This is a genomic window from Halorubrum hochsteinianum, assembly GCF_023702125.1.
GTDB lineage: Archaea > Halobacteriota > Halobacteria > Halobacteriales > Haloferacaceae > Halorubrum > Halorubrum hochsteinianum.
On sequence record NZ_CP098415.1, the window covers coordinates 1,774,701 to 2,663,973 of the forward strand.

Annotated in this window: 889 protein-coding genes, 19 tRNA genes, 3 rRNA genes and 11 pseudogenes (1 of these 922 running past the window's edge); 485 read left to right on the forward strand and 437 right to left on the reverse strand. The window is 68.7% G+C overall.

Annotated elements, in window-relative coordinates:
* Positions 1-328 precede the first annotated feature (328 nt).
* On the forward strand, positions 329-901 hold the full coding sequence (locus NAF06_RS08905) for a DUF1102 domain-containing protein (RefSeq protein WP_080507150.1): 573 nt from the start codon (positions 329-331) through the stop codon (positions 899-901).
* A gap of 72 nt (positions 902-973) precedes the next feature.
* A complete protein-coding gene (locus NAF06_RS08910) occupies positions 974-1,588 on the forward strand; it encodes a hypothetical protein (RefSeq protein ID WP_152418748.1) in 615 nt (204 codons plus the stop codon).
* A 452-nt stretch (positions 1,589-2,040) separates the two neighbouring features.
* Here NAF06_RS08910 and NAF06_RS08915 read toward each other — a convergent pair whose 3' ends face one another.
* Complete coding sequence (locus NAF06_RS08915) at positions 2,041-2,838, reverse strand: recombinase family protein (RefSeq protein WP_080507149.1); 798 nt, start codon at positions 2,836-2,838, stop codon at positions 2,041-2,043.
* A gap of 144 nt (positions 2,839-2,982) precedes the next feature.
* On the opposite strand from NAF06_RS08915, the gene NAF06_RS08920 reads away from it, so the two are divergent.
* The 8 genes from NAF06_RS08920 to NAF06_RS08955 all read left to right on the forward strand — a co-directional run bounded on the left by NAF06_RS08920 (position 2,983) and on the right by NAF06_RS08955 (position 17,110).
* Positions 2,983-3,441 carry a hypothetical protein gene (locus NAF06_RS08920; RefSeq protein ID WP_152418747.1) on the forward strand — a complete coding sequence of 153 codons (459 nt, stop codon included), beginning with the start codon at positions 2,983-2,985 and terminating at the stop codon, positions 3,439-3,441.
* 507 nt (positions 3,442-3,948) lie between these two features.
* Positions 3,949-4,176 (forward strand): hypothetical protein, encoded by a 228-nt coding sequence (locus tag NAF06_RS08925; RefSeq protein ID WP_080507148.1) that lies wholly within the window; start codon positions 3,949-3,951, stop codon positions 4,174-4,176.
* A 154-nt stretch (positions 4,177-4,330) separates the two neighbouring features.
* A complete protein-coding gene (locus tag NAF06_RS08930; RefSeq protein ID WP_239638715.1) occupies positions 4,331-7,495 on the forward strand; it encodes an ATP-binding protein in 3,165 nt (1,054 codons plus the stop codon).
* The gene (locus tag NAF06_RS08935; protein ID WP_008584142.1) at positions 7,492-8,112 is read left to right on the forward strand and encodes a DUF7680 family protein; all 621 of its coding nucleotides are present in this window, start codon (positions 7,492-7,494) and stop codon (positions 8,110-8,112) included. Before NAF06_RS08930 ends, NAF06_RS08935 begins: the two co-directional genes overlap by 4 nt.
* Complete coding sequence (locus NAF06_RS08940) at positions 8,109-10,973, forward strand: DUF1156 domain-containing protein (RefSeq protein ID WP_080507147.1); 2,865 nt, start codon at positions 8,109-8,111, stop codon at positions 10,971-10,973. Before NAF06_RS08935 ends, NAF06_RS08940 begins: the two co-directional genes overlap by 4 nt.
* A gap of 173 nt (positions 10,974-11,146) precedes the next feature.
* Positions 11,147-11,950, forward strand: a complete 804-nt coding sequence (locus NAF06_RS08945; RefSeq protein WP_049908773.1) for a hypothetical protein — start codon at positions 11,147-11,149, stop codon at positions 11,948-11,950.
* A gap of 32 nt (positions 11,951-11,982) precedes the next feature.
* A complete protein-coding gene (locus tag NAF06_RS08950) occupies positions 11,983-15,918 on the forward strand; it encodes a helicase-related protein (RefSeq protein WP_049908771.1) in 3,936 nt (1,311 codons plus the stop codon).
* A gap of 31 nt (positions 15,919-15,949) precedes the next feature.
* On the forward strand, positions 15,950-17,110 hold the full coding sequence (locus NAF06_RS08955) for a PDDEXK family nuclease (RefSeq protein ID WP_152418745.1): 1,161 nt from the start codon (positions 15,950-15,952) through the stop codon (positions 17,108-17,110).
* Between the two features lie 32 nt (positions 17,111-17,142).
* Here the strand turns inward: NAF06_RS08955 and NAF06_RS08960 are convergent, their stop codons facing one another.
* The 4 genes from NAF06_RS08960 to NAF06_RS08975 all read right to left on the reverse strand — a co-directional run bounded on the left by NAF06_RS08960 (position 17,143) and on the right by NAF06_RS08975 (position 20,516).
* The gene (locus NAF06_RS08960) at positions 17,143-17,973 is read right to left on the reverse strand and encodes an IS5 family transposase (RefSeq protein WP_251106151.1); all 831 of its coding nucleotides are present in this window, start codon (positions 17,971-17,973) and stop codon (positions 17,143-17,145) included.
* Between the two features lie 173 nt (positions 17,974-18,146).
* Entirely contained in the window at positions 18,147-19,121 is a 975-nt protein-coding gene (locus tag NAF06_RS08965; RefSeq protein WP_008584130.1) for a deoxyhypusine synthase, read from the reverse strand.
* A gap of 131 nt (positions 19,122-19,252) precedes the next feature.
* Entirely contained in the window at positions 19,253-19,681 is a 429-nt protein-coding gene (locus tag NAF06_RS08970) for an RDD family protein (protein WP_008584128.1), read from the reverse strand.
* Between the two features lie 481 nt (positions 19,682-20,162).
* Positions 20,163-20,516 carry a helix-turn-helix transcriptional regulator gene (locus NAF06_RS08975; RefSeq protein WP_008584125.1) on the reverse strand — a complete coding sequence of 118 codons (354 nt, stop codon included), beginning with the start codon at positions 20,514-20,516 and terminating at the stop codon, positions 20,163-20,165.
* A 412-nt stretch (positions 20,517-20,928) separates the two neighbouring features.
* Here NAF06_RS08975 and NAF06_RS08980 point away from each other — a divergent pair, with 412 nt between their 5' ends.
* Positions 20,929-21,198, forward strand: coding sequence for a hypothetical protein (locus NAF06_RS08980; RefSeq protein ID WP_152418744.1), 270 nt, complete (start codon positions 20,929-20,931; stop codon positions 21,196-21,198).
* Between the two features lie 464 nt (positions 21,199-21,662).
* Here NAF06_RS08980 and NAF06_RS08985 read toward each other — a convergent pair whose 3' ends face one another.
* Entirely contained in the window at positions 21,663-22,655 is a 993-nt protein-coding gene (locus NAF06_RS08985) for a DUF7983 family protein (protein WP_049908770.1), read from the reverse strand.
* Between the two features lie 539 nt (positions 22,656-23,194).
* Between NAF06_RS08985 and NAF06_RS08990 the strand changes: the two genes are divergently transcribed.
* A complete protein-coding gene (locus tag NAF06_RS08990) occupies positions 23,195-26,404 on the forward strand; it encodes a DUF5817 domain-containing protein (RefSeq protein WP_394294983.1) in 3,210 nt (1,069 codons plus the stop codon).
* Between the two features lie 131 nt (positions 26,405-26,535).
* Positions 26,536-26,928, forward strand: coding sequence for a type IV pilin domain-containing protein (locus NAF06_RS08995; RefSeq protein WP_080507145.1), 393 nt, complete (start codon positions 26,536-26,538; stop codon positions 26,926-26,928).
* Between the two features lie 86 nt (positions 26,929-27,014).
* On the opposite strand, the gene NAF06_RS09000 is transcribed toward NAF06_RS08995, so the two are convergent.
* Complete coding sequence (locus tag NAF06_RS09000) at positions 27,015-27,170, reverse strand: hypothetical protein (RefSeq protein WP_160162875.1); 156 nt, start codon at positions 27,168-27,170, stop codon at positions 27,015-27,017.
* Between the two features lie 481 nt (positions 27,171-27,651).
* On the opposite strand from NAF06_RS09000, the gene NAF06_RS09005 reads away from it, so the two are divergent.
* On the forward strand, positions 27,652-28,083 hold the full coding sequence (locus NAF06_RS09005; protein WP_008584118.1) for a TRAM domain-containing protein: 432 nt from the start codon (positions 27,652-27,654) through the stop codon (positions 28,081-28,083).
* A gap of 64 nt (positions 28,084-28,147) precedes the next feature.
* Here NAF06_RS09005 and NAF06_RS09010 read toward each other — a convergent pair whose 3' ends face one another.
* The 4 genes from NAF06_RS09010 to NAF06_RS09020 form a co-directional block, all read right to left on the reverse strand.
* Positions 28,148-28,495: a DUF6788 family protein gene (locus tag NAF06_RS09010; RefSeq protein ID WP_080507144.1), complete on the reverse strand. Its 348-nt coding sequence runs from the start codon at positions 28,493-28,495 to the stop codon at positions 28,148-28,150.
* Between the two features lie 232 nt (positions 28,496-28,727).
* Positions 28,728-28,895, reverse strand: coding sequence for a DUF7837 family putative zinc-binding protein (locus tag NAF06_RS15595; RefSeq protein WP_008584112.1), 168 nt, complete (start codon positions 28,893-28,895; stop codon positions 28,728-28,730).
* Between the two features lie 297 nt (positions 28,896-29,192).
* Positions 29,193-29,849: a hypothetical protein gene (locus NAF06_RS09015; protein ID WP_008584111.1), complete on the reverse strand. Its 657-nt coding sequence runs from the start codon at positions 29,847-29,849 to the stop codon at positions 29,193-29,195.
* Positions 29,842-30,447, reverse strand: coding sequence for a PD-(D/E)XK family putative nuclease (locus NAF06_RS09020; protein ID WP_080507143.1), 606 nt, complete (start codon positions 30,445-30,447; stop codon positions 29,842-29,844). The genes NAF06_RS09015 and NAF06_RS09020 overlap by 8 nt, the downstream gene beginning before the upstream one ends.
* A gap of 263 nt (positions 30,448-30,710) precedes the next feature.
* On the opposite strand from NAF06_RS09020, the gene NAF06_RS09025 reads away from it, so the two are divergent.
* Positions 30,711-30,962, forward strand: a complete 252-nt coding sequence (locus tag NAF06_RS09025; RefSeq protein WP_008584109.1) for a winged helix-turn-helix domain-containing protein — start codon at positions 30,711-30,713, stop codon at positions 30,960-30,962.
* Between the two features lie 58 nt (positions 30,963-31,020).
* The gene (locus tag NAF06_RS09030; RefSeq protein WP_008584107.1) at positions 31,021-31,764 is read left to right on the forward strand and encodes a hypothetical protein; all 744 of its coding nucleotides are present in this window, start codon (positions 31,021-31,023) and stop codon (positions 31,762-31,764) included.
* Positions 31,765-31,874: 110 nt separating this feature from the next.
* Here NAF06_RS09030 and NAF06_RS09035 read toward each other — a convergent pair whose 3' ends face one another.
* From NAF06_RS09035 to NAF06_RS09050, 5 genes are all read right to left on the reverse strand, one after another.
* Positions 31,875-32,876 (reverse strand): hypothetical protein, encoded by a 1,002-nt coding sequence (locus NAF06_RS09035; protein ID WP_152418743.1) that lies wholly within the window; start codon positions 32,874-32,876, stop codon positions 31,875-31,877.
* Positions 32,876-33,595: a tyrosine-type recombinase/integrase gene (locus NAF06_RS15565; protein WP_008584105.1), complete on the reverse strand. Its 720-nt coding sequence runs from the start codon at positions 33,593-33,595 to the stop codon at positions 32,876-32,878. Before NAF06_RS15565 ends, NAF06_RS09035 begins: the two co-directional genes overlap by 1 nt.
* Positions 33,592-34,422 carry an IS5 family transposase gene (locus NAF06_RS09040; RefSeq protein ID WP_251106152.1) on the reverse strand — a complete coding sequence of 277 codons (831 nt, stop codon included), beginning with the start codon at positions 34,420-34,422 and terminating at the stop codon, positions 33,592-33,594. Before NAF06_RS09040 ends, NAF06_RS15565 begins: the two co-directional genes overlap by 4 nt.
* 177 nt (positions 34,423-34,599) lie before the next feature.
* The gene (locus NAF06_RS09045) at positions 34,600-35,649 is read right to left on the reverse strand and encodes a hypothetical protein (RefSeq protein WP_008584100.1); all 1,050 of its coding nucleotides are present in this window, start codon (positions 35,647-35,649) and stop codon (positions 34,600-34,602) included.
* Between the two features lie 92 nt (positions 35,650-35,741).
* Positions 35,742-36,083, reverse strand: a complete 342-nt coding sequence (locus tag NAF06_RS09050) for a DsrE family protein (RefSeq protein ID WP_008584099.1) — start codon at positions 36,081-36,083, stop codon at positions 35,742-35,744.
* A 172-nt stretch (positions 36,084-36,255) separates the two neighbouring features.
* On the opposite strand from NAF06_RS09050, the gene NAF06_RS09055 reads away from it, so the two are divergent.
* Entirely contained in the window at positions 36,256-36,678 is a 423-nt protein-coding gene (locus tag NAF06_RS09055) for a CoA-binding protein (protein ID WP_008584096.1), read from the forward strand.
* Positions 36,679-36,847: 169 nt separating this feature from the next.
* Here NAF06_RS09055 and NAF06_RS09060 read toward each other — a convergent pair whose 3' ends face one another.
* From NAF06_RS09060 to NAF06_RS09075, 4 genes and pseudogenes are all read right to left on the reverse strand, one after another.
* Entirely contained in the window at positions 36,848-37,582 is a 735-nt protein-coding gene (locus NAF06_RS09060; protein WP_008584094.1) for a recombinase family protein, read from the reverse strand.
* 206 nt (positions 37,583-37,788) lie between these two features.
* A pseudogene (locus tag NAF06_RS09065) lies at positions 37,789-38,748 on the reverse strand (LA2681 family HEPN domain-containing protein).
* A gap of 233 nt (positions 38,749-38,981) precedes the next feature.
* A complete protein-coding gene (locus NAF06_RS09070; protein WP_008584090.1) occupies positions 38,982-39,782 on the reverse strand; it encodes a nucleotidyl transferase AbiEii/AbiGii toxin family protein in 801 nt (266 codons plus the stop codon).
* Entirely contained in the window at positions 39,782-40,615 is an 834-nt protein-coding gene (locus NAF06_RS09075; protein ID WP_008584088.1) for a type IV toxin-antitoxin system AbiEi family antitoxin domain-containing protein, read from the reverse strand. Before NAF06_RS09075 ends, NAF06_RS09070 begins: the two co-directional genes overlap by 1 nt.
* A 158-nt stretch (positions 40,616-40,773) precedes the next feature.
* On the opposite strand from NAF06_RS09075, the gene NAF06_RS09080 reads away from it, so the two are divergent.
* The 3 genes from NAF06_RS09080 (at position 40,774) to NAF06_RS09090 (ending at position 42,811) form a co-directional block, all read left to right on the forward strand.
* Positions 40,774-41,124, forward strand: coding sequence for a hypothetical protein (locus NAF06_RS09080; RefSeq protein WP_008584086.1), 351 nt, complete (start codon positions 40,774-40,776; stop codon positions 41,122-41,124).
* A gap of 73 nt (positions 41,125-41,197) precedes the next feature.
* On the forward strand, positions 41,198-41,539 hold the full coding sequence (locus NAF06_RS09085) for a hypothetical protein (protein ID WP_152418741.1): 342 nt from the start codon (positions 41,198-41,200) through the stop codon (positions 41,537-41,539).
* Positions 41,540-41,908: 369 nt separating this feature from the next.
* Positions 41,909-42,811: a hypothetical protein gene (locus NAF06_RS09090; protein ID WP_152418740.1), complete on the forward strand. Its 903-nt coding sequence runs from the start codon at positions 41,909-41,911 to the stop codon at positions 42,809-42,811.
* A gap of 222 nt (positions 42,812-43,033) precedes the next feature.
* Here the strand turns inward: NAF06_RS09090 and NAF06_RS09095 are convergent, their stop codons facing one another.
* The gene (locus tag NAF06_RS09095; RefSeq protein ID WP_008584084.1) at positions 43,034-44,050 is read right to left on the reverse strand and encodes an HhH-GPD family protein; all 1,017 of its coding nucleotides are present in this window, start codon (positions 44,048-44,050) and stop codon (positions 43,034-43,036) included.
* 24 nt (positions 44,051-44,074) lie between these two features.
* On the reverse strand, positions 44,075-44,764 hold the full coding sequence (locus NAF06_RS09100; RefSeq protein ID WP_008584082.1) for a DUF7384 family protein: 690 nt from the start codon (positions 44,762-44,764) through the stop codon (positions 44,075-44,077).
* 138 nt (positions 44,765-44,902) lie between these two features.
* Here NAF06_RS09100 and NAF06_RS09105 point away from each other — a divergent pair, with 138 nt between their 5' ends.
* Positions 44,903-45,715 (forward strand): carbon-nitrogen hydrolase family protein, encoded by an 813-nt coding sequence (locus tag NAF06_RS09105; protein WP_008584079.1) that lies wholly within the window; start codon positions 44,903-44,905, stop codon positions 45,713-45,715.
* A gap of 80 nt (positions 45,716-45,795) precedes the next feature.
* The gene (gene dpsA, locus NAF06_RS09110) at positions 45,796-46,344 is read left to right on the forward strand and encodes a DNA starvation/stationary phase protection protein DpsA (RefSeq protein ID WP_008584078.1); all 549 of its coding nucleotides are present in this window, start codon (positions 45,796-45,798) and stop codon (positions 46,342-46,344) included.
* 91 nt (positions 46,345-46,435) lie between these two features.
* Here dpsA and NAF06_RS09115 read toward each other — a convergent pair whose 3' ends face one another.
* The 4 genes from NAF06_RS09115 to NAF06_RS09130 form a co-directional block, all read right to left on the reverse strand.
* Positions 46,436-46,981 (reverse strand): DUF1684 domain-containing protein, encoded by a 546-nt coding sequence (locus NAF06_RS09115; protein ID WP_008584076.1) that lies wholly within the window; start codon positions 46,979-46,981, stop codon positions 46,436-46,438.
* Between the two features lie 130 nt (positions 46,982-47,111).
* Positions 47,112-47,813, reverse strand: coding sequence for a helix-turn-helix domain-containing protein (locus tag NAF06_RS09120; RefSeq protein ID WP_008584073.1), 702 nt, complete (start codon positions 47,811-47,813; stop codon positions 47,112-47,114).
* A gap of 151 nt (positions 47,814-47,964) precedes the next feature.
* A complete protein-coding gene (locus NAF06_RS09125; RefSeq protein ID WP_008584071.1) occupies positions 47,965-48,243 on the reverse strand; it encodes a DUF7521 family protein in 279 nt (92 codons plus the stop codon).
* The gene (locus NAF06_RS09130; protein WP_008584069.1) at positions 48,240-48,638 is read right to left on the reverse strand and encodes an ArsR/SmtB family transcription factor; all 399 of its coding nucleotides are present in this window, start codon (positions 48,636-48,638) and stop codon (positions 48,240-48,242) included. Before NAF06_RS09130 ends, NAF06_RS09125 begins: the two co-directional genes overlap by 4 nt.
* Positions 48,639-48,798: 160 nt before the next feature.
* Between NAF06_RS09130 and NAF06_RS09135 the strand changes: the two genes are divergently transcribed.
* From NAF06_RS09135 to rnhB, 3 genes are all read left to right on the forward strand, one after another.
* Positions 48,799-50,436: a potassium channel family protein gene (locus tag NAF06_RS09135; protein ID WP_008584067.1), complete on the forward strand. Its 1,638-nt coding sequence runs from the start codon at positions 48,799-48,801 to the stop codon at positions 50,434-50,436.
* 99 nt (positions 50,437-50,535) lie between these two features.
* On the forward strand, positions 50,536-50,907 hold the full coding sequence (locus NAF06_RS09140) for a 30S ribosomal protein S8e (protein ID WP_006630482.1): 372 nt from the start codon (positions 50,536-50,538) through the stop codon (positions 50,905-50,907).
* Between the two features lie 53 nt (positions 50,908-50,960).
* On the forward strand, positions 50,961-51,671 hold the full coding sequence (rnhB, locus tag NAF06_RS09145) for a ribonuclease HII (RefSeq protein WP_008584063.1): 711 nt from the start codon (positions 50,961-50,963) through the stop codon (positions 51,669-51,671).
* 33 nt (positions 51,672-51,704) lie between these two features.
* Here the strand turns inward: rnhB and NAF06_RS09150 are convergent, their stop codons facing one another.
* The 6 genes from NAF06_RS09150 to NAF06_RS09175 all read right to left on the reverse strand — a co-directional run bounded on the left by NAF06_RS09150 (position 51,705) and on the right by NAF06_RS09175 (position 57,090).
* A complete protein-coding gene (locus NAF06_RS09150) occupies positions 51,705-52,415 on the reverse strand; it encodes a TMEM165/GDT1 family protein (protein ID WP_008584061.1) in 711 nt (236 codons plus the stop codon).
* Positions 52,412-53,116 carry a metal-dependent transcriptional regulator gene (locus tag NAF06_RS09155; RefSeq protein ID WP_008584059.1) on the reverse strand — a complete coding sequence of 235 codons (705 nt, stop codon included), beginning with the start codon at positions 53,114-53,116 and terminating at the stop codon, positions 52,412-52,414. The genes NAF06_RS09150 and NAF06_RS09155 overlap by 4 nt, the downstream gene beginning before the upstream one ends.
* A gap of 351 nt (positions 53,117-53,467) precedes the next feature.
* Positions 53,468-55,057, reverse strand: a complete 1,590-nt coding sequence (locus NAF06_RS09160) for a preprotein translocase subunit SecD (protein ID WP_008584056.1) — start codon at positions 55,055-55,057, stop codon at positions 53,468-53,470.
* Positions 55,057-55,938 (reverse strand): protein translocase subunit SecF, encoded by an 882-nt coding sequence (gene secF / locus NAF06_RS09165; RefSeq protein ID WP_008584054.1) that lies wholly within the window; start codon positions 55,936-55,938, stop codon positions 55,057-55,059. Before secF ends, NAF06_RS09160 begins: the two co-directional genes overlap by 1 nt.
* A gap of 83 nt (positions 55,939-56,021) precedes the next feature.
* Complete coding sequence (locus NAF06_RS09170) at positions 56,022-56,492, reverse strand: DUF5812 family protein (protein ID WP_008584052.1); 471 nt, start codon at positions 56,490-56,492, stop codon at positions 56,022-56,024.
* A gap of 55 nt (positions 56,493-56,547) precedes the next feature.
* Complete coding sequence (locus NAF06_RS09175; protein WP_008584051.1) at positions 56,548-57,090, reverse strand: DUF8056 family protein; 543 nt, start codon at positions 57,088-57,090, stop codon at positions 56,548-56,550.
* Between the two features lie 79 nt (positions 57,091-57,169).
* Between NAF06_RS09175 and NAF06_RS09180 the strand changes: the two genes are divergently transcribed.
* Entirely contained in the window at positions 57,170-57,832 is a 663-nt protein-coding gene (locus NAF06_RS09180) for an undecaprenyl diphosphate synthase family protein (RefSeq protein ID WP_008584049.1), read from the forward strand.
* Positions 57,833-57,856: 24 nt separating this feature from the next.
* Here the strand turns inward: NAF06_RS09180 and NAF06_RS09185 are convergent, their stop codons facing one another.
* The 3 genes from NAF06_RS09185 to NAF06_RS09195 all read right to left on the reverse strand — a co-directional run bounded on the left by NAF06_RS09185 (position 57,857) and on the right by NAF06_RS09195 (position 60,421).
* Positions 57,857-59,023, reverse strand: coding sequence for an inorganic phosphate transporter (locus NAF06_RS09185; protein ID WP_049906676.1), 1,167 nt, complete (start codon positions 59,021-59,023; stop codon positions 57,857-57,859).
* A 528-nt stretch (positions 59,024-59,551) separates the two neighbouring features.
* Positions 59,552-59,622, reverse strand: a tRNA-Gly gene (locus NAF06_RS09190).
* Positions 59,623-59,713: 91 nt separating this feature from the next.
* Positions 59,714-60,421 carry an enoyl-CoA hydratase/isomerase family protein gene (locus NAF06_RS09195; protein ID WP_008584047.1) on the reverse strand — a complete coding sequence of 236 codons (708 nt, stop codon included), beginning with the start codon at positions 60,419-60,421 and terminating at the stop codon, positions 59,714-59,716.
* Positions 60,422-60,480: 59 nt separating this feature from the next.
* Between NAF06_RS09195 and NAF06_RS09200 the strand changes: the two genes are divergently transcribed.
* The 4 genes from NAF06_RS09200 (at position 60,481) to NAF06_RS09215 (ending at position 62,224) form a co-directional block, all read left to right on the forward strand.
* The gene (locus tag NAF06_RS09200) at positions 60,481-61,146 is read left to right on the forward strand and encodes a DUF7114 family protein (RefSeq protein WP_008584046.1); all 666 of its coding nucleotides are present in this window, start codon (positions 60,481-60,483) and stop codon (positions 61,144-61,146) included.
* Positions 61,147-61,236: 90 nt separating this feature from the next.
* Positions 61,237-61,308 (forward strand) — tRNA-Thr (locus NAF06_RS09205).
* 357 nt (positions 61,309-61,665) lie between these two features.
* Positions 61,666-61,947 carry a ribbon-helix-helix domain-containing protein gene (locus NAF06_RS09210; protein WP_008584045.1) on the forward strand — a complete coding sequence of 94 codons (282 nt, stop codon included), beginning with the start codon at positions 61,666-61,668 and terminating at the stop codon, positions 61,945-61,947.
* Positions 61,940-62,224, forward strand: coding sequence for a type II toxin-antitoxin system RelE family toxin (locus tag NAF06_RS09215; RefSeq protein WP_008584044.1), 285 nt, complete (start codon positions 61,940-61,942; stop codon positions 62,222-62,224). Before NAF06_RS09210 ends, NAF06_RS09215 begins: the two co-directional genes overlap by 8 nt.
* A gap of 171 nt (positions 62,225-62,395) precedes the next feature.
* Here NAF06_RS09215 and NAF06_RS09220 read toward each other — a convergent pair whose 3' ends face one another.
* Positions 62,396-62,863, reverse strand: coding sequence for a type II toxin-antitoxin system VapC family toxin (locus NAF06_RS09220; RefSeq protein WP_008584043.1), 468 nt, complete (start codon positions 62,861-62,863; stop codon positions 62,396-62,398).
* The gene (locus NAF06_RS09225) at positions 62,856-63,140 is read right to left on the reverse strand and encodes an AbrB/MazE/SpoVT family DNA-binding domain-containing protein (protein ID WP_080507141.1); all 285 of its coding nucleotides are present in this window, start codon (positions 63,138-63,140) and stop codon (positions 62,856-62,858) included. Before NAF06_RS09225 ends, NAF06_RS09220 begins: the two co-directional genes overlap by 8 nt.
* Before the next feature lie 322 nt (positions 63,141-63,462).
* Here NAF06_RS09225 and NAF06_RS09230 point away from each other — a divergent pair, with 322 nt between their 5' ends.
* The 10 genes from NAF06_RS09230 to NAF06_RS09275 all read left to right on the forward strand — a co-directional run bounded on the left by NAF06_RS09230 (position 63,463) and on the right by NAF06_RS09275 (position 73,322).
* Positions 63,463-63,666 (forward strand): hypothetical protein, encoded by a 204-nt coding sequence (locus NAF06_RS09230; protein WP_008584041.1) that lies wholly within the window; start codon positions 63,463-63,465, stop codon positions 63,664-63,666.
* A 114-nt stretch (positions 63,667-63,780) separates the two neighbouring features.
* The gene (locus NAF06_RS09235; RefSeq protein ID WP_008584040.1) at positions 63,781-64,785 is read left to right on the forward strand and encodes a zinc-binding dehydrogenase; all 1,005 of its coding nucleotides are present in this window, start codon (positions 63,781-63,783) and stop codon (positions 64,783-64,785) included.
* Between the two features lie 75 nt (positions 64,786-64,860).
* A complete protein-coding gene (locus NAF06_RS09240) occupies positions 64,861-65,862 on the forward strand; it encodes a hypothetical protein (protein ID WP_008584039.1) in 1,002 nt (333 codons plus the stop codon).
* A gap of 124 nt (positions 65,863-65,986) precedes the next feature.
* Positions 65,987-66,745 (forward strand): SDR family NAD(P)-dependent oxidoreductase, encoded by a 759-nt coding sequence (locus tag NAF06_RS09245; protein WP_008584038.1) that lies wholly within the window; start codon positions 65,987-65,989, stop codon positions 66,743-66,745.
* Between the two features lie 209 nt (positions 66,746-66,954).
* Positions 66,955-67,971 (forward strand): zinc-dependent alcohol dehydrogenase family protein, encoded by a 1,017-nt coding sequence (locus tag NAF06_RS09250; protein WP_008584037.1) that lies wholly within the window; start codon positions 66,955-66,957, stop codon positions 67,969-67,971.
* A 51-nt stretch (positions 67,972-68,022) separates the two neighbouring features.
* On the forward strand, positions 68,023-68,961 hold the full coding sequence (lipA, locus tag NAF06_RS09255) for a lipoyl synthase (protein ID WP_008584036.1): 939 nt from the start codon (positions 68,023-68,025) through the stop codon (positions 68,959-68,961).
* Positions 68,962-69,105: 144 nt separating this feature from the next.
* Positions 69,106-70,227 carry a branched-chain amino acid ABC transporter permease gene (locus NAF06_RS09260; protein WP_008584035.1) on the forward strand — a complete coding sequence of 374 codons (1,122 nt, stop codon included), beginning with the start codon at positions 69,106-69,108 and terminating at the stop codon, positions 70,225-70,227.
* Positions 70,224-71,549, forward strand: a complete 1,326-nt coding sequence (locus NAF06_RS09265; protein ID WP_008584034.1) for a branched-chain amino acid ABC transporter permease — start codon at positions 70,224-70,226, stop codon at positions 71,547-71,549. The genes NAF06_RS09260 and NAF06_RS09265 overlap by 4 nt, the downstream gene beginning before the upstream one ends.
* The gene (locus tag NAF06_RS09270; RefSeq protein ID WP_008584033.1) at positions 71,542-72,462 is read left to right on the forward strand and encodes an ABC transporter ATP-binding protein; all 921 of its coding nucleotides are present in this window, start codon (positions 71,542-71,544) and stop codon (positions 72,460-72,462) included. Before NAF06_RS09265 ends, NAF06_RS09270 begins: the two co-directional genes overlap by 8 nt.
* Positions 72,459-73,322 (forward strand): ABC transporter ATP-binding protein, encoded by an 864-nt coding sequence (locus NAF06_RS09275; RefSeq protein ID WP_008584032.1) that lies wholly within the window; start codon positions 72,459-72,461, stop codon positions 73,320-73,322. The genes NAF06_RS09270 and NAF06_RS09275 overlap by 4 nt, the downstream gene beginning before the upstream one ends.
* Positions 73,323-73,687: 365 nt before the next feature.
* On the opposite strand, the gene NAF06_RS09280 is transcribed toward NAF06_RS09275, so the two are convergent.
* From NAF06_RS09280 to NAF06_RS09295, 4 genes are all read right to left on the reverse strand, one after another.
* Positions 73,688-75,070: an ABC transporter substrate-binding protein gene (locus NAF06_RS09280; RefSeq protein ID WP_008584031.1), complete on the reverse strand. Its 1,383-nt coding sequence runs from the start codon at positions 75,068-75,070 to the stop codon at positions 73,688-73,690.
* Between the two features lie 260 nt (positions 75,071-75,330).
* Entirely contained in the window at positions 75,331-76,989 is a 1,659-nt protein-coding gene (locus NAF06_RS09285) for a gamma-glutamyltransferase family protein (protein ID WP_008584030.1), read from the reverse strand.
* 103 nt (positions 76,990-77,092) lie between these two features.
* On the reverse strand, positions 77,093-77,278 hold the full coding sequence (locus NAF06_RS09290; RefSeq protein WP_008584029.1) for a hypothetical protein: 186 nt from the start codon (positions 77,276-77,278) through the stop codon (positions 77,093-77,095).
* A 98-nt stretch (positions 77,279-77,376) separates the two neighbouring features.
* Positions 77,377-77,580 (reverse strand): hypothetical protein, encoded by a 204-nt coding sequence (locus NAF06_RS09295; protein WP_008584028.1) that lies wholly within the window; start codon positions 77,578-77,580, stop codon positions 77,377-77,379.
* Between the two features lie 93 nt (positions 77,581-77,673).
* On the opposite strand from NAF06_RS09295, the gene NAF06_RS09300 reads away from it, so the two are divergent.
* Positions 77,674-78,345: a DsbA family protein gene (locus NAF06_RS09300; RefSeq protein ID WP_008584027.1), complete on the forward strand. Its 672-nt coding sequence runs from the start codon at positions 77,674-77,676 to the stop codon at positions 78,343-78,345.
* Entirely contained in the window at positions 78,345-78,947 is a 603-nt protein-coding gene (locus NAF06_RS09305; RefSeq protein ID WP_008584026.1) for a hypothetical protein, read from the forward strand. The genes NAF06_RS09300 and NAF06_RS09305 overlap by 1 nt, the downstream gene beginning before the upstream one ends.
* A 587-nt stretch (positions 78,948-79,534) precedes the next feature.
* Here NAF06_RS09305 and NAF06_RS09310 read toward each other — a convergent pair.
* A complete protein-coding gene (locus NAF06_RS09310) occupies positions 79,535-80,191 on the reverse strand; it encodes an HVO_0476 family zinc finger protein (protein WP_008584025.1) in 657 nt (218 codons plus the stop codon).
* A gap of 162 nt (positions 80,192-80,353) precedes the next feature.
* Here NAF06_RS09310 and prs point away from each other — a divergent pair, with 162 nt between their 5' ends.
* Complete coding sequence (gene prs / locus NAF06_RS09315; RefSeq protein WP_008584024.1) at positions 80,354-81,214, forward strand: ribose-phosphate diphosphokinase; 861 nt, start codon at positions 80,354-80,356, stop codon at positions 81,212-81,214.
* Here prs and NAF06_RS09320 read toward each other — a convergent pair whose 3' ends face one another.
* From NAF06_RS09320 to NAF06_RS09345, 6 genes are all read right to left on the reverse strand, one after another.
* The gene (locus tag NAF06_RS09320; RefSeq protein ID WP_049908759.1) at positions 81,215-81,805 is read right to left on the reverse strand and encodes a maltose acetyltransferase domain-containing protein; all 591 of its coding nucleotides are present in this window, start codon (positions 81,803-81,805) and stop codon (positions 81,215-81,217) included. It abuts the gene before it with no gap.
* Between the two features lie 97 nt (positions 81,806-81,902).
* Positions 81,903-83,030: an ATP-NAD kinase family protein gene (locus NAF06_RS09325; protein WP_008584022.1), complete on the reverse strand. Its 1,128-nt coding sequence runs from the start codon at positions 83,028-83,030 to the stop codon at positions 81,903-81,905.
* Positions 83,031-83,573: 543 nt separating this feature from the next.
* Entirely contained in the window at positions 83,574-84,284 is a 711-nt protein-coding gene (locus NAF06_RS09330) for a competence/damage-inducible protein A (protein WP_008584021.1), read from the reverse strand.
* A 67-nt stretch (positions 84,285-84,351) separates the two neighbouring features.
* The gene (locus NAF06_RS09335) at positions 84,352-85,131 is read right to left on the reverse strand and encodes a DUF5803 family protein (RefSeq protein ID WP_008584020.1); all 780 of its coding nucleotides are present in this window, start codon (positions 85,129-85,131) and stop codon (positions 84,352-84,354) included.
* Positions 85,132-85,145: 14 nt separating this feature from the next.
* Positions 85,146-85,841, reverse strand: a complete 696-nt coding sequence (locus tag NAF06_RS09340; protein WP_008584019.1) for a DUF2110 family protein — start codon at positions 85,839-85,841, stop codon at positions 85,146-85,148.
* Entirely contained in the window at positions 85,841-86,365 is a 525-nt protein-coding gene (locus NAF06_RS09345) for a transcription factor TFIIE subunit alpha (RefSeq protein WP_006630446.1), read from the reverse strand. Before NAF06_RS09345 ends, NAF06_RS09340 begins: the two co-directional genes overlap by 1 nt.
* A 219-nt stretch (positions 86,366-86,584) precedes the next feature.
* Here NAF06_RS09345 and NAF06_RS09350 point away from each other — a divergent pair, with 219 nt between their 5' ends.
* Positions 86,585-87,550 carry a hypothetical protein gene (locus NAF06_RS09350; RefSeq protein WP_008584018.1) on the forward strand — a complete coding sequence of 322 codons (966 nt, stop codon included), beginning with the start codon at positions 86,585-86,587 and terminating at the stop codon, positions 87,548-87,550.
* Positions 87,551-87,588: 38 nt separating this feature from the next.
* On the opposite strand, the gene NAF06_RS09355 is transcribed toward NAF06_RS09350, so the two are convergent.
* Entirely contained in the window at positions 87,589-89,049 is a 1,461-nt protein-coding gene (locus NAF06_RS09355; protein WP_008584017.1) for a PAS domain-containing protein, read from the reverse strand.
* Positions 89,050-89,195: 146 nt separating this feature from the next.
* On the opposite strand from NAF06_RS09355, the gene NAF06_RS09360 reads away from it, so the two are divergent.
* Positions 89,196-90,683 carry an ATPase domain-containing protein gene (locus tag NAF06_RS09360; RefSeq protein ID WP_008584016.1) on the forward strand — a complete coding sequence of 496 codons (1,488 nt, stop codon included), beginning with the start codon at positions 89,196-89,198 and terminating at the stop codon, positions 90,681-90,683.
* 22 nt (positions 90,684-90,705) lie between these two features.
* Here NAF06_RS09360 and NAF06_RS09365 read toward each other — a convergent pair whose 3' ends face one another.
* Positions 90,706-91,356 (reverse strand): tRNA (cytidine(56)-2'-O)-methyltransferase, encoded by a 651-nt coding sequence (locus NAF06_RS09365; RefSeq protein WP_008584015.1) that lies wholly within the window; start codon positions 91,354-91,356, stop codon positions 90,706-90,708.
* Between the two features lie 168 nt (positions 91,357-91,524).
* Between NAF06_RS09365 and NAF06_RS09370 the strand changes: the two genes are divergently transcribed.
* Both NAF06_RS09370 and NAF06_RS09375 read left to right on the forward strand, forming a co-directional pair.
* Entirely contained in the window at positions 91,525-92,610 is a 1,086-nt protein-coding gene (locus NAF06_RS09370) for a phosphoribosylaminoimidazolesuccinocarboxamide synthase (RefSeq protein WP_008584014.1), read from the forward strand.
* 117 nt (positions 92,611-92,727) lie between these two features.
* On the forward strand, positions 92,728-93,444 hold the full coding sequence (locus NAF06_RS09375) for a DUF47 domain-containing protein (protein WP_008584013.1): 717 nt from the start codon (positions 92,728-92,730) through the stop codon (positions 93,442-93,444).
* Between the two features lie 27 nt (positions 93,445-93,471).
* Here the strand turns inward: NAF06_RS09375 and NAF06_RS09380 are convergent, their stop codons facing one another.
* The 9 genes from NAF06_RS09380 to NAF06_RS09420 form a co-directional block, all read right to left on the reverse strand.
* On the reverse strand, positions 93,472-96,192 hold the full coding sequence (locus NAF06_RS09380) for an AAA domain-containing protein (RefSeq protein WP_008584012.1): 2,721 nt from the start codon (positions 96,190-96,192) through the stop codon (positions 93,472-93,474).
* Positions 96,193-96,370: 178 nt separating this feature from the next.
* Entirely contained in the window at positions 96,371-96,604 is a 234-nt protein-coding gene (locus NAF06_RS09385; RefSeq protein ID WP_008584011.1) for a hypothetical protein, read from the reverse strand.
* The gene (locus NAF06_RS09390; protein WP_008584009.1) at positions 96,601-98,706 is read right to left on the reverse strand and encodes a TRAP transporter permease; all 2,106 of its coding nucleotides are present in this window, start codon (positions 98,704-98,706) and stop codon (positions 96,601-96,603) included. The genes NAF06_RS09385 and NAF06_RS09390 overlap by 4 nt, the downstream gene beginning before the upstream one ends.
* Before the next feature lie 153 nt (positions 98,707-98,859).
* Positions 98,860-99,948: a TAXI family TRAP transporter solute-binding subunit gene (locus NAF06_RS09395; protein ID WP_049908756.1), complete on the reverse strand. Its 1,089-nt coding sequence runs from the start codon at positions 99,946-99,948 to the stop codon at positions 98,860-98,862.
* A 106-nt stretch (positions 99,949-100,054) separates the two neighbouring features.
* A complete protein-coding gene (locus tag NAF06_RS09400) occupies positions 100,055-100,483 on the reverse strand; it encodes a universal stress protein (protein WP_008584005.1) in 429 nt (142 codons plus the stop codon).
* A 55-nt stretch (positions 100,484-100,538) separates the two neighbouring features.
* The gene (locus tag NAF06_RS09405) at positions 100,539-101,360 is read right to left on the reverse strand and encodes a fumarylacetoacetate hydrolase family protein (RefSeq protein WP_008584004.1); all 822 of its coding nucleotides are present in this window, start codon (positions 101,358-101,360) and stop codon (positions 100,539-100,541) included.
* Positions 101,361-101,403: 43 nt separating this feature from the next.
* Positions 101,404-101,751 carry a cupin domain-containing protein gene (locus NAF06_RS09410; protein WP_008584001.1) on the reverse strand — a complete coding sequence of 116 codons (348 nt, stop codon included), beginning with the start codon at positions 101,749-101,751 and terminating at the stop codon, positions 101,404-101,406.
* Positions 101,748-102,536 (reverse strand): SDR family oxidoreductase, encoded by a 789-nt coding sequence (locus tag NAF06_RS09415; protein ID WP_008583999.1) that lies wholly within the window; start codon positions 102,534-102,536, stop codon positions 101,748-101,750. Before NAF06_RS09415 ends, NAF06_RS09410 begins: the two co-directional genes overlap by 4 nt.
* 92 nt (positions 102,537-102,628) lie before the next feature.
* Positions 102,629-103,948, reverse strand: a complete 1,320-nt coding sequence (locus tag NAF06_RS09420; RefSeq protein ID WP_008583997.1) for a nickel pincer cofactor-dependent isomerase, group 22 — start codon at positions 103,946-103,948, stop codon at positions 102,629-102,631.
* 277 nt (positions 103,949-104,225) lie between these two features.
* On the opposite strand from NAF06_RS09420, the gene NAF06_RS09425 reads away from it, so the two are divergent.
* The 4 genes from NAF06_RS09425 (at position 104,226) to NAF06_RS09440 (ending at position 107,518) form a co-directional block, all read left to right on the forward strand.
* Positions 104,226-105,443 carry a mandelate racemase/muconate lactonizing enzyme family protein gene (locus NAF06_RS09425; protein WP_008583994.1) on the forward strand — a complete coding sequence of 406 codons (1,218 nt, stop codon included), beginning with the start codon at positions 104,226-104,228 and terminating at the stop codon, positions 105,441-105,443.
* Between the two features lie 51 nt (positions 105,444-105,494).
* Positions 105,495-106,655, forward strand: a complete 1,161-nt coding sequence (locus NAF06_RS09430; RefSeq protein ID WP_008583993.1) for an acyl-CoA dehydrogenase family protein — start codon at positions 105,495-105,497, stop codon at positions 106,653-106,655.
* Positions 106,656-106,706: 51 nt separating this feature from the next.
* Positions 106,707-107,258 carry a hypothetical protein gene (locus NAF06_RS09435; RefSeq protein WP_008583991.1) on the forward strand — a complete coding sequence of 184 codons (552 nt, stop codon included), beginning with the start codon at positions 106,707-106,709 and terminating at the stop codon, positions 107,256-107,258.
* Positions 107,259-107,350: 92 nt separating this feature from the next.
* On the forward strand, positions 107,351-107,518 hold the full coding sequence (locus NAF06_RS09440) for a hypothetical protein (RefSeq protein WP_008583989.1): 168 nt from the start codon (positions 107,351-107,353) through the stop codon (positions 107,516-107,518).
* A 34-nt stretch (positions 107,519-107,552) separates the two neighbouring features.
* Here the strand turns inward: NAF06_RS09440 and NAF06_RS09445 are convergent, their stop codons facing one another.
* The 6 genes from NAF06_RS09445 to NAF06_RS09470 all read right to left on the reverse strand — a co-directional run bounded on the left by NAF06_RS09445 (position 107,553) and on the right by NAF06_RS09470 (position 112,607).
* Positions 107,553-107,951: a DUF7975 family protein gene (locus tag NAF06_RS09445; RefSeq protein WP_008583988.1), complete on the reverse strand. Its 399-nt coding sequence runs from the start codon at positions 107,949-107,951 to the stop codon at positions 107,553-107,555.
* A gap of 73 nt (positions 107,952-108,024) precedes the next feature.
* A complete protein-coding gene (locus NAF06_RS09450) occupies positions 108,025-109,218 on the reverse strand; it encodes a DUF7118 family protein (protein ID WP_008583986.1) in 1,194 nt (397 codons plus the stop codon).
* 3 nt (positions 109,219-109,221) lie between these two features.
* Positions 109,222-109,605, reverse strand: a complete 384-nt coding sequence (gene hisI, locus NAF06_RS09455) for a phosphoribosyl-AMP cyclohydrolase (RefSeq protein WP_008583984.1) — start codon at positions 109,603-109,605, stop codon at positions 109,222-109,224.
* Between the two features lie 87 nt (positions 109,606-109,692).
* On the reverse strand, positions 109,693-110,184 hold the full coding sequence (locus NAF06_RS09460) for a GNAT family N-acetyltransferase (protein ID WP_008583982.1): 492 nt from the start codon (positions 110,182-110,184) through the stop codon (positions 109,693-109,695).
* Between the two features lies 1 nt (position 110,185).
* A complete protein-coding gene (locus NAF06_RS09465; RefSeq protein ID WP_049908754.1) occupies positions 110,186-111,532 on the reverse strand; it encodes a DUF92 domain-containing protein in 1,347 nt (448 codons plus the stop codon).
* A 295-nt stretch (positions 111,533-111,827) separates the two neighbouring features.
* Positions 111,828-112,607: an HAD-IIA family hydrolase gene (locus tag NAF06_RS09470; RefSeq protein ID WP_008583973.1), complete on the reverse strand. Its 780-nt coding sequence runs from the start codon at positions 112,605-112,607 to the stop codon at positions 111,828-111,830.
* A gap of 185 nt (positions 112,608-112,792) precedes the next feature.
* Between NAF06_RS09470 and NAF06_RS09475 the strand changes: the two genes are divergently transcribed.
* The 4 genes from NAF06_RS09475 to NAF06_RS09490 all read left to right on the forward strand — a co-directional run bounded on the left by NAF06_RS09475 (position 112,793) and on the right by NAF06_RS09490 (position 115,523).
* A complete protein-coding gene (locus NAF06_RS09475; RefSeq protein ID WP_008583972.1) occupies positions 112,793-113,566 on the forward strand; it encodes a GTP cyclohydrolase III in 774 nt (257 codons plus the stop codon).
* A gap of 104 nt (positions 113,567-113,670) precedes the next feature.
* A complete protein-coding gene (locus NAF06_RS09480) occupies positions 113,671-113,910 on the forward strand; it encodes a hypothetical protein (RefSeq protein WP_049908752.1) in 240 nt (79 codons plus the stop codon).
* A gap of 164 nt (positions 113,911-114,074) precedes the next feature.
* Positions 114,075-114,986 carry a 1,4-dihydroxy-2-naphthoyl-CoA synthase gene (locus NAF06_RS09485; protein WP_008583968.1) on the forward strand — a complete coding sequence of 304 codons (912 nt, stop codon included), beginning with the start codon at positions 114,075-114,077 and terminating at the stop codon, positions 114,984-114,986.
* Between the two features lie 93 nt (positions 114,987-115,079).
* Positions 115,080-115,523, forward strand: a complete 444-nt coding sequence (locus NAF06_RS09490) for a CBS domain-containing protein (protein WP_008583966.1) — start codon at positions 115,080-115,082, stop codon at positions 115,521-115,523.
* A 29-nt stretch (positions 115,524-115,552) separates the two neighbouring features.
* On the opposite strand, the gene NAF06_RS09495 is transcribed toward NAF06_RS09490, so the two are convergent.
* Together NAF06_RS09495 and NAF06_RS09500 are read right to left on the reverse strand one after the other, a co-directional pair.
* Positions 115,553-117,772 carry a nitric-oxide reductase large subunit gene (locus NAF06_RS09495; RefSeq protein WP_008583964.1) on the reverse strand — a complete coding sequence of 740 codons (2,220 nt, stop codon included), beginning with the start codon at positions 117,770-117,772 and terminating at the stop codon, positions 115,553-115,555.
* A 49-nt stretch (positions 117,773-117,821) separates the two neighbouring features.
* Complete coding sequence (locus NAF06_RS09500; protein ID WP_251106146.1) at positions 117,822-118,652, reverse strand: IS5 family transposase; 831 nt, start codon at positions 118,650-118,652, stop codon at positions 117,822-117,824.
* Positions 118,653-118,772: 120 nt separating this feature from the next.
* Between NAF06_RS09500 and NAF06_RS09505 the strand changes: the two genes are divergently transcribed.
* From NAF06_RS09505 to NAF06_RS09520, 4 genes are all read left to right on the forward strand, one after another.
* Positions 118,773-119,750 carry an aldo/keto reductase gene (locus tag NAF06_RS09505; RefSeq protein ID WP_008583942.1) on the forward strand — a complete coding sequence of 326 codons (978 nt, stop codon included), beginning with the start codon at positions 118,773-118,775 and terminating at the stop codon, positions 119,748-119,750.
* A gap of 143 nt (positions 119,751-119,893) precedes the next feature.
* Positions 119,894-121,570: an acetate--CoA ligase gene (locus NAF06_RS09510; protein ID WP_008583940.1), complete on the forward strand. Its 1,677-nt coding sequence runs from the start codon at positions 119,894-119,896 to the stop codon at positions 121,568-121,570.
* Positions 121,571-121,678: 108 nt separating this feature from the next.
* On the forward strand, positions 121,679-122,056 hold the full coding sequence (locus tag NAF06_RS09515; RefSeq protein WP_008583939.1) for a YccF domain-containing protein: 378 nt from the start codon (positions 121,679-121,681) through the stop codon (positions 122,054-122,056).
* Positions 122,057-122,144: 88 nt separating this feature from the next.
* Positions 122,145-122,708, forward strand: coding sequence for a hypothetical protein (locus NAF06_RS09520; RefSeq protein ID WP_008583936.1), 564 nt, complete (start codon positions 122,145-122,147; stop codon positions 122,706-122,708).
* Positions 122,709-122,781: 73 nt separating this feature from the next.
* Here NAF06_RS09520 and NAF06_RS09525 read toward each other — a convergent pair whose 3' ends face one another.
* Entirely contained in the window at positions 122,782-123,522 is a 741-nt protein-coding gene (locus tag NAF06_RS09525; protein ID WP_008583934.1) for a competence/damage-inducible protein A, read from the reverse strand.
* An 87-nt stretch (positions 123,523-123,609) separates the two neighbouring features.
* Here NAF06_RS09525 and NAF06_RS09530 point away from each other — a divergent pair, with 87 nt between their 5' ends.
* A complete protein-coding gene (locus NAF06_RS09530; RefSeq protein ID WP_008583933.1) occupies positions 123,610-126,066 on the forward strand; it encodes a penicillin acylase family protein in 2,457 nt (818 codons plus the stop codon).
* Positions 126,063-126,401 carry a hypothetical protein gene (locus tag NAF06_RS09535; protein ID WP_008583931.1) on the forward strand — a complete coding sequence of 113 codons (339 nt, stop codon included), beginning with the start codon at positions 126,063-126,065 and terminating at the stop codon, positions 126,399-126,401. The genes NAF06_RS09530 and NAF06_RS09535 overlap by 4 nt, the downstream gene beginning before the upstream one ends.
* A gap of 50 nt (positions 126,402-126,451) precedes the next feature.
* Here NAF06_RS09535 and NAF06_RS09540 read toward each other — a convergent pair whose 3' ends face one another.
* Positions 126,452-126,817, reverse strand: a complete 366-nt coding sequence (locus NAF06_RS09540) for a cupin domain-containing protein (protein WP_008583929.1) — start codon at positions 126,815-126,817, stop codon at positions 126,452-126,454.
* Between the two features lie 169 nt (positions 126,818-126,986).
* Between NAF06_RS09540 and NAF06_RS09545 the strand changes: the two genes are divergently transcribed.
* Complete coding sequence (locus NAF06_RS09545; protein ID WP_008583928.1) at positions 126,987-127,889, forward strand: DUF7260 family protein; 903 nt, start codon at positions 126,987-126,989, stop codon at positions 127,887-127,889.
* Positions 127,890-128,232: 343 nt separating this feature from the next.
* Complete coding sequence (locus tag NAF06_RS09550; RefSeq protein ID WP_008583926.1) at positions 128,233-128,529, forward strand: DUF8011 family protein; 297 nt, start codon at positions 128,233-128,235, stop codon at positions 128,527-128,529.
* A 195-nt stretch (positions 128,530-128,724) separates the two neighbouring features.
* Here NAF06_RS09550 and NAF06_RS09555 read toward each other — a convergent pair whose 3' ends face one another.
* Positions 128,725-129,141, reverse strand: coding sequence for an HVO_A0114 family putative DNA-binding protein (locus NAF06_RS09555; RefSeq protein WP_008583924.1), 417 nt, complete (start codon positions 129,139-129,141; stop codon positions 128,725-128,727).
* A gap of 33 nt (positions 129,142-129,174) precedes the next feature.
* Positions 129,175-129,492: a toxin-antitoxin system TumE family protein gene (locus NAF06_RS09560; RefSeq protein ID WP_008583921.1), complete on the reverse strand. Its 318-nt coding sequence runs from the start codon at positions 129,490-129,492 to the stop codon at positions 129,175-129,177.
* A gap of 241 nt (positions 129,493-129,733) precedes the next feature.
* Between NAF06_RS09560 and NAF06_RS09565 the strand changes: the two genes are divergently transcribed.
* From NAF06_RS09565 to NAF06_RS09585, 5 genes are all read left to right on the forward strand, one after another.
* On the forward strand, positions 129,734-130,225 hold the full coding sequence (locus NAF06_RS09565; RefSeq protein WP_152418739.1) for a hypothetical protein: 492 nt from the start codon (positions 129,734-129,736) through the stop codon (positions 130,223-130,225).
* 226 nt (positions 130,226-130,451) lie between these two features.
* Entirely contained in the window at positions 130,452-131,519 is a 1,068-nt protein-coding gene (locus NAF06_RS09570; protein ID WP_008583919.1) for a VOC family protein, read from the forward strand.
* A gap of 40 nt (positions 131,520-131,559) precedes the next feature.
* A complete protein-coding gene (locus NAF06_RS09575) occupies positions 131,560-132,417 on the forward strand; it encodes a TatD family hydrolase (protein WP_008583917.1) in 858 nt (285 codons plus the stop codon).
* A gap of 84 nt (positions 132,418-132,501) precedes the next feature.
* Positions 132,502-133,083: a DUF2150 family protein gene (locus NAF06_RS09580; protein WP_008583915.1), complete on the forward strand. Its 582-nt coding sequence runs from the start codon at positions 132,502-132,504 to the stop codon at positions 133,081-133,083.
* A gap of 78 nt (positions 133,084-133,161) precedes the next feature.
* Entirely contained in the window at positions 133,162-133,644 is a 483-nt protein-coding gene (locus tag NAF06_RS09585) for a DUF456 family protein (protein ID WP_008583913.1), read from the forward strand.
* A gap of 43 nt (positions 133,645-133,687) precedes the next feature.
* On the opposite strand, the gene NAF06_RS09590 is transcribed toward NAF06_RS09585, so the two are convergent.
* The 4 genes from NAF06_RS09590 to NAF06_RS09605 all read right to left on the reverse strand — a co-directional run bounded on the left by NAF06_RS09590 (position 133,688) and on the right by NAF06_RS09605 (position 136,322).
* Positions 133,688-134,497, reverse strand: a complete 810-nt coding sequence (locus NAF06_RS09590; RefSeq protein ID WP_008583911.1) for a DUF63 family protein — start codon at positions 134,495-134,497, stop codon at positions 133,688-133,690.
* The gene (locus NAF06_RS09595; protein WP_008583909.1) at positions 134,497-134,946 is read right to left on the reverse strand and encodes a universal stress protein; all 450 of its coding nucleotides are present in this window, start codon (positions 134,944-134,946) and stop codon (positions 134,497-134,499) included. The genes NAF06_RS09590 and NAF06_RS09595 overlap by 1 nt, the downstream gene beginning before the upstream one ends.
* An 88-nt stretch (positions 134,947-135,034) precedes the next feature.
* Complete coding sequence (locus tag NAF06_RS09600) at positions 135,035-135,955, reverse strand: DNA adenine methylase (RefSeq protein WP_008583907.1); 921 nt, start codon at positions 135,953-135,955, stop codon at positions 135,035-135,037.
* A gap of 67 nt (positions 135,956-136,022) precedes the next feature.
* A complete protein-coding gene (locus NAF06_RS09605; RefSeq protein WP_008583905.1) occupies positions 136,023-136,322 on the reverse strand; it encodes a hypothetical protein in 300 nt (99 codons plus the stop codon).
* A 338-nt stretch (positions 136,323-136,660) separates the two neighbouring features.
* Here NAF06_RS09605 and NAF06_RS09610 point away from each other — a divergent pair, with 338 nt between their 5' ends.
* Positions 136,661-136,948 carry a hypothetical protein gene (locus NAF06_RS09610; protein WP_008583903.1) on the forward strand — a complete coding sequence of 96 codons (288 nt, stop codon included), beginning with the start codon at positions 136,661-136,663 and terminating at the stop codon, positions 136,946-136,948.
* A gap of 102 nt (positions 136,949-137,050) precedes the next feature.
* Here NAF06_RS09610 and NAF06_RS09615 read toward each other — a convergent pair whose 3' ends face one another.
* Together NAF06_RS09615 and NAF06_RS09620 are read right to left on the reverse strand one after the other, a co-directional pair.
* On the reverse strand, positions 137,051-138,127 hold the full coding sequence (locus tag NAF06_RS09615) for an NAD(P)/FAD-dependent oxidoreductase (RefSeq protein ID WP_008583901.1): 1,077 nt from the start codon (positions 138,125-138,127) through the stop codon (positions 137,051-137,053).
* 103 nt (positions 138,128-138,230) lie between these two features.
* Entirely contained in the window at positions 138,231-138,779 is a 549-nt protein-coding gene (locus NAF06_RS09620; RefSeq protein WP_008583898.1) for a universal stress protein, read from the reverse strand.
* Positions 138,780-139,392: 613 nt separating this feature from the next.
* On the opposite strand from NAF06_RS09620, the pseudogene NAF06_RS09625 reads away from it, so the two are divergent.
* From NAF06_RS09625 to NAF06_RS09635, 3 genes and pseudogenes are all read left to right on the forward strand, one after another.
* Positions 139,393-141,027 (forward strand): annotated as a pseudogene (locus NAF06_RS09625) (L-lactate permease).
* Between the two features lies 1 nt (position 141,028).
* Entirely contained in the window at positions 141,029-141,211 is a 183-nt protein-coding gene (locus tag NAF06_RS09630) for a hypothetical protein (RefSeq protein WP_008583895.1), read from the forward strand.
* Positions 141,212-141,444: 233 nt separating this feature from the next.
* On the forward strand, positions 141,445-142,845 hold the full coding sequence (locus NAF06_RS09635) for an OFA family MFS transporter (RefSeq protein WP_008583894.1): 1,401 nt from the start codon (positions 141,445-141,447) through the stop codon (positions 142,843-142,845).
* A gap of 65 nt (positions 142,846-142,910) precedes the next feature.
* Here the strand turns inward: NAF06_RS09635 and NAF06_RS09640 are convergent, their stop codons facing one another.
* Positions 142,911-143,330, reverse strand: coding sequence for a hypothetical protein (locus tag NAF06_RS09640; protein WP_008583892.1), 420 nt, complete (start codon positions 143,328-143,330; stop codon positions 142,911-142,913).
* Positions 143,331-143,346: 16 nt separating this feature from the next.
* A complete protein-coding gene (locus NAF06_RS09645) occupies positions 143,347-143,955 on the reverse strand; it encodes a class I SAM-dependent methyltransferase (RefSeq protein ID WP_008583889.1) in 609 nt (202 codons plus the stop codon).
* Between the two features lie 119 nt (positions 143,956-144,074).
* Here NAF06_RS09645 and NAF06_RS09650 point away from each other — a divergent pair, with 119 nt between their 5' ends.
* The 3 genes from NAF06_RS09650 to NAF06_RS09660 all read left to right on the forward strand — a co-directional run bounded on the left by NAF06_RS09650 (position 144,075) and on the right by NAF06_RS09660 (position 146,645).
* On the forward strand, positions 144,075-144,872 hold the full coding sequence (locus NAF06_RS09650) for a pirin family protein (RefSeq protein WP_008583887.1): 798 nt from the start codon (positions 144,075-144,077) through the stop codon (positions 144,870-144,872).
* 490 nt (positions 144,873-145,362) lie between these two features.
* Positions 145,363-145,536, forward strand: coding sequence for a hypothetical protein (locus NAF06_RS09655; RefSeq protein WP_160162873.1), 174 nt, complete (start codon positions 145,363-145,365; stop codon positions 145,534-145,536).
* 602 nt (positions 145,537-146,138) lie between these two features.
* Positions 146,139-146,645 (forward strand): DUF7979 domain-containing protein, encoded by a 507-nt coding sequence (locus NAF06_RS09660; protein ID WP_008583885.1) that lies wholly within the window; start codon positions 146,139-146,141, stop codon positions 146,643-146,645.
* Positions 146,646-146,692: 47 nt separating this feature from the next.
* Here the strand turns inward: NAF06_RS09660 and NAF06_RS09665 are convergent, their stop codons facing one another.
* On the reverse strand, positions 146,693-147,772 hold the full coding sequence (locus tag NAF06_RS09665) for a succinylglutamate desuccinylase/aspartoacylase family protein (RefSeq protein WP_008583882.1): 1,080 nt from the start codon (positions 147,770-147,772) through the stop codon (positions 146,693-146,695).
* A gap of 138 nt (positions 147,773-147,910) precedes the next feature.
* On the opposite strand from NAF06_RS09665, the gene NAF06_RS09670 reads away from it, so the two are divergent.
* Together NAF06_RS09670 and NAF06_RS09675 are read left to right on the forward strand one after the other, a co-directional pair.
* On the forward strand, positions 147,911-149,263 hold the full coding sequence (locus tag NAF06_RS09670) for a putative ATP-dependent zinc protease (RefSeq protein ID WP_192813807.1): 1,353 nt from the start codon (positions 147,911-147,913) through the stop codon (positions 149,261-149,263).
* A gap of 84 nt (positions 149,264-149,347) precedes the next feature.
* Positions 149,348-149,794: a ribbon-helix-helix domain-containing protein gene (locus NAF06_RS09675; protein WP_008583879.1), complete on the forward strand. Its 447-nt coding sequence runs from the start codon at positions 149,348-149,350 to the stop codon at positions 149,792-149,794.
* A 13-nt stretch (positions 149,795-149,807) separates the two neighbouring features.
* Here the strand turns inward: NAF06_RS09675 and NAF06_RS09680 are convergent, their stop codons facing one another.
* Entirely contained in the window at positions 149,808-150,413 is a 606-nt protein-coding gene (locus tag NAF06_RS09680) for a DNA-3-methyladenine glycosylase family protein (protein ID WP_008583877.1), read from the reverse strand.
* Positions 150,414-150,578: 165 nt separating this feature from the next.
* Here NAF06_RS09680 and NAF06_RS09685 point away from each other — a divergent pair, with 165 nt between their 5' ends.
* Complete coding sequence (locus tag NAF06_RS09685) at positions 150,579-152,558, forward strand: 3-hydroxyacyl-CoA dehydrogenase/enoyl-CoA hydratase family protein (RefSeq protein WP_008583875.1); 1,980 nt, start codon at positions 150,579-150,581, stop codon at positions 152,556-152,558.
* A gap of 468 nt (positions 152,559-153,026) precedes the next feature.
* On the opposite strand, the gene asd is transcribed toward NAF06_RS09685, so the two are convergent.
* Positions 153,027-154,073 (reverse strand): aspartate-semialdehyde dehydrogenase, encoded by a 1,047-nt coding sequence (gene asd, locus NAF06_RS09690; protein WP_008583873.1) that lies wholly within the window; start codon positions 154,071-154,073, stop codon positions 153,027-153,029.
* Positions 154,074-154,229: 156 nt separating this feature from the next.
* On the opposite strand from asd, the gene NAF06_RS09695 reads away from it, so the two are divergent.
* Complete coding sequence (locus tag NAF06_RS09695; RefSeq protein WP_008583871.1) at positions 154,230-155,915, forward strand: Na+/H+ antiporter NhaC family protein; 1,686 nt, start codon at positions 154,230-154,232, stop codon at positions 155,913-155,915.
* A 336-nt stretch (positions 155,916-156,251) separates the two neighbouring features.
* Here NAF06_RS09695 and NAF06_RS09700 read toward each other — a convergent pair whose 3' ends face one another.
* Entirely contained in the window at positions 156,252-156,887 is a 636-nt protein-coding gene (locus NAF06_RS09700) for an IS6 family transposase (protein ID WP_251106153.1), read from the reverse strand.
* 102 nt (positions 156,888-156,989) lie between these two features.
* Here NAF06_RS09700 and NAF06_RS09705 point away from each other — a divergent pair, with 102 nt between their 5' ends.
* From NAF06_RS09705 to NAF06_RS09715, 3 genes are all read left to right on the forward strand, one after another.
* Complete coding sequence (locus tag NAF06_RS09705; RefSeq protein WP_008583845.1) at positions 156,990-158,165, forward strand: HD domain-containing protein; 1,176 nt, start codon at positions 156,990-156,992, stop codon at positions 158,163-158,165.
* A 153-nt stretch (positions 158,166-158,318) separates the two neighbouring features.
* Positions 158,319-159,053: an MBL fold metallo-hydrolase gene (locus NAF06_RS09710; RefSeq protein WP_008583843.1), complete on the forward strand. Its 735-nt coding sequence runs from the start codon at positions 158,319-158,321 to the stop codon at positions 159,051-159,053.
* A 119-nt stretch (positions 159,054-159,172) separates the two neighbouring features.
* The gene (locus NAF06_RS09715) at positions 159,173-159,733 is read left to right on the forward strand and encodes a hypothetical protein (protein WP_008583841.1); all 561 of its coding nucleotides are present in this window, start codon (positions 159,173-159,175) and stop codon (positions 159,731-159,733) included.
* Between the two features lie 106 nt (positions 159,734-159,839).
* Here NAF06_RS09715 and NAF06_RS09720 read toward each other — a convergent pair whose 3' ends face one another.
* Together NAF06_RS09720 and NAF06_RS09725 are read right to left on the reverse strand one after the other, a co-directional pair.
* Complete coding sequence (locus NAF06_RS09720) at positions 159,840-160,289, reverse strand: FKBP-type peptidyl-prolyl cis-trans isomerase (protein ID WP_008583838.1); 450 nt, start codon at positions 160,287-160,289, stop codon at positions 159,840-159,842.
* A gap of 169 nt (positions 160,290-160,458) precedes the next feature.
* Positions 160,459-160,531: transfer RNA gene (locus NAF06_RS09725), tRNA-His, on the reverse strand.
* A gap of 164 nt (positions 160,532-160,695) precedes the next feature.
* Here NAF06_RS09725 and NAF06_RS09730 point away from each other — a divergent pair.
* On the forward strand, positions 160,696-161,151 hold the full coding sequence (locus NAF06_RS09730; protein WP_008583837.1) for a DUF5814 domain-containing protein: 456 nt from the start codon (positions 160,696-160,698) through the stop codon (positions 161,149-161,151).
* Positions 161,152-161,193: 42 nt separating this feature from the next.
* Here the strand turns inward: NAF06_RS09730 and NAF06_RS09735 are convergent, their stop codons facing one another.
* Positions 161,194-162,696, reverse strand: a complete 1,503-nt coding sequence (locus NAF06_RS09735) for an MATE family efflux transporter (protein WP_008583835.1) — start codon at positions 162,694-162,696, stop codon at positions 161,194-161,196.
* Positions 162,697-163,022: 326 nt separating this feature from the next.
* On the opposite strand from NAF06_RS09735, the gene NAF06_RS09740 reads away from it, so the two are divergent.
* The 4 genes from NAF06_RS09740 to NAF06_RS09755 all read left to right on the forward strand — a co-directional run bounded on the left by NAF06_RS09740 (position 163,023) and on the right by NAF06_RS09755 (position 166,459).
* Positions 163,023-163,862 (forward strand): COX15/CtaA family protein, encoded by an 840-nt coding sequence (locus NAF06_RS09740; RefSeq protein WP_008583832.1) that lies wholly within the window; start codon positions 163,023-163,025, stop codon positions 163,860-163,862.
* Between the two features lie 135 nt (positions 163,863-163,997).
* Entirely contained in the window at positions 163,998-164,819 is an 822-nt protein-coding gene (locus NAF06_RS09745; protein ID WP_008583830.1) for a basic amino acid ABC transporter substrate-binding protein, read from the forward strand.
* A 75-nt stretch (positions 164,820-164,894) separates the two neighbouring features.
* Entirely contained in the window at positions 164,895-165,734 is an 840-nt protein-coding gene (locus tag NAF06_RS09750) for an amino acid ABC transporter permease (protein WP_008583828.1), read from the forward strand.
* Positions 165,731-166,459, forward strand: coding sequence for an amino acid ABC transporter ATP-binding protein (locus NAF06_RS09755; protein WP_008583826.1), 729 nt, complete (start codon positions 165,731-165,733; stop codon positions 166,457-166,459). The genes NAF06_RS09750 and NAF06_RS09755 overlap by 4 nt, the downstream gene beginning before the upstream one ends.
* A gap of 58 nt (positions 166,460-166,517) precedes the next feature.
* On the opposite strand, the gene NAF06_RS09760 is transcribed toward NAF06_RS09755, so the two are convergent.
* The gene (locus NAF06_RS09760; RefSeq protein WP_008583824.1) at positions 166,518-167,585 is read right to left on the reverse strand and encodes a zinc-dependent alcohol dehydrogenase family protein; all 1,068 of its coding nucleotides are present in this window, start codon (positions 167,583-167,585) and stop codon (positions 166,518-166,520) included.
* 207 nt (positions 167,586-167,792) lie between these two features.
* Between NAF06_RS09760 and NAF06_RS09765 the strand changes: the two genes are divergently transcribed.
* Positions 167,793-168,959: a sensor histidine kinase gene (locus NAF06_RS09765; RefSeq protein ID WP_008583822.1), complete on the forward strand. Its 1,167-nt coding sequence runs from the start codon at positions 167,793-167,795 to the stop codon at positions 168,957-168,959.
* Between the two features lie 28 nt (positions 168,960-168,987).
* On the opposite strand, the gene NAF06_RS09770 is transcribed toward NAF06_RS09765, so the two are convergent.
* The 7 genes and pseudogenes from NAF06_RS09770 to NAF06_RS09800 form a co-directional block, all read right to left on the reverse strand.
* On the reverse strand, positions 168,988-170,502 hold the full coding sequence (locus NAF06_RS09770) for a replication factor C large subunit (protein ID WP_008583820.1): 1,515 nt from the start codon (positions 170,500-170,502) through the stop codon (positions 168,988-168,990).
* A 249-nt stretch (positions 170,503-170,751) separates the two neighbouring features.
* Positions 170,752-170,859 (reverse strand): annotated as a pseudogene (locus NAF06_RS09775) (AbrB/MazE/SpoVT family DNA-binding domain-containing protein); the annotation flags it as partial.
* Between the two features lie 176 nt (positions 170,860-171,035).
* Positions 171,036-171,212, reverse strand: a pseudogene (locus NAF06_RS09780) (restriction endonuclease); the annotation flags it as partial.
* A 79-nt stretch (positions 171,213-171,291) separates the two neighbouring features.
* On the reverse strand, positions 171,292-172,434 hold the full coding sequence (locus tag NAF06_RS09785; RefSeq protein ID WP_008583814.1) for a tyrosine-type recombinase/integrase: 1,143 nt from the start codon (positions 172,432-172,434) through the stop codon (positions 171,292-171,294).
* Complete coding sequence (locus NAF06_RS09790; protein ID WP_008583813.1) at positions 172,431-172,739, reverse strand: hypothetical protein; 309 nt, start codon at positions 172,737-172,739, stop codon at positions 172,431-172,433. The genes NAF06_RS09785 and NAF06_RS09790 overlap by 4 nt, the downstream gene beginning before the upstream one ends.
* Complete coding sequence (locus NAF06_RS09795) at positions 172,736-173,104, reverse strand: transcription initiation factor IIB family protein (RefSeq protein WP_008583811.1); 369 nt, start codon at positions 173,102-173,104, stop codon at positions 172,736-172,738. Before NAF06_RS09795 ends, NAF06_RS09790 begins: the two co-directional genes overlap by 4 nt.
* Positions 173,101-173,415 carry a hypothetical protein gene (locus tag NAF06_RS09800; protein WP_008583809.1) on the reverse strand — a complete coding sequence of 105 codons (315 nt, stop codon included), beginning with the start codon at positions 173,413-173,415 and terminating at the stop codon, positions 173,101-173,103. The genes NAF06_RS09795 and NAF06_RS09800 overlap by 4 nt, the downstream gene beginning before the upstream one ends.
* A gap of 53 nt (positions 173,416-173,468) precedes the next feature.
* Between NAF06_RS09800 and NAF06_RS09805 the strand changes: the two genes are divergently transcribed.
* Positions 173,469-173,780 carry a hypothetical protein gene (locus tag NAF06_RS09805; RefSeq protein WP_008583806.1) on the forward strand — a complete coding sequence of 104 codons (312 nt, stop codon included), beginning with the start codon at positions 173,469-173,471 and terminating at the stop codon, positions 173,778-173,780.
* A 1-nt stretch (position 173,781) separates the two neighbouring features.
* Here the strand turns inward: NAF06_RS09805 and NAF06_RS09810 are convergent, their stop codons facing one another.
* From NAF06_RS09810 to NAF06_RS09825, 4 genes are read right to left on the reverse strand one after another with little or no spacing between them, the layout of a single operon-like run.
* Complete coding sequence (locus NAF06_RS09810; protein ID WP_008583804.1) at positions 173,782-174,102, reverse strand: hypothetical protein; 321 nt, start codon at positions 174,100-174,102, stop codon at positions 173,782-173,784.
* Positions 174,099-174,500 (reverse strand): hypothetical protein, encoded by a 402-nt coding sequence (locus tag NAF06_RS09815; RefSeq protein ID WP_008583802.1) that lies wholly within the window; start codon positions 174,498-174,500, stop codon positions 174,099-174,101. The genes NAF06_RS09810 and NAF06_RS09815 overlap by 4 nt, the downstream gene beginning before the upstream one ends.
* Positions 174,500-174,847 carry a PadR family transcriptional regulator gene (locus tag NAF06_RS09820; RefSeq protein WP_008583800.1) on the reverse strand — a complete coding sequence of 116 codons (348 nt, stop codon included), beginning with the start codon at positions 174,845-174,847 and terminating at the stop codon, positions 174,500-174,502. Before NAF06_RS09820 ends, NAF06_RS09815 begins: the two co-directional genes overlap by 1 nt.
* Positions 174,844-175,086, reverse strand: a complete 243-nt coding sequence (locus NAF06_RS09825; protein ID WP_008583798.1) for a hypothetical protein — start codon at positions 175,084-175,086, stop codon at positions 174,844-174,846. The genes NAF06_RS09820 and NAF06_RS09825 overlap by 4 nt, the downstream gene beginning before the upstream one ends.
* Positions 175,087-175,331: 245 nt before the next feature.
* On the opposite strand from NAF06_RS09825, the gene NAF06_RS09830 reads away from it, so the two are divergent.
* Both NAF06_RS09830 and NAF06_RS09835 read left to right on the forward strand, forming a co-directional pair.
* Positions 175,332-175,595 carry a MarR family transcriptional regulator gene (locus tag NAF06_RS09830; protein ID WP_008583796.1) on the forward strand — a complete coding sequence of 88 codons (264 nt, stop codon included), beginning with the start codon at positions 175,332-175,334 and terminating at the stop codon, positions 175,593-175,595.
* A gap of 40 nt (positions 175,596-175,635) precedes the next feature.
* Complete coding sequence (locus tag NAF06_RS09835) at positions 175,636-175,869, forward strand: type II toxin-antitoxin system HicB family antitoxin (protein WP_008583794.1); 234 nt, start codon at positions 175,636-175,638, stop codon at positions 175,867-175,869.
* Positions 175,870-175,946: 77 nt separating this feature from the next.
* Here NAF06_RS09835 and NAF06_RS09840 read toward each other — a convergent pair whose 3' ends face one another.
* Positions 175,947-176,102: a hypothetical protein gene (locus tag NAF06_RS09840; protein ID WP_239638713.1), complete on the reverse strand. Its 156-nt coding sequence runs from the start codon at positions 176,100-176,102 to the stop codon at positions 175,947-175,949.
* A 419-nt stretch (positions 176,103-176,521) separates the two neighbouring features.
* Here NAF06_RS09840 and NAF06_RS09845 point away from each other — a divergent pair.
* Positions 176,522-177,353 (forward strand): annotated as a pseudogene (locus NAF06_RS09845) (IS5 family transposase).
* A gap of 50 nt (positions 177,354-177,403) precedes the next feature.
* Here NAF06_RS09845 and NAF06_RS09850 read toward each other — a convergent pair.
* Positions 177,404-178,003, reverse strand: a complete 600-nt coding sequence (locus NAF06_RS09850) for a nucleoside 2-deoxyribosyltransferase domain-containing protein (RefSeq protein ID WP_152418738.1) — start codon at positions 178,001-178,003, stop codon at positions 177,404-177,406.
* A gap of 219 nt (positions 178,004-178,222) precedes the next feature.
* On the opposite strand from NAF06_RS09850, the gene NAF06_RS09855 reads away from it, so the two are divergent.
* The 4 genes from NAF06_RS09855 to NAF06_RS09870 all read left to right on the forward strand — a co-directional run bounded on the left by NAF06_RS09855 (position 178,223) and on the right by NAF06_RS09870 (position 181,976).
* Positions 178,223-179,398 carry a hypothetical protein gene (locus NAF06_RS09855; protein WP_100243509.1) on the forward strand — a complete coding sequence of 392 codons (1,176 nt, stop codon included), beginning with the start codon at positions 178,223-178,225 and terminating at the stop codon, positions 179,396-179,398.
* Positions 179,399-180,301 carry a hypothetical protein gene (locus NAF06_RS09860; protein ID WP_152418737.1) on the forward strand — a complete coding sequence of 301 codons (903 nt, stop codon included), beginning with the start codon at positions 179,399-179,401 and terminating at the stop codon, positions 180,299-180,301. It begins immediately after the preceding gene.
* A 266-nt stretch (positions 180,302-180,567) separates the two neighbouring features.
* The gene (locus NAF06_RS09865; RefSeq protein ID WP_251106154.1) at positions 180,568-181,089 is read left to right on the forward strand and encodes a hypothetical protein; all 522 of its coding nucleotides are present in this window, start codon (positions 180,568-180,570) and stop codon (positions 181,087-181,089) included.
* Between the two features lie 191 nt (positions 181,090-181,280).
* Positions 181,281-181,976, forward strand: coding sequence for a hypothetical protein (locus NAF06_RS09870; protein WP_008583772.1), 696 nt, complete (start codon positions 181,281-181,283; stop codon positions 181,974-181,976).
* Between the two features lie 78 nt (positions 181,977-182,054).
* On the opposite strand, the gene NAF06_RS09875 is transcribed toward NAF06_RS09870, so the two are convergent.
* From NAF06_RS09875 to NAF06_RS09895, 5 genes are all read right to left on the reverse strand, one after another.
* On the reverse strand, positions 182,055-185,399 hold the full coding sequence (locus tag NAF06_RS09875) for a helicase-related protein (protein WP_008583770.1): 3,345 nt from the start codon (positions 185,397-185,399) through the stop codon (positions 182,055-182,057).
* Positions 185,396-189,493, reverse strand: coding sequence for an Eco57I restriction-modification methylase domain-containing protein (locus NAF06_RS09880; RefSeq protein ID WP_049908743.1), 4,098 nt, complete (start codon positions 189,491-189,493; stop codon positions 185,396-185,398). The genes NAF06_RS09875 and NAF06_RS09880 overlap by 4 nt, the downstream gene beginning before the upstream one ends.
* Positions 189,494-189,710: 217 nt before the next feature.
* The gene (locus tag NAF06_RS09885; protein ID WP_008583763.1) at positions 189,711-190,499 is read right to left on the reverse strand and encodes a DNA adenine methylase; all 789 of its coding nucleotides are present in this window, start codon (positions 190,497-190,499) and stop codon (positions 189,711-189,713) included.
* The gene (locus NAF06_RS09890; RefSeq protein ID WP_251106155.1) at positions 190,499-190,819 is read right to left on the reverse strand and encodes a hypothetical protein; all 321 of its coding nucleotides are present in this window, start codon (positions 190,817-190,819) and stop codon (positions 190,499-190,501) included. Before NAF06_RS09890 ends, NAF06_RS09885 begins: the two co-directional genes overlap by 1 nt.
* Positions 190,820-190,986: 167 nt before the next feature.
* Positions 190,987-191,256: a hypothetical protein gene (locus tag NAF06_RS09895; protein WP_251106156.1), complete on the reverse strand. Its 270-nt coding sequence runs from the start codon at positions 191,254-191,256 to the stop codon at positions 190,987-190,989.
* 158 nt (positions 191,257-191,414) lie between these two features.
* Here NAF06_RS09895 and NAF06_RS09900 point away from each other — a divergent pair, with 158 nt between their 5' ends.
* Entirely contained in the window at positions 191,415-192,473 is a 1,059-nt protein-coding gene (locus NAF06_RS09900) for a hypothetical protein (protein WP_008583759.1), read from the forward strand.
* 129 nt (positions 192,474-192,602) lie between these two features.
* Here NAF06_RS09900 and NAF06_RS09905 read toward each other — a convergent pair whose 3' ends face one another.
* The 3 genes from NAF06_RS09905 to NAF06_RS09915 form a co-directional block, all read right to left on the reverse strand.
* Positions 192,603-193,559 (reverse strand): Cdc6/Cdc18 family protein, encoded by a 957-nt coding sequence (locus NAF06_RS09905; RefSeq protein WP_049908744.1) that lies wholly within the window; start codon positions 193,557-193,559, stop codon positions 192,603-192,605.
* Positions 193,560-193,733: 174 nt separating this feature from the next.
* On the reverse strand, positions 193,734-194,699 hold the full coding sequence (locus NAF06_RS09910; RefSeq protein ID WP_080507138.1) for a Kiwa anti-phage protein KwaB-like domain-containing protein: 966 nt from the start codon (positions 194,697-194,699) through the stop codon (positions 193,734-193,736).
* A complete protein-coding gene (locus NAF06_RS09915) occupies positions 194,692-195,303 on the reverse strand; it encodes a hypothetical protein (protein WP_152418736.1) in 612 nt (203 codons plus the stop codon). Before NAF06_RS09915 ends, NAF06_RS09910 begins: the two co-directional genes overlap by 8 nt.
* A gap of 224 nt (positions 195,304-195,527) precedes the next feature.
* On the opposite strand from NAF06_RS09915, the gene NAF06_RS09920 reads away from it, so the two are divergent.
* Positions 195,528-196,361 carry a hypothetical protein gene (locus NAF06_RS09920; RefSeq protein WP_080507137.1) on the forward strand — a complete coding sequence of 278 codons (834 nt, stop codon included), beginning with the start codon at positions 195,528-195,530 and terminating at the stop codon, positions 196,359-196,361.
* A 254-nt stretch (positions 196,362-196,615) separates the two neighbouring features.
* Positions 196,616-197,203 carry a tyrosine-type recombinase/integrase gene (locus NAF06_RS09925; RefSeq protein ID WP_008583754.1) on the forward strand — a complete coding sequence of 196 codons (588 nt, stop codon included), beginning with the start codon at positions 196,616-196,618 and terminating at the stop codon, positions 197,201-197,203.
* Positions 197,204-197,286: 83 nt separating this feature from the next.
* On the opposite strand, the gene NAF06_RS09930 is transcribed toward NAF06_RS09925, so the two are convergent.
* Together NAF06_RS09930 and NAF06_RS09935 are read right to left on the reverse strand one after the other, a co-directional pair.
* Entirely contained in the window at positions 197,287-197,427 is a 141-nt protein-coding gene (locus tag NAF06_RS09930) for a hypothetical protein (RefSeq protein WP_160162872.1), read from the reverse strand.
* A gap of 263 nt (positions 197,428-197,690) precedes the next feature.
* Positions 197,691-197,921 (reverse strand): DUF8053 family protein, encoded by a 231-nt coding sequence (locus NAF06_RS09935; protein ID WP_008583752.1) that lies wholly within the window; start codon positions 197,919-197,921, stop codon positions 197,691-197,693.
* Between the two features lie 286 nt (positions 197,922-198,207).
* Here NAF06_RS09935 and NAF06_RS09940 point away from each other — a divergent pair, with 286 nt between their 5' ends.
* The 16 genes from NAF06_RS09940 to NAF06_RS10015 all read left to right on the forward strand — a co-directional run bounded on the left by NAF06_RS09940 (position 198,208) and on the right by NAF06_RS10015 (position 213,006).
* Positions 198,208-198,612 carry a hypothetical protein gene (locus NAF06_RS09940; RefSeq protein ID WP_008583749.1) on the forward strand — a complete coding sequence of 135 codons (405 nt, stop codon included), beginning with the start codon at positions 198,208-198,210 and terminating at the stop codon, positions 198,610-198,612.
* 137 nt (positions 198,613-198,749) lie between these two features.
* Positions 198,750-200,387, forward strand: coding sequence for a hypothetical protein (locus NAF06_RS09945; protein WP_239638712.1), 1,638 nt, complete (start codon positions 198,750-198,752; stop codon positions 200,385-200,387).
* Positions 200,388-200,777 carry a hypothetical protein gene (locus tag NAF06_RS09950; protein WP_008583745.1) on the forward strand — a complete coding sequence of 130 codons (390 nt, stop codon included), beginning with the start codon at positions 200,388-200,390 and terminating at the stop codon, positions 200,775-200,777. It begins immediately after the preceding gene.
* A gap of 79 nt (positions 200,778-200,856) precedes the next feature.
* A complete protein-coding gene (locus NAF06_RS09955; protein ID WP_008583743.1) occupies positions 200,857-201,231 on the forward strand; it encodes a hypothetical protein in 375 nt (124 codons plus the stop codon).
* Positions 201,228-201,713 (forward strand): hypothetical protein, encoded by a 486-nt coding sequence (locus NAF06_RS09960; protein WP_008583741.1) that lies wholly within the window; start codon positions 201,228-201,230, stop codon positions 201,711-201,713. Before NAF06_RS09955 ends, NAF06_RS09960 begins: the two co-directional genes overlap by 4 nt.
* Positions 201,710-201,976 (forward strand): hypothetical protein, encoded by a 267-nt coding sequence (locus tag NAF06_RS09965; RefSeq protein WP_008583740.1) that lies wholly within the window; start codon positions 201,710-201,712, stop codon positions 201,974-201,976. Before NAF06_RS09960 ends, NAF06_RS09965 begins: the two co-directional genes overlap by 4 nt.
* A gap of 84 nt (positions 201,977-202,060) precedes the next feature.
* Entirely contained in the window at positions 202,061-202,747 is a 687-nt protein-coding gene (locus tag NAF06_RS09970; RefSeq protein WP_239638711.1) for a hypothetical protein, read from the forward strand.
* The gene (locus NAF06_RS09975) at positions 202,747-202,965 is read left to right on the forward strand and encodes a hypothetical protein (RefSeq protein ID WP_008583737.1); all 219 of its coding nucleotides are present in this window, start codon (positions 202,747-202,749) and stop codon (positions 202,963-202,965) included. Before NAF06_RS09970 ends, NAF06_RS09975 begins: the two co-directional genes overlap by 1 nt.
* The gene (locus NAF06_RS09980) at positions 202,962-203,399 is read left to right on the forward strand and encodes a hypothetical protein (protein WP_008583735.1); all 438 of its coding nucleotides are present in this window, start codon (positions 202,962-202,964) and stop codon (positions 203,397-203,399) included. The genes NAF06_RS09975 and NAF06_RS09980 overlap by 4 nt, the downstream gene beginning before the upstream one ends.
* A complete protein-coding gene (locus NAF06_RS09985) occupies positions 203,399-203,563 on the forward strand; it encodes a hypothetical protein (RefSeq protein WP_160162871.1) in 165 nt (54 codons plus the stop codon). The genes NAF06_RS09980 and NAF06_RS09985 overlap by 1 nt, the downstream gene beginning before the upstream one ends.
* Complete coding sequence (locus NAF06_RS09990; protein ID WP_049908740.1) at positions 203,564-205,279, forward strand: APC family permease; 1,716 nt, start codon at positions 203,564-203,566, stop codon at positions 205,277-205,279. It begins immediately after the preceding gene.
* Complete coding sequence (locus tag NAF06_RS09995) at positions 205,260-206,066, forward strand: hypothetical protein (RefSeq protein WP_008583730.1); 807 nt, start codon at positions 205,260-205,262, stop codon at positions 206,064-206,066. Before NAF06_RS09990 ends, NAF06_RS09995 begins: the two co-directional genes overlap by 20 nt.
* Before the next feature lie 5 nt (positions 206,067-206,071).
* A complete protein-coding gene (locus tag NAF06_RS10000) occupies positions 206,072-207,961 on the forward strand; it encodes an ATP-binding protein (RefSeq protein WP_008583729.1) in 1,890 nt (629 codons plus the stop codon).
* Positions 207,961-209,466 carry a hypothetical protein gene (locus tag NAF06_RS10005; RefSeq protein ID WP_049908739.1) on the forward strand — a complete coding sequence of 502 codons (1,506 nt, stop codon included), beginning with the start codon at positions 207,961-207,963 and terminating at the stop codon, positions 209,464-209,466. The genes NAF06_RS10000 and NAF06_RS10005 overlap by 1 nt, the downstream gene beginning before the upstream one ends.
* Positions 209,463-212,687, forward strand: a complete 3,225-nt coding sequence (locus NAF06_RS10010) for a hypothetical protein (RefSeq protein WP_152418735.1) — start codon at positions 209,463-209,465, stop codon at positions 212,685-212,687. Before NAF06_RS10005 ends, NAF06_RS10010 begins: the two co-directional genes overlap by 4 nt.
* Positions 212,688-212,691: 4 nt before the next feature.
* The gene (locus tag NAF06_RS10015) at positions 212,692-213,006 is read left to right on the forward strand and encodes a hypothetical protein (RefSeq protein ID WP_008583724.1); all 315 of its coding nucleotides are present in this window, start codon (positions 212,692-212,694) and stop codon (positions 213,004-213,006) included.
* A 337-nt stretch (positions 213,007-213,343) separates the two neighbouring features.
* On the opposite strand, the gene NAF06_RS10020 is transcribed toward NAF06_RS10015, so the two are convergent.
* The 12 genes from NAF06_RS10020 to NAF06_RS10070 form a co-directional block, all read right to left on the reverse strand.
* Positions 213,344-215,236 carry a DUF7845 domain-containing protein gene (locus NAF06_RS10020; protein WP_008583722.1) on the reverse strand — a complete coding sequence of 631 codons (1,893 nt, stop codon included), beginning with the start codon at positions 215,234-215,236 and terminating at the stop codon, positions 213,344-213,346.
* Positions 215,233-215,586, reverse strand: coding sequence for a hypothetical protein (locus NAF06_RS10025; RefSeq protein WP_008583720.1), 354 nt, complete (start codon positions 215,584-215,586; stop codon positions 215,233-215,235). Before NAF06_RS10025 ends, NAF06_RS10020 begins: the two co-directional genes overlap by 4 nt.
* A 130-nt stretch (positions 215,587-215,716) precedes the next feature.
* A complete protein-coding gene (locus NAF06_RS10030; RefSeq protein WP_008583718.1) occupies positions 215,717-216,001 on the reverse strand; it encodes a hypothetical protein in 285 nt (94 codons plus the stop codon).
* Positions 215,994-216,749: a hypothetical protein gene (locus NAF06_RS10035; RefSeq protein ID WP_008583716.1), complete on the reverse strand. Its 756-nt coding sequence runs from the start codon at positions 216,747-216,749 to the stop codon at positions 215,994-215,996. Before NAF06_RS10035 ends, NAF06_RS10030 begins: the two co-directional genes overlap by 8 nt.
* Positions 216,739-217,302 (reverse strand): hypothetical protein, encoded by a 564-nt coding sequence (locus tag NAF06_RS10040; protein ID WP_049908736.1) that lies wholly within the window; start codon positions 217,300-217,302, stop codon positions 216,739-216,741. The genes NAF06_RS10035 and NAF06_RS10040 overlap by 11 nt, the downstream gene beginning before the upstream one ends.
* Complete coding sequence (locus NAF06_RS15535) at positions 217,299-217,559, reverse strand: DUF7563 family protein (protein WP_077152254.1); 261 nt, start codon at positions 217,557-217,559, stop codon at positions 217,299-217,301. Before NAF06_RS15535 ends, NAF06_RS10040 begins: the two co-directional genes overlap by 4 nt.
* Before the next feature lie 79 nt (positions 217,560-217,638).
* Positions 217,639-217,709: transfer RNA gene (locus tag NAF06_RS10045), tRNA-Pro, on the reverse strand.
* Positions 217,710-217,755: 46 nt separating this feature from the next.
* Positions 217,756-218,976: a succinylglutamate desuccinylase/aspartoacylase family protein gene (locus NAF06_RS10050; protein ID WP_008583711.1), complete on the reverse strand. Its 1,221-nt coding sequence runs from the start codon at positions 218,974-218,976 to the stop codon at positions 217,756-217,758.
* 22 nt (positions 218,977-218,998) lie between these two features.
* On the reverse strand, positions 218,999-220,042 hold the full coding sequence (locus tag NAF06_RS10055; protein ID WP_008583709.1) for an RNA-guided pseudouridylation complex pseudouridine synthase subunit Cbf5: 1,044 nt from the start codon (positions 220,040-220,042) through the stop codon (positions 218,999-219,001).
* Positions 220,043-220,060: 18 nt separating this feature from the next.
* On the reverse strand, positions 220,061-220,639 hold the full coding sequence (cmk, locus tag NAF06_RS10060; RefSeq protein WP_008583707.1) for a (d)CMP kinase: 579 nt from the start codon (positions 220,637-220,639) through the stop codon (positions 220,061-220,063).
* 104 nt (positions 220,640-220,743) lie between these two features.
* Positions 220,744-221,154, reverse strand: a complete 411-nt coding sequence (locus NAF06_RS10065) for a DUF7977 family protein (RefSeq protein ID WP_008583705.1) — start codon at positions 221,152-221,154, stop codon at positions 220,744-220,746.
* Complete coding sequence (locus tag NAF06_RS10070) at positions 221,144-222,184, reverse strand: zinc-binding dehydrogenase (protein ID WP_008583704.1); 1,041 nt, start codon at positions 222,182-222,184, stop codon at positions 221,144-221,146. The genes NAF06_RS10065 and NAF06_RS10070 overlap by 11 nt, the downstream gene beginning before the upstream one ends.
* A 342-nt stretch (positions 222,185-222,526) precedes the next feature.
* On the opposite strand from NAF06_RS10070, the gene NAF06_RS10075 reads away from it, so the two are divergent.
* The 13 genes from NAF06_RS10075 (at position 222,527) to rpsB (ending at position 228,754) form a co-directional block, all read left to right on the forward strand.
* Positions 222,527-222,612, forward strand: a tRNA-Ser gene (locus NAF06_RS10075).
* A 56-nt stretch (positions 222,613-222,668) separates the two neighbouring features.
* Positions 222,669-223,190 (forward strand): 30S ribosomal protein S13, encoded by a 522-nt coding sequence (locus NAF06_RS10080; RefSeq protein WP_008583702.1) that lies wholly within the window; start codon positions 222,669-222,671, stop codon positions 223,188-223,190.
* On the forward strand, positions 223,187-223,714 hold the full coding sequence (locus NAF06_RS10085; RefSeq protein WP_006628064.1) for a 30S ribosomal protein S4: 528 nt from the start codon (positions 223,187-223,189) through the stop codon (positions 223,712-223,714). The genes NAF06_RS10080 and NAF06_RS10085 overlap by 4 nt, the downstream gene beginning before the upstream one ends.
* Before the next feature lie 4 nt (positions 223,715-223,718).
* Positions 223,719-224,111, forward strand: coding sequence for a 30S ribosomal protein S11 (locus tag NAF06_RS10090; protein WP_004595254.1), 393 nt, complete (start codon positions 223,719-223,721; stop codon positions 224,109-224,111).
* A gap of 1 nt (position 224,112) precedes the next feature.
* Positions 224,113-224,865 carry a DNA-directed RNA polymerase subunit D gene (locus NAF06_RS10095; protein WP_008583699.1) on the forward strand — a complete coding sequence of 251 codons (753 nt, stop codon included), beginning with the start codon at positions 224,113-224,115 and terminating at the stop codon, positions 224,863-224,865.
* A 149-nt stretch (positions 224,866-225,014) separates the two neighbouring features.
* Positions 225,015-225,099, forward strand: a tRNA-Leu gene (locus NAF06_RS10100).
* Between the two features lie 39 nt (positions 225,100-225,138).
* The gene (locus NAF06_RS10105; RefSeq protein WP_008583697.1) at positions 225,139-225,492 is read left to right on the forward strand and encodes a 50S ribosomal protein L18e; all 354 of its coding nucleotides are present in this window, start codon (positions 225,139-225,141) and stop codon (positions 225,490-225,492) included.
* Positions 225,489-225,938: a 50S ribosomal protein L13 gene (locus NAF06_RS10110; protein ID WP_008583695.1), complete on the forward strand. Its 450-nt coding sequence runs from the start codon at positions 225,489-225,491 to the stop codon at positions 225,936-225,938. The genes NAF06_RS10105 and NAF06_RS10110 overlap by 4 nt, the downstream gene beginning before the upstream one ends.
* Positions 225,932-226,330: a 30S ribosomal protein S9 gene (locus NAF06_RS10115; protein WP_008583693.1), complete on the forward strand. Its 399-nt coding sequence runs from the start codon at positions 225,932-225,934 to the stop codon at positions 226,328-226,330. Before NAF06_RS10110 ends, NAF06_RS10115 begins: the two co-directional genes overlap by 7 nt.
* Positions 226,331-226,342: 12 nt before the next feature.
* Positions 226,343-226,537, forward strand: a complete 195-nt coding sequence (locus NAF06_RS10120; RefSeq protein ID WP_006628058.1) for a DNA-directed RNA polymerase subunit N — start codon at positions 226,343-226,345, stop codon at positions 226,535-226,537.
* Positions 226,538-226,540: 3 nt separating this feature from the next.
* On the forward strand, positions 226,541-226,717 hold the full coding sequence (locus NAF06_RS10125; RefSeq protein ID WP_006628057.1) for a DNA-directed RNA polymerase subunit K: 177 nt from the start codon (positions 226,541-226,543) through the stop codon (positions 226,715-226,717).
* Complete coding sequence (gene eno / locus NAF06_RS10130) at positions 226,717-227,919, forward strand: phosphopyruvate hydratase (RefSeq protein WP_008583689.1); 1,203 nt, start codon at positions 226,717-226,719, stop codon at positions 227,917-227,919. The genes NAF06_RS10125 and eno overlap by 1 nt, the downstream gene beginning before the upstream one ends.
* Before the next feature lie 16 nt (positions 227,920-227,935).
* Complete coding sequence (gene rpsB, locus NAF06_RS10135) at positions 227,936-228,754, forward strand: 30S ribosomal protein S2 (protein WP_008583688.1); 819 nt, start codon at positions 227,936-227,938, stop codon at positions 228,752-228,754.
* A gap of 82 nt (positions 228,755-228,836) precedes the next feature.
* On the opposite strand, the gene NAF06_RS10140 is transcribed toward rpsB, so the two are convergent.
* A complete protein-coding gene (locus NAF06_RS10140; protein ID WP_008583686.1) occupies positions 228,837-229,175 on the reverse strand; it encodes a DUF4870 domain-containing protein in 339 nt (112 codons plus the stop codon).
* Positions 229,176-229,233: 58 nt separating this feature from the next.
* A complete protein-coding gene (locus tag NAF06_RS10145; RefSeq protein ID WP_008583683.1) occupies positions 229,234-229,806 on the reverse strand; it encodes a mechanosensitive ion channel domain-containing protein in 573 nt (190 codons plus the stop codon).
* A 127-nt stretch (positions 229,807-229,933) separates the two neighbouring features.
* Here NAF06_RS10145 and mvk point away from each other — a divergent pair, with 127 nt between their 5' ends.
* The 5 genes from mvk to yqeC all read left to right on the forward strand — a co-directional run bounded on the left by mvk (position 229,934) and on the right by yqeC (position 234,024).
* A complete protein-coding gene (mvk, locus tag NAF06_RS10150) occupies positions 229,934-230,950 on the forward strand; it encodes a mevalonate kinase (protein ID WP_008583681.1) in 1,017 nt (338 codons plus the stop codon).
* A complete protein-coding gene (locus tag NAF06_RS10155) occupies positions 230,947-231,726 on the forward strand; it encodes an isopentenyl phosphate kinase (RefSeq protein ID WP_008583678.1) in 780 nt (259 codons plus the stop codon). Before mvk ends, NAF06_RS10155 begins: the two co-directional genes overlap by 4 nt.
* An 81-nt stretch (positions 231,727-231,807) precedes the next feature.
* Positions 231,808-232,851: an Mrp/NBP35 family ATP-binding protein gene (locus NAF06_RS10160; protein WP_008583676.1), complete on the forward strand. Its 1,044-nt coding sequence runs from the start codon at positions 231,808-231,810 to the stop codon at positions 232,849-232,851.
* Entirely contained in the window at positions 232,848-233,210 is a 363-nt protein-coding gene (locus NAF06_RS10165; protein WP_008583674.1) for a DUF7976 family protein, read from the forward strand. Before NAF06_RS10160 ends, NAF06_RS10165 begins: the two co-directional genes overlap by 4 nt.
* An 82-nt stretch (positions 233,211-233,292) precedes the next feature.
* The gene (yqeC, locus tag NAF06_RS10170; protein ID WP_008583672.1) at positions 233,293-234,024 is read left to right on the forward strand and encodes a selenium cofactor biosynthesis protein YqeC; all 732 of its coding nucleotides are present in this window, start codon (positions 233,293-233,295) and stop codon (positions 234,022-234,024) included.
* Positions 234,025-234,028: 4 nt separating this feature from the next.
* Here yqeC and NAF06_RS10175 read toward each other — a convergent pair whose 3' ends face one another.
* Positions 234,029-234,445, reverse strand: a complete 417-nt coding sequence (locus NAF06_RS10175) for a hypothetical protein (protein WP_008583670.1) — start codon at positions 234,443-234,445, stop codon at positions 234,029-234,031.
* A 174-nt stretch (positions 234,446-234,619) separates the two neighbouring features.
* Between NAF06_RS10175 and fdhF the strand changes: the two genes are divergently transcribed.
* Positions 234,620-236,806 carry a formate dehydrogenase subunit alpha gene (gene fdhF / locus NAF06_RS10180; RefSeq protein ID WP_008583668.1) on the forward strand — a complete coding sequence of 729 codons (2,187 nt, stop codon included), beginning with the start codon at positions 234,620-234,622 and terminating at the stop codon, positions 236,804-236,806.
* Between the two features lie 38 nt (positions 236,807-236,844).
* On the opposite strand, the gene NAF06_RS10185 is transcribed toward fdhF, so the two are convergent.
* A complete protein-coding gene (locus NAF06_RS10185; protein ID WP_008583666.1) occupies positions 236,845-239,478 on the reverse strand; it encodes a methyl-accepting chemotaxis protein in 2,634 nt (877 codons plus the stop codon).
* A gap of 230 nt (positions 239,479-239,708) precedes the next feature.
* On the opposite strand from NAF06_RS10185, the gene NAF06_RS10190 reads away from it, so the two are divergent.
* The 3 genes from NAF06_RS10190 (at position 239,709) to NAF06_RS10200 (ending at position 242,633) form a co-directional block, all read left to right on the forward strand.
* The gene (locus tag NAF06_RS10190; protein WP_006628044.1) at positions 239,709-240,026 is read left to right on the forward strand and encodes a DUF5785 family protein; all 318 of its coding nucleotides are present in this window, start codon (positions 239,709-239,711) and stop codon (positions 240,024-240,026) included.
* A gap of 466 nt (positions 240,027-240,492) precedes the next feature.
* A complete protein-coding gene (locus NAF06_RS10195) occupies positions 240,493-241,590 on the forward strand; it encodes an N-acetyltransferase DgcN family protein (protein ID WP_049908734.1) in 1,098 nt (365 codons plus the stop codon).
* Positions 241,587-242,633 carry a dipeptide epimerase gene (locus NAF06_RS10200; protein WP_008583661.1) on the forward strand — a complete coding sequence of 349 codons (1,047 nt, stop codon included), beginning with the start codon at positions 241,587-241,589 and terminating at the stop codon, positions 242,631-242,633. Before NAF06_RS10195 ends, NAF06_RS10200 begins: the two co-directional genes overlap by 4 nt.
* 37 nt (positions 242,634-242,670) lie before the next feature.
* Here NAF06_RS10200 and NAF06_RS10205 read toward each other — a convergent pair whose 3' ends face one another.
* Entirely contained in the window at positions 242,671-243,558 is an 888-nt protein-coding gene (locus NAF06_RS10205; protein WP_008583659.1) for a PspA/IM30 family protein, read from the reverse strand.
* A gap of 209 nt (positions 243,559-243,767) precedes the next feature.
* Between NAF06_RS10205 and NAF06_RS10210 the strand changes: the two genes are divergently transcribed.
* Both NAF06_RS10210 and NAF06_RS10215 read left to right on the forward strand, forming a co-directional pair.
* Positions 243,768-244,739 carry a sugar phosphate isomerase/epimerase family protein gene (locus tag NAF06_RS10210; protein ID WP_008583658.1) on the forward strand — a complete coding sequence of 324 codons (972 nt, stop codon included), beginning with the start codon at positions 243,768-243,770 and terminating at the stop codon, positions 244,737-244,739.
* Positions 244,740-244,766: 27 nt separating this feature from the next.
* A complete protein-coding gene (locus tag NAF06_RS10215) occupies positions 244,767-245,918 on the forward strand; it encodes a Gfo/Idh/MocA family protein (protein ID WP_049908733.1) in 1,152 nt (383 codons plus the stop codon).
* A gap of 111 nt (positions 245,919-246,029) precedes the next feature.
* On the opposite strand, the gene NAF06_RS10220 is transcribed toward NAF06_RS10215, so the two are convergent.
* On the reverse strand, positions 246,030-247,589 hold the full coding sequence (locus NAF06_RS10220) for a hypothetical protein (protein WP_239638709.1): 1,560 nt from the start codon (positions 247,587-247,589) through the stop codon (positions 246,030-246,032).
* Between the two features lie 27 nt (positions 247,590-247,616).
* A complete protein-coding gene (locus NAF06_RS10225; protein ID WP_251106157.1) occupies positions 247,617-248,084 on the reverse strand; it encodes a type IV pilin domain-containing protein in 468 nt (155 codons plus the stop codon).
* A gap of 175 nt (positions 248,085-248,259) precedes the next feature.
* Here NAF06_RS10225 and NAF06_RS10230 point away from each other — a divergent pair, with 175 nt between their 5' ends.
* From NAF06_RS10230 to NAF06_RS10240, 3 genes are all read left to right on the forward strand, one after another.
* Positions 248,260-248,880, forward strand: a complete 621-nt coding sequence (locus NAF06_RS10230; RefSeq protein WP_049908731.1) for a YIP1 family protein — start codon at positions 248,260-248,262, stop codon at positions 248,878-248,880.
* Between the two features lie 74 nt (positions 248,881-248,954).
* On the forward strand, positions 248,955-251,120 hold the full coding sequence (locus NAF06_RS10235; RefSeq protein ID WP_008583649.1) for a DHH family phosphoesterase: 2,166 nt from the start codon (positions 248,955-248,957) through the stop codon (positions 251,118-251,120).
* 115 nt (positions 251,121-251,235) lie between these two features.
* A complete protein-coding gene (locus NAF06_RS10240) occupies positions 251,236-251,817 on the forward strand; it encodes a DoxX family protein (RefSeq protein WP_049908729.1) in 582 nt (193 codons plus the stop codon).
* Between the two features lie 48 nt (positions 251,818-251,865).
* On the opposite strand, the gene fer (NAF06_RS10245) is transcribed toward NAF06_RS10240, so the two are convergent.
* Positions 251,866-252,522 carry a ferredoxin Fer gene (gene fer, locus NAF06_RS10245; protein ID WP_008583646.1) on the reverse strand — a complete coding sequence of 219 codons (657 nt, stop codon included), beginning with the start codon at positions 252,520-252,522 and terminating at the stop codon, positions 251,866-251,868.
* A gap of 139 nt (positions 252,523-252,661) precedes the next feature.
* Here fer (NAF06_RS10245) and fen point away from each other — a divergent pair, with 139 nt between their 5' ends.
* From fen to gcvPB, 4 genes are all read left to right on the forward strand, one after another.
* Positions 252,662-253,639, forward strand: a complete 978-nt coding sequence (fen, locus tag NAF06_RS10250) for a flap endonuclease-1 (protein WP_008583643.1) — start codon at positions 252,662-252,664, stop codon at positions 253,637-253,639.
* A 226-nt stretch (positions 253,640-253,865) separates the two neighbouring features.
* Positions 253,866-254,249 carry a glycine cleavage system protein GcvH gene (gcvH, locus tag NAF06_RS10255; protein ID WP_008583640.1) on the forward strand — a complete coding sequence of 128 codons (384 nt, stop codon included), beginning with the start codon at positions 253,866-253,868 and terminating at the stop codon, positions 254,247-254,249.
* A gap of 72 nt (positions 254,250-254,321) precedes the next feature.
* Complete coding sequence (gene gcvPA, locus NAF06_RS10260) at positions 254,322-255,650, forward strand: aminomethyl-transferring glycine dehydrogenase subunit GcvPA (RefSeq protein ID WP_008583638.1); 1,329 nt, start codon at positions 254,322-254,324, stop codon at positions 255,648-255,650.
* Positions 255,650-257,080: an aminomethyl-transferring glycine dehydrogenase subunit GcvPB gene (gene gcvPB / locus NAF06_RS10265; protein ID WP_008583635.1), complete on the forward strand. Its 1,431-nt coding sequence runs from the start codon at positions 255,650-255,652 to the stop codon at positions 257,078-257,080. The genes gcvPA and gcvPB overlap by 1 nt, the downstream gene beginning before the upstream one ends.
* A 47-nt stretch (positions 257,081-257,127) precedes the next feature.
* Here the strand turns inward: gcvPB and NAF06_RS10270 are convergent, their stop codons facing one another.
* Positions 257,128-257,982, reverse strand: a complete 855-nt coding sequence (locus tag NAF06_RS10270) for a helix-turn-helix domain-containing protein (protein ID WP_049908727.1) — start codon at positions 257,980-257,982, stop codon at positions 257,128-257,130.
* Positions 257,983-258,175: 193 nt separating this feature from the next.
* Here NAF06_RS10270 and NAF06_RS10275 point away from each other — a divergent pair, with 193 nt between their 5' ends.
* From NAF06_RS10275 to NAF06_RS10290, 4 genes and pseudogenes are all read left to right on the forward strand, one after another.
* Positions 258,176-259,408, forward strand: coding sequence for a threonine synthase (locus NAF06_RS10275; protein ID WP_008583629.1), 1,233 nt, complete (start codon positions 258,176-258,178; stop codon positions 259,406-259,408).
* A 66-nt stretch (positions 259,409-259,474) separates the two neighbouring features.
* Positions 259,475-260,389: pseudogene (gene gnd / locus NAF06_RS10280) on the forward strand (phosphogluconate dehydrogenase (NAD(+)-dependent, decarboxylating)); the annotation flags it as partial.
* A gap of 496 nt (positions 260,390-260,885) precedes the next feature.
* Positions 260,886-261,230, forward strand: coding sequence for a DUF5802 family protein (locus tag NAF06_RS10285; protein ID WP_008583625.1), 345 nt, complete (start codon positions 260,886-260,888; stop codon positions 261,228-261,230).
* A gap of 520 nt (positions 261,231-261,750) precedes the next feature.
* Complete coding sequence (locus NAF06_RS10290) at positions 261,751-262,659, forward strand: Vms1/Ankzf1 family peptidyl-tRNA hydrolase (protein ID WP_008583613.1); 909 nt, start codon at positions 261,751-261,753, stop codon at positions 262,657-262,659.
* A gap of 27 nt (positions 262,660-262,686) precedes the next feature.
* On the opposite strand, the gene NAF06_RS10295 is transcribed toward NAF06_RS10290, so the two are convergent.
* The 5 genes from NAF06_RS10295 to NAF06_RS10315 form a co-directional block, all read right to left on the reverse strand.
* Positions 262,687-263,082 carry a rhodanese-like domain-containing protein gene (locus tag NAF06_RS10295; RefSeq protein WP_008583611.1) on the reverse strand — a complete coding sequence of 132 codons (396 nt, stop codon included), beginning with the start codon at positions 263,080-263,082 and terminating at the stop codon, positions 262,687-262,689.
* Positions 263,082-263,408: a cupin domain-containing protein gene (locus tag NAF06_RS10300; protein WP_008583609.1), complete on the reverse strand. Its 327-nt coding sequence runs from the start codon at positions 263,406-263,408 to the stop codon at positions 263,082-263,084. Before NAF06_RS10300 ends, NAF06_RS10295 begins: the two co-directional genes overlap by 1 nt.
* A 42-nt stretch (positions 263,409-263,450) precedes the next feature.
* The gene (locus NAF06_RS10305; RefSeq protein WP_008583607.1) at positions 263,451-263,984 is read right to left on the reverse strand and encodes a cob(I)yrinic acid a,c-diamide adenosyltransferase; all 534 of its coding nucleotides are present in this window, start codon (positions 263,982-263,984) and stop codon (positions 263,451-263,453) included.
* Positions 263,981-264,220 (reverse strand): glutaredoxin family protein, encoded by a 240-nt coding sequence (locus tag NAF06_RS10310; protein WP_008583605.1) that lies wholly within the window; start codon positions 264,218-264,220, stop codon positions 263,981-263,983. Before NAF06_RS10310 ends, NAF06_RS10305 begins: the two co-directional genes overlap by 4 nt.
* Before the next feature lie 75 nt (positions 264,221-264,295).
* Positions 264,296-264,694 carry an acyl-CoA thioesterase gene (locus NAF06_RS10315; protein WP_008583603.1) on the reverse strand — a complete coding sequence of 133 codons (399 nt, stop codon included), beginning with the start codon at positions 264,692-264,694 and terminating at the stop codon, positions 264,296-264,298.
* Positions 264,695-264,836: 142 nt separating this feature from the next.
* Between NAF06_RS10315 and NAF06_RS10320 the strand changes: the two genes are divergently transcribed.
* Positions 264,837-265,376 carry an Lrp/AsnC family transcriptional regulator gene (locus tag NAF06_RS10320; protein ID WP_008583601.1) on the forward strand — a complete coding sequence of 180 codons (540 nt, stop codon included), beginning with the start codon at positions 264,837-264,839 and terminating at the stop codon, positions 265,374-265,376.
* Here NAF06_RS10320 and NAF06_RS10325 read toward each other — a convergent pair.
* Positions 265,373-266,389 carry an amidohydrolase family protein gene (locus NAF06_RS10325; RefSeq protein WP_008583600.1) on the reverse strand — a complete coding sequence of 339 codons (1,017 nt, stop codon included), beginning with the start codon at positions 266,387-266,389 and terminating at the stop codon, positions 265,373-265,375. The genes NAF06_RS10320 and NAF06_RS10325 overlap by 4 nt on opposite strands.
* 241 nt (positions 266,390-266,630) lie before the next feature.
* On the opposite strand from NAF06_RS10325, the gene NAF06_RS10330 reads away from it, so the two are divergent.
* From NAF06_RS10330 to NAF06_RS10340, 3 genes are all read left to right on the forward strand, one after another.
* On the forward strand, positions 266,631-268,112 hold the full coding sequence (locus NAF06_RS10330) for a proton-conducting transporter transmembrane domain-containing protein (RefSeq protein WP_008583596.1): 1,482 nt from the start codon (positions 266,631-266,633) through the stop codon (positions 268,110-268,112).
* Positions 268,102-270,564 carry a DUF2309 domain-containing protein gene (locus tag NAF06_RS10335; RefSeq protein ID WP_008583595.1) on the forward strand — a complete coding sequence of 821 codons (2,463 nt, stop codon included), beginning with the start codon at positions 268,102-268,104 and terminating at the stop codon, positions 270,562-270,564. Before NAF06_RS10330 ends, NAF06_RS10335 begins: the two co-directional genes overlap by 11 nt.
* A gap of 207 nt (positions 270,565-270,771) precedes the next feature.
* The gene (locus tag NAF06_RS10340) at positions 270,772-271,155 is read left to right on the forward strand and encodes an arsenate reductase/protein-tyrosine-phosphatase family protein (RefSeq protein WP_049908724.1); all 384 of its coding nucleotides are present in this window, start codon (positions 270,772-270,774) and stop codon (positions 271,153-271,155) included.
* A 44-nt stretch (positions 271,156-271,199) separates the two neighbouring features.
* On the opposite strand, the gene hcsS is transcribed toward NAF06_RS10340, so the two are convergent.
* From hcsS to arsD, 4 genes are read right to left on the reverse strand one after another with little or no spacing between them, the layout of a single operon-like run.
* A complete protein-coding gene (gene hcsS, locus NAF06_RS10345; protein WP_008583590.1) occupies positions 271,200-271,424 on the reverse strand; it encodes a halo-CC-star protein HcsS in 225 nt (74 codons plus the stop codon).
* Positions 271,415-271,843, reverse strand: a complete 429-nt coding sequence (gene hcsL / locus NAF06_RS10350) for a halo-CC-star protein HcsL (RefSeq protein ID WP_008583587.1) — start codon at positions 271,841-271,843, stop codon at positions 271,415-271,417. Before hcsL ends, hcsS begins: the two co-directional genes overlap by 10 nt.
* A complete protein-coding gene (gene arsA, locus NAF06_RS10355; protein ID WP_008583585.1) occupies positions 271,840-273,780 on the reverse strand; it encodes an arsenical pump-driving ATPase in 1,941 nt (646 codons plus the stop codon). Before arsA ends, hcsL begins: the two co-directional genes overlap by 4 nt.
* 3 nt (positions 273,781-273,783) lie before the next feature.
* Positions 273,784-274,113: an arsenite efflux transporter metallochaperone ArsD gene (arsD, locus tag NAF06_RS10360; RefSeq protein ID WP_008583582.1), complete on the reverse strand. Its 330-nt coding sequence runs from the start codon at positions 274,111-274,113 to the stop codon at positions 273,784-273,786.
* 447 nt (positions 274,114-274,560) lie between these two features.
* Here arsD and NAF06_RS10365 point away from each other — a divergent pair, with 447 nt between their 5' ends.
* From NAF06_RS10365 to arsB, 3 genes are all read left to right on the forward strand, one after another.
* Positions 274,561-274,956: an ArsR/SmtB family transcription factor gene (locus NAF06_RS10365; RefSeq protein WP_049908723.1), complete on the forward strand. Its 396-nt coding sequence runs from the start codon at positions 274,561-274,563 to the stop codon at positions 274,954-274,956.
* 151 nt (positions 274,957-275,107) lie between these two features.
* On the forward strand, positions 275,108-275,563 hold the full coding sequence (locus tag NAF06_RS10370; RefSeq protein WP_008583578.1) for a RidA family protein: 456 nt from the start codon (positions 275,108-275,110) through the stop codon (positions 275,561-275,563).
* Between the two features lie 97 nt (positions 275,564-275,660).
* The gene (gene arsB, locus NAF06_RS10375) at positions 275,661-276,839 is read left to right on the forward strand and encodes an ACR3 family arsenite efflux transporter (RefSeq protein WP_049908721.1); all 1,179 of its coding nucleotides are present in this window, start codon (positions 275,661-275,663) and stop codon (positions 276,837-276,839) included.
* Positions 276,840-276,901: 62 nt separating this feature from the next.
* On the opposite strand, the gene NAF06_RS10380 is transcribed toward arsB, so the two are convergent.
* Together NAF06_RS10380 and phoU are read right to left on the reverse strand one after the other, a co-directional pair.
* Positions 276,902-277,246: a hypothetical protein gene (locus tag NAF06_RS10380; protein WP_008583573.1), complete on the reverse strand. Its 345-nt coding sequence runs from the start codon at positions 277,244-277,246 to the stop codon at positions 276,902-276,904.
* Between the two features lie 115 nt (positions 277,247-277,361).
* On the reverse strand, positions 277,362-278,036 hold the full coding sequence (gene phoU / locus NAF06_RS10385; protein WP_008583571.1) for a phosphate signaling complex protein PhoU: 675 nt from the start codon (positions 278,034-278,036) through the stop codon (positions 277,362-277,364).
* A gap of 143 nt (positions 278,037-278,179) precedes the next feature.
* Between phoU and NAF06_RS10390 the strand changes: the two genes are divergently transcribed.
* The 4 genes from NAF06_RS10390 (at position 278,180) to NAF06_RS10400 (ending at position 282,208) form a co-directional block, all read left to right on the forward strand.
* Positions 278,180-279,811 carry an ABC transporter substrate-binding protein gene (locus tag NAF06_RS10390; protein ID WP_008583569.1) on the forward strand — a complete coding sequence of 544 codons (1,632 nt, stop codon included), beginning with the start codon at positions 278,180-278,182 and terminating at the stop codon, positions 279,809-279,811.
* Positions 279,812-279,882: 71 nt separating this feature from the next.
* Positions 279,883-280,017: a hypothetical protein gene (locus NAF06_RS15485; protein ID WP_006628109.1), complete on the forward strand. Its 135-nt coding sequence runs from the start codon at positions 279,883-279,885 to the stop codon at positions 280,015-280,017.
* A 108-nt stretch (positions 280,018-280,125) separates the two neighbouring features.
* On the forward strand, positions 280,126-280,860 hold the full coding sequence (locus tag NAF06_RS10395; protein WP_008583566.1) for a carbonic anhydrase: 735 nt from the start codon (positions 280,126-280,128) through the stop codon (positions 280,858-280,860).
* Between the two features lie 106 nt (positions 280,861-280,966).
* Positions 280,967-282,208, forward strand: a complete 1,242-nt coding sequence (locus tag NAF06_RS10400; protein WP_008583565.1) for an outer membrane protein assembly factor BamB family protein — start codon at positions 280,967-280,969, stop codon at positions 282,206-282,208.
* 110 nt (positions 282,209-282,318) lie between these two features.
* Here NAF06_RS10400 and NAF06_RS10405 read toward each other — a convergent pair whose 3' ends face one another.
* The 5 genes from NAF06_RS10405 to rpl7ae all read right to left on the reverse strand — a co-directional run bounded on the left by NAF06_RS10405 (position 282,319) and on the right by rpl7ae (position 284,611).
* Positions 282,319-282,909 carry a DUF7979 domain-containing protein gene (locus tag NAF06_RS10405; protein ID WP_008583563.1) on the reverse strand — a complete coding sequence of 197 codons (591 nt, stop codon included), beginning with the start codon at positions 282,907-282,909 and terminating at the stop codon, positions 282,319-282,321.
* Positions 282,910-283,343: 434 nt separating this feature from the next.
* Positions 283,344-283,823, reverse strand: coding sequence for a nucleoside-diphosphate kinase (ndk, locus tag NAF06_RS10410; protein WP_008583560.1), 480 nt, complete (start codon positions 283,821-283,823; stop codon positions 283,344-283,346).
* Complete coding sequence (locus NAF06_RS10415) at positions 283,820-284,014, reverse strand: 50S ribosomal protein L24e (protein ID WP_006628113.1); 195 nt, start codon at positions 284,012-284,014, stop codon at positions 283,820-283,822. The genes ndk and NAF06_RS10415 overlap by 4 nt, the downstream gene beginning before the upstream one ends.
* Positions 284,015-284,017: 3 nt before the next feature.
* Positions 284,018-284,242 carry a 30S ribosomal protein S28e gene (locus NAF06_RS10420; RefSeq protein ID WP_004595321.1) on the reverse strand — a complete coding sequence of 75 codons (225 nt, stop codon included), beginning with the start codon at positions 284,240-284,242 and terminating at the stop codon, positions 284,018-284,020.
* A gap of 6 nt (positions 284,243-284,248) precedes the next feature.
* On the reverse strand, positions 284,249-284,611 hold the full coding sequence (gene rpl7ae / locus NAF06_RS10425) for a 50S ribosomal protein L7Ae (RefSeq protein WP_008583557.1): 363 nt from the start codon (positions 284,609-284,611) through the stop codon (positions 284,249-284,251).
* A gap of 288 nt (positions 284,612-284,899) precedes the next feature.
* Here rpl7ae and NAF06_RS10430 point away from each other — a divergent pair, with 288 nt between their 5' ends.
* On the forward strand, positions 284,900-286,300 hold the full coding sequence (locus tag NAF06_RS10430) for a bifunctional metallophosphatase/5'-nucleotidase (RefSeq protein WP_008583555.1): 1,401 nt from the start codon (positions 284,900-284,902) through the stop codon (positions 286,298-286,300).
* A 431-nt stretch (positions 286,301-286,731) separates the two neighbouring features.
* Here the strand turns inward: NAF06_RS10430 and NAF06_RS10435 are convergent, their stop codons facing one another.
* Both NAF06_RS10435 and NAF06_RS10440 read right to left on the reverse strand, forming a co-directional pair.
* Positions 286,732-287,625 carry a bifunctional methylenetetrahydrofolate dehydrogenase/methenyltetrahydrofolate cyclohydrolase gene (locus NAF06_RS10435; RefSeq protein ID WP_008583530.1) on the reverse strand — a complete coding sequence of 298 codons (894 nt, stop codon included), beginning with the start codon at positions 287,623-287,625 and terminating at the stop codon, positions 286,732-286,734.
* A 106-nt stretch (positions 287,626-287,731) separates the two neighbouring features.
* Entirely contained in the window at positions 287,732-288,508 is a 777-nt protein-coding gene (locus tag NAF06_RS10440; protein ID WP_008583528.1) for an aldo/keto reductase, read from the reverse strand.
* Between the two features lie 249 nt (positions 288,509-288,757).
* Here NAF06_RS10440 and NAF06_RS10445 point away from each other — a divergent pair, with 249 nt between their 5' ends.
* The gene (locus tag NAF06_RS10445) at positions 288,758-289,321 is read left to right on the forward strand and encodes a hypothetical protein (RefSeq protein WP_008583526.1); all 564 of its coding nucleotides are present in this window, start codon (positions 288,758-288,760) and stop codon (positions 289,319-289,321) included.
* Between the two features lies 1 nt (position 289,322).
* On the opposite strand, the gene NAF06_RS10450 is transcribed toward NAF06_RS10445, so the two are convergent.
* From NAF06_RS10450 to NAF06_RS10460, 3 genes are all read right to left on the reverse strand, one after another.
* Entirely contained in the window at positions 289,323-290,123 is an 801-nt protein-coding gene (locus tag NAF06_RS10450; protein WP_008583524.1) for a hypothetical protein, read from the reverse strand.
* A 121-nt stretch (positions 290,124-290,244) separates the two neighbouring features.
* The gene (locus NAF06_RS10455; protein WP_008583522.1) at positions 290,245-290,928 is read right to left on the reverse strand and encodes an HAD family hydrolase; all 684 of its coding nucleotides are present in this window, start codon (positions 290,926-290,928) and stop codon (positions 290,245-290,247) included.
* 78 nt (positions 290,929-291,006) lie between these two features.
* Positions 291,007-291,147 carry a hypothetical protein gene (locus NAF06_RS10460; RefSeq protein WP_192813806.1) on the reverse strand — a complete coding sequence of 47 codons (141 nt, stop codon included), beginning with the start codon at positions 291,145-291,147 and terminating at the stop codon, positions 291,007-291,009.
* Positions 291,148-291,273: 126 nt separating this feature from the next.
* Between NAF06_RS10460 and NAF06_RS10465 the strand changes: the two genes are divergently transcribed.
* A complete protein-coding gene (locus NAF06_RS10465) occupies positions 291,274-292,413 on the forward strand; it encodes a CBS domain-containing protein (protein WP_008583520.1) in 1,140 nt (379 codons plus the stop codon).
* Positions 292,414-292,589: 176 nt separating this feature from the next.
* On the opposite strand, the gene radB is transcribed toward NAF06_RS10465, so the two are convergent.
* Together radB and NAF06_RS10475 are read right to left on the reverse strand one after the other, a co-directional pair.
* The gene (radB, locus tag NAF06_RS10470) at positions 292,590-293,297 is read right to left on the reverse strand and encodes a DNA repair and recombination protein RadB (RefSeq protein ID WP_008583518.1); all 708 of its coding nucleotides are present in this window, start codon (positions 293,295-293,297) and stop codon (positions 292,590-292,592) included.
* Between the two features lie 260 nt (positions 293,298-293,557).
* Entirely contained in the window at positions 293,558-293,764 is a 207-nt protein-coding gene (locus tag NAF06_RS10475; RefSeq protein ID WP_049908719.1) for a cold-shock protein, read from the reverse strand.
* A gap of 208 nt (positions 293,765-293,972) precedes the next feature.
* On the opposite strand from NAF06_RS10475, the gene NAF06_RS10480 reads away from it, so the two are divergent.
* From NAF06_RS10480 to NAF06_RS10495, 4 genes are all read left to right on the forward strand, one after another.
* Positions 293,973-294,692 carry an SCO family protein gene (locus NAF06_RS10480; protein WP_008583514.1) on the forward strand — a complete coding sequence of 240 codons (720 nt, stop codon included), beginning with the start codon at positions 293,973-293,975 and terminating at the stop codon, positions 294,690-294,692.
* Positions 294,689-295,237 (forward strand): TlpA family protein disulfide reductase, encoded by a 549-nt coding sequence (locus tag NAF06_RS10485; protein ID WP_049908714.1) that lies wholly within the window; start codon positions 294,689-294,691, stop codon positions 295,235-295,237. Before NAF06_RS10480 ends, NAF06_RS10485 begins: the two co-directional genes overlap by 4 nt.
* A gap of 6 nt (positions 295,238-295,243) precedes the next feature.
* On the forward strand, positions 295,244-295,909 hold the full coding sequence (locus NAF06_RS10490) for a cytochrome c biogenesis protein CcdA (RefSeq protein WP_008583511.1): 666 nt from the start codon (positions 295,244-295,246) through the stop codon (positions 295,907-295,909).
* A gap of 113 nt (positions 295,910-296,022) precedes the next feature.
* Positions 296,023-296,679, forward strand: coding sequence for an AIM24 family protein (locus NAF06_RS10495; RefSeq protein WP_008583508.1), 657 nt, complete (start codon positions 296,023-296,025; stop codon positions 296,677-296,679).
* A gap of 34 nt (positions 296,680-296,713) precedes the next feature.
* Here the strand turns inward: NAF06_RS10495 and NAF06_RS10500 are convergent, their stop codons facing one another.
* A complete protein-coding gene (locus NAF06_RS10500) occupies positions 296,714-298,069 on the reverse strand; it encodes a sodium-dependent transporter (protein ID WP_008583506.1) in 1,356 nt (451 codons plus the stop codon).
* 145 nt (positions 298,070-298,214) lie between these two features.
* Between NAF06_RS10500 and NAF06_RS10505 the strand changes: the two genes are divergently transcribed.
* Positions 298,215-299,603, forward strand: coding sequence for an NAD(P)/FAD-dependent oxidoreductase (locus NAF06_RS10505; RefSeq protein ID WP_008583504.1), 1,389 nt, complete (start codon positions 298,215-298,217; stop codon positions 299,601-299,603).
* A 39-nt stretch (positions 299,604-299,642) separates the two neighbouring features.
* Here NAF06_RS10505 and NAF06_RS10510 read toward each other — a convergent pair whose 3' ends face one another.
* Positions 299,643-300,773, reverse strand: a complete 1,131-nt coding sequence (locus NAF06_RS10510; protein ID WP_008583503.1) for a M24 family metallopeptidase — start codon at positions 300,771-300,773, stop codon at positions 299,643-299,645.
* Positions 300,774-300,990: 217 nt separating this feature from the next.
* Between NAF06_RS10510 and NAF06_RS10515 the strand changes: the two genes are divergently transcribed.
* From NAF06_RS10515 to NAF06_RS10550, 8 genes are all read left to right on the forward strand, one after another.
* Positions 300,991-301,065: transfer RNA gene (locus NAF06_RS10515), tRNA-Val, on the forward strand.
* 104 nt (positions 301,066-301,169) lie between these two features.
* On the forward strand, positions 301,170-301,841 hold the full coding sequence (locus tag NAF06_RS10520; RefSeq protein ID WP_049908712.1) for a P-loop nucleotide/nucleoside kinase family protein: 672 nt from the start codon (positions 301,170-301,172) through the stop codon (positions 301,839-301,841).
* A gap of 85 nt (positions 301,842-301,926) precedes the next feature.
* The gene (locus NAF06_RS10525; RefSeq protein ID WP_006628131.1) at positions 301,927-302,211 is read left to right on the forward strand and encodes a translation initiation factor eIF-1A; all 285 of its coding nucleotides are present in this window, start codon (positions 301,927-301,929) and stop codon (positions 302,209-302,211) included.
* A gap of 151 nt (positions 302,212-302,362) precedes the next feature.
* Positions 302,363-303,505, forward strand: a complete 1,143-nt coding sequence (locus tag NAF06_RS10530) for an aminotransferase class V-fold PLP-dependent enzyme (protein ID WP_008583498.1) — start codon at positions 302,363-302,365, stop codon at positions 303,503-303,505.
* A gap of 91 nt (positions 303,506-303,596) precedes the next feature.
* Positions 303,597-304,157, forward strand: coding sequence for a class I SAM-dependent methyltransferase (locus NAF06_RS10535; RefSeq protein WP_008583496.1), 561 nt, complete (start codon positions 303,597-303,599; stop codon positions 304,155-304,157).
* Positions 304,158-304,249: 92 nt separating this feature from the next.
* Positions 304,250-305,356 carry a DoxX family protein gene (locus NAF06_RS10540; protein ID WP_008583494.1) on the forward strand — a complete coding sequence of 369 codons (1,107 nt, stop codon included), beginning with the start codon at positions 304,250-304,252 and terminating at the stop codon, positions 305,354-305,356.
* A gap of 47 nt (positions 305,357-305,403) precedes the next feature.
* Complete coding sequence (locus tag NAF06_RS10545; protein ID WP_008583493.1) at positions 305,404-306,690, forward strand: hypothetical protein; 1,287 nt, start codon at positions 305,404-305,406, stop codon at positions 306,688-306,690.
* 152 nt (positions 306,691-306,842) lie between these two features.
* Positions 306,843-307,577, forward strand: a complete 735-nt coding sequence (locus NAF06_RS10550) for a CPBP family intramembrane glutamic endopeptidase (RefSeq protein WP_008583491.1) — start codon at positions 306,843-306,845, stop codon at positions 307,575-307,577.
* Between the two features lie 402 nt (positions 307,578-307,979).
* On the opposite strand, the gene NAF06_RS10555 is transcribed toward NAF06_RS10550, so the two are convergent.
* Entirely contained in the window at positions 307,980-309,260 is a 1,281-nt protein-coding gene (locus tag NAF06_RS10555; RefSeq protein WP_008583475.1) for a DNA double-strand break repair nuclease NurA, read from the reverse strand.
* A gap of 238 nt (positions 309,261-309,498) precedes the next feature.
* Here NAF06_RS10555 and NAF06_RS10560 point away from each other — a divergent pair, with 238 nt between their 5' ends.
* Positions 309,499-311,406, forward strand: a complete 1,908-nt coding sequence (locus NAF06_RS10560) for a methyl-accepting chemotaxis protein (protein ID WP_049908711.1) — start codon at positions 309,499-309,501, stop codon at positions 311,404-311,406.
* Positions 311,407-311,467: 61 nt separating this feature from the next.
* Here NAF06_RS10560 and NAF06_RS10565 read toward each other — a convergent pair whose 3' ends face one another.
* The 4 genes from NAF06_RS10565 to arcD form a co-directional block, all read right to left on the reverse strand.
* Positions 311,468-311,899 (reverse strand): DUF7993 family protein, encoded by a 432-nt coding sequence (locus NAF06_RS10565; protein ID WP_008583471.1) that lies wholly within the window; start codon positions 311,897-311,899, stop codon positions 311,468-311,470.
* Entirely contained in the window at positions 311,900-312,409 is a 510-nt protein-coding gene (locus NAF06_RS10570; RefSeq protein ID WP_008583468.1) for a DUF2240 family protein, read from the reverse strand.
* Between the two features lie 63 nt (positions 312,410-312,472).
* Positions 312,473-313,792, reverse strand: a complete 1,320-nt coding sequence (locus NAF06_RS10575; protein WP_008583466.1) for an MFS transporter — start codon at positions 313,790-313,792, stop codon at positions 312,473-312,475.
* A 94-nt stretch (positions 313,793-313,886) separates the two neighbouring features.
* Positions 313,887-315,356: an arginine/ornithine antiporter ArcD gene (gene arcD / locus NAF06_RS10580; protein ID WP_008583464.1), complete on the reverse strand. Its 1,470-nt coding sequence runs from the start codon at positions 315,354-315,356 to the stop codon at positions 313,887-313,889.
* Positions 315,357-315,555: 199 nt separating this feature from the next.
* On the opposite strand from arcD, the gene NAF06_RS10585 reads away from it, so the two are divergent.
* Complete coding sequence (locus NAF06_RS10585) at positions 315,556-316,539, forward strand: NOG1 family protein (RefSeq protein WP_008583462.1); 984 nt, start codon at positions 315,556-315,558, stop codon at positions 316,537-316,539.
* Between the two features lie 74 nt (positions 316,540-316,613).
* On the opposite strand, the gene NAF06_RS10590 is transcribed toward NAF06_RS10585, so the two are convergent.
* The 3 genes from NAF06_RS10590 to NAF06_RS10600 form a co-directional block, all read right to left on the reverse strand.
* Entirely contained in the window at positions 316,614-317,363 is a 750-nt protein-coding gene (locus NAF06_RS10590) for an SIMPL domain-containing protein (RefSeq protein ID WP_008583460.1), read from the reverse strand.
* 58 nt (positions 317,364-317,421) lie between these two features.
* The gene (locus NAF06_RS10595) at positions 317,422-319,668 is read right to left on the reverse strand and encodes a formate/nitrite transporter family protein (RefSeq protein ID WP_008583458.1); all 2,247 of its coding nucleotides are present in this window, start codon (positions 319,666-319,668) and stop codon (positions 317,422-317,424) included.
* Between the two features lie 130 nt (positions 319,669-319,798).
* Entirely contained in the window at positions 319,799-321,073 is a 1,275-nt protein-coding gene (locus NAF06_RS10600) for a TIGR00341 family protein (RefSeq protein ID WP_008583456.1), read from the reverse strand.
* Between the two features lie 125 nt (positions 321,074-321,198).
* On the opposite strand from NAF06_RS10600, the gene NAF06_RS10605 reads away from it, so the two are divergent.
* Together NAF06_RS10605 and NAF06_RS10610 are read left to right on the forward strand one after the other, a co-directional pair.
* Positions 321,199-321,450 (forward strand): DUF8006 family protein, encoded by a 252-nt coding sequence (locus NAF06_RS10605; RefSeq protein ID WP_008583454.1) that lies wholly within the window; start codon positions 321,199-321,201, stop codon positions 321,448-321,450.
* 197 nt (positions 321,451-321,647) lie between these two features.
* Complete coding sequence (locus NAF06_RS10610; RefSeq protein ID WP_008583452.1) at positions 321,648-322,529, forward strand: homoserine kinase; 882 nt, start codon at positions 321,648-321,650, stop codon at positions 322,527-322,529.
* Between the two features lie 82 nt (positions 322,530-322,611).
* Here NAF06_RS10610 and NAF06_RS10615 read toward each other — a convergent pair whose 3' ends face one another.
* A complete protein-coding gene (locus NAF06_RS10615) occupies positions 322,612-324,363 on the reverse strand; it encodes an HTTM domain-containing protein (RefSeq protein ID WP_008583449.1) in 1,752 nt (583 codons plus the stop codon).
* Between the two features lie 148 nt (positions 324,364-324,511).
* Between NAF06_RS10615 and NAF06_RS10620 the strand changes: the two genes are divergently transcribed.
* Positions 324,512-324,928 carry a thiol-disulfide oxidoreductase DCC family protein gene (locus tag NAF06_RS10620; RefSeq protein ID WP_008583447.1) on the forward strand — a complete coding sequence of 139 codons (417 nt, stop codon included), beginning with the start codon at positions 324,512-324,514 and terminating at the stop codon, positions 324,926-324,928.
* A gap of 33 nt (positions 324,929-324,961) precedes the next feature.
* Here the strand turns inward: NAF06_RS10620 and NAF06_RS10625 are convergent, their stop codons facing one another.
* The 3 genes from NAF06_RS10625 to NAF06_RS10635 all read right to left on the reverse strand — a co-directional run bounded on the left by NAF06_RS10625 (position 324,962) and on the right by NAF06_RS10635 (position 327,320).
* Positions 324,962-325,525: a dihydrofolate reductase gene (locus NAF06_RS10625; RefSeq protein WP_008583446.1), complete on the reverse strand. Its 564-nt coding sequence runs from the start codon at positions 325,523-325,525 to the stop codon at positions 324,962-324,964.
* Positions 325,525-326,553: a thymidylate synthase gene (gene thyA / locus NAF06_RS10630; RefSeq protein WP_008583444.1), complete on the reverse strand. Its 1,029-nt coding sequence runs from the start codon at positions 326,551-326,553 to the stop codon at positions 325,525-325,527. Before thyA ends, NAF06_RS10625 begins: the two co-directional genes overlap by 1 nt.
* A 170-nt stretch (positions 326,554-326,723) precedes the next feature.
* Positions 326,724-327,320, reverse strand: a complete 597-nt coding sequence (locus tag NAF06_RS10635; protein WP_008583442.1) for a metal-dependent hydrolase — start codon at positions 327,318-327,320, stop codon at positions 326,724-326,726.
* A 124-nt stretch (positions 327,321-327,444) separates the two neighbouring features.
* Between NAF06_RS10635 and NAF06_RS10640 the strand changes: the two genes are divergently transcribed.
* The 5 genes from NAF06_RS10640 (at position 327,445) to NAF06_RS10660 (ending at position 332,792) form a co-directional block, all read left to right on the forward strand.
* Positions 327,445-328,530: a pyridoxal-phosphate-dependent aminotransferase family protein gene (locus tag NAF06_RS10640; protein WP_008583440.1), complete on the forward strand. Its 1,086-nt coding sequence runs from the start codon at positions 327,445-327,447 to the stop codon at positions 328,528-328,530.
* A 66-nt stretch (positions 328,531-328,596) separates the two neighbouring features.
* Complete coding sequence (locus NAF06_RS10645) at positions 328,597-328,971, forward strand: hypothetical protein (RefSeq protein ID WP_008583437.1); 375 nt, start codon at positions 328,597-328,599, stop codon at positions 328,969-328,971.
* Positions 328,972-329,058: 87 nt separating this feature from the next.
* Entirely contained in the window at positions 329,059-330,045 is a 987-nt protein-coding gene (locus NAF06_RS10650; RefSeq protein ID WP_008583435.1) for an aldo/keto reductase, read from the forward strand.
* A gap of 91 nt (positions 330,046-330,136) precedes the next feature.
* Entirely contained in the window at positions 330,137-331,759 is a 1,623-nt protein-coding gene (locus tag NAF06_RS10655; RefSeq protein ID WP_008583433.1) for a lipopolysaccharide biosynthesis protein, read from the forward strand.
* Positions 331,760-331,847: 88 nt separating this feature from the next.
* The gene (locus tag NAF06_RS10660) at positions 331,848-332,792 is read left to right on the forward strand and encodes a M14 family metallopeptidase (protein ID WP_008583431.1); all 945 of its coding nucleotides are present in this window, start codon (positions 331,848-331,850) and stop codon (positions 332,790-332,792) included.
* Between the two features lie 80 nt (positions 332,793-332,872).
* On the opposite strand, the gene NAF06_RS10665 is transcribed toward NAF06_RS10660, so the two are convergent.
* The 3 genes from NAF06_RS10665 to pan2 all read right to left on the reverse strand — a co-directional run bounded on the left by NAF06_RS10665 (position 332,873) and on the right by pan2 (position 335,576).
* Positions 332,873-333,250, reverse strand: coding sequence for a DUF5811 family protein (locus NAF06_RS10665; RefSeq protein WP_006628157.1), 378 nt, complete (start codon positions 333,248-333,250; stop codon positions 332,873-332,875).
* A gap of 73 nt (positions 333,251-333,323) precedes the next feature.
* Positions 333,324-333,869, reverse strand: coding sequence for a pyruvoyl-dependent arginine decarboxylase (locus NAF06_RS10670; RefSeq protein ID WP_008583428.1), 546 nt, complete (start codon positions 333,867-333,869; stop codon positions 333,324-333,326).
* A gap of 483 nt (positions 333,870-334,352) precedes the next feature.
* The gene (gene pan2 / locus NAF06_RS10675) at positions 334,353-335,576 is read right to left on the reverse strand and encodes a proteasome-activating nucleotidase Pan2 (RefSeq protein ID WP_008583426.1); all 1,224 of its coding nucleotides are present in this window, start codon (positions 335,574-335,576) and stop codon (positions 334,353-334,355) included.
* Between the two features lie 305 nt (positions 335,577-335,881).
* Here pan2 and NAF06_RS10680 point away from each other — a divergent pair, with 305 nt between their 5' ends.
* Positions 335,882-336,439, forward strand: coding sequence for a response regulator (locus NAF06_RS10680; protein WP_008583423.1), 558 nt, complete (start codon positions 335,882-335,884; stop codon positions 336,437-336,439).
* Between the two features lie 25 nt (positions 336,440-336,464).
* On the opposite strand, the gene NAF06_RS10685 is transcribed toward NAF06_RS10680, so the two are convergent.
* Entirely contained in the window at positions 336,465-336,749 is a 285-nt protein-coding gene (locus NAF06_RS10685; protein WP_008583421.1) for an amphi-Trp domain-containing protein, read from the reverse strand.
* A 99-nt stretch (positions 336,750-336,848) separates the two neighbouring features.
* Between NAF06_RS10685 and NAF06_RS10690 the strand changes: the two genes are divergently transcribed.
* Entirely contained in the window at positions 336,849-337,244 is a 396-nt protein-coding gene (locus NAF06_RS10690) for a hypothetical protein (protein ID WP_008583419.1), read from the forward strand.
* Between the two features lie 37 nt (positions 337,245-337,281).
* Here the strand turns inward: NAF06_RS10690 and NAF06_RS10695 are convergent, their stop codons facing one another.
* Positions 337,282-338,361, reverse strand: a complete 1,080-nt coding sequence (locus NAF06_RS10695) for an aminopeptidase (RefSeq protein WP_008583416.1) — start codon at positions 338,359-338,361, stop codon at positions 337,282-337,284.
* Positions 338,362-338,550: 189 nt separating this feature from the next.
* On the opposite strand from NAF06_RS10695, the gene NAF06_RS10700 reads away from it, so the two are divergent.
* Positions 338,551-339,537: a M48 family metallopeptidase gene (locus NAF06_RS10700; RefSeq protein WP_008583412.1), complete on the forward strand. Its 987-nt coding sequence runs from the start codon at positions 338,551-338,553 to the stop codon at positions 339,535-339,537.
* A gap of 420 nt (positions 339,538-339,957) precedes the next feature.
* On the opposite strand, the gene NAF06_RS10705 is transcribed toward NAF06_RS10700, so the two are convergent.
* From NAF06_RS10705 to nadA, 4 genes are all read right to left on the reverse strand, one after another.
* Entirely contained in the window at positions 339,958-340,932 is a 975-nt protein-coding gene (locus tag NAF06_RS10705) for an HFX_2341 family transcriptional regulator (protein ID WP_008583410.1), read from the reverse strand.
* Between the two features lie 115 nt (positions 340,933-341,047).
* Complete coding sequence (gene nadC, locus NAF06_RS10710; protein ID WP_008583407.1) at positions 341,048-341,872, reverse strand: carboxylating nicotinate-nucleotide diphosphorylase; 825 nt, start codon at positions 341,870-341,872, stop codon at positions 341,048-341,050.
* A complete protein-coding gene (locus NAF06_RS10715) occupies positions 341,872-343,476 on the reverse strand; it encodes an L-aspartate oxidase (RefSeq protein WP_008583406.1) in 1,605 nt (534 codons plus the stop codon). The genes nadC and NAF06_RS10715 overlap by 1 nt, the downstream gene beginning before the upstream one ends.
* A gap of 2 nt (positions 343,477-343,478) precedes the next feature.
* Positions 343,479-344,609: a quinolinate synthase NadA gene (gene nadA, locus NAF06_RS10720; RefSeq protein WP_008583403.1), complete on the reverse strand. Its 1,131-nt coding sequence runs from the start codon at positions 344,607-344,609 to the stop codon at positions 343,479-343,481.
* Between the two features lie 223 nt (positions 344,610-344,832).
* Here nadA and NAF06_RS10725 point away from each other — a divergent pair, with 223 nt between their 5' ends.
* The 3 genes from NAF06_RS10725 to NAF06_RS10735 all read left to right on the forward strand — a co-directional run bounded on the left by NAF06_RS10725 (position 344,833) and on the right by NAF06_RS10735 (position 348,574).
* Positions 344,833-346,140: an acetamidase/formamidase family protein gene (locus NAF06_RS10725; protein WP_008583400.1), complete on the forward strand. Its 1,308-nt coding sequence runs from the start codon at positions 344,833-344,835 to the stop codon at positions 346,138-346,140.
* A gap of 542 nt (positions 346,141-346,682) precedes the next feature.
* The gene (cofH, locus tag NAF06_RS10730) at positions 346,683-348,116 is read left to right on the forward strand and encodes a 7,8-didemethyl-8-hydroxy-5-deazariboflavin synthase subunit CofH (protein ID WP_008583398.1); all 1,434 of its coding nucleotides are present in this window, start codon (positions 346,683-346,685) and stop codon (positions 348,114-348,116) included.
* A gap of 140 nt (positions 348,117-348,256) precedes the next feature.
* Positions 348,257-348,574 carry a DUF2250 domain-containing protein gene (locus NAF06_RS10735; protein WP_049908707.1) on the forward strand — a complete coding sequence of 106 codons (318 nt, stop codon included), beginning with the start codon at positions 348,257-348,259 and terminating at the stop codon, positions 348,572-348,574.
* 30 nt (positions 348,575-348,604) lie between these two features.
* On the opposite strand, the gene hmgA is transcribed toward NAF06_RS10735, so the two are convergent.
* On the reverse strand, positions 348,605-349,828 hold the full coding sequence (gene hmgA / locus NAF06_RS10740) for a hydroxymethylglutaryl-CoA reductase (NADPH) (protein WP_008583394.1): 1,224 nt from the start codon (positions 349,826-349,828) through the stop codon (positions 348,605-348,607).
* A gap of 82 nt (positions 349,829-349,910) precedes the next feature.
* On the reverse strand, positions 349,911-350,384 hold the full coding sequence (locus tag NAF06_RS10745; RefSeq protein ID WP_008583391.1) for a GNAT family N-acetyltransferase: 474 nt from the start codon (positions 350,382-350,384) through the stop codon (positions 349,911-349,913).
* 292 nt (positions 350,385-350,676) lie between these two features.
* On the opposite strand from NAF06_RS10745, the gene NAF06_RS10750 reads away from it, so the two are divergent.
* The 4 genes from NAF06_RS10750 to NAF06_RS10765 all read left to right on the forward strand — a co-directional run bounded on the left by NAF06_RS10750 (position 350,677) and on the right by NAF06_RS10765 (position 354,113).
* A complete protein-coding gene (locus NAF06_RS10750; protein ID WP_008583389.1) occupies positions 350,677-351,489 on the forward strand; it encodes a DUF502 domain-containing protein in 813 nt (270 codons plus the stop codon).
* The gene (locus NAF06_RS10755; RefSeq protein WP_008583387.1) at positions 351,486-351,905 is read left to right on the forward strand and encodes an archease; all 420 of its coding nucleotides are present in this window, start codon (positions 351,486-351,488) and stop codon (positions 351,903-351,905) included. The genes NAF06_RS10750 and NAF06_RS10755 overlap by 4 nt, the downstream gene beginning before the upstream one ends.
* Positions 351,906-351,974: 69 nt before the next feature.
* On the forward strand, positions 351,975-352,517 hold the full coding sequence (locus NAF06_RS10760) for a hypothetical protein (RefSeq protein WP_008583385.1): 543 nt from the start codon (positions 351,975-351,977) through the stop codon (positions 352,515-352,517).
* An 87-nt stretch (positions 352,518-352,604) separates the two neighbouring features.
* Positions 352,605-354,113 carry an RtcB family protein gene (locus NAF06_RS10765; RefSeq protein ID WP_008583382.1) on the forward strand — a complete coding sequence of 503 codons (1,509 nt, stop codon included), beginning with the start codon at positions 352,605-352,607 and terminating at the stop codon, positions 354,111-354,113.
* Between the two features lie 24 nt (positions 354,114-354,137).
* On the opposite strand, the gene NAF06_RS10770 is transcribed toward NAF06_RS10765, so the two are convergent.
* The 4 genes from NAF06_RS10770 to NAF06_RS10785 all read right to left on the reverse strand — a co-directional run bounded on the left by NAF06_RS10770 (position 354,138) and on the right by NAF06_RS10785 (position 357,149).
* Positions 354,138-354,866: an SDR family NAD(P)-dependent oxidoreductase gene (locus tag NAF06_RS10770; protein WP_008583380.1), complete on the reverse strand. Its 729-nt coding sequence runs from the start codon at positions 354,864-354,866 to the stop codon at positions 354,138-354,140.
* A 56-nt stretch (positions 354,867-354,922) separates the two neighbouring features.
* Complete coding sequence (locus NAF06_RS10775) at positions 354,923-355,234, reverse strand: MTH1187 family thiamine-binding protein (RefSeq protein ID WP_008583377.1); 312 nt, start codon at positions 355,232-355,234, stop codon at positions 354,923-354,925.
* Positions 355,235-355,794: 560 nt separating this feature from the next.
* The gene (locus NAF06_RS10780; protein WP_008583375.1) at positions 355,795-356,730 is read right to left on the reverse strand and encodes an alpha/beta hydrolase; all 936 of its coding nucleotides are present in this window, start codon (positions 356,728-356,730) and stop codon (positions 355,795-355,797) included.
* Positions 356,727-357,149: a DUF8159 domain-containing protein gene (locus NAF06_RS10785; RefSeq protein ID WP_008583373.1), complete on the reverse strand. Its 423-nt coding sequence runs from the start codon at positions 357,147-357,149 to the stop codon at positions 356,727-356,729. The genes NAF06_RS10780 and NAF06_RS10785 overlap by 4 nt, the downstream gene beginning before the upstream one ends.
* A gap of 246 nt (positions 357,150-357,395) precedes the next feature.
* Between NAF06_RS10785 and NAF06_RS10790 the strand changes: the two genes are divergently transcribed.
* The 3 genes from NAF06_RS10790 (at position 357,396) to NAF06_RS10800 (ending at position 360,580) form a co-directional block, all read left to right on the forward strand.
* Positions 357,396-358,496, forward strand: coding sequence for a DUF4013 domain-containing protein (locus tag NAF06_RS10790; RefSeq protein WP_008583370.1), 1,101 nt, complete (start codon positions 357,396-357,398; stop codon positions 358,494-358,496).
* Between the two features lie 25 nt (positions 358,497-358,521).
* Positions 358,522-359,589 carry an mRNA surveillance protein pelota gene (locus NAF06_RS10795; RefSeq protein ID WP_008583367.1) on the forward strand — a complete coding sequence of 356 codons (1,068 nt, stop codon included), beginning with the start codon at positions 358,522-358,524 and terminating at the stop codon, positions 359,587-359,589.
* Positions 359,590-360,016: 427 nt separating this feature from the next.
* Positions 360,017-360,580 (forward strand): hypothetical protein, encoded by a 564-nt coding sequence (locus NAF06_RS10800; RefSeq protein WP_008583365.1) that lies wholly within the window; start codon positions 360,017-360,019, stop codon positions 360,578-360,580.
* Positions 360,581-360,605: 25 nt separating this feature from the next.
* On the opposite strand, the gene NAF06_RS10805 is transcribed toward NAF06_RS10800, so the two are convergent.
* Positions 360,606-360,932: a hypothetical protein gene (locus NAF06_RS10805; protein WP_008583363.1), complete on the reverse strand. Its 327-nt coding sequence runs from the start codon at positions 360,930-360,932 to the stop codon at positions 360,606-360,608.
* A gap of 237 nt (positions 360,933-361,169) precedes the next feature.
* On the reverse strand, positions 361,170-362,963 hold the full coding sequence (gene infB, locus NAF06_RS10810) for a translation initiation factor IF-2 (protein ID WP_008583360.1): 1,794 nt from the start codon (positions 362,961-362,963) through the stop codon (positions 361,170-361,172).
* 158 nt (positions 362,964-363,121) lie between these two features.
* Between infB and NAF06_RS10815 the strand changes: the two genes are divergently transcribed.
* From NAF06_RS10815 to NAF06_RS10825, 3 genes are all read left to right on the forward strand, one after another.
* Positions 363,122-363,367, forward strand: coding sequence for a PRC-barrel domain-containing protein (locus NAF06_RS10815; protein WP_006628189.1), 246 nt, complete (start codon positions 363,122-363,124; stop codon positions 363,365-363,367).
* Positions 363,367-363,825: an NOB1 family endonuclease gene (locus tag NAF06_RS10820; protein WP_006628190.1), complete on the forward strand. Its 459-nt coding sequence runs from the start codon at positions 363,367-363,369 to the stop codon at positions 363,823-363,825. Before NAF06_RS10815 ends, NAF06_RS10820 begins: the two co-directional genes overlap by 1 nt.
* Positions 363,826-363,943: 118 nt before the next feature.
* Positions 363,944-365,044, forward strand: a complete 1,101-nt coding sequence (locus tag NAF06_RS10825) for a DUF2891 domain-containing protein (protein WP_008583356.1) — start codon at positions 363,944-363,946, stop codon at positions 365,042-365,044.
* Here NAF06_RS10825 and uppS read toward each other — a convergent pair.
* The gene (gene uppS / locus NAF06_RS10830; protein WP_008583354.1) at positions 365,041-366,012 is read right to left on the reverse strand and encodes a polyprenyl diphosphate synthase; all 972 of its coding nucleotides are present in this window, start codon (positions 366,010-366,012) and stop codon (positions 365,041-365,043) included. The two genes, NAF06_RS10825 and uppS, sit on opposite strands and share 4 nt — an antisense overlap.
* A gap of 64 nt (positions 366,013-366,076) precedes the next feature.
* Here uppS and lwrS point away from each other — a divergent pair, with 64 nt between their 5' ends.
* The 3 genes from lwrS (at position 366,077) to NAF06_RS10845 (ending at position 367,587) form a co-directional block, all read left to right on the forward strand.
* Entirely contained in the window at positions 366,077-366,460 is a 384-nt protein-coding gene (gene lwrS / locus NAF06_RS10835) for an LWR-salt protein (RefSeq protein ID WP_008583351.1), read from the forward strand.
* A 51-nt stretch (positions 366,461-366,511) separates the two neighbouring features.
* The gene (locus NAF06_RS10840; protein ID WP_008583347.1) at positions 366,512-366,868 is read left to right on the forward strand and encodes a hypothetical protein; all 357 of its coding nucleotides are present in this window, start codon (positions 366,512-366,514) and stop codon (positions 366,866-366,868) included.
* A gap of 65 nt (positions 366,869-366,933) precedes the next feature.
* Positions 366,934-367,587 carry an HAD family hydrolase gene (locus tag NAF06_RS10845; protein WP_008583345.1) on the forward strand — a complete coding sequence of 218 codons (654 nt, stop codon included), beginning with the start codon at positions 366,934-366,936 and terminating at the stop codon, positions 367,585-367,587.
* Positions 367,588-367,632: 45 nt separating this feature from the next.
* Here the strand turns inward: NAF06_RS10845 and NAF06_RS10850 are convergent, their stop codons facing one another.
* Positions 367,633-367,875: a hypothetical protein gene (locus NAF06_RS10850; RefSeq protein WP_008583343.1), complete on the reverse strand. Its 243-nt coding sequence runs from the start codon at positions 367,873-367,875 to the stop codon at positions 367,633-367,635.
* 215 nt (positions 367,876-368,090) lie between these two features.
* On the opposite strand from NAF06_RS10850, the gene NAF06_RS10855 reads away from it, so the two are divergent.
* Positions 368,091-368,489, forward strand: coding sequence for a PadR family transcriptional regulator (locus NAF06_RS10855; protein WP_008583342.1), 399 nt, complete (start codon positions 368,091-368,093; stop codon positions 368,487-368,489).
* Between the two features lie 25 nt (positions 368,490-368,514).
* Entirely contained in the window at positions 368,515-369,036 is a 522-nt protein-coding gene (locus NAF06_RS10860) for a CopG family ribbon-helix-helix protein (protein WP_049908705.1), read from the forward strand.
* Between the two features lie 18 nt (positions 369,037-369,054).
* On the opposite strand, the gene NAF06_RS10865 is transcribed toward NAF06_RS10860, so the two are convergent.
* Entirely contained in the window at positions 369,055-371,292 is a 2,238-nt protein-coding gene (locus tag NAF06_RS10865; RefSeq protein WP_008583337.1) for an AAA family ATPase, read from the reverse strand.
* Between the two features lie 873 nt (positions 371,293-372,165).
* Between NAF06_RS10865 and NAF06_RS10870 the strand changes: the two genes are divergently transcribed.
* On the forward strand, positions 372,166-373,362 hold the full coding sequence (locus NAF06_RS10870) for a tRNA-intron lyase (protein ID WP_251106158.1): 1,197 nt from the start codon (positions 372,166-372,168) through the stop codon (positions 373,360-373,362).
* 54 nt (positions 373,363-373,416) lie between these two features.
* Positions 373,417-374,019, forward strand: a complete 603-nt coding sequence (locus NAF06_RS10875) for an LURP-one-related family protein (protein WP_008583316.1) — start codon at positions 373,417-373,419, stop codon at positions 374,017-374,019.
* Positions 374,020-374,031: 12 nt separating this feature from the next.
* Here the strand turns inward: NAF06_RS10875 and serS are convergent, their stop codons facing one another.
* From serS to NAF06_RS10890, 3 genes are all read right to left on the reverse strand, one after another.
* A complete protein-coding gene (serS, locus tag NAF06_RS10880) occupies positions 374,032-375,402 on the reverse strand; it encodes a serine--tRNA ligase (protein ID WP_008583314.1) in 1,371 nt (456 codons plus the stop codon).
* A 138-nt stretch (positions 375,403-375,540) separates the two neighbouring features.
* Complete coding sequence (locus tag NAF06_RS10885; RefSeq protein ID WP_008583311.1) at positions 375,541-375,780, reverse strand: DUF6199 family natural product biosynthesis protein; 240 nt, start codon at positions 375,778-375,780, stop codon at positions 375,541-375,543.
* Positions 375,781-375,894: 114 nt separating this feature from the next.
* The gene (locus NAF06_RS10890) at positions 375,895-376,437 is read right to left on the reverse strand and encodes a DUF8162 family protein (protein WP_008583309.1); all 543 of its coding nucleotides are present in this window, start codon (positions 376,435-376,437) and stop codon (positions 375,895-375,897) included.
* 160 nt (positions 376,438-376,597) lie between these two features.
* Here NAF06_RS10890 and NAF06_RS10895 point away from each other — a divergent pair, with 160 nt between their 5' ends.
* The 5 genes from NAF06_RS10895 (at position 376,598) to yciH (ending at position 383,030) form a co-directional block, all read left to right on the forward strand.
* Positions 376,598-377,929, forward strand: coding sequence for a dihydroorotase (locus tag NAF06_RS10895; protein ID WP_008583307.1), 1,332 nt, complete (start codon positions 376,598-376,600; stop codon positions 377,927-377,929).
* A 205-nt stretch (positions 377,930-378,134) separates the two neighbouring features.
* Positions 378,135-379,175: an AAA family ATPase gene (locus NAF06_RS10900; RefSeq protein WP_008583305.1), complete on the forward strand. Its 1,041-nt coding sequence runs from the start codon at positions 378,135-378,137 to the stop codon at positions 379,173-379,175.
* Positions 379,176-379,182: 7 nt separating this feature from the next.
* Entirely contained in the window at positions 379,183-380,352 is a 1,170-nt protein-coding gene (locus tag NAF06_RS10905; protein WP_008583304.1) for a DUF58 domain-containing protein, read from the forward strand.
* Positions 380,349-382,682, forward strand: a complete 2,334-nt coding sequence (locus NAF06_RS10910; protein WP_008583302.1) for a transglutaminase TgpA family protein — start codon at positions 380,349-380,351, stop codon at positions 382,680-382,682. Before NAF06_RS10905 ends, NAF06_RS10910 begins: the two co-directional genes overlap by 4 nt.
* A 54-nt stretch (positions 382,683-382,736) precedes the next feature.
* Positions 382,737-383,030 (forward strand): stress response translation initiation inhibitor YciH, encoded by a 294-nt coding sequence (gene yciH, locus NAF06_RS10915; protein ID WP_004046732.1) that lies wholly within the window; start codon positions 382,737-382,739, stop codon positions 383,028-383,030.
* A 140-nt stretch (positions 383,031-383,170) separates the two neighbouring features.
* Here the strand turns inward: yciH and NAF06_RS10920 are convergent, their stop codons facing one another.
* The gene (locus NAF06_RS10920; RefSeq protein ID WP_008583297.1) at positions 383,171-384,004 is read right to left on the reverse strand and encodes a geranylgeranylglycerol-phosphate geranylgeranyltransferase; all 834 of its coding nucleotides are present in this window, start codon (positions 384,002-384,004) and stop codon (positions 383,171-383,173) included.
* Between the two features lie 196 nt (positions 384,005-384,200).
* Between NAF06_RS10920 and NAF06_RS10925 the strand changes: the two genes are divergently transcribed.
* From NAF06_RS10925 to NAF06_RS10935, 3 genes are all read left to right on the forward strand, one after another.
* Positions 384,201-385,247: a disk-shape morphogenesis protein volactin gene (locus tag NAF06_RS10925; protein WP_006628213.1), complete on the forward strand. Its 1,047-nt coding sequence runs from the start codon at positions 384,201-384,203 to the stop codon at positions 385,245-385,247.
* 88 nt (positions 385,248-385,335) lie between these two features.
* Complete coding sequence (locus tag NAF06_RS10930) at positions 385,336-385,944, forward strand: helix-turn-helix domain-containing protein (protein WP_008583293.1); 609 nt, start codon at positions 385,336-385,338, stop codon at positions 385,942-385,944.
* 70 nt (positions 385,945-386,014) lie between these two features.
* Complete coding sequence (locus tag NAF06_RS10935; protein WP_160162870.1) at positions 386,015-386,176, forward strand: hypothetical protein; 162 nt, start codon at positions 386,015-386,017, stop codon at positions 386,174-386,176.
* Between the two features lie 33 nt (positions 386,177-386,209).
* Here the strand turns inward: NAF06_RS10935 and NAF06_RS10940 are convergent, their stop codons facing one another.
* From NAF06_RS10940 to fer (NAF06_RS10950), 3 genes are all read right to left on the reverse strand, one after another.
* Positions 386,210-387,445, reverse strand: a complete 1,236-nt coding sequence (locus NAF06_RS10940; RefSeq protein WP_008583291.1) for a TIGR04347 family pseudo-SAM/SPASM protein — start codon at positions 387,443-387,445, stop codon at positions 386,210-386,212.
* A complete protein-coding gene (locus tag NAF06_RS10945; RefSeq protein WP_008583288.1) occupies positions 387,442-387,825 on the reverse strand; it encodes an Htur_1727 family rSAM-partnered candidate RiPP in 384 nt (127 codons plus the stop codon). Before NAF06_RS10945 ends, NAF06_RS10940 begins: the two co-directional genes overlap by 4 nt.
* Positions 387,826-388,010: 185 nt before the next feature.
* Positions 388,011-388,400 carry a ferredoxin Fer gene (gene fer, locus NAF06_RS10950; RefSeq protein ID WP_008583285.1) on the reverse strand — a complete coding sequence of 130 codons (390 nt, stop codon included), beginning with the start codon at positions 388,398-388,400 and terminating at the stop codon, positions 388,011-388,013.
* Positions 388,401-388,688: 288 nt separating this feature from the next.
* Between fer (NAF06_RS10950) and NAF06_RS10955 the strand changes: the two genes are divergently transcribed.
* Positions 388,689-389,561, forward strand: a complete 873-nt coding sequence (locus NAF06_RS10955; RefSeq protein WP_008583283.1) for a CheF family chemotaxis protein — start codon at positions 388,689-388,691, stop codon at positions 389,559-389,561.
* Between the two features lie 131 nt (positions 389,562-389,692).
* Positions 389,693-390,598: a hypothetical protein gene (locus tag NAF06_RS10960; RefSeq protein WP_008583280.1), complete on the forward strand. Its 906-nt coding sequence runs from the start codon at positions 389,693-389,695 to the stop codon at positions 390,596-390,598.
* A 93-nt stretch (positions 390,599-390,691) separates the two neighbouring features.
* Here the strand turns inward: NAF06_RS10960 and NAF06_RS10965 are convergent, their stop codons facing one another.
* Positions 390,692-391,597, reverse strand: coding sequence for an MOSC domain-containing protein (locus NAF06_RS10965; RefSeq protein WP_008583278.1), 906 nt, complete (start codon positions 391,595-391,597; stop codon positions 390,692-390,694).
* 41 nt (positions 391,598-391,638) lie between these two features.
* Positions 391,639-392,496, reverse strand: a complete 858-nt coding sequence (locus NAF06_RS10970) for an urease accessory protein UreE (RefSeq protein ID WP_008583275.1) — start codon at positions 392,494-392,496, stop codon at positions 391,639-391,641.
* Positions 392,497-392,601: 105 nt separating this feature from the next.
* On the opposite strand from NAF06_RS10970, the gene NAF06_RS10975 reads away from it, so the two are divergent.
* Positions 392,602-392,997, forward strand: coding sequence for a CopG family ribbon-helix-helix protein (locus tag NAF06_RS10975; RefSeq protein ID WP_008583273.1), 396 nt, complete (start codon positions 392,602-392,604; stop codon positions 392,995-392,997).
* 22 nt (positions 392,998-393,019) lie between these two features.
* Here the strand turns inward: NAF06_RS10975 and NAF06_RS10980 are convergent, their stop codons facing one another.
* From NAF06_RS10980 to NAF06_RS11000, 5 genes are all read right to left on the reverse strand, one after another.
* Positions 393,020-393,313 carry a chorismate mutase gene (locus tag NAF06_RS10980; RefSeq protein WP_008583270.1) on the reverse strand — a complete coding sequence of 98 codons (294 nt, stop codon included), beginning with the start codon at positions 393,311-393,313 and terminating at the stop codon, positions 393,020-393,022.
* A gap of 7 nt (positions 393,314-393,320) precedes the next feature.
* Positions 393,321-394,214 carry a shikimate kinase gene (locus NAF06_RS10985; protein WP_008583268.1) on the reverse strand — a complete coding sequence of 298 codons (894 nt, stop codon included), beginning with the start codon at positions 394,212-394,214 and terminating at the stop codon, positions 393,321-393,323.
* Positions 394,215-394,304: 90 nt separating this feature from the next.
* On the reverse strand, positions 394,305-394,955 hold the full coding sequence (locus NAF06_RS10990) for a hypothetical protein (RefSeq protein ID WP_008583265.1): 651 nt from the start codon (positions 394,953-394,955) through the stop codon (positions 394,305-394,307).
* Positions 394,952-395,413: a hypothetical protein gene (locus NAF06_RS10995; RefSeq protein WP_008583261.1), complete on the reverse strand. Its 462-nt coding sequence runs from the start codon at positions 395,411-395,413 to the stop codon at positions 394,952-394,954. The genes NAF06_RS10990 and NAF06_RS10995 overlap by 4 nt, the downstream gene beginning before the upstream one ends.
* Positions 395,410-396,774 carry a hypothetical protein gene (locus tag NAF06_RS11000; RefSeq protein ID WP_008583259.1) on the reverse strand — a complete coding sequence of 455 codons (1,365 nt, stop codon included), beginning with the start codon at positions 396,772-396,774 and terminating at the stop codon, positions 395,410-395,412. The genes NAF06_RS10995 and NAF06_RS11000 overlap by 4 nt, the downstream gene beginning before the upstream one ends.
* Before the next feature lie 156 nt (positions 396,775-396,930).
* Here NAF06_RS11000 and NAF06_RS11005 point away from each other — a divergent pair, with 156 nt between their 5' ends.
* The 4 genes from NAF06_RS11005 (at position 396,931) to NAF06_RS11020 (ending at position 398,242) form a co-directional block, all read left to right on the forward strand.
* Positions 396,931-397,389: a DUF5796 family protein gene (locus NAF06_RS11005; RefSeq protein WP_049908702.1), complete on the forward strand. Its 459-nt coding sequence runs from the start codon at positions 396,931-396,933 to the stop codon at positions 397,387-397,389.
* A gap of 25 nt (positions 397,390-397,414) precedes the next feature.
* On the forward strand, positions 397,415-397,651 hold the full coding sequence (locus tag NAF06_RS11010) for a DUF7508 domain-containing protein (protein WP_008583255.1): 237 nt from the start codon (positions 397,415-397,417) through the stop codon (positions 397,649-397,651).
* Positions 397,652-397,721: 70 nt separating this feature from the next.
* Positions 397,722-398,099 carry a hypothetical protein gene (locus NAF06_RS11015; protein WP_008583252.1) on the forward strand — a complete coding sequence of 126 codons (378 nt, stop codon included), beginning with the start codon at positions 397,722-397,724 and terminating at the stop codon, positions 398,097-398,099.
* A 58-nt stretch (positions 398,100-398,157) separates the two neighbouring features.
* Positions 398,158-398,242: transfer RNA gene (locus tag NAF06_RS11020), tRNA-Leu, on the forward strand.
* A gap of 175 nt (positions 398,243-398,417) precedes the next feature.
* Here NAF06_RS11020 and NAF06_RS11025 read toward each other — a convergent pair.
* The 3 genes from NAF06_RS11025 to NAF06_RS11035 form a co-directional block, all read right to left on the reverse strand.
* Entirely contained in the window at positions 398,418-398,825 is a 408-nt protein-coding gene (locus NAF06_RS11025) for a hypothetical protein (protein WP_049908700.1), read from the reverse strand.
* A 128-nt stretch (positions 398,826-398,953) separates the two neighbouring features.
* Positions 398,954-399,172: a hypothetical protein gene (locus NAF06_RS11030; protein WP_008583248.1), complete on the reverse strand. Its 219-nt coding sequence runs from the start codon at positions 399,170-399,172 to the stop codon at positions 398,954-398,956.
* 60 nt (positions 399,173-399,232) lie between these two features.
* Positions 399,233-399,679, reverse strand: a complete 447-nt coding sequence (locus tag NAF06_RS11035; protein WP_049908698.1) for a MoaD/ThiS family protein — start codon at positions 399,677-399,679, stop codon at positions 399,233-399,235.
* A gap of 376 nt (positions 399,680-400,055) precedes the next feature.
* Here NAF06_RS11035 and NAF06_RS11040 point away from each other — a divergent pair, with 376 nt between their 5' ends.
* The 6 genes from NAF06_RS11040 (at position 400,056) to NAF06_RS11065 (ending at position 404,616) form a co-directional block, all read left to right on the forward strand.
* Complete coding sequence (locus NAF06_RS11040; RefSeq protein ID WP_251106146.1) at positions 400,056-400,886, forward strand: IS5 family transposase; 831 nt, start codon at positions 400,056-400,058, stop codon at positions 400,884-400,886.
* Positions 400,887-401,016: 130 nt separating this feature from the next.
* On the forward strand, positions 401,017-401,649 hold the full coding sequence (locus tag NAF06_RS11045; protein WP_008583229.1) for a LysE/ArgO family amino acid transporter: 633 nt from the start codon (positions 401,017-401,019) through the stop codon (positions 401,647-401,649).
* 156 nt (positions 401,650-401,805) lie between these two features.
* Positions 401,806-402,237 (forward strand): hypothetical protein, encoded by a 432-nt coding sequence (locus NAF06_RS11050; RefSeq protein ID WP_008583227.1) that lies wholly within the window; start codon positions 401,806-401,808, stop codon positions 402,235-402,237.
* A gap of 94 nt (positions 402,238-402,331) precedes the next feature.
* Complete coding sequence (locus NAF06_RS11055) at positions 402,332-403,273, forward strand: carbohydrate kinase family protein (RefSeq protein ID WP_008583225.1); 942 nt, start codon at positions 402,332-402,334, stop codon at positions 403,271-403,273.
* A 157-nt stretch (positions 403,274-403,430) separates the two neighbouring features.
* Positions 403,431-404,093 carry a PH domain-containing protein gene (locus tag NAF06_RS11060; protein ID WP_008583222.1) on the forward strand — a complete coding sequence of 221 codons (663 nt, stop codon included), beginning with the start codon at positions 403,431-403,433 and terminating at the stop codon, positions 404,091-404,093.
* Complete coding sequence (locus NAF06_RS11065; RefSeq protein WP_008583219.1) at positions 404,086-404,616, forward strand: PH domain-containing protein; 531 nt, start codon at positions 404,086-404,088, stop codon at positions 404,614-404,616. Before NAF06_RS11060 ends, NAF06_RS11065 begins: the two co-directional genes overlap by 8 nt.
* Before the next feature lie 265 nt (positions 404,617-404,881).
* Here NAF06_RS11065 and NAF06_RS11070 read toward each other — a convergent pair whose 3' ends face one another.
* Positions 404,882-406,201, reverse strand: coding sequence for a methyl-accepting chemotaxis protein (locus NAF06_RS11070; protein ID WP_008583217.1), 1,320 nt, complete (start codon positions 406,199-406,201; stop codon positions 404,882-404,884).
* Positions 406,202-407,055: 854 nt separating this feature from the next.
* Here NAF06_RS11070 and NAF06_RS11075 point away from each other — a divergent pair.
* On the forward strand, positions 407,056-407,418 hold the full coding sequence (locus tag NAF06_RS11075) for a hypothetical protein (RefSeq protein ID WP_008583215.1): 363 nt from the start codon (positions 407,056-407,058) through the stop codon (positions 407,416-407,418).
* Here NAF06_RS11075 and NAF06_RS11080 read toward each other — a convergent pair.
* Entirely contained in the window at positions 407,363-408,256 is an 894-nt protein-coding gene (locus tag NAF06_RS11080) for a DMT family transporter (protein ID WP_008583212.1), read from the reverse strand. The two genes, NAF06_RS11075 and NAF06_RS11080, sit on opposite strands and share 56 nt — an antisense overlap.
* Positions 408,257-408,371: 115 nt before the next feature.
* Between NAF06_RS11080 and NAF06_RS11085 the strand changes: the two genes are divergently transcribed.
* A complete protein-coding gene (locus NAF06_RS11085) occupies positions 408,372-409,571 on the forward strand; it encodes a threonine synthase (protein WP_008583211.1) in 1,200 nt (399 codons plus the stop codon).
* A 209-nt stretch (positions 409,572-409,780) separates the two neighbouring features.
* The gene (gene trpB / locus NAF06_RS11090) at positions 409,781-410,944 is read left to right on the forward strand and encodes a tryptophan synthase subunit beta (protein ID WP_049908695.1); all 1,164 of its coding nucleotides are present in this window, start codon (positions 409,781-409,783) and stop codon (positions 410,942-410,944) included.
* A 41-nt stretch (positions 410,945-410,985) separates the two neighbouring features.
* On the opposite strand, the gene NAF06_RS11095 is transcribed toward trpB (NAF06_RS11090), so the two are convergent.
* Complete coding sequence (locus NAF06_RS11095) at positions 410,986-411,489, reverse strand: GNAT family N-acetyltransferase (protein WP_008583207.1); 504 nt, start codon at positions 411,487-411,489, stop codon at positions 410,986-410,988.
* A gap of 452 nt (positions 411,490-411,941) precedes the next feature.
* On the opposite strand from NAF06_RS11095, the gene NAF06_RS11100 reads away from it, so the two are divergent.
* Entirely contained in the window at positions 411,942-412,565 is a 624-nt protein-coding gene (locus tag NAF06_RS11100) for a peptide-methionine (S)-S-oxide reductase MsrA (RefSeq protein WP_049908697.1), read from the forward strand.
* A 143-nt stretch (positions 412,566-412,708) separates the two neighbouring features.
* Positions 412,709-413,851, forward strand: coding sequence for an FAD binding domain-containing protein (locus tag NAF06_RS11105; protein ID WP_008583203.1), 1,143 nt, complete (start codon positions 412,709-412,711; stop codon positions 413,849-413,851).
* A 225-nt stretch (positions 413,852-414,076) separates the two neighbouring features.
* On the opposite strand, the gene NAF06_RS11110 is transcribed toward NAF06_RS11105, so the two are convergent.
* The 3 genes from NAF06_RS11110 to NAF06_RS11120 all read right to left on the reverse strand — a co-directional run bounded on the left by NAF06_RS11110 (position 414,077) and on the right by NAF06_RS11120 (position 415,308).
* Entirely contained in the window at positions 414,077-414,712 is a 636-nt protein-coding gene (locus tag NAF06_RS11110) for an SDR family oxidoreductase (RefSeq protein ID WP_049908694.1), read from the reverse strand.
* A gap of 158 nt (positions 414,713-414,870) precedes the next feature.
* A complete protein-coding gene (locus tag NAF06_RS11115; RefSeq protein WP_008583199.1) occupies positions 414,871-415,056 on the reverse strand; it encodes a hypothetical protein in 186 nt (61 codons plus the stop codon).
* Positions 415,057-415,233: 177 nt separating this feature from the next.
* A tRNA-Val gene (locus tag NAF06_RS11120) sits at positions 415,234-415,308 on the reverse strand.
* A gap of 83 nt (positions 415,309-415,391) precedes the next feature.
* Here NAF06_RS11120 and NAF06_RS11125 point away from each other — a divergent pair.
* Complete coding sequence (locus tag NAF06_RS11125; protein WP_008583197.1) at positions 415,392-415,931, forward strand: hypothetical protein; 540 nt, start codon at positions 415,392-415,394, stop codon at positions 415,929-415,931.
* Between the two features lie 54 nt (positions 415,932-415,985).
* On the opposite strand, the gene NAF06_RS11130 is transcribed toward NAF06_RS11125, so the two are convergent.
* Together NAF06_RS11130 and NAF06_RS11135 are read right to left on the reverse strand one after the other, a co-directional pair.
* Positions 415,986-416,264 carry a DUF7553 family protein gene (locus NAF06_RS11130; RefSeq protein WP_008583194.1) on the reverse strand — a complete coding sequence of 93 codons (279 nt, stop codon included), beginning with the start codon at positions 416,262-416,264 and terminating at the stop codon, positions 415,986-415,988.
* Between the two features lie 145 nt (positions 416,265-416,409).
* On the reverse strand, positions 416,410-417,363 hold the full coding sequence (locus tag NAF06_RS11135) for an alpha/beta fold hydrolase (protein WP_008583192.1): 954 nt from the start codon (positions 417,361-417,363) through the stop codon (positions 416,410-416,412).
* Between the two features lie 159 nt (positions 417,364-417,522).
* On the opposite strand from NAF06_RS11135, the gene NAF06_RS11140 reads away from it, so the two are divergent.
* Entirely contained in the window at positions 417,523-419,109 is a 1,587-nt protein-coding gene (locus NAF06_RS11140) for a sulfatase (protein WP_008583190.1), read from the forward strand.
* Positions 419,109-419,531 (forward strand): GtrA family protein, encoded by a 423-nt coding sequence (locus NAF06_RS11145; RefSeq protein WP_008583187.1) that lies wholly within the window; start codon positions 419,109-419,111, stop codon positions 419,529-419,531. The genes NAF06_RS11140 and NAF06_RS11145 overlap by 1 nt, the downstream gene beginning before the upstream one ends.
* A gap of 40 nt (positions 419,532-419,571) precedes the next feature.
* Here NAF06_RS11145 and NAF06_RS11150 read toward each other — a convergent pair whose 3' ends face one another.
* Both NAF06_RS11150 and NAF06_RS11155 read right to left on the reverse strand, forming a co-directional pair.
* Positions 419,572-420,273, reverse strand: a complete 702-nt coding sequence (locus NAF06_RS11150) for a TVP38/TMEM64 family protein (RefSeq protein WP_008583185.1) — start codon at positions 420,271-420,273, stop codon at positions 419,572-419,574.
* Positions 420,274-420,319: 46 nt separating this feature from the next.
* A complete protein-coding gene (locus NAF06_RS11155) occupies positions 420,320-421,114 on the reverse strand; it encodes a DUF429 domain-containing protein (protein ID WP_008583182.1) in 795 nt (264 codons plus the stop codon).
* 138 nt (positions 421,115-421,252) lie between these two features.
* Between NAF06_RS11155 and NAF06_RS11160 the strand changes: the two genes are divergently transcribed.
* Positions 421,253-422,854 carry a hypothetical protein gene (locus NAF06_RS11160; protein ID WP_152418733.1) on the forward strand — a complete coding sequence of 534 codons (1,602 nt, stop codon included), beginning with the start codon at positions 421,253-421,255 and terminating at the stop codon, positions 422,852-422,854.
* A 263-nt stretch (positions 422,855-423,117) separates the two neighbouring features.
* Here NAF06_RS11160 and NAF06_RS11165 read toward each other — a convergent pair.
* The 3 genes from NAF06_RS11165 to trmY all read right to left on the reverse strand — a co-directional run bounded on the left by NAF06_RS11165 (position 423,118) and on the right by trmY (position 424,580).
* Positions 423,118-423,190: transfer RNA gene (locus NAF06_RS11165), tRNA-Pro, on the reverse strand.
* Positions 423,191-423,541: 351 nt separating this feature from the next.
* A complete protein-coding gene (locus NAF06_RS11170) occupies positions 423,542-423,976 on the reverse strand; it encodes a CHY zinc finger protein (RefSeq protein WP_192813804.1) in 435 nt (144 codons plus the stop codon).
* Entirely contained in the window at positions 423,957-424,580 is a 624-nt protein-coding gene (gene trmY / locus NAF06_RS11175; RefSeq protein ID WP_008583178.1) for a tRNA (pseudouridine(54)-N(1))-methyltransferase TrmY, read from the reverse strand. Before trmY ends, NAF06_RS11170 begins: the two co-directional genes overlap by 20 nt.
* Positions 424,581-424,630: 50 nt before the next feature.
* On the opposite strand from trmY, the gene NAF06_RS11180 reads away from it, so the two are divergent.
* Positions 424,631-424,771 carry a hypothetical protein gene (locus NAF06_RS11180; protein ID WP_008583176.1) on the forward strand — a complete coding sequence of 47 codons (141 nt, stop codon included), beginning with the start codon at positions 424,631-424,633 and terminating at the stop codon, positions 424,769-424,771.
* 17 nt (positions 424,772-424,788) lie between these two features.
* Here NAF06_RS11180 and pyrF read toward each other — a convergent pair whose 3' ends face one another.
* From pyrF to NAF06_RS11195, 3 genes are all read right to left on the reverse strand, one after another.
* On the reverse strand, positions 424,789-425,619 hold the full coding sequence (pyrF, locus tag NAF06_RS11185) for an orotidine-5'-phosphate decarboxylase (RefSeq protein ID WP_008583174.1): 831 nt from the start codon (positions 425,617-425,619) through the stop codon (positions 424,789-424,791).
* Positions 425,620-425,692: 73 nt separating this feature from the next.
* Positions 425,693-426,580: an ABC transporter substrate-binding protein gene (locus NAF06_RS11190; RefSeq protein ID WP_192813803.1), complete on the reverse strand. Its 888-nt coding sequence runs from the start codon at positions 426,578-426,580 to the stop codon at positions 425,693-425,695.
* A 194-nt stretch (positions 426,581-426,774) separates the two neighbouring features.
* A complete protein-coding gene (locus NAF06_RS11195) occupies positions 426,775-428,091 on the reverse strand; it encodes a carboxylate--amine ligase (protein ID WP_008583170.1) in 1,317 nt (438 codons plus the stop codon).
* Positions 428,092-428,244: 153 nt separating this feature from the next.
* Here NAF06_RS11195 and NAF06_RS11200 point away from each other — a divergent pair, with 153 nt between their 5' ends.
* Positions 428,245-428,820, forward strand: a complete 576-nt coding sequence (locus NAF06_RS11200) for a DUF5813 family protein (protein ID WP_008583167.1) — start codon at positions 428,245-428,247, stop codon at positions 428,818-428,820.
* 77 nt (positions 428,821-428,897) lie between these two features.
* A complete protein-coding gene (locus NAF06_RS11205; protein WP_008583165.1) occupies positions 428,898-429,221 on the forward strand; it encodes a DUF7991 family protein in 324 nt (107 codons plus the stop codon).
* Between the two features lie 16 nt (positions 429,222-429,237).
* Here the strand turns inward: NAF06_RS11205 and tmk are convergent, their stop codons facing one another.
* Positions 429,238-429,831 (reverse strand): dTMP kinase, encoded by a 594-nt coding sequence (gene tmk, locus NAF06_RS11210; RefSeq protein ID WP_008583163.1) that lies wholly within the window; start codon positions 429,829-429,831, stop codon positions 429,238-429,240.
* Positions 429,832-429,997: 166 nt separating this feature from the next.
* Between tmk and NAF06_RS11215 the strand changes: the two genes are divergently transcribed.
* From NAF06_RS11215 to NAF06_RS11245, 7 genes are all read left to right on the forward strand, one after another.
* Positions 429,998-431,371 (forward strand): hemolysin family protein, encoded by a 1,374-nt coding sequence (locus NAF06_RS11215; RefSeq protein WP_008583161.1) that lies wholly within the window; start codon positions 429,998-430,000, stop codon positions 431,369-431,371.
* A 43-nt stretch (positions 431,372-431,414) separates the two neighbouring features.
* Positions 431,415-432,284, forward strand: coding sequence for a universal stress protein (locus tag NAF06_RS11220; RefSeq protein WP_008583159.1), 870 nt, complete (start codon positions 431,415-431,417; stop codon positions 432,282-432,284).
* Between the two features lie 108 nt (positions 432,285-432,392).
* Entirely contained in the window at positions 432,393-433,289 is an 897-nt protein-coding gene (locus NAF06_RS11225) for a complex I NDUFA9 subunit family protein (RefSeq protein ID WP_008583157.1), read from the forward strand.
* A gap of 114 nt (positions 433,290-433,403) precedes the next feature.
* The gene (locus NAF06_RS11230) at positions 433,404-434,582 is read left to right on the forward strand and encodes a tubulin/FtsZ family protein (RefSeq protein WP_172863972.1); all 1,179 of its coding nucleotides are present in this window, start codon (positions 433,404-433,406) and stop codon (positions 434,580-434,582) included.
* 18 nt (positions 434,583-434,600) lie between these two features.
* Complete coding sequence (cofC, locus tag NAF06_RS11235) at positions 434,601-435,248, forward strand: 2-phospho-L-lactate guanylyltransferase (RefSeq protein WP_008583153.1); 648 nt, start codon at positions 434,601-434,603, stop codon at positions 435,246-435,248.
* A gap of 154 nt (positions 435,249-435,402) precedes the next feature.
* On the forward strand, positions 435,403-436,566 hold the full coding sequence (cofG, locus tag NAF06_RS11240) for a 7,8-didemethyl-8-hydroxy-5-deazariboflavin synthase subunit CofG (protein ID WP_008583151.1): 1,164 nt from the start codon (positions 435,403-435,405) through the stop codon (positions 436,564-436,566).
* 92 nt (positions 436,567-436,658) lie between these two features.
* On the forward strand, positions 436,659-437,516 hold the full coding sequence (locus NAF06_RS11245) for a mechanosensitive ion channel family protein (protein ID WP_008583149.1): 858 nt from the start codon (positions 436,659-436,661) through the stop codon (positions 437,514-437,516).
* 20 nt (positions 437,517-437,536) lie between these two features.
* On the opposite strand, the gene NAF06_RS11250 is transcribed toward NAF06_RS11245, so the two are convergent.
* The 3 genes from NAF06_RS11250 to NAF06_RS11260 form a co-directional block, all read right to left on the reverse strand.
* The gene (locus tag NAF06_RS11250; protein WP_008583147.1) at positions 437,537-438,988 is read right to left on the reverse strand and encodes an MATE family efflux transporter; all 1,452 of its coding nucleotides are present in this window, start codon (positions 438,986-438,988) and stop codon (positions 437,537-437,539) included.
* Between the two features lie 76 nt (positions 438,989-439,064).
* The gene (locus tag NAF06_RS11255; RefSeq protein WP_251106159.1) at positions 439,065-439,571 is read right to left on the reverse strand and encodes a hypothetical protein; all 507 of its coding nucleotides are present in this window, start codon (positions 439,569-439,571) and stop codon (positions 439,065-439,067) included.
* Positions 439,572-439,874 (reverse strand): hypothetical protein, encoded by a 303-nt coding sequence (locus tag NAF06_RS11260; RefSeq protein WP_008583123.1) that lies wholly within the window; start codon positions 439,872-439,874, stop codon positions 439,572-439,574.
* A 141-nt stretch (positions 439,875-440,015) separates the two neighbouring features.
* On the opposite strand from NAF06_RS11260, the gene thiE reads away from it, so the two are divergent.
* Together thiE and thiM are read left to right on the forward strand one after the other, a co-directional pair.
* Complete coding sequence (gene thiE, locus NAF06_RS11265) at positions 440,016-440,651, forward strand: thiamine phosphate synthase (RefSeq protein WP_008583120.1); 636 nt, start codon at positions 440,016-440,018, stop codon at positions 440,649-440,651.
* Entirely contained in the window at positions 440,644-441,519 is an 876-nt protein-coding gene (gene thiM, locus NAF06_RS11270) for a hydroxyethylthiazole kinase (protein WP_008583119.1), read from the forward strand. The genes thiE and thiM overlap by 8 nt, the downstream gene beginning before the upstream one ends.
* Before the next feature lie 26 nt (positions 441,520-441,545).
* Here the strand turns inward: thiM and NAF06_RS11275 are convergent, their stop codons facing one another.
* The gene (locus NAF06_RS11275; protein WP_008583117.1) at positions 441,546-442,295 is read right to left on the reverse strand and encodes an SDR family oxidoreductase; all 750 of its coding nucleotides are present in this window, start codon (positions 442,293-442,295) and stop codon (positions 441,546-441,548) included.
* A gap of 155 nt (positions 442,296-442,450) precedes the next feature.
* On the opposite strand from NAF06_RS11275, the gene NAF06_RS11280 reads away from it, so the two are divergent.
* The 7 genes from NAF06_RS11280 to moaA all read left to right on the forward strand — a co-directional run bounded on the left by NAF06_RS11280 (position 442,451) and on the right by moaA (position 448,996).
* Entirely contained in the window at positions 442,451-443,950 is a 1,500-nt protein-coding gene (locus NAF06_RS11280; protein ID WP_008583116.1) for a phytoene desaturase family protein, read from the forward strand.
* Positions 443,947-444,864 carry a prenyltransferase gene (locus tag NAF06_RS11285; protein ID WP_008583114.1) on the forward strand — a complete coding sequence of 306 codons (918 nt, stop codon included), beginning with the start codon at positions 443,947-443,949 and terminating at the stop codon, positions 444,862-444,864. The genes NAF06_RS11280 and NAF06_RS11285 overlap by 4 nt, the downstream gene beginning before the upstream one ends.
* Positions 444,861-445,739 (forward strand): bisanhydrobacterioruberin hydratase, encoded by an 879-nt coding sequence (gene cruF, locus NAF06_RS11290; protein ID WP_008583112.1) that lies wholly within the window; start codon positions 444,861-444,863, stop codon positions 445,737-445,739. The genes NAF06_RS11285 and cruF overlap by 4 nt, the downstream gene beginning before the upstream one ends.
* A 122-nt stretch (positions 445,740-445,861) precedes the next feature.
* Entirely contained in the window at positions 445,862-446,419 is a 558-nt protein-coding gene (locus tag NAF06_RS11295; protein ID WP_008583109.1) for a diadenylate cyclase, read from the forward strand.
* Positions 446,420-446,547: 128 nt separating this feature from the next.
* A complete protein-coding gene (locus NAF06_RS11300) occupies positions 446,548-446,973 on the forward strand; it encodes a universal stress protein (protein WP_008583107.1) in 426 nt (141 codons plus the stop codon).
* A gap of 105 nt (positions 446,974-447,078) precedes the next feature.
* Positions 447,079-447,846, forward strand: coding sequence for an MBL fold metallo-hydrolase (locus NAF06_RS11305; RefSeq protein ID WP_008583104.1), 768 nt, complete (start codon positions 447,079-447,081; stop codon positions 447,844-447,846).
* 145 nt (positions 447,847-447,991) lie between these two features.
* Positions 447,992-448,996, forward strand: a complete 1,005-nt coding sequence (gene moaA, locus NAF06_RS11310) for a GTP 3',8-cyclase MoaA (protein ID WP_008583101.1) — start codon at positions 447,992-447,994, stop codon at positions 448,994-448,996.
* 98 nt (positions 448,997-449,094) lie between these two features.
* Here the strand turns inward: moaA and NAF06_RS11315 are convergent, their stop codons facing one another.
* From NAF06_RS11315 to NAF06_RS11330, 4 genes are all read right to left on the reverse strand, one after another.
* Positions 449,095-449,571: a hypothetical protein gene (locus NAF06_RS11315; RefSeq protein ID WP_152418732.1), complete on the reverse strand. Its 477-nt coding sequence runs from the start codon at positions 449,569-449,571 to the stop codon at positions 449,095-449,097.
* Between the two features lie 59 nt (positions 449,572-449,630).
* A tRNA-Arg gene (locus NAF06_RS11320) sits at positions 449,631-449,705 on the reverse strand.
* A gap of 73 nt (positions 449,706-449,778) precedes the next feature.
* Positions 449,779-452,610: a DUF4350 domain-containing protein gene (locus tag NAF06_RS11325; protein WP_008583100.1), complete on the reverse strand. Its 2,832-nt coding sequence runs from the start codon at positions 452,608-452,610 to the stop codon at positions 449,779-449,781.
* On the reverse strand, positions 452,607-453,896 hold the full coding sequence (locus NAF06_RS11330) for a DUF1102 domain-containing protein (protein ID WP_008583098.1): 1,290 nt from the start codon (positions 453,894-453,896) through the stop codon (positions 452,607-452,609). The genes NAF06_RS11325 and NAF06_RS11330 overlap by 4 nt, the downstream gene beginning before the upstream one ends.
* A gap of 290 nt (positions 453,897-454,186) precedes the next feature.
* On the opposite strand from NAF06_RS11330, the gene NAF06_RS11335 reads away from it, so the two are divergent.
* Positions 454,187-454,807 carry an AAA family ATPase gene (locus NAF06_RS11335; protein ID WP_008583095.1) on the forward strand — a complete coding sequence of 207 codons (621 nt, stop codon included), beginning with the start codon at positions 454,187-454,189 and terminating at the stop codon, positions 454,805-454,807.
* A complete protein-coding gene (locus NAF06_RS11340; RefSeq protein WP_008583092.1) occupies positions 454,804-455,256 on the forward strand; it encodes an RNA-binding domain-containing protein in 453 nt (150 codons plus the stop codon). Before NAF06_RS11335 ends, NAF06_RS11340 begins: the two co-directional genes overlap by 4 nt.
* 36 nt (positions 455,257-455,292) lie before the next feature.
* Here the strand turns inward: NAF06_RS11340 and NAF06_RS11345 are convergent, their stop codons facing one another.
* The 6 genes from NAF06_RS11345 to NAF06_RS11370 all read right to left on the reverse strand — a co-directional run bounded on the left by NAF06_RS11345 (position 455,293) and on the right by NAF06_RS11370 (position 460,253).
* Positions 455,293-455,895, reverse strand: coding sequence for a DUF7978 family protein (locus NAF06_RS11345; RefSeq protein ID WP_008583089.1), 603 nt, complete (start codon positions 455,893-455,895; stop codon positions 455,293-455,295).
* 111 nt (positions 455,896-456,006) lie between these two features.
* Positions 456,007-456,600 (reverse strand): GNAT family N-acetyltransferase, encoded by a 594-nt coding sequence (locus NAF06_RS11350; protein ID WP_049908684.1) that lies wholly within the window; start codon positions 456,598-456,600, stop codon positions 456,007-456,009.
* Between the two features lie 85 nt (positions 456,601-456,685).
* Positions 456,686-457,657 carry an alpha/beta hydrolase gene (locus NAF06_RS11355; protein WP_008583085.1) on the reverse strand — a complete coding sequence of 324 codons (972 nt, stop codon included), beginning with the start codon at positions 457,655-457,657 and terminating at the stop codon, positions 456,686-456,688.
* Between the two features lie 73 nt (positions 457,658-457,730).
* A complete protein-coding gene (locus NAF06_RS11360) occupies positions 457,731-458,651 on the reverse strand; it encodes a DMT family transporter (protein WP_049908690.1) in 921 nt (306 codons plus the stop codon).
* 118 nt (positions 458,652-458,769) lie between these two features.
* Positions 458,770-459,429: an ArsR/SmtB family transcription factor gene (locus NAF06_RS11365; protein WP_008583081.1), complete on the reverse strand. Its 660-nt coding sequence runs from the start codon at positions 459,427-459,429 to the stop codon at positions 458,770-458,772.
* Between the two features lie 89 nt (positions 459,430-459,518).
* Positions 459,519-460,253: an HpcH/HpaI aldolase family protein gene (locus NAF06_RS11370; protein ID WP_008583078.1), complete on the reverse strand. Its 735-nt coding sequence runs from the start codon at positions 460,251-460,253 to the stop codon at positions 459,519-459,521.
* Between the two features lie 303 nt (positions 460,254-460,556).
* Here NAF06_RS11370 and gpmI point away from each other — a divergent pair, with 303 nt between their 5' ends.
* The 3 genes from gpmI to NAF06_RS11385 all read left to right on the forward strand — a co-directional run bounded on the left by gpmI (position 460,557) and on the right by NAF06_RS11385 (position 464,082).
* Positions 460,557-462,131: a 2,3-bisphosphoglycerate-independent phosphoglycerate mutase gene (gene gpmI / locus NAF06_RS11375; protein ID WP_008583076.1), complete on the forward strand. Its 1,575-nt coding sequence runs from the start codon at positions 460,557-460,559 to the stop codon at positions 462,129-462,131.
* Between the two features lie 63 nt (positions 462,132-462,194).
* Positions 462,195-463,337 carry a thiolase family protein gene (locus NAF06_RS11380; RefSeq protein ID WP_008583074.1) on the forward strand — a complete coding sequence of 381 codons (1,143 nt, stop codon included), beginning with the start codon at positions 462,195-462,197 and terminating at the stop codon, positions 463,335-463,337.
* 415 nt (positions 463,338-463,752) lie between these two features.
* The gene (locus tag NAF06_RS11385) at positions 463,753-464,082 is read left to right on the forward strand and encodes a hypothetical protein (protein WP_049908682.1); all 330 of its coding nucleotides are present in this window, start codon (positions 463,753-463,755) and stop codon (positions 464,080-464,082) included.
* Between the two features lie 19 nt (positions 464,083-464,101).
* Here NAF06_RS11385 and thiL read toward each other — a convergent pair whose 3' ends face one another.
* On the reverse strand, positions 464,102-465,028 hold the full coding sequence (thiL, locus tag NAF06_RS11390) for a thiamine-phosphate kinase (protein WP_008583070.1): 927 nt from the start codon (positions 465,026-465,028) through the stop codon (positions 464,102-464,104).
* A gap of 295 nt (positions 465,029-465,323) precedes the next feature.
* On the opposite strand from thiL, the gene NAF06_RS11395 reads away from it, so the two are divergent.
* The 3 genes from NAF06_RS11395 (at position 465,324) to NAF06_RS11405 (ending at position 467,518) form a co-directional block, all read left to right on the forward strand.
* Positions 465,324-465,701, forward strand: coding sequence for a hypothetical protein (locus NAF06_RS11395; RefSeq protein WP_008583068.1), 378 nt, complete (start codon positions 465,324-465,326; stop codon positions 465,699-465,701).
* Positions 465,702-465,914: 213 nt separating this feature from the next.
* The gene (gene aceA / locus NAF06_RS11400) at positions 465,915-466,955 is read left to right on the forward strand and encodes an isocitrate lyase (protein WP_008583064.1); all 1,041 of its coding nucleotides are present in this window, start codon (positions 465,915-465,917) and stop codon (positions 466,953-466,955) included.
* A gap of 89 nt (positions 466,956-467,044) precedes the next feature.
* On the forward strand, positions 467,045-467,518 hold the full coding sequence (locus tag NAF06_RS11405; protein WP_239638705.1) for a hypothetical protein: 474 nt from the start codon (positions 467,045-467,047) through the stop codon (positions 467,516-467,518).
* 442 nt (positions 467,519-467,960) lie between these two features.
* Here the strand turns inward: NAF06_RS11405 and NAF06_RS11410 are convergent, their stop codons facing one another.
* From NAF06_RS11410 to NAF06_RS11420, 3 genes are all read right to left on the reverse strand, one after another.
* Positions 467,961-469,199, reverse strand: coding sequence for a CaiB/BaiF CoA transferase family protein (locus tag NAF06_RS11410; protein WP_008583059.1), 1,239 nt, complete (start codon positions 469,197-469,199; stop codon positions 467,961-467,963).
* A gap of 117 nt (positions 469,200-469,316) precedes the next feature.
* On the reverse strand, positions 469,317-469,481 hold the full coding sequence (locus NAF06_RS11415; RefSeq protein WP_006627947.1) for a DUF7838 family putative zinc beta-ribbon protein: 165 nt from the start codon (positions 469,479-469,481) through the stop codon (positions 469,317-469,319).
* Between the two features lie 107 nt (positions 469,482-469,588).
* On the reverse strand, positions 469,589-470,572 hold the full coding sequence (locus NAF06_RS11420) for a nucleoside recognition domain protein (RefSeq protein ID WP_008583056.1): 984 nt from the start codon (positions 470,570-470,572) through the stop codon (positions 469,589-469,591).
* An 84-nt stretch (positions 470,573-470,656) separates the two neighbouring features.
* Here NAF06_RS11420 and NAF06_RS11425 point away from each other — a divergent pair, with 84 nt between their 5' ends.
* Entirely contained in the window at positions 470,657-471,553 is an 897-nt protein-coding gene (locus NAF06_RS11425) for an HVO_0234 family beta-propeller protein (protein ID WP_008583054.1), read from the forward strand.
* A 334-nt stretch (positions 471,554-471,887) separates the two neighbouring features.
* On the opposite strand, the gene NAF06_RS11430 is transcribed toward NAF06_RS11425, so the two are convergent.
* Positions 471,888-472,838 (reverse strand): aminopeptidase, encoded by a 951-nt coding sequence (locus NAF06_RS11430; protein WP_008583052.1) that lies wholly within the window; start codon positions 472,836-472,838, stop codon positions 471,888-471,890.
* 184 nt (positions 472,839-473,022) lie between these two features.
* On the opposite strand from NAF06_RS11430, the gene NAF06_RS11435 reads away from it, so the two are divergent.
* Entirely contained in the window at positions 473,023-474,090 is a 1,068-nt protein-coding gene (locus NAF06_RS11435; protein WP_049908680.1) for a type II glyceraldehyde-3-phosphate dehydrogenase, read from the forward strand.
* Positions 474,091-474,136: 46 nt separating this feature from the next.
* On the opposite strand, the gene NAF06_RS11440 is transcribed toward NAF06_RS11435, so the two are convergent.
* From NAF06_RS11440 to NAF06_RS11455, 4 genes are all read right to left on the reverse strand, one after another.
* The gene (locus tag NAF06_RS11440; RefSeq protein ID WP_006627941.1) at positions 474,137-474,313 is read right to left on the reverse strand and encodes a hypothetical protein; all 177 of its coding nucleotides are present in this window, start codon (positions 474,311-474,313) and stop codon (positions 474,137-474,139) included.
* Between the two features lie 124 nt (positions 474,314-474,437).
* On the reverse strand, positions 474,438-474,737 hold the full coding sequence (locus tag NAF06_RS11445; RefSeq protein ID WP_008583048.1) for a WNWW family protein: 300 nt from the start codon (positions 474,735-474,737) through the stop codon (positions 474,438-474,440).
* Positions 474,738-474,806: 69 nt separating this feature from the next.
* Entirely contained in the window at positions 474,807-475,796 is a 990-nt protein-coding gene (locus NAF06_RS11450; RefSeq protein WP_008583045.1) for a hypothetical protein, read from the reverse strand.
* Positions 475,797-475,868: 72 nt separating this feature from the next.
* The gene (locus NAF06_RS11455) at positions 475,869-478,292 is read right to left on the reverse strand and encodes a heavy metal translocating P-type ATPase (RefSeq protein WP_008583043.1); all 2,424 of its coding nucleotides are present in this window, start codon (positions 478,290-478,292) and stop codon (positions 475,869-475,871) included.
* A gap of 137 nt (positions 478,293-478,429) precedes the next feature.
* Between NAF06_RS11455 and NAF06_RS11460 the strand changes: the two genes are divergently transcribed.
* Entirely contained in the window at positions 478,430-478,792 is a 363-nt protein-coding gene (locus NAF06_RS11460) for a DUF5518 domain-containing protein (RefSeq protein WP_008583041.1), read from the forward strand.
* 204 nt (positions 478,793-478,996) lie between these two features.
* On the opposite strand, the gene NAF06_RS11465 is transcribed toward NAF06_RS11460, so the two are convergent.
* The 3 genes from NAF06_RS11465 to NAF06_RS11475 form a co-directional block, all read right to left on the reverse strand.
* Positions 478,997-479,470 carry a redoxin domain-containing protein gene (locus tag NAF06_RS11465; RefSeq protein WP_008583038.1) on the reverse strand — a complete coding sequence of 158 codons (474 nt, stop codon included), beginning with the start codon at positions 479,468-479,470 and terminating at the stop codon, positions 478,997-478,999.
* Positions 479,471-479,561: 91 nt separating this feature from the next.
* The gene (locus tag NAF06_RS11470) at positions 479,562-480,065 is read right to left on the reverse strand and encodes a DUF367 family protein (RefSeq protein ID WP_008583035.1); all 504 of its coding nucleotides are present in this window, start codon (positions 480,063-480,065) and stop codon (positions 479,562-479,564) included.
* 81 nt (positions 480,066-480,146) lie between these two features.
* Positions 480,147-480,305 carry a hypothetical protein gene (locus tag NAF06_RS11475; protein WP_160162869.1) on the reverse strand — a complete coding sequence of 53 codons (159 nt, stop codon included), beginning with the start codon at positions 480,303-480,305 and terminating at the stop codon, positions 480,147-480,149.
* A 250-nt stretch (positions 480,306-480,555) separates the two neighbouring features.
* Between NAF06_RS11475 and NAF06_RS11480 the strand changes: the two genes are divergently transcribed.
* From NAF06_RS11480 to NAF06_RS11490, 3 genes are all read left to right on the forward strand, one after another.
* Complete coding sequence (locus tag NAF06_RS11480) at positions 480,556-481,311, forward strand: coenzyme F420-0:L-glutamate ligase (RefSeq protein ID WP_008583032.1); 756 nt, start codon at positions 480,556-480,558, stop codon at positions 481,309-481,311.
* Positions 481,312-481,320: 9 nt separating this feature from the next.
* The gene (locus NAF06_RS11485) at positions 481,321-482,304 is read left to right on the forward strand and encodes a 5,10-methylenetetrahydromethanopterin reductase (protein ID WP_008583030.1); all 984 of its coding nucleotides are present in this window, start codon (positions 481,321-481,323) and stop codon (positions 482,302-482,304) included.
* A 170-nt stretch (positions 482,305-482,474) separates the two neighbouring features.
* A complete protein-coding gene (locus NAF06_RS11490; protein WP_049908686.1) occupies positions 482,475-484,139 on the forward strand; it encodes a methyl-accepting chemotaxis protein in 1,665 nt (554 codons plus the stop codon).
* 14 nt (positions 484,140-484,153) lie between these two features.
* On the opposite strand, the gene NAF06_RS11495 is transcribed toward NAF06_RS11490, so the two are convergent.
* Together NAF06_RS11495 and NAF06_RS11500 are read right to left on the reverse strand one after the other, a co-directional pair.
* Positions 484,154-484,393, reverse strand: coding sequence for a DUF8024 family protein (locus NAF06_RS11495; RefSeq protein WP_008583026.1), 240 nt, complete (start codon positions 484,391-484,393; stop codon positions 484,154-484,156).
* 63 nt (positions 484,394-484,456) lie between these two features.
* Entirely contained in the window at positions 484,457-484,957 is a 501-nt protein-coding gene (locus NAF06_RS11500) for a DoxX family protein (RefSeq protein WP_008583023.1), read from the reverse strand.
* A gap of 113 nt (positions 484,958-485,070) precedes the next feature.
* Between NAF06_RS11500 and NAF06_RS11505 the strand changes: the two genes are divergently transcribed.
* The 6 genes from NAF06_RS11505 to NAF06_RS11530 all read left to right on the forward strand — a co-directional run bounded on the left by NAF06_RS11505 (position 485,071) and on the right by NAF06_RS11530 (position 491,353).
* Positions 485,071-486,972 carry a site-2 protease family protein gene (locus tag NAF06_RS11505; RefSeq protein ID WP_008583021.1) on the forward strand — a complete coding sequence of 634 codons (1,902 nt, stop codon included), beginning with the start codon at positions 485,071-485,073 and terminating at the stop codon, positions 486,970-486,972.
* A gap of 94 nt (positions 486,973-487,066) precedes the next feature.
* Complete coding sequence (locus NAF06_RS11510; protein WP_008583019.1) at positions 487,067-488,311, forward strand: ornithine cyclodeaminase, nickel-pincer nucleotide-dependent; 1,245 nt, start codon at positions 487,067-487,069, stop codon at positions 488,309-488,311.
* On the forward strand, positions 488,308-488,820 hold the full coding sequence (locus NAF06_RS11515) for a GNAT family N-acetyltransferase (protein WP_008583017.1): 513 nt from the start codon (positions 488,308-488,310) through the stop codon (positions 488,818-488,820). Before NAF06_RS11510 ends, NAF06_RS11515 begins: the two co-directional genes overlap by 4 nt.
* Before the next feature lie 61 nt (positions 488,821-488,881).
* Entirely contained in the window at positions 488,882-489,868 is a 987-nt protein-coding gene (locus tag NAF06_RS11520) for a Gfo/Idh/MocA family protein (protein ID WP_008583015.1), read from the forward strand.
* 69 nt (positions 489,869-489,937) lie between these two features.
* A complete protein-coding gene (locus NAF06_RS11525) occupies positions 489,938-490,363 on the forward strand; it encodes a universal stress protein (protein ID WP_008583013.1) in 426 nt (141 codons plus the stop codon).
* A gap of 117 nt (positions 490,364-490,480) precedes the next feature.
* Complete coding sequence (locus NAF06_RS11530) at positions 490,481-491,353, forward strand: sulfurtransferase (protein WP_008583012.1); 873 nt, start codon at positions 490,481-490,483, stop codon at positions 491,351-491,353.
* A gap of 119 nt (positions 491,354-491,472) precedes the next feature.
* On the opposite strand, the gene NAF06_RS11535 is transcribed toward NAF06_RS11530, so the two are convergent.
* A complete protein-coding gene (locus NAF06_RS11535; protein ID WP_008583009.1) occupies positions 491,473-494,235 on the reverse strand; it encodes a GAF domain-containing protein in 2,763 nt (920 codons plus the stop codon).
* Positions 494,236-494,416: 181 nt separating this feature from the next.
* On the opposite strand from NAF06_RS11535, the gene NAF06_RS11540 reads away from it, so the two are divergent.
* On the forward strand, positions 494,417-494,629 hold the full coding sequence (locus NAF06_RS11540) for a DUF6199 family natural product biosynthesis protein (RefSeq protein ID WP_008583007.1): 213 nt from the start codon (positions 494,417-494,419) through the stop codon (positions 494,627-494,629).
* A gap of 18 nt (positions 494,630-494,647) precedes the next feature.
* Here NAF06_RS11540 and NAF06_RS11545 read toward each other — a convergent pair whose 3' ends face one another.
* Both NAF06_RS11545 and NAF06_RS11550 read right to left on the reverse strand, forming a co-directional pair.
* On the reverse strand, positions 494,648-496,549 hold the full coding sequence (locus tag NAF06_RS11545; RefSeq protein ID WP_008583005.1) for a S9 family peptidase: 1,902 nt from the start codon (positions 496,547-496,549) through the stop codon (positions 494,648-494,650).
* An 82-nt stretch (positions 496,550-496,631) separates the two neighbouring features.
* Positions 496,632-496,988, reverse strand: a complete 357-nt coding sequence (locus tag NAF06_RS11550; RefSeq protein WP_049908678.1) for a DUF8153 family protein — start codon at positions 496,986-496,988, stop codon at positions 496,632-496,634.
* Positions 496,989-497,093: 105 nt separating this feature from the next.
* On the opposite strand from NAF06_RS11550, the gene NAF06_RS11555 reads away from it, so the two are divergent.
* The 8 genes and pseudogenes from NAF06_RS11555 (at position 497,094) to NAF06_RS11590 (ending at position 505,158) form a co-directional block, all read left to right on the forward strand.
* A complete protein-coding gene (locus tag NAF06_RS11555; protein WP_008583000.1) occupies positions 497,094-498,689 on the forward strand; it encodes an FAD-binding domain-containing protein in 1,596 nt (531 codons plus the stop codon).
* A gap of 191 nt (positions 498,690-498,880) precedes the next feature.
* Positions 498,881-500,113 carry an FAD-dependent oxidoreductase gene (locus NAF06_RS11560; protein ID WP_008582997.1) on the forward strand — a complete coding sequence of 411 codons (1,233 nt, stop codon included), beginning with the start codon at positions 498,881-498,883 and terminating at the stop codon, positions 500,111-500,113.
* Between the two features lie 118 nt (positions 500,114-500,231).
* Positions 500,232-500,906 (forward strand): annotated as a pseudogene (locus NAF06_RS11565) (phosphoribosylamine-glycine ligase); the annotation flags it as partial.
* Between the two features lie 53 nt (positions 500,907-500,959).
* A complete protein-coding gene (locus NAF06_RS11570) occupies positions 500,960-501,595 on the forward strand; it encodes an IS6 family transposase (protein WP_251106160.1) in 636 nt (211 codons plus the stop codon).
* Between the two features lie 8 nt (positions 501,596-501,603).
* Positions 501,604-502,248 (forward strand): annotated as a pseudogene (locus tag NAF06_RS11575) (phosphoribosylamine--glycine ligase); the annotation flags it as partial.
* 96 nt (positions 502,249-502,344) lie between these two features.
* On the forward strand, positions 502,345-502,908 hold the full coding sequence (locus NAF06_RS11580) for a helix-turn-helix domain-containing protein (protein WP_008585798.1): 564 nt from the start codon (positions 502,345-502,347) through the stop codon (positions 502,906-502,908).
* A gap of 9 nt (positions 502,909-502,917) precedes the next feature.
* A complete protein-coding gene (locus tag NAF06_RS11585) occupies positions 502,918-503,874 on the forward strand; it encodes a halocyanin domain-containing protein (RefSeq protein WP_049908841.1) in 957 nt (318 codons plus the stop codon).
* A 72-nt stretch (positions 503,875-503,946) separates the two neighbouring features.
* Positions 503,947-505,158, forward strand: a complete 1,212-nt coding sequence (locus NAF06_RS11590) for an HD domain-containing protein (RefSeq protein ID WP_008585788.1) — start codon at positions 503,947-503,949, stop codon at positions 505,156-505,158.
* 40 nt (positions 505,159-505,198) lie between these two features.
* Here the strand turns inward: NAF06_RS11590 and NAF06_RS11595 are convergent, their stop codons facing one another.
* The gene (locus tag NAF06_RS11595) at positions 505,199-505,603 is read right to left on the reverse strand and encodes a universal stress protein (protein ID WP_008585785.1); all 405 of its coding nucleotides are present in this window, start codon (positions 505,601-505,603) and stop codon (positions 505,199-505,201) included.
* Between the two features lie 115 nt (positions 505,604-505,718).
* On the opposite strand from NAF06_RS11595, the gene NAF06_RS11600 reads away from it, so the two are divergent.
* The 4 genes from NAF06_RS11600 to NAF06_RS11615 all read left to right on the forward strand — a co-directional run bounded on the left by NAF06_RS11600 (position 505,719) and on the right by NAF06_RS11615 (position 509,318).
* Positions 505,719-506,978, forward strand: a complete 1,260-nt coding sequence (locus tag NAF06_RS11600) for an HD domain-containing protein (RefSeq protein WP_008585783.1) — start codon at positions 505,719-505,721, stop codon at positions 506,976-506,978.
* A gap of 51 nt (positions 506,979-507,029) precedes the next feature.
* Positions 507,030-508,094 carry an amidohydrolase family protein gene (locus NAF06_RS11605; RefSeq protein ID WP_008585781.1) on the forward strand — a complete coding sequence of 355 codons (1,065 nt, stop codon included), beginning with the start codon at positions 507,030-507,032 and terminating at the stop codon, positions 508,092-508,094.
* A gap of 69 nt (positions 508,095-508,163) precedes the next feature.
* On the forward strand, positions 508,164-508,619 hold the full coding sequence (locus NAF06_RS11610) for a hypothetical protein (protein WP_008585779.1): 456 nt from the start codon (positions 508,164-508,166) through the stop codon (positions 508,617-508,619).
* Positions 508,620-508,676: 57 nt separating this feature from the next.
* Positions 508,677-509,318, forward strand: coding sequence for a thymidine kinase (locus tag NAF06_RS11615; protein ID WP_008585778.1), 642 nt, complete (start codon positions 508,677-508,679; stop codon positions 509,316-509,318).
* Positions 509,319-509,328: 10 nt separating this feature from the next.
* On the opposite strand, the gene NAF06_RS11620 is transcribed toward NAF06_RS11615, so the two are convergent.
* The 3 genes from NAF06_RS11620 to NAF06_RS11630 form a co-directional block, all read right to left on the reverse strand.
* Positions 509,329-509,607: a hypothetical protein gene (locus NAF06_RS11620; protein WP_008585776.1), complete on the reverse strand. Its 279-nt coding sequence runs from the start codon at positions 509,605-509,607 to the stop codon at positions 509,329-509,331.
* 69 nt (positions 509,608-509,676) lie between these two features.
* Positions 509,677-510,243: a transcriptional regulator FilR1 domain-containing protein gene (locus tag NAF06_RS11625; protein ID WP_008585774.1), complete on the reverse strand. Its 567-nt coding sequence runs from the start codon at positions 510,241-510,243 to the stop codon at positions 509,677-509,679.
* Entirely contained in the window at positions 510,240-510,902 is a 663-nt protein-coding gene (locus tag NAF06_RS11630) for a class I SAM-dependent methyltransferase (protein ID WP_008585772.1), read from the reverse strand. The genes NAF06_RS11625 and NAF06_RS11630 overlap by 4 nt, the downstream gene beginning before the upstream one ends.
* Positions 510,903-510,962: 60 nt before the next feature.
* On the opposite strand from NAF06_RS11630, the gene NAF06_RS11635 reads away from it, so the two are divergent.
* Complete coding sequence (locus NAF06_RS11635; RefSeq protein ID WP_008585771.1) at positions 510,963-511,484, forward strand: CinA family protein; 522 nt, start codon at positions 510,963-510,965, stop codon at positions 511,482-511,484.
* A gap of 69 nt (positions 511,485-511,553) precedes the next feature.
* Complete coding sequence (locus tag NAF06_RS11640) at positions 511,554-511,973, forward strand: universal stress protein (RefSeq protein WP_008585768.1); 420 nt, start codon at positions 511,554-511,556, stop codon at positions 511,971-511,973.
* Between the two features lie 30 nt (positions 511,974-512,003).
* Here the strand turns inward: NAF06_RS11640 and NAF06_RS11645 are convergent, their stop codons facing one another.
* From NAF06_RS11645 to NAF06_RS11660, 4 genes are all read right to left on the reverse strand, one after another.
* Entirely contained in the window at positions 512,004-512,207 is a 204-nt protein-coding gene (locus NAF06_RS11645) for a hypothetical protein (protein ID WP_006627903.1), read from the reverse strand.
* 62 nt (positions 512,208-512,269) lie between these two features.
* Positions 512,270-512,343 (reverse strand) — tRNA-Thr (locus tag NAF06_RS11650).
* A 61-nt stretch (positions 512,344-512,404) separates the two neighbouring features.
* Complete coding sequence (locus tag NAF06_RS11655; RefSeq protein WP_008585767.1) at positions 512,405-512,965, reverse strand: GNAT family N-acetyltransferase; 561 nt, start codon at positions 512,963-512,965, stop codon at positions 512,405-512,407.
* 92 nt (positions 512,966-513,057) lie between these two features.
* Entirely contained in the window at positions 513,058-513,780 is a 723-nt protein-coding gene (locus NAF06_RS11660) for a CBS domain-containing protein (protein ID WP_008585764.1), read from the reverse strand.
* A gap of 177 nt (positions 513,781-513,957) precedes the next feature.
* Between NAF06_RS11660 and udk the strand changes: the two genes are divergently transcribed.
* Positions 513,958-514,656 (forward strand): uridine kinase, encoded by a 699-nt coding sequence (gene udk, locus NAF06_RS11665; protein ID WP_008585761.1) that lies wholly within the window; start codon positions 513,958-513,960, stop codon positions 514,654-514,656.
* Positions 514,657-515,060: 404 nt separating this feature from the next.
* Here the strand turns inward: udk and NAF06_RS11670 are convergent, their stop codons facing one another.
* Positions 515,061-516,443: a DEAD/DEAH box helicase family protein gene (locus NAF06_RS11670; protein ID WP_008585752.1), complete on the reverse strand. Its 1,383-nt coding sequence runs from the start codon at positions 516,441-516,443 to the stop codon at positions 515,061-515,063.
* Between the two features lie 49 nt (positions 516,444-516,492).
* On the opposite strand from NAF06_RS11670, the gene NAF06_RS11675 reads away from it, so the two are divergent.
* The gene (locus tag NAF06_RS11675; protein WP_008585751.1) at positions 516,493-517,467 is read left to right on the forward strand and encodes an alpha/beta hydrolase; all 975 of its coding nucleotides are present in this window, start codon (positions 516,493-516,495) and stop codon (positions 517,465-517,467) included.
* Between the two features lie 14 nt (positions 517,468-517,481).
* Here the strand turns inward: NAF06_RS11675 and NAF06_RS11680 are convergent, their stop codons facing one another.
* A complete protein-coding gene (locus NAF06_RS11680) occupies positions 517,482-517,931 on the reverse strand; it encodes a universal stress protein (RefSeq protein ID WP_008585741.1) in 450 nt (149 codons plus the stop codon).
* Between the two features lie 81 nt (positions 517,932-518,012).
* Here NAF06_RS11680 and NAF06_RS11685 point away from each other — a divergent pair, with 81 nt between their 5' ends.
* Entirely contained in the window at positions 518,013-519,611 is a 1,599-nt protein-coding gene (locus NAF06_RS11685) for an amidohydrolase (RefSeq protein WP_008585740.1), read from the forward strand.
* Positions 519,612-519,740: 129 nt separating this feature from the next.
* A complete protein-coding gene (locus tag NAF06_RS11690; protein WP_006627890.1) occupies positions 519,741-519,992 on the forward strand; it encodes a SelT/SelW/SelH family protein in 252 nt (83 codons plus the stop codon).
* Positions 519,993-520,112: 120 nt separating this feature from the next.
* Here the strand turns inward: NAF06_RS11690 and NAF06_RS11695 are convergent, their stop codons facing one another.
* From NAF06_RS11695 to NAF06_RS11715, 5 genes are all read right to left on the reverse strand, one after another.
* The gene (locus NAF06_RS11695) at positions 520,113-520,466 is read right to left on the reverse strand and encodes a hypothetical protein (RefSeq protein WP_008585739.1); all 354 of its coding nucleotides are present in this window, start codon (positions 520,464-520,466) and stop codon (positions 520,113-520,115) included.
* A gap of 156 nt (positions 520,467-520,622) precedes the next feature.
* Complete coding sequence (gene speB, locus NAF06_RS11700; protein WP_008585737.1) at positions 520,623-521,450, reverse strand: agmatinase; 828 nt, start codon at positions 521,448-521,450, stop codon at positions 520,623-520,625.
* Between the two features lie 6 nt (positions 521,451-521,456).
* Positions 521,457-521,834, reverse strand: a complete 378-nt coding sequence (locus tag NAF06_RS11705) for a translation initiation factor IF-5A (RefSeq protein WP_006627872.1) — start codon at positions 521,832-521,834, stop codon at positions 521,457-521,459.
* 93 nt (positions 521,835-521,927) lie between these two features.
* Positions 521,928-522,212 (reverse strand): hypothetical protein, encoded by a 285-nt coding sequence (locus NAF06_RS11710; RefSeq protein WP_008585734.1) that lies wholly within the window; start codon positions 522,210-522,212, stop codon positions 521,928-521,930.
* Complete coding sequence (locus NAF06_RS11715; RefSeq protein ID WP_008585732.1) at positions 522,212-523,414, reverse strand: aminotransferase class I/II-fold pyridoxal phosphate-dependent enzyme; 1,203 nt, start codon at positions 523,412-523,414, stop codon at positions 522,212-522,214. Before NAF06_RS11715 ends, NAF06_RS11710 begins: the two co-directional genes overlap by 1 nt.
* Before the next feature lie 564 nt (positions 523,415-523,978).
* Between NAF06_RS11715 and NAF06_RS11720 the strand changes: the two genes are divergently transcribed.
* Both NAF06_RS11720 and NAF06_RS11725 read left to right on the forward strand, forming a co-directional pair.
* The gene (locus NAF06_RS11720) at positions 523,979-525,019 is read left to right on the forward strand and encodes an AI-2E family transporter (RefSeq protein WP_008585730.1); all 1,041 of its coding nucleotides are present in this window, start codon (positions 523,979-523,981) and stop codon (positions 525,017-525,019) included.
* Positions 525,020-525,095: 76 nt separating this feature from the next.
* On the forward strand, positions 525,096-526,772 hold the full coding sequence (locus NAF06_RS11725; RefSeq protein ID WP_008585728.1) for a succinic semialdehyde dehydrogenase: 1,677 nt from the start codon (positions 525,096-525,098) through the stop codon (positions 526,770-526,772).
* A 39-nt stretch (positions 526,773-526,811) separates the two neighbouring features.
* Here the strand turns inward: NAF06_RS11725 and NAF06_RS11730 are convergent, their stop codons facing one another.
* On the reverse strand, positions 526,812-527,402 hold the full coding sequence (locus NAF06_RS11730; RefSeq protein ID WP_008585726.1) for an NAD(P)/FAD-dependent oxidoreductase: 591 nt from the start codon (positions 527,400-527,402) through the stop codon (positions 526,812-526,814).
* A 113-nt stretch (positions 527,403-527,515) separates the two neighbouring features.
* On the opposite strand from NAF06_RS11730, the gene NAF06_RS11735 reads away from it, so the two are divergent.
* The gene (locus NAF06_RS11735; RefSeq protein ID WP_008585724.1) at positions 527,516-529,246 is read left to right on the forward strand and encodes a S8 family serine peptidase; all 1,731 of its coding nucleotides are present in this window, start codon (positions 527,516-527,518) and stop codon (positions 529,244-529,246) included.
* A gap of 48 nt (positions 529,247-529,294) precedes the next feature.
* Here NAF06_RS11735 and NAF06_RS11740 read toward each other — a convergent pair whose 3' ends face one another.
* Positions 529,295-530,185 (reverse strand): hypothetical protein, encoded by an 891-nt coding sequence (locus NAF06_RS11740; protein WP_008585722.1) that lies wholly within the window; start codon positions 530,183-530,185, stop codon positions 529,295-529,297.
* Positions 530,186-530,323: 138 nt separating this feature from the next.
* Here NAF06_RS11740 and NAF06_RS11745 point away from each other — a divergent pair.
* The 3 genes from NAF06_RS11745 (at position 530,324) to NAF06_RS11755 (ending at position 533,892) form a co-directional block, all read left to right on the forward strand.
* Positions 530,324-530,397, forward strand: a tRNA-Tyr gene (locus NAF06_RS11745).
* Positions 530,398-530,701: 304 nt separating this feature from the next.
* Positions 530,702-531,448, forward strand: a complete 747-nt coding sequence (locus tag NAF06_RS11750) for a hypothetical protein (RefSeq protein ID WP_192813814.1) — start codon at positions 530,702-530,704, stop codon at positions 531,446-531,448.
* 485 nt (positions 531,449-531,933) lie between these two features.
* Entirely contained in the window at positions 531,934-533,892 is a 1,959-nt protein-coding gene (locus tag NAF06_RS11755) for a DEAD/DEAH box helicase family protein (protein WP_008585718.1), read from the forward strand.
* Between the two features lie 12 nt (positions 533,893-533,904).
* On the opposite strand, the gene NAF06_RS11760 is transcribed toward NAF06_RS11755, so the two are convergent.
* Positions 533,905-534,687, reverse strand: a complete 783-nt coding sequence (locus NAF06_RS11760) for a sugar phosphate isomerase/epimerase family protein (protein ID WP_008585717.1) — start codon at positions 534,685-534,687, stop codon at positions 533,905-533,907.
* A gap of 201 nt (positions 534,688-534,888) precedes the next feature.
* Between NAF06_RS11760 and NAF06_RS11765 the strand changes: the two genes are divergently transcribed.
* The 6 genes from NAF06_RS11765 to NAF06_RS11790 all read left to right on the forward strand — a co-directional run bounded on the left by NAF06_RS11765 (position 534,889) and on the right by NAF06_RS11790 (position 541,476).
* Positions 534,889-536,673, forward strand: coding sequence for a thiamine pyrophosphate-binding protein (locus NAF06_RS11765; protein WP_008585715.1), 1,785 nt, complete (start codon positions 534,889-534,891; stop codon positions 536,671-536,673).
* A gap of 68 nt (positions 536,674-536,741) precedes the next feature.
* Positions 536,742-537,284, forward strand: a complete 543-nt coding sequence (locus tag NAF06_RS11770; RefSeq protein ID WP_008585712.1) for a hypothetical protein — start codon at positions 536,742-536,744, stop codon at positions 537,282-537,284.
* Positions 537,285-537,385: 101 nt separating this feature from the next.
* Complete coding sequence (locus NAF06_RS11775; protein ID WP_008585706.1) at positions 537,386-538,450, forward strand: Gfo/Idh/MocA family protein; 1,065 nt, start codon at positions 537,386-537,388, stop codon at positions 538,448-538,450.
* A gap of 54 nt (positions 538,451-538,504) precedes the next feature.
* The gene (locus NAF06_RS11780; RefSeq protein ID WP_049908839.1) at positions 538,505-539,824 is read left to right on the forward strand and encodes an outer membrane protein assembly factor BamB family protein; all 1,320 of its coding nucleotides are present in this window, start codon (positions 538,505-538,507) and stop codon (positions 539,822-539,824) included.
* Positions 539,825-539,941: 117 nt separating this feature from the next.
* Positions 539,942-541,162: a DUF418 domain-containing protein gene (locus NAF06_RS11785; RefSeq protein ID WP_008585704.1), complete on the forward strand. Its 1,221-nt coding sequence runs from the start codon at positions 539,942-539,944 to the stop codon at positions 541,160-541,162.
* Positions 541,163-541,248: 86 nt separating this feature from the next.
* Positions 541,249-541,476 (forward strand): DUF7385 family protein, encoded by a 228-nt coding sequence (locus NAF06_RS11790; RefSeq protein WP_049908838.1) that lies wholly within the window; start codon positions 541,249-541,251, stop codon positions 541,474-541,476.
* Positions 541,477-541,894: 418 nt separating this feature from the next.
* Here NAF06_RS11790 and NAF06_RS11795 read toward each other — a convergent pair whose 3' ends face one another.
* Together NAF06_RS11795 and NAF06_RS11800 are read right to left on the reverse strand one after the other, a co-directional pair.
* Positions 541,895-543,550, reverse strand: coding sequence for an MATE family efflux transporter (locus tag NAF06_RS11795; protein WP_008585702.1), 1,656 nt, complete (start codon positions 543,548-543,550; stop codon positions 541,895-541,897).
* A 44-nt stretch (positions 543,551-543,594) separates the two neighbouring features.
* Positions 543,595-544,707 carry a mechanosensitive ion channel family protein gene (locus NAF06_RS11800; protein ID WP_049908837.1) on the reverse strand — a complete coding sequence of 371 codons (1,113 nt, stop codon included), beginning with the start codon at positions 544,705-544,707 and terminating at the stop codon, positions 543,595-543,597.
* 108 nt (positions 544,708-544,815) lie between these two features.
* On the opposite strand from NAF06_RS11800, the gene NAF06_RS11805 reads away from it, so the two are divergent.
* The 3 genes from NAF06_RS11805 (at position 544,816) to NAF06_RS11815 (ending at position 547,367) form a co-directional block, all read left to right on the forward strand.
* On the forward strand, positions 544,816-545,565 hold the full coding sequence (locus NAF06_RS11805) for a proteasome assembly chaperone family protein (protein WP_008585695.1): 750 nt from the start codon (positions 544,816-544,818) through the stop codon (positions 545,563-545,565).
* 128 nt (positions 545,566-545,693) lie between these two features.
* Positions 545,694-546,746, forward strand: a complete 1,053-nt coding sequence (gene trmB, locus NAF06_RS11810) for an HTH-type sugar sensing transcriptional regulator TrmB (protein ID WP_008585694.1) — start codon at positions 545,694-545,696, stop codon at positions 546,744-546,746.
* A gap of 147 nt (positions 546,747-546,893) precedes the next feature.
* On the forward strand, positions 546,894-547,367 hold the full coding sequence (locus tag NAF06_RS11815) for a universal stress protein (RefSeq protein ID WP_006627764.1): 474 nt from the start codon (positions 546,894-546,896) through the stop codon (positions 547,365-547,367).
* Positions 547,368-547,421: 54 nt separating this feature from the next.
* On the opposite strand, the gene NAF06_RS11820 is transcribed toward NAF06_RS11815, so the two are convergent.
* The 4 genes from NAF06_RS11820 to NAF06_RS11835 form a co-directional block, all read right to left on the reverse strand.
* Entirely contained in the window at positions 547,422-548,081 is a 660-nt protein-coding gene (locus NAF06_RS11820) for a DJ-1/PfpI family protein (protein WP_008585693.1), read from the reverse strand.
* A gap of 78 nt (positions 548,082-548,159) precedes the next feature.
* On the reverse strand, positions 548,160-548,879 hold the full coding sequence (locus NAF06_RS11825) for an SCO family protein (protein ID WP_008585692.1): 720 nt from the start codon (positions 548,877-548,879) through the stop codon (positions 548,160-548,162).
* A 126-nt stretch (positions 548,880-549,005) separates the two neighbouring features.
* Positions 549,006-549,860, reverse strand: a complete 855-nt coding sequence (locus NAF06_RS11830; protein ID WP_008585691.1) for a sulfite exporter TauE/SafE family protein — start codon at positions 549,858-549,860, stop codon at positions 549,006-549,008.
* Positions 549,861-549,919: 59 nt separating this feature from the next.
* A complete protein-coding gene (locus tag NAF06_RS11835) occupies positions 549,920-550,432 on the reverse strand; it encodes a winged helix-turn-helix transcriptional regulator (RefSeq protein ID WP_008585690.1) in 513 nt (170 codons plus the stop codon).
* A 112-nt stretch (positions 550,433-550,544) separates the two neighbouring features.
* On the opposite strand from NAF06_RS11835, the gene NAF06_RS11840 reads away from it, so the two are divergent.
* Positions 550,545-550,898 (forward strand): DUF7471 family protein, encoded by a 354-nt coding sequence (locus NAF06_RS11840; RefSeq protein ID WP_008585688.1) that lies wholly within the window; start codon positions 550,545-550,547, stop codon positions 550,896-550,898.
* A gap of 17 nt (positions 550,899-550,915) precedes the next feature.
* On the opposite strand, the gene NAF06_RS11845 is transcribed toward NAF06_RS11840, so the two are convergent.
* From NAF06_RS11845 to NAF06_RS11855, 3 genes are read right to left on the reverse strand one after another with little or no spacing between them, the layout of a single operon-like run.
* Positions 550,916-551,779, reverse strand: coding sequence for an ABC transporter permease subunit (locus NAF06_RS11845; RefSeq protein WP_008585686.1), 864 nt, complete (start codon positions 551,777-551,779; stop codon positions 550,916-550,918).
* Positions 551,776-552,579: an ABC transporter ATP-binding protein gene (locus NAF06_RS11850; RefSeq protein ID WP_049908840.1), complete on the reverse strand. Its 804-nt coding sequence runs from the start codon at positions 552,577-552,579 to the stop codon at positions 551,776-551,778. The genes NAF06_RS11845 and NAF06_RS11850 overlap by 4 nt, the downstream gene beginning before the upstream one ends.
* Positions 552,576-554,609 (reverse strand): NosD domain-containing protein, encoded by a 2,034-nt coding sequence (locus tag NAF06_RS11855; protein WP_008585682.1) that lies wholly within the window; start codon positions 554,607-554,609, stop codon positions 552,576-552,578. Before NAF06_RS11855 ends, NAF06_RS11850 begins: the two co-directional genes overlap by 4 nt.
* Positions 554,610-554,713: 104 nt before the next feature.
* On the opposite strand from NAF06_RS11855, the gene NAF06_RS11860 reads away from it, so the two are divergent.
* The gene (locus NAF06_RS11860) at positions 554,714-555,307 is read left to right on the forward strand and encodes a nitrous oxide reductase accessory protein NosL (protein ID WP_008585680.1); all 594 of its coding nucleotides are present in this window, start codon (positions 554,714-554,716) and stop codon (positions 555,305-555,307) included.
* Positions 555,308-555,329: 22 nt separating this feature from the next.
* Here NAF06_RS11860 and NAF06_RS11865 read toward each other — a convergent pair whose 3' ends face one another.
* Both NAF06_RS11865 and tafE read right to left on the reverse strand, forming a co-directional pair.
* On the reverse strand, positions 555,330-556,430 hold the full coding sequence (locus NAF06_RS11865; protein WP_008585678.1) for a hypothetical protein: 1,101 nt from the start codon (positions 556,428-556,430) through the stop codon (positions 555,330-555,332).
* Between the two features lie 93 nt (positions 556,431-556,523).
* The gene (gene tafE, locus NAF06_RS11870) at positions 556,524-557,114 is read right to left on the reverse strand and encodes a TafE family fimbrial adapter protein (RefSeq protein WP_100243520.1); all 591 of its coding nucleotides are present in this window, start codon (positions 557,112-557,114) and stop codon (positions 556,524-556,526) included.
* Between the two features lie 176 nt (positions 557,115-557,290).
* On the opposite strand from tafE, the gene tafA reads away from it, so the two are divergent.
* Both tafA and NAF06_RS11880 read left to right on the forward strand, forming a co-directional pair.
* Complete coding sequence (gene tafA / locus NAF06_RS11875; RefSeq protein ID WP_008585674.1) at positions 557,291-557,977, forward strand: fimbrial protein TafA; 687 nt, start codon at positions 557,291-557,293, stop codon at positions 557,975-557,977.
* 202 nt (positions 557,978-558,179) lie between these two features.
* A complete protein-coding gene (locus NAF06_RS11880; RefSeq protein ID WP_049908836.1) occupies positions 558,180-558,743 on the forward strand; it encodes a DUF7344 domain-containing protein in 564 nt (187 codons plus the stop codon).
* 242 nt (positions 558,744-558,985) lie between these two features.
* Here the strand turns inward: NAF06_RS11880 and tafC are convergent, their stop codons facing one another.
* The 3 genes from tafC to carB all read right to left on the reverse strand — a co-directional run bounded on the left by tafC (position 558,986) and on the right by carB (position 565,090).
* Entirely contained in the window at positions 558,986-560,134 is a 1,149-nt protein-coding gene (gene tafC / locus NAF06_RS11885; protein ID WP_008585669.1) for a TafC family fimbrial protein, read from the reverse strand.
* 358 nt (positions 560,135-560,492) lie between these two features.
* Positions 560,493-561,641, reverse strand: a complete 1,149-nt coding sequence (locus tag NAF06_RS11890; protein WP_008585667.1) for a signal peptidase I — start codon at positions 561,639-561,641, stop codon at positions 560,493-560,495.
* A gap of 218 nt (positions 561,642-561,859) precedes the next feature.
* Complete coding sequence (gene carB, locus NAF06_RS11895) at positions 561,860-565,090, reverse strand: carbamoyl-phosphate synthase large subunit (protein ID WP_008585665.1); 3,231 nt, start codon at positions 565,088-565,090, stop codon at positions 561,860-561,862.
* A gap of 282 nt (positions 565,091-565,372) precedes the next feature.
* On the opposite strand from carB, the gene NAF06_RS11900 reads away from it, so the two are divergent.
* Positions 565,373-566,383, forward strand: a complete 1,011-nt coding sequence (locus tag NAF06_RS11900) for a hypothetical protein (protein ID WP_008585664.1) — start codon at positions 565,373-565,375, stop codon at positions 566,381-566,383.
* A 56-nt stretch (positions 566,384-566,439) separates the two neighbouring features.
* Here NAF06_RS11900 and NAF06_RS11905 read toward each other — a convergent pair whose 3' ends face one another.
* The 5 genes from NAF06_RS11905 to NAF06_RS11925 form a co-directional block, all read right to left on the reverse strand.
* Positions 566,440-566,664 (reverse strand): hypothetical protein, encoded by a 225-nt coding sequence (locus tag NAF06_RS11905; RefSeq protein WP_006627747.1) that lies wholly within the window; start codon positions 566,662-566,664, stop codon positions 566,440-566,442.
* Between the two features lie 141 nt (positions 566,665-566,805).
* Positions 566,806-567,339 (reverse strand): DUF5815 family protein, encoded by a 534-nt coding sequence (locus NAF06_RS11910; RefSeq protein WP_008585661.1) that lies wholly within the window; start codon positions 567,337-567,339, stop codon positions 566,806-566,808.
* Positions 567,340-567,424: 85 nt separating this feature from the next.
* Positions 567,425-567,685 (reverse strand): hypothetical protein, encoded by a 261-nt coding sequence (locus NAF06_RS11915; protein WP_251106161.1) that lies wholly within the window; start codon positions 567,683-567,685, stop codon positions 567,425-567,427.
* A gap of 123 nt (positions 567,686-567,808) precedes the next feature.
* Positions 567,809-570,031, reverse strand: a complete 2,223-nt coding sequence (locus NAF06_RS11920) for a CDC48 family AAA ATPase (protein ID WP_008585645.1) — start codon at positions 570,029-570,031, stop codon at positions 567,809-567,811.
* Between the two features lie 282 nt (positions 570,032-570,313).
* Entirely contained in the window at positions 570,314-570,997 is a 684-nt protein-coding gene (locus NAF06_RS11925) for a histidine kinase N-terminal 7TM domain-containing protein (RefSeq protein ID WP_008585643.1), read from the reverse strand.
* Positions 570,998-571,141: 144 nt separating this feature from the next.
* Here NAF06_RS11925 and larC point away from each other — a divergent pair, with 144 nt between their 5' ends.
* Positions 571,142-572,650 (forward strand): nickel pincer cofactor biosynthesis protein LarC, encoded by a 1,509-nt coding sequence (gene larC / locus NAF06_RS11930; protein ID WP_008585641.1) that lies wholly within the window; start codon positions 571,142-571,144, stop codon positions 572,648-572,650.
* Between the two features lie 41 nt (positions 572,651-572,691).
* On the opposite strand, the gene NAF06_RS11935 is transcribed toward larC, so the two are convergent.
* Positions 572,692-573,024, reverse strand: a complete 333-nt coding sequence (locus NAF06_RS11935) for a hypothetical protein (protein WP_008585639.1) — start codon at positions 573,022-573,024, stop codon at positions 572,692-572,694.
* A gap of 562 nt (positions 573,025-573,586) precedes the next feature.
* On the opposite strand from NAF06_RS11935, the gene aspS reads away from it, so the two are divergent.
* The 3 genes from aspS (at position 573,587) to NAF06_RS11950 (ending at position 576,229) form a co-directional block, all read left to right on the forward strand.
* On the forward strand, positions 573,587-574,891 hold the full coding sequence (gene aspS / locus NAF06_RS11940) for an aspartate--tRNA(Asn) ligase (RefSeq protein ID WP_008585637.1): 1,305 nt from the start codon (positions 573,587-573,589) through the stop codon (positions 574,889-574,891).
* A 293-nt stretch (positions 574,892-575,184) separates the two neighbouring features.
* Positions 575,185-575,487 (forward strand): hypothetical protein, encoded by a 303-nt coding sequence (locus NAF06_RS11945; protein WP_008585634.1) that lies wholly within the window; start codon positions 575,185-575,187, stop codon positions 575,485-575,487.
* 1 nt (position 575,488) lies between these two features.
* A complete protein-coding gene (locus tag NAF06_RS11950; RefSeq protein ID WP_008585631.1) occupies positions 575,489-576,229 on the forward strand; it encodes a DUF4382 domain-containing protein in 741 nt (246 codons plus the stop codon).
* 293 nt (positions 576,230-576,522) lie between these two features.
* On the opposite strand, the gene NAF06_RS11955 is transcribed toward NAF06_RS11950, so the two are convergent.
* The 3 genes from NAF06_RS11955 to NAF06_RS11965 are packed head-to-tail and all read right to left on the reverse strand — an operon-like array spanning position 576,523 to position 578,665.
* Positions 576,523-577,218, reverse strand: coding sequence for a VTT domain-containing protein (locus tag NAF06_RS11955; protein ID WP_008585629.1), 696 nt, complete (start codon positions 577,216-577,218; stop codon positions 576,523-576,525).
* Positions 577,219-577,263: 45 nt separating this feature from the next.
* The gene (locus NAF06_RS11960) at positions 577,264-577,791 is read right to left on the reverse strand and encodes a hypothetical protein (protein ID WP_008585627.1); all 528 of its coding nucleotides are present in this window, start codon (positions 577,789-577,791) and stop codon (positions 577,264-577,266) included.
* A 46-nt stretch (positions 577,792-577,837) separates the two neighbouring features.
* Positions 577,838-578,665 carry an NAD(+)/NADH kinase gene (locus tag NAF06_RS11965; protein WP_008585624.1) on the reverse strand — a complete coding sequence of 276 codons (828 nt, stop codon included), beginning with the start codon at positions 578,663-578,665 and terminating at the stop codon, positions 577,838-577,840.
* 173 nt (positions 578,666-578,838) lie between these two features.
* Between NAF06_RS11965 and NAF06_RS11970 the strand changes: the two genes are divergently transcribed.
* On the forward strand, positions 578,839-580,317 hold the full coding sequence (locus NAF06_RS11970) for a KaiC domain-containing protein (RefSeq protein ID WP_251106162.1): 1,479 nt from the start codon (positions 578,839-578,841) through the stop codon (positions 580,315-580,317).
* A 426-nt stretch (positions 580,318-580,743) separates the two neighbouring features.
* Here the strand turns inward: NAF06_RS11970 and NAF06_RS11975 are convergent.
* A tRNA-Gly gene (locus NAF06_RS11975) sits at positions 580,744-580,814 on the reverse strand.
* A 116-nt stretch (positions 580,815-580,930) separates the two neighbouring features.
* Between NAF06_RS11975 and NAF06_RS11980 the strand changes: the two genes are divergently transcribed.
* Positions 580,931-582,373: a M28 family metallopeptidase gene (locus NAF06_RS11980; protein ID WP_008585619.1), complete on the forward strand. Its 1,443-nt coding sequence runs from the start codon at positions 580,931-580,933 to the stop codon at positions 582,371-582,373.
* A gap of 90 nt (positions 582,374-582,463) precedes the next feature.
* On the opposite strand, the gene nadE is transcribed toward NAF06_RS11980, so the two are convergent.
* The gene (gene nadE / locus NAF06_RS11985) at positions 582,464-583,438 is read right to left on the reverse strand and encodes an NAD(+) synthase (RefSeq protein WP_008585617.1); all 975 of its coding nucleotides are present in this window, start codon (positions 583,436-583,438) and stop codon (positions 582,464-582,466) included.
* Between the two features lie 406 nt (positions 583,439-583,844).
* On the opposite strand from nadE, the gene NAF06_RS11990 reads away from it, so the two are divergent.
* Complete coding sequence (locus NAF06_RS11990) at positions 583,845-584,378, forward strand: Rrf2 family transcriptional regulator (protein ID WP_008585614.1); 534 nt, start codon at positions 583,845-583,847, stop codon at positions 584,376-584,378.
* A 1-nt stretch (position 584,379) separates the two neighbouring features.
* Here the strand turns inward: NAF06_RS11990 and NAF06_RS11995 are convergent, their stop codons facing one another.
* The 3 genes from NAF06_RS11995 to NAF06_RS12005 form a co-directional block, all read right to left on the reverse strand.
* Entirely contained in the window at positions 584,380-585,348 is a 969-nt protein-coding gene (locus NAF06_RS11995) for a pseudouridine synthase family protein (protein WP_008585612.1), read from the reverse strand.
* On the reverse strand, positions 585,345-585,839 hold the full coding sequence (locus NAF06_RS12000; protein ID WP_008585610.1) for a universal stress protein: 495 nt from the start codon (positions 585,837-585,839) through the stop codon (positions 585,345-585,347). The genes NAF06_RS11995 and NAF06_RS12000 overlap by 4 nt, the downstream gene beginning before the upstream one ends.
* Positions 585,840-585,925: 86 nt before the next feature.
* Positions 585,926-586,126 (reverse strand): XapX domain-containing protein, encoded by a 201-nt coding sequence (locus tag NAF06_RS12005; RefSeq protein ID WP_049906101.1) that lies wholly within the window; start codon positions 586,124-586,126, stop codon positions 585,926-585,928.
* 149 nt (positions 586,127-586,275) lie between these two features.
* Between NAF06_RS12005 and NAF06_RS12010 the strand changes: the two genes are divergently transcribed.
* The 11 genes and pseudogenes from NAF06_RS12010 (at position 586,276) to NAF06_RS12060 (ending at position 595,098) form a co-directional block, all read left to right on the forward strand.
* A complete protein-coding gene (locus NAF06_RS12010) occupies positions 586,276-586,842 on the forward strand; it encodes a peptidylprolyl isomerase (RefSeq protein ID WP_008585607.1) in 567 nt (188 codons plus the stop codon).
* 115 nt (positions 586,843-586,957) lie between these two features.
* Positions 586,958-587,066 (forward strand) — tRNA-Glu (locus NAF06_RS12015).
* A gap of 117 nt (positions 587,067-587,183) precedes the next feature.
* A complete protein-coding gene (locus tag NAF06_RS12020; RefSeq protein WP_008585605.1) occupies positions 587,184-588,389 on the forward strand; it encodes a cystathionine gamma-synthase in 1,206 nt (401 codons plus the stop codon).
* Between the two features lie 131 nt (positions 588,390-588,520).
* Positions 588,521-590,401, forward strand: a complete 1,881-nt coding sequence (locus NAF06_RS12025; RefSeq protein WP_008585604.1) for a cation:proton antiporter domain-containing protein — start codon at positions 588,521-588,523, stop codon at positions 590,399-590,401.
* 182 nt (positions 590,402-590,583) lie between these two features.
* A pseudogene (locus tag NAF06_RS12030) lies at positions 590,584-591,530 on the forward strand (D-2-hydroxyacid dehydrogenase).
* A gap of 189 nt (positions 591,531-591,719) precedes the next feature.
* Positions 591,720-592,718, forward strand: a complete 999-nt coding sequence (locus NAF06_RS12035) for a phosphate signaling complex PhoU family protein (RefSeq protein WP_008585599.1) — start codon at positions 591,720-591,722, stop codon at positions 592,716-592,718.
* Positions 592,719-592,785: 67 nt separating this feature from the next.
* A complete protein-coding gene (locus NAF06_RS12040; RefSeq protein ID WP_008585596.1) occupies positions 592,786-593,169 on the forward strand; it encodes a DUF7971 family protein in 384 nt (127 codons plus the stop codon).
* Positions 593,170-593,263: 94 nt separating this feature from the next.
* Positions 593,264-593,545 (forward strand): ubiquitin-like small modifier protein 1, encoded by a 282-nt coding sequence (locus tag NAF06_RS12045; RefSeq protein WP_006627721.1) that lies wholly within the window; start codon positions 593,264-593,266, stop codon positions 593,543-593,545.
* Entirely contained in the window at positions 593,542-593,895 is a 354-nt protein-coding gene (locus NAF06_RS12050; protein WP_008585592.1) for a MoaD-like domain-containing protein, read from the forward strand. The genes NAF06_RS12045 and NAF06_RS12050 overlap by 4 nt, the downstream gene beginning before the upstream one ends.
* Positions 593,895-594,302 carry a DUF8048 family protein gene (locus NAF06_RS12055; RefSeq protein ID WP_008585590.1) on the forward strand — a complete coding sequence of 136 codons (408 nt, stop codon included), beginning with the start codon at positions 593,895-593,897 and terminating at the stop codon, positions 594,300-594,302. Before NAF06_RS12050 ends, NAF06_RS12055 begins: the two co-directional genes overlap by 1 nt.
* Before the next feature lie 70 nt (positions 594,303-594,372).
* Entirely contained in the window at positions 594,373-595,098 is a 726-nt protein-coding gene (locus NAF06_RS12060; RefSeq protein ID WP_008585587.1) for a fumarylacetoacetate hydrolase family protein, read from the forward strand.
* 43 nt (positions 595,099-595,141) lie between these two features.
* On the opposite strand, the gene NAF06_RS12065 is transcribed toward NAF06_RS12060, so the two are convergent.
* Positions 595,142-595,993 carry a DUF7117 family protein gene (locus NAF06_RS12065; RefSeq protein WP_008585585.1) on the reverse strand — a complete coding sequence of 284 codons (852 nt, stop codon included), beginning with the start codon at positions 595,991-595,993 and terminating at the stop codon, positions 595,142-595,144.
* Positions 595,994-596,128: 135 nt separating this feature from the next.
* On the opposite strand from NAF06_RS12065, the gene NAF06_RS12070 reads away from it, so the two are divergent.
* From NAF06_RS12070 to NAF06_RS12080, 3 genes are all read left to right on the forward strand, one after another.
* Entirely contained in the window at positions 596,129-597,289 is a 1,161-nt protein-coding gene (locus NAF06_RS12070; RefSeq protein WP_008585584.1) for a DUF7544 domain-containing protein, read from the forward strand.
* Between the two features lie 75 nt (positions 597,290-597,364).
* A complete protein-coding gene (locus NAF06_RS12075) occupies positions 597,365-599,617 on the forward strand; it encodes an NADP-dependent malic enzyme (RefSeq protein WP_008585582.1) in 2,253 nt (750 codons plus the stop codon).
* 655 nt (positions 599,618-600,272) lie between these two features.
* Positions 600,273-601,478, forward strand: coding sequence for a Cdc6/Cdc18 family protein (locus NAF06_RS12080; protein ID WP_004598511.1), 1,206 nt, complete (start codon positions 600,273-600,275; stop codon positions 601,476-601,478).
* Between the two features lie 96 nt (positions 601,479-601,574).
* Here NAF06_RS12080 and NAF06_RS12085 read toward each other — a convergent pair whose 3' ends face one another.
* The gene (locus NAF06_RS12085; RefSeq protein WP_004046033.1) at positions 601,575-602,135 is read right to left on the reverse strand and encodes a TATA-box-binding protein; all 561 of its coding nucleotides are present in this window, start codon (positions 602,133-602,135) and stop codon (positions 601,575-601,577) included.
* Between the two features lie 672 nt (positions 602,136-602,807).
* On the opposite strand from NAF06_RS12085, the gene NAF06_RS12090 reads away from it, so the two are divergent.
* From NAF06_RS12090 to NAF06_RS12110, 5 genes are all read left to right on the forward strand, one after another.
* Positions 602,808-604,277: ribosomal RNA gene (locus NAF06_RS12090) — 16S ribosomal RNA — on the forward strand.
* A 169-nt stretch (positions 604,278-604,446) separates the two neighbouring features.
* Positions 604,447-604,518, forward strand: a tRNA-Ala gene (locus NAF06_RS12095).
* Positions 604,519-604,793: 275 nt separating this feature from the next.
* Positions 604,794-607,705: ribosomal RNA gene (locus NAF06_RS12100) — 23S ribosomal RNA — on the forward strand.
* 153 nt (positions 607,706-607,858) lie between these two features.
* A 5S ribosomal RNA gene (gene rrf, locus NAF06_RS12105) occupies positions 607,859-607,980 on the forward strand.
* The 16S, 23S and 5S rRNA genes sit together here with 1 tRNA gene alongside, the layout of an rRNA operon.
* A 782-nt stretch (positions 607,981-608,762) precedes the next feature.
* Positions 608,763-609,131 (forward strand): hypothetical protein, encoded by a 369-nt coding sequence (locus NAF06_RS12110; RefSeq protein WP_239638680.1) that lies wholly within the window; start codon positions 608,763-608,765, stop codon positions 609,129-609,131.
* 33 nt (positions 609,132-609,164) lie between these two features.
* Here the strand turns inward: NAF06_RS12110 and NAF06_RS12115 are convergent, their stop codons facing one another.
* Positions 609,165-609,449, reverse strand: a complete 285-nt coding sequence (locus tag NAF06_RS12115; protein ID WP_008580678.1) for a DUF8124 family protein — start codon at positions 609,447-609,449, stop codon at positions 609,165-609,167.
* 132 nt (positions 609,450-609,581) lie between these two features.
* Between NAF06_RS12115 and NAF06_RS12120 the strand changes: the two genes are divergently transcribed.
* Together NAF06_RS12120 and NAF06_RS12125 are read left to right on the forward strand one after the other, a co-directional pair.
* Entirely contained in the window at positions 609,582-610,469 is an 888-nt protein-coding gene (locus NAF06_RS12120; RefSeq protein ID WP_008580680.1) for a DMT family transporter, read from the forward strand.
* Positions 610,470-610,529: 60 nt separating this feature from the next.
* A complete protein-coding gene (locus NAF06_RS12125) occupies positions 610,530-612,092 on the forward strand; it encodes a sensor histidine kinase (protein WP_008580682.1) in 1,563 nt (520 codons plus the stop codon).
* A gap of 34 nt (positions 612,093-612,126) precedes the next feature.
* Here the strand turns inward: NAF06_RS12125 and NAF06_RS12130 are convergent, their stop codons facing one another.
* Positions 612,127-612,627: an SRPBCC family protein gene (locus NAF06_RS12130; RefSeq protein ID WP_049908504.1), complete on the reverse strand. Its 501-nt coding sequence runs from the start codon at positions 612,625-612,627 to the stop codon at positions 612,127-612,129.
* Positions 612,628-612,719: 92 nt separating this feature from the next.
* Between NAF06_RS12130 and NAF06_RS12135 the strand changes: the two genes are divergently transcribed.
* Complete coding sequence (locus tag NAF06_RS12135; RefSeq protein ID WP_008580685.1) at positions 612,720-613,646, forward strand: DNA-3-methyladenine glycosylase family protein; 927 nt, start codon at positions 612,720-612,722, stop codon at positions 613,644-613,646.
* A gap of 61 nt (positions 613,647-613,707) precedes the next feature.
* Positions 613,708-614,106, forward strand: a complete 399-nt coding sequence (locus tag NAF06_RS12140; RefSeq protein WP_008580687.1) for a DUF555 domain-containing protein — start codon at positions 613,708-613,710, stop codon at positions 614,104-614,106.
* Positions 614,107-614,209: 103 nt separating this feature from the next.
* Here the strand turns inward: NAF06_RS12140 and NAF06_RS12145 are convergent, their stop codons facing one another.
* From NAF06_RS12145 to NAF06_RS12170, 6 genes are all read right to left on the reverse strand, one after another.
* On the reverse strand, positions 614,210-614,443 hold the full coding sequence (locus NAF06_RS12145; protein ID WP_004598519.1) for a UPF0058 family protein: 234 nt from the start codon (positions 614,441-614,443) through the stop codon (positions 614,210-614,212).
* 290 nt (positions 614,444-614,733) lie between these two features.
* Positions 614,734-614,913, reverse strand: coding sequence for a DUF7836 family putative zinc-binding protein (locus NAF06_RS12150; RefSeq protein WP_006630112.1), 180 nt, complete (start codon positions 614,911-614,913; stop codon positions 614,734-614,736).
* 72 nt (positions 614,914-614,985) lie between these two features.
* Positions 614,986-616,050 carry a transcription initiation factor IIB gene (locus tag NAF06_RS12155; RefSeq protein ID WP_008580695.1) on the reverse strand — a complete coding sequence of 355 codons (1,065 nt, stop codon included), beginning with the start codon at positions 616,048-616,050 and terminating at the stop codon, positions 614,986-614,988.
* Positions 616,051-616,476: 426 nt separating this feature from the next.
* Complete coding sequence (locus tag NAF06_RS12160; protein ID WP_008580698.1) at positions 616,477-617,433, reverse strand: mechanosensitive ion channel family protein; 957 nt, start codon at positions 617,431-617,433, stop codon at positions 616,477-616,479.
* A 73-nt stretch (positions 617,434-617,506) separates the two neighbouring features.
* A complete protein-coding gene (locus NAF06_RS12165) occupies positions 617,507-618,820 on the reverse strand; it encodes a Zn-dependent hydrolase (RefSeq protein WP_008580701.1) in 1,314 nt (437 codons plus the stop codon).
* A gap of 70 nt (positions 618,821-618,890) precedes the next feature.
* Positions 618,891-619,223, reverse strand: coding sequence for a hypothetical protein (locus NAF06_RS12170; RefSeq protein ID WP_008580703.1), 333 nt, complete (start codon positions 619,221-619,223; stop codon positions 618,891-618,893).
* Between the two features lie 98 nt (positions 619,224-619,321).
* Between NAF06_RS12170 and NAF06_RS12175 the strand changes: the two genes are divergently transcribed.
* Positions 619,322-619,537 carry a PLDc N-terminal domain-containing protein gene (locus NAF06_RS12175; RefSeq protein ID WP_049908509.1) on the forward strand — a complete coding sequence of 72 codons (216 nt, stop codon included), beginning with the start codon at positions 619,322-619,324 and terminating at the stop codon, positions 619,535-619,537.
* Positions 619,538-619,559: 22 nt separating this feature from the next.
* Here NAF06_RS12175 and NAF06_RS12180 read toward each other — a convergent pair whose 3' ends face one another.
* From NAF06_RS12180 to malA, 3 genes are all read right to left on the reverse strand, one after another.
* Positions 619,560-620,588, reverse strand: coding sequence for a sodium:calcium antiporter (locus NAF06_RS12180; protein WP_049908505.1), 1,029 nt, complete (start codon positions 620,586-620,588; stop codon positions 619,560-619,562).
* Positions 620,589-620,592: 4 nt separating this feature from the next.
* The gene (gene malQ / locus NAF06_RS12185) at positions 620,593-622,083 is read right to left on the reverse strand and encodes a 4-alpha-glucanotransferase (RefSeq protein WP_008580709.1); all 1,491 of its coding nucleotides are present in this window, start codon (positions 622,081-622,083) and stop codon (positions 620,593-620,595) included.
* Positions 622,084-622,191: 108 nt separating this feature from the next.
* Positions 622,192-624,288, reverse strand: a complete 2,097-nt coding sequence (malA, locus tag NAF06_RS12190) for an alpha-amylase MalA (RefSeq protein WP_008580712.1) — start codon at positions 624,286-624,288, stop codon at positions 622,192-622,194.
* Between the two features lie 149 nt (positions 624,289-624,437).
* Here malA and NAF06_RS12195 point away from each other — a divergent pair, with 149 nt between their 5' ends.
* A complete protein-coding gene (locus tag NAF06_RS12195) occupies positions 624,438-629,183 on the forward strand; it encodes a DUF7997 domain-containing protein (RefSeq protein WP_008580714.1) in 4,746 nt (1,581 codons plus the stop codon).
* A gap of 30 nt (positions 629,184-629,213) precedes the next feature.
* On the opposite strand, the gene NAF06_RS12200 is transcribed toward NAF06_RS12195, so the two are convergent.
* Both NAF06_RS12200 and NAF06_RS12205 read right to left on the reverse strand, forming a co-directional pair.
* Positions 629,214-629,660, reverse strand: a complete 447-nt coding sequence (locus tag NAF06_RS12200) for a DUF8009 family protein (RefSeq protein ID WP_008580716.1) — start codon at positions 629,658-629,660, stop codon at positions 629,214-629,216.
* Positions 629,653-631,497 (reverse strand): MutS-related protein, encoded by a 1,845-nt coding sequence (locus tag NAF06_RS12205; RefSeq protein WP_008580718.1) that lies wholly within the window; start codon positions 631,495-631,497, stop codon positions 629,653-629,655. Before NAF06_RS12205 ends, NAF06_RS12200 begins: the two co-directional genes overlap by 8 nt.
* 115 nt (positions 631,498-631,612) lie before the next feature.
* Here NAF06_RS12205 and NAF06_RS12210 point away from each other — a divergent pair, with 115 nt between their 5' ends.
* Complete coding sequence (locus NAF06_RS12210; protein WP_008580720.1) at positions 631,613-632,287, forward strand: MBL fold metallo-hydrolase; 675 nt, start codon at positions 631,613-631,615, stop codon at positions 632,285-632,287.
* Between the two features lie 27 nt (positions 632,288-632,314).
* On the opposite strand, the gene NAF06_RS12215 is transcribed toward NAF06_RS12210, so the two are convergent.
* From NAF06_RS12215 to NAF06_RS12230, 4 genes are all read right to left on the reverse strand, one after another.
* The gene (locus tag NAF06_RS12215; RefSeq protein WP_008580721.1) at positions 632,315-633,463 is read right to left on the reverse strand and encodes an acyl-CoA dehydrogenase family protein; all 1,149 of its coding nucleotides are present in this window, start codon (positions 633,461-633,463) and stop codon (positions 632,315-632,317) included.
* A 61-nt stretch (positions 633,464-633,524) separates the two neighbouring features.
* Positions 633,525-635,711, reverse strand: coding sequence for a class I adenylate-forming enzyme family protein (locus NAF06_RS12220; protein ID WP_008580723.1), 2,187 nt, complete (start codon positions 635,709-635,711; stop codon positions 633,525-633,527).
* A 33-nt stretch (positions 635,712-635,744) separates the two neighbouring features.
* Positions 635,745-636,179 carry a universal stress protein gene (locus NAF06_RS12225; RefSeq protein ID WP_008580725.1) on the reverse strand — a complete coding sequence of 145 codons (435 nt, stop codon included), beginning with the start codon at positions 636,177-636,179 and terminating at the stop codon, positions 635,745-635,747.
* Positions 636,180-636,271: 92 nt separating this feature from the next.
* Complete coding sequence (locus NAF06_RS12230) at positions 636,272-637,225, reverse strand: transcription initiation factor IIB (RefSeq protein WP_008580727.1); 954 nt, start codon at positions 637,223-637,225, stop codon at positions 636,272-636,274.
* 367 nt (positions 637,226-637,592) lie between these two features.
* Between NAF06_RS12230 and NAF06_RS12235 the strand changes: the two genes are divergently transcribed.
* Entirely contained in the window at positions 637,593-637,991 is a 399-nt protein-coding gene (locus tag NAF06_RS12235; RefSeq protein ID WP_251106163.1) for a sugar phosphate isomerase/epimerase, read from the forward strand.
* 3 nt (positions 637,992-637,994) lie between these two features.
* Positions 637,995-638,618 (forward strand): METTL5 family protein, encoded by a 624-nt coding sequence (locus NAF06_RS12240; protein WP_008580731.1) that lies wholly within the window; start codon positions 637,995-637,997, stop codon positions 638,616-638,618.
* 43 nt (positions 638,619-638,661) lie between these two features.
* Here NAF06_RS12240 and NAF06_RS12245 read toward each other — a convergent pair whose 3' ends face one another.
* The 3 genes from NAF06_RS12245 to NAF06_RS12255 form a co-directional block, all read right to left on the reverse strand.
* The gene (locus NAF06_RS12245; protein ID WP_008580733.1) at positions 638,662-640,566 is read right to left on the reverse strand and encodes a rhomboid family intramembrane serine protease; all 1,905 of its coding nucleotides are present in this window, start codon (positions 640,564-640,566) and stop codon (positions 638,662-638,664) included.
* Positions 640,567-640,777: 211 nt separating this feature from the next.
* Complete coding sequence (locus tag NAF06_RS12250) at positions 640,778-641,056, reverse strand: UPF0058 family protein (protein WP_008580735.1); 279 nt, start codon at positions 641,054-641,056, stop codon at positions 640,778-640,780.
* A 106-nt stretch (positions 641,057-641,162) separates the two neighbouring features.
* A complete protein-coding gene (locus tag NAF06_RS12255) occupies positions 641,163-641,378 on the reverse strand; it encodes a ribbon-helix-helix domain-containing protein (protein ID WP_004598554.1) in 216 nt (71 codons plus the stop codon).
* A 220-nt stretch (positions 641,379-641,598) separates the two neighbouring features.
* Between NAF06_RS12255 and NAF06_RS12260 the strand changes: the two genes are divergently transcribed.
* Together NAF06_RS12260 and NAF06_RS12265 are read left to right on the forward strand one after the other, a co-directional pair.
* Positions 641,599-642,213 (forward strand): molybdopterin-dependent oxidoreductase, encoded by a 615-nt coding sequence (locus NAF06_RS12260; protein WP_049908506.1) that lies wholly within the window; start codon positions 641,599-641,601, stop codon positions 642,211-642,213.
* A 103-nt stretch (positions 642,214-642,316) separates the two neighbouring features.
* Complete coding sequence (locus tag NAF06_RS12265; protein WP_008580740.1) at positions 642,317-643,702, forward strand: isochorismate synthase; 1,386 nt, start codon at positions 642,317-642,319, stop codon at positions 643,700-643,702.
* Between the two features lie 9 nt (positions 643,703-643,711).
* Here NAF06_RS12265 and NAF06_RS12270 read toward each other — a convergent pair whose 3' ends face one another.
* Positions 643,712-644,449, reverse strand: coding sequence for a proteasome assembly chaperone family protein (locus NAF06_RS12270; RefSeq protein ID WP_008580742.1), 738 nt, complete (start codon positions 644,447-644,449; stop codon positions 643,712-643,714).
* 102 nt (positions 644,450-644,551) lie between these two features.
* Here NAF06_RS12270 and NAF06_RS12275 point away from each other — a divergent pair, with 102 nt between their 5' ends.
* From NAF06_RS12275 to NAF06_RS12285, 3 genes are all read left to right on the forward strand, one after another.
* On the forward strand, positions 644,552-645,187 hold the full coding sequence (locus tag NAF06_RS12275; RefSeq protein ID WP_077152406.1) for an IS6 family transposase: 636 nt from the start codon (positions 644,552-644,554) through the stop codon (positions 645,185-645,187).
* Positions 645,188-645,280: 93 nt separating this feature from the next.
* On the forward strand, positions 645,281-646,246 hold the full coding sequence (locus NAF06_RS12280) for an RsmB/NOP family class I SAM-dependent RNA methyltransferase (RefSeq protein ID WP_008580746.1): 966 nt from the start codon (positions 645,281-645,283) through the stop codon (positions 646,244-646,246).
* On the forward strand, positions 646,243-646,788 hold the full coding sequence (locus tag NAF06_RS12285; protein WP_008580748.1) for a DUF7122 family protein: 546 nt from the start codon (positions 646,243-646,245) through the stop codon (positions 646,786-646,788). The genes NAF06_RS12280 and NAF06_RS12285 overlap by 4 nt, the downstream gene beginning before the upstream one ends.
* A 15-nt stretch (positions 646,789-646,803) precedes the next feature.
* Here the strand turns inward: NAF06_RS12285 and NAF06_RS12290 are convergent, their stop codons facing one another.
* Both NAF06_RS12290 and thiC read right to left on the reverse strand, forming a co-directional pair.
* Positions 646,804-648,321 (reverse strand): DUF790 family protein, encoded by a 1,518-nt coding sequence (locus tag NAF06_RS12290; RefSeq protein WP_008580751.1) that lies wholly within the window; start codon positions 648,319-648,321, stop codon positions 646,804-646,806.
* Between the two features lie 74 nt (positions 648,322-648,395).
* Entirely contained in the window at positions 648,396-649,793 is a 1,398-nt protein-coding gene (gene thiC / locus NAF06_RS12295) for a phosphomethylpyrimidine synthase ThiC (RefSeq protein ID WP_239638681.1), read from the reverse strand.
* Positions 649,794-649,953: 160 nt separating this feature from the next.
* Here thiC and NAF06_RS12300 point away from each other — a divergent pair, with 160 nt between their 5' ends.
* From NAF06_RS12300 to NAF06_RS12320, 5 genes are all read left to right on the forward strand, one after another.
* Positions 649,954-651,693 carry a tRNA uridine(34) 5-carboxymethylaminomethyl modification radical SAM/GNAT enzyme Elp3 gene (locus NAF06_RS12300; protein WP_008580755.1) on the forward strand — a complete coding sequence of 580 codons (1,740 nt, stop codon included), beginning with the start codon at positions 649,954-649,956 and terminating at the stop codon, positions 651,691-651,693.
* Between the two features lie 73 nt (positions 651,694-651,766).
* Positions 651,767-653,989, forward strand: coding sequence for a ribosome rescue protein RqcH (rqcH, locus tag NAF06_RS12305; RefSeq protein ID WP_008580757.1), 2,223 nt, complete (start codon positions 651,767-651,769; stop codon positions 653,987-653,989).
* 74 nt (positions 653,990-654,063) lie between these two features.
* A complete protein-coding gene (locus tag NAF06_RS12310) occupies positions 654,064-654,456 on the forward strand; it encodes a DUF5820 family protein (RefSeq protein WP_008580760.1) in 393 nt (130 codons plus the stop codon).
* A gap of 117 nt (positions 654,457-654,573) precedes the next feature.
* Positions 654,574-656,073, forward strand: coding sequence for an amidophosphoribosyltransferase (gene purF, locus NAF06_RS12315; protein WP_008580762.1), 1,500 nt, complete (start codon positions 654,574-654,576; stop codon positions 656,071-656,073).
* A gap of 200 nt (positions 656,074-656,273) precedes the next feature.
* Positions 656,274-657,335, forward strand: coding sequence for a halocyanin domain-containing protein (locus NAF06_RS12320; RefSeq protein ID WP_008580764.1), 1,062 nt, complete (start codon positions 656,274-656,276; stop codon positions 657,333-657,335).
* A gap of 148 nt (positions 657,336-657,483) precedes the next feature.
* Here NAF06_RS12320 and NAF06_RS12325 read toward each other — a convergent pair whose 3' ends face one another.
* The gene (locus NAF06_RS12325) at positions 657,484-658,044 is read right to left on the reverse strand and encodes a DUF420 domain-containing protein (protein WP_008580766.1); all 561 of its coding nucleotides are present in this window, start codon (positions 658,042-658,044) and stop codon (positions 657,484-657,486) included.
* A gap of 183 nt (positions 658,045-658,227) precedes the next feature.
* Between NAF06_RS12325 and NAF06_RS12330 the strand changes: the two genes are divergently transcribed.
* The 4 genes and pseudogenes from NAF06_RS12330 to NAF06_RS12345 all read left to right on the forward strand — a co-directional run bounded on the left by NAF06_RS12330 (position 658,228) and on the right by NAF06_RS12345 (position 661,858).
* Positions 658,228-658,312: transfer RNA gene (locus tag NAF06_RS12330), tRNA-Leu, on the forward strand.
* 527 nt (positions 658,313-658,839) lie between these two features.
* Positions 658,840-660,724 (forward strand): annotated as a pseudogene (gene gatE / locus NAF06_RS12335) (Glu-tRNA(Gln) amidotransferase subunit GatE).
* A 72-nt stretch (positions 660,725-660,796) separates the two neighbouring features.
* Positions 660,797-661,315 carry a phosphate-starvation-inducible PsiE family protein gene (locus tag NAF06_RS12340; protein WP_008580769.1) on the forward strand — a complete coding sequence of 173 codons (519 nt, stop codon included), beginning with the start codon at positions 660,797-660,799 and terminating at the stop codon, positions 661,313-661,315.
* Between the two features lie 69 nt (positions 661,316-661,384).
* Positions 661,385-661,858 (forward strand): hypothetical protein, encoded by a 474-nt coding sequence (locus tag NAF06_RS12345; RefSeq protein ID WP_008580771.1) that lies wholly within the window; start codon positions 661,385-661,387, stop codon positions 661,856-661,858.
* Positions 661,859-661,879: 21 nt separating this feature from the next.
* Here NAF06_RS12345 and NAF06_RS12350 read toward each other — a convergent pair whose 3' ends face one another.
* Positions 661,880-662,362, reverse strand: coding sequence for an Lrp/AsnC family transcriptional regulator (locus NAF06_RS12350; protein WP_008580773.1), 483 nt, complete (start codon positions 662,360-662,362; stop codon positions 661,880-661,882).
* Positions 662,363-662,545: 183 nt separating this feature from the next.
* Here NAF06_RS12350 and NAF06_RS12355 point away from each other — a divergent pair, with 183 nt between their 5' ends.
* Positions 662,546-663,481: a DMT family transporter gene (locus tag NAF06_RS12355; RefSeq protein WP_008580775.1), complete on the forward strand. Its 936-nt coding sequence runs from the start codon at positions 662,546-662,548 to the stop codon at positions 663,479-663,481.
* Positions 663,482-663,530: 49 nt separating this feature from the next.
* Here NAF06_RS12355 and NAF06_RS12360 read toward each other — a convergent pair whose 3' ends face one another.
* Both NAF06_RS12360 and NAF06_RS12365 read right to left on the reverse strand, forming a co-directional pair.
* A complete protein-coding gene (locus NAF06_RS12360) occupies positions 663,531-664,094 on the reverse strand; it encodes a hypothetical protein (protein WP_008580777.1) in 564 nt (187 codons plus the stop codon).
* Positions 664,095-664,232: 138 nt separating this feature from the next.
* Positions 664,233-664,625 (reverse strand): 2Fe-2S iron-sulfur cluster-binding protein, encoded by a 393-nt coding sequence (locus tag NAF06_RS12365; protein WP_008580779.1) that lies wholly within the window; start codon positions 664,623-664,625, stop codon positions 664,233-664,235.
* A gap of 77 nt (positions 664,626-664,702) precedes the next feature.
* On the opposite strand from NAF06_RS12365, the gene NAF06_RS12370 reads away from it, so the two are divergent.
* Complete coding sequence (locus NAF06_RS12370) at positions 664,703-665,692, forward strand: biotin--[acetyl-CoA-carboxylase] ligase (RefSeq protein ID WP_008580781.1); 990 nt, start codon at positions 664,703-664,705, stop codon at positions 665,690-665,692.
* Between the two features lie 65 nt (positions 665,693-665,757).
* On the opposite strand, the gene NAF06_RS12375 is transcribed toward NAF06_RS12370, so the two are convergent.
* Positions 665,758-666,336: a universal stress protein gene (locus NAF06_RS12375; protein WP_049908507.1), complete on the reverse strand. Its 579-nt coding sequence runs from the start codon at positions 666,334-666,336 to the stop codon at positions 665,758-665,760.
* Between the two features lie 155 nt (positions 666,337-666,491).
* Here NAF06_RS12375 and NAF06_RS12380 point away from each other — a divergent pair, with 155 nt between their 5' ends.
* Both NAF06_RS12380 and NAF06_RS12385 read left to right on the forward strand, forming a co-directional pair.
* Positions 666,492-666,749: a DUF5789 family protein gene (locus NAF06_RS12380; RefSeq protein ID WP_008580786.1), complete on the forward strand. Its 258-nt coding sequence runs from the start codon at positions 666,492-666,494 to the stop codon at positions 666,747-666,749.
* Positions 666,750-666,863: 114 nt separating this feature from the next.
* Complete coding sequence (locus tag NAF06_RS12385) at positions 666,864-668,066, forward strand: redox-regulated ATPase YchF (RefSeq protein ID WP_008580787.1); 1,203 nt, start codon at positions 666,864-666,866, stop codon at positions 668,064-668,066.
* A 4-nt stretch (positions 668,067-668,070) separates the two neighbouring features.
* Here the strand turns inward: NAF06_RS12385 and NAF06_RS12390 are convergent, their stop codons facing one another.
* The 6 genes from NAF06_RS12390 to NAF06_RS12415 form a co-directional block, all read right to left on the reverse strand.
* Positions 668,071-671,865, reverse strand: coding sequence for an Eco57I restriction-modification methylase domain-containing protein (locus NAF06_RS12390; RefSeq protein ID WP_008580789.1), 3,795 nt, complete (start codon positions 671,863-671,865; stop codon positions 668,071-668,073).
* Positions 671,866-672,071: 206 nt separating this feature from the next.
* Entirely contained in the window at positions 672,072-672,434 is a 363-nt protein-coding gene (locus NAF06_RS12395) for a hypothetical protein (RefSeq protein ID WP_008580792.1), read from the reverse strand.
* Between the two features lie 222 nt (positions 672,435-672,656).
* A complete protein-coding gene (locus NAF06_RS12400) occupies positions 672,657-673,091 on the reverse strand; it encodes a PIN domain-containing protein (RefSeq protein WP_008580794.1) in 435 nt (144 codons plus the stop codon).
* Positions 673,092-673,343: an AbrB/MazE/SpoVT family DNA-binding domain-containing protein gene (locus NAF06_RS12405; protein WP_008580796.1), complete on the reverse strand. Its 252-nt coding sequence runs from the start codon at positions 673,341-673,343 to the stop codon at positions 673,092-673,094. It abuts the gene before it with no gap.
* Positions 673,344-673,577: 234 nt separating this feature from the next.
* A tRNA-Ile gene (locus NAF06_RS12410) sits at positions 673,578-673,651 on the reverse strand.
* A gap of 104 nt (positions 673,652-673,755) precedes the next feature.
* Positions 673,756-674,388: an FxsA family protein gene (locus NAF06_RS12415; RefSeq protein ID WP_008580797.1), complete on the reverse strand. Its 633-nt coding sequence runs from the start codon at positions 674,386-674,388 to the stop codon at positions 673,756-673,758.
* 149 nt (positions 674,389-674,537) lie between these two features.
* On the opposite strand from NAF06_RS12415, the gene NAF06_RS12420 reads away from it, so the two are divergent.
* A complete protein-coding gene (locus NAF06_RS12420) occupies positions 674,538-675,245 on the forward strand; it encodes a DUF1405 domain-containing protein (RefSeq protein WP_008580799.1) in 708 nt (235 codons plus the stop codon).
* 27 nt (positions 675,246-675,272) lie between these two features.
* On the opposite strand, the gene NAF06_RS12425 is transcribed toward NAF06_RS12420, so the two are convergent.
* On the reverse strand, positions 675,273-675,911 hold the full coding sequence (locus NAF06_RS12425) for an IS6 family transposase (protein ID WP_008586413.1): 639 nt from the start codon (positions 675,909-675,911) through the stop codon (positions 675,273-675,275).
* A 95-nt stretch (positions 675,912-676,006) separates the two neighbouring features.
* Between NAF06_RS12425 and NAF06_RS12430 the strand changes: the two genes are divergently transcribed.
* Positions 676,007-677,053, forward strand: a complete 1,047-nt coding sequence (locus NAF06_RS12430; RefSeq protein WP_008580814.1) for an enolase-like domain-containing protein — start codon at positions 676,007-676,009, stop codon at positions 677,051-677,053.
* A 385-nt stretch (positions 677,054-677,438) separates the two neighbouring features.
* Here NAF06_RS12430 and engB read toward each other — a convergent pair whose 3' ends face one another.
* On the reverse strand, positions 677,439-678,059 hold the full coding sequence (gene engB, locus NAF06_RS12435; RefSeq protein ID WP_008580816.1) for a GTP-binding protein EngB: 621 nt from the start codon (positions 678,057-678,059) through the stop codon (positions 677,439-677,441).
* Between the two features lie 147 nt (positions 678,060-678,206).
* Between engB and NAF06_RS12440 the strand changes: the two genes are divergently transcribed.
* Entirely contained in the window at positions 678,207-678,956 is a 750-nt protein-coding gene (locus NAF06_RS12440) for a 5-formyltetrahydrofolate cyclo-ligase (RefSeq protein ID WP_008580818.1), read from the forward strand.
* A 100-nt stretch (positions 678,957-679,056) separates the two neighbouring features.
* On the opposite strand, the gene NAF06_RS12445 is transcribed toward NAF06_RS12440, so the two are convergent.
* From NAF06_RS12445 to NAF06_RS12475, 7 genes are all read right to left on the reverse strand, one after another.
* Positions 679,057-679,260, reverse strand: a complete 204-nt coding sequence (locus NAF06_RS12445) for a DUF8106 domain-containing protein (protein WP_008580820.1) — start codon at positions 679,258-679,260, stop codon at positions 679,057-679,059.
* A 205-nt stretch (positions 679,261-679,465) separates the two neighbouring features.
* Positions 679,466-680,560 (reverse strand): archaeosine biosynthesis radical SAM protein RaSEA, encoded by a 1,095-nt coding sequence (locus tag NAF06_RS12450; protein WP_008580822.1) that lies wholly within the window; start codon positions 680,558-680,560, stop codon positions 679,466-679,468.
* 80 nt (positions 680,561-680,640) lie between these two features.
* Positions 680,641-681,108 carry a hypothetical protein gene (locus tag NAF06_RS12455; RefSeq protein WP_251106164.1) on the reverse strand — a complete coding sequence of 156 codons (468 nt, stop codon included), beginning with the start codon at positions 681,106-681,108 and terminating at the stop codon, positions 680,641-680,643.
* On the reverse strand, positions 681,105-681,950 hold the full coding sequence (locus NAF06_RS12460; protein ID WP_008580826.1) for a cellulosome anchoring protein cohesin region: 846 nt from the start codon (positions 681,948-681,950) through the stop codon (positions 681,105-681,107). The genes NAF06_RS12455 and NAF06_RS12460 overlap by 4 nt, the downstream gene beginning before the upstream one ends.
* Complete coding sequence (locus NAF06_RS12465) at positions 681,947-683,314, reverse strand: DUF7350 domain-containing protein (protein ID WP_008580828.1); 1,368 nt, start codon at positions 683,312-683,314, stop codon at positions 681,947-681,949. Before NAF06_RS12465 ends, NAF06_RS12460 begins: the two co-directional genes overlap by 4 nt.
* A gap of 96 nt (positions 683,315-683,410) precedes the next feature.
* Positions 683,411-684,733, reverse strand: coding sequence for a DUF7405 family protein (locus NAF06_RS12470; RefSeq protein WP_008580831.1), 1,323 nt, complete (start codon positions 684,731-684,733; stop codon positions 683,411-683,413).
* A gap of 106 nt (positions 684,734-684,839) precedes the next feature.
* Positions 684,840-687,113 carry a bifunctional metallophosphatase/5'-nucleotidase gene (locus NAF06_RS12475; RefSeq protein WP_008580833.1) on the reverse strand — a complete coding sequence of 758 codons (2,274 nt, stop codon included), beginning with the start codon at positions 687,111-687,113 and terminating at the stop codon, positions 684,840-684,842.
* Between the two features lie 264 nt (positions 687,114-687,377).
* Between NAF06_RS12475 and NAF06_RS12480 the strand changes: the two genes are divergently transcribed.
* From NAF06_RS12480 to NAF06_RS12490, 3 genes are all read left to right on the forward strand, one after another.
* Complete coding sequence (locus NAF06_RS12480) at positions 687,378-689,309, forward strand: aldehyde ferredoxin oxidoreductase family protein (protein WP_008580835.1); 1,932 nt, start codon at positions 687,378-687,380, stop codon at positions 689,307-689,309.
* A gap of 66 nt (positions 689,310-689,375) precedes the next feature.
* On the forward strand, positions 689,376-689,738 hold the full coding sequence (locus NAF06_RS12485) for a DUF8066 domain-containing protein (RefSeq protein WP_008580837.1): 363 nt from the start codon (positions 689,376-689,378) through the stop codon (positions 689,736-689,738).
* A gap of 85 nt (positions 689,739-689,823) precedes the next feature.
* Positions 689,824-690,192, forward strand: a complete 369-nt coding sequence (locus NAF06_RS12490) for a DUF8147 domain-containing protein (RefSeq protein WP_008580839.1) — start codon at positions 689,824-689,826, stop codon at positions 690,190-690,192.
* A 40-nt stretch (positions 690,193-690,232) separates the two neighbouring features.
* On the opposite strand, the gene NAF06_RS12495 is transcribed toward NAF06_RS12490, so the two are convergent.
* From NAF06_RS12495 to NAF06_RS12515, 5 genes are all read right to left on the reverse strand, one after another.
* Positions 690,233-690,589: an AzlD domain-containing protein gene (locus tag NAF06_RS12495; RefSeq protein WP_006630051.1), complete on the reverse strand. Its 357-nt coding sequence runs from the start codon at positions 690,587-690,589 to the stop codon at positions 690,233-690,235.
* Between the two features lie 37 nt (positions 690,590-690,626).
* Entirely contained in the window at positions 690,627-691,316 is a 690-nt protein-coding gene (locus NAF06_RS12500; protein ID WP_008580844.1) for an AzlC family ABC transporter permease, read from the reverse strand.
* A gap of 2 nt (positions 691,317-691,318) precedes the next feature.
* Positions 691,319-692,167 (reverse strand): RNA methyltransferase, encoded by an 849-nt coding sequence (locus NAF06_RS12505; RefSeq protein ID WP_008580846.1) that lies wholly within the window; start codon positions 692,165-692,167, stop codon positions 691,319-691,321.
* The gene (locus NAF06_RS12510) at positions 692,164-692,754 is read right to left on the reverse strand and encodes a DUF8114 family protein (RefSeq protein ID WP_008580848.1); all 591 of its coding nucleotides are present in this window, start codon (positions 692,752-692,754) and stop codon (positions 692,164-692,166) included. The genes NAF06_RS12505 and NAF06_RS12510 overlap by 4 nt, the downstream gene beginning before the upstream one ends.
* A gap of 81 nt (positions 692,755-692,835) precedes the next feature.
* On the reverse strand, positions 692,836-693,225 hold the full coding sequence (locus tag NAF06_RS12515; RefSeq protein WP_008580850.1) for a Re/Si-specific NAD(P)(+) transhydrogenase subunit beta: 390 nt from the start codon (positions 693,223-693,225) through the stop codon (positions 692,836-692,838).
* 98 nt (positions 693,226-693,323) lie between these two features.
* Between NAF06_RS12515 and NAF06_RS12520 the strand changes: the two genes are divergently transcribed.
* Positions 693,324-693,902 (forward strand): DUF192 domain-containing protein, encoded by a 579-nt coding sequence (locus NAF06_RS12520; protein WP_008580852.1) that lies wholly within the window; start codon positions 693,324-693,326, stop codon positions 693,900-693,902.
* 7 nt (positions 693,903-693,909) lie between these two features.
* Here the strand turns inward: NAF06_RS12520 and NAF06_RS12525 are convergent, their stop codons facing one another.
* Positions 693,910-694,140, reverse strand: coding sequence for a hypothetical protein (locus tag NAF06_RS12525; protein WP_008580853.1), 231 nt, complete (start codon positions 694,138-694,140; stop codon positions 693,910-693,912).
* Positions 694,141-694,352: 212 nt separating this feature from the next.
* On the opposite strand from NAF06_RS12525, the gene folP reads away from it, so the two are divergent.
* Together folP and NAF06_RS12535 are read left to right on the forward strand one after the other, a co-directional pair.
* Positions 694,353-695,606, forward strand: coding sequence for a dihydropteroate synthase (gene folP, locus NAF06_RS12530; RefSeq protein ID WP_192813787.1), 1,254 nt, complete (start codon positions 694,353-694,355; stop codon positions 695,604-695,606).
* A gap of 165 nt (positions 695,607-695,771) precedes the next feature.
* Positions 695,772-696,497: a 6-hydroxymethylpterin diphosphokinase MptE-like protein gene (locus NAF06_RS12535; protein WP_008580857.1), complete on the forward strand. Its 726-nt coding sequence runs from the start codon at positions 695,772-695,774 to the stop codon at positions 696,495-696,497.
* Here NAF06_RS12535 and NAF06_RS12540 read toward each other — a convergent pair.
* A complete protein-coding gene (locus tag NAF06_RS12540; RefSeq protein WP_008580858.1) occupies positions 696,494-697,276 on the reverse strand; it encodes a creatininase family protein in 783 nt (260 codons plus the stop codon). The genes NAF06_RS12535 and NAF06_RS12540 overlap by 4 nt on opposite strands.
* 119 nt (positions 697,277-697,395) lie before the next feature.
* On the opposite strand from NAF06_RS12540, the gene NAF06_RS12545 reads away from it, so the two are divergent.
* The 4 genes from NAF06_RS12545 (at position 697,396) to NAF06_RS12560 (ending at position 700,840) form a co-directional block, all read left to right on the forward strand.
* Positions 697,396-697,806 (forward strand): nascent polypeptide-associated complex protein, encoded by a 411-nt coding sequence (locus NAF06_RS12545; protein WP_008580861.1) that lies wholly within the window; start codon positions 697,396-697,398, stop codon positions 697,804-697,806.
* A complete protein-coding gene (locus NAF06_RS12550) occupies positions 697,803-698,543 on the forward strand; it encodes a methyltransferase domain-containing protein (protein ID WP_008580863.1) in 741 nt (246 codons plus the stop codon). Before NAF06_RS12545 ends, NAF06_RS12550 begins: the two co-directional genes overlap by 4 nt.
* Before the next feature lie 43 nt (positions 698,544-698,586).
* Positions 698,587-699,651: a transcriptional regulator TbsP domain-containing protein gene (locus tag NAF06_RS12555; RefSeq protein ID WP_008580865.1), complete on the forward strand. Its 1,065-nt coding sequence runs from the start codon at positions 698,587-698,589 to the stop codon at positions 699,649-699,651.
* A gap of 67 nt (positions 699,652-699,718) precedes the next feature.
* The gene (locus NAF06_RS12560) at positions 699,719-700,840 is read left to right on the forward strand and encodes a pyridoxal phosphate-dependent aminotransferase (RefSeq protein WP_008580867.1); all 1,122 of its coding nucleotides are present in this window, start codon (positions 699,719-699,721) and stop codon (positions 700,838-700,840) included.
* 37 nt (positions 700,841-700,877) lie between these two features.
* Here NAF06_RS12560 and NAF06_RS12565 read toward each other — a convergent pair whose 3' ends face one another.
* The gene (locus tag NAF06_RS12565; RefSeq protein ID WP_008580869.1) at positions 700,878-701,888 is read right to left on the reverse strand and encodes a hypothetical protein; all 1,011 of its coding nucleotides are present in this window, start codon (positions 701,886-701,888) and stop codon (positions 700,878-700,880) included.
* Positions 701,889-702,079: 191 nt separating this feature from the next.
* Between NAF06_RS12565 and NAF06_RS12570 the strand changes: the two genes are divergently transcribed.
* The 3 genes from NAF06_RS12570 (at position 702,080) to NAF06_RS12580 (ending at position 704,599) form a co-directional block, all read left to right on the forward strand.
* On the forward strand, positions 702,080-703,282 hold the full coding sequence (locus NAF06_RS12570; protein WP_008580870.1) for a methionine adenosyltransferase: 1,203 nt from the start codon (positions 702,080-702,082) through the stop codon (positions 703,280-703,282).
* Between the two features lie 93 nt (positions 703,283-703,375).
* A complete protein-coding gene (locus tag NAF06_RS12575) occupies positions 703,376-704,092 on the forward strand; it encodes an SDR family NAD(P)-dependent oxidoreductase (protein WP_008580872.1) in 717 nt (238 codons plus the stop codon).
* A 54-nt stretch (positions 704,093-704,146) separates the two neighbouring features.
* Positions 704,147-704,599 carry a DUF5804 family protein gene (locus NAF06_RS12580; protein ID WP_008580874.1) on the forward strand — a complete coding sequence of 151 codons (453 nt, stop codon included), beginning with the start codon at positions 704,147-704,149 and terminating at the stop codon, positions 704,597-704,599.
* Between the two features lie 32 nt (positions 704,600-704,631).
* Here NAF06_RS12580 and NAF06_RS12585 read toward each other — a convergent pair whose 3' ends face one another.
* The 4 genes from NAF06_RS12585 to NAF06_RS12600 all read right to left on the reverse strand — a co-directional run bounded on the left by NAF06_RS12585 (position 704,632) and on the right by NAF06_RS12600 (position 708,992).
* The gene (locus tag NAF06_RS12585) at positions 704,632-705,831 is read right to left on the reverse strand and encodes a multicopper oxidase domain-containing protein (protein ID WP_008580876.1); all 1,200 of its coding nucleotides are present in this window, start codon (positions 705,829-705,831) and stop codon (positions 704,632-704,634) included.
* A gap of 126 nt (positions 705,832-705,957) precedes the next feature.
* Positions 705,958-706,497 (reverse strand): DUF7109 family protein, encoded by a 540-nt coding sequence (locus NAF06_RS12590; protein ID WP_008580878.1) that lies wholly within the window; start codon positions 706,495-706,497, stop codon positions 705,958-705,960.
* Between the two features lie 2 nt (positions 706,498-706,499).
* On the reverse strand, positions 706,500-707,699 hold the full coding sequence (locus tag NAF06_RS12595) for a glycosyltransferase family protein (RefSeq protein WP_008580880.1): 1,200 nt from the start codon (positions 707,697-707,699) through the stop codon (positions 706,500-706,502).
* A gap of 108 nt (positions 707,700-707,807) precedes the next feature.
* Positions 707,808-708,992, reverse strand: coding sequence for an MFS transporter (locus NAF06_RS12600; RefSeq protein ID WP_008580883.1), 1,185 nt, complete (start codon positions 708,990-708,992; stop codon positions 707,808-707,810).
* Between the two features lie 173 nt (positions 708,993-709,165).
* On the opposite strand from NAF06_RS12600, the gene NAF06_RS12605 reads away from it, so the two are divergent.
* On the forward strand, positions 709,166-709,336 hold the full coding sequence (locus tag NAF06_RS12605; RefSeq protein WP_008580884.1) for an HVO_0758 family zinc finger protein: 171 nt from the start codon (positions 709,166-709,168) through the stop codon (positions 709,334-709,336).
* 85 nt (positions 709,337-709,421) lie between these two features.
* On the opposite strand, the gene NAF06_RS12610 is transcribed toward NAF06_RS12605, so the two are convergent.
* From NAF06_RS12610 to NAF06_RS12620, 3 genes are read right to left on the reverse strand one after another with little or no spacing between them, the layout of a single operon-like run.
* Complete coding sequence (locus tag NAF06_RS12610; RefSeq protein WP_008580886.1) at positions 709,422-710,777, reverse strand: hypothetical protein; 1,356 nt, start codon at positions 710,775-710,777, stop codon at positions 709,422-709,424.
* Entirely contained in the window at positions 710,774-711,427 is a 654-nt protein-coding gene (locus NAF06_RS12615; RefSeq protein ID WP_008580887.1) for a hypothetical protein, read from the reverse strand. The genes NAF06_RS12610 and NAF06_RS12615 overlap by 4 nt, the downstream gene beginning before the upstream one ends.
* A gap of 57 nt (positions 711,428-711,484) precedes the next feature.
* Complete coding sequence (locus NAF06_RS12620; RefSeq protein ID WP_008580889.1) at positions 711,485-712,597, reverse strand: aldo/keto reductase; 1,113 nt, start codon at positions 712,595-712,597, stop codon at positions 711,485-711,487.
* 154 nt (positions 712,598-712,751) lie between these two features.
* Here NAF06_RS12620 and dacZ point away from each other — a divergent pair, with 154 nt between their 5' ends.
* The 6 genes from dacZ (at position 712,752) to NAF06_RS12650 (ending at position 720,525) form a co-directional block, all read left to right on the forward strand.
* The gene (gene dacZ, locus NAF06_RS12625) at positions 712,752-713,561 is read left to right on the forward strand and encodes a diadenylate cyclase DacZ (RefSeq protein WP_008580891.1); all 810 of its coding nucleotides are present in this window, start codon (positions 712,752-712,754) and stop codon (positions 713,559-713,561) included.
* A gap of 3 nt (positions 713,562-713,564) precedes the next feature.
* Positions 713,565-714,353, forward strand: coding sequence for a mechanosensitive ion channel family protein (locus tag NAF06_RS12630; protein ID WP_008580894.1), 789 nt, complete (start codon positions 713,565-713,567; stop codon positions 714,351-714,353).
* A 73-nt stretch (positions 714,354-714,426) separates the two neighbouring features.
* On the forward strand, positions 714,427-715,647 hold the full coding sequence (locus NAF06_RS12635) for a sensor histidine kinase (RefSeq protein WP_008580896.1): 1,221 nt from the start codon (positions 714,427-714,429) through the stop codon (positions 715,645-715,647).
* A gap of 79 nt (positions 715,648-715,726) precedes the next feature.
* Positions 715,727-716,392 carry a GNAT family N-acetyltransferase gene (locus NAF06_RS12640; RefSeq protein ID WP_008580898.1) on the forward strand — a complete coding sequence of 222 codons (666 nt, stop codon included), beginning with the start codon at positions 715,727-715,729 and terminating at the stop codon, positions 716,390-716,392.
* Positions 716,393-716,472: 80 nt separating this feature from the next.
* Positions 716,473-718,914 carry a DEAD/DEAH box helicase gene (locus NAF06_RS12645; protein WP_008580900.1) on the forward strand — a complete coding sequence of 814 codons (2,442 nt, stop codon included), beginning with the start codon at positions 716,473-716,475 and terminating at the stop codon, positions 718,912-718,914.
* Positions 718,915-719,016: 102 nt separating this feature from the next.
* Entirely contained in the window at positions 719,017-720,525 is a 1,509-nt protein-coding gene (locus tag NAF06_RS12650; protein WP_008580903.1) for a cryptochrome/photolyase family protein, read from the forward strand.
* A 76-nt stretch (positions 720,526-720,601) separates the two neighbouring features.
* Here the strand turns inward: NAF06_RS12650 and NAF06_RS12655 are convergent, their stop codons facing one another.
* The 5 genes from NAF06_RS12655 to NAF06_RS15490 all read right to left on the reverse strand — a co-directional run bounded on the left by NAF06_RS12655 (position 720,602) and on the right by NAF06_RS15490 (position 723,026).
* Positions 720,602-720,919 (reverse strand): DUF7522 family protein, encoded by a 318-nt coding sequence (locus NAF06_RS12655; RefSeq protein WP_008580905.1) that lies wholly within the window; start codon positions 720,917-720,919, stop codon positions 720,602-720,604.
* Between the two features lie 66 nt (positions 720,920-720,985).
* On the reverse strand, positions 720,986-721,984 hold the full coding sequence (gene mvaD, locus NAF06_RS12660) for a phosphomevalonate decarboxylase MvaD (protein WP_008580907.1): 999 nt from the start codon (positions 721,982-721,984) through the stop codon (positions 720,986-720,988).
* 73 nt (positions 721,985-722,057) lie between these two features.
* Complete coding sequence (locus NAF06_RS12665) at positions 722,058-722,450, reverse strand: PIN domain-containing protein (protein ID WP_008580909.1); 393 nt, start codon at positions 722,448-722,450, stop codon at positions 722,058-722,060.
* Positions 722,447-722,689 (reverse strand): antitoxin VapB family protein, encoded by a 243-nt coding sequence (locus NAF06_RS12670; protein WP_008580910.1) that lies wholly within the window; start codon positions 722,687-722,689, stop codon positions 722,447-722,449. The genes NAF06_RS12665 and NAF06_RS12670 overlap by 4 nt, the downstream gene beginning before the upstream one ends.
* Positions 722,690-722,903: 214 nt before the next feature.
* Positions 722,904-723,026 (reverse strand): hypothetical protein, encoded by a 123-nt coding sequence (locus NAF06_RS15490; protein ID WP_256470634.1) that lies wholly within the window; start codon positions 723,024-723,026, stop codon positions 722,904-722,906.
* 155 nt (positions 723,027-723,181) lie between these two features.
* On the opposite strand from NAF06_RS15490, the gene NAF06_RS12675 reads away from it, so the two are divergent.
* A complete protein-coding gene (locus NAF06_RS12675; protein ID WP_008580914.1) occupies positions 723,182-723,523 on the forward strand; it encodes a 2Fe-2S iron-sulfur cluster-binding protein in 342 nt (113 codons plus the stop codon).
* A gap of 130 nt (positions 723,524-723,653) precedes the next feature.
* Here the strand turns inward: NAF06_RS12675 and NAF06_RS12680 are convergent, their stop codons facing one another.
* The 3 genes from NAF06_RS12680 to NAF06_RS12690 all read right to left on the reverse strand — a co-directional run bounded on the left by NAF06_RS12680 (position 723,654) and on the right by NAF06_RS12690 (position 726,076).
* Entirely contained in the window at positions 723,654-724,139 is a 486-nt protein-coding gene (locus NAF06_RS12680; protein ID WP_239638682.1) for a hypothetical protein, read from the reverse strand.
* 81 nt (positions 724,140-724,220) lie between these two features.
* Positions 724,221-725,657: a short-chain fatty acid transporter gene (locus NAF06_RS12685; RefSeq protein WP_008580917.1), complete on the reverse strand. Its 1,437-nt coding sequence runs from the start codon at positions 725,655-725,657 to the stop codon at positions 724,221-724,223.
* 101 nt (positions 725,658-725,758) lie between these two features.
* A complete protein-coding gene (locus NAF06_RS12690; protein WP_008580918.1) occupies positions 725,759-726,076 on the reverse strand; it encodes an ASCH domain-containing protein in 318 nt (105 codons plus the stop codon).
* A gap of 194 nt (positions 726,077-726,270) precedes the next feature.
* On the opposite strand from NAF06_RS12690, the gene pyrB reads away from it, so the two are divergent.
* The 3 genes from pyrB (at position 726,271) to NAF06_RS12705 (ending at position 728,858) form a co-directional block, all read left to right on the forward strand.
* Positions 726,271-727,218 carry an aspartate carbamoyltransferase gene (pyrB, locus tag NAF06_RS12695; RefSeq protein WP_049908519.1) on the forward strand — a complete coding sequence of 316 codons (948 nt, stop codon included), beginning with the start codon at positions 726,271-726,273 and terminating at the stop codon, positions 727,216-727,218.
* Positions 727,215-727,673, forward strand: coding sequence for an aspartate carbamoyltransferase regulatory subunit (gene pyrI, locus NAF06_RS12700; RefSeq protein ID WP_008580921.1), 459 nt, complete (start codon positions 727,215-727,217; stop codon positions 727,671-727,673). The genes pyrB and pyrI overlap by 4 nt, the downstream gene beginning before the upstream one ends.
* Positions 727,674-727,997: 324 nt before the next feature.
* Positions 727,998-728,858, forward strand: a complete 861-nt coding sequence (locus tag NAF06_RS12705) for a hypothetical protein (protein ID WP_008580922.1) — start codon at positions 727,998-728,000, stop codon at positions 728,856-728,858.
* A gap of 807 nt (positions 728,859-729,665) precedes the next feature.
* Here NAF06_RS12705 and NAF06_RS12710 read toward each other — a convergent pair.
* The gene (locus tag NAF06_RS12710; RefSeq protein ID WP_008580924.1) at positions 729,666-730,409 is read right to left on the reverse strand and encodes a ThuA domain-containing protein; all 744 of its coding nucleotides are present in this window, start codon (positions 730,407-730,409) and stop codon (positions 729,666-729,668) included.
* A 112-nt stretch (positions 730,410-730,521) separates the two neighbouring features.
* Between NAF06_RS12710 and NAF06_RS12715 the strand changes: the two genes are divergently transcribed.
* On the forward strand, positions 730,522-730,740 hold the full coding sequence (locus NAF06_RS12715) for a hypothetical protein (RefSeq protein WP_008580927.1): 219 nt from the start codon (positions 730,522-730,524) through the stop codon (positions 730,738-730,740).
* A 22-nt stretch (positions 730,741-730,762) separates the two neighbouring features.
* Here the strand turns inward: NAF06_RS12715 and NAF06_RS12720 are convergent, their stop codons facing one another.
* Positions 730,763-731,149 (reverse strand): TlpA family protein disulfide reductase, encoded by a 387-nt coding sequence (locus tag NAF06_RS12720; protein ID WP_008580930.1) that lies wholly within the window; start codon positions 731,147-731,149, stop codon positions 730,763-730,765.
* A 342-nt stretch (positions 731,150-731,491) separates the two neighbouring features.
* Here NAF06_RS12720 and NAF06_RS12725 point away from each other — a divergent pair, with 342 nt between their 5' ends.
* From NAF06_RS12725 to NAF06_RS12750, 6 genes are all read left to right on the forward strand, one after another.
* Positions 731,492-732,409, forward strand: coding sequence for a PLP-dependent cysteine synthase family protein (locus NAF06_RS12725; RefSeq protein ID WP_008580932.1), 918 nt, complete (start codon positions 731,492-731,494; stop codon positions 732,407-732,409).
* A gap of 124 nt (positions 732,410-732,533) precedes the next feature.
* Entirely contained in the window at positions 732,534-732,935 is a 402-nt protein-coding gene (locus NAF06_RS12730) for a hypothetical protein (RefSeq protein WP_008580935.1), read from the forward strand.
* Positions 732,935-733,537 carry an MOSC domain-containing protein gene (locus NAF06_RS12735; RefSeq protein ID WP_008580937.1) on the forward strand — a complete coding sequence of 201 codons (603 nt, stop codon included), beginning with the start codon at positions 732,935-732,937 and terminating at the stop codon, positions 733,535-733,537. Before NAF06_RS12730 ends, NAF06_RS12735 begins: the two co-directional genes overlap by 1 nt.
* A 184-nt stretch (positions 733,538-733,721) precedes the next feature.
* Positions 733,722-734,939, forward strand: a complete 1,218-nt coding sequence (locus tag NAF06_RS12740; RefSeq protein WP_049908522.1) for an MFS transporter — start codon at positions 733,722-733,724, stop codon at positions 734,937-734,939.
* Between the two features lie 95 nt (positions 734,940-735,034).
* A complete protein-coding gene (locus NAF06_RS12745) occupies positions 735,035-735,826 on the forward strand; it encodes a PHP domain-containing protein (RefSeq protein ID WP_008580939.1) in 792 nt (263 codons plus the stop codon).
* A 225-nt stretch (positions 735,827-736,051) separates the two neighbouring features.
* The gene (locus NAF06_RS12750) at positions 736,052-736,402 is read left to right on the forward strand and encodes a hypothetical protein (protein ID WP_152418720.1); all 351 of its coding nucleotides are present in this window, start codon (positions 736,052-736,054) and stop codon (positions 736,400-736,402) included.
* A 638-nt stretch (positions 736,403-737,040) separates the two neighbouring features.
* On the opposite strand, the gene NAF06_RS12755 is transcribed toward NAF06_RS12750, so the two are convergent.
* On the reverse strand, positions 737,041-738,279 hold the full coding sequence (locus NAF06_RS12755; RefSeq protein WP_008580940.1) for a mandelate racemase/muconate lactonizing enzyme family protein: 1,239 nt from the start codon (positions 738,277-738,279) through the stop codon (positions 737,041-737,043).
* 96 nt (positions 738,280-738,375) lie between these two features.
* On the opposite strand from NAF06_RS12755, the gene NAF06_RS12760 reads away from it, so the two are divergent.
* Positions 738,376-738,861 (forward strand): TRAM domain-containing protein, encoded by a 486-nt coding sequence (locus NAF06_RS12760; protein WP_008580941.1) that lies wholly within the window; start codon positions 738,376-738,378, stop codon positions 738,859-738,861.
* Positions 738,862-738,922: 61 nt separating this feature from the next.
* On the opposite strand, the gene NAF06_RS12765 is transcribed toward NAF06_RS12760, so the two are convergent.
* Both NAF06_RS12765 and NAF06_RS12770 read right to left on the reverse strand, forming a co-directional pair.
* Entirely contained in the window at positions 738,923-740,023 is a 1,101-nt protein-coding gene (locus NAF06_RS12765) for a geranylgeranyl reductase family protein (protein WP_008580942.1), read from the reverse strand.
* A 90-nt stretch (positions 740,024-740,113) separates the two neighbouring features.
* On the reverse strand, positions 740,114-742,348 hold the full coding sequence (locus tag NAF06_RS12770; protein WP_008580943.1) for a thioredoxin domain-containing protein: 2,235 nt from the start codon (positions 742,346-742,348) through the stop codon (positions 740,114-740,116).
* A 141-nt stretch (positions 742,349-742,489) separates the two neighbouring features.
* Here NAF06_RS12770 and purD point away from each other — a divergent pair, with 141 nt between their 5' ends.
* Positions 742,490-743,773, forward strand: coding sequence for a phosphoribosylamine--glycine ligase (purD, locus tag NAF06_RS12775; protein WP_008580944.1), 1,284 nt, complete (start codon positions 742,490-742,492; stop codon positions 743,771-743,773).
* A 69-nt stretch (positions 743,774-743,842) separates the two neighbouring features.
* Positions 743,843-744,439 carry an acyltransferase gene (locus NAF06_RS12780; protein WP_008580945.1) on the forward strand — a complete coding sequence of 199 codons (597 nt, stop codon included), beginning with the start codon at positions 743,843-743,845 and terminating at the stop codon, positions 744,437-744,439.
* A 12-nt stretch (positions 744,440-744,451) separates the two neighbouring features.
* Here the strand turns inward: NAF06_RS12780 and NAF06_RS12785 are convergent, their stop codons facing one another.
* Positions 744,452-744,757, reverse strand: coding sequence for a DUF5798 family protein (locus NAF06_RS12785; protein ID WP_008580946.1), 306 nt, complete (start codon positions 744,755-744,757; stop codon positions 744,452-744,454).
* Between the two features lie 122 nt (positions 744,758-744,879).
* Between NAF06_RS12785 and surE the strand changes: the two genes are divergently transcribed.
* Positions 744,880-745,674: a 5'/3'-nucleotidase SurE gene (gene surE / locus NAF06_RS12790; protein ID WP_008580948.1), complete on the forward strand. Its 795-nt coding sequence runs from the start codon at positions 744,880-744,882 to the stop codon at positions 745,672-745,674.
* 55 nt (positions 745,675-745,729) lie between these two features.
* On the opposite strand, the gene NAF06_RS12795 is transcribed toward surE, so the two are convergent.
* Positions 745,730-746,407 (reverse strand): nucleotide exchange factor GrpE, encoded by a 678-nt coding sequence (locus NAF06_RS12795; RefSeq protein ID WP_008580950.1) that lies wholly within the window; start codon positions 746,405-746,407, stop codon positions 745,730-745,732.
* Positions 746,408-746,504: 97 nt separating this feature from the next.
* On the reverse strand, positions 746,505-748,028 hold the full coding sequence (locus NAF06_RS12800; protein WP_008580953.1) for a trehalase family glycosidase: 1,524 nt from the start codon (positions 748,026-748,028) through the stop codon (positions 746,505-746,507).
* Positions 748,029-748,184: 156 nt separating this feature from the next.
* On the opposite strand from NAF06_RS12800, the gene NAF06_RS12805 reads away from it, so the two are divergent.
* From NAF06_RS12805 to NAF06_RS12815, 3 genes are read left to right on the forward strand one after another with little or no spacing between them, the layout of a single operon-like run.
* Positions 748,185-749,234, forward strand: a complete 1,050-nt coding sequence (locus NAF06_RS12805; RefSeq protein ID WP_008580955.1) for an ABC transporter ATP-binding protein — start codon at positions 748,185-748,187, stop codon at positions 749,232-749,234.
* Between the two features lie 4 nt (positions 749,235-749,238).
* Positions 749,239-750,177: a carbohydrate ABC transporter permease gene (locus tag NAF06_RS12810; protein ID WP_008580958.1), complete on the forward strand. Its 939-nt coding sequence runs from the start codon at positions 749,239-749,241 to the stop codon at positions 750,175-750,177.
* A gap of 6 nt (positions 750,178-750,183) precedes the next feature.
* Entirely contained in the window at positions 750,184-751,149 is a 966-nt protein-coding gene (locus NAF06_RS12815) for a carbohydrate ABC transporter permease (protein ID WP_008580960.1), read from the forward strand.
* Between the two features lie 131 nt (positions 751,150-751,280).
* Here NAF06_RS12815 and NAF06_RS12820 read toward each other — a convergent pair whose 3' ends face one another.
* The gene (locus tag NAF06_RS12820; RefSeq protein WP_049908513.1) at positions 751,281-751,772 is read right to left on the reverse strand and encodes a DUF7529 family protein; all 492 of its coding nucleotides are present in this window, start codon (positions 751,770-751,772) and stop codon (positions 751,281-751,283) included.
* Between the two features lie 120 nt (positions 751,773-751,892).
* Between NAF06_RS12820 and NAF06_RS12830 the strand changes: the two genes are divergently transcribed.
* From NAF06_RS12830 to NAF06_RS12850, 5 genes are all read left to right on the forward strand, one after another.
* Entirely contained in the window at positions 751,893-754,619 is a 2,727-nt protein-coding gene (locus NAF06_RS12830) for an ABC transporter ATP-binding protein (RefSeq protein ID WP_008580963.1), read from the forward strand.
* 102 nt (positions 754,620-754,721) lie between these two features.
* Complete coding sequence (locus tag NAF06_RS12835) at positions 754,722-756,362, forward strand: ABC transporter substrate-binding protein (protein WP_008580966.1); 1,641 nt, start codon at positions 754,722-754,724, stop codon at positions 756,360-756,362.
* Positions 756,363-756,431: 69 nt separating this feature from the next.
* Entirely contained in the window at positions 756,432-757,445 is a 1,014-nt protein-coding gene (locus NAF06_RS12840; protein WP_008580968.1) for an ABC transporter permease, read from the forward strand.
* Positions 757,442-758,362 (forward strand): ABC transporter permease, encoded by a 921-nt coding sequence (locus NAF06_RS12845; protein WP_008580971.1) that lies wholly within the window; start codon positions 757,442-757,444, stop codon positions 758,360-758,362. Before NAF06_RS12840 ends, NAF06_RS12845 begins: the two co-directional genes overlap by 4 nt.
* Positions 758,355-758,729, forward strand: a complete 375-nt coding sequence (locus tag NAF06_RS12850; protein ID WP_049908515.1) for a DUF7268 family protein — start codon at positions 758,355-758,357, stop codon at positions 758,727-758,729. Before NAF06_RS12845 ends, NAF06_RS12850 begins: the two co-directional genes overlap by 8 nt.
* Positions 758,730-758,762: 33 nt before the next feature.
* Here the strand turns inward: NAF06_RS12850 and NAF06_RS12855 are convergent, their stop codons facing one another.
* Both NAF06_RS12855 and NAF06_RS12860 read right to left on the reverse strand, forming a co-directional pair.
* Complete coding sequence (locus NAF06_RS12855; protein WP_008580975.1) at positions 758,763-759,068, reverse strand: hypothetical protein; 306 nt, start codon at positions 759,066-759,068, stop codon at positions 758,763-758,765.
* A gap of 2 nt (positions 759,069-759,070) precedes the next feature.
* Complete coding sequence (locus NAF06_RS12860) at positions 759,071-760,315, reverse strand: ABC transporter substrate-binding protein (RefSeq protein ID WP_008580977.1); 1,245 nt, start codon at positions 760,313-760,315, stop codon at positions 759,071-759,073.
* Between the two features lie 194 nt (positions 760,316-760,509).
* On the opposite strand from NAF06_RS12860, the gene NAF06_RS12865 reads away from it, so the two are divergent.
* The 5 genes from NAF06_RS12865 (at position 760,510) to NAF06_RS12885 (ending at position 765,168) form a co-directional block, all read left to right on the forward strand.
* Positions 760,510-761,865 (forward strand): sulfatase family protein, encoded by a 1,356-nt coding sequence (locus NAF06_RS12865; RefSeq protein ID WP_008580979.1) that lies wholly within the window; start codon positions 760,510-760,512, stop codon positions 761,863-761,865.
* Positions 761,866-761,938: 73 nt separating this feature from the next.
* Positions 761,939-763,036 (forward strand): TrmB family transcriptional regulator, encoded by a 1,098-nt coding sequence (locus NAF06_RS12870; protein ID WP_008580980.1) that lies wholly within the window; start codon positions 761,939-761,941, stop codon positions 763,034-763,036.
* A 117-nt stretch (positions 763,037-763,153) separates the two neighbouring features.
* On the forward strand, positions 763,154-764,113 hold the full coding sequence (locus NAF06_RS12875; protein WP_008580983.1) for a DUF1028 domain-containing protein: 960 nt from the start codon (positions 763,154-763,156) through the stop codon (positions 764,111-764,113).
* A 100-nt stretch (positions 764,114-764,213) separates the two neighbouring features.
* Positions 764,214-764,537, forward strand: coding sequence for a BolA family protein (locus NAF06_RS12880; protein ID WP_006629978.1), 324 nt, complete (start codon positions 764,214-764,216; stop codon positions 764,535-764,537).
* Between the two features lie 79 nt (positions 764,538-764,616).
* Positions 764,617-765,168, forward strand: coding sequence for a hypothetical protein (locus tag NAF06_RS12885; RefSeq protein ID WP_008580987.1), 552 nt, complete (start codon positions 764,617-764,619; stop codon positions 765,166-765,168).
* A gap of 19 nt (positions 765,169-765,187) precedes the next feature.
* Here NAF06_RS12885 and NAF06_RS12890 read toward each other — a convergent pair whose 3' ends face one another.
* Positions 765,188-765,775, reverse strand: coding sequence for a hypothetical protein (locus tag NAF06_RS12890; protein WP_008580989.1), 588 nt, complete (start codon positions 765,773-765,775; stop codon positions 765,188-765,190).
* Positions 765,776-766,055: 280 nt separating this feature from the next.
* Here NAF06_RS12890 and NAF06_RS12895 point away from each other — a divergent pair, with 280 nt between their 5' ends.
* The 8 genes and pseudogenes from NAF06_RS12895 to NAF06_RS12930 all read left to right on the forward strand — a co-directional run bounded on the left by NAF06_RS12895 (position 766,056) and on the right by NAF06_RS12930 (position 776,309).
* Positions 766,056-766,691 carry a class I SAM-dependent methyltransferase gene (locus NAF06_RS12895; protein WP_008580991.1) on the forward strand — a complete coding sequence of 212 codons (636 nt, stop codon included), beginning with the start codon at positions 766,056-766,058 and terminating at the stop codon, positions 766,689-766,691.
* A gap of 59 nt (positions 766,692-766,750) precedes the next feature.
* The gene (locus tag NAF06_RS12900; protein WP_152418721.1) at positions 766,751-768,280 is read left to right on the forward strand and encodes a hypothetical protein; all 1,530 of its coding nucleotides are present in this window, start codon (positions 766,751-766,753) and stop codon (positions 768,278-768,280) included.
* Positions 768,281-768,381: 101 nt separating this feature from the next.
* Positions 768,382-769,749: a class II fumarate hydratase gene (locus NAF06_RS12905; protein WP_049908523.1), complete on the forward strand. Its 1,368-nt coding sequence runs from the start codon at positions 768,382-768,384 to the stop codon at positions 769,747-769,749.
* A 97-nt stretch (positions 769,750-769,846) separates the two neighbouring features.
* Positions 769,847-770,992: an ADP-forming succinate--CoA ligase subunit beta gene (sucC, locus tag NAF06_RS12910; RefSeq protein ID WP_008580995.1), complete on the forward strand. Its 1,146-nt coding sequence runs from the start codon at positions 769,847-769,849 to the stop codon at positions 770,990-770,992.
* Complete coding sequence (gene sucD / locus NAF06_RS12915; RefSeq protein ID WP_008580997.1) at positions 770,989-771,858, forward strand: succinate--CoA ligase subunit alpha; 870 nt, start codon at positions 770,989-770,991, stop codon at positions 771,856-771,858. Before sucC ends, sucD begins: the two co-directional genes overlap by 4 nt.
* 100 nt (positions 771,859-771,958) lie before the next feature.
* Positions 771,959-774,475, forward strand: a pseudogene (locus NAF06_RS12920) (GAF domain-containing protein).
* A gap of 80 nt (positions 774,476-774,555) precedes the next feature.
* Positions 774,556-774,864, forward strand: a complete 309-nt coding sequence (locus NAF06_RS12925) for a helix-turn-helix domain-containing protein (RefSeq protein WP_006629971.1) — start codon at positions 774,556-774,558, stop codon at positions 774,862-774,864.
* A 92-nt stretch (positions 774,865-774,956) separates the two neighbouring features.
* Positions 774,957-776,309 (forward strand): tRNA (N(6)-L-threonylcarbamoyladenosine(37)-C(2))-methylthiotransferase, encoded by a 1,353-nt coding sequence (locus tag NAF06_RS12930; protein WP_008581019.1) that lies wholly within the window; start codon positions 774,957-774,959, stop codon positions 776,307-776,309.
* Between the two features lie 43 nt (positions 776,310-776,352).
* Here NAF06_RS12930 and NAF06_RS12935 read toward each other — a convergent pair whose 3' ends face one another.
* From NAF06_RS12935 to NAF06_RS12955, 5 genes are all read right to left on the reverse strand, one after another.
* A complete protein-coding gene (locus NAF06_RS12935) occupies positions 776,353-777,516 on the reverse strand; it encodes a sensor histidine kinase (protein WP_008581020.1) in 1,164 nt (387 codons plus the stop codon).
* A 60-nt stretch (positions 777,517-777,576) separates the two neighbouring features.
* Complete coding sequence (locus NAF06_RS12940; protein WP_008581021.1) at positions 777,577-779,655, reverse strand: AMP-dependent synthetase/ligase; 2,079 nt, start codon at positions 779,653-779,655, stop codon at positions 777,577-777,579.
* 182 nt (positions 779,656-779,837) lie between these two features.
* Entirely contained in the window at positions 779,838-780,818 is a 981-nt protein-coding gene (locus tag NAF06_RS12945) for a DUF7260 family protein (RefSeq protein WP_008581022.1), read from the reverse strand.
* 131 nt (positions 780,819-780,949) lie between these two features.
* The gene (locus NAF06_RS12950) at positions 780,950-781,792 is read right to left on the reverse strand and encodes an eIF2B alpha/beta/delta subunit family protein (RefSeq protein ID WP_008581023.1); all 843 of its coding nucleotides are present in this window, start codon (positions 781,790-781,792) and stop codon (positions 780,950-780,952) included.
* Between the two features lie 127 nt (positions 781,793-781,919).
* Positions 781,920-782,630 carry a DUF726 domain-containing protein gene (locus tag NAF06_RS12955; protein WP_049908539.1) on the reverse strand — a complete coding sequence of 237 codons (711 nt, stop codon included), beginning with the start codon at positions 782,628-782,630 and terminating at the stop codon, positions 781,920-781,922.
* Positions 782,631-782,951: 321 nt separating this feature from the next.
* On the opposite strand from NAF06_RS12955, the gene NAF06_RS12960 reads away from it, so the two are divergent.
* From NAF06_RS12960 to NAF06_RS12980, 5 genes are all read left to right on the forward strand, one after another.
* Positions 782,952-783,458, forward strand: a complete 507-nt coding sequence (locus tag NAF06_RS12960; RefSeq protein ID WP_008581027.1) for a DUF7969 family protein — start codon at positions 782,952-782,954, stop codon at positions 783,456-783,458.
* A gap of 385 nt (positions 783,459-783,843) precedes the next feature.
* Positions 783,844-784,782: a methenyltetrahydromethanopterin cyclohydrolase gene (mch, locus tag NAF06_RS12965; protein ID WP_008581029.1), complete on the forward strand. Its 939-nt coding sequence runs from the start codon at positions 783,844-783,846 to the stop codon at positions 784,780-784,782.
* A gap of 46 nt (positions 784,783-784,828) precedes the next feature.
* Positions 784,829-785,365 carry a double winged helix-containing putative transcriptional regulator gene (locus NAF06_RS12970; RefSeq protein WP_008581031.1) on the forward strand — a complete coding sequence of 179 codons (537 nt, stop codon included), beginning with the start codon at positions 784,829-784,831 and terminating at the stop codon, positions 785,363-785,365.
* 79 nt (positions 785,366-785,444) lie between these two features.
* Positions 785,445-786,638 carry a potassium channel family protein gene (locus NAF06_RS12975; RefSeq protein WP_008581032.1) on the forward strand — a complete coding sequence of 398 codons (1,194 nt, stop codon included), beginning with the start codon at positions 785,445-785,447 and terminating at the stop codon, positions 786,636-786,638.
* On the forward strand, positions 786,622-787,050 hold the full coding sequence (locus NAF06_RS12980; protein ID WP_008581035.1) for a nuclear transport factor 2 family protein: 429 nt from the start codon (positions 786,622-786,624) through the stop codon (positions 787,048-787,050). Before NAF06_RS12975 ends, NAF06_RS12980 begins: the two co-directional genes overlap by 17 nt.
* Positions 787,051-787,077: 27 nt before the next feature.
* Here NAF06_RS12980 and NAF06_RS12985 read toward each other — a convergent pair whose 3' ends face one another.
* Complete coding sequence (locus NAF06_RS12985; RefSeq protein ID WP_008581037.1) at positions 787,078-788,289, reverse strand: iron-containing alcohol dehydrogenase family protein; 1,212 nt, start codon at positions 788,287-788,289, stop codon at positions 787,078-787,080.
* Between the two features lie 196 nt (positions 788,290-788,485).
* Between NAF06_RS12985 and gyrB the strand changes: the two genes are divergently transcribed.
* From gyrB to NAF06_RS13000, 3 genes are all read left to right on the forward strand, one after another.
* Positions 788,486-790,402 (forward strand): DNA topoisomerase (ATP-hydrolyzing) subunit B, encoded by a 1,917-nt coding sequence (gene gyrB / locus NAF06_RS12990; protein WP_008581038.1) that lies wholly within the window; start codon positions 788,486-788,488, stop codon positions 790,400-790,402.
* Complete coding sequence (gene gyrA / locus NAF06_RS12995; RefSeq protein ID WP_049908525.1) at positions 790,399-792,912, forward strand: DNA gyrase subunit A; 2,514 nt, start codon at positions 790,399-790,401, stop codon at positions 792,910-792,912. Before gyrB ends, gyrA begins: the two co-directional genes overlap by 4 nt.
* Before the next feature lie 136 nt (positions 792,913-793,048).
* A complete protein-coding gene (locus tag NAF06_RS13000; RefSeq protein WP_008581041.1) occupies positions 793,049-795,097 on the forward strand; it encodes an AMP-binding protein in 2,049 nt (682 codons plus the stop codon).
* Between the two features lie 33 nt (positions 795,098-795,130).
* Here the strand turns inward: NAF06_RS13000 and NAF06_RS13005 are convergent, their stop codons facing one another.
* Positions 795,131-795,601, reverse strand: coding sequence for a redoxin domain-containing protein (locus NAF06_RS13005; RefSeq protein WP_008581044.1), 471 nt, complete (start codon positions 795,599-795,601; stop codon positions 795,131-795,133).
* A gap of 190 nt (positions 795,602-795,791) precedes the next feature.
* Between NAF06_RS13005 and NAF06_RS13010 the strand changes: the two genes are divergently transcribed.
* The 3 genes from NAF06_RS13010 to NAF06_RS13020 all read left to right on the forward strand — a co-directional run bounded on the left by NAF06_RS13010 (position 795,792) and on the right by NAF06_RS13020 (position 797,175).
* Positions 795,792-796,673, forward strand: a complete 882-nt coding sequence (locus NAF06_RS13010) for a hypothetical protein (RefSeq protein ID WP_008581046.1) — start codon at positions 795,792-795,794, stop codon at positions 796,671-796,673.
* A 103-nt stretch (positions 796,674-796,776) separates the two neighbouring features.
* Positions 796,777-797,049: a Sec-independent protein translocase subunit TatA/TatB gene (locus tag NAF06_RS13015; protein WP_049908529.1), complete on the forward strand. Its 273-nt coding sequence runs from the start codon at positions 796,777-796,779 to the stop codon at positions 797,047-797,049.
* 53 nt (positions 797,050-797,102) lie between these two features.
* A tRNA-Arg gene (locus NAF06_RS13020) sits at positions 797,103-797,175 on the forward strand.
* Between the two features lie 144 nt (positions 797,176-797,319).
* Here NAF06_RS13020 and NAF06_RS13025 read toward each other — a convergent pair.
* Positions 797,320-797,955, reverse strand: a complete 636-nt coding sequence (locus NAF06_RS13025; protein WP_008581050.1) for a DUF1405 domain-containing protein — start codon at positions 797,953-797,955, stop codon at positions 797,320-797,322.
* A gap of 179 nt (positions 797,956-798,134) precedes the next feature.
* Between NAF06_RS13025 and NAF06_RS13030 the strand changes: the two genes are divergently transcribed.
* Genes NAF06_RS13030 through NAF06_RS13060 form a run of 7 tightly spaced genes read left to right on the forward strand, consistent with a single transcriptional unit; the run spans position 798,135 to position 807,588 of the window.
* The gene (locus tag NAF06_RS13030; protein WP_008581052.1) at positions 798,135-802,106 is read left to right on the forward strand and encodes an ATPase, T2SS/T4P/T4SS family; all 3,972 of its coding nucleotides are present in this window, start codon (positions 798,135-798,137) and stop codon (positions 802,104-802,106) included.
* 27 nt (positions 802,107-802,133) lie between these two features.
* Complete coding sequence (locus tag NAF06_RS13035; RefSeq protein ID WP_008581054.1) at positions 802,134-804,170, forward strand: type II secretion system F family protein; 2,037 nt, start codon at positions 802,134-802,136, stop codon at positions 804,168-804,170.
* Entirely contained in the window at positions 804,160-804,678 is a 519-nt protein-coding gene (locus tag NAF06_RS13040) for a DUF7287 family protein (protein WP_006629947.1), read from the forward strand. The genes NAF06_RS13035 and NAF06_RS13040 overlap by 11 nt, the downstream gene beginning before the upstream one ends.
* Before the next feature lies 1 nt (position 804,679).
* On the forward strand, positions 804,680-805,315 hold the full coding sequence (locus tag NAF06_RS13045) for a DUF7288 family protein (protein WP_006629946.1): 636 nt from the start codon (positions 804,680-804,682) through the stop codon (positions 805,313-805,315).
* Entirely contained in the window at positions 805,303-806,307 is a 1,005-nt protein-coding gene (locus NAF06_RS13050) for a DUF7261 family protein (RefSeq protein ID WP_192813789.1), read from the forward strand. Before NAF06_RS13045 ends, NAF06_RS13050 begins: the two co-directional genes overlap by 13 nt.
* A complete protein-coding gene (locus tag NAF06_RS13055; protein ID WP_049908531.1) occupies positions 806,300-806,788 on the forward strand; it encodes a DUF7266 family protein in 489 nt (162 codons plus the stop codon). Before NAF06_RS13050 ends, NAF06_RS13055 begins: the two co-directional genes overlap by 8 nt.
* Positions 806,785-807,588, forward strand: coding sequence for a DUF7289 family protein (locus tag NAF06_RS13060; protein WP_008581063.1), 804 nt, complete (start codon positions 806,785-806,787; stop codon positions 807,586-807,588). The genes NAF06_RS13055 and NAF06_RS13060 overlap by 4 nt, the downstream gene beginning before the upstream one ends.
* Positions 807,589-807,601: 13 nt before the next feature.
* Here NAF06_RS13060 and NAF06_RS13065 read toward each other — a convergent pair whose 3' ends face one another.
* Positions 807,602-809,500: a DUF7289 family protein gene (locus tag NAF06_RS13065; RefSeq protein ID WP_008581065.1), complete on the reverse strand. Its 1,899-nt coding sequence runs from the start codon at positions 809,498-809,500 to the stop codon at positions 807,602-807,604.
* Between the two features lie 186 nt (positions 809,501-809,686).
* On the opposite strand from NAF06_RS13065, the gene NAF06_RS13070 reads away from it, so the two are divergent.
* The 3 genes from NAF06_RS13070 to NAF06_RS13080 all read left to right on the forward strand — a co-directional run bounded on the left by NAF06_RS13070 (position 809,687) and on the right by NAF06_RS13080 (position 811,457).
* The gene (locus NAF06_RS13070; protein ID WP_008581067.1) at positions 809,687-810,475 is read left to right on the forward strand and encodes an alanyl-tRNA editing protein; all 789 of its coding nucleotides are present in this window, start codon (positions 809,687-809,689) and stop codon (positions 810,473-810,475) included.
* A 74-nt stretch (positions 810,476-810,549) separates the two neighbouring features.
* A complete protein-coding gene (locus tag NAF06_RS13075) occupies positions 810,550-810,870 on the forward strand; it encodes a transcription factor S (protein ID WP_008581069.1) in 321 nt (106 codons plus the stop codon).
* A 41-nt stretch (positions 810,871-810,911) separates the two neighbouring features.
* Complete coding sequence (locus tag NAF06_RS13080) at positions 810,912-811,457, forward strand: DUF6517 family protein (protein ID WP_008581071.1); 546 nt, start codon at positions 810,912-810,914, stop codon at positions 811,455-811,457.
* 4 nt (positions 811,458-811,461) lie between these two features.
* Here NAF06_RS13080 and NAF06_RS13085 read toward each other — a convergent pair whose 3' ends face one another.
* The 4 genes from NAF06_RS13085 to NAF06_RS13100 are packed head-to-tail and all read right to left on the reverse strand — an operon-like array spanning position 811,462 to position 814,306.
* Positions 811,462-812,031: a DUF7332 family protein gene (locus tag NAF06_RS13085; protein WP_008581073.1), complete on the reverse strand. Its 570-nt coding sequence runs from the start codon at positions 812,029-812,031 to the stop codon at positions 811,462-811,464.
* Positions 812,032-812,078: 47 nt separating this feature from the next.
* A complete protein-coding gene (locus NAF06_RS13090) occupies positions 812,079-812,459 on the reverse strand; it encodes a methylglyoxal synthase (protein WP_008581076.1) in 381 nt (126 codons plus the stop codon).
* A 24-nt stretch (positions 812,460-812,483) separates the two neighbouring features.
* Positions 812,484-812,924 (reverse strand): SRPBCC family protein, encoded by a 441-nt coding sequence (locus NAF06_RS13095; protein WP_008581077.1) that lies wholly within the window; start codon positions 812,922-812,924, stop codon positions 812,484-812,486.
* Positions 812,921-814,306, reverse strand: a complete 1,386-nt coding sequence (locus NAF06_RS13100; protein WP_008581079.1) for a heme-copper oxidase family protein — start codon at positions 814,304-814,306, stop codon at positions 812,921-812,923. The genes NAF06_RS13095 and NAF06_RS13100 overlap by 4 nt, the downstream gene beginning before the upstream one ends.
* 247 nt (positions 814,307-814,553) lie before the next feature.
* Here NAF06_RS13100 and NAF06_RS13105 point away from each other — a divergent pair, with 247 nt between their 5' ends.
* Complete coding sequence (locus NAF06_RS13105; protein ID WP_008581081.1) at positions 814,554-816,572, forward strand: hydantoinase/oxoprolinase family protein; 2,019 nt, start codon at positions 814,554-814,556, stop codon at positions 816,570-816,572.
* Positions 816,515-818,167, forward strand: a complete 1,653-nt coding sequence (locus NAF06_RS13110; protein WP_394294978.1) for a hydantoinase B/oxoprolinase family protein — start codon at positions 816,515-816,517, stop codon at positions 818,165-818,167. The genes NAF06_RS13105 and NAF06_RS13110 overlap by 58 nt, the downstream gene beginning before the upstream one ends.
* 81 nt (positions 818,168-818,248) lie before the next feature.
* Here NAF06_RS13110 and NAF06_RS13115 read toward each other — a convergent pair whose 3' ends face one another.
* Positions 818,249-820,174, reverse strand: coding sequence for a beta-CASP ribonuclease aCPSF1 (locus NAF06_RS13115; protein ID WP_008581086.1), 1,926 nt, complete (start codon positions 820,172-820,174; stop codon positions 818,249-818,251).
* 218 nt (positions 820,175-820,392) lie between these two features.
* On the opposite strand from NAF06_RS13115, the gene NAF06_RS13120 reads away from it, so the two are divergent.
* Positions 820,393-820,917 (forward strand): DUF7984 family protein, encoded by a 525-nt coding sequence (locus NAF06_RS13120; protein WP_008581088.1) that lies wholly within the window; start codon positions 820,393-820,395, stop codon positions 820,915-820,917.
* Between the two features lie 21 nt (positions 820,918-820,938).
* On the opposite strand, the gene NAF06_RS13125 is transcribed toward NAF06_RS13120, so the two are convergent.
* The 7 genes from NAF06_RS13125 to NAF06_RS13155 all read right to left on the reverse strand — a co-directional run bounded on the left by NAF06_RS13125 (position 820,939) and on the right by NAF06_RS13155 (position 825,961).
* Positions 820,939-821,805 (reverse strand): SDR family oxidoreductase, encoded by an 867-nt coding sequence (locus NAF06_RS13125; RefSeq protein ID WP_008581090.1) that lies wholly within the window; start codon positions 821,803-821,805, stop codon positions 820,939-820,941.
* Between the two features lie 45 nt (positions 821,806-821,850).
* On the reverse strand, positions 821,851-822,303 hold the full coding sequence (locus NAF06_RS13130; protein WP_008581092.1) for a GNAT family N-acetyltransferase: 453 nt from the start codon (positions 822,301-822,303) through the stop codon (positions 821,851-821,853).
* 73 nt (positions 822,304-822,376) lie between these two features.
* Positions 822,377-823,159, reverse strand: coding sequence for an archaeal proteasome endopeptidase complex subunit alpha (psmA, locus tag NAF06_RS13135; RefSeq protein WP_008581094.1), 783 nt, complete (start codon positions 823,157-823,159; stop codon positions 822,377-822,379).
* A gap of 4 nt (positions 823,160-823,163) precedes the next feature.
* Entirely contained in the window at positions 823,164-823,643 is a 480-nt protein-coding gene (locus NAF06_RS13140; RefSeq protein WP_008581095.1) for an Rpp14/Pop5 family protein, read from the reverse strand.
* Positions 823,644-823,650: 7 nt separating this feature from the next.
* Positions 823,651-824,274, reverse strand: a complete 624-nt coding sequence (locus tag NAF06_RS13145) for a class I SAM-dependent methyltransferase (protein ID WP_008581097.1) — start codon at positions 824,272-824,274, stop codon at positions 823,651-823,653.
* Complete coding sequence (locus NAF06_RS13150) at positions 824,258-825,040, reverse strand: RNase P subunit p30 family protein (protein ID WP_008581099.1); 783 nt, start codon at positions 825,038-825,040, stop codon at positions 824,258-824,260. Before NAF06_RS13150 ends, NAF06_RS13145 begins: the two co-directional genes overlap by 17 nt.
* An 84-nt stretch (positions 825,041-825,124) precedes the next feature.
* A complete protein-coding gene (locus tag NAF06_RS13155; protein ID WP_049908532.1) occupies positions 825,125-825,961 on the reverse strand; it encodes a DUF6498-containing protein in 837 nt (278 codons plus the stop codon).
* 113 nt (positions 825,962-826,074) lie between these two features.
* Between NAF06_RS13155 and NAF06_RS13160 the strand changes: the two genes are divergently transcribed.
* From NAF06_RS13160 to ftsY, 10 genes are all read left to right on the forward strand, one after another.
* Entirely contained in the window at positions 826,075-826,359 is a 285-nt protein-coding gene (locus NAF06_RS13160) for a DUF357 domain-containing protein (protein ID WP_008581102.1), read from the forward strand.
* 81 nt (positions 826,360-826,440) lie between these two features.
* Positions 826,441-827,559, forward strand: coding sequence for a M20 family metallopeptidase (locus NAF06_RS13165; RefSeq protein WP_008581105.1), 1,119 nt, complete (start codon positions 826,441-826,443; stop codon positions 827,557-827,559).
* Between the two features lie 93 nt (positions 827,560-827,652).
* Positions 827,653-827,805 (forward strand): 50S ribosomal protein L39e, encoded by a 153-nt coding sequence (locus NAF06_RS13170; RefSeq protein WP_004050128.1) that lies wholly within the window; start codon positions 827,653-827,655, stop codon positions 827,803-827,805.
* Complete coding sequence (locus tag NAF06_RS13175; RefSeq protein ID WP_006629921.1) at positions 827,806-828,084, forward strand: 50S ribosomal protein L31e; 279 nt, start codon at positions 827,806-827,808, stop codon at positions 828,082-828,084.
* A gap of 1 nt (position 828,085) precedes the next feature.
* The gene (locus tag NAF06_RS13180) at positions 828,086-828,751 is read left to right on the forward strand and encodes a translation initiation factor IF-6 (protein ID WP_008581107.1); all 666 of its coding nucleotides are present in this window, start codon (positions 828,086-828,088) and stop codon (positions 828,749-828,751) included.
* 70 nt (positions 828,752-828,821) lie between these two features.
* A complete protein-coding gene (locus NAF06_RS13185) occupies positions 828,822-829,814 on the forward strand; it encodes an ABC transporter ATP-binding protein (RefSeq protein WP_008581110.1) in 993 nt (330 codons plus the stop codon).
* Positions 829,811-830,626, forward strand: a complete 816-nt coding sequence (locus tag NAF06_RS13190; RefSeq protein ID WP_008581112.1) for an ABC transporter permease — start codon at positions 829,811-829,813, stop codon at positions 830,624-830,626. Before NAF06_RS13185 ends, NAF06_RS13190 begins: the two co-directional genes overlap by 4 nt.
* Positions 830,627-830,738: 112 nt before the next feature.
* Positions 830,739-830,915: a 50S ribosomal protein L18Ae gene (rpl18a, locus tag NAF06_RS13195; RefSeq protein WP_008581114.1), complete on the forward strand. Its 177-nt coding sequence runs from the start codon at positions 830,739-830,741 to the stop codon at positions 830,913-830,915.
* Positions 830,915-831,373: a prefoldin subunit alpha gene (gene pfdA, locus NAF06_RS13200; RefSeq protein WP_008581116.1), complete on the forward strand. Its 459-nt coding sequence runs from the start codon at positions 830,915-830,917 to the stop codon at positions 831,371-831,373. Before rpl18a ends, pfdA begins: the two co-directional genes overlap by 1 nt.
* A gap of 15 nt (positions 831,374-831,388) precedes the next feature.
* Entirely contained in the window at positions 831,389-832,480 is a 1,092-nt protein-coding gene (ftsY, locus tag NAF06_RS13205) for a signal recognition particle-docking protein FtsY (protein ID WP_008581118.1), read from the forward strand.
* A gap of 111 nt (positions 832,481-832,591) precedes the next feature.
* Here the strand turns inward: ftsY and NAF06_RS13210 are convergent, their stop codons facing one another.
* The 8 genes from NAF06_RS13210 to purT form a co-directional block, all read right to left on the reverse strand.
* Positions 832,592-833,455 (reverse strand): phosphatase PAP2 family protein, encoded by an 864-nt coding sequence (locus tag NAF06_RS13210; protein WP_008581120.1) that lies wholly within the window; start codon positions 833,453-833,455, stop codon positions 832,592-832,594.
* Between the two features lie 128 nt (positions 833,456-833,583).
* A complete protein-coding gene (locus NAF06_RS13215; RefSeq protein ID WP_008581122.1) occupies positions 833,584-836,013 on the reverse strand; it encodes a DUF5059 domain-containing protein in 2,430 nt (809 codons plus the stop codon).
* A gap of 248 nt (positions 836,014-836,261) precedes the next feature.
* Positions 836,262-837,293, reverse strand: a complete 1,032-nt coding sequence (locus tag NAF06_RS13220; protein ID WP_008581124.1) for a tyrosine-type recombinase/integrase — start codon at positions 837,291-837,293, stop codon at positions 836,262-836,264.
* Positions 837,286-837,666 (reverse strand): DUF5805 domain-containing protein, encoded by a 381-nt coding sequence (locus NAF06_RS13225; protein WP_049908534.1) that lies wholly within the window; start codon positions 837,664-837,666, stop codon positions 837,286-837,288. Before NAF06_RS13225 ends, NAF06_RS13220 begins: the two co-directional genes overlap by 8 nt.
* A gap of 417 nt (positions 837,667-838,083) precedes the next feature.
* A complete protein-coding gene (locus NAF06_RS13230) occupies positions 838,084-838,989 on the reverse strand; it encodes a phosphoribosyltransferase HisG-related protein (RefSeq protein ID WP_008581128.1) in 906 nt (301 codons plus the stop codon).
* A gap of 106 nt (positions 838,990-839,095) precedes the next feature.
* Positions 839,096-840,967 (reverse strand): hypothetical protein, encoded by a 1,872-nt coding sequence (locus NAF06_RS13235; RefSeq protein WP_008581131.1) that lies wholly within the window; start codon positions 840,965-840,967, stop codon positions 839,096-839,098.
* A gap of 94 nt (positions 840,968-841,061) precedes the next feature.
* Positions 841,062-841,895: an MBL fold metallo-hydrolase gene (locus NAF06_RS13240; protein ID WP_008581134.1), complete on the reverse strand. Its 834-nt coding sequence runs from the start codon at positions 841,893-841,895 to the stop codon at positions 841,062-841,064.
* 627 nt (positions 841,896-842,522) lie between these two features.
* A complete protein-coding gene (gene purT / locus NAF06_RS13245; protein ID WP_008581136.1) occupies positions 842,523-843,719 on the reverse strand; it encodes a formate-dependent phosphoribosylglycinamide formyltransferase in 1,197 nt (398 codons plus the stop codon).
* Positions 843,720-843,850: 131 nt separating this feature from the next.
* Between purT and uvsE the strand changes: the two genes are divergently transcribed.
* Positions 843,851-844,744, forward strand: coding sequence for a UV DNA damage repair endonuclease UvsE (gene uvsE, locus NAF06_RS13250; RefSeq protein WP_049908537.1), 894 nt, complete (start codon positions 843,851-843,853; stop codon positions 844,742-844,744).
* 203 nt (positions 844,745-844,947) lie between these two features.
* Here uvsE and NAF06_RS15495 read toward each other — a convergent pair whose 3' ends face one another.
* Positions 844,948-845,082 (reverse strand): hypothetical protein, encoded by a 135-nt coding sequence (locus NAF06_RS15495; RefSeq protein ID WP_256470639.1) that lies wholly within the window; start codon positions 845,080-845,082, stop codon positions 844,948-844,950.
* A 118-nt stretch (positions 845,083-845,200) separates the two neighbouring features.
* Between NAF06_RS15495 and NAF06_RS13255 the strand changes: the two genes are divergently transcribed.
* Positions 845,201-845,593 (forward strand): hypothetical protein, encoded by a 393-nt coding sequence (locus tag NAF06_RS13255; protein WP_008581142.1) that lies wholly within the window; start codon positions 845,201-845,203, stop codon positions 845,591-845,593.
* A 59-nt stretch (positions 845,594-845,652) separates the two neighbouring features.
* Here the strand turns inward: NAF06_RS13255 and NAF06_RS13260 are convergent, their stop codons facing one another.
* From NAF06_RS13260 to NAF06_RS13295, 8 genes are all read right to left on the reverse strand, one after another.
* Entirely contained in the window at positions 845,653-845,958 is a 306-nt protein-coding gene (locus tag NAF06_RS13260) for a hypothetical protein (protein ID WP_008581144.1), read from the reverse strand.
* Positions 845,959-846,019: 61 nt separating this feature from the next.
* Positions 846,020-847,462, reverse strand: a complete 1,443-nt coding sequence (locus NAF06_RS13265; protein WP_008581146.1) for a carotenoid oxygenase family protein — start codon at positions 847,460-847,462, stop codon at positions 846,020-846,022.
* Positions 847,463-847,586: 124 nt separating this feature from the next.
* Entirely contained in the window at positions 847,587-848,960 is a 1,374-nt protein-coding gene (locus tag NAF06_RS13270) for a glutamate-5-semialdehyde dehydrogenase (protein WP_008581148.1), read from the reverse strand.
* Positions 848,944-849,843 carry a glutamate 5-kinase gene (gene proB / locus NAF06_RS13275; RefSeq protein WP_008581151.1) on the reverse strand — a complete coding sequence of 300 codons (900 nt, stop codon included), beginning with the start codon at positions 849,841-849,843 and terminating at the stop codon, positions 848,944-848,946. The genes NAF06_RS13270 and proB overlap by 17 nt, the downstream gene beginning before the upstream one ends.
* A complete protein-coding gene (gene proC / locus NAF06_RS13280) occupies positions 849,836-850,579 on the reverse strand; it encodes a pyrroline-5-carboxylate reductase (protein ID WP_008581153.1) in 744 nt (247 codons plus the stop codon). Before proC ends, proB begins: the two co-directional genes overlap by 8 nt.
* A gap of 297 nt (positions 850,580-850,876) precedes the next feature.
* On the reverse strand, positions 850,877-851,074 hold the full coding sequence (locus tag NAF06_RS13285) for a hypothetical protein (protein WP_008581155.1): 198 nt from the start codon (positions 851,072-851,074) through the stop codon (positions 850,877-850,879).
* A 33-nt stretch (positions 851,075-851,107) separates the two neighbouring features.
* Positions 851,108-852,160: a glycosyltransferase family 4 protein gene (locus NAF06_RS13290; protein WP_008581157.1), complete on the reverse strand. Its 1,053-nt coding sequence runs from the start codon at positions 852,158-852,160 to the stop codon at positions 851,108-851,110.
* Positions 852,161-852,197: 37 nt separating this feature from the next.
* The gene (locus NAF06_RS13295) at positions 852,198-853,064 is read right to left on the reverse strand and encodes a hypothetical protein (RefSeq protein ID WP_008581159.1); all 867 of its coding nucleotides are present in this window, start codon (positions 853,062-853,064) and stop codon (positions 852,198-852,200) included.
* Between the two features lie 187 nt (positions 853,065-853,251).
* Between NAF06_RS13295 and NAF06_RS13300 the strand changes: the two genes are divergently transcribed.
* Positions 853,252-854,265, forward strand: coding sequence for a lysylphosphatidylglycerol synthase transmembrane domain-containing protein (locus tag NAF06_RS13300; RefSeq protein ID WP_008581161.1), 1,014 nt, complete (start codon positions 853,252-853,254; stop codon positions 854,263-854,265).
* A gap of 324 nt (positions 854,266-854,589) precedes the next feature.
* Positions 854,590-855,399 carry an outer membrane protein assembly factor BamB family protein gene (locus tag NAF06_RS13305; protein WP_008581164.1) on the forward strand — a complete coding sequence of 270 codons (810 nt, stop codon included), beginning with the start codon at positions 854,590-854,592 and terminating at the stop codon, positions 855,397-855,399.
* Positions 855,400-855,629: 230 nt separating this feature from the next.
* On the opposite strand, the gene NAF06_RS13315 is transcribed toward NAF06_RS13305, so the two are convergent.
* The 4 genes from NAF06_RS13315 to NAF06_RS13330 all read right to left on the reverse strand — a co-directional run bounded on the left by NAF06_RS13315 (position 855,630) and on the right by NAF06_RS13330 (position 859,606).
* Positions 855,630-856,106 (reverse strand): hypothetical protein, encoded by a 477-nt coding sequence (locus NAF06_RS13315; protein ID WP_008581166.1) that lies wholly within the window; start codon positions 856,104-856,106, stop codon positions 855,630-855,632.
* A gap of 56 nt (positions 856,107-856,162) precedes the next feature.
* Complete coding sequence (locus tag NAF06_RS13320; RefSeq protein WP_251106153.1) at positions 856,163-856,798, reverse strand: IS6 family transposase; 636 nt, start codon at positions 856,796-856,798, stop codon at positions 856,163-856,165.
* Positions 856,799-856,874: 76 nt separating this feature from the next.
* Complete coding sequence (locus NAF06_RS13325) at positions 856,875-858,542, reverse strand: DUF2070 family protein (RefSeq protein WP_008581181.1); 1,668 nt, start codon at positions 858,540-858,542, stop codon at positions 856,875-856,877.
* Entirely contained in the window at positions 858,542-859,606 is a 1,065-nt protein-coding gene (locus NAF06_RS13330; RefSeq protein ID WP_008581183.1) for a glycosyltransferase, read from the reverse strand. The genes NAF06_RS13325 and NAF06_RS13330 overlap by 1 nt, the downstream gene beginning before the upstream one ends.
* A gap of 270 nt (positions 859,607-859,876) precedes the next feature.
* Between NAF06_RS13330 and NAF06_RS13335 the strand changes: the two genes are divergently transcribed.
* Both NAF06_RS13335 and moaC read left to right on the forward strand, forming a co-directional pair.
* Entirely contained in the window at positions 859,877-861,361 is a 1,485-nt protein-coding gene (locus NAF06_RS13335) for a bifunctional ADP-dependent NAD(P)H-hydrate dehydratase/NAD(P)H-hydrate epimerase (RefSeq protein ID WP_008581185.1), read from the forward strand.
* Positions 861,354-861,887: a cyclic pyranopterin monophosphate synthase MoaC gene (gene moaC / locus NAF06_RS13340; protein ID WP_008581187.1), complete on the forward strand. Its 534-nt coding sequence runs from the start codon at positions 861,354-861,356 to the stop codon at positions 861,885-861,887. The genes NAF06_RS13335 and moaC overlap by 8 nt, the downstream gene beginning before the upstream one ends.
* A gap of 4 nt (positions 861,888-861,891) precedes the next feature.
* Here moaC and NAF06_RS13345 read toward each other — a convergent pair whose 3' ends face one another.
* On the reverse strand, positions 861,892-863,076 hold the full coding sequence (locus tag NAF06_RS13345; protein WP_008581189.1) for a glycine cleavage system aminomethyltransferase GcvT: 1,185 nt from the start codon (positions 863,074-863,076) through the stop codon (positions 861,892-861,894).
* 112 nt (positions 863,077-863,188) lie between these two features.
* Here NAF06_RS13345 and NAF06_RS13350 point away from each other — a divergent pair, with 112 nt between their 5' ends.
* Entirely contained in the window at positions 863,189-863,851 is a 663-nt protein-coding gene (locus NAF06_RS13350) for a S26 family signal peptidase (protein ID WP_008581192.1), read from the forward strand.
* Positions 863,852-864,164: 313 nt separating this feature from the next.
* Here NAF06_RS13350 and NAF06_RS13355 read toward each other — a convergent pair whose 3' ends face one another.
* Positions 864,165-864,731, reverse strand: a complete 567-nt coding sequence (locus NAF06_RS13355; RefSeq protein WP_008581193.1) for an NYN domain-containing protein — start codon at positions 864,729-864,731, stop codon at positions 864,165-864,167.
* 113 nt (positions 864,732-864,844) lie between these two features.
* Here NAF06_RS13355 and NAF06_RS13360 point away from each other — a divergent pair, with 113 nt between their 5' ends.
* The gene (locus NAF06_RS13360) at positions 864,845-865,177 is read left to right on the forward strand and encodes a hypothetical protein (protein ID WP_008581196.1); all 333 of its coding nucleotides are present in this window, start codon (positions 864,845-864,847) and stop codon (positions 865,175-865,177) included.
* Between the two features lie 151 nt (positions 865,178-865,328).
* Positions 865,329-865,580, forward strand: coding sequence for a DUF7999 family protein (locus NAF06_RS13365; protein WP_006629889.1), 252 nt, complete (start codon positions 865,329-865,331; stop codon positions 865,578-865,580).
* Between the two features lie 514 nt (positions 865,581-866,094).
* Here the strand turns inward: NAF06_RS13365 and ilvD are convergent.
* The 4 genes from ilvD to purS all read right to left on the reverse strand — a co-directional run bounded on the left by ilvD (position 866,095) and on the right by purS (position 869,358).
* Complete coding sequence (gene ilvD / locus NAF06_RS13370) at positions 866,095-867,885, reverse strand: dihydroxy-acid dehydratase (RefSeq protein WP_008581199.1); 1,791 nt, start codon at positions 867,883-867,885, stop codon at positions 866,095-866,097.
* 117 nt (positions 867,886-868,002) lie between these two features.
* The gene (locus NAF06_RS13375; protein ID WP_008581201.1) at positions 868,003-868,395 is read right to left on the reverse strand and encodes a VOC family protein; all 393 of its coding nucleotides are present in this window, start codon (positions 868,393-868,395) and stop codon (positions 868,003-868,005) included.
* Between the two features lie 37 nt (positions 868,396-868,432).
* Entirely contained in the window at positions 868,433-869,110 is a 678-nt protein-coding gene (gene purQ, locus NAF06_RS13380; protein ID WP_008581202.1) for a phosphoribosylformylglycinamidine synthase I, read from the reverse strand.
* Positions 869,107-869,358 (reverse strand): phosphoribosylformylglycinamidine synthase subunit PurS, encoded by a 252-nt coding sequence (gene purS, locus NAF06_RS13385; RefSeq protein ID WP_008581204.1) that lies wholly within the window; start codon positions 869,356-869,358, stop codon positions 869,107-869,109. The genes purQ and purS overlap by 4 nt, the downstream gene beginning before the upstream one ends.
* Positions 869,359-869,538: 180 nt before the next feature.
* On the opposite strand from purS, the gene NAF06_RS13390 reads away from it, so the two are divergent.
* Both NAF06_RS13390 and NAF06_RS13395 read left to right on the forward strand, forming a co-directional pair.
* On the forward strand, positions 869,539-870,519 hold the full coding sequence (locus NAF06_RS13390) for a formyltetrahydrofolate deformylase (protein WP_008581206.1): 981 nt from the start codon (positions 869,539-869,541) through the stop codon (positions 870,517-870,519).
* Positions 870,520-870,580: 61 nt separating this feature from the next.
* Positions 870,581-870,769: a hypothetical protein gene (locus tag NAF06_RS13395; protein WP_006630877.1), complete on the forward strand. Its 189-nt coding sequence runs from the start codon at positions 870,581-870,583 to the stop codon at positions 870,767-870,769.
* Positions 870,770-870,797: 28 nt separating this feature from the next.
* On the opposite strand, the gene NAF06_RS13400 is transcribed toward NAF06_RS13395, so the two are convergent.
* From NAF06_RS13400 to NAF06_RS13415, 4 genes are read right to left on the reverse strand one after another with little or no spacing between them, the layout of a single operon-like run.
* A complete protein-coding gene (locus tag NAF06_RS13400) occupies positions 870,798-871,571 on the reverse strand; it encodes a class I SAM-dependent methyltransferase (RefSeq protein WP_008581212.1) in 774 nt (257 codons plus the stop codon).
* The gene (locus NAF06_RS13405; protein ID WP_008581213.1) at positions 871,568-872,776 is read right to left on the reverse strand and encodes a glycosyltransferase family 4 protein; all 1,209 of its coding nucleotides are present in this window, start codon (positions 872,774-872,776) and stop codon (positions 871,568-871,570) included. The genes NAF06_RS13400 and NAF06_RS13405 overlap by 4 nt, the downstream gene beginning before the upstream one ends.
* 5 nt (positions 872,777-872,781) lie before the next feature.
* A complete protein-coding gene (locus tag NAF06_RS13410) occupies positions 872,782-873,153 on the reverse strand; it encodes a 6-pyruvoyl trahydropterin synthase family protein (protein ID WP_008581215.1) in 372 nt (123 codons plus the stop codon).
* Positions 873,141-874,202, reverse strand: a complete 1,062-nt coding sequence (locus NAF06_RS13415) for a zinc-dependent alcohol dehydrogenase (RefSeq protein WP_008581217.1) — start codon at positions 874,200-874,202, stop codon at positions 873,141-873,143. Before NAF06_RS13415 ends, NAF06_RS13410 begins: the two co-directional genes overlap by 13 nt.
* 169 nt (positions 874,203-874,371) lie before the next feature.
* Here NAF06_RS13415 and NAF06_RS13420 point away from each other — a divergent pair, with 169 nt between their 5' ends.
* Both NAF06_RS13420 and NAF06_RS13425 read left to right on the forward strand, forming a co-directional pair.
* Positions 874,372-874,731 carry a DUF7475 family protein gene (locus NAF06_RS13420; RefSeq protein WP_008581218.1) on the forward strand — a complete coding sequence of 120 codons (360 nt, stop codon included), beginning with the start codon at positions 874,372-874,374 and terminating at the stop codon, positions 874,729-874,731.
* 123 nt (positions 874,732-874,854) lie between these two features.
* Positions 874,855-875,958, forward strand: a complete 1,104-nt coding sequence (locus tag NAF06_RS13425) for an oxidoreductase (protein ID WP_008581220.1) — start codon at positions 874,855-874,857, stop codon at positions 875,956-875,958.
* A 63-nt stretch (positions 875,959-876,021) separates the two neighbouring features.
* Here NAF06_RS13425 and NAF06_RS13430 read toward each other — a convergent pair whose 3' ends face one another.
* Positions 876,022-876,819, reverse strand: a complete 798-nt coding sequence (locus NAF06_RS13430) for a CDP-alcohol phosphatidyltransferase family protein (protein ID WP_008581222.1) — start codon at positions 876,817-876,819, stop codon at positions 876,022-876,024.
* Between the two features lies 1 nt (position 876,820).
* Positions 876,821-879,847 (reverse strand): ATP-dependent helicase, encoded by a 3,027-nt coding sequence (locus tag NAF06_RS13435; protein ID WP_394294979.1) that lies wholly within the window; start codon positions 879,845-879,847, stop codon positions 876,821-876,823.
* 178 nt (positions 879,848-880,025) lie between these two features.
* Between NAF06_RS13435 and cmk (NAF06_RS13440) the strand changes: the two genes are divergently transcribed.
* The 3 genes from cmk (NAF06_RS13440) (at position 880,026) to NAF06_RS13450 (ending at position 882,954) form a co-directional block, all read left to right on the forward strand.
* The gene (gene cmk, locus NAF06_RS13440) at positions 880,026-880,640 is read left to right on the forward strand and encodes a (d)CMP kinase (RefSeq protein WP_008581225.1); all 615 of its coding nucleotides are present in this window, start codon (positions 880,026-880,028) and stop codon (positions 880,638-880,640) included.
* A gap of 113 nt (positions 880,641-880,753) precedes the next feature.
* Positions 880,754-882,178: an APC family permease gene (locus tag NAF06_RS13445; protein WP_008581227.1), complete on the forward strand. Its 1,425-nt coding sequence runs from the start codon at positions 880,754-880,756 to the stop codon at positions 882,176-882,178.
* Entirely contained in the window at positions 882,178-882,954 is a 777-nt protein-coding gene (locus tag NAF06_RS13450) for a universal stress protein (RefSeq protein WP_008581228.1), read from the forward strand. The genes NAF06_RS13445 and NAF06_RS13450 overlap by 1 nt, the downstream gene beginning before the upstream one ends.
* A 6-nt stretch (positions 882,955-882,960) precedes the next feature.
* On the opposite strand, the gene NAF06_RS13455 is transcribed toward NAF06_RS13450, so the two are convergent.
* Positions 882,961-883,461: a desampylase gene (locus NAF06_RS13455; RefSeq protein WP_008581230.1), complete on the reverse strand. Its 501-nt coding sequence runs from the start codon at positions 883,459-883,461 to the stop codon at positions 882,961-882,963.
* 126 nt (positions 883,462-883,587) lie between these two features.
* On the opposite strand from NAF06_RS13455, the gene NAF06_RS13460 reads away from it, so the two are divergent.
* The gene (locus NAF06_RS13460; protein WP_008581233.1) at positions 883,588-884,052 is read left to right on the forward strand and encodes a DUF302 domain-containing protein; all 465 of its coding nucleotides are present in this window, start codon (positions 883,588-883,590) and stop codon (positions 884,050-884,052) included.
* 63 nt (positions 884,053-884,115) lie between these two features.
* Here the strand turns inward: NAF06_RS13460 and NAF06_RS13465 are convergent, their stop codons facing one another.
* Positions 884,116-884,586, reverse strand: a complete 471-nt coding sequence (locus NAF06_RS13465; RefSeq protein WP_008581236.1) for an MGMT family protein — start codon at positions 884,584-884,586, stop codon at positions 884,116-884,118.
* A 151-nt stretch (positions 884,587-884,737) separates the two neighbouring features.
* On the opposite strand from NAF06_RS13465, the gene trpC reads away from it, so the two are divergent.
* From trpC to NAF06_RS13485, 4 genes are all read left to right on the forward strand, one after another.
* Positions 884,738-885,556, forward strand: coding sequence for an indole-3-glycerol phosphate synthase (gene trpC, locus NAF06_RS13470; RefSeq protein WP_008581237.1), 819 nt, complete (start codon positions 884,738-884,740; stop codon positions 885,554-885,556).
* Positions 885,553-886,857, forward strand: a complete 1,305-nt coding sequence (trpB, locus tag NAF06_RS13475; protein ID WP_008581239.1) for a tryptophan synthase subunit beta — start codon at positions 885,553-885,555, stop codon at positions 886,855-886,857. The genes trpC and trpB (NAF06_RS13475) overlap by 4 nt, the downstream gene beginning before the upstream one ends.
* On the forward strand, positions 886,858-887,703 hold the full coding sequence (trpA, locus tag NAF06_RS13480; RefSeq protein ID WP_008581240.1) for a tryptophan synthase subunit alpha: 846 nt from the start codon (positions 886,858-886,860) through the stop codon (positions 887,701-887,703).
* An 81-nt stretch (positions 887,704-887,784) separates the two neighbouring features.
* On the forward strand, positions 887,785-888,576 hold the full coding sequence (locus NAF06_RS13485) for a 2-amino-3,7-dideoxy-D-threo-hept-6-ulosonate synthase (protein WP_008581242.1): 792 nt from the start codon (positions 887,785-887,787) through the stop codon (positions 888,574-888,576).
* Positions 888,577-888,600: 24 nt separating this feature from the next.
* Here NAF06_RS13485 and NAF06_RS13490 read toward each other — a convergent pair whose 3' ends face one another.
* Positions 888,601-889,273 carry the end of an HTTM domain-containing protein gene (locus tag NAF06_RS13490; RefSeq protein WP_008581243.1) on the reverse strand. 884 nt of this gene lie beyond the right edge of the window, so 673 of the gene's 1,557 nt are visible here — the last part of the coding sequence; the start codon falls outside the window, past its right edge — the gene reads right to left on this strand; it ends in the stop codon at positions 888,601-888,603.

Sequence of the window (889,273 nt, forward strand, 5' to 3'; positions counted from 1 at the left end):
TGTTAAGCGAAGACACGGGTACGAGAATAAATTCGGCGAGTAGATACCTGTTGAACAGGAACTGAAAGTACCACAATTCGAGATAGAAGTCGAGATCGCTGGTGAGTGGTCCCATTGTACGGCTCTCCCTGCTCTATCCATTTTTGTGGTGGTCTGAGGAGGTTTCAGGCAGTTGCTGAGGATTTTCAATCATCTCGAGAATTGTTTCTGGCGTGTCAATACGATATGGGATGCGTCCCATGGGTGAAGTAGAGCGACCTGGGGTGACACGGGATGTCTCGTGTTCCCGAAGGCGGGTCGCGTGCGGACACAACGAGGTTACACAACTATGGCAAAACGACGTAAGTTCCTCGCCGGTCTGGGCGCATTGGCAAGTGGAAGCGCGGCTGCGGTTGGTACTGGGGCGTTCACATCCGCAAGTACTGGTGACCGTACAGTGAATGTCAATACGGCAGCAGACAGTGGGTCTTTCCTGACTATAGAACCGTCTGGGGGCTCCAACGGAGACTACGCTGAAGAATCAGATGGGACACTTCAGCTGAATTTCAATGAAAACAACGACACCGGATCTGGCACTCTATTCAAAGGTGAAGGTGTGAACGAAGGTTCAGAATATACGTTTGACAACGTATTTGTGATTAACAACCAAGGGAACACAGAAGTCGACACTTGGGTCACAACCAGTGGGCTCTCGGGTGTTCAATTCTATCAGGACGGTAATCCCGACGATCGGCTCGAAGAAGAACTCTGGTCTACTGGAGGTACTAAATCGAATCTTAATATCTCCCAGCAGGGTGTCAAAGTTGGTGTCAAAATCATCGAAGAGGATTTGGACAGTGACAGTGTCTCAGGCAGTGTCACAATCCACGCTGAAGACTCACCAGCCAGCATTAGAGACTAACCCTGTTACTCTGTAGGAATCGATTCCCCCCTATCCATTGAGACAGTTCAAAAATAGCCGACAGATCAAAACATGAACCGTCGAACCTATTTACTGGGTTTGGCTGCTGGTACTGGCAGCGCTGTATCAGTGCTTGGAACCGGGGCTTTCACCAGTGTAAAACTTTCACGGCAGGTTTCTATTGAGGTAGTCCCCGACAATCAGGCGTTGCTAGCGTTGAAAATCCCCTACTCAGGAGACGCAATTCAAGTTGACGAGGGCAAGTTCACTATTGATGCCACAAAAGGGGGGAACAGTGAGGGAATCAAAGCTGGTTCAACCCGTGACTTTGGTGATTGGAACCCATCTGGTAAAGTGAAGGAACCTGCCCTACAAGTGGTGAATAAAGGATCACAGCCTCAAGCTGTCGAGTTCGCATACAGTTGGGACTCAGACGAAATTGGTGGGTCCTCTATGAAGTGGTTCCTTAGTTGGCAACCAACGGGGCAGAATAAGAAACACTTCGTGGTGGATCACACGCGCGAAGAGGCGAGTATAACAGCTCAATATATACCGCCTGGGAAGGCGATCAATATCGCGTTTCGCGTTGATGCGGGTGAAGCAGGTGACAAACTCTCTGGAGAAATTGCTCTGGAGAGCACGGCAGTAGAAGATGAGCAGTCAAGTCCCGGAAATTCAGATAAATAGGGTGGTCCCGAATACTGAACCCAGCGCACTCTCGCCGGCAGCCGTCAACCTCGACGTCCTCTTGCGTGTTTAATTCAATATATAACTACTAGAGATATATCTGACACGGGATCGTCGATGGATATGTCTGAAAAGATATTTTTGCGAGCATTGACCCCCCCCCACGTGTTCGCTGTTACAGTTCCGAAGATTGTTACAGGTTCTAAGACGTGTTACAGTCTATTCGTTGATGCCGTCGCACCCATCACGGGTAATAGCTTGTTAATTGTAGTCTTCAAATCACTCGCTCCTGCAGAACAGATAAGCAACTCTCCGAGGAAAAAGTGGTATCAGTAATTATCAACGCCCTCGTGTAGCAACTGTTGACTTCAGAGAGTAGCCCACGCGAGGGCTAAACCTCAACGAGTGGGAGTCTTAGAGCCGGTGAGCCCTGATCATACTGTGGACTGTGTTCAGTCAAGATTCTCAACCTTCTGTTCGAGTCGCTTGAGTCGCTCGTTGAAATCTTCAGGAGGCTCAGCAGCGGGCTCGCTCAGTGGGCGAACATCCTCGAGGGCGGCGTCAACGCGATCGTCGTCAGCCTCGCCGCGGAGATATAGCTCTGCGCGGTCGTTATACAGCTCTCGGAGTGTACTCGCAGAGACACCAATGTCGTCGGCGACGTCGGCGAGTGACTCGCCGCCGGCGACTCGTTCCATACCGGCACGGACCCTAAGGTACTCTTCGGGGTTGACCCGGAGATACCCATCGACGACCTCAAAGCCAGTCGGCGGCCGGCCAGTCCACTTACCAGCCTCTTGCGCAGCGTCGATCCCTGATTGGATCCGGCGGACTTTCTGTTTCTGTTCGATCCGAGCGAGGTCTCCCATGAGCCCGGCTATCATCTGGGTGACCGCCTGATCGACCATACTGTCGTCGACATCAAGCTCGAGTCCGACCTCGAGGTCTCGGACGCTCGTCTCATGCTCAAGGGCGTGTTGGAGGAAGTTGTGGATCTCGCCACCACCGAGCCGGGAGAGCCGCGACAGCTCATGAACAACGACGATATCGACTTCTCCATCGGCAACCGCTTCGCGAAGCCGGCGATACTCTGCGCCACCTTCTTCGTCAGTCCCAGAAATAACATCGGCGAACCGTTCGACACTCGCGTCGGGATACTCCTCAGCGACAAATTCCTCGAGCTCGCGGATCTGTCGCTGGTGGTCTTGGCGATCGGTTGAGACGCGGGCGTATAGCGCGACGTGAGTCACACTTTCCGTTTCACCCCGGTTAGTATATAGTGAATGGGTACTTTTCGTGGTTGTCTTTTACCAGTACCTTCTCGACACATCTCATTTCGGATTCTAGCAGACAATGATACTTTTTGGATCAGACATACTACTCAGACGAAACAGATGGAACGAACTCAAGTATGTGACAGGTTAACTAACATGAGCCCAGTAGAATTAGTTTCTGTTATTTCATTCATGGGTTCTGGAATAATAATGTTCACTTTACCTATAGCACAACTCCAGATCCACTTTTGGGTTGTCTTGGTTGTCGGATTCCTCGGAGACACCATCACTACTGGATACTTGGGGAAGTTCGATTTAGAGGAGCAAAATAGAGGCTATACTCGCTGGGCTTGCGGATCTGAGCCAACACTGACTTGTGCGGCAGGTACCAGAGTGATTCTCCTCGGTGCTATTCTTTTGCCGTATCTCTCTGTAGTTAGATACGGTTTTCTTCAGGAATACTATCCGGTTTACCTAACAGCTCTTTTGACTCCCATCGTCATCGGACTGATGGCTGCTGGGGCAACACTAGCCAATACTTACGGGATATGGAACGCCAATCGCAGATCTCCATCATAGTTGGATGTGGGTCCTCTGTAAGGTCACCTGTGCAGTACGGTGACTAACTCCCTACCGGCTACTAGATCCACTCAAATAGATATTCAGTAAGTTGAACGAACACCGCCTCCGATATTATTATTAGACAGGTCTCTCAAGCCCCCATATGGGAATTGTTCTGGTGTAGCACATTGTTGATGGACTGCGGTCTTGTGATTTGCGGGTGCGTGAATCAAATTGGGAGTTCACGGTAGGGGTACTTAGAAAGTCGATTGGTGTTCCCACTCAGCTAGCAACGACTGGATCAACAATCTCCTACAGAAGAGCGTATTCCTTTTCCAACCCAGCTATAATGAGGTTGTTCGAGGGTCTCAATAGTGAGTCAATCATCGCCCATGACTACATCTACAAACTGATAGATTTTATTGAGGTCTATCTCTGTAGGGTGATAGATTAAAAACCGGGGCATTGCTCTCTTTAGACTAAGTAAAGGTTATAACATTCCCGTCAGGTGATGTGAGTATCCAGATGACTCAGAAGACAATCGGACAGAACACCGGCCAATCGGGCCGGGTGAATCTGTCAGGACCCGAACTCGACCAATTCGATGCGGAGGTTGGGGACGCGATCAAGGTCGATGTCGCCGAGTCGAAGGGGATCGCCAAGGCGCTTATCGAGAACAGCACGGAGTGTGAATTCGTTATCGTATCCAAACCAGAATCTGATTCCTCATCCACAGGGGAACACAATGAGTAGTGAGTATCCCCCTCTCTTCGAGAGCTGTAAGCCACGAGATGATGTCTTAGACGGCTCACTTCAGGAAGACCAATTCGCCGCAAGTTTAGCTACGGTTGCCCACGACCCTAATAAGGCCGCACCAAACTACCGCCAGGCCTCCCGATTCTTTGAGATGACCTACCCGACCGAGGGTCTGAAGACGCTTTTGAGCAATCTGACCGGGCGCTTCCTCGCGAGTGGGACCGGACAAGCGACAGACTACACCTCCAGCATTCTCTGTCTCGACACGCGCTTTGGTGGTGGGAAAACCCACGACCTCATCGCCTCATACCATCTGGCTGAACACGCCGGCGATATTGAGAACCTGGGAGACCATCTTCTACCAAATGACGAGCGTAGCGCAGAAGCCTATCAGAAAGCCGTAAATGATGGACTCTCAGTCGACTCGGCGGTCTTCGTCGGTGGGCACGTCGACGCCCGGAACGCCCGAAGCGACCGGAACGATCCAAACGCCCCGAACACGAAGACGATGTGGGGCGAGATCGCCTACCAGCTCTACGGTGCAGAAGGCTACGAGGAACTGAAAGAGTACGACCAGAATCGGAACGCTCCCGGACAAAACAAGCTCAAAGACCTCTTCGAACTCGGCGCTGGCCCCGCACTTGTCCTCATCGACGAGATTGCTGCCTACTTGGAAAGTGCGTCGGCCGTCGAGGTCGGCAGCGCAACGCTGGCCAGCCAGACGCTAAGCTTCGTTCTCTCACTCCTGGAGACGGCGTCCGAGTCCGATGATGTCACCATCGTCTACTCAATCGCGGACACCGCGTTCGAGGAGGAAGCCGAGGACGTCCGTGGGCTTATCGACGAGCTCAACCAGATTGGACGCCGTCAGCATAAGACGGTCACACCAACCGACGAGAGCGAGGTGGGGCAGGTGCTCCAGCATCGTCTCTTCGAGGATATCGACGATGAGGCCGCATCTGAGGTGTCCCAGTCGTACTTCCAGTTGTACACCAACAGCGAGCGGCAGTTCCCCCAGGAGGCGACGGACGCGAGCTACGTCGACCGGCTCGAACGAGAGTACCCGTTCCACCCGACGGTCATCGATACGCTCACGGAGAAGATCGACACGATTCCGAAGTTCCAGCGAACCCGTGGGGCGCTGAAGCTCCTTGCGCGGGCTGTCTACTATCGATGGAACAACCGCCCGGACCACTACGAGCGTCACTGGGTGCGACTCTACGACCTCACACCGTCGGACGACGCTCCGAGCGGGAGTATCAGTTCGACCCTCCATGAGTCGTTGTTCGAGTTTGTCGACCTCAGTTCGGCTGTCTCCGCAGACATCTACAACGATGACGGGACTGCCCACGCACAACTCGAGGATCGCAAGTGGACAGAGAAGGGAATCCCGGCACTCGGCTCACACATGACCACCGCCGTTCTCTGGCATAGCCTGGCCTACGGAGAACAGGCGACCGGGATCACCCGGGCCGAGATGAACGAAACGCTGGGTCACCCGGACATTCGCTTTGACAACTACGACTCGGCCCTCGATGCGCTGGCGGGCTCGGACATGAGCGTCGCGTGCTACTACCTCTACGACGAGGAGCGGGTTCGATTCAAGTCCGATCCGAACCTCATCAGAATCATCGACCAGCGCGTCGACAATACCCCCGACGCGCAAGCGCGCTCGCGATTCGAAGCCAGACTGGAGAGCGAAACCGGGACTGGTGCGTTCGAACCAGTCTCCTACCCAGAATCGCCGGCCGATCTCCCGGACAAGGCGTCGACGCCACAGCTCGCCGTGATGCACATGGACACGGCGCCGGTCACTAAGGAATTACTCGAAGACGAATCGAACCCGGAGTCCGTCCCCGAGAAGGTTCAATCACTGTACCAGAAGTCAGCCACGAAGCAGGGCGGCGATGTCCAGAGTCGAGTCTACAAGAACTACGTCCTGTTCCTCGCCCCAGACGACGAGCGCGTGCGTAGTGCCGTCGACGAAGCCCGACACCTCGAAGCCATCGAAGCGCTCCTCGATGACTCTCAGCAGACCGCAGACCTCTCAGAGGACCAAATCGAGGAGCTTCGCGAGCGCCAGGACAAGAAGTACGGGCTACTCGGTGAGCTCGTCCGCGGGGTCTATCGCCATCTCTACTACGTCGACCGCGATGGGCTCACCCACATTACGATCAACGCGACCGAGGCGAACGGCGGCACCTCGCTCGTCAATGCCGTCGAGGAAACCCTCGACGACCGCCTGATCCGCGCCGACGCCGACGCGAAGGGTGTCGCGTTCTTCAAGCAGAAACTCTGGCAGCGGACGCAGGACTCGATGACGACGCAGCAGCTCGTCGAACAGTTCGCCAAGAAGCCGGGACTCCCGTACCTCCTGAGCACAAAGCCGCTGCGCAAGACCGTCGCGAAGATGGTCGACGAGAGCGGCTACACCTACTGGGACGCCGAAACTGAGACCGCCTACTGGGACGGCGACGCCGATGACCACCCCGAGAACTGGCGGAAGCGGGAGCCATTCGCTGACGCACCGGACGTTCGTACCTCGATCAAGGATACCGACGTGAAGATCGGGAACGACTACGTCGTCTATACGGGCATCGAAGCTCTCCTCGACGTCCACCACGACTCGATCCGACCGCCCGAAGCTACAGAGGTCGAGTGCGCCGAGGACGGCTGTACGACGATGGTTGAGCCGTCTGATGACGGCCCAGCGTATTGTGAGGAACACCGAAAGCCCCCAGAGAAGGCTCGCTGTCAGAGCTGCGGCGAGCAGTACGACGAGAGCGAACTGAACGCCCAGGGGATCTGCCCCGACTGTGCGCAGCCTTCGGGCTGGGACACGGCGACGAGCCAGATGGCGGCGTCGCGGGCGTTCAACGAGGTACGAACCCACGCGCTCTCGAAAGCGGCGTCGGGGGGCGCACCAGGCGTCTCGCAGGCCACGGTCGAAGTGGTGGGCGAGGATCGGCTCTCGAAGGGATCGTTCATCGCTCAGCGAGATGCCTTCACCGACCGGTCGGACGCGGTCTCGGTCCGGATGAGCTACGACGTGAAGACTTCGACGGGGTCGAGCTACAGCGCGGACTACCAGGGAAGTCTCGACGACTTCTCGCGCGTGACGAACCAGCCCGACCCGTTCGGCGAGTCGGTCAACGTCACGCTGAAGTTCCGTGTCGACTTCGACGAGCCCGAACGAATAACTGACGCCGAGGACGACGTGCTCGCAGAGTTACAGGCGGGCCTCGGCCAGACCAATATCGACGTGAAAGTTCAAGCCAGAGGACCGACCGAAGTACCCCCTGAGGCAACCCAATGAAGACGGGACTCGACTCAACGCAAGCCAGCGCGGCGACTGAGGACGCACCGGCGCCCTCCTTCGGGAGTAGCGTCTACGGCGGCCGACCGACGTTCGCGATGACGCGCCGCGAGGGCTCGAACGGCGGCGAGGTTACGCTGTACGAACTCCTCCCCGAAGACCAGGCGGCCGCCCGTCGTGACAGACTCGAACGCCGCGGGCGTTCGCTCACCGGCGAGTCCTTCGAAGAGGTCTTGGACGATTCGTCGGCTGAGGGTGCGACGCGCTGGGACTGGGAAGGATGGACGGCGGTGAAGATCGCGCGTCTCGACGGCGGTCGCTTCCGTGCTCTCTCCCCACTCATCAAGGAGACTGTCGACGGCGCGGAACTCGACGCCACCACCGTGACCACCAGCGGTGCCGGCGACCTCTTCCTCCCGGAGGCCGTCGGCGTTCGCCTGGCGCTCGCGTTCCGCGGCATCAAACCGCTCCAGCGTGTCGACCGGATGCGTGCCCTGTGCCGCGGCATCACCCGCATGGGTGACGAGGAGTGTTACTACTGGCACGCGAAGTGTCGCGCCCCGTCCAGCCCGAACGGCGAAAAAGCACTGCGGACCCTACTGACTGACCACCTATGAGTGAACACGACGACGATCTGAAACCGCTCGCTATCGAAGGACAGCTTCCGTTGAAAGCGGTGGGAATCGAGAATCTGCGTGAAGCTAACCCTCAGTATCTCCCACCTCATCGCTATCTCCATCCGTGGTTTGCACGCCGACCCACCCCAGCCTCCCGATTGGCGATTCTAGCCTCAGTTCTTCCAGAGGGGGTTGAATCTGACGACCTGCTCCGCTGGATGCAGATTGGCCCAAAGGAGGGGATTGAGGGGGATATAGCGAGTTATGTCGAGCGGAAGAAAGCTACCGAAAATGAACGAAGTGGAAATCTGGAAAGCCACTATCGATACCCCCGTCCGTTCACCCGTTCGCCAAGTAAGACGCAACGGGAAGAACTACACGAGACACTGAGACAGCACTGGGATGGGGAACTTCCGTCTGTCTTAGATCCGACAGCAGGAGGCGGCGTAATTCCTTATGAGTCACTACGCTATGAACTTCCGACTCATGCTAACGAACTCAATCCAGTTCCCTCCCTAATTCTCAAAGTGATGTTGGAGTATGCGCCGGAGGTAGGGGGCATTGAGTCCCAAGTATCTCGATGGGCCGAAGAAGTCAACAGTATCGCGTCTAATGAGATTGAGGACTATTTCCCCAGTAGCGAGAGAGGGCAAAAGCCGGACAACTACGTCTGTACATACAGCGTTCAGTGTAACTCCTGTGGCGCCAGTATTCCGCTCGTCCCGAAATGGTGGATTCGAACTAGGAGCGACGGAATAGACGTAGTTTCCAAACCGACAATTGGCGAGGACGGCTCAACCAGCTACGAGGTTATTGTCAATCCCAGCGAGGATGACTTAGAGGGGTTCGATCCAAGTGAAGGCCCCGTCTCTCGTGGCGGAGACGCCGAGTGTCTGAACTGTGGGGTCGTCACAGAAGATGACGAAGTACGTGCAAACTTCCAAAATGGTGATTTCGAGTATGAAGTGTACTGCGTCCGCTTTGTCACCGACGATGGGGACCATGGGTTCCGGTCACCGACGGAAGAAGACGAGGCCGCGTTCGAAGCCGCCAAGGAAAGGATAGACTCGGACTTTGAGCTATCTACCTTTCTCACCGATCCAATTCCGGAAGGGAACAAAACGTCAGAGCCACAGAATTATGGGATGAAAGAATGGCGAGACCTGTTTTCGCCTCGCCAATTAGTCTGTAACTATGAATACGTCAGGGCGATCAACCAGCTTGAGCCGTCTATCCGCGAAGAGCACGACGCACAAACTGCTGAGGCGATTTGTACGTTATTGGTTCTTGCATTCACAAAACTAATTGATCGGAACATTCGGTTGGCGGATTGGGATACAACAAAGGGTTATCCAAATCCCATGTTCAAGGGCAAAAACTTCGCCTTTAAGCGTGTATTTGTAGAGAACAACATCTCGGTTGGTGGACTCGACTTCCTGTCAAGTGTTGATAAAATCTATGACTCCTATTCAGAGTTAGTAGATTATCTGCCGGACGGGTCACAACCCGCATCGCTCTCAATTGGCGATGCCCGTGATCTGCCACAGGACAGTAACAGCATTTCGGCCGTCATTGCTGATCCCCCATATTACAGCAGTATACAGTACGCAGAGCTCTCCGACGTGTTCTATGTCTGGATGCGGGAGTGTCTCCAAGGTGTTTTCCCAGACATGTTCTCGCGCTCTCTCACAGATAAGGACGCCGAGGCAGTGGCCAATCCCGACCGCTTCACCGACGTCGCCGGAGAGGAAGCCTCAAAACGTGAATTAGCAAACCAGGACTACGAGCAGAAGATGAGCGACATTTTCTCGGAACTCTATCGGGTCTTGGAACCTGGCGGCGTAATGACGGTCATGTTCACGCACAAAGAGACGGACGCTTGGGATACGTTGACGATGTCGCTTATCAACTCCGGGTTTGTTATCACCTCAACTCATCCGATTACGAGTGAGATGCCCCAGCGAGCGGGAATGAAGAACAGCGCCTCCGCAGACTCTACCCTCCTCCTCACGGGCCGTAAACCACACGAAGAACGCGATCCCGAGAATGCGGTCCCGACTCTCTGGAGCGACGTCGAGGCCGACACGAGAAAGGCCGCGAAGGAGGCTGCCCGCGACCTCCTCGAGTCCGGTGTCTCCCTGACCAAGACCGACGTCATCATCTCTGCGTTCGGCCCGACGCTACGGGTCTTCGCCGACGCCTATCCCGTTGTTGACGATCAGGACGAAGAGGTCCCGCCACGGAAGGCTCTCGAAACAGCACGGGAGGCCGTGACTCAGATCCTCGTCGACGAGTATCTAGAGGGGATGGACGTCGACAACCTCGACGACATCACCGAGTGGTACATCCTCTGCTGGCTCGTCCACGAGGCCGAAACGTTCTCCTACGACGACGGTCGCCAGCTCGGGCTGGGTATCGGCGTCGACATCGACGAGATCAAGCGCTCGACGAAGACCTGGCGCAAGAGCCGTGGCGACATCAGCCTTCGCGGGCACGACGGCCGCGTGCAGAACATCAACGAGAAGCCCGAAGACCGGTCCAGTCGCCTGCCTGTTGACCCCGACGACCTCTCTTTCCCGCGTTCGCTGGACGCCGTCCACGCCGCAATGCACGTCTACGACAAGCGCGGCGAGACCGAGACTATCGAGTGGCTTCGGGAGCGCAACTTCGACTCGGACAGCCAATTCAAGGCGACGCTGAAGGCGCTGCTCCAGGTGCTGCCGCATAACCACGAGGACTGGGAACTTGCTCGGGACCTCGCCGTCGGTCGCACGAGCGATGTGCTTGATTTGGACTTCAGCCCCAACGTCTTCGCCGAGGACGGCGACGAGACGAAACAGAGCACGCTCGGTGGGCACTAAGCAGAATGCGAGCGTTCGGCGACCTCACCGCGGTTCACCTCGCTCTCTGGGAGCATGGTGATGGGTCGCCGACGAAGCTACATGTTCCGCTTCCCGCCGATCAGTGGCACGCCGCGATTATCGACCTCTGCTGGCGACGGTTCCAGTATTGTCTTCACGCCCATAACGAAGCCATGTCGGTCTACGAAACCGACATCGAACGCCGCCGTTCATTTGATGGGCGAGTCCTCGACCCGCTACCAGTACGGCTCAGCTGGGGAATGGGAGAGGTCGCCGATCTCCTCAGCAGCTTCGAGTCGACCTTCGATGCGTTCACTGCGTCCATAGATGCGTGCCGGCAGCGAGCGACGTTCGGAAACGAAACCAGCTACGAACTCCTGTCACGCCGCTGGCTGCGGGAGTCACGAGAGCTTCGCGACCGAATCGAATTCTCGCTTCAGACGTCGATGTGGGTCCAGTGGATTAGCGAAAGCGTCTGGCAAGCCGGTGAGCTGTCGACACATTTGCGGGACGAAGACTCGCGCTATCTACAACAGTACGGCCCCGACATGTTCAGCTATATTGCGCATCCACCGTTGCTCGTGGCCGTCCTGACCAGTGCGGCGATGGTCGAGGAAGTTGGAGCGGTCACAGTGAAAGAGCTTGATACAGGTATCGACCCAAATTTGGACGAAACCACGCTTGAGGAAGTTATTGGGTGGGTTCGAGACGAAGGATTTGCACCAGAGAGCGTCGACTTAGAGGTTCTTGACGACACACTCCGGGAGGCACGAAACGATCTCTCTCACTCGATGACGGCACGAGGGACGACAGTAACCTTGGACACGTTCGAGACGTACATCGAAGCAGTCCAGATAGCAGTAGGATTGGCCCTGAGTCTCGCTGACCGGCTGGCTACCGATGTGCTGGCAGACTTGGCCGATCTATCCCTGACTCCGAACCGGGACAATAGCGGAGCGACTGGAGTGATTAAGTAGCACCAGACTGAGATAGTCAAATAAGCTCACTAATGGCTGACCTTCAGACCTATTCTTGGGACTCGATTTACGAGAGCCAGCCTTCGACGAGCGGTTCTCATCTTGTTGACGAATTCTATGTTCCAGCCCTCGAACGAAGCGTTCGCTACGACCGAGTAGCAGGATACTTCTCTAGCAGTGCTCTCGCCGTTGCAGCTCGCGGTGTCCACGCACTCGTGGAAAACGATGGGGAGATGCGACTCATCGTCGGCGCTGAACTCTACGAGACCGACCGTCCTGTTCTGGAAGCGCTCTCCGACGAACTCAGCGAGGGCCTTGACGAACTCGACGACGAACGGCTCGACGCCCAGCTCCAACTCCTCGCGCAACTGCTTCGAGAGGATCGGCTCACGATCAAGGTCGCTGTACCACGGCGAGGGAACTGGGGCATCTTCCACCCGAAGGTCGGCGTCTTCCATGCCGACCATGGGAACTCGCTGTCGTTTGAGGGCAGCGTCAACGAGACAGCCGGCGGCTGGGAGCGCAATTACGAGCGCTTCAAGGTCCACCGAGAGTGGCGCGATGGACAGCGGGAATACGTCGAAGGCGACGTCGACACGTTCGACCGTCTCTGGGACAACGATCACACCTACGTCGAAGTCTACGACCTCCCCGAGGCCATCGAAGAGGAGATTATCCACTGGAAGGCTCCCGACTCCGATACTGAGATCGACACCGCCATCCAGATTGCACGCGGCGAGGCACCCCCGACCGAGCGCGACAAAGCAAACATTATCGCTGACGGCTCGCTCGCTCCCGGCGGATTGGCTCTTGCTGAAGAGGGTAGTACGATCACGCCCTGGCCCCACCAGCGCGTCGTTTCGGACACACTGGTCAACACCTATCCGAACAGTTTCCTCCTGTGTGACGAAGTCGGCCTCGGGAAGACGATCGAGGCTGGTCTGACGCTCTCTCGGCTTGGGCTAACAGACGATTTGGACACTGGTCTCCTTCTCGTCCCCGCAAGCCTGAGGATTCAGTGGCAAGAGGAGCTCTGGGAGAAGTTCAACATCAACGCCTACCGCTTCGATCGGGGGAGCGGAAATCAGTACGTCTTCCACGATGCATTCGGCCGTGAGCACGCGCCACCCTCTGCTGCAAGTCTCGACCTCGACGCCGACGAGCGGTCGAAAGCGTGGGTCGAGAGTCCAATCTGGCGGTTCCTCCATGACCAGCAGTCCGACGACCAAACCGACGGCCCATCGATCGTCGTAATGTCGTGGCACACCGCCCGGCTTGATGACCGCTGGGATCAGGTCGCTCCCCGCGACGAAGGCGATGTACGTACTCGCGACGATGTCCCAGCGAGCGCACGCGGACGCGACACAACCCGTCGTGAGGGCGTCTGGGACGCCGTCATCATCGACGAGGCACACAACGCCCGCTCCGGAAGCAAGTTCTACACGCTCCTCGAGCGGCTACGTGAACATACCCAGACGTACTACCTGTTGACCGCGACGCCGATGCAGCTGCACGCCGGCGAACTCTACGATTTGATGGCGTTACTGGACCTCCCTGGCGAGTGGGACCGGAAAGACCAGTTCGTCGAGTTCTTTGAGACTCGGCAGGCCCTCAATCAGGCGCTAAAAGAACAGGTCGAGAGCGGTGGAGGGTCTTCAGGGGGATCCTGGTCGGCACAAGCCACCTTGGACGAACAGCGGTACCAGGATCGGCTCCCAAACGAACGAAGGCTCTCCGATAGGGTCTTCGACGCGGTCGCGGAGAAACTCGAGATCAACGATGAACAGCACGCACGCGGAATCGCGAAACAGCGTGTACTCGAAGCGTGCAATCTTGCTTCGAACTACGGGGACCAGTACGACGGGTACGTCGAACGGTTCGAAACGGCGGTACAGGAGTACAACGTCGACCCATTCGAAGCGAACGAGGACGAGAAGCTCAAATACCTCCTCTATCCGGATTGGAAGGCCGAGGAAGAGTGGCTCACCTACTCACGGAACGATCAACTCAGTGCCCTCGATGATCTCTCAGAAGCTGGCTGGCGAGTCGTTCGAGACGTTCTCGCGGAATCGACGCCCGTCGACGCCCTCATCCACCGGAATACGCGTGATACCCTGCGGAAGTACGAGAAAGTCGGACTACTGGATGAGACCGTTCCGAACAGAAACCCGGAGCAGCGGAAGATCGAACTGACAGACGAAACGCGAGACGTCTACGACCGCATCGACGAGTACACGAGCAAGTTCTACAAGCTCGCCCAGCAGTCCGATGAGGCTGAGACCAGGGCGATTGGCTTCGTGATGACTACCTACCGCCAGCGACTCACGAGCAGCGTCTACGCGATTTCACAGAGTCTGCAAACCCGCCTCGAAACCCTTCGAGCACAGCGAACCGTGCTGAAGGGGAAACAACGTGCCACCAATCCCGACCGTTCTCAAGGTAAGTCCAGCCAAACCCTCTTCGAATCCCTCTCTGAGTACGAACTGGACGACCTCGACACGATTGACGAGGTTAGTGGTGACCTCGAAGACGCCGACCTCGCCGAGATTATCCCGAATGTCACCGACCAGGGAATCAATCTACTCGAACAGGAGATCGAAGAGCTGGAGTCGTTCGTTAATGATCTCAAGCGTATCGACGAAGACCCGAAGGTTAGTCGACTCATCAGCGACCTGGGGAAACTGGACCGTGAAGGACATAATCGAGTCATAATCTTCACGCAGTACACCGATACGATGGACTTCATCCGGAACAGCTTGACGTCCATCCACGGCGCAACGGTCGCAACGTACTCTGGTCGCGGTGGCGAGATGTATGACCTCGACAGCGAGGGCTGGACGACCGTTGGTAAAGAGCGTGTGAAGCGAGAGTTCGCTGACGACGACGGTCAAGTCGATATACTCGTATGCACTGACTCAGCCAGTGAAGGGCTGAACCTTCAGGAGTGTGGGGCCCTCATCAACTATGATCTCCCGTGGAACCCGATGCGGGTCGAACAGCGTATCGGACGAATCGACCGTATCGGACAGCGGTATGACGAGGTCACGATTCTCAACTACAGTTACGAAGATACTGTTGAGACAGACATCTACGACCGCCTCGACGACCGGATTGGTCTATTCGAGAAAGTGGTGGGCGATATGCAACCCATCCTCTCGGGTGTGAGCAAACAGATACGAGACGCCACCCTGAACGCCGATTCTGACGACCGTCAGGAGACGGTTAAAAAAGCGGATGAACAGCTATCAAAGGATATCGAGCACCAGAAGGAGGACGACCGCGTCGACGTCGGCGAGTCCCTTGATGACGTTGACGAGCTTGTAACACAGGATGTCCTCGATGAAGCAAAACTTGATGCGTGGCAGTCCTACAGCCACCCGGATCTAGTCGATGTTGGGGAGGAGGAATACGAGTATCAACCTCCGTTCGAGACACCAAGTCTCCAGTCAGTGTTGGTCGATAACGACGCGCTTGCTGAGGCCGGTGTCGAATTCACCCCGGTTCACGAGATCGACTTCGAGTACAATGACGGGGAGTTCGACTTTGCGGACAGCACATACCGCCTCTCAGTAGGTGACGTACCGATTGAGGTCCCAGCTAGGGATGGGGAACAGACGATTGCACAGACTATTGCGACTGCTGCTGATGAAGTGGCAGTAACGTTCTCGGCAGAGTGTGCTGACGAGTTCCCATCGGTTCAGCATCTTGCACCAGGTCATCCACTTCTAGGACAGCTCCTCACAGTACTGCAGGATGTGAGTGAAGATACGTCGCGACTCCAACAGCGAATCATGACTCGACCCGACCAAGACCAAGAGCCAATCGTGTGTGCGTGGGGGCGGGACGGCGTGTTTACCCGGATTGCAGGCGATGGGACTGTGGCTGAAAATGGACCGATGGATTCCCTTCCGACGTGGTGTGATCAATTCCTCGATAACCGAGAGAAGTCAACAAAGCAGCCACAGTAGCTGGGTAGTTTTGTAAGTATGGACTTCCCAGATGAACCAATCGATGCCAAATACTGCTCTTGAAGCAAATCTCCGCGCTATCGGGGACGGTGCGAGACTCGAACAGTTAGCTGTTGACTTGCTTGGTCGAGAAGGGTATGATGTCGATCCAACCGGCGTGAGGGGTCCGGATGGCGGGAGGGATGCGCTTCTTGAGCGTTCGGGAAAATCTGGTGTGCTCCACTGTAGCGTGACCTCGAGTGATATCGAGGAGAAGATCCGTTCAGATGCAAATTCAGCTGCTGACTATCCGGAGGAGTTCGATTTCTTCATATTTGCTACCACCACGGAGATTGCCGGGGTCAAACGGGACCGATTAGAGAACGAATTGGCGGATACGTACGGCTGGCGCGTCCATATCAAGGATTTTGCCCGATTGAGAAAAGACCTGATGGATGTCGACAACCACGATCTCGCACAAGAACATCTCCATGTTAACCCTCAGAATGCTCTCGACGATCCAGAACAGGATATCGACGAATTATATGAGGCTCAACTCGACCGATTACGGAATCGACGGCCACGCCACGGTGACATAGTAGATGAAGAACCGATTGTGGCGGTTCATGTCATTCCCGTTGAGTCGGTTTCGAATCCTCCTGGAATGATCGCAACCGATCTCCCTGACCCACCAAAATTCCACTCACGGTCGGCTGGTACCGAGGGTTTCGGTGATTTTGCAATTACAGCTCCGTATACGGGGCTGTCTGAAGGGAAATTCACCGAGTACGTCTGTTTAGACGGTAATGGCTGGGTAGAAGCTGTAACAACCAAGCTGACTATAGAGCGGAACGGGAGGCACGGGATAGCGTGGTACATCGATAAAGAGATCGTCTCCCTAATCGACCGCCTCCGGGAAATGTACCAGACTGTGGGCATCTACCCGCCGTTGTACGTATATATCACGATAATCGATGCAGCGAACTATCCGATTGAAAAACCCCAGTCAGTTTTTGGACCAGATACCACCCGTCCGATCAACGAGAATGTCTTCCAATTGAAACGGGTGAAGATTGAAGATTGGGACTCTAACATCGCGTTGGCCCTCCGCAAACCCCTCTATCAGCTCTGGAACCGTATTGGCTGGCGAAACGGTTCAATACACTACTCGAAGTGTGAGGATGGTTTTGAATGGAATCCTTATAGGACATAAGTGCTTTGTTGAATCCGATGACGGCGCGGGGATCACTGTTTGAGAGCTTGTTCGAGGTTGTAGACTGCGGCGGTCACCACGAGTTCGCGGAACTCGCGGTACCAAGCGCGAGGGTGGACAGCGGGGCCGAACCGACGCTTGATGGCCGAAAAGACGGTCTCGGCCATCCACCGCTGGCCGTATAGCTCGCTGTCCAACCGTGCGTTGTGCGCGTGATCGTACGTAGCGAACAACCGGTGACGCAGCAACGGCCGGACGCCCTCTGAACGGAGGGCGTCCCGGAGAGATTGGTCATCATAGCCTTTGTCGCCGGCGAGACTCTCGATTTTGTTGGTGTTACGAAGGGCAACTCGACGGCCAGTTTGGGTGTCGTGAGGCCAGTGTGCCGAGCAGTGGAGATCGAGGATGGCACACGAATCTGTATCGACGAGCGCCGTCGTTTTGAGCGTGCGTATGTGGCGATCCGAGCGGTGTTGGTAGTGTCTCGATGCCGTTTCGCGGTCAAAGAATGTGGCATCGATGGCACCGTGCGAGCCCGGATCGCAGATGGTCGCAGACTCCCGAAGGAACCCGCGCCACACGGACATGGGCACCCTCTCAAACGACCGGTACAGCGTTGAGGGTGCGGGAAATGCCGTTCGAGCGAGCTGTAACAGACCACGAACACGATCCATCTCACTCGCCCAATCGACGATCTCGCGGTACGTCGCGTCCATGTGAACCCGCAAAAAGTGGAGCGTGACATGCTTCCACCCGGGAAATCCGTTGCCAGTCGGATCACTCACCGCCGTTGGACTGGCGGCACAGCGCTTTTGAGCCAGCGACGCGGCTTGCTTAACGAAGCGGAAGAGTAGGTTAGTCACATTCGGCTCTTCCGCTTCGCTTCCACCTTCAGAGCGACGCTATCCCGCCGCCTTCTGCGGATTCAACAGAGCAGACATAAGTAGTTTTGCGACACAAAATTTCCTGCTCGTGATTATTGCGCTAATTCCGCCCACTCGAGAGCATAGCAGACCCGAAACGGGCGTTTGAGAGGTTATTGTTTGAATGCTTTCGCCACAAGCAGTGGGAAGACAAGTGTTGCCTCTGCTTCGACTTGTGTGTAGTTCGTCTGATTTTCTTTAATCTTCCCCCAAGAGACTGCCTCATTCGGTGGTGCACCCGATAATGACCCATCACCCTCCATCCCCGTTGAAATATACACCACGTAATCCGCTCCTCCCCGAAAGAGGTTCGTCATGATTGCATGGTGTTTCGGTACTCCACCCCCCACCGCGATGAGCCCCGTCGAGTCCGCGAGCAGCCCATCTTCAATTAGCGAGTCATAGTCGTCCAAAATCTCAATACCCACTTCTGAATCGTACCCTTGCCGATAGTAGTAGAGGAAGTTCCCGACCTCGGAGTCCGTCAACGCTGGACAGTACACCGGTACGTCGTTGTCCGCCGCCTGCTTCAGAACCGAGTCCTCATCCTCAAGAGTTTCACCTAACTCGCGTGCGAACGACGTCGGTGTTCTCACTTTCTCCTCTGCGAAAAAATCCTCAAAGAAATTATACAGATACTCTTCCAACCACACATACCGGTCAGAAGGAACGAAGAGATTCCCGAGCCGATTGATCCCGCGCTCACGGAGTGATGCCTCGTCTGCGTCCCATTTTCCCATCTTGAATGGCTTTGCCGTCTTGATCACGTCCTCGGTCAGCGATCCAGACGTCGTAATAACTACGTCTACATACCCCTCTCGAACGAGATACGCGACGGTCTCGCGCAGCCCCGACGAGATGATGTTTGACGTGAACGTGAGGTAGACAGTAGCGTCCGCCTCCTGCATGCGTTCGGCGATGTCGATTGCCTCTGCGAGCTGCGTCGCCTGGAACCCCGTTGTCCCATACGCGTCGAGCATCTCGTCAAAATCAAATTCTCCGCGAAAGTCGTAGCCACCAACATCCGGCGTGTCGGGTTCCTCATCACTCCCAGGAACGACGTCGCTGTGAGAGTCGTCTGTGTCCATACTACTGGATAATCTGACGCCGGTTTGAAGAACTCGGAATTGGTCTTCAAGCCGTTGTTGAAATCCTCAGCAGTTGAGAGTTTTCACCCCAATCGCTCAGTACAAGTCAAGCAGATACCGACCCGTTCCGGTTACTGTTGCTTGACGACGACTGTATCTCCAACGAGGTCACCGACCCGTTGGTTGTCGTCTGTAAGCAGTATTGATACCATTGCGACGAGATTGAACGTCGGGAGTGCATCAACGATCCATAACAAGTTCCGTAGTATTGACGCGCCGATCGTACAGTTTGAGCCGTCGGACTTGATAACGACCAGTCCAAGTAGGTATTTACCTGGTGTGTACCCGTATAGTCCCTCAAGGAGAAACCCGTAAACCAATGTTGCGACCAGTCCCGCGGACGCCAGAACGAGGAAACCGAGGTCACCAAGAGCTGCCCCGACAATTATAACGGGAACCCAGATTAGCCCCATGAGAATCGAGTCGATGAAGAATGCTCCGACTCGGTGCCAGATCACATCTCCGTTCGTCCCTCGCTGCGGTTGCGGATGCTTTTCCATATCCCACTTCTGTTACCCATCACTTATTAATCTTTGATAGTTCTGGAACGAATTTATAGAACAGCTCGCAGCCCTCGTCGACTGGCTGTTGCAGACGAGAATGTGTCTGGAAAATTGGATATCAACACAGCAGTAGTCGCTTGTTCTCTAGTGAATAGCTTCGGACATGGTGGTGTGCGGGTTCCCACGATTGCTCGTCAACGAAAGCTTCGGAAACGGTGGAGGGACAGTATTGAACTCACACACCACTGCTTCAAGTGAAATAACAGACTCCACTGGCGATGAGTTTTTTCAGCAGTTCTCCATGAGAGTGAGCGATATTAACCAACATGCTGGACGGTTCCCCCCGATCTACGTTGGTTAAACAACGACCTCGTGTGTTGATTATCGGTGTAATCAGCGAACTCCCTATGCGAGAGATTCCAATACAAAAGTATGAGAGTTGGTGACTAAGAGCTGTCAGAAGCCCTCGAGAGCAGAGTCACTCTTCTTCGTATGTGAGGTTCATCAGCCATTGGGAGAAGGCGTCTGACTGCGGATCGATTTCTTCCTCACCGATAAATGGCGAGAGCATGTCACCCGCCATTAGCAGTGAAAAGTCACGATCAGATGCTGTTGGTTCGAGATAGTAGGTCCGTTGACCTCCGTACACCGTTTCCTCACGCTGAATCAGCCCGGCACTCTCAAGCCCTTCGACTAGTCGGCTTCCTTTTCGCGAAGAGACGCCCAGCTCTTTCCAAAAATCGCTCTGATGAATCCCACCCGTCTCGCGGATCAGTTCAAGACCCGCACGTTCGTCCTCCGAGAGATCGGTTTCACCCTGTGACGCGCTCATATTCCAACAGCTAACGTGTGTCCATTATAATCGTTCTTTTTATTGCTCACACTTGTTATGGTATCGGTCGTGATTATTGTGCCAATTCTCCCACTCGGTAGCACGACAAACCCGCAACGGGCGTTTTTCGGTTTCGTTCAATCGACATTGTAAACCAATTCCTTATGTAGAAATCCGGGAACAAGGAACGGTAAATGTTACATAAGAAAGCAGCCGTCGCGGACAAGCGAATCCAGAGCCCACATCATGTCGATGTCAACCCTGGCCTGTCTATCGATTTCGTCACATCGCCAGTTGTAGAGCGGAACGGCTCATTCAGTACCGAAATCAGCCTAAGAAGCCTGTTCGCCTCTGAGTTTTTCGGGGACAAATTTATAACGAACGAATATGTAGGTTTTGATAGGTGGTATGTATGACCACACCAAGCTATGCGGGCGCAGAGTCGCACCACCACCCAGATCGCGGCATTGAGACGGGTGACACCGCAGTCTGGCCACTCCTTGAGTGCCTCGGTGGGAGCGTAGGGGCCGGCATTATTTTTCTCCTCTCACTCCCTGTGTTAGCCGATGTCATGAGTCCGCTTGGAGCCCTGTCTCCAACTGGGCTCCTCGTCGTGTTTCTGTTCTCATGGCTGTTCTTGTGGCTGCTCATCGCTGTGACTCGCGAGCGAGTCACCGACTGAGTGGTCACAGAACAGTGTCCACACTACCCTCAGTCGAACACGTTCGTAAAGTCCTGAAGAATCTCTTGTGACGATTTTCCATCAGCACGAGAGTGGATCGGACCTTCCCAGCATTCGATCTCGAGTGAGTAGGCAGTCGAGACCGAATCCGGCTCCGTTGTCACATTAAAAATCGCCGTCTGATAGATCGCAAGGATGCGGCGATCATGAACACTAACGTGATCGATGCCAGCTCGATTCAGGACTGCTGGGATATCCGTGGGACCAGAAAGAGAGACTGAGACAGTTGGTGAATCTGAGCCACCCATAGCTTCAGTTCTCACATCACACTGATAAACGATCCGTGCGTGAGAAAACTGGTCTCCGAGTAGGCTACCACGCTGCTCGGTAGCTCAGGAACACCCATCTCAGAGTTGGTATCGACCGTGGCTGGTCCATTCACCTCGTCACATCGCCGGACCGACTCACCGGTCGGCACTCGAGCGCGTGTGATACGAGTGTCCCGACTTGAATTCGGTCAACTCTTCGATCCGCGATTCGAGCTCTTCGACTTCGTCGCGAAGCTGGTCGGCGTCGTCAGCATCGCTCGCCGCAAGTTGGTCTTTCAGCCCTTGGAGCCGTGTCTCCTTGCGATCTTCGTCCACCTCGGCTTTCCGAACGTACTCGGTTTCTTCAGTCTCGAAGACGTCGCTTTCGGCGACGTCAGTCACCTCAAGAGCATCATCAACCTTCCCACGATCAACGCTCACTACCCGGCTACGGTCGATTCCGGCTGCTTCGAGCGTGTCCAGCACCTCGTCGTCGTCTTTGAGCGAGCGGTTCGTCCGAGCAGTCCGCTGGACTGAGCCGTACGAGCCCGAGACGGGTCGATCGTGATGGAGTCGGTCTAAGAGCATGTCGGCGATCTCCTTCCGGAGGTCGTTGGCGTTCCGTTGGACGTCCGAGAGCAAGGTATACAAGTCGATGAGTGTCCCTGTCTCGACTCCTTCGAGCGCCTCCACCTCGTGGCGTTCCAGCGCGTCGACGAGCAAGAGCGCATCCGCATAGACGTCGAGATCGGGTTCTGTCCGTTCGTCTGGAGCAGAGTCAGAGGACGGGTCCTCGTCGAGTAACAGCGAGGTGGTCGGCTCTTCCGTCTTGATGATCACACCCCGGTCGTCATTCACCTCGAATCGTGGATGGAGACTCAATATCGTCGGGTATGGATCCGCATCGGGTGGGAGTCGATCGAGGTCGAACCCATCGGTAGAGTCGGAGACACGTCGATACAGTGTCTCGAACTGGTCTTTTTGAAGCGGTCGCGACTCACCGCTATCGGTGAATCTGATGATGACACGGTGTTCCTGGACGCCAGTGATCTGAAACAGGTTGTTCGAGAGTGGTGTCCGGAGCGTCGCTCCTTCTGAGAGGTCATCTAACCGCTCAAGAAGATTGTGCCAGCTGACCCGAAACGACATGTTCGTACTGAGACCGGTGGACGCTAAATGTTTGAGGCTGTTTACAGAGTTCACAGTTGTATCCGAGTGCGTGGACTCTGATCGGATGAATTCGCAGGAGGGCTCCGACGCGGAACTCACCCTAATTGCCAGTTACCCGCTTTAGAGGGGTGTAAATCACCTGAATACGGACACCGAGACGAAGTAACAATAATTGTATGTATGTCTGACGCTCGGCGTGAGTATTAAGACGGAGGCCGGCGCAACATCGCAGTATGCACGGCTAGGCGATGTTTAGAAAGGGGGGAAGTTCCCCTGTTGGCAGCAGGGGCCGCTTGGGAAGGGACAGGATGGCACCTGTCCGAGGATATCTCCTATTCCTCATTTCTTCCGAAGTGGTCTTAATGGTTGCGGTGGTGAGAGTCATCTCCGGCTTTCGCCGATAACCTTGCCTGCTGTCTCTGAGGCGGCCGATTACCCGATTTCGGCCGTAGCGTCGAGCACGTGCGCGGAGAGCGCACTATGCAGGACCACCCGGCTCATGGAGGTGTGCCAGCGGCGTGAGTCGCTTCGCTGTCGTTGGCTGTTCCAACTGTAGTCAACACTGGGTCATCGAGGACGCCGTCAGTAGTGAAGCTGCTACCGCTCGTGAGTGCCCCCGGTGTGGGAGTCAGTATTCAGATGGCCAGTTGCGACGTCGAGCGAGAGCGGACACGTGGGAGAACGCTGTTGAGCAACGGTCGGCGCTTCTCGCGACCACTCGCAACGCCAGCGCTGAGTTCGACGAGGTTGGCCGCTACGGCGATCTTGAAGACGAGTGGGACCGCGACCTCGTCGGCCAACCGCTCGGCGTACAAGTGCTTACAGGAGCCTTCTCAGACGATCAGCACCTCGACACAGCAGAGCGAGAGACATCCGACAAATCCGATCAGATCTCTCGTCAGCTTGGAGATCTCCGTTGTGATGAGGACGCAGGTCTCTGGATGGTTCAGCAGTACCCGGCTGTGTCGTCTGGGACAGTCCACCTCGATAAGGAGAGTCGGCCGGGTGAACTCTGGCAGCGTCTTGTTGGGGTCCTCGAAGCCGATATTGCGCTCGCCGTGCGCGAACTCGTCGGTGGCGTCGCTGATGGGGTCGCCTGGCAGAGGCTTGAATCGATTATCGACGATCGGTTCGGGACAGTCGACCGAGAGGCCCTTCCAGACGCGGAGAGTCTGAACGGGTCGATCGTTGCGTCGACGCTGTTGAGCTTGTGTAAGGACGTTGAGTCCGAGCAGCACCAGCAGGCGCTCGAACTGCTCGAGAGCTTTGGGAGCGCAGAGTTCGGCCCGCTTGGCATCGGGTTCCCTGGTGAGCTTGCGGATGTTCGCCGGGTTGTGAAGCCGTTGCTCGCAGCCGCAGACCATACGCCGACACTCACTGTGCGGATCGATGAGTCATTCCGGGAGATCGGCCACGCCGACCAACGCCGGCGGATGGTCCAGCTGCTCAGTTGGCTTGGCCACGGTGTGGACGTCCGGGTCGTGTTTGAGTCGTCCATCTGGATGCGGCGCTTTGCTTGGAGTTATGATCCGGAAATCGGCGTCGACGAGTTGGATGGGAACGTCCCGGACGTGGCAGCGTTCGATGTGAGTTCACAATGCGATACAGGCCAGCGCGCTCACGGAACTGTCGACGACCATGTCGCAGCCGCGTGTGAGGCGCTTGAGGCGGACGGCGAGGTTGTCGCAACCCTCGCCCGTATTGGTGCGGAAGCCGGCCAGACAGCTAGCTACGAGGCGCTCTATGAGGCTGCTCCGTACGACGACCCCGACCAGTCCCGGAACAACGTCGCGTACCACCTGCGCCAGCTTCGCAAACACGAACTCGTGACCGATCGCATCGCGACTAGCGACGGGAGCAAAGTCGCAATTCGCCCGGCTGGGGTACAATTCCTCGAAGAAATCGGCCGATCTGGAACGCGACAGAAACCTCTTCAAAATTTTGTGAGTCGGACCGGAAAATCCGCCGACAATCTGGAGTCTAGACCCGCGCACACACGTGAGGGGGGGACCGGCTGGAGCCGCGACCGCCTCCCAGCACTCCACACCATCCAGCCGCTTCCCCGCTCTACGTACCAGGCCGCCGTCGCGGCGACCCCCGAGAATGGCGTCGCAACTGTCGATGCGGCGGTCTCCGAGTGGGACGATCGAGCGGCTCCGCGCCGCTACATGGACTGGGACGAGAATCGCCTCGCTGTGGCCGCCGAGGTCGATAATCCGATGCAGTGGGCGGTCTGTACTGCTCGCTCGTTGGCTGATACATTTGTCTGGGACAATCTGCTAACTGACGACCGGCTCGACGAGAATGGCGACTTCCGCCGACTCCTCCAAGAGGCACCTGGAGTTCTCCAAAATAGTGCGTGCCTCGGGTGGATCGCTGAGGAAGACGAGCTGGTTGATGATATCGGTGAGTTTGGCGACCGAATACAAGCTGTTCTCGAGGAGATTTGCGAAATGACGCGGGACATGACTCACGGCGAGTACCGCGAGTATAACTCTCGGACAGCCTTCCGGACGAAGATTCTCACCGAGTCTCTCGGTGTGATCGGCGTGATGACCCGATTACTGGACTTCGCCGGTGTCGACATCCTTCGAATCGGTCAGATGCCCCGGTTGAAGAGTGATTTCGATGACGAGAAGCTCTCGAGTATCGCGAAGTTCGTCGGGATCAACTCGGCGATCGGGTCGAAGTACGGGATGGCGTCGGTGTTCCGGCAACTGTTCGAGGACCGTGACGAGGTGCTCCGGTGGTCGATGGACGTCGATGTCGACGCCGCAGAACCGTTCGGTGAACTCATCGGCTCGTGGTGTCTGTTTGCCGATTACGGCGAGCGCCAGGAAGTGTTCGCTGAGAAGCTTCGATCCAACGTTTCGCCGAAGGACATCCGGGATGACGCCCCCGAGATCGGCGTCCGCGTCCCTGTCCAGACGTCGACGAGCCGAGCCCAGTACCGGGATCTGCTCGAAGAAGCGCTTGAGGAGAAGAATCTCCTCACGACTCCAGAGGCAGTATCGGTGCTTCACGGGTTGTGTCGGTCACCGCTCGCAATCGCGAACGGCGTCGCCCGAGGCTTGGAGCCGGAAGCCGAGACGCGACATATCCGGTCTGTCGAACTCAGACGTATCATCGCAGCCCTGTCACCAGAGCAGGTCCTCCGGGATGCGTCGTCGACGCCGCGAAAGGCGCTCGTGGCACTCGCCGGCGCTGAAGAATTCCTGACGCAGTCAGCACTCGCCGAGAGAGCTGGTGTGTCGGCTCGCTCGCTTCGTGACCACCTCCCCGACCTCGTCGATGCTGGGATCGTCGCGACGGCAAATGCTGGCTATCGACTCCAGCTGTCGTTTGAAGAGACGGACCGCAGCGACGGAAAACTGCCTGAACGGTACCGGGATATCTACCCACACTGGGTGAGCGATCCGACTGTTAGCAACGACGTCCACGCTGCGGCTGGAGCGTTACGGACAGCTCGGGATCATCACGGACCGGATGGACCCGTCTCACCAGAGGAAGTCGGGTTCGCTGGCGATGTCTTGCTGGAACTCACAGAGCCATGGCCGTTACTCGATGAGGTGCTCCCAGCGCTGTGGGCGGTGACCGCGAGAGCGTGCTATCGAGACGATGCCGCCGTCGCTGGTGGTGCCCTCGTTGAACGTGAGGCTGAGATAATGGGAAGACGCCCACGCCAGTTGAGCCTTCAAGAAGCGACTACTGGAGAGCTTGTCGGATGAGTGCTGGAGGAATTAAGATGTCTGTCATCGATGATCTGTAAAATCCGAGATTTAATCGACACGTGATATATAGCGAATCCAGGCAGCACTAACTCCGTGATTATATTACTGAGTAGCGAATAAATAAGATAATGAATCGGCAGGATCGCGCTGTCACTCCTGTTATCTCGACTATTCTCATGGTCGCTATTGTCGTTATTTTAGCTGCGACAGCCTCTGTGTTCTTTTTTGATGTTGCAGGAAGTGTCACTGAGCCCGCACCGAACGTCGCCGATACGACTGGTGAATTCGAAGTTGCCGATGGAAGAGCCGGTGACAAACAACTCGTTAAAATCACTCATATCGCTGGTGACGGGGTCCGGGTGAACGAATTGGAAATTGTTGTCCGGGCAACCGGCCCTGGCGTAGATACTGACGCTAGGTTGGTTGATCTTCCGGCTGATGGCTCATCATTTGAAAACAAGAACTTTGCTGACGGTGATCCTGATAATCTAATTGATGATGGAGATAGTAGGCTCTGTTGAAATCCTATTCTTCAGACATATTCACGCCTGAAACAGCCGGTCGATGAGAACTGCTTACTGAACGGCGTCAGTGTCCGCGGACGCACCTACTGTACTCTTATTGCTACAAGCAACCCGTAAAGGGTTGTTCCCCCAGCAATTACACTTAATAAAAATGAGTTATAAGGAACCGAGAGCACAGCGGCGGTAATACCTACCAATGTGATCTCGATTGCGAATAGCATCTCTCTCAGATCGCCCATAGAAGTGTGTGAGTAGAATAACTATAATAAAGTAGCCATGTTTATTGAATCCTCCTTGGATCTTACATCCTTCGTCTGTACTGAGCGATTAAGGGTGTGAAACTATCAGATGCTGAGGATTTCAACAGAGCCAGATAGTACTAAAAATAGTGTTATCACATCGGATGGAATAGACGTGTGGTCTGCGGGCCAGACAATCACATTCCGAATAAATACTGGTACGGCTGATTTTCGTAAGGGCGAAACTCCAGATGCCGACGAAGTTGAAGTTGTGATTGTCCACACTCCGTCTGGGACGATTATATCACAGAATACGTTCACGGCCTAGCGATTTGAAGAGAGTGTTCTGATACCTCAAGCCAAATTTCTCAGCGCTGTACCTGTGTTCTCTATACGGCACAACCTAGATCTGATTACTATCTCAGAGTAGCGTAAAACGCGAGATTTAGGTACGTTGGATAGCTTAGACTCGTGATACTTGATGATCGAGATTCCTGATTCGCTTCGCTCTGTATTCAGTGCTCAACTCGAAGAACGTGATGGGTCATATGTCGTCGATATTCCGGCGAGTGAAATCGAACATGACACGCTCGCTGCCAACGAAACGTACCGCGTCGCGATCTTGGCGTCAGAACTCTCGACAGACCAGAAGACTCACCAAGAGCAACAGCAATCGACTACACAAGATACGGCTCCGACGTCGGACGGTCCTCCGGTAAATGAAGGTGAGGTCCGCGACGTGACGATCGAAACGACTGGTGATCAGGGCGACGGCATCGCGAAGGTTGAACGCGGCTACGTCGTGATCGTCCCCGGCGGACAACCAGGTGATGAGCCGACGGTCGAGATCGAACAAGTACAAGACAACGTCGCGTTCGCCAGCATCGCCGAACGCAACTCACGAGCGCTATAACGTCGTTGTACTGGCGACTTCTGTTGGTCGACGTCGTTGTGATCCTGACCGTCTCGATCCACTCCTACTCACTTCCGGGTTTCCCGACGTACTCCGATTTCATCGTCCCATTCTCACGATAGTAACGATAGAGATACGGGCCATGCATATCTGCGGGATCCCCGCTAGCGCACTTACAATTATCGTCGCCACAGGTCACCTTCTCTTTGACGACGGTTCCGGTGCCCTCACTATCCGGCTCGTCGACGGGCTCGGCGGTCTCGGGGAGTTCATCGGTGTCGACAGACTGTTCGCGGTACTCGGTGAGCGCTTCCACGTAGGCCTGTACCTCGTGGAGCGTCTCCGTATCCTGTTTGGGGAGTCCCTCTGCGAGATACTTCGGGAGCGAGGCGGGTGGTGACGGCTGCTTCATACCTTATGTAACAATTGGAGTCACTTTAACGCTCGTCTGATACATAAGGTATTGAGATCGCTCCACCAACTGTGAGCGCTTCAGTGATTACTTGAGATCGTAGGCCGCAATCTCGTAAGAGCCACACTGTGGACATTCATCGACGTCCTTCTCGACGCTGTATCCACAGTAGCGACACTCGTGGTGCGTTGTCGATGGCGGCTCAAGCCTGACGATCTGCTTGATGAATTGTTTACTGAGCATTAGTAGGGTCGACGATTTCGCCACAGCCGGGACATTCGGCCCACACGCCTGGGTCACCGCTAGCTGTTTCATAGTGGATGATCGCGTGTCGATCCGTGACTGTCTTGCCGCAGAACGAGCAGGTGCCACGGACTGTCTCTGGGTTGTCTGGAGTCATCCTCACGATCTCGGGAGCTATGTTTAGGGGAGAGGGAGCGTGTGACACTGTTTTAGACCTGACTCGGTTGTTAAAACCGACTCAGCTGTGCTCCCTCTCCTCAAAGTTAGAGACTCTGTAACTTATACTTCGGGCGAGCGGGGCGAAAGTACTGTTCCGGGACAGCAGTGTGACCGCTGATCGTGGGTAGCTATCACGCAGTCACGATAACTATTGATCATAGTGGACGTCCAGCTGTCCTCAGGATCGACACGTTGTTCCGCAGCTCGTGGCACGCTCTCTCCAATCTGACCCCCTTCACCGACGCGGTGGCTGTAGATTCTTCATTTTGAAATCCGACTGAGCGACAAACTGTCCGGCTAGTTCAGCTAACTTCCGGGTTCGCTGGATGTCGGCCAGATTGTGCTTACAGAGTGGAAGCCAGTCACCTGCCTGGAACGCGTCAACGGCTTCAGCGCTATCGTCGAACGGGTCGCACGTCTCCTCACCGACGAGGACATCATACACCCCAACGAGATCAGTTTGATCTTGTGTATTGAACCGGTCAACCACCTGTATCATATCGGCGTACGCGATGTCACCAAAGGGCCACCGCAGTCCATGTTGGAGAAATCGTGTCCGACAGAAGGGGAGATCGAACCCACCGTTCCATGTCTCACCGTTGAATGCGGTCACGTAGTGGGTGTCACCATCAAGTTGGTTCGTGACAAACGACGCGACCAGCTCAAGCAGTTCGCCCTCGTCAGCAACGACGTCGAGCTGGACCGTCCCAGTTGACTCCTCATCAAGCGCCCTCACCAGCGTGTTGCGATCTACCTCGCTGTGGCCGCCAGTATTGAGAATAAGCGATTCACCGAGACCGTGTGCGAACCCAGCAACGGTGATGACCGCGTCCGCATCGAATCCAGAAGTCTCGATGTCAAACGCAACTGGAGCGAGTCGTGAGTCACTCATCTGTGAGGTCGATAATATCTTCAGATTTGAATTCATCTATCGAAACGCCCAATCGCTTCAGAAGGAGATGCCACGATATTTGACGGCATCGTTGCTCACCCATCGTCACATGGTCTTCCAGAGACCACCTATCGAGAACGTCGTCAATCTTCTCAACAGGTACAATCAGTTTTCCCACTTCCTTTTCGATCCCATCTATAACGGCATACACGACAAAAAAGTAAATCGCTGTTCGTGAATCGTAAACTGAGTTTTCAGCTTGGAGTCGGTTATGATGAGGCCACCAGATCCGGAACTGACCGTATCGACCCAATTCTTTGTTGCTACTCTGATACCGGTTGACGCAGGACTTGACCTCTACATAGTAGGGTACCTCACCGCGAATGTAGGCGTCAACGTGAGGTTGTACTGACCACCGATTAATCAATCCCAATTCACTAAATATGGCGTTAGCGAGGCGTTCCGCGTTGTATCCCCGGCCAGAAGCAGTTTCTCGTCCCCGTCCTTCACATGTGTTGGCGTCTATTCCTTCGCGAACATCTTCCAACTTCATCTCAGGATTGACGATGTCGGGATTACCAGAGGAGTTTGCTGTCATAGAATCCTCATCGTTACCACGCCAGAGGCAAGCCTCGTGGGAAGTTGTTCATCAGATAGCTTCGCGGCTTCTGAACCCATTTGTTGAATGAGTCCATTCCGAGCCACTCGAAGCAGCGAACGATATTGTGACACCATGGCTCACAAGTTGGATACGTAGAGCAAATATAAAAATCTCACTAATGAGTGAGGTTAAAATCATCAAATAGTTATCGCATCTGATATATCGGTCGGAAGGATGGTGGGGAATAGAGGAGAATCTGAGTGAGAGAGCCAGCGCCGTGGATGCAGATGCCGATTGACGATCGGATTCTCGAGGCGCTAGACACATCTGGGCTGGTCCTGTCACCATCTGTAATCGCATTCAACATCGACAAGTCGAGAAGTGAAGTGAACCGCCGACTCTCAGAACTTGTCGATCATGGCTTCGTCGAACGCGTCAAGCGAGGATACTACGAAATCACTAACGCGGGCAAACAGTATTTGGCTGGAGATATCGATCCTAACGACATCTGAGCGGACTACCCATCAATGCTGGTTCCTATTAACAAGCCCTGATGAGTTATATTTGATAATGAGCGACGCAGGGACAGACATTATAATAAAAGGCGAGATACACAGTTCCAACGCCGATCTCGAGGAGGAACGCGAGATCCTCGTTGAAGGGGTGGATCACCTCATTCTTGAAGGCCAAGCCGAGGAAGCCGAATACAGCCTCACACAGCAGTGGTACGGCTGGATAATGCTCATTTTTCAATATTTATTCGCTCGTCAAATCTACGCTGATCACACCATCCTCGAAGACCTTGCTGATGCGCAAGGCGCCGATACCGAGTACACCAGAAAAACCGATCTCGACGTCCTTCACAACTCACACGTACTCGTACAGATGTTCGCAGTCAGCCTCTTTTTTGTCCTTCTCACCTACTCGCTCTACATCGGGATGGATGGCAGAGTCTTGGCGGGCGCCGGTTGGCTGTTCGTCAGTTCGCTCCTGCCGCTCCTCGTCCTCCGCATTCACGAGTCTCGAAGGTCAGAGGGCGGTCGAGATGAGGTAATCGCCGAACAGATCACCGAAGCAGCTCGGGAAGGAGGTCGAGTCGTTGCCGTAGTTGGTAACGAACACGCCAAGAATATCCCTGACTACCTCCCCGATGACTTACCCGAACCCGATGTGAGGCCTCCCCAGTACCCGTTCTTATCGATTTCGTCGTTAAAGAAACTCCTCTATCCCGGATTCGTGTTTTTCAGTGTTCTCTATGTCTTTTACACAATTCTCCTGAATTACGTCCAAATCCTACACATTCTGTTCACCTGACCCTCAACCGAGTCATCCGAGAGAGATCACCACCCGCACCACGAATCCTGATGGTTTGCAACGCACGACAGAACTAACAGAGTTGCGTCTTGGAGTAGCCTCACAACGTACTATTTGTGCGATTGCTCGTGGACTCTGGTAATGTGATTACTGCGTCCTCTTAATGTGTCGAATATTCTATCACACCCTTCCTCCGGGCATGGAATCCCTCCTTCTATATCTTTCTCTGGGTTAATTTTATACAACTTCTCATGAGGGCCGCGACCGTCAGTTTCTCTCACTCCGCACTGAATAACGAAGCTCTCATCCTGAAGATGATTTACTCGGCTTCTCTCAGCTCCGACGGCGTTCCCAAATTCATTTGCTAGATCCGAGCTGGTAACCGGGCCATCTTCAGCAATCACTCGGAGCCTGTCGATTGAGTGGACTTGGAAATCATAGTCCGTCGATGAGTCCTCTAAAATATGCCTCGTTGGGTGTCGTACTCGTCCAATATTATCATAAGACGTGTATTCAGCAATTTTCTTTTTTTCTACCCCAGACTCAGCTAGAATGCGTACGAATGTCCGTTGGAGTGTGGGGTAAGCAATCTCATCAGTTAAGGAGGAACTCTCAACAACGGACTGGATCATTGAGGCAACGTTATTCCGATTGTAGGGGATTCCGGGACGTTCGAGAAGTTTAAACCACCGACGTAGTGCGATCTCTGCGCGATCAGAACGGACTGGAATAACCCGCTCTCTAGCTAATGATGAGCCGGCAGCTTTGTCGGAGGTTGAATATCCTTTAACCTCGAATCCATTAGTCTTGCCGTGATTCAAACACCACTGGCAGGGCTTGGAATCTTGAGTGTATTCTGGTGGTCGAGGATCCCACCTCAGATTACAGCAGGTATCTGTTGGAGGGACGTGAATCTCTACTGGCTGGTCGTCGAATATGGATGAATCACGCCAGTATATCCAGTCCGGGCGGAGATGTAGAAATTCAACCATACTCAGTCCGGTGTATGGCGGCACCTCGAATATGATGCGAGCAGTTGGTGATTTATGTCTCTCAGCTAGCTCAATGAGTTCATCTAGTTCGGTGCTTGTGAGGGCCAGTTGAGGTGCCATTAGAACTCTTCATTTGCTTTCCACTCACTATCTTGTACACTATCACGGTGCCGGAGATTCCACGCAGCTGAATAGTAGAGAGCCATCTCATAACTCCCGTGTCTCAGTTGTCGCATTCTCACAGTAGGTTCGAATCCTGCTGCTGCGAGCCGGCAACCAAATGTATGTCGGAGTGCGTGGGCATGAATGGGCCGATTGATGCCATCAAGATCGTCGTTATCCTCTGATAATGCGTTTGCACGGTCTCGTATTCTTTTAACATCACGTAGGACAGTCGAGGACGTCACAGGCCACTGCTGATCGGGTTGTAAGAAACCTTCCCACTCTTTGATGGTCTCTAAAGCTGATTCTTTTGGGATACGCCATACCCTGTACTGGTATGATTTCTTCGATTTTGGGTGCCACGGTGTTTTTTCGTGAAACTCGTCGTCCACCCAATCTTTGTCGCTGTAACTTCTGTCTGAACACTGACTACAAGGTTCACTCGTGTTATGGAGGTCGGCACCAGTTGAGTTACCTTGACCTGCATCCGGGTTTCCATTTGTGCAGCGGGCACCTTTCGGAACATCGACGCACCAGTCTGCTTCTCTTGTTTTGGGATGCTTCTCACGAATCAACCACGATGGTCGACTGTGGGCTAATTCACTTGACCTAAGACCATAATCAAGCAGAATTCGTCCAGTATGCTTTGTTGAATCCGATGATGGCGTTGGGGTCACTGCTTGAGAGCCTGTTCGAGGTTGTAGACTGTGGCGGTCAACATGAGTTCGCGGAACTCGCGGTACCAAGCGCGAGGGTGGACAGCGGGGCCGAACCGACGCTTGATGGCCGAAAAGGCAGTCTCGGCCATCCACCGCTGACCGTATAATTCGCTGTCCAACCGTGCGTTGTGTGCGTGATCGTACGCAGCGAACAGCCGGTGGCGCAGCAAGGGCCGGACGCCCTCTGAACGGAGGGCGTCCCGGAGCGATTGATCGTCATAGCCTTTGTCGCCGGCGAGACTCTCGATTTTCTCGGTGTTACGAAGGGCAACTCGACGGCCAGTTTGCGTGTCGTGAGGCCAGTGTGCCGAGCAGTGAATATCGAGGATGGCACACGAGTCGGTATCGACGAGTGCCGTCGTTTTGAGCGTGCGTATGTGGCGATCCGAGCGGTGTTGGTAGTGTCTCGATGCCGTTTCGCGGTCGAAGAACGTTGCATCGATGGCACCGTGCGAGCCCGGATCGCAGATATTCGCGGACTCCCGAAGGAAGCCGCGCCACACCGACATGGGCACCCTCTCAAACGACCGGTACAGCGTTGAGGGTGCGGGAAATGCCGTTCGAGTGAGCTGTAACAGACCGCGAACACGATCCATCTCGCTCGCCCAATCAACGATCTCGCGGTACGTCGCATCCATGTGAACCCGCAAAAAGTGGAGCGTGACATGCTTCCAACCGGGAAATCCGTTGCCAGTCGGATCACTCACCGCCGTTGGACTGGCGGCACAGCGCTTTTGAGCCAGCGACGCGGCTTGCTTAACGAAGCGGAAGAGTAGCTTGGACACATTCGACTCTTCCGCTTCGCTACTGCCTTCAGAGCGACGCTATCCCGCCGCCTTCTGCGGATTCAACAGAGCAGAGTGGTCACAATAGTGGCATTTATCCCCTCTTCGACATGCTGATATCAAGTTCTCACAGCTGAGGGGTGACGATTTTACTGGTTGATGCCTGTGCAATCAGTCCTATTCCCAAGAGATCCCGCGAGGGGTGGTTGGGGGCATGAGTGGACTCGACGGGAGGTCAGCGCTCGGCTCTGGGTCGTTGTAGGCCTTCGGAGCCACGTCGTTCGGTGCGTTCGGATAGAACAGCGACGCAATCGCATGGATGTGCTCACGGCCGACATCTAGCTCGAACTGGCCACCGCCGAACATCTGTATACCGTGTTCGCGGCAGTAATCAATCGTGTCGAAAAGCGACTGAACCGACCCGAATCGTGACGGCTTGATGTTGAGCCATTCTGGTTCCCACGGGAGATTCTCGACCGTCTCAACGCCCCGAATCGGGTAGTCCCATGTTACGCGCGCCTCCGCTCCCTCGAACAGCGGTCGCGTCTCTTCGTTCAGTTCCGGGTCTTCGATAAGTGCGCCGGGAAATCCTTCGACAATCCGTTCGTACAGTTCCGGATCAGCTGGTTGGTCAACGGTCGTCCCGTGGTACTGGCCCTTGAGATCTAGCGTCTGGACTGCATCAGTCGCTGCAAGCCGTTCGACGACCTCAGCGGTCCACTCGGAGGTCGGATCAAGTTTGAACTCCAACTCGGGGTCTCGGTCAAGCCAATCCATGATTCGGTCACCAGTTGGCGGGTCCTCCAAGCGTGTGCTCACGACGAATCGAACCGGCTCGTACGTACGGTTCAACTGCTCGGCGAGGTTCGCGTCTGCTTGTCTGAGCGCAAGGTCCAATGCAGCGCTCTCGAATGCCCACTGCCGATAGTTGTGGAAAATCGACTGTCCCGGGTCGTCACCGAGGAAGAAATCGATCTCAGAGAGTTGGCTTGAGAACTCATCGAGGGAGTATTCTCCTGTGACAGGGAAGTCTACGTCGGCGTCGTGAAGCGTATCGTGGGCCTCGTTATCGTATGTGACATCCTCGCCACGACCGGTCTCACCGTCTCCGTGTAACGAGACGACAGTCGTTGCCCGGGTGAAACCACTGGACGTGGCTCGCTCGTGCTGTTCAAGGCTATAGTCCTCAATCTGGAATTCAAGGTCTGCGACGTGGTCATACAGCATTCTGTGTTTTCGTACGAGAGGGGTCGAGTAAAAAGTCGGGCAGACGTCGGTCGAACCAGATAACACTCGTATCACTGCTGGGAGCTATTCGCTCACGGGACCTTGATGTAGCGGTAGCCCTCGTCTTGCAACTCGGTCAGCACGCCGACCGATGTCGGGGCTGTCTCAGCCGCGTCATGAATATCGCCGACTGTCAATCCAGCAGCCTGCATCGATTTTTCGCATGCGATGAACTGAACATCGCCTTTAGACAATTCGGTGATATCCTCGGCGTACGCTGAGTCCGCTCGAACGAGGTCGATACCAGATGCGTTGGCGACGACTGCGACGGCCTCGATTTCCACCGATTCGTCGCTGAAGATACCGCCGGCATATCTGATCGCAGCATCCAAAACCTCGTCGTCGCCATCCGAAACGTGAAAGACTGTCTTCATACCGCAGGCATCCACCGGGGATTGGTAAGTGTTTTCGACACCAGCGGGTGGACGGCGCGAATTACCAGAACAGCCACACTGGAGTGAGGGTAGCTCGGTGAAGGATATAATTAGTCAAAAAGGGCTTGTCTTTCGGCAACACACTGATTTTCCATCGCCTGGTACTGGATGTATGCCCATCGAAGACCCCGACGGACTTCGTCGGATTCTCGGATACAACCGCGTTGCCGTAGTCGGGGCGTCGACATCGTACGAAAAAGCAGCACACATCGTGCCAGCGTATCTCAAACGTCATGGGTACGAACTCCGACCCGTCAACCCAACCGCCGCTGAAATATTTGGCATCCAAGCGTATGATTCGCTGACCGACGTCAGGGAACCAATTGATATCGTCGAGGTCTTTCGGCCGAGCGATGAGGTTCCGGGAATCGTAGAGGCTGCACTCACTCGTGACGACGTGAAGGCGATCTGGATGCAACCCGGGATTCGGAACGACGACGCGGCCCGAAAAGCCGAAGCGAACGGAGTTGAAGTCGTCCAAGACCGGTGTATGAAAGTCGAACACGGACAGTTGATTCGTCACCCTATGGACTGATTCGCAGAGTGACCGACTTGCGCTTTGTATTCAGGATGGCTCCGAGAACATGTCACCAAAGGATTTCAACGGAGCCGGAGCAGTATAACTCGTCGGCGGGACACAATCGATGTAGCGGCTAAGCTAATCGGAAAGTTGTGAACGAGGGTACTGATGATCGACCTCTGCCTCATCCAAGTTCTTCCAACGCTTCCGTCACTCGCTCGTCTTCCGCCGTGGCATCCAGATACCACTGCTTCCGTTCTTCGTCTTGGTCGATTCGTGAAAGGGTCTGTCGGGTTGTATTCAACGGCTTTGCAGCTTGTCGATAGGACACCCCGTTCTCGATCTCTTCGAGTGACGCACGGATGTCGAGATACCCGTCTTCACTCGGCTCCGGATTGAGTAGTGGCTGGAGGTATCCCTGGTCGTTGCGCTGGAAACCAACGGGCACTTCCCCTAACCACTTACCCTCGTTCCGTGCTCGTTGTATACCGGCGTGGACACGCTTTATCAGCCGACGTCGCTGATCTTCAGCAACGGCTGCGGAAATGTCTGCAATGAGTTTCCCTGTTCCATCTGGACGCACCTCATCGACCCAGCCATCAGTGATGGCGATGATCGTGTCTGATGCTTCCGCGACCTCGAAGAACTCCTGGTGCGTCGAACCCAAGCGGGCTAATCTCGAAATCTCCCAGATGACGACGTAGTCGTAGCGACCGGCGCGCATTGCGTCGATCAGCTCTTCGAACTGTTCGCGCCCTGGGTCACCCCCCGACTGAGCGAGGTCTACGTACCGGTCGATCTCTGCTGGATCGAGGTCCCGCTGGTCAGCCCATTCGTCGATGTCGTCGTACTGGTGTTCGACAGTCTGCTTCTCCGTGCTACTTCGCACGTAGCACGCGACTTCCGGGTCAGTTCGCATACAGGGATGTTCGTCACGAAATCAGTTATAAAGTTGGAAAGTCGTGTACACCCTGTACACGGCCAAGTGTCCGTGTACACCTTCGCATATGGTTAGAAAATTAGGCCCTGTTGAACACTCAGAACTGACAGGAATCACCTACTGAATACGGAGAGCTACTCAGCGCGCCGACGTTAACCCGTACACGGATTACTTTAGGCTACAACTCACCGTTTCCATTCATCTTCCCAGCCACCAAGATGTATTGGAGCCAGAACTTCATCATCATTGAGATTCATTTTCTTCGCCCGTTCCTCCTGCTGGATCGCTAAAGACAGGTAGATGAGAGCAGATCTAGCCTTCCGCAGACTCTTTAGAGATAACTCCTCGAATTCGCTCCGATATATGGACATAGACAAGTCGTCCCGAAGCCTTGATTCGTCATCAGGACCGGTCCACATTGGTTCGTGGAGCTTTAAGTAACCGTGCTCAAGCTCGTTCCGAGTATCTCTCAGTTCCTTTGCTCCAGGATCCATTGAGTCTTCTACGTACATCTCACTGAAGAATTGGAGGTCCTTGCTCAACCAGAACAACCCTCGAAGCGGCCAGTTCTCACGGCCATCAAATGCCGGTGCTAACTTGTTCCGTCCCTGCGACTTGTACCAGACGTTTCCGAAGTTGAGTTTGTGCGAGGGAATGTGAGAGAGGTCGAAATAGTACTGGATGAAGGATGCGATTTTATCGAAGAGCGACTAGGCCATCCGCATGGCGATCTGAACTTTCTCTGCGTTGAATGAATACACAGGGTAGTCGAGCGTGTTCTCTAAGCGGACGTCTTTATCTGAGAAGTGGGGTTCGTCGTTCTGGAGGCCTTCATAGAGGAGGTATCGTGCCGATACATACTCCTGTTTCATTTGATTGTAGAATCCGACGGAGGAGACTATTTTGCTGCTCTCTTCACCGGAAACTGAGCCGAGATGCAGGATGTCCTGTGCAGCGATTGAGTTCGACCCGATGTCATTGAGCGGGTTCAAGAACAGGTTTTGCTCTAAGCACCATTGACGGTACTTCTTTTCCTCATCAGAATCGCCCAATGAGTACTCATCAAACTCTATTTCATCGTCAAGGATTCCGGGTCTGAACTGGTCGGCGATATGCTGCTGAACGCCCTCAAAATACTCCTTCATCGGAGGGAAGAGGTCGTCAGCTGCTACTGCATCGTCTAGTTGCTCATATGCGGCGCGGAGAAAGATGACTGAATGCCCTCTGTCGTAGTGTGCTCGGGCGCACCGTCGCGGACCTCCAAGACTAACGCGGGTATTCTTCACCTGTTAAGGGAGAAGACGAATTCTTTTCCAAGATACGGATTCGTGCCCTTGAGAGGGGGCAGCTACACGTTTCTTGACGAGGGTTTCTCGGGCTACGATTCGTCTCCTATCGAACTGATGTAGTCTTCGAGCGTGTCATAGACTGAGTTGAACTCGGGAAGATCCGCAACCAGGTCGGGGAGCGTATTCTGCCAGCCGTCACGGATTTTATCCCGTTTCTCTCTGGGAAGTCCATCTCGGAGATCGATGTCCAGACCGTCGTGTTCACACTTTCGCGTGAATGCCGGAAGGATAACCGAGTCATCAACGTCAGTCTCGGTACTCATCCGATAGAGATCGTAGTAATCCCGAGCCTGTGATCGCTGATAGAGCGCTCGCAACTTCTCTGCGAAAATTTCCTCTAAGCTGTACGCGGTCAACTCGAATTCCGGGACATCCTCGTAGCTGTGACGATGGCTTACCGAGGGGAACGCAACGTATTCATCGATCATAACGTCCAGACTCGTTGTGTTCTTGTGACCGAGCACAGCGTTGTACTGGATATCGATATCGACGTAGTGTGTCGGATACGCTTCTTTCTGTAACTCGCGGTGTTTGGTCACCTCGAAGTCCATACCGGAGGCTCTGGTAGCGTCTTCCAACACGTCTCGCAACTCCGCTTCGCTCCCCCGGTAATCTCCCTCGACACCGAAATCAAGATCCTCCGAATAGCGCCACGTCTCCGGGAAGTACAACTTACTGAGCGCAGTTCCGCCCTTGAACAGCAGGTTATCGCCGTATTGGCTCGTGTAGATCGCCCAGAGGATCCACGAATTAACGTAGTTCTTCTCCGCGTAGCCGAGGCGAACATCCAGATCTCTGGCCAGCCGTCGGAGTTGCGCTTCGGAAATCATTATGAGAAGTCCTCCGGCTGGAACGATTCGGGGCTGACATTCAGGCGGAGTTGGTACGTGCTGTCGCGGGTGCCCTTCGCTTCCTTCGTCGGATCAAGCAACGGGTACCCAGTCGTGAAGTCCTCAACGATCTCGTCGTACTCCGGAAGCTCGATGTCCAACTGGTCGGCGAGGTAGACGATTCGTTTCGTCGCAGCACCGTTCCTGACTCGCCGCAGATACTCGACGACCCGCTTCCAGGAACATTGCACTTCTGCCGCGTTCTGCATTGCCTTTGCAAGCTCGTCGATGCCTCCACAGAACTCTGGATGGTCAGCGCAATCGACCAGCGTTTTCTCGATACTCGAAATATTCACTTGGTTAGACCCGACCGCAGTCGGTTGATAGCCGAAGAATTTCTGCTCAGTAACTGTCACCGGTCGATAAGTAACCCCGTGGATCTCGCGTTCTTGGGCGCGTTCTGTCGTCACGATGTACACAGTACGGGACAGCTGCTCTGTAAGCCCGTGATGGTTCATCGCACACCAGTACCCGATGTACATCGGCTCGACGAGTGCGGACGCGATCACAAACTCGTGTTCGGTATAGACCGCGTTCTCGCCCGCAGCGAGCGGCAGGATGAGATACTTCCCGTACGCGATCCGCTCAAGCCAGCCCTTCTCCTTGAGCGTATACGCCATATCCTTGGCTGACTTCCGAGGGATGTCTAGGACATCCGCGATATCACCGATGGTGATGATCTGCTGGCCCTCGCTTGCGAGCCGTGAGAGTGCCTGCGATTCACGTGTCGACAGACTCTTTCGTTGAGTCTCTTCTTCGTTTGTTGACCCCATAGCCGCTCAGCGTACATAGAATCTAAACCCAGTCAGGAATAAAGGTATCTGTTAAGATTAAGTTTGATGAAAGTCGTTTCAGGAGACGCTCAGAGTACATAGAATCTAAACGCCTCGGCGAAACACTCTCTTTGCTACACTTCAGATTCGATGATAAGATGCCGAATAGCGGTCATGGATTAGAACGGGGGGTCGGGATAATAGTCGAAACAGCCGTTGTCGCTATCATCATCGGCGAGGTCGTCCCGCTCTTGGTTGAGCAAGGTCTCCTTCCTCGTGGGCTATTCTGGTGGGTGATTCCTGTCTCAATCGTGAGCGTCGTGATGACTATCGACGCCTCCAGATACTGGTCGTGGGGGTACCTCGGCGGTGTCGTCATTGGTATTTTCATCGCTCTCCCAATTTTTCTCGAAGCAGGATTACTGAGTGCGCTTGATTTGGTGATTTACAGCGCTCTCGCACTCGGAACGATTGCTCTCAGAGTGAAGATACACAGCTCAGGGTTCTGATTCTGTGATAAAGCAGATACTCTTAGTAGCCCGTCCAATACTTACATAAAACCAGACTGACTGTCTCCACCTGATGGAAAAGAACGATATTCAACTTGTCCTCCTTACACTCTCTACTCTGGGGACTTTCGCTATCGTCTACCTCGATCTCCCTAACGAGGCAATCTCTCTCCCATCAATACCACCGCTTGCCCAACAAATTGTCGGCGGTGTTATTGCTTCAGTCATCGCTGGTCTGATACTCTGGGGTCTATTCACCCTATACAATAACTCTACTACCAGCGGTTCTGGCGGGTTGCTCAAAGACGCAACAGTCGATGTTTCTCTCCGAGATTCAGACGCAATCAAGGGTTGTAGAGAGAGAGGGTGTAGCGCGGCAAGGAACAGCCCACCTAAACAGAGGCGATATCACTAATATCGAAGTCCCGTTTGACCCAATCTGCCCAAACTGCCAAACAGGTTATATCGATACGACAGACGACCCATCTCCCAAAGACCAGCGGAAGAATCCAATCTATAGTCCTAAAGCGCAGTCAACGCCTGTATTCTCGTGTCCGAACGATAACTGCGGACATACAGTCGAACGAGATGCTGAACAACACAAAGCGGCTCAGCAGCTCTTCGAGCGACATGCGAGACGAATTACGGAAAGTCAAGACGAAGACTACTCACTCCGAAGTCTCATCCTGAGCAACAACGGGCCTGTCACGCCGAAGAGAATCTGGGAGGAGTATTCCGAGGTCGTAGATGATGAACAGATCAGTACAAACTGCTTTCACTAACGATGGTAGATATAGTTAGTAGCATCTTCGGAATCGATATCCTCAGCCTTCTATTTGGAGTAGCAATCGGGCTTGTACCCACTATCGGTTTCCTCATCGTTCGGGGAACACTCTTCGAATATCAGGAGTGGCGGAAGCAGAAGCAAGAAGAGAAAGAGTGGTACAGCGATGTGTGGCGAACAGCTAACGGAATTCAACGGTCGTGGCACTACTCGGGTGTTCGCCCTGAAGACGAAGACCGTGAAAGAACCGCCGACCAAATGGATGAACTCACGGACGAGTTGAACCAGTACAAACGACACGAGAACGCCACCGACGAGATGGTCGAAGTCATGAACAGCATCATTGAGCGGTGGGATGGAAGCCGAGATATAATCCTTAGTCCTCACTCGACTCAGCCATATCATATGCGAGGAGGTTTCATCTCTGATGACGCTGAAGAGCTGAAAGAGCAGGTCAACTGGGAACGCAATGGAAGAATCCGAAAGTTCGTGTACAGCCTTCCTTCAAGGATTCGGCGAAGTCTCGAACGACTTCAACTGTGGTGGTATGAACGCCAAGACCGACCGTTACCTTACGAGATCCATCAAGCGATTCATCCCCATCTTACCGATGAACAACTCTCTGATTTCACTAACAGAGATGTGTTCCTTCGTGTCAACCGAGAATATGGGGCAGAAGCCGTGTACTATGATGAAGATGAGATCAACTACAACTTCTTCCAGATCGACTCTAATAATGATGGAGAACTCGTTGTCATAGACAAGTATCCAGGAGGGACGCTTCCAGACGGCAGATTACTTGAGCGTCTGGAATCCGCAGAATCAGTTGGCACTATCCCCTATGACGAGATCGTCCCCGATGGGCAGTCCTTAGATGAGTTTGAGTATGAAGATAGCACTTAGCGAACGGCCGCCCTTGAGACCATACCAGTAGACTCTGAGTGTGGAGTAGCGAACTCGTAGTGTAGTGGGATGTTCGGTGAGAGGTGTGTTCATCAACCCTCTCGTTCCCAACTGGTGTCGTGCTGACTAACACCTCGCTATACTGGGTGAATTCAATATTTCCACTCCCGCATATAACTCGTCTATGACCCCTTAGAAGTAGTTCAGCGGACCTGAATCAGACTACTGGAGGCGAGCAATTATCTGAGTGTCTTCTTCCTCGATCTTGACGAGACCGTCGTCAGCGAGGTCGGAAAGGAGACCACGCAGCCACTCTCGCCCGTGCTCCCCATCGGGAGTGTAATCCACTCGGATCCGATGACCAAGCGTGTCCAGATCCATCTCGTCGTGTTCGCCGAGAAGTCGAACGATCCGACCCCGGAACTGGCGACGGCTTCCCTCGAAGCTCGGTTGGGTTGGCACGTCAGGCGCGGTAAAGTCGCCGGTCTGGTACGCGTGACACCACTCACGCCACGGGCAACTTGCCTCGTCACACCGTGGTTTCTTCCCGCAGGCGACGCCGCCGAGTTCCATAATCGCGTTGTTCCAGATTCGGGACTCTCCGGCCGGCATAAGGGCGTTCGCAACGGTTTCGTAGTCCGGATCGTCCGCATTATGGATTTCTGCAAACGCGCGGTACAGCACCCGCTTCACGTTGGTGTCGACGACCGCGTCGCCGTTGTCGAACGCGAACGACGCCACCGCGTTGGCGGTGTACGGGCCGACGCCCATCAGTTCCTGTAGCTCGTCAGGCGTCTCCGGGAACGCGCCGCCGTACTCGGACTCGACCTGACCCGCCGCCTCGTGGAGGTACTTCGCGCGGTTGTTGTACCCCAGCGAGTGGTCGGACCAGAAGGCGACCACGTCGGCGCGGTCGGCCGCCGCGAGGTCGGCGGTCGTCGGCCACTCGTCGAGGAAGTCCTCCCACGCCGGCACGACCCGGTCGAGCTGGGTCTGCTGGCTCATCACCTCGCTGACGAGGATCTCGTAGGCGTCCTCCGTGCGCCGCCACGGGAAGTCCCGGTGGTCGGCCTCGTACCAGTCGACGAGCGCGCCGCGGACCGCGCCGAGGTCGGCCGGGAGGCCCGGCGCGTCCCCGCTGCCGCCGTCTGTCCCCCCGCCGTCCGCCTCGTGGTCGCCGCCCGAGGCGGCCTCGGAGTCGTCGCTCGCGTCCGCGGCCGCGGCGTCCGAATCGGTCATATTTCCGGTCCGGCCGGCGGCGGCTTATCGGTGCTGGTCCCGGTCGGCGCGGGTCGGCGCGGCCGTTCGCGGGTCGCGGTCGGGACCGGGGTACTCCCCGCCGACCGCCTCCGGGTAGAGCTTCGCCGGGTCGAACACCGTCGCGAACGCCCGCGGCTCCCGGACGCTCACGGGCAGGCGGTCGCGCAGCCCGGCGGCGGCCCGCGGCCCGGTCAGCGCGGGGTCGAGGCTCACGACCTGCATCGCGCCGCCCCGGTACGCGGACGCCAGCGCGGGGTGATCGCCCGCCGGCTGGGCGACCGGCTCGCGCCACGCCTCGACGACCGCGCGCCAGTCGGCCGCCAGTTCGGGGTCCGCGAGCGCCGCGATCACCGCCTCGGCGTCGTCGAGCAGCCGGTCGCTGGCGACGAGGGTCGTCCACGCGTGCGACCGGAGGCGATCGAGGGTGTCGCGGGCGGCCCCGCCGACGAGGAGGTCCGCGGCGAGCGCGCCCGCGTCGACGACGACGCGGGCCGGCTCCGGATCGAGGGGATCGGCGACCGCGCCGTCGCCCGCCCCGTCCCCCGCGTCGCTCCCGCTGTCGCCGCCGCTCTCGTCGTCCTCGGCGTCCGCGGTCGCCGTCGAGCGCACCTCGTCGAGCGCGCGTCGCACGTCCGCCTCGTCGACGTCGCCGCCGACCGCTGCCGCGCGGTCGAACAGGTCGTCGAAGGTCATGCCAGACCGTCGGTGCCCCGGCGGTATCGTCCTTGCGGCCGCGGCGCGGTCGGCGACCCCCGCCCCGGAGGTCGGTCGACGCCTCGGAGGTCGGTCGACGCCCCGGACGTTATCGGTCGCCGCGCCGAAGGGGGCGACGTGAGCGACCGACCACCAGACGACCCGACCGTCGCCGTCCCGCAGACGCCGGTCGACGACCTCGACGTTGAGGCGAACGTCGACCGGTTCCGGAGCCGCGCCGCCGCGCTCCCCCCGTCCGTCGACCTCGTCGTCTTCCCCGAGTACGCGCTCACGGGGTTCGCGGCCGACGAGCGCCTCCGGACGGCCGCGCTCCCGCGGGCCGAGGCGCTCGACCGGCTCGAAGCGGTCGCGGCCGCCGCCGACGCGGCCGTGATCGCGGGGTACGCGGAGCGCGAGGGGGAGACCGTGTACAACGCGAGCGCGTACGTCCCGCCCCCGGACCGGCCCCCGACCGAGGACCGTGGATCGGGCTCCGTCTACCGCAAGCGACACCTGTGGGACGAGGAGGGCGAGTGGGTCGAGCCGGGCGAGGAGCGCGTCGTCGTCGAGACCGCCGCCGGCTCGACCGGCCTGCTGACCTGTTACGACCTCAACTTCGTCGCGGAGAGCGCGTGGTTCGCCGAGCGCGCGGTCGACGCGCTCGCCGTCGTCGGGGCGTGGCCCGCGGACCACGCCGCGAACTGGAGGCTCCTCCTCCGGGCCCGCGCGCTCGACGGCGTCAGGTGGGTCGTCGGTGCCGGTCGGACCGGGACCGCGGGCGGCGAGCGCGCCCCCGCCGACGCCGCGTACGCCGGCAACTCCCTCGTCGCCCGACCGGACGGGGCGGTCGCGGCCGAACTGGACCGGGGGGCGACGACGCTGACCGCGACGCTCGACCGCGACACGCTCGCGACGCAGCGGGACCTCGTCGGGGCCGTGGACGACGCGTAGAAAATAATTTTGTTAATCTCGAAAGAGTAGTTTCCACAGTAGGAACCATTAAGTGGGTCGCGCGCGTATGTATGATTGAAATGAGTACCCAGAAGCAGGCCCGTCAGCGGTACGGCGACGTTCACGAGAGCGAAGCGCTCCGCGTCCCCGAGGAGAAGGCCGAACAGCTCGTCGACGCGCTCAACAGCGATCTGGCGGCGACGTACGTGCTCTACCACCAGATCAAAAAGCACCACTGGCTCGTCGAGGGCGCTGAGTTCCTCGGCATCCACGAGTACCTCGGCGAGGTCGCGGCCGACCTCGAGGAGGGCGCTGACGTGCTCGCGGAGCGCGCGCAGGCGCTCGGCGGCGTGCCCCTCTCCGGCGGCGCGAACTACGAGGAACACGCGCCGGTGACTCCCGAGGACGCCGACGCCTACGACATCCGCACGTCGCTGGAACACGACCTCGAGATCTTCGGCGACATCACCGAGCAGCTCCGCGAGCACGTCCAGCTCGCCAACAACCTCGGCGACTACAACACCGAGGAACAGCTCCGCGAGATCCTCGAGACCGTCGAGGAACACGGTCACCACATCGAGCACTACCTCGAAGATGACACGCTCGTCACGAGCGAAACGCTCGAATAGACCGACCCCGACGGGCCACCGCGACCCGATCGAACGCTGACCGCTTTTTCGACCGAACTCCCGATCCCGAAGAGAGCGCTCGCCGCGCAGATTAATCGAGGTCCGGCGTCCGCTCGCCGGCGGGGATCACGATCTCCAGCCAGTTCTCCTCCGGCGGGAGCGGACAGGAGAACGTCTCGCTGTACGCGCAGAAGGGGCTGTACGCGAGGTTGAAGTCGACGGTGACGGTGTCGCCGTCGGAGAGGTCCCGCTCGGGCGCGAGCTCCATGTACCGACCCTGATGGTAGGTCTGCTGCCCCGTCGTCTTGTCGCGGAAGGGGACGAAGATCGCCCCGTCGTCGCCCTCCTGTCGGTACCCCGCGAGCGTGTGTTCCTCGCCGCCGACCTCGAACGCGAAGGTGACGACCCGGAGGTACCGGACCGGGTTGCTCGCGGTCGTCTCCATCTCGACCGGCTCCGGCTCGTCGTGGACGGTGACGGTCGCCTCCACGCGGTAGGTCGGGTCCGGCTCGAAGTAATTGAGCCCGTCGAACTCGTCGCGCTGCTCCGGCGGGATCGGCGACTGCTGGTGCTCGGCGAAGAACTCATCTTTCTCCCGGCGGTTCGCGCGGAGCCGCTCGGCGTAGTCGTCGCTCATACGCGGCCGAACGGTCGCCCGCGGTTTCAGGGCCGCGGTTCGGCGGTCGGACCGGCCGAGACCGGGGGCGTCGGTCCGGTGGGGACCGAGGGCGTCGACGCGGGCGACACCGGCGGACCCGTCGCCGCGCTTACAGCGCTTGGAGGTCCGCGAGGCAGTCGTCGAGGTCGCGGTTGGAGGTCGCCAGCGACACGCCGTCGACGCGGGCGAGATCGGCCGCGTGGTCCCACAGGTCGCCGTCCTCGATGCCGTGGAGGACGACTGCGTTCGGCGTCGGGCTGACGACGCGGAGCGCGACGAGCGGAGACTCGCCGCGGGTCACCCGCGTGAACACGAGCGCGCGGTTCGTCGACTGGCCGTACAGCCGGTAGAACTCCTCGCTGGAGAGTCGCGTGATCGCCTGGATCGAGTCGATGACGGTGTGACCGTTCACGTGGTCGTGGTCGCCGCGGACGATCTCCGTCGCGCCCATCGCCTCGTAGAACTCCTCTAGGGGGACCGCCGTCGAGTACTCGCGGAGGTCGTGGACGATGTCGCTCTCGAACCCGGCCGAGAGCACCCGGGCGTGCTGCCGGAGCCGCCCGCCGCCGCGCCGCTCGTCGATGTCGAGGAGGCCGTCGACGGTCCGGCGCACGACCCCGATCCCGGGGCTCTCGCGGCGACCGCTCTCGTAGTCGGAGATGACCGACGAGGAGACGCCGAGCTGGTCGGCCAGCTCGGTCTGGGAGACGTCGAAGTCGGTCCGCCACTTCCGGAGGGTCGCCCCCGGGTCGTCGCTGAGCGTTATCTCGCCGGCGATCCGGCGGGAGAGCTCCTCGCGTGCGTCGCTCATACCGCGAATTGAGTACCGAACGCCGCAAAAGGCTACCGAAAGCGGGGTTCGTCGCGCGTCGACATCGAGGGGCCGCCGGGAGCCGTCCTCGCGCATCCGACCGCCGTCCGCGCGTTTTCGAACCCCGTCCGGCTCGTCCGCGAACCGAGCGTCACTCCAGGTACAGCGAGTAGACGATGACGCCGAACCCCACGGCCGTGAGGAGGCCGTCGACGGCGATCCCGACCGCGAGGTCGGCTCCGATGATCTGGTGGGAGACGCCGCCCAGCAGCGCCCCCACGGTGACGATGCCGAAGCCGACGCCGAGCTCCCGCAGCGACCGGTCTCCGGTCCGGTCGTACGCGCGGAGCGCGTAGTAGGTGATACTGCCACCGAGCACCAGGATGGCTGTCTTTGCGGCGATGATAGTCAGGTCGATGTACGGATTCATGTTTCCTCTCGTAGCTCAGACCACAGGTCTGCCAGTCGCTCGTCTCGGGTCCGTTCCGGCCGGGAGAACTCCACGTCGAACTCGCGGCGGTCCTCGTCGTTCTCCGCGCCGTCGTCGACGGAGACGGTGACGGCGTCGAACGACACCGAGTACCGCGTCGTGTGTTGCCCGTCCCGTCGGATGTCGGTCGACTCCGACAGCAGGGAGGCGTCGGTGAGCATCTCCAGTTTCCGGTAGGTCGTCGACAGGGGGATGTCGCACTCCTCGGAGAGCTCGCTCGCGGTCTTCGGCTCGGTGAGCGCCGCGACGATCCGACGGGCCGCGTCGTCGGCCAGCGCGTCGAGCACCTCGTCGACCGACGGCGGCTCCGGGTCTCGCGACGGGTCCCGCACCATGCGTGACGGTTCGGCCCGCCGAACTTAAAGGATCGAAAATCGTCCGGCGACGGTCGCCGCGTCGTCCGACGACGGCCGCCGCGGCCCTCGCCGCGCCCCGGCCTCGGCGAAGGGTCGCGATGCCGCCCGCTTTTGTGTGGCGGTGTCGTACGCCGTACCGATGGACTCGTGGAAGCGTCGCGTGGTGTTGTACGTCGCGTTCCTCGGCGTCGTGATCACGTTCACCGCGCTCACCTACCGATGGGGGATGCGCGTGTTCGAGAGCGACCCGCGCACGCTGATCGAGTCGTTCCAGTTCGCGATCGAAATGTTCACGACGACCGGCTTCGGCGGAGACTCTTCCGACTGGCAGACCCAGGAGATGCACGCGTTCATCGCCGTGATGGACTTGGTCGGCATGGTGCTTCTCATCGGCGCGCTGCCGGTCGTCGCCACGCCGCTCCTCGAATCCGCGTTCTCCACGACCGTCCCCCGATCGCTTCAGGACGACGCGACGGGGCACGTCGTGGTCTGTTCCGACACCACGCGCTCCGACGCGCTGCTCGACGAGTTCGAGTCCGAGGGCGTCCCGTACGTGGTCGTCGAGCCCGACCCCGACCGCGCGCTGGCGCTGTACGAAGACGGCCACAGGGCGATCCGCGCGGACCCCGAGACGACCGCGGGGCTGGAAGGGGCCGGCCTGGGGTCGGCCCGTGCGCTGGTCACCGACGTCTCCGACCGCGTGGACGCGAGCATCGTCCTCGCCGCGAAGGAGCTGTCGACCGACGTCCGCGTCATAAGCGTCGTCGAAGACCCGAGCCGCGAGCGGTACCACCGGCTCGCCGGGGCCGACGAGGTGCTCTCCCCGCGGTCGCTGCTCGGCGAGAGCCTCGCCTCGAAGGTGACGACGGCCGTGCGGACCGACCTCGACGAGGCGGTGGCGATCGGCGAGTCGCTCCGGATCGCGGAGGTGTCGGTCCACCACGGGAGCGGCCTGGCGGGGTCGACGCTCGCCGGCAGCCGGATCGGCGAGCGGACCGGCGTCGACGTGATCGGCGCGTGGTTCAACGGGGCGTTCGAGGCGGCACCGTCGCCGGACGCGACGCTGTCGGCCGGCACCGTCCTGCTCGTGTCCGGGACCGAGGGACAGGTGGAGCGGCTCGTCGACCTGACCAACTCCGCGGCGCGGCGGTTCGGCGCGGGCGAGACGATCGTTGTCGGCCACGGGCAGGTCGGGAAGTCCGTCTCCAACGCGCTCGAGGCCGCCGACCTCCCCGTCACCGTCGTCGACCGGGAGGACGGCGAGGCGGTCGACGTCGTCGGCGACGCGACCGACCCGGAGACGCTGCGGGCGGCCGGGGTCGCCGACGCCCAGACCGTCGTCCTCGCGCTCCCGGACGACGCGACCGCCGAGTTCGCGACGCTCGTGGTCCGCGATCTCGCGCCGAACGTGGAGCTACTGGCGCGGGTCGCGGACCCGGAGAGCGTGCCGAAGATGCACCGCGCCGGCGCGGACTACGTCCTCTCCCTCTCGCTCGTGACCGGGCGGATGTCGGCGTCGGCGGTCCTCACCGACCGGGACGTGCTCTCCTTGGACACGCACGTCGAGGTCGTCAGGAGCGAGACGCCGACGCTGGTCGGCCGGACCATCGGAGAGGCCTCCGTCCGCGAGCGGACCGGCTGTACCGTCATCGCGATCGAGCGGGGCGACGAGCTCGTCACCGACGTGGGCCCGGAGACCCGGATCGAGCGGGGCGATGAGCTCGTCGTCGCGGGCACCGACGAGGGCGTCCGGGCGTTCGAGCGCGCGTTCGCCTGATCCCGTCCCTCGCGCGCGGCGCGCCCCGCGGTCCCCGTCGAGACGGCCGCGCCGGGACGAGTCGAACGCTTCAAGTATTCGCTGGCTGTTCGTATCCGTATGAAAGACCAGGGACGCTCCACGCGCAAGCGCACCGGCGGCCGACTCAAGCACGCCTCGAACAAGAAGCGCCACCAGCTCGGCCGCGAGCCGGCCGAGACCACGGTCGGCGAGACGCGCCTCCAGTACATCGACGCCCGCGGCACGGACAAGAAGGTCCGCGCGCTCTCGACGAACGTCGCGCAGGTCGCCGACGGCGGCGAGGTCAGCGAGGCCGAGATCGAGAACGTCGTCGACAACCCCGCGAACGTCAACTACGCCCGCCGGAACATCGTCACCAAGGGCGCGGTCATCGAGACGTCCGCCGGCCGCGCGCGCGTCACCTCGCGACCCGGCCAGACCGGTCAGGTCAACGCGGTCCTGCTCGACTGAGTCCGCGTCCGCCTTTCTGAAGGTATTTGTCCCCGCCGCACCACCACCGACGCGTGTACCTCGGCGTCGACGAAGCCGGCAAGGGACCCGCGCTCGGACCGATGGTCGCGGCCGCGGTGATCGCCGCCCCGTCGAGCCTCCCGGCCGACGTGGACGACTCCAAGCGAATCGCGCCGGACAGGCGCGAGGCGATGGCCGCGGCCCTCGACGAGGACCCCGAGGTCGCCGTCGGCGTCGCGCGCGTCGAGCCGGCGGAGATAGATCGTCCGGACACCGACATGAACACGCTCACCGTCCGCGGACAGGCGCGGGCGGTCCGGGCCGCGCTCGCCGACCGCCCCGCCGGGATCGGCGAGCCGGTCCGCGTCGTCGCGGACGCGGGCGACACCAGCGAGGAGCGGTTCGCGCGGCGGCTCCGCGAGTTCGTCGCGGCGGGCGAGGACGGAGACCGAGCGGAGGGGGGCGACCCTGTTCCCGCGGTCGACGTGACCGCCGCGCACGGCGCGGACGCGGACGACCCGCTCGTCGGTGCCGCGAGCGTCGTCGCCAAGGTGACCCGCGACGCCGCGATGGCGACCGTCGACGCCGCCTACCCCGAGTACGACGACGTCGGCAGCGGCTACCCGAGCGACCCGGCCACCCGGTCGTTCATCGCCGCCTACGTCGGCGACCACGGGCGGCTGCCGGACTGCGCGCGCGAGTCGTGGGCAACCTGTGAGGACGCGCTGGCGGCCGCCGAGCAGTCGGGGTTAGACGAGTTCTGAGTTCCGAACTGAGGAGGTCGCGGCGCGGCCTTTTCAGACCAGTCCGGCGACGAGGCCGCCGACCGCCCCGACGAACGCCTCCCACACCGAGAAGCCGGTCGCGATCGACAGGACGGTGTCCGCGCCGAAGAAGGCGAAGAGCAACGCGGAAGCGAGGTGCGCGAACCGCATGTCGACGCGCCCGGCGAACTTGTGGAAGAAGTACGCGTTCGCGAGGCTCACGGGGATGATCGCGAGCATCTCGCCGGCCCAGATTGCGGAGGTCGCCCCGTACTGGGCCGCCAGCCCGATGGTGACGAGCTGCGTCTTGTCGCCGAACTCCCCGGTCGCGGTGAGCGCGAAGATCGGGAGGAAGCCGCCGAGCGACCCCGAGTACCGGTCGAGCCGCCCCGGCAGCGAGAGGTCGTCGAACGCCGCCAGCCCGCCGTCGGTGCGCTCCTCGCCCGTCCCGCCGCTCGCCGCCCCGCGCGACGGGGCGGAGCGGTACAGCAGGACCGCGAAGACGAAGAACAGCACCGCGGTCACGACGTTGAGCGCGAGCGGCGGCAGCGCCGACTGGAGCGCCTGCCCGAACGCGATCTCGACCGCGGTCCAGCCGGCGAACGCGGTGCCGGCGGCCGCGACGACGATCTTCGGGTCGTACTTCGTCGCGAGTCCCGCAATCATGAGCTGGACCTTTTCGCCCGGCAACACGGCGAGCTGGGCGGCGAACGCGATGACGAGGATCTCGGCGTAGCCGGTCATGCGTCACCCGCCTCCTGCCCGTCGGCCGCCGCGGTCGACTCCGCGGCGCGGTGGACGTACACGCGGTCCGCGACCGCCTCCGGCAGCCCGTGTTCGTCCCCGTCGTCGGTCCGGACCGTGACCAGTCCGAACGACGTGATCTCGGCGACCTCGACGGTCGTTCCGGGCGTGATGTCGGCGTCGACGAGGAACTCCAGCACGTCCGGGTCGCGGTCGCTCACGCGGACGACCGTCCCCCGCTCGCCCGGCTCCAGCGCCGCGACGAGCATCGTCCCGGAGTCCTCCGGCGTCGACAGGTCCGCCGGGGGGATCGGGTCCCCGTGAGGGTCGGCGGCGGGGTAATCGAGGAGGCGTTCGACCCGCCGGGTGAACTCCTCGCTGACGTGGTGTTCGAGCGCGTCGGCCTCGTCGTGGACCTCCGTCGGCTCGTAGTCCAACTGCTCGGCGAGGAACGACTCGATGAGTCGGTGTCGGCGCACGACCTCCAGCGCGGCGACCTCGCCGGCGGGCGTGAGTTCGACCCCCTTGTACTTCTCGCGGGAGAGCAGCCCGCGGTCGGCGAGCGTCTCGACCATGCTCGTCACGGTCGCGGGGGTCTTCTCCAGCGATTCCGCGATCTGCGATGTGGAAACGGGGGGACCGCCCCGCGACTCGATCCGGTAGATCGCCTTGAGATAGTCCTCGACTGTGTCGGTGGGCATGGACGGTTTTGACCGGTCTAAATTAATAGTTTGTCGGACCGTCTCCCGACTCGTGAGGCACGCCGCTTTTCGTCCGACCTGAACGACGAACGATGGATTCGCGCCGACGTGCGCGACAGAACTGATCGATCGTCACATCGACTCGGGGACGCGAGGCGGACGGCGGCCGTGAGACCGGTCGTCGGGTGGGTGACACGGCGGCGGGAGGGGTGACAAGCAGGAGGAGCGACGGCAGGAAAAAGTGAAAACAGAAAGAGCGACGGAAGAAAGGCGTGAGCGGGGGGACGGAAGAGGGGCGCGAGCGGAGCGGCGGTGAGGCGTTCGGAGCGGGCTACCCCCTCCGGTCGCCGATCACCTGACCGTCAGGAGGCGGCGGAGGATGTCGCCGTACGCGGGGCGGGTGACCAGCACGCCTATCAGCACGCCGAGGATGGTGAAGATGGCGAACCCGGAGAGGTCGCCGAGCGAGAGCACCATCAGCGGCGACATCGCGATGACGGTCGTCGCCGCGGCCGCGCCGATGACCCAGAAGGCCTGTCGGAACCGCGAGTCGAACACGGTCCGGGAGCTCACGTCGCCCTCGCTCATCACCTGATCGGCGATGATGACGAGGTCGTCGACGCCGGTCCCGACGACCGCGATGAAGCCCGCGATCACCGAGAGTTCGAGCGGGTAGCCGAGCAGGGCGGCGAAGCCGAGCAGCGCGTACACCTCGGCCAGCGCCGTGACGATCATCGGCAGGGCGACGCGCGGCTCGCGGTAGCGGAGGAACACCATCCCCGCGACGGCGAGCACCGAGAGGAGCCCGATGACGAGCGAGTACGTCCGGAAGTTCTCCCCCTGCGAGGCCGAGATGGACGAGGAGGTCCCCTCGCCGCTGATGTCGAGGTCGGCCGGGAGCGCGCCGGCCCGGAGGTTCAGCGAGATGGTCTGGGCCTCGCTGAACTCGCCGGTCGTGAGCCGGAACCGCCCGGTCTCCGCCCACGAGCCGGCGGCCATGTCGTCCGCGAGCCCCGAGTCCATCCCGAAGGAGTTGACGACCTCGTCGTTGACGACGAGCAGCAGGCACGGGTTCCGCTCGCCGGAGAGCGAGCCGTTGGCGTACTCACACCGGTCGGCCCGGGTCTCGTACGCGTCGGGGAAGCCGCGCTGGACCACGGCGTCTTGGAAGGAGAAGGCGGGGGACTGACCGTCCTCGTCGGTGTTGCGGACCGTGACCGGGACGTACGACCCCGTGCCCTGGTCGCTCTGCGTGGCGGTCCCGATCTCGTCGAAGTTCTCCTGGACCAGCACGCTCTCGTCGACGGCGGTCCGGTTCCCGTCGGCGTACGCGATGTCGATCCGGACGGTCCCGCGCTCCTCGAGGAGGTCGACCACGTCCTGTCGACCCTCGCCGGGGACTTCGACGAGGATGAAATACTCGCCGGTGATCGACTGGACCTGCTGGACGCTGCCGCCCGAGAGCCCCGCCTCGTTGATCTTCCCCTGGATGACGTTCATCGTCTCGTCGCGCGTCTCCTGCGTGACGCCCGAGCGAACGTCGCCGTACGCGTACCCGCTGGCGTCCATCGCCCGCCTGAACTGGTCCTCGGTGACGGACGCCTCCGTGACTTCCACGGCGCTCTCCCCGGGAACCGCCCCGACGTTCCGCGCCGAGGCGTTGTCGAGTTCGGCCGCAACCGTCTCCGCGACCGTCGTCGGGCTGTCGCCGCCGAACTCGACGTCGGTCGCGGTGTAACCCGACAGCGGCGCGCGGACCCGCGTCCCGCCGGCCAGGTCCAGCCCGTACTGGAGGTTCGTGATCCCCTCTCGGGCCTCGCTCACGTCCTCGCCGGGAGCCGGCTCCGGCCCGAATCCGGGGGCGAAAAGCGCCACCGTGGCACCGATCACGACGACGACGAGGAGCAGGATCCGCCAGTTCTCCTTGATCGGTTCGAGCATTACCGCGCCACCCCCTCGAACTTGTGCCAGCGAAGCAACGAGACGTTCATCAGGTACGTGTTCATCAGGTCGGCACACAGTCCGACCGAGAGGATGATCCCGATGTCACGGAGGAGGCCGATGCCGAACGCGGCGGCGACGACCGCCATCACGATCATCGCCGCGATGGAGGTGAGCGTCATCGTCACCCCGGTCCGCATCGCGCGGCTCACCGACTCGTAGAACGCGCCCGTCCGGCGCAGCACCGAGTCGTTCAACAGGATGTCCGAGTCGACGCTGTACCCGATGATCATCAGGAGCGCCGCGATCGTCCCGAGCGTCATCTGGATGCCGAGCAGGTTCATCGCCGCGATCGGGATCACCAGGTCGGAGAACGCGGACGCCACGACCGCGATCGAGGGGACGAACGTCCGGAACAGCGCGAACACGAGCACGCTCATCCCGAGGAAGGCGAGGGCCACGCCGAAGAGGGCGGTCCGCGCGGTGTCGCTCGCGAAGCTCGGCGACACTTGGTCGACCGCGGTCGTGGTCAACCCCGCCGCGTCCGCCTGGTCTTGGAGGTCGTTCGCGAGCCCCTCCGGGTCGTCCTCGGCCGCTTGGAAGGTGACCACCACGACGTCGTCGCCGGGGATCGCGCGGGTCGAGTCCGGCTCCCGGTCGAACGCCGTCTGGATCTGCTGTTCGACGTTGTCCCCGTCGTCGGCGATCCGCAGTTCGACGCCGCCGGTGAACTCCAGTCCGAGATTCGCCGGGGCCCCGGTGGCGACGAACCACCCGCCGATGATCGCCAGCGCGAGGACCAGAAACGCGAGCGGCACCGCCGCAAGCTGCCGGTTTGTGTAGTCGGTGTAGTCGACTTCCGGCACCTCGATCGCTACCATAATCACCGCTTCCCCCGCGGGCGCGAATAAGCCTTCTTATCTGGTGAGCCGCGACGGCGTCGTGCGCGCTCTGACCGCCCGCGCTACGGGAGGTATCGCACCGCGACGACGCCCGGCTCCGACCGGATCTCGACGCGGTTCACGCCCAGCCGGGCCGCCCGCGAGAGCGTCCCCTCGCGGTCGTCGATCACGTCCGCGACGGCGTCCTCCGTCTCCGACTCCGGCGGCGTCAACACGTGGACCTCGCCGACCCCGGCGCGCGGCTCCCGGGACAGCTCTCCGGTCGGCGTCTCCGCGGCCAGTTCGCGCTCGTGGACGGTCGGCGGCTCCGGGCTCTCCTCGATCGACAGCGGGCGACGTTCCGCGACCTCGATCACCTGATAGGTGACCTCCATCGGCGGGTCGGGGGCGACGGTCGCCTCGACGGCGTCGTCGACGTCGAGTCCGGGGTTCGAACTCAGCGTGTGGACCTGCCCGTCGTGGACGTCTTTCAGTACGGCTGAGTCGCTCTCGATGTGCGTGACGAGGAACGTGCTCTCCTTCTCGTCGGTCATTGTCTCCGGTAGACGCTCGGGCGACTTCCGGCTTTCGAGGCGCGGCGGGGCTCCGCTACGCCGCGTCGGTCTCCGGCGTCGCCCCGGCGTCCGACCCGCCGCGGAGCCGGAAGTGCGTCGCGAAGACGACGAGCGCGGCCGCGACGGGCGGAACGAACCCCGCCAGCTGCGGGAGCCCGTACAGCGCGTTGATCACGGCCGAGCCGCTCGGGTCCCGCAGGTCCGCGGGTGCCGAAATCACCATCGCGAGGTACAGCGAGACGAGGAAGAGGAAGCCGGCGACGCCCATCCACCGGTCGTAGCCGGCCGCGACCGGGTCGTTCCGGCGGTGACGACGGGCGACGAACAGGATCGGTGCGAGCAGCGGGCCGACGGCGGCGAGGCCGGCGACCACGAACAGCGACCGCGAGAAGAGGAACGTCCCCCCCTGCGCCGAGACGGTTTCGCCCATCCAGACGACGAGCCCGAGCGTGACCACGACCGCGACGAACCCGGCCGTCAGCGCGCCGAGGGCGGCGTACGCGCGCATCGTCCACGACTCGGTGGCGCGGAACGCGTAAGGGATCGCGCCGAACACCCCGCGGTAACTGTCTGCCATCGGCCCCGGTAGGTGCGTCGGCGAATTAAACCCCTCGTCGGCGGGAAGCCATTTATACGTGCGAGCGGATCGCTCTCACGTGGGTCTCTACGACGCGTACCTCGCGACGCGCCACCGCCTCCACGACGCCGCGCCGCCGGCGCACGTCGCGCTCGTCGTCACGGAGCGCGACCTCCTCGCCGACGGCGCGTTCGACACGCTCTCGTCGGCGATCGGCTGGGCGTTCGAATACGGGGCCGAGCGCGTCACGGTCTCCGTCTCCGTCCTTGACCGGGCGGTCGCCCCGACGCTGGTCCGCGAGCTGCGCCGGCTCGACGCCCCCGCCGAGACCGTGGTCCGCGGCCCGGACGCCGACGAGTCAACCGCGGGGCCCGCCGACCCGCTCGACAGCGGCGACTCGGTCGACGCCGCCGACGCGGACGCCCCGGTCCGGATACTCGTCGGTCTCGGCGGGAAAGCGGAGTTCGCCGGTGCGGTCCGCGAACTGGCGCACGACGTGGCCGACGGGGAGATAACGCCGGAAGCCATCGACGAGAGCGACGTCGCCGACCGGCTGCTGTTCCCCGAGGAGCCGGACCTCGTGATCAAGACCGGTGCCGAGCGGCTCTCCGACTTCGCCATCTGGCAGTCGGTGTACGCCGAGCTCTACTTCACCGACGTGAACTGGCGCGACTTCCGCAGGCGCGAGTACCTGCGCGCGGTCCTGGACTTCCAGGACAGACAGCGGCGGTTCGGCCGGTAACCGCCTTCGGCCGCCGAGGTCCGGCTACCAGACGAACGCGAAGAGCAGGGTGAACGTCACCAGCGCGCCGACCGTGGAGAGGATCGGCACGACGTTTTGCATCAGCACGACGCGCGCGCTCGTCCCCGGGTTGAACAGGTCCGACGCCGAGGGGACGTCGCTCGCGTCCCCCTCGCCGATCTCCGGCATCTCGTCGGCCGCCAGCGCGCCGACGGAGACCGTCGGCTCCTTCTCGCCGCTGATCCCCTGTCGGACCGTCACCGTGCGGGTCGCGCGCCCCCAGCCCAGCCCGACGATCGACATCGTCGCGATGATAACGAACGAGGCGGGGATCCCGACCGCGGAGAGGCTGATGACGATCCCCGAGGAGACGACCGCCACGACGATGGCGGCCGTCAGCGGGAGGTCCGTGATGTCGTTGCCGAGCGTGTCGAGCGTCCGCCGGGCGATGGTGAACGCGCCCACCGCGACCGCGGCGCTGCCGAGCAGGATCATCGGCGTCATCTCCACGCCGTCGAGCGCGACGAGGGGTGCGATGGCGTTCGCGATGTTCGAGGTGCCCGACGAGAACGCCATCAGACAGCCGATGGCGATGACGACGAAGCCGCCGAACAGCTCGCGGCGTGTCGTGTTCGGCCCGGGGACGGGCTTCGGGATCAGCCCCGACCGGTCGAACTCGAACAGCGCCCCCTCGGTGCTGTCTATCGCCACCCAGTCGTCGATGGCCGAGTAGAAGTACCGGCCGACGACGCCCGACACCCAGAACCCGATGATCGGGGCGACGAGCCACCAGATCGCGATCTCCCCCATCACGGCCCAGTCGAGGGTGTTCGTCGCGACGCCGAGTCCGGCGATGGAGCCGACGGCCGTCATCGACGTCGAGGCCGGGACGCCGGCGAAGTTGCCGACGAACAGCGCGCCGCCGATGAAAAAGAGGACGATGATGCTCGTCTCCAGCGTGAACACGTTCGCGCCCGTGACGAGGTCCTCCCCCAGCGTCGTCACCACCCGCTGGCCGAGCGTTCCCGCTCCGACGAAGAAAAACACGGACATCAGCGCCGCCGCGCCCGACTTCGACAGCACGTCCGCGCCCACGGCCGGGCCGAACGCCGGTCCCGTCGTCGCCCCGCCGATGTTGTACCCGACGAACGCCGCCACCGCGACTCCCACGAGAAGAAGAATCTCTACCATATACGCGAACAGAGTACGCACGCGCTGTTAAACGGACGGGGTCCGTCGGCGTCGACCCGCGCGCGCCACACCCGTGTCACGGTCACGGGCCTGACGGGTGCGAACGCGCGCGGTAGCCGAGTAACGACGAGTTCTGTTCCGGGTTACTTCGAACAAAAGAGTCGGTGGCGCGTGCCTGCGAGCGGCGCGAAGCGCCGCGAGCCAGCACGCGCGAGGGAGTCGCTGGTCCCGGAGCGAAGCGGAGGGACCAGCGACGAGGCTGGGGAGGCGTGAGGTTCGGTCGCTGTGCGTTCCCGCGAGCGGAGCGAGCGGGAGCACGGAAGTCGCAGCCCGCGCAGCGAAGCGAGCAGGAACGCCTTCCGGAGGGGCGGGACTCAAAACGGCAGCCGGCGAGGGCAGCGTTCGACGGCGATCTGCGACCCTCGCTTGTGAACGGTTAGTTGAGGTGTGAGATGTTCCCCGCAGCATCAGCCGCGGCTGATAGCGTTCAATTCTCTCTCGGTGATTTTGCTCACTCCGTTCGCAGAATGCACCGGCCGAGATTTGAACTCGGGTTGCAACCATGGCAAGGTTGCGTGATACCACTACACTACCGGTGCGTGCTTCGCATCCGGCAGTTGGCCGGAGACTCACTTAAGTCTATCACATCCGGACGACGGGGCGGCGCGGTCGCCGCCCCCGTCGTCCCGGTCACTCCTCGTTCCGCCGGGCGATCGCCTCCGCGTGGGCATCGTGGAGGTCGGCGAACGCCTCGGCCTCCGCGCGTTCCCGCGTCTCGTCGTCTCGTCGGTCGCGGAGCCGGCGCTTGATCGCCGCGAGCGCGTCGGACTCCCCCGCCGCGACCTCGTCGGCCACCGACCGGGGGTCGTCGACGACGCGCGAGACGAGTCCCGTCCGGCGGGCCTCTTCCGCGTCGAGGACGCGCCCCGACAGCGCGAAATCGAGCGCGTCGCCCTCGCGCATGACCCGCGGGAGCCTGACCGTGCCGCCCCACGCGCCGAACAACCCGAAGTCGACGCCCGGCTCGCCGAACGTCGCCCGCGGCGTCGCCACGCGCACGTCGGCCGCCAGCGCCAGTTCGACGCCGCCGCCGCGGGCCGCGCCGTCGACCCCGCAGACGACGACCGACGGCGACTCCTCGATCGCGGCGGCGACGCGTTGCCCCCGTCGCGCGAACGCCTCCGGGTCGTCGAGGTCGGCGACCGCGTCGAGGTCCGCGCCGGCACAGAAGGCGTCGCCCGCGCCGCGGAGGTACGTCACCGGCGGGGTCGCCTCGCTTTCCGCCCCTTCGAAGACCTCCCGCAGAGAGCGCAGGTCCTGCGGTCTGAGCGCGTTGCGCGCCGCCGGGCGGTCGAGCGTGACGACGCGCACGCCGCCGTCGGTTCGGGTTCGGATCACGGGACGTGGTCCCGTTCGTTTCCAAAGGTCTTTGCCCTTCGCTCGTCTACCGAACGACAATGGACGATGCCGCGCGAGCGCGTGACGCCGCGCGCGAGGCGCTCGCGGACGTCGAACCCGAACAGCTCCGCGAGGCCCTCGACTCCCGGATCGGCGACGCGGCGGTGACCCCCGGCGTGCTGGCGCTGGTCACCGCGCGCGCGCTGGAGCCGGAGGTCGACCTCGGCGACGTGGCCGACCGCGCCGCGGGCGTGCAGCTCATCTACGAGGGGTTGCGCCTCACCCGGACGGTCGCCCGCGAGGAGCCGTGGGTGACCGCGCCGACCGCCGCGGCCGACATCGACGCGGACATGGAGATCCTCGCCGCCGACGTGCTCGTCTCGCGCGGCTTCTCGCTCTTAGCGTGTACCGACGCCGCCCGCCCCGCGGTCGACGTAGTACGCGCGTTCGGCCGCGACCAGACGCTGCGCGACCGCGAGGACGCCGACGCGGAGACGGCGGCCGCGCTCGACCGCAACCTGGAGGTGGACGCCCTCGAACTCGCGGTCGTCGCCGGGGCCACCGCGGTCGGCGGCGACACCCCCGAGGAGCTGCTCGCGTACGCCCGCGACCTCGCCGCCGACTGCGACGGCGAGTTCCCGCCCGCCGGCAGCGCGCTGCCGGAGGCGACCGCCGACCGCATCGCGGACATCTCCGAGCGCGCCGTCAGCGCGACGGACCGGTGAGTCGACGCGGGCGACGGGGGGGGTCGATCCCCCGACGCCGCGCCCGCAAATCGAAACCCCTAAAGTCGAATCCGGTCAACGACCAATCGCGCCTGGGTAGCTTAGCGGTAAAGCGCGTCCTTGGTAAGGACGAGACCCCGAGTTCAAATCTCGGCCTAGGCTCTTTCCTCCGTACACTCCTTGTGCGCACACTTTTCTGTCCACGCTCGTTTGAACGAAACCTGCTCAAGATTCGCTTCTCTCGCTAAACAGGACATCCCTCGCCGTATGGCGATTCGATTAAATGTCAGGACACACAAACAAACCCGCAGACTACGGCGGGATAGACCCGAAATCAACCGGGAGCGCGTCCCCTCAGGAACACTCCGGATTTCGCTAATTCGCGCTTATAGAGGAACGAGTGAAGCATAGTCAGGAATATGATAGAACAACCGCCTCGATGCGGCTATCCACGATGATTATGTGGCGAGTGGGGTTCCGGCGGAACGACTATTGGTAAGACCAGCGTATTACATCTATATGTCCGAAGCGGCCACAAACGACGACGGCGGAGACGACATCGCCACGGTGAATTTCAAAGTCACCGAGTCGTTCCTCGAACAGATAGACGATACGTGGCAGGGACGCGGGTTCAACAGTCGAAGCGAGTTCATCCGGTACACGCTTCGAGACGCCATCGAGTTCCCGACGTTCGACCGGGACGAACTCGTCGCTCTGCTCGAAGCCGAGGAGGACATCCGCGAGGGGCGAACAACGAGCGCCGAGGAAGCCCGCGAGCGGTTCGGCACGAGCGATGAGTGACGACGGGTGGACGTGGGAACTCTCCTCGACAGCCGAGGACGACCTCGACGGTCTATCTCCCGCCGAGCAAGACCGGATACTCGACAAGCTCGATGAAAACGTCTCCTCGCCGTGGCGCGACCCGCCGGACTATGGGGAGCCACTCCAGAACAGTCCACACAAGAAGATACGCATCGGAGAGTTCCGTCTCTCCGTGACATTCCGTCAGGACGATGAGCGACTCGTCGTCGCACGTATCAAGCGTCGTGGCGGCGCGTACACCGCTGACGACGACTAAGCGACGAAACGCCCTCGATGCGGCGAGATACAGGTAGAGGATGTCGATGAAGTCGCACGCGTCGCCCACGTATTCGCGCATCTGGAGACGAAGCCGGAGAAAATCCTCGCGTACGTCAGTTACTGACGATACGACTCCGCCGCTCGCGTACGTTCGAGAGACGCGTCGGAGTCAGTCTCGAAGGAACTCGTTCAGCTCGGCGAACTCGTCGGGGGACAGAATGACCTCGGTCTCGAACGCGTCGAACCGTTCGAAGTCGTCGTCGATCGTCAGCACCGTCGTCGCTCCCTCGTCGATCGCGACCTGCGCGTAGTACCCGTCCCATCCGCCGACGTTCGCCTCGCTCGCGCGTGACAACCCGCCTCGGACCGCGTCTCGGGGCATCCGGTCGTACCAGTGGATCCGGCTCGCGTCCGTGAAGTTCCGGAGCAGACGCGACGCGTCTCCGTTCGAATACCCGTAGTATGTCGTGAGGACGGTGTGGGCTCCGAACAGGGCCGGATACGGAACGACGGCGTCGATCTCTCCGGCGACGGCCTCCCGAACGTACGAGAGTGCGGTGTCGCGAACCGGTGCCGACGAGTGTGCGAGGGCGATCACTCCGACGTCGAACAGATACGGGCCACCGACGTCACTCATCGCGGTGCTTCTCCGCCCCTCGCCGAACCACCTCTCTGTGCTTTCGGGCGATCGGATCGGCCCCTTCGGGAAGCGGCGTCGTCTCCTCCCCGTTCGAAGCCGCCTCCGCGACGAGCCGTTCCATCCGTTCCAGAATCGCGTCGGGATCGTCTTCGGGCTTCACGACCGCCTTTCCGTCCTCTTCGCGGACCTCCACCTCCGTACCCGGAGTGATGTCGAGACGCTCCCGAACCTCCTGTGGGAGAACGATTCGGCCCTTCGAGTCCACTTTGGTCATGTTCCCACTTAGTGTGGGAAAAATATAGTCGTTCGGGTAAGTCCTGTTCCTAGCCTCGTTTCCGAATAACGGAACCGTGCCACCGACTGCTGGTACGCGGCGCACGGGGCTCCGCCGAAACGACTGTCGGTGAGACCGGTGTATCTCGTCGGCACGAAGAGAGAGTGACGACGGGTGAGTCGTCGTCGCGCGTATCGAGCGCCGTGACGGCGCGTACGCCGCCGAAAACGAGTAAATCGGTGAAAAATACGCCGATAGGCATTTCTCAGTGCCTGACTGACTGTCCCGATACCGCTCCCCGCGTCGACGAGGTGAGAGCGAGATGAGCCTCCTAACCGCTTACAACGCCGTGTTGCTTCGGGTCGGGCTGTATCTACTCGTCTTTTGGCCCACTATCGGCTACTACGTGTACTCCGATTCGGAGAAGCGGGGGTTCTCCAGTCCGCGACTCCGGGGTGTCGTCTTGGGATTCTTGGGTATCCCCGGATTGCTCGTTCATCTGTCCCTCGTCCGACGGCGGGATTGAGCACTTTCATCGTTTTCGCTCGACTCGACGGTGAGGGGAACGCTCCCGCGAAAGCCCACACGGCTCTCCTCCGACGCCGGATATACCCCACCGAGTCGCCAACCCGGATCCGAGATGAGTTCCGAGATGGACGCGTACGTGATCGACGAGTTCGGCGGCCCGGACGCATTCGAGCGGCGAACGGTCGAGATTCCCGACCCCGACCCGGACGAAGTCCGCGTCGAGGTCGTCGCCTCCAGCGTTAACCCGGTCGACTACAAGATCCGCCGGGGCCACATCCCCGACTTCGCGCCGGCGTTCCCGGCGACGCTCGGGTGTGACGTGGCCGGCGTCGTCGACGCCGTCGGCGAGGACGTCGACGCCTTCGAACCGGGCGACGAGGTGTACGGGATGCCCGGCGGCGCGGGGCGGCAGGGCGCGCTCGCCGACTACGTGGTCGGCCACGCGGGGACGTTCGCGCACGCCCCCGAGTCGATCCCGCTCGAAGACAGCGCCGCGCTGCCCGTGGTCGCCCTGACCGCGTGGGAGATGCTCGCCGACAAGGCTAGTGTCGACATCGGCGACGACGTGCTGGTGTACGGCGCGACGGGCGGCGTCGGCCACGTCGGCGTCCAGCTCGCCGACTGGTTCGGCGCGACCGTCACCGCGACCGGGTCGACCGCCGAGAAGCGGTCGCTGGCGGCCGACCTCGGAGCCGACGCGACCGTCGACTACACGGAGACGAGCGTCGAGTCGTACGTCGACGAGCACGCCGGCGGCGTCGGCTTCGATGTCGTGTTCGACCCGGTCGGCGACGACCACCTGAACGCGTCGTTCGAGGCGGTCCGTCCCTTCGGCTCCGTGGTCACGACCGAGTCGAGCGACGCCGACGGCGTCGACCTGTCGCCGATGCACGCCACGTCGCTCTCGCTCGGCGTCGTCCTCGTCATCCTCCCGGTGCTGCTCGGCGACGGGCAGGAGCGCGTCGGGAACGAACTGGAGACGATCGCCTCGCTCGTCGACAAGGGCGCGGTCGCGCCGCATATCGACGAGCGGTACGCCTTCGCGGACGTCGCGGACGCGCACCGCCGCGCCGAGGCCGGCGACTTCGTCGGGAAGCTCCTGCTCGTCAACGAATAGATCGCCAGAGCCCTGAGCGGCCGGCCCGCCGCCGTACGTGCTTTTTTATCTCCCACTCTCCGAGCGACACACCACATGGGCAAACACGAGCGCGGCTGGGTCGAGGCCACGGAGCGGCTGACGGCGCGGCTCGCGAACGGCGCGGAGCCGGGCGGCGACCTGATCGACGACGGCCGACGCGACCTCGCCGAGGCGCTCGCGGACCGGCTCCGGAGCGACTTCCCGGACCGGACCGCGGTGCGACACGCCGGCAACTCCTACGACTCGCTCGGAGACCTCGTCGTCGAGTCGCCAGACGGCGAGACGTTCGTCGAGGCCAAGTTCGTCGCCAGCGGCGGCACGCGGGCGAACCTCGGGCAGGACACGTTGACCGACTTCGGGCTGTTCAGAGACGCCACCGCGTGGAGCGACTTCCGCGAGGAGATCGGGTTCCCGGAGGACCGCGAGGCGCTGCTCCGGCAGTTCGACGACTACCCCGACGACGTGCGCGACTGGTCGTACAAGTCGGCGGTGTACGACCGGGCGAAACACCTCAAGAACGTCGTCGACGTGTCGCGGGGGCAGAACACGGGGTCGCGCGCCGACGAGGTCCTCGCGGACCCGGACGCCTCGGAGACGGAGCGGGAGGCGGCGCGGATCATCGACGAGATACTCGAACTCGACAGGGAGGAGAAGCTGGCGTACTTCGACCACCTCCGCGCGGCGGAGCAGGACCCCCGGGCCATCGAGACGTTCGCGCACCTGATCGTCTGCGGCTACCACACCGCTGACGCGCTCGAAGCGCACTTCGACCGCGACCTCGACGAGATCAAGCGGCTGATCGAGACGGACGCCTACCGCCTCTACGAGGTGAACAGGAACACCGGAGCGGTGACCGTCGAGAACCCGGCGGATCTCCTCGCGGGCTTCGAGTGGAGGGACACGCGGATCGAAATCCCGGAGGACGGCACCTCCGTGAGCGTCGTGACCGGACCGCCGGACGACCGGCGGCGCGTGCTCAACATCGCGTACAACTGGAAGAACAAGTTCCAGGGGATCCAGACGCCGTCGATGAACGTGTTCGTCCCCGAGGCGTAAATCGAGAGGCCGGTCCGCGCCGACGGCGTCGGCCCGCCCGGTTCGAGACGCATCAGCCCTGTGTCGCCCTCGGTCCGTGCGGGTTCGGACACCCTTTTTTCTCGGCGGACCGACGACCGAATCGATGTCATTCGAACCGACGGCGCTCGACGGAGAGGTCGCGATCGTCACCGGCGCTTCCTCCGGCATCGGCGCGGCGACCGCGGAGGCGCTCGCGGACGCCGGGGCCAGCGTGGCCGTGGCCGCCCGCCGCGAGGCGGCGCTCGAAACGGTGGCCGACCGCATCGAGGCGGACGGCGGGGAGGCGCTCGTCGTCCCGACCGACGTCACCGACGAGGCGGCGGTCGAGGACCTGATCGAAACGACCGTCGACGAGTTCGGCCGACTGGACGTGCTCGTCAACAACGCCGGCGTCATGCTGCTGGAGGCGGTCGAGGACGCCGACACGGACAACTGGCGGCAGATGGTCGAGGTGAACCTCCTCGGGCTGATGAACGCCACCCACGCCGCTCTGCCGGTCATGCAGGAACAGGGCGGCGGCCACGTCGTCCACGTCTCCTCGGTTGCCGGGCGGCGGGCCTCCGCGACCGCCAGCGGCTACAACGCCACCAAGTTCGGCGTCAACGGATTCACGGAGGCGTTCCGCCAGGAGGTCGCCGCCGACGGCATCCGCACCACCGTCGTCGAGCCCGGACTGGTCGAGACGGAGCTACAGGAGCACATCCCCGACGAGGAGATCCGCGAGCAGACCGAGGAGTGGGTCGGGTCGCTCGACGCGCTCCAGCCGGAAGACATCGCGCGGTCGATCCGGTTCGCCGTCGCCCAGCCCGCCCACGTGAGCCTCAACGAACTGCTGATCCGGCCGACCGAACAGGAGCGCTGAATCGGGAGACCGACCGAGCGCCCGGACCGACCGAGCGCCCGGACCGACCGAGCGCCCGGACCGACCGAGCGTCTGATCGCCGGGGGCGACGGGTGCGCTCTACGAGTGCGCTCGGCCGGTCGGGATCCCCCGCCGACTTGTCGGTGTCGGTGGCGGCGAGGGGGTTGGCGAGCCGTGGGCGCATACCCGTCCGGCCCCGATCGTCGGCCATGCGAGCCTACGAGGTTCAGGAGGAGACGACGGACTACGAGGGAGTCGTCGAGGTCGAGCGGGAGCGCCCCGAACCGGCGGCCGACGAGGCGCAGATCCGGATTCACGCGGCGTCGCTCAACTACCGCGACCTCGCGATCGCCGACGAGGGCCTGACGTATCCGGGCGCGGAGCTTCCCGTCATCCCGTTCTCGGACGGGGCGGGCGAGGTCGTCGCGGTCGGGGAGGACGTCGACCTGCTCTCCGCCGGCGACCGCGTCGCGACGCCGTTCGCTCCCGACTGGCTCGACGGCGAGTACGCGCCCGAGAAGGGGGCCCGAACCACCGGCGGGAACATCGACGGCGCGCTCGCGGAGTACGTCACCTTCCCCGCGGCGAGTCTCACGACGCTCCCCGACCACCTCTCGTACGAGGAGGGGGCCTGCCTCTCGTGTGCGGGGCTCACCGCGTGGCGGTCGCTCGTCGAGGACGGCGGGCTCTCGGCCGGCGAGACGGTGCTCGCGCTCGGGACGGGCGGCGTCGCGACGTTCGCGCTCCAGTTCGCCGAGGACCACGGGGCCCGGACGGTCGTCACCTCCTCCAGCGACGACAAGCTGGCGACCGCCCGCGAGCTGGGTGCCGACGTGACGATCAACTACGAGGAGACGCCGGAGTGGGGCGACGCCGTCGCCGAGTCGACCGGCGGCGTCGACCACGTCGTCGAGGTCGGCGGCGCGGGGACCCTCCAGCAGTCGCTCGACGCCGCGGCCCCGGGCGGTCACGTCCACCTCATCGGCGTCCTCGCCGGCGGCGAGGGGCGCGTCCACCCCGGCCCGATCCTCGGCAAGGGGCTGACGGTCGAGGGCGTGATGGGCGTGGGCAGTCAGGCGATGTTCGAGCGCATGACCGACGCGCTGGCGGCGACGGGCACGACGCCGGTCGTCGACAGCGTCTTCCGGTTCGACGAGGTCCGCGAGGCGTACCGGTACGTCGAGCGCGGCGAGCATCAGGGGAAGGTCGTCGTCTCGCTCGACTGACCGGGTCGGATCGACCCGCACCCTTTTGCGCTCGGACGCCAAGGGTCAGGTATGCAACGCGGCCGCCGGAAGCCGGACTGGCTGAAGTCGCGCCCGCCGTCCGGGAGTCGGTTCACCGAGATCAAGTCCACCCTCCGCGACCACGACCTCCACACGGTCTGCGAGGAGGCGAACTGCCCGAACATGGGCGAGTGCTGGTCGGGGAACGACGGGCCGGGCACGGCGACGTTCATGCTCATGGGCGACCGCTGCTCGCGCGGCTGTAACTTCTGTGACGTCGAGACCGGGGGGATGGAACCGCTCGACCCCGACGAGCCGGCGAACGTCGCCGACGCGGTCGCGGAGATCGGGCTCGACTACGTCGTCCTCACCTCCGTCGACCGCGACGACCTCGCGGACGGCGGGTCGGCGCACTTCGCCGAGACGATCCGGGCGATCAAGCGCCGCGACCCGGAGGTGCTCGTCGAGACGCTCATCCCGGACTTCGGCGGCGACCCCGATGCAGTCCGCCGGATCATCGACGCGGAGCCGGACGTGATCGCGCACAACGTCGAGACCGTCGAGCGGCTCCAGTGGCCGGTGCGGGACCGCCGCGCGAACTACGAGCAGTCCCTGTCGGTCCTCGATCAGGTCGACCTCGAGTCCGACATCCACACGAAGACGAGCCTCATGCTCGGCGTCGGCGAGTACGACCACGAGGTGTACCGGACGCTCGGCGACCTCCGCGAGGTCGGCGTCGACGTGGTCACGTTCGGCCAGTACCTCCAACCCTCGCGGTCCCACCTCGACGTCTTCGAGTACGTCCACCCCGACGTCTTCGAGACGTGGCGGCGGGTCGCGGAGGAGGAGTTCGACTTCCTCTACTGCGCGTCGGGCGCGATGGTCCGGTCGTCGTACAAGGCCGGCGAACTGTTCGTCGAGGCGCTCGTCCGCGAGGGTCGGTCGCCAGAGGACGCGCGTCGCCACGCGCGGGCCGCGGGCGGCGACTGAACCGCGGGCGGCGACGACCGCGGCGGTGCGTGGAACCGTTCCCGTCTCCCGACAGCTGTCAGGCGCTTTCGACGTTTTGACGATTGTTCGAACAACGAGTTATTTACCTCTCGGTGACTCACCCTGCGTCAGTGAGACGCACACATGGGAACAACTGACTCGTCGATCGTCGACGCCGCACGGGCCCGGCCGGGTCTCCTCTTCGTCGTCCTTCTCGGCGGCCTACTCCTCGTCGACCTCGCGGCGAAGCTCGGAGGGGTCGGTCTCGGCCCGATCGGGGGGTCGGTCTCGGTCGACCGACTCGGCTCGAACCTCTGGAACGGCGTCGTCATCGGGCTCGTGATCGGACTGGCCGGAATCGGGCTCTCGATGACGTACAGCATCCTCTCGTTCGCGAACTTCTCGCACGGCGACCTCGTCAGCGTCGGCGCGTTCTCGGGTTGGGGCGTCGCCTTCCTGATCGCCGGATTCGGCGATGTGCCAATTCGCGCGCTCTTGACCGTCCGGGACGCCGGGAACGCCTCGCCGGGTGACATCGGCGCGCACATCCTCTCGACGCCCGGCGCGATCCTCGTCGGACTGGTCGCCGCGTTCGTCGTCACCGCGCTGCTCGCGGTGGCGCTCGACCGGGCGTTCTACAAGCCGATGCGCGACCGCGACGGCATCTCGCTGCTCATCGCCTCCATCGGCGCGGCGCTGATCGTGCGCTACCTGCTCCAGTTCGGCTACGGCTCCGACCGGCGGGGCGTGACCGCCAGCGTCGAGCAGTCGAACCTCGCGTTCGGTCCCCTCGGGATATCGGTGAACGCGCACGAACTCACCATCCTCGTGGCCGCGGTCGGACTGATGCTCGCGATGCACGCCATGCTCCAGCACACGAAGCTCGGCACGGCGATGCGCGCGATGGCCGACAACAAGGACCTCGCGCTCATCACCGGGATCCCGGCCGAGCGCGTCGTCACCGCGACGTGGATCATCGGCGGCGGGCTCGCGGGCGCGTCCGGCTACCTCTACGTCCTGCTCCGCGGCACGATCCAGTTCGACTTCGGCTGGCTCCTCCTCCTCCTCATCTTCGCGGCCGTGATCCTGGGCGGGATCGGCTCCGTCTACGGGGCCATCGTCGGCGGACTGGTCATCGGGGTCGTGTTCACCACCTCGACGATCTGGATCCCGTCCGACTTCAATCAGGCCGCGGCGTTCGCCGTGATGATCCTGATGCTGCTCCTTCGCCCCGAGGGGCTGTTCGGAGGTGTTTCGACCGCATGAGCGACGCAGACTCGGCCGCTCCGGAGCCCGACGCGCCCGACAGCGCCACGGCGGCGGTGATCGCGGCCGCGAAGGAGAGCGACTTCGCGCTCGTCGTCGGGACGCTGCTCGCCATCTACGCGGCCGCGGCGCTGCTCTCGTTCACCGACGGTCTCAACAGCGTCGTCGGACTCATGGAGACGCTGACGTTCCTCGGCCTCGTCTACGCGCTCACCGCGCTCGCCTTGAACCTCCAGTGGGGCTACACCGGGCTGTTCAACATCGGCGTCGCCGGCTTCATGGCCGTCGGCGTGTACACGATGGGAATGGTCGTCCGGTCGCCGGACCCGGCCTTCGGCCCCCCCGGACTGGGGCTCCCGCTCCCGGTCGGTATCCTCGCCGGGATGGGGATGGCGGCGCTGCTCGGGGGAATCGCGGCGCTGCCGGCGCTCCGGCTCAAGGCCGACTACCTCGCGATCGTGACGCTCGGCCTCTCCGAGATCATCCGGCTCTCGCTGCAGTCGAGCGCCTTCGACAACTTCCTGCGCGACGCGATCGGTGCCGGGACGGGCGGCGGCCGCGGGATGGGAATGCCGGACAACCCCGTCCGCGGCTTGTTCTTAGTCGACGGACAGGCGGGGAACCCGACCGCGCTCGGCGACCTCGTCTTCGGGATATTCGGGACCGACGGGCTGGGGATCTCGCACACCATCCTCATCGGCTGGGGGTACATCGCCGTCCTCGCCGGCTTCCTCGTCGGCTTCTACCTCCTGCTCGAACGCCTCGGCCGCTCGCCGTTCGGGCGGACGATGAAGGCGATCCGCGAGGACGAACTCGTCGCCAACTCGCTGGGCAAGGACGTGAACCTCGTGAAGATCAAGGTGTTCGTCATCGGCTGCGCGCTGATGGGCCTCGCCGGCATCCTCTGGTTCGGCAGTCAGGGCAACGTCTCGCCCACGCCGCAGTTCCGGCCGCTGCTCACGTTCTACGTGTTCATCGCGGTGATCATCGGCGGCTCCGGGTCGAACACCGGCTCCGTCCTCGGCGGCATCGTCTTCGCCGCGGTGCTGTTCGAGGGGCCGCGGCGCGTCGGCGGGGCCGTCCGCGGGCTCATCGACGCCGAGACGCCCAGCTCCTTCGCTGACGCGCTCGTCACGCTGGACCCGGTGACGCTCCTCGCGTACGCGACCGAAAACGTCGCGCCGCTCCAGTTCGTCTTCCTCGGCCTCGTCTTAGTGTTCATCATCCACCGGCGGCCGGAGGGGGTCCTCGGCGACCGGATCGAGACGGCCGCGGCCGTCGACCTCTCCGAGCGGCCCGCCGGAGGTGAGTCCGATGAGTAGCGACGCCCCCGATCCGAACGATCCGGCCGACGTCGCCGATGCGAGCGACGTCGCCGACGCCGTGGACGCGTCGGCCCCGGCCGCCGACGAACCGGAGGCGAATGACGGCGAGGTCGAGGAGGCGGCGAAACGCGTGCCGTCCGGGTCGCCCCCGCTCCGCGTCGAGGGGCTGGTGAAGCGGTTCGGCGGCGTCACCGCCGTCGACGGGGCCTCCTTCGAGGTCGAGTCCGGGTCGCTCACCGGGCTCATCGGCCCGAACGGCGCGGGGAAGTCGACCACGTTCAACTGTATCACCGGCGTCCACGAGCCGACCGCCGGGACGGTGTCCTTCCAGGGCGAGGACGTGACGGGGCTCAAACCGTACCAGATCGCGCGGAAGGGGCTGGTTCGGACGTTCCAGATCGCCCGGGAGCTCTCCGAGATGACCGTCTTGGAGAACCTGATGCTCGCGCCGCAGGGACAGCTCGGCGAGTCCGCGATCCGCGCGGTGACGCCCGGCCTCCGCGGCGCGGTCGTCGAGGAGGAGACGGCGCTGCGCGAGCGCGCCTGGGAGACGCTGGAGTTCTTCGAGATCGATCACCTCGCGCACGAGCACGCGGGGAACCTCTCCGGCGGGCAGCGGAAGCTGCTGGAGATGGCCCGCGTGCTGATGACCGACCCCGAGATGGTGCTGCTCGACGAGCCGCTCGCCGGGGTCAACCCGACCTTAGAGGAGAAGCTGTTGGACCGGATCCACGACCTGCGCGCGGACGGCTACACCTTCCTGCTCGTCGAACACGACATGGACGTCATCATGGACAACTGCGAACGCGTCATCGTCATGCATCAGGGAAGCGTGCTCGCCGAGGGGACCGGCGACGAGATACGGAACGACGAGCGGGTCATCGAGGCGTACCTGGGGGAGGACCTATGAGCGCCGACGACGCGAACGACGACATCGCGGATCCGCCCGAGACGACCGAACCCGGGGCGGAGAGCGACGGCCCGCCGACCGAATCCGGGGCGGAGAGCGGCGACTCGCCCACCGACGCCGAGGTCAGCGCGGGGACGGACCACGCGCTCGGCGGCGACGCGATCCTGCGGATCCGCGACCTCGACGCCGGCTACGGCGACCTCCAGATCCTCTCGGACGTGGTCCTCGACGTCGCCGACGAGGAGTACGTCACCATCGTCGGCCCGAACGGGGCCGGCAAGTCGACGGTGATGAAGACGGTCTTCGGGCTCACGACCCACATGGGCGGCACCGTCGAGTTCGAGGGCGAGCCGATCCACGGGCTCGCGCCCGAGCAGATCATCCGCGAGGGGATCGGGTTCGTCCCGCAGAACGACAACGTCTTCCCCGGACTCAGCGTCCGCGAGAACCTGGAGATGGGCGCGTACATCCTCGACGAGGTGCCCGAAGACCAGATCGAGACGATCTACGACCGGTTCCCCATCCTCCGCGAGCGCAGCGAGCAGAAGGCGGGGACGCTCTCCGGCGGTCAGCGGCAGATGGTGGCGATGGGGCGGGCGCTCATGCTCGACCCCGACCTCCTGCTGCTCGACGAGCCGTCGGCGGGGCTCGCGCCCGACCTCGTCGACGACATGTTCGACCGGATCGACCGGATCAACGACTCGGGGACGGCGGTGCTGATGGTCGAGCAGAACGCGAAGGAGGCGCTCCGCCGCTGCGACCGCGGCTACGTGCTGGTGAACGGCGGGAACCGGTACACCGACCGCGGCGACGTGCTGCTCGCCGACGAGGACGTGCGGCGCGACTTCCTCGGCGGATAAGCGTCCGTACTCGGGTGTCGTCGGCGGTCGACTGCGGATCGGTTTTGTCGATGTCTCGGCCGTACGGCGCTGTCTGTCGTAAAACGCTGATCGACGTGACCGAGACCGCCGAAGCCCCAACCGTGAGGCGGGCGCACGCTCGCTGCGGTCCTTACTTCGCCTGCGCCCGCCTCACGGCTGCCCCTTCGAGTCCCACCCCGCACAGCCCCGCACCTCACGCCTCCCCAGCCTCGCGGCTCCCTTCGGTCGCCGCGTCCCTCGCGCGTGCTGTCTCGCGGCCGCCTTCGGCGGCACGCTCGCAGGCACGCGCCACCGCATCGGCTGGCGGGCGAAAAATCGGAGAAGAGTTCAGTTCGGGCGGATCCCTACTGGTTCAGCACGCTCGACCACTGGCTGGTGTACGTCGCCTGGTTCGGCTCGAAGGAGACGCGCTGGTCGATGGTGCCGTCTCGTTCCTCGAAGGCGGCGACGTACGACTCTTCGAGCGACTGGCCGTAGGCGTCGTTGAGGTACAGCGTGCCGGAAGTCTCCGCGCCGACGATGTCGCCGACGGCCAGGTCGGCCATCGCGGGCCCCTGAAGCAGGTCGGACGGGGCGGTCCGGAAGATGTAGTCGTTGTCGTCTAAGTCCGTGACGTTCGGGTCCGTCGACGACGGCGAGATGCCCACGACGCCGTTCGGGATGAACACCTGATCGGACACCTGGAGGTTGACGTTCGAGGAGGCGGGACCGACGACCGCTCCGAAGCCCGCGTTGACGAGGGCGTTCGCGCCGGAGATGCCGGCCTGCGGGTCGGTCTGGGTGTCCTCGACTCTGGTCTCGACGTCGACGTTGATGTCGGCGTCGTTGACCTGCGTGGCGGCCAGCAGCGCGCCGTCGCGGATCGGTCCGCCGAGCGGCCCGAGGTCACCGGTTTCCGGCATCAGCACGCCGACGCGCGCGGTGAACGAGTCGACGCCGACCGGGTCCGCGGCCGTCGCGTTCCGGTCCTCGTCGGAGAGTTCGTTCCCGAACTCGACGGTGTCGAGGGTGACAAGTTCCCCGTCCTGGAAGTCGGTGATGTCGTACGCGGCGGTGGCCATGTCGCCGTTGACGTCGAAGTTGACGCTGGAGGACGCGCCAACGTAGTGGACCGGGTCGCCCGCGGCGACCGTCTCGACCGCCTCGGGGAGGTTCGAGGGGCCGAACTCCTCGCCGCCGGGGTTGGCGACCGTGCGGACGCGGTCGCGGATCGCCTCGCCGCTGTTCTCGCCCGCGGCGGTGGCCGCGAGGATCTCGACTGCCATGGCGTCGTACGCCTGCGAGGTGAACACGCCCGGCTCCTCGTCGTACTCCTCCTGATACGACTCGGCGAAGAAGTCGGCCCCGGGGCCGCCGGCCGAGGGTGCCGTGCCGATGACGTTGTTCATGTCGTTGTCGACCTCGCCGGGGAGGTCCCCGTCGATCAGCCCGTCGGGGACGATGATGTCCAGATCCGGCGCGCTGTCGGCGAACTCCGCGTAGAAGTCGCGGAACAGCTGGATGCCGGACTGCGGGAACCCGACGACCATCACGGCGTCGGGGACGGACGCGGAGTCCCCGCCGTCGCCGCCGTCCTCGCCGTCCATGCCGTCGTCGCCGTCCTCGCCGTCCATGCCGTCGCCGCCGTCCTCGCCGTCGCCGCTCTCGGTCGAGCAGCCGGCGATCCCCGCGATCCCGACCGCACCGGCACCTCTGAGTACGTCGCGTCGCTGGATTCTTCGCGTCATTCTGTGACGGTATACCATACGAGTCGTTATAAGTGTATCCACGGGCACAAATACGACACCGCGGGCAGTCGAACGATCAGACCGGACTGCTTCCCGTCTACCGCGTTTTTACGGCCGGTTCGCTCAGCGAGGATCGGGCGCGGAACGCGCTTCGTTCCACGGGCGTGACAGGAAGGGCGTCCGCGGCTGGAGGGGATCCGTTACAGAAACGAGGTCGCCGCCGCGGTCGCGGCCACGACCGGCCCCCTGCTCGTCGCGTCTCAGTACCCCTGCGCGTTCCCGTCCTTCCGGGGTTCGGTGGCGGCCGAGAGGACGCCCTTCCGGTTCCGGGCGATCTGCGCGCCGCCGAACATGACCGGCGAGAGCGTCCGCACGTCGTGGTCCTTCCGGACCAACTTGGCCGCGGCGTCGTCGTCGAAGTGCGGTTCGAGCGCCAGTTCGCCGCTCTCCCGGTACCGCCACCGCGGCTCGTCGAGCGCCCGCTGGAGGGGCATCTCGTAGTCGACGAGGTTCGAGATCACCTGGACGTGGCCCTGCGGCTGCATGTAGCCGCCCATCACGCCGAACGCCGCCCAGTCGTCCTCGTCGAACTTTACGACGCCCGGGATGAGCGTGTGGAAGGGGCGCTTGCCGGGTTCGAGTGCGTTCGGGTGGTCCGGGTCAAGAGAGAACGACGCCCCGCGGTTCTGAAGGGCGATCCCCGTGTCGCCCGCGACGAGGCCGGAGCCGAAGCCGGCGAACCGCGAGTTGATGTAGGAGACGACGTTGCCGTCCTCGTCGGCGACGGTGAGGAGGACGGTGTCGGCGTCCTCGGCGTTCGCGTTCGGCACGCCGAAGGAGACGTCGTGCGAGGCCGTCTCGCCCACGCCCGCGGCGCGCTCGGCCGCCCACTCCTCGGACGCCAGCGGCGGGATTTCCTCGTACTCGGGGTCGGTGATGTAGCGGTGGCCGTCGTGGAAGGCCCGCTTCAACGCCTCGGCGAAGTAGTGGACGCGCTCCGGGGAGTCGTAGTCGTACTCGCCCGCGCCGAGTTCGGACGCGACGTTGAGCGCCTCCAAGGCGATCAGCCCTTGGTTGTTCGGCGGCAGTTCGTACACCTCGGCCCCGTTGTAGGTGGTCGACACCGGGTCGGGCCACTCGACCTCGAAGTCGGCGAGGTCGTCGACGGTCATGAACCCGCCCTGCGACTGGACCTCCTCGGCGATCGCCTCGGCGATCTCACCCTCGTAGACCACGTCGGCCCCCTCCTCGGCGATCCTCCGCATCGACTCGCCGAGCCGGGGGAGCGTCACCGTTTGACCGATCTCCGGCGGCTCGCCGTCGAACAGGAACGCCTCGCGGGCGTGGTCGTCGGTGAACAGCGCGTCGGCGCTCGCCCAGTAGGAGGCGATGACCTCCGACACCGGGTAGCCCTCGGTCGCGTAGCGGATGGCGGGTGAGAGCGCGTCCGCGAGGCTCAGTCGGCCCAGTTCCTCGACGGTCGCCTCCCAGCCCCGCGCCGTCCCGGGCACCGTGACCGCGTGCGGGCCGTAGAAGGGCATCCCGGCCTCGCCGGCGTCGTCGACCGCGTAGCCCCCGTCGTCGGGGTAGTACGAGTCCGCGTCGTCGTCCTCGGCCAGCGCGGCCCGGACGTTCTCGATCGTCGCGTCGGCGGGCGCGCCGCCGCACGAGCGCATCGCGCCGACCTCGCCGTCGGCGGTCCGGTACAGCGCGAACACGTCGCCGCCGAGCCCGGTCGAGGTCGGTTCGACGACGTTGAGCGCGGCCGCGGTCGCCACCGCGGCGTCGAACGCGTTGCCGCCCTCGCGTAGCACTTCGATCCCCGCCTCGCTGGCGAGCGGCTGACTGGTCGCCACCACGCCGCGCTGCCCGTACACGGTCGATCGGCGCGACGTGAATCGGTCCAAGTCTGGCTCCATACACACCCGTCCGGCGGCCGGGAGAATAAAGCCCCGACCGGATGTGTTCGGTGTCTCTCCCGACCGCCCGGTTCGGGCATCGCCCGCCGTGACGCGCGGGCGTTCAGGAGTGCTTCGCGGCGAGGACCTCGATCTCGTCGATCTGGGGGTCTTCGACGAACAGCTCGTCGGCGCGGTCCAGCAGCTCCGCGGCGATCTCGCCGTCGAGGTGCGCCTGTCGGCCATCCTCGTCGGCCTTCTCTGGCTTCGCTTCGAGCCGTGCCTGAAGCGCGTACTCGGAGTCGGACATTCCGACAGGTCGGAGGGCTGCGACGCGTAAAACCCCCGTGACACCGGGTATCCGGAAACAGCGGAGCGGTCGCCTCGGCGCTCCTCGCCGCCCCCGCGTCACCCCTCGAACTCGGCGTAGTGACGCACCAGTCCGCACTCGGGGCACATCACCGTCGTCAGCGACTTCCGCTCGTTCATCCCGAGCTTGCCGAGCAGTCCCGTCCGCTTCTCGCCGGTCCTGACGTGCGCGTTCCACGCGTCGTCCATGCCGAACTCGACCTCCTCCATCGTGACGCCGCAGTCGGGACAGCGGTGGTCCATGGGCGGCGAGTCGCGCGGCGACCCCAAAACGGTTGGCTCACTTCGGTCGGAGTTTGAACAAGCGCTAAACGCTCCCGCACCGTACGTCGGGACATGAATCGACGACGGGCGCTGACGCTCGCCGGCGCGGCCGCGGTCGGCTCGCTCGCGGGATGCGCCGGCGGCGGCTCCGGCGAGTCCGGCGGCGAGGGCGGGCAGCCGCTGCGGGAGCATCCGGCCGCCGCGGGGCTGGACGGACTGCCGCGCCGCGGGTCGCTGGACGGACACGCGATCCTCACCTTCGAGGACCCGTCCTGTACCAGGTGCCGGGCCTTCCACGAGGAGGTCGTTCCCCGGATACGGTCGAACGTCGTCGACCCGGGTGAAGGCGCGTACGTGCTCCGCACTTACCCCGTCGTCTACCCGTGGGGCGAGTCGGCGACGCAGGCGCTCGCGTCGACGCACGTCCGGAGCGAGCCGGCGTTCTGGTCGCTGCTCGACCACTACTTCGCCACTCAGGGGCAGTTCGACGCGGACAACGTCCTCGACCGGACCGAGGCGTTCCTCGACGCGCAGACCGACCTCGACGGCGGCGCGGTCGTCGCCGACGCCGCGAACGAGGCCCACGACGAGGCGGTCCGGGGCAACCTCGACGCCGCCGACGCCGCCGGTCTCGGGCGGACCACCCCCGTCGTCCTGCTGTTCCGAGACGGGGAGTACGTCACCTCGGCCAACGGGAGCGTGAGCTACGACCTCATCGCGGAGACGCTCGGAGTCGACGGCTGATGGGCGCGCTCGGCCGCGGCGTCCGACTCCCGACGGGGCGCGACGACCTGCGGCTGATGGGCCGGACCGCGCGGCTGGTCCTGACGGTGCCGGCCTACGCCGCCGTCGCGGTCCTCGCGGCCGCCCTCTCCCTGACGGCGTTCGTGGCGTCGCTGAACGTCGGGTTCGTCCTCGACGTCGTCGTGGGCGGGTCGCTTCCGCTCGGGAGCCGGCTGACGATCCTGAGCGAACTCTACCCCTTCGTGGGCACCTCCTTCGGTCCCGCGCAGGGGAGCCTGCTCGTCGTCGTGGCGCTGTTGACCGGCCTCGACGTCGCGATGGCGACGTACCACTTCCGCGAACACGGGCTGGACCTCCGACAGGGCGGTGCCGGTGCCGCGGGCGTCGTCCTCGGAACGCTGGGAGCGGGCTGTGCGGCCTGTGGGTCGGCGGTGCTACTCGGACTACTCTCGCTTCTGGGCGTCTCGACGTCGCTCCTGTTCCTCCCGCTGGACGGACTGGAGTTCGCGCTTGGCGCGCTCGTCGTCCTGACCCTCTCGATCTACTGGCTCGCCGACGGCATGCGCGGCGGGGAGATCAACGGCTGTCCGGTCGACGTGTAGTCGGGGGAGATCGTCCGTCGCTCGGTCGCGTCGACCCGCGTTCGCGTGGAGTGAAAGAGGCCTCGGTACTCATAGGGCTCGTCGCCGCCGGGTGCCGAGTCCGGCTCGGAGCGGTGGTTCGTCATCGGCCGCTCGTCGGTAGCGGCGGAGACACCTAAAAAGGCCCGACCGTGTCGCGTCCCGGCCGTCGCCGCCTCAATGCGACGAGCCGGCGTACGCGTTCCAGCGGTCGGTCCCGTTCGCTATCCGGCGGGCGTCCGACGGGTCGAACGTCCCCGCCGCCTGCGCGACCGCCTCGGCCGCGGTCGGCAGGTCGTCTGGACCCTCCTTCGCGTCGTCACCGTCCGAATCGGCGGACGGCTCCGATCGATCGATACGTCGCTCGGTCTCGGTCGCCTCGCGCGTGCTCGGACCGCCGGGACCGGTCGTCGTCCCCGCCGTCGAGCGTGCGTCAGTCGTGTACTACGGGCGGCACGTATCACTTCACGGGCGTATCCTTCATAATTGTTTATGTTGGTATGAGGATCGCCGGTCGCGCTGGCTACCGGGCCGACCGCGCGGTGACTACTAGGCCGGCCACGCGGTGACTACCAGGCCGACCACGCGGTGAGCGTCTCGTCGCGGGCGTACACCCGCTTGAGGTCCTTCGCGTAGGCGAGGTCGCCGGGGTGATCGAGCTTCTCGTGGCGGTACTCGGGGGCGTCCTCGCGGATCTGGAGCCCCTCGACGGTGAACTGCTCCTCGCCGAACTCGACCGTCTCGTCGACGGTGAACTCGTAGTCGCCGGGGACGTTCACGCGCAGCGAGCGCGTCTGGTCGGCCTCGCCGTCCTTCGGGTGGAGCGTGACGGGCACGGCGACGTTGTCGACCGCGCGGGTCCACAGCGTCTCCACGTCGGTGATGTCCGCCTCCTCGACGCGCTGTTCGGGACCGAGCTCGACGTCCGTGATCCGCACCTGCATCAGCGCGTCGTCGGTGTCGACGACGAACTCCTCGCCCGTGCCGACGTCGCCGTCGGCGGGGACGTCCATCCGCGTCGTGAACGAGTCGCCGTCCTGCGAGACGACGATCGTCACGGAGACGGTCTCTTCCTCGGGAATCCCTGACTTGTGCGTGTGATCGCACTTGGTACAGCGCACGGTGGCCTGCCCGCCGGGGCTGAGGACCTCGTGGACGGTCGGCTCGGAGGGCGAACACGACGGACAGGGGAGCCCGACGCGCGCGCCGGCTTCGGTGTCGCTCATTGGGCGCTCGTACCCGCCGCGCCCGTAAATATCCGCCCCTGTGCGGTCGGTGTGGGCCGCGCTCGCGTGGCGCGCGGCGGACGCCGGCCCTCGGCCCGCTTCGACCGCGGAGCGCCGCGCGGTAAGGAAACTGGTTTACCGGAGTCCGCGGAACGGTCGCCCATGATCGTACCCGGGTCCAGCTCCCAGCAGCTCGCGGCCGCGCTCGCCGAGGAGACGGGCCGGTCGCTCGCGACGCCCACCTACGACCGGTTCCCGGACGGGGAAGGGCTCGCCGCGGTGCCCGACTTCGACGGCGGCGAGGCCGTGATCGTCGCCGCGACCGACTCCGACGAGGCGTGGGTCGAACTGCTCCAGCTACAGGACGCCGTCCGCGAGGCCGGCGCGACGGACGTGACGACCGTGATCCCGTACATGGGCTACGCGCGGCAGGACGACTCCTTCGGCGACGGGGAACCGGTGTCCGCCCGCGCGATGGCGAGGGCCATCTCCACCGGCACCGACCGCGTCCGCCTCGTCAACCCCCACGAGGCGACCGTCGCCGACTTCTTCGACGTGCCCGTCGAGGCGGTCGACGCCGCGGGGGTCCTCGCCGAGCCGCTCCCGACCGACCTCGACGACCCGCTCTTCCTCGCGCCCGACGAGGGGGCCGTCGGCGTGGCCGCGGCCGTCCGCGACGCCTACGGGACCGGCGAGACGGACTACTTCGAGAAGCACCGCGACCGCGAGACGGGTGCCGTCGCGGTGTCGCCCTCCGACGCCACCGCGGCCGACCGCGACGTGGTCGTCGTCGACGACATCATCGCCACCGGGTCGACGATGAGCGAGTCGGTCGCCGTCCTCACCGACCGCGGCGCGGCGCGGGTCCTCGCCGCCTGCGTCCACCCCGTCCTCGCGGCCAACGCGGTGACGAAGCTCCGCGCGGCCGGCGTCGACCGGATCGTCGGCACCGACACCGTCGAGCGCGGCTGTAGCGTCGTCAGCGCCGCGCCCGCCGTGGCCGACGCGCTGGATCCGGCCTGATCAGTCGGTCGTCTCCGACGAGTCCGTCTCCGCCCCGCCGATCCGTCGGATCTCCTCCGCGGGATTTCCCCCGACGACCGTCCGGGCCGGCACGTCGTCGACGACGACGGCCCCGGCCGCGACGACCGCCCCGTCGCCGACCTCGACCCCCGGAGTGATTACCGCCCGCCCCCCGATCCAGATGTCGTCGCCGACGGTCACGGGGTCGCCGAACTCCCGGCCCGCGGCGCGCTCCTCGGGGTCGATCGGGTGCGTCGACGTGTAGACGTGGACGCCCGGCCCGAGCAGGCAGTTCTCGCCGAACGCGACCGGCGCGGCGTCCAGGAAGACGCAGCCGTAGTTCGCGAAGAAGCCGTCGCTGACCCCGACGTTGTACCCGTAGTCGCAGCGGACCGGCGGCTCGACGACCGCGTCGCCGCCGACCTCGCCGAACAGCTCGCGCAGCAGCCGCTCCCGCCGGTCGGTCTCCGTCGGCGCGGTGGCGTTGTAGCGGCGGCAGCGGTCGCTCGCCCGCCGGCGGTCGGCGACGAGCTCCGGGTCCGTCGGGTCGTACGCCTTGCCGGCGAACATCCGCTCTTTCTCACGTCCCATACGCCACGCGCCGCGGCGAGCGACAAAGCTCTGTCCGTCGGGGACCGACGACGCGCCCGGCCCGACGCCCGAGGGGCCGTGCCCGCGGGCGCTCCGCTCAGACGATCCTCATCATCCGCGTCTCGAACTTCCCGACGCGGACGCGGACCCACCCCGCGAGTTCGGCGTCGAGGTCGGGATCGTCGGTGTCGACGTGGAGCGCACGCACGTCGTCGAGCTTGGCGCGCGACGCGACGATCCGGAGGTCACAGCGCCGGATCACGGCCGGCGAGATCTGGGGGTTGCCGCGGCCGAAGACGAACCCCTGCCCCCCGATGGGCGAGACGACGATCACGTTCTCCTCGCCGAGCGCGCCGAGAATTTCCGCCTCCGTGGCGTCGCGGGCGATCACCTCGCCGTCACGCCAGAGGTCGACGCCGATCGGCGACGGCTCGAAGCCGAGTTCGTCCTTGATCGCCCCGACGGTGGATCCCGGCCCGAGGACGAAGGTGACGCCCTCGCCGTCGCGCTCGCGGATGTCGGCCGCGACTCCCTCCGCCAGCGACTCGACGGTCCCGCTCGCGGTCTGTTTCGACGACTGGAGGTCGTCGGCGACGGGGACGTGTGCGACCCCCCGAAGCTCCGGGTGGACCTCCCCCTCGCGGTAGGCGTCCTCGTCGATGTCCATCACCTCGCGGCGCTCGGTCCGCGAGAACGACGCCGCGACCTCGGCGGCGTCCTCCGGCGACACCGCGAACACCGACGAGTACACCTTCACGCCGGCGGGGACGCCGAGCATCGGCACGTCGCTCCCCTCCAGCGCGCCGGCCACGTCCGCGGCGGTCCCGTCGCCCCCGACGAACAGGACGAGGTCGACGGGGCCGGCGTCGTCGGGGCCGCTCTCGCTCCCGCTCTCGTCGAGCCCGGCGAACGCCCGCACGACCGCCGCCGTGTGGGTCGCGGTCGTTTCGGTCGGGTCCGGCGTCGCGCCGTCGAACGGGTCGACCACGCGGACCGGGTCGAAGCTGGCCTCGCGGGCGATCGACTCGCCCATCGGGTCCCCGGCGACGGAGACGCGCGTCTCGGGGGCGACGGCGGCCAACCGGTCGAGCGTCCGCTTCGCCCGGTCCGGGGCCCGCGGCTCCGCGCCGCGCTCGACCGCCTCGGCCACCTTCCCGTCGGTTCCCTTCAGTCCGACGCGACCCCCCATCCCGGCGACCGGGTTCACCGCGATCCCCACGTGCATGCCCGACGTTCACCGCGCCGGCCTCTTAAGCGAGACGCGTCGGACCGAGGCGGAGCGGCGGAGCGGCGTCGCGCGTCGACGGCTCACCGGACGACACATAAAGCCCCCCAACAACCGGACACGGGAACCAACCGATTCCCGCTCCTTCGTCAAAGTGCCGATGGAGTGAGCCCGCCATCGGCGCGCGAACAGCTCGTCTCACCGGGACCGGATCCCTTCAGTGGAAGCTGCCACACGCCCACGCCGCCCGGTTCCGTTTTCTCGCGACGCGACGCCGTGACCCCCGCCCCGACGGCCGACCCGCTCGGATGTCCGTCTCGCCCGAGAATCAATACTTAAGACACCGCCAGAACAACGGCGAATCATGATCCTCGAAGCCGCCGTGACGGAGCCGTTGCCGATAAGCGAGACCGCGACCGCGGTCCTGCTCGCGAGCCTCGCCCTCGCCGTCGTGTGGGTCGCGTACCTCTACCGCTGAACGGCGTCCCCCGCCGCCGGCCTACTCCGCCCGCTTACTCCGCCCCGCCCGCTTACTCCGCCCGCTTACTCCGCTCCGCCGACCGACTCCCGCTCCACCGCGTCCGCGTGGTCGCGGACCCACGCGGCCGCGCGCTCCACCTCCGCCTCGTCCTCGCCCGTGAGCTTCACCGTCACGACCTGCCCCGGGTACGAGCCGACGCGCACGTCGAACCGCTCGCGGAGCGACGCGAACCGGTCGAGCAGTTCGCTCTCCGGCTCGTCGACGTCGACGGTCGCGACGTGGGTCCGCGTCCCGGCGAACTCCCCCTCGACAGACTCGAACATCGCCTTCATCTCGCCCGGGACTCCCGGGAGGACGTAGACGGACTCGACGACGGCCCCGGGGGCCACGCCCGCCTCGTTCCGGAGCGGCCGGCAGTCGACGGGGAGGTGCGTCGTCTCCGCCGCGAGGTCGCCGCCGCTGTACCCCCGCTCGGCGAGCCACGCGGCCGCCTCCTCGTTCTCCTCGACGCCGCGCCCGAACGCGGCCGCGACCGCCTCCATCGTCACGTCGTCGTGCGTCGGTCCGAGTCCGCCGGTGACGATCACCGCGTCGTACTCGGCGTGGTACTCGTTGACTACTCGCGCGATTTCGGCCACCTCGTCCGGCACGACGGTCACCCGTCGGACCCCGACGCCCCGGGCGTCGAGGCGGTCGCAGAGCCAGGTCGCGTTCGTGTTCTCGGTGTCGCCGACGAGGAGTTCGTCCCCGACGGTGACGACGGCGGTGTTCATACCGACTCAAGCGGCGCGCGGTAGAAAAGGACCGCGGCGCGGGCGCGCTCCGGTGCGGCCGCGCTCGTCAGAGCCAGCCGTCGTCATCGTCGTCCTCGTTGACCCGCAGTCCGAGGTCGCGGCGGCGGTCGCGGAGCGCCTCCAGCTGTCGCCGGAAGTAGAGCGTCCCCGCGATCGCGGCGACGACCGCGACGGCGAGGATGACGCCGAACACCAGCAGGTCGCCCTCGCGGTACGACTGGACGACGACCGACCCGCTCGTCACCTCGTCCCAGACGATCCGGTCGCGGTCGCCGACCGTCTCGACCGCGTGGTCGCGCGGCGACACGTGGCCGACGATCGGCGCGTCCGTGCTGAAGCCCGGCGGCAGCGTCACCGCGTACGACCCCTCGACGTACGCGCGCATGGTGAAGCGGCGCGGCGAGCCGTCGCCGGCGAACGCGAGCCTGCCGCCGGCCATGTCGTCGGCGAAGCGGATCCACGTCTCGTCGGTCGTCCGCTCGATCTCGCCACCGCGGGCGCGGAACTCGCTCCCGTTCACCACCTCGCCGTCGGGGTACTGGTACCGGAGCGCCTCGAACTCCATCGGCTCGTCGCCCGAGTACGGCGTCTGCTCGTAGAGGCGCAGCTCCTCGCGGTCGCCGATCGCGTACACGACGGTGTACGTCGCGTCGGTCGAGAGGTCGAACGCGGCGTCCCGGTCCGTGTCGAAGTCGTACTCGCGCGGCGGCTCGGCGTCGAGGGTCTCGTTCGTCACCTCGCCGCCGCCGGTCGCGTAGCCGAGACAGCCGGCGCTGACCGCGAGGAGGGCGATCGCCGCCACCGCGAGCGCGAAGCGTCGGTTCACGTGTTCAACTCACCTCAGACGACACAGCGCATCTCGGCCGGGAGGTACGAGCCGATCGCCGCGAGCAGCCCCGGCGGGTCGGTCCCCTCCGCGCAGACGATGCTCTGTTCCAACAGACCGAGCCGCTCGACGGTGACGATGTCCTGCGCGTGGCCCGCGCGGTTCACCGTCGCGCGCGTCTCGCCGCGCGTCGCGGAGTTGACGTTCACCCGGCCGTCGCCGCGCTGCCAGTCGTACAGGCGGTCGCGCTCGGCGTCCGCGAGCCGGGAGGGCTCCGCGTCCTCGTCGCCGGCGTCGCCGCCGTAGACGAACCGCAAGGGGAGGTGCTGGACGAGACCGAACCGCTCGACGACCTGCTCCGGCGAGCCGACGCCGAGGCCGAGCTCGTCGGCGGGGACGAACACGTCGACGCCCGCGTCGAGGGTGAAGCCCACGTCGTCCCACGATTCGAGGGTACCGACGTACTCCTCGCCCGCTTCGAGACCGCCGTCGTGGGCGACGACCTCGCCCCACGTCTCCGCGAGGACGTTGCGCGCGACCGTGGCGTCCTCGCCCGTCACGTCCACCTGAACGAAGTCGTCGTCGCGGACGCCCACCTGCCAGTCGACGTCGAGGTCGCCGACGTCGTTGGCCACCAGCGAGTTCATGCCGTCGAGCGCGCGGTCGCGGGCGTCGCCCTCGACGTAGCACTTGGTTGCGAGGACGACCATCAGCCGGTCACGTCCACGTTGAGTTCGTCGCGGAGCTTCCCGATCCGCTCGTCCATCGCGTCGCGGAGCCGGTCGTTGTCCATCGCGTCGAGCGGCGAGCCGCACTCGGGGCACTCGAAGCCGAAGTCCATCGCCTCGCCGAACTCGAAGCGGATGGAACACACCTCACAGAGGTAGAACTCGTGGGTGCGCTCGTACTCCTCGCGCTCTTCGAGGGCGTCGAGCAGCCGGTACATCTCCTCTTGGAGGTTCTCCGGGATGTTGTCGTAGTGGAACGTCCACAGGTACGTGAGCCACCCGGAGTCCTCGTCGCGGACGCGGCGGTACGTCGCCAGGTCGTTCTCGTACAGGATGAACAGCGCGCGCCGCACGTCGTTGAGCTCCAAGCCCAGCTCCTCGGCCAACTCCTCGTCGGTGACCTCGCCGTCCGGCGGCGCGGCCGCGACCGGCATCCCCGTCGGCCCCACCAGCTCGTGGAGGTACTTCTGGATGACGGGGTCGTTCAGTAGATCCTCAAAAGCCATTACGGAAATCTGGTGGCGGAAACCGGTTAAAAGCTCCGAAAGGCGCGGTCGCGGCCGCCACGACGCGCCGGGCGATCCGGTGCCCGGAATCGCGTTCCCGGCCGCCGGCGATCGCTCCGCGCTCGCGGACCGCCGCCGCTCGCTCCGCGCTCCCAAGCCGCCGGCGACCGACCCGCGGGTTCGGCAGAGCTTTACCGTCCGTGGCTCACACTCGCTGGTATGACCGACTCGGTCGACGGCGGCGGGCGTCGCGCGCTCGGTGCTGTCGCGCTCCTCGCGGTCCCCGCCGTCTTGGCGGCGGTCGCGCTCGTCCCGCTCGCCGCGCTGCTCGGTCCGGGCGGGATCGGAGTCCTCCCGGTCGGCGGGCTCGGCGGGCTGCTCGCGGCCGTCGTCGTCGGGCCCCCCGGCTCCGCGCTCCTCGGGCCGGTCCTCGTCGACCGCCGGATCGCGCGGCTCCCCGAGGCCGATCTCGACGACCGCCGCGCCGGCTTCGTCGCCGACCGCGTCGAGCGGCTCGCGGCCGACGTCGGCGTCGACGCCCCCGAGGTGACCGCGGTCCGCGCCGACGCCGCGAACGTCGCCGTCGCGGACGGCCACCGCGGCTCCCGGCTGGTCGTCTCGACGCGGCTGCTCGGGCTCCCAGAGGCCGACCGCGACGCCGCGCTGCGTCACGCCCTCGTCAGGCTCCGGACCAAACAAGCCATGCTCACGACCGCGACGCTGCCGGCGCTGGCGGCGGTCGAGACCGCGGCGCTGCTCGCGACGCTCCTCGTCGGCCGCCGCGGGGACCGCACCGCCGCCGACCGGCGCGTCAACCGGATCCACGGGTACGAGCCGGACCGCGAGCGCGTCCCGTCGTGGGCCTACGTGATCGCCGGTGTCCTGCTCTGGCTGGCGCTACTCCCGGCGTGGATCCCCGCGACCGTCGGCGACCGGCTCTCCGTCGCCGGCGGGCGCAGCGCCGCGGACGCGCTCGTCGCCCGGAGCGGGACCGAGGAGCGCGAGGGGCTCGGGAACGCGGTCGCGTTCGCCAGCGACGCCGCTGGCGCGAGCGACTGGCCGCCGCTTTTGGACCGCCTCTCGCTCGTCTCGATGGCCGACGCGGAGACGGGTCGCGTCCGCGGGACGAGCCGGCAGGAGGCGCGGACGCGGCTCGCTCGGCTCCGGTCGAAGCGCGCGCTGTAGGCCGCCGTCGCCCCGCGCTCCGCTCGCCGGTGCCCGGATCAGGGGTATGCCGGGACCTCCAGCCGAACGGTCGTCCCGTCGTCGCCCGTGTCGACGTCGAACTCGCCGCCCGCCCGTCCGACGACCCAGTACATGAGCCAGATGCCGAGCCGGTCGGCGTGGGTCAGCGACGTCTCGCCAACCTCCAGCACCCGCATCTCGTGGTCCGGGATCCCCGGGCCGTCGTCCGCGACCTCGACGGCGATCCAGCCGTCGGAGCGCCGTTCGACGCGCACGTGAACGGAGGGGTTCGCCGCGTCGTTGTGTTTCACCGCGTTCTCGACCGCCTCCTCGATCGCCACCGTCAGGCCGACGACCGTCACGTGGATCGGGTCGCCGTCCGGCAGCGACAGCGTCACCGTCGCGTCCGAGTAGCGGCGCTTCGTCCGGTCCCGCAGGTCAACCAGCCGCTCGGCGAGGTCGATCGGAGCGTCCAGTTCGGTCCCGTCGAGCGTCTCGTTGATCTTGCGGACCGCGGCCGCGATCCCCATCAGGTCCTCGGCCGTCTCCGAGATCACTTCCAGCGACTCCCGCTGGGACTCGTCGCCGATCTCGCCGCGCAGGAGGTCCGCGTACCCCTCGATCAGGTTCATCTTGTTCCGCAGGTTGTGTTTGAGCACCCGCGTCATCACCTCCAGGCGGCGCTCCCGGATCTTCCGGTCGGTGATGTCGGTCTGGAAGCCGACGTAGTGGGCGACCTCTCCCCCGTCGTCGCGGATCGGCGATATCGTCACCTGATTCCAGAACTTCTGGCCGTTCGCCCGGTAGTTGAGAATGTCGACGGACACCGGGCGCTCCTCGGCTATCGCCTCGCGGATCGCCGCCCGCGGCTCCGCACTCGTGTCTTCCCGTTGAAGGAACCGGCAGTCCTCGCCGAGCTTCTCCTCGCCGTGGCCGGTTGTCTCCTCGAACCCGCCGTTGAGGTAGACGAGCGGGTTGTCGTCGCCGTCGGTCGCCTCCGCGAGGGTGATACCGACCGGCGACTCGTCCATCGCCCGCTCCTTGAGCCGGAGTTCGTCGACGGTCTCGGAGAGCCGGACCGATGTCGACCGGCGTTCGACTAAGTTCTCGACCCGCGAGACGAGCCCCCGGCGGCTCGTCGGCAGTTCGATCACGTCGTCGACGCGGTCCCACGCGCGCTCCTTCGCCGCCGATCGCGTGTCCCCGCTCGCCAGCAGCGCGAACGGGAGGAAGGCCGGGTCCGCGCGCTCCCGCCGCGGCTCGATGCGCTCGCGGACGCGCTCGAACCCCGCCTCGTCGAGGACGCAGCAGTCGAACGCCTCGTCGATCGCCGCCGCCTCGGTGGCCGTGTCGACCGCGTACCGGTCGCTCAGGGCGTCGACGAGCAGCTCGCGGTCGCGCCGTCGGTGTACCAACAGCAGCACGCGAACGCCGTCGTTGGGCTCGGGCGGCGCTGTGGACTGCGCCCCTCCGAAGATGTCATCCGAATTCGAGCCCATCTCTGTTAGAATTACGACCCACATCCACTAAGAGGTACGGAAAATTCGAGTCGACGGCCGCGACCATCGACGGCGAGGCTCGCCGCCGACGATCCTCCCCCGGCCGCCACACACGCTTATGCCCGGTCGCCGAGTACGCAGCGAACATGACTCAGTCGTCACCCACTCGGCTCTCGACCGGTATCTCCGGCCTCGACGAGGTCCTGTCCGGGGGACTCATCCGAGAGCGAAGTTACATGATCCGCGGACAGGCGGGGAGCGGGAAGACGATCCTCAGCCTCCACTTCCTCGCCGCCGGGGCCGAGCGCGGCGAGACCGCCCTGTTCATCAACCTCGAAGAGGACGTGGGCGACCTGAAGGCGAACGCCGAGGCGCTCGGGTTCGACACCGACGCGATCGAGTTCCTCGATCTGAGTCCCGGCGCGGACGTGTTCACCGACGACCGGTCCTACGAGGTGTTCGCGCCCGAGGAGGTCGAACGGGAGCCGATCACGGAGCGGATCGTCGAGGGCGTGACCGCGGTCGACCCCGACCGCGTCGTCGTCGACCCGCTGACGCAGCTCCGGTTTCTCATGTCCGACGACTACCAGTTCCGCAAGCAGGTCGTCGGCTTCATGCGCTTCCTGAAAGACCGGGACGCGACGGTGCTGTTCACGGTCCAGGACACCGAGGCGCTGCCGACGGACGACCTCGAGTTCGTCACTGACGGTACGATCCGACTGGACAGGGCGGGGTACGGCAAGACGATCGCCGTTCCGAAGTTCCGCGGATCGTCGACCCGGAGCGGGGAACACGCCTATCGGGTCACCGACGCGGGCGTCGAGGTCTACCCCGCCTTACAGCCCGGCGAACACGAGGCCGAGTTCGACTTCGAGCAGATCTCCTCGGGCGTCCCCGAGGTCGACGCGCTGCTCAACGGCGGGATCGAACGCGGCACCGTCAGCATCGTGAGCGGGCCGACGGGCGTCGGCAAGACCACTCTCTCCACGCAGTTCATGCGGGAGGCCGCCGAACACGGCGAGCGCTCCGTCATCTACCTGTTCGAAGAGAGCGAGGAGACGTTCCTCAGCCGGTCGCGGGCGATCGGCGTCCCGGTCGACGAGATGATCGAACAGGGGACCCTGCAGGTGACGGAGGTGGAGGCGTTGGAGCGGTCGCCACAGGAGTTCGCGCGGATGGTCCGGGAGGAGGTCGAATCGCGGGACGCGAAGATCGTGATGGTCGACGGCATCGCCGGGTACCGGCTGACGCTCCGCGGCACCGACGGAACGATGCTCCAGCAGATGCACGCGCTGGGCCGGTACCTCAAGAACATGGGGGTGACGACGATCCTCGTCGACGAGACGCGCAACATCACGGGGGAGTTCCGGGCGACGATGGAGAACATCAGCTACCTCGCGGACAACATCATCTTCCTGCGCCACCTCGAACTGGACGGCGAACTCCGGAAGGCGATCGGCGTGTTGAAAAAGCGGACGAGCGACTTCGAGCGGACGATCCGCGAGTTTCGGATCACCGACCGGGGGATCGAGGTCGGCGAGCCGATGTCCGAGCTACGGGGCATCCTGAGCGGGACGCCGGAGGCGGTCGACGGCAGTCGAGGGTCGCCGCGACGCGACGACGACGAGCGCTGAGCGACCCTCCCGTCGCCTCGGATCAGTTCCCCGCGTCCGTCGTCTCGTCGCCCCTGCCGCCAGCGCCCTCATCGTCCGCGCCCCCGCCGTCCGCGCCCTCACCGTCCGCGTCGATGACGGTTTTCCCGGTCGCCTCGGGGACGACTCGGCGGTCGGCGTCCGCCCACTCGCGGTCCAGTTCGGTCCCGTCGAACAACCGGTCGAGGAACACCGCGAGCCCGGCGACCTCGGAGTGCGGCTGGTTCGTCACGCCCACGTTGAAGTCGGCGCGCTCGTACAGCGCCCACGGCACCTTCTCGCCGCCGACGACGACGAGGACGTCGCGGGGCGCGGGCGGCGACCCGCCCGCGGTCGCGTCGTCGAGGCCGGCCGCCTCGCGGACCTCTCCCTCCACGTCCTGGACGCGCTCGCCGTACATCGTGAGGTGAACGACGACCCCGTCGAAATCGCGGACGATCGCCTTCTGGTCGTCGCGCAGTTCGACGGCGAAGGGGCCGCCGAACCGGTCGGTGATGTCGCGGACGGTCTCCGCCGACTGACCGGCGTTGTCGGGGAAGATCACCCGGTCCGCGCCGAGCGCCCGCGCCGTGAGCCCCACGTGCGTCGTCATGCGGTCGTCGCGCCCCGGCCGGTGGCCGTACCGGAGGACGACGACCTCGCGCGCGTCGTTCATGCCACGCGATGAGAGACCGACCCGGGTGTCGCTTTCGATGCGACCGCGCGGTCGAGCCTCACCGCGGCGTCCGGTCTGATCCGCATCTGTGGATCAATTCCGAGACACGATCGTTGAGGTGACCACGTAACTGGAAGTTTCATGTGGGAGGCGGTCGCGGTGTGACCCATGACGAGCGTCAAGGAGTTCCGCGTCGACGAGCCGGCGACCGCCGACGGACTCGGCCGGGGGCGGTTCGTCTTCACGGACGCCTACTCCGTGTTCGACTGGGGGCAGATGCCCGACGCGGTCCCGAACAAGGGCGCGAGCCTCTGCGCGATGGGCGCGTTCAACTTCGAACTGCTGGAACGCGAGGGGATCCCGACCCACTACCGGGGGGTCACCGATCCCGGCGCGGGGGAGAGCGCCGGCGGCGACGACGGGAGCGACGCGCCGGCGGCCGTCCCGCTCGACGAGGCGAGCGCCCCGCCGACCGAGATGGCCATCGACCTGACGCAGGTGCCGGACCTGCCGTACGACGGGCCCCACGCGGGCTACGACTACGACGCCTTCCACGCCGCGGGCGGCGAGCACTACCTCGTCCCGCTGGAGGTCGTCTTCCGCAACCGGGTCCCGGTCGGCTCCAGTCTGCGGCGTCGCGCGACTCCGGCGGAGTTCGGGCTCGGCGACCGCGCCGGCCTCGACCCCGACGAGTGGCCCGACGGGCCGGTCGACCTCCCCGAGCCGGTCGTGGAGTTCTCGACGAAGTACGAACAGCAGGACCGGTACCTCACGCGGGCGGAGGCCGACGAGATAGCGGGCGCGGCCGACGTCGACGCGCTGGAGTCGCTCGCTCGCGACGTGAACCGCGTCGTCACCGAGCGCGCCGACGCGGCGGGGTTCGTCCACGAGGACGGGAAGATCGAGTGCCTCTACGCCGACGGCGAGCTCCGCGTCGCCGACGTGGTCGGCACCTTCGACGAGAACCGGTTCTCCTACGGCGGCCGCGGCGTCTCGAAGGAGGTCGTCCGCCAGTGGTACAAGGCGAACGACCCCGACTGGGTCGCGGCCGTGAAGGAGGCGAAGGCGGCGGTCGCGGACCGCGACATCGACGACTGGCGCGAGCTCTGCGAGCCGGACCCCGTCTCCCTCCCGCCCGAAGTCGTCGACGCGGTCTCGGACCTGTACGCGGCCGGGACGAACGCCTACACCGAGCGCGACTGGTTCGACGCCCCCGATATCGAGGCGGCGCTCGACGCGGTCGACGACCTGTAGCGCCGCCGGGGATCACGGGTGCCGGCGCGGTCGCCGGCGGCCTCCGGACCGCCCCGAACCTCACCATCGATCGGACGCGAGGGAACCTCTTTATCGGTGACGCGCGTGGATCGAGGCATGTCAACCGAGGCCGACTTCGGGGAGCGGCTAGAGGCGCAGACCGCGGCGTACCTCGACCGGATCGACGACTGCGTCGCCCTCTTACCGCGGGTCCTCGACGAGTACGCGGCGGACGGGCCGTACCGCGACACGGTCGACGAGATAGCCGCCGTCGAGAGCGAGTGCGACGACCTCGTCCGCGACCTCAGGACGCTCATCACGGACGCGGGGCCGGACGACATCGGACTGTTGAACACCCGGATCAACTTCAACGAGTCCGCCCTGCTCGACTTCTACAACGAGTTGGACGTGGTCGCGAACCACACCGAACGGATCGCTCAGGAGGTGGCGATGATGCGCCCCGACCCGGGCGTCGACGCCTTCGACGACATGCGCGAGATGGCCGCCCGGATCGCCGAGATGGTCGCGGTCCTCGACGACGTGGTCGAGGGGTTCGTCAGGGGGTTGGCGCGCGCCGACGCCACGGAGACGCTGACCGAGGGGATCGAGGCGATCCGCGAGTTGGAGAGCGAGTGCGACGACCTCCGCAACGACGCGATAGCGACCGCGTTCGCCGACGAGGCGGTCGACCAGCCCCTCGTCTACCGGGAGCTGGCGATCCTGCTGGACGAGCTCGCCAACGCGGCCGAGGACCTCACCGACCGGATCGTCGTGATCGCGAGCAAGGAACCGGGCATCGTGGCCGAGTCGGCGTCCGACGCGGACGAGAACTAAACGCCTCGGCGCTGCCTCACCGCTCCGTCACCGCCGCGCCCACTCCAGCATGCGCGCGTAGAACGGGTCGGAGCCGAGCGCGTCGGCGTCGCCGACGATCGTCAGCTGCTTTTTCGCCCGGGTGAGCGCCACGTTCACCCGGCGGTGGTCCTCGAAGATCGGACCGTCGAGGTCGCCGGTCGCGACGAGGGAGACGACGATCACCTCCTTCGAGGAGCCCTGGAAGCGGTCGACGGTGTCGACGGTCACGTCGGTCCGGCGGCCGATCTCCGCGACCTGCGCGCGGAACGGCGCGATCACGCCGATGTCGTCCGGGTCGACGCCGGCCGCGACGTAGGCGTCGACGACCGCGGCGACGCGCTCGGCCTCCCGGACGTTCCGGTTCCCGTCGCGCTCGCCGTCGGGGTCGACGAACCCCACCCCGCCGGTCAGTTCGGGCGCGAGCGCCTCGGCGTCGACGCCGAGGTCCGCGAGCGTCTGCCCGGCCACCTCCGGCGTCGCGGGCCGGAGAGCGCCGTCGTAGAACTCCGCGGAGGCGAACGCCTGAATGCGCTGGCTCATCCGGTACTGGCGGTCGAGCATGACGCTCGCTTCCGGGTACGCGTCGATGAGCCGCTCGAACAGCGAGGTGCTCAGGTCGTTCTCGGCGCGGACGACGGGCGGGAGCTGCTCGTGGTCGCCGACGAGGACGAACCGGTCCGCGAGGTTGATCGCGGCGTGCGTGCCCGGCTCCGTGAGCTGCGAGGCCTCGTCGACGAGGGCCACGTCGAACTCGCACTCGCGCATGACGCGGGAGCCGCAGGCCGCGGTGGTGGCGGCGACGACCGGCGCGTCGCGCAGCTCCGCCGCCTTCGCGTTCGGGTCGCCGCGCTGGACGAGCCGCACGTCGCGCATGTCGTCGCGGACGCCGGTCTCGGTTCCCACGCGAAGCACCTCGTCGAACCCCTGATCGCGCAGGGCTTCGAGGGCGTTGTCGACCGCGCGGTTCGTGAACGCCGACAGCAGCACCCGGTTCCCCTCCGCGACCAGCGCGCGGATCGTCCGCGCGATGGTGTACGTCTTCCCGGTGCCGGGCGGCCCGTGGATCAGCGCGCAGTCCTCGGCGTCGACCGCGAGTTCGACCGCCTCGTTCTGGGCGTCGTTGTTGCCGATGTAGGCGTCGGGGGCGTCCGGGTCGCCGCCTCCGGGACTCCCGGCCGGGCGGTCCGCGGGGTCTCGAAAGGCGGGCTCCCGCCGGCCGAACAGCACGTCCTTCCGCGACTCGCTCCCCTTCAGCACCGCGTCGTGGAGCGCGGTGAGCGAGCGGTCGACGGAGATCTCGGAGGGGTACACGTCGAGGCGGCGCAGTTCGACCGGCTCGTCGGCCTCGACGACGACCTCGTCGCCCCCGAGTTCGACGATCCGGCCGAGTTCGGCGTGCCCCGAGACGGGGTCGCCGTCGTTCGCGAGCGCCACGTCGCCCTCGCGGAGCTTCGAGACGGCCTCGCCCGGCTTGCGGGCGCGCAGCTCCCACCGGGCGTCGTCGATCTCCGCCTGTCCGGCCGGCTCCAAGCCGATCAGCGCGCGGTCGTCCGCGGCGCGCTCCTCGGGCGTCTGCTCCCACAGCTTCCGGTACTCCGCGTGGGTCTCGCGGCGCTCCTCCTCCAAGGCGACGTAGAAGCGGTCGAAGTAGTCGCGCTCCGCGTCCGGGACCGGCGTCCCGATCTGCCCCGCCTTCGACTCCTGATCGAGCCGGCCCGAGACGACCATACAGGCGTCCTGCTCGAAGCAGTAGCTACAGGTCGCGTCCGCCTCGTATCCCGTCGGCACCGTGGGGCGCTCGCCCGGGTCGTTGAGCGCGCGCCACTCCATCGCCGCGAGGGCGTTGCGCTCGCGGACGACGAACTCCAGGAACCCGCGGCCGACGGTGAACTCCTTGGCGGGCGCGAGGTCGCCCGACTCCTCGTTGCGGTCTAAGGCGGTGTTCTTCGTGTACAGCAGCGTCCCGATGTCCGGGTCGACGCCGCGCTCGTCTAACATTAGGGCGTAGCAGGCGGCCTGTACCTTGTCGTGGAACCGCGGCTCGCGCTTCGTGTTCTTCCCCGTCTTCAGTTCGACGGGGGTGCCGCGCCGTAAGGCGTCCGCCCGGCCCTTCAGGCCGAACGTGGGCGAGATGAGGGTGTACTCCGAGCGCCACGTGTCCTCGTCGGAGAGCGTCCCCTGCGCGAGCCACCCCTCGACGGCGGCGGCGTTGCGGCGGACCTCGTCTTCGACCTCCTCGCGCTCGTACCCGAGCAGGCCGAGTTCCAGCCCGGCCTCGTCGACGCGGTCGGCGATGGACGCCTCCAGGTCAACCCCGCGCAGCAGGTCGCCGAACACCTCGTGGACGATGGTCCCCTTGACGACCGGGTAGTTGAGCGGGATCCCGGAGAGTTTGTTCAGGTAGTACATCCGCGGGCACTGCACCCACGACCGGATCCCGGTCACGTCGACGAGGAAGTCGGGCTCGAGGACGACCCACGACTCGTCGGTCGTCGCGTACCCCGTCTCGCCGCGGTACTCGTCCTCCTCGGCGTCCGTGACGAGCAGTTCCATCCCGGTCTCGGCGTGTTCGGCCGTCTCAGTCCACTTCCCCCACACCGTCACGTCGACCGGGTCGCCCGCGCCGCGGTCGGGCCGGACCCGCACCTCGCGGAGGTCGCGCTCGCCGTACGACGTCGACACCGTCCGCGCCTCTCCCACGGAGACGATCGGCCCCCGAACGTTCACGCTCCCGCTCGGCGGCCGCGGCGAAAAACGCTGTCGGTGGGTGCGTCGGTCGACGCGCGCCGACCTCGGCCCCGTCCGACGACCACCCCGTCACGCCGGTACCGGTTCGGTCGCCGACGGCATCCGGTCAGGGCGGTGCGACACGAACGAAAACGGACGGTCCGGGCCGGATACGGCCTCACAGCACTTCGAGGAAGACGAGCAGCCACCAGACGTAGCCGCCGGTGAGCACGAGCGCGGTGAGCAGTTCGAGGACGCCGACGTACGTCTCACCGTGGGTCCGGCGGAACGCCTGTACGAGTTCCACCCGGCTCCAGATCGGCATCAGCGGCTCCGGGACTATCTCCCCGAGACCGCCGGCCTGCTCCATGGACTCCTCGGCGACCGCCTCGGGAGAGGAGTCGTCGCTCATTGGCTCGCCCCCCTCCCGAACGGAAGCGTGAGCCCGCGGATCATCACCTTCTCGGCCACGAAGACGGCCGCGAAGACCGCGATACCGGCGATCTTCACGCCGTTGTTCGGGAACACCATGATGAGGAGTCCGAGCGCCGCGACCAGCGCCCGCGTCCCGATCTTGCGCCCGGGACGCATTTTGAACGGGTAGTTCAGCCCGTAGATGATCGCCACCGCGCCGAACAGCACGAGCAGCCCGACGTACAGCGTGTACGCCCCGACGTCCATCGAGATCAGCCCGGGGTTGTAGACGAACGCGACCGGGAGGACGAAAAGCGGCGCGGCGATCCGGATCGCCGCCCCGCAGGTCCGCCAGAAGTTCGCCTCCGCGATGCCCGCGGCTATCACCGCGGCCGTCGCTACCGGCGGCGTGATCCCCGCGAGGATGGCCGCGTAGAACATCGTGTAGTGGGCGGTGATGGGCGCGACGTTGAAGTCGGAGACGAAGGTCGGCACGATGAGGATGGCCACGATGACGTACGCGGCGACCGTCGGCATGCCGACGCCCATCAGGATGGCGACGCCCATCCCGAGCAGCACCGCGAACAGCAGCACGCCGCCCGAGATGTTGATGAGGAGCAGCGCGATCTTCGCCGGGATCCCCGTGGTGCTGAACAGGTTCACGACGCCGCTGATGACGACCAGGATGATCGCGATCGGTGCCAGGATGACCGCGCCGCGGCGGAACCCGTGGACGGTGTTCCCGATCTCCTCGGCGAACTTCGCGAGCGGCCGGAACCGGAGCAGCGACGCGGCGACGCGCCGGAACGGCGCGGCGACGGCCCCCGCGACGCCCGCGGTCGGCCCGCCGACCTCGACGTCGTCCGGGTCCCGCAGCCACGACTTCAGGCCGACCACGCACTCGTAGCCGCGCTGGGCGGTCGGCATCGCGACGCCCGTGATCGTCATCGCGACGACCGTGTACAGCGCGGAGGTCATCACGGTGTACTGGACGACGCCGAGCAGGTAGATGAGTATCGCGAACGGGACGCCGAACCGGAGCGCCTCGAACACCTTCTGTCGGTTCGTGAGCGTCTCCTCGAAGAACTCGGAGAACTCCATGTCCTGACTGCTGGCGTCGGAGATGGCGAGGTAGTGGACCGCGATGGAGATGGACGCCACCAGGATCGCGGCCGGGACGAGCCCCGCGACGACGATGTCGAGGTACGGAACGCCGAGGTACGACGCCATCACGAACGCGGACGCCCCCATCACGGGTGGGAGCACCTGCCCGGAGGTGGAGGCGACCGCCTCGATGCCCGCCGCGCGGTGGCCCTCCATGCCGGCCTCCTGCATCGTCGGGATGGTGAACGACCCCGTCATCGCCGCGTTGGCGGTGTAGGAACCGTTGATCGATCCGATGACCGCCGAGGAGAGCACGGCCGTCTGCGCGATGCCGGACTCGATGTACTTCGCGGCCACGATGGCGACCCGCAGGATGAGTTCGAACGCGCCGTACGCGAACAGCAGCCCGGCGTACAGCAGGAACGGGGCGATCCACGAGGCCGTGATCTGCGTCAGGCTCCCGTAGAACCCGTACAGGTCGGTCACCGTCGCCTGAAGCAGCGTCGCCTGGTTCATCCCCGCGTGTCCCAACACGCCGGGCACGAGGTTCCCGAACATCGCGTAGCCGAACACGGCGAAGATGAGCCCGAGGAACACGTTGCCGAACTCGCGCCACGTGAGGTACATCAGCGAGAGGACGACGAGCCGCGCCAGCATGTACTCGTGTTCGAGCGCGTACCCCTGCCGCTGGAGGTACACGTCCTCGAAGTTCAGGGCGAAGAACGCCGAGGCGGTCATCAGCGCCAGCGACGCCGGGATCAGCACCGCACCGTCGATCCAGTCCCCGTCGCTGATGGCGAGCCGCGTCTCGTTGAGCGCGTACACGGTGAGGATGCCGCCGACGAACGCGGTGGCGTACCGCACCTGCGAGATCGCCTGCGTCTGGGCCCAGTAGAGCACCCCGGCCCAGAACAGCAGCGCCGCCACCGTGACGGTGACGTCGAGCCCGCGGAGCAGCCCGGACTCGGGTTCCGCCGAGGCCGTCTCCGCGCTCATCGGTGCCGGCCTGCGCTGTGCGAGACGTTCGTCCGCCCGGGCGTGGTGAATAGTGTCATGATTGTGTCTGGGTCGTCGGTTGCGTGTTCGGTGGTTTTAAATTATTGATCAGTACGTCCCACGAAACGGGGGGAGAGCCGGTTCGACGACCGATCAGGCGCTGTCGCCCTCGGTCAGGCTGTCGTCCCACGCGTCATTGTCCCGGTAGTACTGTACCGCGCCGCGGTGGACCGGGATGTTCTCGCGCGCCGACCCGAGCATATCCTCGGTGGACCCGAAGTCGTTGAACTGCTCTTCGCCCTCGTTGACCGTGTCGTTGTGCTCGTCGACGACCCGACACAGCTCGTAGACGGCGTCCGGGTTCGCCTCGGGGTTGAACGTGTAGTTCACCTCCAGGTTCCAGTGGAACACCTCGTCGGTGCCGATGTCGGCGTCGGCGATGGGCCAGTCCTCGTAGCTCGTGGTGCCGGTCCCCGCGCCGTCGTACGACTCGGCGGACTCGATGAGCGCGTCTGTCGGCTCGACGTAGTGGACGTCGACGCGGGAGGCGATCTCCTGAACGAACCCGGTGTACCGCACGCCCGGCGTCCCGTACGCGATGGTCGCGTCGATGGTGCCTTCCTCCATCGCGCCGGGCGCGGAGTCGACGCCCTGATTCTGGATGTTCATCTGGTCGAACACGTCTGCGGTCGGCTCCTGCGACCACACGTCGAGCGTCGTCGCCCGCGTCGAGTACCCCGGCTCGGCGGGGTAGACGTTCGCGCCGGCGAGGTCGTCGAACGTCTCGATTCCCGTCCCGTCGCGGGCGATGACGTAGATGCTGTACGGGAACGCGTAGAACCCGTACTGCGGGATCCGCTCGACCGGCTGGTCGGAGAACGCCCCGGTCTCGCTGAGCGCCTTCGACAGCGAGTTGTTGTCGGTGATCCCGGCGTTGAACTGGTTGTTCGCCATCCGGCGGATCGTCCCGATGTACCCCGGGCTCTCGATGGTCGAGTAGCTCAGGGTGTCGCTCTCCTGACTCACCGCGCGCTCTACGGCCAGTCCGACATCCTGAGTCCCGCCCGCGGACGTCCCGACGCGCAGCGAGAGATCGCCGCCGCCGTCGTCTCCGTCTCCGCCGTCCATTCCATCGCCGCCGTCACCGCCGTCGCCGCCGCCGCTACAGCCCGCGAGTCCGGTTATCCCCACTACCCCCGTGCCGTACAGGAACTTACGCCGATCGATCGAATTATCTGTCATGCTCAACCGAGTACTTTCGGTCGATCATTAACAATGTACCTGTTTATTTCAGTTCAAACGGCCGGGATTCCCGCGGACTCGACGCCCGTCTCACACGGACGCCGCGTCAGTCGGCAAGCGTCACCGTCACGGGGCAGTCGGCCGCGAGCACCACCGACTGAGCGGTGCTCCCGAACAGCACCTTCCCGGTGGGGCTTCGGCGTCGTCCGCTCACGGTGACGTTGTCCGCGTCGATCTCCGCGGCGACCTCGACTATCACCTCGGCCGGGTCGCCGTGCTCCCGCCGTCTGGTGGTCGAGACGCCGGCCTTCGCGAGCCGGTCCGCGACGACGTCGACGGTCTCGGGATAGTTCTCCTCGTTCCACACGTCCTCGGAGTCGACGCGGCCCCCCTCGCCGCTGGCCTCGAACCCCTCGTAGACGTTGAGGATCACCGCCTCGACCGCCTCGGCGGCGTTCGGAAGCGACGCGACGGCGTCCGCGGCGGCCAGCGCTTGGCCAAGATCCGTGCTGACAGGTAACAGGACGCGGTACATGTCCGCACCTAACCGAACAACGGCTAATAAAGATGGCCGCGGGCTCCGGACGCCGCTACCGCGTCACCGGCGCGCTCACGACCCCGACCTCCTCGACGACCGCCCGCACCTCGTCGCCGGGCTCGATCGGCGCTGCGCCGGGCGTCCCCGTGCTGAACAGGTCGCCCGGCTCCAGCGTCATCACGTCGGAGTGGAACGAGACGATCTCCGCCGGCGGGAACAGCATGTTCCGGACCTCGTTTTCGGCCCGGACCTCCCCGTCGACCTCGGTCCGCACCGAGAGCCCCTCTAAATCGAGCGGCTCCTCCGGCACCGCGAGCGCGTGACCGGGCACGAGGAACGTGTCGTAGCTCTTCGCCCGCGTGAGGAAGCGCGGATTCCGCTGGAGCACGTCCTCCGCGGTCATGTCGATAACGGGGAGGAAGCCCGCGATCACGCCCTCGACCTCGCCTTCGGCGACGTTCCGACACGTCCGTCCCATCACGACCGCCAGCTCCGCCTCGGCGGTCACCCGCTCGCTCTGCGACTCCGGCGGGAGCCGGATCGGCCCGCCCGGTCCCGTCAGGACCGACGACGGCTTCATGAAGCTCGCCGGCTCCTCGGGGCGCTGCTCGTCGAGGTCGCCGGCGTGCTCCTCGTAGTTCAGGCCGATGCCCCACAGCTTCCCGAACGACGCGAGCGGCGCGCCGAACGACAGGTCTGCCGCGGGGACAGGGTCGGCGGTCGCGTCGCCCACGTCGCCGAGCGTTCCCGCGGCCGCCCGGGGGAGCGCGTCGCGGACGCTCTCCGCGTCCGGTTCGACCGCGCCGAGGGGGACGTACCCCTCGTCGTCGCCGAGCAGTGGGTCGCCGGTCGCCGTGCGTGCGAGGTACTTCACCGCGCGTTCGCCCCCGTCATGGCGCGTTCGCTCCGTCCATCGGTTACTGCTCCCGGTCCGTCCAGAAGTCGAACGAGCGCCCGGGCGCGAACACGTCGAGGCCGACCGCGCGCTCGTCGCCGGTGTTCTCGACGCGGTGGGCCTCGTTGGACTCTAAGAGGACGGAGTCGTTCTTCTGAAGCGTGACCGAGTCGTCCTCGGTCGCGACCGTGAGTTCGCCCTCCAGACAGAGGCACACCTGCTCGTTCTCGTGGTCGTGCATCGGCGAGCTGTGTCCCGGCGGCTTCTCGAACCACTCGAAGGAGAATCGGTCGCTGCCGGCCATCGAGACGCGCCGCCAGCCCTCGTCCGGCTCGTAGCTCTCCGCGTCGTCGAACGCGACCGGCCTCATAGGTTCGCTCCGGTCGCCCCCCCGTCGATCGGCAGCGCGGTGCCGTTGACGAAGCCCGACTTCGGCGACGAGAGGAACGCGACGGTGTTGCCGAGCTCCATCGGGTCGCCGATCCGGTCGAGCGGGTTGCCCGCCCAGTCGCCGAGCCCCTCCTCGTAGGAGTCGTACTCGCCGCGCTCGACGGCCGCCTCGACGAGGTCTCGGATCCGGCTCGTCTCGTGGGGGCCCGGCAGGACGGCGTTGGCGCGGACCTCCGGGGCGAACTCCTTCGAGAGCGTCTTCTCCAACCCGATGACGCCCATCCGGACCGCGTTCGATAGCACGAGGCTGTCGAGCGCCTCCTTCACGCTGCGGGACGTGATGTTGACGATGGTGCCGCCGTCGCCCTCCTTGAGGTGCGGGTACGACTCCCGCGCCAGCCGGACGACGCTCATCACGAGCAGGTCGTAGGCGTGCTGCCAGTCCTCGTCGTCGGTGTCGAGGAACGCGCCCGACGGCGGGCCGCCGGCGCTCGTCACGAGGTGGTCGATCGTGCCGAACTCGTCGACCGTCGCCTCGACGAGCGCCGCGATCTCGTCGGCGTCGGTCAGGTCGGCCGAGTGGGCGACGACCTCGCCCGTCGCGACCGCCTCGACCTCCGACTTCGCGTCCGCCAATCGCCCCTCGTCGCGGCCGTTGATGACGACGTTCGCGCCCTCCCGCGCGAGCGCCTTCGCCGATGCCTTGCCGAGTCCGCTGGACGACGCCGTGACGAGGGCCGCGTTCCCGTCGATCCCTAGGTCCATGTCTCTCCCGTCCCGAGGCCGGCGTGAAAACGTTTTCCTGTAGGCAAACGACGGGAGCCCGGATCGGGCTCTGAAACCGGTCGCCGGGCGTCTCAGGGCTCCGATCCGCCGCCGATCGGCTCGTCGATCACCGCGGTCCCGCCCTCGAACGACACCGCCTCGCGGCCGAGCACCCTCGCCGCCTCCGGGAGGTCATCGACCACGGCCTCCGAGACCAGGTACTCCCCGAGGTCCTGCGTGTTGCGGATCCAGACGACCCGCGCCGTCTCGGGGTTGTACCCGCCGAGCGCGGCCAGCGCGGTCCGGACCGCGAACTCGTCGTCGGGTGCCACGACGGGGAGCTTCGACTTCGCGAGCGACCCGCTGGTGAGCGCGTTCGCGTACGTCTTCTTCAGATCGAGGTCGTCGACGGCCGCCCGCCGGGTGAGGTCGGCGAGCCCGATCCCGTTCCCGTTCCCCTTGGTCGCGTCCGTGAGCCCCCGCACGTAGATGATGTCGATATCGGGCGTCTCCGGGTCGGGCGCGTTGAGCACGCGGTAGCGGCCGATGACGTTCGTGTCCATGCCCGCGCCCGAGATCTCCTTGCCGATCTCGTCGACGACGAGCAGGTCGACGTCGTCGACGGGCAGCGTCGGCATCTCGTCGTACGCCCGTTCCAGCAGCTCCGGCTCGCGGTCGAGGAAGGAGCCGACGGGGACCGCCTCCAGGTGTCCGATCTCCTCCTCGAAGTTTTCGACGAGCGCGATCCCGCCGACGATCGGGGTCTCGCGCTCGATGACGTCGAGCGCGGCCGTCAACGTCTCGACGTACCCCTCGGCGATCGCCGTCGAGTGGAACGCCTTCGCGCCGCGCTGCTTACCGAGCCCGACGACGGTCATCTTCGCGAGCCCGCTCTCTACCTCTCCGGTGAAGTTGGTGTGGGCCTTCACGCGGTTGACGACGAGGACCGCGTCGGCCGCGAGCGCCGCCTCCGAGAAGTACACCGCGAGGTCGGCGTCGCCAACCGGGACCGTCGCCAACTCCGCGGCCGCCATGCGCGCGTCGATGGGCGCGCCGACGGACGCCTCGGTGATCCCGAGCGACGCCAGCACCTCGCGCTGCCCCTCGGCGGTCGCGCCGCCGTGACTGCCCATCGCGGGCACCACCACCGGGTCGAGGCCGCGCTCGGCGACCCGCTCGACGACCGCCGCCGCGACCTCGTCGACGCGGTCGATCCCCCGGCTGCCGACGCCGACGGCGACGGTCGCGCCCGGGTCGAGCCCGTCGAGGTCCAGCGCGTCCACCGCCTCGCGCGCCGCTCCGACCGGGTCGTCGAGCCGCTCCGTCTCCGGTTCGTACCGGACCCGCGCGAACTCGGGGAGCGGCTGCGGATCGATGAGGTCGTCGACCGCGGAGCGATCGGGGAACTCCATGCCGGCCCCTCGCGGCGACGGTACAAAAACTGCGGGTCGCCTCACCCGACCCGACGGAATCCCGCGGGAGCATTGCCGATACAGCGGTTTACTTGTACCCGTGTGACACCGAACCACGCATGCGGATCACCGAAATCGAGTCGGTCCCGGCCGAGCCACCGCCGGGGTCGCCCGCCTGCCGCTCCGACCGGACGCTCGCCGACCGGACGCTCACCGACCGGAGACGCGCCCGCGACGTTCGCCGACGACCGATCGCCGACGCGACACAGAGGCACCCATGAGAGACTACTCGGGCCAGACTGACACCCGCGACCCGGACCGAGACGTACGGATCACCGGCCTCGACGCCTGCGTCGTCGAGGGGAACTTCGAGTGGAACCTGATCAAGGTGGAGACCGACGCCGGCGTTACCGGCATCGGCGAGGCGTACCGCGGCGGCGGGGTCCCGGAACTCGTCGAGTACACGAACCGGTTCCTCGTCGGCGAGAACCCGCTCGACGTCGAGCGGCTCGTCCGCTACATCTTCCAGGAGATGTCGGGCCACGGCGGCACGACCGGCAAGGTCGTCACCGCGGCCTCCGGCATCGAGATCGCGCTGCTGGACGCGGCCGGGAAGATACTCGGACTCCCCGTCTACCAGCTGCTCGGCTCGAAGTACCGCGACGAGGTCCGGCTCTACTGCGACTGCCACGCCGGCGAGGCGTACGCGGTCGAGGACGGCGCGACCGACTACGCCGAGGCCGAGGCGTACACGCCCGAGGCGTACGCCGCGGAGGCGGCCCGGGTCACCGACATGGGCTTTTCGGCGCTGAAGTTCGACCTCGACCTCCCGGCGGACAACGAGAACGACCCGTACAACGGGCGGCTGACGAACGCCGCGATCCGGGAGAAACGCGAGATCGTCGCGGCCGTGCGCGACGAGGTCGGCCGCGACGTCGACCTCGCGTTCGACTGCCACTGGGACTACTCCGTCGAGAGCGCGAAGCGGCTGGCTCACGAGCTCGAGGAGTTCGACCTGATGTGGTTGGAGGACCTGATCCCGCCCGAAAACATGGACGCCCAGAAGGAGGTGACGAGGGCGACGCGGACGCCGGTGGCGACCGGCGAGAACCGCTTCCGCGTGTTCGAGCTGTCCGACCTGATCTACGACCACGGCGTCGACGTCGTCACCCCCGACCCGGCGACCGTCGGCGGGCTCACGGAGACGATGCGGATCGCCGACCGCGCCGAGGAGAACTACGTCCCGATGTCACCGCACAACGTCTGTAGCCCCGTCGGGACGATGGCCTGCGTCCACCTCGGTGCGGCCACGCCGAACTTCGACCTGCTGGAGTACCACGCGCTGGAGGTCGACTGGTGGGAGGACCTGCTGGCGCGCGACGAGCCCCTGATCGAGGACGGTCGCATCGCCGTGCCGGAGACGCCCGGCCTCGGGATCGAACTCGACACGGAGGTCGTCGAGGAGCACCGCCTCGACGGGACCGCCGGATTCTGAGCGCTCACCCCGGGAATATACTTATTTATCCTTGGCAACGCAAGCGTTGGTATGCTGGATTACTTCGACATGGAGTCGACGCTGTCCGAGGAGGAGCGCCTCCTCGTCGATTCCGCCCGCTCGTTCATCGACGGCGAGGTGCCGGACATGGGAGACCACTGGATCGACGGCACGTTCCCGACGGAGCTCATCCCGAAGATGGGCGAGATGGGGTTCTACGCGCCGAACCTCGACGGCTACGGCCTGCCGGACGTGAGCGAACGGGCGTACGGCCTGTTGATGCGGGAGCTGGAGGCGTGCGACTCCGGACTCCGCTCGATGGCGAGCGTCCAGGGCGCGCTGGTGATGTACCCGATCCACGCGTTCGGTAGCGACGAGCAGAAGGAGGAGTGGCTACCGCGACTCGGCGGGGGCGAGGCGGTCGGCTGCTTCGGGCTCACCGAGCCGGAACACGGGTCGAACCCCTCGGCGATGGAGACGATGGCCGAGCCGGACGGCGACGAGTACGTCCTGAACGGCTCGAAGACGTGGATCACGAACTCCCCGATCGCCGACGTCGCGGTCGTGTGGGCGAAGGACCACGGCGAGGAGGGGACGCCCGTCCGCGGGTTCCTCGTCGAGACGGACCGCGACGGCGTCACGACGAACAAGATCGACGAGAAGCTCAGCCTCCGGGCGTCGATCACGGGCGAGATCAGCCTCCAGAACGTCCGCGTCCCGGCCGAGAACCGGCTCCCCGGCGTCTCCGGGATGAAGGGCCCGCTGTCGTGTCTCACGCAGGCCCGCTACGGCATCGCGTGGGGCGCGGTCGGCGCGGCCGCGGACTGCTTCGAGGTCGCCCGCGAGTACGCCACCGACCGCGAGCAGTTCGGCAAGCCGATCGGCGGCTTCCAGATGCAACAGGAGAAGCTCGCGGAGATGGCGACGCAGATCACGCTCGCGCAGCTGCTCGCCCACCGGCTCGCCGACCTGAAGGAGGCGGGCGAGATGCGGCCGCAACACGTCTCGATGGCCAAGCGGAACAACGTCCGGACCGCCCGCGACCAGTCGCGGATCGCCCGCGAGATGCTCGGCGGCAACGGGATCACCGCCGACTACTCGCCGATGCGCCACATGGCGAACATGGAGACGGTGTACACCTACGAGGGCACCCACGACATCCACACGCTGATCCTCGGCGAGGACATCACCGGGATGCAGGCGTACCAGTAAGCGGCCGCCACCGACACGCTCTTGCGCTCGCGCGCCCGATCTCACGCCGACATGCGCGTGCGAGACTGGGACGACATTCTCGCGGACGTCGCGAGCGACGCGACCGACCCCGACGGCTGGCGGGCCGTCGCCGGCTCCCGCCGCGGCGGCCTCGGCGAAGACCTCTACTTCGGCCACCCGAGCGTCGGACTCTACCACCTGAAGACGTACGCGAAGAACCCCCGCGACCTCCGCGGCGTCGGGACGCGCGTCGCCCGCAAGGTCGACGACGAGCTCGACCCGCTCCTGCCGGACGCCGACAGCGACGGCCGGTTCGCCGTCCGGTCGGCCCCCGAGGACGAGGAGCACGCGGAGGAGATGGCGACGCGGCTCACGGAGACGCTGCGGGTCCACGCCGAAGCGCCGACCGACCCCGACCACCTCTTCGAGGACGTGATGGAGGCGGTCGAGTCGCCCGCGTTCGGCCCGATGGAGTACGAGTTCGACGGGCGGCCCGACGAGCTCGACGAGCTGTCGGACACCTTCGAAGGGGCCGAGGAGCTGCTCACCTCGGAGCTCGACGACCTGATCGAGGAGGACGACGTCGACCGCGGCTTCCACTGACACCGGCGAGCGCGGCCGTCGCGGCCGACCGTCGAGCGGACCGGGGTCGAGAGCGCCACATCGGTTTTATCCGTCCGCCGCCAACGGAACGCATGGGTCTCAAAGCAGACACCGCGAACGGCGTGATATCGCTCGGCATCGGCGTCGCAGTCACCTGGCTCGCAGCCGGCGACGGGGACCACGACACGACCGACCTCCTCGTCGCGGTCGCCATTAGCTCCTTCCTGTCGGGCTTTTTCACGAGCTACTTCGCGAAGTGACCGCCGGGCGCTGACGGGCGTCGGGAGCGCCCCCTCAGATCGCAGTCACCCACGCCTTGTACGCCTCGTCGAGCTCGTACACCTCGCGGAAGGCGCGCTCCATGAACCCCGCGACGCGGTTCGCGTCCGACCGCGCGGTGACGACGGCGTTGGTCCCCTCGGCCTCCTCCGGGCTGACCAGCTCGCCGATCCGGAACTCGGGGAACTCGGAGAGGAGCGACTTCAGCCGCTCTAACTCCTCGTCGGTACAGTCCAGTATCAGCTCCGTGCCCGCGAGCTGGATCCACGGCGGCACCTCGCCGCCCTCGGTGTCGTCGCTGTCGGGGTCGACGTCGACGGTCATCACGTCGCCGGAGCGTGCGCGGTGCGCGGCCGCCGCGTCGGCGAACAGTTTCAGCCGCTCGTCCTCGGTCGCGGCGTCGAATCGGGTCATACCTCCGCTCGGCCGCGACGGGGCTTAAAAATCCGCACTCCGTCCCGGCGGGGCCGCGCCGGTCCGGCCCGGCTCACTCCCGCTCCGTCTCCGCCAGCACGTCGCCGACGACGGAAAGCGTCTCCTCGGCCGTTTCGACCCGCTCTGCGGCCTCGTCGCGCTCGATCAGCGACAGATCGTCGTCACCGAGCGTGTGGCGCACCTCGGCCGCGCGGCGGAGCCGCTCGTACTCGTCGCTCCGCGCGAGTTCGCGCACCTCGCGCAGCGTCGCGACGACCTCGTCGTCGGCGATCCGCCCGACGAGCGGGACCAGCTCGTCGATTTCGTAGGCGAGCTCGTCGCCCGGCTTCGGCGGCCAGTCGAGCGTCAGCGGCTCGCCGCCGAGCCGTTCGAGGTAGGTCCGGTGGACCGCGACCGCGGTGCGGAGCGCCCCCGGGTCGTCGACGTAGTGCTCCAGCTTGGAGTTCGTGTAGTCGGCGTACTCCAGCAGCGTCGCCGGCGGCTCCTCGCCGGCGGCGTGCGTCTCGACGTACTCCGCGAGGTCCGTCGGCGGCACGTCGACGTCGACGAACGGCGTCCCGTCGGCGCGGTCGAGGAACTCGAACACCTCCCGGGCGGACGTCGACTTGAAGAACTCGCGGAACGCCTCGCGGACCGCCTCGTCGTACGCCTCGATCGGATCGCGGAGGAGAGCGAGGTCGGCGTCGAGGTCGGCGTCGGCCATCTCGGCGACCTCGCGGAGCTCGTCGAGCCGCGACTCGAGGCGCTTCCGGGCCTCGCGGGCCGCCTTCCGGGCCGCCCGGTAGTCGTCGACCGCGTCGTCGTACGCCTCAAGGAGGTCGACGAACTCCCCGGCCGGCTCCAGCGCTTCCCGGGCGGCGGCGATGTCCCCCTCGGAGAGCCGGCGCTTGTCCACCGCCTCGTCGGCCGCCTCGAAGGCGTCGCCGGCGGGGACCTCGTCGCCGACGTCGACCGCCTCGCCGAACTCGCCGCGGAACCGGACGTACGACTCGAAGTCGCCGGAGCCCACCGCGTCCTCCTCGTAGCGGTCGAGGACGCGGTGCGCCAGCCGGTAGGCGTCCGCGGCGGCCTCGACCCGGTCGCGGCCGTACCCGTCGATCCGCGATTCGATCCGCCGGAGCTCGTCGTAGCGCTCGCGGAGCCGCGCGGCCGCCTCCCCCGCCTCGGCGACGGGGTCGTCGGCGTCGCTCTCGGCGTCGTCGCGGGCGGTCCGGGCGCTCCCCGCCCCGCCGTCCCCGTCCGCCATCGGTCAGTACACCTCGTCGGGGTCGAAGACGCGCTCGCCGACGTTCTCGCCGTCTATCGTCCGGTGGAAACACGACCGGTGGCCGGTGTGGCAGGCCCCGCCCGTCTGCTCGACGAGGTACAGCAGGGTGTCGGCGTCGCAGTCAACCCGGACCTCCCGGACCGACTGGGTGTGGCCCGAGGAGCCGCCCTTGTGCCACAGCTCCTCGCGGGACCGGGAGTAGTAGTGGGCCTCGCCGGTCTCGCGGGTGCGCGCTAAGGCCTCGGGCGAGACGTACGCCAACATTAGCACTTCGCCGGAGTCGGCGTCCTGCGCGACCGCCGGCACCAGCCCGTCCTCGCCGAAGTCGACGTCGATCGGCTCGGCCTCCGCGTCGGCGTCACTCATGGCTGTCCGGAGGCGTGGCGCTCGAATAGTCCTTGTGTCTGCGGTCACCGCCCGGGAACGGATCGACGGCGGGCCGCCCCGCGACTGCTACGCGTCCGGGTCGCGCCGCAGGACGAGCGCGTCGCCGTCGGCGTACGCGTCCGGTCGCCGCTCGACGACCTCGAAGCCGAGCGACTCGTACAGCGCGAGCGCGGCGTCGTTGTCGGGGTGGGCCTGAAGCGTCACCGGGCCGTCGGCGTCGGCGATCGCCGCGCGCAGCAGCGCGCGCCCCCGTCCCTCGCGCCTGAACGCGGGCGCGACGACCAGCTCCGCGAGGTGGACCCCGCGGCGGTTCGGGCCGTCGACCGGGAGCAGATAGCCGACGACGCGGCCGTCCGCGACGCTCACGCGGGCGGCCCCCACCGCGAGCCCGTACTCCAAGAGGTCCGGGCTCGGCTGCCGGAGGTGCGACTGGAGCTCGCGGATCCGGTCGGCGTCGCCGGGCCGACCGGGGCGGACTCGGGGGTCGGAGTCGTCGGGTCTGGATCCGGAGTCGTCGGGTCCGGATCCGGAGTCGCGGTCCGCGTCGTCGCCCGCCATCTCACACCACCGCCCAGAGCGCGACGGCGACGGCCCCGCCGGCGAGCGTCGCGAGGAAGTTCACGGCCTGATTGCCGACCCGATCGCCCTCGATCAGGGCCCCGAGAAGGCTGTCGACGGTCATCCCGGCGACGCCCGCGGCGACGACGGCCCCGCCGGCGGCGACGCCTCCGGAGACGACCGGGTCGAAGAGGGGGGCTCCGACGGCGGCGAGCGCGCCGACGAGCAGCGCGCCGACGAGCCCGGCCAGTTCGCCCTGCCAGGTGATCGCGCCGTCGGTGCCCGGCTCGACGCGCCGGAGCGTCGTCACCAGCCGCGGCCCGTCGAAGAGGCCGCCGATCTCCGACGAGAGGGTGTCGGCCATCGCGGTCGCCGTCGCGCCGGCGAACAGGAAGCCGAGCGGGGCGGCCGGGAGCGCGAGGTGGGGCGCGGCCGCGTAGCCGACGACCGCCGCGAGCGCGACCGCGGAGTTCGCCAGCACGTTGCCGGTGCCGCGCGCGCCCTCGTTCTCCTGTGCGACCCCGCGTTCCGCCTTCTCGTCGAACCGGTACTTCGAGGCCAGCCCGCCGATCGCGTAGAAGGACATGAGCGTGAGGAACCAGCCGACGCCGCCGAGGACGACCGCGAGCAGCGCCGAGACGACGCCCGTGAGCATCCCCGCCACCGAGGCGGTGCCGATGGCGAACGAGACGTAGCCGAGCGCGCCCGTCACCGCGAGGCCGACGGCGATGAGCGGCGCGCCGACGGTCGGCTCCAAGGCGAGGAACCCCCACGTCGCGAACGCGACGAGGACGCTGGTGATGTGGGCGTCCCGCGAGAACACCAGCGAGCGGACGAGCGCGGCCGTCAGCGCGGCCGCCGCCGCGAGGAACGTCAAGAGCGGGACCGTCGCGCCGTCGACCGGCGCGCCGGTCTGGAGGCGGACCGCGACCTGCCCGGCGAGGGCGGCGGCCGTCCCGGCGGCGACGTAGCCGGCGACGAGCGTGAACTCGTCGCTCGTCTCGCGGGAGAGGAGCGTCCGGCCGAGGCGGCCGGCGGCGACCGCGAGCGTCGCGGCCGCGAACGCCTCGTACGGAAGCGGGACGCGCCCGAACGCGCGCGGCAGCGACGCGAAGAGGGCGAGCCCCGCGCCGGCGAGCGCGAAGGAGACGAGCCCGTAGAGGCGTTCTTCCTCGCGGTCGCCCGGGAGGGCGAGCGTCTCGAACAGTTCGCCGTCGCGGACGCCGAAGAAGGCGGCCCCGGCGACGGCGAAGAAGGGCACCGCGGCGGCGTCGCCGAGCGTCGGTGCGAGGGCCGCGAGGGCAGCCACCACGGCGAAGACACTCTCGCGTCGGACCCTCCGTATCACACCTCCGGCTACCCGCGACGACCACTTAACGGTCCCGACAGCCGTCGGGCGGTCGAGTCGGACGGACTCCGCGCGGGGGACGCCGGACAGACGCCGTTAGCAGGCCGTCAGTACCGGTACTCGTTGAATTGGACCGCGTGACCCTCCAGCACGCGGACGGACTCTTCCGGATCCTCCTCGTCGTCCCCGGTCCCGTCTTCGTGTGAGTCAACCACACTCATGTGCGACCGAAGCGGCCGCCAGCATATAACTGTTGTCCACGCGGCGGAGGTGACACCCTCAGCGAATCCGGCTTTTACCCGATGACGCGGTCGATCTCGCCGAGGTGGTCGAGGACGTGGTCGGGCGATTTCTCGGACGCCGCGAGGTCGTCCGCGTCGGTGACCCCGGAGCGGACGAGGACGCTCGTCATCCCGGCGCGCTCGCCGAGCGCGACGTCCGTGTCGAGCCGGTCGCCCACGACGAGACACTCCTCCGGCGGGTACGGGAGTCGCTCGCGGACCATCTCGATCGCGGTGTCCGACGGCTTCCCGAGGACGGCGTCGGGATCGCGCTCGGCGACGCCGGCGATCGCGTTGATCACGGCCCCGGACCCGGGCACGTCGCGCTCGGGGGCCGGGATCACCACGTCGGGGTCGGTGCCGATGAAGGGGATGTCGCGCTCCAAGGCCCACAGCGCCGTACAGAGGTCCTCGTAGTCGAACTCGCGGTCGATGGAGGCGACCAGCGCGTCGGCGGCGTCGACGTCGTCGGTCGTCGACAACCCCGCCGCCTCGAACTGGTCGAGCAGTCCGGGGTCGGCGACGCAGAGCAGATCGTCGTCGGCGTGGTGTCGCCGGAGGTACCGCGTCGTCACGCTGCCCGCGGTGAAGACGCGGTCGGCGTCGACGTCGTACCCGGCCGCCCCGAGGCGGTCGACGTACGCGGGCGGTGCCTTCGTCGGGTTGTTCGAGACGAACAGCGTCTCGATCCCGGCCTCGCGGAGCCGGCGGTACCCCGCGGGAGCGCCCGGGATCGGCTCGTCGCCGCGCACGACCGTACCGTCGACGTCGAGGACGGCACCGCTGAATTCCATGCCGGGAATGCGCGCGCCACGGCCGTAGGGGTTGCGCCCGGATCCGTGTCGGACGACTTGGATCCTCGCCGGACGATCGCCGCGGGCGACGGTCGCGGACCCGAACGCGATCACGAACTCGGTACCAGTTCCATCTTCGGGATAACGGAAGGGTAAAGCGGCAGCGTTCCGTACCGATGTCCACTGTGACGACGACCCAGGTGACCCTCGTCCAGATCGACAACTACGGTCCGTGGACGACGACGCCGGAGCCACGTCGCGAGATGGACCTCCAGACGCTCCAGTCGCGCCTCTTCGCCGACGTGGCGCAGTTCCTCGGCCACCGCGACGCCTACGTCTTCTTCACCAGATTCGACAACATGATCGCGGTGACGAACGGCGTCGACGGCGCGGCCCACGCGACCCTTCAGGAGTCGATCGGCAACCGCTACCCGGTCAGCGTCAGCCTCGGGACCGCCGTCGCCGAGCGTCCCGTCGACGCGCTGGAGGCCGCGAACCGACGGCTCCAGACCGCGGGCAGCGCCCAAGACGAGAGTCGCACGGAGGTGCTCGCCGGGGAGTACCTCTCGGAGACGAACCGGTCGGACCTCCAGGTCGCGCACTTCGACGTGGTCAACGCGACCGGGAAGTACACCGACCGACTCAACGAGTTCGACACGTTCATCAACATCGAACGGGCGTACGGCTCGCTGATGCGCCACCTCCGCGAGGCGCACGGGGCCCTCTCCTTCTTCGTCGGCGGCGACAACGTCGTGGCGGTCTGCCCGGACCTGCCCGAGACGGCGTTCTCGGCGGCGGTCGACCACGTCCGGGACGACGTTGACATCGAGCTACAGGTCGGGGTCGGGCAGGGGGCCTCCGCGCACGAGGCCGGCTTCGCGGCCAAACACGCCCTCGAAGACTGCCGCCACGCCGGGACGAGCGTCGAACTGTTCGGCGCGCCCGCCGTCAGCGACTGACCACGGGACGCGCTGCGGATCGGGGCCGAGGAGCACCAACCGAAATCAACTCTGATAATTTCGGTGCGAGATTTTTATACACCCGTCAGGAACCCCCGATCAGCATGTCAGAGGATATAGTGTTCGTCTGTACGGCGGACGGCTGTGACGAGGGCCCGTGGGAGGGCTCGCACGACGCGATGGCGCACTGCTCCGAACACCCCGACCACGGCTACACCGGGATGCCGCGGTCGGAGATCGACCCGAGCCGCGAGGTCATCCCCGCGACCGCGACGCGGGAACGCGACAATCGGAACCTCCAGCACAAGGGGCATCCGAAGGGTGCGTACGCGCAGAACGACTGACACGTCTCGGCGGACGGACCGCGCCCCCGGCGTCCGCCCCCGCCGCTGGTCTCGGCTCCCGGTCCTCGCCGCGCGCCGGCGCGGGGGACCGCGCTCGAACCGGTAGCCCTCCCCGTTCGCCCGATCCGGCGGCGTTTATGAGCGACCCGGGCGTACGTCCGCGCATGGTCTCGGAGATCTTCGACCCCGACGCGTGGGAGCCCGTCACCGACGAGTTCGACGACATCACCTACCACCGCGCGGTCGACGTCCCCGCGGTCCGGATCGCCTTCGATCGGCCCGCGGTCCGGAACGCCTTCCGGCCGGGCACGGTCGACGAGCTGTACGCCGCGCTCGACCACGCCCGCAAGCAGGCCGACGTGGGCTGCGTCCTCCTCACCGGCAACGGCCCCTCCGAGAAGGACGGCGGCTGGGCGTTCTGTTCGGGCGGCGACCAGTCGGTCCGCGGCGGCTCCGGCTACGAGTACCGCGACGACGACGAGGCGGGCGACGAGGACGATCCGCTCGTCAAGGAGGCCCGCGCCGGCCGGCTCCACATCCTCGAAGTCCAGCGGCTGATCCGGTTCATGCCCAAGCCCGTCGTCGCGGTCGTCCCGGGCTGGGCGGTCGGCGGCGGCCACTCGCTGCACGTGATCTGCGACATGACCCTCGCCAGCGAGGAGCACGGGAAGTTCCTCCAGACCGACCCCGACGTGGCCTCCTTCGACGGCGGGTTCGGATCCGCGTACCTCGCGAAACAGATCGGGCAGAAGAAGGCCCGCGAGGTGTTCTTCCGCGGGAAGACCTACTCCGCCGCGGAGGCCGAAGACATGGGGATGGTCAACGATGTAATCGCCCACGAGGAGTTAGAGGAGGTGGCTCTGGAGTGGGCCGACGAGATGACGCGGAAGTCCCCGACCGCGATGCGGATGCTGAAGTACGCGTTCAACATGGCCGACGACGGCATGGTCGGTCAGCAGGTGTTCGCCGGCGAGGCGACCCGGCTGGCGTACATGACCGACGAGGCGGCCGAGGGCCGCGACGCGTTCCTTGAGGGTCGCGAGCCGAACTTCCGGGAGTATCCCTGGCACTACTGAGCGCCGGAGACCGCCGCGGGTGAGGCGGATTCGGCGTCCCTCGCCGCCGTCGCCGAGGTCACCTACAAGTACTCCGCCGTGATATCTCTCCACATGCTCGTCGAGGACGTGATGACGACGGAGCTCGTGACCTGCGACGCCGACGCCACGGTCCGGGACGCCGCGGAGCGGATGCTCCGCAACCGGGTCGGGAGCGTCGTCGTCACGAACGGCGGGACGCCCGCCGGGATCCTCACCGAGAGCGACGTCCTCCACGCCGCCTACGCGACCGACGATCCGCTGTCGACGATTCCGGTACAGAAGGCGGCGAGCGCCCCGCTCGTCACCGTCAGGCCCGACGCCACACTCAGGACCGCGACGGACCGCATGCGATCGGAGGGCGTCAAGAAGCTCGTCGTCGTCGACGGTGTGACGCCGGCCGGGATCGTCACCACCCAGGATGTCATCGACAACTACGCCGGGATCCGACGCGAGGTTCACGACCTCGCGACGGACGCGACGGGGTGGTCGGAGCGCTCCGACGGCTTCGGCGACTGAGGAATCCGGGCGGCCGGCGCGTCGACCCCTCAGTCGTCGCCGACGATCCCCTCCGCGACCGCCATGTCGTCGACCGAGGGGTCGTCCTCGGACGCGCGGAGGACGAACCGCTTGCGGATCAGGTCGGCCACGTAGATGGCCGTCCCGATGATGACCAGCGTGTCGCCGGGGAGCCGCGCCCAGAACAGCGTCTGGACGAGGCCGCCGTCGTAGAACTCGAGGCTGCGCGCGGCGGCGTATCCCTCCGTGAACGCCACGTCGAGCTGGAGGAAGCCGACCGGGAGCAGCGAGACGCCGACCATCAGCGCGAGCCCGACGTTCCAGAGCCAGAACGACGCCCGGAGCCACGAGCCGTCCCAGCGGTCGGGGTCGATCGACAGCTGGAGCATGTACGCGACCATGCCCAGCGCGAGGAAGCCGAACGCGCCGAACATCGCGGCGTGGGCGTGGCCGACGGTGAGGTACGTACCGTGCTCGTAGTAGTTGATCAGCGGGAGGTTGATGAAGAAGCCGAGGACACCCGCCCCGACGAAGTTCCAGATCCCGCTGGCGACGATGAACATGAACGGGAGCGTGTAGGGGAACCCGCTCTCGCCCATCGCGCGGTACTGGCCGACCGCCTCGTAGAGGATGAAGATCAGCGGGAGCAGTTCCAGCGTCGAGAAGACGCTCCCGATCGGGACCCAGTAGTCCGGCATCCCGATCCACCAGTAGTGGTGCGAGACGCCGATGACGCCGGTGCCCATCACCAAGAGCGCCTGAAGCATCACCGCCTTCTCCGCGCTGCGCCGCGAGAGCAGGTTCATCGAGACGAGCGTTAGCCCGATGATGGCGACGATGAAGAACTCGAACGCGCCCTCGACCCACATGTGGACGACCCACCACCGCCAGAACTCGGTGACGGCGATGTTCGTCGACGGCGTGAACAGGAAGCCAGCGACGAACAGCAGGGTGATCGAGCCGCCCGCGTAGAGGATCATGTGCGCCAGCCCGTACACCGGCTCGCGGTCGAGCAGCGGCTTGAGCCCGCGGATCGCGAGCACCGCCCAGAGGACGAAGCCGGCGAGCAGGCCGAACTGCCACACCTTCCCGACTTCGAGGTACTCCAGCCCCTCGTTGCCGAGCAGCCACCACAGCTCGCCCGGGAGGTAGCCGTTCGCGCCGAGCCAGATGCCGCCCATGCCGCCGACCACGACGACGACGAGCGCGCCCAGCAGGACGTTCACGTACGTCCCCTGCCGCTTCGGCTCGTGGCCGGTCAAGAGCGGCGGGAGGAACAGGCCGGCTCCGAGCCACGTCGACGCGATCCAGAGGATGCCGAGGTCGATGTGCCACGTCTTCGCGATGGAGAAGGGGAGCAGTTGGAGGATGTGGACCCCGAAGATCGTCTCGACCCCGAAGAACCCGGCCCGCTCGATGTAGAAGTGCGCCAGCAGGCCGCCCAACAGCACCTGCGCCAAGAACAGCCCCGCGGCGATGGGGACGAACCGGAGCGCGGCGCGCTGGCTCGGGAAGACGCTCACGTCGCCCGGTTTCGGCACCGAGATCCCCTCGGCGGACGGCTCGGGGAGCTTCACCGACTTGTACAGCAGGATCGCCGCGCCCGCGGCCCCGACGAGCAGCACCATCGCGATCACGCTCCAGATCATTGCGGAGCCGGTGGCGTCGTTGCCGGCCCCCGGCTGGTAGGGCCATTCGTTCGTGTACGAGTGGTCCGCGTTCGGCCGGTCGGTGTGCGAGAACCACGCCGTCCACAGCGCGAAGTCGGCGAACGACTCGGCCTCCTCGGTTGAGTCGATCATCTCGACCGGGACGCCCCGGTCGTGGTCCCCCTCGTGGTAGCGCTCGACGTACGTCTCGCGGACCTGCTCGTGGGCGTACGCCTCCGCGGCGGAGTACTCGACGACGCCGCTCCCGTCGTGGGCGGTGTCGAGTTCGTCGCGGACTAAGGCGTCGATCCGCGACCGCTCGCCGGAGTCGAGCGCGTCGTACGCCGCGCCGTACTCGGCGTCGGCGTAGTACTCGCGCATGTGTTGGGTCTTCAGCTCCAGCGTCTCGGCGGTGTAGTCCTCGCCGTAGTACGCCCCGTTGCCGAGGATCGACCCGTGGTTCATCAGCCCGTACTGCTGGAACGCCTCCTTCCCGTCCTGGACCTCGGCCCCCGTCACGATCGTCTCGCCGTCGGGACCGACGACCTCGTCCGGGATCGGCGGTGCCTCCTGATACGCGAACCACGCCCCGGCTCCCATCACGACTAGGTTCAACAGGCTGTGTTGAATCGCTGTAAGGCGTAGAGATTCACTGTTTGACGAAGCGCTTGATGTTGTAGACCATACACATCAGAGCGATCTCGCGGAACTCACGGAACCAGGACCGCGCTCGCACGGCGAAGCCGAGCGAGCGCTTCACAGCCGAGTTCACGGTTTCGGTCATAGAGCGCTGATTGTAGCGATTATCGTCGATTCTGGCGTTGTGTGCGTGGTCGTACGGCGCGAAGATGCGGTGCTTGATCAGCGGTCTGATCCCAAGATCGCGTAATCCTTCGCGGAGCGATTTCTTGTCGTAGCCCTTATCGGCCGCAAGAGACCGCAGATCGCCCGCGTTCCGGCGGGCGATCTGCTCAGCGAGATCTGCGTCACTTCCTTCTCGGTTCGTCGAGCAGTGAACGTCAAGGACAGCTTGCGACGCTGTATCGACGAGTTTCGTGACTTTCAGCTTTTGAACGCGGTAGCTGATTCGCTGGCAGTAGTGGCGGCTGGCTGGTGAGCGGTCGTAGAATGTGGCGTCGATCGCGGCGTGTTCGGAGAGATCGTGCAGCTGCGCCGACTGGCGCAGCAGCACTCGACAAACACTCATACTGATCCGGTCGAACGCCTTACACAACGTGGACGGCGCAGGGAGATCGGCCGCGCTGAGGCCGATCTCCCCGGTTATTTGTGGCATCTCTTTGAGCAGGCCGATCGTCATGCGGTACGATGTATCGAGGTAAATTCGCAGACAGTGGAGGGAAACGAGTGCGTAGTCGGCGAATCCGCCGCCGCCTTCCGGGGCGGCGGATTCGCCTCCATCGCCAGTAACTCTTTGAGCAACCGGCACAACCTCCCCGATGAAGCGGGAGATTTGTGTCATAGGCAACCGAATCTTCCCGCTTCAACGCCTTTGATTTAGCGACCTACCCTGCCGCCGTATGGCGATTCAACACAGCCCCCGTAACCAAACGACTTCCCGTTCGCCAGCCGTGGCCGGCGTATGGAGTACACGACGCTGGGCGGTTCGGGGACGAAGGTCAGTCGCATCGGAATCGGGACCAACACGTTCGGCGGCGACGCCGAGTGGCACCTGTCCGCGGCGGAGGCGCAGGAGGTCGTCGACACCGCCGTCGAACACGGGATCAACTTCTTCGACACCGCCAACGCGTACAACGCCGGCGAGAGCGAGCGCGTCCTCGGGGAGGCGCTCGACGGGTACGACGCCGACCGACAGGTCGTCGCCACGAAGGTGTACTTCCAGATGGACGACGACGACCCGAACTCCGGCGGGCTCTCGCGGAAGGCGATCGAGCAGGAGCTCGCGAACAGCCTCGACCGGCTCGGCATGGAGACGATCGACCTCTATCAGATCCACCGCTGGGACGACGAGACGCCCATCGAGGAGACGCTGCGCGCGCTCACGGACGCCGTCGAGCGGGGGCAGGTGCGGCATCTCGGCGCGTCGTCGATGTGGGCTCACCAGTTCGCCGACGCGGTCCACGCGGCGGACCGAGGGGGTCACGAGCCGTTCGTCACGATGCAGAACCACTACAACCTCGCCTACCGAGAGGAGGAGCGCGAGATGGTGCCGTTCTGCGAGCAGAACGACGTCGGACTGATCCCGTGGAGCCCGCTCGCGCGCGGGTTCCTCACTCGCCCGCACGACGAACTCGAGGCGACCGTCCGCGGCGAGACGGACCAGTACCTCCACGAGCGGCTCCGGACGTACGCGGCGAACGGCGGCCGCGAGATCAACGAGCGCGTCGCGGAGCTCGCCGACGAGAAGGGCGTGAAGATGGCGCAGATCGCGCTGTCATGGCTGCTCCATCAGGACGCCGTCGACGCCCCGATCATCGGGGCACGGAAGCCCGAGTACGTCGTCGACGCCGTCGAGGCGCTCGACATCGACCTGTCCGCGTCCGATCTCGACTGGTTGGCAGAGCCGTACGAGCCGGTGCCGGTGGATGGCCACAGCTGAGACCGCGCATCGACTCAGGGCGAGCCGCTGTGGTGTTTCGTTCGCACGCGCGAGCCCCCGGGCGCGTGACCCCGAGGGAGACCGACCCGCATCCATCATGATTTACCGTTGATATTATGTCGGGGCCGGTCGGTACGTGAGGTATGGGGACACGTCACAACCTCACCGAGTACGAGGAGCGTCGGGCCGCGTTCGACTGGACGGACGTCTACGACGAGGCCGACTGGGACGCACCGGCCGAGCTGAACATCGCCCACGAGACGGTCGACCGTCACGCGACGGACCGCGACGCGGTCGCGCTGTATCAGGTCGGGACCGACGGCGAGCCCACGACGCTGACGTTCTGGGAGCTCGCCGACCGGTCCGCCCAGTTCGCGAACGTCTTGGAGACGCTCGGCGTCGCCGCCGGCGACCGCGTCGTCTCGTACATGCCGCGCATCCCCGAACACTACGTGGCGATGATCGGGACGCTCAAGCGCGGGGCCGTCTGGGGGAGCGTCAACGAGCGGTTCGGGCCCGAGGGGATCGCGTATCGGCTCCGCGACTGTGACGCGAGCGCGGTGGTGACGACGACCGACAACCGCGAGACGATCGCCGACGCGCTCGCCGACGCGCCGAGCGTCGACCACGTCATCACCGTCGACCGCGGCGGCGGTGCCCCGCCCGCGGACACCGTGTTCGGCCCCGCGCTCGACGACGCGGCGACGTCCTACGAGACGGCCGCGACCGGCGGGGAGGACGACGCCCTCCTCTACTACACCTCCGGGACGACCGGGCCGGCGAAGGGCGTCCTCCACAGGCAGCGCTGGATCGCCGGGGTCGCGGCCACCCAGCGCGACGCGGTCGACCTCCAGCCCGGCGACCTCTACTGGAGCACGGGCGATCTCGGGTGGCTGACGGGCGCGATCAACACGCTCGGCGCGTGGTTCTGGGGGACGGCGCTGTTCACGTACGAGGGGGAGTTCGACCCCGAGACGTGGGCTGACCTGCTCGACGAGTACCCGATCACGGTGCTCTTCTCGGTGCCGACGGCCTACCGGATGCTGCGCGAAAACGAGGCGGTCCTCGACGGGGTCGACCTCGACCTCCGGCACGCCCTCTCGATCGGCGAGCCGCTCAGCGCCGGCGTCGTCGAGTGGGGCGAGGCGACGCTGGACGTGACGATCCTCGACACCTACGGGCAGACGGAGACGGGGAACATGATCATCAACAACTACCCCACGATGGAGGTCCGCCCCGGGTCGATGGGGAAACCCCTCCCCGGCATCGAGGCCGAGGTTGTCGACCCGGACACCGGCGAGGTGCTCGACCCCGGGGAGACCGGCGAGATCGCCCAGCGGGGCGACTACCCCTGCTTCTTCGCGGAGTACTGGGAGCAGCCAGAGAAGACGGCCTCGTGTTTCGTCGACGGCCCCGACGGCGAGTGGTACCTCTCCGGCGACCTCGCGCACAAGGACGAGGACGGCTACTTCTGGTTCGAGGGGCGGGCCGACGACATCATCCTCTCGGCGGGGTATCGCATCGGCCCCTTCGAGGTCGAGAGTTCGCTGGGCGAACACGAGGCGGTGGCCGAGGCCGCGGTCGTCCCGAAGCCGCACCCGGAGCGGGGCAACATCGTGAAGGCGTACGTCGTGCCGAGCGAGGGGGCGACGCCCTCCGACGACCTCAAAGCCGAGATCAAAGACCACGTGAAAACGGAGCTCTCCGCCCACGAGTACCCGCGGGAACTGGAGTTCCGCACGGAACTGCCGAAGACGGTCACCGGAAAGATCCGGCGCACGGAGCTCCAAGACGACGCCGAGGCCGACGCCGAAGCGTAGCCCGGAGCGACGCGCTCGACACCCCCGGTCGAGTTTGTCGCTGCCCGAACGAGTGAGACCGCGGAGGGAGGCGACACGGGTTTCCCGTCGGGGGGGCAACCCCGACCGATGGCACAACGTTCGCTTCCGGTCCGCGCGCTGTGGTTCGTGTTCGTCGGCTGGTGGGCGACGCCGATCGTCGTCAACGTCGCGTGGGCGCTCAACGTGACGGTCGTCCTGCTGCCGGTCGGCATCAAGCTCATCAACCTCGTGCCGACGGTGCTCACCCTCGCGGAGCCGCGGTCGCTCTCGGAGCCGGAGTCGGCGCGCGGGCAGCGCTCGCTCGTCGTCCGCGGGGTCTACTTCGTCCTCGTCGGCTGGTGGCTGAGCCTGCTGTGGGCGAACGTCGCGTCGGTCCTCGCGGTCACGGTCGTGGGGCTGCCGGTCGCGGTCTGGATGCTCAACCGGCTTCCGTACGTCACGTCGCTGTACCGGTTCCACGGCTGATCCCGACCACGCCGCCCGGTCGGCGGGGTCGACTCGGGACACGACACGCCAGCGCAAGAGGTAATTCGCTGGCTCCGCGTGGAGACGCATGGACGACACCCCGCTACACGAGCGGATGCGACGGTACGAGGCGCTAGCGAGTGAGGCGAGGAAGACGGCCGAGCGGCGCGACGAGGTGGGGAAAGCGATCGGGAAGCGACTGGCGGCGTCGGTCACCGACGCCGTCGAGCGGGAGGGGGCGAACGTCGAGGTGCTCGGTCGGTCCGCGGACGGGGGCCGGTATCGGTTCGCGGCGCGGCTCGACCGGGCGGCGCTCGTCGCCGCGCTGACGGAGACGCTCCCCGACGGGTTCGTCGTCTCGCACGTCAACGACGACGGCACCCTCTCGGTGGAGTGGACCGGCGACGAGCGGACGCCGTCGAAGCGCCAACACGGCGCAGTTCTGAAGGCCATCGTCGCCGAGGAGATGGTCGTAGACGACGACGGGCTGGTCGAGTCGGTGCCGACGCGCGACCGGGTGCTCGCGCGGGCGGTCGAGCTGGGCGTCGACGAGGGCGACGCCGCCGCGCGGCTGGACCGGCTGGCGACGCTGGAGGTCGTCGATCTCGACGACGGGTACGTCTACCCGGACGAGAACTTCTCGCGGTACTGAGCGCGGTCGGCGAGCGGTGCGTTCGGGGGCGGCGCGGCCGCGGTCGGACGCGCCGACTCCGGTCCGGGCGAGGTCACCAGTCCCGCGACACCGGCGTCTCGCTGGCGTCGACGTTCGCGAGCAGCCACGCCGCGGCGTCGTCGAGCGCCGCGTCGTCGGTCGCGGTCACCTTCAGGCGGTTGTGCTCGGCCTCGCGGTCGGGGTAACAGCCCACGACCACGTCGAACCGGTCCATCGCCTCCTCCAAGGCGTCGATGATGTTCGACTCCGGCTCGACGGTGTAGAGGAACCGGGAGCGGCGGTCGCCAGCGAACTCGTCGGCGACCGTCTCGAAGGTCGCCTTCAGTTCGTCCGGAATCCCCGGCATGACGTACACGCCGTCGAGGACGCAGCCCGGCGCGAGCCCCGCCTCGGTCACGAGCGGCCGGCTCCCCTCGGGGATCGCCGCCTCGGCCGCGACGTCCACGTCGAACTCGCGGTCGGGAACCTGCTCGCGGATCGCCGCGAGCCGCCGCTCGACCGACTCGCGCGTGATGTCGGTGACGACCATCTCGCGGTCGAACGCGTCCGCGACCGCCTCCATCGTCACGTCGTCCGGCGTGCTGCCGAGCCCGCCGGTGACGATCACGGCGTCGAACGCGGCGGCGTACTCGCGCACCCGCGCCGCGATCTCGGCCCTGTCGTCCGGGATCGACAGGATGCGGCCCACGGCGACGCCGCGCTCGCTCAGCTCGCCGGCGAGCCAGTTCGCGTTCGTGTTCACCGTGTCCCCCGAGAGCAGTTCGTCCCCGACCGTGATCAGCGCGACCTCCATCGATCGACCGTTCGGCCGGGCGAGGGATGTACGTTTCCCGACGGACTCACCCAAACGATGATTAGAGATCGGGACCTCGGTGGGCAGGTGACACGCGACACCACGCGCCGCGCGGTCCTCGCGAGCGCCCTCGCGGCCGGCACCGCCGGGCTGGCCGCGAGCGACGCGGCCGACCTCCTCGACTCGTTCGCGCCCCTGTCCGGCGACGCGTGGGACGCCGCCGACCGCTCGTTCCCGGAGACCGTCGAGAGCCCGCACGGCCCGGCCGCGGTCGCCCGCGACGAGTTCGGCGTGCCGCGGGTCTCGGCCGACGACGAGTCCGCCGCGTACTTCGCGGTCGGCTACTGTCAGGCGTTCGACCGCCTGTTCGCGATGGACCTCCAGCGCAGGGTGATGCGCGGCCGGCTCTCGGCGGTGATCGGCGAGGCGACGCTGTCGAGCGACGAGTTCAACGTCGCGATGGGCTTTTCCGAGGCCGCCGAGGCCACGTGGGAGGTCGTCGCCGAGAGCCGCGCCGGGCCCCTCGTCGAGGCGTTCGCCGACGGCGTCAACGCCGCGATGGAGGACCTGCCGCTCCCGCTGGAGTTCGAACTGATCGGCTACGAGCCGGAGCCGTGGACGCCGGTCGACTCGATGCTGATGGAGAAGCAGATCTCGTGGACGCTCACCGGCGACTTCGGCGAACTGCGGCGCGCGCTCGTCGCCGACCGCCTCGGCGAGGAGCGGGCGGCGACGCTGTTCCCGACGCGGTACGACCACGACGACCCGATCCTCGACGGGACGGAGACGCGGCTGAGCGAGGCGACCGAGCGCGCGACCGCGGAGCGGTCGGCGTCGGACCGGTCGGCCGCGAGGTCGGCGGTCGGATCGGCCGCCCCGGTCGACCCCGAACTGACCGACTGGCTCTCCGGCTTCGAGTCGCCGACCGGCGTCGGCTCGAACAGTTGGGTCGTCTCCGGCGAGCACACCGAGAGCGGGACGCCGGTACTCGCGTACGACCCGCACCTCTCGTTACAAGCGCCGCCGCTGTGGTACGAGCAGGCGGTCGAGACGCCCGAGCGGTCGGTCCGGGGCGCGACGTTCTCCGGCGTCCCGTTCGTCATCGCGGGCGCGAACGACCGCGGCGCGTGGTCGTTCACCAACCTCGGCGCGGACGTCCTCGACTGCTACCGCTACGAGGTCGGCGACGCGGGCGACGAGTACCGGTACGACGGGGAGTGGCGCTCGTTCGAGGTCGACGAGACGCGGACGATCCCCGTCGCCGGCGGCGAGGACCGCGACCTCCGGGTGCGCCGCACCGTCCACGGCCCCCTGATCGAGCGCGAGGGGCGGACGGTCGGCGTGGCGTGGACCGGCCACACCGCGACGCGGACCACGGTCGCCATCGAGGCGTACGGGCGCAGCGAGGGGATCGACGACGTACTCGCGGCGACGCGGGACTTCGACCTCCCGACGCAGAACCTCGTGTACGCGGACGCCGACGGACGGACCCTGTACTTCGCGACCGGGCGGCTGCCGATCCGCCGGATCGACGGCGAGGTCGTCGACGGCGACCGGATCTTCGACGGCTCCGCCGGGGAGGGCGAGTGGGACGGGTTCGAGCCGTTCGGCGAGTCCTCGTGGGACGGGTTCGTCCCCTTCGCCGAGAAGCCGCACGCGATCGACCCGGACGTCCTCTCGACGGCCAACCAGCGCCCGATCGACGACCCGACCCGCTACGTCGGGACCGCCTACGCGACCCCGTACCGCGGGTCTCGGATCGCGGCGCGGCTGGACGCCGCGGTCGACGGGGAGGGCGTCACCGATCCGGCGTTCCACCGCGGCCTCCAGAGCGACGTGCGCGACGGCCGCGCGCCCGAACTCGTCCCCGAGGTGGTCGCCGCCGTCCGCGACGAGGCCGGGGGCGACGCGTCGGACTCCGACCAGTCGCTCGTCGACGCCGCAGACACCCTCGACGAGTGGGACTACCGAATGGCTCGCGGCTCTCGCGCCGCGCTGCTGTTCGCCCGCTACCTCCCGCAGTTCCGCGAGCGCGTCTTCGGGCCCGCCTTCACCGACGCCGACCTCGGCGAGGCGTACTACCCGAGCGACTGGACGCTCGCGCGGCTCCCGGACGACGACCCGCTGTTCGACGGGCGATCGCGGGCGACGCTCGCCGTCCGGGCGCTCGGCGACGCGCTGGAGGAGATCGACGACGAGGGGTGGGAGACGTACGGCGACTACAACACCACCCGCGCGATGGACCACCCCCTCGGGGGCGAGGCCCCGTTCCTGAACTACGGCGACCTGCCCGCCGACGGCTCGCCCGCGACGGTGAAGAACTACCGCGTCGAGTCCGCCGTCGGGTCGAGCTGGCGGATGGTGGTGCGGCCGGGGACCGACGCCGCGGCGGTCCTCCCGGGCGGCAACTCCGGCGACTACTTCTCCGACCACTACGACGACCAGCTCCGGCGGTGGCTCGACAACGACCAGCGCCCGATGCCGCTCGGGGACGGCGGCGAGCCCGCGGCGCGGTTCCGCTCGTCCGAGGAGGGGTCCCGATGAGCGGTTCGCCGTCGCTCCGCGAGCGCGTCAGGACCGAGCCGCGCCCGCACGCCGTCGCGCTGCTCGTCGCCCTCGGCGTCGGCGTCGCGCTCGCGACGGTCCACTGGGTCGGGCTGGTCGCGGCCGGCGCGCTCGCGTCGCTCGCTGCCCCGACGGTCCCCCGGGGCGTCGCGTACGCGCTGGCGGCCGGCGTCGTCGCGCTCGCCGCGTTCGCCGCGTCGATCGGACCCGCGGCCGCCGCCGTGCCGGGGATGCGCCCGGTCGTCTACGTCACCGTCGGGGCCGGGCTGGGGCTGCCGCTCCTCGGGTCGCTCGCCCGCGTCGTCGTCTCCTGACGCGTCGGAGTCGGTCGGTTCCGGGAGGTATCAGTCCGACCGAGGGCGGCTCAGTCCAGCCGCTCAAAGTCGGTCACGGTCTCGTCGGTCTCGACGTCGCCCGTGTTGCGCGTCTCGCTCGGCTCGAACAGCAGGATCTCGGCCTCGGGCTCCGCGACCGGGCGGTGTTCGGTCCCGCGCGGGACGACCGCGAACTCGCCCGGCTCCAGCACGGTGTCGGACCCCTCGCGGAACTCGATCCGGAGCCGGCCGGCGTGGACGAGGAACAGCTCGTCGGCGTCCTCGTGTTCGTGCCAGACGAACTCCCCGTCGGCCTTCGCGAGCTTCACCGCCTGCCCGTTGAGTTCGCCCGCGAGCCGCGGGGACCACGTCTCGTCGAACGAGTCGAACGCCTCGGCGAGCGCCACCTTCTCCATACCGGCGGTCGGCGGCGGAGCGGTAAAACCGCTGTCCACCGGCGGTCGAGGACGGCTCCCCGACCGGGACGCTCCGGATATATATCGCTCCGGAGCGGTCCGGACCGCTCCGCCGGTCGCGATACACCTCATATAAGCGTTTACGACAGGTCTCGCCGTGCCGCGACGTATGGCAGCGACTCACGCGGACGAGGGGAGCGAGCCGATCCGGGCGGCGCGGTCGGCGCTCCGGGTCGAGCGGCGGCGGGTCGTCGACGAGCGGGAGGCGTTCCGGGCGTTCCGCGGCCGCGTGTCGTCGATCCCGGACGAGAGCGCGTGCGCCGACCCGGCGGACAGCGCGGGGATCGGCGGTCCGGGCGGGACCCGCGCCCCCGGCGGCGCGCGCGGCGGGTTCGGCGGCGCGACGGACGGCGGAGTCGGACTCGGCGGCCCGGCGACCCCCTCCGGCTCGCGGCTCGTCGCCGTGCGGGACGCGTACCGGTCGACGGTGATGTCGGTCCCGCACTACGAGGCGGAGTACGACGACACCTACGAGCGGAGCCTCGCCGAGGAGTTCGGTCCGGAACTCGCGTACGCGCTCACCCGGACGAACTGCTTCCGCGAGGAGTACAAGCGCTCGCTCCTGAGCGCGGTCGAGACCGCGGTCCAGAAGCGCGAGGCGTTCCTCGACGCGCTGAAGTCGGAGGTCGAGTCGGTCGAGCGCGCGCGGTCCAGACTCGATCCGGTCCGGGAGGAGATCGCGGCCATCGACGAGGAGCTCGGCGGCGACGGGGAGCGGGAGGCCGGCCGCGACGACGGGGACGGAGCGACCGCCGACTTCGGCGCGCTCGACGCCTGTCGGACCCGGACCGAGACGCTCCGCGAAGACTGCGACCGGATCGCGGCCCGCCGGCAGCGCGTGCTCGCGGACCACGAGCGTCGCCTCGCGCTGAGCGAGGACCTCGACCTCCCGGCGTACTGCTATCAGGACCTCGACGTGACGTACCCGGTCCTCGCGGCCGTCGGCGCGGTCGGCGACCGACTGGATACGCTTCGCCGTCGGATCGAGCGTGAGATGGGACGGGCGCGCTGATACGTTTCAGATTATCAGCTCTCAGCCGACACGAACACCGCCTGCGCCTGCCTCGCGACTGCCCCTTCGAGTCCCGCCCCGCCACAGCAACACCGGAAGACGGTCGCCTCGCTCCGCTCGGCGCTGCGTCTTCCGTACTCCCGCTCGCTCCCTCCGGTCGCTCACGGGACCGCGCCTCACGCCTCCCCAGCCTCGTCGGCGGCTCCCGGTGGTCGCTGCCGACTCCCTCGCGCGTGCTGGCTCGCGGCCTGTCGGCCGCTCGCAGGCACGCGCCACCGCGATGAGGTGGACGATCTTTGAACGTCCCTCACGTATTTACGGTGTCTGGGGAACAATCCGGTCCATGCCCTCGAAAATCAAAGACGCCGTGTTTAGTGAGCCCTCCGGGCGGGTCCAAGCGTTTGTCATGTTCGCCGGCTCGGTCACGATGGCGAGTATCTTCGTGTACTTCGGTATTCTGCGCGGTGTGCCCAGCGTCCATTCGCTCGTGATGGCGGTCGGATTCGCCCTGTCTGGGCTCGCCGAGTCCCTCCCGTCGGAGCGACGGCGACTGGCTGGCGGATTGCGTGTCACCGCAATCGCCTTGCTGGCCGGCCTACTCGTCCTCATAATATCCGTTCCCGACGCTTTTCTCGGGTAGCAGGCTCTGTTACAATCTACAGGAGGGGAGATACTCTGACTCAGTTGCGGACAATACAGGTGACTCACGGATCGCTCAATACAGGAGAACTGGCTCTGTTGAAATCCTCTTCTTCAGATATATTCTCGTCTGAAACAGCCGGTCGATGAGTTGCGAATTGATCGCTGAGAACCCTCCCAGTTTGAGACGAATCGCCTACGCACTCGCCGGAGCGCTGTCGGCATCGCCGTTATCGATGAGCGGGTAGTCGATGTGGACTTCGATGCGGTCGAATGGGACGACCGGTTGTATCGCGCCGCTCGGGCCGCCCTCTTCGAGCGTAAGGATACCCAGCACCTCCAGTTGCTTCAGGTCAGAGTGGACGTCGGATACGTCTCGCTCGACGAGCCGCGCCGCTTCGCGCATGCTTTCGGGAGCTTCCTCGGCGATCGCTCGGATGAGTTCGAGGCGGAGCGGGGTGAGGCTGTCGACGAAGTCGTCGTAGGTTCCGAACTGGAGCGTCGCCTTTCCGTCTTGGTCGTCGAGGTTGTCGTCCTCGATGTCCTGGACGAACTGGAGTGTATCCTGACGGAGCTGTTCTCGGTCGCCGACGGTGATGTGGAGTGTGGTCATGGTCGGGGTGGCGGTAGGTCGGGTGGTGTTCGATCAGTGTGGCCGGGGCGGGTCGCCGCCGACAGCGTCCCAGTACTCGTCCGCACTCGCCCAGAACTCGACGAGCAGCTCCTCCATCCCAGGGAACTCGACGCCGTCGAGATCACCAGCTGCGGTGTGATGCTCGTGCCCCTTCGTGTCCTCGTGGGAGTTGTCGTACCGAACGAGCGTGAGATCGTCGAGGGTGCCCAGATGGAGCGTGTACTTCCAGCCCGAGGGGTACGTCTCGGTGTCGTCAGTCGGTCGAAGCACGACGTTCTCGACGAGGCCGGCTTCGACGTGCGTGTACTGGAAGAACGGCTCTGAGGGCATCCCTTACGTGTTGGGATAGGCCCCAACGGCATAAGCGTTGGGCAGAAGTCCAACACCGAACAGAAACGCTGGGCTCTGAGGATTTCAACAAAGCCGGAGAACTACAGAGAGTTCCGTATAAGGGGAGAATATTTGTAACTGCTCTAAGGACAGATACAGCGCGCGTATTCGTCTGGATGGCCGACCGCGATTACCATTCAAATTCCCATGTCTTTTTGTTCATCTCTACATCCATGGGATTATGGCCCGTCTGACCCGCCGGAAGGCCCTCCAAACAGGCGGAAGCGCGATTCTAGCCGGCCTCCCCGGGTGTAGTGCCCTCAACCGTGACGCTTCCTCCACCCTCACGCTCGGCGAAATAGAAGTGTCGAACCTTGACTTTCAACCCCACACGGTGTCAGTAGCAGTACTTGATGACAAAGAGCCGGTGTTCTGGGCGGAAATGAATGCCTCGGCAGCTGAGCCGGAAGAAGACGATTCCTCAAGTGTGGCAACGGCTGGCGGCGGTTCATTTGAGGGCTTCCCAGCCGAGGTTGGGGAGTATCTGCTATACGCGTGGCGCGACAACCAACCGACCTCGGAGTGGGAGATGTTCGACTTCAGTGAGGTAGACACGTCATCTGTCGGACTCGACATCCATATTGGAGACACTCAAAATTCTCGCACCGGTGATGTGTCCATCTGGCATACGACGGATCCCAACGCCTGTGAGAACACAGACGATCGCAATTGATGGGTGAATCGGACCTGTTGAATCGAGACGATATGTGACTTACTCGCAACTCCCATCGAACGGCCGTTTCAGGCGAAAGCGTGGCCAAAGAATGGAGATACAACGGCCGAATATCGTCGATTTCGATCACAGTCAGTCGAACGGTATCACAGAGACGGTCGGCCCCCGCCCCCGGTAACACCCGTGTCCGCGCCGATTCAAGTCCCTCCGGCGCGTAACTGGTAGTATGACCGACGCATCCGACGCGACCGGAACCGAGCAGCACGACGGACCAACCCCCACCCCGGGAATCCACCACGTGACCTGCGTGGCCGGCGACCCGCAGCGGAACCTCGACTTCTGGGTGGAGACGCTCGGGCTCCGACTGGTGAAGCGGTCGATCAACCAGGACGACCCCGGGACGTACCACTTCTTCTACGGCGACGCCGACGGGACGCCGGGCACCAGCATGACGTTCTTCCCGTGGACGAACCTGCCGGACGGCGAGGTGGGCGCGGGACAGGTCTCCCGGACCGCCTTCCGCGTCCCCGAGGGGAGCCTCGACTACTGGGTGGACCGGTTCGACGAGCGCGGCGTCGACTACGACGCCCGCGAGGAGCGCTTCGGCGAGACGGTCCTCCCCTTCCGCGACCCCGACGGGCTCCCCCTCGAACTGGTCGAAGTCGAGGTCCCGGACGACGATCCGACGACCGCGTGGACCGCGTACGTCCCCGAGTCGGCCGCGATCCGCGGGTTCCACTCCGTGACGCTGTGGCTCGACGACGCCGAGCGAACCGAGCGCCTGCTCCGGACGATGGGGCTGACGGAGGGCGAGTCGGCGGCCGACGCCGCAACCGGAAACGACCGGACCCGCTTCGTCGCGGACGGGTCCGTGGGTAAGTACGTCGACGTCGTCGAGACGGACCGGCAGGGGCGTTCCGGCCGGGGAACGGTCCACCACGTCGCGTTCCAGACGCCGACCGACGCCGACCAGTCCGGGATGCGCGAGGCGGTCGCGTCCATGGGGCTGCGCCCGACCCAACAGATCGACCGCCACTGGTTCCGGTCGGTGTACTTCCGGGAGTTCGCGGGCGTGCTCTTTGAACTGGCCACGAGCGACCCCGGCTACGCGAGCGACGAGCCGGCGGACGCGCTCGGCGAGCGGCTGGTGTTGCCGGGGCAGTTCGGCGACCGCCGCGACGAGATCGAGGCCGGCCTCCCCGACGTGACGGTGCCGCGTCCGGAGGCGTCCGAGGGGTCGGGGTCGTCCGAGGAGTCCGGGGCGTCCGACGCGTCCGCCGAGGGCGACGACTGAGGACCGATCCTTCTAATCGGCCGCGACCGGATCTCCCTCCATGACAGAGGACCTCGGCACGCCCGTACTGGATAACCACCTCCACCTCGACCCCCGCCACGGCCGCGGGGTCGAGGCCGTCGAGGAGTTCGCCCGGCTCGGCGGCACCCACCTGCTCGTGGTGAACAAGCCCTCGTGGCTGCTCGGCGTCGAGCCGGACGACCCGGCGGACTTCCGCGCCGTCTTCGAGGAGACGCTTGAAACGGTCGCGGCCGCGACGGACGTCCTTCCGGGGCGCGCGTGGCCCGTCCTCGGCGTCCACCCCGGACTGATCAGCCGGCTCGTCGACGAGCGGGGCTTCTCGCCGGCCGAGGCCCGCGACCTCATGCGCGGCGGGCTGGCGGTCGCGAGCGAGTACGTCGCCGACGGCGACGCGCTCGCGCTGAAGTCCGGCCGCCCCCACTACGACGTGTCCGACGCGGTGTGGGAGGCGTCGAACGCGGTGACCCGGCGCGCGTTCGAACTGGGGGCCGAGGTCGACTGCGCGGTCCAGCTCCACACCGAGGCCACGGAGGACCTGACCGACCTCGCCGGGGTCGCCGAGGCGGTCGGGCTCGACCCCTCGAAGGTCGTCAAACACTACGCGGCCGGGGAGTTGGCGGGGGTCACGCCGAGCGTGATGAGCGACAAAGAGCGGTTAGAACGCGCCGCCGAGGCGGACGAGCCGTTCCTGATGGAGACCGACTTCATCGACGACCCCGACCGGCCCGGAATGGTGCTCGGACCGAAGACCGTCCCGCGCCGGGTGCGGTGGCTGCTGGAGGAGGGGTACGACGAGGCGGTCCGGCGCGCGCACGTCGAGACCCCCGCCGCGGTGTACGGGATCGACACCGAGGCGACCCTCGAAAGAGAGGCCTGAATCCGGGATTCACGCGGGTGAGACGCGGTCTCGGGCGGCGATCGATAGGAAAGGCATTTGAGTTGGCCGGGCGACGTACGGGACATGACCGACGACGACGCCGTTGAAACGTTCTATACCGACGAACGCTGGCAGAACTGGCTCGACAGGCTGGCGGAGGAGGAGCTGGATCCCGAAAACGAGGACTCCGCGCGGCTCCTCTTGAACCTCCAGGACGACGCGGCGATCGCGGTGGCGAAGGTGCTCGCCGCCTTCGACGACGACCGGATCGACGAGGAGCGCGCGGTCGAGGAGGTCCGCGACATCCGCGACATCGTCCTCGCCGACGTCGAGTTCGACGACGAGGACAAGGTGATGCTGATCGACGGCGTCCAGACCTCGCTCGTCCCCGTCTTCTACGCGGCCGAGGAGTACCTCGTCGGCGGCGTCGTCGAGGGCGACGTGAGCGAGTTCGTGCGCGCGGCCGCCGAGGCCGAGGAGGGCGACGACTTGGACGCCGCCTTGGGCTACGTCGTCCAGGCCGGGACGCGCGTCATCGACGGTGAGGCGCTCGACATCGAGCTCGTCGAGGACCTCGAATACGGGCTGGTCTCCGAGTGGGTCAACGGGCTCGACTCGCTCCAGTCGGCGATCGAGGACCCCGAAGTCGTCGAGGAAGAGGACTGACGCCGGCGGTCGAGCGGCGTTCGTCGCGGCCGACCCGTTCGAGCGAACGGTTTTGAACGCTCGCGTTCACGACTCCGCATGGCCCTCCCCACCGCCGAACTGGCGATCGGGCTGCTCGTCGTCTGGACGGCGACCGCGTTCGTTCCGTTCGTGCCGAGCGGCGTCCTCGCGGCGCTGACCGTCGTCGGCTACGCGTACACCACCGGCTTCGCCGAGCCGGGCCTCCCCGTGCTGATCGCGCTCGTGCTCGTCTCGCTTCTGGCCTCCGCCGTGGACCTGCTGTCGGGGATGGTCTCCGGGCGGCTCGGCGGCGCGTCGACCCGGACCGTCGTCGTCGGCACGCTGGTCGGCGTCGTGTTGCTGGTTCCGCTCGGCCCGATCGGGCTCGTCGTCGGGCTGTGCGGCACCGTCTTCCTCGCCGCCCTGTACGAGAACGGCGACGAACCCCGCGCCGCCGCCCGACAGGCGGCGTACGCGGCCGTCGGCGTCCTCGCGAGCGCGTTCGTTCAGGCGATCCTGCTCGGCGGCGTCGCGGTCGCGTTCGCGCTCTCGGTCCTCTGACCGAAGGCCCGAACCGGGAACTCCGAACCAGAAGGCCCGGACCTCACGCCGCGACGGAGAAGAGGACGAGGTTGTGGACCGCCGGCCCGAGCCCCATCGCCGCGACGAAGCCGAGGAGGAGGAACCCCTCTCCGGGGGTCTCGCGGACGTACGCCGCGAAGAGCCAGACGACGGCGGTCGCGACCGCGAGCTTCACGAGGAGGAACAGCCACCCCTCGCCCAGCACCGGGACCGGCGGGAGCCCGCCGACTTCCAGGAGGAGCCGCGAGAGGGGGGTGCGCTCGCCGAAGCCGAGTTGGACGGTCCCCACCGCGGTGGAGACCCCGTCGAGCGCGTGGCCGAACACCGCGAGCGCGCCGACGCCGCCGGTGACCGCGGCCTCGGGCCGGAACCGCGTCAGGCCGACCCACGCCGCGCCGGCGACCGGGACGGTGATGGCGAGCGCGACCGCCGACCAGCGCGCCCCCTCGGGGGAGAGCCCGGTGCCGGCCGCGACCGCGACGACGGGGACGACGAGGAGCGCGCCGGCGGCCGCGAGCGTCGCCGCGACGCGGTCCGGGCGGGCGGCGTCGACCGCGAGCCACGCCGCGCCGGCGGCCGCGCCCACGGTCAGGTAGACCGTCGGCGAGCCGGCGAAGGGGGCGACGAGCGGCGGGAGCGCGTCGACGACGTAGAGGACGTGTGCCGCCGAGCCGAGCGCCATCCACGGGGCGAGCGCGAGGACGCGGCGGCCGGTGACCTCGGGTCGGCGGCGGCGGAGCGCGGCGGCGACGCCGCCGGCCGCGAGCAGGACGACGAGGAGGTGCGGCAGGGGCGGGAGCGTCGTCCCCGCGGGGAGGAGGCCGCCGACCATCAGACGGACAGCACGGGCTGGCTCGCGTACAGCAGGACGTACTCCGCGGCCTTCCCGAGTACCTCACCGGGGTCGCCGGAGACCGGCTCGCGCGGGACGACGATGAAGTCGGACTCCAGTTCCTCGGCGGTGTCGAGGACGACGCTGCCGGGGTGGACGGTCTTCACCGAGGTGGAGAAGCCGTTCGCGATGGAGTTGCTGTGAGGGACGCCGGCGGCGTCCGCGCGGCGCGCGACCGAGTCGGTGAACGCCTCGGAGTCGTCGGCCACCTCGCTCTCGTCGACCACGCCGTGGTCGATGGCGCGGACCACGTCCTCGTCGAGCACGTACAGCGCGTGGACGCTCGCCCCGTACTCGCTCGCGAGCGCGATGGCGTAATCGACCGCCTCGTGTGACTCCTCGCTGCCGTCGACGGGCACGAGGACGAGGTCGATGTCGAGATCGGTCATACCCGACCCGTCGGCGGGGGAGGGCAAAAAGCCCGCCCCATGCGGTCGGCTCCGCCCGTCGCGGACCGGTCGGTGCGCCGACCGCGCGTCAGTATCCGGTGAGTTCGCGCTGTCCCGCCTCGCTCCGCTCCGCGGGCGGGACGTTGGTCGCGACGATCTCGTCGACCGCGTCGCGGCCGTCGGCGTCGCTGTTGATCGAGCGGGTCGCGTCCTCGCGGTCGACGCGGAAGCCGGCGTCGGCGTACGCGTCGTACATCACGCCGCTGTTCGAGAGCACGACCCAGACGCCGGCGTCGTCGAGGTCGCCCGCGACCTCTAGCAGCCGGCGCTGGTCCTCGCGGTCGAACCCCGAGGCGCTGTACTCGTTGAAGTCCGCGGTCGCGCTCATCGGCTCGTACGGGGGATCGAAGTAGACCAGATCCCTCGGTTCGGCGGCGTCGAGGACGTACGCGAAGTCGTCGTTGCGGATCTCGGCGTCGGCGAGCAGGTCGCTCGCGCGACGGACCCGGTCGCGCTGGACCCAGTCCGGGTCGGCGTAGCGGCCGATCGGGACGTTGAACCCCCCGTCGGCGTTCTCGCGGTACAGGCCGTTGTAGCAGGTGCGGTTGAGGTACAGGAGGAGCGCCGCCTCCGTCAGCGGGTCGAACTCTCCCTCGTACGGGCGGCGGTTGAACCGCGCGCGCTGCTGGTAGTAGTAGGCGTCCACCTCCCGGCCGCGGGCGGTCTCGTCGGCGTACGGGAGGTCCGGGTCCGGGTCGCTCTCGGGGTCGTCGAACGCCGCGAGCCGCGCGATCAGCTCCTCGGGGCGGTCGCGGACCTGCTCGTAGAAGTTCACGAGCCGCGGGTTCGCGTCGTTAATCGTCGCGCGGGCGGGCTCCAGGTCGAAGAAGACGGCACCGCCGCCGACGAACGGCTCGTGGTACCGGCCGAAGGAGGACGGGAAGCGGGCGTACAGCTCGTCGAGCAGCTGGCGCTTCCCGCCGGCCCACTTCAGGATCGGCTCGGCCATCGCTGTCGGGTGTCGCCCGCGCCCGGGGATAAACGTCTCGGGCCGCGTCCGCGTCCTACCGGAGCGGTCAGTCGTCGGAGGACGTCGACTCCGGCAGCGGGAGGTCGCCGACGTGCTCGGCGGCCTCCTCGAAGTTCGGTCCGGGCTCGATGGTCCCGGCCTCGCGGTCCCACTCGATGTAGCCCGCCTCCTCTAAGGCCGGGAGGTGCGTCTCGCGGAGTTCAGCCGCGATCTCGTCGGCCCGCCCGCGAACGCGCAAATCCGCGATCGTCTCGACGGTGCCGTCCGCGAGGCCGGCGACCGCGCGCCTGCGCTCCGACGCCGTGAGGACGACCGCTGGATCGGTGGTGGGAGTGTCGAGTGTCATCGTGTGGCTGTCCGTATCTACGAGAGGCATCGGATCGAAATAAAAGCACCGCCGAACGCGGAACGGGACCGCGGCCGTCGGAGACCGACCGCGGGGTCGACGACGGGACCGCGAGCGCCCAGTCCGTCCGTCGAAATCCCCCGATCACGGCACCGATCGAGACCGCAGCTTGCCGGAAGTCACAAATTTGCGAGAAGTATACCAATGCGTACCATGGTACACCTTACACCGCATGAACAACCGTTTTAGAACCTCTGATGGGAAGTGGTGTGGTACCACTTCTCAAAACCTATTTGGGAAGTGAAAGGTTTTAGTCGCCGGAGGACCTACAGTGAGATATGTACCAAGGCTCTATCACCTCGGCGGAGCAGCACCGGACCGCCGGATCCGAATCGCCGCCCGCCGGACGCTCCCCGCTGGGGACGCTCGCGTACTTAGCGCTCGTCGTCGTCCCGTTCGTCGCGCTCGCGTACCCGGTCGCCACCGTCGCGCTGCTGACCGGCACCGTCGCGCTCGCCGTCCTCTCGCGGTCCGTCCTGCGGACCCTGCGACGACGCAGCGGCCGCGTCCAGACGCTCACGCTGCCCGGGCTGGGCACCGTCGAGTACCGCATCACGACGAACTGACCGCGCGACCGTCCGGTCTCCGACCGAGCCGTCGCCGCACCGCTTTCAAAAGCACCCCTTCTCCGACCGCGACGCGGGTGACCGTGTCGCGGTCGGTCGTTTTCAGATCCCGTACGCGACGCGTTCGCCGACGTCGAGTCCGTTCGCGAGCGCGGCGTGGAGGCGACCCTCGCCCGCGACCCAGTCGCCGAGGAGGTACAGCCCCGCGTCCCGCGCCGAGTCGATCGGCCCGGCGTCGACGCCGCCCTCGGGGAGCGCGTATCGCCACCCCTGGTGGTCGGTCCACGCGGGGTCGGCGAGCCGCTCGTCGTCGAGGATGTCCGCGGTGTGTTCCGCTAGCGCGGCGACGTTCTCGGCGGGGTCGTCGTCGTAGTGCGCCGCCGACCACGCGTCGCTCGCTTGGACGATCAGGAGCGTCTCCCCGTCGGGGACGTGGCCGGCCTTACACTCCTCGCGGGAGATCCAGCCGACCGCGTGCTCCTTGTCCGTGTTGACGAGCGCGTAGTAGGGGACGTCGAGCGCGAACGGGTAGTGTAACACCGCGGTCCAGACGCTCCCGTACTCGACCGCGCCGACCGCCTCGACGAGCGTCTCCCGGAGCGGGTCGTCCCACTCTGCCGTCCGGAGCAGGTCGGCGGTCTGCGGGGCCGGCGGGTTCATGAGGAGGGCGTCGAACGGGCCGTGCGTCGCCCCGTCGGCGTCGTCGAGTTCCCAGCGGCCGTCCTCGGCCGCGTCGTCGCCGTCGGTCGCTCCCGTCCCGTCCACCCGGCGGACCGTCTCGACGCGGGTCCGGCGGTGGACCGTCGCGTCGGTGCGGCCGAACAGCCGCTTCGCGATCTGCGTGAGCCCCCGCCGGTAGCTCCACTTGTGCTCGTCGGCGTCGCGTCCCGGCGATACTGCCCCGTCGGCGTCGAAGGTGTACACCGGCTCGCTCGCGTCCACGAGCCCCTCGTCGTCGAGCGTCTCCGTGATCAGTTCGACGACGCGGTCGTCGTCGCTCTTCAGGTAGTTCGCCCCGTAGTCGTACGTGAGGTCCTCGTGGCGGCGGGTCGCCGCGCGCCCGCACAGCCCCCCGGACTTCTCTACGACGGTCACGTCCGCGTCGGGCACGGTCCGGTCGATGACGAACGCCGCCGCGGCCGCCCCGGCACCCGCGCCGACGATGCCTACGTCAGTCACACCGATCGTTGGGGCCGTGATCACTTAACCGGTCGCGTGCGGCGCGGACGCCCGCTCGGGACGGAACGAAAGGAGGAGAGGAGTCGGGGAGTGATCGCCTCGGTCAGTCGTCGTCGGGGCCGAGGACGAGCACCGGTGCGTCGGCACCGCGCTGGAGCCGCCCCGGAAGCGGATCCGGGTGGATGAGGCGGTCGAGACCCGTCCGGCGGGCCGAACCGACCACGATCAGGTCGGCGTCGTGCGCCGCCGCGAAGTCGACCGCCTCCTCGTGGGTCGCCCCGTAGCGGAACCACTTCTCCACGTCGACGCCGGCGGCCGCGCCCCGCGCCTCGACGGACTCGACGAGGTCCTCCCCGGTCCGCTCGCGCCGCTCGACGATCACGTCCCAGTCGGTCGCCGTGTCGACGACGTACAGCGCGTCGACCGCCGCGCCGTGGGTCGCCGCGAGCTCGACGCCGGTCGCCGCGGCGGCGCGGCCCGCGGGACCGTCGTCGGTGACGACCAGCACGCGGTCGAAGACGGAGCCGTCGACGCCCGTCGGGTTCGAGCCGGCCGCCGCCGGGCTCCGGGCGTCGGCCCGCCTCGCGGCGGCGACACTTGACGCGTTCGGGGCCTCATTCGTCGGGTCGGTCGGGTCGGCGTCGGCGGACATGGCGTGTGGACGGCGCGTCTCGACGGATCGAGCGCGCCTCGTTCGGTTCCGTGTACGGTCGGTGACCATTTAACGATTTTCGACAGGATAGACGATTATCATCATTTACCGCAATCCACCCACACAAACGAGGATCTCTCGGGAAGAAAGCCACACGATCATGCGTGTGAACATCCGGCAAACGAAACGCGGGAGAACGAGGCGAGCGGGACGCGGGACTACCGGCCCCCGCCGAGACGCGCGGACCCGGAGCGGCCGCTCCGGGTCCCGAACGTTCTCCCACTCGAAACCGGAATGACGTCCGGAATCGACCGGCACGCTCCGTTTCCTAATACGCCCTTCCAGAAGAACACCACATCGTCACACGACCATTGTGTATTATGGGTGACTTTTTGTTATTTGTCCCGAATCGGTTCGCCGTCGATGTTAGAAGTGATAATCTGCGGGAGCGGAACTGATCGAACAGGTTCAGACACACGCACGGACTGGACGAACTCGCAGTCTCAGGGGGTCGCCCCGACCGGAACGGGGGGTGTACGCGTTGCTGCCAGTTAGCCCGCTGTACGCGGGGCTCGCGCTGGTTCCGCTCGCGCTGCTCCTGTTCACGCTCGTGGTGTTGCGGTGGCGCGCCCACGAGGCGGCGTCGGTCGGGATGTTCGCCGCGGCCGCGGTCGCGCTGGCCGCGTACGGGCTGTCCCCGGAGGCGCTGTCGGTCGCGAGCGGGAAGGGCGTCTGGGACGCGGTGTTCGTGCTGTACGTCATCGTCCCCGCGCTCGTCTTCTACCACGTGATCGAGCGGGCCGACGGCTTCGAGGCGCTGCGGACGCGGATCACGGCGTTCACCGAGAACGAGCTGTTCCTGGTTCTGGCGTTCGGCTGGGTGTTCGTCTCGTTCATACAGTCGATCTCCGGGTTCGGAACCCCGATCGTCGTGGTCGCGCCGCTGCTGCTCGCGCTCGGCGTGAAGCCCGTGTACTCGGTCGCGATCCCGCTCGTCGGACACGCGTGGGCCAACACGTTCGGCACGCTCGGCGTCGCGTGGCTCGCGCTGGTCCAAGTGGTGGAGATGTAAAGCGTCGCGGCGACCGCGCTGGCGCTCGGCGTCCTGCTGTGGATCCCGAACCTCGTCGGCGGGCTCTCGATCGCGTGGCTCTACGGCCGCTGGGAGGCCGTCCGCTACGCGTTCCCCATGGTCGCCGTCGTCTCGCTGATCCACGGCGGGGGGCAACTGGCCGCGGTGACGGTGATCCCGCCGGAGTTCGCGAACTTCTTCGCGGCGTCGGTCGGGCTGCTCGCGCTCGCGCCGCTGGCGGCGTGGAGCCGCTACGCGACGCCGACGGACGCCATCGAGCGCCGGCCGGTGATGGCGGAGTCGATCGCCGCGTCGGACGGCGAGGGGAGCTCCCCGACCGCCGTCGCGGACGGCGGGACCGCGACGGCCGCGGACACGGTGGACCCGGCCGACGACGGGCTGATGAGCCTCCCGATGGCCGCGCTGCCGTTCGTCGCGCTCGCGGGCGCGGCGTTCGTCACCGCGGTCGTGACGCCGCTCTCGGACGCGCTCGGGTCGCTCCGGGTGGGCCTCTCGTTCCCCGAGATCGCGACGTCGTTCGGCGTCGTCACCGAGGCGACCGCCCCGTACTCCCCGTTCTCGCCGCTGACGCACCCGGGGACGTTCCTGCTCCTCAGCGCGGTCGTCGCCTTCGTCGCCTACCGCCGTGAGGGGCACTACGAGGCGGCCACCGCCCGGGCCGACGAGCCGCGGGACGCGTTCTCGCGCACCGTCCTCGCGACCGCGATCCCGGCGTCGATCGCGGTCGTCTCCTTCCTCGTCATGGCGAAGGTGATGGACCACAGCGGGCAGGTGCTCGTGCTCGCGGAGAGCGCCGCGAGCGTCGCGACGCCGTCGACGTACGGCTTCTTCTCGCCGCTCATCGGGTCGCTGGGCGCGTTCATGACCTCCAGCAACACGGCGTCGAACATCCTGTTCGGCGGGCTCCAGCAGCAGACCGCCGCGCACCTCGGCGGGCTCTCCGAGCCGCTGATCCTCGCCGGCCAGAGCGCGGGCGGGGCGATCGGCAACGCGATCTCGCCCGGGAACGTCATCCTCGGGACGACGGCGGCCGGCATCGTCGGCCGGGAGGGCGACGTGCTCCGGGTGACCATCCCGTGGGTCGCGCTCGTCGGGGCGCTCGTCGGGATCGCCATCGTCGCGCTGAACGCCGCCGGACTGCTGGGGGTGGCCTGAGATGGACGTGCTGAGTCGGTACACGCTCGCGTTCGCGCTCATGGCGCTGTCGCTGCCGGCCATCAGTTACGGCGCTTCGGCGGGGGTCGCGGTCGCGTGGGGCGTCGGCCTCGCGATGCTGTTCGTCGGGGGGCTCGTCCCGCCGGCGGTGCGGTTCGCGGCCGCCGACCCGGACGCGATCTGAGTCGGGGCTCCCCTCCGCGGGATCACGTGCGACCCCTCGCGGGACTCCCTCCGGCGAACGACGACGGACGGTCCGGAGTCGGTCGCACCGACCGGGAGCAAGAACGACCGCAACGACGCGTTTTAATCGGTGAGTGCGATGAGTATCGGACGAGCCGCCGCGACGACCGACGACGGACCAGACGCCATGACACGGACTAACACCACGGACGCGACGGACGGGGACCGACGACGATGAGTGATTCCGGGGAATCGAGCGCGGATTCGGAGTCGGACGCCGGCGGATCGGCCGGAGATCCGGAGTCCGATCCCGGGGGCTCGCCGTCGCAGGGCAGCGTCGACTACGCCGGGCGCGCCGCCGACGTCCTCGGCTTCTCGCGGTGGTGGCAGATCGCCGCCGCGGCCGGGATGATGGCCGCGGTGAGCCCCTACCAGTACGTCTGGTCGTCGATCGAGCAGCCGCTCGCGAACAGCCTCGACATCGCGCTGCCGGCGCTGGGCGCGGTGTTCTCCTTCTACGTCGTGTTCCAGTCGCTCTCGCAGTTCCCGGCCGGGAAGTGGCGCGACAGCCGGGGGCCGGGGGCGATCACGTTCCTCGCCGCGCTGCTGGCCGGCGGCGGGTACATCGGGCTGGCGTACGCGACGAGCCTCTGGCAGCTGTACCTGCTGTACTCGCTGGGCGCGGTCGGCGTCGGCATCGTCTACACCGTCGCGGTCAACACCGCGGTCAAGTGGTTCCCCGACCGGACGGGACTGACGACCGGCGTCGGGACGATGGCGTTCGCCGCCGGGAGCGCGCTGGTCGTCCCGTACGTCCGCGCGAACGCGACCGTGGCGGCGTACGGCGACGTGCTCCGCAACATCGGGATCGGAATCCTGGTCGTGACGCTCGTCGGTTCGTTCCTCCTCCGGGACCCGCCGAAGGACTGGCTGGACCGCCACGGGAACGCGGAGGACGGCGAGAACGGTGAGGACGGCGGGGGCGACGAGGGGCTCGCCGCCTCGCTCCGCGGCCGCAACTACACCTCGCGCGAGATGCTCTCGACGTGGCAGTTCTGGCTGCTGTACGCGATGTTCATCGCGATGGCGAGCGCGGACCTCCTCGTCATCGCGAACGTGGTCCGGTTCGCGGAGAACTTCGGGCTGGCGGCGCTCGTCGCGACGCTCTCCGCGACGCTGTTGCCGGTCGCCGCGGGCGTCTCGCGGCTGATCCTCGGCGAGGCGATCGACCGGTTCGACCGCAAGCGCGTGATGGCCGGGTCGTTCATCCTCGCCGGCCTCTTCCGGGTCGGGCTGGTGGGAGCCGGTCGGACGGGCAGCGGGGCCGTCTTCGTCGCGTTCGTCCTCGGCGCGATGTTCTTCTCGTCGCCGCTTTTCGTCTACTTCCCGTCGCTGCTCACCGACTACTACGGCGCGGCCAACTCCTCGGGCAACTACGCCGTGCTGTACACCGCGAAGGTCGGCGGCGGCGTCTTCGCCGGCACCGTCGCCGGCTACCTCGTCGCGACGTTCGGCTGGACCCCCACGTTCGTCCTCGGCGGCGGTCTCGCGATCGCCGCGGGGCTGGCGGTGTTCGTCCTCCGACCGCCGAGCGGCTCCGGGCTGGAGTCGGCCGAGCCGGCGGCCGCGGACTGAGCGGGACGCCGAGCGGGTCGCGCCCCGCGCTTTCTCGCCTCTCCCCTTCCCACCCTTCCTCTCCGTCACGACCCCGAGCGCGCCGCTCGACGGGCGGCGAGCGACCAGAGTCCGAGCGCGACGCCGCCGACGGTGAGGACGCGGTTGACCCCCGTCGAGGTGAGTCCGAACGGCGTGAACGCGGGGGCCTGCGAGGCGTGGAGGAGGAGTCCGGCCGCGACCGCGACGGCGACCGACCGGGGGCGCGGGACCCGCGAGTCGGTGTCCGCGTCTCGGCCCGCCGGCGTGAGGACGCGGTCGCCGGAGGCGACGAGGACGTGTCCGGCACCGAACACGGCCCCGAGCGCGACCGAGCCGGCGAGGTCGCCGGCGACGCTCGCGTCGAACGCGCGGTACCAGAGGACGTGCGTGAGCCGCGCCGCCGCCCCGAGGAGCGCGACGAGCGCGAGGTCGACGACGGCGGCTCCGATCCGGCGCGGCGTCACGGGGCGGCTCCGGTCGTCACCGGAGCGACCCCACCACGGCGTAAAAGGGGTCCTCGCCCGGGCGCTCGGCGATCCGGTCCGAGAGCGTGAACCCGCCGGCGTCGAGGTAGCGCTCGACGAGGTCGGCCCGCTCGGCCATCGAGGCGGCCCGCCACGCGCGGACGGCCTTCGTCGGGAACATCCGGTTCGAGAAGCTCACGACGACCGTCCCCCCGGGCGCGAGGACGCGCGCGAACTCCGCGAACGTCGGGCCGGGGTACTGGAGGTACTGGACCGACAGCGCGCAGCAGACGACGTCGAAGGCGTCGTCGGCGAACGGGAGCGACCGCTCGGCGTTGAGGTCGCGAACGACGAACTCGTCGAGCCGGTCGTTGGCGGCCAGTTCCGCCTCGTTGAGGCCGTGGCCGACGACCCGGTCGTACTCGACCGCCGGCAGGTGCGACACCCAACTGCTCATCGCGTCGAGGACGCGGTCCCCGGGCTCGGTCACGGACGCGTACAGGGCCGTCAGCCGCTCTAGGAAGGCGTCGTCCGCGTGGGTGACGTACCGCGGCTCGTCGTAGAACGTCCCGTCCGGGCGGTCGTCGCGCTTCCGGCGGTCGCGGTCCGAGAGAACGGTCGTCACGATATCGGAAGGTGGGGCTCCGGAGTCAAGAGACCGTCGCCGTCAGCGGCGAGAGCGCGGCTCGCGGGCGCTCACCGCCACCGGACGGTTTTTTGCCGGCGGCGTTTTACCAGTTGGTAATGGAACCCACTACCGCTGACCGCGACCTCTTCCCGGCCCCCCGCTCGAAGGTCTTTCAGGACCAGGGGAAGTTCCGCACTCGGTTCAACTTCCCCGGGCGAAACCTCCCCGACCACGACGACCACGGCTACGGGCCGCTCTCGACGGTCGTCGAGTCGTTCATGGACCCGGGCACGCTGATCCGGATGCACCAGCACCGCGACGAGGAGATCGTCTCGTGGGTCCCGGCGGGCGTGATGCGCCACGACGACCGCGAGGGGAACGAACTCGTCACCGACCCGGAACACCTCCTCGTGATGAACGCTGGGGCGGGCTTCTGGCACGCGGAGGAGACGCTCGCGGACGACCCGCCGCTCCGCATGCTCCAGATATTCGTCCGGCCGCGGGAGTTCGGCTTAGAGCCCGGCATCCAGCACGGCCCGCTGCCCGACCCCGAGCCGAACGAGTGGCGGCGGGTGTTCGCGCCCGCCGGCTCCGACCACCCGTTCACCGTGCGCAACGCGGTCGACTGCTTCGACGCCCGCCTCGACGCGGACGCGAGCGCGATGCTGCCCGAGATCGAGGGCAGAGACGCCTACGTGTACGTCTTCGAGGGATCTGCCGGCGTCGGCGGCGACCCCGCGGCCGACGCGGACGAGTCGACCGAGGGCGTCGCGCTCGATAAGACGGAGAGCGTCGTCTGGACCGGCGGCGGCGCGCCGCCGACCGTGACCGCGGGCGAGGAGGGGGCGACCGTCGTGGCGTTCTTGATCGACCCTGACGCGCCCGTGACCCGGCAGGGAACTATCGGGCGGTAGTCCGTTCGACCGTCGATAAGCGGTGCGGTGGCGCGTGCCGGTGAGCGGCCGGTAGGCCGCGAACCGCACGCGCGAGGGAGTCGCTGGCGGTCGAGCGAAGCGATGACCGCCAGCGACGAGGCTGGGGAGGCGTGAGGTGCTGTGCGCGGTGGGAATCGAAGGGGCAGTCGCCGGCGCTACGCGCCGGCTGCCGGAGAATCTTCGATTCTCGCTGCCGGGAGGATGGCCCAGGGGACGTAAGTACCGCAAGGAGCGAGTGAAACGAGCGACTGAGGAGCGTGGTTCGAGAGAGCGAAGCTCTCTCGTCATCACGAGACGCCGAAGGCGTCTCGAACGACAGCGAGCGTGCGCCATCCTCCCGGCTGGGGCTTCGGTGGTCGTGTCGATCACTCGGGAATAACCGGAAGCATCATCGTATCTTCGCGCTCCCCGACGGGTACGGGCTCAATCGGCCGAAACAGCTTACTCGGAAGCGTCGGCACGGATCCCCGTGGACGAACCGAAGCCGGAAGGGAATTCAAGACCGAGCCCCGTCGATATCCTCTTTCCACTAGTGTTCTTCTTGCTGGCCGGCGGGGTGTTCTTCGGTGTGCTCGGCGCGGCGATCGGCGGAGCCCTCGGCGCGACCGTCGGCGGACTCGTCGGCAACAGCGACGGGCTGTAGGCACGACGCGACTTCGACAATCTCTCAGCGGCTGGCGATCCTACTGGAGCCAAATTGGATCTAGACAGGGCTTGTCAGTCGGGTTCGTCATTTCGACCACGCTATCTGAAGTGGGCGATATCGCCGGTGTATCGCCTGAGTAACTCAGAAGGGTTCACACAGCCCTGAGTACCGACCAGCTTTTAGCATACAGTCCGGATGAGAACTCCCTACAACCAAATAGTAACTTGCTGTCAGTTTCACTCCCGATTCCGGATGTCATAGATATAGTACAACACATTGTGTGATATTACTGCGTTCACCGTCACGTACAGCAGCGATCGTCGGCCGGTCATATATAAAACAACGAAGAAGATCGTCCAAATTGCTACAAGCAATGCGGCATACCGAAGTATACCATATGTGATGCTGTTCATATTTCTTTTTCAATGAGTAGTCGAGGTATGCTGAGATAGAACTCCTGTGAGATGTATTTTCACGCCTTATATAACAAACGTCACCATAGTATAAGCCGATATGATCTCGCTACCGACCGATCGCCCTTCGACCGGCCCGCCGAGTCGGAAAGCCTCAACACCCGGCCCGCCGAACCCGAAAGCGATATGCGCACCCCGCTCGCCGTCGTCGGCCTCCTCGGGCTCGGCGTCTGCCTGATGGCGAACCCGCTGTACCTCCCCGTCGCGATCGGCGAGCCGGACCCCGCGTACACCCACACCGTCCAGCCGGCGGGCGAGGGCTCCCCGGTCGGTCCCGAGTCGCCGGTCGATCCGGAGGCCGGGAACGACTCCGACGCTGTCGTCGCCTACGCCGATCTCGCGCCCGACGCGCGGGCGGCCTTCGACCGCGCCCACGACTCGCCCGAAGGCGGGTTCGGCGTCGAGGACCCCGACGAACGCGTCGACTCGCTGTCGTACCCGGCCGAACCGACGCCGGGCAACGGGTTGTTGATCGTCGAATACGATGGCGAGCGGTACGAGTTCTGGACCCGGACCGTCGAGCGCGAACCCGGGGCCGTGGTCGCCCAGCGGGCCCTGCTCCAGCCGGTGGCGTTCCTCGGCGGCTTCCTCGTGGTCCTCGCCGGCGTCGCGCTCGGGCTCGGCGAGAACTGACGAAACTGGAGACTACTGGGCCGGCGACCGCTCCACCCCGCCGACCCTTACCGAGAGGCGGTCGGCTCCGGCTGGCCGACGGGCTCCGGCTGGCCGACGGGCTCCGGCTGGCCGACGGGCGTCGGCGCGTCGCCGGCCTCGATCGCCCGCCGGGTCGACTCGCCGATCTCGACGAGGTGACACAGGGGGTTGCCGGGGTAGACGACCGGGTTCTCCAGCAGGCCGATCAACAGGCCGGTGAACGGGGCCTCGACCGCGACGGCGTCCTGCTTGAACGGGTTGGTGATCGTCGCGATCCGCTCGCCCTCGCGGACGAGCGACCCGCTCTCGAAGTGGGTGTCGACGATGCCGCCGGAGTCCGCGCGCAGCCACGTCTTCTCGCCCGCGCCGGCGACGATCGTCCGCCAGCCGGGCCAGCGGACGGTGTCGGTCTCCAGCAGGCCGTACTCGGCGAAGACGGAGCGGACCCCGGCGAGCGCGTCGTCGATCAGCGGGCGCTGGAACCGGTGGGCCTCGCCCATCTCGATCGTGATCGTGGGGATGCCGTCGTCGGTCGCCTCGCCGCGGAGGGTGCCGCCCGGCCCGTCGCTGTCTATCACCACCTTGGAGCCGAACGCCAGCGCGAGCCGGTGGACCGCCTCGTCGGTCATGTCCGCGCGGACGTGGAGCATGTTCGTCCGCCCGCGGGTGGAGGTGTGGAAATCGAGACCGAAATCGCAGGGCGCGATGAAGTTCTCGTAGATCCGGTGGGCCATGCGCTTCGAGCTCGTCGACCCCGGTTTCCCGGGGAACGACCGGTTCAGGTCGCGGTCGTACACGGGGAGGTAGCGCTGCTGCGCGAGGAAGCCGGGGACGTTGAGGACGGGGAGACAGACGAGGGTTCCGGCCAGCTCCGAGAGGTCCCACTCGTGGGCGACCTCGCGGACGACCTCGATGCCGTTGAGTTCGTCGCCGTGGGCGGCCGCGGTGAGGAAGACGGTCGGCCCGTCGCGCTCACCGTTGACGATGGTGACCGGGATCCGCACCGGGTCGCCGAGGTACGTCTCGCTGATGCCGTAGCGGATGTTCTGCGTCTCGCCGGGCGGCACCGCCCCGCCGTTGTACGTGAACGCCCGGTCGTCGCCCATGCCGGAGCGGAACACGGCGGCGGGTATATATATGGCGACCCGGCGGCGAGAGCCCCGGCGGACTCCGTGACCGGACCACTCCGTCGCTCGAACGCACCGATCGGTCGTATTTTTAGCGGTCCCCACGCAGGGACTCGTATGAGTTCGGACTCGGTACGGGTGGGAGTGCTGTCGCTACACAACAGCAAGGAGACGAAGGCGATCTGTAACGCGGTCGAGGACCTCGGCCACGAGCCGGTGTGGCTCCGCGAGGAGAACGCCGCCGTCAGCGTCGAGGACGGCGAGGTGTCCGTCGAGCCCGCGGTCGACGTGATCGCGAACCGCCTGCTCTTGTCCAACACCGACCAGCCCGCGGAGCTGCTGGGGCTGGCGACGACCTTCGAGCGCATCCGGCCGATGCTGAACGAGCCGGACGCGGTGCTGGCGTCGATCCACAAGTTCGCCACGGCCGCGACGCTCGCCGACTGGAACATCCGCGTGCCCGACGCGCTGTTGGCGCTCTCGAACGACCGCCTCAACGAGGGCCGCGAGCGCTTCGGCGACGTGGGCGTGTACAAGACCGCGATCGGGACTCACGGCGGCGGGACGTGGAAGGTCGATCTCACGGAGCGCGTGAACCCCAAGGTGGGGAACCGGCAGGCGTTCCTCCAGAAGCTCATCGAGCGCGACTCGGAGAAGCACCGCGACCTCCGCGTGTACGTCGTCGGCGACGAGATCGTCGGCTCGATGTACCGCTACGCGCCGGAGGGCGACTGGCGGACCAACGTCGCGCTCGGGGGCGCGGTCGAGGACGCCACGGACGACATGCCCGACGAGGCCGCGGACACCGCGCTCTACGCGGCCGAGGTGATGGACCTCGACTACGCCGGCGTCGACCTCGTCGAGGGGTACGACGGCTGGTACGTCCTCGAGGTGAACCCCACCGCCGGCTTCAAGGGGCTCTTCGAGGCGACCGGGACCAGCCCCGCCCCGTACATCGCGAAGCTCGCGATCGAGACCGTCGGCGGCGAGGTCGACGACGACGCGGTCGAGCGCGTCGCCGCCAGCCTCGACGACTCGCGGCCCTCCTGTGCGCCCGCCCCGAAGCCGACCCCCTCCGAGCAGCCCGACATCGGCTACATCGAGGAGGTCGTCGTCACCGGGACCTCCGGCTCCACGCAGGCGCTCGCGAAGTCGGACACGGGCGCGACCCGGACGAGCATCGACACCCAGCTCGCCGCCGAGATCGGTGCCGGTCCGATCAAGAGCATGACCCGCGTCAAGTCCGGCAGCGTGAAGGGCGGGAAGGCGCGTCCCGTCGTCGACCTGGTCATCGGCATCGGCGGCAACCAGCACACCGTCACCGCCAGCGTCGAGGACCGCGGCCACATGGAGTACCCGCTGCTGCTCGGCCGCGACATCCTCACCGACTACCGGGTCGACGTCCGGCGGCGCGCCGACACCGACGAGGCGGAACGCGGCGAGGCGGGGGAGATCCTAGAGGAGGAGTGACGGCCGCCGTCGAAGCGACTCCGACCGAACCGAACGCCCCCGTTTGACGAAGTTATAAGACCGAGGGAGTCAATGCCACGGCACATGGTGAAGAGCACGGTTCGGTTTCCGGAGCCGGTGGTCGAGGAGATCGAATCGCTGGTCGAGGAGGGGCAGTTCGAGAGCAAGTCGGAGTTCTACCGCTTCTCGGCCGACTACGTGCTCTCGCGGACCCTCGACGAGTACGAGCCGGAGACGATCGACTACGAGGCCATCGAGGCGGAGGTGATCCCGCAGACGGAGCGGGAACTGGGCGGCGACGGCGACGACGACGGCCCGCCGTTCTTCGACTCCGTCGCGTTCGTGCGGAAGCTCGCGCTCCGAGGGCGGTTCAGCGACGCCGAGGACTTCATCGACCACCAGTACGTCCCCGGCGACCGCCACGCCGTCCTCCTCGAAGAGGTCCTCCGGCTGTACCGCGCGGACGCGGCGGCCAAGGAGCAGTCGCCGACCCCCGAGCCCGACCCGGAGACGACGACCAGGAACCGCTGACGCGGTCACCGGATCAGGACTCGTACTCGGCCCAGACGTACCGCGTCCCGTAGCTCCGGTAGGGCCGCCACGACTCCGCGATGTCGCGCATCTCCGCCCGGCTCAGCTCCTCGCCGTCGTTGTACACCCGCTCGATCCCCTTCCGGACCGCGAGGTCGCCGAGGGGGAGCACGTCCTCGCGGCCGAGCGCAAAGATGAGGTACATCCGCGCGGTCCACTCGCCGACGCCGCGGATCTCCGTCAGCCGGTCGACGACCGTCGCGTCGCTCTCGCCCGCGAGTTCCTCCCGGGTGAACGCGCGCTCGTCGTCGCGGAAGGCGGCGGCGACGTTCCGGAGGTACTCGACTTTCGTCCCGCTGAGTCCCGCCTCGCGCAGGGCGGTCTCGTCGGCCGCGAGGACGCCCTCGGGCGTGGGCTCGCCGCCGAGGACGTCGACGAACCGCTCGCGGATGGCCGCCGCGGAGGCGGTCGAGAGCTGCTGGTTGACGATCGAGGTACAGAGCCGGGCAAACTCGTCGTCCGCGGGCGTCACGTCGAGGGGTCCGTGGCGGTCGACCAGCGCCGCCATCGTCGGGTCCTCTCGCAGGGTCGACAGCACCGGATCGTCGGCGTCGTCCATGTCCGATCGACGGGACCGCAGGCTGGAGTACGTTCGGTTCCGGCACCGCCCGATTGGGACGGCGGCCCCGTCCGGCCGAAGCCGCGGACTCGTCAGATAAACTCACCGCGCGTTTTACGTTTGGAAGATGGAAACGTTCAACCATGACGGTTCCGACCCTCAGGTATGCAGCTCGAAGACGTCCAGCGCGTGACGGTGCTCGGGGCCGGAAACATGGGGCACGGCATCGCGGAGGTGGCCGCGCTCGCCGGCTACGACGTGTCGCTGCGCGACATCAACGACGAACTCGTCCAGAAGGGGTACGACCAGATCGAGTGGTCGCTCGGCAAGCTCGCCGAGAAGGACCGGATCGGCGACGACGAGGCCGACGCCGCGCTCGACCGTGTCGACGCGTTCGTCGAGCTCGAAGACGCGCTCGACGGCGCTGACGTGGTGGTCGAGGTCGTCCCCGAGAAGATGGCCATCAAGAAGGACGTGTACGACGAGGTCGTCGAGCACGCGCCCGACGAGGCCGTCTTCGTCACCAACACCTCCAGCCTCTCTATCACCGAGCTCTCCGAGGTCACCGACCGGCCCGAGCGGTTCTGCGGGATGCACTTCTTCAACCCGCCGGTGCGGATGGACCTCGTCGAGGTCATCTCCGGGAAGCACACGAGCGAGGAGACGCTGGAGCTGATCGAGGGGCTCGCGGAGTCGATGGGGAAGACGCCCGTCCGCGTCCGCAAGGACAGCCCCGGCTTCATCGTCAACCGCATCCTCGTCCCGCTGATGAACGAGGCGGCGTGGGTCGTCGAGTCCGGCGACGCCGACATCGAGACGGTCGACTCCACGACGAAGTTCGGCATGGGCCTCCCGATGGGGTCGTTCGAGCTCGCCGACCAGGTCGGCATCGACGTGGGGTATCACGTGCTGGAGTACATGCACGAGGTCCTCGGCGACGCCTACCGCCCCTGCCCGATGCTCGCGGAGAAGGTCGAGGCGGAGGACCTCGGCAAGAAGACCGGGAAGGGCTTCTACGACTACGAGGACGGCGACGGCGCGCAGATCCCGAGCGACGCGGTCGACGAGGCGGTCAGCCGTCGCCTGCTCGCGGTGATGGCCAACGAGACGGCCGGCCTGATCGGCAACGACGTGGCCGACGCAGACGACGTCGACGAGGCCGTCAAGCTCGGCGCGGGCTTCCCCGACGGCCCGGCCAAGCTGGCCGACGCCGAGGGGCTCGACGCCTTGGTCGAGACGCTTGACGACCTCGCCGAGGAGACGGGCGAGGCGCGCTACGAGGCGACCGACTACCTGCGCGAGGCCGCCGAGGCGGGCGGCTTCCGCGCCGACGGAAGCGACGGCGAGGACGGCGACGGCCCCGACTACGAGGTGCTGAACGTCTCCGTCGACGAGCGGGTCGCTCACGTCGAGATCGACCGCCCCCACCGGATGAACACCGTCAACGGCGAGGTGCTCGACGAGCTCTCGACCGCGATCGACCGGCTCGACGAGGACGACGAGGTGCGCGCGATCCTGCTGTCCGGCGCAGGCGACCGCGCCTTCTCCGCGGGCGCGGACGTCCAGAGCATGGCCGCCGGCGGCGCGGACCCGATCCACGCGGTCGAGCTCTCCCGACAGGGCCAGCAGACGTTCGGCAAGTTGGAGGAGTCCGACAAGCCCGTGATCGCGGCCATCGACGGCTACTGTCTGGGCGGCGGGATGGAGCTCGCGACCGCCGCGGACATGCGGATCGCCTCCGAGCGCTCCGAGCTGGGCCAGCCCGAACTCGACCTCGGCCTGCTTCCGGGGTGGGGCGGCACGCAGCGGCTCGCCCGGATCGTCGGCGAGGGCCGCGCGAAGGAGATCATCCTCACCGCCGACCGGTACGACGCGGAGACGATGGCCGACTACGACTTCGTCAACGAGGTCGTGCCGGACGACGAGTTGGACGAGCGGGCGCGCGAGCTGGCCGAACAGCTCGCCGGCGGCCCGCCGATCGCCCAGAAGTACACGAAGCGCGCGATCCACGCCGGCCGGACCGACGCCGAGGCCGGGCTGGAGGTCGAGGCGATGGGCTTCGGCCACGTGATGAACACCGACGACCTCATCGAGGGCGTCACGGCGTTCATGGGCGACGGTGAGCCGGAGTTCGAAGGGAAGTAGAACTCCGCTGAGGCCGACGGTAACGGCTCTGTTTCACCGGGTGACCGGTGAGACGCGAACTGCGGAGTTCTGGGAGGGGTAGCCGTCAGAGAAGTCCCAGCCGCTTGCTACGACGCAGTTGCTGCTGGGAACACGACCACCGAAGCCCCGGCCGGGAGGCGGGCGTACACTCGCTGCGGTCCTCGTCACTCGCTTCGCTCGTTCTTGCGGTCCTTGCGCCGTCTACGCCCGCCTCCCGGCTGCCCCTTCGAGTCCCGTCCCCGCACCGCAACCGCACCTCACACCTCCCCAGCCTCGTCAGTCGCCTTCGCTACGCTCCGGCGACTGACTCCCTCGCGCGTGCTCCTCGCGGCCGCCTTCGGCGGCACGCTCGCAGGCACGCGCCGCCGCACAGCGGAGCCGTCGCTTTTCGGGTTCCTCTCGTTCGAAAAATCGCAATCTGAGTGTCGCCGCCGGGAGATTCGCCGCTCAGACGTACCCTTCCTCGACGAGCAGTTCGCCGTTGAGGAGCGAGGCACCGGCCGCGCCGCGGATCGTGTTGTGCGCGAGGCAGTTGTACTTCGCGCCGGCGTCGGTCGACTGGACGCCGCCGGCGACGATGCCCATCCCGCCCGCGTACGTGCGGTCGAGGCGGGGCTGCGGGCGCTCCGGCTCGTCGCCGCCGTACACCTTGATGAGCTGGTCGGGGGAGCTGGGCAGGTCGCCCGCGCCCTCGAACGAGCGCATCGCCTCGCGGAGGTCCTCGGCCGAGGGGTCGTCGGCGAACTCGGCGAAGACGTTCTCTAGGTGGCCGTCGAGCGTCGGGATCCGGTTACAGGAGGCGGCCACGTCGGCGTCGTGGAGGCTGACCGCCGCGCCGTCGAACTCGCCGAGCAGCTTGCGCGACTCCGTCTCCATCTTGTTCTCCTCGCCGCCGATGTGCGGGATGGCGTTGTCGATGATCTCCATCGAGGTAACGCCGGAGTAGCCCGCCCCGGAGACGGCCTGAAGCGTCGAGACGCGGACGCTCTCTAGCCCGAACTCGTCGACCGCCGCGAGCGTCGGCACCATCGTGATCGTCGAGCAGTTGGGGTTCTTCACCAGGGCCCCGTCCCAGCCGCGCTCGTCGCGCTGGACCTCGATGAGGTCGAGGTGGTCCGGGTTGATCTCGGGGATCGTGAGCGGTACGTCCTCGGCCATCCGGTCGTTCGAGGAGTTCGAGGAGACGACGTATCCCTCTTCGAGGAACGCCGGCTCGACCTCTGCGGCGACCCCCGAGGGCAGCGACGAGAAGAGCAGATCCACGTCGTCGCCCGCGATCCCCTCGGGCGTCGTCTCGGCGACCTCCATCTCGGCCACGTCCTCCGGGATGGGGGTGTCGACGCGCCACTTCGCCGCCTCGCGGTAGGTGTCGCCCGCGCTCTCCGAGCTCGCGGTGACGGCGGCGAGGTCGAAGGTCGGGTGATCGTCGAGCAACTGGATGAACCGCTGGCCCACAGCGCCCGTCGCGCCGAGGATGCCGACTCGGACTGACATTGCGCGTGGGTCCGTGACAGGGACGTAAGTGCGTTCGGATACGCGTCGATTCCGCCGGGCGCGACGGACGCGGTCTCGGGACGTCGGTCCGGTCCCGCGGTGCGACCTCCCGGTCGACAGCCCAAGTTAAATACCCGTGCGTGGTACTGCGGCGGTATGTCCGAGTTCGGAGCGCTCTCGATCGTCCCGCCGCTGCTCGCCATCGCGCTGGCGATAGCCACCCGCAAGGCGATCCTCTCGCTGTTCCTCGGGATCTGGTCCGGGGCGGTGATCTACACGGGCGGGCTCGGGATCGTCCAGACGTTCGACTGGATCGTCGCGGCGATCGTCGCCGACGACGGGTTCCAGGCGACCATCCTCGTGTTCACGCTGCTGCTCGGCTCCGGGGTGGCAATGGTGTGGAACCTCGGCGGGACCCACGCCGTCCGCGACTGGGCGATCGAACGCCTCGACACGCAGCGCAAGGCGGGGATGGCCGCGTGGGCGCTCGGGGTGATCCTCTTTTTCGACGACTACGCCAACACCACGATCGTCGGCTCGGCGATGAAAGACGTCTCCGACCGTCTCCGGATCTCCCGCGAGAAGCTCTCGTACGTCGTCGACTCGACCGCCGCGCCCGTCGCCACGCTCGGCATCTCCTCGTGGGTCGCGTTCCAGCTGTCGCTGATCGACGACGGGTACGCTGAGGCCGGCGTCGCCGAGGCGAACCGGCCCAGCACCTTCGAGGTGTTCCTCGCGTCGATCCCGTTCAACATGTACGCGATCCTCGCGGTCGCGATGGTCGCCATCGTCGTGCTGTGGGGCCGCGACTACGGCGAGATGCTGACCGCCGAACACCGGTCGTGGACGAGCGGACGCGTCACCCGCGACGGCGCGAAGCCGATGCAGGACGTGGCCGGCGAACTGGGCGAGCCGCCGGCGTCGACGCCGCGGCTGATCAACTTCTTCGCGCCGGTCGCCGTCCTGATCGCCGTCACGGTCGCGACCGCGCTCTGGTCGGGCGGCCTCACGGCGACGGGCCTCCTGTCGGACCTCCTCGCGGCCGACCTCGGGGGCGCGGGCGACCGACTCTGGAACGCCGTCGTCGGGGCCGACTTCGCGACCGCGCTGATGATCGGCGCGTTCGGCATGGTGCTGTCCGGGTTCGTGCTCGGGAAGGTCTACCGGATCTTCGGCCTCGGCGACGCGACCGAGTACGTGGTCGACGGGTTCGGAATCATGCTCACGGCGGTGTCCATCCTCGTGTTGGCGTGGGGGATCGGCGAGGTCATCTCCGCGCTGGAGACGGGCCGGTACGTCGCCGAGGCGACGGTTGGAACGGTCCCCGAACCCGTCCTGCCGGCACTCATCTTTGTCGTCGCCGGCTTCATCGCCTTCTCGACCGGGACCTCGTGGGGAACGATGGGGATCATGACGCCCGTCGCGGTTCCCATCGCCTGGGAGGTCAGCGGGGGCGGCGCGGCGGGTCACACCCTCGTCGCGGTGATGGTCGGGGTCATCTTCTCCGGGGCGATATTCGGCGACCACAGCTCGCCGATATCCGACACGACGGTGCTGTCGGCGACGTTCACCGGCGCTGACCTCGTCGACCACGTCCGCACCCAGATCTACTACGCGGTCACCGTCGGGCTGGTCTCCGTGACGCTGCTTCTCGTGTGGGGCTTCTTCGGCGTCACGCCGTTCGTGCTGCTCCCGGCCGGCGTCCTCCTGCTCGTCGCGCTCGTCTACCTCCTCTCCGAGTTCGACGCGCGCCGCCGCGGGATCAACCCTGTGTCGGTCCGCGAGGCGCAGACCGACGACGGCGAGCGCGTCGTCGTCGCGGGGACCGAACAGGACGATTAAGCCGCCCGACGCCGAAGCACGGGTGCGCGCCATCAGTCCCCGCCCGAGTACTCCCCGATGGGAGCGATGACAGCGCGGAGAACCCAGGCGCGTCACATCGGTCGCACACGCGACCCGCCCGTCGCCGCGCAGGCGACCGCCCGCCACGAGGGTTTCCCGGTCGACGCGGCACGCCGCCGGAGATGAGACCGGTCGTTAGTGTCGCGGGCGTACACTTCGATATCCACGGACAGCGACGGTAACCCGTCTCGCCAGAGCCGAGTCGGACGGATGACGAACCGGACGGACCGAGACGCGACGGAGTCGCCCGCCGCCGGTGGCTGGACCCGGCAGTGTTCAGATAAGCTGATTCCATGCGAAGGCGAACGATCTGAGCCACTCGTTTGCTGTTTCTGCTTTGGCGTTGCTAAAACAGTTTGAGAAACTGGTAGTTCTGCGTTTTATCTCACGAAAAACACGTTCGACGCTGTTTCGATTTCCATGTCGTTCGTATCTGAAATCGAGGCCGTGTTTGTCACAAGCTCGGTGGAGTGGAACCGCACCATCAACGAGAAAGATCGCGTCATCTACGTCGTGTTTGTCGCGGAGTTCCGTGAAGAACTGATCTGCGATCACGTTCGTTCTTGTTGGCTCAAGCTTTGTATGTAGCAAATCGTTTGACTGAGGATCGACAGCAGCGTACAGCCAGTATTGTTCATCATCGAGCTGAATCACAGTCTCGTCAACCGCAACGTGATTCGGGCTCCGACCAGCTTCCGGCTGTAGATCGGCTTTGTGTACCCAGTTATGAACGGTGGATCGAACTCGATCAACACCGAATACCTCAAGAAATGAAACAGTATTCGAAAGCGACAGTCCAGACAAATGGAGCTGAATACTGAGCTTCATCAACAGTTTCGGTGTTGCCTCTCGCTCCACAAACTCTAAGTTGATCTCGTCTAAACAGCCGCTGAGGCGGTCGTTTTCGGGCATAGATCACTTTGAAAACGCACCGCCTCACCTTTCAAACCTTATCTGAACACCGCCCTGGACCCTCCCGAAACGTTTAGATACGCCTGAACAGACGGGTGGCTAGTGAAGAACATCCGCGATCCGCTCTACGGCTTCATCACCGCCAACGAGACGGAACTGAGTGTGATAAGCACGCCGCCGGTTCAGCGACTCCGCCGGGTCGCCCACCTCGGACTGTCGGACGCGGTGTACCCGAGCGCCACGCACTCCCGGTTCGAACACTCGCTGGGGGTCATGCATCTCGCCGGCGAACTGGCCGCGTCGCTGGGACTGCCCGAGGACGAGGTACAGGCGTACAAGATCGCGGGACTCCTCCACGACGTCGGCCACTCCCCGTTCTCGCACGCCCTCGAAGAGGTGATTGAGGAGCGGTTGGGGTTCGAACACGAGCGCCAGTCCGAGCGGGTCATCCGCGAGCTTGAGGACCACTACGACCCGGATCCCGAGTTCGTCATCGACATAATTCACGGGCGGACGAAGTACGACGTCGTCGCCGGGGACATCGACGCTGACCGACTCGACTATCTTCAACGCGACGCCCGTCGGACCGGGTTCCAGAACAGCAGCGTCGACGTCCAGACGATCGTCAAGTTCGCGCAGATACGCGATGAGCAGATAGTGTTCGACAAGAAGGCGGTACAGGCGATCGAGGACATGTTCGCGGCTCGGCTCAGGATGATGAAGACGATCGCCGGGCACCACGCGACGCGGATCGCCGAGGCGATGCTCAGACGGGCGGTGGACGGGTTCCTCGACGACACGTTGTACACGGCGGAAGACGTTCTGACGTGGGACGACTACCAGCTCCACACCCACCTGCTGGAGTACGATGGACACGAGAATCTCCCCGGGCAGGCCAGCGACCGGCTGTACACCCGGATCGCGAATCGGAACCTGTACAAACGCGCGGTCTACGTCAACGAGAACACGATCGGGCGCGAAACCGTCCGCGAGATTGCGACCGAGCACGACGATCCGACGCGCATCGAGGAGCGGATCGCGACCGAGGCCGGCGTCCATCACCATCACGTGATAGTGGACCTGCCGTCGCTTCCGAGCGAGGCGAGTACGAACGTCCGCATCGCGATGCCGGAGGGGATCCGTGACTTCTCGGACATCTCGCCGACGCCGTCGCACCTCGTCGACGTTCAGCGGCGGAACACGACCCTCGGCGTGTACTCCCCGCGGAGTGACGTCGACGCCGTGCGATCGGCCGCGCAGGAGTACTTCGCGCTGTGATAGCCGTGAGAGACGCCCGAGTCCCCGTCCGGGTCCGTCGGTCGTTCTGACCGGGTCGTCGCTCCCGGCCGCACGGCGGGCGAGACGGGACGCGCCGCTCGCCCGGATCGCCCCCGTCGTAAGCCACAACCCGCGGCTCGCCGAAGGGCGACCATGTCGACAGACACCGGTCTGGACGTCACCCTCGTTCGCAACGCGACCGTCCTCGCGACCGTCGGCGGGACGACGTTCCTCGTCGATCCGCTGTTCGCGGAGCAGGGCGCGACGCCGCCGATCGACGACACCCCGAACGACCGCCGGAACCCGCTCGTGCCGATGCCCGACGTGGACACCTCGCACGACGCGGTGATCGTCACCCACCGCCACCCCGACCACTGGGACGAGCCCGCGAGGGAGACGCTCGACGACGACGTGCCGCTGTTCTGCCAGCCCGAGGAGGCGGACGCGTTCGTCGACGAGGGGTTCACCGACGTGCGACCCGTCGAGGAGACGGCGTCGTTCGACGGGGTCACCCTCCGCCGGACGCCGGGGCGACACGGCCACGGCGAACTGGCCGAGCGGATGGGACCGGTCTCGGGGTTCGTCCTCGACGGTGACGAGACGCTGTACGTCGCCGGCGACACGGTGTGGTACGAGCCGGTCGCGGAGACGCTGGCCGAGTTCGACCCGGACGCCGTCCTCCTCAACGGCGGCGCGGCGCGGTTCAACCAAGGAGAGCCGATCACGATGGGCGTCGACGATGTCGCCGCCGTGCGCGAGGCCACCGACGCCACGGTCGCCGTGGTCCACATGGAGGCGATCAACCACTGCCTGCTGTCGCGCGAGGAACTGCGCGCGGAGACGGCGGACGTGCTGGTCCCGGAGGACGGCGAGCGGATCGAGTTCTGACCCCGCGCCTGCCCGGAGTTTTCGTCTCCGTCTGACTCGACTCTCTGCGGTACCCGACGACCACCGCCGCCGACCGGCGGCCCGGGAGGGTTTATGAGCCGGCGCGAACACCCCCTCTCATGACGCAACCGCAGCCCGGCGAGCAGTTGGTCGGCGCGTACCTCCGCGTCATCGAGGCGTGCGACCTCGTGACGTACAACCAGCGGTCGATGGAGCGGGGCGACCAGATGGAGCTCGACGTGCTCGGCGTGAAGTCGACGCCGGAGGGCCAGCGGATCTTCGCCTGCGAGGTGATCACCCACCTCGACGGGCAGCTCTACTCCGGGTCGCCGGACACCGACCAGTGGGCCGACTACGGCGACGACAGCTACCAGTACAGCTTAGAGCGGATCACGGAGAAGTTCGAGCGCATCGTCGCCTACCTGCGGGGGGTGTTCGACGACCTCGAACTGGCCGAAATACAGCTGTGGGCACCCTACGTCAGCGAAGGGCATCAAACGGACGGGCTGGCCGAAGTCGCCGAGCGGATCGAGGCCGACCACGGCGTCACGGTGCGGCTCGTGCTCAACGAGACGTACACGGCGCGGATGACCGACCTCCGCGAGGCGGCGGGCTCGTCGACGAAGGACTACAGCGAGACCGGGTTCCGCTACCTCCAGATCCTCGAAGGGCTGCGGTAAGAGACCGCAAACGAAGCGGGGTCCCGGAGCGCAGCCCGCTTCGACCGGATCGCCGCGTCCGCGCGGACGGACGCCGGCGCGAACCGCCGTTGCGGTCCCCGAGCGATCAGTCGACGTTCAGGATTTCGATTTCGAACTCCAGCGTCTCCCCGGCGAGGTCGGGGTTGAAGTCCACCCGCACGACCTCCTCGTCGACGTGGACCACGTCGCCCAACTGACCGCCCTGTGCTTCGAGCTGGTCGCCCTCCTCGGGGAGCTGTCCGCCGAGCATCTCTCGGAGCTGCTCCGTCTCGAACTCCCGAACGCGCTCGTCGGTCCGCTCGCCGTACGCCTTTTCAGGAGGGATAGTGAGGGTCGCCGTCTCCCCGGACTCCAGCCCCACGAGTCCCTCGTCCATTCCCTCGATGACCTCCTCGGCCCCCACTTCGACCGTCAGCGGCGCGAACTCCCTGTCGGGCTGTGCCTCCGCCAGACCGGTCTCCGCGGCCACGTCCTCCCGCGAGGTGTCGAAGATGGTCTCGTCGTCGTCCAGTCGGCCGATGTACTCCAGCGTCACGGAATCGCCAGTAGATATCGCCACACGGAGGTAAGACGCGCCACACGGGAAAGGCCGTCGTAGCGCGGACGGCGGTCGCGGCCCGCCCGCGGCGAGACCCTCCGCTCGTCTCGCGTGGTTCAATTCTCCGCGGAGCCTCGCGGCTCGCGGTGTTGCTCGCCACGAGAAGGTCCGGGTGCGAGAATTGAACCCGCGTCTCAGCCTCCACAAGGCTGAAGGATAGTCCACTACCCTAACCCGGACACGCGTCGTCAACTACCCCGCTTCGATAAATAACGGTTACGACTCCCGGACGGCGTGGCAGAGAGTGGCGACCGTGGGTGGATGGCGCGTCGGACCCGGCCGCCGGCCCCGTTCTCGACCACCGCGTCGTTTTTGAGGGTCGCGGGCGTAACGACGCCAACTCGTGGCCTTTACCGACAAGATCTACGTGAAGAACCACCGGCAGCTCGCCTCCCAGCTGGAAACGAACATCCCCAAGGGGGCGTTCGCCGGCGCGACGCTCGATCTGCTGTTCACCGGCGACGGCCTCTCGAAGCTCGACGAGACGACCCGGGACCGCGTCCTCGACTTCGCCGAGGACTTCCTCGACTGCGACTGCGATTCGAACCCCTACTGCGGCTGCCCCGAGGAGAAGTTCATGCGCTACGTCCTCGAACTGCGCGCCGAGGGACTGGGGCCGCAGGCCATCGTCGACGTGATGACCGACGACTACATGGTGTACGCGTACACCGGCGACGTGCTCTCGTTCCTCGACGACTCCGTCCGGAAGCTGGAGGCCATCGAGACGCTCGCCGACGTCGACGGCAACGGCGAGATGTCCGAGCGGGCCCGAAAGCGGAAGCGGGAGCTGTCCGGGTAGCGATCGGAGCGTTCGGTCGCCGCGGGGACGGACCCGTCGGACTCAGTCGTCTTCGGGCGACGCGACGCCCGGTCCGATCTCTTCTGTCGACGGGCCCTCCTCCGTGAGGTTCCCGTCGCGCCAGGTGTCGCGCTCGAACCAGAGGTACGCGACGACCCCGCCGACGACGTTCGAGACGGGGAAGGCGATCCACAGCCCCATCGCGCCGAGGGGGTCGGCGGCGACCCACGCCACCGGGAGCCGGACGAACCCGAGCGTGATCAGGGAGATGACGGCCGCGATCATCGTGTGGCCCGCGCCGCGGAAGCCGCCGGTGTACGCGCGCATCACGCCGATGAACCCGAAGGAGAGGCCGCTCACGCGGAGGAACGTCGTCGCGTGGTCGACCACGGCCGGGTCCGGGGAGAAGACGCCCGCGATCGGTCTCGCGGCGAGGACGATGACCCCGCCGCCGACCGTGAGCAGGACGAGCATGGCGCGCGCCCCGAAGTGGTTCGTGTCGGCCGCGCGGTCCAGCTCCCCCGCGCCGATGTTCTGTCCGGTCATCGTCTCGATCCCCTGCGAGACGGCGAGCGCCGGCAGGAAGATCACGGAGAAGATCCGCGTCCCGATGCCGTACGCCCCGCTGACCGCGTTCGGGAACGTCGCGACCACGACGAGGAGCGCGGTGATAGACACCGACCGCGCCGCCCCCTCCGCGGAGGCCGGCAGCCCGATACCGATGACGGTCTTCCCGAACTCGGGGTCCGGGAGCATCTCCGAGAGCCGGATCTGAACCCCCCGGTCGCCGCGGAACATGATCCGGAGGCCGACGAGGAGCGCGAGGGCCCGCGAGCCGACGGTGGCGATCGCAGCGCCGGCGATCCCCCAGCCGGTGAATCCGGTCGCGTCGAGCGCCGCGGCCTCCAGTCCGCCGAGTCCGAGGACGGCGAACAGGGGGTTCGCGTCGAACCCGAAGATGAATATCGGGTCGAGGAGGATGTTGAGGACCACCGAGCCGGCCATGACGTACATCGGCGTCACGGTGTCGCCGTAGCCGCGCATGAGCGCCATGAACACCGCGAAGCCGAAGACGGCGAACAGCCCCACCGCGTAGACGCGCATGTACTCGACGACGAGCGGCGCGACCGTCTCGTTCACGCCGAGGAGCGCCGTGATGTCGTCGACGAAGACGTACCCCAGCACGCCCAGCACGACGGAGATGACGGCCGCGTAGGCCATCGTCTGGGAGGCGGCGTACGCGGCGCGCTCCTCGTTTCCGGCCCCGGTGTGTTGGGCGACGAGGACGCTCCCCGCGACGGAGACGCCGAGCGCCAGCGAGATCATCAGGAAGACGATGGGGAACGCGAACGTGATCGCGGACAGCGCCTCGGTGCTGTAGCGGCCGAGCCAGAACGTATCGGCGAGGTTGTACAGCACCTGAAAGAGGTTCTGGACGACGATCGGTAAAGAGAGGAAAAACAGCGGCCAGCCGATGTCGCCCGAGGTGAGGTCCAGGTCGTCGGCCCCCTTGAACAGCGAGTCGACCGCGTCGCGGAGTCCCATCAGCGGGTCACCTCCGGGAGGGCCGCGCCGTCCCGCCCGTCCAGGGGACTGTGCGCGCCGCGGAGGGGACTGTGTGAAGTGTCGGGGATCGGTCGGTCCGTGTCGTCCATTCGATCGGTGTCGATACTGACTGGTCAGTCAAAAACGTTCGGAAGCCGGCGGGCGGCGGGGCGGCGGCTCGGCGTTTCCCGGGGGAGGAAGGGGCCGGACCTTCCCGGACGCGGAGAGCGGCCGAACGGTCTAAGTGCGCGCGCGCCCGAAATCGGTCAATGAGTATTCGGCCCGCGTGGCTAACGTTCAGGCGATACGCGGCGGCGACGACGGGGATGACGCTCGTCCTCTTCTCGCTCGGCGTCTACACGGCGGCGACCGGGTCCGGGCTGGCGTGTCAGGCCCAGTGGCCGCTGTGTTCCGACCAGCTCATCCCGGCGCTCACGATCAACCCCGACTTCATCGAGTGGTTCCACCGGGTGTGGGCGATGGTCACCGGCTTCCTCATCATCGGGGTCGCCGGGTGGACGTGGCTCGGCTCCGGATTCGAGCGCCGCACGAAGCTCGCGGCCACGCTGGCGGTCGCGATTTTGCCGCTCCAGATCACCGTCGGGGCGATCACCGTCACCCTCAGCGGGCTCGTCCCCGGCGGGTACACGGTGTCGACGCACGCGGCGCACCTGATCGTGGCGCTGACGATCTTCACGCTGCTCGGACTGGCGACGATCTGGGGCGGCGGGCGCGGGAACGCGCGGCTGCTCCGCGTCGCCGCGGGGATCGCGGTCGCGGGGATCGTCGCCAGCGCGGTCTTCTCGCGGGCGGTTCCGTTCCTCACCTACGCCCCGCCCGCGCAGGCGGCCTTCTACGTCACCGGGCTCGCCGGGCACCTCGGGCTCGTCGCGACGATCGCGTACGCGACGGAGGCGGCCCGGAACCGGTACGACGGGCTCGACGCCGGCACCGCCGGGACGGTCCGCGCGCTCGCCGCCGGGTCGATGGCCGCGCTCGTCGGCACGCTGCTGCTCGGCCGCGACCTCGTGTTGTACACGGCGACGTGGCAGCAGATCAACCTCGTCGCGCTCGGCGTCGCGGTCGCGCTCGCCGCGGGCGCGGCGTGGACCCTCCGCGGCGTCGACGAGGTGCGCGACGGCACCGCGCCGATCGGCGGCGACTGACCGCGCGGGTCGGCCGCGAACCGGTCCCCCGACGCCGCGTACGTCCGGAACGACCCTGTCAGATCCACGGCGTGCGGCAAGTATTGCTGATCTGCGGTCGAAACGTTGAAACCGTGATCAACCGAGCAACGGTGTATGGACGAACCCAGTTCGCTGGATCGGAGACAGTACCTGACCGCGGTCGGCGCGACCGGCCTGGCGGCCACCGCCGGCTGTATCGGCGGCGGCGGCGACGGCAGCGAGACGATCACGATCGGCTCGGACATCCCGTACCCCCCCTTCGAGTACCGGAACGAGGCGGGCGACCTCGTCGGGTTCGACGTGGAGATCGCCGAGGCGGTGTTCGGCGAGCAGCTCGACCGGGAGTTCGAGTTCCAGGAGACCTCCTTCGACGGGATCATCGCGTCGCTGAACAACGCGAACTTCCGCGTCATCATGAGCGCGATGACGATCAACGAGTCGCGGGCCGAGCGCGTCGACTTCTCCGACCCGTACTTCACCGCGTACCAGACCGTCCTGCTGCTGAAGGACAGCGACATCACCTCCCGGGAGGACCTCCGCGGCGAGGCCGTCGGCGTCCAGAAGGGAACGACCGGCGAGGCGGCCGCCGAGGACCTCCAAGCGGAGTTCGACGGCGAACTCGAGATCGAGAGCTACGACCAGATCAACGGCGCGTTCGACGCGCTGCTCAACAACCAGGTGTCGGCCGTCATCAACGACAACACGGTGAGCGGCGAGTTCGCCGCGGAGAACGACGACGTCGAGTTCCTGGAGGGCGACGGTGTCGCGTCAGACCGCGACGACGCACCGCCGTACCTCACGCTGACGGTCGAGGAGTACGGGATCGCGTTCCGGCAGGACGACGACGAGTTCCGAGAGGCGGTCAACGAGGCCATCCAGGCGATCCGCGACGACGGGACGTACGACGAAATCTACGACGAGTACTTCCAGGCCTGAGTCTCCCCGCTTCGTCGTTTCACCTGATACCCAATGGCAACACAGACCGAATCGGAATCGAGCGGCGGCGTACTGATGCGCGACCGGCTGGTGAAGCGGGTCGGCGAGGCGGCCGCCGGCGGGTTCGTGCTGGCCATCGGCGGACTGCTCGCGTGGATCCTCTCGACGCAGGTCGACTACGAGCTGCTCTCCTCGCCGCTCATCGCCCGGCGGTTCGCGGAGGCGTTCTTCCTCGTCGTCCAGATCGTCGTGATATCGAGCCTGCTGTCCGTGACCCTCGGCGTCTTCGTGGGGCTCGGCCGCATCTCGACGTCGCGAATCACCGGGCGGATCGCGAAGGGATACGTCGAGTTCTTCCGCGGTACCCCCCTTCTGTTCCAGTTGTTCGTCATCTACTTCGGCGTCCCGCGGCTGTGGGCGACCGGGGAGTTCCCGTTCCCTGACTGGGCGCTCCCGGCCGCGATCGTCGGGCTCACGCTGAACCACGGCGCGTACGTCGGCGAGGCGATCCGCGGCGGGATCGACGCCGTCCCCGACGGCCAGATGGAGGCGGCGCGGTCGCTCGGGATGTCCCGAGTGATGGCGCTGCGCGAGGTCGTGCTCCCGCAGGCGTGGCGGAACGCGCTCGCGGCGATCGGCAACGACCAGATCATCCTCGTGAAGGACACCTCGCTGCTGACCGTTATCGCCGTCCCGGAGATCATGAGCGTGTTCCGAAACATCAACAGCAACCAGCTCGACCCGTGGACCCCGCTCGTGTGGGTGTGCGTGCTCTACCTCGTCATCACGATGTCGATGAGCCAGCTCGTCAACGGACTGGAGCGCCGCTCCGACTGGGGGTCGGACAGCCGGATGTTCGGTCGGCTGTCGGGGCTCGGGTCCGGCGGCGACGCCGACGGGGGTGAGGAGGCGTGACCCGTCCGCTCGTGGAGTTCGACGGCGTCGACAAGTCGTTCGGGGACACGCAGGTGCTGTACGACGTCGGCCTCTCCGTCGACGAGGGGGAGGTGGTCGTCGTCATCGGGCCGTCCGGCTCCGGGAAGTCGACGCTGCTCCGGTGTACGAACCGATTAGAGGAGATACAGGCCGGTGACATCCGGCTGGACGGGCGGTCCGTCATCGAGACGGACGTGAACGAGATCCGCCAGCAGATCGGGATGGTGTTCCAGTCGTTCAACCTCTTCCCGCACAAGACCGCCCTCGAAAACGTCGCGCTCGCGCCGGAGAAGGTGAAGGGCCGGCCCGAGGCGGAGGCGAGAGAGGCTGCGGCGGAGCTCCTCGACCGGGTCGGCCTCGCCGACCAGGCCGAGTCGTATCCGAACGCGCTCTCGGGCGGGCAACAGCAGCGCGTCGCCATCGCCCGGGCGCTGGCGATGGAGCCGAAGGTGATGCTGTTCGACGAGGTGACGAGCGCGCTCGACCCCGAACTCGTCGGCGAGGTGCTCGACGTGATCGAGGGGCTCGCGGCCGACGGCATGACGATGGTCCTCGTCACCCACGAGATGGGGTTCGCCCGGGAGGTCGGCGACCGCATCGTCCTGATGGCCGACGGCCGGGTCGTCGAGCGGACCGAGACGGCGTCCTTCTTCGAGGAGCCGGGGACCGAGCGCGGTCGACAGTTCCTCTCGCGGCTGCTGTAGGGTCTTTCACGGCTGTTATCCGTCCCTCGCGGCCGTTGTCGGTCCCTCCGCGTCGAGTTCAGAGGTCGGTGACGACCTCGACGCCGCGCGCGTCGTACTCGTCCATGGCCGCGAGCCGCCCCGACACCTCCGACAGCGACAGTTCGTCGGTGACTAACGCGGCGGGGTCGACCTCGGTCGCCTCGATCAGCGCGAACAGGTCCGGATAGCTCGTCGGCGGCATCCCGCGCGAGCCGATAAAGGAGATCTCCCAGCGGGTCATCCAGTCGGTCGGGAGCGACACCTCACCTCGCTCGGCCTCGGTCGTGAGGCCGACCTGAACGTGGGTGCCGCGCGGTCGCAGCGACCGGACCGAGTTCCGGCAGGTCTCGGCGATCCCTAAGGCGTCGAGCGACACGTCCGCGCCGCCGTCGGTGCGGTCGCGGACCCGCTCGGGGACGCTCCGCGAGTCGGCGTCGGTCGGGTTGACGGTCGCGTCAGCACCGGACTCGGTCGCCATCGCGAGCGCGTCGTCGTCCACGTCGACCGCGATGACGCGCGCGCCGAGCGCCGCGGCGACCTGGACCGCGGAGAGGCCGACGCCCCCGCAGCCGTGGACCGCGACGGCGTCGCCCCCGCCGACGCCCGCCCGCTCGGCGAGCGCGTGGTACGCCGTCATGTATCGACAGCCGAGCGCCGCGGCGGCGGTCGCGCCGAGCCACGGCGGGCGCTCGACGAGGTTGTAGTCGGCCGCCGGGACCGACACCCGCTCCGCGAACGCGCCCTGTGCGTCGGGCTCGAACCCCAGCGCGCGCCCGTCCTCGCAGACGTTGCCGGCCCCGCGACGGCAGTGCGGACAGGTGCCGTCGCCGAGCGAGAAGGGGACCACGACCCGGTCGCCCGGGCGAAACCGGTCGACCTCGTCGCCGACGGCGACCACCTCGCCGGCCGGTTCGTGGCCGAGGATCTGGCCGCGCGGGACGCGGTCGTCGGCCCACTCGCCGTGGCCCGCCCACGCGTGCCAGTCGCTGCGGCAGACGCCGCAGGCCTCCACGCGGACGACGGCCCCGTCGGGTGCCGGCTCGGGGGCCGGCACGTCGCGGACCGCGAGCGGCTCGCCGTACTCTCGCAGGATCGCTGCGCGCATACGACCACACACCGGCGGACGGGACAAAGTTCTCTCGACACTCGCGGACCCTCCTGATCGGGAGCAACTGATTCCCCTTCGAGCCGACCGTCGGCTCGTCCGCGACAATTATTTCGCGCGTTTTCGACTTGATCTCAGCGCATGACAAGTGATAGTCGAGTAAGGTTTATATCGGCCGGGTAGACTCGTTGACACGTGTCGGAACGAATGGAGCAGCGGCCCGGGATCGCGTACCGTCGTCCCGGGGGCGACGCCTCGCGGTTCGTGGTCGAGGCCGCCGGAGACCCGCGGCTCGACCTGCCGGAGCGGCCGGACGGGGGGTGGCTCGGCTGCGTGGCCGACGAGGATCGGGGCCGGCTCCGCGCGGCCTTGGAAGTCGATCCCGTCGACGTCGTGTATCGCGTCGAGAGCGGCGCGGGGTCGCGGTGGATCCACGAGCGCGGCCGGGAGGTCGACGACGGCGACGTGGTCGGCTACCTCTTCCCGGCGGACGAGCGCGTCGAGCGCCGCCGACGGCTGGAGCGCCAGCGGGAGCGGCTGGAGGAGTTCGCGAGCGTCGTCTCGCACGACCTCCGGAACCCGCTCTCGGTCGCGGTCGGGAACATCGAGCTGGCGGCCGACCTCGACGCCGACCTCGACGGCGACGGGACGACGGAGCGGCTGGACCGCGCCCTCGACGCGCTCGACCGGATGGACGACCTTATCGGCGACCTCCTGACGCTGGCCCGGGAGGGGGAGACGGTCCGAGCCGCCGAGCCGACGGAGCTGCGGTCGGTCGTCGAGCGGGCGTGGCGGACCGTCGGCGAGCCAGCGGACGCCGCGCTCGTCGTCGACGGACCGCTCGGCGAAGTCTCGTGCGATCCCGACAGGCTCCGCCAGGCCTTCGAGAACCTCTTCCGGAACGCGCTGGAACACGGGACGCCCGACAGCGTCGACGCCCTCTCCGGTCCGGCGGAGGGAACGCCCGAAGACGACATCGAGTCCGGGACCTTCTCGACGGGCGGGGAGGCGTCGGCGGAGAACGGCGCGACGGGCGCGCCGGACGCGTTTGACACGCCGGACGCGTCGGACCTACCGGACGCGGCGGTCCGCGTCCGCGTCGGCCCGACCGACGACGGGTTCTACGTCGCGGACGACGGCCCGGGAATCGAGGTCGACCAGCGGGACGCGGTCTTCGAGCCGGGACACACCACCGCCCCCGACGGCACCGGCTTCGGGCTGGCGATCGTCGAGCGCATCGCGGGGGCGCACGGCTGGGCCGTCTCGGTGACGGAGAGCCGGGAGGGCGGCGCGCGGTTCGAGTTCGCCTGCGACGAGTCGCTCGACGCCGGAGAGTCGGCCGAAAGCGAGCCGAACCCGACGCACAGCGCGTGAGCGGCCGCGGCGCGCGGCCGCGGGCCGATCACATGAAGTCGTTCAGTCCGGCCTGATCGTCGTCCCCATCGTCGGGGTCCGCGTCGGTCGCCGGCGCGCCGTCGGGGGCGTCGGCCGCCGCGCCGCCGCGGTCGGACTCGGCGGCGGTCGGCGCGGAGTCGTCCACGGCGGAGCCGTCGCCGGCGGCCCCGTCGTCGCCGTCGCCCGCGCGCCCCGTTCCGCCGAGCGCGAAGGCCCCGTCGGCGTGTTCCTCGATGAGGTCCTCGCGGCGGGCCTGCGCGTCCTCGACGATCGACGCGACCTTGTTCGTCGACTCGCCGGAGCCGGTGACGAAGGCGACGCCGGCCTCGTCGAGGTCGTACGCCGCCGCCATCGCGACGGTCAGCTCGCGGGGCTTACAGTGGTGGGTGATCGCTTCGAGGAACGGCAACACCTCGCGGCGCGCGGTCGCGACGCTACAGCCGCTGGCGGCCGCGATCTTGCCGACGACCTCGTCCGCGGTCGCGTCGGACGACGACCAGAACTGCGGCCGGCCGTACCGCGTCCAGCCGCCCTTCTCGCCGTCGCGGGCGGCCGCGACGCCCGCCGCCGCGTTGTCGGTCGCGTACCGCCAGTAGCTGTAGTTCTGCGTGGCGCGGACCCGGCCGAGCCACACGTCGGCGTTCGCGAGGAAGTCGTACGCGCGGACCGCCTCCGTCGGCTCGTACACGTCCAAGACGTTGTTCTCGATCCACGCCGCCAGGTCGTCGGGCGTCTCATCAACCGCGTAGGCGGACTGGAGCGCCTCCTCCGCGGACTCCTCCTTCAACACGGCGTCGAGGAAGGGGAACAGCCCGAGCGCCTTGTCGCGGTCGCCGGTGACCACGTCGGCGACCGTGATCGAGTCGCGCCCCTGCGTGGCGGCCTGGAGGTCGTTGACCGCGCCGCGGAGGTCGCCGCGGTTCCCCTCCGCGATCTGCTGGAGCGCGTCGGACTCGAACTCGATTCCCTCCTTGCGGCAGATGTCCCGGAGGACGGGAACGATCGAGCGCGCGGAGACGTCGCGGAACTCGATCTCTTGGGTGGCGTTCCGGAGCCCCCGGGACATGTCGTAGTAGTCGTTGGCGATGAGGACGATGGGCTGGCCCGACTCCTTGACCAGCTTCGTGATCGCCGAGGCCCCGCCGCGGTCGTAGTTGCCGTGGATGTTGTCGGCCTCGTCCAAGATCACGAGCTGGCGCGAGGCGGTGTCGCCGCCGGCCGCGCCGCCGCCCGCCGCGCTCCCGCCGAGCGTGGCGTTGCGGGCGGCCCGCCCCGCGAAGCGCTCGATGACGTCGGCGGTGCGCTGGTCGGAGGCGTTGAGTTCCACCGTCTCCCACCCCATGTCGTTCGCGAGCGCGTGGGCCGCGCTCGTCTTCCCGACGCCCGGGCTGCCGTGGAGGACGACCGCCTCGTGATGGTCGTCCCACGAGCGGGCCCACTCCGCGAACGCGTCGCGGGCCTTGTCGTTGCCGCGCACCTCCGAGAGCGTGCTCGGGCGGTACTTCTCCGTCCAGTCGGCCATTACCGGAGCAAGGAGCGAGCCGCGTTTAGTGGTTGCGGAGCGTCAGTCGTCCGCCCGCTCGCGGAGGTCGAGACGCGGGGTGAACCCCTCGTACGCGCCGTCACTAGATACGACAAGGTGGAGCGCGTCGAGCGTGAGCCGGGAGGTCCAGAAGTCGTCCCGATGATCGCGATACGTCGACTCGGCCGCGTCTCCGAGCCGGTCGTCGTCTTTGATCAGCGCGAGGAGGAAGTCGGTCTCCCCGTACGTTCAGCGCCCCGCCTCGTCGATCGCGGCGTCTCGCGCGCCGTCACGCAACTCCTCGGCGGTCTTCTTGACATCCTCGAACTCGTCTCTGAGCGCTTCGAGCGGGTCCTCCGAGGGCCGATCGTCGTCCTCGGGACGCCACTCGGAACTCGACATATACGGCGGTACTCGTGACGGTATTATAAATTCTCGCCGATAGGTGGAACCGGATCTGCGAGGTGTTTCCGGATCGGCCGTTCGCTTCGCTCGCGACCACTCAGGGAAAATTCGATCAAAAAGCGCGAGCTCTACTCCCCGACCGCCTCCTCGATGATCTCGATCTCCTCGTCGGTGAGTCCGTACAGCTCGTAGACAATCTCGTCGATCAGGTCGTCGGTCTTCTCAATCTTCTCATCAAGTTCCTCGGCGCGCTCGACCGTTTCCAGATGGTTCTCTAAGTCGTCGGCCACGTCGTCGACATCCGGGAAGTTCGTATGGGACCGCTGAGGACAGCGACACGGTCTGAGTTGTACTCCATCCGATTTTCGGAGGTTTTCAGTGTCATTATTCGTATAGTTTGTCGAGATTCTCACGGCGGATCGCCATTCGCCGGAGCTTCTCAGGCTGGTCGTAGACGCTGTTCACGAGCTCCACTGAGGTCGCCATCTTGGTCGCGATGTCTTCGGGCGCCCATCCGCGGTCGCGATGCCACGTCACCGAGCCCGTCCGCCACTTGTGCGGGGACCGAACCGACGGACAGCGCGACTGCTGACCGTGGACGCGGGCCTCGCAGTCGGCCGGGTCGCGGTCGTGAGGGCACTCCTTCCCGACCTGACACGGCTGGGTCAGCTCGTACGCCCGGATCCGGATGCCGGAGACGGTGATCCTCCCCGGCGACTTCTTCGAGGTGAGCAGGGGCTTCCGGTCGTTCTCGTCGGAACCCTCCACGCGGCGATACCGGATGTAATCCCGGAGGACCTCACCGAGCTCCTCCGAGATGTTCACCGGGCGCTCGCCGCCGTACTTCTTCTTTAGTGGCGTGTCCTCGTCCGGACGGTGCCGGAAGTAGACGAACGGCAGCTCGACGCCGCCGAGGATCTCTTCCAGGACGGACTCGCCGACGTCGAGGTCCTCCTGGTACCGCAGCCGATCGAGATCGTCCTCTTCGAGGTAGACGTCCTCCAAGTCGAGTGCTCGGAGCGACCCTGCGCGGGCGCCGGTCTCCCACAGCAGGAACGCGAGGACGTGGTCGCGGCTCGCGTACTCGAAGCGGTCGAGGTACTCGAGGATATCCTTCGCACGCTGTGTCGGAAGCTTCTCGCGGTTGATCCGCTCGTCCTTCGAGAGCTGCGGGATGTCGACCTGACTTGCGACCGCCGGCTCGACCGCGTTCGCTCTGATACCGAACTCGAGGTACTGCCGGATCGTCCCGAGTTGGTTGTTCAGCGTGTTCTTCTGGATGTCACCGCTGGACCGGCGCATCGAGTCGAACCGGAGCACGTGGCGCCCGTTCAGGTCGTTCAGGTTGTCGACGCCCTCCTCTTCGAGGAACTCGACGAACGGCCTGACTCGGTAGCGATAGCTCTGGACTGTGCTCTCGGACTTGTCCATCTCCTGCCGTTCGAGCCAGATCTCGAACGCCTCGCGCGGCGCCATCGGAACGAGCTCGTCGCCGGCTGCCGGCGCCTCGTACTCGTCGTCCCTCACCGCTCACCTCCGAGCACGCGGATCGCCTCGCGCAACATCTTCTCGTCGGCGCCGTTCGCGAGCTCGACGAGGCGCTTCACCAGCAGGTCCCGCTCGGTCGACGTCGGCGGGTCCGGCCACGGCGTGCCCTTGACCTCGGTCCAGAGGAGGTACATCGACTCCTCGTCGAACTCGACTTCGAGCGGGCCGTCCGCCGTGATCAGCGTGAGAACGTAGCCGTCGTCGTCGACCGTCGGCCCGTACGTTACCCCCGTAAGTGGGCGCTCAGCGTCGACGACGCGGCGTTCGATGTTGCTCCCGCTCATCCTCGGATGACCTCCCTGATCCGGCGGACGAGGCCCTCATCGCGCTCGGCCACATCGGCGGCCGTGTCTTCGCTCGGGAAGTCGCCGTACCCCTCGTGTTCGAGCAGCTCCTGATTACAGGATCCGATGGCCGCCTCAGAGACGTCGACGACCTCGCTGATCTCATGCTGGTAGCGTTTCTCGTTGTAGAGCACGCCGGCGAGGTACACGCTCGCGGCAGCGACGACGCTCGGCGAGCGGTTGATCGGGTACTGGAAATCCGCGGCCTCAGCGAGCTCGTTCGCTCGCTCGGTGACCCGATCCGAGAGGTCGAGTTCATCAGCGATTTCGTCGACGCGGTCCGACGCGAGGTCGAGGTCCGTCATCGGTCGTCCCCGTCGATCATGATGTCCGAGAGGTCGCCGGCGTCGGCGCCGTCGCTCTCGGCTTCCATCTCCTCGGTGAACGTCTCCACCTCGTCGCGGAACAGCCGGAAGAACTCGCGCGTCGAGTCCTCCGAGCGCACCTGCGAGTGCTGCTTCGTGATCGCGTTCACCATCGACTCGAAGACCTGTCCCTCGTCTTCGAGGACGTTGATGCCGTCCGAGAGGCGCCGATACGCGAGCGCCTTCTGGAATATCTTCGTGTTCACGACCGCCTCGATCTCCTCGTCGCTCAGCTCGTCGAGATCGATCATGCCGCGACACCCCCCGAAGACTGATGCTGCTGATAGCGCAACTGCGAGCCACGATGACCGACGAAGTCCCCGACACCTGCGCCCGTTGCGGAGACACGATCCCCGGCCGGCCCTCCGTGTTCGACCTCAAGCCCGATTACCGGGAGTACCTCGAAGAGGAGCGCGACCTCGACTGGTTCCCGATGGGTCCGGTCGTCGTCTGCTGTTCCGACTGCTCGCACCGACTCGATCACCTCCACGAGGCGCTTTCGGAGCACCGGGCCTACGGGAGCGACGAACAGACCGAAGAGATCGAGTTGATGCTCTTCGGCGAACTCGACGATCTCGACCTCGACGGCGTCGTCGACCACGGGCACTTCCTGTAAGCTACGCATCGCCCACCTCCTCCGGTAACTTCGCCTCAACGCCGAAAGCGAGGTCACCCGTCGGGTGGATGTGTGCCCACGTCGACCGGAGGTCGTGGGCTCGATAGAGGTCGCTCAGGTCCGTCGTGGACGGCGTGTCACCGCTCACCCGGACGACGAAGTGGGTCGCGAAGTCCCGATGGTCCGGTTTCTGGTGGTACTCCACGACGTCGGGATGCTCGTCGAGCGCGTCGACGATCGCCTCCAGGTCGCGAACGTCATCGAGCCGCGGCGGCCACGGTTTCACGTCGTCGGTCCGGACAGGGGATTCGGACTCGCTCACGCTGACTCACCTCCGTCGTTCCGTGGGATCATCGCCCACTGGGCGCGCTGGTCCATCGACACCGTGACGCCGCCGAGGCGGTCGACGTCGGGGTAGTACTCAGCGAGCGCGACCCGCGGTGCTTCCTCCGGTTTCCGGCACCACTCTGGCGTCAGGTTCTCCTCCGCGTTCTGTAAGAGGATTTCCGGGAAGCGGTTGAACAGCCGGCGCTCGATCTCCTCGATGTCGATCTCGTTTGCGACCTCGTCGCCGACCGCGCTCTCGTCGACCCACGCGTGGAGGCCCTGATCGTTCCGGTGGAGCGTGATCGGCACCTCGACGACGTTCGGTTCGTCGCCGTCGGCCTCCGCGATCGCCAACTGCTCCGCGACCACGCCGGCGTGCGAGTTCCCCGACATCACGCACCTCCGTCGATCGCTCGCGCAATGTGGTCGCGGCGCTCGTCGAGGACGCGGAACCCCTCCTCGGTGACGCGGTAGAAGTTCGACCGGTCGTCGATCTTCCCCTTCTCGATGAACCCCATCGCGGCGAGATCGTCGAGGTTCGGGTAGAGGCGGCCGTGGTTCACCGGCTTCTCGATGACATCTTCGAGGCCGTCCTTGATGGCGAGGCCCTTCACCTCGCCCAGCGAGGACTCCAGCCGCGCGCAGACGGCGAGGATGTCGATTTGGAACATGGTGAGGTCGGTATGGCGGATGCGGTGCGTCTCGGGGTCGGTCGTCGGCGTAGTGGAGTCGGAACTCATGCGTCTGTGAACTGCGAGGTGTCTCGGCCGATCGCGTCGAGCAGGTTCCGGAGCGGAACGCCGCTGACGTCGAGGCCGCCCGGTGACAGCGTGGCGCGACCGCCGAAGCCATCGAACGCGTAGCCGTGCGTCGAGAGCGGGCGACCGCACCCCGGACAAGCGTCGCTGTCGCCAGTGAGAACGATACCGCCGTGGTCTGTGCCGGGAACTTGAAGGTCCCCGGACGGGTTTGCTGACATGGCTTTCGTGCTACTTCACGGAAGCCCACGCGGACCCGAGCCCCAAACTCGGGGTCCGCATTTGTTCTGCGACGGGACCCATCGGCGAGCGACGGGTCCGCGAGAGTGCTTCCGTAGCTACACGTTCTGAAGGCAGGGGTAATCAATTTAACGACGTACGTAGTTTGATTCTCACCACGTACATGGTTAGAACGAAATGAGATAGGCGAAATTTTACTTTCATGGTCAGAGATATGACTCGAGAAATGGTGGAACGCGTATCGTGGCTCTCTCCGGTGGATTACGAAGTTCTCGGCTTTTTCGAGAGCCACGATATAGTGACCTCGCCGAAGGTACTCGCAGCCAACATCGACTACAACCGTCAGTACGTGAGTAAACGGTGTAAGGTCCTCCTCAGTAGCGGACTGTTGGAGCAGCCCGAAGACGGCCTCTATCGACTCTCTGACTTCGGTCGCGATTTCCTCGCGGGGGACGTTGAAGCAGAAGTCATCGAAGACGCCGGCGCGTAGCGACAGAACGCTTATTCTAGGGTCATCACTACTACCGGTCATGAGCAGTGGCCGCGAGATCCGCCTGATCGAGGAGGACGAGGGCGGTTGGTCCGCGATCGACGAGGATCTCGGTGTCGCCTCGTGCGGTGACACCCGTAAAGAGGCGCTGGAGATGCTCGACGAGGCGGTGGCCCTACACACCGAGGTTGGTGAGGCAGTCACCGACGAGGACTCGGACGAGGTAGGCGTGCCCGACGTTCCGTGGTTCGACGACGCTGACGAGACGACGTAATCGTGGTTCGGAAGCGATTCACCGGGCGGAAGGCCGTCTCCGTACTCTGTCGCCGGATCGACGAGCATCGCTGACGATCACACCTCCTCCGGATCGAAGTTCATCACGAGTCGCTCCTCGGTCTCCTCCGACGACCTGTGCTTCCCGTTGGTGATGAACCCATTTTCCTCGCTGTGCGGCTCGTCCGTCGGCTGGGTGTGTGCGTCGCTCATGGTCGTGTCGTCAGTCATCATTGGTCGGTCGTCGCGCGGTCCTAGTCGTGCCGTCGTGAGTCGGCATGTGTCGAGGTCGTCTCGACGCACGGATTACTGTGGCCCGGGCGGTTCCGAACGGTTCCGGATGGTCGCGCCCTCGGTACCGTGTACGGGTTTCGGCAGTTCTAGATGGTGTTCCGGATGGTGATCGCGTCGCCTATCGGTCGGGATACAGATCGACATCGCCGCGGAGCTCACGGAGCGTCGTCTGGGTGACGTCGTGGCTCGCGCGGTCGCCGCGGATGAGAGTCGCGATCGCTGCCGCAAACAGCGGTTGTCTCGATACTTGGACCTGGTCGGCTGGTTACATTAACTAAGAACGGCTGTGTTGAATCGCCATACGGCGGCAGGGTAGGTCGCTAAATCAAAGGCGTTGAAGCGGGAAGATTCGGTTGCCTATGACACAAATCTCCCGCTTCATCGGGGAGGTTGTGCCGGTTGCTCAAAGAGTTACTGGCGATGGAGGCGAATCCGCCGCCCCGGAAGGCGGCGGCGGATTCGCCGACTACGCACTCGTTTCCCTCCACTGTCTGCGAATTTACCTCGATACATCGTACCGCATGACGATCGGCCTGCTCAAAGAGATGCCACAAATAACCGGGGAGATCGGCCTTAGCGCGGCCGATCTCCCTGCGCCGTCCACGTTGTGTAAGGCGTTCGACCGGATCAGTATGAGTGTTTGTCGAGTGCTGCTGCGCCAGTCGGCGCAGCTGCACGATCTCTCCGAACACGCGCGCGACATCGACGCCACATTACGACCGCTCACCAGCCAGCCGCCACTACTGCCAGCGAATCAGCTACCGCGTTCAAAAGCTGAAAGTCACGAAACTCGTCGATACAGCGTCGCAAGCTGTCCTTGACGTTCACTGCTCGACGAACCGAGAAGGAAGTGACGCAGATCTCGCTGAGCAGATCGCCCGCCGGAACGCGGGCGATCTGCGGTCTCTTGCGGCCGATAAGGGCTACGACAAGAAATCGCTCCGCGAAGGATTACGCGATCTTGGGATCAGACCGCTGATCAAGCACCGCATCTTCGCGCCGTACGACCACGCACACAACGCCAGAATCGACGATAATCGCTACAATCAGCGCTCTATGACCGAAACCGTGAACTCGGCTGTGAAGCGCTCGCTCGGCTTCGCCGTGCGAGCGCGGTCCTGGTTCCGTGAGTTCCGCGAGATCGCTCTGATGTGTATGGTCTACAACATCAAGCGCTTCGTCAAACAGTGAATCTCTACGCCTTACAGCGATTCAACACAGCCCTAAGAACAGATCAGGAGTCAGTCACTCCTCGGATTGTCCAAACTCACACCAAACTTGTCTGCTGTCCATTCTGTGACCGCTTGACGAATATGAGCTGTAGTTTCAACACCGACAACCGACCCCCGCGGAGTTCCTTCCCACGCGGAAATCCAACCAGGGATATTCCGCTGCCCCGATTGGTCGTCATCCCCGTTGATGTAATTGATAAGGAACCAGTGATCATCAGCAGTTGCCCGGTAAAGTGCGCTCTCGAGAGGAAGAGGATAGTCGAGGTCCCCATTCGCGTGCGGTTCAATCAAATCGTCATCGAACAGGACAAGCGTCGGCGTATCTGTGTGTAGTGCGTGTAGTGTCTCGACAAGTGTTCCAATCTGAGGTGTCTCTGAAAAATAAGCTACAACGCCGTCAGCGGCGTTGATTGCCTGAACATCTTCCGATACCGCACCTTGGACAAAATCACCTCCGTGGTCGAAGTATGTATCTTCTGGGTGATAGAAGGTAATCCCCTCAAGAGATTCTTCGACACTACGCCGCCACCAAGAATCTTCACTGTCCTGCCAGCGCATCGCCCCTGCCGTGTATATTCGGGGATAGTCCTGTGTTGGTTGTACGGACATACACCCCCATTTCCAGTAAGTATGTTTGAATGTTCTGCTGTCCGAAATAACTCAGTGACACGCTGACGAATACATTTTTGCCCCATTGTTGACTTGAGTAGTCCAATATGGCGCTCAATTGGGCCAATTTTCTTGGCTTCAGCAGGTAACAGCTACACATTCACTGCGTGCCGGGAAGTTTTCATGCTTGGATTATATGTCCTATATAAGGGCACCAGTATGTACTTCGAACCGGGTAACCTCGAAGGGAAAGAAACTGGGGCAATCCTCGACAGATTGATCCAGTACGTCACAAAATCCGACGAGGAAATTGCTGAAGAAGGACGTGAGAAGAAGAAGACTACGACCGAGCTTAAGGTATTCCTCGCGGAAAACAGAGGGCTTGAGCAGGGTGATATTGAGGAGCGAATCCAAAATCTGCTCTTTGCTGACGGGCTCACAAAGCCACAAACGGAGTTCTTCGACTCTCATAATTTTGAGGAGTATATACTGAACGAGGAACTCTCTAGTGTAGAAATCACGACCCCGCAGTACGATCGTACCGACCAGTTCTTCTTCTATTACCCAGATAACTACCTTCGAGTTTTCACTATTGAGCGGCGAAAGTGGACTGAAAGGACCGTAGAGCGTTTGATTAAGTACTTGCCTGAACTGGATCGTCTCCTTTTGTCTTCGGAAGATCTGGAAGAAATATCCGAGGACCTACAGAAGACCGACGTCTCCGGGTTCACTGCTAAGTACCAGCCGTATTACAGGGAACAGAGCGTTAGTATTCAGTTCCACGGATCTGAGCCGGGAGACCTCGAAAAGGTCGAGGAGGAGTTCAACGCTCGCCCATCTCGGCTCGAACTGAGTCGCAGAAACAGCCCTGCGGACGCGGTGAAAACATCAATGGATGTTGGCGGATACTTCTCTGTCCCACGCATCCGGGAAGATAGCCAAGATCTCGGTCACGAGACGCTGATGCATCTGGGCGAAGAGTATCAGTCACGCGACAGAGAGAACTTCGATGTCGAACAAAAACCTAGGAAGATACCACAAAGACAGGGCTTCTCAATTGAAGGACACGCGACGCTTGAATTGGTGGAGCAGGTCGACGACCTCGAACCAGATGTCGCTCCTTCCCACGAGGGCTTGGTCCAGAAATTAGAGGATGAGGTAATTGACGGGAAACGACGGTACGAGTACTCGGTTTGGGAGGACGGCAATTACATGGTCTTCGACAAAGAGCGGGATGAGCCGTTTGAAATCACCATTGAGGATCGGAATATCGTCCTCCATGCGAAGCCGGCGACAAGCTCGGTCACACTTCGCGACTTCTGTGAGATAATAAGGCGAGAGTTCAACACCACCTATCGGTTAGAAAAGACTTCAGAGAAGGTGGGGGTCCTGTAAATGTCGGAGTGGTCCCGTCAGAAAGACGAGATCTACTCATACAACCTCTTTCACGCTGCGATTAAAAGCCGCCACAACACAACAGGCCTCTCTTCCCGTGGATTCGGGTTAGTTGGTTCATTCATGCGGATCCCAGGTGGTGAAGAGGATCCAACACCTGATCCTGACTTCACCCTGTTCAAAGACGGTGTTCTGTTGTTCGTCGAGATCAAGGCTGGAGAGAATATCAACAATAGCCATATCGATCAGATGCGAGAGTATAGCGAACTCGGGCTCGAAGCGGTCGAAGAGTTCGCGATGCAGACTGATCTCGCAGAACGATATAACCGAGATGATATTGTGGGCTTTGAGCACTGTATTGTGTACGGCGAAGAGTTCATCGAGGACTGTAAGGAGGAGTATGAAAACTGTCGAGAAACTCTCGAAGAGTTAGCTGAATACGCACCAGTGCTCACTCAACAGCGTGGTTCGACTCTCCGGCTCGATTCTGGATCGTTCTCGCGAGACGAGTACAATGAAAGGTTCTTAGATGGAATTCAGCTGCCGAAAGCTACTGATAAGGTCATTTATCTTCCTGAGAATGTCGAATTAGAAGCCCTTAGCTACTCAATCACACACGATATTGTGCTGAACAATCTGAATGGCGAAAGCTTCGAGGCTACTGCCTCAGAAATACAGAACTTCCATGGGAGACGCGATGTCCGTCTCAGAAAAATAAAGCAGAGTCTCCAATTTCTGTCGTATGTAGAGGCATGTCACAGACAATCTGATGGGAGCTATCTATTTCGTCGAGACGATTTGGGGGACATTCTTGGCGTCGAGGATCTTCTCCGCGAAAAGAGGGTAGAAGATCTCCTTGAGGAGGCTGATGGCGAACAGGCCGGTCTTCAAGAGTTTTTCTGAGCCAGTTTTAGACTTCGACTCTTGTGGCGTCAACTGCCGACTTCTCATACCAGTCGAAAAGGTCAGACCTCCACGGAACGATACGCCACGGCAGACATTTGCTGGTGTGGGTTCACCCGCGATATCTTTGATCCGCCCTGTGTAGAGATAGGAAGAGAATAGATCTGATCCGATATCAAGATCTGAAGATCCTCGGATCTTCGCAGGAAACTCCCTTACTCCTGTTATGACTTATTATACTACCCACTCAAGCCGTTCTCACCAACATGGTACTCAGTGATTATCTAAACGAGACACCGTGGAACGAAGAGCATCCTGCGATTAAGGATACGCTGGATCAGTTGTTCGAGAAACAGTATCCCGCGGACCTGATACAGGGGGAACTGGCTGAACAACTGAAGGGGGTATCAATCGACGTCGAATCGCATGAAAACCTCCCATACACACCCTACGAGTACGACAAAACCCCAACGCTAGCTCGAAAGTGGGAAGCCATGCTTACCGAGTACATGCTCTGTGAACACTCGCGCTACGACAAGCGATACCAGCAGTCTGCGGCGAGAGCAACTGAACACCTCGACTGCTCTGCTGCCGAGTCAGTGAAGAGCGGGCTCACGAGGGAAACGTTCTACGAACCGTTTGAAGTGAGTCCAGAGGGGTCTGAGGAAATCATCTCTATTTCTGCTCCATCTGCCAAGCTGATCCGCGATATCCTCAATGAGGCGGAACGGATCCTAAGACAAGAGCCGGATATCATCGAACAGATCCAAGCACACCACAGTTCTTGAACGGAAGGATACCTCCTGTGGAGACCCGCCCTTAGGTATCTCTGGCTCGAATTTCATGAATCCCGCTCTGTCGCGTCTCCTATCGACCCGTGCTTTCCGCTGTTGATGAACTGCTTCCCTCCACGGTCGAGTATACGCACAAAATCTCGCAACCCCCTAACCTCAAGATACCACTCTCACAAGACCTGTCTATGAGCGACGTGGTCTACGCGATTCGGATTTCTCACCTCGAATACTCCGGGCTCAAAATCATGGACATCAAGATCGGCAAGTCCACCGATATCGACAACACCCTCCGCCAGTACAGCCGGGGCAACCGGGACATCGAGCTCCTCGACATGTGGACGCCGAACCCCGACAAGACTCTCTCGACCGCCGAACGCGGCGTCCACGCGGTCGCCGAGCGCTACGCTTACGACAAACAGAGCGAGAAATTTGTCTTCCTCCAAGGCGCGTACCAGGAGTTCGCCGAGACGGTCAACATGCTCCTCCGGAACGTGAGTCGCGAGGACCTCGCCGCAGCGTCAACGTCGAGCGAGTCCGACGCCGTCAACGACTACACCGGCACGACACCTTCCGTGGTCAAGATCCTCGGCGAGACACATGATGTCGGCAGCTGGGCGGACGCGCTGAGCGTGGCCGTCGCCGAAATCCTTCGCAACGTCGACGACCCGGGGCGCATCACCGAGATCGACGGCCGAACGCGGAACTACTTCGTGGAGGACGGCCGGCAGTCCGATCTAGTCGCGCCTCGGCGAATTCCCGATACCGATCTGTATGTCGAGACGAACTTCTCCGCGAACGATTGCGTTCGGAAGATTGAGCAGGTGATGGCGAAGTACGGATATGATAGGGCTGAACTGGAGATTTTCACTGAGGAAGTTTAATTAATTTCACCTTGGGTCAGTGGACTCGCTCAGGGTGCCAGTTGCTTAGGTCGGGCCCTTTCTGTCCACGTCATGGTTCTATAGCGTCGACTGCGAGACTAGGGTTGGTCCACTCTCATCTGTATCGGTCTGTTCTGGAGCAACAGCCATCCAGCAGATCAGCTTGACCTCTTCCTCCCGAATTGGTGGCAATGGCTCAGGGGCATCATAAGGTTGGAGCCCCAGTTCATCGGCCTTGTCGACTATTTTACGCGTTTTTTCTTCACTCTCTAATCCTTCATCGCGAACCAGCTCTCTCATTTCGCGCTCGTACTGATGGGGCCATGGAGCTCCTAGTGAATCGATAAGCTCTTCTTGGCGGTTCTGGGTTAGTTCTGAGGGCCAATATTCGCGAACGTGCTCAATTGCCTCTCGAAATGCTTTCGGAACATCTGGTTGAACACTACGCGGATCTGTCTGTTCTTGCCACTGCTGCCAGATGTCCACCTTCGCATTTTCCCAAGCATCGTAGACTCCTTTTTTAAACTCGTTCGGAAGTTCACGCGACGTATCGCGGTCGCAGTCGATCCGCTGGAGACAGGTGAGCGTGTCATCGATTATTTCTGTTTCATCGTTGTCCGGAACGAATCGCATGAACATTTCTCCCCCTACCCGAGCACAGAAGAAGTAGCCGGGATTCTCACCACGGAATCCGGATCCTGATGCCCACGGGAGCGACGTGATCTGATCTTCCCGGTCTTCCAGACCTTCGCGAAGCTCCTGACGGTACTCTTCGCCGGAGTATGCCGCTGCTTTGCCACCGCCTTTCTCGTAGACTTCTTCGTCTTCTTCGCGGATCGATTCGATATCTTCGACCCGGTCAGAGAAGTTCTGCTGCATCGTATCCATGTCCGGAATGACCTGACTGTCGAGGCCGATGGATCGAGCAGCCTGAGTCACCTTCTGACGAACGCGGAACTCAAGTTCTAATAGATCGTCGAGGCGATCTTCTGGGAAAAACGTCATCGGGAATATCTCGGGGTGTGGCGAGTTGATGCGGTCGATACGGCCATTCCGTTGGACGACACGCATCGGATTCCACGGCAGGTCGTAATTAATCACGTTGCGGGCCTGTTGGAGGTTGACTCCTTGAGCGAGCACGTCGGTTGTAACGAGTATATCGTACTGGTCTTCGACACCCGCTGGCGCATCCGCAGAGTCGGGGGCGAAGCCGTGAACTGCGTCTTCTCTCGTAATGCCTCGAACTGATCCGTCCCCAGTAACGCCAGCGATCCGTCCCTCGTAGCAAGAAAGGGTATCGTCGTTCTGGACGCACTCTTCTAAGTAGTCCAGAATCCAATCAACGGTGTCTGCGTAGTACGAAAAGATGACGACCTTCCGATTCTGCTGGAACGCCCCCTCTACCTCGAGTTCGGGATCTGTCTCCGCATCTTCTTTGGCGTCCTCAACGATATCGACGAGCGTCTCGCCGAGGGTATCGAGCTTTTCGTCTTGCTCTTGCGTGACAACACTCACGCGCTCGTACCATCCCTGTAGGATTTCCAAGTCCGCTTCGAGGTCCTGACGGAACTCCGCGACTTCCGCTTCCGTCGCACCGAGATTGTATATCGTTTGGTCGTTGGCTTGGTCGAAAGCGTTGTCAAGTGCCTCGTCGCTGTCGGCCTCGACCCACTCTTCGATCGCGTCGGGCTTGGGGAACATCCCGTTGTCGAGTAGGTCCAGCGCGGCGCGATTTTGGTTGATCATCCGCTCTAGCGTGTTGGCGAACGCTTTGCTCGAGGACTCGAAACGCTTCAGCAGGCCAGTCCTGAGCAGCCCGACAAGCGACAGTTCCGAGGCGTCTTCTTCGCCTTCGAGGTAGTACGACGGTCGGTATCGGGCGAGTGTGAGGTCTGATTCGTCGTGATCTCCAGCTGCCAACCCTTCTGCGACGTCGTCGAAGAACGCGTCCCCGAACGTGTCGCTAAAGTCGTAGTCGATACGTCGAGGTTGCGACTCAGGGAACGTGATCCTGACCTCGCTGCCCTCGCCGTCAGGCAGGGTCGCGTTCTCGTAGTGTTCCCGGATGAATCGTCGCGTCCGTCGAACAGTTGTCTCGTCAAGGACGTCGAACAGGAGGTCGGGACTCAGGTCGGATGGGTCTTCAGACTGTGCGTGCTTGAATCGGTCACGTAGCGACCGAATCCCCTCAGAAGCGAACGCTGCGTCGTTCTTAATGAAGTAGTACAGCAGGTAGTAGAGGTCCCACAGGGAGTTGTTCACCGGCGTCGCCGTCAGCATCACGACGTCCTTCGGCGGGTCGTCACGCAGGAGCTGTCGCAGCGCGTCGGCCTGCTGTGTACCGGGATTGCGGAACGCGTGCGCCTCGTCGATGATAACGAGCTGGTACTCCTCTTTGTCCAAATCCAGATACGACCGATCACCACCAAGCTGGCGTTCATTCCGTAGTTCAGAGTACGAGAGTGTCTCGAACTGAACCCCCCACTCGGGCGCCTTCGACTCCCACATCCCGTCCCGGAGATAGGCTGGCGCCACCACCAGCGCGCGTTGGCGGTTCTCATTGACTGTCTTTTCGAGGAGCTTCCCGGCGATATAGGTCTTCCCGAGGCCAACCTCGTCGGCGACGACCACGCCGTTGTGCTCGTCGAGGAAACGTTCGGCACGACGAACCCCATCCTGCTGGAAGTTGGTGAGGTTGATCGCGCCATCGTCCTCGGCTTCCTCCTCGAGTTCGTCGCCGTAGCGTTCGTAGAGGACGCGTAGGTAGATGAGATACGGGTCGTAGGGTTCGAACCGTTCCTCGTAGATCGACGCCAGGTCGTAGGACTCGGCGTCGGCCCAGATGTCCTCGAACCACTCGTTGACCTGCCCTGTCACAGAGGGGCTGTACTGGCCGACGTTCAGCTCCATGTTCGACGTCAGGCCCGCACCGGTAAAGTTAGAGGAACCGACCAGAGTGCCCTGGTCGTGTGAGAAGAGATACGCCTTCCCGTGGAGGAACCGTTCTTCGTAGCGCCTGACTTTGACGTCACCACTCCGCAGGAAGTCGACGAGTTGCTGGAGGCGGCTGTCGATGCGCCGAGAGAACCCCAACAGGTCACGGTCCTGGTCGAGGTTCCGATCCAGAGTCTTGAGCGATTCCTCGAGGCGCTTCTGGTTGTACTCATCGCCACGCGGCTCACCCGGCTGGCGCCAGCGTTCGGTGTCTTTCTGGTCTGGCTGTGCGCCGAGCAGGAGGCGAACTTCGCCAACTTGGTCGAGAGCGTCGGCTACTTCGAAGTAGCCACGGGGGTTGAAATAGCCCGTCGCGATGTCCAGGTTGGGCTCTGGACCCATCTTCTCGCGCAAGTCGTCGATGTACTCATTGATGGCCACGGCAAGGGTGTTGCCTCCCCTATTGTCGATAAACTCTGGCCTGGTCATGTGTCAGCCTCCAGCCGGTCGTCCCACTCGTCATAGTGTTCGAGCACTGCGTTCTTGCGGGGCCCGTGGTCCCAGTTGTCGTGGAACGTCTCGAAGATGACCTGGAGGTTCTCACGGCTCAGCCCGTAGAGGTGGGCGACGACGGCGTCAAGTTCGTGGATCTTCTCCTGTTTCTCATCTTCGTCAAGCGGCCCATAGTCAACGCCAACCTCGTCAGCCCAGTTTTCGTAATGCTCGTTGACAGCCGCAAGCCGGCCCGAGAGCTCGACGGCACGCTGTCGAAGAGTAGAGTCGCGTCCGGGCCGGGGGATCGGAAGCCCGCGTGCGATTTGTAGTGTTACATGTTTTGAGACAAAACGTCTGGAGAACCAATCCAAAGGAATCGATGATAGAACCCCTAGCAGGTATGCCTCATCAGTTTCGTCTCCCTTTGGCCACAGAAGATAGGGTGCCGTATCTGTAAGAAACACGTTCTCTCGAACCAACGCCGGGCGGACTGTTCGGCTATCGGTACTGCGAGAAACGTCTCGGAAGACGATGCGAGCGTCATAGCAGGGGAGTGTTTCTGGATCTTTGACCCATCCTTCAGTCATCCCCGCAAACTTTGAGTTTGATCCAGCGTATTTATACGAACTCTCCCTACTCTCTTGGAGATATTCTGTCATCACATCTGGGTCTGCCCAAGCATATCTCGTTCCTGTATCAGGATCCCAAATATCGAACGACTTGCCCTTCAGCACCGGCCAATAATCCTCTGGGGGGTCCTCAACGAAGTGCATTAGCCGCGTACCATCGTCTTTCGTTTTTTCGGTCCCCGAATTAAGCTCAGTAGTTGGGTATGCGTGCCATTCTCCTTCAAAGTCAAGTCGGTGCGGATCAGCAAGCACGTCAAAGGCACTCGCTGTGGAGGGATCTGGTGGAAGTATCGGGAGAGAGGCGTTGCCTGTCCAGTTTAGTGAATCATCCACCTTGAAATAGTGAGGCTCCTGAAGCGATTCATCCTCAAATTGCTTTGGGCTTGTAAACGGCCCTCTGATCGGGACCTCGCCCTTGACGTTCTCTTTCTTCTGAAAACTCAGTAGCCCTATAGTGTACTGAGGATGGATGTCTGGGAATACCCAATTCTTGTTATTAATCAGGAATGTGAGGTCAAGGATGGTTCCCTCCTCCAGAACCTCGCGGCGGAACTCTTCTGAGATGTCTCCTGACAGGGCACCACGTGGTAGAACTACGCCAGAGTGGCCACTTTCCTTTGCCAACCTCCAGAACCGCCAGCAAAATGCTAAATAGGTGTCTGGAGCGGAACCTCCGGTACCTACCCCCGGGTATGGTCCATCCCGTAGAATCGAGCTTCTTCTCTGCTGCTCTGCTAGTTCACTTTCGTACGTTTCGACTAAATCTGGTCTCTCCTCTTTCAAATCATTTCGAATTTTCTCAAACTCGCTCTGTGTCTTGGCTTGGATTCCTGGCTCGTAGCGGGACCAAAACCCCTTCTCCTCCAACGTGGACTCTTCCCATGGCGGATTGCCTAGCAATACGTCAAACCCAGAGTTATCTCCATTGAATACTTCTGGGAAAGCAGTGGGAAAATGTAGATGGTTGATTCCTTGTAATGCTTCTTTAGCTACTTTGTACTCCTGTGTTTCAAAGAGGTCTACCCCATCGTCATTCACGACACTTGGGTCAATTTCCTCATCGATACGCGAGGCAGCCAAAACGTCAAACGCGGCGCGAGTCTCTTCTAACTGACCCTGGATCTTTTCGCGCGTTTCCCGAGCCTCGGCGACTTGTTGAGCGTCGGCATCCGCGAAGCTTCCGAGCTCGTCAATGGCATCCTCAATGTCGTTCATGACGCTGGAGCCGCCCATGAACATCCCGAGGTTCGTCTGGTCGATGTCGAGAATTTCGCTCACTTCGTCCAGCGTGCCGATGCCTGCCAGCGAGTCGCCCGTAGTGAGGTTGTAGTCGAGGAACGCCAGCGGCAACCCCGGAACGAACGTATGTACCCACAGCGAGAGGCGCGCCAGCTCCGTCGAGAGATCATTCACGTCAACGCCGTAGATACACCGACGAGCGACCTGTCGTCGTAAAAGCTGGCTACGCTCAACTTCGGGCATTTCCTCACTGCTCTCGAAGGCATCCTCGGCGGCGTCGCGCAGACGGTCGAGTTCTTCTTCGACCTGTGGGAGGTGGACATCCTCCCGAGCCAGGTACTTCATCAGGCGGTTCTCGATGCGGTCGACGGCGCCGACGAGGAAGTGTCCCGACCCCATCGCGATGTCGGAGACCCGGAAGTCGAAGAACGCCTTGGCGGCAGCTGTACGCCCTTCCTCCTCACGCAGTTGATCCAGCCTCTCTAGGTGATCGTCCAGTGCAGGTTCAAGTGAGTGGTCGAGAAGGTGTTCAACGAACTGGGTTTTCGTGTAGTACGATCCGGTGGCTTTCCGCTCACCGGATTGACCGTGGAGGTACACTTCGTCCTCCTCAACCACTACGTCCTCGTTGTTCTCACCTAACTGCTGTTGGCCTGTGGGGTCAACCGGGGTGTAGTGCCCCTCGTCGTCGACGGTCAGGTCCTGGTCGGCGACCGAGAGTTCAGACTCAAGCAGTCCCTCGTAAATGACACCAAACTCCCGAACTCCGATGTTCCGGAAGTCGACCGGACCCTCGATGTCGTCTGCCTCGGACTCGTCGATGAGCAGGTTCGCCAACACTGGGCCGAACTGGTCGTCAGTCAGTTCGATCTCCGCTAGTCCAGCCCCAGCTTCTGTGATCTCCTCGTCAGAGGAGAGCAGCCGCCCGTTGTACTCGGGCAGACTCCACTCGGAATGACCGTCGTGAATCGCTCGGGAGAGCTCCATCACGTCGCCCCAGTGTGTCGTCGACCGCTCATCGAACTCAACCCCCTCCTGCCGAAGCTCGTGAAGTTCGTGAGCTTTTGCTTTCAGTGAACGGCGCTCGTACCGAGGGTTGTGGCGCGGGAGGAACCCTTCGTCTTCAGCGTAAGCGATGAACAGAAGCCGGTAGAGCTTGATCAGCGCCATCCGGTAGGTTTCGTCCAGCTCGTCCTTCGTGGGGTCCTCGAGATCGCGGGCGTCGGCGATGGCTTCTGCAAGGTCGGGAATGACGTCGTCGTAGATTCGTTCTCGAAGGCGTCGACCTAACTCGGCAGCGTAATCCTTCGAGTCAGCCATGATCTCGTGGAGCGAACCCTCGTCTTGGAGGGCGCTCGACGAAAACAGTAGGGGAAGGTACCCGACGTTGTCGTCAGCGAGGAGATCCGTGTTGATCTCGACGAAGGTATCCGTTCGCCCACGAGAACCGAAGCCCGCATCCGGGTTAGTAGTGTACAGCCGTAGACGGCTCTGTGAACTGGCGATAACGTAGTCTAGGTTCTTTTTGTCAGCTTCGCTGAGCGCGTACGAGATCGGTGTCTGACCGGTGAAGCGTTTCTGCGCGTGATCGAATGTCTCGTCCTCATTTAGGAAGACGGCAACCGCCTGTTCTCGGCCGTCACTCGTGTCTTTGAGAATGTAACTGTGGTTCTGAAGTCTTTCAATCTCGTAGCCGAGGCCTTCTACTAGGTCTCGACCCTCTCCATCAAGCAGTCCTTTAGCTTGACTAACAGCATCGTTCCAGTCGTCGCGGTTAGGAACTCCTGTTTTCAGTTCGTGTGTTGAGAGAAGACCCTGATTGCGAAGACCGACCAATTCCTCATCGATTTGAGCTAAGACGGCACTGAGGAAACGCTGTGCGGCGTGATGATCCGGTCGGTCGATGGCGGATTTACAGATTCGCTCCACCTGCGATGGTTCGAGGTCGCGCTTAACATCTGGATTTTCCCCGGCAGGTCCGATGATGTCGACTATCTGACCGTCATCTCGAAGCACGACAACGAGAATCGGGTTGATTCGCTGGCTACGGCGATCGGTGTAGAGCCGCTGGAGCCAGTTCTTTTGTGGCCGGTCGTCACGTTCTGTAACAACGACTTCTAGGGCATTAGATCCCTCACCGAGATAGAGTTCGCAGTCGGTTCCAACCCGGTCTGATCTCCATGGTCGTTGTGTTTCCGACTCAAGGAACTCAATAGGCATTAAGAAAAGCAACAGTCTGTTGATTTATTATTCTTCTGTACTTTCTCGCGTGCTCTTAGAAACAAACGCAGCGTTCAAAGCGAAATATAGAGCCTTTATCCCCCTTTGGCAACGTCGTCTCGTGATTCTACTCTCTTGGAAGGATTGAGTTCGAAAAAATCAATTAGAATTAATATCTTCATAGACACGCGTCATCGAAACAACTGCCTATTGTCTTCTAATCGTCTCCGGGGTCGAAGTTCATCACGAGCCGCTCTTTCGCGTCCTTCGACGACCCGCGTTTCCCGTTGTTGATGAACCGCTTCTCGTCCCGGTCAAGCACGTAGACATCCTCGAACCCGTCCGGGAGATCCTCGTACGAACAGATCCAATCGCCCTCAAGCCCGGCGAGCCCGTCGACGAGCGCTGAGTGGTCGATCGTGTTCACAAGGTAGTAGTCTTCGTAGCCGACGTACGGCGGGTCACAATAGAACACGGTGTCCTCGCTGTCGTACTTCTCGAAGACGTCGTCCCAGTCGAGGTTCTCGACGACCACGTCTCGGAACCGGTCGGCGAACTCGTCGAGGCGGTCAACCTTGTTCGCATATGAGAGAGCCAGATTCCGGACCTTTGAGGTCCCGAACCCTGACCGCGAGTCGTACTTTCCACCCCACTGCGTGTACCGGAGGTAGAAGAACTGGCCAGCGCGCTCGATCGGGTCGGCCGGCCGGTAGCCGTGGAAGAACTTGTGCGCCCACTCGTCGTAGATCTCCCGCGAGTACGGCGTCCGGTCGAGCCACTCGACCAGTTCCTCGTGGCGGTCGCGGAGGACCTCGAAGAACTGGACGAGGTCGCCATCGCGGTCGTTGTACACCTCGACGTCGCTCGTCTCCGGGCTCTTGTTCGCGAGCACGCCGGCGGCGCCGCCGAACACTTCCACGAAGCAGGTGTGCTCAGGCGTCTGGTCGAGGATCCACGACGCGAACCGACTCTTCCCACCGGGGTAAGGGAAGACGGCGTCGGCCATCACCGATCCCCTTCCAGACGCTCGCCGACAACGCCGGCGACGCGCTCGACCCAGTTGGGGATCACGTCGTCGGGAACGCCGTCGCCGTCGTTGAACGCGCGGACGATCTCCAGCGAGCCGTCGACGATTCGCGCGTCGAGCTCCCAGTTCAGTTCGTTCGCCGCCTCGACCTCGACGCGGAGCGTGTGGTTCGCGTCGACGCTGACGACGACGCCCGCGCTGTACGGGCAGGTGCCGGTCTGGATGCCCTCTCCGACGAGGTCGACGGTGAACTCTTCGGTGCGTGCGCTGCTTCCGTAGACGGGTGGCTTCGAAGCCATACCCTGCGGTGGTCAGTCATTCCTCTTGAGAGTCCCACAGGGTGTTCCAGATGGTTCCGAGTGGTGATAAATCGCAGGACCTAGTGTAATTAGACAAGTTCCGGATGGTGTTCCGGATGATCAACAAGGTTAGTCTGGTCGTACAATATTTCCAACCAATCTGGTGGCTATACACCTAGGTAATTAAGTATAACACTCAGCGAGACGAGGCCTGCGGCGAGGATCAACACGATAAGCAGGATGGGGTTAGCTGAGAAATCCTCATCCTCTGTAGAAGCATAATGGAAGATAGAGAATACAACAAGCAAAGAACCACTGCCAATCATCAAAAAATTGTAGATCCTCCCTGACTGAAGATTGAGCGAAAGAAGGCCACTAATCGCGATACTGGACCCAATTACCAATTGAGAGGCGTCGTATATTGTAAGGTCACGCATGGTGGCAGGTGTAACTCTAATCACTAATACCTTACTTATATTAATAAGATTGGGGAAGAATTTAGTTTACGGTGAATTAGAATAGACCAATATTCACTTTTATATTTTCCATGTTAGAGGGACAAGATTTAATACAAAAAACATTATTTTGTAACACGATGTCTGAAAAGTCATTAGACGTCCCCGGTGAAGACGACGCACAGGCCCTCAATGAACGAATGAAGTCCGGCGGAGGGTGTGCGGAAGCTTGGGAGGCTGCGCAAGAGATGCGGGACGAAAAAAAGAAGAGCAGTAATCGGCGGCAACTTCTAACGGGTATCGGCGCGTCTCTGTTATTCGGTACGAGCCTCACAAAGACCGTTAGTGCGCAGACAGTTAGTGAGTCGAAAAAGCCCGATGTTGAGGTGGAAGAACTGTCTGATGAAGAAAGGACTGGAGCAGTCAAAAAGGCTCTTTCAGACCCTCAAGTTGAGAAAATAGAGAGTAATCTCCGGGACCGTGGGATGAAACAGGATCGCGAGTCCGCTGTGGCACAGAGGGCATCAGGTGAAGAGGGTTCAAAGCTAACTGTTAGAATTCCATACAAGATCCCGAACGATCTCAGTGAGGGGGTTGAGAAGTACGCTGGGATCATCTGGAGTAGCTGGAACGATGGTCTTACACATGGATTTGTGAGTAAACGCGAACTGAAACCTGGTACGCCACTCTCACCCGATGTGAAGGAAGCATTTGAGGAATCAAATGTGAATTATGAATCCGCTGACACCGTCTCTACTGAAGTTTCGTACACTACGATCGGCTCTACAGAAGTAGAATACACGTCTTCCAAGAAGAAGAAAAAAGCAACATTTTCACATTCTGGCTCGGTATCTGAGAATACGGAATCGTTAGTTGTTCCGGTTGAAAAGTCATCATCTGAAGAGGCTTCACAGGAGGGCATCGCAGATTGTCTGTGTACAGCCAGTTTCGGTACCAGCCCGATCACGGCGTGCGCGCCGTGTGGAACCGTCAAACCGGATTGTATCGGGCAAATTGTCTCGAACCTCGGCGCAGAATTGGGCGCGTGCGCTGGTTGTGGGGCTGCCGCTGTAATTACTAGTGGAGGAGCAGTGGCAGCTGCATGTCTTCCTTGTCTTGGCGCGATCGCCGAGTCATTCGGAAGCGGGGAGATTAACAGTCTCTGCTGCTGGTGTAACTTTGGGGGCGAATTCGTCTAAGTATTTCCACAGAAGCTCTTTCCCGTGATCTTTAATTATTTTCAACTTCTGTCGCATTAGCACTCTTTCTCAACATGGATCAGACATTGTCATAGGATATTTTGAGACAGTTTATCCGATTCTCTTGAACTATATCATAGAACTTACCTTTGTGGGCTGAGAAAGTCTGTAGAATTTTTTTCCAGACTTGCTCTCCGTCTCGACGAGCTCGTAGTGTTCCAGCTTCGCCAAGTGTGCGTCTCGGAAGTACCGCAGACTAACCGGATCATCGTGACGCTCGGAGTATCGCTCGTGGAGCTCACGCTGGATCAGCGGTCCATCTTCTTGAAGCACGTCGACGACGACTCGCTGGTGGTCGGTGAGCTTCGAGTACGTCTTCCGCGCGATCTCGCGTTCGGCCTCGGAGATTGAGTCCTCGACGAGCCGCTTCGGGATGTTCGACAGGCCCTCGCTGCTCGCCTTCCGTGCCGCCGCCCGGAGCGTCGTGATCCCCATGCGTGCGTCGCCGTCGGCGAGCCGCGCGATCGCCTCGCAGACCTCGTCGCTCGCTGCGCCGGGACCCAGCCCGGCACGAGCGCGGCGCCGGACGATCTCCGCGATCGTGTCCTCTCCGTACCGATCGAAGGTAACGCGGTAACCGACCGAAACGCGAGAGCGGACGCGCTCGTCGAGGTCGGCGAGTAGGTCGACCTCGTCGTTCGCGATGCCGATCCACGAGAGGCCGCGGAACTCGTGAAGGTCGTAGAGCAGCTCGGTTTCGCGCAGCTGGTCGACCTCGTCGAGGATGACGACGCCGGGGCCGTTGAAATTCCGGTGGACGCGGTCGAGCAGCGTCGACGTCGAAGCCGAGCGCGGGACGGCCGCGCCGACGAGGTCGCGGGAGAGTCGATCGAGGACCGCATTCCGCGTGTAGTCTCGCCAGCAGTTCACGTAGGCGTGCGGGACGTCGAGGATTTCCTGCCGGAGCTCGCGGACGGCCGCCTTCGCGACGGTCGTCTTTCCGGCGCCGGAGGGGCCGAAGAGGAAGCAGTTCTCTGCGCGCTGGCCCTTCTCGATGGGCGCGAGGGCGTCGGTCACCTCGTTCATGTGGCTGTTCCGACCGACGATCGTCGCGGGGAGGTGGTCGTCTTCGAAGACGGAGCCGTCACGTATCACATCAACGACGACTCTCGCGAGGGGATATAAACTGAACCTCGGGTGTTCCGGATGGTTCCGGATGGTGAAAATGAATTTGACTTATATTCCTCTGTCAGCTCAAAATCAGTCGTCCATGATCCGCTTACCTTGTATTTCTAGACGGGCTGGGATAATTTCGGCCTCCGCATAATCCGCGTTAAGAACTCTCAGTAACTTCCAAATGTCAAAGTAATTTTCAACATCTAACGTCAGTTCATCATCATCAAAGTCGTACTCAACATCAACGTCATACTTCACTATCAGATTCTTGACTTCCTCTGGTGTGGCATGTTCTGTAATCTCATTCTCGTGAATTGTGTACAATTTTCTAAGAACACGAATATCACTAACCAACCACTCATCAGTTAGTTTGTCACGAGCGAACTTGATTCCAACATCGTCAAAACGGTCAAACACCTCACTTGCTCTCTCTTCGTACTCGTCACGCATTTCAAACATCTTTTCAAATGACTTTGGGGACCGTACGAATACATCACCATCGTAACTTACAGCATTAATTGAATCTGGAACAATCAAGAGATCCCCAGCAAATTTAGTGTACATCGATTCTTGATATAGCAGCGGAATTCCCTTTTTCGTCTCATCAAAGACAGTGAGCGAACGGTGGTTCTGAATGCCCATGAGAACCTTCTCGCCATCGGTCACCTTGATCAGTTGAAAATCAGGTGGATCATCGCTATCATAACGAATAGATGGATAATCTGTGTCCCTCTCTAGTTCGTTGAACAGGGCAGTGTCTGGGAGACTATCCGTAGGCGAGTGCTGTAAGCTCGCCTCATCAGTAACTGTGTTGATAGCGCTTAGATCTTGGACGGTAAGATCCCCATTGCGAATCCCGTCAACATAATCTGAGAGAGCATTAATTATCAGATCACGGAATTCATTTTGAACTGTAGCTGGGAATTCCATACTCCTCACTTCTGGCCCAGATTCTCGCTTATGTACAAGAAGGTAATCGACATTTGTATTACCTTCCGCAAATTTCCTTGCCGCCTTGACTTTTTCAAGTGCCGATTGTTGATCAGTCATTTTCTGGTGGAATTAGGTATGTGTTTTGTCCCATTGAGATAGTATCAATTCGGTATTGATTTTCATTTGATACCGATTCTGGCTGTTTTAATCTTTTGCTAATATCAACATCTGAAATAACCAGTACAGTCGATATATCTGATTCAATTTCATAGACACGATACCCCATCAATCCCAAGAGTGGATTTATATGTAGCATCTCGGAGTTTAATTGGATAACGGCGAGTATGGCTAGAAAGAATGATAGAATCGCTGTTCCTTGTACGGTACTTGCGTCGAGGCTTACAAAGGCAAATACATAGACCAATAGATAAGAAGACAGCAACTCGTTTCGCTGCCGATAATGATTTACATTAATTCCAGTAGTCTTTAATTTTCTATGTTTTTGAATCACATACCACAAGAACACGTAGAGGATAACCGCAGATAGGAGTGTAGCAACGGTGATCCATGAAATGTTGATTTCAAATACATAACCGCGGGCGGTGATATTCTCAAGAGCAACTGGGGGCCTACTCCACAACTTGATTCCGACGATTACTAAGAGAGGAGCGTATGAACTGGTGAACAGAATGAGCTTCGCCGAACTCCGAAACTCCACCATATCCTAATATAGCCTCAGTTCTGAAACTTATACCTCCTTGTTGTTTCCAAGGGTCTAACCAGTTTCTGTTAGGAAGTATCTACTTAGCGTCGCTGTTTTTCAATTATGTAGCGACGGGCCAGTTCGTCTGAGCCATAGTCTGCATATGGATAAATCAATTAGACCTGCTAGTGGTTGTCAAGAATCCCACAGGATTTATATGATTTCTATGCGAACATTCAGATATGACATCAAGTGGCACTTTCCGACTCGGCCGATTAAAAACAGAGAATGAAGAATTACCTAGCCCGAGCGAACTTGGGGATAGTATCGGAGATGATTTTACTACTCGGTCAGAGGAGGAGGATCCCGTCACTGGGGAGCCGATTGAGTTTGCGGAAAAAGGTCGAAACGTATTCGTTGGCGAGGAATATGCTGAGTACAACTTCTGCTTCTTTACTTACGTGGCAGATACTAACGAGAGCTTCCGGGTCCGTGAGGAGGGAGAAGAGAAAGAAAACAACCAAGTTGTATTGGAAACCGCATGGGTGATCTACTTCGATAACGGTCAATTTGCGTTCCAATCCCGAGACGATATTGCTGACGCATGGATACCGAGATTCATAAAGAAACGATCTGGTATTCAGATAACAGACGATGACTTCACCCTAGATCGGTTAGGGCAAGGCGAACTCAAACACTGGTACGATCAGGCAGACCGTGTCTCCAAGATCAAACTCTCTCAAGACGCTGATTCTACCTCCAGTTTATCTGATTCCGCTGGTGAGATTCGACAATTAGCAGAGATTGCTGAAGGTCTCTCATTCAGTACTGGTCGAGGTAATGATGGCGATCTTAGAGAAGCAAACCTGATTGAGGACGCCACAGAAGCCTTAGAAATTAAGAAAATAAATGTAAAAAAGGGGGACCAGAACATGATAACTGTAAAACAATCTGGCAGAGTAAACATCTCGTGGAATGAGTCAGACTGGGATCAGGAATCTCTCCCACGTAATCGGGGGCAAACAATCCGGAGCAAACTACGGCCCTATCTCCAGTCAATTCGGGACTCCAACTAATGGATAGATTCTACTACTAAGGACCTTGGTAGAGAGTCAAACTCCGAAGATGTAGATCGTCATACTGCCCGGATGGTACAGTTCTTGTGTGATAAGATCCAACACGCCAGATTCTGGTGTTATCATTTAAAAATTTCAGTACGTCCGGGAAGTGATGGAGAGTCGGACGCGATCGGCCTCGAACCCGCCCCGATCACGCCGGGAACCCCACCCGACCCGTACCTTTTTGTCCGGTTGACGCGCCAGCCGGACGCATGAATCTCCAGCCCCACGAGGAACAGGACGGAAAGAAGGTGTGGCTCTCCGAAACCGAGGTCGAGAAGCTCGAAGCGGTCGCCGACGGCACTGAGCAGACGATCGCCTTCGCGCTCGGCGCCCGGTGCGGGCTGCGCTCGGCGGAGATTCTCGACGTCGCCCCGCAGGACGTGGTCGAGACCGACGCGGGCTGGGTGGTCCGAGTCTGGGAGGGGAAGGGAGACAAGTTCCGCGAGACGCCGGCGCCGAGCGACCTCGCGATGCGTATCCAGACGATCGGCGACGTCCGCGACGCGGCGAGCGACGAACCGGTTCTGTCGGTGTCGTCGACGCGGTCGCTCCGACGCTGGCTCCAAGACGCTCGCGAGCAGCTCGCCGAGCAGGAGGACGACATCGGCTGGGAATTCCTCAGTACGCACGATCTCCGACGGACCTGGGCGAGCGCGCTCGCGGACGCGGAGGTAGACCCGCTACTTGTGCTCGACTGGGGTGGTTGGGAGGATCTTGAGACGTTCCTCGAACACTACAACGGGACGTACAGCCCAGCGGCGCAGCGGCGGGCTCGCGAGAAGGTGGCGTGGCTGTAGGAACGAGCCAAATTCTTTAATACGATACCGACGGTACATTCAGTTGCCTACGGGTGGAGACGCCGGCTAAGTGGCGTACTCCACTACTTCAACATCTCGACGAGCTTCGCGGCTGTCCTGATCGTTTCTAGAGTCAGCTTCAGCTCCTGAATCCGGTCGAGACGGGTCGATTCCTCTTCATCGCTGTCGGATTCGGAATCCGACTGGACGTTGTCGTCACTCATCGAGCGGGCTTCCGTGGAAAAGCCGGCTTAACCCTGCCTACGGGTGGAGACGCCGGCTTTCCACAATCAGGCCTTGGGCGGGATCACCTAAAAAGGCACCCGATCGGACCGGTTGTATTAAAAACGTGTTCTGAATCGTAGATCCGGCCCTCTGACAACAGTATAAGACGCTGAGGACGAAGTCGCCGGGGTAGACAGAGCACTCTACTCCCACCTCATTTCTTCGCGTTTGTGTATAAGCGTGAACTCAGAACGAAGAGAATTCAGTCCGCCTGCGACACGCCTCGCCCCACACCGAGATCGAGCGCTCGCTTCGCGGCGAGTCGCTCGACGACTTCGCACTGCGCTAGCTCCGGGAGGTCACCTCCCTCCTCGGGGATCCGAACCACGTAGGTCCGCCGCCCGAGCCGATCGACGTCGAGGTGCTGTTCGTCCGGGAGTTCGCCCTCCTCCAAGAGATCGTCCTTTTCGAGGTCGTCGCGCGGGAGTGTCACGACACCCGATCCGCCATGATTCTGTAGCTTCTGCATAGCAGCGCCGTACTGTCTGGGTCTCTTAAAGGTACCTCTGACATGGACGAAAGGTTGCTTTGTTCCATTTGAGACGAGGGTTCAACCGAAGGGGACATTACAGCCGGTCTATCGTCCGATTCCGGACGATAGACAGAGATGAGCGTTCACGACGGGGTGAAAGAGTCCCCCGATTCCTCCGGTAACTCGGAGGCCGACCGCAGCGAAGTACAGCACTTTCAGGACTGGCAGCACGTCGAGAGCGAATCTGATGTCTGACGGCAAGGTCGCCGTCCGGCAGAATGGCCACGAACACGCCGTCGACGCGCCGCGCCTGAACGACCAGCTCCAAGTCGACCTCGACCATGTGGAGGTCCCGCGCGTGAAGCTCCCGTCCGAGGTCGTCGTCGAGTACCAGGACGGAGACGACGTCCAGGAGGAGACGCTCCAGACGGACGGCGGGGAGACGGTCGACCGAACACACGTCGAGATGGGTGGGTCACAGACCATCAGCGACGATCTCGCGATGTGGGCGATCATCGCGACCGGGGGTCTGCTGATGTCGGCGGGTTATCTGTTCGGCATCGAGGCCAGCGGGTCCGGACTGATCGCAATGGTCGCCGGCGGCCTTCTCGGCTACATAGCGATCCCCTCCTTCTGGAGTGAGCAGCCGTGATAGAGCGCGCCGACCCGGACGGCATCCACCTGAGCGAGGGCGCTCTGAACTACCTGACCGCGTTTCGGCGCCGCTTCCCGCGAGACAATCGATTCGGAAACCACGGACTAGCCGCCGGAAACGGCTCCTTTCAACCGATGACTGACACCGACGACACCGACAGCGACGCACAGACCTACACCAGCGGACACCTCGAGGCGGCCCACTACGCGGCGCCGGGCTCGGTCGCGTGGACGTACCTCGTGAAGACCAACTCCCAGCTCTCGCACAAGGTCGGCCGGCGGGCGTTCATGGCGGCCGCGGGCGCAACGCTCGCCGCCGGGATGGCCGGCGGCGCGGCCGCGCAGAGCGGCGGTGGACAGCTCAACTTCGGCTACGACCTCCTCTCAGACCCGTGGATCACCGCGGACGTGACGGTAGAGACGCACGAGCCCGACTTCGAAGCGTTCGACTACATCGCGGACGACGAATCGGTCGAGTCGCTCGCTGGCGCCACGCTCGCCGACCGTGTGGACGACCAGACGCCGCACAACCCTGTCCGCGTCCGTGCGGACCTCATCGACATCGACGACTACCGCCGGTTCCCCGCAGACCTCACGACGACGGACGGGAACGGCGACGAAGTGGATGCGTCGGCACTGGATTCGGAGTTCTGGACCACCGACGCTTCGGGCAGCACGGGCTCGATCTCCGTTTCCGAGACCGACGACGCCCTCAACATCGCGGCAACCGGGCAGGCTGCGGGCGACACCGCGACGGCGACGTTCTCGGACTTCACAATCTCGGACGGAGAGCAGCGACGCGTCCTCCAGGTGGTCGCCAACGTCAACCAACTCGCAGCGGACGCAGTCGTCTCCGTTCGAGTCGTCGACACCGGCGGGAACGAAGTCGTCGCTACCATCGACTCGTCGGCCGACTCCAGCGCCGACGACGTCATCGCGACCGCTCAGGGGCAGGGGCACATCTTCCAGACTCAGTTCGGAGACATGCCGAACGGGCCGAACCTCGACACGATCGAGGAGGTCATCGTCGACGTATCCGAGGCCGACGCCGACGTGACGTTCCACGGGCTCAACCTCGAGAGCGCGTCGCGGTGGCAGTTCGGGGACCGGGAGCGCGTCAACAGTGACGACGAGCTCGTGACCGAGACCGTCTACGAACAGACCGGCTGGTTCGGGATCACCGAACTCTCGACGCTGTACGACACCGACCGGTTCGCGAACGCTGTCCTCGAGGAGGTTCGGTACGACACCGCGTTCCGCGTCTCCGAGCTCCCGAGCAGCTACGTGGAGTACAAGTTCGAGGACTCGGGCCGGAGCGATTTCGACCGCCGGATGCGGTACGTCTACAACTTCGAGTTCCCGGACGCGTACTCGCTGGACATCACGCTCAACACGTGGTACGACGAGGTGGTCTTCCAGTACCCGTCGGACCGCTACATGGCGATGGAGGTCGCGACCGGGCTCAACGAACAGGTCGCACTCGACGGGACGGACGACATCTCGTGGACGTCTCGCACTTCCACGTACACGAGCGGGAGTCAGGACGACGAAATCGAACTGTCAACCACGCCGTCGTCGGATTCTGTCCTCTCACTCCACGGCGATGTTCTGTACCGTTCCGGTGAGGAAGACACTGCGACATCGGGCGGGGCCATGATGGGCCCGACTGGCCGTGAGGGAGGCGGGCTCCTCTCGACGTGGCTGGGGAAGATCGGTGCGGTCCTCTCGGCACTCGGCCTCGCCGGACTGGCAAACGCGTTCCGGGGGTCGTAGATGGCAGCTTCTGGAAGCAGCGGCGGTGGCGACACCGACTACCTGAGCCGGGCAGACGGCGAGAGCATCAACAGCGGCATCATCAAGGCGATCCTCGCTCCGATCCTCGCGACTGGCTCGGGTGTTGCTATGCTCATCGACTCGGGCCTTCGGTCGTTCTCGGACATCTTCGACATCTTCGGAGACGTTCGAACGCTCGTTGGCGCGTTCTTCACGAGTCCGACCACCGCGCTGGAGATGGCAGCCCAAGCGACTGGGATGTCATCGCAGCAGTTCGGAATACTGGCGATACCCATCGTCATGGCGAGTATCGCACTCGGTCTCGTTCTCGTCGACGTCATCTGGGGCGGCGAGATCCCGATAGTGAGCGCGATCAACCCGCTCTCCTGAGCATGATGGGAACGCCGCAGACCGTCGCGTCCGCGGCGGATGAGAGTGGAGACGCAACTTCGAAGAGGCGAGGTGACCGATGAGCAGCGACGGCCGAACGAGTCTCACATCCGACGACTTTCGGTCCGATGGAAGCATCCAGTGGACCGAGCTTGGAAAGACGCTTCTAACGAGTGTCTGGCTAGCATTGGGTTCGCTCCTCGCCGGTCTGAGCGAGCTCGTGTTCGGCTTGCTGGGTTCGTTCATCGAGTGGCTGTACGGCGGATATGCGACCCTCCTCAGCCTCCCGTTCGAAGGCTGGTCCGGACTGCTCAGAGCCGCTTGGAGAGGCGCTGCCCAGTCGATCGCCGGGTTCGGCCTCGGAGCGTGGTTCGTTGCGATCATCGTCATCGTCGCGTTCTTCTTGCTGGCAGAACGGGCGTTGCGAGTTCTAATCGAAGGGGTACAACCATGAGCAGCGAAGAGGAGGGCGGCGTCCTTCCAGGCTGGGTGATCACTCTGACCACCGCGGGACTGGGTGGGACAGTCGTCTCTTTCGCACAGAATCCGGAGACGTTCGTCTACGCCATCTTCGTCGACGGCGCCCTTGCCGGGTGGTCATGGCTACTCGATAACGTGTTCGGACGGCTGTACTGGCTTGCCGAGCTCTTGCTGGTTGACGGGATTGCGGTCCCGCTCAGCCGAGGGGCCAACACGGCCGGCTCAGCCCTCTACGGCGCGCTGATATCGCTTCAGACGTGGGCCGAAGGCGGGATGATGAGCCTCGGTATCGCGGCGCCGTTCGCGCTCGTGATTTCGTGGCTGATCATCGCCACGATCGTCGCGGTAATCTCCCAGCTGCTCTGGGGACTCATCGAGACGTACCTGCCCGTCGACTCGGTCTCCGGAGCACTGCGGTCTCTCTGGTCGGCGATCGCCGGAGGTGATGAGGCGTGAGCAACCTCAAAGATGCGATTCTCGGAGGTGGTGCTGGTCTCGTCGCACTCGACGGACTGTGGAGTGGCTTGGACCTCGCCTTCGCGTTCGCCGATGTTGCGTACGTCCCTCTCTCGGTGGCGTTCGGGACGCTCGCGCCGAATGTCGACTTCATCTCGCAAGAGACGCTCCAGCCAGTGATGGTGTTCGTCGCGCTGCTGTACGTGTCGAACCTCCTGATAACGCGGATACAGCGCTACAGAAACGGAGATTCTGATGACTAACAACACAACGGTACGAACGGAGAACGGTTCTCGGCTCCTCGAGGAGCTGAACAACAGCCTACGGTCCCCCGGAGGTGGAGGACCGTGCTAGCACAGATATCGCTGTTCGGAGTCGAGATGTCGCCACTGCTGTGGGGGCTACTCGCCGTCTCGGTCATCTCGCTAATCGGTCTGCGAGCCGCCCGAGAAGAGGGCTCCGACCCGAACCGACTCGAATCGGTCGCGTGGGGGCTGACGCTCGCGATGCTCTCGTACGTCATGTACGTCTCGTACACGGCGTCCGACGTCGCCGGCGTTGCGCAGTGGATCGTAGCGGGACAGGGCCGCGTGTGGGTCGGCATCGGGTTCGTCACCTGGGCCGGCTACATCTGGCAGCAGACCGCCGGTGAGGTTGACAACCGCCGGGACATGGTTGAAACCCTTCGAGAGCGTGTGACGCGCCCGATGCTGGCTATTGGGGGCATCATCTCGACGGTCCTCATCACGGCGCTGGTCGGTCTCTCGACCTTCGCGGCTGTGGCGGGGGACATCCTCGGGTTCGTGTTCGGTGCGTTCGCGTCCGAGCCCGGATTCGGTGCCGCGGTGGTAACGACGATCGGCGGGTGGATCTCCTTCGGGGGTTCGGTCCCGCTGATCGACCCGTTCATCCCCGCGTGGGCTCGCGGTGTCTCGCCCATCGGATGGCTCGGGTTCGCCGGTCTGGTCATCATCATCGCACTGTCGTTCCGGTCGCAGAACTTCCGGCAGGCACTGATGGGGAGGGCAAACTGATGACGGCACCCTACCGACTCCGGGACGGCATCGGCGACTGGAAGGCGATGGCTGGACTCTTAGCGGTCGTCGTCTGCGCGGCTGCGCTCGGCCTCTTCCCGGCTGTCGTCGAGGACTACGGCGTGTTCACACTCGTGTACATCGCCTTCTTCACCGTGCTGCTCTTGGTGAACATGGACACGACAGACCAGCGGCTCCGGGAGGTGAGTCCCCCGTGAGCACCCAGGAGTCCATACAGATTGACGCCCCACCGGGCCAGTCGGTGGACTTCGAGCACCTTGCTCGTGTCGTCGTCTCGGACTCCAGCGTCAATTTCCTCACCGTGAGGTACCTCAGCGGGCTCACGCTCGAGCTCGCGTCAACGAAGGTGGGGACGGCGCTGAACATCGCTGGCCTCGAACCAGCGTACCCGACGTGCCTCCACGCACTCGCAGAGAAGCTGTTCGGGACTCCGAAGAGCGAGAAGGCTCACGAAGACATCGTCGCATCCGTCGAAGACGTCAGAGGCTGCTCGGTGAGCGAGACCGGTCGCACGTGGGTGGAAATCGAACCGATGGCTCGGAACCCTCTCGACCTAGCGAAAAAGCTCAGACGAGTCGCGGAGGCACTCGACTGCCAGACGATCGTGTCGGTCTCGCGGAGGTCGCTCTGATGTTCATCAACATCGACGGGACGGCAGTCGCGATCGGCGTCGTCCTCGTGCTCGCCGCGTTGATCTTACTCTTCCCGGGCCGGACCGGGGAACTCGTCGAGAGCGCTCGCCTGACGCTCGGCCGGGCTCTGACTCCGGGAACCGTTACGGGGGTGAGCGGGTAGATGCGTCGGCGATGGGTACTCGTCGGCGTCGTTGCGCTCGCCCTCGTTGCCAGCGCTGGTCTCGTCGTGAGCGCTCAGTCCGATGGCGCGAACACATCCGACCTCACGCTCTCGGAACTCCAGGAAGACGGGACAAGCTACTCGAACTCCCCTGAGTCCATCCGCATCTCCGGCGAGGAGATGTACTGGTTGATCCACTGGCCGGCCGGCATCTCGGGAAATCCGGGCGACCCCAGCGACAACTACTGGCGATACCTGTCGCCCGATACCGTCGTCGACCGGAACTCGGTGTGGATTCGGTCGATCAACACCGATGAGCCGAAGGACCTCACCGTCACCGTGGCGACGTACGATATCGCCGAGCGAGAGGTCTACAACGACCGGACGAACACGACGACCACCGAGCAGTACGCGGTGAACGTCACGACGAAAGACCGGAACGTGACCATCAGCCGCGGCTGGGCGATCGAAGAGATACCGCTCGGTCAGTCCGACGGGCACGATGAGGTTACGGTGTGGGTCCAGAACGACGAAGGAAACCCCAGCGAAGAGCTCCGGTGGACGTTCGAGCACAAATCGGTCGCGACGACACAGGGTCTGCCGTTCAGCTCCTGGGGCGGGCTGCTCCAGTGGTCGATGGTCATCTTCGTGATACCACTCGGAATCGGTGGCGTCGTTGAGCTCGCTGGCTCGAAACGACTCATCGACCGGACCGCGAAGGGGATCGGATGGGGTTACGGCGCGTGGACCGCGCTCTTCGCCGTCGTCGGCGCGATCATCGTCGCCTCGTTCTGGGGCAACATCGCGGACCTTCTCGTCGATTACCCGTGGGTGATGGTCCTGTACGTCCTCCTGTTCCTGGGCGCGCTGATGCTCGAAACGTTCGAGCAGCACACGAAGCGCGTCCGGTTCGAGCGCGACGAACTCCGGGAGACAACGACGCCCTCCGATGAGGTCGGCGTCGACGTCCTCGGTTCCGATGAGAAGACCCTCACGGTCATCGACAAGCCGGACGAACCCGCAAGGGTCGCCTCTGACGGCCTGATGGCGTTCCTCGCCCGAGCGGCGACTGGGAAGGCCGCACGACTCCGGACCGTCGACCCCGGTCACGACGACGCCGATCTACATGGCGAGACCGACACTTGGAAGGACCCGCTCCGCTGTCAGAGCGAGGTCCGAAAGGGGAACGTCGACATGCGAGCGTTCGTCCATCCGATGTCGCCCCAGGTGGTCGACTACGAACCAGAAGGCTGGGACTTCTCGATGCCCGAGCTCTCGGACGCGGACGACTACACCAAGTTCGCGTCGAAGCTCGCTCTCACGCTTCTGGCCGCAGGAGTCGCTTGGTGGCTCTCCATTGGCCTCCTCTCGGTTGCGGCGATCGTCGTCGGCGCCGCGTGGATCGGCCTCCGACCGCGGGAAGGTTACGCGCGCGTCTGGGCGGCACCGGTTCACTACCGAAGCGCCCGCGCGACCGCGTTCCACCTCGCTGAGGAGACAGACGCCGGCGAGACGATTGAGGAGGAGCGGGAGATGCGCCTCCAGACGGAGATCTCTCGCGAGAGCGATGTCCTCGAGGCCGTCGACGACCGGGACTCGACGCTCATCCACGGCCAGTTCGCGCCTGAAGATGAGCGGCCGTCCTCTGTCGACGGTGGGAAGACGTCGGACCGCAAGAAGCCGCGAGCGAACGGTCATGGAGGTGACGATGAGTAGCGCTGATGAGGAGAGCTCGGTTCCGGACTCGGTCCGGCCGTCTCTCGTGAAGCTCACCGATGACCTCGCTACCGAGAGAAACCGGCTACTGACCGGGTTCGAGAGCCGGCGTGAGGTCCTCGAATGGGCCCAGCGGCTCACCGTCCGGACGATGGGGCGGCTCCCGACGCAGTGGTACACCGACCTCGCAGAGCAGTTCAGAGGCGTTTCCGAGAGCGACCACGAGCGGGTCCTCCTGTCGGTGCTGCTGACCGAGAAGCGCCGTTCGAGGGACCTCCACCCGGACGCCGTCGAGGGCGTTCGCGGGCGGATGGCCGGAGTGATCATGCGCCAGGCGCACCACCGGGCGTTCAGGTACCTGCGCGTCGACGCGAACGAGTACACGGACACGGAGGAGAGCGCACACGACCCGGCGAAGCAGCGGTATATCGCGATGCGCCCCGCCCTCGATGAACTCGATGAGAAGCAGTGCGCCACGCTCTCCCAGCTGCTCGAAGGCTTCCGGACTCGGCAGTCGATCATCCGCTGGGGCGACGACCTCGACCTCGCCACGCACGGGCAGGTGAGCGAGGAGTTCCTCACCCGGTGCTTCTCTGAGGACTCCACGGTAGAGAACCTGCTCTGTGCGGACCACACGGCGGCAGAGAGAGGCCGGGAGTTGTTCGCCGCGGCCTATCTGCTCCCCGCGTTCCACGCGGGCGTGCGGGACCTGACCGGGTTCTCTGGCGAGTCGGCCGACGAAGAGGGACAGGGCGGTCTGTCCCGTGACGACGTTCCGATGGGGTAGTTCCGATGGACCGATTCACCGACGACATCCACACGCTGTTCGACGCACGGTATCGAGACGCAATCGAGCGCCTCGAGGAGAGGTACGCCGAGTCGACGTACCCAGAACACCTCGGCCTCGACGTCCAGTGGGACGACCTCGCCGACGTCAACGAAGATGTCGCGAAGATGGTACTCCGGAGCCCGGACACCGGGCAAGACACGCTCGAAGAGGCGCTACGCGAGTACGACCACACGGAGAAGAAGCTCCTCCAGGCGTCGGTCCGCGTCGAGGAGCTCCCCGAGTGGGCGACGTACACGGTTGGCGAAGCGAGGAAGGGCGACATCAACCGTCTCATCGGGCTACACGGTCAAATCACCAAGCGGACCGAGGTGAAGCCGAAGCTCGAGGAGGCGGCGTTCGAATGCCATCGCTGCGGGACGATGACCTACATCCCGCAGGGGTGGGCGACTATCCGCGAGCCGTACGAGTGCCAGGGCTGCGAGAATAAGGGCCCGTGGCGGCTCGTGGAGTCACAGTCTGAGTGGGTCGACCATCAGGTCGTCCAACTCCAGCAACCGCCCGAGGACGCCCGCGGGGGCGTCACGGCGTCGATAAACGCCCACCTCACTGAAGGACTGACTGACCGAATCGAGTCGGGTGACCGCGTCACGCTCAACGGCGTGTTCAAACCCGTGCGCGTGAAGAGCAAGACCCGACACGACACGGTGCTACTCGGCCGCTCGGTGGAGATTGAGGAAACGGTCTCCGACGAAGTCAACGCCGACGAGTCCGTGGATGAGGTCCTCGAGCTCGCAAACAGTGACGACCCGTACGCGGTGCTCGTGAACAGCATCGCGCCGGACCACAAAGGCGACGTCCACCTTAAGGAGGCGATGGCGCTTCAGCTGTTCAGCGGCTGGCGGCGCACGGCTCCGAGTGGGTCGTTCCACCGCGGCTCCATCCACATGCTCTGGCTCGGAGACCCCGGCACGGGGAAGACCGGGCTGATGGACGCCGGCGAAGAGCTCGCGCCTCGGTCGGCGATGACCGACGGGACCGGGAGCTCCGAAGCTGGCCTCACCGCGTCGATGACGAAGGACGACTTCGGCGACGGTGACGAGTGGACGATCGCCGCCGGCACGATCGTCCGGGCCAGCGGTGGACTGGCGATCGTCGACGAAATCGACAAGGGTGACGTGAGCGACCTCGACGCGCTCCACACCGCCCTCGAGTCGCAGAAGGTCCTCGTGTCGAAGGCGGGCCGCCACGCCCATCTGGACGCGAACACCTCACTCCTCGCAGCGGGCAACCCGACCGGCGGGCACTTCGACCCGACGAAGGAGTTCGTCGACCAGATAGAGCTGAAGAGCCCGCTGCTCTCCCGGTTCGACCTCATCTACACGGTGAGAGAGAAGAACGACGACGAGCTCGTTCGGGACATCTCTCGGCACATGGTTGACTCGCGGACCGCCGCGGGCAAACACGCGCTAGGGATGGAACTCACCGAAGAGGAGCGTGAGCAGGTGGAGCCGGGACAGGACCCGGAGCTCATCAGTCAGTGGATCGCCTACGCTCGCGAGAACTGTCACCCGCTCCCCACGGAGGAGGCGAAGGACCGGATGGTGGAGTACTACACCGACCTGAAGGTCTCGCTCCCGGAGCGGTACGACGGCGCCGAGGAGGACGACTACGACGGCCCGCCGCTGCCGGTGACGGCGCGGAAGCAGATGGCGCTGTTCCGCCTCGCGGAGGCGAGCGCGCGCATCCGGCTGTCGGACACGATCACCGTCGACGACGTCGAGCGGGTCATCCCGAAGGTTGACCGCTCGCTCGCCGACATCGGCATCGCCCCCGAGGGCGCGTCTCTCGGCGAAGTTCGCGACGACGTTGACGTTGCGGAGGTTGGAGTCTGATGTCTACGCAAACTAACAATGGAACCCCGCCAACGGGGAACGACTGGGGAGAGCGGACGCAGCAAGCCCAAGAGCTTCGCTGCGGGACCGCGCCCGCCGACTGGGAAACGGACGCTTACGAAATCGGTCAGAAGTTCGGTATCAAGCCTTTCGACGTCGAGGACTACCTCGAATCGTCGAAGTTCGCACAGATGTGCTACCCGGACGCGATCATCCACGAGCGCGACCCGACGCTCACGAAGAGCACGAAGGGGACTGACGTCCTCTTCAAAGGGGACCGCGACTCCGGGAAGACGACCAAGGCGCTGTGGCTGTCGAAGCGCCTGATGGAACGCGGCGAGCGCGTCCTCTGGCGCGGTCGCTACGACGGCTCGGGGTGGCTCGCGTTCAAGCACTGGGCCACCGTCTGGCTCCCCTCGAACGCTAGGGCCGAGACCACGTGGATGGAGGAGGGGGAGGGCGCCGAGCTCTCCGACGTCGACGACCTGGAATCGGTTGTCCGGACCGTCCGGTACTACGACGACGTCTACGATCTCCTCGACCAGCTGGGTGAGACGCCCCAAGGAACGTTCAACGTCATCTACCCGGACCCATCGTTCTCTGGCTGCGAGGAAGCGACTGAGGGGCTGGAGAACGTCGCCGGGAAGCTCCCGTTCGTCCCCGAGTGGGAGGCCGACGAGAAGGACGCGACGCCGCTGATCCACTGGTGGTTCGGCTTCTGGTTCGCTCGGAAGGAGCACGGACCGTTCGTCTGGATGAGCCTCATCTTCGACGAGGTGGGCGACTGGCTCGAAGAAGGAGCGACACAGGAGACCAGCCGCCTCTACGACAAGATCAAGTCGCTACGGAAGGTGTGGGCGGCCTCGAGGAAGCGCCTGATGTCGATGTACTTCTTCGCTCACAAGGAGAAGAACGTTCACTGGATGGTCCGCGAGGAGTTCAAGTGGCGGGTCCACATGCCTGACGGGTCACCGAACCCCCGGATGAAGGTCCGATCCTCGCTTCCTCAAGGGTTTGACAAGGTCAAGATGGTCGGAGACCTGATGAGCGACATGAAGGTGGGGGTCGGCCTCATCTATACCCAGAACGAGTTTGCGATGTTCCGGTGGGACGACATCCCCGAGGAACCGGAAGATGAGCGGCGCTGGCTGTCAGTGAAGCTCCTCCCGCCCGAGGGAGCCTTCGAAGATGATGACGGCCAGGAAGGTGCCAGCCAGCAGCTGGAGTTCGACGAGGACCTCTTCACGCACTGGGAGAACGCGACCCAAGAGCGACTCATCGTCAATCAGCCCGGCTCCGGGTACGTCGACGTGGTGAACGCGGACCTGAGTGAGGGGGTAGAGTCCCCGATCTCCGGGCTGGAGTTCGTCGACGTCGACGAGGACAGTGAGGTAGCAGAGGTGCTGATGAAGAACGTCGAGACTGACGAGAAGATCGTCGTTGCTCGGCTGCCGACTGCGAGCTCGAAGCCTGGGGTCGGCGGCCGGAGTGAGGTGGGAGCATGAGCGGTATCCGGTCCAAACTCTCAGATTTCCGAGACGCCTCCCGCGCGCGCGTTTCAGGACTTGGAATCAGACGGGGGGGCCCATCCCAGGAACGGATCGGCGCGGTCGCTCTCACTCTCGTCATTCTCGTTTCGATGCTCGCGATGCCGCTCGGCGCTGCCGTCGCGACGGCCCAGAGCGGGCCGAGTGGGATGGTCGCTCTCGGTCCTGATCAGGTTGATGAGGACCTCCCGAGCGACGCGGACCTACCCATCCGCGCGAGCGACCTCGAGGGCGAGGTGTACGCGTCCGACCACGCGGGCTCGCTCCAAATCACGGTCACGACGCCTGAGCGTGCGAGCGACTACATGGGCCCGAATGCGAACGTGGTTGCTGACGACGAGATCGCGATTGTACTGGCCGACGACACGGTCCACGAGGGACGCGATGTCGCTGTCGACCTCAACGTCCTCGAGGCTGGCGTCGGCTACGTCCCGGACGTAGCGTACGGCGTCCACGACTCCGGCGAGGAGTGGCAGTCGCCGATCGAGCAGGAGGACGGCGTGGGGCGATTCTACGTGCCGGAGTTCTCCTCGAACTCGGTCACGTTCAGCGGCGGAATCGAGCTCACCGGGAGCGCCGCTGCGGACGGGACAAACTACCGGTACGAACTGGATAACTTGAACGGTGTCGAGGACTACTCGATCAATTTGACGGGCATCAATAACACCGCTTCGGAGGTCAAGACGACGACTGCCACCGGTGGCGACTCGATTTCAATTGATGTCGGAGGTAACACAGCCCCAGAAAATGAAACCGTCACACTCACCGGCAAATCGGAGACGAACACCCGCACGGTTTCGGGGACCAACAATGGTGGAACGACAACAGAGCAAATTGACGTAGACGGGACCGAAGCGCCGTCAAATGCGGAAATAACGTTTGCTCATAACTCCGGTGATGGAGAGTATGAGCCATCGGATAGGAAATATTATGTAGATCAGCAGAAAGACCGCCTCCAAGATACGTATGTTATGGATTGGTCAGACGAAGCCGGACAAGAGCCACCAGCAGTTATCCAAGAGTTTGAGACTTATATCTACGCGAGTGACGGGGAATCTATCGAGACAGAGGTCTACCTAGCGAACGGCGACACGGACCCCTTTGCCAACGGTGAGAAAGTGGGGGCACTCACCGGAAACGTTGTTCAGGGTGAGAGTACCCACTTCAGCTTGTCCGGGTTTAATTTTGAAACCACAGGAGAGACGGTTTCTGTTGGTCTTAGAGAGGTTGACTCCATCAGTGATAACGACCTAAAACTCGGATATAACGATTATAGATTTTCCAAGCCATATTTCATCCGAATCTCGCAGAACACCGCCGAGGTGTCCGTAACAGACGATTCGGGGACTTCTACATATACGACACCGGCTGACGGGCAGGAGACAAAGAATATCGATATATCGAGATCGACAGATTCCGTAGAAGTATCTGGTGCGACTTCGGAAAGTCTGGACTACGACATCTCATGGACAGAAACCTCGGTCACGACAGACCCATCAATTGAGATCGCAGGGACCACTGTATCCCACTCAGGAAAGCTCTCGGGTGGCGAAACTGTCACCGAGTCTGTCACCCTTTCTACGGGCTCGAATGGCGCAGACGTGTCGGTTACTGGACCGGTTGGCGTTTCTGTGTCATGGACGGAGGTCAGTCGGACGCGCGATCCCGTCGTGGAGGTTAACGGATACGAGACTGAATATAACGGTGTCCTGAGCGAGGGTGAGACGACCTCGCTCGCGACGAACGAGGCGTGGCTCCAGGAGGGCACCAACAACGTGACCGTCCGGACGAACACGCCCTCGAACGGCCCCGAGTCGCTGGTCGACATGACCTACAGCCACGACGCCTCCGGGGTCACGAAGTCGGTGGACGCCGAGGCGACCTCGTGGACCGAGTCGTTCAACGTTTCGCACACGTTCCCGTCCGCGGTCGCCGATGCAGACGCGACCCTCACCTTCGATGAGCAGGTCGCGGAGATACACGACGTCGAGTACCGAACCAATGGGGGCAGCTGGCAGACACCGCCCGATTACGAGCTCAACGGGACCGACCTCCACGTCGGTCTCGGAGACGTCGAGGCGGACACAGAGATCGACGTCCGGGCGACCGGCCACAAGGTGCGCGCGTACGACGGGGCGGTGAAGGTCACCGAGCCGACCGTCGAAGGCGACGACCTCTCCACCGAGGTCGAGATCACCGATATCAACCCGGACGGGATGTTCGGCCTGCGCGTCGACGAGACCGTTCTGGGCGACCGGCTCCACTACGCCAGCGAGGAGTCGTGGACAGGTGAGTCTGCCTACGCGAGTATCACGTCCACCGGGACGCAGATTCTTCGCGCTCCGGATGCCAACGAGGGATCGACAATGCGCGTCTCGACGGCACCCGTCTCAGTGTCACCATCTAGCGGTGCTATCGAGGCAGAAGTCGAAGACGGAAGCGAGCCGACGTTCTCGCTGAGGAAGGGCAACACGACTGGTTCCGACCGTATCGAGGTGACGTACTACAACACGGTGACCGGAGACCGCTACGTTCTCTGGTCCGAGACTCGTGAGGTTGAGGTCGATGCTGATCGCGCTCAGTCCCCAGTGAGCTTCGTTACTGACGGCTCCTCGGAGACCTACAGCATCCTCCAACGGGACTCCAGCGTGGGACCGAACCCTCCGCCTGGACCGACGGAGACCGAGGACGTGTTCCCGCTGCTACTCGCGTTCGGTGGCATCGGGGGCGTCCTCGTTGGGTCAACACTCGTGAGCCGGCGCTTCAACATCGGAGGATGGCTCCTGCCGGTAACGGCGACGTCGCTGACGGCCGTCGCGATTCAGGTTCTGGCTCCGGGGTCACCGCTGCTCCGCGTCGCCCAGCTGGCATCGGAGTCGAACGCGGTGACGATCGCTGCGGTCGCCGCACTGCTCATCGGCATGTGGCAGCTGGACGAACGGACGCAGGGAAGCGTTCCGTGGTACGTTAGAGGCATCATCGGCGTCCTCTCGGTCGTGTGGGCGCTTGAGACCATCTCTCCGGGCGTCATCCTCGGTGGGCTGCGCTCCGGCGTCGAGTCGATGGGGCCGGTCATCGTCATCGTGATCGTCGGCGGGGGCGCGTACCTGGTCCGCGAGTGGATACAGGCACGGCGCGCTCCGGACACCGTCGTCGAATTCCAAGCGGGGAATCAGTAGGACCATGTTCGCCGCTACGGATTTCCTTTCGACTCTGGGGTTCGGTTCGCAGGTGGTCGTAGCGGCCAGCCTCGTTGTTGTCGCGTTCTACGTCTACCGAGCTGTGTCGATTGGAAGTATCGTAGTTAGCGTACTGAGTCTCATGGCCACGCACGCACTCGTGCTTCTAGTCGCGTTCGCTGTCGTCATCGCGCTCGGTTGGGTAGCACCGAACGCCGGCACGATGCTCGAACACGTACGACTCGTCTGGGACTTCGCGAGCGGTCGGGGTGTCTCATTCGCGCGTTCACTGGTCGAAGGCGTCGGTCTACTCGGATAGCCGCTTTCTCTGGAGGGGATGGAGATCGTCAAAACATTCCGTTTCTATTAGCGTTCAATTTTCGCGCGGGTCGAACCCCTGTTTCGGGTGCTTCAACTGGAACTCTGCTGAGCGGTTGCTGTGTATTTTCCCCCGAAGGGGGTGCCCTTAGGCACACTCCCTAAGGGGTCTGTCCCAGCCCGTGGGATCGAACCCTGACCAACCGCAGCGCTCGCGACGACGTCGAGGTCGGTCGCGACCGCGATCGAGAGCAAAATCGGCTCAGATACCGCTCAAAACATTACGAGATCGACATGAAACAGGGGGAAGGATAGTGTTGCCACTCAGCTGTCGGTGGTCAGCGGGGGAGCTTCGACGAAAAGAGAACGTCCCCGTTGCGGTTGATCGGGCGCTGACCCGTCCGACGTCCCTTCTCCTTCTCCGCCCAGGAGAACTCACCGCTGATGAACTTGCGGTACGCCATCGAGCCGGTGTCCTCAGCCGCGTCAACGCCGGCGCGGATGAGCTTCACGAGCTCGACGCGGGAGAGGGGCTGGCCGCCGAGATCGACGACCATCCCGTCGACGGACTCAGTGATTGAGATACCGTGGCGCCGAGCCCAGCGTGCGAGTGCGGAGTCCTGGTCGATCATCTCCGTCTCCGCCGACGCCAGCTGCCGAACACCGCCGACGACCCAGTCCGTAACGTCCTCGAAAGTGCTCAGCAGGTCCTGAAACTTCTCGCGGATCAGGCTGTCCTCGAACGACATCTTCGCGTTCGCGACCTCAACGAGGTCGTCGAACTTCTCCGCGGCACGGTAGACCGTCGAGCGAGACGTGTCCGAGAACTCGGCCAGCTGCTCGACGTCGGCGCCGTCGCCGCCGTCGGTCAGCGCGGCCAGCACAGATCGCTCGGACTCAGTCGCGTCGCCACGTGCGAAATGCGCGACCGCCTGCTGCTCTTCGCCCTCCTGGACGCTGGGCATCTTGTTGTCCACGAGGTCGAGATCTCGCTCTGACTCTGTCGCCTCGAAGTAGTGATCCGCTGTGTAGACGCGTGGATCGGCGCGCGTCGGGAGCCCTGCCCAGAGGAGGACGTTCAGCAGCGACTCGTCGAGCTCCTTCCGGAGCGCGTCGACGTCGAACGCGCCCTCTTCGCTCCAGGGCACTGAGGCGAGGTCGGAGTAGTCCTTCGACCACTGGAGCTCGAGTTTCGGATCCGAGAGCGGATCGTCGTTCGCCGATGTCTCCTCGGACCGGGCGAACTCGGGGTGGTAGTACTTCACCAGCTTCCCGACGCCATTCGGCTTCTCAGTGAGCTTCTTCCAGGTCGACTCGTCAAGCGCGACGGCGTTGCGATGGCCGACGACCTTCTCGTTGTCCCACTTGTACTCCCCTCTCCCGCGGTTGTTCGATCCGAAGAGCGCGAGCTGGTCGAGGACGGCGCCCTGTCCGGCGACGTGTTGCTCGCCGGCGCCGCGGTCTAGGCGGAGGTACATCTCCATCTGGTAAGCGTTCGAGTGGTCGTGAACACACTCGTCGCGGAAGTAGTGCGTACTGATGTCGAGTTCTTCAGCGAGTCGACGGAGCAGCGGGATCACCTCTTCCGGCTCTAAGTTGCTGGAGTTCGCCTGAACGCGGAGGCCGTACGGGAGATCCTCCGGCATCGATCCGATGCGCTCGCCGTCTGCTGTGCGTGCGTTCGGAAGCGATGGCCGGAACTGGAACGACGCCTTCCGCTCGCCGAGACCGTCCTGCGCTCGGACGGCGATCTGGTACTCGTTGAACGTTTCGTAGGGGCGCGTCGGCGCCGCGATTCCCCCGGACCAGTACTTCGTCTTGTCTGGGTTGATCTCCCAGAGCTCGCCGTCGAAGACGAACGACCCGACGTCCTCTGCGATGCTGGGCTCGTACTGCGAGACGATCGCGTCGTACGGTGACAGCGACCCGGGATGGCCGTTCTGACTCGTGTCCGGCTGCGAGAACAGCAGGTGGGCGCCGAACGCGTGAACACGCGGCTCGACGCACTCGATCGGTCCCTCGACGTCGAAGGTCCGGTACTCTGTCGACTCCGGGTTGCTGGGATGGACCTGCCGAGTGCCCTCGCTGGCGGCGTCGCGAAGCTCACGCGCCTCGTCAGAATCGACGACGCCCTCGATCGAGTCCTCGTCGTCACCGGTGACGGGCTCAGCGTCGCCCAGCAGCTCGTCGAGGTCACCCTGCGGCCCGGGCTCTAGGTAGTCGTCGCTCACGCGAACACCTCGCGAGCGGGGACGACGACGGGGCGCTGCGAGCCGTCAGCGAAGACGGCGCCGATCGAGACCCACGACTCGCCCTCGTGGTCGCGAGAGGAGCCGACGTCGACGCTCGCGTCACCGGGACCGATCGCGAGGACGTACCCACACGCGCCGCAGCGGTAGCCGCGGACGCAGATGGTGTCGCCGTCGACGCGGCCCGACCACTGGTTCGCGAGCCGCATCGTCGAAAGCTGCGGGGCGCCGAGCGAGCCCTCGACCGACTCCTTACAGCGCGGGCAGGCGGCGACGCGGTCACCGTCGGTGAAGCGCGCGATCGGGCGCCGGATGGTGAGCGAGTCGCTCATCGGTCCAACCTCGCGGGCATCCGGACGCGGCGAGCGGTCGTCCAAGGCTTGACGTTGACGTCACCGCCGCCGTAGGCCCAGACCGTCGCCCCGAGCAGGTGCTCTCGGACGATCGGAGTGCGATCGCGGCTCATCGCTGTTCGAGCCTCCACCGGAGTTGGATACAGAGCGCTGCGAGGTCGTCGAGTTCGGCGGCGATCCGCTCCGTGTCACCGCCTTCATGCCTCGCTTCGAGGTGCGCCTGTGTGAGTTCGCCCAGCTCCTCTTGTATCGCGAGCAACAGCGTCTCGACATCTTGGACGCCCCACTCGTCGATGTTCTCCTCGGCCTTCTCGGTCCAGTAGCCGAGCGACTGCTGAGCAGAGAGACGATCGACCTCGTCTCCGGATCGATCACTGGCGTCGACGTCAGTCACCGGCCGTCACCTCGGAGAGAGTGGTCTGGTTCTGCCCGAGCGCGGTCCGGCGCTCCCGGAACGCCCGGCGGGCGTCCTCGTCGATATCGATCGCGACCCACTCGCGCCCCAGCTCCTCGGCGGCGATCGCCGCCGGCGCGGTGCCGGCACACGGGGCGAGCACGAGCTCGCCCGGCGCGGTAAGCGCCTCGACCCACTCGCGGTACGGACCGATCGGCTTGATCGAGCCGCGGCCGTAGGGGTACCCCGGTTCGACCCGGCGCGGCTGTCGTGCGAGCTGACGCGCCGACGCAGTGGCCCGCCGGTCCGTCTCCCCCTTGTGCGCGAAGATGACGGGATACCCGCCGTTGCTGAGGTACTGGCCCGCGGTGCTCTCGTCGGGTGTGCCGCTGGCGTCGACGTAAGTCACCGAGCCGCAACGCCGGTAGCCGCCGCCCTGATAGTCGCCGTAGGCGGTCACATCGCCGTACTCCTCTCGGATGTAGGCTTCGAGGCGTGGCGCGAGCCAATCGTCGGCGTCGCAGACCAGCCAGCCGCCCGGTTCGAGCGCGTCCCAGCACGCATCGACGACCGCGGTGGTCGTCTCGAAGTCGTGTGTCGGGTACTCGACGCCGAACGCGCCGTTTCGACCGGGGCGCGCCCATGCGTCATCGAGGTGGACCAGCGACGCGCTGACCTCGAGGTCAGCCAGCATGTAGACGGCGTCGCCGATATGATAGATCCCTCCGTCGTCTCGATCACTCGACATCCGGCTCACCCCCGTAGAGCGCCTTGCGAGCGTCGGGGTCGAGGTCGTGGACGCCCTCGTGTTCACGGAACCAGCTGACGAAATCGCCTGCGGACGAGCGGTCTATCTCCACTGACTCGCGTGGTTCGAGGTCCCGATCGACGGTCACGAAACGGACGAGGCCATCCTGGTCGGGCTCGGCGCTGTCGAACAGCGCCCACCCGTCGACGCCGAGCGCGACTCGGCGCATCTTCTCGCCGCCAACGGCGATCTCTCTCGGAACCTCGTTGAGCGTCAGGAAGCGGTTGCCGACGGTCGCGTAGATCCCGGGATCGTCGACACCGTCGAGGCGGCGGACACGCCCCCAGATCTCGGGATTGTGTTCGCGGTACCGGGCGACGTGGTACTCGCAGTACGCGATGTCGCCACCGATCACGGGCCAGGGGAGGCGGTAGCGCTGCTCGCGGTCGCAGTGACCGCACTCACAGATCCCGTGCTCGTCGACGGGACCGACGTCCGGTTCAAGGGCTCGATGAGCACCCGAGTACCACGGCTGACTTCGCGGACGGCTCATCGGTTTCCTCCGTCAGCGCGCAGCGGGGCGCCGACACGCTGGCCACGGTTACGGTTCGGGTCCTCCGCAGGATCGACGAGGTCTACGTCGACGCCTGCGGCGCTGCCGCGGCTGATGCGACGGAAGCAGTCGCATCCGAGACAGCGGTGTGCGACTCCGTCTTCGTCGCCGAATACGGCACAAAAGCGATCCGACACGTGCCGGTCGCAGTACCGGCATGATCGGCCGTCGACTGAACCGCCGATTTGGCGGTTCATAGCACACCCCCCTGAATACGGTTTTCAGGCGTTTGACGGGGTTGAGACTGGTGGCAATGGAAACCAGTCAGAATTTTTATGGGACCGCTGAGAGTCGAACTCAGGTCATACGGACCCCATCCGCATAGGATACCACTACCCCACGGTCCCTGTCTGCGGTCGAAAACACGACCGACCGGTAATTAAGGACTTCGTTTCACTCGTCGTCGGTCTCCCTCGGGACCACGAGGTCGCCGTCGTCCCGCACCGCGAGGCTCCCGATGGGATCGCCCTCGTAGGCCGCCAGCCCCTCGGATCTACCGAGGACGTACCCGTGGCGGTCGGCCGTCACCTCGCCGCGCTCCTCGCCGGTGGCGGCAACCACGTCGGCCAGCGCGTCGCCCTCGTCGAACCGATCTCCCGCGGCGACGCGGTGGCGGACCAGTCCGGCGGCGTCGGTCGTCGGCCCGCGGTACCGGCGTACCGGGAAGTCGACCGGCGCGGGGTCGACGTGGTCGCTCGGCTCGCCGACCGCGGCCGGGGCGTCCTCGGACGCGAGCAGTCCGAGTTCGACCGCGACCGCGAAGATTCCGGCCACGCCAGCGTCGACGAGCCCGTCGTCGACGACGCTGTGCGCGCCGAGCTCGGCGGTGAACGCCGGGATCCCCGCCTCGTTGAGGACCGCGCCCGCCGTCGACCGCTGGAGGTTCTCCTCGACGTACTCCGCGGCCGGGTACTCCCGCACGGTCGGGAACCCGAAGGCGTCGACGATCCGACCGAGTTCGTCCGAGAGCGCGGCCGCCTGGCCCTCGCTCCGGCGGTCGCCGTACAGCACGCGGTCGCGGATGGCGAACGGCTCGCTGCCGACGCCCGCGGTGTGACAGTCGATCAGCGCGTCGGCCGCGACGCCGTCGCCCGGGGCGTCTTCGGCGTCGACGCCCAAGCCGACCGACTCGTCGTCGACCGGTTCGCCGGTGATGGCGGCGTAGAGCCGGGCGTCGATCCGCTCTTGAAGCTTCGGCGGGCGGGCCGACTCCGCGTCGGCGTCCGGGAAGTGGCGATTCGGATCCTCGTCGGCGTAGTACGTCTCCCGCGCGTTCCGACGCAGCCCCGCCGGGGAGACGACGGGCACCGCGACGACCGCGCCGGCGAGATTGGCGAGGCGGTCGTCCTCGGCGAAGGCTGCCATCGCGTCCTGAACGACCGCGACGCCGGTGGCCTCGTCCCCGTGAACCCCGCCGGTGAGCCACAGCGTCGGCCCGTCGGCCGCTCCGTTCGCGATCGCGACCGGGAGCCGCTCGGACGCGCCGGTGGGCAGGTCCGCGACGGCCAACCAGCCCCTGTCGAACTCGCCCGGAGCGGCGCTCGCGGTGCCGAGCGCGCGTCGGTCGGTCCCGCCGGTGTCGGTGCTCGCGTCGTCGTGGCCGTCGGCGTCCATACGCGGGACGGCGAGCGGACGATTATAAAAGGACGCGCTCTAGCGAGACGACCGCGCCCGACTCGGCGTCGGGGTCGCCGGCGACCCGGCCGAGACAGACCGCGACGCTGTCGGGCGTGAAGCACGCGACGAGCGGCGGGTCGGCGTCGTCGCCGGGGGTCGCCTCGTCGTCTCCCGCCGGCGGGACGGCCGCGTCGTCGACATCGATCACGCCGGGGGCGTACACCGGCGCGCCGGTCGCGACGTTGCGCGCGGCCGACCGCGCGACCGTCACCGCGGGGAGGTGCGCGAGGGCGTCCTCTGCGGGGCGGACCACGTCGCGGAGGAGCGCGTCGTCGCCGTCCTCGGCCCACGCGAGCGCGTCCACGAGGTCCTGGAGCGTCCGCAGGTCGCGGTCGTCGAACGGGTCGGTAGCGGTCCGGCGGAGGTGGCCCATGTGCGCGCCGACGCCGGTCGCGAGGCCGAGGTCGTGACACAGCTTTCGGACGTACGTCCCCGACTCACACCGGACCCGGATGAGTGCCTTCCGGTCGGCGACCTCCAGCACGTCGAGGTCGTGGACCGTCCGCGTGCGGAGCCGGCGGCTCACGGCGCTCTTCCGCGGCGGCTTCTGGTAGATCTCGCTTTCAAACTCCGCGACCACCTCGCGGAAGTCGGCCGGGGGCGACCCGTGGAGTTCCAGCACCGCGACGTACTCCTTGGCCCCTTCGAGGAACACCTGCGCCATGCGCGTCGCGTCGCCGGTCAGCGTGGGCAGACAGCCGGTCACCTTCGGGTCGAGCGTGCCGGAGTGCGCGACGCCGCCGGTGGGGGGGCCCTCCGGATCGAGCGCCGCGAGCGTCTCGTCGATCGCGTCCCGAATCCACGCCGACACCTGATGCGAGGAGGGTCCGGCGGGCTTGTCGAGGTTGACGACGCCGAATCGGAGCAGCTCCGGCACCGAGCGCTCGCCGGGCGGGGCTCTGAGCGGGTCGTCGCCGCTCGCGGAGCCGTCACCGCCGGCGGGGGCGTCGGCGGGGCCGTTGCCGGGAGCGTCGCGGCCGGTGTCGTCGGGTGTGCCTGTCATGGTCGGGGGAGCCGCCGCTCAGAAGTCGTACACGACGCCCTCGACGGGCGCTTTCCCCTCGTCGGTCGCGGAGTCGTACGCCTCCACCGTCGCGACGAGGACGTCGAGGAACGGTTCGGGGCCCCACCGGGCGGTGTTGTACGCGGCGTCGTAGATGGAGAGGTCCTCGATGTCGATGTTGTAGTACTCCTCGTAGCGCTTGCGCTCGGAGGCCTCCCGGCGCTCCGTCTCGGTTCGCGCGCGGTCGACCGGCTTCGACTCGCGCTCGGCGATCCGCTCCGCGCGGACCGACAGCGGGGCGTCGAACCAGAACCGGAAGTCCGCGTGGTCGGCCGCGAGCCAGCCGGCGAGCCGCGATTCGAGGACGACGTCGTCGCGCTCGACGGCGATCTCGCGGAGCCGGCGGTCGAGGTCGCGGTCGATCTGCGGATCCTCCTCGGCGAACTCGTTGAACTCGACGGGCGTCATGTCGCGTTCGGCCGCCATCTCGCGGAAGATGTCGCCGCCCGAGACGTGCCCGAGGCCGAGCGCGTCGGCGAGCTGGACGGCGTTGGTGCTCTTCCCGCTCCCCGGCGGGCCGGAGACGGTGATCAACATAGCCTCACTCCGCGGGTGTCGTTCAAAACGGTTGTCGTTCGCCGTCGTGCGGGACCGACCGGCGGCGGCCGCCGGGGCGAGAGCGGTTCACGCCTCGCCGTCCCTCACGCCTCGTCGTCCGCGGTCGCGGCCGTCATCGACCAGACCGCGACGACCCCGAGGAGGAGCGCGGGGACGAGCGGGAGCGCGAGGTACGTCGCGAAGAACGTGAGACCGAACGCGCCGGCTGCGTACGGGTAAGCGTAGATGATCCCCGGGATCACCAGCACGCAGGTGAACAGCACGGCGGTCAGCGCCCACCCCTTGCGGCCGAAGCCGTCGGCCGTCGGGTCGTCGGCCGACGGCGTCTCGTCCCGCGGGCCGTCGCCGCGGTCGGGCGCGTCGCCGTCGCGGACGCTGTGGGGCCCGGCGTCGTCCGTCCCGCCGTCGCCCTCGGTCTCGGGGACGTGAACGTAGCCGCCGTCGGTGGTGCCGTCGGGGGACTCGTCCGCATCGGCGTCGGTCTCAGAGCTCACTGTCGGGCTTTACGACCACTTTGCCAAAGCCCTCACGGTTCTCGATCATCTCGTGTGCGCGCGCGGCCTCGCTCATCGGGAGGACCTCGCGGACGCGGGGTTCGAAGGTGCCGTCCCAGACGAGTTCCAGGACGTCGTCGACCTCGCCGGGCGTCGCCATCGTTGAGCCGAGCACCGACAGCTGGTTCCAGAAGATGCGGTTGAGCCCGGCACCGGGGTTCCCGCCGGTCGTCGCGCCGCAGGTGACGAGCCGGCCGCCCTTCGCCATCGACTTCAGCGAGTCCGGGTAGGTGGCCTCGCCGACGTGATCGACGACGACGTCGACGCCGCGTTTGCCGGTTAGCGCGCTGATCTCGTCGGCGAAGTCGTTCGCCTCGTAGTCGATCACGTGGTCCGCACCGCAGTCCTCGGCGTGCGAGAGCTTCTCCTCGGTGGAGGCGGTCGCGAACACCTCACACCCCGCGTGGTCGGCGATCTGGACGGCGGCGTGGCCGACGCCGCCGGAGGCACCGAGGACGAGCACCGTCTCGCCCGCCTCGATGTCGGCGCGCGTGTGGAGCATGCGCCACGCGGTCTGGAACACGAGCGACGCGGAGCCGGCCACCTCCCAGTCGACGCCGTCCGGGACCGGGACGAGGTTCGCCTCGGGGACGACGGCCTTCTCGGCGTGGACGCCGCGGACGTGTTCGCCGATGATGTGGAAGGAGACGCACAGCGACTCCTCGCCGTTGCGGCAGAACTCGCAGTTCCCGCAGGAGACGCCGGCGCTCACCGCGACGCGGTCGCCCGGCTCGAAGCGCGTCACGCCCTCGCCGACGGACTCGACGACACCAGCCGCGTCGCTGCCGGGGATGTGTGGCATCTCCAGGTCGATGCCGGGCATCCCGCGTCGCGTCCAGATGTCGAGGTGGTTCAGGGCACCGGCCTTGACCTCGATCACCACCTCGCCGCGGTCCGGTTCGGGGTCAGGGAACTCGCCGTACTCGATCACGTCGCGGTCGCCGTGGTCGCCGAACTGAACGGCCTTCATGATCGGTCCCTCCCGCGGGACCCACTAAACAGTACGCCTCACGGAACCCGATGCGACGCTCACGGAACCCGATGCGACGTTCACGGAACCCGACGATGCGACGTTCATGGAACCTGATGATGCGACGTTCACGGAACCCGACGATGTGACGCTTGCGGGACCGCGCGGGACCGACCTGACGGGGGCAGTCCGCCGCCGTGAGGGTGTCGACGACGACCGTGGGAACCCCCCACAGCGACCCGACCGATTCGTGATGTTTAAGTACCGAAAGCGGGAGATAACGAACGCACGAACTGTAGGGGCGTCGGGCCCCGAGTCCGCAAGGGCGATGATACAACGCGGGTTGCGGTAGCCAAGCCTGGCCCAAGGCGCAGGGTTGCTAACTCTGTGGCGTCACTGCCTCCGGGGTTCGAATCCCCGCCGCAACGCTCGAACGGACGAGTACCGCCGGATTCGCGCCGGTAGGACTCACCACAACCAACACATGAGCACGGAAGAATCACAGGACGACTCACCGGAGGAGGAGGAAGACCTCCAGTACTTCGTTCGGATCGGGGGCGCGGACCTCGACGGGACGAAGACGGTCGAGCGAAGCCTGTCCGAACTCGACGGCATCGGCACGCGCACGGCGCGGCTGGTCGCCGAGAAGGCCGACGTGGACCGAAGCGCCACGTTCGGGCTCCTCGACGAGGAGGACATCGACGCGGTGGTCGACATCGCCGAGAACCTCGAAGACCACGTCCCGTCGTGGATGACGAACAGACAGAACGACTTCTTCACCGGAGAGACGACGCACCTCGTCGGCACCGACGTCGACGAGAAGCGCCGCCACGACATCAACCGGATGAAGATCATCGAATCGTACAAGGGCGTGCGTCACAAGCGCGGACAGAAGGTCCGCGGCCAGCGCACCAAGTCCACGGGTCGCTCGGAGGGGACCATCGGGGTCAACGTCGAGGAGATCCGCGAGGAGATGGCCGACGACGAAGGCGGTGACGACGAATGAGCACCGGGAAAAACACCAAGGGCTACGAGACGCCGAACCACCCGTACCAGGGCGAGCGCATCGCCGAGGAGTCCGACCTCCTCTCGCGGTACGGTCTGAAGAACAAAGAGGAGTTCTGGCGCGCCCAGTCCGAACTGCGCAACATGCGCCGGGAGGCCCGACGGCTCCTCGGCGAGGCGCAGGGCGACGTCGACGCCGCCCAAGACGCCGGCGCGGAGTTCGTCGCACGGCTCCGCCGCATCGGCATCCTCGGCGACAACGACGACATCTCGACGGTCCTGTCGCTCGACGTGACCGACCTGCTGGAGCGTCGTCTCCAGACGGTCGTCTACCGGCAGGGATTCGCCTCCTCGACCCAGCAGGCCCGCCAGTTCATCGTCCACGGCCACATCACCGTCAACGGCGCTCGCGTCACGCGCCCGTCGGTGAAGGTGGACGTCGACGACGAAGGTGCCATCGCCTTCGACGAGAACAGTCCGCTCGCGGACGATCTCCACCCCGAGCGCGCGGAGTCACAGGAGTAACACCATGAGTGAATCCGAAGACGGAGGAAAGTGGGGCATCGCCCACGTGTACGCGTCGTTCAACAACACGCTCATCACGGTCACCGACGAGACGGGTGCCGAGACGATCGCCAAGTCGTCCGGCGGCACCGTGGTGAAGCAGAACCGCGACGAGGCGTCGCCGTACGCCGCCATGCAGATGGCGGAGGTCGTCGCCGAGCGCGTCAAGGACGCCGGTCTGGAGGGCGTACACGTTCGCGTGCGCGGCCCCGGCGGCAACCTCAACAAGTCCACCGGTCCCGGTGCGCAGGCGACGATCCGCGCGCTCTCGCGTGCGGGCGTCGAGATCGGACGGATCGAGGACGTCACGCCCATCCCGCACGACGGGACGAAGGCACCGAAGAACAAGCGAGTCTGACATGACCGAAGACGAATTCGACGTCCAGTACGTCGAACGGGACGAACGCAGCGCGCGGGTGCTCATCCGCGGGCTCACGCCGGCGCTCGCCAACGGCATCCGCCGGGCGATGATCGCCGATGTCCCGACGTTCTCGATCGACACCGTCCGGTTCGTCGAGAACTCCTCGGTCATGTTCGACGAGATGATCGGCCTGCGTCTGGGGCTCATCCCCCTGACGACGCCGCTCGACGACTTCGAGGTCGGCGACGAGGTCACACTCGCGCTCGACGTCGAGGGCCCGGCGACGGCGTACTCCGGCGACATCGAAAGCAGCGACCCGCTCGTCGAGGTCGCCGACGAGAACGTCCCGATCATCGAGCTGAAGGAGGGACAGCGGTTGGAGTTCGAGGCCGACGCGGTCCTCGACACCGGCAAGGAGCACGCCAAACACCAGGGCGGCGTCTCCGTCGGTTACCGCCACCTCCAGCGCGTCACGGTCGAGGGCGACCGCGGCGAGTTCGACGACGACGAGCCGAACATCCTCCGCGGCGTCATCGAGACGCCGGACGGGGAGATCGAGCTCACGGACGAGTTCGACAACGACCTCTCGGAACGGTTCCCCGGGAAGGAGGTCGCGGTCGAGGACGTGCCGGGCGCGTTCGTCTTCCACATCGAGACGGACGGCTCGTTCGACGTCGAGGAACTGCTGCTCCGCGCGATCGACTCCATCGAGGAGCGCGCGGACGAACTACAGACGAAAGTCGCGGTATAAGGAAATGACGGCCCTTCGAACCAACCCCCTGACCGTCGCCCCCGTCGACAGCCGCGGTGCCGCCTCGATGGCCGAGGCGGCCGCCGCGGGGTCGGCGGACGGCGGGACCGAAAGTGGTTTGAAGGGAGCCGGAATACGAAGGAGTGCACGCAGGGATAGCCAAGTCAGGCCAACGGCGCAGCGTTCAGGGCGCTGTCCTGTAGAGGTCCGCAGGTTCAAATCCTGCTCCCTGCACTCCGTTTTCCACGAACTCTCCGTTCAGGAGGGACAGCTATGAGTAGCAAGACGAACCCGAAACTACAGAACCTCATCGCCGATCTGAAGTCGGTCTCGCGAGATTCCGGTGCCAACGTGTGGCAGGATGTCGCCGACCGATTAGAGAAGCCACGGCGCACGCACGCTGAGGTCAACCTGGGCCGCATCGAACGGTACGCTCAGGAAGACGAGACGGTCGTCGTCCCCGGCAAGGTGCTGGGCAGCGGTGTGCTCGAAACGAACGTCACCGTCGCCGCCGTCGACTTCTCCGGGACCGCCCGGACGAAGATCGATCAGGCCGGCGAAGCGGTGACGCTTGAACAGTACGTCGAACAGAACCCCGAAGGAAGCAACGTGAGGATCATCCGATGAGTCTCGCGAAGATAGACGCGGACGTCGTCGTCGACGCCCGCGACTGTATCCTCGGTCGCGTCTCCTCGGAGGTCGCCCAGCGCGCCCTCGCCGGGGAGACCGTCGCCGTCGTCAACGCCGAGCGCGCCGTCATCACCGGCAACGAGGAGGCGACGATGGAGACATACAACAAGCGCGCGGAGCTCGGCTCGGACAGCGGGCCGTACTACCCCAAGCGCCCCGACCGGATCTTCAAGCGCGCCATCCGCGGCATGCTGCCGTACAAGTCCGAGGACGGCCGCGAGGCCTTCTCGAACGTGCGCGTGTACGTCGGGAACCCCTACGAGCGCGACGAGGACGTCGAGAGCGTCGTCCTCGACGGCACCTCGCTCGACCGCCTCTCGAACATCAAATTCACGACGCTCGGATCGATCTCCGAGTCTCTGGGAGCCAACGTCACATGGTAACGAACACCTCAGGCAAGAAGAAGACGGCCGTCGCCCGCGCCACCGTGCGCGAGGGCGAGGGTCGCGTTCGCATCAACTCCCAGCCAGTCGAGCTGGTCGAACCGGAGCAGGCGCGGCTCAAGATGCTGGAGCCGTTCCGCATCGCCGGCGAGGACCTCCGCGACGGCGTCGACATCGACATCGACGTCGAGGGCGGCGGGTTCAGTGGCCAGGCCGACGCGGCGCGGACCGCCATCGCGCGCGGTCTCGTCCAGCACCTCGGCGACGCCGAGCTGCGGGACGCGTACATGAGCTTCGACCGCACCCTGCTGGTCAACGACGTGCGCCAGTCCGAACCCAAGAAGTGGGGCGGACCCGGCGCGCGCGCTCGCTACCAGAAGTCCTACCGCTGAGGTGATCCAGTCATGATGATCCCCGTCCGGTGTTTCACGTGCGGCAACGTCGTGGGTGAACACTGGGAAGAGTTCAAAGAGCGGGCTCGCGAGGGCGACGAAGATCCCGGCGAGGTGCTCGACGACCTCGGGGTCGACCGGCACTGCTGCCGGCGCATGCTGGTGAGCCACCGCGACCTCGTCGACGTCGTCTCACCGTACCAGTAACCCATGTCAGGACAGCGATACAACCGATACGAGAAGGCACGCATCCTCGGCGCGCGAGCGCTACAGGTGTCCTACGGGGCACCCGTGCTGATCGACACGGACCAGACGGAGCCGATCCTCGTCGCCGCGGAGGAGTACGACGCGGGCGCGCTCCCCTTCACGGTACGGAGGGAGAGCTGATGACGCGGATCACGAGCGTCTCGCTGCGTCGCGTGCTCGACTCGCGGGGCAACCCGACCGTCGAGGCCGACGTGCTCACCGAGTCCGGCGGCTTCGGCCGCGGTGCGGCCCCGAGCGGGGCCTCGACCGGCGAGTACGAGGCGATCGAACTGCCCGCGGGCGAGTCGATCGCGAAGGCCCGCGAACACGCGGTGCCGCGGCTCGAAGGCGTCTACGCGGGCGACCAGCGCGCCGTCGACAACGCGCTCCGCGCCGCCGACGGGACGGACGACTTCTCCGCCATCGGCGCGAACAGCGCCGTCGCCATCTCGATGGCGGCCGCGAAGGCCGCCGCCGACGTGCTCGGCGCGCCGTTATACCAGCACCTCGGCGGCGCGTTCCGCGGGGAGAACTTCCCCGTTCCGCTCGGCAACGTCGTCGGCGGCGGGGAACACGCCAAGGAGGCGACCCACATCCAGGAGTTCCTCGCCGCGCCGGTGGGGGCGCCGAGCGTCTCGGAGGCCGTCTTCGCGAACGCCGCGGTCCACGCGGCGGTCGCGGACGTGCTCGACGAGCGCGGCGTCCCCGCGGCGAAGGGCGACGAGGGCGCGTGGGCACCCCCGATCTCGGACGCGGAGGCGTTCGAGGTCGTCGACGAGGCGGTCGACCGCGTCGAGGACGAGGTCGGATTCGAGATCCGCTTCGGGCTCGACATGGCCGCCGCGGAGCTGTACGACGGCGACCGGGAGGCGTACGTGTACGGCGACGAGACGAAGTCGGCCGACGAGCAGATCGAGTACGTCGCCGGACTCGTCGACGAGTACGACCTCGCGTACGTCGAGGACCCGCTCGACGAGAACGACTACGAGGCGTTCGCGGAGCTGACCGACCGGGTCGGCGACCGGACGCTGATCTGCGGCGACGACCTGTTCGTCACCAACGTCGAGCGGCTTCGGGACGGGATCGACGCGGGCGCGGCCAACAGCATCCTGATCAAGCCGAACCAGATCGGGACGCTGTCGGACGCGTTCGACGCGGTCGAACTCGCCGCCCGCAACGGGTACGAGACGGTCATCTCGCACCGCTCGGGCGAGACCGAGGACACGACCATCGCACACCTCGCCGTGGCGACCGACGCCGGATACATCAAGACCGGTACGGTCGGCGGCGAGCGAACGGCCAAGCTGAACGAACTGGTCCGCATCGCGGACGACGCGGTATGACGGACCGACACCACGCATGAGCGAAGACAACGACGCGGTCGAACTCGACGACGACGCGGAGACCGAGGCGGTCGACGCGGCGGTCGAGGAGGAGGCCGACACGACCGAGGAACCGACCGCCGACGCGGCCGCCGAGGGGGCGTCCGCCGACGCCGAAACTGGGACCGCCGACGCCGAGAGCGCGGCCGCCGAAGAAACGACCGAGGAGGAGGAGGACGCCTCCCCGTTCGACGACGACGTCATGCCGGACGACGACGTCGACCTGCTGATCCCCGTCGAGGACTACCTCTCCGCCGGTGTCCACATCGGGACCCAGCAGAAGACGAAGGACATGGAGCGGTTCATCCACCGCGTCCGCGACGACGGGCTGTACGTCCTCGACGTGAGCCTGACTGACCAGCGGATCCGCACGGCCGCGGACTTCCTCTCGAACTACAACCCCGAGCAGATCCTCGTCACGTCCTCGCGGCAGTACGGCCGGTTCCCGGCCGAGAAGTTCGCGGACGCCATCGGTGCCCGCGCCCGGACCGGCCGGTTCATCCCGGGCACGCTGACGAACCCCGACTACGCCGGCTACATCGAGCCGGACGTCGTCGTGGTGACCGACCCGATCGGCGACGCGCAGGCCGTCAAGGAGGCCATCACCGTCGGCATCCCGGTCATCGCGATGTGTGACTCCAACAACCAGCTGTCGAACGTCGACCTCGTCATCCCGACGAACAACAAGGGTCGTCGCGCGCTGTCGGTCGTCTACTGGCTCCTCGCCAACGAGACGCTCGACCGCCGCGGCACCGACACCGTGTTCGCCCTCGAAGACTTCGAGGACGAGCTCTAACGCGGTCGCTTTTTGAGTTCTCGGTTCCGTTTCGGTCACCGCCCGGGAGCGACCGGTGTCTCGCCCGCGAGGGGACGCCGGGTTAGACGAGGTCCGGCGTGTAGGGGTACGCGTAGACCTCCCCGTCGTTCGCCCGCACGGTCGCGATGAGCACCAGGATGAGGTCCGCGATCCCGATGATCGGGAACAGCAGGAGCCCGATGAACACGAAGCTCAGGACCCCCGCGATCATGAGCGCGACGAAGACGACGATCTGGAAGTTCAGCGAGTTCTTCGCGTTCTGTTTGACGAGTTCGTCGTCGTCGTCCGCGAGGACCAGAAACAGGATCGGCCCGAGGAAGGAGGCGAAAAGCGCCGACGCGTGCGACAGCGCCGCGAGCGTCGTGTCGCCCTCGACGGTGTTGCTATCAGGTATTGACATAGCGGGAGAGCGGTTTCGGAGCTAACTCATAAGCTTTGGGACAACTGTTCGGCCGCGCTCAGTCGGCCGTCGACGACCCGTCGTCAGGCGCTTCCTCGGGCACGTCGTGGGTCCAGCGCGGCTCTATCTCGCGGTTCGCCAAGACGACGCGGTCGCCGGCGTCCGTGTCGATCCGCGTCTTCCGGAGTTCGATGGCGGCGACGGTGCCGGTCACGCCCTTCGCCTCGACGCGGTAGCCGACGTTGAAGTCGGGATCGCGGAGGAGGTAGACGCCGGCAACGGTGTCCTCGATCATCTCGGAGAGCGCGTACGAGACGCCGAGCGCGATGAAGCCGACCGCGGTGCCGAGGCTCGCCGCGATGTCGCCCATCCCCAGGACCTTCAGGAACGTGAGCGCGACGCCGAACCACAGGAAGATCGCCACGAGCGTGACGATGAGGTCGCCGACGAGCTCGCGGTCCCCGACGTACACCCGGTTGATCGACGACCGGAGGACCGCGAGGACGACCCTGACCGTCGCGTACGCCAGCGCGAGGAACACCAGTCCCGAGAGCAGCCGCGGGATGGCGACCGCCAACCCCTCGACGAAGTTCGTGAACGAGCGGGTCAGAAGCGACGGGAGCGCGGGCATGGCCCGCACGACGGCGGCCGCCGGTGAAAAACTGACGGGGAACGGGGTCGCCGTCCCGCGTCCGCTCCCCGCCGCGGCCGACCCCGCAAGCGCAACGCCTGTAAGCGCGGGGAGAGAGGTGTCTCGTATGACCGTTTGCGAAGCGCCGGGGAAGGTGTACCTCTTCGGCGAACACGCCGTCGTCTACGGCGAACCGGCCGTGCCGGCGGCCATCGAGCGGCGCGCCACGGTGACCGCCGAGCCCCGCGAGGACGACCACGTGCGCGTCGAGGCCGAGGACCTCTCCTTGGACGGGTTCACGGTGGAGTACTCCGGCGGCACCGGCGACCGCCCGGACGTGGACGTGCCGACCCCGCTCGTCGAGGCCGCGATGGGCTACGTCGACGCCGCGGTCGAGCAGGCGCGGGCGGCGGCCGACGCCCCCGACGCCGGCTTCGACATCACCGTCGAGAGCGACATCCCGCTCGGGGCGGGGCTGGGGTCGTCGGCGGCCGTGGTCGTGGCCGGCATCGACGCCGCGACCCGCGCGCTCGGCGAGCCGCTCGACCGCCGCGAACTCGCCGACCGGGCGTTCCGGGCCGAGTACGACGTTCAGGACGGGCAGGCCTCCCGCGCCGACACGTTCTGCTCGGCGATGGGCGGCGCGGTCCGCGTCGAGGGCGACGACTGCGAGCGGATCGGCGCGCCGAACCTCCCGTTCGTCGTCGGCTTCGACGGGGGCGCGGGCGACACGGGCGAGCTCGTCGCCGGCGTCCGCGAACTGCGGGCGGAACACGAGTTCGCCGCGGACACGGTGGCGTCCATCGGAGACCTCGTCCGGACGGGCGAGGGGCTGCTCGCCGAGGCCGACGCCGACGCGGAGCCGGAGCCGGCGCTGCTCGCGGAGCTGGGCGAGCTGATGGACTTCAACCACGGGCTGCTCGCGGCGCTCGGCGTCTCCGCCCGGTCGCTCGACGCGATGGTCTGGGCGGCGCGGGACGCGGGCGCACACGGCGCGAAGCTCACCGGCGCGGGCGGCGGCGGCTGCGTCGTCGCGCTCGACGAGAGCGACGCGAGCGAGACCGCCCTCTCCTTTACGCAGGGCTGTGAGGAGGCGTTCCGAGCCGAGCTGGCGACGGAGGGCGTTCGGGTGGTGGAGCCGTGACGGACGCCCGAGCGGGGTCGGATCCCCCCGTCGTTCTCAAGCTCGGCGGGAGCCTGATCACCAAGAAGGACCGCCCGGAGACGCTGGACGAGGCGTCGCTCGACGCCGCCTGCGACGCCGTCGCCGACGCGCTCGCGGCGGGCGACATCGACCGGCTCGTCGTCGTCCACGGCGGCGGGAGCTTCGGTCACCACCACGCCAGCGAGCACGGCGTGTCGACGACTGAGGGGACCCGCGACGCGGAGGCGGTGGCCGCGATCCACGGCGCGATGAAGCGGCTGAACGCGCGCGTGTTAGAGCGGCTCCGCGAGCGGGGCGTCCCCGCGGTCCCCGTCCACCCGCTGTCGCTCGCGGCGCGGGCCGACGGAGCGGACGGCGACCTCGACCTCCCGCTCGGGTCGACGGCGACGCTGCTCGGCGAGGGGTTCGTCCCCGTCCTCCACGGCGACGGCGTCGCGACCGCCGGCGACGGGGTCACGGTCGTCTCGGGCGACGAACTGGTCGTCGAACTCGCGACCGGACTGGGCGCACGCCGCGTCGGGGTCTGTTCGACGGTTCCCGGCGTGCTCGACTCCGACGGGGAGGTGATCCGCGAGATCGACGCGTTCGCGGCGGTCGCGGACGCGCTCGGCGCGAGCGACGCGACGGACGTCTCGGGCGGGATGGCAGCGAAAGTGCGGGAGCTGCTCGGGCTCGACGCGCCGGCGTACGTGTTCGGCGGCGAGGACCTGGTCCCGTTCCTGCGGGGCGAGGACGCCGGGACCCGGATCGACTGATCGGGTGACCCCGGGCGCGTCAGGAACGGCGGTCCGCCCGGGTACAGAACCCTTATTCGCGCCACGGCCCTCCCTGCCGGCATGAACGAATCGGACGTGCGGGAGCGGCTCGCAGACGTGCGGGACCCGGACCTCGGAGACGACATCGTCTCGCTCGGGTTAGTGAACGGCATCGACCTCGACGACGGGGCGGGGACGGTCCACGTGTCGCTGGCGCTCGGCGCGCCGTTCTCGCCGACGGAGTCGTCGATCGCCGACGACGTGCGGGACGCGCTCGACGACACGGGGCTCGACGTCGAGCTGTCGGCGTCGATCCCGGACGACCTCTCGGCGGACGAGCAGGTGCTGCCGGGCGTGAAGAACGTGATCGCGGTCGCCTCCGGGAAGGGGGGAGTCGGCAAGTCGACGACTGCGGTCAACCTCGCGGCCGGGCTCTCGGAGCTGGGCGCGCGCGTCGGCCTGTTCGACGCCGACGTGTACGGGCCGAACGTCCCGCGGATGGTGTCGGCCGAGCAGCGCCCGGAGACCGACGGCGAGACGATCGTCCCGCCCGAGCAGTTCGGCCTGAAGCTGATGAGCATGGACTTTCTCACGGGCGAGGACGACCCCGTCATCTGGCGCGGCCCGATGGTCCACAAGATCATCACGCAGCTCGTCGAGGACGTCGAGTGGGGCGAGCTGGACTACCTGATCATGGACCTCCCGCCGGGGACCGGCGACACTCAGCTCACGATCCTCCAGACGCTGCCGCTGACCGGGGCCGTGATCGTCACGACCCCGCAGGACGTCGCGCTCGACGACGCGACGAAGGGGCTCCGGATGTTCGGCAAACACGACACGAACGTCCTCGGCATCGCGGAGAACATGTCCGGGTTCAAGTGTCCCGACTGCGGCGGGTTCCACGAGATCTTCGGCTCCGGCGGCGGGAAGGCGCTCGCCGCCGACCACGACCTCCCCTACCTCGGCGGCGTCCCGCTCGACCCGTCCGTCCGGACCGGCGGCGACGACGGCGAGCCGATCGTCTTAGAGGACGGCGAGACCGCGGACGCGTTCAAGGTGATCGTCGAGAACGTCGCGGACAACGCCGGCGTGGTCCAGCGCCGGAAGGTGTCGCGGAGCCGATGACCGACGCGGACGACGGGCCGAGCGCCGCCGGGGGGAGCGACGCGGAAGGAACCGACGCGGAAGGGAGCGACGCCGACGGGGACGGTCCCGAGGACGGCCTCGCAGCCGCCGGCGTCGACCCGGTCGTCCCGGACGGCGTCGACGCGGGCGAGTTCGCGGACGACGAGGAGGTCCGGGCGTTCCTGCGCGAGGTCGCCGAGGACGTCCGCGGGGACAGCTCGGAGAGCAAGCAGCTCTCGGCGGTGCTGTACCGCGTGTCGGACCTGTACGACCCCGACGAGGAGACCTCGCCGGAGGAGATCTACCTCAACGTCCGCCACATCATGCGGATCAAAGCCGAGGGCGGACTGCGTCGCTGAGAGACCTCGGGGGATTCGCGGCGTCCCCCGACGTCCGAGTGCGACCGCCAGAGTGAGGCCCCCGGCGACCGACCGGCCGAACATGGACCTGACGACCGCGCTCGACGCCCGCGACGCGACCGTCTGCGTCGTCGGCGCGGGCGGCAAGAAGTCGACGCTGTTCGCGCTCGCCGACCGGCTGGACCGGGCGGTGGTGACGGCGAGCGTCCGGATACCGATCTTCGACGACCGGGTTGCCGCGGTGCGGGTGACGGAGGACCCGGTGGCCGCGATCGAGGAGGCCGGAGACGGCGACTGGCCGCTCGGGCTGGTCCCGGAGCGCGACCGGTCGGACCGCTACCTCGGATACGAGGCGGAGACCGTCTCCGAGATCGCCGACGCCGCCCCGGGCGCGACGCTCGTGAAGGCGGACGGCGCGCGCCTCCGGGAGTTCAAAGCGCCGGGCGACCACGAGCCGCAGATCCCGTCGGCCGCGGACGTGGTCGCCCCGATCGCGAGCGCGCACGTCGTCGGCGAACCGCTCACCGAGGACCTCGTCCACCGACCGGAGGAGGTCGCGGCGATCACGGGCCGCGAGATCGGGTCGGAGATCCGTCCCGCGGATGTCGCGACCGTGCTCGCCAGCCCGGCGGGCGGGCTGAAGGGCGTCCCGAGCGACGCGACGGCGATCCCGGTCGTGAACAAGGTCGACGACGAGGCGGACGCGGTCGCGGCCCGGAAGATCGCGGGAGAGATCACGTTCCGCGCGAACGTGCCGCGCGTCCTCCTCACGCGCCTGATCGCGGACGATCCGGTCGTCGAGATCGTCGAGTAGCGGGCTACGTGGACTCCTCCGGGAGATCCTCGAACGACCGCCAGAGCGCCCGGTACAGCGTCCACGCGTCGACGCCGTCGAGCGCGGTGAGGGCGGCGAGCGCGGCGTCGGCGTCGCCGTCGGTCGGGTCGGACTCGGTCGCTCCCGCCGTCTCGACGGCCGCGTCGATCGCGTCGACCACGTCGTCGAACGCGTTGTCCCGGAACGCCTCCTCGCGCTCGCGCCGCTCCCGGTCCGGATACTCGCCGAGGTACCGGCGGAAGTACCACCGGACGATCCACTGGGCGTCCCGCCGCCCGTACTCGTCGCCCGCGAACGCCCTCGGGACCGTCTCGACGTGCTGGCGCTCCACGTCGTACAGGGGCTCCCGCTCCGCGTACTCGCGGGCGCGGTCGCGGACCGTCGACTCGCTCAGATCCATCGGCCCCCGGTACGACGGCGGCCGGGATGAACGTTCGTCTCGGCGGGGCCGCCCGCGTCGGGGTCCGGGGGCCCCGCTCGACGGCCTCGGTTCCGAGCGGGACGGACCACCGGTACACTCATGGAGTCCACGACGGATCGTGCGGTATGTGCCCACAGGAGGGCGGTGAGACCGATGTCCAGTGAACCGGGGGACGCGACGAAGACGATCTGTCCGTACTGCGGCGTGGGATGCGGGATCCGCGTACTGGAGGGGGACGACCCGGGCGAGATGCGGTTCATGCCGTGGGGCGACGCGCCGGTGAACGAGGGGAGCGTCTGTATCAAGGGCGGCGCGGCGACGCAGGTCGTCGACCACGAGGACCGACTGACCGAGCCGCTGATCAAGGAGGACAGCGAGGAGCGAAGCTCCTCTGGCAGCCGGACGCAGTCCGGCGACGGCGAGTTCCGCGAGGCGACGTGGGACGAGGCGCTGACGAGGGTCGTCGACGAGATGGAGGGAATCCGCGAGGATCACGGCCCCGACGGGATGGGATTCTTCGGCTCCTCGAAGACGTTCAACGAGGAGAACTACCTCATCCAGAAGCTGGCGCGACGGTACGGAACCAATCAGGTCGACAACTGCACGCGGATGTGTCACGCCTCCACCGTCTGGGCGCTGCGGACCAGCCTCGGGATGGGCGCGATGACGAACAGCATGGCCGACCTGGAGGATTCCGCGGACGTGCTGTGGATCCAGGGCGCGAACCCGGGCGAGCAGCACCCGATCGCCAACAGCCAGTACTTCCGGCAGGCCGTTCTGGAGGGGGCGACCGTCATTCAGGTCGACCCGCACGCGAACAAGACCACCCGGTCGTTCGAGACCGACGACACCGACCGGCACATACACCTCCAGTTGAAGCCCGGCACCGACATCCCCCTCCTGAACGTCGTCCTCAAGACGATACTGGAGCGCCACGAGGCGGAGCCGGACGCGGGCTGGATCGACGAGGCGTTCGTCGAAGCGCGCACCGAGGGGATCGACCACCTGAGGGAGACCCTCGCGGACTTCGACAGGGAGGCGGCCGCCGAGGAGTGCGGCGTGCCGCTGGCCGACATCGAACTCGCCGCCGAGAAGTACGCGATGGCCAACGACGCCGCGGTCTTCACCGGGATGGGGATGAGCCAGCACACCTGCGGCGTCGACAACGTCCAAAACGAGATCAACCTCGCGCTGGTCACGGGGAACCTCGGTCGCCCGGGAACCGGGGTCAACCCCCTGCGCGGGCAGAACAACGTTCAGGGGACCTGCGACGTGGGCGCGATGCCGAACGTCCTCCCGGGGTACCAGCTCGTCGACGACGACGAGGCCCGCGAGTCAGTCGAGGACGTGTGGGGCTTCGAGATACCGTCCGAGCCGGGGCTGACGAACGTCGAGATCTCCCACGCCATCGGCGACACCGTCCACGGGCTCTACGTCATGGGCGAGAACCCGATCATGAGCGAGCCGGACGGGAACCGGACGGAAGAGCGGTTCCGCGAGGAACTGGACTTCATGGTGGTTCAGGACATCTTCATGACCGAGACCGCCAAGCTCGCGGACGTGGTCCTCCCCGCGACGACGTGGGCCGAGCGCGACGGCACCGTCACCAACACCGACCGCCGCGTCCAGCGCATGCGCGGCGTCCACAAGGTCCACGAGAACACGCGCCACGATCTCGACATCCTCTGTGAGGTCGGGACGCGGCTGTTCGACGGGGACGAGTTCGCCTTCGACGGCCCAGAGGACGTGTTCGAGGAGCTGCGCGAGGTCTGCCCGATCATGCACGGGATGACCTACGACGCGCTCGGCGAGACGGGGATCCACTGGCCCTGCTACGAGGAGGGCGACGAGGGCGACTCGTACCTCTACGAGGACTCCTTCGAGACCGAGAACGGGCTCGGCCGCATCGAGGGCGTCGTCCATCAGGAGCCGAAAGAGGTCCCGGACGAGGAGTACCCGCTCGTGTTGACCACGGCGCGGCTCGAAGAGCACTACAACACCGGGACGATGAGCCGGCGCTCGCCCACGCTCTCGAAACAGCACCCGGAGAACTTCGTCGACGTCCACCCGAACGACGCCGAGCGGTACGGCATCGAGGACGGCGACCACGTGAACCTCAAGTCACGGCGCGGGGAGATCACGGTCCGCGCCGACGTCACCGAGGACATCAAGGAGGGCGTCGTCTGGACCACGCCGCACTTCGCGGCCGCCTCCGCGAACCACCTCACCAACGACGTGCTCGACGAGCGCTCGAAGATCCCCGAGTACAAGGCCGCGTCGGCCGAGATCGAGGTCGACATCGAGCCCGCGGGCGACGCGGCGGCGTCGGCGGACGACTGAGGCGTCGCCCGGTTTTCGCGCCCGGACGGGAGTCCGGATCAGTCGTCGCCGGCCGCGGTCTCGGCGTCGTCGACCCCGCCGTCGGCCGCCGTTTCGCCGGCGTCGGTCGCGGCGGCGTCCGCGTTCGCGTCGGTGTTCGCGGTCGCGGTCTCGACCGCGTCGTCTCCGTCCGAGTCGACTTCGACCGCGTCGTAGTCGGCCGGCTCGCCCGCAGCCGGTTCGTCTTCGGCGTCGTCCGCGGTGTCGGCGTCAATTTCGGCGTCGTCCGCGGTGTCGGCGTCGTCGTCCGCGTCCGTGGCGTCCGGACCGAACTCGAACCCGGTTCCGGCGGCCGCCTCCGACGGTCCGTCGAGGTCGGCTTCGGCGTCCTCGGCGTCGGCCGCGTCCGCGACCGCCGACTCGGCGGCCGCCGCCTCGCGCGCCTCGAACTCGTCGGCGAGCGCGCGGAGTTCGTCGGCGCGCGTCGACAGCGACTCGGCGCTCGTCGATATCTGGCCGATCGCGGCCGTCTGCTCCTCGGCGGCCGCGGAGACGTTCTGCGCCTCGCTCGCCGTCTCGACGCTCACCTCGGCGACCTCGTCGATCATCGAGACGGCCTCCTGCGTCGACTCCGCCTGCTGGTCGGTGGCGTCGTTGATCGACTGGATCCCGGCGTTGGCGTCCTCCACGTCCTCGACGATCGATTCGAGGGTGCCGACGGTCTCCTCGACGACCTCCCGGCCGGCCTCGACGTCGTCCTCCATCGAGAACAGGCCGTCCGCGACCGACTCGGTGGAGCCCTCGACGCCCGCGATCAGCTCCTCGACCTCGGTGGTCGCCTCCGCGGTCTCCTCCGCGAGGTCCTTCACCTCGCGGGCGACGACCGCGAACCCCTCGCCGGCCTCGCCCGCGCGCGCGGCCTCGATCGAGGCGTTCAGCGCGAGGATGTTCGTCTGCTCGGCGATGTCGTCGATGAGCTCGACCACCTCGCCGATGCGCTCGACCTCGTCGCGCAGGTCGCGCATCTCGTCGACGGTCCGGCCGACCTCGTCGTCGATCCGGTCCATGCGCTCGATCGCCGCGCCGGCCTCCTCGCGGCCCGCCTCGCCGGCCTCGGCGGTCGCGGCAGACCGCTCCGCCAGCTCGTCCGTCGAGGAGGCGATCTCCTCGACCGTGGCCGAGAGGTCGTCGAGTTCGGCGGCCGCGGTCGAGAGCGTCTCCTCCTGCCGTTCCGTGCCGACCGATATCTCCTCGACGCTCTCGGCGACGCCGACGCTGGTGGACTCGACCTCCGCGGCGGAGTCCGTCACCTCCGCGCTGCGCTCGTCGACCGTCTCGGCGGCGTCCTGAATGGCGACGACGAGCGCCTCCAGCCGGTCGAGCGTCTCGTTGAGCGACTCGGCGATGGCCGTCATCGCCTCGCTCTCGCTCTCCGGGTCGAGCCGGCGGGTGAGGTCGCCCTCGGCGACCGCGTCGATCGTCGCCTCGTACTCGTCGGCCTTCGTCTCCAGGTGCGCCGAGAGCGCCTCCGCCTCCTCGCGGGCCGCGGCGGCCTCGTCGGCGGACTCCTCGACCGCGGCGATCTGCTCGCGCATCGTCTCGCGGATGCGGTCGAACAGCGCCGAGAGCTGCCCGAACTCGTCGGCGCGCTCGCGGTCGATCTCGACGTCGAAATCGCCGGCCTCGATCGCCTCCGCGTACCCGCGCAAGTCGTCGACGGAGCCGTTCACGTCGCGGACGACGAACGCGCCCACGGCGAGCAGACCGACGATAGAGATGCCGATCAGGACCAAGACGGTCCGCGTCACGTCGCCGACCGTGCCGTACACCGAGCGCTGCGGGGCCGCGACGACGACCGCCCACGACTTCCCCTCGACCGGCGCGGTCGCCGTGGCGAGGTCGGAGCCGTCTACGACCGTCTGCTCGGCGTTCGAGACGTCGGTCGTCGTCGACTCCGTCACGTCGCTCCGGAGGTGCGACAGCTCCTCGATCAGGAAGTAGTCGCGCAAGATCGCGTCGCTGTTCGACGCCAGCGCGACCTGTCCGGTGGCGGTGGAGACGACCTGCATGTTGCCGCCGTCCACCGGGGCGGTCAGGAGCGAACCGCGCTCCGACAGGTCGACCGTGATCACGATCGCCTTGCCGGGCACGTTGTTGATCGGGCTGACGAACCCGAGGTGATTCTCGCCGTCGGCCTTGTACGGCTCGAAGGATCGCACCTCGTTGGCGTGCGCGAACGCCGCCGGCCCGACCGCCCACGGCCGCTCCTCCTCGGAGAACGTCGTCCCCTCCGTCATGGGCGAGGTGCTCACGGCGACCTCGTTGGTCACCATGTTGTAGTAGTGGACGTCGACCACGTACTCGGGGAGCATGTCTGCGTTCTGCCGGAGTTCGTCGCGTATCCGTCCATCGCTCGACGACTGGACGCCGGAGGCCGACGAGACCCGGTTCGTGTACCCGTTCATCTCGCTGAGGAAGCCGTTGATCCCCTCGGCCTCCCGTTCGGCGGCGCTCGTCATCGTCTCTCGCGCGTCGGACTCGACGCTCGCCTGAACCTGATCGACGGCGAGCGCGCCCGTGCCGAGCAACACCGTCGACACGACGATGACCGCCGCCGCGATCTTGAAGAGGTACCGGCCGCGCAGTCGATGAGAGAGACGCCGGAGGATGCCGTCTCGGTCGTCAGCGGACATGATTCGCAGTTTTCACTATCACTAATAAACGTCGGTGGCAAGATATCAGTCGTGATAGCTCGCGGGACAGACGCCGACCGAGCGTCACGTTCGACGAGTGGTTTCGGGGTCGAACTGGACGTTCGAAGAGGCGCGTCGCGGTGCCGGCGGGAGTGGGCCGCGGTCCCGTCGGGATCGGGGGCGACCGCCCCATTCGAAACCACTATCCCCGATCCGGCGGATCGTTCGGTATGGACTGGCCACACGACCCCGACGGCGAGCAGGGGAGCGAGGGCATGCGGCAGTACGGCCACGCCGTGCTCGCGAAGAAGATCGACGAGGAGGAGGACTTCCCGCTCACGGCGGCGGAGTACGTCGAGCAGTACGGCGACCACCCGATCCGGATCGACTACGAGACGGTCGTCTCGGTCGAGGAGATCTTCGAGAACGTCGAGCAGGAGGAGTTCGCTGACTTCGTCGAGTTCCACCAGGAACTCGGCCGCGCGATGCGCGAGAACGGCTACTGGTTCTACGAGGGCGCGGAGCAGTTCGTCGACGGCAGCGCCTGACTACGAAGTTGCCTTTTAAGCTGCGGTAGTTCGTGAATTCGCGGTCGATCAGGCGGACATCTCTGATCTGACCGAGACAGTCGAATCCCCGGTCGCTCGGCTGTACGTTGCGGTGATTGCTGTTTATAGATCACCGACCGATACGAACACCGCCGAAGCCCCAGTCGCGAAGCGGGCGCACGCTCGGGGCGCTCCTCACTCGGTCGCTCCGCTTCCTCGTTGCGGTGCTGCCGTCGCCTGCGCCCGCTTCGCGACTGCCCCTTCGAATCCCGCCCCCGCCCCGCACAGCACCTCGGGCCTCCCCAGCCTCGCGGCTCGCGCTCTCCGAGCGCTCGCCGCGTCCCTCGCGCGTGCGACTCGCGGCCTTCGGCCGCTCGTCGGCACGCGCCACCGCAATTCAGATCGGAATATGATCGGCGGCCGACCACCCGACCGGTTTAAGAACGCCGAGGGCGAGCGACTCCGCATGGACACAGAGCGGATCGCGGTGCTGGCCCACGAGAAGTTCCCCGACCGCGCGAAGACGGCGCTCGGCGTGATGCGCTACGGCGACCAAGAGGTTCGGGCGGTCCTCGACCGCGACCGCGCCGGCGGCCGCGTTCGCGACCACGTCCCGGACGTGGCGGACGCGCCGATCGTCGAGTCGTTCGCGGACGCGCACGCGGCCGCGGACGGCGATCTGGACGCCTTATATATCGGGATCGCGCCGATCGGCGGCGGCTTCGACGAGTCGTGGCGGTCGGACGTCGAGGCGGCGATCGAGGCCGGCTGCGACGTGGTGAGCGGCCTCCACTACTTCCTGAACGAGGACGAGGAGTTCGCGGCGCTGGCCGACGAACACGGCGTCGACCTCGTCGACGTCCGGCGGCCGGACGACGATCTGACGGTGGCCACCGGAGCCTCGGCCGACGTGGACGCCGACGTGCTGCTCACCGTGGGGACCGACTGCTCGGTCGGCAAGATGACCGCCTCGCTGGAGATCGTCGCGGCCGCCCGCGAGCGGGGGATCGACGCCGCCTTCGTCCCGACGGGCCAGACCGGGATCATGATCGCCGGGTGGGGGAACCCGATCGACCGCGTCGTCTCCGACTTCGCCGCGGGCGCGGTCGAGGAGATGCTCGTCGCGGTCGGCGACGACCACGACCTGCTCGTCGTCGAGGGGCAGGGAAGCATCGTCCACCCCGCATACTCGGCGGTCACCTGCGGCATCCTCCACGGCGCGATGCCGGACGGGCTCGTCCTCTGTCACGCCGCGGGCCGGGAGGTCGTCCACGGTTACGAGTCGTTCGACCTCCCGCCGATCGCGGAGTACGTCGACCTCTACGAGGGGCTGGCGAACCCCGTCCACGAGACCGCGGTCGTCGCCGGCGCGGTCAACACGAAGGACGTGGCCGACGACGAGGCGGCCGCGGACGCGGTCGCCGCGGTCGCCGAGGCGGCGGGCGTGCCCGCGGCCGACCCGGTGCGCCACGGCGCGGACGAAATCGTCGACGCCGCGCTCGACGCTGGACTCGGCGTGGACGAGGACGGGAACGAGGACGACGAGGAGGCGGCCGACGAATGAGCCTCGACGCCGAGTTCGAGCGGGTGTCCATGCCCTTGGAGAACCCGTTCACGATCTCGCGGGGGACCCAGACGGCGGCCGAGAACGTGGTCGTCCGGGTGACCGACGAGGCGGGGATGACCGGCGTCGGCGGCGCGGCCCCCTCGTCGCACTACGGCGAGACGGCCGACACGGTCGAAGCGGTCATGCCGGACCTGCTCGACGCGGTCGAGCGCGTCGGCGACCCCCACGCGCTCCACGCGATCGAGTCCGAACTGCGCGCGGTCGTCGAGGGGAACCCCGCCGCCCGCTGTGCCGTCTCGATCGCGGTCCACGACCTCGCGGCGAAGCGGCTCGGCGTCCCCCTCCACCGCCTGTGGGGGCTCGATCCGAGCGACGCGCCGAAGACGTCGTTCACGATCGGACTCGACGACACCGACCGCGTGCGGGAGAAGGCCGCCGACGCCGTCGAGGCCGGCCACTCGGTGCTGAAGATCAAGCTCGGCACCGTCCGCGACCGGGAACTGGTCGACGCGGTCCGCGAGGCCGCGCCCGACGCCCGCCTCCGCGTCGACGCGAACGAGGCGTGGACGCCGAAGGAGGCGGTGCGGAAGGCCGAGTGGCTCGCCGACCGCGACGTGGAGTTCGTCGAGCAGCCCGTTCCGGCGGAGAACCCCGAGGGCCTCCGGTACGTCTACGAGCGCTCCGAACTGCCCGTCGCCGCCGACGAGTCCTGCGTCACCGCCGCGGACGTGCCCGCGATCGCCGACCGCTGTGACATCGCGAACCTGAAGCTGATGAAGACGGGTGGCCTGCTGGAGGCGCGCCGCGCGATCGCCGCCGCGCGGGCGCACGGCCTCGAAGTGATGTGCGGCTGTATGGTCGAGTCGAACGCCTCCATCGCGGCCGCCGCGCAGCTCGCGCCGCTCTTAGATTACGCCGACCTCGACGGGTCGCTGCTGCTCGCCGAGGACCCGTACGCTGGGATCAACCTGTCGGACGGCGAGATACGGCTCGCCGAGCAAGACCGCGCGGGGACCGGCGCGCGGCCGGCGGAGGAGTGAAACGGGGACGGCAAACGGTCGCTGCGGACGATCGGCGTCAGTTCCGCTTCTCGTCGGCCTCGGACTCCGATTCCTCTAACTCGACGTCGAGCTCCTCGTCGAGGTTCGCCTCGGCGTCACCGTCGAGGTCGGCTTCCAGATCGTCCGCGTTCATCTCGCTCTCGATGTCCTCCAGCTCGGCGTCTATCTCCTCGTTGGTCGCGCCGCCGTCGCCGTTCGCCGGCTCCCCCTTCCCGAGTTCGCCCTTGAGCGTCTCCAGTTCGGCGTCGACCTCGCTGTTCGTCGAGAGCCCCTCTAACTCGCGGTCGATGCTGTCCTTGTCCGAGAGCGCGTCCTCGAACGCGCCGGAGTCCTCCAGCTCGTCCATCGCCTCCGCGCGCGCCTCCATCTCCTCGGTGCGCTCCTCGGCGCGCTCGATGGAGCGGCTCACGTCCTCCATCTCGTCGCCCACGCCGGTCATCGCCTCGGAGACGCGCGAGGAGGCCTCGGCGGCCTCGTAGCGGGCCTTCATCGTCTCCTTCTTCGTGCGGAACTCCTCGATGCGGTTCTGGAGCTTGTTCTTCTTCTCGACGAGCTGGTCCTGCGTGTCGTTGAGGTCCGCGATCTGTCCTTCCAGCTCCTCGATCTGGCTCATCTTCGACTTCTTCTTTTCGAGCGCCTTCCGCGCGAGGTCGTCGCGGTCCTGCTGGACCGCCTCGCGGGCCTGCCGGTTGTGCTTCTCGACGTTCTCTTCGAGCTTGCGCTTTTGAATCTCCAGCCGCTTCTTCTGGGTCGTCAGGTCCGCGATCCCCTGTTTGACGTCCTGGAGTTCGTCGCGCATCTGCTCGTACGAGTAGTCGAGCGACTCGGTCGGGTCCTCGGCCCGATTGAGGAGGGCGTTCACCTTCGAGCGGATGACGTAGGAGGCGCGAGAGAGGATTCCCATATCACCGTGTACGCGTTCCACCCGTTAAAACCTCATGCGGTTCGCGACCGTGAGACGCACTCCGCGGCCGGGAGACGCGGGTCGCGGGAGGGGCACGGCGCGCGCCGAGGACGGGGATCCGGCGGAACGACGCGCGGGCCCCGCGGACAGGGCTCTCCGTGGCGGCGCGTACCTGAACACTTATTCGGCGGGTCGATGTAGCCCGGCGCATGGACATCGGCGTCTTGACCGTTCCCCTCGGCGGCGAACCGATCGACGACGCGGCCGCGTACCTCGCCGGGCTCGGCGTCGACGCCGTCGAACTCGGCGTCGGCGGGTGGCCCGGACAGGACCACGTCGACCGCGAGCGGCTCCTTGACGACGAGGCGGCGCGGCAGGAACTCCGGGGAGTTCTCGACGACCACGGGCTCCGGATCTCCGCGCTCGCGACGCACAACAACCCGCTTCACCCCGACGAGGAGCGGGCCGCGACGGCGGACCGCGAACTGCGCGAGGCGATCGGACTGGCCGACCTGCTCGGCGTCGACACGGTGACGTGCTTCTCGGGACTCCCCGCGGGCGCGCCGGGCGACTCGACGCCGAACTGGGTCACGGCCCCGTGGCCGAGCGAACACGCCGACGCGCTCGACTACCAGTGGGACGAGGTCGCGGTCCCGTACTGGTCGGACCTCGCCGAACACGCCGCGCACCACGGCGTCGACGTGGCTATCGAGATGCACCCGAACATGCTCGTGTACGAGCCGACCGGCATGCTCGCGCTCCGGGAGGCGACGAACGAGCGGATCGGCGCGAACTTCGACCCGTCGCACCTCTACTGGCAGGGGATCGACGTGCCCGAGGCGATCCGCTTCCTCGGCGAGCGCGACGCGATCCACCACGTCCACGCCAAGGACACGAGGGTGTACGAGTCCAACTCGCGGGTGAAGGGCGTCCTCGACACGACGGGGTACGCCGACGAGGCGGACCGCTCGTGGCTGTTCCGCTCGATCGGCTACGGTCACGGGGAGGACCACTGGAAGGACGTGGTCTCGACGCTCCGGATGGTCGGCTACGAGGGCGCGCTGTCGATCGAACACGAGGACTCGCTCACCTCCTCGCGCGAGGGGTTGGAGAAGGCGGTCGACGTGTTGGACCGAGCCGTCTTCGAGACCGAACCGGGCGACGCGTACTGGGCTGAGTGAGGCGGCGGCGACCAACAGATCCACGACATGACACATGAAACACAGAAGGTCGGCGTGCTGGGGTATCGATTCATGGGAAGAGCGCACGCGAACGCGCTCGCGCGCCTCCCGATGTTCTTCCCGGACGCCCCCGAGGTCGAGCGGCACACGCTCGTCGGGCGCGACGAAAACGCCCTCGCAGAGGCGGCCGACCGGTTCGGCTTCGCGCACACCGCGACCGACTGGGAGGCGGCGATAGACGCGGTGGACGTCTTCTACAACCTCGGCCCGAACCACGTCCACGCGGAGCCGTCGATCGCGGCCCTCGAAGCGGGGGTCCCCGTCCTCTGTGAGAAGCCGCTCGCGCCGACGCTGGAGGAGGCCGCGGCGATGCGCGACGCCGCGGCCGCGACCGGCGCGACCGCCGGCACCGCGTTCAACTACCGGTTCGTCCCCGCGATCCGGTACGCGAAGGGACTGATCGAGGACGGCGAACTCGGCGAGATACGACAGGTCCGCGGGCGCTACCTCCAGGACTGGCTCGTCGACCCGGAGGCCCCGTGGGCGTGGCGGATGGACGCCGACATGGCCGGATCGGGCGCGCTCGGCGACCTCGGCGCGCACACGATCGACCTCGCGAACTTCCTCGTGGGCGAGGCGGTCGGGGGGATCGACCGCGTCTCCGGGCAGTTGACGACGTTCGTCGACGAGCGCCCGGTGTACGCCGACGACGACGCGGCGGGCGAAGCCGACGCCGAGGTCGCGGAGTACCGCGACGTGACCGTCGACGACGCCTACAGCGCGCAGGTCGCCTACGAGTCGGGCGCGACCGGGACCTTCGAGGCCACGCGGGTCGCCGAGGGGCACAAGAACGACCACACGATCGCGGTCCACGGCTCGAAGGGGAGCGTGAAGTTCTCCTTGGAGCGCCTCAACGAACTGGAGGTGCTCCGCGAGGGGAACCGCGGCTACGAGACGGTGTTAGTCACCGAGGAGACGGACCCGTACGTGGACCGCTGGTGGCCCCCCGGCCACGTGATCGGGTGGGAGCACACGTTCGTCCACGAGAGCTACGAGTACCTCTCGGCGGTCGCGGAAGGCGGGTCGTTCGAGCCGTCGTTCGCTGACGGGTACGAGGTCCAGAAGGTACTCGCGGCGATCGAGCGGGCCGACGAGCGCGGCGAGTGGGTCGAAGTCTAATTCCCAGTTCTCCCGGATCTGTCGAGATCAGCCGGAACTGATACGAACGTCGTATTAGATATGTAGGGCGGACACAATACCTGGTGACCTTCTCTTCGGGCGTGACTTCATTCAGTCGTCGGTCGAGAGGTACCGATCGATCAAGTACCCGATCCCACCTACTGCCATGAGCGTTTGTACGACGCCGAATCCGGGCGCTTCGTCAGCGGCCACTCCGCCTTGATCCGTGACTGCGTCGCCTTCCGAGGTTTCAGTACCCGTCCCGTTAACTTCCTCAGTTGGTTCTTCGGTTACGACGACGGAGTCTTCGATAGCCGTCCCGTTTATACGCAGGGTGAATTCTCCGGTCTCTTCGAAGACCGTCTCCAGTTCAACGGTTTCTGCGCTTTTTGAATCCACCTGAACCTCTGTTGTCTCAATTTCGGTCGTCTCACCTTCGGGTCCGTCGACCGCGAAGGAGACCGTCGTCGATGACTCGACGCCGGTTGCGTTTTCTACGGTCACGCGTGCGGTCACGGTGTCTCCGACATATGCCTCGCTATCGGATTCTGTGAGCGTCACGTGGAGTAGCTCAAACTCATCTTCGATCCGTTCTTTGTGGAACTCGGCTGCCTCCGACCTGTATTCCCAAGCTGGAGAGTGAGGTTGTCCCTCAAACGTTCTGAACGTGGCAGGGACATCGAGGTGGTCGTAAATTTTTCGGCTGGTCTCGAACCGGTCGTCAACTTGTAACGTCCCGAAAAATTCCTCGACTACTTGATCCATCTCGTCGTCACCTTTGAACCGTTTGCGAACGTAATTATCAGGGTCCTCGGGGTCCTGATCTTTACCGCCGATCCACCGGAACTGCTCGATGTCCATCCACGCCTCTTCGTTGAATGCCTCGCCGGTGAGTTCTTCCAAATTTCCGGCTCCGATCGGCCATGGGACGGTTGTTCGGTCGGGATCGCCATGAACCGGGAGGTCATCGGTGAGCCCAGTAAATGGGAGGAAGGCATACCCATTCGCACCGGAAGAGTATGCGTTGATGTGTTCCGGATGAAGTGGAGCGATTCTTTCGATAAAATCACCAGCAGACGACGCTCCATCGTAATGGATTCCATCCGCAATTGTATAGCTGCCAGCGTTCAGTCGGGATTTGGCGTCCTCGATCATCGCGATGAACTGTAGGTCGACGCGCTCACGTCGAGGGTCGGTGATCTCCAATTCCGGGGCTAAGGTCAACTCCTGTGGTTCCAAGCCGAGGTGTCCGCGTGTCAATGTGAGGGGAACACTCAGTACGGGGCAATTCATCGCATCTGCAATGCGTCCCGTGATGCCGCGATCAGGGTCTTGGGCCCCCGCAACTCGTTCTTCAAAGTCACCCCATGGATACGTTGTAACCACCAACGGTCGCACTTTGGAGTCGTTTAGAGACTCTTCAACAGAGCGGAAAGACGGCGTATAGAGGAAATACGGAGAGTGGAACCCGGCGTCGGGGTCTGCTTCGATCTTTTGAACCCCCGGCTCGGTTCCGTAACTGTTCACACCGGTTTCAGCGCCGTCAACTGCCTCAGTAGCGTGAACTTCTTCAGCCAGAGTTCGTCCACTGAATCCGATGATGCCGGCTGTAGAAACCCCCGCTGTCTGGAGTATTCGCCGCCGCCTCGCTTCGATTTGCTGTGAATCCATTGGTGTCAGAGTTATCCGAAAACGGAGTCAGACGCCGACGCCGCCGCCCGGCGTGCTGCCGCCGTTCTCCTCGCTCCACTCGTCGATCGCGGAGTCCTCGCCGTCGTAGCTGCCGAGCGTCTCGCGGGTGTCGAACGCAACCGGCTCCCAGACCACGTCGAAGTTCTCGTTGCCGGTGGCGTTGGGGACGGGGACCCGATCGCCCGGCCGGACCACGCCGTCGCCGGGCCACGCGCCGAACTGGACGTTCCCGTCCGGGTCCTCGCCGCGGACGTACAGCTCCTCGGCGGGGACCGGGTCGGGACCGATCGCGACGACGACGAGTTCGCCGTCCTCCTGTTGGGCCTCGAACTCGGCGTCCGGCGGGGCGACGCCGTCGATGAGCCCGAACACCGCCGCGCCGACGATCGCCAGCAGCAACACGACGATCCCAACGAGCAGCCCCGTCCCCGCCAGCGGGGTGAACCCTCGCTCGTCGTCTCGGAACGCAGCCATTCGACCGTCAGTCAGACGGCACCGGTATAAGGGTTTACGCGCCGCGTATCAGCGCTGATAAGTTTGGGCGCGTCGGGAGCGGGATCCCCGTGGAGCGGGCCGGGGCCACCGGAGCGGGACCGACGCTCCGGGACCGAACCGGAAGCGGGTTATTCCGCGCGACCCAACGCCGACCGTGACGTCTCGGACAGGCGGTTCGACGGGCGGTCGCCCGCGCGGGCTGCGCGGCATCGCGCGCACGTGGGCCGAGGTGCTCGTTCGGCCGCGGCGAGCGTTCGCAAACTCGATCACGCCCGGCGATCAGGCCCCGGCACTGACGTTCGCGGTCGCGGTCGTCGCGGCGTTCGCGTTCGGCCTGATCGCGACCGACCCCGGCGCGGTGCCGGCCGTCGTCCCCTCGTCGCGGGCGCTGTCCGGACTGGTGGTCTTCGTCGTCGCGGTCGTGATCGGGACCCCCGTCGGCCTCCACCTGACCGGCGCGGTCGCGACGGTGTCGGTCGTGGTCGCGAGCCTCGAACTCGCGGACGGGATCGGGTTCCGCGACCGCGGCGGCGTGAGCGAGACGGTTCAGGCCGTCGCGTACGCCAGTTCGCCGATGGCGCTCGCGGGACCGGCGATACCCGAGCTCAGGGTCGTCTGCGGCGCGTACGCGGCGGTGCTGCTGTTCGTCGGGCTCCGCTCGGTTCACGGGCTGGGGGCGCTCCGGACGGCTGTCGCCGCGCTCCCGCCGGCCGCGCTCGGCTACGGCGTGGGGTACCGCGTCGTGGCGGCGGCGCGGACGCTTTTCGCCGCGTGAGCCGCCGACGGCCCGCGCCGCCGCCAGCGGGCTTTCGACAACCGTTTTAGGCCCGAGACTCTCGGTGTATTCAAATGGGATCCTGTATCATTTGTGGCACCGACATCGGGGGCGGTCGCGTCTGCGACTCGCACCAGGAAGACGTCGTGTTCGACTTCCGCGGCGACTCCCCGAACGGTCTCGTCCCGAGCCGGTTCTACCGTGGCGTCGTCGACGGGTACGCCGAGTTCGGCGTGTTCGTCGACCTCGCGCCGGGCGTCACCGGCCTGCTCCACCGCTCCGAACTCGACCAGCGGCTCGACAGCCTCGACTGGGAACCGGGCGACGAGGTGTTCGTCCAGGTGAAGGGCGTCCGCGACAACGGCAACGTCGACCTCGGCTGGTCGATCCGACAGGCCGACCGCGAGTTCCGCGGCGTCCTCGTCCAAGCGCCCTCCGGCGAGCGCCTCCCCGACGAGGACCCGGACGACGAGGAGACCGAAGCGCGGACCGAGACGGAAGAGCGGGCGGACGACGCCGGGGACGAAGACGCGGGCTCCGACGCCGACGAAGCCGCCGAGGCCGACGAGACCGACGACGGACCCGAGCCGACCGACGGGGGCGACGACGCGGAGGGCGTCGCGTCCGCCGACGGCGAGTCCGTTGACGCCGGCACGTCCGAGGAAAACGCCGACGATTCCGCCGACGAGGGCGGCGAGGAGGCCGCCGCCGCCGCGGACGAGGAGACCGACGAGGACCGCGAGCGCGCGTCGATCACGACGCTCGGAGACGCGGTCGGCGAATCGGTCTGGATCGAGGGCGAGGTCGTCGGCGTCCGTCAGACCGGCGGCCCGACGGTGTTCGAGGTCAGCGACGAGACGGGCGCGGTCGATGTGGCCGCGTTCGTCGAGCCGGGCGTCCGGGCGTACCCGGACGTCGAGGTGGGCGACGCGGTGCGGGTCGACGGCGAGGTCGAGAGCCACCGCGGCGACATCCAAGTCGAGTCGGACGCGCTCGTCCTCCTCGACGGCGAGGCGGCGGAGGCGGTCCGCCGCCGGATCGCCGACGCGCTCACCGACGAGGCGCGCCCCGAGGGGCTCCAGCCGCTCGCCGGCGACGAGACGGTCGCCGAGCTCGCCGACGGCCTCCTCGACGCCGCGGAGGCGGTCCGCCGCGCGGTCCTCGAATCGCGCCCCATCGTCGTCCGCCACCCGGCGACCGCCGACGGCTACGTCGCGGGCGCTGCGGTCGAGCGCGCGGTCCTCCCGCTGATCCGCGACGAGCACGCGAAGAGCGACGCCGAGTACCACTACTTCACCCGCCGCCCGCTCGACGAGCCGGTGTACGGGATGGACGCGGCGACCAACGACGCGACCCGCATGCTTCAGGACCGCGACCGCCACGACGAGAAGCTCCCGCTGTTCCTGCTCGTCGGGGCCGGCTCGACGACCGAGTCCGTCGACGGCATCGACCTGCTGTCGGTGTACGGCGTCGACGCGGTCGTCGTCGACGCCGCGGTCGCCGACCCGGAGACCCGGGAGGCGGTCGACACGCTCGTCTCGCCGGAACTGGCCGACGTCGGCGGCGACGAGACGCTCTCGACCGGCACGCTCGTCGCCTCGCTCGCGTCGGCGATCAACGACGAGGTCCGCGCGGACCTCGAACACCTCCCCGCGGTGAGCTACTGGGCGGACGCCCCGGATCGGTACGTGAACCTCGCGCGGGACGCGGGCTGCGACGCCGAGCGCGTCGCGGAGCTCCGCGAGGCGGTCGCGCTGGAAGCGTACTACCAGTCGTATCAGGACAAGCGCGAACTGATCGCTGATCTCCTGTTCTCGGACGGCGGTAACCTCGCGGCGCACGTCTCCGAGCAGTTCCGCGAGAAGCTGGAGACCGAGGTCGAGACGGCGGACGCGAACGTCGCCACGGAGGCGGTCGACGGCGTCGAGTTCGCGCTCCTCGACACCGACGGCTACACCCACCGCTACGACTTCCCGCCGACGCCGCTGCTCCTGGACGACCTCCACCGCCGGCGCGCCGACGGCGAGCCGTTCGCGACGGTCGGCGTCGGCACCGACGAACTGTACGTGCGCACGACGGCCGACGTGTCGGTCCGCGACGTGGCCGAGCGCGCGGCCGAGCTCGCGCCGGCGGCCGACATCGCCACCGCGGGCGTCCGCGAGGGGAAAATCGAGTTCCTCTCCGGCGAGCGCGACGCCGTCGAGGACGCGGTCGTCGCCGCCGTCGCCGAGGCGTTCTGAGACGGACGAGATATTCGCGGTAGTTTTCCTTCTAATCCGTTTGAAAACTCCCGCGCATCGGATCGGCCGGTAGATTATTCTACTCGTGTGAGATTCCCTCGCGTGGGTGTCACCGATGGCTACACAACCGTCCGAACGGACGCTTCGCTCGGAGCTGCTCGGGAGAGACGTGGAGTTCAACTACTCGGAGACGTGGCTGGCGTACTCGATGCTTGGGCTCCGGGTCGTGATGGCGTGGGTGTTCCTCCAGGCCGGGTTAGAGAAGCTGTTCGAGGGCGGTATCGGCGACCCGCTCGCGTGGAGCTCCGTGGGGTTCCTTCGGAACGCCATTGCCGAGGCGAACCCGTTGCGAGAGCTGTTCCTCTTTTTCGCCGACTTCGCGGCGATAATCGACCCGATGGTGGTGTTCGGGCAGATCCTGATCGGGCTGGCGCTGCTGTTCGGCGTCTTCTTCCGGTTCGCCGCGCTGATGGGCGCGATCATGATGTCGCTGTTCTGGACCGCCGCGTGGCAGGGCGGACTGCTGGCGGGGTTCCCGGTGGACCACGGCTACTTCGTCGACAGCTCGCTCGTCTACATGCTGATCCTGTTCGGGCTGGGCGCGTGGGGTGCCGGCCGGATCGTCGGGGTCGATCGGGCGCTAGAGGAGACGGAACTGGTCAGGAACGCCCCGGGGCTGCGGTTCCTGCTCGGGTGACCGGACGCCGCGGACGGCGTCGCGACGTTTTTTGACGCTCGCCCCGATTCAGCGGCGCGTGAACGGGCCGGGCGGCAGGATGAGGTCGTCGAGTTCGGGCCGCTGTTTCACGTTGAACACGACCGACAGCTCGTCTGTCAGCGGGTAGCCGTTACAGGAGAGGCGGAACCCCCGCTCGGCGAGGTCGTCGGGCATGATGTGGTCGGTCGGCTGCGAGAGTTTCCCCTCGGCGAGGTACACCGCGCAGTTCGCGCAGGCACCGCCGCGACAGGAGAACGGCCACGCGAAGCCGCTCCGCTCGGCGGCCTCCAGCAGGCTCTCGTCGGGGTGGACGAGCAGGCGGCCGTGGGCGTCGGGACCGAGGTCGGCGTGGGACGCCTTCCGGAACAGCTCGTCGTCGTCCAGCGACCAGCCGTAGTCGACGATGGCCTCGTAGTCGAGGAACTCGACGCGGGTCGACGCGGGCGCGCGCGCCTCGCCGTCCTCGGTGAGGTCGACGTCGGCGGGGTCGACGCCGTCGCCGCTCTCGTCCCCGTCCGCGTCGCGCTCCGACAGCTCCCGGTACGCCCGGCGGACGAGCTGGAACTCCTCGACCGATCCCCCCTGATCGGGGTGGGCGCGCTTCACGCGCTCGCGGTACGCCCGTTCGACCGCCTCGTCGTCGGCGTCCTCGTCGACGTCCAACACCTCGAACGGGGAGACCATCCGGTTACCCGACGTAGGCGCGTGAGACACATAAACTGCCCAGAAGTCGGCAGGCGGATCATTCCGGCGAGAGTCGGCGAACGGACGGGCGGCCGCGGACCGGTCAGCGTTTAAGAGCGGCGCGCCCCAGAGACCGACAATGGGAAACGCCGACCTGCGCGATCTCGCGTCGATTCGCGACGTGCCCTTCGCGGAGATCGAGGGGAGCGTCGTCGCCGTCGACGCCCACAACTGGCTGTACCGTTACCTCACGACGACGGTCAAGTGGACGAGCGACGAGAAGTACACCACCGCGGACGGCGTCGAGGTCGCCAACCTGATCGGGGTGGTTCAGGGGCTCCCGAAGTTCTTCGAGCACGACCTGATCCCGGTGATGGTGTTCGACGGGGCCGTCACCGACCTGAAGGCCGACGAGGTCGCCGAGCGTCGCGAGAAGCGCGAGCGGGCGGAGGAGCGCCGGGCCGCCGCGGAGGAGCGCGGCGACGCTGTCGAGGCGGCCCGGCTGGAGGCCCGCACGCAGCGGCTCACCGACACGATACAGGAGACCACGCGGGAGCTGCTCCGCCTGCTCGACGTGCCGATCGTCGAGGCCCCCGCGGAGGGGGAGGCCCAGTGCGCGCACATGGCCGCGACCGGGACGGTCGACCACGCCGGCAGCGAGGACTACGACACACTGCTGTTCGGCGCGCCCACCACGCTCCGCCAGCTGACGAGCAAGGGCGACCCGGAGCTGATGGACCTGGCGGCGACGCTGTCCGACCTCGACCTCGACAGGCAGGGGCTCGTCGACGCCGCGATGCTCTGTGGCACGGACTTCAACGAGGGCGTCCGCGGGATCGGCCCGAAGACCGCGGTGACGGCGGTCAGGGAACACGGCGACCTGTGGGGCGTCCTCGACGCCCGCGACGCCGAGATCCCGAACGCCGAGGCGATCCGCGAGCTGTTCATGGACCCGCCCGCGACGGACGTCGCGGTCGACGCGGACGTGAACCCGGACGTCGAGGCCGCCCGCGAGTACGTCGTCGACGAGTGGGGCGTCGACGGCGACGAGGTGGAGCGCGGGTTCGAGCGCATCGCGGAGTCGCAGGTCCAGACCGGCTTGGACCGCTGGACCTGAGGAGGCGGGCGCGACGGCCGGGAGACGACCGGCGTCCGTCCGCTCGACCGCCGCGAACACACCTTTTATTTCCTCGTCGCGGGAAGGGTGACACACACGTGTCGCGGACCGCCTTTCGATCGCGGACGACGCCCGTAACCGGCCGGGAGATCGCATCTCCCGCCGATCCCGACGGCGCGGCGCTCCCGCGGACCGAGCCCCGAGCGGGCCGCGGCGACCCTGACCAATGAGCTTCGACGTTCCCGACGACAGACGGTACTTGGAATCGCACGAGTGGGCGACGACCGGCGGCGACCCCGTCCGGGTCGGCGTCTCCGACTTCGCGCAGGACGAACTGGGCGACGTGGTGTTCGTCGAACTCCCCGAGGTCGGCGACGAGGTCGCCGCCGGCGAGGCGTTCGGCGTCGTCGAGTCGATCAAGGCCGTCTCGGACCTGTACGCCCCCGTCTCGGGCGAGGTCGTCGCGGTCAACGAGGCGCTGTTCGACCGCCCGGAGCTCGTCAACGAGGACCCGTACGGCGACGGGTGGATGCTCGAAGTCGCCCCCGCCGAGGGCGGCGAGGCGGACGGACTGCTCGACGCCGACGGGTACGACGACCAGATCGCCTGACCCGACCATGAACGCGACACTTTCACGCGGGCGGCGCGGCACCGGACGGGCGGGCGACGCCGGGGTGGGCCGATGAGCCGGGCGGACGGGACGCCGTACGCCCCCCACACCGACGAGGAGACCGCGGCGATGCTGGCGGCGATCGGCGTCGACGACGAGGAGGAGCTGTTCGACATCCCCGACGCCGTGGCGTTCGACGGCGACTTCGGCATCGAGCCGCGCACCGAACGCGAGATCCGCGACGAGTGCGCCCGCATCCTGAACCGCAACGACGACCTCACGGAGTTCCTCGGGCGGGGCCACTACGGGCACTACGTGCCGAGCGTCGTCGACCACCTCGCCGACCGGACGGAGTTCCTCACGAGCTACACCCAGTACCAGCCGGAGGTGTCTCAGGGGTTCCTCCAGGCGCTGTTCGAGTACCAGTCGATGCTGGTGGAGCTGACCGGGCTCGACGTGGCGAACTGCTCGATGTACGACGCCGCGACCGCGCTCGGCGAGGCCGCGACCCTCGCGGACCGCGTCCGGTCGACCTCGGGCGACGTGGTCCTCGTCCCCGAACAGCTCCGGGAGGGGAAGCGGGCCGTCCTGGAGAACTACTGCGCCGGCGCGGACCTGACCGTCGAGGAGTACCCGATGGCCGACGGGACCGCCGACGTCGACGCGCTCGCCGAGCGCGCCGGCGAGGACGCGGTGATGCTGTACGCGGAGAGCCCGACCGTGCGCGGGTGTATCGAGGAGCGGCTCGCGGCGATCGGCGACCTCGCCGACGAGACGGACGCGCTGTTCACGCTCGGCTCGGACGTGGTCGCGCTGTCGGTGCTGGAGTCGCCGGCCGCGGTCGGCGCTGACGTCGTCGTCGGCGAGGCCGGCGCGCTCGGCCTGCCGACCGCCTACGGCATGGGATTGGGGATCTTCGCCTGTCGCGACGACTTCCTGCGCCAGGTCCCCGGGCGGCTCGTCGGCGCGAGCGAGGACGCGAACGGCGACCGGGCGTACACGCTGACGCTCCAGACCCGCGAACAGCACATCCGCAAGGAGCGCGCCACCTCGAACATCTGCACGAATCAGGCGTGGGTCGCGCTCCGGGCGGCGATCCACGCGGCGACGCTCGGGCCGGACGGCCTCGTCGACCTCGCGAACGACTGCGTCCGCGAGGCCGAGTCGCTCGCGGCGCGGATCGACGACCTGTCGGGCGCGGCCGCGCCCGTCCACGACCGCCACCACTTCCGTGAGTTCGCGGTGCGCGTCGACCAGCCCGCCCCGGCCGTCGCGGAGGACCTGGAGGCGGAGGGGTTCGCGGTCCACGCGGTCGACGACCACCTGCTTCAGGTGTGCGTCACCGACCTCAACGCGGGGAAGACGGACGGACTCGTCGCGGCCTTCGAGGAGGTGCTCTGATGATCCACGACCAAGCGAACTACGAGCGCGACGGCGAGGGGGTCCGGGAGCCGCTGCTCTCGGAGAAGGGCGAGGAGACGGTCGACGTGCGCGAGGACTCGCCGCTCCCCGACGACCTGACGCGGGAGGAGCTGACGCTTCCGAACCCGTCGGAGCCGGAGACGGCGCGCCACTACACCCGGCTCTCGCAGATGAACTGGTCGATCGACTCGGGCCCGTACCCGCTGGGGAGCTGTACGATGAAGTACAACCCCAAGTTCACCGAGGACGTGGCCGCCGACCCGAACGCGGCTGTCCACCCCGACCGCTCCGCGCGCTCGGCGCAGGGGATCTTGGAGCTCCAGTACCGGCTTCAGGAGGCGCTCGCGGACATCGGCGGGATGGACGCGGTCACCCTCCAGCCGCCCGCGGGCGCGGCCGGCGAGCTGACGGGGATCCTCGTCGCGAAGGCGTACCACGAACACCACGGCAACGACCGCTCGGAGGTCGTGATCCCGGCGTCGGCCCACGGGACGAACTTCGCGACCGCCGCGACCGCCGGCTACGACGTGGTCGAACTGCCGTCCGGCGAGGACGGTCGGGTCGATCTGGAGGCGCTGGAGGCGGCCGTCGGCGACGACACCGCCGCGCTCATGCTCACGAACCCGAACACGGTCGGGCTCTTCGAGCGCGACATCACGGAGATCGCCGAGATCGTCCACGACGCGGGCGGGCTGCTCTACTACGACGGCGCGAACCTCAACGCGCTGCTCGGCCGCGGCCGCCCGGGCGACATGGGGTTCGACGTGATGCACTACAACGTCCACAAGACGTTCGCGACCCCGCACGGCGGCGGCGGCCCGGGCGCAGGGCCGGTCGGCGTCGTCGACGAGCTGGCCCCGTTCCTCCCGACGCCGCGGGTCCGCGAGGCCGACGAGGGGTCGGGCTACGAGCGGTTCGAGCCGGCGAACACCATCGGCAAGGTCCACGGCTTCGCCGGCAACTGGCTCGTGCTGATCAAGGCGTACGCGTACGTCGCCCGCCTCGGCGACGAGGGGCTCGCGGACGCCGCCGCGAAGGCCGTCCTCAACGCGAACTACCTCGCGGAACGGCTCGACCTCGACGTGCCCTTCGGCCCGTTCCACCACGAGTTCGCGGCGACCGCGGGCGACCGCGACGCCGCCGACGTGGCGAAGCGCATGCTCGACTTCGGCGTTCACCCGCCGACGACGAAGTGGCCGGAGATGGTGCCGGAGGCGATGCTGACGGAGCCGACCGAGATCGAGGGGCAGTCGTCGCTCGACGACCTCGCGGAGGCGTTCAACCTCGCGTACGCCGACACCGACGAGGCGCTCGATTCGGCACCGAACCGGACCGCCGCCGCCCGGATCGATCAGGTCGGTGCCGCGCGGAACCCGCGGCTCTCGTGGCAGGCGCTCGAAGAGGAGTAGCGCCTCGACGGGGTGTAGGAGTCGACGGCGGAAACCCGCCGCTCGGGTCAGGGCTCGGTCGCGGCGGAGCGCACCGGCTCCTCGCCGTCGAACTCGGTCGCGTCGCGGTCGCCGTCAAACTCGGTCGCGTCGCGGTCGCCGCCGAACTCGCCGGCCTCGAAGGAAGCCGAGCCCGCGTCGGAGCCGCCGACGGTCGCGGCGTCCTCGGCGTCCGACCCCGCGTCGAACGGTCCCGCGCAGTCCACGAACCGCCGCATCACGCGCCCCTCGGCGCGGTGGAGTGTCTCGCTACAGGTCGACTTGGCGATGTCGTTCGCCTCGGCCAGTTCCGTGAGCGTACAGCGGCGCGGCGTGTCGTAGTACCCCGAGCGGACCGCCTCGAAGACGAGTTCCCGCTGCGCCTCCGTGAGCGTTCGGTCCGGGTCCTCGCCGCCGGTCGCGGCGACGCCGACCGTCACCCCGTCGCCCGCGAGCCGCCGGCCGAACGCCTCGATCCGGTCGCGGTCGCCGACGACCGTCACGGTGGCGCGGCCGTCGACGACCTCGACCGCCGACTCGATCGGCAGGCCGACCGCCCGCGCCGCGGAGAGGTACGCGGGCCGGCGGCCGACCACCCGGAGCGTGCGGACCTCGCCGCGGCGCGCGACGACCCGCTCGCGGGCGACGCGGTCGTGGTCGCCGAGCGCGTCCTCGACGCGGTCCCTGTCGGTGCCGGCGACGCGGACGGTCGCGACCGCCTCCGCGCCGGTCTCGGACGACTCGTCGACGAGGGAGTCGGAGGGCCCCTCCCCGTCGACGGAGACGGTCTCGTCGACCCGGAGCGTCGCCGACGGGACGCGCCGGGAGACGTCGCCGAGCCACGATCCGGTCGGGAGGTCCAATCGTAGCGCGGTCCGACTCATCGCTTCCACCCCGATTCGCCCGGCGGACCGACCGCCCCGACGGTCGCTGGTACACACATCTCCCCTGAGCGTACGGACGCGGTCCCCGTCGGCGTGCCCCTTCATACGTTTCGAACCTAAGTACCCGCGCGCCGGTTCGGGGCGGACCGCCGGGACCACAGCACCGAAGTCCCCGGCGGGCGAGCGCGTCCCCATGGAGACGACAGACGCGTTCGTCGGCCTGACCTGCGTCGACTGCGGGGAGACGTTCGACGCGGAGGCGGCGACCCACCGCTGCCCCGACTGCGACGGGATCTTGGACCCCGACTACGACTACGACCGGATCGACCTGACCCCGGAGACGCTCGATTCCCGCCCCGACGGGTCGATGTGGCGGTACGCGGAGCTGCTCCCGTTCCCGGCCGAGGCGGCCGTGTCGCTCGGCGAGGGCGCGACGCCGCTCGTCGAGTGCCCGGCGCTCGCGGACGCGATGGGCGTCGGGCGCGTCCTCCTGAAAGACGAGGGCGCGAACCCCACGGGGACGTTCAAGGACCGCGGGCAGTCGGCCGCGATGACGGCCGCGCGCGAACACGGCGCGAGCGAGGTCGCGCTGAACAGCGCCGGCAACGCGGGACAGGCGGCCGCGGCGTACGCGGCGCGCGCGGGTCTGGACGCGCACGTGTTTCTCCCCTCGCGGGCGGGGTTCACCCAGAAGGCGATGACGGAGGTCCACGGAGCCGACCTGACGGTCACCGACCCCGTGGACGGGAACTCGCAGATCGGCGACGCCGGGAAGGCGTACGCCGCGGCGATGGAGGAGAATCCCGACTGGTACTCGACGAAGACGTTCGTCACCCCGTACCGCCACGAGGGCAAGAAGACGATGGCGCTAGAGCTCTTGGCGCAGCTCGACTGGAACCCGCCGGACGCGGTCGTCTACCCGACCGGCGGCGGGGTCGGACTCGTCGGGATGCACAAGGCGGCCCGGGAGGCGCGCGACCTCGGCTGGACCGACGAGTTGGTCCCGATGTACGCCGCACAGGCCACGGGCTGTGCGCCCGTCGTCGACGCCTACGAGTCCGGCGCGGAGCGCCACGAGCCGCTCGCCGACGACGAGGTCGACACGGCGTGTAACGGGATCGCGATCCCGGACCCCGGGGCGAGCCACCTCATCTTGGAGGCGATCCGCGAGTCCGACGGCGGGGCGGTGGCGACGACGGACCGGAAGATCTTAGACGCCGCGATCGAGGTGGCGCGGGCGGAGGGGTTAGAGATGGGCGCGACCTGCGCCGCCGCCGCCTCCGGCGCGTTCGCGCTCGCGGAGTCGGGCGAGTTCGGGCCGGACGACACCGTCGTCCTCCTGAACACCGGCGCGGGCAACAAGGACGTGGACGCGCTGCGCGCGCACCTCGGCGAGCGCGAGGCTGAGGCGGACGCCGCGGAGTAGTCGCCGTGCGGTCGGCGGCGAGGAGGCGAGGAGAGCCGAACCGGAACCACTACGGCGGGCGGTCGCCACCCCTCGCGCATGGAACTCGGGGTCATCGGACTCGGGCGGATGGGGCAGATCGTCGCGAACCGGTCCGTCGAGGCGGGCCACGACGTGGTCGCGTTCGACCTCTCGGCGGAGGCGACCGCGACGGCGGCGGAGAACGGCGCGGAGCCCGCCGACTCAGTCGCGGACCTCTGCGAGCGGTTGGGCGAGGAAAAGCGGATCTGGTTGATGGTGCCCGCCGGCGACGCGGTCGACGCGACGCTCGCGGACTTGGAACCCCACCTCGACGGCGACGACGTGGTCGTCGACGGCGGGAACTCGCACTTCGAGGCGTCGACCCGTCGAGCGGAGGAGACGGACGCGGCCTACCTCGACTGCGGCACGTCGGGCGGCCCGGCCAGCGCCGAGGCGGGCTTCTCGCTGATGGTCGGCGGGCCGGCGTGGGCCTACGAGGCGATGGTCCCCGTCTTCGACGCGGTGGCGACCGGGCCCGACGGCCACGACCGCATGGGCGAGTCGGGGTCGGGCCACTACGTGAAGATGGTCCACAACGGCGTCGAGTACGCGCTGATGCAGGCGTACGGCGAGGGGTTCGAACTGCTCGCCGACGGGCGCTACGACCTCGACATGGAGTCCGTCGCGCGCACGTGGAACAACGGCGCGGTGATCCGGTCGTGGCTGCTGGAACTGTGCGAGGAGGCGTTCCGCGAGGAGGGCTCCGACCTCGGCGACGTGGCGGACCACGTCGCGGGCGGGTCGACGGGGACGTGGACGGTCGAGGAGGCGCTCGAACAGGAGGTCCCCGTGCCGATCATCTATCAGGCGCTCGCGGAGCGGTTCGACTCCCGGAACGAGGGCCGCTTCTCGCGCCGCCTCGCGAACCGACTCCGGTACGGCTTCGGCCGCCACGAGGTCGCGCGGCGCTCGGACGACTGATCGCGCGGCGGCGTTTCCGCCCGGTAGCGTCTCGGAGAGGCTCTTGCGGCGAAGCGGGATTCGCTCGATACGGATGGAGTAGCGGCCGATCTGCGGTGGCGCGTGCCTGCGAGCGTGCCGCCGAAGGCGGCCGCGAGGAGCACGCGCGAGGGACGCGGTGAGCGCCCGGAGGGCGCGAACCGCGAGGCTGGGGAGGTGTGAGGCTGCGGTCGCTGTGCGTTCCCGCGAGCGAAGCGAGCGGGAGCACGGAAGTCGCAGCCCGCGCAGCGAAGCGAGCAGGAACGTCTTCCGGTGGGGCGGGACCCGAAGAGACGGCCGGGGCTTCGGCGGTCTCCGTGTCGACCGCTAGTTTACAAGCGAATTTCTTCTATCGGGTCCGTCAGATGGGAAATTCGGAACTGACGTCTCGTGACGCCCGCGTCCCGCCCGATTATCACGGTCGACCACGTCCGAGAAAGGCTTATTTATAGTCGTGGTAGAGTGTCTCACGCACAGAATGTTCGAGCGATTCTCAAGCGGCTACTACCTGGGGGAACTGTACGTGGAACCCCACGACGGCGAGCGCGCCGTCATCCAGCGGGCGGACCACGAACACGTCAACGAGCAGTTGTACGCGGACGGCGAGGGGGTCGAGCGACTCGACGCCCCGCTGGTGATGAAGGTCGGCGGGAGTCACATTCCGGTCGCCGGCGACGACGACGTGGCGAGCGGAACGCTCGCGATTCCCCGGGAGATCGCCGACGAGACGCTTCCGGACCGCAAGAACGTCCTGCTGGCGGACGCGGACCGCGCCGAGACGCTGCTCCGCTGGGAGGGGTGGGAGCCGCGCGTGAACGCGTAGTACTCGGTCGATTTCGGCTTTCAGTTATGTGCTGGTAACGCGGAATCGACTGCGGACGGGTCCGATTTCGCAGTTGTTCGGGTAAATGATGAGATCGGTAGTTACAACCTAGCGATCGGCACGGAGACCGCCGAAGCCCCAGCCGCGAGGACTCCCGCGGCTCGTTGCGCTCCTCGCTCGTTCACCTCGTTCACCCGCTGTGGTGTCGCCGCCGGCGACCCGTGGCGCGTAGCGCTACGCTGCTTACGTCGCCGGGGTTCGTCCTCGCGACTGCCCCTTCGAGTCCCGCCCCACCGGAAGACGTTCCTGCTCGCTTCGCTCGCGGGAACGCACAGCGACCGCACCTCACGCCTCCCCAGCCTCGCGGCTCCCTTCGGTCGCCGCGTCCCTCGCGCGCGCTCCTCGCGCCCTTCGGGCGCTCGGAGGCGCGCGCCACCGCACACAGCTCAGTTATACCGGATGTCAGCTGTATCGCCGTCGCAGACGCACCTTTTAGGTCGCCGGGAGTCGCCGTTCGGGTATGATCGACAGGCTGCTCGGGCGCGCCGAGCTGAAGGAGCGCATCGAGGAGTTAGAGGAGGAGAAGCGCCACCTCGAACGCCGCGCCGAGGCCGAAGAGGAGCGCCGCTCCGACGCGGTCGCGGACCGCCAGCGCGCCGAGGAGCGCGTCAACGAGCTCGAACACCGGATCGAGTCGTTAGAGGAACGCCTCGACCGCGCCGAGGGGACCGAGGAGTCGCTGGAGTTCCGGCGCGTGACCGACCTCCGAGGGGCGCGCGTCGCCGACGTGCTGGACCGCTTCCGCGCCGTCGAGAGCGACGACCCGGAGGGGCTGCTCACGGCGTACGTCCCCGACGCCGACGCGCTCCCGGCGACCGTCGCGGACTGGTTCGGCGACCGCGCGGGACTCATCCGGCGGGCGGCCCCCGCGGTCGTCCTCGCCGACGACACGGGCGCGGTGAGCGCGGCGCTGACCCCGCCGATCGGGCCGGACCCGTTCGACGGGTGGGACGACGCGTTCCGGCTCGACGAGTCGTGGTTCCGCCCGACCGGCCGGTTCGCGTTCGCCGTCGTCCGGTCGGACACCTTCGCGCTCGGCGTCTACGAGGGGGACGAACGGGTCGCGTTCGAGGGGTTCACCTCCGAGGTGAAGTCGGCCCACTCGAAGGGCGGGTTCTCGCAGGGGCGCTTCGAGCGCCGCCGCGACGGGCAGATCGACGACCACCTCGACCGGGCGAACGATGCGCTCGCCGACGTCTCGGAGGCGGAGGACGTCGACCGCGTGATCGCCGTGGGCGAGCGGAGCGTCCTCGGGCGCGTGCGCGACCGCGCCGACCGCACCGACGTCTCGGACGCGACCGGGAAGCCGGAGGCGGCGCTCGACGACGCGTTCCGCGACTTCTGGCGGGTCCGCCTCCGGGCGCTGTAGGCGCGCAGCCGGGCGGTCCGTCCCGCCTCAGAACGGGGACTCGGGACCCTCGTCGCCGTCGGACTCGTCGTCCGGCGCGTCAGTCGCCGTCAGTTCGCCGATCGCCTGTTCCCACGCCTCGACGCCGCCGCGGAGGCTCTCGACGCGCGCGTCCTGTGTCCCCTCGTAGCTCCCGATCAGCTGGGCCGCCTGCTGGCTCGCGACGCCGTGCGGGCAGACGGTGACGATCCGGTCGGCCCCTTCGAGCTCCGTGACCCGGCTCGTCAGCTCCGGGAACGGGATACACTCGCTGTCGGGGAGGTGGCCGCGGTCGAACGCGCGCTGGTCGCGGATGTCGACGATTCGGAGCGTCTCGTCGGCGGAGCCGTCGGCGCGCTCGGACAGCAGCGCGGACAGCTCCTCGGGGTCGATCTCTCCGTCCATCAGTTGAGCGGGGCGAGGGTGGCCGTGAGGACGGCCCGGTCGGTCGTGTCGTTGCGCGCGCCGTGGACCGCGCCGCGCTCGTTGGGCACCACCGCCGGGGCCGCGAGCGCCTCCTCGTCGCCGTCGCGGATCACGGTCGGTTCGCCCTCGACCACGTGGAACACGTTCGTGGCGTCGGCGTGTTCGTGCGGGTCCACGGCCGCGTCTGGGCCGAGGACGAACGCCTTCACGAGCGCGTCGTCGGTGACGACGAGCTCGGCCGTCTCGACCTCCCCGGGGGCGGGGTCGAGGTCGGCGACCGCCGTCGCGTAGCTGTCGAGCGTCATACCCGCACCTCGCGCGGGACGGGGAAAAATCGCGCGTTCCCGTCAGTACGAGGGCGACTCCTCCGGCTCGCCGTCGCGCGCGTTGACGAGGCGGCCGAGGGTGAAGAGGAGGTCCGAGAGGCGGTTGAGGTAGGTGACGACCGCCTCGTTTATCGGCTCCGAGCGCGCGAGGTCGACGACGCGGCGCTCCGCGCGCCGCGCCACGGCGCGGGCGTGGTGGAGCGCGGCCCCCGCCTCGCCGCCGCCCGGGAGGATGAACGACCGCAGCGGCTCGAGCTCCTCGTCGAACGCGTCGATGTGCTCCTCTAACTCCTCGGTGTGCTTGCTCTCGACCTGCGGGTCGTCCGGGTCGGGGTCGGGGTTCGCGAGGTCGGCCTGAACGACGTGGAGGTGGTTCTGTATCGTCTCCAGCAGCTCGTCCACGTCTTCGTGACCGGTCGGTCGGATTGTCCCGAGGAGCGCGTTCGCCTCGTCGACGGAGCCGTACGCCTCGATGCGGTGGCTCGACTTCGACACCCGGCTCATGTCCCGGAGGTCGGTCTCGCCCTCGTCGCCGCGGCCGGTGTAGATGCTCATGCGAGGGTCCTCTCGACGTACTCGACGATGTTCGCGCTCTCGGCCATCGTCACGCCGCGCTCGTCGTCGACGAGGACGGGCACGCCGCGCTGGCCGCTGACCCGCTTGACCTCGTTCCGCTCGGAGTGGAGCGCCTCGACCCACTCGGTCTCGTAGTCGACGCCGGCGTCGTCCAGCGCGTCGGCCGCCTTCTCGCACCACGGACACCCGTCGAGGGCGTACAGTCGAACGCTCATACCGATCGATCCGTCCGCGGCGTCAAGAAGGTGTGCGTCCGCGCCGTCCGGTCGCGGGGTCGACCGCCCGACCGCCTACAGGTCGTGGTACGACTCCATTGCGTCCCGGAGTTCCTCGGAGATCGGCGTCGGCTCTCCGGTGTCGGGGTCCAGCGAGACGAGCGTCGCCTCGGCCTCGGCGGCGACGGCGTCGCCGACCCGGACTTCGTGGGTCATCGTCGCGCTCGACCGACCCAGCTCGGCCAGGTCGACGGTAACGGTGACCCGGTCGTCGGACAGCTCGACGGGGCGACGGAAGTCGATCGATATCGACGCCAGCACGTTCGAGGACTGCGAGATGTCCATCTCGAGGACGTCCCGGAAGTACCGCGTCCGCGCCTGCTCGATGTACGTCGCGTAGACGGCGTTGTTGACGTGGCCCAGCGCGTCGATGTCGCGGAACCGCACGTCGATGTCAACGGTGTAGGGTGCCATATCCGACCCACTGGCGGAGACCGTATGTAGGCGTCGGGATCGGAGCGGGGAGCGTCGACGCCGGGGCGGGTCGGTAAGCCTCACGCCGGTCCGGGCCGGCGGCCCGACAACCTATAAAGACGGCAGGCGTCTATCCGGGACTATGGGCAACGAGGCGATAGACGATGTCGATAAGGCGATCCTGTACGCGCTCCAGGAGGACGCCCGGAACACGTCGTCCGGGGACATCGCGGAGCGGACCGGGACCTCCGACAGCACCGTCCGCAAGCGCATCGGACGCCTCGAATCCGACGGCGTGATCAAGGGGTACAGCGCCAGCGTCGACTACCAGCGGTCGGGGTATCCGCTCCGGATGCTGCTGTACTGCACCGCGTCGATCCCGGAGCGCGGCGAACGCATCCCGGAGATCCTCGACATCGACGGCGTCGTATCGGTCCAAGAGCTGGTGACCGGCGAGGAGAACCTCCTCGTGACGGTCGTCGGCGAGTCGGACAACGACATCACGCCCGTGGCGCAGGAGCTGCTCGACATGGGCGTCACCGTGGCCGACGAGGTCCTCGTGCGGACCCACGAGACGACCCCGTTCGGGCGGTTCGACGCGGGTCGGGACGACGAGGCCGACGGCGACCGAGGGGAAGCCGGCGACCCGAGCGAAGACGGCGGCCGGAGCGGGGACGACTAGGCCACGACGCGCTCGACGTCGAGCGCGGTCGCTCGCCGGACGACCGCGCGGACCGGGTCGACCGAGCCGGACAGGTTGTCCGAGTCGCCGTCGAGGACGACGAGCGCCGCCCGCCGGCCGGGGGCGATGACGCCGCAGTCGAGGTCGGCGATCTCCGCCCCGGCGGCGGTGGCCATCCGCAGCACCTCGCGGGCGCTCACGTCGAACCGCTTCGCCGCGAACGCCATCTCCCGGAACATCGACGGCGGGTTCAACATGACGTTGTCCGTGCCGAGCGCGACCGTCGTGTGGTCGAGCAGTTCGCGCACCGGCGGCGTGCCGACGTCGAGGACCTCGTTCGCGCGCGGGCACACCGCGATCGGGACCGACCCGTCCGCGACCCGTTCGAGGTGCTCGCGCTCGGCGTGGACCATGTGGACGAGGAGGTCCGGGTCCAGGTCGAGCGCCGGGTGGATGTCGGTCGCGTCCGGCTCGCCGGCGTGGATCGCGAAGGGGCGGCCGCGCTCCTCGCAGGCGGCGCGCTCCGCGGCGAACGCGTCGTCGTTCGCACCGGAGGCACCGTAGCCGTCGGCCACGTCCAACACGGACGCGTCGCCGCTGCCGAAGATGAACGGGTCGACCTCGGCGTCCGCTCCCGCCTCGCGGAGCGCTCGCGCCCCCTCGACGCCCGACTCGCGGAAGTCGAGACACGAGACGGTCCCGGTCCGCCGCATGAACCGGAGCGTCCGACGCATCGCCGACACCAGTTCCCCGCGGTCGGCGGCCGCGAGCCGTCGGTGTTTCAGGCTGTCCGGCGGCGCGACGGCCTCGTCGAGCGAGAGACCCACGGCCGCCTCCTTCGCCACGGAGTCCCCGAGGTGGGTGTGCGCGTTGACGAACGCCGGTATCACGATGTCCGTCGACTCGGTGTCCGTCTCCTCGACCGCCTCGATCCGACCGTCCTCGACGACGACGCGCCCCCGGACGGGTTCGAGGGACCTCCCGGCGAGGACGGTCCCGGTGATCGGCTCCATACGGCCACTCCGCGCTCGGGACCGATATGGTTTCGTGAGACGACCCGAAGCGACGAGCAGCCCTCGGCGGCCGCGGCCGCGACGAGTGATAAACATAACGTTCTATAACAACAGTTCTTCGAACGATTTGTGAATACAAGCAGATTTAATACACGTTATGTTCTCAAAGTGGCTTAGAGACGACCGAAATCGGATCTCGGTGTCGGACGGGTCCGAAACGGGTCGTGCGACGAGTCGAACGATGTCAGGACACAGCTCGAAGCCGACGGTCGGAGCGCTCGGGGAGACGGACGGGTCGTCGTCCGTCCCCGCCGTATTGACGCTGCTCGCGTGGTCGCTGTTCGCCGCGAGCGTCGCCGCGCTCGTTGGCCGAGTCCGACTCGGCGGCGCGTGGGAGCTCCCCGGCGTGATCGCCGTCGACGGGCTGACCGTCCTGTTGTGGGTGGTCGTCACGTTCTTCAGCGGGATCGTCCACAGCTACTCGCGGCGCTACATGGCGGGCAGCGCCCACGAGACGCGCTTTTTCCTCGCCGTCTTCTCGTTCACGCTCGCCGTGATGGCGCTGGCGGCGGCCGACCACGTCGCGCTGTTCTGGCTCTGCTGGCTGGCGATGGGCCTGCTGATGGCGCGGCTCATCGGGACCGTCGAGGGCTGGCGGCAGGCGCGGGCCGCCGCGAGCGTCGCGCGGACCCACTTCCTCGCGAGCAGCGCGCTCCTCGGCGTCGCCGTGACGGCGCTGTGGTGGGCGACGGGCGCGACGACGGTCTCCGGGATCGCCGCGAGCGCCGACGCGCTCGGCGGGCCCGCGTGGGTCGTCGCCGCGGCCGCGCTCGTCCTCGCGGCGATGATCCAGTCGGCGCTCGTCCCGTTCCACGGCTGGCTGCTCTCCTCGATGACCGCGCCGACGCCGGCCTCGGCGCTGATGCACGCCGGGTTCGTCAACGCGGGCGGCATCCTGCTGGCCCGCTTCGCCCCGGTCGTGACCGTCGACACTGCGCTCATGCTCGGGATCGTGGCCGTGGGAGCGACGAGCGCCCTACTCGGCAAACTGCTCAAGACGGTCCAGCCGGACGTGAAGAGCGAACTGGGCTGCTCGACGGTCGGGCAGATGGGGTTCATGATCATGCAGGCGGGCCTCGGCTTCTTCGGGGCCGCGATCACGCACCTCATCGTCCACGGCTTCTACAAGGCGTACCACTTCCTCAGCGCGGGCGAGGAGGTCGAGCGCTCGGTCCCGACCGAGGCGGAATCGGGGCGGACGAGTGCCGTCGGCGCGCTCGTCGTGCTGGCGACCGGGGTGGCCGGCGGCGCGACGTTCGCGCTGCTCACCGGGAAGGGGACGAGCGTCGACAGCGGCCTGCTGCTCGCGGGGCTCGTCGCGCTCACGACGCTCCACGCGGCCCGGAGCGCCCTCCGGCATACCGCGCTGTCACCGGCTGCCCGCTACGGGTCGATCCCGCTGGTCTTCCTGCCGGCCATCGCGGGCTACGCGCTCGTCTACGAGGCCGTCTCGGGCGTCCTCTACGGGCTGCCGATGGTCTCCGCGCCGACCGAACTGACCGCGCTCCACGCGCTCGTCGCCGCCGCGTTCCTCGCGGCGTACGTCGCGATCGAGACCGGCGTCCACGAGCGCAGCGAGCGCCTCTACGTCGCGCTGCTGAACGCGGGGCAACCCGCGTCGGAGACGCTGTTGACCGCCACGGAGGAGTACAATGAGTACTGAACCCGCTATCAGCGACAGCATCGACGAGGCCGCGGAGACCGTCGGGTCCGTCTGGCCGATCCACTCGTTCGTGACGGCCAACCCGCTCTCCGGCTTCGAGGACGAGCCGTTCGCCGAGGCCGTGCCGCGGGCGGCCGACCGCCTCGGCGGTCGCGGCTATCCGAGCCCGGAGACGTTCCGGGCCGCCCTCGACGACGGCCGGATCGACCGCGGCCTGCTCGACGCGGAACTGGCCGAGCGCGGGTACGAGCGCGACCCCGGGGCGCTGCTGGAGCGGATGGCGGCCGCCGAGGAGGACGGAGACGCGGCGGACGATCCGACGCCCGGCCCGACGGAGCGGGCCGACCGCGTCTTGACCAAGTGGCTGTCGGCGTTCCTCGACGAGGGGCAGGCCGAGTGGTCGATGCCGAACGCCGAGGACGGGTTCTACGACGCGTTCCGGTCCGTGGCCGCGCACGACGATCGGATCCCGGACGGCGTCGCGACCGACCTCCCGGCGTCGCCGATAGAAGCGATCGAGTCCGTGTTGGAGCCGTGTCCCGAGGGGCGGTGGAGCGCCGTCTTCGAGGCGCAGTTCGCCGCGCTCCCCGGCTGGACCGGGCTGATCAAGCGCCGCGTCGACGACGGCGGGGCGTGGCAGTCCGCGCGTCCGATCACGCTTGAGGGGTACGTCGCCGTCCGGCTCGCGCTGCTCGACGCCTTCGGCGTCGACGTCACCGACGTTTCCGACGCGGACGACGCGGGCCCCGAGGCGGCGGACGAGCTGGCCGACGCGTTCCTGAGCGCGTGGGAGGCGAGCTATCGCGGCGAACTCGTCGACCGGGTCGCGGCAGAGGGCGAGGCGCGCGCCGAGGCGAGCGAAGCCCGCGCCGACGGCGGCGACTCGGCCCGGCCGGCCGCGCAGCTGGTGTTCTGTATCGACACGCGCTCGGAGGTCATCCGGCGGCACGTCGAGGCGACCGGCGACTACGAGACCCACGGGTACGCCGGCTTCTTCGGCGTGCCGATGGAGTACCGTGGGTACGACTCCGATGTGTCGGTCGACGCCTGTCCCCCCATCGTCGACGCGCAACACCGCGTCTCCGAGGCCCCGACCGACGACGACGCGCGGGGCGTTCGCGACCGGTGGGGAGCCCTCCGCGAGGCCGCCGGCGAGGTGGTCGAGACGCTGAAGTCCAACCCCGCCACCGCGTTCAGCTTCGTCGAGGGGGCCGGGAGCGGGTACGGGGTCGCGCTCGCGGCCCGCACGCTCGTCCCCGACCGGGTGTCCGACCTGCTCGACGCGGCCGGCGACTCGGTCCCCGACGACCACGAGTTCTGCGAGCCGGACCTCCACCGCCACGAGCGCTCCGACGACGGGCTCCCGGTCGGCCTGACCCGCGAGGAGCGGGTCGAGTACGCCGCGACCGCCTTCGAGTTGATGGGCTGGGAGGCGTTCGGTCGGCTCGTCGTCTTCACCGGCCACGCGGCGGAGACGGCGAACAACCCCTACGGGTCGAGCCTCGACTGCGGTGCCTGCGCCGGCAACCCCGGCGGGCCGAACGCCCGCGTCCTCGCCGCGATCTGTAACGACCCCGAGGTCAGGGACGGCCTGCGCGAGCGGGGCCACGACGTGCCGGACGACACCGTCTTCCTCGCGGCCGAACACAACACGACGACCGACGAGATAGAGCTGTACGATGGCGGCGTCCCCGACTCGCACGCGGACGACCTCGCTCGGCTGCGCGCGGACCTCGAGACCGCCCGCGAGACCGCGGCCGCCGAGCGCGTCGGGACCCTGACCGGCGACGGCCCGACGAGCCGCGGCGACTCGGCGGCCGCGAGGGAGGCGGAGCGCCGCGCGGGCGACTGGGCCGAGACCCGTCCCGAGTGGGGGCTGGCCGGCAACGCGGGGTTCGTGATCGGTCCCCGCGAACTGACGAGCGGCCTCGACCTCGACGGGCGCGCGTTCCTCCACTCGTACGACTGGACGACCGACCCCGACGGGGAGGCGCTCGAAGCGATCCTCGCCGGACCGATGGTCGTCACCCAGTGGATCAACGCGCAGTACTACTTCTCGACGGTCGACAACGCGGCGTACGGGAGCGGGTCGAAGGTGACCCACAACCCGGTCGGGAACGTCGGCGTCTACCAGGGCAACGGCGGCGACCTGATGACCGGGCTCCCGCTCCAGTCGGTCATGGCCGCGGCCGACGAGCCGTACCACCAGCCGCTCCGGCTGTCGACGGTCGTTCACGCGCCCGTCGACCGCGTCACGGAGGTCTTGGCCGACAACGAGGCGGTGGCCGGACTGCTGGACAACGACTGGCTCTCGCTGACGGTCGTCGACCCGACGCGGGACCACCGCGCGTTCCGTTACGAGGCGGAGTTGGAGTGGACGCCGCTGGCCGAGTCGGAACGGACCGAGCCGCCGTCGGAGACGGCGACGGCTCCCACCGCCGCGGACGACTGAGTCCGCGGTCGCGGAGACGACGGTCCGGGGGTCGTGACGGACCGGAGGTCGACGCGATCGGTTTCGGTATCGCTCTATAGTCCTCTATAACAGTCCGAAGTAACGGCTATGTCGGTGCCGCCCGCACGGAGAGTCGTGACTCAACACAGCGAACAGTCGAGCCGTCGGATCGCGTTCGTCTGCGTCCAGAACGCCGGACGGAGCCAGATGGCCGCCGCGTTCGCCGAACGGGAGCGCGACCGCCGGAACGCGGGCGACCGGATCGAGATCGTCACCGGCGGGACGCGGCCCGCCGACCACGTTCACGAGGTCGTCGTCGAGGCGATGGCGGAAGTTGACATCGACATCAGCGACCAAACGCCCCGGGAGGTGACGCCCGACGAGCTACGGGCGGTCGACCTCGTCGTCACGATGGGCTGTTCGGCGTCGGACGTGTGCCCGGCGACGTGGAACGGCGAGAACCGCGACTGGGGACTCGACGACCCGCACGGGCGACCGATCGAGGAGGTCCGCGAGATCCGTGACGAGGTCGAGGCGCGCGTCGTCGCGCTGTTCGACGAACTCCTGTCGGAGCCGCCCTCCGCGGAGTGAGGCGGCAAGAATAATCGGCCGGGGCCAGTTCGGGGCGGACGCCGCTAACAGCAGCCGTCGTCGTCAGCGCCGCAGACGTCGCCGTAGTCGATCCCCGTCTCGTCGCCGATCGCCTCGTTACACTGCATCACCATCGTGGTGAACGCGAACTCCGCCGACGATTCCTTCGCGGCGGCGAGTTCCTCGCCCAGGGCCTCGGCGGCCGCGACGACCTCGTCATCGGTGGCCCCGTCCGCGTCGGAACCGCGTTCGGAGGCGCTCAACAGCACCCACCTCCGGTGGACCGCGCGAACTCCTCGCCGATCGCCTCGCTGATTACGTCGTTCGTCTGCTGGAGGAGGTCGACGAGATCGCTCTGTGCGGCCTGGTGCCGCTGGATCGTTTCGTCGTTCGACATCTCAGCCTGAAGCTGCTTCAACTCGGCCATCACCGACTGATCGAACCCGCCGCGTTGCATCTGTTGTTGCTTTCGTCGGTACTCGCGGAGTAGCGCCATCGCGTCGTCGTCCGCCTGAAGCGCCTCGTCGGATTCGACGAACCGCCGGTACGTTTCCGACTCGCCGAGGACGTCGAGGAACTCGCGGAGCGCCGCCTCGACGTTCTCCCCCGCGCCCGCTTCGGCGGCCTCGTCGCTCGCCGGGTCCGCGACGCTCTCCGTCGCGTCGTCGGAGTTCCGCGCGTCGCTCACGAGGGAGTCACCTCCGGCGCGTCCGCGTCGGCGACGTCCGCCAGCCCGGTAACCTCGTCGCCGAAGGCGGTCAGCTCGTCGAGGCCGATCGGCTCGTCCCGGCGGAGCGGGGCGAGCATGAGCGGCGCGTCGAACCGGTCGCGGATCTCCGTCAGGTACTGCGCCTGCTGCGCGCGTCGATCGGCGAAGAAGGCGTTGTCGCCGTACTCCTCGGGGAGGAGGTAGTTGGCGACGACCAGCGAGGTCTCGATGCCGACCTGGTCTCTCAGGTCGGCGGCCGCGCGGTACGCCTCCATCATGGGCGTGTACTCGGGGTACATCACGAACGCGAAGGTGCTCTGCTCGGGGTCTTTCATCGTCTCGATGACTTCGTCGTACTGGTCGCCCTTCGCAGGCGCGGCACCTTTCGTCAGCGAGCCGAGGTCCATGAACCCCTTCCAGTCGGATGGGAGTTCGAGCAAGCGGAGGGTGTGACCCGTGGGTGCCGTGTCGAAGACGACGACGTCGTAGCCGTCCTCGTCGAAGTAGCTCACGAACTTCTCTAAGGCGGCCATCTCTTCGGCGCACGGCGACTCCAGCTCCTCCTCGACGTTCGCGATCGCGGCGTCGACGTCTATCTGGGTGTCCTCCTTGTTCTCGTACATCTCGGTGACGTGGTCGAGGACCTGCTCGCGGTACTCCGCAAGCGCTTTTTCCTGATCGATCCGCGCCGCGTCGAGGTTGGCCTGGCCGACCGAGGTGGGCTCATGGCTTACGGGCTCGCCGAAGATGTCCTCCAAGTGCGCGGCCGGGTCGGTCGTCACCACGAGCGTCTCGTGGCCCGCCTCGGCGAGCTTCGTCGCTGCCGTCGCGGCGACCGTGCTCTTGCCGACGCCGCCCTTCCCGGTGAAGAAGAGGTACTGCGTCTCCTCGCCGGGCGTCAGCTGTTCGACGACTGCGTCGGTGTCAGCGGTCCCGTCGAAGTCGACCGTCCCGTCGGCGTCCGCGTCGGTCGCCGCGCCGATGTCGACCGTCGCCTCGTCGCCGTCGTAGAGGACGCCGGCCACGTCGGCAAGCAGGTCGAGCCCCGCGATCTCGCCGGGCTGGAGCGGGTACGTCGCGGTCGCGTCGGCGTCGAACTCCTCGCGGGCGCGCTCGATGACGGCCTGCTCGTCCGCGCGCTTCCCCTCGAAGAACGGGTCCTCGCACACCGACTCGGGGTGGTAGCCGTTGAGGATCAACAGCTGCGACTCGATGCCGAGGTCGCCGAGGTCGCCCGCGCTGCGCTCGATCTCGTCGATCGAGGAGTCCTCGGGCTTGCCGACGAACGCGAACGAGGTGCGCTCGCCGTCCTGAAGCGCGTCGATGGCGCGCTCGTAGTCCTGCTTGCGCTCTCCCATCGACGCGGCGGGGCCGATACAGGTCGATCCGCCCTTCTCCAGTTCGGCGTTCCAGTCGGAGGGGAGCTCCATCAGCCGGATGGTGTGGCCCGTCGGTGCCGTGTCGAAGACGACGACGTCGTACTCCGGGCTGTCCATGAAGTCGACGAAGTTGTCGAAGGCGGCGATCTCGTCGACGCAGGGGCTGTTGAGCTGCTCTTCGACCGTCCGGATCTCCTCGTCGCCGAGCAGCTCCCGCATCGGCTCGATCGTCTCCTGGCGGTACTCCTCGGCGGCGACGTCGGGATCGATCTCGATCGCCGAGAGGTTCTCTATCCCGTCGATCGCGGTGACCTCGTGACCGATCGACTGCCCGAAGATGTCCGAGAGGTTCGGTGCGGGGTCGGTGGTCACCAGCAGCGTCTCGTAGTCGTTGTCGGCGAGCCACGTCGCGGTCGCGCAGTTCACCGTGCTCTTGCCGACGCCGCCCTTCCCGCTGAAGAAGACGAACTCTGTCTCGTCACTGCTCGGTTCGACGACCTCACGCGCGCTCGTTGCCGTTGACTGTGATTGTGCCATTTATTAGGCCTCCTGTGGCGTCGCGCCCTCGCCGATCGCGGCGGTCAGTTCGTCGTACGAGAGGTACTCGCCCTCGGCGATGATCTGGTCATCGACGACCGTTATCGGAAGGATCGACGGACCATCCTCCTGAACGCGGTCGTAGATCCGCTGCGTTTCGAGGAACTGGTCGATGTTGTGCTGCATGTTCGCCCGATTGACCTGGAGGTCGTCGAACGCGTCTTCGAGCTGGTCAAGCGCCGCGCTGACCTCGACGAGCTCCTCGTCGGGGTCGGGACCGCAGACGCCGGTGGAACAACACATCGCTTCTTCGTACAGGGTGAGTTCGGTCATGATGGGGTCGGATCGCCGTCGATCGTCTGAGCCGTCGTTCACAGAAACGCGCACCGATGACGCGCAAACTGTGATCGGTTCGTTTGAACAATCCCTCATATGATTATAAGTCCTTCGGTCGGGTTCACTCGCGGCGGTCGCGCCGTTGGAGGCTCGTGACGGCCAAGGGCCGCGCTCAGCCGGCAGATCTGCCGGTACTGCGGCGATCTGAGTGTTTCGGGGCCGTTCCGCCTTACCGTTCCAGTTCACCTGTGAGGGGATTTAACCCGAGATCCGGCGTTTGTTCCGATGGAGTCGGTCGCGGCGGTGGCCGCGCTCGTCACCTGAACTCGAACGCTCATCGCACGGGATAACAGATGAACAGTTACTATCTCGTTTGGTCGGCGGGCGCACTCGTTAAAACGGCGATTCACAACGCTTAATCCCGTATCAGTTCAATCGTACCGCATGTCATCGACCGATCGGCTCCAGCGGTACATGGCCGACGAGTGCGGCTCCTGTACCGACGAGGACCTCTCCGAGCGGCTCGCGGAGCTGGAGGAACTAAACGAGAGCGTCGGCGGCTCGGACTTGGAGACCGATGTCGAGCTGCTGTCGGCGCTCGCGAACGAGACGCGGTACAAGATCGTTCGCATGCTCCACGCGGCCGACGGCGACGAGCTGTGCGTCTGCGAGTTCTCGCCGCTGTTGGACGTGAGCGACAGCGCGATCAGCCACGCGCTCTCGAAGCTCACCGACGCCGGGCTCGTCGCGCGCCGGAAGGAGGGGAAGTGGCGGATGTACCGCGCCACGCCGCGCGCGAACGCGGTCCTCGTCGCGCTCGACGGCTCGCGGTCGCTGTGAGCGAGAAGCCGCGCAGCTGATCGGTTTAGATCGGCGTTTCGAACGGGCTCTAGACCGAAGATCCGGGGAAGGCTCTCCGGAAATAGATATCACTCAGAGAGATATCCGGCCGTCCACAATATTTTAATATCTGAGCATTTGTTCATTTGTTATGGAGCAACGCGCGCCGGAAGTCGACTCGGACGGGAATCGGGACACCGAGATGAACGTCGATCTGACGTTGAGCGAGGAAAGCAGACGACAGCGCGGTAGTACGGATGATGTCGGAGCGTTCGGGAAGCGAACCGGCTCGTCAGATCTGCGGTTTTTCGAGGGGATCCTCCCCGAAAGCGACGGGGATATTATAAGCGATCGTTCAATCGAAGAGCAGTTTTCGACCACGCTCGACAACCTCGAGTCCGCGCTCGCCGACAGTCGGCAGGCGACGTTCGGCGACGTGATGAAACTCGAGATCCAGCTCACGGACCCGAGCGCCGCGGAGGCGATCGACCGCGTCTACGAGTCGCGGTTCGACGACGTCGACTTGCCGCCGCGGACCGTCGTCGGCGTTTGCTCGCTCCCCGGCGGCGCGGACGTACAGCTCGATGTGATCGCGGCCGAGGAGTAGCCGCCGCCTCCGAGACACCACTTATGAATGTTCATCCGTCTACACGCCGGTATCGCCCGCTAGCCGACTTTCCCGAGGCCACGGAGGTGAGACTGCCGTGAGCGACGCCGTCCATGAGCACGGGCCGGACTGCGACTGCGAGGCCTGCGGGGATCCGCGGTCGATGGACTTCCTCGACAAGTACCTCACCGTCTGGATCTTCGGTGCGATGGCGATCGGGATCGGTCTCGGCTACGTCGCGCCGTCGGTCACCGGTCCGATTCAGGACCTCCACCTCGTCGAGATCGGACTCGTGTTGATGATGTACCCGCCGCTGGCGAAGGTCAACTACGGACAGCTCCCGGCGGTCTTCAAGAACGTGAAAGTGCTCGGACTGAGCCTCGTCCAGAACTGGCTCATCGGGCCGACGCTCATGTTCGGGCTGGCGATCGTGTTCTTCAGCGGGCTCGTCCCCGGACTCCCCGCCCGCCCCGAGTTCTTCCTCGGACTGGTGTTCATCGGGATGGCTCGCTGTATCGCGATGGTACTCGTCTGGAACGAGCTCGCGGAGGGTTCAAACGAGTACGCCGCGGGCCTCGTCGCGTTCAACAGCGTGTTCCAAATCCTCACCTACGGCGTGTACATCTGGTTTTTCGCGCTGTTTCTCCCGCCGCTGCTCGGCATGGAATCGCTGGTCGCCGGGATCTCCGAGTTCGGGATCAGTCCGCGACAGGTGTTTGAAGCGATCGCGGTCTTCCTCGGCATCCCCTTCGCGGCGGGGATCCTCTCGCGGTTCGTGGGGACACGGGCGAAGGGTGTCGAGTGGTACGAGGAGGCGTTCGAGCCGACGATCAGTCCGCTGACGCTGATCGCCCTGCTGTTCACCGTGATCGTGATGTTCGCGATGCAGGGCGAACGCATCGTCGCACAGCCGAGCGACGTCCTCCTGATCGCGGTGCCGCTCACGGTTTACTTCGTCGTGATGTTCTTCGTGAGCTTCGGGATGGGCCGCGGGATCGGTGCCGACTACTCGACGACGACGGCGATCGGCTTCACCGCCGCGAGCAACAACTTCGAACTCGCGATCGCCGTCGCCGTCGCGGTGTTCGGCGTCGGCTCCGGCGTCGCGTTCGCGACGGTCATCGGCCCACTCATCGAGGTCCCGGTGCTGCTCGCCCTCGTGAAGGTCGCGCTGTACCTGCGAGACAGGTACGACTGGCGGGGATACACGACCGGACGGTTGACCGACCCGTCCGCCGACGAGGACGGAACGACCGGATCGGCTGCGGACGACTGACTACGAGTTCGACCGGCGAAACAGACACAGCGCGTTCGACCGAAAAAAGCGACGCGGCGCGTTCAGACGCCGGGGACGCCGAACGCGGTGATTCCGAGCCCGAGAACCCCGTTCAACACGAAGATGACTGCCAGCGCGGCGGCCCATGCGACCACGCCCATAATGGCCGCGTCCTTCCACCCGCCGGGGTACCGCCACTTGATCACCCATACCCACGCGACCAGCGCGACGAGCGAGCCGATCACCGGGATCAGCGACCCGATGGCCCACGCGACGGCCCCCAGCAGGGCCGTGACCACCGCGTGCGAGTAGTCGTCGACGTCCGCGACGATCCGACCGCTAATGTAGATCCCTAATCCTCCGACCAACAGCGCGACGACGAACGAGACGATTGCTCCCAGTACCATGCGTACTCCCCCTCGATTCGGAGTGATATAACGCGGGGGCAGAGTCACGGCGAATGACACGTTGAGACGGAGCGCCCGCGCGACGGGCGTTCGGCCCCGGATCGCCCCGAGCCGGTCAGTACAGCAGTTCGTCGTCGTTCTCGATCATGTACAGCGACCGGGCGGCGATGTTGACGGCGTGGTCGCCGACGCGTTCGAGGTCGCGGATCGTGAGGAGAAGCCGCGAGACGTTCCGCATCGTCCCCTCCACGTCCTCGTCGTCGCGCAGTTCGTCGCGCTCGATGAGGTCGCGGACGACCAGTTCGCTCGCGGCCTCGCAGGCGGCGTCGAGGTCGTCGTCGGCCTCGGCGACGGCGTAACAGCGGTCGGGGTCCGACTCCGCGTACGCCGCCATCGCCTCCTCTAGCATGTCCAGCGTGTCGTCGCCGATGCGCTGGACGTCCACGTCGGGGAACACCTCGCGGTCCGCCCGCTTGGCGTACTCGCCGAGGTTCGTCGCGAGGTCCGCGATCCGTTCGAGGTCGGTGATGATCTTGAACGACGCCGCGATGAACCGCAGGTCGCCGGCGACCGGCTGCTGGAGCGCGATCAGGTCGGTACACTGCCCCTCCAGTTCGAGGTAGAGGTCGTTGATCTCGGCGTCGCCGGTGATCACTTCCTCGCCCAGCTCCTCGTCTTGCCGTTCGAGGGCGTCGAGTCCCATGCGGAGGCGCTCGGCGACGACCTCGCTCATGTAGAGGACGTCGTCGCGGAGCCCCTCCAGTTTCGTCTGGTACTGTTCGCGTGGCATCGTGCTGGCGTATCCGCCACGCCGGACGCACAAAAACACGTCGGCGACGGCGAGAAACCGGACGCAATCTCCGGTTGTCCGGCGTACGGTCGAACGCTGCCCGCGAGTTCGGTGTCTTATGCGTCGGGACGAAACGGCGGGTCATGTCACGAGAGCTCGACCCGTCGCGACGGCGGGTGCTGCGCGGCGTCGCCGCCGGGGTGACGGCCGGGACCGTCGCCGGGTGTACCGGCGGCGGCTCCGACGGCACGGGGGACGGAACCGACGGCGGAGCGGGCGGCGGCGAGCCGGTCGCCGGCGGGGAATTGGTGTACTCACAGCAGGTGTCGCCGATCGAGTTCGACCCGATCGTCGTCAACGACATCTACTCGCAGCAGGTGTGCTCGCAGGTGTTCGAGCCGCTGTACGCCTACGACGAGAGCACGAACCCGGTCCCGCACCTCGCGCGCGGCGAGCCGACTGTTGAGCGCGACGGGACCCGGTACGTCGTCGAGCTGCGCGACGGGCCGCGCTTCCAGAACGGCGACCCCGTCACCGCCGAGGATGTCCGCTACTCGCTTCTCGCGCCGGTCGAAGAGGAGACCGCGAACGCGCCGGACGTGGAGATGATAGACGCGGTCGAGGTCGTCGACGACCGGACGGTCCAGATCGACCTCCAGTACGGCTACGGCCCGTTCTACACGCTCGCGCTGACGCGGAACGTGGTGCCGGAGTCGGTCCGCGAGGCGGACAAGGAGGCGTTCAACCTCGACGCCCCGGTCGGCTCGGGCCCGTTCGAGTTCGACGACTGGACCGAGGGCGAGTACGTGGACCTAGTGAAGTGGGACGACTACTGGGGCGAGTCGGATCCGTACCTCGACCGCCTCCGGTTCGAGCCCGTCGAGGAGAGCACGACGCGCGTCGTCTCCTTGGAGACCGGCGAGTCGGACGTCGCAGACGGGATCACCCCCCAGACGTGGGAGACGGTCGAGGAAGCGGACAACATGACGCTCCAGTCGGAGCCGGGCATCTCCTACTACTACATCGCGTTCAACTGCAACGAGGGGCCGACGGCGGACCCGCAGGTCCGGGAGGCGATAGACTACGCCGTCTCGATGGACCAGGCGGTGTCGAACTTCATCGAGCCGGCCGGCGAGCGCAACTACGGTCCGGTTCCGCTCCCGGTCGCCGACTCGTGGGACTTCTCCGTGGACGAGTGGGCGGACATCGGCCACGACCGCGACGTCGACCGGACCGCGGAGCTGCTCGCGGACGCCGGCGTGCCCGAGGACTACAACTTCCGGATCATCGTCCCGCCGGACGATCTCCGCGAGCAGATCGGCATCTCGGTCTCGAACGGGCTGAACGAGGCCGGCTACGAGGCGGAGGTCCGCCGGTACGACTGGGGGACGTTCCTCGACACCTACGACACCGGCAACGAGGACGACTACAACATGTACGCGCTCGGGTGGCTCGGCGGGCCGGACCCGGACTCGTACGTGTACAACCTGTTCCACGACGAGCAGATCGGCGCGACCAACGGGACCTACTACGAGAACGGCGAGCTCATGGAGGAGATCATCGACGCGCGCCGCGCCAGCGACATCGACGAGCGGCGCGATCTGTACGAGTCGATCATCCCGACGGTGCTGGAAGACCGGGTCCACCTCCCGAGCTACAGCCTCCGCGTCTCCATCGGCGTCCGCGACCACGTCAACGACTTCGTCGCCCATCCGCGCTCGCAGTACAACCCGCGGGTCCTGAGCGACTACAACAACGTCTGGCTCGACCGCTAGCGGCCCCCCCGCCGCCGCGCGGCGCGGACTCGGTCGAAGCGTTCAAACCCCGCCGCGACGACGGCCCGCACATGGAGAACTTGGAAGACATCGTCCTCGACGACAACGAGGAGGCGCTCGCGCCCGCCGTCGTGATCGCGACCGTCGCGCTCCTCGCGGTGTTCGTCGTCGGCGTCCTGGTCTCGCTCGTCGGTCTCGTCGCCTGACCGGCTCGCCGGACTCGCCGCCCGACCGTATCGCAGCTCCGACGAGGCCGAGTCGAGACCGACCGTTCCGCCCCCGACGTTTTTGACGCCCCGCGGGGTGGTGACGGTATGGACCGCCGGACGCTCAGGGACCTCCTCGACCGCAACGACGACCACGTCGCTGCGCTCGCGCCCGGGGCCTTCGACCGCCACCGCGACGGCCAGCGCCCCGGCGTGGTCTCCGTCTGCTGTTCCGACTCGCGCGTCTCGCAGGAGGGGATGTTCGCCGTCGACGAGCCGGGATTCCTCTTCACCTCCGGCGCGATCGGGAACAGCGTGAGCGCCCTCGTCGACGGCGAGCGAGTCCTCGACGGGAGCGTGGCGTACCCGCTCCGACACACCGACACGGAGGTCCTCGCCGTGGTCGGCCACACCGGGTGCGGCGCGGTCGGCGCGGCGCTCACCGCGGCTCGCACCGGCGAGTATCCGGCCGAACCGGGCGTCCGCGCGGACGTCGAGGCGCTGGTTCCTATCGTCGAGCGCGGGCTGGACGACCCCGCCGTCGTCGGGCCGGACGCCGGCGCGACCGACGGCGAGAGCGGCCTCGAAGCGGACAGTGATGCCGGCATCTCGGTCCGCGACCGGCTCGTCGAGTACAACGTCCACGAGCAGGTGGCGTTCGCCCGCGGCCGCGAGGAGGCGGCGGACGCGACGGTGTACGGCCTCGTCTACGACCTCCACGGCGTCTACGGCGGCCGCGACGGGACCGCCTACCTCGTCAACGCCGACGGGGAGCGGGACCCGGCGGCGCTGCGCGACCTCGTCGGCGAGGCGCGCGCGGACCACGTGGCGTCGCTGCTGTAGCGCGGCGTCGCTCCGCGACCTCGCGTCACAGACGCCGCCGTCGCTCCGCGGACCGGGGTGACCGCATCCGACAACCGTTTCACCGCGACGCCCGAACGGGGTTCAAATGGACCGACGCGTGCTGTTCGCGACGCTGATCCTGCTGGCTGGCGGCGCGACCGGCGTCGGCGTGGCGCTGTTCGCGTTCGTCGGCGTCGACGACGCCACCGCGGAGACCGAGGTCGTCTGGGAGTCCGAACCGGCGGCCGGCGACGACGGCACCGGCGCGGTGATCGCGACGGTCGACGGCGACCCGCTGCTCCTCCGACCGGCGGTCGAGAACGGCTCACGGGTCGTCAGCGCGGCGGTCGTCGGGACCGACGAGACCGCCTGGACGGTCCCGGTCTCCGGACCGGACGCCGAGCGCGGCGGCGGCGACGACGCGAACGGGAGCGACGACGATCCGGTCGGCGTCAGCGGACTCACCGCGGGCACCCTCGGCGGCGACCCCGTCGTGGCGCTCACGACGGCTCCGGGGTCGCTCGTCGTCGTCGACGCGACCGACGGGAGCCGGCGGTTCGCGGTCGACGTCGGCGGCCCCGGCGGGCTCCGCCCCGCGATCGGTGACCTCACCGGCGACGGCAATCGAGAGGTGGCGGCGGTCTCGACCGACGGGTCCGTCCGTATCGTCGACGGCGGGGGCGGTTCCGTCGCCGAGGCCTCGCTGTCGGGGGAGGTCGATCGCCGGCCGCTCGTCGTCGAACCCGACGCCGAGGCCGGCGAGCGCGGCGGCCTCGCGGTGCTGACGAGCGCGGGCGACCCGGCGACGGTCCACCTGCTCGACGAGACCGGCGAGGCGCGCTGGACGGCGACGCCGGGCGTGAATCCCCTGAGTTGGAACGCCGCGGACAGCGAGAACGGCCCCGTCATAGCCCTCGGCGGGTCGAACGGCAACTTGGAGACGATCGAGACGAGCGACGGGTCGGTCCGGTACGAGATCGGGCTTCAGGACGACCCGGTCGCGGTCGGCGACGCGGACCCCGGCCGGGTGTACGTCGGGGGGTCGGGGAGCGTGTGGGCGGCGAGCCTACTCGACGGCGAGGTTGTCTGGAAACAGCAGTACGGCGCGTCGACGCGGATCAACGAGCCGCGCGTCGGCGACATCGACGGCGACGGTGACATCGGTCCGGTCGCGGTCAACCGCAACGGCGAGGTCCTCGCGATGACCCGGAGCGGCAGCGTGACGGCCCGCGGCGGTCCCGAGGCCGTCGTCTACGGCGGGCCGCTGTTCGCCGACGTCACCGGCGACGGCGGCGACGAGGTGGTCGTGGTCGCCGACGACGGGACGGCGGTCGCGCTCGACACCTGAGCAGGCGGAGTGCCCACGGCTGGGTCGGCTCCGCCGGGGCGTTCGGAGTCCGACGGTGACCGGTCGCCGAACGCGGACGGCAGACCCGGAACCGGGTCGCGGCGTTCCGCTCACCCGCCCTCGGAGTTTAGGGGATCGAAACTCCCCAACCCGGTCCAAGCGAGGCCGACGACGAACACACCGATCGCCGTCGCTACGCCGCCGACCACGTTCGCCGTCGCCGCCGTCGACACGGCCCCGACGCCGACCGCGGCGACGATCGTCGCCGGGAGCCGAAAGCTATCGGCCCGGTAACTGTAGACCGCGAGCACCGCGAGTGCGAGGGTGAACGGGATACCGAAGAGGAGCAGCACGTAGAGGTAGATTCTGGTACCGAGCCCCGCTCCGTACCCGACCAACGAGTAGCAGTCCGACTCGTAGACGACGTAGTTTTCGACATCGTTATCGGATGAAATACGGAACTGGTCGGGGCTCTCCGTCGTCGTGTACTCGCCGTCCGACCGGAGCGTCGAGAGGAACACCTCTTGAGCGTCCGGCGACAGCTCGTCGAACTCGGACACCCGGTCGGCGTCCGCCGTCTCACACCCCTCCGCTTGCGGTTCGATCCTGTAATCGATCCGCTCGGCGTCGGTCTGTGTCGCGTGGTACTCCGTGGCGATCAGCATCCCGCTGGTGAGCGCCAACAGGGCGAGCACGATCACGGGGACGTGGCGGCGCGTCAGATCGGACCGCAGGCGTACGACGCCCCCCCGCGACGAGAACCATCGCGAGGAGGGCTCCCACTACGATAGCCGGAGGTGAGGGCATTGTCCGATCCCTCGCGTAACGCGGGATATGTTTTGTGTGAGCCGACGACCGCCGGCGGAGTTCCGCGTCGATACCGGGCCGAGCGCATTCCGGACCGACCTCCGTTCACGCGACGCGGGTGTTCTGTACTCGCCACGGCCTCGACGGACCGTCAGCGAACGGGGATTCCGACTGAGTCGTCGGTTTATAAGCCGTCATTCTCCGGAAAGCGGGTGACCGCGAAGCGTTCGCGAGCGGCGTTCACCGGAAACGCGGTGTGTCGACTGGGCGAGGGCTACGGGAGCGCGGGCGGTGCGTGGCCGGAAAAGTGCCGAACGCGGAGCGGCCGTCAGTGGTCCTCGTCCTCGTACACCCACGCGGCGGTGTCGAGGTCGTAGTCGACGAGCTCCTCCTCGTCGAAGAACAGGTCGATCTCGCGTTCGTTCGCGCCCTCGTCCTCGTGGTCCGACGCGTGGATCACGTTGTGGCCGAGGTCGAGGCCGAAGTCGCCGCGGATCGTGCCCGGGGCGGACTCGGCGGGGTCGGTCTCGCCGACCATCGCGCGGACCTGTCGGGTCGCGTCCGCGCCCTCCCACACCATCGCGAAGACGGGGCCGGAGGTGATGAACTCGACGAGGCCGTCGAAGAACGGCTTGTCCTCGTGTTCACCGTAGTGATCTTTCGCGAGCTCCTCGTCGAGCTGGACGAACTTCCCGGCGACGAGCTTGAGCCCGCGGTCCTCAAAGCGAGAGACGATCTCGCCGATGAGTCCGCGCTGGACGCCGTCGGGCTTGACCATCACGAAGGTCCGCTCGTCGTGGTGGCTCACTGGTCGTCGCCTCCCGCGCGGTTGCCTTCCTCGGTCCACTCGAGGTCGCGCGCCTCGCGGCCGAGGAGGTAGTTCTTCTCCGCCTTCGAGTCGACGAAGTGGAGGATCTGTCCGTCCTTCTTCACGAACATCGTGCCCGTGCCGGGCTCGATCTCCTCGCCGGTGTAGTCACAGGTGCGTGTCTCGACCATTGGTTATCGCCCTCCGATGGAGTCGGCGTCGCGCTGGGTCTCCCGCAGCTGGAGCACGTCGCCCAGGCGGACGGGACCCAGAACGTTCCGGGTGATGATCCGGCCCTGGTTCGATCCCTCCTGGATGCGGCACTTGACCTGCATGGCCTCGCCGTGCATCCCGGTTTTGCCGACGACCTCGATGACCTCCGCGGTCGTCGAGTCGCCGGTGCCCTCTTCTGCGCTCATGGGAGGTTATCGAAGCTCCGCGACCTTCTCGCCGATGTCCTCGACGTCGTCGGCGGCGTCGCCGGCGTCGACGACGGCGGCGGCGGCCGAGCCGACCTCGAGGCCGGCGGCCTGACCGACTTCGTCCTGCGTGTCGACGAAGACGACCGGGATCCCCTTCTCCTCGGCGAGTTCGGGGAGGTGCATCACGATCTCCTCGGGGGAGACGTCCTCGGCGACGATGACGAGGTCGGCGTTGCCGCGCTCGACGGCTTTGGTCGTCTCGTTGGTTCCTTTCTTCACTGTACCGGTGTCTCGGGCGACCTCGAGCGCTTCGAGGGATCGCTCTGCGAGGTCGGCTGGGGTTTCGTAGTCTACGTAAACGGGCATATGTTGTTCACCTATCCTCCGCGCGGGCTCGCGTGCTCGCACCGTGGTCGGTCCCTAACGGCACGGCACATCATCAACCCCGCAGAGGCTGTGAAGCGACGTAGTCCGGACATCCATAAAAGCGCTTTCAATGTCCTGCGCGTGTGCGAGCGGGGATCACGGGGCGAACTCGCGGACCGGATGGGGAAGCCGACGGTCCGGTGCGGATCCCCCGGAACGGAACCGATAGAGTGCGCGATCGGACTCCGCGCTTTTTAAGCCCGACTCGCGCCTCCCTTCGTGTATCGAATGGTCCGTCTCGTTCACTACTCCGACATCGAGAACGTCTTCGACGACCCGGAGCGGGCGGCCCGCCTCGCCGGTCGGATCCGGGCGCTCTCCGGCCCCGACGCCGCGGTCGTCGCCACCGGCGACACGACCGCGCCGGGCGTCCTCTCGCTCGTCGCGACCGGCAGGCAGGTCCTCGACTTCTACGAGGCGACCGGCACGCTCCTCGACACGTTCGGTAACCACGAGTTCGACTACGGGCCGGACGCGCTGCGCGACCTCGTCGCGGACGCGCCGGCGACGTTCGTCTCCGCGAACGTGCGCGACGAGGCGGGCGAGCCGTTCGGCTGCGACGAGGGCGTCGTCCCGTGGGCCGTCCGCGAGGTGGACGGCGCGACGGTCGGGTTCGTCGGCGTCACCGACCCCGCGACCGACTCGCTGAACCCGATGGCCGCCGACCTCTCGTTCGACGACCCCGTCGCGGCCGCCGGAGAGGCGCTCGCGGAGATGCGGCAGTCGGTCGCGGACGAGGGCGGACTCGACCGCGCGGTGATCCTCTCGCACCTCGGCGCGGGCGACGACGACCTCGCCCGCGAGCTGGACGCGGACGCGGTCCTCGGCGGCCACGTCCACAGCCGCCGGAACGAGACGGTCGCGGACACGCTGTTGGTCCGTCCCGGCGTCAACGGCGAGGCGGTGGCCGACGTCGACCTCGACGCCGAGCCGCCGACGGCGACCCTCCACGAGCCGGCGGGGGCCGAGCCCGCGCCCGGGCTGGCGGACGCGCTCGCCGAGCGGATGGCCGCGGCCGACTTAGGCGAGGTCGTCGACACCGTCGGGGAGCCGATCGAACGCTCCGGCGAGGTGGTCCACGGCGGGGAGTGCCGCGTGGGCAACTTCGTCGCGGACGCGTTCCGGTGGGCCCACGACGCCGACGTGGGATTGTCGAACGCCGGCGGCCTCCGGCAGGGTGACCCGTTCGACGGCGACGTGACGAAGGCGGACCTGATCTCCCTGATCCCCTTCGAGGAACCGGTGGCCCTCGCCTCGGTCACCGGGGGGGAACTCCGCGATGTGCTCCGCGAGATGGCCGCGCCGGAGGTGGACTTCGGCGAGGAGGACTGGTGGCACGGGCACGTCTCGAACGCCCGCCTCGTCTGGGACGCCGACGCCGAACTTATCATGGAGGCGACCGTCGGCGGCGAGCCAATCGACCCCGACGCGCGCTACACGGTCGCAGTCTCCGAGTACCTCCTCCACTCCGAACACGAGTTCCCCACGCTCTCCGAGCGCCACCGGATCGACGAGGCGGACATCCAGTACGAGGTGTTGGCGGCCTACGCCCGCGAGCGCGGCATCGACCCCGAGATCGAGGGACGGATCGAGATCCGGAACCGCGCCGCCGCGGCCGACGACGACTGAGCGCGAACGCGGCGGCAATCGTTTATAAACAAACACGGTGGCGCGTGCCTGCGAGCGCCCGAAGGGCGCGAGACAGCACGCGCGAGGGAGTCGGCCGACCGTAGGGAGGCCGACGAGGTTGGGGAGGCGTGAGGCTGTGCTGTGCGGGGCTGGGAATCGAAGGGGCAGCCGAGAGGCCGGCGTAGACGACGCAAGGACCGCAACGAGGGAGCGATAGCGACCGAGTGAGGACCGCAGCGAGTGTACGCCGGCCTCTCGGCTGGGGCTTCGAGAGTGTCCGTGGCGATCGGTGATTTATCAGGAACCACGCACGGCCTCCCGGCTGGGGCTTCGGGAGTGTTCATGGCCGACCCGCTATCGGCTGCTTGTAATCGACCGTTCAACCATTTATAAATACGAAACGCGAGAGAACCGTTCGAGTCCGCTTCCTCTCAGTCCAAGTCCACGTCGACGCCGGTCTGAATCCCCGCCGCCTTCACCGTGTTATAGAGGAGCATCGCGCGCGTCATCGGCCCGACGCCGCCGGGCACGGGCGTGATCGCTCCCGCGACCTCCTTCGCCGACTCGTACTCCATGTCGCCGACCAGCTCGTACCCCTTCTCCGTGTCCGCGTCGACGCGGTTGATCCCCACGTCGATCACGGTCGCCCCCGGCTTCAGCATCGAGCCGTCGACGAACTCCGGGATGCCGGCGGCGGCGACGACGATGTCCGCGCCCGCCAGCTTCGCCTCCAGGTCCTCGGTCCGCGAGTGACAGACCGTCGTCGTCGCGTTCCCGACGGGACTCTTCTGGATCAGCAGGTTCGCCATCGGCTTGCCGACGATGTCGGAGCGGCCGACGACGACCGCGTCCGCTCCCTCCGTCTCCACGTCGTAGGCGTCGAACAGCTTCTGGACGCCGTGCGGGGTACACGGCTTGAACCGGGCGTCGCCCGCGACGAGGCGGCCGACGTTCTCCGGGTGGAAGCCGTCCACGTCCTTCTCCGGGTCGATCCGGCGGAGGACCGTCCGCTTGTCGACGTGGTCCGGCACGGGCATCTGGACTAAGATCCCGTGGACGTCGTCGCGCGCGTTGAGATCGTCTATCGTCTCGTACAGTTCCTCGGCGGGCGCGTCGGCGTCGATCTCGACGTGGATCCCCTCGATGCCGACCTCCTCGCAGTCCCGCTGTTTCATCGAGACGTACGTCTCGCTGGCCGGGTCGTCGCTCATCAGCACCGTCGCCAGTCCCGGCTCAACGCCGGCGTCGGACAGCCGCGACACCTCGTCGGCGACCGCCTCGCGCACGTCCGCCGCGACCGCCTCTCCGTCGATCGTCTCGGTCATGTGCGACCGTCGGCGACCCCGAGGTAAAAGTGACGCGGGATCGTGGTCATCGAAGCCACTCCAAACCCGATTCGATCCGAGAACGCGGATCGTTTTTCGAACGGGACTACTCCGGGAACAGCTCTTCTTCGCGCTCGACGGCGTCTATCGCGGCGATCTCCTCGTCGGTCAGTTCGAGGTCGGCGGCGGCGAGGTTCGCGCGCAGGTGTCCCTCGCTCGACGCCTTCGGGATCGCGACCACGGGGTCCTTCGCTGTCGCCCACGCGATCGCGACCGCCTCGGGCGTCGCCCCGTGTGCCTCCGCGACTGCGACGACGGCGTCGACCTCGCGCACCCGACCGCCGGCGAGCGGCGAGTAGGCGACGACCGGGTAGCCGTGGTCGCGGGCGTGGTCGAGCAGTTCCGGCCGACGGAACAGCGGGTGGAGTTCGGTCTGGTGGGCCGCGGGCGGGCGGCCGAGGACGTCGACCGCGCGGTCGAGGTCCGCGAGTTCGAAGTTCGAGACGCCGACGTTCCGGACGAGCCCCTCCTCCACCAGTCGGTCGAGCGCGGGCAGCGTCGACTCCGGGTCGTAGTCGCCGCGCGGGCGGTGGACGTACAGCAGGTCGAGGGCCTCGACGCCGAGGCGGGCCGCGCTCTCGCGGGCGGCGGGCGCGACGGCGTCGGCCGCGAGGTCGTCGGTCCACAGCTTCGTCGCCACGGTCACGTCGTCGCGGCCGAGGTCGGCGTCGGCCAGCCCCGCGGCGAGCCCCTCGCCGACGACCGCCTCGTTGTCGTAGATCCGCGCGGTGTCGAGGTGGCGGTAGCCGAGCCCGAGCGCGGTCGCGACCTCGTCGGAGTCGTCGATTCCCATCGTGCCGAGGCCGACGGCCGGGAGATCCATGCCCGAACGTCCGTCCGGCCGCGAGTAAATCCCTGCGTCTCCGCGCGGCGGACCGTCCCCGCTGAGCGACGCGGTCGACCCGCGTTTCGACCCGTTCGCGCCGGGGACTTTTCCTCCCCGGCCGTTCGAAACCGAGATGTCCATGCGAGTTCCTCCCCCGCCTTCCGGCCGTCCCTCTCCCACCGACCGCCCCTCCACAGCCGACCGCCCCTCCACAGCCGACCGCCGCTTCCCCACCGGCTGGAGCGAATGAGTCGGGACGGCACCTGGTCGTTCCCGACTGCCACGGGGGGCGTCGAGGTCGCCCCCGACGAGATCCGGGTCCGGCGACGGCTCCGGCCGGCCGCCGATCACGCCGGGCGGGCGCTCGCGAACGGCCGGCTCGGCGCGCTCACGGACGCGTTCGGCTGGGCCGGCGTCGGCGCGCTCTTCACCGTCCTCAGCGCGGTTCCGCGGCTCCTCTCGGTCGGCGACGGGAGCGAGGCACTCTGGGTGGGCGGCATCGCGGCGGTCACGGTGATCGGGACTCTCGCGGCGTCGGTGGGAGAGAACCGCCGCGAGACGATCCCGCTCCGCGCCGTCGAGCGCGTCGAGTTCGACGGCGACGGGATCGTCGTGGTCCACGAGCCGGACGACGCGGATGATTCCGCCGGCGGACTCGCCAAGACGGAGATCCGGCCGCGCTCGGACGACGCGCGCGCCGACGCCGCGCTCGCGCTGCGGCTCCGGGGGGTCGACATCCGCGGGGTCGACGGGGACGACGCGGTCTCTCGGACGGCGGTCGACGCGCCGAAGACGGAGCTTCTGGAGTGAGTCAGCGGGTCGGACCGACCGCGCGGTCGACGACCTCGTACCCCTGCGCGGCGAGCGCGGGGGCGTAGTACCGCTCGGCGACCCGCCCCTGCGGAAGTCGCCGGAGGCCGAACCGGCGCGTCGGGCGCAGTTCGACGTCGACGACGCTCCCGCCGTCGTCCCCCTCGCGAACCGTCGCGGCGTACGAGGCCCACTGTCGGTCGCCGACCGTGCCGTCGACGTCGACGGTCGCGACGGCGTCGCCCGGTGAGGCGTCGTCTCCGTCGCCCGCGGCCCGCACCTCGGTCTCGACGCCGAGCGCGACGCTCCGGAGCCCGAGCAGGTACGAGAACTCGTAGGTCGCTCGGGTTCCCGTCGGGCGGTCCGAGGCTGCGGTGTCGGCCTCGGCCGGGCCGTCCGGGTCGACGGCGTCGGTGTCGACCGGGCTATCCGGGTCGACGGCGTCGCTCCCGGCCGTCCGCACGTCGGCGGCGACCCCCCACTGGAACGCGAGGACGGGCGGCGTCCCCGAGGCGAACTGCCGGACGACCGCCTCGGGCGGCGCGTCCGTGCGGAGGCGGGTCATCCCGGACCGGCGGTACACCGGCAGCCGGAGGGCGACGACCAGAACCGCCCCGACCGCGACCCCCGGCCAGAACGAGAGCGCGGCGACGGCGGCGAGGAACGCCCCCACGACGAGCAGCGCGAGGGTCCAACTGACGGCGCGCTCGGCGCGGCGGTAGCCCCGCACGGCGTCGTCGAGCGCGTCGCGGTCGGTCGGCGGCGGCGTTCGGGCGTCGGAGGGACTGGAGGGGTCGGTCACGCTCCGAACTCGGAGGGGCGGGAAATCAGGATTACGGTCGCCGCGGTCGCGGGGAGCGAGGGTCGGCGTCGGCCGGAGCGGTCGCCGACCGACGGGGGGTCGCCCCGGGGCGGAGCCGCGCTCAGGCCGAGTCGCTCTCGTCGGCCGGCGCTCGCCCGCAGATGCTCACGAGGTCGTGGAGGTCGTCGATCTCGTAGGTCGGGTGGCAGGCGAGCTCCGTCGACCGCCGGTGCGGGCGGCGGAGGAACGCGGAGTCGATCCCCGCGTTGTCGGCCGCGCGGACGTCCGACTCGTTGTCGCCGACGAAAAGCGCCGTCTCGGCTCCGAGGTCTTCGAGGGCGCGCTCGATGTAGTACGGGGAGGGCTTCTTGCGCGAGAGGCTGGCCACCGAGGGCTCCCGGCCGTACGCGACCTCGAAGTGGCCGCGCAGCCCGAAGTGGTCGAGGAGGGCGTCGACGGTCGCCTGTTGGTTCGAGGAGACCACCCCCAGCGAGGCGTCGAGCGCGCGGAGGGCGTCGACGTCGTCGTACGGCGTCTTGCGTCCCTTCCGAGCGGCGTCGATCTGGGCCGCCGCCGCGGTCTCGTCCCTGACGCGCCAGAACTCCGTCGGGTCCACGCCGTAGCGCTCGCAGATGTCCGTCAGGGTCGCGGGGTCGACGCCGACCGCCACGTCGTCGACGTGCGCGAGGTCCGGGTCCTCGACGCCGAGGCTCACGAACGCGTCCCAGGCGGCCTCGCGGAGCGTGTCGAACGGCGTCCGCCCGACCAACACCCCGTCGTTGTCGAGGACGACGGCGTCGTACACGGCTCACTCTGCGTCGCTAACGGGCAAAAAGGTTTCACACGCCGTTACGCGGCGCTCCGAACGCCGGCGGTCGGACACTCAGACGCCGAACAGCCGGACGAACAGCCCCGCGAGCACCGCGAGCGTCCCGGCGATCACGCCGACGAACGGGACCGGAACCGGCAGCGGGATCACGATCAGCGCGACGCCGAGCGCGATCAGCGCGGTCGAGAGCTTCACGGGCGAACACCGTCCGCGACGCCCAAATACCTTCAGGTGAGTTCCGACCGCCGGACGACGCGTCCCGAGAGACGGCACGACTCCCGCACTTTCAATACCCGGCCGGTCGAAGGCTCAGATCGGACCATGAACATCTCTGATATCGCGGTGTCGGAATACGTCGAGGTCGACGTCGATGAGCGGCTCGCCAAGGTCCGTTCTATCTTCGAGCGAGAGAACCCCAAGGGGATCGTCGTCGTCGAGGACGGCGAGTACGCGGGCGTCGTCGGGGAGAAACAGCTCATGCGTTCGCGCATGGAGGACGACACGAAGGTGTCGGCGGTGATGAAGCCGGCCCCGTCGGTCGACCGACACGAGGACGTCCGGGAGACCGCCCGACTCCTCGTCGAGGGGGACGTGAAGATCGCGCCGGTCTACGAGGGCGAGAAGCTCTACGGCATCGTCACGGTCGACCAGATCCTCGAGGCCGTCATCGAGAGCCTCGACGCGATCACCGTCGGCCAGATCGCCACCGAGGACGTGATCGGCATCGGCGAGACGGAGAGCGTCGGCCGCGCCATCAACCGGCTCCGCGAGAACGGCGTCTCCCGGCTCCCCGTCCTCGACGACGACGGCGACCTCGTCGGCGTCGTCACCACGAACGACATCGTGGAGTTCGTCGTCCGCGACCACGAGCGGCAGGGCAGCGGCGACCGCGCGGGCGACATCGACCGCATGCTCGACATCCCCGTCTACGACATCATGTCGAGCCCGGTCGTCACCGCGACCGAGGACGAGACGGCCCGGGCGGTCGTCGAGCGCATGTTCGACAACGAGGTCTCCGGGCTGGTCGTCACGCCCGCGGACACCGATACCGTCGCCGGCATCGTGACGAAGACCGACGTGTTGCGCGCGCTGACGTTCACCGAGCAGGACTCGATGGACGTCCAGATCACGAACGTCGACCTGCTGGACGGGACCTCCCGCGAGCACGTCGTCGAGTCCATCGAGCAGGTCGCGGACAAGTACGCGGACATGCACGTCATCCACGCGCACGTCCGGCTCCACGCTCACAAGGAGAAGCTCCGCGGCACGCCCCTCATCCAGTGTCAGATCCGCCTCCGCACCAACGAGGGACAGGTCGGCGGCTCCGGCGAGGGGTACGGTGCCGAACACGCGTTCCACGTCGCGCTCGACAAGTTAGAGCGGAACGTCCTCGAGATCAAGGGCGTCAACGCCGACGAGGAGTACCGCGGCCAGCTCCTCCGGAAGCTCGGCGAGCTGTGAGCCGATAGGGGGCCGCACGCGGGCGAATGCCGGTCCGATCTCGGCGGTCGTCCCGTCGCCCTCGACGAACCGACTTCCGCCCGTTCCGACCCGCGTTTTCGTCGTCTCGCTGCCGGCGCGCTCTTCGGAGGATCGTCCGTGATCGGCAGCCGTCGGCTATCCGTCCGCGTCGTCGGCTATCCGTCCGCGCCCTCGGCGAGTCCGTCGGCGACGATCCGGAACGCGGCGGTGTCGCCCGCGGGCTTCGAGCGGTGCTTTTCGAGGGTCGCCCGGCGGTTCCCGCCGCGGAACCGGTCGACGCGGACGATCGCGCCGGTCCAGTGGTTGAGGGTGTTGCCGCCGAGCGCGCGGTCCCGGTCGCCGTCGGGGTCCGTGAACACCTGGTTCGTGATCACGACGGCGACGTCGTGCCGCCGGGCCAGAGAGAGGAGGTGCGTCACCTGCTTTGCGACCTTCCGGAGCGACTCGCCGCCCTCGGTGTCGCCGGCGCGCTCCAGCCGGTAGAAGCCCGTGGCGGAGTCCAACACGATCAGATCGACCTCCTCCGCGAGCTCCTCGGCGTCGCGGACCGCCTCGCGCTGGTCGTCGAAGTCGTACGCCTCAGAGATCACGAGCCGCGCGGCGAGTTCCTCGAGGGTGTCGTCGCCGTCGCCCCGGTCAAGTCGACCCTCCGCCAGCTGTTCGAACCGGTCGATCGAGAGCCCCTCGGTGTCGATGTAGAGGGCGCGGTCGCCGCGGGCCGCGACCTCGACCGCCGCCGAGAGCGCGAGGTTCGTCTTCCCCGCGGCCGGCGGGCCGTACACCTGCGTGACGACGCCGCGCTCGAAGCCGCCGCCCAGCAGCTCGTCGACCGGGCGACAGCCGGTCGGGATCGGATCGCTCACTAGACGGCGGTTCGGCCGCGCTCGTATTTAAACGGTCGATCGCGGCGGCGACGGCGCGGTACGCGTCGCTCGACGCGGTGATACGCGCCGGTCGCCGGGAGAAACGCGGTTGCTCGTCGCGAGAAGTGTCGCTCGCCGACGGCAGCGCCGTCGCTCGTCGGGCGGTGATAAGTGTGAGAGAAACGGAGATGGCGTCGTTCGCGTCGAGCGACGGCCGAAATCCGGTAGTGCGTGCGGACCTGTCGTCCGCGACGTGGGGGTTAGTTGCGGACGAGGTTCGTCGCGCGGGGTCCCTTGGGGGACGATTCGATGTCGAATTCCACTTCCTGACCCTCCTCGAGGTCCGGGCCGCCGACGTCTTCCATGTGGAAGAACACGTCTTCGTCGTCGTCGAGGTCGCCGTCGTCAGTCGAGATGAAACCGTAGCCGCCAGTATCGTTGAAGAAATCAACCTTACCGTTTACAATTGCGAATAAACGTACAGCCCGTACGGCGATAACCCTTGCGAGGGTCACGGTACCACGGAGGTTCCGGACGTTCGTCTATCCGGGAAGCACCGAATACCGCCTCGTTCCGGGGCGCTCCGGCCGACGTTGCGACGCGCCCGGTCGTGTTCACCGCGTGCCACCAGCCGCGGGGTTCATTTACGCGCGACCACGTAGGTCGGACAACGACATGGACCGCCGCCACTTCCTCCGCTCGCTCGCCGGGACCGGCGTCGTCGCCGGTACGACCGCAACGGCCGGCTGCGCCGGCGTCCTCGGCGACGGCGACGCCGACGGCTCCGACGATCCCCACGCCGAGGAGACGATCCTCGGCCCGCCGGAGCAGACCCGGGGCGACCCGGTCCATCCGATCCGCGGCGACGAGATGCCCGAGTTCAGCGTCCCCGACCCGATCACGGGCGAGGAGATATCGACGGCGGGGTTCGAGGGCGAGCGCGCGTACCTGTGGACCTCCTTCTACACGAGCTGCCCGGACGGCGTCTGCCCGGCGCTCATCCTCCGCCTGCGGCGCGTACAGGAGGTCGCGGCCGAGGAGGGGTTCGGCGACGAGGCCGCGTTGCTGCCGCTCACGTTCGACCCCGAGCGCGACACGGCCGAGGTGCTCCGCGAGTACGCGAGCCAGCGCGGGGTCGATCTGGACGCCGGCAACTGGCACTTCCTCCGCCCCGAGAGCTACGAGGCGGGCGTAGAGCTGATGGACGAGAACTTCGGGCTCAAGATCGAGAAGACGGACGCCGAGGGGTACGAGAACCTGGAGTACGCGTTCCCGCACTACGGGCTCATCCTGCTCGTCAACAAGCGGGGGATCGTCGAGCGCGCGTACCCGCGCGGCCCGGCCACCGACGTCGAACGGATCGTCGACGACTTCAGACGGGTGGTCACGGCGTGAGACGGCGGCACCTACTGGCGGGACTCGCAAGCGTCGGCGCCCTCGGCGGAGCCGGGGCCGTCGCGACCGGCAGGGTGCCGAACGCGCTCGGCGGCGAGGAGGCCCCCGAGCCGATCGAGCCGGTGACGATCGACACTATCGAGGCACCGGGTAGCCGCGACGGAGAAGTGACGCTACCCGCTCCCGACCGCCCGACGTTCGTCGACTTCTTCGGAACGTGGTGTCCGCCCTGCGCCGAGCAGATGCCGGCCCTCGCGGAGGCCCACGACCGGATCGGCGACGAGGTGCTGTTCGTCTCGGTGACGACGGAACCCGTCGGCGACGAGGTCAGCGAGGAGGAGGTGGTCGAGTGGTGGCGCGAGAACGACGGCGACTGGCTCGTCGCGGCCGACGTGACTGCCGAACTCGCATCGCGATTTCCGATCGGGAACTACCCGAGCGCCCGCGCCATCGACGCCTCGGGACGCGTCCGCTGGGCGACCTCCGGCACCCACACCACCGAGGAGTTCGTCGCGGGCATCGAGCGCGTGGTCGGCGATGACTGACGACCGATGACCGACGTCTCGCTCGCGACGAACGTCCCGTTCGCGGTGACCGCGGGCGTGGCGACGTTCTTCTCGCCGTGCGCGTACCCCCTCCTGCCGGGGTACGTCGGCTTTTACGTCAACTCCGTCGACGCGGACTCCGCCTCGATCCTCGGCGCGGGCGCCCGCGGCGTCGCGGCCGCGATCGGCGTGCTGGCGACGTTCGCGCTGCTCGCCGGGGCCACCGTCCGGATCGGCTACTCGACGCTGTCGAGCATCACCGTCTTCGAGACGCTCGTCGGCGGCCTCCTCGTCGTCTTCGGGCTGCTCGTCGTCGCCGGGCGAGCGCCGTCGGTCTCGGTGCCGCTGCCGGAGCGCCGCACCGGTATCTTCGGATTCGGGCTGTTCGGGGCGGGCTACGCGCTCGCCGGCGCGGGCTGCGTCGCGCCCGTGTTCCTCGGCGTCGTCGCCCGCGCGATCGCGCTCCCGTCGGAGACGGCGGTGCTCGTCGTCGGCGTCTACGCCGGCACCGTCGCCGTCCTGATGGCCGCGACCACGGTCGCGACCGGCGTCGGCCTCGTCAGCAACGCGAACCGGGTGATGGCCCACGCCGGGCTGCTGAAACGGATCGCGGGCGCGGTGATGGTCGCCGCCGGGATCGGACAGCTGTACCTCTCGCTGGTCGTGTACTGAGACGAACGCGCTGAGCGACCCGTGGGAGACGCCCGCACGCCGTCCCGTATCTTCTTAACTGATAGCGCGGAACATTCGGACAGCCGAACCGAACGGTTCGGTCCCCGCACACGATGAATCTCGATCAGTTCACCGCCGAGAACGCACCGACGGACGGCGCGGAGCCGTTCCAGCGCGAGAACAGCTACACCCTCGATGTCGCGGTCGCCGGCACGGTCATGGCGAAGGCCGGGTCGATGGTGGCGTACACGGGCGACGTGTCGTTCACCGGGAAGGCCTCCGCCGAGGGCGGGATCACCGGCTTCCTCAAGGAGGCCGCCACGGGCGAGGGGACGCCGATCATGGCCGTCGAGGGCGACGGCCACGTCTACTTCGCGGACGACGGCAAGAAGGTACAGGTGATCGAACTCGACGCCGACGAGTCGATCACGGTCAACGGCGAGGACGTGCTCGCGTTCGAGGAGTCGCTCTCCTACGAGATCAACACCATCGACAGCCTCGCCGGCGCGCTCGCCGGCGGGTTCAGCAACGTCTACCTCGAAGGGCCGGGGTACGTCGCGCTCACCACCCACGGCGATCCCATCGTCTTGGAACCGCCGGTGGCGACCGACCCCGCCGCGACCGTCGCGTGGGGCGGCACCTCGCCGGACGTGGAGGTGAACCGGAGCCTCTCGGACATGATCGGACAGGAGTCCGGCGAGCGCTACCAGATGCGGTTCGACGGCGACGACGGGTTCGTCGTCGTCCAGCCCCGCGAGGAGCACGCCTGAGTCCGGCCGAGAGGCCAGAATCCGCGGCGCGACGCTATCGCGCCGCCAGCCAGTCGGCGAAGTCGCCGGTGAGGAACCCGGCGTAGTCGACGATCCCGAGGTACAGCGAGACGATCACGACGATCACGATCGGGATCCGGACGGCCCAGATCCACGCGTCGCCGAGGCCGCCGAGGTCCGCGATCCCCTTCTGTAGTTCCTCGCGGCCCACGTGCGGGATCACCCAGCCGACGAACAGCGCGAGCAGCAGCGAGCCGAGCACGAGCAGGATGCCGTCCGCGAGCAGGTCGTATAAATCGAGGAAGATCAGGTCGACGGTGACGGGCACGCCGAGCAGGAAGACCGCCACGCCGACCGCGGCCGACGCCGGGATGCGGGCGACGCCGACCTCGTCGATCAGGTACGAGACCAGCACTTCGAGGATGCTGATCGCGGAGGAGAGCGCCGCGATCCCGACCATCCCGAAGAAGACCACGCCGAGGATCCGGCCGCCGGGGATGCCGGCGAACGCCGACGTGAGGCTCACGAAGATCGCGCCGGGACCGCCCGTTCCCGGCTCGATACCCACCGAGAAGAGGACGGGGAAGACGACGAAGCCGACGAGGACGGCGACGAGCGTGTCGAGCGTCGCGATGATCCCCGCGTCGGCCGCGAGGTTCCGGTCCTCGCCGAGGTAGGAGGCGTAGGTGATCATCACGCCCATGCCGAGCGACAGCGTGAAGAACGCCTGTCCGGCGGCGGCCGGCAGGATCTCGGTCCAGTTGGCCGCGATCGTTCCGAAGTCGGGCGAGAGATAGTAGGCGTACGCCGCGCTCGCGCCGTCGAGGGTGAACCCGTACGCGGCGAGGCCAAGCAGGAGGACGAGGATGGCGGGGACCATCACCTTCACGCTCAGTTCGATCCCGCGCCGGACGCCGGCGGCGATGATGCCGATGACGCAGAGCATGAAGACGGCGTGGAAGAGGAGCGTGTCCAGTCCGGTCGACACCGTGCCGAACAGCGCCTCGGCCTCGGCGGGGTCGGTGAGGGTGAATCCCTCGGTGATCCCGATAAGCGTGTACCGCAGGAACCAGCCCGCGACGACGCTGTAGTACGAGAGGATGATGAAGCCGGTGACGACGAACAGCCAGCCGGCGTACGACCACGCGCCGCTGCCGAGTTCGCGCAGCGCGCCGACCGGGTTCAGGTCGGTCCGCCGCCCGATGACGAACTCGACGAGGATCGCCGGGAACCCGATCAGCGCGACGAACGCCAGGTAGGTTATCAGAAACGACGATCCGCCGTACTGGCCGGTGATGAAGGGGAACCGCCAGATGTTCCCCAGCCCGACCGCGCTGCCGACCGCGGCGAGGATGAACCCCGCTCGCGTCGCCCATGTCTCGCGTGCCATTGGTACCGGAGGAATTCCGTTGGGGCGTAAAAACGTGTCTCTCCGGCGCTGACACAGATAATGAACGTTCCTGATCGTTCGTCCAATCCCCTGCGTACCGAGCGGCGACCGTGAATTTAATAGCCGGACGGCTACCTCACGGGGTATGGAACGCGTAGACGTCGCGATCGTGGGTGGCGGTCCGGCGGGGTCCTCCGCAGCGCACGCGGCCGCCACCGGCGGCGCTGGCGCGCTCGTGCTCGAGAAGGGGGTCCCCCGGGCCGACCGGGACCGGCTCGGTCCCGACTCCACCGACGCCGCGGGCATCCTCGACTACTGGGTCGACATCATGGGGATTCACCCCGACGAGTTCGACGACGGGGTCGTTCAGCGCGAGTTGAACCGCGCGGAGTTCCGCGGTCCGGAGGAGGCGGCGACGCTCGAATCGACCGGCATCGACTCCTCGTACGACAAGTTCGGCTACACCTTCCAGCGCGCGCGCTTCGACGACTGGCTCCGCGACCGCGCCGAGGAGGCCGGCGCGGAGTACCGGGCCGGGGTGTCCGTCCGCGGCGTCGACACCGACCTCTCGGCGACGCCCGGGAGCGACGACCCCCGCCACACGCTCGAACTCGCCGACGGGGAGGCGGTCGGCGCGGACTTCGTGGTGCTCGCCGACGGGCCACAACGGACCGTCACGAACCGGGTCCTCGACGAGTACCTGCCCGCGGACGCGCAGGCCTCCGAGCGGCTGGCCTCCCGGACCGCGAACCACATCGCGTACCAGGAGTACCGGCGCGTCCCCGACGAGGTCTTCGAGGAGGTGAACGACGCCCTCGTATTCTGGTGGGGCGTGATGCCCGGCGAGACCGCCTACCCGTGGATCTTCCCGAACGCGGACGGCGTCTGCCGGGTCGGGCTCACGATGCCGATCGGGCTCGACATCGACGAGTTCGACCGCGACGCGTACGCGCTGCTCGACGGGGACGACGAGTCGATCCCCCAGGGCGGCGAGTACGTCCGCCGACTGCTGGAGTGGCAGTACGGCGACGAGTACGACATAGAGGAGGACTTCCCCGTCGTCGAGGAGGCCGGCAAGCGGAACGGGACGGAGACCTATCCGATCTCGTCGACGCGACCGATCGACTCGCCGGTCGAGGCCGGGATCGCGGTCGCCGGCGGCGCGATGGGGACGACATCCGCGTTCCACGAGGGCGGCGACCACGTGGCGGTCCGCACCGGCGCGATCGCCGGCGAGCTCGCCGCCGAGGGCGACCTGGCCGCGTACAACCGCCGCTGGAAGGAGGCGATCGGCGACGAGGTCGTCCGCAACGTGACGATGGCCGACATGGTCGCCGACTACGGGCCGGACGACTGGGACCGGATCATCGGGGCGGCCGACGCGATGCTCGCCGCCGGGACGGACGACGGCCTGCTCGCGCAGCCGTACCGCTCCGGCTGGGAGTCGGCGAAGCTGCTCCTCGGCTACAAGTGGAACAAGCGGCGCGTCAAGCGGGACTACGTCGGCATCGAGGAGAGCGAGTACGTCTACTGACGCGCCGCGTGCGCGTCGGAGCCGCCCCGTTCGGTTCGACTACCGGATCACTGGAGCCGCAAGCTCCACCGGCTCCGTCTCGATTCCCGTCACGTCGACCGGCTCGGCCTCGTGGCTCGGCCACCGCCCCGTCTTGGTGAGCCGCTCGGTCAGGTCCGCCGCGACGAGGTGCGTGTCCTCGCTTTTTGTCCCCCGAACCGTCGGGTTCCACGCGTAGCCCATCGGCCGCCGGACCGGCTCCTCGCCGTCGGGCGTCGCGATCCACTCCCGACCGGCGAACCCGGCCGCGCCGCCCTGATGGTGGTTCTCCCACTCGCCGGGGAAGCCGACCGCGTCGTACGCCTCCCGAATCGCCGCGAAGACGTCGCCCGCGGTGTCGGGACCGTCGCCGCCCGAGCCGGCGGTGAGAGTCCCGGCCGCGGCGGCCTCGGTGGCGCGGATCGCGGTCGCCTCGACCCGCGCCGCGGCGCGGTGGCGCTCCTCGAACCAGTCGGGGGCGTCGAAGGCGACGGTCCGCGTCATCGAGGCGTACAGCCCCGCTCGCTCCCCGGTGACCGACACGAGCGCGTAGTCGCCGAGTTCCGCGTCGCCCGGCGTGTAGTGGCGGTACGCCTGCGCCCGCTCCGCGCCGCCGACGAGCACGACCGGGGTGTCAACGTCGCGCGAGGCGAGCGAGATGTCGATGCCGGCCGCGACCTCGTACTCCGGGTCCTCCGGTTCGAGGTTCCGACAGACGGTCTCGACGGCGGCGGCGACCTCGCGGCCAAGCTCCCGGTAGCGCTCGACGTCGTCGTCGGTGAGCGGCTGTCTGAGCCAACTCCCGTCGACGGTCTCGAAGCCGGGCACGTCGAAGTCCGCGGCGGCGGGCGCGGGCGAGCGCTCGGCGACCGCCTCGGCGAGCGAGCCGGCGTGCCACGGGAACGACTCGACCGCGAACGCCTCCGGGAGCTCCTCGTCGGCGAGCCGCTCCGCCTCGATGGTGTCGGTGATCACGCGGAGGTCGCCGTCGTAGCCGGCGGCCGCGACGCCGGTCGTCGCGTCGGCGTCGACGACGTTGTCGCCGCCGGTGAGCCACGCGAACCCGTTGGGGCGCGCGAACCAGACCGCTTCGAGTCCGCGCTCGGCGAGGTACGCGTCGAGCCTGTCGGTGCGGGCGGAGAGGTCGACCATACCGACGGGTTCTCGCCGGGCCAGTAAAACCGGTCGGAACCGGTCGGGATCGGTCGGCGTTCGGACCACACCGGACCGGTAACGGGCGCGGAGTCGGGAACTCCGCGGATCGGGCGTCGTCACCGCGCCGTCTTCCGATCAGCTTCGCCGACGCCCCCGAAACGAAAGGTTCAATTACGTCCCACGGAAACAACGAGATGCGTCAGTAAGCCCCCTCGGGTTGGTAGTCTAGTCCGGTTATGACACCTCCTTGACATGGAGGAGGCCGGCGGTTCAAATCCGCCCCAACCCACTTTTGTCGACACCGCAACTGCGAGCGACAGCACCACATTTTCCGTATCTGGAGCGCGGAGCGATGCGAAGTTTCTTTTACGTCACCCCGGAGGATCCGGGTAGATGAGAGACCGAGGCGGTCGAGCGCCGGACGGGTCCGAATTGCCGACATCGAACCGTGACGCGGCGGATTCTCTCGCTCCGACGGCGTCGGAATCGACCGCTCCGACCGCCGACGGCGCGGCGTCGACCGGGCGACTGGTCGTCGTCTGCGGGCTGCCCGGCGTCGGCAAGACGACCGTCGCCGAGCGGATCGCCGACCACGTCGACGGCCGGATACGCCGGACCGACGTGATACGGAAGGAGCTGTTCGACGACCCCGAGTACACCGACGCGGAAACGGAGGCCGTCTACGCGGAACTCCTCGCTCGGGCGCGCGAGGACATCGCGGTCGGGGAGGCCGTCGTCCTCGACGCGACGTTCGCGGACGACCGGTTCCGGGCTGCGGCCCGCGAGGCGGCCGCCGAGACCGCGGCGGCGTTCGACCTCGTTCAAGTCGCCTGCGACGAGGAGGTCGTCGAGCGGCGGATCGAGCGGCGGGACGGGATCAGCGACGCGGACTTCGAGATCCACCTCCACTTCAAGGAGCTGTTCGACGAGGTCGCCGGCGACCACGTCGTCGTCGACAACTCCGGGACCGAGGCGGAGACGTTCGCGCAGGTCGACGCCGCGTTCGCCGAGGGGGCGACCGCCGACGGCGACGGGCGGTCTGCGGCGGTCACCGACGCGGAGTGAGGCCGCCCGGTGTGCGAACGAGTGGCGTGACGAGCGGGCGCACACGTCTCAAATCACTTATACGGGCGAACGCACAACGGGAGGTATGAGCGAAGAATCCGGGCGCAAGAATCTGCGGATGCCCAACGACGACGAAGTGTTCGCCGTGGTGACGGAGCACCTCGGCGGCAACCACGTTCAGCTGCGCTGCGCCGACGGCGTCGAGCGACTCGGCCGGATCCCCGGTCGGATGAAGTACCGCACGTGGATCAGCGAGGGCGACGTCGTGCTCGCCGAGCCGTGGGACTGGCAGGACGAGAAGGCGAACGTCGAGTGGCGGTACGAGGACGAGGACGCCGACCAGCTCCGCCGCGAAGGCCACATCCAGTAACCCGATATCTCCGGGTCGCGCCGCGCGACCGTCTACGCGCCGCACTCTCCGTCTCCCGTTCGACGTTTCCTTCCGTCCGCGGTGAATTCGTTTTCCGACGCGCGGCCGTCTCGGCGACGACTCTCTCGTCCGAGCCGCCGAAACCGACACCGTGAGAACGATCGAACACGACGGCGACGGTATGACCCCGAGAGAGCTCCGCGCGGACGTCCCGGCCCTCGGCGACGCGGCGTACTTCAACTTCGGCGCGCACGGCCCCAGCCCGGAGTACGTCGTCGAGGCCGCCGGCTCGTTCGTCGCGGACCACGAGTACGGCTCCGCGACCACCGACCCCTACGAGCGCGCCTTCGAGACCTACGAGGAAGTGCGCGAGCGGATCGCGGCGTTCGTCGGGGCCGACCCCGAGGAGATCGCCCTGACCGAGAGCACGAGCGACGGGATCGCCCGCGTCGCGGGCGCGATCGACTGGGAACCGGGCGACGTCGTCGTCCGCACCGACCTCGAACACCCGGCGGGGGTCCTCCCGTGGAAGCGGCTCGAACGCGAGGGCGTCGAGGTGCGCGTGTTAGAGACCGACGAGGGGCGCGTCGACCGCGACGCGTACGCCGAGGCGGTGACCGACGCCCGGCTGGTCTGTTTCAGCGCGATCACGTGGACGCACGGCACGCGGCTCCCGGTGAGAGAGCTCGTCGAGATCGCCGACGACGCGGGCGCGTTCACCCTCGTCGACGCGGTCCAGTCGCCCGGACAGGTGGCGATGGACGTACACGAGTGGGGGGCCGACGCGGTCGCGGCCGCCGGCCACAAGTGGACGCTCGGCCCGTGGGGGGCCGGCTTCCTCTACGTCGACCGCGACGCCGCGGCCGACCTCGCGCCGCGCGCGGTCGGCTACCGGAGCGTCGCGGACCCCGAGGGCGACGAGATCGAGTTCAAGCCCGGCGCGGGGCGCTTCGAGGTGGGAACGACGACCGCCGCGGCTCACGTCGGCCTCGTCGAGGCGCTCGACGCGATCGACGCCGTCGGGATCGACGCGATCGAGTCGCGGATCGCCGACCTCACCGACCGGCTGAAGGCGGGCGTCCCGGACGACCGACTCCTCAGCCCGGACGCGCACGAGTCCGGGCTGGTCACGGTCGACGTGGACGACCCGGAGGCGACCGTCGACCGGCTCGCCGACGAGGGCGTGATCGTCCGCTCGCTGCCGCATCCGGACGGGATCCGGGCGTCGGTTCACGCCGTCTCCACCGAGGGGGAGGTCGACCGACTCCTCGACGCGCTCGACGCGGAGTGGTGAGCGGAGTGGGGGTGCGGCGTCGCGGCGACGGGAGCGGGCGACGCTCCGCGGCGACCGGACCGACTTTCACGCTCGGCGCGCAACGTCGCACATGGGCTTCCACACGTTCGACGCCGACGGCGCGGACCGGTTGGAGCGGGCGGCGGTGCGGTACCGCTGGGTGTCCGCCGAGGAGGTCGTCGGACCGCTCGCGGGCGACGAGTTCGGCGTCCTCGCCGACCTCGGGAGCGGCACCGGGTTCTACACCGACGACGTCGCCGAGCGCGCCGAGACCGTCTACGGCGTCGACGTCCAGCCGGAGATGCACGAGTACTACCGCGAGAAGGGCGTCCCCGAGAACGTCGAACTGGTCGCGAGCGACGTCACCGACCTCCCGTTCGCGGACGGCGAACTCGACGGCGCGTTCTCGACGATGACCTACCACGAGTTCGCGAGCCCGGAGGCGCTCGCGGAGGTCGCGCGGGTGGTCAAGACCGGAGGGCCGCTCGTCGTGTTCGACTGGACGGCCGACGGCGACGGCGAGCACGGGCCGCCGGTCGACGAGCGGTTCGCCGCCGCCGACGCCGTCGCGGCGCTGGAGGCGGCGGGGTTCGAGGTCGACTCCGCGTCGACGCGCACGGAGACGTTCGGCGTCGTCGCTCGGGCACCGTAGTCGCCCGTCGAATCGGGAAACGAGCGGCTCTGCGTCCGATTCGAACGTTCGTGAAGAAATACCGTTAGGTGCGTCCGGCCCGTAGATGAGGTATGTCCGCTTGTTCTCGATCGGCGGCCGCGGTCGCAACCGCGCTCGCCCTGTTCGCGACGGTCGCCGCGCGACCGGCCGCGGCCCACGTCGACTACGTCACCGAAGAGTCCGGCGACCCGCTCGACGCGGTGACGTTCGTCGCCGACGTGCTGTCGGACCCGTTCAACGCGGCGATTTTCGCCGGGTCCGGGCTCGCCGCGCTCGTCGGACTCGCCGTCTACCTGTGGGTGCGACCCACCATCGTCGACGTGGTCGTCCTCCGCGAGACGCTCGCCGGCTACGGCGACCTCGTCCCGTGGATGCTGCGGCTCGCGGTCGGGCTCCCGCTCGTCGGCGCTGGCTTTCAGGGATACCTGTTCGCGCCGACGCTCTCGTTCGACCCCGGCGCGAGCCCGCTCCTCCGGGTGCTCTTCATCGGACTCGGCTTCTCCCTCCTCTTCGGTCTCGCGACGCGGATCGCGTCGGCGGTCGGGCTGGCGACGTACGCGTGGGTGTTCCTCGCCGTCGACTCCTCCGTCGTCCTCGCGGTGGAGTACGTCCCGGTGTTCGCGGTGCTCGCGATCCTCGGCGGCGGCCGACCGAGCGCCGACGACATGCTGTTGGAGGTCGCGAGCACGCCGGGGTCGTACTATGGGCGGATCGACCCGGTCCACCACCTGAAGACGTTCCTCGACCGGTCGGCGGCCCCCCTGCGGCGGTACGTGCCGACGGTGCTCCGGGTCGGGATGGGCGTCTCGTTCGTCTACCTCGGGCTGATCCAGAAGCTCGCCGACCCCGGCAGCGCGCTGCTCGTCGTCGAGAAGTACGACCTCACCTCGGTCGTGCCGGTCGACGCCGGGCTGTGGGTCGTCGGTGCCGGGGTGACCGAGGTCGCGGTGGGGCTGGCGCTCATCGCGGGCTTTTTCACCCGCGGCGCGGCCGCGCTCTCGTTCGTGCTGTTCACCACGACGCTGTTCGGGCTCCCCGACGACCCCGTCCTCGCGCACGTCGCGCTGTTCGGCATGGCCTCCGCGGTGTTCACGCTCGGGGCCGGCCCGGTCTCGTTCGACCGCTGGTTCGGTCGCCCCGCGCTCGGCGACGACGAGTCGGCGGTGCCGGCGGACTGACGGTCCGGTCGGCGGTTTTTAAGTCGCTCTCGCGCGGTGGGACGGGTATGCGCGTCGACCTCGGCAACGCCCTGGAGACGACCCCGGGGATCACGACGGAGACGCTGGACAGACTCGACGAGCGCGTCGCGGCCGCCCACGACCGGATCGCGGCCGGGATGGCCGACGACGAGTTCGGGTACGCGGCGCTGACCCTCCCCGAGACCGCAGATCCGGACCGGATACACGCCGCGGTCGACGGGTTCGACCGTCCCGAGGCGGTGCTGACGGTCGGCATCGGCGGGAGCGCGCTCGGCGCGGCGACGCTCGCGACGGCGCTCGAAAGCGACGTGGACGCCTACGTCCTCGACAACGTCGACCCCGACGACGCGCGGGCGCTGCTCGACGACCTCCCGCTCGCGGACACCGTCGTCAACGTGGTCTCGAAGTCGGGGACGACCGCGGAGACGCTCGCGAACTTCCTCGTCGCCCGCGAGGCGATGGCCGACGCGGGCGTCGACTGGACCGATCGCACGCTCGTCACGACGGGCGAGTCCGGGAACCTCCGCGAGCTGGCCGACCGTCACGGCCTGCCGTCGCTGCCGGTCCCCGACGGCGTCCCCGGTCGCTTCTCGGCGCTGTCGACGGTCGGACTCGCGGTCGCGGCGCTCCAGGGCCACGACGTCGAGGCCGTCCTCGCGGGCGGCCGCGACGGGATGGCGTCGCTGTCGGGGTCGCTGTACGAGTCGCCCGCCTACGCGTACGGCGCGGCGACGTACGCGCTCGCGGAGCGCGGCGCGCGCACCAACGCCGTGATGCCGTACGCCGAGTCGCTGGAGACGTTCGCGGAGTGGTTCGCGCAGCTGTGGGCCGAGAGCCTCGGGAAGGACGGGCTGGGCCAGACCCCCGCCCGGGCGCTCGGCGCGACCGACCAGCACTCCCAGCTTCAGCTGTACCGCGCCGGGCCGCCGGACAAGCTGGTGACGCTCGTGCGCCCGACCGAGCGCGCCGACGTGCCGATTCCCGAGACCGACCTCGACGGGCTGGCGTACCTCGGCGGCTCGTCGCTCGGCGGGCTGCTCGACGCGGAGTTCGAGGCGACCGAGGCGAGCCTCGCGGCGGCGGACGTGCCGAACGTGCGCGTCGAGATCGACCGGGTCGACGAGCGTTCGCTCGGGGAACTGCTCTACGGGATGGAGGCGGCCTGCGTGCTGTACGGCGAGCTCGCGAGCGTCTCGACGTTCACCCAGCCCGCGGTCGAGTGGGGGAAGAAGGCGGCCCGCGGGCTGCTCGGCGGGGGCGACTTCCCTGAGGCGGACGCCGTCACGGAGAAGCGCGAACTGCGGGTCGATTGACGCCGCCGGAACGACCGCGGCGGCGGGTAATCGACGCCGCCGGAACGACCGCGGCGGCGCGCGACCGGCTCGGCCGACCGCCCGTCGGCGGCGACGTGTCGAGACCGTCCCCTTCCGGTGCGACTAAACCGCCGCGAGTCGTACCGCCGGCGATGAGCGACGACCCCCTCGCGGCGGCGGTCGGCGAGCGGCTGACTCGCGTCGCGAGCGCGCTGTTCGCGATCGTGTTCGCGTTCCTCGTCGCGAACGCGGTCACCGTGCCGGGGACGGACCTCGCCGCCGCCGCGGGACTGGTGTCAGAGGGATCGAATGGCTACCGGCTGCTCCAGACGCTGCTCCAGTTCGCCGGGTTCGGCGTCGCGGTCGCGGGGTACCTCGCCGTCACCGACCAGTGGGACCTCGCCCGCGTCTCCCGGCCGACGCGCCGCGAGGCGGGGATCATCGTCGGCGGCGGCGTCCTCCTCTTCGGGTTCCAGTACGGGGCCCTGTTCGCGCTCGATCAGGTCGGGCTCTCGACCGGGCAGAATCAGGCGGTCGTCCCCGGCGGCGACCCGGTCACCTACTACCTCGCGATGATCGCGGTGTCGCTCGCGGTGGTCGGCCCGGTCGAGGAACTGCTCTTCCGCGGCGTCGTCCAGGGCGGGATCCGGCGCGCGTTCGACGCGGTCCCCGCGATACTCATCGCGAGCGTCGCGTTCGGGCTGATCCACCTCCCCGCGGTCTCCGGGACGATGGCCGAGCAGTGGGCGTACGTCGGCGTCGTCGTCGTGCTGGGGGCGGTCCTCGGCGCGTTCTACGAGTGGACGGACAACGTGGTGGTCCCCGGGCTGGTACACGGCATGTACAACGCGGTCACCTACGTGGTGCTGCTCTGGCAGGTCCTCTGAGACCGGAGGAGGCGGCGTCGCTCTTTCGGGGCCGCCGAGGGCGCAGTCGCTCGCCACGACGAATCCACTATACCGAAGACACGACCGCCGAAGCCCCAGCCGCCCGGCGATATGCGGTTGCTTTCGTCGCGACCGTGACTGCCGAAGCCCCAGCCGCGAAGCGGTCAGACGCTCGCTGCGCTCCTCGTCACTCGCTTCGCTCGTTCCTGCTGTGCTTACGTCGCCTCTGACCGCTTCGCGGCTGCCCCTTCGAGTCCCGCCCGGCACAGCAACCGCACCTCACGCCTCCCCAGCCTCGTTGACCGGTCTCCGCTTCGCTCCGACCGGTCGACTTCCCTCGCGCGTGCTGACTCGCGGCGCTTCGCGCCGCTCGCAGGCACGCGCCACCGCCTCGACCGCGCCTCAAAACTCCGCCTTCCCCCACCGGAGGTCGTCGTAGGTCGCCTGCTGGTCGCTGCCGAGCCGCTCCTCGAACTTCCGGCGGAGCGCCGCCTTCTCCGTGGCCGAGATCCGCGCCAGCTCGTCCGCCTTCGCGACCGGCTCGGGGGGCCCGCGCGTCGCCGCCACCTCGGCGACGACCTGCCGGGTGAGCCGCTCGCGGAGGTCCGGGTCGCGCGTGAACGCGTACGGGGCCTCCAGCTTGTACGTCACGTCGGTGCGGGGGTCGTAGACGACCATGAACGTGACCTCGTACAGCTCCGGGTCCAGCTCGCGGTCGACGCCGAGCGCGTCCCCGTCGGCGGCCATCGGGGCGTCCGCGCCGCCGCGGCTCCGGAACCACGTGGTGAAGGTGAGGTCGTCGTCGAGCCGCGCGCCGCGGTCGCCGCCCGCGTCCGTCCCCTCGGGACCCTCGCCGGGCTCGCGCCGCTCCAGCAGTCGGGTGAACAGCGCGGTGTCGTCGGGCCACGGCGACTCGACGCCGGCGCGCGCGAGCGCCCGGACCGCGGTGCCGCTCGCGGGGTTCTTCACGAACCCGGCCAGCGGCACGTCGCGGTCGACGAACCGCTCGACGAGGCGGACGTACTTCTCGATCACTCCGCGCGGCTTCGCCTCCCGGGCGAGTTCGCCGAGTTCGGGGTCGCGGTCCGCCCACGTGAACAGCTCCTTCGGGTAGATCGGACCGTCGAGGACGAGCAGGTCGTCGACCTCGTCCGCGTGGTCGAGCGCGTGGGTCCCCTCCGCGAGGTATAAGCCGAGGGCGTGGACGACCCGCTCCGCGTAGCGGTTCACCCGGGGGACGTGGAACACCCGCTGGCGGGTGTGGCCCTCGTCTCGCTTCGTCCACTCGCTGTCGAAGCCGGCGGTCGAGTCGCCGGCGTGGACGGTGGCGACGATGGTCCGGTCGCGGTGGAGGTCGAGATCCGTCGGGGAACTCGCCATCGCCGCGTGCGCGACGTCGACGACGAGGCCGTTCTTGAACGTCGTGGGGTTGATCGTGCCCGAGTCGAGCCCGTGGACCGTCTCGAACGGGCGCTCGGCGAGCGCGACGTCGTCGATGGCGGCCCGCCGGCGCTCGTGGTCGCCGAGCGCCTCGATCACGACCCGACCCTCGCGGCGGAGCTCGGGGAGCCACTCGCGCCAGACGCGCTCGGCGAGGTCGTCGTGGTCCGTCGCGTCCACGTCGCCGCCGATGCCGTACGCGAGCTGCGCGATGTTCTCGACGTGGATCGGATCGAGCGTCACGACCGTAGACCGGGACGGACCGATATAAAAGTCGTCGGCTCGGGGGCCGCGGTGCGACGAACGCCCCGGCCGAATTCGTTCGACTACCGTGGAACAACCGGCAAGAATCTTCGCCGTCCGGTGGCGGATCGAGGAGACCTGTTATCGTGCCGTCAGCTACGCTCCGTCGGCGTGACGGCAGTATCAGAGATAATACTCGGAGGCGATGTGCTTTTATTGCATACGACAATCGACGCCTATGAGAGAGACTGCGAGCGGCGTACCTTCGGAGGGATCGGGCGGGCTGGCGGAGAGCGTGCGGGAGGTGATCCGGTACATCCCGGACGGCACCTCGATGCCCGAGGAGATGTGGGCACCGCGACACCGGAACATCCTGATCGCCACCCTGGTTCAGGTCCCGTTCCTGATCGGGCTGGGGCTCTACGACGGGACGGAGTCGTTCACGGGAGCGCAGATCCCGGCGACGCCGGCGTGGATGCTCGGGGGGTTCGTCGCCATCATCCTCGCCACCGCCGCGCTGGCGAGCTGGTCGCGGCTCGGCCGCCGCCAGCGGACGGTCCTCACGGCGTTCAGCCTCATGACCGTCTCGATGGCGATGGTGAAGCTGTCCGGCGGGTACATCGAGGCGCACTTCAGCTTCTTCGTGTTTATCGGGATACTCGCGCTGTACGAGGACTGGCTCCCGTTCGCCGTCGGCGTCGGGTACGTGGCGGTCGGCCACGGGGCGTTCAGCCTCATCGACTCGAGTCTCGTCTACAACCACACCGCGGCGATCGAGAACCCGATCGTCTGGGGCGGAATCCACGCGTTCTTCGTCCTCGGGCTCGCCGGCGCGCTGATGGTCAACTGGTACTCGATCGAGAAGTCGCGGGAGGCGGCCCGCGAACAGCTCGAACTGGCGGAGCAGAAGCAGTCGGAGATCCAAGACGTCGAGGCGGCGAAGGCCGAGGTCGAGGAGCGCCGCGAGGAGGTCGAGCGCCTGAACAGCCACCTTGAGACGAAGGCGGACGACTACAGCGCGGCGATGGACCGCGCGGCCGACGGCGACCTCACGGTTCGGCTCGACACGGAGAGCGAGAGCGAGGCGATGGCGCAGATCGGCGAGGCGTTCAACGGCATGATGGACGACATCGACGAGGCGATGGGCGAGGTCCGGTCGTTCGCCCGGGACGTGTCGACCGCGAGCGAGAACACGGTCCGCGGCGTCGAGACGGCGAGCGACCGGAGCGAGACCGTCAGCCAGTCCGTCACCGAGATCGCGGAGGGCGCGGACGAGCAGCGCGAGATGCTCCGGCAGGTGTCCGACGAGATGAACGACCTCTCGGCGACGATCGAGGAGGTCGCCTCCTCGACCCAGACGGTCGTCGACGTCGCCGAACAGACCGCGGAGATCGCCGACGACGGCGAGGAGACCGCCGAGGCCGCCATCGAGCGCGTCGAGGAGTCCCGAGAGGCGCTCGACTCCGCCGCGGGGACGGTCCAGCAGCTCGACGAGCGGATGGAGGACATCGGCGAGATCGTCGACCTCATCGGCGACATCGCCGAGCAGACGAACCTGCTCGCGCTGAACGCGAACATCGAGGCCGCCCGCGCCGGCGGGAGCGGCGGCGGCAGCGACGGGTTCGCGGTCGTCGCCGACGAGGTGAAACAGCTCGCCGAAGAGACGCAGGACGCGGCCACGGAGATCGAAGAGCTGATCGGCGACACGCAGGCGCAGACGGAGGGGACGGTGACTGCGGTCCGGAGCGCCGAGGAGAACATCGCGGCGGGCGCGGAAGCGGTCGAGGACGCCGCGGACGCGTTCTCGCAGGTGTCGGACAACGCGCGGGAGACCGACGAGGGGATCCGAGAGATCAGCCGCGCCACCGACGACCAGGCCGCCAGCACGGAGGAGACGGTGTCGATGGCCGAGGAGGTCGCGGGGATCAGCCAGTCGACGGCGGAGGAGGCCGACGCGGTCGCCGAGGCCGCGGACGAGCAGCTGGCCGCGATGAACGACGCGACGGCGGAGGCCGGTTCGCTCGCCGAGCAGGCCGAGCGGCTCGGCTCGCTCATCGGCGAGTTCGACGTGTCCGGCGACGAGGTCGACCCCGGATCCGGTCCGGGAGCGACCGTCGCGGTCGGCGACGGCGGACAGCCGGAGTAAGTCCGGCGGCGGTTCGGTGCGGTTCGGTTCGGTGCGGTTCGGTGCGGGTCTTTTCCGCGGTTCAGGGCCGGTCGGCGTCCGATTCGGACCAGAGGGTTTCGAGGACCGTTAGCGCGCGCTTCACCTGCGCGCCGTCCTCGACGAACACCAGCGTCCGGGGCGGGCGCGACGCCTTCGGACGGACGCGGAGGTCGGCCTCGGTCGCGGCGGTCGCGGCCGCCTCCGGGGCGGCGAGCGCCTCGATCCGCGCGCGGTCCGGCTGGACGAACACCTCGGCGACGGGGTCGAGGAGGCCGTCCGCGTCCCTCGCGTCGCGGTCGTCTCCGTGCGCCTCGACCGCGATCCGGTACGCCAGCGCGCCGTCGGTCGTCGGCTCGACGTCCGGGTCCGCGTCGACCACCGTCAGGCCGCGGAGTCGGCTCTCGTCGCCCGTCACCTCGGAGGCGAGCAGCTGTGCGATCCGGACGCCGTCGGTGAGGCGGTCGGCGACCACTTACGCCACCTCCCGGTCGTCGACCGCGTCGTCCGCGCCGCCCGTTTCGTCCGCCTCGGCCGCCTCAGCCGCGAGTTCCTCGCGCACGTCGGCCGCGAGGCGGTCGACGGCGGCCCCCTGCTCGCGGGCGTAGAGGACCGCGGCGGCCTCGATGGTGATCGCCAGCGCGCGCTGCCGCTCGTTGATCGCGGCGACCACGCGCTGCTTCTCGACGCCGGTCGCGACGACCGCGTCGAGCGCGCTCTCGAAGGTGGACTGTTCGCGGAGCACCGACTCGTCGGGGGTGAACCCCTCCGGAACGGTCACCTCCGCGGGGTCGAACTGCGGGACGAGGTCGCCGTCCTCGGACGCGAGGAGGCCGCGTCCGAGCGCGACATCGACGAGCCGCTTCGCCTGATCGGGCGAGAACCACTCCCGCTCCAGCGACAGCGCGACGACGAACTCCCCCTGACCGAGCCGGTCCCGGGCCTCGGCCTTGAACGGGGCGGCGACGGCGACCTCCAGACTCATGTGAGACGGACGGCGCGGCGGGCGCGTAAACGTGTCGGACCCGGGGTCGCGACCGGCCGCGGGTCAGGTTGACGGGCGGGGGCGCTTCCCGTCGACACGACGGTCGACCGCGAGCGCGGCGGCAGCGCCGACGAGGACGAGCGCGGCCGCGACGCCGAACGCGAGCCCGTACCCGATCGCGGCGAGCCACCCGCCGAGGACGCTGCCGATCCCGCCGGCGAGCGCGCCGAGCGCCGCGTACGCCCCGAGCGCTTCGCCGCGGATCGCCGGCGGCGCGAGGCGCGTGACGACGACGCCGGCGGTGACCGCGATCACCGCCCACGTGAGTCCGACGGACGCGAACGCGACGCCGACGGCGACGAACCCGAGCGCGCCCGCGCCGAGCGCCGAGCCGAAGAGGGCGACCGCGGGGAACGCGACCGCGCGAGCGACCAGCCCGCCGACCTGAAGCCGCACGACGTTCCCGTCGGCCGCGAGCCGGCCGGCGGTCCCGAACGCGACCGCGGCGGCGGCGCTGTTGATCAGGTACAGCGCGAACGTGCCGCCGGAGCCGAAGCCGATCTCGGTGAGGAACGCCGGCAGCGGCGCGAAGAAGGCCGAGAAGCCGGAGAGAAACAGGAGGGCGGCGAGGAAGTACGCCGCGAGCCCGGGGGTGAAGCGGGCGGCGAGGCGGCGGGGGTCGAGCCCCCGGAAGTCGGTTCGCGAGAGCGACCCGGGGAGCGTCGCGCCGCGGACGGCGAACCGGTCGGCACGGCGGATGGCGCGGCGCACGCGGCTCCCGGAGGGGAGGGCGTCGGGACCGTCACCCCGGTCCCCGGTCGGGTCCGCCGGGAGCGTCCGGACGGCGGCGACACAGGAGAGCGCGGCGGCGACCGCGAGCGGGGCGAAGAGCGAGCGCGTGGCGACCGCCGGCGACGCGACGAGCGCGCCGCCGACGGTCCACGCGGTGCCGAGGAGCAGCCCCAGCGCCCAGCCGACCCCCTGATACCGGTTGAGGTCGGCGATCCGCTCGCTCCACGCGGCCTCCGGCGCGTCGGCCACCGCGAGCAGCGTCAGCACGGGCGTCGCGGCCGCGAAGGCGAACCAGACGACGGCGTTGGCCGCGATCACCGCGGCGATCCGGTCGGTGAGTGGCACGACGGCGACCGCGAGCGCTGTGGCGACGAGCGCGACGAGAACGAGTCCGCGGCGTCGCCCGGTGCGGTCGGCGACTCGCCCGAACCAGAGCGCCCCCGGGACGCCGACGATCGCGGCGACGGCCGCGAGGATCCCGAGGACGAACGGCCCGCCGCCGAGGTCGACGACGTACAGGGGGACGACGAGCGACGCCCCGCCGAACGCGACCGAGGCGAGCCCCCATGCGTACAGCCACCGGTCAGACATGGGCCGAACCGGTCCCCCGCGGGGCATAATCGATCCGGTCGAGGCGTGCGGTTCCGCGAACGGGCGAGACGGCCGACGGACCGGGAGGTGAGCGTCAGTCGTCGCCGCCGGGAGTCGGGGTCGCCGTCTCGTCGAGGTCACCGGCGTCGGCCGAGACCGGGTTCACGTCGATGGTGAAACCGGTCAGCGCCATGCCGAATAACACGAGCGGCGAGAAGAACGCGAACAGGAAGTACGGCGCGTACTCCACCGTCGGCACGCCGGTGGCGCTCGCCATGAAGACGGCCCCCGCGTGCCACGGGAACAGCGCGCCGGTCGGAGTCCCGGCTGCCTCGACCGCGCGGGAGAGCTGGTCGCTGTCCAGCCCGAACTCGTCGTAGGTGTTCCGGAGCGTGACGCCCGGGAGGACGATGCTCATGTACTGCTGGGCGGTGAGCGCGTTGATGAAGATCGCCGAGAGGCCGGTCCCGGCGACGAGCGCTCCGGGACTGCGCACCGCCGACGTGAAGGCGTGGGCGATCACCGCGAGGACGCCCGTGCGCTCCAAGATCCCGCCGAGCGAGAGCGCGGCGACGACGACCGTGATCGTCCACGCGGAGCCGGTGAGCCCGCCGGTCGCGAGGAGTTCGTTCACCGTCTCCGAGGCCGACTCCGGCGCGGTGCCGTACATGAACGTCTCCCACGCGGCGACGAAGCCGGCCCCCTGAAGGACGATCGTCGTGAGCGCGCCGGCGAAGACGCCGGCGACGAGGGTCGGGAGCGCGGCGTAGCCGCGCAGCGCCAGCCCGAAGGTGACGACCAGCGGGACGAAGGCGACGGCGGTGATCGCGTACGTCTCGGTGAGCCCGTTCTGGATGTCGGTGATCCGGCCCACCGGGATGGAGCCGCTGATCTGGAGCCCGACCGCGGCGAACGCGACCACGGCGAGTCCGAAGGCGATCGCGGTGCCGGTCCGCATCCGACGGATGTGCGCGTACAGGTCGGTGTTGGTGACGCCGGCCGCGAGGTTGGTGGTGTCGGAGAGCGGCGACTGCTTGTCGCCGGCGTACGCGCCCGAGAGGACGGCCCCGACCGTCATCGGGGCGGGGACGCCGAGTCCCGCCCCGATGCCGACGAAGGCGACGCCGAGCGTGCCGACCGTGGTCCACGAGGAGCCGATGGCGAACGCGACGACGGCGGCGAGGACCGCGGCCGCCGGGAGGAACGTCGTCGGCGAGAGGATCTCCAGCCCGTAGTACATCAGGCTGGGGATCGTGCCGGCGCTGACCCACGTCGCGATCAGCCCGTAGATGGTGAAGATGATGAGGATCGCCTGGAGCCCCATCACGAGTCCGTTCGCGATACCGTCGAACAGGTCGTCCCAGTCGTAGCCGAGCCACAGCCCGAACGCGCCGACGAAGGCGATGCTCCAGAGGAGCGGGGGGTGCGGGTCCAGGCCGAGGACGGCCGAGCCGATGCCGAGGAACGCCACGACGGCGAGGACCGGGACCAGCGCCGTCGCGAAGCTGGGGCGGCGGTCTGGGTCGAGGTCCTCGTACGCCGTCGGCGTGAACGAGCGTGCCATGAACGGCTATATTCCCTTGAAGCATAAGTATGACTCGGAATATGAGCGAATAGTATAACAATCGTTCATCGGTGTCTCAGTTTGGCGTCGGCCCCCGAGCCGTTCCCCCGAGACTCGGCGCGTCCGACCGTGTGCCGCCGTGTCGCGGCGGTCCGCGAACGGACGGTCTTATACGGGTCCGCGGTCAAGTCGGGGCAACATGATATTTGAGGGCCTCCCGACGACCCCCCGCTCGGAGGAACTCGTCGACAAGGCGTTCTCGCGGGCGGCTCGGGCCGGGCGCGCGAAGCGCGGCCACGAGGCGCAGGAGTCGATGCTACGGACCGCCGGCAACGTGCTCTCGGACAACTTGGAGAACGTCGTCACCTCGTGGCCCGACTTCGGCTTCGACGTCGACCCGTTTTACTACGAGCTGGCGGACGCCATCGTCGACGTCGACCGCCTCCGGCAGGCGCTCTCGCAGGTGATGTGGGCCAGCCGCCAGATCGAGGACCTCCGCGACGAGTACACGACGAAGATCCGGGACTCCGACGTCGACACCGCGCGCAAACACCGCAAGCAGGCGTTCGCCCGCATGGCGGACGTGATGGACCAGATCGGCGACGACCTGCGGTACATCGGGGACTCGCGCGACCAGCTGAAGGTGCTCCCGGACATCCGGCCCGACGAGCCGGCCATCGTCGTCGCCGGCTACCCGAACGTCGGGAAGTCCTCGTTCGTCAACCGCGTCACCCGCGCGTCGAACCAGATCGCGGAGTACCCGTTCACCACGAAGGGGATCCAGATCGGCCACTTCGAGCGGAACCACGTCCGCTACCAGATCGTCGACACGCCCGGACTCCTCGACCGCCCGGAAGACGAGCGCAACGACATCGAGCGGCAGGCGGTGAGCGCCCTCGAACACCTCGCGGACGCGGTCGTCTTCGTGATCGACCCCTCCGGCGACTGCGGCTACCCGCTCGACGTCCAGCTAGAGCTCCGCGAGGAGGTCCGCGAGCTGTTCGGCGCGGACGTGCCGCTGCTCACGGTGGCGAACAAACACGACCGCTTCGAGGCGGTCAAAGCCGAGTCCGTCGACGCGACGATGAGCGTCACGGAGAACGAGAACGTCGAGGCCGTCCTCGACATGGCCGTCGACGCGGTCGGCTACGAGCCGGACCTCCCCACCCGCGACGGGGAGTAGTCGGACAGGCTCCGCTTCCTCATCCCCTTCGTCGCGCCGTCAGCAAAAAGAGCGAGGCGACCGAACGCATCCGGTCAGGCCGGGACCGCCTCGTACACGACGTTCACGGAGACGGTCACGCTCACGTCGCCGGTTTCGACCGCGGTCGAGGCCCCGGACCCGTCCCCGCCGCCCGCCGCGGCGTTGAACGACTCGGCCACGTACGGCCGCGACCGCGACTGCGCGGTCGACACCTCGTAGACGCCGGACACCTCAAGCCCGCTCGCGTTCGCGAGCGCGCCCGCGTCGTCGTCGGCGTTCGCCATCGCCGTCCGGATCGCCTCCTCGCGGACCTCGCGCTCGCGCTCCTCGCTCAGGCCGAACTGGATCCGCTGGACCTCGTCCGCGCCCGCGTCGACCGCGACGTCGATGACCTCGCCGACGGCGTCGACGTCGTCGAGTTCGATCGCGTATCGGTGCGTGCCGTCGTACCGCGTGCGGTTGGGGTCGTCCCGGGTCTCGTAGCTCTCTCGGACGTCGTACTCGTCGGTCCGGATTGCGTCGTCGTCGAGTCCCCACTCGGTCAGCGCCGTCCGGAGCTCCTCATCGCCCGCGTCCAACTCGTCGCGGACCGCGGCGGCGTCCCCGCCCGTCGCGGTGACCGCGACGCGGAGCGTGGCGCGGTCGGGTGTCGAGGTCGCCTCGCCCGCGGCCGTCACGGTGATGCTCCGCTCCAGTTGCGCCTCGTCGCCGTCGGCCGGCGTGGCGGTCCCCGCGAACCCCGAGCAGCCGGCGAGCGCGACGAGCGCCGCGATGCCGATGAGTGCCGTCAGTCGTCTGTCCATACCGGCCGATCGACGGGGGAGACCTATAAAACGACGATGGCGCAAAGAACCGTTTTCGCTACTCGTCGCCGCGGGCGCGGTCGTCCGCCGCGTCCTCGGCGGCCTCCTCCTCGGCCGCCTCCTCGTCGGCCTCGTCGTGGTCCACCACGTACGTGTCGTCGAGGTGTGGCTGTTCGTCCTCCGGCCCGTCCTCGGCGGACGTCCCGTCGCCGCCCGCCCCGTCGGCGTCGAGCGCGTCGTCGACGGCCGCGTCCGCGCCCTCGGATCGGTCGCCGTCGGATCCCCCGGTGTGGGACTCCTCGTCGCCGCCGTTCCCGCCGTTACGGCCGTCGCGGTCGCCGCCGTCTCCGCCGTTACGGTCGCCGTCACCGCCGCCGTTCCCGCCGTCGACGACGCGGCTCTCGACGGCGCGCACGTCGGTCCCCTCCGACTCCTCCGGGTCGCGCTCGACGCCACCCGACATGTCGGTCGCGCGCCGGCCGGTGCCGAACAGCCGCTCGCGCAGCGACCGGGAGCTGGGCCGCTCGGTGAGCAGCACCGAGGCGTCGACCTCGTGGATCACGTCGAGGTGGAGCGAGTCCGAGACGAGCCGCGAGAGCAGACCCTTCTCCGTGGCCCCGATGATGACGAGGGTCTTGTCGGCGGCCGCCCGGCAGATGCCGTCCTCGACGTCGCCGCCGTCGTCGACGACGAGCTCCGCGTCGCCGAGGCCGTGTTCCTCCGCCCACGCCGCGAGGAACGCCTCGCCCCGCGCCCTGTCCGCGGGGTCGTCGACCACGTGGAGCAGCGTCACCTCGGCGTCGGCGGTGTCCGCGAGCACCCGGGCCACCTCCGCGCTCAGGTCCGAGTCCGGGCCGCCGGAGGTGGGGATGAGGATCCGCGAGGTGTCGAGGTCCTGCTCGTTGAGGATGAGGAAGTCGCAGGGGAGCTGGTTCGTCAGCTCGTCGATGGGGCGCTCGGCGCGGGCGGCGCTCCACAGCTGGTCGTCGCCCCACCCCATCAGCACCGAGTCCGGACGCGTCCGCCGAGCCATGTTGAACACCTCCTCGAACGAGCGGTGCGAGATCACCGTCGACGTGGACACCTCGACATTGTAGTCCGCCGCCGTCGACCGGAGGTTCTCCATCCCCTCGGCGGAGGCGTCCGCGATCCGCTGGCCGGCGTCGCCGGAGGACAGCGACATGCGCTCGGGCGCTTGGACGACGTGGACGATGTGGACGACGCCGTCCTCGTGGCTGCTCGCGAGCCGCGCCGCCAGCTCGACGATCGGGCCGTCGGTCCGCGGGTTCGTGATCGGCACCATGACGCGGTACCCCTCGCCCGCGAACAGCGTCGCCTCGGTGGCGTCGAGGATCGGGACGTACGACCGCCCGGCCGCCCGGCCGAACACCCACTCGGGTACGGTCAGCCGACGGCTGACGCCCTCGAAGCGCGCCTCCTCCAGCCGCTCCTCGCTCGTCTGGAAGTAGTTGACGAGCGTCACCAGGACGACGCCGCCGATGGTGTTCCCGAGCAGCACCGGGAGGACGAAGCCGACCATCCCGCTGTAGAGGCTTATCTCCGCGCCGTACAGCGGGATGCCGTACTGGAAGAACAGGTAGACGACCTCGGTGAAGGAGACGACGACGTGGAACAGGTCGCCGAGCGGGATCGCGAGGAACGCGAGGTAGACGACGAGCATCCGGCTCATCGAGTCGGTGGAGGCGAAGCCGACCCAGACGACGCCCGCGACGATGAGCCCCGCCATCGCGGCCTTGAAGAACAGCGGGACGAACGGGACGCCGAAGCCGCCCTCGGAGATGTACCGCGCCGCCTCGACGGTGTCGCCCGTGAAGACGCCGCCGTACGAGAGGACGGCCGCGCCGACCACGCCGCCGACGAAGTTGCCCGCGAGCACGATAGTCCAGTGGCGCAGCAGGGTCGGGAGGCTCGCGAGCCGTTCGAGCGTGAGCGCCACCGGCGGCAGCGTGTTCTCGGTGTACAGCTGGTAGCCGCCGATGATGATGTAGATGAACCCGAGCGGATAGAGGAGGACGCTGAGGATCGAGTGGGAGTCGGTCGCCGCGGTCAGCGACGCGTACAGCATGAACGTGATCGTGATCGCCAGCCCGGCGGCGAGACCGCTGAAAAACAGCTCGCGGCTCCCCGAGGTCACCTCCTCGTCCGCGGCCGCGATGATCCGCTGAAACACCTCGTCGGAGGAGAACCGGTCCCTGACCGCCTCGCCGACCGCCGGCGCGCCGCTCCGGGACCGCTCGACGACCTCCCGCATCGAATCGTCGTCGGGTTGCTCTGAGTCGGTCACTGCCGGAGGCCACGGAGCCCCGATAAAAAGCCCTTGCTCTTCCGTTCATCCCGGCGAGAACGACCGGACCGCGGTGCGGTCGGCAGGGGGACGGCGTTCGGCGTCGGGACCCTCCGCGGTCGCCGCGGACTCAGGCGCGCTCGACGGTCACCGTCCGGACCTCCACGGTGACCTCGCCGCCGACCGCGGCCTCGATGCGGCCGTCGAGCGCTGGCGCGATGCCCCGAACGGTGCCGCCGGGCGGCGCGCCGACCGTGACCACGACCCGGTCGGTCTCGAGCGGCGGGACCGTCCCGGTCCGCTCGACGCTCAGTTCGAGCAGTTCGAACTCCGAGTTCAGCGCCGCCAGCTCGTCGCTCGCGGCGGCCCGGATGTCGGACTCGGTGGTCGAGGCGACGTACGACTCGTAAGTGACGCCGCCGAGGAACACCGAGAGGAGCGCGATGGCGACCGCCAGCACGGCGACGCGCTTGAGGAACGCCGCGCGCGCGTCGTCCTCGCGGAACCACCGCTGCGGGCGGTACCCCTCGTACCACAGCATGACCAGCGCGGAGAGGTTGATAGAGAGGACGTTCACCGCGACGATGACGCCCGCGCCGACCACGAGCCGCGGAATCCGGAAGGCGATCCCGATCCCGACCGCGGCCGCGGGCGGGATCAGCGCCACGGCGATCATCACGCCCACGAGCGTCGCCGAGACGCCGGTCATCAGCGAGACGATGCCCGCCACCCCCGCGCCGACCGCGACGACCAAGACGAGGACGTTGGGCGCGAGCCGCTCGGACACCTCCGCGAGTTCGAGCGGGTCGAGCCCCGGCGGGACTAAGGCGAGCGAGCGCAGCGCGAACGCGAACAGCGTGGCCGCGAGGACGGCGACCACGACGCCGAGCACCTGCATCCGCACGCCGCGCCGGAACAGCGCCTCGTCGTCGACGACGGTCCCGATGGCGGCGGACATCGCCGGACCGATGAGCGGCGCGATCACCATCGACCCGACCACGGTGGCGGGCGAGTCGAGCAGCAGGCCCGCGGTAGCGATCACCGCCGAGATGACGGTCATCAGCACGTACGTGCCGAGCCCCGAGGCGAGGTCGTCCGCCTTGGCCTGAAGCTCCTCGCGGGAGATCCGGTCGCCGCCGCGTTCGGCGTCCTGCTCGTACGCGTCTTCGAGCGCCTCGAACCGCCGGGAGATGACCGTCTCGGCCGCGACGATGACGGTGTAGGTGCTCTCGTCGATCCCCGCCTCGCGGAGCCGTTCGAGGACCGGTTCGACCGCGGCCGTCGGCAGGGGGAACGTCGCGACCGCGGTGTACTCCCGTCCGCTGGTCTCGTCGGTGACGACGTAGTCGACCCCCTCGTCGTCGAGCGCGCGGACGACCGCCGCGCGCTTGCCCGCCGGAATCATGACCTGAACGAGTCGCACGGTCGCCGGTCGCGCCGGCGGCCCTTATAAGGTGGGAACGGCGCGGTCGCCGCGAGCCGCGAGAAACGGAACTTTAATGCGCGAATCGCCCGCACCTCCAGCCAAGAATGATCTCGCCGCTGGTCATCGACACGTTCCTGCTCGATTATCACCTCGGGCACGTCATACTGTTCGGGCTCGTCGTCTCGCTTCTCGGGGCCGCGCCGCTGAAGTCCCAGAAGATGTTCGCGTCGATCTTGGCCGTCTTCGGCGTCGTCTTCCTCGCGGCACCGTACACGACGATGCCGGCGACCTACGTCCTGGTCGGCATCCCGCTCATCCTGATCGGCACGCTGCTGTGGACGATGTCCAGCAGCTGAGACCGGTCTTCTTCCGAGCGTTCCCGCCCCCTTCTCCGGCGTTCCCGCCCCCTCCTCCGGCGTTCCCGCCTTCTCTCCTCCCCCGAGTTCCCGTCCCTCTCTCCCAGCGTTCCGCAGACGAGTGCGGTCGGTCGCGTCGCGGTTTCGGTTCCTGTTCGATCCCGCTTCTTTTTTTGCCCCCAGCGACACTCCCCGCCATGGTAACGGTACGGGCCCCCGCGACGAGCGCGAACCTCGGGAGCGGCTTCGACGTGTTCGGGGCCGCTCTCTCGCGGCCGGCAGATGTCGTCACGGTCGAGAAGGCGGCCGAGACGACGATCGAGGTCACGGGCGTCGGCGCGCAGTACATCCCGGAGGACCCCGAGAAGAACACCGTCGGAGCCGTCGTCAAGGCGCTCGACGCGCCGGCGCGGATCCACATCGACAAGGGCGTGCGCCCGGCGTCGGGGCTCGGCTCCTCGGCCGCGAGCGCCGCGGGCGCGGCGGTCGCGCTCAACCGGCTGTACGACCGCGGGCTCTCCCGCGAGGAACTGGTCCCGATCGCCGCGGAGGGCGAGGCGGTCGTCTCCGGGGTCGCGCACTCGGACAACGTCGCGCCGTCGATCCTCGGCGGCTTCACCGTGACGACCGCCGAGGGGACGCGGTCGGTCGACGCCGCGATCCCCCTCGTCGTCTGCCTGCCGGACGTCGCGGTCTCGACCCGGGACGCGCGCCGGGTCGTCCCCGAGACCGCCCCGATGGACGACCTCGTCGAGACGGTCGGCAACGCGGCGACGCTGGCGATCGGGATGTGCCGGTCGGACCCCGACCTCGTCGGCCTCGGCATGGACGACCCGGTGGTCACCCCCGAGCGTGCCCGCCTGATCACGGGTTACGACGAGGTTCGCGAGCGCGCCTTCGACGCCGGGGCCACGGGAGTCACCGTCAGTGGAGCCGGGCCTGCGGTGATCGCGGCCTGCCGCGACCGCGACCGCAGGGGGGTCGCCGCCGCGATGCTCGACGCCTTCGACGGGGCGGGAATCGAGGCGCGCGCCTACCAGAGTCGGATCGGCCGCGGCTCGACGATTCTGGACGAGTAGTCGGCGGACGGGGCGCGTCGGCCGACCGCGCGGAACCGGCGCGAGGTCGACCGCGCGCGACCCGCGCGATCCCGCCCGCGGATCACTCGTTTTGGACGAACTCGCCCGAGCAGTCGTACTCGATCATCTCGAACTCGTTCGCGGCCTGGACGCTCCCGTTGTACGGGTCGGTCCGCTCGTACAGCTGGTAGACGGTGACGTTCTCGACGCCGGTCGCGTGGGTCCGGTTCCACTCCGCACAGAGGTGGTTCGCGAGGTACGAGCGGTGCCTCTCGTTGTCCCCCGAGTAGACGTTCGAGAGGTACTTCCGCCAGCGCGCGGAGGGGTACGTCGCGTCGACGTCCGGCGGTCGGTCCATGGAGACCTCGCCGTCGTGGAGCACGTCGCGTTCGCTCCCGTTTTCGAGGACGCCGGGCGCGACGAACCACCGCGTCGTGCGGACCGGCTCGGGCGCAAACATCTTCCAGTGTTGGTCCATCTCGACGGCCTCTAACACCTCCTCGCCGCGGTCCGGAACCTCGCCGTAGCCGACCGACTGCGCGCTCGAGAGAACGATCAACACGACGAAGAAGACGGGGATGACCGTCGAGAAGATCGGACGGCTCCGTTCGACACCCGCCCGGACGCCGTCCGAGAGGCCGGCGAGGCGGCCGCTTCGCGGCGGCCGGGACAACGACCGGTCGAGGGAGGCGACCGTCCCCCCGACGGATTCGAGCCGCGCGCGCCATCGAGCGAGAGTCGCCGACGGCCCGAACCGGTCGACCGCGCGCCCCGCGGCGTCCCAGACCGGCGTCTGGTAGAACGGGACGAAGCCGACGACGGCGATGACCGGGAACAGGTCGATCCGCATCGTGACCGCCATCCCGAGGTGGGTGCCGACGAAGAGCGAGGCGACCGCGGCGCGCGGGACCCCCGTGAGCAGGATCAAAAGCGGCGAGACGAAGAGCAGGACGACCCACACGTACGTGGCCGCGCGCAGCAGTCCGGGGAACGCGGCGATGTGGTCGCCGAGGAGGTGGGTGAAGTGGTCCGCTTGCATGACGTACGCGACCGCCTCGCCGCCCATCCAGAGGTCGCCCTCTAGCTTGTGGACGCCGTTCGTCACGTACATCACCAGCATCTGGAGGAGCAGTCCCAGCGAGGCGACCGTCGCCACGGCGGTTCCACGCGGCCCCCCTGCGGAGGGGCCGGGTTCCGACGCCGCCTCGTCGGCGACGCCGCCGGCAGCGTCGGGCGTCGCGCCGTCTTCGGCGTCGGGCGTCGCGCCGTCTTCGGCGTCGGGCGTCGCGCCGTCTTCGGCGTCGGGCGTCGCGCCGTCGCCGAGGCTCTCGGCGTCCGCTCGCCTGATCGCGTCGACCGACCAGCGCGACCCCAGCGGGAGGAAGACGCCCCAGAAGAGCAGCATCGCCAGCAGGGCGTCCCCCGCGTTCAACACCATCGGGTTCCGGACCTGGAGAGAGAGGAGCAGCAGCCACGAGACGGCCGTCGCGAGCCGCGTCCGGTAGCCGACGGCCAGCGCGAGGGCGACGACGCCCGCGACAGCGAACAGCGACGCGACGGCCCACGGTTCGCCGGAGAGCGCGTGGAGCGAGTACACCTCCGAGTAGTCGGCGAACAGCGCGCGTCGCGGGAGCACGCCGTTGTCGGTGTAGAAGGCGGAGAGCGACCGCGAGCGGCGGAGCAGGTCGGCTATCAGCACGGCCCCGAGCCCGATCCGGAAGGCGGCGAGCGCGCGCCGGTCGACCGAACTCCGCGCGGCGACCGCCGCCGAGAGCCACCGAACGACGGCGGAGAACCGCGACCGGACGGTCGCGAGAGAGAGGGTTTGAGCCATGTGCGTGTGATGAGGCCTCGTAGGGAGGGACGGACAGATATCGGAATAAGCTTTCCGCACGCCGGACCGAGTCGGTCCGTCCGGGCGCGGGACGCGGTCCGCATCCACCGGAATCCTGAACTGCCGCGGCGGCGTACGGTTACAGGTGATGGACGGGGACATCCCGGAGGACGCCGCGGTCATCCTCTTCGACGGCGTCTGTAACCTCTGTAGCGGGTTCGTACAGTTCGTTCACCCCCGCGACCCGGAGGGGAAGTACCGGTTCGCCTCCCTCCAGTCCGACGTCGGACGAGAGCTGCTGGCCGAACACGGCCTCCCGACGGACGAGATCGAGTCGATCGTCCTGATCGAGGACGGCGAGAGCTACGTGAAGTCGGCGGCGGTCATCCGGATCGCGGCGGGGCTCGGCGGTCGCTATCGGCTGCTCTCTCCGTTCCGACACGTCCCCGCGCCGGTCCGCGACCGCGTGTACGACTTCGTCGCCGAGCACCGGTACCAGTGGTTCGGGAAGAAGGATCGGTGTATGATCCCGTCGGGCGACGTGAAGTCGCGGTTCATCGAGTGAGAGCGCCGCGGCGGTCAGTCCGCGCCGCGGCGGTCAGTCCGCGCCGCGCCGCTCGTAGGTGACGAACGCGAGGTCCCCCTCCGTCTCGCGGTCGGTCTCCGCCCACGCCTCGGCGTCCCACTCGGGGAAGCGCACGTCGCCGTCCGGGCGCTCGGGGATCTCGGTTATCACCATCCGGTCCGCCGCATCGAGGAACTGCTCGTACACAGTCGCGCCGCCGATGACGTAGACGGCGTCGACGCCGCGGTCGGCGGCGTCCGCGGTCGCGCGGGCGAGCGCCTCGTCGAGGTCGCCGGCGACGACCGCGCCGTCGGGGAGGTCGGCGTCGTCGATCGGTCGGGTCGTCACCACGACGCTCGTGCGGTCGGGGAGCGGGCCGCCGATCCGGTCGGCGATCCCCTCGTAGGTCGTCCGGCCGACGATCACCGGGTGACCGGTCGTGAGCCGCTTGAAGTGCGCGAGATCCGCGGGGTAGTGCCACGGCATCCCGTCGTCGCCGCCGATGACGCCGTTCTCGGCGACCGCGGCGACGAGGACGAGGTCGGGACCGGAGTCCGGGTCGTCGCCCGCCGTCGGCTCGTTCGGAGCGTCTCCCATCACTCCGCGACCGCGAACGAGATGCCGTCCGCGGAGTCGTAGTCGACGAGTTCCACGTCGTCGTAGGTCAACTCGTCGAGCGGCTCGTCGGCGATCTCGATCCGCGGGCGGTCGCGGGGCGTCCGCGAGAGCTGTTCGAGCAGGCCGGGGACGTGGTCGTACCCCTCCTGCCCGTTCGGCTCGTCGGGCGCGGTGCGCTCGACCCAGCTTTTCACGTCGAGGTACCCCTCCTTGCTGTCGACGTTCGCGAGCCGCTCCTGGACGTAGCGGAGGTTGTTGGCGTACCACTTCCCGCGGTCGCCGCGGCCGCAGTAGACGTGGGCGTCGACGACCGTGTGGCCGAACTCGCCGACCTCGAAGCCGGTCTGCTGGGCGAGCGCGTTCGCGAGCAGGGCGTACGCCGCGATGTTGAACGGAACGCCGAGCGCGATGTCGCCCGAGCGCTGCGTGAGGTGGAGGTTGAGCCGGCCGTCCTGAACGTTCACCACGAAGGTGTAGTGGCAGGGCGGCAGCGTCGAGACGGCGGCGTTCGCCGGGTGCCACGCGTTCACGACCATCCGGCGCGAGTGGGGATCCTCTTCGAGCGTGTCGAGGACGTACCCGATCTGGTCGAACGTGCGGCGCTCCGTCCCGTCGTCGGCCTCCTCTACCGTGACCCAGCGGTGCGCGTCGTCGGGCCACGTCTCGCCGGGGAGCGCGGCGTCGTCGTCCGGAACCGGGTAGCGCCGCCAGAACCGACCGTACGCGGTGTCGAGCTTCCCCTCCTCGTCGGCCCACGCGTCCCAGATCTTCGTCTCCTCGCGGAGGTTCCGGATGTGCTCCTCGCCGGAGAGGTACCACAGCACCTCGTGGATGAGCGAGTTCCACCGGTAGCCGTCCATCTTCTTCGTCGTCAGGAGGGGGAACCCCTCGGCGAGGTCGATCGTGTACTGCCCGCTGAACGTCGCGATGGTGTCGACGCCGGTCCGGTTCGGCTTGTACGTGCCGGTCGAGAGCGCGTCGTCGACGAGGTCGAGGTACTGTTGCATGGTGGGGTGCGCGCGCCGGGACCGATCCGGTCGCCGGCGCGGACTGTTGTCGGATGAAACGAGTCGGGACACCTAATAACGTTGATCCAGCCGGCGACCTCGACCGTGATTCGAGCCGGTCGGTGGGGACTCCGAGAGGGCGGGAACGACGAGGCGTCCACGAGGAGGCATCACCGATACCGCTCGGGGAGGTACGGGTCGAGCGCGTCCGGGAGGAGCGGGATCAGGAGCGCAGCGATCTCGGCGAGGCGTCGGCGGAGGGCCGTGTACACGAGCGCGACCGCGAGCGTGCCGATCACGACCGCGCGGAGCGGCGGCTCGACTAAGAGGAGGAGGGGGACCGACAGCCCGGCGCAGAGCGCGAGATCCTCGACCGCGCCGTCGTACCTGACGCCGCGACGCGGCGATATCCACGTCCCGCGGTGGTGGTCGTACACCGCGCGGTCGGAGTTCCCCTCCCACGGCCGCAGCTCCAGCCCCCCGCCGTACATGTCGGCGACGCTGTGGAGCGCCGCGCCGAGGAGGAAGAGGGCGACGGCCACGGTGGCCGCCGAGGTGGCCAGCACGGCCGCGAGGAGCGCCGGGACCGAGAGGACGGAGTAGTAGACCGGGTAGTGGAGCGTCCGCCGGTGGCCGGTGTACATGTCGAGGTCGGGGACCAGCCCGCCGAGGAACCCCGCGGCGAACCCCACCGGGGCCAGCTCCGGTGCCGTCCGCACCAGCGGGGCCGCGAGCAGCATCCCCGCCAGCACGTGGGTCGGGAGCATCATCGTATCGGAACGCAGGCGACAGGAACTTATGAGGGTGTCGGGCGACGGGGTCCTCGGAGAGGGGCCGTCGCGGTCGCGGTCGCCGCGGTCCGTTTATGTTCGCCCGGCCGAACGGGGGCGTATGCTCATGACGCCGGGACCGACCGCGGTCCCCGAACCGGTGCGCGAGGCCATGTCCCGCGAGCTGATCAACCCGGACGTCGACCCGCGGTTCCGGGAGATATACGACCGGCTGACGGACCGGCTCGCGGCGGTCTACGGCGTCGGCCCCGGCGTCTCCGCCGCCGACGGCGGCCGCGACGTGGTCGTCCTCGGCGGCGAGGGAATCCTCGGACTGGAGGCGGCGGTCGCCTCGCTCGTCGAGCCCGGAACCGAGGTGCTGTGCCTGTCGAACGGACTGTACGGCGAGGGGTTCGCCGACTTCGTCGAGTCGTACGGCGGCGAGGCGACGCTCGTCGACGCGCCCCGCGACGAACCGCTCCCGCTCGACGCGCTCGACGAGGCGCTCGCGGCCGACGACGCCGACTTCGACCTCGCGACGATGGTCCACTGCGAGACGCCGACGGGGACGCTCAACGACGTGGGGACCGCGCTCGACCGTCTGGAGGCCGCGGACGGAGAGATACTTACGGTCGTCGACGCCGTCTCCTCGCTCGGCGGCGTCCCGGTGCCGACCGACCGGATCGACGTGTGTCTCGGCGCGTCCCAGAAGTGTTTCAGCGCGCCGCCGGGGCTGGCGACGGCCGCGGTGAGCGACCGCGCGTGGGCCGCGATGGAGGCCCGCGACCCGCACTCGCTGTACGCGAACTTCCTCCCGTTCCGCGACGTGAGCGACGGGTTCCCGTACACGCACCTGACGACCGAGGTCGTCGCGCTCGACGCGGCGCTCGACCTGTGGCTGGACGAGGGGCTCGACGCGGTGCGAGAGCGACACGAGGCGGCGGCGAGGCGGTGTCGCGAGCGCGGCGCGGAACTGGGGCTGGAGCCGGTTCCGGACCCGGAGCGGAGTTCACCGACGGTGACCGCCTTCGAGGTCCCCGGGCGCGCCCCGGCGCTACAGGAGGCGCTGCGCGAGGAACACGACGTGCTGCTCGCGACGGGGCTGGGCGAGGGTGCGGACGATATCCTCAGGGTCGGCCATATGGGCCACAGCGCCCGGGTCGAGCGCGTCGAGGAGACGATGGACGCGCTGGCGGCGGTGTTGTGAGCGTGGGGTGAGAACGACTCACAGGCCGCCGAAGCCTACATGTCGCGCGCCGCTGGATCATCGGACATGGCGTCGCCGCGCGAGGCGATCCGGGAGCGCGGGTGGACGATCGAACACGTCCCTCACGAGGTGATATCGAAGTACAACGCCTGTTACCGCGTCGAGGTCGACGGCGAGCTGATCTACCCGCCCGCGGCCGACGACCTCGGGATCCCGGAGAACGAGGTCTGGATCTCGGAGAAGTGGTCGAAGTACGACCGGTTCGTCCTGTACCACGAACTCAGGGAGATCGCGCACCGGGCCGAGGGGCACGACAAGACAACCGCACACGAGCTCGCGGAGCGCGACGAGCTGTCGCTGTGGCGGAACAATCCCCGATGGCGGGTGATGAACGCCGAGTGGGACGAGGGGCGGGCCCACCTGCCGTTTCCCCACGAGTAGCGGAGGGGGGACCCCGATCGTCGGAGCCGGAGCCTTCGCGTGGGCTCCGGAACGCCCTTGCGTCTGCCGCGATCATTCGCGATCGACATGAACCACCGAGGACTCGGCGACGTCGGGAGCGTCAGCGAGGTCGGCTACGGGGCCTGGCAGATCGGCGGCGACTGGGGCGAGGTCACCGAAGACGAGGCGGTCGCGGCCGTCGAGGCCGCCCGGGAGGCCGGGGTCGACTTCTTCGACACCGCCGACGTGTACGGCGACGGCCGCTCCGAGCGGATCGTCGGCGAGACGCTCGCGGACGAGATCGCGAGCGGCGACGTGACGGTCGCGACGAAGGCGGGCCGCCGGCTCGACCCGCACGAGGCGGAGCGGTACACGGAGGCGAACCTCCGCCGGTTTGTCGACCGCTCGTGCGAGAACCTCGGGATGGAGACGCTGGATCTCGTCCAGCTCCACTGCCCGCCGACGGACGTCTACTACCGGTCGGAGACGTTCGACGCGCTGGCGACCCTCGCCGACGAGGGGCGGATCGCGAACTACGGCGTCAGCGTCGAGCGCGTCGAGGAGGGGCTCAAAGCGATCGAGTACCCCGGCGTCGAGACGGTCCAGATCATCTTCAACCCCTTCCGCCAGCGCCCCGCGAGGCTGTTCTTGGAGGAGGCCGCCGCCCGCGACGTGGGCGTGATCTGTCGGGTCCCGCTCGCCTCCGGGCTGCTCACGGGCGCGCTCTCGCGCGACGACAAGTTCCCCGAGGACGACCACCGCAACTTCAACCGCGGGGGCGAGGCGTTCGACGTGGGCGAGACGTTCGCCGGCGTCCCGTTCGAGGCGGGCCTCGACGCGGTCGACGCGCTCGGCGAGCGCCTGCCCGACGACCGGCCGCTGCCGGAGTTCGCGCTGCGCTGGATCCTCGACCACGACGCGGTCTCGACCGTGATCCCGGGGTCGACGACGCCCGACCACGTCCGGTCGAACGCGGCCGCGAGCGAGGCCGACCCCCTCTCCGAGACCGAACGGGAGGCCGCGGCCGAGGTGTACGACGAACACGTCCGGGGGCACGTCCACCAGCGCTGGTGAGTCGGGATTCGGGGAGTGAATCCCCGACGACGGCGACGACGAAACGCGTCCCTTTTTCGGCGCGATCGCGACCGGATCGGCAGGGACGACCGTGGAGCGCGAAGGCGACGACACCGCGACGGATCCAGATGGGGAGCGCGAGCGTGACGAGGAGCCCGACGGCCGCGCGGGCGACTCGACCGCGGAGAGCAGCGCGAGCGATCGGATACCCGACGACGAGCGCAACGCCTTGGAGACCATCGCTCATGGGGCCGTGCTCACCTCGGGCGGGGTCGCGGGCCAGCGGGCCCTGACGGCCGCGACCGAGTTCGTCCTGACCCGCGGGCTCGGGCCGACCGCCTACGGCGTCTACGCGCTGGCGTGGCGGATCGCGCAGTTGCTCTCCCGGCTCGTGACGTTCGGGAGCGTCCCCGCCATCCAGCGCTACCTCCCCGAGTACGCGGACGACCCGGGGCGGCGGAGCGCCGTCGCCGGCCTCGCGTACGCGACGACGGTCGGGTTCGGGGTCGCGTTCGCCGCCGGGGTCTGGGTCGCAGCGCCGGCGATAAACGCCCGGACCGTCACGGAGCCGGCGTTTCCCGGCACGATGCGCGCGTTCGGGGTCCTCGTCGGGCTGCTCGGCGTGGTGATGGTCGCGTCCGCCCTCTTCCGCGCGGTCGGCTCCGCACGCGGCGAGATCCTGTTCAACAAGCTGCTCCGTCCCGGCGTCCGGCTCGTCGGCGCGCTCGCGGCGCTCGCGCTCGGCTACTCGGTCGTCGGCGTCGCCGGCGCGATCGTCGCCGCGACCGCGGTGCTCGCCGCGGCCGCCGTCCCGCTGTCCGCGTCGGTCACCGGCGTCCGCCCGTCGCTCCGGGGCGTTCGCGGGGAGGCGCGCCGGTTCTACGACCACGCGGCCCCCGTCGCGATGAGCAGCCTCGGGAAGGTGTTCCAGAACCGCGTCGACGTGCTGCTCGTCGGCGCGCTGCTGACGGCGACCGCGGCCGGGGTGTACAACGTCGTCCTCGTGGTGATCGCGGTCGCGTGGATCCCGCTCCTATCCTTCAACCAACTCCTCCCGCCGGTCGCCTCCGAGTTGTACGCGAGCGACCGGACCGAGACGCTCAACGCGGTGTACGGCTCCGTCACGCGACAGATCGTCACCGCGGTCGTCCCCGTCATCGCCGTGATCGCGGTGTTCGGCCGGGAGATCCTGGGGCTGTTCGGCGACCCGTACGTCGCCGGCTACCTGCCGCTCGTCGTCTACCTCGGCGGCGTGTTCGTCGGGAGCGCGGTCGGCGCGACCGGGTGGCTCCTCATGATGACCGACCACCAGTACGCCCGGATGGCGCTCGACTGGCTGCTCGCGGTCCTCAACGTCGGCTTGACGTACGCGTTCGTCGTCCGGTACGGGCTCGTCGGGGCCGCGCTCGGCACGTCCCTCGCCATCGCGGTCCAGAACGCGATTCAGGTCGTGCTCCTGCGACACTTCGAGGGGCTGTGGCCGTTCGACCGGAGCTTCCTCCCGCCGCTCGCGGCCGGCGGCGTCGCCGTCGGCGCGATGTACGCGGTCCGCGCGCCGCTCAACGGGGCGACCGCGGTCCTCGCCGGCGCTCCGGTCGGGTTCGCCGCGTACGCGGCGTCGCTCGCGGTCCTCGGAGTCGACCCCCGCGACCGGTTCGTCGCTCGGCGGCTGGCGGGGCGGTACCGGGCCGCGCTCGTGGAGCGGTTCGGGTAGCGTCGTCCGGAGGCCCGTCGGCGACCGGTGAGCGGCCGCCCGCCGCGGACCGCGACGATTTATGCGTGGTCCGCGACGTAGCATGCGTATGGAAACGATCGACCGCGGGTCGGCGGGGTCGGCTCGCGTCGCGATCGTCGGCGGGATCCACGGCGACGAGCCCGCCGGCGTGCGGATAGTGAGACGCCTCGCGGACGAACTCGATCCGGTCGGCGACGGCGGCGAGGGGACTGACGGCGACGGAACGACCGACGGCAGCGGGACGACCGACGGCGAGGTGGACTCGGAGGGGCTCGTCCGGCTCATCATCGCCAACGAGCCGGCGATCGCGGCCGAGACTCGCTACACGGACGCCGACCTGAACCGGGCGTTCCCGGGCGACGCCGACAGCGACGAGTACGAGCGCGCGCTGGCGGCGCGGCTCGCGGCCGAGCTGGAGGGATTCGACGCCGTGCTCGCGCTCCACACCTCCCACAGCGCGCCGCCGCCGTTCGCCATCTTCAGCGACCTCACGGAGTCGGTCCGGCGCACCGTCACCGGGCTGCCCGTCGACCACGTCGTCGACGCGAGCGGGCTGCGGTCGACGACGCTCGACTCGACGGTCCCGAACACCGTCTCGATCGAGGTGGGTCGACAGGGCAGCGAGGAGGCGGTCGAGTTCGGCTACGAGGCGTGTCTCGCCTTCCTCCGCGTCCACGGCGCGATCGCGGACGAGCCGCCGACGTTCTCGGAGACGACCGTGGTGGCCGGCCGCGAGGAGGTGCCGAAAGGCGGCGGGGAGCCGCACGTCCACTACGCGAACTTCGAGGCGATCCCCGAGGGCGCGGTGTTCGCCGAGGACGACGTGTACACCCACCGCGTCGAGGAGCCGGGGGTGGTCCCGATCCTCGCCAGCGAGCGCGGCTACGACGACATCTTCGGGATGTACGGCCACGTCACCGGCGTCGTGAAACCGCCGGGTGAGGGCGAGAACCGCGTGTACCCGATCGAGGGGGCGGACGAGAGGGACGAGGCGCACGACGCGGACGAGTGAGAAACGGACCGGGAGAGAACGGGACGGACCGAAACTGACGGAGGCGGCGCGAACCGAACGGAACGGAACGCTCGTCGTCGCTACTTGGCGGTCGGCGTGATGTCGCCGACGGCGTCCATCACCTGAACCGCGGCGCTGGCGGCGAGGCCGCGGGCGACCTCGTCGGTGTCGGACTCGGCGATGCCGGCGTCGAGGTCCTCGGGGTCCGGCGTGAATCCGGCGGAGACCGGGTGGCCCGCCGGGGGGTTAACCGCGACGGTCGCCTGCGGCCCGTTCGCTCCGACGGACAGCTCGGAGCCGACGGCGTAGCTGTCGGGGAGATACGATTCGGTTCGCGAGACGATTCCGGCGACCGCGCGCCGGAGCTGCCGTTCTTGGTCCGGAGAGAGGTCGACGGCCGCGGGCGAGCCCGCGTCCGTCACACCCGGTGCCCCGGCGTACGGGTTGTTGCCGTTCATTCGAAGACACGACCTGTACGCGGCAACGAGTCAAAAAGGCGTCGGCGGCGGCGACCGGAGCCGGCCGGCCGCGTCACAGGATCGGTTCGGACTCGCCGTAGGCGGCGATCACCACCGCGGTCGCGTAGCGGTCCGGCTCGGCGGCGACCGTCTCGACGCGCGTCTCCCGGTCCGGAAGCTCCCAGTCGCGGAGGTCGGCACCCGAGTCGAGACCCGCCCGGATCCGGTCGCGGACGCCCTCCGGGTCCTCGCCGGTCACCTCGTAGAACAGGCCGGGACCGGGGCCGGTCGCCCAGCCCAGCCCCGCGACCGCGTCCGGGCGGCGGCGGGGCGCGCGCTTCGACTCGGCCCCCTCAGCGCCCGCGCGGCCGCTCTCCCGGAAGTCCACCGCGTCGCCCGGGCCGATCGTCCGGCGCGCCTCGACGACCGTGAGCCGGTTCCCCGCGGGGCCCAAGTCCGGCGCTTCCGGGACCGCCTCCACGGTCGCCTCGGCGGGGACGACGGAGGAGACCGCCACGAGGTTGTAGTTGTGGAGGTTCGCGTCCGCGAGCGCGGCGTCGTAGGAGGCCATCGCCGTGTCGGCGACCCCGACGCCGCCCGCGACGTGGATGGTGTTCATCGGTGAGGAATCGGCGGTCCGGGAGGTAAGGGGTTACGAACCGGGTCGGTCGACCGTCTGGAGCGGAGCGAACTGCGGCGGCGTCGCCGGCGGCTTTGCCGCCGGCTGCCAGAGGCGCGTAGCGCCTCTGCGTGCCGACGAGCGCCCACAGGGCGCGAGGCGCACGCGCGAGGGAGTCGCTGGCGGTCGAGCGAAGCGAAGACCGCCAGCGACGGGGCTGGGGAGGCGCGAGGCTGCGGTGCTGTGCGGGGCGGGACTCGAAGGGGCAGCCGCGAGGACGAAGACGCGCGACGCAAACACCGCAGGAGCGAGCAGCGCGAGCGACGAGGAGCACAGCGAGCGCATCGAGTCCCCGCGGCTGGGGCTTCGGTGGTCGCAGTCGTGAAATCGCCCTCGAAAAGGTCACGCACGGCCGACGCTCGAAACCTCGACACGACACGGACCGAGAGCGGTCGGAGCCGCGGTCGGTCCGCTTCCAGCGCCTCAGTACTGGTAGTTGATGACCTGTTCGTCCTCGGTGTCGGCGTCCCGAAGCTTGTCGCGGGCGGCCTCGAAGTCCGCCTGCCGCACCTCGGTGCGGCCGTCGCGGATGGCGAACATCCCGGCCTCGGTCGCCAGCGAGGCGATGTCAGCGCCGCTGTACCCGTCGAGGTCGCTCGCGACGACGCCGAGGTCGATGCCGTCGGCGACGTTCATGTCCCGCGTGTGGATCTCGAGGATGCGCTCGCGGCCCTCCGGACCGGGCTCGGGCACCTCGATGAGGCGGTCGAAGCGACCGGGGCGTAAGATTGCCTCGTCGAGCATGTCGAAGCGGTTGGTCGCGGCCATGATCCGGATCTCGCCGCGGTCGTCGAAGCCGTCCATCTCCGAGAGCAGCTGCATCATCGTCCGCTGGACCTCGGCGTCGCCCGAGGTCTTCGAGTCGGTCCGCTTGGCGGCGACCGCGTCGATCTCGTCGATGAAGATGACGGCCGGCTCGCGCTCGGCGGCGAGCTCGAACAGGTCGCGGACGAGCCGCGCGCCCTCGCCGATGAACTTCCGGACGAGCTCGGAGCCGGCCATCTTGATGAACGTGGCGTCCGACTCGTTGGCGACCGCCTTCGCGAGCATCGTCTTGCCCGTCCCCGGCGGGCCGTGGAGGAGGACGCCGCTCGGGGGTTCGACGCCCACCGTCTCGAACTGCTCGGGGTTTTCGAGCGGGTCCTCGACCGCCTCGCGGACCTCCCGGATCTGGTCGTCGATCCCGCCGATGTCGGCGTAGGTGACGTCCGGGGACTCGGTGACCTCCATCGCCTGCGCCCGGGAGTCGGTCTCGTCGTCGAGCACCTGCTGGACCGCGAAGGAGTCGTTGATCGCGACGCGGTCACCGGGACGGAGGTCCTCGTCGAGCCGCGAGGCGGCCTGCGTGAGCACCTCCTGATTGTTGCCGTGCTGTTTGATGACGACGCCGTCGTCGGTGATTTCCTCGACCGACGCGATGTACAGCGAGGAGGTCTTCAGCACCTCGTTCTCGCGTTTCAGCTGCTCGACGTCGTCTTTCAGCTCGCCGCGGCGTCCCTCGGCGTCCGCGAGCCGGTCCTCTAATTCCTCGTTCACCTGAACGATCCGCCGGAAGTGCTGGCGGATCGCCTCCAGCCGCTCCGCGTCGCTCATCTCGGGGTCGAGCTCCAACCGCGGGCGGTCGGGCAGTGAGGGGCTGTGAGACATTCGTTATAGTCGGATAGGATGCGGGCGTAAATGTGCCTTTGGGTCACGGAGAGACCGTTGACCGCCGAGCCCGGACCCGCGAGTGCCGCCCGCCGTCGCGAGCGCGGACCGGCCGTTCCCTCCCGCGGATCCGACCGTCGCGCGTCGCTCCCGCGGCGGCCCGATCCGAATATCAGATCGAGTAATCGGAGGTGAAGTTTTTAAATCAAGACGGGGCAAGGCCACCGTATGGACGCACGCACGGCGGGCGGACGCGCCGGCCCGGCACTCGCGAACCGAGAGCCGCGGACCGGGAGGGCCCTCCCATGACGGAGGGTCCGAACGCGACCGTCCTCGCGGTCGACGACGAGCCGGACCTCGCGGAGCTGTACCGGGTGTACCTCGACCCGGCCTACGACGTACGGATCGCGACCGGCGGCGAGGAGGCGATCGACGCGATGGACGACGCGGTCGACGTCGTCCTCCTCGACCGGCGGATGCCCGACATGTCGGGCCACGAGGTGTTATCGGAAATCCGCGGCGAGGGGTACGACGCCCGCGTGGCGATGCTGACCGCGGTCGAGCCGGACGTCGACATCGTCGAGATGCCGTTCGACGACTACAAGACGAAGCCGGTCACCAAGGAGGACCTCCTCACGCTCGTCGAGGTGCTCCTCCACCGGGCCGCCTTCGACGAGCAGAGCCAGGAGTTCTTCGCGCTCGCCTCGAAGAAGGCGGCGCTGGAGGCCGCCGGCACGACCAACTCCGACGAGTACGAGGAGCTCATCGAGCGGATGGAGGCCGTCCGCGTCGAGGTCGACGACACGCTCGATCACCTCTCCGCGCGCGACGCGTTCGTCGAGGTCCCCGGCGAAGTGCCGTAGCGCCGGCCGCGACCGCCCGCACCGATCACTCGATCCGCAGTTCGCCGTCCGTTCCCGATTCTCCGCTCCCTTCGTCCCACTCCAGTTCGAACTCGACGCTGAGTTCGCCCGGCCCGTCGGCGGGCCCCTCGCGCTCCGCCTTCACCTCGAAGGTCGGCCGGGCGGGTGGGTCGAGCGTCGTCGACTCGTCGCCGCGCGCGAGCGTGATGGCGTCGCCCGCGTCCAGCGAGTCCGCGACCGTTCGGAGGTACGCGGCGATCTCCTCGCGACTCCGGCGGCTCTCCGACTCGAAGAGGACTTCCTCTGTCATACCCGCCCGTAGGCGGCGTCGGAACATAAACCTCGCCGCGCCGCGGTTCGGAAGCGCCGCCCCGGACCGTTTTGTGGCACCGGGTCGAACTCCCGCGGTATGTCCCTCCCCGACCCGCTCCGCACGGCCGTCGCCGTCGCCGTCTACTGGACGGCCATCGCGCTCGGCGGGAGCGTGCTCCTCGCGGCCCCGACGAGCCCGCTCGTCGCGATCCCGGTCCTCGGCGGCGGCGCGGTCGTCGCGCACGCGGCGCGCGCCCACCGGCTCGTCGAACTCGGCTACGCGGTCGGGACGATGTGGGTCGCCGTGCTCGCGCTGTCGCTCGGCGGGGGCGTCGTCGACGTGGTCGCGGCCCCGGACGGCGAGATCGCGCCGCTGGCGGACTACCCGGTCCCCGCCGCGATCGGAACGGTCGGGCTGTTCGGGGTCCTCCTCGTCGCGTACGCGGCGTTCCTCCGCCGGAGCGCCGAGCGCGACGCCGCCGCGTCGGACTGACCGCCACGCCGAACCGACGGCAGGACCGGTCGTCGCCTCAGAAGCCGTCCTCGAAGACGAACGTCCCGTTCCGCTGGACGACCTCGCCGTCGACCTCGATGATCGAGTCCTCGCTCATGTCGACGATCATGTCGACGTGCTCGGCGGACTCGTTGACCTCGTTGTCCCCGCCGACCGTCTCGGGGTACGCGGAGCCGACCGCCATGTGGACGGTGTCGCCCATCTTCTCGTCGAACAGCATGTTGTAGGTGAACCGGTCGATCTGGCGGTTCATCCCGATGCCGAGTTCGCCGAGGTGACGCGACCCCTCGTCGGTGTCGAGGATGCCGGAGAGCAGGTCCTCGTTGCGCTCGGCGGAGTGCGAGACGACCTCGCCGTCCTCGAATCGGAGCCGAACGCCGTCGATCTCGCGGCCGTAACGGTAGAGGGGCAGGTCGAAGTGGACCTCGCCGTCGACGCCGTCGCGCGTCGGCGCGGTGAACACCTCGCCGCCCGGGAGGTTCGCCTCGCCGTAGTCGTTGAGCGTGGAGTTGCCGGACACGTCGAGGGTGAGGTCCGTCTCCTCGCCCGACTTGATCCGGACCTCGTCGGCGTCGTCTAAGATCTCGACCATGTTCGACTGGAACTCGCGCTGTTCGTCCCAGTCGAGCGAGACGGCGTCCCAGACGAAGTTCTCGTACGCCTCGGTGCTCATGCCGGCGAGCTGGGCGTGGCTCGCGGTCGGGTACTGGGTGAGACACCACGTCTTCGAGAGGCGCGTCCGCTTGACGTCCTCCATCGCGCGGTTGTACGCCGCGTTCGTCTCGGGGTCGACGTCGGCGTCCTCGGTGGCGTTCGCGCCGCCGCGCGCGATGACGAAGGCGTCGGCCTCCTCGTAGAGCGCGCGCCGGTGGCTCGGCTCCGTGAACTCGTCGGCGGAGCGCTTGAACGCGCGCTGGGCGCGCTTCGAGTAGTTGAGGTACACCGGGTTCGCGCCGCGGTCGCCGCAGACCTCGTGGAGCGCGACCGCGAGGTCCTCGGCCTCCTTTGGCAGCTGGATGACCACGTCGTCGCCCGACTCGATGCCGGTGGAGTGGTCGGCGATGATCTCGGCGTGTTCGCGTACGCGTGCGTCCATGTCGTGGCGTTTCGGGGCCGGGGAATTACCGCTTTTCCTTCCGGCCCGCCGGGCGGGGGAAATCCCGGGCCGGGAGCCGGCTGTCGCGGCGCGGTGCGACGGCTGCGGCGGCCCGGCCCGCCCCGGCCCGCTCTGGCCCGGCCCGCTCCGGCCGCAACGCGTTTGCCCGGCCGCCGCGTACCTCCGGACATGTCTCGGCTGGCGTTCCGCGCGGCCGCGGCGGCGGTCGGCGTCGTCCTGCTCGCCGTCTACCTGACCGCGGCGCTGTTCGTCTGCGACCTGCTGCGGGCGCTCTGGGCCGCCCGCCCCGACCTCCCGGTCCTCCTCGCGCTGCTGGCCGCCGGCGCGCTCGGTTCGGCGTACCTCAGCTACCGGGTCGGGACCGCGCAGGTCCTCGCGAGCCTCGACGGCGACCGGCTGCCCCGCGAGCGCGCGCCGGACCTCCACCGCCGGATCGACTCGCTCGCGGCCCGGATGGAGGTCGCGCGGCCGGCGCTGTACGTCACGGACACGCGCGCGCCGAACGCGTTCGCGGTCGGCGGCGGGTCGGACGGCGGCGCGCTGGTCGTCGACCGGTCGCTGTTCCGGCTGCTCTCCGCCCGCGAGATCGAGGCCATCCTCGCGCACGAGCTGGCGCACCTGGAGCGGAACGACGGCTTCGCGATCGCGATGGCCGACGGGATCGGGCGCTCGGTTGTCGGACTCGCCACCGTGGCCGCGCTGCCGGCGCTGCTCGCGCTGTCGGGGCTCGCAACCGCCTCGGCGTGGATCCGGGGCCGGCCGAGCGACCGGTCCGGGCCGTTCGCGCGGCTTCACCGGGCGCTCGCCGGGGCGCTGTTCGCGGGGTTCGTCCTGACGACGCTCCTCTCGCGGTCGCGGTCGCGCAGGCGGGAGTTCGCCGCGGACGACCGCGCGGCGGAGGTGACCGGCGATCCGACGGCGCTCGCGCGGGCGCTCCGCCGGATCGAGCGCGCGACCGAACCGACGTGGTCGCTCGCCCCGTTCTCGACGCACAAGCGGACCGAGGACGCGGCCGAACGATGGCTGTCGACGCACCCGTCGACCGGCGAGCGCGTCGAGCGGCTGCGGCGGCGGGCCGAGTCGCAGGGGCCGACGCGACGGATCCCGGCCGGGCCGTCGCGGCGGACCGGCGGGGGCAGGCGAGCGTCTCGGTGAATCCCGGCATCCTGTGGTAGTCGAACTCGTGCGGTGGCGCGCGCCTCCGAGCGGCCGCCGATGGCGGCCGCGAGGAGCGCCGCGCGAGGGAGTCGACCGGTCGGAGCGAAGCGGAGGCCGGTCGACGAGGCTGGGGAGGCGTGAGGTGCGGCCGCGGTGCTGTGCGGGGCGGGACTCGAAGGGGCAGTCGCGAGGACGCCGCAGGCGAAGTAAGGACCACAACGAGGGAGCGTAAGCGACCGAGTGAGGACCGCAGCGAGCGTGCGGCGTCCTCGCGACTGGGGCTTCGGCGGTGTTCGTGTTGGTCAGCGGTTTATATACAGATCTGTTCTCGTATAGCCGAGCGACTGGGGCTTCGGCGGTCTCGGTCACCGAGTTCGTCGTCTCATGACGAATAAATAGGACTTCGGCGATTGCGTATCAGGCGATGTCGCGGTCGTCGTCGGCGTGCGCTCGGACCCACAGCCGGCCGATCCGGGAGAGGCTCGTCCGGTAGGACTTCCCGTGTTCCTCGCGCTCGATGTACCCCTTCCCGCCGGGGCCGAGCCGGTCGACGTTGTAGATGACCTTCGAGCGGAACGAGTCGGTGTACTCCTCGTTGAGCTCGTCGGCGAGCGTCTCCGCCAGCTCCGAGACGGACTCGAACTCGCCGTGTTCGCCGAGCGTGAACAGCACCAGCTCCTCGAACGGCTTGACGTTCTGGAAGGAGGCGACCGGCAGCTCGATGACGTGGCTGTCGCCGATGCGCTTCGCGCCGATGGTCGTCCCGCGCTCGTCGAACTCCGCGAGCAGGTCGGTGGTGCTCGCCAGCCGGTCGGAGACGCGGTCGGGGTCGACGCCCGCCTCGGCGAGCCCCTCGTCGCTCCCGGCGTCGAGGTCCCGGAGGAGGTCCCGCGTCGCGCGCAGCTCCTCGGCGAGCTCGGTCTCTAAGTACTTCTCGGGGGCCGTGTAGTAGGTGTGGATGCGGTCGCGGTCCGCCTGCCGCTCGACCATGATGGAGTGGGCCGCGGTCGCAAACGCGAAGGAGACGGGGCGGGGCATCGAACAGAGGTTCACCCACACCTCGCGCTCCTCGGCGGGGGCGGCGGAGTCGTCGCCGTCCTCCGCGGGCCCTCCGTCGCGGTCCAACTCCGCGTTGATCAGGTCGTAGGCGCGCTCAAAGGCGGCGTCGTAGTCGTACACGTCGGTCAGCTTCTCTCGGACCGTCTTCGCGCCGAGCAGGTTCTGAAAGTCCTGTTCGAGCTTCCGGGCGATGTTGCGCGAGTACTCGACGTTGCCCTCGCTGCCGACCGTCCCCTCCAGCAGGATCACCCGGTCGACGTCGAACTGGTCCCGGATGAGGGGGGCGATCATCCGGTCGTAGTCGAACCCGACCGGGACGATGTGGGTCTGCATACGCACCTCGTAGCGGTGCCGTTCATAAAAACTACCACTTCGCGCCCGCGGTCCGCCCCCCTGAGCGGGCCGAGGCGATCGCCGGCCGGTCGAACGGGCCCGGCCGTCGACCGACCTACGAATCGTCCCCCGTCCGGAACGAGAGGTCGAGCGTCGGCGCGGAGTGGGTGAGCCCCCCCATCGAGATCACGTCGACGCCGGTCGCGGCGTACTCCGGCACGGTCTCGACCGTGATCCCGCCGGAGGCCTCCGTCAGCGCGTCCGCGTCGCCGGCCGCCACGCGGTCAACCGCCGTCGCCGTCTCCGCGGGCGTCATGTTGTCCAGGAGGACCACGTCAGCGCCGGCCGCCGCGGCGCGCGCGGCGTCGTCCGGGTCCTCGACCTCCACGTCGAGGGCGGTCGCGAAGGAGGCCCGCTCCCGGAAGTGTTCGATCGCGTCCACCAGCCCCATCTCGGCGACGTGGTTGTCCTTCACCATCACCATGTGCGAGAGGTCGAGCCGGTGGGTGTCGCCGCCGCCGGCCGCGACGGCCCGCTTCTCGACCCCGCGCAGGCCGGGCGTGGTCTTGCGCGTCGCCGCGATACGCACGCCGTCGTCGACCTCGCGCGCGGCCGACACGGCGGCGGCGGTCCTCGTCGCGACGCCGGACGCGTGGCCGGCGACGTTCACCGCAACGCGCTCGCCGCGCAGGACCGCCCGCGCCGGTCCCGCCGCTCGCAGCAGCACGTCGCCGGGCTCGACGGCGGTCCCGTCGGCGACGCGGTCGGTCACGGTCGCGTCGAGGTAGTCGAAGACGGCGCTCGCGGCGTCGACCCCGGCCGCGACGCCGGGCTCCTTGGCGACGAGCCGGCCGGTCGTTTCGCCGGGGACCTGATTGGTCACGTCGTGGTGGCCCACGTCCTCCCGGAGCCACCGCTCGACATCGCCGTCCGTGAGCATCAGTCGTCCGCCGGCCCGGGGTCGGCCGGCTCGGCCGCGTCGGTTCGGTAGTGGGTCCCGACGCTCTCCTCGTTCGCCAGCGCCTGTCGGGTCACCAGCAGCGCCGTCACGGTCGCGTTGCGCAGCTCGTACAGCGAGCGCGAGGTCCGCGTTCGGACGTACGCGTCGACTTCGCCCTTGAGCCGGCGCAGGACGCCCAGCGCCCGGTTCAGGTCGTCGGCGTCGCGCTCGATCCCGGCGCACTCGTCCATCACGCGGCGCAGGCGGCGGAACTTCTGGCGGGCGAAGTCGTCCGGGAGCGCCGGGTCGCGGTCCAGCAGGTCCGGCGTCTCGACGGCCTCGGGGTCGGCGTCGACCGCGGCGTCGGCCGCGTCCGCGCCGGCGCGCAGCCCCCATACCAGCCCTTCGAGCAGGCTCGTGGACGCGAGCCGGTTCGCCCCGTGGACGCCGGTGCGCGCGCACTCGCCGACGGCGTAGAGCCGGTCGAGGTCCGTCCGGCCGCGGTCGTCCACGTCGACGCCGCCGCAGAGGAAGTGCTCGGCCGGCGCGACCGGGATCCCGCGGGACCAGTCGACGCCCCTGTCCTCGCACTTCGCGGCGAGGCCGGGGAACTCGTCCGCGAAGTCCAGCGGCCCCACGTCGAGGACCACCGACCCCGTCGCCTCGCGCTCCCGGTCGACCGCGCGGGCGACCACGTCTCGGGGCGCTAGCTCCGCGTCCGGGTGGTAGTCCGGCATGAATCGCTCGCCGTCGCCGTTCCGGAGGAGAGCCCCCTCGCCCCTGACGGCCTCGCTGACGAGGAAGCCGTCCTCGTCCGGACCGGCGGCGTACGCGGTCGGGTGGAACTGGACGAACTCCGCGTCCGTCACCGTCGCGCCGGCGAGGGCGGCCATGGCGACCCCGTCGCCGGTGGCCCCCGCGGGGTTCGTGGAGCGGGCGAAGAGGTCCCCGACCCCGCCGGTCGCCAGCACGGTCGCGTCGGCGTAGACGGGGATGCGGTCGCCGTCGGACTCCACGACCGCGCCGTGGATGCGCCCCTCGTGACCGATCAGCTCCAGCGCGGCGGCGTCGGTCCGCACCTCCACGCCCGCGCGGTCGTCGAGGTGGTTCAGGAGGGGGACGTGGACGTGCTTGCCCGTCTCCGCGCCGACGTGGAGGATGCGGTCCTCCGTGTGAGCCGCCTCGCGGCCGAAGTCGAAGCCGCCGTCGCCGCGGTCGGCGAACGCGGCGGCGGTTCCCGACCCGCCCGCGCCAGCGGAAGCGTCCGCGCCGGCGGAAGCGTCCGCCTCCCCGTCGAACGCCACGCCCAGCGTCTCGACGAGCACGTCGCGCACGGCGTCGTTGGCGTTCTCGACGAGCACGTCGACGGCCTCCGGGTCGGCCGTGCCGTCGGAGGCGGCGAGGATGTCTCGGCGAAAGCGGTCCGGGTGGTCGCGGGCGACGGCGATCCCGCCCTGCGCCCACCAGGACGACGCGTCCTCCGGGCGGGCGGCCTTCGTCGCGACGAGGACCTCCCTCCCCTCGCGGGCCGCGGCGAGCGCGGCCGCGAGCCCGGCGATCCCCGACCCGACGACGAGCACGTCCGCGGTCTCGTGTCCCGTCACGGTCAGATCTCCAGCATTCGGTCGAGCGCGACCTCGGCGAGCTCCTTCTCCTCGGGCGCGACCTCGACGACGTTGCGCTCGCGGCCCTCGACCAGCTCTTCGAGGACCCACGCGAGGTAGTTGGGATCGATCTGGCGCATCGCGTTACAGTCCATACAGGCGTCGCCGCACAGCGGGACGACGTTCACCTCCGGGTGCCATCGCCCGAGGTGGTTGGCGAGGTGGATCTCGGTCCCGATCGCCCAGGTCTCGCCCGGGTCGGCGTCCGCGACCGTCTCGCAGATGGTCGCGGTGGAGCCGACCACGTCGGCCGCCTCGACGACCTCGCGGCGACACTCGGGGTGGACCACCACGCTGACGTCGTCGTGCTCCGCGCGGACCGACTCGACGTGCGACTCCCGGAAGCGCTCGTGGACCTGGCAGTAGCCGTCCCAGAGGATCACGTCGTTCTCGACGACGTTGCTCGCGTCGGCCGACTCCGGGTCCCACGGGTCCCACTCGGCGATCTCGTCTTCGAGCCCGAGCCGGTGGGCCGTGTTCTCGCCGAGGTGCTTGTCGGGGAGGAACAGCACCTTGTCGCCCCGGTCGAGGGCGTACTCGAACGCGTCGTGGGCGTTCGAGGACGTACAGACCAGCCCGCCCTGCTCGGCGCAGAACGCCTTGAGGTCGGCGTAGCTGTTCATGTAGGTGACCGGGACCACGTCCGCGTCGGTCTCGGCCGTCAGCTCCGCCCACGCCGCGTCGACTTGGAGCGCCTCTGCCATCCCGGCCATCGGACAGGACGCCTCCATGCTCGGGAGGATCACCGTCTGTTCGGGGTCGGTGATGATGTCCGCGGACTCGGCCATGAACGTGACGCCGCCGAAGACGACGTACTCGGCGTCGGCGGCGGCGGCCTCCTTGCTCAGCTGGTAGGAGTCACCGACGAAGTCCGCGTGCTCGACGATCTCCCGTCGCTGGTAGTTGTGGCCCAAGATCACCACGTCGTCGCCGAGCGTCCGGAGCGCCGATTCGATGCGCTCCGTGCGCTCCGCTTCGGAGAGCGTTCGGTATTCGGGCGGAAGCTGTTCGAGGTCGTCGTATTTGAAGAGACTGAGATCAGTCTCGAACTCCGCAGTTTCCATTGCTGGCATCGTCGGGTACCTTCGTAACTCAGTCTGTAGAACTGCGTGTTGAAAAAATTTCGTCTTCAGTAACTAGCAGTGATTAGAAACAGTACGCTTGGGGCCGTTCCGAAGCCGTTTTGTCGTCCGTCCCCGCGACGCCCGGCGATGAGTGAGACGCGTCGGGAGGGATCGCGGCGCGACCGCCGCGAACACCACGATTATGCTGTGTCACTCCGTATCAACACACGGAATGTCACAGCAAGAGGTCCAACAGGAGTTGTACGTCGACCAGTACACGCTCGGGCTCGTCGGGCCGGACCAGGAGTGGGCGGGCACGGTCGCCGACGGGGGGACGGTGAAGACGTACACGCCGCCGGGTTGTTGGGGGCCGATGGTGACGCCCTCGTTCCGGGGCGGCCACGAGGTGACCCGACCGATCCGCGTCGAGGGCGCGGAGGTCGGCGACGCCGTCGCGATCCACATCCGCGACGTGGAGGTGACGAGCATGGCGACGAGCACGGGGTCGATGGCGGAGCGCGAGGGCGCGTTCGGCGACGACCCGTTCGTCGACCACCGGTGTCCCGAGTGCGGCACGACGTGGCCGGACTCGGTCGTCGAGGGCACCGGCGAGGACGCGATCCGCTGTGCGGAGTGCGGCGCGAACGCCTCCTCGTTCGGCTTCGAGTACGGCTACACCGTCGCGTTCGACCACGAGAACGCGGTCGGGATCACGCTCGACAAAGAGGGCGCACACGAACTGGCCCTCGACGCCGACGAGGTGATGGACATCCCCGAGAACGCGCGCCAGCACCCGATCCTGCTGTACGAGCCGGACGGGATGCCGGGCACGCTCGGCCGCCTCCGCCCATTCATCGGCAACATCGGCACCACGCCGCCCGTCACCATGCCCGACTCGCACAACGCGGGCGACTTCGGGCAGAACCTGATCGGCGCGGACCACGACTACGGCGTCGAGACCGAGGCGGACCTCGAACTGCGCACCGACGGCCACATGGACGTGCCCGAGGTCCGCGCTGGCGCGACGCTCATCTGCCCGGTCGTCGTCGACGGCGGCGGGGTGTACGTCGGCGACCTCCACGCGAACCAGGGCGACGGCGAGCTCTCCCTCCACACCACCGACGTGAGCGGGACGGTGACGATGGACGTGGAGGTGATCGAGGACGTCGACCTCGGCGGTCCCGTCCTCCTCCCGAACGAGGAGGACCTCCCGTTCATCAGCGCGCCGTACACCGACGAGGAGGTCGCGGCCGGCGACGACCTCGGCGACGAACACGGCGTCGACGTCGACACCGACGCCGCCCCGATCCAGGTGATCGGCTCGGGCGCGACGGTGAACGACGCCACGCAGAACGCCTTCGACCGCGCGGGGACCCTCCTCGGCATGGAGGAGGGCGAGGTCCGGGCCCGGTGTACGTTCTCCGGCGGCGTCCAGATCGGGCGGCTCCCGGGCGTCGTCCAACTCGACATGCTCGTGCCGATGGAGGTCCTCGCCGACGCCGGCCTCGACGACGCGGCGCGCGAGCAGTACGGGCTGTAAGCGGTCCCCGCGCTCGGTCGATTTTCCTATTTTCGCGGACATCTGGGCGCGACCGCCTCCAAGTTCCCGGCCACTTACTACGACACAGTTGCTGTCGGGAACACGACCACCGAAGCCCCGGCCGCTCGGCCGTACGTAGCTGCTGCTTGTAACAGAGCGATCGCTGTGAAGACCACCGAAGCCCCAGCCGCGAGGCGGGCGTACACTTGCTGCGGTCCTCGTCACTCGCTCCGCCCGTTCCTGCGGTCCTTGCGTCGTCTACGCCCGCCTCGCGGCTGCCCCTTCGAGTCCCGCCCCGCACCGCTCCGCACGGCACCTCACACCTCCCCAGCCTCGCCGCTCGCTTCGTCGCCGGCGGCTCCGCCGCCGGCTGCCCGTGGCGCTTTGCGCCACGCTGCTCGCGGCGTCCCTCGCACGCGCTCCTCGCGCCCTTCGGGCGCTCGGAGGCGCGCGCCACCGCACCGCGTTCAGCACGTCACCCGTATCGGTATGCGGTGCCACGACCCGCCCGTTTATGACGGTGGAACCGGGATGCTAACGCGATGAGTTCGGGCGGCGACTCCGACGGGACCGGACCGGCTGGCGGGTCAGCGAGCGACGCGGACGGGTTCGGCTTCGCGGAGCCGGCGACCGACCAGTCGTTCGAGAACGCGCTCGCGAAGGCCCGCGACGGGATTCGGCTCACCGTCGACGACGCGACGGAGCTGCTCGCGACGGGGACGGAGCGCGAAGGGGTAGATCCAGTCCGCAAGGAGGCGGTGCTGGAGGCCGCGGACCGCCGCCGCGCCGAGACGGTCGGCGACGAGGTCACCTTCGTCGCCAACCTCAACAACAACGTCACGACGGCGTGTAACACGGGGTGCCTGTTCTGTAACTTCAAGGACTCCGCGCACGCCTTCGAGGCCGACAGCGACGTCGAGCACGCGGGGTTCACCAAACCGCCGGCGGAGTCGCGCGCCGTCGTCGAGGACGCGCTCGACATGGGGATCTACGAGGTGTGTTCCGTCTCGGGGCTCCACCCGGCGTTCGCGCTGAACGAGGAGCACCACGAGATCCTCGCCGCGCGCGACGACCCCGCGAGCGAGGTGAACTACAAGCCGCCCGAGGCGTACGCCACCGACCCGGGCACCTACCTCGAACAGATGGCGGCGATGTCCGTCGGCGGCGTCCACCTCCACTCGATGACGCCCGAGGAGGCGTACCACGCGAAGCGCGGCACGGACTGGGAGTACGAGTCCGTCTACCGCGACCTCGCGGCCGCGGGACTCGACTCCGCGCCGGGGACCGCCGCCGAGATCCTCGTCGACGAGGTGCGCGACGTGATCTGTCCGGGGAAGATCCGCACCGGCGACTGGGTTGCGGCGATAGAGGGCGCGGCGGCCGCCGGCCTCGACGTCACCTCGACGATGATGTACGGCCACGTCGAGACGGTCGCACACCGCGCGGAGCACCTGAAGGTGATCCGCGACCTCCAGGACCGGACGGGCGCGATCACGGAGTTCGTCCCCCTATCCTTCATCCACCAGAACACCCCCCTCTACCGCCGCGGCGTCGTCGACTCCGGCCCCTCGCGCGCCGAGGACGAGCTGGTGGTCGCGGTCGCGCGGCTCTTCTTGGACAACGTCGACCACGTTCAGGCCTCGTGGGTGAAGTCGGGCGACGCCCACGGGCTGAAGCTCCTCAACTGCGGCGCGGACGACTTCATGGGCACCATCCTCTCGGAGGAGATCACCAGCCGCGCCGGCGGCGAGTACGGCGAGTACCGCTCGTTCGACGACTACGTCGAGATGATCACGGCGATCGGTCGGACCCCCGTCGAGCGCTCGACCGACTACCGGACCCGCCGCCGGATCGACCCCGACGACGGCCCCCACGGCCCGCGGCTCGGCCCGCGCGCCGACGGGACGCCGATGCTACCCGAGCGCGCGGCCGAGGGCGACGCCGCCGGAACGTCGCCCACCGAGGCCGACGACTGAACCGGGACGATCGACCGGTCGGGACGATCGGTCGAAGCGACCGGTTGAACGCCGAACACGTTCCGGCGACCGCCGGCGACTCCCAGCGAGTGGGAACCGCCGGTATCGCCTTTATGACGGTACTCGTTACCACGTGTGAGATGGGGGCACCAGACGCACGACCGACCGACCGTCAGGTGGGAGATTCCGAGGCGCGGGCCGGCGACGCGCTCGATTCGGACCGCCCGTCGCTCACGCGGTCCGACGAGCGACTGCTCGCGTACCTCGCCGACGTCGGTGCCGACTATCAGGCGTTCATCGCGGGGAACACCGGCCTGTACGACGACCACGTCGAGTCGCGGCTGACCGCGCTGGCGGACGCCGGTCTCGTCGAGCGCGTCTCCGGCGAGGCCGTCTACCGCGTTACCGACGCGGGGCGCGACGCGCTCCGCGACGACTGCCCGCGCTGGTCGGACTGAGAGAACGGTTCCGAGCCGCCGGGACGGCGCTTATCGACCGAGCTCCGCGTGCGCCGACGAGAGGTGTCGCGACCCGAGCGCCGCGAGCAGGTTGAGTTCGCCCGCGAGCGCGCAGACCGCGATCGACTCCGCGAGCGCGTCGGCGTTGGCCCCGGCCGGGTCGCCGCCGCCGGCGACCCCGAGGATCTCAAGGCTCGCGCGCTGGGTCGCCAGCTTCGTCCCGCCGCCGACGGTCCCGACTTCGAGGCTCGCCAGCGAGACGGAGGCGTAGAGGTCGCCGTCGTCGGTCGTCTCGGCGGTCGTGATCGCGTTCGCGCCCTCGACGACCTGCGCCTCGTCCTGCCCGGTGGCGAGGAACATCGCGGCGACCGCGTTGGCGACGTGGGCGTTGAAGCCGAGCGCGCCCGCCTTCGCGGAGCCGACGAGGTTCTTCCGGGTGTTGATCTCGGCGATCGCCTCCGGGGTCGTGTGGAGGCGCTCCTCGACGACCTCGCGGGGGATCGTCGCGTCCGCGACGACCGAGCGCCCGCGCCCCTCGACGGCGTTGATCGCGGCAGGCTTCTTGTCGGAACAGAGGTTCCCCGAGAGCGCGACCAGCGAGGCGTCCGTCTCGGCCTCGATCACGTCGCAGGCCTCGCGGGTCGCGATGGTGGCCATGTTCATCCCCATCGCGTCCTTCGTGTCGTAGCGGAACCGGCAGAACACGTTGTTGCCGACGACGTACGGCGTCACGTCGAGCAGTTCGCCGTGGCTCGTCGTCGACTCCGCCGCCTCGGCGAGCGCGTCCTCGTTGTCCCGAACCCACGCGACGAGCGCCTCGGCCTCGGCGACGCCCGCGACCCGGAAGACCGGCGCGCGCGTCATCCCGCTCTTGGTCACCCGAGCCGTCGCGCCGCCGGCGCGTTCGATGGCGGAGCAGCCGCGGTTGATCGACGCGACGAGCGCGCCCTCGGTGGTCGCCAGCGGGAGGTAGCGCTCGCCCGAGCGGGCGCTCCCGTCGATCGTCACCGGGCCGGCGACGCCGACCGGCACCTGGACGCCGCCGAGCGTGTTCTCGATGTTCGAGCCGTGGACCGCCTCGGCGTCGAACGTGTACTCGCCGAGCGGGTCGAGGTCGGCGTCGGTCGCCTCCGCGACGAGCAGCCGGCGCGCGGCGGTCGCCGTGTCGGCGTCGGCGTGGTCTTCCAGCTCGTGGAAGCGGAGGTCGCCGTCGCGGACGCGGGCCGCGAGGTCCGCTGGAGTCGGTTGCGACATGCCGACCAGTCCTCGCGGCGGGCGCTAATGGCTGTCGGTTCCGGGGCTCTCGTGGGAGGACGACGAGACGCTCAACGGGCGACTACCGACCGACGAACCCGGAGAGCCGCTCGCGGATCGACTCCCCGCCGAGCTTGAGGTAGTAGGCGTCGCCGCCGTCCTCGTAGTAGTCGTCGATGCGGCGGATCACTTCGAAGCCGAGGTGTTCGTAGAAGCCGAGCGCGGGGCGGTTGGTCGTGCGGGCGTGGCAGGTGACCGAGCGGTGCTGCTCGGCCACGTCGGCGATGAGCCGCTCGGCGTGGCCGCGGCCGCGGTGGTCCGGGTGGACGGCGAGAAAGAGGATGTAGCCGTCCTGACGGACGGACGCGAAGGCGACGAGCCGGTCGTTCTCGACGAGCAGGTGGGCGGTCGACCGGCGGTACGCGTCGACGAAGAAGCCGCGTCGCTGTCTGAGGACGCCCTCAGCGGACCGAATTCGCTCTTTGAGCTCCCACGCGGCGGTCGCGTAGTCGGACTCGCCGGGCGGGTCGATCCGCTTTTCGACGTTGACGCTCACTGCGATGACCTAACACGCCAGCGGAATATAACTCCACCGCCAGCGGGGACCGTTGCGGGCGGCTGCGCCGCCAGCGGGGACCGTTGCGGGCGGCTGCGCCGCCAGCGAGAACGGTTGCGGACGGCTGCGCCGCCAGCGAGAACGGTTGCGGGCGGCTGCGCCGCCAGCGAGAACGGTTGCGGGCGGAAGACTTCCTCTCGGCGGGTCGGCGTCGGTCTGCGACGGGAGCGTGACAGGGTCGACGAGAGCGTGACCGAAGGGTTTTGTCGCGGTCGGGCGTGGACGATCGCAAATGGCTGACGAGTCGTCGGCGGCGCGGCTGCTCCGACGGGCGTTCCTCACGGGCGTCGCCGTGGTCGTCCCCGCGGTCATCACGCTCGTCGTCCTCGCGTTCGCGTTCAACGCGGTGTACGACTACCTCGACGCGTTCTCGTCCGCGGTCGTCGCCGTCTCCCCGGGGCTCGGCCTCCCCGTCGTCGGCGCGATCCCCCGCGAGGCCGCGATCGAGATCGCGACGCCGGTCGTGTTCGTGGCCGCCATCGTTCTCCTCGGCGCGGCGGTCGAGTCCTCGCGGTACGGCGAGCGCGCGGTCGACTACGTGGACGAGGCCGTCGAGCGGGTGCCGGGGGTGGGATCGGTCTATCAGGGGTTCCGACAGATGAGCGACGCGATGCTGGACTCCGACAGCGGGAACTTCCGCGAGGTCGTCCTCGTGGAGTTCCCGACCGAGGGGACGTACACGCTGGCGTTCGTGACGAGCGAGACGCCCGAGGTCGTCGCGGACCACGCCGACTCCGAGGGCGAGGGGATGCGGACGCTGTTCATGCCGATGGCCCCGAACCCGGTGATGGGGGGCCACGTCGTCTTCGTCCCCGAGCGCCGGATCGTCGACGTGGAGCTGACCGTCGACGAGGGGATCCGCGCGCTGGTCACGAGCGGCGTCGCCTTGGAGGAGGTCGCGGCCGACCTCGACGACGTCGACCCGACCGACCTCCGCGCCGACGCGCCGGAGGAGACCATCGACGCGCGGTTCCCGTCGGACGAGCGGCCGAGGAGTGCCGGAGAGCCTCGTGACGGAGCCGCCGGGGAGGGCGACGGCCGATGAGCTACGAGCTCCGCGACCACACCGCCGATGTCGCCGTCGAGGCCACGGCCGACACCCTCTCCGCGCTGTTCGCGGCGGTCGCCGACGGACTCACCGCGGCGAGCGCGGAGTCGGTCCCCGCGGCCGGCGAGCGGTTCGAGTTCGCGGTCGAGGCCGAGGGCCGCGAGGCGCTGCTGTTCGACTACCTCGATCGGTTGATCTACGAGCGCGACGTGCGGCTCGTCCTCCCGGCGGCCCACCGGTGCGAGGTGTCCGAGCCGGCGGACGACGGCGACGGCTGGCGGCTCGCGGCCAGCGCGCGCGGCGTTCCGCTCGACGCGGTCGCCGCCCGGGAGATCAAGGCGGTCACCTACTCCGAGATGGCGCTCGAACGCCGAGTCGACGGGTGGTACGCGTACGTCGTGTTCGACGTGTGACGAACGCTAGCGCCCGCGAGCGGCGGAATCTGTGAAAACCATTATAGATTTCGAGTCCCTTGATAACGTATGTCGAACTCTGGTCGAAACGAGGGGAGCGAACCGACCGCCTCCGGCCGGCGTTGGCGGGCCGGCGCGGCCGCCGGGTTCGTCGCCGGCGCGGTGATGGGCGTCGTCCTCCACGGCGCGTTGGGACTCATGCCAACGATCGGTGCGCTGGTCGGCGTCGAGACGGCGCTCGCGGGCTGGCTCGTCCACCTGTTCAACAGCGCGCTGTTCGGCGCGTTCTTCGTCGCCGTCTTCGACCGGCCCTTCTTCGCGGAGATGCGCGGGGACGTCGGGGGGTGCCTCTCGCTCGGGGTCGTCCACTCCGCGCTGCTCGGCGTGCTCACCGGCGGGCTGCTGTTGCCGGCCGCCATCGCGATCGAGGGCGCGACGTCGCTGCCGGTGCCGACGCTCCCGTTCCCCGGACTCACCGCGAGCTTCGAGTTCGGCGTGGTCATCGCGGTCGCGCACCTCGCGTACGGCGTCGTGCTGGGGCGGGCGTTCGCGGCGTTCACGCTCGCGGAGGGGGCGATCGGCTGGCTCCCGATCGATCCCGCGAACCGGTAGCGGTCACGGTCGCGGGCGTCGACGACGCCTGTCGCGTCGCGCCCGGCTGACGCAACGCCCTTCCCCGCCCGCGTCGAACCCCGGCGTATGACCACGCGCGAAGTCGCCGGATTCGAGCTGCGGAAGGTGCGCGAACACGTCTGGGAGCTCCCCCGCGAGGGCGACATGAACGTTCCCGCGCGGGTGCTCGCCAGCGAGTCACTCTTGGAGGAGATCGGCGGGGACGACACCCTCCAGCAGCTCCGCAACGCGACGCACCTCCCCGGGATCGCCGCGCCCGCGCTGTGCATGCCCGACGGCCATCAGGGGTACGGGTTCCCGGTCGGCGGCGTCGGCGCGATCGACGCCGAAAACGGCTGTATATCGCCCGGAGCGGTCGGCTACGACATCAACTGCGGCGTCCGCATGGTGCGGACGGACCTCACCTACGACGACGTGCGCGGCCGCGAGGAGGAGCTGGTCGACGCGCTGTTCGAGGCGATCCCCTCGGGGCTGGGCGGCGGCGGCGTCATCGGCGGGACCGCGGACGCGATCGAGGGGGCCTTGGAGCGCGGCGTCGAGTGGGCCGTCGAGGAGGGGTACGGGGTCGAGAGCGACCTCGCGCGCTGCGAGGACGAGGGCCGGCGGTCCGATGCCCGCCCGGAGTACGTCTCCCAGAAGGCGATGGACCGCGGCCGGAATCAGATGGGGTCGCTCGGCTCGGGGAACCACTTCCTGGAGGTCCAGCGCGTCACGGACGTGTTCCGCGAGGAGGTCGCCGCCGAGTACGGACTTGAGGAAGACGGGATCGTCGTCCTGATCCACTGCGGGAGCCGCGGGCTGGGCCACCAGACGTGTAACGACTACCTGCGCCGGATCGAGCAGGAGCACGGCGACCTGCTCGACGACCTGCCGGACAAGGAGCTGGCGGCCGCCCCGGCGGGGTCGCAGCTGGCAGAGGAGTACTACGGCGCGATGGGCGCGTGCATCAACTTCGCGTGGGCGAACCGCCAGCTGATCACCCATCAGGCCCGCGAGACGTTCGGCGAGGTGTTCGACGCCGACCCGATCGAGGACCTCGGGATGGAACTGCTGTACGACGTGGCGCACAACATCGCGAAGAAGGAGACCCACGAGATCGGCGTCGACGCCGAAGGGAATCCGGCCGTCGGCGACGCGGTCGCCGACCGCGAGGAGCGCGAACTGTACGTCCACCGCAAGGGCGCGACGCGGGCGTTCCCCGCGGGCAACGCGGACGTGCCCGAGGTCTACCGCGGCGTGGGGCAGCCGGTCATCATCCCGGGGAGCATGGGCGCGGGCTCGTACGTCCTCCGGGGCGGCGACGAGTCGATGTCGGTGTCGTTCGGCTCGACCGCGCACGGCGCCGGTCGCCTGATGAGCCGGACGCAGGCGAAACAGGAGTTCTGGGGCGGCGACGTTCAGGACGATCTGGAGGACGGCCAGCAGATCTACGTGAAGGCGCAGTCGGGCGCGACCATCGCCGAGGAGGCCCCGGGCGTCTACAAGGACATCGACGAGGTGATCCGCGTCAGCGACGACCTCGGCATCGGCGACAAGGTCGCGCGGACCTTCCCCGTCTGTAACATCAAGGGCTGAGCGGGCGGCGGTTCCGAGAGTCGGTCAGAGGCGCATGCCGCCGTCCACGTCGAGTATCTCCCCGTGGACGTGGTCGTTCTCGATCAGGTAGCGGACGGAGTCGGCGACGGTCGCCGGGTCGCAGGCGTACTCCGGGAGGTGGGTGTCGACGTTCTCGTGACCCCGGAACTCGATCGATTCGAGGTGGTCGAGGATGACCTCGTTGAGGTCTGTCTCGACCGGGCCGGGCGCGACTGCGTTGACCTGAACGCCGTCCGGGCCGAGTTCCCGGGCCAGCGCGCGGGTCAGCCCGTGGAGGCCGGCCTTGCTCGCGGCGTACCCGGCGTCGACGGTGCCGAGCGTGCCGCCGACGCTGGAGAGGAAGACGACGTCGCCCCCGCTCTCGCGGAGGTGCGGAGCCGCCGCGCGGGTGACGCGGAACGCGCCCGAGAGGTTGGTGTCGATCACCGACTCCCAGGCCTCGTCGGTCGTCTCCTCCAGCCGGTTCGGTCGCGCGATGCCGGCGTTGTTGACGACCGCGTCGAGCGAGCCGAACTCGTCGACGGCCGTCTCGATCAGTCGGTCCGCGGCCGCGCTCTCTCTCACGTCGGCCCGAACCGTCACGGCCTCGCCGCCCGCGTCGCGGACCCGCCGCGCCGTCTCGGCGGCGGCCCCTTCGTCGGACCGGTAGTCGACGACGACGTCGCGTTCGGCGAGTTCGACCGCGGTCGCTCGCCCGATGCCCCGACTCGCTCCGGTGACTACGACTGCCATGCCGCTACGTGGAATTACTAGTTGATACCACTAACGAATACCCGCGGTCGGTCGCCTCAGCGCTCCCGCTTCGCCTCCCGTCCGAGGTGGTCCTCGACGGCGGTGACCTTGTCGGCGGCCGACGACTCGCTCGTCCGCTTGTCGTCGATCTTGAGGACCGTGGAGACGCGGTCGCCGTCGACGGCCTCGTGGGCGGCCGCCGCGGCCGCGAACAGCGTCTCCGCGTCGTCGGCCTCGATGACGGTCCCCATCGGGTTCGTCTCGTAGCTCACGTCGAACTCGTCGAGCGCGGCGACGGCCTTCGCGACCTCCCCCGCCATGCTCTCCTCGATCACCGGCGCGACGCTCAGCATCGCGATCGCTGTCATGGATGTGAGTGCGTGAGGCGGTTACTTAAGCGGTCGCCGCGATCCGGACTCGTCCGCATACGCTTGCGATCGGTGCTGTTGGGATTCTGCCACTAACGACAGCGGGATCTCCGAATCCCTAGCCACTCGTCGATACCCGGTCTCCGACTCGAACACGACCGCCGGAGCCCCAGCCGCGAGGACTCGATGCGCTCGCTGTCGTTCGAGACGCCTTCGGCGTCTCGTGATGTCGTCAGAACGCTTCGCGTTCTGACTGCTAGCCAGAAATCTCCGATTTCTGGCGATGACGAGAGAGCTTCGGTCTCTCGAACCACGGTCCTCAGTCGTTCGCTCCGCTCTCCCTGCGGTCCTTCGGTCGCGCGTCTTCGCCCTCGCGGCTGCCCCTTCGAGTCCCGGCCCCGCCCCGCACAGCAGCGCACCTCACGCCTCCCCAGCCTCGCGGCTCACGGCTTCGCCGTTCGCCGCGTCCCTCGCACGCGCTGTCTCGCGGTCGCCGGGGGCGACCGCTCGCAGGCGCGCGCCATCGGGGAGAATCGGTCGGAGCAAATCGCCTGGAGCGATCACTCCAGCGCGTCTTTGAGGAACGACAACTGGTGACCGATCGCGCCCTCGAAGTCCGCGCCGAGCACCGAGAAGTGGTCCGCGGGCATCGAGACCACCGTGCCGCGGTCGAGTCGCTCGCCGGCCGCCGCGACCGCGTCGGCGTCGACGATGGCGTCGTCGGTCCCGGCCAAGAGGAGCGTCGGGGCGCTGATCTCGTCGAGGCGCGTGACGGGTCGGTAGCCGACCAGTCCGAGCAGCGACCGCGCGGGGGTCTCGTTGCGCCACGCCGAGTCGCGGTCGACCAAGTCGATGTACTTCCGCTTCGTTCCGGGCTCCGTGATCGCCGCGAGCTCTTCCGTCCCGCCCACGAGGGGGACGGTGCGGCCGCGACCGAACCGGTCGCCGATCCGGTCGCGGAGTCCCGCGGCGGCGGCGCGCGCGAGGTACCGTCCGCCGCGTCGCAGGGCGATCGCGCGCCCGTCGAGCATCGGGACGAGGCCGACGACCGCGTCGACGTCGCGGCGCTCCGCGGCGAGCGTGAGGACGTGCGCCGCCGACAGCGACGCGCCCCACAACACGAGGTCGTCGCCGACGGCGTCGACCCGGTCCGCGCGGTCGATCGCGGCCGCGTACGCCGCGCGCTGCCGGGCGAGGTCGACGTGCTGCGAGTCCCCGTCGGAGTCGCCGAACTCGGGGTGATCGAAGAGGAGGGCCGCGTAGCCCGCGTCGGCGAACCGCTCCGCGACGGCGGGGTAGCCGAACGTGCGCGCCGCGCCGAGCCCGGGAGCCATCACGACGACCGGGGGGTCGTCGGGGTCGCCGCCGGGCAGGTACAGCGTCCCGCGACAGGTCGCGCCGTCGACGTCGAACGCGACCGCGCGCGTGGCGAACCGCTCGCGGGCCGGGCGCGACAGCCGTCGCTGCGCCCGGTTGACCGGGTTGCGGCGGGTCACCGGTCGGCCTCCTCGTCGGTCTCGGGAGCGTCCGGGGCCCCGCCCTCGGTCTCGTCGCCGGGCTCCCCTTCGGTCTCGTGACTGACGGTGTCGAGCACGCGGGCCGAGAACTCCGTCTCGGAGATCTCGTAGCTGTTGAGCGCCTCGAACCAGTCCGCTTCGGCGTGCCACGTGCCGAGGACGTCGCCGGGGGACCGAACGACCGTGCCCTCAACGCGGACGGGCTCCCACTCGTCCGCCTCCGCCCGGTCGATGAGCGCGTTGAGCGCGCGCCCGATCTCGCCGCGGTGAATCTCGCGGCCGGGGAACGCCGTCATGTACGTCAGCTCCAGCGGGTCGCCGGGGTCGATCGATTCGACGCTGACGCCGTAGCTGCGGAGCGCCGGCTCCACGTCGGCCGTCCGCTCGTCGCCGGTCATACCTGATCCGTCGGCGGGGCGGGATAAATCGGTACCGGCACGCGACGGCGACGCGACTGGAGAACGAGCGGAACGAGCGTCGAACGAAAGCCGCGGACGGGGGGTCCGGTCGCCCGAAGGCGACCGGAAGTGGGTTGTCAGAGGCACACGATTTTCCCGCGCGGCCAATTGTCGCTACTCCGCGAAGCGACATAAACGCTCGGGCCGGGGACCATTTATCCCGCTCCCGCCCCTTTGTCAGGTCAAATGCTCACCGCGGCCGTGACGGCGCTGAAGCGAACCGACGACGCCGCGGGCGTCATCATCGTCGGCGGGGTGGTGACCCTGCTCGCGTGGGCCCTGACGCCGCTGTGGCTCGCCGGCGTCCTCTTCGTCAGCCCGGTGTTCCTCGTCGCGACCCCGGTCGCGCTCGCGCCGTGGCTCGTCGTCCGCGGATACTTCGTCCGCGTGACGCGCCACGCGGTCGACGCGGGGACCGCGGCGGACGCCCCCCCGCTCGTCGCGTGGGGGGAGTTGGTCCGCGACGGGCTCAAGTCGGTCTTGCTGTCGGCGGCGCTGCTCGCGCCGCTCGCGGGCGGGCTCGCGGTCGTCGTCGGTGTGGCCGCCGCGCTCGTCGCCGGCCCGGTCGCCCCGACATCGGTCGCGGCCGACGTGGAATCGGCGCTCGGACCGAACGGACCGACGGTCGTCGCCGCGGTCGTCGGCGCTGCCGTCGCCGCGCTCGTCGGCGCGTACCTCCTCGCGTTCGCGTACGTCCGGCCCGCGGCGCTCGCCGTGTTCGCGGCCTCCGGCCGGCTCAGGAGCGGCCTGAACCCGCGGCGGGTGGTCGGCGTCGCCGCGACCGGTCCGTACGCCACCGGATGGACGCTCGGCGTCGCGGCGCTCGCGGTCGGGACCGCCGTCGCCACCCCCGCGATACCGCTGGTCGTCGGCGTCGCGGTCGCGTTCGCCGTCCGGGTCGTCGCCCACGGCCTCTACGGACGCGGGGCCGGGAGGTCGATGGCCGGAGGGCCGGGAGACGGGAGGGCGACGGGGAACCCAGGCCCGCGGTCTACCGACGCGCCGGGCCGCGGCGACGCCGAGGGCGACAACGGACGCGACCTCGCCGACAGCGGACGCGGCGTGTCCGGTCGCGGTCCCACCGCTGATCGCGGGCGCGACGGCCCGCCGACGCCCGTCGTGTCCGGCGACGGCGGCCGACCGGTGCGGGACGAGCCGCCGGCCGCGGTTCAGGTCGGTCGCGCGGTTCCGGTCGACGGCGACCGCGACGCCGGGGGAGACCGTTCGGACGCCGACGGCGGCTTCGAGTGGGGGCCGGCGCTGGACGACCCGGAAGACAAGGGTTGATACGGTCCCGAGCGAACCCACGGCCATGCGCATCTCCGAGCGGAGGTACGGCGAGGAGGGCCGGGAACGGCTCACGCTCGTCCCCGAGAACGTCGACGACCTCTGGCACCTCGCGCACGTCCTCGAACCCGGGGACCTCGTCGAGGGCGACACCACGCGACGGATCCAGCGGAACGACGACCAGATGCGGGACACCGGCGGGCAGCGCGAGCACATCTTCGTCACGCTGGAGGTCGAGGACGTGGAGTTCGCGCGGTTCGCCAACCGCCTCCGCGTCTCGGGCGTGATCGTCGGCTGCTCGCGGGAGGACCAACTCAACGCCCACCACACGCTCAACGTCGAGGAACACGACGAGATCACCGTCGAGAAGCACTTCAAGCCGGACCAGACGGAGCGACTGGAGGAGGCGACCGAGGCCGCCGAGAACCCCGACGTGGCCATCGCGACCGTCGAGGAGGGGGCCGCGTTCGTCCACACGGTCCAGCAGTACGGCACCGAGGAGTACGCCTCGTTCACGAAGCCGACCGGGAAGGGCGAGTACTCCCGGCCGCGCGAGGAGCTGTTCGCCGAGCTCGGCGACGCGCTCGCGCACCTCGACGCCGACGCCGTCATCCTCGCGGGTCCCGGCTTCACCAAGCAGGACGCGCGCGACTACGTCGACGAGGAGTACCGGGACCTCTCCGACCGCGTCACCACCGTCGACACCTCCGCGGCCGGCGACCGGGGCGTCCACGAGGTCCTGAAACGCGGCGCGGTCGACGAGGTACAGAAGGAGACCCGCATCTCGAAGGAGGCGAACCTCATCGACGAGCTGACCGAGAACATCGCGAAGGGCGCGAAGGCGACGTACGGGCCCGAGGACGTGGCCGAGGCGGCCGAGTTCGGCGCGATCGAGACGCTGCTCGTCGTCGACGAGCGGCTCCGCACCGAGCGCCAGAACGACGGCGACTGGGAGATCGACGTGAACGAGGTGATCGAGTCGGTCGAACAGCAGGGCGGCGACGTCGTCGTCTTCTCCTCGGAGTTCGCGCCCGGCGAACAGCTGTCGAACCTCGGCGGCATCGCCGCGATCCTCCGCTACCGGCTCCAGTGAGCCACTAACAGCCGGGCTGGGGTGGCGCGTGCCTGTGAGCGGTCGCCGTCGGCGACCGCGAACAGCACCGCGCGAGGGAGTCGGCTAGCCGGAGCGAAGCGGAGGCTAGCCGACGAGGCTGGGGCGGTGTGAGGCTGCGGTGCGGGGCGGGACTCGAAGCCCCAGTCGGGAGGCCGGCGCAGGCGACGCGAGCACCGCAGGGAGTGAGCGGAGCGAACGACCGAGGAGCGCGGCGAGCGTGCGCCGGCCTCCCGACTGGGGCTTCGGGGGTGTTCGTGCCTATCAGCGATTTATAAATGACTACGTACGGCCGGGCGGCTGGGGCTTCGGCGGTCGGCGTTCTCTGGGAGAGTCAAACTATTCACGACGAGAACGGTCACGAACAGCGGCCGTGACCTTATGAGAGCGCGTCGTCAACGTCGGATCGATGGCGGACCGATCCGGCGGCGACGAGGCCGTCTCGACGACCGCCGACCGCGAACGCGCCGACGACGCCGGCTCCGTTTCCGACGACCCCGTCCCGGACGACGTCGACGCGGGCGTCGACGAGGAGGTGAAACGCCGGCTCCGCGAGGCGTACCTCAACGACGAGGAGAACGTCCTGATCGTCACGCGGGTGCGCTCGGTCGGCGACCGCGTCGTCGTCGAGATGCGCCCGCCCCACGGCGACGCCACGCACACCGAGCGGTTCGACGCGCCCCGCGACGGGTCGCTCCAAGAGTCCGAGGCGTTCCTCGACTTTCTCGATGCGGCCGGCGTCTCGCCGCTCGACGTCGACGAACTCGTCGGCTCCCGCGTCCCCGCGACGTACGACCCCGACGAAGGGTGGCGGGTCGACGCCGCGTTCCGCCCCGAGTCGACGGCGGACGGCGGAAACCGGTTCGCGGACGCGCGCGAGTGGCTGTGGACCTACCGGACGTGGCTGCTCGCGGCGCTGCTCGTCGGCGGCGAACTGGCGTTCGTCGCCGTGATCATTCTGGTGTACGCGTGAGTTCAAGACGGCGACGACCCGAGGCTCACAACACTCGGAGTCGGTATCCCTCGGCCGCGGTCTTGTCGGTGACCCGACCCGTTTCGAGTCCCACGTCGAGGATCTCGGCGACGAACTCCTTGGGGACCTCGACGCCGATGAAGTCCGTCCCGTCGCGCGCCGTCGTCAACCGCGCCATCGTTCGCGTCGTCCCGTCATCGTTGTAGATGCTCCCGACGCGCTCGCCGTCGTGGAGGAACCGAAGCGTCACGTCGGTCGGTTCGAGCGCGTCGAAGCGCACCTCGAACACCCGGTCGTCGTCCTCAAGTCGCGCCAGAACGTCCCCGTCGTGTTCGACCACTGTGGTCTCCATGCGTTTCCTTCGTGCTCGACGCTCATAAGGGCGGGAGCGACGGTCACGACCCGGGGTATCGGTCCGGATCGCCGGCGTCAGGGTTACCCGATGGCCGCTCGTGAGGCCGCGACGCCGACAAACAGCGACACTCCGATCAGCGGGGGTGTCGCTCCCGCTCGCTGGGAGTCGCCCGCCGTACGCCAGCGCCGGTCCGATCGCCGTCAACAGGGGAATGACCGCGTTTCCGTGGGATATCTACTTCCCCCAGAAGGGGTCCCGCTTGCGACGCGTCTCCAAGTAGCCCTGAAGCGCCTCGCGCTCGTCGGCGGTGATCTCCTCTTTCAGCTCCTGTTCTAAGATCTTCGCGTGCTTCTCGGGCACGTCGGTCCAGAGCGTGTCGCCCTCCTCGATGTCGCGCCCGACGGTCGGCCCGTCGATGGCGATGCTGACGCGCTCGCCCGAGCGGGCCTCGTCGACGTCCTCGCCCTGCTTTTGAATGCCCGAGAGGCCGCCGACGCGCTCGAACTCGTTGCCCTCGAAGTAGCCGACGTTGCGGTTGTTCTGGAGCGTGCCGGAGATGATCTCCACGCCGACGACCGCGGGGTCGTTCTGGCGGAACGTGTGGTCGGGGAGGATGCGGAAGCGCGCGGGCCGGACCACCTTGTCCAGCACCGTCTCCTGTTGCGCGCGCTGCTTCTCCTCGACGTAGCGCTCGTAGTCCTCGACCAGCTGGTAGATGACCTCGTTTTTGAACAGCTTCACGTCCGCGTTCTCCAGGTCGGACTCCGCGTTCTGGAGGAGGTCGACGTTGAACCCGAGGATGGCCTTGTGCTCGTCCTGATTCGCCGTCTCCGCGACGGCGATGTCGCGGGGCGCGATGTCGCCGACCTCGGCGCGCAGGATGGGGACCTCGGCCTCGCGGAGGGCGTTCGCCATCGCCTCCAGCGAGCCGAGCGTGTCCGCCTTGACGACGACGCCGTTCTCCGCGGTGTCGACCTCGATCTCCGCGAGTTCCGCCTTCACCTCCTCGACGACCTCGTCGACGGTGCGGTCGCGGACCACGCGGACCGGCGCGCCGGCCATCGCCTGATCGAGGTCGGGCGCGGCGATCTTCACGCCGGCCGCGGCCCCGATCTCGCCGACCTTCTCGAACTCCTTCTCGGTGCGGATCTCCGCGAGCGGGCGCGGGCGGAGCAGCGCGCGGACCTCGGTGACGATCGGCTCGTTCTGCCCCCCGACGACGATCTGATCGCCGTTGCGGATCACGCCGTCGTAGACGACGGTGTCGACGGTCGCGCCGAACCCGCGCTCGTCTTTCACTTCGAGGACCGTCCCCTCGCCCGGCCCCTGAACGTCGATGGCCATCTCCTCTTTCATGAACCGCTGGGAGAGGCCCATGAGGACCGTCAGCAGGTCCGGGACGCCCTCGCCGGTGAGCGCCGACAGCGGGACGACCCCGATGTTCTTCTGGAAGTCCTGGACGCGCCAGTAGAGGTCCGCGGAGAAGCCGGCGTCCGACAGCTGGCCGATGATCTCGTAGAGGTTCTCGTCGAGCATCGACTTCGCACGCTCGGACTGCGCGTCCATGCTCTTTTGAATCGGTTCGCCGTCCTGTGGGTTCCATCCGGGCGTCGTGTCGACCTTGTTGGCCGCGACGACGAACGGGGTCCCGGTCCGTCGGAGGATGTCGATCGCCTCCTCCGTCTGCGGCTGGAAGCCATCGTTGACGTCGACGACCAGCACCGCGATGTCGGCGAGCGCGCCGCCGCGGGCGCGTAGCGTCGAGAAGGAGTGGTGGCCGGGCGTGTCGATGAACAGCAGGCCGGGCAGATCGAAGTCCGACGGGTCGATCAGCTCGCCGGCCATCCCGGAGATGGTGTCGAGCGGGATGTCCGTCGCCCCGATGTGTTGGGTGATCGCGCCGGCCTCGCCCTCGCTGACGGCGGAGCCGCGGATCGTGTCGAGCAGGCTCGTCTTGCCGTGGTCGACGTGGCCCAGCACGGCGACGATGGGGGTTCGCAGGGTGTCCGCGTGTGTGTGGTCGGTCATATGTGATCGCCCCGAGAAGGTTATACCGTCCGTTCCGCCCGGCCGTCAGTTAAGCCTTTCAAAATGCCGCGACGAACCGAGCCGGAGAGCACGGGCTCCGTCCGTCGTCCGTCCGACGGCCCGTGGCGTTTAATACCGTCGCCCGGGACCGTGCGGGTATGGTCGACATCCTCGCGGAGAACCTCTCCGGGAAGGCGGTGATGAGCGCCGACGGCACGGAGCTCGGGGACCTGTACAACATCACGATGAACCTCGAGTCCGGCGAGCTGAACCACCTGCTGGTCAGCCCGCACGAACAGCTCAGGCCCGGACGCGTCGACTTCGACGTCGACGAGATGGGGCGGCTCCGGGTACCGGTTGCGAACGTGCAGGCGGTGAAAGACTACATCGTCGTCGCCCGCTGATGGAAGTCCTCGACTCGTCCGCGTTCATCCGCGAGTACACCACCGACGACGACGTGGTCTCCATCCCGGCGGTCCACGAGGAACTCACCGGCGAGGTGGCGCTCCGCTTCGACGCGATGGAGGGCTCCGGGATGACGGTCCACGTGCCCGCGCCGGAGGCGGTCGACCGGGTCCGCCGCGCCGCGAAGGGTTCGGGCGACGCCGCCGAGCTGTCCGACACCGACATCCGGCTGATCGCGACCGCGCTGGAGCTTCACGCGACGCTCGTCACCGACGACTACGCGATGCAGAACGTCGCCGAACGGCTCGACCTGCCGGTCGAGGCCATCGCCCGCGACGGCATCTCCGAGGAGCGGGAGTGGCGCTTCCAGTGCGTCGGCTGTAACCGGACGTTCGACGAGAACAAGGAGCGCTGCCCGATCTGCGGGAGCGACCTCACGCGCAAGAACCCCGCGTGAGCGGTCGGAGTCGAACGTAACTCCGCACGGAACCGATTCTGCGTGTGACCGAGTCTCCGCGCGCCAGCCGATCGCACGCGACCGACCGATTGAACAGGCGGCCCGCCGACCCTCGGACGTGAACGCCTTCGAGGATCTCTCGCCGGACGCGCTGCGCGACGGACGGGCGGACGCGATGGACGACGCCGTCGCGGCGGCGCTCGCCGCGCACCCGCTCGACGGAGTCGAGACCGAGTACCCGCACTATCAGGGGGTCGTCGAGGGGCCGGAGGCACCGCCGCGCCCCGCGGAGAAACACCCCGTCTTCTACGGCTGTTTCGACTGGCACTCGGCGGTCCACAGCCACTGGGCGCTCGTTCGCGCGCTGCGGCTCGTTCCCGATCACCCCGACGAGACCGCGATCGAGACGTCCATCGACGAGCGGCTGACCCCGGAGAACGTCGCGAGCGAGGTCGCGTACCTCGACGAGAATCCCGCCTTCGAGGAGCCGTACGGCTGGTCGTGGCTGCTCCGGCTCGCCGCCGAACTCCGCCTCTGGGACGACCCGCCCGCCGAGGCGTGGGGCGAGGCGCTCGGCCCGCTCGAAGACCGGGTCCGCCGCGGAGTCCGCGAGTCGTTCCTCGACGTCGACCGCCCGCAGCGCGTCGGCACGCACGGCAACACCGCGTTCGCGCTCGCCGGCGTCCTCGACTACGCCCGGGTCGTCGGCGACGGCGACCTCGAATCCGAGACCGAGGCGACGGCGCGCCGCCTCTACGCCGACGACACTGCCGCGGTCGTCGGCGCGGAGCCGGTCGGGTGGGACTTCGTCTCGCCCGCGCTGACCGAGGCGGACCTCATGCGGCGCGTCCTCGACCCCGACGCGTTCGCGGCGTGGCTCGACGAGTTCCCCCCGGGCCTCACCGGGCCGCCGCACGACGCGCTGCTCGCGCCCGTCGACGTGGAACCCGAGGAGGGCGACGGCGCGGCGATGCACCTGATCGGACTCAACGTCTCCCGCGCGTGGTGTCTCGCGGGGCTGGCGGACGCGCTGGCCGGGCGCGAGGGAGCGGCGGCCGACCGCCTCCGAGCGCCGCTGGACGACGCGGCGCGCCGCCACGCCGAGGCCGGGGCCGCGGACGTGCTCACCGACGACTACGCGGGGTCGCACTGGCTCTCCTCGTTCGCGCTGTACCTGTTGACGCGGAACGCGGGCGGGATCGCGCCCGGGGCGGCTTAGCCCGTCTCCGTCGGCTCCGGGGACTCGCCCTCGACCGGGGCGGCCGGGTTGGGCTCGGCGACCCCGAGGGCGTCCTCGGAGAGGTCGCTGCCGTCGAGCCGCGGGACGCGCTCCCGGAGGCGGGAGGCGGCGGCGCGGGCCTCGGCGAACTCCACCTCGGCGAGCGCCCGGACCAGCGCGGCGGCCCGCTCGGCGCGCGCGCGCTGCCACGACTCCTCGCGCGACTCGTAGGTTCGGATCGCGCGCAGGAAGTCGGCCTCGGAGAACTCCGGCCAGTAGGGCGCACAGAAGTAGACGGCCGCCTCGTTCCCGTTGGCGTGCCACGGGAGGAAGTTGGACGTCCGCTCGTCGCCGCCCGTGCGGACGATCAGGTCAACGTCGCGGATCGGCCGGTCGTACAGCCGGGACTCGACGGTCTCGACGTCGACCGCCTCGGGGTCCGTCTCGCCGGCGGCGACCTCCCGAGCGACGTCGCGGGCGGCGTCGAGCAGCTCGGTCCGGCCGCCGTACGCCAAGGCGACGTTGAGCGTGAACCGGTCGTTGCCGTCGGTGCGCCGCTCCGCGTACTCGACCGCGTCGCGGACGCGGGGCGGGAGCCGAGGCACGTCGCCGATGGCCCGGACGCGCACGCCCTGTTCGTGAACGCGGTCGGCGTCGGCGAACTCCCGGAGCTTGCGCTCTAACAGGTCGAAGAGGGGTACCAGCTCCTCGTCCGGGCGCTCGAAGTTCTCGGTGGAGAAGGCGTAGAGGGTGAGCTCCGAGACGCCGAGGTCGGCGCACCAGTCGAGGACGCGCTCGGTGGTGTCCGCGCCCGCGCGGTGGCCGTCGGGGGCGTCGTCGCCGCGCTCGCGCGCGTACCGACGGTTCCCGTCCTGAATGACGGCGACGTGGTCGGGGACGTCGTCGATCTCGCGGCGCAGGTGCCGCCCGTACGCGCGCTCGACGACGCCGCGGAGCCGGTCCAGCATTCACGTTAGTCCACCGGACCGAGGGATATGTACTTTTACTCTCGGGTCCCGCGGCCCACACGCGATGGACGCCGCCTACGTCTTCCGCGTCGAAGTCCGGTTCGACCCGCCTGAGGCCGCCGTCGACCCCGACCGGTTCGAGACGACGATGGAGATCCCCGCGAGCGAGCCCGGCACCGACGGGTGGCTGTTCTTCCGCGACCGCCTCTGGCGCGGCGAGATCGGGGACAAGCCGTCGTTCCGACAGCTGGCGGACGCGCGGCTGGGACTCGCAGACGCCCCGGGCGTCGAGGTCGTCGCCGCCGACTTCCGCGAACTCCGCACCGACGAGGCGTCGCTCGACGCGCTGAAAGAGGCGATCGCGACGGACCTAGCCCGTTTCAACGCCGACTCGGTCGACGAGGTCCTCCACAAGTACCTCGGGTCGTCGGTTCACGTCCGGGAGTGACGGGGCGAGACCGGGACCGAATTTATAATCGCTCGCGGCGGCCTGTCCGGTATGCGCCCTCCCTCCGACGGAACCACCGAGACGCTCTCGGAGACGGCGGACCACGCGGTCGGAACAGCCGGTCACGAGGCCGACGGCGACGCGACCGACCGCGACGCCGCCGAGTACGACGCCGCCGACCGCTACTGGATCGTTCGAAAAGCGGTCGAGGATGCCCTGATGAACGTGTTCTGGACGATCGCCCTGTTCGGGTTCGGTCTCGCGCTGCTGGCGGGGGGCGCGCTCGCGCTGATCGGTGACGGCGGCTCACCGGTTTCGGTACTCGTCGCGGTCGCCCTGATCGGTCTCGGCGTCGGAAGCGTCGCCGTCGCGCTCGACGTGCCGCTCCCGTTCTTGAGCGCCGACTGAGCGTTTTGAACCGCTTCGGTGCCGCTTCACAACCCACTTACCCGGTGCCACCGAAGTGATCTCGAATGCGTCCCGCCGACTACGACTTCCACCTGTTCGACCTCGACGGGACCCTCGTCGACGCCGAGTGGGAGTACACCCGAACGGTGTTCGACCGCGTCGGCGACCGGCTGGGCCGCGAGTTCTCCGACCGGGAGGCGTACGTCCTCTGGCACGGGCTGGGCGGCCCGCGCGGCGAGACGCTCCGCGAGATCGGCGTCGACCCGGACGCGTTCTGGCCGGCGTTCCACGCCGTCGAGGACCCGGTCGCCCGCGCGGAGGCGACGTACCTCCACGACGACGCCGCGCGCCTGCTCGACCGCGTGGCGGAGGTCGGCGGCCCCACCGGGGTCGTCACCCACTGTCAGGAGTTCCTCGCCGACCCCGTCCTCGACCGCGTCGGCCTCGACGGCCGCTTCGACGCGGTCGTCTGCTGTACCGACGAGACCGGGTGGAAACCTGACCCGGACCCGATCGAGGCCGCGATGGAGTCGCTCGGCGTCGACCCCGGTCGGCACCGCGGCTACTACGTCGGCGACGGCGAGAGCGACGTGGCGGCCGCGTGGAACGCCGGCCTCGACGCGGTCCACGTCGAGCGCGTCGGCCACGAGGACCGCGGACGGTGCGTGCTCGGCGACCGACGCGTCGGCGGGCTGGACGAGCTGGTGGACCCGACCTGAGCCGCCGCCGCGCGCTCGACGGTCGCGCCGCTCGCTCGGTCGCCCCTACGACCCGGCCGGAGCGCGGAACCGCTCCTTGCCGCACTTCGGACAGCGCTCCACGACCTCGTCCGGGCCGGCCGCGCCGTTCCGATCGGTCGCTCCGCGCGGACCGGCCACCCCGTTCGAACCGGCCACTCCGTCCGAATCGGTCACCGCGTCCGAACCCGTCGCTCCGTTCCGGTCGATCACCACGGCGCGTCGCTCGTACCGGTGCCGGCAGACGAGACGTCGGATGGTCGCGCGCATATCGATCCGGGCGACGATCGCGAGTGAAGAATGTTCCGTAGAGACGTATTTATACACATAATACGATTCGTTCGTGTGCTTATCACCTAGAATAGTGTTCAAACAGACACTCTATTCGAGTAGAGAGAAGTGATTGTAATTTCAGATATCAGATTCAGACACTCTCGGCCGCCCGGGACCGAAACCGTCGTGAGGCGTCGGCCGAACCCGTCCGTATGACGAAGTGGTTCCACAGCGGCCGCCGCCGCGACCTCTGCGCGCTGCTGTACGACCACGGCGAACTGCGCGCGCAGTCGGCGAAGAGCCGGCTCGAATCGCACTACGACGAGCGGATCGACCCCGGCTCCTTCTACGGCACCCTCTCCGCGCTCGTCGAGAGCGGCCACCTCGACCGGCGGACCGAGGGGATCGCCGACGTGTACGCGCTCACCGAGGCGGGCGAGGCCGCGCTGCTCGACCACTACGGGTGGCTCGGCGAGCGGATCGACGACGGCGAGCGGATCGACGACGGCGAGCGGATCGACGACGGCGACGGCGACGGCGGCGACGGCGACAGCGGCGGCGACGACGACGGGCAGGCCCCGGAGGGCGACGAGCCGGACCTCAAGGATTAACAACTTCTGCGGCGTGGCTTAATACATGACAGTCGTCAGCGTCTCCATGCCCGAGGAGTTGCTCGAACGGATCGACCAGTTCTCCGAGGAACACGGCTACACGGGCCGCAGCGAGGTCGTCCGCGAGGCGTCCCGGAACCTCCTCGGCGAGTTCGAGGACGCGAAACTCGAGGACCGCGCGCTGATGGCCGTGGTGACCGTCCTGTTCAACTACGAGACGACGAGCGTCGAGGAGCGGATGATGCGGCTGCGCCACGAGCACGAGAGGATCGTCGCGTCGAACTTCCACAGCCACGTCGGGTCGCAGTACTGCATGGAGCTGTTCGTGCTGGAGGGCTGCCTAGAGGAGATCTCGACGTTCGTTGGAAAGGTGCGCGCGACGAAGGACACGCTCACCGTCGATTACAGCGTCACGCCGGTCGACGAGTTCGGTGCCGGCGCGCTCGGAGAGGGCGGCGCGCATGCCCACGGCGGGCGCGGGTCGGCGGAGGACGCCGAGGACGCGTCCGCCGGAGAGGGCCGAGCCGAGGGCGACGGGGACGACTGAGCCGGAGTCCCGCGTCGCTCAGGCGGTCTCGGGACGGACGGATTCGAGCGCCGCGTCGAAGTCGTCGTCGGTGATCCCGACCTCGTCGGCGTGGTCGTTCGCGGCCTCGCCGTGCTCGTCGGCGACGCGCTCGATGGCGCGCATCGCGGCGGCCCGCGACAGGGCGGCGATCTCCGCGCCGGAGTACCCCTCCGTCTCGTCGGCGAGCCGCTCTACGTCCACGTCGTCGGCGATCGGCTTCTCGCGGGTGTGAACGTCGAGGATCTTGCGGCGCGCCTCGCGGTCCGGCTCGGGGACCTCGACGTGCGTCTCCAGGCGGCCGGGGCGGAGCAGCGCCCGGTCGAGCGCGTCCCGCCGGTTGGTCGCCGCGAGGACGACGAGGTTCGGGTTGTCGCCGGCGCGGTCCAGCTCCGTCAGGAGCTGCGAGACGACGCGCTCGCCGACGCCCGAGCCGTCGCCGCCGGCCGCGTCGCGGTCGGTCGCGACCGCGTCGATCTCGTCGAAAAAGACGATCGCGGGGGCCGCCTGCCGGGCGCGGTCGAACAGTTCGCGGACCGCTTTCTCCGACTCGCCGACGTACCGGTCGAGCAGCTCCGGCCCGGCGACCTGGATGAAGTTGACGCCGCTCTCGCCGGCGATGGCGCGCGCGAGCATCGTCTTCCCCGTCCCCGGCGGCCCGTGGAGCAGGACGCCGGTCGGCGGGTCAGCGCCCGCGGCGTCGAACAGCGGCCCGTACGAGAGCGGCCACGTCACCGCGCGTTCGAGCGCCGCCTTCGCGTCCTCCAAGCCGCCCACGTCGTCGAAGTCCGTCGTCGGCTGCTCGGCGACGTACTCGCGCATCGCGCTCGGCTCGACGTTCGCGTGGGCGGCCTCGAAGTCGGCCTTGCCGACGGTCACGTCGTCGAGCGCCCGCGCGTCGGACTCGCGCGCTCGCCGGAGGGCGGTCAGCGCCGCCTCCTGCGCGAGCCCCTCGATGTCGGCCCCGACGAACCCGTGGGTGCGGCTCGCGATCCGGTCCAGGTCAACGTCGTCGGCCAGCGGCATCCGCCGGGTGTGAACGTCGAGGATCTGGCGGCGACCCGCCTCGCCGGGGACGCCGATCTCGATCTCGCGGTCGAAGCGCCCGCCCCGGCGGAGCGCGGGGTCGATGGTGTCGACGCGGTTCGTCGCGCCGATGACGATCACGTCGCCGCGGGCGTCCAACCCGTCCATCAGCGAGAGGAGCTGGCCGACGACGCGGTTCTCCACGTCGCCGCCGTCGTCCCGTTTCCCCGCGATCGAGTCGATCTCGTCGAAGAAGATTATCGCCGGGGCGTCCTCGCTCGCGCGCTCGAACACCTCGCGCAGGCGCTCCTCGGACTCCCCCTTGTACTTCGACATGATCTCCGGGCCGTCGACGGTGATGAACGTCGCGTTCACCTCGTTGGCGACCGCGCGGGCGATGAGCGTCTTCCCGGTCCCCGGCGGGCCGTGAAGGAGGACCCCCTTCGGCGGGTCGATGCCGAGCCGGGTGAACACCTCCGGCTCCGAGAGCGGGAGCTCGATCGTCTCGCGGACCAGTTCCAGCTCCTCGTCTAACCCGCCGATGTCCTCGTAGGTCGCGCCCGCCGTGCGCTCCTCCGGCGGCGAGTCGCCGGCCTTCGGCCGAGCGTCGGTCCCGGGCGGCCCCGACCGGTCGCCGGGTCCCGTGCCCGGGTCGCTCCCGGCCCGTTCGGGGGCGTCCGCGGAGGCCGAAGCGGACCCCTCGTCGCCCTCGTACGCGACCGACACGTCCGTCGACGCGGTGACGCGGACGGTGCCCGCGGGGTCGGTCCGGGCGACGACGAACCGGAGGCCGCCGAGCCGCTCGACGTGGACGGCCTCGCCCTGCGTGACGGGGCGGTCGCGGAGCTCGCGGGAGAGCGCCCGTTCGATCACCTCGCGGCTCACGTCCACGTCGGCGAGGCGGCCGGGCGCGGAGAGGGTGAGGGCGTCCGCGTCGGCGACGTCGACGGGGGCGATCGTCACGGTGTCGCCGACATTCACGCCGGCGTTCGCGCGGGTGTCGGCGTCGATGAGGACGGAGCCCTCGGCGGCGTCGGGGCCGCCCGGCCACACCTTCGCGACCGCGGTGCGCTCGCCGCGCACCTCGACCGTGTCGCCGCTGAGGAGGGCGAGCCGCTTGCGGGCCGACTCGGGGAGCCTGGCGATGCCCCGGCCCGCGTCCCGCTTCTCGGCGGCACGCACCGTGAGCCGGAGCCCTGCGGTGTCGTTCATACGCCTCGTTCTCGCCGGCGGCTCTTTACGCTTGTCCGGCCCCCGGTGATCCGATCTCCGCTCGCGAAGACGAGGGGAGAACAGCCGGAGCGGTGGCGACGACTGTTTATAATGGCCGTTGCGGTGGCGCGTGCCTGCGAGCGGCGCGAAGCGCCGCGAGCCAGCACGCGCGAGGGAGTCGGTCGCCGAGCGGAGCGACGGCGACCGACGAGGTTGGGGAGGCGCGAGGTGCTGTCGCTGTGCGGTGCGGGGTGGGACTCGAAGCCCCAGCCGCGAGGCGGCGTTCGTCGTGGACTCGTACGGAACTAGTGATAGATCAACGGCCCTGTTGAAATCCTTAGAAATTGGTATGTGTCTGGTGTCGTGCTGAATATAGAGATTAGATTCAAAAAAAATTCATTTAGATGGCTGTAGATTACAATATATGCTCGTAGCGCCTTTTCTCTGGGCTGTTCCGTTGGTTAATAGTGCTCGACTGGAAGGATTTTGGGTAACACTACTTGGTGGGATTGTCGCGGCTTTTGGAGTACGAGCAGGCATAATCGGACTGAGCAGACTCATAACCGATATCCGGGAGTGTGACGACCCACCTAAAGCAAGAAAAATGACTCTTCGAGGGGAGATTGGGCTACTGATAACATTACTATTTGCTTATGCTACGATAATCGCTTTTCGGGACGTTATTTCTACCATCGTGTAGTGGGAGTACTGTTACAGCAGTGGTCTGATGAGTGTGCGCGTTGTATTCAGCACTCGGTTCCTATCAGATTTGAATGATTTCAACAGGGCCAGATCAACTGCTCGACCCGCTTCGTCGCAGCCCCACGAGTACCGACCGCAACCCCCTTCCCTCGGCCGCCCGCGATGACGGACATGCACCCGACGGGACACCTGCGCGACGGCACGGTCCGCGTCGGCGGGGACGCCCGCCAGCGCTTCTACGACGGCCGGGGATACGGGCGACCGCTCGACGGCAACGAGATCGCGCTCTCGCGGGTCGAGGCCGCGCACCTGCTGTTCCGCGGTGATCTCTCGGGGATCGAACTCGACGACACGACCGACGCCGACCCCGTCGGCTTCGAGCGCTTCTTCGTCGCGAGTGCGGCCGCCGTCGACCGCTTCGCGGTGCGGTTCCTCGTCTACTCGGACCTGCGCGACCGCGGCTTCTACCTCTCGCCCGCCCGCGAGCCGTGGCCGGGCGGCCGAGACGCCCCGGGCGACGCGGTCGACTTCGTCGCCTACGAGCGCGGCGAGACGCCCGACACGGGCAAGGTGAAGTACCCGATCCAGGTCGTCGGCGAGCGCGAGTCGATCGCGGCGAGCGGACTCGCCGGCCGGACCCTCGCCGTCGTCGACGAGGAGTCGGACATCACCTACTTCGCGGCCGAGGGCGGCGCGATCGAGGGGTCGACCGACTACGAGCCGCCGAGCGACCTGAGCGGCGTCCTCCTCGCGGACCGGGTCGTCGTCTGGGACGCCCCCGCGGACCTCCACGAACACGGGTTCTACGGCCAGCCGCTCACGGGGCGGGCCGCCGACGTAGAGGGCGCACTCCAGCTCTCGCTCGTCGAGGCCGCCTCGCTGGCGGCGGACGGCCGGCTGTCGGTGTCGGCGTCGGTGGACGACGCCGAGGCCGAGAGCGCGGACGCGACTCCCCGCGACGCCGCCGCCCGGGTCGTCGCCCGCGGCCGCGACGTGGAGGGCGAGCGGTTCGACCGCCGGCTCGCCGCGTACGAGCGGCTCCGCGCGGCCGACGCGGTCCCGAAGACCGGGTTCAAGTTCGGTGCGGACTTCCGGACCTACCTCGACGTGGAGACGGTCGAGGACCTGCCGCACTCGAAACACCTCGTGCGCGTCGTCGAGCCCGACCACCGCTTCTCGCCGCGAGAGCTCTCCCTCGACGTGCGGCTCGCCGGCGGCGTCCGCAAGGAGATGGTCTTCGCGCTGACGGCGGTCGGCGACGACCATCCCGCCGACGGCGGGAGCGAGGCGAGCGACGGGGGCGCGCGCGCCGACGCGGTCCTCGACGCCGACGTGGAGTGGCTCTCGATCGACCGACTGACGCCCTGACGCCCGCTCGAAGCGAACAGAAGCCTTTTTTGACGGCTCGCCGTGCCCGCACTCATGCCGCTGCCCTCCGCCTCAGAGTCCGAATCGAGCGCGTACGACATCTCGACCGTCGACCTCAGCGACGACCGCTACGAGGTGAAGCAGTCGATGGTGCGCAACAAGTACGCCGTCCGCGACAGCGCCGGGAACGTCGTCCTCCGCGGGAAACAGAAGCTGTTCAAGCTGAAAGAGGAGTTCCCGTTCGTCACCGGCGACGACGAGGACGCGTTCTCCGTGAAGGCCGGCGGCATCATGGACGTCGCGGGCAACTACGCGATCATCGACGCGGGGACCGGCGAGGAGGTCGTCGTGCTGGACGAGGACTACTCGCTGTTCGTCGAGAACTGGACGGTCCGCGACCCAGAGACGGGCGAGGCGCTGGCGACGATTCAGTCGAAGAACAAGCTCCTCTCGGCGCTCCGCCACCTCGTCGGCGCGGCGAACCTCATTCCGAACAAGTACGAGATATTCGACGCCGACGGCGGTCACGTCGGCGACATCGAAGGGAAGTTCTCGCTGCGCGACGAGTACACCGTCACCGTCGACGACGCGAGCGACGTGCCGAAGGAGGCGGTGATCGCCGCCGCGTGCGTCCTCGACGCCCTCGAGAACAAGTAGCGGCGGCCGGAGCTACTCCCCGCCCAGCTTCGACTCGCCGACCGGGTCGTGGCCCTCGATGACCTCGGTGCCGCCCATGTACGGGCGCAGCGCCTCGGGGACGGTAACGGTGCCGTCGTCGTTCTGGTAGTACTCCAAGATGGCGACGACGATCCGGGGGACCGCCAGCCCGGAGCCGTTCAGGGTGTGGAGGTACTCCGCGGACTCGTGGTGCTCCTCGCGGTACTGGATCCCGGCCCGCCGCGCCTGGAAGCCCTCGAAGTTCGAGACCGAGGAGACCTCAAGCCAGCGGCCGCCCTCCTCGGGCCCCTCGTCCATGTCGTCGCCGGGGGCCCACACCTCCACGTCGTACTTCTTCGCCTGCGTGAAGCCGAGGTCGCCGGTACACATCTCCAGGATGCGGTACGGGAGTTCGAGGCGGCGCAGCACCTCCTCGGCCTCGTCGACGAGTCCCTCGAAGCGGTCGTCGCTCTCCTCGGGCCGCACGAAGTTCACCATCTCGACCTTGTTGAACTGGTGGACGCGGACGATGCCGCGCGTCTCGGTGCCGTGCTCGCCCGCCTCCTGCCGGAAGTTCGGCGTGTACGCCTGATACTTCAGCGGGAGGTCCTCGCCGAGCAGGATCTCGTCGCGGTGGAGGTTCGTGACGGGCACCTCGGCGGTCGGGAGCAGCCAGAGGTCGTCGTCGTCGTACTCCTCCTCGTTGGACCCCTCGACGCGGTAGGCGTCCTCGGTGAACTTCGGGAGCTGCCCCGTGCCGCGCATCGATTCGGAGTTGACCGGGATCGGCGGGAACACGTCCTCGTACCCCTGCTCGCGGTGGACGTCGAGCATGAACTGGATCAGCGCGTGTTCGAGGTGCGCGCCGTCGCCCTTCGCGACGTAGAAGCCGCCGCCGGCGACCTTCGCGCCGCGCTCGAAGTCGAGGATCTCCAGTTCCTCGCCGAGGTCGTAGTGCGGAGTCACGTCGTCGGGGAGGTCGCGCAGGTCGTCGAACCCCTCGCGGCGGCGCTCGACGTTCTCGGACTCGTCCTCACCGACCGGCACGGACTCCTGCGGGATCTGCGGGAGTTCGAGCAGCGACGCCTCCAGTTCGCTCTCCAGCGCCTCGGCGCGCTCCTCGACCTCCTGAAGCTCCGATTTGAGCTCCTGCGACCGCTCGATCGCCTCCTGGGCCGCCTCCTCCTCGCCGGCCCCTTTCAGCTCGCCGATCTTCGAGGAGACCTCGTTGCGCTCGTGGCGGAGGTCGTCGCCGCGCCGTTTCAGCTCCCGCCACTCCTCGTCGACGTCGAGTATCCGGTCGAGGTCGACGTCGACGCCCTTGTTGTCGAGCGCCTCGCGGACGACCTCGGGGTTCTCCCGGACGAACTGTCGAGACAGCATTTGCGGGGAGTTCCGCGGGGCGACCCAAAACCGTATCGGAGCGTCGGCAGGGTGTCGCACGGTCGACCGCGAGCGCCGACGCTTCCGGCCGGGAGAAGGGCGGCGTCGCTTCCGGTCGGGGAGGGGTGTCGACGGCCGTCAGGGGAGTATCCTGAAGCTCGCGTACAGCATGAACAGCGCGAGGCCGGCGACGACGACGCCCACGACGCGCATCATGAGGATCCGCGTGTCGCTCGGTTCGATCGTCCCCGTCGAGCCGTCGGGCGAGCGCGTCTGCCACGAGGTCATCCGGCGGGGGAACGCCGCCATCGCCAGCGCGCCGCCGGCGACGAGGAGGGGGACGACGGCGAAGAACAGTCGGAAGGGTGCGAGGAACATGCTCGGAGGTACGACGCGATCCCGACGAAAACCTTACGCATCGGAGGGGTCTCCCAGCGCGCCGCGACCGGTTCGATCGCCGCTCAGTACCCGGTCGGGATCGGAATGCTGCCCTCAGTACCCGCCCGGCAGCGCCATACCGACCGCGAGTGCGACCAGGGGGACCGCGGCGAGGAACGCGTACCACAGCCCGCCGGCAAGGAGGATCGCCCACGTCGAGGGGCCGTACCCCGTCGGGTCCCAGTCGATCCCGAGGCGCGGAAGCCCGATCACGGCGACCGCGGGAGCGAGAATAATCGGCGCGAACCCGGCGAAGAGGGCCGTGAGGAGGAGCCCCTCCCTCCAGCCGGGACCGGCGGAGTCGACGAGCGCGACGGTGAGGACGACGCCGGCGAGGTACGGGGTCGAGAGCGCGACCGAGACGGCGACGAACGAGGGGAGGGTCCGGCCCGCCGGCGGGAGCGCGCGGAACAGGGACCGGACCCGCTCGACGGCGAGGAACGGGACGCACAGTCCCGCGGCGACGAGACCAAGGAAGAGAAACAACAGGAGCGTCCACAGCCAGCCGACGATCGAGTCCGCGGTCGCGGAGGTCACGAGCGGAGAGACCGCGAGCGGAGAGACCGAAGCCGAGAGCGACGGGAGGGCGAGGGGCATGCGAGTGAGGAGCCCCCGCGGGCGGCAAACCTCTTGTGGCGGCCTCCGGCGGTCCGCCTCCTTCTGGCGGCGTCCGGTTCCCTGTCTGTTCGAGCGGCCCGCGGCGCGCGCGGACGGGAACCACCAGCGTTTATCCCGCTCGCCGCGACCGGGGGACAAGATGCTCATCACGGGCGCGACGCTGGCCGACGGACGGGTACGGGACGTGCGGATCGGCGACGACGGGCGGATCGGCGCGGTCGCCGAGGGGCTGGACGCCGACGCCGGCGAGCGCGTCGTCGAGGCGCGCGGCCGACACCTCCTCCCGGGCGCGGTCGACGTCCACGTCCACTTCCGCGAACCGGGCGGGAGCCACAAGGAGACGTGGACCTCCGGCTCCCGCAGCGCGGCCGCGGGCGGGGTGACGACCGTCGTCGACCAGCCGAACACCGACCCGCCGACGGTCGACGGCGCGGCGTTCGACGAGAAGGCCGACCTCGCCGCCGAGTCACTCGTCGACTACGGGATCAACGGCGGCGTCACCGCCGAGTGGGACCCGGAGAGCCTGTTCGACCGGCCCCTGTTCGCGCTCGGCGAGGTGTTCCTCGCCGACTCGACGGGCGACATGGGGATCGACGCCGACCTGTTCGCGGACGCGCTCGACGAGGCGACCGCCCGGGACGTCCCGGTCACCGTCCACGCCGAGGACGCGACGCTGTTCGACGAGCGCGCCCTCGACGGGGACCTCGGCGGGGTCGGGACGGCCGCGGCCGCGGACGCGTGGTCGGCCTACCGGACCGCCGACGCGGAGGTCGCCGCCGTCGAGCGCGCGCTCGCGACGGCCGCCGAGCGGGACGCGCGGGTACACGTCGCGCACACCTCGACGCCGGAGGCGGTCGACGCGGTGACGGAGGCCCGCGGGGACGGCGCGGCGGCGACCTGCGAGGTGACGCCGCACCACCTGTACCTCTCCCGCGAGCGGGCGCGGTCGCTCGGCACGTTCGGGCGGATGAACCCGCCGCTCCGCTCCGAGGAGCGCCGCGAGGCGCTGTTCGCGCGGCTCGCCGACGGCGACGTCGACGTGGTCGCGACCGACCACGCGCCCCACGCGGTCGACGAGAAGCGGCGTGGGCTCGTCGACGCGCCGAGCGGCGTCCCCGGCGTCGAGACGCTGTACCCGCTGCTGCTCGAATCGGTCCGGACGGGAGAGCTGTCGTTCGAACGCGTCCGCGACGTGGTCGCCGCCAACCCGGCCGAGACGTTCGGACTCGACCGGAAGGGCCGGGTCGCCGAGGGGTACGACGCCGACCTCGTCTTGGTCGACACCGCCGACCCCCGGGAGATCGAGGCCGCCGCGCTCCACAGCGCCTGCGCGTGGACGCCCTTCGAGGGGCTCCGGGGCGTCTTCCCCGAACTCACGCTCGTCCGCGGCGAGGTGGTCTACGAGCGCGACCCCGCGACCGGGGCCGCGTCGTTCGGCGAGCCGGTCGGGCGGAACGTCCGGGACGCCTGAGTCCGGACGGCGACTTCCGAGCCGCCGGACCGCGGTGCGAACCGACCCCTTCTGACCGCTCCCCAGCCCTCCGTATCGCTCGGGAGTTCGCCCGGCGGAACGCATATGCCGTTGCTCGCCTTATCCGGTGTATATCGATGATCACGGGGAGCATTCGCACGGTCGCACCCGAGCGGGAAGCCGACCCGGGCGAGACCGGCCGTCCATGACGGACCCCGGGGAGTCGGGACCGCTCGGAACCGGTCCCGTGGAGTCCGCCGACGGAGAGGGGGAGCCGGCGGGGGCGGCGTCCGGTTCCGGGAGCGCGGCCGCGGCGGGCGACCCCGAGACGCCGGCGGACGTCGCCGCGCTCGCGGACCGGATCGCCGACGAGGTCGAGGACGTCATCGTCGGCAAGCGCGACGCGGTCGAGCACGTCCTCGTCACGGTGCTGGCGCGCGGTCACCTCCTCGTCGAGGACGTTCCCGGCGTCGGGAAGACGACGCTCGCGAAGTCGGTCGCGCGCTCGATCGACGGCTCGTTCAAGCGCGTCCAGTTCACGCCGGACCTCCTCCCGTCCGACGTCACCGGCGTCAACGTGTTCAACCGCCGCACCGACGAGTTCGACTTCCAGCCCGGCCCGGTGTTCGCGAACGTCGTCCTCGGCGACGAGATCAACCGCGCGCCGCCGAAGACACAGTCGGCGCTGCTGGAGGCGATGGAGGAGAACCAGGTGACCACCGACGGGACCACCCGCGACCTGCCGGACCCGTTCTGCGTGATCGCGACCCAGAACGACGTCGAGCCCGGACAGACGTACGAACTGCCCGTCGCGGAGGTGGACCGCTTCACGAAGAAGATCCGGCTCGGCTACCCGGACACCGACGAGGAGACCGAAATTCTCGGACGACTCGCCGGCGACCACCCGATCGATTCGGTGGAGCCGGTCGCGACGGTCGCGGACGTGCGCCGCGCCCGATCGATCGTCGGCGAGATCGAGGCCTCGGAGGCGGTCAGGGAGTACGTCGCCCGCCTCGCGGTGTTCACCCGCCGGAACGCCGAACTCGGCGCGAGCCCCCGGGGAAGCCTCGCGCTGATCCGGGCGTCGCAGGCCCGCGCCGCGCTCGACGGCCGGGGGTACGTGATCCCCGACGACGTACAGGCCGAGGCACCGAGCGTGCTCTCGCACCGCGTCCGGACCGCGTCGGGCGGGACGGACGGCGCGGCGGTCGTCGACGACGCGCTCGACCGGGTCCGGGTGGAGTGATCCGACGGTGACGCCGACGCTCACGCGCCGGGGACGGGTCGCCGGCGTCGCGGGACTCCTCGCGGTCGCCAGCGCGCTCCTCGCCGGCGGTCGCGCGCTCGACGCGGTCGTGCTCCCGGTCGCGGTCGCGCTCGCCGCCGGCTACGTCCAGGTGTCGCGCGTCGACGTGCCCCCGGTGCGACACGTCGCGCCGCCGGACGGGTTCGTCGGCGAGACGCGGGACGTGCGGCTGGAGTTCGGCTCCGGGCCGACCGGGGACGGCGGCTCCTCGGTCCCCGGAACCGGCTCGTCGTCGTTCCTCGCCGACGTCGGCGTCCGCGTCGGCGAGGGACTTGACGGCCCGACGACGCCGATCCGGGCGTCAGTCGGCACGGAGCCGGTCTCGTACCGGGTGACGTACCGCCGGCGCGGCGAGCGGACCCTCGGCCCGATCGACCTCACCGTCACCGACGTGTTCGGGCTGTTCGAGCGCGACCTCGTCGTCGACGAGACCGCCGCGGTGACCGTCTACCCGCCGCGCGACCCGGTCCCAGCGCGGTTCCGCCGGGCGCTACACGCGGCCGACGCGGTCGACGTGAGCCGGGAGCGCGAGGAGTTCGACCGGCTCCGGGAGTACGCCCGCGGTGACGCGGTCCGCGACGTCCACTGGGCGACGACGGCCAAGCGCGACGAGATCGTCGTCAAGGAGTTCGCGGCCGAGACCGCCCGGAATCGGGTGACGATCGCGGGCGGGACGGCCGTCAGCGGCGGCGACGACGTCGCCGGGTTCGGGGCCGCCGCCCGCGGCGACGGCACGGGTGACGACCGCTCCCCGGGCGCGGCGGCGGCCGACGAGCTCGCGCGGGCGACCGTCAGCCTCGCGCTGGCGCTGCTCGACGACGGCGTCCCGGTCGAGGTGGAGCTGCCGGCCGGACGGGTGTCGGCGTCGCCGGGCGGCCGCGGGCGGCGCGCGGTGCTCGAACTCGCCGCGCGGACCGGCCCGGGACCGGTGCCCGAGGCGGACGCCGACGTGACGATCCTCGCCGACACGAGCGGGGCCCGGTTCCGGACCGACGACCGGTCCGTCTCCCTCGCCGACCTGCGGCGCGAGGCGGACGAGGGGCGCACCGCGACCGACGCCGCCGGGCGGAGTCGAACGGGCGCGGAGTCGGGGCGGCGGGAGGTGACGCCGACGTGAACCGCGGGTCGTCGGGCGGAGAGACCGGGCGCGGGGCCGCGACGGACGGCGGGACGACCCGGCTCGCGGCCGCGGCGGACGGCGGGGACCGGCGGTTCGCCGACCCGGCGGTCGTCGGGGTGGCCGTCGCCGCCGCGGCGTACCTCGCCGTGTTCTTCCAAGTGACGAACGTCGTCGGCGGGACGACGCGCGTCGCCGCCGCCGTCGCGGTCGCCGGAGTCGGGGGGATCGCGCTGGCGCGGGCGGTCCGCGAGCGGACCGCGCTGGCGCTCGCCCTCGCGGTCCTCGTGGTCGGGCTGTCCGGGTACCTCTTCGCGATCCCCGAGAGCCAGCGCGCGCTGTTCACCGTCCGGAGCGTCGCCTTGGACGTCCTCGCGCTGTCGACCGGCCTCTCCGTGCTGCGGCTGGCGCTCGCGGACGTCTGGGTGCTCGCCGTGGCACCGGTGCCGACGTTCCTCGTCGGCTACTTCGCCGGGCGGGGCCGCCACGTCGCGGCGGCGACCGCCGCCGGCGGGACCCTCGGGTTCCTCGTGCTCACCGGCGACGCCGGCAGGTGGGCGGCCGTCGCCGGCGTCGTCGGACTGGCGCTCGCCGTCGGCCTCTCGACGCTCTCGACGCCGAGCCGCCGCCGCGGCCACGCCGGCACGTTCGCGGTGGTGGTCGCGGCGATGGTCGTCGCGAGCGCGACGGTCACCGTGGTCCCGGCGGGCGGGGCGGAACCGCTGGGGATCGACCGCGGCACGGCGACGCTGGAGTCGAGCCTGAGCGGCGACGACGAGCTCGAAGTCGTCGGGACGACGCGGCTCTCCCCGGAGGTGCGGTACACGATCGAGAGCCCGGTCGAGCGGAACTGGCACACGGGCGCGTACGACACCTACACCGGCGACGGCTGGGTCAGGACCGGCGAGCGGTCCACGCTCGGCGGGTCGCTCTCGGCCCCGCCCGGCCCGACCGAGGCCGCGTCGGTGTCTATCACCGCGGAGACCGAGTCGACCGCGCTGCCGGCTCCGTGGAAGCCGGTGTCCGCGTCCGCCCCGGACGACGGGGCAGTCAGGATCGACGAGCGCGGCAGCCTCCGACTCGCAGAGCCGCTCGAACCGGGCGATCGGGCGACCGTGGAGAGCCGCGTGCTCGACGCCGACCCCGCCGACCTCCGGAACGCGAGCGACGACTACCCGGCGGCGATCGAGGAGCGGTACACGCAGCTGCCGGAGAGCACCCCCGACCGCGTGGCCGAGCGGACCGCGGAGATCACGGCGGCGGCGGACGCCGACTCGTCGTACGAGCGGGCGGCGGCGGTGGAGGCGTACCTGCGCTCGAAGTACGACTACTCGCTGACCGTCGAGCGGCCCGAGGGCGACGTCGCCGACGCGTTCCTCTTCGAGATGGACGCCGGCTACTGCGTGTACTTCGCGACCACGATGGCGGCGATGCTCCGGTCGCAGGGGATCCCGACCCGGTTCGAGAGCGGCTACACCTCGGGCCAGCGGGTCGGCGAGGACGAGTACGTCGTCCGCGGGCAGAACGCCCACGCGTGGGTGTCGATCTACGTCCCTGACCACGGCTGGGTGGCGTTCGACCCCACTCCGTCCGACCCCCGCGACGAGGCCCGGGACACCCGGCTCGCGGAGGCGCGCGCCGACGGCGCGGAGGACGTCGACACCGAGGCGTCCACGCCGAACCAGACCTTAGAGGCTGACACCGGGACGGTCCGGCCGGACGCGCTCGGCGGCGACGGCGGCGAGGATTCGACGTCAGACGCGGACGCGAACGGCTCGACCGACCCCGCGACGGGCGACGCGAACGGGACGAACGGCTCGGGGAACGCCTCGTCGGTCGACGTGTCGCGGCTCGAAGGCGCGGAGGCCGAGGGCATCCAACAGACCGGCGGGGGCGGCGGATCCGAAGGCGGCGGCGGACTCCTGCCGACGCCGAGCGCGGAGACCGCGATGTACTGGCTGCTCGTCGCCGCGCTCGCGGTCGCGGGCGCTCGGCGGACGGGCGTGACGGAGCGCGCGAGCCGCCGGATCGGGCCGGTCCTCCCGCGGCGGCGGCGCGACCCGGCCGCGGACGCCGAGCGCGCGTTCGCGGACCTCGAACGGCTGCTCGCCGGGCGGTACCGCGAGCGGCGACCGGGGGAGACGCCGCGGAGCTACGTCGACGCGGTCCGGACGCTCGGGGCGGACGAGCGCGTCGAGACCGTCGCTGCCGCCTACGAGCGCGCCGCGTACGCCGGGTCGGTGACCCGCGCCGAGGCCGACGAGGCCCGGCGGACGGTCCGGCGGCTCGCGCTCGAACGAGCGCCGCTCATCGGGCGGTTCGTCCGCTGATCGGGGGGCTTCCCGACACTATTTAATACGGGCGTCCTGTAGATTCGGGCTGTAATGTCGGAAGTCTGCTCGACGTGCGGACTGCCTCAGGAACTCTGCGTCTGCGAAGACGTCGCAAAGGAGTCCCAGCAGATCAGCATCCGCATCGACGAGCGCAGGTACGGTAAGGAGGTAACGGTCATCGAAGGCTTCGACCCGAAGGACGTGGACATGAGCTCCCTCTCGTCGGATCTCAAGTCGAAGTTCGCCTGCGGCGGCACCGTCGAGGACGGGGCCATCGAGCTTCAGGGGAACCACTCGGGTCGCGTGGAGGACTTCCTCCGCGACAAGGGCTTCAACGTCGCGTGACCGTCACCTGAGCGTTCGCCGTCGAGCGCCGTTTCACGAACCGCTATCACCGTCGTTTTTTCGTAGACCACGTCGGACAGCGACCGCTCCGTCGGACTCTCGCCGGAATCGTCGGTCTCACGCCGGAGTCACCGGTCGGGTCAGAACACGACCGCCGCCCGGCCGACGACGAACGCCGCCGCCGCGAGGAACGTGCCGTACTTGAACCGGCGCTGCGCGGCGGCGGGGTCGGCGAAGCCCTCGTAGGCCGCGTACAGCATGACCGCGTCGGCGACTGCGACGACCGCGAGGTACGCCGCGCCGAGCGTCCCGGAGAGGTACGGCAAGGGGCTGACGGCGACGGCGACCAGCAGGGCGGCCGCGCCGATCCACAGCGCGCGGCGCTCGCCGACCGCGATGGGGAGGGTGGTGAGCCCCTCCTCGCGGTCGCCAGCCACGTCTTCCACGTCTTTGATCACCTCGCGGGTGAACGTCGACAGCCCCGCGAGCGCGGCGAGGACGAGCACCGCTCGGGGGCTCCCGACCGCGGCCCCGCCGAAGAGGAACGTCGAGCCGACGAGGTAGGCGACCAGGGCGTTGCCGAGCCCGGGCGTCCCCTTGAACAGGCTCGTGTAGGTGACGAGGGCGACGAGGTTCACCGCGGCGATGCCGATCGAGAGCGGCGGGAGGGGGAGCGCGGCCGCGACCGCGACCGCGAACCAGACGACGGCGGTCGCGAGCGCCCCTCGCGCCGACACCGCGCCTCGGGGTATCGGGCGGTCCGGTCGGTTGACGGCGTCGATCTCGCGGTCGAAGTAGTCGTTGATCGCGTTGCCCGCGGCGACCGCGAAGACGGTCGTCGCGGCCGCGAGCGCCGTGGGCACGGCGGCACCGCTCGCGCCCGCGACGAACGCGCCGGTGGCCGTGAGCACCCCGGCTGCGACGCAGTTGCCGAGGCGCGCGAGTTCGACGACACCGCGGAGCGTGTCTCGCACGTCGTCCGCGTACTCCCGCCCGCGAGGAATAAACGGTGCGGGATCGGTCGGACGCGGCAGACGGTTCGGGATCGGTCGAACGCGGCAGGCGGAACTGCGCCGCCGCCTCGGATCCCGAACGTGTTCCCGCCGCCGTCGCCGTCGCTCGCCCGGTCTGCCACGAACGTTTATGGCGTGCGAAATGAAATGAGCGCGTATGGCTAAAGGCCTAGACGTCGGGACGATGAACATCCTCTCCGGACGACAGGAAGGGGCGGAGACGGTGTTCGTACAGCAGCGCAACTCGTTCGTCGAGATCGAGTACAGCGACATGGCCGAGCAGATGCTCTCCCGCAGCGAGGTCCTCCACATCCGGAAGGACGACAAGGTGTACGTCGTCGGCGACGACGCCCTCAACTTCGCGAACATCTTCAACAAGGAGACCCGCCGCCCGATGCAACACGGCATCCTCTCCAGCGAGGAGGCGTCGGCCATCCCGATGATCAAGCTCATCACCGAGCAGGTGGTCGGCGAGCCGTCGAAGCCGAACGAGCGGCTGTTCTACTCCAGCCCCGCGGACCCGATCGACTCCGGGCTGACGACGTTGTACCACGAGAAGACGCTCGAATCGATGCTCGGCGACATGGGGTACGACCCCGAGCCGATCAACGAGGGGATGGCGGTGATCTACTCCGAGCTCGCCGACAACAACTTCACCGGCCTCGGCATCTCGTTCGGCGCGGGGATGACGAACGTCTGTCTCGCCTACTACGCGGTGCCGGTGATGAAGTTCTCCATCGCCCGCGGGGGCGACTGGATCGACGAGCAGACTTCGCAGGCGACCGGCACCCCGGTCGACAAGGTGACGAGCATCAAGGAGGACGACTTCGAGCTCGACTTCCGCACCGACGTGGGCGGCGTCGAGGGCGCGCTCGCCATCTACTACGAGAACCTGCTCGACTACGTCATCGAGAACATCACCCGCGAGGTCGACGAGGAGGACGTCGAGGAGGGGCTCGACGTCCCCGTCGTCGTCACCGGCGGCACCTCCAGCCCGAACGGGTTCGAGGACCTGTTCGCCGACCACCTCGCGGACGCGAACATCCCGTTCTCGATCAGCGGCGTGCGCTCGGCCGACGAGCCGATGTACAGCGTCGCCAGCGGTGCCCTCGTCGCCGCGCGCTCCGAGGAGGGCGACACCGGCGGCGACGCCGGCGGGAGCGAGGAGCCGGCCGAGGAGGCCGCGCCCGAGTCCGAGGACTGAGGCGTCGGTACGGGCCCGAGGCGGACCGCCGCGCCGGATCGCGGGAATCCGCCGAAGAATAAAACCGACTCCGTTCGTACAGACTGACATGTCCGACGCCGCCGGGGCCGACGGTGACCGCCGGCTGCGGGTCGACCTCGATGTCGACCCCGCCGCCGAGGGCGGCTGTCCGATCGTCGCCGAGAGCGACGACGCCGCGGCGGTGACGGTCAACGCGGCCGGCGACGACTGCGTCGTCGACGTGACGACGCCGGACGGCGAGGTGCGCCGCGGGACCGGCGAGGTCGACGAGGGCTGCCTCTGTCACGCGTTCGGGCGGGTCGGCTGCGCGCCGCACTTCCGGCGCGTCGAGGACGGGACGGTACTCGTGACCGCGTACGTCGACGACCGGGACGCGGTCCGCGGGCTGGTCGAGGAGCTCCGCGGCGTCGTCGACCGCGTGCGGCTCGTCCGGCTCGCGGTCGTCGAGGGGCCGGACGCGACCGAGCAGGTCACCTTCGACCTCTCGTCGCTGACCCCGAAGCAGCGCCGCGGCCTCGAACTCGCGGTCGTCCGCGGCTACTTCGACGACGACCGGGACGTTCGCCTGCGCGAGCTGGCCGACGAGCTGGGGATCAGCAAGTCCGCGCTCTCACAGCGGCTCCGCACCGCGCAGGCGAAGCTGGTGACGGACGTCTTCGACGGCGGCGAGCGGTGAGCTGACGCCTTTTGAAACGGTACACAAGTGAAGCGAGAGGCGGAGGGGCCGGCGAGCCGTTCGCCCGGGCATGAGCGACGACGACCCGCCGGTCCCGGAGCCGGTCCGAGACGAGACCACCGTCGAACTCGTCCGCGACGCCATCGGCGTCGCCCGCGGCGAGGTGCCCGCCGAGCGGTTCTCGGCGAAGTACGGCACGGGTCGGGAGTCGGACGGCGACGGCGAGGAGTGAGTCGAAGCGGGGACCGGTCGTCTCGGAGGCGACTCAGTCGTCGGCGGGCGCGGAGCGGTTCGCGGCGTCGAGCCGCGCGAGCGCCGCCTCGCCGTCGCGCTCCGCCTCCGTGAGGTAGCACTTCGGGTCGGGCGCGAACGGGTCGCCGTGCGCCGAGAGCGCGCGGAGCCGCGAGCCGCCGCGGCAGATCGACCGGTACGCGCAGTCGGCACAGCGCCCGGAGAGGCGCTCCTCGCGCTCGCGGAGCCCCGAGAGGAGCGGGTTCGACTCGTCGGACCAGATCGCGCCGAACGACCGGTCGCGGACGTTGCCGGGCGAGTACCCCTGCCAGAACTGCGTGAGGTGGACGTTGCCGACGGGGTCGACGTCGGCGACGCGCTCGCCGGTCGGGTCGCCGCCGTTGCGTTCGAGGTAGCGGTAGATCAGCTCCGCGCGTTCGCTCCCCATCTCGCGGTCGGCGTACTCGACGAGGTGGCCCGCGTCGGCGTAGTTGCCGACGAGCAGCGTCTCAATCTCCTCGCCCGCCTCGTGGTACTCGCGCGTGAGGTCACAGAGGTCGGTGACCGCCTGTCGGGTGGCCTCCGGCGAGAGGTCCACGTCGGAGATGTCGGCCCCGCGGCCGCCGTAGTCGAGGTGGTAGAAGCAGAACCGGTCGACGCCGACGTCGGTGAGCAGGTCGACGACGCCCGCGAGGTCGTCGACGTTGTGCTCGGTGATCGTGTACCGCAGCCCCGTCTTGAGCCCGACGTCGAGACAGGCCTCGATCCCGCGGACCGCCGCGTCGAACGCCCCCTCCTCGCCGCGGATCCGGTCGTTTCGCTCTGGGAGCCCGTCGACGGAGACCCCGGCGTACTTGAGGCCCGCCTCCTTCAGTTCGCGGGCGCGCTCGCGGGTGAGGAGCGTCCCGTTCGTCGAGAGCACCGGGCGGACCCCGCTGTCGGCGGCGTACGCGACGAGTTCGGGGAGGTCCTCGCGGACGAGTGGTTCGCCGCCGGAGAACAGCAGGACGGGGACGCCGAACTCGGCGAGGTCGTCGATGAAGGCCTTCCCCTCCGCGGTCGACAGCTCGTTCGGCGCGCCATCGGCGTCGGCACCGGCGTAGCAGTGCTCGCAGTAGAGGTTACACCGCTTCGTCGTGTTCCAGACGACGACCGGTCGTTGTTGTTTGTCCTCCGTGATCTGCGGCTTCTTCGAGCCGTCGGCCGCGTCGTAGCGGAGCCCGTCGCTCTCGGCGTCGAGCCCGCACAGCAGCTTGCTGACGGAGATCATCGCGACCCCCCCGCGTCGTCGGCGTCGGCCGCGTCGGCCGCTGGCGCGCCGCCGCAGGAGGCGGTCGGCGTCCCCTCCGTCTCCTCGTAGACCCGCGGCTCGTCCGCGTCGTCGGAGGGTTCGGTCGCCGATTTCCCCTCCGCGAGCGAATCGGCGGAGTACCGGGACACCTCCGCGGCCGGACACACCCACACGTCGCGGGCGTACCACGCGAAGAGCTTGCTCGCCTCCTCGTGGGCGACATCGGGGGTCGGCGCGGCGACCGTGCCGACGTGGCGGAGGGGGTCCGACTCCTCCTCGCGGACGAACACCTCGAACCGGCGACCGTCGGCCGACCGCGGCCCGTTCGCGCCCTCGCTTCGACTCGTCTTTTCGACCATACCCCCCGTACGGACGGTTCCCCGAACGGAGTTTCGCGCGTTCTCACGGCCGCGAAATTCGCCCGAACAGGTTCGGGCGAACGCGAGCGGCGGCTGCTCGGCGGCGTGATCGGAAGGAATTCGGGGACCGCGATGGCGGCGATCCCGCGTGAGAACGGTCCGCTACCGGAGTGATAGAGAGCCGATCAGATGACGCGGTTCTGCAGGTAGTCGAGGTGTTTCGCGTTGTAGACGATCTTTACCTCGTCGGTGGCCGGGCTCCCGATACAGGTGAGCCGGACGTTCTTCTCCTCGACCTCCTCGTCGGAGAGGATCTGCTGCATGTCCATGTCGATGTCGCCCTGCTTGACGATGGACGCGCAGTTCGCACACGCACCGGCGCGGCACGAGAAGGGCCAGTCGTAGCCCTGCGCCTCGGCGGACTCCAGGATGTACTCGCCCTGGTTGACTTCGAGGGTACCGTAATCCTCCTCGTCGAGGCCGGCGTCGGCGGCCTCCTCGAAGAGGTCGTCGTCGTCCATCGACCAGCCGTGGTCGTCGAGCACTTCGTAGTTGAGGTATTCTACTGTGGGCATCATCTGCCGGTTTGGTGCCCACGTCATTAGGCTTTGCTGTTCCCCGTCCGTCGCCCCCCGCGAAAGGCCCCGCGTGGCCGAACACGTTCGACCGTTCTCGGGGGGTCCGGCGGTCGTCGAGGCGGATCGTGGCGGGTCGAGGCAGGTCGAGACGAGTGAGGCAGTTCGCGGCGGGTCGAGGCCGCACGATGGCTCGCGTCGGGCCGCGACCGAGCGCGTGACAGCTCGTTATCAGGACTGATACGGCGTGAGTAACAATAAATAGCGTACGGCGCTCACGTGGTACCGATGGAGGAGTCCGTCGTCGCCGACTTCGTCGGCCGCGTTCACGCGGCGAGCCTACAGACCGACGAGCCGGCGACCGGTCGCGTGCTCCTGAGCCAGCGTCGGCTAGTCCTCGCGACGGACGACGGCAAGGAGACGATCCCGATATCGAAGGTGTTCGATGTCGTCGTCGGCAACGTCCCCGGCGACCTACGGTCGTTCTTCAACGACAGCGTCACCGTCGCCTACGAGCGCGACGGGACGCGGCGGTCGGCGCTCGTGGAGGGCGAGCCGGAGGACATGGACCGGTTCGTCAGGCTGCTGTTCAAGGTGCTGTTGCGGAACGTCGCCGTCACGGTGCGACACCCGGCGAAGGTCGGCGGCCGCGTCACGGACGCGAGCGACCACCGCGCCTCGGTGACGGTGTCGCCGGGCGAGATACGGTTCGGCGACTGCCCCGAGCCGTTCACGGTCGACCTCTCCGCGGTGATCGACTACGAGCGCACCGACCGGACCCTCGGCGGGAAGAAGCGTCCCGCGCTGGTCTTCCGCCACGTCGACGCCGACGACCGGACGGTCACGTCGATCGCGACCGTGCCGAACAAGCGGGCGCTCAACATCCTCGGCCGGTACATCAAGATCGAGTACGACGAGGCGATGGAGGACCTCGACTCGTTCGACCCGACCGAGGAACAGATGGAGATCCTCGTCTCCATCTACTCCGCCGGCGGCGAAGCGAACATCGCCGACGTGGTCACCGGCGACGTCACCCAGACGTCGATGATCCTCGACACGCTGCGGGAGGCCGGCCTCGTCGCCGACGGCGAGAGCGGGGCGGCGCTCACCCGCAAGGGCCAGATGATCGTGAGCTCCTACCTCGAATCGGTCAACGCGTAGGTCGGGCGGCCGACGCGCGGTGGCCGGGAATCGGCCCGCGTCACGACCGACCGGCTCCGCGCCTTCGGGAGCCCGTCCGGGTCGGCCCGCGCGGGGGAAGCTTCATGCCTGTGTAACCGTAGGTATCTCTCATGTCAAACGGTGACCACCGCGGCGGCGAGACGCCGCTCGACGCCGTGGTCCGCGAACGAGGAATCGGCTCGCCCGCGGGGGCGGGGGACTCCGGGGGTGAGACGGCGAGCGGCGTCGCCAAGTCGGGGCCGCGGACGGCGCGCGTCCCGGAGGCTCACGACCACGACACGTTCTCCGTCGACGGGATCGACACCGACCGCCGGGAGGGGCTGTTAGAGGCGGTCCTCCGCGACGTCGACGGCGTCAGCGACGCGTCGGCGACGCGGCGCAACGGGACGGTGGGGGTCCACCACGACCCGTCGCTGTCCCGCGGCGCGCTCCGCGATCTGTTGGAGGAGTGCGGGCTGGTCGTCGCGTCCGGCGACGACGCCTTCGAGGCGCGGCGCGCCTCGCAGTTCGCGTCCGCCCGCGTCGCGGTCGCGGTCCTGTTCGGCCTGATGGTCGCGACGCCGTACATCGCGGTGCTGTACCCGACGCGCGTCGAGTGGCTGTTCTACGACCCCGTGACGGTCCAGTACCTCCAGTCGATCCTCGACTCGCGGATGGCGACGCACTTCTTCGTGAACCTCGGCGCGCTCTCCGGGATCGCGTTCCTCGTCGCCTGCGGGCCGATCATCCGCCGCGCGGCCGCGGCGACGCGCGACGGCCGGTTCGCCAACGAGACCGCGTTCGTCGGCGGCGTCGTCGCCCTCTACGGCTACAGCACGCTGTCCGCGTTCACCGGGCTCGGCGGCGCGGTACACTACGACCTGGTCGCGTACGCGGTCGTCGTCGCGACCCTGTGGACGCAGTTCGGCGTCACGGACACCGCGGTCGACCCCGCGACGAGCGACGAGACCGCGGCGGAGGAGGCTCCGAACGGCGAGCCCGACGAGCCGGTCGCGATGACCGACGGCGGCCGCTGACGCGGGGTTCGAGCCAGCACCGACCGCGGCGCAACACCGCGGTTTCTCGCTGTCCGTCCTTTCTGTCCGACCGAGTCGAGAGGCGGCTGGCGACTACTCTGCGGTCTGTTCGCTGCCCGCCACGGGCGTCTCGTTCTCGTCGACGGCGACGACGCCCTCGATAGAGACCTCGTCGCCGACGGCGAGGGCGTCGCCCCACGAGCGCTCCTCGACGACGGTGTTGACCATCAGCCGGAAGTCGTGGTCGAAGCGGTCGCTCTCGGTCCACTCCGGGAGCGTCTCGCGGCGGCGGCGGATGAACGTCTCGCGGAACCCCTCGATTGCGACGCCCGTGTCCGGGTCGCGGGAGGGGACGGCGCAGCGCTGACACGGGTTGACGCCGACCAGTTCGGTGTCGCCGACCGCGACGCGGACCCCCTCGCCGTGGTCGGCGAACAGCCGGTCCTCGAAGAACGCCGGGCAGTCGTCCAACACGACGTTCGGGCGGAGTCGCCGCCGCATCTCCGTCGCGTCCGCGACCGCGTCGAACCACGACGCGACGGTCTCCAGCGTCGCCCGCGAGACGACCGTCGGGCCGTGCGCGGCGCGGTCGTCGGGGAACCCGCCCGCGGGGTCGCGGACGAGATCAACGTCGTACCCGAGGTACTCGCCCACCCAGTCGGCGAGCGCGTCGCCCTCGTCGGGGAGCGCGAAGGTCCGCTCGTCCGCGGGGGCGCGGTCCGTCTCCGGCCGCGAGAGCGTCACCGCCGTCGGCGTGGCGTCCGTCGGTCTCGCGAGGTCGTACTCGGCGCGGAGCCCGTGGACGGCCGGTTCGCTCTTCCCGTTCACGTAGCCGCCGCCACCGCCCACGGAGGCCGTCTCGGGGTCGACGCCGGCCTCGACGAGGGCGTACGAGCGGTCGCCGCGGAGCGCGCCCTCGGGACCGATCGCGGCGCGGTCGACGGCGACGCCGTCACAGGACTTCAGCGGGTAGGCGACGAGTTCGGCGACGCGTGTCATGGCGGGCGTTCGTCGGGGCGGACAAAAAGCGATCGGCCGTCTCAGAACACTCCGGCGACGAACCCGAGTCCCATGACGACGAGGACCCCCGCGGAGAACGCCGGGAGGTACGGGACGTACCGCTCGACGCGTTCCCGGGACCGGTGATAGCCCGCGACCAGAAGCATCGTCAGTCCGACGATGCCGGCGATCACCGTGAGCGCGTAGGCGCTCATCAGTTCGAGACAGCGGTTGGAGCCGGCACAGAGCGCGATGATCTCGAACTCCTCCTCGTGGGCGAACCCGAGGACGAACGCGAACCACGCGATGCCGAGGAGGCCCCTGTCGGCGCTCTCCTCGAAGCCGTCGTGCGAGTGGCCGCCGCCGAACGGGAGGAACCCTCGCAGCCGAGAGCCGAGTCCGCCGTCGCCGTGGTCGTCGGACTCGTCGTGGCTGTGGTCGTGGCTGTGGTCGTGGCTGTGATCGTGCGTGTTGTGGCTGTGATCGTGCGTGTCGTCACCGCCTTCGTGGCTGTGGTCGTGGTCGTCGCGCGCGCCGCCGGTGTCACCGTGGCTGTGCCCGTGGACGTACTCGCGGACTCCGAGGCCGATGAGCAAGACGCCGGCGACGAGGCTGACTGGACCGCCGACCCGGACGCCGCCGAGTACCGTGATCGGCTCGTTGACCTGCGTGAGATCGAAGTACCCCTTCGCGTAGAAGAACGCGCCCACCATCGCGACGCTGCTGACGAGGTGCCCGACGCCGATGATGAGACTCGCCGCGAGCCCGTACGCCCACTTGTTTGTCTGGTCGAGCGCGTACGAGGCCGCGACCGGCCAGCCGTGGCCCGGTTCGATCCCGTGGACCGCGCCGAGGAGGACCGCACCCGCGAGCGGTCCGAGCAGTTCGCCCGAGAGCATCGTTCGTGTGGGACTCGAAAACGACCGCGTTTAGGGGTTGTTACTACCGGACCGGGGGGATCGTCATAACGAGGTTCTTGTGGCCGCGGCGCTCACCACGAGAGCGTGCGAACGAGCTTCAACATCCCGGACGAGGTGGTCGCGGAGTTCGACCGGGTGTGGCGCGAGGAGGGGATCGAGAATCGGTCGCGGGCGGTCCGGGAGGCGATGTCGGAGTACATCGAGTCGCACTCCCGGCTCGAATCGACGACCGGCGAGGTCGTCGCGCTCGTCGGGTTCGACTACCGCCACCACGACGTCATCCGGGAGCTCCACGGCGTCCAACACGCGTATCAGGACGTGATCCTCAACACGAGCCACACCCACCAGGGCGAGTGGTGTCTCGAATCGCTGTTCTGCCGGGGAGACGCCGAACGCGTCCGCGAACTGATCTACCGGCTCCGCGACTTCGACGGCGTCCGGCGGGTGAAGGTGATGATGATCCGGGACGGCGACGAGTAGGTGGCCGGACGCTCGGCGTCGGCTACCGGCTCTCCCGCTGCTCCACTTTGTTCAATTCGATCAGCAGCCGGAAGATCGCCTTCACGAGGTTCGCGTCTACGTCGAACTGCTCGGCGTTCTCGCCCGCGCGCTCCATCACGCGTTCCTCTTGCCCCTCGTCGGTGGTCGGCAGGTCGCGCTCGTCTTTCACGGCCGCGACCGTGTCGGCGACGTAGGTCCGGCGGGCGATCAGTTCTACGATCTCGCGGTCGATGTCCTCGATCTCGCGGCGCAGTTCCTCTAGGCTCATCTCCTCGGGGTTTGGTGTCTCGCTCATTGGTGGGTCACTCGACGGCCGCGCCGTCGTTTCTCGTCGTCGTTCGCCGCAGCGTTCCGGGGCGGTTGCGCCACGCGTCGGCGACCGCGTCGAGGTCGGTGTCGGGGTCGTCGGGATCCGCGACGGCGACGACGCTCGGCCCCGTTCCGGACAGCGACACCGCCGTCGCGTGGGGCATCGCCTCGACCGCGGGGTCGGCGTCGAAGCCGAGCGCCGCCGAGAAGGCCAGCCCGTTCACCGTCATCGCCTCGCCGTACCGGCCGTCGAGCGCGAGGTCGGCGACGAGGTCGGCCATCGGGGCCACCGCCTCGCAGCGCGCCACGTCGGCGTCCGCGCTGTAGGCCCGCTCCGGCGGGGTCCAGACCAGCGCGTCCCAGTCGACGGGCTCGCGGACGCGCAGTTCGTCGGCGTCGTTGTCGGTGACGGTGACGCCGCCGAGCATCGACGCCGTCGCGTCGTCGAACGCGCCGGTGACGGTGACGCCCGCCTCGCGGGCCGCGCGCACGCCGAGCCGGCACCCCTCCAGTCGGGTCACGTCGACCGCGGGGTCGTCCGGGTCGTCGCCGACCGCGAGCCCGAGCGCGTCGCAGGTCGCGAGGACGGTCGCGTTGGCGGCCGCGCTGGAGCTCTTGAGGCCGGCCGCGAGGGGCACGTCGCTGTCGGTGCGGACCGTCCCGCCCTCGCCGTCGCCCCAGCGCTCGGTCGCGAGCGCGACGCAGCGCTCGATCAGGTCGGTGTCGGCGTCGGCGTCCTCGGCGATCGCTCCCTCGACGCGCTCGGCCGCGGGGTCGAGTTCGACGGTCGCGCGCGTCTCGACGTCGATCCCGAACGCCGCGCCCGTGCCGGTCGCGAGCGCGTTCAACACGGTCCCGGCACCGAGCGCCGCCGCCCGTCCCTCCATGGATCCACGGCTCGCGAGCGCGGACAAAGAGGTAGCGATCACGGCGAGACTCTCGGCCGGGAGTCGCGGAACGCACCGGAACCCGACCGGTCAGAGCGGTTCCGCGCGCCGCACCGCCGCGTCGACCGCGTAGTTGTCGGGATCCGCGCGGGCGTTACTCCGGCGACTCGGGAACGTGATCTCGGCCGTGAACCGTCGGGATCGGGAGCCGTCGAACCGGTTGTCGGGCGAGAACCGCCGCGTTGCGTCCCCAAATCCGACGGCCTCACGCTCGTCCGATCCGGCCGGCGTCGCGTAGGCGTCGACGCGGAGCTTGACGAATCCATAGTCGAAACGACCCGCGTTCTCGACGGTCAGGCGCGCCTCGACCGTCGTCCGGCCGCCGCTCTTCGTCACGTCGAGGACGGTCGCCTCCGTGACGAGCAGTCCCGAGCCGTCGGGACCGACTTCGTCCGGCGCGTCGTCGGCACCATCCTCGCCGCTTCCGGCGTCGCCGTCCGATCCCTCGCCCTCCGCGTCCGAGCCGTCCTCCCCGCCGGACTCGTCGTCCGTCTGCCCGGCGGCCTCGCCGTCGACGCTCTCCTCCTCGGAGGTCACGAGACAGCCGGCGAGCAGTCCGGTCGCACCGACGGCGAGGACGCCGCGCCGCGACGCGCGCCCGAGGGACCGGTCGGCGTCGTCGGGAGCGGTCGGTTCCGAGTCGCGCCGGTCGTTCGGTTCCGCGTCGGCGTCGCGGGTCATCGCATCACCGTCCCCAAGACGCCGGTCGACGCGCCGACGGCCCCGGACACGAACGCGGTCGCGAGCGTCGGCAGGGCCGCGTCGGCGATCCCGTGCGCCTGCGTCGCGGCGTCGCCCTGCGAGACGACGATCACCGTGACCGCCACCAGCCCGTACGCCAGCGCGCCGAGGCCGGTCCCGAGCCCGCAGGTCGACGCCGCGGAGACGACGCCCCTCGCGCGCGACCCGACGAGGACGCCGACGACGCCGGCCAGCGGGACGGCGGCCACGAGGACCGTCGCGGTCGCGGCGAGGTACGACTGCGCGACGAACACCGGCCCGAACCGCGCCGTCTCGCCGGTCGCGGCGGTCGCCAGCGCGGCCTCGGCCCAGCCGGTCGCGGCCGCGCCGACGATGCCGACGCCGGCACCGACGAGCGCGAACACCGCGGCCACCAGCCCGATTTCGTTCGCGTTCACGCGCCGGTCACCCACCCGTCGCGCAGTCTGCCGTGCCAGCCGGTCCGCTCCTCCCACGCGTCGCCGGAGAAGCCGGTCGCGAGCAGGAACTCGCCGGCCCGGACGACGTAGCCGTACTGGACGCCGGCGTGTTCGTCGAAGCCGTACCGCTCGCCCTCCGCCTCGCGGTGGTAAAAGCGGTACCAGGCGGTCGGTCCGGCGGGGTCGGCGTCCGGGCTATCGTCCGAGTCGGCGTCGGTCCCGTTCTCGGTCGCCGACCTGTTCCCGCCGAAGTCGGAGCCCGCGAGCGTCGCCTCCGGGTCGATTGCGGCGCGGCCCTCGGTCGACCCCTCGTCGAGGGCCGTCGAGAGCCTCGCCGCGGCGGTCTCGGCGTCCGGATACCGCTGGACGTGGACCGGGACCCCGTCGAGTTCGCGGGCCCAGCCGCGGAACGGGTCCCGCCGCCGGGTCCCGACGGACGGTCGGTCCGCGAACGAGACGAACAGCTCCTCGACCCGGTCCGCCGGCTGCGGGATCGGCCCGAGCCGCGCGCGCAGTTCGCGTCTGCGTTCGGGGCCGAACGCGTCGCCGTAGATCCGCGGAACGCGCTCGGGAGCGAGTTCGTCGTCGTAGGGGCGGTAGGCGAACGTCGAGAAGCCGCGGCTCGCGACGGCGAGTTCGACGAGCGTGCCGCCGGTAACCCGGCCGCGCTCGGGATCCTCCGGCGGGAGCGGTGCCAGCAGCCGGCGGAACAGCCGGTTGTGGATCGGGTTCCGAGAGAACGCGGATTCGACGTAGATGTTGGTCCCGATGCTCGCGAGGCCGTCGCGCATCCGGTCCAGCTCTTCGAGGGCCCGGTCGACGTCGTCGCGCGGAGCGAACTCCCGCAGGACCTCGACGTGGGGGTCGACCCGCTCGCGGATCCGCGGGCCGGGCGAGAAGTGGGGTTCGAGCGCCTCGCTCGCGCGGGCGACGGCCTCCTCCCCGGCGGCCGCGACCGCGTCCACCTGTTCGCTCGCGATCGCCGCCTCCTCGTCGACGGTCGCGCGGACCGATTCGACGGTCGAGACCGCCGCGGCGACCGCGTCTTGATACGTAGTCTTCGCCTCCGGGTACTCGGTCGCGAACCACACCGCGTCGTCGACGACCGCGCGCGTCGCCGCCGCCAGCGCGGGGTTGAGCGCCGGGGGGCCGTCGTCGTCGTCCGCCGGCTCGTCGGGAGGGCCGTCTTCGGGCGGGTCGTCGCCGGGAGGGTCGGCGTCGCCCGGGGCGTCGGCGTCCGCGGGAGCGTCGGGGTACTCGACGCCCTCGACGCCGAGACACCCGGCGGTCCCGACGAGGGCGGCACCGACGCCCAGAAGCGTCCGTCGCGTCCGTTCCATGCCACGCACTCCCCGCGGCAGGAACTTAAATGTGGCACGCCGATTCTCGCCACTGACAGCGCCCGGACGCGCGGCCGTCAGACCGCGGTCCCTCGGAACGATCCGGCGCGACCCCCGAGCGCGGCCCTTTTGAGGCCGGCACCCCGAGCGACGCGTATGTCCGCGCCAACACGCAGCGACGTGCCGCCCACGTCGATCGGGGTCGACCTCCGCGAGGAGGGCGTCGTCGTCGAGTACCTCGACGGGCGGACGACCCTCTACCGGGGCGTCCCCGATTCCGCCGAGGGGTCGGTGACCGCCGGTCCCGGCAAGGAGACCCACGTCCTCGTCACCGACCCCACGGAGACGGAGGGCGTGATGACGTACGTGAACGACTACAAGACCGACGACGAGATCCTCGAAGACTCCGGCGTCGGCCGCGTGATCGTCGAGGACGGCGAGCGCGACGAGGTGTTCCCCGGCGTGATCGTCGGCCGCGAGGGGCAGCGCAACGAGGTCGTGGCCGACCCCGAGATCGCCGGCGGGCGGGTGTTCGTCTTCGTCGAGGACGGCTGGACCGAGGGGAGCTACGAGATCGTCGAGGGACCGGAAGACGGTCTCGACGCGCACCGCTGATCGGCGTGACACCAGATCGCATCCCATGAGCCTCGCGAAGCCGTGGCGCGACCTCGACCGCTCGACGGTCGGGAGCGCGCCGGACCGCTACGCGCTGTACGAACTGGGCGACGCCGACGGCGACACGGTCGGGTTCGGCACGGGCGTCCTCCGCGACGAACTGAAGGAGGCGCTCGCGTACGGCGACGCCCCGAAGGTGCGCTGGGAGTTGGCGGAGTCGGCCGACCACGCCGAGCGCCTGCTCGCGGACCACACGGACTGACCGACCCCCTCCTTGCGAGAGCGCGGGAACGACCGACAGACGAAAGTCCGGCGGCCGCCGAGAGGACGACATGAGCGATGAGGCCGAGACCGACGGCGACGAGGCCGCGACCGACGGCGGCGAGGAGGTACTTCGCGCGAGCGACCTCGGCGGGGAGGGGCCGCCGGTGGAGGAGAAGCCCTACAAGATCGTCTTCGAGGCGAACAAGTGCTTCGGGGCGGGGAAGTGCGCCGAGGTCTCGGACAACTGGGTGATGGACGTGGTGAGCGGGATGGCGAAGCCGGAGACGTACTACATCGGCGAGGAGGACTTAGACGAGAACGTCCGCGCGGCGGAGGCGTGTCCGGCCAAAAAGGAGGCGGGCGTGATCCACGTCGTCGACCGCCGGACCGACGAGGAGATCGCGCCGGACCCGCACGGCGACGGGACGCTCTCGGTCGACTGGTAGGGCGTCCGGCCCGGGCTTCCGAAAGGTGTTTCACCCCGCCGCGGGTAGCCGAATCCGCGCGGGGGTGGCTGAGCCTGGCCAAAAGCGGCGGACTTAAGATCCGCTCCTGTAGAGGTTCGAGGGTTCGAATCCCTTCCCCCGCATGGCGCGGCGCTCACACATCGTGAGCGCCGCGGCTCGGCGCAGAAGGGATTCGAAGCAGGGAGCGGGAGGAGAGCGAGCGTAGCGAGCGAACGGGAGCGACCGTGGAGCGAATCCCTTCCCCCGCACTCCTACGGCGAGCACACTGCGAGCCGCACGCCCGGACCGTCGTCCCGATCAGCACTCGATGTCCGTGACCTGAGCCAGCTGCGGGCGCTCGTCGGCGGGATGCTCGTACCAGAAGTTGAAGCGGAGACAGTAGTCCTCGTCGAGGTCGTCGACGCCGAGGATGTTGACGCTCCCGGCGAACTCCTCGACGCTTCCGTGTAACGCGACCGGCGACGCGTCTCCGCTCGGAGTTATGGTCACCCGCTCGGTGACGCCCGCGTCGGTACGGTGTGACTGCCAGTCCAGCATCCCGGACTCGGTTTCGAGCGCGAGGTGAAACGTCCGTGCCTGATCGTCTGTGTTCGTGAGTTCGACGGCCACCTCTCTGAGAGAGCCGTCGGACGCGAACTGACCCGCACAGCCGGCGAGACCAGACAGTACGGCGGTCGTACCGAGGAGGGCTTGTCGGCGTCGCACGATACAAGTCACGCCCAGCGCCGGTAAGTACGTTACCCGTGCTAAGCGATTCGAGGTGTAACCCATCGACCGCCGAGAGTTTTAACCGAGCCTGCGGCGAGTAACCTGCGAGCAGGTGCGGAGACCGTTCACAACCGCTCGCCGAGCCGCCGCGTCACCCATCCGTATCCACGTCTGAGCAGTCGGCCGGACCCGATCAAGGTCAACACCGCCGCGCCGGCCACGACGCCGAGATGGACGATCCGGAACGACGGGACGGGCGTGTATCGGCCGGCGACGAGGGTCACGACGAGGCCGAGCCACAGGAGGTACGCACCGACGGCGAGTCGGTAGAGGGCCGCGTACATGGCTTTCGGTGGGGAGCGAGTCGTGAAAAACGTGCCGGACGAAGCGGTGGACGGCGCGCGCTAGCAGCAGAACATGAACGGGTAGACGAGCGCGACGCGGTCGCCCTCCTCCAGTTCGGTGTCGAAGCCGTTCTCGTTCTCGTTGAAGTGACCGTTGACGAGGATGCGGGCGTACGCGATGGTCTGCTCGCCGACGGGGTTCTTCGACCACGTGCCGGGGAGTTCCTCCGGCGTCGGGGCCCACCCGCTGTGGGTGGCGTCGGACTCGGACTCCGCGATCAGCATGTCCTGGAGTTCGGGGTAGTCCTCGAACAGTTCGTCGAGGAACGCGCGGAGCGTGTCGCCCTCGAAGGTGTACTCGAACTCGTACTCCCCGAGTTCCGTGCGCACGTGGCCGGTACACCGGACGGTGACGGTCGTCTCCGCCTCGGTCGCGGTCGCCTCCGTGTCTCCCGGGACCGACTCCGTTTCGGCCGCCTTGTCGGCCATCTCGCTGGTCTGAGCCATGTGTACGCGTAGGGTCCCGGTCCGGGTAAGCCGGTCTGCGAACATGTTCGCGGCACTCCCGAGCGGCGCGGAGCGAGACCGGTCGGCTCCCGCCGTCGAGCGTGCGGATCTCGTTCGGGGGCTCGACGAGCCGGCGGAGAGAGCAATCGAAACCACCGGACGGCGAGATATTCGAGCGTCGGGAATCCGACCGAACATGTTGCCGCTAAACGCATAGGCCGTCTCGGCGGTACGGACGCCCGATGAAGCTCACTCGCAAGACGATCGCGAAGGTCATCGTCGCGGCGTTCCTGTTGAACGGCTGTGTTGAATCGCCATACGGCGGCAGGGTAGGTCGCTAAATCAAAGGCGTTGAAGCGGGAAGATTCGGTTGCCTATGACACAAATCTCCCGCTTCATCGGGGAGGTTGTGCCGGTTGCTCAAAGAGTTACTGGCGATGGAGGCGAATCCGCCGCCCCGGAAGGCGGCGGCGGATTCGCCGACTACGCACTCGTTTCCCTCCACTGTCTGCGAATTTACCTCGATACATCGTACCGCATGACGATCGGCCTGCTCAAAGAGATGCCACAAATAACCGGGGAGATCGGCCTCAGCGCGGCCGATCTCCCTGCGCCGTCCACGTTGTGTAAGGCGTTCGACCGGATCAGTATGAGTGTTTGTCGAGTGCTGCTGCGCCAGTCGGCGCAGCTGCACGATCTCTCCGAACACGCCGCGATCGACGCCACATTCTACGACCGCTCACCAGCCAGCCGCCACTACTGCCAGCGAATCAGCTACCGCGTTCAAAAGCTGAAAGTCACGAAACTCGTCGATACAGCGTCGCAAGCTGTCCTTGACGTTCACTGCTCGACGAACCGAGAAGGAAGTGACGCAGATCTCGCTGAGCAGATCGCCCGCCGGAACGCGGGCGATCTGCGGTCTCTTGCGGCCGATAAGGGCTACGACAAGAAATCGCTCCGCGAAGGATTACGCGATCTTGGGATCAGACCGCTGATCAAGCACCGCATCTTCGCGCCGTACGACCACGCACACAACGCCAGAATCGACGATAATCGCTACAATCAGCGCTCTATGACCGAAACCGTGAACTCGGCTGTGAAGCGCTCGCTCGGCTTCGCCGTGCGAGCGCGGTCCTGGTTCCGTGAGTTCCGCGAGATCGCTCTGATGTGTATGGTCTACAACATCAAGCGCTTCGTCAAACAGTGAATCTCTACGCCTTACAGCGATTCAACACAGCCGTTACGGGGGACCGGCGTCGAGTCGTTGGAAGCCCGCCCGCCTTGCCAGTATCCGGCCACCCTAGTCGCTCCCGACGGACGGTCGAGACAGTTCGCAGATGGCCACCACGGCGTTTCTCCACGGACTCGCGCTCTCGCTCGGCCTGATCGCCGCCGTCGGGCCGCAGAACGTGTTCGTGTTCCAGCAGGGCGCGTCCCAGCCGCGACTCCGCCGCTCGCTGCCGACCGTCCTCACGGCCGGCGCGGCCGACACCCTCCTCATCCTGGCCGGGGTGCTCGGCGTCTCCGCCGCGGTGATCGAGTTCGCGTGGCTTCGGACGGCCCTCCTCGCGGCCGGGGTGGCGTTTCTGATCTACGTCGGGTGGACGCTCGTTTCGGTCCCTGCCGCGGGCCTCGGCCCGCGTGACGAGACGCGCCTGAGCGTGCGCGAACAGGTCGGATTCACCGCCTCCGTCTCGCTGCTCAATCCGCACGCGATACTGGACACGATCGGCGTGATCGGAACGAACGCGCTGGCGTACGCGCCCCCGCGACGGTGGGCGTTCACCGCGGCGTGCCTCCTCGTCTCGTGGGGGTGGTTCCTCGGACTGGCCACCGGCGGTCGACTCCTCGGAAACTCCGTCCTGTCCGACGGCCGACTCCGGTATCTCAACGTGCTCTCGGCGGGGGTGATCTGGGTGGTGGCGCTCTACATGGCGTGGCGGCTGCTCGGACTCGTCGGCGTCCGCTGACTCGGTCGTGGCGCGCCCGCTGTCGCGTAATCGTCGCTGACGGCGACTGCGATCGGACGGCGGCGAAGACAGCGACCGGTGGGTCCGGTAGCACGGGAACTCGGTTCATCCTGTGTCTTACCAGCGTGGCCCACCAACCGACGGTACGCTTCGAGTATGGACGACGGAACTCCTCTCCAGTCAGCGTCGGACTCCCCCGACGAGAAGCAGGTCGTCCGGTGTGCCGCCTGCGAGTCCGCCCTTCGGTCACCGGGACGGGGCAGCCTCTCGTTTCTGCTGCTCGACGGGCTGACGGTCCCGCTCGTCGGATGTGACGACCATCTGGAGGAGTTCCGGACGCTCTGCGGGCTCGCGACCGACGGTCGCGCCGACCTCCTCGATCACCGCCCGGCCGGCGGCGTCAACTGCCCGAGTTGTCGTCACGCACCGCAGCGGCCGCGCCAACGGGTCATCCCGGTCGGGAACGGCGGGCTGGCGGTGCTCGCGTGCGAAACGCATCAGTCCGACGTCTTCTCTCGGTTTCGAACCGGCCTCCGAGTACGCGAGCATCTCACTGATTCGATCGACGCGGCCTCCACCGACCCGTGACGCATCAGGGACAGACGCGCAAAGGCGGGGTCGCGGCCGACGTGCCACGCCACCCGCCCGAGGGACCGATGAGCGACCGCCTGTCGGAGGAGCGATGAGCGACGGTCAGCGGGGCGTGTTGGCCGTCGGCGACGCGACGGTCGACCTCTACCCGGCGGACGGGTCGCCGATCGCCCCCGGCAGCCGGTTCGAGTGGCACGTCGGCGGCACGGCGACGAACGTCGCGCGATGTGCGGCCTCGCTCGGCAGCGAGACCGGCCTCGTGACGAACCTCGGGACCGACGTCATGGGGGAACTGGCCGCCCGACACCTCGCGGACGGTCCGGTGGACACGACCCGCGTGACGCGGGTCGACGCGCCCTCGCCGCTCACGCTGTACGTCCCGACGGAGGACGGGGACCGGTGGAACGCGTGGGTGACCGGGAGCTGCTACGGGTTCACCCCGCCCGCCGATCCGGCGTCGCTCGTCGCCCCGTACGAGTGGGTCCATCTGGAGGGCGTCACGCTGCCGACCGCGGTGAACCAGCGTCCGGTTCGACGCCTCGCCGAGGCGGCCGCAGAGAGCGGGACCCGGGTCTCGTTCGACCTGAACGGACGCCCGAACCAGTGGGACGACCCCGAGACCTACCGACGGGCGCTCCGCGACGTTTTGCGTCGCTGCGACCTGATCTTCGCGGGGACGGACGACCTCGCGGTGGCGGGCCTCGATCGCGCGCCGGCGGGGCTCCTCGAACTGCTGCCGTCGGACCACTCGGCGACGGCGTTCGTCACCGACGGGTCGGAAGCGACGACCGCGCTGACGATCGAGGACGGTGGGATCACCGAGCGAGTGACCGCGACGCCGCCGTCGACGACGGTCGCGACCGCGGCCGGGGCCGGCGACGCGTTCGCCGGCGCGGTCCTCGCCGCGTCGGACCACGGCGTCTCGGACTTGGAGGAGCTAGCGACCGTCGGGAACGCGGCCGGCGCGGCCGCCGTGGCGACGACCGGGCCGTTCGACGCCGACGGCCTCGGTCCGAGCAGCGATCTGCTCTGACCGGACGCCGTCTGCGGCCTTCGACGGAGCCGACGAACCCGGGATTTCGGGGCCCCGTTCGTGAGGGCGACTTCGAACGCGTCACCGGTGACGCCTGACGGAGCGATGGCTATTTTTGTCCGCGACGAAATCGCTTCTACAGGTGACATTTCGATAGATGTCCGACGCAGCCCTCCAAGCCGAGCCGACGACTGGCTCGGAGAACACGGCCGAATTAGACCTCGACTGGCTGTCCCTAGAGGACGGCGAGGAGATCCGCTGGGCGAGCACCCCGCACAAGTACAGCATCGTTCCGGCGCTCGTCGTCGGCCTCCCCCTCTCCGTGGTCCTCATCGGTATCCCGCTGATCGCGGCGAGCTACCTCCAGTACACCAACACCAACTACGTCGTCACGAACAAGGGGCTCTACAGCAAGCGCGGGATCCTCTCGCGAGACGTCCAGCAGATCGGCTTCGACAAGGTACAGAACATCTCCTACTCCCAGTCGGCCATCGGCTCGTCGCTGGGGTACGGCTCCGTCGACGTCAGCACGGCCGGCGGCTCCGGCGTCGAACTCCAGTTCCGCAGCATTCCGAACCCGGCGGCCGTCCAAGAGCTGATCTCGAAGGAGATCGACAAGCGTCAGCGGAGCGAGTCCGGCGACGCGGACGAAACCGACGACGTGCTCGATCAGATCCTCGTCGAGCTCCGCGCGATCCGCTCGGCGGTGGCGGACGACGGGGATCGGGCGACCGGCGTCCCGCCGAACTCGGCCGACGTCGACGTCGAGGCGAGTCCCAACCGGGCCGCGGACGGAGCGGTGGAACAGGGCGATGAGTGACTCGTGGCTGTTCCTTCGCGACGACGAGACGGTCGTGTGGGAGGGGACGCCGCGGCTGTCGGCCGCGATCGGCGGCGTCGCCGTCGGGACCGTCATCGCCGGGCTGAGCCTCGCGGCGGCGGCGACTACTGACCCGCGCTTGGGGGCGGCGAGTCTCGTCGGACTCGCGGTCATCGCGTGGTCGGTGCTCCGGGTCCGCCGCACCAACTACGTCGTCACGACCCGCGCCGTGTGGCTCAAGCGGGGCGTCCTCGGGCGGACGGTCCGCCGCGTCGGCCTGCCGCAGGTCCAGAACACGGCCTACAGCCAGTCGGTGACCGGGTCGCTGTTCGGGTACGGGACCGTCACCGTGGAAGTCGCCGGCGGGCCGGATCTGGCATTCCGCCGGATCGACGACCCCGAGACCGTTCGGCGAACCATCACCAGTCGGATCGGCGGCGACAGCGCGGACGTTCCCGGGACCGTCGATCAGTGGCGGGAAGTGCTCGCGATCGTCCGCGATCTCAAGGCCGCGGTCGAGTAGCGAACCACGAGCGGACCTTGGACGAATATCGGCGAGAGCGGCCGTGAAGTTGCTTTTCTCTTCGAAGTGACGCGGCGATCGACGGGGGATCTGCGACCGTGACCGTCACACGTTGCCCACTCGTCGTCGACGCAGAGGGGTGTCCCTCGATCGAACACTCCGTGAAATTCGAGGGGAACGTGGCCGCTGACCTCCGGAAGTAACTCGCGTACACGGCAGCGACGCCGGACTCTCTCGCAGGCGGTCGTCCGCGGCGCTGCGGCCCTCAGACTGACCGGTTCATTACGCTCGCGAGCCGCCGGTCGATCTCTTCGACCTCCCGGGTGAGACGGGTCACCATCTCGGTCTGACTCTCGTTTTCGTCCGCGATCTCTTCGATCTCGTCGCTGACGACGTGCGCCCGGTCGGAGACGTCGTCGACGGCGCTCGATATCTCCTCGGCCACGCTCGCCTGTTCGTCGGTCGCGGCGGCGATCTCGCTGATCCCGCTTTCGGTCTGTTCGACGGCCCGCAGAATCTGTTTCTGATTTTCGAGGACGCCCTGGATGTCGTCTCTCGCGGACTGGATCTCGTCGTTGGCCGCCTCCACCTCGTCGGTCGTCTGGGTCGCCTTCGCTTTGATCCGCGCGACGATCGCTTCGATCTCGTCGGCCTGGTCTTGCGACCGGTTCGCCAAGTTCTTCACCTCGTCCGCGACGACGGCGAACCCGTCGCTGTCGCTGCGCGCCGCCTCGATGTTGGCGTTCAACGCGAGCATGTTCGTCTGCTCGGCGATGTCGTTGATAACGCCGACCAGCTCTTCGACCTGTTCGATCTCGTCTCGCAGCTCCGCCACGTCGTCGGCGACCGTCGCCGACGTCGCGGCCGTGTCGTCGACCTGATCGATGACTTCCTCGGCAGTCTCGACGGAGTCTTCAGCCAGCTCTCTCGATTCGGCGCTCTGGCTGCTGACCTCCTCGGCGCTGGAGGCGATCTCCTCGACGGTGGCGCTGAACCCGGAGACGTCGCCCTGGGTATCTTCGAGTTCGGCCGCTTGTTCGGAGACCAGCTGCGTGATCTCGTTCGATCGGTCCGCGACCTCGGAGGTCGACTCACTCAGTTGGGCCATCGACGTCTCCACGTTGTCCGAGAGCTCCGCTTGGAGGTCCGACAGCGTCTCGCGCTGTTCGACGACGGTGGTCACGTCGAACAGCAACTCGACCGCCCCGACGACCTCCCCGGTCGGCGTCTGGATGGGCGTCCCGATGGCGCGGGCGTGGGCTCGCGTCCCGTCGGGCCGCTCCGCGGAGCGGAACTCGTCTTCGCGGATGGGAGTTCCCGTGCGGACGACCTCCTCGGCGAGCGTCTCGTCTTCGCCCTCTGTTCCGAACACGTCGTACGCGTTGGTGCCGACGGCCTCGCTCGCCGGCAGGCCGAGGAGCTCGGCCGTCGCCGCGTTCCACTGGGTGATGTCGCCGGCAGCGTCGACGACGAACGCCGCCTCGGGAAGGTCCGCGATGAACTGTTCGAAGGTGTGTCGCCAGAACGCTCCGTCCGACGCCGTCTCCGTGGCTTGGAGCTGGTCGTTGTGCGTCTCTGTGGACATACTGGCAGGTATCAGTTGGGACTCATGTGGGTTACGCCGGGATTATTGGAGTTGATACGGAATCCGCCGGTTCCACCACTCGGCTAGTCGGGGGCCCGGATCAACCGACTCCCGTTGAACTAATATTTTTCAACCGTGATGTTGTCCGGAATAACTGGTCGGCCGGAACTGTGTGCCGAGTGTTACCCTTCGACCGTGAACTCGTCCGAACAGACCCGTGAAGACGCGGTGCGGGTGTTCGCCCACAGTCGTCTCGCACCTGTAACCACACGCCGTCTTCGTAGTGGGCGACCGCCGTCGCACACTCGACGGTGTCGTCCGACTCGTCTCTGACGTCACTGACCGGTTTCGACGTCCACTCCGTGTCGGCCACCCGCGCAGCTACCACGTACTCACCCGAGGTCGATCCCCAATCGCAGTCGACGACCGCTCCGTGAATCCGTCCGTCCTCCTTCTCTCGTAGTTGACGGGACGACTCGTGGACCGTCTCGCCGTCCCGGTCGACGCGCAGGTCGATCCGGACCGGATCGGACGTGTGGTTCACGGTCGCGAACCGCGCGAGACGAATCGGGGCGTCGTCGACGACGGTGTCGAGACAGCCGGCGGTCGACGCCGCCGCAGTAAGCCCGATAGTCGAGAGGAGGGAACGTCGTTACACACGACATATACGGGAATCCCCAGTAAATCTCTTTTGACGAACGCGACGCGAGATATCACGGCACCGGTACCCGCTGCGATGTGCCCCGCCCCGAGTGCCTCGATACAATCGACCCGGCGTTCAAACGGGAATGCGTCCGACAGACAGGCTTTCAAGCGAGCCGATCGACCCACTTCCGAGAACCACCCGCGGAACGATGGGCTCCGACCGATCGCCCGAACTCCTCGTCGTCGCCGTCCGGTATATCTCCGTGTACGTCTTCGCGATCGGCCCGGCGGTCGACTCGGCGACCGGCCTCGACACGCTCTCGATCGCACCCGGGGGCCTCGGCCGCGCGTGGGCGCTAATCCCGAATCCGCAGGGCTGGCCGCTCTGTGTCGGCTACCTCCCGGTCCACTACGCGTACCTGTTCGTCCGCGCCCGACTCGCGGGCCGGTCGATCGACGCCTACTGGAACGAGTACTCCCTGACAGCACGCCCCGGTGATTCCACGTCCCCACGCGTCAGAACAGCCCGCGCAGCGCCCGCCACTTCGCGGCGACGAACCCCGCGAGGATGAACGCGAACCCGCCGACGGTCGCGGGCGTCACCGCCTGCCCGAGCGCGAGCCAGCCCGCGAGCGCGGCGAAAACGGGGATCACGTACTCGATGAAGCTCATCTCGATGGGGCCGAGGTCGTCCAGCAGCGTGAAGTACAGCAGGAAGCCGCCGACGCCGGCGACCGCGGAGAGGTACGCGACGGCGGCGAGCGCGGACGGCGTCCACGCCGCGGCCGCGAACGACTGGCCGGGGAGCGCGAACACGGCGGCGTGGAGGACGACGGCACCGATGGCCATCATCCACGCCTGCGTGGCGAGGAACGGCATCGACGGCGACCGGCTGTGCGTGACGACCGCGGCGACGGCGAACGCGAGCGCGGACGCGAGCACGAGCGACACGCCGAGGACGCTGTCCGCGACGTTCGCGGGGTCGGGGTCCGCGATGATCACGACGCCGACGAACCCGAGCGCGACGCCGAGCGCGGTGGCGGCGGTGAACTCCTCGTCGGTGGAGACGAGCCGCGTGAGCGCGGGCGTCACCACGGGGACGAGCCCCAACAGCACGGCTGCGACGCCGCCCGTGACGTACCGCTGGCCGGCGAAGAGGAACGCGTGGTGGGCCCCGATGATGAGCGCGCCGCCGACGAGCACGTAGACGTAGTCGTCGCGGGTCCGGGGGCGGAGGTCCGCACCGGAGGCGACCACGGCGACGAACAGCAGCGCGGCGGCCACGTCGAAGCGCACGGCCGCGAACGGCACCGCCGGGAGGTCGGCCAGGCCGACGTCCGTCGCCATGAACGCCGTTCCCCAGACGGCACACAGGAGCAGGTACCGGCCGGCCGTCCCGTAGCGACGCATTCACGCGGAGGTCGCCGCCGACGGCGAAGTACCCGTCGAACCGCTCCGGCGCTCCGGGCGTCCGCACCCGGTGGGCACCGGGTACCACTTAGTGCGGTGCCGCCGTAGCGCCGGTATGGATCGGCTGGTCTGTTACGACTGCGGGAGGACCTACTCGTTCGGGACCGCCGCCCGCTGTGGCTGTGGCGAACCGCTGTGGTTCGACATCGACGACGAGACTGTCTCGTGGCCCGACACGGGTTCGGAATCCGCGGGATCCGTCTCGTACGGCCACGACGGCCTCTGGCGGTACGCGTCGGTGCTTCCCGCGGCGGTACCGACGGGGCTGGCGGCGGCCGCCGGCGGAACGCCGCTCTTGCGAACCCCGTCTATCGAGACCCCCGACGGCCCGCGGATTCACCTCAAACTGGAGGGGGCGAACCCGACGGGGAGCTTCAAAGATCGGGGCACCGCCGTCGGTATCAGTCGCGTCGACGGCCCCGTGGGGACCGTTTCGCACGGAAACATGGCGCTGAGCGTCGCCGCTCACGCCGCCGCGACCGACCGCGAGGCGGTCATCCTCGTCGCCGAGGACACCCCGGACTCGCGCCTCGCGATGATCGCCCAACACGACCCGCACCTGTTCCGGGTTCGCGGCGACTACGGGCGACTCTACGACGACACGCTCGAACACGACCTCGGCGTCGCGTTCCTCAACTCCGACAGTCCGCTTCGGGTCGCCGGCCAGAAGACCGTCGCGTACGAGATCTGCGAGGCGTTCCGCCCGGCGGTACCCGACGCGATCGTCTTGCCGGTCAGCAGCGGCGGGCAAGCGAGCGGCGTCTGGAAAGCGCTCCGGGAGCTGGGATCGGCGGGACTCATCGACGAGGTGCCGCGGATCTATCTCGCACAGGCGGCGCGCTGTGACCCGATCGCGCAGGCCTACCGGCTCGGAGCCTCGCGGGTCAGGCCCGTGACCGACGAACCGACGGCGGCCGTCTCCATCAACAACGCCGACCCGCCCAGCGGGAACCGGGCGTTGGCGGCCGTCGACGACACCGACGGGGCGGTGGTGTCCGTCGCCGAGGAGAGCTTGCTGGCCGAGACGAAGCGGCTCGCCGCCGACGCCGGCGTCTCCGTGGAGCCGTCGTGTGCCGTGGCCACGGCCGCGGTTCGGGAGCTCGCCGAAACCACCGAGATCGGCGCTGACGAGGACGTGGCCGTGATCTTGACCGGGTCCGGGTACAAGTACGAGTCACCCGAGACCGACTCCACGGCGGTCCGTGAGATCGACCGCAGTGACGTGCCGGCCGCGATCCGCGACCTCGCGTCGTGACGGGCCACGCGGGGTCGCAGTGGGAACGGAGGTGAAAGAGCACTAGCCTGCGGGTCTGCGCCGAGATGCGACGAGCCGCCGGGGACAAGTCGCTTTCAGGTCGTCCAATATCTGCGATACTTAGAGGATTAGTCCGTTCTTACTCACGCCGTCTGTGACCTCCGGGCCGCGGTCATCGCGTTTTTGGCGCTCACTCGCAATGATCCGGTATGGCGACGCCAGGTGAATTCGGTGAGTTCGGTGGTCGACACGTTCCGGAGCCGCTCGAAGAACCGCTCGACGAATTAGCCGCGGCATATGAAGCTGCGATTTCGGATCCGGACTTCATGGCTGAGTTCCGCGACCTGCTCGAGCATTTCGCGGGCCGACCTACACCGATATTCCACGCGGAGACGCTGAGCGACCGGTACGACGCCGACATCTACCTCAAACACGAGGACTTGCTTCACGGTGGTGCCCACAAGCTCAACAACACGCTCGGCCAGGGACTGTTAGCCAAGCGGGCAGGGAAAGATCGCCTCATCGCCGAAACCGGTGCCGGTCAACACGGGACGGCGACGGCGATGGTAGGGGCGCTGCTGGATCTGGACACGACTGTCTACATGGGCCGTCACGACATGCAGCGGCAGGAAATGAACGTGTTCCGAATGCGGTTGATGGGTGCCGACGTCGAACCGGTCGACCGCGGTAACGAGGGCCTTGCCGAAGCGGTCGACGCCGCACTCGAAGACTTCGCTGAGAACGTCGACTCCACACACTACCTCGTCGGCAGTGTCGTCGGACCCGATCCGTTCCCCCGGATGGTGCGTGAGTTCCAATCGGTCATCGGGAAAGAGGCACGCGAACAAATCCGAGAGCTCCACGGTGACCTCCCCGATGCCTGCGTCGCCTGTGTCGGCGGCGGCTCAAATTCGATCGGGCTGTGGCACGCGTTCAAAGACGACGATGTCGCCTTTTACGGCGCTGAACCGGGCGGCAAAGACGAGGCGAACCACTCCGCTCCGCTCTCTCGGACGGCCCAAGATGAGCCGCAGATCTTCCAGGGCATGAAGACGAAGACGATCGGTGAGGACACTCGCAACCACTCGGTCTCGGCGGGGCTTGACTACCCGGCGATTGGCCCGGAACACGCCGCGCTCCAAGAGATGGGACGCGCTGAGTATCACGCCGTCTCCGACGAGGAAGCGTTGGCTGCATTCCGCGAGCTGAGTGAAGCCGAAGGCATCATCCCGGCACTGGAACCGGCTCACGCGCTCGCGCTTGCCGCGAAGCTCGCCGAGGCCGACCGCCACGACACCATCTTAGTCAACCTGTGTGGTCGCGGGGACAAAGACATGCAGACGGCTGCTGAACACTTCGACCTCGGTAGCTAACTCCGACTGCTTCAGTCCAGTCGCCTGCGGGCCCCTTCAGCTCACAACGACTTCTCGTAGTGGACCAGTTCGTACTCTCCAGCGGCGGATCGCTCCACCTCTTCGTATCCTCGGTCGGGATAAAAGGAGAGTGCCGCTGACTGCCGCGTTGACGTCGTCGCCAACAAGGACTCAAATCCAGCAGCCGTCGCTCGGCGTTCTAGTTCCGTGATCAGCTCCCGGCCAAGTCCCTGTCGCTGGAACGGTGGTGCCACACGCATTCGGTGAAGTTCAGCCGCCCCTGGTCGGTCGCGTTCGTCGGCGTGACCGGCGCTGTTGGGCATAAATCCACCCATCGCGACGACAGTGCCGTCATGCGTCGCTAAGGCGTCTACTTCGCTCGTCTCTAATGTGTTCGTCTCCAACAGCTCTCTTGAGTCGGCATCCGATACTGAATCCAGAACGCCGACGATGAACGCTCCTCCAGAGTCGAGATATACTGTCCGGATCGACCGGAGATCATCGGTTCCTGGGATGTCGCTCGGATCGACGCCCGTTTCACGCATTGCCCACCGGTGGAGTTTCCATACTGCGCTGTCGTCCGGTGACTCGTATAAACGAAATCTCAACGTCTCAGGTCCCACAGTTCTGTTACATATCGGGTTAATTCACACATACGGATGTCGGTTTTGTAGCTGAATTTGTGCGCCGTGTAATGCCACGTTCAGGTTCAAAGAGAGATACCAAAATAACTGTCCGCTTGGCTGTAACTCCGCCTCATCGATCAACAAGAGGGATGTAAAGCTCCGTACGTTGGGTAACCAGTCCCGATCTACAGCTGGGAAATCCGGATGGAACTTGTCCTGTTCTGAGTCGTCATCTCCCAGTGCGGTCTCTTTTCGCTGCCGATCTCGAACGAATATCGACACGCAACATATACGGCTGCGAGCCTGACTGGTGCTAGATGCGGTGGAACGTAGGAACGGCCCTTCGGCGACTCTCTCGGCTGGTGACTCCCATGACACTCACAGAAACACAGATACGCGAGTATGACGGTCGTGCGATGGATAGTGCGGAGACTGCCACGGCAACGTTCGGGATCGGTTGTTTCTGGGGGCCAGATGCCCGGTTCGGAGCGATAGACGGCGTCGTCCGCACCCGCGTCGGCTACGCTGGCGGGACGAAAATTGATCCAACGTATCACTCCCTAGGCGATCATACGGAGGTGTTCCAACTCGAATTCGACCCCGACGCGATACCGTATCGAGACCTCCTGAGCCAGGTGTTCCACTCGCACGACCCGCAGCACCAGACCCGAAAGACGCAGTATCAGAACATCGTGTTCGCTGCGACAGAAGACCAACAAGCAGTCCTCGATGAATTCCTTTCGACACGGGGGCCCACTGCCGAGGGAGTCGGAACACGCGTCGAACAGCCCTCACGGTTCTACCCCGCCGAGGACTACCACCAGAAGTACAAGCTCCGGTCCGTCTCTTCGTTCATGGATGCGTTCGACGCGGTCGGATACGGCGACGAGGAGCTGCGCGAGTCACCGATCGCTGCCAAGCTGAACGGATACGCCGCCGGACACGATGTCGCCGTTGCCGAGGAACTGCCGAGCCCTGATCGCAGGCCGGCATAGACACCGCGGTTTGTTGACGACGGACAACGCCGTCGACACGGATCGGTCACCTCGTTCCTAGAGTGGAGCGGCCACCGTCGCGGGAGGCCGCCCTATCTCGGTGAGCCCGTAGGCTTTCACTCGTCAAGGATCAAGGGACGCATGTGTCACAGGACAAGTCCCACCAGTCCGATACCGGTCTCGATGTGCTCATTTCCGGCGGATCGATGGGTGGGCTCTTCACGGGGATTGCGCTCGCGCGGTCGGGTCACCGGCCGACGGTCTACGAGCAGTCGGCAGGTGCCCTCGAAAGCCGCGGCGGCGGTATCGTCGCCCAACAGAACATCCGCCGATTTCTCAGCGAGCATGATATCGTTGACCCGGCGGACATAACGACGCGGTCTCGCGAACGTCGGTTTCTCACCGAAAACGGGGACATCGAACGCGCCGTGTCCGAGACGATGGTTTTCACGTCGTGGGACGCACTCTATCGACAGCTCCGCGACGCGTTCCCCGACGAGCAATACCGGACGGACACGGAGGTTGTGGCTGTGGAGCCCGAGGCGGCTACCGTTACGACCGATGACGGGACGGACCGGACGGGTGACGTGGTCGTCGCCGCCGAGGGCGGCCAGTCGACGACGCGTGCGCAACTCCATTCCGACGTGAAACCGGAGTTCGCGTCCTACGTCGCGTGGCGTGGCGTCGTCGACGAAGCGGATCTCCCAACTGTGTGCGCCGAGGCGTTCGACGGGACGTTCACGTTTTATCAGGGAGCCGATCAACTCATTCTCGCGTACTTCATTCCAGGCCCGGACGGCGAGACTGAGCGGGGCTCGCGTCGGCTCAACTGGGTGTGGTATGATACGCTCAACGGTCGGGACCGAGATGCGATATTCACGGACACGAGCGGTACTGAACAACGATTCTCCGTTCCACCGGGGGAGTTACGCGATCCGGTTCGTCACCGACAGCGCGAGCGCGCGGGGACGCTCCCCCCCGTGTTCGAGACGCTCGTCAGCGAGACACCCGACCTCTTCGTGCAGGCGATCTACGACCTGACGGTGCCGACGATGATCGCGGGTCGGGTGTGTCTGCTCGGTGACGGCGCGTTTGTCGCCCGCCCGCACACGGCAGCCGGGACCGCGAAGGCGGCAGGGGATTCGACCGCGCTCGCCGACGCGCTTTCGAGCCACGGATCGGTCGAGGACGCGCTCGCAGAATGGGATCAAACACGCACCGAGTACGGCACCACGCTCGTTGCTCGTGGGAAGCAGATGGGTGACGTACGGCTGAACCTGAACTGATCTGGGCTCAAGGTGACTGTCTGAACGAGTACTGTGGTCACGGCCGTCGGGTGATAACAGTCCCAACGGTGTCGGCAACAGGTCTGTGTCGGGTTATCCGACGAGCTCATCGGGCGACCAGCGACGAGGTTCACGATGAGTCCGTGCGTGGTCCGCTCGATCTGTTCGGTCGTGATCCCCGACAGTTTCGGAAAGCGAGAACTCCACCGGGATCCGCCCACCGGACTACGTCTGGAGTGGCGTCTCTAACGCCTCTTCGATCGACTGCTGACCGGCCGCGAGTTCGAACGTCTTACCGTACGTGCTTTCAGCCTCAAGGGTCGCGATCAGCGTGCGGGCGACGTCCTCTCGCGGGATCTCGATCGCGTCTCTACCGAGATCGACACCGGTTCTGATCCGTCCGGTACCACCCTCGTCCGTCAGCGGTCCGGGCCGAACAATGGTGTACGTCAGGTCGCTCTGTTGGAGATACTCGTCGGCCTCACCCTTTGCGCGGAGATACTCTCGCAACGCCTCGGGGCTGTCCTCGGGCCGGTCGGCATTGATCGAACTGAGCATCACGAACCGGTCTACCTCCGCGGATGCCGCCTCGTCGACGAGGGAAACCGCACCGTCGCGGTCGACACCCCACACGTCTTCACCACCCGATCCCGCCGCGAAAATGATCGCGTCAACCCCCTCAACGGCGTGTGAAACATCGCCGGTGAGATCCGCGACAACCGGCTCAGCACCCAACTCCCTGACATCCGGTGCTTGCGTCTCCACGCGCACCATCCCCCGAACGCTGTGATCGCTTTCGGCGAGGAAGCGAGTCATGTGTTGGCCGACTTGTCCATGCGCACCAGTAACGAGAACGTTCATACACCCGTTTCTCGGCTAGTATCGCCAAGAAGGTAGCGTCACCCGAAACGACGAGAGTGAGTAGCGTACTCCGTATTATCGCATTTGCGAGGCGAAAACCCACGGCTGGAGCCGGAGATCGCCTCCTTGATTCGCTATAGGAGAGCTTGCTCCGCGTTTCAAGCGGCTCGCTTCAGTATCTGTGGCGTGACCAGGAGGTCAACAGCGGCGACGGCCAGCATCGCCAATCGAAGCGTTTGATCTTCAACAACGAGGAATGCGATCGCGACGATCATCGCAGTCGTCATCGCTGGGAGGCCCCACCGAAACAGTGGGTTTCGGAACAGGTTCGGGGATTGCGCCATGGGTGTCGATCAGCGCATGGAATACTGTAAAGTGTGTCGTATTTTAGCACGAGAAGCGAAGAACCGGCAGACACCGACCACGTGGACGCCCTGACCGCAGATGATTCGACAGCGATTGCCCACCCCATTGCGGGACGTGACTGGAGCTATCTCATTCAGAAAAACACAGGAAACGTATGGGTTGGGGCGGATTCGAACCGCCGGCCTGCTCCGTGTGAAGGAGCCGTCATAACCTGACTAGACCACCAACCCGCGCATTCCGAGGTACCCGACCTCCGGACTTAAGCGTTACCTTACGGCGAAGCTTCATCTCGACCCCGACCGGATCCCTCGGCGTGACCCACGAACTCCGCTTCCTCGAACGCCTCCGGCAGCACGCCGCCAGTCTCCTCCACGCGCCGCTGTCGGTTGTCGGACTGTACGCCGAGCGGCGCACGCCCCGCGAACAGTACGCGTTCACGCTCCGCGAGCCGTACCCGGTCGTCGAGGCCCAACTTCACCGACTCGGCTTCGTCCGCAACCTCGTCTCCTCGGTCAAGTACCGGGCGTACGCGACGCCACCGGAGACGACCGTCGCCAGCTGGGTCCGCTACCCCGAGGGCGCGCTCGCCAGCGACGACCAACTCCACCTTGCCTTATATGTCGGGCGCGACCGCGCGACGACGGACATGTACGCCCACTGGGAGCCGTCGTGGATCCGCCACCCGATCCGCCACTACCGCGCGACCGACGTCGACGCCCAACGGGGGATCGAGCGCGTCCGATCGCTGTTCGAGAACGCGGGGATCGAGTACGCGGTCGTCCCCGCAAAAGAGCGGATCGGCGGGGACGCCGCCGACTCGACGGGGTCGGCCGGGGACGCACCGATCGGGTAGTTCGTCGTTCGAGTCGCCGCTCGGTCGCTCAGTTTGCCCCCTGGGGACGATCGGCTATTCCTCGGCGGCGTCGCGGCCGCGGTACTCGGTTACGCGCTTGCGGGCGGACGCGACCGCCTCGCGGGCCTCCCCTTCGGCGCGCTCTTCGAGCCGTTTGAGGTCCGCCTGAAGCGTGTCCAGCCGCGACGGCTCCGGTTCCGGCTCCTCGTCTTCGCGACCGACGAGCTCTTTCACGCGCGCTTCAACCGGTTCTAACTCCTCGGCGACGCCGGCCTTCGCGTGTTCCGCCGCTCGACCGAGGTAGTACCGCGCGTCTTCGAAGTGCTTGCTCATATCTGTCCTTTGGCGGAGGGCAGATATAACCTTTGTGGCGATACGTCGGGGACAGTATTCGACGGGACGGTCGACGAGTCGTCGCTGGAATCGAAGAATCTGGTGTTCTGGGGCCGGCACGAAACGGACACCGCCTTCCGGCTCACTACCGCGCGCCCGGCGGCAGCGGGTCGGCGTGGTCGGCGATCGCGTCCGCGACGCGGTGCGGGTGTTCGTGGACGACCCAGTGGGTCGCGTCGTCGATCGTGAGCAGGCGGCCGTCGGCGCAGCGCTCGACGCTCTCGTGTGCCAGCCGGTGCGCGAGGAACTGGTCTTGTGCGCCCCAGATCACGAGCGTCGGGACGGTCACCTCCGTCTCGGCCGGCTCCGGGCGGTCGCGGACGATCGCGCGGTACCAGTTCACCATCGCCTCGAACGCGCCGTCGCGGTTCCACGCCCGCCGGTAGCGGCGCAGGTCCTCGTCGGAGAACGTACCGGGCGCGCTCGTGTCGCGTAACGCGTTCGTCGCCAGCCGCCAGTTCCCGGCGCTCGCGACCGCCTCGGGCAGCTTCGGGAGCTGGAACGCGAGCATATACCAGCTCTTGAGCCGCTGGTCCCACGACCGCCGCAGCGCGCGCTCGAAGACGCTCGGGTGCGGGACGTTCACCGCGACCAGTTCCGAGAGCCGAGACTCGTGGTTGAGCGCGAGCCACCACGCCACCGCCGCGCCCCAGTCGTGGCCGGCGACGGCCGCCGTCTCGCGGTCGTAGGCGTCGATCAGGCCGACGACGTCGCGCGCGAGTTCGTCGATGCGGTAGTCGCTCACGGCCGGGGGCTTCTCCGAGCAGTTGTAGCCGCGCTGGTCGGGCACCACGACGCGGTAGCCCGCGTTCGCGAGCGGCGCGATCGCCTCGTGCCACCCGTACCAGAACTCGGGGAAGCCGTGGAGCAAGACGAGCAGCTTCCCGTCCTCGGGGCCGGCCTCGACGACGTGAAGCGTCACGTCGTTCGTCTCGATCGCGCGGGAGCGCCCCGGGACCGCATCCGGGATTTCGTCGGCGGCGATCGGCTCCGGGAGGCGACCTTCGTCGACCGCGCGCCCAGTCGGCGGTTCGAGCATACGAGTGTCGTGGGCCGGAGCCGACAAATAGCTACCTCGCTCGGCCACTTCGGTGATCGAAATGCTCAAGCCGCTGGCAGGCCGCACTCCGGGTATATTCGCAATTTCCCGCGGATCACTCGCCGAACGAACGATTCCGGGAAATTCGCTTCGTACCCCATGACATCCGACTCGACGACTGCTTCAGCCGCGGACGCGCCGGACGGGGACGCGACCGTCTCGAACGTCGTCCTCGTCACGGTGGACTCGCTGCGCGCGGACGCCGTCTCGCCGTACGACTCCGAGCGCCGCTCGCCGGTGATCGACGACCTCGCGGACGGCGGCACCGTGTTCGACCGCGCGTTCGCCACGGGCAACTGGACGCCGTTCTCGTTCCCCTCGATTCTCGCCTCCGAACCGGTGTTCGCCCGGTCGGGCGACATCGGCGTCGACGAGTCCGACACCCTCGCGGAGGTGCTCTCCGAGGCGGGGGTCGCGACCGGCGGGTTCAACGCCGCGAACGGCTTCCTCACCGACCACTGGGGGTATCCGGACGGGTTCGACGAGTTCGAGCCGTTCGTCACGAGCGTCGGCTCCAGCGTGTACAGCCGGTATCTCGCCGCGCACCCGACCGTCGAGGCGTGGATCCAGCTCGCGACCTCGCCGGTCCGCCGGCTCGGGTCGAAGCTCCGCGGCGACAGCGACGACCGGCCGTTCCTCGACGCCTCGCGCATGTTCGACGTGGAGGACGCCGCGACCGCGTTCGTCGACGACACCGACGAGCCGTTCTTCCTGTGGGTCCACTACATGGACACCCACACCCCGTACGTCCCCGCGCCGCGGTACATCCGCGAGGTGTCGGACGGCATCGTCGGCACCCACCAGATGCTCCACGCGCACGCCCGGACGAGCCTCGGGCTCGAAGTCGGCGAGCGCACGCTCCGCGAACTCCGCACCCTGTACCAGGCGACGGTGCGACAGGTGGACGCCAGCGTCGGCCGACTGCTCGACAGCTTGGACGCCGCCGGCGTCCGCGACGACACCGCGGTGTTGCTCGCGGGCGACCACGGCGAGGAGTTCCAGGAACACGGCCACCTCGCGCACTATCCGAAGCTGTACGACGAGCTGATCCACGTCCCGCTCGTCGCGGACGTGCCCGGCCTCGACGGCGGGCGCGTCGACGGCCACGTGGGACTCGACGCCGTCCCGCCCACGGTCGCCGACCTGCTGGGCGTCGAGGCGTCCGAGAAGTGGCACGGCGAGTCGCTCCTGCCGGCGCTCCGCGACGACGCGGAGTCGACGGAATCGACGGATTCGACGGGGTCGCCGGACTCGGCGACCGGTTCGGCGGACGAGTCCGCTGAACCGACCGATGACCCCGACGATCCGACCGACGACCCGGTCGTCTCGGTGACGGTCCGCGGCGAGGACGTGACCCAGCAGCCGATCCCCCGGTCGCTGTCGGACGGCGACCTGCTCGTCAGCGCTCGCGACGACGACTGGACGTACATCGAGAACGTCGACGGCGACGCGGTCGAGCTGTACCACCGCCCCTCGGACCCGACCCAACAGGAGAACCTCGCGGTCGACCCCGGCGAGCGGGAACGATCAGTCATCGACCGGCTGAAGCCGGTCATCGACGACCACGCGGCGCTGCTCCGCGAGCGCGGCGCGGCGGCGGAGGCGGCCGCGGCCGAGCGCGACGAGGACGACGAGGAGGTCGACGAGGACCTCGAAGCCCGTCTCGAAGCGCTCGGGTACAAGTGATGATCCGCGCGACGTTACGCAGCTTCGCGAGCGGTCCGCTCGCGGTCCAGATGCGCCGGTTCGTCGCCGTCGGCGCGTTCACCGCGGGGATCCAGATGGGACTGCTGTGGCTGTTCGAGGACGTCGCCGGGCTGAACTACCTCATCGCGGCAACGATCGCCATCGAGATCACGATCCTCCTTTCGTACGTGTTCAACAACGCGTGGACGTTCCGTGCGCGCCAGAACACCGGCGTCTCCGAGTACTTCCGCGGTATGCTCAAGACGAACTTAGTCCGCGGCACCGCGTGGCCGCTCCAGATCGGCGTCCTCTACGCGCTCGTCGAGTGGGGCGGGTTGACGGCGCTCGTCGCGAACGTGCCGGCGATCCTCATCAGCGGACTCTACCGGTTCGTCCTCGACTACCGGTGGACATGGGGGTGAGACACCGGCGGAGTAGGGAGCGGTAGCCGCTCGGCTTCGCTCAGAACGGCAGCCGCGGTTCGATGCGCGCGACGAGGTCGCGGACCGCCTCCTGCTTGTAGTAGCCGACCGCCGACGCGACCACGATGAGCGCGAGGATCGCGATCGCCGAGCGGAACCGGCCGTTCGCGATCTCGCCGCCGGCGTGGACGGCCAACACGTACGCCGGGAGCCGACCGACGGCGATGACGCCGATGAAGGTGGGCAGCGACCACTTCGTGAGCCCGCTGATGAAACAGATCGCGTCGTCCGGGAGCCCGGGGACGACGACGAACGCGAACAGCCCGGGGATGCCCACGGTGTCGACGAAGCCGTCGAACCGGGAGACGACGTCCTCGTGGAGGACGCTCTCGACGAAGGATCTGCCGAACCGCTTCGAGAGCGAAAAGGCGATCGCGCTGCCGATGAGGACGCCGGTGAGGCTGTAGACGATACCCCAAAACGAGCCGAAGAGGTAGCCCGCGACCACGGCGACGACCTGCCCCGGGATCGGAGCGACGATGACCTGGAGCGCCTGAAGGCCGATAAAGACGAGGGGGGCGAAGATCCCGAACCCGTCGAGCCACGCGCGGAGGGCCTGCTGGTCGGTGAGAAAGCCGGCGTACCGGCTCACGAGGACGTAGAGTCCGACCGCGAGGACCGCGACGCCGACCGCGGCCGCGATCCCCCGCCGGCGGTCGGCCCGCGAGGAGAAGAGTTTCATTCGTGTGGTAGCCGGCGACAGAGCGACTTGAAGGTTACCGAAGCGGTCACGCGAGCGGCTCCGCGCTCCAGTAGGCCATCCGCATCGGGATGCCCTCGCTGTCTCTGTGGGTCGCGGCTCCAGGCAGGAACCGGAGGTCGTCGACCGCGCGGCGCGCGACCACCGCCAGCCCGAGCGCGTCGACCGCGTCGTCGACGGTGGGCTCGGCGGTCGCCTCCTCGCCCGCGTCGCTCTCGGCGGTCCCGGGCTCGGCGTCGACCGACTCCCGGCAGATCCGGCCGAGCGCGGCCCCGGGGGCGTCGAGGTGGCCGTCGAGCGCGGCGAGGCGTTCGCCGACGCCCGGGGCCGTGGTCTTCGAGCGGTCGAGGGGCGAGCCGTTGAGCCCGCGGAAACACACCTCCGGGTGCGCCTCCAGCACGCGCTCCCGGGCCGTCTCGTCCTCGCGGAGGAACGCGTCGACCGCGCCGACCGCCGGGGCGATGTGGTACGACTGCCGGCTGAGCCCCTTGTCGAGGTCCGCCTTGTTCCGCTCGCTCACCGTCCCGTAGTCCGCGCCCTCGCGCGCCAGTTCGCAGGCTCCCCGGGACGGCACGGGGAACACGCTGCTCGGGCGCTCGGCGGCCGATCGCGCGGCCGAATCGACCGCCTCGCGCTTTGCGAGGGTCTCGGCGTCGTCGGGGAGGCCGATCGGCACGTCGACGAGGATCCGGTCGACGCCGTCGTTCCAGAGGGTTTCAAGATCTGCTTCGAGCCGGCACTGAGGGTCGTCGTCGCCCTCGATCACGACCGCGATCCACGCGCCGCCCGCCCAGTCGACGCCCGCAACGGTCTCGGTTGGCATCGATCGATTCAGGGTCGCCAGTCGGAAGTGGTTGCTGGGCGGGGGAGAAAAATCCGTTTTGAACTGGACGGTAGTAGTGGAAGGTATTCTTAATCACAGGCATTATTTTGATTAGTTGATAGAAAAGAGGACTCGGTGATGGAGTGGCGTGATCTCGTGGATGAGTTGAGTACATCTCAATCTCTCATTGGGGGAGCAGCACTGCTCGAATTGGTTACGCGATTACCCAGTGACACTCTCGCGGCAGTGCTTTCGGTGGGAAGTGGTACACTTGGCACGCAACTGATCGCATCTACGACCACTTGGGTATTGTTTGCGATTATCTGTTACAAGTTCACACCACTCATCTACTCGCTTCTCGATCCAGTACCAAGCGGAGAGTTTGGGTTCAAACTCATTTTTACTTCTCTAAGTACCGCAGCGGGGATTCTGTTCACGTATCTCGATAGTTCGAGATTCACCGTCGGAATTCTCGTTTTGGTACTAGTCGGGGTTGTGGTACTCCTCGCGTATTTTCAGTGGGTTAGGGAGTGGTCACTTCTTGCCCCGGACAATCGGAGTTTGGTGATTTTAGAGTTTTTCACCCCACAGGAGAACATTACCGAGGAAATCGAAACGGACGTGAATCGGTCCGGTGTTCTTGGAGTGATAGGTTCAGCCCTGTATCTATTGGCGTTGGGCCTGTTGTTGATCTTTCCAGTGTTTTTGACCGGTCTCTTGTCTCAGGTACTCGTATACGCGTATCCAGTGCCCGATCTAATCTTTCTGGGATGGGTAGTAGGGGGGTTTGTCTCCTCAAAGCTGTTAACTGAAGAAAACAAACCAGATTTTTTTGACGTAGAAGTTGATATTGAAAAATATCTTTTAGATGTACTCGAACACGCCACCCGAAGTACCCAAGGAATGTTTCTAACGTCTTTCATCCTTCTGGGAATATTGAGTTCTGCTGGGAAGATATTCTTAGCAGTTACCGCAGGAACCATCCTAATACAGTCTTATCTAACCGCTTTCGGAATCTCGTTATTTGAATTCGGAACTCGGCCTGTCACGTTAATCTCCGGGGTCACGGGTATCGTGACTCTACTGTTCTCCGTTGGCGTCTTCTCGTCTTGGGCCTGGATCCGTGAATTTCAGCGCCTCCCGTATTACCTCGACAGTTGGGAAGACAGGGAGTCAGCAGGCAGCGAACTTCCCTCACGACCGGTCGGATTTCTCCTTGTGCCGATGACCACCTTCGCTGTTATCGCCCTTTACGTCAGCACGTTCCCCAAAGAATCTCTTTCCGTGATTGACTACGGCTTCGCCTTTGGATGGCCGATATTCCTACTCCCAGGCTGGTGGGCGGTCTCAAGATCCGAACGCTTCCAGCCAGTCACCCGCGAAAGTCTCTGGATAATCTCCGGGCTCTATCTTGAGGCGCTCTCATTGTGGCCAATCGCTAATTTCGCTAACGGTGAAGCCGAATCAGCATCGGTGTCGTCGATTTCCAGTCTGCCCGGGTTTACTCTGTTTTTATTGTTCCTACTGGCGACTCCTTCTTTAATACCATATGTGTCTCGGTACGAGCAGGACGGAAATCGTAACTACCTGCTTGTTTGGTTCTTTCTTGTTGCTACCTTCTTTGCGATTGTATTCTCTTCAATCGTTTCAGGGGGGCTTCGGTTACAGTTACAGATTCTTGCGGGAGTCACGTTCGTTGGTGGACTGGCTCTCGGTGTCGTTCGGTATTTTGACCTGTGAACGACAGACGATACTCTATTTCTAGTCACACCGCGGTTCTGAATCTGGTCTGTCGCGGGCGTCAGCCTGTCCCGTCAGTTTAGGACTGTTCGCGTGCCCGAGCCGGTTCCGCGCGTCGCAAAACGTACTGATCCACCGCTCGAAAATCACACCGTTTCGGCTCAGATACACGCCCTCGTGGGGATCGACGTCAACCTGCTACTCAACACTGCTCATGCGGCCACCTACTACCAGTCGCTCACCGAGTGAAAGTGCGGGAGAAGTGGGCCGGCACGAATTTGAATCGTGGTTACGGCCACCCGAAGGCCGAAGGATACCAAGCTACCCCACCGGCCCGCATCTGAACGAAAGCCGTTCGTTCTTTTAATCCTTCCGAAAGGGGGCGATACGCGATGGCCGGACACCGTCCCGGTGGCACCGACACCGCCGCTGTCCCGGAAACGACGCGTGAGTCGTGGCGAACTGGTTCCGGCGCGAACGACTTCGAATCCCGAACCGCTCGGCGACACGTGAGAGACTCCGTTGGAACCAACTCCACGACCACGACCACCGCAGCCCCACGCCTCCCCAGCCTCGTCGCTCGCTCCGGGCTCCCTTCGGTCGCCCGTCCGCTCGCGACTCCCTCGCGCGTGCGACTCGCGCCCTTCGGGCGCTCGTCGGCGCGCGCCACCGCACCGCTTGTTCTATTTATAAGCTCTCGTCGCCGTTCTCGGACTCCGCCGCGTCTTCGGTCTCGAAGTAGCGGTCGCGGTGTTTCCGACACCCCGGATTGAACGCGGCCCCACACGCGGGACAGGCGTCGTCGTCGCTCTCAAGGTACTCACGGGCGGTCAGCGTCGTTCCACAGACTCCACACAGCACCGCGGGCTCGTCGAAGCGCTCGCGGGGCCACGGGACCGCCTCGTGGTCGGCGGCCGCGTCGTGGCAGGCGTCGCAGGGGTAGTACGTCTCACAGCAGCCGAACCGGAGCGCGATCACGTCGACGGGGTCGTCCCAGTGGGCACAGCGCGTCTCGGGGTCGACCGCGACCCCGCGCAGCGGCACCGGAAAGCGCGGATCGGTGGCGGGCGCGGTCGTCGTCTCGCGGTCCGCACCCGAGCCGTCAGTAGCTGGCGTAGCCATCGGTGTCGAGCCAGTTGTGGACGACGGTGATCGTATGGTCGGCGTGGAGCAGTTCGGGCCCGACCCGTAGCCGGCGCTCGGCGCGGTCGGCGATCGACTCGGCCTCCGCCGGCGCGAAATCGTGGTGATCCGAGAGCACGAAGACTGGGTCGGTCGGCGGGTCGGCGTCGACGAGCGGGTCGCCGTCCTCGTGGAGCTGGACGAGCGTGCCGTCGGGACCTCGGCCGGAGCCGCCCGCCTCGCCGACGAGCCGGTCGAGCGTCGCGTCGAGGCCCATCCGACGGAGTTCGACGCCCGGCGAGACGTCCGCGGGCATGTGGCCGATGGCGTCCTCTTTCGCGGCGAGCGCGTCGCGGACCCGCGCGGCGACGTTGCGCTCGTCGGGGTGGAGGTGCCGGAGCGTGTCGGCGTCGAAGGTGACGGTGAACGCGTCGGCGATCACGAGGTGGACCCGGACCGACTCGCGGATGCCGTGCGAGAGGAAGACGCCGGCGCTCACGCACCGACAGAGCAGGTCGAGCCGCCCGGCCCCCGGAATGTCCGACAGCGAGATCGCGTCGGGGTCGGTGGGCACGTCGCGGCCGATGACGACAAACTGGCGCATGTCTCCGCGTCGCCCCCGATCGTCATAAGGGGTGCGACCCAACGGCCGGCGTGAGCCTCACCGGACTCTGTCAGGTCTGCGAGGCGGCGGCCGCGACGGACAGCTGCGACCGCTGCGGCCGCGCCGTCTGCGACGACCACTGGGACGAGACGGCCCGCGCCTGCGCCGGCTGCGCCGCCGGGCGCGGATAGGGGAGCGGCGGCCGGCGCTACCGGTGTCGGTTCAGCCGCTTTTTGAGCCGCTTGGCCGCGTCGCCCGCAGCGCCGAAGTACGTCGCCTCGTCTTCGGGGCGGCTCGACTCCTCGCCGGCGAAGATGATCCCCCGTGAGGAGTTGACGAGGCCGACGTCGACCGGGAGGTCCGACCGCGAGGCCAGGCCGTGTTCGACTGCGGCCTCGGCGTCGCCCCCCTGCGCGCCGACGCCGGGGACGAGGAAGGGGATCTCGGGGACGATCTCGCGGACCGTCTCCAGCTCCTCCGGCGCGGTCGCGCCGACGACGAGCCCGACGTTGTCGTTGGCGTTCCACACGTCCGCGAGCGCCGCGACGCGCTCGTAGAGGGGTTCGCCGGAGGCGAGTTCGAGGTCCTGGAGGTCCGCCCCGCCCGGGTTCGACGTGCGACAGAGCGCGAACACGCCCTTGTCCGCGCGGTCGAGGAACGGCTGTAGCGAGTCGCGCCCGAGGTACGGGTTCACCGTGATCCCGTCGACCCAGTCGAGGACCTCGGCGTACTGTCGCGCCGTGTTCCCGATGTCGCCGCGCTTGGCGTCTAAGAGGACGGGGACGCCCTTCCCCTCGGCGTAGGCGGCGGTCTCGCGGAGCGCGCGCCAGCCGTCGGGGTCCTCGTAGAAGGCGGCGTTCGGCTTGTAGCAGGCGGCGTGCTCGTGGGTCGCGTCGATGATCCGGCGGTTGAACGCCCACCGCGGGAGGTCGGCGTCGGCCACGTGGTCGGGGAGCCGGGTCGGGTCGGGGTCGAGCCCGACCGAGACGACGCTGTCGGTCGCGTCGATCCGGGCCGCGAGCGTCTCGAAGAAGTCCATACGCGCCCTGCGTCGGCCGGTACACTAACGGTTTTGCTCCGGGGGCGACGCGACAGCGTCCGCGAACGGCCCGTCACCGCCAGTCGCTCGGAACGTACTGTTCGAACTCGGGGGATTCCGACCGGGCCACGGGTCGGAACACCGCTTCTCCGTCGATCCGGAACTCCTCGATCGCGTCTTGAGCGGGGCCGGTCAGGTGGCCGGCGAAGGCCATCGCCGACGGATACGCCACGTCGTGGCGGCCCGGATTGACGGGGATGACCGCGTACTCGTTTCGGAGGAGCGGTCCGGGGTCCTCGATGCCCCGGTCGACGTGCGCCGCTAAGTCGCCTCCGGCGACGTTGAGAAACGTCCCCCGGTCGGTCAGCGTATACGAACCGGTCTCCGCGGCCAAGCTGAGCGTGTTTCCCATTCCCTGTCCCGTCTCCCCATACCAGTCGCCGGTCGGATCGACGCCGGCCTCGCTCCAGAGCTGTCGCTCTCGGATGTGCGTGCCGGAACGGTCGCCGCGCGACAGGAACGCCGCCTCGGCGCTCGCGATATCCCGGAAGGCGGTGTCCGGGGGTAAACCAGCAACTCCCGCCGGATCGTCCGGCGGCCCGACCACCAGAAAGTCGTTGACCATCACCGTCCGGCGGTTCGTCCCGTCGCCCGCTCGAAGGAACGCGTCCTCCAAGGAACGGGCGTGAACGAGGACTACGTCGCAGTCGCCGTTCCGCGCCGTGCGCAAGGCCCCGCCGGTCCCGCGCACGACCGTGTTCACCTGCGGCCCGAACGCCCGAGTGAACCCCGGCGTCAGTTCGTTGAGTAGCCCGCTGTCGTTGATCGTCGTCGTCGCCGCAAGCGTCAGCGACCGGACGGAGGCGGTCGGTTCCTCGTCGGTCGGGGCGGCACCGCCACACCCCGCGAGCGACACGACGCCACCGGCACCGACCGCTTGGAGATAGCTACGACGGTCCACGTCGGAGTTACCGGTTACAGTTACCTAATATTTCTGTGAAACCATATTCGGGTTCGTCGGCTTCGGCGACGGGATCGGGTAACTGGTCGCCCTCCGTTGTGTTCGACGCCTCGGCTTCCGGGTCGCTCGCGGGCCCGAACGAGGGCCTCACCCAACGGTCTGCTCGTCGGTATGCGTTCGGACGGTCGACTCCCTCAACAGGAGCAGTAGTACTCGCGGTCGACGAACTCCGTCTCGAACAGCTTCGCCGCCGGTTCCGGGTCGGAGGGGCGGTAGACGCCGGTCGTCAGGTCGCCCTCACGCTCGAAGTCGCCCGACACCAGCCGCCGCCAGTCGGCGGCCGACAGCTGATCCCAGAACGCGTCGTCGCCGGCTAAAAGCGAGAGGTAATCGCGGAGGTACACCCACCGCGTCGGCTCGACGCCGTCCGACTCGTAGGTCGCGTCGGTGACCGCGGCGTACGCCGCCATCGGGAGGTTCGCGCCCGCGGCGACGGGCATGGAGATCCACTTCCACGGCCGCGTGTTGACGTCGAGCAGCAGGAACTCCTCGCGGGCCCCGTCGTAGACGAACTCCGCCTCGCTGATCCCGTGGTAGCTCGCGTCGTCGAGGACGGCGAGCGCGCGCTCCTCGATCGCCGGCTCGTCGGCCGTCTCGACGAGACAGGAGGTGCCGAAGTTCAGAGGGAATCGGACCGCGGCGTTGCCGACCACCGCGAGCGCGTCGTCGGCCCCCGAGGGCGGGACGTAGGAGGCCAGCGAGTGATCCTTCCCTGTCGCGATGTCGACGCGCTTCTGGGCCATCACGGCGATTCCCGCGTCGCTGGCGGCCGCGACGACGTCCGCGAACTCCTCGCGGTCCGCGACCTCGATCACGTTGGTGCCGAACGCCTCCTCGAAGTCGCGCTTGAGCTCGGGTTTCACCACCAGCGGGAAGCCGAGCGCCTCCGCGGCCTCCTCGACTGTCGCGTCCGCCTCGCGCGTGCCGACCGCGTCGGTCTCCGCCAGCCGGTAGGTCTCGGGGTACGGGACGCCCAGCGCCTCGCAGGTCGCGTACAGCTCCGACTTGTTCAACACGTCGTCGAGCGTGTCGCTGCCGGCGAAGGGGAGCCGCACGCCCTCGGGGTCGGCCTCGGCGTACGACAGCGCCCACTCGTCCATACAGCCGAACGCGACCGCCTCGGTGCCCGCGGCGTCGACGATCGCCTCCACGTCCTCACGGAACCCGTCGAGGTCGTCGAGCGGGTACGTCACCGCCCCGGCGTAGTCGACGGCGTCCGACGGCGGCGCGAGCCCGTCGTGGGTGACGGCTCCGGCCTCGCCGTCCGAGTCGCCGCCGGCGCTCCCGCCGGCGCGGTCGAGCGCGATCACGGGCACGTCGTGGGCGTCGAGCGCCCGAGCGACGCCGAGGCCGGTGATGTGCGCGTTGCTGACGAGCGCGGGCGGGCGGTCGAACTCGGCGTCCGCGAGCGCGTCGATCAGTCCCTCCGTCGAGCGAAACCGGTCTGCCATATCCCTCCTCGACGGTCGACGCACAAAAGGGTCCGACGTACCGGCCGAGCGTGCCCGTATCGGTGAGGTCGCCAGCGTCGTCCCACGCGTCCCGACCGCGGACCGCGGGGGCGACGCGAGCGGCTTTTCAGGCCGCGTCGCCTCCGGATCGGTATGACGGACCTCGACGACGACGCCGACCGCGCCGACCCCGCGAGCCCCGACGGCGACGCCACCGGCAGCGACGCCGGCCCGACCGAGGAGCTCCCCGACCGCGTCCGCCGGGCGTTCGCGGACCACGGCTCCTTCGAGCGCGACGGCGACGGCTGGGTCTCGACCACCACCGCCTTCGACGGCCGCGTCCGCGCCGCGCCGGCCGGCGAGGGGCAGATTCGGTTCACGGTCACGGTCCGGGTGCCGACCCTCTCGGCCGTTACCGCCGACGAGGTCGCCGACGTGGTCGAGGACGGCTGGGCCGACACGTTCGAGCGCCGCGTCGTCGACGTCGGCGGCGTCACCCGCCGCGAGCGCGAGTTCGACCCCGCCGTCGAGACCGGCGGCGACGAGATCGCGGTCACCTACGCGCTCACGGATATCAACGAGCGGCGCGGCGTCGACGACGCGGGCGCGCTGATCGACTTCGTGGAGGGGACGTACGTCCAGGGCGTGATCCCCGGTTACGAGTACACGGGGCCGGTCTCGGAGCTGCTCGCGGCCGCGCGACGACACGGGAACGACGGCGCGGTCTGAGGCCGCGAGTCCCGGGTCGGATCGGTGTGGCCCGCTGCGGTCGATAGGGGGAAGTGTCGGCGGCCCGTACGACGCCCATGCTCGCGCTGTTCGGGTTCGGCAGCCTCCTCGCGCTGGTCGCGTTCCACACGTTCCTCGCCGGGGTCGCCACCCGATTCTTCCGGCTCCAGCTGTCGACCAGGTGGGGGTCGGCCGTGTACACGCTCGTGTTGACCCCCCTGCTGTTGCTCGTCTCGACGCTGGTGTTCACGGGCGCGCTCGGCGTCGGGACCGGGATCGACGTCGGGAGCTCGACGATCCTCTTGGCGCTGCTCATCGGCCTCCCGCTCGCGTTGGGCGTGGCGATCGACTACCTCTACGTCCCGTCGCCCGAGGAGTACGACCTGCCTGACACGCGCTGACGCGGTCGTTTCCGAATCAGCGGTCGAGCAGGTCCGCGACGATCGACTCCACCCGCGCGATGACGTCCTCCGGCGACCGCGTCGCGTCGACGCGGTGGAACCGCCCGGGGTCGGCGTCCAGCAGGCGCTCGTAGTTCTCGCCGACGGCCGCGAGGTAGCCGTCGCGCTCGAACTTGTCCGTCCGCCCGGCGCGCTCGGCCGCGGTCTCCGGGTCGAGGTCGAGATAGACGGTCGCGTCCGGCTCGCGGGAGAACGCCGCGTGGACCCCTTGGACGTACTCCATCGGTCGCTGGATGTCGACATCGGCGCGTGCGAGCGCCGCCCCCTGGTAGGCGAACCGCGAGTCCGAGTAGCGGTCGGAGATCACCAGATCGCCGTCGGCGAGCGCCGGGCGTATCGTCTCGGAGAGGTGGTTCGCGTGGTCGGCGGTGTACAGGAACAGCTCCGCGAGCGGGTCGGCGTCGCCGTCGCCCATCGACCGCGCCACCGCGTCGCCGTACCAGCTGTCCGTCGGCTCGCGGGTGAACGTCGCGTCGGGATACACGTCGTGGAGCGCCTCCCAGACCGTCGTCTTGCCGCTGCCGTCGAGCCCCTCCAGCGTGATCAGCATGGTGGCGTTCCGCCGCGCCGAGGAATAAACGGCCCGGGTCGCGGCGGGTCCGATTGGCGTCGCCGCGGCGCGACCCGACCCGACGCCACCTCCTTTTAGTGACGGCTCCGTGAACGCCCGCCATGGCACTCGATCCGTCGACCGCTCGCGAGACCGGGGGAACCGGATGGTAGCGATCGCCGTCTCGCTGTCGCGCGTCGCGGCGGCACTGGTGTTGGTCGTCCTCAACGGCTTCTTCGTCGCGTCCGAGTTCGCGTTCGTCCGGATCCGCTCGACTTCGGTCGAAGAGATGGTCGAGGACGGGAAGGCGGGCGCGGAGACGCTTCAGGCGGTGATGACAAACCTCGACGACTACCTCGCGGCGACCCAGCTCGGGATCACGCTCGCGTCGCTCGGGCTGGGGTGGATCGGCGAGCCGGCGGTCGCGGCGCTGCTGGAGCCGGTCCTCGGGCCGCTGCTCCCCGAGAACCTCGTCCACCTCGTCGCGTTCGCGGTCGGGTTCTCGTTCATCACGTTCCTCCACGTCGTCTTCGGCGAGCTCGCGCCGAAGACCATCGCCATCGCGCAGGCCGAGCGGATCTCGCTGCTGCTCGCGCCGCCGATGCGGCTCGCGTACCTGCTCTTCGCGCCCGGGATCGCGGTGTTCAACGGCACCGCGAACGCCTTCACGAGCCTGATCGGCATCCCGCCGGCCTCCGAGAGCGACGAGACGCTCGAAGAGCGCGAGATCCGGCGCGTGCTGGCCCGCGCCGGCGAGGCGGGCCACGTCGACGAGTCCGAGGTCGCGATGATCGAGGGCGTCTTCGAGCTCGACGACACCGCGGCCCGCGAGCTGATGGTCCCCCGCCCGGACGTGGTCTCGCTGTCCGCGGACGCGTCGCTCTCGGCGGTCCGCGAGACGATCCTCGACGCCGGCCACACCCGCTACCCGGTCGTCGCCCGCGACGACGCCGACCGCGTCGTCGGCTTCGTGGACGTGAAAGACGTGCTGCGCGCGACCGAGGCGGGCGACGACGACGCCACCGCGGGCGAGCTGGCCCGGGAGATTCTCGTCGTCCCCGAGACGACGAGCGCGAGCGACCTCCTCGTTCAGTTCCGCGACGAGCGCCGACAGATGGCGGCCGTCATCGACGAGTGGGGCGCGTTCGAGGGGATCGCGACCGTCGAGGACGTCGCCGAGGCGCTCGTCGGCGACCTCCGCGACGAGTTCGACACCCCCGAGCACGACCACACTATCCGCCGGACCGACGATCGGACCCACGAGGCCGACGGCTCCGTCCCGCTGGCGGCCGTCAACGACGCGCTCGGCACCGACCTCGACGGCGACGGCTACGAGACCCTCGGCGGGTTCGTCCTCGACGCGATCGGTCGCTCCCCGGAGGTCGGCGACGTCGCCGAGACGGAGGCGTTCGCCTTCGAGGTCACCGCGGTCGACGGCGCGCGCATCTCGACGGTGCGCGTCACGCAGCGCGAGGACGACGGCGGGTCCGCGGACGCCGCCGCCGACGGCGACGGGGCCGGAGACGACGCGAGCGAGTGACGGCGACGCGAGCGTTTTTTACCCGCGGGCGTGACCGGCCCCCATGGTCGACCGAATCTGTGTCCCCACCGACGACAGCGACGCGGCCGCGGCGGCCCTCGATCACGCCCTCGCCGTCGCCGCCGACCACGGCGCGACCGTCCACCTCCTCCACGTCGCGGACACGACCCGCGACAGCGTGACGCGGATCGGCGGCGACGTGGTGGACGTGCTCGAACGCGAGGGCGAGTCGATCGTCGCGGACGCGGCCGCCCGCGCTGCCGACCGCGGCGTCGAGACGGAGACGGCGGTCCGACAGGGCGGCGTCCCGGAGACGGTCGCCGCGTACGCCGCGGAGGCCGACGCCGACCTCCTCGTCATGTCGACGCGCGGCCGGCAGGGCGTCGAGCGCCTCGTCGGCAGCACGACAGAGCGCGTCGTCAGGCAGTCCTCGGTGCCGGTGTTGACCCTTCGCCCGGGCGACGACGAGACCGCGTACCCGTACGAGGACGTGGTGGTGCCGACCGACGGCAGCGGTGCGGCGACCGCCGCGCTCGACCGGGCGATCCCCATCGCGGAGCGCGCGGGCGCGACCGTCCACGTCCTCTCGGTCGTCGCCACCGGCGGGATCGGCGTCGGCGACTACGTCGACGCGGACGTCCTCGCCGAGTACGCCGACGACGAGGTCGCCGAAGGCGTCGAGCGGGTCGAGGCCGCCGGGGTCGCGGCAGTCGGTGCCGTCGAGGTCGCCCCCTCGGCCCCGCGCGGCATCCGCGCGTACGTCGAGGAGCACGGCGTCGACCTCGTGGCGATGGGCACCCACGGCCGGACCGGCGTGAGCCGGTACCTGCTGGGGAGCGTCGCCGAGCGCGCCCTCCGGACCGTCCCCGTGCCGGTGTTGACCGTCCCGGCGACCGAGGCGGACGAGGAGTAATCCGCCCGGGCCGTCGCCTGCGGCCGACGGGTAGTGATCCGCCCGGGCCGTCGCCCGCGCGTCAGACACCGCGGTAGGTTTACGGGCTTGCCACGCGACGTGGATCGCATGAAAGTACTGGTAGCCGGCGGGACCGGATTCATCGGGTCGTACCTCTGTCGCGCGCTCGCCGAGGACGGCCACGCGGTGACCGCGCTCTCCCGCTCGCCCGAGGAGACGCCGGAAGGGGTGACGGGCGTCAGCGGCGACGTGACCGACCACGGCTCCATCGAATCGGCCGTCGAGGGCCACGACGCGGTCGTGAATCTGGTCGCGCTCTCGCCGCTGTTCGAGCCGGAGGGCGGCAACCGCATGCACGACCGGATCCACCGCGGCGGGACCGAGAACCTCGTCCGCGCGGCCGAGGACGGCGGCGTCGAGCGGTTCGTCCAGCTGAGCGCGCTCGGCGCGGACCCGAACGGCGACACCGCCTACATCCGCGCGAAGGGCGAGGCGGAGGCGATCGTCCGCGAGAGCGACCTCGACTGGGCGATCTTCCGCCCGTCGGTCGTCTTCGGCGAGGGCGGCGAGTTCGTCTCGTTCACCAAGCGGCTGAAGGGGATGTTCGCGCCGGGCGTCCCGCTGTACCCGCTTCCGGGCGGCGGCAAGACGCGGTTCCAACCGATCCACGTCGAGGATCTGGTTCCCATGATCGCCGCGGCGGTGACCGAAGAGGAACACGCCGGCGAGACCTACGAGATCGGCGGCCCGGAGGTGCTCACGCTCCGACAGGTGACCGATCTGGTCTACGAGGCCGAGAGGAAGGGCGTCACCATCCTCCCGCTTCCCATGCCGCTCGCGAAGATCGGGCTCTCCGTGCTGGGTGCGGTTCCCGGGTTCCCGATGGGTCCGGACCAGTACCGCTCGCTGAAGTTCGACAACACGACCGCCGACAACGACGTCGCGGCGTTCGGCGTCGACGCCGCCGAACTGACGACGCTCGGCGAGCACTTGGGGGTGCGATGACCGGGGGATCGGCCCGAACGTGTCAACTGGACTAATATCGCCGATGGTAATGGCAACCGAAGGCTTATATACGAGATCGCGTTCTGTTCACGTCAAACGCGGAGGGAGCACACGATGAAACTCGCAATGATCGGATTCGGACAGGCGGGGGGTAAAGTCGTCGACAAGTTCTTGGAGTACGATAAGCGGACGGGCTCCGAGATAGTTCGGGCCGCAGCGGCCGTTAACACGGCGAAGGCGGACCTCATGGGGCTCGAACACATCGCCGAGGACCAGCGCGTCCTCATCGGCCAGTCCCGGGTGAAGGGCCACGGCGTGGGCGCGGACAACGAACTGGGCGCAGAAATCGCGGAGGAGGACATCGACGAGGTCCAGGGCGCGATCGACTCGATCCCGGTCCACGAGGTGGACGCGTTCCTCGTCGTCGCCGGGCTCGGCGGCGGGACCGGCTCCGGCGGCGCGCCGGTGCTGGCGAAACACCTCAAGCGGATCTACACCGAGCCGGTGTACGGGCTGGGGATCCTGCCGGGCAGTGACGAGGGCGGCATTTACACCCTCAACGCGGCCCGCTCGTTCCAGACGTTCGTCCGCGAGGTGGACAACCTGATGGTGTTCGACAACGACGCCTGGCGGAAGACGGGCGAGTCCGTCCAGGGCGGCTACGAGGAGATCAACGAGGAGATCGTCCGGCGGTTCGGCATCCTGTTCGGCGCGGGCGAGATCCAGCAGGGCCAGGAGGTCGCAGAGAGCGTCGTCGACTCCTCGGAGATCATCAACACCCTCTCCGGGGGCGGCGTCTCGACGGTCGGCTACGCCGAGGAGGAGGTCGAAGAGCGCTCCTCGGGCGGGCTGCTCTCGCGGCTCCGCGACGACGGCAACGACGAGGAACTCGACAGCGCACACACCACGAACCGGATCACCAGCCTCGTGCGCAAGGCGGCGCTGGGGCGGCTCACGCTCCCCTGTGAGATCGAGGGCGCGGAGCGCGCGCTGCTCGTGCTCGCCGGCCCGCCGGAGTACCTCAACCGGAAGGGCATCGAGCGCGGCCGCAAGTGGCTCGAAGAGCAGACCGGCTCGATGGAGGTCCGCGGCGGGGACTACCCGTACCGCGGCGCTGGCTTCGTCGCGACCGTCATCCTGCTCGCGGGCGTCACGAACGTCCCGCGGATCAAGGAGCTCCAGCAGGTCGCCATCGAGGCGCAGGACAACTTAGACGAGATCCGCGAGGAGAGCGACGAGAACCTCGACGAGCTCGTCAGCGACGACAGCGACGAGCTGGAGTCCCTGTTCTAAGCGCCGCCGTCGCTCGCGATGGAGGTCATCGTTCCCTTTTCGACCGACCGGCCGAAGTCGCGGCTCGCCGACGTGCTCTCGCCCGACGAGCGACGCGCGTTCGCGCGAGCGATGCTGACGGACGTGCTGGAGTCGATCGTCGCCGCCGGCGGCGAGCCGCGGGTCCTCGCGACCGACGCGGTCGACGTCGATCGCCCGGTGACCGTCGACGACCGCCCGCTGACGACGGCGGTGAACGCGGCGCTCGACGGGCACTTCGAGACCGCCGGAGCCGCCGACGGCTCGGTCGAGCCGGTCGCCGTCGTGATGGCGGACCTCGCGCTGGCGACCCCGGACGCGGTCGAGCGCCTGTTCGCGGCCGGGCGCGACGCGGACGTGGCGGTCGCTCCGGGGCGGGGCGGCGGCACGAACGCGTTCGTCTCCTCACACGCCGACTTCCGGGTGGACTACCACGGCGCGTCGTACCTCGACCACCGCGACATCGCGGCCGAGGTCGGCGCGGGGTTCGTCGCGGTCGACTCCCGCCGGCTCGGCACCGACGTCGACGAGTCGGACGACCTCGCAGAGGTGCTGATCCACGGCGAGGGACGGGCGGCGACGTGGCTCCGCGAGGCCGGCTTCGTCCTCGACACGTCCGGCGGGCGCGTGGGGGCGGTCCGGGAGTGAGACGCCAACACGGTCGAGCGATCGAAAGCGGCCGGCGACCGGAAGCGATCGAAAGCGATCGCTCCCCCAGACCGCGCTCGGCGACACCGGATCCGGTTACGCCGAGGGATCCGCAACCGCGATCCTTTTTGATCGCCGCCCGCGAGTGACGGCCGTGTTCGCCGGGACCGACGAGTACGATGTCGACGTCGCTGTCGACGAGCGGGACGTCGAGCGACTGCTCTCGGTCACTCCCGCCGACGTCGACACGGCCGACCGGCTCACGTTCGCGCGCAACGTCTTCATCCCGCTGACCACGGCGTGCCGGTACACCTGTACGTACTGTACCTACTACGACGTGCCGGGCGAGGCGTCGCTGTTGTCGCCCGAGGAGGTGCGCGAGCGGTGCCGCGTCGGGGCCGACGCCGGCTGTACGGAGGCGCTTTTCACCTTCGGCGACGACCCCGACGAGCGGTACACCGCGGTCCACGAGACGCTCGCCGAGTGGGGGTTCGAGTCGATCCACGACTATCTCTACCGCGCCTGCGAGATCGCCTTGGAGGAGGGGCTGCTCCCGCACTCGAACCCGGGCGATCTCACCGAGTCGCAGTTCGCCGCCCTCCGCGAGGTGAACGCGTCGATGGGCGTCATGCTGGAGACGACGGCCGACGTCGACGCGCACTCGGGCGGCCGCCGGAAGACGCCGGGCCAGCGGCTCAACACGATCCGCGCGGCGGGCCGGCAAGGCGTCCCGTTCACCACCGGAATCTTAGTCGGCATCGGCGAGGACTGGCGGGACCGCGCCGAGAGTCTGCTCGCGATCCGGGCGCTCCACGAGCGGTACGGCCACGTTCAGGAGGTGATCGTCCAGAACGTCGTCCCGAACGAGCGCTCGGACTTCCCGAAGCCGGACTTGGAGACGATGCGCCGCGTCGTCGCCATGGCGCGCGCCGCGCTGCCCGAGGAAGTCTCCGTTCAGGTCCCGCCGAACCTCTCGCCGGCGGCGGAGCTGGTCGACTGCGGGATCGACGACCTCGGCGGCGTCTCGCCGGTGACGGACGACTACATCAACCCCGCCTACGAGTGGCCGGACCTCCGCGAACTCGAAGCCGTGGCCGACGCCGGCGGCGTGCCGCTCCGCGAGCGACTCCCCACCTACGCCCGATACCTCCCCGACGACTGCCGGCCCGCGGGCGTCGCCCCCGCGCCCGACCCGGACGGTCGCGAGGCGTGGGTCCCCCCGGCGGTCCGCGAGCGGATCGCCGACGGCGACGTCCACGGGCGGCGGCTGCGGGCGGTCGCCCGCGGCGACGGCCCGCTGGCGGTCCGGAGCGACTGACGCCGCGGAACCTCCGGACGGCCGCCGCCCACCGGCCGTAAACAACCGCGCTGCCAGTAGCTTCTTTAAATAGTCTCGCGAAAGGGCGGGTGATGAATCCCTTACAACTCGACGCGATCACGAACGCGGTCGACGTGGCGGCGATCGCGGGGACGCTGATCCGATTCGTCGCCGGTTTCGTGGCCGTGCTGTTGCTCGGGAAGTACGTGCTCATTCCGGGGCTCCGACGGGTCGTCAGATCGCGCGGGTTCGACGAGGCGGTGTTGAGCCTCGGGACGAACGTGCTCAACGCCGTCGTCTGGGTGGCGGCGGTCGCCATCGGGTTCGCCGTGGCCGGCTACGGCGCGTTCCTCTCTGCGTTCGCCGTCTTCGGCGGCGCGCTCGCGCTCGCGGTCGGCTTCGCCGCGCAGGACCTGCTCGGCAACTTCGTCGCCGGCGTGTTCATCCTGAAGGACAAGCCGTTCGAGGTCGGCGACTGGATCGAGTGGGACGGGAAGAGCGGTCGCGTCGAGGAGATCGACCTGCGCGTCTCGCGGATCCGGACCTTCGACAACGAACTCGTCACGGTCCCGAACGGCGATCTGGCGAACAACGCGGTGACGAACCCGGTCGCGTACGACACGCTCCGTCAGAAGTTCGTCTTCGGGATCGGCTACGACGACGACATCGGCGAGGCGACGGACATCATCGTCGAGAAGGCGGAAGCGCACGAGGAGATACTCGACGACCCCGGCGTCTCCGTCCGCGTCGTCGAGCTCGGCGACTCCGCGGTCGGCCTCCAGTCGCGCTGGTGGATCGACGACCCCGACCGCGCCGATTTCGTCCGGGTGCGCTCCGAGTACGTCACCGCGGTGAAGGAGGCGTTCGACGACGCCGGCATTGACATGCCGTACGTCCACCGGCAGCTCACCGGCAGCGTCGAGGTGCTCGAATCGGTCGCGGACGAGTAGATCCCCGGCCGCGACTCCCCTCACCCGGCCTCTTTCTCGCCGTCGCTCCCGCCCGGCCTGTACTGCCGGCTGACGGCCTGCCAGCGGTTCGACCGGAACCGGTAGCCGTTCAGCCCGGCCGGAACGAGCTTCTCGGCCACCAGCGCCACGTAGAGGCCGCCGACCCCGAGCGGCGTCGCGAGCCCGACCAGCGCGGCCGGGAGCGCGACGGCGTACAGGCCGATCATCGAGGCGATGAACGGCCAGCGCGTGTCGCCCGCGCCCCGGAGCGAACCGGTGATCGAGCCGTCGATCCCGAGCGGGACCGCCGACACCCCGGCCGCGACGACGAACGCCGCGGTGGCGCTCACCGCGGCCGGGTCGTCGACGAAGGCCCCGGCGATCGGGGTCGCCGCGGCGATCACCGCGGCCGACGCGAGGACGTAGACGACCGCCGACAGCGCGATCACGTCGCGGCCGTACGCCGTGGCGAGCGACTCCTCGCCGGAGCCGAGCCGCTGGCCGACGAGCGTGCTCGCGGCGATCGAGAAGCCCCAACTGAAGCTGCCGAGCAGCGCCCGCACCCGGCGGCCGACCTCCAAGGCGGCGACGACCGCCTCCCCGAACGACGAGGCGATCCACAGGAGCGGGAAGACGACGACCCCCTCCGCGACCCGGCGGGCGATCAGCGGCGCGGACACTCGGAGGAGCTGCCGGGAGAGGCCGACGTCGAGCCACGGGCCGGAGCGCCCGACGGGAACGGGCGACGCGCCGCGGCCAAAGTACGACCGCCCGGTCATCCCCCACGCGAGGACGAGCCCGACGGCGGCGATGGAGAGCGCGGTGCCGAGGCCGGCACCGAACACGCCTAACCCGGCTCCGAGGACGAGCCACGTCGTGAGGACGACGTTCAACACCGCGCCGCCGGCGCGCGCGACCATCGGCGTGCGGGTGTCGCCGACGCCGGCGTACGTCCGGCTCGCGATCATGTTGAAGAACTCGAAGGCGAGCGCGGGGGCCGTGACGACGAGGTAGGTCGTCCCCGCCGACAGCGCCGCCCCCTCGCCGCCCACGAGGGCGATCAGCCGCTCCGCGCCGAGGACGTACCCCGCGACGATCGGTGCGACGAGCAGCCCGGCCACGATCAGCGACTGCTTGACCACCAGCCCCGCGCGACCGCGCTCGTCGCCGCCGTAGTTCTGGGAGACGAGCGAGACGGTCCCCCCCGCGAGCCCGATGGAGACGAACTTCGCGAGCTGCCAGAACGCGAACGCGTAGCCGAGCCCGGCGACCGCTGAGACCCCCATGGCATAGCCGATCACCGCGAGGTCCACGGTGTTTTTCGACATGATCGCGAACCCGGTGACGATCCGGGGCCACGCCAGCCCCATCGTCTCGTCGAGCCGCGACCGGTCGATGACGCCGGCGCGGTGGAGCGCGCCCGCGACCGCCTCGGCGACGCGGGCGACGCCGCGTCGGAGCCGAGATAGCATTGATCCGGGGTACGCGTCGGGCCGGCTTGTGTCTGTCCGTCCGGGGCGGGATCGACGTCGCCGCCGCCGGGCGAAGTTATTCGAGCAGCGACCGCGCCCGCTGTACGTAGCTGTTCGAATCCCAACTCCGGGCGTCGCCGTTCGCGTCGAGGATCGCGGTCGCGTCGGCCGTCGAGAGCGCGTCGGTCCGAACGAGGACCGAAAGCAGCGTCGGCGTCGTGACGAGTCGCGTGTCCGCGAGCGACGCGTGAATCAGGCCCAGCTGGGTGAACTCGTCACAGAGGAACAGCGCGGCGTCGAGGTCGTTCGCGAGCGTCACGGCCGCGTTCCCCCCGTCGTCAAGCGGAAACTCGGCGTCGAGATCGACCGACCGGATCGCGATCTCCTCGCGCCGATCGAGGACGGCCGCCGCGGCGCGACCGTGGGCGTCGTCGTACGAGGCGACCGTTTCGAGTTCCTCGACGACCGCGCTCGGGACGGCAACCTCGTATCGGGCGGTACAGACCGCGAGGGGATCCGGATCCTCGCCGGCGGCGATCCCGAGGCTCACGAGTGCCGAGGTGTCGGCGACGAGTCGCGACATCTACGCGTCGGCGACCTCGTCGACGAAGTCCTCGCTCAGCTGCTGTTTCAACACCCGGAGGTTCGCCGCCTCCTCGGCACCGACGAGCGACTTGAGCTGCTCGAGGGAGATTTCGTCGTCGTAGTAGGCGGCGGCGATCTCCTGCGTGAGCGCGTCGTCGTGGGTCGCCGACTGGAGGTACTCCCGTAACGCGGTGATGAGGACGTCCGTCCGATCCTCGCCGAGTACGTCCGCGAGCGCGTCGGTGCGGTTGACGAGCCGATGCGGTGCCCGGAACTGAACGCGTTTCTTGTCGCTGCCCATCGTGTGTACGATGTGAGCCAACTCACTTAGCGCTTGCCGTGTGTACATTGTGAGTCCAGTAGGGCGCGGAACCGGCTCTCGAACCGGCCGACCACACGCCGGAGCGAACTGCTTTTATCTGCCCACCGAGACCGACCACTCGTGAATACCAACGAGTGGCAGACGTACCTCGTCACGGCGGCGAGCCGGTCGGCGGGACGGACGACCCCGGAGGTCGTCGCGGCCGCGCTCGACGGGGGGATCGACGTCGTCCAGCTCCGCGACAAGGACGCCTCCGTGCGGGAACGGTACGAGACCGGCACCCGCCTCCGGGAGCTGACGGCCGAGGCGGGCGTGCCGCTGATCGTCAACGACCGGGTCGACCTCGCCGCGGCCGTCGACGCCGACGGCGTCCACCTCGGCCAGTCGGACCTGCGGGTCGCGGTCGCCCGCGAGCAGCTGGGCGAGTCGGCGGTCGTCGGCGTCTCGGCGTCGACGGTCGAGCAGGCGCGCGCGGCCGAGGCGGCGGGCGCGGACTACCTCGGGGTCGGGGCCGTGTACGCGACGTCCTCGAAGGACGTGCCCGACGAGCGGAACGGGGTCGGCACGGAGCGGATCGCCGCGATCGCCGACGCGGTCGACATCCCGGTGATCGGGATCGGCGGCATCGACGCGAGCAACGCGGGGAAGGTGGTCGACGCGGGCGCGACCGGCGTGGCGGTCCTGTCGGCGATCACGGCCGCCGAGGACCCGACCGAGGCGACCGCGGCCCTCGGGGAGGCGGTCGCCGATGTCTGACGAGCGCGACCCACTCGACGCGTTCGACGCGGACCTGCTCCGGCGGACGCTGGCCGCGGTCGGTGAGACCGGCCCGCTCGTCCACCACCTCACGAACGCCGTGACGACGAGCGAGACGGCAAACGTCACGCTCCACTGGGGCGGGCTCCCGGTGATGGCCGACGCGCCGGCCGAGGCCGGCGACATGGCTGCCGGAGCCGACGCCGTCGTCATAAACACCGGCACGGCGAGCCGGCCCGACGTCGACGCCATGGTCGACGCCGGGCAGCGGGCGAACGAGGCCGACGCCCCCGTCGTCCTCGACCCGGTCGGCTACGGCGCGACGCCGCACCGCGTCGAGTCGATCGGTCGGCTCCTTGACGCGGTCGCGTTCGACGTCATCAAGGGCAACGCCGGCGAGATCCGCGGGCTCGCGGGCGAGGAGGCGACGGTCAGGGGCGTCGAGTCCGTCGGCGAGGAGTCGGGCGTCGCGGCCGCCGCCGAGGCGCTGGCGGCCGAGACGGGGGCCGTCGTCGTCGCGTCCGGCACGGCGGACGTCGTCGCCGACCCCGACGGCGGCGCGTACGAACTCGCCGTCGGCCACGAGCGGATGGGGTCGTTCGTCGGCTCGGGCTGTATGCTCGCCAGCACGCTCGGGACGGTGACCGCGCTGACCCGGGGGGCGGACGCGCCGGTCGCGTCGACGGCGGAGGCGGCGCTCGTCGGCACGGCGGCGTACGGGCTGGCGGGCGAGCGCGCGGCCAAGAAGGACCCGGACGGACCGGCGAGCTACCGGACCGCGTTCATGGACGCGGTGGCGGCGACGGCGGCCGACCCGCCGGAGACGGACGTCGCCGACCGCGCGTCGAAGGTCCGCTCCGAGAAATAGACGCGCTGGCCGCGCGAGGCGGCGACCTACCGCGTCGCCGTCTTCCACTCCCGCAGGCCGATCCGGCCGCCGTTCAGGTCCTCGGCCGGGGCCTCCGTGGCGGCCCAGACGAACAGCGGCGCGACGCTCTCTGGGTCGCGGGCGCGCTCCTTGCCGGTGAGGTCGGTCGCGACGAGGCCCGGGTCGACGACCCCGACCGTCGCCGAGAGGTCGGCGGCGAAGCCGCGCGCGACGGCCTCCGCGGCCGCCTTCGAGACGGCGTACGCGCCCATGCCCGGTTTCGACTCGGCCGCGACCGCGCCCGACGGGACGAGGACGCGCGCGTCGTCGGCGAGGTGGGGGACCGCCTCCGATATCGTGGCGAACACGCCGCGCGCGTTCGTCCGCATCGTGTCGTCGTAGTCGGCGTACGTCACCTCCGTCGTCGGGCGCTCGCCCGGTGCGCCGTGGAACACGCCGGCGTTCGCGAACACCACGTCGACCGGGCCGGCCTCGCGGGCGACCCGCTCGAAGAAGCGTTCGAGGTCGAACTCGTCGCGCACGTCGACGCGGTCGCCCCAGGCGGTCCCGCGCTCGGCGTCGCCGTCTCCCCCCTCGTTCGGCGTCTCGCCGCCCTCCTCGTCGCCTCCGTCGCCGTTCAGCGCCGCGACGGTCCGATCGACGGCCCCGCCGTCGCGTCCGGAGACGGCGACGAACGCCCCTTCGTCGACGAACGCCTCGGCGACGGCCCGCCCGATCCCGCTCGTTGCCCCGGTGATCGCGACCGTCAGATCCATGTGATACGGGGTACGCGCGTCGGCGACTTAGTGGTATCCACTCGGGTCGGAGCGCTCTGGAGCGCCTCGAACCGTCGGGTCGTCCCGAACGTGTCAGGGACGTTCCCGCACAGCGTCTGGCCGGATTTATACCGTCGCCGTCCGTAGGATCACGTATGGACGTGGTCCCGGACATCGACGGCGTTGCCGGCGAGTCGATCGTCGTTATCGGCGGCGGCTTCGGCGGTCTCTCGACGGCCTGTTACCTCGCGGACGCCGGCGCGGACGTCACCGTGTTGGAGAAGAACGAGCAGCTCGGCGGCCGCGCCAGCCGGCTCGAAGTCGACGGGTTCCGGTTCGACATGGGGCCGTCGTGGTACCTGATGCCGGACGTCTTCGAGCGGTTCTTCGGCCACTTCGGCCGGACGCCCGACGAGTTCTACGAGTTAGAGCGGCTCGACCCGCACTACCGCGTGTTCTGGAAAGACGGCGATCAGGTGGACGTGCTGCCGGACCGCGAGGAGAACAGGGAGATCTTCGAGTCGTACGAGCCGGGTGCGGGCGAGGCGTTCGACGCGTACCTCGAGGAGTCCCAGCGCACCTACGAGATCGGGATGGAGCACTTCGTGTACGAGGACCGCCCCCGGCTGCGCGACTACGTCGACACCGACGTGTTGCGCTACTCGTGGGGGCTCTCGCTGCTCGGCAAGATGCAGGGCCACGTCGAGGACTACTTCGACCACCCGAAGCTCCAGCAGCTGATGCAGTACACGCTCGTGTTCCTCGGGGGGTCGCCGACGAACACGCCGGCGCTGTACAACCTGATGAGCCACGTCGACTACAACATGGGCGTCTACTACCCCGAGGGCGGGATCGGCGCGGTCGTCGACGGCATCGTCGAACTCGCCGAGGACCTCGGCGTCGAGTTCGTCACCGACGCCGAGGTGACCGGCATCGAGGGCCGCTACGGCGCGTTCGCGGTCGACACCGTGAACGGCGACCGGTACCTCGCCGACCGGGTCGTCTCCGACGCCGACTACGCGCACACCGAACAGGAGCTGCTGCCGGAGCGGAAGCGGCAGTACACGGAGGAGTACTGGGAGTCGCGGACGTACGCGCCATCCGCGTTCCTGCTGTACCTCGGCGTCGAGGGCGACGTGCCGAACCTCGAACACCACACGCTCGTCCTCCCGACCGACTGGGACGGGCACTTCGCGCAGATCTTCGACGACCCCGAGTGGCCCGACGACCCCGCCTACTACCTCTGTGTCCCCTCGAAGACCGACGACACGGTCGCGCCGGAGGGCCACAGCAACCTCTTCGCGCTGGTGCCGATCGCGCCCGGGCTCGCGGACACCCCGGAGATCCGTAACCGCTACCGCGACCTCGTGATCGACGACATCGCGGAGAACACCGACACCGACCTCCGCGGCCGCGTCGTCGTCGAGGAGACGTTCTCGGTCGACGACTTCGCGGACCGGTACAACAGCTACGCGGGCAGCGCGCTCGGGCTGGCGCACACGCTCACCCAGACCTCGCTGTTGCGCCCGCCGCACACCTCCGACGCGGTCGACGGGCTCCACTTCACGGGGTCGACGACGACGCCGGGGATCGGCGTCCCGATGTGTCTCATCAGCGGGCAGCTGACCGCGGAAGCGATGGCCGACGACGCGTGACCGAGGCCGTGAGCGACCAACACCGATCCACCACGGACGACCGCGCGGAGTCCGCCGGGGGCGGCGGCGAGGGGCTCCGCTACCTGCTGGTGTTGTCGCGGCCGCGCTTCTGGCTGTACCTCGCCGGACCGGTCGCGGTCGGGGTCACCTACGGGATCGCCGACGTGAGCGAACTGTTCACGCCCGTCACGGTCTCGCTCGCGGCGTACTTCCTCCTCCCCGCGAACGTGTTCCTCTACGGCGTCAACGACGTGTTCGACGCCGACATCGACGAACTGAACCCGAAGAAGGAGGGCCGCGAGGCCCGCTGGCAGGGGAGCGGGCTCGTCGTCGCCGCGGTCGTCGCCGCCGGCGCGCTGGGGCTGGCGACGCTCGCGATCACGCCACGCGTCGCGTGGCCGTACCTGCTCGGCTTCCTCGTCCTGGCGGTCGGGTACAGCGCGCCGCCGGCGCGCTTCAAGACGACGCCGTTCCTCGACTCGCTGTCGAACGGGCTGTACGCGCTCCCCGGCGCGGCGGCGTACGCGACGGTCGCGGGCGCGCACCCGCCGCTCGCGGCGCTCGCCGGCGCGTGGCTCTGGACGATGGGGATGCACACGTTCTCTGCGATCCCCGACATCGAGCCGGACCGAGCGGCGGGGATCGACACGACCGCGACGCTGCTCGGCGAGGGCCGCACGTACGCCTACTGCTTCGCGGCGTGGACCGCCGCGGCCGGGGCGTTCTGGCTCGTCGATCCGCGGCTCGGCGCGCTGCTCGGCGTTTACCCGATCTTCGTCGCGTGGGTCGCGCGCTCGTCCGTCTCGGTCGACCGGGCGTACTGGTGGTTCCCGGCGCTGAACACCGTCGTCGGCACGCTGCTGTCGATGGGCGGCCTCTGGCGGGTGTACCCGCTCTGGGAGGCGCTGCCGTGACCGACTCGACCGCGACGACCGGGTCGGGGCTCGACGCGCTCCGGGACCGGCTGCCCGACACGCGCCGCGAGGCGGAGGCCCTGCTCGACCGGGTCGTCCGCGAGAACCGCTTCACCATCGCGGTCGTGTTCCCGCTCGTCGGCGCGATCGCGCTCGTCGCCAGCGCAGAGGGAGTGGTGCCGGAGCCGTACGCCTTCCACCCGTGGTTCGTGCTGTTCGGCGTGATCGTGATGCGCTCGCCGCTCGTCGTGGGCGTGCTGCCGACCGTCGACCGCCGCGCGCTCGGCTGGATCGGCGTGCTGGTCGCGTACACTTACCTCATCGAGGGCGTCGGCGTCGCCACCGGCTGGCCGTACGGCGAGTTCGCGTACACGGTCGACCTCGGCCCGATGCTCGCGGGCGTGCCCGTCGCCCTGCCGGTCTTCTTCATCCCGCTCGTCTTGAACGCCTACCTGCTGTGTCTGCTGCTGCTCGGGCCGCGCGCCGACAGCGTGTGGGTCCGGCTGGCGACGGTGATCCCGGTGGTGGTCGCGATGGACGTCGTCTTGGACCCGGGCGCGGTGTCGCTCGGCTTCTGGGACTTCGGCGGCGGCGCGTTCTACGGCGTCCCGCTCTCGAACTACGCCGGGTGGGTGCTGTCCGCGGTCGTCGCGGTCGTCACGCTCGATCGGGCGTTCGCGGCGGCCGGAATTCGCGAGCGCCTCCGCGACTGCGAGTTCATGCTCGACGACATGGTGAGCTTCGTGATCCTCTGGGGGGGAATCAACCTCTGGTTCGGGAACCTCCTGCCCGCGGCGGTCGCGGCCGCCTTCGGCGTCGGACTGGTCCGCGCCGACCGGTTCGACACGCGGCTGTTCACGCAGTGGCGGCGGTAGCGGCCGCCGGGGCGGGCGCGGCCGCGCCACTCGGCTGCGCTTATATACCGGGGCCACGTCCTTCCGGTCGTGACTGACGGCGGCAACCGCACGCGACGGGGGAACCGAGAGGACCGACGGCGATGAGCGGGCTCGCAATCCGGTACGGCGACCACGAGCGCGTGTGCGAGGTCGTCGACCGGCTGACCTACTGCGCCGAGGGGATCAGCGTCTCCTTCGACGGGTACGAGGAGCCGCACGTGAAGGGGCCGGGGCTGTACTTCGCCGTCATCGGCGACAGCGACTACGGCGCGTACGCGGACCCGATGGGAGACAACCGCTGGCCGCGCGACGACTGCGCCTCCGTCTTCGACGAGGACGCGTTCGCGGCCGCCGCGGAGTCGGTGAGCGTCGAACAGGACGGCGGCGTCGTCGTCGCGGTCGACGGCGAGATCGAATCGCAGATGGTCCGGTTCCGCGATCTGGGCACCCGCGACGCGGAGACCGACCTCGTCGACGACGTGAGCTACGAGCCGTGGATGGGGTCGCGCCACATGAGCGCGATCGAGACCTCCGTCCGGCCGGAGGTCGTCGCGACGGTGACGCTGAGCGAGGAGACCGGCCGCGTCAGCGTCTTCCGCGACGGCGAGGCGGACAGCGCGCAGCGCGAGGCGATCGGCGGCCGCTGGCGGGTCGCGTAGGACTCACGGCGTCGCCGCGCCGCGTCGCGCAGGCTCCCCGCTTCCGGCGTCGACTCCGCGGTCGCGGCGCTCCCGGCGTCCGGTACCGAGGCCCCACCGTTAAGCCGCGGCCGGGCGAACGACGACCCATGTACGACGACATTCTGGTGCCGACGGACGGGAGCGAGGCGGTCGACCGCGCGCTCGACCACGCGATCCGGCTGGCGACCAACCACGACGCGACGGTCCACGCGCTGTACGTCGTCGACCAGCGGATCGCGGCCGCCAACTCCGGCGACCTCCACGACGAGGTCGTCGCCGACCTCGAATCGCAGGGTGAAGACGCCGTAAGCGCGGTCGCGGAGGCGGCCGCCGAGGCCGGCCTCGACGCCGAGACCCACGTCGCGCACGGGACGCCCGACACCGAGATCGTCGCGTACGCCGAGGAGAACGGTATCGACGTGATCGTGATGAGCCCGGAGGGGAAGTCGCCGCGCGAGCGGATCCGGTCGCTCGGCAGCGTCTCCGACCGCGTCGCCGACGACGCGTCGGTTCCGGTGTTCCTGATCAAGTAGCCGTCGAGCGGACGGACTCCACCGCCGGCCCAGTCCCCCCGACTGGCGGGGTCCGCAGTCGGCCGGTCCGGGGCAATTAGGTGGGTGCGGACGCGACGCCCCGGCATGGAACTCACCGTGCTCGGGTCCGGCAGCGCGATGCCGGTCCCCGACCGCGCGCAGGCCGGGTACCTCCTCGACGACGGCGACCGGTCGTTGCTCGTCGACTGCGGCAGCGGCGTCCTCCAGCGGCTCGCCGGGACGGACACCGGCTACGAGGGCGTCTCGACGGTCCTGCTGACCCACCACCACCTCGACCACGTCGCCGCCCTGTTACCCCTCCTGAAGGCCCGCTGGCTAGCCGGCGAGGAGCACCTCGAAGTGGTCGGGCCCGCGGGCACGAAGGCGCTCGTCGACGGCCTGCTCGACGTCCACGACTACCTCGACGGTCGGATCGACCTGGCGGTCCGGGAGGTGTCGGCGTCGCGCCCGTTCGCCGCCGGCGGGTTCGACGTGGCCGCCCGCGAGACGCGTCACTCGATGGACGGGTTCGCGTACCGGTTCTCGCCGCCGAGCTCCGACGCGCCGGCCGGGGACGGTCCGCTCGTCCTCTCGGGCGACACCGAGGCGTTCGCGGGGATGGCGCGGTTCGCGGACGGGGCCGACTGCCTGGTCCACGACTGCTCGTTCCCGGACGACGTCGACGTGTCGAACCACCCGCGGCCGACGAGCCTCGGCGAGGCGCTCGCGGGGGCGGACGTGGGGACGCTCCTGCTCTCGCACCTCTACCCCCACACCGGCGGCCGCGAGCGCGAGATGGAAGACCAAGTCCGCGAGGCGGGCTTCGACGGCGAGGTGCGGACCGCGACCGACGGGCTCCGCGTGTCGCTGTGAGCGGCCTCGGGGGTCGACGCCGGCGCGGTGTTGTCGGAATCGTAATCAGTCGCCGCCCGTAGGGGGCCGCGACGTAACCGATGGCTGTTACGCTTCCGCACGATCGACCCGGTTATTTAAGCGCGCGTAGTCGCTCCGAACTCGTATGGCCGGTCCACTCGCGGACGACTTCGGACGGGAGGTGACGGGGGTACGGATCTCGCTCACCGACCGCTGTAACTTCGACTGCGTCTACTGTCACAACGAGGGGTTAGGCGACACGCGCGGGCCGATGGAGCCGAGCGAGTCGGAGATGAGCGCCGACGACGTGGTCCGCTTCTTGGAGGTCGTCGAGGGGTACGGCGTCGACGCGGTGAAGTTCACCGGCGGCGAGCCGATGCTCCGACAGGACCTCGAAGAGATCATCGAGCGCACCCCCGACTCGATGGAGGTGTCGATGACGACGAACGGCACCTTCCTGCCCGGTCGCGCCGCGGACCTGAAGGCCGCCGGCCTCGACCGCGTCAACGTCTCCCAGGACGCGCTCGACCCCGGCGACTTCGCGGAGGTGACCAAGTCCGGCGCGTACGAGAAGGTCCTCGAAGGCGTGAAGGCCGCCGTCGACGCCGGGCTCGACCCCGTGAAGCTCAACATGGTCGTGTTCACGCACACCGCGGGCTACGTCGAGGAGATGGTCGAGCACGTCGCCGACAACGAGGGGCTCCAGCTCCAGCTCATCCAGTACATGCCGGAGCTGACCGGCAAGCCCGAGTGGAACGTCGACATCGGACGCGTCCACGACTGGCTCGCGGAGAAGGCGGACCGCGTCGAACACCGCGAGATGCACGACCGGAGGCGCTACTTCGTCGGCGAGGACAGCGACGACGACACCGGCGGGATGGTCGAGATCGTCGACCCCGTCGAGAACGAGGACTTCTGTGCGAACTGCGGCCGCGTCCGCGTCACCCACGAGGGCTACCTAAAGGGCTGTCTCAACCGCAACGACGACCTCCGGTCGATGGGCGAGATGACGCGGGAGGAAATCGCGGAGACGTTCGAGGAAGTGGTGGCTAATCGGGTGCCCTACTACGGCGAGTATCTGGTCGAGGGCGAGGACGGCGGCTACGAACTCAACGAGAAGTACCTCGGGACGCCGCCCGCGGCGGACTGAGCAGAATTTTGGTCTAATCTGATGTGAGCTACGACGATTCAGCTGTGACTTTTATCTTGTAGTAATTTGTTGAAATGTATGCTTAATAGATAACAAATCTATGTATCTTGGTTGCGAGCTATAAGGTGCATCGCTGCCCTCCGCTGGTATTTAATATGGCTCAAGTGATTGTGGATTATACTGATAGATTTCTGTTGTTCATCTTCAGAGAGTTCAGACAGATGATCGATATCGCTCATTACATGTCTTGCACCTCCATGAAATGCGATTAATGCCGACATCTCATCCTCATCCAGCCGTCCAAGCTCCCCTGATATTGACTCATAAACCTGATTATGAAGCCAGTTCCCGTGTGGAACACCACTCCCATCTGGGTTATGAGGCCACTTGTCTAGTGCATCCATCGTTTCCAACTCAGACATCAATGCCTGTCTGACCCATTCTGTTCTTTTTTCTCTTTTTGAACTTTGTAATCTATGTTGCGCGTAGTACGTCCCTATTGAACCTATTATCCCACCAAGAAGTGCTGAAAGTAAAGTCGCAGCCGATGTTGAGAGTTCTGGAAACCCTATCATAATTATGTTTGTGTCTTTGTAGCAATTATACTATCCCGTGCCGATTCGCTCGCAGATAGCGGGCACGGTGGGATTCGAACCCACGACCATCGGATTAGAAGTCCGACGCTCTATCCGGGCTGAGCTACGTGCCCTCATTTGCTTCTACTCTGCCGAGTCTAAAAAACGCCCGCGGTTCGCGTCGGGAGCCGCCCGAGTCGACCGCGTTCAGTACTCGTGCTCGACCACGACGTTCCCGTCCGAATCGGTGACGGACACCGTGTCGCCGCCGTTGTTCCAGATCGCCGTTCCGGTCCGGCCCCAGTATAGTTCCGTATCGGTGTCGGTCCCCCCGCCCGAGTACAGGGTGACCTGCTTGCCCGACGGGAGCGTGAACCCGTCCGGGAACGAGTACTCCTTCGTCGTCTCGTCCGAGACGGTGTAGCCGGTGAGATCGAGGGCGTCGTCGCCGGCGTTCTCGAAGACGACGTTCTCCTGCGGGTCTTCGAGGTCGTCGCCCTCCGCGTCCGCGTTCACTTCGACGAACGCCAGCGACCCTCCGGACCCGCCGTCCCCGCCGTCGTCAGCGGTGAACGGCGTGAACAGTTCGTCGAAGCCGTCGGCGAAGTTAGTCGTCGTTGGGTTCGCGGGGTCGCCGAGATTGTTCTCCCCGTCGGTCACCGGCGTGTCGGTGAACGCGACGTCGGCATCCAACTCGCTCACCACCGGGTCGAAGTTTCCGAGCGCGTCGGCGTCCGCGGCGGTGCCGAGGAGGACGACCGCCCCGCCCGCGTCGGCGAAGTCCGCCACCGCGGTCCGTTCGGTCGAACTCAACGCCTCCGTCGGCGTCGAGAGGATCAGCGCGCGGGCCGCGGGGTTCCCGTCCGAATCGAGCAGGTCCGGTCCGGGATCGGTCACGAGGTCGACGACGCCTTCGAGGTCGATGAACGCCTCGTCGCCGGGCGCTTGGCCTTCGAGGTAGCGCAGGTAGTACGCGGCGTCCTCCGCGGAGACGGCGAAGTCGGCCGCGAACTGCCCGTGGCCGCCGTCGACGATCACCGGGCCGGTCGCGTCCCCGACGCGGTCGATAACGTTCGTCAGGAACGGGAAGACGCCGTACGCCTCGACGCCGGGACCGCCCTCGCCGCCCTCGAAGGACTCCTCGATCAGCGGGCCGCCGAGCGCGGCGACGTTGGCGTCGGGGTCGAGCGCGACGAGCGTCTCGCCGGCCTCGGACGCGACGGGCTCCTCGGGGCCGGACACCGCGACCGGCTCCGGGAAGAAGAGCTCGTCGACCGGGTCGTCGCGGCGCTCGTCCGTCCCCGCCTGATCGGAGATGTCCCAGATGCCGTCGCCGGCGTCCCGGGCGGCGCGTTCGAGGTCCCAGTACTCGTCGTGCTTTCCGAGCCCGGAGTCGTACACGCGGGCCCAGCCCTCCTCGATGACGTTCGCGTTGTAGACGCCCCCGTCGGGGAGTTCGAGGAAGCCGAGCAGGCGGCCGAAGTTCCCGCGGAGCCCCTCGTTCTCGTCGAAGGACAGGGTGACCGTGCTGCCGACTTCCAGTTCGCTCTCGGCGTAGTCCGTCGCCTCGTCGCCCTTGTCCTTGAGCGCCGGGGCGTCGTCGATCCCCTCGTACTCTTCGAGGCGCTCCTCCGTGCTGCCCGTCTCGGGCGTGTCGATGCCGAGGATCCGGACCGTCTCGACCTGTCCTTCTGGGAACTCCACGTCGGCGGTGTCGCCGTCGGCGACGCTCGTTATCTCGACCTCGTACTCCTCGCTCGGGTCGAGTTCGAGCCCGAGCCCTTCGCGGTCGGCGAACAGCCCGGGGTAGTTCTCGGTGTCGAGCGCGGTCGTCGTGGGGACGAACTCGGAGCCCGCGTTGCTCTCGCCGTCGATCACCTGGTTGTCGTTGAACCGGATCTGCGTCCCGATTCCGGTCGCCAGCGCGTTGAGGTTGCCCGTCTCGTCGAAGTCGTTGTAATCGGACTGGTCCATCAACACGATCAGCCCGCCAGCGTCGGCGAACGACGAGAGTGCGCCGATCTCGTCGTCGGAGAACGCTGCCGACGGCGACGTGATCACGATCGCCGACGCCGGACCGAGGAGGTCGTCTTCGAGGCTCGTCGTCGCCTCCAGCGCGTAGCCGTTCTCGTCGGCGTAGTCCGCGAACGCCGAGTGGCTGTCCAGTCCGTAGAACTGGTCGTGGCCCTCGTCCCAGAGGACGGTGTCGGAGTCGGCGTACTCGTCGAGGAGGTTCAACAGCACCTCCTCGTTGCCGTACTCGCCGAACTGGACGTCGTCCTGCGCGAAGGGGAACCCGAACGCGACGACCGGCAGGTCCTGATCGACCGCCATCAGCGGCAGCGGCGCGTCGTCCGGGTAGTTCGTGTTGTCGCCGTTCCCGTCCGCGTCGGTCGACCCCGCCGTCGACTCGGCCGCGACCGCGATCGCCTCCTCCGGGAGGTAGCCGTCTTCCGCCAGCAGGCTCGCGGTCGAGTCGAAGACGAGTTCGTCGACGAACTCCGTTGGTGCCTCGCCCGGCCCGTCGCCGGGGTCCTCGATCGGCCCGTCGCCGATCCCGATGGTGATCGCCACCTCGCCGTCGGTCGGGTCGTCGCCGGCGTCGACCTCGACGCCGACCGCGACCGACTCGCCGACGCCGAGTTCGACGGTCGGGTCCTCGCCGAGCGCATCGTCGCCGACGGTCAGGTCGAAACTCGCGTCGCCGAGATTCCCGTCGTCGACGGTCGCGAACAGGCCGAGATCCTCGGTCCCTTGGTTGCTGACCTGGAACACCTCGCCGAGCTCGTAGACCGTGTTCGAGCCGAAGCCGGTCCCGCCGCCCTCGACCTCCTCGAAGACTAGTGCGAGTTCGCCGTCGTCGTCGACGAACGCGAACTCCTCGTCGAGCGGGGTCAGCGAGAGCAGGGAACTCGCGTCGTCCGCGAGCGCGACGGTGGCGTCCCGCTCCGCCGTCGCCGTGTCGAACGCGCCCGTGGCGATCGCGCCGCCCCCGGCCGCGGTCGCGCCGAGTCCGATGAGGACGCTGCGGCGTCTCATTGGATCCCCTCCCTGTCCGCGAAGAGACCAGCGAACTCGTCGCTGTTGAACTCGCTCGTGGTGAAGTCGAACGCTCCAGAGGGGTCTTCCACTTGGTCCACATTGAACCTGAAGTCGAGGCCCAGTTCGTCAGCGATTTCGTTCAGGTTCGCGGTTTGGTCGTTGTTTTGGAAGGCGCTCTGGTCGAATAGCAGTACTCCGCCACCGTCGGAGGCGAAGTCACTCAGTGCGGTGAGTTCGTCGTCGGTAAACCCGTCCGCGGGCGTACTGATCGCAACACCATCCGCAGTTGAAAGGTCTCCCTCGAAGTCCTCGGTCGCTTCGATCGAATACCCGTTCTCACCAGCGTACGTGACGAACTGGCTGAACGAGTTCGGACCATCGTCTTCGAGCGTCCAGAACTGCCCGTGGCTCTCGTCCCAGAGAACCGTGCCCGAACCGATGAGTTCGTCCATCAGATTCAGAACGAACTCCTCGATACCCGTGCCGAAGTCGGATCGCCCGTCGTCGAGCGACTGCATCGTTCCGAATCCGGCGACGGGACTCGATCCGTCGACGGAAACGAGCGGAATCGGATTTTCTTCGTAGACGACCGGATCGCCTTGGTAATCGTTAAAATTGACACCGGTGTCGGACGCCGTCACGGCAACCACCGAATCGTCGGCGAGTTCACTCTCCCCGTCGGCCGCGATCTGACTTGCCGTCGACCGGAACTGGATCGAGTCGATCGTCTCGGGCGGCTCCGGTTCCGGATCCTCCGGCGCGTCGTCGCCCTCCTCGAAGGCCGCCTCGATGGTGATGTCGATGTCGAGTTCGTTCGTCACGTCGACGTCGCCCGTCTCGACGTACGTGCCGACGGACTGCTCGGAGCCGGTCTCCAGCGTGACGGCGTTGTCGGGGTCGTCGAGCGCGCCGTCGCGGTCGCCCGTCGGATACAGTCGGAACTCCCCGTCGAACGAGCCGGTGTCGCTGGTCGCGGTGATCGAGACGGTCTCGGTCCCCTGATTCGCGATCGCGAACACCTCGTCGAAGAAGAACTGCGAGTTGCGCCCGATGCCGTCGCCGTCGCCCGACACGTCGCCGAACGCGAGCGCGAGTTCGCCGTCGCCGTCCGTCGTCGCGTACGCGCTCTTCGAGACGAGTCCGAGGTACGCGTCCTCGTCGTCCGCGAAGTTCACCGTCGCCGTCCGCTCCGCGCTCGCCGCGTCAAACGCGCCCGTGCCGATGAGTGTTATCCCGCCGATACCGCCGGCTGCCGCTCCCGTGATGAGTGTGCGTCGTCGCATGAATCGTCTGCGGCCGGCGTGCGCCGTTGCGACTCTCCACCGTCCGACCGGAGCCGCGAGAAGCGAGGTCCACGCGAGCGGAGGGCGAGCGCGAAGGGAATACGTTTCGTACTGTCACACGTCAGCCACGAGAACACCGTCCGACGGCTCGTTTAAATAATTTTATACGACGTGTGCGTAACATTCCCCACCGCTACGTAGCACTCCGGAGCGTTACGGTGCCGACCCGTCCGAACCCCGGAGAGGCGGCAACAGCAGACCTAAGTCCGCGAGCGGAGTAGCGTCCGGTAATGAACGTCATCGGAACCGTCGGTCTCCCCGGCAGCGGGAAGGGGGAGGCGGCGAGCGTGGCCGAGGCGGCCGGCATCCCGGTCGTCGTGATGGGCGACGTGATCCGCGCCGAGTGCCGCCGCCGCGGGCTGGACCCGGCGCAACACCACGGGCGGATCGCGGGGGCGCTCCGCGAGGAGGAGGGCGACGACGCCATCGCCGCGCGGACGCTCCCGCGGATCCGGGAGGCCGCGGCCGAGAGCGACCGCGGCGGGACCGTCCTCGTCGACGGGCTCCGCTCGACGGTCGAGCTCGAACGCTTCCGCGAGGCGTTCGGCGACGACTTCACCCTCGTCGCGATCCGCGCGCCGTTCGAGGTCCGCGCCGAGCGGCTCGGCGAGCGCGGCCGCGACGACTCGGACTCCGATCTGGAGGCGCTCCGCGAGCGCGACGACCGCGAGATCGAACTCGGACTCGGCGAGACCTTAGAGCGGGCCGACGTCGAGATCGACAACACCGACAGCCTCGCGGCGTTCCGCACGCGGGTCCGCGAGGTGCTCGGCGTCGAGAGCGAAGCGGAGGCGAAGGGGTCTGCTCCGACCGACGCCGAGACGCCGAGCGCCGGGGGTGACGGCGCGTGATCTACAGCGTCGACGTGCGGATCGAGGCCCCGGTCCGCGACACGGAGGTGACCGACCGCGTCGCCGACGCCGTCGAGAACGTCTTCCCGGACGCCGAGCCGGTCCACGAGGACGGGACGCTCGTCTCCGAGACGCACAGCCTCGACGCCTTCTCCGACGTGCTCCACGAGCAGGAGATACTCGACACCGCCCGCCGCGTCTTCCTCCAGAACCGAACCGACGAGGGGTTCGCCTTCGCGCTGAAGAAGCAGGCGGCGCTCGAAGGCGTCGTCAACTTCGCGGTCGGCGAACCGGACGAACTGGGCGAGATCGACGTCGAGGTGCGCGTCCGCGAGCCCGACGTCGAGTCGTTCATCGACTACGTCGCGCCCGAGACGGACGAGGGCCAGCCGGTGGATCCGGTCCGCGAGTACGGCGACCGGTTCGACCCGGAAGACGAGGCGTACTGAGGCCGTCGCCGCCGCGTACCGGTTTTCCCTTTCGACTCAGTCGCTCAGCAGCGACGAGGCCGCCCCGCCGATCGCGCCGAAGGCGGCGGGGTAGACGGCTCCCGCGAGGAGGGCGGCCGTCACGATGTCGGGGGCCACGCTCCCGTCGCCGACCGAGTACCGGAACAGGAAGGTCCCGATAAGCGCCAGCGGGAGGTAGCCGGCGAGGACGAACGCCCCGGCCCGCGCTCCGCCCGCGGGGGAGTCAGCGCCGGCGACCCGCCCGGCGACGACGCCGGCGACGAGCAGGAGGACCGGCGGGACGACGAACAGGAACGACGCGCCCTCGGCCTGCGAGATCAGGTTCTGCGACTGCGTGCCGCCGAACACCGCGGGAATGACGGTGTCGACGAAGTGGGCGTTGTAGAACATCCACCCGGACACCTGCCACGCCGAGATGGGGTCGTTCCCGAACAGTTCGGCGAGGAAGTTGAGTCCCGACAGCCCCTCTTCGATCCGGCCGCTCTGCGTGAGGTAGACGGTCAGGTAGCCGAGGAGGTAGGCGGCGGCACCCGCGACCGCACCGCCGATCGCGTCTCGGGCGATACTCCGGTCCGAGCCTGTCGCTGCGGTCGGTCCGCCGGTCGCTGACGAGGACATGCGCTCGGTGTCGTTTCGGACGCGGTAAGTGTCTGTCGGGTCGGCATTCGCGCTCCGGCTCGCCGGCAGACGGCGTCAAATCGGCTCTCGCGCCGAAATCTTCCCCGCGGATCAGGCCGTCGCATCGCGCCACTCCGCCCGCGAGATCGTGTACCGGACCTCGTCGTGGACGCTCCCGTCGGCGAACGCGAGGGTGTTCCGGAGCCGTCCCTCTCGCCGCCCGCCGAGGCGGTCGACGTACCTCTCGATCGCCCGCCGCGACGCCTCGTTGTCGGGGTGGTGGCTCACGGCGACAATGTCGAGATCGAGGTCGTCGAACGCGACTTCTGCGAGCGCCGCGGCGCGCTCGCCGGAGTACCCCCGGCCCCAGAACCGCTTCCGGAGCCACACGCCGAGGTTCGCGGTGCGCCGGTCCCACTCGACGTCGAACCCGCCGAAGCCGGCGATCTCGCCCGCGCCGTCCTCGCCCTCGCGCGGTCGGATCACGTACGTCGCCGCCTCGCCGTCGTCGAAGCGCTCGCGGCCGCGTTCGAGGAACTCCTGCGTCTCCTTTTTCGTCTCGTGGGGGTCCCACGTGACGTGCTCGGTCACCTCCTCGATGCCGGGGTCCGACGAGCAGATCCGGTAACACTCGTCGAGGTCGACCGCCTCGGGGCTCCGCGCCGCCAGTCGCAGTCGGTCCGTCTCGATTGTCTCGGGGAACACGAACCGGGGATCGTCGCAGTCCGGAAAAACGCTACCGGCGACCTGCGACGGCGTCACACACCGGACGAACAGGGGGTTGGGGCGCTCACGCGTCGAGCGCGTCGCCGAGGTCGTCGCCCACGCTCGCGATCGCCTCCCGGGCGCGGTCGACCTCCTGCATCGTCATGAACCCGTGAACCATCGTCGGGTAGTTCTCGTAGCGGGTGGCGACCCCGTCCGCGACCAGTCGCTCCGCGTACGCCCTCCCGCCGTCTCGGAGCGGGTCGAACCCGGCGGTGAGGACGGTCGCGGGCGCGACGCCGGAGAGGTCGCCGGCGTTGATCGGGTCGGCGTACGGGTTCCGGCGGTGGATCTCGCTGCGGTAGTACGCCTCCGAGAACCACTCGATGTCCGCCCGCGTGAGGACTGTCCCGCCGTGTTCTCGGACCGACTCCTGATCGGGGTCGACCCCGATCCCGGGGTAGAGGAGCGCCTGATGGGCGATCTCGGGGCCGTCGCGCTCGGCGGCCATCAGCGCGGTCACGGCCGCGAGGGTGCCCCCGGCGGAGTCGCCCGCGACCGCGACGTCGCCGGTGCCGCGGAGCCGGCCCGGCGCGGCCGCGGCCCACTCGGCGGCGGCGTAGGCGTCCTCGACCGCGGCCGGGAACGGGTTCTCTGGCGCGAGGCGGTACTCGACGGAGAGGACCGCACAGCCGCTCTCCCGCGTCAGGTGTCGGCAGAGCCAGTCGTGGGTCCTGATGCTCCCGAGGACGAACCCGCCGCCGTGGAAGAAGACGACGGTCGGGAACGGCGGGTCGCCCGCGGGCAGATAGAGGCGGGCGTCAAGGTCGTCTGGCGACCCCCGACCGCCCGTGGCGCGCCGGCTCTCGTCGCCGGGACCGGGCACGGTCACCGACTCGGTCGCGCCGACGCTCGGCGGGTTTCGGTTCTGAAGCCGCGTCAGCGGTCGAGTCAGGAGTCGGAGCAGTTTCAGCCGGTAGCGTCCGTGGGGGAGCGGAATCCGCGACTGGCGGGCCGCGGCCCGCTTCGCTTGGGGGTCGATCTGGTCGGCGCTCACGCCGGGGGAGTCGTCGCCCCGCCGACAAGACGGTTGCGGCGGCTGCCGTCGGTTCCGGAGGTGACCGCCCCGCTCATCCGGTCACGCCGGCGGCCCGCAGCTCCTCGCGGATCGCGTCGCGTTTCACCAGCCCGAAGCCGACGCAGATGATGAGGAAGCCGGCGACCGTCGCGGGGGTGATCCCCTCGCCGAGGACGAGCCAGCCGGCGGCGGCCGCGAACACGGGCGCGACGTAGGAGACGAGGTTGATCTCGATCGGGCCGAGCCGGTCGAGGAGGTCGAAGTAGATGAGGAAGCCGATCCCGCTGGCGACGACCGAGAGGTAGCCCAAGGCGAGCAGCGACTCCGTCGTCCAGGCCGCGTCGGCGACGGACTCGCCGAGTCCGAAAGCGAGCAGGTGCGTGAGGCCGGCCCCGAGGAGCATCGACCACGCCTCCATCGTCTCGATGGCGATGTCGGCGTCGGAGGCCCGGGAGAGGACGGAGCCGAGCGCGAACGAGGCGGCCGCGGCCAACACGAGCAGCTTCGAGACGGTGCCGCCGCCGGTCAGGTTCGCGGGGTCGGGGTTCGCGAGGACCACCGCCCCGACGAGCCCGATCCCGAGCCCGAGCGCGCCGACCGCGGTCAGCCGCTCCGCGGGGAGGAAGGCGCGCGCGAAGACGGTGGTCAAAAGCGGCGAGAGGCTGACGATGACGGCCGCGACGGCGCTCGTCACGGCGGGGTCGCTCTCGCCGACGAACAGGAACGCGTGGTAGGCGGCGATGATGAACACGGCCCCGGAGACGACCTCCAGCCACCCGTCCCGGCCGCGCGGGACCGGGTCGTCGACCGCGTACGCCGCGTAGGCCAGCATCACGACGCCCGCCACGTCGAACCGGAACGCGGCGAACAGCACGGGCGGGAAGTACGCCAGCCCCGCGTTGATCGCGACGAACGCGGACCCCCACGCGGCGGCGAGAAGCAAGAACAGCGCGAGGTTTCTGAGACGGCTCACGTCCGCCATCTCCCGGCGGCCGGCCAAAAGGTTCCGGAAACGGTCAGGTTCGCTGGGGCCGCTCGGGCACGGGCGCGGGAGGGAGGCCGCGACCGGTCTCGGCGGGGGCGACCGGCAGTCAGCGCACCTGATACCCGTCCGCGTCGCGGGCGACGACGCCAACGTCTGAGAGCCGCCGGAGGGCGTCGGCGACCGTCGACTCCCGCGCGCCGACCTCGTCGGCGACCGCCGCGGGCGTGCCGTCGGTCTCGATCACCGCGGCGATGACCGTCGCGAAGAAGCGGCTGTCGGCCTGCCCGCCTAGCCGCTCGTCGATCTCGGCGAGGGCGTCCTCGACGCGGCCCTGAACCCACCGCTGCGCGAGCGAGAGCTCGCGGTCGAGGTCCTGTAAGCGCGCGAACTCCTCCGCGAGTTCGGCGAGGTCGCCGGTCGTCCCGGAGCCGTCCGGGGCCTCGATCGAGAGGTGCGGGCACCGACCCGACATGTCGAGGCTGTTCTTCGCCGGGTACGCGCTCTTCGCCCCGAAGCCGTACGGCGAGACGCTCACCTCCAGCCGGAGGCTGCGCGCGATCCGGAAGTACTTGCGTCGCTGGTCGTCCGTCGTCGACTCGACGAGACCGGCCTCCTCCAGCTTCCGCAGGTGGTCGATCACCGCCTTCGGGCTCACGTCGAGGTACTCCGAGATCTCCGTGACGTAACAGGGCTTGGTGGCGAGAAGCCGGAGGATGCGCCGCCGGTTCTCGTTGCCTAAGAGATCGAGCAGTACCGCGGAGTCCATTAACGTGTGGTTAGCGTCGGAAACGTAAAACGGTGACTTCCCCGGTCGCCCTCGTCACCCGCCGTCCCGCCGCCGTCCCGGAACTTCGCTCACGGCTCGCCGGCGAGGTCGTCGTACCCGTCGAGCCAGCCGGAGACCGCCTTCTGGAGCGCGCCGGCCGTGCTGCCGAGGTTGAGGATCCGGTAGCCGTCGGCCGCCTTCGCCGCGGCGTCGTCGGTGTCGAACGCGAGCCCGCCGACCGGCACGCCGGCCTCGACCGCCTTCGAGCGGACCGTCTCGACCGCCTCCTCGACCTCGGGGTGGTCGATCTCCCCGGGGTGCCCGAGCGAGACTGACAGGTCGAAGGGACCGATGAACACGAAGCCGAGCTCCGGTACGTCGAGGATCGCGTCGAGGTTCTCGACGGCGGCCGCGGTCTCGATCGTCGTCCCGACCATCGTCTCGGCGTCCTCGGTCGCCACGTAGTCGTCGGCCAGCCCCCAGCGCCGCGCTCGCGGCGCGGCGAGGCCGCGGTCGCCGGGGCCGTCGTCGTACCGGAACCGGGCGGAGGCGACCGCCTCCCGGACCTCGGCCGCGTCCTCCACGCGCGGGAGGAACACGTTCCTGACGCCCAGATCGAGCGCTTTCCGCACGAGCGCGGGGTCGGAGTCCGGGAGCCTCACGAGGAGTTCGACGCCCGTCCGCTCGGCGGCCCGGAGCAGGTTCTCGACCGTCCCCGCGTCCCACGGGTCCGGCCCGCCGTGTTCGAAGTCGAGCCAGACGAAGTCGACGCCGAGCTCGCCGTACAGCTCCACGAGCGTCGGGCTGTACGCGTTGTCGAGCACGCCGAGCGCGACCCCGTCGTCCGCCAGCGTCGCCGCGACCCCGTCGTCCGCGAGTGGTCTGCCATGTCGCCTCGCCGTTCGGTCCCCGCGGGCATACCCTTGTGGGGGGCTGGACGGTGGGGGAGGCGGAAGGGGCGGCGACGGGGGAGGCGGAGGGGGCGGCGACGAGAGAGGCGGAAGTGGCGGCGACGGGAGAGGCGGAAGTGGCGGCGACGGGAGAGGCGGCGGAAACGCCCGCCGCGATTCCGGGAACGGCGCGCAGCGAGCCGAAGGGTAGTTACCGAGCGCGGAGAGACGGGGGGTATGGAGACCGCACTTATCGTTCTCGACGGTTGGGGGCTCGGTAGCGGCGCTGGAGGCGACGGCGGCGACGGCGAGCCGGTCGATCCCTCGGGACGGCCGGCGGGCCGCGACGCGGTCGCGGCCGCCGACACGCCGACGTTCGACGACGCGACCGACCGTGGAGCGGACGGCCGCCTCGTCGTTCACGGCCGCCGCGTCGGGCTTCCGGAGGGCCAGATGGGCAACTCGGAGGTCGGCCACCTGAACATCGGCGCGGGCCGGGTCGTCAAGCAGGCGTACACCCGGATCACGGACGCGCTCGCGGAGGGGTCGCTGTCCGACAACGACGCCATCGCGGCGGCGCTCGACCACGCCGCCGAGAACGAGGGCCGGGTCCACCTCATGGGACTCGTCTCCGACGGCGGCGTCCACTCCGACGTCGAACACCTGCTCGCGCTGATCGACGCCGCGGCCGACGCGGGCGTGCCGGCGGTCTCTCACGCGTTCACCGACGGCCGCGACACGGCCCCGGAGATCGCCGACGAGTTCCTCGCCGAGGTGACCGCGAAGGCGGACGAGCGCGGGACCGGTCACGTCGCCACCGTGACGGGCCGGTACCACGCGATGGACCGCGACGAGAACTGGGAGCGGACTCGGAAGGCGTACGACGCGATCGTCGAGCGCGAGGCCCCTCACCGCGCGGAGACGGCCGTCGCGGCCGCGACGGCGGCCCACGAGCGGGGCGAGACGGACGAGTTCGTCGAGCCGACGCTCGTCGACGACGGGCCCGCGCTCGCCGACGGCGACGCCGTGATCTTCTTCAACTTCCGCGCGGACCGCGCCCGCCAGCTGGTCCGACTGCTCACCGATACGCGGCCGGAATGGAACTTCGACCTCGACCAGCCCGACCTCCGAATGACGACGATGACCGAGTACGACGAGACGTTCGACTTCCCGGTCGCGTTCCCGCCGCAGATCCCCGAGAACACGATCGGCGAGGTCGTCGCGGACGCCGGCGGCACCCAGCTCCGGATCGCCGAGTCGGAGAAGTACCCCCACGTGACCTACTTCCTCAACGGCGGCCGCGAGGTGAAGTTCCCCGGCGAGCTCCGCGAGATCGTGGAGAGCCCGGACGTCTCCACGTACGATCAGCAGCCGGCGATGTCGGCCCCGGAACTCACCGACGAGGCGATCGGGATCATCGACGAGGCGGACCCGGACCTGATGGTGTGCAACTACGCGAACCCGGACATGGTGGGCCACACCGGCGACCTCGACGCGGCGGTCGAGGCCGTCGAGGCCGTCGACGCCCAGCTCTCCCGGCTCCTCGACGCGGTCGCCGACGCGGGCGGACACGCGGTCGTCACCGCCGACCACGGCAACGCCGACGACATGGGAACCCCCGAGGACCCCCACACCGCCCACACGTTCAACCCGGTCCCGTTCGTCTACCTCTCGCCCGAGGGCGACGACGGGGGCCGCGCGGTCCGCGAGGACGGGTCGCTCTGTGACATCGCGCCGACCCTGCTCGACCTGATGGACCGCGACCGGCCCGCCGAGATGACCGGCGAGTCGCTGCTGACGGATAAACGATAAACTCGGGATCGATTCCCGCCCGTTCCACGGCCTTTTATGTTCGGCAGCGTCGTGTGATCGACCATGACAGACGACACGACGCCGGTGATCGCGGCCGCCTACCGAACCCCGCAGGGACGCGAGGGCGGCGTCTACGAGGACGTTCGCAGCGAGGACCTCTCGACGAGGCTCATCGACCACGCGCTGGCGGAGACGGGGCTGACGAGCGACCACGTCGACGACCTGATGTGGGGCGTCGCCCAGCAGCGCACCGAGCAGGACAACAACGTCGCGCGCGTCATCGCGCTGCTGTCCGAGCTGGGCGAGTCGGTGCCCGCGACCTCGATCAACCGCTGGTGCGCCTCCTCGATGCAGGCGGTCATCTCGGCGTCGGACGCGATCGCGGCGGGCAACCGCGACTGTATCATCGCGGGCGGCGTCGAGAACATGAGCCGCGTCCCGATGGACGGCGACTCCTACGAACACCTCCACCCGGAGCTGTCGGAGCGGTACAACATCTTCCAGCTCCAGATGGGGATGACCGCGGAGAAGGTCGCCGAGGAGTACGACGTGAGCCGCGAGGCCCAAGACGAGTACGCCGCCCGGAGCCATCAGCGCGCCGCCGAGGCGACCGAGTCCGGCCGGTTCGACGACGAGATCGTTCCCGTCGAGACCGACGACGGCCTCATTGAGGAGGACGAGGGGATCCGCCCGGACACGACCGCCGAGAAGCTCGCCGGCCTCTCGCCCGCGTTCACGGGCGACGGCAGCGTCACGGCCGGGAACTCCTCGCAGATCTCCGACGGCGCGTCGCTGACGGTCGTCACGAGCAAGGCGTTCGCCGAGGAGCACGGCCTCGACGTGCTCGCCGAGGTCGGCACGAACAACGTCGCCGGCGTCGACCCCACCGTCATGGGGATCGGGCCGGTGCCCGCGACCCGCGGCCTGCTCGACCGCGCCGGCACCGACATCGACGACTACGACTTGGTCGAACTCAACGAGGCGTTCGCATCCCAGTGCGAGTACGCCCGCCGCGAACTCGGCATCGACGAGGAGGTCTACAACGTCAACGGCGGAGCCATCGCGATCGGCCACCCGCTCGGCGCGTCCGGCGCGCGCCTCCCCGTCACGCTCCTCCACGAGATGCAAAAACAGGACGCCGAGCGCGGCCTCGCGACGCTCTGCGTCGGCTTCGGGCAGGGCGCAGCGATCGAGTTCATCCGGTAACGAACTGACAGACTTTTTTCGTCCACGGTGGCGCGTGCCTGCGAGCGCCCGAAGGGCGCGAGTCAGCACGCGCGAGGGAGTCGGCGGTCCGAAGCGAAGCGGAGGACCGCCGACGAGGCTGGGGAGGCGTGAGGTGCTGTCGCTGTGCGGGGCGGGAATCGAAGGGGCAGTCGTGAGGCGGGCGCAGGCGACGGCAGCACCGCAACGAGGGAGCGAAGCGACTGAGTGAGGAGCGCCCCGAGCGTGCGCCCGCCTCACGACTGGGGCTTCGAAGGTGTTCGCGTCGATCTGTCCGTAACCGAGAAGAGAATCTGTCGGCCCGCTTTTTTAGGCCCAAATGTTCCGAACTGGCGACCACCACCTGAGCTTGATAGAAACTACCCGACTTTTTCAAGTGTGCTACGGTAGCACGAACGTGAGCAACCAGGGGCTGCGCCTCGACCGCACGAGTGTGGGGCTCACCGTCGTGGGACTCCTCGGAGGGATCGTCGTCTACGGCTTCGATTGGCCCGCCGCGTACCCCCTCGGCAGTCTCATCTCGTTGGTCGGCGTCGCCGGCGTGTGCCTGATCGCCCGGCGGCTGCGAGCGTACTCGCTCGTCATGCTACTCGTCGGCGTCCTCGCGCTCGCGTTCGCCGTTCTCAGCGCGCTAAATTGGGGTCTCGGACAACTGGTCGCCCTCCACCTGTTCCTCGCGTTTCTCGGCCTCGTTCGCGGCGGACAGGCGTATCGAGCGACGAACTGACGCCGGCGAGACTCACCTCCTATCCGTCGCCGTGCGTGTAGCCGCGGTCGGGCAACGGCTCGTCGTCGGCCGTGACGCGCGCTTCGACCTCGCTCCCACTTTCCTCGACCACCGTCCCGATCCGCGTCAGGCCGGCCGGACACGCCTCTCGAACCGCGTCCACCTCGGGCTCCGGAACCGCACACAGCAGTTCGAAGTCCTCGCCGAAGTGCGCCGCCAGCTCGAACCGCTCCGCCGAGTCCTCGGCCACCTCCTCGACCGCGGGGTGGACCGGGACCGCCCCCCGGTCCAGTTCGATCCCGACGCCGCTCGCCTCGGCCAACTGGTGACACGACCGGGCGAGCCCGTCCGAGGAGTCCATCATCGCGGTCGCGGACCCCGCGAGCGCCAGCCCGTCGGCCACGCGCGGCGTGAACCGGAACAGCTCGTTGGCGCGCTCGACCGCCTCGTCGTCGTCCGTCGCGTTCCCGCGTTCGAACAGCCGCAGCGCCGCGGCGGATCGGCCCCACTCGCCGGTGACGCAGAGCGCGTCGCCGGGGGCAGCGCCGTCGCGGGTGACGCTGCCGTCCTCAGTCACGTCCCCGATCGCGGTGGTCGCGGTCGTGAACTCCACGTGTTCGTCGAGGTCGCCGCCGACGTACTCGGCGTCGACCGCCTCGCAGACGTCGACCGCGCCGGCGACGAACCGCTCCAGCTCCTCGCGGTCGAACGCCTCGTCGGCGTAGACGGCGACGGCGGCGCTCGCCGCGGCCCCCGTCGCGGCCACGTCCGACAGCGACGCGCCGACCGCGCGCCAGCCCGCGGTGTACCGCGTCGTCCCCGGCGGGAAGTCGGTCCGCTCGTGGAGCATGTCCGTCGTGATGACCGTCCCGTCGACGACCGCGGCGTCGTCGCCCGCGTGCGGGAGGTCGGCCGCCAGCGCCCGGAGGGCGTCGCGCTCGTTCACTGTTCCACGCTCCGCGCGTGGGGCCAATAAGCGATCGGTCCCGGGCTACCCTCGCCGCGGTGATCGAGACCGACGGTCACGCCGAACCTCGCGCTGCCGTGCTGCGTGTTGTCATGGAACATTTAATCGAGTAAAACAACATAATGAATATTATCATTATCAATCATTATGTTTATTACTATCCTCCGAATCGTACCAGTCGCAATGGCAGTATCCGCATCCGTACGCGACCACGCAGAGGCCCGACGCACAGACCGTACCACCGAACGACCGCCGCAGCCGCCCACACGACCCGATGACGACACCTAACGACACGCCCGACGACGCGACCCGACGCACCGACGACACGACCACCCGATCGACGGACTCGACGACGACTACCACGACCGACGCCGCCACCGCGACCGATCCCACCACTTCTCCGCGGACGGTCCCCGGCCGCACCCCGCTGACCGAAGAGGCGGGCGCGCCGCTGGTCCCGACGATCACAACCCGCCGAGCGACGACCGCGCGGTCGTCCGGCTCGCCGACGGGGACCGACGGCGAACGCGACGCGACGCGGACCGAGACCCGCACGTCCACCCGCCCGCCGACCGACGGCGAACGCGACGCGCCGCTCGTCCCCGACCTGCGCCCCGCCTCGCGGACGCGGACGGACGGGGGCTCGCGATGAGCGCCGACCCCGTCCGCGACCGGACGCGAGCGACCCGCTCGACTCCGGGGCCGATCCCGATGACGGGGACCGGCGACGGCCCCCGGCCTGACCCCACGACACTCGCGCTCGCGACCCGGTCTGATGACGAGGGACGCACTACGACGCGGACCGACGACACTCGCCGCCTGCCGACGAACCGACCCGGCGACCACGCCACCACGCAGTAATCCGATGAACCCCAACGAACTCGACGACGACGTCTTCGACAGAGATATCGACAACCCGGCCGGCCGAAAGCTCCGCGAGCTGTTCGAGGAGCAGGACTACACGTTCGCGCCCGGGATATACCACGCCCTCGACGCCCGCCTCGCGGAGATGGCGGGCCTGGACGCGGCCTACATGAGCGGCTACTCCACCGTCCTCGGCCAGTTCGGCTTCCCCGACCTGGAGATGGTCACGATGACCGAGATGGTCGAGAACGCCAAGCGCATGGTCGAGGCGACGAACCTCCCCGTCATCGCCGACTGCGACACCGGCTACGGCGGGATCCACAACGTCCGGCGCGCGGTCCGCGAGTACGAGAAGGCCGGCGTCGCCGCCGTCCACATCGAGGACCAGACCTCGCCGAAGCGCTGCGGCCACATCGCCGGCAAGCAGATCGTCTCCCGCGAACAGGCCCGGTCGCGCTTCGAGGCCGCGGTCGACGCCAAGCAGAGCGAGGACACCGTCATCATCGCCCGCACCGACGCCTACGGCTCCGCCAACGGCGACTGGGAGGAGCACCTCGAACGCGGGCGGATCTACGCCGACGCCGGCGTCGACCTCGTCTGGCCGGAGATGCCCGACCCGTCGCGCGAGGACGCGGTCGAGTACGCCGAGACGATCCACGAGACCCACCCCGACCTGGACCTCGCCTTCAACTACTCCTCGTCGTTCGAGTGGGGCGCGGAGGAGGACCCGCTCACCTTCGAGGAGCTGGGCGACCTGGGCTACCAGTACATCTTCATCACGCTGTACGGGCTCCACTCGGGCGCGCACGCCGTCTACGAGGACCTCTCGAACATCGCCGAGAACGACGAGCAGGCGCAGTTCGACCTCGAAGAGCGCTACATCGGCCACGAGACGGAGAGCCACCACGAACTCTCCTTCGTCCCGCGGTATCAGGACATCGAGGCCGAGTTCGACCCCGAGGCGCGCAAGCGACAGGAGGAGTCCGCCGGCTTCACCGAAGACGAGAGCGACCCGATCACGGCCTCCGAGGACGACGACTGAGACGTACACTTGGGGGCACGACCCGTCTCCCGCGCCGATCCATCTTTTTGACAAACAAGTTTTTAATTAGTTACTAATATGCCAAATATATGGAATACGACGGAGCTGTCGGAAGATATATTCAGACGCTTGCGGGTCGGCTCAGCGAGTTCGAACGAACGTCGACGACGGTGAACGACCAGCGGGTGACGGTATTTCACGATCGCTCGCTTGAGATATCCAAGTTCGGGCTCGTCGATACCGTGTTCGTGGTCGGCACCGCGGACACGCCCGCTGAAGCAGCGTCGTTCAGTAAGGCTGCTTTCGAGTACGGACTCTCCGTGAAATCGAAATTCCCGCGGGGGTTGGGCGGCAACCTTGTCGTCTATCCGGTCGTGGTCACCGACACCGATCTGACCGAGTGGATCTCGGAGTACGCCCCTAAACACTGGTCAGCTTTCGAATTTCCTGTCGTCGTCTATCCTAGCGAGGGTACTGTCGATTATCAGCACTCGACGCCAATGTGGGGCCGCATTTATTATAAAGGCTTCAGAGAGACAGCCAACACAACGCTACATCCGTAGCACGATCACCACGCACCGCTTAGATTCGGGAATTTTCACTACTCCCAGTGTTCGATGATCCAGTTAATCAGAACCATAAATTTACTAAACTATTTCGCCCGAAACAAGTGTATTCTTGTATGTGGCTACCACGGTCTATTTCGAAGTCGACGGGACGCTACTGAACTACAGTACTTCCTTCGCTGAGCCCTTCGCACAGACACTTCCAATCGAGGCTACTACTGAGATGTCCGAGACGTATTCCGAACAGGTACTCAGCAGTATCCAAAACGGTCTATGTCGGCGAAAAGGACCAGCTGAACGCACCGGTGGCTGCTAGCACAACGGAAGAAATCCCGGAGCTACCGCTTCCACTACTCTTGAACGGCTCAGCAAAGTAGCCACTTTGTGTTGAGCGAATGCGGTAGAAAACCAGCAACCGGTGCGAATTTCAACAGTCCCGCTACTCCGAAATCGCGCCGCTATCCCGGAGTTCGTCGATGTCGCGGTCGCCGTAGCCGTACTCGCGCAACACCGACTCCGTGTGCTCGCCCAGCGCGGGCGGGTGACGGCGGACGGTCGTCGGCGTCCGCGAGAAGTACATCGGCGACCCGGGGAACTCCACGGTGCCGGCGGTCGGGTGCTCCGCCTCGGCGAGCATGCCGCGGGCCTCGATCTGCGGGTCGTCGAACACCTCGCCCACGTCGCGGACGCGGCTGGCGGGCACGTCGTGCGCTTCCAGCCGTTCGGCCGCCTCCGCGGTCGTCAGCGACGCGAACGTCTCCGCCAGCTCGGCCTCGAGCTCGTCGCGGTTCCGGACGCGCCCCTCGTTCGTCTCGAACCGCTCGTCGGCGAGGAGGTCCGGGCGGTCGATCGCCTCGCACAGCGGCGGCCAGAACCGGTCCGACGAGCAGGCGACGACGACGTAGTCGTCGGCCGTCTCGAACGCCCGGTACGGGACGATGTTCGGGTGCTTGCTCCCCATCCGGCCGGGGGGCTCGCCGCTGGCGAAGTAGTTCGTCGCCATGTAGCTGGTCCAGGCGGCCTGCCCGTCGAGGAGGCTCACGTCGACCTTCTGGCCGCGGCCGTCGCCGAGTTCGCGTTCGAGCAGCGCCGCGAGGATCGCCTGCGTCGCGTACATCCCCGCGCCGACGTCGGCGAGCGCGACGCCGATCCGGACCGGCGGCCCGTCCTCGACGCCGGTGAACGACATGAAGCCGCCGCGGGCCTGCATCATGATGTCGTAGGCGGGCTTGTCGCGGTCCGGTCCCCACTCGCCGTAGCCGGAGATGGCGCAGTAGACGAGGCCGGGGTTCTCGTCGACGAGGTCGCCGTAGTCGAGGTCCCACTCCGCGGTCTTGCCGACGCGGAAGTTCTCGACGAGCACGTCCGCCTCGCGGGCGAGGTCGCGGACGACCGCCCGGCCGGCCTCGGTCGTGAGATCCAGCTGGATCGACCGCTTGTTGCGGTTGACGCTGACGTAGTAGGCGCTCTCTTCTCCCTCGCCCTCGCCGAACGCCGGCGGGACCCACGTCCGGGTCTGGTCGCCCGATCCGGGGCGCTCGACTTTGATCACCTCCGCGCCGAGGTCGCCGAGCTGCATCGTGCAGAACGGGCCGACGAGGACGCGCGAGAGGTCCAGTACCGTGAGTCCGTCGAGCGGGCCGGTGTCGCTCTCGGGGTCACGCGCCTCACCGACCACGCGGGATCGCCTCCGCGGACCGCCGCCGTGTCCGGTTCATGCGATCCGGCTCAGCCGCCGGGCTACTGAGTGTTGCGGCGTCGCCGCGAGGACGGAAAAATGGTGCCGGCGGCCGACTCAGGCCGGCAGCGTGTCGATCCCGTCGATCTCGACGTAGCCGTAGCCGCAGTCGGGGCAGCGCCACTTCGTCTTCTCGCCGAGGTGGAGCGTCATCGCCGCGGTCCGGTAGAACGAACGGGTCTCGTCGCACGCGGGACAGTCCACGTCCTTTTCGAGCGCCATGTCTGGCGATCGGTCGGGGGCGGTGTTGAACCTACTGATTCGAGCGACGCGGGCCGCGGCCGGTCGCCCCGAACGCCTGCCTCCCACGCCGGTCTCACCGGTCGGCCTCACCACACCGGCGCGAGCAGCAGCGCGACCGTCGCGGCAATGAAGACCAGCTTCAGCGCGGTGTTGACGACGATCACCTTCGTCCCGAACGACGCGCCCCAGATCCCGTACTGGAACGGGATCGACCGGCGGAACGTGGAGACGGCGAACGAGAGGATGCTCCCGATGAGCAGCGACGCGACCGCGGTGCGCGTGGTGAAGATGCCCGCCTCCGTCTCGGCGAGCGTCACCGCCCCCGCGGTCGTGTCGAGCGTGAACACCGCGATGACGGGGACGGCGGCCCCCGGCAGCCCCAACACGCCCGTGATCGGCTCCGCGACGGCCGTCAGCGCAGCCACGTCGTACGTGGAGACGAGCCAGATCACGACGGTGTACACGACCGCGAGCCGCGGGACGATCCGCCGGAGCGTGCCCCACGACTTCCCGGCGGCGTCGCGGACGCGCTCGCGGGGGTCGCGGTCGTCGGCCTCGGGGCCGGTCGCGTCGACGTCGGCGAGCGCGGACCGGTCGACGTTCGACTCGGAGAGGAGCAGGCCGCCCGCGAGGACGCCGGTGACGCTGATGAGCAGCGCGATGCCGGCGCGCGCGCCGACGTAAACGGCACCGGTGGTGACCCCGAGGATCGGGATCAACACCGGGACGTAGTAGGTGAACACGTGCTGGACGAACCCGAAGAACGTGTTCATCACCACGGCGACGAGCGTCGCCCGGTCGTCGAGGAGTCCGGACTCGCGGTACTCCGCGAGGGTGGCGTAGCCCGCGGTCGTCGACGCCGCGGTCGTGAGGATCGCCGTCCCGACCTCGTCCGGGAGGTTCGCCGGGCGCGTGAGCCATCCTGCGATCCCGGCGACGTACCGGACCAGCCCGAACGCGACGGCGACGTTGGCGGCGAAGACGCCGCCCGCGATGAACGCCGTTATCCGGGCGAGCCGGGGGACCACGTCCGCGAGCAGCGTCGCGAGGTCGGCGGCGACCGATTGCACGCGCGGTGATAGACCGGGGGCGCTCAAATGGCCGTCGGAACGGGCGCGCGGGGCTTATGCCCCCCGGCGGTGAATCACCGCCCGATGGCACCCGCCGAGGACGACATCTCGATCGACGAAAAGCGCGTGTACGCGGGCAGCGCCGGCCGCACCGACGCCTACGTCGCGACCGGGACCGGGATCGTCCGCGTCTCGCTGTCGGCCGACAAGGTCGGCGCGTTCGACATGGTCGACCGCGACGCGGCCCGCGACGTCGCCGTCCTCGCACGCGGCGGGCCGACGGACCTCATCGCCGCGGCCACGCCCGACGGGCTCTCCGTCGCCGCGGTCGGCGAGGAGCCGGAGTTCTCGTCGGTCGACGACGAGCCCGCGGTCGCGGTCGGGGCCGCCGGCGGTCGTGACGGCTCCCGCGGCGGCTCGCTGCTCGTCGCGCGCGAGGGGGGCGCGATCGAGCACGTCGCGTTCGCGGAGGGCGGGGCGGCGGTCGCGTCGACGACGCGGCTCGGCTCCGTCGCGGACCCGCGGGCGGTCGACGGCGCGCTCGTCGCGGCCGGAGACGGCGTGTTCCGCGTCGGGGGCGACGGACTCACGGATGTCGGCCTCGACGACGCGCGCGACGTGGCCGGGGCCGGGATGCCGCTGGCGGCGACCGGCGAGGGGCTCTACTGGCTCGGCAACGGCTGGATGGCGGCCCGAGAGGAGGCCGCGGACGCGGTCGCGGCCGACGGCGACGGCCACGCGATGGCGGTCGTCGAGGGGGAGTTGTTCGTCCACGCCGGCGGGGACGAGTGGGCCGAGGAGACGTGGGAGCCGACCGACCTGCCTGTCGACGAGGCGGCGGTCGCGCTCGGCTACGGGCCGGGCGTCTCGGTCGCGGTCACCGCGGCGGGGACGCTCTGCGTGGACGCGGGCGACGGCTGGCGACACCAGGTGGTCGGCGTCCGGGACGTGAACGGCGTGGCGCTCGCCGCCGTGGAGTGAGTCGATGGCGCTCGGGGAGAACTGGTCGAAAGTCCCGCCGAAGCCCCAGTCGCTCGGCTGTACGTGGGTGCCGGTTATAAACCGCTAATCGATACGAACACGTCCGAAGCCCCAGTCGCGAGGCGGCCTCGCCGCCGGCGACTGCCCCTCCGAATCCCGCCCGCACAGCGACCGCACCTCACGCCTCCCCAGCCTCGTCGCTGGCGGCCGTCGCTTCGTTCCGCCCGCCAGCGACTCCCTCGCGCGTGCTGTTCGGCCGCGGGGCGGCCTCACAGGCACGCGCCACCGCGTTTCCGCTTTTCAGTGACCGATCCCGTTCTCGAATTCCGCCCGCTTACGCGCTCGGCAGTTCGATCTCGTCACCGTCGGCGTAGACGGTGGGGTTCCGGATGATCCCGTCGAGGTGGAGCGGCGCGTCGGTCTCGCCGCCGATCCCGGCGTCGTCGCCGATCGCGATGTGGACGGTCCCGCCGGCCTTCTCGTCGAGGAGGACCGAGCCGACCAGTTCGTCGACGCCCACGTTCGTCCCGATGCCGAGTTCCGCGAGGTTGTACGCGGCGTCGCCGACCTCCGCGGCGGCCGCCTCCACGTCGGCGCGGATATCGTCGTCCGAGATGGACGTGACGAGCCCGTCCTCGACCTCGAAGGCGAGTTCTTGGCCCTCGTCGAGGAGTCCGTGGGGCATCATCGTCCCGTCGACGACGTAGGTCCCGGTCGCGGTCTCGGGCGCGACGAACACCTCGCCCGCGGGGAGGTTCGAGAAGTCGCCCGGGTCGCGGACCATCCCGGTGTCGGCGAGCCACTCCCGGTCGCCGATCCCGAAGGTGATGTCGGTGCCGGCGGGCGCGGTGACGCGGATCTCGTCGGCGTCGCCGATCTGGCCGAGCACGTCGTCGCAGGCGGCCTCGATGGCGGCGTAGTCGGCGTCGAGGCCAGTGGTGAACACGTCCTCGGTGATCCCCGGGAGCGTCGCGCCGCGCGCGCCGGCGTCGCAGGCGGCCCCCCGAGCGCGGGTGTGGCTCAGGCTCTTCGTCGTCGGCGCGAGGAAGACGTCCGCCTCGGCCATCGCGGCCGCGACCGGGGCCGGCGGCTCCGCCCCGTGTTGGTCGGCCGGCGGGTACCGCAGGACCGTCGCGTCGTCCGTGACGGCGCTCGCGGCCGCGTAGAGCGCCTCGCCGATCGGCTCGCGCTCGTCGTCGGTGACGACGACGACGGACTCGTCGGCGGCGACGTTCAGGCACTGTTCGATCGCGGTCGACGCCCCCTCGGAGAGGTCGGCTGTCATACCTCCTCCTCCGAACGGCCGGGCGTTAGGCCTTGTCATCGACGATTGTACTCTTTTCCGTAATTGAATTATTTACGTCCGGTGGCGATCGTCGTCGAATTAACGGACTGCTTACTCGTGGGGTAGTTAATTTCATTTTGCTACTCTCGAAAACATTATGTCGGTCCCCGAGTGACGGACGGACATGACACGCGTGGGCGTCAACGGCTACGGCACGATCGGGAAACGGGTCGCGGACGCCGTGGCGGCCCAGCCCGACATGGAACTCGTCGGCGTGACGAAGGCGTCGCCCGACTACGGCGTCGAGGCCGCGGCCCGCCGCGGCTACGACCTGTACGCGGCGGTCGACGACCGCGCCGACGAATTCGCGGCCGCCGGCGTCGATCTGACCGGAACGCTGGGCGACCTGCTCGACGCCGTCGACGTGATCGTCGACTGCGCGCCCTCGGGCGTCGGCGAGCGCAACGCCCCCGTCTACGAGGCCCACGACACGCCCGCGATCTTCCAGGGCGGCGAGGACGCGGCCGTCGCCGAGGCCTCCTTCAACGCTCGCGGCTGCTTCGAGGCCGCCCGCGACGCCGACGCGGTCCGGGTCGTCTCCTGTAACACGACCGCGCTCTCGCGGCTGCTCGCCCCGCTCGACGAGGCGTACGGGGTCGAGAAGGCGCGCGTCACCCTCGTGCGCCGCGGCGGCGACCCGAGCGAGACCGACCGCGGCCCGATAAACGACATCGTTCCCGACCCGGCGACCGTCCCCTCCCACCACGGCCCCGACGTGAACGAGATCCTCCCCGACCTCGCGGTCGACACCGCGGCGCTGAAGGCTCCGGTGACGGGGATGCACACCCACAGCGTCAATGTCACGCTGGAGACGGAACCGGACGAGAGCGGCGTCCGCGACCTGCTCGGCGACGAGGACCGGATCTTCCTCGTCCCCGAGGGCGCGGGCATCGACGGGGCCGGCGCGCTGAAGGAGTACGCGGCCGACGCGGGACGCCCCCGGAGCGACCTCTGGGAGAACTGCGTCTGGGAGGAGTCGATAAGCGTCACGGGCCGGGACCTCTACCTCTTCCAGAACGTCCACCAGGAGGCCGACGTCGTCCCCGAGAACGTAGACGCGATCCGCGCGATGACGACCGACGTCGACGCGCCGGAGTCGATGGCGCGCACGAACGAGACGCTCGGTGTCGGCCTCCGCAGCCGGCTCGGGAACGACGAACTCGGGCGCGCGGAACTCGCGGCCGACGACTAACGGTCGGGATCGGTCCGCTTCGCCTGTTGCCGCGCGGACCCGCCGGTCACTCGGTCGGTCGGGTCACGAGGAACGTCCGCCCGCCGCGGCGTTCGAGGTGGACCTCGCTGCCGTCGACGCGGTTCGCCCGAACCCGGTCCGGGAGGCGGTCGGTTCGACACTCGGTGACGTCCACGCGCGTCGGCGTCGCGTATCGCGGTCGGTCGGCGGTGACTGCGCTCATACCTCCCGATCGGTCCGGAACGCCCCTATAATCGAGCCGTCCGCGGAGTGAAAGTGAAAGTGGACGGCTCGGCGTCGGCACCGCCGATTTCGGGATCGAGCGCGGCCGAACTCGGTCCGGTCTCCTACCGGCGGAGCCCGGTCGCCTCGTCGCCCTCGACGAACCGTACCGTGAAGTAGTCGTATCCGCCGTAGGCGGCGTCGAGCGCGCCCATCCACCAGTTCCACCGCTCGATCAGCGAGGATCCGTCGGGGGCGTCCTCCAGGTGTCCGATCACCCCGGTCACCGTCAGTCCGTGGCCGCGGTCCTCGGAGGGCCGCCCGGAGTCGACGAGGTCGCGGGCCGCTCGCGAGACGGCGCGCCGCTCCGCCTCGGTCCCGCCGAACTCGTCTTCGAGCGCGCGTTCCAGACGCTGTCTGTCCATGTTCGGGCTACGGGACGCGGGTATATGAGTCGCGTGGTAGGGGGTCGCACGTCCGGTGTCGCAGCCGGTTCACAGCCGCGCGGCGAGCGCGAGGAACAGCAGCGAGAACGGGGCGGTGAGAAGCGCCAGCGCCACTCCGCCCGCGCCCTCGCCGCCCGCGATCGCCATCAGGATCCCGACGACGAGCGAGAACGATCCCAGCGCCGCGAGGGTGAGCCGCTCGGGGACGCTCGCCCGGTCCGGCCCGTCGCTCTCGGCCAGCACCGCGTCGAGCGCGGACTCGACCTCGTCCGCCTTCTCGGACGGAACGAACAGCCACGGCGTCGACCGGTACCACGCGTTGCCCCGGTACGCGAGCAGGAACACCGTCGTCCAGGGGAGGTCGATCCGACGCGTCCGGACCACCGACCCGAGGTCGTCGGTCCGGGAGTGGTCCCGGTTTATATACGTCCGTTCGACGGTCGCCGCCGCGGGGGCGAGCCGCACGGTCGTTCCGGCGGACTGCGCGACGGCCGGCAGCGCCCACACCACCCAGAACAGCGGCCAGACGGCGGACAGGAAGTTCTCCGGAAGCGCGAGGGCCGTCCCGAGGACGGCCGCGAGTCCGCCGAGCGTCCACCCGGGTCGGAGGGTCCCGGCCGCGTCGCGGAGCCGAGCGAGCGACCACTCGCCCGCCTCGGTCTCGGAGTACCACACGTACAGGTACGGCAGCGTGGTCACGCCGAGCGCGACCAGGAGGCCGACGCCGGCGACGACTCCCGCGGGACCGACGGTCGAAATCGAAATCCCACCGGTCGCGGCCTCCGAGAGCATCGCGGCGGCGACGCCGACGACCGCGACGAGCAGGACGCCTGTAACGCCGATCGACCCTCCGGTCACGAGCGACCGGAGACGGTCGTGCCGGACCGGTCCCCACTCGATCGGGTCGCGGTCGGCCGCCGTCTCGGAGCCGATCCCGTCGGCCTCGTCTCGCTCGTCGGGCGCGACCGCCTCGGCGGACTCGACGCGTTCGGCGTCGACCGCGTCGGCCGCGACCGCGGGTCCGCTCTCGGAGGGCATACGAGCCGTGTTACCGCCGATTCGGTAAAAAGAGTGAGGCCGTTCAGCGCGGAAACCGGCCGGGACCGGAGGTTACGCGTCCGCTTCGACCGCCTGCGAGTCGTCCGGCGGCTCGGCGGGCTCGACGTTGCCGAGCCGGAGCGCGTTCCCGGTGACCCCGAGGCTCATCCCCATGTCGCCGACGACCACGGCCATCGCCACGCTCACGTAGCCGAGGGGCGCACCGGCGGCGAGCACAGCCTTCACGGCGAGCGAGGCACCGATGTTCCGGCGGATCGTGTCGCTCGCCCGCGCCGAGAGGTCGATCACGTACGGGAGCCGGGTCAGGTCGTCGGCCATCAGCGCCACGTCGGCGGTCTCGATGGCGGTGTCGGTGCCGGCGGCCCCCATCGCGATCCCCACGTCGGCGGCCGCGAGCGCCGGCGCGTCGTTGATCCCGTCGCCGACCATCGCCACGCCGCCCTCCGTCTCGGCGGCCATCTCGCGCACCGCCGCGACCTTCTCGTCCGGAAGCAGCTCCGCCCGCACCTCGTCGACGCCGACCCGGTCGCCGATCGCCCGCGCGGTCCGCTCGTTGTCGCCGGTGAGCATCGCGACGCGCTCGATGCCGAGGTCGTGGAGCCGGTCGACGACCCACGCCGCCTCCGGGCGGACGGTGTCCGCGACCGCGATGACGCCCTCCAGTTCCTCCTCGGTCCCCACGAGGACGACCGTCTTCCCCTCGGCCTGGAGCCGCGGGATCGTCTCGCTCGCGAGGTCGAGGTACTGCCCGTGGTCGCAGGGTTCGGGCTCGGTCGTCGCCGCCGTGTCCTCGGCGGATTCGGGTCGCTCCGCGTCCCGGACCACGCCGCCGTCCGACCGGACGTGCGCGTGGCTCAGGTCGAAGCCGAGGTCCGCGAACAGCGAGGGCTTGCCCGCGTAGTGGGTCTCGCCGTCGAGGTCGGCGCGGACGCCCTCGCCGGTCAGCGCCTCGAAGCCGGTGACATCGGTGGTGCCGGTCTCGTCGCCGGCCGCCGCGTCGACTCCCGCCCCCTCGCCCCGGCTCACGATCGCCTCCGCGACCGGGTGTTCGCTCCGGCGTTCGATGGCGGTCGCGCACGCGAGCACGTCGGCGGCGTCGCGGCCGCCGAGCGGGACGACGTCGGTCACCGACAGCTCGCCCCGGGTGAGCGTCCCGGTCTTGTCGAGCGCGACGGCGTCGACGTCGCCCGCGGCCTCCAAGTGCTCGCCGCCCTTGATCAGGACGCCGTTGCGGGCGGCCGCGGTCACGCCGGAGACGACGCTGACGGGCGTCGAGATGACGAACGCGCACGGACACGCGACCACGAGCAGGGTGAGCCCGCGGACGAACCACGTCTCCGCGCCGCCGCCGACGAGGACCGGCCCGAGCGCCGCGGTGGCGATCGCGCCGACCACGACGATGGGCGTGTAGACGCTCGCGAACCGGTCGACGAACCGCTCGGCGCGGGTCTCCTCGCCGTTGGCCGCCTCGACGAGTTCGACGACCCGCGCGATGGTCGACTCGCTCGCGGGCGCGGTGGCCTCGATCTCGAGGTAGCCCGCCTCGTTGATCGAGCCGGCGTACACCTCGTCGCCCGGGGCCTTCTCCGCGGGGACGGACTCGCCGGTGATCGGCGACTCGTCGACCGCGCCCGAGCCCTCGCGGACGACGCCGTCGAGGGGGACGCGCTCCCCGGGGCGCACCGCGAGCCGCTCGCCCGTGGCGACGGTCTCGGCGGGCACCGTCTCCTCTGCGCCGTCGCGGATAACGACCGCCTCGTCGGGCGACAGCTCCATCAGCTCGCGCAGCGAGGTCCGCGCGCGGTCGATGGAGTACCGTTCCAGGAGTTCTGCGACCGAGAACAGCACCGCCAGCGTCGCCGCCTCGAACGGGAGGTCGACGAGCAGCGCCGCGACGACGCCCACGCTCATCAGCAGGTCGATGTCGAGGCTCAGGCCCCGCAGCGAGTAGAACCCGTTCCGTAAGATTGGCGGCCCGGCGACCGCGACCGCCAGCAGGTACGCGACCGACGCGCCGGTGACGGCGTACGGGCCGAGGAAGCCGACCCCGCCCAGCGTCACCAGCGTCGGGTCGAGGCCGGGGAGCAGCCACTCCAAGACGAGGCCGACCGCGAGGAAGACGCCGCCGACCGCGGTGGCGACCGCTCGGGGACTGGTGAACAGGTCGTCGGCGACGCCGTCCGACTCCGCCTCGGCGACCGCGTAGCCGGCCCCCTCCACGGCCGCCGCCAGCGCCTCGACGTCCGTCAGGTCCGGGTCGTACGTGAGGACGACGACGCCCGTGGTCGGGCGCGTGTCCACCGAGAGGACGCCGTCGCGGTCGAGCGCGCCCTCGACCTTCCCCGCGCACGACGAGCAGTCCATGTCCGGCACCGAGAGCCGGAGCTCCGTCCCGTCGGGGGTGTCGGGCGATCCCCCGGCGGGCCGACCGTCGGGCCCGCCGTCGGAACCGGCCGATTCGTGTGAGTCGCTCATTAGTCGCCCGTACCCGCCGCAGCGTTATTAATCCGACTACCATTCTCGGGCGTTGCTTTATAAGAAATTATTAAAAACAGATTCAGACATAACAAAATGTCCGCGAGTATTTATCGCTGAGGCGGCTACCTCGGCGCATGACAGACTGGCGCGCCGTCGGGTACGGGTTCGTCGTGATGCTCGTCGCCGGGCTGCTGGCGACGGTCGCTCCGGGGCTCGGTCACGCGGCCGCCGGACTGATCGGCAGGTTCGTCGCCGGCTATCTGGCCGGCGGCGGCCTGCTCTCCGGCTTCTGGCACGGGCTGCTCGCCGGCTCCGTGAGCGGTATCGTCGTCACCCTGCTGCTCGCGGCCTTCGGGAGCCTGCTTGGGCTGTTGGGCGGACCGATCGGGAGCCTGTTCGGCGGCGCGGGCGTGTTCGTCGTCGGCCTGTTCCTGACGCTGTTGTTCGCGATCGATTCGGCGCTCGCGGGCGCGATCGGCGGGGTTCTCGGCGACTAAGCGGAGCGCTTTCTGGTCGGCGCGTGCCTGCGAGCGGCGCGAAGCGCCGCGAGGCTGGGGAGGCGTGAGGTTGCGGTGCTGTCGCTGTGCCGGCGGGACTCGAAGAGGCGGACGCGAGGCGGTCGTGTCGCTCGGGAATTTACAAAAATCAGAGGACCGAGGACCGCGAACTCGCCGGATCGAGAACCGTCTTCTACCTTCGTTTTACGCGCTCTCGACCGCGTCGAGCACCGCCTCGTAGTCCGGCTCGTTCGTGGGGTCGTCGGCGACCCAGTCGTAGACGACCTGGCCGTCGTCGTCGATCACGAACACGGCGCGGTTGGCGATCCCGTGGAGGCCGAGGTCCGCGATGTCGATCTCGAGGTCGTACGCCCGGATGGCGTCGCCGGCCATGTCGCTCACGAGGTCGAACTCGATCCCGTGTTCCTCCCGGAACGCGCCCTGCGAGAACGGCGAGTCGGCGCTGATCCCGAACAGCGTCGCGCCGGCGTCCGCGAACGCGTCGGCGCGCTCCTGGAAGGCGATCATCTCGTTCGTACACGGCGGCGTGAACGCGCCGGGGAAGAAGGCCAAGACGATCGGGCCGTCGCCGACCTCCTCGTCGAGGTCGAACGGTTCGTGGTCGCTCGTGCCGACCGTCGCGGTGAACGTGGGTGCGGCGTCGCCTGTAGATACCATCGCCCGTTCGTACGGGCGATTCGGGCAAAAGGCTTGTCTCACCCGCGCTCGGTTCCGGTGTCGGTTGCGGGGCGCGGTCGGTTATTTCGGGCTACTCCCGGTCGAGGTACTCCTGCTGAATGGCGACGATTTCCGACGAATCCCCGCAGTCGGCGTACCGCCGGAGCGGCTCGGCGTTGAGTTCGAGGAACGTCCCGCCCCACGTGAACTTCGATAAGATTCGCTCCGCGTGGTCGCGCTCGCCGAGGATGATGAGCGCGGCCGCGAACGCCTCGACGGTCGTGAGCCGCATCGGCCGCCCGAAGTTCACGGGGTTGGCGGCGACGAGGTACGGCAGCGCGCGGTGTTCCCCGGGGAGCGAGAACATCTTCTCGCCGGCCGACTCCCACGAGCAGTCGAGCGCGACGAGGGCGTTCTCGTCGGCGCGCTCGGCGTCCGCGGGCGAGAGCGCCCGCTCCGCGTGGGGGTTGAGGACGATCCCGTACGGCGTGGCGCGGTCCGAGCGGTGGAGCTCGGCGAGGTCGAAGCGCGAGAGCTTCCGGGCCGTGCACTTGTCGGGGTCGTCGTCGCCCTCGTACCGAACGTGGAGGTCCACGGTTCGTCATCGGCCGAGTCGGTTATAAGATGTGCGAACGGAGCCGGCGAAAAAGCGGATGGAGCGGCCGTCCGCGCCCGATCACGGGGCGCGCGTCCGCGTCACGATCGGGTCGTGCTCGTCGTCTTCCGATGGGGCGCGCGTCCGCGTCACGATCGGGTCGTGCTCGTCGTCTTCCGACGGGACGCGCGTCCGCGTTCCGATCGGATCCGATTCGCCTTCAGTCGGTGGTTCGCTCATCGCGAGCGTCGGTCGGTCGTCGCCGCGGATAACCGTTGGGCTAAAACAATGGTTATTCGACGGATATCCTAATATTGTGGCAACGCATTTCGAATAACTCCGCCGAACGCACACCGAAATCCGAATATTATCGCTCGACCCGACAGTCAGCGGAGGTCCGTTCGTCCGGAGGGGGCTCCGTCGTTCTCCGATACCGTCAAGCCAGCCCGGTACCGGCGGGGTTTTTCCTCGTCCCGGCGCAGGGGTTCGTATGGAGCTGTTCGCGGTTCCGGACCTCCCGGAGATCCGGGAGGGAGACGACCTCGCGGCCATGATCGACGAGCGCGTCGACCTCCGGGAGGACGACGTCGTCGTCGTCGCCAGCACGGTCGTCTCGAAGGCCGAGGGGCGCGTCTTCGACCTCGACGACTTTCCGACGAGCGAGCGCGCGGAGGCGGTCGCCGACCGGCTCGCCGAGATTTCGGGCGAGGAGAAAGACCCTCGCTTCGCGCAGGCCGTCATCGAGGAGTCGACGGAGCTGATCATGGAAGCCCCGTTCCTCCTCACGGCCACGCGGTTCGGCCACATCGGCGTCAACGCCGGGATCGACCGGTCGAACGTCCCCGACGGCGACCTCCTCCTGCTCCCGGAGCGCCCCTCGAAGAGCGCCGCCCGGATCCGGGAGGGACTCGCCGCCGACCGCGTCGTCGTCAGCGACACCTGCGGGCGGCCCTTCCGACACGGCCAGCGCGGGGTCGCGATCGGGTGGGCCGGCCTGCCGGCGGCCCGCGACTGGCGCGGCGAGCGCGACCGCGACGGCCGCGAGATGGGCGTCACCGTCCAGAACGTGATCGACGAACTGGCGGCCGCGGCGAACCTCGTCGCGGGCGAGGGCGACGGGGGCACCCCGGTCGTCGTCGTCCGCGACTGGGCGTTCGGCGACCACGAGGGCTCCGACAGCCACTTCCGCGAGGTCGACGGCGACTTCGTCCGGCAGGCCCTCCGCGAGTGGACCTTCGAGGAGTAACAACCAACCATGCTCGGCATCGAACTCACCCCAGAACACGAGCTGCACCGCCTCGTCGACCTCGGCGTCCGCGCCGAGGAGGCCGGCTACGACGCCGTCTACTCGACGTGTCACTACAACAACCGCGACCCGTGGGCGTTCCTCTCGCGGCTCGCGGCCGCCACGGACTCGGTCCGGCTCGGCCCGGGCGTCGCCAACCCCTACGAGACGCATCCCGTGACCCTCGCCTCGAAGGTCGCGACCCTCGACGAGGCCTCGGGCGGGCGGGCCGTCTTCGGGCTCGGTCCGGGCGACCCGTCGACGCTCGCGAACCTCGGGCTCGAAGACGATCGGGGCCTCCGTCCCGTGCTGGAGGCGTTCAAGACCGCCCAGAAGCTCTGGGCCGGCGAGCGCGTCGACCACGAGGGGACCTTCGACGCCGCCGACGCGGGGCTCAACTACGAGCCGCCGCAGGGCGCTGCGATTCCGGTCCACGTCGGCGGCGAGGGGCCGCACATGTGCCGGATGGCCGCGAAGCACGCCGACGGACTCCTCTACAACGGCTCGCATCCGAAGGACCTCGCGTGGGCCCGCGAACAGGTCGACGACGGGCTGGAGGACCGTCCCGACGAACGGGGCGAGTTCGACCTGATCGCCTACGCCGCGGTGTCGGTCGCCGAGGACGAGGCCGCCGCCCGCGAGGCCGCCCGCCCCCCGGTCGCGTTCATCGCCGCGGGCGCGGCACCGCCCGTCCTGAAGCGGCACGGGATCGACCCGGACGCGGCGAGCGCGATCGGCGAGTCGGTCTCCGCGGGGGAGTTCTCCGCGGCGTTCGAGCGCGTGACGCCCGCGATGATCGACGCGTTCTGTATGGCGGGCACGCCCGAGACCGTCGGCGAGCGCGCCGCCGCGGTCGCCGACCACGCCGACGGCCTCGTCGTCGGCTCGCCGCTCGGCCCCGATCTCGAGGCCGCCGTCGACCTCGCGGCCGAGGCGGTCGGCGATCACTTCTGAACGCGACCGTCCCACCCGAGCGGATTCCCGACCGGTGAGAATCGAGAATCGCTCGTGATAACGCCGCCGGGAGGTTCATAACCCGGTCCCGTCGAGACCCGAACATGTCCACGACACGACAGCGCCGCCCGGGGATCCGCGGGCGGTACGAGGCCCTCCTCTGGCGGACGATGGACGGTCTCGGCGTCACTGAGTCCATAGAGCGGAAGGTCGTCGCGGCCGTCGGGATCCAGTTTCTCGTCACCGTCGGCATCTTCCTCACGCAGTTCGTTCTCGCCGGGACGGCCGCGTACGCGGTCTCCGGCGTCCTGTTCGTCGGGGCGGTCGTCGCCATCTACAACACCCTGCTCGTCGTCCGGCGCGACTTCGCCGGACCGATCCGGGCGTTAGAGCGCGAGGCGGAGGCGATCGCCGCCGGCGACCTCGACGGGGCCGGCGGGACCGACGACGCGGCGCTCGACCCGACGCAACCCGACGAGATCGGGAGCCTCGTCGGCGCGTTCGACGAGGTCCGGGGGTACCTCACGACCGTCGACGCGCAGGCGGAGGCGATCGCGGCACAGGAGTTCGACGACGCCGCGCTCGACGAGGCGGTCCCCGGCTCCTTCGGCGAGTCGCTCGACGAGATGGCCGACAACCTCGCCGCGTACACCACCGAGACGGAGGCGCTCGTCGACGCGTTCGGCGACGCCGCGGAGCGCGCGCAGGCCGGCGACCTGACCGCGACGATCGATGGGGAGGCGCTGGCGACCGACGAAGACCGGTACGCGGAGCTCGTCGACAACTACAACCGGCTCGTCGCGACGTTGGGCGAGACCCTCGGCGACGTTGGCGCGTTCACGGCGGACGTGGCCGGCACCGCGGACGACGTGCGCGGGAGCATGGACGAGGTCGACGACGCGAGCGGCGACGTCGCCGGCTCGGTTCAGGAGATATCCGACGGCGCGGCCGAGCAGACCGAGGAGCTGGAGGCGATCGCCGGCGAGATGAACACGCTGTCGGCGACGGTCGAGGAGATCGCGGCGAGCGCAGACGACGCGGCCGAGACGGCCCGCGACGCGGCGGAGCGCGGCCGCTCGGGCCGCGAGGAGGCCGCCGAGGCGATCGCAGAGCTGGAGACGCTGGAGGCGCGGATCGGCGAGACGGCCGCCGCGGTCACCGATCTGGCGGAACGGGTCGGCGAGATCGACGAGATCGCGGCCGTGATCGACGAGATCGCCGAGGAGACCAACCTGCTCGCGCTGAACGCCTCGATCGAGGCCGCCCGGGCCGACGGCTCCGGCGACGGGTTCGCGGTCGTCGCCGACGAGGTGAAGTCGCTCGCGGAGGAGACCCGCGAGTCCGCCGCGGAGATCTCCGGGCGCATCGAGGCGGTCCAGGAGGCGTCCGCCGAGACCGCCGCCGACGCCGAGGCGATGGAGGCGCAGGTCGCGGAGGGGGTCGAGACGATCGAGTCCACGCTGCGGGAGTTCGAGGGGGTCGTCGAGGACGTGACGACCGTCGACGAGACCGTCCAGGAGATAAGCGACGCGACGGACGACCAGGCGCGCACGACGCAGGAGGTCGTCGACATGGTCGACGGGGTCGCCTCCGTGAGCAAGCAGACCGCCACCGAGGCCGAGACCGTCGCGGCCGCGGCCGAGGAACAGACCGCGACCGTCTCCGAGGTGACGGAACGTGTCCACACCCTCTCGGACCAGTCCGACGAGCTACTGGCGCGGCTGAACGAGTTCGAGGTCCCGGGCGACGCGGACGGGATCGGGACCGCGGCCGGCGGGCCGGGAGCGTCGGGAGACGCCGGCGCGCGCTCGGCGACGCCCGGCGATGACGACTGAGGAAGAAAGCGCCGCTATTCCGAGCGACCGCGACCGCCGAGCGCCGGGAGGTCGACGCCGATCTCGCCGAGGAGCGCGCCGACCGCGGCGTAGCCCAGCACGGCCACCGCACTGATCAGCAGGACCTGTCCGACGACGACGAGGAGCGCCGACAGCGGGTCGCCGGCACCGAGGATCAGGTCGTTCAGGAAGATGTCGACGAACCGGCCGACGTCCCCGACCAGCCGCGAGACGAAGTCGATGAGCGCCATCATGGGCCACGGTTGTACCGGGGGGTACTTGGGTGTTGAGTTCCCGGCGGCGTCTCGCTCGCCCGGCTACGTGTCGGACGACGCCGATCCCGTCGGCGCTGAGTCCCCCGCCGACGTCGACTCCGCCGGGCGCGCGTACCGCAGCGCCCAGCCGATCAGGACCGCCTGAAACGGCAGCCGGACCCACGCCGCCAGCCGCGCGACGCCCGCGAACCGCTCCGGGACGAGGTCGTTCAGGGTGTCGCTCCGAGCGAGGTGGACGTTCGCCGGGAACACGGCGACGAGGAGGGCGGCGATCCCCCACGCCGACGGGCGTCGCGTCCGCCGCAGCGCGACCCCGGGCCCGAGGACGACCTCGGCGACCCCGGAGAGGTACACGAGCGCGACCGGTTTGGGAAACGACGGCGGGATCGCCGCCGCGAAGCGCTTCGGCGCGAGGAAGTGAGCGATTCCGGCGGCGACGTACGTCGCGCCCATCAGCGGCGCGAGCGACCGCCCGGAGTCGCCGGGGTCGCCGGAGTCGGCGGAGTCGGTCTCGTCGTCGAACTCGATTTCGCCGTCGGTCATACCTCGCCACACGAGCGGGAGAGATATCAGTCCTCGGCGTGGGTCTCCGGAACCCTCGCTGCGGGTTCCGGGAACCGAACCCCTTAGGGACGGTCGAACCCAACACGTCGGTAATGAACACGTTGTTCTGGGTGCTCACCGGGGTCCTCGCGTACTCCGCGGTCGCGATGTGGCTGCGGAACAGGGGGAGCCTCCCGGACGCGGTCCGCGTCTCCGGCCCGGTGTTGACCCTCCGGACCCTCCGCGGGCGCGCCTTCCTCGGCCGGCTCGCGACGCCGAAGCGGCTCTGGCGCGCGGTCGCCAACCTCGGGCTGGGCGGGGCGCTGGTGGCGATGGTGGCGTCGTTCGCGCTCATCCTCTCGTCGGCGATGTCGGCGTTCTCGAACGCGCAGCCCTCGGCGATCCAGCAGCCGCAGAACTTCCTCATCATCCCGGGCGTCAACGACTTCCTCCCGCTGTCGGTCGCGCCCGAGATCGTCGCCGGCCTCGCGGTGGCAATGGTGATCCACGAGGGGGCCCACGGCCTCGTCTGTCGGGTCGAGGACATCGACATCGACTCGATGGGGCTCGTCTTCTTCGCGCTGCTCCCCGTCGGCGCGTTCGTCGAACCCGACGAGGAGGCGACCCAGGAGGCCTCCCGCGGTGCCCGCGCCCGGATGTTCGCGGCGGGCGTCACCGCGAACACGGTGCTGACGGTCGTCGTCTTCGCGCTGCTGTTCGGTCCCGTCGTCGGGGCCATCTCGCCCGCGGCGGGGTACGCGGTCGGCGAGGTGAACCCCGATTCCCCGGCGGCCGCGGCGGACATCTCGCAGGGCGACCGGATCGTCGAGGTCGCCGGGACCCCGATCGAGACGAGCGGCGAGTTCGAGTCGGCGGTCGCCGACGCCGGCGACTCGGTCGCGCTCACCGTCGACGACGGCGATAGTCGGGAGACGCTGACGGTCGACCGCGAGCTACAGGTCGTCGGCTCCGCCGGCGGCAACCCCCTCGGCGTGACGATCGAGGGCTCGCCCGTGACGGTCGCGGCCGTGAACGGCGAACCCGTCGCGACCGAGTCGGACTTCTTCGCCGCGGTCGGCGACGACGAGCGCGCGACGCTCACGGTGACCGGCAACGCGAGCGTCCTCGACCCAGTCCGCGACGCGCCCGGGGCCGAGGACGCGCCCGGCGTCGAGACGGCAGACGACGAGGCCGCCGTCACCGTCCCCGACGTGTCGATCGGCGCGTACGTCGTCGGCGTTCAGGAGGGCGGCCCGATCCACGACGCGGGCGCGGCCCTCGGCGAGCCGCTGACGGTCGTCTCCATCGACGGCGAGCGCGTCGTCGACGAGGAGGGGCTCTCAGCGGTGCTCGGCGAGCGCGAGCCGGGCGAGACCGTCCCCGTCACGGCCTACGACGCCGACGGCGAGCGCACCACCTACGACGTGGAACTCGACCCGCACCCGAACCGCGACGGCGGCTTCATCGGGGTCAGCGTCTTCCCCGGCACGAGCGGGCTCGCGCTCGACGACGTGGGGGTCACCGAGTACCCCGCGGGCGCGTACCTCGAACTGCTCGGCGGCGACGGCGGCCAGGGCGCGGGCGACGGGCTCGCGCTCGGCGGCGTCACCGACTCGCCGCTCGGGCTGGTGTTCGTCGCGCTCATCCTCCCGCTCGGCAGCCTGTTCGGGCTCCCGTTCAACTTCGCGGGGTTCACCGGCGACCTGACCAACTTCTTCGTCGTCGAGGGGCCGCTCGCGGCGCTCGGCGGCGGCGTCTTCCTGCTGGCGAACCTCCTCTTCTGGTCCGGGTGGATCAACATCCAGCTGGCGCTGTTCAACTGCCTCCCGGCGTTCCCGCTCGACGGCGGGCGCATCCTCCGGATGGTCGCCGAGGCGGTGATCAGCCGCGTCCCGATTGGCGATCGGCACGCCGCAGTACGGACGATCACGGTCTCGTCCGGGCTCGTCATGCTGGCCGGGCTGATCGCGATGATCTTCGGCAACCAGATCCTCACCGCGCTCGGGCTGAGCTGATCCGCGACCGGACCTCACCGAGCGCGTCCCCTCGCCCGGATCTCCGCCCGCATCCGAGGGAAACGCGTTTCCCCGGCGGGCGCGACGCCCTCGTATGACCCGCTCGCGGACCGTCGAACTCGAGGGGCACATCATCGACAGCGGCACGATGCAGCGCTGCTTCGGCGCGGTGATGGATCTGGGCGGCTCGTTCGACGTCGAGCAGTTCGACGTGGGGAAACACGAGACGGAAGAGTCGTACTGTCGGCTGACCGTCTCCGCGGACGACGCCGAGACGCTCCGGGCGATCCTCCACGAGCTCCACCAGAACGGGGCGGTACTGGAGGACCCCTCGGCGGTCGACCTCGTCGCCGCGCCCGCGGACAAGGTGGTCCCGCCGGACTTCTACTCCACCACGAACCACCCGACCGAGGTGCTGTACGACGGCGAGTGGATCGACGTCGAGCGGATCGAGATGGACTGCGCGCTGGTGGTTGACCCCGACGGTAGCGAAGACGGATCCGCCCGCGCCTACACTAAGACGCTCAACGCGGTCGAGGAGGGGGACCTCGTCGCGACCGACGAGTCCGGGATCCGAGTGAATCCCCCGGAACGCCCGCGGAGCGGCGGCGGCGCGTTCGGCTTCATGCAGGGCGGCGTCTCCGCCGAGCGCCCCTCGGAATCGACGATCCGCGAGGTCGCCGCTGAGCTTCGCGCGGTGAAGGAGGACGGCGGGAACGTGATGGTCGTCGCCGGCCCGGCGGTGATCCACTCGGGGGCGGGCGACGCGCTCGCCGACCTCGTCGCCGCGGGCTACGTCGACGCGCTCTCTGCGGGCAACGGGTTCGCCACCCACGACCTCGAACGCTCCATCTACGGCACGTCGCTCGGGATGAACGTGGAGACGCTCGAACACCCGCGGAAGGGCCACAAACACCACATCTGGACCATCTCGGAGATCATCCGGGCCGGCGGAATCGAGGCGGCCGTCGAGGACGGGATCGTCTCGGAGGGCGTGATGTACGAGTGCGTCCGAAACGACGTGGACACCGTCCTCGCGGGGTCGATCCGCGACGACGGGCCGCTCCCGGACACGATTACCGACGCGGTGGAGGCGCAGGACGCGATCCGCGGGCAGGCCCACGAGGCCGACCTCGTGATCATGCTCGCCACGCTGCTCCACTCGGTCGCGGTGGGGAACTGCCTCCCCTCGACGACGAAGACCGTGTGCGTCGACATCAACCCCGCCACGGTCACCCAACTGCTCGACCGCGGCTCCGCGCAGGCGATCGGGATGGTCACCGACATCGGGACGTTCGTGCCGACGCTCGCGGAGTTCGTGCTGGAGGGAGACGAATGACGCTCGAAATCCGCCCCTACGACCGCGAGCGCGACGCCGACGGGCTGTACGAGTCGAAGGTCGCCTTCGAGCGCGGCCTCGGTGAGAACACCGGCGGCGACGGGAAGGCGGCCGCCTACGAGGGCAAACTCACGGACGCCTACCGCGAGCGGTGGCTCGACTGGGTCGACCGCTGTGTCGGCGACGACCCCCGGTGCGTGACCGTCGCGGTCGACTCCCGGACCGAATCGGTGGTCGGCTACGTCTTCGTCCTCCCCGAGCGACTGGCGATGATATGGGACGCGGCGGTCCTCAACGAGCTGTACGTCGCGCCCGACCACCGCGGGACCGGCGTCGCCGACGACCTGATGGACGCGGCGGTCGCGCTGGCGGCCGACCAGGACCTCCCGCTCGACCGGCTCGTCCTCGACGTCGACCCCGCCAACGACCGCGCGAAGGGGTTCTACGACCGACACGGGTTCGAGTCGTGGGGCGAGATGGTCGCGCGGCCGTTGGGCGGCGACGGCTGACGTCGAGCCGTCTCGTTCCGGGTTCCGAAGCTACAAGCGCGTCCGCCCGCTTTCGACGGGCGTGATCCAGATCGGGATCGTCGGCTGCGGCGTGATCGGGAACCGCCTCGCCGACGCGATAGCCGACCACGAACGGTACGAACTGGCGGCCGCCTGCGACCTCGACGCCGAGCGCGCCGAGGCGCTCGCGGCCGACCACGGCACCGACCGCACGGCGACGACGACCGACCACGAGGCGCTCGTCGAGACCGACGGGCTCGACGCGGTCTACGTCGGCGTCCCGCCGCTCGCGCACCGCGAGGTGGTCGCCGACGCGCTCGCGGCCGGCAAACACGTGATCTGCGAGAAGCCGATCGCGGCCGACGCGGCGACGGGCCGCGAACTGGCGGCGCTCGAAGCGGAGACGGACCGCGTCACCGCGGTGAACCTCCCGTTCCGGTACACGCCCGGGTTCGTCCGGCTGCGGGAGGCGGTCGCCGCGGGCGAGGTCGGCGACCCGCGCCGCGTCGAACTCCGCTTCCGGTTCCCGCAGTGGCCCCGCGAGTGGCAGGACGTGGCGTGGCTGGAGTCGCGCGAGCAGGGCGGCCCGCTGCGCGAGGTCGGGACGCACTTCCTGTTCGGGGTCCAGGAGCTGTTCGGCCCGATCGAGACCGTCTCCGCGGACGTGGGGTACTCGGGGCCGGACGCGTACGAGGACGACGTAGTCGGGAGCTTCCGCGCGGACGGCGTCCGCGGGACGGTCGACCTGCTCTGCGACCACGAGGGCGACGAGGAGAACGCGATCACCGTCGTCGGCGACGACGCGTCGCTGTCGCTGACGGAGTGGTACCGACTGATCCGGGACCGCGGGCGCGAGGGCGAGACGACGCTCGTCGACGAGCGCGGCGACACCGTGACGGCCCTCCTCACCGAGTTCGCGGGCGCGGTCGACGGCGACGGCGGCGACCTCGTCTCGTTCGCGGAGGCGACCCGCGTTCAGGAAGTGCTCGACGCGGTCCACGCCTCCGAGGGCGACCGCGTTCGGCCGGGAGTCGACGGCCGGGAGTGAGTCACCCGCGGAGTCGCGGGCCGGGAACGGCCGGCAGGAATTGTGTGTTCCTCGGACCCACCTCCGCGTATGAGCTACCTCGTTGCGACCGACGGGTCGACGGAGAGCGACGAAGCCGTCCGGTACGCGGCGCGGCAGGCGGTCGCGTTCTACGAGACGCTCGAAATCGCCCACGTCCTGACGCCGGACTCGGAGCTGGTCGACGGGACGATCATCCTCCCGGGCGAGGAGGCCGCGGTCGAGGCGGGACAGGGCGTCTTGGAGAACGCCCGCGACATCGCCGAAGCGGCGGTCGGCGACGAGTCGATCGACGTGGAGACCCAGCTCCTCACCGGCCGCCCCGCCGACGCGATCACCGAGTACGCGGCCGACGGGGCCGTCGACGCGATCTACGTCGGTCACCGCGGCCTCTCGGAGGAGCGCGAACAGGTTGTCGGCAGCGTCGCGAAGAGCGTCGTCGACAAGGCCGACGTGCCGGTGACGGTGATCCGATAGCGCCGGCCGGCGGACGCCGCGGCGAGGGCCGTCGCGGGTCGCGGGTGCGTCAGAGACGCTGGCAAGGACCTCCGTTATCCGGTCTTCAAAAGTAGTTGGGCACGTAACCTGTACTCGATGCCAGAAGACGTACTCGTCACGGCGGACTGGGTGGAAGACCACCTGGACGACTTCCAGAGCGACGACTCGGACTTCCGACTCGTCGAGATCAACAACCCGACCGTCACCGACGAGTCGGAGTACACCCCCTACGAGGAGGGTCACATCCCCGGTGCCCTGAACTTCGAGTGGGACGAGGTCTTCACCGACGAGACGGAGCGCGACATCGTCTCGAAGGAGGCCTTCGCGGAGCGAAACGGCGTTGGCGGCATCGACGCCGACACGACGGTCGTCGTGTACGGCGGCGGCCGCGTCCCCAACTGGTTCGCGCTGTTCGGCTACTGGATCTACAAGTACTACGGTCACGACGACATCCGCGTGATCGACGGCGGGAAGGGCTACTGGGTCGCGAACGACTACCCGCTCTCGACCGAGGAGCCGGACTTCACGCCGCGCGAGTACGAGGCCCGCGGTCCCTTCGAGAGCGTCCGCGCCTACAAGGACGACATCGACAAGGCGATCGAGGAGGGGATCCCGATGGTCGACGTCCGCTCGCCCGAGGAGTTCTCCGGCGAGGTCATCGCGCCCGAGGGGCTCAACGAGACCGCCCAGCGCGGCGGCCACATCCCCGGCGCGAGCAACGTCCCGATCGGGACCACGCTGAACGAGGACGGCACGTTCAAGAGCGCCGACGAGCTCCGCGAGCTGTACGGCGACGCCGGCGTCGACGGCGACGAGTCGACGATCACCTACTGCCGCGTCGGCGAGCGCTCGTCGATCGAGTGGTTCCTCCTACACGAGCTGCTCGGCTACGACGACGTCCGCAACTACGACGGCTCGTGGACCGAGTGGGGCAACCTCGTCGGCGCGCCGATCGAGACGGGCGAGTAGGGACCCGGCGAGCGAACGAGGCCGCGCGACGGCGGGCGTAACGCTCGCCAAAAAACGTGAAAACGCCGCTTTTTTGTTATTTTCTGACGGCAGGGGGTTTGAGACGCGGGACTGGGAAGCTATTCGACCGGCTCGAACCCCGTGACCTCGAAGCGCGTCCCGCCGCTCTCGCTCCGCGTCACACGAACGTCGCAGCCGTGCGCGTCGGCGACCTCCTCGACGATCGCGAGCCCGAAGCCGGTTCCGTCGTCGCGCGTCGAGTAACCGGAGTCGAAGACCCGCTCGCGCTCGTCCGCCGGGATGCCGGGCCCGTCGTCCGCGACGTAGAACCCGGTCTCCAAGTCGCCGACGGTGACCGTCACGTCGCCGCCGTGCTCGACGGCGTTCCGAATGAGGTTCTCGAACAGCTGCGCGAGCCGGCTCCGGTCCGCCCGGACCGCGGACTCGACGTCGACGTCGACGGTCGCCCCGCCGGTGTCGACGTTCTCCCAACAGTCGCCGACGAGACCGGCCAGCTCGACCGGTTCCCACTCGGTCTCCGCCGCGCCCTCGCGCGCCAGCTGTAGGAGGTCGTCGACGAGCGCCCCGATCCGGTCGTGCGCTCTCGCAATCGCCGCGAGGTGTTCGTCGTCCCGCTCTGCTCGCGACAGTTCGAGGTGCCCCTCCGCCACGTTCAACGGGTTTCGCAGGTCGTGCGAGACGATGCTGGCGAACTCCTCTAACCGCTCGTTCTGCCGTTCGAGCTCCCGTTCGCGTTCGATGCGGTCGAGCGCCGTCGTCGTGTGCGCCGCGACGGTCTCCGCGAGCGACACGTCGACGTCGTCGAACGCGTCGGTCTCGGGCGACCCGATCAGGAGGACGCCGTGGTCGTCGAGCGGGAGGACGATCTCGCTGCGGACCGGCGTGTCCGGGTTGAACCGCTCCGGGACCGTCGAGAGGTCGTCGTAGGTGAACGACTCGCCCGCCTCGTACGCCCGGCCCGCGAGCCCCTCGCCGGACGCGAACGTCGGCGGCACGCCGACGATCTCCTCGGTCCTGTCCGTCCACGCCGCCGGCACCAGTTCGTCGGCCGCGGGGTCGTGGAGGTGGACGGCGCTCGCCGGCATGTCGAGCACGTCGTGAACGGTTTCGACGGCTATCTCGGCCGCCCGCTCGGCCGTCTCGGCCCGCATTATCGACCGGACGATCTCGTGGAGGGCGTCGATGACCCGCCCGTGGCGTTCGCGGTCGGTGACGTCCGTCACGAACCCCTCAAGCGCCGACACGTCCCCGTCGTCGGCGTACGTCGCCCGGCCCCGCTCCCAGACCCACTTCACCTCCCCCTCCTTCGTGCGGATCCGATAGGTTATCTCGAACGGCTCTCGCCGCTCGATCGCCACCTGTATCGACTCCCACACGCCCTCCCGGTCCTCGGGGTGGATGACGCGCTCGCCGTACACCCTCGCCTGACTCTCCAGGTCGGCGGGGCGATACCCCGTCAGCTCTGTCACCTCTCCCCTGACGTCCTCCATCGGCCACCCGGGCTCGTTCGCGCACCGATACACCATTCCCGGCAGGTTGTCGACGAGCCGTGAGAGCCGTCGCTCGCGCCGTTTGCGCTCCGTGAGGTCTCGGGCGATTCCGATGAGCCCGATCAGCTCGCCGTCGCGGTCCGTGAGGCTCGACCCGGCGAACTCGTAGGGGACGCGCTCGCCGTCCGCCGTCAGCACCTCGGACTCGACGGCCGCCTCGCCGGTGGCGAGCGCCTCCTGCATCGCGGCGCGGATCCGCTCTCGCTCGTCTTCGGGGAACAGCTCCGTCGCGCGCATGCCCTCGATCGCTTCGTCGGTGTAGCCGACGGCCTCGACGAGGTGATCGTTCCACCGCCGGAACGTCCCGTCGGTGTCGATCACGTAGAAGACGTCGGTGAGCGAGTCGAGCGCCTGGTCGATGAAGTCGCGCTCCTCGCGGAGGTTCTCGCGGACCTCGAACGAGTGGACGACGTGAGCGACGTCGTCCCCGACCTCGGCGAGGAGCTCGCGTTCGGTCGCGTCGAAGGCGTTCGGGCGGTCGGCGTACACCGCGAGCGCGCCGTACAGCGTGTCCCGATACTCGAGCGGGAGGGCGGCCACCGACCGGAACCCACGTTCGACCGCCGCGGACCGCCACGGTTCGAAGTCGTCGTCCTCCGTGACGTCCTGCGAGACGGCGACCCGGCGCTCGCGTATCGCCGTCCCGGCGGGGCCCAGTCCGGTGGGACTCTCGTCGGTCGTGATCGTGATCCCGTCGAGGTAGCCGCCTTCGACGCCCGCGGACACTTTCGGTTCGATCCGGCCCGTCTCGGCGTCGACCTCGCCGATCCACGCGAACCGGTAGGGGTCGGCGTCGCTGACGATCTCGCAGACCCGGCGCTCGACCGCGCCCCGCGAGTCGGCGCGCACGATCGCCTTGTTGATCTCGCTGGCGAGCGTGCGGATCCGGTCGAGTTCGGCGGCGCGCTGGCCCGTCCGGTACTGCTCGACTGCGTTCGCGATCCGGTTCGCGAGGACGGCGTACTGCCCGGTCCCGCGCTCCTTCTGGAGGTAGTCCGTGACGCCGGACGCGATCGCGTCGCTCGCGACCTCCTCGCTGCCCTTGCCCGTGTAGAGGATGAAGGGGAGATCCGGTCGCTCCTCGCGGACGGCCTCGAGGAACTCGATCCCGCTTTTCCCGGGCATGTCGTAGTCGGAGACAACGCAGTCGAACCCCCCCTCGGACACCCGGTCGAGCCCCTCGGCCGCGTCCGTCGCGGTCTCGATGTCGAGCCGGTCGTCCTCGCGTTCGAGGTGGATCGCCGCCAGCTCCGCCAGGTCCGGATCGTCGTCGACGTGGAGGACGCGAATCGCGTCTGAGTGTGCGCTCATGTGCCGCGTGTTACCGGAAAACGGAAGCCACGGTACATAAGATGGGGGGCCGGCCGGCGGTTCGCGGCACGCGACGGCCGCGCCGGATCCGGCGTCGCCCGCGGACGACTCTCTCTCCGGGGAACCTTCTTCTCCGACCCCGGGCAGAAAACCGATTACCGCCCCGAACCCGAGTACTGACGTGTATCTCGGTCTCGCCCTCCTCCTGCTCGCGGTCGGGATCCCGCACGCCGTCTGGCCGTACGAGATCGGGCGGTTCGGGGAACGGCTCGATTCCATCGGGAGCAAGCGGGCGTGGTCGGAAGTCGAACCCGCTGAGTGGAACGTCAAGCTTACGCGCGCTGTCGGGATCGGGACGGTGGTTCTAGGCCTGATCGAACTCCTCACCGGTTGAGGTGTCCGAACCGCCCCGTCAGTCGTCCAGCGAGGCGACGGCGGTCCGCTCCGCGCCGATCCGGCGGTCGAGGAAGTCGTCGATGAGTTCCAGCGACCGGATCTTCTGGTCGATGTCGCCGGAGCCGTGCCCCTCCTCGCCGAGCTCCTCGTACTCGTAGTCGCCGCCCTCCGCGAAGCCGGCGTCGTCGAGCGCGTCGCGGAGGATCCGCGCCTGCGAGACCGGAACGCGCGGGTCGTTGACGCCGTGGACGATCAGGAGCGGGGCGTCGATGTTCTCGACGTGGGTCACCGGACTCCGCTCGCGGTAGATCGCCTCGTTCTCGTCCGGCTCGCCGAGGTTCTTCACCATGAGCTCCGTCCGGAAGTGCGGCATCGTGTTCTCGTACATGTCGAACAGGTCGCTCACGCCGACCCACGTTATCCCGGCCGCGTACAGGTCGGGGTACTGGACCAGCTGCCAGTTCGCGGAGTAGCCGCCGTAGGAGCCGCCGTAGACGGCGACTCGGTCCTCGTCGAGCCAGTCGTACTCGTCGAGGACGTGCTCGGCACCGGTCGCCACGTCGCCCTGCTCGGCACCGCCCCAGTCGTCGTACAGTTCCTCGACGAACTCGCGGCCGCGGCCCGACGAGCCGCGGTAGTTCACCTGGAGGACGGAGTAGCCGCGCGAGAGCAGGAACTGGACGCGGTAGTTGAACCGCTGGAGGTCGAGCGCGCGCGGCCCGCCGTGCGGGTTCACGACCAGCGGCGAGGGGCGGCGGCCGGAGTCGAACAGCAGTCCCTCGATCTCGAACGTCTCGTAGGGGGCGTGTTCGACCGCCCGCGCGGGCGTCTCGGGGACGCCGTCGGAGGCGAAGGTCACGACCTCCGGCTCGACGAAGTCGTCGGGGTCGAAGGGGCCGTACTCGGCCTCGAAGACCCGTTCGAACTCGTCCGCGTCGAGGTCGTACGCGACGAGCCCCGGTCGGCGGCTCGACGTCGTGTGCTGCGTCAGGAGCCGCCCGTCGGCGAGCGGCCGGTGGACGAAGGGCTGAGCGACACCGTCCGGCAGCGAGAGCCGCCGCGACTCGCCGGTCTCGGTGTCGTGGACCACCGGGACGACGGTGGTCCCATCGACCCGGTTCCCGACGAATCGGTCACCGTCCGGAAGGAACCCGCTCACCGACTCGTCGTGTTCCTCGCTCCCGAACCATGTCACCGAGGCGTCGCCGACGCCGTCGGAGAGGTCGACGACTCCGCCGCGGTTCAGGTCGGTCGTGTTGTCGCTGACGAGGAGCCGCTCTCCGTCGGGGTTCCAGTCGATCGGCCGGGACTCGGCCCCCACGTCGCCGAGGTCGAGGTTCCGCGGGTTCGACCCGTCGGCGTCGGCGACGTACACGTCGTCGTTCTCGTAGACGTCCGTCTCGTTCGTCGCGTACGCGATCCGGTCCCCGTCCGGCGACAGTTCGCCGGCGGAGACGGCGCGCTCGTAGTCGGTGAGCTTCGTCGTCTCGCCGCTCGGGAGGTCGTGCCGGTAGAGGTTCATCTGCCCGTCGCGACTGGAGCCGAGCAGGAGCGTCTCGCCGTCCTCGCTCACGTCGTGGAGGTGGACCTGTCCGTCCATCTCGACGACGGGCTCACTCTCCCCGTCGAGCGACATCGCCCACACGTCGTGCTGCTCGTCGCCCCCCTCGTCCCGGTGGTAGAACAGCCGGGAGCCGTCGGGGTCCCACCTGAAGCCGGCGCGGACCGACCGGGGAACGTCGCCGTCGCTCAGCTGCGTCAGCGAGCCGTCCTCGGGGTCGAACAGGTGGAGCTCGTTGCGACCGGTCACGTCGTAGTAGAGCGCGACCGTCTCGCCGTCCGGGGACACGCGGGGACCGGAGAACGTCGGTAGCTCAGCGAGTTCGCGGAGTACGTCGGCGTCTGCGGTGTCGGACATCCAACTATACCGGGCGTCGGAACCGTCTTGAACGTTTCCCGGAGATCCGTCGGTTCCCGGCGGGGCGGGTGACGAGTGGGCCTTAGTCGGGCGACGACTCGGACCGGTAATTAAAATCGGCGACGGTGAGCGCCATTCCGAACAGCATGAGGCCGAACGCCGCGGTCGCGGCCGGTAGGGAGATCTGTACGAAGACGCTCGTGGTTCCCCCTGCGACACCGCCGCCCACGGCCCCCAAGAGCCGTTGCTTCCGGTCCGGGTTGGTGCCAAATTGCTTTCGCCACGTCCCCCAGTGGGCGACGACGAGCGACGTCGTGGCCGTGTAGATGAGGAAGACCGACGGGAACAGCAAGTGTTCTCCATTGCCGAAGTACACGACGAGACCGGTGACCGACAGTCCGACAGTCAGCGCGATACCGTAGCGGAGGGCTCGGTTCACAGATATTTCTTGTTGGAAAACCAGAAATGAATTTTGGTCGGCTACCGGCGGGGGGCCCGACCCGCCGACAGACCCTTTGTCGGACGTGTCAAAGTCGGTAGCAGGATGGGATCGCCGGACGACGCTCCGCTCCCGACCGCGCCCGAGCGGGAAGGAGTCCGGGACGCGACCGAGACGGAGCCGACGGGGATCGTCGTCTGGCACCGGAAGGACCTGCGGATCGCGGACAACCCGGCGGTCGCGGCGGCCGCGGCGCAGTCCGACCGAGTCCTCCCGCTCTTCGTCTTCGACCCGGGCTTCTACGACGAGCGCGGGGCCGCCTGCGATGCCCGGATCGAGTTCCTCCACGACTGCCTGCGCGACCTCGACCGCCAGTACCGCGACGTCGGCGGCGCGGGGCTGACGTACGCCCACGGCGACCCGCTCGACGTGCTCCGTCGGTTCGTCGACGCCGGGTGGGGGGTCGTCGCGGCCGCGAGCGCGACCGGTCGGTACGGGCGACGGCGGGACGAGCGCGCCCGCGACGAGCTCGGCGTCGAGTTCGCCGCGGGCGACGGCCTCGTCCGAGACGCGGACCGCCCCCGAGACGGGTGGAGCGACCGCGTCGAGTCGTGGCTCGCCGAGGAGCCGTACGACTGGGACCCTCGGTCGGTCGCGGTCGCGGGAATCGACACCGGGATCGACCCCGAGCGCGTTCGCGACGCGTACGGCATCGACTCGACGAAGACGCGCGTTCCGACCGGCGGGCGCGGGCCGGCGCGGAAGAAACTCCGCGCGTTCACCGAGCGGATCGCCGACTACCCGGGGTCCATCTCCTCGCCGGTCGACGCCCGCGAGGGGACGAGCGGCCTCTCGCCGTACCTGCGGTTCGGCTGCCTCTCGGTCCGCGAGGTCCACCGGCACGTCGACGAGCGCGCCCCGGACGGCCGCGGGAAGTCGATGTTCGTCTCCCGGCTGTTCTGGAACCGCCACTACACCCAGAAGCTGCTCGACTGGCCGGGGTGGCTCGACGAGGCCGTCAACCCCGTCTACCGCGGATTCAACCGCGACCGGCACGACCCCGACCTCGTCGCGGCGTGGAAGGAGGGGCGGACCGGGTTTCCGATGGTCGACGCCAGCATGCGCTGCCTGCGCGAGACGGGGTGGCTCAACTTCCGGATGCGGGCGCTGTGCGCGAGCGTCTACTTCCACGTCCTCCAGCAGCCGTGGCGGATCGGCGCGGACCACTTCTACCGCCACCTGATCGACGGCGACCCCGCGATCAACTACACCCAGTGGCAGTCGCAGTGCGGGCTGGTCGGCCGCCCGGGTCTGCGGCTGTACGACCCCCGCAAGCAGGTGCGCGATCAGGATCCCGACGGCGAGTTCGTCACGCGGTGGGTCCCGGAACTCGACCCGCTCCCCGCTGCGCACCTCGACGCGCCCGAGAAGACCCCCCTCTCCGTCCAGCGCGAGGTCGGCGTCGAGATCGGCGAGACGTACCCGTACCCCGTCGTCGACTACGAGGCGGCCCGCAGCGAGTTCCGCGACCGGTACGGGGCCGTCCACGGCGCGGCCGCGGCCCGCCTCGCTGACGAGTCGGTCGCGCGCCGGGCGTCGCTGTCGGGCGGGCTGGGGGCCGCTCGCTCGATCGCGGCCGACCACGGCGACGCGGACGGGGACGGCGGAGCGACGCAGACGGGGCTGGGCGACTTCGATTGACGCGGACGGGGCTCGGCGACTTCGGCCGACGTTTCCCGTCGTCGCCGGAGACCGGAAAGAGCCGGCGCGTGCCTCGGTCGACGGCAGTCTCAAGTGTTCGGAATGCCTCCCTTTCACATGGACTGTAACGACCCGAGCCGACGGCCTTCCGCGACGGACCGACCGGGCGATCCGACCGGGGTGACGGGCGCGTGAGCGACGATCCGACGGTCCTCGTGATCGGCGGGGGCGCGACCGGAACGGGGATCGCGAGGGACCTCGCGCTCCGCGGGGTCGACGTCGCGCTCGTCGACCGCGGCGGGCTCGGAAGCGGCACCTCGGGGCGCTCGCACGGCCTCCTCCACAGCGGGGCCCGGTACGCCGAGGCGGACGCCGAGGGCGCTCGCGAGTGTATCGAGGAGAGCCGCACGCTCCGCGAGATCGCCGAGGGCTGCGTCCGCGACACCGGCGGGCTGTTCGTCCGGCTTGAGGGCGACGACCCCGACTACTTCGCGGAGAAGCTCGCGGCCTGCGAGGAGGTCGGGATCGAGACGGAGCGGCTCGACGAGGCGGCGGTGCGCGAGCGCGTTCCGGGGCTCGCGGACGAGGTCGCGGCGGCGTTCTCCGTTCCCGACGGCGTCATCTACCCGTCGCGGCTGGTCGCCGCCAACGCCGCCGACGCCGAGCGGCACGGGGCGGCGGTCCACCCGCACGCGCCCGTCGAGGACGTGACCGTCGCCGACGGCGCGGTCGAGACCGTGCGCGTCGGCGGCGCGGTGGACGCGACGCTGACCCCGGAGGTCGTCGTCAACGCCACCGGGGCGTGGGCGGACGCGATCGCCGAGATGGCCGGCGTGGAGGTCGGGATGGCACCGAGCCGGGGCGTGATGGTCTCCGTCGAGTACGACGGGCTCGGTCCGGTGTTGAACCGGTGCCGCGACCCCGACGACGGCGACATCGTCGTGCCCCACGACGGCGAGGTCGTGCTCGGGACGACGAGCGTCCCCGTCACCGACCCCGACGACTACGAGACCGCCGACTGGGAGGTCGAGCGGTCGGTCGCGGAGTGCGCCGCGATGCTGCCCGCGGTCGCCGACGCGGCCGAGGTCCGGCGGTGGTGGGGGGTTCGCCCCCTGTACGCGCCGGACGAGGCGGGAGAGAACCGCCGGGGGATCTCCCGCGGCTTCACGCTGCTCGACCACGAGCGCGACGGCGCGACCGGGCTCTACAGCGTCGTCGGGGGGAAGCTGACGACCTACCGCCGGATGGCCGAAACGACCGCCGACGAGGTCTGCGAGCGACTGGGGGTCGAGGCCGCCTGCGAGACCGCGGACGAGCCGCTCGCGCACGCCGACGACCCCGAGCGGCTGGACGAACTTGTCGCCGAGTACGGCGGCGCGAACCCGACCGACAGCGACGTGGTCGACGCGCCCGCCGGCGACTGAGGCGAACAGTCGCACCCGGGCAGTTCGCGCCGCCGATCGAGGGGCCGTCGGACTGGAACGGGCCCGAGCCCCGAGGCGCACACCCACACTCAAGTCCCTCGCTCGTGACGGGCGAGCCATGGACACCGCGAACTTCCTCTTCGTCTCGGCCGACGCGGCGCTGATCACGGACCTCGCCTGGCAGGTCCACCGCGAGGGCCACGCCGTGAAGTACCACATCGAGAGCGAGAGCGACCGCGAGATCGGCGACGGATTCGTCCCCAAGACGGACGACTGGCGGGCGGAGGTCGACTGGGCCGACGTGATCGTCTTCGACGACATCTGGGTCGGCGACGACGTCGGCACCGGCGCGCTCGCGCGGGAGCTCCGCGAGGAGGGCCACGCCGTCGTCGGCGGGACGCCGAACACCGACCGGCTCGAAGAGGACCGCGGCTACGCGATGGAGGTCCTCGAAGACCACGGCGTCAACACCGTCGAGCACCACGTGTTCCGCGAGTTCGAGGCCGGGATCCGGCACGTCCAAGAGAACCCCGCCCCGTACGTGATCAAGCCGCTCGGCGAGGTCCAGAACGTCAAGCGGCTGCTGTACGTCGGCAACGAGGACGACGGCAGCGACGTGGTCGACGTCCTGAAGGCGTACGAGAAGGCGTGGGGCCACCGGATGAAGGGGTTCCAGCTCCAGCGGAAGGTAGAGGGCGTCGAGGTCGCGATCTGCGGCTTCTTCGACGGGAACGAGTTCGTCGACCGGGTCAACTTCAACTTCGAGCATAAGAAGCTGTTCCCGGGGAACATGGCGGTGTTCAGATAAGGTTTGAAAGGTGAGGCGGTGCGTTTTCAAAGTGATCTATGCCCGAAAACGACCGCCTCAGCGGCTGTTTAGACGAGATCAACTTAGAGTTTGTGGAGCGAGAGGCAACACCGAAACTGTTGATGAAGCTCAGTATTCAGCTCCATTTGTCTGGACTGTCGCTTTCGAATACTGTTTCATTTCTTGAGGTATTCGGTGTTGATCGAGTTCGATCCACCGTTCATAACTGGGTACACAAAGCCGATCTACAGCCGGAAGCTGGTCGGAGCCCGAATCACGTTGCGGTTGACGAGACTGTGATTCAGCTCGATGATGAACAATACTGGCTGTACGCTGCTGTCGATCCTCAGTCAAACGATTTGCTACATACAAAGCTTGAGCCAACAAGAACGAACGTGATCGCAGATCAGTTCTTCACGGAACTCCGCGACAAACACGACGTAGATGACGCGATCTTTCTCGTTGATGGTGCGGTTCCACTCCACCGAGCTTGTGACAAACACGGCCTCGATTTCAGATACGAACGACATGGAAATCGAAACAGCGTCGAACGTGTTTTTCGTGAGATAAAACGCAGAACTACCAGTTTCTCAAACTGTTTTAGCAACGCCAAAGCAGGAACAGCAAACGAGTGGCTCAGATCGTTCGCCTTCGCATGGAATCAGCTTATCTGAACACTGCCGGGAACATCGGTCCCTCGACCGGCGAGATGGGCACCTCGATGTTCTGGGCCGGACGGAACCGGCTGTTCGAGGAGACGTTCGGGAAGATCGAGGGGTGGCTCGCAGAGGAGGGGTACGTCGGCAGCATCGACATCAACTGTATCGTCAACGAGACGGGGATCTACCCGCTGGAGTTCACGCCCCGGTTCGGCTACCCGACGATCGCGCTCCAAGAGGAGTCGATCGAGTCGTCGACGGCCGAGTTCTTCCACGACCTCGCGCACGGGAACGCCCCCGAGCCGGAGGTCCACGGCGGCTACCAGATCGCCGTCAGGGTCGTCCTCCCGCCGTTCCCGTTCGACGACGAGGAGACGTACGACGAGAACTCGCGGAACGCGGCGGTCGTGTTCGAAACGGAGAGCCGGGAGGGGATCCACCTCGAAGACACGAAGCGGGTCGACGGTCAGTGGCGCGTCGCGGGCGAGAGCGGGATGCCAATCGTCGTGACCGGGAAGGGAGAGACGATGCGCGCCGCCCGCGAGCGGGCGTACGACCGCCTCGACGACATCGTGATGCCGAACATGTACTACCGCGACGACATCGGCGAGCGCTGGGTCGACGGCGACGGCGACCGGCTTCAGGCGTGGGGGTACCTCGGCCCCTGACGCCGCGGTCGGATCGCGCGCCGCGGCCGGGGCGACGCCGCGTCGCCGGTCGTACACCTCCACGGCTTTTTAACGGCCCGGCCCTCTACTCGGGGTATGCCGAAGTACTCGACGGGCGGCGGCGGCGGCGGCGACGACGGCGACGCGTGCGAGCTCTGCGGCCGCGAGACCACGGACCTCAGGAAGGCGACGGTCGCCGGCGCGAAGCTGCTCGTGTGCTCGAACTGCCGGCCCCACGACGACGCCGGGAACGCCCCGAGCGGGGTCGACTCCCGCGGCGGGAACGCGGGCGGTAGCCCCGGCGGGAGCTCGGGCGGGGCCGGGTCCGGCTCCGGGGCAACCGAGAGCCGGAACAAGGAGCTCGCCCGGAAGCAGGCGAAGATGTACGACTCCGCGACGGGCGACTCGAAGCGCTGGGAGGAGGAGGGGACGAGCTACGAGTCCGACCGCCTCCCGTACCTCGTCTCCGGCTACGGCGACCTCGTCACCGAGGCGCGCCAGGACGCCGGGCTGACCGTCGAGGAGGTCGCCGCGGAACTGGAGGTCGACGAGGACGACCTCCTCGCGGTGGAGGACGGCCGCGCCGCGACCGCGAACGTCGGCGGGTCGGTCGTGCGCGCGCTCGAAGAGCGGTTCGGGATCGACGTCGTCGACGAGTGATCGCGGCCGATGTCACGAACGCCCTCCCCCTCCCGTCGCCGCGCGCTGGCGTTGGCGGCGGGCGGAGCGCTCGGCGCGCTCGCCGGCTGCCTCGGCTCGCTCGATCCGACCGGCGGCGGGAGCGACGGCTCCGATGACGGGTTCACCGACACGACCGACGTGCCGGAACCGGAGTACGGCCACTGGTTCGACGGCGGGACCGGTTACGCCGGGACGGCCGACCGCCGGGGAGAAGACGAGGTCGTCATCCCGGTCGGCGACGCCGACGGGTTCCGGTTCGATCCCGCGGCGGTGTGGGTCGACTACGACACGACGGTCCGCTGGGAGTGGACCGGTGAGAGGGGCGTCCACGACGTGGTGACGTACGACGGTCCCGCGGCGATCGAATCGGGACTCACCGACGAGGCCGGCCACGAGTACGCCGTCACCCTCACCGAGGCCGACGAGGGGATCACCCGGTACTCCTGTCGGCCGCATCAGTCGGTCGGCGAGCAGGGCGCGATCGTCGTCGGCCCGGATATCGAGTCGTACGTCACGGAGTACGACACGACCCCGGTCGACTACGGCGACTGGTTCGCTCCGACGCCGAACGTCTCGGGGACCGAGAACCCGCTCCGACGGGACGCGGTCACCGTCCGCGTCGGCGGCCCCGGCGGGTACGACCCGGAGGCCGAGGCGTGGAACACCGCGCCCGTCTACGCCATCCCCGCGCTCCGCGTGACGCCGGGCACGACCGTCAGGTGGCGCTGGGTCCCCGGCGTGGGCGAACACAGCGTCGTCGCCCAGGACGGCTCCTTCGAGAGCGACCTCGTCGCCGTCGAGGCCGCCGACACCCCGGAAGACCAGGAGGACGAACACGTCTTCGAACGCGTCTTCGAGGAGCCGGGGATCCACGAGTACGCCTGCGAACGCCATCGCGACGACGGAATGCGCGGCGCGGTCGTCGTCGCGGAGTCCCGGCACTGACCGCGCCGATCGGATCGAGCGCCCGATCGCCGAGCCGAAACGACCAATTCCCCCGCGGGCGATCTGACGACAATGAAGGCCATCAAGGACAGCGTCCACGGCCACGTCCGGCTCGGTGACGTCGCCGCCGAGCTGGTCGACACGCCGGCGTTCCAGCGGCTGCGACACATCAAACAGCTGTCCACGGTCCGGCTCGTCTACCCCTCCGCGAACCACACCCGGTTCGAGCACAGCCTCGGCGTCTACCACCTCGCGGGCCGCGCTGTCGAGGGGCTCGGCGTCGACGACGACACCGCCGCGCACGTCCGGGCCGCGGCGATGCTCCACGACGTCGGTCACGGTCCCTACGGCCACCAGACCGAGGGGATCATCCGCCGCGCGACCGGGCGCGACCACGACGACGTGCGGTGGCTGCTCACCGACGCGGACCGCGAGGTGTGTCAGGTCCTCGAACGCAACGGGCTCGACCCGGAGCGCGTCGCCGCCCTGATCGACGGCGAGGGCGCGCTCGGCCCGCTCGTCTCTGGCGAACTGGACGTGGACCGCATGGACTACCTCGTGCGCGACGCCCACCACACCGGCGTCCCGTACGGCACGGTCGACACCGGCCGGCTCGTCACCGAACTCCGGTTGGTTGGCGGGGACGCCTCGGCGGAGCCCCAGAGCGACGCCGACCTCGTCTTGGACGAGGGGAACGTCGCCACCGCGGAGAGCCTCCTCGTCGCGCGCTCGCTGATGAACGCCGTCGTCTACCGGCACCACGTCTCCCGCGTGGCCGGCGCGATGCTGGAGCGCGCCTGCGAGCGATATCTCGACCGGACGGACACGGACGTCGAGGCGTTCCGCCGGATGGCGGACCACGACCTCCTCGTCGAACTCCGCGACCGCGTCCCCGCGCTCGGCGAGCGAATCGAGCGACGCGACCTGTACAAGCGCGCCGTCTGGGCCGAACTCGACGAGGTCCCCGCGGGCACGGTCGACGCCGGCCGCGCCGAGGAGCGGGCGGCCGAGCGGGAGGTCGCCGACATCGTCGGGATCGACCGGGACGCGGTCGTCGTCGACATCCCCTCCCGGCCGGCGCTCAAGGAGTCCGGCTCCGCGGTCGTCGTCGACGGCGTCCCCCAGCGGCTGGAGGACGCCTCGGAGCTGGTCGCCGGCCTCCGCGCCGCCGAGCGACGCCGCTGGACGCTCGGGGTCTACTGCCCGGCCGAGCACGTCGACGCGGTGGCGGCCGCCGCGCGGGACGTGCTGGGACTGCGCGCGGCGAGCCGCCCCTCGGCCTGACCGGTCACCCCACGCTTCGCCTCACGCGCGGTTCTTCCGTCTACTCGCGGTCCGGTCCGGGAACCGCCAGCACGGGACGGTCCGCGTTCAGCACGAGCGCCTGCGTCGTGCTTCCGAACACCGCCTTCCCGGTCGGGCTGCGCTTCCGGCCCGACACGCAGATCGCGTCGGCGTCGACGTCGGCGGCCGCGGCGATGAGCTCGTCCACGGGGTCGCCGCTGGCCTCGTAGTGGACGCAGGTCACGCCGGCGTCCTCCAACACCTCGCGGGCGCGTCGGACCGTTCCGAGCTGGTGGACCGACGCGCCCTCCGGGTTGTCTCGGAACACGTGACAGAGGTGCGCGGTCACCTGCTCGGACGCGGTCGGGAGATCGGCGACCGCCTCGGCCTGTGCGACCGCTCGCGGCTCGTCGTCGAGCCCGACTCCGACTACCACGTCGTACATACCCGGAGATTCGCGGAGTAGGGATATAAATCACGCCGCCGGTTCGCGGCCGGTGGAACCGTCTCGCGGCGTTCGACACTCACACCTTTTATCGCGTGCCGCCGAAGGCGGACGCATGATCACGGTCAAGGACACCGTCCACGACCACATCGAGATCGACGGCGTCGCCGCCGACCTCGTCGACACCCCCGCCGTCCAGCGCCTCCGCCACGTGAAACAGCTCGGGACGGTCCAGCTCGTCTACCCCTCCGCGAACCACACGCGGTTCGAACACAGCCTCGGCGTCTACCACCTCGCGAGCCGCGCGCTCGACCACCTCGGGATCGAGGGGAAACGCGCCGACCGCATCGAGGCCGCGGCGATGCTCCACGACGTCGGCCACGGCCCGTTCAGCCACAACCTCGAATCGCTCACTCACCGGCGGACCGGGAAGTACCACGACGACGTCGGCGGGCTGCTCGCGACCGGCGCGGTCGGCGAGGTCCTGCGCGAGCACGACCTCGACCCGGACCGGATCGCGGCGATCGTCGCCGGCGAGGGCCCGTACGCCGGCCTCGTCTCGGGCGAACTGGACGTGGACCGCATGGATTACCTCGTGCGCGACGCCTACCACACCGGCGTCCCGTACGGCACCATCGACACCGAGCGGTTCGTCCGCGAGCTGACGTTCGTCGAGCGCGGCGACATTCCGGACGGCGACGAGTCGGACCGCGAGGGCCCCCAACTCGTCTTGGACGAGGGGAACGTCCAGACCGCGGAGAGCCTGCTCTTGGCCCGGGCGCTGATGAACCCGGTCGTCTACACCCACCACGTCGCGCGGATCTCGAAGGCGATGCTGCGCCGGGCCGCGAGCGACCTCCTCGACGCGACCGCGACGACGCCGGCCGAGCTCCGGCGGATGGACGACCACGACTTCCTCGCGGCGATCCGCGACTGCCGGGAGACCGCCGAGCTCTCGCGGCGGTACGACGAGCGCGACCTGTACAAGCTGGCGGTGTGGGCCGAGTACGACGACGTTCCCGACCGGGTCCACGAGGCGGACCACGCCGCCGAGACGGCGCTCGAACGCGAGATCGCCGAGGAGGCGGGCGTCGCGCGCGACAACGTGATTCTGGACGTGCCGCCCGAGCCGACGATGCGGGAGTCGACCGCGCGCGTCACCGTCAACGGCGAGATCCGGCGCTTGGAGCGGCAGTCGCCGCTGGTGTCGGCGCTCCGGACCGCACAGCGGAACCAGTGGCGACTCGGCGTGTACGCCCCCGAACCGGCGACCGACCGCGTCGGCCGGGCGGCCGGCGACGTCCTCGGCCTCGACCCCGACGCGCTGGTGACCGAGGTGCGCGGCGCGACGCCGACGACGCTCGACGAGTTCTGAGCGGGCGGGGCGTTCCCGTGAGGTTTTACACTCGGCCGGCGAGCCTCCGGTATGTATCTCGAAGGGATCATCCTGGTCGGTCCCGACTTCGAGCCGGTCGAGGGCCGGGTCGTCGTCGCGGACGGCGAGATCGTCGGGCTGGAGGAGCGCGACACCGACAGCGACGATTTGATCCTCCCGGCGTTCGTCAACGCCCACACCCACATCGGCGACTCAATCGCCAAGGAGGCGGGCGAGGGCCTCTCGCTCGACGAACTCGTCGCCCCGCCGGACGGCCTGAAACACCGCCTCCTCCGCGCGGCCGGCCGCGAGGAGAAGGTGGCCGCGATGGCCCGCACCCTGCGGTACATGGAGGCGACCGGGACCGGCACGTTCCTGGAGTTCCGCGAGGGGGGCGTCGACGGCGTCGGCGCGCTCCGCGACGCGCTCGCCGGCGAGGGGGTCGCGTTCGGCGAGCGCGCGGTCGAGTCGGTCGTCTTCGGCCGCGACGACCCGGACGTGCTCTCCGTCGCGGACGGGTACGGGGCCTCCGGAGCCCGCGACGCCGACTTCGACGCGGTCCGCACGGAGACCCGCGACGCCGGCAAGCTGTTCGGAATCCACGCCGGCGAGCGCGACGCGGACGACATCAACCCCGCGATGGATCTGGACCCGGACTTCCTCGTCCACATGGTCCACGCGGAGGGGATCCACCTCGAACGGCTCGAAGACCGGGGGACCCCCGTCGTGGTCTGCCCGCGGTCGAACCTCGTGACGAACGTCGGCGTCCCGCCGATCCGCGAGCTGGCCGAGCGGACGACCGTCGCGCTCGGGACGGACAACGTGATGACCGACTCGCCGTCGATGTTCCGCGAGATGGAGTTCGCGGCGAAGCTCTCCGATCTCCCGGCGCGGGAGATCCTGCGGATGGCGACGCGCAACGGGGCCGAGATCGCCGGCCTGAACCGCGGCGTGGTGCGGGAGGGGGCCGACGCCGATCTGCTCGTCCTCGACGGCGACTCCGACAACCTCGCCGGCACGCGCGACCTCGTCCGGGCGATCGTCAGGCGGGCCGGGCAGGCCGACGTCTCGCGGGTCGTGATCGGCGGCGAGACCGTCGTCCCCCGCGACGACTGAAGCGCCGCCGACCGTTGCCGTCTTCCTCCGCCGACGGAGTGAAACCGCTTCCGCCCGTGTGATCTCGCAATGACGACGCTCTCGCTGCTCGCCGGTCTCGCGCTCGGCCCGGTCGTCGGACTGGTCGCGACGCTCGCGATGGACGTGGTGATGGCTCGGCTCCCGGAGGGAACGACGGCACCGAAGGTCGCCGCTGGCGTGCTCACCGACACCCCGGTCGACGACGCGCCGGAGCGGCTTGCGACGTGGGTCCACTACGTCGCCGGCGGGGGCTCGGGGCTGCTGTTCGTCGGGCTCGTCGCCGCGACCGGATCGCTGCTCGGCCTCGGTCCCCTCGCGGCCGTCGCGGTCGCCGGCGTCGTGCAGCTCGCGCTGATGGTCGGCTTCTTCGCGCTCGTCCCGCTCCCTCGCGCGTCCGGGCTGCCGCGGCAGCGGCTCGGTCCGATCCGGCGCGACTGGGCGGTCTCCGCCGCGACGTACGTCGTCGTCGCGGCCGCCGTCGTCGCGGTCGCGACCGGCGTCTAGCCCGTCGCCCGCGCCCGGAGAGAAACGGTTTAGTCGCTGGCTCCGGCCCGATCGGGTATGCACGCCATCACTCGATCCGGCTGGATCGAGGTCATCTCGGGGTCGATGTTCTCGGGCAAGACGGAGGAGCTGCTCCGCCGGCTCCGGCGCTCCGAGATCGCCGGCCAGTCGGTCGCCGTCTACACGCCCGCGATCGACGACCGCTACGGCGAGGCGACGATCGGCAGCCACACGGGCCGGCAGTGGGAGGCGACCGTCGTCGACAACGAGGGCGACGGCCCGCTCGACATCCTCGACGACGACCCCGCGGAGGTCGTCGCGATCGACGAGGCGAACTTCTTCTCGAACGCGCTCATCGAGGTCTGTAACGCCCTCGCGGACCGCGGGAGCCGGGTGATCGTCTCGGGCACCGACCAGACGTTCCGCGGCGAGCCGTTCGAGCCGCTCCCGCAGCTGATGGCCACCGCCGAGTACGTCGACAAGCTACAGGCGATCTGCTCGGTCTGCGGGGAGCCGGCCTCCCGGAACCAGCGGCTCATCGAGGGCGAGCCGGCCCACGTCGACGACCCGACGATCCTCGTCGGCGCGGAGGAGTCCTACGAGGCGCGGTGTCGCGACTGCCACGTCCTGTTGACCGGAGAGCGTCCCGAAGAAGAGCGACCGTTCGAGGGGGCCGAGGCGGACCCCGCGAACGACTGAGCGTCCAGCGTTACCGGGTCGCGTCGACGTCAGCGTCGGCTTCGATCCCCGTCTCGTCCGACTCCTCCGTTTCCCCGTCGTCGGCGGTCGCGAGCCGGAACAGCCCGACGAGCGCGCCCGCCGCGACCAGCGCGCCCTCGGCCTTCGCGGCCGCGTACACCCACTCCCGCGGCTCCGCCTCGCCCGCGTTCCGGTAGCACGCGCGCGTCCAGACCGCGACGGCGCGACGCGGCGCGACGGCTTCGAGCAGTCCGCCGACTCCGGCCACCAACAGCAGTAGCGCTTTCATACGCCCCGTTCGACGGCGACCCTCAAAAGCGGTCGGGGGAGCGCCGCGGTTCGCCCGGACGGGACTCGCTCACCCCTCGGTCACTGGCTCGGCCGTGTCGAGGTAGCGCCGGCAGGTCGCGGCCGCCCACTCGCGGACCGCGGGCGCATCGGTCCACAGCAGCGCCGAGAGCCCGTCGGCGTCGACCAGTCCGACCGCGGCGCGGTCGTCCGCGAGGACCACCGCGACCGGCGACTCGCCGTCGTGCCGGTACGCGTCGACGCCGCGCTCGGCCAGCGCGCGCCGGACGACGGGACCGGTCGCCCCGCCGAGGCGGTCGCTCGCCGCGTCCGTGAACACCACCCGAACCTCCCCCGGGACGCCCTCTGACGACGACAGCGAGGCGTTCAGCCGGCGGGCGAGGTCGGCGTCGAACCGCGGGACCACGGCGACGACGCTGTCGGCCGCGTCGACGAGTTCCGCGAGCCGTTCCGCCGGGGCCGCGGCGTCGTCGCCCGCCTCGGTCGCTCCGGTCTCCCGCTCGACGACCTCGGTCCGGTCGCCGAGCGTCTCGGGATCGGTCCCGACCGCGTTCGCGACGAGCGCGCGGAGGGCCGCCGCGGGCGACGCGGACGACGCCGAAGCCTCGTCGCTCACGGGTCTCGCTCGTCGGAGCCGGCGTCGTCGTCCGGCCACCGCTCCGGGGTTTCCGGACGCGGCGGGTACGACTGCCGGCCGCCGGTCGACTTCTGCGCGAGCAGCCGGGCCGTGGCGCGCTCGGAGCCGTCCGGCCGCTCCGTCGTCGTCTCGTCGTAGTAGCGCACGCTCAGCCCCAGCCCCGCGCGGAGCAGTTCGTTCGCCGCGTAGCGGTACCGGTCGCCGCTCGGTCCCGACCGCGCGGGCGGTTCCGACCGCAGGTGCCCCTCCACGAAGAGGAACCCGTCCGGCGCGAGCGACTCGATCAGGTCGGCGAACCGGTCGAGCGCATGGAAGTAACTCATCGCGATCACGTCGTAGGTCTCCGCGGGGAACGCGTACGTCGTCGCGTCGGCCTGAATCGTCTCAATCCGGTCGCCGATCCCGCGTTCCGCGGCGCGCTCGCGGACGATTTCGAGTCCCTCCTTCGAGGCGTCGAGCGCGTCGACCTTGTGGCCGCGGTCCGCGAGGAACACCGCGTTGCGGCCGGTTCCGGCGGCGACGTCGAGCGCGCGGCCGTCGGGGAACGACGGCTCGTAGGCGCGAAGCACGGGGGACGGGTCCGGCGCGCGGGAGTACTCGCCCGACGCGAAGCGCTCGTCCCAGTCGGTGTCGGTCACGATCGGCCTTTGGCGCGCCGCGGCGTAAACCTCAGGGGCGCGCCGCCCGGAGCGGGGGGCATGGCAGACGCGACGGACCCAGCGGAGCGCCTGAACGCGCTCCTCGCCGACCGCGACGAGACGCTCGCGACCGCGGAGTCGCTCACCGGCGGGCTCGTCGGGTCGCGGGTGACGGACGCGCCGGGCGCGAGCGCATACTTCGACCGCGGGTTCGTGACGTACACCTACGACGCGAAGCGCGAACTGCTCGGCGTCTCCCGCGAGTCGCTCGACGCCCACGGCGCGGTCAGCGACCCGGTCGTCCGCGAGATGGCGGCCGGCGCGCGCGACCGGGCGAGCGCGGACTGGGCCGTCGCGACGACCGGGATCGCCGGGCCGACGGGCGGGACCGACGAGAAGCCCGTCGGCCTCGTTTACTTCGGCGTCGCGCACGCCGCGCCGTGGGGCACCGAGGAGTCGTTCGTCCGGACCGAACGGGCCGTGATCGACGGCGACCGGGACGCGGTGAAGCGCGGCGCGGCCGAGACCGCGCTCGACGCCCTCGTCCGAGCGATCGAGGACGTCGCCGACCCGGGGGAGTGAGCGGCGGTCGACCGGGCGCTCCGGTCGATGTGTGCGAGTGTTTATCACCCGACCGCGCGTAACGCCGCCATGATCGAACGCGTCTTGGTGGCGATGGACGGCTCGGATCTCGCCGAGCGGGCGCTCCGGTACGCGCTGGAGGCGCACGGAGACGCGGAAATAACCGTGCTACACGTCGTCGGGGGTGCCTCGCCGATGATGGGGGAAGCGACCGGGATCGCCCTGTCCGACGACGAGGACGGCGGGATGCGCGAGGCCGCCGAGCCCGTCTTCGAGCGGGCCCGCGAGATAGCCGCCGAGTACGACGCGACGGTCGAGACGATGGTCGCCGCCGGTCGGCCCGCTCGGACCATCGTCGACCGGGCCGAGGAGTTCGACACGGTCGTCTTGGGCACGCACAGCAGTTCGCTCGCGGACCGCCTGCTCGTCGGTAACGTCGCGAAGACGGTGTTCCAGAAGTCGCCCGTCCCGGTCACGGTCGTGCGGTGAGCGGCGGCCGACGGCCGCGCTCGTCCGTCCCTACTCGATGTACGCGTTCCCGACGACCGCGACGACGAGCGCGGCGATCACGATCCACGTGAGCGGTTCGACCGCGAGGAGCCGGATCGGACGGGCCGCCGACTCGTCGAAGCCGAAGAGGTAGCCGCCGGCGAAGCCGACCGCGAGCACGAGCGCGCCGACGATTCCGGCCACGCCGAGCAGCGCGCGGTCCGACGAGTCCATACCCGTCGTTGGGCGTCGCGGATACTTAAGAAACGCCCGTGGGAGCGGGCGGAGCGACTCCAAGCCAGGGCAGGGATTTGAACCCCGGAAGTCTCGATTACAAGTCGAGTGCATGAACCGCCCATGCTCCCCTGGCGCGTGCGGCCGTACTCGGTCCTCGTATGAGTGCGTGTCGCTTTCCGCGAACCCGGCCGGGGTCAGTCGCTTTCGTCGGTGAGGTCGTCTCCGCTCCGACTCGCGTCGTCACCGCCTTCGCCTTCGTCGCCCAGCGGCTTCGTCAGTTCGACGCGGTGGGGGTCGTAGCCCCGCGCCGCGTAGAACGACCGGGCGCGGTCGTTGTCGGCGAGCGCCTCCAGCGCCACGCGGTCGGCCCCCTGCTCGCGGAGCGCGCGCTCGGCCTCGTCGAGCAGCGCCGTCCCGACCCCCTCACCGCGCCGCTCCGGCACGACGAAGAGGTTGCTGACGGTGCCGCGAGTGGCGTCGCGCTCGTAGTCGCCGCGTTCGAGCGAGAAGCCGACGAAGCCGACGAGGTCGGTCCCGTCCTCGGAGTCCGCCGCTGCCTCCGGGTCGCGGGCGACGAGCAGGTCGCCCGTGACGACCGACTGCGCGACCCACTCGCGGACCGTCGCCCGGTTCGCCTCGGCGCGGAGCGTGGCCCCGTACTCCCGCTGGCCCGTCGCGAGCGCCACCCACATGTCGGTGACGGCGTCGACGTCGTCGGCGGTCGCCTCTTCGACGCGGGGGCCGGTCTCGGCCATGTGCCCGGCTTCGGCTCGCGGCGTGTTGAGGCTGCCGGCCGGGGAGCCCGCGGCGTCGCGGTCCGGCGCGGCGCGATTCCGGGGCGGCCGGCTCAGACCTCGCGGCAGTTCGGGCAGACCGCCTGCCCGTTGGCGGTGACGAGGTCGGGCACCAGCGCGCCGCAGTTCTCGCAGACGCCCTGCGTCGACGACCCGCTCGGCGTCCCCGCGGGCCGCGAGGCGTTCCCGCCGTCGCCGGCCGCGTCCGGCGAGGCGGCCGCCACTCGGTCCGCCGACTCCGGGTCGATCGTCGCTCCGGTCCCGCGCTCCGCGTCGGAGTCCGCCGTCGCGGCCGCCGAGACCACCGTCCCCTCGCGTCGCGGGTCGCCGGTCGCCGCTCCGTCGCCGAACCCGTCGGCCCCCGACCGCGGCGCGCCCGCGGCGAGCACGTCGCCGTCCGTCACGACGCCGACCGCCTCCCCCTCGTCGACGGCGACGACCCGGTCGACCCCGTCCGCGACGAGGCGCTCCTCGACCGCCGTCAGGGAGTCGTCCGGGGACATCGTCGGCAGCGGCGGTCCCATCGCGTCGCCGACGGTGTGGTCGCCGATACCCTCCTCAGAGTCGGCTTCCGCGTCGCCTCCGGTCGCGTCCAGCAGCGCGTCGAGCGCGTCGCGGGCCTCCAGCCGCCCGACCGCTTCGCCGCCCCGCATGACGACCACGCAGTTCGTCTCCTCCTCGACCAGCAGCGCGGCCGCGTCCGAGAGCGAGTCCGACTCGCTGACGCCGAGGAACTCGCGGTGCATCACGTCGCGGACCGTGGTGTCTGTTCGCATACGTTTCGGATTCGCTCCGATCGGCTAAAAGCTGCCCCCGATACCGTTATAGCGGCACCGTGCGTACGCTTGCGATCGGTTGCCATACAGGGCGGGGAGAGACTGTGCGGGGCGCGTACGGATCGCGCGCGGCGACGAAAAGGGAGCGTTCAAACCCTCCGGCGTTCGAACGGCGGTATGGCCATTCCCTCGTTCGTGATCGGGATCGCGGGCGGGACGGGCGCTGGGAAGACGACGGTCTCCCGGCTCGTCACCCGCGATCTCGGCGACAGCGTCACCCGGATCCCGCTCGACAACTACTACGAGGACCTCTCGCACCTTGACTTCGAGGAGCGCGAGGAGGTCAACTACGACCACCCCTCGGCGTTCGAGTGGGAGCTGCTCCGAGATCATCTGGAGGCGCTGCTGGAGGGCCAGTCCGTCGAGATGCCCCAGTACGACTTCGAGATCCACAACCGGAAAGACGAGCGCATCACCGTCGAGCCGACCGACGTCATCGTGCTGGAGGGAATCCTCGCGCTGTACGACGAGGAGATAAACGACATGATGGACCTCCGGCTGTTCGTCGAGACGGACGCCGACGTGCGCATCCTGCGGCGGATCCGGCGCGACGTGATCGACCGCGGCCGCGACCTAGAGGGCGTCATCGACCAGTACCTCTCGACGGTGAAGCCGATGCACGAGCAGTTCATCGAGCCGTCGAAGAAACACGCCGACGTGATCATCCCGGAGGGCGCGAACAGCGTCGCGGTGAACCTCCTCGAAGAGAAGCTCCGCGCCGAGGTCGAGGGCGACGCGGTCCGCAGCTGGGAGCGCGGGAGCCTCGAACAGGAGCTCGGCGAGAAGCGCTCGCTCGACGTCGATGGGGACGATTAGGTTACTTCCGGAGCTTCGGCGTCGTCCCCGATCACAGACGACACTGCCGAAGCCCCAGTCGATCGCTACGATCTGGTCGCTGTTGATAACACAGCTATCGAAGCCCCAGCCGGGAGGCGGGCGCACGCTCGTTGCGCTCCTCGTCGCTCACTCCGTTCGCTCCTGCGGTGCTTACGTCGCCTGCGCCCGCCTCCCGGCTGCCCCTTCGAGTCCCGCCCCGCACGGCAACCGCACCTCACGCCTCCCCAGCCTCGCGGCTCCCTTCGGTCGCCGCGTCCCTCGCACGCGCTCCTCGCGCCCCACGGGCGCTCGGAGGCGCGCGCCACCGCAGCCGATCGCCGAAAATATCACCGTCCCGTGGTCTGTGACCGTCTGAGAATCCGAAACTTCCCTCGACCGCGCTCCTATCGCCGCCGACTGGCCACCCGCTCCTCGGCGGTCTCGGCGCTGACGAGTTCGTAGAGGAGCGCCCGCCCGCCGTCGTCCTTCGGGCGGAGGACGCGGCCGAGCCTCTGGGTAAACTCGCGCTCGCTGCCCGACCCGGACAGCACGACCGCGACGTTCGCGTCCGGCACGTCGACGCCCTCGTCGAGGACGTTGGCGGCGACGACCCGTCCGTAGGTGCCGTCGCGGAAGCGGTCGAGGATCTCGCGGCGCTCCCTCGCGCCCGTCTCGGCGGTGATCGCGGGCAACAGGAACCGCTCGGAGAGCCGGTAGACGAGGTCTGTGTGGGCCGTGAACACGATCACGCGGTCGTCGCGGTGGCGGTCGAGGATCTCCGCGAGCCGGTCGACCTTGCGACTCGCGTTCATCATGATCTCGCGGGCGTCCTGTTTCGCCAGGAGCGCCTCGCGGGCGGCGGGGTCGTTGCCGGAGCGTTTGACCAGTTCCTGGTAGTCGCTTCCGCTCGAAAACGTGATTCCGGCGTCGCGGACGTACTCGACGAACGTCCCCTGCTTCTCGTCGTAGCGCTCGCGTTCCGCGTCGGTCAACTCCACCTCGATCCGCCGGATGTCGTAGGGCGCGAGGTGGCCGCCGGCGAGGTCGTCGACGTCGAGCGCGTAGGCGCGGTCGCCGACCAGCTCCGCGACCGCCTCGTGAGCGCCGTCGGGGCGCTCGAAGGTGGCGGTGAGACCGAGGCGCGCGGGGGCCGCGAGCAGCCGCGCGGCGTCTCGGTACCCCTCGCCGCCGAGGTGGTGGACCTCGTCGAAGACGACGAACTCGAAGGCGTCGCCGACGCCGTCCGCCTTGAAGTACGCGGAGTCGTACGTCGACACCGTGATCGCCTCGCGGCGCTGCTCCCCGCCGCCGAACCGGCCGATGGGCACGTCGAACTCGCGGTCCAGTTCGCGCTGCCACTGGTCTAAGAGGTCGACTGTCGGGACGACGACGAGCGTCGGCACGCCGAGTTCGACCATCGCGCGGATCGCGATCACCGTCTTTCCCGCGCCGGTCGGCAGTTCGATCACGCCGCGGTCGCCGGCGTCACGCCACGCGTCGAGCGCGTCGCGCTGGTACTCGCGGAGGTCGTAGTCGGTGGCGAGCGCCTCCGGCAGCCCGGCCGCCTCGGCGGCGCGGTCGCTCGCGTCGAGGACCCGGTCGTCGACGCCGATCCCGGCCACCCGGAGCGCTCGCCGGAGTTCGGCGTAGCGGTGCGCGGGGGCGCGCGCCGTGCCCGTACGCGGGTCCGTCTCGACGCCGGGCAGCGGCGGGAGCGCGTCGGACGCGAGGTCGGCGTCCGCGTCGACCCGGATCGTGCCGTCCTCGTAGCGCAGCCGGACGTCCATCGCCCGGAGTTGCCGACCGACTTACAAAGGCTCACCGCCTCGGTCCGCCATGCGCGCGGACGCACTCGACCCGGATCTGGCCGCGGCGATCGCCGAGATCGAGTCGCTGGGGCTGCTCTCGTGGAGCGACCTCTCCGTCGCGGCCGCCCGGGAACTCGAAGACGACCTGTTCTCCGGCCCGCCCGAGCCGCCCGTCGCCGACGTCCGCGACCTCGCGTTCGGCGGCCCCCACGGCGAGGTTCCTCTCAGGATCTATCGCCCCGAGAGCGCGGCGGCGACGACCGCCGCGACGAGCGACGCCGCCGGCGCGTCGGAAGCCCGCGCTCTCGTTCACCTCCACGGCGGCGGCTGGACGCTCGGCACGCTCGACTCGGTCGACGGGATCTGCCGCGAACTCGCGGTTCGGGGCGACGCGGTCGTGGTCTCCGTCGACTACCGGCTCGCCCCCAAACACCCGTTCCCGGTCGCCGTCGACGAGGCTGCCGCGGCGGTCGAGTGGGTCGTCGAGACGGCGGGGGCGCTCGGCGTCGACCCCGACCGGGTCGGCGTCTCGGGGACCAGCGCCGGCGGCGCGCTCGCGGTCGCCGCGTCGCTCCGAGCCCGCGATATCGGCGACTCGCCGACGCCGGCCGGACAGTTCCTCCTCTATCCGATCGCCGGCCGCGACTTCGAGACGGACTCCTACCGGGAGAACGCGGACGGCCCCCTGCTCACCCGCGCGGACATGCGGTGGTTCTACGAGCGGTACCTGCGGAGCCCGGTCGACGCCGCGAACCCCTACGCGGTCCCGCTCCGGGCGGGAGACCTCGGCGACCTCCCGCCCGCGACGGTCGTCACCGCCGGGTTCGACCCCCTGCGCGACGACGGCGTCGCGCTCGCGGAGCGGTTCGAGCGCGAGGGGACCCCCGTCCGACACCGGCACTACCCGGCGATGGCGCACGGGTTCTGTAGCCTCGCGGACCGGGTGCCGACGGCGGAGACGGCGCTGTCGGCGGTCGCGGCTGACGTGCGGGAGCGTTTATAAATCGACCGCGCGGCTCAGGCGTCGACGGTCGTCTTCACGATGCTCACCGGCGCGGTCGACTGCCGGGAGACGCGCTCGGTGACGGAGCCGAGCATCCGGCGGTAGTCGCCCGAGCGCGTCTTCGACCCCATCACCGTGAGGTCGACGTCCTCCTCGTCGACGTACCGGAGGATCTCCTCGTGGGGCGCGCCGTACCGCATCGCGGTGACCGCCTCAACGCCGGCGTCGTTGGCGAGCGCGGCGACGGCCTCTATCGCCTCGCGCCCGGTCTCTTCGAGCGTCTCCTCCGCGCCCTCGGCCCCGTCGACGAACTCGTCGCCGGAGTAGGCGTTCACCACGCCGCTGTCGACGACGTAGAGGACGTGAAGGGTCGCGTCGTAGCGGCCAGCGGCGTCGATCGCGTGGTCGATCGCGCGGTCGACGCCGACGCTGCCGTCGGTCGGGAGGAGTACGTTGTCGTACATACGCGGCGGTTCGACGCCGGACCGAATAAATCGGTCGCCGTTTCCCGAACGGTTAACACGCTGTGTCTCCGCGGAATCCCCATGACAGAGGCGGCGGACCGGATCTTCGTGAACGGGGAGGTACACACGCTCGCGGACCCCGAGGACGGCGGCGAAGCGGTCCACGAGGCCGTCGCGGTGCGCGACGGCGCGATCGTTCGGACCGGGCGCACGCACGACGTGGAACTGCTCGCGGGCGTCGACACCGACGTGGTCGACCTCGACGGACGCGTCCTCCTGCCCGGGTTCGTCGACGCGCACACCCACCTGACCACCGTCGGCCGCTACCTCGTCCACGCCGACCTCTCCGAGGCCGACTCGCCCGAGGCCGCCGTCGACCTGCTCGGCGAGCGCGCGGCGGAAGTGAAAGGCGAGGGGAGCGGGACTGAGAGCGCCGAGACCGACGACTGGGTGCTGGGCTACGGCTACGACGAGTCGACGTGGGAGGAGTCGCGCTACCTCACCCGCGAGGACCTCGACCGCGTCTCCACGGAGCGCCCGGTCGCGGCGTTCCGCGAGGACATGCACGTCGCGGCGGTCAACGGCGTCGTCCTCGACCGGTTCGCGGACGCGCTCGCCGACGTCCCCGACGAGACGGTCCCCACCGACGGGGACGGCGAGCCGACGGGCGTCCTGCTCGAAGCCGCGATCGACCCGATCTACGAGGCGGTCGAACCCGATCGCGAGGAGACGCGCGAGGTCGTCGAGGCCGCGCTCGACGGCTGCGCCGCCCGCGGGATCACCGGCTTCCACGACATGGTCCGGAACTCCCACGCCCCGCGCGTCTACCGCGATCTCGACGCCGCCGGGGAGCTGACCGCCCGCGTCCGGATCAATTACTGGAGCGACCACCTCGACGCGCTCGACGAGGTCGGCCTCGCCACGAACGCCGGGAGCGGCCGGGTCGAGACCGGCGCGATCAAGTCGTACACGGACGGGAGCCTCGGCGGGCGGACCGCCCGCCTCTCGGAGCCGTACGCGGACGCCCCCGGGGAGACCGGACAGTGGGTCGTCGACCCCGAGGAGCTGCGCGAGACGGTAGCGGCCGCAACCGACGCGGGCTTCCAGTTCACCGCGCACGCCATCGGCGACGAGGCGATCGCGGCCGTGTTGGACGCCTACGAGGAAGCCTCGCGGACGGACCCGGGCGAGGCCCGCCACCGGATCGAACACGTCGAACTGGCCGACGACGACGCGATCGAGCGGCTCGCGGAGACCGGCGTCGTCGCCAGCGTCCAGCCGAACTTCCTGAAGTGGGCGGGCGAGGGCGGCCTCTACGAGGATCGACTCGGCCCGGAGCGCACCGCCGAGACGAACCGCTACCGCGAGATGCTCGACGCCGGGGTTCGGCTCGCGTTCGGCTCCGACGGGATGCCGATGGACCCGCTCGTCGGCGTCCACCACGCGGTCAACGCGCCCGCCGAGGTCCAGCGGCTCACCGTCACCGAGGCGCTGCGCGCGTACGCGAGCGGTGCCGCCTACGCCGGCTTCGACGAGGACCGACTCGGGACGATCGAACCGGGCAAGCGGGCCGACCTCGTCGCGCTCGACGCGTCGCCGTGGGAGCGGTCCGACGCGATCGACGACATCGATGTCGCCCTGACGGTCGTCGACGGCGAGGCCGTGTTCGACGACCGCTGAGCGCGACTACTGGTGCGTTCTGCGGCCGGTGTGTTCGACGTTCGTCGATGTCTGTGTCGACCGTCATCGAATGACGCAATCGCTGCCAGAAAACAGTAGTTATTAATCGTGTAGGACTAACGTGGAGGTATGACGGAGATTGCCATCGAGTACGCCGCGGGCGACCGGCTCCGATCGGAGGCGGAGACCGCTCGACGACTCATCGACGCGTATCTCGGCGACCGTCCCGACGTGGACCGGGTCACGCTCTCGCCCTCCAGCGAATCCGTCTTCTGCGTGAGCGTCGAAGGAGACCGGATCTGGTGTACCGACCCCCGGGAGTGGATCGACGCGATGGAGGCGGTGACCGCCGCGCGGCGACGGCTCTCCGAGTTGTCGTAGCCGGATCGGTCGAGGCGTCACCGAACGGGTCGCGTGCGTGTGTGCGCCGCTTCGCAAGCGGTGACTCGCGTAGCCGGGACACGGGTCGCCACTACCACCGGGTCGTTATCGATCGAGCGCTCACGTCGCCGCCCCCGACGCGTCGTTGTCGTCAGCCATCCAGTATCCGGTCGCCAGTCCGAACCCGGCTAACCCGAGGCCGAGCACGGCGGCGGCGAGATCGAAGTTCGCTTCCGTTCCTTGCGCGAGCATCAGCCCGCCGAACGTCGCTCCGCCCGCAAAGACGCCCGACGGCACCGACGGCGTCGCGTCTCCCCACACCAACACCGGATACCGTAGCACGATCCACGCCGTAACGGAATAGGTGCCGAAGATTCCGAACAAAAGCGTCGGGGAGCGGGATGTCAGCGCGACCATCCCGGTCACGCCGACTGCGATCAGCAACGCGACGACATAACCGAGGGAACGGTCCATGGCCGTGTTACCCGCCCAACGGTCTTATAAGTTGAGCGTCAGATTCGCACCGCACGGGGCCGAGTGAACGTCCGTCTCGGGGGTCAATCCGTTTGCTGGTTCGGCCGGACCCGTCGAGAGCGGTCCGAAAGCGACGTACCGTCCGCGGTCGACGGATCAGCGTGTCGCAGCCGCGTGCGAGTACGCGAACTCCCGCAGCAGTTTCCCGGCCACCGCCGCCGCCTGCCCGTCGTCGCGGTCGTTCACCTCGACGACGTCGAACCCGTCCGCGCCGGGCGCGACCGCCCGGACGAGGTCGCGGACCTCCCGCGGTTCGAGTCCGAACGGCTCCATCGTTCCGGTTCCGGGGGCGTAGGCCGGGTCGAGGCCGTCGACGTCGACGGAGCAGTACACCGACTCGCCGGCGAACGCGTCGCCGTCGAGCGCGTCGATCCACTCGCGGGCGTCCTCGGGCGCGACGACCTCCACGTCGGCGTCGGCGGCGCGGTCCCACTCGGCCTCGGAGCCGGTCCGCGCGCCGACGATCACGGCGCGGTCGACGCCGAGGTCGTCGAGACACCGGCGCGTGACGCAGGCGTGGTTCCACGGGTTCCCGTCGTAGTCGCTCCGGAGGTCGAGGTGAGCGTCACAGACGACGAGGACGTCGGGGTCGACGGCGTCGGCGCCCGCGTAGCTGACGGTGTGCTCGCCGCCGACGAGCAGGGGGACGGCGTCGTCGTAGACGACGCTCCGCAGTTCGGCGGCGAGGTGGTCGAGGTACTCGCGCTGGTCGTCCCACGGGCGCACGTCGCCGGCGTCGTGGACGCCGAGCGCGGAGAAGCGGCTGTCGGTGCGGCGGTCGTAGTCGTCGTACGTCTCGGCGAATCGCCGGACCCGGTCCGGTCCGAACCGGGTGCCCGGCTGAAAGGTGGTCGTGGCGTCGAGCGGAGCGCCGACGACCACGTACGAAGCAGTTTCGCGGTCCGTCGTCGCTCCGGGGAACATTCCCGATTACCCGAGGATCTTCCGTTGGCCCTCGTAGTCGAGGTACTCGATGTTGTCGTCCGAGGCGAAGTCCTCGCCCTCGGGGATCCGCATCGTGAACGTGTCGTAGGTGTCCAGGTCCATCACCTGGACCTCGTCACCGCTGACGTTGACGACCTGTCCCTGCTTCCGCTGGATGATCGGGACCCACACCTTCGCGTCGACCGGCTGTGAGAGCGAGCGCTTCTTGTCGTCGAAGACGCCCTTGCCCTCGACTCGGGCCTTGGCGCTGCCGTGTTTGCCGGGCTTGGCGGTGCTGTAATGGTCGATCTTACAGGGCGCGTCGTCCATCATCACGTAGCTGCCCTCCTGGAGTTCGCGAACCTGCTTCTGCTCTCGCGGCATAGGCGCTATTTCCGGTGGCGCGGGTATAAACGGTTTGGAACGCCGTCGCTCCGCGGGTCGAGACCGTCCGGCCGGACCGCGCGGAAAAACCGTCTACGGGTCCAGTTCGTCGACGTACTCCTCGACACCCTCGTCGTCGTCGGCGTTCCCGTCCGGCGGGACGAACTGGCCCGTGATGAGGTAGCTGACGAGGAACATGACGATGAACCCGACGCCGACCGCAGCCGTCGTCCGAACGACGAACGGGATGTCGTTGAAGTACATGTAGCGGTCCGCGATCGCCATGCCGACGAACGCGATCACCAGAATCCGCTGCTCGTCGGTCGGGTCGCGGACGAGGCCGACCACGTCGTCTTTGAGGTCACCGAGCAGCCCCATCAGTCGTCACCCCCGCTCCGGGTCGCCGCGTCGCCCTCGGCGGACGCGCCGCCGCCGTCGCTCCGGTCGCCCTCCGCCTCGATCACGCGGCTCACGCGGTCGAGTCCCTCCTCCAGTTCGTCAGTCGGGAGGCCGAACCCGATCCGGAACCGTTCCGGGAAGCCGAACAGGTGACCGGGCGCGAGGACGACGCTCGCCTCCTCGACGACCGTCCGACAGAACGACTCGGCGTCGTCGAAGCCGTCGGGGACCGTGACGAACGCGTTGACGCCGACGGGGTCGAGCCAGTCGAGGTCGTGTTCGTCCACCCAGTCGGCGACGCGGTCGCGGTGGTCGGCCGCCAGTTCGCGGTTCTCCGAGAGGATCCGGTCCTCGCGCCGCCCGAGCGCCTGCTTGGCGACGTGCTGTCCGAACAGGCTCGGCGAGATGGTCGTGTAGTCCTTCCAGCGCCACGCGCGCTCGACCACCGGCTCGGGACCGGCGATCCAGCCGAACCGGAGGCCGGCGAGCCCGTACGCCTTCGTGAGGCTGGTCGTCGAGATGCCGTGCGCGCCGTAGCTCGCGACCGGCGGCTGTGGCTCCTCGGCGAGCAGGCGGTACACCTCGTCACAGAGCAGGTAGGCGTCGCGATCGACCGCCACGTCGTAGGCCGCCCGCATGGCGGCCTCGTCGTGGTACTGCCCGGTCGGGTTGTTCGGGTTGTTGACGACGATCACAGCGGTGTCGTCGCGGGCCGCGTCGGCGATCGCCTCGGGGTCCAGCTCCCACTCCGGCGGCTCCAACTCGACGCGGGTCACGTCGCCGAACGCGTCCGGGACGGCGTGGAGCGCCTGATACGTCGGCGTGACGACGACGGCGTGGGTGCCGGAGCCGACGCCGACCGGCGGGGCGTCCGACTCGTCGCCGCCCCCTCCCCCGTCGACCGGGCCCTCGTCGCCGAGCAGCGAGAGGAACGTCAGGAAGTTCGCCTCCTGCGTGCCGCAGGTGAAGAGCACCTCGTCGGCGGACCGGTCGTAGCGGTCGCCGACCGACGCCCGGAACTCGGGGTCGCCGTTCGTCGGGATGACGTAGCCGAGTTTCCCCGGGTCGAGGTCGAACCGACTCGCGTCGAGCGACCGGATGCCGCTTTCCGCCAGCATGATGTCGGCCTCGTGTTCGTGCTCCGCGAACCAGCGTTCGAGGCCGAACGGGTCGATGCGCATACCCGCATTCGGGCGGGCGCGAGGTTAGGTGCTGTGGTTGTTGGTGGCGGTGTCGCGGTTGCCGGTGGCAGTCGCGGGACAAGCTGGCGTGTTCGGTACTGTGGTGCTTCGACGATTCGCCGAGGAACGCTTCCGAAGTTCCAGCCGCTCGCGTATGAATGTCTGCGGACGGATCGGCGGTGAACATCTCCAAAGCCCCAGTCGCGCTCGACTCCCACAGCTCGCTGCGGTCCTCGTCGCTCACTGCGTTCGCTCCTGCGGTCCTTGCGTCGCTGGGGTTCGCCGAGCGCGACTGCCCCTTTGAGTCCCGCCCGCCCGCAAACGCCCAGCACCTCACGCCTCCCCAGCCTCGCGGTTCGCTCGGGGCTCCCTGCGGTCGCCCCTCACTCACCGCGCCCCTCGCGCGTGCTCCTCGCGGCCACCTTCGGCGGCCACTCGGAGGCACGCGCCGACCGCAGTATTATTTATAACTGATCGTCGCCACCGGTCGCCGGTGGTTACATATCGGCTCGCGGTCGCCGCGGCCACCGCAACGACTATCCTCGCCGATCGCGACAGGCCGGCATGGTTCTCAACCGGCAACGGCTGCTGGGCGTGCTGCTCGTCGCCCTGGCAGCGCTCGCGGCGGCCGTGCTGGCGGAGGTGCTGCGGACGGTCGTGTTCGCGGTCACCGTCGCGTACGTCCTGTATCCGCTCCGGCAGCGGCTCGTCGGTCGCGGCCTCTCGCGTCGGATCGCGTGCGCCGTCGCCACCGCCGTCGCGTTCGCCGGAGCCACTCTCCTCGTCGCGCCGCTGCTGTACGCGCTGTACCGACGGCGCTCGCAGCTGATCGCGATTCTGGAGCAGATCCCGGACATCGTCCCGATCAGCGTCGGCGGCTTCGAGACGGTCGTCGAGATCGCGCCGTTCGTCGCGGCCGCCGAGACGTGGATCCGGGGGGTCGCGATCGCGGTCGCGGGCGCGGCACCGGTCCTCGTCTTGGAACTCGTCGTGTTCACCTTCCTCGTGTACGGCATCCTGTACCGGCCGGGTGCGGTCGGGACGGCGGTCTTCGGTATCGTCCCGGCCGAGTACCACGACATCCCGGCTCGACTCCACAAGCGGACGCGGGAGACGCTGTACTCGATCTACGTGCTACAGGCCGCGACCGCGGCGGGCACGTTCGTCCTCGCGCTCGCGGTGTTCCGGGCGCTGGGCTACGGCTCGCCGGTCCTGTTGGCCGTCATCGCAGGCATCCTCCAGTTCATTCCCGTCGTCGGCCCGAGCGTCCTCGTCGTCGCGCTCGGGGCCGGCGACCTCCTCGTCGGCAAGACCGGTCGGGCGGTCGCCGTGCTCGTGATCGGGCTCGTCGTCGTCGCGTTCGTGCCCGACGCGGTGATCCGGACGCAGCTGGCCGACTGGACCGGGAAGATCTCTCCCGGCCTCTACTTCGTCGGATTCGTCGGCGGCATCCTCACGCTCGGTGCCGTCGGGGTCATCGTCGGCCCGCTCGTCGTGTCGCTGCTGCTCGAAGTGATCGACATGCTCTCGGAACACGGCGCGTCGTCCGGATCTGCCGCGGCGGCGACCGAGCCGGTCGAGGAGGGCGCGGACTCGGCGGAGTGACCGGCCGCCGAGCGCCCGAATTCGCGCTCCGCCGCCGGTACGGCTTTCCCTCCGCCGACCGTCTCTCCGGTATCCGATGTCCTCGACGGACCCCCCTACCGCGGTCGGCGACGCCCCGACGCTCTCGGCCCGCCGGCTCGACGGCCTCGGCGACCGCGTGGCGCGCTCCCGGCCCGCGAACGACGGCGACGGCGACGAAGCTGACGGCGGCGACACCGGCGACGGCGACACCGAACGCGACGCGATCGACGTGTTCGCCCCGGCGACGGACGAGCGGATCGGGAGGGTTCCGGCCTGCGACGCCGCAGACGTCGAGCGCGCGGTAGAGCGCGCTCGGGAGGCGCAGGCGGCGTGGGCCGAGACGCCGGTGACGGAGCGCGCCCGGATCGTCGACCGGTTCGGCGACCTCGTCGCGGACCGGCGCGAGGAGCTGCTCGACGTGCTCCAGTTGGAGACCGGGAAGTCGCGGCGCACCGCGGTCGAGGAGCTGTTCGACGTGCCGACCGGCTGCTCGTACGTCGCGCGCGAAGCGCCCGACGCGCTCGCCGAGGAGCGCCGCCGCGGGGTCGCGCCCGGGATCACGACCGCGACGGTCACCCGCGAGCCGGTCGGCGTCGTTGGCGTGATCTCGCCGTGGAACTACCCGCTCACGCTGTCGATGGCGGACGCGATCCCCGCGCTGGCCGCGGGCAACGCGGTGGTCCTCAAGCCCGACGAGAAGACGCCGTACGGGGCGCTGCTGCTGTCTGAACTGCTCGAAGTCGCCGGCCTCCCGGACGACCTCTTTCAGGTGGTCACGGGCGAGGGACCGACCGTCGGCCCGCCGCTCGTCGACGCCGTCGACTACGTCGCGTTCACCGGCAGCACGGCGACCGGCCGGATCATCGCGGAGCGCGCGGGGCGGAACCTGATCGGCTGCTCGCTGGAGCTCGGCGGCAACAACCCCCTCGTCGTGCTCGGGGACGCCGACGTCGACGAGGTCGCGCGCGGCGCGGTTCAGGCCTGCTTCTCGAACGCGGGGCAACTCTGCCTCTCCGCCGAGCGGGTCTACGTCGTCGAGTCCGCGTACGAGGAGTTCCTCGACGCGTTCGTCCGCGAGACCGAGGCGCTGACGCTCGGGACGGGCTACGACTACGACGCCGACCTCGGGTCGCTCGTCGACGCCGACCAGCTGGCCCGGGTCGAGTCGCACGTCGAGGACGCCCGCGAGCGCGGCGCGACCGTCGAGACCGGCGGGCGCGCCCGTCCGGACGTCGCCCCGTACTGCTACGAGCCGACGGTGCTGACCGGCGTCGACCCGGACGCGACGGTCGCCTGCGAGGAGACGTTCGGGCCCGTGGCGGCGGTGACGCCGGTCCCGGACGCCGGGGCCGCGGTCGCGGCCGCCAACGACTCGCCGTACGGGCTGAACGCGAGCGTCTGGACCGCCGACCGGGAGCGGGGCGCGGAGATCGCCCGCGAGATCGACTGCGGCACGGTGAACGTCAACGACGCGTTCCTCGCCACGTGGGGCGCGGTCGACGCGCCGATGGGCGGGTTCGGCGACTCGGGGCTGGGCCGGCGACACGGGTCGGAGGGGCTTCAGCGGTACACGGAGACGCGGACGGTCGGCGTCTGCCGGGTCGGACCGCTGACGTTCCCGGACCGGATCCCGACCGACTGGTTCGTTCGCGGCGCGTTCGCCGGGTTGCGGATCGCTCGCGGGGCGCAGCGGGGCGTCGACGCGATCCGGCGACGCCTGTCGCGTCGCTAGCGGGACCCAGTCGTCGTGAAAAAGGGGAACGAAGCGGGCTTACTCGCCGTCGTCGATCAGGTCGCCGAACACGGAGGACGCGGTGTCCGGGACGTCGAAGTCGTGGTAGTGCTCGCCCTTCTCGTTCGAGAGGATGTCGAGCGCGGCCGCGGCTCCGTCGCCCGTCGAGATGACCGCCTGCCACTCCTCGGCGCGGGCCATCGCGCCGGTCGCGTAGACGCCGTCGACGCTGGTCTCCGTCGAGAGGTTGACGCTGACGGTGTCGTCGTCGTCGAACTCGCAGCCGAGCGACTCGGCGAGGTCGCGGTTCGCGCCCGTCGCGAGGACGACGTAGTCGGCGTCGTACTCGCCCTCCTCGGTCGTCACGGTGAAGCCGTCGCCGGCGTCCTCCACGTCGGTGACCTCCTCGCCCTGATGGCGGTCGACGCCGAAGTCGTCCACCTGCTGGCGGGCGGTCGCCATGAACTCGCTGCCGCCGACGGAGCCGACGCCGAGGTAGTTGAACAGGTGTGCCTTGTGCATCCACGTTCCGTCCGTGTCGAAGAGGACGGTGTCGAGTCCGTTCTTGCTCGCGAACAGTCCGGCGCTCAGTCCGGCGGGTCCACCGCCGACGATTGCGACGTTCGTCATGGTCGCGCCAACGCGGCCCCGAACATAAGGGTTGACGGAAGCAGAGAGCGGCGACCGCGGCCGGCGACGCGCCCGAGCAGAAGCTATTTGCGCCGACCCCCGGAGATCGATCCATGACTGACGGGCAGCCTCGGCGCGGGTCGGTACGGCGGTCGCCCGACGCCGGGGGACCGCCGTCTCGCGACCGAACGGTCCGGGTCGGTGTCCTCGTCGCGCTCGGCGTCCTCCTCGTCGCGCTCGCGGCGGGTCCCGGCGGCGTCGCGGCCGCCGGCCACGCGGCCACGGGGCTCGGGGCCGCCGACGCCGCGGTCGACGACGGAGCGCCCCCGACGGCCGAGCAGAGCGGGTCCCCGCTCGCCGGGGCGAACGGAACGGTCGAACTCGTGGTGCGGTTCGACCCGGTCGACGACCCCGCCGCGCTCGGCGCGACTGACGGGGTTCCGCCGGCGGGCGCGGACGCCACCGCGACAGTCGCCGACCTCCGCGAGCACGCCGCCGCCGAGCGGAGCGCCTTCGAGTCGTTCGCCGCCGACCGGCCCGGCGTGTCCGTCGAGCGCGAGTTCTGGCTGGCGAACGCGGCGCTCGTCACCGTCGACGCGGACCGGGTGACCGCGGCCGACCTGCGCGCGGTCGAGAACGTCACGCGGCTCCACGAGAACGTCGTCGTCGAGCCGATCGGATCCGCGGGCGCGCGGCAGGTCGAGGCGGAGCCGGACGGCCGGGCCACGTCCGGACTGCGGCAGATCGGCGCGCCGACCGCGTGGCGGCGGTTCGACACCCGGGGCGCGGGCGCGACCGTCGCGGTCGCCGACACCGGCGTCAGTCGGTATCATCAGGACATCGATCTCGCTGGGTGGGCGTCGTTCGACGGGAACGGGACGCTCGTGAGCGACGACGTGTCGGAGGCGTTCGACCCCGACGGCCACGGGACCCACGTCGCGGGGACGGTCGCGGGCGGGAACGCCTCGGGGACGCACATCGGCGTCGCGCCCGAAGCGAGCCTCTACGGGATCGACGCCTTCGACGAGAACGGGACGGCGACGTTCGCGGCGGTCGTTGCCGCGATGGAACACGCGACGACGACGGCCGACGCCGACGTGCTCCAGTTGAGCCTCGGCGCGAACGGGACGTTCCGCGGGTTCGTCGGCCCGGTCAGGAACGCCCGCGCGACGGGCGCGCTCGTGGTCGCGGCGGTCGGCAACGAGGGCGCGAACGCCTCCTCGTCGCCAGCCAACGCGTACGACGCGGTCGCCGTGGGCGCGGTCGATTCCGAGGGGACCGTCCCGCCGTTCTCCGGCGGCCAGCGGGTCGACGCGGCCGCGTTCGGCGCGCCGCCGGACGACTGGCCGGACTCGTACGTCGTGCCCGACGTGAGCGCGCCCGGCGTCCGGGTCGCGAGCGCCGCGGCGGGCACCCGGAACGGCTACGTCTATCGACAGGGGACGAGCATGGCCGCGCCGCACGCGAGCGGGGTCGCCGCGCTCGCGGTCGCCGCCACCGACGGCCGGGTCGCCGCCCCGACGATCGAGGCCGCGCTCGTCGACACCGCGGTCCACCCGACGAACGCGACGGAGCCCGACACCCGGTACGGGAACGGTGTCGTCGACGCGCCCGCCGCCGTGGGGGCCGCGGTTGAGGCGACGCCGCCCGCGGAGCCGACCGACACGAACGACACGGTCGGGGGGAACGGTGACGGAGTCGGGACGGGCGACGTCGACGGGTCCAGCGCGGGAGACGGCGACACCGACGGACGAGCGCCCGGATTCGGCGCGGTCCCCGCGCTCGCAGCGGTCGTCGCCGTCGCGCTCGCGAGCCGCTTCCGGGTCGGACGCGGCCGCGACTGACCGGCTGCTGTCGGCGCGGACTCGGTGGCGGGTCGCCCGCGGGACGGCCTACTCGCCGAAGTCGGTGAGCGAGCCCGTGGGGGTATCGTCGTTCTCGTCGCTTTCGCTGTCGCCGCTTTCGCTGTCGCCGCTTTCTCCGTCGTCTCCGCTCCCCTCCTCGTCACACGCCGCGGCCGCCGGGTCGCGCCAGGGATTCTCGGGGTCGACCGGCTCGACGGCGCGGTCGAGTTCCTCGGCGTCGTACTCCACGTCCTCGTCGAGCAGCATCGCGAGCCGCTGCCAGCGCGCGCTCCGCTCGTCCTCGCCCTCCGGGCCGACGCGCGCGCCGTGGGTCTTGAAGAACCTCGTCCCCCGGTCCAGCTTCGACCCCTCCCCGGTGTGGCCGTCGAAGACGGCGTCGAACCGGCCCTCGGGTTCGAGGTCGCCGACGGGGAAGTCGTGGGCCGGCTCTTCGCCGCGCTCGCGGGCCTCGGCCCTGACCTCGGCGACGGCGGAGAAGTAGGCGTCCGCGTTCGACGCCTCGCGGGTCGAGCGCGCGCGGGCGGCCGCCAGCGCGGCGTGGATCGCGCAGAGCCGGCCCTTCCACTCGGCGGGGTCCCAGCGCTCGGTGGCGAGCTCCTCGTAGCGTTCGATCGTGAGCGCGGCGTCGCTGCCCGCGCGGAGGTCCTCGACGACGTAGAGGTTGAGGCGGTCCCAGAGGTTCCACGCGTAGCCGGAGCGGGCCAGCTCCCACGCCGCCCACGCGGCGACCTCCTCGTCGGAGCGCCGCACCGCCTTCTGGAGAGTACTGGAGACGACGTAGCGGCTGTAGCCGCCGTCGGTCTCGTTCGCTTCTTTCTCCTCGCCGAAGTCGTTCTCGCCCGTCGCGTCCGGCGTCGTCTCGGTTTCGAGGCTTCCGTCCGACCCGAACGTCGCCTGTCTGTCGTCGCCGTCGGCCATATCTCCGCTCCCGCCGCGAGTGACTTAACAGCCCCGCGGCGGGCGCGGCCGAGTCGTCGATCCGCGCCGCGGTACTGCGGATCACACTCGTTTTGAAAGGGAACCCTTAAGTTGAATCCAGCAGGTAGCATACGGTAACCGCCCTTAGCTCAGCCTGGTAGAGCAGTCGACTGTAGATCGACTTGTCCCCCGTTCAATTCGGGGAGGGCGGACTGAATTTTGTACTTGTGAGCGACAGCGAACGGGTGCTGACCGTGCGGGACGACCGACCCGGATTGAGCAGACGAGTCGCAGCCCGCGCAGTGAGCGAAGCGAACGAGCAGGACCGTCTCGGCGAGTTCTATTCGGGGAGGGCGGACTTGCTTTTCACACTCGCGAGTGACGCAGTTTGGCGCGACGCGTCCCGCTTTTATTCTGGACTCGCGGCGTACATATTTCTCAGAATCCGCCTTCGTTTACCAGTTTGACCCTGTGTCGCCGTAACACACTTAAGAGCGCGCTCGATACGGGCACGTAGTGGCATCCCGACAGGGCGGGTCGGGGGACGCGGAGCCCCTCGCGCCCGGATCGACGGAGCGTCGGACCGCTTCCACGACCGCCGCCGCGAGCCGAGACGCGGGTGCGCGACCCCGGTCCCCGCCGGAGTCGCCAGCGCGCCGCCGCGCTCGGGCCGGCCGATCCGACCGGGCCGCGGACTATCGATCGGTCGATGCGGCCTCCCGCGGCGAGTCCGTCACCCGAACGCCGACGGACCCGCCGGTGCGCGATCCCTCGCTCTACGCGCTGACCGACCACTTCCGCGAACGGCTGGAACAGCCCGGCCGGTACGTGTCGACGCGCACCGTGAGCGACGCGATCCGCGAGGGGCAGCTCCGGTGGAACAGCACCGACGGCTGGCGGTTCGCGCTCGTCGAAGGCGGCGTGCGCTTCGTCGTGGTCGTGGGCGACACGGAAACGAACTCGCCGGTCGTCGTCACCGGCTGGACCGAGGTCGCGGACCGCGAGGCCGCGCTGGAGGCCCCGCGGTGGGACGGCGTCGACGTGGACACCATCGCGGTGCGCGCCGCCCTGAGCGAGCAGGCGTCGACGCCGATCCCCGACCGGATCCGACCCCGGACCGTGACGCGCCCGTTCGAAGTGGGCGAACATCGGTTGGAGACCCCGCCCGGCGACCCGTTCGTGCGCTGTACCGTCTGCGGCTGCCGGTTCCGCTCGAAGGAGGCGATCACCTCGCGGCGGTGCCGGAACCGATCGTCGGACTAGATCGAGTTCGGGATCGGGTCGACGGTGATCTTTCCGAGAACGCGATCGACACTCCCGAAGTTCCGACTGCCCGGTACTAAGCGACGGATTCCGTGACTGAGACCGCCGAAGCCCCAGCCGGGAGGCGGGCGCACGCTCGCTGCGCGCTTCAGTCGCTCACTCCGTTCGCTCCTTCCAGTGCTTGCGTCGTCATCAGAACGCGAAGCGTTCTGATTGGCTCACGAGAGCTTCGCTCTCGTGAACGCCTGCGCCCGCCTCCCGGCTGCCCCTTCGAGTCCCACCCCACACCGCAACCTCACGCCTCCCCAGCCTCGCGGCTCCCTTCGGTCGCCGCGTCCCTCGCGCGTGCTGGCTCGCGGCCTGTCGGCCGCTCGCAGGCACGCGCCACCGCAGTTCGATTCACCTCGTGACCGTGTTCCGTCACGGTTTGCGAGCGCCGAGCCGGGGACGCTACCCATTTCCGCGTCGCGATCGAATCGATGGCAATGACCGACGAAACCGGCGATTCCGCCGGATCCGACGAGGAGGGCCCAGTCGACGAGCGCGTCGACGGCGGGGATGGTGGCGACAGCGACGCGGATGCCGTCCCCGACGACTCCGAGGACGCCCCCGAAGACCTCTCGATCGACCGCTTCCACGAGGCGCTCGAAGCCGAGGAGCGCCCGGTCGCGACCGCGAGCGAGGTCGCCCGGCGGCTGGGGACCACGCAGGCGGCGGCCCGCGACGCGCTCGGCGCGCTCGTCGACCGCGGCGACGTGGACCGGCTCGACGTCGAGGCGGATCCCGTCGTCTTCTACCCGCGCGACTGGGGCGCGCTGGCGAGCCGCGAGCGCGTCGTCGTCTTCCCGAAGCGCCGCGAGATCGTCGTCGACCGGCCGACGCAGTACACCCGGGCGCGGCTCTCGCAGTTCGCGAACCTCGTCGACACCACCGGCACCGAGCCGGGGACCCGGGGATACCTCTATCGGATCCGACAGGAGGACGTGTGGGCCGCGCCGTTCGACGACGCCGACGCGCTCGTGGGCGCGCTCCGCTCGGTGCTGCCGCGACGCTACGAGCACCTCGAAGCGTGGGTGCGCGACCAGTGGCGGCGCGCGCACCGCTTCCGGCTGTACACCCACGCGGACGGCTACGTCGTCCTCGAAGCCGCCTCCGAGAACCTGATGGGCAACGTCGCCGACCAGCACCTCGACGACGACCACCTCCGCGCGCCCATCTCGGACACCGAGGCGTGGGTCAACGAGGACGCGGTCGCCGTGGTCAAGCGCGCGCTCTACGACGCCGGCTACCCCGTCGAAGACGACCGCGACCTGGAGACCGGCGACCCCGTCGAGATCGACCTGACGACCGAACTGCGCGACTACCAGCAGACGTGGGTGGACCAGTTCCTCGACCGCAAGTCCGGCGTGTACGTCGGGCCGCCCGGCTCCGGGAAGACCGTCGCCGCCATCGCGACGATCGCCGCGGTCGGCGGCGAGACGCTGATACTGGTCCCCTCCCGCGAGCTGGCGGATCAATGGCGCGAGGAGCTCCTAGAGCACTCCACGGTCGACCCCGCGGACATCGGACTGTACCACGGGGGAACGAAAGAGGTCCGACCGGTGACGATCGCGACCTACCAGATCGCCGGGATGGACCGCCACCGCTCGCTGTTCGACTCCCGCGAGTGGGGGCTGATCTGCTTCGACGAGGCGCACCACGTCACCGCCCCCGTCTACTCCCGCACCGCCGAGCTACAGAGCAAACACCGGCTCGGGCTCTCGGCGACGCCCGTCAGCGAGACCGGCAGCGAGGAGGAGATCTACACCCTGATCGGGGGGCCGATCGGGGCCGACTGGGACGCCCTCTTCGAGGCCGGCTTCGTCCAGGAGCCGGAGGTGGAGATCCGGTACGTCCCGTGGCGCGACGAACTGGCCGAAAGCGAGTACGCCGCCGCCGACGGCCGGGAGCGCAGACGCGTCGCGGCCGAAAATCCCGCGAAGATCGAGGAGCTCCGCTACCTGCTCGCGGCCCACCGGGACAAGAAGGCGCTCGTCTTCGTCGAGTACCTCGACCACGGGAACGCCATCGCGGACGCGCTCGACGCACCCTTCATCAGCGGCGAGACGCCCCACCACGAGCGCGCCGAACTGTTCCGGCGGTTCCGCGCGGAGGGGGCCGACGCCGAAGACGCCGGCGACGACCTCGACGTCCTCGTCGTCTCCCGGGTCGGCGACGAGGGGATCGACCTCCCGAACGCCGAACTCGCGGTCGTCGCGAGCGGACTGGGGGGCTCCCGGCGGCAGGGCTCGCAGCGCGCCGGCCGGACGATGCGGCCGACGGGCTCCGCGCTCGTCTACGTCCTCGCGACCCGCGGGTCGAGCGAGGAGGAGTTCGCCCAGCGGCAGATGCGTCACCTCGGTCGGAAGGGCGTCCGCGTCCGCGAGACGAACGTCGCGGAGTAGCTGCGCGGCGACTCACCGCAGGGCGTCCCGGAGCGCCGCCGCGCCCCGCTCGATCGACGATCGCGGACTCCGCGGGTCGTCGTGCTCGTACACGAGCCACGCCGCGTCGGCGGCGCGGGCGCTCGCGACGACCGCGTCGAGGTCCACGTCCCCCTCGCCGAGCGCGACGGAAGCGCCCCGGTCCACGTCGGCGTCGGCGACGTGAACGTGCGTGATCCGGTCCGCGTAGCGGTCGATCAGCGCCGCGGGGTCGACGCCGGCGACCGCGGCCCAGCCGGCGTCCGGTTCGAAGCCGAGTCGCTCGTCCGTGCGCGCGAGCAGCGCGTCGAGGGCGGTCCCGCTCGCGTCGGGGTCGGTCCCGCTCGCGTCGGGGTCGCTCCCGCCGCCGAGCGCGACGAACTCGTGGTCGTGCGTGTGGTACGCCAGCCGGAACCCGTCGCGATCGAGGGCGGCGGCGAGGTCGCTCAGCCGGGTCGCGACCGCGTCGACGGTCGCCGCCGTCTCGAAGCGGCTCGGGTCGAGCCACGGGATCACGAGCAGGTCGACGCCGAGCCGGTCGTAGAAGTCGGTCGTCGCCGCGTAGTCGTCCTCCAGCGCGTCGATTGAGACGTGCGCGGCGGCCGCGTCGAGGCCGGTCCGATCGAGGGCCTCGCGGACGGCCTCGGGCGATTCCTCTCGGACCCGATAGGCGAACTCGACCCCGTCGAACCCCGCGTCGGCGACCAGTTCGAGGCGCTCGGGGACCGACGCGTCGAGGCCGCGAAGCGTGTACAGTTGGACGGCGCAGTCGACCATGGTGGTCGCTCTCACGCCCGGACCGTAGCCGTTTCGGCGGGAGCGTCGGCGTTTCGGCGGGAGCGTCGGCGTTTCGGCGGCGCGACCGCCCAGGGACCGTCCGCGCCGCGGGGTTCCGTTCCCCCTCTCTCACTCCCCCGATCCCGCTCTCGGTCCGCTCCGCGTCGAAGCCTTCAACACCCGGTCGGTCGAGTTCGCGGTATGGACTCGGACGACCCCGCCAGTCGCGACGAGGCCGCGGACGACGAAGCCCCCGCCGCCGACGATCCGACCGTCGCCGAGGCGGTCGTCGACGCCATGCTCGACCGCGGCGTCGACACCGTCTTCGGCATCCCCGGCAAACAGACCCTCCCGCTGAACCGGGCGCTCGCCGACCGCGACGCGCGGTTCGTCGTCGCCCGCCACGAGACCGCCGTCCCCCACCAGGCGTGGGGGTACGCCGAGACGAGCGAGCCGGGCGGGATGGCGGCCACCTGCGTCGTCCCCGGGCCGGGCGACACGAACGCGATGAACGGGCTGAAGAACGCACTGAACGACTGCGTCCCGCTCCTCCACCTCGCGGTCGAGACGGAGCGGTCGGTCCGCGGCGGCGACGGGATCCACGAGACGCCGCCGGAGACGTACGACACGGTCGTCAAGGAGAACGTCACCGTCGACTCGCCGTCGGGCGCGGTCCCCGCCGTCGTCGAGGCGATCCGCACCGCCCGCGAACACCCGCAGGGGCCGGTCCGCGTCGGCATCCCGAAGGACGCCCTCGCGAGCCGGACGCCGCAGCCGGCGGTCGGCGACCGCGACCCGTCGCCCCCGCCGACGCCGCCCGCCGACGCGATGCGCGAGGTCACCGACCTGCTCGCCGAGGCGTCGTCGCCCGTCGTCCTCGCCGGCGGCGGCGTCAGGCGGTCCGGCGCGAGCGACGCCCTGCGCGCGGCCGCCGAGCGACTGGACGCGCCGGTGGTGACCACCTACAAGGGGAAGGGGACGCTCCCCGAGAGCCACCCCCTGTCGGCCGGCGTCCTCTGTGGCGGTGCCAGCGCGGAGCTCCGCGACCTCCTCGCGGACGCCGACGTCGGCCTCGTCGTCGGCTCCGACCTCGACGCGGTCGCGACCGCCTCGTGGTCCGTCTCGATGCCGGAGACGCTGGTCCACGTCACGCTCGACGGCGACGACGTGGGGTTCGGCTACGAGACCGACCGCGGCGTCGTCGCCGACGCCGACCGCTTCCTGCGCGCGCTCGACGACCGGCTCGGGGGCGACGAACGAGCCGCTGACCACGAGCGATTCGCGGACGGCGCGTCCGACGCCCCCTCCGGCGCGGAGCGCGCGGAGTCCGTCCGCGCCGCCGACCGCGAGCGGTTCGCGGCGCTGTCTGCGGGAGACGCGGGTGACGACGACCGCGCCGACGCCCCGCTCCGGTCGGTCGAGGTCCTCTCGGCGGTGCGCGACGCGGTCCCCGAGGAGGCGGTCGTCACCGCCGACGCGGGCGGATTCCGGCTGTGGACGCTCGTCTCGTTCCCGGCCTTCGGGCCGCGGTCGTACGTCAACCCCGGCTCGTGGGCCACGATGGGCACCGGGCTGCCGTCGGCGATGGGCGCAAAATTGGCGAACCCCGACCGCGACGTGGTCGCGCTCACCGGCGACGGCGGGCTCATGATGTGCGTTCACGAGCTTCACACGCTGGCGAGCGAGGGGATAGACGTCACCGTGGTCGCACTCAACAACGACGACTACGCGATCATCAGCGAGGAGGCGTCGCGGTCGTACGACTTCCCCGAGGGGAGCTACGGCTGGGCGGAGACCGGGCTCGACCTCGTCGCGGTCGCGTCGGGGATGGGCCTGCCGGCGGAGCGCGTCCGCGAGCGCGACGCGGTCGGCGACGCCGTCGAGCGCGCCCGCGCCCGGGACGGCCCGGCGCTCGTCGAGGTCGTCACCGACCCGGCCGAGCCGCAGGCGAGCGAGTGGATGACCGGGCCGCGACCCGGGGAGTGAGCCGTTTCACGCCGATCGTTCCCGAGATCTGAAGCGATCTATATGAGGTTCCACCGCCGAGTGCGCGTATGCGAAACCCGTGGGTCCACGACGACGTTCCCGACGACGCCGGATCGGGCTACGACGGTCCGGTGCGTCTGCTGGGGGCGTTCATGTGGGGGTCGCTGCTCCTCGGGGTCGGCGGGTTCGTCCTCCTGTCCGGCGCGGGCGTCGTCGACCTCGCCGACGGCGGATCGTTCGGCGAGGTCGTCACCGGGGTCGTCGCCGCGCTCGCGCTCGCGCTGTCGATCCCGATCCTGCTGAAGCTGCTCGCTATCTCGCGGGCGCTCGCCCTCCTCGCCCTCCTCGTCACCGGCGCGTCGGTCGGACGGTTCGTCGTCGTCCGCGAGCCGGAGCAGTTCCAAGCGCTGCTCGATGCCGGCGACGCGATTGCCGGGAACGCGGGCGCGCTCGGCGACCTCCTCGACACCGTCGACTCGATGTCCCCCGCGACGGGAGACGGGGCGGCGGCCGCGTTGGTCGACGGCGGAGCTGCCGCGGTGTTCGACACCGCAGCGACCGCGATCGTCGACACCGCGGCGGTCGCGTTCGTCGCCGTTCCGGTCGCGTGAGGCCGCGGGCGGCCGCCGGCCGCGGGATCAGAGCGGGACGGTCCCGTGTCCCGGAACCGGACGGACGTGAGCCTTAACAACTGTCGTCGTGAACGCCGCCCATGACGCATCCGAACGACGTCGCCGTCGGGATCGTCGGCCTCGGCGGCATCGGGTCCCACCACGCGACGCGGCTGACCGAGCGCGGCGCGACCCTCGTCGGCGGGATGGACGTCGACGCCGACGCCCGCGCGCGTTTTCACGAGGAGTTCGGCGTCCCCGCCTACGAGGACGAGACCGCCCTCTTCGACGACTGCGACGCCGTGTTGGTCACGACGCCGAACCGCTTCCACGAGGAGTACGCGACCGCGGCGCTGTCGGCCGGGCTCGACGTCCTCATCGAGAAGCCGCTGGCGCACACGCTGGAGAGCGCCGAGCGCATCGCCGACGCCGCCCGCGACGCCGAGGGATTCTGTATGGTCGGGTTCAACAACCGGTTCGCGGAGCCGGCGCAGGTGATCAAACACTATCAGGACGAGGGACGGTTCGGCGAGACCACCCACGTCGAGGCGAACTACGTACGCCGGCGCGGCGTCCCCGGGCGCGGCTCGTGGTTCACCTCGGCCGACGTCGCCGGCGGCGGCGCGCTCATCGACATCGGCGTCCACGCGATCGACTTGGCCCTCTACTTCCTCGATCACCCCGAGGTCGTCGAGGTCTCCGGACAGACGCGCTCCGAGTTCGGCGGCCGCGACGACTACGCGTACGTCCACATGTGGGGCGACGACTCGGGTCCCGAGGAGTTCGACGTGGACGACTCCGCGTCGGCGTTCCTCCGCGCCGCCGACGGCAGCACCGTCTCGCTGGAGGTCGCGTGGGCGACGAACCGCCCGCCCACCGAGGAGTTCGTGGTCCGCGGCACCGAGGCGGGCGCGACGTTCGACCGCGCGAACGACGACCTGACGGTCCACGAGGCGGGCGTCGGCGGCGGCCACCACCTCTCGGACACCGAGATCGAGACGCGCGACGGCGACGCCCACGCCGCCGAGCAGGCGACGTTCCTCGAAGGGGTCGCCGCGGGCGAGACCCCCGCGATCAACACCGTCGAGGAGGCGCTCCGCGTCCAACGCGTCATCGACGCCGTCTACCGCTCCGCCGACCGGGGCGAGGCCGTGCGGCTGGACTGACCGACACGCCGACCGGCGATACGCTTACGTGAGCGATCGGAGAAACACACGGCCATGAGGCCCTCCAGCAGCGGCGCGGCGGCGTCCGGTGACTCGCGAGCGCCGGAGACGGCAGCGAACGTGGCAGAGACGGCCGACAAAACGGCGGAAACGGCACGAGACGAACCGGGCGTGAGACGGCGCTCGGTCCTGACGGCAGGCGTCGCCGGCGTGTTCGCCGGACTCAGCGGCTGTCTCGGTGACGGTGACCGGTCGCTCCCGTCGACGCCCTCCGGGTCGTGGCCGCAGCACATGCGCGACGGGGCGAACACGGGGGCGACGGCGGCGACCGCCCCGTCGCGCGGGAACCTCGCGTGGACCTCGGACGCGTTCACGCGGTGGCCGCCCGTCGCGGTCGACGACGAGGTGTACGTCGGGAACGTCGACCCGAGCCCCGGTCCGAAGGTCGTCGCGCTCGACGCGACCGACGGCTCCGAGCGCTGGCGCGTCGACATCGAGGAGGCGGGCCACTACACCTCGGCCGTCGTCGGGGACTACCTCGTCGCCGCGTACGGCGACCGGGTCGTCGCCCTCGACCGCGAGTCGGGCGACCGGGAGTGGACCGAGACGCTGTCGGGCACCCTCTCCTACACTGAGATCACCGCCGTCCCCGCGGAGTCGCTCGTCTTGATCCCCCGCAGGTCCGGGGGGGAGGGTGGTCTCACCGCGCTCGACGCCGCGACCGGGGAGGAGCGGTGGGCCGAACCGCTCCCGGGCTCCGTCGAGGACCCGCCCGCGGTCCGGGGGGACGGCGTGTTCGTCGCCGCGGACTCGGCGCTGTACCGGCTCGATATCGCGGACGGAAGCGAGGCGTGGCGTCGAAACGTCGGGAGCGTCGCGCTCGGCCCCAGCGCGACCGCCGCGGGACTCCTCGTCGCCGCCGACGGCGACCTCGCGGTCCGGGACCCCGACACCGGAGACCGACTCCGGGCGCTCGACGGGTACGACGGCGAGGTCCACGGCGTCGCGGTCGCGGACGGGACCGCGTACTGGCTGACCGACGAGCGCCTCGCGGCGGTCGACGTCGCGAACGGGACCGAAGTGTGGCGTCTCGACGCCGCGGGCTCTCAGGAGGGGCTCTGCGTCGGCCGGGAGACCGTCGTCGCGCCGGTCAGGTACGAGGGATTCGACTTGGAGACCGCGTGGCCCGCGGTCGCCGCGTTCGACCGCGACACCGGGGACGTGCGTTGGTACTATCACATCGACGGGTTCGACGTGATGTTCACGACGCCCCCGGTGCTCGTCGACGGCGCGGTGTACGTCGCCGCTAACACCATCGACGCCGTCGGCGCGCTCGGGGACGTACCGCCGTCTGACGAGTCTGGACTCCTCTGAGCCGGGGAGACGCCCGGTCGTTACCCGCTCGGCGGGGTCGCCCTCCCGCTCGCTTCGGGCGGTCGCGTCCGCGATGGGAACCTATTCGGTGCTGGGACCGAACACATCAGCCAACTCGTGACCCGCGATCCAGGCCCGACGCCGCCCTCCGAACGGATCACCAGCCTCGACGCGCTCCGGGGGTTCGCGCTGCTCGGCATCCTCCTCATCAACGTCTGGGTGTTCTCGATGCCCGAGCAGACGCTGTTGAACCCGAACGTGTACGCCGACGCCGCCGCCTACGGCGATCTCTCGGGCGCGAACTACTGGGCGTGGTTCGCCGGGCACGTCTTCGCGCAGTCGAAGTTCATCACGATATTCTCGGCGCTGTTCGGCGCTGGAGTCCTGCTGTTCGTCGAGAGCAAGGAGGCGAAGGGCCAAGACGCCGTCCGCCTCCACCTCCGCCGGACCGCGGTGCTGATCGGGGTCGGTCTCCTCCACGCGTACCTGCTGTGGTACGGCGACATCCTCGTCGCGTACGGGCTCACCGGGATCTTCCTGCTGTACGTCCGCGATCTCGACGCCCGGCAGCTCGCCGGGCTGAGCGCGGTGTTCCTGCTGTTCCTCCCGGCGGTCGAGCTGTTCACCGCGGTGTCGATCGGGGGCGAGGCGATCGCCGGCCAGTGGCTGCCCTCCGAGGCCGCGCTGCGCCAGCAGGTGGCCACCTACCGCGGCGGGTGGCTCGGACAGATGAGCCACCGCGTCGACTCGTCGTTCCAGCGCCAGACGACCGGGTTCATCGGCCAGAACTTCTGGCGGATCGGAGGTATCATGCTGCTCGGGATGGCGCTGTACCGATGGGGCGTGTTGACCGGCGAGCGCTCGACCGCGTTCTACCGCCGGCTCGTCGCCGGCGGCGTCGTCGGCGTCGGAATCGTCGTCGCTGGGGTCGCGTACGTCGAGGCGAACGACTGGAGCGCCGACGCCGCGCTGTTCTGGCGGCAGTTCAACTACGTCGGGAGCCTGCTCGTCGCCGGCGGCTACGTCGGGGCCGTCACCCTGTTCGTCAGGTGGCGCGGAGAGGGCATCGTGACTACGGCGCTCGCCGCCGTCGGCCGGACCGCCTTCACGAACTACCTGCTCCAGACCGTGATCGCGACCACGGTCTTCTACGGCCACGGGCTCGGCCTGTTCGGCTCCGTCACCCGGGTCGAGCAGTACGCGATCGTCGCGGCGATCTGGGCGGTCCAGATCCCGCTGTCGGTGCTGTGGCTGCGGTACTTCCGGTTCGGTCCCGTCGAGTGGGTGTGGCGGACGCTCACCTACGGGGAGGCGCAGCCGATGCGGCTCGACGGGTGACCGCCCGAGCGTGAGTGGTCCCGCTCGTTCTCCGAACTGAGACTCGCGAGGACACGTTCAACACCCTCCCGCCGAACGCTCCGCACATGGCCGACTTCGACGTTCACGACCACCGCCACGAACTGAAACAGCTCCGCGACGCGGGCGCGACGAGCCTCTGGGAGAACCGCGAGGAGATGGCCTGTCCGGTGTGCGACGACGTCTTCTCGCGGCTGTTTGTCACCGAGCAGACCGGAACAACGTTCCCCGAGAACGACGGCGCGCGGTTCTGCCTGCTGCGCGACGACGACGCCGTGTTCCTGTTCAGACACTAAGCGCACGGGCGATCGGTTACACGGGGCGTCGGCTCCGTCGAAATCCCCTCTTCAGACGTATTCTCGCCTGAAACGACTGGTCGATGAGAGCTGCTAATGAATCGAATTACTATCGTTTGTTCACAAACGACGAGCGATCTCGTACGCGATTGATGTCGGGAGAAGGATAGCGAATATTACAAGCGTGATTTCCTCTATTGTCAGGCCAGATTGCGTAAGACCTGCGTAGAAGTAGAGTGCTCCGGTGGACATCACACTGACAATAGCCGCAATATATCGGGGATCCCTCCATGAAGACGGAAACTCAGAGCTAGACATAACTCCGTATACTCGTATCTATGCGATAGATTCTTCGCCTGTATTGAGCGCAATCGGGCCAGAATATCTCACTTGCCGCGGATCTCAACGGATCCGGGCGTCAGTCGTCGCCCACGGGGTCGACACCGGGATCCGGGTCGTCGATGTACCGCTCGGTCCACGTGCCCCGCGCGAACCACGCGACTCCGACGACCGCGCCGAGGACGTTCCCGAGCGCCATGCCGACCCAGACGCCCGTCTCGCCCCACCCGGCCACGAAGACGAGGTACGCCACGCTGGCGACCCGGCCCACCCAGAGGGTGAGGATCGAGATGACCATCGCGGTCTTCGTGTTGCCCGCGCCGCGGAACGCGCCGAGGATTACCTGCGAGACGCCAATAAACGCGAACTCGACCGAGCGGATCCGGACGTACTCGACCGCGTACTCGATCGTCGCCGGCGCGTCCGGCACGTCGCCGAGGAACGCCCCCACGATCGGTTCGGTGAACGCCACGGCGACGACCGCGACGAGGAACATCACGCCCGCGCCGGTCGTGGCGGCGAACTTCACCGCCTTGCCCGCGCGGTCGGCGCGGTTCGCGCCGAGGTTCTGTCCGACCATCGTGTCGATGGCGCGCCCCAGTCCCATCGCGGGCAGGAACACGAGCGAGATGAGGCGGTTCCCCAGCCCGTAGGCGGCGACGACAGGCGGCGAGAAGGTGACGATCATCGCCGTGAGCGTGATCATCGCGAGCGCGCTCGTCGTCTGCTCGACGCTGGAGGGAAGGCCGAGTCGGAAGATGTCCCGGATGAAGTCGAGGTCCGGAACGAGGTGGCCGAACGTCACGTCGGGGCCGTAGTCGGTCCCGAACAGGACCCAGAGCCCGATGGCGGTCGCGACGCCGCGAGAGAGGATCGTCGCGAGCGCAGCGCCCTGAATGCCGATCCCGGTGACCCCCGTCGCCGAGAGCAACATCGCCTCCACCGCGACCGGATCGAGCGCGGCGAGACCCGGCACCGCCGCGAGCCACTCGAACAGCGGATTCCCGTCGAACCCGAAGATGAAGAACGGGTCGGGGAGGACGTTCAGGAGGACGGAGATGAACATCACGGCCATCGGCGTCCGGGTGTCGCCGTAGCCGCGCATCAGCGCCGAGAAGACGAAGAAGCCGAACATCAGGGGGATGCCGGCGAAGATGACCTCCATGTAGTCGGCCGCGAGCGGGATCACCGTCGCCGCGGTGTCCGCGTCGCTCGGGAGGATCTCCAGGGCGGGACGGGTGTAGAAGTAGCCCGCGATACCGATGAACACGGACAGAACCGAGACGGTGAAGATCGTCTGTCCCGCGACCAGTCCGGCCGAGCCGTCGCCGTCGGCACCGGTGTACTGCGCGACGAGGATCGCGCCCGCGGTGGTGAACCCGCCGGCGACCGCGATCAACAGGAAGATGAGGGGGAACGCGAGGCTGATCGCGCCGACCGCTTCCGCCGAGAGCCGGCCGAGGTAGAGCGTGTCGACGATGTTGTACGTCACCTGTAACAGCTGGATGACGACGATCGGCCACGCCAGTCGGAACAGCGGTCTGAGGAGGCTTCCTTCGGTGATCGACTCCCCGTCGACCGGCCCGTCCGGTCCGCCGGGGGAACCGTCGCCGGGCCCGTCGGGCTGGTCGGGGTCGTCCGGCCCGTCGGCGTGGGCGTGTTCGTCCGGGGCGGTGGAGGGGTCGTCCGGCCCGTCGGAGGGGCCGTCCGGATCGACCGGAGGCTCGTCGCTCACTGGCGTACAAACGCCGGTGGCGCGCTATCAGACTTCCGATCCGGTCAGCGTCTCCCGCCGCCGCTGGGGCGGTCGTCGCGGTCGTCTTCGGTCGAATCGGCGGCGGTTAACCCGCCGTCCGGGGAGTCCGCCCCGGAGTCCGATGCGGGAGCGTCGCCCGGGGTGTCGTGGGCGGCGGCCGTGGCCGATCCGGAGTCCGTCGCCGCGGCCCGGTCCGCATCGGCGTTCACGCGGGCGACGCCGGAGGTGTCGTCGAAGACGAGGTGGCGGTGCGGGTACGCCATCGTGACGTCCGCCTCCGGGTCGCCGAGCCGCTCGCGGATGCGCGTGTTCACGTCCGACTGGACCTTCGCCAGCTTGTAGGGCTTCTTCACCCAGTACCGGAGTCGAAGTAAGATCCCGTTGTCGCCGAACTCGTGGAGCCGGCAGTCGGGCCCCGCCATGTACCGGGCCACGCCGATGCGGATGTCGGGGCCGCCGTCGATGACGGCCTCGCAGTCGCGCGCCGCGCGCTCGATGCGGCGGCGGGCCTCCGGGATGTCGCTCTCGTAGGTGACGAGCACGTCGATCGACCGCCGGGTGCGCTCGTCCTCCGCGGAGAGGTTCGTCACGTCCCGCTCGCGCATCGTCCCGTTCGGGACGACGAGGAAGGTGTTGTCGAGGGTGAAGATCTTCGTGTACCGGATCGTGATGTCCTCGACGAACCCGGTCGTCCCGTCCTCCAACTCCACCATGTCGCCGATCTCGAACGGCTGGTCCGCGAGGATGAACACGCCGTTGATGAAGTTCCCCACCAGCGGCGCGAGGATGATACCGATGACCGCGGAGAACACCGCCGTCCCCAAGAGGAGGTCCGAGAACCGGAACCCGACGGCGTCGAGTCCGACCAACAGGGCGAGACCGATAGTCCCCACACGGACGCCGCGGATGATCGTCTGCGCGACGCTCTGTCGCGACACGCGGCGCGCCACGGGGCGACCGATCAGCCGCACGAGGAAGTTGGCGACGACGACGCCGACCGCGACGGCCGCGAGCACGGTCAGCAGACTCGTCCCCGGGAGGGCCGCGAGCCGCTCACCGATCGCGACGAGCCGCTCACCGATCGCGACGAGTCGCGAGACGACCCCCGGGACCGCCGCCACCTCCGGAGGTACCATGGCGAATCCGCGTCGGCCACCGGAAAAAGCGTTTCTCCCCGCGGGCGCTGACGGGACGCCCGCGGGCGACGGGGCAACCACTAACACGCCGCTGAGCGAACGGAGGGTATGTCGCGACCGCCCGCGGATCCGACGACACCGAGGTTCAGCGTCGAACACGACTCGAAGCCGGGAAACACGGTGATAGCCGGGTTCTCGTCGTTCGGGCTGGCTGGGCTGACCGCCGTCGACTACCTGGTCGACGACCTCGACCTGGCGGAGACCGGCCACGTCCGGATCGACGGGCTCCCGTCGATCGCGCCGTTCACCAAGGGAACCCCCCGCCACCCGATCCGGCTGTACTCCGCCCCGGACCTCGACATCACCCTGTTGGTCGCCGAGCAGTTCGTTCCCCCCGCCCCCGGTGGACTGCTTGCGGATGCGCTCCTCGACTGGGCGGCGGCGAACGGCGTCTCCGAGATCGCGGTGCTGGCGGGCGTCCCGGTGGCCCACGGTCCCGACGCCCACCGGACGTTCCACGTCGCCACCGAGGACTACCGCGCCGCGCGGCTCGGGGACGGAGCCGACGTGCCCGCGATGGAGTCCGGGTTCCTCGACGGGACGAACGCCGGCCTGCTCGAACGCGGGCTGGACTCGTCGCTCGGCGTCGGCGTGTTCGTCACGCCGGTCCACGCGCAGGCCCCCGACGTCGACGCCGCGGTGCGGCTCGTCGACACCGCGAACGCGGTGTACGACCTCGGCGTCGACGCGGCCCCGCTTGAGGCGTTCGCCGAGGAGATCCGCCGCCACTACGAGGACCTCGCCGAGCGGATCGAAGAGCGGGAGCCGGAGGGGAGCTACGACCGCATGTACATGTGACGGCCGGATCCGGGCCGGGACGGCCCGTAGCCGACCGCGACCGGGGCCGACGGAGGAGGGCGCTCCGAAAACGCGTACAACTCGGGCCATAGTAAAAAGCTATAATCCCCGCCCCCGTTCTCCGTCACATGACGGATGACCTTCGGGACACGCTCGACCGGGTCGGGGACCGGTTCAACCTCGGGGAGTACGAGATCGACGCGTACCTCGCGGTGATGGAACACGGGGAACTGACGGCGAGCGACATCGCCGACCGCACGGACATCCCGCAACCGCGCGTGTACGACACGGTCCGGAGCCTGTCGGACCGCGGGCTGGTCGAACTGCGCGAGTCGCGGCCGATGAAGATCGTCGCCGTCGACCCGGAGGACGCCTTCGGCGACCTGCGCTCGTCGTTCGCGGAGATGGTGGACGAACTGGAGGCGCGCTACACCGCGCCGACCCGCGAGACGGAGGCGGTGTCGCTCGTGAAGTCGCGGTCGACGATCCTCCGGTACCTCGAAGAGGTCATCGCGAACGCGGAGTACGAGCTGGCGGTGTCGCTCACGCCCGGGCTCCTCCGGCGGTTCCGCGACGAGCTCGCCGCGAAGGTCGCCGCGGGCGTCAGCGTCGAACTGCTCGTCACGCCCGCCGCCAACGCGCCCGACCCGACCGAGTTCGACTACCTGGAGGTCGCGACCATCGCCCGCGCCCGCCGGGGGATCACCACGCCCGTCCTCGCGGTCGGCGACGGCGAGTACTCCGTGTACGCGACCCAAGACGCCCTGCGGGACGACCGCGAGCGCTACGGCGTCATCTTCAACCGCTCCGCGCTCGGCTTCCTCGTCTCCGGCTTCTTCGGGACCGTCCTGTGGACGACCGCGGAGACGCTCGCCGCCGACGGCGCGGAGCGTCCCTTCCCGCGCCGCTACGCCTCGATCCGCCGCGCGGTCAAGGACGTCCGCGAGTTCGACGGCGAGGAGTTCTACGCCACCGTCGAGGGGCGCGACACCGAGACGGGGGCCGACGTGACCGTCAGCGGCAAGGTCGTCGACGTCGCGTTCGTCGACACCGAGGAGGTGGCGTCGCTGGTCGTCGACACCGGAGACGGCCGCGTCGAGATCGGCGGCCGCGTCGCCGCCCTCGAGGACGTCGAGGGACAGGAGATCGTGATCGGCCGCGGCGAGCCGCCGGCGATCTGAGGCGGTCGTCGACGCCGTAGACCGGCCGTCGCACCGTAACCCGCTCGCCGACGCCGCGAGTCGATCGGAGAACCCGGCCCGGGAAACGGTGCCGACTCCGCGCCGGCATCGACAGCGTATTGACGCCCCGGAACCCACCGGCCTGACATGACGCTCGTCGTGGTCCCGGTCCGATTCCCCCCGTCGTCGCACTCGGCGGCGACGCTCCGCGAGGCGGCCCGCGTCGCCGAGGAGCGCGGTGCCGACCTCACGGTCCTCCACGTGGACTTGTACCAGCGCTCGGGCGGCGTCTCCCGCAGCGACCTCAAGCGCGCCGTCGAGGAGCGGATCGGCCGGCTCGACCGCGCGCGCTACGTCGTCCGCCGCGGCTTCCTCGTCGAGGAGACGATACTGGAGGAGGTCGTCGCCGAGGGGGCCGACGTCGTCGTCATCGGCTCGAAACAGGCGGGCCGCTGGCGGCGGATGGTCCAGAAGCTCCTCTCGGACCCGGACATCGACTCGTTCCTCCGCGGCGAGTTGGACTGTACCGTGATCACCGTCGACGCCGACGGCGAGACCACGACCACCGAGGCGGGCGGGGACGACGCAGCGCCGCTCCCGGACGACGCGGACGGCGACTGACCGCGTTCGGACGGCGACCCAGTCCGACTCCGACGACCCAGTCCGGCTCGCGACCTACTCCGCGACCGCGTACCGCCGCTCGTACTCGATGACGGTCGCGACCCGGTCGGCGACCGCCTCCCCGAACTCCCGCTCGACGACGTACAGCGCCAGGTCGAGTCCGGAGGTGACGCCGCCCGCGGTGAGTAGGTCGCCGTCGTCGACGACGCGCGCGTCGACGACCGCCGCGCCGGACTCGCGGAGTTCCTCGACCGCCGAGGCGTGGGTGACGGCGCGGCGGCCGTCGGTGACGCCCGCCTCGGCGAGCAGCATCGACCCGGTACACACCGAGGCGATCCGCGTGCCGGCCTCGTGGTGTGCGGCGAGCGCGCGCGGCACGTCGCCCTTCTGCGCCTCCGCCCACGCGCTCGCCTCCGCGTCTCGCGCGGTCCACCCGCCGCCGGGGACGACCAGCAGATCGGGCGCGTCGTCGGCCTCCGGGTCGGGTAGGGTCCCGTCCACGCCCACGCGGGTCCCGTGGCTCGCGGTCACCTGCTCACGGTCGTCGAGCGCGACGTACCGGACGCGCCCGGCGCGCTCGTCGCTCGCGTCATCGCCCGTTTCGGCGTCGGCATCGCCCTCGGCGGCGTAGTCGAGCGCGTAGTCGAACACCTCGTACGGGCCGATCCCGTCCAGTTCGTCGAACCCGTCGTACAGCAGAATATCGACGTTCACACCGGGCTGGAGGGGGGCGGACGGCTTGTGCGTTCTCCTCCTGCCGCCGGCTGATCCCGCACGGTCGACGCCCCTCCGTCACTCGTCGGCGAAGGCGGCCACGACCCGCTCGACGTCCGCGGCGACACGGTCCGGGTCGAGCCGTTCGCCGCGGTAAGCCCGCTCGACGACGCCGTCGGGGTTGACGAGCGTTGTCACGACGATATGCGTGAAGTCGTACCCCGGGAGTCGGTCGCTGTCGGTCGTCCGCTCGAACCCGATGCCCAGTTTGTCTTCGACGACGGCACTCGCGCGCTCGGGCGTCTCGGGCCGGAGGTAGATCCAGTTGCCGGCGTCGAGGTCAGCGCCGATCGACTCGGCGTTGTCGCGGAGCGCGGCCGCGTCGTCGCGTTCCGGATCGAACGTGATCGGGAGGAAGTACACGTCGTCGGTCAGTCCGGCGTCCGCGACGCGGCGCTGGACCGTCACCCACTGCCGGAGCAGGATCGAACACTCCGCGGGACAGAACGTGAACACGCCGGTCACGAGGGCGGTCCGGTCGAGTTCGTCGCTGTCGAACGTCCCGCCCGCGAGCGCGTCACCGTCGGACGCCCCGTCGGCGAGCGGGGCCGGCAGCTCGAACGACGGCAGCGGCTGCCCGTACGCGGGGTACGCGAGGTCCTCGCTGTCTGCGATCTGGTCCTCCTGCGGGTCGAGCGCGACGCCGTCCGGGCCATCGCCGAACAGACGCGAGGTACAGCCCGCGACGGAGCCGGCCGCGGCCGTTCCGACGCCGGCGAGTAGCGTTCGGCGCTTCATACCTGAGCGGACGGCCGAGCGGCGCATAACGCGTCTGGTGCGATCGACGAACGCGTGCGACGCGGTCCCGCGGGGTCGGCTCGATCGAGTGACTCGATCCGGCGGCTCGGCCGGGCGACTCGCGCCTCAGAACGGCGCGTAGTACGGGATCGGCGGGTGCGGCAGCGGGACGCCGAGCGTCACGAGCCCGTGCTGAAGCGGGATGTACCCGAGCGCGACGAACGCGACGCCGAGGACGCGGTGGAGACGGAGCCGCGTTTCGAGTCGCATCGACTGGAAGACCGTGCCGAAAAGCAGCAGCGCCGGCACCGTCCCGAGGCCGAGAACGCCCAGCGCGACGGCACCGCCGAGCGCGCTGCCCTGAACGAACGCGTACAGGAACGCGGGGTAGAGGAGCGGGCACGGAAGGAACCCGTGGGCCCCACCCAGTCCGAGGATGCGCCAGTCGCCGACCCACGCGTCGACGCGGGCGACGATCCGGTCGCTCACCGCCGTCGTCGCCCGTTCGAAGCCCGGGATCGGGACGGACTCGAACTCCAGTCTGAGCGCGTAGCGCACGCCGATGGCGACAATCACCCCGCCGACCGCGATCCCGGTGAGCGCGTGGACGTCGGCCGCGAGGGTCGTGACCGTTCGCCCGGTGACGAACGCGACGCTCCCCGCGAGGCCGAAGAGCCCCCCGAGGACCGCGTAGCTCGTCGCTCGGCCGAGGTTGAACAGCGCGTGCTGGCGGACCTGCCGCACGGTGAGGTCGTCGCGCCCGCCGCGTCCGTCGGGCTCCGCGGACCGCATCCGGTCGGCGTAGGTGGTGACGAGCGGCCCGCACATGCCGAGACAGTGGGCCCCGCCGAGCAGCCCGACGAGGAAGAAGACGCCGATCCCTAGCGAGTCGGCCGCGTACAGGGAGCCGCTCGGCTCGCAGGTCGCCGGGTCGGCGGTGGCGAGGAGCGAGCGGAGCGTCCCGACGCTGGCAGCGTACATATCGGCGAAACGGCCCGGAGGGCGCTAACCGATCTGGTGCGATCGGCGAACGGACGCCGTCACCCCTCGGCGTCGAAGAGCGAGTCAACGGTGCGGACGAAGCGGTCGACGAGCCGGTCGGGCAGCGACGGCGACACCTCGTCGAGGAGCGCGGCCGTCCGGTCGGGGCGGGTCAGGGAGACGGTCATGGGTCTGTCCGGCGACTTCTCGACGATCCCGTGGTCGGCGAGCGTCGAGACGTGCCACGACACCGTGCTCTTCGCGAGGTCGAGTTCGTCCGCGAGCGCCGCCGGTCGGGTCGGGCCGTCCGCGTGGAGGCGGACGACGATCTCCCGGGCCGTCTCACGCCTGAGGAACGCGAGGGTCCGGCGGTCCCACTGGTCCACCGTCGGATCGAAGTAGTGAGCGCGCCCGCCGATCCGCTCGACCGCCAGCTCGCCGTCGCGGACGAGCCGGCGGAGGTGGTACTGCGCCTGTCCGGTCGCGATGTCGAGGTCGCGGCCGATCCGGTTGAAGTGGACGCCGGGGGTGTCTCGGACGTGGCGTCGGATCCGGGATCTGGTGTCCGACATTCGTGGCTGTTCGACGTTCCCTCCCGCGGAATAAAAGTCGCGCGCGCACTCCCCTCGGCTGGGAACGCCTCGAGGGGCACGTCTTCTTGTCCGTCGACCCCGAAGGGGGAGTGTGACGCAGTCGCTCACGGGGTCGCTCCCGGCGCTCGCCGGATGGTCGGTCGAGGGGTCGATCCCGATCTTGGCGATCGTCATCGTCGCCGGGCTCGGAACGGCCACCCTCTTCGCCGTCAGCCTCGCCGCGTACCGCCGCCGCCGCCGGGCGCAGTACCGACTGATCTCCCTCGCGGTCGGTGCGCTCCTCGCCCGGTCGGTCGTGGGTGCCGGCACGGTCCTCGGCGTCGTACCGATGCCGGCCCACCACCTCATCGCGCACGGTCTGGACTTCCTGATCGCCGCGCTCGTCCTCTACGCCGTGTACGCCCACGCGCCCGGAGCGATCGGTGACGACACCGTCTCCGACTGACCGGGCGGCGCGGGAGACTATCGGCGCACGCTCCCGCGGAGGCGCTCGATCGCGACGCCGACGCGGGGACCGAACGCGACGGCCGCGACCGCCGCGACGATCCCGAGGACGCTCCAGCCGACGAGCGAGGCCACCGCCCGACCGGTGTCGACGAATCCCCCCTCCGGCGCGAAGGCGACGCCGATGACGTGCTCGAAGACCAGTCCCCTGAACGCCCCGTTGGGAGAGAGCGCTATCGACTCGGCGATGCCGCCCGGCGACGCCCCGGCCGCCAGCGACCGAAGGACTGCGAGGTCGCCGCCGAGGACGCCGCCGAGCAGCGCGAGGAGGCCGAGCGCGAACGCGCTCCGCCGGCTCGTCGCGATCGTCGACACCGCCGCCGACAGCGAGAGGTACGCCGCGCCGAACGGGACGACGAGCGCGATAAAGCGGACGAAGATCACGGGCGAGTCGACGCCCGAGTGCGTCGCGAAGATCCCGGTGTCCGGGGCGGCCGTGAGCCACACGTACGCCCCGACGAGCGCGAACGGCCCGCCGACGAGCGCGACGAGCGCGACCACCCGCGCCAGCAGCACCCCGAGGACGTATCCGACCGCGCTCACGGGGTAGGTCCGGATCACGTCGAGTTCGCCGCTCTCGACGTCGGCGAACAGCGCGCGGTACCCGAGCACGACCGCGAGCAGCGGGACCAGCACCTCGGTCGGCAACAGCAGGTCGACGACGGCGGGCACGAACCCGGTCGCGCCGCCGCCGCCCACCGCGACGAGTCCGCCGAGGACCGCGAGCAGCCCGACCGCGAGGACGGCGTACCCGGGCGTCCGTCGCACGGTGGACAGCTCCCGACGGAAGACGACCCAGACACCGGCGAACGGGGAACTCATCGGTCCGACACCCCCGGGACGTGAACAGAGCCGTCGTCCGGGTCGCCCGCCTCGCCGCCCGACCGCCCGCCCTCCCCCTCGGCGGCTGCCGGCGCACGGTCGTCGGATCGCCCCGCGACCGCGCGGTACAGCCCGGCGACGTCGTCGACCCCGTGTTCGTCGAGGAGGCGGTCGCGGGCCCCCACCGCGGCGACCCGGCCGCGCCGGAGGACGACGACGGCGTCCGCGTGGGCGTCGACGAGGTCGAGGTCGTGCGAACTGACGACGACGGCCGCGTCGTCGCCCGCGCGGGCCGCCGCCCGGAAGGCCCGCTCGCGCATCTCGGGGTCGAGCCCGCTGGTCGGCTCGTCGAGGACGACGACAGCCGGGTCGCCGAGCGTCGCCTGCGCGATTCCGAGCAGCCGTCGCATTCCGCCGGAAAGTTCCTCTACGCGCTTTTCGGCCGCGTCGCCGAGGCCGACGTCCGCCAGCGCCCCGCCCGGGTCGCCGCCGACGAGCGCCGCGTAGAACCCGAGCGTCTCTCGGGCGGTGAACCCGTCCCGGAACGGAACCCGCTGCGGGAGGTAGCCGACGCACCTCTCGGACCGGGAGCGCGGCCCCCCCTCCGCGTACCGGACCGCTCCCGCGGTGGGCTCGACCGCGCCCGCGAGGAGGCCGAGCAGCGTCGACTTGCCGGAGCCGTTGGGGCCGACGACGGCGGTGACGCCCGCTCCGACGGACAGCGAGACGCCGTCGAGGACGGGGACGCCGCCGTATGCGCGCGTGACCCCGTCGAGCGTCGCGAGCGTGCGGTCGCTCACGCGGATCCCCCCGCCGTCGCCACGGCGTCCCACTCGGACCCGTTCGCGGACCGCCAGTCCGCCCGAATCGCCCTCCGAGCGCCGGCGTTCCCCCGCGCGGCCGCATCGGTCCGCTCGGGGTGGTGCGGTTCCGCCGCGGGCGACGGGTCGACGATGCTGCCGGAGCGGGCCCCGGGGACGGTTCCGCGGAGGGCGTCGAGCAGTCGCGCCGCCGGCGACTCGCGGACCGCGGCCGCGCTCGCGTGTCGGTGGAGCGCGCCGTCGACCGGGGACGTGGGGCGGTACGCCCGCTCGCCGTCGGCGTACGGGCCGGCGTTCGCGCCCTCCCAGTAGTTCCCGCGGTCGCCGTCGGCCCACACGCGGAGCGCGCCGGCACCCGCCGTCGCGTGGTCGTCGTTGCCGACGAAGTCGTTCGCGACGACGCGGCTCGAGGGAACGACGGTCGTCGCGCGCGCGCCGAGTTCGTTGTCGACGACGACGTTGTGCTCGTACAGCGACCCGCGGGCACTCGTGGAGAAGCCGAGTTCGTTCCCGACCAGCGTGTTGTAACCGACGTACGTCCGCGTCCCCGACGCCTGGATCCCCGCGCTCGAGTTGCGGACTTCGTTGCCGACGATCGCGTTGCCCGCCGGCCGCGTCATCACCGTGACCCCGGCGAACAGCTCGTCCCGGAAGTCGTTGTCCGCGACGAGCGCGTCGCCGGTGTACATGAGGTGCGTCCCGTATCGGTTGTCCGCGAACGTCGAGTTCCGCACGACCGAGCCGTCCGCGCGGTGGAGGTAGATACCGTCGCGGCCGCCCTGGAACCGGCTGTCAGTGACGGTCACGCGCGACTCCATCCCGGTGATCCCCATGAACCCCTCCTGCCACTCGTCGGTCCCGTCGACGACGAGCCCGCTCGCGGTCGCGTGCGATCCCTCCCGCAGCAGGAGCCCGCTCGCGTTCGTGTCGACGGCGACGTCGTCGACGACGAGCCCGGGCGCGCCGACCGCCTTGATCCCGGCGTCGCCGTGACCGTAGCCGAGCTGGATGTTCGTGTCCCACGCCTCGCCCTCGGGGCCGCGGGACTCGCGGGCCGCTTCCGGGTCGCGAGTCTGGTTCCCGGTGCCCGCGACCCGCAGCCCCATGAGAGCGGCGTCGGATGCGCGGACGGTGATCACCGATCCGGTCCCGTTCCCGACGACGCGGGTCACACCGTCGTCGTTCTGTCCCCCGCCGGATCCCGCGCCCGCGACCGTCACGGACCGGTTCACGGTCACGGTCTCCTCGTAGGTCCCGGGCGGAACACGGACCGTGGTGTCCGGCGGCGCGGCCGCGACCGCGGCGTCGACGGTCGGGGCGTCCTCGCCGACGACGACGGACACCGGGCGGTCCGCGCGCCGCTCGGCCGCCGCGAGCCGCTCGTCCGCCGTCCGCCACCGCTCCGGCGCGAGCGAGCGGACGGTCGCCGCGGAGTCGACGTCGAACGACCGGGTCCGGACCACCTCCCAGCCGACGACCGAGCCGCCGTGGTCGGCGGCGAACGCCGCCGCGGCCTCGCGCTCCCGGAACGGAACGACGACGTCGCCCGACGGGGATCTGGCGTCGCTCCCGACGACGTACCGAGCCGCCGAGACCGGGACCCACCCGCCCGCCCCGCTGGCCGAGAACAGTCCGGACTGAGTCGTGCCCGGGCTCCTGTGGTCGAACGTCTCTACGTACGCGACCAGCGGGTAGCCGAACTGCCGCTCAGTCCGCCCGTCCAGCCGGCTCTCGACGAACGGGCCGATCCCGTTGTAGCCGACGACGTACTGGAGTTGCGAATAGAACACCTGGACCCGGGGAAGGGTCGCGTCGCCGGCCATCAGCGCGTCCGTCTCCGAGGAGAGCCCGAGTTCGACGGTGTCGTCGAACCGCACCGGCTCGGGGACCGACTCGCTCGGATCGGCGGCGAACGCGCCGGCGGTCACGACCGCGGCGACTGCGATCAGGCCGGCGGCCGCGAGGCGGACGCGACGCGACCGGGCGGAGTCGGGGTCAAAAACTGCCACGCGAACAGTTCGATCGACGGCGACTTATTCTGTCTGGTTCGTTCCTCGAACGGGCAGCTGAACGCGTCCAGAGGGGCTAAAAGGGCGTTGTTCCAATTTCGAGTATGACGAAAGACGACCCGTCGAGTCCCGTGCCCGTCCGCCCCGAGACCGTCCCCCGACGACGCCTGCTCGCCGGGGTCGCGGCCGCCGGTGCGGTCGCCGTCGCCGGCTGCGCCGGGGACGGGTCGAACTCGGCCGATCCGGTCTCCATCGACGACGACCGGGCCTGCGACCAGTGCGGGATGGTCATCGCCGACCATCCCGGAACGGTCGGACAAGTCCACTTCGAGGACGACGAGCCGGAAGGGGGCCGCCCGGCGCAGTTCTGTAGCGCCACCTGTGCGTACACGTACCGCTTCGACGCCGAAGACGAGGGGCGGACCGCGCTCGCGACGTTCCTCACCGACTACTCGGCGGTCGATCAAGCGGTGTTTGAGGAGGGTGGCGACACGATGTTCTCCTCACACGTCGAGAGCGAGGCGTTCGGTCGCGAAACGGCCCTCACCGTCGTCGCACGCAGCGAGGTGATCGGTGCGATGGGACCCGACCTGATACCGTTCAGCGACGAGGGGGACGTCGACGAGTTCGTCGCGGAGTACGGCGGCGAGGCGATGCCCGCGAGCGACGTGGACCGCGCGACGCTGGAGGCGCTGTAAGGGCGGAGCCCCACCGAGAGGCTCAGATCTTCGGGAGCTCCCGTGCGCCGGATATCCCGCCGGCGATCGCCGAGAACCCTAACGTCGCGACCAACTGCGTGATTCCGGTGATGCCGGCGCTGGAGAGCGCCCCGGCCACCAGCACGGTGAGCGCGATCACCGCTAGCATGACCACCGCTTCGCGTACGAGGATGCTCCGGACGCGCGCTCTGCGCCGCTCGCGTCCGGTCTTCAACGCCGGTACCACGTCCTTGATCCTGGTCTGAACGAGGTAGTTCGTGAGCCCGGCCAGGAAACCCGCGAACAGGGACCACCCGACGGGCAGGAGGTCAAACTGGCCGCCGGCCGGCTCGGCGATCGGCTCCGTCTCCTCTGCCCCGGCGGCCTCGTCGGCGGTGTCGTCCGTTCCGCCCGTTCCGCCGCCGTCTGTTCCGCTATCGGTCTCCGAGGGCTCGTCGCTGCCGTCGGCGTCCCCCGTCTCGCCGCCGGCGTCACCGCCGCCATCGCCTTCGGTCTGGTCTCCCCCGTCACCGCCGTTACCTCCGTCGTCACCGCCGCTGCCCGCTCCGGCGCTCCCGCCGGAGCCATCTCCGCCGGTACCGCCACCTCCATCCCCGGTACCGCCACCTCCACCCCCGGTACCGCCACCGCCGGAGTCGCCCCCTTCGTCGGGGGTGTCGACCTGAAGTTCTATCGTTCCGGAGAAGCTGCGCTGGTCGGTCGAAACGGTCGCGCCGAACGTCACCGACTCTCCCGGCTTGAGAGTGACCTCCCCGCTGCCGAAGGACTCTCCGGTGTCCATCCGTTCGACCGTGATCCGATCGTCGGTGCTCTCCAGTTGGACCGTCGTGGTGCTGTCGCCGTCCTCGTACCCGCCGAACCCGACGACGAACAGGTCGTCGACGCGCGTCTGACTCCCGGGTGGCAGCGCGTCGAACTCGAGCCGTACCTCGTCGTTCCCGTCGAACCGGACGTATTCCTCGCCGTTCTCGCTGTCGGCGGCGTCGAGGTACACCTCGGAGCCGGGCGCGACCTCATCGCCGCCGGTGAACGCCGCCGCGGTGGCGGTCGCGCCGCTGAGGAGGACGACGAGGGCGAGGACGACGACGGTGGCACGGTTCATTCGTTCGGGTCGGACTAGCGGGGGATCTCCCCTGCCTGGGGTCGCGGATCGGCGGCCACGAGTCGGTTCGCCGAAGCGGTCGAGTCAGGATGACTAATTGTCGACGGCCTCCGCGACGAAAGTCACCTTCTCGATGCCCTCAAGCGCAGTTTTGTCCCCACCGTTTCTGAGGTCGACGACGACGTCGACGTTGACGCTGTCTCCCCGATCGTCCCCGTCTGCCCCCGCGTTCAGCGTGATACTGTTGTCAGTACCGACGATGGACGACCCGTCGTGTTCCCGGAAATCGAGGATGTCGTCCTCGCTCTCGTCGCCATCGTCGCTGTCCCACTCGCCACCGAGCAAGTCGCCGTCTTCGACGTAGAGGTCGACGTCGGGCGCGGAACTCCCCGTCCCGTTGTTCGTGACCGTGAGTGCCTTCAGGAACGACGTTTTCGCCTGCTCGTTGAGGTCGTCCTGCGCGAACTTGACGACGCTCGCCGAACTCCCTTCGCTGGTCGTTTCAATGATCTGTCCCGCTCCGTTTTCGTTCTTCTCGAATCCGATCCGGGCGTCCGCGTCGTTCTTCACGCCGAGTTCGACGCTCCGATCGGCTTCGACCGTGGTGAACGCCCCCGACCCGAACGCGGCCCCGACCCCGACGCTCGACAGACCGACACCCGCCAATAACGCTCGTCGTCGCATTACGTTCGCGTACGCGGTGTACGGGTATATTATTGAACCAATTTAGCCCCGGTGACCGACCGGTTCGGTCGCTTCTGGGTGTGCTTGAATCCCGTCCCGAACGGCTATATGATCCATTTAGGAGGCTAACTCGCCGGATTAGTAAGTGGATGCCGTGTGTACGGTGGAGTACAGCAATGAAGCTCAATCGCAGGAGCGTGTTAGGTGCGATCGGTCTGGCCGGCGTCGGAACGGGAGCCGCGTTCGGGTCGGGGGCGTTCAGTTCGACGACCGCGGAACGCGCGGTCGAAGTCAACGTCTTCGGCGCGGGTGACGGACCCGACGGCGTTGTACAGGACCCGAGCGATGACACCGAAGAGGAAATCGCAGACACGATCACTAGCAACTCGGTTGACGTGCTCGTGGACACGTCGGACGACGACGTGACGGTTCGTGACTCCGGGGGAACTGACTATGATTACGATCCGGAAAGCGATAATCCTGGTACCGCGTCGCTGTTCCCTTCAAATACCGGCACCTACGATGTCGGTAACGAATACGTGAGTCTCGTTGCCAACGACGTGACTGTCGTCTTCGGAAACAACGGTGGACTGCCGCCGAACGCGACACTCGGCTACGATGACCTCTTTACGTTCGTGCCGAACGCCGGCGACTCTTCCTCTAATTTTGATGTGACGTTCGGAAGTTCCGACAGTCCCGGTGATGTGCTCACGAAGGTCGATGGAAAGGATGTTACCACACGGGCTGTCGTGTCAGTAGCCAGTGGTTCGTCAAGTTCAACAAACTCCGTTGACGCCGAAGTCGAGACGACGACCACGAGCCCCGAGAGCGAGCGCCTCGATATCCAGATCGAGGAGCAGTAGCCCGAACACGGCCCCTAAACACCGAGCTATCACCGCAACTCCGGTGAAAAGTGACGTTTCGGACGATATTACCCCGGGCCCGTCGCTACCGCCCCGGCGACCGTTGAGAGAGTCAAATGGGTTCATTAATATGTCACTAGACGTACGTTCAAGTAACTGAGGCGGACCCGTTCGGTCCGGGTTCGGACGACTCGCTAACATCATGACGGCTGCTACGACGCAAGTGACCGAAGACGACCGTTCACTCTCTCGCGACGAGATTCACGACCTGCTGAGCAATCCGCGACGGCGGTACGCCCTTCATATACTGAAGCGGGACGACGAGACCGCAGATCTCTCGACGCTCGCCGAAGAGGTCGCGGCGTGGGAAAACGAGAAGCCGGTCTCGGAGGTCACCTCGAACGAGCGGCACCTCGTCTACACCTCCATACAGCAGAACCACCTCCCGCGGCTGGAGCGCGCCGGCGTCATCACCGAGGAGAGGGGGCGAGTCGAACTGACGAGCGAGGCGGAGGAACTCGACGTGTACATGGACGTGGTCCCCGGCGATTCGATCCCGTGGGCCGAGTACTACCTCGGTCTGTCCGCGTTCTCGCTGGCACTCCTCGCGGCCGTCCGGGTCGGCGTGTTTCCGGCGTCGGTGCCCGACCTCGCGTGGGGCGTCGTGATCGCGGTGCTGTTCACCTGTTCGGCCGCGTATCACACGTACCAGAACCGAGAGATGCAACTCGGCCGCGGTGAGGAACCGCCGGACCGAAGAGTCTGACCGGCCGGAGTCCGACGGTCGGACCGTACTCGTGAAACGTGGCTTTGTGTGATCGTTCTGGTATTTTCGACCTAAAACACGTCTGTCACTCAGATATTATATTTTATGTCGACACCACGGAGTGGGCGTGAGAACGCGTCCAGTCGTGCCGACCGTCGCTCAACGCGCTCCGCCGAACGACGAGCTGGCCGGCTCGACGACGGTCGCTGAGAGGCGTAGACCGCCACCCGTGAGGTGCGGCGCTACTGGGAGGGCTCCGGGACGAGCGTGCCCGCGCTTCCGTCCTGACTCGTCTCGTACAACCGCTTCACCTGATCGCCCGAAAGCGCAATGGAGTGAATCTGCGGGTTGTCCAGCGCACCCCTGAACTGGTAGTCCCCGTCCGGCCCGTTACCGATCAGCAGGGGGCTCTGGGTGTCTTGCGGATCCGGCAGCGACGACGTCGGCTCGTACACCATTTCACCGTTGATGTACACGCGGTCGTTCGATCCGTGACACCAGGCGACGTGATTCCACCCATCGTCGAGCGTACTGTCAGTGTTTACCAGCGAATCGGGGCCGACTTCGATGAAGACGGTGTTCTGCTCGGATCCGTCGAAACCGCTCCCGATGAAGAGCTGATAGCTTTTCTCGCTTTGGTCGCTACCCCACTTACTGAACAGTCGCCCCAGACCGAAGTCACCGCCCCCAGCGTCACCGGTACCGTCTCTGTTGCCCGGAAGAACCCAGACGGAAAGCGTGAACTCACCGTCCAAATTCAGCGAGTCGTCGCTTCCGACTTCGATTTTTTTCTCTCTTTCGTGCTTTTTCCACTTTTCGTAGAGATAATCAAACACTCGATCTCGTGACCGAGAGTCTGCGAAAGACACCGGGCTTCCATCGTTCTTCGGTCGATTACAGTCGTCCCAGTCATCTATCGTAACTTTATGCGTACTCTGGCGGGGGTTCCAGTAGGAGACACGCGGGTCAACTACGGTAACGTCACGGTCGGCCTCGAAGCGGTGTGTTTCGCCGTCGGCAAAGATCGTGAAGGCGACTTCCTCCTTCTCTCCCGGGCAATCCAGGGTCGCCGTGATCCACGCGGACTCTTCCGGTTCGATGTCGTCGGGGGCAGAGATGTCTCTCAGCGGCGCACTCGGCGCGTCGATCGACACGTCGATCGGCTCGTCGGACCGGTTCGTTATCTCTCGTAGTTGTACTCTTTCACCCGCGTATCCGACGACGGTCTCCGGTCCGGAGACGCCCAGTAGCGCCTCCGAGTCGTTCGACGTACTGAGATCGGCGTCCCGATCGCTGCGGATCGCCACGGAACCGTTGGAGTTCCACGCGGACAGCCCGGCACCGCCCGCGATGAGAGCGATCGCACTCCGTCGAGTCCACTTACGACCCATACGACCCCCCAGTTGGTGACGTTCCGAGCAGACGGATGGCGCGACCGACCGGAGCCGAACCGCGAGCGAGAGGACGCACGCCGCGTCGACGGCGTTGCGACTCGAACGCGCCGGATCCGAGTATCGGCTGCGTATCACGCGGCTGACGAGCCTCCGCGTCGCGGGACCTCATCACTCCTAGATGTTAGTTAGCCGGAATAATAAGCTATTGCTCCTGAGTTAGGGCCGCGGTCCGCGGCGGGCGGTTCGGTCTGTGCGACGTCCTGAAACCGACAGACTGCGTCCGATATGAGGCACGGAGGAGTCAGGACCGGAGACGCTCGACCGTCGCCCGGATAGCGTCGAGCGAACCCGTTCGTTACCGGATAAGTCGCTTGATCCATCGAGCGAGCGAGACGTCGCGGCGACGTTCCCGAACTCGCCTGTTGCCGAATCCGAAGATCGCACCGACGATCGTGGCGATAGTTCCGAGTCCCAAGAGATTGAACGCCGCGACAGAAGCGAGCGGATGGATCGAGTGGAGTCGGGCGATCAGCGACGGCGGGGCCACGAGGAAGTACCGGTGCTCAGACATCGTAACCACCGTTTGTTCTCCGGAAGGCGGGGCGGTCACCGTCATCGTCGCCGTCGCCGATTCGTCGCGAGGAACGGCCAACTCGTTCGGCGAGATATCCGCCTCCGGATGGCTCGTCTCGAGGATGACGAGCATCGCGATGAGGCCGTCGTTCTCGGCCATCAGGTTGGCCTCCGCCATCTCACCCGACTCGGTCTCCACGGACGTCGCGTCCTCGTCGATCGTCACCTGCTGTGTTCCGGTCGACGCGATCATCGCGGCGTTGGCGGGCAGGAGTATCAACAGCGCGAGCGCCAGCACGATCCGACGCCCGCCGACTTCCCCGTCCGCTCGCGAACGGTCACGTGTGCGGTTCCGCCGGCGGCTACTCCGCAGGTCGTCGACGAACACGACCAGCAGTAACGCCAGCCCGAGCGAGACGAACAGACCGCTGATCCCCCGCGATCCCACCGTGGCGTCGAACCCGAGCGACTCTGCGGCGGTGGTTTCCGCGTTTTCGGCCGCGTTCCGAACGGCCTCGATCCCGCTCCCGAGTCCCGGGATCCGAACCACCTGTCCGTTCAGTTGCAGCGCGGTCGCGACGATCCGGTCCTCCGTCACCACCGGCTCGTCACCCTCCTGGTCCCGGAACGGGTTGTTGTCTCCCCTCGTGACGTAGCCTCCGGCGGTCTCACCGACGACCCGGTGAGTCGTGAGCCCGCCGCCCTGAAGCTCAATTGCCTCGAAGACGACGACGTCGCCCTCGTCGACGGGTCCCGACACCGCCGCCGGCACGGCGACGAACCCGTCGCCGGCCTCTAGGGTCGGCTCCATGCTGCCGGAGGTGACGTACCCAAGAAAGACCGGTTGCCCGGCGAGCTGACCGGCCACGATGCTGACAACGACGAGCACGGAGACGACGGCGAACGCGTCCCTTGCCGTCTCCCGTGACATGTGTTCCACACTTCGGCATCGAGCTTTAAATCACCGAAGATCGCGACCCGTCGCCGCCCGATCGCAGCCTCCGCGTTCGTCGTGAACGCGGTCGGAGCAACAGGCCGCAGGTGCGTAACGCGGCCGCGAGGATGGAGCGACGGGAACCGTCGCTCGGTTGCGGGGCCTCTTTGTCGACTCCGTCTCCGACGCCGGCCGAGCCGCGAGTGCCGCGCCGGCTACTCCGCAGCGCCCCAGTCCGCGACGCGCTTCGGCCGGTCGGAGACCGCCATCACGTCGAGGTCGTCGCCCGCGTGGTCGAGCGCCTCCAGCGCCGCCTTGGCGGAGGCGTGCGTCGAGAAGTAGGTGATCTCCTCTTCGACCGCCACTTCGAGCAGGTCGCGCTGGCGCGAGACGATCAGGTCGAGGTCGCCGCGCTTTGCCGCCTCGATCAGGTCCGTCGCCTCGCTGAGTTCGAAGTGCTCAGCGTAGCCGCTGACGAGTGCCTCTCCCGCCTCGGTGCCCGGGTCGGGGAACTCCTCGGCGGAGAGGTCGACGACGGCGGTGCCGGACTCCGGGATCGGCTTGCCCGTCGAGTCCTGCGCCTTGTCGTACGCCTTGCCGAAGGAGGTGGCCGTGCCCATCACCTCGCCCGTCGACTTCATCTCCGGGCCGAGCCGCGGGTCCGATCCCGGCAGGCGGTCGAACGGGAGGACGACCTCCTTCACGGAGCGGTGCTCCGGGATCTGCTCGTCGACGTCGAGGTCGGCGAGCGTGAGGTCGTCGGTCATCACCTTCGCCGCCAGCTTCGCGATGGGGACGCCCGTCGCCTTCGAGACGAACGGGACCGTCCGCGAGGAGCGCGGGTTCGCCTCCAACACGTACACCTCGCTGTCGGCCTCGGGGTCGTCGACGCCCGTCACCGCGAGCTGGACGTTGAGCAGGCCGACCGTGTCGAGCGCGCGGGCGATGTCCTCCGTCACCTCGCGCACCCGGCCGAGCGTCTCGTCGCCGAGCGAGCGCGGCGGGATCATACAGGCGGAGTCGCCCGAGTGGACGCCCGCGCTCTCGACGTGTTCCATCACGCCGCCGAGCAGGACGTCCTCGCCGTCCGCGACGGCGTCGACGTCCAGTTCGACCGCGTCGTCGAGGAACTGGTCGACGAGGATCGGCTTGTCCGGCGAGACCCGGACCGCCTCCTCGATGTACTCCTCAAGCTCCGCGTCGTCCTCGACGACCCGCATCGCGCGCCCGCCGAGGACGTACGAGGGGCGCACCAAGACGGGATAGCCGATGTCGTGGGCGAGTTCGAGCGCCTCCGCCTCGCTCGTGGCGGTGCCGCCGTCGGGCTGGGCGACGCCGAGCTCGTCCATCAGGACGTTGAACCGGTCGCGGTCCTCCGCGAGGTCCATCGCCTCGACGCTGGTTCCCAGAATCTCGCAGTCCAGTCCGCGGCGCTCGATCTCTGCCTGAAGCGGTTCGCCCACGTTGACCGAGGTCTGCCCGCCGAACTGGACCATCACGCCGTCCGCGCCGGTCGTCTCGATCACGTCGGCGACCTCCTCGGCCGAGATGGGCTCGAAGAAGAGTCCGTCGGAGGTGTCGTAGTCGGTCGAGACCGTCTCGGGGTTGTTGTTGATCACGTGCGCGTCGATGCCGAGTTCGCGGAGCGCGCGCACCGCGTGGACCGCGCAGTAGTCGAACTCGACGCCCTGCCCGATCCGGATCGGGCCGCCGCCGACGACCACGACGCTCTCGACGTCCGGGTCGACGCGGACCTCGTTCGCCGCGCCGGCGGTGTCGGCCCCCCGAAGGAACTCCGGTAGGCGCGCGGAGTAGTAGTACGGGGTGGAGGCCTCGAACTCGCCCGCGCAGGTGTCGACCTGCTTGTACGTGCGGTCGGGCACCGCGCTCTCGACCTCTCCCACGTCGGCGTCGACGCCGCCGGCGGTCGCGGTCGCCGCGATCTCGGCGTCGGTGCGGCCCACCATCGCCGCCTCGGTGAAGTCGCCCTCGGCCGCCGCGGCGGTGCCGTCGGCGATCCTCTCGAAGCGCTCGACGTACCAGCGGTGGATGCCGGTGAGGCCGATCACGTCGTCGACCTCGTAGCCGCGGTCGAACGCCTCGAACATCGCGTACGGGCGGTCCGGGCTGGGGCGTTCGAGGTACTCCGACTCCAGTTCCGCGTCGGACACGTCCTCGAAGTCGACGGCGGGGTCGTACTCGGAGGAGCGCAGCGCCTTCACCATGCTCTCCTCGAACGTCCGGCCGATCGACATCGCCTCGCCGGTGGACTTCATCGCCGTGCCCAACTCGAAGTCCACGTCGTCGAACTTGTCGATGGGCCACCGCGGCACCTTCGTCACCACGTAGTCGATGGCCGGCTCGAAGGCGGCGGTCGTCTCGCCGGTGATCTCGTTGTCGATCTCGTGGAGCCGCTTGCCCAGCGCGACCTTCGCGGTGACCCGGGCGATCGGGTAGCCGGTCGCCTTCGACGCGAGCGCGGAGGAACGGGAGACGCGGGGGTTCACCTCGACAACGCGGTACTCGCCGCCGGGCGTCCCGTCGTCGTGCCACGCGAACTGGATGTTACAGCCGCCCTGAATGCCCAGGTCGCGGATGACTTCGAGCGCCGCGTCGCGCATCTCCTGATGCCCGTCGTCGGGTATCACCTGCGAGGGCGTGACGACCGTCGACTCGCCGGTGTGGATCCCCATCGGGTCGATGTTCTCCATGTTACAGATGATGATACAGGAGTCGTCGGCGTCCCGCATCACCTCGTACTCCAGTTCGACCCAGCCCGCGATGGACTCCGTGATCAGCACCTCGCTGTTCCGCGAGAGGCGGAGCCCCTTGCGGACGCGCTCGACCAGTTCCTCGAACTCGTCGACGACGCCCGACCCGGAGCCGCCGAGGGTGTACGTCGTCCGCGCGATGACGGGGAGCCCGCCCACGTCGTCGACGGCCGACTGGACGCGCTCGCGGAACGCCGCCTCGTCGAAGTCGGTGACCGACTCGTCCTCGTCTAAGGAGATGGTGGTCGACTTCGGCACCGGCTGGCCGAGCCCCTCCATGCGCTGGCGGAACAGGTCGCGGTCCTCCGTCGCGTAGATGGTGTCCAGCGGCGTCCCCATCACGTCGACGTCGTACTCGTCTAAAATCCCCTCCTCCGCGAGCTCCGCGGTGACGTTGAGGCCGGTCTGTCCGCCGAGGCCGGCGATGACGCCGTCCGGCTCCTCGATCCGAACGACCTCCGCGATGGCCTCGGGCGTGATCGGCTCGATGTACACTCGGTCGGCCGTCTCCGGGTCGGTCATGATCGTCGCCGGATTCGAGTTCACCAGGACGACGCGAGCGCCCTCCTCCTGAAGGGCGCGACACGCCTGCGCCCCGGAGTAGTCGAACTCGGCCGCCTGTCCGATCTGTATCGGTCCGCTGCCGATGAGTAGAATCGTCCGGTCCTCGCTCATTACGCGGACGGAATACGCTCATCGTAATAAGGTCGGCGGTAGAGTACGAATCTCGCAACGAGTTTGCGATTTTCGCAAGTGAATCCGTCTCACGGGGCTTGAGCTCGTGTCCCACGACCCGGGGTGAGGCGGTCGGGGCCGCGACCGATGACGCCGGACTCGCTTACAGACCCCGGACCCGCTTATAGACCCCGGACTCGCTCGTCCGCACAGCGTCCGATCGGCCGTCTGAGCCGTTCACCACAAGGAATTTATCGGAAACCCGGTGACTTCGAGGCGGACATGCCCTGTTCCCGCCGCCGCGCCCTCCACCTGCTCGGTGCCGCCGGCGCGACCGTCGCGACGGCCGGGTGTCTGAGCCCCGGCAGCCTCGACTCGTACGCGCTCGTCGGCGACGAACCGGACCTCTCGTCGATCGGTCGACCGTACCTGTGGCCGGACCCGACCGCCGTCGACGCCGCGACTCGCGTCGACTTCGCGACCGAGACGAAAGAGGCGTATCTGTCGGCACTGTTCGAGACCGGGAGCGTGACCGTCAGACAGTGGCCGCTCGTCGGGCGCGACTCGTGGGGGACCGAGACCCGTCCGCGGCCGACGTTCCTCGAACGCGACGGGACCTTCCACGAGGTCCGGATCGCCGAGGAGCGACGCCTCGAACTGGAGCGGTGGCACCTCGCGGTCGAGCGGACCGACGAGACGCCGCCCGACGACGCGACGGTCGCGAAGCCGCCGTTCGGCCTCTCGGCGCAGGACGAGCGCGTCCTCGACGCCGCGCTCGACGCCGTCTACGCGGGCCACGACGGATTCCTCGGCGACCCCGAGTTCGACGAGCGACAGACCGTCGAGTACCACCACGAACTCGACGCGGCGGCCAGCGCGCTCGTCCCGTCGCCGCCGTTCGCGTTCGTCGAGTACGAGGGCGAGTACTTCCGGCCGGCCGCGGAGCGGCGGACGGTGGAGGTCCCCGAGTGGACGTACGCGCTCAGCGAGATCGCGGAGGGCCGGAGCCGGTTCGAGGAGTACGCGCGCGCGGCGATCGTCGAGCGCGACCTCGGCGACGCCGGGCTCTCGGACGCCGCGCAGGGGGTGTTAGACGACGCGCTCGCCGAGGAGCCGCGCCGGTACGAAGAAGGGGATCCGCCCTCGGACGCGCTCGTCGACGCGCTCGACGCGCTCGGCGTCGCCGGCGACCTCCGGCCGATAGGGGAGTACGACGACCGGGTCGACTTCAGAAACGTCGTCGTCGACTACCGGGACGGGCCCTGTCGGTTCCACCTGATCGTCTCGCCGTAGACCGACCGCGCACCCACCCTTCGGCGCGGCGAAACCGTTCCGGACGCCGGACCGACTCAGGTTTCGAGCCGGTAGCGGTACGGTTGGCCCGCGATGACCTCGATCTCGCCGCGCTCGGCCCGGCGGCCCAACACCGTGGCGACCCGGTGCGGGCTGTCGATCGCCTCGCAGTCGTCGCACTCCTCGACGAGCGCGAGGATCTCCCGGGCCGTCAGCGGCTCCTCGGCCTCGGCGAGCACGCCGCGAATCCGCTCGTACCGGTCGTATTCGCCGGCACTCATGTGTCTTACGTACGGTCTCCGAACATATAGGGTTCAGTGAGACAGGAGTCGGACGGCTGTCTGACACGAACGTTGTAACGGTCGTATTCGTCCGTTTCAGCCGTCTGCCGAGGTCGTGCCGGACGAAGCGACCGGGGCCGTTCAGGCGTACGGGTCCTCGGCTTCGAGGTCCCGCTCCGCGCGGTACTGCTCGACGAACTCGCTCACGTCGAACTCGACCATCTCCTGTTCGAACGCCGACAGCGCCTCGTCGTCGTCGGCGTGGCTCACGGCGTGTTCCATCAGTTCGACCACGAGTTCGACGACGACTTCGTGGAGCCGGCGGGAGTCGAAGTCGGTCACCCACGCCATCGCGTACCCGACGTCGGCGTTCTCGCTGGCGTCGTGGGCGACGACGGCTTCCGGAAACTCCTCTAAGACGACGCCGAGGAGGTGCGGCGTGTCGAACTCCGGCATCTCCTCGCTGGTCGTCTCGATCGCCTCGCGGAGGACGTCGACCAGAAAGTCGGGGAGGAATCGCTCTGGCGGGTGAACGTCCATCACGACCGCGTGGGCCTCGCCGCAGTCGCAGTCGTACTCGCGCATCCCGAGGTCCAGTTCGCCGACGGCGATCGTCTCCCCGCAGGGCAGCTCCAGCGCGTTCTCGTCGCCGCCGGGGACGCGGGGCTGAGACATACCCGCCCTTGGCCGCTCGCGGGGTTAAAGGGCGCGGAACGCGCCGCTGCGTCGCCGCCGACGGAACCGCTCTCGGGCTGCCCAGCTACTCGAAGTCCTCGTGGCCGTCCTCCTCGTCGCTCGCTCCGTCGTCGCCGTGACCGCTCTCGGCATCACCGCCGTGAGTATCTCCGTCGTCCGCATCGCCGGCGACACCGTGCGTTTCCACCTCGGCCTCGACCTCGATCTCGATCCCGTTCGCCTCGTAGGTCGCCTCGATCGTCTCGGCGTCGTCGCGCTCGACCTCCAGTTCGTCGCGGTCGACCTCCACTTCGACCTCCACGTCGACGGTGACGTCGTCTGACATAGTCGACTCTTGGTAGGAGGCCTGGACGCAAAAACGGTCGGCAGCGCGGGAGCGGGGTGACGGCGTGGGAGTGGGAAGCCAGCGCGGGGTCGGGACGACTCGGTCGCCCGAGCGACGCGCGGCCTACTGGAACCCGATCCGGCCGCCGGTGTCGCGGAGCGACTCGCCGCCGCCGCCCTTGAACTGCTCTTTGACCTCGTCGTAGTACGCGAGGATGTCCTCCGTTATCGTCGGCCGCACCGACTCCATCGCGCGCCGGAAGTGCTTCATCTCCACCTCCTCGGCGTCGTCGTCGTCGCGCAGCGCCTCGATCGCGGCCTCGCGGGCGATCCCTTCGAGGTCGGAGCCGACGTAGCCGTCGGTGATCTCGGCGATCTCGCGGAGGCTCACGTCGGGCGCGAGCGGCGTGTTCTGCGTGTGGATGTCGAGGATCTGCTCGCGGCCCTCCTGGTCGGGCTGGCCGATCATCACGAGCCGGTCGAACCGCCCCGAGCGCAGCAGCGCGGGGTCGATCATGTCCGGTCGGTTGGTCGCGCCGATGACCATCACGTCGCCCATGTCCTCTAACCCGTCGAGCTCGGTGAGGAGCTGGTTGACGACGCGCTCGGAGACGTTGTTCCCGGCCTCCTGCCCGCGAGCGGGCGCGAGGCTGTCGAGCTCGTCGAAGAAGATGATCGTCGGGCTCACCTGCCGGGCCTTCCGGAAGGTCTGTCGGATCGCCTTCTCCGACTCGCCGACCCACTTCGAGAGCAGCTGCGGGCCCCGCACCGAGATGAAGTTCGCGTTCGTCTCGTTGGCGACCGCCTTCGCCATCAGCGTCTTCCCGGTGCCCGGCGGGCCGTACAGCAACACCCCCTTCGGGGCGTTGACGCCCATCCGGTCGAACTTCTCCGGCGAGGTGAGCGGCCACTCGACCGACTCCTGGACCTGCTGTTGGGCCTCGCTGAGGCCGCCCACGTCGTCCCACGAGATCTTCGGGAGCTCGACGAGCACCTCGCGCATCGCCGACGGCTCCACCTCGTTCAACGCGCCCGAGAAGTCGTCGCGCTTGACGATCATCCGGTCGATGAGGCTCGGCGGCACCTCTTCCTCGTCTAAGTCGATCTCGGGGAGGTACCGGCGCAGCGCCTTCATCGCGGCCTCCTTCGTGAGGCTCTCGATGTCCGCGCCGACGAACCCGTGCGTCTCGTCGGCGAGGTGGTCGAGGCTCACGTCGTCCGAGAGCGGCATCCCGCGGGTGTGGATCTGGAGGATCTCCTTCCGGCCCACCTCGTCGGGGACGCCGATCTCGATCTCGCGGTCGAACCGCCCGGGGCGGCGGAGCGCGGGGTCGACGCTGTCGACGCGGTTCGTCGCCCCGATGACGATCACCTGTCCGCGCGTCTCTAACCCGTCCATCATCGTCAACAGCTGAGCGACGACGCGGCGCTCGACCTCGCCGGTCACGTCCTCGCGTTTCGGCGCGATCGAGTCCAGCTCGTCGATGAAGATGATCGACGGCGACTCCTCTTTCGCGTCCTCGAAGATCTCCCTGAGCTGCTGTTCGGACTCGCCGTAGTACTTCGAGATGATCTCCGGGCCGGCGATCGAGAAGAACGACGCCGACGTCTCGTTGGCGACCGCCTTCGCCAGCAGCGTCTTCCCGGTGCCCGGCGGGCCGTGGAGCAGGACGCCCTGCGGCGGCTCGATGCCGAGCTTCGAGAAGATCTGCGGGTGTTTCATCGGCAGCTCGACCATCTCGCGGACGCGCTGGATCTCCGACTGGAGGCCGCCGATGTCCTCGTAGGTGATCCCGCCGCCCGTCTTCTCGAACCCGGAGATCGGCTCCTCGCGCAGTTCGACCTCCGTGTCCTCGGTGATGAGACAGACGCCGTCGGGCTCCGTCTCGACCGCGATCAGCGGGATCGCCTGTCCGGGCGACCGCATGAACGGGTGGTTCGTCGAGGACATCACGGGGACGATGTCGCGCTCGACGACCGGCCGCTTGAGGATCTGGCGTTTCACCATGCCGGCCGCGTCGGAGCCGAACTGGACGGACGCCTCCTCGGGCGGGGCCAAGACGAGTTTGTCGGCCTTCTCGGCCTCCGCCTTCCGGATCGTCACGCGCTCGCCGATGCCGACGTCGGCGTTCTGTCGGGTGAACCCGTCCACCCGCACGGTGTCGGTGTTCCAGTCCTGGCGGTCCGCGCGCCAGACCTTCGCGGCGGTGGTTTCCGCGCCCTCGATCTCGATGATGTCGCCGGGCGAGAGCTTCAGGTGTAACAGCGTGTCGGGGTCGAGTCGGGCGATGCCGCGCCCCGAGTCGTTCGGGTACGCCTTCGCCACTTCGAGTTGGACTTCGTTCATGGTTCCTCGCGGGGGATGGTCGTATCTGGACCCGGTCCGGGAATAAGCCTGTTGCCCGTGTGGGGATCGCCGGTTCGTCCCGAGCGTCGCCCGCCGGCGACAAGCCGTGTGATCATATGCCACGGTACGGATTCCGTTCTTAAAACCCCGTCGTAACTGTGCGTTTTCGCCGTTTCGCTTCGCGGGCCGAGCGGCGGCGATGAGGCGGCGTGGCGGGCGGGACTCACTTGGTGGGGCGGGCTCACGTGGTGGGCGCGCTCGCGTCGCGGTCCACGAGCGAACTCACGACGAGCGGGCCTGAACGACGCCGACGACGAGGAGCCCGGACGCGACGGCGGGCGTCACCGCCCCCGACCCGGGCACCGCGACGTTGCTCGCGACGACGCCGAGGGCGACGACGGCGGCGTAGGCCGCGTACACACGCGCGTACCGCCGGTCGCGGCGAGAGCCGCGCGACCGCGCGAACAGCCACACGCCCGCCGCGAACAGCCCCGCGACGAGCAGCGTGTGCGCCCAGTAGGCGGCCGTGGGGACGACCGCGTTGGTCCCGAAGGCCGTCGCGGTCTCGGCGATCCCGCCCCAGTACAGCCCGTGGATCGGGGTCGTGACGACCAGCCCGACGTCCGCGCCGACGACGAGCGCGACGCCCGCGTACACCGCGGGATGGCCGAGCGTCCCCGGCGTGCTGTGGGCCGTGCTGGCGAACAGGAACCACCCCAGCGCGGCCACCGACGCCCCGATCAGCGAGAGGAGGTAGAAGTACGCCTGCACCATCGGTTCCGGGGAGAACGGGCGGAACGCCGCCGTCCCGCCCCAGATGGCGACCCCGATGGCGAGGACGCCGAACGAGAGGCCGTTGTCGCTCTCGCGGTGTGCGATCGCGGTCCGGAGACCGGGACCGACGGCGACGAGCGCGGCGAGCGCCCCGAGGGCGGCCCCGGCCGTTCCGACCGTGGAGGGAGACATACCCACTGGTGTCAACCTGCCGTATTAGGGGTTTTCATCCGCCCGACAGCTTCGACCGACGGCGGCCCGACGACCCTCCGATCGGGGCGCGATCGGACCCCGCCGATCAGGGGGTATTTGTCCCTCGCTGGCCTCCGATAGGCCATGCGAACGCTCGTCTTCGACGGCCGGACCGGTGCCGCCGGCGACATGATCTGCGCCGCGCTGATCGCGGCCGGTGCCGACCCCGACGTCTTCCGCCCCGTGAGCGATCGGCTTCCGGTCCGGTATGAGGTCCGGGAGACGACGAAAAACGGGATCCGGGCGACCACCGTCGACGTGCTCGTTGACGACGACGGGGACAGCGGCGGCGTCCGCGACGAGCGCGGAGACGGCTCCGGGGACGCCGGCGGCCACTCGCACGGCCACGCCGACGGTCACTCCCACGATCACTCGCACGGCCACGGCGACGGCCACTCGCACGGCCACGCCGACGGTCACTCCCACGATCACTCGCACGGCCACGGCGACGGTCACTCACACGACCACGGCGACGGTCACTCCCACGATCACTCGCACGGCCACGGCGACGGTCACTCACACGACCACGGGGACGCCGACCACACGCACGCCGAAGGGGCCGGCGTCCGGCGGAGCTACTCGGAGGTGGTAGACCTCGTCGAGTCGATGGCCCTCCCCGCCCCGGTCGAGTCGACCGCGCTCGACGCCTTCGAACTGCTCGGGCGCGCGGAGGCGTCCGTCCACGGGACCGACCTCGCCGAGACCCACTTCCACGAGGTGGGTGCGGACGACGCGATCGCCGACGTGGTCGGCGCGGCGCTGCTCTTGGCGGACCTTGACCCGGAGCGCGTGGTCACGACCCCGGTCGCCGTCGGCGGCGGCACGGTCGAGATGAGCCACGGGACCTACCCCGTCCCGGCACCCGCGACGACCGAGATCGCGACCCGCGCCGGCTTCCGGATCGTCGGCGGCCCGATCGACCGCGAACTGCTGACGCCGACCGGCGCGGCGATCCTCGGCGCGGTCGCCGAGGGCGTCGACGCGGTGCCGGACGTCTCGGTTGAGCGGGCGGGCTACGGGGCCGGCGACGCCGACTTCGAGCGGCACCCGAACGTCCTCCGCGCGCTCGTCACCGACGGGGGGCAGGCGGGCGAATCAGGCAGCAAGGGAGAGGAGTCGCTCGTCCACGACGACATCGCCGTCTTGGAGACGAACCTCGACGACGCCGCTCCCGAGGTCCTCGGGGGCCTTCAGGAGACCCTCTCGCGCGCCGGCGCGCGGGACGTGACGATCGTTCCGACGACGATGAAGAAGTCGCGGCCCGGCCACCTCGTGAAGGTGATCTGTAAGCCGGACGACGCGGGGGCGGTCGCCGAGCGCCTCGCCCGCGAGACCGGTACGCTCGGGGTGCGCCAGTCTGGTGCGAGCCACCGCTGGATCGCCGAGCGCGAGTTCGAGACGGCGACGCTCCGGATCGACGGCGCGGGTCACGACGTGGCCGTGAAGGTGGCCTCGACGACCGACGGGGACGTGTACGACGTCAGCGGGGAGTACGACGACGCGGCCGCGGCCGCGGAGGCGACCGGCCTCCCGGTCCGCGAGGTGCTCCGGCGGGCCGAGAGCATCGTTCGGGAGCGGCTGAGCGACGAGTAGCGAGACGGGACGAGGAAGGGGGAGCGGACGCGACCGCCCCGTCAGTCGGGCGGGTCGACCCGCTCGACGCGCTCGGGGTCGACGCCGAACCCGTCGGCGAGTCGGTCGGCGACCAGCTCCGGGGCGACCGCTTCGGGATCGACGGCCGTGTCCGCGACGCGCGCCGCCTCGTCGACCGCGAGGGTCGCGACGGCCTCGACGGTGGTGTCGTTGAGGCCGGGCTGTAACCCGGCTATCTCCAGTTCCTCGACGCTGATGCCGTCGATTCGCTCGATCTGTGCTCTCGCGCCGGCGACGAGGTCGCCGGTCGCCGCCTCGGAGACCCGGACGGAGACCGTCGCCTCGACGGACGGCGTGTGGTCGGCTGCTGCCATACTCCCTCGCCGCGAGTCGAACGCGGCGCGGACGGCGTCGCGGGGCGACCGGTCGCCGTGACCGGCCGGCTCCGCGGGTCCGCGTCCCCGAGCGCCGGGCGACGACGTGGGGTCGCCGGCCGACGCCCGCGAGGGACACGGTCGCGGCTCGACGCGCGTGACGGACAGCGACGGCTGGAGAGAACGGGGATCTGGTCCGTCCCGCGGGGAAACCTCCCCAGCCGACGCGCGTCACGCGGTCGGGCGGACGGACCGTGGGTTCGGAGTCCCGTAGCCGATGCCCGTCCACCCGAGGAACGCGACGCTCGCGGACCGAACGAGCGTCGAGCGGATGGAACGGGTCATTGGGGGCTCCGGCGGCGCGTTCTACGCCGTTGACGACACCCTGAACCGGTTTCGTATTAAAATTACATTAGTTATGCTACCACATGCCATATCGGATGCGAGCGAGCGGACCCGGCCGAGAACGCGTTCGAGACGGCCACAGCCGTCGGGTTCCGTCGACGTCGAGACGACAAACCTATGCCGACCGCCCGACCAGTTTGCCGTAACACCCGTCTCCATGATCGACCGCATTCACACGTCGGACGTCGAACCGGACGCGGACGAGGTCGCCATCGCCGGCCACGTCCACGAGATCCGCGACCTCGGTGGGCTGGTCTTCCTCATCGTGCGCGACCGCGAGGGCCTCATCCAGATCGTCTTCAAGGAGGAGCGCGAGCCGGACCTGTTCGAGGCCGTTCAGGACGTCGGGGCCGAGGACGTCGTCCGCGTCGCCGGCGAGCCGCTGGAGAGCGATCAGGCCCCCGGCGGCGTCGAGATCGCGCCCACGGAGTACGAGGTCATCGACGAGGCGGACTCCCCGCTTCCCCTGGAGATCTCGAAGGACATCGAGGTCGACCTCTCGACCCGCCTCGACAACCGTGCGCTCGACCTCCGGAAGCCGGAGACGCTCGCGGTGTTCACCCTCCGCTCCGAGCTCATCACCGCGATGGAGGAGTGGTTCGAAGACGAGGGGTTCGTCGACATCAAGACGCCGCTCATCTCGAAGGGCGGAGCGGAGGGCGGCGCGGAGCTGTTCCCGATCCTCTACTACAACCAGGACGCCTTCCTCTCGCAGAGCCCGCAGCTGTACAAGCAGATGCTGATGGCCTCCGGCTACGAGGCCGTCTACGAGACGGGGACCGCGTTCCGCGCGGAGGACTTCGCGACCTCCCGCCACGTCTCCGAGATCGCGATGTTCGACGTGGAGCTGGCGTACGTCGACGACCACGACGACGTGATGGACGTGCAGGAGGAGTCGCTGCGGTACGCGCTCCGCGAGGTCGCCGAGAACGCCGAGCGCGAGCTCGACCTCCTCGACGTCGACCTCGACGTGCCGGAGGACGACTTCCCGCGGATCACCTTCGACGAGGCGCTCGACATTCTCGAAACCGAGTACGGCCACTTCCCGGACGACCCGACCGACCTCGACACGAAGGGCGAGAAGCTGCTGGGCGAGCACTTCGAGGAGCAGGGCCACCCGGCGTTCTTCGTCGTCGGCTACCCCGACGAGAAGTTCTACTACATGCAGGACGTCCCCGAGGACGACATCGCCTCGCGGAAGTTCGACCTCATCTACAAGGGTCAGGAGCTCTCCTCGGGCGGCCAGCGCGAACACGACGTCGAGCGCATGGTCGAGGTCATGGAGGAGGAGGGCGTCGAGACCGCGAACTTCGAGTTCTACATCGAGGCGCTGAGCTACGGGACGCCTCCGCACGGCGGCTACGGGCTGGGCATCGACCGCCTCGTCCAGAAGGTCGCCGACCTCGACAACATCAAGGAGGCGATCATGTTCCCGCGCGACCCGAACCGGCTGGAGCCCTGAGCGCGGCGACTCGCCCGTCGGGCCGGACCCTCGACCGGACCGAGATTTCGATCGATCGAGCCACGAGCCGCGTCGCGCACGCGACGAATCGCCGTTCCCGACGCGGTCCGCGCCTCGCCGTCGGCCGCGGGCGCTTCGCTCGTTCTTTTATAAGGAACCGTACCGATTCGCGGGAAATCCACCGATCGCTGCTCTTGAGCCGTCTCCCGGCCGTTAAACCGGGTAAAATTGGGCGTAATTCGGCTGAACGGCTTACGCCATTGAAGTAGGTCCGGGTCCGAGTGGGAATCGCAATGAACGCCATCCGAACCACGATGATAGTGGCGATCGCCGCGGTGGTACTGATCGGGACCGGCGCGGCCGCCGGTGCCGTCGCGGCGGCTCCCGGTCCGGGCGACGCGCCCGGCGACGCGGGACCGCCGAGCGACCTCCCGGACCAGGTCCCGGACTTCGTCGGCGACCTGCTGAGTAGCGTGAACGAGTTCCTCTCCGGCGGCGTCGACGACCTCGGTGAGACCGTGAGCGACATCGCCGGCAACGGTTCCGCCGACGGCGACGCTTCCGGCGGAGACGACGGGGACGAGGGGGGAGCGTAACGTGACGGACCGAACGCCCGACCTCGACGTCGACCGGCGGACGTACCTGCGTGCGACCGGCGTCGCCGCGCTCGGCTCGGTCGGACTCGCCGGCTGCGTCGGTCGCGCGACCGGCACGCTCGCGACCTGGGTGACCGACCAGCCCGCCGACATCGGCGACTTCGAGTCGCTCGTCGTCACCGTCGAGGGGTTCTGGCTCGGACCGGAGGGTGCCGAGCCGGAGTCGGACGACGGCGACGCCGACGGCAACGAGACCGACGACGCCGACGGCAACGAGACCGACGACGCCGACGGCAACGAGACGGCCAGCGGGAACGAGACCGACGACGGCGAGGACGCTCCCGCCGGGCGCGAGTACTTCGAGTTCGACGAGCCGCAGGAGGCGGACCTCGTCGAGCTCCAGAACGGGGAGACCCAGCTGATCGACGAGCGCGATCTGGAGACCGGGGAGTACCCGTACCTCCAACTCGACGTGTCCGCGGCCGACGGGACGCTCACCGACGGCAGCGAGGCCACCGTCGACCTCCCCGGCAACGCGCCGCTGAAGTTCAACGAGGCGTTCGAGATCCGCGAGAACACGCGGACGACGTTCACCGCGGACTTCGCGCCGGTGCTGCGGGGGAACGGCCGATACCTCCTCCGTCCGGTGCCGAGCGGGATCGAAGTAGAGTACAGCGACGTCGAGGAGTCGGAGGACTCGGACGGCTCCGAGTCGGACGGCGACAACACCTCCGACGCCTGACGCGGCGCGTTCCCCCGGTCCTCCGTTGGAGCCGCGGCCGCGCCGCGGCTTCGGGGTTAGGGCTGGGTTTCGGTTCCCGGGGTTCGGGGACCGGGGGAGTGCGCGTTGCGTCACGGTTGGTCCCCGCGTCGAGGGTCAGAGGCACACGACCCGCACGATCGCCCGCGCGACACGCTCGGGCGGTCTCCGTTCTTCTCGACCGCGGCGATTCGTTTTCCCCGGCTCGTTCCTCGTAGTGACTTCTCGTCGCAGTCCCCACGCCGTCCGCCGGGCGAAGCGCCCGTCGAAGCCCGTCAGGCCGAGGCCGCCGCGTCGGGGGCGACGAAGGTCCGATAGAGCGGTCCGGCGAGCACCAGCGCCCCCACCGCGGCCATGCCGAGGATCGCGGTCGGGTCGACGAGCGACCCGCCGGCCGCGGCGAGGCGGTCGAGCGAGACGCCGACCGCGACCCCGCAGAGGACCCACGGCAGTTCGCCGAGTGCGGTGCCGATCAGGAACGGACGGGCCTCGACGCCGGCGGCCGCGGCCCCGACCGTCACCGCGTCGGAGGGGAGCGGCAGCAGGCGAGTCCCGGTCACGGCGCGCACGCTCCCCGACTCCGCCGCGAAGCGTTCGCCCGCGCGACAGAACCGGTCGGCGAGCCCGGACCCCTCGCGGTCTCCCGCCGAATCACGGAGCCGGAGACGTCCCGCCCGGGCGAGCGCGTACGGCGGGAGGGAGGTCGCGACGACGACCGCGAGCGCGAACGGGATTCCAGCCCACCCGTACCCGAAGCCGGCGGCGACGGCGAGGAGGGTCGTCGGCCACGCGAGAAGGGGTCTGACGGCCGCGAGCGCGACGACGGCGACCCCGAACCGGACGGGGTCGTCCGCGAGCCACCGGAGCCGCGAGAGCGCGGCCTCGGGGGACGCCGCGACCGCGACCGCCGCCAGCGCGGCGACGACGACGCCCGCGAGCGCGTACCGCCCGACCGTCGACCGGCGATTCACGCTCTCGCGTCCGCGGGCGTCCGGTAAACGCTTTGTGGGTCCCGCTCACTCATCGACGAACGCCGCCCGGAACGACTCCGAGAGGTGCTCGCGCTGCCACGCCGCGACGGCCTCCTCGCCCAGCAGGCTCGCCCACGCGGTCAGGACTCCGGCGCACAGGACGAGCCCCGGGACGACGTGGGCGGCGGCGTCGACGAACAGCGCCGGCCGGAGGAGGAAGAATCCGACCCGGTCGGCGAGGGCGTCCCACGCCGGGCCGAAGGCGGTCCAGCGAAACGCGAAGGGAACCACCGTCACCGTCGCGAGCGGATAGGCGAGCACGTCGGTCACGGGTCCGCCCTTCCCGCGGACGAACGCGAGCGCGTAGAACCCCCAGCAGGCCAGCGAGGCGAAGACGCCGGCGATCCGCTGGGGGCCGACCGGCTCCCCGTGGCCCAGCGCCGCCAGCCCGAAGAACGCCGCGGCCGCGCCGACGTAGCCGAGCAGACACGCGAGCGCGCCCCCGACGAGGACGAGCGCGTGTTCGGTCCGCGACTGCCCGGTGAACGGGGCCAGCCCCAGCGGGACGTTCATCGGCGGTGGCTCCGACCGGGCGGGGGTTGAAGCTTGCGCGTCCGGGTCACGACAGCTTCCCGAGCGCCTCGAAGAAGTCCGAGGGCGGTCCGGCGACCCGTATCGGGGGCGCGGTCCGCTCGACGGTCACCTCGACCGGACCGTCGAGCGAGGCGGTGTCGCGGCCGTCGCTGACGACGGTCGCGCCCGCCTCGCCGGAGATCGAGACGGTGACGGTCGCGTCGGTGTCCACCACGAGCGGGGGCATGCCCTCCTCGGCGACCATCTCGTTGACGACGATTCCGTCCACATCCGGGTGGACCAGCGGTCCGCGCTCGGAGAGGTTGTACGCGGTCGACCCCGTCGGCGTGGCGACGAGGACGCCGTCGGCGTGCCCGCCGGCGTACCGAGACCCGTCGACCCGCACCTCGTACTCGATCCCGCCGCCGGGACCGCGGCGGTCGCCCTGGACGACCACCTCGTTCGCGGCCGGCGTCGAGGTCCAGTCGTCCGCGCTGGCGGTGAGCCGCGGGGCCTCGCGGACGTCCAACCCACCGTCGCGGAACGACCGGATCTCGGCGCGGAGCGCGGCGGCGGCGTCGCCCGGGGGGACCGCGTTGAGGAAGCCGACCTCCCCGAGGTTCACCCCGACGATCGGCGTGTCGCCGGCGTTGCGCGCGACGAACAGGAACGTCCCGTCGCCGCCGACGGCGACGACCAGGTCGCAGTCGCCGAACGCGTCGACCGGGCGGGCGTCGTCGCCGGCGTCGAGCGCCGCGGCGGTCTCCTCGTCGAGCCAGACGGCCTCGCCCGCGTCGGCGACGACGTCCCTGAGCGTCGCCGCGAGCGACGCCGCCCGCTCGCTGCCCTTTCGCGCCACGATGCCCACTTCCATGAAAAGTCCATCCCCGTCCCCGGGTAAAAGCGTGCGGACATCGGCGAACCGGGGCAGCCGTCGGGAGCGCCGGAGCGTTCGTGATTCTCGAAATCCGAAACGTCGCCGGAAAGTTTCAAGCCGCTCGGCCGCGTTGCTCGGCCCATGTCGACCCCCCACGGGCGGCGGAAACGATGAGCGAGGAGGACGACTGGTTCGAGCGCGCGCTGCGCGAGACCGACGAGGAGTCCGACGAGCAGCCGGTGGAGGGCGAAGCGACCGACGACGGCGACGGCGGGGAGCCGGAACCGGAAGCGAGCGACGAAGCGGCCGAGTCCGACGACGCCGATGGCGTCCCCGACGACCCGGCGAGAGCGATCGGGATCGGCACCGACGACGGGTCCGGCGAGGACGACGCCTTTGGCGGCGGCGAGGCGGGCGGCGAGCCGTTCGGTGGCGGTGACGAGGCGGGCGGCGATCCCTTCGGGGGAAGCGAAGGCGGCCCCGCGGCCGACGACTCCGGGAACGACGGCGTTCCCGCCGGGGCGTTCGGCGACGTTGACACCGACGCGGACGGGGGAGAATTCGGTTCCTTCGGCGGTAGCGACTCCTTCGGTGACGACGACCCCTTCGGCGGCGGCGGGGGTGACGCCGGTTCCGACGCGGAGAGCGGTCCGAGCGGCGAGACCGGTGGAAGCGGCGGGACGGACCCGTTCGGCGACGACGACCCCTTCGGCGGGAGCCGGAGCGGCATGTCCGGCGGCGGGTCGAGCGGTGCGGGCGGCGGTGGCGGCGCGAGCGGTGCGGAGTCGCCCGGCGGGTCCGCCGGCGACGCGGGGAGCGACCCCTTCGGCGGCTACCGCGGGTCCGCGGCCCGGGACGGCGACGACTTCGGGTTCGACGACCTCGACGGGGGCGAGGGCGGACCGGGAGACGCGACCGACTTCGACGTCGACCCCGACGAGTTCGAGTCGGGGATCGATCGGACCGACATCGGGATCGAGGGGCTCGACGACATGATCCTCGGCGGCGTCCCCAGTCGGTCGCTGCTGTCGGTCATCGGCGGTGCCGGGACCGGGAAGACGACGTTCGCGCTCCAGTTCCTGAATCACGCCCTCGAAGCGGGCAACAAGGGGATCTACATCACGCTCGAGCAGACCCGCGAGTCGATCTACGACACGGCCGAGGAGAAGGGGTGGCCGTTCCGCGAGCACGCGGACGCGGACCGCCTCGCCGTCGTCGCCATCGACCCCATCGAGATGGCGAACTCGCTGTCGTCGATCCGCAACGACCTCGTCCGGCTCATCGCGGAGTTCGACGCGGACCGGCTGGTGCTGGACTCCGTCTCGCTTTTAGAGATGATGTACGACCACCCCGCGAAGCGCCGCTCCGTGGTGTTCGGGTTCACGCGCTCGCTGAAGGAGGCGGGCGTGACGACGCTGCTCACCTCCGAGGCGAGCGAGGAGACGCCGTACGCCTCTCGCCACGGGATCGTCGAGTACCTCACCGACGCCGTCTTCGTCCTCCAGTACGTCCGCGGGTCCGACTTCCGTGAAACCCGCCTCGCGGTCGAGATACAGAAGATCCGCGACGCGAACCACTCCCGCGAGACGAAGCCCTACGACATCACGGACACCGGAATCTCCGTCTACGATCAGGCGAACATCTTCTGAGAGCGGACGTGGCTGTGCGGTGGCGCGCGCCAGCGAGCGGTCGCCCCCGGCGACCGCGACGCTGCGCCGCGCGAGGTCGCCGGCGCTGCGCGCCGACTGTCACCGGGGAAGCCCGGTTGCCCGAGGGACCGTGTCCCTCGCTGCCAGAGAATCTCCGATTCTCGCTGGAGTCAGTCGCCCGGAGCAACGCGGAGGTCGACTGACGAGGCTGGGGAGGAATGAGGAGCGGTCGCCGTGTGGGGTTGGACTCGAAGGGGCAGTCGGTTCCGGGAAGACGGCCGACGTAAGCACCGCAGGAACGAGCATCGCGAGTGACGAGGAGCGCAGCGAGGCCATCCGGAACCGACTGGGGCTTCGGAAGTGTCTCACCGATTCCGTTCGATTTCACTAGCATACCTGCGGCTCGCGGATTGCTCGCCGCAGGAATGCACCGTCCGGGAATTGAACCCGGGCTATTAGCTTGGGAAGCTAATGTCCTACCACTGGACCAACGGTGCTCGAATCCGAGTACCCGACCGTCCCACTTCAACGTAGCGTTTCGGCGGGCGGTATCGGCTCCGAGATCGGGTGCCGCGAGCCACACGCTTAAGTCGTCACCGACGGAGGCACGCCCATGACCGACGACACGGCGGACGCGACTCGACCCGACCGGGCGGCCGCGGTCGAGCGCGTCAGAGAGCGAGCGGCCGAACTCGCCCCCGCGCTCGGCGCGACGTGGACCGACGACGAACCGTGGGCGTTCCTCACCGACCTCACCGCGATCGGGAGCCGCATGGCCGGTAGCGAGGGCGAACGGCGGGCCGCCGGACTCGTCGCGGACGCCTTCGAGCGCGCGGGACTCGCCGACGTGCGGACGGAGCCGTTCGATCTCCCCGCGTGGGAGCGCGGGTCGGCGTCGCTCGACGTGACCGTCTCGGGCCGGGACGGCGAACCGACGACGCGCTCGTTCGAGGCGCTGGCGCTCCCGTACTCGCCCGCCGGAGACGCGAGCGGCGAGCTCGTCGACGTCGGCTACGGCACCCCGGCGGAGATCGACGAGCGCGACGTGGAAGGACGGATCGCGGTCGCCTCGACGACGACGCCGTCGGGCGGCCGGTTCGTCCACCGGATGGAGAAGTTCGGCTACGCGATCGACTCGGGCGCGGTCGGCTTCGTGTTCGTCAACCACGTCGACGGCCAGCTGCCCCCGACCGGATCGCTCACGTTCGGGAAGGAGGCCGAGGCGGTCGCCGCCGGCGTCTCGAAGGAGACCGGCGCGTGGCTCCGCGAGTACGCGGTCGACGGGACCGGCGACGGTGCGACCGCCGGGTCCGGACCGGTCGCGCAGGCCGAACTCACCGTCGACGCCGAGACGACCCCGGGCGAGAGCCGCAACGTTACCGGGCGCGCGGGGCCGGACACCGACGAGCGCGTCCTCCTGCTCGCCCACTACGACGCCCACGACATCGCGGAGGGCGCGCTCGACAACGGCTGCGGGATCGCGACGGTCGCGACCGCGGCCGGAATCCTGGCGGACGCGGACCTCCCGCTCGGTGTCGATATCGTTGCGGTCGGCGCGGAGGAGGTCGGGCTGCTCGGCGCGGAGCACCTCGCCGAGCGCGTCGACCGCGACCGGGTGAAGGGCGTGGTCAACGTCGACGGCGCGGGGCGGTTCCGCGACCTCGTCGCGCTCGCGCACGCGTCCACGGCGACCGCGTCGGTTGCGGAGGCGGTGTCGACGGCGACGCGCCAGCCGATCGAGGTCGACGCGCAGCCGCACCCGTTCTCCGACCAGTGGCCGTTCGTGCGCCGCGGTGTGCCGGCGCTCCAGCTACACAGCGACTCGGGCGACCGCGGCCGGGGGTGGGGTCACACCCACGCGGACACGCGCGACAAGGTCGACGACCGGAACGTCCGCGAACACGCGATGCTGATCGCGCTGATCGTCGCCGAGTTCGCGGCCGACGAGCGCGACCTCCCGCGGCTCGACCGGGAGGAACTCGCCGCCGCGTTCCGCGAGGCCGACTTCGAGACGGGGATGCGCGCCGCCGACCTCTGGCCGGCCGACTGGGACTGAGCCGCGGGCCGGACGAGCGAACCGACCAGGCCGGGCGAGCGAGCCGGCCCGGGCGGAGCGAAAGAACCGGCCCGGCGGGACGAGTCGCTCTCACTCGACGTCGGCGTCCGGCGTCGGCGGCGGGAGCCGCTTGTGCGCCGTCGCGCGGTGTCGACCGAGCAGGTCCGTGACCAGTTCGCGGTCGACGGGCGCGAACTCCTCGCCGTCGCCGCCCTCGGCGTCGGTCACGTTGGCGTCGGTGACGGCCGCCGCGATCCGTTTGACGACCGCGTCCGGGTCGAGCCCGCGGTCGACGCCGAGGTGGAGGACGGGGTCGATCACCTCGTACGGCGCGCCCAGGTCGTCCGCGTCGCGCTGCCCCGGCAGGAACCCGGCGGACGGGGACTTCTCGACGACGAACTCCGGGACGTCGAGCTCGGCCGCGAGCGAGCGGACGTGCGTCTTGTACAGGTGGCCGAGCGGGAACAGGTCGGCCGCGCCGTCGCCGTGTTTCGTCAGGTAGCCCGAGAGCAGTTCGCTCCGGTTGGCGGTGCCGCACACGAGGCGGTTCGTCGCGTTGGCGACGAGGTACGCGACGGCCATTCGGAGCCGCGCCACCGCGTTTCCGGAGCGGACCGGCTCGTCGTGGAGGGCGAACCGGTCGGGGACGACCGCGCCGAACTGCGCGAACAGCGGCTGGAGGTGGACGGTGTCGTGCTCGATTCCCAGCGCCTCCGCGAGCGCCTCGGCGTCGCGGGCGTGCGGCGCGCCGATCTTGTTACACGGGAGAATCAGTCCGTACACCCGGTCGGGGCCGAGGGCCTCGACGGCGAGCGCGGCCGTCACCGTCGAGTCGAGGCCGCCGCTCATGTTCACCACCACCCCGTCGGCACCCGCCGCGCCGACCCGTTCCGCGACGAACGAGCGGATCCGGTCGCGCTCCGTCACCGGATCGCGATCCGAGAGCAGCGACCGGAAGGGCGATCCCTCGCGGTCGGTGGCGTGACCGTCGCCGACCGCGACGCCGTCGCTAGACTCCGACGAGGCGGGCCCGTCGGGACCGAACGCGGACTCGCGGTCAGCCATCGATTCCCCCCTCACGCTCCGTCGGTGCTACCGCTCGAACGAGCCGTCCGCCGAGCCCGTTCTGTCCCTCGACTCCGTTCCGCTCGTCGCTCCGAGTCGCCATTGGTTGCCCGCGGCTTCCGTTCGCCCCGGTAAATACTTGCGGTGTAGATCATATAAGGAATTAGAATACTACTCTGTTATCCGTAGATAATAGAGAGACATCGAGTACGCACGTTATTTATTTCCGCTCGAAACCTCCGTACTATCGGAATACGGGTTCGTTCAATAGAGCGTTCTCACGCTCGCGCATATTAGCACCCTATATTTTGTCTATTTAAAATTTGAATCCGAGAAAGACTCTTCTTCAAGCATATAATGTCGTTATATACGAACATTTATTGTCTGAACTGCGCTCGTCGTATCCATGTCGAACATCGAGCTGAGTTCCAGTCAGAACCGGGTGCTCACCGCGCTCGTGAACCTCTCCGAGGGGCGGGACACGCCGGTACAGGGACGCGAGATCGCCGACGCCATCGACCGCAACGCGGGGACGGTTCGAAACCGGATGGGGAGCCTCCGAACGCTCGGCCTCGTCGAGGGGGTGGCCGGCCCCGACGGCGGTTACGTTCCGACCGACAGCGCGTACGACGTCCTCGGTATCGAGCGGCTGGAGGACGCCGCGACGACCCCCGTCGAACGAGAGGGCTCCCCCGTCGAGGACGTCACTGTCGCGGAGATCGACCTGTCGAGCGTCGCGAACCCGGAACTGTGCCGCGCAGAGCTCGTGATCCGCGGGCCGGTCGGCCCCTTCGACGCGGGCGATCACGTCACCGTCGGTCCGACGCCCGCCACCGGGCTGCGGCTCTCGGGCGTCGTGGACGCGACGAACGTCGACGGCAACACCCTGCTGGTCCGCGTCGACGGCATGGAGACCCCGACGGGCGGGTCCGCGGCCTGAGCTACCCGCCGTCGTCGGGCGCGGCGAGCCGCTCGCGGACGGCACCGGTGGCGGCCGCGGCGTGGCGCGCGTCGCGGTGTCGCTCGCCGAAGGCGACGCGCGCGCTCTCGACCGCCTCGCGGTCGACCGCGAACTCCGCGTCCGGGTACGCCACGTCCCACAGCACGAGCGGCTCGGGGGGTGCCGGCCCGACGCCCCGGCCGCCGGCGACCGGCTCGTCGGCGAGCAGTCGGTCGATCCACGCGAGGTCGGCCGTCCCCCGGCTCACCGCTCGGACCGCGGCGACGACCCGGCGCACGAGCGCTCGCGGGAACCCGCCCGCCGCGAGTTCGACGACGAGGATGTCACCCTCTCTGGTCGCCCGCGCGTCGAGGTCGCGGACCGTCCCCGTCTCGTCGGTCGTCAGGTTGTGAAAGTCGTGTTCGCCGTCGAACCGCGCGAGCGCGTCGCGGAACCGGTCGTCGTCGACCGCGTGTTCCGGGTCTCGGCGCGCCGCGTCGGATCCGGTTTCGCCCCCGCTCTCGCCCCCCTCACCGTTGCCGTCGCCGCCATCGTCGCTGTCGCCGTCGGCGGGGGGCGCGTAGAGGTGATACCGGTACGTCCGCCGGACCGCGTCGTGGGTCGCGTGGAAGTCCTCCCGGACGTCGGCGGCGGCCCACACGCGGACCGTCCCCGGGAGGTGCCCGTTGAACGCGCGCGGCGTGAGCCACGTCGGTGCCTCGAACGCGACGGTCTGCGCCACCGCCGAGACCCCGGCGTCGGTCCGACCGGCGGCCGCGTAGCCGGGCGGGGTGGCGTGGGTCGGCCCATCGCCGCGCTCGACGATCCCGTGTTCGTCGAGCGCGGCGAGGAGCGCGTCCGAGACCGTGTGGGCGTGCGGCTGGCGCTGGAACCCGGCGAACCCGCGGCCGTCGTAGGCGACGCGGAACGCGCGGGTGACGGTCTCCCGCGCCGACGAGTCGCTCGTCACCGACCCCCCGACGCGTCGTCGGCGTCCCTCCCTCCTTCCCCGTTCTCCGCCTCGGCCCCCGCCTCCGGTTCGCCCATCGGAACCGTCACCACGGGCACGGACGCGACGCGGATTACCTTCTCGGTCACGCTCCCGAGGAGGAGGCGGCGGATCCCCCGGCGGGTGTGGCTCGGCATGACGACGATGTCAGCGCCGTCGTCGATCGCGTTCTCGATCACTTCCAGCGGCTCGCCGCGGACGACGCTGCCGACCGCCTCAACGCCGGCGGCCTCCAGTTCGCCGGTCATCGCCCCCACGCGCTCCGCGGCCGCGTCGGCCAGCCGCTCCGAGAACGCCCCGGCCCGCGGTCCCGCGAGGGTGTCGGCCGCGGTGTCGGCGGCGGAGACGACGTGGACCGTCGCGTCGTAGCGGTCGGCGAGGCTGATCGCGTGTGCGATCGCGTCGTTCGCCTCGCCGCCGGGCGCGACGGGCAGGAGGATCTCGTCGTACATGTGCGCTACTGCTCCCGGCCGGGGGAAAACGGTACCGGCCGGGGGAGGCGGGATACGCCGACAGGGCGGTCGGACGAACGGGGCGGTCAGAGCCCGAGCGCGTCGAGCAGGTCGAAGCCGACGCCGGCGTAGCCGACGAGCTTGAACCCAAGGTAGATCCCGACGATCGCCATCACGCCCGGCAGCTCCGGCGGCGCGGGGATCGGGACGCGGAGGAACGCGAACAGCGCGCCGACCGTCACCCCGACGAGGAGGGCGGCGACGGTGAGGACTGAGGTCGAACTCATGTCGACGCGTCGGCGTCGTTCGTTCATAAGCGCGGTGTTCGCGGTCGGCCGCCCGCCCGCGCGGACGGAGGCGGGCCGAGCGGGTAGACGAAGGCGGGCCGGCCGGCCGGATGGGTAGGGTTTTCCGACGCGCGTCCCTCTCGCCGGACATGGCACGAGAGGTTTCCAATCCCGACAACCCGCAGGTGACGCTCCAGACCAACCACGGCGACATCGTCGTCGAGCTGTTCGCCGACCGCGCGCCGAAGACGGTCGAGAACTTCCTCGGTCTGGCCCGCCACGACCCCGCCGCCGACGCGGAGCCGGCCCCGGACACGAACACGTGGGAGGACCCCAAGACGGGCGAGGTCCGCGGCGACTCGCTGTACGAGGGGATCGTCTTCCACCGCGTCATCGACGACTTCATGATCCAGGGCGGCGACCCGATGGAGAACGGCCGCGGCGGTCCCGGCTACGAGTTCGACGACGAGTTCCACGACGACCTCACCCACGACGGGCCCGGCGTCCTCTCGATGGCGAACTCCGGCCCCAACACGAACGGCTCGCAGTTCTTCATCACGCTCGACGCCACGCCGCACCTCGACGGCAAACACGCCGTCTTCGGACAGGTGATCGACGGGATGGACGTCGTCGAGGAGATCGGCGGCGTGCCGACCGGGCGCAACGACGACCCGCGCGAGGCCGTCGAGATCGAGACCGTCCACGTCGACGAGTAACGCCGCGAACCCGGCCCGCGCGCGACGCCGAGCGCGTCGCGGTCGCGTGTGTTCCCCTCTCACGCCGGGGGGAGTTAAGAAGATATAAATCATCCCCGACGTAAGCGATAATCGCGCTCGGTTGGTGTAGTCCGGCCAATCATGTTGGCCTTTCGGCGGACGCGGCGCGTCAGCGCCGGTTCGGAAGTCAGCCGACGACCAGGGTTCAAATCCCTGACCGAGCATCCACTCACACACCGCGAGCCACGCGTTTAACCGCCTCTCCTCATGCGGACGGTGCGTCCGCGGTCCCCGGAACTCCGAAGGGGAAGAATCACCTCCCTCGGCGACGTGGTTCGCCCATGAGCGACCGTTCCGACGAGAGCGACCGAGCCGGCGACGGCGACAGCGCCGACGACCGCCGCTTCGAGACCCGCGCGATCCACGCCGGGCAGGAGCCGGACCCGGAGACGGGGGCGCTGATGACCCCGATCCACGCGAACTCCACCTACGAGCAGGACGGGCCGGGCGAGCACCGCGGCTACGAGTACAGCCGGACGGGGAACCCGACGCGAACCGACCTCGAAGCGAACCTCGCCTCGCTGGAGTCGGGCAGCCACGCCCGCTGCTTCTCCTCGGGGATGGGCGCTATCAACACCGTCCTGAACCTGCTCTCGGCGGGCGATCACGTCGTCGCCGGCGACGACGTGTACGGCGGGACCCACCGGATCCTGACGCAGGTGTACGACGAGTACGACATCGAGACCACGTTCGTCGACACCACGGACCACGACGCGGTCCGGGAGGCCGTGCGCGAGGAGACGGAGCTGGTGTGGGTCGAGACGCCGACGAACCCGCTGATGAACGTCAACGACATCGGCGCGCTCGCCGACATCGCCCACGAGGCCGACGCGCTTTGCGCGGTCGACAACACGTTCGCGACGCCGTACCTCCAGCGCCCGCTCGAACACGGCGCGGACATCGTCTCCCAGTCGCTGACGAAGTACCTCGGCGGCCACTCGGACACCATCGGCGGTGCCCTCATCGTCGACGACGCGGAGCTCGACGAGCGGCTCGGCTTCTATCAGAACTCCGTCGGCGCGACGCCGGGGCCGTTCGACGCTTTCCTCGTCCTCCGCGGGACGAAGACGCTCCCCGTCCGGATGGACCGCCACTGCGAGAACGCGATGGCGCTCGCCGAGTGGCTGGAGGGACACGACGCGGTCGAGCGCGTCTACTACCCCGGACTGGAGTCGCACCCGGACCACGAGCTTGCGGCCGAGCAGATGGACGACTTCGGCGGCATGCTATCCTTCGAACTGGACGGCACCCTCGAAGAGGCCTCGACGGTCGTCAGCGAGACGGAGGTGTTCACGCTCGCGGAGTCGCTCGGCGGCGTCGAGAGCCTCATCGAGCAGCCGGCCGCGATGACCCACGCGGCCATCCCGCGCGAGGAGCGGCTCGCGGCCGGCCTCACCGACGGCCTCGTCCGCGTCTCGGTGGGAATCGAACACGTCGACGACATGAAAGCCGACCTCCAGGCGGCGTTCGACGCGGCGCTGTCGTAACCGGCCGGCGGGTCCAGAGCGGCGGCGAACCGACCGCCTGAAGCGGGGCTTTGGGTGGATTCCTGTCGGCGTGAGATCATCAACTGGTTTATACGGGCCGCCGCACGGAGTTACGACACGAGCGATCCACCGTGGCACAGGAGCTACTGATACCGCTGGTCGCGGGGATCATCGGGCTCGGCGTGCTCTCTCAGATCCTCGCCGCCCGCCTTCAGGTCCCGAGCATCATCTTCTTCCTGTTGGTCGGGGTCGTCATCGGCCGGCCGGGACTGGGGCTCGTCACGAGCGAGAGCTTCGGCGACTCGCTGCCGACGATCGTCGGCCTGGCGGTGGCGATCATCGTCTTCGAGGGGGCGTTCCACCTGGAGTTCGAGCGCATCCGCAAGGCACCGCGGGCGGCGGTCCGCCTCGTGACCGTCGGTGCCCTCATCGCGCTCGTCGGGACGGCGATTGCCGTCCGCCTCTTGGAGGGGCTTCCGTGGGAACTCTCCTTCGTGATCGGTGCCCTGCTCGTCGCCACCGGGCCGACGGTCATCTCGCCTATCCTCGAAGTGGTCCCGGTCAGAGACCGGGTCTCGGCCGTCCTCGAGACCGAGGGGATCGTCAACGACGTCACGGCGGCGATCACCGCCGTCGTCCTCTTCGAGGCCGTGAACCCGACCGTCGCGGCGGAGGGATTGGTCCAGGGGTTCGCGCTCCGGCTCGGTGAGGGGCTGCTCGTCGGGCTCCTCGTGGCCGGGGTGCTCTACTACCTGCTCCAGTACGTCGACCTCTCGCGCGGCGCGGCACCGCGGAACGCGAGGCTGCTCGTTCTCGCCGGCGCGCTCGTCGCGTACGCCGGCGCGAACCAACTGGCGAGCGAGGCGGGCGTCGCGGCCGCCGCCACCGCCGGGCTGGTCCTCGGGAACTTGGACGTTCCCTATCAGGAGGAGATCACCGACTTCAAGGGGGACATCACGCTGCTCGTCCTGGCGTTCGTGTTCATCGCGCTCGCCGCACAGTTACCCCCCGAGGCGATATCGGACGTCGGACTCGCGGGCCTCGGCGTCGTGGTCGCCGTCGCGCTGGTGATCCGGCCGCTGCTCGTGTTCGTCTCGACCATCGGCGACCGGTTCACCCTCTCCGAGCGGCTGTTCATCAGCGCCATCGGACCGCGGGGGATCATTCCGGCGTCGGTCGCGACGCTTTTCGCCACCGAACTCAGGGCGGCGGCCGTCGAACTCAACGACCCAGCCCTGGCACAGCAGGCAGACCTGCTCATCGGCACGGTGTTTCTCGTCATCTTCGTCACCGCCCTCGTACAGGGCGGACTGGCGCGCTACATCGCGAAGTACCTCAACGTGATACCCATGAGAGTCATCATCGTCGGAGGCGGACAGGTCGGACACGCGCTCGCCGAACGCCTCGAAGACCGCGGGGAGAACGTCGTCATCATCGAGAACGATGAGGCGACCGTCGAATCGCTTCGAAACGACGGCTTCGCCACCGTCATCGGCGACGGCACGGACACCGACGTGCTGCGGGAGGGCGGGGCCTCGAACGCCAAGATCGTTGTCGCCGCCACCGGGGACGACGACGCGAACCTGCTCGTCGCACAGCTCTCGAAGACGAAGTTCGACGTGGACACCGTCCTCGCGAAGGCCAACAACTCCGGCAACGTCGACGCGTTCGAAGACCTCGGCGTTCGGACCATCTCCGGCGCGATGGCGGCCGCGTGGGCGCTCGACAACCAGATCGAACGACCGGACCTCGCCAACTGGATGACCGACGTCGGCCAGTCCGGTGACGTCCAACAGGTCGAGGTCACGAGCGACTCGTTCGTCGGGAAGACCGTCCGCGAGGCCGGCCCCATGCTCCCGGACGCCTGTCTGATCGCCGTGCTCAGCAGGGGAGACGACAAGACCGTCGAGGTGCCGAGCGCGGACACCGTCATCGAGCGCGGGGACCAGATAACCCTCCTCGGACGCCGAGACGCCGTTCGGGAGGGGATGTCGCTGGTCGGTTCCGACTGACGCCCGGCGGCGTCGGCGGACGGTCGAATCGGGTCGGAGGCCTCCGGACGGTCGAATCGGGCCGAAGGTCTCCGGATGGTCGAATCGGGTCGGAGGTCTCCGGACGGTCGGCGGGGGTGGCGTCGGGGACTCCCCGCTCGTTGACGACCACGCTTTTCACCGAGCGAGGAGACGCACGGCGCATGAGTGATCCCGACGTACTCGTGTTGCGACAGACGATCCACGGACTGGGACCCGACGAACTGGCGGCCGCGATCCGCGAGCGGCTCCCGGACGCCAAAGTCGCGCGAGCGCGAACCCCGACGGAAGAGCGAGAACTCATCCGGACAGCGCGGGTAGCGGTCGGTCTCAACATCGACGAGGAACTGCTCGCCGCCGCCGAGGAACTGGAGCTGTTCGCCTGCGTGTTCGCGGGCACGGGGCATCTCCCGCGGGACCTCCTCGCCGATCACGGCGTCGCCGTGACGAACGCGTCCGGCGTCCACGGGCCGAACATCGCCGAGCACGTCGTCGGCTCGATGATCGCACACGCGCGGCAGTTCCACCGCGCGTACCGCCAGCAGTCCCGCCGCGAGTGGCGGACCTACGAGACGACGGAGGTGTACGGCTCGACGGTCGCGGTGGTCGGACTCGGGGCCATCGGGCAGGCGGTCGTCGACCGGCTGGAGTCGTTCGACGTTGAGACGGTCGGCGTCCGCTACTCCCCCGAGAAGGGGGGGCCGACCGACGAGGTGTACGGCTTCGACGAGTTCCACGAGGCCGTCACCGACGCGGAGTACGTCGTGCTGGCCTGCCCGCTCACCGAGACGACGCGGGGGTTGGTCGACGCCGACGCGCTCCGGACGATGCGGCCCGACGCCGTTTTGGTCAACATCGCCCGCGGCCCGGTCGTCGACACCGACGCCCTGGTGACTGAGCTCCGGAACAACCGGATCCGCGGCGCGGCGCTCGACGTCACCGACCCGGAGCCGCTCCCCGAGGACCACCCGCTCTGGGGGCTGTCGAACGCGACGATCACGCCCACAACGCCGGCCACACTCCCGAGTACTACGAGCGCGTCGCCGACATCCTCGCGGACAACGTCGCGCGGCTGGACGCCGGCGACGACCTGCGAAACCGCATGGTGTGAATTGACGAGCAGCCCCCGTCCGAATACATAGAGATATATAATTCCATTCTTGTTTCACTCTTGACTCGGCGTGCGGGCGTATATAGCGGCATAATACCCGATCTCTGTTTAGATTGAGCCAACACCACCGCTCTCGCCGGATATATATTTTGAGCAAGATTAACGTACCGTCCCCTCGAACGTCCGCGTATGGAAACGCGGAAGGTCCAAGTCACCGGCGGCTCGACGTACACCGTGTCGATTCCGAAGACGTGGGCGACGGACAACGACGTCGAGGCCGGGACGGAGATCGAGTTCCACCCGGACGGCGACTCGCTGTTCCTCACGCCGCGCTCGGACGCGAAGCGGACGCGGGGGACGCTCGACATCGCCGACCTGTCCGGGCAGGCGCTCCGCCGCGCGGTGACGACGATGTACGTCAGCGGCTTCGACATCATCGAACTTGAGGCGGCCGAGATCAGCACCGAGCAGCGCTCGACGATCCGCGACGCGGTCCAGAGCCTCGTCGGGCTGGAGGTGTTAGAGGAGACGCGCGACCGCGTCGTCGTTCAGGACCTGCTCGACTCCTCGGAGCTCTCCATCCACAACGCGGTCACGCGGATGCGGCTGATCTCCCTGTCGATGCTGGAGGACGCGATCACCGCGCTCGCGGAGCGCGACCACGACCTCGCGCGCGACGTGATCGGTCGCGACGACGACCTCGACCGCCTGTGGCTCGTCGTCTCGCGGATCTTCCGCGCCACGCTGCGGACGCCGAAGGCCGCCGAGGAGCTCGGGCTCCCGCGCGAGGAGTGTTTCGACTACCACTCCAGCGCCCGCCAGTTGGAGCGGATCGGCGACCACGCGACGAAGATCGCGCACCTGACGCTGAACATCGAGGAACCGCTCCCGGACGAGGTCGTCGAGGCGGTGAGCGACCTCCACGGCGACGCGGTCGACGTGATCGACACGGCGATGGACGCGCTGTTCGACGAGGACACCGAGGCGGCGACGCGTCGGGCGAACGAGGCGCGAACCGGCGTCAGAGCGATCGACGAACGCGTCCGCGCCATCGACGAACGCCTCCGCGAACTCGATCCGACGCGCGCGCAACTCCTCGGACTGGTCGTCGACTCCGTCCTCCGGTCGGCCGACTACGGCGGCAACATCGCCGAGACCGCGCTCCAGAAGGCTGCGCCCACGCCGTGAGTCGATCCCCGAGGCGATAGGCTCCGGGTGGACGGGTTTTTTGGGCGCGCTCCCCGGAGGTGATCGCATGCCAGAGATCGAACTCGGCGTGCCGAAGGGCGTCGTCGAGTCGCTCCCGGAGGAGGAAGGGACCGCCGAACGCGACATGCGACGCGCCATCAGGGGGATCCAGTCGCGGCTGAACGAGGCCCTCGACGAGGCGGACCCGGACGAGGCGGCAGAGGTCGTCGCCGACGCGGTCGAGCGCATGGAGACGCAGGCGAGCACGTACCACGAGTTCGTCCCGGAACTGCGCGCGTGGGGCCAGTCGCCCATCTACGCCATCGCGTGGCGGAACCTCTACCTCGAACTCATCGGCCAGCTGTACGACCACGAGTGGCTCGCCGACGACCTCGACCGCGAGCGCAACTTCCGCTTGGTCGAGGACGGGATCCGGCTCTCGGACCTGTGAGCTCTCGGCCGTCGGCTCCCGCGACCGGCAGTTTCGGCCCGTAATCGCTTCCGCGGCCGGCCGCTTTTAAGCCGCCGCGCCACGACGTACTGGTATGGAACTCGAACTGCGGTTCTTCGCGACGTTTCGCGAGGCCGCCGGCGGGAAGACGGTGAACGCGGAGTTCGCCGACGGCTCCACGGTCGGCGACGTGCTCCGGGAGCTGGAGTCGGAGTACGACGGCATGGCGGGTCGCCTGATCGTCGACGGCGACCTCGCGCCGCAGATCAACGTCCTGAAGAACGGCCGCGAGGTCCTCCACCTCGACGGACTCGACACGCCGATGGCGGACGGCGACCGGCTCTCGGTCTTCCCGCCGGTCGCGGGGGGCGCATGACGGACGACGCGTCCGCGTCGGTCGAGGGGGCCGACGACGCGAGCACGCCGGGCCTCCCCCCGGCCGAGGAGGGCTGGGAGCGTCGGACGGTGGCGTATCGCGGTATCTCGCGGCGGCTCGCGGCCCACTACCTCAGGAACCTCGGCGGCGAGCTGGCGGGGACCGACGACCCAGCGGAGGCGACCCGCGTGGACGGCGACGGGTGGCGGGTGACTCTCAGCGCCGAGAAGGTGACCGCCGCGGCCGCGATCGAGATCACGGAGGTGACCGCCGAGTTCGCCGGCGACCCAGACGCGCTCGCCGACCTCCTCCCGAAGTACCGGCAGAAGGCGATGCGCGCCGGCGGGTGATGTCCGACGACGACGCGACCGCCGGCTCGGATCCCGACTCGTACCCGATCGAGGGGACCGCCCTGGTGAAAACCGCCGCGCTCGCGAGCGTGCCGGCCGCCGCCGTCCCGGAACTGCTCGCGCGGGTTCAGGCCGATCTCGGTCCCCGGATCGACGAGTACCGCCGGCGCTACGAGCGGATCGCGGCCGAGCCCGAGCGGGAGACGTTCTTGGTCGAGCCCGACCACTGGGAGGCGGTCGGCGAACGGCTCGGACTCACCGAGCGCGAGCGCGACGCCGTGGCCCGGGCCCACGAGGCGGCCGTCGAGCGGATCGGCTCCGGGAACGACCGACGAGAGGAGTTCGACACCGCCTTGGAGATCCGGTCCGGCGTCGTGATCGGAGTCGATTCCGACGGCGACGAGTGATTCCGGGCTGGTCGTCGCCGCACGCCGCTGGTCACCGATCCTTTTCAAGGCGTAGCACGCACGTGTCCGCATGCGACTCGCTCGACTGCTCACCCCGGACGGTCCCGTGGCCGGCCGCTACGTCGACGGCGAAATCGTCACCGACGGCGGTCGCTACGAGGTCGGTCGCGACGGGCGGCTGCTCCCCCCCTGTGACCCCAGTGCGCTGTACTGCGTCGGCCGCAACTACGCGGAGACGCTCGACCAGATGGACTACGAGCGGCCCGAGGAGCCGGACTTCTTCATCAAGCCGCCGACGAGTCTGCTCGCACACGGCGAGGCGATCCGGTACCCCGAGTGGACCGACGAACTGACCTACGCCGGCGAACTGGTGGCGGTGATCGACGAGCGCTGCCGCGACCTCGCGCCCGAGGACGTGCCGGAGGTCGTGCGCGGCTACACGGTCATGAACGACGTGGACGCGCTTGACCAACAGGGCCGGACCGCCCGCAAGGCGTTCGACGGGTCGGCACCGCTCGGGCCGTGGATCGAGACCGACGTGGACCCGACCGACCTCGACATAGAGACCACCGTCGGCGGCGAGACGCGGCAGGACGCCAGCACGGAGCTGATGCTGTTCGGGCCACGCGAGATCGTCTCGTACCTCTCGAAGCGGTTCACGTTCGAGCCGGGCGACTGTATCGCCTTCGGCAGCCCCGCGAACCCCGGTCTCGTCGAACCCGGCGAGCGCGTCGAGATCACCTACGAGGGGGTCGGAACGCTCTCGAACACAGTGATAGACCCGGACGCGGAGTGATCGGCTCGCGGGCGGACGGACGGCGCGGGACGGTCGGTTCTCCTCACGGCTCCGTCGGATCGAGGTCGTCGACGGTCGCGTCGTCGATGCGGTCGTTGGCGAGCGCCAGCGCTTCCTCGTCGCCCCTCCGCACGTACTCCCCGATCGCGTCGGCGGCCTCAACGAGGGCGTCCGCGGCCGCGGGCGGCACGTCGCCTCCGAGCGCGTCGGCGCGCGCGACGCGGTCGCGGAGGCGCTCGAAGGCGTCGCGGGCCGGGCCGATCCTCGTTTCGGGTCGATTTCCTTCGACGGCGACCGTCGGGCCGTCTTCGGGCTCGTCAGCATCGTCCGCGTCGGTTCGGTCGGCGTCGTCCGCGTCGGTGTCGGCCTCGAGTTCGTCGAGGAAATCGAGGGCGTCGCTCCGGTACGCCTCGACCGCGCGCACGGCCGCCATTCCCCTCGCCTCCCGGAGCGCGGCCGGGACCTGGTCGGCCGGCGGTCGCTCGCCCCCGTCGGCCCCGGCGAGCAGTCGGAGGAGGTACTCGCGGTCGGCGTCGGTCGGATCCCGGAGCCGCTCGAAGCAGTCGACGGCCTCCAGCAGTTCGCGGGCCGCGAGGTAGGTGCCGTCGAGGGTCGCGAGCCGTCCGCCGTCGATGAACCCGCGCTTCCGGCAGTACTCTCGGAGGTCAGACTGGAGGTCGTCGACCCCGGACCGGGGGAGGGTCTCCGGCGCGTCACCGAACCGCTCCCGGTGTGCGGAGAGGTCGAGCGTGACGGCCGCGTCGGTGTGTGCGGTGCGGGCGTCGACGCCGACGCTGCGCAGGTCGCCGCAGCTCGGACACGCGACGGACCCGGTCTCGTAGTACGACCACCGCGTGCCGCACGACTGGCACTCGCGTTCGCCACGGACCTTCATGAAGGACGATTCGTCGCGTCCCCCCTAAACGGCTGCGGGTCGCGAGGTCGTCCTCGGCGGCTCGGCGGCGCGGATGACTGCCTATTTGACGCTCTCCGTCGAACCCTATTTGACGCTCTTCGTCGAACGGCCGGTATGAACTGGTACGCCGTCGACGCCCTCGACCGCGCCATCGACGCGACGCGGCGGTTTCTCTTCCCATTCGAGGCGGTGCGGTGGGCGAAGCTCGCGTTCCTCGTCCTCGTGATGGCCGGCGGAACGGCCGGCGCGTCGCGAGCCGGCCCGTCCGGTCTCGGCGTTTCCGTCGCCGGAGTGGGCCTATGGGCCGAGACTTTCCCTGCGGGGGTCGAATCGGTGCCGACCGTGACGAGATCGACGCCGACGGGCGTGGGAACGACTCCGAGCGAGGTCGAGCGCGTCATCGCCCGGACCGTCGAGCGCGTCGCGGGCCTCGACGACGCGCTGGTGGTCGCGGTCGTCGTCGGGGCGCTGACCGTTGGGGTCGCTCTCGCCGCGTGTTCGGTCGCGTTTCGACTCGTCTTCTACGACGCGCTCGCGACGAACGAGGTCGCGCTCCGGCGGCCGTTCCGCGCCCGGTTCCGACAGGCGCTGGGACTCTTCGGCGTCACGGCGGCGCTCGCGACCGCGGCCGCGGTCCCCGCCGTCGTGTTCGCTGTCGCCCTCGACCCCGAGGCGGCCCTCCTGCTCGGCGTTCCGATCGGTGGTCTCTCCGAGGAGCTCTCAACGTTCGGGGTCGTCGTACTCGGCGGGTTCTGTGCCGTGTTCGCCGCGATCTGCGTTCTCGCGAGTCGGCTCACGTTCGAACTCGTCTCGCCGACGATGGTCGCCCGGGAGACGGGCGTTCTCGGCGCGTGGCGTCGAGTGTGGTCGTCGGTCCGCGGATCGCCGCTCGACGTCGTCGTCTACCTCGCGATCCACGCGGTCGTCGCGGCCGGCGTCGGGTTCGTTCAGGCCGTCGCGGTCACGGTCGCGGGCGGCGTCGTCGGCGCGGTCGCCCTCGTCGCGCTGGTGCTCGCAGCGGTCCCACTCGGCGGACTCGGGGCGCTCGCCGGAACGACCGCGGGCGGCGTCGTCCTCGTCGCAGTGCTGGGGTGTGCGGTCGCCGCCACCGCGGCCCTCGTGCTTCCGGTGCTGGTGGTGACCCGGACGTATCTGATCAGCTACGAGGTCTCGACGCTCGCCGGTATCGACCCGGAGTCAGCCCCGCTGAGATCGTCCCCGCCGGCCCCGAAACCGGTCACGAGCGACGAGCGAGAGCCGGGCGTCGGGAGCTGATCGGATCGTCGAACGTCGAATTACATATTCGACACCATGGATAGCTTTTTACTCCGTTCATGAATGGAGAGAGGCATGGGACTGGACGACGACGCGCGGGAGTACCACCGGCAGGAGCCGCCCGGAAAGATCGAGATCGAGACGACGAAACCCACGAACACCCAGCGAGACCTCTCTTTGGCCTACTCGCCGGGTGTCGCGGCCCCGTGTCGCGACATCGCGGCCGACCCCGAGTCGGTCTTCGAGTACACGGCGAAGGGGAACCTCGTCGCCGTCGTGTCGAACGGGTCCGCCGTCCTCGGGCTCGGGGACATCGGCGCGTCCGCGTCGAAACCCGTCATGGAGGGCAAGGGCGTGCTGTTCAAACGCTTCGCCGACATCGACGTGTTCGACATCGAACTCGACATCGACTCCGTCGACCCGTTCTGCGAGGCGGTGAAGGCGATGGAGCCGACGTTCGGCGGGATCAACTTAGAGGACATCAAGGCCCCGGAGTGTTTCGAGATCGAGGAGCGGCTCCGCGAGGAGATGGACGTGCCGGTGTTCCACGACGACCAGCACGGCACCGCGATCATCTCGGGCGCGGCGCTGATGAACGCGGTCGACATCTCCGGGAAGGAGCTCTCCGAACTGGACATCGTCTTCTCCGGTGCCGGCGCGTCCGCCATCGCGACGGCCCGGTTCTACGTCTCGCTGGGCGCGCGCAAAGAGAACATTACGATGTGCGACTCCTCGGGCATCATCACCGAGGAGCGCGTCGCGGCGGGTGAGGTCAACGAGTACAAGAGTCAGTTCGCCAGCGAGGCCCAGGGCGGCGACCTCGCGGACGCCATGGAGGGCGCAGACGTGTTCGTCGGCCTCTCCGTCGGCGGGATCGTCTCGCAGGAGATGGTCCGATCGATGGCGTCGGACCCGATCATCTTCGCGATGGCGAACCCGGACCCGGAGATCACCTACGAGGACGCGAAGGACGCCCGCGACGACACGGTGATCATGGCGACGGGCCGATCCGACTACCCGAACATGGTGAACAACGTCCTCGGGTTCCCCTTCCTGTTCCGCGGCGCGCTCGACGTGCGCGCGACGGAGATCAACGAGGAGATGAAGGCGGCCGCCGCGGAGGCGCTCGCCGACCTCGCGCGCAAGGATGTCCCGGACGCGGTCGTGAAGGCGTACGGCGACGACCCGCTCCAGTTCGGTCCCGACTACGTCATCCCGAAGCCGCTCGACCCGCGGGTGTTGTTCGAGTTGGCACCCCGCGTCGCGGAGGCCGCGATGGAGTCCGGGTCGGCCCGGACCGAGATCGACTTAGCGAAGTACCGCGAGCGGCTCGAAGCCCGGCTGGGCAAGTCTCGCGAGATGATGCGAGTCGTGCTGAACAAGGCGAAGAGCGACCCGAAGCGGATCGCGCTCGCCGAGGGGACCGACGAGAAGATGATCCGCGCGGCCTATCAGCTCTCCGAGCAGGGGATCGCGGAGCCGGTGTTGCTCGGTGACGCCGACACAATCTCGCAGACCGCGGCCGAACTCGGCCTCTCGTTCCGTCCCGAGGTCGTCGACCCCGACGACCGCGACGTCTCAGGGTACGGCGAGCGGCTGTACGAGCTCCGCAAGCGCAAGGGGATCACGAAACGCGAGGCGGACGACCTGGTCAAGCGGGACACCAACTACCTCGGCAGCGTCATGGTCGAGACCGGCGACGTCGACGCGATGCTCACCGGACTCACGCACCACTACCCGTCCGCGCTTCGACCGCCGCTTCAGATCGTCGGGTCGGCCGAAGACACGGACACCGTCGCGGGCGTGTACATGCTGACGTTCAAAAACCGGGTAATCTTCTGTGCCGACACGACGGTCAACCAGGACCCCGACGCGGAGACGCTGGCGGAAGTGACGCGTCACACCGCCGACCTCGCACGACGGTTCAACGTCGAACCGCGCGCGGCGATGCTGTCGTACTCGAACTTCGGCAGCGTCGACAACGAGGGTACCCGGAAGCCGCGCGACGCGGTGAGCATCCTCCAGTCGGACGACGGGGTCAACTTCCCGGTCGACGGCGAGATGCAGGCCGACACCGCGGTCGTCGACGACATCCTCAACGGAACGTACGAGTTCTCTGAACTTGACGACGCGGCGAACGTCCTCGTGTTTCCGAACCTCGAAGCCGGGAACATCGGGTACAAGCTGCTCCAGCGGCTCGGCGGTGCCGAGGCCATCGGACCGATGCTCGTCGGCATGGACGAGCCGGTTCACGTCCTCCAGCGTGGCGACGAGGTGAAAGACATTGTCAACCTCGCCAGCGTGGCCGTCGTGGACGCACAGGAGTAGGCGCGTCGCGTCCGTCGCTACAACCGCGCGTCCCTCGAACAGTGAAGGTTGTTTTGCTCGGAGAGACACACCGTGTTTCCGGTGAAATAGGGGTACAGGTGGGTGTAGGTGCGGCGTTGAGACGGTGTTTGTGTCCTTCACAAAACAACAGGTTTTATTAACTAATACTGAGTAAAGCTCGCCAAGCCAATCGGCCAACGATTCGCGTAGAACCGGTCCGGTGTTTCACCGGAAACGAGGTCTCCCTCAGTTGGAACGGGCTGACTCTACCGAACACCTCATTTCCGGTGAAACGTGGCGGTTTGGTGGCTGTACGTTGTCGTCGCCTCGAGCCAAGTCATGTGTTACTAGCGTTTTGGTTCACTGAGACACCGTGCTATCCATCGAATGTCGTCTTCTAGACTCCGTAACTGGGTACTCTTCTCCTCCGGACGTTGGTTTCCACGACCACCGGTGGTGGCCGCAGACTCATCCCCGCGGAACCTCATCCGCGTTCGGTCGGCCTTGTAGAACCCTCTGCCCACCCACCCACCCCGCCCGACTCCCGTTTCACCGGAAACACGGTGTGTGTCTCGAACACCGATTGCCGTTCGGGCCTCTTCAACGCGCGGTGACGAAACGGAACGCATTTCACCGGAAACGCGGTGTCTCCCTCATGGACGCAGCGGACGACCTCTTCACGAGAGAGGACCCCATCTTCGCGAACAAGGAGCTCCTCGAGATCAGCCACCTCCCGGGCGAGGGGCGTATCGTCGGTCGCGACGACGAGATCGCCGATCTGGCGACGGCGGTCAACCCGGCCATCTTCGGGCAGAGCCCGAGCAACGTGCTCATCTACGGGAAGACGGGAACCGGAAAATCGCTGTGTGCGAAGTACGTCTCGAAGCGGCTCGTCTCGACGGCCAGCGAAGAGGGCGTCACGGCGACGTTCGCTTACGTCGACTGCGCGCAGGACACCACGGAGACGCAGGCGGTCCAGACGATCGCCGAAGGGGTCAACGACCCCGAGGAGACCGGCATCAACGTCCCGGACAAGGGGCTTTCGACGTCGACGTACTACAAGCGCCTCTGGCGGATCCTCGATCAGCGTTACGACGTCGTCCTGATCCTCCTCGACGAGATAGACAAACTCGACGACGACGCGATCCTGATGCAGCTGTCCCGCGCCGGCGAGGCCGGAAAGATCACCGACTGTAAGCTCGGCGTCGTCGGGATCAGCAACAAGATCCAGTACAAAGACCGCATGGACGAACGCGTAAAATCGAGCCTCTGCGAACGCGAGTTCGTCTTCCCGCCGTACGACGCGAATCAACTCCGGGAGATCATGCAGGCGCGTGCCGACGCGTTCCACGACGATGTCCTCGAACCGTCGACGATCCCCCGCGCCGCCGCGCTTGCCGCACGCGAACACGGCGACGCCCGGAAAGCGATCGACATCCTCCGGTACGCGGGAGAAATCGCGCAGGCGAACGGCGAACCGACGGTCCGCGAGGAGTTCGTCACGCAAGCGCGCGAACGAGCGGAGACCGACCGGTTCCGAGAACTCATCCGCGGGTCAACCCCTCACTCGCGGTATGTCCTTCAGGCGCTCGCGCTGTTGTCGCTCTCGAACGGGCGACAGGACGGGTTCCGAACGAGTCGGGTGTACGAGATATACGAGAACATCTGTCGGCAGGAGGGTTCCGACAGCCTCTCGCTCCGACGTGTCCGCGATCTCCTGAAGGAACACGCGTTCCTCGACATCATCGAGCAGTCGAAACACAGCGGCGGCAGCGCCGAGGGCAGCTACACGAAACATCAACTGTTGGAGGACCCGAGCGTCGTGAAAGAGGTTCTCACCGAAGACGACGCGGAAGCGTAACCCGGCAGTACTGGCCACTCGGCGTCAGTTCCCCGGTGCGTCGTTACCCTCCGCCAAAACGCGGGGTCCGAACAAACCGATCGATGTGAGACCGCGTCAGCCGAGGAGACCGAGTCCTTCGATGCGTTCGACAATCTCCTCGACCGCCTCCTCAGCGTCATCGGTGCGCTTGCCACCCGTGATGACGATCTTCCCGCTCCCGAAGAGGAGGATGACCACTTCGGGCTCGTCCATCCGGTAGACGAGTCCCGGGAACTGCTCCGGCTCGTACTCCACGTCTTCGAGACCGAGGCCGATCGCGAGGGCGTTGAGGTTGAGGTTGTGCCCGAGATCCGCGCTCGACACGATGTTCTGGACGGTGATCTCCGGGTCGTCCTCGACGGGGATCTGGAGACCCCGGAGCTTCTCGAAGATGATTCCGAGCGCTTCGTGGACATCGTCGATGCTCTTCGCGCCCGTACAGACGATCTTGCCCGAACGGAAGATGAGCGCGGCCGCCTTGGGCTCTTGGGTCCGGTACACGAGGCCGGGGAAGTTGTCGGGGTTGAAGTCCGCGCCCGGGAGGTCCTCCGCGAGCGCCTCCAAATCGAGCTCCTGGCCGATACCCGTCGATGCAACAACGTTTTGAATCTCGATCGAGTCTGCAGGGTTCGTCATCGTTCGCTTTTATATGTGGTCCCCTCCCTTATAAACGCCCGTGGTATAAACAACCGACCGGCTTCGTAACGATGCTAGCCCGATCGCACGCGCACGCGACAGGTCGAATTTCCTCTCAGAAATTATGACAACTTACGGATGGGTGTGTCCGTGACTTCCGTTCACGCGACCCTTCGACCGTCCTCGTTTCACCTTGATACTATGGAGTCTCGACCGATCGATATCTCGCTGATCGTTCCATGAAACCGCATGACGTGGCGAAGATGGTTCGACGGGGTTAAATACGACCCGGGCATTCGAAGAAATGCGAGGAGCCCCCGACGCGGGGGCACCGGTCGGCCGCAGACGCGGCCGGTCGAAAGCGTTCCGACGTGCTTAAGTGTATAAGCCCGTTCGGTCAATACGCGAAGAACGCATCGCGGACTCGGGCCGTTCAACTCGGCCCGGTTTCGCAGAGTCGGCCTGTCCGACTCACCCGATGAGGATCGCGCCCCCTGCGCTCCGGCGTAAGCGGCGATCTGATGTGAGCCGTGGTCGTTCGGTGCCATCCAAGCCGCTGGCTGGCCCCGGACACCACACAGACCAATGTAATGGTGTGTCAATCTTCGCTTCCACGAAGTTGACACCCGCCAACACCCCCTTCGAGCCGGGAACCAGGCTCGAAGGATATTCATTCCGGTTGATCCTGCCGGAGGCCATTGCTATTGGGATCCGATTTAGCCATGCTAGTCGTACGAGTTCATACTCGTGGCGAATAGCTCAGTAACACGTGGCCAAACTACCCTTCGGAGCACAATACCCTCGGGAAACTGAGGCTAATAGTACATACCATACCACCACTGGAATGAGTGGTATGCCAAACGCTCCGGCGCCGAAGGATGTGGCTGCGGCCGATTAGGTAGACGGTGGGGTAACGGCCCACCGTGCCAATAATCGGTATGGGTCATGAGAGTGAGAACCCAGAGACGGAATCTGAGACAAGATTCCGGGCCCTACGGGGCGCAGCAGGCGCGAAACCTTTACACTGCACGACAGTGCGATAGGGGGATCCCAAGTGCACAGGCATAGCGCCTGTGCTTTTCGGTACCCTAAGGCGGTACCAGAATAAGGGCTGGGCAAGACCGGTGCCAGCCGCCGCGGTAATACCGGCAGCCCAAGTGATGGCCGATCTTATTGGGCCTAAAGCGTCCGTAGCTGGCCACGCAAGTCCATCGGGAAATCCACCTGCCCAACAGGTGGGCGCCCGGTAGAAACTGCGTGGCTTGGGACCGGAAGGCGCGACGGGTACGTCCGGGGTAGGAGTGAAATCCCGTAATCCTGGACGGACCGCCGATGGCGAAAGCACGTCGCGAGAACGGATCCGACAGTGAGGGACGAAAGCCAGGGTCTCGAACCGGATTAGATACCCGGGTAGTCCTGGCCGTAAACAATGTCTGCTAGGTGTGGCTCCCACTACGAGTGGGTGCTGTGCCGTAGGGAAGCCGCTAAGCAGACCGCCTGGGAAGTACGTCCGCAAGGATGAAACTTAAAGGAATTGGCGGGGGAGCACTACAACCGGAGGAGCCTGCGGTTTAATTGGACTCAACGCCGGACATCTCACCAGCATCGACTGTGATAATGACGACCAGGTTGATGACCTTGTCCGAGTCTCAGAGAGGAGGTGCATGGCCGCCGTCAGCTCGTACCGTGAGGCGTCCTGTTAAGTCAGGCAACGAGCGAGACCCGCACTCTTACTTGCCAGCAGTATCGCGAGATAGCTGGGAACAGTAGGAGGACCGCCGTGGCTAACACGGAGGAAGGAACGGGCAACGGTAGGTCAGTATGCCCCGAATGTGCTGGGCAACACGCGGGCTACAATGGTCGAGACAAAGGGTTCCAACTCCGAAAGGAGACGGTAATCTCAGAAACTCGATCGTAGTTCGGATTGTGGGCTGCAACTCGCCCACATGAAGCTGGATTCGGTAGTAATCGCGTGTCACAAGCGCGCGGTGAATACGTCCCTGCTCCTTGCACACACCGCCCGTCAAAGCACCCGAGTGAGGTCCGGATGAGGCGCGCCACGCGCGTCGAATCTGGGCTTCGCAAGGGGGCTTAAGTCGTAACAAGGTAGCCGTAGGGGAATCTGCGGCTGGATCACCTCCACCGACCCGAGACCTCCCACACGGGAGGCTCACCTTAGACCGTTCACCAGAACGGTCACTACTCATTCGCATTGGACTGTGTACCGTCCGCCACCCACCGGCTTGGACACCTCAGAACGACCATGGCTCACACAACACGCGAGACACCAAACCTTCCCACCAGGGAAGGTGGGCTCATAGCTCAGCGGTAGAGTGCCTCCCTTGCAAGGAGGATGCCCTGGGTTCGAATCCCAGTGAGTCCATGTCCGTTCGGTCCGAATCCGTCCCCTTAAGTGGGAGACGCGACTCGGACAGAACACGACGACCGATGCACCATCCCGGGAAACCGCGGATGGGAAGGGTTCGACGAACGCCCCGTCACACCCGGGGCGATTCAATGACAACCGTGTATACGTGCGATCCAGACGTCCACTGAACTCATCCGAGTTCGTGGAACGTCAGTGAACCATATACAGTCGGAATACTCTGACGAGTATTTCTGACACCGTCAGCACTCTCCTTCGAGAGTTGGCTGACACACTACTGGCTACTGTGCCAGCTGGTGAATGGCTCGGCTCGAGAGCCGACGACGGACGTGCCAAGCTGCGAAAAGCTCGTGGGACCCGCATGGAGGGAAAGAACACGAGATCTCCCAATCGGAATCCGTTCAACAATTGCCACGCGCAATAGGGAACGCCCTGAATTGAAACATCTCAGTAAGGGCAGGAAAAGAACGCAAACGCGATGTCGTCAGTAACCGCGAGTAAACGCGACACAGCCCAAACCGAAGGTCTTCGGACCAATGTGGTGTTCGGGTTGACAACCAAATCTCGACAACTCATCTGAAGTCTCCTGGAACGGAGCGTGAAACAGGGTGACAACCCCGTAAGATGAGTCAGTACGGATGGCGTCAAATCCAGAGTAGCAGGGGTCGGATATCCTCTGTGAACACCTCAGGCATCCCCTGAGAAGGCTAAACACTCCTCGAGACCGATAGCGAACAAGTAGCGTGAGCGAACGCTGAAAAGCACCCCGAAAAGGGCGGTGCAATAGGGCCTGAAATCAGCTGGCGATCGAGCGACAGGGCGTACAAGGCGTCTCTCAAAACGACCGAGAAGCGATTCTCTAGTAGGAAGAGAGACGAGCCGGCGTCGTGTCGTGCGTTTTGAAAAACGACCCAGGGAGTGCACTTGATTGGCGAGTCTAACCCGCGAACCGGGGAAGGCGCAGGGAAACCGATACGGCCGCAGCATTGCGAGGGCCACCGTGTTCAAGCGCGGGGAGTCAATTGGGTGCGACCCGAAACCAGGCGATCTACGCGCGAGCAAGGTGAAGCGTGGCGAAAGCCACGTGGAGGCCTGTTAGAGTTGGTGTTCTACAATACCCTCTCGTGACTCGTGTGTAGGGGTGAAAGGCCCATCGAGCCTGGCAACAGCTGGTTCCAACCGAAACATGTCGAAGCATGACCTCATCCGAGGTAGCCCGCGGGGTAGAGCTACCGATTGGATGACCCGCCTCCGAGAGGAGTCGGCCATCCTGTCGAACTCCAAACCCGCAGGCGCTGTAGACGATGGGAGTCCGGTGCGCGGGGTAAGCCTGTGTACCGTGAGGGGAACAACCCAGAGCCGGGTTAAGGTCCCAAAGTGTAGATTAAGTGCGATTCGAAGGTGGTCTCAAGCCCTAAACAGCCGGGAGGTGAGCTTAGAAGCAGCTACCCGCTAAGAAAAGCGTAACAGCTTACCGGCCGAGGTTTGAGGCGCCCAAAATGATCGGGGCTCAAATCTACCACCGAGACCTGGCCGTGCCCGTCACAGGGCAACCGCGTAGGTTGGCGTACTGGTCGGACGGAAGCCCGGGCGAGAGCTCGCGTGGACCGTCCAGTAACGACAATCCTGGTCACAGTAGCAGCGATAGTCGGGTGAGAACCTCGACGGCCTGAAGAGCAAGGGTTCCTCGGCACTGCCGTTCAGCCGAGGGTTAGCCGGTCCTAAGGTGTACCACAACTTGACTACACCGACGGGAAGCTGGTTAATATTCCAGCGCCATCGTGCAGTAAACGCCGACGCCGTGTGGAACGCTGAGCCGGGCATTCGCCCGGTCGAATCGTGGAAACTCGTGGACGCCGTCACGGCACGAAGCGAGCGAAACGCGAAATAGCGAAAGTCAGCCGTACATAGGGCCCGTGAAAAGGCAAGCACGATGTCCGTACCGAGATCCGACACAGGTGCTCTGCCAGCGCAAGGCAAGGCCTGTCGGGAGAACCGACGTTAGGGAATTCGGCAAGTTAGTCCCGTACCTTCGGAAGAAGGGATGCCTGCTCTCTACAGAGCAGGTCGCAGTGACTCGGGCGCTCCGACTGTCTAGTAACAACACAGGTGACCGCAAATCCGCAAGGACTCGTACGGTCACTGAATCCTGCCCAGTGCGGGTATCTGAACACCTCGTACAAGAGGACGAAGGACCCGTCAACGGCGGGGGTAACTATGACCCTCTTAAGGTAGCGTAGTACCTTGCCGCTTCAGTAGCGGCTTGCATGAATGGATAAACGAGAGCGCCACTGTCCCAACGTTGGACCCGGTGAACTGTACGTTCCAGTGCGGAGTCTGGAGACCCCCAAGGGGAAGCGAAGACCCTATAGAGCTTTACTGCAGGCTGTCGCTGAGACGTGGTCGCCGATGTGCAGCATAGGTAGGAGACGCTACACAGGTACGCGCGCTAGCGCGCCACCGAGTCAACATTGAAATACTACCCGTCGGTGACTGCGACTCTCACTCCGGGAGGAGTACACCGGTAGCCAGGCAGTTTGACTGGGGCGGTACGCGCTCGAAAAGATATCGAGCGCGCCCGAAGATCATCTCAGCCGGGTCGGGAATCCGGCGAAGAGCGCAAGAGCAAAAGATGGTCTGACAGTGTTCTTCCCAACGAGGAACGCTGACGCGAAAGCGTGGTCTAGCGAACCTACGAGGTTCCGGAATGGGACCCGTAGATGACAGAAAAGCTACCTTAGGGATAACAGAGTCGTCACTCGCAAGAGCACATATCGACCGAGTGGCTTGCTACCTCGATGTCGGTTCCCTCCATCCTGCCCGTGCAGAAGCGGGCAAGGGTGAGGTTGTTCGCCTATTAAAGGAGGTCGTGAGCTGGGTTTAGACCGTCGTGAGACAGGTCGGCTGCTATCTATTGGGGGTGTGAGGTACCTGACGTGAACGAACGTATAGTACGAGAGGAACTACGTTTGGTCGCCACTGGTGTATCGGTTGTCCGGAAGGGCAGCTGCCGAGTAGCCACGCGACACGGGGTAAGAGCTGAACGCATCTAAGCTCGAAACCCACATGGAAAAGAGGTACCACAGAGGTCACTCGTAGAAGACGAGTTCGATAGACTCGGGGTGTACGCACCGAGGCAACGAGGTGTTAAGCCCACGAGAACTAACAGACCGAGCCACATTCATTGGCGCTGACGCGCCACGACTCGCATGAGTTCAGGCGGTAACTGGATCGCACGATTATACACGGTTGGTATCGGACCACACCGACACAGGAGTCTCTCTGTGTCTCCGCGCGGAGACATGGAGGGTCTCGGTTCAAATCCGAGAGTCGGCATGAAGGCGGCCAGAGCGGTGGGGAAACACCCGTACCCATTCCGAACACGGAAGTTAAGCCCACCAGCGTATCGTGAAGTACTGGAGTGAGCGATCCTCTGGGAACCACGAGTCGCCGCCTCGCCATTCATACGAGAGCGAACCGCTCTCACTTTCAGCCCGCGGGCGTAATGCCCGCGGGCTGTTTTCATTTCATTTCACGCACTCGCGAGCCCCGCGCTCGCGATCAACGACCGATCGATAGTCGCACGGACACCCGAGCCGGTGCCGCTGTGTAGCGGCCTCGACGGCACCGTCGAACGGCGACGGCGTACTCGGTCGCTGGACCGCGAGCGACCGGTGGGACCCCGCTCGCGGATAGTCATATCAGTACTGATAGTATCATGCGTAAGTTTATGAGTTTTGTCGGTGAAGCTAAGGTATCATGGACGGACCGAACGACGCCGACGCCACGGTGCGACTGGCCTGTGGAGATCGTCCGTCGGTTCGCGACGGGATCGCCGCGGAGCGGGTGGTGTCGGTGTTGTTCGGGACCGACATCGAGGCCTGGCGAACGGGGTGGCAGCGGACGGTTGCGGGACCGCCGAGTCGGGAGGCGGTGGTCGACGCGAGCGACGTCGCCCGGAGCGGGGTTGCCTCGTCGACGCAGGTCATGGCGAACGAAGGGCTCGCGTACACGGTGCTCGGTCGGGGGGCCGTGAACGAGCGGGTACTCGACGCCGTGGCGTCTCACTTCGACGGCGTCCCTTCGGGGACGGTCGATCTGGTGATCGACGACCTCGCGCCCGTCGCGGCGCGCAATGGATCCGACTCCGCGGTCGCGTTCGCGGACCGGCTCCTGAAGCGTTTGAGGGGCGAGCGAATCGGATCGCGCTCGGATTGTCTTCCGGGAGTCCCGTGGAACTGGTGTCTCAAGTCGGTGACGGCGTCGACTCGCTCGTCGGTACCGACCCCGAGGCGGACGCGGTCGAACTGCTCGCGCGCGAGGACCCGACTACCTTCGGGTACGTCCGTCGGCACTGGGCGGAGGCCAAGCGAGGGATCGAGGCGTGCGACCGCAACTACCCGCAGTCGAAGCAGGTCCACGCCGCGCTGGCGGATCCCGAGACGACGCCGCGAACGCTCGGCGCGACGCTGTCGGGCTTGGTGACTCTCGGCGCGTTGGACACGTGGAGCGAGACCGTGGGGCCGACCCGATACGATCTCACCGCGTACCGGCCGGACCGCGCGTGGGCCATCGGCGTCGCGGTCGAGGCGGGCGGGTCGGACGACTGAGCCGCCGCTCGCGACGCTCTCCCACCCGGTTCGTCAGTTGTCCGTCTCGCCGACGCGTTCGAGGTCTGTCTCCACGACGGTTCCGTCCGGTTCGATTGTCACGCTTCCGAGCGGCGCCGTCTCGCCGGTCTCGTATCGGGCTGCGACCGCCTCCAGGGTCCGGCGGCGGTCGAGCCGCTCCCACACCGTCTCCGCGACGAGCGACTGGAACGTCTCGGGGTCGGTCCACCCGGCGTCGATGTCGGAGGGGACGCCGACGACGACGCGGAGTTCCGTCTCGGCGACGCGGATGCCGACGCCGAACGTGTCCGCACACATGGCCCGCGGTTCGAGCCGAGAGGTCAAGTCTCCGTCGCTGCGTCAGTCGGGCGGTGGGTGTGTTTTTCCGGACCTGCTCGTCCACCACTCGAAACCGGTAAGCGCCCGCCGCTCGAACGGCCGCGAGATCCGATGACTTCGAAGCCGGCGGTGTCACCGAGCGCGGGACTGGCGGTCGCGGTGGCCGCCGTGAGCGCGGGCGCGATCCTCGTGCGTCTGAGCGACGCGCCGAGCTCGGTCGCCGCGTTCTACCGGGTGCTGTTCACTACCCTGCCGCTGGCCTCGGTCGCTGCGTGGCGATACCGCGGCGAGTTCGCCCGGATCCGCTCTCGGGACCTCGCGTTCGCGTCCCTCTCCGGGGTCGCGCTCGCCGTCCACTTCGCGGCGTGGTTCGAGAGCCTCCGGTGGACCAGCGTCGCGGCGAGCGTGACGCTGGTTCAGGCCCAACCGGTGTTCGTCGCGCTCGGCGCGTGGCTGTTGTTGCGCGAGCGGGTCACGCGTCGCATGGGCGCGGGTATCGCGGTCGCCGTGGTCGGGATGGCGTCGATGTCTCTCGGCGATTTCCTCGGCGGCGTGGCGGTCGGTCCCCGTCCACTGTACGGGAACGCGCTCGCGCTGTCTGGTGCGGTCGCCGCCGCGGGCTACGTGCTGGCGGGACGCTCGTTGCGCCAGCGCATCTCGCTGATCCCCTACGTCACGGTCGTGTACGGCGTCTGCGTGGTCGTACTGTTCGCCTTCGTCCTCGCGGCCGGGCGTCCGCTCACCGGCTATCCGCCGCGTGAATGGCTGCTGTTCGCCGGGCTGGCGGCGGGGCCGGGGCTGCTCGGCCACACCGTCCTCAACTGGGCGCTCGCACACCTCGAATCGAGCGTCGTCTCCGTCTCGCTGCTCGGCGAACCGGTCGGCGCGACGCTGCTCGCGTTCGTGTTGCTCTCGGAGGCCCCGACGCCGGCGACCGTGTCCGGCGGCTGCGTCGTCCTCCTCGGCATCTACGTCACGGCGGCCGCCGACCGCGAGTAGCGTTTTCAGCCTCGATATTTTGGGATAAACGTTGAAGCCCGCCGGCCGACTGGACGGGGTATGGACCGGCCAACAGTCGTCGCGTTCGTGGGCGACGACGCGAGCGCCGGCGAACGCGTGTCCCGTGCGGTGGACGCCGCTTGGGAGGGTCCCCACCCGACGTTTCGCGCGCTCGCCCCGGCCGACCTCAACGCGGACCGCGACGGCGAGAGCCCGTTGGAAGCGACCTGCGGAGTGGTCGTCACCGCCGCGGCCGCGGCCGACGGAGACGTGAGAGACCGCCTCGACGCCCTCCCGTCGAACGTGCCGGTGATCGCGCTCGTCGACGAGGCGACGACAGCGACGATCCGAACTCTGCTGTCGGCCGGCGTGGACGACGTGGTGGAGGCGGGCGGGCGGAACTCGGTCGCCGACGAACCCGCCGATGTCGCTCGACTCGTCGAGCGACTCGCGAGCCGAGCGGACCCCAATCGCGTCCGACTGGGCGACGACGACGTCGCCCGTCTCGCCGAGGTGCTGCTCGACGCCGGGACGACGCTGATGAGCACGCGGACCGACGAGGTCGGCACGAAGATCGAGTGGACGATGGAGAACGTGGGCGAACACGCCGAACTCGACCGGATCGTCTGTTACCGGGAGGACGACGGGCGGTTCGTGCCCGCGTACAGCTGGTGTCCCGACGGATTCGAACCGGAACCGACCGCGTTCGAGGAGTTCCCCGAGCCCGATCAGCTGTCGACGTTCGCGAACGTCGCCCGTCCCTCCACCGCTCCGGCGTCCGTCGGTGACGAGAGCGGGGAGGTGGACGAGCGACCGCCGGCGACGGTTCACGTGCCGCTCGTCGTCGACTGGGAACTGAGCGGGACCGTCGCGTTCGAGTCGGACGACCGCCGGGTGTGGACGGACGAGGAGGTCGACCTGTACCGCACACTCGGCGACCTCGTCGCGCACACGGTCGCCCGAAACGATCGCCGGAGGGCGCTCCGGCGGCAGGCCGAACAGCTCGAACAGTTCAGCGCCGTCGTCTCACACGATCTCAGGAACCCGCTCAACGTGCTTTCGGGATACCTCTCGCTCTCGGAGGAGGATCTATCACCGGCACGCTACGAGGCGATGAGCGGCGCGGTCGACCGCATGGAGACGCTGATCGACGACCTCCTCATGCTCGCGCGGCGCGGCGAGGCGATCGGTGACACGGAGCCGGTCCCGGTCGAGGCCGTGGCGGAGGACGCGTGGCAGTCGGTGCGCGCGCCCGACGCGACCCTCACGATCGCCGACGAGATCGGCCGCGTCGAGGCCGACCCGAGCCGGCTCCGGCAGGCGTTCGAGAACCTCTTCCGGAACGCGATCGACCACGGCGGCCGGGACGTCACCATAGAGATCGGACCGCTCGCGGCGGGCAAAGGCCTGTACGTCGCGGACGACGGCCCCGGCATCCCTGTCGAGATGGTCGACACGGTCTTCGACTCGGGCGTCTCGTCGGCCGACAGCTCCGGGATCGGACTGGCGATCGTCGACCGCATCGTCGAGGCGCACGAGTGGGACATCGAGGCGCGAAACGACGACGGTGCCGTCTTCGAACTCACATTCGGCGCGGACGCGACGCAGGCCGCGTCGCTGTAGGCGGTGTCGCTTCGCGGTCGAGTCCGCGGCGCGCTCAGTTCTCCGAGAAGCGGTCGACGGTCCGACGGTGCCGGTCGCGAAACATTCCCTCGAACCCGATCTTCGCCGGCGGGCCGGCGACGTCACCGAGCGGTCCGAGCGGTAGCCGGTAGGCGACCGTGTCGACGAGGAGGGTCTCGTCGCCGTCGGCGTAGAAGGCGTGCGTGTGTTCCCAGCGTCGGAACGGGCCGCCCTCCATCTCGTCGACGAACCGGGCGGAGCGCTCGGGAGCGGTCGTTCCCTCGGGCTCGCGCTCGGTGATCCGCGAGGTCCACCGCTGTCGCGGCCCGACCCCGAACGGCCTGATCGACATCTCGATCGTCGACCCGGCGACGAGGACCTCGGGGTCTGACTCCCCGTCCGGCCCCTCGACGCCGCCGATCCGGAGGCGCATCCAGTCGGGGGTGAGTTCTCGCAGTCCGTCGACCGTGGAGTGAAACTCCCACACGTCTTCGATCGGGGCCGGCACCCGAGTCGTCCGCCTGTACGTCGGCATACCCGCGGTACGGGTCGGGCGGACAAAAAGCCGTCCTCGGCGGCGGTCCGGGACCGAAACCTCGATGTCTACGGGGCTCCTGTCCGAACACGATGGAACGCGGGGCGATCGACGTCGACGACCTGGCCGGACCGTTCGACCTTCAGGCGACGCTCGAAAGCGGACAGAGCTACCTCTGGAACCGCGCGGACGGCGACACCTACGACGAACTCCACGCGCACGGCGGCGACGCGTGGTACGAGACCGTCGTCGACCCGATCCCCGGCGTGACCGACGAGCGCGTCGCGGTCCGGGTCCGACAGGAGGGGGGCGTCCACGACGGGACGCTCCGCTGGGAGGCGTCGACCGACGCCGAGCCGCTGTTGACCCACCTGCTCCGGCTCGACGACGACCTCGACGCGATCGTGGACGCCACGCCGGACCTCCCGCTCTTGGAGCGCGCGTACGACGCCTACGAGGGACTGCGGTTGACCCGCGACCCGGTGTTCCCCTGCCTGATATCGTTCATCTGCTCGGCGCAGATGCGCGTCGCCCGCATCCACGGGATGCAGCGTCGACTCCGGGAGACGTACGGCGACGCGGTCGCGCTCGGCGACGAGACGTACCGCGCCTTCCCGACGCCGGAGCAGTTGGCCGCGCGCACGGAGGGCGAACTCCGCGACCTCTCTCTGGGCTATCGCGCGCCGTACGTTCAGCGCACGGCCGAGATGGTCGCGAGCGGCGAGGCGGACCCCCGCGAGGCGGCCGACCTGCCGTACGAGGACGCCCGCGAGTCGCTCACGCGGTTCGTCGGCGTCGGGGAGAAGGTCGCCGACTGCGTGCTGCTGTTCTCGCTCGGCTTCCTCGAGGCGGTGCCGCTCGACACCTGGATCCGCACCACCATCGAGGAGTACTACCCCGACTGCGACCGCGGGAGCTACGCGGCGACGTCGCGGGCGATCCGCGAGCGGTTCGGCGGGGAGTTCGCCGGATACGCGCAGACGTACGTGTTCTACTACCTCCGCGCCGGCGGCGAGTGAGTGAGACGAACGGCGACCCGGCCGAAGTTTGATACTCGCTCGCGTGGTAACTCCGCACGTGATGGACTGTCGAGTCGTCGTCGAGGCCGCGGTCCCGGTGTACGACGTGGAGACCGTCGACGAGGCGGTCCGGATCGCCATCTCGAAGACCGGCGAGATGCTCAACCCGGACCTCAACTACGTCGAGATCGACGCCGGGACGCGGACGTCGCCCGGCGGCGAACAGCTCGATCCGGCGTTCGTCGCGGCGGACGAGGCGCTCGTCGCTCTGGAACTTCAGATGGACGTGTTCAACGTCGACCGCGACGAACACGCTAGCCGCGTGGCGCGCAAGGAGATCGGAAAGCGTCTCCAGAACATCCCGCTGAAGGTGCTGTCGGTCACCGAAATCGACCCCGAGGAGAGCGACCGCGCCGAGGAGACGCCGGTGACCGACGACGAGGGAAGCGCCGGCGACTGACGACGAGGGAAGCGCCGGCGACTGAACGTACCGACGGTCGGACGACGGTCGCTCCGCTGGGCGGTGAACGGGACGGTCGGCGAGGAGCAGTACGCGGAAGGTCTCAGTCGGCCGTCGGGGCCAGGGGCTCCGACTCGGACGACTCCATCGGCTCGGTGATTCCTTCGGTCAGCTTGAAAACGGCCGCTTTGTGGTCGGTCTTCGACTTGTGAATCGATGTCGGCTTGACGCCCAGTTCCTCGTACGCTTCGAGGTCGACGTCGTCGTCCCAGAACTCGCACTGTTTTCGTACCTCCGCGAGGAGACCGTGAAGATGGATGAGTTCCTGCTTCTTCATGAGTACCAGTTCTTTGCTACTGGAGGTATATATTATTATCTTGAGCCACGTTACCATGGTCTTTGCGTATTTCGCGAGTAGCGGGGCGGAGAAGTGGGTTCTCGGAGATCGTTCAGGATCGTTTCGCGTACATCCGCGGCTCCGCCGCGAACGTCGCCCGCGAACGAGGGCCGCTCGCCGGCCCCGACACGCGCAGAACTATCGAAGGAGAGTCGCCGCATTGAGCTCGCCGGGTCGAACTCTCCGGAGTCGACTGCCGAGTCCGTCGAGACGCGGGACCACCCGGTCGGTTACTGGAACTGCCTGACGGCCTCGAGGTCGCGCTCCGTCCGCATGAACTCGGTCAGCCGTCGCGTCGCGTGACACGCCGAACAGCTGAAGTTGGATCGGAGGTCCTGAAGGTCGGCCGGATTGTCCTGCCACTCCTTGCCACACTCCGGACAGACGAGTCTGACGAACGCGTCGACCATGTCACCGCTTACACCGGGCCGCGTTAAAAACGTGGGTGGCGGATCCGAGGGTAGCGAATCCGGAGGGCCGCGTCAGGCTGCCACGTCGCCGCTCGCCTCGAGCAGTTCCTTGTACCGGTTCCGGATGGTGACCTCGCTGACGTCCGCCACGTCGGAGACCTGGCTCTGGGTCACCTTCTCGTTCGAGAGCAGCGCGGCGGCGTACACCGCGGCGGCGGCGAGACCGACCGGCGACTTGCCGCTCGTGATCCCCGCGCTCGCGGCGTCGGCGAGCAGTTCGCGGGCCCGCCGCTCGGTCTCGTCCGAGAGGTCGAGCCGCGAGACGAATCGCGGGACGTAGCTCGTCGGGTCCGCGGGCTGGACGCGGAGCCCCAGTTCGCGGACGACGTAGCGGTACGTCCGCGTGAGTTCCATCTTCTCCACCCGAGAGACGGCGGTGAACTCGTCGAGGCTTCGCGGGTTCCCCACCTGCCTCGCGGCGGCGTACAGCGCCGCGGTCGCGACCCCCTCGATGGAGCGGCCGGGCAGGAGGTTCTCGCTCAGCGCGCGGCGGTAGATGACGCTCGCGGTCTCGCGGACGTTGTCGGGGAGGCCGAGGGCGCTGGCCATGCGGTCGATCTCGCCGAGCGCTTGCTTGAGGTTGCGCTCCTTGGAGTCGCGGGTGCGGAACCGCTCGTTCCACGTCCGCAGCCGCTGCATCCGCCGTCGCTGTCGCCCGGACAGCGACTTGCCGTAGGCGTCTTTGTCCTGCCAGCCGATGTTCGTCGAGAGCCCCTTGTCGTGCATCATGTTCGTCGTCGGGGCCCCGACGCGCGACTTGCTGTCCCGCTCGCCGGAGTTGAACGCGCGCCACTCCGGCCCGCGGTCGACCGAGTCCTCCTCGACGACGAGCCCGCAGTCGCTACAGACGGTCTCGCCGTGTTCCGTGTCGCTCGCGAGCCGTCCGCCGCACTCGGGGCAGGTCGTCGTCCGCTCGCTCTCCCGTTCGCTCGTCGTCTCCGCGGCGCTCTCGGACCCCTCGGCCGTCGACTCCATCGATCGGACGCGCGTGCGTTCCCCGCCCTCGGTCCCGTCGCTCGGGTCCGTCGGTCGTTCCCGCTCCGTACCGCCGCCGCTGTAGGTATCTGTCTCTGTCATGGGTTGGTCCGACGATCCCCCGACGAAAATACAGCGAGGTCCGCGAATCGCCAGCTGTTAACGCATAGTTAGTCGCAAAAGTATATAAATCTGCCGGTGCGCAAGGACCCGAACTCCGACGGAAAGCCCCTTAAAGGCGGTCTGAGCCGGTATTCAGCGCACCAGGGACTCCACGCGAGGACCGAACCCCGCCGGTTCGGAAACGCGGCGACGTATATACTTCACCCTCGAAGCGGTCGCGTTGCGGCCGACTTCGCGCTCGCGTGCGCGGTCGGGTCACGAAACGACATCCGGTCCGGCCCCGGCGTCCGGGGTTCGCCGATCGGCCTCCGGCGTCCGAGATCTGCCGGCCCGCCTCGGGCGTCCGGGATCTGCCGGCCCGCCACGGGCGTCCGGGATCCGTCGATCCCGCTCACGGCGTGCGGGTCACCGGCTCCGGCTCACCGGGAACGCGACGCGGTCGGGGTTGTCGTTGAACCGCTCTAGGATCCGCTCGTACAACCGATTTTTCACGCGCTGACCGCGCCGCGGATGGGTCAGGTACCGGACCCGGAGCTCGACCCACGACTCCTCCTGACGGACGTTGACCGTCGGCCCGTCGTGGACCTCCAGTTCGACCGGCGTCTCCGCGAGCGCCTCGCGGTACGCGGCGATCCCGTCGGCCATGTCCCGGCCGAGCAGGTCCGTCGTCTCCTCGATCATCACCTCGCGCGCGAACTCCAGGTCCGTCTCGTAGGCGACCTGGATCGGCACCTCGTTCCAGACGTACGGCGACCCGCCGCCGCCGAAGTTGACGACGTTCGACGAGAGGACGACGCTGTTCGGCACGGTCACCACCCGCCCGGAGGGCTGGTTCGTCGTCACCAGCTCCCCGTTTATCTCCCACAGCGTCGTCACGAGGAAGTCGACGCCGATCACGTCGCCCTTCGCGTCGTCGATCCGGACGCGGTCGCCGACGCCGAACGGCTGTTTGACCGCGATGTACACCCACGCTATCAGCGACAGGAGCGGCTGCTGGAGCGCGAAGGTGATCGCGAAGCCGATCACGCCGAGCGAGAAGAGGAGTCCGAGCCAGTTCTCCGTCGCCACCGCGAGCGTCGCCACCGTCCCGACGATCCCGAACGCCAATCGGAACAGATTCCGGACGTTGTGCGCCCGGCGCTTGCTCGCCGACCGCGTCAGCACCCGGACCGCGAGCAGGTAGCTCCCGTACACCACGCCCGCGACGGCGACGACGAGCAGCGACCGGCCCGCGACGACCGCCGCGGGATACCCGCCGATCGGCGGCCAGTCGGCGAGCGCGCCGGTCGTGCCGGCGACGGTCCCGGCGATCCCCGCCAGCAGCCCGACCGCGAGCGACGCGAGTCCGAGAGGTCGTCTCACGCTCGTCGCTCGCGGCCGACCGGCAAAACGGTTGTGCCGGCGCGGACGCGGCGGCCGTCAGAGCCGACGACGATCACCGCTCGCCGACCGCGGCGCGCCCCATCGCCCCCGCGAGCACCTCGGTCGCGGCGGCGCAGTCGTCCCAGTCGGTCCACTCGCGGGGGTTGTGCGAGATCCCGTCGCGCGAGGGGGCGAAAAGCAACGACGCGTCGGTGACGCGCGCGACCCGCATCGCGTCGTGGGCCGCCCCTGAGTGGAGGTCGATCGCCTCGCGGTCGGCGGCGACGGCCGCCCCGTGGGCCGCCTCGCGCAGCCGGTCGCTCATCGGCGTCGGTGCCACGTCGAAGGGGCGCTCGAACTCCGTCTCGACCCCCCGCTCGCGTTCCAGCCGAGCGAGGGAGCCGCGCGCGGCGTCGACGACGGTCTCCATCGACTCGGTCTCCACGTCGCGGACGTCCACGCCGGCCGCGACGCGCCCGGGGACGACGTTCGTCGCGTTCGGCTCGACCGATAGCGACCCGACGGTCCCGACCGCCGACGGCGACGCGGTCTCGACGACCTCCTTGGCGGCCGCCTCCACGTCCAAGACGAACTCGCTCGCGGCCGCGAGCGCGTCGGTGCGCTCGCCCATCGCGGTCGCGCCCGCGTGGTTCGCCTCCCCCTCGATCGTCGCCTCGCAGTGCGTGATCCCGGTGATCGTCGTCACGACGCCGACGGCCGCGCCCGCCTCCTCCAGCGTCGTGTCCTGCTCGACGTGGAGCTCGTAGAAGGCGTCCCACGACGCGGGGTCGAGCGTCGTCGCCGCGCCGTCCGCGTCGGTCGGGGTGGCGGCGTCGACCGCGTCTCCCCCGCGGTAGCCGATCCGATCGAGCGCCTCGGCGAGCGACTCTCCGTCGTCGTTCCTCAGCGCGAGCGCCTCGTCGAGGGGCGTCTCGCCCGTCGCGACCGACGAGCCGAGCAGGCCGTTCCCGAAGGTGCCGCCCTCCTCCTCGGTGAAGCTGACGACGCCGACCGGTCGCTCCGGCTCGACCCCGGCGTCGCGCATCGCGCGCACCGCCTCCAGCGCGGCGTACACGCCGAGCGGCCCGTCGAATATCCCGCCCTCGGGGACGCTGTCGAGGTGACTCCCCGAGACGACCGGGGCCGCGTCCGGGTCGGCGCTCTCGGGCGTCCACGTCCCGAGGACGTTCCCGACCGCGTCGACCGTCACGTCGAGGTCGGCGTCGCGGAGGCGCTCGACCAGCCGGCCTCTGGCCGCCCGGTTCGACTCCGTTCCCGTCCGATTCGTCCGCGCGTGCGCCTCCGGGTCCTCCGTCTCGACCCGACCGAACGCCGCGTTCGCCTCGATGTCCGCGCGGAGCCGGTCCGCGTCGACTGGGAGATCCATACCGGAAGCGGGTCCCGCGGGATCAAAACGGTTCGGTCTGCGGCGGCCCAGACCGCTCGCGTCGAAGCGGTCACTCCCCGCGCCGCGCGACCCAGTATGCGGCCGACCCCAGCCCGAGCCCGGCCCCGAACGACCGGGCCGACGGCGGCTCGTCGACGGAGCGGCCGACCGCGACGCCGAGCGCCGCCCACGCCATCGCCACGCCCAGGCTCCGCCCCGGTCCGCTCCGGAACCGCCGACAGCCTGCGGTCGCCCGCGCGTGTCGGTAGCAGTAGCCGGCCGCGAACCCGACCGCGAGGGGGCCGGCGCGCACCTCGCCGTCGACGAGCCGCGACAGCCCGATCAGGCCGATCCCGCCGAGACACTCGATCCCGACACCGACCGCGCGCACCGCGCTGGCCATGTAAATCGTTTCCATTACACACGGATATCTATTTCGCCGACCGGCCCCGCGACTAATCCCGAAAACACTTGTCGGCGGCCGTTGTGATGTCGACCGTCATGTCCCCGTTACTCCTCCAAGGCGCGGCGGCCGCCGGTATCGCCTTCCTGATCGGACTCCTCTTTTTCGTCGTCCACCTCGCGATGATCGTGTGGACGTACTCGGACGCGCAGTCGCGTAGCGACCACCCGCCGATCCTCTGGGCGCTCATCGTGTTCTTCGCGCCGATCCTCGGTATCCTGCTGTACTTCATCATCGGCCGGAACTCCTACTGAGGAGTCTCGGCCCGTCGGACGCTCACACTCCCTTGAGCGCGTTCGTCGCTCCGACCGTCTCAGCGACGACCCACGCGACGAACAGGCCGTAGGCCGCGAGCAGCGCGTACGACTCGCGGCGTTCCAGCGCCAGCCCCGTCCGCAGCGTCACGAACAGCAGAACCGTCGCGACGGTCAGGACGCCGAGCATCGGCACCGCCGTCGAGAAGTTGACGGCGACCTCGCCGACGATCAGCACCCCGAGCGGGATCGCGACGAGCAGGTCGAAGGTGTTCGAGCCGAGGACGTTCCCGAGGCTCGTCGCGCCGCGGTCCTTGCGCGCGGTCCGGACGCTCACGAGCGTGTCCGGGAGGCTCGTCGCGGCCGCGACGATCGTGACGCCGGCGAGGAACTCGGGGATCCCGAAGGCGACGCCGAGCGACTCGACCGACGCGACGAGCCGCTCCACCGTGACGACGATGAGCCCGAGCCCGGCCGCCAGCTTCCCCCACTCCCGGCCGACGTTCACCCCGTCCCTGACCCGGTCCGTCTCCGCGTCGTCGACGTCCTGATACTGGATGAACAGGTACAGCGCGTACAGTGCGAGCGGGATGACGGCGAGCGACCGGGGCATCGTCCCGACGATCGGGTCCGACGAGACCGGGAAGTAGATGACCGCCAGCGCGAACGTCACGACCAGCGCCGAGACCGCGAGCATGTAGAACTGCGCCTCCTTGTACACGATCGTCCGGTTCGCCTCCAGCTCGTCCTCGCCCCCGATGCCCGCGGCCGCCGGGATCACGAGGACGTTGAAAATCGCCGAGCCGACGAGCGCGCCCACGCCCATGTCGAAGACCCCGGTGAGTGCGGTGACGAGCACGCTCACCAGCTCCGGGAAGCTCGACCCGACCGCGACGACGAGCGACCCCTGAACCACCGCGGGCAGCCCGTAGTACCCCGAGAGGGTCTCGGCGGCCTCCTCCAACCACCCGCTACCGAGCCAGATGAGACCGGTCGCCGCCGCGATAACCAGAGCGTGGACCACGGGCGCGTCGGGAAGGGGTCCCGTCACGGGCCTACCGCACGTGGTCGCCGGCCAGTTCCCACAGCCGGTCTGCGACCGCGTCGTCGAGCGCGTCGCGCGGCACGCGCCACTCCCAGTTGCCCGCCAGGGTGCCCGGCTCGTTGAACCGCGCGTCGCTCCCCAGCCCGAGCAGGTCCTGAACCGTCGTCACGGCGAGGATCGCCTCGGAGGCCCACACCTCGTCGATGATCGCCCACTCGCTCGGCTCGTCGGGGTCGGAGCCGACGTTGTACCGGAAGCAGTCGCGCTGGCGCTCCGGGAGGTCCTCGAAGTAGCCGGCCCACGTGTCCGTGTCGTGCGTCGAGGTGTAGCCGACGACGCCCTCGGGGTAGTGCATCGGCTGGTACTCGTTCCCCTCCGCGCACCAGTCGGCGTACTGCGGCACGCGCATCCCCGGGAAGCCGAACTCGGCCATCAGCTCGTCCATCGCCGGCTCCTCGAAGCCGAGGTCCTCGGCGATGAACGGGGCCCCGCCCAGTTCGCCTTCGACCGTCTCGAACAGGTCCCGACCCGGTCCCTCGCGCCACTCGCCGTCCGCTGGGTCGTCGCTGCCGGCGGGGATCGCCCAGTACTTCACGAACCCGAGGAAGTGGTCGAGCCGGGCCACGTCCGCGAGCTCGAACAGCCGGCGGAAGCGGTCGAGCCACCAGTCGTACCCGGACTCCGCGAGCCGCTCCCAGTCGTACAGCGGGTTCCCCCAGCGCTGGCCGGAGTCGCCCGCGTTCGGCGGGACGCCCGCGACGGCGGTCGGGCGGTTCCCCTCGTCGAGCCGGAACGCCTCCGGGCTTGCCCACACGTCGGCCGAGTCGAGCGCGACGTAGATCGGCACGTCGCCGACGATCGACACCCCCTCGTCGGCCGCGACCGCGCGCAGGTCGCGCCACTGGCGGTCGAACGTCCACTGGACGAACTCGCGGAACCGTATCTCCCGCGCGTGTTCGTCTCGCGCGCTCGCGAGCGCGTCGGGGTCGCGCGTCCGCAGGGGCGCGGGCCACTCGGTCCACACGTCCTCCGGGCGCGCCTCCGACAGCGCCCGGAACAGCGCGTAGTCGGAGAGCCACGGCTCCTCGTCGACGAACGCGTCGAGGGCGGCGCGGTCCGCCTCGCCCGCCCGCTCCTCGAACCGGTCGAAGGCGGTCCGCAACAGCGGGAGCTTGTACTCGCGGACCGCGTCGTAGTCGACGCGGTCGGTCGGGAAGTCGGGGACCGGCTTCAGGTCTCCCTCGTCGAGCCAGCCGTCCGCGACGAGCCCGTCGGGGTCGACGAACAGCGGGTTGCCGGCGAACGCCGACGGCGACTGGTACGGGGACTCCCCGGCCACGGAGAGCGTCGGGCCGATCGGACAGATCTGCCAGTGATCGACGCCGGCGTCGCCGAGGAACGAGAGGAACTCGCGCGCCCCCTCGCCGAGGTCGCCGATCCCGTACGCCCCCGGCAGCGAGGTGACGTGACAGAAGACGCCGTCGGAGCGGTCGAATCGCATACGGCCCCCTGCGATCCCCACCGACTCAAGCGTTGTGTCCGACCGCGCGGTCGACGACGGGACCCCCGTCCGCGCGCGACGACAACGAGGATCTCCCCCCGCGGCGGCTCACTCCGAATCGACCGGTACCACGGCCACGTCGCCGACGCGGATCCGATCGGTCCCGTCGGCGTCCGCGACGACGCATTCGGTCCCCGTGACGAGGTCGCGCTCGCCGTGGTCGAGCCCGACCGCGACGCTTGCGTCCGCGGGCGCGAAGTTGAGGACGACGACGAGGTCGTCGTCGCCGTCGCGCCGGCGGAACGCGACCACGTCGTCGGGGTGTACGTCGCCGCTGGCGACGATCGGTCGCTCCGTGGGGTCGCCGCTCGCGACGTGGTAGTCGACGCGCGCGAGGTCCCCCGCCGGTCCGAGCGCCGGGTGTTCCCGTCGCGTCGCGACCAGGCGCTCGTAGCGATCGCGCACGTCCTCGCGCGCGTGGTCCCACGCGATGGCGTCGCGCCGCCCGCGCTGGCCGATTTCTTGCCCGGCGTACGCCATCGGCACGCCCGGCAGGGTCATGATCGCCGCGCCCGCGGCCGCGGCGGCGGCGTCGCCGCACTCGACGCGGTAGCGCGTCTCGTCGTGGTTCTCGATGTATTGGAGGAACTCCGCGTGGTCGGGGAATCCGATCTCGGCGCGCTGGTCGACCGCGTCGAGGACGCTGGCGGCCGGCTCCGCCCCCCGGCCCACCTGTCTGAGCTGGAAGTACAGCGTCGCGTCGAAGTGTACGTCGAACATCCCCTCGTGGAACCCCGGGATGTACGGGATGGTCTCGTCCATCAGGAGGAACTCGCGGTCGATGTCCTTCACGCGGTCGCGGAGTTCGCGCCAGAACGAGTCGGGCACGGCCCACGCCATGTCGCAGCGGAACCCGTCGACCAGCGGTGCCCACTCGTCTATCACGTCGAGCAGGAACCGCCGCACGTCGAGGTTCGCGTGGTTCAGGTTCGCGATCAGCTCCCAGTCGAAGTAGGTGCCCGGCTCGCCCGACTCCTGCCACTCGTAGCGGTCCCGGTACGGCGAGTCGGGGTTCCGGTAGGCGTCGCGGAACCACTCGTGTTCGCGGGCGGTGTGGTTTGCGACGAAGTCGAAGAGGACGCGCAGCCCGTGGTCGTGGGCGGTCTCGACGAGCGCCTCGAAGTCATCGCGGTCCCCGAGGTCGTCGGCGGTGTCGAAGAAGTCGACGATGTTGTACCCGTGCGGTTTCCCGTCGTGGCCGAGGACCGGCGTGAGCCACAGCGTGTCGACGCCGAGCGCAGCGATCTTCGGGATTCGCTCGGCGATGGCGTCGAACGTCTCCCCCTCGTCGGCGTCCGCGAAGGTGCGGACGAACACCTCGTAGACGGAGGCCCCCTCGGTCCACTCCGGCGGGTCGTTGAGCCGCCGCGTCTCGAAGTCGGGCGCGTCGGGCGTCAGCCCCGCCTCCCCGGCGTCGTCGTCGGGGCGACCGTCGGCGGGGACGCGCTCGACCGCGGCCGCGTCGGCGACGCTGACCCGCGGATCCGCGCCCGAGTCCCTCGCCACCGCGACCGCGTGGACGCGGAGCCGGTCCGGCACGGCGTCGAGCGGCACGCGGAGTTCGCGGCCGTCCTCGGCCACGTCGAGCGCGTCCCGGGGGTTTGTGCGTCCCGCCGCCATCGCGCGCTCGACGTCGCGGTCGTCGACGGCGAACGTCACCGCCAGATCCGCGGCGTCGAGCGTCGACTCCGGGTTCGGCGTCGGGGTCGCGGTGAACACCGCCTCGCCGGCGCGCTCCCCGGCCGCGCCGTCGCCGTCGAACTCGACGCGCGCGTCCACCCGAACGCGCGGTCGCCCGACTCCCTCGCGGCGTTCCCGCGCGGCGTACCCCGCCGGCGCGTCGCCCCCGTCGCGGTCGCGTATCGCGGTGCCGCTCCCGCCCGCGACGTCGACCCCCTCGTAGCTCGCGGCGAACGCCCGCACCGTGAGGAGGTGGTCGCCGTCCGGCGCGTCCAGCCCGAGCAGATAGCGGCCCGGGACGTCCGGGGTGAACTCGGTCACGGGGGCGTCGCCGACGGTCGCCTCGCTGCCCGGGGGCGCGTCGGCGACGCGCCACGCGTACCGGCCGTCCGGGTCCGGGTCTCTCGGTGCCAACTCGGTCCGCTCGCCGGTCGCGAGGAAGCGCGGGGGTCCGGGGTGGTGCATGTGACGGCCATCGACGCCCGGGGCCTTCGGTGTTGCTCTTGTGCCGGCGTCGAGAACGCGGCGACGCCGTGCTCGCGGTGTCTTCTTCCCCCGCACCCCGTCTCCGCCGCGGTCGTCAAGGCTTTTACTCCGGCAGGCGCAGAGCGGGTATGCGACTGCGTACCGCCCTCACGGAACACGAACGTCGGCGCGGGGAGCGCTACCCGGCGGAGCACTCGATGACCGCCGGCGCGTTCACCGGCGACGACGGCCGTCTGGTCCACGTCGGGCCGGACGGGACCGTCCACGACTGTTCGTACTCGCTGTCGGGGGTCGGCGGTGCCGACCGCCTCCGAATGGGGATCACCGCCGGGCGAGGCGTCCGGTGGTTCGACGACCTGGAGACGACCCGCCAGCACTACGAGGGCGACACGCCCCTCGTCGAGACAGAGTACGACGCCGGCCGCTACACGATCCACCAGTTCGACCTCGTCGTGAGCGACACGCACCTCACCCACGTCGAACTCCGCGGGTCGCCGCCGGCCGACGCCGAACTCGTCGCCGCCTACGCGTTCTCGCCCGACATGGTCGAGGGCCGCGTCGGCAACATGGTCCACGAGGCCGCCGGCCCCGCGGACGGCGGCGTCGTCGAGGTGTACCACCGCACGGAGCACGACTTCCTCACCGCCTCCACCGGCCTCTCGAACGCCCACGGCCAGCGGCTCCGGACGATCCCGGAACTCCTCGGCGAGAACGGCGACGGCTTCCCGCACCGCGGCGAGATCGACCGCCGCGAGGACTCCCGGCTGACCCCGGACGTCGTCGTCCGCGCGCCGTTCGAGCGCGACGGGCGCACCGAGCGCGTCACGCTCGCGGGCCGCGCCGTCGTCGACCGCCGCGAGGCGCGCGACACCGGCGACGACGCGAAGGACGCGCTCACCGACGGGATCGACCGCCAGCGCCGCATCGAGGCGGTCTCGAACATCGCCACCGCCTACCCCGACGCCGACGACCTCCGCGAGGCCGCGGACGGCCGCGGCCCGGACGTGCCCGAGGACGCCCCCCGCCGGTCGGTCGTCGCGAGCGACCTCCGCGCGCTCGACCTGCTCACCGCGGAGTCCGGCGCGCGGATCGCCGCGCCCGAGTTCGACCCGTTCTACTCCACCTCCGGCGGGTACGGCTACACGTGGTTCCGCGACGAGGCGACGGTGTCGACCGCGCTGCTCGACGCGAGCGAGGAGCTCGGTCTCGACGCCGACGAGGAGCTGCTCGCGACCGCGAGCTTCTTCTGCCGGACGCAGGACGCGGACGGCTCGTGGCCCCACCGGGTGTGGGCCGACTCCGGGAAGGTCGCGCCCGGGTGGGCGAACGCCCGGATCGAGGGCGCGAACGGCACTCCCGGCCCGAACGACCAGCTCGACCAGCCCGCCACGGTCGTCGCCTTCCTCGCGACGCTCCGGCGCGAGGCGGACCTCCCGGCCGAGTGGCGCGACCGGACCGACGAGACGATCGCCGACGCCGTCGACTTCCTCCTCGAAACGACCGAGGACGACGGGCTCCCCCGCCGCTGTCAGAACTGCTGGGAGAACGCCTTGGGGCGGTTCACCCACACCGGTGCCGAGTACCTGCGGGCGTTCGCCGCGGTGGCGCGCGCGCCGGTCGACGAGGGGCTGCGCGACGAGGCCGCGGCCGCCGCGGACGCGGCGCTGTCCGGGCTCGACGCCCGCTGGAACCCCGAGACGGAGCGGTTCCTCCAGCGCGCGAGCGACGAGGGGCGGGACGGTCGCGCCGACGCCAGCACCTTCGCGCTCGCGACCGCCGCCGCGGAGTACGCCGCCCTGCTCGACGACGGGGACGCCGCGGACTCGTCCGCGACCGACGCGGCCTCCGCGTCCGGTGGAGACGCGGCCGACGGCTCGGCGGCCACCGACGGTGCCGGCTCGGTCGAGTCGGTCGAGGCGAGCGAGTTCGACCGCTTCCTCGACCGCGTCAACACGCACGTCCGACAGTCGATCGACGCGCTCCGGCGCGAGACCGCGGCCGTGGAGGGGCTGGTCCGGTTCACCGGCGACGACTGGCGCACGGCCGAGCAGGGCGCGGCGAAGGTGTGGTCGATCGCGACGCTGTGGGGCGCGACGGCGGCGGCGACGCTCGCGGGCGTCGTCGCGGAGCGCGGGGGCGAGCCCGGCCCGCTGTTCGCCGACGCCCGCGACCTGTACGCGCTCTGCGAGCGGGACGGCCCCTTCGTCAACGAGGCGGGGCTGTTCGCGGAGCAGGCGTTCGACGACGGCGACCTCGACAGCGCGACCCCCATCGCGTGGTCGCACGCCCTCCGGATCGACGCGACGGTGACGCTCGCGAGCCACGGCGAGCTCCCGGTCCCGCACGACCGCGAGACCGGTCCCGAGGCGGCCCCCCACTGGACGACCGGCCGGAAGTTCGGGGTCGGCACGCCCGCCGATTACGACGCCGACGATCCGGTTCCGGTGTGGTTCACGCTCACCGAGGGGGCGCTCACCGAGGCGCGGTTCCCTCGGATCGACGTGATGAACGTCCGGACGTTCGACTTCCTCGTCGCGGACCCCGACTCCGAGTACGCGGTCCGCACGTTCGACGAGACGGACCACGTCACGGCGACGGAGACCGTCGAGCGGACGACGGAGCCGGCGGCCGACGACGCGCTCGCGTACGTCCAGACGATCCGCGAGACCGGCGACGGCCACGGCCACGGCTGGACGCTCCGCGTCGAGTACGCGGTCGACACCGACGGGACCGCGATCCTCGCCGACGTGCGCTTCGAGGGGAGCCGCGAGTACGACGTGTACGCGCTCGTCGACGCGACGGTCGCCAACGTGGGCACCGACGACCGCGCCGAGCGCGTCGACGGCGACGCCGGGGCGCACCTGCTCGCGCGGAAGGACAACCCCGACCGCGACGCGGGCAAGCTGGTCGACGACGAGGGCGAGCCGTTCGACCCCGCGCTCGCCTTAGCCAGCGGCGACGGCTTCGACTGGGCGAGCGCGCTCGCGGCCGGCGGCGAGGCGGCGGACGCGCTGTTCGGCGACGGCGAGCGCCGCGAGGCGTCGAGCGAGGCGGTCGGCAACGTCCTCCTCGCCGGGCTGGTCGGCAGCGGCGAGGCGGTCGCGGACACGGTCGCGCTCGGGTTCGCCGAGGACTCCGACACCGCGGCGGCGCTCGGCGAGGCCGAGGGGGCGCTCGCGCGCGGCTTCGACGACGCCGCGGACGCGTACGCCGAGACGTGGCGGTCGTGGCTCGACGGTCGCGAGCTCCCGGACTCGGTCGCGGACGACCCCGACCTCGCGGCGCAGTACCGCTTCGCGCTGATGACGCTGGCGGCCGTCGAGGACAAGGCCCACGACGGCGCGGGGATCGCCAGCCCCTCGGTCCCGTGGGGCGAGACCGAGTACGCCGCCGAGGACCGCGGCTACGGCTACAACTTCGTCTGGTCGCGCGACCTCTATCAGGTGTTCACGGCGCTGATCGAGATGGACGAGCTCGAACGCGGCGCGGACGCTCTGGCGTACCTGTACAACACCCAGCAGGACGACGACGGGTTCCTCCCGCAGAACACCTACATCGACGGGCGGACCCGGTGGGGCGGCGAGCAGATGGACAACATCGGCTTCCCCTCGGTGATGGCGTGGCAGCTGTACGAGCGCGGCGTGACGCTCGACGAGGCGGGCTACACCTACGACCAAGTCGCTCGCTCGCTCGACTACATCGCCGAGAACGGTCCCGAGACCGCCCAAGAGCGGTGGGAGGAGGAGGCCGGCTACTCGCCGTCGAGCATCGCCGCCGAGATAGCGGGGCTGGTCTCCGGCGCGGCGCTCGCGCTCGCGGAGGCCGACCGGCGCACGGAGGGGGAAACCGAAGGCGGGGAATCGCCCGACTCGCTCCGCGCCGACGCGCTCGCGTGGCTGGCGCTCGCGGACGACTGGGCGGCGCGCGTCGAGGAGTGGTGCGCGACCGCGACCGGAACCGACCGCCACGAGGAGACGCCGTACTACCTCCGGATCACGGCCGACGGCGATCCCGAGGCGGGGCGTCCCAGAACGATCGCCAACGACGGGCCGACGTACGACGAGCGGGAGATCGTCGACGGCGGGTTCCTCGAACTCGTCCGGCTGGGGATCAAACCCGCGGACGACGAGGTCGTCCGCAACTCCGTCTCCGTGGTCGACGACTCGATCCGGGTCGACACGCCCCACGGTGCGGCCTGGTACCGCTACGTCGGGGACGCGTACGGCGAGATCGCGGTCGGCGACCCCGGCGCGCCGTGGGCCGGCACCGGCGACGGCCGCGGGCGGCTCTGGCCGATATTCACCGGCGAGCGCGGCGAGTACGAGCTCCGCGCCCGCGCCGACGGTCCCGACGCCTTCGGCGGCACCGACGACGAGATGCTCGAACCCCAGACCCTCCTGGAGACGATGGCCGGCTTCGGCAACTCCGGGCTGATGCTCCCGGAGCAGGTGTGGGACCGCGAACACCCGACGAAGTACGGCTGGGAGTTCGGCGAGGGGACCGGGGGGGCGACCCCCCTCGCGTGGTCGATGGCCGGCTTCGTGCGGCTGGCGCACGGCGTCGACGCGGGCGAGCCGGTCGAGACGCCGACCGTCGTCCGCGACCGCTACGTCGAGCGCGACCGCCCGGCCGGCCCGGCGCTGACCGCGACAGCCGAGTTCGTCGAGGACGCCGTCGTCGTGGCCGGCGAGACGGACGGCGAGCGCGTGGCGGTCCACACGCGCTCGACCTCGGCGCTCGTGACGCCGGACGCCGACGGCGACTTCGAGGTCGACCTCGACGCCGCGACCGACGCGGGCACGGTCGTCGTCGCGGCCGCTTCCGACGCCGACTTCGAGGCCGCCGGGACCGCAGTCGAGCGGTTGCGGCTGTAGCCGGCTCTCTTCCCGCTCCCTTTTCGCCCGTTATCCCAGCGCGGTCACGTCGACCGCGCGGGACTCCCCGTCGACGTCGATCTCGATCGTCGAGACGACGCTCGCTCGGACCGTCTCCCGCCACGCCTCCACGGCCTCCTCGTGCTTCTTCCGGCGTGTTTCGAGGTCTGCGTCGGGGTACTCGGCGGCCGTGTCGTCGACCTCAGGGTACGGCGGCACCTCCTCGACGAGCGCGCGCGGATCGACGTGGAGCGGCTCGGAGCCCTCCGCGGCGTCGCTCGTGCCCGATCCCCCGGCACCCGTCGCGTCGGCGTTGAGCGCGTGGAGGCGCGCCCGCATCCGACCGGAGAAGGGCGGCGTCGCCCGGAGGACGACCTCGCGCTCGCTCCGAAGCGTGGCTTCGAGGGCGTTCGCCACGTCCTCGCGGTGGACCGCGAGCGACCGGATCCGGTCGGGACCGGCGTCCTCCTCAGTCATCGTTCGCCGCCCACTCGGCGTCCGAGAGCGTTCGCTGGACCGCCTCCTCGCCGACCGCGCCCGCGAGGTGCTCGAAGCCGGCGCGGACGCCGCGGTCGCCCGCGTTCGCGACGAGTCGCGAGACGATGAACTCCGGCGTGGACTTCCCGACCGTCTCGAACCGGGGCTGGTAGTCGACCCGGAGGTCGAGGTCGTTCGTCAGCCCCTCCGCGAAGATGCCGTCGATGCGCGCCGCGTCGGGCAGCGGGCTGAGGTCCTCCGCGAGGTGCGTGACGTAGACGCCGAGCGCGCCGCGGTCGACGGTCAGCGTGACGAGGCCGTTCAGCAGGTCTGCGGCCCGGCCCGGCTCCGTGATCGCCTCGAACTCGTCGACGAGCATGAGCGTCCGCCCCTCCGCGACCAGCGGCGGGACGACCGACTTCAGCGTCGACTCCAGCACGCCGGCGTTGAAGGAGGCGTGCCGGCGGTGGAAGACGATCCGGTCGAACGTCCCAACCTCGGCCGCGTCCGCGGGGACGGGCAGACCCATCGAGGCGAGCAGCGCCACCGCGCACAGCGTCTCCAACAGCGTCGTCTTCCCGCCCGAGTTCGCTCCGGTGAGGACGCTCACGCGGTCGCCCGTCGGCGGCGCGTCCGCGCTCGCGACCCCCGACGCGTCGGCCAGCGAGTGCGAGCCGACGCCGTACGACACCGGCTGGACCTCGCCGGCGAGGAAGGGGTTGCGCGCGCCCCGCACCGCGATCCCGTCGTCGACGAGCGTCGGTCGAACGTGGCCGTTCTCGGCAGCGAACCGCCCGAGCGACAGCAGGAAGGCCGCCTCCGAGACCGCCGCCGCGGCGCGGGCGACGGTCGTGTCGCCGCCGCTCGCCTCGTCGCCCTCCCCGGCCGCGTCCGTCCCCGTCTCGTCGCCGAGTCGCTCGCGGACGTCGGCCGCGACCGCGGCCTCGCGCTCGTCGACCGCCGCCTCCAGTTCGACGACGAGGTCCCGCAGCGTCGCGGAGACGAAGTCGGCCGCGTCGAGCGCCTCGTCGGGCGCGGCGGCCCGGACCGTCGCCGGCTCGACGCCGGTCTCGTTCGCGACGTGGTCGATCGTCGCGGCTTCGAGCGCCTCGAAGTCGCGGAGGCTCCCGTCGCGCACCGATTCGAGCACGTCGAACGCCGAGTCGGCGAGGTCGCGCGCGGCGGCCAACTGGTCGCGCAGCCGGTCCAACTCCGCGTCCGCGCCCGCCGCGATCTCGATCTCGTCGCCGTCGAGCCCGCCGGCCGGGTCGATCGACCCGCGCACGTCGGCGAGCGCGTCGGCCGCGTCCCGGAGGCGGTCCCCGTCCAGCGCGCCGACGTCGGCGAAGGGGTCGCCGGTCAGCCCCGCCTCGCGGAGCGCGACGGCGGTCTCGACCGCGGCCAGATCCGAGCCGTCGGCCTCGTCGTACGCGGCGAACGCCCCCTCGACGGCCTCGCGGTCCGCCTCGTCGAGGCCGCTCCACGCGTCGCGAGCGGCGACGACCCGGTCGAGCCGGTCCTCGACGGCGTCCCGGTCGAGGAGCGGCGTCATCACGCGGATCCGGTCGGCCGCGTGCGCGGTCAGGGCCGCGTCGGCCGCGAGAGCGAGGAGGTCGTCGTACACCGAGCGCGCGTCGCCCGTGGCGAGCACGTCCATCCCGGCCTCGCCGTTCGCCCGGCGGAGGATCCGAGTCGCGCGGCCGCGGTGGAGCCCGGCGTCGACGAGCGCGCGGACGTCGGCCGACTCGATCGCCGCGACGGCCCGCTCGGTCCCGAGCGCCTCCGTGAGCCGCTCGCTCGTCTTGGGTCCGATCCCCCAGTAGTCCTGGAGTCGCATACGTCGTGGTGTCACCCCGGCGTCTTGGCGCTTTCGTCGCCGTCACCCGGTTCGTCCTCCGGGAGCCGCTTCCGCCACGACAGCGTTCATTCCGCTCCGGTCCGTACCGACCGCCATGGCGACGGAGATCGCGGACGGCGTCTGGCGGTTCGAGTGTCGCGGGGTCAACGCGTACCTCGTCTTCGACGACGTGCCGACACTCGTCGACGCCGGCACGCCGTGGGACGAGGCGGCGATCCGAAACGGGCTCGACGAGACCGGCGTCGCGGTCTCGGAGGTCGGCCGCGTCCTGCTTACCCACTACGACCTCGACCACGTCGGGACGCTGGCGGCGCTGGCCCCCGAACTTGACGCGCCGGTCCGCGCGTACGGCTTCGACGCGCAGGTCCTTCGGGGCGCGCGGAAGCCCCCGCTCCGCAACCACAAGGGCCTGATCCAGCGGCTCGGCGGCCTCCTCACCGACGCCGTCGACCTCGACGTGGAATCGGTCGGGGACGGCGAGACCGTCGGCTCCTTCACGGCATACCACACCCCCGGCCACACGCCGGGCCACGTCGCGTACGTCAGCGAGGAACTGGGCGTCGCGCTGCTCGGCGACCTCGTCTCCGAGTCGGACGGCGACCTCTCGCCGTCCGGCTGGCTGATCAGCTACGATACGAGCGCGGTCGCGGCGAGCGTCCGCGGACTCGCCGCAGGCGCGCCGCCTTTCGAGGTCGCCTGCGTCGGCCACGGGGACCCGCTCGCGTCCGGGGGCGGGGAGGCGTTACGGCGGCTTGCGGCGACGCTGTGACTCCGGACCGAAAGCTAGCGGCCGCGTTCAGCGCGACTGCCGGTAGATGAGGTTGCGCTGGATGTCGTTCGCGCCCTCGTAGATCACCGGGATCCGCACGTCGCGGTAGACGCGGGCGATCCGGCGGTCGGTGAAGTTCGAGCGGCCGCCGTGGAGCTTCATGCCCTTCTCGGCGCAGTCGGTGGCGACCTCGGTCGACTTCGTCTTCGCGAGTGCGGCCCAGTAGCCGGCGTCCTCGCCGTTCGCGACCTTCTCGCAGGCGCGCCAGTTGAGCGCGCGCGCCGACTCGAACCCGATCCGCATGTCCGAGATGGTGTGCTGGACGGCCTGGAAGTCGTCGATGGTGCGGCCGAACGCCTCGCGGTCGCTGATGAACGCCTCGGCCTCCTCGATTGCCGCGGCGGCGAGTCCGAGCCCGTGCCCGCCGACGATGACGCGACCGTGGTTGAAGAAGTCCGCGAGCGCGTAGAAGCCGCCGCCCTCGCTGCCGACGACGTTCTCCTCGGGGACGAAGCAGTCCTCGAAGACGATGTGGCCCTGCTTGGAGGCGCGCATCCCCATCTTCTCCGGGATGTGTTCGGCCTCGTAGCCGTCCGAGTCGGTCTCGACGATGAACAGCGTGTAGTTCGAGTAGCGGTCCTCGCCGTCACCGGTCTTCGCGTAGACGGTGAGCCAGTCGGCCTCGACCGCGTTGCCGACCCAGTACTTCTCGCCGGTGAGTTCGTAGCCGCCCTCGACCTTCTCGGCCTCCGTCGTCATCCCCGCGAGGTCGGACCCGGTCTGCGGCTCGGAGACCGCCAGCCCCGAGATCTGTTCGTTCTCGGCGACCGGCCGGAGGTACTTCTCCTTCTGTTCCTCCGTCCCGTAGTCTTCGACCATCTCCGCGCCGAAGCTGGCGAGCTGGAGCGTGAGCGCGATGCCGGCGTCGGCGCGGTAGAACTCCTCCGCCATGGCGAGCATCTGCGCGAGGTCGAACCCCTTGCCGCCGTACTCCTCGCCGATGTCTTGGGCGACGAGCCCGGCGTCCATCCCCGCTTCGAGCACCTCCCACGGGTACTCTCCCGTGTCGTAGTACTCCTCGGCGTTCGGGGCGATGTACTCGTCGGCGAACTCGCGGGCCTCCTGTTTGACGTCTCGCGCGCGCTCCGGCACGATGCTGTCGTCGAATAACTCCATACGACACGTAACGGCCCCGCGGTGAAAACGTTCGTGGAACAACGACAAACTACGGGGGAGTTTACGTCCGGTCGTCGGAGTCGCCGCTCCCGCCGGCGTCGCCGCTCTCAGCGTCCTCGTCGAGCGTTCCTCCCGCGTCGGCCTCGTCGGACTCGTTCCCCGAGCCGTCCGCGCCCCGGTCGTCCGCGAAGCCGTCGCCACCCTCCGCGTCCTCGATGATGTCCCCGCCCTCCGCGTCCTCGATGATGTCGCCGACCGACGCGGTCTCGGGGGCGTCGGTGTCCCCGTCGTCCGCCGCGTCGTCGGGCGCGCCGTCCGCGCCTTCGGACGCGCTCTCCTCGGGCGTCCGTTCCTCCGGCGGTTCGGTCGGATCGGCGGGCTCGAATCCGGCGGTTTCGAGACCGGCGTCGACGCGCTCTCGGAGGTCCACGCCGCGCTCGCGGAGGGCGGTCCGCGTCGCTTCCCTGTCGACCGTCCCGGAGACCGTCCGGGGCAGTTCCTCGACGTACGCGACGGTCTTCGGGATCTTGAACCCGGCCAGCCGCATGCGGGCGAACGCGAGGAACGCCGCCTCGTCGACGGGCGAGGGGCCGATGACCTCCGTGTCCGCGCCCGGATCGGCGGTTCCGTCCGCCGGTGAACCTCCCTCCGCGGCCTGTTCGGAGCCGTCCGCTCCGGAGTCATCCGATCCGGAGTCGTCCGGTTCGCGATCGCCTTCCGCGGAGTCGTCCTCCACGGTGTCGTCCTCCGTGGAGTCGTCCTCCGCGGAGACTCCGCCGACAGGGGCGGCGTCGGGCACGACCGACGGGAATCGGTCCCCGACGGCGAGGAGCGCCGCGACCCGCTCGCCCCACGTGTCGTCATCGAGCCCGACCACCGCAACGTCGTCGACCTCGGCGTACTCGCGGAGCACGTCCGCGACCTCCCCGGGCTCGACGTTCTCGCCGCCGGTGATGATCCGGTCATCGACGCGGTTGAGCACGTGGAGGTACCCCGACTCGTCGAACCGCCCCACGTCGCCGGTGTGGAGTCCGTACGGACCGAAGTCGCTCCGGTCGATGTCGGCGGGATCGATCCCGTTCACGCCGAACGAGTCCGGCGCTGGACCGTCGCGTTCGTCGGTTTCGCCGGGTCCGTCGGAGGGGTCGGAGCCTTCGCTCTCCGCCTCGACGAGGTACCCCGGCGTGATCGTCGGTCCGCTGACGGCGATCTCGCCGGTCTCGCCCGGCGCAACCGGGTCGCCGTCGTCGCCGACGACGGTCACGTCGGTGCCGAAGAGGGGCCGGCCGACCGTCCCGATCCGGTCTCTGGTCTGTCGCGGCGTCGCGGTTGTGATCTGCGAGGCGGCCTCCGTCATCCCGTAGGTCGGGTACACGGGGATCGAGTAGTCCCGGCACCGCTCCAGCAGCTCCGCCGGCGCGGGCGCGCCGCCGAGCAGGACGACGCGGAGCGAGTCCGAGAGCGTCCCACGGCGGTCGAGCATCCGCCGGAGCATCGTCGGGACGAGCGAGACGCCGGTCACGTCGTACGCGTCGATGTCGTCCGCGGTGCCGCCCGCGTCGAACCCCTCGCGCAACACGAGCGTGGTCCCGTACAGCACCGACCGGTACACCGGTGCGAGCCCGCCCATGTGGTGGAGCGACAGCGACACGAGCCACCGGTCGTCGGCCTCGACGCCAAGCCGGAACCCGGAGGCGACCGCGGAGCTGTACACGTTGCCCGCGGTCAGCGGCACGGGTTTGGGGTCGCCGGTGGTCCCGGAGGTGAACAGCACGCAGAGCGGGTCCTCGAACGACCACTCCGGCGGGTCGAGCGACGCGGGGTCGACATCGTGGACCGCGGTCACGTCCGCGCTCGCCGGGTCGTCGACGGAGTACACGGGGACCCCGTCGATCCGGGACGCCGCGTCGGTCGCGGTCGGCTCCGTGGCCGCCGCGCAGACGACGGCGTCGAGGTCCGTCCGGTCGACCCGGGCCGCGATCTCGCGCGGCGTCAGCTCCTCGCCGAGCGGGACGAACGTCCCCCCGATCCGCATCGTCGCGTGGACGAGCCCGACGGTGCCCACGTACGGCGGCGTGAGCACGCCGATCCGGTCGCCCTCGCCCATTCCGTGTGCGACGAGCCGCCCCGCGGTCTCGGAGACGAGGCGGTCGAGGTCGGTGTAGCTCCACGCCTCCCCGTCCTCGGCGCGTATCAGGGCGGCGTCGTCCGGCGACGAGACGACGCGGTGTGACAGCCAGTCGCGCATCGCTGTCACCCCCGTTCGCCGGGGGAGGCGGGGTTACTCATCCGTCGGCTGTCGCACGGTCAACACCGGCACGTCCGAGGTGCGGACGACGCGCTCCGTGACGCTCCCGAGCAGGTAGCGGTCGAGCCCCTTCCGACCGTGGGTCCCCATCACGACGACGTCGATGTCGTGTTCGTCGACGTAGTCGTGGATCGACTGGTACGCGGTCCCGGACGCGACGGTCGTGACGCAGTCGACCCCGGCGTCGGCGGCGGCGTCCGCCACGCGGCCCGTCGCCTCCTCGCCCTCGGATTCGAGCGCGTCCACGACGACCTCCGCCCCGGCCTCCAAGCTGGAGTAGGCCGCGCCGTCGACGACGTACAGCGCGTGGAGGCGGGCGTCGTAGCGGTCGGCGAGGTCGATCGCGTGTTCGATCGCGGCGTCCGACGCCGGGCTGCCGTCCGTCGGAACGAGGATCTCTGAGTACATCTCACTCCGTGGGTACAGCGGGTATCGATTAAAAACCCGATCCAACGGCTCCGGAGTCGACGGGCGCGCCGTCGTCCGACGCGCGAATCGCCCTACCTGAAGCCCATCGCTTCGATCTGCTCCTGATACCGGTTGCGGATGGTGACCTCGGTGACTTGGGCCACGTCGGCGACCTCGCGTTGAGTCTTTTTCTCGTTACAGAGCAGCGAGGCCGCGTAGATGGCGGCCGCGGCGAAGCCCGTCGGCGACTTCCCGGAGAGCAGTCCCTGTTCGGCGGACACGTCGATTATCTCCGTCGCCTTCGACTGGACCTCCTCGGAGAGCTGGAGCGAGGACGCGAACCGCGGGACGAACTGCTTGGGGTCGACCGGCCGCAGCTCCAACCCCAGTTCCTGGGAGATGTACCGATACGTGCGCCCGATCTCCTTTTGCGGTACCCGAGAGACGTCCGCGACCTCGTCGAGGCTGCGGGGGATCCCCTCCTGTCGACAGGCGGCGTAGAGGGCGGCGGTGGAGACGCCCTCGATCGAGCGGCCGCGGATGAGGTCCTCGTTCAGCGCCCGTCGGTAGATCACCGAGGCGACCTCGCGGACCGACCGGGGAACGCCGAGCGCGCTGGCCATCCGATCGATCTCCGAGAGCGCGAACTGGAGGTTGCGCTCGCCGGCGTCCTTGGTGCGAATCCGCTCCTGCCACTTGCGCAGGCGGTGCATCTGCGACCGCTTCTCCGAGGAGAGCGAGCGGCCGTACGCGTCCTTGTCCTTCCAGTCGATCGTCGTCGTCAGCCCCTTGTCGTGCATCGTCTCCGTGATCGGGGCTCCGACGCGCGACTTCGACTGCCGCTCGTTGTGGTTGAACGCGCGCCACTCCGGGCCGCGGTCGATGTTCCGCTCGTCCAAGACGAGCCCGCAGTCCTCACAGACCAGCTCCTGATCGGCGTCCGTGACGATGTTCTCCGAGTCGCACTCCGGACAGGCAACCGTCGATTCGTCCGTTTCCTGCTCCGTGTCCCGCTCCTGTTGCCGCTGGCGACTCGGACGTTCCATTAAAACGTTTCTGGTTATTCTCGTATTTAAACCTTGTCCAGAATCATAATCGGCCCTGACAGACACGGCGTCGTTTCGATGTCCGAATTCCGCGTCCCTGAGGGCGTTTATTGCGCGAATGCGAAAATCGGGCATCCTCAGCGGAGATCCGAGAAGTACCCGGCGTTCCCGACGGGACGCACGAAACGTGACCGCGGCGTTCGGTCGGAATCCGTCGCGTCCGATCGCCCGCGTCGCTCCCGACGCCGACCGGATTGACGGCCGAAACCGGCTCCGGTCCCGAGCGGTCGGGTCGCGCTCGCCGCCGCGGGGTATTACTGTGAAACATCTACAAAGATTTTTGTATAACCTACACCAATGGGTGTGTATGAGCACCACCTCGTCCCCCGGCATCGAACGCACGCTCCGCGGCTGTCGTCCCGCCGACGTCGACCCCGTCGTCATCGACGCGTCGGACCTCGACAGCACCGCGCCCGACCACCTCCGCGACCTCAAGCAGGGGCTCGCGGCCCGCGGCTACCAGCCCGCCGCGGTCGCGACCGAGGCCGAGTTCGACGCCGACAGCACGCTCGAACGCCAGCGCGAGGCCGACCGCCTCCGCGGGCTCGTCCGCGCCGCGTCGTTCCTCGGTGCCGGCCGGATCGAGGTCAGCGTCGCCGCCGACGCGGCGTGCGACGAGGTCCGAACCGTCCTCGCGGCGCTCTCCGAGCGGGCGGACCGCGAGGGCGTCGAACTCGTCCGCGTCGGAGCCGACGACGCCGCCTGACCGATGGCGACGAAGCGGTCGCTCGCCGCAAAACTCGGCGTCGTCGCCGGCTTCGAGCGTCCCGACGCCGCCCTCGAACAGTACCCGACACCCCCGGAACTGGCCGCGCACGTGGTCCACCTCGCCGACCTCCACGGCGACGTCGAGGGCCGCACGGTGATCGACTTGGGCGCTGGCACCGGGATGTTCGCGCTCGCCGCGGCGCTGCGCGGCCCGGCCCGCGTGGTCGGGCTCGAACTCGACGGCGACGCGCTGAGCGTCGCCCGGGCCAACGAGCGCCGCGTCGCGGCCAGCGCGCCGGTCCACTGGGTCCGGGGCGACGCCACCCGACCGCCGCTCGCCGTCGCCGAACCGGCGACCGTCGTGATGAACCCCCCGTTCGGCGCGCAGGACGGGAACCGCAACGCGGACCGCGCGTTCCTCGCGACCGCGAGCGACCTCGCCCAGGTGTCCTACTCGGTCCACAACGCCGGCAGCCGGGAGTTCGTCGAGGCGTTCGCCGCGGACGAGGGCGGCGAGGTGACCCACGCGTTCGCGGCCGAGTTCCGGATCGAGGCGCAGTTCGACCACCACACCGACGAGGCGCGCGACGTCGACACCGAAGTGTACCGGATCGAGTGGGCCTGACGGGCCCGCGACCGCCCGGCGCGGACTCCCGCCGTCCCTCGCGTTACCGCCGTCCCTCGTACGTCTCCCGCTGCGCGATCCGCACGCGCGTCTCGCCCCGCTCCGCGAACACGGCGTCGTTCTCTCGCACGAACGTGATCCCTCGGACCGTTGTCGACTCGTTCGCGGCCGGGAGCGGGGCGGTGACGTTGTTCCCGTTGCCGCCGATCACCGACAGCTCGAACCCGCCCTCCGCGGCCGCGACGACGACGTTGCGGCCGTCGATCCGCGGCTCGGCCCGCGCCGGCCCGCTGGTGAACAGCGTCCGCCTGGTCTCGTTCCGGACCGCGTCGACCCGGTAGGTCGGGCCGCCGCCGGTCGCGACCCACCCGACCCGCTGGACCCAGACCGTCTCGCGCCACCCCGTCCCGCCCACGTCGACCGCGCGGTACCCCCAGAACGCGAGGCTCCCCTTCGAGACGGCGGTCGTCCATATCTCCCGGTCCGGGTGGCTGACGATCACGCCCGACGTGTTGACCGATGTCGAGCGGCCGAACGCCTCCACGTCGACGACGCTCACGAGCCGGTCCTCGACGTCCTCGGCGTACGTCACCTGATACCCCTCGACCTCGACCGGGTCCCCGGGGAGGTCGCCGTCGTCGACGGCGGCGAGGTTCGGGACGACGCCCGGCCCCGCGACGACCGCCAGCGCCGTGACGAGGAGGAGGGTCCCGACCGCCGCGGGCGTCGCGGACCGGATCCCCGCCCGGAGCGTCTCCGGGTTCGGGACCGCCCGGTCCGGCCACAGCGGCTCGTCGCGCGAGACGGCGGCGACCGCGACGATCGCCCCCAGCAGGGCGAGCAGCCCGACCCCGACCGCGCGGTACAGCTCGTACCGCTCGTTCCCGAGGTACCAGTACACCGCCCACAGCCGCCGCGAGGCACCGAACAGCAGCAGCGCGCCGAACACGAGGAGCGCGGAGCGCTCGGTCGCGTCCGCGTTCGACCCGCGGTCCCCCGCGGTCGCGCTCGGGTGGCGGCTCCACCTGCTCCTCGCCGCGTCCGGCTCGGGCCCCTCGTCGTCCGGCCCTCGGCCCTCGTCGCTCCGGTCCCGACTCCGGCGTCGAACGAGGACGACCGCGATCAGCGCGCCGCCGATGAGCCCGAGCGCGTGCCCCTGTATCGCGATGTTCGCCCAGCTCGGCGCGCCGTAGGATGGGGACGCCTCGGCGAAGACGACGGGGACTCGCAGGGCGTCGTAGAGGACGCGGACGAGCGTCGTCCCCGCCATCGCCACGAGCGCGGCGACGGGGCGCGTGACCAGCGCGAACCCCCAGTACGCGAACACGACGACCGAGAAGCCGATCACCGGGCCGAGCGCGAACAGCGCGGAGACGAGCCCGAAGGCGACGGCGGCACCGGGGACGATCAGGAACGCCCGGACGTAGGGGTTCGACGCGAGCGACCCCCCGGCCGCGATCCGGCTCGGCAGGCGTCGGATCCGCCGCGGGATCTCCCGGACGTTACTCGGCAGTCGCCGGAGTCGGACGGCGGGCGGTTCCGGATCGTCGACCTCGCGGCCGCCGGGGAAGTGCCCGTACGCGTACTCGGCGAGCCCGCCGGCGACGAGCGCGGACAGGAGGTTTCCGGTGACGTGTCCGCGGCCCGAGTGCGCGAAGCTGGACCAGAGGAGCCCCTCGGGGTAGAAGTACGACCACGACCGGAACGGGATCACGACGGGTCGGTTCGGGTCGTCGATCCCCGACTGGACGAACAGGTACACGCCGATCACGCCCGCGATCACGACGAGCGTCCCCCACGGGACGCCGAGGAGGAGCCGCGAGCGGAGCGCCCGCGTCCAGTCGCCGGCGGGCCGGTCGACGAGGTACACCGCGGCGAGCGCGACGGCGACGCCCGCGGCCCCCGCGGCGAGGTGAACGGCGTCCGACGTCAGGGCCTCCGCGACCATGTCACGACGGAGGGGGCCGCGCGCACATCAATTCGGGGGTCGGCGGCGTTCCGCGACGAACGGGAAGCCGGAAGCGAGGCAGGCTCGGAACCGGAGGGAGTCAGAGGTGGGAGAAATCCGAAGAGAGAGACTCAGAAGTACGGGAGCACCGATCGAGACGGCCCCGAAACCCCCGACCGATCTCCCGGTCCGCCGCGTGCGAGCGCCCGCTTCAGATCTTGTTTTCGGCGTCGTCGGCGAGCTCCTCCATCCGCTTGCCGACGCGGCCGGCGGGCGAGAACTCGTCTTCGCTCATCGCGTTCGCTAAGGCGTTACCGAGGACGAACACGGCGTGTTTGTGCTCGCTCTTCGACTTGTGGACGTGAGAGGGGTCGACGTCGAGTTCGTCGTAGGGGTCGAAGAGCGACCCGTCCACCGTCTCCTGCGCGCGGAAGTGCTCCATGATCGTCACCATCTGTTCGTGGAGTTCGAGCAGTTCGTCCTTGTGCATACCCTCGGATACGGTCTGTAGGCCCTTTAAGCGTTGTTGAGGCCGGTACGCACGGTTCCGTGCGGTCGCTGACCTCGGCGGAAGTAGTGTGGTCGGAGACGACTGGTCAGAAGACGTACTCGTCTTCGTGGCCCATCATCCCCTCGTCCTCGAACCCGTTGGAGTCGTCGTCGTCTCTGGGGCCGCTCGTCTTGTACGCCTTGATGCCCGTCGATAGCAGTTCCTCGACCGCCTCCTCCCGGTTGAGGAACTCACCCTCCTCGACCATCTGGGCGATCTGCATCTCCAGATGCTCCGGCACCGTTATCTTCACTCGTGGCATTTGCTGTCCGGGTCTTGTGGGATGGCGCATATAAAAGTGGCGTCGCAGATCCGCGTAACTGAAAAATCAAAACCGATCTCGAAAATTCTCTTTTTGATCGATGAAACACCTGTTTCAACATTTTGAACGCGCCGACGCCGTTCGCGGGAGCCGAGGGCTCGCCCGCGATCCCTCTCTCGGGAGCGACATTCATACGTCGGTCCGGGCCGTACCGGAGTCCATGACACCATCCCGTGCCGACTCCGTGGAGGACCTCACGGACCTCTACCGCGAGTACGGCGACGACCGGCTCCCGCCGGGCCAACGCGAGACCGACGGCTTCCCCGTCCTCTCGAAGAGCGGGACCCCCTCGTGGGACCCGGAGACGTTCGAACTCGAGGTGTGGGGCGCGGTCGAGGAGCCGCTCTCCCTCTCGCTCGACGAGTTCCGCGACCTCCCGAGCGTCACCCAGCGGCAGGACTTCCACTGCGTGACGGGGTGGAGCAGGTTCGACTGCGAGTTCACGGGCGTCGCCTTCGCGGAGTTGGCCGAACGCGCCGGCGTGACCGACGACGCCGAACACGTCATGTTCCACGCGCTCGACGGCTACACGACCGACCTCCCGCTCGACGAGTGCGGGAAGCCGGGCGTCCAGCTGACGTACGGCTTCGACGGCGACGACCTGCCGGCCGACCACGGCGGCCCGATCCGCGTCGTCACGCCGCACAAGTACGCGTACAAGGGCGCGAAGTGGGTCTCCGGCGTCGAGTTCCTCACGGAGAAGGAGCTCGGGTACTGGGAGAAGCGGGGGTACAGCGACACCGCGAACCCCTGGAACGAGGAGCGCTACAGCTGACGCCCGTCGCTTCTCGCTCGACCGTTCTCCCGTCGCTCGGATTCACCCCGTCAACCCGCCTCGATAGTCAGGGTAAAGGGTCCCCGTCCCCGACACGTAACGCATGGAACAGGCGCGCTCGCGGTCGTCGCCGCCGCTGGTCAGCCGGACCACGGAGATCGACGAGCCGGCGTTCGCGGCGGCGTTCGACGCGCTCTCGTCGCCGCGCACGACCTGGAGCGCGCCCGACGACGCGCTGGTGCTCGGCGGCGGCGCGGCCGCGACGCTGACCGCATCCGGGACCGACCGGTTCGCCGCGATCCGCGAGGCGACGACCGAGCTGTTCGAGGCCGGCGACGTCCACGCCGGGACCGAGGCGGCCCGCCCCCGCGTCTTCGGCGGGTTCGCCTTCCACGAGGGGGCCTGCGACGGCGACCCGTGGAAGCCCTTCTCCGAGGCCCGGTTCGTGCTGCCGCGGGTCCAGCTGACGGTCGCGGACGACGGCGGCGCGTGGCTGACGGTCAACGCGGTCGGCGACGACGCCGACGTCTCCGCCGTCGAGGACCGGCTGGCGCGCGAGGTCGACCGCTTCGCGGCGCTCGACGCGGCCGACCCCGCAGACCCCCCCACCGACCGCGCCGCTCGCAGCCCTCGACCGGGGATCCGCGAGAGCCGTCGGACGACGAGCCGCGCGGCGTGGCGCGAGAGCGTCGCCGCCGCGGTCGACCGGATCCGCGACGGCGACCTCCGGAAGGTGGTGCTCGCGCAGGCGCTGGAGGCCGACCTCGCGGCCGACTTCCCGCGGGCGGCCACGCTCGAACGGCTCGCGGAGAAGTACCCCGACTGCCACCGCTACTGGTTCGAACCGGCCGGCGGCGAGAGCGCCTTCTTCGGTGCCACGCCCGAGCGACTGGTCTCGCTGCGCGGTCGGACTGTCGAGACCGACGCCCTCGCCGGGACGACCGGGCGCGGCGAGACGCCGGCCGAGGACGAGTGGCTCGCACAGGAGCTGCTCGACGACGAGAAGAACGTCCACGAACACGAGCTGGTCGCGGAGACCGTCCGCGATCAGCTGGAGCCGTTCGCGGCCTCCGTCTCCGCGGGCGAGCGTCGCGTCCGCCGGCTCGCGACCGTCCAGCACCTCCACACGCCGATCACCGCCGAACTCGACGCGGACCGTCACGTGCTGGACCTCGTCGAGGCGCTCCACCCGACGCCCGCGGTCGGCGGACTGCCGCCGGACCGCGCGCTGGAGACGATCCGCGAGACGGAGCCGTTCGACCGCGGCTGGTACGCCGCTCCGGTCGGCTGGATCGACGCCGCGGGCAACGGCGCGTTCGCGGTCGCGATCCGCTCGGCCGTCGCGAGCCGGCGGCGCGCCACGCTGTTCGCGGGCGTCGGCATCGTCTCCGACTCCGACCCCGACCGCGAGTGGGACGAGGTCCAGCTGAAGTACCGACCGATACTCGACGAGTTAGAGGCCGACGCGAGCGACTCGCCGGATCGATAACCGCTCTCCCTACTGGAACATCTTCAGCGGCTCGGCCTGCGTGCTCTCCTCCGTCGCCGCCCGCATCTGCTCGGCGAGCTGCTGTTTCGCCTCCCGGATCTCGGTCGCCTGCTCGACGAGGCCGTCGGTCGGCGTCTCGATTCCAGCGACTGGATCGATCCCGCCGCGGATGAGCGCCCGCGCCGCCTCCGGGTCGGGGAACTTCGGATCGGACTCGACGACCAGCCCGACCGCGTCGCGGCCGTCCTCCAGCGCGGCCGCCAGCATCGCGCCCGTCGGCCCCGAGACGAGCCCGGACTCGGGCGGCTCCGCCACCTCGGCGCGCGCGAGCGCCTCGCTGCCGTCGCCGGTCGCGATCCCGTACAGATCCGGCGGCGATTCGCCCTTCTCTCGACCGAGCCCCGACAGGAACACCGGGAACAGGTCGACCTCGTCGAACCACGAGCCGAGACACGCCGCCACCTCCGTCGCCGCGCCCGGCTTCACCGGCACGTCGCTGCGGAGCGCGACGAGGTCGTTCTCGGGGTCGGCGTACAGCCGAACCGGCGTCGTCGCGGCCGTCTCGCCCTCGTGATACACCGCAACCGGCGGGAGGCCGTCGCAGTGGACGTTCGCGTAGTGGGTCATCTCGTGGACGTCGATCAGGTGGTCGGTCGCGATCTTGCCGACGAGCCCGACACCGGGGAACCCCTCGATCAGCGTCGGTTCCTCCAGCGAGACGTCGTCGACGACGGAGATGCGCGTCATGCGCGAGGGTACGACTGGCACGGACCTAAAGGTGCGGCGCGCGTCGGGGGCGGTGTTCAGATAAGGATTGAAAGGTGAGGCGGTACGTTTTCAAAGTGGTCTATGCCCGAAAACGACCGCCTCAACGGCTGTTTAGACGAGATTGACTTAGACTTTGTGGAGCGAGAAGCAACACCGAAGTTGTTGATGAAGCTCAGTATTCAGATCCATCTTGCTGGATTATCGCTTTCGAATACTGTTTCGTTTCTTGAGGTATTCGGTGTTGATCGGGCTCGATCCACGGTTCATAACTGGGTCCACAAGGCTGATCTACAGCCAGAATCTGGTCGGAACCCGAATCACGTTGCGGTTGATGAAACGGTGATTCAGCTTGACGATAAGCAATATTGGCTGTACGCTGCCGTCGATCCAGACTCAAACGATTTACTTCACACAAGGCTTGAGCCGACAAGAACGAACGTGATCGCAGATCAATTTTTTGCGGAACTCCGCGAAAAACACGACGTGGATGATGCGATCTTTCTCGTTGATGGTGCGGTTCCACTTCACCGAGCATGTGAAAAACATGGCCTCGATTTCAGATACGAACGACATGGAAATCGAAACAGCGTTGAACGTGTCTTTCGTGAGGTAAAACGCAGAACTACCAGTTTCTCAAACTGTTTCAGCAATGCCGAAGCAGAAACTGCTAACGAGTGGCTGAGACCGTTCGCTTTCGCATGGAATCAACTTATCTGAACACTACCGCGTCGGGCGCGGGGTCGGGTCCGAGCCCGGGCCGGCCGCCCGCGTCCCGAAACCGTCTAACGGCCCGGCGCGAAAGGGAGGCCAATGAATCCGCTCGACCGATACGAGTCGCTCGTCGACGACGTCGACGCGTTCCGGGCGGCGTGCGACCGTCCGCTCCCCTCGGTCGTGCGCACGAACGAGATCGCGGCGACGCCGGCCCGCGTCCGCGAGGCGTTCGACGAGGCGGGCGTCGCCTACGAGGCCGTCGACTGGCACGACGGGCTCTTCCGGCTCCCGGACGGGAACCCCGGCGGCAACTGGCCGTACGTCCACGGCTGGACGCACGGACAGGAGGAGGTGTCCGCGCTGCCCGGACTCGCGCTGGACCCCCGCCCGGGCGAGCGCGTCTGGGACGCCTGCGCGGCTCCCGGCAGCAAGACGACGCAGATCGCGGACGCGATGGACGACGAGGGGACCGTCGTCGCCAACGACAACAACCTCGGCCGCCTCTCCGCGCTCCGGCACAACGCGGAGCGGCTCGGGATCACGAACGCCGTCGTCACGAACCAGGACGCTAGGAACTTCTCTCTGAAGCCGCTGGCATTCGACGAGTTCGACCGCGCGCTGGTCGACGCCCCCTGCTCGTGTGAGGGCACCTGCCGCAAGAACCCGGACGTCTTAGACGAGTGGACGCTCGACCACGTCCACGCGGTCGCGGGGATCCAGAAGGGCGTGCTGGCCCGCGCCGTTCAGGCGACCCGTCCCGGCGGGGTCGTCGTCTACTCCACCTGTACGTTCGCCCCGGAGGAGAACGAGGCGGTCCTCGACCACGTCCTCGCGAGCGAGGACTGCGAACTCGTCAAGTTCGACCTCCCGGTCGAGACGGACCCCGGCGTCACCGAATGGGACGGTGAGACGTACGACGAGTCGGTGACGCGCGCGAAGCGCATCTACCCGCACCGCAACGACACGGGCGGGTTCTTCTGCGCGAAGCTCCGCGTCGGCGGCGAAGACGACGACGGGCGGACCGACCGCGCGGCGGCCGACGACGAGGGGGTGGCCGCATGAGCGACGATACGAGTTCCGACGACGCCCCGACCAACGACGGCCAGCGGTTTGACCGGTTGCCGGCGACGCCCGACGAGCGCGAGGTCGAGGGGCGCGCGAGCCGCGCCGAAGTGCTCGACTGGTGGCACGAGCGGTTCGGGATCGAGCCGGCGATCTTCGAGGGGTACAGCTTCTGGGAGAAGGGCGCGGGGAAGGTCTGGATCTTCAACGGCGAGGCGACCGACCCGAGCGAGGTCGAGGCGATCGGAATGACCTTTCTCCGCACGCGACAGGAGCACTGGAAGCCGACCGGCCGCGCGGTCTCGCGGTTCGGCCGTCACGCGACGAAGAATGTCATCGAGCTGGACCCCCGACAGGCGTCGCGGTTCGCGGCCGGCGAGGACCAGGACCTCCCCGAGTGGGACGGCGACTGGGGATACCTGATCGCGACCCACGAGGTCGCCGGCGAGTCGGTCCCGATCGGGGTCGGGCTGTACCTCTACGACGAGCTGCGGTCGGTGGTGCCGAAGGGGAGCCGGGCGGACCTGCCGGTCGTTGAGTAGCCCCGGGACGGGGACTCACTCCGCCTTCGCCCGCACCGTCCCGCCGCCGAGTCCCTCCCACTCGACCCGGAACCCGAGCCGCGAGAGCGCGGCGCTGGCGTCGTCGAGGCCGTGTTCGTCGAGGACCGCCTCGGCCGCCGACAGCGACATCCCCGGCTCGATCCTCTCGCCTATCGCCTCCAACACCGCGGGCCGCACGAGCGTACGGCCGACCCGCTCGTGGTCGGGGAACGACACCCCTTCGACCGCCTCGACGCCCACGCCGCGCTCGGCGGCCAGTTCGGCCAGCCCGATCGCGTCGGCGTCGGGGACGAGTTCGTCGGGGAGTTCGGCGGCCGCGTCGGCGACGAACTCGGCCTCGTACTCGCGGAGCACGTCGACCACGTCCTTCACGCGCACCGTCCCGGAGTAGGTGACGACGCGGTGGTCGCGGGCGGCTATCTCCTCGCCGACGCCGAGGCTCTCGTCGACGGCGACGAGCAGGTCCACGTCCTCCACGTCGGCGAGCTGGCCGAGCTTCTTCTCGACGTACTCGGGGGTCCAGAACCCCATCACCTCGAAGAACAGGCGGAAGTCGGCGTGGTCGTAGTCGAACGCGAAGTCCGGGATCATCACGCTCGCGCCGGTCTCTAACGGCTCCGGCTCGCGGACGAGCGCCCAGTCGAGGTCGAGGCCGCGGACGCGCCCGGCGAAGTCGGCCTCGACCCCGCTGTCGAACGTCGGCTCCGCGACCGGTTCCACGTCGGGCACGGTCACGTCGCCGTCCGAGAGTCGCATCGTGCGCTCGCGGCCGCGGTCGTCGATCGTCGCCTCCAGCGACCACTCCGCCGACTCGGCGACGGTCCGGAGGAGGCGAGCGAACGCCGTGCCGTAGCGTCTCGTGCGCGAGAACAGCGCGTCGGGACCGGTGACGACCAGCTCTCGCCCCTCCGGCGTCTTCTCTACCTCGTACATCAGCCGCAGCCGCTTCACCGCCGAGACGAGCCGCTTCGGGTCGTTCGACCTGACCCTGACCTCGGTGGCGTCGAACAGCGCGGTCTGGGCCAGCGAGAGGTCGTACTGCTCCAGCAGGTCGTCCGGGTCCCAGCGCACGTCGGCGTCGACGAGAATCTGATTCACGTCGCGGTCGGCGTACAGCGACGCCTCCACGTCCGCCGGCTCGACTCCCAGCGCGTCGGCCGCGCGGTCGACCGCGGTCTCCCGCTCCGCCTCGCTTGCGACGCCGACCGCCTCCGCGGCCTCGAACGCGGCCCGACGGACGCGACGCGGCGGGACCGGCGCGCGCGTCTCGAACTCGCACTCGCGCTCGACGAGCGCCGCGAGCCCACGGACGAGCTTGAAATCGCCGTTGCGGGCCGCGGCGTCGGCCTCTAGGTCCGCCAGCGCGTCGTCGAGGCCGCCGCGGCGCTCGCCGACGTGCGACTCGAACGTCCCGAGGACCCGCGCCGCGAGCGGGCGGTGTTCCCGGGTCGCGAACCGCGGGCGGTAGCCGCCGCCCGCCCGGGAGACGCGCAGGAGGTCCTTCCGTAACACGTTCGCGCGGTACGGTCCGGCCGACCTAAAACGAGCGGATCCGCGCGGTCGCCTCTCCCGGTCGCCGAGCGGCCTCAGTCGTCCGCTCGTTCCGGTTCCGGGGTGAACGTGACTCCTCCGATCTCGATCTCGTCCGGGACGCGGTCGGTGTCGTGAGTACCGACCGGGGGGACGTTCACCGCCGCGGCGGCGGACGCGTCGAGGTCGGTCTCGCCGTCGATGTCGGACATCTCCCCGTCCGCGTCCCGCGCGTCCTGATCGATACGCATCGAGCAGAACTCCGCGCCGCACATCGAGCAGAACCGGGCCTCCTTGTAGTTGTCTCCGGGGAGCGTCTGATCGTGGTAGTTCCGCGCGCGCTCCGGGTCGAGCGCGAAGTCGAACTGCCGCGTCCAGTCGAACTCGTAGCGCGCCTCGGAGAGGGCGTCGTCCCAGTCGCGCGCGCCCGGAAGCCCGTTGGCCACGTCGGCGGCGTGAGCCGCGATCCGGTACGCCGCCAGCCCGTCTCGCACGTCCTCCGCGTCAGGGAGTCCGAGGTGTTCTTTCGGCGTGACGTAACACAGCATCGCCGCGCCCGCACGCGCCGCCTCCGTCGCGCCGATCGCGCTCGTGATGTGGTCGTAGCCGGGGGCGATATCGGTCACGAGGGGTCCGAGGACGTAGAAGGGCGCGCCGTCGCACACCTCTTGCTGCCGGTCGACGTTGTCGGCGATCTCGTCCATCGGGACGTGACCGGGACCCTCCACCATCACCTGAACGCCGCGGTCCCGCGCGGCTCGGGTGAGCTCGCCGAGGGTGTCGAGCTCAGCGAACTGCGCCTCGTCGCTCGCGTCGGCGAGGCACCCGGGACGGAGGCCGTCCCCCAGCGAGACCGTCACGTCGTGTTCCGCGAAGATCTCGCAGATCTCCTCGAACCTCGTGTACAGGGGGTTCTGCGCACCGTTCTCCTCGATCCACTGGGCGAGGATCGACCCGCCCCGCGAGACGATCCCGGTCTTCCGACCGTCGGTCAGCGGGAGGTGTTCCAGCAACACGCCCGCGTGGATCGTCATGTAATCGACGCCCTGCTCCGCCTGCTTCTCGATCACGTCGAGCAGGAGTTCGTGCGTGATCTCCTCCGGACTCCCCGCCCGCTTCACCGCCTCGTATATCGGGACCGTTCCGACCGGGACCGGCGAATACGCGACGTTCGCCTCGCGGGTCTCGTCCAGCCGATCGCCCGTCGAGAGGTCCATCACGGTGTCGGCCCCGTAGTGGACGGCGGCGTGGAGCTTCCGCAGCTCCGCGTCGAGGTCGCTCGTCGACTCGCTGTTGCCGATGTTGGCGTTGACCTTCGTCGAGAACTCCCCGCCGATGACCATCGGATCGAGCGAGTCGTGACCGCGGTTGTTCGGAATCACCGCACGCCCCGCCGCGACCTGCTCCCGGACGAACGCCGCCTCGCAGTTCTCGCGCTCCGCGACGCGCTCCATCGCCGGCGTGATCTCCCCGTCTCGGGCCAGTTTGATCTGTGTTGCGGCCATTAATCACTCGGTTATACCACTAGCTAATATACTCTTCGGTGGTCCCGCCGCCGCCCGATCGGAACGGGGTGCGACACGCTTAACCCCGAAACCCGTCGATCGGAGGGTAATGAGTACAGACGCGGCGGACGACGCGGACGCCGAGAACGCGACGGGCGACGGCGGCTCCGGAGGCGGCGAGTCCGAGGCGTTCGTCCGCACCTGCGAACACCTCGTCGAGCGCATCCTCGCGGGCGAGATCGAGCGCGACGACCTCGAACGCGCCAAGCTCGACGCCTGCTCGGAGTTCTCCTCGCCGAAGGTGCCGAAGAACACCGAGATCCTCGATCACGCCCCCGCGGAACACCGCGACGACGTGATCGAGGTCGTCCAGCGCAAGCCCGTCCGGACCGCCTCCGGCGTCTCGCCGGTCGCGATCATGACCTCGCCGAAGCTGTGCCCGCACGGGAAGTGCCTCTACTGCCCCGGCGGGCCGGCCTCCGAGTTCTCCTCCGCGCAGTCGTACACGGGTCACGAGCCGGCCGCGGCCCGCGGCGAGCAGAACGACTACGACCCGTACGGGCAGGTCACCCTCCGGCTCGAACAGCTCCGCAAGATCGGCCACCCGGTCGACAAGGTGGAGCTCATCCTGATGGGCGGGACGATGACCGCGCGCTCGCACGACTATCAGGAGTGGTTCGTGAAGCGCGCCCTCCAGGCGATGAACGACTACGACCTCGACGCGGAGCCGGAGCCGGCCGAGGGCGAGTCGTTCGCGCCCGCCCCCGAGGAGACCGAGTTCGAGTACCTCGAAGACGTGATCGCGGAAAACGAGACGAACGCGATCCGCAACATCGGTACGACCTTCGAGACGAAGCCGGACTGGTGCGACCCGGAACAGATCGACCGCATGCTCGATCTGGGCGGGACGAAAGTCGAGGTCGGCGTCCAGACCACCTACGAGCGGATCAACCGCGAGATGCACCGCGGGCACGGCAACGAGGCGAGCCGGAACGCCAACCGTCGCCTGCGCGACGCGGCGTTCAAGGTCGGCTTCCACATGATGCCGGGCCAGCCGGGGATGACCCGCGAGATGTGCATCGAGGACTTCCGCCAGCTATTCGAGAACCCCGACTGGCGGCCGGACTACCTGAAGATCTACCCCACGCTGGTCGTCGAGGGCACGCGCGTGTACGACCGCTGGCGGCGCGAGGACTTCGACCCGCTCACGAGCGAGGAGGCGGCCGACGTCGTCGCCGAGGTGATGGACCTGATCCCGAAGTACACCCGGCTCCAGCGCGTCCAGCGCGACATCCCCGCGGACTTCATCGACGCCGGCGTCCAGAAGTCGAACCTCCGGCAGCTGGCGGCTCAGCGCGCCGAGGAGAAGGGGATCGTTCAGCGGGACATCCGCGCCCGCGAGGTGGGACACAACGACGCCGACCCGGACCCCGACGACGTCGAACTCTCGGTCACCACCTACGAGGCGGGCGGCGGCACGGAGCACTTCGTCGCCTTCGAGGACCCCGTCCGCGACCTCCTCGTCGGGTTCTGCCGGCTGCGGTTCCCCTCGTTCGCGCCCGACCAGCCCGGCGCGCCGGGCACCGAGGGCGACCCGATCCGCCCCGAACTCGAAGACGCCGCGCTGGTGCGCGAACTCCACGTGTACGGCACCGAGGTCGGCATCGGCGGCGACGGCGACTGGCAGCATCAGGGGTACGGCACCCGGCTGCTCGAACGCGCCGAGGAGCTGGCCCGCGAGGCCGGCTACCGGAAGATAGCGGTCATCTCCGGCATCGGCGCGCGCGAGTACTACCGAGAGAAGCTCGGCTACCGGCAGGACGGGCCGTACGTGTCGAAGCGGTTCTGATCGACCGAACGGAGACGCTCCGAACCGCCCCCACAACGACACGCCTTTTCAGGGCCGACCCTCACGTTGCGGTATGGACCAGAAGCGGGAGCTGTCGAGCATCGACCTCGCCGCGCTCGTCACCGAGCTCAACCGGTACGAGGGCGCGAAGGTCGACAAGGCGTACCTCTACGACGACGACCTGCTCCGGCTGAAGCTCCGCGACTTCGACCGCGGCCGCGTCGAGCTCATGATCGAGGTGGGCGACGTGAAGCGCGCGCACGCCGCCGACCCCGACCACGTCGCCGACGCCCCCGGCCGCCCGCCGAACTTCGCGAAGATGCTGCGGAACCGCATGTCCGGCGCGGACTTCGCGGGCGTCGAACAGTACGAGTTCGACCGCATCCTCACCTTCGAGTTCGAGCGCGAGGACCAGAACACGACGCTCGTCGCCGAGCTGTTCGGACAGGGGAACGTCGCCGCGCTCGACGAGACGGGCGAGGTGGTGGGGTCGCTGTCCACCGTCCGGCTCAAGTCCCGCACGGTCGCGCCCGGCTCGCAGTACGAGTACCCCGGCTCCCGGCTCGACCCGCTCGACGTGAGCCGCGGCGGGTTCGAGCGACACATGCGCGAGTCGGACAGCGACGTGGTGCGGACGCTCGCCACGCAGCTGAACCTCGGCGGGCTGTACGCGGAGGAGGTGTGTACCCGCGCCGGCGTCGAGAAGGAGACGCCCATCGAGGAGGCGACCGACGACCAGCTCCGGGCGCTCCACGACGCGCTCTCCCGGATCGGCGAGCGGCTTCGGTCGGGGGACATCGACCCCCGCGTGTACGAGGAGTCGATCGACGGCGACGGGAACGCCGACGACGACGCCGACCCCCGCGTCGTCGACGTGACGCCCTTCCCGCTCGCGGAACACGAGGACCTCCCGAGCGTCGGGTTCGACTCCTTCAACGCGGCCGTCGACGAATACTTCTACCGGCTCGGGAGCGAGGACGCCGAGGCGGGCGACGCGCCCGCCGACGCGAGCGCCTCGCGCCCGGACTTCGAGGGAGAGATCGCCAAACAGCAGCGGATCATCGAACAACAGGAGGGGGCGATCGAGGGGTTCGAGGAGCAGGCGCAGGCGGAGCGGGAGCGCGCCGAGCTACTGTACGCGAACTACGACCTCGTCGACGAGGTGCTCTCGACGGTGCGGGAGGCCCGCGAGAGCGAGGTGCCGTGGGACGAAATCGAGGAGACGCTCGACGCCGGCGCGGAGCGCGGCATCCCGGCCGCGGAGGCCGTCGTCGACGTCGACGGCGGCGAGGGGACGGTGACGGTCGAACTCGCCGACGAGAGCGGCGACGATGCCGACGACGAGGGCGGCGCGAACGGGGGGACGACCCGGATCGAACTCGACGCGAGCGAGGGCGTGGAGGTCAACGCCGACCGGCTCTATCAGGAGGCGAAACGCGTCGAGGAGAAGAAGGAGGGCGCGATGGCGGCGATCGAGTCGACCCGCGAGGAGCTGGAGGCCGTCAAGGAGCGCAAAGCCGAGTGGGAGGAACAGCAGGCGGCCAACGACGGAAGCGGCCAGGGCGACGACGGCGACGACGGGGCGGACGACGAGGAGGAGTACGAGACCGACTGGCTCTCGCGCGCCTCGATTCCCATCCGGAGCCCCGACAACTGGTACGACCGCTTCCGGTGGTTCCACACCTCGACGGGCTACCTCGTCATCGGCGGCCGCAACGCCGACCAGAACGAGGAGCTGGTGAAGAAGTACATGAGCAAACACGACCGGTTCTTCCACACGCAGGCCCACGGCGGCCCGGTGACGATCCTGAAGGCCTCCGGGCCCTCCGAGTCGGCCGACCCGGTCGACTTCTCCGAGGAGACGCTGCGGGAGGCCGCGCAGTTCGCCGTCTCCTACTCGTCTGACTGGAAGGACGGCCGCGGCGCGGGCGACGCGTACATGGTCGACCCCGATCAGGTGTCGAAGACGCCCGAGAGCGGCGAGTACATCGAGAAGGGGAGCTTCGTGATCCGCGGCGACCGCACGTACTTCGAGGACGTGCCCTGTCGGATCGCCGTCGGCGTCCAGTGCGAGCCGGTCACCCGCGCGATCGGCGGGCCGCCCTCGGCGATCGTCGACCGCGCCGCCGCGCACGTCACCTTCGAGCCGGGGATGTACGCGCAAAACGACGCCGCGATGATGGCCTACCGCGACCTGAAAGAGCGGTTCACCGACCAGTCGTTCGTGCGGAAGGTGGCGAGCGCCGACCGGCTTCAGGAGTTCCTCCCGCCGGGCGGCTCCGACATCGTGGACTGAGGCGCGGTCGCCGACTCCCGCCGTGATCCGCCCCGAACGCGACGTTTTCAAGCCTCCGCCACCGAGGACGCTCCATGACCTTCGAATCGCTACCCGAGGGGTGGCGGGTGTGGAACGAGGAGCCGAGCGGCCGGGCCATCCTCGTCTACCGCCCCGACGTCTTCGGGACCGGCGACCTCCCGGACGAGTGCCTCCCGACGATCTACCTGACGAACGGGTCCCGCAGCGCCCGGCCCGGGTCGGGCCAGTACGCCACCGAGGAGTGGCACGTCGTTCTCTTCTTGGAGCCGGAGATCGAGGCGGTCGCGGAGACGTACGAGAGTCCCGAGGCCGGCGAGGCCGGCGCGGTCGACGTCGCGGAGCGGTTCGCCGCCGGCGACGTGGACTACCGGGCGGCGTATCAGGTGCCCCGCGAGGAGTACTTCGCCCGCCTCGACGAGTTCGTCGGCGGCGACGCCGCCGAGTGACCGTCGGGGCGGTCGCTCGACGAACTGTACACGATCGCGCATAATTTCTGACGAGAAGCAGAGGGATACGCCACGAACACGAGGATTTTTATCGACAGCGGCCCTGCCGACGCGTACATGAACGCCGGTGGGGACCACGGCGGCGACGAACCGCGAGAGAAGTGCGGGGTCGTCGGCGTCTCGCTCGAAGACCGGGAGGCCGCGCGCCCGCTGTACTACGCGCTGTACGCGCTCCAACACCGCGGGCAGGAGTCCGCGGGGATCGTCACGCACGACGGGTTCCAACAGCACAGCCACGTCCAGCGCGGCCTCGTCGGCGACGCGTTCGAGGAGGGGGACCTCGAATCGCTGTCGGGCGGCACCGGCATCGGTCACGTCCGCTACCCGACCGCCGGCAGCCTCGACAAGAGCTGCGCCCAGCCGTTCTCGGTCTCCTTCAAGTCCGGATCGCTCGGGCTCTCGCACAACGGGAACCTCGTCAACGCCGACGAGGTGCGCGAGGAGCTGGCGGCGGCCGGCCACGCGTTCACCTCCGACGGCGACACCGAGGTGATCGCCCACGACCTCGCGCGCAACCTCCTCGAAGAGGACCTCGTGCGCGCCGTCAAACACACGATGAACCGCATCCACGGCTCCTACTCGCTGGCGATCACCCACGACGACACCGTGTTGGGCGTCCGCGACCCGCTCGGCAACCGCCCGCTGTGTCTCGGCAAGATCGACGGCGGCTACGTCATCGCCAGCGAGTCCGCGGCCATCGACACGCTCGACGGCGAGCTGATCCGGGACGTGCGACCCGGCGAGCTCGTCGTCTTGGACCCCGACGGGACCGGCTACGACACGTATCAGCTGGTCGAACGCGACGCGACCGCCCACTGCTTCTTCGAACACGTCTACTTCGCCCGCCCGGACTCCGTCATCGACGAGAGCCTCGTGTACGAGGTGCGCCGCAAGCTCGGCCGGAAGCTCTGGGAGGAGTCTGGCGTCGAGTCGGACGTGGTGATGCCCGTTCCCGACTCCGGGCGCGCGTTCGCCTCCGGCTACGCCGACGCCGCGGGGGAGACCACGGCCGACGGCGAGCCGCGCGAGTCGGAGGACGGCGGCGTGGAGTTCGCGGAGGGGCTAATGAAGAACCGGTACGTGGGCCGGACGTTCATCATGCCGACCCAAGACGAGCGCGAGCGGGCGGTCCGGCTGAAGCTCAACCCGATCCGCTCGACGGTCGAGGGGAAGTCGGTCACCATCATCGACGACTCCATCGTCCGCGGGACGACCTCGACCCAGCTCGTCGACCTGGTGCGCGAGGCGGGCGCGGAGGAGGTCCACCTCCGGATCGGCGCGCCGCCGATCCTCGCCCCCTGCTACTTCGGTATCGACATGGCCACGCGCGACGAGCTGATCGCCGCCGACGCCTCGACCGAGGAGATCCGCGAGCAGGTGGGCGCGGACTCGCTGTCGTACCTCTCCGTCGACGCGGTCGCGGACGCGCTCGGCGAGAGCCGCGCGGACCTCTGTCTCGGCTGCGTCACCGGCGAGTACCCGTTCGACGTCGAGGGCGAGGCGACCGACCGCGACGTCGACGCGCCCGTTTCGGACCCGACTCCGGCGGACGACTAACCGCCGTCGCGCCCGACCCCGGCGGACGGCTAACCGCCGTCGTTCCCCTTTTGAGCGACCCGTTTCGCTTCGCTCAGTTTCTCTCCGACCGGGCGGACGCCCGACCTCCGACGCGGTGGTGTCCCGAATAAGTTCGGGTCGAATCCGACCCCTCGGGACGTATCGGGGGCTTAAATACGCTCACGATCAGACGTGGTGATATGAAATCGAACGCCGACGCGACCGCCGCGGGCGACGACGCCGGGTCGATGAGCCGTCGCGGGTTCTTCCGCGCCGGGGCCGCCGGGGCGGCGGTCGCCGCCGGAGTCGCCGCCGGGAGCGGGAGCGCGGCCGCCCAGTACGACGGCTGGCTGGAGGGTGTCAGCAACTACGACGGGACGCACGATTACACCGGACAGGACGAGGTCACCGTTCAGGTCGGGGCGGGCGAGAACGGCCTCCGGTTCGGTCCCGCGGCCATCCTCATCGATCCGGGCGCGACGGTCGTCTGGGAGTGGGCCGGCGAGGGCGGCGCGCACAACGTCGTCGCCGCCGACGAGACGTTCGACAGCGGGGAAACGGTCGCCGAGGAGGGGACCACCTTCGAGTACACCTTCGAGGACGCCGAAGAGGGCGACACGTTCAACTACTACTGTACGCCCCATCAGGGGGCCGGCATGAAAGGCGTCGTCGCGGTCGGATCCGTCGACGACGACCTCGTCGACCCGCAGACGGAAGGCGACGGCGGGGACGGGGGATCCGGCGGCGGTGCGGCCGGGTACGGCGACTGGTTCGAGAACGTCGGCAACTACGAGGGGACCCGCGACCTCCGCGGACAGAGCGAGGTGACCGTCTCCGTCGGAGCGGGCGAGAACGGCCTGCTGTTCGACCCGCCGGCCATCCTTGTCGACCCGGGTACGACGGTCGTCTGGGAGTGGACCGGGCAGGGCGGCGCGCACAACGTCGTCGAGGAGAACGAGGTCTTCTCCAGCGGAGAGACGGTCGCGGAGGAGGGATCGACCTTCGAGTACACCTTCGAGGACGCGGGCGAGGGCGACGTCTTCCGGTACGTCTGCGAGCCGCACGCCGGAGCCGGAATGAAGGGGGCCGTCGCGGTCGGGACGGTCGACGACGACCTCCTCGGCGGCGACGGCGAGTCCGGCGGCGACAGCGGCCTCTCGGCGGGCGACATCGGGGCCCTTGCGCTCGGCTTCGGGTTCGCCGGCGCGCTGCTGGTTCCGCTGTTCTACGCCGCACACCAGAAGGCCGAGAAGAACGCGTAGGGACGCCGTCGCTCGCGCGGGTCGGACGCGTCGGTGCTTTTCTGCCGTTCGCGGTCGCGGTCGGTGTCCGGTTACGGAGAATCAGGGAGAAAGCCTCGCGCTTCAGCGCGGGGCGGATGTCAACCGTTGCCGCCGCGAGTCGCGCCGCTCAGTAGAGGTGATACAGCAGCAGGTACACGCCGATCCCCATCGCGAACGAGATCAGCCAGAGGACCGCGCCGACGAACCCGACCTGCGAGTGCCGCGTGTGGTAGAGATCCTCGAACGGCCGGGTGGCGGCGAGCAGGAGCGCGTGGATGACGAACGGGACGCAGACGATCGCGAGCAGGATGTGGATCGCGAGGAACGGCAGGTAGAGATACGTGTACACCGCCTCCGGTCCGACGAACTCCGTCGTCCCGACGTGGATCAGCCGGTAGAGGTACGCGCCGAGGAAGGCCGTAAAGAGCGCGAACGAGGTCACCATGAAGTTCCGGTGGCGCTTCACGTTCCCGCGCGAGATGGCCCGCCAGCCGAGCAGGATGGTGGCGATGGCGGTCGCGGAGACGGCGGCGTTGAAATGCGGGATCGCGGCGAAGACGGCGTCGCTCGCGCGCGGAAGCGTCGAACTCGGAATGATGCCGCCGACCGCGCCGAAGACGAGCGCGAGCGCGACGGCGGACGCGGCGGCGGTCAGGACGGAGACGTTCTCGCGGGCCCAATCGGACATGTCCGTGCGGTGGGACGCGACCCCCAAACGCGTGCCGGTTGCGGCCGACGCGTTCCGGTCGCGATCGTTGAGTCGCGGGGGCGGCGCGTCGCATTCGGGTCTGCGAACGCCCGGCACGGTACTCCCGAATGGAAGGGCTTTTAATCGGGGGAAGGGTACGTGGAGTTGCGAAAAAGACCGCGAGCGTGGGTAGCCAAGCCAGGCCAACGGCGCAGCGTTGAGGGCGCTGTCCTGTAGAGGTCCGCCGGTTCAAATCCGGTCCCACGCATCGCAGGGGTCCACCCCCGAACGATGCACGGTGTTGTCTCTACGACAGCACCCACGCACAATTCCTTTCGACCGTTACACGGTAAGTGACGACGCTCTCACAGTCTGTCGTCGACCGTCGCAGGCGTTCGCTTATAAACCACAGATCGACACGAACACCACCGAAGCCCCAGCCGCGAGGACTCGATGGACTCGTTGCGGTCCTCGCTCGCGTTGCTCGCTGCGGTCCTTACGTCGTCCGTCTTCGTCCTCGCTGCTGCCCCTTCGAGTCCCACCCGACCGCGACCGCACAGCGCCTCACGCCTCCCCAGCCTCGTCGCTGGTCCCTCCGCTTCGCTCCGGGGCCAGCGACTCCCTCGCGCGTGCGACTCGCGGTCGCCCTCGGCGACCGCTCGCCGGCACGCGCCACCGCCCCGTTCATCTATAAACCGTGTCGCTCATCTCGATCCCAACCGCTCGTCCCGGCACTCGATCAGCCTTCGCGCGAACTGCCACCCTTTTAGTCGCGCCGCGTCGGAGTGAGGCGTAATGAGTACGGACGCGACCCCCGAGTACGACTACGAGGAGCTTGGGCTCGTCGCCGGCCTGGAGATCCACCAGCAGCTCGACACGGAGACGAAGCTGTTCTGCGACTCCCCGACCGTCGAGCGCGACCCCGAGGAGGCCGACCGGTCGATCACCCGGCAGCTTCACCCGACGAAGAGCGAACTCGGCGAACTCGACGACGCCGCGATGGAGGAGAGCCGCGTCGACCGCGAGTTCACCTACCTCGCGTACGACACGACCTGCCTCGTCGAGGAGGACGACGAGCCGCCCCGCCGCGTCGACGACGAGGCGCTCGCCGTGGCGCTCCAGATCGCCGACCTGCTCGACCTCTCGGTCGTCGATCAGGCCCACGTCATGCGGAAGCTCGTCATCGACGGCTCGAACACCTCCGGCTTCCAGCGCTCGATCCTGCTCGGACAGGACGGCGAGATCGAGACGGAGTCGGGATCGGTGTCGGTCGTCGACCTCATGCTCGAAGAGGAATCGGCGAAGCGCGTCAAGGAGACGGACGACGGCGTCGTCTACTCGCTGGACCGGCTCGGCGTCCCGCTCGTCGAGATCGGGACCGGCCCGGACATCCGCAGCCCCGAGGGAGCCCGGAAGGCCGCCGAGCGCATCGGGATGCTGCTCCGCTCGACGGGCGCGGTCAAGCGCGGGCTGGGGACGATCCGGCAGGACGTGAACGTCTCCATCGCCGAGGGCGCGCGCGTCGAGGTGAAAGGCGTTCAGGACCTCCAGGGGATCGAGGACATCGTCCGCGGCGAGGTGGGTCGGCAGGCCGAACTGCTCGCGATCCGCGACGAGCTCCGGGAGCGCGACGCGAGCGTCGGCGACGTCTCCGACGTGACCGACGTCTTCGCCGACACCGAGTCGGGCGTCATCCGCGGCGCGCTCGACTCGGGCGGCAAGGTGACCGCGGTCCCGCTCTACGGCTTCGACGGCCTCGTCGGCCGCGAGATCCAGCCGGACCGCCGGCTCGGCACGGAGTTCTCCGACCACGCGAAGCGCCACGGCGCGGGCGGCATCTTCCACACCGACGAGCTGCCGGCGTACGGCGTCACCGACGAGGAGGTCGCGGCGCTGCGCGACGCGGTCGACGCGGGCGACGAGGACGCGGTCGCCATCGTCGCGGCCGATCCCGAGACCGCCGACCTCGCGATCGAGGCGGCGGCGGAGCGCGCAGAGACCGCGATCGAGGGCGTCCCGGAGGAGACCCGCGGCGCGAACGACGATGGCACGACGCGGTACCTCCGCCCCCTGCCGGGAGCCGCGCGGATGTACCCCGAGACGGACGTGCCGCCGGTCGAGCCCGACCCCTCCGACGTCGAGACGCCCGAACTGCTCGACGAGAAAGCGGAACGCTACGCCGACGAGTTCGGGCTGGACGCGGGCCTCGCCGAGCAGGTCGCGTTCGGCCAGCGGTTCCCGCTGTTCGAGACCGCGGTCGAGCGCGGCGGTCGACCCCACGTTCGCGGCGTCGACCCTCGAATCGACGACGACGGAGATCCGGCGCGACGGCACGCCGGTCGAGAACCTCACCGACGACCACTTCCTCGCCCTGTTCGACCTCGTCGAGGACGGCGACCTCGCGAAAGAGGGCGTCCCGGAGGTGCTGACGACGCTCGCGGAGGACCCGTCGCTGTCCGCCGCCGAGGCCGTCGAGGAGGCGGGCCTCTCGGGCGTGAGCGAGGCGGAGGTCCGCGAGGCGGTCGTCGAGGTCGTCGAGCGCAACGCCGACCAGATCGAGGCCGAGGGGATGGGGGCGTTCTCCGGGCTGATGGGCGAGGCGATGGGCGCGCTCCGCGGGAAGGCCGACGGCGAGGTCGTCTCCGACGTGCTGCGCGAGGAGATCGGCAAGCGGTCGTAGCGCGCTCCGCGTCAGTCAGGCCCGTGCTTTACGTGTCGGGGGGTACAGATCCGACACGAGAGGGACAACCGGATGGCAGACACGCCCGCGCCCGACGCCGACGACGCGTCAGCGCCCGATCCCCCCGACAGCCCGGCCACCGCCCGAACCTCCGGCGACCGTGTCTTCGACGCCACCAACCGGTTCATTCACGGCGTCGAGGTGGCCGCGGCGGCGCTGTTCGCGCTCCTGTTCGGCATCGGGGTCGTCGACCTCGCGCTCCAGATCGCCGAGTCGGTTCCGACCGGCGCGATCACGGACCCGAACACGGTCATCGGATTCATCGAGACCGGACTGCTCCTGCTCATCATCGTCGAGGTGTACGAGACGGTCGTCGCCTACATCGAGCAGAGCGACACCCGTCGGATCGTCAGGCTGGTGATCTACACCGGCGTCATCGCGATGGTCCGGAAGGTGATCATCTACCGGACGACGGAGTACGAGTCGCCCGAGGGCGCGCTGTTCGCCGCGGTGTCGTACACGATCATCATCCTCGGACTGGTGGCGCTGCTGTACGTCGAGCGCTCGGTCGGAACCCCGCTGTCGAACTGACCACGCCACCGGTCGTCGGAAAACATCCGTCACCCAACAGTTTTAATTTCGGACGCGGAATCGGTCCTCATGAGAGAGCCGTTCGATCCGGGGTTCGACTTCGACCGCGGGACGGTCGCGGCGGTCACCGCGACGACGGTCCTCCTGTGTGCGACCGTGCTGTTCGTCGTGGACCGCCCCGCGTGGATGCTCCCGGCCGCCATCGCCGTCGGCGCGCTCGCGACGACGCTCGGCGGGTTCTACGACGCGAGCGCGAACAACGCCATCCTCGGCGTGGCGCTCGCGACGCTCCCGTTGTACGCCCTCGTGTTCGTCTATCGGATCGGGGGCGTTCCGACGCCGGACACCCACCCCGACCTGCTGTTCGCCACCGCGGTCTACTCAGCCGGCGACGTGCTCGGCTACGTCCCCATGATGGCGGTGTTCGCCTACGTCAGCGCCACCGTCACCGACCGCCTCCGGCGGCGCTTCGGGCCGCCGGTCGGTTACCCCGACCGCGGAGAGGCCCGCCGGATCACCGGTCTCGACGACGAGACGCGCTGACCGGGGCGTCGGCGGGCCGGCTCAGTCCGTCAGCTCCTCGATCAGCGTGTCGAGGTCGTACGTCGCCGGCGCGCGCGACTCGTCGCGCAGCGTGGCGATGGTGAACGTCGAGTTCGTGCGCTCGACCTCCGGGATCGCCTCGAAGTCGCTGATGAGCCGCTCGACGGTGTCCGACGAGGAGAGCCGCGCGAGGACGACGAAGTCCGTCTCGCCCATCGTGAAGAACGCCTCCGTGACGCCCTCGACCGCGAGCAGTTCGTCGGCGAACTCCTCGTACGGGCCCTCGTAGCTCGCGAGCACCTCGACGATGACGGTGACGCCGAGGCCGAGCGCCTCGTGGTCGAAGTCGTACAGGTCGTTCTCGATGACGCCGTCCTCCCGCAGGTTGTTCAGGCGGTAGTGGATCGTCGACACCGGGATTCCGGTCTCCTCGTGGAGCCGCTCGGGGCTCCCGGTGCCCAGATCCGCGATGGCCTTCAACAGCCGCACGTCGCGCTCGTCCATACCCCGCCATCGGACCCCGATCGGTTGTATATGTCGGCCGACAGGCTTGGAGTCGAGTCCAATATCCGGCGGAGACCCGACACCGAATTCGGATCTGATTCGTATGTCTGATTGTTCATCCCGATATTCGAGAGATCTAAGAGTGTAGTTTAACTATCGCCGTGTATTTCGAACGGACAACGAATGAAGCTGTCAAAGCTGCTCTCTACTCCGGAAGCCATCGTCGGCGCGTTCCTCCTCCTCGCGACGCTTTGGGGCACCTCCTTCGTCGCCATCGAGGCCGGCCTCCACTACTTCCCGCCGCTGCTTTTCGCCGGCGTCAGGTACGTCGTCGCCGGCGCGGTCGTGCTGGGCTACGCCGCGGTCGCCGCGGACCGGTGGGTCCCGCGGGGCCGGGACGAGTGGCTGGGCGTCGCCGTCGCGGGCACGTTCGTGATCGCGGCGTACCACGGCTTCCTCTACCTCGGCGAGATGCGGGTCTCCGGCGCGGTCGCCGCGGTCGTCGTGAGCCTCGCGCCGGTGCTGACGGCCGTCTTCGCGGCCGCGCTCCTCCCGAACGAACGGCTCGGTCCCGTCGAGATCGGCGGGTTCGCGCTCGGGATCGTCGGCGTGGTGGTGATCGCCGACCCGGCCGCGTCCGGACTCGGCAGCGCGGCCGTCGCCGGCGTCGCGCTCGCGTTCGCGGGCGCGGCCGCCTTCTCGCTCGGAGCCGTCCTGCTCCGCCCCCTGCGAACCGATCTCCCCGTCGCCGCGCTTCAGGGGTGGGCGATGGTCATCGGGGCCGGCCAACTGCTCGTCGCCGCCGTCGCGATCGGCGAGTCCCCGGCCGCGATCGTCTGGAACCAGACGTCGGTCGCGTCGCTCGCGTACCTGACGCTATTGTCCGGCGTCGTCGCGTTCCTTCTGTACTTCGCGCTGCTCGACGTCGTCGGCCCGTCGCAGCTCCACCTCGTCGGCTACGCGGAGCCGGTCGTCGCGGCGGTCGGGAGCTGGGTCCTGCTCGGCCACCTCGTCGACGCCGAGGCGCTGATCGGCTTCGTCGCGATCCTCGCCGGCTTCCTCGTCTTGGAACGCCACGAGATCGCCGACTACGTCGGTTTCGACGAGCTGTCCGAGTGACGGGACCGAGGGGCGTCAACCGACGGAAAGACTCCGCGACCGTCGCGGATCACTCGACGTCCCGACTCAGTCCCGCGCGCAGGTCGCGGCCGAAGTAGTGCCCGAGCAGCGCCAGTAGCAGACCGACGCCCCCGCCGACCGCGACGAGCGGGAGCCCCCACTGCGAGAGGTAGTCGATCCCGATCGGGAGGAAGCCGACGCCGAGGACGCTCGTCACCGCGCTCACCGCCCCCGCAGCGGCCCCGGCGACCCCGGTCTCCACGTACCGGCGCGTCGACGCGACGAGGCCGAACAGGAACGCGGCGACGAACACGCCGCCCGCGGTCCCGATCGCCCCGCCGATGAGCGGTATCAGGCTCCCGGCGAAGACGCCGACCGCGACCGCGAGCAGCGCGAGCGCGAAGGCCTTCCCCGAGAACCACCGCCCGGAGACTCCGATCCGTCCGGTGTCACCGGAGCGTCCGGCGTTCGCCGCGCTCGGTTCGGCGGTCGCGGGGCCGTCGGCTTCGGCGGCGGAGTCTCCTTCGCCGCCCGCGAGGTCGTCGTCGAGGAGGTCGTCGAGGTCGTCCATCGGGTCGCCCTCGGACGACTCGCGCTCCTTGGAGGGTTGCATACCGGAGCGTTCGGCCCCGCGGACTTGGCTTTTGTGCCGTCCGCCGTCGCTCGGTGGCGTGTGACGCGGTACCGCTCGCCGTTTCACCGGAAACGAGGTGTCCGGACCGGGCCGTCTCGGCGCTTATTCAGGGGCCGCTCACTCCCCGTCCGACTCCGGGTCGGGCCGTCGCCCGCCCCACACGCGCTTGTCGACGAGCGCGACCGTCATCGGGCGGTCGACCGCGATCCGACAGGAGAGCCGCGGGTAGCCGAACCGGTCGGCGAGCCGGTCGTGCCAGTGGTCGGCCGGTGGCCCCTCCCGGACGCGGACGCCGCACGTGGCGCACAAGCCCCGCCCGCCGCAGTTGAGCCGGCGCGTCGCGCGGGCGTACGGCGACAGCCCGGCGTCGAGCAGGGTTCGCCGGAGGTTTCGCCCCCGCTCGACGTCGAGCTTCGTCCGCTCGTCGCCGTCGACGACGACGAGCGGGACCGTCTCCGTCCCGCCGTCGCCCCTCTCGTCCCTCTCCCCGGTGGCGTCGCCCTCGGTCATCGTCCGCCCTTCGCGCGCCGGGCACAAAGCGTCCGGGACCCGGAACGGCTTTCGGCGTGGGCGTCGCAACGACCGGTATGGACACGCGGAGCGCGCTGCTCGACGCCCTCGCGGCCGACGACGGTCCCGTCTCCGGGCCGGCCCTCGCCGAGTCGCTCGGCGTCTCGCGGGCGGCCGTCTGGAAGGCCGTCGAGGGGCTCCGCGAGGAGGGATTCGCGGTCGAATCGACGCCGGACGGCTACGTCGCCCCCGACGACCCGGGCTACTCCGGGGCGGGCATCGCGTTCGGCCTCGACGCGCCCTACTCGGTGGAGTATCACGACCGCATCGGGTCGACGAACGAGCGGGCGCGCGAACTGGCGGCGGACGGCGCGACCGACGTCGCCGTGGTCGCCGACGAGCAGACCGGGAGCCGGGGTCGCCTCGACCGGGAGTGGGTGGCCCCCAGCGGCGGCGTCTGGCTGTCGGTCCTGACGCGTCCCGACGTGCCGACGGCGCGCGCGCCGCTCTTCACCCTCGCGGCCGCGGTGGCGACGACCGACGCCGCTCGCGAGGCCGGCGTGGACGCCGCGATCAAGTGGCCGAACGACGTGCTCGTCGGGGCCGACGGTAACGGGGGAGCGGCCGACGAGTCGGACCCGACCGGTCGCGGCGGTCGGAAGCTCGCGGGGATCCTCACGGAGATGGAGGGCGAGGCCGACCGCGTCGGCTGGCTCGTCGTCGGCGTCGGCGTCAACGCCGACATCGACCCCGAGACGCTCCCCGAGGGCGCGACCTCCGTGTCGGCCGAGCGCGACGGGCCGGTCGACCGCCGCCGGTTCGCCGCGACGCTGCTCGAACGCTACGCGGAGCTGACGGCCTCTCCCGAGGCGCTGGACCGCGTCCTCCCGGCGTGGCGCGAGCGGTCGGTCACGCTCGGCCGGCGCGTCCGCATCGACACCGCGGACGGCTCCGTGGAGGGGACCGCGGTCGACGTCGCGGGACCGGGCGCGCTCGTGGTCGACACCGACGAGAGTCGACAGCGCGTTCACGCGGGCGACTGCGAACACCTGCGCGACGCGGAGTGAGGCGTCGTGGAGGTCGACCGCGGCGCGCAGGTCGACGGCCGACCCGTCCCGGCCGTCGCGCGCTGTCAGCCCGTCTCGGTCGCGTCGAGCGCCGAGCGGTTCCCCGTCTCCGCCCCGGGCCCGGTCTCCGGTTCCACCTCGGAGTTGGTCTCCGTCTCCGCTCCCTCGGACGCCGTCGCCGACTCGGCCGCGCTCGCGGCGTCGTCGTCCCCGATCCGGACCGTCAACACCGGGACCGACGAGCCGCGGACGACCTTCTCCGCGACGCTGCCGAGGAGCAGCCGGTCGATGCCGCCGCGGCCGTGCGTTCCCATCACGACGAGGTCACAGCCCGTCTCCTCCGCCTGGGTGATGATCTCGCGGCTCGGCGACCCCTCGACGACGGCGGTCTCGACGTCGACGTCGCGGTCGGCGGCGAGGTCACAGACCGTTCCGAGCGCCGCCTCGCCGTCGTCGTACAGCAGGTCGCCGACGCCCTCCCACGTCGTCTCCATCGGCATCCCGGCGTACCGCGCGGTGTCGACCACGTAGATGGCCCGGACCGTCGCCCCGTGGACCGCGGCGAGGTCGAGCGCGTGGCACACCGCCAGCTCTCCCTCCGAGGAGCCGTCGGTCGGAACCAGAATCCGGTCGTATAGGGGCATGTTCACGTGTATCATGCCACCGACGACTGATAACTCTTTGCGGTTCTTGCCGGTTCTTCGCGGTCGTCCGGCCGCTGGCTCACGCCGGGACGTCGGGGCGCACGTACTGGCGCGCCGGGGCGCGCGTTTATCCCCTTCCCGGCCGACGGGACCGTATGACCGACGAGATCCACCTGTCCCGCGTCGAATCGGCGCTCGAAGATCACGCGTACCCCGCCGGCCGCGAGGCGCTCGCGGAGTCGTTCGCGGGCACGACGGTGCTGTTCGCCGACGGCGAGGGCGACCTGGGCGACCTGCTCGCCGACGTCGACCAGGAGACGTTCGAGAGCGCCGCCGACGCGGTCGCGGCCCTCCAGAACGTCCTCCCGATCGAGGCGGTCGGCGAGCCGGGCCAGTCCGACGGCGACGCCTGAGGGGGCGACGCTCGGTCGGCGGGCCCGGCTCCCGACCCGCGGCCGTTCGTCACCGACACCCACGCCACGCCCCGTCTCGCATCGCTTTTTACGCCGCGTCGCCCACCGGTGGTAATGAGCTACCGGATCGGACTCGTCGGCAAGCCCTCGGTGGGGAAGTCGACGTTCTTCAACGCCGCGACCATGAACGACGTGCCCGAGGGGGCGTACCCGTTCACCACGATCGACCCGACCGTCGGCGAGGCGTACGTCCGCGTCGACTGCGCCGCCCCCGAGTTCGACGAGACCTGTACGCCGAGCGTCGGCGTCTGCCGCGAGGGAACCCGCTTCGTGCCCGTGAAGCTCGTCGACGTGGCGGGGCTCGTCCCGGGCGCACACGAGGGGCGCGGGCTGGGCAACCAGTTCCTCACCGACCTCAACGAGACGGACGTGTTGATCCACGTCGTCGACTTCTCCGGGAAGACCGACATCGAGGGCGAGGCGACCGAGGGCCACGACCCCCGCGAGGACATCGACTTCCTGGAGGAGGAGCTCGACGCGTGGTACCTCGACGTGTTGGAGAAGGGATTAGAGAAGTTCGAGACGCGGTACCACGGGGCCGACGCCGCCATCGAGACGGAACTCGCCGACCAGATGTCCGCGTTCGGAACCGACAAAGACCGGATGAAACGCACCATCCTCGCGCAGGACCTCGAACTCGACCCGGAGACCTGGGACGAGACGGACCGGATCGAGCTGGCCCGCGAGATCCGGAAGCGCACGAAGCCGATGGTGATCGCCGCCAACAAGATGGACACGCCCGAGGCGCAGGCCAACTGGGAGGCGATCACGTCGGACCCCGACTACGACCACCTCTCCTTTGTCCCCGCCTCCGCCCACGCCGAGAAGGCGCTGAAGAACGCCGACGACGCGGGCGTCGTCGACTACACGCCGGGCGCGAGCGACTTCGAGGTCGTCGGCGACGTCTCCGGCGAACAGGAGGCGGGGCTCGATCGGATCAACGAGTTCGTCACCGAGTACGAGGGAACCGGGGTCCAGGGAGCGCTCGAATCCGCCGTCTTCGACGTCCTGGGCTGTATCGCCGTCTTCCCGGGCTCCGCGAACGGGAGCAAAGACGAGAAGGGCGTGTTCCGCGACTGCTTCATCCTCCCCGAGGGGTCGACCACCGAGGACTTCGCGTACCACATCCACTCGGACATCGGCGAGGGGCTCCTCCACGGCACCGACTGCCGGAGCGGCCGGCAGGTCGGGACGGACCGCGAACTCAGCCACCGCGACGTGATCGAACTGGTCTCGACGAACCAGGCCGCGCCCTGACCGGCTAGAACGGCGCGGTCCCGTCGCCGCCGCGCTCCGTCTCGGGGCCGAACCCGACCGCCGGCGTCGGGTCGCCTCCCTCGCTCTCCGCGACCGCGTCGGGGACCGGCTCGTACCCGTCCGGGCCGTGCCGGGCGAACTCGCTATCGTACCTCTGGAGGTATCGTATCTGCCGTGGATCTAAGCGGTATATCGAGCCGAGGAGGAACTCGACCTCGTCGACGATCTCCTTCACCCCCTTCGCCCCTCGGTAACCGATGTCGCCGCTCGACTCCACGTGCCCGGCCAGTCCCGCTTCGAGGAGGTCGGCGTAGTGTCGAATCAGCGGTCGCCAGGGGGCCAACTCCGACCGCGCGGGGACCGGGAACCGCCGGAACCGACTCTTCCCGAAGTCCTGCATGTTCCCGTAGGTCATGTGGTAGCCGTACAGCAGCGAGCTGTTCGCCGCCAGATACGCGAAGTCGCGCGCGGCCTCGGTCGGGAAGCGGTACTCCTTCATGTTGTTCAGGTCGTCGCCGCCCCTGGTCGCCACCAGCCAGTAGTTGAACGAGCGACGGTGGCGGACGCGGTACGGCGAGTCGTCGACCTCCCAGTCGCCGAGCGTCCGCGGAATCTCCGAGAGGCGTTCGAGGATGCCGCGTTTCGTCTCGTCGCCCACCTTCGGGAACGCGTCGAAATCGCCTCTCTGGTCGCCTCCGATCCGATCGCGGAGGATCAGATCGCCGGCCGGGCTCAGGTCGTGCGACCTGATCGTCGCCTCGCGCGACTCGGCGGTGAACCTGAGGAAGTCGCTCGACCGGATCGCTCCGGACGACGTCTCGGAGCCCTCCGCGCTCCCGTCGCCCGACCCGACCGGCCGACCGGTGAGTATCGTCGGGTTGATCTCGACGCGGCTCCCCGACCGGTCGAACATCTGCGACGGGCGTCGGGCGAACGAGGAGACCTCGGCGGACTCGAACCCGTCGGTGATGAGGTCGTGTTCGGCCCCGCGCTCGCTGCTCGACAACAGGCCGACGGTCACGACGTTTCCGAAGAAGCCGTCCGCGGACAACAGGTCGAGTTCGCGTTCGACGAAGTTGCCCGCGATCTCGCCGCTGCGTAGCTCTTCGTACCCCTCTCCGGTCTCCATCGGCGTCAGGAGGCGCTTCTCGCCGTCGGTCAGCAGGTCCCCGTACGGAGGGTTCCCGAGGACGACGTCGAAATCGAGCGCGTACCCGGCGTCGGTCTCCGTGACCGCCTCCGGAAACTCGGCGATCCAGTGGAACGGTCGCCCCGCGATGTCCGCTAGGTCACAGGGGAGCGGTCGTCGCTCGACCTCCGCGAAGACGACGTCCTCGTCCAGCACGTCTCCGAGGTCACGGACGAGCCGATCTCGCGGTTCGTCGGACCCCATCTCCAGCGCCCGCTCGCGCTCGCCGACATCTAAGTTCGCCGTGGTTCCGGTGCGGAACACGTCGAAGCCCGCGGCCTCGAGGGCCGACCGCTGTGCCGCCGAGAACTCCCCGCCGCCGGCCGGTCTCGCCTTGACGTGCCGGACGTTCGGACGGACTTCCTCGGAGCCCGGTATCGAGTCGACGAGGCGACGGAACTCCTCGCGGCTCTCGACGCCTTCGTCGACGACCGTCTCGGACAGGCGCGAAACGTACCGCTCGTCTAATTCCGCCCGAACGTTTCCGGTCAGGGAGCCGCGTCGCTCCTCTCGGGCGTCCCCCTCGGTGTCCGCGTCGAACTTGTACGCCAGCCGCCGTTGCTCGATCTCGGCGATGTCGTCTCCTCGGACCTCTGTGACTTCGTCTCCCCGGACTTCGGTTCGGTCCGCGCCGCCGGTGACGGGGAAGCCGACCAGCGCGTTCCCGTGCGCGACGTTCGCGTCGACGTTCGGGAGCCGCGCGTACGACGACTTCCACCCGTTGTCCTCGATCACTTTGAGCCACAGGCGGAGCCGAGCGACCTCGGTCGCGGCCTCGTGAACGTCGACGCCGTAGACGCCGGTCAACGCGAGTTCGCGCTTCGCCTCGTACCGGGCCTCGGCGGACGGCTCGTCGCCGTCGTTGAGACCGGCGAGCAGATCGACCTGCGCGCGGTGGAGCCGGTCCATCGCCGTCGTGAGGAAGTGGCCGGAGCCGCACGCGGGGTCGACCACCCGGAGCTCCGTCACGCTTTCCAGAGCCGCCTCGATCGCGTCCGGTTCGTCGAACGGGACCGCGATCTCCGCGGACTCGTCCCTCTCGTCTCGCCGGAGGACGAGTCGCTTCCGCGCCGAGAAGCGGTCGAGTATCGCTCCCAGCCCCAGCCGGTCCAAGTGATTTCGAACGGCCTCGCGCTCGTCCGCGTCGTCGAACCGATCGAGGAGGGCTCCGGTGACGGCCGCTTCGATCGCCGGCTCGACCGTTCTCTCCGTTACCCGCTCCGTGACGTCCGACGGCGTGTATATCGCCCCCAGCTCCTGCTTCTGGAGTCCGACGTCGGGCTTCGCGCCGAGGTGGTTGATCACCTTCTCGAAGACGGCCCCGATGACCGACGGGTCGAGGGTTCCGTCCGTCGTCAGCGAGTCCCCCCTCTCCGCGTCCTCCTCGCCCAGCCCTTCGACGATCCGCTTCAAGATCCCGTCTTCCACGTCGTACGCCGCCTCGTTCGGGACGGCGGAGCGGAACAGCCCGTCGTTGAGGCACGGCACCCGATCGCGCCGCGAGTCCGCGTCTCGGAGCTCCGGCGGTCGCTCCGACTTCGGCGTGCTCAGCAGGTCGACGAACAGCGGTCGGATCTCCGACTCGTAGAGGCTCCGCGGCGGGTCAGACGCCTCGTACCGCCCGACCCGTCCGGCCAGGAATCCGCGTTCGATCCCGGCCACGTCCCGCTGTTCGAGGACGCTGACGAAGAGCAGCCGGTTCGCGAGCGCGAGCGCGAACCGCCGCCGCTCGGACTCCGGAGTCGACTCGTCCGGCGGCGAGATCGACGCGAGGAGGTTCGTCTCGAACGAGTGTTCCGCCCCCTCGCCGAACAGCAGTTCGACGTACCGGTCGTAGAACCCCTCGACCTCTCGTCGCCGCCGTTCCCGCCGCTCTCGGGGGATCCGCCGCAGACGCCGGTCGAGGTTCGCGCGACCGAACTGCGCCTCGAATCCAGTCGCCGTCCAGTCCGGCTCGCGGCGAGGGCGCGGAAGGGCGTCGAGCGCGGCCGCCGCGTCTCCGGACCCGGACGCCGCCAGCCTCACGTCTTCCAGCGCGTCGCGCACGGCGTCGCGGTCGGCCTCTGCGCCGGTCGCGTCCACGTCGGAGGGAAGGGCCGCCTCGTCGAGGTACCCCGAGCCGACGGCCGCGGCCAGCAGCGCCTGTCGAGTGTCGACCGCGGCGACGACCGGATACCGGGTGGCGTCCCCCCGCGCCTCGGCCCCGTGTAGCCGCCAGACGACCCCGTCCGTGGCGATACCGTATTCCTCGTCCCTGAACGGGCCGACGGACTCCTCGACGCCGTCGCTCGCCGCCGCTATCTCGCCGATCGCTCTCGCTTCGCCGACGACCGCCCTGTCGACCTTCGCGATCCGGAAGTCGGGGGCCGTCGCGCTCGGTCCGGCCCGCTCTTCCGCCGGATCGCCGAGCCGGAGGTCGGCCGCGTCGAGCAGCGGCCGGACGAGCCTCTCCTCGGTGAACGCCTCCGGCTCGCAGTCGAGATCGAAGTCGCTGAGAGGTCGTTCGCCGGTGAGGATCGCTTCGAGCGCCTGCCGGCCGACCGCGTCGTGGAGGTCGGCGACGAACGCCTCGAAGACCGCACGGATCGCGGCGGTCGCCGAGTCGGTCATACCGCCGCACGGGGGCGCGACGGAGACTCCGAGAGATCCATTCGGTACGGCCCTTCCGTCGGACTCGCCTTAGTGCTACTGTCCGCGTCGATTTCGGCGACCGAATCGGAGACCGCGGGAGTCTCAGTCGCACGCGACGACGAAACCGACGCCGCGGCCGAGACCGCCGAGCTTTCGACCGGGAGGCAGGGGCACGCCCGCGACGGTCAGTTCGGGTCGAGATCGAGCGTGCCGCAGTCTCGACAGCGGTACACCCCCGCGTCGGTCCGGTCGGGCACGCGGAACTCGTGGCCGTTCGCGCAGACGCCGCCCGCGTCGAACGCCTCGTCGCTCGGTTCGAGATCCGTCGACTCGCAGGCCGGGCAGCCGAACGCGCCGTGGCCCAACTGCGTCGGCTCGACGAAGTAGTGGCCCTTTCGGCAGCGGCCGGCGTCCTCGACGCCGTCCGTGCCCGGCGAGACGTTCTTGACGTTGCACTTCGGGCAGTAGTAGGTCCCGTCGCCGGCCTGCTTCGGCGACGCGAAGTAGTGCCCGTTCGCGCAGCTACCCCCGTTGTCGAAGGGATCCATACCCGCCCCACGGAGAACTGTGTGTAAATTGCTGTGGTCGGGATCGTTCAGGTATTTCGAAACGAGCCGACGCCGGGCGGTGTGGTGGTCGGTTCGCCGTGGAGCTCGCGGGAGTACGGCGTCCGGTCGAGCCACTCGACCAGCTCCTCCAGGCGGTCACGTTGTTAGCGCACGTGGACAGTAAAATCCAAAGAATCCCGCCGTCCACAGAACGCGCCCCGGTCACTCCGGCTGATACGGGTCGGTTGCGACGTCGAGGCGGGAGCCGCTCTCGGCGGCGTCGAAGTCGTCGTCGAACGCGTAGAGGTATTCGAGCCCCTCCGTCTCCGTGTACGCGACGATACAGGCGTCGACGAGCGAGAACCCCTCGTGCCGCCGGAAGCGGCCTTTCGCGGTTGCGAACGCGTCCGCCGTCAGGGAGTCGATGTGAAGCCGCGAGTTCTCCTCGACCCGATCGAGGAAGTCGACGGCGGCCTCGTGGCCCGCGTGCGTCGTCAGCCCGTTGAGCGTCTCCGCGAGCACGTAGTCGAGGATCACCGCCTCCGGGAGGTCACCGCTGTCGATTCCCCTGAGGATCGGAAGGGCGTCGTCGTGTGCGCTGTCCCGGCGGTACGCGGCCGCGAAGAGGACGCTCGTGTCGACGAGAGCGCGGGGCATCTATTCGATGTCGACGCCCCAAGCGTCGTGTTCGCTCGTGGCGTCCGTCTCCTGACCGCCGTCGTACCCGTCGAAGTCGCTGAACGTCCCCTTGCGCCGTTGGACGACCTGAACGCGGAGCGTCCCGTCGTCCTCGATGTTCCAGCGGAGCGTGTCGCCGTCGTCGATGTCCAGTTCGCGACGGATGCGGGCGGGAATGTTGGCTTGGTTCCCCGAGACCTTGCTCTCGGAATCGATGCCTTCGCTACTCATACGCGATCGTATGGCACCATCACGGATAATAGTGTGTCGCCACACTACGGCTCGAGAACACGGCTCAGGAACCCGTCCATGAGGGTTCGGTGTTGCTGAGAGAGCCGCGCTCGGTGATCTGTTCGGATTGCGACTTTGGACTTCCTTCTCAGGAGTGGTAGAATACCGAAATTGGGTGGCTGGGGAGTCCCAGCCCACCAATCTCGCACGGCCAAAGACCGTGCGCGTTGTAGGTGGGCCAACACGGATTTGAACCGTGGACCTCCCGGTTATCAGCCGAGCGCTCAACCTGACTGAGCTATTGGCCCAGGTGAGCGCATTCAGTCGTTACGCGGGTAGGATTTTAAGGGTTTCCTTTCGGGAGCCGCCCGCCGTGTGGCGGTTTCACGGGGTCTCGGCGAGGGCCGCGCCGTCAGTCGGTTCCCTTCTGCTCCTCCTCTTCGACGGTGAAATCCACGTCGACGACGTCGTCGTCCGCGGCAGCGCCGCCGGGGTCCGCGCCTCCCGCGGCCCCGCTGTCTCCGTCGCCGCCGGAGAACCCGTCGGGACCGCCGCCGGAACCACCGTCAGGACCGCCGCCGGGGAAGCCGCCACCCCCCATCGAGAAGCCGCCCTCGCCGTCGTTCGGGAAGCCGCCGATGTAGACGTTGCCGGAGAGGAACCCGTCCGTCTCCTTCTCGATGTACGGGACGACGACGTACTTCTTCAGGGCCATTCGGATCGGGACCCGGGAGAGCGGGAGCGCGAGCAGGAAGCCGACCGCGTCGGTGACGAGTCCCGGCGTGAGCAGGAACGCGCCCGCCGCGATCAACAGCCCGCCGTCGAGCAGTTCGTCGGTCGGGGGCGCGCCCCGCGCCAGCTTCCGCTGGATCCGCCCGAGGGTGGCCCGGCCCTCGGCGCGGAGGAGGAGCATCCCGAGGACGGCCGTCAACACGACGAGCGCGACCGTCGCCGGCCACCCGAGCCGCGTCGCGACCACGATCAGGAACAGCGCGTCCACGAGGGGGACGACGAGGAGCAGCGCGAGCAGCGTTCGCGGGCGCATACCCCCGCCTTCCCGCCGGGCCCCCATAGCCCTTTTCGTCGCGGGCGGGGGTCGGGGCGATCTCGGGCTCGCGCTCGTCTCCGCCGCGCGTCGCCGGTCGCGTCCGCCGCGACCGCCACGGCTTTGCCCGCCCGGTTCGAGCCGGCGGTATGGACATCGTCGGCGCGCTCGGCCGCGACCCGCCCGACCGCGAGTCGCTCCCGCGGTGGGTCGCGCCCCTCCCGAAGCGGCTGGAGGACGTCGCCTTCCGGTTCGCGTGGGTCATCGTCGCCATCAACCTCGTCGGCACCGCCTTCGGCTTCTGGTACTACCGGTTCCAGTTTCAGGCCCTGCCGACCGAGGCGTGGGTCTTCATTCCAGACAGCCCCGGCGCGACGCTGCTCATCGCCTCGGCGCTTGGCGCGTGGGCGCTCGGTCGGTCGAGCGACACGCTCGCCGCCCTCGCGTTCTTCGGCAACGTCAAGCTGGGGCTGTGGACGCCGTACGTCCTCGTCGTCTTCTACCCGCAGTTCCTCGCGAACTCGGGCCCGGCGCTGTACGCGTTCCTCCTCGTGAGCCACCTCGCGATGGTCGTTCAGGCGTTCGTCCTCCACCGCATCACGGACTTCCCGCTCCGCGCCGTCGCGGTCGCGACCGCGTGGTACACCGTCGACCTGCTGATGGACTACTTCGTCCCCGTCACCGGCGAGGTGACCCACACCGCGCTCCCGTACGCGGACGCCGAGCCGTGGTTCACCACCACGGTGTTACAGGTCGCGGCGGCCGGCGCGGTCGTGCTCACCGTGATCCCGCTGTTCTGGACGCTCGGAACCCGGATCGCGAGCCTTCGGAGTCGCGCGAGCGACGCCGGACCGTGACCGGATCCGCCGCCCCGCCCGGTCGTGTTAACTTAAGCATCGGTTCCAGCAGACGGCGAAGGCTCGGAGCCACGATTCTGCTGCCGTCGGCTCCGCATTTCTAAACGTATTTGAAAACGAAGAGGTCCGTCGTTTTACTTCTCGAAAGACACGTTCGATGGCATTCCGATTTCCATGACGAGTGATTTGAAATCGAAGTGAGGTTCGTGAGAGTGCTGCTGTGAGGTGTCCGCCAGCATCAACGAGAAATAGCGCATCCTCAACGTGGTGTTTCTCTCTAAGATCGCGGAGAAATACCAGCGTGAATTGTTTGCTTTGGACGGGAAATACGTCAACATGGAGGAATTCGTTTGTGCGAGGATCTACAGCAGCATACAGCCAGTATCTGTCCGAATCGATCTGAATCGCAGTCTCATCAACCGCAACGCGATTCGGGCTCGCACCGTCAACTGGCTGTAGGTCGGCCTTTTGAATCCAGTTGTGAATTGCTGTTCGACTCCGCTCGACACCCAACCTTTCAAGATACTGTTTGGTATTCGAGAGTGATAGTCCGGCAAGATGGAGTCGAATACCGGTTTCAATGATCTCGTGGGGTGTCCGCTCACGCTCCACAAACTCCAAGTCGATCCATCCTGTACAGCCGTCGAGGCGGTTGGATTCGGACATAGAGCATTCGAAACACCGGCCGCCTCGTTCTTAACTTAACACCGCCGCCCCGCCCCGCTCACCGATTTAAGTGACCGGCCGTCGTCGGGTCACACATGAGCCTCTACGAGCAGATCGCGGACCTGTCGGTGACCATCGAGTCGGTCGCCCGCCGCCGGCAGACCGCGGACACGACGAGCGGGTTCGAGCGCACGACCACGGAGTACCGGCTCTCAGGCGACGGCGTCGTCGGACGCGGCGAGGACGTCACCTACGAGACCGCCGACCACGACGCGCTCGCCGGGACCGACCCGATCGACGTCGAGGGGGAGTGGACGATCGACGCGCTGTCCGACCGGCTCGACGAGATCGACCTGTTCCACGGGAACCCGCCGGAAAACGAGACCTCGCGGAACTACCGGCGCTGGGCGGTCGAGAGCGCGGCGCTCGATCTGGCCCTCAGACAGCACGAGGAGTCGCTTGGGGAGTTTCTCGGGATCGAGCCGGAGCCGGTCCGGTTCGTCGTCTCGACGCGGCTCGGCGACCCGCCGTCGACCGACCGCGTCGAGGAACTGCTCGCGCGCAACCCCGACCTGGAGTTCAAACTCGACCCGACGCCCGAGTGGCCCGAGGCGGCGTTCGAGACGCTGCGCGAGACCGACGCGGTGCGAATCCTCGACCTCAAGGGCTGGTACGAGGGGACCGACGTCGACGTGGAGCCGGACCCGGAGCTGTACCGCGACGTGTTCGCGGCGTTCCCGGCGGCGGTCGTGGAGGACCCCGCGTTCACGCCGGCCACGAGCGCGCTCGTCGAGCCGCAGGCCGACCGCCTCTCGTTCGACTACCCGATCGACGGCGTCGAGAGCCTCGAATCTCTCCCCGTCGAGCCGGGGTGGTGTAACGTCAAGCCCTCGCGGTTCGGGACCCTCGAATCGCTGTTCGACACCATCGCCTACTGCGAGCGCGAGGGGATCGAACTGTACGGCGGCGGCCAGTTCGAACTCGGAAGCGGGCGCACCGCGATCCAGACGCTCGCGGCGCTCTGCTACCCGGACGCCCCGAACGACGTCGCGCCGCGGGCGTACAACGACCCCGACGCCGAGCCGCCGTATCCCAAGAGCCCGCTCCAGCCGAGCCGCGACGCGGTCGGCTTCGAGTTCTAAGAGTCCCGAACCAAACTGCTCCTCGGTCGTTCACAAATCGAGCCGCGGTGGCGCGTGCCTGCGAGCGTGCCGCCGAAGGCGGCCGCGAGGAGCACGCGCGATGGAGTCGCTGACCCCGGAGCGAAGCGGAGGGGCCAGCGACGAGGCTGGGGAGGCGTGAGGTGCTGTACGGAGCGGTGCGCGGCGGGAATCGAAGGGGCAGCCGCGAGGACGAAGACGCGCGAGGTAAGGACCGCAGGAGCGAACGGAGTGAGCGACGAGGACCGCAGCGAGCGCATCGAGTCCTCCCGGCTGGGGCTTCGGTGGCCGTGTCGTCGACCGCAACCGTGTCGGACCGAGTGCTCGGGGCTCCGGTGGTCGTACCGTTTTGATCCTGTCCAGATCCCTACGAGACGAACTTCAGCAGGTCGTCGCGGTTGTGGTCGTGGAAGCGCGTCCGCAGACACTCCTCTAACGCCTCGATGTCGCCGCGCTTCGCGCAGATCGGGGCCACACGGTCGGACCACTGCTGCCACGGCGGGTACAGCCCGAGACGGTCACAAATCTCATCGAGCCGCTCGTCGAGGTCGTCGATCTTGTCGGTCTTGTTGACGGCGACGATCGGCTCCACGCCAACATCCTTCAAGAAGCCGAACATCTCCACATCGTGGGGGATGTTCCCGCGCTCGCGGTGGCGGTCGATGATGTCCACCGCGGCCTTCCCGTCCAACACGACGACGCCGGCAAGAATGGAGTCGGCGTTGTCCTCCAGGTAGCGGACGATGTCCGTCTTGATCTGCTCGCGGTGTTCGTCCTCGACGCCGGACATGAAGCCGAACCCGGGCAGGTCGGTGAACATGAACCCCTCGCTGGCCCAGTCGAAGTGGTTCGGCTGCCGGGTGACGCCCGGCTTGCCGCCGGTCGAGAAGTCGTGCCCGGTCAGTTCGCGCATCAGCGTGGACTTGCCGACGTTCGATCGTCCCACGAGGACGACCTCGGCGTCGCGGTCCGGCCGGTCTTCGAACATGTCCGACCGTGCGCGCCTGAACGGGTTAAGTGGCCCGTCCGCGCCCGTACCGACCCGCCCGGTCGAACCGGGCACCGCGTCCGCGTCGAGCCCACGCGGACGCGTCCCCGGCGGAACGTTGATGGCCGCGAGCGGCGAGGTCGACGCATGGACAAACAGGCCGTCCGCGAGGCGGTGTGGGACGCCTTCGACGAGGGCGACCAAGGCCGGTTCCCCTTCCCGCCGCACGACCGCATCCCCAACTTCGCCGGGGCCGACGCGGCGGCGGAGCGGCTCGCGGCGACCGCGGCGTGGGAGTCGGCGGCGACGCTGAAGGCCAACCCCGACGCGCCCCAGCTCCCGGTCCGCCGGGCCGCGCTCCGCGCCGGAAAGACGGTCTACGTGGCGCAGCCGCGGCTCCGCGACCCGGATCCGTTCCTCCGACTCGACCCGACGGAGATCCCCCCGGACGAGATCGACGACGCGACCACGGTCTCGGGGGTCTCCGAGTACGGGACGTCGACCGCGCCCGAGGACCTCCCGCACGTCGACCTGATCGTCGCCGGCTCCGTCGGCGTCACGACCGACGGCGCGCGGATCGGGAAGGGAGAGGGGTACAGCGACCTGGAGTGGGCGGTCCTCCGCGAGCTCGACGCGGTCGACACGGACACGACGGTCGCGACGACCGTCCACGAGCTCTCGGTCCTCGACGGCCCCGAGTCCGCCGCGGGCGCGGACGCCGACCTCCCGGGACCAGACGCCCACGACGTTCCCCTCGACCTCGTCGTCACCCCGGAGCGGACGGTCCGCACCGACACGCCGTACGCCCGTCCCTCCGGCGTCGACTGGGACGCGCTCGGCGGGGAGCGGCTGGACGCGATCCCGGTGCTTCGGGAGCGAGCGCCCGGCTCGGAGTGACTCACCGTCTGGCGAATCGCGGGCTGTAACCGACCGACGGACCGCTGGCCGTGGCGGAAGACGAGCGACGACGGAAAAAACCCGGAACCGCTCGGCTCGGTCAGTCGGCGTGCTGCGGCGTCGGCGCTGACCGCTCGGAGCGGTGGTCGGCGACGTGCCCGCACTCGGGACAGACGACGGTGCGCTCGTCGCCGTCGCTGACGACGAGCCACCCGTCCGACAGGGCGCTCTCGAAACGACACTCCGCACAGAAGAGGACCGACTTCCCGCGGGAGGACTGGGGGCCGTTGGCGTCTGCGTTCATGTTCTACTACAGGAGCCGGAGCTATAAGGGTCTTTTTCGACCTGATCGTTCGGCATGGTCGGGGTTCTCATACCGAAATATTTCACGAATCGAGCCAAAACGGATCGATAATTTCGAAACTCGAAAATATACTGATCGGGGACTGTCACCATCGTTCCGGAATAGACCGCCCGCCGCGACCCCGTCGCCGCCCGGTTTCCGCGCCCTACCGCGCCAGCGGCATGTTGTAGCTCGTCTCGGCCTCCATCACGTACTCCCACGTCGCCTCGCACTCGCAGGACACCTGCTCGAAGACGCTCGGGTCCTGCCGCTTGTCGAAGTCCTTGATCGCGGTCTGGACCCGGTCGTCGCACTCGCCGCAGTTGTGCGCGCCGCGGTCGGAGCCGTGGCCGACGGGGTCCGAGACGACGATGGCGTCTGCGTCTGCGGTCTCCTCCAGCACGTGCGCGACCGACCAGAGCCACGGCGGGCGGTAGCCGCCCTCGAAGAACAACTCGTCGACCATCGTGTAGCGCTGGACGTTCGTCGGGTTCATCGAGACGGTGTGACAGCCGTCCACGTCGGCGCACCGCCGGATCGAGTCGACCATGTCGTCGACCGCCTCCGGCTCCGCGAGGAAGGGGGGCTTCATCAGGAGGTACGCCTTGATCCCCACGTCAGCGTCGAACTCGGCGTCCGCGTCCGCGGCCTCCGCGCAGGCGTCCTCGAAGTCGGCGAAGTCGAAGTACTTGTTCACGCAGTCGTGGCGGACGCGGTCGGTCGCGGTCTCTAACCCCACCGCCACGTCGGTCGCGATCCCGCGGTCCGCGAAGTCGGTGATCTTCTCCCGGCTCACGAAGTCCGGCAGCGACTCGACGACGATGCGGTCGCGGCCCGCGAACGTCTCGGCGATGGCCGCCCGCGTCTCCGCGGGCACCTCGCGCTCGTCGAGGAAGGAGCCGGAGGTGTAGATCTTGATCAGCTCGGCCGGCTCGTCGGCCGCCTCGCGCTCGTGGTCGAGGCACGCGTCGATCTGCGTCATGAGGTCCTCGTGGGCGACGCTGCCGCCCTCGACGGACTCGGCGACGTAGCCGCACATCGTGCAGCCGCCGGCGCGGGCCCACCGGCAGCCGCCGGTGTTCAAGATGATCGTGAGGGAGTTCACCACGCCGTCCGGCGTGTTGTCCTCGTCGATCCACACGCGGGTCGGCTCCGTCGGGTCGTACGTCTCCGAGCGCTCGGCGCGGATGTCGCGCATCACGGCGTTGTGCGCGTCCATCCCACGCCCCTGCTCGTACGCGTCGGGGCTCGGCTGACTCATTGCCGGAGGAAGCGGCCGCGCGCGTAAAGCGGTGTCGTCATCGCCGCTCGCCGGCGGCCGAGAGGACCCTCGGAACCCACTCACCCGGCCGATCGCCGCAGAGCGGCGACCGCGGCGACGGCCGCGACGCCGACGGCCGCGCCGACCGCGTTGACCCCGGCGTCGACCCACGCGAACGACCGCCACGCGACCGTCAGCTGCGCGAGCTCCACGCAGAACCCGACCGCGGTCGACGCCACGGCGGCGACGACGGCCCGATCCGTCGCCCGCGTCGCCAGCGCGGCCAGCCCCGCGTACCCGATCAGGTGGAACGCGGCGGTCGGACCGAGGGCCGCGAGGGGACCGACCGGCGCGCCGCCGGCCGGACCGACCGGCGCGCCGCCGGCCGGACCGACCGGCGCGCCGACGGCCGGACCGCCCCCGGGACCGGCGAGCGCGCCCGGCACCGGGAGCAGCGACGCGACGAGCACCACCGCGGCTCCCGCGAGGAACGGCCGCCACGCGCCGCCCCGCTCGCCGGCCGACCGGTCCGCGTCGACGCCGCTCACCGTCTGGCGAGCAGGAGCGCGGCCGCGACGACCCCGAGGAGTACCCCGCCGACCGGTGCCGGGGCCTCGTCGCCGGTCGAATCCCCGACCCCGTCGCTCCCGTTCGCTTCCTCGCCCTCGTTCGCGTCCGTGTTCCCGCTCGCGTTTCCGTCGCTCGCGTCCCCGCCGTCCGTGTCCCCGTCGCTCGCGCTCTCGCCGTCGTCGGTGTCCGCGAACGCCGCGTCGTCGTAGTCGGGCGTGACGACCTCGCCGTCGCCGCCGCCGGAGACGTTGAACGTCACCGACGGGGTCGCCAGCGGCTGCGGGTAGTCGCGCCGGCTGGTGAGGTCCGTGCTCGTCTCCCGGGTCCCGAGTTCCGCGACCGCCGGCTCCGCGTCCGGCTCCACGCGAACGGTGACGGTCGCGACGACCGCCTCGCCGGTGACGCCGGTCGTCGGGTCGTCGAGCGACTGGGACAGCCGCGCGGCCCCCCGCTCGTCGTCGTACTCGACCGACTCGGACACGTCGACGTCCGGCTGCGACCGGTCGTCTCCCGAGGGGGCCTCCCGGAACCAGTCCGCCGACTCGATCTCCGTGACCGTCAGGTACTCGCTCGGGTAGTCGAGTCGGAGCGTGAGCCCGTACACCCCGTCGTCGTCGCGCTCGCCGTCGTTCACCATCGCCACCTCGAAGGCGACCGTGTCGCCGGGCTCGACGTCGAACGACTCCGGCGACACCGAGAGCGCGCCCGCGGTGTCGCCGGCGCTCGCCGGGCCGGCCAGCGCGCCGACCGCGCCGACGAGCAGCGCGACTCCGACGAGGACGGCGAGCGCGGCCCGACCGCTCCGCCGGCCCGGTCTCATTCCGGCACCTCCGCGGTCAGCGTGACCTCGCCCGTCTCCGACAGCGCCGTCTCGTAGCCCGCGTGCCGCGAGACGTTCGGGGCGGTCGCCACCGAGAGCGCCAGTTCATCGCCCGACTCGACGCCGTCGAGGGCGGTCCCGTAGTGGTAGCCGACCGCGTCGTCGAGCGCGGCGTCGAGCGCCCCCGACGCGACGGCGCTCCCGCCGCGGCGCACGGCGTAGTCGAACGCGGCCATCGGGAGCATCGACCGGTTGTACGGCGTCCGGGGCGAGACGAGGAGGTACCGTTTGTCGCCCTCGACGAACCGCGACCCGCCGGGGAGCAGGGCGGTCGCGAGCAGCGCGTCGCCGACGACCGGTTCGCCCAGAAGCCGCCCGGGAAGGTGCGCCGCGGGGGGCAGTTCGCCCTCCTCGGGAGCGCGCCAGTAGGTCCCGTAGCGTCGGTCGCCGACGCGCGCCTCCCACCGCGACTCGCCGCGGTGATCGCGGTCGGCGTCCTGTCGCTGCGCGTCGACGAAGTTCGGCCCCTCGCGGTCGACGTCGCCGTAGCTCCGCCCGCCGCCGCGCCCGAGCGAGCCGTTCGCCATCGCGCCGCGGACGCCCCAGTCGGACTCCTCTTGAACGTACACGATGTCGCCGATCACCGACTCGCGGAACGCCCGATCGTACTCGAAGGTGAACGTCCCGGTCGCCGGCTCCGCGAACCGTCCCGCGAACGACCCGGTCTTTCGGGCGTCGACGGCCCCCACCCGGACCGTCGCCTCGTAGGTGCCGTCGCCGTCCAGCGAGAGGTTGTCGCCGAAGTGGAACCCCATCTCCTGTGAGACCATCGGCCACGGGGTGTGTGGCGTCCCCGACTCGCCCTCGCGGCCGACGGTCACCCGCAGTCCGGTCTCCGCCGGGAGGACGCGCCCGGTCTCGGCGTCGCGGACCGTCACCATCAGGTGGACGTCGTGGTCGTCGGTCGGAGCCGCCGCCTCGACCCGGTCGCCGGTCACGTTCCAGAACCGGTGCGGGTACGTCACCATCGGTTCGAGGAGGTAGTCGCCCGCCTCGACGGGATCTAACCGCCGCATCGCCTCGAAGTGCGTCGGGACGTACGTCGCCGCCGGCGGGTCCTCGACCCGGGGCAGCGACGGGGACCCGCCGTCGTCCCCCGCGTCGTCCCCGCTCCCGTTCGTCGCTTCGTCCCCGCCGCTGTCGGCCCCGCCCGTCGACCCGCCGCCGGCGTCGCCGTCCCCGGAGTTGGTTAAACACCCGCCGAGCGCGCCCACTCCGGCGGTCGCGCCGAGCGCGAGCACGCGGCGGCGGCTGTGCGGTCGCTGCGGTTCGGTCCGGTCGGCCTGTGTCGTGTCGCGTGTCATCTGTCGTGTCTCCGTCGCTCCGAACGCGTCATCGGACCCGCTCCGCGCCGGTCCGGCTGCGGTCCCGAATCCGCTCCTCGAGTCAGTCCCGCCGCGTCACGGCTCGCTCCGCGGGTCCGGGTCGGGGAGCGCGCGCAGGCCGCGGGGCGGCACGAGGAAGTTCCCGCGGCTCCGGACGAACACGTACTGGAGGATCCCGTTGTTGATCCGGCTCCCCACCGCGGTCCCGTCCGCGATGTCCGCGCCGGTCATCGCGTCGCGGACGGCGACGAAGTCGCCGATCGACTCCTGGAGCGTGAGGAAGTGGATCCCCGTGTGGTCGCCGTCGGTCGTCGGGAAGTCGCGCCTGAGTAGCCGCGGTTTTCCGTCCTCGCGGGCGCGTGCCGCCTTCTGTGCGTGCCCGACGACGCCCTCCTCGTGGGCGTACGCGACCGCGTCTTCCGGGAGGTCCGCGACGCCCGGGTCGCTCCCGAGCCGCTCGCCGTACTCGCCGACGCGCCCCTCGTCGGCGTGGGTCGGGCTGAACAGCTTCGCCACGCGCTGCTCGTGGCTCTCCTGTGACCACCAGGCGTCGAGCTGCGTCCGGAGCGTCGAGACCTGCTGGGTCGTCCCGCCGGCGAACGGTCCCCCCTCGATCGTCACCCGGCCTTCGGTGGCCTGCGACTCCGCGAAGCCGTTCGCGAACCCCATGAACAGCTTCGCGCCCTCCGGGACCGGCGCGTCGTCGGGGATCCCGTCCGCGTCGCGATGCTCGCGCGGGAGCCCCGCGCCGATGAATCCGGTCCGCCGGTCGACGGGGTCGAACAGGCCGCTCGCGTCCGTCACCGGGACGCCGTTGGCGGCGGTCGCCCCGCCGAACAGCGCCTCGTCGGCCGCGAGGACCGCCGCCGGCTCGTCTGCGGCCAAGTGGACGAGCGCGTCCGCCTCGTCGATCGACGGGTCCTCCAGCCCGGTCAGCGGTCGCGGGGCCGGGAGATCGACCGACTCCGGGAGCGTTCCCGGCAGCCGGTCGAAGTAGGCGGGCGAGTAGCCCACGGTGAACAGCAGCCCGGCGGCCGAGCGCTCGAACGCGCGTTCGAGGTCAGTGAAGGCCGCCTCGATCCGCTCCCGGGCGTCGGCCCGGGGGGCGTCGCCGCGGTCGACGTCGACGTACCGGAGCACGTGGTGGGTCGGCGGGACGACGTTGCCCGCGTCGTCGCGGTCGAGCGCGTCGTCCCACGCGTGCTGGCGATCCGGGGCCTCGCCGGGGTCGCCGGCGGGCACGCCGTCGAGCGGGCCGCCGTCGGCCGCGTCCGCGTTCCCGCCCCCGTCGGCGTCGCTCGCGTCGAGGCAGGCGCTCAGGCCCGCGACGCCTCCGAGCGCGACGGCGGCCTTCGCGAACTCACGCCGGGACACCGAGTCCGGATCCGGAAGTTCCATTCTGTCGTGTGACCGTTCGTGTCTCGTCGGTAAGACGGCGTCGGCGACCGGCCCCGCCGGCCGCCGGGCCTCGCTCGCGCGACCGTCCCCGCTCTGCTTCCTCGCTCTACTCGTCGGCCGCGCCGTCGTCGCCCCCGTCGCTCGCGCCGTACTTCCCGTAGAGGTACGCCGCGCCCGAGACGCCCGCGGCCCCGGCGAGCGGACCGAACCCGGGCGTGTCGTCGGCGGTCTCGCCGTCGCCGCCGTCCGAACCGTCGGAACCGCCCGAGTCGCTCCCGTCGTCCGAACCGTCGCCGTCGGACCCGTCGGAGCCGCCGTCCGAACCGTCCGAGTCGCTCCCGTCGTCTCCGCCGGACCCGTCATCGGAGTCGTCGCCGTCGGAGCCGTCGTCGCCGCCGACGGTCGCCCGAACGTCCTCGCCGGACAGCGAGGCCCGCAGTTCGTAGTAGTCGTAGCTCGCGTTGACGGGGAGTTCGATCAGTTCGCCGTCGTCGTTCTCGTAGCCGTAGTGGTCGCTGTTCGGGTCGAACCCGCCGACCAGCGACAGCGCGTCGGCCCCGGTGGCGTCGAACGCCTCGACGACGGCCTCCGCGGCGAGTTCGACGACGACCTCGTCGCCCCCGGACACCGACGACGCCTCGACGACGCCGTGACCGGGTGCCACGAGCCGGTAGGTGTCCTCGACGACCGACGAGACCGCGTCCGTCTGCGGGAACGAGACGGTGAGCGCGTCCTCGGTCGCCTCGACGCTCGCGTCCTCGACCACCTCGTCGACGCGGATCATCCGCTCCTCGCGCTCCGGCGCGATCGTGTCGTACTCGGCGTCGAGCGTGTCCTTGACGAACGGCCCCTGGAACTGCCCCGAGTTGAACACGCGGGAGTCCTCGACGAACTCCTCGCTCCGGCCGGCGACGAAGTCGTTCGTCGAGACGAGGTACGTCGCCTCGGGGTCGATCGGCTCCCCGCCGACCCAGACGTTTCGGACCTGCCCCTCGCCGTCGTGGCCGGTCCACTCGTAGGAGACGCCGGACACCTGAATGGCCGGCTGCGCGCCGTAATCGCCCGGCATCGGCCGCACCGACCGCTGGAGGTACGACCGGAGCTGCGCGCCGGTCAGCTCGTAGACGACGATCTCGTTCGGGAACGGCAGGATGTTCATCACGTCGCTGCCGGTGAGGTCGCCGGGACCGTACGTGGACCCCGAGCGGATGCCGCCGGCGTTCTGGACCGCGACGTCGATCTCCTCGTCGAGGTTGCCGACGTCCCGCATCAGGTCGGTCATCAGGTTCCCCCACCCCGTCTCGATCTCGTAGTTGTCGAAGCTGGCGTTGAGCTCGACCTCCGTCTCGACGACGGGCTGGCCGAGGCGCTCCTCGAGGTCCGAGAGGTAGCCGTCCGCGATCTCGGCGATCGACTGGTCCCGCTCGACCGACTGCACGTCGCGCGGCGTGTAGTTCTCGGTCGACTCCGGCGGCGACTCGTCCTCGCCGAGCGCCTCCGAGTCGTAGATGTCGACCCGCTCCCACTCCGAGAGCTCGCCCGTCTCGACGTCGAAGGTCAGCCGCCCGATGTGGTCGAACTCGTCGCCGAACTCGGCGACCGTCGTCCCCTCGATGGTCTCCGGCTCCTCGTAGACGACGTTGGAGTGCGACCCGACGATGGCGTCGACGCCGTCGACCGCCGCGATGGTCTCGTGAACGCCGCTGGAGACGTGCGACGCGCAGACGATGAAGTCCGTCTCGGGTTCGAGCGCCTCGACGGCGGCCTCGGCGGCCTCCGTGTAGCCGAGCACCTGCCAGTCCTCGGGGTAGTCCGTGATGTCGTAGAAGCCGGTGGTGCCCATCCCGAAGACGCCGACGGTGTAGCTCCCGACCTCGACGGTCGTCCACCGCTCCGTCCCGGGGACCGGCTCCCCCTCCGGCGTGAGGAGGTTGGCGATCACCCACGGGAACTCGGAGGCCTCGAACCGTTCGCTCGCGGTGTCGACACCGAAGTCGAACTCGTGATTTCCCGCCCCGACGGCGTCCGGCCCCATCTCGTTTAGCGCCTCGACCATGTGCTCGCCCTCGAACTCCAAGCCGAGGACCGACGGCGCGAGGTCGTCGCCGTTCCCGAGGAAGGCCGTGTTCGGGTACTCGCTGCGGAACTCCTCGACGATGGCGTAGTAGCGCGCGATGTCTATCGCGCCGTTGCCCGCGTCCTCGAACCGGCCGTGGAAGTGCGTGTCGTGGACGAGCGTGAGCGTCCCGTCGTCCTGCGCGGCCGCGCCGCCCGTCGCCCCGGTTCCGAGGGCACCGACGGTTACCCCGCCCGCGGCCGCCGCCAGCAGGCGACGGCGCGTCTCATCGACGACCTCCTCCGACCGCGTGTCTTGCGACATAGTTCCGTAAGACGGAGAGACGCTATTAAACATTTACATGCCGGATAAGTGGTGGTACCGAGCGCTATATATCCACGAACGTGTGGTGTCGGCTCGGACGGTGGCGGCTTCGCGGGCAACCGGACCGATTCCCCCGGATCCGAACCTGTCAGTCGGTATGATTTCCCCTCGACCGAGGACGGCGGACGCGCGTAACTCCTATCGGTTACGTCGGCGTGTGAAGGAATAACCGTGCGCAGTACAAACATAATGAACGAGAATTACATGACTGAAATGGGCGGCTACAGAGACCGTGTGGCACAGGTCGACCTCACCGGTGGCGACGTCAGCTACCGCGGGATCGACGAGGAGGACGCGGAGAAGTACATCGGCGCGCGCGGGCTCGGCGTCAAGTACGTCTTCGACAAGGGTCCCGACGTGGACCCGCTGGGACCGGAGAACCGACTGGCGTTCATGACCGGACCGCTGACGGGCACCCAGACCGTGATGAGCGGCCGGATCGCGCTGGTGACGAAGTCCCCGCTGACGGGCACCGTCACCGACTCGCACCACGGCGGCTGGTCCGGCGCGCGGCTCAAGTGGGCCGGGCTGGACGGCATCCTGCTCGACGGCGAGAGCGACGAGCCGGTGTACCTGTTCGTCGAGGACGGCGACGTCGAGGTACGCGACGCCTCGCACCTCTGGGGACAGGGCGTCCACGACACGATCGACCAGATCGGCGAGGAGGTCGACGGCAAGGTCGGCCGTAACGTCTCCGTGATGGCGATCGGGCAGGGCGGCGAGAACGAGGTCCGGTACGGCTGCGTCATCAACGAGGACGACCGCGCCTCGGGCCGCGGCGGCACCGGGGCCGTGATGGGCGCGAAGAACGTCAAGGCGGTCGTCGTGAAGTCGGGGACCGACATGCCGAAGCCCGCCGACCCGGAGACGTTCCAGGAGGGCTACCAGCAGGCGATGGAGGTCATCCGCGAGTCCGACGTCACCGCGCCCAACGAGGGCGGGCTCTCGATGTACGGGACGAACGTCCTGATGAACGCGACCGAGGAGATGGACGGCCTCCCGACGAAGAACGCGAAGTACACCTCGACGGAGGAGTACGGCGAGACCGAGGGCGTCGACATGCAGGCGGAGCGCGTCTCCGGCGAGAACGTCCGCGAGAACATCCTCGTCGACGAGCCGACCTGTCACTCCTGTCCGGTCGCGTGTAAGAAGGAGGTCGAGGTCAACGTCACCCACAAGGGGCAGGAGATGAACGTCCGCACGGAGTCGTACGAGTACGAGTCCGCGTGGGCGCTCGGCCCGAACTCGGGCCACTCCGACCGCGACGAGATCGCGCTGATGCTCCAGCGCTGTAACGACCTCGGCATCGACACCATCGAGGCCGGCAACATGATGGCGATGGCGATGGAGATGAGCGAGGAGGGCAAACTCGACGGCGTCGGCCACCTCGACTGGGGGGACTCCGAGACGATGATCGACCTCATCGAGGAGATCGGTCACCGCTCGTCGGACCTCGGCGACCTCCTCGCGGAGGGCCCCGAGCGCGTCGCGGACGCGAAGGACGCGCACGGCAACAAGCTCTCGGTCAAGGGCCAGACGATGGCCGCCTACGACCCGCGCTGTATGAAGGGCATGGGGATCGCGTACGCGACCTCCAACCGCGGTGCCTGCCACCTGCGCGGCTACACGCCGGCCGCCGAGATCCTCGGCATCCCGGAGAAGGTCGATCCGTACGAGTGGGAGGGGAAGGGCGAACTCACCGCCACCTTCCAGGACCTCCACGCCGTCTCGGACTCGTTCGACATCTGTAAGTTCAGCGCGTTCGCCGAGGGGATCGAGGAGTACGTGCTCCAGTACAACGGCATGACCGGCCGCGACCTCTCGGAGGACGACCTGTTCGAGGCGGGCGAGCGCGTCTACAACCTCGAACGCTACTACAACAACCTCGTCGGCTTCGACGGCGCGGACGACACGCTGCCGAACCGCTTCGTCGAGGGCCACCCGGACGCCATCCCCGGCACGGGCGCGAGCGAGGGCGAACTCGTCGAACTCGACCAGCTGAAGGCCGAGTACTACGAGACCCGCGACTGGGTCGACGGCGTCGTTCCGGACGAGAAGCTCGCCGAGCTCGACATCGACATCGGGCCTGGCACCGGCGTCTCCGCCGGTGACTCGGCGGCTCCCGCCGACGACTGACGACGGCCGCGTCGCGGCCGACGACCGGCGTCCATTTTTAACTTATTCGCCCGGGTAGCGTCGCCCATGGCGTACGACCCGCTCTCGCCCGCCGAAGCCCTCCGCACGCCCGCGGGTGCGATCCTCGCGGCGTCGAGCCTCCTCGCGTTTGGATACTCGCTGGTGTTCGTCGGACGGGCCCTGTTGGGCCTCCTCGTCGTCGCCGTCCTCTCGGTCGGACCGTACCTCTGGTATCGCGTCTTCGCGGCCGTCGACGCGGTCGCGGACGGCGTCCAGCGACTCGCGGCGGCCCGCGAGCGGGAGGTCGCGGCCGATCGGTCCGGCACCGGGCGCTCCGGCACCGACCGGACGGGAACCGACCGGGACGACGCCCGCCGCGAGTCGACCGCGACGTCGACGACCGAGCGCGTGACCGATCGGGAGCGCTGACGACGCTGGAGAGCGCCGACCGACTCCGGCTCGCCCGCTCCGTTCCGTCCCGACTCTTTAACACGGATCGCGTCGACCGCCGGGTATGAACTGGCGACTCCTCGCGGCGTTCGGGGTCGGCGTGACCGCGTTCCTGACGGTGGCCGCGGCGGTCACGGAACTCCTCGGGTCGGTCGTCGAGTTCTCCGCGTTCGTCGGCCTCCCGGTCGGACTCCTCGCCGGCGCTGCGACCGCGGCGGCGACGTGGGCCCGCCTCTGGAACGCCCCGGGGGCCCGCCCGGCCCTGCTCGGCGTCGCGACCGTCGGCTACGCGGCGTGCGTCGTCGCGGCCGCCTCGTACGCGGTCTCCGCGGTCCGCGGGCTCGTGACCGTCGAGCGCGCGCTCGTCCTCGCCGGCGTCGCCGGCCTCGTCGCCTTCGCGCTCGCGAGGCGGGAGCCGGACCGGTTCGACTGATCGGAAGGCGATCCGGTGAGAAAGGTTCGAGCCGCCCGCCTCACGCGAACACGACGAACCGGAACAGCCACAGCGCGAGCATCCCGCTCGCGATGGTGGCGAACACGTCTTCGGTCCGCCACGCGACCGCGCCGGCGACGAGGCCCGCGATCAGCCGCTCGTCGAGCAGCGTCGCGGCGACCGACGGGCGCGGCGTCACCAGGTCGGGGAGGACCAGCGCCGCCAGCACCGCGGGCGGGACGTACCGCAGCGGGCGCTGGAGCCGCGTCGGGACCCCGTCGATCCGGCCGAACAGGTGGATGAAGGAGAGCCGGATGCCGTAGGTGATCGCGCCGATCGCGAGGATGGCGACCCAGGCGCGCGGAGAGGCGATCAGCCCGCCGAGCGCGCCGGTCACGACGCCGTCACCCCCGCCGATTCCGCGCCGGGCTCCGTCACGACGCCGTCACCTCTGCCAGCAGTCCGGCGGCGATCCCGCACAGCGCGCCGGCGAGCAGGCCGAGGTTGAGCGGGAGTCCGACCGCGGCGACGGCGACCGCACCGCCGGCGACGCCGGCGACGGTCGTCGGTCGGTCCTTCATCGCGGGAACGAGGAGCGCGAGGAAGACGAGCGGCACCGCGAAGGTGAGCCCCCACGCGTCGGGGACGCCGGCACCGAGGACGACGCCCGCGACCGTCCCGATCTGCCAGACGATCCACAGCGACGCGGCCGCGCCGAGGTAGTAGCGCCAGCGGCTGCGCTCCGGGTTCTCGTCGAACTCGGCGACCGACAGCGCGTACGCCTGATCCGTGAGCAGGTACGCCAGTCCCGTGCGGAGCCGGCGGCCGTAGTCGGCGAAGTGGGGCGCGATGGAGGCGGAGTACATCAGCATCCGGAGGTTGATCACCGCGGCCGTGCCGACAACGACCGCGAGGGGGGCGTTCTCGCCGAGCAGCTCCAGCGCCGCCAGTTGGGACGCCCCCGCGAACACGATCACCGACATGCCGACCGCCTCGGCGAGCCCGAGTCCGGCGTCGACGGCGGCGATGCCGGCCACGAGCGAGAAGGGCGCGATACCGAGGATAAGCGGGGAAACGTCCCGAACGCCCGCGAGCAGGTCCTCGTCGAGGACGGGCCCGCGCACGGCTACGGATCCCTCGGGTACGGCGGCTCGTCGTACTTCGCCGCGAGCCGGTCGGCGTGTTCCAGCTTCGTGTTCGCCTTGCGGAAGGTGCCGAGGAGCGTGTGTATCTCGCGTTCCGTCGGGTGCGCGCGGCCCATGAGCCGCCGCATCAGCAGCGCGTTCTTCTCGCGGACGTGGTCGCGCTGCCCCGTCGACGCGAGGAAGTCGTCGAAGAAGTCGTGGAAGCGCTCGACGTCGTTCTCCGGCGCGCGGGTCACCTCGGTGTCGGGGAGCTGCGTCTCCCCGACGGTCAGATCGCGGAGTTCGTACAGGAGCACCGTCGCTGCCTGTCCGAGGTTCAACACCGGGTAGTCCTCGTCGGCCGGGATCGAACACACCTCGTCGAGCCGCGAGAGCTCCTCGTTGTTGAGGCCGCGCCCCTCGCGGCCGAAGACGATCGCGGTGGGTGCGTCGACCGTCTTCAGCGACTCACGCAGTTCGACGGGCGTCTTGAACGGGAACCGCTCGTGGCTGCGGTCGTCCTCGCCCGTGATCGCGGTGGTCCCGACCGTGTGGTAGTTCGCGACGACCTCGTCGAAGGTGACCTCGTCGGCGTTCGGCAGCACGTCCTCGCGGGCGTGGCCGGCGAAGCCGTACGCCTCGCCGTCCTCCTTCAGCTCCGGCGGGTCGACCAGCTTGAGGTCGGTGAGCCCGAAGTTCTTCATCGCCCGCGCGATGGTGCCGACGTTGCCGGGCGTCTCCGGCTCGACGACGACGACGACCGGTTTCCGACGGTCGGCCCCCGTCTCCGAGCGTTCCGCGGTCTCGTCTTCCGTCGTCGCGGCCGTTTCCTCCGCTCCCTCGCCGCTCATCGGTCGGACGGGTAGTCGGTCGAGAGGTCGAGGTCGGACTCCACGACCTCCTCGTCGGTCACGGCCTCGTCCTCGTCTGCCCGCTCGCCGGCGAGTTCGAGGATGTCGATCCGCTCGCCCTCGAACCCCTCTTCGAGCCGCTCTTGCACCTCCTGCTGGTCGGGGAGGTCGGGGAGCCCGTCGGGGTCCTCCTCGACGTGCTCGACGGAGGCGTACCCCTCCGGGGCCTCGTTGCCCGCGGCGACCCACTCGTGGAAGCGGTCGGCGAACTCGACGGTCCCCTTGTGGTCGCTGCCGCCCTCTTCGCGGAACCAGTAGAGCAGGTCCGGCTCGTGTTCGGGGCAGAGCAGCACCTCGCCGTCCGGCTCGCCGTACACGATCTCCGCCTCCCGACACCGGTGGATCTCCGCCTCGCCGTAGTCGAGGTAGCAGACGTCGCAGGGCTCCTCGACGAGGGAGACGAGCCGCAGGAGTCGCTCTCGCGGGTCCTCGGGGATCTCGTCGAGGGGCTTGAGCTCCTCGTCGTCGGTGAATATCTCGTCCTCCTCGAAGCGCCATCCACGGAGGCCGATGCTCACTTTCGCCATGGGCACGCTACGCTCCGGCGGCGATAAAAGCGCGTCCTTCCCGGCACGAGGGCGGTCGCTACGCCGGTACGAAGCCGGTCGCTACGCCGGCGCGACGACGCCGACCCCGAGCGCGCTCGCGGTCGTCGTGATCTCGGTCACTTCGACGGGCCCTTCGGACGAGAAGGTGTAGACGGCGACGAAGGCGACGGCGAGCAGCACCGCGAGGACGCCGAAGGCGAGGGCCCACTGCCGCCGCCCCGCCGTCGAGAGTCCGAGCCGGTCGCCGAGGAGGTCGGCGGCGAGCACGCCGCCGACGACGAGCGAAAGTCCGATCGCGACGACGTGGACGCCCCCCAGCGGCGACGCGGGGAGGAGCAGGACGCCGACCAGCGCGACCGCCCCGCCGAGAACTACGGCCGCGCCCCCGACGAGGGATTCCGGGGTCGCGACGGCTCGACGGTTCGACGACGTGATGCGGGGGTCGTTCATGTGTCCCGTGGCTCCCCCCAGCGTGATAACCGTTTCCGGGGCCGTGACGGCACGCCGCCCGCGGGCCGTTTATACGTCCGGCGACCCTCCTCCGCGCCATGAGGCGACGGCGACTCCTCGGGCTGGCCGCGGCCGCGACCGCCGGGACCGCGGCCGGCTGTCTGGGCGGCGGTCCGACGGCAGGCGAGGGTAGTGGGGACGGCGGAGGCGACGGTGAGGACGATGGTGAGGGAGACGGCTCAGGCAGCGACGGAGACGGCGTCGACTGGCCGACCGGGACGTACGCCGACTACGAGACGACGACGGTGACAGTCGAGAATTCGGCGGGCGAGGAACTCGGGTCGGTGACGGCCGCCATCGCGGACGACGGGGAGAAAAGGCCGCTCGGGCTCAGCGACGCCGAGGCGCTTCCGGAGGACGGCGGGATGCTGTTCACCTACGCCTCGCCGCGCGACCTGACGTTTATCATGCCGGACATGAGCTTCGGGATCGACATCGTCTTCGTTGGCGGCGACCGCGAGATAACCCGAATTCACAACGCGCCCGAACCCGGTCCGAACGAGGACGGAAGCGAGCAGAAGTATCCCGGCTCGGGGCAGTACGTGTTGGAAGTCCCCTACGAGTGGACCGACCGACACGGCGTCGAGGTCGGGGACTCGCTGGCGTTCGACCTGTGATTCCGCTTCAGCGCGGTCGGTCGGCGGCCGCGGGTTCGAGCGCGTTCAGGTCCGGATCGCGGGCGACGCTCACCGCGAGGACGACGCTCATGACCCCGAACAGCGCCACGACCGCGAGAGCGAAGACGCCGACGCCGACCGCGACGAGGGACTGGCTCCCGAGGAACTCCGCGCCTATCGTCGTGAAGAGGGCGGCCAACGCGAGTCCGAACAGCCGTTTCTCCGATTTCGTGTACATAGATTAGTTCCGTCCCGGACGGGGTTAAGACGTGTCCGACGGCTGCCGTCGTGTCTCATACTGGCACGTCTCGCGGCCGTTCCGGGCGGCTCCGCGGACCGCCTCCGGTCGACGGTCGGCGGTCGATCCGCTCGGAACATCGCCCGCTCGCGTCCGCCTCGACTCCGTCGCCCACTCCCCCCGTTTATGTCGCTCGCGCCCGTGGTGATCGTATGCGAAACGTGGACGCCGCAGGGCTGGGAATCGGCGATGACCACCCGCCCCGGATCATGGGCGTACTCAACGTCTCCGCCGAGTCGCCGTACGACCCCAGCGTGTACGACGACCCCGGCGAGGCCGCCGCCTACGTCGACGAGGAACTGATCGGGGAAGGCGCGGACATCGTCGACGTCGGGTTGGAGTCGGCGAACAAGGACTTAGACGTCCTCTCGGCCGAACAGGAGTTAGATCGGCTCGACACCGCGGTCGAGACGCTCGAATCGACCTCGGGCGACGCCGTCTGGTCGATCGAGACGCGCTACCACGAGGTCGCCGACGAGGCGATCTCGCGCGGCTTCGACATGGTCAACGACATCTGCGGGTTCGCCGACCCCGAGATGCCCCGCGTCTGCCGCGAACACGACGTGGCGGTCTCGAAGATGGCGTCGCCCCCGGACCTCGAACGGCCGGGCGCGATCGAGGACGTGGACGACATCTACGAGGCGCTGTCGATGAACGGGGTCACCGACAAGACGATCCTCGACCCCGCGTTCGGCGGGTGGTCCGCCGAGAAGACACACGAGGACGACCGCGAGACGTTCCACCGGCTCCGCGAGTTCCGCGGGTACGGCCGCCCCCTGCTCGTCTCGATCAACCGCAAGAGCTTCCTCAGGACCATCGCGGGCCGCAGCACCGAGGAGGCGCTCCCCGTCTCCCTCGCCGCCACGTCGATGGCGGTCGAGCGCGGCGCGCACGTGATCCGCACCCACGACGTGGCCGAGACGCGCGACGCCGCGCTCGTCGGGGCCGAGTTCGCCCGCGACCGCTACTCCGGCCGCGGCTCCGACGGCGTCGCCGCCGAGGAGCTCGACGTGACGACCGTCCGCGAGGCCGAGCGCCACCTCGACCGGATCGGCGCGGCGGACGCGGCGCAGGGGGACCGCGGCGTCGCCGACAGCGCCGTCGTGCGCACCTACGAGCTCTCGGGGCTCGACGACCCGGCCGTCGGCGCGCTCCGCGCCGCGACCGCCGGTCCCGACGCCCCCGCCGCCGCGTTCGCGCTCGGCGACCCGAACCGCGAACGGAGCGAGACGACCGCCTCGGCGGCCGACGGCGGCGACGGGGCCACCGTCGACGCGCCCGCCGGCGGCCGACGCGGACTCCTGATCGGGACGCCGGCCGCCGTCTCGGCGGTCAGAGACGACGTGTCCGGCGTTTCGCCGGATCTCGACGCCGTTCTCGGCGACATCGCCCGACACGGTAATTAAGAGAAAGTTTATGCCCTCGTGTAGACAACCGATCGACCGGACGCCGGAGGGGCACGCGGGTAGGGGTACTCTGTGCCACTCCGGTCCATACCATATCCGAACCGGCGAGCGGCAGCGCCGTCCCGCGCCGCCCCGGGGAAGGGGTTCCCGGAGCGTGACTCGACAGTGAACTTCTCGACGTTCGAGCCGGCGTACGAGGCGATACTCGACGACTTCGGGTTCGACCGCGCGGCCGACGAGCGCGCCCGCGACGCCGCCGCCGACCTCGCGACCCCGTTCCCCCTCGACCGCCTCGGTGACTGGCGCGGCGCGACCGTCGCGGTCGCGGGCGCGGCCCCCTGCCTCGCCGACGAGGTCGAACTCGCCCGCGACGCCGACGTCGTCGTCGCCGCCTCCACCGCGGTCGACGTCCTCGCGGACCGCGGCGTCGCCGTCGACTGTATGGTGACCGACCTCGACAAGAACCCGGAGACTGCGGCGGCGCTGACCCGCGACGGCGTCCCGGTCGCCGCGCACGCTCACGGCGACAACCTCCCCGCGGTCCGCGAGTGGCTCCCGCGCTTCGCCGACGAGTGGACGCTGGCGACGACGCAGGCGGCCCCGGTCGGAGCGGTCCGGAACACGGGCGGATTCACCGACGGGGACCGCGCGGCGTTCCTCGCCGACCACGTCGGGGCCGGCGCGCTCACCTTCCCCGGGTGGAACTTCGACGACCCCGACGTCGACCCGATGAAGGCGCGGAAGCTCGACTGGGCCGCCCGGCTGCTGCGCTGGCTCGAACGCCGCCGGAACGAGGAGTTTCCCGTCCTGGACGGGCGACGCGAGGCGGCGGACGAGGCGCTGGAAGGGATTCTCGGCGGAGAGTTAACCGGCGACCCCGGCGGCGACTAAGCCTCGCGCTCCACTCGCGGCTCCGGGAACAGCTCGTCGCGGTCGCGGTCGCCGATCCACTGGGCCAGCCGGACGAGCTGGTCCGCGGCGGCCTCGAACAGGCGCTCGCTCTTCTCCGGGGTCACGTCGGTCGGGTCGCCGAACGCGCCGTTCGGGGAGTTGTCGATCGCGTCGTAGAACGTGCGCGCGCCGTGGACGGTCGTGTCGGCGTCGTCGAGGTCGACGAGCCCGCCGTCGCGGGCGTCTTCGAGCCGATCCTCGCGGACGAGGTCGGGGGCGATGTGGGTGATCATCGCCGTCTCCTTCGGCCCCGCGTGGGGACCGTTGCGCTCGAACAGGTCGTCGACCAGCTCCGGGATCGACTCGTCCCACATCCACTCCACCGCGTAGGCGACCTCGTCCTCGTGGAGCCGCCGCCCGACCTCGCGGAGGTGCTGGACGTTGCCGCCGTGGGCGTTGACGAACACCACGCGGTCGATGCCGTGGTAGGCGAGGTTCCGGGAGAAGGACTCGACGTAGTCGCGGAACTCGGGCGGGTCGACCCACATCGTCCCCGGGAACTGCCGGTGGTGCGGGCTGACGCCGACGTTGATCGTCGGCGTTCGGAACGCGTCAGACCGGTCGGCGGCCGCCGTCGCGAGCGCCTCGGCGATCAGGTGGTCGGTCGCCAGCGGGAGGTGCGGGCCGTGCTGTTCGGTCGATCCGAGCGGGACGAGCGCGACGGAGCCCTCGGACAGCGCGTCGCCGAGCTCCGGCCAGGTGTGGTCCGCGAGATACATGTTCCGACGACGCCGGCCGGACGTATCAAACCGCCGTCTCCGGCGGAACCGGCCGGCGAGGAGCCGCCGTTCGCGCCGTGTCGACACCCTTTTTGTGTCCTCCGGCCGAACCGACGACCATGTTCGGAGGCGGCGGCATGAACCCGCGAAAGATGAAGCAGATGATGAAACAGATGGGGATCGACGTCGAGGAGCTCGACGCCGAACGGGTCGTCATCGAGACGGCCGACGGCGACGACCTCGTCTTCGACGGCGCGCAGGTCACCAAGATGGACGCCCAAGGGCAGGAGACGTATCAGATCGTCGGCTCGCCCGACGCGGTCGCCGACGCTGGCGTCGGCGGCGCGACGGCCGTCGAGGGCGACGCGGACGACCCGGCGCTCGACGAGGCGGACGACGGCGACGACGAGATCCCGGAGGAGGACGTGAAGCTCGTCGCTCAGCAGGCGGGCGTCTCGAAGGACGCCGCCCGAGAGGCGCTGGAGGCGGCCAACGGCGAGCCGGCCCGGGCGATCTCGGACCTGCAGTGACGGACGCCGCGTACCTGCTCGTCCACGAGGACCGGGAGTACCTGCTGGAGCCGGGCGAGGAGTTCGGCACCGACCTCGGCGTGATCGAGGTCCCCGAGGACGTCGCGGCCGGCGACGAGGTCGAGACCCACCTCGGCACGGTCTTCGAGGTCCGCGCGCTCCGCGGCCCCGACCTCTTCAACCACCTCGAACGCACCGGCGCGCCGATGATGCCCCGCGACGTTGGACTCGTGATGGGTCACACCGGCGCGGCCGGCGGCGACCGCGTCCTCGACGCGGGCACGGGGACGGGCATCCTCGCCGCGTACCTCGGCCGCGCCGGAGCCGACGTGGTCACCTACGAGGTCGACGCCGAGTTCGCCGAGGTCGCCCGCGAGAACATGCGGACGGCGGGGGTCGCCGACCGCGTCGAGGTGCGGACCGGCGACCTCACCGACGAGCTGGACGCGCTCGCCGACGGCGAGCCGTTCGACGCGCTGACGCTCGACACCGGCGACGCCCCGGCCGTCGTCGAGCGCGCGGACGACCTGCTCGCCCCCGGCGGTCGCCTCGCCGTCTACTCCCCGTTCGTGGAGGGGACCCGGGAGGCCGCCCTCGCCGCCCGCGAGGCGGGCTTCGACGAGGTCGAGACGCTTGAAACGATCCAGCGCGAGATGGACTTTTCCGACCGCGGCTCGCGCCCCTCCACCGCCGGCGTCGGCCACACGGGCTACCTCGTGTTCGCGCGAGCGCCCTGACGCCGCCGCAACGCTCTTTCGGGTCGAACCTGTCACCGTCGGTGTGGCCGACGAGGACGACGGAGCCGAACGCTCCTCGAACCCCGCCAGCGACGCCGCCGACTCCACCCCGGCCGACGCCGCCAGCGACCTGTCCCGCCACGCGGCGGAGGTCGCCGACCTCCTCCCGCGATCAAACGACCCGCTCGTAGAGGCGGTCGAGACGGCCCTCTCCGGTCGCTCCGAGGTCGTCGCGGTGGGCGTCCCGGTCCGGCTGCTGCCGCCGGTTCTGGCGGCCCGCGAGCGGTCGTCGGGCCCGCCGTGGCGGGTCGCGTGTCGCCCGGGCGTCGTCGACGCGCTCTCCCGGGCGCTCGTCCTCGGCACCGCGGCCGCCGAGGCGGTCGAGACGGACGCGATCCGGATCCGCACCGGAGAACCCCTCGATCACGGGACGGGGGGCACGCTGTTCGCGAGTCCCGACCGCGTCGACGCGGTCGTCGGCCCCGCCGGCGATCGGACGCTCGCGACGACGACGGTCGACGACGCCTCCAGATCCGCGTCCGCGACCGACGCGCGGCTGACCGTCCGGGGCGTCCGGGCAGCGGCCGAGTCGCGGTTCGACGCGGCGACGGCGGAGTCGGTCGGGATGCCCTCGCGGCGGCGACTGGTCGCCGCGGCGCGCGAGGTCCTCGACGACCGCTTCGCCGACGACGTGGCCGCCGTGCTGGAGTCGCTCGCACCCGGCGAGTTCGGTCGGACGAGCGAGCCGTCGGACCGGACGCTGCTCGTCGCGCTCGCGGCGCGACACGACCACCTCTTCCGCGACCTCCGCAGGTGGGTCGGGACGGAGGGAGTCGGGATCGCCCCGGCGCAGGAGTTCACCCGCGACCGGCGCGCGCTCGTCGAGCGGGAGCTGATCGAGTCGATCAAGGTGCCGATGGGACCGGGGCGGCCGATGCTCCGGCTCCGCGCGGTCGACGACGCGCTGTTGCGCGCCCGTCCCGAGGAGGTGCCGAGCGTCCTCACGGGGCGGTTCGCGCTGCCGACCGACGCGGACGGTCGGATCCGCCGCGACGCGACTCGCGACGACCGACGGCCGGTCTGGGAGCGGCGGCGGTGGCGGCGGTGAAACCCTCGGGGCCGGCCGCCGATCCGACGTGACAAGAACTAACTCTCGGCGGCGCGCTCACACGAGTATGACGACGTTCTCCGACAGGGTCGAGCGGATCTCGATAAGCGGGATCCGCGAGGTGTTCGAGGCGGCCGGCGACGACGCGATCAACCTCGGGCTGGGCCAGCCGGACTTCCCGACGCCCGAGCACGCGCGTCGGGCCGCGGTCGACGCCATCGAGTCCGGGAAGGCCGACGCGTACACCGAGAACAAGGGGACCCCGTCGCTGCGCGAGGCGATCGCGGAGAAGCACCGCGCCGATCAGGGGATCGACCTCGACCCCGGCAACGTCATCGCGACCGCCGGCGGCAGCGAGGCGCTCCATATCGCCCTCGAAGCGCACGTCGACGCGGGCGACGAGGTGCTGATCCCGGACCCAGGGTTCGTCTCCTACGACGCGCTGACGAAGCTGACCGGCGGCGAGCCGGTCCCCGTGCCGCTCCGCGACGACCTCACGATCGACCCGGCCGCGATCGAGGCGGCCATCACCGACGACACCGCGGCGTTCGTCGTGAACTCCCCCGGCAACCCCACGGGCGCGGTCTCCTCCGAGGCGGACGTGCGCGAGTTCGCCCGCATCGCCGACGAGCACGACGTGCTCTGTATCTCCGACGAGGTGTACGAGTACACCGTCTTCGACGGCGAACACCGGTCGCCGATCGAGTTCGCCGAGACGGACAACGTCGTGGTCGTCAACTCCGCCTCGAAGCTGTTCTCGATGACCGGCTGGCGGCTCGGCTGGGTGTACGGCTCCGACGAGCGCGTCGAGCGAATGCTGCGCGTCCACCAGTACGCGCAGGCCTGCGCGTCCGCCCCGGCGCAGTACGCCGCGGAGGCCGCGCTGCGCGGCGACCGCGGCGTGGTCGAGGAGATGACCGACTCCTTCCGGCGTCGCCGCGACCTCCTCCTCGACGGCTTCGACGAGATCGGCCTCGACTGTCCGACGCCGCAGGGGGCGTTCTACGCGATGCCCCGCGTCCCTGACGGGTTCGTCGACGAGTGCCTCGACCGCGGCGTGGTCGTCGTCCCCGGCGAGGCGTTCGGCGGGGGCGGGGCCGGCCACGCCCGGATCTCGTACGCGACCGACGAGGAACAGCTCCGAGAGGCCCTCGACGTGATGGGCGAGGCGTACGAGGCGGTCCGCTGACACCGATCCGCCCCGGCCCGCCACGACCCGCCCCGCGTCAGCCATCCCCGTCGCCCAGCAGCCGGAGCGAGCGCTCGTAGTACTCGTCGCCGTACCGGATCATCCTCTCCTCGTTCGCGCCGACGCCCGCGTCCTTCCGCACGTTCCCGTCGATGTACGGGCGCGCGTCGATCGCTCGGAGCAGTTCGACGTACGCCTCGGAGTACGGGTGCGTCTCGCCGTACTCGTCGACCGCCGCCCGCTCGACGATCCGGGCGGCCTCGGCCGAGAGCTCGTCCGCCCCGACCCTGGGACCGACGAGCCTCGCTCGGAGGACCGCCTCCATCCGTTCGGGATCCTCGGCGACCGCCTCCGCGGTCGGCCGGTAGACGGCCTCGTGGAACTGCTCCCGTTCGACCTCGACTCGATACGCGGTGTCTCGATAGACGACGCGGTCGGGGCCGTCGGCGGCGAGCAGTTCGCTGTCGTCGCGGGCCGAGACCGACCGGTACACGTACCCCCCGCGCTCCACTAGCCCGACCGGATATCCGCCCACGTTCCCGCGGGCACGCGCGGCGAAGTGCGCGATCCGGACCCCGCGCCGATCGGCTTCCGGGAGGGGTCCGTTCTCGCCGCCGTCGAGGGCCGATTCGTCCCCGTCGTCGGCCGACTCGTCGCCGTCGCTTTCGAAGAGCCGGAGGACCGGGTAGGTCTCGGCGACCTCGTCGACGACCACCGAGTCGAGCCGGTAGTAGGTCCCGTCTCGGCGCACGTACGCGGGGTCGTCCCCGCTCGCGAGGAACGGCTCGCGGTGCCGGGTCGTGTACACTTCACCCGCCAGCGCGGCGTCGAGCCCCGCCTCGTCCCATCTCTCGGGCGGATCGTCGTGGTCGCGCACGTACCGATCGCGCAGCGATCCCTCGACCCGCGAGAGCGAGAGCCTCAGTTCCGCTCCGTCGCCGTCGCTCGGGTCGTCGTTCTCCGTTCCGAGGCAGCCCGCGACGATGCCGACACCGCTGGCGACCGCGCAAGCGAGGAGGCGACGCCGGGACGGTGCGAGTTCGTCCATACCGGGCGTACCGCGAGAGGGCGGAAAGCCGTTGCCGAAACACAAACGCCCGCTTGCGTGACCGCGAGGGGTCGGGACGCGACGCCGGACGGGTCACCCCGCTGATCGCTCTAGCAGATTACTACAAGTAATTTCGAAGTGATGGAGCGTTTCCGCAAGTTATACTGTCAGCGGCGGAGTACCGAGGCGTAATGGACCGAAACATACAGGTAAGTCGCCTCGACCGGCAAGCGGTCGAGGACCAGGAGGTCGAGATCGTCGAGCGAAAGGGGATCGGTCACCCCGACTCGATCTGCGACGGCGTCGCGGAGTCGGTGTCGCGGGCGCTCTCGCAGCTCTACCTCGACCGCGTCGGCAAGGTGCTCCACTACAACACCGACGAGACGCAGCTTGTCGCCGGCCGCGCGGCCCCCGCGTTCGGCGGCGGCGAGGTCGTCGAACCCATCTACATCCTCATCGTCGGCCGCGCCACGAAGGAGTACGACGGCGAGCAGCTCCCGGTCGACTCGACGGCGCTCGCGGCCGCCCGCGACTACCTCTCCGAGACGATCCCGGAACTGGAGTACGGTACCGACGTCGTCGTCGACGTGAAACTCGGCGAGGGCTCCGGCGACCTCCAGGACGTCTTCGGCGAGGAGACCCAGGAGGTCCCGATGGCCAACGACACCTCCTACGGCGTCGGCCACGCCCCGCTCACCGAGACCGAGACGATCGTCCGCGAGGCCGAGCGCGCGCTCAACGGCCCGTACCACGACGACCACCCGGAGCTCGGTCCCGACGTGAAGATCATGGGCAAACGCGAGGGCGACCGGATCGACATCACCGTCGCCGCCGCGATGGTCGACGCCTACGTCGACGGCCTCGACGAGTATGACGACGCGGTCGCGTCCGTCCGCGAGTACGTCGACGACCTCGCCCGCGGGTACACCGACCGCGAGGTCCACGTCGACGTCAACACCGCCGACGACTACGACGAGGGCTCCGTCTACCTCACCGTGACCGGCACCTCCGCCGAGCAGGGCGACGACGGCTCCGTCGGCCGCGGCAACCGCGCCAACGGCCTCATCACCCCGAACCGCCCGATGTCGATGGAGGCGACCTCCGGCAAGAACCCCGTCAACCACATCGGGAAGATCTACAACCTCCTCTCCACCCGCGTCGCCGAGTCCGTCACGGCGGAGGTCGACGGCATCCGCGACCTCCAGGTCCGCCTGCTCTCGCAGATCGGCCGCCCGATCGACGAGCCGCACGTCGCCGACGCGCAGATCGTCACCGAGGACGGCGTCGAACTGAGCGACATCGAGGCTGACGTCCTCGCCATCGTCGACCGCGAACTGGCCGACGTGACCGACGTGACCCGCAGCGTCATCGAGGGCGACGTCTCGACGTTCTGACGGCGGACCCGATCGACCCGTTCCGGGCGGTCGCAGCAGCGCTGACGCCGACCGGCCCGGGGTTTCTACTTGCGACGCCCCGTGCGATCCGACATGGAAGACACGCCGACGGACGTGGAGCTCAAACCCGACCTGACCGACGACGTGGCCCTAGTGACGGGCGCGACCCGCGGGATCGGGGCCGAGGTCGCCGCGGGGCTGACCGATCTGGGTGCGACGGTCTACGCCGGCGCGCGCGACCCCGACGACGTCACGGCCGCGGACCAGCACGCGGTTCGGCTGGACGTGACGGAGGACGACGAGGTGCGGGACGCCGTCGATCGCATCGAACGCGAACGGGGGGCGCTCGACGTCCTCGTGAACAACGCGGGCGTGTTCCCGCGGTCCGGGCCCCTCCACGAGATGGACCTCGACGACTTCGACCGGACCACCGCCGTGAACCTCCGCGGGCCGGTCGCCGTGACCAAGCACGCGTTACCGCTGCTCACCGACGGGACCGGGGGCCGCGTCGTGACGCTCTCGTCGGGGCTCGGGCAGTTCACCGAGGGGCGGATGGAGGGCGGCTACCCGGCCTACCGGCTCTCGAAGGTCGGCGTCGGCGGCCTGACGGCGTACCTCGACGGCGAGTACGGCGATCAGGGCCTGATCGCGAACGCCGTCTCGCCGGGCTGGGTGCGGACGGACATGGGCGGCGACGGAGCGCCGCGGACGCCCTCGAAGGGGGCGGAGACGCCCGTCTGGCTCGCGCGGTTCGCGCCCGGGAGCCCCGCCGGCCACCTCTGGAAGGACCGCGAGCGGATCCCGTGGTAGGGTCGCGGCTCGGCGACCGCAACGGATTTGCGCCGGCCGGACCGAACTCCGACCATGACGCGGGTGTGTCTCCTCGGCGACCCCGGCGTGGAGCTCTCCTACGAGCTGCTCTCCCGCGAGACCGCGCGGGACGCGCTCGCCACCTACCGGATCGAGGAGCCGTTCGAGAACAGCGTCGCCGTCGACACCGTGAGCCTCGGGGCCGCCGTCTCCCTCCTCAACGACCTCGACTGGTACCTCGTCCGCTTCGTCGAGGAGGCGCTGGTGTTGGAGCCGTCCGTCTCCGCCGACGAGTGGCTCTCGCGGGACCTCGCCCGCGAGGTCCGCGACGGCGAGGTCCCCCCGGAAGAGACCGACCAGCGGCTGAAGGTGTTCGGCCTCGTCGACGGCCGCCCGGTCGAGCCGCTGTTCGTCCGACGGCGACAGGGGGAGACCCCCGAGTACGACCTCCGCGACGTCGACGAGACCGTCGTCGTCCGCGTGAGCGAGTCCGAGTTCTCCGGGTAGGCGGTGCGGCCGAAAAAGCCGGGGTTCTCAGTTCAGCCCTCGTAGCCCGCGAGATCCATCACGGAGGCGAACTGCTCGGTGTCGGTGACGCCGTCGTACACCATCCCGCCGATCATCCCGCCGGGGTAGGTGTCGCCGTTCATGGCGTGGTTCACCTTGTGGCAGTGGAGCGCGTAGACGCCGGGGTCGGCGTCGGCGGTGAACTCGATCGTCTTCCGCTCGGCGGGCGCGATCGGCACCACGTCCTCGCGGTGCCGGGCGCTCTCGGGGATGACGCCGCCGTCCTTCTCGACGACGGTGAACCCGTGGTTGTGGGTGTGCATCGCGTGCGACTCGTAGCCGGCGTTGACGTAGTGGATCCGCACTCGGTCGCCCTCCTCGACGATGAGGGGAGAGCCCTCCTCGGGGTGGAAGGTGTACGGCGCGCAGCGACCGTTCACGGTGAAGACGTCGGGGTTGCGGTCGCGGTGGCTGAAGTCCACGTCGCCGCCCGCCATCGACGCCGACAGCCGGCTGTCCCAGTCTTTGATCGTGTGGAATATCTCCTTGTCCGGGGCGTCGTACCCCTCCGGATCGACGCGGAGGATCCCGAACATCCCCATGTCGAGGTGGTTCTGCGTCTGGTAGTGGCAGTGGTACAGGTGCGTCCCCGGCTGGTTCGCCTCGATCTCGTAGGTGTGCTCCTCGCCGGGCGCGACCTGCTGGCCGGTCGTGGTCGGCACGCCGTCGTCCATCCAGTCCTTCGAGAGCCCGTGGACGTGGAACGTGTGCGGCCGGTTGTGCTCGGTGTTGTCGTAGGTGATCTCCAGTTCGGTCCCCTCCGTCACGCGGAGGAGGGGGCCGGGGACGCTGGGGTCCGTGTCCGGCGTCTCCCACGCCCAGACCTCCGGCAGCTCCCACGGACCGCCCTGCGCGTTCTCGCCGAGCAGCGTGTGGCGACACGCCCGCGTGGACATGGTGATCGCACCGTCGCGCTCGTCGAGGTCGACGGTCGTCCGCGGCGTCGTGTACGGGTGGTCCGTCTCGACGGCGGTCGAGTCGCTCCCCGACCAGTCGTCGACCTGTCGTGCGGCCTTGCCGCCGTCGTCCCCGCTCCCGGACTCCGCGGCGTTCTCGGCGTCCGACTGCGGGGCACCGCACCCCGCGAGCCCGACGGTACCCAACGCGGCCGTCGCGGAGAGGAAACTGCGCCTGGAGGCGGTACGCGAGCCGAAGATGTTCCCGTCGTTCATCACACCCCCGTCTCGGCACCTCAACCGGTTAAGAAGCGCTCGGATGTTTCCCCCGTGAGAACCCGGTCTCGAACCGTTGATTGTTTGTGTGCTCGATCGCCAATGGGGGGTCCTCCGCGTCGGCGTTCAGTCGTCTCCGTCGAGCTCGGCGACGATCCGCGTTCGGACCGGTCCCACGTCGACCGGGGCCCACGCCTCCACGTCGTAGGTCACGTCGGCGAGCGTCTCCAGCCGGTCGGCGTCGCCGTCGCCTATCGCCTCGACCGCTTCCTCCCGGAGCCGACCGAGGACCGCGTCCGCGAGCGCCTCGCGGTCGACCGACCGGTCCGGGACGTCGAGGATATGCGGGAGGTCCTCGGCCCCCTCGGGGAGCGTCGGGAACGCCGCCGGCCCGACCGCGAGCGCGGACCCGTCCGCGGCGGCCTCCGTCCCGCCCCCCTCGTCACCGCCGGAGAGCGCGTCCTCCGGGGCCGGTACGAGCGCGTACTCCGCGACCGCGAGGTCGATGGCGGCGTCGATGGCCGCCTCGTCGACCTCGGCGCGCCGCTTGAACGCCAGTTCGGAGAGCGCCTCGGAGAGCTCTCCCCGCGTGAGCCAGCCGAACAGGTCGACGACGCCGGCGAGGTCGTCGCGGGCGGCGACGCTCGGCTCACTCGCGTCGGCCATCGTCAGTCCTCACCCGGGGCCGGCTCCGTCTGTCCGTCGTCGGTCGCCGCCTCGCTGACCGCGTCGTTCTCCGCGGCGACGTTGCCGACGCTCCGGTCGTCGCCGCGGACCGCGTCGAGGTCGTTCCGCGCCGCCTCCCGGACCTCGCTCGGGTCGACCGGGGCGCTCTCCCACGCCGGGAGCCGGGTGTCGGGGCCGGGTTCGTCGAGCGCCTCGGCGTAGGTCGCCACCTGCGAGCGCTCGTCGTCGCCGTCGTAGGAGAGCCCGTTGAACGCGGCGTCGGCGGCGTAGCCGTCGATCAGGGTCTCCGCGGCCTCGCGGTAGCGCTCGGGGAGGCCGTCGTAGCGCACGTCGACGCCCGCGTCCTCGACGGCGCGCAGCGTCGCCTCGCCGACCGCCCGGCTCATGTCGGCGAGGCCGGTCGGCCCCTCGACGGAGCGGTGGTCGTGTTCGTACCGCCCGAGGTCGACCTGCGCGCTGTCGGCGAAGCCGGCGCGGCCGAACGCCTCGCCGAGCGTCCCGACCTCCAGCCCCCAGCCCCGCTGGACGCGGAGCCGGGAGACGAGGTCGCTCGTGGCCGCGAACTCCCCGGCGAGCGCGTAGCGGAACGCAGAGAGGTACCGCAGCACGTCCGGCTCCGCCCCGGGCGCGGCGTCGCCGAGCGCCCGGACGAGCGGTCGGAAGAACAGCCGGAACAGCCGACCGTACAGCGAGCCGTCCTCGACGCGGGCGTAGTACCCCTTCGAGAAGGAGTAGCCGCGACCAAGCGGGAACAGCAGCCGGTTGACGAACGCCGACGAGTAGGTCTTCGTGTCGGCGTCGTGGACGACGACGAACTCCTCGTCGAGCGCGCGTCCCAGCGCGAGCCACACGTCGCGGCCCTTCCCCCGCTCGCCGTCGAGGCCCCGCGCGTCCAGCAGCGACGCGAGCCGGGGGCCGTCGCACCACAGCGTCTCGACGTCGAGGTCGAACCCGTCCAGCCAGTCGGCGAACGGCCCGGCGCGGTCGGCCGACGCCCGCAGCGGGACGATCACCCGGGCGGGGTCGACGGTCTCCAGCGTCGAGAGCACGCGGTCGGCCGCGAGGGTCCCGTACTCGCGTTCGGTCATCGGCACGACGACCGCCGCGCGGTCGGTCGGGGCGTCGGGCCGGTGGTCGGTCAACGCGTGAAGCGTCGTCACGCGCTCCTGAACGTACTCCATTTACCGATCACACGGGCGGGACGCCCAAAACAGGTGCGGTAGCGCCGACCGGTTCCGGGGGCCCCGCGGGACGCGTCGAGCCCGATGCGTCGGGTCTCCGCGAGGGGGTCAGGCCGCTCGCGTCGCGCCCGCCGCGCCGCCGGGGACGCGCCCGAGTCGGTACAGGACCGCGTACGCGGCGACGATGAGCGCCAGCCCGCCGGCGAGCGCGAGGAAGACGGCGTCGTACGTCGCGCCGGCCTCGATCGCCTCGCCGACGACCCACGACCCGGCCGCCTGCGCGGACATCATGCCGGCGGAGAACATCGCGTACGCCGACGCGCGGGACTTGTCGGGCAACGACGCGAGCAGGTACGTGTCGCCGGCGGGGAACAGCATGTGGATGGCGAAGCCGACGACGACGCTCGCGGCGATCACCGCCGCGAGCCCCTCGGCGACGACGACGAGGACCACCCCGCCGACGAACGCCGTGACGATGCCGAGCAGGTACGGGACGTGCGGGAGCCGGTCCGCGAGGTCGCCCGAGACGAGGAAGGCGGGCACGCCGGCCACGAAGATCACCGTCAGGAGGTTCCGGGCGGTCGACCGGGGCAGATTCTTGTCGATCATGTACAGCTCGTAGAAGTTGAACAGCCCCTGCCAGACGAAGCTGGTGAGCCCCATCAGCACGACGCCGGCGAGGATCAGCTTCCACTCGCCGCGGGCGGCCGCGAGGAAGTCGGTGTCGCCCGCGCCGGCGTCCGGGAGGTCGGTCCGCTTCGCGAGGACGACGAAGAGGACCGTGCTGGCGGCCGCGGCGACCGCCAGCCCGTAGAACGCGTACCGCCAGTCGTACCACAGCGCGACGGTGACCGCGGGCGCGGCGACGACGGCGGCGAGCTGGCTCGCCATGCCGTGGACGCCCATCACGCGCCCGACGCGCTGGGGGAACAGCTCCGAGATGAACGGGTTCGCGGCCACGAAGTAGACGCCGGAGGCCAGCCCGATCGCGAAGGCGGCGACCATCAGCGCGAGCACGCCCGGTGCGAGCGCGACGCCCAGCGCGCCGGCGGTCAGCATCCCGCCGGAGACGAGGATCACGCTGCGCCGCGTGAAGCGGGTGAGCGCCCACCCCGCCGGGAGCCGCGGGGCGGCCGAGCCGAGCCACGCGAGCGTGACGATGAGGCCGGCGGTCCCCTCGCGGATCCCGAACGTGTCGATGAACTCGCCCACGAGGGGCGCGAACACCACCCGCGCGAAGTTGACGAGGAAGACTAAGGCGCAGAGCGATCCGAACAGCCGGGTCCGTGACACGGCGGCGATTCCCCGCGCCGGGACACAAGCGTTGCGGAAGCGGTCGGCCGCGGCCGTGGAGCGCGTCCCGCCCGCCTTGACGACCGCGTCGCCGCGTCTGGCGTCGGTTTCGCCGCTCGCGTCAGACCGGCGTCGTACGGGGTTTTTATCCGGCCCGACGACGAACGACGGGTATGAAATCCACGCGCAAGGGGCTCCGCGACGGCGACCTCATGAAGGACACCTACGAACGGCTCAACTGCGCCGACTGCGAGCAGGTGTTGAAAAAGGAGAACGACCCCGACGAGGTGTTCTCGGTCCGGATCTGCCCGGAGTGCGGCGAGCGATTCAAGGAGCTTCGCTGACCGACCGTCTCGCGCGCGCGACACGGCCACGCCGCGCCGTTCGAGTCCCCGCTCACACCGTCGCTCTCTCCTCGCTTGCGGTCGTTCAGGAATTGATTGAGTCCGCGACCGACTCCGCCACCGCCTGCGCCTCGCCCGCGACGATCTCGATCCACCGATACCGGGTGTACGCCTCGACCGTCGACCGGGCGGTCCGGTCGGCCGCGGCGAGCGTGCCGTCAGGCTCCGTAAACAGCGACAGGAACACTGTCGCCAGCCATCGGCCGAGCGGGTTCTCGCTCCCGACGAGTCCCGTCGCCGCCGTGACCGCCGCGTCGCGCGCGGCGACTATCGCGGCCGCGTCGTCGGGGAACATCGTCTCCCCGTTCTCGACCCGGGCGGCGACGGCGTCGAGCGCACGGAGCCGCGTCCACGCGAGCGCGGTCCGTGTCAGCCCGGTTGCCGGATTGTCGGGTTCGTAGTTGCCGAACGCGACCGGGTCGAACCACATGTCGTCGAAGCTCCGGTACACCGCGCTCGACAGGAGGGCGTCGCTTGGCGCGCCCCGCGCGACCGCCCGCTCTTCGACGAACGCCTCCGTTCCCGGGTTGTGTCGGAGATCTTCGACATCCTCGCCGTGAAGCTCGCGGAGGCGATCGCCAACCGCCCGGCCGAGTCGGTTCATCTCGCGGCGAAGCGGCGCGCCGACCGACACGGGGTCGGCGAGCGAAGCTTGATACCGGTCGCGGAGGTACCGCCCGGCCGCCACGTACGACTGGACCCGCTCCACGTCGCCGACCGCCTCGCCCGTCCGAAGCGGGTTCGCTCGGTCGCCGGGGTCCGCGTTCCCGCCGACCAGCGTCCGCCGCCGCGACTCGTCGTACCACCGTTCGATCGGCCCGTACACCGCGGCCCCGACGAGCGGGTCGGACGCGGACCCGGGCAGCGTCTCCAGCGTGTCACCGGCCCGCCGCCGGACCGTCCCAGCGTCGGTGGCCACCGCCTCCGGGTCGCCCTCGGCGGTGACGCCGGCCCACGTGCCGACGGCGGTCGCGGCGTGGCCGCGCGCCGCGGCGTACCGCTCCGCCGCCTCCAGCGGGGGCAGCGACGCGTCCGGTCCCGGAAGCGCCTCGCGGGCCGCCGTCCGCTCCGTCTCGATCTGTTCGCGGATTTCGCCGTTCGGGAGCGTCTCCGCGGTCAGCGGCTCCGGGATCGGAGCGAGCAGGCGGTCGACGCGGTCGGCGAACGCGCTCGCGACCCGGGGCTCCACGTCGACCGGGACGAGCCGCGGCCGCGCCGGAACCGGCTCGTCGAACTCGCGCGGGACCGCGTCGACGTCGAGCGACGGCGGATCGGTCCAGAACCGCGGCTCGTCGCCGACCCCCGAGCAGCCCGCCAGCGCGCCGAGGGCGACTGAACCGCCGGCCGCGAGCGCGTCGCGCCGGGTGAGCCGGTCCGTCACGCCCCGTCACCTCCCTCGCCGATCGCGGTCTCGTTCCCGGGGACGGTCGCGTTCCCGTCGATCACCGCGTACTCGGTCCCCGTCCGCTGACACGGTGACCGACCGCTGGCCCCGGAGCCGGTGAGCCGGCCGTCGAGCGTGACCGGAAGCCGGAATATCAGCGCGAGGACGACCCGCGTGTCGGCCTCGCACGCCTCGTCCGGCGGTCGAAGCTCCCGGCAGTAGTCGTACTCGACGTGCCCGGGATCCCACGAGACCGAGTGGATATCGAGGCGTTCACACGACTCGACGCCGGCGGGCGCGACGTACACCGTCTCAGCGTCGAAGTCGGTCTCGTCGAGGAACGAGCGGAGTCGCGAGCGGTCCGCGTCGGCGACGCCCTCGGCGACGGTCAGCTCGGCCGCCCGGTCCGCGCTCGTGACGAGTTCGCTCCTGACCGCAACCGGGCCGCCCTCGTCGTTGGTTTCGCTTCCGTCGACGAGGACGCGCTCGCCGTCTGGGTTCCGGATCTTCAGTACGGCCGGGTCGGTCTCCGTGCCGGAGGTCTGCCGCTGGACGGACTCCGAATTCGGGTCGCCTGCGCCGCCGAGACAGCCGGCGAGGACGCCGACCGAGAGGCTGCCGAGGAGGGCTCGTCGCGTCGGGGGCATGCGCGCCGCTTGCGTCGGTCCCGATAAACCTCTTGTGGGGCCGCCGCCGCCCGCGGATCACTCGAAGACGGCGTCGAACGCCGACGCGCCGAGCGGGTCGAACGTCCCGGCGGCGACGTTCTCGCGGACGTGATCCGGGTTGGCCGTCCCCACCAGCGACGAGGTGACGCCGGGCGCGCTCCGCGCGAAGTTGAGCGCGCGCTGGGCGGGCGTCTCACCCGCGAGCGTCGCGTCGACGTCGGCCGGGATCGCGCCCTCGACCGCCAACTCGCCCTGTCCGATGCTCGCGCTCGTCACCACCGAGAGCCCGGCCTCGTGGGCGAACGAGAGCGTCGAGACCGGCCCCTCCGCGTCGGCGTCGGGCGGCGCGGGCTGGTTCCGCCGGGTGAACGCGTCCGCCATCGCGACGTTGAAGGGGAGCTGGATCGCCGCGAACCCGTGGTCGTCGTCGGGACCGACCGCCTCGCCGGCGCGCTCGGCCCGCGAGAGCACTTCCGCGAGCGAGAGGTACGCGTCGTCGCCCTCGGGAACCCGGAACGCGTCCCACGTCGCGACGCCGTAGGCCCCAAGGTCGCCCGCGGCGCGCCGGCGTTCGAGCGTCTCGAAGCCGGCTTCGAGCAGGTCGTACACCTCCTCGCGCGACCGGGCGGCGAGCTGCGTCTCCGGGTTGTGGACGTAGTAGCAGTCGACCGATTCGAGCCCGAGCCGGTCGAGCGAGCGGTCGAGCGACCACTCTAAGAACTCGGGCGTCACCGCGTGCGCGCCGTTCGCGAGGTCGTCGGGGGCGACGATCCCGGGGTCGACGAACCGCTCGCGGACGTACGCGCTCGGGTCGTCGGGGCGCTCGCCGTCGAACGGGAGGAAGCCCCCCTTCGTCGCGACGACCACCGACTCGCGGTCGACGGGGGCGTCGCGGAGCGCCTCGCCGACGACGCGCTCTGCGCGGCCGCAGCGGTAGTTGGCCGCGGTGTCGACGTGGTTAACGCCCGAGCGCAGCGCCAGTCCGATCGCCTCGCGCGAGGCCTCGTCGACGGCGGGCGTCGGCTCGCCGAGGTACGTCCCGATCCCGACGCTGGAGACGACTCCCGGCCCGAACCGGCGGAAGTACGTCCGGCCGAAGGCGTCGCCGAACTCGTCGCGGTAGTCCCAGAGGGCCTCGCGGGTTGCCATGTCTGACCCTCGGTCCGGGCGGAATAAAAGCGGCGCGTCCGGCAGGCGTCCGGGCCGCGCGCGGCGTCGCCGACGCGGAGGTGAGCGGGCCGCGCGTTCGTCAGACGTGCGCACGACGCAACGACTATACGGGCACCTCGTCTCACCTGTGGTAATGGCCTCGCTCACCGACCATCTGGCGGACCTCGTCGCGGACGTGGACGCCACGCTGCTGTTCTCGCCGACGAGTTCCTTCTACGAGCGGTTCGCGGACGACGGGGTCGAGGTCGTCGTCGTCGCCCCCGACAACGACGTCGACGCCGAGACGTTCGTCGAACTCCCCCTCCCGTTCGACAACGTCAAAGACCGGATCCGGTTCGGTATCGAGGGCGCGATGGACGAGGGGCTGCTCGCGGAGGGCGACGAGGTCGCCTGCGTCGCCTCCGTCTTCGACGGCGGCTCCGACGCGGTGATCCGCGTCACCGTCGACGAGGGGATCCACACGGGGATCTACGACCTGTTCACCAACTCCCGGGCGGAGCCGAGCGTCATCCGCGACGTGTTCGAGGTCGCGATCGAACTCGGACAGAAGGGACAGAAGGGGAAGCCGGTGGGCGCGCTGTTCGTCGTCGGCGACGCGGGGAAGGTGATGAACAAGTCGCGGCCGCTGTCGTACAACCCCTTCGAGAAGTCGCACGTCCACGTGGGCGACCCCATCGTGAACGTCATGCTCAAGGAGTTCTCGCGGCTCGACGGCGCGTTCGTCGTCTCCGACTCCGGGAAGATCGTCTCCGCGTACCGCTACCTCGAACCCGCCGCCGAGGGCGTCGACATCCCGAAGGGGCTGGGCGCGCGCCACATGTCCGGCGCGGCGATCACCCGCGACACTAACTCGACGTCGATCGTGCTCTCCGAGTCCGACGGGCTGGTCCGGGCGTTCAAGGCGGGCGAACTCGTCTTGGAGATCGATCCGGAGGAGTACTGACAGATGTCCGCGGTCCCGACAGCCCTCTCGGAGTTCGTTCGCGCGGTCCCCGACCGGCTCTGGCTGGCGCTTTTCGTCCTCGTCGTCGGGCTCGTGTTGGCGTACCTCGTCGGCGTTATCAACCGCCGGCTGCTCCGCCGCGCCGGCGTCCCCGAGGTGATCGAGGGGACGGCCTTCGAGCGGACGGCCCGCGAGTTCGACACCTCGACGGTGGGGATCTTAGCGAAGCTTTCGAGCTATTTCATCCTCGCCGTCACCGTCATCGTCGCTCTCACCGTCGCGGACGTGAACTACCTCCAACAGTTCTGGTCGGGCGTCGCTGCCTTCCTCCCGCGGCTGTTCGTGGCGGCCCTCGTGCTCATCGTCGGGGTCGTCGTCGGCGACAAGACCGAACTGCTCGTCGCCGAGCGGCTCCGCGGGATCAAGCTTCCCGAACTCAGCGTGCTCCCGACGCTCGTAAAGTACAGCGTGGTGTACGTCGCCGCGCTCATCGCGCTCGGACAGGTCGGCGTCCAGACGCTCGCGCTCATCGTGCTGCTCGCGGCGTACGCGTTCGCGGTCGTGCTGTTCGCCGCGCTCGCGACGAAGGACCTCGTCGCCTCCGCGGCGGCCGGCGTCTTCCTCCTCCTCCGACAGCCGTACGGCATCGGCGACGAGGTGCGGGTCGCCGGCGAGCGCGGCGTCGTTCAGGAGGTCGACCTGTTCGTCACCCACATCGAGACCGACGGGGAGGAACACGTCGTCCCGAACCACGCCGTGTTCCGCGAGGGCATCGTGCTGATCCGGGGGTGATCGGCCCCCCCGCCCGCGCGCCGGATCCGAGTGCGGAACCAATGTACGGGGCTGAGTTTTAGGCTAGCCTAAAATGAACGGACACGAGGAACAGGTCGTCGGGGCGCTATTCGACGTCGTCGACCCCGAGGAGCACGCCGAGACCAGACGGCGGTTGCTCCGTGCGTACGAGTCGAACGCGACCGACGATCGCGACGAGCTGATCGAACGGCTCGTCTCGGAGCTGGTCGCCGTCCTCAACGAGGAGCTCACCCGCGGCGAGGGCGTCGACGTCCTCAGCGACGCGATTGGGTTCCTCCTCGACCGCTTCCTCTCGGTGGTCGAGGTCGCGCCCGTCGCGATCGTCGTCGTCGACCCCGACGGGACGGTCCGGCTGTGGAACGACGGCGCGGAACGGCTCTTCGGCTGGTCCGAGTCGGACGCCCTCGGCCGGCGGTTCGTCTCGGAGGGGTCGGGGGCGTCCGACGCGCTCGAGTCGTCGCTGACGCGGCTGCGGGACGGCGAGCGGCTGACCGGCGTCGAGACGCGTCACCCACACTACGACGGGTCGCTGCTCGACGTCCGGTTCTGGGCGGCACCGCTTCGCGACCGCGACGGGGAGTTCACCGGCGCGACGTACGTCCTGACCGACGTCGGCGAACGGAAGCGGCGCGAGCAGCGACTGACCGTCCTCAATCGGGTGTTGCGACACAACGTCAGAAACGACGTGAACGTCATCGCGGGGCACCTCGAAGCGCTCGCCGCCGACCGCCCCGACGGCGACCCGCACGTCGAGGCGATGGAGCAGCGGCTCGCCGACGTCGTCGACCTGAGCGACGCCGCGAGACAGCTCGAACGGCTTCAGGAGTCCGGCGTCGAGGCGAGCCGGACGACGTACGACCTCCCGGCGCTGGTCGAGCGGCGGGCCGGCGACCTCCGGGCGACCCATCGGTCCGCCGCCGTCACCGTCCGGGCCCCGGCCGAGGCCGACGCCGTGGCCCACGACCTCTTCCCGTACGCGCTCGACAACCTCCTTGAAAACGCGGTCGAACACAACGAGTCGCCGTCGCCCCGGGTTCGCGTGACGGTCGACGCCGGTTCCGACCGCGCGTCCGTCACCGTCGCGGACGACGGACCGGGACTCCCGACCCACGAGCGCGAGGTGTTGACGCGGTCGGACGAGACACAACTCACTCACAGCGCCGGGATGGGACTCTGGATGGTCCGCTGGATCGTCCGCGCGTCCGGTGGCGAACTGCGGGCCGCGGAGAGCGACCTCGGCGGCGCGGCGGTGACCGTCTCCCTCCGCCGGTGACCGCCCGCCCGGCGGGGACGTTCCCACTGCGTGAGACTGCCTGCCACCCTATATCCGAACGCGACCCGAACGCCGAGACATGAGCCCCGATACCGCGAGCGTCGCCTGCGACGCCTGGGACGGGAGCGAGTGCGAGGGGACGCCGCACTGCCCCCCGCGCTGTCCGCGCTTCGTCGACGAGGAGGGCGCGCGCTGGACGGTCCGTCCGGCGGTCGACGCGGACGAACCTCGGCTCGTCGAGATGTACGAGCGGTTCGACCGACCCGACCGCGCACAGGGACTCCCACCCGTGAGCCGCCGACGGCGCGTCGAGTGGATCCGATCGATGCTGACCAAGGGGAACAACGTCGTCGCCGAGCGGGACGGCGAGGTGCTCGGGCACGCGATGTACACTCCGACCGACGCGCCGGTCCCCGAACTCGCCGTCTTCGTCCACCCGGGCGCGCAGGACCGCGGCGTCGGGACGGAACTGTGCCGACACGTGATCGCCAACGCCGCCGCGGCCGGCCGCGAGGGGATCGAACTCCACGTCGAGACCGGGAACCGCGCCGCCCGGTCCGTCTACGGGACGGTCGGGTTCGAGGTCGTCGAGCGGCGCGCGGACCTCCGGATGCGGCTCGACCTCGACGACCCGGTCGCGACCGAGGTGCGCTGGCCGCCGCTCGCCCGCGAGGGACCGGCGGAGCCCGCGGTCGAGACCGCGCCCGGCGGCTCCGGGCCCGGGCGGTCGCCGGCGGACGACTGAGGCGGTGCCGCGGACCCGTTCGTCCGCTCCCCGTCGCCACCGCAACCGTTAGGCCTCGCCGACCCGAGGGTACCGTAACCGTGGACGACGCCATCGAGTGGCTGCGGAACCGCCCCTTCTACGAGGGACAGATCGCCGACCACCGGCGGCTCCCGGCCCGCGAGCCGGAGTTCGCCGACGTCGACCTCGAACCCCGGCTCGCCGACGCGCTCGCGGACCGCGGCGTCGACCGGCTGTACCGGCACCAAGCCGACGCGATCGAGGCGGTCCGCGACGGCGACGACGTCGTCCTCGCGACCGAGACGGCGAGCGGCAAGTCGCTCGCGTACACCGTCCCCGCCTTCGAGGCCGCGATGGACCGCGGCGCGCGGACCCTCTACATCGGGCCGCAGAACGCGCTGATCGCGGACCAAGAGGAGTCGCTCTCGGACCTCGCCGCCGGGCTCGGCTTCGGGAGCCGCGTCTCCGTCGACTCGTACACCGGGCGGCTCTCTCGGTCCGAGAAGCGCGACGTGCGCGACCGCCGCCCGACCGTCCTCCTCTCGAACCCGGACATGCTCCACTACGCGCTGTTGCCCTACGCCGGGCGGCTGTGGGACTGGTTCTTCTCGTCGCTGGAGTACGTCGTGATAGACGAGGTGCACAGCTACCGCGGCGTGTTCGGCTCGCAGGTCGCGCTGACGCTTCGCCGGCTCGCGCGGACCTGCGAGCGGTTCGGCTCGTCGCCGCAGTTCGTCTGCTGTTCGGCGACGATCAACAACCCCGTCGACCACGTCGCGACGGTCACCGGCCGCGACCCCGAGGGGATCGCCCTGGTCGACGAGGACACCTCGGGCCGCGGCCCGCGCGACTGGGTGCTGTGGAACCCGCCGGAGTACGACGACGACTGGCAGGAGCGCGGGAGCGGTCGCCGGAAGTCGAGCCACACCGAGTCGAAGCGGCTGTTCGTCGACCTCGTCACCGCGGGCCAGCAGACGCTGGCGTTCACCCGGGCGCGACAGACCGCGGAGCAGTACGCGACCGACAGCGCGAGCGACCTCCGCGAGCGGGGCGAGCGCGACCTCGCCGGGAAGGTCGGCGCGTATCAGGCCGCGCTCACCGACGACCGCCGCCGCGAGATCGAGTCGGACCTCCACGCCGGCGACCTCCGGGGCGTCTGGTCGACGAGCGCCCTCGAACTCGGCGTCGACGTGGGCGGCCTCGACGCCGTGGTGCTCGACGGCTACCCCGGCACGCGCATGTCCGCCCACCAGCGCGCGGGGCGGGCCGGCCGCGGCGACGACCCCGCCTTGGTCGTGATGGTCGGGGGCGAGGACCAGCTCGACCAGTATCTCATTCGCAACCCGGGCGACTTCTTCGACGCGCCGCCGGAGGACGCGATCTGCGACCCGGAGAACGGTCAGCTGATGCCCGGGCACGTCGCCTGCGCGGCCGACGAGAACTGGCTCTCGCCCGAGGACGAGCGCTTCTTCGGCGACTCGTTCCCGGGCGTCGTCGCCGACCTCACCGACGAGGGCGTCCTGAACCGGCGCGAGGCCGCGGCGGGGACGCGCTGGGTCCACGCCGGCGGCTCCAGTCCGCAGCAGTCCGTGAACCTCCGCACCGCGGAGGAGCGCGAGATATCGCTGATCGAGCGGTCGAGCGGCGAGACGGTCGCGACGCTCGGCTTCGCCGACGCGCTCCGCGACGCCCACCCCGGCGCGATCTACCACCAGCAGGGCCGCACCTACGAGGTGGTCGAACTGGACCTCGACCGCGACGTGGCCGAGCTCCAGCAGTCGTGGGCGGACTACTACACGCAGGTGCGCTCCGACAAGGACATCGTCGTGAACGACGACCTCGACGAGCGCACGCTCTCCGCGCGCCCCGACGTTCCGGTCCGGTTCGCGGACGTGACGGTGACGGAGCAGATCACGGGGTTCGTCAGGAAGGACGCCGCCACCGGCGAGTCGCTCGGCGAGTCGACGCTCGATCTCCCGGAGACGACGCTGCGGACGAAGGCGCTGTACTTCCCGGTCCCCGAGGACGTCGAGCGCGAGATGCGGGCCTTGGGGGACCCGCTCGACGGCGACGCCGAGACCCCCGGCGCGAGCGGCGACCTCGCGTCGGACGGGGGGTCCACCGGGGACGGCGACGGCGAGCCGATCCCGGGCGGCGAGTACGCGTTCAACGGCGGGATCCACGCCGCGGAGCACGGCATCATCTCGCTGTTCCCGTTCCACCTGCTGTGCGACCGCGCCGACGTCGGCGGCATCTCGACGCCGCACCACCCCCACACCGAGGGACCGGCGGTGTTCGTCTACGACGGGTATCCGGGCGGCGTCGGACTCACGCGCCGCGGGCACGGCCGGATCGAGGAGCTGATGACCCGGACGGCGCGGCTCATCGACTCCTGCGACTGCGAGGACGGCTGTCCCGCCTGCGTCCAGTCGCCGCACTGCGGCAACGGGAACGACCCGCTGGCGAAAGCGCCGGCCGTCAGCCTGCTCGAATCGCTCACCGGGACGCGAACCGACGGGTGAAGCGACCGCTCCCTCGGTCCCGGTGAGATCACTCCCCCGATCCCGGTGAGACCACCCCCTCGATCCCGGTGGTTTCACGGTGGACGCGTCCGTGGCGATCCCATGGAGCTGTTCTGGCACCGGCGGGACCTCAGAGTCGCCGACAACGTCGGGCTCGCGGCCGCGACGGGGGCCGGCGTCGAGGGGGCCGACCGAGGGCCGGCCGCGGCCGTGTTCGTCTTCGATCCCGACGTGCTCGACCACGCGAGCGACGTGCGAGTGCGCCGCCTGCTCGACGGCCTCGCCGCGCTGCGCGACGACTACCGCGAGCGCGGGAGCGACCTGCTCGTCGCCCGCGGCGACCCGGAAAACGTCCTTCCGCGGCTCGCGGAGGCGCTCGACGCCGAGCGCGTCGTCTGGAACCGCGACTACTCCGGGCTGGCGCGCGAGCGCGACGCCGGCGTGCGGCGGGCGCTCGACGCCGTCGACGTCGAGCGCGAGGCCCACCAAGACGCGGTCCTCCACGACCCGGACGCGATCCGGACGAACGCGGGCGATCCCTACTCGGTGTACAGCTACTACTGGAAGAAGTGGACCGACCGCGCGAAGGACGATCCGCGTCCCGCGCCGACCACGGAGGGGCTCGTCGACGCCGACGCGCTGGCGGCCGCGGTCGGGTCGGAGGCCCGCGCCGACGGGGGCGCTGCGGTCGACCGGGTCGCCGTCGGCGACCTCCCGACGCCCGCCGACCTCGGCTTCGCTGAGCCGGACGCCGAGACCGGTCCCGCCGGCACCGCCGCCGCCCGCGAGCGGCTCTCTGCGTTCCTCGACGAGGCGGTGTTCGCCTACGAGGCCGAGCGCGACTACCCGGCGAAGGAGGCGACCTCGCGGCTCTCGGCGTTCCTGAAGTACGGCGAGATCGGCGTCCGAGAGGCGTACGCGGCGACCGCCGACGCGATGAGCGAGGCGGAGTCGGACGACCGGCCCGACGACGCCCCGGAACAGGTCGAGGAGTTCCAACAGCAGCTCGCGTGGCGGGAGTTCTACACGCAGGTGCTGTTCCACAACCCCGAGGTGGTGACGGAGAATTTCAAGACCTACGAGGAGGGGATCGAGTGGCGCGACGACCCCGAGGAGATCGGCGCGTGGAAGCGCGGCGAGACGGGGTATCCGATCGTCGACGCCGGGATGCGACAGCTCCGCGAGGAGGCGTTCATGCACAACCGGGTGCGGATGATCGTCGCCTCCTTCCTCACGAAGGACCTCCTCGCGGACTGGCGGCACGGCTACGACCACTTCCGCGACCGTCTCGCGGACCACGACACCGCCAACGACAACGGCGGCTGGCAGTGGGCGGCCTCGACGGGGACCGACGCGCAGCCGTACTTCCGCATCTTCAACCCGATGACGCAGGGGGAGCGCTACGACCCCGACGCCGAGTACATCAAAGAGTATGTGCCGGAGCTGCGCGGCGTCGACGCCGACCTGATCCACGAGTGGCACGAGCTGTCGCCAACCCGGCGCGCGAACGCCGCGCCGGAGTACCCGGCACCGGTCGTCGACCACTCGGAGCGCCGCGAGGAAGCGCTGGCGATGTACAAGCGGGCGCGCGGCGAGGACCCGGAGGAGTAGCGACTCCCGGAAGTACCGCCCCGTGCCGGACCTCACTCGGCTGCCTGCGTCTCGACGACCGCATCGATCAGCTCGTTCACCGGAAACGCGCCGTCGTAGTCGAACGACGCGAAGACGGCGTCGTATCGGTCGGCGGGGAAGAGAAACACCAACACGTCGTCGAAAACAGGGTCTGAGCGTCGTACCGGCTCTCCCCGATGAGCTCCCTGAAGTCGTCGCCGGTGATCTGGTTCGACATCACCAGCTGGTACGCCTCGTCGAGGTCGCGGTCCGAGTAGACGTCCTCTAAGTCCTCGCGCACGTGTTCGACGTCGAACGAGACGCTCCGCAAGTCCGCGACGACGCGGGGAGTGGGGCCGTCGAACGCAAGGATGGCCTCGGAGATGGTCGACATGTCAGCGTTGTTTCACCCACGCCGTGATAAATCGGCCCGTGCCGCCGCGGCGGTGGTTCCTCCCGATCAGAACAGCGCCTCGCTCTCGTCGAGGACGCGCGCGGGACCGCCGACCTCCCACACGTCGGTGTCGATACCGACCTCCGCGATCCGGCTCTCCACCTCGTCGACGTGGTCCGCGACCGTGTTGACGTACACCGACGCGCCCGTGTCCGTCGAGAAGTAGACGGGGACGCCCGACTCCCGGAGCTCGCGGACCGCGTTGAACACGGCGATCGTCTCGGGCTGCCAGTACACCCAGCCCGCCGGGCCGGTCATCGTCGTGGCGGTCAACGACAGCGAGTCGTGCTCGGCCGTCTCGAAGATCCGGTCGAACTCGCCCGCGCGGAGCGCGTCGGTCATCTCGACCAACTGGTCCTGAACGTGGGCGGTCCGCGCCTGCATCATGTGGCTCGCGGCGGCCTCGCGGTGGGCCTCCTCGGTCTCCTTGTACGCGGGGACGTGCGCGGCGACGATCCGGAGGTCCTCCTCGGGGTCGAAGCCGTCCTCGCTCACGCCCACGTCGAGCCGGTGAGAGCGACAGTCCTCGTCGTTGAGTCCGGCGTCGAGCCGCGAGTACGCGCCGGTGACGGCGCGGGCCGCAGAGGAGGAGCCGCGGCGGGCGATGGTCGAGACCTCCGGGAGCGAGCGGTCGAGTCCGGCGGCCTCGACTAAGGCGAGCGCGGCCGCCGCGAACCCGGACGACGAGGACCCGAAGCCGATGTTCGACGGGAAGGAGTTCTCGCTCTCCAGCCGCACGGCGGCGTCGACGCCGGCCAGTTCGCGGACGTGGTCGACGACCATGTCGATGCGCTCGGCCGCCCGCCCGTCGACTTCCTCGCCGCCGATGACGTAGGTGTCCTCGCTCGCGTCGGGCTGCCACTCGACGGTGGTCGTCGTCGCGGTCGGGGCGGTACAGAGGCTGATGCTGTCGTGGTACGGGAGTCGCAGTTCCTCGTCGCGCATCCCGTGGTACTTGACGAGCCCCTGGATCGGGTGGGCTCGCGCGGTGGCCTTGCCGGTCATGTCTCGGGAAGCGTCCGGCGGGGGATTAGTCGTTGCGATGAGCGGAAGGAAAATGACGCTCGTCGACGAGCGCTCAGTACGTCTCGACGTCGAGGCCGTCGATGTGCTCAAAGTGATCGCGATTGCGGGTCACGACCGGTTCGTCGTTCAAAAGCGCTGTCGCCCCGATGATACAGTCTTCTCTGTCGATTTCTTTACCCCGGGCGCGAAGCGAGCCGGAAATCTTCCCGGCTTTTCGCATCACGGTCTCGTCGGCGACGACCGCGTGGCGCGTGTCGAGTACGTCGAGGATCGCCTGTCGCCGCTCCTCGGGAGCATTTAACTGTGGAACCGCTTCGTGCAGTTCGAGTACCGTTATCGAGGAGATCTTCTCGGGACGATTCTCCCGTTCGATGAGATCGAGGTATCGGACTGCGTCCCGGTCGTCGTGTAGAACGTCGATGATGAACGTCGTGTCCTCGATCATTCGACGTCCCGTACATCTGCGTCGATCTGTTCGCGCCGGTCGCGAGAACGAGACCGCCCCTCCTCGACGAGGGATTCGAGCTCCTCGGCCTCCTCTTCAGAGAGAATTCCTGCGACTTCCGTCCACGATCGCTCACCGGCGATCCGCTTGACAACGTCGGAAAACGACTCTCCCTCTCGCTTGTGTGATTTGAGCCGCTCGTAGGCCTCCTCGTCAAGCGAAATCGTTTTCGTCGACATCACAGTACACAGTTACGTGTGTATATTTATAAATGTCAGCGCCGAGATTGAGGCTGCGGCCCGTCAGTAGTTCACTCTACGCGGATTCACGGACTAGCAGATAAATCACGACAACCAGCAGCAATACGTCCAGCCCCGCGATCACCGCGAAGGGCGTGCCGAACCCCCACTGCCACGCCCAGTCGTTGTCCCGGGCCTTCGCGTCTCGATACAGCTACCTGCCGAGCGTCGCCCAGAGGACGAGCAGCGCCGCCAGCAGGAACAGTTCGTCGCGGGCGACGGTGACGCCCCAGATCCGATACGTCGGTAGCTGCGCCACGGAGGGTGCGAGGACCATCGATGCGTTCGGGTATTCGCTCTGTTTATAAAAACCGGTATCAGAAAATTAATTCTGACTGGATAACTCACCACCTCTCACACTCGCTTCCGTCCCCGCGCCGGCGACGCGTTCGAGGGGAACCCTTTTTGACCGGTCGGCGGGTACTCCGCGCTATGACCGAGTACACCGTCGAGTTCGTCGGCACCGGCGAGACGATCGAGGTGGCCGACACGGAGACGATCCTCAGCGCCTGCTTCGACGCGGGGATCGCCCAGGAGTACTCCTGTCGCGTCGGCATGTGTCTCGCCTGTTCCGCCGAGATCGTCGACGGCGAGGTGACCCAGCCGGCGGCCCGCGGCCTCACCGACGAGGAGGCGGAGAACTACGCGCTCACCTGTATGGCCCGCCCGCAGTCGGACCTGGTACTTGACCGCGGCAAGTACCCGCCGAGCATCGAGAACGACGCCGCGACGCCCGCCGAGGACGGCGACGGCGCGGCCGCGGACGACGACTGAGGGGCCGAGAGTCCTTCCGTACCTCTTACTGCCACGGTCAAACGTCCGGGAACGCCCCGGCCCATCGATCACTCGGTGAGGAGAGTCCGCGACGATCCGCCGAAACGACTCCCGTCGCGTCCGCGCGCAGTCACATCGCGACCGCGACGGGGAGCAGGACGAGCGAGCCGACGGGCGCACTCAGGGCGCTCGCGACGGCCCACCGGGGGTGTTCGTGACGGAGCTTCCCGGCGAGACCGTAGGGCACGCCCAGTCCGGCCGTGAGCGCGAGGAACATCGCGACGTCCCTGACGAGTTCGGCGGCAACCCCCTGATACTCGCCGGGCGTCCCCGTCGTCGCTAAGAATCCGACGAAGATCGTGACGGCGACGCCGAACGCACCCCAGACGGCCAAGAGACCGAGTTCCCACCAGACGACCGATCGACTGAGTCCGACGTACGCGACCAGCGCGATCGCGAGCGGGAGCACGAAGACGGCGAAAAGCTCGATGTTCGCGCTCTGAAACGGGGCCCCCGGAACGTTCTCGAAGGCGAGGAGGGCGACGCCCAGAAGGATCAGCCCGGTCAGAACCACCGATATCGTCCGGCTATCGAGCGTTCGCGTGGAGGGACTCATGTGAGAAACACCCTATCGAGATGATAAATACTTTTTCGCGGACCGTTCGGTGCGGGTCGAAACGGCGGCTCCGCCCCGCGTTCAGTACGGCACCGCGTACAGCGCGACCGCGAGGAACGGGATCAACGCGATCAGCATCGCGATGGCGTACCCGAACATCTCGCGCGCCCTGACGTTCGTGATCGCGAGCAGCGGCAGCGCCCAGAACGGGTTCAGCAGGTTCGTGTGCGCGTCGCCGACCGCGTACGCGATGGTGGCCTGCCCGTAGGGGACGCCGAGTTCCTGTGCGGCCTGAAGCACCGACGGCCCGACGACGAGCCACTCGCCCCCGCCCGAGGGGACGAACAGGTTGGCGACGGAGCCGACGATCCACGCGATCACGGGGTACGTCGCCGCCGTCGACACGTCGAGCAGTCCCTCGGCGAGCAGCAGCGCCAGCCCGGAACTGGCCATGATACCCTGAATCCCGGCGAAGAAGGGGAAAAGGAGGACGATGCCGGCCGCCGCGCCGGCCGCCTCGTTGAACCGGTCGCGGTAGTACGCCGGACGCTGGTAGATCAGCAGGCCGGCGAAGAGGAACCCGAAGTTGACCGCGTTCAACGTGAACGCGTTGAGTCCCTGCCCCGCGAACTGGACCGCGAGGATCGCGACGCCCGACAGCGCGACCAGCCCACCGATGATCCGGCTGTTGTTCATCCGCTCGGCGGGCACGTCGTCGACCTCCGCCGGCGGCTCGTCGACGGGATCGGACGCGTCGGCGGCGTCGGTTCCACCGTCACTCACCGAGTCGAACAGCTCCGCCTCGTCGACGTACTCCGTGATCCCCTTCGCGCGCTCCCCCGACGGCGCGAGGACGTACAGCACGGCGCTCGCGAAGATGATCGAGAGAACCGTGAGCGTGAGCGCGTACGGGTGGAAAATGGTCTCGGCCGCCGGAATCGTCGACGAGAGGAACTCGAAGCCGGTCCCCTCGCCGATGTTGTTCGCGTCGGTCAACTGGAGCGGCGCGGACCCGGAGATGCCCCAGTGCCACGTCAGGCCGAGCCCCATGTACCCGGCGACCGCGAGCAGCGGGTAGTGGACGGTGATCCCCTTGCGGTGCGCGACCTTCCCCATCTCGCGGGCGAAGATGGCACCCATGATGAGGCTGAACCCCCAGTGGACCCACGCCAGCGACATCGAGATGAACCCGACGAACGCGGCCGCCTGCGCGCCGGAGTTCGGGATCTCGGCGAGCCGCTGGAGTATCGCGTTCACCCGCGGGTGGTACGCGATGACGAACCCGGTCATCAGGATGAGCACCATCTGCATCGAGAACCCGAGGAACGCCCAGAAGCCGCCGTACCAGAACTCCAACAGTTCCACCGGCCCGGAGTCGGTGGCCAACAGCCCGGCCCCGTAGACCAGATACGTCAACAGAATGGCGAAGACGAACGGACTCGGCATCCACCGCTCGACGATCTCCGATATTCGAAACCCGACACGTTCGACGACGCCCGGCTCGCTACTCGCTGCCATACCGTCAGCATCCAGTATCACACATCATAAATAATGGGATACGGTCGCGACGGCTGACAGGTCTCTGGATCGCCGTCGTCCGTCGAACCGACGACGCGGCGCTACTCGACTCGCGCGAACCGGTGGCGGACCACGTCCGCGTCGTCGTCCCACTCGAAGTTCCCGCCGTGGGCTTGGACCATCCGCTCTTTGTACGCCGAAAGCGACGGCGACCCCTCGCGTTTCGCGTCCTCGTCGGTCATGTCGCCGAGTTTCCGTTCGGTCACCTCGGTCAGCTCGAAGGCGACGCCGTCGATCTCGAAGGTGTCGCCCTCGTCGCCGTACCGGTTCCCGCGGTGGAGCTGCGTCACCTCGCCGTCGAGGGCCGCCTGTTTCACGCGGTCGTTCGGCAGCAGGTCGGCCGGGTCTGCGTCAGTCATGCGACCCCGTACGGCCCGCGACGGCTTATGCGCGGCGGCGGGGATCGGCCGGTCCGGTCCCCGGCCTTCCCCGGCGGTCCGGGGTCGCGTTACGGATCTCGAAACCGCCGGCTCGGCGGTGTCCACGTCCGTGAATATCGGTTTCGCGCTCCGAGCCGAGGGATTCAAGATACTGCCGATACCGTTCTCGGATGATGCGACAGGACCACCTCATCACCGCGACCCAGCTCTCGCGGGATGACATCGAGACCGTACTCGACCGGGCCCGAGCGGTCGCCGACGACCCGGCCGCCTACGCGGACCGGCACGCCGGCCGCGTGCTCGCGCTCTGCTTCTTCGAGCCGAGCACGCGCACACGGATGAGCTTCGACAGCGCGGCCAAGCGCCTCGGGATGAACACCATCGACATGGGCGACGTCGACTCCTCCTCGGTCTCGAAGGGAGAGTCGCTGTCGGACACCGTCCGCGTCATCGAGGGGTACGCGGACGCCATCGTCCTCCGGCACCCGAGCGAGGGCGCGGCGACGCTGGCCGGCGAGCGCGTCGACGTGCCCGTGGTCAACGCGGGCGACGGCGCGGGCCAGCACCCCTCGCAGACGCTCCTCGACCTCCACACGATCCGGGAGGACCACGGCCTCGACGACCTGACGATCGGGATCATGGGCGACCTGAAGTACGGCCGGACGGTCCACTCGCTCGCGGCCGCGCTCACGGAGTTCGACGCCAACCAGCACTTCATCAGCCCCGAGTCGTTGCGGCTCCCGCGGTCGGTCCGGTTCGACCTCCACGAGACGGGCGCGCAGATCCGCGAACACGAGGAGATAGAGCCCGTCCTGGACGAGCTCGACGTGCTGTACGTCACCCGGATCCAGAAGGAGCGGTTCCCGGACGAGAACGAGTACCACCGCGTCGCGGGCGAGTACCGGATCGACGCCGAGACGCTCGACGCCGCCGCCGACGACCTGACCGTGATGCACCCGCTCCCCCGCGTCGACGAGATCGCGCCCGACGTGGACGAGACGGACCACGCGCGCTACTTCGAACAGGCCCACAACGGCGTCCCGGTCCGGATGGCGCTGCTCGACACGCTGCTTGAGAACGCGAATCCCGACGCTGACGAGGGGACGGAGGTGGACCGATGAGCGAACACGAACTCCGCGTCTCGAAGATCCGCGACGGCACCGTCATCGACCACGTCGAGGGCGGGCAGGCGCTGAACGTCCTCGCGATACTGGGCATCGACGGCTCCGAGGGGTTCGGCGTCTCGGTGGGGATGAACGTCCCCTCCGACCGCCTCGGGCGCAAGGACATCGTGAAGGTCGAGGACCGAGAGCTGTCGCAGTCGGAGGTGGACGTCCTGTCGCTCATCGCCCCCGAGGCGACGATCAACATCGTCCGCGACTTCGAGGTCGTCGAGAAGAACCGCGTCACCCGCCCGGACACCGTGACCGGCGTGCTCTCCTGCCCGAACCGCAACTGCATCACCAACGCCGACGAGCCGATCGAGACCCGGTTCGACGTCGTCGCCGACGGCGTGCGCTGCGACTACTGCGCGACGATCCTGCGCGCGGACATCGCCGACCACATCGACGTTTGAGGGGGGCTTCCGTGCCGTGCGGACTCATCCCACGCTCCGCGACCGCCTCGCGCTCCGGTAGATTTTAGCGCCCGCCGCCCGACGGTCGTGACATGAGCAAGAAAGCAAAGCTCGTCCTCGTGCTGTCGCTCGTCGCGCTCGCGTACTTCCTCTTCGCCGGCGACAAGGAGCCGGTCGAGGTCTAATAACCGCGCCGCGCTCGCGCCGGGAGTTGTACCGCCTTCCGACCCGCATCGCTCTCCGACTCGTATCGCCCGTCGGCCGCGTCTGCGGTCGACTCCGCGATACCGTCCGTTTTTACCGACCTGTCCCGTAACCGGCTCCATGTACGGGGTCGTCACGCGCAACGCCGACGAGGTCGAGATGGAGCCGTTCGACCTCGGCTTCTACGAGGTCAAAGACGTCACGGGGCGGTCGGCCGAGCCGCTGCCGAACGCCGTGAACATGGTGTCGTGTTTCGGCGACAACGCGGCCGCGAGCGAGAACGAGGACCTCGTTCCGGTCGACGAGCGCGGCGAGCCGGCGACCCGCGACCGCGACTACTTCGACTGGGCGTATATCTGCCCGACGCACCCAGAGTACCGCGAGGGACTGCTGGAGATCATCGCGGACTGCGCCGTCGAGAACGGCGACGTGCGCTTGGACGACGTGGGGTTCCCGCGCGAGGGGTTCTGTCACTGCGACCGCTGCGAGCGCCTGTTCGCCGAGAGCGACCGCGACGAGTTCGCCGACTGGCGCGCCGACGTCATCTCCGAGTTCGTCGCCGAGGCGGCGGAGCTGGTCCCGGGGCGACTCCTCTTCACCCTGTATCCAGACCCGTATCCCGACCACCTCTACGAGCGCGCCGGCCTCGACCTCGACCGCCTCGCGGAGCACGTCGACGAGTTCGTCGTCCCGCTGTACGACATGGAGTACGCGACGACATACTGGCTGGAGACGATCGCCCGCGGCTTCCGCTCGCGGCTCGGCGGCGACTACGACCTCCACGGCGCGCCGCCCGAGACGCCGTTCTCGCTGGAGCTGTACGCGGTCGATGTCGACGTCGACGACCTGATCCACGCGACCGAGGTCGCCGAGACGTACGCGAAGGACGTGTTTTTCGGCTACGACGCGAACAACGCCGCCGCCGCGGTCCGCCGGAAGGATGCCGACTCGCGCGACGGCGAAGTCCACCGGCCGGAGTGACTCGGCCGGACGGGGTGCCGACCGGACCGCCAGCGGCGACGTGAACGAGGGTTTATATACGGCCGCGGTCGACGCCTACTCGACCGGCCGCCGGCGTGCGACACAAACCGGTCGTCTCGCGTTCGCGTGAGGCGGCCGCCTTTCAACGTCCGCGCCGTAGCGGCGGTCGCTCTACACCGTTGAGCCGCCGGCTCGTCGGTTTCTTCGGCGCTGTTGGAACCGATACAGCGACGGCGATACTGTACTTAAACGGAGTGAGTGGCGGCGGCAGTTGCTTATATACCCGAGCGGTGGCGCGTGCCGGTGAGCGGCCGATAGGCCGCGAACCGCACGCGCGAGGTTGCCGGCGCTACGCGCCGGCTGCCAGAGGGACCTTCGGTCCCTCGCTGGAGTCGCTGGCCCCGGAGCGAAGCGGAGGGTGCCAGCGACGAGGCTGGGGAGGTATGAGGAGCGGTCGCGGTGCGGGGCGGGACTCGAAGGGGAAGTCGCGAAGCGGGGGCAGAGGCGACGTAAGCACCGCAGGAGCGAACGGAGTGAGCGACGAGGAGCGTGGTTCGAGACGCCTCCGGCGTCTCGTCATCGCCAGAAATCGGGGATTTCTGGCTAGCAGTCAGAACGCTCCGCGTTCTGACGACATCACGAAAGGCGCTCCGCGCCTTTCGAACGACAGCGAGCGTCTGCCCGCCTCGCGGCTGGGGCTTCGGCGGTGTTTGGGTCGATCTACTGTCGGCGACTTATAAGTAAACGACCGCGGATTCGGAGGACGGTACCGGAGTCCCACGGTTCTCTGTAATCCGTCGAGTCGGATCAGTGAACGGTCCGGTCGTCGTCCGTGTCGATGTCCTCTCGCGGCTCCGCGTTGCCGAACTCGGGGGTCGGCCCGTCGCCCGGTTCGGCCCACTCGACCGCGTTCCGTAGGACCCGTCGAACGTCCTCGTCGTGGTAGATCGGGTACGTCTCGTGGCCCGGTCGGAAGTAGAACACCTTGCCGCTCCCGCGGCGGTAACAGCAACCGGAGCGGAACGTCTCGCCGCCCTCGAACCAAGAGGTGAAGACGAGCGTGTCGGGCGCGGGAACATCGAATCGCTCCCCGTACATCTCCGCTTCCTCCAGTTCGATGGCCTCGCCGATCCCGTCGGCGATCGGGTGGCCCGGCTCGATCGTCCACAGCCGCTCGCGCTCGGCGGCCTCGCGCCACTTCAGCGAACAGCTGGTGCCCATCAGCCGCTTGAATAGCTTCGAGTAGTGCGCGGAGTGGAGGACGATGAGGCCCATTCCGTCGAGGACGCGCTCGTGAACTCTGTCGACGACCGCGTCGCGCACCTCGTCGTGGGCGGCGTGGCCCCACCAGACGAGCACGTCCGTCTCGTCGAGAACGTTCTCGGTGAGCCCGTGCTCCGGCCCCTCGTCGAGGGTCGCGGTGCGGACCTCGTGGCCGCCCTCCCGGAGCGCGTCGGCGACGACGGCGTGGATCCCGTCGGGGTAGATGTCGGCGACGACCTCGCTCTCGCGTTCGTGTCGGTACTCGTTCCAGACCGTGACGCGTGCCATACGCCGCGTGGACGGCCGAGTGACTTGAGCGCTCGCCCCCGCGGCCGCGGACTGGTCGGAGGATTCGCGGGTCGACCGGAAGATAATCGTCGCTCGCGTGAAACGACGAGATATGGTAGGTCTCCGTCAGCTGTACCGCCGCGCCGACGACTGGGCGCGCGGGCTCTCCAGACTCCGGTACGCGCTCTTCACGGGCGTCGTGGTAGTCGCGTCGGTCCTCGCCGTCGGCGTCGTTCTCGGCACGTCGACGACGGTTTACGCGTTCTCGATGGGCGTGACGATGACCGTCATCTACTACGTGACCGACCCCAACTCGACCGACGACGACTGACCGAGACGGCTCTCGGGTCCGCTCAGGCGGTCGCTTCGACGTCCGCCAGCTGGCGGGCGAGGAACTCCGCGATGGAGACGTCCTCCTCCTCGACGAACCGGGCGAGCTCCTCGCCGTCCGCGTCCTCGACGACGACCGTCGGGATCAGCTCGACGTCGTACTCGTCGACGAACTCGCCCTCCTTCCCGTTCGGGCCCTTCACGACCGGGTACGCCTCGATGCGGTCGTCCGGAACGCCGGCGGCCGCGAGCGCGGCACCGAACTCGGGGAGTTGGCGCTGGCAGTCACCGCACCAATCGCCGCCCCACACCTTGAACGCGTAGTCGTCGGCAGCGAGCGCGTCCAGAACCGAATCGTCGAACGCGTCCGCGTCGAGGTCGTCGGCGGGCGCGAGCGTTTCGAGTGTCATATCTGACCGTTCGTCGTCTGGACACCTAAACCGCGCGACGGTGGCAAACGCGATTCGGCGAATCAATCGCCGCGAGTCGATCGTCCACCGTGACCGAGACCGCCTCGCGACTGCCCCTTCGAGTCCCACCCCGCACCGCACAGCACCTCGCGCCTCCCCAGCCTCGTCAGTCGCCTCCGCTTCGCTCCGGCGACTGACTCCCTCGCACGCGCTCCTCGGCCGCGATGCGGCCTCAGAGGCGCGCGCCACCGCACTACTTGGTGCGAAGCGGCGCTTGTACCGCTCGACATCGATTGCCGGAGTCCGCGGGGCCTTTGGGTCGCGACCGCCTCCGTAGAGCCAATGGACGACGACATCCTGTCGACGCTCGGCTCGCCGCTGGTGCGAGTCGACGCGCCCGCGGGGACGACGGTGGCCGCCAAAGTCGAGTCCCGGAACCCGGGCGGCTCGGCGAAGGACCGCCCCGCCCTGTACATGATCGAGGCGGCCGAGGAGGCGGGCGAGATCGAACCGGGCGACCGCATCGTCGAGCCCACCTCGGGCAACACCGGCATCGGCCTCGCGATGGCCGGCGCGGCGCGCGGCTACGACGTGACGCTCGTCATCCCGGAGGGGAAGTCGATCGAGCGCCGCCGACTCATGAGAGCGTACGGCGCGACCGTCGAACTCGTCGACGGCGACATCTCGGACGCGAAGGACCGCGCGGACGAGCTCGAAGGAGACCCGAACACGATCCAACTCCGCCAGTTCGAGAACCCGGCCAACCCTCGCGCCCACTACGAGACCACCGGCCCGGAGATACTCGATCAGGTGGGCGACCGCACCGTCGACGCGCTCGTCGCCGGCGTGGGGACCGGCGGCACGCTCTCCGGAATCGGTCGCCGCCTGCGCGAGGCGTTCCCGGAGGTCCGTATTGACGCGGTCGAGCCGTCGGACAACGCCGTCCTCTCCGGCGGCGAGCCCGGAAACGACGGCTTCCAGGGGATGGGGCCGGGGTTCGTCGCGCCGAACCTCGACGTCGGCCTGATAGACGAGGTCCACGCCGTCGACCTGGCGGACGCCGAGGTCGAGTGCCGCCGCCTCGCCCGCGAGGAGGGGATCTTGGTCGGCCAGTCGTCGGGGGCCTCGAACCTCGCCGCGAAGGACGTCGCGGCCGAACTGCGCGAGACCGGCGCGTTCGCGGGCGAGGAGCCCCTCGTCGTCACCGTCTTCTGGGACAGCGGCGAGCGCTACCTGACGGCGGGCACCTTCGACGGGTGACCCGACGGTCCCGGCGGCCCGAGCCGGCCCAGCGGCCCCAGTCTCCTCGGGGGCCCCGAGCGCGACCGCCAGCGACGTCCGCCGCCACCCGGCCGTTGATTAGCGTCCGGCGCTCAGTTCGCACATGAACACGCGCGCCGAACCGTCGGCCGAGCGGGCCGAAGGCGATCCGACCGGCCCGTCGGACGCCCCGGACCGCCGCTTCGACGGCCCGTGGCTCGCCGCGCTCGCGGCGACGGTCGTCGTCTGGACGCTCCTGTACGCGATCGACTCGGCGTTCCTGACGCCCGAGACCCCGGTCGGGGCGGCCGTCGGCTTCGCGCACGGCTACCTGCTCGCGCCGCTGGCGACCGCGACGCTGCTGCTCGACGCGCTCTCGCTCGCGGAGCGCCGCGTCGTCGACCTCGGTCTGTTCAAGTGGCTCTACGCGCTCGCCGCGCTGCCCGCGCCGCCGGTCGCGGTCCTCTACTACGCGCACCGCGAGTGGCTGAAACCCGAGGACTCGGACCTCCTCGGAGGGCCCTGATGGTCGCGGACGATCCGTTCGACGGTCCGTCCGAGACCCCCTCGAACGGATCCGCCTCCGCGACCGGCGACGCCGGAACGGTCGAGTCGCTCGTCACGGCCCCCGAGGGCGGCGCGCCGCCGGTGCTCCGCGACGCGGTCGAGATCCGCGCCGACGGCGTCGAGGGCGACCGCTACCGGCGCGGCGACGGCCACTTCCAGCTCGACGGCTGCGCGGTCACGCTCGTCGCCGCGGAGGCGCTCGCCGCGGTCCATGAGGGGACCGGCGTCGACGTGACCGACGGTCGCCACCGCCGGAACGTCGTCGTCGAGGGGTTCGGCCCCGGAATGGACTCCCTCCTCGACGCGACCGTCGCGGTCGGGGACGCGCTCCTGCGGCCGACGCGTCGCCGGCCCCCGTGCGCGCACCTGGAGGCCGTCGCCGGCGAGGAGGGTCTCGCGTCGGCGCTCCAGGACCGCGGCGGGCTCTGCTGTGACGTGATCGAACCCGGCCGCGTCGCCGTCGGCGACTCCGTGACGGTCCGCGAGGCCGACCCGCGGACCGCCGGCGCGGCCATCGCGGAGCGACTGGCGGAGCGAGGCCGGACCGCGGACCGGGAGTGAACCCCCCGACCGCTCGCCGGGAGAGGACGGTTTATCCGAGTCGCGCGCGACGGCGGAGACGAGACGTGAGCCTCGCAGTCGACGCCCCCGGCCGTACCACGCGAGCCACCCTCCGACGGCCGAGCCGGCGGGTCCGCGCGGCGGCGAGCGGAGCGCGGGCGGGGACGCGGAGGCGGTGGTCGGCGTGAACTGGCGCTACCGCCACACCGTGTTGACGCTGTGTATGCTCGCGTTCTTCGTGACGTACTTCGCCCGACTGGCGATCAGCCCGGTCGTCCCCCTGATCATCGACGACTTCGGGGTCTCGAACACGGCGGTCGGGATCGCGCTCTCCGGGATGTGGTTCGCCTACGGCCTCTCGCAGTTCCCGAGCGGGATCCTCGCGGACCGGTACGGCGAGCGCCGCGTCATCCTCGTCGCGGTCGGCGGGACCACGGCGATGAGCCTCCTCTTGGCCCTCGTGCCGGTCTTCCCGGCGTTCGTGCTGGCGGCGGTGCTTCTGGGCCTCGCGGCGGGGCTTCACTACGCGGTGGCGACCACGCTGCTCTCGCGCACGTTCGAGGACCTCGGGACCGCGGTCGGGCTCCACTCGCTGGGCGGCCCGCTCGCGGGGCTGATCGCGCCGGTCGCCGCGACGTGGGTCGGCGTCCGGTACGGCTGGCGGCCCGGGGTCGCGCTGGCCGCGGTTGTCGGCGTCCCCGTCTTCGTCCTGTTCGCGCGGAGGGTCCGCCCGACCGAGCCGAGACGCCCGGACCAGCCGATATCGGAACGGCTCCGCCTCGGGCCGCTGCTCGAACTGCTCGGGCGGCGGGAGATACTGGTCCCGCTCGCGGTCGCGACCCTCGGCACGTACGTCGCGCAGGGCGTCATCTCCTTCCTGCCGACGTTCCTCGTCGAGCTCCGAGGCTACACGCCCGCGTTCGCCGGCGGCGTCTTCTCCGCGTTCTTCGTGGTCCGCGCGGGCGCACAGGTCGGACTCGGCCGGCTCTCGGACCGGGTCGGCCGCGACGCGAGCATCGCCGCGGCCCTCCTCGGCGGCGCGCTCGGGCTCGCCGGGCTGGTCGCGCTCCCCGAGGTCGCCCGACTCCCGCTCGCGGTCGGACTGCCGCCGGTCCCCGAACTCGCCGCGCTCGGTGTCGTCGTGTTCCTCGCCGGGCTCGGGTCGAGTTTCTTCTCCGCCATCGACCCGCGGTTCATGGACGCGCTCGGCGACGCGGAGCGCGGGGCCGGGTTCGGCCTGATCCGGACCGTCTACACGGTGATCGGGTCGGCCGGGTCCGTCGGGGTCGGCCTCGTCGCGGACCTGTTCGGGTGGGGGGCTTCCTTCCTCGTCATCGCCGGGCTGGCCGGGGTCGCGTTCCTCGTCACCGCGGCGAACGCGCTCCTGAGCGAGGGGCGGTGACTCGACGTGCCCCGCACCACGGACGCTGGCGGAGAACGGGGCCAGCGGTCCCGTCCGACCCGAACCTTCGAGTCGCCTCGGACCGAACGACGGTCGTGTACGATTACCACGCCCACACGAACTACTCCGACGGGGCGTTCCTGCGGTGGATGGTCGACGGGGCGGCCGAAGCCGGACTCGACGGGATCGGGTTCGCCGACCACTGTAACGTCTCGCCGGAGCCGAGCGCGGAGCGGTACAAGCGCGCGCTCGGGTTCAACTTGGACCTGACCCACGAGCGACGCCGCGAAGCGATCGAGGCGGTCCGCGCGGACGCCGAGGTCGATGTCGACGTGTTCGACGCCGTCGAGATGGACTACGACCCCGACCACGAGCCGGAAATCGCCCAGTTCCTCGACGACGCCGGGTTCGACTACGCCGTCGGCAGCGTCCACGAACTCGACGGCGCGAACGTCCACACGCGCTCGCACTTCGCCGACAAGCCGGAGTCCGAACGGGAGGAGCTGGTCGACCGGTACTTCGAGAAGCTCGTCGAGCTCATCGAGTCGGAGCTGTTCGCGATCGCCGCGCATCCGGACCTGATCGAGCGCAATCCGCACCTCCGCGGGTTCGCGACCGAGGACCACTACGCCGCGGTCGTCGACGCGTTCGGCGGCTCGCGGACCGTCCCCGAGGTCAACGCCGGCCGCCTGCTCGGCGACTACGGTGAGTTCCACCCGGCACCCGCCTTCCTCGACCGGCTCGTCGACGCCGGGATCGAGGTGACCATCGGGACCGACAGCCACGAGCCGGATGAGATCGCGCCCCGAGTGCGGGAGATCGAGGCGGAACTCGATCGGCGCGGGCTGGAGCCGGTCCGTTTGGACGATATCGTCCCGGACGCGTGAGGCGTTGGCGCGAATAAAACGGAGAGGCTCCGTTGGATTTCTACTCTTCAGACCACATTCCGCCTAAAACAGCCGTTTGACAAGAGTTGCTTATCGACCGTCGAAAGCCCTACCAGTCTCAATTGATGTTCGGAGCACTGTACAAGATGTAGGGCGCAAATCCAGCAGACAGCATTAGCTGGCGAATAATTTTTGAACTGCCACGTTCCACTCAAACAAAGAATAGTGGCAGAGTCCAATTGGTGGTATGGCGTTGCAGTCGTTCCGACTCTCACAGCAGTCGTGTGGATTGCCCATTTCGGGGCCGAAGCTGGGTTCCCGCTGCTCTCGGTCATTACTGGTATCGGGCTGGTTTTTGTCGGTGGATTGTTGGTGCCGCTATTCTCAGTGAGTCTGATTATGGACGTTCGCGCGTTGAATCAGAACGAGAACGGCTGGAATCCCTCCAAGCCGCTATATTATCTCGTTGCGGCCATTCACGTATTCGGATTCGTTACCCCATTAGTCTACGTTGCTACGTTATTTGGAGCGACCGCATACCTCACGCAGCGCCACAACAACGTCGGCTCGCCCTGAAAATCTCTACAGGGGTGAGACTCAGTATCTTACTCGAATATATCGTGCGGCCACTTTGTTGGATTTGGCTCTGTTGAAACCCCATTATTCAGACATATCCTCGTCTGAAATAGCCGGTCAGTGAAAACCGCGTATTAAGTAATATTCAGTTTTTAAACCAAGCAAACAACCCGAGTGAAATAGCGAATAATCCCCATAGAATAGTGCGGAAATTGGGTTGTAACAGAGCGATACCAAGAATAACCACTCCGGCTATAACGGAGAGAATCCCGGTGAATTTTCGATACTGCTGTAGCGACATATGATGTGGGGAGTCTATTGAATTATTCAGAGCATTTTGTCTATTAATAACTTGGCTTGAACTGACCGCGATTGAGTCAGAATATGTCACTTGCTGAGGATTTCAACAGAGCCTTGGATTTCTTTGTGCTACACTCATCCTCCGTATTGAGCGATTGAGGCCGTAACGCTATCAACTGCTAAGAATTTCAACAAAGACAAAGGAGAAGTATTCCCGGCCGGTGTCGCCTTACGCCTCGTCAAACACCGATAGGCTCACTCCGTTCGCCTATCGAACTCGATCCGGCCTACGCCGGATCGAACTGCGAAAATCAGCGATTTTCGCGCTTGACTTCGGCTTACGCCTCGTCAAACAACGTCTCGCCGTCGACCATGTGCTCCTCGACGGTGTCCAGATCGAGGGTGACGCCGAGACCGGGCTTCTCCGGCACCTCGATGTAGCCGTCCTCAATGACGTCCTCCTCGACGAGGTCCTCCCACCAGCCCAGCTCGTAGGAGTGGTACTCGATCGCGAGCGAGTTCGGGATGGAGGTGCCGACGTGGGTCGCCGCCATCGTCGCGACCGGGGAGGCGACGTTGTGCATCGCGACCGGGACGTAGTACTGGTTCGCCACGTCCGCGATCTTGCGGGTCTCGCGCATGCCGCCGACCTTCGGCAGGTCGGGCGCGACGATGTCGACCGCCTGGTTCTCGATGAGGCGGCGCAGTTCGGTGACGCGGTAGCGGTTCTCGCCGACCGTGATCGGCGTGGTCGTGCTCTTCGTCACTTCCTCCTGGACTTCGAGGTTCTCCGGCGGGACAGGGTCTTCAAGCCACCACACGTCGTACTCCTCGATGGCGTCCGCGAGGCGCTTCGCGGAGCCGCCAGAGAAGGTCCAGTGGCAGTCGAAGGAGACGTCGGCTTTGTCCTTCACGCGCTCGGTGACTTGCTCGACGATCTCCGCCTTGTGGCGGATCTCGCCGGGCCGAAGGTGGCGGTTCGCGCGGTCCTTCTCGAAGCCCGAGGGCACGTCGAGGTCGAACTTCAGCGCGTCGTAGCCGAGTTCGTCGACGACGCGCTCGGCCTCGTCCGCACAGGCCTCTGGGTCGGCCTCCTCCTCGGTGTGGCAGTCGCAGTAGACGCGCATCTTGTCGCGGTACTTGCCGCCGAGCAGCTGGTAGGCGGGGACGTCGAGGATCTTGCCGGCGACGTCGTGGAGCGCGACCTCGATGCCGGAGATGGCCGTGACGGTGACGCCCTCGACGGAGCCCTCGCCGGACATCTTCTGGATCAGGTGCTCGTAGAGGCGGTCGATGTCGAGCGGGTTCTCGCCGATCACGAACGGCTTCATGCGCTCGATGAGTTCGGGGACGCCGGCCCCCCAGTACGCCTCGCCGGTGCCGACGACGCCCGCGTCGGTGTAGACGCGGACGAGCGTCCACGGGAAGTTCCCGTCGACCATCGTCGTCTGAACGTCCGTGATCTCGACGTCGCGGTCGCCGCCGCGGGTCGCCGTGGTCCCCATCGTCTCGGCGGAGAGCTCCCGCATCGTGTACTCCGCGTTCGGGTCGTGGAGCGACTCGTAGTTCCGGCTCATGGCCGGTGGTTAATTCGGAACAGGGTAAACGTTTACCTTCGCGCGTCACACGGCCCGAACAGGTGGCTTTTCATCCCCGTGCGCGCAACGGATGGCATGGTCGAAATCACGGATTCCCTCGCGTGTCTGTACACGGGTCGGGTGGAATCCCGTGGCGACGAGTACGTCGTCACGGTACCCGCCTCCGAGATTGAACACGGAAGCGTCAGCGTCGGCGACACGTATCGGATCGCCGTCCTGGACCGCGACGGTCCGGTGGCCGAAGGATCGGCGGAGGCGGGCGACGAGGAGTCGTCGGCCGTCCCCGACGCGACGGGCGGCTCCGCCGGGACACCGTCCGACGACGGCCAGCGGCCCACCTCTCGCGGCGCGGCCGGCGCGGTCCAGCCGGACCCGCCCGTCTCCGAGGGGGAGGTCCGCGACGTGACGATCGAGACGCTCGGCGACAAGGGCGACGGGATCGCCAAGATCGAGCGCGGCTACGTCGTCATCGTCCCCGACGCCGAACCCGGCGAGGAGCCGACCGTCGAGATCACGAGCGTCCGCGAGAACGTCTCGTTCGCGAACGTCATCGAGGAGTAACGCCCGGTCGCGGGGCGGTCGTTCCGGCCGCTCCGGTCGGTCGCGTCAGTTCCGCCTTTCTTCAGTTCGGCGGGTCGCTTCGCGAGAACAGCGCCCGGAGATTCGACGCCGAGAAGAACGAGGACGGCTCGTCCATGTGGACGCCGATCTCGCCCGAGAGCGCCCGCAGGCCGACCCGCTGGACGGGCTCCGGCAGCGAGTAACACCGACGGATCGCCTTTCCCAGCCGGATCTCAGTCGATAGCTCCTCGCGCCACCCGGACTCGTAGTCGGCGAGCGTCGACGGATCGTCCGGGTCGATCGCGGCCGCGGCGACGTCGGCCGCGCGCATCCCGTACAGGATCCCGCCGCCGGTGAACGGCTTCGTCTGCGCGGCGGCGTCGCCGATCAGGAAGCCGCGGTCGCTCGTCGTCCGCGCCGGCGGGCCGATCGGGATCGCGCCGGAGCAGCGCCGGTCCGTCGTTGCGCCGTACGCCTCGGTGAGCCGGTCGAACCGCGCCGAGACGTCCTCGCTCGGCGGGGCCGCCAGCCCGTACTCAACGCCCGCGTCCCCGCGCGGGATCCGCCACGCGAAGAACGTCGGCGCGGTGAGGTGGACGTCGACGAGGTCGCCGCCGTCGGACGCGTCGTTGAACCCGAGGACGCCGTGGAGCAGTTCGTCCGGCTCCGGGAGGTCGAGCGCGCGCCGGACGCGCGACGTGGGGCCGTCGCAGCCGGCCACCATCCGCGCCTCGACTTCCTCGACCTCGTCCGCGGGCGTCCGGACCTCGACGACGACCCGGTCGGAGCGCTCCTCGACGCCGACGACCGTGTGGTTCTCGCGCACGTCCGCGCCGGCCTCGCGCGCGCACTCGGCGAGGGTGCGGTCGAGTCCGACGCGGTCGATCACGTTCGAGACCGGCTCGCGCTTGTAGAAGGGATACGCCCGCGAGTCGGGCCCGTCGACGTGGAAGCGCGCCCCGTACACCCGGTTCTGGAGGAGTTCGTCGCGGGCGTCGTCCGAGACGTACTCCCACACGTCGTCGGAGACGTGCCCGGAGCAGGCGAGCGGCTCGCCGACCGTCCCCTTCTCGAAGGCGACCACGTCGCGGCCGGCCTCGGCCGCGCGCCGGGCGAACCGGGACCCGGGCGGGCCCGCGCCCACGACGACGAAATCGTACATGGTGAGAGCGTGGTGACGCGGACTTATAATTACGACTGGCTTACGCCGACTTCGGTCGCCTCACTCCGCCTCCGTCCGCCCCACTCCGCCTCACTCGCCTCCCTTCGACTCCTCGCGGGTCCCCAGCCACTCCAGCGCGGCGTCAAGGTCGGTCCGGGGCGGCGAACAGGTGAAGTCCCGACAGACGTACGCCGTCGGCTCGCCGTCGGTCGCGTCGCGACCCGCCCAGATCGGCGGGGCCTCGGCCATGTCGAGGCGGTCGAGCCACTCGTCGAGGCCGGCCTCCGTGGCGGGGCGCGGCGCGACGAGCGCGCTCGGCAGGTACCGCTCGCCGAGGGTCTCGCGCCACTCGTCGGGCACCTCGTCGGCGGCGACCGTCACCTCGATGCCGCCCGTCTCGACGAGGTCGGCCGCCCGCACGAGCGAGGCGTGCTCCAGCGGCCCCCCGCGGATCCGGTCGGCGTGGGTCGTCACGACGCGCCGCGCGACGTCACGGAACCGCCCGTCGGTCCGGAAGCCGTCGAGGAGCGCGAGCGTCTCGGCGGCGACGCCGAGGCTCGACGGCGTCGACCGGTCGGTGAACTCCTGCGGCCGCGCCATGAGCGGGCCGGCGTCGCCGTCTCCGCCGGACTCCCGGCCATCGAGGCTCCGAGTGAAGTAGATCGTCCCGTCGTCGGCGTCGTAGAACTCCGCGACGAGCGCCTCGGCCAGTTCGAGCGCGAACCCGAGCGGCTCCAGGTCGCCGGTGGCAGCGTAGACGTCGAGCGCGCCGCGCGCGAGGAACGCGTAGTCGTCGAGGTAGCCCGGCCCACGCACGTCGCCGTCGAGCCAGCGACGGGCGAGCGCGCCGGTCTCGGCCTCGGGGTCGTAGAGCCGGTCCCGACAGAAGTCGAGCGCCTCGCGGGCGATGTCGGCGTACGGCTCGCCGAGGGTCCCGGCCGCGTCCGCGAACGCGGAGATCGCCCGGCCGTTCCACGAGGCAAGCACCTTCTCGTCGCGGGCGGGTCGCGGGCGCGACTCGCGGGCGTCGAACAGCGCGGTGCGCGCCTCGGTCAGCGCCTCGCGGACCTCCTCGGGCGACAGGTCGCGGTCGGCGGCCAGTTCGTCGACCGACGCGGCCAACGTCGGGACGGTCGTCCCGCGCTCGAAGTTGCCTCCGGGCCGGATCCCGTACCGCTCCTTGACCAGCGACGCCGCGGGTTCGTCGAGGACGGCGTCGACTTCTTCCGGGGTCCAGACGTAGAACGCGCCCTCGACGTCCTCCCCCTCCTCGGACTCGTTTCCGTCTCGCCGGCTCTCGGGCGGCCGGCTCCGCGCGTCGAGGGTGCTGAAGAACCCGCCGTCGTCGCGGCGGAGTTCCCGGTCGAGGAACGCGAGCGACTCGCTCGCGACCCGGGCGTACGCGGGGTCGCCGGTGAGCCGGTAGCCGTCGAGGTAGGCCATCGGTAGCTCGGCGTTGTCGTACAGCATCTTCTCGAAGTGGGGCACCGTCCACTCGCGGTCGACCGCGTAGCGGTGGAACCCCCCGCCGATCTGGTCGTACATCCCGCCGCGGGCCATCCCGTCGAGCGTTCCCGCCGCGGCCGACAGGAGCGCGTCGCGGCCGCTCCGCGCGTACGCCCGCATGAGGAGGTCGATCCGGCCGGGCATCGGGAACTTCGCGCCGCCGCTGCCGAAGCCGCCGTACTCGTCGTCGTAGCCGCGCAGCGCTGACGCGGCGGCCGATTCGAGCAGGCCGTCTCCGGGCGGCGAGGCGTCTCCCTCCCCGTCCGGGTCCGCCGCGTCCGGCGTCGGGACCGACTCCAGTTCGTCGCGCGCGCTCTCGGCCCACTGGTCGGCGCGCCGCCTCATCTCCTCGCGCTGCTCGGGGTCGCTCCACGAGTCGGCGATCCGTTCGCAGAGGTCGCGGAAGCCGGGCTGGTTCCGCCGCGCCTCCAGCGGGAAGTAGGTCCCGACGTAGAACGGCTTCCCCTCGGGCGTGCACCACGCCGAGAGCGGCCACCCGCCGCCGCCGGTGACCAGCTGGCAGACCGTCATGAACGTGCTGTCGACGTCCGGGCGCTCCTCGCGGTCGACCTTGATCGGCACGAACGAGTCGTTGATCACGCCCGCGACAGACTCGTCCTCGAAGCTCTCCTCGGCCATGACGTGACACCAGTGACACGAGGAGTAGCCGATGGAGACGAACACGGGCACGTCGTGCTCGCGGGCGCGCTCGAACGCCTCGTCGCCCCACGGCTGCCAGTTGACGGGGTTGTCGGCGTGCTGTCGGAGGTAGGGACTCGCCTCCCCGTCGAGGCGGTTCCGCTCGGTCGGCTGTGACATACGCCCGGTTCGGCCCGGCGGGGCAAAAGGCGTCCGCACCGGAACGAGCGACTCACTCGCAGCCGCTTATGTCCACGAACGCGCATAGATTGCGTCGAGAAGAGAGTAAGGTTTACACTACCGTGCGGACACCCGTCGGGCATGACGGAGACCGTACTCCTCGTGGGGGGCGGCGGCCGCGAACACGCGATCGCCCGCGCGGTGGCCGACGACTGCGCGCTGTACGCCTGTGCGAGTAACCGGAACCCGGGAATTCGGCGGCTCGCGGACGGGTTCGAGACGATCGACGAGACCGACGCCGACGCGGTCGCCGAGTACGCGGCCGGGGTTGACGCCGACCTCGCGGTCATCGGCCCGGAGTCGGCGCTGGAGGCGGGCGTCGCGGACGCGCTCGACGACGCCGGCGTCTACGCGTTCGGCCCGCGGGCCGCGGAGGCGCGACTGGAGACTGACAAGGCGTACCAGCGCCGGTTCATGGAGAAGAACGCGATTCCCGGCTGTCCCGACTACGCGGTGTTCGACGACGTGGCGGCGGCCTGCGAGTACATCGACGACTACGGCGGCGACCTCGCGGTCAAGCCCGCCGGCCTCACCGGCGGCAAGGGCGTCAAGGTGATCGGCGATCAGGTGACGAGCGAGGAGGCCAAGGAGTACCTCCGCGACGCCGACTACGACCGCGTCGTCTTGGAGGAGCGCCTCGTCGGCGAGGAGTTCACGATTCAGGCGTTCGTCGCGAACGGCGACGTGCGGACGACGCCCGCGGTCCAGGACCACAAGCGCGCCTACGAGGGCGACGAGGGGCCGAACACCGGCGGGATGGGGTCGTACTCCGACACCGACCGCTCGCTGCCGTTCATGCGCGAGGGCGACTACGACGCCGCCGTCGACGTGCTGGAGGCGGTCGTCGACGCGCTCCCCGACTACAAGGGCGTCCTCTACGGGCAGTTCATGCTCACCGACGAGGGCCCGCGGGTGGTCGAGTTCAACGCGCGCTTCGGCGATCCGGAGGCGATGAACACCCTGCCCGTCCTCGACACGCCGTTCGTCGACGTGCTGGCCGCCGCGCGCGACGGCGACCCGCTCCCGGAACTCGACTTCTCCGGCGAGGCGACCGTCTGTAAGTACGCGGTCCCCGACGGCTACCCGACGGACCCGGATTCGGGCGCAGAGATCGCGGTCGACGAGGAGAGCGTCGGCGACGCGCTCCTCTACTACGCGAGCGTCGACGAGCGCGACGGGCGACTGTACACGACCACGTCGCGGGCGTTCGCGGTCGTCGGCCGCGGCGACTCGATCGCGGCCGCCGAGGCGCAGGCCGAGGACGCGCTGGCGGCCGCGGGCGACCGCGTCCGGATCCGCCACGACATCGGCACGGCCGACCTCGTCCAGCGCCGGATCGACCACATGGACGAACTCCGGGACTGACCCGGACGCACCTCCAACCGCCTACCCCGGGCAGCGACCCTTTTATTCCGGCCGTCCGAACGGGACGACGTGACCGACGACGACGCGGACGCGACGCGTGACGATTCGGACGCGACTCCCGACGACGCGGACGCGACTCCCGACGACGCCGACCCGTCCCGGAGCGACCGCCTCGACCGGTTCCCGACGCCGGGGCCCCGCAACTCGCTGTGGTCGTGGCCGGACGCGAAGTCGCCGCTCGCGGTCGTCCGCAACTACGTCGTGATCGTCCTCGCGCGGATCTGTCCGAGCCTCCGGCTGAAGAACTGGCTCCTGCGGCAGATCGGCGTCACGGTCGGCGCGGGCGTCGCGTGGGGGTTGGAGTCGACGCCGGACGTGTTCTGGCCCGAGCGGATCCGCGTGGACGACGACGCGATAATCGGGTACGACGCCACGCTGCTGTGCCACGAGTTCCTCCACGAGGAGTACCGCCTCGGCGACGTGGTCGTCGAGGAGGGGGCGATGATCGGCGCGGGGGCGGTCGTGCTCCCGGGCGTCACCGTCGGCGAGGGCGCGCGCGTCGCCGCGAACTCCCTCGTCGCGGAGGACGTGCCCCCGGGCGCGACCGTCGCGGGGGTTCCGGCAGCGGTCGTCTCGCGGGCCGACGCGGCCGCGAGCGACGACTGAGCGGTACGTCGGTTACGCCGCGTCGTCGTCCGCGTCGTCGCCCACACCGTCACCGTCGGCCGCCGTCTCCTCGGCGTCCGCGATGTGCGCCTCGGTGCTCACGCGCTCCAAGTCGACGCCGACCTCCTCGGCGACGGCGTCGAGGACGGCGCGCTGTTCGGCCATCTCGTTTTCGAGGGTCTTGACGCGATCGGCGGTGTCTATCACCGTCTCCTGCGTCTCGTCGACCTCGTCGCGGAGCTCGCTGATCTTCTTGTAGGTCCGTTCCGCGCGGTCGGCGAGCGTCTGGATCTTCTTGGCGGTGTCCCCGAATCCCATACCGGACGGTCGAACCGGCGATACGTGTGCCTTTCCGTTCGGTACGGGGCCGCCTGCCGCGCCGTCCTCGCTCGCGCCGCGGCCGACGGTGGACTTTTGCCCGACTCGCCCGTGAAACGGGTATGAGCGTCGACCGGATCCTGTTGACCAACGACGACGGCGTCGACGCCGCGGGAATACGAGCGCTGTACGACGCGCTCGCGGAGGAGTACGCGGTGACCGTCGTCGCGCCCGCCGCCGACCAGTCCTCCGTCGGCCGCCTCCTCTCTGAGGACGTCGCCGTCGACGACCACGGGCTGGGCTACGTGGTCGACGGGACCCCCGTCGACTGCGTCGTCGCGGGGCTCGACGAGCTCGTCCCCGACGCGGACGCGGTCGTCGCGGGCTGTAACGAGGGAGCGAACCTCGGCGCGTACACCCTCGGGCGGTCCGGGACCGTCTCCGCCGCGGTCGAGGCCGCCTTCTTCGGCGTCCCGGCGGTGGCGACCTCGATGTACGTGCCCGGCGGGGACGACTGGTGGAAACGCGAGTTCGAGGGCGAGGACTTCGCGCACGCGGCCCGCGCGACGCGGTTCCTCGTCGACGAGGCGGTCGACGCGGGCGTGTTCGACCGCGCGGACTACCTCAACGTCAACGCGCCCATCGCGGACGAGGAGCGCGCGCCGCTCCGCGTCACGACCCCCTCGACGTGGTACGGGATGCGCGCCGAGCGGAACGGCGACGGCCGCGTCGGCTTCTCGGACCCGATCTGGGGCCGGATGAACGAGGACGACGTGCCGGACCCGGTCGGCACCGACCGTCGGGCGGTCGTCGACGGCGAGGTCTCGGTGTCGCCGCTGTCGGTCCCGCACGCCGCTGAGCCGAACGCGGGGCTCGACGAACTGGTCGAGGCCTACGAGGCCGCTGTCCGGTCGTGAAAAAGGCCCCTCCGTCGCGTCGACGCCCCGTCGTCGCGCTATTTCCGTCGCTCCGCTACTCCCCGTCGCCGGTGCTGACGGTCACCTTCGCCTCGCTCAGCACGCGGTCGCCCATCTCGTAGCCCGGCTCGTACACCTCGTGGATCGCCCCCTCGGGGCGGTCGCTGTCGACGCGGAGCATCACCTGATGGCGCGCGGGGTCGACCTCCTCGCCCGGCTCGGGCTCGATCGACTTGACGCCCTCCTCGGCGAGCACCTCGTCGAACTTCTCCAGCGTCGACTCGACGCCGGGCCGGAGGTCGCTCCCCTCATCCTGATCGAGCGCGCGCAGGAGGTCGTTCCTGACCGGGGCGAGCCGCTCGACGAGCGCCTCCGAGGCGCGCTCGCGGATCTCCTCCTGCTTCCGCTTCGCGCGCTCCTTGTAGTTGCTGAAGTCCGCCTTCACCCGGGCGAGCTTGCTCGTCAGCTCGTCGACCTCCTCGTCGCGCTCGCGGAGCGCCTCGCGGGTGTCGGCGAGGTCGGCTTCCAGCGCCGCGACCTCTCGGGCGAGCGCCTCGTCGTGTTCGGCGACCGCGGCGGCGAGCGCCTCCTCCTCGCTCCGGGCGTCGCCGGCGGCGGCCGCGGAGCCGTCGCTCCGTTCCTCGCCGGTCGCCTCCGCCGTGCCGTTCGTTCGCTCCGCGTCGCCCTCGGCGTCGTCGGGGGTCTCGACATCGACGGCGTCGTCGTCGCTCATACCCGATCGAAGTCGGTCGGCGGGCATAAGCGTTCAGAAGCGCGACGCCGCGAGCCCGGGGGGCGGAGGGATCGCAACCCCCGCGCCGAGCGGGCCGCTACCGCCCCGCCGACAGCGCCGTGACGACGCCGTTCGTCCAGCCGAACCCGTACTGCGGGTCGTACTCGCCCAGGTCGGTCGTTTCCCCGACCGAGCGGACGTCGTACTTCTCCGCCATGCGACCGGTCTCCTCGAAGGAGCTCCGCGCGAGGTCGACCCACCGCTCCGCGACCTCGTCGGCCAGGGCGTCGTGGCCGTACCGGCGGAGGCCGGTGACCGCCATCCAGTGGAGCGGTGCCCAGCCGCTCGGCGCGTCCCACTGCTCGCCGGTGGCTTCGAGCGTCGTCACCAGCCCGCCGGGCCGGAGGAAGTCGCTGCGGAGCCGGTCCGCGACCGCCGCCGCCCGGTCGTCGGTCGCGGCCCCGGTGAAAAGCGGCGCGACGGCGGCCAGCGTCAGGCGGTCGGACCGCTCGCCGTCGACCCACGAGTGGTCGACGTAGAATCCGGCGTCCGGGTCCCAGCAGTAGCGGTTGATCGCCTCGCGGCGGTCGGCCGCCAGGTCGGCGTACCGCTCGCCGGCCTCGTCGCGGCCGACGCGCGGGAGCCACTCGGCGAGGGCCGACTCCATGCCGTAGAGGACGGCGTTGAGGTCGACCGGGATCAGCTCCGTCGTCCGGATCGTGGTGAGGTCCTCGTCCGCCAGCCACCGGGAGCTGAAGTCCCAGCCGGACTCGCAGGCGGCCCGGACGTCGCGGAACAGGTCCGGCCGGTCGGCGACCGGGACCCGGTCCGCGAGGCGGCGGTCCTCGTGATACGACTCCGGTCGCGGACGGGCGCGGTCGTCCCAGTACCGGTTGAGAACCGTGCCGTCCCCCAGCCCGACGACGCGCCGGTGAGCCGCGGGGTCGTCGGCGTCGGCGACGCGGTCGGCCCCGCTCGTCCAGAAGCCGTGTTCCGTCCGGAGCGCCTCCACGTGGGGGGCGACGGCGTCGAACCCCCCCTCGCGCTCCAGCACCCGCAGCATGCGGTAGAACAGCGGGACCTGCGACCGGCTGTCGTAGTACGCCCGGTTCCCGAGCGGGACGAACCCGAAGCGGTCCACGAGCGACGCGACGTTCCCGACCATCCCGTCGACCAGATCGGTCCGCCCGGCCGCCGCCAGCCCCTCCGCGGTGAAGTAGCTGTCCCAGTAGTACATCTCGCGGAAGCGGCCGCCGGGGACGACGTGCGGGTTCGGGAGGCCGATGATCGTCGATCCCGCGGAATCGGCGTCCTCGAAGGTCCGGGTCAGCGCGCCCCACAGCGAGGACACGTGGTCCTCCATCGACCGCGACGCGGCGAGGTCCGGCGCGGCCGCGACCGGCTCGGGCAGCCTGAAGTGGTCCTCGACGAACGACGCCAGATCGAACTCCCGCCGGCTCCGCTCCGTCAGGTACCGCTCGAAGAGCAGGTCCGGGTCGACGCGGGGCTCGGCGTCGACGAACCGCTTGTCGTCCTCGAAGAGGTCCCGCCGCTGGACGGTCCGAAAGAGCTCGCCCGAGATCTGCGGAAAATGACTGTAGTCGAAGAGGCCGGAACTCATCCCCGGGACGTAGTGAAAGGATTACTAAGTAATTATTGAATTAGCCGGGAAGAGAACGAAAAGCGCGCACCTGTGGCTGTCCTCTTATTCGCGGTCTATGATTAATTATAAGTGTAATAAATGAATACCGGTGGGTAGTCGATGACTCGCATTAGCATGCGGTCGGTGAGCAAGTACTTCGACGGGGGTGACACGGTCGCCAACTACAAGCTGGACATGGAGGTGGACGACGGGGAGTTCGTGGTGTTCCTCGGGCCGTCCGGCTGCGGGAAGACGACCGCGCTCCGCATGATCGCGGGACTGGAGGACCCTTCTGACGGGGAGATCTACTTCGACGACGACCGCGTCGACGGGATGCCCCCCGCCGACCGCAACGTCGCGATGGTGTTCCAGAACTACGCGCTGTACCCGCACATGACCGTTCGGGAGAACATCGAGTACCCGCTGAAGGTCAGGGGGGTCCCGCCGGAGGAGCGCGACGAGCGCGTCGCGCAGGTCGCCGAGCTGTTACACATCGAAGACCAGATGGACAGCGACCCCGGCGAGATATCCGGCGGGCAGCGGCAGCGGACCTCGCTGGCGCGCGCCATCGTCCGCGAGCCGTCGGTGTTCCTGCTGGACGAGCCGCTCAGCAACCTCGACGCGAAGCTCCGCTTGGAGATGCGCTCGGAGCTGAAGCGGATCCAAAACGAGCTGGGGATCACGACGGTGTACGTCACGCACAACCAAGAGGAGGCGATGAGCATGGGCGACAAGATCGTCGTGCTGAACGACGGCACGATCCGACAGGTCGCCGAGCCGGAGGAGCTGTACGAGCGGCCGCGAACCACGTGGGTCGCGAAGTTCATCGGGTCGCCGCCGATGAACCTCTTCGAGGGCGAGAACCGCGGCGGCACCGTCCACCTCGCCGAGGGCAACACGCTCCCGACGCCGGCGGAGTCGTCGTCCTCGACGGTGTCGGTCGGGGTCCGGCCGGAGGACATCGACGTGTCGACCGACGCGCCGGACACGGACTGGACCCTGCCGGGAACGGTCAAGACGGTCGAACCGCTCGGGGAGTACGTGCTGGTCAACGTCGAGGTGGGCGGCTCCGTGGTCAACGTCAAGGTCCCGCACACGGACGCGACGGCGGGCGACGCTGTCCACCTAACCTTTGACCCGGCCGACGCGTACCTCTACGACGAGAACGGGGAACTGGTGGCCTGACACCATGTCCGTCGCATCGTACCTCGACGACCGGCTCGACCGCGACGTGGACACGGAGAAGCTCACGGCGATCCTCGTGTTCATGCTCCCCGGGCTCACCCTGTTCGCCATCTTCTCCGTCGGCCCGATGCTGTACTCGGCCGTCGGGAGCTTCTTCACCTGGGACGGGTTCGACATCGCGCAGTTCGCCGGGTTCGAGACGTGGATCGCGACGTTCCAGGACGACGCGATCATCAACTGGAGCAACCTCCTCGCGTTCGAGTACCCGATGGGGGCGCTCCCGCAGAACATCATCTGGATGGTCGTTCACGTCCCGCTGAGCACGCTGCTCGGCCTCGGGCTCGCGCTGCTTTTTGCCGACCTGCGCGGCCGGAGCGTCCTCCGCTCGATGGTGTTCCTCGCGTTCACGACCCCGACCGTCGTGATCGGACTCGTGCTGCTGTTCGTCTACGACCCGCAGGCCGGGATCTTCAACGGGCTGCTCCGGTCGATCGGACTGGAGTCGCTGGTCCGAAACTGGGTTCAGGAGCCGCAGATAGCGATCTACGCGCTCATCGCGGGCGGCGTCTGGGTCCAGACCGGCTTCAGCATGCTGCTGTACAGCTCCGCGCTCGCGGGGATCGACCCCGCGCTACTGGAATCCGCTCGCGTCGACGGCGCGGGGCGGTTCCGCCGGTTCAAGGACATAATTTGGCCGCTCGTCAGGCCCGTGACGGCGGTCGTCGTGATCATGAGCATGATCTGGGTGATCCGGATCTTCGCCATCGTCTACGCGGCCGGCGGCCCGTCCGGCGGTCCGGGCGGGGTGTTCTCCGTACTCGGTCTGGAGGTGTATCAGGCCGCGTTCTCGACGCCGATCGAGTACAGCAAGGCGATGGTCGTCGCCCTCATCGAACTCGTGATCGCGCTCCCGATGGCGTGGTACATCGCGTCAATGGACTGACCCACAATGACCGACACACACAACGCAGACGACTCGACCGACGCCGACAGCCAGCCGCAGACCGACGGCGGGCGCGTGTACCACGAGCCGCCCGAGACCGCCCCGATCGCCGAGGGGAGCGCCATCGAGCGCCTCCGCGCGGCGGTCCCGCGCGGTCCGCGCCTGCTCCGGTACGCGGTCGCCATCGGGGTCGCGTTCCTGTGGCTCGTCCCGCTCGTGGGGCTGTTCATGGCCTCCGTCCGCCCGCTCGACCAGATCATTCAGGGCTGGTGGAACTTCGAGACGTTCACCGTCACCTTCGAGAACTACGCCCGCGCGTGGACGTTCCAGTCCGGCCCGATGCGGCAGGCGATGTGGAACACCGCGATCGTCACGGTCCCGTCCGTGCTGGCCGTGACGCTGCTCGGCACGATGGTCGCGTACCCGTTCGCCCGGTTCGACTTCCCGCTGAAGAAGTGGCTGTTCTTCCTGCTCATCGTGGTCATGGCCGCGCCGCCGGAGCTGGTGGCGATGGGCAACTACAACACCCTACGGAACACCGGTCTGTTCGACACGTACATGGGGCTCATCCTGGTCCACATCGGCTGGGGGATGGGGTGGGTCGTCATGTTCCTCCGGAACTTCCTGCTCGGGCTCCCCGAGGAGCTTGAGGAGGCGGCCCGGATCGACGGCGCGTCCCGGTATCAGATCTTCAAGTCGATCGTGTTGCCGTACTCCGCCCCGGCGCTCGTTTCGGTGGCGGTCATCCAGTTCACGTGGGTGTGGAACTCCTTCTTCTTCCCCCTCGTGTTCATGCGCTCGCGGGAGAACCAGCTCGCGCCGCAGGTGCTCCCGCTGATGAAGGGCCGCCTCCAGATCGACTGGGGGCTCGTCGCCGCCGGCTCCGTGCTGACGATGATCGTCCCCATCGTCCTGTTCGTCACGCTCCAGCGGTACTACAAGCAGGGGATGGTGGCCGCGGTCGCAGACTGAGCCGGCTGCGCCGCTCGCCGCTTTTCGCCGCGGACGCGTTCCCACTTCGAGACGGGACGAGTCCGCGCGAAACGGGCTTGCGAACTCGCGAGTACCGATCGGCTCCCTGAGCGTCGACGGGGGTCAGCCGATCACCCGTCGGCGAGCCCGGCCGGCAGGAACGGGGCGATGTCGGTGTGGACGAACCGCACGTACTCGTCGTTCAGTCGCCGACAGAACAGCGCGAACTCGCCGGCCTCTCGGATCGCGTCGAGCTTGGGCTCCGATCCGCCCGGGTCGTAGTACGCGGGCACCAACACCGCCGTCTCGTTCTCCGGGTCTCGCTCGACGATCAGCAGGTACATCAGTCCGTCCGCCTCGGCGCGGTACGCCTCAACGGCGGTGAACTCGCACGCCGCGACCGTCGCCTCCAACTCCTCGTACTCGGGGCCGGGGAGGACGACGTCGAGGCCGGTCCGGGCCGCCGAGTCGACGAGGACGGAGTCGCCCGGATGCAGTTCGAGGGCCGTCCAGCCGCGGTCGCGGTACGTCTCCGCCGTGGCGGCCGTGTCCGCCATGACGGCCTGCCAGCCCTCGGTCGCGTGGGCATCGAGGGCTGCGTCTGAATCGGGCTTTTCCGACATACGTTGAGGCCCGGTAGCGTGCGAGATAAACGTTGTCACCCGGCACCGGGATGTTCGGTCACACGAATCCGTGCCAAGTGGGCACAAGCTATTTCTCCGACGGCGAACGTCACTCGGACAGTGACGGACCTCCTTTCCCTCTCCGGTCTCCGGACGCAGTTCAAGACGAAACGAGGCGCGGTGAAAGCGGTCGACGGCGTCGACCTCACGGTCAAGGAGGGCGAGACGGTCGGTCTCGTCGGCGAGTCGGGATCCGGGAAGAGCGTCACGGCGCTCTCCGCGATGGACCTCGTGGACAGCCCGGGCGAGATCGTCGACGGCCGCGCGTCGCTGCGCTCGGCCGACCTCGCCGCCGACCTCGCCGCCGATCACGACGACGCGGTGGTGTCGTATCCGTACGCGCTGATCGACGCCCTCTGGCAGATCGCCGCAGACCTCCGTGCGGGGAGGGAGATTTCCTCTGCGGGGCGAGAGCTCCGAGGGATCGCCGACGACCTCGCGGACCGGGACGACCCCGCCGGGCTCGCGGACGCGCTCCGGGGCGTCGCCGGCCGGCTGTCCGACGGAACTACCGAAGACGCCGCGGAAAGGATCACGGACGCGCTGGCGGACGCCGCCGACGGGTTCGTCTACCTCGACGCCGATGCCCGCGACCAGCTCCGACGCGGGACGCCTGCCAGCGAAATCACCGTCTCCGAGGGGGTGATCGATCTCACGGCGGCACCCGAGGAGGCGATGCGGAGGATCCGCGGCGGCGAGATGGGCATGATATTTCAGGACCCGATGACGTCGCTCAACCCGGCGGTGACCGTCGGGGAACAGGTGGCGGAGTCGCTCCGACTACACCGGTACGGGGGCCGCAAACGGGACACGTGGCTCAACGCGGTCCGGGAAATCCTCCCGAAGATCGGCGGCCGGGAGTTCGACGACGAAATAGTCGACGACGTCGTCGACATCCTCACCGACGTGGGGATCCCGGAGGCGACATCGCGGCTCGAAGAGTATCCGCACGAGTTCTCCGGCGGGATGCGCCAACGGGTCCTCATCGCGATCGCGTTAGCGTGTCAGCCCGACCTGCTCATCGCCGACGAGCCGACCACGGCGCTCGACGTCACGATACAGGCCCAGATCTTGGACCTGATCGACGACCTCCAAGACGAGTTCGGGATGTCCGTTCTGATGATCACCCACGACCTCGGCGTGGTCGCGGAGACCTGCGACCGAGTCGCGGTGATGTACGCGGGAGAGATCGTCGAGGAGGGGCCGGTCGAGGAGATATTCCACGACCCCAGCCACCCGTACACCTACACCCTCTTGGAGTCGATTCCGACCGAAGAGAAAGAGCGGCTCACACCGATCGAGGGAAACGTCCCCGACCTCATCGACATGCCCGACGGGTGCCACTTCGCGGACCGCTGTCCGTGGGCCCGGCCGGACTGCCGGACGGGGGAGATCCCGTTCCTCCAGCACGGTGGGACAGACGTCGACCATCGGTCGAAATGTATTCTGCCGGAGTTCGACGAGAGCGAGTACGGCGCTGATGGCGTCTCGTCGGCGACGAACCGTGAGATCGGCGAGCCGCTCGTGCGGCTCGACGGGATGCGGAAGTACTACGAGCAGGAGACGGGCCTCTTGAGCCGGGTGTTCGGGAGTTCGCCGAGCGTCCGCGCCGTCGACGGTATCGACCTCGACGTTCGTGCCGGGGAGACGCTCGGGCTCGTCGGCGAGTCCGGCTGCGGGAAGTCGACGGCCGGACGCGCGCTCCTCCACCTCGACCCGCCGACCGACGGGACGGTCGTGTTCGCGGGCGAGGACTTGGGCGACCTCTCGAAGACCGAACTCCGAGAGAAGCGCAAGGACATGCAGATGGTGTTTCAAGATCCCATGTCGAGTCTCGACCCGCGGATGACCGTCGGACAGACTGTCATGGAGCCGCTGAAGATCCACGACCTCGCCGAGGGCCGCCGACGGGAGCGCGTCTTCGAACTGCTCGACGAGGTGGGTCTCGACCGGAGCCAGTACGGTCGGTACCCGCACGAACTCTCCGGCGGGCAGCGCCAGCGGGTCGGCATCGCGCGGGCACTCGCCGTCGACCCCGACTTCATCGTCGCGGACGAGCCGGTCTCCGCGCTCGATGTCTCCGTACAGGCGCAGATCATCAACCTGATGCGGGACCTCCAGGCTGAGTACGGGTTGACGTATCTGTTCATCGCCCACGACCTCTCGGTGGTGCGGCACATCTCCGACCGCGTCGCGGTGATGTACCTCGGCGAGATCGTCGAGATCGCCGCGACGGATGAGCTGTTCGCCGGGCCGAAACACCCGTACACGAACGCGTTGCTGTCGGCGATTCCGGAGCCGGACCCGCTCGCCGAGACCGAGGACCGGACCATCCTCGAAGGCGACGTGCCCTCGCCGATCAACCCCCCGAGCGGCTGTCACTTCCGCACGCGGTGCCCGGCTGTCATTCCGCCAGACGACCTCGAAATCGATCAGGAGCGCTACCGAGAGGTCATGTTCTATCGACAGCGGGTCGAGACGCGAAATATCGACCTCGCGGCGATGCGGGAGCGAGCGAGCGACGCCGGCTCTCAGGGGGGTGTCGCCGCCGACGGCGGGAACAACTTCGACACGGCGATGCGGGCGGAGTTCTTCGACGGTCCGCTGTCGGGACCGGCCGGAGACGCCGTCGCGGAGTCGTTCGACGCGCTGGCCGACGGCGACTGGGAGCGCGCCGAGCGCGTCCTCGGCGAGACCTTCGAGAGCGTCTGCGAGCGGAGCGATCCCGCGCTGGGCGACGCCGACCACCCCGCGGCGTGTCACCTGTTCGGCGACGACGACGACTGAGGCCGGGAGAACCCGGGAAAACGCCCTCCGAGCCGCTGACACATCCTGCCGACGCCCGTTCGTCCGGTACTGTTATTTATGTTGCTGTTAGTAGACATATCCATGTCTGGTAATAACAACCAGGTATCCCGGCGAAGCTTCCTGAAAGCCGCCGGGAGCGCGACGGTCGCTACGGCCGCAACGAGCACGCTCGCCGGTTGTGCGGGCGGAGGCGGGAGCGAGGGCGGGACGCTCAGGTACGGGCGGAGCGCTCACTCGGAGACTCTCGACCCGCAGAACACGACGAGCGGTGAGGTCTCGAAGGTCACGAACCAGATATACGACGGGCTCATCGACTTCGAGCCGGGCGAAGCGGCCATCACCGAGTCGCTCGCGACCGACTGGTCGATGGACGGCACCGAAGTCACTCTCACACTACGTGAGGACGCCCAGTTCGACGACGGCACGGAGTTCACCGCCGCCGACTTTATCGCCACGTACCGGCGGTTTACGGACGAGGACTACGAGTACTACTTCGAGGAGGGATCCGCCTACGGTCCGTTCACGCTCGGAAACTGGATCGACTCCGTAGAGGCCGACGGCGACTACACGCTCAACGTCACGCTCACCCAGCCGTACGCGCCGTTCCTCCGAAACCTCGCGATGTTCGCGGCGGTGGTCCTCTCGCAGGACGACATTGAGAGCGGCTTCGACTTCAACGGTGACGCCAACGGGACCGGACCGTTCCAGTTGGACGAACTCGACAACGCGAACGGTCGCATCCGGCTGACTCCGAACGAAAACTACTGGGGTGAGGGCCCGCAGGTCGGTGAACTCCTGTTCATCGAACGTGGACAGAACTCCACTCGGGCACAGGCGTTGGTAGAGGAGGAACTCGAGATCATCGATAACCTCGATCCGTCGACGATCAGCACCGTCGAGAACGCCGACAGCGCGGAGGTCGTCAGCGGTCAGGGGATCAACATCGGGTACATGGTGTTCAACCAGTCCCGCGTCGAGGCGTTCCGCGACGCCCGGGTCCGGCAGGCGATCAGCTACGCCGTCGACACGCAGTCGATCGTCGAAGAGGTCTACGACGGGATCGCGACGCAGGCCGACCAGCCGTGTCCGCCGGCGCTGTTCGGCCACAACGACGACATCGACCCCTATCCGCAGGACCTCGATCAGGCGCAGAGCCTGCTGGAGGAGGCCGGCTACGGAGACGGCTTCTCGTTCCAGCTCACGACGTTCCAGAACGCGCGCGGCTACAACCCCGCCCCGCTCCCCACCGCGGAGACGATCCGGACCAACCTCGGCGAGATCGGCATCGAGGTCGAGATCGACGACCGTCAGTTCTCCGACTACCTGACCTACACCGGAGAGGGCAACCACGACGCCTCGCTGTCCGGGTGGTACACGGACAACGCCGACCCGGACAACTTCTACTACGTGCTGCTCCACCCGCAGGTGGAGTCTCCGGAAGGACAGGACTGGGTGGACTGGGAGACAGAGGGGTTCAACACCTCGAACCGCGCGGCGTGGGCGAATCAGGAGTACATGGACCTCATCGAGGAGGCCCAGCGGACGGCCGACCAGGACGCCCGGGCGGACCTCTACCACGAGGCGGCGCAGATCGCTCGCGACGAGGCCCCGTGGGTGTACATCGACTACGCCGACGAGATCCGCGGCGTGGGGACGTCCGTGAGCAACTACACGGTGTCGGCGATCGGCGGCCCGCACCTCCACCTCGTCGAAGTGGAGTGACGGCCGCATGGGAGGAACGACCCCGGCGACGGGAAGTTTTTAGACGTTTGAAAATACGGGTTCCTGTACATGGTATCGAAGCGATTCGTCGCGAAACGAGTCCTGTTGTTGGGGCCGGTGTTGTTCGGCGTCGCGACGGTCGTCTTCGCGATCCTCCACCTCTCTCCCGGCGATCCCGCGTTGACCATTGCGGGCGAGCGTGCGAGCCAGGAGTTCGTCGAGGAGGTCCGCTCGAACCTCGGGTTGGACGACCCGCTCTGGGAGCAGTACCTGCGGTTCCTTCGGGAGACGGCCTCGCTCCAGTTCGGCCAGTCCTATCAGATCCAGCGCGGAACGCCGGTCAGTTCCATCCTCGTGAACCGCCTGCCGATCACCATCGAACTGGCCGTTCTCGGTCAGATCGCGGGGCTGTCGTTCGGCCTCCCGCTCGGAATCCTGAGCGCGGTGAAACAGGACACGCTGACCGATCACTTCACTCGCGTCGGCGCGCTCGCCGGCATCAGCGTCCCGATCTACTGGAGCGGCCCGCTGCTGATCCTGCTCTTCGCTCAGATACTCGGGGTGCTCCCGACGAGCGGGCGGATCTCGTCGTCGTACTTCGTCGACACCACGACCGGACTGATCCTCGTGGACACCCTGCTTGAGGGGAACGTGGAGGCGTTCCGGTCCGCGGCCACTCACCTGCTGATGCCCGTCGTCGTGCTCGGCATCTACTCGATGGCGTTCATCTCCCGGATGATGCGTTCCTCGATGCTCGAAGTCATCCGCCAGGACTACATGCGGACGGCGCGCGCGAAGGGCCAAGGCGCGAAGATCACCGTCATGAAACACGGGCTCCGGAACGCGTTTATTCCGGTCATCACCATCATCGGCATCCAGTTCGGGTCGCTCCTCGGCGGGTCGGTCCTGACGGAGACGGTCTTCGAGATAAACGGGATCGGGACTCTCCTCGTCACCGCCATCGAACAGAGCGACTACCCGGTCGTACAGGCCACCGTCCTCGTCTTCGCGTTCATGTACACGCTCGTGAACCTCTTCGTGGACATCACCTACTCGGTTCTGGACCCCCGGATCGACCAATGAACACCGAAACACCACAGTCGTCGGACGTCGAACGGAACGTCGTCGAGCGCCTCCGCGCCAGTCCGTTCCTTCAGGAACTGCTCTCGAACCGAATCGCCGTGTTCGGACTGTTGATCATCGGGACGATGTTCGCGGTGGCGATCTACGCCCGACTCACGTACGACCTCGACGCGATCGTCGACACGATGTTCAACGCGAACCCGACCCAGGCGGCACCCAGCGCGGAGTTCTGGTTCGGGACCGACGGGCAGGCGCGCGACGTCTTCCCCCGGGTGCTGTACGGTGCCTGGTACGCGCTGAAGTTCGGGACCGCGACGGTGTTGGCCTCGACGGTCCTCGGGATCGCGGCCGGGATCGTCGCGGCGTACTACGGCGACCTGACCGACAACGTCATCATGCGGACGATGGACGTGCTGCTGTCGTTCCCCTCGCTCCTGCTGGCGCTCGCGCTCGTCACCATCTTCCCGGAGTCGCTGGGACTGTGGCGCGCCGTCGCCGCGCTCACGCTCGTGTACACGCCGCGGTTCGCTCGCGTCGTCCGCGGCGCGGCGCTGAAGGTCTTAGAGGACGAGTACATCGACGCGACGTACGCGCTCGGGGCGACGGACCCACGGCTCCTGATCCGGCACGTGCTCCCGAACTGCCTGGCACCGATCACCGTCCAGTCGACCCTGAACTACGGCCTCGCGATCATCGACATCGCCGCCCTGTCGTTCCTCGGATTCGGCGCGAGCCCCGGCGACCCGTCGTGGGGAATGATGCTCTCGGAGGGGGTCGAACGGGGGCTGTTCTCGGGCGCGTGGTGGTGGTCGTTCTTCCCCGGACTGTTCCTCGCGCTCACCGTGCTGGGGTTCAACCTCCTCGGCGACGGGATGCGCGACGCGCTGGACCCGCGGATGCGAGACACCGTTGACTGACTCCTCGCTCCCGGTCTCGCGGTCCCGGCGCGCGCGCTACCGGGCGCTGGTCCTCGGCGCGGCTCGGTGGGCAGGGACCGGTGCCGCGATTGGGGTCGTCGTCTCGATGGGGCTGCTCGCGTTCCGACCGCCGAAACCGGCCACGGACACGTCGTTCGCGCTCGGGGCGCTGGTCCTCGGGTTCGGCGTCACCGCGTGGTCGTCGGCAGTCGGTCTCGGTCGGACCATCGAGGGGCTCCAAGCGCGCCTCGACGTCGCCTCCGACTGGACGGAGGCGAGCGCACGCGAGGCGTTCTTCGTGGTGTCGTGGACGGGGACCGGGTGGGCCGTCGCCGCCACGTTGACCTCAATCGCGCTCGGCGTGTAGCCGCCGTGAAAATCCGACCGCGGGTCCCCCGCCTCAGTACGGCAGCACGCCCGTCACGGTGCCGAGCAGCGCGACGCCGATCGCGAGCGCCTGCGCGACGAAGAACGCCTTCGAGGAGGCCCAGCCGAAGTACAGCAGCGTCGCCGTCGGGATCGCGCCGATGACGGCCGGCCAGAACCCCATCGTGAACAGGATCGCGAGCAGGCCGGTGGTCGCGAGGATGAGCACGTCCATCCCGAGCGAGACGAGGTTGCGGCGGCGCAGCTCCTCGGGGTCGAACATCCGCGCGAGCGACCCGCGCCGGTCGCTCCGGTCGTCCGCCGTCGAAGTCGACTCCATCGTCAGTCGTTAAGCGTCTCCTGATGCGCGTCGTCGAGCGGGCTCACGATGTCCTCGGTCGGCGTGTCGGGCGTGGCCCACAGGCCCTTGAGCACCGACCAGAACTCCTGCTGGAACGGGTTCCCGAGCGCGTCGTCGAGGTCGGGCACGACGGTCACCTCGGCGGCGAGGTCCGGCAGGTTCGCCATGACCTCGATCTCGTAGGCGTCGTCCGGCACCTCGGTGTTGGAGGCGATGAACCCGCCGTCCTCGACCCACACCTGCTGGCCCTCGGCGGAGACGAACGAACTCAGCGCCTCGCGGGCGGTGTCGACGTTGTCCGAGTACGCCGGCACGGTGAACCAGTTGACCGACGAGGAGATGCCGTCGACGCCGGGGAGCCGGAACACGCCGAGGTCCGACGGGTCCTGGACCGCGTCCTGCGCCGGGGTGAACGAGCCCATGAAGTACAGCGGGAGGCTGTTGTCCCAGAAGTACTCGTACTGGACGCCGAAGTCGCGCGTCTGGCTGAAGTACCCCTCCTCGTGGAGCGTCTTGATCTCGTCGAAGGCGGTCGCGATCCGGTCGTCGGTGAAGGAGGCGTCGCCGTCGATGAGGCCCTGCTGGAGCGACGCGCCGTCGTCCTGCCGCATGAAGAAGCCCTCGGTGAGGTCGCTGAGCGGCCATCCGGTCCCGTTCCCGGAGGCGATCGGCGCGTCGACCCCGTCGATCGCCGCGATCTCGTCGAGCAGCGTCAGGAACTCGTCGTAGCTCTCCGGCTCGGAGAGGCCGTGCTCGTCGAAGAACGACTTCCGGTACCAGAAGCCGGGCTTGAGGTCCATCTTGAACGGCGCGGCGTACACCTCGCCGTCGACGGTCACCCGCGACGGGTCGACCGCGAAGTTCTCGGGGTCCCACGCGTCGCCCACCGGCGCGAGGTGGCCGTTCTGCGCGTCGGAGATGATCCGCGCGGGCGAGGGCATCACGACGATGTCGGCGGAGGCGACGCCGGACTCGTAGTCCATCAGCGTCCCGGTGAGCAGGCTGTCGGTGTCGCGTGGGAAGTACTCCAGGCTCATCCCCGTCGACTCCTCGACGAAGTCCATCACGTTGCTGAACGACTCCTGCTCGCCGCCGGACCAGACGCCGGTGATCTCCAGGCTGCCGCTCCCGCCGTCTCCGCCGTCGCTGCCGTCGCCGCCGTCCTCGCCGTCTCCGCCGTCGGATCCGCTGCCGGAACAACCGGCGAGTGCGACGCTCCCCAGCACCGACGCGGTTCCGGTCGTTTTCAGTACCCTCCGCCGCGTAGTACAGGATCGATCATCGGACATGTCGTCCCCATCGTTCGGTCCCAATTACTTCAAATTTGCTTATTAATTACCGCTATAGTCACTAATCTCAACGGGTGCGGCGCGATCGGCGACCACCGCTATTTATTGGCGTCTTGGGGGTTGATGGGGACATGACGCTCGAAGCCGACTCGTCCGCCGACGCGACGCGTCGTCCGAATTTAGTGCTGGTTCACTGTCACGACCTCGGGCAGCACCTCGGCTGTTACGGGGCCGACGTCGACACGCCGAACATCGATCGGATCGCGGCCGACGGCGCCCGGATGGCGAACAGCTTCTGTTCGGCCCCGCAGTGTTCGCCCAGCCGGTCCAGCATGATGACCGGCTACTACCCTCACGAGAACGGCGTCATGGGGCTGGCGCACATGGGCTGGGCGCTCGGAGACGACTGGGACACGCTCCCGAAACACCTCCGGGCGGCGGGGTACGACACCGCCCTCCTCGGCTTCCAGCACGAGGTGCCCAACGAGCCGGAGCGGCTGGGGTACGAGTACGTCGACAGCGGGACGAAGCGAGCGCTGGAACTCGTCGACGTCGTCGACGACTTCTTCGCGGAGCGCGCCGACGCCGACGACCCGTTCTTCGTCTCCATCGGCATCGAGGAGCCGCACCGGCCCTTCCGGCGCGACTACCTCCCCGAGGGGACGTACGATAGCTACGACCCCGACGAGGTCCCGCTCGACGACTTCCCGTACCTGCCCGACGCGCCCGGGGTCCGCGAGGACGTCGCCGACCTCCGGTCGGTGATCTCGGAGGTGCTCGACCCGGCGGTGGGCCGCTACCGCGAGTCGCTCGCGGACGCCGGGCTGGCGGAGGAGACGGTGTTCGTCTTCACGACCGACCACGGGCTGGCGATGCCGCGCGCGAAGGGCACCTGTTACGACCCGGGGATCGAGACCGCCCTCCTCGTTCACCGGCCGGGCGTCGTCGAGGGCGGCGCGGTCCACGACGACCTCGTCACCAACGTCGACTTCACGCCGACGATGCTGGACCTGCTCGGGGTCGAGCCGCCGACCGAGACCTCCGGCGAGTCGTTCGCGCCGCTGCTCCGTGGCGAGCCGCACGACGGCCGGGACCGGATCTTCGCCGAGATGACGTGGCACGACCGGTACAACCCGATCCGCGCGATCCGGACGGACCGGTACAAGTACGTCCGAAACTTCTCGCTGCTCCCCGAGGTGTTCGTCCCGATAGACGTCGCGCCGACGGCCTCCGGTCGGGAGGTCCACGAGGAGTTCCACGTCCCGCAGCGCCCGGCCGAGGAGCTGTACGACCTCGCCGCCGACCCACACGAATCGGAGAACCTCGCCTCCGACCGGAAGCCGTTCGAGACGGCGGCGGAGGCGAGCGACCCGGAGCCGTCCCACGTCGACGCCCTCGACCGACTCCGCGACGAGCTGGAGGCGTGGATGGAGTCGACCGACGACCCGCTCCTCGACGGTCCCGTCCCGTACCCCGACGTGGAGTGACGAACCGGGCGGCGTCCGCTCTTCCCGCCGCGTCTCGGTGATTTTTATATACCGAGGTAGTTAATCGATCGTCATGGACACCGAGGAACTCCTGGAGACGCTCCAGGCCGCGGACCTCTCTTACTATCAGGCGAACGCGTACGTCACCCTCCTCGAACTGGGGACCGCGTCCGCGACCGAAGTCGCGCAGGCGAGCGACGTGCCGGACGCCCGGATCTACGACGTCCTCCGCGACCTCGACGACTTCGGCTACGTGGAGCTGTACGAACAGGAGACGTTTCAGGCGCGCGCGACCGACCCGGAGACCATCGTCTCCGGGCTCTCGGACCGCGCGAGTGCGCTCGAATCGGCCGCCGCGGAGATCGAGGAGCGGTACGAGCGGCCGACGCTCGACACCCAGACGGTCAGCATCGTCAAGCGGTTCGACACGGTCCTCGAAGCGGCCCGCACGTTCGTCCGCGACGCCGACACGCAGGTCCACGCGGCGCTCACCCGCGACCAGTTCGAGGCGCTGCGGGGCGACCTCGCCGACGCGCGCGACCGCGGCGTCACGGTCAACGTCACCGTCCTCGACCGGGACGGCGACGAGTCGCTCGACGAGGCGGACTACGAGGGGGCCGTGAACGTCGCGCACCGCCTCTCCCGACCCGCGCCGTTCGTGCTCACCTCCGACCTGCGGCGGACGGCGTTCGCGCCGAACCCCGCCGCGGTCGAGGACTACGGGCTCATCCTCCGCAACCGGTCGTTCACCTACGTCTTCTTCTGGCACTTCCTCCTGTTCATGTGGCTCCCCTCGCCCGTCGCGTACGAGGCCGGGGCGGTCGGGTCCAAACGGTACGCGGACATCCGGCAGTTCCTGCTGGAGAACCGGGGGCGGATCCGGGGCGACGAGCCCCTCTGCGTCGAGATCGAGGGCCGCGAGACGGACGGCGACCGGTCCGTGACCCTCTCCGGGGAGGTCGTCGACGCCGAACACCTCTCGGACGGCGACGGCCGCGACGACCGCGCCCCGAGCGTGATGGCGCTGACCGGAACCGCCTCCGTGGTCGTCGACGACGGCGAGCGGCGGTGGACGGTCGGCGGCTGGGGCGCGACCTACGAGGACGTCGAGGCCGAACGGATCCGCGTGACGGACGCGGCCGCCGAGACCGAGGCCGAGCCGGCGGAGTGAGGCCGAGCGGTAGCCGTTCGAGGCCGGCGGAGCGACGCCGAGTGACGGCGCTTCGACGCCGACCCGGTGACGTGGACGACGACTTTTATGCTCGCGGCGACACGCGTTTGCTCCCGCATGCCACCTCGACCCTCGACCTTCTCGATCGCCGCCCGCGACCCGGAGACGGACGCGGTCGGCGTCGCCGTCCAGTCGAAGTTCGTCGGCGTCGGTGCCGTCGTCCCGTTCGTCAGCGCGGACGCGGGCGCGGTCGCCACGCAGAGCTTCGCGAACGTCGCGTACGGCCCCCACGGTCTCGACCTGCTCCGCGAGGGCCACGACCCGGCCGCGGCGATCGACCGGCTCACGGCCGCGGACGAGGAGGCCCCCTCGCGGCAGGTGGGCGTCGTCGGCGTCGACCCGGACGACGACCCCGCGGCGTTCACCGGCGACGAGTGCCACGACCACGCCGGTGACCGGCAGGGTGACCACTACACGGTTCAGGGGAACATCCTGGAGAACGCCGACACCCTCGACGCGATGGCCGAGACGTTCGAGGAGACCGACGGCGGCCTCCCGGAGCGGCTCATCGCCGCGCTCCACGCCGGAAACGAGGCCGGCGGCGACAGGCGCGGCGAGCAGTCGGCGGCGCTGTACGTCGCCAAGCCCGAGGGCGGCTACGACGGGCGGAACGACCGCTGGATCGACGTGCGCGTCGACGACCACGAGCGTCCCATCGACGAGTTAGAACGGGTGTTCAAGATATACGACGTGACGCTCCTCGAACGCGAGGCCCCCGAGGAGACGCGGGAACTGACCGGCGAGGCGGCCGTCGCGGTCGAGTCGGCGCTCGCGGACCTCGGCTTCTACGACGGCGAGCCGACCGGCGAGTTCGGGGGCGACGCCCGCGACGCGCTGGAGTCGTTCCGCGGCATGAACAACTTCGAGAACCACTCGCTCGCGGTGCTGGAGGACGCCCTCGCACGGGGAATCGGGGAAGCCGGATCCGACGCGGACGGTCCCGAATCCGACGCCGACCCCGAGACACGGTTGGTCGACGCGATCTGGCGCGGGCTCTCCCGGCTCGACCGGGCGTAGTCGCCGACCGCCCGCGTCGACCCCGCTCGGCGCGTCATCGAACCGGGACCCACCGACGCGGGCCGGTCGACTTTTGCCCGTCCGCGACCGACCGGAGACCATGACCATCGAACCGGACGAGGTCGCGGCCCTCATCGAGGAGAACCTCCCCGACGCGGTCGCTCGCGTCACCACGCCACGAGTCCACGACGACGAGGACGAGGACGCCCACTTCGCGGCGTGGGTCGTCTCCCCCGTCTTCGAGGGCGAGTCGCTCGTCGACCAGCACCAGCGCGTGTACGACGCGGTCGGCGACCACATGACGCAGTCGGTCCACGCGCTGGAGATAAAGACGTACACCCCCGAGGCGTACGCGGAACACGGCGACGGTGCCCTCGACGAGGCCCTCCGCGAGGCCGGACTGTTCCCGGTCGACGAGGCCTGAGTCGCGTTCGACGAGTTCCCTCCGGCAGTCCGCCGCGTCGCCGCGCCGAATCACTACCGGTCCCACCCCCCTCCAAGCCATGCGATCCGCACTCGTCCGCGCCCTCCGCGGGATCTGCTCCGCGGTCTCGCTGCTGGCGTTCGGCGCGCTCTTCCTCGCCGTCGAGTCGCGCGTCACCGATCCGACCGTCCTGCTCGGACTCGCCGGCGTCGGGACCGCGACGCTCTTGACGGCCGTCGGACCAGCGGGAGTCCGGCGACTGCTCGGTGTCGGCGAGCCGAGCGCGAACGACTCCGAAGACGCCGGCGGCGCGGCCCGCGACGAGGGGCCGGAGCCGGGGGACGCGTGGCTCGACGAGACGGCCGACGACACGCCCTGGACCGACCGGGCCGACCGCGCCGCCGCCGACTCCGACCCCGACTGGTGGGTCGCGCGGCTCGAACCCGCGCTCGACGACGCGTGGAACCGCTGGTCGGACGTCGCGCTGACGGTCGGACTGGCGCTGCTCGGGGCCGGGTCGTTCGCGTTACTCGCCGCGTATCCCGGCGACGACCCGCCGCTCGGGCTGGCGCTGCTCGGGCTGTTCGGGCTCAACGGCGCGCTGATGACGGTCCCGTTCCTGTTCGAATAAAACCGGAGTCGGCGTCGCCCTATCCCCCGTCCCGGTCGGGGGTCGCGGTCGCCGCCGACGCGTCGCCGTCGCCCTCGTCGCCCGCGACGCGGTCGGCGATCGCGTCGGCGAGCGGGTCGACGGTGACGGTCAGGCGCGCGACGAGGAACACCACGGGGACGAGCGCGGCGAACAGGAAGGCGGCGTCGTACGCCCACGCGGCGTCGTTCAGCAGGGGGACGGCAACGCCGGCGAGTCCGCGGTACGCGACGAGGACGGCCCCGAAGACGACGAGCCAGTAGGCCGTCCCGCCGGCGTTCTCGGCGATCCGACTCGGCCGCGCGTCGCTCTCGCTGTCGGCGGCGCGACCGCCGAGCGCCAGCCGCGTCAGCAGCGCGAACTTGGGGGCGGCGTACAGGAGTATCCCCGCCACCGCGAGCGCGACGACGCCCGTCGCGACGGCGGCGAAGATCACGGACGCGAACGGGACGAGGCGGTCGATGCCGGGCAGCAGCGTGACGACGGCGAGGACGCCGACGACCGCCAGCGCGCCGATCAGGAGCCTGCTCGCCGACCGGACCGTGTCGCGGTCGAGCGCCGTTCCGATCGCTGAGTCGTTCGGGCTCATGTGCGCCCGGCCGTTGGCGACACGGAGGAATATATTTCAAACACGTTTGAATCGGGTTTTATCGATTTTGCTTGATTTGAAATATTTAGCTATCTGGTGACACAGTTATATTCGTATCAATGTCTGTTCGCGTAGTCTGTGAATTTCTCTCACATCTGTTGATCCCGATTCTTCCTCGTAGCGCGACCATTATTCCGGCTCCAGTATTACTGTCAAATATCCCTCGTGACGGCGTACAATAGAACTAATAGATAGTAGTTGGTTGACAATCATAGGCGATATGACTGACTACAGTCAGGACCATTTCAACGAACTCTATTCGGAGGGGGAACGTGATCCGTGGAAGTACTTTGAAAGCGAGTATGAACAGCAAAAATACGACCGAACCTTACGGTGGGCGTTGGACCGAAAGGAACCTGAAGCAGTGACAGATATCTTGGAGCTGGGTTGTGGAAATGGAGCCTTCACTGAGAAACTGGTCTCGGCGTTCCCGAACGCAGATATCTTAGGTGTCGATATTTCCGAAGAGGCGCTTGATAAGGCACGAAACGCCGCCCCTGAGGCGGATTTTATTTGTGGCGACATGTTCGAAGTTATCCAAGGACTGGAGCGAAAGTACGACCTGATTTTCGCTAGTGAGTGTCTGTACTATTTGACTGATATGTACACAATACAGGAATTCAGAGACTTCGTTGACTTAGCCACAAATCTTCTCTCAAACGGTTACCTGTTGTCAGCCAACATTCATCGAGAGCCGTCTGAAGAGAACTCTGTTGAAGACAGAGAAACCATGGCAATCCTACAAACTACGCTTGAGACGTCGTTCGATATTGTTGGTCAAAACACATATACTGAGAAGAAGCGGACAGAAGGGCGTACGCGAGAGTACGAGTATCAGATATGGGCTTTCGAGTAGTGAAATGCTTGGACACATAAGAACACACAACTCAGGCGTAAACCGGGTGGTGTCGTGAGGTGCGATTAGATGCCTGCCCGATCGGTGGAGAGGGGGTCACAACGGACTTACTAGATGCGGCTATAGAGGGTGCCATAGACGCTGGGATCGAAGTCAATCACGTTAGTCCGAAAAAGGTTCGAAATGTGATCCCAGCGCTCCCAGAGGAAGTAAAAGAAAGTATTGATTCCGAGGCTCTCGGCTTGACTACAGGCGACCTGAAGGGAACCCTCATACTCCGAGCGAACAACGAACCAGTATTTGCTTGGAACACACAATACTATCTTGAACCCTTCTACGGCATCGGAGTCAGAGACGTGATCAATATTCTGCCGTTCTTACCTCCACTGATAATATTAAAGAATTTCATTAAATCTGTGTGGAAGAAAATCCGAGACGTGCTTCAGAACGCGAAACAATTGGTATTAACATCATATGGAACAGTTCACTCAGATCAATTTAAAGATAGTATCTCTGGCAGCTTTAACAGTTGGATATCAAGAGAACAGCGGGAACTCATCGTCATGACTGGATGGGGTGGGAGTCGGAGGGTTGATGATATACTTTCTCGGGTAACCCAACCATGGGCAATCGTCACCGAAGGCGGATCCGTGGTTCACCGCCGCTTAAACGACTTCCAGCCAGAACCGCTGTTTGTTGACTGGATCAACGGAGAACCCAAAACGGAACACGCACACCCCGACCTTTATGATCACCCACGTCTCGTCGCCGCTAGAGAGGCGTGGTCCGCAGTCGCAAGAACAGCTGTCAACGAAATTGAAACTCCTGTGTTTTATTCCCAGAATAATGGCTACGGATGTGGTGTCTATATAAATCCTCCAGAAAAAGTTGTGGAAGATTTCTCAACGTCGCCCGCTGATTCTCCGGATACTGTGCTTCACCTCCGTTCCAGACTACTTAATGAGAGACGGCTTCCGAAGGTAGGAGGATTTCGGGCTGTTAACGGCCACGATAAGCGTGGGAAAGTCAATAACACTCCAAACGGATGGTATGTCCTCGAAAAAATAAATGCTCTTGAGAGACCTCTACGTCCCTATCAAATTGTAGATGTTACACAGGAGTCCGTTACTTTTGAGATTCTTGAGGCCGATAACAGTCGAGAGTCAGTTTCGCCGGGGGACATCTCGGAACCGGCAACTGAGATCGAGAACATCGTCACGGATGCCCGAAATCTCATCCAAGAGAACCGGGTAGGAATAGTGAACCTGAAAGAGAGAATTGTACCGCAGACAAACTCTATTGATGTTTTTGTTCAGTCGAAAAAAAGGGCGTATCGAGACAAGCTACAGGATATCTTTGATATCAACACCGACGTTGCGTTGCTGAAGTACATCTATCGTGGATCGATCTCGGATAAGGGTCTGATCGGTCAACTGGGTCAACTATACGATACGACTGGACCTGACGTGGAGATTCACGGTAGTGAGAAGCTTCCGGACCATGCGTTAAGTGTTGTCGATGAGTCTCATGACGTAGATGATATAGGAGAAATATTGTCAAAATTCGAGGATAAATCCCTGATTATATAACTGTCAATCGAACCGGTGGATTTTAATTCGAGATCGTCGGAATAGCCCCTGTGAACGATACTGAGGGGGACTACCGCACGGAGGAGGACAGCCTCGGCGAGATGCAGGTGCCGGCGGACGCCTACTGGGGCGCGCAGACGCAGCGCGCCGTCGAGAACTTCCCGGTCTCCGGGATCGGCATGAGCCGACGGTTCGTTCGCGCGCTCGGGGTCGTCAAGAAGGCGGCCGCGCAGGCGAACCGAGACCTCGGCCTCCTCGACGACGACACCGCGGAGGCAATCGTCGCCGCCGCAGACGAGGTGATCGCGGGCGAGCACGACGACCAGTTCCCGGTCGACGTGTTCCAGACCGGCTCGGGCACCTCCTCGAACATGAACGCGAACGAGGTGATCGCCAACCGCGCCGCCGAGATCGCGGGCGCGGAGATCGGCGACCGCGTCGTCCACCCGAACGACCACGTCAACTACGGCCAGTCGTCGAACGACGTGATCCCCACGGCGATGCACGTCGCCGCGCTCGAAGCCGTCGAGAAGGACCTCGTTCCCGCGCTCGAAACGCTCCACGCCGAGTTAGAGGCGAAGGAGACCGCGTTCGACGGCGTCGTCAAGACGGGCCGGACGCACCTTCAGGACGCGACGCCCGTCCGGCTCGGGCAGGAGTTCGGCGGCTACCGCACGCAGGTCGCGAAGGGCATCGAGCGCGCCGAGAACGCCCAGTCGAACCTCCGCGAACTCGCGCTGGGCGGCACCGCGGTCGGGACCGGGCTCAACACGCACCCCGAGTTCCCGGAGCTGGCGGCCGAGTACATCTCCGACGAGACCGGGACGGAGTTCCGCGAGGCCGAGAACCACTTCGAGGCGCAGGCGGCCCACGACGCGATGGCGGAGGGCCACGGCGCGCTCCGCACCATCGCGGGGAGCCTCAACAAGATGGCCAACGACCTGCGGCTGCTCGCCTCTGGCCCCCGGAACGGGCTCGGCGAGGTCGAACAGCCGGAGAACCAGCCCGGCTCCTCGATCATGCCCGGCAAGATCAACCCGGTCGTCGCCGAGTCGGTCAATCAGGTCCACAAGCAGGTCGTCGGCAACGACGCCGCGGTCTCGGCGGGCGCGGCGCGCGGCGAGATCGACCTGAACCTCTACAAGCCCGTCATCGCGCACAACTTCCTCGAATCGGCGAAGCTGCTCTCGAACGTCGCCGAGACGTTCGGCGAGCGCTTCGTCGCGAAGCTCGAAGCGAACGAGGAGTACTGCGAGACGCGCGTCGAGCAGTCGATGGCGCTCGCGACCGCGTTGAACCCCGCGATCGGCTACGACAAGGCGAGCAAGGTCGCCAAGAAGGCGCTCGCGGAGGACAAGTCCGTCAAGGAGGTCGCCGTGGGCGAGGGGTACCTCACGGAGGAGGAGGCCGACGAGGTGCTGGACCCCGAGGCGATGACCCACCGCGTCATCCTCGGCGACGAGGACTGAGCGGACCGTTCTCTCGCGGATCGCCAGCCGGCACCGCGCCGGTCGTTCGCGCCGGATCGGAACCATTTAAGCCGCCGTCGGTACCGATCCCACACGGATGAAACTTCACGAATATCAAGCGAAGTCTATCTTCGCGGACGCCGGGATCCCGGTACCGGACTCCCGGCTCGCGACGAGCGTCGACGAGGCGCTCGACGCCGTCGACGAGATCGGCTACCCGGCCGCGATCAAGGCGCAGGTCCACGTGGGCGGCCGCGGCAAGGCCGGCGGGATCAAGATCGCGACCGACCGCGAGGAGGCCGAGGAGTACGCCGAGGAGATCCTCGGGATGGACCTGAAGGGGTACACCGTCGACTCGGTCCTCGTCGAGGCGGGCGTCGACTTCGTCGACGAGCTGTACGTCGGCGTCACGATGGACCGCGGCGAGGGCGAACCGGTCCTGATGGTCTCGACCGAGGGCGGCGTGAACATCGAGGAGGTCGCCGAGGAGAACCCCGACGCGATCGCGCGCGAGCACGTCGACCCCGCGTTCGGGCTCCACCCGTATCAGGCCCGGAAAGTCGTCTACGAGGCGGGCGTCGACGCCGACGTGGCCCTCGACGTGGCGTCGATCCTCTCGACGCTGTACGACCTCTACGAGGAGAACGACGCCTCCGAGATCGAGGTCAACCCCGTCATGATCACGGGCGACCGCGACGTGGTCGCCGCCGACGCCGTGATGAACATCGACGAGGACGCGCTGTTCCGCCAGCCCGAACTGGCCGAGATGGCCGAGGCGTCCTACGAGGACGACTTAGAGCGGAAGGCCGGCGAGTACGGCTTCGACTACGTCCGGCTGTCGGGCAACGTCGGCATCATCGGCAACGGTGCCGGCCTCGTCATGACGACGCTGGACCTCGTCGACTACTACGGCGGGTCGCCCGCGAACTTCCTCGACATCGGCGGCGGCGCGAAGGCGGAGCGCGTCACGCAGGCGCTCGACATGGTGTTCTCCGACGACAACGTCGACGCGGTCGTGTTCAACATCTTCGGCGGGATCACCCGCGGCGACGAGGTCGCAAAGGGGATCAACGAGGCCTTAGAGCAGTTCGACGAGATCCCGAAGAAGGTGGTCGTCCGGCTCGCCGGCACGAACGCCGAGGAGGGGATGGAGATCCTGAACACGGACCTCGTGGAGGTCGAGAAGACGCTGGAGGACGCGGTCCAGCGCGCGGTGAAGAACGCGGAGGAGGTGACCCAATGAGCATTTTCGTCGACGACGACACCAGAGTAGTGGTTCAGGGAATCACCGGCGGGGAAGGGAGGTTCCACGCCGGCCAGATGATCGAGTACGGCACGAACGTCGTCGCCGGCGCGGTGCCCGGCAAGGGCGGCCAGGAGGTCGAGGGCGTCCCTGTCTACGACACCGTCGACGAGGCCGTCGAGGCGGAGGACGCGGACGCCTCCGTGATCTTCGTGCCGCCGGCGTTCGCCGCCGACGCGATCTTCGAGTCGCTCGACACCGACCTCGACCTCGCGGTCGCGATCACCGAGGGGATCCCGACGCAGGACATGGCGAAGGTGAACAAGCGCCTGAGCGAGACCGACACGCGCCTCCTCGGGCCGAACTGCCCGGGGATCATCACGCCCGGCGAGGCGAAGCTCGGCATCCTCCCCGGTAACATCTTCTCCGAGGGGAACGTCGGGCTCGTCTCCCGCTCCGGGACGCTCACCTACCAGGTCGTCGACAACCTCACCGAGCGCGGACTCGGCCAGTCGACCGCCATCGGCATCGGCGGCGACCCGATCATCGGGACCTCCTTCATCGACGCCTTGGAGGCGTTCGAAGCCGACACCGACACCGACGCGGTCGTGATGTGCGGCGAGATCGGCGGCGAGGACGAGGAGCAGGCCGCCCGCTTCATCGGCGAGCACATGGACACGCCGGTCGCCGGCTTCATCGCCGGCCGCACGGCACCGCCGGGCAAGCGGATGGGCCACGCGGGTGCCATCGTCTCCGGCTCCGGCACCGGGACGGCGCAGTCGAAGATCGACGCCCTCAACGACGCGGGCGTCCCCGTCGGCGACACTCCCGAAGAGGTCGCCGACCACGTCGAGGACTTCCTGTAGACGGGTCGGACCGCCGCTCCGACGGCGCGGCTCCCGGTCCGTTTTTCAATTCCGGTACTCGGAGCGAAAGCTAAACCTACTGGGAGAGAAACAGGTGGACATGAACGCCGGTCCCGATAACCCGTCGGAAAAACCCGACTCGGTCGCGTCCGACGCGTCGGGAACGAGCGGCGACGGGCCTCGTCGCGTCCTCTTCGTCGACGACGAGCCGGGAGCGGCCGACCTCGCCGCGACGCACGTCGAACGGCTCGTGGACGACATCGAGACCGTCACTCGGCTGTCGCCGGAGGAGGCGCTCTCCGTGGTTCGGAGTCAGAGCGTCGACTGCGTCGTCAGCGACTTCGACATGCCCGGGTCGAACGGGCTTGAGTTCCTCGAAGATGTCCGGGCGGTCGACTCCGGGCTCCCCTTCGTGCTGTTCACCGGGAAGGGGAGCGAGGAGATCGCGAGCGAGGCGATCACCGCCGGCGTCACCGACTACCTCCAGAAGGGGGCCGGCCGGGACCGCTACGAGATGCTCGCGAACAGCGTCGCGAACGCCCTCGGACATCGGAAGGCCGAGCGCGACCTCCGCGAGGTGAACGCGAAGGTCACGGCCATCCACGAGTTCGCGACGGGGCTGGCGTCGGTGACGGACGTGGAGACGGTGTTCGACCGCACCGTCGACGCGGCCGAGGACATCCTCGAGTTCGACCGCTGCGTCGCCGCCCACCGACGCGGCGACCGGGTCGTTCCGACGGCGCTCTCCGAGAGCGTCACCGAAGGCGAGATCCGGACCTTCGACGTCGGGGAGGGGGTCGTCGGAACCACCGTCGCCAAGGAGGAGACCATGGTGGTCGACAACCTCAGCGTCGACCCCGCGGACCCGGACGAGCTGGAGGACCCGGCGGCACCGGGCCGCGATCCGTCGGGGCCCGACCGGCGGGAGGGAGCGGAGGTCGCCGACCCGGTGGCCGACGACATCCGGTCGGCGATCAGCGTTCCGATCGGATCTCACGGCGTTTTACAGGCCGTCTCGGACGGGTACGCCGCGTTCGACGCGCGCGACGTCGAATTCGCGGAGCTGCTGGCGACCCACGCGGCCGACCGGATCGAACAGATCGAGACGGAGGACGCGCTCAGGCGCGAGCGGGACCGCCTCGCCGCGCTCTTCGACGACCTCCCGCTCCCGGCGGTGCGCACCGTCGCGCTCGGCGACGGGGAGCGTCGCCTCGACGCCGCGAACGAGGCGTTCGAGGAGACGTTCGGCCTCTCGGTCGAACACGGGTACGAGGAGATGCGAGAGGCGCTCATCCCGGACGGTGCCGATCGGATCGACCCCGAGGCAGCCCTCGACCGCGACGGGCCGTCGCGGCTCGAAGTGCGCCGGCGGACGCCCGACGGCCTGCGCGATTTCATCCTCCACGTCATTCCCGTCGAACAGACGCAGGAAACCGTCATATACAGCGTGTACGCCGACATCGGCGAGTAGAAGCGGGTCGAACGCACCCTCAGGAAGCTCCACGCGACGACCCGCGAGATGTTCGGCGGCGAGAGCCGCGAGGAGATCGCCGAGCTGGCCACCCGCGCGGCGATCGACATCCTCGAGTTCCCGAACAGCGGCGTTCGGCTGTACGACCCCGAGGCGAACGTCCTCCGGCCGACGGCGATAAGCGAGGAGGCGACCGCGGCCTTCGGCGACCGACCCCCGTTCGGCCCCGGAGACGGCCGCGTCTGGGAGGCGTTCGAGACCGGCCAGCCGGTCCTCGTCGACGACCTCGCCGCGGTCGACACCGCGGTCGGGTACGGCGACATCCGGAGCCTCCTCGTCGTTCCGCTCGGCGACCACGGCGTCATGCCGCTCGGCTCGCGGGAGCCGAACGCCTTCGACGAGACCGACCTCCAGTTGGCGCGGGTCCTCGCGGCGAACGTCACGGTCGCGCTCGACCACGCCGAGCGGACCGAGCAGCTGCGCGACCGCGACGCCGCGCTCCAGCGGGAGATCGACCGGCTGGAGAAGTTCGCCGGGCTGGTGTCTCACGACCTGCGGAGTCCGCTCAGCGTCGCCACCGGTCGGACGGACATGGCGCGGTCCCTGACCGACGACGAGGCCGTCCTCGCCGAGCTCGACCGGGTCGAGGACGCCCACGACCGGATGTCACAGCTGATCGCCGATCTCCTCGCGCTGGCCCGACAGGGCCGGACGGTCGATCAGATCGAGCCCGTCCCCCTCGCCGAGGCGGCCGAGCGCGCGTGGAGCACCGTCGACACCGCGAACGCGACCCTCGACGTCGCCGACGCGTCGGCCGCGGTCGGCGCGGACCCGGAACGGCTCCGGACGCTCCTGGAGAACCTGTTCGCGAACAGCGTGGAGCACGGCTCCACTGGAAGCCGGTCGGAGACCGGCGACGATCTCACCGTCTCCGTCGGACCGCTCCCGGACGGGTTCTACGTCGCGGACGATGGGTCCGGGTTCGACATCGACCCGGACGAGGCGACGGACTACGGGCGGTCGAGCACGGCGGCCGGAACGGGCTTCGGTCTCGCGATCGTCCGCGAGATCGCAGCCGCGCACGGTTGGGAGCTGTCGATCGAGGACGACGACGGCGCTCGCTTCGAGTTCCGGACCGATCGGTGATATTTAAAAACGGGGGTTGCGTGCGCGGCCGGCGCACAGACGGGCCACGGTTATGCGCGATTCGCCCGTTTACGTGATGTATGGACGAAGGAACCCGCGAGCTGCTCGAACCGCTCCCGCCGAGCGCCAAGCTGGTCTACTACGTGCTCGACGCCGAGGGCCGGTTCGACCAGACCGGCCTCGCCGAGGAGACCCGTCTCTCCACCCGAACCGTCCGGTTCGCGGTCGAGAAGCTCACCGAGGTCGGGCTCGTCGAGGAGGGGCTGTGCCCCCGCGATGCGCGCCGCTCCGTCTATCAGGCCGTCCCGCCCGCGGAGCGCGACCCCGTCGACGAGCCGGAGGCGGCCGCCGAGGCCGACGCGCCGACCGCCGCCGTCGCCGAGGACTGAGGCTGACCGGCCTCGAACCGCTCCGACGCTGATCTTCCGACGCCCCGATCCGTCGCGCTTTTGCCCCCGGGACCGATACCCTACACACTCAGATGGCGACGTACCACATCGAGACGTACGGCTGTAGCTCCAACCGGGGAGAGAGCCGGGAGATCGAGCGCGCCCTCCGCGACGGGGGGCACCGCCCGGCCGACGGCCCGGAAGACGCGGACGTCGCCATCCTCAACACCTGTACCGTCGTCGAGAAGACCGAGCGCAACATGCTCCGCCGCGCCGAGGAGCTGTCGGACATCACCGCAGAGCTCGTCGTCACCGGCTGTATGGCGCTCGCGCAGGGCGAGCAGTTCGCGGAGGCGGACGTCGACGCCGAGATCCTCCACTGGGACGAGGTCCCCTCGTACGTGCTCAACGGCGAGTGCCCGACGGTCACGCCTGACGCCGAGCCGGTCTTGGACGGCGTCGTCGGCATCCTCCCCATCGCGCGCGGCTGTATGAGCAACTGCTCGTACTGTATCACCAAGTTCGCCACCGGCCGCGTCGACTCCCCGTCGATCGAGGAGAACGTCGAGAAGGCCCGCGCGCTGGTCCACGCCGGCGCGAAGGAGATCCGCGTCACGGGACAGGACACCGGCGTCTACGGCTGGGACAACGGGGACCGGAAGCTCCCGGAACTGCTCGATCGGATCTGCGACATCGACGGCGAGTTCCGCGTCCGGCTCGGGATGGCGAACCCCGGCGGGATCCACGGCATCCACGAGGAGCTCGCCGAGGTGTTCGCCGCGAACGAGGAGCTGTACGACTTCATCCACGCGCCGGTCCAGTCCGGCTCCGACGACGTGCTCGAAGACATGCGCCGGCAGCACCGCGTCGAGAAGTTCCGCGAGGTCGTCGAGACGTTCGACGACCGGCTCGACCACTGGACGCTCTCGACCGACTTCATCGTCGGCTTCCCCACGGAGACCGAGGCCGACCACGACCGGTCGATGGACCTGCTCGCCGAGGTCCGGCCGGAGAAGATCAACGTCACGCGCTTCTCGAAGCGCCCCGGCACCGACGCCGCCGACATGAAGGGGCTCGGCGGGACGATCAAGAAGGAGCGCTCGAAGGCGATGTCCGAGTTGAAGATGGAGGTCGTTGGCGAGGCGTACGAGTCGATGGTCGGCGAGACGTTCGAGGTGCTCGTCGTCGAGGAGGGGACCGGCGACTCCGTGAAGTGCCGCGACTCCGCCTACCGGCAGATCATCGTCCAGAACGCGGCCGACCGCGGCGTCGAGGTCGGCGACTTCCTCACCGTCGAGGTCACCGGCCACAACACCGTGTACGCGTTCGGCGATCCGGTCGCGACGGACGAGGCGACCGACCCCGACGCGGCGGAACGCGACGCGCTCGACGGCGACTCGGTCGACCGCGACGAGGGCCCGGAGTCGACCGTTTCCTCGGCGTAGCGGCTCGCTGGGCCGACCGCTTCTCTCGCCGGGCCGGCCGGACTCAGTTCGGGTCCGTCGCGTTCGACCCGCGCGACTTCGAGTCTCTCGACCCCGGCCGCGTCGACCGCCGTCCACCCGGCCCGGGACGTCCCGAGTTCTCCCCGACCGACCGGGTCGCTTCGGGGTCGTCGGGGAGCCGGATCCGGACGACGGTGCCCCGCGGGTCGTTCTCGGCGAACTCCACCGTTCCCCCCGCCCGGGCCACGGTCCAGTATATCAGCCACAGCCCGAGCCCCTCGGTGTGTTCGAGCGGGGTCTCCTCGGCGTTGCGGAGCGTCTGTCGCTCGATCCGCGGGATGCCTCGCCCCGTGTCCTCGATGACGAGCTCCGTCGCGTCCCCGTCCCGGCGTACCCGCACCGTGATCGCCACGTCGTCGTCGTTGTGTTCGATCGCGTTCCGGAGCGCCTCCTCGACCGCGAGCGGGAGCGACGGGTGAGTTCGGACGACGCAGTCTTCGGGGAGTTCCGTGTGAATCGCGACTCCGGACGACTCCGCGGTCACCCGGGCGATCCGCGCCTCGACCACGGCGACGAGGTCGATCGACTGGAGGGTTTCCGTCCGCCAGATCGCGGCGATGCGCCGCGTTCGCTCGCTCGTCTCGACGAGCTCCTCCAAGTGGGTCCGGGCGATCCGCGCCCGTTCCGCGATCGTCTCCCCGTCCGCCGCGTCCTCGATCCCTTCGAGGTGGCCGAGCGCCACCGCCAGCTCGTTTCGGATGTTGTGACGAAGCACCCGGTCGTTGATCGAGAGGAGCGTCGTCAGATCCTGCGCCTCGGTGAGCCGTTCGTCCGCCTTCACCACGTACAGCCCCGCCCGCGATCCGACCGCCGCGCCGAGGCTGGCGGCGAACGAGAGCAGGAAGGAGAGCTTGAACGCGTGGTGGCCGAGCAGCCAGATGAGCCAGACGACGCCGGCGAGCGCGGCGAACCCGAGCGCGGTGCCGACGCCGATCCGGACCGCTCGCCACTGCCCCGAACGAGAGATCTCCCAGCGCGGGAGGTCGTGGACGGTGTAGAAGACGACGCCCGAGAGGGCGAATATCAGCCCGAACTCGAGCGCGGTCCCCAGGTTCCGGCTTCCGAAGACGAGGTGGCGCGCGGTGACGCCGAAACAGCATCCGCCGAGAGCAGCGAAGCCGTATCGGGGCGGTACACGCTGGACCATCGACGATACTACCCGCCGGAGACTGATATCCGTTTCTAGTTCTGACAGGTCCGGACCGGCCTACTCGTCGTAGATCAGCTCCACCTCGTCGGCGAACCGGTCCAAGATGTTCCGCCGCTTCTTCTTCATGGTGGGCGTGAGCAGGTCGTTCGCCTCGGTGAACTCCTCTTCGACGAGCCGGAACTGCTTTATCTTCTCGTACGACTCGAACTCCTCGTTCACGCGGTCGACCTCCGCTTGAATCCGCTCGCGGACCCGGTCGTCGCGACAGATCTCCGCGGGGGCCTCGGACAGGTCGATCCCCTCGGCGTCGGCCCACGCCGCGACCTTCTCGAAGTTCGGGACGATGAGCGCGGAGACGAACTTCCGGCCGTCGCCGAGCACGACGCACTGCTCGACGAACTCGTTGGCCGCGAACCGGTCCTCGATCGGCCCCGGCGCGACGTTTTTTCCGGTCGAGAGCACGAGCAGTTGCTTCGCGCGCTCGCGGAAGGCGATGTACCCGTCGGGCCGGAGTTGGACGATGTCGCCGGTCCGGAACCACGGCTCGGCCGCGGCGTCGGACGCGTCCGGTGCGTCCCCCTCGACGCCGACGCGTTCGTCCGGCGGCGTCCCGGCGGTCACGACGCCCTCGGGGAGTTCGTCGGCGGCGACGAACGCCTCCTCGGTCGCGTCCGGTCGGTTCCAGTATCCGTCGGTCACCTGCGGCCCGCGGACGAGCAGTTCCCCCACGTCGCCGTCCAGGTCCGCGACCTCCTCGCCGACGACCGCGTCGTCGATCGCGATCTCCGTGTCGACGACCGGCGGACCGATGGTCCCCACCGTCGGGCGCTCCGGCGGGTTGACGCTGATGACGGGGGAGGTCTCCGTCAGGCCGTACCCCTCTAAGATCGGGAGGTCCATCGCGTGGTACAGCGCGCAGAGCTCGGCCGACAGCGACCCGCCCCCGGAGATGAAGAATTCGATGTTGCCTCCGATCGCCTCCCGGACCGACGAGAAGACGAGCCGGTCGGCGACCGCGCGCTTGGCGTCAAGGATCGGACCGGGGTCGTCGGCCTCGTGGTGGGCGCGACCGACCTTGACCGCCCACTCGAAGATGCGCTCCTTGACCGGCGACTCGCTCGCCTGCTCGCGGATCGCGTCGTACAGCTTCTCGTAGACGCGCGGGACGCTGGTCGTCGTCGTCGGCCGCACCAGCCCGAAGTCCTCGCGGAGCGTGTCGGGGCTCTCCGCGTACGCGACGGTCGCGCCGGCGGCGAACATCATGTAGTGGCCGGCCATCCGCTCGAAGACGTGCGCGAGCGGGAGGAACGAGAGCGTCGTCGACTCCGCGGAGATGCCGGGTACCTCGGGGTCGCGGTCGGGCCTGTCGGCGAACCGGCGGTAACACTGCGAGACGTTGTCGCGGAAGTTCGCGTGCGTGAGCCGGACGCCCTTCGGCTTCCCGGTCGTCCCGGAGGTGTAGATGAGGCTGGCGAGGTCGTCCGTGTCGACCGCGTCGATCCACCCCTCGTAGGCCGCCTCGTCGAACGCCGCCGCGCCGCGCTCGTGGACCTCCCCCAGCGTGTACACGTCGTCGGTCGTCGATCTGTCCGTATCGATTTCGGCCGCCACGGCGTCGGCGTCGACGTCGTCGATCGTCACGATCGCTTCGAGGTCGTGTTCGAGGTCGTCGCGGACGCGGAGCACGTCCGCGAGCATCTCGCGGTTCTCGGCGACGACGACGGTCGCCTCCGGGTCCTCCAGCAGGTATCGGAGCTGTGTCGGCGACGAGGAGGCGTAAACCGTCGTCACCGCCGCGCCGGCCGCCAGCGCGGCGAAGTCCGTCTGGGCCCACTCCATGCGGGTCTTCGAGTACATCGCCACCCGCGTGTCGCCGTCGACGCCCGCCTCGCGGAGCCCCGCGGCGAGGCTCCGGACGATCCCGCGCATCTCGGCGTACGTCAGGTCGGCGTACTCGCCCGCGGGTGCCGCCGGGACGACTCCGGCGGCGACGAGCGACCGGTCGTAGATGCCCCCCTTGTACCGCTGCGCGAGCCGGTCCGCGTGCCGCTCCGCGGTCCCCTCGAACATCTGCGGGAGGGTTTCCCGGGCGATCGCGGCGTCGGTGAACGATCGTTCCGCCTCCTGCCAACTCATACCCCCCCAGTCCCGCCCTACCCTCATAAACGACCCGGTAGTTTTGAGTTTCTCTCGACCGTCCGCTCCACGGACGCGACTGTTCGCGGTCTCCGAGTCGGATTTACGCCGTCTGCGGGTCGGTTCCGAGTCGTCGCCGAAGCGCCCGATACACGGTCGAGTGCGGCGGTTGCCCCCTGCGGTCAGCGGTCGGCGGCGACTCGACTCCCGACGCCGTCCCTGTCCGCGCGGACGCGGTCCGCCAGCTCCGCCGCCTGCGCCAGCACGGGATAGCGCGGCCCGTCGGTGGGTCCGTAGAGATAGCCGTAGAACGTCCGCTCGGAGTCGTCGTCGAGGCGGGGGGTCAGCGGCGGGTCGTCGAGCGAGCGCTGTCGGTCGGCGGCGAGCTCGTCGCACTCGCGCTCCAACTCCGCCAGCCGGTTCCAGACGTCGATCGCCGCGTCGGTCTCGCGCCCGTCGCGGACGCCATCCATGTGACCGAGCAGCCGCCGGCGGCGACGGTCGATACCGGACAGCGCCGTCTCCCGGTCCGCCAACTCCGCTATCTCCTCGTCTATCGCGCCCGCCAGCCCGTCGCGCGCGTCCGCGGCGCGCCGGCTCCGGTCGACGAGCGCCGACTTGGCCCCGCTCGATAACCCCCCGTCGGTCGCCAGCGCCGTCGCCGTGTCGGGGCCGAGTTCCGCGGCCAGGCTCTCGGCCGCCGTCTCGTCGTACTCGTCCCGGTAGTGCGACAGCGACAGCACGGTGTCGTCGTACGCGGCCAGCACCCGCCGGAGCGTCACGTCGCCGCCGCTCGGTCCGCCGCCCGGCGAGACCCCGTTCCCCGCCGAGCCGATGCCGCCGAACTCGCCGGCGGGGACGCCGGACGGGGTCGAGTCGGACGGGACCGGCACAGTGTCCATCTCGGCCACCCGGTCGGCGAACGCCTCGAACGCGTCGCGCTCGTCGAGGACGCGCCGTCGCTCCGCCCGGCAGGCCGCCTCGGCGTCGCGAACGTGCGCGAACGCGAGCAGCGCGACGACCCCGACGACCGCCACCGCCGCGACCACCTCCGGCCGGGTCGCGACCGCGCCGACCTCGCACCATGCGTTCGAACACCCCGCCGCAGTCACCCCCTGGTCGGGGATCTGGAAGACCGTCGTCGAGCCCGGATGTACACTCATCGCGTTTGTTAACACGTTACACGCACAAATCACTTTGGTTCGTCGCTCGGGCGTTCGTCGCGACGCGCTCGGCCACCGTCAGGTGGGGAATGGCGTCGGGTTCGGAGGTGGCGTCAACTACGGGGCGGGCGTCAGTTCCGGACGCCGTCGTCGGTGATCACGGTGTCGATCATGCCGATCGGGGTGGCGTCGTAGCTCGGGTTCTCGATCTCGACGTCCTCGACCGGCTCGCGCATCACCTCGACGGCGTCGCGGAACTCGTTCTCGAACCGGAACTCCTCGATGGTCTTCGCGCCCGAGCCGACCGCGGTGACGGGGACCCCGAGCTCGCGGGCGGTGACGACGAGCGGGAACGTCCCGATCCGGTTGTAGTAGGTCCCGCCGGTGATACAGGTGATCCCGAGGAGGACGCGGTCGCAGTCGCGGAGCGCGTACCCCATCGCGCCGTCGACGACCATCCGCGTCTCGACGCGGGACATCCCGGCGAGGACGCGCGCGGTCTTGCGACCGAGGGTCCGCGGTCGCGCTTCGGTGACGTAGACGGTCAGGTGCGCGCCGTCGCGCGCGGCGTTCTCGATGGCCTCCAGCACGGTCGTCGAGTAGTCGTGGACGAGCAGCGTGTCACCGTCCTCGATGTGTTCCGCCGCGTTGGCCGCCGCCTCGCCCTTCGCGGTCTCGATGTCGTCGACGACGCGGGCGATCACGTCCTCCAGCAGCTGTTTCGCGCCCTCGACGCTCGTCGCCTCGCCGACGATGGAGCGCTCGACCTCGCGCATCGCGTTGTGGAGCGCGGCGTGGGAAGGGTTCGACCGGCGCAGCACGCCCGCGTTGTGTTCGAGGTCGCGCTCGAACTCGTCGACGGTCACGTACTCGCGGTCGAGCAGGTCCGCGAGCGACCGCGTCGCCTTCACGGCCACCGCCGACGTGCTGTGGGTCCGCATCGCCCGGATCTCGGCGACGGTCTCGTCGATCATGCCTGAAGGGTCGGCCGGGCCGGTAAAAGGGGTTCCGGGGGCGGGCGGGTCCGAAGGAGTCCGAGTTCAGTCGAGTCCGATCCGGTCGAGTCCGATCCGGTCGAGTCCGATCCGGTCGAGTCCGAGTTCAATCGAGTCCGATCCGGTCGACCGCGCGCGGAACACAGCCCTCCGCCGGTTCGATGTACGAGTAGTGGTCCGCGACGAGGTCCGTGACCTCGACGTTCGCGTAACCCTCCGGCGCGGTCGCGGCCTCCGGAAGCCCGCCGTGACCGACCGCGCGGGTCCGGTCGGAGGCCCGGTACACCCAGCCGAGGACGCGGTCGTTCCGGCTGTGGAAGTTGTAGAGCGGGGCGTCGAGCGCGCCGATCGCCGGCCCGTACCGCCCGTCGCGCCCGACGCTCTCGTCAGGGACCGCGCCGCCGAACAGCGACGCCGAGGCGAGGGCGTCCGTCCGGCCGCGGTCGTCGAGCTCGCGGAGCGCCTCCCCCGTCACGCGAGCGCCGAGCGAGTGGGCGAACAGGTGGACCGGCCGCCCGTCCGCGTCCGCCCACGCCGTCAGCCAGTCCACCAGCGGGGCGGCGTTGGCCTCCGCGGTGCGCTTCGCCGGCCCCCAGTCGGCGTTCGACGCCCACGAGTAGCCGATTACGGGCGGGGCGTCGGCTCCGAGGGCCTCGTCGAGGGCGAGTCCCGCGGTGTGCGCCTGATCGCGCGCCGACGCCGCGTCCGCCCCGAGCCCGTGGACGTACAGCGCAACCCGGTCGGCACCGTCGAACGCCCACGACCCCGACCGCTCCGTGGGATCCGACTCGTCGAGCCGTCCGCGGGTCGACACCATGGGCTGCGTCTCCGGTGCCTCGTACCCGCCGAAGTCGCCGCCGAGTTCGTTCGCGGCGTAGAGTCCGCCGCCCCCGAGGAGGCCCACGCCGCCCGCGAGGAGTCGCCGGCGAGTGACGAGGCCGCCGGTGTCGCCGTCCGCGGAGTCCGTTCCGGAAGGGTCGTTGGTCGCGGAGTCCGTTCCGCCTGAATCGTCCGCGCGGTCCGCGCCGCCCGGGCCGCCGGAAGTGGGATCGGATGAGATGTCGGATCGACGCGCCGGAGGATCAAATATTTGACGCGACTGCGACGGCTGTTTATCAGTCCGGGCCGTACGACGGACATGAGCTACCCGGTCACGTACTACTGTCCCCACTGCGGGACGCTCGTCGCGCTCGAACGGGAGGGGTACCTCGCGGACAAGTCGGTGACCCCGTACCCGCTGGAGGGGTGGACGTACGTCGCGCCCACTGAGCCGTTCGACGCGGACGAGGGCGGTGAGGGAGACGGAGAGGGAGGCAGTGACGGGGAGGAGGTCGAGGGCGACGCGCTCGACGCCGACGGCGTCCGGTTCGTCTGCGGCGAGAGCGACGGCGTCGAATGGGACCCTCACGACGGCGTGCGCGGCACCGACGTGGGCGGCGACGAGCCGTATCGGGAGCCGGACGCCGAGGGCGTCGGCTGCGGCGAGCCCTTCTACCTCTCGTTCGTCCGCTACGAGGAGGGCCGCGAGATCGATCCGGACGCGGAAGCGGAACCCGTCGAGATCAACCCCGACCCGCGGCCGAGCGGCCCCCGCGGACCGAGCGGACCGAGCGGGGGCGGCGACTCCGACGGCGGCTTCTGGTGACTACGAAAGCTAGCGTTGCGCTAGTAATTGAGCGCTGAACGACACGGACACTCCCGAAGCCCCAGCCGCGAGGCGGGCGCACGCTCGGGGCGCTCCTCACTCGGTCGCTTCGCTCCCTCGTTGCGGTGCTGCCGTCGCCTGCGCCCGCCTCACGACTGCCCCTTCGAGTCCCGCCCCACACAGCAGCCTCGCGCCTCCCCAGCGTCGCTGGCGGTCGAGCGAAGCGACGACCGCCAGCGACTCCCTCGCGCGTGCGGCTCGCGCCCTTCGGGCGCTCACCGGCACGCGCCGACCGGCCTGTTCACCTGTGACAGTTGTCGATGCTCCGCCGTGGCATTCGGGCCAACAGCCAAACCCCTTAAACGGTGAGCGAGTAGGCGTCGACATGGAGAGCATCAACCGGACCGCGATCGAGTTAGTCGACGAGGCGCTCGATTTCGCCGGCGAACTGGACGTGGTCGGCTACGAGCTGGACAACGGGGCCACCGTCGTCGACTTCGGAATCGACGCGGCCGGCGGGGTCGAGGCTGGGCTGCTGCTCGCGGAGATACAGACTGCCGGGCTGGCGAACCTACAGACGCGGATGGGGACGCTCGCCGGCGCGCCCCGACAGTACGTCGAGCTGTCGACGGACCACCCCGCGGTCGCGCTGCTCTGCTCGCAGAAGGCCGGCTGGGAGGTCACGACCGAGAGCGGCTTCGAGGGGCTCGGCTCCGGCCCGGCCCGCGCGCTGGTCGGCCGCGAGGCCGAGTTCGAGCGCGTCGGCTACTACGACTCCTCGGAGTTCGCCACGCTGGCGATCGAATCGACGACGCTGCCCGACGAGGAGGTCGCGGAGCAGGTCGCGGAGCTGGCCGAGGTCGACACCGACGGCGTGTTCCTCCCGACGTTCGCCACCGGGTCGACCGCCGGCTCCGTCACCACCGCGGCCCGCGCCGCCGAACTCGCCGTCTTCCGCCTCTTGGAGGTCGGCTACGAGCCGACGGACGTGCTCCACGCCTCCGGCTCCGCGCCGCTCGCGCCCCCGACCCGCGACGAGACCGAGGCGATGGGCCGAACGAACGACGCCTTGGCGTACGGCGGCGAGGTCCACCTCCAGGTCGCGCGCGACGACGACCGGTTCTCGGAGATCGTCTCCACCGCCAGCGAGGAGTACGGGACACCCTTCGTCGAGGTGTTCGAGGACGCCGACTGGGACTTCTACGACGTGCCCGAGAGCGTGTTCGCCCCGGCGCAGGTCACCGTCGACGTGGTCGACGGCCCCGTCTACACCGTCGGCGACACCGACGAGGAACTGCTCGCGGAGTCGTTCGGTTACCGCTGACTCCCCGGGAAGCCGACCCACCGAGCCGACCCCGTTACGACACCCGATGCGACTCAAACCCGTCCCCGAACCCCCGTCCGACCTCGACGCGCTCCGCGAGTACCGGCGCGCGGTCCCGCTCGTCCCCGGCGACACCGACGACTGCTGCGCTCGCCTCCGGCGGCGCTGTGACCTCCCCGACCGGCAGACCGCCAACGACTGGCTCGCCTTCCTCCGGACGCTCGGACTGGTCGAGGAGACCCCGCGGGGGTTCGTCCGCGCCGACGCGGAGCCGACCCGGGAGCGCGTCCGCGAGGGGCTCCGAGACGGCGTGCTGTTCGCGCCCGAGGCGCTCGCGGCGCTCGCCGAGGCCTCGCGCGATGATCCCGTGACTCCCGACGACCTCTTCGCGGCCACCCGCGAGCGGGTCCCGCGGCACGACCGCGCCCGCGACCCCGAGTGGGAGGCCGCGTGGCGCGACCGCGCGGCCCGGCTGCTGGCGTGGCTCGCCCTCGTCGACCTCGCGACCCCCCTGGCCACCGCGGGCGACGACCCGGAGGCTGCCGGGGGACAGGCCGGCTACGTCGCGGGCGACGCCGCCTGAGATTTTCCGACGGATCCCCCGCGCCCGGCGACGGCGACCCCGGAACAAGCCTTTTACTCGCAGCCGGAGAGAGACGCACATGAGACGCGCCGACGAGCGCACGGTCCGCTACGAGCCGACGAGCGTCAAGGACCTGCTCGTCGAGATGAAAGACACCGCGGAGCTTTTGATCGACCTCTCGTACTCGGCGGTGCTCCACGCGAGTCCGACGGTCGCCCACGAGGTCGTCGAACTCGAACACCGGATGGACGCCCTCCAGATGCAGGCCCGGATGAGCCTGATGCTCGCGGCGCGGAACCCGAACGAGGCGGAGACGCTCGCGCCCGTCCTCGGGGTCATCGCCGCCGCCGACAAGGTCGCGGACGCCGCGGGCGACATCGCCAAGATCGTCACCGAGGAGATCGGGCTCCCCGACGCGATGCGGGGCGCGCTCTCCGCCGGCGTCGAGACGCTCGTCCGCGGAACCGTGAGCGCCGACTCCGCGTACGCCGGCCGGAGCCTCGACGCCATCGACCTCGAATCTGAGACCGGCGTCCGCGTCATCGCGGTCCGGCGCGACGAGGACTGGATCCTCAACCCCGGACCGACGACGCGCCTGAAGGCGGGCGACGTGACCCTGCTTCGCGGTCCCGAGGCCGGCGTCGCCGAGGTCTACCCCGAACTGAGCGGCGAGCCGTTCGACCCCGAGCCGCCCGCGGAGCCCGCGATCGACGACTTAGAGCGCGCGGTCGACTCGATCGTGTTGATGAAGAACCTCTCGGAGCTGGCCGTCGACCTGGCCTACGGCTCGGTCCTCTTCGACAACGAGGAGCTTGCGGAGGAAGTGAGCAACTTGGAAATCGAGGTCGACGCGCTCCAGTCGCGGTTCGAGGCGTGGACGCTCCGGGCGGCCGCCGAGGCCGACGACCCGGTGTCGCTGCGCGGGCTCATCCACCTCGGCGTCGCGACCGAGGAGATCTCCGACGCCGCGCTGGCGATCACCGAGGGGGTCCGCCGCGACCTCGACGTCCACCCGGTCGTGGAGATGGCGGTCCAGGAGTCGGACGAGATAATTTCTCGCACCATCGTCGGCGAGGGGAGCGACCTCGACGGCACCGCGGTCGCCGACGGCGTGCCCGCGACCGACATCTCGACGAGCGTCCTCGCGGTCCGCCGCCCGGAGGAGGGGTGGCTGGTCGGTCCCGACATCGACACCACGCTCCGGGGCGGCGACGTGATCATCGCGAAGGGGACCCGGACCTCGGCGGAGGAGTTCGATGCCCTCGCGGCGTGAGGCGGACGGGGCGGAGCCGGAGAGCGGGCGGCAGGGCGGCGATGCTAACGGGGAGGGTCCGGGAGACGAGAGGGACAAACGGGGTCCCGTCGCCCTCGCTCGGGCGTACTACGGCGCGCTCGACACCGGCGAGTACGACCGGCTGCGCTCCCTGCTCGACCCCGGCTTCGTCCAGAACCGCCCCGACCGGACCTTCGAGGGCCGCGACCGGTTCGTCGCGTTCATGCGCGACGAGCGGCCGAACACGGACACGACCCACGTCGTCGAGCGCGTCTACCCCGCGGGCCCCGGCGTCGCGGTCCGGGGGAGGCTCCTCGACGCGGACGGCGAGGAGCTGTTCGCGTTCGTCGACGTCTTCGGCGTTGAGGACGGGCGGCTGACCGCCCTGGAGACGTACGCGGCCGACTCGTAGGATCGATTCTCGTCGGGCCGTCCCGAATCACCAAGCCGCGCGCAACACGCCGAGGATCCCCTCGGCGGTCGCGTCGAGGTCGGCCGGCGCGCGCGCCATCGGCGGGTCCTCGACGACGAACTCGGCGATCGCCGGGAGGTCGTCCTCGTCCGTCTCGGGCAGGTCCCGGAGTCGGCTCGGCACGTCGAGCGAGTCCCGGACTTCGGCGACCGCCGCGACGACGTCCTCCGCGACTGCGTCGTCGTCGCGCCCCGCCGTCGGGACGCCCAGCCCGGCCGCGAGCGCCCGGCGGCTCGCGTCGACCTCGTCGAAGAGGTACGCCAGCGCGTGGGGCGCGATCGCGGCGTGAACCGCGCCCTGCTGGACGTCGTACCGGCGGGCGAACCCGTGGCCGAACGCGTGGACGACGGATATCTTTCGGTCGAGTTGAACGAGCAGCGCCCCGACGACGGCGCGGTCGGTCGCCGCCTCGCTCGACGGCTGGTCGCCCGCGACGTGCGGGAGCGCGTCCGAGAGGAGCCGGAGCCCGTGGACCGCGGCCGCGTCGCTTACCGGGGAGGCGTCGCGGGCGTACGGCGTCTCGACGCCCTTGTTGAACCCGTTCATCGCCGAGCCGGCGAGCACCGACCGCGGCGTCGTCTCGAACAGCGCCGGGTCGGCGACGTCCGCGATCGGCCACGCGCCGCTCCCGCTGACGGTCACCGGCTGGCCGGTCGGGGACTCGCCGGCCGAGAACACCGCCAGCGACCCGCCCGCCGAGAGGTCCGCGCCCGCGAACGTCGTCGGGATGACGACGACTGGGAGGGCCGGCTCCGAGCCGGGTGCCAACTCGCCGAGCGCGTCCGCCCCCGACTCCGCGTCGGCGCGGAGGTCACCGAGGTCCCGCCCGTCCGCCGCGAGCAGTGTCGCCTGCCGCGCGACGTCGAGGCTCGCGCCGCCGCCGACCGCGACGAGGACGTCTGCTCCAACCTCCGCCCGCGCATCGAGGAGGTCGTAGGCGGTCTCGACCCGCTTGTCGGGTGTGGTCCCGTCGAAGATTCCCGCGAACCGATCGCCGAGTCCCTCTCGGATCGGGTCCATTAGCGCGTCGTTCGCGCCCGTGTTCGAGCCGCAGACGACCAAGGCGTCGTCGAGGCCGCGGTCGTCGAGCCAGCCGTCGAGGTCTGCGATCCGCCCCCGTCCGAACCGGATCTCGCAGCCGCGGTGAACGTGTTCGAAGGAGTCCGCGATGGGTAGCATCGGCGAGGCGTACGGCGGGCGGCGGCTTGTAGCTGTGGGACGCGTCAGCATACCGGGCGGGTTCCGGGTCCGAACCCGGCGTCGAACCTGACCGAGCGCGCCGCGCTCGGTCCCTGCGGCGTCCGTCACGGCCGCTCACGCGCGCGGGCGTGCGTCGGGTTTATAAGCCGACGGCAATTAGCTGGAGTAAGTTCCTATGTCAGAGCAGAGCGAATACGGAGCCGGCCAAATTCAGGTCCTCGAAGGCCTGCAGGCCGTCCGTAAGCGACCGGCGATGTACATCGGGTCCACGGACGGTCGTGGGCTCCACCATCTCGTCTACGAGGTCGTCGACAACTCCATCGACGAGGCGCTCGCGGGGTACTGCGAGGAGATCGAGGTCCGGGTCCACGACGACGGCTCCGTCTCCGTCCGCGACGACGGACGCGGGATCCCGGTCGACACCCACGAGGAGTACGACCGGCCCGCGCTGGAGGTCATCCTGACCGTCCTCCACGCCGGCGGGAAGTTCGACTCCAAGTCGTATCAGGTGTCCGGCGGGCTCCACGGCGTCGGCGTCAGCGTCGTCAACGCCCTCTCGGAGCGGCTGGAGGTCGAGGTGAAACGCGACGGCGGCGTCTACCGCCACGAGTTCGAGCGCGGCGAACCCGGCGAGGACGCATTCGAGCGCGTCCGCGACATGGACGCCGACGAGTCGACCGGGACGGAGATCCGATTCTGGCCCGACGACGAGATATTCGAGACGACCGACTTCCAGACCTCGACGCTCGCGAACCGGCTGCGCGAGCTGGCGTTCCTCAACTCGGGCGTCGAGATACGGCTCGTCGACGACCGCGACGACACCGCGGAGACGTTCAAGTACGACGGCGGCATCCGCGAGTTCGTCGCGTACCTCAACGAGACCCGCTCGCCGATCCACGAGGAGGTCATCTACTTCGAGGACGAGACCGACGGCGTCCACGTCGAGGTCGCGATGCAGGCGACCGAGGAGCTACAGGGCTCCGTCCACGCGTTCGCGAACAACATCAACACCCGCGAGGGCGGGACCCACCTCACCGGGTTCAAGACCGCCCTGACGCGGACCGTCAACGACTACGCCAACGAACACGGGCTGGTCGACGACCTCGACGCCAACCTCAAGGGAGAGGACGTTCGCGAGGGCCTCACGGCCGTCGTCTCGGTGAAACACCCGGACCCGCAGTTCGAGGGGCAGACGAAGACGAAGCTCGGCAACAGCGAGGTCCGCGGCGTCGTCGAGTCCGCGACCCACGAGAAGCTCGGGACGTTCTTCGAGGAGAACCCGGACACCGCGGAGAAGGTCGTCCACAAGGCCGCGGAAGCCGCCCGCGCCCGAAAGGCCGCGAAGAAGGCCGAGGAACTGACCCGCCGGAAGTCCGCGCTGGAGTCGACCGCGCTGCCCGGCAAGCTGGCCGACTGCCAGACCCGCGACCCCACCGAGGCGGAGCTGTTCGTGGTCGAGGGCGACTCCGCGGGCGGCTCGGCCAAGCAGGGCCGGAACCGCGAGAACCAGGCGATCTTACCCCTCAAAGGGAAGATCCTCAACGTCGAGAAACACCGGCTCGACCGCATCTTAGAGAACGACGAGATCCGCGCGCTGATCACCGCGATCGGCGCGGGGATCGGAGAGGAGTTCGACATCGACGACGTCCGGTACAACAAGATCATCCTGATGACGGACGCCGACGTCGACGGCGCGCACATCCGGACGCTGCTTCTCACCCTGCTGTACCGCCACATGAAACCCCTGCTGGAGGCCGGCTACGTGTACGCGGCCCAGCCGCCGCTGTACCGCGTCCGCTACCGCGGGGAGACGTACGACGCGATGACCGAGGAGGAGCGCGACCGCATCGTCGAGGAGAAGTGCGACGGGAATCCGACGCAGGTCCAGCGGTTCAAGGGCCTCGGCGAGATGAACCCCGACCAGCTGTGGGACACCACCATGGACCCGGAGAACCGCCGGCTCAAGCGCATCAACGTCGACGACGCGGCCGCCGCCGACCGCATGTTCAACGTGCTGATGGGTGACGCCGTCGAGCCGCGGAAGCAGTTCATCAAGGAGCACGCGACCGAAGCGGAGTGGGTGGATATATGAGCTCAGAAAGTCCCGACGCCGACCCCGGAGACGTACGAGCCGCACAGGTGACGAACGCGCGCATCGAAGACGAGATGGAGCAGTCGTACATCGACTACGCGATGTCCGTCATCGCGGGTCGCGCGCTCCCCGACGTGCGGGACGGGCTCAAGCCCGTCCACCGCCGCATCCTCTTCGCGATGAACGAGGCGGGAGTGACGAGCAACTCCGCGCACCGCAAGTCCTCCTCCGTCGTCGGCGAGACGATGGGCGACTACCATCCCCACGGCGACAGCGCCATCTACGACACGCTCGCGCGGATGGCCCAGGACTTCTCGATGCGCTACCCGCTCGTCGACGGGCAGGGGAACTTCGGCTCCGTCGACGGCGACCCGCCGGCGGCGATGCGGTACACCGAGGCGCGGATGGCCCCCATCGCCGAGGAGCTGATGGCGGACATCGAGCGCGACACCGTCGACTTCGAGGCGAACTACGACGATCGCCTCGAAGAGCCGGCGGTGCTGCCCGCGGCGTTCCCGAACCTGCTGGTCAACGGCTCGTCGGGCATCGCCGTCGGAATGTCGACGAACATCCCGCCGCACAACCTCGGCGAGGTGATCGACGCGACCGTCGAGCTAATCCAGACCCCCGACGCGACCGTCGAGGACCTGATGGAACACGTAAAGGGGCCGGACTTCCCGACCGGCGCGAACATCGTCGGCCGGAACGCGGTCCACAAGGCGTACAAGACCGGTCGCGGTCGGATCCGCGTCCGCGCCGAGTTCGAGGTCGACGAGGAGGAGGGCCGGATCGTCATCTCAGAGCTCCCCTTCCAGCAGAACAAGTCGCGGCTCGTCGAGCGGATCGCCGAGGACGTCAACGAGGGCGCGATCGAGGGGATCAGAGACCTCCGCGACGAGTCCGACCGCGACGGGATCCGGATCGTCGTCGACCTCAAGCGCGACGCGATGGCGGAAGTGGTGAAAAACCAGCTGTTGGAGAGCCACCTCGAACGCACGTTCGGCGTCATCAACCTCGCCTTAGTCGACGGCTCGCCGCAGGTGTTGGACCTCAAGGAGACGCTCGAACACTACGTCGAGCACCGGCGCGAGGTCGTCCGCCGGCGCTCCGAACACGAACTCGCCGAGCGCGAGGACCGCGCGCACATCCTCGAAGGACGGCTGAAGGCGCTCGACAACGTCGACGACGTCGTCGAGACGATTCAGGACTCCGACGACCGCGACGCCGCGAAGGCCGCGCTGGAGTCCGCGTTCGACTTCACCGAGGCGCAGGCCGCCCACATCGTCCGGATGCAGCTCGGCTCGCTCACCTCGATGGAGACGGCCGAGATCGAGGAGGAGTACGAGGAGGTGAACGCCCGGATCGAGCGGCTGGAGACGATCCTCGCCGACCCCGCCGAGCTCGACCAGGTGATCGTCGACGAGCTTCACGAGATCAAAGCCGAGTACGACGACGAGCGCCGCACGAGCTTCATCGAGGACGCGGGCGACGTGACTCACGAGGACCTCATCCCCGAGGAGGAGTGCGTCGTCGTGATGAGCGAGGACGACTACATCAAGCGGATGCCGCTCGACGAGTTCCGCGCGCAGAACCGCGGCGGCAAGGGGATCATCGGCACGGGGTTAAAGGAGGGCGACCGCGTCTCCTCGGTGTTCGCGGCCAACTCCCACGACTACCTGCTCGTGTTCACCAATCACGGCCAGATCTACGAGCTGAAGACCTACGAGATCCCCGAGATGTCCCGCACCGCGCGCGGGAAGTCCGCGGTCAACCTCCTCGATCTGGACGACGGCGAGGAGATAGAGTCGGTCGTCAACACCGAGGACTTGGACGACGACGAGTACCTCACGATGGTCACCCGCGACGGGTACATCAAGCGGACCGCCGTCGACGAGTTCGGTAACATCCGCTCGACTGGCATCCGCGCCATCCGGCTGGAGGACGGCGACGAACTGGTCGACGTCGAGGTGACCGACGGCGACCGGGACATCGTCATCGGGAGCAAACACGGGATGGCGATCCGGTTCGACGAGTCCGACGCCCGTGCGATGGGCCGCACCGCCCGCGGCGTGATCGGCATCGACCTCCGCGAGGGCGACGCCGTCGCCGGCGTCGCCGCCATCGACGACGAGTACCACAACTGGGTGCTCACCGTCACCGAGAACGGCTACGGGAAGCGCTCGGACCTCGACGAGTACCGTCCGCAGTCCCGGAACGGGAAGGGGCTCGTCGACATCAAGACCGGCGACCGCAACGGCGAGGTCGTCGCCATCGAGGCGGTCACCCACGGCGACCACCTCGTCGCGATGAGCGCCGAGGGCCAGATCATGCGGACCCGCGTCGAGGAGATCTCGACCGTGAGCCGGAACACGAAGGGGGTCATCGTGATGAACCTCGAACCCGACGACGAGGTCGCGTCCGTCGACATCGTCCCCGAGTCGGTCCACGCCGCCGAGGCGGACGACGCCGACGAGGAGGGAGACATCGAAGCGGACGCCGCGGCCGAGTAGTCGCCCCGCGCGACGAAACCGCCCCGGTTCCGGTCTCCCGACCGCCCTCCGAGCGCGTGTGCGGAGTTGAACTGCCGACCCCCGGTAGGTCCTTCAGGAAAGTTACTTACTGTCGCCGCGAAAATCCCCGGACGAGATGGACGAGTACGAGGGGTTCGAGGAGGTCGTACACGAGCCGACCGAGGCGTTCGCCGAGTCGACGAACGTCGCGGCGTTCATGCGCGAGTACGGGATCGACGACTACGAGGAGCTGATCGAGCGGACGACCTCGGCGGTCCCGGGCGAACCGGAGTCCGGGGTCGACTGGTTCTGGGACGAGATCGTCGACTACCTCGATATCGACTTCTACACCGACTACGACGCGGTCCGGGACGACACCGACGGCCCGCAGTTCTCCGACTGGTACCCCGGCGGCGAGGTCAACGTCGCGCACAACGTCGTCGACCGCCACGCCGCGGTCGACTCCCCGAACCGAAACCGCGTCGCGCTGCTCTGGGAGGGGGAGCCGGGAGACGTCCGCGAGATCACCTACCACGAGCTCCGCCGGCAGAGCGACCGCGTCGCGAACTACCTGACCGAGGCCGGGATCGAGACCGGCGACACCGTCGGGCTGTACATGCCGATGGTGCCCGAGGTCGTCTCGATTCTCTACGGCTGCCTGAAGGTCGGCGCGATCGCGGTGCCGATCTTCTCCGGGTTCGGCCGCGAGGCGACCGCGACTCGGATCGAGGACGGGGAGCCGTCCGTGCTGTTCACGGGCGACGGCTTCTACCGCCGCGGCGACGAGGTGCGGCTGAAGGGGACCGCCGACGAGGCGATCGCGGACGCCGGCCACGTCGAGGAGGTGGTCGTGTACGACCGACTCGGCGCGACGCCCGCGAGCGACGGCGGCGGTCCGAACGCGGCCGGTGAGGGAGGGGACCACACGGACCCCGTCCCGTGGAACGACGACCGCGACCGGACGTGGACGGGAGCGGTCGGCTCGCAGCCGTCGACCTACGAGACGAAGCACCTCCCGAGCGATCAGGAGTCGCTGCTGCTGTACTCCTCGGGGACCACCGGCGAGCCGAAGGGCATCGTCCACACCCACGCGGGCGTCCTCACGCAGTGCGCCAAGGAGATCCACTTCGGCTTCGACCAGAAGCCCGCGGACCGCTTCTTCTGGGTCTCCGACATCGGCTGGATGATGGGGCCGTGGACGCTGATCGGCAACCACGCGTTCGGCGGGACGGTGGTGATGTACGAGGGCGCGCCCGACCACCCCGAGCCGGACCGATTCTGGGAGATGATCGACCGGCACTCGATCACGCAGTTCGGCATCTCGCCGACCGCGATCCGCGCGCTCCGCAAGCACGGAGACGAATGGGTCGAAGAACACGACCTCTCCTCGCTCCGGATACTGGGCTCCACCGGCGAGCCGTGGGACCCCGAGTCGTGGCGCTGGTTCTACGACGCGGTCGGCGGCGGCGACTGCCCGATAATCAACATCTCCGGCGGCACGGAGATCTGCGGCTGCTTCCTGATGCCGATGCCCAACCGGCCGCTGAAGCCCTGTACGCTCGGCGGGCCCGGACTGGGGATGGACATCGACATCGTCGACGAGACCGGCGAGTCGGTCCGTGAGTCCGGCGAGCGCGGGTACCTCGTCGCGCGCGACTCCTGCCCCTCGATGACGAAGTCGCTGTGGTCGGGCGACGAGCGCTACGTAGAGGAGTACTGGTCGACGTGGCCCGACCTGTGGGACCACGGCGACTTCGCGCAGAAGGACGACGACGGGTTCTGGTTCCTCCACGGTCGCGCCGACGACGCCCTCAACGTCGCCGGGCGGAAGGTCGGACCGGCCGAGATCGAGGGCGTCCTCATCGACCACGACGCGGTCAATCAGGCGGCCGCGGTGGGCGTCCCGGACGACACCACGGGGACCGCGGTCGTCGCGTACGTCGTCCTCGAACCCGACGCGGAGCCGAGCGACGACCTCCGCGAGGAGCTACGCGCCTTAGTCGGCGACGAACACGGCAAGCCGTTCCGGCCGCGCGAGCTGCTGTTCGTCGACGCCTTCCCGAAGACCCAGTCGGGCAAGATCATCCGGCGCGCGATCGAGTCCGTCTACGTCGGCGAGGACCCGGGCGACCTCTCCTCGATGGAGAACCCGGAGGCGCTCGACGCGCTGCGGGACGCCGCCTGAGTACGGAACCGACCGCCTCGAACCGAGATCCAGTCAGGCGGCCGCGTCCGCCACCGCCTCGTCGAGTTCGTCGTAGTCCGGTTCTTGCCCGGCGTTGTCCGCGAGCCAGCGGTACGTCACGGTCCCGTCCGCGTCGATCACGAACACGGCGCGCTGGGCGACCGTCTCGACACCGTAGCCCTCGAAGTCCTCGATCACGTCGTACGCCTCGATCGCGCCGTGGTCCGGGTCGCCGACGAGCGCGAACGGGAGGCCGTACTGGGTGCGGTACGCCGCGAGCGCGTGCGGCAGGTCGGTGCTCACGCCGAACAGCGTACAGTCGTCGCGGTCGAACCCGTCGCGGAGCGCCTCCATCTCGTCGGTACAGGTGTTCGAGAAGGCGGCGGGGAAGAAGGCGAGCACGACCGGCTCGTCGCCAAGGTGGTCCGAGAGTCGGAACGGCGCGATGTCGCCGTCCACGAGCGATCCGGTGAAGTCGGGAGCGTTGTCGCCGACGTGTGGCATATCTGGTTGTCGTCGGCCGGGCGTATCACGGTTTCGACGGCGGAATTCGAGTCGGTCCGTCGCCCTCGGGCGGCCCGTCCTCGATACGACCGGAGGAGACGACGCGACTCGCATCGGGACAGAGACCAAGTGGGTCGCCGCGGTAGGACCGCGCGTGTCCCGCCCTCCACGCCGCCCGATCCGCCGTCGAGTGGTACTGCTGACCGCGACCGCCTCGGTGCCCGCGCTGTCCGGATGTCTCGACGCCGACTTCGGGGACGACGGTGCCGCAGCGACCGTTCTCAAGCTCGACGAGGCGTCGGTCACGGGCGTTTCGAACGCCTTCGCCACCTCCGTCGACATGGTCGGCCACGCCGGCCGAGCCGCCGTGCGGACCGCGATCGACGGCGGCGAGGGGACCGTCGAGGGATACTACGGTCCGGACGTCTCGGCACCGTACGTCGTCACCGACGGCCCGGCGTTCCACCGCATCGAGACCGAGACGCTCCGCTCGGTCGCGGCGACGGGCTACGAGTACGCGGTCGAGGTCGACGCCGTCGACTCGTTCCGCTCCGGCCCCCCGTCGAACGTCCCGTTCGCTGACCTCCCGGAGTGCGACCGCGACGCGGTCCGCGACGCGCTCGGGAACGCGGGTCTCGTTCACGCGCCGCACTATCCGCCGTTCGACGTGACGTTCGCGTACGCGTCCGCCGAGACGCGGGAGCGCTCGCGGTTCGTCCCCGCGAACGACGGCCAGCGCGTCGAGTGGGACGGCGAACTGCTCCGGTTCGGGTTCGAGGAAGAGCGGTCGGTCGAGGTCCGAACCGTGGCGGTTCGCGCCGAGCACGTCGCCTCGTCGCCAGACGAGTTCCGTCGGGCCGTCGGCGAGGAACACGGTCGGTCGTTCGACGACCCGGGCCCGGAGCGGCGCGCGATCCTTGACGCGGCGATCGACTCCGAGTACCGCGAGTCCCCGCCGCACTCCGACGCGTTCGCGGCAGTCCTCGACGCGATTTCGACCGACGGGGAAGCCGTTCCGCTCGTCCGCTACGACGGGGACTGGTACTTCACGCACCTCTCCGGGTGGGACTGATTCCTCCTGCGGTCGCCGATCAAGTTCGGACGCCCTCGGCGGCCGCGCGGATCCGGCGGAGGCAAAAAGACTATAGTCGCCACAGGGTTACTGCGAGACAGAGATGGTAAGTGTGATTCCACTGTTCGGCGGTCTTCCGGTGGGGCCCGAGCTCCTCATCATCCTGCTCGTGCTGGTCCTGCTGTTCGGGGCGAACAAGATCCCGAAGCTGGCCCGCTCGACCGGGCAGGCGATGGGTGAGTTCAAGAAGGGCCGCGAGGAGATCGAGGAGGAACTGAAAGAGATGGACGACGACGACAGCGGCTCGGTGGTCAACGACGAGGACGACGAGTTCGACGACCTCGAAGCCGAGACCGACAAGGAAACCAGCGCGTAACGCCGGCTCCGACACCGATCGACTTCCGCCGTACAGTCTTCTCTCCCCGATTTGGGCGCGTGGCCTAGCGGACAGGGCGAGAGGTTCCTAACCTCTCGATCGCGGGTTCGAATCCCGTCGCGCCCGTTCCTTCGCTCCGCTCAGTCACGGGCGCGACTGGCTCCACGCTCGCTCACTACGTTCGCTCGCGGGGATCCCGCCGTGCCCGCTATCTGCGAACGAAGTGAGCAGTAGCGGCACAAGCGGGATTCTTGCGCTGTCGAAAGCGCGTCACCGCTCAGAGTCCTCCAGCCGCCTGAACGAGTGCGACGCGAGCGCGACCGATCCCACCGCGATGGCGAGCGTCGCGCCCGCCAGTCCGGCTCCGGGCTCGTACAGCAGCGGCGGGTGGAAGCCGACCCAGTAGTCGACGACGACGTTCGCGACGCCGAGCGCCAGCGCCGTCGCGAGCGCGCCCGGCGTCGTGCGCCCGAACGCCGGGAACAGGAGCGCCAGCCCGACGAACAGCAGGTGCGTCCCGATCACGCCCCAGTAGTAGAGCCACGCGTCCGGGGCGGCGACGTACCGGCCGAACGCGAGGTTGAGCGAGACCAGCGGCCAGACGCCGAACTGGACCAGCCAGACGAACGCGACCGTCTGGAGGTACGCCGACGCCCGCGAGACCGGGGTGTCGACGGTCACGTCGCCGCCGCGTCGGACCGTGGGCACGATTCCGACGAGGACCGCTCCGCCGAGCGCGACCGCGACCGTCGAGTCCGCGTACAGCGGCCAGAGGGGGACCGGAACCGAACCCGCCGTCGGCGCGTAGTACCAGGTCCCGACCGCGAGCATGAACGCGGTGAACCCGCAGACGACGGCGAGGCTCCGCGGCGTCCCGAGTAGCTCCTCGGCGATCGCCGCCCGCACCCGCCGCCTGACCGCGGGACTTCGCAGTCGCCGGAGTCGCCGGAGCCGCGGAAACCGCTCGGAGCGTGACACGGCGGCGATCCGTGCGCGACGGCCTAAAACCCGACCGTCCGCTGTCGATTATCAATCGCGGTGTTTTGCCAGACAGCTTTTTCAACGGACCCGGCGTTGACGGGACTATGAGCGACGAGGACGCCGAGCGCCCCGCCCAGCGGTCCGATCTGGAGGGCGACAGCTCCGCGTCCGACGCGTCCCCGCGGGACGGTCGGGATGACGCCGAGGAACCCGACCAACGAGACGACCCCGACGAACGGGACGCGGACGCGGACACAGAACCGGCGGATCCGACGAACCGGACGGATCCGGCGGAGGGCGATACGGCGACCGAGACGACGGACGACGCTGAGTCGTCGGAAGGAGACAGGTCTTTCGACCCCGACGACGGGGCGGTCGAGGCGTCCGAACTCGACCCCGACGACGGGGCGGTCGAGGCGTCCGAACTCGACCCCGACGACGGGACGGACGGGGGGTCCGAACTCGACGAGGACGACGGACCGGACGCGGGGTCGCCGGTCGTCACCGACCGGTACACCTGGCGGTCCCTGCTCGCGGAGCGAGGCCAGGAGGACGCCGCGCGGCGGGTGTACGACGACGTGCCGGACGCCCCGGCGGTGCCGGCCGACGCGGTCGCGCTCCACCTCCCCGACGGCGTTGACGACGTGATCCGGGCCGCCGGGGTCGACGAACCGTTCGAGGCCGACGGCGAGACCGCGGTCTCCGGCCACGGGACCCCGGACCGAGGCACGCTGGTCGTCGGCTCGGACGCCGTCCTGCTCGACGGGTCGGCCGTCGTGCCGACCGGCGAGCGCCTCGCAGCGCCGCCCGAGACGGTCCCCGACGAGGACGGCGAAGCCGGAGTCGACGTGCCGGATGCGGACGGCGAGAGCAGCGACACGGACGCGGGCGACGGAGAGGCGGACGCGAACGGCGACGAAACGGCCCCTACCGACGGCGAGACGGAACGCGACGACACCATCGTTGACGACGTCGACACCGAGGACGCGGCACCGGACACGGTCTTCGCGGACCCGGTCGGACGTGGCGGCGTCGGCGGGGTCGTGGTCGCGTCCGGCGACGCCGTCGAGCCGGTGCCGTCGCGCGCGCCGACCCCGGACGAGTGGGTCCGAGTCGACCTCGATCCGGCCGCGCTCCTCGGGTTCGACCCGAGCGAGACGGACTATCGGGTCCGCGCGGCCGCGGCGGTCGGCGACGTCCTCTGGGACCTGTGCGCTGAGCGGTACGACCCGTACTCGGTCCCGGTGTTGAAGGGGTACTACACGTGGGACGACTACCGCGAGGAGTTCTTCCTCGACGAGGACGGGAACCCGCCGACGGTCGAGAACGAGGAGGGAGAACCCGAGCCGCAGGCGTTCACCCACGAGGACAAGACGGAGGCGCTCGGGTTCGACCCGGACCGCACCGAGGAGCTGCTCGGTGCGGGCGGGAACGCCGCCGCCGACCTCGCCGACCTCGTCGACGAGCGGACCGTCGACGTCAACCCAGAGATCGACGAGGACGCGTTCTTCTCGACCGCGGAGGGCCACACGACGCTGACGAACCGGTACGACCTGGAGAAGGCGGTACCGATGCCGAAGAAGACGCACTTCCGCGAGGAGGAGCGCTACTGGGTGAACAAGCCGTACGCGTTCGTCATCGTCTTCCGGTCGACGAAGGAGAACGAGGTGAAGTACTACGCGGTCCAGCCGTACCGGACCGAGATCGAGACGGACCTCACGGAGTTTCTCACCGGGAAGCTCCGCACCTCGATCAAGTACGCCGACGAGTCGATCGCGGGCGGCGGCGAGGCGTTCCGCGAGGAGGTGATAGTCGAGGAGACGCGGTCGCTCCTGGACCGCTACGGAATCTACGAGGACGACGGCGACGAGCGCGGGATCGCGGACGCGCTGATCGACCGGTTCGGGATCGAGCCGTCCGAGGGGATCGCGTGGCGGATCGCGGAGTCGCTGGGCTACGAGCCGCCCGTCGAGTCGGAGTCCGACCCGCCGGAGATCAGCGCCCGCCCCGAGCCGGCCGTCCTCGCGGAGGACGCCGAGACGCTCTCGGAACACCAGGTCGAGAAGCTGCTGTACTACCTCAAACGCGACTTCATCGGCTACGAGCGGATCGACCCGATCAAGTACGACATCAACGTCGAGGACATCTCCTGTGACGGGTACAACTCCCCCGTCTTCGTCTACCACTCCGAGTACGAGCAGATCATCACGAACATCCATCACGGCACCGACGAGCTGGACGACTTCGTAGTGAAGCTGGCGCAGCGGTCCGGGAAGGGCATCTCGAAGCGGCGGCCCCAGGTGGACGCCACCCTCCCCGACGGCTCGCGCGCCCAGCTCACGCTCGGCCGCGAGGTGTCCGACCACGGGACCAACTACACCATCCGGCAGTTCAACGACGTTCCGTTCACCCCGATCGACCTGATCAACTGGAAGACGTTCTCGCTCGACGAGATGGCGTTCCTCTGGCTCTCGATCGAGAACCACAAGAGCCTGATCTTCGCCGGCGGCACCGCCTCCGGGAAGACGACGAGCCTGAACGCGGTCTCCCTCTTCATCCCCTCGAACGCGAAGATCGTCTCGATCGAGGACACCCGGGAGGTGGAGCTGCCGCAGCGCAACTGGATCGCCTCCGTCACGCGCCCCTCCTTCTCCGACGACGACAAGGGCGACATCGACGAGTTCGACTTACTGGAGGCCGCGCTCCGCCAGCGCCCCGACTACACCGTGATGGGCGAGATCCGCGGCGAGGAGGGTCGGACCGCCTTTCAGGTGATGTCGACCGGCCACACCACCTACACCACCTTCCACGCCGACTCCGTCGGCGAGGTGCTCAAGCGGTTCACCACCGACCCGATCAACGTCTCGAAGACGATGTTCACCGCACTCGATCTGGTCTCCATCCAGACGTCGACCCGCGTTCAGGGCAAGAAGGTCCGCCGGAACAAGTCGATCACCGAGATCAACCACTACGACGCCGAGAACGACGAGATCAACGTTCAGGACGTGTTCCAGTGGCAGGCCGAGACGGACGAGTTCCTCCAGATGGGCGACTCGAACACCCTCGAAGACATCATGTTCGACCGCGGCTGGAGCCGTGAGACGCTCGACGAGGAGCTGCGCAAGCGCCGCGTCGTGTTGGCGTACCTCATCGACCGCGGGCTCAACAGCTACGCGCAGGTGGCGGCGACGTTCCAGGCGTTCATCAACGACCCGGAAACGGTGCTCGCGCTCATGGCCAACGACGAGCTCGAGCGCTCGCTGGAGGACCTCCGCGAGATGGAGTCGGTGCTGATCAACGTCGACCGCGACAAGGAGGAGCTGGTCCCGCGACCCGAACCGGACGCCGAGGCGCGGGCGGAGGTCGCCGAGATACTCGACTCCGCCGAGGACCTGTTCGAGACGTACCGGGGCGAGGTGCCGGACTCGGTCGCGAACGCCCTCCTCGAGATGGCTCCCGCCCGCGACGTCGAGGCGCGGCCGGGAGGGGACCGCGAGGCCCTCGCCGAAACGGTGCGGGAGGCGGACGCGACGGACGCGACCGCGATCGAGGCGAACGCGGAGCCGGAGGCGGCCGACGCCGACCCGGACGCCCAGTCACCGGACACCGGCCCGGACGCCCAGTCGCCCGACTTCGATCCGGACGCCTCACCGACCGACCCCGCTCACGGCGACTTCGGGGAGACCGCCGAAGCGGACGCGACCGCGGCCGGCGACGGCTCCGGCGACCCCGGGGACATCGACTTCGGGGAGCCGTTCGACGAGGGGGTCGACGTGCTCTCGTCGCCCGCGGGACCGCCGGGATCGGGCGCGGAGCCGGACGTGAGCGAGGGGTTCGGCGCTCCCGACCCCGACGCCGGCGACTCCGTCGAATCCGCGGTCGACGGGCCCGGGGAATCGGACGAGCTCGACGGGCCGACCGAACCGGCCGAACCGGGGAAATCGGAGGGCGAGGACGCTTCGGACGCCGATCCGCCGGACGCCGAGCCGCCCGGGGGCGACTCGTCGGACGGCGAGTCCGGCGACGACATCGAGAACTGGGGGTTCGGCGACGTCGAGCCCGCGGAGGACGGGTGACACGATGTCGGTCTTGAGGGACTCGTCGTGAGCCTCGACGTGGACGCGGGCGACGGCGGGCTCGACGCGAACGTCCTCGCGGAGCTGTGTTACCCTGTGTTCGAGCTCCTGTTCGACCCCGACGGCGACTTCGTCGCCGACGTCGAGCGCAAACTCGTCGAGGCGCGCATGCCCGATCAGGTCGAGATGTACGTCTCGATGGCCCTCGCGGTCGGGCTGTTGGTCGGCGGGTCGCTCTGGGCGGTCGGCACGCTCGTCGGCTACGGCGCGTTCTCGCTCGGGCTGATCGACCCCGGAACCCTCTCGCTCGGCGTCCCCGCGCCGACCCCGGAGATCCAGGCGCTGCTCCGGTCGCTCGTCGTGCCGACCGCGGTGTTCGTCAGCGGGCTCGTCTTCGGATCGATCGGCTTCGCGCTCGGGTTCGGCGGCCTCCTCGCGGTCCCGTACTCCCGGGCCTCGTCGCGGAAGCGCGAGATCAACCTCCTGTTGGCCGACTCCGTCTCGTTCATGTACGCCCTCTCCGTCGGCGGGCTCAACCAGCTGGAGATCCTGCGCGCGATGGCGGCCGCCGAGGACACCTACGGCGAGGTGTCCCGCGAGTTCCAGAGCATCGTCAACGAGACGGAGTACTTCGGCACCGACTACCGCAACGCGATCCGCCAGCAGTCGCTCGAGACCCCCTCCGACGAGCTCTCGCAGTTCCTCGCCGACATGCTCTCCATCGTCAACTCCGGCGGCGACATGGAGAGCTTCCTGAAGGACAAAAAGGAGAAACACCTCCGCACGTCGAAACAGGAGCGCGAGATGACGTTGGAGACGCTGGAGCTGTTCGGCGAGATGTACATGACGCTCTCTCTGTTCCCGCTCCTTCTCATCATCATCCTCGTCATCATGGGGATGATGGGCGAGGCCGACGACCGCCTGCTGTACGTCACGGTGTACCTGCTCATCCCGCTCGTCGGCGTCGGCTTCCTCGTGTTGGTCTCGACGGTGAAACAGGACGAGCCGGGCGACGGCTACCTCCAGCCGGACGGCGGCAGCGAGCGGCTCCGGCAGACGAGTCAGGAGGGGCTCTTCCACTTCGGGCTGGTGGAGGCGTTCGTCGGGACCTTCGGCGTCTTCGACCGCATCCGCGACCGCGAGGGGACCCACAAGACGATGGAGATCCTCTCCGCGCCCCACGTTTTCCTGCGCGAGAACCCCCTGTACACCCTCGCTCTGACCGTCCCCTCGGCGCTCGCGCTCGTCGGCGTCGCGGCCGCGGCCGGCTCGGCCCCGACGACGCTCGACGGGTGGATCGCTCGCCCCGTGTGGTCGGCGTTCGTCTGGATCTACGTCCCCGTCTACGTCGTGTTGATCCCGCTCGGGGTCTTCTACGAGTGGCACCAGCGCTCGCGGCGGGCGGTGACAGGGAAGCTCTCGGAGACCCTCCGGAAGCTCTCCTCCGCGAACGACACCGGGCAGACGCTGCTCGAATCCGTCCAGACCGTCTCGGAGACGTCGACCGGGACGCTCTCGGACGAGTTCGAGGTGATCCACGCGAAGGTGAACTACGGGATGAGCCTGCGGGACGCCTTAGTCGAGTTCAACAACTCGTACGCGGTGCCCCGGCTCGCCCGGACGGTGAAGCTCATCACTGAGGCGCAGGAGGCCTCCTCGCAGATCACGGACGTGCTGACGACGGCCGCGCAGGCCTCGGAGAACCAGGACGACATCGAGCGCGAGCGCAAGTCCCGGACCCGGATGCAGGTGGCGATCATCGTGATGACGTACATCACGCTGCTCGGCGTGATGGCCATCCTCCAGACGCAGTTCATCGACGTGATGGGCGACCTGGTCTCGCAGAGCGACGGCGGCGGGAGCGCCGGCGGGGCGGGCTTCGGCGGCGGCGGCGGCATCGACCCCGACATCCTCTCGATGCTGTTCTTCCACGCGGTGACGATCCAAGCGATCCTCTCGGGGTTCATCAGCGGCTACATCCGCGACGCGGAGCTCGTCTCCGGGGTCAAGTTCGCCGTGATCCTGATGACGCTGGCGCTGGGGGTGTGGATCTATGTCGGGTGACCGCGCGCAGACCGTCCTCGACTTCGTCGTCGGGATGTCCGTGTTCCTCGTCGCGGTCGGGTTCACGTTCGCGTTCGTCCCGTCGCTTCTGGAGCCGTACGCGGTCGGGGAGGGCGCGACCGTCATCGTCGCCGAGCGCGGCGCGGCGCGGCTCGCGGAGTCGTCGCTCACCGGCGTCGGCTCGACCGCGGCCCTGTCGCACGCCTGTACGTTCGCGTTCTTCGGCGGGACTGCCCCGGCGGCCGACGAGGAGTGCGGGTGGACCGAAGACGCCGACGACCTCCACGCGGAACTCGGCGTCGACGACCTGCGCGGACTCAATCTCACCGTGACGCAGGACGGGAGGGTCCAGCAGCTCGAATCGAACGGGAACGTCACCACGATGCGCGCCGGTCCCGCACCGCCGCGGACGGAGAGCGTCTCGGCCGCCAGCCGCATCGTCACCATCGACGATCCCGAGAGCCCGGGGGATCCAGAGACGTACCGGCTCACGCTGCGGGTGTGGTGAGATGTTCGTCGAACACCTCCCCGACGACCGCGGGCAGGCGCACACCCTGGAGGCGTTCACGGCGGCGCTGCTCCTCGTCGCCGGCCTCATCTTCGCGACGCAGGCGACGGCCGTCACGCCGCTGTCCGCGAGCACGTCGAACCAGCACGTCGAGAATCAGGCGGCGATCGCCGCGCAGGACGTGTTGACGACGACCGGGGAAAGCGGGAACCTGCGGGCCGCGCTGCTGTACTACGAGGACGGCGAGTTCGTCGACAGCGGCGACGAGGCCGGCTACGCGGGGGTGCCGCCGGCGTCGCACCCGCTCCACGACCCGCTGACGGAGGCGTTCGGCGACCGTCAGATCGCCTTCGACATCGAGGTGGCTTTCCCCGAGGACGGCGGCAACCGGACGGGCGACGCCACCGTGGTCGACATGGGATCGCCGAGCGACAACGCGGCGACCGCGAGCGCCCGCGTGGCGCTGTACGCCGACGACCGACTGTTCGACGGCAGCGTCGACGATCCGGGCGACGCGACCTACTCCGGGCCGCGGCTCGCGAACGAGAGCGGACACGACTACTTCGCGCCGTCGGTCGGCGGGAGCGACACGCTGTACACGGTCGTGGAGGTGAAAATTACCGCATGGCAGATGTGAGTTTCCCCCGCAGGCGCGGGCACGAGAACGACGGCCCCGACCACGACGAGGACCGGGCGCAGATCATCCTGATCACCGGGCTCACGCTCGCCGTCCTCTTCGTCGCGGTGGTGCTCCTGTTGAACACCGTCATCTACACCGAGAACCTCGCGACTCGGGGTACGGACGCGGGGGGCGCGGAGGCGATCGAGTTCCGCGACGACGCCGTCGACGACCTCGCCGGGATCCTCCACCGCGAACACCGGAACGCGAGCGACGGCGACGTCCTCGACGACTTTGACGAGAGCGCGGGGACGTACGGTCGCACTGTCGCCGGTCTGCGGGCGCGCGACGGGGTGATCGCGAACGTGAGCGTGAACCGCTCCACCGTCGACCGGGGGTACTTCGTCGCCCAGAACGAGACCGAGAGCGGCTTCCGGAACATGACTGCCCCCGACGGCACGACGGCGAACTGGACGGTCGCCGGCGGGGTAACGCGGACGCGGAACTATCGGATGACCGTCGATCCCGACGACCTGTCGAGTTCGCCGGACCCGGTGTTCACGGTCGTTGCGGACGGCACGGACGGTGGCACCAACGAAACCTGGTCGGCGTCGCTGTCCGCGGGGTCGGGCGACAACCTGACCGTGACCGTGGACGACGGGGACGGATCCCCGGCGACCGAGTCGTTCGAGCCCGGACCGGGCGGGAACCACGCCGTTGACTTCACCGGCGGTACGGTCAACGGCGTGCCGTTCGACGCGCTCGTCTGGGCCGACGGAGTCCAGACGGGGTCCGACCCGTACGGCCTGCGCTACGAGAACGGGACCGCGGCGACCGGGACCTACCACCTCGTCGTCGACGACCGCGACGGCGGCGCGAGCCCGGACCGCCCCTCCCGGCCGTACGTCGCCGACGCCGTCTACAGCGTCTACGTGGAACTCACCCACCGGACGCCGGAACTGACCTACGGCGACGCGGTCCGGCTCGCGCCGGGTGAGCGCGATGCGTGACGGGCCGGGCGGAACGGACCGTGCCGTGTCGGTCACCGTCGGCTACGTCATGACGCTCGCGGTCGCGACGCTGCTGCTCTCCGGGCTGTTCGTCGCCGGCGGGTCGTTCGTCGAGACGCAGCGCGAGCGCGCGGCGCAGGGGGAACTCACCGTGGTCGGCGAGCGGATCGCGGCCGATCTGGGCACCGTCGACAGGGTCGCGTCGAGTGCGTCGCCGCCGCGGGGGAACCTGACCGTCGAACGGCCGCTGACGCTCCCCGACAGGGTGTCGGGGACCGGCTATCGGATCCGTATCGAGGCGTCGGGGGCGGCGGGCACGATCGCGCTCGAAAGCGAACAGGCCGGCGCGACCGTCGAGGTCCCGTTCCGCACGAGCGACGACATCGCGGTCCGGAACGCGACCGTCGACGGCGGCGACCTCCTGATACGCTGGGACCCGGACACCGAATCCGGCGGGGCCGTGGTGGTGAGTGAGCGATGACGGATCGCGGTCGCGGTTCCGGCCCTCAGCGAGACGACCGAAGGACGGGCCTCTGGGGGGACGACCGCGGGGTCAGCGAGACGATCGGGTTCGTCCTCGTGTTCGGACTGATCGCGACGACGATCGCGGTCACGTTCACCGTCGGTCTCGGCGGGCTGGAGGACGCCCGGCTCGCCGAGCGCGACAACAACGTCGAGCGCGCGTTCGACGTCCTCCACGACAACGTTAACGACCTCAGCCGGGACGGCGCGCCGAGTCGGGCGACCGAACTCCGGCTCGGCGGCGGCGAACTGGCGTTCGCGGACGACTCGACCCTCCGAATACTCGACTCCACCGGCGACGGGATCGAGCGGTCCTCCACGTCGATCGTGTACCGCGGCGCGGGCGAGACGGAGATCCGCTACGAACACGGCGCGGTGATCCGGCGCGACGGGGGCGGCAGCGTCATGCTTCAGGAGCCGGACCTCCTCTTCGGCGAGACGACGCTGATCGGGTTCGTCGATGTCGGCCGCGAGGGGACCGAGCGGGTCGGCGGCGACCGCACGGTCCTCGTTCGGACCGATCGCCCCGGCGACCGCACCGCGACGGAACTGACGGGGAACGTCACGATCCGGATCCGCGGCCCGACGGTCGACGCGTGGGCCCGGTATTTCGAGGAGCAGGAGGAGGGTTCTGGGAGCGGGACCTTCGACGAGGTGAACCGCACCGCGCCCGACGAGCTGACGGTCAACATGACCGCGGACGACGGCGACCGTGTCGTGGTCCACCGAACGCCGGTCGGGGTTCGGTTCACCGACTGACCGAGTCGCCGAGTCAGCCGTCCTCGATCCGGATCTCCTGCGTCGAGACGTGGAGGTAGTTGATCGTCGGCACCTGTTCGACCTCGTCGAACACCTCCGCGGTCGCGAGCGCCTCGTCGTACCGCATCGTGAACCGCGCGTCGTCGAGGTCGTCGAACCCGTCGACGGTGAGCGCCCCGCGAATTACGACGTCGCCTTTGGCGTCGTCCACCTCGGCGTTCGGCGCGTACACGACGCCGGTGAGATCGACCGGGGCGTCGTCGCCGTCGAACTCCAGGCTGTCCGCGTTCGAGAACAGCCAGAACGAGTTGGCGGGCTCGTTCGTTCCGGTCGAGACCGTTATTCCAGTGTCGTCGTCCCCGTCACCGATATCGATGTCCCCGCCCGGCTCATCGTGGAACACTCGGAGTTCGGCGTCGTCGTCGACGGTCACCTCCGAAGCCCCCTCGAGCGCGAGATCGCCGCCGACGTGGATCCGTGCCTTCCCGTCGCCGACGACCCTGACTTTTGTCGGGTCCGAACCATCTCCGCTCAGCGAGAACTCGTCGTCGACGCGCAGGTCCAGATCGCCGTCGGTGACATCGAGGACCAGTTCGCCGCCGGACAGGTCCGCGTCGTCGAACCGGAATCCGGCGTGGTCCCCGCCCGCCTCGAAGGTGACGGTTCCGCCGTCGACGGTGAGGTCCCCGTCCGCGGCGGTGCCGTCTTCGCCGCCGTCCGAGGCGATGACCTCGGCGTCCTCGGCGCGGTACGTCTCGCTTCCGCCGGAGACGTCGAGCCCGTCCTCGACGGACGACCGGCTCGTGATCGGCGCGTCATCGCCGAGGTCACTCCACGAGGCGTAGCTCGTCGGCGAGGCGTTGCCGTAGCGGGTGTCGTACTCGTCGATCGCCCTGACCAAGTACCCCTCGACCGGGTCGGGGTCCTCGATGGTCGCGCGCTCTGTCACGTTACCGATGACGTTGATCGGGTGGTCGCCGTTCTGGATCCCGTTGGGATTCGGCTGGATGTCGTACCGAGCCCGGAGGTCGCCCTTGATCGTCACGTAGTCGGATCCGCCCCCCTGGGGAGAGTCTATCTCTCCGCCCGCGGCGATCACGGCGTTGTCGCGGCTCTCGCTCGGACCAGCCCCCCCGGAGTCGTAGCTGTCGGCCGTCAGCGACTCGATCGACTCAAGATCGAACTCGTTGGCTCCGAGCGTCCCGATCGAGTACGAGACCCCTCTTCCTACCAGTTCGGACCGCAGCAAAACGGTCACCGAGTCGTTTCTGCGGTCGATGATCCGGGTGTCGGTCCGGCTCTCGAAGAATGCGGCCCACCCCTCGTGGTAGTCGCCGGTCACCGTCACCCGGATGTCGTCAACCACCGGGTTTTGGGCGACGTGGCCGTTCGGCGACCCCTCGCTCGTCAGGATCACTTCGTCGCCGTTGGCCGTCGTGTTCTCCGAGATGGTCACCAACGGGACGGTGAGCGTCTCGCCTCGGTAGTGGAACTCCGGCGCGGACACCATTCGGCTCCGGTTCCCGTCGCTCCGCCACACGCCGCCGCCCTGATACGCGATCCGCGTCCCGTCGCGTTCGTACACCAGCGCGCCGAGGCTCGCGTTGACGATCTCGTCGCCCGTCTCGTTCTCGGCGATCACCATCCGCCCCGCGTCGTGGTCGACGGAGACGTCGCCGCCGCCGCTCCCGAACGAGACGCGCTGGCTCGGCGACTCCCCGTGCGCGACGAGGCTCGCCTTGGAGTCCACCTGCGTCATCGCTCCCTCGACGCGCTGGAGGTCCGCGGTCCGCTGGGAGTCGTCGAGCGCGGCACCGCCGAGCGCGACCGTGGTACCGACGACCGCGACCGTCAGCCCCAGCAGTAACACCGTTCCGAGCACCTCGCTCTGCGCGCGCTCACCCCCGAACATGGCGCGGGGTACGTCGGGCGCACGCATAAACGTGGAGACCCGGCTATCGCGGCTGATATCCGGGTCCGCGGACGCGTTCGCGTCCCGAGCCGCGACCGTCTCCGGGGCGTCGACGGTCGGTCGGAGTCCGTCGCCGACGGGCGGTCGGGGCGATGATATTTCCTCCCGGCGCTCCTCCCTCCCGCCGTGACCGAGCAACTTCACCTCGACGACGACTCCGTGACGGCGTTCGACGCGACGGTCGAGCGCGCCCTCTCGGGCCCGCTGCGGGTCGTGCTCGACCGGACGCACTTCTACCCGACCGGCGGGGGCCAGCCCCACGACACGGGAACGCTGCGAACGACCGACGGCGACCGCGTCTGGCGCGTGGTCGACGTCGAGAAGCGCGACACGGTGTACCACGCCCTCGGCCCGGCGGAGGGGGCGGATGACGGCGGCGGTTTCCCGGAACCGCCCGAACCGGGCACGGAAGTGCGAGGCGAGATCGACGCCGACCGCCGGGCGGCGCACTCGCGGTACCACACCGCACAGCACCTGCTGTCGGCGCTGCTGCTTGCGGAGTTCGACGCGCAGACGACCGGCAACCAGCTGTACAGCGACCGCGCGCGGCTCGACGCCGCCCGCGACCGGTTCACCGACGCGGACCTCGACCGGATCGAGACGCGGCTCAACGAGCTCGTCGCCGACGAGCGGGCCGTGTCGAGCTACTCGATGGACCGCGAGACCGCGGAGGCGACGCTCGACACCGAGCGGACGCGGATCGACCTGCTCCCCGACTCGATCGAGGAGCTCCGGATCGTCGAGATAGCGGGCCCGAGCGAGGGCGACGAGCCGTACGACCGGACCGCCTGCGCGGGGACGCACGTCGCCAACACGGCCGAAATCGGCGAGGTCGTCGTCACGGGCCGAGAGACGAAGGGCCCCGAGGAGGAGCGCGTGCGGTTCGCGCTCGCCGAGCACGTCGACGAGGACTGAGGGGACCGCCAGCGCCCGGAACGCGCCTCGGCCGCGATCCCGCCGCTTATATGGGATCCGCGGTAGGTTCGGGCATGAAGTTCTGCGACGAGTGCGGATCCATGATGAAATCCGGCGAGGGCGAAGACCACTGGGTGTGCGACTCCTGCGGCAACGAGATCGGGCGCGACGACAGTGACGACGAGTGGACGACCCAGTCGCAGGTCGAGTCCGAGATCGTCGACGTGAGCGACGCCGAGGACAAGGGGCTGCCGACGACGACCGCGCAGTGCCCCGAGTGCGACAACGACCAGGCGTACTGGTATATGCAACAGATCCGGGCGGCCGACGAGTCAGAGACGCGCTTCTTCGTCTGTACCGAGTGCGAACACAAGTGGCGCGAAGACGACCACTGACCGGCGGTCCGTTTTAACTGTCCCCCCGGCGAACGACCCCCATGGAGCCGCCCGTCGTCCCCCGCGACCGCCTCGACGGCTGGACGCTCGTCGCGGAGGCGACCGAGCGGCCGTTCGCCGCGGGACCGGTCTCGGTCACGGCGGCCACGACGCGGTACGAGCGCGAGACTCCGCCCCCGCGACCGTTCTTCTTCGCGAGCCGACTCCGCCTCTCGCCGGACGCCGACCCGAACCCCGCCCTGACTCGACTCGTCGAGTCGCGGGCCCGCGAGGGGTTCCGCGACCGCCTCGCCGACCGAGCGATTACGGGACTCGAACACCGCGACGACCGCTCGCTCGCGGTCGACGACTCCGAGGCGTCGCGCGCGACGCTCTCGACCTTCCACGGGCGCTGTACCGTCGACGGCGAGCGGGTCCCGGTGGAGGCGCTGCTCGCGGTGTGGGAGCGCGGCGAGTACCTGCTCGCCGGCGGCGCGTACCCGACCGGCGACGGGTTCGAGGCGACTCGACAGGGAGTGCTGACGCTGGTCCGCGGCGTCCGTCCGCCGGATGCGGCCGACGGCGGCAGCCCAGAGCGGTCGGACTGACCGGTCAGCAGGCGACCGCGCCGGCGCTCGAATCGATCGGCGACCCGTCGTCCTCGTAGCCGGCGTCGCCGACCGCGCCCTCGAACATCGGCAACCGCAGGTCGTAGGTGTACAACACGTCGAAGGCCGCGAACGGGTCGACCCCGTTCGCGATCGCCTCCCGGGCGGTCAGCCTGACGCCGGCCGCGAGCGTCACGATCGGTTCGCCGTCGAGCGACCCGGCCGTTTCGAGGCCGAACTCGTTGCCCGCGCCGGAGTCGGTCAGCACGGAGAGGTGGAGTACCGCCTCCATCGTCGCCCCGCCTTCGCCGCCGATGGATATCGGGTACCCCTCGCCGGTGAAACAGCGCGTTATCGGCCCGACTTCGCTCCCGTTCCCGTCGAGGCCCGGCCCGACGGTTTCGGGGCCGTCCGAGGCGACCGACGCGTGTGTCGCCGCCCCCGAAACGTGGTTCGCCGTCCCCGACGCCGAAGCCGAAGCGCCCCCCGCCACCGCTCCGCCGCCGACGCTCGCGGCGACGAGCAACAGCGCGAGCGCGAGGACGCCGACGCGGGCGCGGTGCGAGCGAGTCATCTGTCACTCCTTCGATCGCCCCGCTTAAATCACCGCGGTCGGCGGTATCAGTCGAGAGAATCGCCGCCGAGTAACCCCTCGACGAGCAGTTCCGCCGACGCGACGTTCGTCGCCAGCGGCACGTCCTTCACGTCGCAGACGCGCAGCAGCGCCGAGATGTCCGGCTCGTGCGCCTGCGCCGTCAGCGGGTCGCGGAGGAACACGACCCCGTCGATCCGGTCGCTCGCGACCATCGCGCCGATCTGGAGGTCGCCGCCGAGCGGCCCGGAGGATTGCCTGTTGACCGCCAGTCCGGTCTCCTCCGAGATGCGTTTGCCGGTCGTCCCGGTGGTCACCAGTTCGCAGTCGTCGAGGGCGGCCGCGTGCGCCTCGACGAACGCGACCATCTCGTCTTTCAGTTCGTCGTGCGCGATGAGCGCGATGCGCATACGTGGCGGTCGCCGCGGCGTCGGTTAAGTACTCCCCTCGCCGCGACCGTCGCTCTCACACCGGCCTTCGAGCCAGTCGAACTGGGCGGAGAGCTCCGCCCGGCGCTGTCGCTCGATCACGGTGGCGTCGAGGAGGTCGCCGACGAGCGCCACGTCGAGCGCGAACGTCGTCGCGGCGGTCACCTCGCTCCCGTCCGCGGTCGAGGTCACGGCGTACTCCGTCCGCATCGACTCGAATATCCCCTCGCGCTGCTCGTAGGCGAGGTCCGCGTCCGGGTCCTCGACGAGTTCCAGCGTCAGTTCGACCGACGCCGGGTCCACGTCGTTCGCCACGCGAACCGTCTCGCCGTCGACCGCGACCGCGTCGAACCCCGCCGACCGGACGAACGGTTCGATATCGCGCATCGCGTCGCGGACGGTCTCCGGCGACGCGTCGACCGTCCGCGAGACCGTGACGGTGTTCATTCCGCCGGGGTCACCTCGTCGGCGTCGTCATCTCCCCCACTCGACGACCGACTCGGGGCGAACGGGCCGAGGGCGACGCGGGCCAGCTCGCCCGGCGCGTGCCGCCGGACCACGAGGAGGGCGTTGACCGCGAAGACTCCGACGCCGAGCGTCACCAACGTCATTCCGACGAGCGTCGCCGCCGTCGGTCCCTCGGCGAGCGTCGCCGCCGTCGGTCCCTCGGCGAGCGTCGCGCCCGCCGCGTCGGCGGCGAGCGCGGAGCCGACGAGCAGCGCCGTTCCGAGGAACAGCAGCGTCCCGTCGACGGCCGCGAGGCGGTCGTCGTAGAGGTCGTCGACCATCGGCACCGCCTCCAGCCCGACCCGGTCGCTGTACCGGTGGACCCAGACGACGAACGGGACGATGTGGTACAGCGTGCCGAGGATGACGAAGCCGATCACGCCGAGGAGCAACGCCGGGGCGCTGCCGGGGCCGCCGAGGACGTGCTCGGGGGCCGTCGGCGACCTGAACCAGGCCGGCGCGGCGGTCGCGACCCACGCGACGAGCGCGAGCGCGACGACGGCGTACCGCGTGTACATCGGGGTGCGCTCGACGCGCATCTCGGAGAGCCGGCGGGCGAGGACCGCGGCGACCGCCAGCGCGGCTACCAGTATCAGGACGCCGCCGACGCGCGCGACTGGAGTTGACCCGACGAGCCGACCGGCCGCGAGCGCGACGACGCCGGCGGGATGGCCGACCTCCTCGACGGCGCGGAGACGGTGGTCGGCCTCGTGTAGCTCCGTCTGCGTGAACATCGTCGCGAGCTGGTACAACGCGCCGTAGACGGTCGTGAGCACCGCGCCGAAGACGGCGAGGGCGACGTGAGCGCCGCGGACCCCCGCGTGAGAGACGCCGAGGTCCGCGAGGAGGCCGGACCCGAGGCCGACGGCGAGCAGGACGCCCAGACCCGTCAGGGCGACGAAGAAGGCGAGCGCGACGGCGAAGTGCCGCTCGGTCACGTCGAACTCGTCGAGGGTCGCGAGCGTCCGCCCGACGTTGTAGACGAACGTCCAGAAGCCGGCGAGCAGGAGGACGCCGAACCCCGCGAGCCACGAGAGCCGGCCGAAGGCGAGCGCCGCCGCGAACCCGACCAGGCCGACGACGACCAGCGCGAGGTGGACGTTCGCGAGGCGTCGCGACCGGAGCGTCGTCCCCGACCACACCGGGACGAACTGCGTCATCGCGCCCATGATCGTCACGCACACCCACCCAACCAGAAACAGGTGGACGTGGACGAGACCGCCCAGTCCCGGCACCGCGTCGACGGCCAGTCCGATCCCCGCGAGCAGGGCGCTTCCGAGGAGGGCGGCCCCGACGACGAAGTGCCGGAGCGGGACCGTCATCGGCGGCCCTCGCGCCGCGTCGATACCGCGCGGAACTGCTCCCATGGACGGAGAACGGAACGCCTCTCCCCTCCTGCTGTCGCCGAAGATGTTCGCGCCGTCGTCAGCGCGCGGGAGTCGCCGCCGCACCCCCGCCGAACCGCGCGGGATTAAGTCCGTCCGGTAATCAGATCGTCCCATGCCACGCGACCGAGAGACCGCGTCCTCCGGCGTCCGGGCCCTCTGGGACGCCGCGGAGGTGCCGTAGATGGGCGGGCGAACCGATGATCCCCGAGCGATCGGCGTCGACGTCGGCGGCACGTTCACCGACGTGGCGCTCTCGCTCGGCGGCGACCTCGTCACCGCGAAGGTGCCGAGCACCGAGGACCAGAGCGAGGCCGTCGTCGCGGGGATCGAGAAGGCCTGCGAGGCGGCCGGCATCGACCCCGAGAGCGTGACGGAGTTCTCCCACGCGATGACCGTCTCCGTCAACGCGCTGCTGGAGAACGACGGCGCGCGGACCGCGATCGTGACGACCGAGGGGTTCCGCGACGTGCTTGAGATCGGCCGTCAGACCCGCCCGTCGCTGTACGACCTCGACGCCGAGAAGCCGACGCCGCTCGTCCCCAGACGACGCCGGTTCGAGGTCGCCGAGCGCGCGACCCCCGACGGGATCGAGCGCGCGGTCGACGACGGGGACGTCGAGGCGCTCGTCGCCGACCTCCGCGAGGCGGACGTCGAGTCCGTCGCGGTCTGCCTCCTCCACGCCTACGCCAGCCCGGAGAACGAGCGGCGGGTCGCGGCGGGGCTGCGCGAGGCGCTCGACGTGCCGGTGTCGGCCTCCCACGAGGTCCTGCCCGAGTTCCGCGAGTACGAGCGCACGTCGACGACGGCCGTCGACGCGTACGTGCGGCCGGCGATCGACGGGTACGTCGGCCGCCTCACCGAGCGGGCGCGGGACCTCGGCCTCCCGCGGCCGCGGATCATGCAGGCCAACGGCGGCGTCACCGACGCCGACACCGTCAGGCGGAACGCCGTGACGACCGTCCTCTCGGGCCCCGCGGCGGGCGTCGTGGGCGCGAGCGCCGCGGCGGCGACCGACGCCGACCGCGACGGGCTGGTCACCTTCGACATGGGGGGTACCTCCAGCGACGTGAGCCTCGTCCGCGACGGCGAGGTCGCACGGACCACGGAGTCCGTGATCGCCGACCGACCGATCGGGACGCCGATGGTCGACGTCGAGACGGTGGGAGCCGGCGGCGGGTCGATCGCGTGGGTCGACGCCGGCGGCGCGCTCCGGATCGGCCCGCGCTCGGCCGGGGCCGACCCCGGTCCCGCCTGCTACGGCAAGGGCGGCACGGAGCCGACCGTCACGGACGCGGACCTCGTCTTGGGCTACGTCGGGGCGGACACCGACCTCGGCGGCGACCTCTCGCTCGACGCGGCGGCCGCCCGCGACGCGCTCGCCGACCTCGCCGACGAGGCGGGGATGGACGGGCCGGTCGCGGCCGCGTTGGGGGTCCACCGCGTCGCGAACGCCGACATGAGCCGCGCGATCCGCTCGGTCACCGTCGAGCGCGGCCACGACCCCCGGGCGTTCGGGCTCGTCGCGTTCGGCGGTGCCGGTCCGATGCACGCCGTCTCGATCGCGGACGGACTCGACATCGACCGCGTCGTCGTCCCCCACGCGTCCGGCGTCCTGTCGGCGTACGGGCTGCTCGCGGCCGACGAGACCCGCGACGCGGTGCGGACCCGACAGGGCCCGCTCGCCGGAGTCGAGGGTGACGCGGTCGACGAAGTCTACGGGGAGTTGACGGACCGACTGCTGGGCGAGGTCAGCGATCCGGACGCGGCGCGGGTGGAGTACGCCGCTGACCTCCGGTACGAAGGGCAGAGCTTCGAACTCACCGTCGACGTCGAGCGGCCGTTCGACCCGGTGGCGGCCGGCGAGCGGTTCGCGGCGGCCCACGAGTCGGCGTACGGCTACCGCGCGGACGAACCGGTCGAACTCGTGAACTGCCGCGCCACGGCGACGGTCCCGCGGAGCGCGCCCGCGGTCGAGTCCGTCGGCGGCGGCGACGCGGAACCGCGGACCACCCGCGAGGCGGTGTTCCCCGAAGGGACCCGCGAGACCCCCGTCTACGACCGCGAGCGGTTCCCGGCCGACGAGGCGGTGGCGGGGCCCGCGGTGGTCGAGGGCGCGGAGAGCACGGTCGTCGTGCCGCCGGGATGGGGCGTGCGACTGCGCGGCGACGGCGCGCTGGTCGCGGAGGTGAGCGACGCGTGAGCGACGCCGACCTCGACCCGGTGACGCTGGAGATCCTCCGGAACCAACTGGAGAGCGTCGCGGCCGAGATGGGCCACGTGCTGATCCGCGGCGCGTACTCGCCGAACATCAAGGAGCGACAGGACTGCTCGACGGCGCTGTTCGACGCCGACGGCCGGATGGTCGCGCAGGCGGAACACATCCCGGTCCACCTCGGCGCGATGCCCGACGCGGTCGCGGTCGTCCTCGAAAAGGACCCGAAACCGGGCGACGTGTTCGTCGTCAACGACCCGTTCGCCGGGGGGACGCACCTCCCCGACGTGACGCTGGTCTCGCCGGTCGCGCCCGACGGCGAGGTCGTCGGCTTCGCCGTGTCGCGCGCGCACCACGCCGACGTCGGCGGCAGCGCCCCGGGGAGCATGCCGCCCGGCGCGCGGGAGATCTACGAGGAGGGGCTCCGCCTCCCGGCGGTCCGCCTCGTCGACGGCGGCGAGCCGAACGAGGCCGTCCGCGACCTGATCCTCGCCAACGTCCGGACGCCGAGCGAGCGTGAGGCGGACCTCCGGGCGCAGCGGGCCGCGAACGCGCGCGCCGAGGAGCGGGTCGGCGAACTGCTCGACGAGCACGGCGAGACGCTGCTCGACGCGTTCGACGCCGTCATCGACTACTCCCGCGAGCGCGTGGAGGCCGAGATCGCCGACCTCCCCGACGGCACCTACCGCGCCGCCGACGTCCTTGAGGGCGACGGCGTGACGGACGCGGACGTCCCCGTCGAGGTCGCCGTCACCGTCGACGGCGCGGCGATCGACGTCGACTTCGCCGGGACCTCCGATCAGGTGGACGGCAACCTCAACGCCCCGTTCTCGGTCGCGAAGAGCGCGGTGTACTTCGTCGTCCGCGCCGTCACCGACCCGGAGATCCCGCCGAACCACGGCTGCTACGAGCCCGTGTCCGTCTCCGCGCCGGAGGGGTCGCTGCTCGATCCGCGCCCGCCCGCGGCGGTCGTCGGCGGGAACGTCGAGACGAGCCAGCGCGTCACGGACGTCACTCTCGCCGCGCTCGCCGAGGCGGTCCCCGAGGAGATCCCCGCCGGCGGGCAGGGGACGATGAACAACCTGATCGTCGGCGACCGCGCGGGGGAGTTCACCTACTACGAGACCATCGCCGGCGGCTTCGGCGGTCGGCCGAGCAAGGACGGGATGGACGGCGTTCAGGTCGGGATGACGAACACGCTCAACACGCCGGTCGAGGCGCTGGAGACGGCGTACCCGCTCCGCGTCGAGCGGTACGCGCTGCGCCCGTCGAGCGGCGGTGACGGCCGGTATCGCGGCGGTCTCGGCCTCGAACGGACCGTCACCGTCGAGACGGACGCGACCGTCTCGCTGCTGACCGAGCGGCGGCGGACCGCCCCGCGGGGGCTCGCCGGCGGCGAGGACGGGGCAATGGGGAAGAACCTGATCGACGGCGAACCGGTCCCGGCGAAGGCGTCGGTCGACGTACCGGCCGGGACGACCGTCTCGATCCTGACGCCCGGCGGCGGCGGGCACGGCGACCCAGCCGAGCGCGACCCGGACGCCGCGGAGCGGGACCGCCGCGACGGGAAAGTCGAGGACTGACGGCACGGGTATCTCAAAGCGAGCTCGACGGCGCGGGTCCGGCAGAACAGATTCGGCGAAAATGCGGCCGCCCCGGTCAGTTCACTTGAACCGGAACGTCTCCAGGTTCTTCGGCGCGAACGTCCGCATGTTGTAGTCGTGGTACAGCGACGAGGAGAGGTCCTGAACGGAGCTCTCGTCGCCGTGGACGCACAGCACCTTCTCCGGGCGCGGGTTCATCGTCTTCACGAAGTTCTCTAACCCCTGCCGGTCGGCGTGGCCGGAGAAGCCGTCGACGACCTCGGTCCCCATCTCCAGCGTGAGTGTGTCGCCGCGGCTTCCGCCGCCCCAGCCGTCGACCGGAATCTCGTCCCAACCGTTCTGGATCCGGCGGCCGAGCGTCCCCTGCGCCTGATAGCCGACGAACACGAGGTTCGAGTCCGGGTCGGGGCCGATGTGGCGGAGCCACGACATGATCGGCCCGCCCTCGATCATCCCCGAGGTGGAGATGACGATACACTCGTCGCCGTCGGCGACGTCCTGTCGCTCGTCCTCGCCGGCGTCGATGTGGTTGAACTGGTCGGCGAGGAACGGGTTCTCGTCCTCGTGGAAGATGCGGTCGCGGAGGTCGTCGCGGAGGTACTCGGGGTAGGTCGTGTGGATCGCGGTCGCCTCCCAGATCATCCCGTCGAGGTGGACCGGCATCTCCGGGATTTCGCCTTCCCGCATCGCCTCCTCCAAGACGAGCATGATCTCCTGCGAGCGCCCCACGGCGAACGCGGGAATGACGACTTTCCCCCCCTGCTCGTACGTCTCGTTGATGACCTCCTTGAGCGCCTCCTCGGAGTCCTCCTGGTCGGTCTGGTAGTCGTTGCGGCCGCCGTAGGTGGACTCCAGCACGAGCGTCTCCACCCGCGGGAAGTCGTTGACCGCGCCGTTGAACAGGCGGGTGTCCTCGTAGTGGATGTCGCCCGAGAACGCGACGTTGTAGAGGCCGTCGCCGATGTGGAAGTGCGTGACGGCGCTGCCGAGGATGTGGCCCGCGTTGTGGAAGGTGAGCTTCACGTCCGGGGCCACGTCGGTCACGTCGCCGTACTCCAGCGGGATGGTGTGTTTGATCGCCTCGCGGACCTGCGCGGACTCGTACGGCGGCGTCCGGCCGTCCTTCGCCGCGACGTCGAGGTAGTCGAGGGTGAGCAGGCCCATCAGGTCGCGGGTCGGCTCCGTCGTGTAGATCGGGCCGTCGTAGCCGTACTTGAAGAGGAGCGGGACGAGCGCCGAGTGGTCGAGGTGGGCGTGCGTGAGGATGACCGCGTCGAGCGTCGCCGCGCCCGCGCCGAGCGCCTCGGGGACTTGGAGGTACGGGACCTCGCCCTCGGCTCCGGGCTTGTCGCCGCAGTCGATGAGGATCCGGGTCTCGGGCGTCGAGAGGATGAAGGCGGCGCGGCCGACCTCGCGGCAGCAGCCGAGCGTCGTGATCCGGACCCACTCGTCGTCGGACATCTCCTCGCGGTGGATCTGCCGGCCGACGCGTTCGAGGATGTCGCGGCGCTCCTCGCGCTCGTTCTTCAGGAAGCCGCGCACGTTCGAGACGGTGGAGGACTCGATCGGCGGCGTCCGAACGACCTCGGGGGTCCAGCCGACCTCCTGGGTGATCTCGCGGAGCGTCGAGCCGCGGCGGCCGATCACCATCCCCGGCTTCTCGGCCTCGATGACGACCTCGCCGGTGTCCTCGTGGAAGTCGAGGTCCGTCACCCCGGCGTCGTCCGGGATCACCTCTCGGACCTCGTCCTCGGCCCGCGCGGGCGGGGAGAGGGCGCTCGGGTCCGGGCGGACCGTGATCCGCTTGCGGAGCTTCGAGGCGAGCCGTCGGATCAGGTCGCCGTCGCCGGCGAACCGCTTGGGGTCGCGCGTGTACACGACCAGCTCCGGGCCCTCGTATTTGACATCTGTGACCGTGATGTCGTTCGGAATCTCCTGTTCGATCTCCGATTTCAACGTATCGAGTTGCTTATCGACTTGACTCATATCTCACTGCGGGTCGTCGGGGCCGTCGTCGTCGAATCGCGTCGCGCGGCGACTCGCCGCCGATCGGTCGACCGTGACGGGATAGGCATAGTGGAAGTACTGTCCGTACTGGTTCCGTACGCGGGAACAGCCAGCGAAAACCCGCTTGGTTCACGCTACTGCCCCGCCGTTATAAAAGCCTTCGCAAAGGGCAAGCACCCGGCGGCCGAACGCGGCCCATGCGCGTCACACCGCAGACGGTCCGCGACGAACGCGACTGGGTCCGCGACCGGGCCGACGTGGTCGTCCCGGTCCTCAACGACACCCGCGACCGGCTCGGCCGGCTCTTCGAGACGAGCGTCGACACGGTGTCGCGCGAGGCGTACCGCCGCGAGGTCGACGCCGTCTTCGCCGACGGCGAGGTCGCGGTCAACGTCGCCGCCTGCGTCGCGCTCCTGCGCGACCTCGACGTGACGGGCGACTACCCCGGATTCGTCGTCGACGAGGTGCTCGGCCGCGAACTGGCGGCGACGGTCGCCGGCGGGCGGCCGCTCTCGCTGCTCGCGCAGGCGACGTTCCACGTCGCGGACCTCCACGTCCACCGCGACGCCACGGCGGAGGCGGACGAACGGGGAGCCGGGACGGCCGGCGCGGACGACCTCGACGCGGCGCTCGCCGCGGGGTTCCAGACGCGGCTCCCGGGCTGGGACTGGCGGGAGGGAGAGAGCCCCTTCGCGGTCGACCCCGACGGCTCCGAGGAGTGAGTCCGTCGCGTCGCGGTCCCTCTACGAGGTGAAGTTCCTGATGAACCCGTACGCCCTGTCCACCAGCGCGTCTGGGAGGAACCGGGCGAGGACGCCGACGCGGGCGACCGTTCCGGGCTGGACGCGGGCCGGCGGCTGGGTCGCGCTGGCGGCGTCGTAGATGGCGTCCGCGACGAGCTCCGGCTCGACCGAGCCGGGGCCGTCCCCGCCGATCAGCTGCGCGTCCTCGAACATCGCGTAGAACTCGTCGTAGGCGTCGGTCCGCTCGATCCCCTCGCGCTCCTCGGGGTCGGCCTCCGCCTCCGCGCGCTTCGAGAAGTTCGTCTTCACCGGTCCCGGCTCGACGACGACCACGTCGACGCCGAGGTCCGCGACCTCGTTGCGCAGCGCGTCGGACATCGCTTCGAGGGCGAACTTCGACCCGCTGTACACGCCGCCGCCGGGAATGGACACCCGCCCCGCGACCGACGAGACGTTGACGATGGTCCCGTCGCGCTCGCGTCGCATCGCGGGCAGCACCGCCCGGATCAGCCGATGCGGCCCGTACACGTTCACGTCGAACTGATCGTGGACCCGGTCGGTGGTGACGTCCTCGATCGGTCCGAACTGGCCGTAGCCGGCGTTGTTGATCAGGGCGTCGATCGCTCCCTCCTCGTCTAAGATTCGGTCGACGACGCGGTCGACGTCCTCCTGGTCGGTCACGTCGAGCGTGGCGAGCTCACAGCCCGCCTCGCCGAGCGCCTCGACGTCGGCGGGGTTCCGCGCGGTCGCGTACACGGTCCACCCCTCGTTGAGGAACGCGTGCGCCGCGGCGCGGCCGATACCCGAGGAACAGCCGGTGATGAGTACCGTCTTCTGCACGCGTCGTCGGTCGGTCCCCGGCGGCATAACTCTCCCGACCGACGGCGTCGCAGGAACGTCTCTCGGCGGCCGTCAGAGGTCTTCGGTTCGCGTCCACATCCCCTTCGAGGCCGGCGCGGAGCGCTCGAAGCCCCACCGCTCGTAGAACCCGTCGACGTCCGCCAGCAGGTTGACGTACGCGCCGTCGGGCGCGTTCGTCCGGAGCCACCCGACCAGCGTGTCCATCATCGCCGTACCGATCCCGCGTCCCTGCTGCGGCTCCGCGACGGCCATGTCGGAGAGGTGGAAGACGGACCCCCCGTCGCCGACGATCCGCGCCATGCCGACCGGCTCTCCGGTCGACTCCGCGACGACGTGGACGCCGTACGTCGTGTTCGGCAATCCACGTTCGACCGCCTCGCGGCTCCGCTCCGACATCCCGGCCTCGCGCCGGAGGCGGCGGAACGCCGCGACCGACGGCGTCGACTCGCGGAGCGCGTACCCTTCGGGCGCGGTCGGCGTCGGGGCCGAGTCGCCGTCGCTCATGGCGGGACGACGCGGTCGGCAAAAATAGCGATTGCGGAGCCGAGTCGGATCGGAGGCGCGACGGACGAGGGCGTTACTCCTCGTCGTCGCCGTTTTCGTCCGCCTCGTCCGCTTCGTCCTCGTCGGCCGAGAGCAGGTCCCGCTCGTCGAGGATCGCCTCGATCTCGTCGACGGGCCGCTCCGTGTACTGCTCGTCGTCGACCGTGATCGTGGCGACACCGACGCCGTCGGGCGTCAGTTCGCCGTCGTTCGACCGCGCGAGCGTGTCGAGCGCGAGCCCGACGGCCTCGTCGGTCGAGAGGCCCTCCTCGTACTCCTCCTCGAGGTAGTCGCGGAGGTCGCTGCGGTCCGAGCCGATCGACAGCGCCTGCCACTCGTAGGGCGTGCCGGACGGGTCGGTCTCGAACAGGCGCGGCTCGCCGTTCTCGATGCCGCCGACGATGAGCGCGACGCCGAAGGGGCGCGCGCCGCCGACCTGCGTGTACTGCTGGATGTGGTCGGTGATGTTCTTGGTGAGCGTCTCGATGCCGACCGGCTCGCCGTAGCGGAGCTGGTTCACCTGCGCCTGCCGGCGGGCGAAGTCGATGAGCTGCCGGGCGTCGGCGACGTGGCCGGCGCTCGCGACGCCGACGTGGTCGTCGGCCTTGTGGAGCTTCTCGATGCTCTCCGGTTCCATGAGGGGGGAGCGGGCGCGCTTGTCCGCCGCGAGGACGACCCCGTCCTCGGCGCGGATACCGACGCTCGCCGTCCCTCGCTTCACCGCCTCCCGGGCGTACTCGACCTGGTAGAGTCGACCGTCCGGTGAGAAGATAGTGATGCCGCGGTCGTACGCCTGCTGTTGGGATTGGCCCTGCATGATATCACTCGATGTCGAACGTCGTCGCGCCGACGCGACCCGACTCGACCCGCAGATCGCACGCGTCGCCGCGCACGACCGCGGCCCGTTCGGCGCTCCCGAACGCGACGTCTCGCTGTGTCGAACTGGGGGTCGCGCGACCCATATATCTTTCCTCACAGGCACGCACCGTCCCCGAAATCCCCCTGACGAGGATTCCGACCGGCTCGCCGTCGACCTCGCTCACGCATGCGATCGCGGCGCGCGCGTCGTCGACGTGGCCGTGTCTGACCCGGACGACGGCCTCGCCGGTCCCGTCAGCGTGCGAGAACGACAGCAGCGTGAGGTCGGCGTCGGCGCTCCCGGCGTCGCCGAGGAGGTTTCCGGCGCTGTACCACAGCGAACGCTGGAACGCGCGCCGACCGATCTCGGCGTCGGACCACGACTCGATCCCGACCGCGAGGTACCGCCACCGCGGGCGCAGGTGCTTCGGGAGGTGTTTCACGGGGCGATCACGCCGGGAGATCCCGGATCCGCTCGGCGACGATCACCGCCACCTGGTCGTGGACGCGCTCGACGGCGGTCACCGCGAACCCCTCGTCGGTGAACGCCTCGACCAGCGTGCCGACGGTCGCCGGGTCGTCGACCTCGGGGCTGTAGAACGGCGCGTCCGGGTCCGGATCCTCGAAGAACGCCACGTCGCCGAGGACGATCCGCCGCGCGCCCGTCTCGGCCATGACGCCGATCGCCTCGCGCTTCTCGTCGTCCGCGAGGTGGTGGAGCGCGAAGTTCGAGGTGACGACGTCGACGCGCTGGTCCGGCTCCAGCCCGGGGTCCCGGAACTCGCCGTAGGCGAACTCGACGTTGTCGAGGCCGCGCTCGGCCGCCTTCCGCCGGCCCTCCTCCATCATCCCCTCGCTGATGTCGCGGGCGAGGACGCGCTCGGCGTCCTCCGCCAGCGAGAGCGCGATCGCGCCCGTTCCCGCGCCCAGATCGAGGACCACGTCGTCCGGCTCCGGCGCGGTGTGGTCGATCACCAGCCCGGCGCACGCGTGGTACTCGTCGCTCTTCGAGTCGTCGTACTCGGCCGCCTTCTCGGAGAACCGCTCGGCGTGTTCCTCAACCGTCTTCTTCATACCTGCCACGTCGGACCCCCGGCTCTATGAAGCCCCCGGAGCGGCGCTCCCGGTTCCGCTCGGCGAGGTCGCCCCACGCCCGCAGCCCCTCGCGGACGCCCTCGGCGTCGAATCCGATCGCCTCGCCGACGGCGACCAGCTCGCGGGGCGCTCGGAGCCCGAGGTGCGAGTCGGCGTTCGCGCTCACGACGTAGGGCGCGTCGTAGTGGGCGACGATCTCGCGGAGCTTCCGGAGGTCGGCGAGCGCCCGGACGCGCTTCCCGCCCGTCGCGCGGAGCGCCGGCCCGAAGTCGAACTCAACGTGAACGCCGTTGTCGCGCGCCGCCTTCGCGAGGACGTGGTTGACGTCCCCCCCGCCGGCCATCGGTCGGACGAGCACGTCGACGCGGGCCTGCTCGACCGCGAACCGGTTCAGGGCGTCGTCCCCGCCGCCGACGCAGACCACGGTCCTGTCCGAGCGGTGATTCCCGACCGCCCCCGAGGCGCTCGTCGGGTCGTCAGCGTCGATCTCCACCGCGTCGACCACGTCGATCCCGTACTCCTCGCGGAGCGCGGCCGGATCGCGGACGGGGCCCTCGCGGCCGCCGCTCCAGCCGGAGGCCCGCCCGTCACCGCCGCCCTCGCCGGAGTCGCCCTCGCCCGCGGCCGACGACAGCGCGTCGCGCGTCCGCACCACGATCCCGTCGTAGCCGTGCCGAGCCGCGGTCTCGGCGTGGCGCGCGACGGTCGCCTCCCCGTCGGGGTAGGCGTGAACGGCCTCGTACATGGACCCCCGTTTCGCGGCCGAGCGTATCGGCGTTGCGCTTCGCCGCCCGCGCTCCGCGCGCTCTGCGAGTTCCGTGCCCTCGCGTCACCAGTCGTCGGCGGACTCCTCCTCCTTCTTCCACTCACGCCGCGGGTCCTCGCCCGTGAACCACGTCGCGATCCCGTCGGGGTCGTCTTCGCGGAACGCCCGTCGTCGGCCCCACTCGACGGTCGCCTTCGCGAGCGTGATCGGGAGGAGGTACGGGAGGAGGAGGACCTCGACGCCGAACGCCTCCGCGATCTCGTCGAGCGCCCCGGGAGCGATCGCCGCCTCGACCGCGAAGATGCCGAACGTGACCGCTGTCACGGTCACGATCCCGATCATGAAGTAGAAGAAGACGACGCGCTGTGCCGCCTCGACGACCATGTACGGCGACCGCTCCTCGTAGGCCCGCTCGGCGAGGAACTCGCGGCGCACCTCCGCGACCTGCGCGCCGCAGACGCCGAGCGCCGTCAGTCCGACCGTCGGCGTGAGATACGAGAGCGCGTCCCAGCCGACCGGAAGAAGCGGCACGAGCAGGAACACGAAGACGCCGAGCGACCGGCGGACGACCCGGGCGTTCCGCCGGTATATCGGGGGCAGCCACGAGACGAGCTGGATCGGCTCCGCCGGGGTTCCCCACACCTCCTCGTCCCGCTCCGCGTCCTCGTCGTAACCGACGATGTAGAACGAGCGGTCCTCCAAGTCGATCGGTCGCTCGGCGAACATCGCGGCCGCGCTGTGGGCGAGGACCATGACGACCACCTCGATCCAGTACACGGCGAGCAGTTCGCCGACGCGCCAGCCGAACGCGACGACGCCAGCGAGCGGGAGGAGGTTCGTCGCGACCACGAGCGCGAGGGCCGACCGGCCCCCGGCGGGAGGACGGCTGCGGGGCACCATCTATCGGACTCCCGGGTGCGGCGAGAATAAAGCTTCTCGGTCCGGACGGGAGGCGACGCGGGGCCTTCCCACCCGACCCGGTCGCTTTTCACCGCCCGTCGGAACACTCGCGTATGCCCGCCGACCTACAGGAGAAGACGGACCGCTACGAGCGGATGCTCGCGGACGCCCTGGCGGTCGCCGAGCCGCGGCCGCCGGCCGACACCCCGCTCGGCGAGGCCGCCGCGGACGTGACCGAGATGGCCGAGTCGTACCTCGAGGACGGCCGCCACTTCCGCGAGGACGGCGACCCGGTGAACGCGCTCGCCTCCTACTCGTACGGCTACGGGTGGCTCGACGCCGGGGTCCGGCTCGGCCTGTTCGCGGTCCCGGACGACACCGAACTGTTCACGACCTGACTCGGTCGCGGCCGGCGTTCCCTCTCCGTTCCGCGTCGCCGCGAGGGACGCGCTTATGCGGCGACGGCCGCCAGAGGCCCCATGGACGAACTCGCGGACCTGACCGAGCGGCTCGTTTCGATCCCCTCACACGAGGACGAGACGGCCGCGGGCGACGCCATCGAGGAGTGGCTGCGCGCGGAGACGGACGCGACCGTCGAACGCGACGACGCGGGCAACGTGTTCGCGTTCGCGGGCGCGACGGACGACCCCGACACCGACTCGCTCGCTCTCGTCGGGCACCACGACGTGGTGCCTCCGGCACCGGAACAGACGACGGGCGACGGACTCGACGGCGAGTACGTCGTCGAGCGCCGCGACGGCCGGATCTACGGCCGCGGAACCGCCGACATGAAGGGGTCGGTCGCGGCCGCGATGCTCGCGTTCCGGGACGCGACGCCGCCCGCGGGCCGGGAGCTGATATTCGCCTCCTTCGTCGACGAGGAGGTCGGCGGCGAGGGGGCGCGACACGCGATCGACGAAGGCTTCGCGCCGGACCGGGCGGTCGTCGCCGAGGGGTCGACGAACTACTCGAAGTCCGGCGTGACCGACGTGGTGGTCGCCCACCGCGGCCGCCGGGGGTCGCGGCTCGTCGCGCGCGGCGAGGCCGCCCACGCCTCGGAGCCTGAGGCCGGCGAGAACGCGATCTACCGCGCCGCCGACGCGATCGACGCGGTCCGCGGACTCGACGCGCCGCGGGCGACGGTCCTCGGCAACGAGGTGTCCGGGTCGCTCGCGGTCACGATCGTCGAGGGCGGCGACACGTGGAACGTGATCCCGGAGCGCTGCGAGGCGACGGTCGACGAGCGCACGGTCCCCGGCGACCGGGCCGACCTCGCGGGGGTCGCCGACGCGACGCCGGGCGTCGAACTCGTCGTCGATCAGGACCTGCCGCCGATGGCCTGCGGCGACCCGGCGTTCGCGGACGCCGCGCTCGACGTCGCCCGCGCGGTCCACGAGGACCTCGGCCTCGACGCCCCCGAACACGTCACGAAGCCGCACGCGACCGATGCGGGATGGCTCGCGGCGGCCGGCACCGACTGTCTGGTCTGCGGGGCCTCGGAGCCGGGCGAGGCGCACACCGACACCGAGAGCGCGAGCCTCGACGCTCTCGACCGCTGTTACCGGATCTACGCGGGGATCGCCGAGCGGGAGGCGTAGTGAGCAGGGCGGGGATCCGGCGGCGGTCGCACGGCCGACGAGCGCCCCAGTATGGAAGGGGTTTTATGCGACCCGTGGAAAGTGTGCGCCACTATGGGAGACAAGTCGAAGGCTCAAAAGAAGCGTCTGGCGAAGGCGGAACGCCAGAACACCCGCGTCCCCGCGTGGGTCATGATGAAGACGGACATGAACGTGACGCGAAACCCCAAGCGGCGCAACTGGCGTCGGAACGACCTGGACGAATAGATGTCCACGAACGACTTCGAGGAGCGCGTCGTCACCGTCCCGCTCCGCGACGCAAAGGACAAGCCCGTCCAGCAGCGCGCCGACTACGCGATGAAGATCACGCGCCAGCACCTCGCGAAGCACTTCTCCGTCGACGAGGACGACGTGATCATCGACGGGTCCGTCAACGAGGCCGTCTGGACGAACGGGCGACAGAACCCGCCCAGCACGGTTCGGGTCCGCGCGGCTCGGTTCGTCGAGGACGGCGAACCGGTCGTCGAGGCCGAGCACGCGGAGTAACGTGTTACGGGCGACCTTCACCGGCTCGTCGTACGTGGGCGTGTTCGCCCGCGCCGTCGACGACCTCCTGTTGATCCGGCCGGACGTCGACGAGGGCCTCGCCGAGGACATCGGCGCGGAGCTCGGCGCGGAGCCGCTGCTCACGACCGTCGGTCGGTCCAACACGGTCGGCGCGCTCGCGACGGGCAACGAGAGCGGCGTCCTCGTCTCCTCGCGCGCGACCGAGCGCGAGAAGGACCGGATCGCGGACGTCGCCGGCGGCCCGGTGTACGAGCTGCCGGGCGAGATCAACGCCGCCGGGAACGTCGTCCTCGCGAACGACTACGGCGCGTACGTCCACCCGGACCTCTCGCGCGAGTCGATCCAGACGATCAAAGACGCCCTCGACGTCCCCGTCACCCGCGGCGACCTCGGCGGCGTCCGCACCGTCGGCACCGCGGCGGTCGCCAACAACACGGGGGTGCTCTGTCACCCGCAGTCGACCGAGTCGGAGCTTCAGGCGGTCGAGGAGGCGCTCGACGTGCGCGCCGACCTCGGCACCGTCAACTACGGCGCGCCGCTCGTCGGCTCCGGCCTCGTCGCCACCGACGAGGGGTACGTCGTCGGCGAGGACACGACCGGGCCGGAGCTAGGCCGGATCGAGGAGACGCTCGGCTTCATCGACTGAGCCGTTCGCCGACGCCCGCCTTCGCCGCCCCTCTCATACTTTTAATAGCCGCAGCGGAGTCGAGTGCGGTATGCCCGCTATCGAGTGCCGGAACCTCACGAAGTACTACGGCGACGTGCGGGGGGTCGAGGACGTCTCCTTCGCCGTCGAGGACGGCGAGGTGTTCGGCTTCCTCGGTCCGAACGGCGCGGGGAAGACGACCGCCATCCGGACGCTGCTCGGCTTCCTGTCGCCGACGAGCGGCGGCGCGACCCTCCTCGGCCACGACGCCACCGACCCGGTCGCGTCGCGTCGCGCCCGCGAGCGCGTCGGCTTCCTTCCCGGCGACCCCGGGCTCGACCGCGACCGCACCGCGGGGGCGTTCCTCGACCATCAGGCGGCGCTCCGCGGCGAGTCGAGCCGCGACCGACTCGTCGACCGGTTCGGCCTCGACGAGTCGCGGCGGATCGGCGACCTCTCGCGGGGGAACCGCCAGAAGGTGGCCCTCGTGGCGGCGTTCATGCACGATCCGGACCTCCTGCTGCTCGACGAGCCGACCTCCGGGCTCGACCCGCTACTTCAGGAGGAGTTCGCCGCCCTCGTCCGCGAGCGCGTCGACGACGGGGCGAGCGTCCTCCTCTCCTCGCACGTCCTCGGCGAGGTGGCCGCGCTCTGTGACCGCGTCGGGGTCCTGCGCGAGGGCCACCTCGTCGCCGTCGAGTCCGTCTCGGACCTCCGGTCGCGGGGCGGCAAGCAGGTCCGCGTCCGCGTCGCCGAGGACGTCGCGCGCGCCGACTTCGAGCGCCGCGACGTGATGAATCTCCGCGTCGGCGAGACCGTCTCGTTCACGTGGACGGGCGAGTACGACGCGCTGATCGACCTCCTCTCCGGATACTCCGTGCTGGACCTCGACGTCGTCGACGCCCCGCTCGAAGAGGCGTTCATGACCTTCTACGACGGCGACGTGCCGGGACCGGCGGGGAGCGGGAACGGGGGACGAAGCGCCGGAACGCGCGTCGGGGACGCCCCCTCGAACGCGGCTCCAGCGGACGCGACCGCGGACTCCGGGGGTGGGGATCGATGAGCGATCGCCCGGCCCCGTGGCTCGCGATCGCGCGGTACGACGCGGCCGGCCGCGCCCGCGGGTCGCTCGCGACGACGGGACTGCTCTCCGCGTTCCTCCTCGTGTTCCTGGCCTTCTTCCCGTCGCTGTCGACCGCGGGGGTCGACCTCGACGCGTACGTCGACGCGTTCCCGCCGGCGTTTCAGGAGGTGCTCGGGATCATCGCCATCTCCTCGATCGAGGGCTTCCTCGCGGTGGAGTTCTACCAGTTCGCGTGGCTGCTCCTGGTCGGACTCTACCTCGCCTACCTCGCGGGCGGAACGATCGCCGGCGACGTCGCCAGCGGCCGGATGGACCTCACGCTGTCCGCGCCGGTCGGCCGCCGGGACGTCGTCGTCGGCCGATTTCTTGGACTGGTCCCGCTCGTCGCCCTGCTGAACCTCGTGCTGCCGGTCGTCGCGTACGTCGGCGTCCTCGCGGTCGGCGAGACGATCGCGGTCGAGCGACTCGTCGCGGTCCACGCGCTCGCCGTGCCGTACCACCTGACGTGCGTCGCGCTCGGCGTCGCCGTGTCGACGGTCGTCTCGCGCCCGGGGGTCGCACAGCGGATCGCGCTCGGCGCGCTGTTCGGGCTGTTCATGTTCGAGTCCGTGGCCGCGAGCACCGACTTCGCGGGACTCGGCGACGTGAGTCCGACGGCGCACTACGACCCCTCGGCGGTCCTCGTGTTGGGCGAGTACGACGCGACCGGCGCGGCGACGCTGCTCGCGGCGACGGCCGTCCTCGTCGCGCTCGCCGTCGTTAGGTTCCGGCGCGCGGACCTCCCGGGGTGACGCGCTCCCCCGAAATTCCGCCGCCGTCAGTCCCGCTCCGTCCTGATCGGGGCGACGCTGCGCGTGTCGCCTTTTAGGAAGATACTTCCCTGTCCCTGCCGGATCGGGGAACATGAGTACCTACACGGTGAGTGGACGGTTCCAGAGCCGAGACGGCGACCAGCCGTTCACGAAGGACGTCGAGGCGGAAAACGAGGATCTCGCCCGCGAGCGGATCTACACGAACGTCGGGAGCCAGCACAACCGGAAGCGCACCCAGATCGAGATCGAGGAGGTGTCCGAGGCATGATGGGCGGCGGACAACAGCAGCTCCAGCAGCTCTCTCAGGAGCTACAGGCGCTCGACGAGGAGATCGAAGAGCTCGAAGGCGAAATCGCCGACCTCCGCGAGGAGCAGTCGGACATCGACGACGCGGTCGAGGCCATCGAGACGCTCGACACGGGCTCGACCGTTCAGGTCCCGCTGGGCGGCGGCGCGTACCTCCGCGCGGAGGTCCAGGACATCGACGAGGTCATCGTCTCGCTCGGTGGCAACTACTCCGCGGAGCAGGAGCAGGACGACGCCATCGACGTCCTCCGGAGCAAGCAGGAGGCGCTCGACGAGCGCATCGAGGAGACGCAGGCGGAGGTCGACGAGCTGGAGTCCGAGAGCGACGAGCTCGAACAGCAGGCCCAGCAGATGCAACAGCAGATGCAGCAGCAGCAGGTGCAGCAGATGGGACAGGCCCAGGAAGAAGACGGAGAGTAACCGAGGACTCAGACCGTGTTCGACGGACTGAAAGACAAGCTCTCCGGCTTCCGCGAGGATGTCGAAGAGTCCACGGAAGCCGAGGAAGCCCCTCCCGAGGCGGACGCGTCGACCGAGAGCGACGCGACCGACGAGCCCAACGCCTCGGCCGCCGATCCGGCCGAGGGCGCTGACCGCGCCGAGGCCGAGTCGGACGACGACGCGGGCTCCGACGACGAGCCGAGCACCTTCCAGCGCGCGAAGGCGTTCGCCACCGGTCGGATCATCATCGAGGAGGAGGACTTAGAGGAGCCGCTGTGGAACCTCGAGATGGCGCTGCTGGAGAGCGACGTGGAGATGAGCGTCGCCGAGCAGATCCTCGACTCCGTCCGCGAGAGCATGCTCGGCGAGTCGCGAAAGCAGGTCGACACGACCGGCGAACTCGTCGAAGCGGCGCTTCACGACGCCCTCGTCGACGTCATCGCGGTCGGGCAGTTCGACTTCGAGGAGCGGATCGCCGAGGCGGACAAGCCCGTTACCATCGTCTTCACCGGCGTCAACGGCGTCGGGAAGACGACGAGCATCGCGAAGCTCTCGGAGTGGCTCGCCGACCGCGGCTACTCCTCCGTGCTCGCGAACGGCGACACGTACCGCGCGGGCGCGAACGAGCAGATCCGCGAGCACGCCGACCGGCTCGGCCGCGACCTGATCAGCCACGATCAGGGCGGCGACCCGGCGGCGGTCATCTACGACGGCGTCGAGTACGCGGAGGCGAACGACGTCGACGTGGTCTTGGGCGACACCGCGGGACGCCTCCACACGAGCGACGACCTGATGGCCCAGTTGGAGAAGATCGACCGCGTCGTCGACCCCGACATGACCATCTTCGTCGACGAGGCGGTCGCGGGGCAGGACGCGGTCAACCGCGCGAAGGAGTTCAACGACGCGGCCGCCATCGACGGGGCGATCCTCACGAAGGCGGACGCCGACTCCTCCGGCGGCGCGGCCATCTCGGTCGCGTACGTCACCGGCAAGCCGATCCTCTTCCTCGGCACCGGACAGGGGTACGACGACCTCGCGCTGTTCGACCCCGAGGCGCTCGTCGAGAGCCTGCTCGACGAGGAGTGACTTCGGCGCGGCACGCGTTCCGCGCCTTTCCGATGAGAACGCCAGTAGCTACGCCACCGCCGTCCGGGAGCGGAACTCCGCCCGTCCGCTCGCGCGGCCCGCTCCGTCCCCTCAGTCGTCACCGGGCCGTCCGGTCGCCCCTCCGCGCTCGCCGCCGGCCGTCGGCGACGCCGAGCGCGACTCGGCGCGGTCGACGATCCGGACCGCGGCGGCCACCGACCCGACTCCGAGCGCGACGCCAACCACGACGTCCGTGAGCCAGTGGATCCCGAGGTACATCGTGGAGAACACCACGGCGGCCGCGACGGCGGCCGCGACGGGCGTCCACCGCGGGTGCGTCCGTCGCGAGCGCCACGCGACGGCGAGCACGGCCACCGACAGCGAGGTGTGGAGCGACGGGAACACGTTGGTGTTCGACGCGACCGCCGCGGTGAGGTCCTGTGTCTGCGGGTAGACGCTGTACATCAGCCCGGAGACCGTCTCCAAGTAGTTCCGCGGCCCGTACGAGACGAACAGCGTGTAACAGACGGTGCCGACCGCGTAGTTCAGCATGTACGCGACGAGCAGTTCCTTCAGGTGCCGCTGCCCGCCGCTCTCCGAGAGGAAGTACGTCACTGGGGCGGCGACGAGGAGGAACGCGAACCCCGCCATGTAGCTCACCGTGAAGAACTCCAGCGTCGCGTCCGGGGTCAGATCCTGGAGCGCGGCAACGAACCCGCCCTCCAGCGCGTACAGCTCGTCGGTGATGTTCCAGTCGAGCGCGCGCGAGAGCCGGAGCCGGTACCCCTGCGTGACCTGTTTGGCCGCGAGCAGCGCGAGCGCCGCTCCGAGGTACGGGGCGACCTCCCGGATTCGGTCGTCGGCGTCCGTCATCGCGCGAGTCACCTGTCGAGGCCCGATACAGAGGAGGGCTGTGACCGCCGTCCCGACGACGACGAAGAGGCCGGTGGCAGCGGTCACTTCGAGGAGCGCCATCGTCGTTTCACACTGTCGTCCCGACATATGAGTGACACGGAGTCGCGCGAGAACCCGGGCCCGGCGGGGCCGACTCGATGACGAGACCGACGGATCACCCGTCGGTTCTCACGGGACTCGGATCCCGCTTACTCGACGACGACTTCGCCGACCATCCCGGCCGCCTCGTGCGGGATACACACGTACTCGTGGGTCCCCGCGGTCTCGAAGGTGCGGACGTACGACTGGCCCGACCGGACCGCGCCTTCCCCGTTCTCCCAGCCGGTCCGCGCCGCCTCCTCGGAGTCGAAGTCCCCGGACGCCCAGTACGACGCCCCCTCGGGGATGGAATGCTCATAGGCCGTCACCGAGTGCGGCTCGCCGGCGGCGTGTCGCCACGCGACCGTGTCCCCCTGCGAGACCGTGAGCTCCGCCGGGGCGTACGCGACCGCCTCCATGTCGACGACGTGGTCGGCGTCGTCCGGCACCCCGTCGACGACGTTCGGCCCCCCGCTGAGATCCGTCTCGTCACCCGACTCGCCCGGACCGCCCGACTCGGAGCCACCACCGCCCGCTCCGGCGAGGTCGAGGTCGAGCGGCAGATCCTCGACCGCGTCGACCAGCGCGAATTGCGCGTACTGCGCGGCGTCGGCGAACGACGCGGCGGCCCCGCCGGCGTCGCCGCCCTCTCGCAGCGCGGTCGCGTAGGCGTCGAGTCGCTCCTCGAAGGCGTGGTACGCGTTGCGGTCCGCCTCCTCGAGCAGTTCGTGGACGCGGGCCTCCTCGAAGTGCGCGAACGCGTCCTCCGCGGTCGCCGCGGCGGCGTCCCCGTGCGACCCGCCCCCGTTCTCGACGACCGCGTACGCCGACGAGAGCGCCGCGTCTCCGAACCGCTTCGCCGCGGCCGACACGTCACCGCCGTCGGTCGCGGCTGTCGCGACGCTCCCGAGCCGGTCCTCGAACGTCTCGTAGAGCGCCTCGTCGGCCGCTTCGAGAGCCTCGTGGTACCCTCCGGCACCGGCCTCGAAGTGCTCGAAGGCGGCCCGGGCCACCGCCGCCGCCCGGTCCGAGTCGCCGAGCGCGTTGAGGACCGCGGCGTCGAACCCGCGAGCCGCCACGTACGTCGCCTCGGCACCGCTCACGGCCGCCGTGGTCCCGGCCGCCGTCTCGAACTCGAGGAGCGTCGACCGGACTCCGTCGTAGTGCGTCTCGACCGCCGCGTCGTTGGCGCTCTCGAAGGCGTCGATCAGCCCGGCGAGGTGTTCCTCCTCGAACGTCTCGTAGAGATCCTCGTCGGTCTCCTCGACGGTCTCGTGGAGGTCGAGTTCGTTCTCCTCGAAGCGACCGAACAGCCCCTCGGCGACCGAGGCGGCCTCGTCGCTCCGTCCGCGCCGATACCGCTCGCGCGCGTCGTCGAATCGCGCCCGGAAGAACGCCGCCTCCAGGAGCGGCGCGCCCGCGCCGGCGAGCGCCTCGATCCCGGCTACGAGGTTCGAGTCTACCGCCGCGACCCCCTCGTCGACGCCCGACTCGTCCTCGGCCTCGATCGCGGACTGGAGGTCCGAGAGCCCGGCTTCGAACCCCTCGTACGCCTCGCGGTCCGCCGATTCGAGCGCTTCGTGTGCGCGCGCTCCTTCGAAGTGCGCGAAGACGTCGCTCACCGCCGACGCGGCCCGCTCCGGCTCGCCGTTCGCGGCGAGCCGGCGAGCGTCGTACACTCGGTCCCTGTAGACGGTCAGACCCGCCGCGTGCGCGAAGTCCGAAGAGGGGCCGCCAAGCGACGAGAGCGCGGCCGCGTCCCAGCCCCGCGCCTGAAGCGCCGCCACGTGTCCCGCGCCGGCGACCGCCTCCGCGTCCGCGACCGCGTAGCTCCCGTCGATCGCCGCTTGGAACGCCTCGGCGGACGCCGTCCGGACGGCGTCGGCGTCCTCCGATTCGGCCGCCGAGGCGACGGAGTCGACCCCGGACTCGAACGCCTCGTACGACTCGGCGTCAGCGGACTCGAAAGCGTCGTGGACCGCCGCGTCCTCGAACCGGGCCAGCGCGTTCTCGGCCGCCGCGCGCGCCGCTTCGAAGCTCCCGGAGGCGGCGAGGAACGCGGCATTCCGAACCGTGACGCCGAGCAGCTGTAGCTCGAAGGCCTGCGAGGTCGCCTCCCCCGCGACGGCCTCTTGCGCCTCCGCCAGCTGCGCGTCGGCGATGCCCGCCTCCTCGCGGGCGCGCTCCGTGTCGCCCGCCTCCAGTCCGGCCGTTCGGAGTTCGCCGAGCGCCTCCTCGAACTCCGCGTAGTTCGACTCGCTCGTCGCTTCGAGCGTCTCGTGTGCGCCGTACTCGCCTGACGCCTCCTCGAACCGGGCGAACACGTCCCCCGCGACGGCCGCACCGGTGGCCGGCTCGTCGGCGACGCCGAGAGCGAGCGCGTCCCACAGCCGGGCGCGCATCGCGTTCCACTCCGCGGCGACCGCCGCGTGTACCGACTCGCCTTCCGACTCGGGTGACTCGGCCGCGCGTTCACCGTTCCCCCCGCTACGGGAGTTACAGCCCGCCGTTCCGGCCGCGATCGCCGCCGCGCTCGTCATTAACAGAGTGCGTCTCGTGGGCGACATCATAATTTAGGTCTACCTAAAACAAAATAAGTCCACCGGATTTTCGGCCACCCTAAAAACGTGCGCGACTGTCGGCCGACCGGGTCGCGTGCCCCCCGACTCACCGCTCATCGCGCCGCTGACGTCCGTGTCTTCCATATAGCGACATACAGTTTATTCGTTCGATCTCAGACCGAATCTGACGGATAACAGCCGACGGGAAGCGTTCAGGTTCTGCCGAACTACACTCCTAGTCGGTACACGTTCGCCTCGTAGGTCTCGCGCACCTGGTCGCCCCAGTTGTGGGTGTACGTGTCGATCACGTCGTCGGCGACGTCGCCGCGGAGGTATTTCACCACGCCGCGGTCCCCGGTCCGGTCCCGGAGGTGGGTGGTGAAGAAGTGCCGGAAGTAGTGGGGCGTGACGTTCTCGTCGGCCCCGCCGCCGGTCCGGTACCACCCCTCCTCCCGAGCGTACCGCTCGACCACGTGTCTGACCGCCTGCGGCTCCAAGCGCTCACCCCATCCTTCCGCGGTGCCGACGAACAGCGGTTCGGCCGGGGAGGGGGAGTCCGGTCGGATCGCGAGCCAGCGCTTCAGGGTCCGACGCAGTTCGTCGTCGATCGGGATCACCGTCCCGCGCTTGCGCTTGTTCGCGGCCGTCCGCACCTCGCCGTTCAGCTTCTCTCCGACGGTCGCCTCCGAAGTCACGAACAGCGAGTCGGGCCGACCGGACAGCGCCGGGCGCTCGCCGAGGGGGTACGCCGCGTTGAGCTCCGGATCGGTGACCGCGACGTCCCGAAGATCGAGGTTACACAGCTCTCCGACCCGCATTCCGGTCTTCAGCAGCGTGACCAGCAGCGCGCGGTGAAGGGGATGGCGGACCCTCGCGACGAACGACCGCATCGCCGGAATCGACACGTCGCGCCGGGCGGGGTCCTTGTCGACCGTCTCGTCCATCTCCTCTATCACCAGCGTCATCGGATTCCCGTCGAACGCCCCGACCTCAGTCATGTACCCGTAAAACCGGCTGAGGTACGCCGCGTACGTGGCCACGGTGCTGTCGGCGACGTCGCCGCGGAGCGAGTGGACGAACGACATACAGTCGCGGTGCGTCGCCGATTCGGGGTCCGCGTCGTCGAGGAACGACTCGAACCGCCGCAGGACCCGTTCGTACGCCTCTCGGGTCCGGTCGGTCTTCCCGTGGTACGTGAGATCCTCGAGGAAGTACCCGATCGGGTCGTCGGGCTCGGGCGCGGAGCGCGTGCTACTCATCGGTCAACACGTACCCCCCGTCCCGGCCGCTGTACCGAACGCGGTCGCGCGCCTGGAGGTCATCGAGCGTCGCCTCCAGTTCGTCCTCCACGTCGCCGACGACCGCCTCGACGAGCTCGTCCCACGACCGGGGGCCCGATTCGAGAACCGCGTGGACGCGCGTTTCGAGGTCGCGACCCCCGGGGTCGGACGGCTCGGAAGCGGGTTCCTCGCCCCCGGCCGACTCATCCGGTGTGAACTCCCTGCGACCGGCCTGAACCATCGTCCTGACGAACTCGCTCAGCGACATGTCGAGTTCGTCGGCGTGGTCGCGCCACACGTCTTTTTGCTCCGCCGGCACGTACGTCTTCACCGACTGTCGATCCCCTCCCATCGTTCTCGGACGAGGGTTCTCCCGCCGCTCACTTCAAACTATCCCAGATTTCCAGATAAGTGACTTTATCTTCGCGTGTAGTACCCTAAAGAGGCCGCTATTTAGCGAATATGCGTAAAACTGTCTCGTTCAGAGGGTGGCTTATGTACTAGAATTGCGGATAAATAAGGCGTGAGATTGACAGGGCTCGCATCGGGGTGGATCGGCTGGTCCGACCGGCCCCCGCGTTCGACCGGGAGGCGCGAACTGTTTCCGAGCGCGGCGGGTTCCTCCACCGTTCAGCGGCTCCGCGTCGTCTCGCGAAGCCGAAACGGAGTACCGGAGCTCAGCGCTGAAATCGGACTGGCGGCGCGATGACGTGTCGAACCCGTCTCAGCGCGTACTGATATAGTCCATCTCGCTATATCCTCTTCCGGCTCAGACGCGGATCTCCGAGTCGGCGGCCTCGCGTTCGAGCGCCCGGAGGACCCGAGACACGGACTCGTCCGTCTCGGCCGCGTTGCGCATGAGTACCGTCTCGCTGGGGAAGAGGTGTTCGCCGACGGAGAGCCCGTGTTCGCGGGCCGTCGAGCCGGTGACGGTGAGGTAGACGCCGAGACCGACGCGGGCGATGGCGGCCTCCTCCTCCTCGTTCGCGTCGGGATAGACGAACTCGACGCCGTCCAATGCGTCCGTCCCCAACACGGCGGTGACGAGCCGTTCGTACCGCGGCGAGATACACAGCGGCCCCTCGTAGTCGGCGAGGTACTCACGGTCGAACGCCGCTCCCGGCGCTCGGTCGTCCTCGCGGCCCATCAGCGTGTGATACACCGTGTCGCCGAGTCCGGTCACGACGCGAACGTCGGTGTCCACCGGGTCGATGCGGTCGTTGATGTCGGAGATGTTCCCCAGGCCGGCCGCCCTGATCCCGACGACCTCCTCCAAGACGAGGTCCGCGGAGTCGAACCCAAGCGCGAACTCGTGGGTCCGCAGGGCCCGGAAGGGCTCCTCGCGGCCGACGAGCTTGACCCTCACGTCGCCCAGATCGACCGTCGCGGCGTCGAAAACGATTCGGCGCGGCTTCCCGCTCCGGTCGTCGCGTAGCAGCGTGAACTCCGGTTCCGCCGGCGTCTCGGGGTCCGAGTACTCGGCCAGCCGCTCGTAGGGGCCGCCGTCGGCGTCCACAGCGCCCTTCGTGACCGCCTTCTCGTACCGGAGGGTGTTGCTCACGCTGTCTGCGAGCCGGTCGAGGCGATCGTCGTCCGAAACGGCCGCGATCCGCTCTAAGACCGCTTCGAGCGGGCGTCCCTTTCGCGGGACGGCGACCGGAATCGGATCTGTCATTGATCGATCTGCGGCCGCGCGCGTAAAACGGGTTGCGTTTTCCGATTCGCCGGACGACCGGGTGAGGAAGGAATCGATTCGCCGCGTCTCGCAGTCAGGTCCCGGGTTACGGGCCGAACGCTTCGTTCAGTCGACTGCGGAACTCGTCGAGCTCTTCGAGGTGTTCGTTGATCTCGTCCAACTCGGCGGCCACGTCGTTGAGGTCCTCGCCGAGCCGGTCCTCGATGTCGGTGAGGCGCGTGTCGACCTCCGCGAGGTCGTTCCACAGGTCGTCGAACTCGTCGTCGAACCGCCCGAGGTCGGATTCGACGTCCTCGACGCGGTCCTCGGCGGCATCCGCGCGCCCGGCCGCGTCTTCGGCGGCCTCCTCCGCGCTCTCGGCGCGCTCCGCGGCCTTGTCGACCTCCTCGTACAGCGTCTCCACGTCGTCGCCCAGGTCGTCGACGGACTCCGCGACGGCCTCGGCTTCGCCCTCGACTCGGTCGACGTCGGCCCCGAGACCGTCGACATCGGCCCCGAGATCGTCCACCTGAGTCTCGACGGTCGAGACGGCGTCTCTGACCGATTCGACCGCCTCGTCGACGGAGTCAACCTCTTCCTCGACGGCCCGAACGTCGTCCTCCACGTTCCGCACGTCGTCTTCGACACCCCGAACGTCGCCTTCGACGGCCTCAACGTCGCTCTCGACGCCGTCCACGCGGTCTTCGACCGCACCGACCGCGTCGGAGGTGGACGCGACCGCGGAGTCGACGCGGGCGACATCGGACTCGATCGCCTCGCGCTCCTCGTCGGCGTCCGCGAGGCGGTCGTCGAGCGCGGAGACCTCGGACTCGACGGCGTCGACCCGGTCGTCGATCCCGTCGAGGATCTCCCGGGCCGTGCCCTCGCCGTCGATGAACTCCGCGAGCGCGTCGGCGTACGCCTCGATGTCGGCGACGCTGGACTGGAGGCGGGCGATCCGCACGTCCACGCTCCGGGGCACGGACGCTTCGAACGCCTCCTCGATGGTCTCGATGTCCTCCTCGTCGGCCGCGCCGGTCCGGATCTCGGCCGCCAGCGCCGCCGCGAGGCCGCCTTCGCCGGGGAGCGTTGCGGCCGCGTCGTCGTCTTCCGCCCCTTCGCTGTCGGACGGTTCGCCGGCCTCGTCGGCGACCGGCTCGTCGGCCGCTCCGTCGACCTCCTCAGCGGCTTCCCCCTCCGGCTCTTCGGCGGATTCATCGTCCGCTTCCTCGGGTGCGTCCGCGTCGGATTCCGTCTCGGCGTCCGTTTCGCCCGCGGACCCGACCGGCGAGCCCTCGTGCGGGGTGACGGCGGCCGTTCCGTCTTCGACCGAACGCGGTTCAGGGGCGTCTGCCGCCGCGTCGGCCTCGGACTCTTCGGTCTCTTCGACCGCTTCGGCCGCGTCGGCGTCTGCGGGCGGCTCCCACTCCTCGGCGGCGGGATCTCCGTCGGCGTCCGCCTCGTCGGCCGCAATCGGCTCAGCGGCCTCCTCTGCGGGGTCCTCCGGAAGCAGCTCCTCGTCTTCCGCCATGCCGGGGAGCGTCGCGCGGTCGCCCGAGAGCACCTCTCTGACGGCGTCCGTGTCGCCGGCTCCGAGGACGTCCTCGATCTCCTCGCCGACGGGAACGTGCTCGATGACCGGCGTCCCGAGGAAGCCGTCGAGGTCGGGGTCGTCGTCGCGGATCCCGAACACCGTCTCGACGGTCTCGTCGGGGTCTATCACCCGCTCGAACTCCACTCGGTGGTCCTTGTACGCCGTCCAGTTCTCGCTCTCGTACTCCGGGTGGAACCCCACACGGTCCATCGGAAACGACTCCGGGATCCGGTCGACGATACGCACCCGTACGGGGTCCTCGCGGTGTGAAGAGAGGGTGTACCTCACCGCGGGCACGGGGAACGCGTCGTCCGTGAAGGATTTCTCGACGCGGATACCGTCCTCGTCGACGGTCGTGGCCGCCTCCGCCGTCCGTTCGCTCATACCCGCACGGTCCCGGAGCAGGGGCTTAAATTCCACGGGCCGCGTTTCGTGGTTGATAACCGAAACGTCGCGAAAACGGCCGCTTGACTCCGGATTACAGGTCGATCCGGTCGCCGATCTCCGCGATCTCCAGTCGGTTCGGCGACTCGTAGCTCCTGACGTGGTCGTGGAGCGCGGTCGGATCGGCGGTCAGCCCCTTCCACATGTCCCAGTGAGTCGGAACCAACCGGTCGAGTCCGAGGTCGTTCGCGGCCGTCGCGATCTCGTTCTCGTCGCTGTACCACTTCGTGGGGACCGGCTCTCCGGTCTCCTTGTCCGGAATCGTGCCCTCGGAGCCGAACGCGAGGATGCCGAGGTCGATGTCGAACCGCTCCGCGAGCCCGGTGAACGAGTCCGACGGCTTGCTGTCGCCGGCGTGGAACACCGTTCCCGACTCGTGTTCGAGGACGTAGCCGACCGGATGCGTGGCGTCCGCATCGTGCGTTTCGACGACGTGAACGGTGAACTCGCCGATCCGCAGCTCGTCGCCCTCCCGCACCTCCGTGAAGGCGGCCTCGTCGACCTCGTACTCGTCGGTCCACCGCTCCTCCTCGCGCGCGACCGCGAGCGAGTCGTCGGCCGCGACGAAGTCCGCGTCCGTGTTCGCGAGGATCGGGGCCTGCGAGGGGCCGTGGACGTGGTCCGTGTGTTCGTGCGTCGCCAACACCGCGTCCGCGCTGTCGACGTCGGCGGGATCGAAGGGAATCGGGACCATCCGGATCGTCCGCGGCGGGTCGCCCGTCCCGACGTACGGGTCGATCCAGAGAACGGTCCCCTCGCTCCCCTTCACCGCGAAGCCGTTACAGCCCAGATACCACAGCGCCACCGTCTCGGGGTCTGCGTCGGCCACCGCGCGCGGCAGCCAGTCGCCCCAGTCGGAGTCGACCATGGGCGTCGCTGGGCGGGCGCAGAGCGTAACGTTTCCGGACTCTACCGGGGTCGGCCGCAAATCCGTCGGTGATAGAAGGTCAGTTTCCGTTCGGTCGCAAACGCATGTATCGTATTTCGCTATATTGAATCCGGTGGCAGCGGCACGGGAAGGTCTAGATCGAATTCGAACCGTATCGTGAGCTGAACCCCTCCAGAGGGCCGGCCGGGTGCGGTCAGGTCGGGGAAATTACCGGTCTTGGCCGCCGGAAGGCGAACACACCGAAGCACGGGAAAGCCTCGCGACCTCGAAGGGTTCCGACCCGTGCGGGCGACCGCGGCGAAATCGGTCCCGGTCCTTCGGCCGGACCGCGGCTCGGTGTTCGTGACAGCGCCGGAATGCCGCGGGATCGAGGGGACACCCTCCGGGTATCGCTCAGACGGTCGTCGGCCCTAGCCCGCACCGGCTCCGCGTCAGTGTATCGAGGCCCGCAACACGCCGTGGTCGTCGTGGGCGAGCCCGTCGCCAGTCTCTCGCCACCGCCAGCCGCGGTCGCCGGTAGTGCTCGGCGCGACGATTTCGCCCTTCTCGGTCGTCGGGCTCGCCGTGATATTCCCCGGGCTCCTCCTCGTCGGCGGCGTCCCCGCCTCACGCGTCGTCGTGTATCTCGATCTGACCCACCGCGGACTCCGCGCGCTCGCGGGCCGCGTCGGTGTCCGCCGCGGTGCTCACGGCGACGCCCATTCGGCGGCCGGCGTAGGCCGACGGTTTCCCGAACAGTCTGAGGTCGGTCTCCGGTGTGCCGAGCGCCGCTTCGACACCGGTGAACGCCGGCGTGTCGACCGACTCGTCGGCGACGAGGGCGTGGCTCGCGCCCGGTCGCTCGACGGTCACGTCCGGAACCGGAAGACCGAGGATCGCTCGGAGGTGGAGGCCGAACTCGCTGACCGACTGCGTGCCGAGGGTCACGAGTCCGGTGTCGTGGGGACGTGGCGACAGTTCGCTGAAGAACACCTCGTCGTCGCGGACGAAGAACTCGACGCCGAAGATCCCGTGGCCGCCGAGCCCGTCGGTGACACGCTTGGCCATCGCCTGCGCGCTCGACAGCGCGTCCTCGCTCATCGGGTGCGGCTGCCAGCTTTCGCGGTAGTCGCCGTCGACCTGGCGGTGGCCCACGGGCGGGCAGAACGTGGTCCCCCCGGCGTGGCGGACGGTGAGCAGCGTCAACTCGTAGTCGAAGTCGACGAACTCCTCGACGATCACGCGGCCGGTATCGGACCGCGTCCCGCCCCTGGCGGTCTCCCACGCCGCCTCCGGGTCGTCTCCCGCCCTGACGATCGACTGGCCCTTCCCGGAGGAGGACATCGTCGGTTTCACCACGACCGGTCGCCCGATGCGGTCGACCGCGGCTCTGTACTCGGCCTCGTTGTCGGCGAAGGCGAACGCGCTGGTCGGCACCTCCGCCTCCTCCGTGGCGAACTCCCGGATCCACTGTCGGTCCATCGTGAGTCGGGTCGCCTCGGCCGTCGGGATCACCTCGTACCCCTCCTCTTCGAGCCGCGTGAGCTCCGCCGTCGCGATCGCCTCGATCTCGGGCACGACGTAGTCCGGATCCTCCTCGACGACGATCTCGCGGAGCGCGTCCGCGTCCGTCATGTCGACGGTGTGAGACCGGTGTGCGACCTGTTTGGCGGGGGCACCGTCGTACCTGTCGACGGCGACCGTCTCGATCCCGAGCGACTGCGCCTCGACGAGCAGTTCCTTCCCCAGTTCGCCGCTCCCGAGCAGCAGGAGCGTCGTCGCGTTCTCCGTTCCCGGCGTCCCGAACCGCGTCCCTTCGGACATAGAGGCTTGTCGGAGCGAACGCGAATAAAACCCGGCGGGGACCCCGAGGCGGGGCGCGGCGGAACGGCCCGACGCGGCGACGACGGTCGGTGATCCCAGGCGGCTAAGCGTCTCGAGACCGTGGGACGCGTGTGCTCGGATACGCCTGCCTGAACCGGACCCTCAGAGACCGCTCCGATCCGGTTCGGTGTAACCGCGACATGCGGCGGTCGACGTGGGAGTCCGACGGCCTTCCGTACGCCTCCGAACTGACGCGCCAGAACTTCGCCGACCTGTTGACGATGCTGCGGTGGAACCGCGACCACGACGTCCGGTTCTACCGGTGTACGTCGACGCTCGTCCCGTGGAACTCTCAGTTCGATCTCGTCGATCTCCCCGACTACGACGAGATCGAACGGATCGCCCGACGATGCGGCGACCTGATCGAAAACGAGGGGATACGGCTGACCTTCCACCCGGACTACTGGTGTAAGCTCGCCAGCGACTCGCCGGACACCGTCGAGCGCTCGGTCAGGGCGATAGAGTACCACGCGGACTGGCTCGATCTGATGGGGCTCGACCGCTCCCCGCGCTACGCGATCAACGTCCACATCGGTGCCACGTACGGCGACAAGGAGGCGACCGCCGAGCGCTTCCGCGACGCGGTCAGGTCGCTATCGCCCGGTGCGAGGCGTCGGCTAACCGTCGAGAACGACGACAAGCGGGGGCTCTGGAGCGTCCGGGAACTCGCCTCGGCGGTGAGCGACGCGACCGGGGTCCCGACCGTGTTCGACTACCACCACCACTGCTTCACCGACCGCGGCCAGACGTTCCGTGAGGGGTTCGAGACTGCCGCCGAGACGTGGGGCGACGTCCGCCCGATCGCTCACTACTCGGAACCGAAACGGCTCCGGGACCCCGAGGCACGACCCCAGACTCACGCGCGTTTCGTCTCCGACCTCCCAGACTGGCTGCGCGACCGGGCGGACGTGATGATCGAGGCGGGCGGGAAAGAGCGCGCGCTGGAGCGCCTCCGGTCGGCGTAATCCGGGCCGAACGTCCGATCGCGGTCGGGACTCGCCGTCACCTCCACCGGTCCCGACGGCGAGTTCGCGCTCTCGGACACCGTCGCCGCCCCCGGCGTCGCGCCCGGTGACAGACCGGCCGCCGGGGCGTCGGAACTGCCGTCGTCCGCGCTGGCGCTCGCGACCGGCTGAACGGCTCCTCTCGACCGGCGTAGGGAGGCGGTCTACGACTCCTCGTCACCCCCGTCGGTGACGATCTCCACGTTCTCGGCCGGTTCGCGCTCCGGTAGCGACGGTTCCTCGTCCTCCTCCTCCTCGACTCGACCGGACCAGTCTCGGCTCCCGTAGTCGTGACACATGGTACAACATACCAATGTACCTCTGAGGAATTAAATCCTAGGTACTGAGGCGTCTGTGTCGGCTTAGCACCGACTCGGGTCGAGACAGATTCAAACCGGCACGGGACGATCGACCGACATGGGGCAGCGAACCCTCGGCGGGGACGACCTGTCCGAGCTACGCCGACGGTACCGGGCGCTCGTCACGACGGAGCTCCCGCGGGCGGCGCGGGATCGCGACGGCTGGCCGGTCGACGAGGACCACTGCTTCGTCAGGATCGTTCTCGACGACCTGTTCGACGACGTCTGGTACGAACACGTTCCGGGCCGACCCGCGTACGAGCACCTCTCGCCGTCGCAACTCCGTGAAGCCGTCGAGACCGCGGAGCGGATGCTCGACGAGGGGCGGCCGCTCGTCGACGAACTGAACCGGCGGTCGCTCGACCGGCGCGACGCGGAGGACACGGCGAGCGGCCGACGGCGCGGACGCCCGCTCAGCGACGAACGGGGCCTCCGAGGGGGACCTCGCTGACGGTCAGATCGCGCCGCCGCCGGGTTCCCGTGACGGGGTCGCGCCGATTCCGCCCCGGTTCACGACCGGTCACGGACGGCCCGGCTCGTGTCCGTCTCGACCCGTAGCTTGTCGGTCCCGCGGATCCACTCGAGGTAGCCGTCGAGACGGTCGGCTGACCGGAGCGCCTCGATCGTGTCGTAGTCGGCCCGGAGCTCCGCGTTCGTGAAGACCGCGTGGATCTGGTCGTGACACGGACGACAGAGGTCGACCGTCGGACTCGTGGCCCGTTCCTCCGGCCGGAGGTGGTGCTCTTGGACGACCCGCGGGTCCGGGATCCGCTCATCCGGAACGACGCGGCGACAGAGGGCACAGGTCGTCGGCATGGAGGCGGATCGGTCGTCGTCGCAGATAACTTCTGTCCGCGTTCGGCGGCGGGAACGACGCTCAGTTCATGCTCCGGCCGGGCGAGGACGGCCCGTAGAACTGTCCGTGGAACCCGTACGGGAGCCTGTGCGGGAGCCGTGCGCGACCGCGCTCCTCTAGGGTCTCGGCGTCCAGACAGACGAGGTCCGAGCGGTCGGCCGCCGGCTTGAGCACCACCGAGAGCACCACCCCGCCGTCCTCGTCGGCCGAGTCCGGGCGCGACACGAACAACGGTTCGCCCGGATGCGCGCCCGTCTCACGCCACCTGCGAACGGTTCCGGCCTCCACGTCGACCTTCGTGACGTCCGTCGGCAGGCTCGATCCCCCGTCCGTCTCCGCGAGGTAGACGTACCGATGTGGCCGGCCGTTCACGGCCCGGTAGTTGATGACCGGGAACTCGACCGGCCCGCGGTGGAGCCGCTCCCGCTCGGCGTCGCCACCGGTCAGCGGGAGCGTGTAGCGGTAGAGGTCCCCTCTGGGCAGGTCCGGATCGTCGCTCCGGAGGTTCGACAGTTCGAGCCCGGTGACCGCGCGCTCGTCCTCGAACGCGACGAGGTCCACGACGACCTCGCCGTCGCGCTCGTAGGCGTTCGCGTGGTGGTAGACGAACGCCGGGGACGCCGTCACCGTCGCCTCGCGGACGCCGGTCTCGCGGTCGAGGACGAGGAAGCGGAGCGGGGCGTCTAACGGCTCGAACGCGTCCAGGAACGTCTCCTTCGTCACCGCGCCGCGCAGGAGGCGAGTCGTGTCCAGTCCGAACGCGTTCACCGTGACCACGGCGTACCGCTCCGTCAGCGCGAACGAGTGGATGTACGGGGCCTCTCCGAAGCGGAGCCGCGTCAGGGGCGTGGGAGCGCCGCCGTCGGCGGGCCGACGGAACAGCGTGTAGACGGTCTCGCGGCCGTACGAGACGCCGAGGTTGTAGAAGGCGTCCTCGTCGTGGTCGTAGTGGACGTGCGCGAGCGTGAGATCGCTGTCGAGCCCGGCGACGAGGTCCTTTCGGCCGGTCGTCTCAAGGGTCTCGAGGTCGACCGTCAGTGCGGTCGGCGACTCGGTGACCGCGGCGACCTCGTCGCCGAAGCGCTGGACGCCGATAACGGGGTTGTCCGGGAACGTCCCGTCGAGAACCTGCCGGAGCCGCGTCCAGACGGGTCGGTCGGGGGGCGTGCCGGGGAACGGGGTGCGGACGCCGCCGCCGGCCGCCGCGAACTCGTAGTCGCGGCTCCGGACGAACCGGTTCGCGTAGCGCACTCCGTCGTCGTCGATCCGGAAGCGGCGCAGCATCGCCAGCGGGTCGAACCAGTGACGCAGCGACGTGTCGCCGGCCTCGAACTGCCCCGGGCCGTTGCCGACGAGATCGCCCGTGAGCCAGTCCGGGAACGAACCGTCGACGGGCAACCGTGTGTCGTCGACCTCTTCGCGCTGCGTGCGAAAGCCCGCGCGGTAATCGTCGTGCGTGGTCACACGTCACAGTACGCCCGAGGCGTCCTAGTAGCATCGGTGCCGCTCGCGGAGAGAGCGGGGTCCCGGCGTCGTCCGGGCCCGCGCGGACCGGGGCGTCCGACGACTTGACGCCGGACGGGGTTCACTACCGCGTCGACAGCCGGCCGGGCGTCCACTCGACGCCGTCGAGTTCGCGGTGGGTGAACGGGAGGGCGTCCTCGCCGCTGTAGCTCGCGACGAGGTGGCCGTCGCCTTCGAGGTAGTACTTGTAGGTGGTGAGCCCCTCCAGCCCCACCGGCCCGCGGGCGTGGACCTTCCCGGTGGAGATGCCGACCTCCGCGCCGAGGCCGTACCGGTAGCCGTCCGCGAAGCGCGTCGACGCGTTGTGGAAGACGCTCGCGGCGTCGACGCCGGTCATGAACCGCTCGGCCGTCTCGGCGTCCTCGGTGAGGATCGACTCGGTGTGTTTCGAGCCGTGGTCGTTGACGTGTTCGATCGCGGCGTAGGCGTCGTCGACGACCTTGATCGACAGTTCGAGGTCGCCGTACTCGGTGTCCCAGTCGTCGGCGGTGGCGGGGTCGACGTCGACGGCCTCGCGGGTCCGCTCGTCGCCCCGCAGTTCGACGCCGGCCGCCTCGTAGCGCTCGACGAGGTCGGGGAGGAACGCGTCGGCGACCGACTCGTGGACCAACAGCGTCTCGACCGCGTTACACACCGCGGGGTACTGGACCTTCGCGTCGAAGGCGACGTCCTCGGCCATCTCCAGGTCGGCGTCCGAGTCGACGTAGACGTGACAGACCCCCTCGGTGTGGCCCAAGACGGGGATCTGCGTGTTCGACTGGATGTAGGAGACGAACTCCGAGGAGCCGCGCGGCATCACGAGGTCGACCCGATCGTCGAGTTCGAGCAGGCGGTCGACCTCCTCGTGGGCCTCGATGAGCGCGGCCCAGCCGTCGGGGAGGTCCGCGGTCGCGTCGGCGATCGCCTCGTGGAGGACCCGGTTCGACTCGCTCGCCTCGCTGCCGCCCTTGAGCACGACGGCGTTGCCGGACTTCAGCGCGAGCGCCGCGATCTGGACGAGCGCGTCGGGGCGCGACTCGAACACGGTCGCGACGACGCCGATCGGGACCGCGACCCGGTACAGTTCGAGGTCCTCGTCGAGCTCGCGGGCCGAGAGCGTCTCGCCGAGCGGGTCGTCCTGTTCGGCGACCGACTCGACCATCGACGCGATCGACTCGATCTTGGTCGCGTCGAGCTTCAGGCGGTCGACGAGCGCCTGCGTGTACTCGCCGTCCGCGAGCATCGCCTCCGCCTCCTCGACGTCGACCGCGTTCGCGTCGAGGATCTCCGACTCGCGCTCGCGGATCGCGTCGGCGATCGACCGGAGCGCCTCGTTCCGGGTCGCCTCGTCGGCGTTCGCGAGCCGGAGCGCGGCGCGCTCCGCCCGGCGGGCCAGTTCGTCGGTGTCTCCTGCGAGGTCGGTATCGGGGTCGGCGTCCGTGTCACTCATCGTCGTCACCCGCCTTCGGGACGAATAGCGTCCCAGTCGGCTTACCCGCTGCGATCCGCGCCAGCACGTCGCGCTCGGCGGAGCCGGCGATGATCGCGGGGATCCCGTTGCGGCTCACGTCGTGTGCGCCCTCGACCTTCGTGCGGATTCCGCCGAAGTCGGTCTCGGTGCCGCCGCCGACGATCTCCCGGAGCCGGTCGTAGCCGTCGTCGACCGCCTCGATCAGCTCCGCGTCGGCGTCCCGCTTCGGGTTCCCGGTGTAGACGCCGTCGACGTCGGTGAGCGTCACGAGCAGGTCGGCGTCCAGGCCGAGCGCGACGGACGCCGACAGCATGTCGTTGTCGCCGATCCGAAGCTCGTCGGTCGCCACCGCGTCGTTCTCGTTGACGACGGGGACGACCCCCCACGACAGCAGCGTCTCGACGGTGTTCGTGAAGTTGTCGAACCGCTCGGGCGCGTCGAGGTCGGTCCCCGTCACCAGTATCTGGGCGACGTCCTGGTCGAACCGCTCGAAGCTCTGCGTGTAGTGCCGCATCAGGAGCCCCTGTCCGACCGTCGAGAGCGCCTGATTCTCGACGATCGAATCGACGTCGTCCCGCGACTCCGGCCCCTCGTCGAGCCGGCCGGTGCCGGCTCCGACCGCGCCCGACGAGACCAGCACGACCTCCGTGCCGCGCTCCCGGAGGTCCATCACGTCGGCGACGAGTTTGTCGAGCTTCACGCGGTCGAGCCGCGAGTCCTCGTCGGTTAGCGAGTTCGTCCCGGCCTTGACGATCACGCGGTCGGCCGCGGCCGCCCGCTCCCGGGCGGCGGCGACGCGCTCGTCGTCGGCGGCCGCGACGGTCGTCCCGTCGGCCGCGGCCGTCCGCTCGACGCCCGCGTCCTCAGGCATCGTCGAACGCCTCCGCGAGCTCGCGGGACCGGCGCTCGGCGGCCGCGACGGCGTCCTCGACCGCCTCGTCAGCGTCGCTGTCCCACAGCACGTCCATCCCCTCTATCGTCGTCCCGTTCGGCGAGCAGACCGCGTCGATGAGCTCGTCGACGCTGCGGTCGTCGCGCAGCACGGTCTCTGCGGCCCCCTTGAACGTCTGCGCGGCCAGCGTCTCGGCCTGCTCGGGGTCGAGCCCGCCGTCGATCCCGCCCTGTTTCATCGCGTCGATCAGGTAGAAGGCGAAGGCGGGGCCGCTGCCGTTGACCGCCGTCGAGACGTGCATCAGCGACTCGTCGACCTCGACGAACTCGCCGACCGCGTCGAGCATCTCCCGGACTTCGTCGGTCAGGCCGGCGTTCGTCGCCGCCGCGGCCATGTTCCCCGTCTCCGCCGCGAGGTTCGGCATTATCCGGACGACGGACGCGTCGGTCCGCTCGTCGACGAACCCGCGGGGGAGGCCCGCGGCCAGCGTGACGAGCTGTTGGCCGCCTCGGAGGTCGAGCTCGTCGAGCACCGCCGGCGCGACGTCCGGCTTCACCGCGAGGACGACGATATCGGCCTCGCGCGCCGCCGCCACGTCCTCGCTCGTCTCGTCGACGGCGTCTTCGATCGCGTCGAGCGCCTCGGGGTCGAGGTCGATCGCCGTGAGGTGATACCCCCCCGCACGGGCGAGTCCCCTCAGCAGGGCACTCCCCATGTTGCCGCAGCCGATAACGCTTATTCGGGTCATTTGGCCCTACGGAATCAACGGGCGGACATACCAACTGCGGTTTTCGCAAGATTGTCGGCTCAGGGATCCCGTCGAGAACCCTGTAGTACAGATACCCGCTCTCGACCGCCCAATACCGCGAAAAAGCCACCGAAACGGGGGCCGACGGGATCCGTGACGAGAGAACAGGCGTGGGTCATCGGAGACGTGCGTTGGAACGTTCGAATGCCTCGGGATGACCGCGGTACGAGGCGTCGAATTTCACCGAAGACGAACGCTACTCCACTATATCGAATCCAACTCGTCTTCGAACCGATAGACGGCTATGATCGCACCCATCGAGAGCGCGACCGTACAGACCATCGACCAAGCGAACATTTCGTCCGGACCGTCTCCCAGCAGCGCGCCCACCGTAACCGAAACGAGCAGGATCGCTACCGTCGCGATGCCGCCGGCCACCCGAACGAATAGCTCTTCGTTCATATCCCGTTGCTCACGAGCGAATGACTAGGATTCTCAGACGAGATCCGCGTACAGGTCCCTGTAGCGCTCGGCGATCGCCGACAGCGAGAACGCTTCGCTGCGCTCGGCGGCGTTCGCGCCGAGTTCCGCCCGCCGGTCCGCGTCGCGGAGTTCGTCGATGGCCTCGACGAACCCCTCCACGTCGTCGCCGCGAACGCGGTCGTGGTCGCGACCGTTGTCGTCGCGGTCGTCCGTCGCGGTCTCCTCGTCGTCCCGGTCGCCCACCTTCAGGCACTCCTCGCCGTCCGCCAGCCACGAGAACGTCTCGATGTCGCGGACGACGACCGGCTTCCCGGCCGCCATCGCCTCCAGCAGCGCGATCCCCTCGTTCTCCTCGTGGGTCGGGAAACAGAACACGTCGCCCGCGGCGTACGCGCCCCGGATGTCGTCGACGAAGCCCGTGAACGTACAGTTCGACGGGGCCTCGTCGATGAGACGCGTGGTGTCTCTGCCCTTCAGCGACCGGTCTATCGGGCCGAACCAGACGAAGTCCACGTCGGGCATCCGGTGGGCCGTCTCGACGAACGTCTCTAACCCCTTCCGCTTGATCACGTGACCGACGAGGAACACCGTCGGCGGGGAGAGGTCGTAGCGCTCGCGGTACTCGGCTTCGAGCGACTCGAACCCCGCCAGCTTCTCGCGGTCGACGCCGTTCGAGACCACCGTCGTCGGGACATCCGCGTAGCTCTCGATCAGGTCGCGGTTGTACTCGGAGGGGCAGACGAGCAGGTCGGCGAGCCCGTACGCGCGCCGGAGGTACGGCTTGAGCGGCCGCGCGAGCGCGTTGGTGAACCGGAAGCTGTCGCCGAAGTCCTCGGCGGTGACGTGAGTGTGCGCGACCACGGGGACGCCTGCCTGCCGGGCGCGGCGCGCGTGCCAGACCGAGCGCGGGCCCATCACGTTGAGGTGGAGGACGTCGGCGTCGAGCGTCGGCTCCGTCGTGTACTCGATCCCGACGCGGTCGAGCATCTTCCGCTGGTGGTCGACGGAGGCGGCGATGCCGCCCGTGACGTGCTCTTCGAACTCGAAGTAGTGGCTGACCTTCATGTGTGGAGGCGGGCGCGAGCGCGCGGACCGACCGCGCTCACTCGACTTCGAGCCACGGAACCTCCATCAGCGCCGGGATGTACGTCTCGATGTGGTGTTCCCAGACGCCCTCCTCGCCGAACGCCTCGCCGTGGTCCGCGGTGACGACCACGTCGCCGTCGAGCTCTTCGACGAGTTCGGCGACGCTCTCCAAGGCGATCCGGAGGTTCTCCTCGTACATCGACAGCGCGGTGACGCGCGTTCCGTCCGTCACGAGGTCCTTCGGGTCGAGTTCGAGCCACAGCCCCGCCTTCTGGGCGAACTCGCTGTCGTCCAGTCGGCTCTCGATCTTCGGGCGGACCGAGTCGCTGAGCGAGGAGAGCAGGCCGCCGTCGTCGTCGCTCCCGCCGTTCGCCTCCTCTTCCTCCTGTCGTTTGATCCCCTTCTGGATCTGTTTGAGCTTCTGGCCTTTCCCCCGCGAGAGGTAGGGGGCGTGCGGCTGCATGTAGTGGAGGACGGTTCGGTCGGCGCGCTCGACGGCGTCCTGATTGCGGTGGAACGCGTCTGCGAGCCCCTCCGGCGGGACGGTTCCGAGGTCGTCGTCCCAGTCGGTCTTCCAGACGTCGTGGATGTCGCTGATGTGTTCGGAGGCGGTCCACTCGTAGTCGCAGCTCGCGCCCCACTTCAGCTCGTTCAGCGGGATCCCCAGGTCGTTGATGAAGGGGTTCCCGGAGAAGTACGCGATGTCGTGTTCGTCGGTGAACGTGCGGTAGGCCCACTCCGGCGTCGACGAGCCGACGCTCTTCCGCTTTTCGAGCGTCCCGTCGAGGTACTCGTCGTACACGTCCGCGAACACGTCGTACCGGCACGCGTCGAGCACCAGACAGTAGTCCCACTCCGACTCGAGGAACCGCTGATCTTCCATTGGGTGGGTCGTCGGCCCGCCGGTACGTATGTATTCCCATTCGGTCGGACGCGGACTATGCCCCGAGGAGCGAGCCGACGACCGACGCGGCGAGGGGCCGCCCTCGGCGACGACCGACTCGATGGAGGGCCGCCGGTCGGCGGACGCGAAGCAGACGTTTCAAGTTCGCTTCCGCGTCACGTCGCCTATGGAAGGCCCACAACGGCGCGCGCTGATCCTCGGGACGGTCGGCGCGGTCGTCCTCCTCGCGCTGCTGTTCGTCGTCGTCGGGGTCGATCGCGTCGTGGGCGCGCTCGCGGCCGCGGACCCGCTCCTCGTCGCCGCGACCGCCGCGATCGGGCTCTGCTGGCTCGCCGCGTGGAGCCTCATGCTGCGCGCCGTGCTGGGCGCACTCGACGTAGAGCTGTCGGTCGGGACCGCGTTCCTCGTGTACAGCGGTGCGGCCTTCGCGAACAACGTCACCCCGTTCGGGCAGGCGGGCGGGGAGCCGGTCGCCGCCGCGCTCATCTCGAAGGTGGCGGAGGCGCGGTACGAGACCGGACTCGTCGGGATCGCGAGCGTCGACGTACTCAACGTCGTCCCCTCGGTGTCGCTCGTCTTCCTCGGTGTGGGGTCGTACGCGGCCACCACGGCCGTCGGGGACCGCGTCACCGTCGCCGTCGCGAGCGCGGCCGCGCTGATCGCCGCGATCGTCACCGCGATCGCCCTCGTCTGGCGCTACCGCGTCGCGGTCGTTGACCGCGTCCCGGGCGCGATCGGGCCGTTCCTCGGCCGCTTCGACCGGTTCGACGCCGAGACGATCGAGGCCGGACTCGCGGACCGGCTGGGGAACTTCTTCGCGGACATCGAGCGCGTCGGGACCGACCGTCGACGGCTCGTCGGCATCGTCGCGCTCTCGCTCGTCGGGTGGCTGTTTCAGGCGGCCGCGCTCACGGTCGCGTTCGCCGCGGTCGGCCACCCGATCTCGCCGCTGATCCCCGTCTTCGTCGTCCCGCTCTCGTACGTGGCGGGCGCGACGCCGCTCCCCGGCGGTCTCGGCGGCATCGAGGCCGCGCTCGTCGGCCTGCTCGTACCCACGACCGGCGTCGCCGCCTCGGCGATCACCGCCGCGGTCTTGGTCTTCCGCGGCGCAGTGTACTGGCTGCCGATGGTGATCGGCGGCGCGTCGGCGTCGGCGCTGGGCGTCAAGGCGTTCGGGTAGGGCGACTCAGTCGAACGACTCTCCGTCAGCGCGTTCTCGTCCGGAAGGGTCGGTCGCCGAACAGCGCGCGTCGACTACCGGGCGCTCCGCCAGTTCGACGGGCTGCTCTGATCGCTGTGCGGGATCCGGCAAGGGGTCTACGACGGTCCGTCTTCCACCGATCTTATTTCCTCTCACTCTGACGGTGTATCCGTGAACGTCCCCGTCTCTCGACGCGGATTCCTCCGAACCGCCGGCGCGGCCGGAGCAATCGCCCTCTCCGGGTGTTCGCGCCTCGGCGAAGGGGGGAGCGAAGCCGGGGAGTCGGTTCCTCCCGGTGCCGCGATGTTCCGATACAACCCCGCCCGGACGGGCGGACCACCGGACGCGACCGGCCCGACTGACTCGGTGACGGAGCAGTGGGTTGTCCGGACTCAGGGAGGAGTCGCGCGTTCGCTCGCGGTCTTCGACGATTCCGTTTACGTCGGGAGCAACGACGACGCAGTTACCGCTCTCGCCGCGAGCGACGGCACCGAACGGTGGTCGGTCGAGGCCGACGGGCAGATTGGCTGGCCACCGGCGGTCGTCGACGACGCCGTGTACGTCGGCCGTGGCGACGGAACGATCTGTGCGCTGGCCGCCGGCGACGGGACCGAGCGCTGGCGCTTCGACACCGGCAAACGGGTGGCTCCGGCTCCGGCGGTCGTCGACGACACCGTCTACGTCGGGGGTGTCGAGAACGGCGGGGAGGTGCTCTACGCGCTGGACGCGTCCGACGGCACCGAGCGGTGGTCCTTCGAAATGGAGTTCAACGGCTACGCGTCGCCGGCGGTGGTCGACGGCACCGTCTACCTCAACCACGGCGAGAGGAACTGGGCGCTGGACGCCGCCGACGGGACCGAACGGTGGTCGTTCGAGCCCGATGACGCCATGGAAACGGTCGGGACGGGGCCGCCGGCGGTACGGGACGAGACCGTCTACATCGGGGGTCACGATACCGTCTACGCGCTCGCCGCGGACGAGGGCACCGAGGAGTGGTCTTTCGAGGTCGCCGACAGCGTCGGATCCTCGCCCGCAGTGACCGACGGCGCGGTCTACATCGGCGGGAACGACGGGACGGTCTACGCGCTCGCTACCGGCGACGGCACCGAATAGTGGCACTTCGAGGCGGGTAGTTGGGTCTCCTCCGTGGTGGTCGTCGACGGGACCGTCTACGCCGGCAGGGCTGACGGGGCCGTCCACGCGCTCACCGCCGAGTGACGGTCCCCTTCGAGGGGGAACACGCGTACCGCTCGGTTGAACTCGCGATTCAGCGTGTGAATCCAGCAACCGCCAAGTACCTCGACGAGGCCAGTGTGCGGGAAGCGTCCGAGCGGGGCGCGGCGTCACGCGTCGCGCGACCGCTCCGAGCGCCGCCGCAACGCAGCGCCGAGCGCGTACGCCGCGCTTCCGGCCGTGAGCGCGACGGCGAGCGCGACGACCGGTCCGACCCGGAGGCCGGTCAGCAGTTCGGCGCGGGGCGACAGCCCGACCGCGGACGGACGCGGGACCGCGTACCCGCCGTCGCCGAACGCGTCGCCGCGGACGAGCGCCGCGAGCGGCGGAACCACGAAGATCCAGCAGGTCGCGAGGAAGGCGGCACCACAACCCGCGAGGAGGCCGCCGCGACGCCGGCCGGCGCGGGCCGCGAGACCGAGACCGACCGCGACGAGCCCCGCCCAGACGTGATACCGCCACGCGGTCCGGATCGGTTCCCACGGGAGAACGACGAGAAACGAGGCGGCCGCGACGGCGACACCGGCCGTGCCGAGCGTGCGGACGGCGGTCCAGTCCGTACCGAGGAGGAGGGCTTTCGAGGACACGGGTCCCCGGTTTCGGCGGGGTGACAAAAAGATTCAGTCGGTCGCGGCGGCAGTGTTCAGATAAGCTGATTCCATGCGAAGGCGAACGATCTGAGCCACTCGTTTGCTGTTTCTGCTTTGGCGTTGCTAAAACAGTTTGAGAAACTGGTAGTTCTGCGTTTTATCTCACGAAAAACACGTTCGACGCTGTTTCGATTTCCATGTCGTTCGTATCTGAAATCGAGGCCGTGTTTGTCACAAGCTCGGTGGAGTGGAACCGCACCATCAACGAGAAAGATCGCGTCATCTACGTCGTGTTTGTCGCGGAGTTCCGTGAAGAACTGATCTGCGATCACGTTCGTTCTTGTTGGCTCAAGCTTTGTATGTAGCAAATCGTTTGACTGAGGATCGACAGCAGCGTACAGCCAGTATTGTTCATCATCGAGCTGAATCACAGTCTCGTCAACCGCAACGTGATTCGGGCTCCGACCAGCTTCCGGCTGTAGATCGGCTTTGTGTACCCAGTTATGAACGGTGGATCGAACTCGATCAACACCGAATACCTCAAGAAATGAAACAGTATTCGAAAGCGACAGTCCAGACAAATGGAGCTGAATACTGAGCTTCATCAACAGTTTCGGTGTTGCCTCTCGCTCCACAAACTCTAAGTTGATCTCGTCTAAACAGCCGCTGAGGCGGTCGTTTTCGGGCATAGATCACTTTGAAAACGCACCGCCTCACCTTTCAAACCTTATCTGAACACCGCCGTCGCCGCGGGATCGACCCGCCTCAGAAGAACAGCCACAACACGAGCAGCGCGTACAGCGCGACCAGCGCGATGATCGTCAGCCGGATGAGGATGTTGACGCTGAACACGAGCCCGTTGTAGTCGTTTTTGAGGAGCTTCACCGGCTCCGTGCGGCGGCTCGCGAGCCCGACTGTCGCGGGCGCGAGGTCGTCGACGGCGCGGTCGACGGCGCGCTCGATGGCGTCGACGTCCGACTCGCGGGCGTTCGCCAGTTCGTGGATCGACGCGTGCGTGTCCGTCGAGAAGGGGATCACCGCGTCGAACTCCTCGCGATACTCGTCGGCGGTCGCGCGCACGTCCGGCGTGAGCCCGTTCGTGTCGACGCCGATCCACAGGGTCTCCTCCCCGTCCACCTCTTCGACGAACGCCAGCGCGTGCTGGTCCGAGTCCGCCAGCGCGAACCCGGCGGCGTACTCCGAGAGCGGAGCCTCGGCGAGTCGCCCGCGGAAGTCGTCGAACGCGCGCTTCAGCCGGTCCGCCCGCTCCGAGCCGTACTGGATCTCCACGTCGGGACCGTTCTGGATGTCGTGTCTGTGCTGGTCGATCAGCAGCACCTCGTCGTGGTCCACGTCGCGCATGAACACCCCGGTGTCGTAGTCGTCGATCCCTTCGCCGTGGAGGACGATCACCTCCTTGTCGCCGATCCGACGGCCGCGGAACCGGATGTCTCCGTATCCCTCGCGGTCGCCGTAGTCCGCCGTCACGAGCCGGGACGCGCGGTCGGTCGGGTCCGGCTCCGCGACCGCGTCGAGGATCCGCTCCGCGTCCGCCGGGTCCGAGAGGTCCTCCTTGTGCGTACACGGGACGTGGAGGAAGAAGCCGGCGTCGTCGCCGTCGTTGAGCGCGTCGATCAGGTTCCCGCTCAGTTGGCCGCCGCCGAACCCGCCGAGGGGGCCCGGGTGGACCCACGGGGCGGCGAGGGTGAGGCGGTCGCCGTTGTCGACCGCGAGCGTCTCCACGAACGGGCGGGCCTCGACGCCCAGATCCAGCGACTCCCGGTCGTTCCGGAGCAGCCCGGAGGTGAGCGCGAACGCGGAGACGTCTGTGTTGCTCTTGATCAGGTAGTCGACGACGACGAGGACCAGGACGAGGAACCCGGCCGCGATGAGCAGCGAGGCGAACGCGAACACGTGTCGGTACGTCGAGAAACCGAACTCGCTGCCGCCCAGCGCGTAGAAGGCCGCGATGAGCAGTCCGGGCTCCGTCAGCGAGACGAGGAGGATCCGGTCGGAGCGGTCGATACCCGTCGAGACGACGAGCACCAGGATGTTGATCAGGTACAGCGTGATGAAGCTCAGCCAGATGATGCTCCACGCGTTCCCGACGTCGTTCGCGCCGGAGAGCACCAGGGCGTACACGGACAGGACGAACTGGTTGGTGAGCGCGAGGAAGTAGCTCCACGACCGCGGATAGCCGTCGAGCACGCGGGGGAACAGCTCGGCGGCGGCGACGAAGGGGATCAGGAAGACGAGCACCGCGACCGGGACGATCCGGGAGGGGTCGGGCGCGAACGGCGTGAACAGCCAGAGCGCGCCGAACGTTCCGACCCCGTAGACGGCGCTGAGGACGACCAGCGCCGCCGCCTGAACCCGCAGCCCCGGCACGGAGAACACGAGCCGCTGGAAGGCGTCGACGTTGTCCGCGCCCACTACGCGGTCACCCCGTAGATGGACTCCAGTTCGTCTATCGTCTCGGACACGGAGAAGCGCTCGACCGCGGCGCGGGTGTCCCGGTCGCCGCCGAGGCAGTCGCGGACCGCCCGCTCCATGTCGTCGAGGTCGCGCAGCGCGAACCGCGCGCCGTTCTCGGGGCCGATCGTCTCGTCGAAGGGAGCCACGTCGGCGGCGGCGACGGGGGTGCCGCAGGCGTTCGCCTCCAGCGTCGAGAGCCCCAAGGTGTCGCAGGTCGAGGCGGTGACGAAGACGTCGAGCGCGGCGTAGAAGTCCGGGAGCTCCTCGCGCGGCAGGAAGTCGTGGAACCGGACGTTCGCGGGCGCGTCCGCCTCCAGTTCGGCGCGGACCGGTCCCTCGCCGACCAGTTCGAACCGCACGTCGGGGAGCCGCTCCGCGAGCCGGAGGATCTCGTCGACGTTCTTCTTGTGGGTCATCCGCCCGCTGTACCCGACCACCGGGGCGTCGGCCGCGGTCGGCCCGCCGTCGGTCGCGAGCGCCGCAACCCGGGCGTCCGCGCTGGGCCGGAAGCGGTCCATCTCGATCCCCACGGGCAGCCGGTAGGGCTCCACGTCGCGGCGGATCCGAGAGGTCGAGGCCGTGACGCAGTCGAACGCGTTCAGAAAGCGGTTCTCGTAGGCGACGTACGCCCGCCCGGCGAGGGCGGCGAGCCGCTCCGACTTGAGCCCCTGAACGAAGTAGTCCTCGACCGGGGTGTGGTGGGTGTACACGGAGGTCGCGCCGTACCGCTTCGCGTAGCGGAGCCCCATCAGCCCGGTCGACGCCGGGCCGTGACAGTGGACCACGTCGAGGTCGGGCAGCGTCGACAGGCGGCGGTAAAGGGGGAGCCGGTACTGCTTGTAGAAGGGGTTCGGCAGCGACGGGACCGGGATCTCGTGGTCGTCCGGCTCGTGGCTGCTCGCGGGGTAGACGACGTACACGTCGTGACCCCGCGCTTCGAGCCGGTCGCGCCACGCCTGAATGGTGTAGGTGACGCCGTCGATCCCGGGGAAGTAGCTGTCGGTGAAGAAGCCGATGTTCATGGTGGCATCTGGGGGTCGAGCGGTCGCGGTCGGCCGCGGCCGTCGCGGCTGAGTCGGTGTGGAGGGACGGCAACAGGCGCGTCGGCCGCGGAGGGCGTTCCGGAGGCGGCCGCGCCGACGAGTAGTGCCGATACCACGGTTACCTGCCGAATTCACTACCTGACCGCTTCAACATTTTCATTTCCGGTCTCGTCGGAACTCCGGAGCGGCACCGGGATCCGACCCCGCCGAACCCGCCCGCTTAATCCGCGGGCGCTCGAACCGCCGGCCGTGATCACGACCGACCGCATGGCGGCCGTCGACGCCAACGCGGCCGCGCTCGGCGTGCCCCGCAAACAGCTGATGGAGTCGTCCGGCAACGCGGTCGCCCGCGAGGTGCGGGCCGTCGCGGACCCGGGCGCGTCGGTCGCTTTAGTCTGCGGCCGCGGGAACAACGGCGGCGACGCCCTCGTCGCGGCGCGGTTCCTGAAGGGGTACGACGTGACGGTCCACCTGCTCGGCCGCCCGGAGACGATCCGGACCGACATCGCCCGGGAGAACTGGGCGGCGCTCGAACGGGCCGAGATCCCGGCCGAGACCGTCACCGACTCGCGCGACCTCGATCTCACCGGTCCCGACGGCGACGACCCCGACGTCGTCGTCGACGCGATGCTCGGGTCCGGCGTCTCCGGCGCGCTCCGCGAGCCGGAACGCACGGCGGCCGAGGCGATCAACGCGAGCGACGCGACGGTGGTCGCGGTCGACGTTCCCTCCGGCCTCGACGCCGACACGGGCGACCCGACCGGCGGCCCGGACGCGGTCGCGGTCGACGCCGGAGGGGACGCGGTCGCCGTGAACGCCGACCGCGTGGTGACGTTCCACGACGAGAAGCCCGGACTGAGCGCGCTCGACGCGACCGTCACCGTCGCCGACATCGGGATTCCGGCCGCGGCGGAGCGGTACACCGGGCCGGGGGACCTCCTCGGACTCGACCGCGACCCGGACTCGTACAAGGGGGACAACGGCGAGGTCCTCGTGGTCGGCGGCGGGCCGTACGCGGGCGCGCCGACCCTCTCCGCGCTCGCCGCCCTCCGTGCCGGCGCTGACCTCGTCCGCGTGGCCTGTCCCGGGTCGGTCGCGAGCGAGGTTCAGGGCTTCTCGCCGAACCTCATCGTCCGGCCGCTCCCCGGAGACCGCCTAGGCCCCTCGCACGCGGAGCGGATCGCGTCGCTCGCGGCGGGCAGCGACGCCGTCGTTCTCGGCCCGGGACTCGGCGACGGCGACGGGACCGAGAAGTTCGTTCGCGAGTTCCTGACGGGCTACGGAGGCCGCGCGGTCGTCGACGCCGACGCGCTCGGCGTCGTCCCCGAGGTCGACACCGACGCCGACCTGATCTGTACGCCCCATCGGGGCGAACTCGTCAACATGGGCGGCGCGACGGTGGCGGACCCCGACGAGCGCGCCGAACTTGTCCGGGAGTTCGCGGCCGAACTGGGCCACGCGCTGCTCGTGAAGGGGTCGGTCGACGTGATTTCGGACGGCGACGAGATCCGGCTGAACCGCACCGGCAACCCCGGAATGACCGTCGGCGGGACCGGCGACGTGCTGGCGGGGACGGTCGGCGCGCTGGCGGCCGTGACCGACCCGTTCCGGGCGGCCGCGGTCGGCGCGTACGCCGTCGGTCGCGCGGGCGACGCGGCCGCCGGCGCGAACGGGACCGGACTGGTGGCGACGGACTTACCCGACCGGCTGCCGGAGGCGATGCGTAATGAGTGACGAGGGACGCGAGGGCGGTACCGGCGGAGAAGAGGGGTCCGTCGACGGCGACGAACTGACGCACACGACCGCCGACGGCGACGTCCAGATGGTCGACGTCGGGGACAAACCCGACAGCAGCCGCCGCGCGGTCGCCCGCGGCGAGATCCGGTTGACGCCGGAGACGGTCGCCGCGGTCCAGGCGGACGCGGTCGAGAAGGGCGACGTCCTCGCCACCGCGCGGATCGGCGCGGTTCAGGCCGTGAAACACACGTGGGAGACGATCCCGATGTGCCACCAGATCCCGATAACGAACGTCGACACGGAGTTCTCTGTCGGCGACGACCGGATCGAACTGACCGTCGCGGTCGAGACCACCGGGAAGACCGGCTGCGAGATGGAGGCGCTGGAGGGGGTGACGACCGGCCTCAACACGGTCTGGGACATGGTGAAGGCCGCGGAGAAGGACGCCGACGGCGGCTACCCGGATACGCGGATCGCGGACGTGGCGGTCGTCGAGAAGCGGAAGGAACCGGCCGACGGGTAGGTCCTCAGCGGTCGAGGAACGGCGGGATCACGACCTCGGCGCGCTTCTCGTCGCCGCGCACGACGACGCTCACCTCGGTCCCGGCGTCGGCGTACGACTCGTGGAGGTAGCCGAGACCGATCGGCTGATCGAGGGTCGGGCTCATCGTCCCGGAGGTCAGCTTCCCGACGCGGGTGAGGTCGCCGTCGGTGACCGCGTAGCCGCCGCGGGGGACGCCGCGTTCGAGCAGCCGGACGCCGACGAACCGCTCCGTGACGCCCTCCTCCTTCTGGACCTCCAGCGCGTCGCGGCCGACGAACTCCGTGTCGAGTTTCACGACGAAGCCGATCCGCGCCTCGTACGGGGTCCGCGGCTCGTCGTCGGGGTCGAAGTCCTGTCCGGACAGGAGGAACCCCATCTCGGTGCGGAGCGTGTCGCGCGCGCCGAGGCCGCACGGCTGCGCCGGGTCGGGACCGTCGACGAACGCGTCCCACACGGCCTCGACGGAGCCGGCCGGACACATCACCTCGAAGCCGTCCTCGCCGGTGTAGCCGGTGCGCGCGGCCCAGCTCTCGACGCCCGCGACCGCCGCGGTCGTCGCCTCGAACTTCGAGAGGTCGACGACGCGGTCGCGCGGGGTCGCCTCGTCGAGGGCGTCGGCCGCGTCCGGCCCCTGTACCGCGAGCATCGCCCAGTCGTCGGTGACGTTTGCGACGGTCGCGTCGAGCCCCCACTCGTCGCGGTGGTCGACCCACCGGTCGTACATCTGGTCGTCGTGGCCCGCGTTCGGCACGAACAGGTACGCGGGGTCGCCGCTGGGCGCGTCGAGGTCGCCGTCGTGGGCCTCCTCGAACTCCGCGAGCGACGCGGCCGCCTCGCCGGCCGCGGTGCCGTCGGGGAGCCGGTAGACGACCGTGTCGTCGAGCATGACGCCCTCCTCGTTCGTGATCGCCGCGTACTGGGAGTCGCCGGGGTCGAGCGCGCTCACGTCGTTGGTCGTGAGGCGGTTCATCAGGGCGGTCGCGTCCGGGCCGGCGACCTCGATTTCCCCCATGTGCGAGACGTCGAAGACCCCGACCGACTCGCGGACCGCCGCGTGTTCCGTCTGAATGGAGTCGAACTCGACCGGCATCTGCCAGCCGCCGAAGTCGGTGAACTTCGCGCCGCGCGCGTCGTGGGCCCCGTGAAGCGGAGGGAGGCGATCGGTCATACTCGAAGCTCTCTCGGACGAGCCTAAGCTTTTGTGACATCGGCGGTCCGCGGGCTGCGGAGGCGACCGATCGGGCGACAGCCTCAAGCGGTCGCCGGTCTCCCTATCGGGCGTGAGCAGCCCCCGCCCCGATCGCACCGGCGCGGTCGCGCCAGCCGTCGCGGTCCTCCTGATCGCGGTCCTGTTCGGCGGGCTCGTCGGGACGTGGCCCCCGTTCGTCGCGGTCGAGAGCGGCAGCATGGCCCCGGGCGTCGAGCGCGGCGACCTCGTCGTCGTCACCGCGGCCGACCGCCCGCCGTGGGGCGACCTCGCGACGACGGCCGACCCCGACGCGCCGACGCGGCTCGGCGGGGCCGGCGACGTGGTCGTGTACGCGGTACCGGGAGCGGGGGACAGACCGGTGTTCCACCGCTTGGCGTTCCCCGTCGAGGCGGGGGAGGACTGGACGGAGCGGGCCGACCCGGCGCTCCTCTCCGGCGACTGCGCCGAGCTTTCGACGTGTCCCGCACCGTACGACGGGTACGTCACTCACGGCGACGCGAACGAGCTGTACGACCAGAGCGCGGGCATCGCCCCGGTCGTCCCCGAGGAGTGGATCGCCGGGAAGGCGCTGTTCGCGGTGCCGAACCTCGGCTGGATCCGGGTCGGGATCGACGCGGCCGCGGCGCGGTACGGCGGGGTCGCGACCGCGGTCGTCCTCGTCGGGTCCGCGGGGCTGGCCGGGGGAGTCTGCGCGCTGTTTGTGGGTCGGCTCCGGCGCGGAGGACGACGGTGAGGCGGTCCGGCGGCGGCGATGCGCTATTTAAGTACATCTGAACGGCAGCAGCGATTATTTATAAACCCCGGTGCGGTCGGCGCGCGCCTCCGAGCGGCCGCCCACGGCGGCCGCGAGGAGCGCGTGCGAGGGAGTCGCTGGTCCCGGAGCGAAGCGGAGGGACCAGCGACGAGGCTGGGGAGGCGTGAGGTGCTGTGCGGAGCGGTGCGGGGTGGGACTCGAAGCGCCCGCCTCCCGGCTGGGGCTTCGGTGGCGTTCACCGCGGAGCAGCCGTTCGATTATAAACAGCCGCGGACGCCGTCGACATCGATCGCTACCGGTGCCAGGTCGGTTCGGTCCCCGTCTCGTCGCCGCCCCCCGTCGCGTCGGTGGCGTCGCCGCCCTCCGTCGAGTCGACGTCGTCGCCGTCGAGCGTCACCGAGCCGTTGGCGGCGTTGCGGAGCGCGTCCGAGCGCCCGAACTCGCCGGGCGCGATAGCGAGCGTCCGGATCCCGTAGCCGTTCGCGGTCTCGACGACCGGCTTGAAGTCGGTGTCCCGGGAGGCGATCGCGAGGGTGTCCATCCGCCCCTCGGCCGCGAACCGCGCGGCGTCGACCGCGAGTTTCACGTCCACGTCGCCGCTGGTCATCACGACCTCGAAGCCGCGGGCCTCCGCGGCCTGGATCAGTCCCGGCGTCGCGTGCTCGTCGAGGTAGAGCCGCGTCGTCACCAGCGGCCCCTCCGCCTCGCCCGCCCGGCGCACGTCGTCGAGATCGACGTCGAACTCCTCGCGCAGCACGTTCGGACCGTCGACGAACAGCGCCACCCCGCCGGCGTTCGGGTCCGTCTCCCCGGTGGCGTCCGAGGTGAGACCCTCGACCGCCTCGTCGCCTTGCTCCATGGCCGCGATCCGAGGCGACCGGAGATAGGCGTGGTGATCCGCGAGCGCCGGGGACGAAGCGTTGTTCCCGGTTCCACCACAAAGGATTTGACCAGAAAATCAGACGTTCACCCGTGACGGACTCCTCCGGTCGGCTCCGACAGGTTCGGGACCTGCTCGTCGCCCAGCCGACGGCCCCCGTCGAGCGGGCCTTCCTCCTCGGCCTCGGCCTCGCGCTCTGTGCGGTGACCCCGCTCGCGTCCGGGTCGCCACCGCCGGTCGGGACGTTCGGTTCTATCCCCACGCTGGTCGGTGTGACGCTCGTGCTGCTCGGCGTCTCCGAGTTCGTCCCGGCCGAGCGAACGGGGCTCATCCTCGCGCTCCGGTCGGTCTTCTTCGGACTCCTCGCGGCCTCGATCGCGTTTCTGGTAGCGCTCGTGCTCTTCGCGGCGAACAACGCGCCGTGATCTCGTCGGTCCGCTCGTCCGTCCGGAGGCCCGACCACGACGACTGATCGTTTCGACACTTGGACACCTTATATCCGTATTACCACCTCACCCACGACCGTAGTGAATATACGGAGAATTGAAGTAGGTTGTCCAAGAATAATGGAATAAGATGTCACAATCAAATGCGTACACCGTTATCTCCGAGCAGAACGATCACGAATGTACCACGGTACGTGCCCATCCGCGCAACGAGACGTACCACGTCGTCGAGTACGCCGACGAGGACGCCCGCGAGCGCGTCGCCGACCTCCCGGTCGGCTCGGTGGTCAAGATGGAGCTGTCGCGGGCCGGCCGCCGGAGCAACGTCTGGTGCGCGGAATCCGTCGAGACCGCGGTCACCGACGGCGGCTCACCGCAATAAGAATCGGGGGGTGCGTGGAATTGAGATTCGGTCGCTGATCGTGACTTGGTGAAGGCTACACGCGCGATTCAAGCCTCAATCGCTCGGTCGTGCGTGGCCGAGAGTCCCGTGGCGGTGAACACCGCCGAAGCCCCAGCCGCTCGGTGCGACGTCGTTGCCGTTGACCAGACGGCCACCGAAGCCCCAGCCGCGAGGCGGCCAGACGCTCGTTGCGCTCCTCGGTCGTTCACTTCGTTCACTCCCTGCGGTGCTTACTTCGGCTCTGGCCGCCTCGCGACTGCCCCTTCGAGTCCTGCCCCGCACCGCCCAGCGACCGCACCTCACGCCTCCCCAGCCTCGTCGGTGGTCCTCCGCTTCGCTCCGGACCACCGACTCCCTCGCGCGGCGCTCCTCGGCCGCGATGCGGCCTCGGAGGCGCGCGCCGTCGTGTAAATGGGAAAGTAGCGTCGGAATCGTCGATACCAAACCGCAGTAAAATCGAACGGCTCCGACGACTTCGCGGCTTTACGGCCGGCTACAGGTCCCGCGTGAGCCGCGGGTTCGTCACCGCGCCGTCGGCGGCGGAGGCGAAGTCGCGGCCGTACTTGGCGAGGATGCCGCCCTCGTAGGGCGGTTCGAGCGCGTCCCAGTCCTCGCGGCGGGCGGCGAGTTCCTCCTCGGAGAAGTCGACCGTCAGGTCGCGTTCGGGGATGTCCACGGTGATGTGGTCGCCGTCCTCGATGAGTCCGATCGGCCCGCCGACGGCGGCCTCGGGGGCAACGTGGCCGATCATGGGGCCGCGGGTGCCGCCGGAGAAGCGACCGTCGGTGAGGAGGGCCACGTCGTCCTCGTGGCCCGCGCCGACGACGGCGGCGGTGACGCCGAGCATCTCGCGCATCCCGGGTCCGCCGCGGGGCCCCTCGTTGCGGATCACGATCACGTCGCCGGACTCGATCCCGCCCGACTGGACGTACTCCATCGCGTCCTCCTCGTTCTCGAACACGCGGGCGGGGCCCTCGTGGTAGAACTCGTCGTCGCCGGTCACCTTCAGCACCGAGCCGTCCGGCGCGAGGTTGCCGTCGAGGATCTTGATCGCCCCCTCCTCCTCCTTCGGGTCGTCGACGGTGTAGAGGAAGTCGGCCTCGATTGCGTCGTCGTCCGGGAGGTCGCCGTTCGCCTCCAGTTCGGCGATCTCCGCTTCGAGCGTCCGCCCGGTCACGGTCATCGCGTCGCCGTGGAGCAGGTCCGCCTCCAGCAGGCGGCGGAGGACGACGGGGACGCCGCCGATCTCGTGGAGGTCGTTCATCACCCGGCTCCCGCCGGGCTGGAGGTTCGCGATCTTCGGCGTGCGGCGCGATATCTCGTCGAAGTCCTCGATCGTGAGGTCCACGTCCGCCTCGCCGGCGAGCGCGAGCAGGTGGAGGACCGCGTTCGTCGACCCGCCCATCGCGGTCTGGGCCGCGATGGCGTTCTCGAAGGACTTCCGCGTGAGGATGTCGGAGGGGCGGCGGTCGTTCTCGATACAGTCCATCACGAGTTCGCCCGCGCGCTCGGCGACCGCGTAGCGCTCCTCGTCTTCGGCGGGCGGCGAGGCGGAGCCGAGCGGGGCCAGCCCGAGCGCCTCCGAGAGCGACGCCATCGTGTTCGCGGTGTACATGCCGCCGCAGGAGCCGGCTCCCGGGCAGGCGTGGCGCTCCAAGTCGTCGAGCTCGTCGGCGTCCATGTCGCCCTGCGCGTACGTGCCGACGCCCTCGAACACCTGGACGATCGTCACGTCGCGGCCCTCGTGCTGGCCGGGCATGATCGACCCGCCGTAGAGGAAGACGCTCGGCAGGTCCGTCCGGATCGCGGCCATCATCATCCCGGGCAGGTTCTTGTCGCAGCCGGCGACCGTCACCAGCGCGTCCATGCGCTCGCCGAAGGAGACGAGTTCGACCGAGTCCGCGATGACCTCCCGCGAGATCAGGCTCGCCTTCATCCCCTCGGTCCCCATCGAGATGGCGTCGGAGATGGTGATCGTTCCGAACTCGATCGGCATCCCGCCCGCGGCGTCGATCCCGTCGAGCGCGGCGTCCGCCACGTCGTCGAGGTGAACGTTACACGGGGTGATGTCGGCCGCCGGGTTCGGCACGCCGACGATGGGCGAGGAGAGGTCCTCGTCGTCGAACCCCATCGCGCGGAACATCGCGCGGTGCGGCGCTTTGTCCGGCCCTTCCGTCACTTCGCGGCTCCGCAGGTCCTCGTCTTTCCCGCCGGCGAATCGGTCCGTGTCCTCCCGGCGACGACGCCGCTCGTCGTCGTCGGCTTTCGGCTGCTGTTCGCTCATACTCGCCCCTGTCGCTCGGGGCTCTTAAACCGCCGCGTCGGGGCGATGGTTGCTCGGCGGGGCGAACGGGTTCGGGGGAGGAACCGACCCGCGGTTCTGTCGGACTTCGCTCCGCGCTCACACCCGCGCCTTCAGCTCCACCCGGTAGCCGAACGGGTCGCGGACGTACACCGCGCCCGCCTCGCCGGTCGCGCCGAGCGGCGAGTCGAGCGTCTTCTCGACCTCGACGCCGGCCTCCGCCAGCTCGGCCTCGATCTCGTCGACCGGCTCCTCGACGACGACCGCGACGTGGTCGTAGTTCATCCGCTCCGGCGGCTCGAACTCGTCGGTCGGCCAGAGGTGGATCACCGCGGTCGCCGAGAGGCGCACGTCGAAGAACGGCTTCTCGTCGGCCGCGTACAGCGCGTCCTCGATCCCGAAGCCGAGCGCCTCGCCGTAGAACTCGCGGGCGTCGTCCGCGCCGTCGGCGGGGATCCGGAGGTTGACGTGGTCAACGTGTCGCGCTCGCATACCTCCGAATTGGGCGTCGAACGGAAAAAGGCGGCAGTCAGGCGAACGCCGTCAGGATCCCCGCGCCGTCGGTCCCGCGACCGAGGTCGGGGAGCGTGGCGCGCTCGGGGTGGGGCATCAGCACGGCGACCGTCTCGCGCTCGCCGAGGACGCCGGCGACGTTGTCGGTGGAGCCGTTCGGGTTGGCCGCGTCGGTGGCGTTCCCGTCCGCGTCGCAGTAGCGGAAGAGGACGCGGTCGTCGGCGACGAGGTCGGCGTGGGCGGACTCGCTCACCTCGAAGCGCCCCTCGCCGTGGGCGATGGGGACCTCGATCACGTCGCCCTCGTCGTAGGCGGCGGTCCATGGGGTGTCGGCGCGCTCGACGCGCAGATGGACCGGCTCGCACTGGAAGCGCGCGGAGGCGTTCGTGGTGAACGCGCCGGGCGTGAGGCCGGACTCGGAGCCGATCTGCGCGCCGTTACAGATCCCGATCACGGGGACGCCCTCGTCGGCCGCGGCGCGCACCTCGTCCATGATCGGGTCGCGGGCGGCCATCGCCCCGGCGCGCAGGTAGTCGCCGTAGGAGAAGCCGCCGGGGAGGACGATCCCGTCGGTGTCCGCCGGGAGGCCGTCCTCGTGCCAGACGCGCTCGGCGTCGACGCCGAGGTGCTCCAGCGTGCGGACGGCGTCGCGGTCGCAGTTCGAGCCGCCAAATTGGACGACGGCGACCGTCATCGCTCCGCGACCGCCACGTCGTAGTCGTGGATCGTGGGGTTCGCGAGCAGGCGCTCGGCCATCTCGCCCGCGCGTTCGGCGGCCTCGTCGGCGTCGGCGGCGGCGAGGTCGACCTCGAAGCGGTCCGCCGAGCGGAGGTCGTCGAGCTCGAACCCGAGCCGTTCGAGGGCCTGCTGGGTCGTCTCGGCCTCCGGATCGAGGACGCCCCGCTTCAGCCGGACCGTCACCGTCGCCGTGTAGTCGGTCATGTCCGTTGGTGCGGAGTCGTGTGTAAAAACCGTTTTGGAACGGCGTTTATACGCACGTTCGTGGATACAGATCGGTCGACCGTGCGGGAGGCAGGGACCGCGCGGAACGAAAGGGGCAAAACCCTCCGACTGCTGGAAAAGGTGTATGCAGCCGCTCGAACCCGCGGAGGTGATCGTCGCGTGACCCGCGAACTGACCGAGATCACGGTCGTCGGAGGAGACAAGACCGGACTCATCGCGCGGGTCACCTCCCTGCTGTTCGAGCGCGGAATCAACATCGAGGACCTCGATCAGGCGGTCCGCGAGGGCGTCTTCCGGATGACGACCCGCGTCGACACCGCCGAGATGGAGACCTCCCGGGGCGAGCTCCGCCGCGCGCTCGCCGAACTCGGCCGCGAGCTCGACGTGGACATCCAGGTGCGGTTCCCGAGCGACCGAGACGCGCGCCGGATCGCGCTGCTGGTCACGAAGGAGACGCACGCGCCCGAGGCGCTGTTGGAGGCCGAGGCGAACGGCGACCTCGCCGACGACGGCGAGGAGGCCGAGATCCCGGTCGTCATCGGCAACCGCGGGGACCTCCGGTCGCTCGCGGAGCGCTACGACAAGCCCTTCTACGACGTGGGCGACGGCAGCGGGAACACCGACGAGGAGCGCCTGCTCGACCTGCTGGCCGAGTACGACGTCGACCTGATCGCGTTGGCCCGCTACATGCGCATCCTCTCGCCGGAGGTCGTCTTCCGCTACGAGGGCCGGATCATCAACGTCCACCCCTCGCTGCTGCCGGCGTTCCCCGGCGCGGAGGCGTACCGGCAGGCGAAGGACGCGGGCGTCCGGATCGCGGGCGTCACCGCCCACTACGTCACCACCGACCTCGATCAGGGCCCGGTGATCGCCCAGCGCGCCTTCGACGTGCCGCCGAACGCCGACGTCGACGAGATCAAGCGCCGCGGGCAGCCGCTGGAGGCCGACGTGCTGCTCGACGCGGTCCGGCTCCACCTCGCGGACGCCATCGCGGTCCACCGCGGTACCGTCCACGTCCGCGAAGAAGTCGACGTCGACGCGCAGTTGGGCCTCTCCGAGGCCGCGGTCGAGGCGAACCCCGACGAGCCGGTCGACGGCGAGCCGCTCACCCGGTCTCGGCCGTCGCCGTCGGACGACTGAGCGCCGGTCTCGGCCGCGCTATCGACTACATTTAACCGACTGCGACCGAAACGACGGAGTGATGACCGAGCGTCGCGCGCGGACGGAGTTCCTCGCTGACACCGCCGCGGTCGTCCGCAGCGACGAGCGGATGATCCTGCTGTTCCTCCTGCTGCTGTCGGTCGCGGCGCTCGCGGTCTTCCTCCACTACACGACGCTGGTCCTGGAGGGCCTCCCCGACCCGATCCCGACCGAGCCGCTCGGGCCGTAGTCGGCCTTCGGTCCGGCGGTTCCGCACATCACTCCAGCCGGACCAGCAGGTCCCGGTTCGCCGCCTCGTAGCGAAGCCGCTCGGCGCGGAGCGTCTCCCGGCGGCGGTCCGCCCACTCGCTCGCGTCGAGGCCGGCCTCGCCGACCGCCCCCTCGACCGTGTCGAGCAGGTGCGCGAGGACCGTCCGCTCGCCCGCCTCGTAGGGGGGTTCGATCTCCCACGGCGACGGTCCCTCGGCGATCACGGTCGCCGCGCGGGCCAGCGACGCCGCGCCCTCCGGGCCGCCGGGGCGAAACTCCCGCATGTGGCGGTGGTAGCGGTCGAGGACCGCGCCGTCGTCCGGGTCGGGCGGGGCGAAGCGCGTCTCGCCGTCGTAGGTGATCGGCGCGTACCCGACGGGGGCGACCTCGGCGAGGGCGTCGACCGCGGGCGCGGCGTCGACCACGTCGAAGAACGCGCAGCCGACGACCGCGTCGAACCGCTTTCCCGCAGCCGCCGCGTCGCGCGCGAACTCGAAGGCGTCGGCGACCCGGTACTCGATGTCGACGCCGCCGACCGTATCGCCCACCCGGGCCTCGCCCGCGGCGAGCGCCTCCTCGTGGGCGTCGACGGCGACCCACCGGCCGCCCTCGATCACGCCCCACTCGGCGAGGCGCTCGACCATCGTCGCCGTCCCGGCACCGACCTCCAGTATCTCCGGCTCGGGCGGGAGCTCGGCGGCGAACCGGTCGAGGACCGCGCGGTTCAGCGAGCGGTCGTCGAGCGCGCGCTTCGCGTCGAGGTACGCGGCGTGGTCCGTCACGCGGCGTCACCTCCCGTCTCGCGGTTCGCAGTCGTCTCGCGGTTCGCGGCCGTCTCGCGGTTCGCGGCTGGCTTCCCGTCCGCGGTCGCCTCGCTTCCCGCCTCCGCAGCCAGGAAGTCGATCACGGGGTCGAGCGCCTCGGTCCACCCCGGGCGCGCCTCGTAGTCGCGGCGCGCCGCGACCCCCATCTCGGCCAGCCGGTCGCGGTCGTCGAGGTCCCGGAGCGCCCGCGCGACGGCCCGCGGGTCGTCGGGGGACACGAGGACCCCGGACTCGCCGTCGCGGACGAACTCGCCGGCCCCGCCCGCGGTCGTCGCCACCGGGACGCAGCCGAACCCCATCGCCTCCGCGTACACCATCCCGAACGGCTCGTACCGCGAGGGGACCGCCAGGGCGTGGCTCTCGCGGAGCCGCGCCGCGACCGCCCCGTCGTCGAGCCGGCCGACGAAGCGGACCCGGTCGCCGATCCCGGCCGCGGCGACCGCGCGCTCGACGCGCTCGACGTACCCGGGATCGATCGTCCGGTCGCCGACGACGGTCAGCCGCCAGTCGACCTCGTCCCGTTCGAGCCGAGCGACGCCGTCGACGAGCGCGTCGAGCCCCTTGCGGGGGACGAGGTTCCCGAGGAACGTCACCTCAAGCGGGCCGGATTGCGCCCGGTCCCGGACGGCCTCCTCGGAGATCGCCGGCTCGAACCGGTCGCCGGCCGGCGGCGCGACCACGCTCCGGGCGGGACCGCCGAGGTCGGCCGCGTCCCGCCGGGTCGCCTCCGCGTTGTACACCGCGGCGTCGACCCCGCGGAGGAACCGGCGCTCGATCGCCGCGACTCCGCGGCGGCCGAGTTCGGAGCGGACGCGCCCGACCGGACCGCTCTCGGCGGGCGCTCGGGGCGCTCGGGCCGCGTGCGCTCGCCACGCGATCATGTGGACGAGCGCGACGGTCGGCGCGTCGAGCGACCGGTTGGCGAGCAGCACGGACGGGTGCGCCAGCCCGTCCTCGACGACCACGTCGAACTCCGACAGCCGGTCCGCGAGCCGATCGGCACGGAGGTTCGGGGCGAGGCGCTCCCGGTAGGAGCCCCGGGGGAGCGAGACGACCTCGACGGCGTGGCCGCGCTCGCGGAGGCGGTCGCGGAGCCGGCGGTCGTAGTAGAACCCGCCGGACTCCGACTCGACGTCGCCGGCGAGCACGAGGGCGACGCGCATCCCCGTCACTCCAGCGCGCCCGTGTACGAGACGCTCGCGGCCTCGTCCTCGCGGACGGTCACGGTCAGTTCGGTCGCGGCGGGGGCGTCGACGCCGGCGAGCGCGTCGAACAGCTTCCGGGCCAGCCGCTCGGCGCTCGGGTTCCCGTCGAGGCGGTCGTTGAGCGTCTCGTCGCGGTAGCGGTCGGCGGCCTCCCCGAGGGCCTCGGTCGCGAGGTCGATGTCGAGCAGGTAGCCGTACTCGCCGAGTTCGGGGCCGCGGAACGTCGCCTCCGCGGTGAACGCGTGCGAGTGGAGCTCCGCCTCGTCGGCCGGGGGGTTCGGAACGGTGAGGAAGTGCTGTGCGACGAACGTCTCGGAGACGGTCAGTTCGTACATGGGTAGGTGAACAGGATCTGGCGGGTCGCGTCCCGCCCGTCCGCGAGTCGCCGGTACGCGCTCGGCGCGTCGGAGACGGGAACGCGGTCGGTGACGAGCCGGTCGGTGACGTCGAGGTCGTCGTCGAGCCGCCGGAGTTCGCGCCACGCGGTCTCGCGGCGGCGCTCGCGGTCCCAGCGCCCGCGCAGTTCGGGCGCGATGGTGGTGACCTGACTGCTCCGGACCGACACCCGTCCGCGGTGGAAGTGGTCGCCGAAGCCGAGGTCGGCGCGCTTGATCCCGTACCACGACCCCACGACGACCCGGCCGTCGAACCGGGTGGTCTCGACCGCCGTCTCCAGCGTCTCCGGGCGGCCGGACACCTCGACCGCGAGGTCGACGCCGTCGCCGGCCCGCTCGCGGACCGCGTCGACGACGCCCGACCGCCCGTCGTGTCGGGTCGGGTCGACGACGGCGTCCGCGCCGAACTCCGCCGCGAGCGACCGCCGGTCCTCCCTCGGCTCGACCGCGACGACGGTCTCGGCCCCGCTCCGCGCCAGCAGCGCGGTCGTGAGCAGTCCCACGACGCCCTCCCCGAACACCGCGACGCGCTCGCCGATCCGCGGGGCGGCGTCGAGCGTCAGGGTGACCGCGGTCTCCGCGTTCGCGAACAGCGTCGCGGTCTCCGGGCCGATCCCGTCGGGGACCCGTCGGAGCCCGTCCGGCGGGACGGCGAACCGGCTCTCGTGGGGGTTGAACGCGAAGACGGTCCGGTCGCGCCACGCCGGGTCGACGGCGTCGCCGACAGCGGTCACGCGCCCGACGACCGCGTAGCCGTACCGGAGCGGGTACGAGAGGTCGCCGTCCAGCGACGGCAGCTCCTCGTCGGCGACCGTTTCCGGGTCGAGCTCGCCGCGGTACGCGAGCAGCTCCGACCCCGCGCTGACCGCCGAGACCGACGCCTCGACGACCGCCTCGTCCGGGGCGGGGTCGGGCTCGTCGATGCCGACCACGTCGACGCGCTCCGGGCCGACGAACTCGACCGCGCGCCCGGCGTCGCCCCCGCTCACCGGGGGACACCCCTCGACGTTCGGCGACCGCGACCGTGTGACATTACTGATAACACGGGTCGATCGAACATAAAGCCCCGGCGGCGTCGGTCGGTCGGCGACGCCGGCGTCGCGGCCGCGGCCGCTCGGGAGTAGAAATAAGCCGACGGGGTCCGTGTTTCACGTGTCCATGGCACACTCGAACGCGGACGTCGAGGGCGCGTCGCTGACGCCGCTGCACTGGGTCGGAATCGTGGCGGCGGCCGTGACCGCGACCGCACACGTCGTCCTCGGCGTCCGGGCCGGCGGGACGTTCCTGGTCCTGTTCCTCTTCGCGGCGCTCGGATTCGGTGCCGGCGTCGCGGCGGTCGTCTTCGACTACCGCCGACGGCTGGCGTACGCGCTCGGCATCCCCTTCACCGCCGGACAGATCGTCCTGTGGTACGTCCTCAACGACGTCCCGCCGATCCCGACGAGCCACGCGGTCGACAAGGTCGCGCAGGTCGTGTTGATCGCCGTCCTCGCGGTCCTGTTGTCCCGGGAGTCGTGAGCCCGCTGACCTCCGTCGGATCCGCGTGACCCGCGGCCGAGAGCCGTGGTACCACACGTGTTGTGTGACGGGACGCGCACAGCCGCCGTCCGCTTATGTTACCGACTCCGGTAGTGAGAATCGATGGCCGACGACCCGCTTTTCGACGAGTTCGAACTGAACGGACACACCCTCGACAACCGCGTCGGTCTCGCGCCGATGACGCGGACGAGCGCGACCGACGAGGGGCACCCGACGGACCGGATGGCGCGGTACTACGCCTCCTTCGCCCGCGGCGGCTTCTCGTTCCTCGTCACCGAGGGCGTCCACCCGGACGCGACGCACAGTCAGGGCTACCCCAACCAGCCCGGCCTCGCGACCGACGAACAGGCGGCGGCGTGGGAGCCGGTCGTCGACGCCGTCCACGAGGAGGGCAGCCCCATCTTCGCTCAGCTGATGCACGCCGGGGCGCAGGCGCAGGGCAACCGCTACGGGTACGGTCCCGTCGCCCCCTCCTCGCACCGCCCGCCGGGCGAGATGGCCGAGATGTACGGCGGTTCGGGCGAGTTCCCCGAGGCGGACGGACTCGACGCCGAGGGGCTCGACGACGTGAAGGCGGGCTTCGTCGCGGCGGCGGAGCGCGCGGTCGACGCCGGCTTCGACGGGATCGAAGTCCACGCCGCGAACGGCTACCTCCTCCACGAGTTCGTCGACCCGCTGGTCAACGAGCGCGACGACGAGTACGGCGGGTCGCCGGAGGCCCGCGCGCGGTTCCCCGCCGAGGTGACGGCGGCCATCGACGAGGCAACGCCGGACGAGTTCGTCGTCGGCGTCCGCGCGTCGCAGGCGGCGGTAGTCGATCAGGAGCGCGTGTGGCCCGACGGCGAGGCGACCGCCGCCGCGCTGTTCGGCGCGCTCTCCGACGCCGGTGCCGACTACGTCCACGTCACCGGCGGCGACGCGACCGCGCCCGAGGTGCCGGACACCGAACGGACGCTCGCGGAACTCGCCGTGGAACACGCCGACGGCGTCGCCGTGGTCGCCAACGGGAGCCTCGGCGACCCCGAGAACGCCCGCGCCGCGCTGGCCGACGGCTCCGACCTGATCACGCTCGGGACCGGCGCGCTCGCCAACCACGACTGGCCCAACCGGGTCCGGGCGGGCGAGCCGCTCGACGACCTCGACCCGAGCGTCGTCTTCCAGCCCGACGCCTCGCTCAGCGACCCCGAGGTCCCCGGCGACGACTGACGCCGGCGCGAACTCTCCCGCTCGAAGGTTCGCCACCCGCTCCGTCGCCCTCCGCCGACCGACTCAGCCGCCGTTCCCCTCCGCCGAGACCGGCGGATCGTCGCGGCCCAGCCGCCCCGTCGCGGCCGCCCAGTCCCGGGCGAAACTCCCCAGCAGCGCCGCGAGCGAGACCCCCGCGAGCGCGGTGAGCCAGACGACCCCCTCACTCCCGCCAGCGCCGCCGACGCCCGGGAGGAGCGCGAGCGCGACGACGGCGAACTGGGCGGTGCCGACGAGCGGACGGACCCGGCTCGGGGGGAGTTCGTACACCGGCGCGCCGGTCCGCCTGCGCCGCCACAGCGACCCGGCGTAGGCGTACCAGACGCCGCCGGCGACGAGGTACCACGCCGGTAGCGACCCGAGCGCGACGGCCACCGACGCGCCCACGAGGACGGCGAGCGCGTCGGTGGCCCCGTCGACCCGCGCGCCGAGGACCGTCTCGGTCGTGCGGCGGGCGACCGCGCCGTCGACCGCGTCGAGACCGACCGCGCCGGCGAACAGCGCGGCGGGGACCCACGGAGAGGGGGGCGACGCGACGACCGCGCCGGCGAGGACAGCGGCGAGCCAGCCGCGGAACAGCGTGATCAGGTTCGCCGGACCGAGCCGCGCTCGGGGGTCATCCCCGTCGGACGGACGGTTCGCGTCGAGGCTCGTCCACGCGTACGCCGCCAGGTACGTCCCGGGCGCGGCCGCGGCGAGGGCCCACTCGGTCCCGAGCGGTCGCCACAGCGCCGCGAGACCGAGGAGGCCGAGCGCCGCGACGGCGACGAACCGCAGGCGGAGGCGGTCGAGCGGATCTGCCTGCGACCCGAGTCCGACCATCTCAGTCCGTCCGTCGGTCCGCGGGCGGTTCGGCGCTTCGGTCGGCGCTTTCGGCGTTGCGGTCGCTGCTCTCGGCGTTGCGGTCGCTGTTCCCACCGACCTCGTCGGTCTCGCCCTCGGTGCTCCGCGGCGTCTCGCCGATCTCCTCCATCACGCGGGCGTGGAACTCCCGGAGGACGGCGGACTCGTCGTCGGCGATGACCGTGTCGGAGTCGACGAGCGTCGCCAGCCCGAACGCGAGCGGGCTGGGCGAGTCGACGACGCGGTGCTCCACCGCCAGATCGCCCGCCGAGATCCGCCCGACGGCCTCGCGGATCCCCGCGACGTCGAGCCGGTCCTCCAGCAGTTCGCGGTACGTCTCCTCCAACACGGCGAACTCCTCCAAGTCGCTCGCGAACGACAGCAGCATCTCGGCGGAGACCTGCTGTTCGGCGGCCGACTTCTCGTACCCCTTGTACCGCTTCAGGATCATGAGCGCGCGCCCGGCGTTGATGCGGAAGTAGCGCTGGAGCAGGTCGGTCCCCTCGACGGCCTCGCGGAGGTCCCCGCGGACCGTCTCCGGGTCGAGGTCCGACAGGATCTGTGCCACGTCGACCTTGCGGTTCAAGGGGAGCGCGAGCGAGAACCCGCGATCCGCCACCGCGACCGCGACGTTGGCGTCGGTCCGGTTCGCGACCGCGCTCGCGACGAGCCGCGAGAGCCCGTCGTTGAACCGCCGGCCGTACGTGGAGTGGACGTAGAAGCGGCGCTTGTACTCGTTGCGGTCGAGCTCCTCCTCCACGACGAGCCGGTCCGGCGTCGAGACGCCAGCCGACCCCGCGTACTTGACCTGCTCGTCGTACATGCGGGCGAGCGCCCGGACCGCGTTTCCATCGAGGGGGAACTCGCGGAGCCACGCCCGGACCGCCGCGGGACCGGCGTTCTGGCCGTCGCCGGTCAGCCGGTCGAGGAGTTCGGCCTGAAACGCCAGCACCTCGCGGGCGAGGTCCGCAGAGAGGGGGAGGCGCTCGGCGAACCACGAGGGGACGGTCGGGCGCTCGCTCGTGCGGTCGACGTACACCTTCGAGCCGCGGCGGTAGCGGAACGCGAACCGCTCGCCGCCGAGCGCGAACACGTCGCCCGACTCCAGCGTGTCGAGGTACGACTCGTCGAGCGTGCCGACCCACTCGTCGCCGCGCGTGAACACGTCGCAGGTGAACGAGTCCGGGATCGTCCCCACGTTCGTCATGTAGATGACCCGCGCGAGGCGGCCGCGCTTCCCGACGAGGGTCTCCCCGACCGGGAACTCGGCGTGGTGATGCTCGCCGTCGGGCGGGTCGTTGGCGTCGCGCCACACCTTCGGGTAGACGTTCTTCGACTCCAGCCCGTCGTAGTCCGCGGTGAGGTACCGCACGAGCCGTTCGTAGTCGGCCTCGTCGAAGTCGCGGTACGGGTGCGCCCGGCGCAGCACCTCCCGGACCTCGCGGTCCGGGCGGATCCGGTTTATCGCCATCCCGTACACGTGCTGGGCGGCCACGTCGTAGGCCCCCTCGGGCGGGAACACGCGGTCGACGAAGCCGTCCTCGGCGCGCGCGAGCAGCGTGGCGCACTCGATCAGCTCGTCGCGGTCGAGGGCGAACACCCGGCCCTCGACCGTCTCGCCCGGGCTGTGGCCCGCGCGGCCGACGCGCTGGAGCAGCGCCGCGACCGACTTCGGGGAGCCGACCTGGACCACCAGATCGAGGTGGGGCATGTCGATGCCGAGTTCGAGGCTCGTCGAGGTGGTGACCACGTCGAGGTCGCCGGCCTTCAACCCCTCCTCGACGCGGGTCCGCTGCGCCTCGCCGAGGCTGCCGTGGTGACAGCCCGAGTTCGACTCGTCGTAGCCGAACCGCTGGCGGAGCTCCTGTAGCGTACGCTCCGCGCCGGACCGGGAGTTCGTGAACACGAGGGTGTTCTCGTGGGACTCGATCAGGTCGCGGAGCGACTCGTAGAAGCGGTCGGTCACCGCCGACCGCGGCGTGTGGATCAGGTCGGCCGCGGGCGTCCTGAGTTCGAGGTCGAACTCCCGCGAGAACCGCGCGTCGACCACCTCGCACGGGCGCGTCTCGAACCCGTCGGGGTCGCCGACCGCGCCGTCGACCCGGTCGCGCCCGACGAGGAACGAGGCGATCCCGTCGAGCGGCTCGACCGTCGCGGAGCAGCCGATCCGCGTGATCTCGTCGGTCGCTCGCGGTTCGTTGTCGTCCTCGGAGCCGTCCGTCGGGTCGTCCCGCGTCAGTTCGGTCAATCGCTCCAGCGACACCGAGAGGTGCGTGCCGCGCTTGTTCGCGGCCAGCGAGTGGATCTCGTCGACGATCACGTACTCGACGGTGCGGAGCTTCTCCTTGAACTTCGGCGAGTTGAGTAAGATCGCGATCGTCTCCGGCGTGGTGTTGAGGACGTGGGGCGTCTCCGAGAGCATCGCCTGCCGGTCCGCCTTCGAGGTGTCGCCGTGCCGGATCGCCTGCCTGACGCCGGGGTCGTAGGAGTCAGCGTCGCCGTCGGCGTCGCGCTCGGCCCCCGCGTCGTCCCCGTCCGCCTCCTCCGCAGCGATTGCCTCGCCGATCCCCGCAAGCGGGGTCTGGAGGTTGCGCTCGATGTCGTTCGCGAGCGACTTCAGCGGCGAGACGTACAGGCAGTAGACGGAGTTTTCGAGGTCGCCGGCGCGGTCGCGCGCGAAGAGGTCGTCGAGGACCGAGATGAATGAGGCGAGCGTCTTCCCGCTGCCCGTCGGCGCGGCGACGAGGCAGTTCTCCCCGTCGTCGACGTGGGGGATGGCCTCGCGCTGGGGCGGCGTGAAGAAGCCGCCGTTCTCGGCGACGTACCCGCCGAACCGCTCGACCCACCAGCGACGGACCGGCGGCGAGAGCCGGGCGAGGACGTCGGCGTCGTCGATCGGGACCGTCTCCGGGTCGAAGCCGGGGGCCGCGACCGCGCCGCGGTCGACCGCGTCCCGGAGGAGTGCCCGGGCGGTGGCCTCGGCGTCGCGGTCCGTGGACTCGCTCACGCCGATCGACACGGGACACGGAGGGAAATCGGTTGCGTCGGTCTCGGCGGCAGTTCGCGCGACCGACCCCCGTCCGTCGCCTGCGCGGAAATTCGCGCGACCGACCCCCGTCCGTCGCCTGCGCGGAAATTCGCGCGACCGACCCGTTTATCCGCCGCGCTTCCGTGACGGAACACGCATGAGCGGTACCTCGCCGGAGCCCGACCGACGGATCGACCGGAACCTGTTCGTCACCGTCTCCGGCCCGCCGGGCTGCGGTGCCACGACGCTCGTCGAGGGGATCGCGGAGGCGCTCGACTGCGGCTACGTCTCCGGGGGCGAGCTGTTCCGCGAGATCGCGGCCGAACGCGACCTGAGCCTCTCGCAGCTCATCGCCGAGACCGGCGAGTCCGAGGAGATCGACCGCGCGCTCGACAAGCGGCTCCGCCGGATCGCCGAGAAGTGGGGGACAGCCAACAAGGCGTTCGTACTGGAGTCGCGGCTCGCGGGGTGGATCGCCGGCAACCGGGCGGACATCCGGATCTGGCTCGACGCGCCCGAAGAGGTCCGCGCGGACCGGACCGCCGACCGCGCGGAGATGACCTCCGAGATGCAGGTGCGCGAGGTCATTGAGGAGCAACGGTACAAGTCCTACTACGGCATCGACCTCTCCGACCGGTCGATCTACGACCTCGTGATCAACACGGGGCGCTGGGACGCCGAATCGACGCTCGAACTGGCGCTCACCGGCATCGAAGGGTACGACGTCGAGAGCGACGAGGGCGCGTTCGACACCCCGGACTTCGAGGTCTGAACGTCGCCCCGCGGTCTCGGGCCGTCCCGGGTCACCCGGAACACTCCGGGCTCTGTCCGAGCGGCGGACCCCTGGCCCACACTTATCCCGGAGCTGTTCGTACGTCGAAACGAATGACCGACGAGCCGAGCGGCCGCAACCTCGACGGCGACGCGCCGGTCGCGGAGGCTGTCGTCGAGACGGACGAGGCGACGATCACCGAGGACGCCGAGCTCGAACGCACCATCGGGCTGACAGGCGGCCTCGCGATCGGGATCGGGACGATGATCGGGGCCGGGATCTTCGTGTTCCCCGGGCTGGCCGGCGGCGAGATCGGCGCGGCGGCGAGCGCCTCGTTCGCGGTCGGCGGGCTGATCGCGCTCCTCGTCGCGCTCCCAACCTCGGAGCTGGCGACCGCGATGCCCCGCAGCGGCGGCGGGTACTACTTCATCTCGCGCGGGCTCGGGACGCTCGCCGGCACGGTGATCGGGCTGTCGCTGTGGCTCGGGCTGGTGTTCGCGACGGCCTTCTACCTCGTCGGCCTCGGCTACTACGCCCTCGACGCGCTCGCGCAGGTCGGGGTCACGATCGGCGTCGGCACCGACGCGCTCGTCTCCGGCATCGCCGTCGTCGCCGGGGTCGCGTTCACGGTCCTCAACGTCACCGGCACCGAGAACGCCGCGAAGCTCCAGAACGCCATCGTCGCGCTGCTGCTCTCGATGCTCGTCGCCTTCCTCGGGTACGGGCTCCTGGAGGCGTTCGGGTTCGTCGCCGTCGACACGCCGCCGGGAGAGGCCGTCGACGTCTGGGAGGCGGTCCCGATCCTCTCGGTCGCCGCGCTCGTGTTCACCTCGTACCTCGGCTTCGCACAGGTCGCCACGGTGGCCGGGGAGATGAAAAACCCCGGGCGGAACCTCCCGCTGGCGATGGTCGGCTCGGTGCTGATCGTGACGGTCCTGTACGTGCTGACCATCTTCATCGCGACGAACGTCTTCACGCGGGACGCGCTGCTTGCCGCCGGCGAGACCGCCATGGTCGAGGTCGGGCGGGCGCTGCTCGGGCCGGCCGGGGCGCTCGTGATCATCGTCGGCGGGCTGCTCGCGACGATGTCGTCGGCGAACGCGTCGATCCTCAGCACCTCGCGGGCGATATACGGCGTCTCGAAGGACGCGCTCCTCCCGCGGTGGGCGAGCCGGATCAACCTGCGGTACGGCACGCCCCACGTCGCCCTCGGGATGGCCGGCGGGCCGGTGATCGTCCTCGCCGCGACCGGACAGGTACAGCTGCTCGCGGAGGTCGCCTCCTTCCTCCACCTGATCATGTACGGGCTGATGTGCGTCGCGCTCGTCGCCATCCGGCGGGACCGGCCGGAGTGGTACGACCCCGACTTCGTCGTGCCCGGCGGTCCGGTCGTCCCCGTCCTCGGCGCGCTCGCCAGCTTCGGGCTGATCGCGTTCATGGACCGCCTCTCGATCGCCGTGGGGGTCGTCGTCATCGCCGTCACCGCCGGATGGTATTTCTACTACGCCCGCGACGTGTCGCTCAAGGGGGCCCTGTGATGACACGCGTACTCGTACCCGTCGCGGTACTGGAGCGGGAGAGCGTCTCGCCCGGACTGATATCGCTACTCGGAACTGTCGACGTGACGCTGCTCGGCTACCACGTCCTCCCCGAGCAGACGCCGCCGGATCAGGCCCGGCTCCAGTTCGAGGAGCGCGCGACCGCCGCGCTGGAGGACCTGAGCCAGGAGTTCCGGGCCGCCGGCGGCGACGCCGATCACCGGCTCGTGTTCACGCACGACCGCGAGCAGACGATCCAGCGAGTAGCGGGCGAGGTGGGGGCAGACGCGTTCGCCGTCTCCGGGCCGACCGGCGACGTCGATCGGCTCCTCGTGTCGCTCTCCGGCGACGTCGACGTCGACCGCGTCCTCTCGTTCGTCGAGCGGCTCGTCGGCGACCGCGACATCGGCGTCACGCTGTTCCTCGCGGCGGGTGCGGGGACGCCGGACGACGCCGCGGCCGACGAGTCCGAGAGGACCGCGCCGGACGACGCGGACGGCGCGCGGCTGGAGGCGGCGGCCGACCGGCTCCGCGAGGCGGGCGTCGAGGCGACGACGGAACTCGCGGAGGGCGGTTCGCCGTTCGACGCGCTGATCGACGCCGCGGCCGGACACGACGCGATCGTGATGGCGGAGCGCGCCCCGTCGTTCCGGTCGCTCGTGTTCGGCGACGAGGGGGAGCGGGTCGCGGCCGCCTCGGTCGGCCCGGTCATCGTGGTCCGCGACGCGGAGTCCGACGCCTCCGCCGCAGGGACGAGTTCCGAACCCGGGGAGTGACGGGGGCTACCGCTCGCCGCGGACGGCGACCGTCTCCCGCTCGAACGCCTCCGCGTCCGCGCGCCAGCGCCACGACCCGACGAAGGGGTAGCCGTCCAGCGCGCAGATGACGTACGAGCGGTCCGGCCACGTCGCGCGCGCGGCGTCCGTCTCGCTCGGTTCTGTCGGTCCGGCCGGGTGCGAGTGGTAGAAGCCGACCGCGTCGAGCCCGTCGGCCTCGATCGCCTCCAGCAGTTCGAGCTGCTCCTCCGGATCGATCCGATACCGGATCTGCGGCCGATCCGCGACGTTCTCGGCCGCGTAGGCGCGCTCGACGAGCGTCACTTCGTCGACGGCGGTCGCGTCGGTGACGCCCGCTCCGCCGGCGTCGTCGCCAGTCCCGCCGTCGTCGCCGGCTTCGCCGTCGCCGACGGTCGTGCCGGCCAGGACGCCGCAGACCTCCGCGTCGCCCCCGGCGTACGCCCGCGAGACGATCTCGTCGTAGACCGCCCTGGGGAGTTCGATCACACGACGGGTGACGGGCGGCCGGCGGATAAATCCGATCCGCTCGGCGGGTGCCGCCCCTCCGTCGGAGGTAGCGGCAGTCGTTGGACCCGCACGGGTATTTTTATTCTCACCCCGGGAGGTGAGCGTATGAGCGACGCTGCCGCCGGGTCTCCGGCACCGACCGCCGAGGAGGCCCTCCACACGACCCTCGACATGCCGTTCGACGACGCGGTGCCGTTCGTCCAGATCGAACACGAACTCGCCGACTTCGAGACGGTTCAGGTCACGCGGTTGGACCAGATGGTCGAGGGCATGCTCGGTCACGACGACGTCGAGCGGACGGCGCTGATCGTCGTCTGTCACCCGGAGATCGCGTACGACGCGCTCGGCATCGACCCGACGCTCGCCGGCATGCTCCCGTGTACGACCATCGTCTACGAGCGCGAGGGCGACGATCCGGTCCACGTCCACCACGTCTCGGCGACAAAGGCGATCCGCGATCTCGGCTGCGCCCCCTCGGAGTCGTCGGCCGACGTGGAGGCGCTCGTCGAGAAGACGGGCGAACTGATGACCGTCGTCTGGGAGAACATCGAGGAACACGGCACCGAGTAGGACCGACGCCGCACGCGACGTCGGGGCGAGAACCGGGGAGTTCGCGACGGAACCGACGCGCCGTCAGCGTTCGATCCCTTCGACGCGCCGGAGCGCGCGCCGGACGTCGCCCGGCGTCGCGTACGGCCCGCCGCTCACGCGGTGGTCCGGCAGCAGGAGGGGGATCGGGTTGTCGGCCAGCGCGTCCCGCACCGTCGCCACGTCGTCGGCGTCGTTCGGGTCGAATCCGCTGAGCCGCGCGAGCCGGCTCACCGACACCTCCTCGCCGTAGGGAACGCTCCGGAGCGACTCCAGCACCGCCCGCTGGTCGGTCGGCACCGTCAGCCCGAGCGCGACCTCGGGGAACTCGTCGCGCTCGCCGCCGACGTACGCGCCGATGCGGTCCAACAGGTCGTGGTCGTCCTCCGCGTCGCCCGGCGGTTCGGCCGGGAACGACACCGAGATGACGCGGCCGCCAGCGAACCCCACCTGAACGGTGCGACCGATCTCGTCGAACTCCCGGGCATACACGCCGGAGGTACCCGACACGCTCATACCCTTCATTGGACGGGTCGATTACTTAAAATATCGGCCGACAGTCGGCTAACGCCCGACGCGACGGACCGGACGGCGGAGCGGGGCCTCGGCTCGACCGGTCGGGTCCCCCGCAAGTCTTATGAACAGATACGTACATTAGTGTATAGTAATGGACGATCCAGACGAGCTGGCACCGGCGGTCAGATCGATCCTGTCCGCCGCTCGCGAACGCGGGGGGTCACGACCGAGCGAGCGGGTCTCGGTCTCGCCCCGCGACATCGACGTCGCGTTGGAGCGCGCCGAGGCCGACGGGCGCGTCCCGCTCATCGCCGAGGTGAAACCGACCAGTCCGACCACCGAGGGGGCCCGGGAGGACGACCCGGTCGCGCTCGCGGAGGGGATGGTCGCGGGCGGCGCGGCCGCCCTGAGCGTGCTCACCGAGCCGGACCACTTCGGCGGGAGCGTCGGCACCCTCGAACGCGTGCGCGACGCCGTCGACGTGCCGGTCCTGCGGAAGGACTTCGTCGTCGACGAGGCCCAGCTCGACGCCGTCGAGAGCGACCTCGTCCTGCTCATCGCCCGCTTCGTCGGCGACGACCTCGCGGACCTGCTCGCGGCCGCCCGCGACCGCGGCTTCAGGGTCCTCGTCGAGGTCCACGACCGCGAGGAGTTGGCGCGCGCGCTCGACGCGGGCGCGAAAACGGTCGGCGTCAACAACCGCGACCTCGCTGAGCTGGTCGTCGACCTCGGAACCTTCGAGTCCGTGGCGCGCCACGTCCCGGACGAGGTGACGCTGATCGCGGAAAGCGGCATCGAGTCGCCCGCCGACGTCCGTCGGATGCGCGCGGCCGGCGCGGACGCGCTCCTCGTCGGCAGCGCGATCATGGACGGCGACGTCGAGGCGAACACGCGCGAACTGGTGCGGGCGGAGGCGGACGGCGACGCGGACGGCGAGGACCACCGAGACACCACGGAACACCCAACATGAGCGAGACCGACACGCGGACGACGGAGGAAACGGAGACGGCGCGACGCCCCGGCCGCGAGCGCGGCCGCGACGACGGGAAGTTCGGCCGCTACGGCGGCCAGTACGTCCCCGAGGCGCTGATGCCGGCCATCGAGGAGCTGACCGACGCCTACGAGCGCTACGTCCTGAACAACGAGGACGGGTTCATGGAGGAGTTCCGCGAGCGCCTCGCGGACTTCGGCGGGCGGCCGACCCCGCTCCAGCGCGCCGACCGGCTCTCGGAGCGCTACGACACGGAGGTGTACCTCAAGCGCGAGGACCTCCTCCACGGCGGCGCGCACAAGCTGAACAACGCGCTGGGACAGGTCCTCTTGGCGAAGTACATGGGCAAAGAGCGCATCATCGCGGAGACCGGGGCCGGCCAGCACGGCACCGCGACGGCGATGGCGGCCGCCCACCTCGACATGCCCTGTACGATCTACATGGGCGAGCGTGACATCAACCGCCAGCGCCCCAACGTGTTCCGGATGAAGCTCAACGGCTCGGAGGTGAAGCCGGTGACGACGGGCCGCGGGACGCTGAAGGAGGCCATCTCCGAGACGATGCGCGACTGGGCCGAGACGGTCGAGGACACCCACTACGTGATCGGCTCCATCGTCGGTCCGCACCCCTTCCCGGTGATGGTCCGCGACTTCCAGGCGGTCATCTCCGAGGAGGCCCGCGAGCAGGCGATAGAGAAGACCGGCGGGCTCCCGACCGACGTGGTCGCCTGCGCGGGCGGCGGCTCGAACACGATGGGCACGTTCGCACACTTCGTCGACGACGAGGACGTCGCGCTCCACGCGGTCGAGGCCGGCGGCTCGACGCTGGAGGTCGACGAGGAGGCGGGCGTCGCGCCCAACTCCGCGTCGCTGTTCGCCGGCGAGGAGGGCGTCCTCCACGGGGCACGCACGAAGCTGCTTCAGGACTCGGACGGACAGATCATGGAGAGCCACTCGGTGTCCTCCGGGCTCGACTACGCCGGCGTCGGCCCGGAGCTCGCGTACCTCGTCGACGAGGAGCGCGTCGACCCGGTCGCGGTCGACGACGACGCCGCCTTGGAGGGGTTCCACCGACTCTCGAACACCGAGGGGATCATCCCCGCGCTGGAGACGGCCCACGCGTTCGGCTACCTCGAAGCGCACCACGAGGACCTCGGCGAGCGCGTGGTCGTGAACGTCTCCGGGCGCGGCGACAAGGACCTCGACGCCGCCATCGAGGAGACCGATCAGCGCGACGTGGCGAACGCGCCCGACATGTCGATGTTCACGGGGGGAATGTAGATGGCCAATTCCGACGCGCTCGACGCGGCGTTCGCGGACGGGCCGGCGTACGTCCCGTACCTCGTCGTCGGCGACCCCGACTACGAGTCGTCGACGGCGTACGTTGAGGCGCTCGACCGCGGCGGCGCGGACGTGATCGAACTCGGCCTCCCCTTCTCGGAGCCCATCGCGGAGGGGTCGACGATCCAGGAGGCGCTCGTCCGCTCGCTCGACGCGGGGATGACGCCCGACCGCTTCTTCGCGTTCGCGGAGGATCTGGAGGTCGACGCCGCGCTGGTGTGTATGACCTATTACAACCTCATCTATCAGTACGGCAAGGGCGAGGGTCCCCGTCCGTTCGTCGAGCGCGCGGCCGCCGCCGGCATTCAGGGGCTCGTCGTCCCCGACCTCCCCGCCGAGGAGGCCGACCCGCTCCGCGAGGCGTGCGACGAGTTCGGGCTGGACCTGATCTTCATCGTCGCCCCGACGACGCGCGGCGACCGGCTGGACCGGATGATGGCGAACGTCTCCGGCTACGTGTACGTTCAGGCGCGCTTGGGGACCACGGGCGCTCGCGACGACGTGTCGGACCAGACGACGGCGAGCCTCGACCGCCTCGGCGGGTACGACGTGCCGAAGGCGGTCGGGTTCGGCATCTCGACGGGCGACCACGCGGAGCGGATCGTCGCGGGCGGCGCGGACGGGATCATCGTCGGCTCGGCGCTCGTCGACGTGGTCGCCGAGGGCGTCGCGGAGGATCTGTCGACCGCCGAGGTCGCCGACCGATTAGAGGCGCTCTCCCGTGAATTGAAGCAGGGAGCCGAGCGCGGCCACCGCTCGCGGACCGGGACCGTCGAGTCCGCCTGAGACGAAAACGACCCAATACGTCCCCGAACGAAACCCACTTACCTCCGATTGCCACACGCTCACACAACGACCGATCTCACCATGACAGCAGGACTCTCGGCACGACTCGACCGCATCTCCACGAACGACCGATACCTCATCGTCCCGATGGACCACGGGATCACGATGGGCGCAGTCGAGGGGCTCGTCGACATCGAGTCGACGATCGACGGCGTCACCAGCGGCGGCGCGGACGCGGTGCTCACCCAGCGCGGCATCGCGGAGCGCGTCCACCCCAACAAGAACGACGCGGGGTACATCGTCCACGTCAACGGCTCGACGACGATCGGGCCGGACGAACAGGACAAGCGGGTCACCGCCACCGCCGAGGACGCGGTCCGCGCGGGCGCTGACGCCGTCTCGTTCCACATCAACGTCGGTTCCGACCACGAGCCAGACCAGATCGAGGAGCTGGCGGAGCTGACCGCGGACGCCGAGCGGCTCGGGCTGCCGGTCCTCGCGATGGCGTACGCGCGCGGCCCGGGCGTCGACAGCACCGACCCCGAGTCGCTCGGTCACGCCGTCCGGCTCGCCGAGGAGCTCGGCGCGGACGTGGTGAAGACGGGCTACTCCGGCGACGGCGACTCCTTCGCGCGGGTGACGGAGTCGACCCGGCTGCCGGTCGTCATCGCCGGCGGCTCGAAGGGGACCGACCGCGAGACGGTGGAGATGGTCCGCGGCGCGATGGACGGCGACGCCGCCGGCGTGTCGATGGGTCGGTCGATCTTCCAGCACGACGACCCCGAGGGGATCGCCCGCGCGGTCTCCGCCATCGTCCACGACGACGCCTCGGTCGAGGAGGCGCTCCGCGCGGGCGGCTTCGTCGAGGCGTAGCGCGCTCCCTTTCCTAGTTCCGAGTTAACAGGCGGCGTGAATTTGCTCTTCCACCCGCGGTTCTCCGACCGGTCCGTCCGGGTCGACGGGCTGTTCGACGTGGAAGACGGTCACGGACGACAGGTCGCGGTCCGACCGCTCGCAGACGTACGACGCCACCGGTCGGTACCGCGACTCGCCCGCGTCCTTCATCCTGAACCCGAACTGGTGCCAGAGGGTCGTCGGATACGTCGCCGCCGCGTCCGGCGGCCGGTCGAACGCGACCGCCCCGCCGTCCCGCACGTCGATCGCGTCGCCCGATTCGAGCGTCCCGCGGACGACGTACCAGCCGGAGGCGTCGGGCGGGTTCGGCGCGAAGAACGACCAGCTCGCCTCCGACAGCTCGCCCGCCGGCTCCGACGCCGGGAGGTCGACGAGCCCGACGCCCGCGGCCTGCCACCACACCAATGCGAGGAAAAAGCCAACGAGCAGCAGGGCGGCTCCGGCTCGAAGCCCGCGACGGATTCGGGGTTCGACCGGGAACGCGGACCCGGCCGCCTTCCCGGGGCCATCCGTTCCGCCGTCGCCACGTCCGCCGTCGCCGCTCCCGCCGCCAGCGCGCCCGCCGTCGCTCCGGGCGGTGTGCCCAGTCGACCGGCCGGGAACGGGGAGCTCCGACCCGGCCGTCTCGACGTGGTCCCAGACGCGGGGCGGCAGG

What these genes read in the sequence shown, in the direction of transcription:
- NAF06_RS08905 (WP_080507150.1), top strand. Translation starts at nt 329, where the DNA reads ATGGCAAAACGACGTAAGTTCCTCGCCGGTCTGGGCGCATTGGCAAGT.
- NAF06_RS08910 (WP_152418748.1), top strand. Translation starts at nt 974, where the DNA reads ATGAACCGTCGAACCTATTTACTGGGTTTGGCTGCTGGTACTGGCAGC.
- NAF06_RS08920 (WP_152418747.1), top strand. Translation starts at nt 2,983, where the DNA reads ATGGAACGAACTCAAGTATGTGACAGGTTAACTAACATGAGCCCAGTA.
- NAF06_RS08925 (WP_080507148.1), top strand. Translation starts at nt 3,949, where the DNA reads ATGACTCAGAAGACAATCGGACAGAACACCGGCCAATCGGGCCGGGTG.
- NAF06_RS08930 (WP_239638715.1), top strand. Translation starts at nt 4,331, where the DNA reads ATGACCTACCCGACCGAGGGTCTGAAGACGCTTTTGAGCAATCTGACC.
- NAF06_RS08935 (WP_008584142.1), top strand. Translation starts at nt 7,492, where the DNA reads ATGAAGACGGGACTCGACTCAACGCAAGCCAGCGCGGCGACTGAGGAC.
- NAF06_RS08940 (WP_080507147.1), top strand. Translation starts at nt 8,109, where the DNA reads ATGAGTGAACACGACGACGATCTGAAACCGCTCGCTATCGAAGGACAG.
- NAF06_RS08945 (WP_049908773.1), top strand. Translation starts at nt 11,147, where the DNA reads ATGTCGGTCTACGAAACCGACATCGAACGCCGCCGTTCATTTGATGGG.
- NAF06_RS08950 (WP_049908771.1), top strand. Translation starts at nt 11,983, where the DNA reads ATGGCTGACCTTCAGACCTATTCTTGGGACTCGATTTACGAGAGCCAG.
- NAF06_RS08955 (WP_152418745.1), top strand. Translation starts at nt 15,950, where the DNA reads ATGAACCAATCGATGCCAAATACTGCTCTTGAAGCAAATCTCCGCGCT.
- NAF06_RS08965 (WP_008584130.1), bottom strand. Translation starts at nt 19,121, where the DNA reads ATGGACACAGACGACTCTCACAGCGACGTCGTTCCTGGGAGTGATGAG.
- NAF06_RS08970 (WP_008584128.1), bottom strand. Translation starts at nt 19,681, where the DNA reads ATGGAAAAGCATCCGCAACCGCAGCGAGGGACGAACGGAGATGTGATC.
- NAF06_RS08975 (WP_008584125.1), bottom strand. Translation starts at nt 20,516, where the DNA reads ATGAGCGCGTCACAGGGTGAAACCGATCTCTCGGAGGACGAACGTGCG.
- NAF06_RS08980 (WP_152418744.1), top strand. Translation starts at nt 20,929, where the DNA reads ATGACCACACCAAGCTATGCGGGCGCAGAGTCGCACCACCACCCAGAT.
- NAF06_RS08985 (WP_049908770.1), bottom strand. Translation starts at nt 22,655, where the DNA reads ATGTCGTTTCGGGTCAGCTGGCACAATCTTCTTGAGCGGTTAGATGAC.
- NAF06_RS08995 (WP_080507145.1), top strand. Translation starts at nt 26,536, where the DNA reads ATGAATCGGCAGGATCGCGCTGTCACTCCTGTTATCTCGACTATTCTC.
- NAF06_RS09000 (WP_160162875.1), bottom strand. Translation starts at nt 27,170, where the DNA reads ATGGGCGATCTGAGAGAGATGCTATTCGCAATCGAGATCACATTGGTA.
- NAF06_RS09005 (WP_008584118.1), top strand. Translation starts at nt 27,652, where the DNA reads ATGATCGAGATTCCTGATTCGCTTCGCTCTGTATTCAGTGCTCAACTC.
- NAF06_RS09010 (WP_080507144.1), bottom strand. Translation starts at nt 28,495, where the DNA reads ATGAAGCAGCCGTCACCACCCGCCTCGCTCCCGAAGTATCTCGCAGAG.
- NAF06_RS15595 (WP_008584112.1), bottom strand. Translation starts at nt 28,895, where the DNA reads ATGACTCCAGACAACCCAGAGACAGTCCGTGGCACCTGCTCGTTCTGC.
- NAF06_RS09015 (WP_008584111.1), bottom strand. Translation starts at nt 29,849, where the DNA reads ATGAGTGACTCACGACTCGCTCCAGTTGCGTTTGACATCGAGACTTCT.
- NAF06_RS09020 (WP_080507143.1), bottom strand. Translation starts at nt 30,447, where the DNA reads ATGACAGCAAACTCCTCTGGTAATCCCGACATCGTCAATCCTGAGATG.
- NAF06_RS09030 (WP_008584107.1), top strand. Translation starts at nt 31,021, where the DNA reads ATGAGCGACGCAGGGACAGACATTATAATAAAAGGCGAGATACACAGT.
- NAF06_RS09035 (WP_152418743.1), bottom strand. Translation starts at nt 32,876, where the DNA reads ATGGCACCTCAACTGGCCCTCACAAGCACCGAACTAGATGAACTCATT.
- NAF06_RS09045 (WP_008584100.1), bottom strand. Translation starts at nt 35,649, where the DNA reads ATGCTGTATGACCACGTCGCAGACCTTGAATTCCAGATTGAGGACTAT.
- NAF06_RS09050 (WP_008584099.1), bottom strand. Translation starts at nt 36,083, where the DNA reads ATGAAGACAGTCTTTCACGTTTCGGATGGCGACGACGAGGTTTTGGAT.
- NAF06_RS09055 (WP_008584096.1), top strand. Translation starts at nt 36,256, where the DNA reads ATGCCCATCGAAGACCCCGACGGACTTCGTCGGATTCTCGGATACAAC.
- NAF06_RS09060 (WP_008584094.1), bottom strand. Translation starts at nt 37,582, where the DNA reads ATGCGAACTGACCCGGAAGTCGCGTGCTACGTGCGAAGTAGCACGGAG.
- NAF06_RS09070 (WP_008584090.1), bottom strand. Translation starts at nt 39,782, where the DNA reads ATGATTTCCGAAGCGCAACTCCGACGGCTGGCCAGAGATCTGGATGTT.
- NAF06_RS09075 (WP_008584088.1), bottom strand. Translation starts at nt 40,615, where the DNA reads ATGGGGTCAACAAACGAAGAAGAGACTCAACGAAAGAGTCTGTCGACA.
- NAF06_RS09080 (WP_008584086.1), top strand. Translation starts at nt 40,774, where the DNA reads ATGCCGAATAGCGGTCATGGATTAGAACGGGGGGTCGGGATAATAGTC.
- NAF06_RS09085 (WP_152418741.1), top strand. Translation starts at nt 41,198, where the DNA reads ATGGAAAAGAACGATATTCAACTTGTCCTCCTTACACTCTCTACTCTG.
- NAF06_RS09090 (WP_152418740.1), top strand. Translation starts at nt 41,909, where the DNA reads ATGGTAGATATAGTTAGTAGCATCTTCGGAATCGATATCCTCAGCCTT.
- NAF06_RS09095 (WP_008584084.1), bottom strand. Translation starts at nt 44,050, where the DNA reads ATGACCGATTCGGACGCCGCGGCCGCGGACGCGAGCGACGACTCCGAG.
- NAF06_RS09100 (WP_008584082.1), bottom strand. Translation starts at nt 44,764, where the DNA reads ATGACCTTCGACGACCTGTTCGACCGCGCGGCAGCGGTCGGCGGCGAC.
- dpsA (WP_008584078.1), top strand. Translation starts at nt 45,796, where the DNA reads ATGAGTACCCAGAAGCAGGCCCGTCAGCGGTACGGCGACGTTCACGAG.
- NAF06_RS09115 (WP_008584076.1), bottom strand. Translation starts at nt 46,981, where the DNA reads ATGAGCGACGACTACGCCGAGCGGCTCCGCGCGAACCGCCGGGAGAAA.
- NAF06_RS09120 (WP_008584073.1), bottom strand. Translation starts at nt 47,813, where the DNA reads ATGAGCGACGCACGCGAGGAGCTCTCCCGCCGGATCGCCGGCGAGATA.
- NAF06_RS09125 (WP_008584071.1), bottom strand. Translation starts at nt 48,243, where the DNA reads ATGAATCCGTACATCGACCTGACTATCATCGCCGCAAAGACAGCCATC.
- NAF06_RS09130 (WP_008584069.1), bottom strand. Translation starts at nt 48,638, where the DNA reads ATGGTGCGGGACCCGTCGCGAGACCCGGAGCCGCCGTCGGTCGACGAG.
- NAF06_RS09135 (WP_008584067.1), top strand. Translation starts at nt 48,799, where the DNA reads ATGGACTCGTGGAAGCGTCGCGTGGTGTTGTACGTCGCGTTCCTCGGC.
- NAF06_RS09140 (WP_006630482.1), top strand. Translation starts at nt 50,536, where the DNA reads ATGAAAGACCAGGGACGCTCCACGCGCAAGCGCACCGGCGGCCGACTC.
- NAF06_RS09150 (WP_008584061.1), bottom strand. Translation starts at nt 52,415, where the DNA reads ATGACCGGCTACGCCGAGATCCTCGTCATCGCGTTCGCCGCCCAGCTC.
- NAF06_RS09155 (WP_008584059.1), bottom strand. Translation starts at nt 53,116, where the DNA reads ATGCCCACCGACACAGTCGAGGACTATCTCAAGGCGATCTACCGGATC.
- NAF06_RS09160 (WP_008584056.1), bottom strand. Translation starts at nt 55,057, where the DNA reads ATGCTCGAACCGATCAAGGAGAACTGGCGGATCCTGCTCCTCGTCGTC.
- secF (WP_008584054.1), bottom strand. Translation starts at nt 55,938, where the DNA reads ATGGTAGCGATCGAGGTGCCGGAAGTCGACTACACCGACTACACAAAC.
- NAF06_RS09170 (WP_008584052.1), bottom strand. Translation starts at nt 56,492, where the DNA reads ATGACCGACGAGAAGGAGAGCACGTTCCTCGTCACGCACATCGAGAGC.
- NAF06_RS09175 (WP_008584051.1), bottom strand. Translation starts at nt 57,090, where the DNA reads ATGGCAGACAGTTACCGCGGGGTGTTCGGCGCGATCCCTTACGCGTTC.
- NAF06_RS09185 (WP_049906676.1), bottom strand. Translation starts at nt 59,023, where the DNA reads ATGGTAGAGATTCTTCTTCTCGTGGGAGTCGCGGTGGCGGCGTTCGTC.
- NAF06_RS09200 (WP_008584046.1), top strand. Translation starts at nt 60,481, where the DNA reads ATGGACGATGCCGCGCGAGCGCGTGACGCCGCGCGCGAGGCGCTCGCG.
- NAF06_RS09210 (WP_008584045.1), top strand. Translation starts at nt 61,666, where the DNA reads ATGTCCGAAGCGGCCACAAACGACGACGGCGGAGACGACATCGCCACG.
- NAF06_RS09215 (WP_008584044.1), top strand. Translation starts at nt 61,940, where the DNA reads ATGAGTGACGACGGGTGGACGTGGGAACTCTCCTCGACAGCCGAGGAC.
- NAF06_RS09220 (WP_008584043.1), bottom strand. Translation starts at nt 62,863, where the DNA reads ATGAGTGACGTCGGTGGCCCGTATCTGTTCGACGTCGGAGTGATCGCC.
- NAF06_RS09225 (WP_080507141.1), bottom strand. Translation starts at nt 63,140, where the DNA reads ATGACCAAAGTGGACTCGAAGGGCCGAATCGTTCTCCCACAGGAGGTT.
- NAF06_RS09230 (WP_008584041.1), top strand. Translation starts at nt 63,463, where the DNA reads ATGAGCCTCCTAACCGCTTACAACGCCGTGTTGCTTCGGGTCGGGCTG.
- NAF06_RS09235 (WP_008584040.1), top strand. Translation starts at nt 63,781, where the DNA reads ATGAGTTCCGAGATGGACGCGTACGTGATCGACGAGTTCGGCGGCCCG.
- NAF06_RS09240 (WP_008584039.1), top strand. Translation starts at nt 64,861, where the DNA reads ATGGGCAAACACGAGCGCGGCTGGGTCGAGGCCACGGAGCGGCTGACG.
- NAF06_RS09245 (WP_008584038.1), top strand. Translation starts at nt 65,987, where the DNA reads ATGTCATTCGAACCGACGGCGCTCGACGGAGAGGTCGCGATCGTCACC.
- NAF06_RS09250 (WP_008584037.1), top strand. Translation starts at nt 66,955, where the DNA reads ATGCGAGCCTACGAGGTTCAGGAGGAGACGACGGACTACGAGGGAGTC.
- lipA (WP_008584036.1), top strand. Translation starts at nt 68,023, where the DNA reads ATGCAACGCGGCCGCCGGAAGCCGGACTGGCTGAAGTCGCGCCCGCCG.
- NAF06_RS09260 (WP_008584035.1), top strand. Translation starts at nt 69,106, where the DNA reads ATGGGAACAACTGACTCGTCGATCGTCGACGCCGCACGGGCCCGGCCG.
- NAF06_RS09265 (WP_008584034.1), top strand. Translation starts at nt 70,224, where the DNA reads ATGAGCGACGCAGACTCGGCCGCTCCGGAGCCCGACGCGCCCGACAGC.
- NAF06_RS09270 (WP_008584033.1), top strand. Translation starts at nt 71,542, where the DNA reads ATGAGTAGCGACGCCCCCGATCCGAACGATCCGGCCGACGTCGCCGAT.
- NAF06_RS09275 (WP_008584032.1), top strand. Translation starts at nt 72,459, where the DNA reads ATGAGCGCCGACGACGCGAACGACGACATCGCGGATCCGCCCGAGACG.
- NAF06_RS09280 (WP_008584031.1), bottom strand. Translation starts at nt 75,070, where the DNA reads ATGACGCGAAGAATCCAGCGACGCGACGTACTCAGAGGTGCCGGTGCG.
- NAF06_RS09285 (WP_008584030.1), bottom strand. Translation starts at nt 76,989, where the DNA reads ATGGAGCCAGACTTGGACCGATTCACGTCGCGCCGATCGACCGTGTAC.
- NAF06_RS09290 (WP_008584029.1), bottom strand. Translation starts at nt 77,278, where the DNA reads ATGTCCGACTCCGAGTACGCGCTTCAGGCACGGCTCGAAGCGAAGCCA.
- NAF06_RS09295 (WP_008584028.1), bottom strand. Translation starts at nt 77,580, where the DNA reads ATGGACCACCGCTGTCCCGACTGCGGCGTCACGATGGAGGAGGTCGAG.
- NAF06_RS09300 (WP_008584027.1), top strand. Translation starts at nt 77,674, where the DNA reads ATGAATCGACGACGGGCGCTGACGCTCGCCGGCGCGGCCGCGGTCGGC.
- NAF06_RS09305 (WP_008584026.1), top strand. Translation starts at nt 78,345, where the DNA reads ATGGGCGCGCTCGGCCGCGGCGTCCGACTCCCGACGGGGCGCGACGAC.
- NAF06_RS09310 (WP_008584025.1), bottom strand. Translation starts at nt 80,191, where the DNA reads ATGAGCGACACCGAAGCCGGCGCGCGCGTCGGGCTCCCCTGTCCGTCG.
- prs (WP_008584024.1), top strand. Translation starts at nt 80,354, where the DNA reads ATGATCGTACCCGGGTCCAGCTCCCAGCAGCTCGCGGCCGCGCTCGCC.
- NAF06_RS09320 (WP_049908759.1), bottom strand. Translation starts at nt 81,805, where the DNA reads ATGGGACGTGAGAAAGAGCGGATGTTCGCCGGCAAGGCGTACGACCCG.
- NAF06_RS09325 (WP_008584022.1), bottom strand. Translation starts at nt 83,030, where the DNA reads ATGCACGTGGGGATCGCGGTGAACCCGGTCGCCGGGATGGGGGGTCGC.
- NAF06_RS09330 (WP_008584021.1), bottom strand. Translation starts at nt 84,284, where the DNA reads ATGAACACCGCCGTCGTCACCGTCGGGGACGAACTCCTCGTCGGCGAC.
- NAF06_RS09340 (WP_008584019.1), bottom strand. Translation starts at nt 85,841, where the DNA reads ATGGTCGTCCTCGCAACCAAGTGCTACGTCGAGGGCGACGCCCGCGAC.
- NAF06_RS09345 (WP_006630446.1), bottom strand. Translation starts at nt 86,365, where the DNA reads ATGGCTTTTGAGGATCTACTGAACGACCCCGTCATCCAGAAGTACCTC.
- NAF06_RS09350 (WP_008584018.1), top strand. Translation starts at nt 86,585, where the DNA reads ATGACCGACTCGGTCGACGGCGGCGGGCGTCGCGCGCTCGGTGCTGTC.
- NAF06_RS09355 (WP_008584017.1), bottom strand. Translation starts at nt 89,049, where the DNA reads ATGGGCTCGAATTCGGATGACATCTTCGGAGGGGCGCAGTCCACAGCG.
- NAF06_RS09360 (WP_008584016.1), top strand. Translation starts at nt 89,196, where the DNA reads ATGACTCAGTCGTCACCCACTCGGCTCTCGACCGGTATCTCCGGCCTC.
- NAF06_RS09365 (WP_008584015.1), bottom strand. Translation starts at nt 91,356, where the DNA reads ATGAACGACGCGCGCGAGGTCGTCGTCCTCCGGTACGGCCACCGGCCG.
- NAF06_RS09370 (WP_008584014.1), top strand. Translation starts at nt 91,525, where the DNA reads ATGACGAGCGTCAAGGAGTTCCGCGTCGACGAGCCGGCGACCGCCGAC.
- NAF06_RS09375 (WP_008584013.1), top strand. Translation starts at nt 92,728, where the DNA reads ATGTCAACCGAGGCCGACTTCGGGGAGCGGCTAGAGGCGCAGACCGCG.
- NAF06_RS09385 (WP_008584011.1), bottom strand. Translation starts at nt 96,604, where the DNA reads ATGAGCGACGACTCCTCTCCCGAGGCGGTCGCCGAGGAGTCCATGGAG.
- NAF06_RS09390 (WP_008584009.1), bottom strand. Translation starts at nt 98,706, where the DNA reads ATGAGCGCGGAGACGGCCTCGGCGGAACCCGAGTCCGGGCTGCTCCGC.
- NAF06_RS09395 (WP_049908756.1), bottom strand. Translation starts at nt 99,948, where the DNA reads ATGACAGATAATTCGATCGATCGGCGTAAGTTCCTGTACGGCACGGGG.
- NAF06_RS09400 (WP_008584005.1), bottom strand. Translation starts at nt 100,483, where the DNA reads ATGTACCGCGTCCTGTTACCTGTCAGCACGGATCTTGGCCAAGCGCTG.
- NAF06_RS09410 (WP_008584001.1), bottom strand. Translation starts at nt 101,751, where the DNA reads ATGAGGCCGGTCGCGTTCGACGACGCGGAGAGCTACGAGCCGGACGAG.
- NAF06_RS09415 (WP_008583999.1), bottom strand. Translation starts at nt 102,536, where the DNA reads ATGGACCTAGGGATCGACGGGAACGCGGCCCTCGTCACGGCGTCGTCC.
- NAF06_RS09420 (WP_008583997.1), bottom strand. Translation starts at nt 103,948, where the DNA reads ATGGAGTTCCCCGATCGCTCCGCGGTCGACGACCTCATCGATCCGCAG.
- NAF06_RS09425 (WP_008583994.1), top strand. Translation starts at nt 104,226, where the DNA reads ATGAGAGACTACTCGGGCCAGACTGACACCCGCGACCCGGACCGAGAC.
- NAF06_RS09430 (WP_008583993.1), top strand. Translation starts at nt 105,495, where the DNA reads ATGCTGGATTACTTCGACATGGAGTCGACGCTGTCCGAGGAGGAGCGC.
- NAF06_RS09435 (WP_008583991.1), top strand. Translation starts at nt 106,707, where the DNA reads ATGCGCGTGCGAGACTGGGACGACATTCTCGCGGACGTCGCGAGCGAC.
- NAF06_RS09440 (WP_008583989.1), top strand. Translation starts at nt 107,351, where the DNA reads ATGGGTCTCAAAGCAGACACCGCGAACGGCGTGATATCGCTCGGCATC.
- NAF06_RS09445 (WP_008583988.1), bottom strand. Translation starts at nt 107,951, where the DNA reads ATGACCCGATTCGACGCCGCGACCGAGGACGAGCGGCTGAAACTGTTC.
- NAF06_RS09450 (WP_008583986.1), bottom strand. Translation starts at nt 109,218, where the DNA reads ATGGCGGACGGGGACGGCGGGGCGGGGAGCGCCCGGACCGCCCGCGAC.
- hisI (WP_008583984.1), bottom strand. Translation starts at nt 109,605, where the DNA reads ATGAGTGACGCCGACGCGGAGGCCGAGCCGATCGACGTCGACTTCGGC.
- NAF06_RS09460 (WP_008583982.1), bottom strand. Translation starts at nt 110,184, where the DNA reads ATGGCGGGCGACGACGCGGACCGCGACTCCGGATCCGGACCCGACGAC.
- NAF06_RS09470 (WP_008583973.1), bottom strand. Translation starts at nt 112,607, where the DNA reads ATGGAATTCAGCGGTGCCGTCCTCGACGTCGACGGTACGGTCGTGCGC.
- NAF06_RS09480 (WP_049908752.1), top strand. Translation starts at nt 113,671, where the DNA reads ATGTCAGAGGATATAGTGTTCGTCTGTACGGCGGACGGCTGTGACGAG.
- NAF06_RS09485 (WP_008583968.1), top strand. Translation starts at nt 114,075, where the DNA reads ATGGTCTCGGAGATCTTCGACCCCGACGCGTGGGAGCCCGTCACCGAC.
- NAF06_RS09490 (WP_008583966.1), top strand. Translation starts at nt 115,080, where the DNA reads ATGCTCGTCGAGGACGTGATGACGACGGAGCTCGTGACCTGCGACGCC.
- NAF06_RS09495 (WP_008583964.1), bottom strand. Translation starts at nt 117,772, where the DNA reads ATGGGAGCCGGGGCGTGGTTCGCGTATCAGGAGGCACCGCCGATCCCG.
- NAF06_RS09500 (WP_251106146.1), bottom strand. Translation starts at nt 118,652, where the DNA reads ATGACACAAATCTCCCGCTTCATCGGGGAGGTTGTGCCGGTTGCTCAA.
- NAF06_RS09505 (WP_008583942.1), top strand. Translation starts at nt 118,773, where the DNA reads ATGGAGTACACGACGCTGGGCGGTTCGGGGACGAAGGTCAGTCGCATC.
- NAF06_RS09510 (WP_008583940.1), top strand. Translation starts at nt 119,894, where the DNA reads ATGGGGACACGTCACAACCTCACCGAGTACGAGGAGCGTCGGGCCGCG.
- NAF06_RS09515 (WP_008583939.1), top strand. Translation starts at nt 121,679, where the DNA reads ATGGCACAACGTTCGCTTCCGGTCCGCGCGCTGTGGTTCGTGTTCGTC.
- NAF06_RS09520 (WP_008583936.1), top strand. Translation starts at nt 122,145, where the DNA reads ATGGACGACACCCCGCTACACGAGCGGATGCGACGGTACGAGGCGCTA.
- NAF06_RS09525 (WP_008583934.1), bottom strand. Translation starts at nt 123,522, where the DNA reads ATGGAGGTCGCGCTGATCACGGTCGGGGACGAACTGCTCTCGGGGGAC.
- NAF06_RS09535 (WP_008583931.1), top strand. Translation starts at nt 126,063, where the DNA reads ATGAGCGGTTCGCCGTCGCTCCGCGAGCGCGTCAGGACCGAGCCGCGC.
- NAF06_RS09540 (WP_008583929.1), bottom strand. Translation starts at nt 126,817, where the DNA reads ATGGAGAAGGTGGCGCTCGCCGAGGCGTTCGACTCGTTCGACGAGACG.
- NAF06_RS09545 (WP_008583928.1), top strand. Translation starts at nt 126,987, where the DNA reads ATGGCAGCGACTCACGCGGACGAGGGGAGCGAGCCGATCCGGGCGGCG.
- NAF06_RS09550 (WP_008583926.1), top strand. Translation starts at nt 128,233, where the DNA reads ATGCCCTCGAAAATCAAAGACGCCGTGTTTAGTGAGCCCTCCGGGCGG.
- NAF06_RS09555 (WP_008583924.1), bottom strand. Translation starts at nt 129,141, where the DNA reads ATGACCACACTCCACATCACCGTCGGCGACCGAGAACAGCTCCGTCAG.
- NAF06_RS09560 (WP_008583921.1), bottom strand. Translation starts at nt 129,492, where the DNA reads ATGCCCTCAGAGCCGTTCTTCCAGTACACGCACGTCGAAGCCGGCCTC.
- NAF06_RS09565 (WP_152418739.1), top strand. Translation starts at nt 129,734, where the DNA reads ATGGCCCGTCTGACCCGCCGGAAGGCCCTCCAAACAGGCGGAAGCGCG.
- NAF06_RS09570 (WP_008583919.1), top strand. Translation starts at nt 130,452, where the DNA reads ATGACCGACGCATCCGACGCGACCGGAACCGAGCAGCACGACGGACCA.
- NAF06_RS09575 (WP_008583917.1), top strand. Translation starts at nt 131,560, where the DNA reads ATGACAGAGGACCTCGGCACGCCCGTACTGGATAACCACCTCCACCTC.
- NAF06_RS09580 (WP_008583915.1), top strand. Translation starts at nt 132,502, where the DNA reads ATGACCGACGACGACGCCGTTGAAACGTTCTATACCGACGAACGCTGG.
- NAF06_RS09585 (WP_008583913.1), top strand. Translation starts at nt 133,162, where the DNA reads ATGGCCCTCCCCACCGCCGAACTGGCGATCGGGCTGCTCGTCGTCTGG.
- NAF06_RS09590 (WP_008583911.1), bottom strand. Translation starts at nt 134,497, where the DNA reads ATGGTCGGCGGCCTCCTCCCCGCGGGGACGACGCTCCCGCCCCTGCCG.
- NAF06_RS09595 (WP_008583909.1), bottom strand. Translation starts at nt 134,946, where the DNA reads ATGACCGATCTCGACATCGACCTCGTCCTCGTGCCCGTCGACGGCAGC.
- NAF06_RS09600 (WP_008583907.1), bottom strand. Translation starts at nt 135,955, where the DNA reads ATGGCCGAGCCGATCCTGAAGTGGGCCGGCGGGAAGCGCCAGCTGCTC.
- NAF06_RS09605 (WP_008583905.1), bottom strand. Translation starts at nt 136,322, where the DNA reads ATGACACTCGACACTCCCACCACCGATCCAGCGGTCGTCCTCACGGCG.
- NAF06_RS09610 (WP_008583903.1), top strand. Translation starts at nt 136,661, where the DNA reads ATGTACCAAGGCTCTATCACCTCGGCGGAGCAGCACCGGACCGCCGGA.
- NAF06_RS09620 (WP_008583898.1), bottom strand. Translation starts at nt 138,779, where the DNA reads ATGTCCGCCGACGCCGACCCGACCGACCCGACGAATGAGGCCCCGAAC.
- NAF06_RS09630 (WP_008583895.1), top strand. Translation starts at nt 141,029, where the DNA reads ATGGACGTGCTGAGTCGGTACACGCTCGCGTTCGCGCTCATGGCGCTG.
- NAF06_RS09635 (WP_008583894.1), top strand. Translation starts at nt 141,445, where the DNA reads ATGAGTGATTCCGGGGAATCGAGCGCGGATTCGGAGTCGGACGCCGGC.
- NAF06_RS09650 (WP_008583887.1), top strand. Translation starts at nt 144,075, where the DNA reads ATGGAACCCACTACCGCTGACCGCGACCTCTTCCCGGCCCCCCGCTCG.
- NAF06_RS09660 (WP_008583885.1), top strand. Translation starts at nt 146,139, where the DNA reads ATGCGCACCCCGCTCGCCGTCGTCGGCCTCCTCGGGCTCGGCGTCTGC.
- NAF06_RS09665 (WP_008583882.1), bottom strand. Translation starts at nt 147,772, where the DNA reads ATGGGCGACGACCGGGCGTTCACGTACAACGGCGGGGCGGTGCCGCCC.
- NAF06_RS09670 (WP_192813807.1), top strand. Translation starts at nt 147,911, where the DNA reads ATGAGTTCGGACTCGGTACGGGTGGGAGTGCTGTCGCTACACAACAGC.
- NAF06_RS09675 (WP_008583879.1), top strand. Translation starts at nt 149,348, where the DNA reads ATGGTGAAGAGCACGGTTCGGTTTCCGGAGCCGGTGGTCGAGGAGATC.
- NAF06_RS09680 (WP_008583877.1), bottom strand. Translation starts at nt 150,413, where the DNA reads ATGGACGACGCCGACGATCCGGTGCTGTCGACCCTGCGAGAGGACCCG.
- NAF06_RS09685 (WP_008583875.1), top strand. Translation starts at nt 150,579, where the DNA reads ATGCAGCTCGAAGACGTCCAGCGCGTGACGGTGCTCGGGGCCGGAAAC.
- asd (WP_008583873.1), bottom strand. Translation starts at nt 154,073, where the DNA reads ATGTCAGTCCGAGTCGGCATCCTCGGCGCGACGGGCGCTGTGGGCCAG.
- NAF06_RS09695 (WP_008583871.1), top strand. Translation starts at nt 154,230, where the DNA reads ATGTCCGAGTTCGGAGCGCTCTCGATCGTCCCGCCGCTGCTCGCCATC.
- NAF06_RS09700 (WP_251106153.1), bottom strand. Translation starts at nt 156,887, where the DNA reads ATGCCCGAAAACGACCGCCTCAGCGGCTGTTTAGACGAGATCAACTTA.
- NAF06_RS09710 (WP_008583843.1), top strand. Translation starts at nt 158,319, where the DNA reads ATGTCGACAGACACCGGTCTGGACGTCACCCTCGTTCGCAACGCGACC.
- NAF06_RS09715 (WP_008583841.1), top strand. Translation starts at nt 159,173, where the DNA reads ATGACGCAACCGCAGCCCGGCGAGCAGTTGGTCGGCGCGTACCTCCGC.
- NAF06_RS09735 (WP_008583835.1), bottom strand. Translation starts at nt 162,696, where the DNA reads ATGGGACTCCGCGACGCGGTCGACTCGCTGTTCAAGGGGGCCGACGAC.
- NAF06_RS09740 (WP_008583832.1), top strand. Translation starts at nt 163,023, where the DNA reads ATGACGCTCGTCCTCTTCTCGCTCGGCGTCTACACGGCGGCGACCGGG.
- NAF06_RS09745 (WP_008583830.1), top strand. Translation starts at nt 163,998, where the DNA reads ATGGACGAACCCAGTTCGCTGGATCGGAGACAGTACCTGACCGCGGTC.
- NAF06_RS09750 (WP_008583828.1), top strand. Translation starts at nt 164,895, where the DNA reads ATGCGCGACCGGCTGGTGAAGCGGGTCGGCGAGGCGGCCGCCGGCGGG.
- NAF06_RS09760 (WP_008583824.1), bottom strand. Translation starts at nt 167,585, where the DNA reads ATGCGCGCAGCGATCCTGCGAGAGTACGGCGAGCCGCTCGCGGTCCGC.
- NAF06_RS09765 (WP_008583822.1), top strand. Translation starts at nt 167,793, where the DNA reads ATGGAGCAGCGGCCCGGGATCGCGTACCGTCGTCCCGGGGGCGACGCC.
- NAF06_RS09770 (WP_008583820.1), bottom strand. Translation starts at nt 170,502, where the DNA reads ATGGCCGACTGGACGGAGAAGTACCGCCCGAGCACGCTCTCGGAGGTG.
- NAF06_RS09790 (WP_008583813.1), bottom strand. Translation starts at nt 172,739, where the DNA reads ATGAGCGGGAGCAACATCGAACGCCGCGTCGTCGACGCTGAGCGCCCA.
- NAF06_RS09795 (WP_008583811.1), bottom strand. Translation starts at nt 173,104, where the DNA reads ATGACGGACCTCGACCTCGCGTCGGACCGCGTCGACGAAATCGCTGAT.
- NAF06_RS09800 (WP_008583809.1), bottom strand. Translation starts at nt 173,415, where the DNA reads ATGATCGATCTCGACGAGCTGAGCGACGAGGAGATCGAGGCGGTCGTG.
- NAF06_RS09805 (WP_008583806.1), top strand. Translation starts at nt 173,469, where the DNA reads ATGACCGACGAAGTCCCCGACACCTGCGCCCGTTGCGGAGACACGATC.
- NAF06_RS09815 (WP_008583802.1), bottom strand. Translation starts at nt 174,500, where the DNA reads ATGTCGGGGAACTCGCACGCCGGCGTGGTCGCGGAGCAGTTGGCGATC.
- NAF06_RS09820 (WP_008583800.1), bottom strand. Translation starts at nt 174,847, where the DNA reads ATGAGTTCCGACTCCACTACGCCGACGACCGACCCCGAGACGCACCGC.
- NAF06_RS09825 (WP_008583798.1), bottom strand. Translation starts at nt 175,086, where the DNA reads ATGTCAGCAAACCCGTCCGGGGACCTTCAAGTTCCCGGCACAGACCAC.
- NAF06_RS09830 (WP_008583796.1), top strand. Translation starts at nt 175,332, where the DNA reads ATGGTGGAACGCGTATCGTGGCTCTCTCCGGTGGATTACGAAGTTCTC.
- NAF06_RS09835 (WP_008583794.1), top strand. Translation starts at nt 175,636, where the DNA reads ATGAGCAGTGGCCGCGAGATCCGCCTGATCGAGGAGGACGAGGGCGGT.
- NAF06_RS09840 (WP_239638713.1), bottom strand. Translation starts at nt 176,102, where the DNA reads ATGATGACTGACGACACGACCATGAGCGACGCACACACCCAGCCGACG.
- NAF06_RS09850 (WP_152418738.1), bottom strand. Translation starts at nt 178,003, where the DNA reads ATGTCCGTACAACCAACACAGGACTATCCCCGAATATACACGGCAGGG.
- NAF06_RS09855 (WP_100243509.1), top strand. Translation starts at nt 178,223, where the DNA reads ATGTACTTCGAACCGGGTAACCTCGAAGGGAAAGAAACTGGGGCAATC.
- NAF06_RS09860 (WP_152418737.1), top strand. Translation starts at nt 179,399, where the DNA reads ATGTCGGAGTGGTCCCGTCAGAAAGACGAGATCTACTCATACAACCTC.
- NAF06_RS09865 (WP_251106154.1), top strand. Translation starts at nt 180,568, where the DNA reads ATGGTACTCAGTGATTATCTAAACGAGACACCGTGGAACGAAGAGCAT.
- NAF06_RS09870 (WP_008583772.1), top strand. Translation starts at nt 181,281, where the DNA reads ATGAGCGACGTGGTCTACGCGATTCGGATTTCTCACCTCGAATACTCC.
- NAF06_RS09875 (WP_008583770.1), bottom strand. Translation starts at nt 185,399, where the DNA reads ATGACCAGGCCAGAGTTTATCGACAATAGGGGAGGCAACACCCTTGCC.
- NAF06_RS09880 (WP_049908743.1), bottom strand. Translation starts at nt 189,493, where the DNA reads ATGCCTATTGAGTTCCTTGAGTCGGAAACACAACGACCATGGAGATCA.
- NAF06_RS09885 (WP_008583763.1), bottom strand. Translation starts at nt 190,499, where the DNA reads ATGGCCGACGCCGTCTTCCCTTACCCCGGTGGGAAGAGTCGGTTCGCG.
- NAF06_RS09890 (WP_251106155.1), bottom strand. Translation starts at nt 190,819, where the DNA reads ATGGCTTCGAAGCCACCCGTCTACGGAAGCAGCGCACGCACCGAAGAG.
- NAF06_RS09895 (WP_251106156.1), bottom strand. Translation starts at nt 191,256, where the DNA reads ATGCGTGACCTTACAATATACGACGCCTCTCAATTGGTAATTGGGTCC.
- NAF06_RS09900 (WP_008583759.1), top strand. Translation starts at nt 191,415, where the DNA reads ATGTCTGAAAAGTCATTAGACGTCCCCGGTGAAGACGACGCACAGGCC.
- NAF06_RS09905 (WP_049908744.1), bottom strand. Translation starts at nt 193,559, where the DNA reads ATGAACGAGGTGACCGACGCCCTCGCGCCCATCGAGAAGGGCCAGCGC.
- NAF06_RS09910 (WP_080507138.1), bottom strand. Translation starts at nt 194,699, where the DNA reads ATGACTGATCAACAATCGGCACTTGAAAAAGTCAAGGCGGCAAGGAAA.
- NAF06_RS09915 (WP_152418736.1), bottom strand. Translation starts at nt 195,303, where the DNA reads ATGGTGGAGTTTCGGAGTTCGGCGAAGCTCATTCTGTTCACCAGTTCA.
- NAF06_RS09920 (WP_080507137.1), top strand. Translation starts at nt 195,528, where the DNA reads ATGACATCAAGTGGCACTTTCCGACTCGGCCGATTAAAAACAGAGAAT.
- NAF06_RS09925 (WP_008583754.1), top strand. Translation starts at nt 196,616, where the DNA reads ATGAATCTCCAGCCCCACGAGGAACAGGACGGAAAGAAGGTGTGGCTC.
- NAF06_RS09930 (WP_160162872.1), bottom strand. Translation starts at nt 197,427, where the DNA reads ATGAGTGACGACAACGTCCAGTCGGATTCCGAATCCGACAGCGATGAA.
- NAF06_RS09940 (WP_008583749.1), top strand. Translation starts at nt 198,208, where the DNA reads ATGTCTGACGGCAAGGTCGCCGTCCGGCAGAATGGCCACGAACACGCC.
- NAF06_RS09945 (WP_239638712.1), top strand. Translation starts at nt 198,750, where the DNA reads ATGACTGACACCGACGACACCGACAGCGACGCACAGACCTACACCAGC.
- NAF06_RS09950 (WP_008583745.1), top strand. Translation starts at nt 200,388, where the DNA reads ATGGCAGCTTCTGGAAGCAGCGGCGGTGGCGACACCGACTACCTGAGC.
- NAF06_RS09955 (WP_008583743.1), top strand. Translation starts at nt 200,857, where the DNA reads ATGAGCAGCGACGGCCGAACGAGTCTCACATCCGACGACTTTCGGTCC.
- NAF06_RS09960 (WP_008583741.1), top strand. Translation starts at nt 201,228, where the DNA reads ATGAGCAGCGAAGAGGAGGGCGGCGTCCTTCCAGGCTGGGTGATCACT.
- NAF06_RS09975 (WP_008583737.1), top strand. Translation starts at nt 202,747, where the DNA reads ATGACGGCACCCTACCGACTCCGGGACGGCATCGGCGACTGGAAGGCG.
- NAF06_RS09985 (WP_160162871.1), top strand. Translation starts at nt 203,399, where the DNA reads ATGTTCATCAACATCGACGGGACGGCAGTCGCGATCGGCGTCGTCCTC.
- NAF06_RS09990 (WP_049908740.1), top strand. Translation starts at nt 203,564, where the DNA reads ATGCGTCGGCGATGGGTACTCGTCGGCGTCGTTGCGCTCGCCCTCGTT.
- NAF06_RS09995 (WP_008583730.1), top strand. Translation starts at nt 205,260, where the DNA reads ATGGAGGTGACGATGAGTAGCGCTGATGAGGAGAGCTCGGTTCCGGAC.
- NAF06_RS10000 (WP_008583729.1), top strand. Translation starts at nt 206,072, where the DNA reads ATGGACCGATTCACCGACGACATCCACACGCTGTTCGACGCACGGTAT.
- NAF06_RS10005 (WP_049908739.1), top strand. Translation starts at nt 207,961, where the DNA reads ATGTCTACGCAAACTAACAATGGAACCCCGCCAACGGGGAACGACTGG.
- NAF06_RS10010 (WP_152418735.1), top strand. Translation starts at nt 209,463, where the DNA reads ATGAGCGGTATCCGGTCCAAACTCTCAGATTTCCGAGACGCCTCCCGC.
- NAF06_RS10015 (WP_008583724.1), top strand. Translation starts at nt 212,692, where the DNA reads ATGTTCGCCGCTACGGATTTCCTTTCGACTCTGGGGTTCGGTTCGCAG.
- NAF06_RS10025 (WP_008583720.1), bottom strand. Translation starts at nt 215,586, where the DNA reads ATGAGCGACTCGCTCACCATCCGGCGCCCGATCGCGCGCTTCACCGAC.
- NAF06_RS10035 (WP_008583716.1), bottom strand. Translation starts at nt 216,749, where the DNA reads ATGTCGAGTGATCGAGACGACGGAGGGATCTATCATATCGGCGACGCC.
- NAF06_RS10040 (WP_049908736.1), bottom strand. Translation starts at nt 217,302, where the DNA reads ATGAGCCGTCCGCGAAGTCAGCCGTGGTACTCGGGTGCTCATCGAGCC.
- NAF06_RS15535 (WP_077152254.1), bottom strand. Translation starts at nt 217,559, where the DNA reads ATGAACCGCCAAATCGGCGGTTCAGTCGACGGCCGATCATGCCGGTAC.
- NAF06_RS10050 (WP_008583711.1), bottom strand. Translation starts at nt 218,976, where the DNA reads ATGGACGCCGACGGCCACGACGACGCGAGCACCGACACCGGCGGGACC.
- NAF06_RS10055 (WP_008583709.1), bottom strand. Translation starts at nt 220,042, where the DNA reads ATGACAGGCACACCCGACGACACCGGCCGCGACGCTCCCGGCAACGGC.
- cmk (WP_008583707.1), bottom strand. Translation starts at nt 220,639, where the DNA reads ATGTTGATCACCGTCTCCGGCCCGCCGGGGAGCGGGAAGAGCACCAAC.
- NAF06_RS10070 (WP_008583704.1), bottom strand. Translation starts at nt 222,184, where the DNA reads ATGAAGGCCGTTCAGTTCGGCGACCACGGCGACCGCGACGTGATCGAG.
- NAF06_RS10080 (WP_008583702.1), top strand. Translation starts at nt 222,669, where the DNA reads ATGAGCACGGAAGAATCACAGGACGACTCACCGGAGGAGGAGGAAGAC.
- NAF06_RS10085 (WP_006628064.1), top strand. Translation starts at nt 223,187, where the DNA reads ATGAGCACCGGGAAAAACACCAAGGGCTACGAGACGCCGAACCACCCG.
- NAF06_RS10090 (WP_004595254.1), top strand. Translation starts at nt 223,719, where the DNA reads ATGAGTGAATCCGAAGACGGAGGAAAGTGGGGCATCGCCCACGTGTAC.
- NAF06_RS10095 (WP_008583699.1), top strand. Translation starts at nt 224,113, where the DNA reads ATGACCGAAGACGAATTCGACGTCCAGTACGTCGAACGGGACGAACGC.
- NAF06_RS10105 (WP_008583697.1), top strand. Translation starts at nt 225,139, where the DNA reads ATGAGTAGCAAGACGAACCCGAAACTACAGAACCTCATCGCCGATCTG.
- NAF06_RS10110 (WP_008583695.1), top strand. Translation starts at nt 225,489, where the DNA reads ATGAGTCTCGCGAAGATAGACGCGGACGTCGTCGTCGACGCCCGCGAC.
- NAF06_RS10115 (WP_008583693.1), top strand. Translation starts at nt 225,932, where the DNA reads ATGGTAACGAACACCTCAGGCAAGAAGAAGACGGCCGTCGCCCGCGCC.
- NAF06_RS10120 (WP_006628058.1), top strand. Translation starts at nt 226,343, where the DNA reads ATGATGATCCCCGTCCGGTGTTTCACGTGCGGCAACGTCGTGGGTGAA.
- NAF06_RS10125 (WP_006628057.1), top strand. Translation starts at nt 226,541, where the DNA reads ATGTCAGGACAGCGATACAACCGATACGAGAAGGCACGCATCCTCGGC.
- eno (WP_008583689.1), top strand. Translation starts at nt 226,717, where the DNA reads ATGACGCGGATCACGAGCGTCTCGCTGCGTCGCGTGCTCGACTCGCGG.
- rpsB (WP_008583688.1), top strand. Translation starts at nt 227,936, where the DNA reads ATGAGCGAAGACAACGACGCGGTCGAACTCGACGACGACGCGGAGACC.
- NAF06_RS10140 (WP_008583686.1), bottom strand. Translation starts at nt 229,175, where the DNA reads ATGTCAATACCTGATAGCAACACCGTCGAGGGCGACACGACGCTCGCG.
- NAF06_RS10145 (WP_008583683.1), bottom strand. Translation starts at nt 229,806, where the DNA reads ATGCCCGCGCTCCCGTCGCTTCTGACCCGCTCGTTCACGAACTTCGTC.
- mvk (WP_008583681.1), top strand. Translation starts at nt 229,934, where the DNA reads ATGACCGTTTGCGAAGCGCCGGGGAAGGTGTACCTCTTCGGCGAACAC.
- NAF06_RS10160 (WP_008583676.1), top strand. Translation starts at nt 231,808, where the DNA reads ATGAACGAATCGGACGTGCGGGAGCGGCTCGCAGACGTGCGGGACCCG.
- NAF06_RS10165 (WP_008583674.1), top strand. Translation starts at nt 232,848, where the DNA reads ATGACCGACGCGGACGACGGGCCGAGCGCCGCCGGGGGGAGCGACGCG.
- yqeC (WP_008583672.1), top strand. Translation starts at nt 233,293, where the DNA reads ATGGACCTGACGACCGCGCTCGACGCCCGCGACGCGACCGTCTGCGTC.
- NAF06_RS10175 (WP_008583670.1), bottom strand. Translation starts at nt 234,445, where the DNA reads ATGGATCTGAGCGAGTCGACGGTCCGCGACCGCGCCCGCGAGTACGCG.
- fdhF (WP_008583668.1), top strand. Translation starts at nt 234,620, where the DNA reads ATGTCCAGTGAACCGGGGGACGCGACGAAGACGATCTGTCCGTACTGC.
- NAF06_RS10185 (WP_008583666.1), bottom strand. Translation starts at nt 239,478, where the DNA reads ATGTCCGCTGACGACCGAGACGGCATCCTCCGGCGTCTCTCTCATCGA.
- NAF06_RS10190 (WP_006628044.1), top strand. Translation starts at nt 239,709, where the DNA reads ATGGACTGGCCACACGACCCCGACGGCGAGCAGGGGAGCGAGGGCATG.
- NAF06_RS10195 (WP_049908734.1), top strand. Translation starts at nt 240,493, where the DNA reads ATGGACACAGAGCGGATCGCGGTGCTGGCCCACGAGAAGTTCCCCGAC.
- NAF06_RS10200 (WP_008583661.1), top strand. Translation starts at nt 241,587, where the DNA reads ATGAGCCTCGACGCCGAGTTCGAGCGGGTGTCCATGCCCTTGGAGAAC.
- NAF06_RS10205 (WP_008583659.1), bottom strand. Translation starts at nt 243,558, where the DNA reads ATGGGAATCCTCTCTCGCGCCTCCTACGTCATCCGCTCGAAGGTGAAC.
- NAF06_RS10210 (WP_008583658.1), top strand. Translation starts at nt 243,768, where the DNA reads ATGGACATCGGCGTCTTGACCGTTCCCCTCGGCGGCGAACCGATCGAC.
- NAF06_RS10215 (WP_049908733.1), top strand. Translation starts at nt 244,767, where the DNA reads ATGACACATGAAACACAGAAGGTCGGCGTGCTGGGGTATCGATTCATG.
- NAF06_RS10220 (WP_239638709.1), bottom strand. Translation starts at nt 247,589, where the DNA reads ATGGATTCACAGCAAATCGAAGCGAGGCGGCGGCGAATACTCCAGACA.
- NAF06_RS10225 (WP_251106157.1), bottom strand. Translation starts at nt 248,084, where the DNA reads ATGGCTGCGTTCCGAGACGACGAGCGAGGGTTCACCCCGCTGGCGGGG.
- NAF06_RS10235 (WP_008583649.1), top strand. Translation starts at nt 248,955, where the DNA reads ATGGGATCCTGTATCATTTGTGGCACCGACATCGGGGGCGGTCGCGTC.
- NAF06_RS10240 (WP_049908729.1), top strand. Translation starts at nt 251,236, where the DNA reads ATGGCTACACAACCGTCCGAACGGACGCTTCGCTCGGAGCTGCTCGGG.
- fer (WP_008583646.1), bottom strand. Translation starts at nt 252,522, where the DNA reads ATGGTCTCCCCGTTCGAGGTGTTGGACGTCGACGAGGACGCCGACGAC.
- fen (WP_008583643.1), top strand. Translation starts at nt 252,662, where the DNA reads ATGGGAAACGCCGACCTGCGCGATCTCGCGTCGATTCGCGACGTGCCC.
- gcvH (WP_008583640.1), top strand. Translation starts at nt 253,866, where the DNA reads ATGAGCTTCGACGTTCCCGACGACAGACGGTACTTGGAATCGCACGAG.
- gcvPA (WP_008583638.1), top strand. Translation starts at nt 254,322, where the DNA reads ATGAGCCGGGCGGACGGGACGCCGTACGCCCCCCACACCGACGAGGAG.
- gcvPB (WP_008583635.1), top strand. Translation starts at nt 255,650, where the DNA reads ATGATCCACGACCAAGCGAACTACGAGCGCGACGGCGAGGGGGTCCGG.
- NAF06_RS10270 (WP_049908727.1), bottom strand. Translation starts at nt 257,982, where the DNA reads ATGAGTCGGACCGCGCTACGATTGGACCTCCCGACCGGATCGTGGCTC.
- NAF06_RS10275 (WP_008583629.1), top strand. Translation starts at nt 258,176, where the DNA reads ATGGAGACGACAGACGCGTTCGTCGGCCTGACCTGCGTCGACTGCGGG.
- NAF06_RS10285 (WP_008583625.1), top strand. Translation starts at nt 260,886, where the DNA reads ATGTTCGAGCGATTCTCAAGCGGCTACTACCTGGGGGAACTGTACGTG.
- NAF06_RS10290 (WP_008583613.1), top strand. Translation starts at nt 261,751, where the DNA reads ATGATCGACAGGCTGCTCGGGCGCGCCGAGCTGAAGGAGCGCATCGAG.
- NAF06_RS10295 (WP_008583611.1), bottom strand. Translation starts at nt 263,082, where the DNA reads ATGGACGGAGAGATCGACCCCGAGGAGCTGTCCGCGCTGCTGTCCGAG.
- NAF06_RS10300 (WP_008583609.1), bottom strand. Translation starts at nt 263,408, where the DNA reads ATGACGCTCGACAGCTACGCGACGGCGGTCGCCGACCTCGACCCCGCC.
- NAF06_RS10305 (WP_008583607.1), bottom strand. Translation starts at nt 263,984, where the DNA reads ATGAGCATCTACACCGGCCGCGGCGACGAGGGCGAGACCGACCTCCGG.
- NAF06_RS10310 (WP_008583605.1), bottom strand. Translation starts at nt 264,220, where the DNA reads ATGAGCGTTCGACTGTACGCCCTCGACGGGTGTCCGTGGTGCGAGAAG.
- NAF06_RS10315 (WP_008583603.1), bottom strand. Translation starts at nt 264,694, where the DNA reads ATGGCACCCTACACCGTTGACATCGACGTGCGGTTCCGCGACATCGAC.
- NAF06_RS10320 (WP_008583601.1), top strand. Translation starts at nt 264,837, where the DNA reads ATGGGCAACGAGGCGATAGACGATGTCGATAAGGCGATCCTGTACGCG.
- NAF06_RS10325 (WP_008583600.1), bottom strand. Translation starts at nt 266,389, where the DNA reads ATGGAGCCGATCACCGGGACCGTCCTCGCCGGGAGGTCCCTCGAACCC.
- NAF06_RS10330 (WP_008583596.1), top strand. Translation starts at nt 266,631, where the DNA reads ATGTCAGGACACAGCTCGAAGCCGACGGTCGGAGCGCTCGGGGAGACG.
- NAF06_RS10335 (WP_008583595.1), top strand. Translation starts at nt 268,102, where the DNA reads ATGAGTACTGAACCCGCTATCAGCGACAGCATCGACGAGGCCGCGGAG.
- NAF06_RS10340 (WP_049908724.1), top strand. Translation starts at nt 270,772, where the DNA reads ATGGCCGCCGCGTTCGCCGAACGGGAGCGCGACCGCCGGAACGCGGGC.
- arsA (WP_008583585.1), bottom strand. Translation starts at nt 273,780, where the DNA reads ATGGCACAATCACAGTCAACGGCAACGAGCGCGCGTGAGGTCGTCGAA.
- arsD (WP_008583582.1), bottom strand. Translation starts at nt 274,113, where the DNA reads ATGACCGAACTCACCCTGTACGAAGAAGCGATGTGTTGTTCCACCGGC.
- NAF06_RS10365 (WP_049908723.1), top strand. Translation starts at nt 274,561, where the DNA reads ATGTCATCGACCGATCGGCTCCAGCGGTACATGGCCGACGAGTGCGGC.
- NAF06_RS10370 (WP_008583578.1), top strand. Translation starts at nt 275,108, where the DNA reads ATGGAGCAACGCGCGCCGGAAGTCGACTCGGACGGGAATCGGGACACC.
- NAF06_RS10380 (WP_008583573.1), bottom strand. Translation starts at nt 277,246, where the DNA reads ATGGTACTGGGAGCAATCGTCTCGTTCGTCGTCGCGCTGTTGGTCGGA.
- phoU (WP_008583571.1), bottom strand. Translation starts at nt 278,036, where the DNA reads ATGCCACGCGAACAGTACCAGACGAAACTGGAGGGGCTCCGCGACGAC.
- NAF06_RS10390 (WP_008583569.1), top strand. Translation starts at nt 278,180, where the DNA reads ATGTCACGAGAGCTCGACCCGTCGCGACGGCGGGTGCTGCGCGGCGTC.
- NAF06_RS15485 (WP_006628109.1), top strand. Translation starts at nt 279,883, where the DNA reads ATGGAGAACTTGGAAGACATCGTCCTCGACGACAACGAGGAGGCGCTC.
- NAF06_RS10395 (WP_008583566.1), top strand. Translation starts at nt 280,126, where the DNA reads ATGGACCGCCGGACGCTCAGGGACCTCCTCGACCGCAACGACGACCAC.
- NAF06_RS10400 (WP_008583565.1), top strand. Translation starts at nt 280,967, where the DNA reads ATGGACCGACGCGTGCTGTTCGCGACGCTGATCCTGCTGGCTGGCGGC.
- NAF06_RS10415 (WP_006628113.1), bottom strand. Translation starts at nt 284,014, where the DNA reads ATGGTCGAGACACGCACCTGTGACTACACCGGCGAGGAGATCGAGCCC.
- NAF06_RS10420 (WP_004595321.1), bottom strand. Translation starts at nt 284,242, where the DNA reads ATGAGCGCAGAAGAGGGCACCGGCGACTCGACGACCGCGGAGGTCATC.
- rpl7ae (WP_008583557.1), bottom strand. Translation starts at nt 284,611, where the DNA reads ATGCCCGTTTACGTAGACTACGAAACCCCAGCCGACCTCGCAGAGCGA.
- NAF06_RS10430 (WP_008583555.1), top strand. Translation starts at nt 284,900, where the DNA reads ATGGTCCGTCTCGTTCACTACTCCGACATCGAGAACGTCTTCGACGAC.
- NAF06_RS10435 (WP_008583530.1), bottom strand. Translation starts at nt 287,625, where the DNA reads ATGACCGAGACGATCGACGGAGAGGCGGTCGCGGCGGACGTGCGCGAG.
- NAF06_RS10440 (WP_008583528.1), bottom strand. Translation starts at nt 288,508, where the DNA reads ATGGATCTCCCGGCCGTCGGCCTCGGCACGATGGGAATCGACGACTCC.
- NAF06_RS10445 (WP_008583526.1), top strand. Translation starts at nt 288,758, where the DNA reads ATGAGTCGGGACGGCACCTGGTCGTTCCCGACTGCCACGGGGGGCGTC.
- NAF06_RS10465 (WP_008583520.1), top strand. Translation starts at nt 291,274, where the DNA reads ATGAACATCTCTGATATCGCGGTGTCGGAATACGTCGAGGTCGACGTC.
- NAF06_RS10480 (WP_008583514.1), top strand. Translation starts at nt 293,973, where the DNA reads ATGGACCGCCGCCACTTCCTCCGCTCGCTCGCCGGGACCGGCGTCGTC.
- NAF06_RS10490 (WP_008583511.1), top strand. Translation starts at nt 295,244, where the DNA reads ATGACCGACGTCTCGCTCGCGACGAACGTCCCGTTCGCGGTGACCGCG.
- NAF06_RS10495 (WP_008583508.1), top strand. Translation starts at nt 296,023, where the DNA reads ATGAATCTCGATCAGTTCACCGCCGAGAACGCACCGACGGACGGCGCG.
- NAF06_RS10500 (WP_008583506.1), bottom strand. Translation starts at nt 298,069, where the DNA reads ATGGCACGCGAGACATGGGCGACGCGAGCGGGGTTCATCCTCGCCGCG.
- NAF06_RS10505 (WP_008583504.1), top strand. Translation starts at nt 298,215, where the DNA reads ATGGAACGCGTAGACGTCGCGATCGTGGGTGGCGGTCCGGCGGGGTCC.
- NAF06_RS10510 (WP_008583503.1), bottom strand. Translation starts at nt 300,773, where the DNA reads ATGGTCGACCTCTCCGCCCGCACCGACAGGCTCGACGCGTACCTCGCC.
- NAF06_RS10520 (WP_049908712.1), top strand. Translation starts at nt 301,170, where the DNA reads ATGAGAGACCGAGGCGGTCGAGCGCCGGACGGGTCCGAATTGCCGACA.
- NAF06_RS10525 (WP_006628131.1), top strand. Translation starts at nt 301,927, where the DNA reads ATGAGCGAAGAATCCGGGCGCAAGAATCTGCGGATGCCCAACGACGAC.
- NAF06_RS10535 (WP_008583496.1), top strand. Translation starts at nt 303,597, where the DNA reads ATGGGCTTCCACACGTTCGACGCCGACGGCGCGGACCGGTTGGAGCGG.
- NAF06_RS10540 (WP_008583494.1), top strand. Translation starts at nt 304,250, where the DNA reads ATGTCCGCTTGTTCTCGATCGGCGGCCGCGGTCGCAACCGCGCTCGCC.
- NAF06_RS10545 (WP_008583493.1), top strand. Translation starts at nt 305,404, where the DNA reads ATGCGCGTCGACCTCGGCAACGCCCTGGAGACGACCCCGGGGATCACG.
- NAF06_RS10550 (WP_008583491.1), top strand. Translation starts at nt 306,843, where the DNA reads ATGAGCGACGACCCCCTCGCGGCGGCGGTCGGCGAGCGGCTGACTCGC.
- NAF06_RS10560 (WP_049908711.1), top strand. Translation starts at nt 309,499, where the DNA reads ATGAGAGAGACTGCGAGCGGCGTACCTTCGGAGGGATCGGGCGGGCTG.
- NAF06_RS10570 (WP_008583468.1), bottom strand. Translation starts at nt 312,409, where the DNA reads ATGAGTCTGGAGGTCGCCGTCGCCGCCCCGTTCAAGGCCGAGGCCCGG.
- NAF06_RS10575 (WP_008583466.1), bottom strand. Translation starts at nt 313,792, where the DNA reads ATGTCTGACCGGTGGCTGTACGCATGGGGGCTCGCCTCGGTCGCGTTC.
- arcD (WP_008583464.1), bottom strand. Translation starts at nt 315,356, where the DNA reads ATGGCACGCTCGTTCACGCCGACGGCGTACGAGGACCTCGACCCAGAC.
- NAF06_RS10585 (WP_008583462.1), top strand. Translation starts at nt 315,556, where the DNA reads ATGATATTTGAGGGCCTCCCGACGACCCCCCGCTCGGAGGAACTCGTC.
- NAF06_RS10590 (WP_008583460.1), bottom strand. Translation starts at nt 317,363, where the DNA reads ATGGACAGACGACTGACGGCACTCATCGGCATCGCGGCGCTCGTCGCG.
- NAF06_RS10600 (WP_008583456.1), bottom strand. Translation starts at nt 321,073, where the DNA reads ATGATTCCGGCGGGCAAGCGCGCGGCGGTCGTCCGCGCGCTCGACGAC.
- NAF06_RS10605 (WP_008583454.1), top strand. Translation starts at nt 321,199, where the DNA reads ATGATCTCGCCGCTGGTCATCGACACGTTCCTGCTCGATTATCACCTC.
- NAF06_RS10610 (WP_008583452.1), top strand. Translation starts at nt 321,648, where the DNA reads ATGGTAACGGTACGGGCCCCCGCGACGAGCGCGAACCTCGGGAGCGGC.
- NAF06_RS10615 (WP_008583449.1), bottom strand. Translation starts at nt 324,363, where the DNA reads ATGGCTCAAACCCTCTCTCTCGCGACCGTCCGGTCGCGGTTCTCCGCC.
- NAF06_RS10620 (WP_008583447.1), top strand. Translation starts at nt 324,512, where the DNA reads ATGGACGGGGACATCCCGGAGGACGCCGCGGTCATCCTCTTCGACGGC.
- NAF06_RS10625 (WP_008583446.1), bottom strand. Translation starts at nt 325,525, where the DNA reads ATGGGAGACGCTCCGAACGAGCCGACGGCGGGCGACGACCCGGACTCC.
- thyA (WP_008583444.1), bottom strand. Translation starts at nt 326,553, where the DNA reads ATGCAACAGTACCTCGACCTCGTCGACGACGCGCTCTCGACCGGCACG.
- NAF06_RS10635 (WP_008583442.1), bottom strand. Translation starts at nt 327,320, where the DNA reads ATGCTCCCGACCCACGTGCTGGCGGGGATGCTGCTCGCGGCCCCGCTG.
- NAF06_RS10640 (WP_008583440.1), top strand. Translation starts at nt 327,445, where the DNA reads ATGCTCATGACGCCGGGACCGACCGCGGTCCCCGAACCGGTGCGCGAG.
- NAF06_RS10645 (WP_008583437.1), top strand. Translation starts at nt 328,597, where the DNA reads ATGGCGTCGCCGCGCGAGGCGATCCGGGAGCGCGGGTGGACGATCGAA.
- NAF06_RS10650 (WP_008583435.1), top strand. Translation starts at nt 329,059, where the DNA reads ATGAACCACCGAGGACTCGGCGACGTCGGGAGCGTCAGCGAGGTCGGC.
- NAF06_RS10660 (WP_008583431.1), top strand. Translation starts at nt 331,848, where the DNA reads ATGGAAACGATCGACCGCGGGTCGGCGGGGTCGGCTCGCGTCGCGATC.
- NAF06_RS10665 (WP_006628157.1), bottom strand. Translation starts at nt 333,250, where the DNA reads ATGAACGGCAACAACCCGTACGCCGGGGCACCGGGTGTGACGGACGCG.
- NAF06_RS10670 (WP_008583428.1), bottom strand. Translation starts at nt 333,869, where the DNA reads ATGAACACCATCCACGTCGCGGGCGGCGTCGGGGTCGCCGACACGGCG.
- pan2 (WP_008583426.1), bottom strand. Translation starts at nt 335,576, where the DNA reads ATGTCTCACAGCCCCTCACTGCCCGACCGCCCGCGGTTGGAGCTCGAC.
- NAF06_RS10680 (WP_008583423.1), top strand. Translation starts at nt 335,882, where the DNA reads ATGACGGAGGGTCCGAACGCGACCGTCCTCGCGGTCGACGACGAGCCG.
- NAF06_RS10685 (WP_008583421.1), bottom strand. Translation starts at nt 336,749, where the DNA reads ATGACAGAGGAAGTCCTCTTCGAGTCGGAGAGCCGCCGGAGTCGCGAG.
- NAF06_RS10690 (WP_008583419.1), top strand. Translation starts at nt 336,849, where the DNA reads ATGTCCCTCCCCGACCCGCTCCGCACGGCCGTCGCCGTCGCCGTCTAC.
- NAF06_RS10695 (WP_008583416.1), bottom strand. Translation starts at nt 338,361, where the DNA reads ATGGACGCACGCGTACGCGAACACGCCGAGATCATCGCCGACCACTCC.
- NAF06_RS10700 (WP_008583412.1), top strand. Translation starts at nt 338,551, where the DNA reads ATGTCTCGGCTGGCGTTCCGCGCGGCCGCGGCGGCGGTCGGCGTCGTC.
- NAF06_RS10705 (WP_008583410.1), bottom strand. Translation starts at nt 340,932, where the DNA reads ATGCAGACCCACATCGTCCCGGTCGGGTTCGACTACGACCGGATGATC.
- nadC (WP_008583407.1), bottom strand. Translation starts at nt 341,872, where the DNA reads ATGCTCACGGACGGCGATGTCGAGCGGTGGCTCCGGGAGGACGTGGGC.
- nadA (WP_008583403.1), bottom strand. Translation starts at nt 344,609, where the DNA reads ATGCCAGCAATGGAAACTGCGGAGTTCGAGACTGATCTCAGTCTCTTC.
- NAF06_RS10725 (WP_008583400.1), top strand. Translation starts at nt 344,833, where the DNA reads ATGTCACAGCAAGAGGTCCAACAGGAGTTGTACGTCGACCAGTACACG.
- cofH (WP_008583398.1), top strand. Translation starts at nt 346,683, where the DNA reads ATGAGTTCGGGCGGCGACTCCGACGGGACCGGACCGGCTGGCGGGTCA.
- NAF06_RS10735 (WP_049908707.1), top strand. Translation starts at nt 348,257, where the DNA reads ATGGGGGCACCAGACGCACGACCGACCGACCGTCAGGTGGGAGATTCC.
- hmgA (WP_008583394.1), bottom strand. Translation starts at nt 349,828, where the DNA reads ATGTCGCAACCGACTCCAGCGGACCTCGCGGCCCGCGTCCGCGACGGC.
- NAF06_RS10750 (WP_008583389.1), top strand. Translation starts at nt 350,677, where the DNA reads ATGGCTGACGAGTCGTCGGCGGCGCGGCTGCTCCGACGGGCGTTCCTC.
- NAF06_RS10755 (WP_008583387.1), top strand. Translation starts at nt 351,486, where the DNA reads ATGAGCTACGAGCTCCGCGACCACACCGCCGATGTCGCCGTCGAGGCC.
- NAF06_RS10760 (WP_008583385.1), top strand. Translation starts at nt 351,975, where the DNA reads ATGTCGAACTCTGGTCGAAACGAGGGGAGCGAACCGACCGCCTCCGGC.
- NAF06_RS10765 (WP_008583382.1), top strand. Translation starts at nt 352,605, where the DNA reads ATGACCACGCGCGAAGTCGCCGGATTCGAGCTGCGGAAGGTGCGCGAA.
- NAF06_RS10770 (WP_008583380.1), bottom strand. Translation starts at nt 354,866, where the DNA reads ATGGCAGTCGTAGTCACCGGAGCGAGTCGGGGCATCGGGCGAGCGACC.
- NAF06_RS10775 (WP_008583377.1), bottom strand. Translation starts at nt 355,234, where the DNA reads ATGACAGCGATCGCGATGCTGAGCGTCGCGCCGGTGATCGAGGAGAGC.
- NAF06_RS10785 (WP_008583373.1), bottom strand. Translation starts at nt 357,149, where the DNA reads ATGACCGGCGACGAGCGGACGGCCGACGTGGAGCCGGCGCTCCGCAGC.
- NAF06_RS10790 (WP_008583370.1), top strand. Translation starts at nt 357,396, where the DNA reads ATGCTCACCGCGGCCGTGACGGCGCTGAAGCGAACCGACGACGCCGCG.
- NAF06_RS10795 (WP_008583367.1), top strand. Translation starts at nt 358,522, where the DNA reads ATGCGCATCTCCGAGCGGAGGTACGGCGAGGAGGGCCGGGAACGGCTC.
- NAF06_RS10800 (WP_008583365.1), top strand. Translation starts at nt 360,017, where the DNA reads ATGGCGGACCGATCCGGCGGCGACGAGGCCGTCTCGACGACCGCCGAC.
- NAF06_RS10805 (WP_008583363.1), bottom strand. Translation starts at nt 360,932, where the DNA reads ATGGAGACCACAGTGGTCGAACACGACGGGGACGTTCTGGCGCGACTT.
- infB (WP_008583360.1), bottom strand. Translation starts at nt 362,963, where the DNA reads ATGACCGACCACACACACGCGGACACCCTGCGAACCCCCATCGTCGCC.
- NAF06_RS10815 (WP_006628189.1), top strand. Translation starts at nt 363,122, where the DNA reads ATGGTCGACATCCTCGCGGAGAACCTCTCCGGGAAGGCGGTGATGAGC.
- NAF06_RS10820 (WP_006628190.1), top strand. Translation starts at nt 363,367, where the DNA reads ATGGAAGTCCTCGACTCGTCCGCGTTCATCCGCGAGTACACCACCGAC.
- uppS (WP_008583354.1), bottom strand. Translation starts at nt 366,012, where the DNA reads ATGCTGGACCGGCTCCGCGGCGTCGTCGAGCGCGCGTACGGGCGGCAC.
- lwrS (WP_008583351.1), top strand. Translation starts at nt 366,077, where the DNA reads ATGGACGCCGCCTACGTCTTCCGCGTCGAAGTCCGGTTCGACCCGCCT.
- NAF06_RS10840 (WP_008583347.1), top strand. Translation starts at nt 366,512, where the DNA reads ATGCGCCCTCCCTCCGACGGAACCACCGAGACGCTCTCGGAGACGGCG.
- NAF06_RS10845 (WP_008583345.1), top strand. Translation starts at nt 366,934, where the DNA reads ATGCGTCCCGCCGACTACGACTTCCACCTGTTCGACCTCGACGGGACC.
- NAF06_RS10850 (WP_008583343.1), bottom strand. Translation starts at nt 367,875, where the DNA reads ATGCGCGCGACCATCCGACGTCTCGTCTGCCGGCACCGGTACGAGCGA.
- NAF06_RS10855 (WP_008583342.1), top strand. Translation starts at nt 368,091, where the DNA reads ATGACGAAGTGGTTCCACAGCGGCCGCCGCCGCGACCTCTGCGCGCTG.
- NAF06_RS10860 (WP_049908705.1), top strand. Translation starts at nt 368,515, where the DNA reads ATGACAGTCGTCAGCGTCTCCATGCCCGAGGAGTTGCTCGAACGGATC.
- NAF06_RS10865 (WP_008583337.1), bottom strand. Translation starts at nt 371,292, where the DNA reads ATGAACGACACCGCAGGGCTCCGGCTCACGGTGCGTGCCGCCGAGAAG.
- NAF06_RS10870 (WP_251106158.1), top strand. Translation starts at nt 372,166, where the DNA reads ATGCACCCGACGGGACACCTGCGCGACGGCACGGTCCGCGTCGGCGGG.
- NAF06_RS10875 (WP_008583316.1), top strand. Translation starts at nt 373,417, where the DNA reads ATGCCGCTGCCCTCCGCCTCAGAGTCCGAATCGAGCGCGTACGACATC.
- serS (WP_008583314.1), bottom strand. Translation starts at nt 375,402, where the DNA reads ATGCTGTCTCGACAGTTCGTCCGGGAGAACCCCGAGGTCGTCCGCGAG.
- NAF06_RS10885 (WP_008583311.1), bottom strand. Translation starts at nt 375,780, where the DNA reads ATGTTCCTCGCACCCTTCCGACTGTTCTTCGCCGTCGTCCCCCTCCTC.
- NAF06_RS10890 (WP_008583309.1), bottom strand. Translation starts at nt 376,437, where the DNA reads ATGCCCCTCGCCCTCCCGTCGCTCTCGGCTTCGGTCTCTCCGCTCGCG.
- NAF06_RS10895 (WP_008583307.1), top strand. Translation starts at nt 376,598, where the DNA reads ATGCTCATCACGGGCGCGACGCTGGCCGACGGACGGGTACGGGACGTG.
- NAF06_RS10900 (WP_008583305.1), top strand. Translation starts at nt 378,135, where the DNA reads ATGACGGACCCCGGGGAGTCGGGACCGCTCGGAACCGGTCCCGTGGAG.
- yciH (WP_004046732.1), top strand. Translation starts at nt 382,737, where the DNA reads ATGTCGGAAGTCTGCTCGACGTGCGGACTGCCTCAGGAACTCTGCGTC.
- NAF06_RS10925 (WP_006628213.1), top strand. Translation starts at nt 384,201, where the DNA reads ATGGCTAAAGGCCTAGACGTCGGGACGATGAACATCCTCTCCGGACGA.
- NAF06_RS10930 (WP_008583293.1), top strand. Translation starts at nt 385,336, where the DNA reads ATGTCCGACGCCGCCGGGGCCGACGGTGACCGCCGGCTGCGGGTCGAC.
- NAF06_RS10935 (WP_160162870.1), top strand. Translation starts at nt 386,015, where the DNA reads ATGAGCGACGACGACCCGCCGGTCCCGGAGCCGGTCCGAGACGAGACC.
- NAF06_RS10940 (WP_008583291.1), bottom strand. Translation starts at nt 387,445, where the DNA reads ATGATCTCCGTCAGCAAGCTGCTGTGCGGGCTCGACGCCGAGAGCGAC.
- NAF06_RS10945 (WP_008583288.1), bottom strand. Translation starts at nt 387,825, where the DNA reads ATGGTCGAAAAGACGAGTCGAAGCGAGGGCGCGAACGGGCCGCGGTCG.
- fer (WP_008583285.1), bottom strand. Translation starts at nt 388,400, where the DNA reads ATGCCCACAGTAGAATACCTCAACTACGAAGTGCTCGACGACCACGGC.
- NAF06_RS10955 (WP_008583283.1), top strand. Translation starts at nt 388,689, where the DNA reads ATGGAGGAGTCCGTCGTCGCCGACTTCGTCGGCCGCGTTCACGCGGCG.
- NAF06_RS10960 (WP_008583280.1), top strand. Translation starts at nt 389,693, where the DNA reads ATGTCAAACGGTGACCACCGCGGCGGCGAGACGCCGCTCGACGCCGTG.
- NAF06_RS10965 (WP_008583278.1), bottom strand. Translation starts at nt 391,597, where the DNA reads ATGACACGCGTCGCCGAACTCGTCGCCTACCCGCTGAAGTCCTGTGAC.
- NAF06_RS10970 (WP_008583275.1), bottom strand. Translation starts at nt 392,496, where the DNA reads ATGCTCTCGGGCGAACTGCTCGGACCGCTCGCGGGTGCGGTCCTCCTC.
- NAF06_RS10980 (WP_008583270.1), bottom strand. Translation starts at nt 393,313, where the DNA reads ATGAGCGAGACACCAAACCCCGAGGAGATGAGCCTAGAGGAACTGCGC.
- NAF06_RS10985 (WP_008583268.1), bottom strand. Translation starts at nt 394,214, where the DNA reads ATGGAGGGACGGGCGGCGGCGCTCGGTGCCGGGACCGTGTTGAACGCG.
- NAF06_RS10990 (WP_008583265.1), bottom strand. Translation starts at nt 394,955, where the DNA reads ATGACCCGCGACGCCGACGCGGAACCGAACGACCGGCGCGACTCGGAA.
- NAF06_RS11000 (WP_008583259.1), bottom strand. Translation starts at nt 396,774, where the DNA reads ATGGAACGGACGCGACGGACGCTTCTGGGCGTCGGTGCCGCCCTCGTC.
- NAF06_RS11005 (WP_049908702.1), top strand. Translation starts at nt 396,931, where the DNA reads ATGTCCGCGCCAACACGCAGCGACGTGCCGCCCACGTCGATCGGGGTC.
- NAF06_RS11010 (WP_008583255.1), top strand. Translation starts at nt 397,415, where the DNA reads ATGAGCCTCGCGAAGCCGTGGCGCGACCTCGACCGCTCGACGGTCGGG.
- NAF06_RS11015 (WP_008583252.1), top strand. Translation starts at nt 397,722, where the DNA reads ATGAGCGATGAGGCCGAGACCGACGGCGACGAGGCCGCGACCGACGGC.
- NAF06_RS11030 (WP_008583248.1), bottom strand. Translation starts at nt 399,172, where the DNA reads ATGTACGCGGCCCTCTACCGACTCGCCGTCGGTGCGTACCTCCTGTGG.
- NAF06_RS11035 (WP_049908698.1), bottom strand. Translation starts at nt 399,679, where the DNA reads ATGGCTCAGACCAGCGAGATGGCCGACAAGGCGGCCGAAACGGAGTCG.
- NAF06_RS11040 (WP_251106146.1), top strand. Translation starts at nt 400,056, where the DNA reads ATGACACAAATCTCCCGCTTCATCGGGGAGGTTGTGCCGGTTGCTCAA.
- NAF06_RS11045 (WP_008583229.1), top strand. Translation starts at nt 401,017, where the DNA reads ATGGCCACCACGGCGTTTCTCCACGGACTCGCGCTCTCGCTCGGCCTG.
- NAF06_RS11050 (WP_008583227.1), top strand. Translation starts at nt 401,806, where the DNA reads ATGGACGACGGAACTCCTCTCCAGTCAGCGTCGGACTCCCCCGACGAG.
- NAF06_RS11055 (WP_008583225.1), top strand. Translation starts at nt 402,332, where the DNA reads ATGAGCGACGGTCAGCGGGGCGTGTTGGCCGTCGGCGACGCGACGGTC.
- NAF06_RS11060 (WP_008583222.1), top strand. Translation starts at nt 403,431, where the DNA reads ATGTCCGACGCAGCCCTCCAAGCCGAGCCGACGACTGGCTCGGAGAAC.
- NAF06_RS11065 (WP_008583219.1), top strand. Translation starts at nt 404,086, where the DNA reads ATGAGTGACTCGTGGCTGTTCCTTCGCGACGACGAGACGGTCGTGTGG.
- NAF06_RS11070 (WP_008583217.1), bottom strand. Translation starts at nt 406,201, where the DNA reads ATGTCCACAGAGACGCACAACGACCAGCTCCAAGCCACGGAGACGGCG.
- NAF06_RS11075 (WP_008583215.1), top strand. Translation starts at nt 407,056, where the DNA reads ATGGGCTCCGACCGATCGCCCGAACTCCTCGTCGTCGCCGTCCGGTAT.
- NAF06_RS11080 (WP_008583212.1), bottom strand. Translation starts at nt 408,256, where the DNA reads ATGCGTCGCTACGGGACGGCCGGCCGGTACCTGCTCCTGTGTGCCGTC.
- NAF06_RS11085 (WP_008583211.1), top strand. Translation starts at nt 408,372, where the DNA reads ATGGATCGGCTGGTCTGTTACGACTGCGGGAGGACCTACTCGTTCGGG.
- trpB (WP_049908695.1), top strand. Translation starts at nt 409,781, where the DNA reads ATGGCGACGCCAGGTGAATTCGGTGAGTTCGGTGGTCGACACGTTCCG.
- NAF06_RS11095 (WP_008583207.1), bottom strand. Translation starts at nt 411,489, where the DNA reads ATGCGTGAAACGGGCGTCGATCCGAGCGACATCCCAGGAACCGATGAT.
- NAF06_RS11100 (WP_049908697.1), top strand. Translation starts at nt 411,942, where the DNA reads ATGACACTCACAGAAACACAGATACGCGAGTATGACGGTCGTGCGATG.
- NAF06_RS11110 (WP_049908694.1), bottom strand. Translation starts at nt 414,712, where the DNA reads ATGAACGTTCTCGTTACTGGTGCGCATGGACAAGTCGGCCAACACATG.
- NAF06_RS11115 (WP_008583199.1), bottom strand. Translation starts at nt 415,056, where the DNA reads ATGGCGCAATCCCCGAACCTGTTCCGAAACCCACTGTTTCGGTGGGGC.
- NAF06_RS11130 (WP_008583194.1), bottom strand. Translation starts at nt 416,264, where the DNA reads ATGAGCAAGCACTTCGAAGACGCGCGGTACTACCTCGGTCGAGCGGCG.
- NAF06_RS11135 (WP_008583192.1), bottom strand. Translation starts at nt 417,363, where the DNA reads ATGCTCGAACCGCCGACTGGGCGCGCGGTCGACGAAGGTCGCCTCCCG.
- NAF06_RS11140 (WP_008583190.1), top strand. Translation starts at nt 417,523, where the DNA reads ATGACATCCGACTCGACGACTGCTTCAGCCGCGGACGCGCCGGACGGG.
- NAF06_RS11145 (WP_008583187.1), top strand. Translation starts at nt 419,109, where the DNA reads ATGATCCGCGCGACGTTACGCAGCTTCGCGAGCGGTCCGCTCGCGGTC.
- NAF06_RS11150 (WP_008583185.1), bottom strand. Translation starts at nt 420,273, where the DNA reads ATGAAACTCTTCTCCTCGCGGGCCGACCGCCGGCGGGGGATCGCGGCC.
- NAF06_RS11155 (WP_008583182.1), bottom strand. Translation starts at nt 421,114, where the DNA reads ATGCCAACCGAGACCGTTGCGGGCGTCGACTGGGCGGGCGGCGCGTGG.
- NAF06_RS11160 (WP_152418733.1), top strand. Translation starts at nt 421,253, where the DNA reads ATGGAGTGGCGTGATCTCGTGGATGAGTTGAGTACATCTCAATCTCTC.
- NAF06_RS11170 (WP_192813804.1), bottom strand. Translation starts at nt 423,976, where the DNA reads ATGGCTACGCCAGCTACTGACGGCTCGGGTGCGGACCGCGAGACGACG.
- trmY (WP_008583178.1), bottom strand. Translation starts at nt 424,580, where the DNA reads ATGCGCCAGTTTGTCGTCATCGGCCGCGACGTGCCCACCGACCCCGAC.
- pyrF (WP_008583174.1), bottom strand. Translation starts at nt 425,619, where the DNA reads ATGGACTTCTTCGAGACGCTCGCGGCCCGGATCGACGCGACCGACAGC.
- NAF06_RS11195 (WP_008583170.1), bottom strand. Translation starts at nt 428,091, where the DNA reads ATGGCAGACCGGTTTCGCTCGACGGAGGGACTGATCGACGCGCTCGCG.
- NAF06_RS11200 (WP_008583167.1), top strand. Translation starts at nt 428,245, where the DNA reads ATGACGGACCTCGACGACGACGCCGACCGCGCCGACCCCGCGAGCCCC.
- NAF06_RS11205 (WP_008583165.1), top strand. Translation starts at nt 428,898, where the DNA reads ATGCTCGCGCTGTTCGGGTTCGGCAGCCTCCTCGCGCTGGTCGCGTTC.
- tmk (WP_008583163.1), bottom strand. Translation starts at nt 429,831, where the DNA reads ATGCTGATCACGCTGGAGGGGCTCGACGGCAGCGGCAAGACGACGGTC.
- NAF06_RS11215 (WP_008583161.1), top strand. Translation starts at nt 429,998, where the DNA reads ATGGTAGCGATCGCCGTCTCGCTGTCGCGCGTCGCGGCGGCACTGGTG.
- NAF06_RS11220 (WP_008583159.1), top strand. Translation starts at nt 431,415, where the DNA reads ATGGTCGACCGAATCTGTGTCCCCACCGACGACAGCGACGCGGCCGCG.
- NAF06_RS11225 (WP_008583157.1), top strand. Translation starts at nt 432,393, where the DNA reads ATGAAAGTACTGGTAGCCGGCGGGACCGGATTCATCGGGTCGTACCTC.
- NAF06_RS11230 (WP_172863972.1), top strand. Translation starts at nt 433,404, where the DNA reads ATGAAACTCGCAATGATCGGATTCGGACAGGCGGGGGGTAAAGTCGTC.
- cofC (WP_008583153.1), top strand. Translation starts at nt 434,601, where the DNA reads ATGGAGGTCATCGTTCCCTTTTCGACCGACCGGCCGAAGTCGCGGCTC.
- NAF06_RS11245 (WP_008583149.1), top strand. Translation starts at nt 436,659, where the DNA reads ATGAATCCCTTACAACTCGACGCGATCACGAACGCGGTCGACGTGGCG.
- NAF06_RS11250 (WP_008583147.1), bottom strand. Translation starts at nt 438,988, where the DNA reads ATGCTATCTCGGCTCCGACGCGGCGTCGCCCGCGTCGCCGAGGCGGTC.
- NAF06_RS11255 (WP_251106159.1), bottom strand. Translation starts at nt 439,571, where the DNA reads ATGTCGCGACTCGTCGCCGACACCTCGGCACTCGTGAGCCTCGGGATC.
- NAF06_RS11260 (WP_008583123.1), bottom strand. Translation starts at nt 439,874, where the DNA reads ATGGGCAGCGACAAGAAACGCGTTCAGTTCCGGGCACCGCATCGGCTC.
- thiM (WP_008583119.1), top strand. Translation starts at nt 440,644, where the DNA reads ATGTCTGACGAGCGCGACCCACTCGACGCGTTCGACGCGGACCTGCTC.
- NAF06_RS11275 (WP_008583117.1), bottom strand. Translation starts at nt 442,295, where the DNA reads ATGGATCTGACGGTCGCGATCACCGGGGCAACGAGCGGGATCGGGCGG.
- NAF06_RS11280 (WP_008583116.1), top strand. Translation starts at nt 442,451, where the DNA reads ATGGACGTGGTCCCGGACATCGACGGCGTTGCCGGCGAGTCGATCGTC.
- NAF06_RS11295 (WP_008583109.1), top strand. Translation starts at nt 445,862, where the DNA reads ATGAGCGGGCTCGCAATCCGGTACGGCGACCACGAGCGCGTGTGCGAG.
- NAF06_RS11300 (WP_008583107.1), top strand. Translation starts at nt 446,548, where the DNA reads ATGTACGACGACATTCTGGTGCCGACGGACGGGAGCGAGGCGGTCGAC.
- NAF06_RS11305 (WP_008583104.1), top strand. Translation starts at nt 447,079, where the DNA reads ATGGAACTCACCGTGCTCGGGTCCGGCAGCGCGATGCCGGTCCCCGAC.
- moaA (WP_008583101.1), top strand. Translation starts at nt 447,992, where the DNA reads ATGGCCGGTCCACTCGCGGACGACTTCGGACGGGAGGTGACGGGGGTA.
- NAF06_RS11315 (WP_152418732.1), bottom strand. Translation starts at nt 449,571, where the DNA reads ATGATAGGGTTTCCAGAACTCTCAACATCGGCTGCGACTTTACTTTCA.
- NAF06_RS11325 (WP_008583100.1), bottom strand. Translation starts at nt 452,610, where the DNA reads ATGAGACGCCGCAGCGTCCTCATCGGACTCGGCGCGACCGCGGCCGGG.
- NAF06_RS11330 (WP_008583098.1), bottom strand. Translation starts at nt 453,896, where the DNA reads ATGCGACGACGCACACTCATCACGGGAGCGGCAGCCGGCGGTATCGGC.
- NAF06_RS11335 (WP_008583095.1), top strand. Translation starts at nt 454,187, where the DNA reads ATGAACGTCATCGGAACCGTCGGTCTCCCCGGCAGCGGGAAGGGGGAG.
- NAF06_RS11345 (WP_008583089.1), bottom strand. Translation starts at nt 455,895, where the DNA reads ATGTCCTCGTCAGCGACCGGCGGACCGACCGCAGCGACAGGCTCGGAC.
- NAF06_RS11365 (WP_008583081.1), bottom strand. Translation starts at nt 459,429, where the DNA reads ATGGACTCCGCGGTACTGCTCGATCTCTTAGGCAACGAGAACCGGCGG.
- gpmI (WP_008583076.1), top strand. Translation starts at nt 460,557, where the DNA reads ATGGAGACCGCACTTATCGTTCTCGACGGTTGGGGGCTCGGTAGCGGC.
- NAF06_RS11380 (WP_008583074.1), top strand. Translation starts at nt 462,195, where the DNA reads ATGACAGACGACACGACGCCGGTGATCGCGGCCGCCTACCGAACCCCG.
- NAF06_RS11395 (WP_008583068.1), top strand. Translation starts at nt 465,324, where the DNA reads ATGACGACACCTAACGACACGCCCGACGACGCGACCCGACGCACCGAC.
- aceA (WP_008583064.1), top strand. Translation starts at nt 465,915, where the DNA reads ATGAACCCCAACGAACTCGACGACGACGTCTTCGACAGAGATATCGAC.
- NAF06_RS11405 (WP_239638705.1), top strand. Translation starts at nt 467,045, where the DNA reads ATGGAATACGACGGAGCTGTCGGAAGATATATTCAGACGCTTGCGGGT.
- NAF06_RS11415 (WP_006627947.1), bottom strand. Translation starts at nt 469,481, where the DNA reads ATGGCGCTCGAAAAGGACGTGGACTGTCCCGCGTGCGACGAGACCCGT.
- NAF06_RS11425 (WP_008583054.1), top strand. Translation starts at nt 470,657, where the DNA reads ATGGCACCCGCCGAGGACGACATCTCGATCGACGAAAAGCGCGTGTAC.
- NAF06_RS11430 (WP_008583052.1), bottom strand. Translation starts at nt 472,838, where the DNA reads ATGACAGCCGACCTCTCCGAGGGGGCGTCGACCGCGATCGAACAGTGC.
- NAF06_RS11435 (WP_049908680.1), top strand. Translation starts at nt 473,023, where the DNA reads ATGACACGCGTGGGCGTCAACGGCTACGGCACGATCGGGAAACGGGTC.
- NAF06_RS11440 (WP_006627941.1), bottom strand. Translation starts at nt 474,313, where the DNA reads ATGAGCGCAGTCACCGCCGACCGACCGCGATACGCGACGCCGACGCGC.
- NAF06_RS11445 (WP_008583048.1), bottom strand. Translation starts at nt 474,737, where the DNA reads ATGGACAGACAGCGTCTGGAACGCGCGCTCGAAGACGAGTTCGGCGGG.
- NAF06_RS11450 (WP_008583045.1), bottom strand. Translation starts at nt 475,796, where the DNA reads ATGCCCTCCGAGAGCGGACCCGCGGTCGCGGCCGACGCGGTCGACGCC.
- NAF06_RS11455 (WP_008583043.1), bottom strand. Translation starts at nt 478,292, where the DNA reads ATGAGCGACTCACACGAATCGGCCGGTTCCGACGGCGGGCCCGACGGT.
- NAF06_RS11460 (WP_008583041.1), top strand. Translation starts at nt 478,430, where the DNA reads ATGACAGACTGGCGCGCCGTCGGGTACGGGTTCGTCGTGATGCTCGTC.
- NAF06_RS11465 (WP_008583038.1), bottom strand. Translation starts at nt 479,470, where the DNA reads ATGGTATCTACAGGCGACGCCGCACCCACGTTCACCGCGACGGTCGGC.
- NAF06_RS11475 (WP_160162869.1), bottom strand. Translation starts at nt 480,305, where the DNA reads ATGAGCGAACCACCGACTGAAGGCGAATCGGATCCGATCGGAACGCGG.
- NAF06_RS11480 (WP_008583032.1), top strand. Translation starts at nt 480,556, where the DNA reads ATGGAGCTGTTCGCGGTTCCGGACCTCCCGGAGATCCGGGAGGGAGAC.
- NAF06_RS11485 (WP_008583030.1), top strand. Translation starts at nt 481,321, where the DNA reads ATGCTCGGCATCGAACTCACCCCAGAACACGAGCTGCACCGCCTCGTC.
- NAF06_RS11490 (WP_049908686.1), top strand. Translation starts at nt 482,475, where the DNA reads ATGGACGGTCTCGGCGTCACTGAGTCCATAGAGCGGAAGGTCGTCGCG.
- NAF06_RS11495 (WP_008583026.1), bottom strand. Translation starts at nt 484,393, where the DNA reads ATGATGGCGCTCATCGACTTCGTCTCGCGGCTGGTCGGGGACGTCGGC.
- NAF06_RS11500 (WP_008583023.1), bottom strand. Translation starts at nt 484,957, where the DNA reads ATGACCGACGGCGAAATCGAGTTCGACGACGAGACCGACTCCGCCGAC.
- NAF06_RS11505 (WP_008583021.1), top strand. Translation starts at nt 485,071, where the DNA reads ATGAACACGTTGTTCTGGGTGCTCACCGGGGTCCTCGCGTACTCCGCG.
- NAF06_RS11510 (WP_008583019.1), top strand. Translation starts at nt 487,067, where the DNA reads ATGACCCGCTCGCGGACCGTCGAACTCGAGGGGCACATCATCGACAGC.
- NAF06_RS11515 (WP_008583017.1), top strand. Translation starts at nt 488,308, where the DNA reads ATGACGCTCGAAATCCGCCCCTACGACCGCGAGCGCGACGCCGACGGG.
- NAF06_RS11525 (WP_008583013.1), top strand. Translation starts at nt 489,938, where the DNA reads ATGAGCTACCTCGTTGCGACCGACGGGTCGACGGAGAGCGACGAAGCC.
- NAF06_RS11530 (WP_008583012.1), top strand. Translation starts at nt 490,481, where the DNA reads ATGCCAGAAGACGTACTCGTCACGGCGGACTGGGTGGAAGACCACCTG.
- NAF06_RS11535 (WP_008583009.1), bottom strand. Translation starts at nt 494,235, where the DNA reads ATGAGCGCACACTCAGACGCGATTCGCGTCCTCCACGTCGACGACGAT.
- NAF06_RS11545 (WP_008583005.1), bottom strand. Translation starts at nt 496,549, where the DNA reads ATGTCCGACACCGCAGACGCCGACGTACTCCGCGAACTCGCTGAGCTA.
- NAF06_RS11555 (WP_008583000.1), top strand. Translation starts at nt 497,094, where the DNA reads ATGGGATCGCCGGACGACGCTCCGCTCCCGACCGCGCCCGAGCGGGAA.
- NAF06_RS11570 (WP_251106160.1), top strand. Translation starts at nt 500,960, where the DNA reads ATGCCCGAAAACGACCGCCTCAGCGGCTGTTTAGACGAGATCAACTTA.
- NAF06_RS11580 (WP_008585798.1), top strand. Translation starts at nt 502,345, where the DNA reads ATGCCGAAGTACTCGACGGGCGGCGGCGGCGGCGGCGACGACGGCGAC.
- NAF06_RS11585 (WP_049908841.1), top strand. Translation starts at nt 502,918, where the DNA reads ATGTCACGAACGCCCTCCCCCTCCCGTCGCCGCGCGCTGGCGTTGGCG.
- NAF06_RS11590 (WP_008585788.1), top strand. Translation starts at nt 503,947, where the DNA reads ATGAAGGCCATCAAGGACAGCGTCCACGGCCACGTCCGGCTCGGTGAC.
- NAF06_RS11595 (WP_008585785.1), bottom strand. Translation starts at nt 505,603, where the DNA reads ATGTACGACGTGGTAGTCGGAGTCGGGCTCGACGACGAGCCGCGAGCG.
- NAF06_RS11600 (WP_008585783.1), top strand. Translation starts at nt 505,719, where the DNA reads ATGATCACGGTCAAGGACACCGTCCACGACCACATCGAGATCGACGGC.
- NAF06_RS11605 (WP_008585781.1), top strand. Translation starts at nt 507,030, where the DNA reads ATGTATCTCGAAGGGATCATCCTGGTCGGTCCCGACTTCGAGCCGGTC.
- NAF06_RS11610 (WP_008585779.1), top strand. Translation starts at nt 508,164, where the DNA reads ATGACGACGCTCTCGCTGCTCGCCGGTCTCGCGCTCGGCCCGGTCGTC.
- NAF06_RS11615 (WP_008585778.1), top strand. Translation starts at nt 508,677, where the DNA reads ATGCACGCCATCACTCGATCCGGCTGGATCGAGGTCATCTCGGGGTCG.
- NAF06_RS11620 (WP_008585776.1), bottom strand. Translation starts at nt 509,607, where the DNA reads ATGAAAGCGCTACTGCTGTTGGTGGCCGGAGTCGGCGGACTGCTCGAA.
- NAF06_RS11635 (WP_008585771.1), top strand. Translation starts at nt 510,963, where the DNA reads ATGGCAGACGCGACGGACCCAGCGGAGCGCCTGAACGCGCTCCTCGCC.
- NAF06_RS11640 (WP_008585768.1), top strand. Translation starts at nt 511,554, where the DNA reads ATGATCGAACGCGTCTTGGTGGCGATGGACGGCTCGGATCTCGCCGAG.
- NAF06_RS11645 (WP_006627903.1), bottom strand. Translation starts at nt 512,207, where the DNA reads ATGGACTCGTCGGACCGCGCGCTGCTCGGCGTGGCCGGAATCGTCGGC.
- NAF06_RS11655 (WP_008585767.1), bottom strand. Translation starts at nt 512,965, where the DNA reads ATGGCCGAGACCGGCCCCCGCGTCGAAGAGGCGACCGCCGACGACGTC.
- NAF06_RS11660 (WP_008585764.1), bottom strand. Translation starts at nt 513,780, where the DNA reads ATGCGAACAGACACCACGGTCCGCGACGTGATGCACCGCGAGTTCCTC.
- udk (WP_008585761.1), top strand. Translation starts at nt 513,958, where the DNA reads ATGGCCATTCCCTCGTTCGTGATCGGGATCGCGGGCGGGACGGGCGCT.
- NAF06_RS11670 (WP_008585752.1), bottom strand. Translation starts at nt 516,443, where the DNA reads ATGGACGTCCGGCTGCGCTACGAGGACGGCACGATCCGGGTCGACGCG.
- NAF06_RS11675 (WP_008585751.1), top strand. Translation starts at nt 516,493, where the DNA reads ATGCGCGCGGACGCACTCGACCCGGATCTGGCCGCGGCGATCGCCGAG.
- NAF06_RS11680 (WP_008585741.1), bottom strand. Translation starts at nt 517,931, where the DNA reads ATGTACGACAACGTACTCCTCCCGACCGACGGCAGCGTCGGCGTCGAC.
- NAF06_RS11685 (WP_008585740.1), top strand. Translation starts at nt 518,013, where the DNA reads ATGACAGAGGCGGCGGACCGGATCTTCGTGAACGGGGAGGTACACACG.
- NAF06_RS11690 (WP_006627890.1), top strand. Translation starts at nt 519,741, where the DNA reads ATGACGGAGATTGCCATCGAGTACGCCGCGGGCGACCGGCTCCGATCG.
- NAF06_RS11695 (WP_008585739.1), bottom strand. Translation starts at nt 520,466, where the DNA reads ATGGACCGTTCCCTCGGTTATGTCGTCGCGTTGCTGATCGCAGTCGGC.
- speB (WP_008585737.1), bottom strand. Translation starts at nt 521,450, where the DNA reads ATGTTCCCCGGAGCGACGACGGACCGCGAAACTGCTTCGTACGTGGTC.
- NAF06_RS11705 (WP_006627872.1), bottom strand. Translation starts at nt 521,834, where the DNA reads ATGCCGCGAGAGCAGAAGCAGGTTCGCGAACTCCAGGAGGGCAGCTAC.
- NAF06_RS11710 (WP_008585734.1), bottom strand. Translation starts at nt 522,212, where the DNA reads ATGGGGCTGCTCGGTGACCTCAAAGACGACGTGGTCGGCCTCGTCCGC.
- NAF06_RS11715 (WP_008585732.1), bottom strand. Translation starts at nt 523,414, where the DNA reads ATGCGCATCGACCCGTTCGGCCTCGAACGCTGGTTCGCGGAGCACGAA.
- NAF06_RS11720 (WP_008585730.1), top strand. Translation starts at nt 523,979, where the DNA reads ATGGTTCTCAACCGGCAACGGCTGCTGGGCGTGCTGCTCGTCGCCCTG.
- NAF06_RS11725 (WP_008585728.1), top strand. Translation starts at nt 525,096, where the DNA reads ATGTCCTCGACGGACCCCCCTACCGCGGTCGGCGACGCCCCGACGCTC.
- NAF06_RS11730 (WP_008585726.1), bottom strand. Translation starts at nt 527,402, where the DNA reads ATGACGAACGTCGCAATCGTCGGCGGTGGACCCGCCGGACTGAGCGCC.
- NAF06_RS11735 (WP_008585724.1), top strand. Translation starts at nt 527,516, where the DNA reads ATGACTGACGGGCAGCCTCGGCGCGGGTCGGTACGGCGGTCGCCCGAC.
- NAF06_RS11740 (WP_008585722.1), bottom strand. Translation starts at nt 530,185, where the DNA reads ATGGCCGACGGCGACGACAGACAGGCGACGTTCGGGTCGGACGGAAGC.
- NAF06_RS11755 (WP_008585718.1), top strand. Translation starts at nt 531,934, where the DNA reads ATGACCGACGAAACCGGCGATTCCGCCGGATCCGACGAGGAGGGCCCA.
- NAF06_RS11760 (WP_008585717.1), bottom strand. Translation starts at nt 534,687, where the DNA reads ATGGTCGACTGCGCCGTCCAACTGTACACGCTTCGCGGCCTCGACGCG.
- NAF06_RS11765 (WP_008585715.1), top strand. Translation starts at nt 534,889, where the DNA reads ATGGACTCGGACGACCCCGCCAGTCGCGACGAGGCCGCGGACGACGAA.
- NAF06_RS11770 (WP_008585712.1), top strand. Translation starts at nt 536,742, where the DNA reads ATGCGAAACCCGTGGGTCCACGACGACGTTCCCGACGACGCCGGATCG.
- NAF06_RS11775 (WP_008585706.1), top strand. Translation starts at nt 537,386, where the DNA reads ATGACGCATCCGAACGACGTCGCCGTCGGGATCGTCGGCCTCGGCGGC.
- NAF06_RS11780 (WP_049908839.1), top strand. Translation starts at nt 538,505, where the DNA reads ATGAGGCCCTCCAGCAGCGGCGCGGCGGCGTCCGGTGACTCGCGAGCG.
- NAF06_RS11790 (WP_049908838.1), top strand. Translation starts at nt 541,249, where the DNA reads ATGGCCGACTTCGACGTTCACGACCACCGCCACGAACTGAAACAGCTC.
- NAF06_RS11800 (WP_049908837.1), bottom strand. Translation starts at nt 544,707, where the DNA reads ATGGTACCTCCGGAGGTGGCGGCGGTCCCGGGGGTCGTCTCGCGACTC.
- NAF06_RS11805 (WP_008585695.1), top strand. Translation starts at nt 544,816, where the DNA reads ATGTCGCGACCGCCCGCGGATCCGACGACACCGAGGTTCAGCGTCGAA.
- trmB (WP_008585694.1), top strand. Translation starts at nt 545,694, where the DNA reads ATGACGGATGACCTTCGGGACACGCTCGACCGGGTCGGGGACCGGTTC.
- NAF06_RS11815 (WP_006627764.1), top strand. Translation starts at nt 546,894, where the DNA reads ATGACGCTCGTCGTGGTCCCGGTCCGATTCCCCCCGTCGTCGCACTCG.
- NAF06_RS11825 (WP_008585692.1), bottom strand. Translation starts at nt 548,879, where the DNA reads ATGAAGCGCCGAACGCTACTCGCCGGCGTCGGAACGGCCGCGGCCGGC.
- NAF06_RS11830 (WP_008585691.1), bottom strand. Translation starts at nt 549,860, where the DNA reads ATGTACGCTGCCAGCGTCGGGACGCTCCGCTCGCTCCTCGCCACCGCC.
- NAF06_RS11835 (WP_008585690.1), bottom strand. Translation starts at nt 550,432, where the DNA reads ATGTCGGACACCAGATCCCGGATCCGACGCCACGTCCGAGACACCCCC.
- NAF06_RS11845 (WP_008585686.1), bottom strand. Translation starts at nt 551,779, where the DNA reads ATGAGTTCCCCGTTCGCCGGTGTCTGGGTCGTCTTCCGTCGGGAGCTG.
- NAF06_RS11860 (WP_008585680.1), top strand. Translation starts at nt 554,714, where the DNA reads ATGACGAAAGACGACCCGTCGAGTCCCGTGCCCGTCCGCCCCGAGACC.
- NAF06_RS11865 (WP_008585678.1), bottom strand. Translation starts at nt 556,430, where the DNA reads ATGAACCGTGCCACCGTCGTCGTCCTCGCCCTCGTCGTCCTCCTCAGC.
- tafE (WP_100243520.1), bottom strand. Translation starts at nt 557,114, where the DNA reads ATGCGACGACGAGCGTTATTGGCGGGTGTCGGTCTGTCGAGCGTCGGG.
- tafA (WP_008585674.1), top strand. Translation starts at nt 557,291, where the DNA reads ATGAAGCTCAATCGCAGGAGCGTGTTAGGTGCGATCGGTCTGGCCGGC.
- NAF06_RS11880 (WP_049908836.1), top strand. Translation starts at nt 558,180, where the DNA reads ATGACGGCTGCTACGACGCAAGTGACCGAAGACGACCGTTCACTCTCT.
- tafC (WP_008585669.1), bottom strand. Translation starts at nt 560,134, where the DNA reads ATGGGTCGTAAGTGGACTCGACGGAGTGCGATCGCTCTCATCGCGGGC.
- NAF06_RS11890 (WP_008585667.1), bottom strand. Translation starts at nt 561,641, where the DNA reads ATGTCACGGGAGACGGCAAGGGACGCGTTCGCCGTCGTCTCCGTGCTC.
- carB (WP_008585665.1), bottom strand. Translation starts at nt 565,090, where the DNA reads ATGAGCGAGGACCGGACGATTCTACTCATCGGCAGCGGACCGATACAG.
- NAF06_RS11900 (WP_008585664.1), top strand. Translation starts at nt 565,373, where the DNA reads ATGCCCTGTTCCCGCCGCCGCGCCCTCCACCTGCTCGGTGCCGCCGGC.
- NAF06_RS11905 (WP_006627747.1), bottom strand. Translation starts at nt 566,664, where the DNA reads ATGAGTGCCGGCGAATACGACCGGTACGAGCGGATTCGCGGCGTGCTC.
- NAF06_RS11910 (WP_008585661.1), bottom strand. Translation starts at nt 567,339, where the DNA reads ATGTCTCAGCCCCGCGTCCCCGGCGGCGACGAGAACGCGCTGGAGCTG.
- NAF06_RS11915 (WP_251106161.1), bottom strand. Translation starts at nt 567,685, where the DNA reads ATGTCAGACGACGTCACCGTCGACGTGGAGGTCGAAGTGGAGGTCGAC.
- NAF06_RS11920 (WP_008585645.1), bottom strand. Translation starts at nt 570,031, where the DNA reads ATGAACGAAGTCCAACTCGAAGTGGCGAAGGCGTACCCGAACGACTCG.
- NAF06_RS11925 (WP_008585643.1), bottom strand. Translation starts at nt 570,997, where the DNA reads ATGTCTCCCTCCACGGTCGGAACGGCCGGGGCCGCCCTCGGGGCGCTC.
- larC (WP_008585641.1), top strand. Translation starts at nt 571,142, where the DNA reads ATGCGAACGCTCGTCTTCGACGGCCGGACCGGTGCCGCCGGCGACATG.
- NAF06_RS11935 (WP_008585639.1), bottom strand. Translation starts at nt 573,024, where the DNA reads ATGGCAGCAGCCGACCACACGCCGTCCGTCGAGGCGACGGTCTCCGTC.
- aspS (WP_008585637.1), top strand. Translation starts at nt 573,587, where the DNA reads ATGATCGACCGCATTCACACGTCGGACGTCGAACCGGACGCGGACGAG.
- NAF06_RS11945 (WP_008585634.1), top strand. Translation starts at nt 575,185, where the DNA reads ATGAACGCCATCCGAACCACGATGATAGTGGCGATCGCCGCGGTGGTA.
- NAF06_RS11960 (WP_008585627.1), bottom strand. Translation starts at nt 577,791, where the DNA reads ATGAACGTCCCGCTGGGGCTGGCCCCGTTCACCGGGCAGTCGCGGACC.
- NAF06_RS11965 (WP_008585624.1), bottom strand. Translation starts at nt 578,665, where the DNA reads ATGGAAGTGGGCATCGTGGCGCGAAAGGGCAGCGAGCGGGCGGCGTCG.
- NAF06_RS11970 (WP_251106162.1), top strand. Translation starts at nt 578,839, where the DNA reads ATGAGCGAGGAGGACGACTGGTTCGAGCGCGCGCTGCGCGAGACCGAC.
- NAF06_RS11980 (WP_008585619.1), top strand. Translation starts at nt 580,931, where the DNA reads ATGACCGACGACACGGCGGACGCGACTCGACCCGACCGGGCGGCCGCG.
- nadE (WP_008585617.1), bottom strand. Translation starts at nt 583,438, where the DNA reads ATGGCTGACCGCGAGTCCGCGTTCGGTCCCGACGGGCCCGCCTCGTCG.
- NAF06_RS11990 (WP_008585614.1), top strand. Translation starts at nt 583,845, where the DNA reads ATGTCGAACATCGAGCTGAGTTCCAGTCAGAACCGGGTGCTCACCGCG.
- NAF06_RS12000 (WP_008585610.1), bottom strand. Translation starts at nt 585,839, where the DNA reads ATGTACGACGAGATCCTCCTGCCCGTCGCGCCCGGCGGCGAGGCGAAC.
- NAF06_RS12005 (WP_049906101.1), bottom strand. Translation starts at nt 586,126, where the DNA reads ATGAGTTCGACCTCAGTCCTCACCGTCGCCGCCCTCCTCGTCGGGGTG.
- NAF06_RS12010 (WP_008585607.1), top strand. Translation starts at nt 586,276, where the DNA reads ATGGCACGAGAGGTTTCCAATCCCGACAACCCGCAGGTGACGCTCCAG.
- NAF06_RS12020 (WP_008585605.1), top strand. Translation starts at nt 587,184, where the DNA reads ATGAGCGACCGTTCCGACGAGAGCGACCGAGCCGGCGACGGCGACAGC.
- NAF06_RS12035 (WP_008585599.1), top strand. Translation starts at nt 591,720, where the DNA reads ATGGAAACGCGGAAGGTCCAAGTCACCGGCGGCTCGACGTACACCGTG.
- NAF06_RS12040 (WP_008585596.1), top strand. Translation starts at nt 592,786, where the DNA reads ATGCCAGAGATCGAACTCGGCGTGCCGAAGGGCGTCGTCGAGTCGCTC.
- NAF06_RS12045 (WP_006627721.1), top strand. Translation starts at nt 593,264, where the DNA reads ATGGAACTCGAACTGCGGTTCTTCGCGACGTTTCGCGAGGCCGCCGGC.
- NAF06_RS12050 (WP_008585592.1), top strand. Translation starts at nt 593,542, where the DNA reads ATGACGGACGACGCGTCCGCGTCGGTCGAGGGGGCCGACGACGCGAGC.
- NAF06_RS12055 (WP_008585590.1), top strand. Translation starts at nt 593,895, where the DNA reads ATGTCCGACGACGACGCGACCGCCGGCTCGGATCCCGACTCGTACCCG.
- NAF06_RS12060 (WP_008585587.1), top strand. Translation starts at nt 594,373, where the DNA reads ATGCGACTCGCTCGACTGCTCACCCCGGACGGTCCCGTGGCCGGCCGC.
- NAF06_RS12065 (WP_008585585.1), bottom strand. Translation starts at nt 595,993, where the DNA reads ATGAAGGTCCGTGGCGAACGCGAGTGCCAGTCGTGCGGCACGCGGTGG.
- NAF06_RS12070 (WP_008585584.1), top strand. Translation starts at nt 596,129, where the DNA reads ATGAACTGGTACGCCGTCGACGCCCTCGACCGCGCCATCGACGCGACG.
- NAF06_RS12075 (WP_008585582.1), top strand. Translation starts at nt 597,365, where the DNA reads ATGGGACTGGACGACGACGCGCGGGAGTACCACCGGCAGGAGCCGCCC.
- NAF06_RS12080 (WP_004598511.1), top strand. Translation starts at nt 600,273, where the DNA reads ATGGACGCAGCGGACGACCTCTTCACGAGAGAGGACCCCATCTTCGCG.
- NAF06_RS12085 (WP_004046033.1), bottom strand. Translation starts at nt 602,135, where the DNA reads ATGACGAACCCTGCAGACTCGATCGAGATTCAAAACGTTGTTGCATCG.
- NAF06_RS12115 (WP_008580678.1), bottom strand. Translation starts at nt 609,449, where the DNA reads ATGTGTGCGGACACGTTCGGCGTCGGCATCCGCGTCGCCGAGACGGAA.
- NAF06_RS12120 (WP_008580680.1), top strand. Translation starts at nt 609,582, where the DNA reads ATGACTTCGAAGCCGGCGGTGTCACCGAGCGCGGGACTGGCGGTCGCG.
- NAF06_RS12125 (WP_008580682.1), top strand. Translation starts at nt 610,530, where the DNA reads ATGGACCGGCCAACAGTCGTCGCGTTCGTGGGCGACGACGCGAGCGCC.
- NAF06_RS12130 (WP_049908504.1), bottom strand. Translation starts at nt 612,627, where the DNA reads ATGCCGACGTACAGGCGGACGACTCGGGTGCCGGCCCCGATCGAAGAC.
- NAF06_RS12135 (WP_008580685.1), top strand. Translation starts at nt 612,720, where the DNA reads ATGGAACGCGGGGCGATCGACGTCGACGACCTGGCCGGACCGTTCGAC.
- NAF06_RS12140 (WP_008580687.1), top strand. Translation starts at nt 613,708, where the DNA reads ATGGACTGTCGAGTCGTCGTCGAGGCCGCGGTCCCGGTGTACGACGTG.
- NAF06_RS12145 (WP_004598519.1), bottom strand. Translation starts at nt 614,443, where the DNA reads ATGAAGAAGCAGGAACTCATCCATCTTCACGGTCTCCTCGCGGAGGTA.
- NAF06_RS12150 (WP_006630112.1), bottom strand. Translation starts at nt 614,913, where the DNA reads ATGGTCGACGCGTTCGTCAGACTCGTCTGTCCGGAGTGTGGCAAGGAG.
- NAF06_RS12155 (WP_008580695.1), bottom strand. Translation starts at nt 616,050, where the DNA reads ATGACAGAGACAGATACCTACAGCGGCGGCGGTACGGAGCGGGAACGA.
- NAF06_RS12165 (WP_008580701.1), bottom strand. Translation starts at nt 618,820, where the DNA reads ATGGATCTCCCAGTCGACGCGGACCGGCTCCGCGCGGACATCGAGGCG.
- NAF06_RS12170 (WP_008580703.1), bottom strand. Translation starts at nt 619,223, where the DNA reads ATGGCCAGCGCGGTGCGCGCGGTCGGTGTCGGGATCGAGTGTCTCGGC.
- NAF06_RS12175 (WP_049908509.1), top strand. Translation starts at nt 619,322, where the DNA reads ATGTCCCCGTTACTCCTCCAAGGCGCGGCGGCCGCCGGTATCGCCTTC.
- malQ (WP_008580709.1), bottom strand. Translation starts at nt 622,083, where the DNA reads ATGCGATTCGACCGCTCCGACGGCGTCTTCTGTCACGTCACCTCGCTG.
- malA (WP_008580712.1), bottom strand. Translation starts at nt 624,288, where the DNA reads ATGCACCACCCCGGACCCCCGCGCTTCCTCGCGACCGGCGAGCGGACC.
- NAF06_RS12195 (WP_008580714.1), top strand. Translation starts at nt 624,438, where the DNA reads ATGCGACTGCGTACCGCCCTCACGGAACACGAACGTCGGCGCGGGGAG.
- NAF06_RS12200 (WP_008580716.1), bottom strand. Translation starts at nt 629,660, where the DNA reads ATGACTGAGGAGGACGCCGGTCCCGACCGGATCCGGTCGCTCGCGGTC.
- NAF06_RS12205 (WP_008580718.1), bottom strand. Translation starts at nt 631,497, where the DNA reads ATGCGACTCCAGGACTACTGGGGGATCGGACCCAAGACGAGCGAGCGG.
- NAF06_RS12210 (WP_008580720.1), top strand. Translation starts at nt 631,613, where the DNA reads ATGGCGACGGAGATCGCGGACGGCGTCTGGCGGTTCGAGTGTCGCGGG.
- NAF06_RS12215 (WP_008580721.1), bottom strand. Translation starts at nt 633,463, where the DNA reads ATGGAGTTATTCGACGACAGCATCGTGCCGGAGCGCGCGCGAGACGTC.
- NAF06_RS12220 (WP_008580723.1), bottom strand. Translation starts at nt 635,711, where the DNA reads ATGCGCGACTGGCTGTCACACCGCGTCGTCTCGTCGCCGGACGACGCC.
- NAF06_RS12225 (WP_008580725.1), bottom strand. Translation starts at nt 636,179, where the DNA reads ATGTACTCAGAGATCCTCGTTCCGACGGACGGCAGCCCGGCGTCGGAC.
- NAF06_RS12230 (WP_008580727.1), bottom strand. Translation starts at nt 637,225, where the DNA reads ATGGAACGTCCGAGTCGCCAGCGGCAACAGGAGCGGGACACGGAGCAG.
- NAF06_RS12235 (WP_251106163.1), top strand. Translation starts at nt 637,593, where the DNA reads ATGAGCACCACCTCGTCCCCCGGCATCGAACGCACGCTCCGCGGCTGT.
- NAF06_RS12240 (WP_008580731.1), top strand. Translation starts at nt 637,995, where the DNA reads ATGGCGACGAAGCGGTCGCTCGCCGCAAAACTCGGCGTCGTCGCCGGC.
- NAF06_RS12245 (WP_008580733.1), bottom strand. Translation starts at nt 640,566, where the DNA reads ATGGTCGCGGAGGCCCTGACGTCGGACGCCGTTCACCTCGCCGCGGGG.
- NAF06_RS12250 (WP_008580735.1), bottom strand. Translation starts at nt 641,056, where the DNA reads ATGCACAAGGACGAACTGCTCGAACTCCACGAACAGATGGTGACGATC.
- NAF06_RS12255 (WP_004598554.1), bottom strand. Translation starts at nt 641,378, where the DNA reads ATGCCACGAGTGAAGATAACGGTGCCGGAGCATCTGGAGATGCAGATC.
- NAF06_RS12260 (WP_049908506.1), top strand. Translation starts at nt 641,599, where the DNA reads ATGACACCATCCCGTGCCGACTCCGTGGAGGACCTCACGGACCTCTAC.
- NAF06_RS12265 (WP_008580740.1), top strand. Translation starts at nt 642,317, where the DNA reads ATGGAACAGGCGCGCTCGCGGTCGTCGCCGCCGCTGGTCAGCCGGACC.
- NAF06_RS12270 (WP_008580742.1), bottom strand. Translation starts at nt 644,449, where the DNA reads ATGACGCGCATCTCCGTCGTCGACGACGTCTCGCTGGAGGAACCGACG.
- NAF06_RS12275 (WP_077152406.1), top strand. Translation starts at nt 644,552, where the DNA reads ATGCCCGAAAACGACCGCCTCAACGGCTGTTTAGACGAGATTGACTTA.
- NAF06_RS12280 (WP_008580746.1), top strand. Translation starts at nt 645,281, where the DNA reads ATGAATCCGCTCGACCGATACGAGTCGCTCGTCGACGACGTCGACGCG.
- NAF06_RS12285 (WP_008580748.1), top strand. Translation starts at nt 646,243, where the DNA reads ATGAGCGACGATACGAGTTCCGACGACGCCCCGACCAACGACGGCCAG.
- thiC (WP_239638681.1), bottom strand. Translation starts at nt 649,793, where the DNA reads ATGGAGCGCGTCGCGGAGCGCGAGAACTGCGAGGCGGCGTTCGTCCGG.
- NAF06_RS12300 (WP_008580755.1), top strand. Translation starts at nt 649,954, where the DNA reads ATGAGTACAGACGCGGCGGACGACGCGGACGCCGAGAACGCGACGGGC.
- rqcH (WP_008580757.1), top strand. Translation starts at nt 651,767, where the DNA reads ATGGACCAGAAGCGGGAGCTGTCGAGCATCGACCTCGCCGCGCTCGTC.
- NAF06_RS12310 (WP_008580760.1), top strand. Translation starts at nt 654,064, where the DNA reads ATGACCTTCGAATCGCTACCCGAGGGGTGGCGGGTGTGGAACGAGGAG.
- purF (WP_008580762.1), top strand. Translation starts at nt 654,574, where the DNA reads ATGAACGCCGGTGGGGACCACGGCGGCGACGAACCGCGAGAGAAGTGC.
- NAF06_RS12320 (WP_008580764.1), top strand. Translation starts at nt 656,274, where the DNA reads ATGAAATCGAACGCCGACGCGACCGCCGCGGGCGACGACGCCGGGTCG.
- NAF06_RS12325 (WP_008580766.1), bottom strand. Translation starts at nt 658,044, where the DNA reads ATGTCCGATTGGGCCCGCGAGAACGTCTCCGTCCTGACCGCCGCCGCG.
- NAF06_RS12340 (WP_008580769.1), top strand. Translation starts at nt 660,797, where the DNA reads ATGGCAGACACGCCCGCGCCCGACGCCGACGACGCGTCAGCGCCCGAT.
- NAF06_RS12345 (WP_008580771.1), top strand. Translation starts at nt 661,385, where the DNA reads ATGAGAGAGCCGTTCGATCCGGGGTTCGACTTCGACCGCGGGACGGTC.
- NAF06_RS12350 (WP_008580773.1), bottom strand. Translation starts at nt 662,362, where the DNA reads ATGGACGAGCGCGACGTGCGGCTGTTGAAGGCCATCGCGGATCTGGGC.
- NAF06_RS12355 (WP_008580775.1), top strand. Translation starts at nt 662,546, where the DNA reads ATGAAGCTGTCAAAGCTGCTCTCTACTCCGGAAGCCATCGTCGGCGCG.
- NAF06_RS12360 (WP_008580777.1), bottom strand. Translation starts at nt 664,094, where the DNA reads ATGCAACCCTCCAAGGAGCGCGAGTCGTCCGAGGGCGACCCGATGGAC.
- NAF06_RS12365 (WP_008580779.1), bottom strand. Translation starts at nt 664,625, where the DNA reads ATGACCGAGGGCGACGCCACCGGGGAGAGGGACGAGAGGGGCGACGGC.
- NAF06_RS12370 (WP_008580781.1), top strand. Translation starts at nt 664,703, where the DNA reads ATGGACACGCGGAGCGCGCTGCTCGACGCCCTCGCGGCCGACGACGGT.
- NAF06_RS12375 (WP_049908507.1), bottom strand. Translation starts at nt 666,336, where the DNA reads ATGCCCCTATACGACCGGATTCTGGTTCCGACCGACGGCTCCTCGGAG.
- NAF06_RS12380 (WP_008580786.1), top strand. Translation starts at nt 666,492, where the DNA reads ATGACCGACGAGATCCACCTGTCCCGCGTCGAATCGGCGCTCGAAGAT.
- NAF06_RS12385 (WP_008580787.1), top strand. Translation starts at nt 666,864, where the DNA reads ATGAGCTACCGGATCGGACTCGTCGGCAAGCCCTCGGTGGGGAAGTCG.
- NAF06_RS12390 (WP_008580789.1), bottom strand. Translation starts at nt 671,865, where the DNA reads ATGACCGACTCGGCGACCGCCGCGATCCGTGCGGTCTTCGAGGCGTTC.
- NAF06_RS12395 (WP_008580792.1), bottom strand. Translation starts at nt 672,434, where the DNA reads ATGGATCCCTTCGACAACGGGGGTAGCTGCGCGAACGGGCACTACTTC.
- NAF06_RS12400 (WP_008580794.1), bottom strand. Translation starts at nt 673,091, where the DNA reads ATGCCCCGCGCTCTCGTCGACACGAGCGTCCTCTTCGCGGCCGCGTAC.
- NAF06_RS12405 (WP_008580796.1), bottom strand. Translation starts at nt 673,343, where the DNA reads ATGAGTAGCGAAGGCATCGATTCCGAGAGCAAGGTCTCGGGGAACCAA.
- NAF06_RS12415 (WP_008580797.1), bottom strand. Translation starts at nt 674,388, where the DNA reads ATGCGCCCGCGAACGCTGCTCGCGCTGCTCCTCGTCGTCCCCCTCGTG.
- NAF06_RS12420 (WP_008580799.1), top strand. Translation starts at nt 674,538, where the DNA reads ATGGACATCGTCGGCGCGCTCGGCCGCGACCCGCCCGACCGCGAGTCG.
- NAF06_RS12425 (WP_008586413.1), bottom strand. Translation starts at nt 675,911, where the DNA reads ATGTCCGAATCCAACCGCCTCGACGGCTGTACAGGATGGATCGACTTG.
- NAF06_RS12430 (WP_008580814.1), top strand. Translation starts at nt 676,007, where the DNA reads ATGAGCCTCTACGAGCAGATCGCGGACCTGTCGGTGACCATCGAGTCG.
- engB (WP_008580816.1), bottom strand. Translation starts at nt 678,059, where the DNA reads ATGTTCGAAGACCGGCCGGACCGCGACGCCGAGGTCGTCCTCGTGGGA.
- NAF06_RS12440 (WP_008580818.1), top strand. Translation starts at nt 678,207, where the DNA reads ATGGACAAACAGGCCGTCCGCGAGGCGGTGTGGGACGCCTTCGACGAG.
- NAF06_RS12445 (WP_008580820.1), bottom strand. Translation starts at nt 679,260, where the DNA reads ATGAACGCAGACGCCAACGGCCCCCAGTCCTCCCGCGGGAAGTCGGTC.
- NAF06_RS12450 (WP_008580822.1), bottom strand. Translation starts at nt 680,560, where the DNA reads ATGAGTCAGCCGAGCCCCGACGCGTACGAGCAGGGGCGTGGGATGGAC.
- NAF06_RS12460 (WP_008580826.1), bottom strand. Translation starts at nt 681,950, where the DNA reads ATGAGACCGGGCCGGCGGAGCGGTCGGGCCGCGCTCGCCGTCCTCGTC.
- NAF06_RS12465 (WP_008580828.1), bottom strand. Translation starts at nt 683,314, where the DNA reads ATGACACGCGACACGACACAGGCCGACCGGACCGAACCGCAGCGACCG.
- NAF06_RS12470 (WP_008580831.1), bottom strand. Translation starts at nt 684,733, where the DNA reads ATGGAACTTCCGGATCCGGACTCGGTGTCCCGGCGTGAGTTCGCGAAG.
- NAF06_RS12475 (WP_008580833.1), bottom strand. Translation starts at nt 687,113, where the DNA reads ATGTCGCAAGACACGCGGTCGGAGGAGGTCGTCGATGAGACGCGCCGT.
- NAF06_RS12480 (WP_008580835.1), top strand. Translation starts at nt 687,378, where the DNA reads ATGACTGAAATGGGCGGCTACAGAGACCGTGTGGCACAGGTCGACCTC.
- NAF06_RS12485 (WP_008580837.1), top strand. Translation starts at nt 689,376, where the DNA reads ATGGCGTACGACCCGCTCTCGCCCGCCGAAGCCCTCCGCACGCCCGCG.
- NAF06_RS12490 (WP_008580839.1), top strand. Translation starts at nt 689,824, where the DNA reads ATGAACTGGCGACTCCTCGCGGCGTTCGGGGTCGGCGTGACCGCGTTC.
- NAF06_RS12505 (WP_008580846.1), bottom strand. Translation starts at nt 692,167, where the DNA reads ATGAGCGGCGAGGGAGCGGAGGAAACGGCCGCGACGACGGAAGACGAG.
- NAF06_RS12510 (WP_008580848.1), bottom strand. Translation starts at nt 692,754, where the DNA reads ATGGCGAAAGTGAGCATCGGCCTCCGTGGATGGCGCTTCGAGGAGGAC.
- NAF06_RS12515 (WP_008580850.1), bottom strand. Translation starts at nt 693,225, where the DNA reads ATGAACGACCCCCGCATCACGTCGTCGAACCGTCGAGCCGTCGCGACC.
- NAF06_RS12520 (WP_008580852.1), top strand. Translation starts at nt 693,324, where the DNA reads ATGAGGCGACGGCGACTCCTCGGGCTGGCCGCGGCCGCGACCGCCGGG.
- NAF06_RS12525 (WP_008580853.1), bottom strand. Translation starts at nt 694,140, where the DNA reads ATGTACACGAAATCGGAGAAACGGCTGTTCGGACTCGCGTTGGCCGCC.
- folP (WP_192813787.1), top strand. Translation starts at nt 694,353, where the DNA reads ATGCGAAACGTGGACGCCGCAGGGCTGGGAATCGGCGATGACCACCCG.
- NAF06_RS12540 (WP_008580858.1), bottom strand. Translation starts at nt 697,276, where the DNA reads ATGTATCTCGCGGACCACACCTGGCCGGAGCTCGGCGACGCGCTGTCC.
- NAF06_RS12545 (WP_008580861.1), top strand. Translation starts at nt 697,396, where the DNA reads ATGTTCGGAGGCGGCGGCATGAACCCGCGAAAGATGAAGCAGATGATG.
- NAF06_RS12560 (WP_008580867.1), top strand. Translation starts at nt 699,719, where the DNA reads ATGACGACGTTCTCCGACAGGGTCGAGCGGATCTCGATAAGCGGGATC.
- NAF06_RS12565 (WP_008580869.1), bottom strand. Translation starts at nt 701,888, where the DNA reads ATGGACGAACTCGCACCGTCCCGGCGTCGCCTCCTCGCTTGCGCGGTC.
- NAF06_RS12570 (WP_008580870.1), top strand. Translation starts at nt 702,080, where the DNA reads ATGGACCGAAACATACAGGTAAGTCGCCTCGACCGGCAAGCGGTCGAG.
- NAF06_RS12575 (WP_008580872.1), top strand. Translation starts at nt 703,376, where the DNA reads ATGGAAGACACGCCGACGGACGTGGAGCTCAAACCCGACCTGACCGAC.
- NAF06_RS12580 (WP_008580874.1), top strand. Translation starts at nt 704,147, where the DNA reads ATGACGCGGGTGTGTCTCCTCGGCGACCCCGGCGTGGAGCTCTCCTAC.
- NAF06_RS12585 (WP_008580876.1), bottom strand. Translation starts at nt 705,831, where the DNA reads ATGAACGACGGGAACATCTTCGGCTCGCGTACCGCCTCCAGGCGCAGT.
- NAF06_RS12590 (WP_008580878.1), bottom strand. Translation starts at nt 706,497, where the DNA reads ATGGCCGACGCGAGTGAGCCGAGCGTCGCCGCCCGCGACGACCTCGCC.
- NAF06_RS12595 (WP_008580880.1), bottom strand. Translation starts at nt 707,699, where the DNA reads ATGGAGTACGTTCAGGAGCGCGTGACGACGCTTCACGCGTTGACCGAC.
- NAF06_RS12605 (WP_008580884.1), top strand. Translation starts at nt 709,166, where the DNA reads ATGAAATCCACGCGCAAGGGGCTCCGCGACGGCGACCTCATGAAGGAC.
- NAF06_RS12615 (WP_008580887.1), bottom strand. Translation starts at nt 711,427, where the DNA reads ATGCCCCCGACGCGACGAGCCCTCCTCGGCAGCCTCTCGGTCGGCGTC.
- NAF06_RS12620 (WP_008580889.1), bottom strand. Translation starts at nt 712,597, where the DNA reads ATGGCAACCCGCGAGGCCCTCTGGGACTACCGCGACGAGTTCGGCGAC.
- dacZ (WP_008580891.1), top strand. Translation starts at nt 712,752, where the DNA reads ATGGCCTCGCTCACCGACCATCTGGCGGACCTCGTCGCGGACGTGGAC.
- NAF06_RS12630 (WP_008580894.1), top strand. Translation starts at nt 713,565, where the DNA reads ATGTCCGCGGTCCCGACAGCCCTCTCGGAGTTCGTTCGCGCGGTCCCC.
- NAF06_RS12635 (WP_008580896.1), top strand. Translation starts at nt 714,427, where the DNA reads ATGAACGGACACGAGGAACAGGTCGTCGGGGCGCTATTCGACGTCGTC.
- NAF06_RS12640 (WP_008580898.1), top strand. Translation starts at nt 715,727, where the DNA reads ATGAGCCCCGATACCGCGAGCGTCGCCTGCGACGCCTGGGACGGGAGC.
- NAF06_RS12650 (WP_008580903.1), top strand. Translation starts at nt 719,017, where the DNA reads ATGGAGCTGTTCTGGCACCGGCGGGACCTCAGAGTCGCCGACAACGTC.
- NAF06_RS12655 (WP_008580905.1), bottom strand. Translation starts at nt 720,919, where the DNA reads ATGTCGACCATCTCCGAGGCCATCCTTGCGTTCGACGGCCCCACTCCC.
- mvaD (WP_008580907.1), bottom strand. Translation starts at nt 721,984, where the DNA reads ATGACCGGCAAGGCCACCGCGCGAGCCCACCCGATCCAGGGGCTCGTC.
- NAF06_RS12665 (WP_008580909.1), bottom strand. Translation starts at nt 722,450, where the DNA reads ATGATCGAGGACACGACGTTCATCATCGACGTTCTACACGACGACCGG.
- NAF06_RS12670 (WP_008580910.1), bottom strand. Translation starts at nt 722,689, where the DNA reads ATGTCGACGAAAACGATTTCGCTTGACGAGGAGGCCTACGAGCGGCTC.
- NAF06_RS15490 (WP_256470634.1), bottom strand. Translation starts at nt 723,026, where the DNA reads ATGGTCCTCGCACCCTCCGTGGCGCAGCTACCGACGTATCGGATCTGG.
- NAF06_RS12675 (WP_008580914.1), top strand. Translation starts at nt 723,182, where the DNA reads ATGACCGAGTACACCGTCGAGTTCGTCGGCACCGGCGAGACGATCGAG.
- NAF06_RS12680 (WP_239638682.1), bottom strand. Translation starts at nt 724,139, where the DNA reads ATGAGTCCCTCCACGCGAACGCTCGATAGCCGGACGATATCGGTGGTT.
- NAF06_RS12685 (WP_008580917.1), bottom strand. Translation starts at nt 725,657, where the DNA reads ATGGCAGCGAGTAGCGAGCCGGGCGTCGTCGAACGTGTCGGGTTTCGA.
- NAF06_RS12690 (WP_008580918.1), bottom strand. Translation starts at nt 726,076, where the DNA reads ATGACTGACGCAGACCCGGCCGACCTGCTGCCGAACGACCGCGTGAAA.
- pyrB (WP_049908519.1), top strand. Translation starts at nt 726,271, where the DNA reads ATGCGACAGGACCACCTCATCACCGCGACCCAGCTCTCGCGGGATGAC.
- pyrI (WP_008580921.1), top strand. Translation starts at nt 727,215, where the DNA reads ATGAGCGAACACGAACTCCGCGTCTCGAAGATCCGCGACGGCACCGTC.
- NAF06_RS12705 (WP_008580922.1), top strand. Translation starts at nt 727,998, where the DNA reads ATGTACGGGGTCGTCACGCGCAACGCCGACGAGGTCGAGATGGAGCCG.
- NAF06_RS12710 (WP_008580924.1), bottom strand. Translation starts at nt 730,409, where the DNA reads ATGGCACGCGTCACGGTCTGGAACGAGTACCGACACGAACGCGAGAGC.
- NAF06_RS12715 (WP_008580927.1), top strand. Translation starts at nt 730,522, where the DNA reads ATGGTAGGTCTCCGTCAGCTGTACCGCCGCGCCGACGACTGGGCGCGC.
- NAF06_RS12720 (WP_008580930.1), bottom strand. Translation starts at nt 731,149, where the DNA reads ATGACACTCGAAACGCTCGCGCCCGCCGACGACCTCGACGCGGACGCG.
- NAF06_RS12725 (WP_008580932.1), top strand. Translation starts at nt 731,492, where the DNA reads ATGGACGACGACATCCTGTCGACGCTCGGCTCGCCGCTGGTGCGAGTC.
- NAF06_RS12730 (WP_008580935.1), top strand. Translation starts at nt 732,534, where the DNA reads ATGAACACGCGCGCCGAACCGTCGGCCGAGCGGGCCGAAGGCGATCCG.
- NAF06_RS12735 (WP_008580937.1), top strand. Translation starts at nt 732,935, where the DNA reads ATGGTCGCGGACGATCCGTTCGACGGTCCGTCCGAGACCCCCTCGAAC.
- NAF06_RS12755 (WP_008580940.1), bottom strand. Translation starts at nt 738,279, where the DNA reads ATGAGCCGGAACTACGAGTCGCTCCACGACCCGAACGCGGAGTACACG.
- NAF06_RS12760 (WP_008580941.1), top strand. Translation starts at nt 738,376, where the DNA reads ATGGTCGAAATCACGGATTCCCTCGCGTGTCTGTACACGGGTCGGGTG.
- NAF06_RS12765 (WP_008580942.1), bottom strand. Translation starts at nt 740,023, where the DNA reads ATGTACGATTTCGTCGTCGTGGGCGCGGGCCCGCCCGGGTCCCGGTTC.
- NAF06_RS12770 (WP_008580943.1), bottom strand. Translation starts at nt 742,348, where the DNA reads ATGTCACAGCCGACCGAGCGGAACCGCCTCGACGGGGAGGCGAGTCCC.
- purD (WP_008580944.1), top strand. Translation starts at nt 742,490, where the DNA reads ATGACGGAGACCGTACTCCTCGTGGGGGGCGGCGGCCGCGAACACGCG.
- NAF06_RS12785 (WP_008580946.1), bottom strand. Translation starts at nt 744,757, where the DNA reads ATGGGATTCGGGGACACCGCCAAGAAGATCCAGACGCTCGCCGACCGC.
- surE (WP_008580948.1), top strand. Translation starts at nt 744,880, where the DNA reads ATGAGCGTCGACCGGATCCTGTTGACCAACGACGACGGCGTCGACGCC.
- NAF06_RS12795 (WP_008580950.1), bottom strand. Translation starts at nt 746,407, where the DNA reads ATGAGCGACGACGACGCCGTCGATGTCGAGACCCCCGACGACGCCGAG.
- NAF06_RS12800 (WP_008580953.1), bottom strand. Translation starts at nt 748,028, where the DNA reads ATGAGTTCCGGCCTCTTCGACTACAGTCATTTTCCGCAGATCTCGGGC.
- NAF06_RS12805 (WP_008580955.1), top strand. Translation starts at nt 748,185, where the DNA reads ATGCGGTCGGTGAGCAAGTACTTCGACGGGGGTGACACGGTCGCCAAC.
- NAF06_RS12810 (WP_008580958.1), top strand. Translation starts at nt 749,239, where the DNA reads ATGTCCGTCGCATCGTACCTCGACGACCGGCTCGACCGCGACGTGGAC.
- NAF06_RS12815 (WP_008580960.1), top strand. Translation starts at nt 750,184, where the DNA reads ATGACCGACACACACAACGCAGACGACTCGACCGACGCCGACAGCCAG.
- NAF06_RS12820 (WP_049908513.1), bottom strand. Translation starts at nt 751,772, where the DNA reads ATGTCGGAAAAGCCCGATTCAGACGCAGCCCTCGATGCCCACGCGACC.
- NAF06_RS12835 (WP_008580966.1), top strand. Translation starts at nt 754,722, where the DNA reads ATGTCTGGTAATAACAACCAGGTATCCCGGCGAAGCTTCCTGAAAGCC.
- NAF06_RS12840 (WP_008580968.1), top strand. Translation starts at nt 756,432, where the DNA reads ATGGTATCGAAGCGATTCGTCGCGAAACGAGTCCTGTTGTTGGGGCCG.
- NAF06_RS12845 (WP_008580971.1), top strand. Translation starts at nt 757,442, where the DNA reads ATGAACACCGAAACACCACAGTCGTCGGACGTCGAACGGAACGTCGTC.
- NAF06_RS12855 (WP_008580975.1), bottom strand. Translation starts at nt 759,068, where the DNA reads ATGGAGTCGACTTCGACGGCGGACGACCGGAGCGACCGGCGCGGGTCG.
- NAF06_RS12865 (WP_008580979.1), top strand. Translation starts at nt 760,510, where the DNA reads ATGACGCTCGAAGCCGACTCGTCCGCCGACGCGACGCGTCGTCCGAAT.
- NAF06_RS12870 (WP_008580980.1), top strand. Translation starts at nt 761,939, where the DNA reads ATGGACACCGAGGAACTCCTGGAGACGCTCCAGGCCGCGGACCTCTCT.
- NAF06_RS12875 (WP_008580983.1), top strand. Translation starts at nt 763,154, where the DNA reads ATGCCACCTCGACCCTCGACCTTCTCGATCGCCGCCCGCGACCCGGAG.
- NAF06_RS12880 (WP_006629978.1), top strand. Translation starts at nt 764,214, where the DNA reads ATGACCATCGAACCGGACGAGGTCGCGGCCCTCATCGAGGAGAACCTC.
- NAF06_RS12885 (WP_008580987.1), top strand. Translation starts at nt 764,617, where the DNA reads ATGCGATCCGCACTCGTCCGCGCCCTCCGCGGGATCTGCTCCGCGGTC.
- NAF06_RS12890 (WP_008580989.1), bottom strand. Translation starts at nt 765,775, where the DNA reads ATGAGCCCGAACGACTCAGCGATCGGAACGGCGCTCGACCGCGACACG.
- NAF06_RS12895 (WP_008580991.1), top strand. Translation starts at nt 766,056, where the DNA reads ATGACTGACTACAGTCAGGACCATTTCAACGAACTCTATTCGGAGGGG.
- NAF06_RS12905 (WP_049908523.1), top strand. Translation starts at nt 768,382, where the DNA reads ATGCAGGTGCCGGCGGACGCCTACTGGGGCGCGCAGACGCAGCGCGCC.
- sucC (WP_008580995.1), top strand. Translation starts at nt 769,847, where the DNA reads ATGAAACTTCACGAATATCAAGCGAAGTCTATCTTCGCGGACGCCGGG.
- sucD (WP_008580997.1), top strand. Translation starts at nt 770,989, where the DNA reads ATGAGCATTTTCGTCGACGACGACACCAGAGTAGTGGTTCAGGGAATC.
- NAF06_RS12925 (WP_006629971.1), top strand. Translation starts at nt 774,556, where the DNA reads ATGGACGAAGGAACCCGCGAGCTGCTCGAACCGCTCCCGCCGAGCGCC.
- NAF06_RS12930 (WP_008581019.1), top strand. Translation starts at nt 774,957, where the DNA reads ATGGCGACGTACCACATCGAGACGTACGGCTGTAGCTCCAACCGGGGA.
- NAF06_RS12935 (WP_008581020.1), bottom strand. Translation starts at nt 777,516, where the DNA reads ATGGTCCAGCGTGTACCGCCCCGATACGGCTTCGCTGCTCTCGGCGGA.
- NAF06_RS12940 (WP_008581021.1), bottom strand. Translation starts at nt 779,655, where the DNA reads ATGAGTTGGCAGGAGGCGGAACGATCGTTCACCGACGCCGCGATCGCC.
- NAF06_RS12945 (WP_008581022.1), bottom strand. Translation starts at nt 780,818, where the DNA reads ATGAGTGTACATCCGGGCTCGACGACGGTCTTCCAGATCCCCGACCAG.
- NAF06_RS12950 (WP_008581023.1), bottom strand. Translation starts at nt 781,792, where the DNA reads ATGATCGACGAGACCGTCGCCGAGATCCGGGCGATGCGGACCCACAGC.
- NAF06_RS12955 (WP_049908539.1), bottom strand. Translation starts at nt 782,630, where the DNA reads ATGGTGTCGACCCGCGGACGGCTCGACGAGTCGGATCCCACGGAGCGG.
- NAF06_RS12960 (WP_008581027.1), top strand. Translation starts at nt 782,952, where the DNA reads ATGAGCTACCCGGTCACGTACTACTGTCCCCACTGCGGGACGCTCGTC.
- mch (WP_008581029.1), top strand. Translation starts at nt 783,844, where the DNA reads ATGGAGAGCATCAACCGGACCGCGATCGAGTTAGTCGACGAGGCGCTC.
- NAF06_RS12970 (WP_008581031.1), top strand. Translation starts at nt 784,829, where the DNA reads ATGCGACTCAAACCCGTCCCCGAACCCCCGTCCGACCTCGACGCGCTC.
- NAF06_RS12975 (WP_008581032.1), top strand. Translation starts at nt 785,445, where the DNA reads ATGAGACGCGCCGACGAGCGCACGGTCCGCTACGAGCCGACGAGCGTC.
- NAF06_RS12980 (WP_008581035.1), top strand. Translation starts at nt 786,622, where the DNA reads ATGCCCTCGCGGCGTGAGGCGGACGGGGCGGAGCCGGAGAGCGGGCGG.
- NAF06_RS12985 (WP_008581037.1), bottom strand. Translation starts at nt 788,289, where the DNA reads ATGCTACCCATCGCGGACTCCTTCGAACACGTTCACCGCGGCTGCGAG.
- gyrB (WP_008581038.1), top strand. Translation starts at nt 788,486, where the DNA reads ATGTCAGAGCAGAGCGAATACGGAGCCGGCCAAATTCAGGTCCTCGAA.
- gyrA (WP_049908525.1), top strand. Translation starts at nt 790,399, where the DNA reads ATGAGCTCAGAAAGTCCCGACGCCGACCCCGGAGACGTACGAGCCGCA.
- NAF06_RS13000 (WP_008581041.1), top strand. Translation starts at nt 793,049, where the DNA reads ATGGACGAGTACGAGGGGTTCGAGGAGGTCGTACACGAGCCGACCGAG.
- NAF06_RS13005 (WP_008581044.1), bottom strand. Translation starts at nt 795,601, where the DNA reads ATGCCACACGTCGGCGACAACGCTCCCGACTTCACCGGATCGCTCGTG.
- NAF06_RS13015 (WP_049908529.1), top strand. Translation starts at nt 796,777, where the DNA reads ATGGTAAGTGTGATTCCACTGTTCGGCGGTCTTCCGGTGGGGCCCGAG.
- NAF06_RS13030 (WP_008581052.1), top strand. Translation starts at nt 798,135, where the DNA reads ATGAGCGACGAGGACGCCGAGCGCCCCGCCCAGCGGTCCGATCTGGAG.
- NAF06_RS13040 (WP_006629947.1), top strand. Translation starts at nt 804,160, where the DNA reads ATGTCGGGTGACCGCGCGCAGACCGTCCTCGACTTCGTCGTCGGGATG.
- NAF06_RS13045 (WP_006629946.1), top strand. Translation starts at nt 804,680, where the DNA reads ATGTTCGTCGAACACCTCCCCGACGACCGCGGGCAGGCGCACACCCTG.
- NAF06_RS13050 (WP_192813789.1), top strand. Translation starts at nt 805,303, where the DNA reads ATGGCAGATGTGAGTTTCCCCCGCAGGCGCGGGCACGAGAACGACGGC.
- NAF06_RS13055 (WP_049908531.1), top strand. Translation starts at nt 806,300, where the DNA reads ATGCGTGACGGGCCGGGCGGAACGGACCGTGCCGTGTCGGTCACCGTC.
- NAF06_RS13060 (WP_008581063.1), top strand. Translation starts at nt 806,785, where the DNA reads ATGACGGATCGCGGTCGCGGTTCCGGCCCTCAGCGAGACGACCGAAGG.
- NAF06_RS13065 (WP_008581065.1), bottom strand. Translation starts at nt 809,500, where the DNA reads ATGTTCGGGGGTGAGCGCGCGCAGAGCGAGGTGCTCGGAACGGTGTTA.
- NAF06_RS13075 (WP_008581069.1), top strand. Translation starts at nt 810,550, where the DNA reads ATGAAGTTCTGCGACGAGTGCGGATCCATGATGAAATCCGGCGAGGGC.
- NAF06_RS13080 (WP_008581071.1), top strand. Translation starts at nt 810,912, where the DNA reads ATGGAGCCGCCCGTCGTCCCCCGCGACCGCCTCGACGGCTGGACGCTC.
- NAF06_RS13085 (WP_008581073.1), bottom strand. Translation starts at nt 812,031, where the DNA reads ATGACTCGCTCGCACCGCGCCCGCGTCGGCGTCCTCGCGCTCGCGCTG.
- NAF06_RS13090 (WP_008581076.1), bottom strand. Translation starts at nt 812,459, where the DNA reads ATGCGCATCGCGCTCATCGCGCACGACGAACTGAAAGACGAGATGGTC.
- NAF06_RS13095 (WP_008581077.1), bottom strand. Translation starts at nt 812,924, where the DNA reads ATGAACACCGTCACGGTCTCGCGGACGGTCGACGCGTCGCCGGAGACC.
- NAF06_RS13100 (WP_008581079.1), bottom strand. Translation starts at nt 814,306, where the DNA reads ATGACGGTCCCGCTCCGGCACTTCGTCGTCGGGGCCGCCCTCCTCGGA.
- NAF06_RS13105 (WP_008581081.1), top strand. Translation starts at nt 814,554, where the DNA reads ATGGGCGGGCGAACCGATGATCCCCGAGCGATCGGCGTCGACGTCGGC.
- NAF06_RS13110 (WP_394294978.1), top strand. Translation starts at nt 816,515, where the DNA reads ATGGGGCGTGCGACTGCGCGGCGACGGCGCGCTGGTCGCGGAGGTGAG.
- NAF06_RS13115 (WP_008581086.1), bottom strand. Translation starts at nt 820,174, where the DNA reads ATGAGTCAAGTCGATAAGCAACTCGATACGTTGAAATCGGAGATCGAA.
- NAF06_RS13120 (WP_008581088.1), top strand. Translation starts at nt 820,393, where the DNA reads ATGCGCGTCACACCGCAGACGGTCCGCGACGAACGCGACTGGGTCCGC.
- NAF06_RS13125 (WP_008581090.1), bottom strand. Translation starts at nt 821,805, where the DNA reads ATGCCGCCGGGGACCGACCGACGACGCGTGCAGAAGACGGTACTCATC.
- NAF06_RS13130 (WP_008581092.1), bottom strand. Translation starts at nt 822,303, where the DNA reads ATGAGCGACGGCGACTCGGCCCCGACGCCGACCGCGCCCGAAGGGTAC.
- psmA (WP_008581094.1), bottom strand. Translation starts at nt 823,159, where the DNA reads ATGCAGGGCCAATCCCAACAGCAGGCGTACGACCGCGGCATCACTATC.
- NAF06_RS13145 (WP_008581097.1), bottom strand. Translation starts at nt 824,274, where the DNA reads ATGAAGAAGACGGTTGAGGAACACGCCGAGCGGTTCTCCGAGAAGGCG.
- NAF06_RS13150 (WP_008581099.1), bottom strand. Translation starts at nt 825,040, where the DNA reads ATGTACGAGGCCGTTCACGCCTACCCCGACGGGGAGGCGACCGTCGCG.
- NAF06_RS13155 (WP_049908532.1), bottom strand. Translation starts at nt 825,961, where the DNA reads ATGGTGCCCCGCAGCCGTCCTCCCGCCGGGGGCCGGTCGGCCCTCGCG.
- NAF06_RS13160 (WP_008581102.1), top strand. Translation starts at nt 826,075, where the DNA reads ATGCCCGCCGACCTACAGGAGAAGACGGACCGCTACGAGCGGATGCTC.
- NAF06_RS13165 (WP_008581105.1), top strand. Translation starts at nt 826,441, where the DNA reads ATGGACGAACTCGCGGACCTGACCGAGCGGCTCGTTTCGATCCCCTCA.
- NAF06_RS13170 (WP_004050128.1), top strand. Translation starts at nt 827,653, where the DNA reads ATGGGAGACAAGTCGAAGGCTCAAAAGAAGCGTCTGGCGAAGGCGGAA.
- NAF06_RS13175 (WP_006629921.1), top strand. Translation starts at nt 827,806, where the DNA reads ATGTCCACGAACGACTTCGAGGAGCGCGTCGTCACCGTCCCGCTCCGC.
- NAF06_RS13185 (WP_008581110.1), top strand. Translation starts at nt 828,822, where the DNA reads ATGCCCGCTATCGAGTGCCGGAACCTCACGAAGTACTACGGCGACGTG.
- NAF06_RS13190 (WP_008581112.1), top strand. Translation starts at nt 829,811, where the DNA reads ATGAGCGATCGCCCGGCCCCGTGGCTCGCGATCGCGCGGTACGACGCG.
- rpl18a (WP_008581114.1), top strand. Translation starts at nt 830,739, where the DNA reads ATGAGTACCTACACGGTGAGTGGACGGTTCCAGAGCCGAGACGGCGAC.
- pfdA (WP_008581116.1), top strand. Translation starts at nt 830,915, where the DNA reads ATGGGCGGCGGACAACAGCAGCTCCAGCAGCTCTCTCAGGAGCTACAG.
- NAF06_RS13210 (WP_008581120.1), bottom strand. Translation starts at nt 833,455, where the DNA reads ATGGCGCTCCTCGAAGTGACCGCTGCCACCGGCCTCTTCGTCGTCGTC.
- NAF06_RS13215 (WP_008581122.1), bottom strand. Translation starts at nt 836,013, where the DNA reads ATGACGAGCGCGGCGGCGATCGCGGCCGGAACGGCGGGCTGTAACTCC.
- NAF06_RS13220 (WP_008581124.1), bottom strand. Translation starts at nt 837,293, where the DNA reads ATGAGTAGCACGCGCTCCGCGCCCGAGCCCGACGACCCGATCGGGTAC.
- NAF06_RS13225 (WP_049908534.1), bottom strand. Translation starts at nt 837,666, where the DNA reads ATGGGAGGGGATCGACAGTCGGTGAAGACGTACGTGCCGGCGGAGCAA.
- NAF06_RS13230 (WP_008581128.1), bottom strand. Translation starts at nt 838,989, where the DNA reads ATGACAGATCCGATTCCGGTCGCCGTCCCGCGAAAGGGACGCCCGCTC.
- NAF06_RS13235 (WP_008581131.1), bottom strand. Translation starts at nt 840,967, where the DNA reads ATGAGCGAACGGACGGCGGAGGCGGCCACGACCGTCGACGAGGACGGT.
- NAF06_RS13240 (WP_008581134.1), bottom strand. Translation starts at nt 841,895, where the DNA reads ATGGTCGACTCCGACTGGGGCGACTGGCTGCCGCGCGCGGTGGCCGAC.
- purT (WP_008581136.1), bottom strand. Translation starts at nt 843,719, where the DNA reads ATGTCCGAAGGGACGCGGTTCGGGACGCCGGGAACGGAGAACGCGACG.
- NAF06_RS15495 (WP_256470639.1), bottom strand. Translation starts at nt 845,082, where the DNA reads ATGTGTCACGACTACGGGAGCCGAGACTGGTCCGGTCGAGTCGAGGAG.
- NAF06_RS13255 (WP_008581142.1), top strand. Translation starts at nt 845,201, where the DNA reads ATGGGGCAGCGAACCCTCGGCGGGGACGACCTGTCCGAGCTACGCCGA.
- NAF06_RS13260 (WP_008581144.1), bottom strand. Translation starts at nt 845,958, where the DNA reads ATGCCGACGACCTGTGCCCTCTGTCGCCGCGTCGTTCCGGATGAGCGG.
- proB (WP_008581151.1), bottom strand. Translation starts at nt 849,843, where the DNA reads ATGCCTGAGGACGCGGGCGTCGAGCGGACGGCCGCGGCCGACGGGACG.
- proC (WP_008581153.1), bottom strand. Translation starts at nt 850,579, where the DNA reads ATGGGGAGTGCCCTGCTGAGGGGACTCGCCCGTGCGGGGGGGTATCAC.
- NAF06_RS13285 (WP_008581155.1), bottom strand. Translation starts at nt 851,074, where the DNA reads ATGAACGAAGAGCTATTCGTTCGGGTGGCCGGCGGCATCGCGACGGTA.
- NAF06_RS13290 (WP_008581157.1), bottom strand. Translation starts at nt 852,160, where the DNA reads ATGAAGGTCAGCCACTACTTCGAGTTCGAAGAGCACGTCACGGGCGGC.
- NAF06_RS13295 (WP_008581159.1), bottom strand. Translation starts at nt 853,064, where the DNA reads ATGGAAGATCAGCGGTTCCTCGAGTCGGAGTGGGACTACTGTCTGGTG.
- NAF06_RS13300 (WP_008581161.1), top strand. Translation starts at nt 853,252, where the DNA reads ATGGAAGGCCCACAACGGCGCGCGCTGATCCTCGGGACGGTCGGCGCG.
- NAF06_RS13305 (WP_008581164.1), top strand. Translation starts at nt 854,590, where the DNA reads ATGTTCCGATACAACCCCGCCCGGACGGGCGGACCACCGGACGCGACC.
- NAF06_RS13320 (WP_251106153.1), bottom strand. Translation starts at nt 856,798, where the DNA reads ATGCCCGAAAACGACCGCCTCAGCGGCTGTTTAGACGAGATCAACTTA.
- NAF06_RS13330 (WP_008581183.1), bottom strand. Translation starts at nt 859,606, where the DNA reads ATGAACATCGGCTTCTTCACCGACAGCTACTTCCCCGGGATCGACGGC.
- moaC (WP_008581187.1), top strand. Translation starts at nt 861,354, where the DNA reads ATGAGTGACGAGGGACGCGAGGGCGGTACCGGCGGAGAAGAGGGGTCC.
- NAF06_RS13345 (WP_008581189.1), bottom strand. Translation starts at nt 863,076, where the DNA reads ATGACCGATCGCCTCCCTCCGCTTCACGGGGCCCACGACGCGCGCGGC.
- NAF06_RS13355 (WP_008581193.1), bottom strand. Translation starts at nt 864,731, where the DNA reads ATGGAGCAAGGCGACGAGGCGGTCGAGGGTCTCACCTCGGACGCCACC.
- NAF06_RS13365 (WP_006629889.1), top strand. Translation starts at nt 865,329, where the DNA reads ATGTCACAATCAAATGCGTACACCGTTATCTCCGAGCAGAACGATCAC.
- ilvD (WP_008581199.1), bottom strand. Translation starts at nt 867,885, where the DNA reads ATGAGCGAACAGCAGCCGAAAGCCGACGACGACGAGCGGCGTCGTCGC.
- NAF06_RS13375 (WP_008581201.1), bottom strand. Translation starts at nt 868,395, where the DNA reads ATGCGAGCGCGACACGTTGACCACGTCAACCTCCGGATCCCCGCCGAC.
- purQ (WP_008581202.1), bottom strand. Translation starts at nt 869,110, where the DNA reads ATGACGGTCGCCGTCGTCCAATTTGGCGGCTCGAACTGCGACCGCGAC.
- purS (WP_008581204.1), bottom strand. Translation starts at nt 869,358, where the DNA reads ATGACCGACTACACGGCGACGGTGACGGTCCGGCTGAAGCGGGGCGTC.
- NAF06_RS13395 (WP_006630877.1), top strand. Translation starts at nt 870,581, where the DNA reads ATGACCGAGCGTCGCGCGCGGACGGAGTTCCTCGCTGACACCGCCGCG.
- NAF06_RS13405 (WP_008581213.1), bottom strand. Translation starts at nt 872,776, where the DNA reads ATGCGCGTCGCCCTCGTGCTCGCCGGCGACGTCGAGTCGGAGTCCGGC.
- NAF06_RS13410 (WP_008581215.1), bottom strand. Translation starts at nt 873,153, where the DNA reads ATGTACGAACTGACCGTCTCCGAGACGTTCGTCGCACAGCACTTCCTC.
- NAF06_RS13420 (WP_008581218.1), top strand. Translation starts at nt 874,372, where the DNA reads ATGGCACACTCGAACGCGGACGTCGAGGGCGCGTCGCTGACGCCGCTG.
- NAF06_RS13425 (WP_008581220.1), top strand. Translation starts at nt 874,855, where the DNA reads ATGGCCGACGACCCGCTTTTCGACGAGTTCGAACTGAACGGACACACC.
- NAF06_RS13430 (WP_008581222.1), bottom strand. Translation starts at nt 876,819, where the DNA reads ATGGTCGGACTCGGGTCGCAGGCAGATCCGCTCGACCGCCTCCGCCTG.
- cmk (WP_008581225.1), top strand. Translation starts at nt 880,026, where the DNA reads ATGAGCGGTACCTCGCCGGAGCCCGACCGACGGATCGACCGGAACCTG.
- NAF06_RS13445 (WP_008581227.1), top strand. Translation starts at nt 880,754, where the DNA reads ATGACCGACGAGCCGAGCGGCCGCAACCTCGACGGCGACGCGCCGGTC.
- NAF06_RS13450 (WP_008581228.1), top strand. Translation starts at nt 882,178, where the DNA reads ATGACACGCGTACTCGTACCCGTCGCGGTACTGGAGCGGGAGAGCGTC.
- NAF06_RS13460 (WP_008581233.1), top strand. Translation starts at nt 883,588, where the DNA reads ATGAGCGACGCTGCCGCCGGGTCTCCGGCACCGACCGCCGAGGAGGCC.
- NAF06_RS13465 (WP_008581236.1), bottom strand. Translation starts at nt 884,586, where the DNA reads ATGAGCGTGTCGGGTACCTCCGGCGTGTATGCCCGGGAGTTCGACGAG.
- trpC (WP_008581237.1), top strand. Translation starts at nt 884,738, where the DNA reads ATGGACGATCCAGACGAGCTGGCACCGGCGGTCAGATCGATCCTGTCC.
- trpB (WP_008581239.1), top strand. Translation starts at nt 885,553, where the DNA reads ATGAGCGAGACCGACACGCGGACGACGGAGGAAACGGAGACGGCGCGA.
- trpA (WP_008581240.1), top strand. Translation starts at nt 886,858, where the DNA reads ATGGCCAATTCCGACGCGCTCGACGCGGCGTTCGCGGACGGGCCGGCG.
- NAF06_RS13485 (WP_008581242.1), top strand. Translation starts at nt 887,785, where the DNA reads ATGACAGCAGGACTCTCGGCACGACTCGACCGCATCTCCACGAACGAC.